General features: G+C 54.2%; 862 protein-coding genes, 8 tRNA genes, 4 rRNA genes, 2 other RNA genes, 5 pseudogenes, 2 riboswitches and 1 other annotated feature (1 of these 884 running past the window's edge). Of the genes and pseudogenes, 499 read left to right on the forward strand and 382 right to left on the reverse strand.

The window, feature by feature from the left end:
- The 11 genes from dnaA (at position 1) to HV213_RS00055 (ending at position 13,504) form a co-directional block, all read left to right on the forward strand.
- Positions 1 to 1,401, forward strand: coding sequence for a chromosomal replication initiator protein DnaA (dnaA, locus tag HV213_RS00005; protein ID WP_110276012.1), 1,401 nt, complete (start codon positions 1 to 3; stop codon positions 1,399 to 1,401).
- Positions 1,402 to 1,405: 4 nt separating this feature from the next.
- On the forward strand, positions 1,406 to 2,506 hold the full coding sequence (dnaN, locus tag HV213_RS00010) for a DNA polymerase III subunit beta (RefSeq protein WP_181484326.1): 1,101 nt from the start codon (positions 1,406 to 1,408) through the stop codon (positions 2,504 to 2,506).
- A gap of 146 nt (positions 2,507 to 2,652) precedes the next feature.
- Entirely contained in the window at positions 2,653 to 3,726 is a 1,074-nt protein-coding gene (recF, locus tag HV213_RS00015) for a DNA replication/repair protein RecF (RefSeq protein WP_181484327.1), read from the forward strand.
- A gap of 28 nt (positions 3,727 to 3,754) precedes the next feature.
- Positions 3,755 to 6,169, forward strand: coding sequence for a DNA topoisomerase (ATP-hydrolyzing) subunit B (gene gyrB, locus HV213_RS00020; RefSeq protein WP_110276009.1), 2,415 nt, complete (start codon positions 3,755 to 3,757; stop codon positions 6,167 to 6,169).
- Between the two features lie 171 nt (positions 6,170 to 6,340).
- Positions 6,341 to 7,153: a sugar-phosphatase gene (gene yidA / locus HV213_RS00025; protein WP_181484328.1), complete on the forward strand. Its 813-nt coding sequence runs from the start codon at positions 6,341 to 6,343 to the stop codon at positions 7,151 to 7,153.
- Positions 7,154 to 7,398: 245 nt separating this feature from the next.
- Positions 7,399 to 8,088, forward strand: a complete 690-nt coding sequence (gene dgoR, locus HV213_RS00030) for a D-galactonate utilization transcriptional regulator DgoR (RefSeq protein WP_181484329.1) — start codon at positions 7,399 to 7,401, stop codon at positions 8,086 to 8,088.
- Positions 8,085 to 8,963: a 2-dehydro-3-deoxygalactonokinase gene (locus tag HV213_RS00035; protein WP_181484330.1), complete on the forward strand. Its 879-nt coding sequence runs from the start codon at positions 8,085 to 8,087 to the stop codon at positions 8,961 to 8,963. Before dgoR ends, HV213_RS00035 begins: the two co-directional genes overlap by 4 nt.
- On the forward strand, positions 8,947 to 9,564 hold the full coding sequence (locus HV213_RS00040) for a 2-dehydro-3-deoxy-6-phosphogalactonate aldolase (protein WP_181484331.1): 618 nt from the start codon (positions 8,947 to 8,949) through the stop codon (positions 9,562 to 9,564). Before HV213_RS00035 ends, HV213_RS00040 begins: the two co-directional genes overlap by 17 nt.
- Positions 9,561 to 10,709: a galactonate dehydratase gene (gene dgoD, locus HV213_RS00045; RefSeq protein ID WP_181484332.1), complete on the forward strand. Its 1,149-nt coding sequence runs from the start codon at positions 9,561 to 9,563 to the stop codon at positions 10,707 to 10,709. Before HV213_RS00040 ends, dgoD begins: the two co-directional genes overlap by 4 nt.
- Before the next feature lie 179 nt (positions 10,710 to 10,888).
- Entirely contained in the window at positions 10,889 to 12,226 is a 1,338-nt protein-coding gene (locus HV213_RS00050) for an MFS transporter (RefSeq protein ID WP_181484333.1), read from the forward strand.
- Positions 12,227 to 12,277: 51 nt separating this feature from the next.
- Positions 12,278 to 13,504 (forward strand): DUF3748 domain-containing protein, encoded by a 1,227-nt coding sequence (locus HV213_RS00055; RefSeq protein ID WP_181484334.1) that lies wholly within the window; start codon positions 12,278 to 12,280, stop codon positions 13,502 to 13,504.
- A gap of 1 nt (position 13,505) precedes the next feature.
- On the opposite strand, the gene HV213_RS00060 is transcribed toward HV213_RS00055, so the two are convergent.
- Positions 13,506 to 13,838, reverse strand: coding sequence for a YceK/YidQ family lipoprotein (locus HV213_RS00060; RefSeq protein WP_110275999.1), 333 nt, complete (start codon positions 13,836 to 13,838; stop codon positions 13,506 to 13,508).
- Between the two features lie 240 nt (positions 13,839 to 14,078).
- Positions 14,079 to 14,154: a sequence feature (ROSE (Repression Of Heat Shock gene Expression) occurs in the 5'-region of heat shock genes and acts as an RNA thermometer to modulate expression.), on the forward strand.
- Between HV213_RS00060 and ibpA the strand changes: the two genes are divergently transcribed.
- The 4 genes and pseudogenes from ibpA (at position 14,148) to HV213_RS00080 (ending at position 17,442) form a co-directional block, all read left to right on the forward strand.
- Entirely contained in the window at positions 14,148 to 14,561 is a 414-nt protein-coding gene (ibpA, locus tag HV213_RS00065; protein WP_181484335.1) for a small heat shock chaperone IbpA, read from the forward strand. Its footprint overlaps the feature before it by 7 nt.
- A gap of 119 nt (positions 14,562 to 14,680) precedes the next feature.
- Positions 14,681 to 15,109 carry a small heat shock chaperone IbpB gene (ibpB, locus tag HV213_RS00070; RefSeq protein ID WP_110275997.1) on the forward strand — a complete coding sequence of 143 codons (429 nt, stop codon included), beginning with the start codon at positions 14,681 to 14,683 and terminating at the stop codon, positions 15,107 to 15,109.
- A 137-nt stretch (positions 15,110 to 15,246) separates the two neighbouring features.
- Positions 15,247 to 15,679: pseudogene (locus HV213_RS00075) on the forward strand (BRO family protein).
- Between the two features lie 101 nt (positions 15,680 to 15,780).
- A complete protein-coding gene (locus tag HV213_RS00080) occupies positions 15,781 to 17,442 on the forward strand; it encodes a putative transporter (RefSeq protein WP_181484336.1) in 1,662 nt (553 codons plus the stop codon).
- Here the strand turns inward: HV213_RS00080 and HV213_RS00085 are convergent.
- The gene (locus tag HV213_RS00085) at positions 17,389 to 18,156 is read right to left on the reverse strand and encodes a GntR family transcriptional regulator (RefSeq protein ID WP_181486301.1); all 768 of its coding nucleotides are present in this window, start codon (positions 18,154 to 18,156) and stop codon (positions 17,389 to 17,391) included. The genes HV213_RS00080 and HV213_RS00085 overlap by 54 nt on opposite strands.
- A gap of 341 nt (positions 18,157 to 18,497) precedes the next feature.
- Between HV213_RS00085 and HV213_RS00090 the strand changes: the two genes are divergently transcribed.
- Both HV213_RS00090 and HV213_RS00095 read left to right on the forward strand, forming a co-directional pair.
- Positions 18,498 to 20,120 carry an alpha-glucoside-specific PTS transporter subunit IIBC gene (locus HV213_RS00090; RefSeq protein ID WP_181484337.1) on the forward strand — a complete coding sequence of 541 codons (1,623 nt, stop codon included), beginning with the start codon at positions 18,498 to 18,500 and terminating at the stop codon, positions 20,118 to 20,120.
- Positions 20,117 to 21,439 carry a 6-phospho-alpha-glucosidase gene (locus HV213_RS00095; RefSeq protein ID WP_181484338.1) on the forward strand — a complete coding sequence of 441 codons (1,323 nt, stop codon included), beginning with the start codon at positions 20,117 to 20,119 and terminating at the stop codon, positions 21,437 to 21,439. Before HV213_RS00090 ends, HV213_RS00095 begins: the two co-directional genes overlap by 4 nt.
- On the opposite strand, the gene HV213_RS00100 is transcribed toward HV213_RS00095, so the two are convergent.
- A complete protein-coding gene (locus tag HV213_RS00100) occupies positions 21,436 to 22,329 on the reverse strand; it encodes a helix-turn-helix transcriptional regulator (RefSeq protein ID WP_181484339.1) in 894 nt (297 codons plus the stop codon). The genes HV213_RS00095 and HV213_RS00100 overlap by 4 nt on opposite strands.
- Positions 22,330 to 22,505: 176 nt before the next feature.
- On the opposite strand from HV213_RS00100, the gene HV213_RS00105 reads away from it, so the two are divergent.
- The 5 genes from HV213_RS00105 to HV213_RS00125 all read left to right on the forward strand — a co-directional run bounded on the left by HV213_RS00105 (position 22,506) and on the right by HV213_RS00125 (position 27,099).
- Positions 22,506 to 24,221 (forward strand): solute:sodium symporter family transporter, encoded by a 1,716-nt coding sequence (locus HV213_RS00105; protein ID WP_110275991.1) that lies wholly within the window; start codon positions 22,506 to 22,508, stop codon positions 24,219 to 24,221.
- A complete protein-coding gene (locus tag HV213_RS00110) occupies positions 24,218 to 25,711 on the forward strand; it encodes a sulfatase-like hydrolase/transferase (RefSeq protein WP_181484340.1) in 1,494 nt (497 codons plus the stop codon). Before HV213_RS00105 ends, HV213_RS00110 begins: the two co-directional genes overlap by 4 nt.
- 161 nt (positions 25,712 to 25,872) lie before the next feature.
- Positions 25,873 to 26,220, forward strand: a complete 348-nt coding sequence (locus tag HV213_RS00115) for a YidH family protein (RefSeq protein ID WP_181486302.1) — start codon at positions 25,873 to 25,875, stop codon at positions 26,218 to 26,220.
- Positions 26,210 to 26,572, forward strand: a complete 363-nt coding sequence (locus HV213_RS00120; RefSeq protein ID WP_181484341.1) for a DUF202 domain-containing protein — start codon at positions 26,210 to 26,212, stop codon at positions 26,570 to 26,572. The genes HV213_RS00115 and HV213_RS00120 overlap by 11 nt, the downstream gene beginning before the upstream one ends.
- Complete coding sequence (locus tag HV213_RS00125; RefSeq protein WP_181484342.1) at positions 26,569 to 27,099, forward strand: radical SAM protein; 531 nt, start codon at positions 26,569 to 26,571, stop codon at positions 27,097 to 27,099. Before HV213_RS00120 ends, HV213_RS00125 begins: the two co-directional genes overlap by 4 nt.
- A 55-nt stretch (positions 27,100 to 27,154) precedes the next feature.
- Here the strand turns inward: HV213_RS00125 and dsdA are convergent, their stop codons facing one another.
- A complete protein-coding gene (gene dsdA, locus HV213_RS00130; RefSeq protein WP_181484343.1) occupies positions 27,155 to 28,483 on the reverse strand; it encodes a D-serine ammonia-lyase in 1,329 nt (442 codons plus the stop codon).
- A gap of 16 nt (positions 28,484 to 28,499) precedes the next feature.
- Positions 28,500 to 29,837, reverse strand: a complete 1,338-nt coding sequence (gene dsdX / locus HV213_RS00135; protein ID WP_110275985.1) for a D-serine transporter DsdX — start codon at positions 29,835 to 29,837, stop codon at positions 28,500 to 28,502.
- Between the two features lie 223 nt (positions 29,838 to 30,060).
- Here dsdX and dsdC point away from each other — a divergent pair, with 223 nt between their 5' ends.
- Positions 30,061 to 30,990 carry a DNA-binding transcriptional regulator DsdC gene (gene dsdC / locus HV213_RS00140; RefSeq protein WP_181484344.1) on the forward strand — a complete coding sequence of 310 codons (930 nt, stop codon included), beginning with the start codon at positions 30,061 to 30,063 and terminating at the stop codon, positions 30,988 to 30,990.
- A 115-nt stretch (positions 30,991 to 31,105) separates the two neighbouring features.
- Here the strand turns inward: dsdC and HV213_RS00145 are convergent, their stop codons facing one another.
- Positions 31,106 to 31,516, reverse strand: coding sequence for a GNAT family N-acetyltransferase (locus HV213_RS00145; RefSeq protein WP_181484345.1), 411 nt, complete (start codon positions 31,514 to 31,516; stop codon positions 31,106 to 31,108).
- A 441-nt stretch (positions 31,517 to 31,957) separates the two neighbouring features.
- On the opposite strand from HV213_RS00145, the gene HV213_RS00150 reads away from it, so the two are divergent.
- The 7 genes from HV213_RS00150 to HV213_RS00180 all read left to right on the forward strand — a co-directional run bounded on the left by HV213_RS00150 (position 31,958) and on the right by HV213_RS00180 (position 42,460).
- Positions 31,958 to 33,085 (forward strand): efflux RND transporter periplasmic adaptor subunit, encoded by a 1,128-nt coding sequence (locus HV213_RS00150; protein ID WP_181484346.1) that lies wholly within the window; start codon positions 31,958 to 31,960, stop codon positions 33,083 to 33,085.
- Complete coding sequence (eefB, locus tag HV213_RS00155) at positions 33,085 to 36,192, forward strand: multidrug efflux RND transporter permease subunit EefB (protein WP_181484347.1); 3,108 nt, start codon at positions 33,085 to 33,087, stop codon at positions 36,190 to 36,192. Before HV213_RS00150 ends, eefB begins: the two co-directional genes overlap by 1 nt.
- 3 nt (positions 36,193 to 36,195) lie before the next feature.
- Positions 36,196 to 37,560: an efflux transporter outer membrane subunit gene (locus tag HV213_RS00160; RefSeq protein ID WP_181484348.1), complete on the forward strand. Its 1,365-nt coding sequence runs from the start codon at positions 36,196 to 36,198 to the stop codon at positions 37,558 to 37,560.
- A gap of 50 nt (positions 37,561 to 37,610) precedes the next feature.
- Positions 37,611 to 38,777, forward strand: coding sequence for a multidrug effflux MFS transporter (locus tag HV213_RS00165; RefSeq protein WP_181484349.1), 1,167 nt, complete (start codon positions 37,611 to 37,613; stop codon positions 38,775 to 38,777).
- A 161-nt stretch (positions 38,778 to 38,938) separates the two neighbouring features.
- Complete coding sequence (gene murQ, locus HV213_RS00170; protein WP_181484350.1) at positions 38,939 to 39,841, forward strand: N-acetylmuramic acid 6-phosphate etherase; 903 nt, start codon at positions 38,939 to 38,941, stop codon at positions 39,839 to 39,841.
- A 24-nt stretch (positions 39,842 to 39,865) separates the two neighbouring features.
- Complete coding sequence (gene murP, locus HV213_RS00175) at positions 39,866 to 41,299, forward strand: PTS N-acetylmuramic acid transporter subunit IIBC (RefSeq protein WP_181484351.1); 1,434 nt, start codon at positions 39,866 to 39,868, stop codon at positions 41,297 to 41,299.
- A gap of 258 nt (positions 41,300 to 41,557) precedes the next feature.
- A complete protein-coding gene (locus tag HV213_RS00180) occupies positions 41,558 to 42,460 on the forward strand; it encodes a carboxylate/amino acid/amine transporter (RefSeq protein ID WP_181484352.1) in 903 nt (300 codons plus the stop codon).
- A 3-nt stretch (positions 42,461 to 42,463) separates the two neighbouring features.
- Here HV213_RS00180 and HV213_RS00185 read toward each other — a convergent pair whose 3' ends face one another.
- Entirely contained in the window at positions 42,464 to 43,414 is a 951-nt protein-coding gene (locus HV213_RS00185; protein ID WP_181486303.1) for an Rpn family recombination-promoting nuclease/putative transposase, read from the reverse strand.
- A gap of 210 nt (positions 43,415 to 43,624) precedes the next feature.
- Here HV213_RS00185 and HV213_RS00190 point away from each other — a divergent pair, with 210 nt between their 5' ends.
- Entirely contained in the window at positions 43,625 to 43,921 is a 297-nt protein-coding gene (locus HV213_RS00190) for a YicS family protein (protein ID WP_228288586.1), read from the forward strand.
- Positions 43,922 to 43,943: 22 nt separating this feature from the next.
- On the opposite strand, the gene HV213_RS00195 is transcribed toward HV213_RS00190, so the two are convergent.
- Complete coding sequence (locus tag HV213_RS00195; protein ID WP_181486305.1) at positions 43,944 to 44,885, reverse strand: LacI family DNA-binding transcriptional regulator; 942 nt, start codon at positions 44,883 to 44,885, stop codon at positions 43,944 to 43,946.
- A gap of 293 nt (positions 44,886 to 45,178) precedes the next feature.
- On the opposite strand from HV213_RS00195, the gene HV213_RS00200 reads away from it, so the two are divergent.
- The 4 genes from HV213_RS00200 to HV213_RS00215 all read left to right on the forward strand — a co-directional run bounded on the left by HV213_RS00200 (position 45,179) and on the right by HV213_RS00215 (position 48,713).
- A complete protein-coding gene (locus HV213_RS00200; protein WP_085045337.1) occupies positions 45,179 to 45,493 on the forward strand; it encodes a PTS sugar transporter subunit IIB in 315 nt (104 codons plus the stop codon).
- An 11-nt stretch (positions 45,494 to 45,504) separates the two neighbouring features.
- Complete coding sequence (locus tag HV213_RS00205; protein WP_181484353.1) at positions 45,505 to 46,827, forward strand: PTS sugar transporter subunit IIC; 1,323 nt, start codon at positions 45,505 to 45,507, stop codon at positions 46,825 to 46,827.
- Between the two features lie 102 nt (positions 46,828 to 46,929).
- Complete coding sequence (locus tag HV213_RS00210) at positions 46,930 to 47,232, forward strand: PTS lactose/cellobiose transporter subunit IIA (RefSeq protein WP_181484354.1); 303 nt, start codon at positions 46,930 to 46,932, stop codon at positions 47,230 to 47,232.
- Between the two features lie 95 nt (positions 47,233 to 47,327).
- Positions 47,328 to 48,713 carry a carbohydrate porin gene (locus HV213_RS00215; protein WP_181484355.1) on the forward strand — a complete coding sequence of 462 codons (1,386 nt, stop codon included), beginning with the start codon at positions 47,328 to 47,330 and terminating at the stop codon, positions 48,711 to 48,713.
- Between the two features lie 162 nt (positions 48,714 to 48,875).
- Here HV213_RS00215 and HV213_RS00220 read toward each other — a convergent pair whose 3' ends face one another.
- Complete coding sequence (locus HV213_RS00220; RefSeq protein WP_181484356.1) at positions 48,876 to 49,238, reverse strand: YibL family ribosome-associated protein; 363 nt, start codon at positions 49,236 to 49,238, stop codon at positions 48,876 to 48,878.
- A gap of 275 nt (positions 49,239 to 49,513) precedes the next feature.
- Between HV213_RS00220 and HV213_RS00225 the strand changes: the two genes are divergently transcribed.
- Positions 49,514 to 49,738 carry a hypothetical protein gene (locus HV213_RS00225; RefSeq protein ID WP_181484357.1) on the forward strand — a complete coding sequence of 75 codons (225 nt, stop codon included), beginning with the start codon at positions 49,514 to 49,516 and terminating at the stop codon, positions 49,736 to 49,738.
- Here HV213_RS00225 and mtlR read toward each other — a convergent pair.
- The 3 genes from mtlR to HV213_RS00240 form a co-directional block, all read right to left on the reverse strand.
- Positions 49,727 to 50,326 (reverse strand): mannitol operon repressor MtlR, encoded by a 600-nt coding sequence (gene mtlR, locus HV213_RS00230; protein WP_181484358.1) that lies wholly within the window; start codon positions 50,324 to 50,326, stop codon positions 49,727 to 49,729. The genes HV213_RS00225 and mtlR overlap by 12 nt on opposite strands.
- On the reverse strand, positions 50,323 to 51,471 hold the full coding sequence (gene mtlD / locus HV213_RS00235; RefSeq protein WP_181484359.1) for a mannitol-1-phosphate 5-dehydrogenase: 1,149 nt from the start codon (positions 51,469 to 51,471) through the stop codon (positions 50,323 to 50,325). The genes mtlR and mtlD overlap by 4 nt, the downstream gene beginning before the upstream one ends.
- A gap of 99 nt (positions 51,472 to 51,570) precedes the next feature.
- On the reverse strand, positions 51,571 to 53,481 hold the full coding sequence (locus HV213_RS00240; RefSeq protein ID WP_181484360.1) for a PTS mannitol transporter subunit IICBA: 1,911 nt from the start codon (positions 53,479 to 53,481) through the stop codon (positions 51,571 to 51,573).
- Between the two features lie 535 nt (positions 53,482 to 54,016).
- Between HV213_RS00240 and HV213_RS00245 the strand changes: the two genes are divergently transcribed.
- From HV213_RS00245 to selB, 9 genes are all read left to right on the forward strand, one after another.
- Positions 54,017 to 54,388: a DUF3302 domain-containing protein gene (locus HV213_RS00245; RefSeq protein WP_181484361.1), complete on the forward strand. Its 372-nt coding sequence runs from the start codon at positions 54,017 to 54,019 to the stop codon at positions 54,386 to 54,388.
- A gap of 3 nt (positions 54,389 to 54,391) precedes the next feature.
- Positions 54,392 to 55,528 carry an HlyD family secretion protein gene (locus HV213_RS00250; protein WP_181484362.1) on the forward strand — a complete coding sequence of 379 codons (1,137 nt, stop codon included), beginning with the start codon at positions 54,392 to 54,394 and terminating at the stop codon, positions 55,526 to 55,528.
- Between the two features lie 285 nt (positions 55,529 to 55,813).
- A complete protein-coding gene (locus HV213_RS00255) occupies positions 55,814 to 57,352 on the forward strand; it encodes a PTS transporter subunit EIIC (RefSeq protein ID WP_181484363.1) in 1,539 nt (512 codons plus the stop codon).
- 13 nt (positions 57,353 to 57,365) lie between these two features.
- Positions 57,366 to 59,093: a sulfatase gene (locus HV213_RS00260; protein ID WP_181484364.1), complete on the forward strand. Its 1,728-nt coding sequence runs from the start codon at positions 57,366 to 57,368 to the stop codon at positions 59,091 to 59,093.
- Positions 59,094 to 59,104: 11 nt separating this feature from the next.
- Positions 59,105 to 59,977, forward strand: coding sequence for an aldose epimerase family protein (locus HV213_RS00265; protein WP_181484365.1), 873 nt, complete (start codon positions 59,105 to 59,107; stop codon positions 59,975 to 59,977).
- Between the two features lie 36 nt (positions 59,978 to 60,013).
- Positions 60,014 to 60,895: a MurR/RpiR family transcriptional regulator gene (locus tag HV213_RS00270; RefSeq protein WP_181484366.1), complete on the forward strand. Its 882-nt coding sequence runs from the start codon at positions 60,014 to 60,016 to the stop codon at positions 60,893 to 60,895.
- Between the two features lie 196 nt (positions 60,896 to 61,091).
- Complete coding sequence (locus tag HV213_RS00275) at positions 61,092 to 61,700, forward strand: glutathione S-transferase (RefSeq protein WP_181484367.1); 609 nt, start codon at positions 61,092 to 61,094, stop codon at positions 61,698 to 61,700.
- A 106-nt stretch (positions 61,701 to 61,806) separates the two neighbouring features.
- A complete protein-coding gene (selA, locus tag HV213_RS00280; protein ID WP_181484368.1) occupies positions 61,807 to 63,195 on the forward strand; it encodes an L-seryl-tRNA(Sec) selenium transferase in 1,389 nt (462 codons plus the stop codon).
- Positions 63,192 to 65,033, forward strand: coding sequence for a selenocysteine-specific translation elongation factor (selB, locus tag HV213_RS00285; protein ID WP_181484369.1), 1,842 nt, complete (start codon positions 63,192 to 63,194; stop codon positions 65,031 to 65,033). Before selA ends, selB begins: the two co-directional genes overlap by 4 nt.
- 106 nt (positions 65,034 to 65,139) lie before the next feature.
- Here the strand turns inward: selB and phnV are convergent, their stop codons facing one another.
- From phnV to phnR, 7 genes are all read right to left on the reverse strand, one after another.
- A complete protein-coding gene (phnV, locus tag HV213_RS00290) occupies positions 65,140 to 65,937 on the reverse strand; it encodes a 2-aminoethylphosphonate ABC transport system, membrane component PhnV (protein WP_181484370.1) in 798 nt (265 codons plus the stop codon).
- Positions 65,938 to 65,939: 2 nt separating this feature from the next.
- On the reverse strand, positions 65,940 to 66,800 hold the full coding sequence (gene phnU / locus HV213_RS00295; RefSeq protein ID WP_181486306.1) for a 2-aminoethylphosphonate ABC transporter permease subunit: 861 nt from the start codon (positions 66,798 to 66,800) through the stop codon (positions 65,940 to 65,942).
- Between the two features lie 2 nt (positions 66,801 to 66,802).
- Complete coding sequence (phnT, locus tag HV213_RS00300; RefSeq protein ID WP_181484371.1) at positions 66,803 to 67,912, reverse strand: 2-aminoethylphosphonate ABC transport system ATP-binding subunit PhnT; 1,110 nt, start codon at positions 67,910 to 67,912, stop codon at positions 66,803 to 66,805.
- Between the two features lie 5 nt (positions 67,913 to 67,917).
- The gene (gene phnS, locus HV213_RS00305) at positions 67,918 to 68,931 is read right to left on the reverse strand and encodes a 2-aminoethylphosphonate ABC transporter substrate-binding protein (RefSeq protein WP_181484372.1); all 1,014 of its coding nucleotides are present in this window, start codon (positions 68,929 to 68,931) and stop codon (positions 67,918 to 67,920) included.
- 438 nt (positions 68,932 to 69,369) lie between these two features.
- Positions 69,370 to 70,392 (reverse strand): IS110 family RNA-guided transposase, encoded by a 1,023-nt coding sequence (locus tag HV213_RS00310; RefSeq protein ID WP_181482372.1) that lies wholly within the window; start codon positions 70,390 to 70,392, stop codon positions 69,370 to 69,372.
- A 490-nt stretch (positions 70,393 to 70,882) separates the two neighbouring features.
- On the reverse strand, positions 70,883 to 71,905 hold the full coding sequence (locus HV213_RS00315) for an IS110 family RNA-guided transposase (RefSeq protein WP_181482387.1): 1,023 nt from the start codon (positions 71,903 to 71,905) through the stop codon (positions 70,883 to 70,885).
- Between the two features lie 176 nt (positions 71,906 to 72,081).
- Complete coding sequence (gene phnR / locus HV213_RS00320) at positions 72,082 to 72,801, reverse strand: phosphonate utilization transcriptional regulator PhnR (RefSeq protein WP_181484373.1); 720 nt, start codon at positions 72,799 to 72,801, stop codon at positions 72,082 to 72,084.
- Between the two features lie 139 nt (positions 72,802 to 72,940).
- On the opposite strand from phnR, the gene phnW reads away from it, so the two are divergent.
- The 5 genes from phnW to HV213_RS00345 all read left to right on the forward strand — a co-directional run bounded on the left by phnW (position 72,941) and on the right by HV213_RS00345 (position 79,406).
- The gene (gene phnW / locus HV213_RS00325; RefSeq protein WP_181484374.1) at positions 72,941 to 74,044 is read left to right on the forward strand and encodes a 2-aminoethylphosphonate--pyruvate transaminase; all 1,104 of its coding nucleotides are present in this window, start codon (positions 72,941 to 72,943) and stop codon (positions 74,042 to 74,044) included.
- 9 nt (positions 74,045 to 74,053) lie between these two features.
- A complete protein-coding gene (gene phnX / locus HV213_RS00330) occupies positions 74,054 to 74,863 on the forward strand; it encodes a phosphonoacetaldehyde hydrolase (protein WP_181484375.1) in 810 nt (269 codons plus the stop codon).
- Positions 74,864 to 75,133: 270 nt separating this feature from the next.
- The gene (locus HV213_RS00335) at positions 75,134 to 77,173 is read left to right on the forward strand and encodes a beta-galactosidase (RefSeq protein ID WP_181484376.1); all 2,040 of its coding nucleotides are present in this window, start codon (positions 75,134 to 75,136) and stop codon (positions 77,171 to 77,173) included.
- 17 nt (positions 77,174 to 77,190) lie between these two features.
- Entirely contained in the window at positions 77,191 to 78,048 is an 858-nt protein-coding gene (araC, locus tag HV213_RS00340) for an arabinose operon transcriptional regulator AraC (RefSeq protein WP_181484377.1), read from the forward strand.
- A 41-nt stretch (positions 78,049 to 78,089) separates the two neighbouring features.
- The gene (locus HV213_RS00345) at positions 78,090 to 79,406 is read left to right on the forward strand and encodes an MFS transporter (protein ID WP_181484378.1); all 1,317 of its coding nucleotides are present in this window, start codon (positions 78,090 to 78,092) and stop codon (positions 79,404 to 79,406) included.
- Between the two features lie 42 nt (positions 79,407 to 79,448).
- Here HV213_RS00345 and nepI read toward each other — a convergent pair whose 3' ends face one another.
- Positions 79,449 to 80,633, reverse strand: coding sequence for a purine ribonucleoside efflux pump NepI (nepI, locus tag HV213_RS00350; protein ID WP_181484379.1), 1,185 nt, complete (start codon positions 80,631 to 80,633; stop codon positions 79,449 to 79,451).
- A 212-nt stretch (positions 80,634 to 80,845) separates the two neighbouring features.
- Here nepI and HV213_RS00355 point away from each other — a divergent pair, with 212 nt between their 5' ends.
- Both HV213_RS00355 and HV213_RS00360 read left to right on the forward strand, forming a co-directional pair.
- On the forward strand, positions 80,846 to 81,205 hold the full coding sequence (locus HV213_RS00355; protein ID WP_181484380.1) for a type II toxin-antitoxin system RelE/ParE family toxin: 360 nt from the start codon (positions 80,846 to 80,848) through the stop codon (positions 81,203 to 81,205).
- Positions 81,189 to 81,512: a helix-turn-helix domain-containing protein gene (locus HV213_RS00360; RefSeq protein WP_181484381.1), complete on the forward strand. Its 324-nt coding sequence runs from the start codon at positions 81,189 to 81,191 to the stop codon at positions 81,510 to 81,512. The genes HV213_RS00355 and HV213_RS00360 overlap by 17 nt, the downstream gene beginning before the upstream one ends.
- 24 nt (positions 81,513 to 81,536) lie before the next feature.
- Here HV213_RS00360 and HV213_RS00365 read toward each other — a convergent pair whose 3' ends face one another.
- Together HV213_RS00365 and HV213_RS00370 are read right to left on the reverse strand one after the other, a co-directional pair.
- Positions 81,537 to 82,064: an SRPBCC family protein gene (locus HV213_RS00365; protein ID WP_181484382.1), complete on the reverse strand. Its 528-nt coding sequence runs from the start codon at positions 82,062 to 82,064 to the stop codon at positions 81,537 to 81,539.
- A 102-nt stretch (positions 82,065 to 82,166) separates the two neighbouring features.
- Positions 82,167 to 82,619 carry a DUF1198 domain-containing protein gene (locus HV213_RS00370; RefSeq protein ID WP_112216093.1) on the reverse strand — a complete coding sequence of 151 codons (453 nt, stop codon included), beginning with the start codon at positions 82,617 to 82,619 and terminating at the stop codon, positions 82,167 to 82,169.
- Between the two features lie 230 nt (positions 82,620 to 82,849).
- On the opposite strand from HV213_RS00370, the gene HV213_RS00375 reads away from it, so the two are divergent.
- The gene (locus HV213_RS00375; protein ID WP_181484383.1) at positions 82,850 to 83,755 is read left to right on the forward strand and encodes a LysR family transcriptional regulator; all 906 of its coding nucleotides are present in this window, start codon (positions 82,850 to 82,852) and stop codon (positions 83,753 to 83,755) included.
- A 46-nt stretch (positions 83,756 to 83,801) separates the two neighbouring features.
- Here HV213_RS00375 and uhpT read toward each other — a convergent pair whose 3' ends face one another.
- The 4 genes from uhpT to uhpA all read right to left on the reverse strand — a co-directional run bounded on the left by uhpT (position 83,802) and on the right by uhpA (position 88,757).
- Entirely contained in the window at positions 83,802 to 85,193 is a 1,392-nt protein-coding gene (gene uhpT, locus HV213_RS00380) for a hexose-6-phosphate:phosphate antiporter (RefSeq protein ID WP_110275942.1), read from the reverse strand.
- A gap of 142 nt (positions 85,194 to 85,335) precedes the next feature.
- Positions 85,336 to 86,655 carry an MFS transporter gene (locus HV213_RS00385; RefSeq protein ID WP_112216090.1) on the reverse strand — a complete coding sequence of 440 codons (1,320 nt, stop codon included), beginning with the start codon at positions 86,653 to 86,655 and terminating at the stop codon, positions 85,336 to 85,338.
- A 9-nt stretch (positions 86,656 to 86,664) separates the two neighbouring features.
- On the reverse strand, positions 86,665 to 88,146 hold the full coding sequence (uhpB, locus tag HV213_RS00390) for a signal transduction histidine-protein kinase/phosphatase UhpB (RefSeq protein WP_181486307.1): 1,482 nt from the start codon (positions 88,144 to 88,146) through the stop codon (positions 86,665 to 86,667).
- Between the two features lie 17 nt (positions 88,147 to 88,163).
- The gene (gene uhpA, locus HV213_RS00395) at positions 88,164 to 88,757 is read right to left on the reverse strand and encodes a transcriptional regulator UhpA (protein ID WP_181484384.1); all 594 of its coding nucleotides are present in this window, start codon (positions 88,755 to 88,757) and stop codon (positions 88,164 to 88,166) included.
- A gap of 301 nt (positions 88,758 to 89,058) precedes the next feature.
- Between uhpA and HV213_RS00400 the strand changes: the two genes are divergently transcribed.
- Positions 89,059 to 89,937, forward strand: coding sequence for a DUF6708 domain-containing protein (locus HV213_RS00400; RefSeq protein ID WP_181484385.1), 879 nt, complete (start codon positions 89,059 to 89,061; stop codon positions 89,935 to 89,937).
- A gap of 52 nt (positions 89,938 to 89,989) precedes the next feature.
- Here HV213_RS00400 and ilvN read toward each other — a convergent pair whose 3' ends face one another.
- The 3 genes from ilvN to ivbL all read right to left on the reverse strand — a co-directional run bounded on the left by ilvN (position 89,990) and on the right by ivbL (position 92,297).
- Positions 89,990 to 90,280, reverse strand: a complete 291-nt coding sequence (gene ilvN, locus HV213_RS00405; RefSeq protein WP_110275937.1) for an acetolactate synthase small subunit — start codon at positions 90,278 to 90,280, stop codon at positions 89,990 to 89,992.
- 3 nt (positions 90,281 to 90,283) lie between these two features.
- Positions 90,284 to 91,972 (reverse strand): acetolactate synthase large subunit, encoded by a 1,689-nt coding sequence (gene ilvB / locus HV213_RS00410; RefSeq protein WP_181484386.1) that lies wholly within the window; start codon positions 91,970 to 91,972, stop codon positions 90,284 to 90,286.
- Between the two features lie 229 nt (positions 91,973 to 92,201).
- On the reverse strand, positions 92,202 to 92,297 hold the full coding sequence (gene ivbL / locus HV213_RS00415; RefSeq protein WP_181484387.1) for an ilvB operon leader peptide IvbL: 96 nt from the start codon (positions 92,295 to 92,297) through the stop codon (positions 92,202 to 92,204).
- 582 nt (positions 92,298 to 92,879) lie between these two features.
- On the opposite strand from ivbL, the gene tisB reads away from it, so the two are divergent.
- The 4 genes from tisB to emrD all read left to right on the forward strand — a co-directional run bounded on the left by tisB (position 92,880) and on the right by emrD (position 95,752).
- On the forward strand, positions 92,880 to 92,969 hold the full coding sequence (gene tisB, locus HV213_RS00420) for a type I toxin-antitoxin system toxin TisB (protein WP_181484388.1): 90 nt from the start codon (positions 92,880 to 92,882) through the stop codon (positions 92,967 to 92,969).
- Positions 92,970 to 93,039: 70 nt separating this feature from the next.
- A complete protein-coding gene (locus HV213_RS00425) occupies positions 93,040 to 93,486 on the forward strand; it encodes a GNAT family N-acetyltransferase (protein ID WP_181486308.1) in 447 nt (148 codons plus the stop codon).
- Between the two features lie 70 nt (positions 93,487 to 93,556).
- On the forward strand, positions 93,557 to 94,390 hold the full coding sequence (locus HV213_RS00430; protein ID WP_181484389.1) for a DMT family transporter: 834 nt from the start codon (positions 93,557 to 93,559) through the stop codon (positions 94,388 to 94,390).
- A 177-nt stretch (positions 94,391 to 94,567) separates the two neighbouring features.
- On the forward strand, positions 94,568 to 95,752 hold the full coding sequence (gene emrD, locus HV213_RS00435) for a multidrug efflux MFS transporter EmrD (protein WP_181484390.1): 1,185 nt from the start codon (positions 94,568 to 94,570) through the stop codon (positions 95,750 to 95,752).
- A 63-nt stretch (positions 95,753 to 95,815) separates the two neighbouring features.
- Here the strand turns inward: emrD and HV213_RS00440 are convergent, their stop codons facing one another.
- Positions 95,816 to 96,463 carry a TetR/AcrR family transcriptional regulator gene (locus HV213_RS00440; RefSeq protein ID WP_181484391.1) on the reverse strand — a complete coding sequence of 216 codons (648 nt, stop codon included), beginning with the start codon at positions 96,461 to 96,463 and terminating at the stop codon, positions 95,816 to 95,818.
- Positions 96,464 to 96,543: 80 nt separating this feature from the next.
- Between HV213_RS00440 and HV213_RS00445 the strand changes: the two genes are divergently transcribed.
- A complete protein-coding gene (locus tag HV213_RS00445; RefSeq protein ID WP_181484392.1) occupies positions 96,544 to 98,040 on the forward strand; it encodes an MDR family MFS transporter in 1,497 nt (498 codons plus the stop codon).
- Here HV213_RS00445 and HV213_RS00450 read toward each other — a convergent pair.
- Positions 98,037 to 98,951, reverse strand: coding sequence for a LysR family transcriptional regulator (locus HV213_RS00450; RefSeq protein ID WP_181486309.1), 915 nt, complete (start codon positions 98,949 to 98,951; stop codon positions 98,037 to 98,039). The genes HV213_RS00445 and HV213_RS00450 overlap by 4 nt on opposite strands.
- A 102-nt stretch (positions 98,952 to 99,053) precedes the next feature.
- On the opposite strand from HV213_RS00450, the gene HV213_RS00455 reads away from it, so the two are divergent.
- From HV213_RS00455 to HV213_RS00470, 4 genes are all read left to right on the forward strand, one after another.
- Complete coding sequence (locus HV213_RS00455; RefSeq protein ID WP_181484393.1) at positions 99,054 to 99,674, forward strand: pyridoxamine 5'-phosphate oxidase family protein; 621 nt, start codon at positions 99,054 to 99,056, stop codon at positions 99,672 to 99,674.
- Between the two features lie 130 nt (positions 99,675 to 99,804).
- On the forward strand, positions 99,805 to 100,275 hold the full coding sequence (locus HV213_RS00460; protein WP_181486310.1) for a nuclear transport factor 2 family protein: 471 nt from the start codon (positions 99,805 to 99,807) through the stop codon (positions 100,273 to 100,275).
- A 219-nt stretch (positions 100,276 to 100,494) separates the two neighbouring features.
- Positions 100,495 to 101,304, forward strand: a complete 810-nt coding sequence (gene nlpA, locus HV213_RS00465; protein WP_181484394.1) for a lipoprotein NlpA — start codon at positions 100,495 to 100,497, stop codon at positions 101,302 to 101,304.
- Between the two features lie 24 nt (positions 101,305 to 101,328).
- On the forward strand, positions 101,329 to 102,189 hold the full coding sequence (locus HV213_RS00470; RefSeq protein ID WP_181484395.1) for a DMT family transporter: 861 nt from the start codon (positions 101,329 to 101,331) through the stop codon (positions 102,187 to 102,189).
- Here HV213_RS00470 and HV213_RS00475 read toward each other — a convergent pair.
- Complete coding sequence (locus HV213_RS00475; protein WP_181484396.1) at positions 102,181 to 102,735, reverse strand: NUDIX domain-containing protein; 555 nt, start codon at positions 102,733 to 102,735, stop codon at positions 102,181 to 102,183. The genes HV213_RS00470 and HV213_RS00475 overlap by 9 nt on opposite strands.
- Before the next feature lie 169 nt (positions 102,736 to 102,904).
- On the opposite strand from HV213_RS00475, the gene HV213_RS00480 reads away from it, so the two are divergent.
- Positions 102,905 to 103,684: an MBL fold metallo-hydrolase gene (locus HV213_RS00480; protein ID WP_181484397.1), complete on the forward strand. Its 780-nt coding sequence runs from the start codon at positions 102,905 to 102,907 to the stop codon at positions 103,682 to 103,684.
- Between the two features lie 14 nt (positions 103,685 to 103,698).
- On the forward strand, positions 103,699 to 104,652 hold the full coding sequence (locus tag HV213_RS00485; protein WP_181484398.1) for a GlxA family transcriptional regulator: 954 nt from the start codon (positions 103,699 to 103,701) through the stop codon (positions 104,650 to 104,652).
- Here the strand turns inward: HV213_RS00485 and HV213_RS00490 are convergent.
- Positions 104,649 to 105,698 (reverse strand): NAD(P)-dependent alcohol dehydrogenase, encoded by a 1,050-nt coding sequence (locus tag HV213_RS00490; protein ID WP_181484399.1) that lies wholly within the window; start codon positions 105,696 to 105,698, stop codon positions 104,649 to 104,651. The genes HV213_RS00485 and HV213_RS00490 overlap by 4 nt on opposite strands.
- 776 nt (positions 105,699 to 106,474) lie before the next feature.
- On the opposite strand from HV213_RS00490, the gene HV213_RS00495 reads away from it, so the two are divergent.
- Entirely contained in the window at positions 106,475 to 107,380 is a 906-nt protein-coding gene (locus tag HV213_RS00495) for a glycosyltransferase family 2 protein (protein WP_181484400.1), read from the forward strand.
- Positions 107,368 to 108,630, forward strand: a complete 1,263-nt coding sequence (locus HV213_RS00500; RefSeq protein WP_181484401.1) for an O-antigen ligase family protein — start codon at positions 107,368 to 107,370, stop codon at positions 108,628 to 108,630. The genes HV213_RS00495 and HV213_RS00500 overlap by 13 nt, the downstream gene beginning before the upstream one ends.
- Positions 108,631 to 108,683: 53 nt before the next feature.
- On the opposite strand, the gene HV213_RS00505 is transcribed toward HV213_RS00500, so the two are convergent.
- Positions 108,684 to 109,889, reverse strand: a complete 1,206-nt coding sequence (locus tag HV213_RS00505; RefSeq protein WP_181484402.1) for a hypothetical protein — start codon at positions 109,887 to 109,889, stop codon at positions 108,684 to 108,686.
- A 327-nt stretch (positions 109,890 to 110,216) separates the two neighbouring features.
- On the opposite strand from HV213_RS00505, the gene HV213_RS00510 reads away from it, so the two are divergent.
- Positions 110,217 to 110,798 carry a shikimate kinase gene (locus HV213_RS00510; RefSeq protein ID WP_181484403.1) on the forward strand — a complete coding sequence of 194 codons (582 nt, stop codon included), beginning with the start codon at positions 110,217 to 110,219 and terminating at the stop codon, positions 110,796 to 110,798.
- A gap of 45 nt (positions 110,799 to 110,843) precedes the next feature.
- On the opposite strand, the pseudogene HV213_RS00515 reads toward HV213_RS00510, so the two are convergent.
- Positions 110,844 to 111,314: pseudogene (locus tag HV213_RS00515) on the reverse strand (virulence RhuM family protein); the annotation flags it as partial.
- Positions 111,315 to 111,504: 190 nt separating this feature from the next.
- On the opposite strand from HV213_RS00515, the gene HV213_RS00520 reads away from it, so the two are divergent.
- Positions 111,505 to 111,696, forward strand: a complete 192-nt coding sequence (locus HV213_RS00520; protein WP_142464181.1) for a toxin-antitoxin system HicB family antitoxin — start codon at positions 111,505 to 111,507, stop codon at positions 111,694 to 111,696.
- Between the two features lie 37 nt (positions 111,697 to 111,733).
- Here HV213_RS00520 and HV213_RS00525 read toward each other — a convergent pair.
- Positions 111,734 to 111,828, reverse strand: a tRNA-Sec gene (locus HV213_RS00525).
- Between the two features lie 294 nt (positions 111,829 to 112,122).
- Here HV213_RS00525 and HV213_RS00530 point away from each other — a divergent pair.
- Positions 112,123 to 113,517, forward strand: a complete 1,395-nt coding sequence (locus HV213_RS00530; protein ID WP_181484404.1) for a glycoside-pentoside-hexuronide family transporter — start codon at positions 112,123 to 112,125, stop codon at positions 113,515 to 113,517.
- 13 nt (positions 113,518 to 113,530) lie between these two features.
- Complete coding sequence (gene yicI, locus HV213_RS00535) at positions 113,531 to 115,849, forward strand: alpha-xylosidase (RefSeq protein ID WP_181484405.1); 2,319 nt, start codon at positions 113,531 to 113,533, stop codon at positions 115,847 to 115,849.
- A gap of 369 nt (positions 115,850 to 116,218) precedes the next feature.
- Here yicI and HV213_RS00540 read toward each other — a convergent pair whose 3' ends face one another.
- The gene (locus tag HV213_RS00540) at positions 116,219 to 117,241 is read right to left on the reverse strand and encodes an IS110 family RNA-guided transposase (RefSeq protein ID WP_181482387.1); all 1,023 of its coding nucleotides are present in this window, start codon (positions 117,239 to 117,241) and stop codon (positions 116,219 to 116,221) included.
- Between the two features lie 576 nt (positions 117,242 to 117,817).
- Here HV213_RS00540 and HV213_RS00545 point away from each other — a divergent pair.
- The 8 genes from HV213_RS00545 (at position 117,818) to HV213_RS00580 (ending at position 124,756) form a co-directional block, all read left to right on the forward strand.
- Complete coding sequence (locus tag HV213_RS00545) at positions 117,818 to 119,389, forward strand: BglG family transcription antiterminator (RefSeq protein WP_181484406.1); 1,572 nt, start codon at positions 117,818 to 117,820, stop codon at positions 119,387 to 119,389.
- 10 nt (positions 119,390 to 119,399) lie between these two features.
- The gene (locus HV213_RS00550; protein ID WP_181484407.1) at positions 119,400 to 119,870 is read left to right on the forward strand and encodes a PTS sugar transporter subunit IIA; all 471 of its coding nucleotides are present in this window, start codon (positions 119,400 to 119,402) and stop codon (positions 119,868 to 119,870) included.
- A gap of 21 nt (positions 119,871 to 119,891) precedes the next feature.
- Positions 119,892 to 120,206 carry a PTS fructose transporter subunit IIB gene (locus HV213_RS00555; RefSeq protein WP_004126741.1) on the forward strand — a complete coding sequence of 105 codons (315 nt, stop codon included), beginning with the start codon at positions 119,892 to 119,894 and terminating at the stop codon, positions 120,204 to 120,206.
- A 23-nt stretch (positions 120,207 to 120,229) separates the two neighbouring features.
- Entirely contained in the window at positions 120,230 to 121,321 is a 1,092-nt protein-coding gene (locus HV213_RS00560) for a PTS fructose transporter subunit IIC (RefSeq protein ID WP_181484408.1), read from the forward strand.
- 11 nt (positions 121,322 to 121,332) lie between these two features.
- Positions 121,333 to 122,184 carry a class II fructose-bisphosphate aldolase gene (locus HV213_RS00565; RefSeq protein WP_181484409.1) on the forward strand — a complete coding sequence of 284 codons (852 nt, stop codon included), beginning with the start codon at positions 121,333 to 121,335 and terminating at the stop codon, positions 122,182 to 122,184.
- Positions 122,185 to 122,264: 80 nt separating this feature from the next.
- The gene (locus tag HV213_RS00570; RefSeq protein ID WP_181484410.1) at positions 122,265 to 123,125 is read left to right on the forward strand and encodes a ketose-bisphosphate aldolase; all 861 of its coding nucleotides are present in this window, start codon (positions 122,265 to 122,267) and stop codon (positions 123,123 to 123,125) included.
- A 64-nt stretch (positions 123,126 to 123,189) separates the two neighbouring features.
- A complete protein-coding gene (locus HV213_RS00575) occupies positions 123,190 to 123,864 on the forward strand; it encodes a D-lyxose/D-mannose family sugar isomerase (protein WP_181484411.1) in 675 nt (224 codons plus the stop codon).
- Positions 123,865 to 124,024: 160 nt separating this feature from the next.
- Positions 124,025 to 124,756, forward strand: a complete 732-nt coding sequence (locus HV213_RS00580) for a MurR/RpiR family transcriptional regulator (protein ID WP_181484412.1) — start codon at positions 124,025 to 124,027, stop codon at positions 124,754 to 124,756.
- Between the two features lie 135 nt (positions 124,757 to 124,891).
- On the opposite strand, the gene HV213_RS00585 is transcribed toward HV213_RS00580, so the two are convergent.
- The 4 genes from HV213_RS00585 to xanP all read right to left on the reverse strand — a co-directional run bounded on the left by HV213_RS00585 (position 124,892) and on the right by xanP (position 131,453).
- Positions 124,892 to 126,271, reverse strand: a complete 1,380-nt coding sequence (locus HV213_RS00585; protein WP_181484413.1) for a family 4 glycosyl hydrolase — start codon at positions 126,269 to 126,271, stop codon at positions 124,892 to 124,894.
- Positions 126,272 to 126,284: 13 nt separating this feature from the next.
- Positions 126,285 to 127,844 carry a PTS transporter subunit EIIC gene (locus HV213_RS00590; RefSeq protein ID WP_181484414.1) on the reverse strand — a complete coding sequence of 520 codons (1,560 nt, stop codon included), beginning with the start codon at positions 127,842 to 127,844 and terminating at the stop codon, positions 126,285 to 126,287.
- A 356-nt stretch (positions 127,845 to 128,200) separates the two neighbouring features.
- Entirely contained in the window at positions 128,201 to 129,916 is a 1,716-nt protein-coding gene (locus HV213_RS00595) for an AsmA family protein (protein ID WP_181484415.1), read from the reverse strand.
- Positions 129,917 to 130,061: 145 nt separating this feature from the next.
- Positions 130,062 to 131,453 (reverse strand): xanthine/proton symporter XanP, encoded by a 1,392-nt coding sequence (gene xanP, locus HV213_RS00600; RefSeq protein ID WP_110276931.1) that lies wholly within the window; start codon positions 131,451 to 131,453, stop codon positions 130,062 to 130,064.
- 286 nt (positions 131,454 to 131,739) lie between these two features.
- Here xanP and gltS point away from each other — a divergent pair, with 286 nt between their 5' ends.
- Positions 131,740 to 132,942, forward strand: coding sequence for a sodium/glutamate symporter (gene gltS / locus HV213_RS00605; protein ID WP_181484416.1), 1,203 nt, complete (start codon positions 131,740 to 131,742; stop codon positions 132,940 to 132,942).
- Positions 132,943 to 133,257: 315 nt separating this feature from the next.
- Here gltS and HV213_RS00610 read toward each other — a convergent pair whose 3' ends face one another.
- From HV213_RS00610 to HV213_RS00620, 3 genes are all read right to left on the reverse strand, one after another.
- Positions 133,258 to 134,280, reverse strand: coding sequence for an IS110 family RNA-guided transposase (locus tag HV213_RS00610; RefSeq protein WP_181482372.1), 1,023 nt, complete (start codon positions 134,278 to 134,280; stop codon positions 133,258 to 133,260).
- 165 nt (positions 134,281 to 134,445) lie between these two features.
- A complete protein-coding gene (glpK, locus tag HV213_RS00615) occupies positions 134,446 to 135,957 on the reverse strand; it encodes a glycerol kinase GlpK (protein ID WP_181484417.1) in 1,512 nt (503 codons plus the stop codon).
- Between the two features lie 21 nt (positions 135,958 to 135,978).
- Complete coding sequence (locus HV213_RS00620) at positions 135,979 to 136,830, reverse strand: MIP/aquaporin family protein (protein WP_181484418.1); 852 nt, start codon at positions 136,828 to 136,830, stop codon at positions 135,979 to 135,981.
- A 443-nt stretch (positions 136,831 to 137,273) separates the two neighbouring features.
- Here HV213_RS00620 and zapB point away from each other — a divergent pair, with 443 nt between their 5' ends.
- The 3 genes from zapB (at position 137,274) to HV213_RS00635 (ending at position 139,814) form a co-directional block, all read left to right on the forward strand.
- A complete protein-coding gene (zapB, locus tag HV213_RS00625; protein WP_110276935.1) occupies positions 137,274 to 137,519 on the forward strand; it encodes a septal ring assembly protein ZapB in 246 nt (81 codons plus the stop codon).
- Between the two features lie 150 nt (positions 137,520 to 137,669).
- Positions 137,670 to 138,659 (forward strand): sulfate ABC transporter substrate-binding protein, encoded by a 990-nt coding sequence (locus HV213_RS00630; protein ID WP_181484419.1) that lies wholly within the window; start codon positions 137,670 to 137,672, stop codon positions 138,657 to 138,659.
- 132 nt (positions 138,660 to 138,791) lie between these two features.
- Positions 138,792 to 139,814, forward strand: a complete 1,023-nt coding sequence (locus HV213_RS00635) for an IS110 family RNA-guided transposase (protein WP_181482387.1) — start codon at positions 138,792 to 138,794, stop codon at positions 139,812 to 139,814.
- A 414-nt stretch (positions 139,815 to 140,228) separates the two neighbouring features.
- Here HV213_RS00635 and HV213_RS00640 read toward each other — a convergent pair whose 3' ends face one another.
- Positions 140,229 to 141,386, reverse strand: a complete 1,158-nt coding sequence (locus HV213_RS00640) for an integrase core domain-containing protein (protein WP_181482744.1) — start codon at positions 141,384 to 141,386, stop codon at positions 140,229 to 140,231.
- A gap of 245 nt (positions 141,387 to 141,631) precedes the next feature.
- Between HV213_RS00640 and HV213_RS00645 the strand changes: the two genes are divergently transcribed.
- The 6 genes from HV213_RS00645 to HV213_RS00670 all read left to right on the forward strand — a co-directional run bounded on the left by HV213_RS00645 (position 141,632) and on the right by HV213_RS00670 (position 148,409).
- Complete coding sequence (locus tag HV213_RS00645; protein ID WP_181484420.1) at positions 141,632 to 142,393, forward strand: CDP-diacylglycerol diphosphatase; 762 nt, start codon at positions 141,632 to 141,634, stop codon at positions 142,391 to 142,393.
- A gap of 474 nt (positions 142,394 to 142,867) precedes the next feature.
- Positions 142,868 to 144,202 (forward strand): MFS transporter, encoded by a 1,335-nt coding sequence (locus HV213_RS00650; protein WP_181484421.1) that lies wholly within the window; start codon positions 142,868 to 142,870, stop codon positions 144,200 to 144,202.
- 9 nt (positions 144,203 to 144,211) lie between these two features.
- The gene (locus tag HV213_RS00655; protein ID WP_181484422.1) at positions 144,212 to 145,171 is read left to right on the forward strand and encodes an aminoimidazole riboside kinase; all 960 of its coding nucleotides are present in this window, start codon (positions 144,212 to 144,214) and stop codon (positions 145,169 to 145,171) included.
- Positions 145,172 to 145,180: 9 nt separating this feature from the next.
- The gene (locus tag HV213_RS00660) at positions 145,181 to 146,221 is read left to right on the forward strand and encodes an ADP-ribosylglycohydrolase family protein (RefSeq protein WP_112216047.1); all 1,041 of its coding nucleotides are present in this window, start codon (positions 145,181 to 145,183) and stop codon (positions 146,219 to 146,221) included.
- 62 nt (positions 146,222 to 146,283) lie between these two features.
- Positions 146,284 to 147,006 (forward strand): GntR family transcriptional regulator, encoded by a 723-nt coding sequence (locus HV213_RS00665; RefSeq protein ID WP_181484423.1) that lies wholly within the window; start codon positions 146,284 to 146,286, stop codon positions 147,004 to 147,006.
- Positions 147,007 to 147,104: 98 nt separating this feature from the next.
- Positions 147,105 to 148,409: an SLC13 family permease gene (locus HV213_RS00670; protein WP_181484424.1), complete on the forward strand. Its 1,305-nt coding sequence runs from the start codon at positions 147,105 to 147,107 to the stop codon at positions 148,407 to 148,409.
- 104 nt (positions 148,410 to 148,513) lie between these two features.
- Here HV213_RS00670 and tpiA read toward each other — a convergent pair whose 3' ends face one another.
- Together tpiA and HV213_RS00680 are read right to left on the reverse strand one after the other, a co-directional pair.
- Positions 148,514 to 149,281: a triose-phosphate isomerase gene (gene tpiA / locus HV213_RS00675; RefSeq protein WP_181484425.1), complete on the reverse strand. Its 768-nt coding sequence runs from the start codon at positions 149,279 to 149,281 to the stop codon at positions 148,514 to 148,516.
- Positions 149,282 to 149,389: 108 nt separating this feature from the next.
- On the reverse strand, positions 149,390 to 149,989 hold the full coding sequence (locus HV213_RS00680; protein WP_181484426.1) for a DUF1454 family protein: 600 nt from the start codon (positions 149,987 to 149,989) through the stop codon (positions 149,390 to 149,392).
- Between the two features lie 112 nt (positions 149,990 to 150,101).
- On the opposite strand from HV213_RS00680, the gene HV213_RS00685 reads away from it, so the two are divergent.
- Positions 150,102 to 150,530, forward strand: coding sequence for a DUF805 domain-containing protein (locus HV213_RS00685; RefSeq protein ID WP_004126694.1), 429 nt, complete (start codon positions 150,102 to 150,104; stop codon positions 150,528 to 150,530).
- Here HV213_RS00685 and fpr read toward each other — a convergent pair whose 3' ends face one another.
- Positions 150,531 to 151,277, reverse strand: coding sequence for a ferredoxin--NADP(+) reductase (gene fpr / locus HV213_RS00690; protein ID WP_110276945.1), 747 nt, complete (start codon positions 151,275 to 151,277; stop codon positions 150,531 to 150,533).
- 95 nt (positions 151,278 to 151,372) lie between these two features.
- On the reverse strand, positions 151,373 to 152,383 hold the full coding sequence (gene glpX, locus HV213_RS00695; RefSeq protein WP_181484427.1) for a class II fructose-bisphosphatase: 1,011 nt from the start codon (positions 152,381 to 152,383) through the stop codon (positions 151,373 to 151,375).
- 100 nt (positions 152,384 to 152,483) lie between these two features.
- On the opposite strand from glpX, the gene HV213_RS00700 reads away from it, so the two are divergent.
- Positions 152,484 to 153,335: a hypothetical protein gene (locus HV213_RS00700; RefSeq protein WP_181484428.1), complete on the forward strand. Its 852-nt coding sequence runs from the start codon at positions 152,484 to 152,486 to the stop codon at positions 153,333 to 153,335.
- Between the two features lies 1 nt (position 153,336).
- On the opposite strand, the gene recG is transcribed toward HV213_RS00700, so the two are convergent.
- The 5 genes from recG to gmk are packed head-to-tail and all read right to left on the reverse strand — an operon-like array spanning position 153,337 to position 159,210.
- Positions 153,337 to 155,418 carry an ATP-dependent DNA helicase RecG gene (gene recG, locus HV213_RS00705; RefSeq protein WP_181484429.1) on the reverse strand — a complete coding sequence of 694 codons (2,082 nt, stop codon included), beginning with the start codon at positions 155,416 to 155,418 and terminating at the stop codon, positions 153,337 to 153,339.
- Between the two features lie 5 nt (positions 155,419 to 155,423).
- Positions 155,424 to 156,113: a tRNA (guanosine(18)-2'-O)-methyltransferase TrmH gene (gene trmH / locus HV213_RS00710; protein WP_181484430.1), complete on the reverse strand. Its 690-nt coding sequence runs from the start codon at positions 156,111 to 156,113 to the stop codon at positions 155,424 to 155,426.
- Positions 156,114 to 156,117: 4 nt separating this feature from the next.
- Entirely contained in the window at positions 156,118 to 158,238 is a 2,121-nt protein-coding gene (gene spoT, locus HV213_RS00715) for a bifunctional GTP diphosphokinase/guanosine-3',5'-bis pyrophosphate 3'-pyrophosphohydrolase (RefSeq protein ID WP_181484431.1), read from the reverse strand.
- Positions 158,239 to 158,256: 18 nt separating this feature from the next.
- Positions 158,257 to 158,532 carry a DNA-directed RNA polymerase subunit omega gene (gene rpoZ, locus HV213_RS00720; RefSeq protein WP_110276950.1) on the reverse strand — a complete coding sequence of 92 codons (276 nt, stop codon included), beginning with the start codon at positions 158,530 to 158,532 and terminating at the stop codon, positions 158,257 to 158,259.
- Between the two features lie 54 nt (positions 158,533 to 158,586).
- Positions 158,587 to 159,210, reverse strand: a complete 624-nt coding sequence (gmk, locus tag HV213_RS00725; RefSeq protein ID WP_110276951.1) for a guanylate kinase — start codon at positions 159,208 to 159,210, stop codon at positions 158,587 to 158,589.
- 257 nt (positions 159,211 to 159,467) lie between these two features.
- On the opposite strand from gmk, the gene ligB reads away from it, so the two are divergent.
- Complete coding sequence (gene ligB, locus HV213_RS00730; RefSeq protein WP_181484432.1) at positions 159,468 to 161,144, forward strand: NAD-dependent DNA ligase LigB; 1,677 nt, start codon at positions 159,468 to 159,470, stop codon at positions 161,142 to 161,144.
- A 5-nt stretch (positions 161,145 to 161,149) separates the two neighbouring features.
- On the opposite strand, the gene HV213_RS00735 is transcribed toward ligB, so the two are convergent.
- Complete coding sequence (locus HV213_RS00735; protein ID WP_181484433.1) at positions 161,150 to 161,767, reverse strand: trimeric intracellular cation channel family protein; 618 nt, start codon at positions 161,765 to 161,767, stop codon at positions 161,150 to 161,152.
- A gap of 274 nt (positions 161,768 to 162,041) precedes the next feature.
- Here HV213_RS00735 and HV213_RS00740 point away from each other — a divergent pair, with 274 nt between their 5' ends.
- Entirely contained in the window at positions 162,042 to 163,301 is a 1,260-nt protein-coding gene (locus tag HV213_RS00740) for a chloride channel protein (RefSeq protein ID WP_181484434.1), read from the forward strand.
- A gap of 60 nt (positions 163,302 to 163,361) precedes the next feature.
- Here HV213_RS00740 and HV213_RS00745 read toward each other — a convergent pair whose 3' ends face one another.
- Positions 163,362 to 164,225 carry a YicC/YloC family endoribonuclease gene (locus HV213_RS00745; RefSeq protein ID WP_110276956.1) on the reverse strand — a complete coding sequence of 288 codons (864 nt, stop codon included), beginning with the start codon at positions 164,223 to 164,225 and terminating at the stop codon, positions 163,362 to 163,364.
- Positions 164,226 to 164,349: 124 nt separating this feature from the next.
- Here HV213_RS00745 and rph point away from each other — a divergent pair, with 124 nt between their 5' ends.
- Both rph and pyrE read left to right on the forward strand, forming a co-directional pair.
- Positions 164,350 to 165,066, forward strand: coding sequence for a ribonuclease PH (gene rph, locus HV213_RS00750; RefSeq protein ID WP_110276957.1), 717 nt, complete (start codon positions 164,350 to 164,352; stop codon positions 165,064 to 165,066).
- Positions 165,067 to 165,131: 65 nt separating this feature from the next.
- Positions 165,132 to 165,773, forward strand: coding sequence for an orotate phosphoribosyltransferase (gene pyrE, locus HV213_RS00755; protein WP_110276958.1), 642 nt, complete (start codon positions 165,132 to 165,134; stop codon positions 165,771 to 165,773).
- A 37-nt stretch (positions 165,774 to 165,810) separates the two neighbouring features.
- Here the strand turns inward: pyrE and HV213_RS00760 are convergent, their stop codons facing one another.
- The 4 genes from HV213_RS00760 to coaBC all read right to left on the reverse strand — a co-directional run bounded on the left by HV213_RS00760 (position 165,811) and on the right by coaBC (position 169,402).
- Positions 165,811 to 166,827, reverse strand: a complete 1,017-nt coding sequence (locus HV213_RS00760; RefSeq protein WP_181484435.1) for an SMP-30/gluconolactonase/LRE family protein — start codon at positions 166,825 to 166,827, stop codon at positions 165,811 to 165,813.
- Positions 166,828 to 166,982: 155 nt separating this feature from the next.
- Positions 166,983 to 167,579 carry a nucleoid occlusion factor SlmA gene (gene slmA, locus HV213_RS00765; protein WP_110276960.1) on the reverse strand — a complete coding sequence of 199 codons (597 nt, stop codon included), beginning with the start codon at positions 167,577 to 167,579 and terminating at the stop codon, positions 166,983 to 166,985.
- 175 nt (positions 167,580 to 167,754) lie between these two features.
- Positions 167,755 to 168,213: a dUTP diphosphatase gene (gene dut, locus HV213_RS00770; RefSeq protein ID WP_181484436.1), complete on the reverse strand. Its 459-nt coding sequence runs from the start codon at positions 168,211 to 168,213 to the stop codon at positions 167,755 to 167,757.
- Entirely contained in the window at positions 168,191 to 169,402 is a 1,212-nt protein-coding gene (coaBC, locus tag HV213_RS00775) for a bifunctional phosphopantothenoylcysteine decarboxylase/phosphopantothenate--cysteine ligase CoaBC (RefSeq protein WP_181486311.1), read from the reverse strand. The genes dut and coaBC overlap by 23 nt, the downstream gene beginning before the upstream one ends.
- 175 nt (positions 169,403 to 169,577) lie before the next feature.
- On the opposite strand from coaBC, the gene radC reads away from it, so the two are divergent.
- The 8 genes from radC to mutM all read left to right on the forward strand — a co-directional run bounded on the left by radC (position 169,578) and on the right by mutM (position 177,070).
- A complete protein-coding gene (gene radC, locus HV213_RS00780) occupies positions 169,578 to 170,243 on the forward strand; it encodes a RadC family protein (protein WP_181484437.1) in 666 nt (221 codons plus the stop codon).
- Positions 170,244 to 170,460: 217 nt separating this feature from the next.
- Positions 170,461 to 170,697 (forward strand): 50S ribosomal protein L28, encoded by a 237-nt coding sequence (rpmB, locus tag HV213_RS00785; RefSeq protein ID WP_002436699.1) that lies wholly within the window; start codon positions 170,461 to 170,463, stop codon positions 170,695 to 170,697.
- A gap of 20 nt (positions 170,698 to 170,717) precedes the next feature.
- Positions 170,718 to 170,885, forward strand: coding sequence for a 50S ribosomal protein L33 (rpmG, locus tag HV213_RS00790; RefSeq protein WP_003024094.1), 168 nt, complete (start codon positions 170,718 to 170,720; stop codon positions 170,883 to 170,885).
- Positions 170,886 to 171,086: 201 nt separating this feature from the next.
- A complete protein-coding gene (locus tag HV213_RS00795; RefSeq protein ID WP_142513439.1) occupies positions 171,087 to 171,764 on the forward strand; it encodes a vWA domain-containing protein in 678 nt (225 codons plus the stop codon).
- 4 nt (positions 171,765 to 171,768) lie between these two features.
- Entirely contained in the window at positions 171,769 to 172,494 is a 726-nt protein-coding gene (locus HV213_RS00800) for a PP2C family serine/threonine-protein phosphatase (protein ID WP_181484438.1), read from the forward strand.
- Positions 172,484 to 173,857, forward strand: a complete 1,374-nt coding sequence (locus tag HV213_RS00805; RefSeq protein ID WP_181484439.1) for a DNA-binding protein — start codon at positions 172,484 to 172,486, stop codon at positions 173,855 to 173,857. Before HV213_RS00800 ends, HV213_RS00805 begins: the two co-directional genes overlap by 11 nt.
- Complete coding sequence (locus tag HV213_RS00810) at positions 173,858 to 176,197, forward strand: energy transducer TonB (protein ID WP_181484440.1); 2,340 nt, start codon at positions 173,858 to 173,860, stop codon at positions 176,195 to 176,197. It abuts the gene before it with no gap.
- Positions 176,198 to 176,260: 63 nt separating this feature from the next.
- The gene (gene mutM, locus HV213_RS00815; protein ID WP_181484441.1) at positions 176,261 to 177,070 is read left to right on the forward strand and encodes a bifunctional DNA-formamidopyrimidine glycosylase/DNA-(apurinic or apyrimidinic site) lyase; all 810 of its coding nucleotides are present in this window, start codon (positions 176,261 to 176,263) and stop codon (positions 177,068 to 177,070) included.
- 104 nt (positions 177,071 to 177,174) lie between these two features.
- Here mutM and coaD read toward each other — a convergent pair whose 3' ends face one another.
- From coaD to rfaQ, 7 genes are all read right to left on the reverse strand, one after another.
- Positions 177,175 to 177,651 carry a pantetheine-phosphate adenylyltransferase gene (gene coaD, locus HV213_RS00820; protein WP_100682896.1) on the reverse strand — a complete coding sequence of 159 codons (477 nt, stop codon included), beginning with the start codon at positions 177,649 to 177,651 and terminating at the stop codon, positions 177,175 to 177,177.
- Between the two features lie 2 nt (positions 177,652 to 177,653).
- The gene (locus HV213_RS00825; RefSeq protein WP_181484442.1) at positions 177,654 to 178,424 is read right to left on the reverse strand and encodes a glycosyltransferase family 2 protein; all 771 of its coding nucleotides are present in this window, start codon (positions 178,422 to 178,424) and stop codon (positions 177,654 to 177,656) included.
- On the reverse strand, positions 178,424 to 179,698 hold the full coding sequence (waaA, locus tag HV213_RS00830) for a lipid IV(A) 3-deoxy-D-manno-octulosonic acid transferase (RefSeq protein ID WP_181484443.1): 1,275 nt from the start codon (positions 179,696 to 179,698) through the stop codon (positions 178,424 to 178,426). The genes HV213_RS00825 and waaA overlap by 1 nt, the downstream gene beginning before the upstream one ends.
- Positions 179,699 to 179,780: 82 nt before the next feature.
- Positions 179,781 to 180,770: a glycosyltransferase gene (locus HV213_RS00835; RefSeq protein ID WP_181484444.1), complete on the reverse strand. Its 990-nt coding sequence runs from the start codon at positions 180,768 to 180,770 to the stop codon at positions 179,781 to 179,783.
- A 30-nt stretch (positions 180,771 to 180,800) separates the two neighbouring features.
- The gene (locus HV213_RS00840; RefSeq protein WP_181484445.1) at positions 180,801 to 181,895 is read right to left on the reverse strand and encodes a glycosyltransferase; all 1,095 of its coding nucleotides are present in this window, start codon (positions 181,893 to 181,895) and stop codon (positions 180,801 to 180,803) included.
- 2 nt (positions 181,896 to 181,897) lie between these two features.
- Complete coding sequence (locus HV213_RS00845) at positions 181,898 to 183,025, reverse strand: glycosyltransferase family 4 protein (RefSeq protein WP_181484446.1); 1,128 nt, start codon at positions 183,023 to 183,025, stop codon at positions 181,898 to 181,900.
- Positions 183,022 to 184,098: a putative lipopolysaccharide heptosyltransferase III gene (gene rfaQ / locus HV213_RS00850; protein ID WP_181484447.1), complete on the reverse strand. Its 1,077-nt coding sequence runs from the start codon at positions 184,096 to 184,098 to the stop codon at positions 183,022 to 183,024. The genes HV213_RS00845 and rfaQ overlap by 4 nt, the downstream gene beginning before the upstream one ends.
- A 111-nt stretch (positions 184,099 to 184,209) precedes the next feature.
- Between rfaQ and HV213_RS00855 the strand changes: the two genes are divergently transcribed.
- The 4 genes from HV213_RS00855 to HV213_RS00870 all read left to right on the forward strand — a co-directional run bounded on the left by HV213_RS00855 (position 184,210) and on the right by HV213_RS00870 (position 187,627).
- Positions 184,210 to 185,166: a polysaccharide deacetylase family protein gene (locus HV213_RS00855; RefSeq protein WP_181484448.1), complete on the forward strand. Its 957-nt coding sequence runs from the start codon at positions 184,210 to 184,212 to the stop codon at positions 185,164 to 185,166.
- A gap of 171 nt (positions 185,167 to 185,337) precedes the next feature.
- Positions 185,338 to 186,060, forward strand: a complete 723-nt coding sequence (locus HV213_RS00860; protein WP_181484449.1) for a hypothetical protein — start codon at positions 185,338 to 185,340, stop codon at positions 186,058 to 186,060.
- 45 nt (positions 186,061 to 186,105) lie between these two features.
- Positions 186,106 to 187,086, forward strand: a complete 981-nt coding sequence (locus HV213_RS00865) for an IS5-like element IS5 family transposase (protein WP_000019403.1) — start codon at positions 186,106 to 186,108, stop codon at positions 187,084 to 187,086.
- 172 nt (positions 187,087 to 187,258) lie between these two features.
- Positions 187,259 to 187,627, forward strand: a complete 369-nt coding sequence (locus tag HV213_RS00870; RefSeq protein ID WP_181484450.1) for an O-antigen ligase family protein — start codon at positions 187,259 to 187,261, stop codon at positions 187,625 to 187,627.
- A gap of 32 nt (positions 187,628 to 187,659) precedes the next feature.
- On the opposite strand, the gene HV213_RS00875 is transcribed toward HV213_RS00870, so the two are convergent.
- The 4 genes from HV213_RS00875 to rfaD are packed head-to-tail and all read right to left on the reverse strand — an operon-like array spanning position 187,660 to position 191,743.
- The gene (locus HV213_RS00875) at positions 187,660 to 188,736 is read right to left on the reverse strand and encodes a glycosyltransferase family 9 protein (protein ID WP_181484451.1); all 1,077 of its coding nucleotides are present in this window, start codon (positions 188,734 to 188,736) and stop codon (positions 187,660 to 187,662) included.
- Positions 188,733 to 189,740 (reverse strand): lipopolysaccharide heptosyltransferase RfaC, encoded by a 1,008-nt coding sequence (gene rfaC, locus HV213_RS00880; protein WP_181484452.1) that lies wholly within the window; start codon positions 189,738 to 189,740, stop codon positions 188,733 to 188,735. Before rfaC ends, HV213_RS00875 begins: the two co-directional genes overlap by 4 nt.
- A 3-nt stretch (positions 189,741 to 189,743) precedes the next feature.
- On the reverse strand, positions 189,744 to 190,802 hold the full coding sequence (gene rfaF / locus HV213_RS00885) for an ADP-heptose--LPS heptosyltransferase RfaF (RefSeq protein ID WP_181484453.1): 1,059 nt from the start codon (positions 190,800 to 190,802) through the stop codon (positions 189,744 to 189,746).
- A gap of 8 nt (positions 190,803 to 190,810) precedes the next feature.
- Complete coding sequence (rfaD, locus tag HV213_RS00890) at positions 190,811 to 191,743, reverse strand: ADP-glyceromanno-heptose 6-epimerase (protein ID WP_181484454.1); 933 nt, start codon at positions 191,741 to 191,743, stop codon at positions 190,811 to 190,813.
- 405 nt (positions 191,744 to 192,148) lie between these two features.
- On the opposite strand from rfaD, the gene kbl reads away from it, so the two are divergent.
- The 3 genes from kbl to HV213_RS00905 all read left to right on the forward strand — a co-directional run bounded on the left by kbl (position 192,149) and on the right by HV213_RS00905 (position 195,335).
- A complete protein-coding gene (gene kbl, locus HV213_RS00895) occupies positions 192,149 to 193,342 on the forward strand; it encodes a glycine C-acetyltransferase (protein WP_110276980.1) in 1,194 nt (397 codons plus the stop codon).
- A 9-nt stretch (positions 193,343 to 193,351) separates the two neighbouring features.
- Positions 193,352 to 194,377: an L-threonine 3-dehydrogenase gene (gene tdh / locus HV213_RS00900; protein WP_004855475.1), complete on the forward strand. Its 1,026-nt coding sequence runs from the start codon at positions 193,352 to 193,354 to the stop codon at positions 194,375 to 194,377.
- A gap of 160 nt (positions 194,378 to 194,537) precedes the next feature.
- The gene (locus HV213_RS00905) at positions 194,538 to 195,335 is read left to right on the forward strand and encodes a glycosyltransferase family 2 protein (protein WP_181484455.1); all 798 of its coding nucleotides are present in this window, start codon (positions 194,538 to 194,540) and stop codon (positions 195,333 to 195,335) included.
- On the opposite strand, the gene HV213_RS00910 is transcribed toward HV213_RS00905, so the two are convergent.
- From HV213_RS00910 to gpmM, 3 genes are read right to left on the reverse strand one after another with little or no spacing between them, the layout of a single operon-like run.
- Positions 195,332 to 196,267: a divergent polysaccharide deacetylase family protein gene (locus HV213_RS00910; RefSeq protein ID WP_181484456.1), complete on the reverse strand. Its 936-nt coding sequence runs from the start codon at positions 196,265 to 196,267 to the stop codon at positions 195,332 to 195,334. The genes HV213_RS00905 and HV213_RS00910 overlap by 4 nt on opposite strands.
- Before the next feature lie 3 nt (positions 196,268 to 196,270).
- Positions 196,271 to 197,542, reverse strand: a complete 1,272-nt coding sequence (gene envC / locus HV213_RS00915) for a murein hydrolase activator EnvC (protein WP_181484457.1) — start codon at positions 197,540 to 197,542, stop codon at positions 196,271 to 196,273.
- 9 nt (positions 197,543 to 197,551) lie between these two features.
- Positions 197,552 to 199,096, reverse strand: coding sequence for a 2,3-bisphosphoglycerate-independent phosphoglycerate mutase (gene gpmM / locus HV213_RS00920; protein WP_181484458.1), 1,545 nt, complete (start codon positions 199,094 to 199,096; stop codon positions 197,552 to 197,554).
- Positions 199,097 to 199,342: 246 nt separating this feature from the next.
- On the opposite strand from gpmM, the gene HV213_RS00925 reads away from it, so the two are divergent.
- The 5 genes from HV213_RS00925 (at position 199,343) to cysE (ending at position 202,565) form a co-directional block, all read left to right on the forward strand.
- The gene (locus HV213_RS00925) at positions 199,343 to 199,774 is read left to right on the forward strand and encodes a rhodanese-like domain-containing protein (protein WP_110276983.1); all 432 of its coding nucleotides are present in this window, start codon (positions 199,343 to 199,345) and stop codon (positions 199,772 to 199,774) included.
- A gap of 94 nt (positions 199,775 to 199,868) precedes the next feature.
- Positions 199,869 to 200,120, forward strand: coding sequence for a glutaredoxin 3 (grxC, locus tag HV213_RS00930; RefSeq protein WP_139538351.1), 252 nt, complete (start codon positions 199,869 to 199,871; stop codon positions 200,118 to 200,120).
- Between the two features lie 59 nt (positions 200,121 to 200,179).
- Positions 200,180 to 200,647 carry a protein-export chaperone SecB gene (gene secB / locus HV213_RS00935; protein ID WP_110276985.1) on the forward strand — a complete coding sequence of 156 codons (468 nt, stop codon included), beginning with the start codon at positions 200,180 to 200,182 and terminating at the stop codon, positions 200,645 to 200,647.
- Positions 200,647 to 201,663 (forward strand): NAD(P)H-dependent glycerol-3-phosphate dehydrogenase, encoded by a 1,017-nt coding sequence (gene gpsA, locus HV213_RS00940; protein WP_181484459.1) that lies wholly within the window; start codon positions 200,647 to 200,649, stop codon positions 201,661 to 201,663. Before secB ends, gpsA begins: the two co-directional genes overlap by 1 nt.
- 80 nt (positions 201,664 to 201,743) lie before the next feature.
- Positions 201,744 to 202,565 carry a serine O-acetyltransferase gene (gene cysE, locus HV213_RS00945; RefSeq protein WP_110276987.1) on the forward strand — a complete coding sequence of 274 codons (822 nt, stop codon included), beginning with the start codon at positions 201,744 to 201,746 and terminating at the stop codon, positions 202,563 to 202,565.
- Positions 202,566 to 202,669: 104 nt separating this feature from the next.
- On the opposite strand, the gene trmL is transcribed toward cysE, so the two are convergent.
- From trmL to HV213_RS00975, 6 genes are all read right to left on the reverse strand, one after another.
- The gene (gene trmL, locus HV213_RS00950; protein WP_181484460.1) at positions 202,670 to 203,143 is read right to left on the reverse strand and encodes a tRNA (uridine(34)/cytosine(34)/5-carboxymethylaminomethyluridine(34)-2'-O)-methyltransferase TrmL; all 474 of its coding nucleotides are present in this window, start codon (positions 203,141 to 203,143) and stop codon (positions 202,670 to 202,672) included.
- Positions 203,144 to 203,376: 233 nt separating this feature from the next.
- Positions 203,377 to 204,561, reverse strand: a complete 1,185-nt coding sequence (gene lldD, locus HV213_RS00955) for an FMN-dependent L-lactate dehydrogenase LldD (RefSeq protein WP_181486312.1) — start codon at positions 204,559 to 204,561, stop codon at positions 203,377 to 203,379.
- Entirely contained in the window at positions 204,561 to 205,334 is a 774-nt protein-coding gene (gene lldR, locus HV213_RS00960; RefSeq protein ID WP_181484461.1) for a transcriptional regulator LldR, read from the reverse strand. The genes lldD and lldR overlap by 1 nt, the downstream gene beginning before the upstream one ends.
- Positions 205,331 to 206,986 carry an L-lactate permease gene (gene lldP, locus HV213_RS00965; protein ID WP_181484462.1) on the reverse strand — a complete coding sequence of 552 codons (1,656 nt, stop codon included), beginning with the start codon at positions 206,984 to 206,986 and terminating at the stop codon, positions 205,331 to 205,333. Before lldP ends, lldR begins: the two co-directional genes overlap by 4 nt.
- Before the next feature lie 406 nt (positions 206,987 to 207,392).
- Complete coding sequence (locus HV213_RS00970) at positions 207,393 to 209,354, reverse strand: glycoside hydrolase family 127 protein (RefSeq protein WP_181484463.1); 1,962 nt, start codon at positions 209,352 to 209,354, stop codon at positions 207,393 to 207,395.
- A gap of 10 nt (positions 209,355 to 209,364) precedes the next feature.
- Positions 209,365 to 210,765 carry an MFS transporter gene (locus HV213_RS00975; RefSeq protein ID WP_181484464.1) on the reverse strand — a complete coding sequence of 467 codons (1,401 nt, stop codon included), beginning with the start codon at positions 210,763 to 210,765 and terminating at the stop codon, positions 209,365 to 209,367.
- A gap of 256 nt (positions 210,766 to 211,021) precedes the next feature.
- Here HV213_RS00975 and HV213_RS00980 point away from each other — a divergent pair, with 256 nt between their 5' ends.
- Positions 211,022 to 211,837, forward strand: coding sequence for a helix-turn-helix domain-containing protein (locus HV213_RS00980; protein ID WP_181484465.1), 816 nt, complete (start codon positions 211,022 to 211,024; stop codon positions 211,835 to 211,837).
- A gap of 169 nt (positions 211,838 to 212,006) precedes the next feature.
- Here the strand turns inward: HV213_RS00980 and feoC are convergent, their stop codons facing one another.
- From feoC to greB, 5 genes are all read right to left on the reverse strand, one after another.
- Positions 212,007 to 212,243: a [Fe-S]-dependent transcriptional repressor FeoC gene (gene feoC / locus HV213_RS00985; protein ID WP_110276282.1), complete on the reverse strand. Its 237-nt coding sequence runs from the start codon at positions 212,241 to 212,243 to the stop codon at positions 212,007 to 212,009.
- Between the two features lie 9 nt (positions 212,244 to 212,252).
- On the reverse strand, positions 212,253 to 214,571 hold the full coding sequence (gene feoB, locus HV213_RS00990) for a Fe(2+) transporter permease subunit FeoB (RefSeq protein WP_181484466.1): 2,319 nt from the start codon (positions 214,569 to 214,571) through the stop codon (positions 212,253 to 212,255).
- A gap of 27 nt (positions 214,572 to 214,598) precedes the next feature.
- Positions 214,599 to 214,826 (reverse strand): ferrous iron transporter A, encoded by a 228-nt coding sequence (feoA, locus tag HV213_RS00995; protein WP_004126281.1) that lies wholly within the window; start codon positions 214,824 to 214,826, stop codon positions 214,599 to 214,601.
- 410 nt (positions 214,827 to 215,236) lie between these two features.
- A complete protein-coding gene (locus tag HV213_RS01000) occupies positions 215,237 to 217,573 on the reverse strand; it encodes a Tex family protein (protein WP_181484467.1) in 2,337 nt (778 codons plus the stop codon).
- A 248-nt stretch (positions 217,574 to 217,821) separates the two neighbouring features.
- Entirely contained in the window at positions 217,822 to 218,295 is a 474-nt protein-coding gene (gene greB, locus HV213_RS01005) for a transcription elongation factor GreB (protein WP_110276279.1), read from the reverse strand.
- Positions 218,296 to 218,531: 236 nt separating this feature from the next.
- Here greB and ompR point away from each other — a divergent pair, with 236 nt between their 5' ends.
- Both ompR and envZ read left to right on the forward strand, forming a co-directional pair.
- The gene (ompR, locus tag HV213_RS01010) at positions 218,532 to 219,251 is read left to right on the forward strand and encodes an osmolarity response regulator transcription factor OmpR (protein ID WP_006177890.1); all 720 of its coding nucleotides are present in this window, start codon (positions 218,532 to 218,534) and stop codon (positions 219,249 to 219,251) included.
- Entirely contained in the window at positions 219,248 to 220,609 is a 1,362-nt protein-coding gene (envZ, locus tag HV213_RS01015) for a two-component system sensor histidine kinase EnvZ (RefSeq protein WP_181484468.1), read from the forward strand. Before ompR ends, envZ begins: the two co-directional genes overlap by 4 nt.
- Before the next feature lie 207 nt (positions 220,610 to 220,816).
- Here envZ and araD read toward each other — a convergent pair whose 3' ends face one another.
- The 10 genes from araD to yiaK form a co-directional block, all read right to left on the reverse strand.
- Positions 220,817 to 221,515, reverse strand: coding sequence for an L-ribulose-5-phosphate 4-epimerase (araD, locus tag HV213_RS01020; RefSeq protein WP_181484469.1), 699 nt, complete (start codon positions 221,513 to 221,515; stop codon positions 220,817 to 220,819).
- Positions 221,509 to 222,369, reverse strand: a complete 861-nt coding sequence (locus HV213_RS01025; protein WP_181484470.1) for an L-ribulose-5-phosphate 3-epimerase — start codon at positions 222,367 to 222,369, stop codon at positions 221,509 to 221,511. Before HV213_RS01025 ends, araD begins: the two co-directional genes overlap by 7 nt.
- The gene (ulaD, locus tag HV213_RS01030; protein ID WP_181484471.1) at positions 222,362 to 223,024 is read right to left on the reverse strand and encodes a 3-keto-L-gulonate-6-phosphate decarboxylase UlaD; all 663 of its coding nucleotides are present in this window, start codon (positions 223,022 to 223,024) and stop codon (positions 222,362 to 222,364) included. Before ulaD ends, HV213_RS01025 begins: the two co-directional genes overlap by 8 nt.
- Complete coding sequence (locus tag HV213_RS01035; protein ID WP_181484472.1) at positions 223,021 to 224,517, reverse strand: FGGY-family carbohydrate kinase; 1,497 nt, start codon at positions 224,515 to 224,517, stop codon at positions 223,021 to 223,023. Before HV213_RS01035 ends, ulaD begins: the two co-directional genes overlap by 4 nt.
- 3 nt (positions 224,518 to 224,520) lie before the next feature.
- Complete coding sequence (yiaO, locus tag HV213_RS01040; RefSeq protein WP_181484473.1) at positions 224,521 to 225,507, reverse strand: 2,3-diketo-L-gulonate TRAP transporter substrate-binding protein YiaO; 987 nt, start codon at positions 225,505 to 225,507, stop codon at positions 224,521 to 224,523.
- 11 nt (positions 225,508 to 225,518) lie between these two features.
- Positions 225,519 to 226,796, reverse strand: coding sequence for a 2,3-diketo-L-gulonate TRAP transporter large permease YiaN (yiaN, locus tag HV213_RS01045; protein ID WP_181484474.1), 1,278 nt, complete (start codon positions 226,794 to 226,796; stop codon positions 225,519 to 225,521).
- 2 nt (positions 226,797 to 226,798) lie between these two features.
- Positions 226,799 to 227,272, reverse strand: coding sequence for a 2,3-diketo-L-gulonate TRAP transporter small permease YiaM (gene yiaM / locus HV213_RS01050; protein ID WP_181484475.1), 474 nt, complete (start codon positions 227,270 to 227,272; stop codon positions 226,799 to 226,801).
- Between the two features lie 150 nt (positions 227,273 to 227,422).
- Positions 227,423 to 228,358 (reverse strand): DUF4862 family protein, encoded by a 936-nt coding sequence (locus HV213_RS01055; protein ID WP_442788177.1) that lies wholly within the window; start codon positions 228,356 to 228,358, stop codon positions 227,423 to 227,425.
- A gap of 31 nt (positions 228,359 to 228,389) precedes the next feature.
- Entirely contained in the window at positions 228,390 to 228,857 is a 468-nt protein-coding gene (locus HV213_RS01060) for a YhcH/YjgK/YiaL family protein (RefSeq protein ID WP_181484477.1), read from the reverse strand.
- A gap of 11 nt (positions 228,858 to 228,868) precedes the next feature.
- Positions 228,869 to 229,867 (reverse strand): 3-dehydro-L-gulonate 2-dehydrogenase, encoded by a 999-nt coding sequence (gene yiaK, locus HV213_RS01065; protein WP_181484478.1) that lies wholly within the window; start codon positions 229,865 to 229,867, stop codon positions 228,869 to 228,871.
- 229 nt (positions 229,868 to 230,096) lie between these two features.
- Here yiaK and yiaJ point away from each other — a divergent pair, with 229 nt between their 5' ends.
- Together yiaJ and HV213_RS01075 are read left to right on the forward strand one after the other, a co-directional pair.
- Positions 230,097 to 230,900 (forward strand): IclR family transcriptional regulator YiaJ, encoded by an 804-nt coding sequence (gene yiaJ, locus HV213_RS01070; protein WP_181484479.1) that lies wholly within the window; start codon positions 230,097 to 230,099, stop codon positions 230,898 to 230,900.
- Between the two features lie 118 nt (positions 230,901 to 231,018).
- A complete protein-coding gene (locus tag HV213_RS01075; protein ID WP_181484480.1) occupies positions 231,019 to 231,507 on the forward strand; it encodes a 4Fe-4S binding protein in 489 nt (162 codons plus the stop codon).
- Positions 231,508 to 231,620: 113 nt separating this feature from the next.
- Here HV213_RS01075 and avtA read toward each other — a convergent pair whose 3' ends face one another.
- Positions 231,621 to 232,877 carry a valine--pyruvate transaminase gene (gene avtA / locus HV213_RS01080; RefSeq protein WP_181484481.1) on the reverse strand — a complete coding sequence of 419 codons (1,257 nt, stop codon included), beginning with the start codon at positions 232,875 to 232,877 and terminating at the stop codon, positions 231,621 to 231,623.
- 174 nt (positions 232,878 to 233,051) lie between these two features.
- The gene (locus tag HV213_RS01085; RefSeq protein ID WP_181484482.1) at positions 233,052 to 235,085 is read right to left on the reverse strand and encodes an alpha-amylase; all 2,034 of its coding nucleotides are present in this window, start codon (positions 235,083 to 235,085) and stop codon (positions 233,052 to 233,054) included.
- A 315-nt stretch (positions 235,086 to 235,400) separates the two neighbouring features.
- On the opposite strand from HV213_RS01085, the gene HV213_RS01090 reads away from it, so the two are divergent.
- The gene (locus tag HV213_RS01090) at positions 235,401 to 236,228 is read left to right on the forward strand and encodes a protein bax (protein WP_181484483.1); all 828 of its coding nucleotides are present in this window, start codon (positions 235,401 to 235,403) and stop codon (positions 236,226 to 236,228) included.
- Between the two features lie 58 nt (positions 236,229 to 236,286).
- Here HV213_RS01090 and xylR read toward each other — a convergent pair whose 3' ends face one another.
- From xylR to xylF, 4 genes are all read right to left on the reverse strand, one after another.
- Positions 236,287 to 237,465, reverse strand: coding sequence for a D-xylose utilization transcriptional activator XylR (gene xylR / locus HV213_RS01095; protein ID WP_181484484.1), 1,179 nt, complete (start codon positions 237,463 to 237,465; stop codon positions 236,287 to 236,289).
- Between the two features lie 124 nt (positions 237,466 to 237,589).
- Positions 237,590 to 238,771: a xylose ABC transporter permease XylH gene (gene xylH, locus HV213_RS01100; protein ID WP_181484485.1), complete on the reverse strand. Its 1,182-nt coding sequence runs from the start codon at positions 238,769 to 238,771 to the stop codon at positions 237,590 to 237,592.
- Positions 238,749 to 240,290 (reverse strand): xylose ABC transporter ATP-binding protein, encoded by a 1,542-nt coding sequence (locus tag HV213_RS01105; RefSeq protein WP_181484486.1) that lies wholly within the window; start codon positions 240,288 to 240,290, stop codon positions 238,749 to 238,751. The genes xylH and HV213_RS01105 overlap by 23 nt, the downstream gene beginning before the upstream one ends.
- 64 nt (positions 240,291 to 240,354) lie before the next feature.
- Complete coding sequence (gene xylF / locus HV213_RS01110; RefSeq protein WP_198918095.1) at positions 240,355 to 241,347, reverse strand: D-xylose ABC transporter substrate-binding protein; 993 nt, start codon at positions 241,345 to 241,347, stop codon at positions 240,355 to 240,357.
- Positions 241,348 to 241,721: 374 nt separating this feature from the next.
- Here xylF and xylA point away from each other — a divergent pair, with 374 nt between their 5' ends.
- From xylA to yiaB, 3 genes are all read left to right on the forward strand, one after another.
- Positions 241,722 to 243,044 carry a xylose isomerase gene (gene xylA / locus HV213_RS01115; protein ID WP_110276288.1) on the forward strand — a complete coding sequence of 441 codons (1,323 nt, stop codon included), beginning with the start codon at positions 241,722 to 241,724 and terminating at the stop codon, positions 243,042 to 243,044.
- A gap of 69 nt (positions 243,045 to 243,113) precedes the next feature.
- Positions 243,114 to 244,568, forward strand: coding sequence for a xylulokinase (gene xylB / locus HV213_RS01120; RefSeq protein ID WP_181484488.1), 1,455 nt, complete (start codon positions 243,114 to 243,116; stop codon positions 244,566 to 244,568).
- A gap of 167 nt (positions 244,569 to 244,735) precedes the next feature.
- Entirely contained in the window at positions 244,736 to 245,113 is a 378-nt protein-coding gene (gene yiaB / locus HV213_RS01125; protein ID WP_181484489.1) for an inner membrane protein YiaB, read from the forward strand.
- A gap of 2 nt (positions 245,114 to 245,115) precedes the next feature.
- Here yiaB and HV213_RS01130 read toward each other — a convergent pair whose 3' ends face one another.
- Positions 245,116 to 246,111 carry an acyltransferase gene (locus HV213_RS01130; RefSeq protein WP_181484490.1) on the reverse strand — a complete coding sequence of 332 codons (996 nt, stop codon included), beginning with the start codon at positions 246,109 to 246,111 and terminating at the stop codon, positions 245,116 to 245,118.
- Between the two features lie 185 nt (positions 246,112 to 246,296).
- Here HV213_RS01130 and HV213_RS01135 point away from each other — a divergent pair, with 185 nt between their 5' ends.
- From HV213_RS01135 to yidD, 6 genes are all read left to right on the forward strand, one after another.
- Positions 246,297 to 246,596 carry a YsaB family lipoprotein gene (locus HV213_RS01135; protein WP_181484491.1) on the forward strand — a complete coding sequence of 100 codons (300 nt, stop codon included), beginning with the start codon at positions 246,297 to 246,299 and terminating at the stop codon, positions 246,594 to 246,596.
- Positions 246,597 to 246,733: 137 nt separating this feature from the next.
- Positions 246,734 to 247,645, forward strand: coding sequence for a glycine--tRNA ligase subunit alpha (gene glyQ / locus HV213_RS01140; protein WP_181484492.1), 912 nt, complete (start codon positions 246,734 to 246,736; stop codon positions 247,643 to 247,645).
- A 9-nt stretch (positions 247,646 to 247,654) separates the two neighbouring features.
- Positions 247,655 to 249,724: a glycine--tRNA ligase subunit beta gene (gene glyS, locus HV213_RS01145; RefSeq protein WP_181484493.1), complete on the forward strand. Its 2,070-nt coding sequence runs from the start codon at positions 247,655 to 247,657 to the stop codon at positions 249,722 to 249,724.
- 327 nt (positions 249,725 to 250,051) lie between these two features.
- Entirely contained in the window at positions 250,052 to 250,204 is a 153-nt protein-coding gene (hokA, locus tag HV213_RS01150; protein ID WP_110276253.1) for a type I toxin-antitoxin system toxin HokA, read from the forward strand.
- 305 nt (positions 250,205 to 250,509) lie between these two features.
- Positions 250,510 to 252,129, forward strand: a complete 1,620-nt coding sequence (locus tag HV213_RS01155; protein WP_181484494.1) for an ATP-binding cassette domain-containing protein — start codon at positions 250,510 to 250,512, stop codon at positions 252,127 to 252,129.
- Positions 252,130 to 252,247: 118 nt separating this feature from the next.
- Positions 252,248 to 252,634 (forward strand): membrane protein insertion efficiency factor YidD, encoded by a 387-nt coding sequence (yidD, locus tag HV213_RS01160; RefSeq protein ID WP_181484495.1) that lies wholly within the window; start codon positions 252,248 to 252,250, stop codon positions 252,632 to 252,634.
- 49 nt (positions 252,635 to 252,683) lie between these two features.
- Here the strand turns inward: yidD and cspE are convergent, their stop codons facing one another.
- The 3 genes from cspE to HV213_RS01175 all read right to left on the reverse strand — a co-directional run bounded on the left by cspE (position 252,684) and on the right by HV213_RS01175 (position 255,044).
- Complete coding sequence (cspE, locus tag HV213_RS01165) at positions 252,684 to 252,896, reverse strand: transcription antiterminator/RNA stability regulator CspE (RefSeq protein ID WP_110276250.1); 213 nt, start codon at positions 252,894 to 252,896, stop codon at positions 252,684 to 252,686.
- Positions 252,897 to 253,156: 260 nt separating this feature from the next.
- Positions 253,157 to 253,447: an HTH-type transcriptional regulator gene (locus HV213_RS01170; RefSeq protein ID WP_181484496.1), complete on the reverse strand. Its 291-nt coding sequence runs from the start codon at positions 253,445 to 253,447 to the stop codon at positions 253,157 to 253,159.
- Positions 253,448 to 253,685: 238 nt separating this feature from the next.
- Complete coding sequence (locus HV213_RS01175; protein ID WP_181484497.1) at positions 253,686 to 255,044, reverse strand: MFS transporter; 1,359 nt, start codon at positions 255,042 to 255,044, stop codon at positions 253,686 to 253,688.
- A gap of 441 nt (positions 255,045 to 255,485) precedes the next feature.
- On the opposite strand from HV213_RS01175, the gene HV213_RS01180 reads away from it, so the two are divergent.
- A complete protein-coding gene (locus HV213_RS01180) occupies positions 255,486 to 256,196 on the forward strand; it encodes a DUF3053 domain-containing protein (protein WP_110276247.1) in 711 nt (236 codons plus the stop codon).
- 191 nt (positions 256,197 to 256,387) lie between these two features.
- Positions 256,388 to 256,846, forward strand: a complete 459-nt coding sequence (gene tnpA, locus HV213_RS01185) for an IS200/IS605-like element IS1541B family transposase (protein WP_141132629.1) — start codon at positions 256,388 to 256,390, stop codon at positions 256,844 to 256,846.
- Between the two features lie 111 nt (positions 256,847 to 256,957).
- On the opposite strand, the gene ghrB is transcribed toward tnpA, so the two are convergent.
- The 6 genes from ghrB to HV213_RS01215 all read right to left on the reverse strand — a co-directional run bounded on the left by ghrB (position 256,958) and on the right by HV213_RS01215 (position 262,908).
- On the reverse strand, positions 256,958 to 257,929 hold the full coding sequence (gene ghrB, locus HV213_RS01190; RefSeq protein ID WP_181484498.1) for a glyoxylate/hydroxypyruvate reductase GhrB: 972 nt from the start codon (positions 257,927 to 257,929) through the stop codon (positions 256,958 to 256,960).
- A gap of 24 nt (positions 257,930 to 257,953) precedes the next feature.
- Complete coding sequence (locus tag HV213_RS01195; RefSeq protein WP_181484499.1) at positions 257,954 to 259,234, reverse strand: MFS transporter; 1,281 nt, start codon at positions 259,232 to 259,234, stop codon at positions 257,954 to 257,956.
- A 102-nt stretch (positions 259,235 to 259,336) separates the two neighbouring features.
- On the reverse strand, positions 259,337 to 260,275 hold the full coding sequence (locus HV213_RS01200) for a sugar kinase (protein ID WP_181484500.1): 939 nt from the start codon (positions 260,273 to 260,275) through the stop codon (positions 259,337 to 259,339).
- 3 nt (positions 260,276 to 260,278) lie between these two features.
- On the reverse strand, positions 260,279 to 261,028 hold the full coding sequence (locus HV213_RS01205) for a sugar phosphate isomerase/epimerase family protein (protein WP_181484501.1): 750 nt from the start codon (positions 261,026 to 261,028) through the stop codon (positions 260,279 to 260,281).
- 108 nt (positions 261,029 to 261,136) lie between these two features.
- Positions 261,137 to 262,153, reverse strand: coding sequence for a LacI family DNA-binding transcriptional regulator (locus tag HV213_RS01210; RefSeq protein ID WP_181484502.1), 1,017 nt, complete (start codon positions 262,151 to 262,153; stop codon positions 261,137 to 261,139).
- A gap of 92 nt (positions 262,154 to 262,245) precedes the next feature.
- Positions 262,246 to 262,908: an OmpA family lipoprotein gene (locus HV213_RS01215; RefSeq protein ID WP_181484503.1), complete on the reverse strand. Its 663-nt coding sequence runs from the start codon at positions 262,906 to 262,908 to the stop codon at positions 262,246 to 262,248.
- Between the two features lie 167 nt (positions 262,909 to 263,075).
- Here HV213_RS01215 and HV213_RS01220 point away from each other — a divergent pair, with 167 nt between their 5' ends.
- Complete coding sequence (locus tag HV213_RS01220) at positions 263,076 to 265,406, forward strand: molybdopterin guanine dinucleotide-containing S/N-oxide reductase (RefSeq protein ID WP_181484504.1); 2,331 nt, start codon at positions 263,076 to 263,078, stop codon at positions 265,404 to 265,406.
- On the opposite strand, the gene HV213_RS01225 is transcribed toward HV213_RS01220, so the two are convergent.
- Entirely contained in the window at positions 265,369 to 265,815 is a 447-nt protein-coding gene (locus HV213_RS01225) for an N-acetyltransferase (protein WP_181484505.1), read from the reverse strand. The two genes, HV213_RS01220 and HV213_RS01225, sit on opposite strands and share 38 nt — an antisense overlap.
- Positions 265,793 to 266,374: a DNA-3-methyladenine glycosylase I gene (gene tag, locus HV213_RS01230; protein ID WP_181484506.1), complete on the reverse strand. Its 582-nt coding sequence runs from the start codon at positions 266,372 to 266,374 to the stop codon at positions 265,793 to 265,795. The genes HV213_RS01225 and tag overlap by 23 nt, the downstream gene beginning before the upstream one ends.
- A 283-nt stretch (positions 266,375 to 266,657) precedes the next feature.
- Here tag and HV213_RS01235 point away from each other — a divergent pair, with 283 nt between their 5' ends.
- The 12 genes from HV213_RS01235 to dppF all read left to right on the forward strand — a co-directional run bounded on the left by HV213_RS01235 (position 266,658) and on the right by dppF (position 280,363).
- Positions 266,658 to 267,302: an autotransporter outer membrane beta-barrel domain-containing protein gene (locus tag HV213_RS01235; RefSeq protein ID WP_181484507.1), complete on the forward strand. Its 645-nt coding sequence runs from the start codon at positions 266,658 to 266,660 to the stop codon at positions 267,300 to 267,302.
- Positions 267,303 to 267,541: 239 nt separating this feature from the next.
- Positions 267,542 to 268,744: an L-lactate MFS transporter gene (locus HV213_RS01240; protein WP_181484508.1), complete on the forward strand. Its 1,203-nt coding sequence runs from the start codon at positions 267,542 to 267,544 to the stop codon at positions 268,742 to 268,744.
- Positions 268,745 to 268,983: 239 nt separating this feature from the next.
- On the forward strand, positions 268,984 to 270,654 hold the full coding sequence (gene eptB / locus HV213_RS01245; protein WP_181484509.1) for a kdo(2)-lipid A phosphoethanolamine 7''-transferase: 1,671 nt from the start codon (positions 268,984 to 268,986) through the stop codon (positions 270,652 to 270,654).
- 214 nt (positions 270,655 to 270,868) lie between these two features.
- On the forward strand, positions 270,869 to 272,263 hold the full coding sequence (locus tag HV213_RS01250; protein WP_181484510.1) for an ankyrin repeat domain-containing protein: 1,395 nt from the start codon (positions 270,869 to 270,871) through the stop codon (positions 272,261 to 272,263).
- Positions 272,264 to 272,379: 116 nt separating this feature from the next.
- Positions 272,380 to 272,456: transfer RNA gene (locus HV213_RS01255), tRNA-Pro, on the forward strand.
- A 96-nt stretch (positions 272,457 to 272,552) separates the two neighbouring features.
- A protein-coding gene (locus HV213_RS01260; protein ID WP_181482878.1) for an IS3 family transposase occupies positions 272,553 to 273,808 on the forward strand; the annotation gives its coding sequence in 2 pieces (ribosomal slippage) (positions 272,553 to 272,904 and positions 272,904 to 273,808; 1,257 coding nt in all).
- Positions 273,806 to 273,937: non-coding RNA, RtT sRNA (locus HV213_RS01265), on the forward strand. Before HV213_RS01260 ends, HV213_RS01265 begins: the two co-directional genes overlap by 3 nt.
- Positions 273,938 to 274,656: 719 nt before the next feature.
- Positions 274,657 to 276,264 (forward strand): dipeptide ABC transporter periplasmic-binding protein DppA, encoded by a 1,608-nt coding sequence (dppA, locus tag HV213_RS01270; protein ID WP_181484511.1) that lies wholly within the window; start codon positions 274,657 to 274,659, stop codon positions 276,262 to 276,264.
- Positions 276,265 to 276,427: 163 nt separating this feature from the next.
- A complete protein-coding gene (dppB, locus tag HV213_RS01275) occupies positions 276,428 to 277,447 on the forward strand; it encodes a dipeptide ABC transporter permease DppB (RefSeq protein ID WP_181484512.1) in 1,020 nt (339 codons plus the stop codon).
- A 9-nt stretch (positions 277,448 to 277,456) separates the two neighbouring features.
- Positions 277,457 to 278,359 (forward strand): dipeptide ABC transporter permease DppC, encoded by a 903-nt coding sequence (dppC, locus tag HV213_RS01280; protein ID WP_181484513.1) that lies wholly within the window; start codon positions 277,457 to 277,459, stop codon positions 278,357 to 278,359.
- A 10-nt stretch (positions 278,360 to 278,369) separates the two neighbouring features.
- A complete protein-coding gene (gene dppD, locus HV213_RS01285; protein WP_110276231.1) occupies positions 278,370 to 279,353 on the forward strand; it encodes a dipeptide ABC transporter ATP-binding protein in 984 nt (327 codons plus the stop codon).
- Positions 279,350 to 280,363 (forward strand): dipeptide ABC transporter ATP-binding subunit DppF, encoded by a 1,014-nt coding sequence (gene dppF / locus HV213_RS01290; protein ID WP_142513403.1) that lies wholly within the window; start codon positions 279,350 to 279,352, stop codon positions 280,361 to 280,363. The genes dppD and dppF overlap by 4 nt, the downstream gene beginning before the upstream one ends.
- Positions 280,364 to 280,567: 204 nt before the next feature.
- Here the strand turns inward: dppF and HV213_RS01295 are convergent, their stop codons facing one another.
- The 6 genes from HV213_RS01295 to HV213_RS01320 form a co-directional block, all read right to left on the reverse strand.
- The gene (locus tag HV213_RS01295; RefSeq protein ID WP_110276229.1) at positions 280,568 to 282,166 is read right to left on the reverse strand and encodes a regulator; all 1,599 of its coding nucleotides are present in this window, start codon (positions 282,164 to 282,166) and stop codon (positions 280,568 to 280,570) included.
- Between the two features lie 16 nt (positions 282,167 to 282,182).
- Positions 282,183 to 282,578, reverse strand: coding sequence for an allophanate hydrolase-related protein (locus tag HV213_RS01300; protein WP_142513401.1), 396 nt, complete (start codon positions 282,576 to 282,578; stop codon positions 282,183 to 282,185).
- A gap of 65 nt (positions 282,579 to 282,643) precedes the next feature.
- The gene (locus tag HV213_RS01305) at positions 282,644 to 283,597 is read right to left on the reverse strand and encodes a carbamate kinase (RefSeq protein WP_181484514.1); all 954 of its coding nucleotides are present in this window, start codon (positions 283,595 to 283,597) and stop codon (positions 282,644 to 282,646) included.
- Complete coding sequence (locus HV213_RS01310) at positions 283,584 to 284,990, reverse strand: YlbE family protein (protein ID WP_181484515.1); 1,407 nt, start codon at positions 284,988 to 284,990, stop codon at positions 283,584 to 283,586. Before HV213_RS01310 ends, HV213_RS01305 begins: the two co-directional genes overlap by 14 nt.
- 3 nt (positions 284,991 to 284,993) lie before the next feature.
- On the reverse strand, positions 284,994 to 286,544 hold the full coding sequence (gene fdrA / locus HV213_RS01315; RefSeq protein ID WP_181484516.1) for an acyl-CoA synthetase FdrA: 1,551 nt from the start codon (positions 286,542 to 286,544) through the stop codon (positions 284,994 to 284,996).
- A 73-nt stretch (positions 286,545 to 286,617) separates the two neighbouring features.
- A complete protein-coding gene (locus HV213_RS01320; protein WP_110276224.1) occupies positions 286,618 to 287,280 on the reverse strand; it encodes a cysteine hydrolase family protein in 663 nt (220 codons plus the stop codon).
- A 242-nt stretch (positions 287,281 to 287,522) separates the two neighbouring features.
- Between HV213_RS01320 and HV213_RS01325 the strand changes: the two genes are divergently transcribed.
- Entirely contained in the window at positions 287,523 to 288,302 is a 780-nt protein-coding gene (locus tag HV213_RS01325) for an oxamate carbamoyltransferase subunit AllH family protein (RefSeq protein WP_181484517.1), read from the forward strand.
- Here HV213_RS01325 and HV213_RS01330 read toward each other — a convergent pair.
- The gene (locus HV213_RS01330; RefSeq protein WP_181484518.1) at positions 288,295 to 289,206 is read right to left on the reverse strand and encodes a LysR substrate-binding domain-containing protein; all 912 of its coding nucleotides are present in this window, start codon (positions 289,204 to 289,206) and stop codon (positions 288,295 to 288,297) included. The genes HV213_RS01325 and HV213_RS01330 overlap by 8 nt on opposite strands.
- Positions 289,207 to 290,139: 933 nt before the next feature.
- Here HV213_RS01330 and bcsO point away from each other — a divergent pair.
- The 9 genes and pseudogenes from bcsO to HV213_RS01375 all read left to right on the forward strand — a co-directional run bounded on the left by bcsO (position 290,140) and on the right by HV213_RS01375 (position 302,383).
- Positions 290,140 to 290,664, forward strand: a complete 525-nt coding sequence (gene bcsO / locus HV213_RS01335) for a cellulose biosynthesis protein BcsO (RefSeq protein WP_181484519.1) — start codon at positions 290,140 to 290,142, stop codon at positions 290,662 to 290,664.
- Between the two features lies 1 nt (position 290,665).
- Positions 290,666 to 291,458 (forward strand): annotated as a pseudogene (gene bcsQ, locus HV213_RS01340) (cellulose biosynthesis protein BcsQ).
- 20 nt (positions 291,459 to 291,478) lie between these two features.
- Positions 291,479 to 293,590 (forward strand): UDP-forming cellulose synthase catalytic subunit, encoded by a 2,112-nt coding sequence (bcsA, locus tag HV213_RS01345; RefSeq protein WP_110276219.1) that lies wholly within the window; start codon positions 291,479 to 291,481, stop codon positions 293,588 to 293,590.
- Positions 293,587 to 295,995, forward strand: coding sequence for a cellulose biosynthesis cyclic di-GMP-binding regulatory protein BcsB (gene bcsB, locus HV213_RS01350; protein ID WP_181484521.1), 2,409 nt, complete (start codon positions 293,587 to 293,589; stop codon positions 295,993 to 295,995). The genes bcsA (HV213_RS01345) and bcsB (HV213_RS01350) overlap by 4 nt, the downstream gene beginning before the upstream one ends.
- Complete coding sequence (locus tag HV213_RS01355) at positions 295,992 to 300,044, forward strand: cellulose biosynthesis protein BcsC (protein ID WP_181484522.1); 4,053 nt, start codon at positions 295,992 to 295,994, stop codon at positions 300,042 to 300,044. Before bcsB (HV213_RS01350) ends, HV213_RS01355 begins: the two co-directional genes overlap by 4 nt.
- Positions 300,044 to 300,520 (forward strand): cellulose biosynthesis protein BcsD, encoded by a 477-nt coding sequence (bcsD, locus tag HV213_RS01360; RefSeq protein ID WP_167492845.1) that lies wholly within the window; start codon positions 300,044 to 300,046, stop codon positions 300,518 to 300,520. The genes HV213_RS01355 and bcsD overlap by 1 nt, the downstream gene beginning before the upstream one ends.
- Positions 300,521 to 300,531: 11 nt before the next feature.
- Positions 300,532 to 301,530, forward strand: coding sequence for a glycosyl hydrolase family 8 (locus tag HV213_RS01365; RefSeq protein WP_181484523.1), 999 nt, complete (start codon positions 300,532 to 300,534; stop codon positions 301,528 to 301,530).
- 266 nt (positions 301,531 to 301,796) lie between these two features.
- On the forward strand, positions 301,797 to 301,904 hold the full coding sequence (locus tag HV213_RS01370) for a type I toxin-antitoxin system toxin Ldr family protein (RefSeq protein ID WP_181484524.1): 108 nt from the start codon (positions 301,797 to 301,799) through the stop codon (positions 301,902 to 301,904).
- A gap of 371 nt (positions 301,905 to 302,275) precedes the next feature.
- Entirely contained in the window at positions 302,276 to 302,383 is a 108-nt protein-coding gene (locus HV213_RS01375) for a type I toxin-antitoxin system toxin Ldr family protein (protein ID WP_181484524.1), read from the forward strand.
- Between the two features lie 85 nt (positions 302,384 to 302,468).
- Here HV213_RS01375 and bcsG read toward each other — a convergent pair whose 3' ends face one another.
- Genes bcsG through bcsE form a run of 3 tightly spaced genes read right to left on the reverse strand, consistent with a single transcriptional unit; the run spans position 302,469 to position 305,892 of the window.
- On the reverse strand, positions 302,469 to 304,145 hold the full coding sequence (gene bcsG / locus HV213_RS01380) for a cellulose biosynthesis protein BcsG (RefSeq protein ID WP_181484525.1): 1,677 nt from the start codon (positions 304,143 to 304,145) through the stop codon (positions 302,469 to 302,471).
- Positions 304,142 to 304,339 (reverse strand): cellulose biosynthesis protein BcsF, encoded by a 198-nt coding sequence (bcsF, locus tag HV213_RS01385; protein ID WP_110276212.1) that lies wholly within the window; start codon positions 304,337 to 304,339, stop codon positions 304,142 to 304,144. Before bcsF ends, bcsG begins: the two co-directional genes overlap by 4 nt.
- Positions 304,336 to 305,892 carry a cellulose biosynthesis protein BcsE gene (gene bcsE / locus HV213_RS01390; protein WP_181484526.1) on the reverse strand — a complete coding sequence of 519 codons (1,557 nt, stop codon included), beginning with the start codon at positions 305,890 to 305,892 and terminating at the stop codon, positions 304,336 to 304,338. Before bcsE ends, bcsF begins: the two co-directional genes overlap by 4 nt.
- 168 nt (positions 305,893 to 306,060) lie before the next feature.
- Here bcsE and bcsR point away from each other — a divergent pair, with 168 nt between their 5' ends.
- From bcsR to HV213_RS01435, 9 genes are all read left to right on the forward strand, one after another.
- A complete protein-coding gene (gene bcsR, locus HV213_RS01395; RefSeq protein WP_004106713.1) occupies positions 306,061 to 306,249 on the forward strand; it encodes a cellulose biosynthesis protein BcsR in 189 nt (62 codons plus the stop codon).
- Between the two features lie 11 nt (positions 306,250 to 306,260).
- On the forward strand, positions 306,261 to 306,998 hold the full coding sequence (gene bcsQ, locus HV213_RS01400) for a cellulose biosynthesis protein BcsQ (RefSeq protein WP_181484527.1): 738 nt from the start codon (positions 306,261 to 306,263) through the stop codon (positions 306,996 to 306,998).
- Complete coding sequence (gene bcsA / locus HV213_RS01405; RefSeq protein WP_181484528.1) at positions 306,995 to 309,613, forward strand: UDP-forming cellulose synthase catalytic subunit; 2,619 nt, start codon at positions 306,995 to 306,997, stop codon at positions 309,611 to 309,613. The genes bcsQ (HV213_RS01400) and bcsA (HV213_RS01405) overlap by 4 nt, the downstream gene beginning before the upstream one ends.
- Positions 309,614 to 309,623: 10 nt before the next feature.
- Positions 309,624 to 311,972: a cellulose biosynthesis cyclic di-GMP-binding regulatory protein BcsB gene (gene bcsB, locus HV213_RS01410; RefSeq protein WP_181484529.1), complete on the forward strand. Its 2,349-nt coding sequence runs from the start codon at positions 309,624 to 309,626 to the stop codon at positions 311,970 to 311,972.
- A 3-nt stretch (positions 311,973 to 311,975) separates the two neighbouring features.
- A complete protein-coding gene (gene bcsZ, locus HV213_RS01415) occupies positions 311,976 to 313,085 on the forward strand; it encodes a cellulose synthase complex periplasmic endoglucanase BcsZ (RefSeq protein WP_181484530.1) in 1,110 nt (369 codons plus the stop codon).
- Entirely contained in the window at positions 313,067 to 316,552 is a 3,486-nt protein-coding gene (gene bcsC / locus HV213_RS01420; protein WP_181484531.1) for a cellulose synthase complex outer membrane protein BcsC, read from the forward strand. Before bcsZ ends, bcsC begins: the two co-directional genes overlap by 19 nt.
- Positions 316,553 to 316,865: 313 nt before the next feature.
- The gene (hmsP, locus tag HV213_RS01425) at positions 316,866 to 318,872 is read left to right on the forward strand and encodes a biofilm formation regulator HmsP (protein ID WP_207106313.1); all 2,007 of its coding nucleotides are present in this window, start codon (positions 316,866 to 316,868) and stop codon (positions 318,870 to 318,872) included.
- 153 nt (positions 318,873 to 319,025) lie between these two features.
- On the forward strand, positions 319,026 to 320,312 hold the full coding sequence (locus tag HV213_RS01430) for a dicarboxylate/amino acid:cation symporter (protein WP_110276204.1): 1,287 nt from the start codon (positions 319,026 to 319,028) through the stop codon (positions 320,310 to 320,312).
- 221 nt (positions 320,313 to 320,533) lie between these two features.
- Complete coding sequence (locus HV213_RS01435) at positions 320,534 to 322,033, forward strand: M16 family metallopeptidase (protein ID WP_181484532.1); 1,500 nt, start codon at positions 320,534 to 320,536, stop codon at positions 322,031 to 322,033.
- Between the two features lie 198 nt (positions 322,034 to 322,231).
- Here the strand turns inward: HV213_RS01435 and HV213_RS01440 are convergent, their stop codons facing one another.
- The gene (locus tag HV213_RS01440) at positions 322,232 to 323,161 is read right to left on the reverse strand and encodes a 2-dehydro-3-deoxygluconokinase (protein WP_181484533.1); all 930 of its coding nucleotides are present in this window, start codon (positions 323,159 to 323,161) and stop codon (positions 322,232 to 322,234) included.
- 195 nt (positions 323,162 to 323,356) lie between these two features.
- Here HV213_RS01440 and HV213_RS01445 point away from each other — a divergent pair, with 195 nt between their 5' ends.
- Positions 323,357 to 325,408: an AsmA family protein gene (locus HV213_RS01445; protein WP_181484534.1), complete on the forward strand. Its 2,052-nt coding sequence runs from the start codon at positions 323,357 to 323,359 to the stop codon at positions 325,406 to 325,408.
- A gap of 50 nt (positions 325,409 to 325,458) precedes the next feature.
- Here HV213_RS01445 and HV213_RS01450 read toward each other — a convergent pair whose 3' ends face one another.
- The 3 genes from HV213_RS01450 to HV213_RS01460 form a co-directional block, all read right to left on the reverse strand.
- Complete coding sequence (locus HV213_RS01450; protein WP_181484535.1) at positions 325,459 to 326,781, reverse strand: MFS transporter; 1,323 nt, start codon at positions 326,779 to 326,781, stop codon at positions 325,459 to 325,461.
- 269 nt (positions 326,782 to 327,050) lie between these two features.
- A complete protein-coding gene (gene yhjD / locus HV213_RS01455) occupies positions 327,051 to 328,082 on the reverse strand; it encodes an inner membrane protein YhjD (protein ID WP_181484536.1) in 1,032 nt (343 codons plus the stop codon).
- Between the two features lie 102 nt (positions 328,083 to 328,184).
- Positions 328,185 to 329,084: a LysR family transcriptional regulator gene (locus HV213_RS01460; RefSeq protein ID WP_181484537.1), complete on the reverse strand. Its 900-nt coding sequence runs from the start codon at positions 329,082 to 329,084 to the stop codon at positions 328,185 to 328,187.
- Between the two features lie 119 nt (positions 329,085 to 329,203).
- On the opposite strand from HV213_RS01460, the gene HV213_RS01465 reads away from it, so the two are divergent.
- Positions 329,204 to 329,962 carry an SDR family NAD(P)-dependent oxidoreductase gene (locus HV213_RS01465; RefSeq protein WP_181484538.1) on the forward strand — a complete coding sequence of 253 codons (759 nt, stop codon included), beginning with the start codon at positions 329,204 to 329,206 and terminating at the stop codon, positions 329,960 to 329,962.
- 357 nt (positions 329,963 to 330,319) lie between these two features.
- Positions 330,320 to 330,928, forward strand: a complete 609-nt coding sequence (locus HV213_RS01470; protein ID WP_181484539.1) for a response regulator transcription factor — start codon at positions 330,320 to 330,322, stop codon at positions 330,926 to 330,928.
- Here HV213_RS01470 and HV213_RS01475 read toward each other — a convergent pair.
- The 4 genes from HV213_RS01475 to HV213_RS01490 form a co-directional block, all read right to left on the reverse strand.
- Positions 330,925 to 331,353 carry a lysozyme gene (locus HV213_RS01475; protein WP_181484540.1) on the reverse strand — a complete coding sequence of 143 codons (429 nt, stop codon included), beginning with the start codon at positions 331,351 to 331,353 and terminating at the stop codon, positions 330,925 to 330,927. The two genes, HV213_RS01470 and HV213_RS01475, sit on opposite strands and share 4 nt — an antisense overlap.
- 52 nt (positions 331,354 to 331,405) lie before the next feature.
- Complete coding sequence (locus tag HV213_RS01480; protein WP_181484541.1) at positions 331,406 to 331,954, reverse strand: GNAT family N-acetyltransferase; 549 nt, start codon at positions 331,952 to 331,954, stop codon at positions 331,406 to 331,408.
- Positions 331,955 to 332,022: 68 nt separating this feature from the next.
- The gene (locus tag HV213_RS01485) at positions 332,023 to 333,675 is read right to left on the reverse strand and encodes an alpha,alpha-trehalase (protein ID WP_181484542.1); all 1,653 of its coding nucleotides are present in this window, start codon (positions 333,673 to 333,675) and stop codon (positions 332,023 to 332,025) included.
- Positions 333,676 to 333,938: 263 nt separating this feature from the next.
- Positions 333,939 to 335,087, reverse strand: coding sequence for an iron-containing alcohol dehydrogenase (locus tag HV213_RS01490; RefSeq protein ID WP_181484543.1), 1,149 nt, complete (start codon positions 335,085 to 335,087; stop codon positions 333,939 to 333,941).
- A 120-nt stretch (positions 335,088 to 335,207) separates the two neighbouring features.
- On the opposite strand from HV213_RS01490, the gene HV213_RS01495 reads away from it, so the two are divergent.
- Positions 335,208 to 335,831 carry a glutathione S-transferase family protein gene (locus HV213_RS01495; protein WP_181484544.1) on the forward strand — a complete coding sequence of 208 codons (624 nt, stop codon included), beginning with the start codon at positions 335,208 to 335,210 and terminating at the stop codon, positions 335,829 to 335,831.
- Between the two features lie 55 nt (positions 335,832 to 335,886).
- On the opposite strand, the gene gorA is transcribed toward HV213_RS01495, so the two are convergent.
- From gorA to bioH, 4 genes are all read right to left on the reverse strand, one after another.
- Positions 335,887 to 337,239, reverse strand: a complete 1,353-nt coding sequence (gene gorA / locus HV213_RS01500; RefSeq protein ID WP_181484545.1) for a glutathione-disulfide reductase — start codon at positions 337,237 to 337,239, stop codon at positions 335,887 to 335,889.
- A 71-nt stretch (positions 337,240 to 337,310) separates the two neighbouring features.
- Positions 337,311 to 338,153 (reverse strand): 23S rRNA (adenine(2030)-N(6))-methyltransferase RlmJ, encoded by an 843-nt coding sequence (locus tag HV213_RS01505; RefSeq protein WP_110274832.1) that lies wholly within the window; start codon positions 338,151 to 338,153, stop codon positions 337,311 to 337,313.
- A 372-nt stretch (positions 338,154 to 338,525) separates the two neighbouring features.
- Entirely contained in the window at positions 338,526 to 338,795 is a 270-nt protein-coding gene (locus tag HV213_RS01510; RefSeq protein ID WP_181484546.1) for a YdgH/BhsA/McbA-like domain containing protein, read from the reverse strand.
- A 111-nt stretch (positions 338,796 to 338,906) separates the two neighbouring features.
- Positions 338,907 to 339,689, reverse strand: coding sequence for a pimeloyl-ACP methyl ester esterase BioH (gene bioH, locus HV213_RS01515; protein ID WP_181484547.1), 783 nt, complete (start codon positions 339,687 to 339,689; stop codon positions 338,907 to 338,909).
- A 38-nt stretch (positions 339,690 to 339,727) separates the two neighbouring features.
- On the opposite strand from bioH, the gene gntX reads away from it, so the two are divergent.
- From gntX to rsmJ, 5 genes are all read left to right on the forward strand, one after another.
- Positions 339,728 to 340,402, forward strand: coding sequence for a DNA utilization protein GntX (gntX, locus tag HV213_RS01520; RefSeq protein ID WP_181484548.1), 675 nt, complete (start codon positions 339,728 to 339,730; stop codon positions 340,400 to 340,402).
- Between the two features lie 58 nt (positions 340,403 to 340,460).
- Positions 340,461 to 341,036: a Fe-S biogenesis protein NfuA gene (gene nfuA, locus HV213_RS01525; protein WP_181484549.1), complete on the forward strand. Its 576-nt coding sequence runs from the start codon at positions 340,461 to 340,463 to the stop codon at positions 341,034 to 341,036.
- 331 nt (positions 341,037 to 341,367) lie between these two features.
- Positions 341,368 to 342,684, forward strand: a complete 1,317-nt coding sequence (gene gntT / locus HV213_RS01530) for a gluconate transporter (RefSeq protein WP_110274838.1) — start codon at positions 341,368 to 341,370, stop codon at positions 342,682 to 342,684.
- Positions 342,685 to 342,893: 209 nt separating this feature from the next.
- The gene (gene prlC, locus HV213_RS01535) at positions 342,894 to 344,936 is read left to right on the forward strand and encodes an oligopeptidase A (RefSeq protein ID WP_181484550.1); all 2,043 of its coding nucleotides are present in this window, start codon (positions 342,894 to 342,896) and stop codon (positions 344,934 to 344,936) included.
- 7 nt (positions 344,937 to 344,943) lie between these two features.
- Positions 344,944 to 345,696 (forward strand): 16S rRNA (guanine(1516)-N(2))-methyltransferase RsmJ, encoded by a 753-nt coding sequence (rsmJ, locus tag HV213_RS01540; protein WP_181484551.1) that lies wholly within the window; start codon positions 344,944 to 344,946, stop codon positions 345,694 to 345,696.
- Between the two features lie 84 nt (positions 345,697 to 345,780).
- Here rsmJ and HV213_RS01545 read toward each other — a convergent pair whose 3' ends face one another.
- The 3 genes from HV213_RS01545 to HV213_RS01555 form a co-directional block, all read right to left on the reverse strand.
- Positions 345,781 to 346,164, reverse strand: a complete 384-nt coding sequence (locus tag HV213_RS01545; protein WP_181484552.1) for a hypothetical protein — start codon at positions 346,162 to 346,164, stop codon at positions 345,781 to 345,783.
- A gap of 339 nt (positions 346,165 to 346,503) precedes the next feature.
- Positions 346,504 to 347,622 carry an ROK family transcriptional regulator gene (locus HV213_RS01550; RefSeq protein ID WP_181486314.1) on the reverse strand — a complete coding sequence of 373 codons (1,119 nt, stop codon included), beginning with the start codon at positions 347,620 to 347,622 and terminating at the stop codon, positions 346,504 to 346,506.
- Between the two features lie 139 nt (positions 347,623 to 347,761).
- Positions 347,762 to 348,592: a glycerophosphodiester phosphodiesterase gene (locus tag HV213_RS01555; protein ID WP_181484553.1), complete on the reverse strand. Its 831-nt coding sequence runs from the start codon at positions 348,590 to 348,592 to the stop codon at positions 347,762 to 347,764.
- A 213-nt stretch (positions 348,593 to 348,805) separates the two neighbouring features.
- On the opposite strand from HV213_RS01555, the gene HV213_RS01560 reads away from it, so the two are divergent.
- Genes HV213_RS01560 through HV213_RS01575 form a run of 4 tightly spaced genes read left to right on the forward strand, consistent with a single transcriptional unit; the run spans position 348,806 to position 352,666 of the window.
- Positions 348,806 to 349,873, forward strand: coding sequence for an ABC transporter ATP-binding protein (locus HV213_RS01560; protein ID WP_181484554.1), 1,068 nt, complete (start codon positions 348,806 to 348,808; stop codon positions 349,871 to 349,873).
- Positions 349,870 to 350,736, forward strand: a complete 867-nt coding sequence (locus HV213_RS01565) for an ABC transporter permease (RefSeq protein ID WP_181484555.1) — start codon at positions 349,870 to 349,872, stop codon at positions 350,734 to 350,736. Before HV213_RS01560 ends, HV213_RS01565 begins: the two co-directional genes overlap by 4 nt.
- Complete coding sequence (locus tag HV213_RS01570; RefSeq protein WP_181484556.1) at positions 350,733 to 351,569, forward strand: ABC transporter permease; 837 nt, start codon at positions 350,733 to 350,735, stop codon at positions 351,567 to 351,569. The genes HV213_RS01565 and HV213_RS01570 overlap by 4 nt, the downstream gene beginning before the upstream one ends.
- A 20-nt stretch (positions 351,570 to 351,589) precedes the next feature.
- On the forward strand, positions 351,590 to 352,666 hold the full coding sequence (locus HV213_RS01575; RefSeq protein WP_181484557.1) for an extracellular solute-binding protein: 1,077 nt from the start codon (positions 351,590 to 351,592) through the stop codon (positions 352,664 to 352,666).
- A gap of 35 nt (positions 352,667 to 352,701) precedes the next feature.
- Here the strand turns inward: HV213_RS01575 and HV213_RS01580 are convergent, their stop codons facing one another.
- Positions 352,702 to 353,901 (reverse strand): NAD(P)/FAD-dependent oxidoreductase, encoded by a 1,200-nt coding sequence (locus tag HV213_RS01580; protein WP_181484558.1) that lies wholly within the window; start codon positions 353,899 to 353,901, stop codon positions 352,702 to 352,704.
- A 233-nt stretch (positions 353,902 to 354,134) separates the two neighbouring features.
- Here HV213_RS01580 and HV213_RS01585 point away from each other — a divergent pair, with 233 nt between their 5' ends.
- Complete coding sequence (locus HV213_RS01585) at positions 354,135 to 354,638, forward strand: RrF2 family transcriptional regulator (protein ID WP_181484559.1); 504 nt, start codon at positions 354,135 to 354,137, stop codon at positions 354,636 to 354,638.
- Between the two features lie 122 nt (positions 354,639 to 354,760).
- Here HV213_RS01585 and dtpB read toward each other — a convergent pair whose 3' ends face one another.
- Complete coding sequence (gene dtpB / locus HV213_RS01590) at positions 354,761 to 356,233, reverse strand: dipeptide/tripeptide permease DtpB (protein ID WP_181484560.1); 1,473 nt, start codon at positions 356,231 to 356,233, stop codon at positions 354,761 to 354,763.
- 266 nt (positions 356,234 to 356,499) lie between these two features.
- Positions 356,500 to 356,937: a universal stress protein UspA gene (gene uspA, locus HV213_RS01595; RefSeq protein WP_004126268.1), complete on the reverse strand. Its 438-nt coding sequence runs from the start codon at positions 356,935 to 356,937 to the stop codon at positions 356,500 to 356,502.
- 380 nt (positions 356,938 to 357,317) lie between these two features.
- On the opposite strand from uspA, the gene uspB reads away from it, so the two are divergent.
- Positions 357,318 to 357,653: a universal stress protein UspB gene (uspB, locus tag HV213_RS01600; RefSeq protein WP_181484561.1), complete on the forward strand. Its 336-nt coding sequence runs from the start codon at positions 357,318 to 357,320 to the stop codon at positions 357,651 to 357,653.
- Positions 357,654 to 357,721: 68 nt separating this feature from the next.
- On the opposite strand, the gene pitA is transcribed toward uspB, so the two are convergent.
- Positions 357,722 to 359,221: an inorganic phosphate transporter PitA gene (pitA, locus tag HV213_RS01605; protein WP_181484562.1), complete on the reverse strand. Its 1,500-nt coding sequence runs from the start codon at positions 359,219 to 359,221 to the stop codon at positions 357,722 to 357,724.
- A 229-nt stretch (positions 359,222 to 359,450) separates the two neighbouring features.
- Between pitA and HV213_RS01610 the strand changes: the two genes are divergently transcribed.
- Positions 359,451 to 360,644: a BaiN/RdsA family NAD(P)/FAD-dependent oxidoreductase gene (locus HV213_RS01610; RefSeq protein WP_181484563.1), complete on the forward strand. Its 1,194-nt coding sequence runs from the start codon at positions 359,451 to 359,453 to the stop codon at positions 360,642 to 360,644.
- 39 nt (positions 360,645 to 360,683) lie between these two features.
- Here the strand turns inward: HV213_RS01610 and HV213_RS01615 are convergent, their stop codons facing one another.
- Both HV213_RS01615 and HV213_RS01620 read right to left on the reverse strand, forming a co-directional pair.
- Positions 360,684 to 361,697, reverse strand: coding sequence for a magnesium transporter (locus HV213_RS01615; protein ID WP_181484564.1), 1,014 nt, complete (start codon positions 361,695 to 361,697; stop codon positions 360,684 to 360,686).
- A gap of 56 nt (positions 361,698 to 361,753) precedes the next feature.
- A riboswitch (M-box (ykoK) riboswitch) is annotated at positions 361,754 to 361,937 on the reverse strand.
- A 97-nt stretch (positions 361,938 to 362,034) separates the two neighbouring features.
- Complete coding sequence (locus HV213_RS01620) at positions 362,035 to 362,949, reverse strand: LysR family transcriptional regulator (protein WP_181484565.1); 915 nt, start codon at positions 362,947 to 362,949, stop codon at positions 362,035 to 362,037.
- Between the two features lie 102 nt (positions 362,950 to 363,051).
- Here HV213_RS01620 and HV213_RS01625 point away from each other — a divergent pair, with 102 nt between their 5' ends.
- Positions 363,052 to 363,960 carry a DMT family transporter gene (locus HV213_RS01625; RefSeq protein WP_181484566.1) on the forward strand — a complete coding sequence of 303 codons (909 nt, stop codon included), beginning with the start codon at positions 363,052 to 363,054 and terminating at the stop codon, positions 363,958 to 363,960.
- On the opposite strand, the gene nikR is transcribed toward HV213_RS01625, so the two are convergent.
- From nikR to HV213_RS01660, 7 genes are all read right to left on the reverse strand, one after another.
- Positions 363,955 to 364,371 carry a nickel-responsive transcriptional regulator NikR gene (gene nikR, locus HV213_RS01630; protein ID WP_142670538.1) on the reverse strand — a complete coding sequence of 139 codons (417 nt, stop codon included), beginning with the start codon at positions 364,369 to 364,371 and terminating at the stop codon, positions 363,955 to 363,957. The two genes, HV213_RS01625 and nikR, sit on opposite strands and share 6 nt — an antisense overlap.
- 3 nt (positions 364,372 to 364,374) lie before the next feature.
- Positions 364,375 to 365,145: a nickel import ATP-binding protein NikE gene (gene nikE, locus HV213_RS01635; RefSeq protein ID WP_181484567.1), complete on the reverse strand. Its 771-nt coding sequence runs from the start codon at positions 365,143 to 365,145 to the stop codon at positions 364,375 to 364,377.
- A complete protein-coding gene (gene nikD / locus HV213_RS01640; protein WP_181484568.1) occupies positions 365,142 to 365,906 on the reverse strand; it encodes a nickel import ATP-binding protein NikD in 765 nt (254 codons plus the stop codon). Before nikD ends, nikE begins: the two co-directional genes overlap by 4 nt.
- Positions 365,906 to 366,739, reverse strand: a complete 834-nt coding sequence (gene nikC / locus HV213_RS01645) for a nickel ABC transporter permease subunit NikC (RefSeq protein ID WP_181484569.1) — start codon at positions 366,737 to 366,739, stop codon at positions 365,906 to 365,908. Before nikC ends, nikD begins: the two co-directional genes overlap by 1 nt.
- Entirely contained in the window at positions 366,736 to 367,680 is a 945-nt protein-coding gene (nikB, locus tag HV213_RS01650) for a nickel ABC transporter permease subunit NikB (protein WP_181484570.1), read from the reverse strand. The genes nikC and nikB overlap by 4 nt, the downstream gene beginning before the upstream one ends.
- On the reverse strand, positions 367,680 to 369,248 hold the full coding sequence (gene nikA, locus HV213_RS01655; RefSeq protein WP_181484571.1) for a nickel ABC transporter substrate-binding protein: 1,569 nt from the start codon (positions 369,246 to 369,248) through the stop codon (positions 367,680 to 367,682). The genes nikB and nikA overlap by 1 nt, the downstream gene beginning before the upstream one ends.
- A 283-nt stretch (positions 369,249 to 369,531) precedes the next feature.
- Positions 369,532 to 370,389, reverse strand: a complete 858-nt coding sequence (locus HV213_RS01660) for a LysR family transcriptional regulator (protein WP_181484572.1) — start codon at positions 370,387 to 370,389, stop codon at positions 369,532 to 369,534.
- 97 nt (positions 370,390 to 370,486) lie between these two features.
- Between HV213_RS01660 and HV213_RS01665 the strand changes: the two genes are divergently transcribed.
- The 8 genes from HV213_RS01665 (at position 370,487) to arnF (ending at position 378,761) form a co-directional block, all read left to right on the forward strand.
- Entirely contained in the window at positions 370,487 to 370,993 is a 507-nt protein-coding gene (locus HV213_RS01665) for a phenolic acid decarboxylase (protein ID WP_181486315.1), read from the forward strand.
- A gap of 389 nt (positions 370,994 to 371,382) precedes the next feature.
- On the forward strand, positions 371,383 to 372,522 hold the full coding sequence (arnB, locus tag HV213_RS01670) for a UDP-4-amino-4-deoxy-L-arabinose aminotransferase (RefSeq protein WP_181486316.1): 1,140 nt from the start codon (positions 371,383 to 371,385) through the stop codon (positions 372,520 to 372,522).
- Between the two features lies 1 nt (position 372,523).
- Positions 372,524 to 373,507 carry an undecaprenyl-phosphate 4-deoxy-4-formamido-L-arabinose transferase gene (gene arnC / locus HV213_RS01675; protein ID WP_181484573.1) on the forward strand — a complete coding sequence of 328 codons (984 nt, stop codon included), beginning with the start codon at positions 372,524 to 372,526 and terminating at the stop codon, positions 373,505 to 373,507.
- The gene (gene arnA, locus HV213_RS01680) at positions 373,504 to 375,489 is read left to right on the forward strand and encodes a bifunctional UDP-4-amino-4-deoxy-L-arabinose formyltransferase/UDP-glucuronic acid oxidase ArnA (RefSeq protein ID WP_181484574.1); all 1,986 of its coding nucleotides are present in this window, start codon (positions 373,504 to 373,506) and stop codon (positions 375,487 to 375,489) included. The genes arnC and arnA overlap by 4 nt, the downstream gene beginning before the upstream one ends.
- On the forward strand, positions 375,486 to 376,388 hold the full coding sequence (arnD, locus tag HV213_RS01685; protein ID WP_181484575.1) for a 4-deoxy-4-formamido-L-arabinose-phosphoundecaprenol deformylase: 903 nt from the start codon (positions 375,486 to 375,488) through the stop codon (positions 376,386 to 376,388). The genes arnA and arnD overlap by 4 nt, the downstream gene beginning before the upstream one ends.
- Positions 376,388 to 378,043: a lipid IV(A) 4-amino-4-deoxy-L-arabinosyltransferase gene (gene arnT, locus HV213_RS01690; protein ID WP_181484576.1), complete on the forward strand. Its 1,656-nt coding sequence runs from the start codon at positions 376,388 to 376,390 to the stop codon at positions 378,041 to 378,043. Before arnD ends, arnT begins: the two co-directional genes overlap by 1 nt.
- A complete protein-coding gene (gene arnE / locus HV213_RS01695) occupies positions 378,040 to 378,378 on the forward strand; it encodes a 4-amino-4-deoxy-L-arabinose-phosphoundecaprenol flippase subunit ArnE (RefSeq protein WP_181484577.1) in 339 nt (112 codons plus the stop codon). The genes arnT and arnE overlap by 4 nt, the downstream gene beginning before the upstream one ends.
- Positions 378,378 to 378,761 carry a 4-amino-4-deoxy-L-arabinose-phosphoundecaprenol flippase subunit ArnF gene (gene arnF, locus HV213_RS01700; protein WP_181484578.1) on the forward strand — a complete coding sequence of 128 codons (384 nt, stop codon included), beginning with the start codon at positions 378,378 to 378,380 and terminating at the stop codon, positions 378,759 to 378,761. The genes arnE and arnF overlap by 1 nt, the downstream gene beginning before the upstream one ends.
- A gap of 241 nt (positions 378,762 to 379,002) precedes the next feature.
- Here the strand turns inward: arnF and HV213_RS01705 are convergent, their stop codons facing one another.
- From HV213_RS01705 to HV213_RS01795, 19 genes are all read right to left on the reverse strand, one after another.
- On the reverse strand, positions 379,003 to 380,232 hold the full coding sequence (locus HV213_RS01705) for a beta-ketoacyl-ACP synthase (RefSeq protein WP_181484579.1): 1,230 nt from the start codon (positions 380,230 to 380,232) through the stop codon (positions 379,003 to 379,005).
- A complete protein-coding gene (locus HV213_RS01710; RefSeq protein WP_112214843.1) occupies positions 380,229 to 380,960 on the reverse strand; it encodes a 3-ketoacyl-ACP reductase FabG2 in 732 nt (243 codons plus the stop codon). Before HV213_RS01710 ends, HV213_RS01705 begins: the two co-directional genes overlap by 4 nt.
- On the reverse strand, positions 380,957 to 381,433 hold the full coding sequence (locus HV213_RS01715; protein WP_181484580.1) for a hotdog family protein: 477 nt from the start codon (positions 381,431 to 381,433) through the stop codon (positions 380,957 to 380,959). Before HV213_RS01715 ends, HV213_RS01710 begins: the two co-directional genes overlap by 4 nt.
- Positions 381,430 to 382,599 carry a beta-ketoacyl-[acyl-carrier-protein] synthase family protein gene (locus HV213_RS01720; protein WP_181484581.1) on the reverse strand — a complete coding sequence of 390 codons (1,170 nt, stop codon included), beginning with the start codon at positions 382,597 to 382,599 and terminating at the stop codon, positions 381,430 to 381,432. Before HV213_RS01720 ends, HV213_RS01715 begins: the two co-directional genes overlap by 4 nt.
- 1 nt (position 382,600) lies before the next feature.
- Positions 382,601 to 383,185, reverse strand: coding sequence for a DUF3261 domain-containing protein (locus HV213_RS01725; RefSeq protein ID WP_181484582.1), 585 nt, complete (start codon positions 383,183 to 383,185; stop codon positions 382,601 to 382,603).
- Positions 383,182 to 385,503: an MMPL family transporter gene (locus HV213_RS01730; RefSeq protein ID WP_181484583.1), complete on the reverse strand. Its 2,322-nt coding sequence runs from the start codon at positions 385,501 to 385,503 to the stop codon at positions 383,182 to 383,184. The genes HV213_RS01725 and HV213_RS01730 overlap by 4 nt, the downstream gene beginning before the upstream one ends.
- Positions 385,472 to 386,077 (reverse strand): LolA family protein, encoded by a 606-nt coding sequence (locus HV213_RS01735; protein ID WP_181484584.1) that lies wholly within the window; start codon positions 386,075 to 386,077, stop codon positions 385,472 to 385,474. Before HV213_RS01735 ends, HV213_RS01730 begins: the two co-directional genes overlap by 32 nt.
- Positions 386,074 to 386,496: an acyl-CoA thioesterase gene (locus HV213_RS01740; protein ID WP_181484585.1), complete on the reverse strand. Its 423-nt coding sequence runs from the start codon at positions 386,494 to 386,496 to the stop codon at positions 386,074 to 386,076. Before HV213_RS01740 ends, HV213_RS01735 begins: the two co-directional genes overlap by 4 nt.
- 2 nt (positions 386,497 to 386,498) lie before the next feature.
- Complete coding sequence (locus HV213_RS01745) at positions 386,499 to 388,190, reverse strand: glycosyltransferase family 2 protein (RefSeq protein WP_181484586.1); 1,692 nt, start codon at positions 388,188 to 388,190, stop codon at positions 386,499 to 386,501.
- Positions 388,181 to 388,534 carry an ApeI family dehydratase gene (locus tag HV213_RS01750; protein ID WP_181484587.1) on the reverse strand — a complete coding sequence of 118 codons (354 nt, stop codon included), beginning with the start codon at positions 388,532 to 388,534 and terminating at the stop codon, positions 388,181 to 388,183. Before HV213_RS01750 ends, HV213_RS01745 begins: the two co-directional genes overlap by 10 nt.
- Positions 388,521 to 389,870, reverse strand: coding sequence for an AMP-binding protein (locus tag HV213_RS01755; protein WP_181484588.1), 1,350 nt, complete (start codon positions 389,868 to 389,870; stop codon positions 388,521 to 388,523). The genes HV213_RS01750 and HV213_RS01755 overlap by 14 nt, the downstream gene beginning before the upstream one ends.
- Entirely contained in the window at positions 389,867 to 390,448 is a 582-nt protein-coding gene (locus HV213_RS01760) for a COG4648 family protein (protein WP_181484589.1), read from the reverse strand. Before HV213_RS01760 ends, HV213_RS01755 begins: the two co-directional genes overlap by 4 nt.
- 6 nt (positions 390,449 to 390,454) lie before the next feature.
- Positions 390,455 to 390,706: an acyl carrier protein gene (locus HV213_RS01765; protein ID WP_181484590.1), complete on the reverse strand. Its 252-nt coding sequence runs from the start codon at positions 390,704 to 390,706 to the stop codon at positions 390,455 to 390,457.
- 12 nt (positions 390,707 to 390,718) lie between these two features.
- Positions 390,719 to 390,976, reverse strand: a complete 258-nt coding sequence (locus tag HV213_RS01770) for a phosphopantetheine-binding protein (RefSeq protein WP_024131035.1) — start codon at positions 390,974 to 390,976, stop codon at positions 390,719 to 390,721.
- Positions 390,957 to 391,772: a lysophospholipid acyltransferase family protein gene (locus HV213_RS01775; protein WP_181484591.1), complete on the reverse strand. Its 816-nt coding sequence runs from the start codon at positions 391,770 to 391,772 to the stop codon at positions 390,957 to 390,959. The genes HV213_RS01770 and HV213_RS01775 overlap by 20 nt, the downstream gene beginning before the upstream one ends.
- A complete protein-coding gene (locus HV213_RS01780) occupies positions 391,769 to 392,494 on the reverse strand; it encodes a beta-ketoacyl synthase chain length factor (RefSeq protein ID WP_181484592.1) in 726 nt (241 codons plus the stop codon). Before HV213_RS01780 ends, HV213_RS01775 begins: the two co-directional genes overlap by 4 nt.
- A gap of 76 nt (positions 392,495 to 392,570) precedes the next feature.
- Positions 392,571 to 393,632: a class I SAM-dependent methyltransferase gene (locus tag HV213_RS01785; RefSeq protein WP_181484593.1), complete on the reverse strand. Its 1,062-nt coding sequence runs from the start codon at positions 393,630 to 393,632 to the stop codon at positions 392,571 to 392,573.
- 74 nt (positions 393,633 to 393,706) lie between these two features.
- Entirely contained in the window at positions 393,707 to 394,096 is a 390-nt protein-coding gene (locus HV213_RS01790) for an LptM family lipoprotein (protein WP_181484594.1), read from the reverse strand.
- 411 nt (positions 394,097 to 394,507) lie between these two features.
- A complete protein-coding gene (locus HV213_RS01795) occupies positions 394,508 to 395,557 on the reverse strand; it encodes an AI-2E family transporter (protein ID WP_181484595.1) in 1,050 nt (349 codons plus the stop codon).
- A 340-nt stretch (positions 395,558 to 395,897) separates the two neighbouring features.
- On the opposite strand from HV213_RS01795, the gene HV213_RS01800 reads away from it, so the two are divergent.
- A complete protein-coding gene (locus HV213_RS01800; protein WP_181484596.1) occupies positions 395,898 to 397,118 on the forward strand; it encodes an MFS transporter in 1,221 nt (406 codons plus the stop codon).
- Here the strand turns inward: HV213_RS01800 and HV213_RS01805 are convergent, their stop codons facing one another.
- The gene (locus tag HV213_RS01805; RefSeq protein ID WP_110274889.1) at positions 397,119 to 397,676 is read right to left on the reverse strand and encodes a DcrB family lipoprotein; all 558 of its coding nucleotides are present in this window, start codon (positions 397,674 to 397,676) and stop codon (positions 397,119 to 397,121) included.
- Between the two features lie 73 nt (positions 397,677 to 397,749).
- The gene (locus HV213_RS01810; protein WP_181484597.1) at positions 397,750 to 398,415 is read right to left on the reverse strand and encodes a 7-cyano-7-deazaguanine/7-aminomethyl-7-deazaguanine transporter; all 666 of its coding nucleotides are present in this window, start codon (positions 398,413 to 398,415) and stop codon (positions 397,750 to 397,752) included.
- A gap of 166 nt (positions 398,416 to 398,581) precedes the next feature.
- On the opposite strand from HV213_RS01810, the gene tusA reads away from it, so the two are divergent.
- Positions 398,582 to 398,827, forward strand: a complete 246-nt coding sequence (gene tusA, locus HV213_RS01815; RefSeq protein ID WP_004106582.1) for a sulfurtransferase TusA — start codon at positions 398,582 to 398,584, stop codon at positions 398,825 to 398,827.
- 107 nt (positions 398,828 to 398,934) lie between these two features.
- On the opposite strand, the gene zntA is transcribed toward tusA, so the two are convergent.
- Positions 398,935 to 401,139, reverse strand: coding sequence for a Zn(II)/Cd(II)/Pb(II) translocating P-type ATPase ZntA (gene zntA, locus HV213_RS01820; protein WP_181484598.1), 2,205 nt, complete (start codon positions 401,137 to 401,139; stop codon positions 398,935 to 398,937).
- A 78-nt stretch (positions 401,140 to 401,217) separates the two neighbouring features.
- Positions 401,218 to 401,844: a lysoplasmalogenase gene (locus HV213_RS01825; protein ID WP_181484599.1), complete on the reverse strand. Its 627-nt coding sequence runs from the start codon at positions 401,842 to 401,844 to the stop codon at positions 401,218 to 401,220.
- Positions 401,845 to 401,974: 130 nt separating this feature from the next.
- Here HV213_RS01825 and HV213_RS01830 point away from each other — a divergent pair, with 130 nt between their 5' ends.
- Entirely contained in the window at positions 401,975 to 402,334 is a 360-nt protein-coding gene (locus HV213_RS01830) for a DUF2500 domain-containing protein (protein WP_181484600.1), read from the forward strand.
- A 14-nt stretch (positions 402,335 to 402,348) separates the two neighbouring features.
- Here HV213_RS01830 and HV213_RS01835 read toward each other — a convergent pair whose 3' ends face one another.
- Together HV213_RS01835 and rsmD are read right to left on the reverse strand one after the other, a co-directional pair.
- Positions 402,349 to 402,627 (reverse strand): DUF1145 family protein, encoded by a 279-nt coding sequence (locus HV213_RS01835; RefSeq protein WP_110274894.1) that lies wholly within the window; start codon positions 402,625 to 402,627, stop codon positions 402,349 to 402,351.
- A complete protein-coding gene (rsmD, locus tag HV213_RS01840; protein ID WP_181484601.1) occupies positions 402,617 to 403,213 on the reverse strand; it encodes a 16S rRNA (guanine(966)-N(2))-methyltransferase in 597 nt (198 codons plus the stop codon). Before rsmD ends, HV213_RS01835 begins: the two co-directional genes overlap by 11 nt.
- Before the next feature lie 193 nt (positions 403,214 to 403,406).
- Here rsmD and ftsY point away from each other — a divergent pair, with 193 nt between their 5' ends.
- The 4 genes from ftsY to rpoH all read left to right on the forward strand — a co-directional run bounded on the left by ftsY (position 403,407) and on the right by rpoH (position 407,802).
- Positions 403,407 to 404,969 carry a signal recognition particle-docking protein FtsY gene (ftsY, locus tag HV213_RS01845; protein ID WP_181484602.1) on the forward strand — a complete coding sequence of 521 codons (1,563 nt, stop codon included), beginning with the start codon at positions 403,407 to 403,409 and terminating at the stop codon, positions 404,967 to 404,969.
- A 2-nt stretch (positions 404,970 to 404,971) separates the two neighbouring features.
- Positions 404,972 to 405,640, forward strand: a complete 669-nt coding sequence (ftsE, locus tag HV213_RS01850) for a cell division ATP-binding protein FtsE (protein ID WP_142513353.1) — start codon at positions 404,972 to 404,974, stop codon at positions 405,638 to 405,640.
- The gene (ftsX, locus tag HV213_RS01855; RefSeq protein ID WP_112214873.1) at positions 405,633 to 406,691 is read left to right on the forward strand and encodes a permease-like cell division protein FtsX; all 1,059 of its coding nucleotides are present in this window, start codon (positions 405,633 to 405,635) and stop codon (positions 406,689 to 406,691) included. Before ftsE ends, ftsX begins: the two co-directional genes overlap by 8 nt.
- Positions 406,692 to 406,947: 256 nt before the next feature.
- Positions 406,948 to 407,802, forward strand: a complete 855-nt coding sequence (gene rpoH, locus HV213_RS01860) for an RNA polymerase sigma factor RpoH (RefSeq protein WP_181484603.1) — start codon at positions 406,948 to 406,950, stop codon at positions 407,800 to 407,802.
- Positions 407,803 to 407,836: 34 nt separating this feature from the next.
- Here rpoH and pdxR read toward each other — a convergent pair whose 3' ends face one another.
- Positions 407,837 to 409,351, reverse strand: coding sequence for a MocR-like pyridoxine biosynthesis transcription factor PdxR (pdxR, locus tag HV213_RS01865; RefSeq protein ID WP_181484604.1), 1,515 nt, complete (start codon positions 409,349 to 409,351; stop codon positions 407,837 to 407,839).
- 118 nt (positions 409,352 to 409,469) lie between these two features.
- Between pdxR and HV213_RS01870 the strand changes: the two genes are divergently transcribed.
- Together HV213_RS01870 and HV213_RS01875 are read left to right on the forward strand one after the other, a co-directional pair.
- Positions 409,470 to 410,735: a 4-aminobutyrate--2-oxoglutarate transaminase gene (locus HV213_RS01870; protein WP_181484605.1), complete on the forward strand. Its 1,266-nt coding sequence runs from the start codon at positions 409,470 to 409,472 to the stop codon at positions 410,733 to 410,735.
- Positions 410,736 to 411,052: 317 nt separating this feature from the next.
- Positions 411,053 to 412,156 (forward strand): branched-chain amino acid ABC transporter substrate-binding protein, encoded by a 1,104-nt coding sequence (locus HV213_RS01875; RefSeq protein ID WP_181484606.1) that lies wholly within the window; start codon positions 411,053 to 411,055, stop codon positions 412,154 to 412,156.
- A 388-nt stretch (positions 412,157 to 412,544) separates the two neighbouring features.
- Here HV213_RS01875 and panM read toward each other — a convergent pair whose 3' ends face one another.
- Positions 412,545 to 412,928 (reverse strand): aspartate 1-decarboxylase autocleavage activator PanM, encoded by a 384-nt coding sequence (gene panM, locus HV213_RS01880; RefSeq protein ID WP_181484607.1) that lies wholly within the window; start codon positions 412,926 to 412,928, stop codon positions 412,545 to 412,547.
- A gap of 421 nt (positions 412,929 to 413,349) precedes the next feature.
- On the opposite strand from panM, the gene livK reads away from it, so the two are divergent.
- Genes livK through livF form a run of 5 tightly spaced genes read left to right on the forward strand, consistent with a single transcriptional unit; the run spans position 413,350 to position 418,212 of the window.
- Positions 413,350 to 414,459, forward strand: coding sequence for a high-affinity branched-chain amino acid ABC transporter substrate-binding protein LivK (gene livK, locus HV213_RS01885; protein WP_181484608.1), 1,110 nt, complete (start codon positions 413,350 to 413,352; stop codon positions 414,457 to 414,459).
- A 57-nt stretch (positions 414,460 to 414,516) separates the two neighbouring features.
- A complete protein-coding gene (gene livH / locus HV213_RS01890; protein ID WP_110274905.1) occupies positions 414,517 to 415,443 on the forward strand; it encodes a high-affinity branched-chain amino acid ABC transporter permease LivH in 927 nt (308 codons plus the stop codon).
- Positions 415,440 to 416,717, forward strand: coding sequence for a branched chain amino acid ABC transporter permease LivM (gene livM, locus HV213_RS01895; protein WP_181484609.1), 1,278 nt, complete (start codon positions 415,440 to 415,442; stop codon positions 416,715 to 416,717). Before livH ends, livM begins: the two co-directional genes overlap by 4 nt.
- Positions 416,714 to 417,481 carry a high-affinity branched-chain amino acid ABC transporter ATP-binding protein LivG gene (livG, locus tag HV213_RS01900; RefSeq protein ID WP_110274907.1) on the forward strand — a complete coding sequence of 256 codons (768 nt, stop codon included), beginning with the start codon at positions 416,714 to 416,716 and terminating at the stop codon, positions 417,479 to 417,481. Before livM ends, livG begins: the two co-directional genes overlap by 4 nt.
- A gap of 17 nt (positions 417,482 to 417,498) precedes the next feature.
- A complete protein-coding gene (gene livF, locus HV213_RS01905) occupies positions 417,499 to 418,212 on the forward strand; it encodes a high-affinity branched-chain amino acid ABC transporter ATP-binding protein LivF (protein WP_181486317.1) in 714 nt (237 codons plus the stop codon).
- 230 nt (positions 418,213 to 418,442) lie between these two features.
- On the opposite strand, the gene HV213_RS01910 is transcribed toward livF, so the two are convergent.
- The 4 genes from HV213_RS01910 to HV213_RS01925 all read right to left on the reverse strand — a co-directional run bounded on the left by HV213_RS01910 (position 418,443) and on the right by HV213_RS01925 (position 423,422).
- Entirely contained in the window at positions 418,443 to 420,038 is a 1,596-nt protein-coding gene (locus HV213_RS01910; protein ID WP_181484610.1) for a UxaA family hydrolase, read from the reverse strand.
- Between the two features lie 33 nt (positions 420,039 to 420,071).
- Positions 420,072 to 421,382 (reverse strand): MFS transporter, encoded by a 1,311-nt coding sequence (locus tag HV213_RS01915; protein ID WP_181484611.1) that lies wholly within the window; start codon positions 421,380 to 421,382, stop codon positions 420,072 to 420,074.
- A gap of 18 nt (positions 421,383 to 421,400) precedes the next feature.
- Entirely contained in the window at positions 421,401 to 422,300 is a 900-nt protein-coding gene (locus HV213_RS01920) for a dihydrodipicolinate synthase family protein (protein ID WP_181484612.1), read from the reverse strand.
- Positions 422,301 to 422,654: 354 nt separating this feature from the next.
- A complete protein-coding gene (locus HV213_RS01925) occupies positions 422,655 to 423,422 on the reverse strand; it encodes an IclR family transcriptional regulator (protein WP_181484613.1) in 768 nt (255 codons plus the stop codon).
- A 271-nt stretch (positions 423,423 to 423,693) separates the two neighbouring features.
- On the opposite strand from HV213_RS01925, the gene ugpB reads away from it, so the two are divergent.
- Positions 423,694 to 425,010 carry a sn-glycerol-3-phosphate ABC transporter substrate-binding protein UgpB gene (ugpB, locus tag HV213_RS01930; protein WP_181484614.1) on the forward strand — a complete coding sequence of 439 codons (1,317 nt, stop codon included), beginning with the start codon at positions 423,694 to 423,696 and terminating at the stop codon, positions 425,008 to 425,010.
- A 63-nt stretch (positions 425,011 to 425,073) separates the two neighbouring features.
- On the opposite strand, the gene HV213_RS01935 is transcribed toward ugpB, so the two are convergent.
- On the reverse strand, positions 425,074 to 426,036 hold the full coding sequence (locus HV213_RS01935; RefSeq protein WP_197975051.1) for an IS110 family RNA-guided transposase: 963 nt from the start codon (positions 426,034 to 426,036) through the stop codon (positions 425,074 to 425,076).
- A gap of 258 nt (positions 426,037 to 426,294) precedes the next feature.
- Here HV213_RS01935 and ugpA point away from each other — a divergent pair, with 258 nt between their 5' ends.
- From ugpA to ugpQ, 4 genes are read left to right on the forward strand one after another with little or no spacing between them, the layout of a single operon-like run.
- Entirely contained in the window at positions 426,295 to 427,182 is an 888-nt protein-coding gene (ugpA, locus tag HV213_RS01940) for a sn-glycerol-3-phosphate ABC transporter permease UgpA (protein ID WP_181484615.1), read from the forward strand.
- On the forward strand, positions 427,179 to 428,024 hold the full coding sequence (gene ugpE, locus HV213_RS01945) for a sn-glycerol-3-phosphate ABC transporter permease UgpE (protein ID WP_110274914.1): 846 nt from the start codon (positions 427,179 to 427,181) through the stop codon (positions 428,022 to 428,024). The genes ugpA and ugpE overlap by 4 nt, the downstream gene beginning before the upstream one ends.
- A 1-nt stretch (position 428,025) precedes the next feature.
- Entirely contained in the window at positions 428,026 to 429,096 is a 1,071-nt protein-coding gene (locus tag HV213_RS01950; protein ID WP_181484616.1) for a sn-glycerol-3-phosphate import ATP-binding protein UgpC, read from the forward strand.
- A complete protein-coding gene (gene ugpQ, locus HV213_RS01955; RefSeq protein WP_181484617.1) occupies positions 429,093 to 429,833 on the forward strand; it encodes a glycerophosphodiester phosphodiesterase in 741 nt (246 codons plus the stop codon). The genes HV213_RS01950 and ugpQ overlap by 4 nt, the downstream gene beginning before the upstream one ends.
- 17 nt (positions 429,834 to 429,850) lie before the next feature.
- Here ugpQ and HV213_RS01960 read toward each other — a convergent pair whose 3' ends face one another.
- Positions 429,851 to 430,171, reverse strand: a complete 321-nt coding sequence (locus HV213_RS01960; protein WP_181484618.1) for a DUF2756 family protein — start codon at positions 430,169 to 430,171, stop codon at positions 429,851 to 429,853.
- Positions 430,172 to 430,292: 121 nt separating this feature from the next.
- On the opposite strand from HV213_RS01960, the gene ggt reads away from it, so the two are divergent.
- On the forward strand, positions 430,293 to 432,035 hold the full coding sequence (gene ggt, locus HV213_RS01965; RefSeq protein WP_181484619.1) for a gamma-glutamyltransferase: 1,743 nt from the start codon (positions 430,293 to 430,295) through the stop codon (positions 432,033 to 432,035).
- Positions 432,036 to 432,205: 170 nt separating this feature from the next.
- Here the strand turns inward: ggt and HV213_RS01970 are convergent, their stop codons facing one another.
- The 3 genes from HV213_RS01970 to HV213_RS01980 all read right to left on the reverse strand — a co-directional run bounded on the left by HV213_RS01970 (position 432,206) and on the right by HV213_RS01980 (position 434,804).
- Complete coding sequence (locus HV213_RS01970) at positions 432,206 to 433,168, reverse strand: IS110 family RNA-guided transposase (RefSeq protein WP_197975051.1); 963 nt, start codon at positions 433,166 to 433,168, stop codon at positions 432,206 to 432,208.
- A 236-nt stretch (positions 433,169 to 433,404) separates the two neighbouring features.
- Positions 433,405 to 433,884 carry an N-acetyltransferase gene (yhhY, locus tag HV213_RS01975; protein WP_181486319.1) on the reverse strand — a complete coding sequence of 160 codons (480 nt, stop codon included), beginning with the start codon at positions 433,882 to 433,884 and terminating at the stop codon, positions 433,405 to 433,407.
- Between the two features lie 260 nt (positions 433,885 to 434,144).
- Positions 434,145 to 434,804, reverse strand: coding sequence for a bactofilin family protein (locus HV213_RS01980; RefSeq protein ID WP_181484620.1), 660 nt, complete (start codon positions 434,802 to 434,804; stop codon positions 434,145 to 434,147).
- Positions 434,805 to 435,204: 400 nt separating this feature from the next.
- Here HV213_RS01980 and HV213_RS01985 point away from each other — a divergent pair, with 400 nt between their 5' ends.
- Together HV213_RS01985 and HV213_RS01990 are read left to right on the forward strand one after the other, a co-directional pair.
- Positions 435,205 to 436,242 carry an oxidoreductase gene (locus tag HV213_RS01985; protein WP_181484621.1) on the forward strand — a complete coding sequence of 346 codons (1,038 nt, stop codon included), beginning with the start codon at positions 435,205 to 435,207 and terminating at the stop codon, positions 436,240 to 436,242.
- Between the two features lie 121 nt (positions 436,243 to 436,363).
- Positions 436,364 to 437,059, forward strand: a complete 696-nt coding sequence (locus HV213_RS01990; protein WP_110274922.1) for a pirin family protein — start codon at positions 436,364 to 436,366, stop codon at positions 437,057 to 437,059.
- 51 nt (positions 437,060 to 437,110) lie between these two features.
- On the opposite strand, the gene HV213_RS01995 is transcribed toward HV213_RS01990, so the two are convergent.
- Positions 437,111 to 438,163: a YdcF family protein gene (locus HV213_RS01995; protein ID WP_181484622.1), complete on the reverse strand. Its 1,053-nt coding sequence runs from the start codon at positions 438,161 to 438,163 to the stop codon at positions 437,111 to 437,113.
- 255 nt (positions 438,164 to 438,418) lie between these two features.
- Here HV213_RS01995 and gntR point away from each other — a divergent pair, with 255 nt between their 5' ends.
- The 10 genes from gntR to HV213_RS02045 all read left to right on the forward strand — a co-directional run bounded on the left by gntR (position 438,419) and on the right by HV213_RS02045 (position 453,640).
- Entirely contained in the window at positions 438,419 to 439,414 is a 996-nt protein-coding gene (gntR, locus tag HV213_RS02000) for a gluconate operon transcriptional repressor GntR (RefSeq protein WP_110274923.1), read from the forward strand.
- A gap of 181 nt (positions 439,415 to 439,595) precedes the next feature.
- On the forward strand, positions 439,596 to 440,126 hold the full coding sequence (gntK, locus tag HV213_RS02005) for a gluconokinase (RefSeq protein ID WP_110275063.1): 531 nt from the start codon (positions 439,596 to 439,598) through the stop codon (positions 440,124 to 440,126).
- Positions 440,126 to 441,466: a gluconate transporter gene (gntU, locus tag HV213_RS02010; protein WP_004854994.1), complete on the forward strand. Its 1,341-nt coding sequence runs from the start codon at positions 440,126 to 440,128 to the stop codon at positions 441,464 to 441,466. Before gntK ends, gntU begins: the two co-directional genes overlap by 1 nt.
- A 454-nt stretch (positions 441,467 to 441,920) precedes the next feature.
- Positions 441,921 to 443,027: an aspartate-semialdehyde dehydrogenase gene (gene asd, locus HV213_RS02015; RefSeq protein WP_112214801.1), complete on the forward strand. Its 1,107-nt coding sequence runs from the start codon at positions 441,921 to 441,923 to the stop codon at positions 443,025 to 443,027.
- A 248-nt stretch (positions 443,028 to 443,275) separates the two neighbouring features.
- The gene (gene glgB, locus HV213_RS02020) at positions 443,276 to 445,462 is read left to right on the forward strand and encodes a 1,4-alpha-glucan branching enzyme (RefSeq protein ID WP_181484623.1); all 2,187 of its coding nucleotides are present in this window, start codon (positions 443,276 to 443,278) and stop codon (positions 445,460 to 445,462) included.
- On the forward strand, positions 445,459 to 447,435 hold the full coding sequence (gene glgX, locus HV213_RS02025) for a glycogen debranching protein GlgX (RefSeq protein WP_181484624.1): 1,977 nt from the start codon (positions 445,459 to 445,461) through the stop codon (positions 447,433 to 447,435). The genes glgB and glgX overlap by 4 nt, the downstream gene beginning before the upstream one ends.
- An 81-nt stretch (positions 447,436 to 447,516) precedes the next feature.
- On the forward strand, positions 447,517 to 448,812 hold the full coding sequence (glgC, locus tag HV213_RS02030) for a glucose-1-phosphate adenylyltransferase (RefSeq protein WP_181484625.1): 1,296 nt from the start codon (positions 447,517 to 447,519) through the stop codon (positions 448,810 to 448,812).
- Complete coding sequence (glgA, locus tag HV213_RS02035) at positions 448,812 to 450,245, forward strand: glycogen synthase GlgA (protein ID WP_181484626.1); 1,434 nt, start codon at positions 448,812 to 448,814, stop codon at positions 450,243 to 450,245. Before glgC ends, glgA begins: the two co-directional genes overlap by 1 nt.
- 15 nt (positions 450,246 to 450,260) lie before the next feature.
- Positions 450,261 to 452,708, forward strand: a complete 2,448-nt coding sequence (gene glgP / locus HV213_RS02040; RefSeq protein WP_110274929.1) for a glycogen phosphorylase — start codon at positions 450,261 to 450,263, stop codon at positions 452,706 to 452,708.
- 176 nt (positions 452,709 to 452,884) lie between these two features.
- On the forward strand, positions 452,885 to 453,640 hold the full coding sequence (locus HV213_RS02045) for an IclR family transcriptional regulator (protein WP_110274930.1): 756 nt from the start codon (positions 452,885 to 452,887) through the stop codon (positions 453,638 to 453,640).
- A gap of 43 nt (positions 453,641 to 453,683) precedes the next feature.
- Here the strand turns inward: HV213_RS02045 and HV213_RS02050 are convergent, their stop codons facing one another.
- Genes HV213_RS02050 through HV213_RS02060 form a run of 3 tightly spaced genes read right to left on the reverse strand, consistent with a single transcriptional unit; the run spans position 453,684 to position 457,679 of the window.
- Positions 453,684 to 454,589, reverse strand: coding sequence for a dihydrodipicolinate synthase family protein (locus tag HV213_RS02050; RefSeq protein WP_181484627.1), 906 nt, complete (start codon positions 454,587 to 454,589; stop codon positions 453,684 to 453,686).
- Positions 454,590 to 454,632: 43 nt separating this feature from the next.
- Entirely contained in the window at positions 454,633 to 456,348 is a 1,716-nt protein-coding gene (ilvD, locus tag HV213_RS02055) for a dihydroxy-acid dehydratase (RefSeq protein ID WP_181484628.1), read from the reverse strand.
- Complete coding sequence (locus tag HV213_RS02060) at positions 456,345 to 457,679, reverse strand: MFS transporter (RefSeq protein ID WP_181484629.1); 1,335 nt, start codon at positions 457,677 to 457,679, stop codon at positions 456,345 to 456,347. Before HV213_RS02060 ends, ilvD begins: the two co-directional genes overlap by 4 nt.
- A 338-nt stretch (positions 457,680 to 458,017) precedes the next feature.
- On the opposite strand from HV213_RS02060, the gene HV213_RS02065 reads away from it, so the two are divergent.
- The gene (locus HV213_RS02065) at positions 458,018 to 459,142 is read left to right on the forward strand and encodes a glycerol dehydrogenase (RefSeq protein WP_181484630.1); all 1,125 of its coding nucleotides are present in this window, start codon (positions 458,018 to 458,020) and stop codon (positions 459,140 to 459,142) included.
- A 68-nt stretch (positions 459,143 to 459,210) separates the two neighbouring features.
- On the opposite strand, the gene glpD is transcribed toward HV213_RS02065, so the two are convergent.
- On the reverse strand, positions 459,211 to 460,719 hold the full coding sequence (glpD, locus tag HV213_RS02070; protein WP_181484631.1) for a glycerol-3-phosphate dehydrogenase: 1,509 nt from the start codon (positions 460,717 to 460,719) through the stop codon (positions 459,211 to 459,213).
- Positions 460,720 to 460,924: 205 nt separating this feature from the next.
- Between glpD and glpE the strand changes: the two genes are divergently transcribed.
- The 3 genes from glpE to HV213_RS02085 are packed head-to-tail and all read left to right on the forward strand — an operon-like array spanning position 460,925 to position 462,922.
- Positions 460,925 to 461,254, forward strand: coding sequence for a thiosulfate sulfurtransferase GlpE (gene glpE, locus HV213_RS02075; protein WP_110274936.1), 330 nt, complete (start codon positions 460,925 to 460,927; stop codon positions 461,252 to 461,254).
- A gap of 59 nt (positions 461,255 to 461,313) precedes the next feature.
- On the forward strand, positions 461,314 to 462,144 hold the full coding sequence (glpG, locus tag HV213_RS02080) for a rhomboid family intramembrane serine protease GlpG (protein ID WP_110274937.1): 831 nt from the start codon (positions 461,314 to 461,316) through the stop codon (positions 462,142 to 462,144).
- Between the two features lie 19 nt (positions 462,145 to 462,163).
- Complete coding sequence (locus HV213_RS02085; protein ID WP_110274938.1) at positions 462,164 to 462,922, forward strand: DeoR/GlpR family transcriptional regulator; 759 nt, start codon at positions 462,164 to 462,166, stop codon at positions 462,920 to 462,922.
- On the opposite strand, the gene rtcR is transcribed toward HV213_RS02085, so the two are convergent.
- Positions 462,904 to 464,502 (reverse strand): RNA repair transcriptional activator RtcR, encoded by a 1,599-nt coding sequence (gene rtcR, locus HV213_RS02090; protein ID WP_181484632.1) that lies wholly within the window; start codon positions 464,500 to 464,502, stop codon positions 462,904 to 462,906. The genes HV213_RS02085 and rtcR overlap by 19 nt on opposite strands.
- A gap of 188 nt (positions 464,503 to 464,690) precedes the next feature.
- Here rtcR and HV213_RS02095 point away from each other — a divergent pair, with 188 nt between their 5' ends.
- From HV213_RS02095 to rtcA, 3 genes are all read left to right on the forward strand, one after another.
- Positions 464,691 to 466,244, forward strand: a complete 1,554-nt coding sequence (locus HV213_RS02095) for a vWA domain-containing protein (RefSeq protein ID WP_181484633.1) — start codon at positions 464,691 to 464,693, stop codon at positions 466,242 to 466,244.
- A gap of 297 nt (positions 466,245 to 466,541) precedes the next feature.
- Positions 466,542 to 467,753: an RNA-splicing ligase RtcB gene (rtcB, locus tag HV213_RS02100; protein WP_181484634.1), complete on the forward strand. Its 1,212-nt coding sequence runs from the start codon at positions 466,542 to 466,544 to the stop codon at positions 467,751 to 467,753.
- Positions 467,754 to 467,757: 4 nt separating this feature from the next.
- A complete protein-coding gene (rtcA, locus tag HV213_RS02105) occupies positions 467,758 to 468,783 on the forward strand; it encodes an RNA 3'-terminal phosphate cyclase (RefSeq protein ID WP_181484635.1) in 1,026 nt (341 codons plus the stop codon).
- Between the two features lie 170 nt (positions 468,784 to 468,953).
- Here rtcA and malT read toward each other — a convergent pair whose 3' ends face one another.
- Positions 468,954 to 471,659 (reverse strand): HTH-type transcriptional regulator MalT, encoded by a 2,706-nt coding sequence (malT, locus tag HV213_RS02110; RefSeq protein ID WP_181484636.1) that lies wholly within the window; start codon positions 471,657 to 471,659, stop codon positions 468,954 to 468,956.
- 621 nt (positions 471,660 to 472,280) lie between these two features.
- Between malT and malP the strand changes: the two genes are divergently transcribed.
- Together malP and malQ are read left to right on the forward strand one after the other, a co-directional pair.
- The gene (gene malP / locus HV213_RS02115; RefSeq protein WP_181484637.1) at positions 472,281 to 474,671 is read left to right on the forward strand and encodes a maltodextrin phosphorylase; all 2,391 of its coding nucleotides are present in this window, start codon (positions 472,281 to 472,283) and stop codon (positions 474,669 to 474,671) included.
- 10 nt (positions 474,672 to 474,681) lie between these two features.
- On the forward strand, positions 474,682 to 476,778 hold the full coding sequence (malQ, locus tag HV213_RS02120) for a 4-alpha-glucanotransferase (RefSeq protein WP_181484638.1): 2,097 nt from the start codon (positions 474,682 to 474,684) through the stop codon (positions 476,776 to 476,778).
- Between the two features lie 67 nt (positions 476,779 to 476,845).
- Here the strand turns inward: malQ and pckA are convergent, their stop codons facing one another.
- The 5 genes from pckA to HV213_RS02145 all read right to left on the reverse strand — a co-directional run bounded on the left by pckA (position 476,846) and on the right by HV213_RS02145 (position 483,003).
- Positions 476,846 to 478,468 (reverse strand): phosphoenolpyruvate carboxykinase (ATP), encoded by a 1,623-nt coding sequence (gene pckA, locus HV213_RS02125; RefSeq protein ID WP_181484639.1) that lies wholly within the window; start codon positions 478,466 to 478,468, stop codon positions 476,846 to 476,848.
- A gap of 359 nt (positions 478,469 to 478,827) precedes the next feature.
- Complete coding sequence (gene hslO, locus HV213_RS02130) at positions 478,828 to 479,712, reverse strand: Hsp33 family molecular chaperone HslO (protein WP_181486320.1); 885 nt, start codon at positions 479,710 to 479,712, stop codon at positions 478,828 to 478,830.
- Positions 479,713 to 479,730: 18 nt separating this feature from the next.
- Positions 479,731 to 480,132, reverse strand: a complete 402-nt coding sequence (hslR, locus tag HV213_RS02135) for a ribosome-associated heat shock protein Hsp15 (RefSeq protein ID WP_112214779.1) — start codon at positions 480,130 to 480,132, stop codon at positions 479,731 to 479,733.
- Entirely contained in the window at positions 480,129 to 480,812 is a 684-nt protein-coding gene (yrfG, locus tag HV213_RS02140; RefSeq protein ID WP_181484640.1) for a GMP/IMP nucleotidase, read from the reverse strand. The genes hslR and yrfG overlap by 4 nt, the downstream gene beginning before the upstream one ends.
- A gap of 61 nt (positions 480,813 to 480,873) precedes the next feature.
- Positions 480,874 to 483,003: an intracellular growth attenuator family protein gene (locus HV213_RS02145; protein ID WP_181484641.1), complete on the reverse strand. Its 2,130-nt coding sequence runs from the start codon at positions 483,001 to 483,003 to the stop codon at positions 480,874 to 480,876.
- A 330-nt stretch (positions 483,004 to 483,333) separates the two neighbouring features.
- Here HV213_RS02145 and nudE point away from each other — a divergent pair, with 330 nt between their 5' ends.
- A complete protein-coding gene (gene nudE, locus HV213_RS02150; protein ID WP_181484642.1) occupies positions 483,334 to 483,894 on the forward strand; it encodes an ADP compounds hydrolase NudE in 561 nt (186 codons plus the stop codon).
- A gap of 56 nt (positions 483,895 to 483,950) precedes the next feature.
- Here the strand turns inward: nudE and mrcA are convergent, their stop codons facing one another.
- Entirely contained in the window at positions 483,951 to 486,509 is a 2,559-nt protein-coding gene (gene mrcA / locus HV213_RS02155) for a peptidoglycan glycosyltransferase/peptidoglycan DD-transpeptidase MrcA (protein ID WP_181484643.1), read from the reverse strand.
- Between the two features lie 117 nt (positions 486,510 to 486,626).
- Between mrcA and HV213_RS02160 the strand changes: the two genes are divergently transcribed.
- The 20 genes from HV213_RS02160 (at position 486,627) to HV213_RS02255 (ending at position 504,174) form a co-directional block, all read left to right on the forward strand.
- Positions 486,627 to 487,412 carry a type IV pilus biogenesis protein PilM gene (locus tag HV213_RS02160; RefSeq protein ID WP_181484644.1) on the forward strand — a complete coding sequence of 262 codons (786 nt, stop codon included), beginning with the start codon at positions 486,627 to 486,629 and terminating at the stop codon, positions 487,410 to 487,412.
- Positions 487,413 to 487,414: 2 nt separating this feature from the next.
- A complete protein-coding gene (locus HV213_RS02165) occupies positions 487,415 to 487,954 on the forward strand; it encodes a PilN domain-containing protein (protein WP_181484645.1) in 540 nt (179 codons plus the stop codon).
- Positions 487,938 to 488,375: a HofO family protein gene (locus HV213_RS02170; protein WP_181484646.1), complete on the forward strand. Its 438-nt coding sequence runs from the start codon at positions 487,938 to 487,940 to the stop codon at positions 488,373 to 488,375. Before HV213_RS02165 ends, HV213_RS02170 begins: the two co-directional genes overlap by 17 nt.
- Entirely contained in the window at positions 488,365 to 488,772 is a 408-nt protein-coding gene (locus HV213_RS02175; protein ID WP_181484647.1) for a HofP DNA utilization family protein, read from the forward strand. Before HV213_RS02170 ends, HV213_RS02175 begins: the two co-directional genes overlap by 11 nt.
- On the forward strand, positions 488,681 to 489,922 hold the full coding sequence (hofQ, locus tag HV213_RS02180; protein ID WP_181484648.1) for a DNA uptake porin HofQ: 1,242 nt from the start codon (positions 488,681 to 488,683) through the stop codon (positions 489,920 to 489,922). The genes HV213_RS02175 and hofQ overlap by 92 nt, the downstream gene beginning before the upstream one ends.
- A gap of 270 nt (positions 489,923 to 490,192) precedes the next feature.
- Positions 490,193 to 490,714, forward strand: a complete 522-nt coding sequence (gene aroK / locus HV213_RS02185) for a shikimate kinase AroK (protein WP_004106441.1) — start codon at positions 490,193 to 490,195, stop codon at positions 490,712 to 490,714.
- Positions 490,715 to 490,768: 54 nt separating this feature from the next.
- Positions 490,769 to 491,863: a 3-dehydroquinate synthase gene (gene aroB, locus HV213_RS02190; RefSeq protein WP_181484649.1), complete on the forward strand. Its 1,095-nt coding sequence runs from the start codon at positions 490,769 to 490,771 to the stop codon at positions 491,861 to 491,863.
- Between the two features lie 84 nt (positions 491,864 to 491,947).
- The gene (gene damX / locus HV213_RS02195) at positions 491,948 to 493,255 is read left to right on the forward strand and encodes a cell division protein DamX (RefSeq protein WP_181484650.1); all 1,308 of its coding nucleotides are present in this window, start codon (positions 491,948 to 491,950) and stop codon (positions 493,253 to 493,255) included.
- A 78-nt stretch (positions 493,256 to 493,333) separates the two neighbouring features.
- Positions 493,334 to 494,161, forward strand: coding sequence for an adenine-specific DNA-methyltransferase (gene dam / locus HV213_RS02200; protein ID WP_181484651.1), 828 nt, complete (start codon positions 493,334 to 493,336; stop codon positions 494,159 to 494,161).
- A 17-nt stretch (positions 494,162 to 494,178) separates the two neighbouring features.
- Positions 494,179 to 494,856 carry a ribulose-phosphate 3-epimerase gene (gene rpe / locus HV213_RS02205; protein ID WP_110274962.1) on the forward strand — a complete coding sequence of 226 codons (678 nt, stop codon included), beginning with the start codon at positions 494,179 to 494,181 and terminating at the stop codon, positions 494,854 to 494,856.
- Positions 494,849 to 495,598 (forward strand): phosphoglycolate phosphatase, encoded by a 750-nt coding sequence (gene gph / locus HV213_RS02210; RefSeq protein ID WP_110274963.1) that lies wholly within the window; start codon positions 494,849 to 494,851, stop codon positions 495,596 to 495,598. The genes rpe and gph overlap by 8 nt, the downstream gene beginning before the upstream one ends.
- 3 nt (positions 495,599 to 495,601) lie before the next feature.
- Positions 495,602 to 496,606 (forward strand): tryptophan--tRNA ligase, encoded by a 1,005-nt coding sequence (gene trpS / locus HV213_RS02215; RefSeq protein WP_181484652.1) that lies wholly within the window; start codon positions 495,602 to 495,604, stop codon positions 496,604 to 496,606.
- 150 nt (positions 496,607 to 496,756) lie between these two features.
- Positions 496,757 to 497,662 carry a GntR family transcriptional regulator YhfZ gene (gene yhfZ, locus HV213_RS02220; protein WP_181484653.1) on the forward strand — a complete coding sequence of 302 codons (906 nt, stop codon included), beginning with the start codon at positions 496,757 to 496,759 and terminating at the stop codon, positions 497,660 to 497,662.
- A 16-nt stretch (positions 497,663 to 497,678) separates the two neighbouring features.
- Complete coding sequence (locus HV213_RS02225) at positions 497,679 to 498,041, forward strand: PRD domain-containing protein (RefSeq protein WP_181484654.1); 363 nt, start codon at positions 497,679 to 497,681, stop codon at positions 498,039 to 498,041.
- An 83-nt stretch (positions 498,042 to 498,124) separates the two neighbouring features.
- Entirely contained in the window at positions 498,125 to 499,288 is a 1,164-nt protein-coding gene (locus tag HV213_RS02230) for a YhfX family PLP-dependent enzyme (RefSeq protein ID WP_181484655.1), read from the forward strand.
- Positions 499,288 to 500,511 carry a phosphopentomutase gene (locus HV213_RS02235; protein ID WP_181484656.1) on the forward strand — a complete coding sequence of 408 codons (1,224 nt, stop codon included), beginning with the start codon at positions 499,288 to 499,290 and terminating at the stop codon, positions 500,509 to 500,511. The genes HV213_RS02230 and HV213_RS02235 overlap by 1 nt, the downstream gene beginning before the upstream one ends.
- Complete coding sequence (locus HV213_RS02240; protein ID WP_112214761.1) at positions 500,511 to 501,389, forward strand: phosphotriesterase-related protein; 879 nt, start codon at positions 500,511 to 500,513, stop codon at positions 501,387 to 501,389. Before HV213_RS02235 ends, HV213_RS02240 begins: the two co-directional genes overlap by 1 nt.
- 10 nt (positions 501,390 to 501,399) lie before the next feature.
- Positions 501,400 to 501,753 (forward strand): DUF2620 domain-containing protein, encoded by a 354-nt coding sequence (locus HV213_RS02245; protein WP_181484657.1) that lies wholly within the window; start codon positions 501,400 to 501,402, stop codon positions 501,751 to 501,753.
- 12 nt (positions 501,754 to 501,765) lie between these two features.
- Positions 501,766 to 503,070, forward strand: coding sequence for a YhfT family protein (locus HV213_RS02250; protein ID WP_181484658.1), 1,305 nt, complete (start codon positions 501,766 to 501,768; stop codon positions 503,068 to 503,070).
- Between the two features lie 15 nt (positions 503,071 to 503,085).
- Positions 503,086 to 504,174, forward strand: a complete 1,089-nt coding sequence (locus HV213_RS02255; RefSeq protein WP_181484659.1) for an aminotransferase class I/II-fold pyridoxal phosphate-dependent enzyme — start codon at positions 503,086 to 503,088, stop codon at positions 504,172 to 504,174.
- A 43-nt stretch (positions 504,175 to 504,217) separates the two neighbouring features.
- Here the strand turns inward: HV213_RS02255 and cysG are convergent, their stop codons facing one another.
- The 3 genes from cysG to cadR form a co-directional block, all read right to left on the reverse strand.
- Positions 504,218 to 505,591, reverse strand: a complete 1,374-nt coding sequence (cysG, locus tag HV213_RS02260) for a siroheme synthase CysG (protein ID WP_181484660.1) — start codon at positions 505,589 to 505,591, stop codon at positions 504,218 to 504,220.
- Positions 505,592 to 505,751: 160 nt separating this feature from the next.
- Positions 505,752 to 506,558: a nitrite transporter NirC gene (gene nirC / locus HV213_RS02265; protein ID WP_181484661.1), complete on the reverse strand. Its 807-nt coding sequence runs from the start codon at positions 506,556 to 506,558 to the stop codon at positions 505,752 to 505,754.
- Between the two features lie 118 nt (positions 506,559 to 506,676).
- Entirely contained in the window at positions 506,677 to 507,084 is a 408-nt protein-coding gene (gene cadR / locus HV213_RS02270; protein WP_004364961.1) for a Cd(II)/Pb(II)-responsive transcriptional regulator, read from the reverse strand.
- 95 nt (positions 507,085 to 507,179) lie between these two features.
- Here cadR and HV213_RS02275 point away from each other — a divergent pair, with 95 nt between their 5' ends.
- The 3 genes from HV213_RS02275 to HV213_RS02285 are packed head-to-tail and all read left to right on the forward strand — an operon-like array spanning position 507,180 to position 509,903.
- Positions 507,180 to 508,076, forward strand: a complete 897-nt coding sequence (locus tag HV213_RS02275; RefSeq protein WP_004364974.1) for a cation efflux transmembrane domain-containing protein — start codon at positions 507,180 to 507,182, stop codon at positions 508,074 to 508,076.
- Between the two features lie 3 nt (positions 508,077 to 508,079).
- Entirely contained in the window at positions 508,080 to 508,592 is a 513-nt protein-coding gene (lspA, locus tag HV213_RS02280; protein WP_003821921.1) for a signal peptidase II, read from the forward strand.
- A gap of 21 nt (positions 508,593 to 508,613) precedes the next feature.
- Positions 508,614 to 509,903 carry an ISL3-like element ISPpu12 family transposase gene (locus tag HV213_RS02285; RefSeq protein WP_004574636.1) on the forward strand — a complete coding sequence of 430 codons (1,290 nt, stop codon included), beginning with the start codon at positions 508,614 to 508,616 and terminating at the stop codon, positions 509,901 to 509,903.
- Between the two features lie 112 nt (positions 509,904 to 510,015).
- On the opposite strand, the gene nirD is transcribed toward HV213_RS02285, so the two are convergent.
- Entirely contained in the window at positions 510,016 to 510,342 is a 327-nt protein-coding gene (gene nirD, locus HV213_RS02290) for a nitrite reductase small subunit NirD (protein ID WP_181484662.1), read from the reverse strand.
- On the reverse strand, positions 510,339 to 512,882 hold the full coding sequence (gene nirB, locus HV213_RS02295; protein ID WP_112214755.1) for an NADPH-nitrite reductase large subunit: 2,544 nt from the start codon (positions 512,880 to 512,882) through the stop codon (positions 510,339 to 510,341). The genes nirD and nirB overlap by 4 nt, the downstream gene beginning before the upstream one ends.
- 241 nt (positions 512,883 to 513,123) lie before the next feature.
- Between nirB and HV213_RS02300 the strand changes: the two genes are divergently transcribed.
- Positions 513,124 to 514,446, forward strand: a complete 1,323-nt coding sequence (locus HV213_RS02300) for a cytosine deaminase (RefSeq protein ID WP_181484663.1) — start codon at positions 513,124 to 513,126, stop codon at positions 514,444 to 514,446.
- Between the two features lie 5 nt (positions 514,447 to 514,451).
- Here the strand turns inward: HV213_RS02300 and tsgA are convergent, their stop codons facing one another.
- Complete coding sequence (gene tsgA / locus HV213_RS02305; RefSeq protein WP_181484664.1) at positions 514,452 to 515,627, reverse strand: MFS transporter TsgA; 1,176 nt, start codon at positions 515,625 to 515,627, stop codon at positions 514,452 to 514,454.
- A gap of 277 nt (positions 515,628 to 515,904) precedes the next feature.
- Between tsgA and ppiA the strand changes: the two genes are divergently transcribed.
- The 3 genes from ppiA (at position 515,905) to argD (ending at position 518,464) form a co-directional block, all read left to right on the forward strand.
- Positions 515,905 to 516,474: a peptidylprolyl isomerase A gene (ppiA, locus tag HV213_RS02310; protein WP_142513308.1), complete on the forward strand. Its 570-nt coding sequence runs from the start codon at positions 515,905 to 515,907 to the stop codon at positions 516,472 to 516,474.
- A 115-nt stretch (positions 516,475 to 516,589) separates the two neighbouring features.
- A complete protein-coding gene (gene pabA, locus HV213_RS02315; RefSeq protein ID WP_181484665.1) occupies positions 516,590 to 517,153 on the forward strand; it encodes an aminodeoxychorismate synthase component 2 in 564 nt (187 codons plus the stop codon).
- 90 nt (positions 517,154 to 517,243) lie between these two features.
- Complete coding sequence (gene argD, locus HV213_RS02320) at positions 517,244 to 518,464, forward strand: bifunctional acetylornithine/succinyldiaminopimelate transaminase (protein ID WP_181484666.1); 1,221 nt, start codon at positions 517,244 to 517,246, stop codon at positions 518,462 to 518,464.
- On the opposite strand, the gene HV213_RS02325 is transcribed toward argD, so the two are convergent.
- On the reverse strand, positions 518,454 to 520,532 hold the full coding sequence (locus HV213_RS02325) for a YccS/YhfK family putative transporter (protein WP_181484667.1): 2,079 nt from the start codon (positions 520,530 to 520,532) through the stop codon (positions 518,454 to 518,456). The genes argD and HV213_RS02325 overlap by 11 nt on opposite strands.
- A 51-nt stretch (positions 520,533 to 520,583) precedes the next feature.
- Complete coding sequence (gene crp / locus HV213_RS02330; RefSeq protein ID WP_000242758.1) at positions 520,584 to 521,216, reverse strand: cAMP-activated global transcriptional regulator CRP; 633 nt, start codon at positions 521,214 to 521,216, stop codon at positions 520,584 to 520,586.
- Positions 521,217 to 521,520: 304 nt separating this feature from the next.
- Between crp and HV213_RS02335 the strand changes: the two genes are divergently transcribed.
- Complete coding sequence (locus tag HV213_RS02335) at positions 521,521 to 521,925, forward strand: OsmC family protein (protein WP_004106401.1); 405 nt, start codon at positions 521,521 to 521,523, stop codon at positions 521,923 to 521,925.
- A 55-nt stretch (positions 521,926 to 521,980) separates the two neighbouring features.
- Here the strand turns inward: HV213_RS02335 and HV213_RS02340 are convergent, their stop codons facing one another.
- The 4 genes from HV213_RS02340 to HV213_RS02355 form a co-directional block, all read right to left on the reverse strand.
- Positions 521,981 to 522,850 (reverse strand): phosphoribulokinase, encoded by an 870-nt coding sequence (locus HV213_RS02340; RefSeq protein WP_110274982.1) that lies wholly within the window; start codon positions 522,848 to 522,850, stop codon positions 521,981 to 521,983.
- A gap of 36 nt (positions 522,851 to 522,886) precedes the next feature.
- Positions 522,887 to 523,105, reverse strand: a complete 219-nt coding sequence (locus tag HV213_RS02345; RefSeq protein WP_110274983.1) for a YheU family protein — start codon at positions 523,103 to 523,105, stop codon at positions 522,887 to 522,889.
- On the reverse strand, positions 523,102 to 524,061 hold the full coding sequence (locus tag HV213_RS02350; RefSeq protein WP_249415946.1) for a hydrolase: 960 nt from the start codon (positions 524,059 to 524,061) through the stop codon (positions 523,102 to 523,104). The genes HV213_RS02345 and HV213_RS02350 overlap by 4 nt, the downstream gene beginning before the upstream one ends.
- A 143-nt stretch (positions 524,062 to 524,204) precedes the next feature.
- The gene (locus HV213_RS02355) at positions 524,205 to 524,924 is read right to left on the reverse strand and encodes an NUDIX hydrolase (RefSeq protein ID WP_181484668.1); all 720 of its coding nucleotides are present in this window, start codon (positions 524,922 to 524,924) and stop codon (positions 524,205 to 524,207) included.
- A gap of 191 nt (positions 524,925 to 525,115) precedes the next feature.
- On the opposite strand from HV213_RS02355, the gene prs reads away from it, so the two are divergent.
- Positions 525,116 to 525,976: a ribose-phosphate diphosphokinase gene (gene prs, locus HV213_RS02360; RefSeq protein ID WP_181484669.1), complete on the forward strand. Its 861-nt coding sequence runs from the start codon at positions 525,116 to 525,118 to the stop codon at positions 525,974 to 525,976.
- Positions 525,977 to 525,989: 13 nt separating this feature from the next.
- Entirely contained in the window at positions 525,990 to 527,480 is a 1,491-nt protein-coding gene (locus HV213_RS02365) for a nicotinate phosphoribosyltransferase (protein WP_181484670.1), read from the forward strand.
- 63 nt (positions 527,481 to 527,543) lie between these two features.
- Here the strand turns inward: HV213_RS02365 and HV213_RS02370 are convergent, their stop codons facing one another.
- Positions 527,544 to 529,448: an ABC transporter ATP-binding protein gene (locus HV213_RS02370; RefSeq protein WP_181484671.1), complete on the reverse strand. Its 1,905-nt coding sequence runs from the start codon at positions 529,446 to 529,448 to the stop codon at positions 527,544 to 527,546.
- Positions 529,449 to 529,623: 175 nt separating this feature from the next.
- Here HV213_RS02370 and kefG point away from each other — a divergent pair, with 175 nt between their 5' ends.
- The 4 genes from kefG to slyD all read left to right on the forward strand — a co-directional run bounded on the left by kefG (position 529,624) and on the right by slyD (position 532,871).
- The gene (gene kefG, locus HV213_RS02375; protein WP_181484672.1) at positions 529,624 to 530,184 is read left to right on the forward strand and encodes a glutathione-regulated potassium-efflux system ancillary protein KefG; all 561 of its coding nucleotides are present in this window, start codon (positions 529,624 to 529,626) and stop codon (positions 530,182 to 530,184) included.
- The gene (gene kefB / locus HV213_RS02380) at positions 530,171 to 531,976 is read left to right on the forward strand and encodes a glutathione-regulated potassium-efflux system protein KefB (protein WP_181484673.1); all 1,806 of its coding nucleotides are present in this window, start codon (positions 530,171 to 530,173) and stop codon (positions 531,974 to 531,976) included. The genes kefG and kefB overlap by 14 nt, the downstream gene beginning before the upstream one ends.
- Positions 531,977 to 531,988: 12 nt before the next feature.
- Complete coding sequence (locus HV213_RS02385) at positions 531,989 to 532,189, forward strand: YheV family putative zinc ribbon protein (protein ID WP_110274993.1); 201 nt, start codon at positions 531,989 to 531,991, stop codon at positions 532,187 to 532,189.
- Between the two features lie 94 nt (positions 532,190 to 532,283).
- Positions 532,284 to 532,871, forward strand: coding sequence for a peptidylprolyl isomerase (gene slyD / locus HV213_RS02390; protein ID WP_110274995.1), 588 nt, complete (start codon positions 532,284 to 532,286; stop codon positions 532,869 to 532,871).
- A gap of 59 nt (positions 532,872 to 532,930) precedes the next feature.
- Here slyD and HV213_RS02395 read toward each other — a convergent pair whose 3' ends face one another.
- Positions 532,931 to 533,149 (reverse strand): protein SlyX, encoded by a 219-nt coding sequence (locus tag HV213_RS02395; protein ID WP_110274997.1) that lies wholly within the window; start codon positions 533,147 to 533,149, stop codon positions 532,931 to 532,933.
- Positions 533,150 to 533,371: 222 nt separating this feature from the next.
- On the opposite strand from HV213_RS02395, the gene fkpA reads away from it, so the two are divergent.
- From fkpA to bfr, 11 genes are all read left to right on the forward strand, one after another.
- Positions 533,372 to 534,190: an FKBP-type peptidyl-prolyl cis-trans isomerase gene (gene fkpA / locus HV213_RS02400; protein WP_110274999.1), complete on the forward strand. Its 819-nt coding sequence runs from the start codon at positions 533,372 to 533,374 to the stop codon at positions 534,188 to 534,190.
- A gap of 166 nt (positions 534,191 to 534,356) precedes the next feature.
- Positions 534,357 to 535,079, forward strand: coding sequence for a helix-turn-helix transcriptional regulator (locus tag HV213_RS02405; protein WP_110275001.1), 723 nt, complete (start codon positions 534,357 to 534,359; stop codon positions 535,077 to 535,079).
- Positions 535,079 to 535,465: a sulfurtransferase complex subunit TusD gene (gene tusD, locus HV213_RS02410; RefSeq protein ID WP_181484674.1), complete on the forward strand. Its 387-nt coding sequence runs from the start codon at positions 535,079 to 535,081 to the stop codon at positions 535,463 to 535,465. Before HV213_RS02405 ends, tusD begins: the two co-directional genes overlap by 1 nt.
- Positions 535,465 to 535,824: a sulfurtransferase complex subunit TusC gene (tusC, locus tag HV213_RS02415; protein WP_112214738.1), complete on the forward strand. Its 360-nt coding sequence runs from the start codon at positions 535,465 to 535,467 to the stop codon at positions 535,822 to 535,824. Before tusD ends, tusC begins: the two co-directional genes overlap by 1 nt.
- Positions 535,825 to 535,831: 7 nt before the next feature.
- Positions 535,832 to 536,119, forward strand: a complete 288-nt coding sequence (gene tusB, locus HV213_RS02420; RefSeq protein WP_110275005.1) for a sulfurtransferase complex subunit TusB — start codon at positions 535,832 to 535,834, stop codon at positions 536,117 to 536,119.
- A gap of 124 nt (positions 536,120 to 536,243) precedes the next feature.
- Positions 536,244 to 536,618 (forward strand): 30S ribosomal protein S12, encoded by a 375-nt coding sequence (gene rpsL / locus HV213_RS02425; protein WP_110275007.1) that lies wholly within the window; start codon positions 536,244 to 536,246, stop codon positions 536,616 to 536,618.
- 95 nt (positions 536,619 to 536,713) lie between these two features.
- Positions 536,714 to 537,184 (forward strand): 30S ribosomal protein S7, encoded by a 471-nt coding sequence (gene rpsG / locus HV213_RS02430; protein ID WP_004106370.1) that lies wholly within the window; start codon positions 536,714 to 536,716, stop codon positions 537,182 to 537,184.
- A gap of 96 nt (positions 537,185 to 537,280) precedes the next feature.
- Positions 537,281 to 539,395, forward strand: coding sequence for an elongation factor G (fusA, locus tag HV213_RS02435; RefSeq protein WP_110275009.1), 2,115 nt, complete (start codon positions 537,281 to 537,283; stop codon positions 539,393 to 539,395).
- 70 nt (positions 539,396 to 539,465) lie between these two features.
- Positions 539,466 to 540,650, forward strand: coding sequence for an elongation factor Tu (gene tuf, locus HV213_RS02440; RefSeq protein ID WP_181484675.1), 1,185 nt, complete (start codon positions 539,466 to 539,468; stop codon positions 540,648 to 540,650).
- Positions 540,651 to 540,825: 175 nt separating this feature from the next.
- Positions 540,826 to 541,020: a bacterioferritin-associated ferredoxin gene (gene bfd / locus HV213_RS02445; protein ID WP_110275013.1), complete on the forward strand. Its 195-nt coding sequence runs from the start codon at positions 540,826 to 540,828 to the stop codon at positions 541,018 to 541,020.
- Between the two features lie 73 nt (positions 541,021 to 541,093).
- Positions 541,094 to 541,570, forward strand: a complete 477-nt coding sequence (gene bfr / locus HV213_RS02450; RefSeq protein ID WP_110275015.1) for a bacterioferritin — start codon at positions 541,094 to 541,096, stop codon at positions 541,568 to 541,570.
- On the opposite strand, the gene HV213_RS02455 is transcribed toward bfr, so the two are convergent.
- Positions 541,554 to 542,030 (reverse strand): prepilin peptidase, encoded by a 477-nt coding sequence (locus HV213_RS02455; protein ID WP_181484676.1) that lies wholly within the window; start codon positions 542,028 to 542,030, stop codon positions 541,554 to 541,556. The two genes, bfr and HV213_RS02455, sit on opposite strands and share 17 nt — an antisense overlap.
- A gap of 377 nt (positions 542,031 to 542,407) precedes the next feature.
- Here HV213_RS02455 and rpsJ point away from each other — a divergent pair, with 377 nt between their 5' ends.
- The 31 genes from rpsJ (at position 542,408) to HV213_RS02610 (ending at position 557,234) form a co-directional block, all read left to right on the forward strand.
- Positions 542,408 to 542,719, forward strand: coding sequence for a 30S ribosomal protein S10 (rpsJ, locus tag HV213_RS02460; RefSeq protein WP_001181005.1), 312 nt, complete (start codon positions 542,408 to 542,410; stop codon positions 542,717 to 542,719).
- Between the two features lie 32 nt (positions 542,720 to 542,751).
- Positions 542,752 to 543,381, forward strand: coding sequence for a 50S ribosomal protein L3 (gene rplC / locus HV213_RS02465; protein ID WP_052284882.1), 630 nt, complete (start codon positions 542,752 to 542,754; stop codon positions 543,379 to 543,381).
- Between the two features lie 10 nt (positions 543,382 to 543,391).
- Positions 543,392 to 543,997, forward strand: a complete 606-nt coding sequence (gene rplD / locus HV213_RS02470) for a 50S ribosomal protein L4 (protein ID WP_015960716.1) — start codon at positions 543,392 to 543,394, stop codon at positions 543,995 to 543,997.
- Positions 543,994 to 544,296 carry a 50S ribosomal protein L23 gene (rplW, locus tag HV213_RS02475; protein WP_004868363.1) on the forward strand — a complete coding sequence of 101 codons (303 nt, stop codon included), beginning with the start codon at positions 543,994 to 543,996 and terminating at the stop codon, positions 544,294 to 544,296. The genes rplD and rplW overlap by 4 nt, the downstream gene beginning before the upstream one ends.
- A gap of 17 nt (positions 544,297 to 544,313) precedes the next feature.
- Entirely contained in the window at positions 544,314 to 545,135 is an 822-nt protein-coding gene (gene rplB, locus HV213_RS02480) for a 50S ribosomal protein L2 (RefSeq protein WP_000301869.1), read from the forward strand.
- Positions 545,136 to 545,151: 16 nt separating this feature from the next.
- The gene (rpsS, locus tag HV213_RS02485) at positions 545,152 to 545,430 is read left to right on the forward strand and encodes a 30S ribosomal protein S19 (RefSeq protein WP_001138115.1); all 279 of its coding nucleotides are present in this window, start codon (positions 545,152 to 545,154) and stop codon (positions 545,428 to 545,430) included.
- A 14-nt stretch (positions 545,431 to 545,444) separates the two neighbouring features.
- Complete coding sequence (rplV, locus tag HV213_RS02490) at positions 545,445 to 545,777, forward strand: 50S ribosomal protein L22 (protein ID WP_000448832.1); 333 nt, start codon at positions 545,445 to 545,447, stop codon at positions 545,775 to 545,777.
- A 17-nt stretch (positions 545,778 to 545,794) separates the two neighbouring features.
- Positions 545,795 to 546,493, forward strand: coding sequence for a 30S ribosomal protein S3 (rpsC, locus tag HV213_RS02495; RefSeq protein ID WP_002919766.1), 699 nt, complete (start codon positions 545,795 to 545,797; stop codon positions 546,491 to 546,493).
- Positions 546,494 to 546,505: 12 nt separating this feature from the next.
- Positions 546,506 to 546,916 carry a 50S ribosomal protein L16 gene (gene rplP, locus HV213_RS02500; protein WP_002919759.1) on the forward strand — a complete coding sequence of 137 codons (411 nt, stop codon included), beginning with the start codon at positions 546,506 to 546,508 and terminating at the stop codon, positions 546,914 to 546,916.
- Complete coding sequence (gene rpmC / locus HV213_RS02505) at positions 546,916 to 547,107, forward strand: 50S ribosomal protein L29 (RefSeq protein WP_002919754.1); 192 nt, start codon at positions 546,916 to 546,918, stop codon at positions 547,105 to 547,107. Before rplP ends, rpmC begins: the two co-directional genes overlap by 1 nt.
- Positions 547,107 to 547,361 (forward strand): 30S ribosomal protein S17, encoded by a 255-nt coding sequence (gene rpsQ, locus HV213_RS02510; protein ID WP_110275019.1) that lies wholly within the window; start codon positions 547,107 to 547,109, stop codon positions 547,359 to 547,361. The genes rpmC and rpsQ overlap by 1 nt, the downstream gene beginning before the upstream one ends.
- A 161-nt stretch (positions 547,362 to 547,522) precedes the next feature.
- Positions 547,523 to 547,894 (forward strand): 50S ribosomal protein L14, encoded by a 372-nt coding sequence (rplN, locus tag HV213_RS02515; protein ID WP_000613954.1) that lies wholly within the window; start codon positions 547,523 to 547,525, stop codon positions 547,892 to 547,894.
- 10 nt (positions 547,895 to 547,904) lie between these two features.
- The gene (gene rplX, locus HV213_RS02520) at positions 547,905 to 548,219 is read left to right on the forward strand and encodes a 50S ribosomal protein L24 (protein ID WP_110275021.1); all 315 of its coding nucleotides are present in this window, start codon (positions 547,905 to 547,907) and stop codon (positions 548,217 to 548,219) included.
- Between the two features lie 14 nt (positions 548,220 to 548,233).
- Positions 548,234 to 548,773 (forward strand): 50S ribosomal protein L5, encoded by a 540-nt coding sequence (gene rplE / locus HV213_RS02525; protein WP_003031123.1) that lies wholly within the window; start codon positions 548,234 to 548,236, stop codon positions 548,771 to 548,773.
- A 14-nt stretch (positions 548,774 to 548,787) separates the two neighbouring features.
- Positions 548,788 to 549,093 carry a 30S ribosomal protein S14 gene (gene rpsN, locus HV213_RS02530; protein ID WP_002919667.1) on the forward strand — a complete coding sequence of 102 codons (306 nt, stop codon included), beginning with the start codon at positions 548,788 to 548,790 and terminating at the stop codon, positions 549,091 to 549,093.
- A gap of 33 nt (positions 549,094 to 549,126) precedes the next feature.
- The gene (rpsH, locus tag HV213_RS02535) at positions 549,127 to 549,519 is read left to right on the forward strand and encodes a 30S ribosomal protein S8 (RefSeq protein WP_004106343.1); all 393 of its coding nucleotides are present in this window, start codon (positions 549,127 to 549,129) and stop codon (positions 549,517 to 549,519) included.
- A 12-nt stretch (positions 549,520 to 549,531) separates the two neighbouring features.
- The gene (gene rplF, locus HV213_RS02540; protein WP_110275023.1) at positions 549,532 to 550,065 is read left to right on the forward strand and encodes a 50S ribosomal protein L6; all 534 of its coding nucleotides are present in this window, start codon (positions 549,532 to 549,534) and stop codon (positions 550,063 to 550,065) included.
- 9 nt (positions 550,066 to 550,074) lie between these two features.
- The gene (gene rplR / locus HV213_RS02545; protein WP_000358960.1) at positions 550,075 to 550,428 is read left to right on the forward strand and encodes a 50S ribosomal protein L18; all 354 of its coding nucleotides are present in this window, start codon (positions 550,075 to 550,077) and stop codon (positions 550,426 to 550,428) included.
- Between the two features lie 14 nt (positions 550,429 to 550,442).
- Positions 550,443 to 550,946, forward strand: a complete 504-nt coding sequence (gene rpsE / locus HV213_RS02550) for a 30S ribosomal protein S5 (RefSeq protein ID WP_004106339.1) — start codon at positions 550,443 to 550,445, stop codon at positions 550,944 to 550,946.
- 3 nt (positions 550,947 to 550,949) lie between these two features.
- Complete coding sequence (gene rpmD, locus HV213_RS02555; protein ID WP_001140434.1) at positions 550,950 to 551,129, forward strand: 50S ribosomal protein L30; 180 nt, start codon at positions 550,950 to 550,952, stop codon at positions 551,127 to 551,129.
- Positions 551,130 to 551,132: 3 nt separating this feature from the next.
- A complete protein-coding gene (gene rplO / locus HV213_RS02560; protein WP_110275025.1) occupies positions 551,133 to 551,567 on the forward strand; it encodes a 50S ribosomal protein L15 in 435 nt (144 codons plus the stop codon).
- 7 nt (positions 551,568 to 551,574) lie between these two features.
- A complete protein-coding gene (gene secY, locus HV213_RS02565; RefSeq protein ID WP_110275027.1) occupies positions 551,575 to 552,906 on the forward strand; it encodes a preprotein translocase subunit SecY in 1,332 nt (443 codons plus the stop codon).
- A 31-nt stretch (positions 552,907 to 552,937) separates the two neighbouring features.
- The gene (gene rpmJ, locus HV213_RS02570) at positions 552,938 to 553,054 is read left to right on the forward strand and encodes a 50S ribosomal protein L36 (protein ID WP_000868187.1); all 117 of its coding nucleotides are present in this window, start codon (positions 552,938 to 552,940) and stop codon (positions 553,052 to 553,054) included.
- 146 nt (positions 553,055 to 553,200) lie between these two features.
- The gene (rpsM, locus tag HV213_RS02575) at positions 553,201 to 553,557 is read left to right on the forward strand and encodes a 30S ribosomal protein S13 (RefSeq protein ID WP_004106333.1); all 357 of its coding nucleotides are present in this window, start codon (positions 553,201 to 553,203) and stop codon (positions 553,555 to 553,557) included.
- Between the two features lie 16 nt (positions 553,558 to 553,573).
- Positions 553,574 to 553,963: a 30S ribosomal protein S11 gene (gene rpsK, locus HV213_RS02580; protein WP_004138423.1), complete on the forward strand. Its 390-nt coding sequence runs from the start codon at positions 553,574 to 553,576 to the stop codon at positions 553,961 to 553,963.
- Between the two features lie 33 nt (positions 553,964 to 553,996).
- The gene (gene rpsD / locus HV213_RS02585) at positions 553,997 to 554,617 is read left to right on the forward strand and encodes a 30S ribosomal protein S4 (RefSeq protein ID WP_004125897.1); all 621 of its coding nucleotides are present in this window, start codon (positions 553,997 to 553,999) and stop codon (positions 554,615 to 554,617) included.
- Positions 554,618 to 554,642: 25 nt separating this feature from the next.
- A complete protein-coding gene (locus HV213_RS02590; protein ID WP_002919219.1) occupies positions 554,643 to 555,632 on the forward strand; it encodes a DNA-directed RNA polymerase subunit alpha in 990 nt (329 codons plus the stop codon).
- Between the two features lie 40 nt (positions 555,633 to 555,672).
- Positions 555,673 to 556,059, forward strand: coding sequence for a 50S ribosomal protein L17 (gene rplQ, locus HV213_RS02595; RefSeq protein WP_001216372.1), 387 nt, complete (start codon positions 555,673 to 555,675; stop codon positions 556,057 to 556,059).
- 107 nt (positions 556,060 to 556,166) lie between these two features.
- Positions 556,167 to 556,538 (forward strand): DnaJ family domain-containing protein, encoded by a 372-nt coding sequence (locus HV213_RS02600; RefSeq protein WP_181484677.1) that lies wholly within the window; start codon positions 556,167 to 556,169, stop codon positions 556,536 to 556,538.
- Positions 556,538 to 556,963, forward strand: a complete 426-nt coding sequence (gene zntR / locus HV213_RS02605; RefSeq protein ID WP_181484678.1) for a Zn(2+)-responsive transcriptional regulator — start codon at positions 556,538 to 556,540, stop codon at positions 556,961 to 556,963. The genes HV213_RS02600 and zntR overlap by 1 nt, the downstream gene beginning before the upstream one ends.
- A 55-nt stretch (positions 556,964 to 557,018) precedes the next feature.
- The gene (locus tag HV213_RS02610) at positions 557,019 to 557,234 is read left to right on the forward strand and encodes an alternative ribosome-rescue factor A (RefSeq protein ID WP_112217272.1); all 216 of its coding nucleotides are present in this window, start codon (positions 557,019 to 557,021) and stop codon (positions 557,232 to 557,234) included.
- Here the strand turns inward: HV213_RS02610 and mscL are convergent, their stop codons facing one another.
- From mscL to def, 5 genes are all read right to left on the reverse strand, one after another.
- Complete coding sequence (gene mscL, locus HV213_RS02615) at positions 557,235 to 557,648, reverse strand: large-conductance mechanosensitive channel protein MscL (RefSeq protein WP_112217273.1); 414 nt, start codon at positions 557,646 to 557,648, stop codon at positions 557,235 to 557,237.
- Between the two features lie 139 nt (positions 557,649 to 557,787).
- Entirely contained in the window at positions 557,788 to 559,164 is a 1,377-nt protein-coding gene (gene trkA, locus HV213_RS02620) for a Trk system potassium transporter TrkA (RefSeq protein WP_110275039.1), read from the reverse strand.
- 13 nt (positions 559,165 to 559,177) lie between these two features.
- A complete protein-coding gene (gene rsmB, locus HV213_RS02625) occupies positions 559,178 to 560,473 on the reverse strand; it encodes a 16S rRNA (cytosine(967)-C(5))-methyltransferase RsmB (protein WP_181484679.1) in 1,296 nt (431 codons plus the stop codon).
- A gap of 52 nt (positions 560,474 to 560,525) precedes the next feature.
- On the reverse strand, positions 560,526 to 561,473 hold the full coding sequence (gene fmt / locus HV213_RS02630) for a methionyl-tRNA formyltransferase (RefSeq protein ID WP_181484680.1): 948 nt from the start codon (positions 561,471 to 561,473) through the stop codon (positions 560,526 to 560,528).
- Positions 561,474 to 561,487: 14 nt separating this feature from the next.
- On the reverse strand, positions 561,488 to 561,997 hold the full coding sequence (gene def, locus HV213_RS02635) for a peptide deformylase (RefSeq protein WP_181484681.1): 510 nt from the start codon (positions 561,995 to 561,997) through the stop codon (positions 561,488 to 561,490).
- Positions 561,998 to 562,128: 131 nt separating this feature from the next.
- Here def and dprA point away from each other — a divergent pair, with 131 nt between their 5' ends.
- Genes dprA through HV213_RS02665 form a run of 6 tightly spaced genes read left to right on the forward strand, consistent with a single transcriptional unit; the run spans position 562,129 to position 565,920 of the window.
- Complete coding sequence (gene dprA, locus HV213_RS02640) at positions 562,129 to 563,253, forward strand: DNA-protecting protein DprA (protein WP_181484682.1); 1,125 nt, start codon at positions 562,129 to 562,131, stop codon at positions 563,251 to 563,253.
- Positions 563,225 to 563,698 carry a DUF494 family protein Smg gene (smg, locus tag HV213_RS02645; RefSeq protein ID WP_181484683.1) on the forward strand — a complete coding sequence of 158 codons (474 nt, stop codon included), beginning with the start codon at positions 563,225 to 563,227 and terminating at the stop codon, positions 563,696 to 563,698. The genes dprA and smg overlap by 29 nt, the downstream gene beginning before the upstream one ends.
- Before the next feature lie 27 nt (positions 563,699 to 563,725).
- Positions 563,726 to 564,268 carry a DNA topoisomerase family protein gene (locus tag HV213_RS02650; RefSeq protein ID WP_142513300.1) on the forward strand — a complete coding sequence of 181 codons (543 nt, stop codon included), beginning with the start codon at positions 563,726 to 563,728 and terminating at the stop codon, positions 564,266 to 564,268.
- Positions 564,269 to 564,271: 3 nt separating this feature from the next.
- Entirely contained in the window at positions 564,272 to 564,844 is a 573-nt protein-coding gene (gene tsaC / locus HV213_RS02655; RefSeq protein ID WP_181484684.1) for an L-threonylcarbamoyladenylate synthase type 1 TsaC, read from the forward strand.
- A 3-nt stretch (positions 564,845 to 564,847) separates the two neighbouring features.
- The gene (gene aroE, locus HV213_RS02660; RefSeq protein WP_112217280.1) at positions 564,848 to 565,666 is read left to right on the forward strand and encodes a shikimate dehydrogenase; all 819 of its coding nucleotides are present in this window, start codon (positions 564,848 to 564,850) and stop codon (positions 565,664 to 565,666) included.
- Positions 565,663 to 565,920, forward strand: a complete 258-nt coding sequence (locus tag HV213_RS02665; protein WP_112217281.1) for a DUF1488 family protein — start codon at positions 565,663 to 565,665, stop codon at positions 565,918 to 565,920. The genes aroE and HV213_RS02665 overlap by 4 nt, the downstream gene beginning before the upstream one ends.
- On the opposite strand, the gene HV213_RS02670 is transcribed toward HV213_RS02665, so the two are convergent.
- Positions 565,896 to 566,450, reverse strand: coding sequence for a gamma carbonic anhydrase family protein (locus HV213_RS02670; protein WP_181484685.1), 555 nt, complete (start codon positions 566,448 to 566,450; stop codon positions 565,896 to 565,898). The two genes, HV213_RS02665 and HV213_RS02670, sit on opposite strands and share 25 nt — an antisense overlap.
- 469 nt (positions 566,451 to 566,919) lie before the next feature.
- Between HV213_RS02670 and HV213_RS02675 the strand changes: the two genes are divergently transcribed.
- The 7 genes from HV213_RS02675 to rrf (HV213_RS02705) all read left to right on the forward strand — a co-directional run bounded on the left by HV213_RS02675 (position 566,920) and on the right by rrf (HV213_RS02705) (position 572,465).
- Positions 566,920 to 568,459: ribosomal RNA gene (locus HV213_RS02675) — 16S ribosomal RNA — on the forward strand.
- Between the two features lie 71 nt (positions 568,460 to 568,530).
- Positions 568,531 to 568,607, forward strand: a tRNA-Ile gene (locus HV213_RS02680).
- A gap of 109 nt (positions 568,608 to 568,716) precedes the next feature.
- Positions 568,717 to 568,792 (forward strand) — tRNA-Ala (locus HV213_RS02685).
- A 206-nt stretch (positions 568,793 to 568,998) separates the two neighbouring features.
- Positions 568,999 to 571,907, forward strand: a 23S ribosomal RNA gene (locus tag HV213_RS02690).
- Between the two features lie 198 nt (positions 571,908 to 572,105).
- Positions 572,106 to 572,221: ribosomal RNA gene (gene rrf / locus HV213_RS02695) — 5S ribosomal RNA — on the forward strand.
- Positions 572,222 to 572,235: 14 nt separating this feature from the next.
- Positions 572,236 to 572,311 (forward strand) — tRNA-Thr (locus HV213_RS02700).
- Positions 572,312 to 572,349: 38 nt separating this feature from the next.
- Positions 572,350 to 572,465, forward strand: a 5S ribosomal RNA gene (rrf, locus tag HV213_RS02705).
- Together the 16S, 23S and 5S rRNA genes with 3 tRNA genes alongside form the textbook arrangement of a ribosomal RNA operon.
- A gap of 241 nt (positions 572,466 to 572,706) precedes the next feature.
- Here rrf (HV213_RS02705) and HV213_RS02710 read toward each other — a convergent pair.
- The 3 genes from HV213_RS02710 to HV213_RS02720 form a co-directional block, all read right to left on the reverse strand.
- A complete protein-coding gene (locus HV213_RS02710; RefSeq protein WP_110272798.1) occupies positions 572,707 to 572,928 on the reverse strand; it encodes a hypothetical protein in 222 nt (73 codons plus the stop codon).
- Between the two features lie 283 nt (positions 572,929 to 573,211).
- The gene (locus HV213_RS02715; protein ID WP_181484686.1) at positions 573,212 to 576,322 is read right to left on the reverse strand and encodes an efflux RND transporter permease subunit; all 3,111 of its coding nucleotides are present in this window, start codon (positions 576,320 to 576,322) and stop codon (positions 573,212 to 573,214) included.
- 13 nt (positions 576,323 to 576,335) lie between these two features.
- A complete protein-coding gene (locus HV213_RS02720; protein ID WP_181484687.1) occupies positions 576,336 to 577,475 on the reverse strand; it encodes an efflux RND transporter periplasmic adaptor subunit in 1,140 nt (379 codons plus the stop codon).
- Between the two features lie 379 nt (positions 577,476 to 577,854).
- On the opposite strand from HV213_RS02720, the gene envR reads away from it, so the two are divergent.
- Positions 577,855 to 578,502 (forward strand): acrEF/envCD operon transcriptional regulator, encoded by a 648-nt coding sequence (gene envR / locus HV213_RS02725; RefSeq protein WP_181484688.1) that lies wholly within the window; start codon positions 577,855 to 577,857, stop codon positions 578,500 to 578,502.
- A gap of 76 nt (positions 578,503 to 578,578) precedes the next feature.
- Here the strand turns inward: envR and fis are convergent, their stop codons facing one another.
- The 10 genes from fis to acuI form a co-directional block, all read right to left on the reverse strand.
- The gene (gene fis, locus HV213_RS02730; protein ID WP_003855228.1) at positions 578,579 to 578,875 is read right to left on the reverse strand and encodes a DNA-binding transcriptional regulator Fis; all 297 of its coding nucleotides are present in this window, start codon (positions 578,873 to 578,875) and stop codon (positions 578,579 to 578,581) included.
- 24 nt (positions 578,876 to 578,899) lie between these two features.
- The gene (dusB, locus tag HV213_RS02735; RefSeq protein WP_181484689.1) at positions 578,900 to 579,865 is read right to left on the reverse strand and encodes a tRNA dihydrouridine synthase DusB; all 966 of its coding nucleotides are present in this window, start codon (positions 579,863 to 579,865) and stop codon (positions 578,900 to 578,902) included.
- Positions 579,866 to 580,378: 513 nt separating this feature from the next.
- A complete protein-coding gene (gene prmA, locus HV213_RS02740) occupies positions 580,379 to 581,260 on the reverse strand; it encodes a 50S ribosomal protein L11 methyltransferase (protein WP_181484690.1) in 882 nt (293 codons plus the stop codon).
- An 11-nt stretch (positions 581,261 to 581,271) separates the two neighbouring features.
- Positions 581,272 to 582,723: a sodium/pantothenate symporter gene (panF, locus tag HV213_RS02745; protein WP_181484691.1), complete on the reverse strand. Its 1,452-nt coding sequence runs from the start codon at positions 582,721 to 582,723 to the stop codon at positions 581,272 to 581,274.
- Entirely contained in the window at positions 582,713 to 582,955 is a 243-nt protein-coding gene (locus HV213_RS02750) for a YhdT family protein (RefSeq protein ID WP_181484692.1), read from the reverse strand. Before HV213_RS02750 ends, panF begins: the two co-directional genes overlap by 11 nt.
- 108 nt (positions 582,956 to 583,063) lie before the next feature.
- A complete protein-coding gene (gene accC, locus HV213_RS02755; RefSeq protein WP_110272806.1) occupies positions 583,064 to 584,413 on the reverse strand; it encodes an acetyl-CoA carboxylase biotin carboxylase subunit in 1,350 nt (449 codons plus the stop codon).
- 10 nt (positions 584,414 to 584,423) lie between these two features.
- Positions 584,424 to 584,894, reverse strand: coding sequence for an acetyl-CoA carboxylase biotin carboxyl carrier protein (gene accB, locus HV213_RS02760; protein WP_181484693.1), 471 nt, complete (start codon positions 584,892 to 584,894; stop codon positions 584,424 to 584,426).
- 394 nt (positions 584,895 to 585,288) lie between these two features.
- Positions 585,289 to 585,888 carry a protein-methionine-sulfoxide reductase heme-binding subunit MsrQ gene (gene msrQ, locus HV213_RS02765; protein ID WP_181484694.1) on the reverse strand — a complete coding sequence of 200 codons (600 nt, stop codon included), beginning with the start codon at positions 585,886 to 585,888 and terminating at the stop codon, positions 585,289 to 585,291.
- The gene (msrP, locus tag HV213_RS02770; protein WP_181484695.1) at positions 585,888 to 586,889 is read right to left on the reverse strand and encodes a protein-methionine-sulfoxide reductase catalytic subunit MsrP; all 1,002 of its coding nucleotides are present in this window, start codon (positions 586,887 to 586,889) and stop codon (positions 585,888 to 585,890) included. Before msrP ends, msrQ begins: the two co-directional genes overlap by 1 nt.
- A gap of 77 nt (positions 586,890 to 586,966) precedes the next feature.
- Positions 586,967 to 587,941, reverse strand: a complete 975-nt coding sequence (gene acuI / locus HV213_RS02775; RefSeq protein ID WP_181484696.1) for an acrylyl-CoA reductase (NADPH) — start codon at positions 587,939 to 587,941, stop codon at positions 586,967 to 586,969.
- Between the two features lie 219 nt (positions 587,942 to 588,160).
- On the opposite strand from acuI, the gene csrD reads away from it, so the two are divergent.
- The 8 genes from csrD (at position 588,161) to tldD (ending at position 600,594) form a co-directional block, all read left to right on the forward strand.
- Positions 588,161 to 590,101 carry an RNase E specificity factor CsrD gene (gene csrD, locus HV213_RS02780; RefSeq protein WP_181484697.1) on the forward strand — a complete coding sequence of 647 codons (1,941 nt, stop codon included), beginning with the start codon at positions 588,161 to 588,163 and terminating at the stop codon, positions 590,099 to 590,101.
- Positions 590,102 to 590,406: 305 nt separating this feature from the next.
- A complete protein-coding gene (mreB, locus tag HV213_RS02785; protein WP_002918653.1) occupies positions 590,407 to 591,450 on the forward strand; it encodes a rod shape-determining protein MreB in 1,044 nt (347 codons plus the stop codon).
- A 70-nt stretch (positions 591,451 to 591,520) separates the two neighbouring features.
- Entirely contained in the window at positions 591,521 to 592,519 is a 999-nt protein-coding gene (gene mreC / locus HV213_RS02790; RefSeq protein WP_181484698.1) for a rod shape-determining protein MreC, read from the forward strand.
- Positions 592,519 to 593,007 carry a rod shape-determining protein MreD gene (mreD, locus tag HV213_RS02795; RefSeq protein WP_004139709.1) on the forward strand — a complete coding sequence of 163 codons (489 nt, stop codon included), beginning with the start codon at positions 592,519 to 592,521 and terminating at the stop codon, positions 593,005 to 593,007. The genes mreC and mreD overlap by 1 nt, the downstream gene beginning before the upstream one ends.
- A 7-nt stretch (positions 593,008 to 593,014) precedes the next feature.
- Positions 593,015 to 593,596, forward strand: a complete 582-nt coding sequence (locus HV213_RS02800; RefSeq protein WP_181484699.1) for a Maf family protein — start codon at positions 593,015 to 593,017, stop codon at positions 593,594 to 593,596.
- Between the two features lie 2 nt (positions 593,597 to 593,598).
- A complete protein-coding gene (gene rng / locus HV213_RS02805) occupies positions 593,599 to 595,068 on the forward strand; it encodes a ribonuclease G (protein WP_110272814.1) in 1,470 nt (489 codons plus the stop codon).
- 69 nt (positions 595,069 to 595,137) lie between these two features.
- The gene (gene yhdP, locus HV213_RS02810) at positions 595,138 to 598,935 is read left to right on the forward strand and encodes an AsmA2 domain-containing protein YhdP (protein WP_181484700.1); all 3,798 of its coding nucleotides are present in this window, start codon (positions 595,138 to 595,140) and stop codon (positions 598,933 to 598,935) included.
- 213 nt (positions 598,936 to 599,148) lie between these two features.
- The gene (tldD, locus tag HV213_RS02815) at positions 599,149 to 600,594 is read left to right on the forward strand and encodes a metalloprotease TldD (protein WP_181484701.1); all 1,446 of its coding nucleotides are present in this window, start codon (positions 599,149 to 599,151) and stop codon (positions 600,592 to 600,594) included.
- A 44-nt stretch (positions 600,595 to 600,638) separates the two neighbouring features.
- Here tldD and aaeR read toward each other — a convergent pair whose 3' ends face one another.
- Positions 600,639 to 601,568: an HTH-type transcriptional activator AaeR gene (gene aaeR / locus HV213_RS02820; protein WP_181484702.1), complete on the reverse strand. Its 930-nt coding sequence runs from the start codon at positions 601,566 to 601,568 to the stop codon at positions 600,639 to 600,641.
- 132 nt (positions 601,569 to 601,700) lie between these two features.
- Here aaeR and aaeX point away from each other — a divergent pair, with 132 nt between their 5' ends.
- From aaeX to aaeB, 3 genes are read left to right on the forward strand one after another with little or no spacing between them, the layout of a single operon-like run.
- A complete protein-coding gene (gene aaeX / locus HV213_RS02825) occupies positions 601,701 to 601,904 on the forward strand; it encodes a p-hydroxybenzoic acid efflux pump operon protein AaeX (RefSeq protein WP_002918640.1) in 204 nt (67 codons plus the stop codon).
- Positions 601,905 to 601,911: 7 nt separating this feature from the next.
- Positions 601,912 to 602,844, forward strand: coding sequence for a p-hydroxybenzoic acid efflux pump subunit AaeA (gene aaeA / locus HV213_RS02830; protein WP_181484703.1), 933 nt, complete (start codon positions 601,912 to 601,914; stop codon positions 602,842 to 602,844).
- Positions 602,845 to 602,849: 5 nt separating this feature from the next.
- A complete protein-coding gene (gene aaeB, locus HV213_RS02835) occupies positions 602,850 to 604,817 on the forward strand; it encodes a p-hydroxybenzoic acid efflux pump subunit AaeB (protein ID WP_181484704.1) in 1,968 nt (655 codons plus the stop codon).
- Positions 604,818 to 604,965: 148 nt separating this feature from the next.
- Here the strand turns inward: aaeB and yhcN-B are convergent, their stop codons facing one another.
- From yhcN-B to argR, 3 genes are all read right to left on the reverse strand, one after another.
- Positions 604,966 to 605,232 carry a DUF1471 family stress response protein YhcN-B gene (yhcN-B, locus tag HV213_RS02840; RefSeq protein WP_049114908.1) on the reverse strand — a complete coding sequence of 89 codons (267 nt, stop codon included), beginning with the start codon at positions 605,230 to 605,232 and terminating at the stop codon, positions 604,966 to 604,968.
- A 105-nt stretch (positions 605,233 to 605,337) separates the two neighbouring features.
- Positions 605,338 to 605,601, reverse strand: coding sequence for a peroxide/acid stress response protein YhcN (gene yhcN, locus HV213_RS02845; protein WP_110272820.1), 264 nt, complete (start codon positions 605,599 to 605,601; stop codon positions 605,338 to 605,340).
- 354 nt (positions 605,602 to 605,955) lie between these two features.
- The gene (gene argR / locus HV213_RS02850) at positions 605,956 to 606,426 is read right to left on the reverse strand and encodes a transcriptional regulator ArgR (RefSeq protein ID WP_110272821.1); all 471 of its coding nucleotides are present in this window, start codon (positions 606,424 to 606,426) and stop codon (positions 605,956 to 605,958) included.
- Between the two features lie 413 nt (positions 606,427 to 606,839).
- Here argR and mdh point away from each other — a divergent pair, with 413 nt between their 5' ends.
- On the forward strand, positions 606,840 to 607,778 hold the full coding sequence (gene mdh / locus HV213_RS02855) for a malate dehydrogenase (protein WP_181484705.1): 939 nt from the start codon (positions 606,840 to 606,842) through the stop codon (positions 607,776 to 607,778).
- An 81-nt stretch (positions 607,779 to 607,859) separates the two neighbouring features.
- On the opposite strand, the gene degS is transcribed toward mdh, so the two are convergent.
- The 3 genes from degS to zapG all read right to left on the reverse strand — a co-directional run bounded on the left by degS (position 607,860) and on the right by zapG (position 610,946).
- On the reverse strand, positions 607,860 to 608,921 hold the full coding sequence (gene degS / locus HV213_RS02860) for an outer membrane-stress sensor serine endopeptidase DegS (protein ID WP_142512728.1): 1,062 nt from the start codon (positions 608,919 to 608,921) through the stop codon (positions 607,860 to 607,862).
- Between the two features lie 86 nt (positions 608,922 to 609,007).
- On the reverse strand, positions 609,008 to 610,375 hold the full coding sequence (gene degQ / locus HV213_RS02865) for a serine endoprotease DegQ (protein ID WP_112213529.1): 1,368 nt from the start codon (positions 610,373 to 610,375) through the stop codon (positions 609,008 to 609,010).
- A 172-nt stretch (positions 610,376 to 610,547) separates the two neighbouring features.
- Positions 610,548 to 610,946 (reverse strand): Z-ring associated protein ZapG, encoded by a 399-nt coding sequence (gene zapG / locus HV213_RS02870; RefSeq protein ID WP_110272824.1) that lies wholly within the window; start codon positions 610,944 to 610,946, stop codon positions 610,548 to 610,550.
- A gap of 190 nt (positions 610,947 to 611,136) precedes the next feature.
- Between zapG and zapE the strand changes: the two genes are divergently transcribed.
- From zapE to nanQ, 11 genes are all read left to right on the forward strand, one after another.
- Positions 611,137 to 612,270, forward strand: coding sequence for a cell division protein ZapE (zapE, locus tag HV213_RS02875; protein ID WP_181484706.1), 1,134 nt, complete (start codon positions 611,137 to 611,139; stop codon positions 612,268 to 612,270).
- 218 nt (positions 612,271 to 612,488) lie between these two features.
- Positions 612,489 to 612,917, forward strand: a complete 429-nt coding sequence (rplM, locus tag HV213_RS02880) for a 50S ribosomal protein L13 (RefSeq protein WP_004106200.1) — start codon at positions 612,489 to 612,491, stop codon at positions 612,915 to 612,917.
- Between the two features lie 15 nt (positions 612,918 to 612,932).
- Complete coding sequence (gene rpsI / locus HV213_RS02885) at positions 612,933 to 613,325, forward strand: 30S ribosomal protein S9 (RefSeq protein WP_110272826.1); 393 nt, start codon at positions 612,933 to 612,935, stop codon at positions 613,323 to 613,325.
- Between the two features lie 312 nt (positions 613,326 to 613,637).
- Positions 613,638 to 614,276 (forward strand): stringent starvation protein SspA, encoded by a 639-nt coding sequence (sspA, locus tag HV213_RS02890; RefSeq protein WP_110272827.1) that lies wholly within the window; start codon positions 613,638 to 613,640, stop codon positions 614,274 to 614,276.
- A 3-nt stretch (positions 614,277 to 614,279) separates the two neighbouring features.
- Entirely contained in the window at positions 614,280 to 614,777 is a 498-nt protein-coding gene (gene sspB, locus HV213_RS02895) for a ClpXP protease specificity-enhancing factor (RefSeq protein ID WP_110272828.1), read from the forward strand.
- Between the two features lie 93 nt (positions 614,778 to 614,870).
- Positions 614,871 to 615,662: a transcriptional regulator NanR gene (nanR, locus tag HV213_RS02900; protein WP_181484707.1), complete on the forward strand. Its 792-nt coding sequence runs from the start codon at positions 614,871 to 614,873 to the stop codon at positions 615,660 to 615,662.
- Positions 615,663 to 615,798: 136 nt separating this feature from the next.
- Positions 615,799 to 616,692 (forward strand): N-acetylneuraminate lyase, encoded by an 894-nt coding sequence (gene nanA, locus HV213_RS02905; RefSeq protein WP_181484708.1) that lies wholly within the window; start codon positions 615,799 to 615,801, stop codon positions 616,690 to 616,692.
- Between the two features lie 109 nt (positions 616,693 to 616,801).
- Entirely contained in the window at positions 616,802 to 618,289 is a 1,488-nt protein-coding gene (locus tag HV213_RS02910; protein ID WP_112213533.1) for an MFS transporter, read from the forward strand.
- 50 nt (positions 618,290 to 618,339) lie between these two features.
- Positions 618,340 to 619,029, forward strand: coding sequence for an N-acetylmannosamine-6-phosphate 2-epimerase (locus tag HV213_RS02915; protein WP_181484709.1), 690 nt, complete (start codon positions 618,340 to 618,342; stop codon positions 619,027 to 619,029).
- On the forward strand, positions 619,026 to 619,910 hold the full coding sequence (gene nanK / locus HV213_RS02920) for an N-acetylmannosamine kinase (RefSeq protein ID WP_181484710.1): 885 nt from the start codon (positions 619,026 to 619,028) through the stop codon (positions 619,908 to 619,910). Before HV213_RS02915 ends, nanK begins: the two co-directional genes overlap by 4 nt.
- On the forward strand, positions 619,897 to 620,364 hold the full coding sequence (gene nanQ, locus HV213_RS02925; protein WP_181484711.1) for an N-acetylneuraminate anomerase: 468 nt from the start codon (positions 619,897 to 619,899) through the stop codon (positions 620,362 to 620,364). Before nanK ends, nanQ begins: the two co-directional genes overlap by 14 nt.
- Positions 620,365 to 620,436: 72 nt before the next feature.
- Here nanQ and HV213_RS02930 read toward each other — a convergent pair whose 3' ends face one another.
- Together HV213_RS02930 and gltB are read right to left on the reverse strand one after the other, a co-directional pair.
- Positions 620,437 to 621,855 (reverse strand): glutamate synthase small subunit, encoded by a 1,419-nt coding sequence (locus tag HV213_RS02930; protein WP_181484712.1) that lies wholly within the window; start codon positions 621,853 to 621,855, stop codon positions 620,437 to 620,439.
- Between the two features lie 9 nt (positions 621,856 to 621,864).
- Entirely contained in the window at positions 621,865 to 626,325 is a 4,461-nt protein-coding gene (gene gltB, locus HV213_RS02935; protein ID WP_181484713.1) for a glutamate synthase large subunit, read from the reverse strand.
- 672 nt (positions 626,326 to 626,997) lie between these two features.
- Here gltB and HV213_RS02940 point away from each other — a divergent pair.
- The 5 genes from HV213_RS02940 (at position 626,998) to mtgA (ending at position 633,240) form a co-directional block, all read left to right on the forward strand.
- Positions 626,998 to 627,933, forward strand: a complete 936-nt coding sequence (locus tag HV213_RS02940; RefSeq protein ID WP_112213545.1) for a tRNA modification radical SAM protein MnmL/YtqA — start codon at positions 626,998 to 627,000, stop codon at positions 627,931 to 627,933.
- A 143-nt stretch (positions 627,934 to 628,076) separates the two neighbouring features.
- A complete protein-coding gene (gene uxuA / locus HV213_RS02945; protein ID WP_181484714.1) occupies positions 628,077 to 629,141 on the forward strand; it encodes a mannonate dehydratase in 1,065 nt (354 codons plus the stop codon).
- Positions 629,142 to 629,290: 149 nt separating this feature from the next.
- The gene (gene arcB / locus HV213_RS02950) at positions 629,291 to 631,630 is read left to right on the forward strand and encodes an aerobic respiration two-component sensor histidine kinase ArcB (protein WP_181484715.1); all 2,340 of its coding nucleotides are present in this window, start codon (positions 629,291 to 629,293) and stop codon (positions 631,628 to 631,630) included.
- Positions 631,631 to 631,864: 234 nt separating this feature from the next.
- A complete protein-coding gene (elbB, locus tag HV213_RS02955) occupies positions 631,865 to 632,518 on the forward strand; it encodes an isoprenoid biosynthesis glyoxalase ElbB (RefSeq protein WP_181486322.1) in 654 nt (217 codons plus the stop codon).
- Positions 632,515 to 633,240: a monofunctional biosynthetic peptidoglycan transglycosylase gene (gene mtgA / locus HV213_RS02960; protein WP_181484716.1), complete on the forward strand. Its 726-nt coding sequence runs from the start codon at positions 632,515 to 632,517 to the stop codon at positions 633,238 to 633,240. The genes elbB and mtgA overlap by 4 nt, the downstream gene beginning before the upstream one ends.
- Before the next feature lie 61 nt (positions 633,241 to 633,301).
- Here mtgA and npr read toward each other — a convergent pair whose 3' ends face one another.
- The 11 genes from npr to HV213_RS03015 all read right to left on the reverse strand — a co-directional run bounded on the left by npr (position 633,302) and on the right by HV213_RS03015 (position 641,193).
- A complete protein-coding gene (npr, locus tag HV213_RS02965; RefSeq protein ID WP_004106170.1) occupies positions 633,302 to 633,574 on the reverse strand; it encodes a PTS phosphocarrier protein NPr in 273 nt (90 codons plus the stop codon).
- A complete protein-coding gene (rapZ, locus tag HV213_RS02970) occupies positions 633,571 to 634,425 on the reverse strand; it encodes an RNase adapter RapZ (protein ID WP_004106169.1) in 855 nt (284 codons plus the stop codon). Before rapZ ends, npr begins: the two co-directional genes overlap by 4 nt.
- A 45-nt stretch (positions 634,426 to 634,470) precedes the next feature.
- On the reverse strand, positions 634,471 to 634,959 hold the full coding sequence (gene ptsN, locus HV213_RS02975) for a PTS IIA-like nitrogen regulatory protein PtsN (protein ID WP_110272842.1): 489 nt from the start codon (positions 634,957 to 634,959) through the stop codon (positions 634,471 to 634,473).
- A gap of 65 nt (positions 634,960 to 635,024) precedes the next feature.
- Entirely contained in the window at positions 635,025 to 635,312 is a 288-nt protein-coding gene (gene hpf, locus HV213_RS02980) for a ribosome hibernation promoting factor (RefSeq protein WP_112213551.1), read from the reverse strand.
- A 22-nt stretch (positions 635,313 to 635,334) separates the two neighbouring features.
- Entirely contained in the window at positions 635,335 to 636,768 is a 1,434-nt protein-coding gene (rpoN, locus tag HV213_RS02985) for an RNA polymerase factor sigma-54 (RefSeq protein ID WP_112213552.1), read from the reverse strand.
- A 47-nt stretch (positions 636,769 to 636,815) separates the two neighbouring features.
- The gene (gene lptB, locus HV213_RS02990; RefSeq protein WP_110272845.1) at positions 636,816 to 637,541 is read right to left on the reverse strand and encodes an LPS export ABC transporter ATP-binding protein; all 726 of its coding nucleotides are present in this window, start codon (positions 637,539 to 637,541) and stop codon (positions 636,816 to 636,818) included.
- Between the two features lie 6 nt (positions 637,542 to 637,547).
- The gene (gene lptA, locus HV213_RS02995) at positions 637,548 to 638,093 is read right to left on the reverse strand and encodes a lipopolysaccharide ABC transporter substrate-binding protein LptA (RefSeq protein WP_110272846.1); all 546 of its coding nucleotides are present in this window, start codon (positions 638,091 to 638,093) and stop codon (positions 637,548 to 637,550) included.
- Positions 638,062 to 638,637 (reverse strand): LPS export ABC transporter periplasmic protein LptC, encoded by a 576-nt coding sequence (gene lptC / locus HV213_RS03000; RefSeq protein WP_181484717.1) that lies wholly within the window; start codon positions 638,635 to 638,637, stop codon positions 638,062 to 638,064. The genes lptA and lptC overlap by 32 nt, the downstream gene beginning before the upstream one ends.
- Entirely contained in the window at positions 638,634 to 639,200 is a 567-nt protein-coding gene (gene kdsC / locus HV213_RS03005) for a 3-deoxy-manno-octulosonate-8-phosphatase KdsC (protein ID WP_110272848.1), read from the reverse strand. The genes lptC and kdsC overlap by 4 nt, the downstream gene beginning before the upstream one ends.
- Positions 639,201 to 639,214: 14 nt before the next feature.
- Entirely contained in the window at positions 639,215 to 640,219 is a 1,005-nt protein-coding gene (kdsD, locus tag HV213_RS03010) for an arabinose-5-phosphate isomerase KdsD (RefSeq protein WP_442788135.1), read from the reverse strand.
- A complete protein-coding gene (locus HV213_RS03015; RefSeq protein WP_181484719.1) occupies positions 640,216 to 641,193 on the reverse strand; it encodes a calcium/sodium antiporter in 978 nt (325 codons plus the stop codon). Before HV213_RS03015 ends, kdsD begins: the two co-directional genes overlap by 4 nt.
- A gap of 209 nt (positions 641,194 to 641,402) precedes the next feature.
- Here HV213_RS03015 and mlaF point away from each other — a divergent pair, with 209 nt between their 5' ends.
- The 7 genes from mlaF to murA all read left to right on the forward strand — a co-directional run bounded on the left by mlaF (position 641,403) and on the right by murA (position 646,208).
- Positions 641,403 to 642,215 carry a phospholipid ABC transporter ATP-binding protein MlaF gene (gene mlaF, locus HV213_RS03020; protein WP_110272850.1) on the forward strand — a complete coding sequence of 271 codons (813 nt, stop codon included), beginning with the start codon at positions 641,403 to 641,405 and terminating at the stop codon, positions 642,213 to 642,215.
- Between the two features lie 7 nt (positions 642,216 to 642,222).
- On the forward strand, positions 642,223 to 643,005 hold the full coding sequence (gene mlaE, locus HV213_RS03025; RefSeq protein WP_110272851.1) for a lipid asymmetry maintenance ABC transporter permease subunit MlaE: 783 nt from the start codon (positions 642,223 to 642,225) through the stop codon (positions 643,003 to 643,005).
- 4 nt (positions 643,006 to 643,009) lie between these two features.
- On the forward strand, positions 643,010 to 643,561 hold the full coding sequence (mlaD, locus tag HV213_RS03030) for an outer membrane lipid asymmetry maintenance protein MlaD (protein ID WP_181484720.1): 552 nt from the start codon (positions 643,010 to 643,012) through the stop codon (positions 643,559 to 643,561).
- 18 nt (positions 643,562 to 643,579) lie between these two features.
- The gene (gene mlaC / locus HV213_RS03035; protein ID WP_181484721.1) at positions 643,580 to 644,215 is read left to right on the forward strand and encodes a phospholipid-binding protein MlaC; all 636 of its coding nucleotides are present in this window, start codon (positions 643,580 to 643,582) and stop codon (positions 644,213 to 644,215) included.
- Positions 644,215 to 644,505 carry a lipid asymmetry maintenance protein MlaB gene (gene mlaB / locus HV213_RS03040; RefSeq protein WP_181484722.1) on the forward strand — a complete coding sequence of 97 codons (291 nt, stop codon included), beginning with the start codon at positions 644,215 to 644,217 and terminating at the stop codon, positions 644,503 to 644,505. The genes mlaC and mlaB overlap by 1 nt, the downstream gene beginning before the upstream one ends.
- 134 nt (positions 644,506 to 644,639) lie before the next feature.
- A complete protein-coding gene (gene ibaG, locus HV213_RS03045) occupies positions 644,640 to 644,894 on the forward strand; it encodes a BolA family iron metabolism protein IbaG (protein WP_110272855.1) in 255 nt (84 codons plus the stop codon).
- 54 nt (positions 644,895 to 644,948) lie between these two features.
- Positions 644,949 to 646,208, forward strand: coding sequence for a UDP-N-acetylglucosamine 1-carboxyvinyltransferase (gene murA, locus HV213_RS03050; protein WP_112213559.1), 1,260 nt, complete (start codon positions 644,949 to 644,951; stop codon positions 646,206 to 646,208).
- 61 nt (positions 646,209 to 646,269) lie between these two features.
- Here the strand turns inward: murA and sfsB are convergent, their stop codons facing one another.
- Both sfsB and ispB read right to left on the reverse strand, forming a co-directional pair.
- The gene (sfsB, locus tag HV213_RS03055; protein ID WP_181484723.1) at positions 646,270 to 646,542 is read right to left on the reverse strand and encodes a DNA-binding transcriptional regulator SfsB; all 273 of its coding nucleotides are present in this window, start codon (positions 646,540 to 646,542) and stop codon (positions 646,270 to 646,272) included.
- A gap of 188 nt (positions 646,543 to 646,730) precedes the next feature.
- The gene (gene ispB, locus HV213_RS03060; protein WP_110272858.1) at positions 646,731 to 647,702 is read right to left on the reverse strand and encodes an octaprenyl diphosphate synthase; all 972 of its coding nucleotides are present in this window, start codon (positions 647,700 to 647,702) and stop codon (positions 646,731 to 646,733) included.
- A 260-nt stretch (positions 647,703 to 647,962) separates the two neighbouring features.
- Here ispB and rplU point away from each other — a divergent pair, with 260 nt between their 5' ends.
- The 4 genes from rplU to cgtA all read left to right on the forward strand — a co-directional run bounded on the left by rplU (position 647,963) and on the right by cgtA (position 650,806).
- Complete coding sequence (gene rplU, locus HV213_RS03065; RefSeq protein ID WP_004106123.1) at positions 647,963 to 648,274, forward strand: 50S ribosomal protein L21; 312 nt, start codon at positions 647,963 to 647,965, stop codon at positions 648,272 to 648,274.
- Positions 648,275 to 648,293: 19 nt separating this feature from the next.
- Positions 648,294 to 648,551: a 50S ribosomal protein L27 gene (gene rpmA, locus HV213_RS03070; RefSeq protein WP_003861831.1), complete on the forward strand. Its 258-nt coding sequence runs from the start codon at positions 648,294 to 648,296 to the stop codon at positions 648,549 to 648,551.
- A 95-nt stretch (positions 648,552 to 648,646) separates the two neighbouring features.
- Positions 648,647 to 649,612, forward strand: a complete 966-nt coding sequence (locus tag HV213_RS03075; RefSeq protein WP_181484724.1) for a DMT family transporter — start codon at positions 648,647 to 648,649, stop codon at positions 649,610 to 649,612.
- A 15-nt stretch (positions 649,613 to 649,627) separates the two neighbouring features.
- On the forward strand, positions 649,628 to 650,806 hold the full coding sequence (gene cgtA / locus HV213_RS03080) for an Obg family GTPase CgtA (protein WP_181484725.1): 1,179 nt from the start codon (positions 649,628 to 649,630) through the stop codon (positions 650,804 to 650,806).
- Between the two features lie 44 nt (positions 650,807 to 650,850).
- Here cgtA and dacB read toward each other — a convergent pair whose 3' ends face one another.
- Positions 650,851 to 652,284, reverse strand: a complete 1,434-nt coding sequence (gene dacB, locus HV213_RS03085; protein ID WP_181484726.1) for a serine-type D-Ala-D-Ala carboxypeptidase — start codon at positions 652,282 to 652,284, stop codon at positions 650,851 to 650,853.
- A gap of 236 nt (positions 652,285 to 652,520) precedes the next feature.
- Between dacB and greA the strand changes: the two genes are divergently transcribed.
- On the forward strand, positions 652,521 to 652,997 hold the full coding sequence (gene greA / locus HV213_RS03090) for a transcription elongation factor GreA (protein WP_110272862.1): 477 nt from the start codon (positions 652,521 to 652,523) through the stop codon (positions 652,995 to 652,997).
- 152 nt (positions 652,998 to 653,149) lie between these two features.
- Here the strand turns inward: greA and yhbY are convergent, their stop codons facing one another.
- A complete protein-coding gene (gene yhbY, locus HV213_RS03095) occupies positions 653,150 to 653,443 on the reverse strand; it encodes a ribosome assembly RNA-binding protein YhbY (protein ID WP_003025016.1) in 294 nt (97 codons plus the stop codon).
- A gap of 124 nt (positions 653,444 to 653,567) precedes the next feature.
- Between yhbY and rlmE the strand changes: the two genes are divergently transcribed.
- The 6 genes from rlmE (at position 653,568) to HV213_RS03125 (ending at position 659,166) form a co-directional block, all read left to right on the forward strand.
- Positions 653,568 to 654,197 (forward strand): 23S rRNA (uridine(2552)-2'-O)-methyltransferase RlmE, encoded by a 630-nt coding sequence (gene rlmE, locus HV213_RS03100; protein ID WP_004106110.1) that lies wholly within the window; start codon positions 653,568 to 653,570, stop codon positions 654,195 to 654,197.
- A 99-nt stretch (positions 654,198 to 654,296) separates the two neighbouring features.
- Positions 654,297 to 656,231 (forward strand): ATP-dependent zinc metalloprotease FtsH, encoded by a 1,935-nt coding sequence (ftsH, locus tag HV213_RS03105; RefSeq protein WP_110272863.1) that lies wholly within the window; start codon positions 654,297 to 654,299, stop codon positions 656,229 to 656,231.
- 97 nt (positions 656,232 to 656,328) lie between these two features.
- Positions 656,329 to 657,177: a dihydropteroate synthase gene (folP, locus tag HV213_RS03110; protein ID WP_181484727.1), complete on the forward strand. Its 849-nt coding sequence runs from the start codon at positions 656,329 to 656,331 to the stop codon at positions 657,175 to 657,177.
- On the forward strand, positions 657,170 to 658,507 hold the full coding sequence (gene glmM, locus HV213_RS03115) for a phosphoglucosamine mutase (protein WP_181484728.1): 1,338 nt from the start codon (positions 657,170 to 657,172) through the stop codon (positions 658,505 to 658,507). The genes folP and glmM overlap by 8 nt, the downstream gene beginning before the upstream one ends.
- Positions 658,508 to 658,735: 228 nt before the next feature.
- Positions 658,736 to 659,065: a preprotein translocase subunit SecG gene (gene secG / locus HV213_RS03120; RefSeq protein ID WP_112213566.1), complete on the forward strand. Its 330-nt coding sequence runs from the start codon at positions 658,736 to 658,738 to the stop codon at positions 659,063 to 659,065.
- A 14-nt stretch (positions 659,066 to 659,079) separates the two neighbouring features.
- Positions 659,080 to 659,166 (forward strand) — tRNA-Leu (locus tag HV213_RS03125).
- A 163-nt stretch (positions 659,167 to 659,329) separates the two neighbouring features.
- Here the strand turns inward: HV213_RS03125 and argG are convergent.
- On the reverse strand, positions 659,330 to 660,673 hold the full coding sequence (argG, locus tag HV213_RS03130) for an argininosuccinate synthase (RefSeq protein WP_181484729.1): 1,344 nt from the start codon (positions 660,671 to 660,673) through the stop codon (positions 659,330 to 659,332).
- Positions 660,674 to 660,981: 308 nt separating this feature from the next.
- Between argG and HV213_RS03135 the strand changes: the two genes are divergently transcribed.
- The 13 genes from HV213_RS03135 to HV213_RS03195 all read left to right on the forward strand — a co-directional run bounded on the left by HV213_RS03135 (position 660,982) and on the right by HV213_RS03195 (position 675,743).
- Positions 660,982 to 661,058: transfer RNA gene (locus HV213_RS03135), tRNA-Met, on the forward strand.
- A gap of 206 nt (positions 661,059 to 661,264) precedes the next feature.
- Entirely contained in the window at positions 661,265 to 661,717 is a 453-nt protein-coding gene (gene rimP / locus HV213_RS03140; protein WP_142512701.1) for a ribosome maturation factor RimP, read from the forward strand.
- Between the two features lie 27 nt (positions 661,718 to 661,744).
- Positions 661,745 to 663,232, forward strand: coding sequence for a transcription termination factor NusA (gene nusA / locus HV213_RS03145; protein WP_110272868.1), 1,488 nt, complete (start codon positions 661,745 to 661,747; stop codon positions 663,230 to 663,232).
- Between the two features lie 24 nt (positions 663,233 to 663,256).
- Positions 663,257 to 665,947, forward strand: a complete 2,691-nt coding sequence (infB, locus tag HV213_RS03150) for a translation initiation factor IF-2 (RefSeq protein ID WP_112213568.1) — start codon at positions 663,257 to 663,259, stop codon at positions 665,945 to 665,947.
- 91 nt (positions 665,948 to 666,038) lie between these two features.
- Entirely contained in the window at positions 666,039 to 666,440 is a 402-nt protein-coding gene (gene rbfA / locus HV213_RS03155; RefSeq protein WP_110272870.1) for a 30S ribosome-binding factor RbfA, read from the forward strand.
- Entirely contained in the window at positions 666,440 to 667,384 is a 945-nt protein-coding gene (gene truB, locus HV213_RS03160) for a tRNA pseudouridine(55) synthase TruB (RefSeq protein WP_181484730.1), read from the forward strand. Before rbfA ends, truB begins: the two co-directional genes overlap by 1 nt.
- Before the next feature lie 147 nt (positions 667,385 to 667,531).
- A complete protein-coding gene (gene rpsO, locus HV213_RS03165) occupies positions 667,532 to 667,801 on the forward strand; it encodes a 30S ribosomal protein S15 (protein WP_004106090.1) in 270 nt (89 codons plus the stop codon).
- A 241-nt stretch (positions 667,802 to 668,042) separates the two neighbouring features.
- The gene (gene pnp / locus HV213_RS03170; protein ID WP_181484731.1) at positions 668,043 to 670,178 is read left to right on the forward strand and encodes a polyribonucleotide nucleotidyltransferase; all 2,136 of its coding nucleotides are present in this window, start codon (positions 668,043 to 668,045) and stop codon (positions 670,176 to 670,178) included.
- 107 nt (positions 670,179 to 670,285) lie between these two features.
- Complete coding sequence (nlpI, locus tag HV213_RS03175) at positions 670,286 to 671,170, forward strand: lipoprotein NlpI (RefSeq protein ID WP_110272873.1); 885 nt, start codon at positions 670,286 to 670,288, stop codon at positions 671,168 to 671,170.
- A 102-nt stretch (positions 671,171 to 671,272) separates the two neighbouring features.
- Positions 671,273 to 671,353, forward strand: a complete 81-nt coding sequence (yrbN, locus tag HV213_RS03180) for a protein YrbN (protein ID WP_085903200.1) — start codon at positions 671,273 to 671,275, stop codon at positions 671,351 to 671,353.
- Positions 671,346 to 673,313: a DEAD/DEAH family ATP-dependent RNA helicase gene (locus HV213_RS03185; protein ID WP_181484732.1), complete on the forward strand. Its 1,968-nt coding sequence runs from the start codon at positions 671,346 to 671,348 to the stop codon at positions 673,311 to 673,313. The genes yrbN and HV213_RS03185 overlap by 8 nt, the downstream gene beginning before the upstream one ends.
- Positions 673,314 to 673,458: 145 nt before the next feature.
- On the forward strand, positions 673,459 to 674,703 hold the full coding sequence (mtr, locus tag HV213_RS03190; RefSeq protein WP_181484733.1) for a tryptophan permease: 1,245 nt from the start codon (positions 673,459 to 673,461) through the stop codon (positions 674,701 to 674,703).
- Between the two features lie 98 nt (positions 674,704 to 674,801).
- Positions 674,802 to 675,743 carry a LysR family transcriptional regulator gene (locus HV213_RS03195; RefSeq protein ID WP_112213573.1) on the forward strand — a complete coding sequence of 314 codons (942 nt, stop codon included), beginning with the start codon at positions 674,802 to 674,804 and terminating at the stop codon, positions 675,741 to 675,743.
- Here the strand turns inward: HV213_RS03195 and HV213_RS03200 are convergent.
- From HV213_RS03200 to ubiU, 15 genes are all read right to left on the reverse strand, one after another.
- On the reverse strand, positions 675,706 to 676,137 hold the full coding sequence (locus tag HV213_RS03200) for a HutP family protein (protein ID WP_181484734.1): 432 nt from the start codon (positions 676,135 to 676,137) through the stop codon (positions 675,706 to 675,708). The two genes, HV213_RS03195 and HV213_RS03200, sit on opposite strands and share 38 nt — an antisense overlap.
- Positions 676,138 to 676,180: 43 nt before the next feature.
- On the reverse strand, positions 676,181 to 676,951 hold the full coding sequence (gene madM, locus HV213_RS03205; protein WP_181484735.1) for a malonate transporter subunit MadM: 771 nt from the start codon (positions 676,949 to 676,951) through the stop codon (positions 676,181 to 676,183).
- The gene (madL, locus tag HV213_RS03210; protein WP_181484736.1) at positions 676,951 to 677,346 is read right to left on the reverse strand and encodes a malonate transporter subunit MadL; all 396 of its coding nucleotides are present in this window, start codon (positions 677,344 to 677,346) and stop codon (positions 676,951 to 676,953) included. Before madL ends, madM begins: the two co-directional genes overlap by 1 nt.
- A gap of 266 nt (positions 677,347 to 677,612) precedes the next feature.
- The gene (locus HV213_RS03215) at positions 677,613 to 677,831 is read right to left on the reverse strand and encodes an acyl-CoA carboxylase biotin carboxyl carrier protein subunit (protein WP_181484737.1); all 219 of its coding nucleotides are present in this window, start codon (positions 677,829 to 677,831) and stop codon (positions 677,613 to 677,615) included.
- A gap of 20 nt (positions 677,832 to 677,851) precedes the next feature.
- A complete protein-coding gene (mdcG, locus tag HV213_RS03220) occupies positions 677,852 to 678,538 on the reverse strand; it encodes a malonate decarboxylase holo-[acyl-carrier-protein] synthase (protein ID WP_181484738.1) in 687 nt (228 codons plus the stop codon).
- On the reverse strand, positions 678,535 to 679,638 hold the full coding sequence (locus tag HV213_RS03225) for an acyl carrier protein (protein WP_181484739.1): 1,104 nt from the start codon (positions 679,636 to 679,638) through the stop codon (positions 678,535 to 678,537). Before HV213_RS03225 ends, mdcG begins: the two co-directional genes overlap by 4 nt.
- Positions 679,639 to 679,656: 18 nt before the next feature.
- Positions 679,657 to 680,538 (reverse strand): biotin-independent malonate decarboxylase subunit gamma, encoded by an 882-nt coding sequence (gene mdcE, locus HV213_RS03230; protein ID WP_181486323.1) that lies wholly within the window; start codon positions 680,536 to 680,538, stop codon positions 679,657 to 679,659.
- Complete coding sequence (locus tag HV213_RS03235; RefSeq protein ID WP_181484740.1) at positions 680,538 to 681,467, reverse strand: biotin-independent malonate decarboxylase subunit beta; 930 nt, start codon at positions 681,465 to 681,467, stop codon at positions 680,538 to 680,540. The genes mdcE and HV213_RS03235 overlap by 1 nt, the downstream gene beginning before the upstream one ends.
- Positions 681,460 to 681,792: a malonate decarboxylase acyl carrier protein gene (gene mdcC, locus HV213_RS03240; protein WP_110272885.1), complete on the reverse strand. Its 333-nt coding sequence runs from the start codon at positions 681,790 to 681,792 to the stop codon at positions 681,460 to 681,462. The genes HV213_RS03235 and mdcC overlap by 8 nt, the downstream gene beginning before the upstream one ends.
- A gap of 11 nt (positions 681,793 to 681,803) precedes the next feature.
- Complete coding sequence (gene mdcA / locus HV213_RS03245; protein WP_181484741.1) at positions 681,804 to 683,471, reverse strand: malonate decarboxylase subunit alpha; 1,668 nt, start codon at positions 683,469 to 683,471, stop codon at positions 681,804 to 681,806.
- Between the two features lie 13 nt (positions 683,472 to 683,484).
- Positions 683,485 to 684,693 carry a Na+-transporting malonate decarboxylase, carboxybiotin decarboxylase subunit gene (madB, locus tag HV213_RS03250; protein WP_181484742.1) on the reverse strand — a complete coding sequence of 403 codons (1,209 nt, stop codon included), beginning with the start codon at positions 684,691 to 684,693 and terminating at the stop codon, positions 683,485 to 683,487.
- Between the two features lie 154 nt (positions 684,694 to 684,847).
- Positions 684,848 to 685,738, reverse strand: a complete 891-nt coding sequence (locus HV213_RS03255; RefSeq protein WP_181484743.1) for a triphosphoribosyl-dephospho-CoA synthase — start codon at positions 685,736 to 685,738, stop codon at positions 684,848 to 684,850.
- Between the two features lie 202 nt (positions 685,739 to 685,940).
- Positions 685,941 to 686,948 (reverse strand): luciferase-like monooxygenase, encoded by a 1,008-nt coding sequence (locus HV213_RS03260; RefSeq protein WP_181484744.1) that lies wholly within the window; start codon positions 686,946 to 686,948, stop codon positions 685,941 to 685,943.
- Positions 686,949 to 687,091: 143 nt separating this feature from the next.
- Positions 687,092 to 687,970, reverse strand: a complete 879-nt coding sequence (locus tag HV213_RS03265; RefSeq protein ID WP_181484745.1) for a U32 family peptidase — start codon at positions 687,968 to 687,970, stop codon at positions 687,092 to 687,094.
- Between the two features lie 8 nt (positions 687,971 to 687,978).
- Positions 687,979 to 688,974 (reverse strand): ubiquinone anaerobic biosynthesis protein UbiU, encoded by a 996-nt coding sequence (ubiU, locus tag HV213_RS03270; protein WP_049014787.1) that lies wholly within the window; start codon positions 688,972 to 688,974, stop codon positions 687,979 to 687,981.
- A 221-nt stretch (positions 688,975 to 689,195) separates the two neighbouring features.
- On the opposite strand from ubiU, the gene ubiT reads away from it, so the two are divergent.
- Together ubiT and HV213_RS03280 are read left to right on the forward strand one after the other, a co-directional pair.
- Positions 689,196 to 689,720: a ubiquinone anaerobic biosynthesis accessory factor UbiT gene (ubiT, locus tag HV213_RS03275; RefSeq protein ID WP_112213587.1), complete on the forward strand. Its 525-nt coding sequence runs from the start codon at positions 689,196 to 689,198 to the stop codon at positions 689,718 to 689,720.
- On the forward strand, positions 689,714 to 690,217 hold the full coding sequence (locus HV213_RS03280) for a GNAT family N-acetyltransferase (RefSeq protein WP_181484746.1): 504 nt from the start codon (positions 689,714 to 689,716) through the stop codon (positions 690,215 to 690,217). Before ubiT ends, HV213_RS03280 begins: the two co-directional genes overlap by 7 nt.
- Here HV213_RS03280 and HV213_RS03285 read toward each other — a convergent pair.
- A complete protein-coding gene (locus tag HV213_RS03285; RefSeq protein ID WP_110272894.1) occupies positions 690,204 to 690,488 on the reverse strand; it encodes a GIY-YIG nuclease family protein in 285 nt (94 codons plus the stop codon). The genes HV213_RS03280 and HV213_RS03285 overlap by 14 nt on opposite strands.
- Before the next feature lie 55 nt (positions 690,489 to 690,543).
- Between HV213_RS03285 and HV213_RS03290 the strand changes: the two genes are divergently transcribed.
- The 3 genes from HV213_RS03290 (at position 690,544) to HV213_RS03300 (ending at position 692,800) form a co-directional block, all read left to right on the forward strand.
- Positions 690,544 to 690,981, forward strand: a complete 438-nt coding sequence (locus tag HV213_RS03290) for a YhbP family protein (RefSeq protein ID WP_181484747.1) — start codon at positions 690,544 to 690,546, stop codon at positions 690,979 to 690,981.
- Between the two features lie 90 nt (positions 690,982 to 691,071).
- Positions 691,072 to 691,716 carry an NAD(P)H-binding protein gene (locus HV213_RS03295; RefSeq protein ID WP_181486324.1) on the forward strand — a complete coding sequence of 215 codons (645 nt, stop codon included), beginning with the start codon at positions 691,072 to 691,074 and terminating at the stop codon, positions 691,714 to 691,716.
- A gap of 46 nt (positions 691,717 to 691,762) precedes the next feature.
- Positions 691,763 to 692,800 (forward strand): permease, encoded by a 1,038-nt coding sequence (locus tag HV213_RS03300; protein ID WP_181484748.1) that lies wholly within the window; start codon positions 691,763 to 691,765, stop codon positions 692,798 to 692,800.
- Positions 692,801 to 692,970: 170 nt separating this feature from the next.
- Here HV213_RS03300 and dolP read toward each other — a convergent pair whose 3' ends face one another.
- From dolP to HV213_RS03320, 4 genes are read right to left on the reverse strand one after another with little or no spacing between them, the layout of a single operon-like run.
- Positions 692,971 to 693,546 carry a division/outer membrane stress-associated lipid-binding lipoprotein gene (dolP, locus tag HV213_RS03305; protein WP_110272898.1) on the reverse strand — a complete coding sequence of 192 codons (576 nt, stop codon included), beginning with the start codon at positions 693,544 to 693,546 and terminating at the stop codon, positions 692,971 to 692,973.
- A 9-nt stretch (positions 693,547 to 693,555) separates the two neighbouring features.
- On the reverse strand, positions 693,556 to 694,146 hold the full coding sequence (gene diaA, locus HV213_RS03310; protein ID WP_110272899.1) for a DnaA initiator-associating protein DiaA: 591 nt from the start codon (positions 694,144 to 694,146) through the stop codon (positions 693,556 to 693,558).
- A 22-nt stretch (positions 694,147 to 694,168) separates the two neighbouring features.
- Entirely contained in the window at positions 694,169 to 694,555 is a 387-nt protein-coding gene (locus HV213_RS03315) for a YraN family protein (protein ID WP_112213594.1), read from the reverse strand.
- The gene (locus HV213_RS03320) at positions 694,513 to 696,618 is read right to left on the reverse strand and encodes a penicillin-binding protein activator (protein ID WP_181484749.1); all 2,106 of its coding nucleotides are present in this window, start codon (positions 696,616 to 696,618) and stop codon (positions 694,513 to 694,515) included. The genes HV213_RS03315 and HV213_RS03320 overlap by 43 nt, the downstream gene beginning before the upstream one ends.
- Positions 696,619 to 696,681: 63 nt before the next feature.
- On the opposite strand from HV213_RS03320, the gene rsmI reads away from it, so the two are divergent.
- Together rsmI and HV213_RS03330 are read left to right on the forward strand one after the other, a co-directional pair.
- A complete protein-coding gene (gene rsmI / locus HV213_RS03325) occupies positions 696,682 to 697,545 on the forward strand; it encodes a 16S rRNA (cytidine(1402)-2'-O)-methyltransferase (RefSeq protein ID WP_181484750.1) in 864 nt (287 codons plus the stop codon).
- Between the two features lie 4 nt (positions 697,546 to 697,549).
- Positions 697,550 to 698,563, forward strand: coding sequence for a Fic family protein (locus HV213_RS03330; protein WP_181484751.1), 1,014 nt, complete (start codon positions 697,550 to 697,552; stop codon positions 698,561 to 698,563).
- 83 nt (positions 698,564 to 698,646) lie between these two features.
- Here HV213_RS03330 and HV213_RS03335 read toward each other — a convergent pair whose 3' ends face one another.
- The 12 genes from HV213_RS03335 to kbaZ form a co-directional block, all read right to left on the reverse strand.
- Complete coding sequence (locus HV213_RS03335; RefSeq protein WP_181484752.1) at positions 698,647 to 699,366, reverse strand: galactosamine-6-phosphate isomerase; 720 nt, start codon at positions 699,364 to 699,366, stop codon at positions 698,647 to 698,649.
- Between the two features lie 51 nt (positions 699,367 to 699,417).
- Positions 699,418 to 700,209 (reverse strand): PTS galactosamine transporter subunit IID, encoded by a 792-nt coding sequence (agaD, locus tag HV213_RS03340; protein ID WP_181486325.1) that lies wholly within the window; start codon positions 700,207 to 700,209, stop codon positions 699,418 to 699,420.
- Positions 700,199 to 701,002, reverse strand: coding sequence for a PTS galactosamine transporter subunit IIC (gene agaC, locus HV213_RS03345; RefSeq protein WP_181484753.1), 804 nt, complete (start codon positions 701,000 to 701,002; stop codon positions 700,199 to 700,201). The genes agaD and agaC overlap by 11 nt, the downstream gene beginning before the upstream one ends.
- A 53-nt stretch (positions 701,003 to 701,055) precedes the next feature.
- Complete coding sequence (gene agaB / locus HV213_RS03350; RefSeq protein ID WP_181484754.1) at positions 701,056 to 701,532, reverse strand: PTS galactosamine transporter subunit IIB; 477 nt, start codon at positions 701,530 to 701,532, stop codon at positions 701,056 to 701,058.
- A 196-nt stretch (positions 701,533 to 701,728) separates the two neighbouring features.
- The gene (gene kbaY, locus HV213_RS03355) at positions 701,729 to 702,601 is read right to left on the reverse strand and encodes a tagatose-bisphosphate aldolase subunit KbaY (RefSeq protein WP_181484755.1); all 873 of its coding nucleotides are present in this window, start codon (positions 702,599 to 702,601) and stop codon (positions 701,729 to 701,731) included.
- A gap of 12 nt (positions 702,602 to 702,613) precedes the next feature.
- The gene (locus HV213_RS03360; protein WP_181484756.1) at positions 702,614 to 703,768 is read right to left on the reverse strand and encodes an AgaS family sugar isomerase; all 1,155 of its coding nucleotides are present in this window, start codon (positions 703,766 to 703,768) and stop codon (positions 702,614 to 702,616) included.
- A 300-nt stretch (positions 703,769 to 704,068) separates the two neighbouring features.
- On the reverse strand, positions 704,069 to 705,202 hold the full coding sequence (gene nagA, locus HV213_RS03365) for an N-acetylglucosamine-6-phosphate deacetylase (RefSeq protein WP_181484757.1): 1,134 nt from the start codon (positions 705,200 to 705,202) through the stop codon (positions 704,069 to 704,071).
- Complete coding sequence (gene agaF / locus HV213_RS03370; RefSeq protein ID WP_181484758.1) at positions 705,199 to 705,633, reverse strand: PTS galactosamine/N-acetylgalactosamine transporter subunit IIA; 435 nt, start codon at positions 705,631 to 705,633, stop codon at positions 705,199 to 705,201. Before agaF ends, nagA begins: the two co-directional genes overlap by 4 nt.
- Positions 705,634 to 705,649: 16 nt before the next feature.
- Positions 705,650 to 706,528 carry a PTS N-acetylgalactosamine transporter subunit IID gene (gene agaE, locus HV213_RS03375; protein WP_110272913.1) on the reverse strand — a complete coding sequence of 293 codons (879 nt, stop codon included), beginning with the start codon at positions 706,526 to 706,528 and terminating at the stop codon, positions 705,650 to 705,652.
- A complete protein-coding gene (gene agaW / locus HV213_RS03380; RefSeq protein WP_110272914.1) occupies positions 706,518 to 707,297 on the reverse strand; it encodes a PTS N-acetylgalactosamine transporter subunit IIC in 780 nt (259 codons plus the stop codon). Before agaW ends, agaE begins: the two co-directional genes overlap by 11 nt.
- A gap of 10 nt (positions 707,298 to 707,307) precedes the next feature.
- On the reverse strand, positions 707,308 to 707,781 hold the full coding sequence (gene agaV, locus HV213_RS03385) for a PTS N-acetylgalactosamine transporter subunit IIB (protein WP_181484759.1): 474 nt from the start codon (positions 707,779 to 707,781) through the stop codon (positions 707,308 to 707,310).
- Between the two features lie 19 nt (positions 707,782 to 707,800).
- Positions 707,801 to 709,096: a tagatose-bisphosphate aldolase subunit KbaZ gene (gene kbaZ, locus HV213_RS03390; RefSeq protein ID WP_181484760.1), complete on the reverse strand. Its 1,296-nt coding sequence runs from the start codon at positions 709,094 to 709,096 to the stop codon at positions 707,801 to 707,803.
- A 249-nt stretch (positions 709,097 to 709,345) separates the two neighbouring features.
- Here kbaZ and HV213_RS03395 point away from each other — a divergent pair, with 249 nt between their 5' ends.
- On the forward strand, positions 709,346 to 710,155 hold the full coding sequence (locus tag HV213_RS03395; RefSeq protein WP_181484761.1) for a DeoR family transcriptional regulator: 810 nt from the start codon (positions 709,346 to 709,348) through the stop codon (positions 710,153 to 710,155).
- Positions 710,156 to 710,207: 52 nt separating this feature from the next.
- Here the strand turns inward: HV213_RS03395 and garD are convergent, their stop codons facing one another.
- A complete protein-coding gene (garD, locus tag HV213_RS03400) occupies positions 710,208 to 711,779 on the reverse strand; it encodes a galactarate dehydratase (protein ID WP_110272925.1) in 1,572 nt (523 codons plus the stop codon).
- A gap of 518 nt (positions 711,780 to 712,297) precedes the next feature.
- Here garD and garP point away from each other — a divergent pair.
- The 5 genes from garP to rnpB all read left to right on the forward strand — a co-directional run bounded on the left by garP (position 712,298) and on the right by rnpB (position 716,972).
- The gene (gene garP, locus HV213_RS03405) at positions 712,298 to 713,632 is read left to right on the forward strand and encodes a galactarate/glucarate/glycerate transporter GarP (protein ID WP_110272926.1); all 1,335 of its coding nucleotides are present in this window, start codon (positions 712,298 to 712,300) and stop codon (positions 713,630 to 713,632) included.
- Between the two features lie 28 nt (positions 713,633 to 713,660).
- Positions 713,661 to 714,431 (forward strand): 2-dehydro-3-deoxyglucarate aldolase, encoded by a 771-nt coding sequence (gene garL, locus HV213_RS03410; protein WP_112213613.1) that lies wholly within the window; start codon positions 713,661 to 713,663, stop codon positions 714,429 to 714,431.
- 28 nt (positions 714,432 to 714,459) lie between these two features.
- Positions 714,460 to 715,350, forward strand: coding sequence for a 2-hydroxy-3-oxopropionate reductase (gene garR, locus HV213_RS03415; RefSeq protein WP_112213614.1), 891 nt, complete (start codon positions 714,460 to 714,462; stop codon positions 715,348 to 715,350).
- A gap of 65 nt (positions 715,351 to 715,415) precedes the next feature.
- A complete protein-coding gene (gene garK, locus HV213_RS03420) occupies positions 715,416 to 716,561 on the forward strand; it encodes a glycerate 2-kinase (RefSeq protein WP_181484762.1) in 1,146 nt (381 codons plus the stop codon).
- Between the two features lie 32 nt (positions 716,562 to 716,593).
- Positions 716,594 to 716,972: RNase P RNA component class A (gene rnpB, locus HV213_RS03425), an RNA gene on the forward strand.
- A gap of 888 nt (positions 716,973 to 717,860) precedes the next feature.
- Here rnpB and HV213_RS03430 read toward each other — a convergent pair.
- Positions 717,861 to 718,136 (reverse strand): hypothetical protein, encoded by a 276-nt coding sequence (locus HV213_RS03430; protein ID WP_181484763.1) that lies wholly within the window; start codon positions 718,134 to 718,136, stop codon positions 717,861 to 717,863.
- A gap of 191 nt (positions 718,137 to 718,327) precedes the next feature.
- Here HV213_RS03430 and HV213_RS03435 point away from each other — a divergent pair, with 191 nt between their 5' ends.
- Positions 718,328 to 718,738, forward strand: a complete 411-nt coding sequence (locus HV213_RS03435) for a Spy/CpxP family protein refolding chaperone (RefSeq protein ID WP_181484764.1) — start codon at positions 718,328 to 718,330, stop codon at positions 718,736 to 718,738.
- Positions 718,739 to 718,774: 36 nt separating this feature from the next.
- Here the strand turns inward: HV213_RS03435 and HV213_RS03440 are convergent, their stop codons facing one another.
- Both HV213_RS03440 and HV213_RS03445 read right to left on the reverse strand, forming a co-directional pair.
- Positions 718,775 to 718,936 carry a hypothetical protein gene (locus HV213_RS03440; RefSeq protein WP_167492721.1) on the reverse strand — a complete coding sequence of 54 codons (162 nt, stop codon included), beginning with the start codon at positions 718,934 to 718,936 and terminating at the stop codon, positions 718,775 to 718,777.
- Positions 718,937 to 718,960: 24 nt separating this feature from the next.
- On the reverse strand, positions 718,961 to 719,662 hold the full coding sequence (locus HV213_RS03445; RefSeq protein WP_181484765.1) for a pirin family protein: 702 nt from the start codon (positions 719,660 to 719,662) through the stop codon (positions 718,961 to 718,963).
- Positions 719,663 to 719,766: 104 nt separating this feature from the next.
- On the opposite strand from HV213_RS03445, the gene HV213_RS03450 reads away from it, so the two are divergent.
- Entirely contained in the window at positions 719,767 to 720,663 is an 897-nt protein-coding gene (locus tag HV213_RS03450) for a LysR family transcriptional regulator (RefSeq protein WP_110272932.1), read from the forward strand.
- Positions 720,664 to 720,699: 36 nt separating this feature from the next.
- Here HV213_RS03450 and HV213_RS03455 read toward each other — a convergent pair whose 3' ends face one another.
- From HV213_RS03455 to HV213_RS03505, 11 genes are all read right to left on the reverse strand, one after another.
- Positions 720,700 to 721,068, reverse strand: a complete 369-nt coding sequence (locus tag HV213_RS03455) for a DUF805 domain-containing protein (protein WP_112213618.1) — start codon at positions 721,066 to 721,068, stop codon at positions 720,700 to 720,702.
- Between the two features lie 126 nt (positions 721,069 to 721,194).
- Positions 721,195 to 722,181: a glutathione S-transferase family protein gene (locus HV213_RS03460; RefSeq protein ID WP_181486326.1), complete on the reverse strand. Its 987-nt coding sequence runs from the start codon at positions 722,179 to 722,181 to the stop codon at positions 721,195 to 721,197.
- 67 nt (positions 722,182 to 722,248) lie between these two features.
- Positions 722,249 to 722,641 (reverse strand): DoxX family protein, encoded by a 393-nt coding sequence (locus tag HV213_RS03465; RefSeq protein ID WP_110272936.1) that lies wholly within the window; start codon positions 722,639 to 722,641, stop codon positions 722,249 to 722,251.
- A 250-nt stretch (positions 722,642 to 722,891) separates the two neighbouring features.
- On the reverse strand, positions 722,892 to 723,191 hold the full coding sequence (locus HV213_RS03470) for a YqjK-like family protein (protein WP_181484766.1): 300 nt from the start codon (positions 723,189 to 723,191) through the stop codon (positions 722,892 to 722,894).
- Entirely contained in the window at positions 723,188 to 723,586 is a 399-nt protein-coding gene (locus HV213_RS03475) for a phage holin family protein (protein WP_112213622.1), read from the reverse strand. The genes HV213_RS03470 and HV213_RS03475 overlap by 4 nt, the downstream gene beginning before the upstream one ends.
- A gap of 2 nt (positions 723,587 to 723,588) precedes the next feature.
- A complete protein-coding gene (locus HV213_RS03480; protein ID WP_004125506.1) occupies positions 723,589 to 723,894 on the reverse strand; it encodes an ElaB/YgaM/YqjD family protein in 306 nt (101 codons plus the stop codon).
- 171 nt (positions 723,895 to 724,065) lie between these two features.
- The gene (locus HV213_RS03485) at positions 724,066 to 724,434 is read right to left on the reverse strand and encodes a DUF1090 domain-containing protein (RefSeq protein WP_181484767.1); all 369 of its coding nucleotides are present in this window, start codon (positions 724,432 to 724,434) and stop codon (positions 724,066 to 724,068) included.
- Positions 724,435 to 724,584: 150 nt separating this feature from the next.
- Positions 724,585 to 724,962, reverse strand: coding sequence for an EnvZ/OmpR regulon moderator MzrA (gene mzrA / locus HV213_RS03490; protein WP_181486327.1), 378 nt, complete (start codon positions 724,960 to 724,962; stop codon positions 724,585 to 724,587).
- A gap of 8 nt (positions 724,963 to 724,970) precedes the next feature.
- Positions 724,971 to 725,633: a DedA family general envelope maintenance protein YqjA gene (gene yqjA, locus HV213_RS03495; RefSeq protein WP_181484768.1), complete on the reverse strand. Its 663-nt coding sequence runs from the start codon at positions 725,631 to 725,633 to the stop codon at positions 724,971 to 724,973.
- A gap of 338 nt (positions 725,634 to 725,971) precedes the next feature.
- Entirely contained in the window at positions 725,972 to 726,748 is a 777-nt protein-coding gene (gene exuR / locus HV213_RS03500) for a transcriptional regulator ExuR (RefSeq protein WP_181484769.1), read from the reverse strand.
- A gap of 129 nt (positions 726,749 to 726,877) precedes the next feature.
- Positions 726,878 to 728,179, reverse strand: coding sequence for an MFS transporter (locus HV213_RS03505; protein WP_110272942.1), 1,302 nt, complete (start codon positions 728,177 to 728,179; stop codon positions 726,878 to 726,880).
- 481 nt (positions 728,180 to 728,660) lie between these two features.
- On the opposite strand from HV213_RS03505, the gene uxaC reads away from it, so the two are divergent.
- The 3 genes from uxaC to HV213_RS03520 all read left to right on the forward strand — a co-directional run bounded on the left by uxaC (position 728,661) and on the right by HV213_RS03520 (position 732,256).
- Positions 728,661 to 730,073 (forward strand): glucuronate isomerase, encoded by a 1,413-nt coding sequence (gene uxaC, locus HV213_RS03510; RefSeq protein WP_181484770.1) that lies wholly within the window; start codon positions 728,661 to 728,663, stop codon positions 730,071 to 730,073.
- Between the two features lie 18 nt (positions 730,074 to 730,091).
- Positions 730,092 to 731,579 carry a UxaA family hydrolase gene (locus HV213_RS03515; protein ID WP_181484771.1) on the forward strand — a complete coding sequence of 496 codons (1,488 nt, stop codon included), beginning with the start codon at positions 730,092 to 730,094 and terminating at the stop codon, positions 731,577 to 731,579.
- Between the two features lie 122 nt (positions 731,580 to 731,701).
- The gene (locus HV213_RS03520) at positions 731,702 to 732,256 is read left to right on the forward strand and encodes a YgjV family protein (protein WP_181484772.1); all 555 of its coding nucleotides are present in this window, start codon (positions 731,702 to 731,704) and stop codon (positions 732,254 to 732,256) included.
- Between the two features lie 15 nt (positions 732,257 to 732,271).
- On the opposite strand, the gene sstT is transcribed toward HV213_RS03520, so the two are convergent.
- The 6 genes from sstT to HV213_RS03550 form a co-directional block, all read right to left on the reverse strand.
- Complete coding sequence (sstT, locus tag HV213_RS03525; protein ID WP_181484773.1) at positions 732,272 to 733,519, reverse strand: serine/threonine transporter SstT; 1,248 nt, start codon at positions 733,517 to 733,519, stop codon at positions 732,272 to 732,274.
- 253 nt (positions 733,520 to 733,772) lie between these two features.
- Complete coding sequence (locus tag HV213_RS03530; protein WP_181484774.1) at positions 733,773 to 734,741, reverse strand: TerC family protein; 969 nt, start codon at positions 734,739 to 734,741, stop codon at positions 733,773 to 733,775.
- Between the two features lie 256 nt (positions 734,742 to 734,997).
- Complete coding sequence (locus tag HV213_RS03535; RefSeq protein WP_181484775.1) at positions 734,998 to 735,987, reverse strand: Gfo/Idh/MocA family protein; 990 nt, start codon at positions 735,985 to 735,987, stop codon at positions 734,998 to 735,000.
- A 70-nt stretch (positions 735,988 to 736,057) separates the two neighbouring features.
- Positions 736,058 to 736,561 (reverse strand): M48 metallopeptidase family protein, encoded by a 504-nt coding sequence (locus HV213_RS03540; protein ID WP_181484776.1) that lies wholly within the window; start codon positions 736,559 to 736,561, stop codon positions 736,058 to 736,060.
- A 78-nt stretch (positions 736,562 to 736,639) separates the two neighbouring features.
- Positions 736,640 to 738,283 (reverse strand): glycoside hydrolase family 43 protein, encoded by a 1,644-nt coding sequence (locus HV213_RS03545; RefSeq protein WP_181484777.1) that lies wholly within the window; start codon positions 738,281 to 738,283, stop codon positions 736,640 to 736,642.
- A gap of 129 nt (positions 738,284 to 738,412) precedes the next feature.
- Entirely contained in the window at positions 738,413 to 739,279 is an 867-nt protein-coding gene (locus HV213_RS03550) for a helix-turn-helix domain-containing protein (RefSeq protein ID WP_181484778.1), read from the reverse strand.
- A 107-nt stretch (positions 739,280 to 739,386) separates the two neighbouring features.
- On the opposite strand from HV213_RS03550, the gene HV213_RS03555 reads away from it, so the two are divergent.
- The 4 genes from HV213_RS03555 to HV213_RS03570 all read left to right on the forward strand — a co-directional run bounded on the left by HV213_RS03555 (position 739,387) and on the right by HV213_RS03570 (position 743,675).
- Complete coding sequence (locus tag HV213_RS03555) at positions 739,387 to 740,730, forward strand: glycoside-pentoside-hexuronide (GPH):cation symporter (RefSeq protein ID WP_181484779.1); 1,344 nt, start codon at positions 739,387 to 739,389, stop codon at positions 740,728 to 740,730.
- 104 nt (positions 740,731 to 740,834) lie between these two features.
- On the forward strand, positions 740,835 to 741,965 hold the full coding sequence (gene rlmG / locus HV213_RS03560; RefSeq protein WP_181484780.1) for a 23S rRNA (guanine(1835)-N(2))-methyltransferase RlmG: 1,131 nt from the start codon (positions 740,835 to 740,837) through the stop codon (positions 741,963 to 741,965).
- 78 nt (positions 741,966 to 742,043) lie between these two features.
- Positions 742,044 to 742,880, forward strand: a complete 837-nt coding sequence (locus tag HV213_RS03565; RefSeq protein WP_228288588.1) for a hypothetical protein — start codon at positions 742,044 to 742,046, stop codon at positions 742,878 to 742,880.
- 6 nt (positions 742,881 to 742,886) lie between these two features.
- Positions 742,887 to 743,675 carry a hypothetical protein gene (locus tag HV213_RS03570; protein ID WP_181484781.1) on the forward strand — a complete coding sequence of 263 codons (789 nt, stop codon included), beginning with the start codon at positions 742,887 to 742,889 and terminating at the stop codon, positions 743,673 to 743,675.
- Here the strand turns inward: HV213_RS03570 and HV213_RS03575 are convergent.
- The 4 genes from HV213_RS03575 to lsrR all read right to left on the reverse strand — a co-directional run bounded on the left by HV213_RS03575 (position 743,672) and on the right by lsrR (position 749,715).
- Entirely contained in the window at positions 743,672 to 745,693 is a 2,022-nt protein-coding gene (locus HV213_RS03575) for an NADPH-dependent 2,4-dienoyl-CoA reductase (RefSeq protein ID WP_181484782.1), read from the reverse strand. The two genes, HV213_RS03570 and HV213_RS03575, sit on opposite strands and share 4 nt — an antisense overlap.
- A 233-nt stretch (positions 745,694 to 745,926) precedes the next feature.
- Positions 745,927 to 746,889 (reverse strand): IS110 family RNA-guided transposase, encoded by a 963-nt coding sequence (locus HV213_RS03580; RefSeq protein WP_197975051.1) that lies wholly within the window; start codon positions 746,887 to 746,889, stop codon positions 745,927 to 745,929.
- A gap of 224 nt (positions 746,890 to 747,113) precedes the next feature.
- Positions 747,114 to 748,706 (reverse strand): autoinducer-2 kinase, encoded by a 1,593-nt coding sequence (lsrK, locus tag HV213_RS03585; protein WP_181484783.1) that lies wholly within the window; start codon positions 748,704 to 748,706, stop codon positions 747,114 to 747,116.
- Positions 748,707 to 748,743: 37 nt separating this feature from the next.
- Positions 748,744 to 749,715, reverse strand: a complete 972-nt coding sequence (gene lsrR / locus HV213_RS03590; RefSeq protein WP_139540589.1) for a transcriptional regulator LsrR — start codon at positions 749,713 to 749,715, stop codon at positions 748,744 to 748,746.
- A 219-nt stretch (positions 749,716 to 749,934) separates the two neighbouring features.
- On the opposite strand from lsrR, the gene lsrA reads away from it, so the two are divergent.
- From lsrA to lsrG, 6 genes are read left to right on the forward strand one after another with little or no spacing between them, the layout of a single operon-like run.
- Positions 749,935 to 751,422, forward strand: coding sequence for an autoinducer 2 ABC transporter ATP-binding protein LsrA (lsrA, locus tag HV213_RS03595; protein WP_181484784.1), 1,488 nt, complete (start codon positions 749,935 to 749,937; stop codon positions 751,420 to 751,422).
- The gene (gene lsrC / locus HV213_RS03600) at positions 751,419 to 752,453 is read left to right on the forward strand and encodes an autoinducer 2 ABC transporter permease LsrC (RefSeq protein ID WP_181484785.1); all 1,035 of its coding nucleotides are present in this window, start codon (positions 751,419 to 751,421) and stop codon (positions 752,451 to 752,453) included. The genes lsrA and lsrC overlap by 4 nt, the downstream gene beginning before the upstream one ends.
- Positions 752,454 to 753,452 (forward strand): autoinducer 2 ABC transporter permease LsrD, encoded by a 999-nt coding sequence (gene lsrD, locus HV213_RS03605; protein WP_181484786.1) that lies wholly within the window; start codon positions 752,454 to 752,456, stop codon positions 753,450 to 753,452.
- Positions 753,449 to 754,462: an autoinducer 2 ABC transporter substrate-binding protein LsrB gene (gene lsrB / locus HV213_RS03610; protein WP_181484787.1), complete on the forward strand. Its 1,014-nt coding sequence runs from the start codon at positions 753,449 to 753,451 to the stop codon at positions 754,460 to 754,462. Before lsrD ends, lsrB begins: the two co-directional genes overlap by 4 nt.
- 11 nt (positions 754,463 to 754,473) lie before the next feature.
- Positions 754,474 to 755,361, forward strand: coding sequence for a 3-hydroxy-5-phosphonooxypentane-2,4-dione thiolase (gene lsrF / locus HV213_RS03615; RefSeq protein WP_139540583.1), 888 nt, complete (start codon positions 754,474 to 754,476; stop codon positions 755,359 to 755,361).
- Positions 755,358 to 755,654 carry a (4S)-4-hydroxy-5-phosphonooxypentane-2,3-dione isomerase gene (lsrG, locus tag HV213_RS03620; RefSeq protein WP_181484788.1) on the forward strand — a complete coding sequence of 99 codons (297 nt, stop codon included), beginning with the start codon at positions 755,358 to 755,360 and terminating at the stop codon, positions 755,652 to 755,654. Before lsrF ends, lsrG begins: the two co-directional genes overlap by 4 nt.
- A gap of 217 nt (positions 755,655 to 755,871) precedes the next feature.
- On the opposite strand, the gene ygjK is transcribed toward lsrG, so the two are convergent.
- From ygjK to ebgR, 7 genes are all read right to left on the reverse strand, one after another.
- Positions 755,872 to 758,223, reverse strand: coding sequence for an alpha-glucosidase (ygjK, locus tag HV213_RS03625; protein ID WP_181484789.1), 2,352 nt, complete (start codon positions 758,221 to 758,223; stop codon positions 755,872 to 755,874).
- Positions 758,224 to 758,240: 17 nt separating this feature from the next.
- Positions 758,241 to 759,299: a protein YgjJ gene (ygjJ, locus tag HV213_RS03630; RefSeq protein ID WP_181484790.1), complete on the reverse strand. Its 1,059-nt coding sequence runs from the start codon at positions 759,297 to 759,299 to the stop codon at positions 758,241 to 758,243.
- 47 nt (positions 759,300 to 759,346) lie between these two features.
- Positions 759,347 to 760,780: an amino acid permease gene (locus HV213_RS03635; protein WP_112213651.1), complete on the reverse strand. Its 1,434-nt coding sequence runs from the start codon at positions 760,778 to 760,780 to the stop codon at positions 759,347 to 759,349.
- A 225-nt stretch (positions 760,781 to 761,005) separates the two neighbouring features.
- On the reverse strand, positions 761,006 to 762,439 hold the full coding sequence (locus tag HV213_RS03640; RefSeq protein WP_181484791.1) for an amino acid permease: 1,434 nt from the start codon (positions 762,437 to 762,439) through the stop codon (positions 761,006 to 761,008).
- Between the two features lie 93 nt (positions 762,440 to 762,532).
- On the reverse strand, positions 762,533 to 762,982 hold the full coding sequence (locus HV213_RS03645; RefSeq protein ID WP_181484792.1) for a beta-galactosidase subunit beta: 450 nt from the start codon (positions 762,980 to 762,982) through the stop codon (positions 762,533 to 762,535).
- Positions 762,979 to 766,071 carry a beta-galactosidase subunit alpha gene (gene ebgA, locus HV213_RS03650; protein WP_181484793.1) on the reverse strand — a complete coding sequence of 1,031 codons (3,093 nt, stop codon included), beginning with the start codon at positions 766,069 to 766,071 and terminating at the stop codon, positions 762,979 to 762,981. Before ebgA ends, HV213_RS03645 begins: the two co-directional genes overlap by 4 nt.
- Before the next feature lie 262 nt (positions 766,072 to 766,333).
- Positions 766,334 to 767,317, reverse strand: coding sequence for a transcriptional regulator EbgR (gene ebgR / locus HV213_RS03655; RefSeq protein ID WP_181484794.1), 984 nt, complete (start codon positions 767,315 to 767,317; stop codon positions 766,334 to 766,336).
- 218 nt (positions 767,318 to 767,535) lie between these two features.
- Here ebgR and HV213_RS03660 point away from each other — a divergent pair, with 218 nt between their 5' ends.
- Positions 767,536 to 767,868: a tRNA-binding protein gene (locus tag HV213_RS03660; RefSeq protein WP_110272970.1), complete on the forward strand. Its 333-nt coding sequence runs from the start codon at positions 767,536 to 767,538 to the stop codon at positions 767,866 to 767,868.
- A 40-nt stretch (positions 767,869 to 767,908) separates the two neighbouring features.
- Here HV213_RS03660 and ygjG read toward each other — a convergent pair whose 3' ends face one another.
- Complete coding sequence (gene ygjG, locus HV213_RS03665; RefSeq protein ID WP_181484795.1) at positions 767,909 to 769,288, reverse strand: putrescine aminotransferase; 1,380 nt, start codon at positions 769,286 to 769,288, stop codon at positions 767,909 to 767,911.
- Positions 769,289 to 769,528: 240 nt separating this feature from the next.
- Positions 769,529 to 770,086 (reverse strand): PadR family transcriptional regulator, encoded by a 558-nt coding sequence (locus tag HV213_RS03670; RefSeq protein ID WP_181484796.1) that lies wholly within the window; start codon positions 770,084 to 770,086, stop codon positions 769,529 to 769,531.
- 240 nt (positions 770,087 to 770,326) lie between these two features.
- Here HV213_RS03670 and HV213_RS03675 point away from each other — a divergent pair, with 240 nt between their 5' ends.
- Positions 770,327 to 771,100: a siderophore-interacting protein gene (locus HV213_RS03675; RefSeq protein WP_181484797.1), complete on the forward strand. Its 774-nt coding sequence runs from the start codon at positions 770,327 to 770,329 to the stop codon at positions 771,098 to 771,100.
- A 230-nt stretch (positions 771,101 to 771,330) separates the two neighbouring features.
- On the opposite strand, the gene HV213_RS03680 is transcribed toward HV213_RS03675, so the two are convergent.
- The 4 genes from HV213_RS03680 to dhaK all read right to left on the reverse strand — a co-directional run bounded on the left by HV213_RS03680 (position 771,331) and on the right by dhaK (position 776,185).
- Positions 771,331 to 772,980 (reverse strand): glycerone kinase, encoded by a 1,650-nt coding sequence (locus HV213_RS03680; RefSeq protein WP_181484798.1) that lies wholly within the window; start codon positions 772,978 to 772,980, stop codon positions 771,331 to 771,333.
- A 68-nt stretch (positions 772,981 to 773,048) separates the two neighbouring features.
- Positions 773,049 to 774,461 carry a dihydroxyacetone kinase phosphoryl donor subunit DhaM gene (dhaM, locus tag HV213_RS03685; protein WP_181484799.1) on the reverse strand — a complete coding sequence of 471 codons (1,413 nt, stop codon included), beginning with the start codon at positions 774,459 to 774,461 and terminating at the stop codon, positions 773,049 to 773,051.
- Positions 774,462 to 774,471: 10 nt separating this feature from the next.
- The gene (dhaL, locus tag HV213_RS03690; RefSeq protein WP_110272982.1) at positions 774,472 to 775,104 is read right to left on the reverse strand and encodes a dihydroxyacetone kinase subunit DhaL; all 633 of its coding nucleotides are present in this window, start codon (positions 775,102 to 775,104) and stop codon (positions 774,472 to 774,474) included.
- Positions 775,105 to 775,114: 10 nt separating this feature from the next.
- Positions 775,115 to 776,185: a dihydroxyacetone kinase subunit DhaK gene (gene dhaK / locus HV213_RS03695; RefSeq protein ID WP_181484800.1), complete on the reverse strand. Its 1,071-nt coding sequence runs from the start codon at positions 776,183 to 776,185 to the stop codon at positions 775,115 to 775,117.
- A gap of 216 nt (positions 776,186 to 776,401) precedes the next feature.
- Between dhaK and HV213_RS03700 the strand changes: the two genes are divergently transcribed.
- From HV213_RS03700 to dhaR, 3 genes are all read left to right on the forward strand, one after another.
- Positions 776,402 to 776,605 carry a hypothetical protein gene (locus tag HV213_RS03700; protein ID WP_181484801.1) on the forward strand — a complete coding sequence of 68 codons (204 nt, stop codon included), beginning with the start codon at positions 776,402 to 776,404 and terminating at the stop codon, positions 776,603 to 776,605.
- 177 nt (positions 776,606 to 776,782) lie between these two features.
- Positions 776,783 to 777,880: a glycerol dehydrogenase gene (locus HV213_RS03705; protein ID WP_181484802.1), complete on the forward strand. Its 1,098-nt coding sequence runs from the start codon at positions 776,783 to 776,785 to the stop codon at positions 777,878 to 777,880.
- Positions 777,881 to 777,969: 89 nt separating this feature from the next.
- Complete coding sequence (gene dhaR, locus HV213_RS03710; RefSeq protein WP_228288589.1) at positions 777,970 to 779,883, forward strand: dihydroxyacetone kinase operon transcriptional regulator DhaR; 1,914 nt, start codon at positions 777,970 to 777,972, stop codon at positions 779,881 to 779,883.
- Here the strand turns inward: dhaR and HV213_RS03715 are convergent.
- Genes HV213_RS03715 through HV213_RS03730 form a run of 4 tightly spaced genes read right to left on the reverse strand, consistent with a single transcriptional unit; the run spans position 779,861 to position 782,379 of the window.
- Positions 779,861 to 780,391: a cob(I)yrinic acid a,c-diamide adenosyltransferase gene (locus HV213_RS03715; RefSeq protein WP_181484804.1), complete on the reverse strand. Its 531-nt coding sequence runs from the start codon at positions 780,389 to 780,391 to the stop codon at positions 779,861 to 779,863. The genes dhaR and HV213_RS03715 overlap by 23 nt on opposite strands.
- Positions 780,392 to 780,745, reverse strand: coding sequence for a glycerol dehydratase reactivase beta/small subunit family protein (locus HV213_RS03720; protein WP_181484805.1), 354 nt, complete (start codon positions 780,743 to 780,745; stop codon positions 780,392 to 780,394).
- Between the two features lie 19 nt (positions 780,746 to 780,764).
- Positions 780,765 to 781,928, reverse strand: a complete 1,164-nt coding sequence (dhaT, locus tag HV213_RS03725) for a 1,3-propanediol dehydrogenase (protein WP_181484806.1) — start codon at positions 781,926 to 781,928, stop codon at positions 780,765 to 780,767.
- Between the two features lie 22 nt (positions 781,929 to 781,950).
- On the reverse strand, positions 781,951 to 782,379 hold the full coding sequence (locus HV213_RS03730; RefSeq protein WP_181484807.1) for a GlcG/HbpS family heme-binding protein: 429 nt from the start codon (positions 782,377 to 782,379) through the stop codon (positions 781,951 to 781,953).
- 395 nt (positions 782,380 to 782,774) lie between these two features.
- Between HV213_RS03730 and HV213_RS03735 the strand changes: the two genes are divergently transcribed.
- The 6 genes from HV213_RS03735 to HV213_RS03760 all read left to right on the forward strand — a co-directional run bounded on the left by HV213_RS03735 (position 782,775) and on the right by HV213_RS03760 (position 788,610).
- The gene (locus HV213_RS03735; protein WP_181484808.1) at positions 782,775 to 784,442 is read left to right on the forward strand and encodes a propanediol/glycerol family dehydratase large subunit; all 1,668 of its coding nucleotides are present in this window, start codon (positions 782,775 to 782,777) and stop codon (positions 784,440 to 784,442) included.
- A gap of 11 nt (positions 784,443 to 784,453) precedes the next feature.
- A complete protein-coding gene (locus HV213_RS03740) occupies positions 784,454 to 785,038 on the forward strand; it encodes a propanediol/glycerol family dehydratase medium subunit (RefSeq protein WP_181484809.1) in 585 nt (194 codons plus the stop codon).
- Between the two features lie 2 nt (positions 785,039 to 785,040).
- The gene (locus HV213_RS03745) at positions 785,041 to 785,466 is read left to right on the forward strand and encodes a diol dehydratase small subunit (protein WP_181484810.1); all 426 of its coding nucleotides are present in this window, start codon (positions 785,041 to 785,043) and stop codon (positions 785,464 to 785,466) included.
- Between the two features lie 13 nt (positions 785,467 to 785,479).
- Entirely contained in the window at positions 785,480 to 787,291 is a 1,812-nt protein-coding gene (locus HV213_RS03750) for a diol dehydratase reactivase subunit alpha (RefSeq protein WP_181484811.1), read from the forward strand.
- Between the two features lie 59 nt (positions 787,292 to 787,350).
- Positions 787,351 to 788,148, forward strand: a complete 798-nt coding sequence (locus HV213_RS03755) for an MIP/aquaporin family protein (protein ID WP_181484812.1) — start codon at positions 787,351 to 787,353, stop codon at positions 788,146 to 788,148.
- Between the two features lie 162 nt (positions 788,149 to 788,310).
- Positions 788,311 to 788,610: a DUF1889 family protein gene (locus HV213_RS03760; protein ID WP_110272996.1), complete on the forward strand. Its 300-nt coding sequence runs from the start codon at positions 788,311 to 788,313 to the stop codon at positions 788,608 to 788,610.
- A gap of 182 nt (positions 788,611 to 788,792) precedes the next feature.
- On the opposite strand, the gene HV213_RS03765 is transcribed toward HV213_RS03760, so the two are convergent.
- Positions 788,793 to 788,868 (reverse strand) — tRNA-Ile (locus HV213_RS03765).
- 124 nt (positions 788,869 to 788,992) lie between these two features.
- Between HV213_RS03765 and mug the strand changes: the two genes are divergently transcribed.
- Complete coding sequence (gene mug / locus HV213_RS03770) at positions 788,993 to 789,499, forward strand: G/U mismatch-specific DNA glycosylase (RefSeq protein ID WP_110272997.1); 507 nt, start codon at positions 788,993 to 788,995, stop codon at positions 789,497 to 789,499.
- Here mug and HV213_RS03775 read toward each other — a convergent pair.
- The 5 genes from HV213_RS03775 to rpsU all read right to left on the reverse strand — a co-directional run bounded on the left by HV213_RS03775 (position 789,496) and on the right by rpsU (position 795,558).
- A complete protein-coding gene (locus HV213_RS03775) occupies positions 789,496 to 790,611 on the reverse strand; it encodes an Acg family FMN-binding oxidoreductase (protein ID WP_181484813.1) in 1,116 nt (371 codons plus the stop codon). The two genes, mug and HV213_RS03775, sit on opposite strands and share 4 nt — an antisense overlap.
- Positions 790,608 to 791,252, reverse strand: coding sequence for a TetR/AcrR family transcriptional regulator (locus HV213_RS03780; RefSeq protein ID WP_181484814.1), 645 nt, complete (start codon positions 791,250 to 791,252; stop codon positions 790,608 to 790,610). The genes HV213_RS03775 and HV213_RS03780 overlap by 4 nt, the downstream gene beginning before the upstream one ends.
- A gap of 239 nt (positions 791,253 to 791,491) precedes the next feature.
- Complete coding sequence (gene rpoD, locus HV213_RS03785) at positions 791,492 to 793,336, reverse strand: RNA polymerase sigma factor RpoD (protein WP_181484815.1); 1,845 nt, start codon at positions 793,334 to 793,336, stop codon at positions 791,492 to 791,494.
- A 150-nt stretch (positions 793,337 to 793,486) separates the two neighbouring features.
- Positions 793,487 to 795,232: a DNA primase gene (gene dnaG, locus HV213_RS03790; protein ID WP_181484816.1), complete on the reverse strand. Its 1,746-nt coding sequence runs from the start codon at positions 795,230 to 795,232 to the stop codon at positions 793,487 to 793,489.
- A gap of 110 nt (positions 795,233 to 795,342) precedes the next feature.
- Positions 795,343 to 795,558 (reverse strand): 30S ribosomal protein S21, encoded by a 216-nt coding sequence (gene rpsU, locus HV213_RS03795; protein WP_001144069.1) that lies wholly within the window; start codon positions 795,556 to 795,558, stop codon positions 795,343 to 795,345.
- A gap of 236 nt (positions 795,559 to 795,794) precedes the next feature.
- Between rpsU and tsaD the strand changes: the two genes are divergently transcribed.
- Positions 795,795 to 796,808: a tRNA (adenosine(37)-N6)-threonylcarbamoyltransferase complex transferase subunit TsaD gene (gene tsaD / locus HV213_RS03800; RefSeq protein ID WP_181484817.1), complete on the forward strand. Its 1,014-nt coding sequence runs from the start codon at positions 795,795 to 795,797 to the stop codon at positions 796,806 to 796,808.
- 57 nt (positions 796,809 to 796,865) lie between these two features.
- Here the strand turns inward: tsaD and ureG are convergent, their stop codons facing one another.
- The 7 genes from ureG to HV213_RS03835 are packed head-to-tail and all read right to left on the reverse strand — an operon-like array spanning position 796,866 to position 801,811.
- Positions 796,866 to 797,483 (reverse strand): urease accessory protein UreG, encoded by a 618-nt coding sequence (gene ureG, locus HV213_RS03805; RefSeq protein WP_112213684.1) that lies wholly within the window; start codon positions 797,481 to 797,483, stop codon positions 796,866 to 796,868.
- An 8-nt stretch (positions 797,484 to 797,491) separates the two neighbouring features.
- The gene (locus tag HV213_RS03810) at positions 797,492 to 798,166 is read right to left on the reverse strand and encodes an urease accessory protein UreF (protein WP_181486329.1); all 675 of its coding nucleotides are present in this window, start codon (positions 798,164 to 798,166) and stop codon (positions 797,492 to 797,494) included.
- A 1-nt stretch (position 798,167) separates the two neighbouring features.
- A complete protein-coding gene (gene ureE, locus HV213_RS03815; RefSeq protein WP_181484818.1) occupies positions 798,168 to 798,638 on the reverse strand; it encodes an urease accessory protein UreE in 471 nt (156 codons plus the stop codon).
- Between the two features lie 9 nt (positions 798,639 to 798,647).
- Positions 798,648 to 800,351: an urease subunit alpha gene (gene ureC, locus HV213_RS03820; protein ID WP_181484819.1), complete on the reverse strand. Its 1,704-nt coding sequence runs from the start codon at positions 800,349 to 800,351 to the stop codon at positions 798,648 to 798,650.
- The gene (locus HV213_RS03825; protein ID WP_181484820.1) at positions 800,344 to 800,664 is read right to left on the reverse strand and encodes an urease subunit beta; all 321 of its coding nucleotides are present in this window, start codon (positions 800,662 to 800,664) and stop codon (positions 800,344 to 800,346) included. Before HV213_RS03825 ends, ureC begins: the two co-directional genes overlap by 8 nt.
- 10 nt (positions 800,665 to 800,674) lie before the next feature.
- Positions 800,675 to 800,977, reverse strand: a complete 303-nt coding sequence (locus tag HV213_RS03830) for an urease subunit gamma (RefSeq protein WP_181484821.1) — start codon at positions 800,975 to 800,977, stop codon at positions 800,675 to 800,677.
- Positions 800,978 to 800,986: 9 nt separating this feature from the next.
- Positions 800,987 to 801,811, reverse strand: coding sequence for an urease accessory protein UreD (locus HV213_RS03835; protein WP_181484822.1), 825 nt, complete (start codon positions 801,809 to 801,811; stop codon positions 800,987 to 800,989).
- Between HV213_RS03835 and HV213_RS33175 the strand changes: the two are divergent.
- Positions 801,801 to 801,884: pseudogene (locus tag HV213_RS33175) on the forward strand (short-chain dehydrogenase); the annotation flags it as partial. The gene HV213_RS03835 and the pseudogene HV213_RS33175 overlap by 11 nt on opposite strands.
- Before the next feature lie 60 nt (positions 801,885 to 801,944).
- Here HV213_RS33175 and plsY read toward each other — a convergent pair.
- Positions 801,945 to 802,565 (reverse strand): glycerol-3-phosphate 1-O-acyltransferase PlsY, encoded by a 621-nt coding sequence (gene plsY, locus HV213_RS03840; protein WP_110273106.1) that lies wholly within the window; start codon positions 802,563 to 802,565, stop codon positions 801,945 to 801,947.
- A gap of 221 nt (positions 802,566 to 802,786) precedes the next feature.
- On the opposite strand from plsY, the gene folB reads away from it, so the two are divergent.
- Both folB and bacA read left to right on the forward strand, forming a co-directional pair.
- Entirely contained in the window at positions 802,787 to 803,170 is a 384-nt protein-coding gene (folB, locus tag HV213_RS03845) for a bifunctional dihydroneopterin aldolase/7,8-dihydroneopterin epimerase (RefSeq protein WP_181484823.1), read from the forward strand.
- Positions 803,171 to 803,238: 68 nt separating this feature from the next.
- Positions 803,239 to 804,060 carry an undecaprenyl-diphosphate phosphatase gene (bacA, locus tag HV213_RS03850; protein ID WP_181484824.1) on the forward strand — a complete coding sequence of 274 codons (822 nt, stop codon included), beginning with the start codon at positions 803,239 to 803,241 and terminating at the stop codon, positions 804,058 to 804,060.
- A 13-nt stretch (positions 804,061 to 804,073) separates the two neighbouring features.
- Here bacA and HV213_RS03855 read toward each other — a convergent pair whose 3' ends face one another.
- Positions 804,074 to 805,315: a multifunctional CCA addition/repair protein gene (locus tag HV213_RS03855; RefSeq protein ID WP_181484825.1), complete on the reverse strand. Its 1,242-nt coding sequence runs from the start codon at positions 805,313 to 805,315 to the stop codon at positions 804,074 to 804,076.
- A 60-nt stretch (positions 805,316 to 805,375) separates the two neighbouring features.
- Positions 805,376 to 805,996 carry a TIGR04211 family SH3 domain-containing protein gene (locus HV213_RS03860; RefSeq protein ID WP_112213692.1) on the reverse strand — a complete coding sequence of 207 codons (621 nt, stop codon included), beginning with the start codon at positions 805,994 to 805,996 and terminating at the stop codon, positions 805,376 to 805,378.
- Between the two features lie 214 nt (positions 805,997 to 806,210).
- Here HV213_RS03860 and HV213_RS03865 point away from each other — a divergent pair, with 214 nt between their 5' ends.
- From HV213_RS03865 to hldE, 3 genes are read left to right on the forward strand one after another with little or no spacing between them, the layout of a single operon-like run.
- A complete protein-coding gene (locus HV213_RS03865; RefSeq protein ID WP_181484826.1) occupies positions 806,211 to 807,509 on the forward strand; it encodes a CYTH domain-containing protein in 1,299 nt (432 codons plus the stop codon).
- A gap of 23 nt (positions 807,510 to 807,532) precedes the next feature.
- On the forward strand, positions 807,533 to 810,367 hold the full coding sequence (gene glnE, locus HV213_RS03870; protein ID WP_181484827.1) for a bifunctional [glutamate--ammonia ligase]-adenylyl-L-tyrosine phosphorylase/[glutamate--ammonia-ligase] adenylyltransferase: 2,835 nt from the start codon (positions 807,533 to 807,535) through the stop codon (positions 810,365 to 810,367).
- Between the two features lie 58 nt (positions 810,368 to 810,425).
- Complete coding sequence (gene hldE, locus HV213_RS03875) at positions 810,426 to 811,859, forward strand: bifunctional D-glycero-beta-D-manno-heptose-7-phosphate kinase/D-glycero-beta-D-manno-heptose 1-phosphate adenylyltransferase HldE (RefSeq protein WP_181484828.1); 1,434 nt, start codon at positions 810,426 to 810,428, stop codon at positions 811,857 to 811,859.
- Between the two features lie 89 nt (positions 811,860 to 811,948).
- Here the strand turns inward: hldE and HV213_RS03880 are convergent, their stop codons facing one another.
- The gene (locus tag HV213_RS03880; protein WP_181484829.1) at positions 811,949 to 813,649 is read right to left on the reverse strand and encodes a flotillin family protein; all 1,701 of its coding nucleotides are present in this window, start codon (positions 813,647 to 813,649) and stop codon (positions 811,949 to 811,951) included.
- Positions 813,650 to 813,680: 31 nt separating this feature from the next.
- Positions 813,681 to 814,310: an OB-fold-containig protein gene (locus tag HV213_RS03885; protein WP_181484830.1), complete on the reverse strand. Its 630-nt coding sequence runs from the start codon at positions 814,308 to 814,310 to the stop codon at positions 813,681 to 813,683.
- 351 nt (positions 814,311 to 814,661) lie between these two features.
- On the opposite strand from HV213_RS03885, the gene glgS reads away from it, so the two are divergent.
- A complete protein-coding gene (gene glgS / locus HV213_RS03890; protein WP_181484831.1) occupies positions 814,662 to 814,871 on the forward strand; it encodes a cell surface composition regulator GlgS in 210 nt (69 codons plus the stop codon).
- 34 nt (positions 814,872 to 814,905) lie between these two features.
- On the opposite strand, the gene ubiK is transcribed toward glgS, so the two are convergent.
- Positions 814,906 to 815,187, reverse strand: a complete 282-nt coding sequence (ubiK, locus tag HV213_RS03895; protein ID WP_181484832.1) for a ubiquinone biosynthesis accessory factor UbiK — start codon at positions 815,185 to 815,187, stop codon at positions 814,906 to 814,908.
- 120 nt (positions 815,188 to 815,307) lie between these two features.
- Positions 815,308 to 815,459, forward strand: a riboswitch (FMN riboswitch).
- A 105-nt stretch (positions 815,460 to 815,564) separates the two neighbouring features.
- Between ubiK and ribB the strand changes: the two genes are divergently transcribed.
- Positions 815,565 to 816,218, forward strand: coding sequence for a 3,4-dihydroxy-2-butanone-4-phosphate synthase (gene ribB / locus HV213_RS03900; protein WP_181484833.1), 654 nt, complete (start codon positions 815,565 to 815,567; stop codon positions 816,216 to 816,218).
- 57 nt (positions 816,219 to 816,275) lie between these two features.
- Here ribB and zupT read toward each other — a convergent pair whose 3' ends face one another.
- On the reverse strand, positions 816,276 to 817,046 hold the full coding sequence (zupT, locus tag HV213_RS03905; RefSeq protein ID WP_181484834.1) for a zinc transporter ZupT: 771 nt from the start codon (positions 817,044 to 817,046) through the stop codon (positions 816,276 to 816,278).
- A 195-nt stretch (positions 817,047 to 817,241) separates the two neighbouring features.
- Between zupT and ygiD the strand changes: the two genes are divergently transcribed.
- Complete coding sequence (gene ygiD, locus HV213_RS03910; RefSeq protein ID WP_181484835.1) at positions 817,242 to 818,033, forward strand: 4,5-DOPA-extradiol-dioxygenase; 792 nt, start codon at positions 817,242 to 817,244, stop codon at positions 818,031 to 818,033.
- Between the two features lie 43 nt (positions 818,034 to 818,076).
- Here the strand turns inward: ygiD and HV213_RS03915 are convergent, their stop codons facing one another.
- From HV213_RS03915 to tolC, 3 genes are all read right to left on the reverse strand, one after another.
- Positions 818,077 to 819,237 carry a glutathionylspermidine synthase family protein gene (locus HV213_RS03915; protein ID WP_181484836.1) on the reverse strand — a complete coding sequence of 387 codons (1,161 nt, stop codon included), beginning with the start codon at positions 819,235 to 819,237 and terminating at the stop codon, positions 818,077 to 818,079.
- A gap of 5 nt (positions 819,238 to 819,242) precedes the next feature.
- Positions 819,243 to 819,911 carry a DUF1190 family protein gene (locus HV213_RS03920; RefSeq protein ID WP_110273029.1) on the reverse strand — a complete coding sequence of 223 codons (669 nt, stop codon included), beginning with the start codon at positions 819,909 to 819,911 and terminating at the stop codon, positions 819,243 to 819,245.
- A 170-nt stretch (positions 819,912 to 820,081) separates the two neighbouring features.
- Entirely contained in the window at positions 820,082 to 821,536 is a 1,455-nt protein-coding gene (gene tolC, locus HV213_RS03925) for an outer membrane channel protein TolC (protein ID WP_181484837.1), read from the reverse strand.
- A 195-nt stretch (positions 821,537 to 821,731) separates the two neighbouring features.
- On the opposite strand from tolC, the gene nudF reads away from it, so the two are divergent.
- From nudF to parE, 5 genes are read left to right on the forward strand one after another with little or no spacing between them, the layout of a single operon-like run.
- On the forward strand, positions 821,732 to 822,364 hold the full coding sequence (gene nudF / locus HV213_RS03930; RefSeq protein WP_112213709.1) for an ADP-ribose diphosphatase: 633 nt from the start codon (positions 821,732 to 821,734) through the stop codon (positions 822,362 to 822,364).
- The gene (locus HV213_RS03935) at positions 822,361 to 822,783 is read left to right on the forward strand and encodes a DUF1249 family protein (RefSeq protein ID WP_110273032.1); all 423 of its coding nucleotides are present in this window, start codon (positions 822,361 to 822,363) and stop codon (positions 822,781 to 822,783) included. Before nudF ends, HV213_RS03935 begins: the two co-directional genes overlap by 4 nt.
- A gap of 24 nt (positions 822,784 to 822,807) precedes the next feature.
- Positions 822,808 to 823,635, forward strand: coding sequence for a 3',5'-cyclic-AMP phosphodiesterase (cpdA, locus tag HV213_RS03940; protein WP_181484838.1), 828 nt, complete (start codon positions 822,808 to 822,810; stop codon positions 823,633 to 823,635).
- Positions 823,635 to 824,210 carry an esterase YqiA gene (yqiA, locus tag HV213_RS03945; RefSeq protein ID WP_110273034.1) on the forward strand — a complete coding sequence of 192 codons (576 nt, stop codon included), beginning with the start codon at positions 823,635 to 823,637 and terminating at the stop codon, positions 824,208 to 824,210. The genes cpdA and yqiA overlap by 1 nt, the downstream gene beginning before the upstream one ends.
- 30 nt (positions 824,211 to 824,240) lie before the next feature.
- Positions 824,241 to 826,136, forward strand: a complete 1,896-nt coding sequence (gene parE, locus HV213_RS03950; RefSeq protein WP_181484839.1) for a DNA topoisomerase IV subunit B — start codon at positions 824,241 to 824,243, stop codon at positions 826,134 to 826,136.
- A gap of 44 nt (positions 826,137 to 826,180) precedes the next feature.
- Here the strand turns inward: parE and HV213_RS03955 are convergent, their stop codons facing one another.
- The 4 genes from HV213_RS03955 to qseB form a co-directional block, all read right to left on the reverse strand.
- Positions 826,181 to 826,495 (reverse strand): putative quinol monooxygenase, encoded by a 315-nt coding sequence (locus HV213_RS03955; RefSeq protein WP_110273036.1) that lies wholly within the window; start codon positions 826,493 to 826,495, stop codon positions 826,181 to 826,183.
- Positions 826,496 to 826,594: 99 nt separating this feature from the next.
- Positions 826,595 to 827,176, reverse strand: coding sequence for an NAD(P)H-dependent oxidoreductase (locus HV213_RS03960; protein WP_181484840.1), 582 nt, complete (start codon positions 827,174 to 827,176; stop codon positions 826,595 to 826,597).
- 106 nt (positions 827,177 to 827,282) lie between these two features.
- Positions 827,283 to 828,632 (reverse strand): quorum sensing histidine kinase QseC, encoded by a 1,350-nt coding sequence (gene qseC / locus HV213_RS03965; protein WP_181484841.1) that lies wholly within the window; start codon positions 828,630 to 828,632, stop codon positions 827,283 to 827,285.
- The gene (gene qseB / locus HV213_RS03970; RefSeq protein ID WP_112213714.1) at positions 828,629 to 829,288 is read right to left on the reverse strand and encodes a quorum sensing response regulator transcription factor QseB; all 660 of its coding nucleotides are present in this window, start codon (positions 829,286 to 829,288) and stop codon (positions 828,629 to 828,631) included. Before qseB ends, qseC begins: the two co-directional genes overlap by 4 nt.
- Positions 829,289 to 829,439: 151 nt before the next feature.
- Between qseB and HV213_RS03975 the strand changes: the two genes are divergently transcribed.
- The 5 genes from HV213_RS03975 (at position 829,440) to ftsP (ending at position 836,569) form a co-directional block, all read left to right on the forward strand.
- Positions 829,440 to 829,847 (forward strand): YgiW/YdeI family stress tolerance OB fold protein, encoded by a 408-nt coding sequence (locus HV213_RS03975; RefSeq protein ID WP_110273108.1) that lies wholly within the window; start codon positions 829,440 to 829,442, stop codon positions 829,845 to 829,847.
- Positions 829,848 to 830,016: 169 nt separating this feature from the next.
- Positions 830,017 to 831,624: an ABC transporter substrate-binding protein gene (locus HV213_RS03980; RefSeq protein ID WP_181484842.1), complete on the forward strand. Its 1,608-nt coding sequence runs from the start codon at positions 830,017 to 830,019 to the stop codon at positions 831,622 to 831,624.
- A 132-nt stretch (positions 831,625 to 831,756) separates the two neighbouring features.
- Positions 831,757 to 834,015, forward strand: a complete 2,259-nt coding sequence (gene parC / locus HV213_RS03985) for a DNA topoisomerase IV subunit A (RefSeq protein ID WP_181484843.1) — start codon at positions 831,757 to 831,759, stop codon at positions 834,013 to 834,015.
- Between the two features lie 319 nt (positions 834,016 to 834,334).
- Complete coding sequence (plsC, locus tag HV213_RS03990) at positions 834,335 to 835,072, forward strand: 1-acylglycerol-3-phosphate O-acyltransferase (RefSeq protein ID WP_112213717.1); 738 nt, start codon at positions 834,335 to 834,337, stop codon at positions 835,070 to 835,072.
- A gap of 84 nt (positions 835,073 to 835,156) precedes the next feature.
- A complete protein-coding gene (ftsP, locus tag HV213_RS03995) occupies positions 835,157 to 836,569 on the forward strand; it encodes a cell division protein FtsP (RefSeq protein ID WP_181484844.1) in 1,413 nt (470 codons plus the stop codon).
- 50 nt (positions 836,570 to 836,619) lie between these two features.
- Here the strand turns inward: ftsP and HV213_RS04000 are convergent, their stop codons facing one another.
- From HV213_RS04000 to HV213_RS04030, 7 genes are all read right to left on the reverse strand, one after another.
- Positions 836,620 to 837,927 (reverse strand): TRAP transporter large permease, encoded by a 1,308-nt coding sequence (locus HV213_RS04000; protein WP_181484845.1) that lies wholly within the window; start codon positions 837,925 to 837,927, stop codon positions 836,620 to 836,622.
- Positions 837,928 to 837,937: 10 nt separating this feature from the next.
- Complete coding sequence (locus HV213_RS04005) at positions 837,938 to 838,420, reverse strand: TRAP transporter small permease (protein WP_181484846.1); 483 nt, start codon at positions 838,418 to 838,420, stop codon at positions 837,938 to 837,940.
- Between the two features lie 40 nt (positions 838,421 to 838,460).
- Positions 838,461 to 839,444, reverse strand: coding sequence for a TRAP transporter substrate-binding protein (locus tag HV213_RS04010; RefSeq protein WP_181484847.1), 984 nt, complete (start codon positions 839,442 to 839,444; stop codon positions 838,461 to 838,463).
- Between the two features lie 69 nt (positions 839,445 to 839,513).
- On the reverse strand, positions 839,514 to 840,524 hold the full coding sequence (locus HV213_RS04015; protein WP_181484848.1) for an Ldh family oxidoreductase: 1,011 nt from the start codon (positions 840,522 to 840,524) through the stop codon (positions 839,514 to 839,516).
- A gap of 10 nt (positions 840,525 to 840,534) precedes the next feature.
- Positions 840,535 to 841,551 carry a zinc-binding alcohol dehydrogenase family protein gene (locus HV213_RS04020; protein ID WP_181484849.1) on the reverse strand — a complete coding sequence of 339 codons (1,017 nt, stop codon included), beginning with the start codon at positions 841,549 to 841,551 and terminating at the stop codon, positions 840,535 to 840,537.
- On the reverse strand, positions 841,551 to 843,020 hold the full coding sequence (locus HV213_RS04025) for a mannitol dehydrogenase family protein (RefSeq protein ID WP_181484850.1): 1,470 nt from the start codon (positions 843,018 to 843,020) through the stop codon (positions 841,551 to 841,553). Before HV213_RS04025 ends, HV213_RS04020 begins: the two co-directional genes overlap by 1 nt.
- Before the next feature lie 396 nt (positions 843,021 to 843,416).
- The gene (locus HV213_RS04030; protein WP_181484851.1) at positions 843,417 to 844,166 is read right to left on the reverse strand and encodes an FCD domain-containing protein; all 750 of its coding nucleotides are present in this window, start codon (positions 844,164 to 844,166) and stop codon (positions 843,417 to 843,419) included.
- Positions 844,167 to 844,457: 291 nt separating this feature from the next.
- On the opposite strand from HV213_RS04030, the gene HV213_RS04035 reads away from it, so the two are divergent.
- Both HV213_RS04035 and HV213_RS04040 read left to right on the forward strand, forming a co-directional pair.
- Complete coding sequence (locus tag HV213_RS04035; RefSeq protein ID WP_228288590.1) at positions 844,458 to 846,626, forward strand: YgiQ family radical SAM protein; 2,169 nt, start codon at positions 844,458 to 844,460, stop codon at positions 846,624 to 846,626.
- A gap of 138 nt (positions 846,627 to 846,764) precedes the next feature.
- Positions 846,765 to 847,337 carry a hypothetical protein gene (locus tag HV213_RS04040; protein ID WP_181484852.1) on the forward strand — a complete coding sequence of 191 codons (573 nt, stop codon included), beginning with the start codon at positions 846,765 to 846,767 and terminating at the stop codon, positions 847,335 to 847,337.
- 18 nt (positions 847,338 to 847,355) lie between these two features.
- Here the strand turns inward: HV213_RS04040 and HV213_RS04045 are convergent, their stop codons facing one another.
- The 3 genes from HV213_RS04045 to yqhD form a co-directional block, all read right to left on the reverse strand.
- A complete protein-coding gene (locus HV213_RS04045) occupies positions 847,356 to 848,267 on the reverse strand; it encodes a DUF3828 domain-containing protein (RefSeq protein ID WP_181484853.1) in 912 nt (303 codons plus the stop codon).
- A 108-nt stretch (positions 848,268 to 848,375) separates the two neighbouring features.
- The gene (dkgA, locus tag HV213_RS04050) at positions 848,376 to 849,203 is read right to left on the reverse strand and encodes a 2,5-didehydrogluconate reductase DkgA (RefSeq protein ID WP_181484854.1); all 828 of its coding nucleotides are present in this window, start codon (positions 849,201 to 849,203) and stop codon (positions 848,376 to 848,378) included.
- 132 nt (positions 849,204 to 849,335) lie between these two features.
- Positions 849,336 to 850,499 (reverse strand): alcohol dehydrogenase, encoded by a 1,164-nt coding sequence (gene yqhD, locus HV213_RS04055; protein ID WP_181484855.1) that lies wholly within the window; start codon positions 850,497 to 850,499, stop codon positions 849,336 to 849,338.
- Between the two features lie 196 nt (positions 850,500 to 850,695).
- Between yqhD and HV213_RS04060 the strand changes: the two genes are divergently transcribed.
- Complete coding sequence (locus tag HV213_RS04060; RefSeq protein WP_181484856.1) at positions 850,696 to 851,598, forward strand: AraC family transcriptional regulator; 903 nt, start codon at positions 850,696 to 850,698, stop codon at positions 851,596 to 851,598.
- Positions 851,599 to 851,638: 40 nt separating this feature from the next.
- Here HV213_RS04060 and yghB read toward each other — a convergent pair whose 3' ends face one another.
- Both yghB and metC read right to left on the reverse strand, forming a co-directional pair.
- On the reverse strand, positions 851,639 to 852,298 hold the full coding sequence (yghB, locus tag HV213_RS04065; protein WP_181484857.1) for a DedA family general envelope maintenance protein YghB: 660 nt from the start codon (positions 852,296 to 852,298) through the stop codon (positions 851,639 to 851,641).
- Positions 852,299 to 852,430: 132 nt separating this feature from the next.
- Positions 852,431 to 853,618 carry a cystathionine beta-lyase gene (gene metC, locus HV213_RS04070; RefSeq protein WP_181484858.1) on the reverse strand — a complete coding sequence of 396 codons (1,188 nt, stop codon included), beginning with the start codon at positions 853,616 to 853,618 and terminating at the stop codon, positions 852,431 to 852,433.
- A gap of 251 nt (positions 853,619 to 853,869) precedes the next feature.
- On the opposite strand from metC, the gene exbB reads away from it, so the two are divergent.
- The 5 genes from exbB to HV213_RS04095 all read left to right on the forward strand — a co-directional run bounded on the left by exbB (position 853,870) and on the right by HV213_RS04095 (position 857,125).
- Positions 853,870 to 854,601, forward strand: a complete 732-nt coding sequence (gene exbB / locus HV213_RS04075; RefSeq protein ID WP_110273052.1) for a tol-pal system-associated acyl-CoA thioesterase — start codon at positions 853,870 to 853,872, stop codon at positions 854,599 to 854,601.
- A 6-nt stretch (positions 854,602 to 854,607) separates the two neighbouring features.
- Complete coding sequence (gene exbD, locus HV213_RS04080; protein WP_112213736.1) at positions 854,608 to 855,033, forward strand: TonB system transport protein ExbD; 426 nt, start codon at positions 854,608 to 854,610, stop codon at positions 855,031 to 855,033.
- Between the two features lie 146 nt (positions 855,034 to 855,179).
- Positions 855,180 to 855,674: a TIGR00645 family protein gene (locus HV213_RS04085; protein ID WP_004105804.1), complete on the forward strand. Its 495-nt coding sequence runs from the start codon at positions 855,180 to 855,182 to the stop codon at positions 855,672 to 855,674.
- Between the two features lie 196 nt (positions 855,675 to 855,870).
- A complete protein-coding gene (gene yghX / locus HV213_RS04090; protein WP_181486332.1) occupies positions 855,871 to 856,758 on the forward strand; it encodes a YghX family hydrolase in 888 nt (295 codons plus the stop codon).
- A gap of 79 nt (positions 856,759 to 856,837) precedes the next feature.
- Complete coding sequence (locus HV213_RS04095; protein ID WP_181484859.1) at positions 856,838 to 857,125, forward strand: DUF2623 domain-containing protein; 288 nt, start codon at positions 856,838 to 856,840, stop codon at positions 857,123 to 857,125.
- Positions 857,126 to 857,160: 35 nt separating this feature from the next.
- Here HV213_RS04095 and yghU read toward each other — a convergent pair whose 3' ends face one another.
- Together yghU and HV213_RS04105 are read right to left on the reverse strand one after the other, a co-directional pair.
- Positions 857,161 to 858,027, reverse strand: coding sequence for a glutathione-dependent disulfide-bond oxidoreductase (gene yghU, locus HV213_RS04100; RefSeq protein WP_181484860.1), 867 nt, complete (start codon positions 858,025 to 858,027; stop codon positions 857,161 to 857,163).
- A 64-nt stretch (positions 858,028 to 858,091) separates the two neighbouring features.
- Positions 858,092 to 858,652 carry a DsbA family protein gene (locus HV213_RS04105; RefSeq protein WP_181484861.1) on the reverse strand — a complete coding sequence of 187 codons (561 nt, stop codon included), beginning with the start codon at positions 858,650 to 858,652 and terminating at the stop codon, positions 858,092 to 858,094.
- Between HV213_RS04105 and HV213_RS33525 the strand changes: the two genes are divergently transcribed.
- The 3 genes from HV213_RS33525 to HV213_RS04115 all read left to right on the forward strand — a co-directional run bounded on the left by HV213_RS33525 (position 858,652) and on the right by HV213_RS04115 (position 862,153).
- A complete protein-coding gene (locus tag HV213_RS33525; protein ID WP_309146792.1) occupies positions 858,652 to 858,783 on the forward strand; it encodes a hypothetical protein in 132 nt (43 codons plus the stop codon). The genes HV213_RS04105 and HV213_RS33525 overlap by 1 nt on opposite strands.
- Positions 858,784 to 858,859: 76 nt before the next feature.
- Positions 858,860 to 860,731, forward strand: coding sequence for a bifunctional glutathionylspermidine amidase/synthase (gss, locus tag HV213_RS04110; protein WP_181484862.1), 1,872 nt, complete (start codon positions 858,860 to 858,862; stop codon positions 860,729 to 860,731).
- A gap of 240 nt (positions 860,732 to 860,971) precedes the next feature.
- On the forward strand, positions 860,972 to 862,153 hold the full coding sequence (locus HV213_RS04115) for an aminotransferase-like domain-containing protein (protein WP_181484863.1): 1,182 nt from the start codon (positions 860,972 to 860,974) through the stop codon (positions 862,151 to 862,153).
- 229 nt (positions 862,154 to 862,382) lie between these two features.
- On the opposite strand, the gene HV213_RS04120 is transcribed toward HV213_RS04115, so the two are convergent.
- The 3 genes from HV213_RS04120 to HV213_RS04130 all read right to left on the reverse strand — a co-directional run bounded on the left by HV213_RS04120 (position 862,383) and on the right by HV213_RS04130 (position 865,623).
- Positions 862,383 to 862,571 (reverse strand): hypothetical protein, encoded by a 189-nt coding sequence (locus HV213_RS04120; protein ID WP_110273060.1) that lies wholly within the window; start codon positions 862,569 to 862,571, stop codon positions 862,383 to 862,385.
- A 272-nt stretch (positions 862,572 to 862,843) separates the two neighbouring features.
- Entirely contained in the window at positions 862,844 to 864,763 is a 1,920-nt protein-coding gene (locus HV213_RS04125; RefSeq protein WP_181484864.1) for a tyrosine-protein phosphatase, read from the reverse strand.
- Between the two features lie 257 nt (positions 864,764 to 865,020).
- Entirely contained in the window at positions 865,021 to 865,623 is a 603-nt protein-coding gene (locus HV213_RS04130; RefSeq protein WP_181484865.1) for a short chain dehydrogenase, read from the reverse strand.
- 246 nt (positions 865,624 to 865,869) lie between these two features.
- On the opposite strand from HV213_RS04130, the gene HV213_RS04135 reads away from it, so the two are divergent.
- On the forward strand, positions 865,870 to 866,751 hold the full coding sequence (locus tag HV213_RS04135; protein ID WP_181484866.1) for a LysR family transcriptional regulator: 882 nt from the start codon (positions 865,870 to 865,872) through the stop codon (positions 866,749 to 866,751).
- Positions 866,752 to 866,784: 33 nt separating this feature from the next.
- Here HV213_RS04135 and HV213_RS04140 read toward each other — a convergent pair whose 3' ends face one another.
- Together HV213_RS04140 and HV213_RS04145 are read right to left on the reverse strand one after the other, a co-directional pair.
- Positions 866,785 to 867,930, reverse strand: coding sequence for a trans-sulfuration enzyme family protein (locus HV213_RS04140; protein ID WP_181484867.1), 1,146 nt, complete (start codon positions 867,928 to 867,930; stop codon positions 866,785 to 866,787).
- Between the two features lie 10 nt (positions 867,931 to 867,940).
- The gene (locus tag HV213_RS04145) at positions 867,941 to 869,311 is read right to left on the reverse strand and encodes a pyridoxal-phosphate dependent enzyme (RefSeq protein ID WP_181484868.1); all 1,371 of its coding nucleotides are present in this window, start codon (positions 869,309 to 869,311) and stop codon (positions 867,941 to 867,943) included.
- A gap of 546 nt (positions 869,312 to 869,857) precedes the next feature.
- On the opposite strand from HV213_RS04145, the gene HV213_RS04150 reads away from it, so the two are divergent.
- Positions 869,858 to 871,246: an SLC13 family permease gene (locus tag HV213_RS04150; RefSeq protein ID WP_181484869.1), complete on the forward strand. Its 1,389-nt coding sequence runs from the start codon at positions 869,858 to 869,860 to the stop codon at positions 871,244 to 871,246.
- 112 nt (positions 871,247 to 871,358) lie between these two features.
- Here HV213_RS04150 and HV213_RS04155 read toward each other — a convergent pair whose 3' ends face one another.
- A complete protein-coding gene (locus tag HV213_RS04155) occupies positions 871,359 to 871,766 on the reverse strand; it encodes a DUF1090 domain-containing protein (protein WP_181484870.1) in 408 nt (135 codons plus the stop codon).
- Between the two features lie 810 nt (positions 871,767 to 872,576).
- Here HV213_RS04155 and HV213_RS04160 point away from each other — a divergent pair.
- The 7 genes from HV213_RS04160 (at position 872,577) to HV213_RS04190 (ending at position 879,395) form a co-directional block, all read left to right on the forward strand.
- Positions 872,577 to 873,452, forward strand: coding sequence for a ParA family protein (locus tag HV213_RS04160; RefSeq protein ID WP_039187766.1), 876 nt, complete (start codon positions 872,577 to 872,579; stop codon positions 873,450 to 873,452).
- On the forward strand, positions 873,445 to 874,815 hold the full coding sequence (gene dnaB-PI / locus HV213_RS04165; RefSeq protein ID WP_039187765.1) for an SPI-7-type island replicative DNA helicase: 1,371 nt from the start codon (positions 873,445 to 873,447) through the stop codon (positions 874,813 to 874,815). Before HV213_RS04160 ends, dnaB-PI begins: the two co-directional genes overlap by 8 nt.
- Entirely contained in the window at positions 874,812 to 876,512 is a 1,701-nt protein-coding gene (locus HV213_RS04170) for a ParB family protein (RefSeq protein WP_039187764.1), read from the forward strand. The genes dnaB-PI and HV213_RS04170 overlap by 4 nt, the downstream gene beginning before the upstream one ends.
- Positions 876,505 to 877,215, forward strand: coding sequence for a DUF2786 domain-containing protein (locus HV213_RS04175; RefSeq protein ID WP_045282280.1), 711 nt, complete (start codon positions 876,505 to 876,507; stop codon positions 877,213 to 877,215). Before HV213_RS04170 ends, HV213_RS04175 begins: the two co-directional genes overlap by 8 nt.
- Before the next feature lie 9 nt (positions 877,216 to 877,224).
- Positions 877,225 to 877,812, forward strand: a complete 588-nt coding sequence (locus HV213_RS04180; RefSeq protein WP_020899225.1) for a DUF2857 domain-containing protein — start codon at positions 877,225 to 877,227, stop codon at positions 877,810 to 877,812.
- Positions 877,809 to 878,057 carry a ParE family toxin-like protein gene (locus tag HV213_RS04185; protein ID WP_004115572.1) on the forward strand — a complete coding sequence of 83 codons (249 nt, stop codon included), beginning with the start codon at positions 877,809 to 877,811 and terminating at the stop codon, positions 878,055 to 878,057. The genes HV213_RS04180 and HV213_RS04185 overlap by 4 nt, the downstream gene beginning before the upstream one ends.
- A 99-nt stretch (positions 878,058 to 878,156) precedes the next feature.
- The gene (locus HV213_RS04190) at positions 878,157 to 879,395 is read left to right on the forward strand and encodes an STY4528 family pathogenicity island replication protein (RefSeq protein ID WP_045282281.1); all 1,239 of its coding nucleotides are present in this window, start codon (positions 878,157 to 878,159) and stop codon (positions 879,393 to 879,395) included.
- A 12-nt stretch (positions 879,396 to 879,407) separates the two neighbouring features.
- On the opposite strand, the gene HV213_RS04195 is transcribed toward HV213_RS04190, so the two are convergent.
- Entirely contained in the window at positions 879,408 to 879,617 is a 210-nt protein-coding gene (locus HV213_RS04195) for a hypothetical protein (RefSeq protein ID WP_127791593.1), read from the reverse strand.
- Positions 879,618 to 879,685: 68 nt separating this feature from the next.
- On the opposite strand from HV213_RS04195, the gene HV213_RS04200 reads away from it, so the two are divergent.
- From HV213_RS04200 to HV213_RS04275, 16 genes are all read left to right on the forward strand, one after another.
- Positions 879,686 to 880,411: a PFL_4669 family integrating conjugative element protein gene (locus HV213_RS04200; RefSeq protein WP_045282282.1), complete on the forward strand. Its 726-nt coding sequence runs from the start codon at positions 879,686 to 879,688 to the stop codon at positions 880,409 to 880,411.
- Position 880,412: 1 nt separating this feature from the next.
- Positions 880,413 to 880,967: a hypothetical protein gene (locus HV213_RS04205; protein WP_045282283.1), complete on the forward strand. Its 555-nt coding sequence runs from the start codon at positions 880,413 to 880,415 to the stop codon at positions 880,965 to 880,967.
- Between the two features lie 15 nt (positions 880,968 to 880,982).
- Positions 880,983 to 882,992 (forward strand): DNA topoisomerase III, encoded by a 2,010-nt coding sequence (locus tag HV213_RS04210; RefSeq protein ID WP_050310931.1) that lies wholly within the window; start codon positions 880,983 to 880,985, stop codon positions 882,990 to 882,992.
- A 635-nt stretch (positions 882,993 to 883,627) separates the two neighbouring features.
- Positions 883,628 to 884,098, forward strand: coding sequence for an STY4534 family ICE replication protein (locus HV213_RS04215; protein WP_016807974.1), 471 nt, complete (start codon positions 883,628 to 883,630; stop codon positions 884,096 to 884,098).
- A 58-nt stretch (positions 884,099 to 884,156) separates the two neighbouring features.
- On the forward strand, positions 884,157 to 884,693 hold the full coding sequence (locus HV213_RS04220; RefSeq protein WP_045282285.1) for a single-stranded DNA-binding protein: 537 nt from the start codon (positions 884,157 to 884,159) through the stop codon (positions 884,691 to 884,693).
- 64 nt (positions 884,694 to 884,757) lie between these two features.
- Entirely contained in the window at positions 884,758 to 885,000 is a 243-nt protein-coding gene (locus HV213_RS04225; protein WP_045282286.1) for a DUF4160 domain-containing protein, read from the forward strand.
- Complete coding sequence (locus HV213_RS04230; protein ID WP_004115558.1) at positions 884,984 to 885,232, forward strand: DUF2442 domain-containing protein; 249 nt, start codon at positions 884,984 to 884,986, stop codon at positions 885,230 to 885,232. Before HV213_RS04225 ends, HV213_RS04230 begins: the two co-directional genes overlap by 17 nt.
- A 136-nt stretch (positions 885,233 to 885,368) precedes the next feature.
- The gene (gene pilL2, locus HV213_RS04235) at positions 885,369 to 886,034 is read left to right on the forward strand and encodes a PFGI-1 class ICE element type IV pilus protein PilL2 (RefSeq protein WP_181484871.1); all 666 of its coding nucleotides are present in this window, start codon (positions 885,369 to 885,371) and stop codon (positions 886,032 to 886,034) included.
- Positions 886,031 to 886,789 carry a hypothetical protein gene (locus HV213_RS04240; RefSeq protein WP_045282288.1) on the forward strand — a complete coding sequence of 253 codons (759 nt, stop codon included), beginning with the start codon at positions 886,031 to 886,033 and terminating at the stop codon, positions 886,787 to 886,789. Before pilL2 ends, HV213_RS04240 begins: the two co-directional genes overlap by 4 nt.
- Before the next feature lie 11 nt (positions 886,790 to 886,800).
- Positions 886,801 to 887,523 carry a TIGR03759 family integrating conjugative element protein gene (locus HV213_RS04245; protein ID WP_045282289.1) on the forward strand — a complete coding sequence of 241 codons (723 nt, stop codon included), beginning with the start codon at positions 886,801 to 886,803 and terminating at the stop codon, positions 887,521 to 887,523.
- The gene (locus HV213_RS04250) at positions 887,502 to 888,137 is read left to right on the forward strand and encodes a lysozyme family protein (RefSeq protein WP_045282290.1); all 636 of its coding nucleotides are present in this window, start codon (positions 887,502 to 887,504) and stop codon (positions 888,135 to 888,137) included. Before HV213_RS04245 ends, HV213_RS04250 begins: the two co-directional genes overlap by 22 nt.
- Before the next feature lie 5 nt (positions 888,138 to 888,142).
- Positions 888,143 to 888,676 carry an integrating conjugative element protein gene (locus tag HV213_RS04255; protein ID WP_045282291.1) on the forward strand — a complete coding sequence of 178 codons (534 nt, stop codon included), beginning with the start codon at positions 888,143 to 888,145 and terminating at the stop codon, positions 888,674 to 888,676.
- Positions 888,676 to 889,248, forward strand: coding sequence for a restriction endonuclease (locus tag HV213_RS04260; RefSeq protein ID WP_050310929.1), 573 nt, complete (start codon positions 888,676 to 888,678; stop codon positions 889,246 to 889,248). Before HV213_RS04255 ends, HV213_RS04260 begins: the two co-directional genes overlap by 1 nt.
- Before the next feature lie 10 nt (positions 889,249 to 889,258).
- Positions 889,259 to 889,747 carry a hypothetical protein gene (locus HV213_RS04265; protein WP_039187761.1) on the forward strand — a complete coding sequence of 163 codons (489 nt, stop codon included), beginning with the start codon at positions 889,259 to 889,261 and terminating at the stop codon, positions 889,745 to 889,747.
- Complete coding sequence (gene traD, locus HV213_RS04270; RefSeq protein WP_050310928.1) at positions 889,740 to 891,839, forward strand: type IV conjugative transfer system coupling protein TraD; 2,100 nt, start codon at positions 889,740 to 889,742, stop codon at positions 891,837 to 891,839. The genes HV213_RS04265 and traD overlap by 8 nt, the downstream gene beginning before the upstream one ends.
- Positions 891,832 to 892,590, forward strand: a complete 759-nt coding sequence (locus HV213_RS04275) for a TIGR03747 family integrating conjugative element membrane protein (protein ID WP_045282293.1) — start codon at positions 891,832 to 891,834, stop codon at positions 892,588 to 892,590. Before traD ends, HV213_RS04275 begins: the two co-directional genes overlap by 8 nt.
- A gap of 261 nt (positions 892,591 to 892,851) precedes the next feature.
- On the opposite strand, the gene HV213_RS04280 is transcribed toward HV213_RS04275, so the two are convergent.
- A complete protein-coding gene (locus HV213_RS04280; RefSeq protein ID WP_050310927.1) occupies positions 892,852 to 893,862 on the reverse strand; it encodes an IS110 family RNA-guided transposase in 1,011 nt (336 codons plus the stop codon).
- Positions 893,863 to 894,245: 383 nt separating this feature from the next.
- Here HV213_RS04280 and HV213_RS33530 point away from each other — a divergent pair, with 383 nt between their 5' ends.
- The 23 genes and pseudogenes from HV213_RS33530 to HV213_RS04390 form a co-directional block, all read left to right on the forward strand.
- Positions 894,246 to 894,521 (forward strand): IS1-like element transposase, encoded by a 276-nt coding sequence (locus HV213_RS33530; protein ID WP_001317300.1) that lies wholly within the window; start codon positions 894,246 to 894,248, stop codon positions 894,519 to 894,521.
- A 44-nt stretch (positions 894,522 to 894,565) separates the two neighbouring features.
- A pseudogene (locus HV213_RS33535) lies at positions 894,566 to 894,909 on the forward strand (IS1 family transposase).
- Between the two features lie 312 nt (positions 894,910 to 895,221).
- Positions 895,222 to 895,560 carry a hypothetical protein gene (locus HV213_RS04290; RefSeq protein ID WP_127791747.1) on the forward strand — a complete coding sequence of 113 codons (339 nt, stop codon included), beginning with the start codon at positions 895,222 to 895,224 and terminating at the stop codon, positions 895,558 to 895,560.
- A 77-nt stretch (positions 895,561 to 895,637) separates the two neighbouring features.
- Positions 895,638 to 895,853 (forward strand): hypothetical protein, encoded by a 216-nt coding sequence (locus HV213_RS04295; RefSeq protein ID WP_155412619.1) that lies wholly within the window; start codon positions 895,638 to 895,640, stop codon positions 895,851 to 895,853.
- 41 nt (positions 895,854 to 895,894) lie between these two features.
- A complete protein-coding gene (locus tag HV213_RS04300) occupies positions 895,895 to 896,410 on the forward strand; it encodes a P-loop nucleotide/nucleoside kinase family protein (RefSeq protein WP_048290069.1) in 516 nt (171 codons plus the stop codon).
- 386 nt (positions 896,411 to 896,796) lie between these two features.
- Positions 896,797 to 897,144 carry an integrative conjugative element protein, RAQPRD family gene (locus tag HV213_RS04305; RefSeq protein WP_045282314.1) on the forward strand — a complete coding sequence of 116 codons (348 nt, stop codon included), beginning with the start codon at positions 896,797 to 896,799 and terminating at the stop codon, positions 897,142 to 897,144.
- On the forward strand, positions 897,144 to 897,386 hold the full coding sequence (locus HV213_RS04310; RefSeq protein WP_003029734.1) for a TIGR03758 family integrating conjugative element protein: 243 nt from the start codon (positions 897,144 to 897,146) through the stop codon (positions 897,384 to 897,386). The genes HV213_RS04305 and HV213_RS04310 overlap by 1 nt, the downstream gene beginning before the upstream one ends.
- 34 nt (positions 897,387 to 897,420) lie before the next feature.
- On the forward strand, positions 897,421 to 897,807 hold the full coding sequence (locus HV213_RS04315) for a TIGR03745 family integrating conjugative element membrane protein (protein ID WP_016808260.1): 387 nt from the start codon (positions 897,421 to 897,423) through the stop codon (positions 897,805 to 897,807).
- Positions 897,808 to 897,819: 12 nt separating this feature from the next.
- A complete protein-coding gene (locus tag HV213_RS04320) occupies positions 897,820 to 898,176 on the forward strand; it encodes a TIGR03750 family conjugal transfer protein (protein ID WP_045282313.1) in 357 nt (118 codons plus the stop codon).
- Positions 898,173 to 898,832, forward strand: coding sequence for a PFL_4703 family integrating conjugative element protein (locus HV213_RS04325; protein WP_045282312.1), 660 nt, complete (start codon positions 898,173 to 898,175; stop codon positions 898,830 to 898,832). The genes HV213_RS04320 and HV213_RS04325 overlap by 4 nt, the downstream gene beginning before the upstream one ends.
- Complete coding sequence (locus tag HV213_RS04330; protein ID WP_045282311.1) at positions 898,832 to 899,782, forward strand: TIGR03749 family integrating conjugative element protein; 951 nt, start codon at positions 898,832 to 898,834, stop codon at positions 899,780 to 899,782. The genes HV213_RS04325 and HV213_RS04330 overlap by 1 nt, the downstream gene beginning before the upstream one ends.
- A complete protein-coding gene (locus tag HV213_RS04335) occupies positions 899,772 to 901,271 on the forward strand; it encodes a TIGR03752 family integrating conjugative element protein (protein WP_039187759.1) in 1,500 nt (499 codons plus the stop codon). Before HV213_RS04330 ends, HV213_RS04335 begins: the two co-directional genes overlap by 11 nt.
- A gap of 10 nt (positions 901,272 to 901,281) precedes the next feature.
- Positions 901,282 to 901,650 (forward strand): hypothetical protein, encoded by a 369-nt coding sequence (locus tag HV213_RS04340; RefSeq protein ID WP_039187758.1) that lies wholly within the window; start codon positions 901,282 to 901,284, stop codon positions 901,648 to 901,650.
- Complete coding sequence (locus tag HV213_RS04345) at positions 901,650 to 902,060, forward strand: TIGR03751 family conjugal transfer lipoprotein (protein ID WP_006785978.1); 411 nt, start codon at positions 901,650 to 901,652, stop codon at positions 902,058 to 902,060. Before HV213_RS04340 ends, HV213_RS04345 begins: the two co-directional genes overlap by 1 nt.
- Positions 902,060 to 904,918, forward strand: a complete 2,859-nt coding sequence (locus HV213_RS04350) for a conjugative transfer ATPase (protein WP_050310924.1) — start codon at positions 902,060 to 902,062, stop codon at positions 904,916 to 904,918. Before HV213_RS04345 ends, HV213_RS04350 begins: the two co-directional genes overlap by 1 nt.
- On the forward strand, positions 904,915 to 905,292 hold the full coding sequence (locus tag HV213_RS04355) for a hypothetical protein (protein ID WP_039187756.1): 378 nt from the start codon (positions 904,915 to 904,917) through the stop codon (positions 905,290 to 905,292). The genes HV213_RS04350 and HV213_RS04355 overlap by 4 nt, the downstream gene beginning before the upstream one ends.
- A 156-nt stretch (positions 905,293 to 905,448) precedes the next feature.
- Positions 905,449 to 906,117, forward strand: coding sequence for an HNH endonuclease signature motif containing protein (locus tag HV213_RS04360; protein WP_050310922.1), 669 nt, complete (start codon positions 905,449 to 905,451; stop codon positions 906,115 to 906,117).
- Positions 906,118 to 906,446: 329 nt separating this feature from the next.
- On the forward strand, positions 906,447 to 906,767 hold the full coding sequence (locus HV213_RS04365; RefSeq protein ID WP_181484872.1) for a nucleotidyltransferase domain-containing protein: 321 nt from the start codon (positions 906,447 to 906,449) through the stop codon (positions 906,765 to 906,767).
- 193 nt (positions 906,768 to 906,960) lie between these two features.
- Complete coding sequence (locus HV213_RS04370; protein WP_039187753.1) at positions 906,961 to 907,359, forward strand: TIGR03757 family integrating conjugative element protein; 399 nt, start codon at positions 906,961 to 906,963, stop codon at positions 907,357 to 907,359.
- Entirely contained in the window at positions 907,356 to 908,348 is a 993-nt protein-coding gene (locus HV213_RS04375) for a TIGR03756 family integrating conjugative element protein (protein ID WP_039187752.1), read from the forward strand. Before HV213_RS04370 ends, HV213_RS04375 begins: the two co-directional genes overlap by 4 nt.
- Positions 908,348 to 909,823 (forward strand): integrating conjugative element protein, encoded by a 1,476-nt coding sequence (locus HV213_RS04380; RefSeq protein ID WP_045282309.1) that lies wholly within the window; start codon positions 908,348 to 908,350, stop codon positions 909,821 to 909,823. The genes HV213_RS04375 and HV213_RS04380 overlap by 1 nt, the downstream gene beginning before the upstream one ends.
- A gap of 10 nt (positions 909,824 to 909,833) precedes the next feature.
- Positions 909,834 to 910,172, forward strand: a complete 339-nt coding sequence (locus HV213_RS04385) for a hypothetical protein (RefSeq protein ID WP_039187750.1) — start codon at positions 909,834 to 909,836, stop codon at positions 910,170 to 910,172.
- Positions 910,173 to 910,174: 2 nt separating this feature from the next.
- Positions 910,175 to 910,718 carry the start of a conjugal transfer protein TraG N-terminal domain-containing protein gene (locus tag HV213_RS04390; RefSeq protein WP_039187749.1) on the forward strand. The gene runs 980 nt beyond the window's last position, so only the first 544 of its 1,524 coding nucleotides appear in the window; its start codon is at positions 910,175 to 910,177; its stop codon lies beyond the right edge, outside the window.

The raw sequence follows: 910,718 nt of genomic DNA on the forward strand, positions 1-910,718 counted from the left end.
GTGTCACTTTCGCTTTGGCAGCAGTGTCTTGCCCGATTGCAGGATGAGTTACCAGCCACAGAATTCAGTATGTGGATACGCCCTTTGCAGGCGGAATTGAGCGATAACACGCTGGCACTGTATGCGCCAAACCGTTTTGTGCTCGATTGGGTAAGGGATAAATACCTCAATAATATCAATGGCCTCCTCAATGAATTTTGCGGTGTTGATGCCCCACAGCTGCGTTTTGAAGTTGGCACTAAGCCTGCGGTTCAGCCGCACAGAAGCACAGTAAGCGTTGCGGCCACCGCGCCTGCGGCTCAGGTTCAGACGGCGCGCGTTGCGCCGACAATTGTGCGTCCGGGCTGGGATAACGTCCCCGCACCCGCAGAGCCGACTTATCGCTCCAACGTTAACATTAAGCATACGTTTGATAACTTCGTTGAAGGTAAATCTAACCAGCTGGCTCGCGCGGCGGCGCGCCAGGTTGCTGATAACCCTGGCGGAGCCTACAACCCACTGTTCCTTTATGGCGGCACCGGTCTGGGTAAAACCCACCTTTTGCATGCGGTAGGTAACGGCATTGTGGCGCGCAAACCGAACGCGAAAGTGGTTTACATGCACTCCGAGCGTTTTGTGCAGGACATGGTAAAAGCCCTGCAAAACAACGCCATTGAAGAGTTTAAACGTTACTACCGTTCCGTTGATGCCCTGCTGATCGATGATATCCAGTTCTTTGCGAATAAAGAGCGCTCGCAGGAAGAGTTTTTCCACACCTTCAATGCCCTGCTGGAAGGCAATCAGCAGATCATCCTGACGTCGGATCGCTATCCGAAAGAGATCAACGGGGTTGAGGATCGTCTGAAATCACGCTTCGGTTGGGGCCTGACTGTAGCGATCGAGCCGCCAGAGCTGGAAACTCGCGTGGCGATCCTGATGAAAAAAGCCGACGAAAACGATATTCGCCTGCCGGGTGAAGTGGCGTTCTTTATCGCTAAGCGCCTGCGTTCCAACGTACGTGAGCTGGAAGGTGCACTGAACCGCGTTATCGCTAATGCCAACTTTACTGGCCGAGCGATCACTATCGATTTCGTGCGCGAAGCGCTGCGCGATCTGCTCGCGTTACAGGAAAAACTGGTCACCATCGACAACATTCAGAAGACGGTGGCGGAGTATTACAAGATTAAGGTAGCGGACCTGCTGTCTAAACGCCGCTCCCGTTCGGTGGCGCGCCCTCGTCAAATGGCGATGGCGCTGGCAAAAGAGCTGACCAACCACAGTCTGCCGGAAATCGGCGATGCGTTTGGCGGTCGTGACCATACCACCGTCCTGCACGCCTGCCGTAAAATTGAGCAACTGCGTGAAGAAAGCCACGACATCAAAGAAGATTTTTCCAATTTAATCAGAACATTATCCTCGTGACGCTATGAAATTTACCGTAGAACGTGAACATTTATTAAAACCGCTGCAACAGGTGAGCGGTCCGTTAGGTGGTCGTCCGACGCTGCCGATTCTCGGCAACCTGCTCCTTCAGGTTACCGATGGCGCGCTGTCGCTGACCGGTACCGATCTGGAAATGGAAATGGTCGCGCGCGTGGCGCTGATTCAACCGCACGAAGCGGGAGCAACGACCGTTCCAGCGCGTAAATTTTTTGATATCTGCCGTGGCCTGCCTGAAGGTGCGGAGATCGTGGTACAGCTGGAAGGCGACCGCATGCTGGTACGCTCCGGGCGCAGCCGTTTCTCGCTGTCGACCCTGCCCGCCGCAGATTTCCCGAACCTCGATGACTGGCAGAGCGAAGTTGAATTCACCCTGCCGCAGGCGACGATGAAGCGCCTGATCGAAGCCACTCAGTTTTCGATGGCTCACCAGGATGTTCGCTACTACTTAAACGGCATGCTGTTTGAAACCGAAGGTAGCGAACTGCGTACCGTAGCGACCGACGGCCACCGCCTGGCGGTTTGCTCTATGCCGCTGGAAGAATCGTTGCCGAACCATTCGGTGATCGTGCCGCGTAAAGGGGTGATTGAGCTGATGCGTATGCTCGACGGCGGCGAGACGCCGCTGCGCGTGCAGATCGGCAGCAACAATATCCGAGCCCACGTTGGTGACTTTATCTTCACATCGAAGCTTGTTGATGGCCGTTTCCCTGATTATCGCCGCGTATTGCCGAAAAATCCGGATAAACACCTGGATGCCGGCTGCGATATTCTCAAGCAGGCATTTGCCCGCGCAGCGATTCTCTCGAACGAGAAATTCCGCGGCGTGCGCCTGTACGTCAGTGAAAATCAGCTGAAAATCACCGCTAATAACCCGGAGCAGGAAGAAGCAGAAGAAATTCTGGATGTCACCTATGCCGGGACAGAGATGGAAATCGGCTTTAACGTTAGCTACGTGCTGGATGTGCTTAATGCGCTGAAGTGCGAGAACGTGCGTATTTTGCTGACCGATTCGGTTTCGAGCGTGCAGATTGAAGATGCCGCATCGCAATCCGCGGCCTACGTTGTTATGCCAATGAGACTGTAGTGGAAAATATCGGGCTATCTTACTTGCCATTTTCAACCTGGGCTGTGCTCGCCCCTGTCACGTACTTCGTGTACGCTCCAGGGTCTGCGCGCAGTCCGCGTTGAAACTGGCTGCGCCGATAACGCCCTGGCCCAAAGAACGCTGATATGTCACTGACGCGCTTGCTCATCAAAGACTTCCGCAATATTGAAAATGCGGATCTCGCTTTATCCCCCGGCTTTAACTTCCTGGTTGGCGCCAACGGCAGCGGCAAAACCAGCGTGCTGGAAGCTATCTATACGCTCGGCCACGGTCGGGCGTTTCGCAGTTTGCAGATTGGTCGCGTGATCCGTCACGAGCAGGAATCGTTTGTTCTGCACGGGCGCCTGCAAGGTGAAGAGCGCGAAGTTTCTATCGGCCTGACCAAAGATAAGCAGGGCGACAGCAAGGTTCGTATCGACGGTACCGACGGCCATAAAGTGGCGGAGTTGGCACATCTGATACCGATGCAGCTGATCACACCCGAGGGCTTTACTTTACTCAACGGCGGCCCCAAATACAGAAGAGCCTTCCTTGACTGGGGATGCTTCCACAACGAAGCCGGATTCTTTACCGCCTGGAGCAACCTGAAGCGCCTGGTGAAGCAGCGCAACGCCGCGCTGCGTCAGGTCAGCCGCTATGCCCAACTGCGGCCATGGGATCTCGAATTGATCCCGCTGGCGGAACAAATCAGCCGCTGGCGTGCCGAATACAGCGCCGCTATCGTCGAAGATATGGCGGATACCTGTCGGCAGTTTTTACCGGAATTCGCTCTCACCTTTTCTTTCCAGCGCGGCTGGGAGAAAGAAACGGATTATGCCGAGGTGCTGGAGAGAAGTTTCGAGCGCGATCGCATGTTGACCTACACTGCCCACGGCCCGCACAAGGCGGATTTCCGCATTCGTGCCGACGGTGCGCCGGTGGAGGATACCTTATCGCGCGGGCAGCTTAAGCTGCTGATGTGCGCCCTACGACTGGCGCAAGGCGAGTTTCTGACCCGCGAGAGCGGTCGGCGCTGCCTTTACTTGATAGATGATTTTGCCTCGGAACTTGATGACGCGCGGCGCGGGCTGCTTGCCAGTCGTTTAAAAGCGACGCAGTCGCAGGTTTTCGTCAGCGCCATCAGCGCTGAACACGTTATAGACATGTCGGACGAAAATTCGAAGATGTTTACCGTGGAAAAGGGTAAAATAGCGGATTAACCTAAGATTAAATGAGCGAGAAACGTTGATGTCGAATTCTTATGACTCCTCCAGTATCAAAGTCCTGAAAGGGCTGGATGCGGTGCGTAAGCGCCCTGGTATGTATATCGGCGACACGGATGACGGCACCGGTCTGCACCACATGGTATTCGAGGTTGTGGATAACGCTATCGACGAAGCGCTCGCAGGTTACTGTAAAGACATCGTTGTCACCATCCACAGCGACAACTCCGTCTCCGTACAGGATGATGGCCGTGGTATTCCGACCGGGATCCACCCGGAAGAGGGCGTATCGGCGGCGGAAGTTATCATGACCGTGCTGCACGCAGGCGGCAAATTTGATGATAACTCCTACAAAGTTTCCGGCGGCCTGCACGGTGTAGGCGTTTCCGTGGTTAACGCCCTGTCGCAGAAACTGGAACTGGTGATTCAGCGCGACAATAAAATTCACCGTCAGATTTACGCGCACGGCGTGCCGCAGGCCCCGCTGGCCGTAACCGGCGATACCGAAAAAACCGGTACTATGGTGCGTTTCTGGCCGAGCTATGAAACCTTCACCAACGTTATTGAATTTGAATATGAAATCCTGGCAAAACGCCTGCGTGAGCTGTCGTTCCTGAACTCCGGGGTTTCTATTCGCCTGCGCGATAAGCGTGATGGCAAAGAAGATCATTTCCACTACGAAGGCGGCATCAAGGCGTTTGTTGAGTATCTCAACAAGAACAAAACGCCGATCCACCCGAATATCTTCTATTTCTCCACCGAAAAAGACGGTATCGGCGTTGAAGTGGCGCTGCAATGGAACGATGGCTTCCAGGAAAACATCTACTGCTTTACCAACAACATTCCGCAGCGTGATGGCGGTACTCACCTTGCAGGCTTCCGTGCGGCGATGACCCGTACCCTGAACGCCTACATGGATAAAGAAGGCTACAGCAAAAAAGCGAAGGTCAGCGCCACCGGTGACGATGCTCGTGAAGGCCTGATTGCGGTTGTTTCCGTCAAGGTACCGGATCCGAAATTCTCCTCGCAGACCAAAGATAAGCTGGTTTCTTCCGAGGTGAAAACGGCGGTAGAACAGCAGATGAACGAACTGCTGAACGAATACCTGCTGGAAAATCCGTCTGATGCCAAAATTGTGGTCGGCAAAATTATCGATGCTGCGCGCGCGCGCGAAGCAGCTCGTCGCGCACGTGAAATGACCCGCCGTAAAGGCGCGCTGGATCTGGCTGGTCTGCCGGGCAAACTGGCTGATTGTCAGGAACGCGACCCGGCTCACTCTGAACTGTACCTGGTGGAAGGGGACTCAGCGGGCGGCTCTGCAAAACAGGGGCGTAACCGTAAGAACCAGGCGATCCTGCCGCTGAAAGGTAAAATCCTCAACGTTGAAAAAGCGCGCTTTGACAAAATGCTCGCCTCTCAGGAAGTGGCAACGCTGATTACCGCGCTGGGCTGCGGCATTGGTCGTGACGAGTACAACCCGGACAAACTGCGTTATCACAGCATTATTATCATGACCGATGCGGACGTCGATGGCTCGCACATCCGTACGCTGCTGCTGACCTTCTTCTATCGTCAGATGCCGGAAATCGTTGAGCGCGGCCACGTCTACATTGCGCAGCCGCCGTTGTACAAAGTGAAGAAAGGCAAGCAGGAACAGTACATCAAAGATGATGAGGCGATGGATCAGTATCAGCTCACCATTGCTCTGGATGGCGCGACCCTGCATACCACTGAAGGCGCGCCGGCCCTGTCGGGCGAAGCGCTGGAAAAACTGGTGTCTGAGTACAATGCTACGCAGAAAATGATTGGCCGCATGGAGCGTCGCTTCCCGAAATCGCTGCTGAAAGAGCTTATCTATCAGCCAACGCTCGCAGAGGCCGATCTGGGCAACGAGCAGGCGGTAACTCGCTGGATTAACACCCTGGTGAGCGAGCTGAATGAGAAAGAGCAGCACGGTAGCCAGTGGAAATTCGATATCCGCGAGAACGCCGAGCTGCAGCAGTTTGAACCGATTGTCCGTGTGCGTACCCACGGCGTGGATACCGATTACCCGCTGGACCACGAGTTTGTGACCGGGCCGGAATATAATCGCATCTGCACCCTCGGCGAGAAGCTGCGTGGCCTGATCGAAGACGATGCATTCATCGAACGTGGTGAGCGCCGCCAGCCGGTTGCCAGCTTCGAACAGGCGCTGGAATGGCTGGTGAAAGAGTCCCGTCGCGGCCTTTCTATCCAGCGTTATAAAGGCCTCGGTGAGATGAACCCGGATCAGCTGTGGGAAACCACCATGGACCCGGACAGCCGCCGTATGCTGCGCGTTACTGTGAAAGATGCAATTGCTGCCGATCAGCTGTTCACCACCCTGATGGGCGATGCCGTTGAACCGCGCCGCGCCTTTATCGAAGAGAACGCCCTGAAAGCGGCGAACATCGATATCTAATAGTAGTTGCGTAAAATCAGCCCGGTTGTGTCTTGCGCAACCGGGCGTTTTTTGTCCGCAAAAGAGGAATCCCTCTTCTCAATTCTATCCCCCTTTATCCCGATTTCTATTGCTGTTTTTTGAGCGGAATCGCGTTAGCATGAGTAAGGACTCATCTTACCCGGGGATTTCATGGCTATTAAACTGATTGCAATTGATATGGACGGCACGCTGCTGCTGCCAGACCATACCATTTCACCTGCGGTGAAAACCGCGATTGCCGCAGCTCGTGAACGCGGTGTCAATGTGGTGCTGACCACTGGTCGCCCTTACGCTGGCGTGCACAGTTATCTGAAAGAACTGCATATGGAGCAGCCGGGAGATTACTGCATCACCTATAACGGTGCCCTGGTACAGAAGGCGAGCGACGGCAGTACCGTTGCGCAAACCGCGCTGAGCTACGATGACTATCGCTATCTGGAACAGCTTGCCCGCGAAGTCGGCTCCCATTTCCATGCGCTCGATCGTAATACCCTGTATACCGCTAACCGCGATGTGAGCTATTACACGGTGCATGAATCCTACGTGGCGACGATCCCGCTGGTGTTCTGCGAAGCGGAAAATATGGATCCGAACATTCAGCTGTTGAAAGTGATGATGATCGACGAACCGGCGATTCTGGACCAGGCCATTGCCCGCATCCCGGCGGAGGTGAAAGAGAAATACACCGTGCTGAAAAGCGCGCCGTACTTCCTTGAAATTCTTGATAAACGCGTGACTAAAGGCACCGGCGTGAAATCGCTGGCCGATACGCTGGGCATCAAACCGGAAGAAGTGATGGCGATTGGCGATCAGGAAAATGATATTGCGATGATTGAATACGCTGGCGTTGGTGTCGCGATGGATAACGCCATTCCGGCGGTGAAGGAAGCGGCAAACTTTATCACCAAATCTAACCTGGAAGATGGTGTCGCGTATGCCATTGAAAAATACGTACTAAATTAAATCATCTCGCTCATGAACAACCCGCGTCGATCGCGGGTTTTTTTATGCCCCCAGTTTACCACTCAAGAAAATCCTTACACTCAATTGTCGTTTTTGTGATCTAAATTGTAGTACAACACGATAAAATCGTACTACATTATGTTCGTGGCGATGATGAGTGCTATCACGTTAGTACTACAAAGTTGCGGTCAAATCCGCCTGTCGCGGTAAAGTAGAGAGGTACATCCAGAGCACAAGGACTCTCCATGATTCTCAACAAAACCGATCGCATCGTCATTACGCTGGGCAAGCAGATTGTTAGCGGTAAATACGTTCCCGGTTCTGCGCTGCCAGCGGAAGCCGACCTGTGTGAGGAGTTTGAAACCTCGCGCAATATCATTCGCGAAGTCTTCCGCTCGTTGATGGCCAAGCGACTGATTGAAATGAAGCGTTATCGCGGCGCGTTCGTCGCCTCGCGTAACCAATGGAATTATCTCGATACCGACGTCTTACAGTGGGTGCTGGAGAACGATTATGACCCACGGTTGATTGGTGCGATGAGCGAAGTGCGTAACCTGGTGGAACCGGCAATCGCCCGCTGGGCGGCGGAACGCGCGACATCGAGCGATCTGGCGCAAATCGAAGAGGCGCTCAACGACATGATCGCCAACAACCAGGACAGAGACGCGTTTAACGAAGCAGATATTCGCTATCACGAGGCGGTGTTGCAATCGGTACATAACCCGGTTTTGCAACAGCTCAGCATCGCGATCAGCTCGCTACAGCGAGCCGTATTTGAAAGGACCTGGATGGGCGATGAGGCCAACATGCCGAAAACGCTCCAGGAACATAAGGCACTGTTTGACGCCATCCGGCATCAGGACAGCGAAGCGGCAGAGCAGGCGGCACTCAACATGATTGCCAGCTCCACACGAAGGTTGAAGGAAATCACATGACATCTCGCTACATCGCAATTGACTGGGGATCGACCAATCTGCGCGCCTGGCTTTATCAGGGCGACCAGTGCCTGGAGAGCAGGCAATCAGAAGCAGGCGTCACGCGCCTGAACGGAAAATCTCCCGCAGCGGTGTTTAGCGAGATAACCCAAAACTGGCGCGACAGCGCTACCCCGGTAGTGATGGCGGGAATGGTTGGCAGCAACGTGGGCTGGAAGATTGCGCCCTACCTGCCGGTTCCCGTTCATTTCTCTGCCATTGGTCAACAGTTGACGTCCGTTAGCGACAACGTCTGGATTATTCCCGGGCTCTGCGTTTCTCGTGACGATAACCATAATGTGATGCGCGGCGAAGAGACTCAGCTCCTTGGCGCGCAGGCGATTGCCCCTTCTTCTGTCTATGTGATGCCCGGCACCCACTGCAAATGGGTGCAGGCTGACCGCCAACAAATCCATGATTTTCGTACAGTGATGACCGGCGAATTGCATCACCTGCTGTTGCGCTACTCGCTGGTGGGCGCGGGTCTGCCAGAGCAGGAATCCTCAATGGAAGCTTTCAGCGCTGGACTCGAACGTGGTCTTAATTCGCCAACCGTACTGCCGCAGCTTTTTGAGGTTCGCGCTTCGCACGTGCTGGGCTCGCTGCCGCGCGAGCAGGTTAGCGAGTTTTTATCAGGCCTGTTGATTGGCGCGGAAGTTGCCACCCTGAGTGAACCGTTCTCCGGGCAGCAGTCCATCACGCTTGTTGCGGGGTCATCACTCACGTCGCGCTATCTTCAGGCTTTTCACGCTATCGGGCGTGAAGTCTGTACGGTGGATGGCGATACGGCATTTCAGACAGGAATAAGGAGCATCGCTCATGCAGTGGCAAACTAATCTACCTCTTATCGCTATCTTGCGCGGCATTACGCCGGAAGATGCGCTGGCGCACGTGGGCGCCGTGATTGAGGCCGGGTTCGACGCCGTCGAAATCCCGCTTAACTCACCGCAGTGGGAAAAAAGCATTCCCGCCGTGGTGGATGCTTACGGCGATAAAGCGCTGATTGGCGCAGGCACCGTACTTAAGCCTGAACAGGTGGACCAGCTTGCCGAAATGGGCTGCAAGCTTATCGTCACGCCAAATATTCAGCCCGAGGTGATTCGCCGTGCGGTGAGCTACGGCATGACGGTTTGCCCGGGATGTGCGACGGCGACTGAGGCTTTCACCGCGCTGGATGCGGGTGCTCAGGTGCTGAAAGTGTTCCCTTCCTCGGCGTTTGGCCCTGACTATATCAAGGCGCTGAAAGCCGTTTTACCGCTGGATGTTCCCGTTTTCGCCGTGGGCGGCGTCACGCCGGAAAATCTGGCGCAGTGGTTAAAGGCAGGCTGTATTGGAGCCGGGCTGGGTAGCGACCTCTATCGCGCCGGGCAGTCCGTAGAACGTACCGCACAGCAGGCGGCAGCATTTGTTAAAGCGTATCGAGAGGCAGTGCAATGAAAATAACCAAAATCACCACGTATCGTTTACCCCCTCGCTGGATGTTTTTGAAGATTGAAACCGACGAAGGCGTGGTTGGCTGGGGCGAACCCGTTATCGAAGGGCGTGCGCGAACCGTAGAAGCGGCGGTGCATGAACTTGGTGACTATCTGATAGGCCAGGACCCGGCGCGTATCAATGACCTGTGGCAGGTGATGTACCGCGCGGGCTTTTATCGCGGCGGCCCGATCCTAATGAGCGCCATCGCCGGTATCGACCAGGCACTGTGGGATATTAAAGGCAAAGTGCTGAACGCGCCGGTCTGGCAGCTGATGGGCGGCCTGGTACGAGACAAAATCAAAGCCTACAGCTGGGTCGGCGGCGATCGTCCGGCAGAAGTGATTGATGGTATCAAGAAACTGCGCGGGATCGGTTTTGATACCTTTAAATTAAATGGCTGTGAAGAGCTGGGACTTATCGATAACTCACGTGCGGTAGATGCGGCGGTGAACACCGTAGCGCAAATTCGCGAGGCTTTTGGCAATGAAATTGAATTCGGTCTCGATTTTCACGGTCGCGTTAGCGCGCCAATGGCAAAAGTATTAATTAAAGAACTGGAACAGTATCGCCCATTATTTATTGAAGAACCGGTTCTGGCGGAGCAAGCGGAATATTACCCACGACTGGCAGCACAAACCTCAATTCCTATTGCCGCAGGCGAACGCATGTTCTCGCGTTTTGAATTTAAACGCGTGCTGGAAGCGGGCGGTCTGGCCATTTTGCAGCCTGATCTGTCCCATGCCGGTGGCATCACCGAATGCTACAAAATCGCCGGTATGGCAGAGGCTTATGATGTGGCATTGGCACCGCACTGCCCGCTGGGGCCTATCGCGCTGGCCGCCTGCCTGCACATTGACTTTGTTTCCTATAACGCCGTATTCCAGGAGCAAAGCATGGGCATTCACTATAACAAGGGGGCTGAACTGCTCGACTTTGTGAAGAATAAAGAAGATTTCAATATGGAAGGCGGCTTCTTTAAACCGCTAATGAAGCCGGGGCTTGGCGTAGAAATCGATGAAGCAAGGGTTGTTGAGCTCAGTAAGAATGCGCCGGACTGGCGTAATCCGTTGTGGCGGCATGAGGATGGTTCTGTCGCCGAATGGTAAATGCGCGTCATACTTCGCACTGGTGGTGCGGTGGGTGCATTTTCTTACCCCGGTCACATACTTTTGTATGCTCCCGGGGATGCGAAAATTTGCCGCCTTCCCCCAGCACGAATTATTTAGCGCATTGCATTTGAGTTATTAATAAAAATTTTAAACACACCCTCTGTAAATTACTGGGCATGGTGAGCGGTCTCGCTATGCCCAAAATCTGGAGACAGATTGCGATGGATATTTCAGTTACAGCTGCAAAACCCGGGCGTCGTCGTTATTTGACGCTGATTATGATCTTTATTACCGTGGTGATTTGCTATGTTGATCGCGCGAATCTCGCCGTGGCATCGGCCCATATTCAGGAAGAGTTTGGTATTACCAAAGCGGAAATGGGATACGTCTTTTCTGCCTTTGCGTGGCTTTATACGATTTGTCAGATCCCCGGAGGCTGGTTCCTGGACCGCGTTGGCTCACGTCTGACCTACTTTATCGCTATTTTTGGCTGGTCGGTGGCGACGCTATTTCAAGGATTCGCGACGGGGCTGATGTCATTGATTGGTCTGCGTGCTATCACCGGGATATTTGAAGCCCCGGCGTTTCCCACCAACAACCGTATGGTGACCAGCTGGTTCCCGGAGCACGAGCGCGCATCTGCCGTCGGCTTTTATACCTCAGGGCAGTTTGTTGGGCTGGCGTTCCTGACGCCATTATTAATCTGGATTCAGGAAATGCTGAGCTGGCACTGGGTATTTATCATCACCGGTGCTATCGGTATTGTCTGGTCATTTATCTGGATTAAGGTCTATCAGCCGCCGCGCCTGACAAAAGGCATCAGCAAAGCCGAGCTGGATTATATTCGTGATGGCGGCGGCCTGGTTGATGGCGATGCGCCTGTGAAAAAAGAGGCGCGACAGCCGCTGACCAAAGCCGACTGGAAGCTGGTGTTCCACCGCAAACTGATTGGCGTTTACCTAGGGCAGTTTGCCGTGACCTCCACGCTGTGGTTTTTCCTGACCTGGTTCCCTAATTATCTGACTCAGGAAAAGGGAATTACAGCGCTGAAAGCCGGTTTTATGACCACGGTTCCGTTCCTTGCCGCCTTTGTTGGCGTACTGCTCTCAGGTTGGCTGGCAGACAGGCTGGTGAGAAAAGGTTTTTCGTTAGGTGCCGCGCGTAAAACGCCTATCATCTGCGGCCTGCTGATCTCCACCTGTATTATGGGCGCGAATTACACCAACGATCCGGTGTGGATTATGGTGCTGATGGCAGTGGCGTTCTTTGGCAATGGCTTCGCGTCGATTACCTGGTCGCTGGTCTCGTCGCTTGCGCCGATGCGGCTGATTGGGCTGACCGGCGGGATGTTTAATTTCGTCGGTGGACTGGGCGGTATCACCGTTCCGTTAGTGGTCGGTTACCTGGCTCAGGACTATGGTTTTGCCCCTGCGCTGGTCTATATATCCGTGATTGCGCTGGTTGGCGCGCTCTCCTACATCCTGCTGGTGGGCGATGTTAAACGAGTAGGTTAATTCTTGCCGATACTATACCCTGATGCGAAAGTCTCGCATCAGGGTATCCTCATGAAACAAGTCACCTTTGCTCTCCGTAATCATCAGCTTACCAACACACGCACCTGGACGGCGGATAGCCAGTGGCTGGTTTTTGACGTCCGTCCGTCCGGGGCGTCGTTTACCGGCGAAACCATTGAACGCGTCAATGTTGAAAGCGGCGATGTTGAAGTGATCTATCGTGCGACAAACAATGCGCACGTTGGCGTGGTGACCGTTCATCCTTCGGCAGACCAGTACGTCTTTATCCATGGCCCGGAAAACCCGGATGAGTACTGGCATTACGATTTCCACCATCGTCGCGGCGTGGTGACATATCGGGGAGAAACGCACAATCTTGATGCGATGGATATCACCGCCCCGTATACGCCAGGGGCGCTGCGCGGTGGCAGCCATGTGCATGTCTTCAGCCCAAACGGTGAGTTTGTCAGCTTTACCTATAACGACCATGTACTGCACGAGCGCGATCCATTACTCGATCTGCGCAACGTCGGCGTGGCGGTGCCCTATGGCCCTGTCACGCCGCGTGGGCAGCATCCGCGAGAATATGGCGGCAGCCACTGGTGCGTACTGGTCAGTCGGACAACGCCGATGCCCACCCCGGGTAGCGACGACATCAACCGGGCCTATGAAGAGGGCTGGGTTGGCAACCATGCGCTGGCGTTTATCGGCGATACGCAGTCGATGAATGGCGATAAAGTACCGGAGCTTTTTATTGTCGAATTGCCGAAGAGTGAACAGGGCTGGAAGTTGCCGGGCGATGCGCCTCTGGCAGGTATAGAAACGACGATGCCCGCGCCTCCGGCTGGCGTTGTTCAGCGTCGCTTAACGTTTACTCATGAACGTCGTTACCCTGGGCTTGCGAATACGCCGCGCCACTGGGTGCGGGCCAACCCGCAGGCCACGGAGATTGCTTTTCTGATGCGTGATGATACCGGCGTCGTTCAGCTATGGCTTATTTCGCCACAAGGCGGCGAACCGCGGCAGCTAACCCACAATAGCGCAGATATTCAATCGGCGTTTAACTGGCATCCATCAGGAAAATGGCTGGGCTTTGTGCTGGAGAGTCGAATTGCGCTCTGCGATGCGCAGAGTGGGGTGATCACCTTTTTAACTGCCGGACACGAAAATCCGCCTTCAGCCGATGCGATCGTCTTTTCGCCAGACGGCAAACAGCTTGCCTGGATGGAAGAGGTGGACGGTTATCGCCAGCTTTGGATAACCGCAACGGCACGCTAAATTACGGGTTAGGCATTGGCGCTGGCGGGATCACAGAGTTGGTGGCCAGCGTCTCTTTCTCGCTCTTTTCCACGCGCGATTTGACCGAGCTATCGGTACGGAACATATCCCACGGCAGCAGCAGTGTGTCCATCACGGCGGTGAGCGGCATATCCAGAGCGACCAGAGATTTGACTCCCCAGTTGGTATCGTCATCACCCAGCGTTTGCGCGCTGGAGCGGGTCCCCGGGTAGGTTCCTTCTTTGCCGCCGGTATGTGACATGACGCTGGAGCACCCGCTTGAAATTATTATCCCGCTGAACAGGATTAGCTTTAACAGACCGCTTTTCATCATTCTTCCGTCATTGTTACGGGCGTTGATAGAACCTTCTATCGGTTATATCGAGCCATTCCATGGATGCATAGTGTTATTGCGCTGCACTGTGGCAGGCGTCGCACTTTGCCTTTTGTGCTGTGACTCCAGTCTAAGCAATAGACAACAAACTGCAAAAAAAATTGCCCTCTTCATCTTGAAAATAACGTTATTAAACCCATTTTAGGAATGTGCCCCGCTGAGAATACGCCGAATGGGTATTCTGGGTAATAACGGCCTGTCCATGATGGAAGGTCAGATAATTCTCGCTGATTTCAGGAGCTATTTATTATGCGTAATTTCGATCTCTCCCCGCTGTATCGTTCTGCTATTGGTTTCGACCGCCTTTTCAATCTGTTAGAAAATAATCAAAGCCAGAGTAATGGCGGCTACCCTCCGTACAACGTTGAGTTAGTAGACGAGAACAACTACCGTATCGCGATTGCGGTTGCGGGTTTTGCAGAGAGTGAACTGGAGATTACCACCCAGGACAACCTGTTGATTGTTAAAGGCTCTCATACGGCTGAGCAGAAAGAGCGTACCTATCTGTACCAGGGTATCGCCGAGCGTAACTTTGAGCGTAAATTCCAGCTCGCGGAAAATATTCATATCCGCGGTGCTAACCTGGTCAACGGTCTGCTGTATATCGACCTGGAGCGAGTTATTCCTGAAGCGAATAAACCGCGCCGCATCGAAATCAACTAATTACGTGGGTCGCGAATGCGGCCCGATATAAAACTAAAAATCTGCCTGCCGTCAGGAGGCAAATGTAAATCCACAGGATTTGCAGATATCAACTCGCTTCTTAGAAGGAGAAACATACTATGCGTAACTACGATTTATCCCCACTGCTGCGTCAATGGATCGGTTTTGACAAACTGGCCAATGCCCTGCAAACCGCCGGTGAAAGCCAGAGCTTCCCACCCTATAACATCGAAAAAAGCGACGATAACCACTATCGCATAACTCTTGCGCTGGCCGGTTTCCGTCAGGAAGATTTGGATGTCCAGCTGGAAGGTACGCGCCTGACGGTAAAAGGTACGCCGCAGCAGCCGGAAAAAGAGACCAAATGGCTGCATCAGGGGTTGGTGAGCCAGGCATTTAGCCTGAGCTTTACGCTCGCCGAAAATATGGAAGTCTCCGGGGCAACCTTTACCAATGGCCTGCTGCATATCGATTTGACTCGTAACGAGCCGGAACAGATAGCTCCGCAGCGTATCGCCATCAGCGATCGTCCCGCCTTGAATAGCTAATTAAGTGAACACCTATAAGGCCCCGATTTTCGGGGCTTTTTTGTGCGCTGGCGCTCATAAAATGCCCTTGCTGCAACAGATATTTCAGTTTAAAAAATAATCAGATTTTATAGGCTCACTGAAACAAAGGATATGTGATGAACGAACAGCAGCCATTTGAAGCGATTAAAAATAGAGATGAGGCGGGAAGAGAGTATTGGTCTGCCTGAGCATTGGCAAAATTGCTAGAGTATTCAGAATATCGCCATTTTAACCCGGTGATTATCAAAGCAATTGAGGCATGCGCGAATAGTGGGCATGCTGCGAACGACCATTTCGAGGAGATCCTCGCTATGGTCAGAATTGGTTCCGGGGCACAGCGAGAACTTAAGGATATAAAATTATCCCGCTACGCCTGCTATCTGGTTGTGCAAAATGGCGATCCGTCAACAAACCCATTATGAAGTTGGGCAAAAAGTGCGTCAGACGATTAAAGATCTTGGCGGCACGATGCCGGAAGCGCTGCCTTCTCCAGATAAAAGCATTCAGCAGCTGAAAATTGCGGTGAAAAGTAAAGACGCGCCGGAATAGCGAACCTGATGCCGTGATTATTGTGCGCCAGGCGGCATACAGTCTATTGAGCGCCAGTCATAATCCTCTTTGTTGATAATGTTATTCACAGGGAAGAAACGATGAGTGATATAGCATTGACCGTTAGCGTATTGGCGCTGGTTGCGGTAGTTGGATTGTGGATCGGCAATGTAAAAGTGCGCGGTGTCGGCTTTGGTATCGGAGGCGTGCTGTTTGGCGGAATCATCGTCGGCCACTTCGTGGACCAGGCGGGCATCACGCTCAGTAGCCCAATGCTGCACTTTATTCAGGAATTTGGCCTGATTCTCTTCGTGTATACCATCGGTATCCAGGTGGGACCGGGCTTCTTCGCCTCGCTGCGCGTTTCCGGCCTGCGGCTTAACCTCTTCGCGATTCTTATCGTGATCCTCGGCGGCCTGGTCACCGCAGTCCTGCATAAACTGTTCGATATCCCTCTTCCGGTGGTGCTTGGCATCTTCTCCGGGGCCGTTACTAACACGCCAGCACTGGGGGCCGGGCAGCAGATCCTGCGCGACCTTGGCGTGCCGTTTGATACTGTCGACCAGATGGGGATGAGTTACGCCATGGCCTATCCGTTCGGCATTTGCGGCATTCTGCTGACGATGTGGCTGGTTCGGCTATTTTTCCGCATTAATGTCGAAAAAGAGGCCCAGCAGTTTGATGAGAACAGCGGCAACGGTCATTCGCATCTGCAAACTATCAACGTTCGCGTGGAAAACCCCAACCTGAATAATATGGCGATTCAGGATGTGCCAATGCTTAACAGCGATAAGCTGATTTGCTCGCGTCTCAAGCGTGAGGAGATGCTGATGGTGCCTGCGCCGAATACCATGATTCAGCTTGGCGACCTGCTGCATCTGGTTGGGCGGCCAGAGGATTTGCATAACGCTCAACTGGTGATTGGCAAAGAAGTCTCTACCTCACTCTCCACTCGCGGTACCGACCTGAAAGTTGAGCGCGTGGTGGTCACCAACGAGAAGGTATTGGGTAAAAGAATCCGCGATCTGCACTTTAAACAGCGCTATGACGTGGTTATCTCACGCCTCAATCGTGCCGGGGTTGAGCTGGTCGCCAGCAGCCATGCCAGCCTGCAGTTCGGCGATATCCTGAATCTGGTGGGCCGCCCGGAAGCGATTGACGCGGTTGCCGCCGAGCTTGGCAACGCGCAGCAAAAACTCCAGCAGGTGCAGATGCTACCGGTGTTTATCGGCATTGGTCTGGGCGTTCTACTGGGCTCTATTCCTCTGTTTATTCCTGGATTCCCGGCGGCGCTGAAGCTGGGTCTGGCCGGCGGGCCGCTGATTATGGCACTGATCCTCGGGCGTATCGGCAGTATCGGTAAGCTGTACTGGTTTATGCCGCCCAGCGCCAACCTTGCGCTGCGCGAGTTGGGGATTGTGCTGTTCCTCGCAGTGGTCGGGCTAAAATCCGGCGGCGACTTTGTAGCGACGCTGATTGAAGGCGACGGTATGAGCTGGATTGCCTACGGCATCTTTATCACCGGTATACCGCTACTGGCGGTCGGGATTCTGGCGCGTATGTTCGCGAAAATGAACTACCTGACCCTGTGCGGCATGCTGGCCGGTTCAATGACCGACCCTCCGGCACTGGCTTTTGCCAACAACCTGCATGCCACCAGCGGCGCGGCGGCGCTCTCTTACGCCACTGTTTATCCGCTGGTCATGTTCCTACGTATCATCACGCCGCAGCTCCTGGCGGTGCTGTTCTGGGGGATGGGTTAACAGATTTTGTGCCAGTACGCGCCGCAAGTGGTAGTCCACCTGATACTCGCTGGCGTTACGGAACATCACCGAATAGTTAAGAAACTCGCCGCTGTCGCTGTAGGAAAGGGAGGTAATTCGCAGCAGCGGCGTCTGTTCCGGCACGTTCATAGATTGCGCCAGCTGCTTGTCCGCCAGCACTGGCGACAGCGTTTCATAGTTACCGCTGATGGTTATTCCGCACTCCTTCTCGATATAATCGAACTTCGACCCCTCCAGATGCACCAACGACAGATTACGAAACAGCTTTACCGGCATATAGCTGTCTTCCAGCATTAGCGGCTTGCCATCGACATAGCGCACCCGGCGCGAGAAGTAGATCCGTTCATCAATTTGTATCCGCAGCAGGCTGGCGATAGCCGGAGGCGCGGGCATCACTTCAAAAACCAATACCCGGCTCACGACCTCTTTGCCATGCTTGCGTAGTACCTCGGCCAGCCCGGTCAGATTGGTGGTTTCATGATGTAAGTCTTTGCGGGCGACATAGGTACCGGAACCGTGCCGACGCACCACCAGCCCCCACGCGACTAACAGGTCGATGGCTTTACGGATGGTCATGCGCGCGACGCCGAACTCTTCCGCCAGCTTTTTCTCGCCCGGAAGCGGGCTGCCGATATCGAAATCGGAGGAATTGAGCCGCAAACGCAATCTGTCGGCGATAGATTTGTAGATCACCAGTAGACCTCTATTCATTGTGTTGAAATCGATACTAAATGCATTATTTTCTATAAAAATTAAATGAATACATAAAGATAAAATATATTCGTTATGGTGATTTCATCAGTTGAATTCATCATATCTAATTTTATATAAAAAAGTAGACAACATTGGCGTAATTAAAACCATGAAAGCGATCACGAATCGCAACGGTGCTGCATGTTACCGCTCGGGCAAATTTCTATCCTCGTTTCAGGCCAGTACAAATAGTTACCCTGAATAATTCACCGCTGTACGTGAAGTATGCCGGGTATGAATAAGGCCACTCACCCTACGAGTTGTTACATGAGGATTTTCAAATGCTCAGTCAAATACAACGCTTTGGCGGCGCCATGTTTACCCCGGTTTTACTCTTTCCTTTCGCCGGGATCGTGGTGGGTATCGCCATTATGCTGCGTAACCCGATGTTCGTCGGCGAAGCGCTCACAGCATCCGATAGTTTATTTGCTCAGATCGTTCACATCATTGAAGAGGGCGGCTGGACCGTCTTTCGTAATATGCCGCTGATTTTCGCCGTCGGTCTGCCGATCGGCCTGGCGAAACAGGCTCAGGGCCGGGCCTGCTTAGCGGTATTGGTTAGCTTCCTCACCTGGAACTATTTCATCAACGCCATGGGGATGACCTGGGGCCACTTCTTCGGCGTCGACTTTTCCGTTGAACCGACCGCAGGCAGCGGCTTGACGATGATGGCCGGGATTAAAACGCTCGATACCAGCATTATCGGCGCGATTGTTATTTCCGGGCTGGTGACCGCCCTGCATAACCGCTATTTCGATAAACCGCTGCCGGTTTTCCTCGGCATCTTTCAGGGCTCCTCGTTTGTGGTGATTGTCGCTTTCCTGGCGATGATCCCCTGCGCCTGGCTCACCCTGCTCGGCTGGCCAAAAGTGCAGATGGGCATTGAGTCGCTACAGGCCTTTTTACGCTCCGCCGGGGCGCTGGGCGTCTGGGTATACATCTTCCTCGAACGCATCCTGATCCCGACCGGTCTGCACCACTTCGTCTACGGCCCATTTATCTTCGGTCCTGCGGTGGTAGAAGGCGGTATTCAGGTCTACTGGGCACAGCATTTACAGGAGTTCAGCCAAAGCACCGAAGCGCTGAAAACCCTGTTCCCGGAAGGCGGATTTGCGCTGCACGGTAACTCGAAGGTCTTTGGTTCGGTAGGCATTGCGCTGGCGCTTTACTTCACCGCCGCGCCGGAAAACCGCGTCAAAGTCGCCGGGTTGCTGATTCCTGCCACTTTGACCGCCATGCTGGTGGGGATAACCGAACCCCTGGAATTCACCTTTCTGTTCATCTCGCCGCTGCTGTTTGCCGTCCACGCTGTACTGGCGGCGACCATGGCGACGGTGATGTATATCTGCGGCGTGGTGGGTAACTTTGGCGGCGGCCTGCTTGACCAGTTCCTGCCGCAAAACTGGATCCCCATGTTCCACAACCACGCGTCGATGATGTTTATCCAGATAGGCGTTGGCGCGTGCTTCACCGCCCTCTACTTCGTCACCTTCCGTGCGCTGATTCTGCGCCTGAACCTGAAAACGCCGGGCCGTGAAGAGAGCGAAATCAAGCTCTACAGCAAAGCCGATTACCAGGCCGCTCGCGGCAAAACCAGCGCCGCAGGGGCGACGGATACCAAACTGGGCCAGGCCGCAGGCTTCCTGCAGGCGCTGGGCGGGGCGGGCAATATCGAGAGTATTAATAACTGCGCCACCCGGCTGCGTATTGCGCTGGTCGACATGGCGAAAACGCAAAGTGATGACGTGTTTAAAGCGCTGGGCGCCCACGGCGTTGTGCGCCGCGGTAATGGGATTCAGGTCATCGTCGGCCTGCATGTTCCCCAGGTCCGCGACCAGCTTGAAACCCTAATGAAAGATTCTCTACAGACCGAACAAACCACCATGACGGAGGCAGTATCATGAAAAAATTCTCAGTTGTTATCGCAGGCGGCGGCAGTACCTTTACCCCGGGCATCGTACTGATGCTGTTAGCAAACCAGGATCGCTTCCCGCTGCGGGCGCTGAAATTTTACGACAACGACGGCGCGCGTCAGGAGACCATCGCCGAGGCGTGCAAAGTGATCCTCAAAGAGCAGGCACCGGAGATTGAATTTAGCTACACCACCGATCCACAGGCGGCCTTTACCGACGTTGATTTCGTGATGGCGCACATCCGCGTGGGCAAATATCCGATGCGTGAAAAAGACGAAAAAATCCCGTTGCGCCACGGCGTATTGGGCCAGGAAACCTGCGGCCCTGGCGGTATTGCCTACGGCATGCGTTCTATCGGCGGCGTACTCGAGCTGGTGGATTATATGGAAAAATATTCACCGAATGCCTGGATGCTCAACTACTCCAACCCGGCGGCAATTGTGGCGGAAGCAACCCGTCGCCTGCGTCCGAATGCTAAAATTCTCAACATTTGCGATATGCCGATCGGCATTGAAGGGCGGATGGCGCAAATCGTCGGTCTCAAGGATCGCAAGCAGATGCGCGTGCGCTACTATGGCCTTAACCACTTTGGCTGGTGGACCTCGATTGAAGATCTGCAAGGTAACGATTTGATGCCGAAACTGCGCGAACATGTGGCGAAATATGGCTATGTTCCGCCATCGAACGACCCGCACACCGAAGCGAGCTGGAACGATACCTTCGCCAAAGCGAAAGACGTGCAGGCGCTGGATCCGGATACGATGCCGAATACTTATCTCAAGTATTACCTGTTCCCGGACTACGTGGTGGCGCACTCCAATCCGGAACGTACCCGCGCGAACGAAGTGATGGATCACCGTGAGAAAAACGTCTTCAGCGCCTGTCGGGCGATTATTGAAGCGGGTAACTCTTCGGCAGGCGATCTGGAAATCGACGAACATGCTTCCTATATCGTCGATCTGGCGGCGGCTATTGCCTTTAATACCCAGGAACGCATGCTGCTGATTGTGCCGAACAACGGCGCGATTCATAACTTTGATGCCGATGCGATGGTGGAAATTCCATGCCTGGTCGGCCACAACGGACCGGAGTCGCTAACGGTTGGCGATATTCCTCACTTCCAGAAAGGGATGATGAGCCAGCAGGTGGCGGTAGAAAAACTGGTGGTGGACGCCTGGGAACACCGCTCTTACCACAAGCTGTGGCAGGCCATTGCGCTGTCAAAAACCGTACCGAGCGCCTCCGTTGCTAAAGCGATTCTCGACGACCTGATTGCGGCCAACAAAGAGTACTGGCCGGAACTGCATTAATCCTGCTGACCGGCATCCATGGGGTGCCGGTCATTCATTTTTAGCACCTCTGAGGGCGCATAGCCGAAGCGGCGTTTAAACGCTTTGCTGAAATGAAAAGAGTCAAAGAAGTTCAGCATCCCCGCCACCTTACCCACGGTATTCCCCTCCTGCTTCAATAACGACTGTGCCAGTTCCAGTTGCGCATTGAGGTAGTACTCTTTTGGCGTTTTACCGGTATAGCGGAGAAACAGACGCCGCAGCCAGGGCTCACTGCACTGCATGGCATCAGCCATGTCGGCCACGCTCCAGCGCTTTTGCGGGTTGGCGTGGAGAGCGGCTATCAGGTTTTCCAGCTTTTGAAGTTGGCGGTCTTTGTTGCCACTTTCGGCAATCAGGCAAATCCATTGATAGATGATTTTCGTTAAATAGGCGACGGCCAGATTATTTTTTAGCGGATCGCGGTCTGCAATCAATAATGCTACTTCATTTAACTCTTTATTAAATACATCACCATGATAAATCGTTCCAATTTGCAATATCGGAATCGGCATCAGCGTGGTAGGAATAAACTCCATCCAGTACTGCTCCCAGACCAGGCCAGCACAGTGATAGGATTTTATCTCAATAGGTTTTAAGAATATGACGCAGTTCCCATTCAGAGTAATTTCTGAGTTGTCTTTAAGATATATTTTCCCGCATCCCTGCAGGGTATATATCGCCACCCAGGAGTTAGCGATAAGCGGTTTCTTTTTATCGCGTGGCCAGCTGACCCGGTAGCTTTCATCAGCAAGGGTATGCCATAGCGAGAGCAGGGAAATCCCGCTTGAGATCACATTTTCTTCCAGAACTAACGGAATATTATACGTAGTTTCGTTTTTTACATGCGAAATTTGTATTTTTCCATTCATTTTAATTTCCCATCAGCGAATGATGCCTGCAACCTGATAGGGGGAATTTAGCAAAAAAATAACCGTTCAGGGATACATTACCCATTATTTTATGAATCTCATCGCCTTACCTGGATAAAACGCTATTCCTTTGTACCTAATAGCACCAGGATATAATGACAAACAAGGGCTACAAGATGAATGCGATACAAATTTTGAGCTTTGTCGGTTTTACATTGCTGGTAGCTATCATTACCTGGTTGAAGGTAAGAAAAGCAGATACCGGCTCACAGCAGGGCTATTTTCTTGCCGGACGTTCGCTGAAAGCGCCGGTTATTGCCGCCTCGCTGATGTTAACCAACTTATCGACCGAACAGCTGGTGGGGTTATCCGGGCAGGCCTACAGAAGCGGCATGTCGGTGATGGGCTGGGAGGTGACCTCGGCGGTTACGCTGATCTTCCTGGCGCTGATCTTTCTGCCTCGCTACTTGCAGCGCGGCATCGCTACCATCCCGGACTTTCTCGAAGAGCGTTACGATAAAACCACTCGCATTATTATCGACTTCTGTTTCCTGATTGCTACTGGCGTCTGTTTTCTGCCTATCGTTCTCTACTCCGGGGCGCTGGCGCTTAACAGCCTGTTTCATATCGGCGACTCGCTGGGCTTAACTCAGGGTGCCGCTATCTGGTTGCTGGTGATTTTGCTGGGGCTGGCGGGGATTTTATATGCCGTTATCGGCGGGATGCGCGCGATGGCAATCGCCGATTCCATCAACGGTATCGGTCTGGTGATCGGCGGCCTGATGGTGCCGGTATTCGGGCTTATCGCCATGGGTAAGGGGAGCTTTTTACAGGGCATCGAGCAGCTAACGACGGTGCATGCGGAGAAACTCAACTCCATCGGCAGTAGCACCGATCCCTTACCCATTGGCGCGGCGTTCACCGGCCTGATTCTGGTGAACACCTTCTACTGGTGCACTAACCAGGGGATTGTGCAGCGCACGCTGGCGTCGAAAAGCCTGGCGGAAGGGCAGAAAGGGGCGTTGCTGACGGCGGTTCTGAAAATGCTCGACCCGCTGATTCTGGTGCTCCCCGGTTTAATCGCGTTCCATCTCTATCAGGATCTGCCGAGCGCGGATATGGCCTATCCGACGCTGGTCAATAAGGTGATGCCGCTCCCGTTAGTTGGGTTCTTCGGCGCAGTACTGTTTGGCGCGGTTATCAGCACCTTTAACGGTTTTTTAAACAGCGCCAGCACCCTGTTTAGCATGGGGATCTATCGACGCATCATCAACGAAAACGCCCAGCCGGATCAACTGGTGCGCGTCGGGAAAAAGTTTGGCCTCTTTATCGCCGTAATATCGGTGATTGTCGCGCCGTGGATCGCCAATGCGCCGCAGGGCCTGTATAGCTGGATGAAACAGCTTAACGGTATTTATAACGTGCCGCTGGTAACGATCATCATTATGGGTTTCTTCTTTCCGCGCATTCCGGCGTTGGCGGCTAAAGTCGCGATGGGACTCGGTATCGTCAGCTATATCACCATCAACTACCTGGTGAAGTTTGATTTCCACTTCCTCTACGTGCTGGCCTGCACCTTCTGCATCAACGTGGTGGTGATGCTGATTATCGGCTTTATCAAGCCGCGGGCGACGCCGTTTAAATTCCACGATGCTTTTGCCGTGGATATGGTGCCATGGCGGCACGTGAAGATTGCCTCGCTGGGCATCCTGTTCGCCATGGTCGGCGTTTACGCAGGACTGGCCGAGTTCGGCGGCTACGGTACCCGCTGGCTGGCGGTGAGTTGTTACTCCATCACCGCCGCAGTCGTTATCTATTTGATTTATAGCAACTGGCAGGAACGCCGCTCTGCTCCGGCTACCTATGCTACCGACGTTAAGGAAAAACCATGAGTCGCCCCAATTTCCTGTTTATTATGACCGATACTCAGGCCACCAATATGGTGGGCTGTTACAGCGATAAGCCGCTGAATACCAATAATATTGATAGTCTGGCCGCTGAAGGTATCCGCTTCAATTCCGCCTACACCTGCTCGCCGGTATGCACCCCGGCGCGTGCCGGGCTGTTTACCGGGATTTACGCCAACCAGTCCGGCCCGTGGACCAATAACGTCGCGCCGGGGAAAAACATCTCCACCATGGGGCGTTACTTCAAAGATGCGGGCTACCACACTTGCTATATCGGCAAGTGGCATCTCGACGGGCATGACTATTTCGGCACCGGCGAGTGCCCTTCTGAGTGGGATGCTGACTACTGGTTTGATGGCGCGAATTACCTCGCGGAACTGACCGAGGAAGAGATCAGCTTGTGGCGCAACGGCCTGAACTCGGTTGAAGATTTACAGCGACACGGTATCGACGAAACCTTTACCTGGGCGCACCGCATCAGCAATCGGGCGGTAGACTTCCTGCATCAACCCGCGCGCGCCGACGAGCCGTTCCTGATGGTGGTGTCCTATGACGAGCCGCACCATCCGTTTACCTGCCCGGTGGAGTATCTGGAAAAGTATCAGGACTTTTATTACGACCTCGGGCCGAAGGCTCACGACTCGCTGGCGAATAAACCCGAGCACCATCGGCTATGGTCCGAGGCTATGCCGTCCCCGGTGGGCGAAGACGGGCGCTATCACCATCCGCTCTATTTTGCCTGCAACGACTTTGTTGATGACCAGATTGGTCGGGTGATCGATGCCTTAACCCCGGAGCAGCGGGAGAATACCTGGGTGATTTACACCTCCGATCACGGTGAGATGATGGGGGCGCATAAGCTCATCAGCAAAGGCGCGGCGATGTATGACGACATCACCCGTATCCCGCTAATAATGCGCCCGCCGCAGGGGGAATCCATGCAGATCGATACGCCGGTCAGCCATATCGACCTGCTGCCGACGATGATGGCGCTGGCGGACATCGATAAGCCGGATATCCTGCCGGGGGAAAACATCCTGCAAGCCGAAACGACGCGCGGCGTGATGGTGGAATTCAACCGTTATGAGATTGAGCATGACAGCTTTGGAGGTTTTATCCCGGTGCGCTGCTGGGTGACCGATGAGTACAAACTGGTGCTCAATCTATTTACCAGTGATGAACTTTACGACAGGATTAACGATCCGGATGAGCTACATAACCTGATCGATGTCCATGAGTTCGCCGACGTTCGCTGCCGGATGCACGATGCGTTGCTGGATTATATGGATAAAATCCGCGACCCGTTCCGCAGTTATCAGTGGAGCCTGCGCCCGTGGCGGCCTGAGGCCCAGCCACGTTGGATGGGCGCTTTCCGCCCGCGCCCGCAGGATGGCTATTCCCCGGTAGTACGCGACTACGACACCGGCCTGCCGACCCAGGGCGTGAAGGTTGAGGAGAAAAAACAGAAGTTTTGACGAACTGCACCACTGCCGACAATCAGCCTGATAGCCCGACCCTAACGGGTTATCAGGCCTGAACTTTCTCTGAAATGGGGCGATTATTAATGCCTTCCGCTTTGCCTCTCAGGTAGAATCGCCGGTATTTTACGCACCCGGGTACCCATCAAGGAGTCATGATGAAAATATCCCGCCTTGGCGAAGCGCCGGACTACCGTTTCTCGCTGGCCAACGAACGTACCTTTCTGGCGTGGATCCGCACTTCGCTCGGTTTCCTCGCGGGGGGCATTGGCCTGGACCAGCTGGCGCCGGATTTTGCTACGCCGCTGATTCGCGAAATCCTCGCTCTGCTGTTGTGCCTGTTTGCCGGTGGTCTGGCTATCTACGGCTATTTGCGCTGGCTGAGCAACGAAAAGGCGATGCGGCTTAAGCAGGACCTTCCCTACACCCGCACTTTGCTGCTGATCAGTATTCTGCTGACGATTGTTATCGTGGTGGTGATGGCGTTAGTGCTCTATGCCGGATAATCGCCGGGCGCGTCGCGAAAGCGATCCGGGCCTGCAGCCGGAGCGTACGTCGCTGGCCTGGTTCCGCACGCTTTTAGGCTATGGCGCGCTGCTGGCGCTGGCGATTAAGCACCACTGGCATCAGGCGGGGCTACCGTTCTGGATCTCGCTGTGCATATTGCCGTTCGTCGCCATCATCCTCTGGCGCTATACCCGCAGCCGCAATTTGATGGACGTTGAGCAGAGTGATTTTGTTCAGCGGCAGGCGGTTCGTGACAAATTTTTGATCGCATTCGCAGTACTTTCTCTGTCATTGCTGTTTGCTATAACGCACATACGACAGGTGATTTTGTTTATTAAGGATGTGATATGACAGGATGTCAGGCCGATTACGGTGACAATCAGCACTGTGGTAACTGCAAATCTCTGGTGAGCGATATCCCGGTGCAGGAAGTGGTTATCCATCGTCAGGAGTGTGAAAACCCCGATCGTGTCTACCTTCAACTGAGCGCGAAGGGGACGGTGGCCATCAAGTTTATTCCCCATCTGCAGCCCGCCGACGCCCGGCTTTGGGGGGATTTTCTCTGCGCGGTGTTTGCTATTTGGGTCAAGGAAGATGCGAATCGCGTTGTGGTGCCGCTGTTTGAGGCCACGCTACGTGCCTGGCGCGGTGAGGCGGTGCATTATGCTAACAATCCACCGGGGCCGGCCTGCGCGGGCTGCCCCTGGCTAAGATTATGCGGCGGCGGCTGCCCGCAGCTGCGTCTGGAAGATGGCTCCAATGCGCTATGCGAGGGATACCGGCAGTTTTACAGCTGGAGCGCCCCCTACATGCGCGTCCTGCGTGATTTACTCAATCAACACCGCTCGCCGGTTGAACTGATGCATCTGCTGCGCTAAAAAAATGGCGACGAAAGAACCTCTTCGTCGCCATTCTGTTTACCCGTCGACCGGCTTAACGCCCTTTCGCCAGATACTGCGCCATCTCCTCTTCCGGCACCATGCCGCCGCCGGTTGCCCATACTAAATGGGTGGCGTTTTGCATCTGCTCAGCGGTGAACGCGTGCATCTGCTGATACGCCCGGCTGGCGCAAACCCGCTGCGGCCCGGCCATTCCCGCCAGAGCGGACGGCTCCAGACGCAGGTTTTCTTCCTGCGCCAGCCAGCCCAGCATGTCGTACATGGTCTGGTCATCTAGAGAATAAAACCCATCCAGCAGGCGTTCCATCGCCCGGCCAACGAAGCCCGACGCGCGGCCCACCGCCAGACCGTCGGCGGCAGTCAGATTATCAATCCCCAAATCCTGAACCGAAATCTCATCATGCAGGCCGGTGTAGACCCCCAGCAGCATACAAGGCGAGTGGGTCGGCTCGGCGAAGAAGCAGTGCACGTGGTCGCCGAAGGCCAGCTTCAGGCCAAACGCCACTCCGCCGGGGCCGCCGCCGACGCCGCACGGCAGGTAAACAAATAGCGGATGATCGGCATCCACGATGCGCCCTTCGCGGGCAAACTGCGCTTTTAGCCGCTCACCGGCCACGGCATAGCCGAGGAACAGGGTGCGCGAGTTCTCATCATCAATAAAGAAGCAGTTCGGGTCCGATTCGGCGGCTTTACGTCCCTGCTCGACCGCCACGCCGTAATCCTCTTCGTACTCCACCACGGTAACGCCGTGGCTGCGCAGTTTGGCTTTTTTCCACGCCCGGGCGTCGGCGGACATATGTACCGTCACCTTAAAGCCGATACGCGCGCTCATAATGCCAATCGACATCCCGAGGTTGCCGGTGGATCCAACGGCGATGCTGTACTGGCTAAAGAACTGCCTGAATTCCGGGGTCAGCAGCTTGCGGTAGTCATCAGAAATTTTTAACAAACCTGCGTTGATAGCCAACTTCTCCGCATGGGTCAGCACCTCGTAAATGCCGCCGCGGGCCTTAATCGAGCCGGAAATCGGCAGGTGGCTGTCTTTTTTCAGCAACAGATCGCCGCTAATCGGCTGGCTGAAGGCTGTTTCCAGCCGGGCTTTCATTTCCGGGATGGCTATCAGTTCGGACTCGATAATCCCGCCGGTGGTAGCGGTTTCCGGGAAGGCTTGCGCCAGATACGGCGCAAAGCGATCGAGCCTGGTGTGGGCGTCCTGAACGTCTTCAGTCGTTAAACCAACATAGGGTAAACCTTCCGCCAGCGACGTTGTTGACGGGTTAAACCAGGTGGTTTCTTTCAGGGCAATCAGCTCCTCCAGCAGAGGAAACTGTGCGATTAAAGTGGTCATGTCAGCGTTTTTCATATTACGTCCTTCGCGCTCAGATGATGAAAGAAAGCAGGAATGTGCCAGCCAGTGCAAGTAACGAGGCGATAAAGGTCGCCGTTGTATAGTACTTGAACGTCTCGTTGAGGCTTGCGCCGCAGTACTGTTTAACCAGCCAGAACAGGGAATCCGTTACGATAGTGCAGCCAATCGCGCCTGAGCCGATGGCGATAGCGATGATTTCCGGGCTCACGCCGGGATAGAGCGGCAGCATTGGTGCGACGATAGCAGTTGCGCCCATCATCGCCACAGTGGCGGAACCGACAGCGGCGTGCAGAATCAGCGCCACCAGCCAGGCCAGCAGAATCGGGTGCATGTCGAGGTTTGACAAAATCACCGCCAGCGTATCGGCCAGGCCGCTGGTTTTCAGAATGGCGTTGAAGGCCCCGCCAGCGCCGATAATCAGCAGAATATTGGCAATCGAACCGAAGCAGTTTTCCGTATGCGTCAGCAGGGTGCTCATCCCCATATCCTGGCGGATGCCCAGCACGTAGTACGCCACAAAGACGGCGATAAACATGGCGGTGATTGGGTTACCGATAAACTCCAACAGCATGTACAGCGTGCCGCCTTTGGCCATATTCAGTTCGGCAACGGTTTTTACCAGCATCAGACCGATTGGCAGCAGCACCGTAAATAGCGTGGCGCCGAGCGACGGTAGCGTCTCTTCTTTGCGCACTTCGAGGTTGGAAAACTCAGCCGGAACCGCTTTAAACGGCAGACGGTTGCCGAGCAGACGCAGGAACAAGGGGCCGCCGACCAGAGACGCCAGCAGGCCCACCAGCAGACCATAGACGATCACCGTGCCGATATCCGCGCCCAGCTTGTTGGCAACGAACAGCGCTGCCGGATGCGGAGGCACCACGCAGTGGACTGCCATCAGCGCCGTACACAGTGGGATTGCCAGCTTGAGCAGCGATGTGTTGGTCTTTTTGGCAATGGAAAACGCCAGTGGGATAAGCAGAACGACACCCACTTCAACGAATAGCGTAATCCCGCAAATCAGGCCCACCAGCACCATAATGACATCCGCTGACAGCCAGCGGCAGCGCTGGAGCGTCAGACCGATGCGTTCCGCCGCGCCGGAAACCTCCATCATCTTGCCGAGAATAGTCCCCAGCCCAATGACCGCCGCCAGGAAGCCCAGCGTGCCGCCAATCCCGCTCTCAATGGCGTTAACCATATCCAGCGGGCTCATCCCCATCATTGCGCCAACGAAAAAACTCGCCAGCAGCAGCGCCAGGAATGGGTGAAACTTCAGTTTGACGATAGTTACCACAATCAACACGATGCTGATAAGCAACGTGCTCACAACCCAGATCTGAGATTCCATACCCCACCTCGCCTGTGAATAATCTGTGGTTATTGAACAGAAAAACAGCATGCGCTGACAAACGATATAAACGACGCTTCAGATGAATCAGATTGAATCAAAAAGGTGATTTGGCTCTAAAATAGTCTAATTATTGTGTTATGAATCACTTTTATTCATCTTTAAAACGCGGTCAGGGCGAAAATTTTCTTACAATCGACGCTGAAAAGCGAAGGAGCAAGAAATGGAAATGCTAAAAGATCTGGGTAACCGGCTGCTTAACGGCTGGCAGCTGTCGAAGCTCTATACCTTTGAAGTCGCTGCCCGGCATGAGTCGTTTGCGCTGGCGGCGGAAGAACTATCGCTGACGCCGAGCGCGGTCAGCCACCGAATAAACCAGCTTGAAGAGGAGCTGGGGATCCAGCTGTTTGTGCGATCGCATCGCAAGGTGGAACTGACGCATGAAGGCAAGCGGGTGTTCTGGGCGCTGAAATCCTCGCTGGACAGCCTCAACCAGGAGATTCTGGATATTAAAAACCAGGAGCTGTCGGGGACGTTAACCGTCTATTCGCGCCCGTCCATCGCCCAGTGCTGGCTGGTTCCGGCGCTGGGTGATTTTACCCGCCGCTACCCATCGATCTCGCTCACCGTGCTGACCGGCAACGATAACGTCAATATGCAGCGTGCGGGGATCGACCTGGCGATTTACTTTGATGATGCGCCCTCATCGCAGCTCAGCCATCATTTTCTGATGGATGAGTCCATCGTGCCGGTTTGTACGGCGGATTACGCGCGCCAGCATCAGCTTCAGCAGAATCCCGATAACCTTCGTCGCTGCACGCTATTGCATGACCGTCAGGCCTGGAGCAACGATTCCGGTACCGATGAGTGGTTTAGCTGGGCGCAACAATTTGCGATTAACTTGCCGCAATCGTCGGGAATTGGCTTCGATCGTTCCGATTTAGCGGTGATTGCGGCGATGAATCACGTTGGTGTGGCAATGGGGCGTAAACGGCTAGTGCAAAAACGCCTCGATAGCGGGGAGCTGATCGCGCCGTTCGGCGACATGATGCTGAAATGCCACCAGCACTATTACGTGACGACCCTGTCGGGCCGTCAGTGGCCGAAAATCGATGCGTTTATCAACTGGTTGCAGAGTCAGGCGCAATTATGATGACCGGATTGTTTTGCTAGCCCAGACAGGCGCTGACCGGGCTACGGATTCACAGCCTTCTGCGATCGGGTAGCCCGGACAGGTGCGCAGCACCGCCTCCGGGAAAAGAGCAGGCTTATAATACTTTCGTTAAATAGTGGCGCTCCATACCCACATGCGGGAAATCCGGCAGCGACATCTGCAGCTGATAACCCAATTTCTGATAAAACGGCAGCGCCTGAAAGCTGAACGTATCCACCAGCATGTGGCTACAACCGCGCTCCCGCGCCTGGTTTTCCGCTTCCTGCATCAGCTCGCTACCCAACCCGCTGCCGCGCGAGGCTTCGCTGACCCACAAATACTTAATACACAACCAGCTACCTTTATGTTCGGCAATCAAACCACCGCGCATCACACCTGCATTATCGCGAGAATAGACTCCTAGCTCACCAAACTGCGCCGGGTCCAGAAAACGTAAATTGTATTCCCGCAGCCCCGTCAGCAGCTCCTCCTGGTCGGCGGGATTAATGCCATTAATTATCTCCATTTTTTATTTTTCACAGACCATTCACCACTCTACTTTCACAAAATATTCTTATTTTCTCCATTATTTCCTGACTAAATTTCACTCACTAAATGTTGTGTAAAAAACCTTCCCATCATTCGGCATAGACGTATAATGGGCAAAAATGAGAATGATCATTCTCAAAGTCATAAAGTATGGGGAAACCCATGAGTCATACCCTGTAGCAGGCATAACTGCTCGGGTCAGAGTCTGTAACCGCCGTCTGACACCGTACTCGCCGTTCGGGGGAACTCTCGGAAAAACCGTTTAATTCATAGCGGTAATAACCGAGTCATTTACTGCAAACAGGAATATTTATTTTCCATTTGTTATTTGTGCTTGCCCGGAGATGCATCATCGACCGGCTCATCACCCCCGCCAATAAATTTGCGGGGCGGACGTCGTTCATCCTGAGAAAATATAATGAAATACACCATCACACCCATCGCAGCAGCTGCATTATTTCTCCTTAGTGGATGCGATAACGCGCAAACTTCCGCCCCACAGCAAATGGTCCCGGAAGTCGGCGTCGTCACCCTGCAAGGCCAGCCCGTTCCGGTGGTGAGCAGCCTTACGGGCCGCACCACCGCCTCGCTAAGCGCCGAGGTCCGCCCGCAGGTCGGCGGTATCGTACAAAAACGCCTGTTTACCGAGGGCGATATGGTCAAAGCCGGACAAGCGCTGTACCAAATCGACCCGTCCAGCTATCGGGCAATATTTAACGAAGCTGCCGCGTCGCTGAAACAGGCTCAGGCGCTGGTCACCGCCGACTGCCAAAAAGCCCAACGCTACGCGGTGCTGGTGAAAGATAACGGTGTCTCCCGCCAGGATGCCGACGACGCGCTGTCGACCTGTAATCAGGACAAAGCCAGCGTGGAGTCGAAAAAGGCGGCGCTGGAGAGCGCACGCATTAACCTGAACTGGACTACTGTCACCGCGCCGATTGCCGGGCGTATCGGTATCTCCTCCGTGACGCCGGGCGCGCTGGTTTCCGCCGATCAGGATACCGCGCTGGCGACGATCCGCGGACTGGACATCATGTACGTCGATCTCACCCGATCCAGCGTCGATCTGCTGCACTTGCGCAAGCAAAGTCTGGCGAGCAACAGCGATACCCTTAACGTCACGCTGACCCTTGAAGATGGCAGTACCTACAGCGAAAAAGGTCGTCTGGCGCTGACCGAAGTGGCGGTGGATGAATCAACTGGCTCGGTTACGCTGCGCGCGGTCTTCCCTAATCCGCAGCATGTACTGCTGCCGGGAATGTTCGTTCGCGCCCGCGTCGACGAAGGCATTATGGATGATGCAATCCTTGCCCCGCAGCAGGGTATCACCCGCGATGCTAAAGGCGATGCGACCGCGCTAGTGGTCGACACCAGCAGCAAAGTTGAGCAGCGTAGCGTGGAAACAGGAGACACCTACGGTGACAAATGGCTGATCGTCAACGGCCTGAAGAGCGGCGATAAGCTGATTGTTGAAGGTACCAGCAAAGTTGCGCCGGGCCAGCAGGTGAAAGCCGTCGACGTTAAAAACGACGGAGGCAACGCCTGATGTTCTCTCGTTTCTTTGTGCGACGCCCGGTTTTCGCCTGGGTTATCGCCATTCTGATTATGCTTGCCGGGATTCTGGCGATCCGCACTCTGCCGGTTGGCCAGTACCCTGACGTCGCGCCGCCAGCGGTAAAAATCTCCGCCACCTATACCGGGGCCTCTGCGGAAACCCTGGAAAACAGCGTCACCCAGGTTATCGAACAGCAGCTTACCGGCCTGGATAACCTGCTCTACTTTACGTCTACCAGCAGCTCCGACGGCTCGGTCAGCATTACCGTGACCTTCGAGCAGGGCACCGACCCGGATACCGCGCAGGTTCAGGTACAGAACAAAGTGCAGCAGGCGGAATCGCGTTTGCCGAGCGAAGTTCAACAATCCGGCGTGACGGTAGAAAAATCGCAGAGCAGCTTCCTGCTGATCCTCTCGGTTTATGACAAAAACAACAAAGCCACCAGCTCCGATATCTCCGACTGGCTGGTGAGCAACATGCAAGACCCATTGGCGCGTATTGAAGGCGTCGGTAGCCTGCAGGTCTTTGGCGCAGAATACGCCATGCGTATCTGGATGGACCCGACCAAACTAGCCTCTTATTCGCTGATGCCTTCCGATGTGCAATCGGCGATTGAAGCGCAGAACGTGCAGGTTTCCGCCGGTAAAATCGGTGCGCTGCCCGCTTCTAACGCTCAGCAACTGACCGCCACCGTGCGCGCCCAGTCGCGCCTGCAAACTGCCGCCCAGTTCAAAGAGATTATCGTTAAGAGTCAAACCGACGGCTCGGTGGTACGCCTGAGCGATGTCGCCCGCGTCGAAATGGGCAGCGAAGATTACACCGCCTCCGCCAACCTCAACGGTCACCCGGCCGCCGGGATCGCGGTGATGATGGCCCCTGGAGCCAACGCACTGAACACCGCGACGCTGGTGAAAAGTAAGATTGCCGAATTCCAGCGTCAGATGCCGCAGGGCTACGATATCGCCTACCCGAAAGACAGCACCGAGTTCATCAAAATCTCGGTTGAGGACGTGATTCAGACGCTTTTCGAGGCCATCATCCTCGTGGTCTGCGTCATGTATCTGTTCCTGCAAAACTTCCGCGCCACGCTGATCCCGGCGGTGGCGGTTCCGGTCGTGCTGCTGGGTACCTTCGGCGTGCTGGCACTGTTCGGCTACTCCATCAATACCCTGACGCTGTTTGCGATGGTGCTGGCGATAGGCTTGCTGGTGGATGACGCCATCGTGGTGGTGGAAAACGTCGAGCGTATTATGCGCGACGAAGGGCTGCCCGCCCGCGAAGCCACTGAAAAATCGATGGGTGAAATCTCCGGCGCACTGATCGCCATTGCGCTGGTGCTCTCGGCAGTATTCCTGCCGATGGCCTTCTTCGGCGGCTCCACCGGGGTTATCTACCGCCAGTTTTCGGTGACCATTATCTCGGCGATGATGCTCTCCGTGGTGGTCGCGCTAACCTTAACCCCGGCGCTGTGCGGCGCACTGCTGAGCCATTCTAAACCGCACACCAAGGGCTTCTTCGGTGGCTTTAACCGCCTGTGGGGACGCACTGAGCAGGGCTATCAGCATCGGGTTGTCGGTGGCCTGCGCCGCTCGGCGGTGATGATGGGTGCTTTTGTCCTGATTTGCGGCGGCATGGCGCTGGCGATGTGGAAACTGCCGGGCAGCTTCCTCCCGACGGAAGATCAGGGCGAAATCATGGTCCAGTACACGCTGCCTGCCGGGGCAACGGCGGTGCGCACCGCCGAGGTTCGCCGCCAGGTCACCGACTGGTTCCTCACCAAAGAGAAAGCCAATACCGATGTGATTTTTACCGTTGACGGCTTTAGCTTTAGCGGCAGCGGACAGAATGCCGGGATGGCCTTCGTGTCGCTGAAAAACTGGTCCGAACGTAAAGGCGAAGCCAATACCGCTCAGGCTATCGCCCTGCGCGCCACCAAAGAGCTGGGCAGCATTCGCGATGCCACCCTGTTTGCCATGACCCCGCCGTCGGTGGATGGTCTGGGGCAGAGCAACGGTTTCACCTTCGAGCTGATGGCCAGCGGCGGCACCGATCGCGAGAGCCTGATGAAAATGCGCAGCCAACTGCTGGCGGCGGCCAATCAACGTTCTGAACTGCAATCGGTGCGCGCCAACGATCTGCCGCAGATGCCACAGCTGCAGGTGGATATCGATAACAACAAAGCCGTATCGCTCGGGCTGTCTTTGAGCGATGTCACCGATACCCTCTCCAGCGCCTGGGGCGGTACCTACGTCAATGACTTTATCGATCGTGGGCGCGTGAAAAAGGTCTATATCCAGGGCGAAAGCGATGCCCGTGCTGTGCCGTCCGACCTCGGCAAATGGTTCGTGCGCGGCAGCGACGATAGCATGACGCCGTTCTCTGCCTTTGCCACCACCCGTTGGCAATACGGCCCGGAAAGCCTGGTGCGCTACAACGGCTCCGCCGCCTTTGAAATTCAGGGCGAGAACGCCAGTGGTTTCAGCTCCGGCGCGGCAATGGACAAGATGGAAGCCTTAGCCAATAACCTGCCTGCCGGTACCACCTGGGCATGGAGCGGCATGTCGCTGCAGGAAAAACTCGCCAGCGGTCAGGCGATGAGCCTCTACGCCATCTCGATTCTGGTGGTCTTCCTGTGCCTGGCAGCGCTGTACGAGAGCTGGTCGGTACCGTTCTCGGTCATCATGGTTATCCCGCTCGGGCTGCTCGGCGCGGCGCTGGCGGCATGGATGCGCGGTCTGAACAACGATGTCTACTTCCAGGTGGCACTGCTGACCACCATCGGCCTGTCGTCGAAGAACGCCATTTTGATCGTCGAATTCGCCGAATCGGCGGTGGAAGAGGGGTATTCGCTATCGCGAGCCGCGATGCGCGCCGCGCAGACCCGACTGCGACCCATTGTGATGACCTCGCTGGCGTTTATCGCCGGGGTTCTGCCGCTGGCGATCGCTACCGGAGCCGGGGCTAACAGCCGTGTCGCGATCGGTACCGGGATTATCGGCGGGACACTGACGGCAACGCTGCTGGCGGTGTTCTTCGTGCCGCTGTTTTTTGTGCTGGTGAAACGCTTCTTCACCCGTCATCGCTCTTCTCAGGAGTAAGTTATGTTTCGTTTCACCTTGGTTTTTGTCGCGCTCCTGACGGCGGGCTGTGTCTCCCTCGACCCGAACTATGAGCGCCCTGCCGCACCCATTCCGACCACCCTGCCGGGCAGCCACGGCGAGGCCACCGCGGTGGTCAGCGACTGGCAGCAGGTGGTGAATGACGCCCGCCTTAAAAAAGTGGTCAGTATCGCGCTGACCAGCAACCGCGACGTGCAGAAAGCGCTGGCCGATATCGAAGCTGCCCGCGCCCAGCTTGGCGAAACGCGCGCCGCGCTGTTTCCGACTCTCGACGCTGAACTAAGCCATACCCGCAGCAAAACGGTCGCCAGCGGCCTGACGTCGTCATCGGAAGCCGACGGCGCGGTCTCCAGCTTCGAGCTGGATCTGTTTGGTAAGAATCAAAGCCTGACGCGCGCGGCGCGGGAGACCTGGCTTGCCAGCGAATTCACCGCCCAGAATACACGCCTGACGATGATTGCCGACTTGACCATCGCCTGGGTAACGCTTGCGGCGGATAACAGCAACCTGGCGCTGGCTCAGGACACCATGGCCAGCGCGGAGAACTCACGTAAAATCGTCAACCGTCAGATGGAAGTAGGCACCGCCTCGGCAAGTGACCTGAGCGATGCCGAAAGCGTTTATCAGCAGGCGCGGGCCAGCGTCGCCAGCTACCGCACGTTGGTGGCGCAGGATAAAAACGCCCTTAATCTGCTGGCCGGGGAAACCGTGCCGGATAGCCTGCTGCCCGGCACGCTGGAAAGCCTTGGCGATCGTAGTATCACCCTGATTCCGGCGGGGGTCTCTTCATCGGTCCTGCTGCGTCGTCCGGATATCCAGGAAGCAGAGCATAATCTGAAAAGCGCTAACGCTGATATTGGCGCGGCGCGGGCCAACTTCTTCCCGTCCATCTCGCTGACCGCCAGCGCCGGGGTCGGCAGTGATTCGCTCTCTTCGCTGTTCAGCCACGGCATGCAGGTGTGGTCATTCGCGCCGTCCATCAGCCTGCCGCTGTTTACCGGCGGCAGTAATCTGGCGCAGTTGCGTTATGCTGAAGCGGAGAAAAAGGGGCTCATTGCCACCTATGAGAAGACGATTCAGAGCGCCTTCAAGGATGTCGCCGACGCGCTGGCGCGGCGGGAAACGCTTAGTGAGCAGCTGGATGCGCAGAATAAATATGTCGCGGCGGAGCAGAAATCGCTGGATATTGCGATGAAGAGCTATCAGGCCGGGGTAGGGGATTATCTGTCGGTGCTGACTGCCCAGCGCACGCTGTGGTCGGCGCAGGCTACGCTTATTTCCCTCCAGCAAACGGACCTGGAAAACCGTATCACCCTCTGGCAGTCGCTGGGAGGCGGTGCCAGCTAATGCTTTTGCCGGGCGGTAACGCCCGGCATTCTGACAAGGAGCCTGTTTGTATGTCCCGAATTTCTCTTTCCTGGGTAGTGGTTCTCGGTTTACTCAGCGCCATTGGGCCCCTGTGTACCGACTTCTATCTGCCCGCGCTGCCGGAAATCACCCAGCAGCTTAACGCCACCGGTACGCAGACCCAGCTGTCGCTGACCGCAGCGCTGATTGGCCTCGGTCTGGGGCAACTGTTTTTTGGCCCGTTGAGCGACCGGATTGGCCGTAAAAAGCCGCTGGCGTTCTCGCTGCTACTGTTTATCTTCTCCTCGGCAATGTGTGCGATAACCGACGACATTCACATGTTGATCGCCTGGCGCTTTCTGCAAGGCTTCGCCGGGGCTGGCGGGTCGGTGCTGTCACGTTCCATCGCCCGCGACCGCTATCAGGGAACCTTGCTGACCCAGTTCTTCGCCCTGCTGATGACCGTGAACGGCATCGCGCCAGTGCTTTCGCCGGTGCTCGGCGGCTGGATTATCACCGCCTTTGACTGGCGTATCCTGTTCTGGGCGATGGCGGCGTTCGGCGTGGTATTACTGTTGCTCAGCCTGACTGTGCTGCACGAAACGCTGCCGGCAAAAAGCACCGCCTCGGTTACCCAGCAGCAGGACGATACTCCGGTGCTGAAAAACCGCCGCTTTATGCGCTACTGTCTGATTCAGGCCTTTATGATGGCCGGATTGTTCTCTTATATCGGTTCATCCTCGTTCGTCATTCAGAGTGAATACGCCATGAGCGCGATGCAGTTCAGCCTGTTGTTCGGCCTTAACGGCATTGGGCTGATTATCGCGGCGCTGATCTTTTCCCGCCTGGCGCAGCGATTTAGCGCAGAAGCCCTGCTGCGCGGCGGTCAACTGCTGGCGGTGACCTTTGCGGCAGTCACTCTGCTGTTTGCCTGGCTACAGCTGCCGACGTTGGCGCTGGTCGGTCTGTTCTTTACCGTCTCGATGATGAGCGGCATCAGCACCGTCGCCGGTGCGGAAGCGATGAATGCGATTAGCGCCCGCCAGTCCGGCACTGCATCGGCGCTGATGGGCACGCTGATGTTTGTGTTCGGCGGTATTGCCGCGCCGCTGTCTGGCTTGGGTGGTGAAACAATGCTGAAAATGAGCCTCGCGATGACCCTTTGCTATCTGGCCGCCCTGCTGATTGGCCTGAAAAAACCGCGCACTATTGAGTAAACTTTCCTGGCGGTAATAAAAAATTCCACTTTTATTACCGCTATATTTCCCGCTACGACTGAAATCTCTTATTATTCATTCAACATCAATCGTGATAGCCTTCACATGAAAGGAATAATTAATTCCTTATACTGCCTGCCACTGTGAATAATGAGGTTCCTATGACTATCGACCTGAGCAAACTGCTGACCGAGCGCCGCAACGCCAATAGCGCCAACATTGATACCCTCTCCACCGAAGAGATGCTGACGGTGATTAACCAGGAAGACCAGCAGGTGGCTCACGCTATCACCCCTTATCTGGCGCAGATTGCCCAGGTGGTGGATAAAGTCGCGGCGGCGCTGCAGGCTGGCGGGCGGCTGATTTATATCGGAGCGGGGACCTCCGGTCGTCTGGGGATCCTTGATGCCAGCGAATGTCCGCCAACCTTCGGCACTCGTCCGGAGCAGGTTGTCGGTATTATCGCTGGCGGCCATAAAGCGATTCTGAGCGCCGTGGAAAATGTTGAAGATAACAAAGCGCAAGGGGCGATGGACCTGGAGAACTTTAACTTTAGCAGCCGCGATGTACTGGTCGGCCTGGCCGCCAGCGGGCGCACCCCGTACGTGATTGGCGCGATGGAATATGCCCGCAGCCAGAGCGCTTTTGTCGCTATCGTTAGCTGCAACCCACATGGCGAAATGGCCCAACTGGCGGATGTTGCCATTACGCCGGTGGTCGGTCCGGAAGTCGTCACCGGTTCAAGCCGTCTGAAGGCTGGTACCGCGCAGAAGCTGGTACTGAATATGATTTCCACCGGGGCAATGATCCGCATCGGCAAGGTCTACAGCAACTTGATGGTGGACGTTGAAGCCACCAACGCCAAGCTGATTGAGCGCCAGGTTTCTATCGTCATGGAGGCCACCGAATGTGATCGCGCGACGGCGCAAAGCGCGCTGGATGCCTGCGGTCGCCACTGTAAAACGGCGATTGTGATGGTGCTGGCTGGTTTAAGCGCCACGCAAGCCCAGGCGCTGCTGGCGAAAAACGACGGCTATATCCGCAAGGCGCTGAGCCACTTCTGACCGCTGACCAACAGGTAATCTGCAATGGCAAAAATAAATAAAGAGATGATAGTGCGGATCCTCAATCACGTTGGCGGAGCCGGAAACATAGCGCAAGCGGGAAACTGTATGACCCGACTGCGCCTGACCCTGCGCGATGAGTCGCGGGCCGATAGCGCCGCCATCCGTCAAATTGAGGGCGTGATGGGTGTTATCGTTAGCGATGAGCAGTTCCAGGTGGTGCTTGGCCCCGGCAAGGCGCAAACCGCAGCGGAAATGATGAATGCGTTACTGGAAGAGGCTCCGGTGGACGCGCCGTCTCTGGCCGATGTGGCGGCAGAGAAAAAGCGGGCGCTGAAGAGTAAGCAAACCAGCGGCGTACAGAAGTTTCTCGCCAAATTCGCCACCATTTTTACTCCGCTGATCCCCGGCTTTATTGCCGTTGGGTTGCTGCTGGGCTTTGCCACTCTGGCGGAGCAGATATTTGTGCTGGAAAACGCCCATCCGAACGCCACGGTGGTGGCGCTGATTGGCTACATGAAGGTGTTCAGCAAGGGAATGTTTACCTTCCTGAGCATCCTGATCGGCTATAACGCGCAGAAGGCGTTCGGCGGCTCCGGCGTTAACGGCGCGATTATCGCCGCGCTGTTTGTTCTCGGCTATAACCCCGAGGCTACCAGCGGATTCTATTCCGGGATCACCACCTTCTTCGGCCACGGTATCGATCCGCGTGGCAATATTATCGGCGTGCTGATCGCTTCAATTATTGGCGCATGGGTAGAAAGACAGGTACGCCGGGTGATGCCCGCAAACCTCGATATGATCCTCACCTCAGCCGTAACGCTGCTGATTATGGGCGCGGTAACCTTTATCGTGATTATGCCGATCGGCGGCTGGCTGTTTACCGGAATGTCGTGGTTGTTCCTGCACCTTAACGGCAACCCGTTCGGCTCTGCGGTGCTGGCCGGTTTGTTCCTGCTGGCGGTGATGTTCGGCGTGCATCAGGGCTTTGTGCCGGTCTATTTTGCGCTGGTGGATGCACAAGGGTTTAACTCGCTGTTCCCGATTCTGGCGATGGCCGGAGCCGGGCAGGTGGGAGCAGCGCTGGCGCTGTTCTGGCGAGCGAAGCACGGTTCCATGCTGCGCACGCAAATTAAAGGGGCGATTATTCCCGGCTTCCTCGGTATCGGCGAACCGCTGATTTACGGTGTGACGCTGCCGCGCATGAAGCCGTTTATCACTGCCTGCCTCGGCGGCGCCTGCGGCGGTTTCTTCCTCGGCCTGATTGCATGGTTGGGCCTGCCGGTTGGCCTCAATACCGTGTTCGGTCCTTCCGGTCTGGTGGCGCTGCCGCTGATGACCTCCGGCAGCGGAATTTACGCCGGAATGGCAGTCTACGCCGCAGGACTGGCGGTCTCTTATCTTTGTGGATTCGCCCTGACCTGGCTGTTCGGCAGTAAAAACGTTGATTTGAGCTAAGCTGAAGGCCTGATGCGCAAGTTTTGAGCGAAACCTAACCCGCCTGATGGAGGGTTAGGTTTGCTGGTCGAGTGTATCCCGTCATCATTGCCCGGTGGCGCTGCGCTTACCGAGCCTACAAGTTCCCTTTGGTTTATTAACGCAGCAAACCCGGCCTTTAACCAGCCTACCAAATACTCCAACTACCATTTCCTGCCCCGCCGCCCGGACGCGCTCATGTTATGATGCCGCTTTTGCGATATTTCACCTGAGGGAAAGATGGGCTCCAGCAAAAAAGGGATGCTGAACGTACTAATAGCCGCCGTGCTGTGGGGTAGTTCCGGCGTCTGTGCGCAATATATTATGCAGCAAAGCCAGATGTCATCGCCGTTTCTGACCATGACGCGCCTGCTGTTCGCGGGTCTGATTCTTCTGATGCTCTCGTTCGTTCATGGCGACAAAATATTTCGCGTTCTGCAAAACCGCAAAGATGCGATTAGCCTGCTGATCTTCTCGCTGTTCGGTGCGCTCACCGTGCAGTACACCTTCCTGATGACTATCGAGAAATCCAACGCCGCCACCGCGACGGTACTGCAGTTCCTGTCGCCGACGATTATCGTCGCCTGGTTTGCTATCGCCCGAAAAACGCGCCCCAGTCCGCTGGTGCTGGCGGCTATCGGTACCTCGCTGGCGGGTACTTTCCTGCTGGTCACCCATGGCAACCCGACAACGCTGTCGATTTCCCCCGCGGCGTTGTTTTGGGGTATCGCCTCGGCGTTTGCCGCCGCCTTCTACACCACTTACCCCTCAACGCTGATTGCCCGCTACGGCACGCTGCCGATCGTCGGCTGGAGTATGCTGCTTGGCGGCGCGATGCTGCTACCGTTCTACGCCGGTCAGGACAACCATTTTGTGGTTAACGGGAGCCTGCTGCTGGCCTTTTTCTATCTGGTGGTTATCGGTACGTCGTTGACCTTCAGCCTCTACCTGAACGGCGCGCAGAAAATTGGCGGCGCAAAGGCGGGTATTCTCAGCTGCGCAGAGCCACTGAGCAGCGCCTTGCTCTCTTTGCTGCTGCTAGGCATTACGTTTACCCTCCCGGACTGGCTGGGCACCCTGTTAATTCTCTCGTCGGTGGTGCTGATCGCCATGGATTCGCGACGTAGGGTTAAAACGGCCTGACGATTATCTGGATGAGGATGCTGTGGCCTGAGTTTGCAGTATCTTCATATCGTCATCCGATAGTTGGCAAACAGCCCTTACCAGCTCGCGCTCAAACCCCTGCTCCAGACATGAACGAGCAATACGCAACGCTTCTTCTTGTCTACCCTCTTGTTTACCTTCTAACTTGCCCTCCAACTTTCCCTCTTGTCTCCCTTCCTGTCGTAGTCTTTCCGCAATGGTCATCAGTGTCTCCTTATGTTGAGGAACGCGCCGTGCGGCCTCGTGAAGAAACTCATCAAAACGAGGCGCATCTCCACACTGCAGCATGTAATTAAACAGCGCTTTCATCTGGCTGTCATTAGCGCAACCTTTAACCAACAGCTCCGCTAACTTTTCCACCAGGCCAAGTAAATCACGCTGGCGGATATGCTTTTGGATCAGTTCCAGTAGCGCTACGCGACGGTGCTGCATGATTTCGTCATCCGGCACCACGGTGATATCCACCAGCGGGAAAGCGGCGGCATAGAGCTGACGCGCGGAAGTTGCATCGGCAAACTCATCCAGCCAGCACAGCGAGAAGGGGTAGGGGCTTTTAGCGCCGTGATAGAACAGCATCGGGACCACCAGCGGCAGTGTTTTGTGCCCGGCGTCCAGATGGCGCTGCATGGCGGCTAACGCATAGCGCATCAGCCTGAACGCCATATGGGCATCCGGCGTACTCTGATGTTCAATCACCACGTAGATATAGCCATCACCATCGCTGGTTTTCAGCGACCACAGCACGTCGGAATAGCTGGCGCGTAAATCGGCTTCAATAAAGCTACCGGACTCCAGCCTGAGCGTTTGCAGATCGCACAACTGGCGCAGCGAAGCGGGCAGGTGGATCTCGATAAAGTCCCTGGCGCAATCGGGATGAGATAAAAATTGTTTAAAAACCGCATCATGCGGTGTTGAGGTCGTCCCTTTTTTCATCATGATTCGCCATCCTGGAAGCGTAATGCCGGGAATGTACCCGCTCGAATGACGGCGGGCACCCGGGATTTATCCGCTTTGCTTGCCGCTACGGAAGATAAATTTCACCCGTTGAAACGGCTTCATTTTTGCGGAAAGCCGCACGCAAAATGGCTCACTCAGGAATACGTCTATAGTTAGAGGAACGCTTTAATAAAAATAAGGATATCCATGATGAAAAGAATAAGTATTGCGCTGTCGTTGGCTATCTGGCTGGCGCTACCTGCCGTAGCAACAGCCGCACCGCTCTCCGGACTGAAGTTTGAGCAACAAAAGCAGCAGATAGTGAAGGATGTGAGGAAAAACTGCCCTGCCAGCAGTGGCCTGGCGGATACGATATTTGCCAATCGCGTGCTGGAGTCACCAGAAAATAAAGTCGCCGTGCAAAGCGCAGCGCGAGCGTTGGATAAAAACAGCGATGCCGCCTATCAGAAAGCGATTAGCGGCATTCAGTGCCCGACGCAGTAGCGCCCGCGGCGAAGCGTTGTAATCAGCGGTTCGGAATAATCAAATCCCCGCGCAGCGGGCTGCTGCCGAGCATTTGCGTTTTTTCGGTCAGCCAGCTGACGATCCGACTCGCCATTGCGTCCATTGAATATTCAATCGCCGGGATGGTCGGAATACCGGGTAGCTGTAACGAGCCCGCAAGGCTAAACACCATGACTTTTTCTGGCACCGCGCGATTGAATGCCTGGAGCTGCGGGACCACCAGCTGCGCCTGCTGCTCGTTTGCCACCAGCAATGCATTGAAATTCAGCGTGGTTGCGTTGTTTACCAACTCCTGCACCGCCACGGAAGGCGAATGGCTGTCGAGAAAGATCAGGTTGCGATTAAACGGCAGGAAACTCTTTTCCAGAGCGTGCTTGTAGCCAAGCAGCACCTGATCGGCAAAACCGCTGCCCTGCGGATGGATCAGCGCAATCTGTCGCCGCCCCTGGCTTATCAAATAGTTACAGGCTGTTTCCGCCGCAAAGGCGTGGTCAAAATGAATGCTGTTCACACCTTCGCTTTCCAGGCAGTCAATCAGCACCACGTCAGGCCGGTCGATATTCAGCGGAAACCGTGCGCCAATAATCAATACATCATCGCAAAGGCCGCAGGTCAGCTCTTCCAGTGAATGCATCACCCTGCCACGGGAATTTGCGAAACGCAGCAGCAGATGTTTCTGGTGCTGGCTGAGCTGTTTTTCCAGGGCATAGAGGTAGTTGGTGGTTTGATTAATATTGTCCTGAGCGCAAATCACGCCAATGCAACCGGTGGTTTGACTAAGCAAAGATTGCGCAATCATATTTGGCCGATAGTTAAGTTCTTCCGCCGCTTGTAACACCGCCTGTCGGCTGGCTTCCTTCACCCCGCGCGAACCACTCAACACCCGAGAGACAGTGGCTTTCGATACCCCAGCTAAGCGTGATACATCATTGATTGTAGACATCATTTTCCCCTGACAGGGCCAGTCCGATCCCTGTAAATCCCTGGACCTGAATCGCTTCAATAATAACCAGCAGCAGTATATCCGTTTCCGTTTTATTTGGAAACCGATTCTCCGTTTCATGGAAAAACGTAGCAAAAACCACAGGAATATGTGAGCCAAATCTAATTAATCAGCCCTGTGGCTGACAGATCTTGACGGTTATCACAGTTCTGTTTTTTATAAATGGAAACCGGTTTCCGTCTGATATCAAATCATCCACGCAATAACTTTTTACATTTTGAGGATGGTCGTCGATGTACAAGATTATGCTGTGCTGCTCTGCCGGGATGTCCACCAGTATGCTGGTCAGAAAGATGGTCGATGTCGCAAAGGAACGTAACCTGCCGGTGCAGATTGATGCTTATGGTGTTTCCGAATTTGACATGCAGTTTCCACAGTACCAGGTGGTGCTTCTTGGCCCCCAGGTGAAATACATGCTGAAAACTTTATCTGAGAAAGCCGCTTCCCTGAATATTCCGGTCCAGCCAATCAATACCATGGACTACGGGATGCAGCGGGGAGATAACGTCCTGGATTATGCTCTGTCGCTGATAGAAGCGGCGCATTAAGAGGTGTGCAAATGAGTTCTCTGTATCAGTCCATGATTGCTGTGATCGAGCAATCAATTACACCGCTGGCAGGACGCCTTGGGCAGCAGAAATACGTTATCGCCATTCGCGATGGCTTCACTGCCGCATTGCCGTTTATGATCATCGGCTCTTTCATGCTGGTATTTATCTTCCCTCCTTTTTCGCCGGATACCGCCAACGGTTTCGCCCGCGGCTGGCTGGATTTCTCCCAACAGTATCGCGAACAGCTGATGCTGCCGTTTAACCTCAGCATGGGTGTGATGACGTTCTTTATCTCTGTAGGTATTGGCGCCAGCCTGGGACGCCAGTTCCAGCTCGACCCGGTGATGTCCGGTCTGCTGGCGTTTATGGCCTTTTTACTGGTTGCCGCGCCGTATGCGGATGGCAAAATCTCCACCCAGTACCTCTCCGGCCAGGGCATCTTTACCGCCTTGATCACCGCGATTTATTCCACCCGCGTTTACGCCTGGCTGAAGCAGAACAACATCACCATTCGTCTGCCGAAAGAGGTGCCGACCGGCGTTGCGCGCTCGTTTGAAATCCTCATCCCGGTGCTGGTGGTGATAGCGACGCTGCATCCACTGAACCTGTTTATTGAAGCGCAGACCGGGATGATCCTGCCGCAGGCGATTATGCATCTGCTGGAGCCGCTGGTTTCCGCCTCTGACTCACTGCCGGCGATTCTGCTTTCCGTCCTGATGTGCCAGATTTTCTGGTTTGCCGGGATCCACGGTTCGCTGATTGTCACCGGGATTATGAACCCGTTCTGGATGGCCAACCTGTCGGCAAACCAGGCGGCGCTGGCGGCTGGTGCAGCTCTGCCCCACGTCTATCTGCAAGGTTTCTGGGACCACTACCTGCTAATCGGCGGTGTCGGTTCCACGCTCCCGCTGGCGTTCCTGCTGCTGCGTAGCCGCGTGGCGCACCTGCGTACCATTGGCAAAATGGGCGTCGTACCCAGCTTCTTTAATATCAACGAGCCGATTCTGTTCGGTGCGCCGATTATTATGAACCCGATGATGTTTATCCCGTTCGTCTTCGTGCCGATGATCAACGCCGTGCTGGCTTACGGCGCGACGCGTCTCGGCTGGCTGAGCCAGGTCGTTTCCCTGACCCCATGGACAACGCCAGCTCCCATTGGCGCATCGTGGGCTGCCAACTGGACCTTAAGCCCGGTCGTCATGTGCGTGATTTGTATGGTGATGTCGGCGGTTATCTATCTGCCATTCCTGCGTGCTTATGAACGCTCCTTAATGAAAACCGAAGTCGAAAAAGCAAAAAACGCGGCACCGGTTGCTGAAACCGTCAGCTAATAATTAAACGAATATATTTTTAAGATGACAGCGTAAATAATGCAGAAAAAGGACTTTCACCACATTATTTAAATAATAAAGTTAATGATCTCAGGACATAACATGATTGAATTAGAAGATGCGGTAATGGATATTATCGTCAACGCGGGACAGTCACGCTCATTATGTTTTGAAGCGCTTCATTGTGCCCGTAACGGTAATATAGATGAAGCGCGGTTGCTCCTTAATGAAGCCGATGGTTATGCCCGCCGGGCGCACCAGATGCAAACCCAGCTCATCGAGCAGGACGCGGGAGAAGGGCGTCAGCCGATGACGCTGATTATGGTGCACGCCCAGGACCATCTGATGAATTCTCTGCTGGCTCGCGAATTTTCAGAAGAGTTAATTCATCTGTATCAACGTTAATATATAACTCAACAGTACCCTAAATAAGTATCACCAGCTTATCCTGGCGGGATAGCTATTATCTGAATATATGAATTATTAAAAGCGAGATAATTATGAAAACTGTAAAAATGCTGCCATTAGCCATGGCGGTCGTCGCCGCGCTGTGCCCAATTTCCGTATTAGCACAAGATTTTACTCAGGAACAAATTGACGCCATTGTGGCTAAAGCCGTCGATAAAGCGCTGGCCGACCGTCAGGCTAAGATGGACGCCGCCGCCGCGAAAAAGGTGGATCTGGAGACCAATCCGCAAACCGCCGCACAGACACCGGATATGGCGGTTCCGTTCGGACTGAAATTTAGCGGTTACGCCCGCTACGGCGCACAATTCCAGACCGGCGATCAGAAATTTGTTGGCGTTGATGGCTCCTATAACGGCGCGTCGGCAATCGGTCGTCTGGGTAACGAAGGCAACGGCGGCGAATTCCAGATAACCAAAGCCTTTAAGAGCAGCAAAGGCGCTATCTGGGATATTAACGTGATGTTCGACCACTGGAGCGATGAAGTTAACCTGAAAAAAGCCTACGTCGGCGTCACCAACGTGCTGGAGTCCAACCCTAACGCCTATATCTGGGCGGGTCGCGATTTCCACCAGCGTCCGCAACAGGGGATCAATGACTACTTCTGGATGAACCACGATGGTCAGGGCGCCGGGGTGAAAAACTTCGATATCGGTGGCGTACAGTTTGACGTGGCGGCGGTCTCGCAGGTGGAGTCCTGTAGCCCGGAAGTGATGGCCGATGAGGCTAACCCATCGCGTATCACCTGTACCGGTGGCTCCGGCACTGGTGATGATGGTCACTATGCGCTGACCACCAAAACTCACAATATCAAAGCGGGCCCGATCGACGTTGAGGTCTACGCTAACTACGGCTTTGATTCAAAAGCGGTGGATAACGACGAGCAGCTCGATGCCTGGCAGGGCGGCCTGCTGTTAAGCCACACCAACAGCGATGACAGCGGCGTGAATAAGGTTATCCTGCGCTACTCCGATAACTCGGATAACAGCGTTTACAACAAAACGGACGGGTTGACTGCTATCTATGCCAGCTTCGAAGGCAACTATAAGTTTACCCAGCAGGCGCAGATCGAATATCTGCTGGCCTTCCACGACTATGACAACAGCAAGGACGACACCGACAACCGTAAAAACTACGGCGCGATTGTCCGTCCGATGTACTTCTGGAACGACGTGCATTCGACCTGGCTGGAAGCGGGCTACCAGCGCGTTGATTACGATCAGGGCGGAGACAACCATGGCTGGAAGCTGACGCTGTCGCAGAACATTGCGATCGGTATGGGGCCGGAGTTCCGCCCAATGCTGCGTTTCTACGTGACCGGCGGTCAGGTGGATAACAAGCGCACTGCGAAGGTCAACGGCACCGACGACCAGCAGCTGGATTCGCTGAACGTTGGCGGCATGTTTGAAGCGTGGTTCTAAGCGAGTGAAGCAGTCCCGGGTCATGGCATGAATGCCTGACCCGGCGACTTATTCCCGGAGGCGGCGCTGGCGCGCCTGTCCGGGCTACCAAACCAGCAGACTGCTCGATCCCGTAGCCCGATCAAACAGCAGTGCTACCGGGGGATTTTCGCAGCGAAAAAATCAGAACGCGGTTTTTGAGAAGCCGGTCATCTCTTTGAGGCCCATTTCGCGACCCAGAGCGGTCATCGGATGGACAAGAACCAGCCCGCGCACGCTTTTTTTGAGTTTGCCAATATCGGCCTGCTCTTTTTTGGTGATGGCGCGACGGTGCGGCAGGCTCATCAGTTTCTGCGCTTCTTTGCTCAGTTTTTGACCCTGAACTTCGCGCAGGCGAACAAGCTCCGCCTCAATGGTGGTTTTTTCTTTTTCCAGCTCGGCGTACTTGTCTGCGGCTTCAACCAGCGACAGGTCGGCCTGCTGGTGACGGATGGCGTCGAGACGGTCGCTCAGACGCTTAATTTCACTTTTTTCGACTTCTTTCATGGTGGTTTAATCTATTAAGAAATGGGCGTTATCAGACTATAGTATGTGCTGTCGCTTCCGTTGTGGGTAGCTATTTATCAAAACGTCACAACTTTCCCCGCAATAACAATCACCGTGATTAATTATAATAATTTGAATATTATACGGATTTCCCACCAGAGTGGGTGAATGTTCATTTCTGTGAAGCCCGTCGGCCATTAAGCACGTTTTCCTCATCTAAATCCCTTCTTTTGGCTAATTCTTAACAAGATGATCCCCGAGCAGAGGAGAGCGTGATGGCGAAAATCGGCGACGGTGTACCGCGTATTATTGATAAGGCCGTAGATTTTATGGCTTCAAGCCAGGCTTTTATGGAATATCTAAAAAAGTCCCCGCGTTTGCAGCATATACCGCAAGACATTCCGGCGGACAAAGAGGAGCTGTTTCTGCGTCGTCTGGAGTATTATCGGCAGCTTTATCAGCCGACGTGTGACCAGCAAGAGACCGAATCAGAGCGTTGATTTTTGAAAGGCTTTTTTTAAGCTGATTTTAGAAATCAGCTCGGTCAGAGACAGCATCATTGTTGAACGTACAACCTGCTGGTAGCGCAGTTTCTGCATTGCCAGCAGTTCCGCATCGCTATCGTCGAATAGCGGCATCGGCGGCAGCGCAGCGACGCAGTGCAGCTCGCCAAACGGTCCGAGAATTTCATCGTCGGTAAAGCTGTACTCATTACCATCGTGGTTCAACTCTTCGCGCAGGGCCATTAGCAGCTCGGCGTCTTCGTATTCGGCGCGACTGATCACCCCGAGGCCATAAATCAGCTTCAGGCGTACAGAAAGGTCACCCAGCGGCCCCTCGCCGTCTAGCAAGGGCTCCACTGCGTATTTCACCGCATAGTCGTCTTTACGGAACACCTGAAGCACCAGGATATTGACCGCTTCCGTCAGCAGTTCAACGGTAGCGATCAGGAAGCTTCTTACGGTTTTGCCAGCATTCAGACGCTCAAGCACACGGTTTTCAAATGCCTGTGTTTCTTCCATTATTGCCTGCATATCTGACAGGAGTAGTAATGGGCGCGGTTCGGACCGCGCCAGATCTTGCCTCATTTGGTGGCGTTATAGTCGTTAACAGCTTCCGCCACCACATCGCTTGCCGCGTCCAGACCTGAAATCTGCGCCAGCGCGGCCTGAGGGCCTTTTTCTGCAATCAGCGTCGCCAGCTCTTGCGCCTGCGGATCTTCTTCGCTGCGGAAATGCATCGCCGCAGCGATCCCTTTCACCAGGTTCAGATGCGGCAGGCCGTATTCCAGCGTACCAAGCAGCGGCTTAATTAAACGATCGCCCGCACTCAGTTTGCGCAGCGGCTGACGGCCAACGCGCTCAACGTCATCTTTCAAATACGGGTTCTCGAAACGACCAATAATCTTCTGGATATAGGCTGCGTGTTTCTGTGCATCAAAGGCATAGCGTTTGATCAGTACCGCGCCGCTCTCTTCCATGGCCCCTTTAACTACCGCGCGGATTTTCTCATCGAGAATCGCGTCACGAATCGTCTGGTGACCCGCCAGTTTTCCGAGGTAGGCGGTTATAGCATGTCCGGTGTTTAAGGTGAATAGCTTACGCTCGACAAATGCCATCAGGTTATCGGTTAATTCCATTCCTGGGATATTCGGCAGCTCGCCTTTAAACTGGGTCTTGTCGACAATCCACTCGCTGAAGGTTTCCACGGTCACTTCCAGCGGGTCGTGAGTGGCGGAAGCGGATGGCGGAACGATGCGGTCAACGGCGGAATCAACGAAGCCGACGTTGGCATCGACCCAGGCTTTATCTTCTTCAGCCAGAGCGTTAAAAACGTGGCCTTTGAGCTGAGTCGTGCCGCGGACCATGTTTTCGCAGGCGATAATATTCAGCGGGGCGGTAATGCCCTGCGCTTTGCGTTTAGCCAGACCTTTAGCAATGGCCGGAGCAATGCGTTCCAGCACAACCGGACCGACGGCGGTAGTGACCAGGTCAACGCTGGCAATCAGCTCAACGACTTCATCACCGATGCTGCTGACGGCATCGACGCCGGAAACGGTATCAACCTGCTCATTTTCGCCGACCACGTGAACCTGATAGCTATGACGGGCATTCAGGGCATCAAGCACAACCTGATTTACATCCGCAAACGTCAGCTTTATCCCCGCGTCTGCCAGCAGTTTGCCGATAAAGCCACGACCGATATTACCTGCGCCAAAATGTAATGCTTTCATAGTATTAACCTTCAATTAATGTTTTTACCTGAGAGGGCTGGGGTGAGGCTTTTCCCTCACCCAAACCCTCTCCCCACGATAAGGAGAGAGGGGGCTGGATTACGCTTTCAGCAGCGCCAGGACCTCTTCGACGCTGGTGGTTTTGGTCAGACGCTCAATGACGGATTCGTCATCCAGCGCGTTGGTCAGGCTGGTAATCACCTGAATGTGCTCGTTATTGCGAGCAGCGATACCGATGACCAGACGAGCGACCTCATCCTCTTCTTCACCAAAGCGCACGCCTTCCGGATACTGACAGAACACGATGCCGGTTTTCAGCACGCGATCTTTAGCTTCGATGGTGCCGTGCGGTACCGCGATGGACTCACCCAGGTAGGTCGACGTCAGTTTTTCGCGGTCCAGCATCGCCTGGACATATTCCGGCTCAACGTAGCCGCCTTTCACCAGTTGCTCACCGGCAAACAGAATCGCTTCTTCCTTGGTGGCCGCTTTACGACCGAGGAAGATATTCTCTGCACCGAGTTTGAACAGGTTAGTGTCAGCCGCATCAAAGCTGTCTTTCAGACTGTCGCGAACTTTCTCTTCGTTATCAGTATGGCGCTGCGCCGCAACCAGACGTTCGGTCAGGCTGGTGTACAGGCCGCTGTCGAGGAAGTTGGTCAGCGAAATATGCTGCGCCTGCGGTACCTGGCGCATCGCACGCTCGGTCAGGTCGCGGTGGGTGATGACCAGGTCAACATCCGGCGGCAGGTTGTTAATCGCGGTATTCGTAACGGAGATATGGCTCAGCCCGGCATCCTGTACTTTCTTACGCAGCACGCCTGCACCCATGGCGCTGGAACCCATACCGGCGTCGCAGGCAACGATGATTTTACGCACGTGGCTCAGGTCGTTAGCCACATCGCCAGCGGCCAGCGGAGTGGCTGCGCCTTTGGACTGTGCTTTCATATCCTGCATGCGACGGGTCGCTGCATCGATATCGTCTTCTTCCTTCACTTTGCTGGTTTTCAGCAGAACAGCTGAAACGACGAAGGAGACCGCCATCGCAGCAACAATCGCGGCGATGTTAGCGAAGTAGGCACCTTTCGGCGTCATCGCCAGCACGGCCAGGATAGAACCCGGAGAGGCCGGAGAAACCAGACCGCCGTTGAGAAGGGTCAGAGTAAACACGCCGGTCATACCGCCGAGGATAACCGCCAGAATCAGACGCGGGTTCATCAGCACGTACGGGAAGTAGATTTCGTGAATACCGCCGAGGAAGTGGATGATTGCCGCACCGCCCGCAGACTGTTTAGCGCTACCGCGACCAAAGAACATGTACGCCAGCAGGACGCCCATACCCGGACCCGGGTTAGCTTCAATCAGGAAGAAGATCGATTTGCCGAGATCATGCGACTGCTGGATGCCCAGCGGCGAGAAGATACCGTGGTTGATGGCGTTGTTGAGGAACAGGATTTTCGCTGGTTCTACAAAGACAGATGCCAGCGGCAGCATGTCGTGAACAACCATGAAGTTAACGCCTGCCGCCAGAATTTTGGACAGGACTTCAACTGCCGGACCAATGCCGAGGAACGCCAGGATGGCGAGGATCATCCCGATGATGCCGGCAGAGAAGTTGTTCACCAGCATTTCGAAGCCGGATTTGATTTTGCCATCAACCCAGACGTCAAAACGTTTAATCGCCCAGCCGCCTAGCGGACCGGCGATCATGGAGCCGAGGAACATTGGCATATCCGCGCCGACGATCACGCCCATGGTGGTAATTGCACCGACCACGCCGCCGCGCTCGCCGCCAATCAGCTTACCGCCGGTATAACCGATCAGCAGCGGCAGCAGATAGGTGATCATCGGACCAACCAGCTTCGCCAGCGTTTCGTTCGGTAACCATCCTGTCGGAATGAATAATGCGGTGATAATACCCCACGCGATAAACGCGCCGATATTTGGCATCACCATGTTGCTGAGGAAACGACCAAAGCTTTGCACTTTGATCTTGATATCGGATGACATAAAACACCCCTTCTTCTGTTTTTGCTATCGGCAGGCTGAAAGCCCGAGGCTCGTTGTTAATGTGGCGGCAGAGGTAGCCGGACCCTGTTTGATAGTGCGAAATCTGGCACTGAATCGTTAAGCTGTCCAGTCGATGGACTTTTATGTGATTGGTATCACATAAAAATAGGTGGCTTATACGTGTTTGTAGTGATCTTGATCACAAAACAAATGCGTAAAAAAACAACAAGCAGGCGTTTCAGAGGCAATTATGGTGTTTTATGTGATGTAAGTCACAAATAACATTCAGGGTTTTGTTATTTGTTTGTGATGTTCGTCACAAAATATTTCAGCCTGGATTTCTCCTGGTGTGATCTCCGGCAGGTTATGCCTTGTTCAGGTCGAGGGGATGTAACTCAATAACCTGATCCGCTAAAGAACATTTTAGTCGTCAATGGCGAAAATGAAATCGGTGAATTATGCTCAATCTGTCGGCCGTTTTTTTATCTGCCACAAAACAAATCCTATTAATAATTAGCGTAAATCCGAGGAAAGTATGTTTCTCAATTATTTTGCGCTCGGCGTTCTGATCTTCGTTTTCCTGGTGATTTTTTATGGAATCATCATTCTCCATGACATCCCTTATTTGATTGCGAAGAAACGCAACCACCCGCACTCGGATGCGATTCACGTTGCGGGCTGGGTGAGTCTGTTTACTTTGCACGTCATTTGGCCGTTCTTATGGATCTGGGCCACGCTTTATCAACCGGAGCGCGGTTGGGGGATGCAGCACCGGCGGGATGGTGTGCCGCCAGAAGCGACAGAAGATGAGGATGAAATTAGCGAACTTCGCCAGCGGGTCAGCGCGCTCGAACAGCGAATAACCGGTCTTCAGCCGTCAGCCCAACCCCCTTCGGTGGAGAAATAACTCATGGATCTGCTGATTATTTTAACCTACGTGGCGATTGCCTGGTCGATATTTAAAATATTCAAGATCCCGGTAAATAAATGGACGGTTCCCACCGCGGCGCTGGGCGGGGTATTTATTGTTAGCGCGCTTATTTTATTAATGAACTACAACCATCCTTACACCTTTACCGCGCAAAAAGCGGTTATTTCTATTCCGATTACCCCGCAGGTGACCGGGGTGGTTAGCAGCGTCACGGATAAAGCAAATCAACGGGTTAAAAAGGGTGAAGTTCTGTTTACCATCGACCCGGTACGTTATCAGGCGCGGGTCGACAGGCTGCAGGCTGACCTGGTCACCGCGCTGCACAGCATCAACACGCTGAAAGCCCAGCTTTCTGAGGCCCAGGCAAACACCACGCGCGTCTCGGCGGAGCGCGATCGTCTCTATAAAGACTATCAGCGTTATCTGAAGGGCAGCCAGGCGCGGGTAAACCCGTTTTCGGAAAGCGATATCGATAACGCCCGGCAAAACTACCTGGCCCAGGATGCGATGGTGAAAGGATCGGTCGCGGAGCAGGCGCAAATCCAGAGTCAGCTCGACAGCATGGTTAACGGCGAGCAGTCGCAGGTGGTGAGCCTGCGCGCGCAGCTGGCGGAGGCGAAATATAACCTCGACCAGACCACCGTGCGTGCGCCCAGCGATGGCTATATCACCCAGGTTTTGATTCGCCCTGGAACCTATGCGGCCTCGTTGCCGCTGCGCCCGGTAATGGTGTTTATCCCACAGCAAAAACGGCTGATTGTGGCGCAGTTCCGGCAAAATTCGTTGCTCAGACTTGAGGCGGGCGACGATGCTGAAGCGGTGTTTAACGCGCTGCCGGGCCAGGTCTTTCATGGCAAGCTGGTGAGTATTCTGCCGGTGGTGCCGGGGGGAACGTATCAGGCGCAGGGCACGCTGCAAGCGTTGACGGTCACGCCGGGCACCGACGGCGTGCTGGCAACCATCGAACTCGATCCCAATGCCGCCGTGGACGCGCTACCTGACGGCATTTACGCCCAGGTGGCGGTCTATTCCGACCATTTCACCCACGTTTCGGTGATGCGCAAAGTACTGCTGCGCATGACCAGTTGGATGCACTATCTTTATCTGGACCACTAAACCGAGATTGATGACAAACCTGTTTTAGATAATGTATTCGCATTTCTGCCGGATGGCGGCTAGCCGCCATCCGGCAACTCCAGAAAGGCGCACTTTGTCAGCAATCTGCTAAACCCCTTCCCGTTGCTTATGATTCCCTTCCGTCGCAGACGAAAATTTTTGGTGATGCCTGTCACTATTTCAGCGTCCTGCGTTGACAAATTGCGCAAATGATCGGAACAATAGTTTCATTAAATCACTATAATCATGAAACTAAAACTTCATTTGCCAATATCAGGGATTCGTATGAGCAGATTATTTGCTGGAGCACAGAATCTGGGTAAGTCGTTTATGCTGCCGATAGCCATTCTCCCCGCCGCGGGGTTGTTACTGGGCTTTGGCGGCGTGTTCACAAACCCGGTGACCCTATCAACCTACCCGTTTCTTAATGGCGAAGTTGTACAGGCGATTTTTACCGTTATGCGCCTATGCGGCAGCGTGGTTTTCGACAACCTGGCGCTGCTTTTTTCCGTCGGCATTGCCGTTGGGCTGGCGCGTAGCGACAAAGGCACTGCCGGGCTGGCGGCGGTACTCAGTTTTCTGGTGATGAACAAGGCCATCAGCGCGCTACTGCTGCTGAACGGCACGCTGGCCAGCGAGAATCTGGCCGCCGCCGGGCAGGCAAGCGTACTGGGGATCACCACGCTGCAAACCGGCGTGCTGGGCGGGGTGATGTGCGGCCTGCTGACCTCCTGGGTACATAGTCGCTACGGTAAAACGCAGTTGCCTGACATGCTGGCGTTTTTTAGCGGTTCGCGCTTTGTGCCGATCATGACTTCTTTCTTCGCCATCTTCCTTGGCGTCGCGCTGTTCTGGGTGTGGCCGCACGTGCAGGCCGGGATTTCACATCTGGGGATCCTCGTTGAGAAGACCGGGTACGTCGGTACATTGATTTACGGCATGATCCTCAAGTGCCTCATCCCCCTCGGTTTGCACCATATTTTCTATATGCCGTTCTGGTTAACCAGCGTCGGCGGGGAAGCGATGGTCAACGGGCACATGGTTGAGGGAACGCAGAAAATCTTTTTTGCCCAGTTGGCCGACCCCTCCGTCACCCAGTACTACATCGGCGTGTCACGCTTTATGGCGGGACGCTTTGCCGACTTTATGTTTGGCCTGCCGGGCGCGGCGCTGGCTATCTATCATTGTGCGAAGCCGGAAAACAAAAAGAAAGTCGCCAGCCTGATGCTCTCCGCTGCCCTGACCGCATTCGTCACCGGGATCACCGAGCCGCTGGAGTTCGCCTTTATGTTCTGCGCGCCGCTGCTCTACGCGGTGCATATCGTCCTGACCGGCTTCGCCTTTATGTTCTCGCATATGCTGGAAATTACCGTTGGTCAGACGTTCTCCGGCGGACTGGTGGATTTCCTGCTCTTCGGCGTGCTGCAAGGCAATGCCAAAACCAACTGGATCTACATCTTCCCGCTGGGCACGGTGATGTTCTGCACCTACTACTTCTCGTTCCGCTTCCTCATTCAATGGCGTCAGTTGAAAACGCCGGGACGTGAAGATGAAAGCGAAGAGACGCCGACGGCCAGCGTGTCGCAGGACGTTCGCGCAGCGGGCATTGTTGAGGCGCTGGGCGGTCGGGACAACATCGTTGATGTGGACTGCTGCGCGACCCGCCTGCGGATCACCGTCAACGATGCGGAAAAGGTGAAGCTGGATGATTTCAAACAGCTCGGCAGCAAAGGCGCATTTATTCGCGGTCAGGGCGTACAGGTGGTTTACGGGCCGCACGTGACGCTGGTTAAAAACGAAGTCGAAGAATTTATCGGTTCATAAAGAGAGCAGTCTTATGAAAGCAGTTATGTTGATGTTTGACACCCTGACCCGCAATCACCTTGCGCCCTACGGCGGCGATGCGATAACGCCGAACTTCACGCGCCTGGCGCAGGAATCCGCGCAGTTTGATAACTTTTACGTCGGCAGCATGCCCTGTATGCCCGCACGCCGCGAACTGCACACCGGGCGCTACAACTTCCTGCACCGCAGTTGGGGGCCGCTGGAGCCGTTTGACTTCTCCGCGATGCAGGCCCTGCGCCAGCATGGCGTCCACACGCATATGGTTACCGACCATAAACACTACTGGCGTGACGGCGGCGCCACCTACCATACCCGCTACTCGACGTTTGAGTTTATTCGCGGTCAGGAGGGAGACTGCTGGAAAGGCCAGGTGGAGAAGCCGCTGATCCAGTGGCAGGGCAATGAAGACGAAGAGACCCGCCGCCGCCGCGCAGGGCGCATGACCCAGGACTTAATCAACCGCACGGCGATGCCGACGCAAGAGGAGCACTTTACCCATCGCACCATCAGCGCCGGGATGGAGTTCCTTGAGACCAACCGGGACCAGGAAAACTGGTTCCTGCAAATTGAGTGTTTCGACCCGCATGAACCGTTCTTCGTCCCGGAAAAATACCTGGCGCAGTATGGCTGCAAACCGGGTGACTTTGACGGCTGGGTGCCTTACTACTGCGGCGCGCCGGGCGGTGAAGACGACGACAAGGTGCGCAAGTTCTACCAGGCGCTGATCACCATGTGCGACGACTATCTCGGTCAGGTGATGGATAAGCTCAAGGCGCTGGACCTGTGGGACGATACGCTGTTTATCGTCTGCACCGATCACGGCTTCCTGCTGGGCGAACACCAGTGGTGGGGCAAAAATATCATGCCGGTGTATAACGAAATCGCCAATACGCCGTTCTTTATTCGCGATCCGCGCTGTCAGGCTGAAGGCGTGCGGCGCCAGGTGCTGGCCCAGACCATTGATATCCCGGCGACGCTGCTGGAGTACTTTGACGTCCCGCGCCCGGCAACCATGACCGGGCAGCCGCTGCGCCCGGCGGTTGAGCGCGATGAAGCCATTCGCGACTACGCGTTGTTCGGCTATTTTGGTGGGCATATCAATATCACTGACGGCGATTACGTCTATATGCGCTGCCCACGCGAGCAGGATAAAGCGCATTTGTACGAATACACGCTGATGCCAACGCGCATCGACAGCCCGTTTAAAATCGACGAGCTGAAAGATATTCGTATTCACCCCGGCTTTGATTTCACCCAGGGCGTGCAGGTGATGCAGATCCCCGCCACCTTTGGCTATCTCAACCCGTGGCGCTTTGGCGATAAGCTGTTCGATATCAAAAACGATCCGCGACAATTGCATCCCGTCACCGATAGCGCGCTATCTCAGCATTACGCCAGCGCGATAATCCCAGTGATGCGCCAGCACGATGCGCCGCCGGAGCTGTATACGCGTTTCGACCTGGAATCCCTGTCGCCCGAACGCGACCAGCAGTTCGCTGTGTGCCAGCAGGAATCAACGGCGGGTTATACCGGCGTGCATCCGGGTGTCGCGGAAGCGCTGGCCTTCCTCGTGCGCAACAGCGATTCACAGACGCTGGACTTTGCTGAGGATAAAGTGATTGATGAGGCTGATATCTTCACGCTGATTGACCGCCTGTTTACCGGCGACAAGCATCGGGCGATGGTCTATCAGACGCGGCTGCTGCTGCGCACGGCTTAGGAAAAGTGAGCATGGAGTGGCGTCTGGAAAATGCGCGTTTCCGTATGGTGATGCAGGCTGTTGGCGCGGAGCTAAGCGAACTGTGGGATAACCATCGCCAGCGCAGCTGGATATGGCAACCGCAGGCGGGAGTATGGAACAACTCGGCGACGCAGCTGTTTCCTGTTGTGGGGCAGCTCATCCACAATGGCTTATGGCAGGGCGAGCGTTTTTTTCCGCTCACCGCGCACGGATTTCTGCGCCACCAGACGTTCACCTGCGTGTCGCAGGATGCCACTCATCTGGTCCTTGAAGCATCCGATACCAATGAAACGCGCGAGGTCTGGCCGTTTGCGTGGCGCATACGCTTGACGTGGCGGCTAAATGACGATGGCATCAGCGTAGATTGGGCGGTGATTAACGAGGATAGCCAGCCCTGGGGCTATTCGCTGGGTTGGCATCCCGGCTTCGCGCTGCCGATTGCCCGCGAGCCGGGCTGGCAGGTGCGTTTCGATCGCGTCTGCGCGGGTCCCTTTGCGACGGTGCGGCGCACGCTGGCGATCCCCGACGACGCGCCGGACGTCTCGGCGTTTATATTGTCGCCGGATAGCTTCGCCGGAGGCGCTGTCTATTTTGCGCTGGGAGAGGGTAACCGCTGGGCGGTCTGCTCCCCGGATGGCCGGGAACAAATCGCCTTTTCCGGTAGCCAGAAATGGCTGGCGCTATGGGGCGTTCCGGGCGCGGATCTGCTGTGCGTGGAGCCGCTCAACGGCACCACCGACGATCCCCATTTTGATGGGCAAATAACCCATAAGCGCGGCATTAAGTGGCTGGCGGCGGGGGAAACGCACCACCATCAGCTCTCACTAAGCTTCCCGGCAGACAGCGAACGGCAAGCGGGCTAAACTACCTGACTTAACGCGCGGTCGGGAGAGCCCACAGTGAGTGTGAATAAAAAAAACGTACGCGTCTACCTTGCCAATATCCTCAGTAACCTCGGGGAAACGGACGGCAAAATAGCGGGTTATATCCTGCAGAAGCCGGCGCAGGTGGTGCAGCTACCGGTGAAAAAGCTGGCGCTGGAAATTGGCGTAAGCGAAGCCACCATCATCCGTTTTTGCAAGAAAATTGGTTACGCCGGGCTATTGAACCTGAAAGCGGATCTGAAGCGCGAGCTGCTGGACGATAGCGATTTATCGCTGCCTTCGTCGCCGGATATTTTCCTTGATGATTCGCGTAACGACGTGGCGCAAAAAATCGCGCTCACTATTGAAACCTCAACCCGGGAAACCATCGGCCTGCTGGAGATGAAAATCGTCAAGCCTGTGGTCGAGCGATTTCTGAGCGCGCGACGGGTGATGTTTGTTGGTTTCGGCGCGTCGGGGCTGGCGGCGCTGGAAGCGCGGGATAAGATGAACCGCTTAGGGATTGATTCCGAAGCCTTTACCGACCGCTTCACCATGACCTTAAAGTTGGCAAACCTGAAGGCCGATGATCTGGTGGTGGCCTTTTCGCACTCCGGGGAAACGCCGGAGGTGGTTAACGCCTTCCGTCTTGCGCAAAAGAAGGGAGCCTGGACGCTGGCAATTACTCATAGCCCCCATTCTCCGCTCACTGAGCTGGCGAACACCTTCTGGCTGACCAGCGGCGAAGCGGGGCCGATGCAGGGCGATTCCATCTCAACGCGTATTGCGCAGCTGTTCATCATTGAATTCCTGTGCACCGAAATTACCCGCCACAACTTACGCGATAGCGGCGTTACCGGGTTGTCGATTAAAGAACTATTGATAAAAGAGCGTATTAAGCGCGAATCTTCAGAGTGAATATTATGCTCCCGGCTCGCACTGCGTTTAGCTGGGCTACAGGTTCACTGCGGTCTGTGGACCCGTAGCCCGGAAAAGGCGCGTCAAGCGCCGCCTCCGGGGAATGCGCCGGGGCTCGCGGAATTTCCTTTTGCTTCGCGGTTTTTTACCGCAGCCTGCACCATACTTACCTTTTTGTTGGCGAAAGGAGCAGTCAATGAAACTGATCGGCAGCTATACCAGTCCCTTTGTGCGCAAAATTTCCGTCATTTTGCTGGAAAAAGATATTCCCTTCGAGTTCGTCAACGAATTCCCTTACAACGACGTCAATGGCGTATCGCAGTATAACCCGCTGGGGAAAGTGCCCGCGCTGGTCACCGACGATGGTGAATGCTGGTACGATTCGCAGATTATCGCACAGTACCTGGAGCAACTCGGTGTCGCACCGAATATGCTGCCAGCGGAGCCACAAGCCGCGTTGAAAATGCGTCAACTTGAGGCGCTGGCTGATGGTGTTATGGAAGCCGCACTGGCTCTGGTGCGAGAGAAAACGCGCCCGGCGGCACAGCAGTCTGAAAGCGAACTGCTACGCCAGCGGGAAAAGGTTGCGCGCGGTCTGGATGCGCTCGAAGGCTATGCGAGTGACGGGACTTTACGCCCGGATGAAGTCAACCTGGCGACCATTTCGGCGGCCTGCGCTATTGCTTACCTTAACTTTCGCCGCGTCGCGCCGGGCTGGTGCGCCACCCGCCCTAAGCTGGTCAGACTGGTGGATTCGCTCTTTCAGCGCGCCAGCTTTGCGCGCACCGAACCGCCGAGGAGTTGACCCAGGCAGGTAACAGTTTCTGCCCGGAGGCGTTACAATCACCGCTTATTTGTTGACTCCCTCTCCCGTTGGGAGGGGGGAAAATAACTTACCGCCAGGCCCATTCATGACTACCGAGATTCGTGCGCTTTACACCCGGCTTCCGGCCATCGATCGCCTACTTCGCGAACCCGCATTTTCCACGCTGCTGACGCAATATGGCCACTCCCAGACGGTGACGCTGCTGCGCCAGATGCTGGAAGAAGCAAGAGAGCACATCCGCCAGAGCCAGGCGCTACCCAACTGGAGCGATGACTGGTTGCAGGAAACCACGCGGCGATTAACGCAGACGCAGCAGAGCGCGCTGCGCCCGGTTTTCAATCTGACGGGTACCGTATTGCACACCAATCTGGGCCGTGCCATTCAAGCGGAGGCGGCGGTTGAGGCGGTTGCTCAGGCGATGCGTGCGCCGGTAACGCTGGAATACGATCTCGACGATGCCGGACGCGGTCACCGTGACCGGGCGCTGGCTGAGCTGCTTTGCCGGATAACCGGCGCGGAAGATGCCTGTATCGTCAACAACAACGCGGCTGCGGTGTTGCTGATGCTGGCGGCAACCGCTAACGGCTGCGAGGTGGTGGTATCGCGCGGCGAGCTGGTGGAAATCGGCGGTGCGTTCCGCATTCCCGACGTGATGCGCCAGGCGGGCTGTATCCTGCATGAAGTGGGGACCACCAACCGCACCCACGCCAAAGATTATCGTCAGGCGGTCAATGAAAATACCGGCCTGTTAATGAAGGTGCATACCAGCAACTACAGCATCGAGGGCTTCACGAAAGCTGTCGATGAAACCGAGCTGGCCGAGATAGGCCGCGAGCTGAATATCCCGGTGGTGGTTGACCTTGGCAGCGGATCGCTGGTCGATTTAAGTCACTATGGCCTGCCGAAAGAGCCGATGCCACAAGAGCTGATTGCCGCAGGCGTCAGCCTGGTGAGCTTCTCCGGCGATAAACTGCTGGGTGGCCCGCAGGCAGGGATTATCGTCGGCAAAAAGGCGCTGATTGCGCAATTGCAAAGCCATCCGCTGAAACGTGCTCTGCGGGCGGATAAAATGACCCTCGCGGCGCTGGAAGCCACGCTGCGCCTCTATCTGCATCCGGAAAAGCTGGCCGCCGAGCTGCCGACCTTGCGCCTGCTGACCCGCCAGGCGGATGAGATTCGCCAGCAGGGCGAGCGCGTACTGTCCGTGCTGGCGGCGCATTATGCTGATTTTGACCTGCGGGTTGAGCCATGCCTGTCGCAAATTGGTAGCGGGTCGCTGCCGGTGGACCGTTTACCCAGCGCGGCGCTAACCTTTACCCCGCGCGATGGTCGCGGCAGCCAACTGGAGGCTTTAGCGGCCCGCTGGCGCTTACTCCCCGTGCCGGTGATCGGCAGGGTTTATGACGGTCGCCTGTGGCTTGACCTGCGCTGTCTTGAGGATGAAACCCGGTTTATGGAGATGTTATTAAGATGATTATTGCCACCGCCGGACACGTTGACCACGGCAAAACCACGCTGCTACAGGCGATCACCGGCATCAACGCCGACCGCCTGCCGGAAGAGAAAGCGCGCGGGATGACTATCGATCTGGGCTACGCCTATTGGCCGCAGCCTGACGGACGGGTGCTGGGATTTATCGACGTGCCCGGTCACGAAAAGTTTTTGTCCAACATGCTGGCTGGCGTTGGTGGTATCGATCATGCGCTGCTGGTAGTGGCCTGCGACGATGGCGTGATGGCACAGACGCGCGAGCATCTGGCAATCCTCCAGCTTACGGGAAAGCCGACGCTAACCGTTGCGCTAACCAAAGCGGATCGCGTTGAGGCGGCGCGGGTAGAGGAGGTACGGGCGGAAATCGATGCAGTGCTGGCGGAGTTTGGCTTTACCGATGCCACTTTGTTTGCCACAGCGGCCACGGAAAACCGGGGCATCGCCGAGCTGCGTGAGCATTTGCTTCAGCTCAGTGCGCGGGCGCATCCGCAGCATCAGCGTTTTCGTCTGGCTCTCGACCGCGCGTTTACCGTCAAAGGCGCGGGGCTGGTGGTCACCGGGACGGCGCTATCCGGAGAAGTGAACGTTGGCGATACGCTGTGGCTGACCGGAGTGGATAAGCCAATGCGCGTTCGCGGTCTGCACGCGCAGAATCAGCCGGTCGAACAAGCGTGGGCCGGTCAACGCATCGCTCTGAATATCGCTGGCGATGCGCAAAAAGAGGCGCTGAATCGCGGCGACTGGCTGCTCTCGGTACCACCGCCGGAAGCGTCCGAACGCGTTATTGTCGAACTTCAGTGCCACACGCCGCTGAGCCAGTGGCAGCCGCTGCATATCCATCATGCCGCCAGCCATATTACCGGGCGGGTGTCGCTGCTGGAGGGCGATTTGGCTGAACTAGTGCTGGATACGCCGCTGCGGCTGGCGGATAACGACCGTCTGGTGCTGCGCGATATTTCCGCTCGCTTGACGCTAGCCGGTGCGCGAGTGGTGGCGCTGAATCCACCGCGCCGGGGCAAGCGTAAGCCGGAATATTTACAGTGGCTGCATGCGTTAGCGTCCGCGCAGGACGATGACGTTCAGGCGCTGGATATTCATCTGCAGCGCGATGCGGTTCGCCTTGATGATTTTGCCTGGGCGCGTCAGCTCAGCGACGAGGGCCTGAACGCGCTGATTAGCCGTCCTGACTATCTCCAGGCGGGGAACAGTCTGCTTAGCGCGCCGCTGGCGGCACGCTGGCAGCGGAAGCTGCTCGACGCCCTGGCGCGTTATCACGATCAGCATCGCGATGAGCCGGGTCCGGGCCGCGAACGTCTGCGGCGTATTGCGCTGCCGATGGAAGATGAAGCGCTGGTGCTGCTGCTGATTGAGCAGATGCGCGAAAGCGGTATCGTCCACAGCCATCACGGCTGGCTGCATCTGCCGGAACATAAAGCGGGCTTTACCGACGAGCAGCAGGCCATCTGGCAGCGGGTTGCCGGGCTGTTTGGCGATGAACCCTGGTGGGTGCGCGATCTGGCACGGGAAGCCAACGTCGAGGAGTCACTGATGCGCGCGGTATTACGCCAGGCGGCGCAGCAGGGGATGATTACTGCGATCGTTAAAGATCGCTACTACCGGAACGATCGGATTGTCGAATTCGCCAAAATGATCCGCGAACTGGATCTGGCAAAGGGCTCCACCTGCGCGGCAGATTTCCGCGATACGCTGAACGTCGGGCGCAAGCTGGCAATTCAGATCCTGGAATATTTCGACCGCATCGGCTTTACCCGCCGTCGCGGCAACGATCATATTCTGCGCGATAAAGCTTTGTTTCTTTAAGCATCTTCAGGTGAATCCCGGGTCGCGGCGTAAACGCCTTACCCGGGCTACCAGATCGTAAACGGCTGTGAACCTGTAGCCCGGTCAGCGCCCCCAGGAAATAGCGTTAACGCTGGCTCATTCGGCGAGCGATGCGCTCAAGCTTAATCATCAGCAGTAGCGTCACCCCCACCAGCACAATAGTCAGCGCCGAGCCGTCGGCGATATTGCCGCGGTCGGTCAGGCTGAAAATGGTGACCGGCAGCGTCGTCCATCCCGGCGGGTAGATCATCACCGTCGCGCCCAGCTCCCCCATCGATAGCGACAGGCTCAGCGCCAGCGCGGAGATCATCCACGGCGTCATCAGCGGCAACGTCACGTGGCGCAGGCGATACCATGGCGATGCACCGAGGCTGGAGGCGACGTTTTCGATATCGGCGGAAATCCGCGACAGACCGGTGGAAACGTTGCTGAAGGTAAAGGCGGAAATCAGCACGAAGTGCGCCGCCAGCACAATCCAGAAGGTGCCGTTCATTTGTAGTGGCCCCTGGCTGAAGGCCACCAGAATACCTAAACCCACGGACACCGATGGAATGGCGCTCGGCAAATAGAACATCAGCCCGAGGTATTTTTGCAGCTTCGCGCTGTACTGGCGCAGGGCTAGCGCCGCCCACATGCCGCACAGCAGAGCAAACAGGCTGGCGCAGAAACCGACCATCAGGCTGGAAAAGAGCGAATCCCACGCCGCGCCGCGAAATGCGTTAACGAAGTGCCCGAGGGTAAAGCCGGACGGCAGCAGGCCGTTCCACTGCTGGCTCAGGCTGGACATTAAAATCACCGCCAGCGGCAGAAAAAAGAACCCGGCAAACATCGTTACCGCCAACGCGCCCGCCGCAGTGCGGCCTTTACGCGACCAAATCAACATCGTTAGCTCCTTGCGCCGGTACGCGCGGCGGCCAGCCGGTAGAGCATAAACAGCCCCAGCGACAGCAGAATATTTATTAGCGCAATCATGCAGGCCACGCCGTAATCCGATTCGAGAATGGCTTTGCTGTAGACCATCATCGGCAGGGTATTGACCCCTTTCGCGCCGATAAACAGCACAATGCCGAACTCATTGGTGGTTAGCAGCAGGCACAGGCTGCCGCCTGCCATCAGCGCCGGAAGCGCCGCCGGGAATATCACCTGCGCGATGACCCGCAGTGGATGGGCACCAAGAATGCTCGCCGCTTCGAGCTGGCTTTTATCAATCTGCCGCAGTCCGGCCATCAGCGGGCGCATCACCAGCGGAGTGAAAACGGTGATTTCCGCCAGAATCACCCCCTGAATCGAATAGAGAAAATCGACCGGCGGCAGTTCGAAAGCAAACAGCGACATCAGCGTACCGTTCAACAAGCCCGCCGAACCGTAGATAAAGGTGAATGCGAGAGTGATGAGGAAAGTCGGCAGGGCAATAAAGGTATCAATGACCCGACCGATCAACTGGCTGCCGGGAAACGGAATAAATACCAGAATCAGCGCCAGCACGCTGCCGAGCAGCAGGCAGCCCAGCGTGGCAAAGACCGCGATTTGCAGCGTATTGAGCAATGCGTTAATAAAACGGCGGGACTCCACCACCTGCCAGAAAGTCCCGAGGCTCAGGTGACCGCTGGCATCGCGCAGCGCCTGCTCAGCAATCAGCAGCAGCGGATAGAAAAATAGCGTCGCCAGCACCAGCAGCGGTAGCAGTAGCCACAGAAAGGGCCGCAGATTCAGGGCCGGGCGCGAGCGGGTTAAGGTTTGCGACATCATTACACCTCGATCAGGACTGCATCGTTGGGTTCAAAATAGAGCGCCAGCTTGTCGCCCGCACGCGGCAGCGGGTTCACATGAGTCATCACGATGCGCACGGTTTCCCCCGCCACATCGCACAGCAGATGGGTCAGATCGCCCTGCCAGTGCACCGACGTCAGGGTGGCGTTAAGCCGGTTACTGGTGGCCGTTCGCGGTGCGAGGCTCATATGCTGCGGACGTATGCACAACAGCTTGTTGTTACCGTGCTGGCCGCCGTGGCTGAAAGCGTTAATCAATCCGCCGCCGCAGCTAACGCTGACCAGCCCTGGCCCCACGGTATCTTTCAGCGCCGTCGCCCGCAGGATATTGGCGCGCCCGAGAAACTCAGCGGCAAAACGATTGGGTGGATAGTGGTAAAGCTGATGGGTTTCGCCGTGGGCAATTAGCGAACCGTCTTTCATGATGCCAATCTTGTCCGCCAGGGTCAGGGCTTCGGTCTGATCGTGGGTGACGTAGAGAATCGTCAGCTCCGGCAGTTCGCGGTGCAGGCGGGCGATTTCCTCCACCATGTTATGGCGGATTTGCGCATCCAGCGCGGAAAGCGGTTCATCGAGCAACAGTACTCGTGGGCGCACGGCGATAGCGCGGGCAATGGCGACGCGTTGCTGCTGGCCGCCTGAGAGCTGATGCGGATAGCGGCTGGCGTAATCCGCCATACCGACGATTTTCAGTGCTTCATTGACCCGCTCGGCGATCAAGGCTTTCGGCTGTTTCTGCGCCCGCAGGCCAAAAGCAACGTTATCTTCCACCTTCATATGCGGGAAAAGGGCGTAGTTTTGCACCACCATCCCGAGGCCGCGTTTATACGGCGGCAGATGAGTGACGTCGGTGTCGCCAATCAAAATTCGACCACTCGCAGGCTGCACAAATCCGGCTATCGCCCGCAGCACCGTGGTTTTCCCGGAGCCGGAGGGGCCAATCAGCGCCAGCACTTCGCCCGGTTCAATGGTCAATGACAGCGGCTTTAGCACCACGTTGCCGTGATAAGAAACGCGCAGCGAGTCGAGAGTAATCCCGGTGGTTCCCGCCAATGATGGGGTGTGAGGGGTAGTCGTTTTCATCAACATCACGCTTACTCGCTGTCCGTCACTTGATGCCAGCGGGCAATATCTGCCGACAGTGAAACCGCAACATCGTCCCAGTTCGGTTCCCAGCTTTTCACGCCGTTAATCGCCGCTTTTGCTGCTTTGAAGTTGGCATCTTCCGGCGCGACATCGCTACGCACCGGCAGCCCCCAGGAGAGCGCGCTGACGCTGGTCTGAGCCGATTTATCGAGCAGGAAATTAATCAACTTTTTGCCGTTTTCGCTGTTCGGACCGTTCTGTACCAGGCCGACGGTGTAGGGCAGCGCCAGCGCGCTGCGTTCGCCTTTGGCATCCGTCGGCCAGAAGATTTGTACGTTCGGGTTACGCGCCATCTGCGACAGGTTCATTTGCAGGTCGCCGTTAGCGATATACAGCTCGCCTTTATTGACCAGCGCGGTCAGCTTGCCGGTCGAAGCCGACGGGCCAACGTTGTTAGCCTGAAGTTTGCCGAGATAGTCGAAACCCGCATCTTTGCTACCGAGGCTGTGGAACGCCTGCAGCATCACGGCAGTGCCGTCGCCCGCCTGGCCCGGCGTGGAGTATTGAAGCTTGTTTTTGAAGCGGTTATCGAGCAGATCTTGCCAGCTGGCCGGGGCGGCTTTCAGCAGCTTGCTGTTGTAGATAAAGGTCAGGTAGTTGTTGACCAGCGGTGAGTAGCGGTCGTGGACGCCGGGGATTTGTTCGCTGCTCTGCGGCTTAAATTCGGCTAACAGCTGCTCTTTGGCGGCGCGCTGAATGAACGGCGGGACCGTCACCAGCACGTCAGCCTGCGGGGTGGTGCGCTCTTTCGCCAGACGCTCGACAATTGCCCCGGAGCCGCCTTCCACATACTGTACTTTGATGCCTGTCGCTTTGGTGAAGGCATCGAACTGATTTTTGTACCAGCTGTTGTCGCCATCGTGCAGGCCGTCAGCGGAATAGACGGTAACCACGCCATCGGCCCAAACCGGGGCGCTGGCGAGGGCGATAGCGGATAGCAGAGCGAGTCGGGAGAGTTTCATCGTGTCAGCCTTTTCGGGTGAGTGAATTAAATGGTCTATACCAGATTGGTTTTCACGCTACCGGGGGTTTATGACAAAACGATGAATAAAGTGTGTCGAAAGGGTTAAAAACAGCAGTGCGTTGCTTTCCCCGGAGGCGGCGCTGACGCGCCTGTCCGTATATGGACACCTCCCGTGATGCAAGCTATTTTTTGTGTGAGTCACCAGGGTAAGTTGCGTTCGTATATCCGGCCTCTCGTTCGGTACCGTCGTACCCGGGCCATGATGTGTTCTGCGCACCTGCTTCCTTTCGGGCTATCGGCTTTGCTTCGCAGGGAGCCTTCGGACAGGCCGGATTTCTCAGGTGCTGGTCTTACCGGTTACTCATCACGCTAAATCGCTTCGCAATCTCACGACAGGGTTACTGCTCTTTTTACTGCATGGCTCACGGGGCGTCGGTTAACCGGCGACCCGTGAGCCATGGTAATCTTCTCCGCGACTCATCACCGCCCACGCTATCCGCACATTCTTGTTCGCCAGCGCCACCGTCGCGATATTCCGGTTCCGTCTTTCCGCCACCGACTGCAGCCACTGGCTCCGCCGGTCTTCTTTGCCTGCACATGTCTTCAGAACTGACCGTGCCCCGTGGATGACCAGCGTACGCAGGTAGCTGTCACCCCGCTTGCTGATATGCCCCAGCTGCTGCTTACCGCCGCTTGAGTGCTGCCGGGGAACCAGCCCCACATAAGCCGCCATCTCCCGACCGTTCTTAAACTGCGTCGCGTCACCCAACAACGCCACCATCGCGCTGGCGGTTATCACGCCGATACCTTCTATTTTCATCAGCCGCTGGATGCAGATATCTTCCCGCGCCGCCTCTGCGAGCCGCCGGTCATGCCCCGCCACCCGGTCATCCAGCATCCGCAGCTCTTCGGCCAGCTCGCACAGCAGGCGCATAAACCGGTCATCCCACTGCTCCTGCTGTGACAGTATCTCCGGCAGCGCCTTACGCAACTGGCTGATGCCGACCGGCAGCACCACGCCGAATTCGCCCAGAAAGCCCCGTATCTCGTTGCACAGCGCCGTGCGGCTTTTTATCACTCTGGCCCGCACGCGATGCTCAGCCTGAAGAGTCTGCTGGCGCTCTGTCTTAACCGCGACGAAGCGCATGGCGGGGCGGCTGATGGCTTCACAGATGGCTTCGGCATCGTTGGCATCATTCTTGTTGCCCCTGAGGTAGGGCTTAACAAACTTCGGGGGAATAATGTGCACGGTATGTCCCATGCGGGTGAGTTCGCGGGCCCAGTAGTGGGATGACGCGCAGGCTTCAATCCCGACGGTGCAGGGAGCCAGCTGAGAGAAATAAGCGTGCATGTGGGCGCGGCGGAGAGATTTCCGCACGACGACATGTTCATGGTGATCCACAGCATGGATCTGAAAGACATTTTTTGCCAGGTCAAGACCGATACGTTTAATATTCATGGTGGACACCTCCTCCTGTGGACTGCAGGTAACACTTCCAGTCTGGCACGTTCTGATGCCGTAAGGTGGGAGGTGTCCATCACATCGGGCTACCAAACCAGCAGGCTGCTCGATCCCGTAGCCCGGTCAGCGCAGTGCCACCGGGAAGCATGGTGCAGAGGATTTCAATGCGGAGGCCGATCCCGGAGGCGGCGCTGACGCACCTGTCCGTATATGGACACCTCCCGTGATGCAAGCTATTTTTTGTGTGAGTCACCAGGGTAAGTTGCGTTCGTATATCCGGCCTCTCGTTCGGTACCGTCGTACCCGGGCCATGATGTGTTCTGCGCACCTGCTTCCTTTCGGGCTATCGGCTTTGCTTCGCAGGGAGCCTTCGGACAGGCCGGATTTCTCAGGTGCTGGTCTTACCGGTTACTCATCACGCTAAATCGCTTCGCAATCTCACGACAGGGTTACTGCTCTTTTTACTGCATGGCTCACGGGGCGTCGGTTAACCGGCGACCCGTGAGCCATGGTAATCTTCTCCGCGACTCATCACCGCCCACGCTATCCGCACATTCTTGTTCGCCAGCGCCACCGTCGCGATATTCCGGTTCCGTCTTTCCGCCACCGACTGCAGCCACTGGCTCCGCCGGTCTTCTTTGCCTGCACATGTCTTCAGAACTGACCGTGCCCCGTGGATGACCAGCGTACGCAGGTAGCTGTCACCCCGCTTGCTGATATGCCCCAGCTGCTGCTTACCGCCGCTTGAGTGCTGCCGGGGAACCAGCCCCACATAAGCCGCCATCTCCCGACCGTTCTTAAACTGCGTCGCGTCACCCAACAACGCCACCATCGCGCTGGCGGTTATCACGCCGATACCTTCTATTTTCATCAGCCGCTGGATGCAGATATCTTCCCGCGCCGCCTCTGCGAGCCGCCGGTCATGCCCCGCCACCCGGTCATCCAGCATCCGCAGCTCTTCGGCCAGCTCGCACAGCAGGCGCATAAACCGGTCATCCCACTGCTCCTGCTGTGACAGTATCTCCGGCAGCGCCTTACGCAACTGGCTGATGCCGACCGGCAGCACCACGCCGAATTCGCCCAGAAAGCCCCGTATCTCGTTGCACAGCGCCGTGCGGCTTTTTATCACTCTGGCCCGCACGCGATGCTCCGCCTGAAGGGTCTGCTGGCGCTCTGTCTTAACCGCGACGAAGCGCATGGCGGGGCGGCTGATGGCTTCACAGATGGCTTCGGCATCGTTGGCATCATTCTTGTTGCCTTTGAGGTAAGGCTTGACGAATTTCGGGGGAATAATGCGCACGGTATGCCCCATGCGGGTGAGTTCGCGGGACCAGTAGTGGGATGATGCGCAGGCTTCAATCCCGATGGTGCAGGGAGCCAGCTGAGAGAAATAAGCGTGCATGTGGGCGCGGCGGAGAGATTTCCGCACGACGACATGTTCATGGTGATCCACAGCATGGATCTGAAAGACATTTTTTGCCAGGTCAAGACCGATACGTTTAATATTCATGGTGGACACCTCCTCCTGTGGACTGCAGGTAACACTTCCAGTCTGGCACGTTCTGATGCCGTAAGGTGGGAGGTGTCCATCACATCGGGCTACGCGATCGTAGACGGCGGTGAACCCGTAGCCCGGGTAAGGCGTAGCCGCGACCCGGGGAAAACCTACGAGCGGAGCCAATAAAATCAATGAGTATCGACTTCAATACGCAGGCTATCGTGACGCCAGTATTCGATGTCGTAATCGAGAATTCGCCCGTGCTGATCGTAGTTGAGGCGGCGCAGCAGCAGTGCCGGACGCCCTTCCATCACTCCCAGCGCTTCGGCGGCCTGCGGCGGCATTGAGGTCGGCCAGAACGACAAATGCATACTGGTATATATCAGGTGGTAATGAGTCTGATAAATCTCGGTCAGGCTGCCGTTAAGGTCGTGGCGTAGCAGCTCCGGAACCCTGGCGGGCAGACAGTGGTTTTCGCAGTAGCAAATTGCCCGCCTGTCGGCGTGGCGCAGGCGGGTAAGCAGGTAAACCTGGTCGAACGGCTGCAATGCCAGCGGGGCCATTACATCCAGCGGTACCGCAGTTAAACGCCCATCCAGCAGCACCGTTTTCGGCTCCCGCCCCTGCTCCAGGCACAGCTTATGGAAGTTGGTATTCTGCGTCGGATCCAGCCACAGACGCTCCGGCGTCACGAACCAGCCACGGCGATCGGCGCGGTAGATAACGCCGCTGGCCTCCAGCTGCGCCAGGCTCTCACGCACCGTGATGCGCGTGGTATTGAACAGTGCACACAGCTCGCGTTCGGACGGCAGCTTATCGCCGCTCTTCAGCGCGCCGTTTTGAATACGCGCCTGAAGCTGCGCCTTGATCAGCAGGTACTGCGGGGTCTCGCCAGAGGGTGATTTCATGTTCGCTCGCGACCAAATTTGATGCGGCCATTATACATAATCAGATGAATTTTTTGTTGCAGCGCCACTTTTCCTTTGACCTTTGCAGGCTACGATCGTCATCATAAAAAACATCTGGTATAGACCAATGGTGATAAAAATGATTGCTCGCAATTACCTGCTGCTGACCCCCGGCCCGCTGACCACTTCCCGTACGGTGAAAGAGGCGATGCTGTTCGATAGCTGTACCTGGGACGACGACTATAATCTCGGCGTGGTCCAGTTCATCCGCCAGCAGCTGGTTGAGCTGGCGACGCCAGCCGACGGCTACACTTCGGTGCTGCTGCAAGGCAGCGGCAGCTACGCGGTCGAAGCGGTGCTCGGCAGCGCTATCGGCCCTCAGGACAAGGTGCTGATTATCAGCAACGGGGCCTACGGCGCACGGATGATCGAGATGGCGGAGCTGATGGGCATTGCTTATCACCCGTACGACTGTGGCGAAGTCTCTCGCCCGGACGTGGTGGCGATCGAGCAGATCCTGCAAACTGACCCGGCGATCGCTCATATCGCCATGGTACACAGCGAAACTACCACCGGAATGCTCAATCCCATCGAAGAAGTCGCGGCCCTGGCAAAACAGTACGGCAAACGCTTTATTGTCGATGCGATGAGCAGCTTCGGCGGTATCCCGATGGATATGGCCAAACTGAATATCGATTACCTGATCAGCTCCGCCAACAAATGCATCCAGGGGGTGCCGGGATTTGCGTTCGTCATCGCCCGGGAAGCTGAACTGGCAACCTGCAAAGGCCGTTCGCGCTCGCTGTCGCTGGACCTCTACGCCCAGTGGCGCTGTATGGAGGATAATCACGGCAAGTGGCGTTTTACCTCGCCGACCCATACCGTGCTGGCCTTCGCCCAGGCGCTGAAGGAACTGGCGGAAGAAGGCGGCGTGAGCGCGCGCCACCAGCGTTACAGCACGAATCAGCGGCGTCTGGTGGCGGGAATGCGCGAGTTAGGTTTCCAGCCTCTGCTCGATGACGGCCTGCATTCGCCGATTATTACCGCGTTTTACTCCCCGAGTGCCCCGCAGTATCGCTTTAAAGATTTCTATCAGCGGCTCAAAGAGCAGGGATTCGTTATCTATCCGGGCAAAGTATCGCAGAGCGACTGCTTCCGCATCGGCAACATTGGTGAAGTGTACGACGCCGACATTACCGCCCTGCTGGCGGCCATCAAAAACGCCATGTACTGGCAACATTAAGGAACCGCCATGAACCGTATTAACGCCGTGATTCTTGACTGGGCAGGCACTACCGTCGACTTTGGCTCCTTCGCCCCAACGCAGATTTTCGTTGAAGCCTTCCGCCAGGCCTTTGATGTGGAAATTACCCTTGGAGAAGCGCGGGTGCCAATGGGCCTCGGCAAATGGCAGCACATTGAAGCGTTGGGAAAACTGCCGGCTGTGGATACTCGTTGGCAGGCGAAGTTTGGTCGCGCGATGACCGCCGCCGATATCGATGCAATTTACGCCGCCTTTATGCCGCTGCAAATCGCCAAAGTCGTCGATTTTTCCGCGCCGATCGCCGGGGTTATCGACACGATTGCCGCGCTTCGGGCTGATGGCGTGAAGATTGGTTCCTGCTCCGGCTACCCGCGTCCGGTGATGGAAAAACTGGTCCCCGCAGCCGCCGCGCAGGGCTATGCGCCAGACTATTGGGTGGCGACCGATGACCTCGCCGCTGGAGGACGTCCCGGTCCGTGGATGGCGTTACAGAACGTGATTGCTTTAGGGATCGATGCGGTTGCCCACTGCGTGAAGGTCGATGATTCCGCGCCGGGAATTACCGAGGGATTAAACGCCGGGATGTGGAGCGTGGGCCTGGCGGTTTCCGGCAACGAGTTCGGTGCCACCTGGGAGGAGTATCAGCAGATGACCGCCGAAGACATTGCCACCCGTCGCGAGCATGCCGTCGGGAAGCTGTACGCTGCTGGTGCCCATTATGTTGTCGATACGCTGGCGGATTTGCCTGGCGTGATTGCCGCCATCAACGCCCGTCTGGCAAACGGCGAACGTCCGTAGACTTCACCATTTTTCCCCGGGCGGCATAAACGCGTCGCCCGGCGGTATCTTGTCACCCTTGCGATAACTCCCCGCTGTTCTCATACCGAAATCCGGCTCTTTTTAGCAAATATGACTATCCTGTAATGCCGATCACACTTTACTGTTGGCAACGGATTTGTTCAGGAAAGACAGCCGGATCATTAAGCTTTTTTCTCCACACCCGGAATATATTAACGCTATTCCAGTCACCAGCATTGGCGAATAACGAAACCACGGAGAAAGCTAAATATGGCAGGTCTTTATTATGGTGTGGCCTATTACGATGAGTACATTCGTGAGGAGCGCCTGGAAAAAGATATCGAGATGATGGTTGCCGCTGGCATTAATGTTGTCAGAATTGCGGAATCCACCTGGAGCACGCTGGAGCCTGAAGAGAATACGTTTAATTTCTACCATATCGATCGCGTGCTCGACGCCATGCACCGCGCGGGCATCTCCGTTATTATCGGCACGCCAACCTACGCCATCCCAGGCTGGCTGGCGCGTAAGCACCCGGATGCGCTGGTCACCACCCCAGGCGGTCATGAAAAATATGGCCGTCGGCAGATTATGGATATCGTTAACCCGCATTTTCTTCAGCATGCCGAAAAGGTTATTCGTGCTCTGCTTAATCATGTTCGCCATCATCCGGCTATTATTGGCTATCAGGTTGATAATGAAACAAAGCATTATGACAATATCGGCGAATATATAGAGACGGCGTTTAAAGCATCATTGAAAAAACAGTTCCCGGATATCCGCCAGATGAACGATGCCTTTGGGCTTGAGTACTGGAGCAATCGCATTGATTGCTGGGAAGATTTTCCTCCGGTCGCCAGTACCATCAACGCCAGTCTCGGCTGCGCTTTTGCCCGCTTTCGTCGGGAGAAGGTCGCGGAGTATCTGGCCTGGCAGGCCGATATCGTGCGGGAATACGCGCGGCCAGAGCAATTTGTTACGCAAAACTTCGATTTTGAATGGCGCGGTTATTCTTTTGGCCTTCAGCCGCAGGTCGATCATTTCTCTGCCGCGCAGGCAATGAGCGTTGTCAGCGTTGACGTTTATCATCCCAGTCAGGATCATCTTAGCGGGCGGGAAATAGCCTTCAGCGGCGATGTGGCGAGAAACCTGAAAAATGGGCGCAATTATTATGTTATGGAGACGCAGGCTCAGGGTTTTGCCAAATGGACGCCGTGGCCCGGTCAATTGCGTCTGCAAGCTTTTAGCCATATCGCCAGCGGCGCCAGCATGGTTTCTTACTGGCACTGGCATTCCATCCACAACTCCTATGAAACCTACTGGAAAGGGCTTATCAGCCATGATTTCGCCCCGGGCCCTACTTACCAGGAGGCGATGACTATCGGTCAGGAGATGGCTCAATTGTCCGGCGTTCTTAACGAACTGCGCGTGGAAAACGATGTCGCGATTCTGGTCAGCAATGATGCGATGGAAGCCATGAACTGGTTCAAACCCGATACTCCGCAGCCCGGGCTGAACAACCACGGTCATTACGTTTACAACGATATCCTGCGACGGTTCTGGGATGCGCTCTATGACAATAATGTCGCGGTGGATATCATCAACACCCTTGACCCGCAGAACAGTCAATACAAGGTCGTGGTTATCCCGGCGCTCTACTGTGCAACCGATGAACAGCTTGAGCGTATCAACCAGTTTGTTGAAAACGGCGGCAAAGTGCTGATTGGCTTTAAGTCCGGATTTTGTGATGAGAATGTCAGGGTGCGCGCTGAAACCCAGCCTGCAATACTGAATAAATGCTGCGGCGTCAGCTACAGCCAGTTCGTCATTCCGGAAAACGTGGGGCTGCGATCTGAAACTGAAGCGCTGGTTTGTGCTCCTGATGAACGCCCGGAAATGTGGATGGAGCTGCTGACGCCGAACACTGAAAAGACCGCCGTTCTGCTGCGTTATGACCACCCTGTCTGGGGAAAATATGCCGCCGCCACGCTGTCTAATTACGGTAAAGGGCAAGCGCTCTATGTTGGCTGTTTACCCTCCGGCAAGGTGATATTTGACCTGTTTAGCGCGCTCTCATCAGATACGCCGCTGGTCTCCTCTACGCCAGAGTATCAGTGGCCGCTGGTTGTTCGCCGCGCCGTAAACAGCCAGGGCGAAGCGGTGCAATTTATTTTCAATTATTGCGCCACGCCTGCAACAATCAGTACTGAGGCCGAAGTGACGGAACCGCTGAGCGGGAAGCGGTATCATCAGGGAGAACGCGTTGAGATTGATGCCTGGGGCATGCGGTTGTTTGTGAAATCACGGTAATTTTCGCGAGGTGGTGTATGTGTTTTACCTTTGATGCGTATCTGGTGGCTGGATTCACACCGGTTATCCGCAGCGGTCCTCTCGATACCCCGATAGACCGTCCGGACGGAATGGAAGGGTATATTATTAATATTACCGTGAGGGGAAAAGCGTGGGTAAAAACCAAAGAAGGCACATACATTACCTGCGAAAAAAATGACTTACTCATTTTTCCACCCGGCGTGCCGCATCATTATGGACGAGATGAAAGCAGCGATTGCTGGGATCACTTTTGGATTTACTTTATTCCCCGTCCTTATTGGCATAATTGGCTCACCTGGCAAGGTAGCGAGGGTGAACCAGGCAAACTTACGCTAAAAAGTGAACACGATGGTGAATTAATGAAGACGCTGTTCAGCGAGGCGATTACCTTCTTTTCTGAAGGCGACGCGCTGTCAGAGGCGATATCGATGAACGTCCTTGAACGTATCATCCTGAATTGTTATCGACTACAGGAAGATACACAAAAGAAAACGCGCGATGCCAGGGTGGAAGAGGTCTGTCTCTATCTGAACCGGCATATCACCGAGGATTTGAGCATCGCCGACCTCGCCGCGCAGGTCTGCTTGTCGCCGTCTCGTCTGTCTCATCTGTTCCGCGAAGAGACCGGGCAGACCATTAATGAATGGAAAGAAGAACAGCGGATATATCGCGCTAAAAATATGCTGCAAAATACCGTGCTGTCTATCTCTGATATTGCACAATTAAGCGGATATAACGATGCCTTTTATTTCTCAAGAATTTTTCGTCGCCACTGCGGGGTCTCCCCTCGGCGATACAGAAATAATTATATCAAGCTTATTCCGGATAAAAGCAGTAACTCCAGCGGCACTTGAATTTTAATATACCCTACCTTTAAAATAAAAGGTTTACTCTAATGAACACGAATAGCACCGATAAAACCATTAATTTGGGTGGGTGGTCTGCGTCAGTCAGTAATGAAAAACAGCCGAAACCTCCTGTACTTTTAGGTCTTGCCGTCGGAATCGGCGCGCTGCTGTGGCTGGCTCCGTTTATGGGACTCAATTCCGTTCTGAACCCGGCCAAGCTCAGTCGAATTATCGGCGGGGGTTCAGAGGTTAATAATTTTCTTGCTCTGCTTGGCACTCTTGGCGCGGTCACCTCAACGATTACCACCATTATTATCGGCGCGCTGTCTGACCTCACGCGCTCCCGCTGGGGCCGCCGGACGCCGTGGATTTTATCCGGTTCGGTCCTGACCGCCCTGGTGATGGTGGGTCTGGGAATGATTGAAACCAAAGAGCAACTGTGGGTTTTTATCCTTCTCTGGTGCTTATTACAGACCTTTATAAACTTTGTCGTTGCACCGCTGATTGCCGTCATTGCTGACCGCATCGCGCCAAAACACCGGGGGTTAATTTCCTCTATTTATGCGGCGGGTTTTATCATCGGTCAGTACGGCGGCCCGGTGGTTGGCGGGTTCTTTCTTAGCGATAGTAATCCAGAGCTGGTCAATACCGGTTATTACGTTCTGGCGGTGGCGATGCTGCTCTCCGGCCCGATTGCGGCAGTCATCATCAAAGAACCGTCCAGCCTCGGCATGCCGCGGCAAAAAATCGACCGCAGCAACTTTGCCCAGTACTTTATTTTTCCGGTACGCAATGCGCGCGACTTTTACCTGGCGCTGTTTGGCAAGATGCTGATTGCTATCACCATTACCGCTTTTAGCGTTTATCAGCTCTTTTTCCTGACCAGCGGAATGGGGCTCAATAGCGCCGATGCCGGGAAGTATATTTCCCTGGCGGGGGTCGCCACGATGATAACCGCGCTAATCTTTGCGCCTATTTCCGGCCCGATTTCTGACAAACTGCGCACTCGCAAAAAACCGGTGTTTCTCGCTGCCGTGCTGATTGCCGCCGGGACGGTGATCCCGTTTATTTACGGGCAGCCCGCCGCGATGATCTGGTACGGAGTTATTGCGGGTATTGGTTCGGGGATTTTCTTTTCGGTCGATCAGGCACTGAATCTGGAGGTGCTGCCTAATCCCGAAAACTCGGCAAAAGACCTCGGCATCCTGAATTTTGCCAATACCGGTGCGCAAATTCTGGGGCCCGTATTAGGCGCGATTCTGTTTAGCGTGGTGGGTAACCAGTACCTGCCCATCCTGCCTATTCTGGCCGTTATCGCGCTGGCAGGTGGGGGACTGATTATGATGATAAAACAGGTAGATTGAACGTTATCCCCCGGCGAGCACTGCGCCGTCGGGGGCAAATATTTATGATGAAATCCGCACTTTCGTCGCCACCAGCAGGCCGGTGAGCAGCATCAAAGTTCCAGAAATCACCAGCGGCGACAGCAGGCCGAGATGGTCCAGCGCCACGCCGCCGACCGCCGCACCGCAGGTATTGGCCAACTGGATCACCGCCACCTGAATCGACCCGGCTTTCTCTGCCTGATCGGAAAGGGAGCGGGTGATCCACGTTGACCAGCCTACCGGCACCAGCGCGAAGGCAAAGCCCCAGATAACCGCCACCGTCGATGCGACGATTTTACTTTCGCCCCACAGCACCAGCACCGCAGCGCTGATAGCCAGCACCACTGGCGCAACCGCCAGCGCCGTTTTTACCGAGCGCTTGAGCAGCATGGAAGAGAGCGAGGTGCCAACAAAGCTGGCGATACCGAAGCTCAGCAGCACCAGCGTCAGGCCATCAACGTCAAAGCCCGCGAGGGTCATATATACCGGGCGAATATAGGTAAAGAAGGCGAACTGACCGGCGAAGGCCATAAAGATGGCGCACATCCCGGCCATCACACCGGGACGCTTCAGCAGGCCGAGCATATTTTGCTGCGACGACGACTCGCCCGGCAGCGAAGGCAGCGCCTTCAGCACCCAAATTGTACAGACCACGCCCATGACCGCCGCGGCGTTAAAAACGTTACGCCAGCCGATAATTCCGCCGAGGAAGCTGCCCAACGGCGCAGCGATCACTAATGCTATCGACACTGCACCAAAAATCACCGATAGCGCTTTGGGCACTACGCGCATCGGCACCAGCCGCATGGTCAACGACGCCGACATCGCCCAAAAGCCGCCCAGCGCCAGGCCAAGGCAGGCGCGTCCCACCAGCAGTAACGCAAAGCTGTTGGCAAAGGAAACCAGCAGACAGGAGACTGTCAGCAAGACTGAAAACAGAATCACTACATAGCGGCGGTCAGTGCTGCGAATAATCGAAGTGATAAACAGGCTGGCAAACATCGCCACGAACGCGGTGGTGGTGACCGATTGCCCGGCGACGCCTTCAGAAATACCTAAATCCTGCGCCATCGGCGTGAGCAGGCTCACCGGCAGGAACTCAACGGTAATCAGGCAGGCAACGCAGAAGGCCACCGCGAAGACCGCCGACCAGTTTGGCCGCGCTGCCGGGCTAGCGTGTGGCGTGGATGCATTCGAAGGAGTCATAAGTTACCTGCAGGGTTGAATACGGAGAAGCCGCGCAGTGTAACATTTTAAATGTGACGAATTTAACGTTTTGACAACTTTTCAGGCTTTTCAAAGCGCTTGCGTGGCTGCTCGCATAATCAGAAAAACGTGTTTTTAGGTATTTAAGAAGAGTAAGAGGAAGAAATATTATAGCACCTGGTGCTATATTTAAGGTTACAGGATGTCAGCCGATGCGTGTTTTCAAAACTAAATGGTTTACCAGGGAAGCCCGAACCCATGCGATTGATGATGATGAATTATGTACAGCGATTGAGGCAACCATTCAGGGAAAAGCAGATAACCTTGGTGGCGGGGTTTACAAAAAACGCCTCAATAAGAATCGCGATCGCGCAATTATCCTGGCAAAGGGGGCTGAGCATTGGTTTTACACGTTTTTATACGCCAAACAGGATATCGCCAATATCGATAATCGAGAGCTAGCGGCATTCCGTGAGTTAGCCAGGCATTATTCCCTTCTCAGCGAGGAGAAAATGGCCGCATTGGTTAAGCGAAAAGAATTGGTGGAGATTTGTCATGATTGCAAAAACTAAATTCAAAAGCCCAGCTTTTGAAGCTATCCATAGCGCTGCTGCGGGTTTGTACAGTGTTGATGCCATTCCACAGGAGACAATGCGCAGCTTCGATGAAGCCTGTCTCAGCAACGTAAGCGATCTTCAACCTGGTGAAATTAAGGCTCTGCGGGAGCATTTCAACGTCAGCCAGCCCGTTTTTGCGCGCTATCTGAACACCAGCGTTTCCACGATCCAAAAATGGGAAAGCGGGGCAAAACGCCCCGGTGGGCTGGCGCTGAAATTACTCAACATCGTGCAAAAACATGGGCTAGAGGTACTGGCGTAATAGATTACTCCGGGCCACTATCGATTATTTAGCCTTATGCGCCGCCGTCGCCAGACCGCAAATCCACTCCTGATGGCCGTTTATCATCGGATTGGGTACGGTTCGCGCCAACTCCTGCGCCGGTACGCCTTTCTGTGACTCCTGGGTCAAAATACGCACCCGCCCGCCGGGTAAATCCTCAAACAGCCAGGCGTGGATCACGTCGAGGCGCGTAGTCTCATCGCCTTCCGCCCAGCCGTGCCAGGCCACGCGCGCTGCTTGTCCGGCGACCGGTGGAACGTACTCGGTGACCTGTGCTTCAATCGGGAAGCCGAAAGTGGAGAAACGAAAGCGGGCGTTGGCGCTCAGCTTCGGGCCGCTGCCGTCGTGAAAACGGATATCGGCGACGTTGCTGTAGTAGCCCGGCCACAGGGTGGTATCGTCAAGCTGCGCCCAGATTTGTGCCGCCGTCAGGCCGCTGACGATGATTTCGTTGGAAGCGAAGTTATCGGTGGTGCCCGGCAGGTAATCTTGCGGCCAGATGATGGCGCTTTGTTGCGATGGCTGTTGCATGGTGGACCTCGTCAGTGTGTGTTTTAACGAGGTCAACTATGCGACGGAGAGTGATATAAATCGAATCACCATCTTTTATAAACATCATTACAGATAGTGATATCAGTGTAGCCAGTGGACGCCATCTTCCGGTAAAAACAGCGTGTTATAGCGTTCTTGCAGAGCGTGCAGCTCGCTAATTTCCGGCTCCAGCTCGCGGAGGAAACCTTGCGCGAGGCGGATTTGCGCTTCGGTAATCGGTGCCGCAAGGCGGGCCTTTTGCATCAACCGATACCAGTAGTGCAGGTTCTGCTCGCTGCCATCAACGATCCCCACCTGCCAGATAAGCAGCACCTGAGCGGCATTTTGCAGATGCGCTTCATTAGGCCGCTCAAGATAGCGCAGATACTCGTGACCGGCGGTTTTTCCAAGCTGATCGATCATCGATTCCAGCGGCACCGGCGTAATCCCTAATCGTTCGCTCAGACGGCGAATTGCACGGCGTGAATCAGAGGTAAGCACCCGAAATCCCACAACAAATACCACTATCAGCGTGGCCAGTCCTAACCAGATCATGCATCCTCTCATTTCATACCCGTCATACTTCAAGCTGCAGATGCGTTGGCTACGCTCGTTCACCTCAGTCACATAGTTATCTATGCTCCTGAGGATTCGCTCCCTTGCCGCCTTTCTGCAACATGAATTATTTAGGGTATCCCTCAGATCCACTATCATAATGGGAATTTGCCTGCTGTCGACCGTCGGACGTACCATAATGTGACTTATCGCGGCTGCGGATAGCTATCATGAAAGCTGATATCAGAAACCTCGATCTTAACCTGCTGAAAACGCTGGATGCGCTGCTCGATGAACGCAGCGTCACCCGGGCGGCGACGCGGCTTTCGCTCACCCAACCGGCGGTGAGCGGCATGCTGACCCGGCTGCGCGAAGCCTTTAACGACCCGCTCTTTATTCGCGCCCCGCACGGGATGGTGCCGACCCTGCGCGCTCAGGCGCTGGCCTCGCCGGTCAAACAGCTGCTGACCGATGCCGAAGCCCTGCTGCAGCCCGCCGTTTTCGAACCGCTCAATGCCGATTTCACCTGGACTATCGCCGCCACCGACTATGCGCTGAAAGCGGTGATCGTGCCGTTTATCGCGGCTCTGAAGCCGCTGGCGCCGGGCATCCGTGTGCGCATTATTCCGGAATCGCCTACCACACTGTTCGCCCAGACCGAGCGCGGCGAAGTGGATATCGCGCTGCTGACTCCGCACTCTACGCCGCCGGATCTGCACAGCCGGGCGCTGTATCAGGAGGAGTACGTGTGCCTGATGCGCGCGGATCACCCGCAGGCTGCCGCGCCGCTGACCCTGGATTTATTCTGCGAGCTGGAGCATGTGCTGGTCTCCTGGCAGGGCGATAGTTTTCGCGGCGTGACCGATGACGCGCTGGCGACGCTGGGTTGTTCCCGGCGAGTTGGGCTGTCGGTGAGCAGTTTTCTGGTTCTGCCGGAGGTGCTGGCGGTCAGCGATATGATAGCCGTGGTGCCGCGTCGGCTGGCGAAGATGGCATCAGGGATGAAAATCTCGCCGCCGCCGTTGGCGATACCCGGTTTTACCAAAAGCATGGCCTGGCACGAACGCAGCCATCGCGACCCGGCGCAGCAGTGGCTGCGGGAGCTGTTGCACCAGACGGCCCAGCAGGAAGCATAAACAAGCCCGGCGCAAAGGCCGGGCAAAGTGACTCACACCCAATGACTCAGGCAGTCTGCAAAGTTTGTGTCTTTTTCTGGCGGCGGATTTTACGTTCTTCAAAGACCGCGACGATAGCCATCAGGCAGATACAAGCAATCGCCGCCGCATCCAGAGCGGCAAAGGTGCCCGCCCAGCCGGTGAGGCCGAAAATCGGCGTACCGTCGGCAATCATCCCGAGGCCCAGTTTGGCAAAGCTGTCGCCGATCAGATAGGCGAAGGTACCTTTAATCCCATCGGCAGCGCCAATGGCTTTTTTCGGCACAAAGCCCACGGCGGCAACGCCGATCAGTAGCTGCGGGCCAAACACCAGGAAGCCAAGCGCAAACAGCGATGCCAGGTAGACGTACTGGTTGCTGGCGTGCTGATAAACGCCAAGCGTGGCGATAATCAGCGCCAGCGCGACGCAGGCCACCAGCGCGCGACGTCCGTTCGCCAGATCCGACAACCAACCCCACAGCAGCGTGCCGACCAGCGCGCCCACCTCAAACAGGGTAAAGCCCTGAATCGCCACTTCTTTAGAAAGCTTCAACTCCTGGAAAGCATAAACGGTAGACCACTGGTCAATACCGATGCGCACCACGTACAGGAAGATGTTGGAGAAGCACAGCAGCCAGATAACTTTGTTCTTCAGCACGTACTCGACGAAGATCTGCCACTTGGTCATGGCGTTCTCTTCTGTCTCTTTGTCTTCTTCGCTGATCTCTTCGCCAAACAGCTCTTCAGCGTTGCCGAGGCCGTAGGATTCCGGGGAGTCGCTGCCAAAGCGCAGGCCGATAAAACCCACAATCAGCGCGATGATCGACGGGAAGATAAACATACCGATGACGTGACCGTCGAACAGGTAGTTGGCACCAAACAGCGCCACGCCCGCCGCGCCCGCGCCGCCGAGGTTGTGGGAGATATTCCAGAAGCCAAGGAAGGTGCCGCGCTTACGCCGAGGCGTCCACTTAGTAATGGTCGAATAGCTGCACGAACCGCCGGTGCTCTGGAAGAAGCCGCTCAGGGCGTAGAAAGCAATCATCAGGAACAGGCTGGTCGACCCCGCGCCCATGCTGGCGCTGAAGCCGAGCATACAGATGGCGGAGAGGATCAGCATAAACGGCAGGAACTGCTTGGTGTTCTTGCCGTCGGCGTAGTAGGAGACCAGCGTTTTACCTACACCGTAGGTGATGGAGAAGCCGAGGCCAATCATCCCCAACTGCGTCATGCTCAACCCGTAGGTGGAGATCATGTCGTTCTGCGCAATGTTAAAGTTCTTGCGGATCAGGTACATGGTCAGGTAGCCGATGAAAACCACCAGGTACGACTGCATGAACGGTTTGAACCACATTTTGCGCCGCGCTTCGAGCGGCAGATCCAGGGTCGGCTTGCGCACCTGGTTTAGAAAGGCCAGCATTTGACACTCCCGAGCTAATTTTTATACCTGCGAATGGCAGGCATTGTAAAAATCAGCCAGGAGACACGCCTGAGACAGCGTCCAGGCGAAACCGGGAAAATTTCTTAGTTTTACGCCATTCGACTGAGAAAGGTGAAGTCGGTCACGCTTCGCGCGGTGCCTGGGCGTTTAAAAACGGCAGCAACAGCAAGGCAGAAATACCTGCCGCAATGGCAATCACCACAAAGAATCCGGTCCAGTGCCAGATCTCCATCACCTGCGCCAGCGGCCAGCCGGAGAGCGATGCGCCAAGGTAGGCAAACAGACCCACAAAGCCGGTTGCTGCACCCGCCGCTTCTTTGTGCGAGCACTCCGCTGCCGCCATGCCGATCAGCATTTGCGGGCCAAAAACGAAGAAACCGGTGGTAAAGAAGCAGGCTGCCTGCATTACGTAACTGGCAAATGGCATCAGCCACAGACCGCCGACGGAGAGTAAAATTCCGGCGGCGAAAATCAGGTTCATCGGCCCGCGATTGCCGTTAAACAACTTATCTGAGCCCCAGCCAGCCACCAGTGCGCCGATAAACCCGCCCAGCTCGAACATGGTCACCGCCGAGTTGGCAGTCACCAGATCGACGCCGAGGGTCTCTGACATATACAGGTTGCCCCAGTCGTTAATCGCCGCCCGCACCACGTACACCAGCACGTAGCACAGGGAGAGCAGCCAGATATAGGGGTTCAGCAGCACGTATTTGGTGAGGATCTCCTTGCGGGTCAGCCCCGCACCTTCCTGCTGCTGGGCAATCTCCAACTCATCGTGCCGCCAGTCGCCCACCGCCGGTAGTCCTACAGCCTGCGGCCGATCGCGCAGCCGCCAGCAGAGGAACAGTCCGGCGAAGATTGCCAGCATCCCGGCAATCATCATCCCCGTTCGCCAGCCGTAGTGCAGCGCCGCAGCGCCAACCACCATCGGGATCAGCGCTCCGCCAACGTTATGCGCCGTATTCCACAGCGCCCACCAGCCGCCGCGTTCGGTGCGCGAATACCAGGCCGTCAACAGGCGGGCGCATACCGGCGAACCCCAGCCCTGAAAAAAGGCGTTCAGCGCCCACAGCAGCGCGAAGGCCCACAGCGAAGTGGAGAAGCCGAACAGAATATTTACGACGCCGGTAGCCACCAGGCCGATGCCCATAAAATAGCGGGCGTTAGAGCGGTCGCTGACGATACCGGAGAAAAATTTCGACAGGCCGTAGGTGATGTAAAACAGCGTTGCCAACAGGCCGATGTCGCTGCGCGTCAGCACGTTGCTGGCAAGGATTTCCGGCACGGCGGCGTTGAAGCTTTTACGGGTGAAGTAAAACAGCGCGTAGCCCAGCCAGATGGTCAGTAAAATATGCCGACGCCAGTATCGATAGCGCTCGTCCAGCGCCTGTTTATCGGCTATCGGTTGAGCGTCCGGCGGGGATTTTAAAAAGGCAAACATCATCATTCCTCAGGCGTAACGCAACGGCAGGCTGACGCAAACGCGGGTGCCGTGGGTGCAGGAGATGGTTAAGCTACCGCCCAGCGCCGTCACGCGCTCGCGCATGCCGGTAAGGCCGAAGCCCTGCTGGCCGGAGCCAGGGGGCAGGCCGCAGCCGTCATCCTCCAGAACCAGCATCAGCCGCTGGTCCTGCTGCCAGCCTTGTAGCGTGACGGCGCTGGCGCAGGCATGCTTGACGATATTATTCAGCCCCTCCTGGCAAACGCGGAACAGGGTGACGCGCTGGTTTTCACTCAGCAGCGATTCATCAATGCACCACTCCAGGTGGCTGACCATACCGCGATCCTCCAGCTCCATTTCACGCATCAGCGAACGTACCGCCTGTTCAAGCGTCAGGTCATCCAATTGACGCGGGCGCAGGCGGCCCAGCAGACGGCGTACTGAGTCGTAGACGCCGAGTGAGAGCTGCTCAATTAACTGGCCGCTTTGCCGGACGCTGGCGCTGTCCGGTGCAAGCCGCTGCACAATCCCTGCCTGGGTGCGAATCGCGGTGATTGTCTGGCCGATATCATCGTGCAGCTCGCGGGCCACCTCACGGCGCACGCTCTCTTCGGTTTCCAGCAGGCGCTCCGCCAGCCGCTGGTTGCGCACCAGCTCACTTTGTAGAGATTGATTCAGCTCGCGCAGCCGCTGAATTCCGGCCCCCAACAGCAGCCCCATCAGGCTTTGCGCCAGCAGCGAAAGCAGTAAATCTACCGGGTGATCGTGCCAGGTCTGGCTGGCAATCAGCGCGATGGCGTTCATCAATGTCGCAATCAGCGCGCCCTGCCAGCCGTAGTGCCAGGCGAGAGCGATGATCGGCAGCGCCAGGCAGAAGGGGGTAAAACGCGAGAGTTCGGCAGGCAGCCCGAGCTGTAACCAGAGGCTGATGGTAAACAGCAGCAGATACCAGATAAGGTGCCGCCCGCGCCAGTTCACCGGCTGCGAAACCAGCGATGGCCCCAGCGGCCGCCAGACGGTGCTGGTGAGATAGTGCCAGATAACCAGGCAGGTCGGGGCCAGCGTCAGGCCGCCGGTCAGGGTCAGCAGCAGCGCATTCAGCCCCTCTTTGCCTTCCGCCAGCCACGGCAGCGATTGCAACAGCGCGGCGGCGATAAGCGCTGCGCCCTGGCGCAACAAGGTCAGCCAGTCACGCTGGTGGCGATAGCGCGAGATCAGCGCCACCGGCAGCAGGGTCAGCAGGCTTCCGGTCATCAATATTATCGGATGCGCCAGTTCCACTTCCTGCGCCAGCCAGAAGAGAAGCAGCCACTCCGCGCCCAGCAATACCGGCCAGTAGCCGCGCGGGCATTGCAGCATCAGGCCAAGACGCAGGCCGAAGGGAAATAGCAATACCGCAAGGTCGGGGCGCTCCACCAGGTGCAGGCTGATGCTCCACAGGCAGAACCAGGCGGCGGAGAAGATAAAGAAACAGCCGATTACCGAGAGCAGTCGGGAGAGAATCGCTTTCATTGCCAGCTATCGAACATCCGGCGCGCCAGCTCAACGTCGTTGCTGACGCCGAGTTTTTCCAGCAGATTAGCGCGATGGACGTGAACGGTTTTCGGCGACAGCCCCAGATCGGCGGCAATCTCTTTTACCGCCATCCCCTGCGCCAGCTTTTCCGCCACTTCGCGTTCGCGTTTGGTGAGCGGGTCCCGCCGCCCGGCCGCCAGCTTTATGGCGATATCCGGCGTCAGGTAGCAGCCGCCTGCCGCCACCGTGCGCACGGCGGCAATTAGCTCATCCGGACTGCAACGCTTGGAGAGAAAGCCGCGCGCACCGGCGTTCAGCGCCTGTTCCACCAGCGCCGGGCTGTCGTGGACCGACAGCATGACGACAGCCATCCCTTTCGGTAATTGGCTCAGCAGCTCAAGCCCGGAGATATCCGGCATCGAGATATCGCAGATGCAGACCTGCACGCCGCGACCGGGCAGTCCCGCCAGCGCCTCTCGACCGGAACCAAATTCGGCGACGACCTGAAAATCGGCTTCCAGCCCCAGCAGTTGGGCAAAGCCGGAGCGGACGATAAGATGATCGTCAATAAGGGCGATAGTGGTCATGGCGATTCCTGGCGGGTTAAAAAACGCGCTTACCTTAACGGTATACACTTCATCCTTCAAGCTGCCTCTGCGCAGACTTGCCGCCTTGATGGCACGATGGATTGAGTTGCCAGCAAGTCATTCGCAACGGCGGGAACGATATTTAATTTTTATATTTTATTAGCATAATCGCATTCTAATGCTGAAAATTATTCACACCCATAATATATTGATGTTATTCCTGCTTGAGCTCACCGCATTCATTATGTACAGGAAGTAACCTAAATGATATTGTCCCTGTAAAATCAGCAAGGGAATATATATGCATCAACGACCTCACTTAGCAAAGCAAACGATCGACGAGCACTTGCTCAATAAGCTAAATAAAACAACGCAGAGTAAAACGGATAGACTATCGCACAGCGGGAAGTTAGCTTATGTCAATGATGACTACTGCGAGATAACACGTAACTACACTTCATTTTATGGGATGAACATCCTGGGTATTGTACTTTTCTTACCTGTGGTTATTTTATGCTTTGGTGCTGTGTTGTTTTTCTTATATGACACAGCATTCAATTTTGAGCGATATATTGAAACCTGGAATTCCAGGGCAGACGATCAGCTTTTGCTGCATTTTGCATTTTTTATTATATTTTTCATGACTTTTGTTTTCGCAGCTCTCGTAAATTATTTTATCTTCGCCCCCCGACACTATCCGGTTCGCTTCAATAGAAAAACCGGCAAGGTTTATGTTTATGTTTACGATTACGTTATGTATAGTATTGCTTATAAATTCACCTATACTTTCTGGTGGCACTATCCTTTTTATAAGCGAACTAAACCCGAATGCAAAGAGTATGACTGGAGCCAGATACAAGCCATCAGTATATATTCACGCAATAAGCACTCCTCATACTCCACAATTCGCTGTGTCGTTTATGACTCCAGCATCAGCACCACGATGATCGATTCCTTTAACCTGATATCGACCGACGCAGGTACGGACGCGCTGTTTATGCCTAACTACAAGCTGTGGCTATGGATCAATAATTACATGAACTTCAAAGATGATGCGTTAGACATGACTATCAATACCAACGTGGGCATTTACGGGCGCAAGGTGAAATGGCCTGATGATATGGACATGAAATCTAAAGCTTCATCTTTAGATGAGTACAGAAAAATCTGCTCTGAATAAACTCAGAGCAGATTTTACTTCCCGGCAAGAATATTCCCGCCGGGAAGACTAGTTACTCAAAAAAGACGGCAATTTTGCTGAACATGGATGGGTCAGACTGGTTGCGCACCACTTTCTCGACATCTTCCAGCTTTTCAATCTGGCTAATCATCTGCCCAAGGCGCTGATCGTCATTGACCAGCAGCCAGATGCGGCTCTGATTGCTGTCCTGAATCGGCAGGCAAAGAATGCCTTCCACGTTGAAGGCGCGGCGGGCAAACAGGCCGCAAACGTGGGTCATGACGCCGGGATGGTTGCGCACGGTGAGCTGTAGAATAACGTTTTCATGAGTCGGTTGTTGCATGGCTTATTCCCCCACCATTTCAGTATTGGCCGCACCCGGCGGTACCATTGGATACACTTTTTCTTCGGCATCGATACGCACGTGGATCAGCGCCGGGCCTGGGCGGTCGATAATCGCTTGCAGCGCCGCCTGCGGGTCGGCTTCGTTATTTAAATCACAGGTTTGCAAACCGAAACCAGCGGCGATCTGCATAAAGTTGATCATTCCCGGATAGGTGGCGGCAAACACGCCCTGCTTATAGAACATGCTCTGCTGCTGATGCACCAATCCCAGCGCTTCGTTATTCATCAGAATGATTTTCACATCCAGCTGATTTTCCGCCGCCGTCGCCATCTCCTGAATATTCATCATCAGGCTGCCGTCGCCGGAGAAGCAGATAACCTTGCGTTGTGGGTTCGCCAGCGCCGCGCCAACCGCCGCGGGCAGACCAAAGCCCATCGTACCCAACCCGCCGGAGGTCAGCCACTGGCGCGGACGGTTCAGCGGATAAGCCTGAGCGGTCCACATTTGATGCTGGCCCACATCAGTGGTCACGATCGCTTCATCGTCAACGCAGGCGGCCACGGCATTAATTAAACCATAATGGCTGAGCGGGTCTTTCTCCTGCGGGATGTTGCAGGGGAATTCACGCTGCAAATCCGCCACCAGCTGCAGCCATTCGCTGCGCGGCTGCGCCTCGACCTGTGGGATCAACTGAGCCAGCACCTCGGCAACGTCGCCCTGGATCGCCACGTGCGGCTGCTTGATTTTACCCAGCTCTGAGCGGTCGATATCGACATGAATAATCTTCGCGTTCGGGCAGAACTGCTCGGTTTTACCAATCGCCCGGTCATCAAAACGCGCACCTAAAACAATCAGTAAATCAGCCTCTTGAAGAATAAAGTTGGTACTGCGCGCGCCGTGCATCCCCAGCATGCCCAGCGACAGCGGGTGCGCTTTCGGCAGCATCCCCAGCGCCATTAAGGTCAGGGTGGTCGGCAGATTGGCTTTCTCCGCCAACTGACGAATCTGCTCAGGAGCGTTGATGACCCCGCCGCCCAGATAGAGTACCGGACGCTGTGCGGCGTTAATCATCGCCGCCGCTTCGCGCACGCTGGCGCTGTCGAACTCCGGGGCCGCCATGCGGGTTCCGGGTTCAGGCAGGACGTCGAGCTCAATGGTCGCCGACTGAACATCCTTAGGAATATCTATCCACACCGGCCCCGGTCGCCCGGACTGCGCGATGCGAAACGCGTCGCTCATCACCTGCGGCAGTTCAGCGATATTGCGCACCAGGTAGTTGTGCTTAGTGATGGGGATAGAGATACCGTAGGTGTCGACTTCCTGGAAAGCGTCGGTGCCGATCATCGAAGCCGGAACCTGGCCGGTAATGCAAACCAGCGGAATCGAATCCAGGCGGGCGTCGGCGATAGCGGTGATCAGGTTGGTGGCCCCCGGGCCGCTACATGCCATACACACGGCCGGTTTACCTTCGGTGCGCGCCATGCCCTGCGCGATAAACCCCGCTCCCTGCTCGTGACGCGCCAGGATATGGCGGATCTGCGTGCTTTGGCTTAATGCATCGTAAATGGGAAGAATGGAGCCGCCCGGAATGCCGCTGACCGTAGTGATCCCCTGACGCTCCAGTAAATGAACGACTAACTGTGCGCCAGTGAAGCGCATTTTTTGTGATGTTGTGCCCGAACTTGCCATGCTCCAGTCCTTTTTATTCTGGGCCGACTTTACGCGTCGTACTTCACGTTGCTGGTGCGTTGGCTGCGCTTGGTCACCCCAGTCACGTACCTATGTACGCTCCTGGGGATTCGCTCACTTGCCGCCTTCCTGCAACCCGAATTACTTAGCGTATCCGGGCGGGGCTCTTAAACGAAAAACCCCGCTCGGTTTGCGCCGGCGGGGTTTGGAATTCGTGTTGTTCCGGACCCTACGGCGCGTTGCCGACGACGACCACCACAGACACGACGACCACCGCGGCAGCCGCGGTTAGTAGTAGAGTCGAAGTCAGGATGGATGCGTTCATTAGGGACCTGTTGTCTTGAAAAAGTGAATGAATTTATACAAACACAGCTTTTGCCATTTCACAACGGATTTATTTTCAACCACGAGAAACTGCGTGAAGGATCACATTAATTTGCGGAGGGATAAAACAAAAAACCCCGCGCACGGCGAGGTCTTTTGAACGGTGTCTTTGCGGTTGGTAGCCGCGAATACACTGTATTACGTCAACGACAAAAGTATACGCGATCGACGAAGAAGGCGCAATTTCACGACGGTTTTTGCTGATCTAGAGTATGGATCGCACTCGCAGATTTGTCCAAAATATACTGTTCATTTATACAGTAATCATTCTATACTGATGGGGTACGCAGAGTGACATCTGGGGGCCGCACTTTTACCGGCGCAATGAAGTCCTGGCTGAAACGGGTGGTGCCGTCAGCGCCTTAACCCCAGAAGAGCACACTGTGTTACGTCAACAAATACCCTGAATAATCAGGTTGTAGCCGACAGGCCGCGCCTGAAGTATGACGGGTATACCCTGGCTGGCAACAGGCGGCGGAAAGGTACGCCAGCCGGTCGTGCTCCTGAACCAGAGGAGACGCGTATGGGCGGAGTGGATATCGTTGTTCTGATCCTGAAACTCATGGTTACTGTGTTGCAACTGCTTGATGCAGTCCTGAAACAGTTCCGCTGATTCAGGTTCAAGTCGCACCTGGGAGGGGCGGGAAACCGCCCCTCTACAGGCTAACCCGATGGAGAAAACCATGGCACCGCTGTTGATTGCCGCAGTAACCCCGGACGACCCAGGTTTTACGGCGTTGCGCGCCGAAAGCCAGGCGCAAAATCTGAATATGCTTCGCCGCCTGGCGGAGAACTGGCAGAGTGGGGAAAATCGCTTTGACGCACCGGGAGAAAAGCTGCTGGGGGCCTTTGCGCATGGGCAGCTGGTCGGCGTTTGCGGGCTGAATATCGACCCTTTTAGCCAGCAGGTGCGGGCCGGGCGCATCCGCCATTTATACATCGGTGAAAGCCACCGCCGGCAGGGGATCGGGCATCAACTACTGGTCTCGGTTATCACCCACTCCGGCACCAGCTTTGATTTTCTCAACACTCATGCGCCGTCAACGGCCTGGTCGTTTTATGAAAATCTGGGATTTCGCCCGGTGTACGATGAACCTCATGTCACGCATCGCCTGTTCTGCTCACTTTAGCCATCGCTGGCTGCCGGGGAATGTGCATGTTACAGTCCAGTGACGATTTATTCCCCATATCCGGGCCGTAATGACCATTACCGTATTCTGTATTTTACTGTTCGCTGCTCTGCTTCACGCCAGCTGGAACGCTATCGTTAAAGCGAGCGGCGATAAGATGTATGCGGCAATCGGCGTTAGCGGTTCAGCCGCATTAATCGCCCTGGTTTTACTCCCCTTTGCCCCACAACCCACACTCGCCAGCGTGCCGTTTCTTGCCGTCTCCTGTGCGTTACAGGTGGTATACACCGTGCTGGTGGCGAAAACCTACCAGGTCTCGGATATGAGCCAGACCTATCCGCTGATGCGCGGTACCGCGCCGCTGCTGGTGGCGATAATCAGCGTCATCTTCCTTGGCGACCATCTCTCGCCGCTGGCGTGGCTGGGGATTGGCGTCATCTGCCTGGCGATTCTGGCGATGGCCTTTAACGGTCGATCCAGTTCAAGTACCGGCATCGTACTGGCGCTGATTAACGCCTGTTTTATTGCCGGTTACACGCTGGTGGACGGAACCGGGGTGCGGCTTTCAGAAACCGCGCTGGGCTATACGCTGTGGACTTTTTTTATGAACGGTTTTTGTCTGCTGAGCTGGGCGATGATCGCCCGACGCCAGCAGGCCAGCCGCTATCTGCGCCAGAACTGGAAGAAAGGCATGATCGGCGGCGTCGGCACCATGGGCTCTTATGGTCTGGCGCTGTGGGCGATGACTCAGGCACCGCTGGCGGTCGTCGCCGCGCTACGTGAGACGTCGATTCTGTTCGGCGCAGTTATCGCTTTTATCCTGTTGAAAGAAAAGCTCGTTCCACTGCGCATTGTTGCGGCTTGCGGTATCGCCGCCGGGGCGATTCTGTTACGGCTGTCTTAACCCAGACATGGCAACATTAGTTGCCGATTATTGTTTACAAAACCTACCTGAAATCCTCCCTGTAATCCCCCTCATAGGGTTGTTCTGTCATTTTTATGTGGTAGATTCCTCCATCGTTTTGCGGGTGTGTTAGTCACATATTCTTTATCTTCCATATTTCACAAAGTATTCATCGACATGAAACGGCATAAGAACTTCAATTTGTTGTTGATGCTGGTACTGCTGGTGGCCGTCGGCCAGATGGCGCAGACCATATATATCCCGGCGATTGCTGATATGGCGGTATCGCTCAACGTCCGTGAGGGCGCGGTGCAGAGCGTGATGGCCGCTTATCTGTTGACCTACGGCGTATCGCAGCTCTTCTATGGCCCGCTGTCCGATCGCGTTGGTCGTCGCCCGGTGATCCTCGTGGGAATGTCTATTTTTATGCTGGCGACGCTGGTTGCCATCACTACCCATAGCCTGCCGGTGCTGATCGCCGCCAGCGCAATGCAGGGGATGGGCACCGGAGTCGGCGGCGTGATGGCGCGAACCCTGCCGCGCGATCTGTATGAAGGCGCACAGCTCAGGCACGCTAACAGTCTGTTGAATATGGGCATTCTGGTCAGTCCGCTGCTTGCGCCGCTGATCGGCGGCATTCTCGATACCCTGTGGAACTGGCGGGCCTGCTACGTCTTCCTGCTGGTGCTTTGTGCTGGCGTGACCTTCAGCATGGCGCGCTGGATGCCGGAAACCCGACCAACCGGCGCACCGCGTACCCGGCTTATCACCAATTACAAAACGCTGTTCGGCACCAGCGCGTTTAACTGCTATCTGCTGATGCTGATCGGCGGCCTGGCGGGTATTGCTGTGTTCGAAGCCTGTTCCGGCGTGCTGATGGGCGCTGTGCTGGGCTTGAGCAGCCTGTCGGTGAGCATTCTGTTTATTCTGCCAATCCCGGCGGCGTTCTTTGGTGCGTGGTTTGCCGGACGCCCGAATAAACGCTTCTCGACGCTGATGTGGCAATCGGTGATTTGCTGCCTGCTGGCGGGGGTGATGATGTGGATCCCGGGCTTGCTGGGCATAATGACCGTCTGGACCCTGCTGGCACCTGCCGCGCTGTTCTTTTTTGGCGCGGGGATGCTGTTCCCGCTGGCAACCAGCGGCGCGATGGAGCCATTTCCGTTCCTCGCCGGAACCGCCGGGGCGCTGGTGGGCGGGCTGCAAAACATTGGCTCCGGCGTGCTGGCGTGGTTGTCGGCAATGATGCCGCAGACCGGTCAGGGCAGCCTGGGCCTGTTAATGATGCTGATGGGCTTGCTGATTCTGCTGTGCTGGCTGCCGCTGGCATCGCGGTTTAGCCGCCACCAGCAGCCAGTTTAAAGCTTCGCCAGTTCGTGACGCGGGCTACCGGCCCGCAGATGGCTGTGAACCTGTAGGGGGGAATCAGCCGCCAATCCCGTGGCTAATCAGTGCCAGCGCGTGGCTGACAATCATCTGCTTGTTCACTGATTGCAACCGCACATCGGTATGGGTACGGGAAAACGGCACCAGTACCAGGCTTATTAAGGTGGTAAACAGCAGCTCCGGCGACAGCGCCGGGTTGAGTTTGCCCTCCTGCTGCCAGCGGCGCACCGTCGACAGCATTTTGTGGTATTTCTCATCGCCAAAACGCGCGTGCATATGCTGACGCAGTACCGGCATCTCGCCGATGATCTCCTGCATCCACAGCGGTGCGAACCATGCATTTTTCTCCGCCATCGCCGCCAGAGTTTCAATAAGCAGGGTAAAAGCGGTCACCGGCTCATCGCTATGTTCAACAAAAATTAGGCCGATGTCGTTGCGCAGCGGCATAAAGCGCTCTTCGACCAGCTTTTCCACCAGCGCCTCCCGCGAGCTGAAATAGTAGTGCAGCATCGCGGGCGTCACCCCCGCTTCTTTGGCGATGGCGTTCAGTGAAATTCGCGCGATCCCGTGGCGGGCAAACAGCGCCAGGGCAATATCCATCAACTGTTCGCGGTTGGCGGAGCCGGATTTCTGCCCGCGCGGGCGACCGGGGCGACGTGGAGCTTCATTGTCTTTTTGTGCTGACATCGTATGGCGATCCCTTGACCTGATTCATCATTTCCCTAAATATTAATTATATATTTAATTAATTTCAAGCGAGTGATGCTATGACATCTGAAGTCGCGAGCCAACCGGCGGTACCCTCGATCCGCCTGCTCTTCAGCGCTCTACTGCTGGTCATGCTGCTATCAGCGCTGGACCAGACTATTGTCTCGACCGCGCTGCCGACCATCGTCGGCGAACTCGGCGGGCTGGATAAACTCTCGTGGGTAGTGACCGCCTATATCCTCAGTTCGACCATCGCGGTGCCGCTGTACGGCAAATTTGGCGATCTGTTCGGACGAAAAATTGTCCTGCAGGTGGCGATCGTGCTGTTCCTTGCCGGTTCCGCCCTGTGCGGGCTGGCGCAGAACATGACCCAACTGGTGCTGATGCGCGCCCTGCAAGGGTTGGGCGGCGGTGGTCTGATGGTGATCAGCATGGCGGCGGTAGCCGATGTGATCCCGCCTGCTAATCGCGGTCGCTATCAGGGGTTATTCGGTGGTGTTTTTGGCCTGGCGACGGTGATCGGGCCGTTAATCGGCGGCTTCCTGGTGCAGCACGCCTCCTGGCGCTGGATTTTCTACATCAACCTGCCGCTGGGCCTGTTCGCGCTGCTGGTGATCGGCGCGGTTTTTCACAGCAGCAACAAGCGCAGCCAGCACCAGATCGACTGGCTGGGGGCGATTTACCTCAGCATGGCGCTGCTGTGCATCATCCTGTTTACCTCCGAGGGTGGCAGCGTTCGCGCGTGGAGCGACCCGCAGCTGTGGTGTATTCTGGCCTTTGGCGTGGTGGGGATTATCGGTTTTATTCATGAAGAACGACTGGCCGCGGAGCCGATTATTCCGCTCTCATTGTTCCGCAACCGCAGCTTTCTGCTGTGCAGCCTGATTGGCTTTGTCGTTGGGATGTCGTTGTTTGGTTCGGTGACCTTTCTGCCGCTCTATTTGCAGGTGGTAAAAGCGGCGACGCCGACCGAGGCGGGGCTACAGCTGATCCCGCTGATGGGTGGGCTACTGCTGACCTCGATCATCAGCGGACGCGTTATCAGCCATACCGGTAAGTACCGGGTGTTTCCGATTATCGGCACCTTGCTGGGCGTGGTGGGAATGGTGCTGCTGACGCGCATTACCATCCACTCGCCGATGTGGCAGCTGTATCTGTTCACCAGCGTGCTGGGAGCGGGTCTGGGACTGGTGATGCAGGTGCTGATACTGGCAGTGCAGAACGCGATGCCTGCGCAAATGTACGGTGTGGCAACCTCCGGCGTGACGCTGTTCCGCTCGATTGGCGGCTCTATCGGCGTGGCGCTGTTTGGCGCGGTATTCACTCATGTATTGCAAAATAACCTGCAACACCTGCTGCCGGAAGGTGCGCAGCTGCCGCGGGCGCTGAATCCGGCGGCGGTACAGAATTTGCCTGCGGAGATTCGTCTGGATTACCTCGACTCCTTCGGGGCCGCTATCCACGCGGCGTTCCTGATGGCGGCCTGCATTATGGCGGTGGCGTTTGTGCTCTCCTGGCTACTGAAAGAAGCACCGCTGAAAACGACTGCTCACTAGGCGGTGGCGGCAATACGCAGCAGCGCCCGACGTAGGGCAGGTGCGGCGAAATCGATAAATTTACGCAGCTTGAGCGGGGCCAGATCTCGGGCGTTAGAGAGCAGATGCACCGGCGCGGGTTCCGGCTCCATCGTTTGAAAAATCAGCTTCAGTTCGCCGCACACCAGGCCATCGATAGCCTGGTAATGCAGCAGGCGCGCCACGCCAGCCCCCAGTCGGGCGGCGTCGGCGGCGCTCTCCGGGGTGGTCACCGAAAGCACCGGAGCGAGCGCGACCAGCCGGTCCTGCGCTTCCGTGGTATTAAACCGCCAGCCGCTGTAGGGCATCGGCGACTCAATGTGAATCATCGGCAGCATGGTCAGATCGCGCGGGCGTTCTGGCGTGCCGTGTTTTTCCAGCAACCCCGGATGCGCACAGGTGACGATGCGCATCTCACCAAGGCGGGTCGCCACCATCCCGCTATCCGGCAAGGCACCGATACGTACCGCTAAATCAACATGCTCGTCCACCAGGTCGGCGTTGCGATCGCTAAGCAGTAAACGGACGCGAATCTGCGGGTAACGGGCAAAAAATTCCGTGATTACCGGTAAAACGTGCAAGCGACCAAACATGATAGGCGCGGAGATCGTCAGCTCGCCTTTTGGTTCCTGATATTCGCCCACCGCCTGGCGCTCGGCGTTCTCCACCTCTTCAAGAATGCGCCGCGCGGCGGCGACATAATCGGCTCCGGCGTCGGTCAGCGTTAGCTTGCGGGTTGTACGGATGAGCAGGCGCACGCCGAGCGCATTTTCCAGTTCGGCAATATTGCGGCTGACGGTGGTCAGAGGCGTATTTAGTGCCCGCGCCGCTGCCGACATACTGCCGAGTTCAGTCACTTTCACCAGCAGCGCCATGGCGCTGAGTCGGTCCATAATTATCCCGTTTTCCGGAAAGATGATTGCCAGATCCCCACTATTATCTTTTTTGTCGACACAGTCCATGATGAGTCATGCCACATCGCCTTCGGAGGAATTATGTCAGCAGACTTTCTTGATATCGCCATGACCCCTAACGTGATGGATGTTCAGCATGAGATGGGTAGCGATGAGATGTGGCAGTCGCCGCATCGCCCGCGTAGAGGCAAGCGCTTCAGCGACAGCGAAGAGGGGATGATCGCCACCCGCGATAGCTTCTACCTGGCGACGATTTCGCAAACCGGCTGGCCCTATATTCAGCATCGCGGCGGCCCGGTGGGTTTCCTGCATCTGCTGGATGAGACCACTCTGGCGATGGCGGATTTCTCTGGCAATCGCCAGTACATCACCACCGGCAATCTGCGCGGTAGCGACCGGGCGTGTCTGTTTTTGATGGATTACCCGCGCCGTGCCAGGCTGAAAATCTACGCCACCGTGGAAGTTGTGGCGGCGGAGAGCGACCCGCAACTGCTGGCGTGCATCACGCCGGAGAACTATCGGGCCAGAATCGAGCGCATTTTTCGCTTTCATTTACAGGCTTTTGACTGGAACTGCCCTCAGCATATTACCCCGCGCTACACCGCCCAGCAGGTAGCGGAGTATAGCCAGACGCTGCAACAGCGTATTGACGATCTGGAGCAGGAGAACCAGCGCCTGCAACAGCTTATATACCCAAAATAATTCGAGTTGCTTAAAGGCGGCAAGGGAGTGAGTCCCCAGGAGCATAGATAACTATGTGACTGGGGTGAACGAGTGTAGCCAACACATAAGCAACTTGAAGTATGAAGGGTATTCATACAGGAGAATAATGATGACCGAACAACGCCCACCTCTGCCGCCGTTTACCCGCGAGAGCGCCGCGCAAAAAGTGCGGGCCGCCGAAGATGGCTGGAACAGCCGCGATGCCGGAAAGGTCGCGCTGGCCTACACCGTCGATAGCGAATGGCGTAATCGCAGCGAGTTTGTGCACGGCAGGACGCAAATTATCGACTTTTTGCAGCGAAAATGGCGTAAAGAGCAGGAATATCGTCTGATTAAGGAACTGTGGGCGTGGAGCGACAATCGTATTGCGGTGCGCTTTGCCTATGAGTGGCACGATGACAGCGGCAACTGGTTTCGCTCCTACGGCAATGAGAACTGGGAGTTTGATGAACGCGGCCTGATGCACACGCGCTACGCTTGCATCAACGACCTGCCGATCGCCGAAAGCGAGCGCCTGTTCCACTGGCCCCAGGGCCGTCGCCCGGACGATCACCCGGGATTGAGTGCGCTGGGGCTGTAAACATCGACCCCTCCCCGGCTCGCGCTGCGCTTAGCCGGGCTACGGATTTACAGCCGCCTGAGATCGGGTAGCCCGGCTAAGGCGCATCGCGCCGCGAGCCGGGGGAAGATGATTTTATTTCCGATTGCCGTTTTTGCGTTTAAAACCTCACCCCAAAGTCGTTATAGTTTCAGACGAAAAAATAATAACGATTCTCTATGGACTGACGGGGTAATAACAATGAAATTGCGTTTACGGACAGCCGCCGCCGTGGTGCTGGCGGGCCTGCTGCTGACAGGCTGCGACCAGAAGGGCAGCGATGCCAAACACATTAAAGTTGGCGTGATTAACGGCGCTGAACAGGATGTGGCGGAAGTGGCCAGGAAAGTCGCCAAAGAGAAATATGGCCTCGACGTTGAGCTGGTGGGCTTTAGCGGCTCGCTGCTGCCCAACGAATCTACCAACGCCGGGGATCTGGACGCTAACGTCTTCCAGCACCGTCCGTTCCTCGCCCAGGATAACAAAGCCCACAACTATCGCCTGGTGGCGGTCGGTAATACCTTCGTCTTCCCGATGGCGGGCTATTCGCGCAAAGTTAAATCCGTCGCCGAGCTGAAAGACGGCGCGACCATCGCCATTCCTAACGACCCGACCAACCTGGGCCGCGCGCTGCTTCTGCTCCAGCAGGAGAAGCTGATTACGCTCAAGGCGGGCACCGGCCTGCTGCCGACGGCGGTCGATATCACCGACAACCCACATAACCTGAAAATCATGGAGCTGGAAGGGGCGCAGCTACCGCGTGTGATTGACGACCCGCAAGTCGATGTGGCGATCATCAGCACGACTTACCTCCAACAGACCGGGTTAACGCCGGTGCGCGACGGCATCTTTATCGAAGACAAAAACTCGCCATATGTGAACATCATCGTGACCCGCGAAGACAACAAAGACGCGGAAAACGTAAAAGAGTTTATGCAGTCCTACCAGTCGCCGGAAGTGGCGAAGGCGGCAGAGACCATCTTCAACGGCGGTGCGGTTCCCGGCTGGTAATCATTCACACAAGGAGGAGTGGCGATGACCCGGCAACGCCAGGCAGATTTGCTGCTAATAGCCGCGACGGTTATCGCCGCCTGCGGATGGATTTTTTCCCGTGAAGCGATTGCCGGCATGCCGGTTTTCGCCTTCCTCGGCCTGCGTTTTTTCTTTGCCGCGCTGCTGTTGCTGCCGTTCTGTCGCGGATTTCGCGTCGACAAGCAGCACTGGCCGCGCATTATTATCAGCGGTCTGTGGTTTGCGTTAAACCTGTGCCTGTGGATCTACTCGGTATCGACAACTCCGTCGCTGGGCGAAGGGGCGTTTATTATGAGCCTGTCGATGCTGTTCGTGCCGCTTACCGCGTGGGCGATGATGAAAGCGCGTCCGGCGCGGGCCTACTGGGAATGCCTGCCGATTGCCATTGTCGGCCTCGGTTTGCTCAGCCTGCATATGCCGATTGAGTTTCACCCCAGTCAGGGCTGGTTTCTGCTGACCGCGCTAGTGCAATCAATCTGGTTTTGCTACACCAGCAACTGCGCCCGCGAGGTGCCGCTGATCCCGCTAACTACCGTGCAGCTTGGCATCACCGGGATTGTCGGACTGGGGATTTCCGCCGCCGTCGAGACCTGGGATCAGCCGTTTACCCTGCCGACCTTCGGCTGGCTGCTCGCCAGCATTGTCATCGCGACCAGCCTGCGCTTCGGCCTGCAAATGAAGGGGCAGAAATACGCAGCGGTCGCCAGTGCGGCAATTATTATGGTGCTTGAGCCTCTGTTGACGGTGATTGCCGCCGCGCTGTGGTACGGCGAACAGCTGCCGTTGCAGAAGATTATCGGCGGCGTGCTGATCCTCGTCGCCCAGCTGTGGTTCCGCTGGCGGATGCTAAAGCCGCTACGCTAAACCGGTCCGCCGCTGCGCCATCAGATGCAGCAGCGGCACCAGCGATAGTCCGTCCGGCATCTCGCCGCGGGCGATCAGCTGGCCAATCTCTTCGAGGGTAAACCAGCCGGTTTCCATCACCTCATCCTGATCTTCATCCATACCTACATAGCTTAAATCGCGGGCGAGCCAGGTGATAAACAGCTGGTCGCTGCTGCCGTAAGAGGGGTTATAGCGGATAATTTCTTCGGCATTTTTCGCCTGCCAGCCGGTTTCTTCCCGTAGTTCACGCAGGGCCGCCTCGCGCGGATCTTCCCCTTCATCAACGCCGCCCGAAGGAACGGCCCACACCACCTGGTCTATTAGATAACGGTAGTGGCGGATTAGCAGCACTTTGTCATCCTGCATAGCCACAATCCCCACCGCCGGTCGCGGGTAGTGGATGGAGTAAAAATCCCGCCGATCGCCGGGGGCCATATCAATGCCGACCTTGCGCATGCTGAACCACGGAGTATCCGCCATAACCTCGGCATCGTGCATATCGGCGGCGGTGAGTTTCTTTTTCATTGTAGCCACTGTTCCTCAAAGTTGAGCGTTCAGCACACCATAGGCAGGGGCGGATGGCAACCGCCGCAGATTGGCCCAATCCCATCGATCATTGCCCAAACGCCCATATTGCGCCAGGCTTGTGGCACGTACGATGTTCGCCAGATAACCGCGAAGAGGAATGAGCATCATGAAAATAACCCACATCCGTAATGCTACGCAGATTATTGAATATGCTGGTCAAAAATTTCTTATTGACCCCATGCTTTCTGACAAAGGTGCCTGGGCGGGATTTGCCGGAACCGCGCGCAGCGAGCTGCGCAACCCGTTGGTGGCGCTGCCTTTCTCTGTTGAAAAGATTGTTGATGTTGACGCCATTATCGTCACCCACACCCATGAAGATCACTGGGACGAGGCGGCGATCGCCGCGATCCCCAAAACGCTGCCGATCTATGTTCAGCATGAGGCCGATGCTCAGTTGCTGCGCGGACAAGGGTTCAGTGATATTCGTCTGCTCTCTGAGGACAGCGCATTTGCCGACGTTGCCCTGGTGAAAACCACTTCCGGCCAGCACGGTAGCGACCGCACTTATGCGGTTGCGGCGATGGCCGAACGTCTGGGCGAAGCCTGCGGCGTGGTTCTGCGTCATCCGCAGGAGAAAACCCTGTGGCTGGTGGGTGATACCATCTGGCGCGATGACGTAGAAGCCGATATGGTCAGACTGCAACCGGACGTGGTGGTGCTGAATGCCGGATATGCTCACGTTATCGGTTTTGGGCCGATCATTATGGGCAAAGAAGATGTGCTGAAGGCGCATTTCACCCTACCGGAAGCCAAAATTGTCGCAAGTCATATGGAAGCGGTAAACCACTGCCTGCTGAGCCGCGATGAGCTGCGTCAGTACGTGGCCGACAATCAGATTGCCGATGCGGTCAGCATCCCGCAGGATGGGGAAACGTTGGTCTTTTAATGCTGGAGCGGGCGATGAAACTCACGGAAGTGGCGATTGTGGCGGTGGACGGGTTTAGCCCGTTCCACTACTCGGTGCCCTGTATGCTGTTTGGCGATACGGTCTCGGAAACCAAACGCTTTAACCTGCATATTTGCGCCGAACGACCGGGGCTATTGACCGCTCGCGACGGCTTTGCGCTGAACGCCAGCGGCGACTTTGCGACCCTTGAACAGGCGGATATTGTCGTGGTGCCTTACTGGGGCGCAGTGAACCAACGTCCTGTGCAGTCGCTGCTCGACAGCCTTGTGCGAGCGCGTAATAACGGCGCGGAAATCGTCGGCCTGTGCCTCGGGGCATTTGTGCTGGGCTACGCCGGGCTGCTGGACGGCAAGCGGGCGGCGACCCATTGGGAGTTCGAGCAGGATTTTCAGCGTCTGTTTCCGCAGGTGCAGCTGGATATCAACGCCCTGTACGTCGATGACCAGCGCATTATTACCTCGGCGGGCACCGCGGCAGCACTCGACTGCTGCCTGTATATCATCCGCCAGCGTTTCGGCAGCCTTGCCGCCAATCAGATTGCCCGGCGGATGATCGTCCCGCCGCACCGCGAGGGCGGGCAGGCGCAGTTTATTGCTCAGCCGGTGCCGAAAAACACCCGCGACGCGCGGATTAACGGCCTGCTTGAGTATCTCCAGCAGCATATCCGCGAACCACATAATCTTGATTCGCTGGCGCAGGTGGCGGCAATGAGCCGCCGCACCCTGACCCGCCATTTCGCCAAAGCGACCGGCATGAGCATCGCCGACTGGCTTTCCGCCGAACGCCTGCGACGCAGCCAGCTTCTGCTGGAAGCCGGGGATCTACCGATTGAACAGGTGGCTGAGGAAGTGGGCTATCTCTCCGCCGTGACTTATCGCCAGCAGTTTAAATCGCGTTTTGGCGTTAGCCCGGCGGAGTGGCGGCGTACCTTTCGCCGTGGCGCTTAACCGCCGAGAGTAGCGCTGTCGATCACGAAGCGGTATTTCACGTCGCCTTTGACCATTCTCTCCCAGGCTTCGTTAATCTGATCGCCGCGAATCAGCTCAATATCGGCGACGATACCGTGCTCGGCGCAAAAATCGAGCATCTCCTGGGTTTCAGGAATGCCGCCGATCATCGACCCGGCAATCGACCGGCGACGGAAGATCAGGTTAAACACTTCCGGTGACGGATGCGGCGTGGCGGGCGCGCCCACCAGGGTTAGCGTGCCGTCGCGTTTAAGCAGCGTGGTAAAGGCATCGAGATTGTGCGGTGCCGCCACGGTGTTGAGAATAAAGTCGAAGCTTTTCACGTGCGCCGCCATCTCGTCCTCGTTGCGCGACACTACGACCTCATCCGCGCCTAGCTCCCGCGCCGTATCACGCTTGGATTCTGAGGTGGTGAATGCCACCACGTGGGCGCCCATGGCGTGGGCCAACTTAATCCCCATATGCCCCAGCCCACCGATCCCGACAACGCCCACTTTTTTGCCCGGCCCGACGTTCCAGTGGCGCAGCGGCGAGTAGGTGGTGATACCCGCGCACAGCAGCGGTGCGACGGCGGCCAGCTGCTCTTTAGGATGGCGCACGCGCAGCACGTAGCGCTGATGAACGACGATTTGCTGGGAGTAACCCCCCAGGGTGTGGCCAGGGGTATCCTGCGTTGGGCCGTTGTAGGTGAGCACCATGTGATCGCAGTAGTTTTCTAGCCCGTCCTGGCACTCCTCGCACGCTTTACAGCTATCGACCATGCAGCCGACGCCCACCAGATCGCCAACGGCATAGCCGGAGACCCGGTTGCCCACGGCGGTCACCCGGCCAACGATTTCATGGCCCGGCACGCAGGGGTAGAGCGTTCCGGCCCATTCGGAGCGCGCCTGGTGTAAATCGGAGTGGCAGACGCCGCAATAATCAATGGCGATCTGCACATCGTCCGGCCCAGGTTCGCGGCGGGTGATGGCCATAGCACCCAGCGGCTGGCTGGCGGAATTCGTACCAATAGCGTTGATCTGCATAGCAAAACCTCTTCTACGTAACGGAGTTGAATAAAACGGAGGGGGGAGAACGTTTTTTGCGCGGTAGAGTAAAGCGTAGCCTGGTTGAAGCGGGATGGGAGGAGGAAAGCTCAAAGGGTTAAAGAGCTGCTGCGGCAAGAGGGGATTTAGTTAGTTATTAATATATACCCGTCATACTTCAAGTTGCATGTGCGTTGGCTTTCCTCGCTCGCCCCAGTCACTTACTTCAGTAAGCTCCTGGGGACTCACTGCGTCGCCGCCTTCCTGCCACTCGAATTATTTAGGGTATAGTACGGGCTGATTTTTAAACTTAATCAGGTCTGCAATAAGTAACGAATCGTGTCTTTTGGTAAAGAGTTTCGTTACTGATAAAAAGAAATAACTATCATTATTACAAATGAGAAAATGCGCAAGACCTGTTTGCCTGAAGGCTTGTGGACTTTTTTATTGCCCATAAATAGAAGTGGTGTAGTGCTTAATCAATATTTAAAAAAACGCCTTTACAGTATAACAAATTGTTGAGTCTGATTGATTTTTATTTATTGATTTGTGGTGTGAATGTATTGGTTTGTTATGTTGTTGTATATTCATGCTTTTATAATTTGTTATTAATGATTGTTGTTTTTTCGCGGTTTTTTATCCTTCTTTTTACGCTTTGTTACTCCTTTCTATGTTGAATCATTGGTAGTAAGAATAGAATCGGTCGCTTATTTCTAAGCTATATTTCTCCGCTTCCCTCAAAAACGATAAAGCCAGACTATTCAACGGGAGTGCCCATGCCCTTTTTGAGCATTATTATTACAGCGCATAATTGTGAGCTAACGCTTGCTGAGACGCTGGAAAGTGTGAAAAAGGCCATTGATTTTGAAAAGGATGTTGAAGTCATTGTGCTTAATGACAGCTCTTATGACAAGACGCAGCAGATTATTGAGCGTTATGCAGAGACGTTTTCTTCGGTTCAGATAAGAGAAGTTCAACTGAAAAATGTCGGTAGAGTCAGAAATATTGCGGTGCAGATGGCCCGTGGTGAATATATCACCATGGTTGATGGTGACGATCTGCTTAAGCCGAGAAGTCTGCGGGATGCGGTGGTATTTCTTAAACAGCATCGGCCCGATTTGCTGCTGACGCACCTGATTGAAACCCGCAGCCTCAGCGCTATCAATAGCAACTGGGCGGGATTTTCGCCGATTAAGCTCCCGCAGCACGAGGCTATTCGCCGCTTTCTGATTCATAAAGATTTTCAGGCACATTTAATTGGTCAGTTTATTCGCAAGGATATTTACCTCTGCGCGCCGATTCCATCAATGACCTGCTATGAAGACTTTGCCGTTTTTCCTGCTTTTCTGATGCATTCGCAGAATATCTGGTTTCAGAAAGAGGGGCATTATCACTACGTCAAACGGGCGAATAGCCTCTCCAGCGTGCTGGATAAAACAAAAATCCGCCATTTAATTAACTGCACAAAAAGAATGGAGAGAGAGTTTCCCTCTTCATTTCATTGGCTGGTATGTTGCCATTGGTTGGATATTTATCTGAAACATGCTCAGTTGTTAACTCATAAACAAATCAGCATTGTTGAAGAAAAAATAAAATCAACCTTATCTCCGGGTTTTTTTATGTCTCCTGACGTGAGATTAAGTTATAAGAAAAAGGCTATTCAGGCATTATGGAAAAGATAAACCGTAATATCTATACGCTAACGATAATACTGGCGGCGATTTCGCTATTATTCCTGCTGCTGAACTCTGCCCAGCAGCGTGTTTTTTTCTATCTGGCGATATATGCCAGCGTGTTGGGGTTATTTCTGGAGCGGAAAAACGTCGGGAAAATACGCCTGAAGGTCGCCCTGCTGCCGCTGATCGTTGGAGCGATGGAGATGCTGTGGTTTCTCTTTTACGAGGTGAAGCACGGGCATATCAATCACTATAACGATCACTTTCTCGGTGGTAAAAAGCTGCTGCTCGGCAGCATCCTGGTGCTGTATCTGGATAGCTTTAAACATCATCTTCACCGCAACGCCCTGAAGAAAATCTTCCTTATCGTTGTGGGGATTAGTCTGTTGCTGGCAACCGTATATGGCTTTATCCAGGAGTGGCAGGGTATTTCGCGGGTTGAGATGGCGATTAATCGGCCTACGGTTGCCGCCTATATCTATTCAACGCTGTCGCTGGCGTTTATCTATGCGCTGTTTCAGCTGCGCAAAAGACCGGCCTATATACTGGCTGTTGCGGTGATGCTTATCTCGTACCTGAATATTATCTTCACCGGTACGCGGGCGGCGATGGGGCTGTATCCGGTGCTGATCTTCCTGCTCACGCTGTTTAATTTCAAAAAGATTCAGCTCAAGCCGATGCTGGGCGTGGCGGTGGTGGTTCTCTGTATTGTGGGCATCAACTTCAACGCTCATATCAAACCGAAAATCACCCAGACGGTAGATGAAATCTCGACTTACCAGACCGGTAATGACGATACGTCACTGGGCGCGCGCTTCTCAATGTGGACAGTAGGCATTTATAACGGCGTTCATAAACCGTTGGGGCAATCGATGGAGAGCCGCGAACGCTTGAGCGCCGATTATGTGCAGGATCATCCGGAGAATAAAACCGCGATGATGTACATTAACGTCCATCTGCATAACGAGATAATCGATACCTTTTCGCTACAGGGCGTGATTGGACTGGCGCTGATTTTGGGGTTCTATATCGGCGGCGCGCTGCTTGCCGTTCGGCGTAATAATCTGCTGCTGCTTTTTATTATGCTGTCGATGTTCGTTTATGGCTTTACGGACGTATTGTTAATCAGCGCTGAATTTGTCGCTTTCTTTATTATCCTGGTGGCGTTCAGTACCGTTATCACTGAGGAGTGTGTCGCCCCGGTCAACGTGATGTGTGACCGGGGTTATACTGGATCAGTGCCACCACAATCCTAAAGCAAATATGATGGCTAAAAACAGACAGCGCCGGGGGAAAGTATCAAACATATTTAAATCTCCTGAATATAATCGGAGCGCTGCTGCTGTTCACGCAACGAACTTAATGCCTTGCGCACCCGGATTGAGGCCTGAACCCGCGTGGATAGCAGGCGGGTAAGCTGCATCGCCAGGTCGGTTAATCCGGTAACTGCCCCAACCGTCAGAAGCATAACGCTGACGATGGGCTGAACGAACCTCCAGTTCATCGTGGCAAACTTTCCATCAGCGATTGAGAAGCCGATAAAAAGCGTGAGAAATGACAATGTTAAAATCGGTGCGAAGACAAAAAACATCATTTTGTAGAACGAGGCGACAACGCGATCGCTACGATACCAGTTGCCATTGAAATGGTACGCGCTGCCATCGTGATAATTATATGCCCCTTGTACGGTGCCGCCGTCACGGTTAAATACCGTCAGAAGACGATCGCCTTCGGCAACAAAAGGAATATGCGCTTTATAAAAGAAAGGCATAATTTTTATGACTTCGCGACGCAGCACCGGATCGCCCGTACGCCAGTGCATCACCAGAAATTTTCTCTGGCAAATATAGCGTATCCACGCCCCGGAATTATCTGTTATGTGCGAGTCCCACTGTTCATAATTAACGGAGGTGACGGTATTTTTTACCACTTCCAGATGCGGACCCAGATTGGCGAAACCCTCCGGCATCTCGGCGGGAATATTCGGATTAACCAGCACCTTCCCCGCATCTTCGCAAAAGGTCGTATCGCCTTGTTTTACCTGCTCAAGTTTTGCCAGCAGCTCGCGAACACGCGACGAGAAGCGCAGACAAATCACATGGATATCCACTAGCCCATAAAAAAGAAGCATCAGCGTGACGGCAAGAAACAGCACCATTATCAGGATGATGTTTTCAGAGTAAAACATAGAGGACATCACGACAAAAAACGCCGGAATGCCACCAAAAATCCGCAGCACAGGCAAGAGTAGCGCGGGGCGTGAACCCGCAGGCTCAAGAACGAGGTTGCCATCGGTTACCCAGTGTATCCAGTAGCTGCCGTCTGCCAGTTGATGGGTGCCGATATGGATAAGGTCGCCGGGGGTGAGCTGGTCGAAGAGCGCGGGCTCCTTGAACCAGGCCGTATTGGTATAGAAAGACCTGTCGCGAGTCGTGATGCGCAGATAACCACTATCCCGACTGTTACCGACCGTAAAGCCACGAAAGCGTAGTGTGAAAAAATGCACCTTTTCCATCAGGTGGAACCTCCTTGTGATAACGCGTTACAGCATGGATATCTTTCCCTGCCCAGGGGAATCATATATGACTTTTTATTCAGAAGAAGATATTTAGTTTTTATTTGGTTGAATATTTTTGCTGTTTTACGTCGTTATTTTTTTGTTGCCTCACTTGAGTTTGGGGAGCCCGTACTCGCTGGTTAGTGTAAAGGCTTAAAGGGGGACGGAATAACGCAAACATCGTTGGCTGTGGATATGGGGTTGCACAAAAAACAGCTGCTATTGCCGCGTTATTCGCCGTATTCTGGTGAAATAACAACGTCACAAGGACGCGAGAAACCAAAGATGAATACGCTGTTTCTGATTGGCCCCGGCGGGGTAGGAAAAAGCACAGTTGGGGCGCTTTTGGCACAGGCGTTGGGTTATCGGCTTATCGATCTTGATAGTCAGTTTTGCGAGCAGATTTTAAATATCCGCGAATATATTCAGCGTGATGGGTACGAAAGCTATGTGCGTGAGAACGCCGCGCTATGCGCTCGCCTGTTAGCGGAGAATCCGGATGAAAAACGGGTCGTCGTGCTGTCCTCGGGATTTCTTGCCACCGATGTTTGCCCGGAGATTGTTGCCAGCAATCGGCAGCTTGTGCGACAGGCCGGGTATTCCATACTGCTGCTGCCTTCAGAAGATATCGATATTGCCACGCGCATTGTGGTTGAACGCCAGCTGGCGCGCGGTTTTGGCCTGGCCAGAGAAAAAGAAGAGGCGAAGTTCCGCCAGCGTTTTAAGGAGTATCGTGGATTAGCCGATTGCTGGGTGATTTCGTCTGAGAAGCCGGAGAGGGTTGCGGAGCGAGTGAGAGAGAAAGTGGTTGCGGGTTGCACAGGCCTACAGATAATCTCGGATCGCGTAGGCCGGGCAAGGCGCTAGCCGCCGCCCGGCAGAAATGCGAGCACGATAGTTTGTGAGGATCGGAATCCTCAGGGCTACTGCATCGAAATAGTCGGGTACAGCCGATGAACCAACGGACGGATTTTTCAGCCGCTCATCGTCCATCACAAAACCTTTGATCAGATATTCCTGGAGCGTCTGGGTTGCCCACTGGCGGAACTGCGTGCCGCGAGGGGAACGAACGCGATAGCCAACGGAGAGTATTGCTTCGAGATTATAGTGCTCTATCTCCCTGGAAACCTGGCGCTTTCCTTCCTGGCGAACCATCCGGAATTTCCGGATGGTTGAGTTTTGAGCAAGCTCACCTTCAGAAAAAATGTTGATTAAATGCTCATTAATTGTCCGCACATCTTTAGCGTACAGATCAGCCATTGATGCTTGGGATAACCAGATTGTGTCCGACTCAAAGCGGCATTCAACTCGTATTTTCCCATCACCGCTGGCAAACATAACGAACTCACCTGTTGGGGACGAAGTTAATTGTTCATTTGCCATATAGCCTCCGGGTTAACCTGCTTTGGCTCGCATAGTATGTCAGAAGAGCATGAATTTCATTAGACGGACGATTAACCCGGAGTCATTTGGGAGCTGCCATCCAGAAAGTAAAGATTTCCGGGCGTCAGACGAGTTGAAGCGTGTTGTTGACGCTTTTAATGACCAGTACAAAGAACTTTTAGGTGGCATCATGTCAATCATATCGCGCGAAAAAAAGCCAAAGGGTGGCGGTCAGTCACCGCAGTTCAAAATGCGCATTGATCCGGCATTGAAGGAACAGCTGGATGCTGTGGCTGCAGAAGAAGGGGTGAGTCTTGCAAGCTGGCTTAAAGAGTTGGCAAGAAGCGCGCTAAAAGCTAAAGGAATTGAACCGAAGGGCTGATTTTTTGGATAAGTTCACATGGTTAGAAATGCTGAACTGGCGGAAGATCACAGGAGTTGAACCTGCCCGGGACCGCTGGCGGCCCCAACTGGATTTGAAGTCCAGCCACCTCACCGGAGATGACGATCTTCCGCGCCTCGATTGCTACATGGAGGCGGGGCGCATTATAGCTACTTTCCTGCATTAACCACATACCCCAACGCACTTTTTTACTGTTAAAACTGGACTTTACAGAACCTTCTTAAACAAATCCTTGCAAAATCCGTGGCTTACACTTTTACACACTCTTTCAGGCTACCGAGATCACATAAAACAAGAAACGTAATTTGATTATGAGATATCGCAATTCATCTTACTGCGCAGATAGTTTACAAATTCTGTAACCGGTACCAATAAGCGGTATCGCTGAGAGATGAGTGTGTTGTTATGAAAAATCATATTTTGTCCGTCAAAGAGAAGATTGGCTACGGCATGGGCGATGCCGCTAGCCACATCATTTTTGATAACGTCATGTTGTATATGATGTTTTTTTATACCGATATTTTTGGTATTCCTGCCGGCTATGTCGGCACCATGTTCCTGCTGGCCCGCGCGCTGGATGCGATATCTGATCCGTGCATGGGATTGCTGGCCGACCGCACCCGCAGTCGCTGGGGGAAATTCCGCCCGTGGATACTGTTTGGTGCGATCCCGTTCGGCCTCGTCTGCGTGCTGGCCTACAGCACGCCGGACCTGAGCCATAACGGTAAACTGATTTACGCCGCGGTTACCTACACCCTGCTGACTCTGCTCTATACCGTGGTCAATATTCCGTACTGCGCGCTGGGCGGCGTCATTACCGACAACCCGACGCAGCGCATCTCCTTGCAGTCCTGGCGCTTTGTGCTGGCGACGGCGGGCGGCATGCTCTCGACCGTCCTGATGATGCCGTTGGTGAATTTTATCGGCGGCGAAGACAAAGCTTTTGGCTTCCAGGGCGGCATCGCGGTGCTCTCGGTGATCGCTTTCCTGATGCTGGCTTTCTGTTTCTTCACCACCAAGGAACGCGTCGAAGCACCGCCTGCGTCCACCTCAATGCGTGAAGACCTGCGCGATATCTGGCGCAACGATCAGTGGCGCGTGGTTGGCCTGCTGACCATCCTGAACATCCTCGCGGTCTGCGTTCGCGGCGGCGCGATGATGTATTACACCACCTGGATCATGGGGTCCGCTGCGCTGTTTACTGTGTTCCTGACCACCTACTGCGTCGGCAACCTAATCGGCTCGGCGCTGGCGAAGCCGCTCACCGACTGGAAATGCAAAGTCAGCGTCTTTTGGTGGACCAACGCCATTCTGGCAGTGCTGAGCGTGGCGATGTTCTTCGTACCGATGGACGCCGAAATCACCATGTTCGCCTTTATCTTCGTGATTGGCGTGCTGCACCAACTGGTGACGCCGATTCAGTGGGTGATGATGTCCGACACCGTCGACTATGGCGAATGGTGCAACGGCAAACGCCTGACCGGCATCAGCTTCGCGGGCACCCTGTTCGTGCTCAAGCTGGGCCTGGCGCTGGGCGGCGCGCTGATTGGCTGGATGCTGGCCGGTGGCGGTTACGACGCCGCAGCCAAAACCCAGAACAGCGCCACCATCACCATCATCACCTCATTGTTTACCCTCGCTCCGGCGGCTTGTTACCTGCTGAGCGCGGTTATTGCTAAACGCTACTACACCCTGAAAACGCCGTTCCTGAAAAACATGATGGCGGAACTGGCTCAGGGCGCGCGTCGCAACGAACACGACTTCACTTCAGCGCCGACAGGCAAAGAATTGCAAAACTAAGAGGAAGCTATTGATGAAAATCAGTGATGGAAACTGGCTTATCCAACCAGGGCTCAATCTGATCCAACCCGTGCAGGTGTACGAGGTTGAGCAGCAGGGTAACGAAATGGTGGTCTATGTCGCGTCGCGCGAGGTCCGTGAGCGTGCCGCTCAACTGGATACCCCGCTGTTTACCGTGCGCTTCTTCTCCCCGCAGGAAGGGGTGATCGGCGTGCGCATGGAGCACTTTCAGGGTGCGCTGAACAACGGCCCGCACTATCCGCTGAACGTCCTGAAAGACGTGAAGGTAGAGATTCAGAATGGCGCTGAAGTTGCTGAGCTGAAGAGCGGTAACCTGACTGCCCGCGTGACCAAAGGTGACTTCTGGTCGCTGGATTTCCTGCGTGACGGCGTGCGTATCACCGGTAGCCAGCTGAAAAACGACGGCTATGTGCAGGATACGAACACTAATCGCAACTACATGTTCGAGCGCCTGGATCTTGGCGTCGGCGACACTGTTTACGGCCTCGGCGAGCGCTTTACCGCACTGGTGCGCAACGGTCAGACGGTCGATACCTGGAACGAAGATGGCGGTACCAGTACCGAACAGTCGTACAAAAATATCCCGTTCTATCTGACTAACCGCGGTTACGGCGTGCTGGTTAATCATCCCGAGCGCGTCTCTTTCGAAATCGGCTCCGAGAAAGTCTCTAAGGTGCAGTTCAGCGTCGAAGGCGAGCATCTGGAATACTTCGTGATCGACGGCCCGACCCCGAAAGAGGTGCTGAACCGCTATACCCAGTTCACCGGACGTCCGGCGCTGCCGCCAGCCTGGTCTTTCGGTCTGTGGCTGACCACCTCGTTCACCACCAACTACGACGAAGCGACGGTTAACAGCTTTATTGATGGTATGGCGGAGCGCGATCTGCCGCTGCACGTGTTCCATTTCGACTGCTTCTGGATGAAGGCCTTCCAGTGGTGCGATTTTGAGTGGGATCCGCTCACGTTCCCTGACCCGGAAGGCATGATTAAGCGTCTGAAGGATAAAGGTCTGAAGGTCTGCGTGTGGATCAACCCGTATATCGGCCAGCGTTCGCCGGTATTTAAAGAGCTGCACGAGAAAGGCTACCTGTTGAAACGTCCGGACGGTTCGCTGTGGCAGTGGGATAAATGGCAGCCGGGCCTGGCGATTTATGACTTCACTAATCCGGAAGCCTGCGAGTGGTATGCCAACAAGCTGAAAGGCCTGGTGGATATCGGTGTTGACTGCTTCAAGACCGACTTCGGCGAGCGCATTCCGACCGACGTGCAGTGGTTTGACGGCTCCGACCCGCAGAAAATGCACAACCACTACGCCTTCATCTATAACGAGCTAGTGTGGAACGTGCTGAAAGAGACCGTTGGCGAGAAAGAAGCGGTGCTGTTCGCCCGTTCCGCCTCGGTGGGCGCGCAACAGTTCCCGGTGCACTGGGGCGGCGACTGCTACGCTAACTACGAATCCATGGCGGAAAGCCTGCGCGGCGGCCTGTCGATCGGGATGTCCGGCTTTGGTTTCTGGAGCCACGATATCGGCGGTTTCGAAAACACCGCGCCTGCTCACGTCTACAAGCGCTGGTGCGCCTTCGGCCTGCTATCGAGCCACAGCCGTCTGCACGGCAGCAAATCCTATCGTGTGCCGTGGGCTTACGATGATGAGTCCTGCGACGTAGTACGTCACTTCACGCAGCTGAAATGCCGCATGATGCCGTATCTGTATCGTCAGGCGGCGCTGGCCAACGAGTTCGGTACGCCGATGCTGCGCTCTATGATGCTGGAGTTCCCGCACGACCCGGCCTGTGACTATCTGGATCGTCAGTACATGCTGGGTGATTCCGTGCTGGTCGCACCGGTGTTTAGCGAAGCGGGCGATGTGCAGTTCTACCTGCCGGAAGGCCGCTGGACGCACTTGTGGCATAACGACGAAGCGCAGGGCAGCCGCTGGCATAAGCAGAATTACGATGTGCTGAGCCTGCCAGTTTACGTGCGCGACAACACCCTGCTGGCGCTGGGCAACAACGACCAGAAGCCAGATTACGCGTGGAACGAAGGCACCGCTTTCCAGCTGTTCAACCTCGACGATGGCCGCGAAGCCGTCTGCCAGGTTCCGGCAGCGGACGGTTCGGTGGTCTTCACGCTGAAGGCGAAACGTCAGGGCAACACCATTACCGTCAGCGGTGAAGGCGACGCCAGCGGCTGGACGCTGTGTCTGCGCAATATCCCGCAGGTTGCGGGCGTGCAGGGCGGCGCTCAGGCGGGTAGCGAGCTGGGTGCGGTTGTCACCGCGCAGGGCAACGCGCTGACGATTACGCTGTAAGGTTTTTCTATCCCGAAGCACGGGTTCGCAGCCATCTGCGGACCCGTAGCCGTTTCAGTTTATCCTTCCCGGTGGCGCTGCGCTGACCGTATATGGACACCTCCCGTGATGCAAGCTATTTTTTGTGTGAGTCACCAGGGTAAGTTGCGTTCGTATATCCGGCCTCTCGTTCGGTACCGTCGTACCCGGGCCATGATGTGTTCTGCGCACCTGCTTCCTTTCGGGCTATCGGCTTTGCTTCGCAGGGAGCCTTCGGACAGGCCGGATTTCTCAGGTGCTGGTCTTACCGGTTACTCATCACGCTAAATCGCTTCGCAATCTCACGACAGGGTTACTGCTCTTTTTACTGCATGGCTCACGGGGCGTCGGTTAACCGGCGACCCGTGAGCCATGGTAATCTTCTCCGCGACTCATCACCGCCCACGCTATCCGCACATTCTTGTTCGCCAGCGCCACCGTCGCGATATTCCGGTTCCGTCTTTCCGCCACCGACTGCAGCCACTGGCTCCGCCGGTCTTCTTTGCCTGCACATGTCTTCAGAACTGACCGTGCCCCGTGGATGACCAGCGTACGCAGGTAGCTGTCACCCCGCTTGCTGATATGCCCCAGCTGCTGCTTACCGCCGCTTGAGTGCTGCCGGGGAACCAGCCCCACATAAGCCGCCATCTCCCGACCGTTCTTAAACTGCGTCGCGTCACCCAACAACGCCACCATCGCGCTGGCGGTTATCACGCCGATACCTTCTATTTTCATCAGCCGCTGGATGCAGATATCTTCCCGCGCCGCCTCTGCGAGCCGCCGGTCATGCCCCGCCACCCGGTCATCCAGCATCCGCAGCTCTTCGGCCAGCTCGCACAGCAGGCGCATAAACCGGTCATCCCACTGCTCCTGCTGTGACAGTATCTCCGGCAGCGCCTTACGCAACTGGCTGATGCCGACCGGCAGCACCACGCCGAATTCGCCCAGAAAGCCCCGTATCTCGTTGCACAGCGCCGTGCGGCTTTTTATCACTCTGGCCCGCACGCGATGCTCCGCCTGAAGGGTCTGCTGGCGCTCTGTCTTAACCGCGACGAAGCGCATGGCGGGGCGGCTGATGGCTTCACAGATGGCTTCGGCATCGTTGGCATCATTCTTGTTGCCTTTGAGGTAAGGCTTGACGAATTTCGGGGGAATAATGCGCACGGTATGCCCCATGCGGGTGAGTTCGCGGGACCAGTAGTGGGATGATGCGCAGGCTTCAATCCCGATGGTGCAGGGAGCCAGCTGAGAGAAATAAGCGTGCATGTGGGCGCGGCGGAGAGATTTCCGCACGACGACATGTTCATGGTGATCCACAGCATGGATCTGAAAGACATTTTTTGCCAGGTCAAGACCGATACGTTTAATATTCATGGTGGACACCTCCTCCTGTGGACTGCAGGTAACACTTCCAGTCTGGCACGTTCTGATGCCGTAAGGTGGGAGGTGTCCATCACATCGGGCTACGGGTTCACAGCCGTCTGCGGGCTGGTAGCCCGGACAGGCGCGTCAAGCGCCGCCTCCGGGGATGCACTAAGAACCTATCCCATTAGGACTATTTTGCTTGCCATTTTGAACCTGGGCAGTGCTCAGAATCCTCACGTACTACATGTACGCTCCGGTTCTTGCGCGCTGTCCGTGTTCAAACTGCCTGCGCCAATAACGCCTACTGGGATAGGCTCTAAAGCTAAAGGCGATTAAATATCCCCTGGTATATTCTTGCGGTAAATTGAGATCGCTATCACGTATATTTCTTTCTGAAATGTGATCTGAATTATAATTATTCCTTAATACCTCTTCTCGTTTTATTTCTGTCCGGATGTCCGGACACGATTTAGTATTGTTGTTTACTCCCCACCTCCTTATATTTATCCTCAATGATTTATGTAGAGCTCGCGTCGTATCGCGATGTCTGCCTGGCATTAATCTGCTATGCAAAAAGGGTAAATAATGCAAATGATTACCTCACGACAGAACAGATTATTGAAATTTCTCCTGCCCCGGAGAGAATACGTTACGTTAATGAAAATCGCTGAATATTTAAATGTTTCAGAAAAAACGGTTCAGCGCGATTTACGTTTTTTACAGCAGTGGCTCTCTGAGTGGAAAATTACTATCGATAAGCGCTCAGGTACTGGCGTGATGTTAATCGCTGATAATGTCACCGACCTGCTGCAATTAGACCAATTACTCAGTAATGAGGGCGAAGATAGCGATGTGATGATGAATAACTCCCGGCGAGTGAAAATCGCCGCTCAGTTATTAAGCGACACGCCGCTGGAAACCTCAATTAATAAACTATCGGAGCGCTATTTTATTAGCGGCGCCTCTATCGTTAATGATCTGAAAATTATCGAATCATGGATCACCCCGCTAGGTTTAGCGTTGATCCGCAGCCAGAGCGGCACGCATATAGAAGGCAGTGAAACCCGCGTTCGCCAGGCGATGGCGTCGTTAATTAACGGCGTAATTAATCACAACGAACCCGGCTGTATTATCCATTCCCGCCTGGATTCAGGAAGCTATAAAGCGCTGGTCCATTATTTTGGCGAGGAAGACGTTTTATTTGTCCAGTCATTATTACAGGAAATGGAGCGCAGGCTGTGCTGGTCGTTAGGTGAACCGTATTATGTCAATATCTTCACCCATATCCTGATCATGATGTATCGCATTACTCGCGGGAATGCCTTACCGCGTCGGGAACAGGGAAATCAGCTCTTTGATGAGACTGTTTTCAGCGTGGCGCAGAATATGCTTCAAAAAATTGAAGCGCGGATCGTCCATTCGCTACCGGAAGATGAAGTCTGGTTTATTTATCAATACATCATCTCATCCGGCGTGGTGGTTGAAGAGCGTGATGATGTCAGTATGGCGCGTTACATGCACTCGAGCGACGAGGCCCGGCTGGTGACCAGCCGTCTGATTAGCGCTTTTTCAGCCATGATTGACATCGATTTAACCACCGACAGCGCATTATACGATGGCCTGCTTATTCATATAAAACCGCTGATTAACCGCCTTAATTTTCGCATTTATATTCGTAACCCTCTGCTTGAGGATATTAAAGGCGAGCTAATGGATGTCTGGCCGCTGACCCAGCGCGCGGTGAATCAGGTCTTCAGCGGCTGGGGCGAATGCGCGGTTTCCGACGACGAGATTGGCTATTTAACCGTTCATTTCCAGGCCGCGATGGAAAGACAGGTCGCCAGCAAACGCGTTCTGCTGGTCTGTTCGACGGGAATTGGCACATCGCACCTGTTGAAAAGTCGGGTGCTAAGAGCATTCCCCGACTGGACTATTGTCGGCGTGGTATCGGCGGGGAACCTGCACACCCTTCAACCGCAGGATAATATTGAATTAGTTATTTCGACGATAAATCTGCCGGAAATCAATCTGCCGGTGGTTTATGTCAGCGCATTTTTTAATGATGCCGATATCCGGCGGGTTACGGAAAAAATCGTCACCGATAAATTACATCAAGCGGCAATCTCTGCTGTAGATAATGAAATTTTATATCCATGAGGTAAAGAATATGGACATAACCAGGATTTTAAACACCAAACGCGTTTTGTTAGATATGCAGGCCACGAATAAAGCGGAAGCTATCGAGGAATTAACCGATTTATTGCAAAAAGATGGTGCGATAAGCTGCCGTGAAACATTTATTCAGGATGTCTGGCAGCGTGAGTCAGAAGGCTCAACGGGGTTTGAAAATCATATCGCGATCCCTCATGGAAAATCGTCTGCTGTTATTAATACCACCCTCGCTATTGGCCGCACCCAGCAGGATATTGCCTGGGAAACGCTGGACGGTAGCCAGGTTCGCTGCATTATTTTATTCGCCGTGCGCCTGGAAGATCAAAATACCACCCATATTCGCCTGCTATCCCAGGTCGCCGGGGCGCTGGCGGATGATGACATTATTGAACAACTGCTCGAAGAAACCAGTCCGCAGAGGATTATTGACCTGTTTAGTCAATATGCCGAATCGGATACTTACTAACAATAACTATCGGAGTCCGAGATGAATATTGTCTGTGTTGCCGCCTGTACCGCGGGGATTGCTCATACTTATATTGCACGTGAGAAGCTCATTAAAGGCGCGAAAGCGCTGGGTCACAATGTCAAAGTTGAAACGCAAGGAACCATTGGTACCGAGAATGAACTTGCGGCGGAAGATATTGACGCCGCGGATGTCGTGATTCTTGCCATTGACGTGAAAATAAAAGGTGAGGAACGTTTTAAAAATAAACGGATTGTCAGAGTGAAAACCGAAGTGGTTATTAAGTCGCCGATTCAGTTTATCGAAAAGGTCGAAAAATCCTTGGCCAATGCCTGATCCTTAATCTGGAGGGATCTACCATGAGTGAGAATAAAATTCCCGTCTCACAGGAAATTAAGAAGCATTTATTAACCGGTATTTCATGGATGATACCGCTGATTGTCGCCGCCGGGATCTGTATCGCGCTTGGACAAGTGCTTGGTGGGACCAACGTTGGTGAGAAAACCGGCACCATTCCGTGGATGTTAAACCAAATTGGCGGCTGGGGCATGGGGCTGATCGTGCCTTTGATCTGCGCCGCTATCGCCTACTCCATCGCTGACCGTCCTGGATTTGCGCCGGGTTTGATTGTCGGTTTTGTCTGTGGGCAAATTCACACCGGGTTTATTGGCGGTATGCTCGGCGGCTTCCTCGTCGGCTACACCGTGCTGGCGCTGAAGCACTATATCCGGCTGCCGAAGTCGATGCAGGGGCTGATGCCGATCATGGTGCTGCCGGTGTTAAGCACGGTGATCAGCGGTTTGCTGATGATGACCCTGATTGGCAAGCCGATTGCCTGGCTTCAGGAAGCATTAATCCACATGCTGGAGTCGATGCAGGGCGGCTCGCGCTTCCTGCTGGGAGCCATTCTTGGCGCCATGGCGACCTTTGACTTCGGCGGCCCGGTGAATAAAACCATGTCGCTGTTTGCCGATGGTCTGCTGGTCAGCGGCGTCTACGGCCCGGAAGCGGTGAAGTTTGTCGGTTCGATAATCCCGCCGTTCGGCATCACCCTCTCGTTCCTGCTGACCCGGCACAAATATACCCGCGCCGAACGTGAAGCTCTGAAGGCCGCCTTCCCGATGGGGATCTGCATGATCACCGAAGGGGTGATCCCGATTGCCGCCCGCGATCTGCTGCGCGTCGTGGGATCCTGCGTGGTGGCGTCGGCGGTAGCCGGTGGGCTGATCATGACCTGGGGCGTCGAGAGCCCGGTGCCGCACGGCGGAATGTTCGTCGTACCGCTATTCACCCATCCTTTGCTGTTCTGCCTCTCCCTCGGGATCGGCACGGTGATTTGCGGCGTAATGCTGTCGCTATGGAAAAAACCGGTGACCGAGCGTGATGAAGAGTTCGATGAGCTGAGCGATCAGAAGGTCAAAGACGACGACATCACCTTTACCCTCGAATAAACGGAGGCCCTATGTTTGCCGATATGAAAAGTATGGTGACCAAAGCCTGGCGCGAACGGTATGCCCTGCTGGCGATTAACTGCATGAACCTGGAAAGCGCCCGTGCTGCGGTGTGCGTAGCGGAAAAATATCGTGCGCCGATTATTCTCAACCTGTATCAGGGGCACCTGTCGCACTTTCCGGCCTCTATTGCCGCTGCGGTAGTCAGGGTGCTGGCGGAGGAGGCGAGCGTTCCCGTCACGCTGAGTCTCGACCACGGTAAGGACCCGATCAAGATTCGCCAGGCTTTCCGCGCCGGATTTAGCGGGCTGATGATTGATGCTTCAGCGTTCGCGCTGGAGGAGAACATCCGTCAAACCCGCGCGGTGACCGAGCTGGCCGCCAGCGTTGGGCTGTGCGTGGAGGGCGAGTTGGGGCACCTGGCGGATGCGCCGCGCTACGACCAGGCCACCAATGCCGATTTAATGACCCAGCCGGAGGATGTTACTCCCTTTATCGAACAGACCGGGATCGACCTGCTGGCGGTCTCCGTGGGGACGGCGCACGGCATGTATGCCCCCGGCGTGAAGCCTGCGCTCGATTTCGACCGTCTGGCGCAGCTACAGCGGGTGTCGTCCGTCCCACTGGCGCTACACGGCGGGAGCGGCACGCCGTTCGATCAACTGCAACGTTGCCCGGAGTTGGGCGTCGCGAAAATCAACGTTGGGGCGGCGGTGTTTGAAGCCGGAAAAGCGGCGCTGCTGCATACCCTGTTCCACGACAGCTCCATTGAGCTGGCCGACGCGCTATCGGTGATGGAGCAGGCCAGTGCTGACGCCATCGTCCCCTATTTACATGCATCCGGCTCAATCAATAAAGCCTGATTAAATTTCAGTAATGCCTTCCATGCCAGCGCATACCCGCCCTGGCAGGGCTTACTACACCCTGAAACTGGAGAATAACGATGTTAGTTTCAATGAAAGAATTACTTAAACCGACCCGTGAACATGGCTTTGCGATTGGCGCATTTAACGTGGCGGATAGCTGTTTTATTCGCGCTGTGGTGGAAGAGGCTGAAGCAACAAATACCCCAGCGATTATTTCTATCCATCCCAGCGAGCATGATTTTGTTGGCGACGCGTTTTTTAGCTACGTGCGGGATATCACTATGCGCAGCCGCGTGCCGTTCACTCTGCATCTGGATCATGGCGCATCGGTCGAGCATGTTCTGCGCGCTATTCAGTGCGGCTTTACGTCGGTGATGATCGATGGCTCGTTGCTGCCTTACGAAGAAAACGTGGCTCTGACCACCGAAGTAGTGCGGCTGGCGCATGCGGTGGGCGTGTCGGTAGAAGGGGAGCTGGGGACTATCGGCCAGACCGGTACCTCCGTCGAAGGCGGTGTGTCGAAGGTCACGTATACCGACCCGGCCCAGGCGGAAGATTTCGTCGCCCGTACCGGCGTGGATACGCTGGCAGTGGCGATTGGTACCGCGCACGGCATCTACCCGAAAGGGATGCAGCCGGAACTGCAAATGAACATCCTGCGCGATATCGCCGGACGCCTGTCGATTCCGCTGGTGCTGCACGGCGGCTCGGCTAACCCGGATGCGGAAATTGCCGAGTCCGTGACCCTTGGCGTCGGCAAAATTAATATCTCCAGCGACATGAAATATGCCTATTTCCTGAAAGCGCGCGAAATTCTGGCGAAAGAGACCTGGTGGGATCCGAACGTGATTTACCCGGAACCGATTAATGCTGCACGGGAAGTGATTCGCCACAAAATGAAGCTCTTTGGTTCAACCGGCAAGGCCAGCCTCTATTAATACCCCAACGAGGCGGGGTAACCCGCCTCGACATTCACATTCTGCGGCTGAAGCGGAGTCGATAATGAAACGTTCACAGATTAATTATGCGATTGATAAAGCCCATGCCATCGCCGAAACCTTTCGCATCTGCTTGCCCGAGTTCGCCGGGTTTACTGCCGATCTCTGGTCACAAAAGCGGGCGGAAGAGTGGCAGGAAGTGCGTGATTTACAGCTTGGCTGGGATATTACCGATTTTGGTAGCGGCTGTTTTAATGAAACCGGCCTGACGCTGCTGACCCTGCGCAACGGCGCATTATCCGATGTGCGCTACCCCAAACCGTATGCCGAGAAAATGTTGCAGATTCAGCAGGATCAACAAACGCCATGGCATTTTCACTATCACAAGATGGAAGACATTCTGAACCGCGGCGGCGGCCACCTCTGTATGCAGCTGGCATGGGCGACGGAGGATGAGCAACTGGATGCCCAGCGCAGCGTGAGCGTCGCAGTTGATGGCTGTCAGCGCTCGCTGAAACCGGGCGATACCCTGGTGCTAAAACCCGGGCAGGGTGTTTGTTTGCCACCCATGCTCTATCACCGTTTTTGGGCCGAAAACGCGTTGGTGATGGGTTGGGAAATATCCATGGTCAACGATGATAAGCGCGATAACCGGTTTCTGGAAGCCAGCGGTCGCTTCCCAATCATTCAGGAAGATGAACCGATAAAATGGTTATTGTGCAGCGAGTATCCGCGCTGATAAACCGTTCATGGTTGGCTGAGCTATGACCCTCTTCGTAAGAGGTTTTTTTTATTCCATTTTGTCGAAAAAAGTAACATTCATTTCATTCTGGTGATTCATCCCACAGACACTATTGCCACCAGGTGATAGCGTAGTTTGCCGCTGATAGGAGCCCGGAATGGATTTAGAAAATATCTTTCGTGACGTAAAGCTAAGCAAAACCGAGATGACCGTGCTGCGCTTTATCCAGAACGATCCTGAGCAATGCGTTCGCGAGGGGGTCCGCGCCGTTGCGGAGCACTGTTATAGCAATCCCTCTTCGCTGGTGCGCCTGGCGAAAAAGCTGAAATTCAGCGGCTGGCTGGAGCTGGTCTATTTTATTAAATTCAATATCACCATGCCCAAACTCGATGTGACCAACGATATTGACTATATGAGCATTCAGCCGGTGGAGCGCATAACGCCGTTGCTGGAAAGCCTGCAACATCACCGCATTTTGATTCATGGCAGCGGCTTTTCGCAGCTGATCGCCCAGTATATTTATAATAAATTTTTGGTGACCGGGGTGAATGCCAGCCTGGCGCTGTGGCCGGATTACGAGATCCTCGAGCAGAAGAATGCCGCCAAATTTGATTCGATCTGGATTATTTCCAAATCCGGGCGCAGTAGTTCGGCGCTGAACTGGGTGAAGGCGCTGGAGGGGAAAGAGATTAATCTGGTCTGCTTTACCGGCGATTATCAAAGCCCGCTGGCACAGGCGGCGGATACAGCGTTTATCATTCACGACCCGCAGAAGTTCGATGACGATATTTACTGGAGTAACCCGTTTTTCGGTTATTGCATACTCGGCTTTGAGCGGCTACTGAAGATGTGGTTTATGCAAACGGGTATCCCCGGAGGCGGCGCTTGACGCGCCTGTCCGGGCTACAAAACCATTCCCGGGTTGCGGCGCAAACGCCTTACCCGGGCTACAGATTTACCGTCGTCTGCGATCCGGTAGCCCGGATAAGGCGTTAGCCGCCATCCGGGGAATTTAGCCGGGCGTTTATTGCCAGTCGGCGAACTGCTTATCATCGAGATAGGCTTCAACCAACGTTTTCGCCAGTGAATAAGAGCCAACCAGCGGATGCGCCATCAGCGCCCGGACCGCCAGGGATTTATCCCGCTGCAAAATGGCCGCCACTGCCAGCCGCTCATACTCTTTCACGTTGGCGATCATGTTTTTCTGCGCCGTTGGCACATGCTTTGGCGTCACCGGCTTCAGGCCGTCTTTGCTCAGGTCGCAGCTGATCTCAATCACATCGTCCGCGCGCAGGAAATCCAGCGTGCCGTTGTTGGGCATCGACACCACGATGCGCTTGGTGGTAGTGCTGTTGACCGCTTCCAGAATATCCAGCGCCACGCCCGCATAGCCGCCGGTATCCGGCTCCTCGATAAACTGTTTTAAGGTCAACGGTTCGCGGGTGTGGAATTTCTCCTGCTGCGACTCGTTCTGCATGTAGCTGTTTTCCCGGCGTAAATAGTGCTTCATCCAAATAGTAAACGCCGCTTCCGGGTTGGCTTTTACGTCGATGGTTCGCAGCTCTTCGCGCATATCGTGATTGATGCGGGCAATCTGCTCGCCACGAGTTTCCGGCGCGTTCTGAATCGCTTTTAATGCCACTTCACGATAGTAGTAATAATAGAGATATTCATTAAGCAACTGCTTATCACACAGCTGGACCAGCTCCGGCGAAAAGTACTGCATCGCCGTTTTGCGGTATAAATCCGGGCTGGCGATCAGCCGCTCGGTGACATCTTCGCCGCGCACGGTGAAATGGGTAAACCAGGAAAAGTGGTTCAGCCCATAGCACTCGACGCCGAGGTCGTTCTCGTCGCAGCCGAGGATATCCGGCAGCTCACGGATAAGCTCCGACGGCGCATCGCAGATGCCGTACACCCGGCGCTTAAAGCCGGATTTGATAATCGCCTCGGTCACCAGCCCTGATGGATTGGTAAAGTTAAACAGAATCGCATCTTCAGCGGCGTGCTCTTCAATCAGGCGGCAGTAGTTAAGAATCGCCGGAATCGAGCGCATTGCCATGGCAAAGCCGCCTGCGCCAGTGGTCTCCTGGCCGAGGGTGTTATTTTCCAGCGCGATCCGCTCGTCGCGGATGCGGCTCTCATCGCCGCCTACGCGCAAGGTGGTTATCACATAGTGGCTGTTTTTCAGCGCTGATACCGGGTCGCTGGTAATGCTAAAGTGAATATCCGGGCGAATGGTATTAAACACATAGCGGGCGATTTCGCCAAATACGGCCAGGTTATCGGCAGAGCTGTCGAGAAATACCACTTCCTTTAAACCAATGCGGTGCGCGTTATATGCCAGAGACTTTGCCAGGAATGCAGAGCGAACGCCGCCCCCGCCTAATACGGTTAATTTCATAAATAACTCCCAATTAATTTTCTGCTAGCCAGCTATCAACCCGGGAACGAACCTGTCCCACTTTGACGCCGTAAATAACCTGAACTTCATTACGATTTCGTACTACGCCATTTGCGCCGGTGCTTTTTAATATACCATCGTCAACCAGTTCCATATTATGAACCGCGACGCGCAGGCGGGTGAAACAGTTGTCGACGGAAATAATATTTTCTTTACCACCTAAGCCATTGATAATTTCATTGGTCACTGACTGCGGCTCACCGATTTTTTTACGATAATCCGCTTTGCTATATAGCTTCACGTTTTCATCGTCTTCGCGACCCGGCGTTTTGAGATTTAGCTTAACCACCAGAGTGCGGAAGATAACGTAGTAGACGGCAAACTGACCGATACCGATAAGTACATACCCTGGCCAGCGTGTTAAGGAAGCCGGTAGCGGCAAGTTATAAATCAGGAATTCAATCAGCCCGGATGCGCCCCAGGGACGAACGGTAAAGATGTCGCAAATTGCCTGTGAGGCCGCGGTTAAGGTAGCGTGAATTACCCACAGCAGCGGCGAAACAAACAGGAAGGTAAACTCAATGGGCTCTGTAATACCGGTCAGCATCGAGGTAATAATGGCGGGCAGCAGGATTGCCTTGGCCATCATTTTTTTCTCCGGTTTCGCCGTATGGTAGAACGCCAGCGACGCACCGGCGAGGCCGAAGATGGTGGTCATTCCCTGCTGCGAGAAGCGCAAAGCTTCGTTCATCACCGGAGTGAGATCCGGGTGGCGCATATAGGCGAGGAAAATGGCCTGAGTACCGGAAACTACCTGCCCGTCGACGCTCAGCGAACCACCGATTTGCGTGAGCTGGAACGGCGACCAGACGAAGTGGTGCAGGCCGGTAGGAATAAGGAATTTTTCAAAGAAGCCATAGACGAAGACCCCCGCCACGCCGGCGTTTTTCATAAACCCGGTCAGCGCCGCGATACCGTGGGTCATAAACGGCCAGAACCAGGTAAAGGCGATAGCATAGAAGATGACGACCGGCGTCATCGCCACCAGCGTTAACTTCGCGCCACCGTACATGGAGAGTGCCCCGGGCAGTTCGATGGTCGACACTTTGTTATGTACCCAGGCGATGGTGCAGCCGAGAATAATCCCGAGAAAGATCCCCATATCGACGACCACAAAGCCCAATAGCTGGGTTTGTCCGGTACCGTAATATTCGCCGTTAATTTTTTCTGCGAGGCCGTTGGTGTGCTCCAGCCAGGAGTGATTGGCACCGAGAAACATGATAAAGCACATGACGGCAACCAGCGCCACTTCGGTTTTTTTATCTTTTGCCAGGCCGTAGCTGATGCCGACGCAAAATAATAAACCGAGGTTGCCAAATAATGGCCAGAAGGTGTCGCCAAGAAGCTGCCCGATCTGGTGTAAAAAGCTGGTCTCCGAAATTAATGTCGGGTTGGTTAAGACAGAACTGAGTGCCAGAATTAGGCCGATGACCGGCAAGAACAATACTGCACCGATCATTGCCCTGGAGAATTTTTGCATATTCTCCATAATACGTTGGCGTATTACAGACATGGTTGTTCCTTTATTTTTGTAGGTTCAGGGACTTTAATTATTTTTTTGACTTCCAGTATTTTTGTTATAGCAAGTCCGCTATTTGAAAGGAACAGGTTGCGGGAAATAGGTACAAATAGCCGCAAAATGGCAACAGGTTTCATCTGCGGGAATAAAATAAGTGCTTAAAAAATAAAGAGCGCAGAGGGCGGTTCCCTCTCCCGGCGGGGAGAGGGTTAGGGTGAGGGGAAACTAGGGTGTATACCCGTCATACTTCAAGTTGCATGTGCGTTGGCTGCACTCACTCACCCCAGTCACTTACTCCAGTAAGCTCCTGGGGATTCGGTCACTTGCCGCCTTCCTGCAACTCGAATTATTTAGGGTATAGAAATTGCCGGAGCAGCAGGAGCCTGAGCATCAGTGGCTTCCCCGTTGCGCATCACCTGCGCAACCTGCTGCTTCTCCATATTAATTGCGCTGAGTTGACCATTGACAGTTGGCTTCAGCGGCGCATCCGCCAGCACGCTGCCGGTGGCGGTCAACTGCACGTTACCATCGCCGGAAACCGGCAGCGCTGGCCAGCCCCAGGCTTGCAAAATATTCAGCGGCACGCCGCGACCGTTCAGGCTCAGGTTGACCAGGCGCTGCGGAAGCTGCGATACCGCCGCGGTGGCTTGCAGAATACCGCGCTCGGTAAAGGCGCTAAGCTCGTTAACGTTCACCGTCGAGGCGTTGGCGCTGAGCTTCAACGATGGGCGGCGAACGTCAATGCGGTTAAAGGTGGCGGCAGCGGCGTTCAGCGTTGCGCTGCCGTTCCATATACCCCAACTGCGGTCCTTCACCAGCTGTAGCTCGCCGCCGTAGCCGTCGAGGGCGGTGATCTGCCACGGGAATTCCGGTTCAACATCAATCACCAGATTGCGGCTGGCGCTGAACTTTTTCAGGGTTAGGCTCTGTAACCATTCCGGCAGTTGTTCCATCCATAGTTGCTTCCAGTTGGCCGGCAGCGTGTATTCCAGCCCGGCGAACGCGGCGTCATCCAGTACCAAAGCGTGACTGGCACGCAGCCAGTTGCCGGAAGTGCGCACCATCCCGCCTTCCCAGCGTGAGGTGAACTGACGCAGCGTGATACCCTGCGGCGAAAATCCGGCATTCAGGATAGGGTCGAGGAAGTGCAGCGAGCCGTAAATAAACTCGTTGGCATTCATTGACAGGGTGCCATCCTGGCTTTGCCAGTCGCCATGGCTCAGGGTGAGATTACGCAGGTTAAGATCGAGGCTGCTTACCGCCCAGTCAGGCCCTTGCAGGCTGGCATCGGTCATATCGAGACGGCCAATCTGTAGTGAAGGCAGGGTGGTGAGCGGCGTGAAAAAGTCGGCGAGCGATTTATCGCTTTGCAGGCGGATCTCGCTGAGGCGTAAATTATCGACCTGCCAGCCGCCGTTGGCGTTGCGTTTCGCCGTCCCGGTCATCGTGCCGCGGGCAACATCAGCACCGATGGTCGAGAGCGCCACTTCACCGTTATCGATACTCCCCTGAATCAGCACGTTGCTGGCTTCGATGCCGTTCAGCGTCATCGACCCTGCGCTCATCTGAATCTGCGTTTTTTTACCGAGGACGTTACCCGCTTCCGGTGCCCACGGGCTGACGCCGCCGGTGACGCGCTGAGCGCTGAGATCCCAGTCGCTTTCCGGACTGTTAAACGCCATGTTGCGCAACTGTAGGCGGTCGGCGGCGAACGGTAAGGCTGCCGATGAAGGCGAGAAGTTCAGGGTGCCATCGCTGAGGACAATCTCGTCGGCATGCAGTGGGTCGCTAAACTGGCGGCTGCTAAAGCCGATATCCACCGTTTTAGCCACCAGCGTCGCCGGTTTGCCGTCACGACCAAGGGTGACGTTTTGCAGTTGCAGGTGCATTGGCGAGGAGAAATTGTGGTCCATTTTGTTGAAAGAGACCTTCCAGCCGGTACCGTCGCTTAGCCAGGCACTGGCCTGGCGTGCGCCCCACTGGGTTTGCAGCAGGAAATAAGCCGCAATGATCACCACTAGCAGGGCAATCAGCAGCCAGAGAATCAGCTTTCCGAGAAATTTCATGATCTTCTATCCTGAGCGAGGCACATAAGGCTGTTATGCCCGAATTATGCGCAATCCTCAAGACAGGAATTGTGTAATGAGATGATGTGAGGTGGATGATGTACATGCCCCGGCCAGCATCACGCGGCCAGGGCATCAGGCAGGATTAGTTTTTCTCTGGCGGGAAAACCAGGTTCAGCACGATTGCCGTGATACCACCGGCAGCGATACCGGAGGAGAGCAGGTTTTTCAGCCAGTCAGGGGCGAACTGCAGAATCAGCGGCTGCTGGGAAACGCCAAGGCCGACGGCCAACGACAGGGCGATAATCAGGATCGCGCGGCGGTTCAGCGGTTCGCGGGAGACGATGCGCACGCCGGAGGCGGCGATGGTGCCGAACATCACTAACGTTGCGCCGCCGAGTACCGGCTCAGGGATATGTTGCACGAAGCCGCTTACCGCCGGGAACAGACCGAGCACGATCAGCATCAGCGCGACCACAAAGCCGACGTAGCGGCTGGCGACGCCGGTCAATTGAATCACGCCGTTGTTCTGCCCGAAACAGGAGTTCGGGAAGGTATTAAATACTGCCGAGACGAACGAGTTCAGGCCGTTAGCCAATACGCCGCCCTTCAGACGCTTCATATATAGCGGGCCGGAAACCGGCTGCTCGGAGACGTCGGAGGTGGCGGTGATATCGCCGATAGTTTCCAGCGAGGTAATCATAAAGACCAGCATCAGCGGCAGCAGCAGATTCCAGTCGATGCCCAGGCCGTAGTAAAGCGGCGTGGGTACCATAATCAGGCTGCTGTCGGTTGGCGCGGTATTGGTTGGCAGCATATCGAGGAACCAGGCTGCCAGATAACCCGCAGCCATGGCGATCACCAGCGAGGCGATGCGCAAATAGGGGTTGCGCTGGCGGTTAAGGATAATAATCAGCGCCAGCACGATACCCGCCAGCAGCAGGTTTTTCGGCGCACCGAAGGTGTTATCAGCCATGGCCGCGTAGCCGCCGCCGATAGAAGTGAGGCCAACCTGAATCAGCGACAGACCGATAATCATCACCACCACGCCGGAGACCAGCGGGGTAATGATGCGCCGCGCGAGGTGCAGTACGCGGGAGATGACCATTTCCGTGCAGCTGGCCAGCATCAGGGTACCGAACAGCGCAGCCATCATGGTTGGGACATCGGCGCCGCCGGTTTTCAGCGCGGTACCGCCCATAATCAGCGGCGCGACGAAGTTAAAGCTGGTGCCCTGGATTGAGAGCAGCCCTGAGCCAACCGGGCCCCAGGCTTTAATTTGAATAATGGATGCGACACCGGAGGCGAACAGAGACATGCTGATGATGTGTTGCGTATCCTGAGCCGGGAGGCCCAGAGCCTGGCAAATTAACAGCGCCGGGGTGATGACTGCGACAAACATCGCCAGCAGGTGCTGGAAAGCGGCGAACAGAGTTTGCGGTAGCGGTGGGCGGTCTTCAAGGCGGTAGATTAATTCGCTGACTTGCTTATGCGCAACCGGTTGCGCATTTTCTGACTCTGCGGTGTTAACGGACATCACAACAATCCCAAAGGTGGCAAAGCGGGGATTTTATCGGACTGTAGACCAAAAGCAAACGTTTGCCACTCTTTAGCGATAAATATTTATACAGGGAATAGGCGTTTAATATTTATTAGAATTTTGTATGTCTAATTGCATCAATATCCCTGGGAAATATCTTTTTCTGTCATTTTTTCCGTACTTCTGCTTAAAATCCCCTCCCGATTACTCATGATGAGAAGCAATCGACACCGGGAATACCGTCGCGTGTGAATGGATCATGCGCCTATAAGGAGCTCTTTTTATGTTTCATCTCGATACCTTATCGACGCTCGTTGCCGCAACATTAGTGTTGCTACTGGGTAGAAAACTCGTTCAAACCGTCCCTTTCCTGAAGACATATACCATTCCTGAACCCGTTGCGGGTGGCCTGCTGGTGGCATTGGCCTTACTGGCGCTGAAGAAAAGCATGGATATCGAAATTGATTTCGATATGAGCCTGAAAGATCCGCTGATGCTGGCGTTCTTCGCCACCATTGGCCTGAACGCCAACCTCGCCAGCCTGCGGGCTGGCGGCAAAGTAGTAGGGACGTTCCTGATCGTTGTCGTGGGACTGCTACTGCTGCAAAACGCCCTCGGTATCGGCATGGCGAAGCTGCTGGGCCTTGACCCGCTGATGGGGCTGCTGGCGGGTTCCATTACCCTTTCTGGCGGTCACGGTACCGGCGCGGCGTGGAGTAAATTGTTTGTCGAACGTTATGGTTTCGCCAACGCTACCGAAGTGGCGATGGCTTGCGCAACCTTCGGCCTCGTCCTTGGCGGCCTGATTGGCGGGCCGGTGGCGCGCTATCTGGTTAAACACTCTTCTACACCGGACGGTACGCCGGACGATCAGGTCGCGCCGACCGCGTTTGAAAAGCCGGAAATGGGGCGGATGATTACCTCGCTGGTGCTGATCGAGAGTATCGCGTTAATTGCCATCTGTTTGACGGTCGGGAAGGCGATTGCGCAGCTGTTGGCGGGAACTATATTCGAGCTGCCGACCTTTGTTTGTGTGTTGTTTATCGGCGTGATCCTCAGCAACAGTTTGTCGATGCTGGGCCTGTATCGGGTGTTTGACCGTGCGATCTCGGTGCTGGGCAACGTCTGCCTGTCGCTGTTCCTCGCGATGGCTTTGATGAGCCTGAAGCTGTGGGAGCTGGCGTCGTTGGCGCTGCCGATGATTGCCATTCTGGCGGTGCAGACGGTGGCAATGGCGCTGTATGCGGTGTTTGTGACCTATCGAATGATGGGGAAAAACTACGATGCCGCGGTGCTGGCCGCTGGTCACTGCGGCTTTGGCCTCGGCGCGACGCCGACAGCGATCGCCAACATGCAGGCGATTACCGACCGTTTTGGCCCATCGCATATGGCGTTCCTGGTGGTGCCGATGGTGGGCGCGTTCTTTATCGATATCGTTAACGCGCTGGTCATTAAGCTGTATCTGCTGTTGCCGATGTTTGGCTGATAAAAAACCCGGAGGCGGTGCTGCGCACCTGTCCGTATATGGACACCTCCCGTGATGCAAGCTATTTTTTGTGTGAGTCACCAGGGTAAGTTGCGTTCGTATATCCGGCCTCTCTTTCGGTACCGTCGTACCCGGGCCATGATGTGTTCTGCGCACCTGCTTCCTTTCGGGCTATCGGCTTTGCTTCGCAGGGAGCCTTCGGACAGGCCGGATTTCTCAGGTGCTGGTCTTACCGGTTACTCATCACGCTAAATCGCTTCGCAATCTCACGACAGGGTTACTGCTCTTTTTACTGCATGGCTCACGGGGCGTCGGTTAACCGGCGACCCGTGAACCATGGTAATCTTCTCCGCGACTCATCACCGCCCACGCTATCCGCACATTCTTGTTCGCCAGCGCCACCGTCGCGATATTCCGGTTCCGTCTTTCCGCCACCGACTGCAGCCACTGGCTCCGCCGGTCTTCTTTGCCTGCACATGTCTTCAGAACTGACCGTGCCCCGTGGATGACCAGCGTACGCAGGTAGCTGTCACCCCGCTTGCTGATATGCCCCAGCTGCTGCTTACCGCCGCTTGAGTGCTGCCGGGGAACCAGCCCCACATAAGCCGCCATCTCCCGACCGTTCTTAAACTGCGTCGCGTCACCCAACAACGCCACCATCGCGCTGGCGGTTATCACGCCGATACCTTCTATTTTCATCAGCCGCTGGATGCAGATATCTTCCCGCGCCGCCTCTGCGAGCCGCCGGTCATGCCCCGCCACCCGGTCATCCAGCATCCGCAGCTCTTCGGCCAGCTCGCACAGCAGGCGCATAAACCGGTCATCCCACTGCTCCTGCTGTGACAGTATCTCCGGCAGCGCCTTACGCAACTGGCTGATGCCGACCGGCAGCACCACGCCGAATTCGCCCAGAAAGCCCCGTATCTCGTTGCACAGCGCCGTGCGGCTTTTTATCACTCTGGCCCGCACGCGATGCTCAGCCTGAAGAGTCTGCTGGCGCTCTGTCTTAACCGCGACGAAGCGCATGGCGGGGCGGCTGATGGCTTCACAGATGGCTTCGGCATCGTTGGCATCATTCTTGTTGCCCCTGAGGTAGGGCTTAACAAACTTCGGGGGAATAATGTGCACGGTATGTCCCATGCGGGTGAGTTCGCGGGCCCAGTAGTGGGATGACGCGCAGGCTTCAATCCCGACGGTGCAGGGAGCCAGCTGAGAGAAATAAGCGTGCATGTGGGCGCGGCGGAGAGATTTCCGCACGACGACATGTTCATGGTGATCCACAGCATGGATCTGAAAGACATTTTTTGCCAGGTCAAGACCGATACGTTTAATATTCATGGTGGACACCTCCTCCTGTGGACTGCAGGTAACACTTCCAGTCTGGCACGTTCTGATGCCGTAAGGTGGGAGGTGTCCATCACATCGGGCTACAAGATCGTGCTGTTTGGGGTTTTGTAACCCGGCTAAGGCGTTTACGCCGCAAGCCGGGAATACCTCCACATCTTACGCTTCGTCGTGATCTTCCCACGCTAACGCGCGTTTTACCGCTTTCTTCCAGCCGCTGTAGCGAACGTTACGCTCGGTCGTTTCAATCCCCGGGCGGAATTCACGTTCGATAACCGCTTTCTCCTGCAACTCATCCAGATTCTGCCAGAAACCCACCGCCAGACCGGCCAGATAGGCAGCACCCAGTGCGGTGACTTCGCGCACTTCAGGGCGTTCTACGCGGGTGCCGAGAATGTCGGACTGGAACTGCATCAGGAAGTTGTTGGCCACCGCGCCGCCGTCGACGCGCAGAGCGTGCAGACGGATCCCTGAGTCAGCCTGCATCGCTTCCAGCACGTCGCGGGTCTGATAGGCGATCGACTCCAGCGTGGCGCGAATAATATGGTTAGAGTTCACGCCGCGGGTCAGGCCGAAGATTGCGCCGCGGGCGTACGGGTCCCAGTACGGTGCGCCGAGGCCGGTAAATGCCGGGACCACGTATACGCCGTTGGTATCTTTCACTTTGGTGGCGAAATATTCGGAATCGAACGCATCGCTGATCAACTTCATCTCATCGCGCAGCCACTGGATGGAGGCACCTGCCATAAACACCGCACCTTCCAGCGCATAGTTCACTTCGCCGCGCGGGCCGCAGGCGATCGTCGTCAGCAGGCCGTTTTCAGATTTCACCGCTTTCTCGCCGGTGTTCATCAGCATGAAGCAGCCAGTGCCGTAGGTATTTTTCGCCATCCCTTCTTTAACGCACAGCTGACCGAACAGCGCCGCCTGCTGGTCGCCCGCGATACCGGCGATCGGAATACGCGTGCCGCCTTTACCGCCGATATTGGTCTGGCCGTACACTTCGGAAGACTTGCGTACTTCCGGCAACATGGCGCGGGGGATATCCAGCGCGTCGAGCATTTTGTCGTCCCAGTCCAGCTCGTGGATGTTGAACAGCATGGTACGCGAGGCGTTGGTGTAGTCAGTGACGTGCACGCGCCCCTGGGTCATTTTCCAGATAAGCCAGGTGTCCACGGTGCCGAACAGCAGCTCCCCGCGCTTAGCGCGTTCGCGTGAGCCTTCGACGTGGTCAAGGATCCATTTCACTTTGGTGCCGGAGAAGTACGGGTCAACCACCAGACCAGTAGCCTTGCGAATGTACTCCTCCATACCGTCGCGCTTGAGCTGCTCGCAGATTTCAGCGGTACGGCGGCACTGCCAGACAATCGCGTTATAAATCGGTTTACCGGTTTCGCGCTCCCACACGATAGCGGTTTCACGTTGGTTGGTGATGCCGATTGCGGCGATTTCATCGGAGCTGATATCGGCTTTTGCCAGCACTTCTACCAACGTGGAGCTTTGGGTCGCCCAGATCTCCATCGGGTCGTGCTCAACCCAGCCGGGCTTCGGATAAATTTGTTCAAATTCTCGCTGAGAGACGCTGACGATATTGGCATCGTGATCCATTACAACGGCGCGGGAGCTGGTGGTGCCCTGGTCGAGCGCTACGATATATTTTTTGTCGGTCATAGTATGAGTCCCGTAGTCAGATTACAGCGAAGCGTTGTGTTGCGTTGTAGAGGAGGATGAGGCTTCTTTCTCTTCGACAACGCAGGTGTCGCAAGGCAGGTGGCGGCCAATCAGCTTGCGGTAGCAGAATGCGCCTAGCGCAGCACCGACGATTGGCGCACACAGCGGCACCAGGAAATAAGGAATATCTTTGCCACCCGTGAAGGCGACATCACCCCAGCCAGCAAGCCAGGCGAAGGTTTTCGGTCCGAGATCGCGTGCCGGGTTCATGGCGAAGCCGGTCAGCGGGCCCATGGATGCGCCGATAACGGCGATCAGCAGACCAATCAGCAGCGGTGCCAGCGGGCCGCGAGGCACGCCGTTGCCATCATCGGTCAGCGCCAGAATGACGCCCATCAGGATAGCGGTAATCACCATCTCTACCGCGAAGGCCTGCACAAAATTGATATGCGGGTTCGGGTAAGTGGAGAAAATGCCAGCCAGCTCAAGACTTTCGACGCTACCGCGCACCATATTGTGGCTATGTTCGAAATCGAAGAAAAGATTGTAATAAAGCCCGTAAACTAAAGCCGCAGCGCAAAAGGCGCCAGCGAATTGCGCAATGATAAAAGGAACAACTTTACGTCCGTCGAAGCAGGCAAACAGCCACAGCGCGATGGTGACCGCTGGGTTAAGGTGTGCACCGGAAACCCCTGCGGTCAGGTAAATCGCCATAGCGACGCCCAGACCCCAGATGATGCTGATTTCCCATTGACCGAAGCTGGCTCCCGCGACCTTAAGTGCAGCGACGCACCCAACGCCGAAAAAGATCAACAACCCGGTACCGAGGAACTCTGCGATGCACTGGCCTTTTAGTGTTGATGTTTGGCTCATAATCGAATCCTGAAGCGTAGTGATGATTATTGTATGTGTGAAGGTCGCAGGCGACCACGCTGCCATGTAGGCATAGTGTTAATTTATCGTTAACGAACAAAAACGAGAAATATCGAAATTCAAATGTGTGTACTACGTCAAGAAAATGAGCGTTTTCGCGCCATAAACGCGTATTCGGTCATTTGCGGGTGCGTTTCACCACTCATTTTTTTAACCCATTGATTAACAATTACGAAAAAGTAACGGGAAAAAGCGGTGAACGAACCAGGTAAAGGCCGAAAAGTGTCGCAAACCGCAATCTACGCGGGTTGTCGCTGGACAGGGGCGGCGGGGCTTCATACAATCGACTACATCACCACGGTAGTGCGCTAATTTTCGTTAAGGCGTCAACGCGTATACGAAACGGACGGTTTCTATCAACGCCTTGCAAGTTCAGGAGAGGTATGACGATGTCATTAGAAGTGTTTGAGAAATTAGAATCTAAAGTCCAGCAGGCGATTGATACCATCACTCTGTTACAGATGGAAATCGAAGAGCTGAAAGAAAAGAACAACACGCTGGCGCAGGAAGTACAAAGCGCACAGCACGGTCGTGAAGAGCTGGAGCGTGAAAACGGTCAGCTGAAAGAACAACAGCAGGGCTGGCAGGATCGTCTGCAGGCGCTGCTGGGCCGCATGGAAGAAGTATAATGCTTCTCGCCCTCTCCCGTCCGGGAGGGGGCAAATTTTCCTCGTCATATATACTCACAAGTTATAGCCAATCTTTTTTTATTCTTTAATCATTGGTTCGCTTTCTGGCACGCTTAATTCATCACAACACGACATAAAGAGAGCGGTGCGATGAATAAGTGGGGCGTAGGGTTAACTCTGTTGCTGGCATCCGCCAGCGTTCTGGCAAAAGACATTCAACTATTAAACGTTTCTTATGATCCGACGCGCGAGCTGTACGAACAGTACAACAAAGCGTTTAGCGCGCACTGGAAGCAGGAAACCGGCGATAACGTGGTGATTCGTCAATCCCACGGCGGCTCCGGCAAGCAGGCGACCTCGGTGATCAATGGCCTTGAGGCCGATGTGGTAACCCTTGCGCTGGCTTATGACGTTGACGCGATTGCTGAACGCGGTCGGATCGACAAAAACTGGCTCAAACGCCTGCCGGATAACTCCGCGCCGTATACCTCTACCATCGTGTTCCTGGTGCGTAAGGGCAATCCGAAACAAATTCATGACTGGAACGACCTGATTAAAACGGGCGTATCGGTGATTACCCCGAACCCGAAAAGCTCCGGCGGCGCGCGCTGGAACTATCTGGCGGCCTGGGGTTACGCCCTGCACCAGAACAACGGCGACCAGGCTAAGGCTCAGGAGTTCGTGAAAGCGCTGTTTAAGAACGTCGAAGTGCTGGATTCCGGTGCACGTGGCTCGACCAATACCTTCGTAGAGCGTGGGATCGGCGACGTGCTGATTGCCTGGGAAAACGAAGCGCTGCTGGCAACGAACGAACTGGGCAAAGATAAATTTGAAATCGTGACCCCGAGTGAATCGATTCTTGCCGAGCCGACCGTTTCGGTCGTCGATAAAGTGGTCGATAAAAAAGGCACTCGCCAGGTGGCGGACGCTTATCTGAAGTATCTCTACTCGCCGGAAGGCCAGGAGATTGCGGCGAAGAACTTCTATCGCCCACGTGACCCGGATGTGGCGAAAAAATACGCCAGTGAATTCCCGAAACTGAAACTGTTCACTATCGATGAAGAGTTTGGCGGCTGGACCAAAGCCCAGAAGGAACACTTCTCCAACGGCGGCACCTTCGACCAGATTAGCCAGCGTTAAATAGCCTCTCCTTATCCCCGGTAGCCGGGGGTATGAGGGGTAGCCCGATGTGATGGACACCTCCCACCTTACGGCATCAGAACGTGCCAGACTGGAAGTGTTACCTGCAGTCCACAGGAGGAGGTGTCCACCATGAATATTAAACGTATCGGTCTTGACCTGGCAAAAAATGTCTTTCAGATCCATGCTGTGGATCACCATGAACATGTCGTCGTGCGGAAATCTCTCCGCCGCGCCCACATGCACGCTTATTTCTCTCAGCTGGCTCCCTGCACCATCGGGATTGAAGCCTGCGCATCATCCCACTACTGGTCCCGCGAACTCACCCGCATGGGGCATACCGTGCGCATTATTCCCCCGAAATTCGTCAAGCCTTACCTCAAAGGCAACAAGAATGATGCCAACGATGCCGAAGCCATCTGTGAAGCCATCAGCCGCCCCGCCATGCGCTTCGTCGCGGTTAAGACAGAGCGCCAGCAGACCCTTCAGGCGGAGCATCGCGTGCGGGCCAGAGTGATAAAAAGCCGCACGGCGCTGTGCAACGAGATACGGGGCTTTCTGGGCGAATTCGGCGTGGTGCTGCCGGTCGGCATCAGCCAGTTGCGTAAGGCGCTGCCGGAGATACTGTCACAGCAGGAGCAGTGGGATGACCGGTTTATGCGCCTGCTGTGCGAGCTGGCCGAAGAGCTGCGGATGCTGGATGACCGGGTGGCGGGGCATGACCGGCGGCTCGCAGAGGCGGCGCGGGAAGATATCTGCATCCAGCGGCTGATGAAAATAGAAGGTATCGGCGTGATAACCGCCAGCGCGATGGTGGCGTTGTTGGGTGACGCGACGCAGTTTAAGAACGGTCGGGAGATGGCGGCTTATGTGGGGCTGGTTCCCCGGCAGCACTCAAGCGGCGGTAAGCAGCAGCTGGGGCATATCAGCAAGCGGGGTGACAGCTACCTGCGTACGCTGGTCATCCACGGGGCACGGTCAGTTCTGAAGACATGTGCAGGCAAAGAAGACCGGCGGAGCCAGTGGCTGCAGTCGGTGGCGGAAAGACGGAACCGGAATATCGCGACGGTGGCGCTGGCGAACAAGAATGTGCGGATAGCGTGGGCGGTGATGAGTCGCGGAGAAGATTACCATGGCTCACGGGTCGCCGGTTAACCGACGCCCCGTGAGCCATGCAGTAAAAAGAGCAGTAACCCTGTCGTGAGATTGCGAAGCGATTTAGCGTGATGAGTAACCGGTAAGACCAGCACCTGAGAAATCCGGCCTGTCCGAAGGCTCCCTGCGAAGCAAAGCCGATAGCCCGAAAGGAAGCAGGTGCGCAGAACACATCATGGCCCGGGTACGACGGTACCGAAAGAGAGGCCGGATATACGAACGCAACTTACCCTGGTGACTCACACAAAAAATAGCTTGCATCACGGGAGGTGTCCATATACGGACAGGCGCGTTAAGCGCCGCCTCCGGGGAGTGTGCCAAATCTGATGCAACAGTGCTGCTTTTTCCCGGTGGTGCTACTGTATGACCGGATACATAGGTGACAGATCAGACCGGGAACATAGGTAACACTTTTTAGTCTATCCGGAGCACACTCTGGTTTTTTTGGTCATAGTACGCAAGCGTTATTCCATTAAAGATGATGGCTTCCAGGCCATCATCTTGTTCTTTCAGCATAATGTACTCGTCAGTCAGCGCTTCACTCAGGAACACCGCCCCCTTTTTACCCATATAAAGTGTTCCCCTCGATTTCACCCTGTAGACCGTGCCTCCTGCCGGATACACATATTCCGGAACACTGCCATCCCATTGTCGGCCCGACGGTTGCCACACCGTTCCGGGCGTTGCGCCTGCCAGGGCTTCATGCGGCCTCTCGTGGTTAAACTCTTCCCGGTAGTCACTGAACCACCGCTGTTGTTCTGCCATCGTCATGAAGGTGTTGCCATATTTCACCGCACTTTTCAGGGAGCGATGCATTCGCTCATGGCGGCCATTTTCTTCCGGATGACCCTTTCTGATACGTTCCGGTCTGATGCCCAGCTTGATTAGCCAGACGGCAAGACGGCTTAATCCGGCTATACCTGTTCCCGCAAAGGGTTGACCGTTATCAGTTCTGAGGACTTCCGGCAGGCCATATTCCAGGAACGCATCAGTCAGGCACTCTCTGACAAAGGATTCACTCTCCCGGAATGTTCCACGGCAGCTCAGCAGATATCGGCTGTGATTGTCGGTCAGAGTGAAGGGATGGCAGTACTCTCTGCTCAGCAACCTGAACTTGCCTTTAAAATCAGCGCTCCAGACCTGATTGTTCTCAGTGATGAGGGTCAGGGGCTGGCGATTACCCGGTGTTCTGCGTTTTCTCTTTTTATCCGGGACCAGGCCTTCACGCTTGAGGATATCGCCGATAGTGCTGGCAGCAGGTACGGTAAAATCGACATGGTGATTGAGCAACCACATCCGCAGTTTTTTAGGCCCCCAGTCAGGGTGTTTTTGACGCAGGGCAGTCAGATGCCCGACGATATCATCAGGAACAGTCCGGGAGTGGGAGTGGGGAGCGCGTGAGCGGTCAGAGAGAGATGAGAGGTCAGAAGGGTCAAAACGTTCAAGCCATTTATAGCCAGTTTTTCGGCTGATGCCGAAAAGACGGCAAAGAGCAGAGAAGGAGCCCGTACCTGCATGGCAGGCACGGATAAAATCAAGACGTTGCATAGGTCGGGTCTCAGTCCAGGGCATAGTGAGTCTCCTCTTCTATGTCAGTTATAACTGTTACCCATGTATCCGGTCTAAAGTGTTACCCATGTTTCCGGTTCATACCCTACGCTGACCGGGCTACGGGTTTCCAGTCATCTGCGGGCCGGTAGCCCGGACAAGGCGCGTCAAGCGCCGCCTCCGGGAAAAAGATCCCGTACCTCTTCCTGTTTTCATTTAGTCATTAAACTGCGCTACTCTTCCGGTTCCGGCTGAGACAGGAAAATATAATGCGAAGAGTACGATACCTTTTATTGGTGCTGCTGGTGGTGGTTCTGGCGGCAATTGCGGGCGGTTACTACTGGCTCCATTCCGGCAACCCTGACGCGTTGCGCAAAATTGTTCTGCAACAGTGCGTCCCTAATCAACAGCAGAATCAAAATCCCGCGCCCTGTGCGGAAGTGAACCTCAAGGGCGGCTATGTCCTGTTCAAAGACCGCAATGGCCCGCTGCAATATCTGCTGATGCCAACCTACCGTATCAACGGCACCGAAAGCCCGCTGCTACTTGATCCACTGACGCCGAATTTCTTCTGGCAGGCCTGGCAGGGGCGTGAAATCATGAGCCAGCATCGGGGTTCTGCCGTATCGGATGATGCGGTTTCATTGACAATTAATTCGCGCAGCGGGCGCACGCAAAATCATTTCCATATCCATATCTCCTGCTTACGGCCCGATGTTCGCACTCAACTGGATAAAGAGGCCTCCGTCATTAGCAGCCGCTGGTTGCCGCTGCCCGGCGGGTTAATGGGACATGAATATCTGGCTCGTCGGGTCACCGAAGCCGAACTGGCGCAGCGCAGCCCATTCCTGATGCTGGCCGAAGAAGTGCCACAAGCGCGTGAACATATGGGCCGTTTTGCGTTGGCGATGGCGAAGCAGAGCGATGGCTCGCTGGTGCTGTTAGCAACCGAGCGTAACCTGCTGACCCTCAATCGCGCATCGGCGGAAGAGATTCAGGATCATAACTGCGCGATTTTGTCTTCACGCTAATTTTCTTCATGCGATCACCATTCGTTATCTCATTGATTCTTATCCTGGTTTAAAACTGGGGTAGGATCTCGCACATAAAAATATGTGAAACCGATCAAAAGATATAAAGGCATACCTTTATATCTTTTTGGGAGTCGTTACACTCTTCTCATAGCCACCACAGAGTGCTTGTCGGATGGCTTAGAGCCTATCCCATTAGGGCTATCTCGCTTGCCATTTTGAACCTGGGCAGTGCTCAGACAAAACTCACCGAGTTTTGAACGCCCTTCAGGGCGGCCCGAAGGGTGAGCGGAGCGAATCATCCTCACGTACTACGTGTACGCTCCGGTTCTTCCGCGCTGTCCGTGTTCAAACTGTCTGCGCCAATAACGCCTACTGGGATAGGCTCTTATTTATAAAAACGTTTTTATTTCATGTAGTGACATCATTAATTGTTCACCAGATTTGCGCTGCTAAGCGTAAAGGAATATCAACATGAAACTTTCTATTGTGGAAAAAATCGGTTTCGGCGCAGGGGATATGGCAATAAACGTAGTAATTATTGCCATGCAGCTGCTGCTCGCCTATTTCTATACCGATATCTACGGCCTGAGCGCCGCTGATGTTGGCGTATTGTTTGTGGTTGTCCGAATGATTGATGCCATTATTGACCCGGCCATGGGTATCCTCACTGATAAGCTCAATACCCGCTGGGGGCGCTATCGCCCGTGGCTGCTGTGGTTTGCTATCCCCTTCGGCTTCGCCGTTTATTTGATGTTTATTACGCCTGATATGGCTTATATGGCCAAACTGGCATGGGCCTATGGCACCTATATTCTTATGACTCTGGTGTATACCGCTATCACCATCCCCTATATTTCGATGATTGGCGTGATTACCAGCGATCCCGTTGAACGGCTTAGCGCAAACGGATATCGCTTTGTGATGACCAAAATTGCCGCTTTCCTGGTGACTATTGTGGTACCGATGCTTGCCGTTTGGCTGGGGCAGGGTAATAAGGCTTTGGGCTATCAGTTTTCGATGGGATTAATGGGGGCAATGGGTGCGCTGCTGTTTATTTTCTGTTTTCTCACCACTCGCGAACGCAGCGAACCGGAAATTACGTCGTTATCAGTAGGAAAGCAGTTTAAGTATCTGTTACGTAACGATCAGTGGATTATTCTCGGCATTGTTATTTTGCTGCTGATGTGCGGTTATGTTATTCGTGGTTCCGTCGCGGCTTATTACGCCAAGTATTATCTCAATGGTGGCGACAGCCTGATTTCACCGTTCCTGACCACCGGAGTTATCGCTTCCATTCTGGCGATGATTGCTACTACCTGGATAACCAAGTTCTGGGACAAAATTAAAATGTTCCGCTATACCCAGCTTGTCACTTTTGTTCTGAGCGCGCTGATGTATTTCTTCGTCGGTCGTGAAAATCTCGTGCTGGCATTTACATTCTATTTCCTCATTAATTTCTTCTGCGACATGCAAATGCCGGTGTTCTGGTCCTCTATCGCTGAAGCGGTGGATTACGGAGAAAAGAAAACGGGTCTGCGCGTTTCCGGTCTTGCGTTTGGCGGCATTCTCTTCTTCCAGAAATTTGGTATGGGGGTTGCGGGTGGCGTGCTGGGATTCCTGCTGAGCCATTTTGGTTATCAGGCTGATGTTGAACAGAGCGCACGTTCGTTAACGGGTATTGCGCTGATGATGACGCTGATTCCAGCTCTGTTCCACCTTGCGGTCGGGCTGCTTATGAAAAAGTATCTGATTAACAACGAATATTATCGTGATATTCAGCTTTCTCTGGCGCAGAAACAGGCATAAGGAGGGCAAATGAACGTTATGAATAAGGTTTGGGTTATCGGTGATGCCTCCGTCGATCTGGTGCCGGAAAAACAAAATAGCTACCTGAAATGCCCCGGCGGCGCATCGGCGAACGTGGGAGTGTGCGTTGCCAGGCTGGGCGGAGAGTGCGGCTTTATTGGCTGTCTTGGCGATGACGATGCCGGGCGTTTCCTACGTCAGGTTTTTCAGGATAACGGCGTGGATGTCTCTTTTCTACGCATGGATACGGCCCTGACCAGCGCGGTGCTAATCGTCAACCTGACGGCTGATGGGGAACGCAGCTTTACCTATCTGGTGCATCCAGGTGCTGATACCTACGTTTCGCCGCAGGATCTGCCGCCGTTCAGGCAGCACGAATGGTTTTACTTTAGCTCAATTGGCCTCACCGACAGCCCCGCCCGTGAGGCGTGCCTTGAGGGTGCGAGAAGAATGCGTGAAGCGGGTGGCTACGTACTGTTTGACGTCAATCTACGCAGCAAAATGTGGCGGGATACCGGTGAAATACCGCAACTGATCGCGCAGTCCGCCGCGCTTGCCTCTATCTGTAAAGTTTCGGCAGATGAACTTTGCCAACTGAGCGGCGCCAGCCATTGGCAGGATGCGCGTTATTACCTGCGCGATCTGGGCTGCGACACCACCATCATCTCATTAGGCGCTGATGGCGCGCTGTTGATTAACCCTGAAGGTGAGTTCTGTTTTCCAGCACCACACGTTGAGGTCATCGACACCACCGGAGCGGGTGATGCTTTCGTCGGCGGCCTGCTGTTCACCCTTTCCCGCGCAAATTGCTGGGATTATGCCCTGCTGGCAGAAGCCATCAGCAATGCCAATGCCTGCGGCGCAATGGCGGTGACGGCAAAAGGGGCAATGACCGCTCTGCCGTTTCCCGACCAGCTCAATACTTTTCTTTCCAGCCATTCGCTGGCACAAGCCATGACCGTGAAATAAGGAGTCATCATGCACGTTGATCAAAACAAAATACTGGGATGCCTGGTTGGCGCCGCCGCCGCGGACGCGATGGGAGCAGCGACGGAAGTACGCACCCAGCAGCAAATAAAAGACTATTTTGGCGGCTGGGTGACGACCTTTCAAAAACCGCCAGCCGATACTTTTGGCCGCTGCAATGAAGCGGGCATGTGTACGGATGATTTTATCCAGGCCAAGTACATTATGGACGCGCTGCTGCGCCATCAGCGTGAGGTCAGCGACGAAGCGATGCGCGAGGCCTTCCAGCAGTGGTTGGATTATCCTTACTACGCCAACTTTACGGGGCCCACGACGCGCGCGGCGATGAAAGCGATCTTTAACGACAATCGCGCCTCTTTGCAGGGAGAGCTGGAAGGCGAAAAACAGTCGGTACAGATCATTAATAAAGGTAACGCGGAAGCAACCAACGGCGCGGCCATGAAGATTTGGCCTGCGGCGGTGCTGCATCCTGGTAATATCGACGCGGCAATTCAATGTGCGTTGCAGATTTGCCGATTTACCCATAACAACGTGCTAGCGATGTCCGGCGCCGCGGCGATGGCGGCGGCAACCAGCGAGGCTTTAAGAGCGCAGACCGATGCAGACAGCATCATTGCCGCCGGTATCTACGGTGCGCAAAGAGGCTATCTTCTGGCGCAGGAACAAGGGGCGATGATGGTCGCCGGACCTTCCGTTGCCCGACGTATTGAGCTGGCCGTAGATATCGGTAAACGTCATCGCCATTGGGAAACGGCGATAGTGGACATTGCTGATATTATTGGCTCCGGGCTGCACGTCAGTGAAGCGGTGCCCGCGGCCTTTGGCCTGTTCGCGTGTTGTCCGAATTCTGCCGTAGATGCTATTATCTCCGGCGTTAATATCGGCAATGATACTGATACCGTCGCCACCATGGTTGGGGCGATTTCCGGCGCATTCCATGGCGTGGAGGCTTTTCCCGCCGATTATTTAACGACCTTAGATCGTATGAATCATTTCGATTTGGCAGAACTGGCCAGGCAAATCGCAGGGTAGCGAATTCACCCTGCCGGGGACGGTAACACGTCCCCTGCTGGCGAAGACGTGAGGTGCGCAGTTTGCAGGTTGATAAAACGAGCTTTACTCCGCTTTATAAGCAACTATTTTTTATCATCTGTCAGCAGATCCAGAATGGGTCTTTGCCTTTAGGCAGCCAACTGCCGACGCAAAAAGAGATTGCCAGGACTTATAACGTCTCGCTGATTGTGGTGAAACAGGCCTGGAGCGAGCTGATCAATGCGGGGATTATTTCGTCCCAGCGCGGAAGTGGTTCGGTAGTTTGCTCCGTGCCGGAAGGAGTGAGCTATGGCCACACGTTTCGCGGTATTACCAGCGATCTCCAGGACGCCAGCGTGGCGATTGAGAACCGTATTCTGGAAATCGCACCGCGTCGCGCGCGCGATGCTCAGGCTGATGGCCTGAGCCTGCCCGCACAGCATCATTATCTTTATATTTCGCGTGTTCGTTGCCTGAATAACCGTCCGTTCAACCATGAGAAGATTTATCTCGATCTCAGCTTCTTTCCTGGACTGGAACTGACGCCGCAGGCGCTGGAGCATACGTCGCTCTATTCGCTACTGAACGTGACTAGCGACTCGGCGATTGAAAAAGTTGAGGCGATTTTACCTTCCGCCGAACTGTGTGAAAAATTGCAAATTGCCGCGAATAAACCGCTGTTATCTGTCGCCAGACAGACATTTCAAGCCGGACACGATAGCCCGTTTGAATATTGCCGTTATTATGTGCTGTCTGAATACTTTGGCGAAATTCATTATCACTGATCTATCTGCTCCAATCCTGCGATAACCCCACTATATCTGGCATTTACCTGCTTTACTGTCCATCGTATTCTTGCTGAAAAAATCGTCAGGAGACAGGTATGTCGCTCTGGTTTTCCCATCCTCTGTTCCTTCCTTCAATCATCGTTGGCATCACGATTCTGCTCTGGGCGACTTCGTTACTGCCGGAGTTTATGACCGCGTTGCTGTTTTTTGCCGCCGCGATGATCGCCAAAATCGCGCCGCCTGAGGTTATCTTCGGTGGTTTTGCTTCATCGGCCTTCTGGTTGGTGTTCAGCGGCTTCGTGCTGGGAATAGCCATTCGCAAAACCGGGCTGGCGGACAGGGCGGCCCGCTCGCTCTCGTCGCGGCTAACCGATTCCTGGCCGCTGATGGTCGGCAGCGTGGTGCTTCTCAGCTATGCCTTAGCCTTTGTTATGCCGTCCAATATGGGGCGCATTGCGCTGCTGATGCCGATTGTGGCGGCGATGGCAAAACGCGCGGGGATTGAGGATGGCACGCGCGGCTGGTATGGGCTGGCGCTGGCGGTTGGCTTCGGCACCTTCCAGCTGTCGGCGACCATTTTGCCTGCTAACGTTCCGAATCTGGTCATGAGCGGCGCGGCGGAAGGCTCATACGGTATCCACCTGAATTATCTACCCTATTTATTGCTGCACACGCCGGTGCTCGGTTGGCTAAAAGGGGCGGTACTGGTTGCGCTGATATGTTGGTTGTTTCCCGGAAAACCGCATCCGCCGCGCGACATGACGCCGCTGCCGCCGATGAGCCATGATGAGAAGCGCCTTGCATGGCTGTTAGCGGTGGTACTGACTCTGTGGGTGACGGAGAGCTGGCACGGCGTGGGGCCAGCCTGGACGGGGCTGGCGGCGGCGGTGATAACGCTTCTGCCGCGCGTTGGTTTTATCAACGGCGAAGAGTTTTCCAGCGGCGTAAATATTCGTACCTGTATTTACGTCGCCGGGATTCTGGGGCTGGCGATCACTGTCACCCAGACGGGTATCGGTAGCGTGATGGGAAATGCGCTGCTGCATATTATGCCGCTGGATAAAGAGAGTCCGTTTACCAGTTTTCTCGCATTGACCGGTATTACCAGCGCGCTGAACTTTATTATGACTGCCAACGGCGTACCAGCGCTGTATACCACCTTCGCGCAGAGTTTTTCCGACGCCACCGGCTTTCCGCTGCTGAGCGTAATTATGATTCAGGTGCTGGGGTATTCCACGCCGTTGCTGCCGTATCAGGCATCACCGATTGTAGTGGCTATGGGACTGGGGAAAGTACCTGCTCGAGCGGGAATGCTGCTGTGTATCGCGCTGGCGGCGGTGAGCTATTTAATTCTGCTACCGCTGGATTATTTGTGGTACCAAGCGTTGGGAAAACTGTAGCGGGATAAGAAAACCCGGAGGCGGCGCTTGACGCGCTTTGTCCGGGCTACCAGGCGATTAACCCCGGTTGCGAAGCGCTACCGGGGAGGTGCCTGTTAAAGCTATTACGCGTTTTTAGCCGCTTCTGCTGCTTTAACGATCACTGCGAAAGCGTCTGCTTTCAGAGATGCACCGCCAACCAGCGCGCCGTCGATATCCGGCTGGGTGAACAGCTCAGCTGCGTTGCCTGCGTTAACGGAACCGCCGTACTGGATGATCACTTGTTCAGCGACTTTCGCATCAGCTTTCGCGATGTGGTCACGGATGAATTTGTGAACCGCCTGAGCCTGAGCAGGGGTCGCAGATTTGCCGGTACCGATCGCCCATACTGGTTCGTAAGCGATAACTACGCCTTCGAATGCGGCTGCGCCCTGAGTTTTCAGAACGGCGTCAATTTGACGTGCGCAAACTTCTTCGGTTTTGCCCGCTTCGTTTTCTGCTTCGGTTTCACCGATGCACAGAACCGGGATCAGACCCTGTTCTTTCAGTACCGCGAATTTTTTAGCGATCAGTTCGTCGGACTCTTTGTGGTAGGTACGACGCTCGGAGTGACCAATGATGATGTACTGGGCACCAATGTCTTTCAGCATTTCAGCACTTGTTTCACCAGTGAATGCGCCGGACAGGTTCAGGTCAACATTCTGCGCGCCCAGGTGGATGTGGCTGCCCGCAGCGGCTTGTTTAGCCAGGTCGATGTACATTTCAGGCGGAGCAATTGCAACTGCACAGCCGGTAACGCCAGCCAGTTCTTTACGCAGGTTAGCAACCAGCTCGTTTACCATGTGGCGGCTGCCGTTCAGTTTCCAGTTACCCATCACTAAAGGATGTCGCATTTTAATTCTCCACGCTTCAAAGCGAATTAAGGAATATAGCCGCCCCCGAGGGCAGCATGGTCTGTGAAACAGTATAGAGATTCATCACTGGAAAGGCTTTGCTTTTTGTCATTTATTGTTGTCTTCCAGCGTATCAGATAGCGCCAGCTTAATCGGTTCAACAGCGAAGGTCAGCCCCTTTTCGCCGTTATCCGCCACCACATAGCGCACTGCGCCTTCGGTTTCCGTGAAGTAGCGTTTTCCTTTCCCTGCAGTCAGCAGTTTTTGCAACTTCAGCTGGCTTTGCGCCTGGCTAAGCGTCGGCACGAAAGCACGTATAACCGCGCTCATATACTCCTGCGCTTTGGCTTTCGCCGCTTTCTGCTGCGGCCCCTGGATCGGTAGCCAGGTGACCTGCATCGATTTAATTTTGAGCGTTCCGCGCTCAAGAGCGGTAGAGGCGTAAAGATTCTCGTTGATTTTGCTGGCTGCGCGAGTCAGGTTTACCCGATCGCGGTTGGAGGAGATTGCACGGAATTCATTGAGCGGTAGCTTTGGGTTATCGGTATTAAATTTTTCCCGAAACTCGCTGATCGAGATGTCAAAGACCGGCGCACCGGAGAGAACATAGGGAGCCGTAGCGGCGGAATCAGATTCAGCGGACAGCGCCTTTTGGCCGACAGATAGCGCTGTCAGCCCAATCAAACACAAGGTTGCCCACTTCTTCATGCCCGTCCTTCCTTTTTTTGCCTGCTGACGATTAAAACGGGAACCGCCACGCTTGTCAAAAAGTCACGCCTTCAGGGTAAACTACGCAGGTGATGATGATAAGGAATAAAATATGACCTTACAGCAGTGGCTGTTCTCAATTAAAGGGCGCATCGGGCGTCGTGATTTCTGGATTTGGATTGCCATCTGGATTATGACCATGAGCGCGCTGTTCACGCTGGCTGGCAGTAATCTTCTCAATTTGCAGACTGCGGCTTTTATCCTGGTATGCCTGCTGTGGCCTACGGCGGCGGTCACGATTAAACGTTTACACGATCGTGGTAAATCAGGCCTGTGGGCGCTATTGATGATTCTGGCGTGGATGCTGCTGGCGGGAAACTGGTCGATGTTGCCCGGCGTCTGGCAGTGGGGCGTTGGGCGGTTTATACCGACACTAATTATCGTCATGATGCTTATCGACCTGGGCGCGTTTGTCGGCACCCAGGGGGCAAATAAGTTTGGCAAAGAGACGCTGGACGTTCGCTGGAAAGCGGAGTCCTGATTACCAGTAGTGCTCGGCGGTCATATGGCCCGGTCGGCGACGCAGATGTTTGCTCATCTGCCGGGTTTCTTTGAGCAACTGCTGAGTATCGCGCACCATCTGCGGGTTACCGCACAGCATGACGTGGCTGCTTTCAGCGCTCATCGGCAGACCAACGGCCTCTTCGAGCGCGCCGGTTTCGATCAGGAACGGAATACGTCCCGTTAGCATGCCCGGTACGGTTTCCCGGCTGACGACCGACTGGATGCGCAGCTTGCCCGCATAACGTTGTTCCAGCGCCTGCATCTGCGGCAGATAGCTGAGATCGGCGGCATAACGTGCGGCGTGGACCAGCACCAGATTTTTAAAGCGATCCAGGTCTTTCCCTTCTTCCAGAATCGACAGGTACGGGCCAATTGCCGTACCGGTGGCTAACATCCACAGCGTATCGCAGTCCGGCACCTCTTCCAGCACGAAGAAACCGGCGGCCTCGCTGACAACCTGCACCTCATCACCCGGCTTCAGTGCGGCCAGGCGTGGGCTGAGTTTGCCCTCTGGAACCGTCACCAGATAGAACTCAAGATCGGGATTGCTGGGGGCGTTGACGTAGGAATAGGCCCGCTGCACGCGTTCGCCGTCAACATCGAGGCCCAGTTTGGCAAACTGCCCTGCGGTGAACGGATCAACCGGCGCGTGAACGGTGAGGCTAAACAGTGCATCAGTCCAGTTTTGTACTTTTACCACTTTTCCTGTAACCCAGTTTGCCATCGCGTCTCTCCTCTCAATCTCATTAGTTTATCTTCACCGCGACGAGAGAAGATTTCCAGCCCAAAAAGGCTGGAAAGCTCTATTGATCAAATGTTTTACAGGATGTGCAGCTGGATATCCGGGTCTTTACGATCGAGATAATGAATCGACTGAATGCGGCGGATGGTGCGGGATTTGCCGCGGATCAGCAGCGTTTCAGTGGTCGCCATGTTGCCCTTGCGAGTGATGCCATCCAGCAGGTCGCCTTTGGTGATGCCGGTGGCGGAGAAAACGACGTTATCGCTGCGCGCCATCTCGTCCAGACGCAGCACTTTGCCTGCTTCGATGCCCATTGTCTGGCAGCGTTCCAGTTCGTTTTCGCCGATGCGGCGGTTCTCTTCGCTGTCGCCCTTAACGTGATGACGCGCCAGCAGACGGCCGTTCATATCGCCGTCCAGCGCGCGGATAACGGCGGCTGAGACGACGCCTTCCGGCGCACCGCCGATACCATACATGACGTCAACTTCGCTGTCCGGCATACAGGTCAGAATGGATGCCGCGACGTCGCCGTCGGGGATGGCGAACACGCGCACGCCCAGTTTTTGCAGCTCAACAATAACGTCGTCGTGACGTGGCTTGGCTAAGATGGTGACCGTTAATTCATTCAGCGGTTTATTCAGCGCGTGGGCGACGTTATGCAGGTTCTCCGCCAGCGGTAGGTTCAGATCAATAGCGCCTTTCGCACCCGGACCGACAATGAGCTTTTCCATATACATATCCGGCGCGTTCAGGAAGCAGCCCTTATCGCCTACCGCCATGACCGCCAGCGCGTTGGCCTGGCCCATGGCCGTCATGCGAGTGCCTTCAATGGGGTCTACGGCGATATCTACCGCATCGCCTTTGCCGGTACCAACGCGCTCGCCAATGTACAGCATCGGCGCTTCGTCGATTTCGCCTTCGCCAATCACGATGGTGCCATCGATATTGATCAAGTTGAGCATAATGCGCATGGCGTTGACCGCAGCGCCGTCGGCGGTGTTTTTATCACCGCGGCCTAACCACTTATAGCCTGCCAGGGCGGCAGCTTCGGTGACACGCGAAAATTCGATAGCCAGTTCTCGTTTCATGATTCACTCATCTGAATAAAATTGCGTGTATTTTAGCATAGGCAGCCGCAGCCCGGCTGATACACTCTTGCGCTGCGTATGCGCTAAATTATGGATGATGATGAAAAAAAGAAGACAGCATGCGGAGCCAACGGTACGCGAGAGATGTCGGGAGATATTTGGCAATGAGCCGCCGGTGCGGTACGTGTGGGAGCCTGAATTTGATTATGCAGATGCGGAACTGCGGGCGATGGCTGCGACAGAATGGCAGCATATTACCGAGCGACAACTAAGCTGTTATTACGTGCTAAATCTGGTTTACAACGAACCCATGCAGCCGGAGCTGTTTCGTTATTTGTTCCCCCTGTGTCTTGCCGAATGGCATGAGACGATACTCACCAGGGGCTATGGCGATCATTTTGAAGCATCGTTTCTACAGGCACTACGGCGGCCTTATCTGTGGCAGGTTATGATGGATGCCAGCCAGCGCCGGCAGGTTCGCCTGTTCCTGATTGACACGATGCTGGCGCGAATGGATAGCGAGCGCGGCTTCGATCCCGCCATGACATGGTTAACAACTTTTAACGATCTGGGGCGCGCGAAACCTGTTATTCACGCCATCTGGTCCCGATGGTGGGCACTTGACTCGCCTGGCAAAGCGGTTTGCGCGCTTCAGTACGCTGCGCAGCTGATTTATCCATTAGAGAATAATCCACTGTGGCCTGAAAAATGGCGGCTTCTCAGACATCCATTGGGAGATAGCGAACCATGGTCGGCAGAAAACCTGGCTTTTCTCCGTGGAGTCGTCACGCCGGAACGGTTATTGGCAGGCGTTCAGGCGGCGGTTGAAAGGTTACGCGGCGAGCGGGAAGAGGGCATGGCGGTGCGCATCGCACAGGATGCGCTGGATGCGCGCGATATTATTGAGATTCAGATTGAGGATGTGCTGGCAGATCTGGCGGGCTGGAAATGAGCTACGCGTTGGAATAGCGTTCGGTTTCCGGCATCCAGCGTTCGATAAGCGCAATGGCCTGTTGCGGGTAACGTTCATGAATATGGCGCGCGATGCGCTGAACTTCCGGAATCATGGCCTGATCGCGCATTAAATCCGCCACTTTGAATTCAGCGGTGCCGGTCTGGCGGGTGCCGAGCAGCTCGCCAGGACCGCGTATTTCGAGGTCTTTCTGAGCAATAACGAATCCGTCGTTGCTGTCGCGCAGTACCTGTAATCGTTTCTGAGCGGTTTTCGAGAGTGGCGATTTATAGAGCAGTACGCAATGGGAGGCTACCGCGCCGCGCCCGACGCGTCCCCTGAGCTGGTGTAACTGCGCCAGTCCCAAACGTTCCGGGTTTTCGATGATCATCAGGCTGGAATTGGGCACGTCCACCCCGACTTCGATAACCGTGGTGGCGACCAGTAGATGTAGCTCGCCTTGCTTAAATGCGCTCATCACCGCCTGCTTATCGGCGGATTTCATGCGCCCGTGCACCAGGCCGATATTCAGCTCCGGCAGCGCGAGCTTCAGTTCTTCCCAGGTGGCTTCCGCCGCCTGGGCTTCCAGCAGGTCCGATTCTTCAATCAGTGTGCAGACCCAATAGGCCTGACGGCCTTCGTGGGTACAAGCGTTACGCACGCGATCGATAATATCGCTGCGCCGGGTATCGGGAATAGCGACCGTGGTGACCGGTGTACGGCCCGGCGGCAGTTCGTCGATAACCGAGGTATCGAGATCGGCATAAGCGGTCATCGCCAGGGTACGAGGAATGGGGGTAGCGGTCATAATCAGCTGATGCGGATGGAAACCCTGCTGCTGGCCTTTCTCCCACAGCGCCAGACGTTGGTGAACGCCAAAGCGGTGCTGCTCATCAATAATCACCAGCGCCAGGCCGTTAAACTGCACCTGTTCTTGAAAGATAGCGTGGGTACCGACGATCATCTGCACCTGTCCGCTGGCGATAGCCTCTTGCTGCGCCAGACGCGCTTTGCCTTTTTGTTTCCCGGCCAGCCAGCCAACTTCAATGCCCAGCGGTTCGAACCAGTTGCGGAAGTTACTGGCGTGCTGTTCAGCCAGCAGTTCGGTGGGCGCCATCAGCGCGACCTGCTTACCGTGGGCGATCGCCCGCAACGCGGCAAGTGCGGCGACCAGGGTTTTACCAGAACCCACGTCACCCTGAACCAGGCGCATCATTGGCACGTCCAGCGCCATATCGTGCTCGATCTCCGCCGTCACGCGCGCCTGCGCGCCGGTAGGCGTAAAGGGTAGAGATGCCAGTAGTTTGTCTTTTAGCGTGTTGTTCGCGCTGAGTGCAAGAGCGTGATAACGCTGGGCTCCCGCCCGCAGCGCCAGCATGCTGAGATTATGCGCCAGCAGCTCTTCCAGAATTAAGCGCTGCTGCGCCGGGTGCTTGCCGCTTTCCAGCTCACTAAGCTGCAGTGACGGCGGCGGGCGATGCAGCGTGTGCAGTGCCTCCGGCAGGCTCATCATCCCCTGCGCCAGCTCAGGTGGCAGCAGTTCGGTGATGGCGCAGGTTTCAAGCAGTTCGAGCGCCTGATCGGTCAGCTTGCGCAGCGTGGCCTGCTTGATGCCTTCAGTGGTGGGATAAACCGGAGTCAGCGTTTCCTGTAAATCAGGTGTGCTCATATCGCCCTGCACGCGGTATTCAGGATGGATCATCTCCGCGCCGTATTTGCCGCGTTTCGCCTCGCCGTAAGCCAGCACGCGACGCCCGGTTGTCAGGCTATTTTTCATCGCCGCGCTGAAGTTGAAAAAGCGCATGGTGAGGATACCGGAGCCGTCGCTAATCTGGCAGGTCATCATCCGGCGTCCGCCGAAAGTGATGTTGCAGTTGAGGACTTCGCCTTCAACGGTCGCGTACACGCCAGGCAGCAGTTCGCCGATTTGGTACAGGTGGGTGCGGTCTTCGTAGCGTAACGGCAGATGCAGGAGGAGGTCCTGCACCGTATGCAGGCCGATCTTCGACAATCGACTGCTCTGTGCCGCGCCAACGCCGGTTAGGGTATTGAGGGGAATGGCATCTAACAGGCGACCTTGCATATATTTTATCCTGCGGCCTGCATCGTGGACCACCATGTGGCATCAGCTTCGACTTCACCCTGCTCGTTGACGTGGGGATAGGGCAGTCCTTTGCGCTTCGCGACCCGCGCCAGCACCGGATATCCGCCTTCAAACAGCAGTCGCTGCTGGTCTTCTTCCGGCAGCATACTGTTTTCGCGTTGATACATGCCAGCGTTTTGCCGCTGACGCTGAGCTTCATACAAAATCAGTGCAGAGGCGACTGAGACGTTCAACGATTGCACCATGCCAATCATGGGAATGATGATGTCCTGATCCGCCAGGTCTAATGCTTCCTGAGTAATACCGGTTTTTTCCTGACCCATCAGAATACAGGTGGGGCGGGTATAGTCGATTTCACGAAAATCAACGGCTTTACTGGAGAGATGCGTTGCCAGGATTTGCATTCCCTGGTCTTTCAAATGCGTAACTGCATCGCCAATGGTGCTGTGCGTTTTAACCTGTACCCAACTGTTGCTACCCGCTGCCGCAGAGGCCATGGTGCGCATGCGGCTGCCGGGCCAGATGGCGTGCACTTCATGTACGCCAACGGCATCTGCGGTACGAATCACCGCAGAAACGTTATGAGGCTTGTGGACCTGCTCCATGCAGACCGTCAGGTCAGGTTGACGCCTGGCGAGCATCTCGCAGATACGTGCATAACGCTGTGCATTCATAAGACTAATTTCGGTTACGGGTGACTTTTATCACATCCGGCATGACGCGAATTTTGCGCATGATATTCGCCAGATGCACGCGATCGCGCGCGGTGAGGCGGATAAAGGCGCTGTATACACGACCATCTTTTTCTTCCGTATTCAGACTTTGAATATTGGATGAAGCGGTGTTGATCGCTGCCGTCAGGTTAGCCAGCGCACCCTGGTGGTTAAACATATCCACCTTGATTTCGGTGATAAATTCCTGCGCGGTCTCTTTATCCCACTCGACCGCCATAAATTTCTCCGGCTCTTTTTGATAACCGCGAATATTACGACAGGATTCATGGTGAATAACCAGGCCTTTGCCAGGGCTGACGTGCGCAATGATTGGGTCACCGGGAATCGGACGACAGCACTTGGCGAACGTAATCAGCACGCCATCGGCGCCTTTAATCGGCAGATGGTTGTGGCCGGCTGATGTCAGCTGCGCGGGTACCGAGGTGGTATCACCCTGTTGCAGGTTTTTGGCTACCACCACGCTCATGGCGTTACCGAGGCCGATTTCGGCCAGCAGATCGTCAAGCGTTGCCAGCTTCATGCGCTCAAGCTCACGCTGAATGCTATCCGGTGGAATTTCAGCCAGTTTACGGCTGCCGCCAAGGGCGTGGTTGAGCAGGCGGCGTCCGAGACTTACGGAGTCGTCGCGCTTGAGGTTCTTCAGCAACTGACGAATTTTGGCGCGCGCTTTTGAACTGACGACAAAGTTCAGCCACGCGGCGTTTGGTCGTGCGCCCGGCGCGGTAATAATTTCCACCGTCTGGCCGCTGGAGAGCGACTGCGACAGCGGATACGGCTGGCGGTCGACGCGTGCGCCGACGCAGGCATGGCCGATATCGGTATGCACCGCGTAGGCGAAGTCCACCGGCGTCGCGCCAGCGGGCAGCTCGACGATGCGCCCTTCCGGGGTGAAAACGTAAATCTCATCCGGGAACAGATCGGATTTCACGCTCTCAATGAATTCAAATGAGCTGCCGGCGCTCTGCTGGAGCTCCAGCAGGCTCTGCATCCAGCGTTGGGCGCGGATTTGCGCGGTGGTGCTGCTTTCCCCGCCGTGTTCTTTATAGGCCCAGTGCGCCGCAACCCCCATTTCCGCCATCTGGTCCATGTCTTCGGTACGAATTTGTACCTCAACCGGGACGCCGTGCGGGCCGATCATCGAGGTGTGCAAAGATTGATAGCCGTTCGCCTTTGGAATGGCAATGTAGTCTTTGACGCGCCCAGGACGCGGCTTGTAAAGGCTGTGCATCTGGCCAAGCACGCGGTAGCAGGTGTCAGAATCATGGACGATCACGCGAAAGGCGTAGATATCCATAATCGAGTGAAAACGTTGCTCTTTGAGCACCATCTTGCAGTAGATGGAGTACAGGTGTTTTTCGCGGCCGCTTACGCGACAGGGAATTCCCGCTTCCTGCAAACGCCCTTCGATTTCGGAGAGGATCTTTTGAATCATCTCTTTACGGTTGCCGCGCGCCGCTTTTACGACCTCTTTAATGACGCGATAGCGGTTAGGATACAATGCTTCAAAGCCCAGCTCTTCAAGCTCGGTTTTGATGTGATGAATACCTAAACGGTGCGCCAGAGGGCTGTAGATTTCCAGCGTTTCGCGGGCGATGCGGCGACGTTTGTCCGGGCGTAATGAGCCCAGAGTACGCATGTTGTGGGTGCGGTCAGCAAGCTTGATGAGGATGACGCGGATGTCCTGCACCATCGCCATAATCATTTTGCGAAAGTTTTCGGCCTGAGCCTCTTTCTTATCGCGAAACTTAAGCTTATCAAGCTTCGACACCCCCTCTACCAGTTCAGCAACGCTTTTACCAAAAAGCTGCTCCATGTCCTGGTAGGTGGCGGGGGTATCTTCAATCACGTCGTGCAGCAGGGCGGCCATCAGCGTTTCATGGTCGAGTTTCATCTCGGCCAGAATACAGGCTACCGCAACCGGGTGCGTGATGTAGGGTTCACCGCTTGAACGTGTTTGGCCCTCGTGAGCGTCACGTGCAACGAGATAAGCCTGCCGAAGACGCTTAATTTGCTCCTCGGGCAGGTAGTTTTGAATCAGCTGATTCAGGCTTTCAAACAGATACAAGGGCGACCCGCTGTGTGATTAACGACGACCTTCAGCAATAGCGGTAACGGCTTGTAATTCAGCGGCTTCCTGCTCTTGCTGTTCCTGGCGCTCACGAACGTCGAGGATCTTGTTGTTGATCAGACCTTCTTCGATTTCGCGCAGTGCGATAACGGTAGTTTTATCGTTTTCTTCCGGTACCAGCGGATCCTTTCCGCCTGTCTGCATCTGACGAGCGCGACGCGCGGCGACCAGTACCAGGTCAAAACGGTTACCAATTTTCTCTACAGCGTCCTGAACAGTTACGCGTGCCATACTTAAAATGCTCCACAGGTGAAGAAATGACTGGGCATGATACTGAATGTGGGTTCAGTCTGCCAACAGTTTGGTGATTAAAGCGCCATGTCGCTGCTTTTGGCGGCTCATGCGCAGACGTTCGGCGCGAATAATGATTTTCAAATCGCTTAAGGCGGTATCAAAATCATCATTCACGATAAGGTAATCATATTCCGCGTAATGGCTCATTTCTGCAACTGCCTGCGCCATACGTTTCGCGATAACCTCTTCGCTGTCCTGACCACGGCCACGCAGGCGACGGTCAAGCTCATCTTTTGACGGCGGCAGAATAAAGATACTGCGCGCGCCAGGCATTCTTTTGCGGATTTGCTGTGCGCCCTGCCAGTCGATATCGAGGAAGACGTCGACGCCAGTCGCCAGTACCTGCTCGATAGTTTCGCGCGAGGTGCCGTAATAGTTGCCAAAGACTTCTGCATGTTCAAGAAAAGCATCTCTGCCAATCATCGTCCTGAATTCGTCGTGATTAACAAAGAAATAGTGTTCACCGTGCACTTCACCCGGGCGCGGAGCGCGTGTGGTATGCGAAACAGAAACCTGAGAGTCGTACAACGGTTGGGTTTTTAATAAAGCCTGAATCAGGCTGGATTTACCCGCGCCGCTAGGGGCGGAAACAATATAAAGCGTGCCTTGAGCCATGAGTGTCTTTTGTATGTGGTGGTCGAAATAAAGCTTACATACGAGCCTATTATACACGCCGCCGCTGCGTGACGCAGTCACTGTCACACTTTTTGCGCTGTTTCTTTCATTTTGCTTGCTGTTTCCCTGATTTCTCTGGGCGTTGCAGAAATAACGTAGAAAACCTGGATGCCTGCTCGCAGGGTTAAAAATCCCTTATCGCTGACGAAAATAAACCTGCGGCACAATGCGTTGTGAGAAAACAGGAGGGCATCGCCATGCATAAGGGAATTTGGGCGCTGGTGTTATGGATGTTGGTGGGATACGGGCAGGCAGCCTGCCCAACGTGGTCGCAGACCAGGGCTGAACAGGAAATTAAACGTCTCAGTCAGCAGATGAACGAGTGGAAAAACGCTTACTGGCATCAAGGTAAGAGCGTGGTCAGCGATGAGGTCTACGACCAGCTTGCGGCGCGACTGTCCTACTGGCAACGCTGCTTTGTCAGTGAAACCCCCGCTCACGATGAACTTTCGCCATTAAAGGGCGATACCCGGCATCCGGTTGCTCACACTGGCGTGCGTAAACTGGCGGATGAAGCCAGCGTTGCCCGCTGGATGCGTGGCAAAACCGACCTCTGGGTGCAGCCCAAAGTGGATGGCGTAGCGGTTACGCTGGTTTATCGGCAAGGGCGTTTAACGCAGGCAATCAGTCGGGGAAACGGGTTGGCGGGAGAGGACTGGACGGCCAGGGTATTACAGATCCCTTCCATACCTAAGGTTGTTGGCACTGAACTCGCTAACAGCGTATTACAGGGCGAGCTGTTCCTGCATAACGCGGGGCATGTGCAAAAGCAGATGGGTGGTATGAACGCGCGGGCAAAAGTCGCGGGCATGATGATGAGACAGGACGCTGCGGCCGAGCTTGATAAGCTGGGCGTGTTTATCTGGGCATGGCCTGATGGTCCGGCAGATATGAATCAGCGCCAGGCGTTGTTGCGCCAGAGCGGCTTTCTTCATAGCGCACTTTTTTCGCATTCTGTGGCTAATGCTCAGCAGGTTGGGCAGTGGCGTCAACGTTGGTTCACTTCACCGTTGCCTTTTGCTACTGATGGCGTAGTGGTGCGCCAGGGGCAAGAGTCAGCCGGGCGTTTCTGGGTACCGGGGCAGGGTGATTGGGTGATTGCGTGGAAATATCCGCCCGCGTCACGGGTTATGGAGGTTCGTGGTATCAGCTTTAGCATTGGGCGCAGCGGTAAAATCGCCGTGGTCGCGCAGCTCACGCCGCAGCAGCTGGATGATAAGCGCGTGCAGCGGGTGAGCGTCGGCTCGGTATCCCGCTGGCAAAATCTGGACATTGGCATTGGCGATCAGCTGCAAATCAGCCTTGCCGGGCAGGGAATACCGCGCATTGATTCGGTGGTCTGGCGTACCGCTCAGCGTAATAAACCTCAGCCTCCTCCAGGTCGTTTCAATGCATTGAGTTGCTATTTCGCCACCCCTGAGTGCGCAGAGCAGTTTCTCTCACGGCTGGTCTGGCTCTCATCCCGCTCGGTTCTTGATATTGACGGCGCTGGAGAGACATTGTGGCGCACTGTACACGATGCCCGACGTATGGATCATCTCTTTTCATGGCTGGCGTTTACACCAGAGCAACTGCAAACGATCCCGGGAATATCTGCACAGCGCGGGCAGCAGTTGTGGCACCAGTTTAATCTGGCGCGTGAGCAGCCCTTTTTGCGCTGGGTACAGGCTATGGGGATACCCATCCCAAAAACAGCGTTTTCAGAAATGGCGAAGGACGACTGGCAGCAGTTACAGGATCGAAACGAAGAGCAGTGGCGACGTTTACCTGGAATTGGGGCAGAAAGGGCGCGACAGCTAGTGGCTTTTTTACATAAACCGGATGTTGCCGCGCTGGCGAAGTGGCTCAGCGGGCAACGAATTGCGGGGTTCTGAAAGAATTAATGTGCGCTGTGATTGTAATGAAAGACTGGTAGGCCCAGCTTCCAGCGCAGTGCCAGCATGCGGGCGGTAAAGCCGAACAGCAGGGTGGAAATAACCACCACATCGTGGCTGCTGACGTAGTGCTGTAGGGCAATATAAAGAACGGCGGCGGCGAACGAGACCCCAGCGTACAGCTCTTTCTGAAACACTAGCGGGATGCGCTTGCAGAACATATCGCGCAGTACGCCGCCGAAGACGCCGGTTATCACTGCGGCAATGGAGGCGATCACCGGGCCTTCGCCCATATCCAGCGCGATCTGAGCGCCGAAGATTGAGAACACTACCAGGCCCAGAGCATCCAGTACCAAAAACAGGCGACGCAGATGCGGCATGACCGGTGCGGCGATGGTAGTCAGGACCGCGGCAACGGCGACAATAATGACGTACTCAGGATGCTGTACCCAGCCTAGTGGGTAGTGGCCGAGCAGAATATCGCGCACCGAACCGCCGCCCAGGGCTGTCGCGGTCGCGATGATAATAACGCCGAAGGTATCCATACGGCGGCGCCCGGCAGCCAGCGCGCCGGTCATCGCTTCCGCCGTAATACCAATTAAATAAAGAATATGAAGCAGCATAGTTCCCCCACAATGATGGCCAAAGGTTAGCGATTTGTGCGGAAGATCACGATTGAGATTTTCTAAAGTGAATGGGTTTGGCCAGGAAAAAGTAATGCATATGTTGTTTTTATTGCCTTTTAAATAGGGTTTATTGGTGATTTTTTAAATTACATAGATTAGAAAAAATAATGATTAAGGCGTTATTTTGTATCTATATTGGATACGCTATGAATACCTAATATTTAACTCTCGACCTTTATGCTTTTATTTTCCTTATTCAAGGCCTGAGAAAATGACCACAGCCGCTGACAATAAAAATTATCTGACCCGCCTGATTGCCGTTGTTTTAACGGGAGTGCTGGCCGGTCTATCAGGTATGGTTCTGGCGATGATTTTACATGCGATTCAGCACCTGGCTTTTGGCTATAGCCTTGAACGGATCGTCGGATCGGAGTCATTTTTACAGGGTGTAACGGATTCGCCCTGGCCTCGTCGTATCACGGCAATAGTGGCAGGTGGTGCGATAGCAGGATTCGGCTGGTGGCTGCTTGCGCGCTATGGTCAGAAGCGGATTTCTATCGCGGCGGCTGTCGCTAAACCTTCTGTGCCAATGCCTACTGGGACGACGACTCTCCATGCACTGTTGCAGATAGTCACCGTTGCGCTGGGATCCCCCTTGGGACGCGAGGTTGCTCCGCGGGAAATGGGGGCGCTGGGGGCCGGTATAGTGGCGCGTAAAATGGGGCTTTATGAGGATGAAACCCGAACGCTGATTGCCTGTGGTGCCGGAGCGGGCCTGGCGGCAGTGTATAATGTCCCTCTGGCGGGCGCGTTGTTTAGCCTTGAAGTGATGCTGCTGTCGTTTAGCTGGGAAAAAACGCTGGCGGCTATCATCACGTCGGCTATTGCTGCATGGACGGCAACGTTGGGGCTGGGTGATGAATCGCAATACCATTTTATCTCCGACGCACTTCCTCATTCATTTCTCTGGTGGGCGATTATTGCGGGGCCCATTCTTGGTACCGGGGCCTGGCTTTTTCGCAAAGCAACCAGCACCGCTCGCTCGCACGTTCGAACGAACTGGCAGATGCCGGTTTTCTGCCTGCTGGCATTTTCCCTGCTTGCCGTCCTGAGCCTCTATTTTCCTCAGCTTCCTGGTAATGGTAAAGGGCCTATGCAGCTGACTCTCAGCGATGAGTTGGGTTTCCCTGGGGCAGCGATACTGTTGGTGTTAAAAATGGTCGTCATCCTGGCGGTGCTGCGCGGAGGCGCGGAGGGCGGGCTACTGACGCCGGGGCTGGCGGTCGGCGGTCTGAGCAGCCTGCTGCTATGCATGCTCTGGCAGCAGATATTTCCCGGAGGGGATTACAGCAGTTTTGCTCTTGTCGGCGCAGCGGCATTTCTTGCCGCATCTATGCAGATGCCGCTAACGGCGGTAGTACTGGTGATGGAGTTTACCCATATGGATCACAGCTATCTGGCTCCCATGCTGCTGTGTGCGGCGGGGGCATTTTTAACCTGTCGGGTGCTGGATAAAAAGTATTTCTTCTGAGATGTGCTGAAAATAAAAAAGGGCCGGAGTGTTGGCCCTTAATGTTGGTAGAACCCGATATTACTCGATGTTCTGGATCTGCTCGCGCATTTGCTCAATCAGTACTTTCAACTCGATTGCAGATTTCGTCACTTCGGCATTAATGGATTTAGACGCCAGCGTGTTTGATTCGCGGTTGAACTCTTGCATCATAAAGTCGAGACGGCGGCCGACCGCTTCTTTCTTCTTCAGGATGTTCCACGTCTCTTTGACGTGTGCTTCCAGGCGATCCAACTCTTCGGCGACGTCAATGCGCTGCGCCATCAGAACCAGCTCTTGCTCGAGGCGATTGTTTTCCAACTGCACTTCCGCGTCTTCCAGCTTGGAGACCAGACGCTCACGCTGCCATTGCAAGATTTCCGGCATATGGGCGCGCACTTTGGTCACTTCGGCGGTCACGCCATCAAGCCGCTGTTCGATAAGCGCCTTCAGTGCCTGACCTTCGGTTTCGCGGGCGACGATAAAGTCATCCAGTGCGCCATTCAGCGCGTTCAGGATTTCAGCGGCAATGGCGTCCAGATCCTGCTCATGAGCAGACATAACGCCAGGCCAGCGCAGGATGTCGACCGGGTTGATTTCGCCTTCGTCGCTCTGCATTTTTACCCAGTTGGCGGCGTTAACTAGCTGCTTTGCCAGTTTTTCGTTGAGAATCAACTCGCCCTGGGCGCTCGGATCCTGCTCAAAACGCAGGGTACATTCGACTTTACCGCGGGTCAGACGGGAGCGAATACGCTCGCGTACAACAGGCTCCAGGCTACGAAACTGCTCCGGCAGACGGAAATAGGTTTCCAGATATCGTTGGTTTACCGAGCGCAGTTCCCACGCGGCGCTACCCCATTCACCCTTGATTTCACGCCGGGCGTAGGCGGTCATACTGCGGATCATAGACGTTCCTGTTTTTAAAGGAGAGTGGGGGGATTATAGCTTTCGAGTCCTTATCAGGATAGGAATAAGCACTCATTATCCGTATAATGCGCAGCCACATTCGTTTCAAGCCGGAGAGAACCTCATGCGTCCAGCAGATCGTAGCGCTAACCAAGTGCGCCCAGTAAGCTTTACCCGTAATTATACGAAACACGCAGAAGGCTCCGTGCTGGTCGAATTCGGTGACACCAAAGTTTTGTGTACCGCCTCTATCGATGAAGGTGTTCCGCGCTTTCTGAAAGGCCAGGGTCAGGGCTGGATCACCGCAGAATATGGCATGCTGCCGCGCGCGACCCATACCCGTAACGCGCGTGAAGCTGCGAAAGGTAAGCAGGGCGGGCGTACAATGGAAATCCAGCGTCTGATCGCGCGTGCGCTGCGTGCTGCGGTTGACCTGAAAGCGCTGGGTGAATTCACTATTACGCTGGACTGCGATGTGCTGCAGGCCGACGGTGGAACCCGCACCGCCTCTATCACCGGAGCCTGCGTTGCGCTGGCCGATGCGCTGAACAAATTGGTTGCAGCCGGTAAGCTGAAAACCAACCCGATGAAAGGCATGGTGGCGGCGGTCTCCGTTGGTATTGTCAAAGGCGAAGCGCTTTGCGATCTGGAATATGTCGAAGATTCTGCGGCGGAAACCGATATGAACGTGGTGATGACCGAAGACGGTCGCATCATTGAGGTGCAGGGTACGGCGGAAGGTGAGCCGTTCACCCATGAAGAACTCCTCACCCTCCTGGCGTTGGCCCGAGGGGGTATCGAATCCATTGTGACGGCGCAGAAAGCGGCGTTAGAAAACTAGTTTTTAAGGCGACTGAGAAGTCGCCTTTTTTATATCTGTAGAAAAGTATGATGAGGAGCGAATCCATGAAGCCGTATCAGCGCCAGTTTATTGAGTTTGCGCTTAGCAAGCAGGTCCTTAAGTTTGGCGAATTTACGCTGAAATCCGGGCGTAAGAGCCCCTATTTCTTCAACGCCGGCCTGTTTAATACCGGGCGCGATCTGGCATTGTTAGGCCGTTTTTACGCCGAAGCGCTGGTGGATTCCGGGATTGATTTTGATCTGTTGTTTGGCCCTGCGTACAAAGGTATTCCAATCGCCACGACTACTGCTGTCGCGTTGGCGGAACACCATGACCGCGATCTGCCATACTGCTTTAATCGTAAAGAGGCGAAGACTCACGGCGAAGGCGGCAACCTGGTGGGAAGCGCTCTACAGGGCCGCGTGATGCTGGTGGATGACGTCATCACCGCAGGTACTGCGATTCGTGAATCTATGGAAATTATTCAGGCCAACGGCGCGGAATTAGCTGGTGTACTGATTTCTCTGGATCGCCAGGAGCGCGGACGCGGCGAAATCTCCGCGATTCAGGAAGTCGAGCGTGATTACGGCTGCAAAGTGATTTCTATTGTGACCCTGAAAGATCTGATCAGCTATCTGGAAGAGAAGCCGGAAATGGCTGAACATCTGGCGTCGGTTCGCGCCTATCGCGAAGCGTACGGAGTATAAGAATCGACCCGGCAGGTCAATGCCTGCCGGGTAGGTTTCAAACCAGTTTGGCCCCTTGCGCATTGACGTAGAGCGAATAGATCGAGGTGCTGGAGGCCATAAACAGGCGATTGCGCTGCTCGCCGCCGAAGCACAGGTTAGCGCAGCGTTCCGGCAACTGAACGATGCCGATGTTTTTCCCCTGAGGGTTAAAGACGCGCACGCCATCAAGCTCCTCGCTGCCCGTCCCCCAACCACACCACAGATTACCGTCCATATCGCAGGCGATACCGTCGGCGGTGCCGTTACCGCAGTCAATATGTACTCTTTTATTTTTCAGTTCGTTATTGACCACATCCCACGCGAGAATTAACCGATTTGGCGTTGCGCGACTCTCCACGACGTATAGCGTTTTCTCATCGGCGGAAAAACAGAGGCCGTTCGGCCCTTTCACGTCACCCAGCACGACGCTCAGTTTGCGGCTTTCAGGATCCAGCCGATAAACGTTTTGCGGTAGCTGCGGCGTGGCTTTATGCCCTTCGTAGAATCCGCTGATGCCGAAAGGTGGGTCGGTAAACCAGATGCTGCCGTCTGACTTCACGACGATATCGTTTGGTGAGTTCAGCGGCTTGCCGTCAAAACTATCCGCCAGTACGGTAATGGTGCCATCGTATTCGGTGCGGGTAATGCGTCGGGTATCATGTTCGCAGCTGATCAGTCGTCCCTGCCGGTCGCGGGCATGGCCGTTAGCGTAGTTTGCCGGATGACGGAACACGCTGGTTTCACCAGTAGCTTCATCCCAGCGCATGATGGCGTTGTTGGGGATATCGCTCCAGAGCAACATGCGCGTATCGCCAAACCACACAGGCCCTTCCGCCCAGCGAAAACCGGTAGCAATCTGCTCGACTTTTGCGCTGGCAAGTATATAGCGGCGAAAGCTATCATCCACTGCCACAATGCGTGGATCGGGATAACGTGCAGATGGTGCCCAGGCCGCGAAACTTTTTTGGTTTACCAGCAATGATGCGGTTGCGAGACCTCCCAGTTTGAGCAATTCCCGCCGTGATGTCGCCATCAGCCTTCTCCTTATCCGATGAAAAGAAACAATTTACGGATGTTAGGAGAGAGTGCAGATTGAAAACATCTGGCAATTCAACGAATTGTCCTGGGCTTTATGACAGAAAAATCAAAAAGGAGATGCAGCCATTGTGGCTGCATATAAGGTGCGGATTACTGCAGCTGGGCGGCGACCAGCGGCCAACGGGCGTCAAAATCATCGGTCGGTCGATATTTAAACTCACTGCGCACAAAGCGCGACAGCATACCTTCACAGAATGCCAGCAACTGACCAGCCAGCAGGGCTTCATCGACGGTGTAGCCTTCTCCCTCGCGCATTTTCTTTTCACGCAACACCTGGCGCAGCTGTACTTCAATGCGCTCAAACAGTTGATTGATTCGATCCTGCAATCTGTCCTGTTCAAACATCAGCGCATGGCCGGTCAGAATTCTCGTCAGCCCAGGATTCCGCTCGCCAAACCCTAGAATCAACAGTACGATCAGGCGCAGGCGCGCTGAAGTATCTTTTTCATCTTTTAAAATCAAATTGATGCGCGTAATCAGGCTGTCTTCGATAAACTCGATCAGGCTGTCAAACATGCGGGTTTTGCTGGGAAAATGTCGGTACAGAGCCGCTTCGGATACGCCAACGGACGCCGCCAGTTTCGCTGTGGTAATGCGCTGACTCCCATCGCTGGATTCAAGCATCAACGCCAGAGACTGAAGTATTTCTTCGCGACGATTCCTTTTCGCAGTTTGTTTTTCTGCCATGTTTTAAAATACCCCTGAAAAAAGCACTTGCCAGGCAGGCATCCGCAAAGCGACCGCAAGCAGCTGCCTGCGGCGTTGTTATTGCATTATTACGCTTTGGAATGCAGGTTACACTTTATCCTTCGGGCAGCCCTGCTGTTGGCGGCATCCCGAGTGATTGGGTGTATCGCTGGGCTTATTTACGCCCGGAGTGACCGAAGCCACCTTCGCCACGATCGGTGGCGTCAAAATCTTCCACCAGACTAAATTCCGCCTGTACGACAGGCACAAACACCATTTGAGCGATACGCTCGCCAGGTTCGATAGTGAAGCTCTGCTGACCACGGTTCCAGACGGAAACCATCAACTGGCCCTGATAGTCGGAATCAATCAGGCCCACCAGGTTGCCCAGAACAACGCCATGCTTATGACCCAGCCCAGAGCGCGGCAGAATCACCGCTGCCAGAGACGAGTCGGCAATGTGAATCGCCAGGCCAGTCGGCACAAGCGTGGTAGCGCCAGGCGCCAGCTCTACGGCGTCATCGAGACAGGCTCGCAGGTCAAGTCCGGCGGAGCCGGAGGTGGCATAAGTTGGCAGCGGAAACTGCTGACCAACACGCGGGTCCAGAATCTTAACGTCGATTTTTTTCATCATAACGGGTCACGATCTCGTCGAGTAATAATTGGCCCAGGAGTTCCTTGCGCTCAAGTGGTAAGCGCTTATCTCCCTCTTGCCAGAAAAGGTGTAATGCATTGCTATCGCTGTTAAATCCCTGATTTGGCTGTGAAACATCATTAGCGCAAATCAGATCGAGATTTTTGCGGGCACGTTTTTGCCGTGCGTATTCTTCCACATTATTCGTTTCGGCGGCAAATCCAACGACGTAGGGGCGGTTGGCTTTAAGCGCCGCGACCCCAGCGACGATATCCGGATTTTTAACCATTTTCAGGGTTAATTCATCACCTTGTTTTTTGATTTTTTCTTCGGCGATGGCGACCGCACGGTAGTCAGCAACTGCCGCACAGCCAATAAAAATGTGCTGCTGAGAAGCGCTATTTTGCACGGCGGCTTCCATTTCCAGCGCTGTGGTGACATCAATTCTCTGCACAAACGGCGGCGTTGGCAGAGAAACCGGACCACTAACCAGCGTCACGTTCGCCCCGCGATGCGCGGCGGCGGCGGCAATCGCGAAACCCATCTTACCAGAACTGTGATTGGTGATATAACGCACTGGATCCAGCGGCTCGCGGGTTGGGCCCGCGGTAATCATGATGTTGAGATGTTGCAAATCTTTGACAGGAGAGAAATGCTGCGCGGCCATATCAACAATAGTCAGCGGGTCCAGCATTCTCCCTGGACCGATATCGCCACAGGCCTGGCTGCCGCTATCCGGGCCCCAAACCAGCAGACCGCGTGAGGAGATAACGTCAAGATTATGCTGGGTGGCGGCGGCGCGATACATCTGCTGATTCATTGCGGGCACGACGGCGACTGGCGACGGCGTGGCGAGGCAAATTGTGGAAACGAGGTCGTTAGCCATTCCTGCCGCAATACGTGCAATTAAATCGGCGGTAGCGGGGGCGAGAATTACCAGGTCTGCCCATTTTCCCAGCTCAATGTGGCCCATTGCCGCTTCTGCGGCCGGGTCGAGCAGACTGTCGGAGACCGGATAACCGGATACCGCCTGTAGACTCAGTGGCGTAATGAAGGCTTTTGCGGCTTCCGTCATGGCGACGCGGACATCCGCTCCACGGTCACGCAGGCGGCGCACCAGTTCCGGCGTTTTATAGGCAGCAATACCGCCGCTCACGCCAAGAACGATCTTTTTACCAGCCAGACTCATCATGATTTTTTCCTGTTGCGGTACACCAGAATTCGCGCATCTTATCACAATCCGATCGGCATCGTGTGCCTGGCAGAGATCCACTTTGCGAGCCGATACGCACGGATAAAATTTGCCGATCGGCAGCGCTGGAGGGCTGTGCCAGGATAGCGCGCACAGGAAAGGAGAAGCCGCCATGGATACACAGGAACCTCTGATGCCGAGGGAAAAAATGCAGTGCTACGGTATCGAATCGTTGTCGGATATTGAGCTGCTGGCGCTGTTTTTACGTACTGGCACGCGCACGCAGGATGTCATAACGTTTTCCCAGGATTTGCTGCAGCGCTTTGGCTCGCTATACGGTCTGCTATCGGCGGAAAAAGAGCAGTTTGATGAGGTTGAGGGGATTGGCCCGGCGACATATGCGCAGTTGAAGGGGATTGCTGAGCTGGCGCGGCGCTATTTTTGTCTGCGGATAACTGAAGAGCCCTCTCTGGTCTCGCCGTCGATGACGCGGGAATTTCTGCAAAGCCAACTGGCTGACGAAGAACGTGAGATCTTTATGGTGATCTTTTTAGATAATCAGAACCGGGTATTGAAACATAGCCGACTTTTTTCTGGTACTCTTAGCCACGTTGAGGTGCATCCGCGAGAAATCGTACGCGAAGCCATCAAAGTGAACGCCGCCGCGGTGATCCTGGCTCATAATCATCCATCCGGTAGCCCTGAGCCGAGTAAGGCCGACAGGTTGATTACCGAAAGAGTGATAAAATGTTGCCGATTCATGGATATACGCGTGCTTGATCACCTTGTTATCGGCCGCGGAGCGTACGTATCTTTTGCTGAGCGCGGCTGGATTTAGCCCCGATCATGCGATCCATCGGGATCTTTGTCTGTTCGGGACTTGAGCACATCGCCGAGTCAGCGTATACTACGCCACCTTTGAGAATCTCGGGTTTGGCATTTGGGCCTGGCAATCGAGAGTTCAATAGAACTATGCGATGACCGGGCTGTAAAGCCTGACGAGGCGCCAATACCCCATACGAAGCTCGAGCTAATTTGATTTTTGGAGAATAGACATGTCCCGAGTCTGCCAAGTTACTGGCAAGCGTCCGGTGACCGGTAACAACCGTTCCCACGCACTGAACGCGACTAAACGCCGTTTCCTGCCTAACCTGCACTCTCACCGTTTCTGGGTTGAGAGCGAGAAGCGTTTTGTCACCCTGCGTGTATCTGCTAAAGGTATGCGTGTTATTGATAAGAAAGGCATCGATACAGTTCTGTCCGAACTGCGTGCCCGTGGCGAAAAGTACTAAGTACTTAGAGGAATTAAATCATGGCTAAAGGTATTCGTGAGAAAATCAAGCTGGTTTCTTCTGCTGGTACTGGTCACTTCTATACCACTACGAAGAACAAACGTACTAAACCGGAAAAACTGGAACTGAAAAAATTCGATCCAGTTGTCCGTCAGCACGTTTTATACAAAGAAGCTAAAATCAAATAATTTTAGCCTCCTTGTAAAGAAGAACCCCGCCCCGGCGGGGTTTTTTGTTTCCGTTTTACAGTATTTCCCTTCTTTGAAATTTATCACTCAATTCTTCTTCTCGTCGTTAATCATTAACCATATGAATGAAAAGGTTTTTCTTGTCTTGCCGGGACGGGATGTTTATTCTTCCGGTACAGAAAACCACCGACAGGGATTGTTATGACGTCATTCATTCCAGATGTTTCATTTATTGATAACAGTGAACAGCGAACCCCCTTAATTCTCGTTCTCGATTGTTCCGGCAGTATGGAGGGCAAGCCAATTGCCCAGCTAAATCAGGGGCTCAAGCTGCTGGAAAGCGAACTTAAAAATGATGTTATCGCCGCGAAGCGTGTTCGCCTGCTGGTGATTAAATACGGCGGTTACGATGAGTGCCAGCTGCATGGCGACTGGTGCGATGCGATGGACTTCACCGCCCCAGTTCTTGAAGCGAGTGGTCTGACGCCAACCGGGCAGGCCGTCAGCCTGGCTCTGGGCGAAATCGAAGCTGAAAAGCAGCGTCTGAAAGCGGCTGGCGTACCCTATACCCGGCCATGGCTGTTTTTGATGTCGGACGGTGCGCCAACGGATAACTGGCAGGTGGCGGCTCAGGAGTGCTGCGAGGCGCAGGCGGCGAATAAAGTTGCCGTATTCCCGATTAGTGTGGGCGACGAGGCCTCTGAATCGATGGGCCATTTCAGCCGTAGCGGGATTAATGGCGTGAAACAGCTGAAGGGGTTGCAGTTTCGCGAGCTGTTCCTTTGGCTAAGCGCCAGCATGCAGGTGGTGTCGCAGTCAACGCCGGGCGGAAAAGCACAGCTGCCGCCGACGGACAGCTGGTCAGAAATTTCGGTCTGACGCGATGAACTGGCGCGTTTATGCTTCGTCGGTTATCGGCAGCAGCCACCGACAAAATAACCTTCCTTGTCAGGATGCCTTTTGCTATCGCAATTTGGGCGATCGACTTGTTGCTGTCGTTTGTGATGGCGCAGGTTCAGCCGCTTATAGCGAACAGGGGGCGGCTTTGGTTGCCCGGGCGCTGTGTGAGCGCCTGGCGCTATTGACCGTTGTGCCTGATGAAGAGCAAGTCGTGGCGCTGATAGCGGATGTCCGAGAGGCTGTTCTGCTACAAGCCAAAGAGCAACAGCTTGTCGCGGGTGATTTTGCCTGTACCGTTCTGGCGGCATGGCTGGGCGAAACGCAGTCGCTGGTCCTGCATATCGGTGATGGCGTTGCGGCGCTCACTATCAACGATGAGCAGCACTTCTCTTTACCTGAAAACGGTGAATACGCCAACCAAACCTGGTTCCTCACCAGCCCTGACTGGCGTGAACATTTACGCATCAATCAGTTTGCTGGCAGAGCCATACAGCTGGTGATGATGTCCGATGGTGTGCAGCCGTTTGCGCTAAACCGTAGCTGTGATGCGCTGTTTTCCCCCTTTATGGACCCTGTCGTAAGCTATTTGCAGCAGGTTTCAGAGGAGAAGGGGAGCGAAGCGATACGCGCCACGCTTGATGACCCGCGCACGTGGGCGATAACCGGTGATGACAAGACGCTGCTGGTAGCTCTGCGTAATGAAGCATAAAAAAGTCCCTGGGTGTTATAACGAGCAGCGCCGCGCGGTACGTTTGGGGAAACTCATCAAGAGCGGCGGCGCTGGCAGCGTCTATTTTCTGGCGGATGACCCTTCCCGGGTTGCGAAAATCTATCATCCCAATATCGATACCGGTTATTACCAGCGCAAGCTTAGCGCCATGCTTGCGCAGCGCCCGCAGATCCCCGCACCTGCCGACGGTGAGACGATTGTCCAGTTGGCGTGGCCCGACTATTTGCTCTTTGACGAGCGCAAGCGCGTTATTGGCTTTGTTATGCCGGTCCTTGATACCCAGCGCACTATTGAGCTGGAGTATATTTTGCAGTCGCGGCAAGCGAAGGCGCAGAATCTGCCGGAAGGGATCGGCGCAAAAGTAAGTCTGGCCTGCAACCTCGCGACCCTGGTCTCGGCGCTGCATGCGCGACAGCACCGGGTTATCGACATGAAGCCGGTTAACCTGCGCTTCTATCGCGACAGCCTGTATATCGCGCTGCTGGACTGCGATGGTTTTAGCATTCAGGGCGAGGGCGAGCGTTTCCCTGCCGGGCAGTTCACGCCGGATTACCTGGCACCGGAGTTCCAGCGCATCGGGCAGGTGCCCGGCGAACAGGAAGAAGCACAGGACCGTTTTTCGCTGGCGGTGATTATTTTTCAACTGCTCAACCATGGTATTCATCCCTATAGCGGCCGCTCGCAAACCGCGAAGGTGCCCGATGATTTACCCGGTCGCATCGCCGCCGGTTGCTATGCCTACGGCGTCAATGCGGCAAAAAATATTACCCCGGTACCGGCCAGTACCCACCATCTGCTGCCGACCGAGCTGCGTAAGCTGTTCGACCGCGCTTTTAGCGGCTCATCCGCCCGACGCCCTTGCGCCGATGAATGGGCACAGGTATTGCGTCCTTATGCGCTACGCAGTACGCAAAAAATTGTTCTCTGTAGTAAGAAACATCAGCATTTCGCTGGGATGCCGTGCCTGGTCTGCGCACGTGAAAAACAGGTTGTAGAAGGCGTAAAGCAGGCGAAGCAGCATAAGCAAACGCAAACTGTTCGCCAGCGACCTGCGCCCATCAAGCGCCAGCCTCGCGTTGCGCCAGCCGCTGCGGTACGTCGTCAGCCAACCGGGCCGGGGCCGTTAACGCTGCTGTGGCGCAATATGCGCAGCAAAGTTCCTGCATTTGTTTGGCACGGGGCGCTGGCCCTGATTAGCACTCTGGTGATGACCATATTAGCGCGTAATTTTACCCAACTGAGCGGTCCCTGGCATGCCTGGTACGATAACGCGGCGTTAATCCTGATTTTTGTCTGGATAGCCGTGATGGGGCTGCTGGCGATTCTTCGGAGTAAGCCATAAATGATTACGCCGAAGTTAAAGCACCTGCTGGTCATCTTGTCTTTGATTGCGCTTTTTGTCGCGCCGAATATGGTGCTCTTTCTCTGGTCTGCCCCCTTTATGTTGGTGGATAAGCTTTCGCTTTTACCGGCGGCGCTGAATGCTCCCCAGCGTTTATTGCTCTACGGCCTGTGGCTGGGGGGCGCTCTCTACTTTTTCGCCCTGATGTGGGTGGCGATTACCCGGCGCAATAAAGGCTATCTGGTAGCCGCCGTGGCGCAGATTGTTTTTGTCATCGGTGTCACGTTATTCAATGTGCCCATAGGCGAGCAAAATCAGCGGCGCTGGCAGAGTATGAATCAGCTGGAATCACCTGCCTGGCAGGATTTTTTATTTGATCGCCATGCCCGTTTTATTCAGATAACCCTGCGCGGGGGGCCGTTTAATCAGCACAATATTATCGAGCAATTTATCGCGCAGAAAAAACCGCTGGCGGAGCTGCTGCTGGGCTGGAATGAACAAGACGCAGCCGCCGCGGATGCGCTCTGGCAGCAGGCATTAGGTTATCCTGAGCAAGAAGCTAAGGCATTACCCAAAATGGTCGATTATCTGACATGGATGCCGGACCGTGGCGATCTGACGCTGGCTGCGGCCGTCCTGACGTTGACCACGGATACGGATAAATCGCGGGCGGAAAGAGCATTTCGCCAGGCAATCGCCATTGCGCCGGAAAACCATGACGCCTGGCTGGGCTGGGCATTAGCGCTGATCCAGTCTCGTGATGATGAGCGGGTGCGAAATTCGCAGTTTCAGCCGCTCACACAAAGCATTACTACTGGATTATTGATGGCGGAGGGTCTGAAGGATAGCCCGCGCCAACCTGCGCTACAGCAGCGGTTAGAGGCGTATATTGCGCAAATGCCGGCTGAGGATCGGCAAATCCTGCACATTCTGCGGGCCAGAATGCAGACCCGTTCCTGCGATTTGCCATGGGACAGATATGCCGCCAGAGAACAAGGTGAGGCTGGTAAGGTGCTGCCTTTATCGAAATCAATTGTGTTTAAACAAGGACCCGTACCTGGCGTCGGCAATGTTAACGAGCGCTTTCCTGGACACGTGAGTATTGAGGCGGAGCAGTATGGCATCTGGAAAGAGAGTGTGCAGGCTATGCTCTATCCGGCGATAAATAAATTTATCAAGTCGGCGACGACGGTGCTTTCGGTGGATACCGGGGTAGGCGGCGATCTATTTAACGCGGTGGTCGAGTGCAGTAGCGGCGTTCCCGAGTTTGACAAGGCGGCGCTCCACTACGTGCAGCAGTGGCGTTTTGCTTCTAACCGGCATGGAGAGCGCTTGCTGATACCGGTGAACTTTATCAGCGATCGTCTGCCTCCTGAGGAGCACTATCGGGAGATGGAATCACGAGCGACGCGTATCGCCCGGCTGGCGGCCCGGCATAATAAATCCGGGATGGAAACTGCCGCGCAAGAGATGGTCGCTCAATTCACCCGGATGAAAGCGCTCTTTCCACAGAAGAAACTCAGCGCGGAAGAGGCGCGAAATCTACAGCTCGTCTACTTCAAAAAGCGGGATAAAGACACCAAAGGCAGAATGGAAGGCTTTACTGAAATGACGGAAGCGATGGAAAAGCTGGTCGATACGCATCCGTACTATGCGCCGTTATTGAAGGATCTGGCGCTGAGAAAGAGCTTTGCTTCATTTGATGAGAACCGGGCAACGTGGGCGCAACTGCTGGCGCTGGCTCCGGAGGATCCACAAGTGTGGATGGCCTGGGGTAGCCTGTGGGCCGATCGCGATCCTGAACTGTATATCGGTGCGATGATCTATTCATTGTTGCTACAGCCTCTCGCCGAGGATACCGAGCAGAAAATAGCGAATATCAAAACCAAGCTGCTGATGCGGGTGGGCATGGGCGAGCGTAGTGCGATTCTTTCGGCAAAAGTGTATGCGGATTATGTCGATATTCTCGGAGAAAGAGCGAAAGGTGAAGATACTGCAAAAGCCGGAGACATCTTACCAGCGAGCAAAAAGCTGGACCGTCATGAAACCATTGTTCCTGGTGACTTTCCGGTGAGTATAGCGGTTGATATCGACCGGAATGAAGTGTTAAACGCGCATTTCTTCAAAGTTGAGTGGAAGGCGCCGCAGACGCAGGGTGATAAACGGGCTGAGCTTACCGTTGATATCGATAAAAACGGCGTTCCGACGCTGGTGCTGGTGAGCAAAAGCAGTGGAGTGGAAGATGATGATGCGCGGGCGGTCGATATGCTTTGGCGCTGGAAATTTAAACCACAGCCCGATGGCAGACAGATAACCGTTGGTGTGAATTTTCAGCACTAACCGCGTCGTTGCCTTCTGAACGAGGTAAAATAGGAGCGCCTGCTGTTTTCATATGAGAAAAATATGCCTGAATTACCTGAAGTAGAAACCAGCCGCCGCGGTATTGAGCCGCATCTGGTTGGGGCGACTATCCTGCACGCCGTGGTGCGTAACGGACGCCTGCGCTGGCCGGTTTCCGAAGAGATCTATCGCCTGAGCGACGTTCCTGTTCTCAGCGTGCGTCGTCGTGCCAAATATCTGCTGCTGGAGCTGCCCGACGGCTGGATTATCATCCACCTTGGCATGTCGGGGAGCCTGCGCATTCTGAGCGAAGAGCTGCCCGCAGAGAAACACGATCACGTTGATTTGATCATGAGCAACGGCAAGGTTCTGCGCTATACCGATCCGCGCCGCTTTGGTGCCTGGCTGTGGACCAAAGAGCTGGAAGGCCATCCGGTGTTAGCGCATCTTGGGCCGGAGCCGCTAAGCGATGATTTCAATGCTGACTATCTCCAGCAAAGGTGCGCGAAGAAGAAAACTGCGATTAAACCCTGGCTGATGGATAACAAGCTGGTGGTCGGGGTCGGTAATATCTACGCCAGCGAATCGCTGTTCTCGGCGGGGATCCACCCCGACAGGCTCGCTTCATCGCTTTCACGCGAAGAGTGCGAGCAATTGGTAAAGGTGATTAAGCTGGTGCTGTTGCGCTCCATCGAGCAGGGCGGGACGACGCTAAAAGATTTCCTGCAAAGCGACGGTAAGCCGGGCTATTTTGCCCAGGAATTACAGGTTTATGGTCGTAAGGGGGAACCCTGCCGTATTTGCGGAACGCCAATTATCGGCAGCAAACATGCGCAGCGGGCGACGTTTTATTGCCGCCAGTGCCAGAAGTAAAGTGTGGTGTTTGCGTTGATCCCGGCTCGCGCTGCGCTTAGCCGGGCTACAGGTTTCCAGCCGTCTGCGGGCAGGCGCATCGCGCCGCCTCCGGGAAGAACGCCCTACAGCTTCTTCAGCAGCGCCTGGTGAACGTTAGCAGGCAGGAAGTGGGAGACATCGCCCTGGTGGCGCGCTACCTCTTTCACCAGCGAAGAGGAGATAAACGACCACTCTTTGCACGGCATCAGGAACACGCTCTCCAGCGTCGGCATCAGGTGGCGGTTCATGTGCGCCAGCTGCATCTCATATTCAAAATCCGCCACCGCCCGCAGTCCGCGAATTAAAATATTCGCCTGCTGCGCGCGGGCAAAATTGGCCATTAAATCGCTAAAGCCAATCACTTCAACGTTGACCAGATGTGCGGTTGCCTGCTCTGCCAGCGCGATGCGCTCATCGAGGGTAAACATCGGCTTTTTGCTCGGGCTGGCGGCGATAGCCAGCAAGACCTTATCAAACATGCTGGCCGCACGGGTGACGATATCGATATGGCCGTTAGTGATAGGGTCGAAGGTGCCCGGATAGATCGCTTTTGTGCTCATAATTACACTTTCTCCGAGTAGCCGCGGCTTAGCGCCCACAGCTCGGTGTATTTATTAAACGTATATTGCGCGTTGACCACAGCCAGTAGCCAACCTTGTTTTCCATCCAGAATACCGCCGCGTAGCAGCAGCGTTTTCACGAAGGCACCCAGCGTATGGCCGAAGATACCGGTCAGCGAGGTCTTCTTACCCTTCTGGTGGCGCTCCTGGGCCCAGGCGGCGGCATAGGCCAGCTGCTTTTGCTGAAAGCCGGAAAAGTCACGGCAGGTCAGATGCAACAGATCGCCCGAGAGTTCGATAACCTGTGCGCCTTTGCTGTCGACAGACTCATGCACCAGATTATCGTTATATCGGTAATGGTCGCGTTGGTACAGGCGCATCACGCGGTCCGGATACCAGCCGCTATGGCGCATAAAGCGACCGAGAAAATAGTTTCGCCGGGCGATGCTGTAGATAGCACCGCTTTTTGGCGCGGCCAGCACGCTGCGGATGGATTGTTCAAGCTCTGGGGTGACGCGCTCGTCGGTATCTATCATCAGCACGTAGTCGCCGGTGGCGTAACTCTGGGCGCGCTGGCGCTGAATGCCATAACCCTGCCAGTCGCGATTGATATGAACCTGAGCGCCGAGGCTGCGGGCTAATTCGACGGTGTTATCACTGCTGCCGGAATCCAGCAAGATTAACTCATCGGCCCAGCTTACTGATGCCAGACAATCAGGCAGCAGATCCGCCGCATTTTTGGCGATCATTACGACCGAGAGTCGAGGCGACATTAGTGGCTCCGCTGCGGCAGATAAGGTTGTAGTAACTGTAGCAGACGGGAGAGCGCGCCCTGATTTTGATGCAGCACTTCCACCGCGTGGCGACCGTACCACAGACGATAATCTTCGTCGGTCAGCAGGTTAGACACCTGGGTCACCAGCGAGTTGGCATCGGTCACGGTAATCAGACCGTCGTCCTGCTGCAGCTTGGCGCAGATATCTTTGAAGTTGAAGGTGTGCGGGCCCATCAATACTGGAATCGCATGGGCGGCGGGCTCCAGCGGATTATGACCGCCGCGCTCCACCAGGCTGCCGCCAACGAACGCAAGGTCGGCGATTCCGTACAGCAGCATTAGCTCGCCCATCGTATCGCCAATCACCACCTGGGTACTGTTCGATGGGATTTCGCCAGTGCTGCGCAGGGTGTAGCTCATTCCTGCTTTCTGCACCATTTCGCGGGCGTCGCTAAAACGTTCCGGATGGCGAGGGACGAGGATCAGCAGCAGATTGGGGAATGTCTCCAGCAGCTTTTTATGCGCCTGGAGAACAATTTGTTCTTCGCCGTCGTGGGTGCTGGTGGCAATCCAGACCTGACGATGCGGTGCCCACTGGCGGCGCAGGGTGATGGCGCGTGCAGCCAGTTCAGGTGTCACTGAGATATCAAACTTCAGGCTACCGGTAACCGCCAACTGATTGCGCTTCAGGCCCAGGGCGATAAAACGGTTCGCGTCTTCTTCATTCTGCGCGGCGATAAGCGTGATACGGCTCAGCAGCCGACGCATAAATTTGCCCAGCTTGGCGTAGCCCTTCGCCGAGCGCTCGGACAGGCGGGCGTTAGCAATGACCAGCGGAATTTTACGCTTATGCAGCGTGGCGACCATATTCGGCCACAGCTCGGTCTCCATCACAATAACCAGCTTGGGCTGGACGGTGTTGAAGAAGCGGTTCATGGCACCGGGCAGATCGTAAGGCAGGTAGACGTGATGAACGTCTTTACCGAAGGCCGACATCGCCCGCTCGGAGCCAGTTGGCGTCATGGTAGTAACGGTGATCGGCAGATAGGGATAACGATGACGTAACGCGCGTACCAGCGGGATCGCCGCCAGGGTTTCGCCGACGGAAACGGAATGCAGCAGAATGCCGTCCGGTTCTACCTTGTTCTGACAGTAGCCATAACGTTCAGCCCAGCGTTTGCGGTAGGCAGGGGCCTTACGGCTACGTAAGAGAAGTCGTAGCCAAACCAGTGGCTGAATAAGGTAAAGCAGGGCGGTATAAAGCAATTCCAAGCGATTTATCCGTTTTCATGTTTTTGCGGGCAAATTCTAAGCATTTAACCCGCGTAAAGCTATCTCTTTGGCGGATTCAGTATTAAGCCACATCGCGATAGCGCTTGATGCGCAGATAGCGGCGTCCAAGACGCCAGCGTAGACGGAACGTGCGGGCGTTTTTCCAGATAAGACTCCAGATCCCGCGGTCGAAGAATTCTTTAATTATAATATGCTTTTTTGATTCATCTTTCATGCTATCGAAAGTATGAATAATTCCCAGCCCCTCTTTGGCGATTTGCCAGCGGCAGGCGGAAATATCGCGAACCTTGTCCGGATAACGCTGATTGATGGCGTCCAGCATCTCCAGAATTTTCATGTAGTGGCGCGCTGAACGCATCAGCGTATCGTCGTTGTCCGGCTTGTGCGATACCGATTCCGAGTGAATATAGTAGTCGTAGAACTGCTCGCTGGTGTACTGCACGCGTTCTGCTGTAAGCAACACTTCCGTGGTCCAGGGAATATCCTGATGGCGCAGGCCCGGCTCAAAGTGGAAGTTGTGGCTCGCGATAAATTCGCGACGGTAGATATTCAGCCAGGTGACATGCAGGAATTTACGCGAATCCAGCGCCTGCTTTAACCACACGTGGCCGGGCAGTACGCCGGTAGACTGCAATTTATCCAGCGGGAATATCGGGTGGATATCTTTTTTCGTCTCGTAGACGTAGCGCCCGTTGCAGGTGGCGACATCAAGGTGACCCTTTTCCGCCATCTCCAGAAGCGTGCTGTACATGCCTGGGTAAAGCTTGTCATCGATATCCGGGAAGGTCAGGTACTTACCCGTGGCGACGGCAAGACCCGTGTTACGCGCCACCGAAACGCCCTGATTTTCCTGCTCCAGCACGATCACATTTTGCAGACGGTCCTTCCACTGGTCGATAACCGCCAGGCTGGCGTCCGTCGACCCGTCGTTCACCAGGATCAGTTCATAGCTTTCCAACTGCTGTTGCTCAAGGCACTCAAAGAATTGCGCAAGGAATTTTTCGCCGTTATAGACGGCGGCCACGATGCTCAGTAAAGGCGTTTGACTCATAAATCATTCGATCCTGGTTGAATAACGGCGTCAGGCGCTACGCAGCTGACGGTACTGCTGACAAATTGTCGCCACGCTGAATTTTTCCAGCATCAGGGCGTCGATGGCAGGCGGGCTATGGTAAATGCTTTGCATCGTCTGGGCCAGCGCCGGGCTGTTCAAATCCGCCAGACCACGAGCCAGTTCGCCGGTTAAAATTTCAGTGACACCGCCCGGACAGCGGGTGCTGGCAACCGGCGTGTTGAGCAGCAGCGCTTCTACCACCACGTTGCCAAAACCTTCGCTATCTGAGCTCAGGACCAGCATCCGCGCGCCTTTAATCCACGGCAGCGGGTTTTTCTGGAAGCCTTTAAACAGGACGCGATCGCCAACCTGTAGCTGCTGTGCCAACTGGCGCAGGCGCTGTTCTTGCTCCGGTTTTCCCTGCCCCAGCAGCACCAGCGGTGCATCGATGCCGCTTTGCGCATAGGCCTCAATCAGCCTGTCATGGCGCTTACCGGGATGAAAACGCCCCACGTGGATAATATAGTCGCCATCGGGCCGTTCGCTCGGCTCCTGGGCCGCGGCGCGCAGGGCGGCGATATCAAACGGGTTATAAATCGTTTTCAACTGCGCCGGACGAATGGCGAACTGTTCAACCAGATCCTTGCCGACCGCATCGGAAACGGTGACGACGTTGCGCCCCTGGTAAACGCGTTTGATCTTCTGCTGTTTCATCCAGCGGTCAAAACCGGTGCGATGGCCGAGATAGGAAGTGGAGAACACGCCGTGCAGGCAGAACCAGACGTTACGCCCGCTCAGCAGGCGGCTGCGGGAGACAATGCGGTCAGTCTTATGCAGATTTGAGAGCACCAGATCTAAATGGCCCTGCTGTTCTGCTTTATCGATAGCCGCATCAAGCTGGCGCGCGCGCCGGGATAGCTCGGTGAGCTTGCGCCACGGTTTGCGGCAGCGGTCAGCGATCACCTGATAATCCAGCCCTTCCGGCAACGGATAATCGCAGACGTCGCGCAGGGAAAAGAGCGATACCTGTTCGCCCTGATTGAGAAAATGCTCCGCCAGCGTCAGCACCACTTTTTCCGCGCCGCCGCCGGGCAGGCCGTCAATAACAAACAGTATGCGCATCGTTATTTCACCAGATCCTGATAGAGGGAGAGCAGCTGCGCCGATAGCCGTTCGCTGGTGCAGGTCATAATGCGCTCGCGGGCACGTTCGCCTTGCGCAGAACCTAAGGCGCGGGCGGGCAGAGCGATAACGGACTCCTGCAGGGCCGGGATATCCAGCGCGTCGCAAACGTAGCCGTTGCTGCCCTGAACGATAAATTCCGCGCCGCCGCAGCCGGTGGTGGTAATGACCGGCAGGCCGCAGGCCATCGCTTCAAGGATAACGTTAGGGAACGGATCGTACAGCGTTGGTAGCAGCAGGCCGTCGGCCATCTGATAGAACGGCAGGGTTTCTGACTGCATGCCGAAGAAACGAACCCGATCTTCACAGTTCAGCGTTTTCGCCAGTTGCTGATAGCGACTCTGCTCTTTATCTTTGCCAACCACTAACAGATAGCGATCGGTTGGGGCGATGGCGCGAATCGCTGCATCCAGCCCTTTACGCTCAAAGCCGGAACCGACGTAGATCAGACAGGTCGCCTGCAGCGGCAGATTCCATTTGGTGCGTAGCGCAACAAAGGCCGCTTCCGTTGGTGGTAGAAAACGCTGGTTATCGATGGCGTTGTAGATAACGTGGATTTTTTCCGCTGGCAGACCGAAGTCTTCAATAATCTCTTGTTTAATCATCTCTGCGTTACAGATGACGCCGCGCAGGTGCGAGTCCTGATACATTTCGCGCTCGGCCTGCATCACATAGCGATGGTAGCGGTCAGCGAACAGCAGACGGCTTTTCCAGCCGGGCAGAATACGCGAACGTTGCTGAAGCCAACGGCGATGTACGCCGTCTCCAGCTCGATACAGGTCGCAACCGGGGATGCGCTCATGGCTTTGCACCAGGTCGAAGGACTCGCGCTGCCACAGCTGACGCGCAGCTTCGGCAAAACCACGCTCGCGGCTGATGCGTCCCCACTTACGCGGGTTGCAGATGTGGATGTTCCACTCGGGCTTCACCGGCCCCTGCCACTCGCGGGTGATGACGTTCAGTTCAAGATCGCTGTCGTCGAGAGCCTCCAACGCGCGGGAGACAAAGCGCTCCGCGCCGCCGTCCGGGCGATACTTCTGGCGTACCAGAGCCAGCCTGAATTTACTCATGCCAGTACCTTTTTCGCCGCCGCGATAACCGCGTCGGTGGGGATTAAATCGAGATAGCGTTCGTCGGTGTTGGTATCAATGTCGTCAGGATCGGGAATGGGGCCAAAATCCCCCGCCCAGATCACCTCTCCTTGCGCCTGCCACGGACGCCAGAAGGTGAGCTTTGACGGACCGAACAGCGCGACCAGCGGCGTGTTCAGCGCGGCGGCCATATGCATCGGCACCGAGTCTACGCCGATAAACAGACGGGCATGGTCGATGACCGATGCCAGCTGGCGCAGGGTTAACTGCCCGGCGAGCGAGTGCAGACGGGCATTAGGGCTGCCTGCCATAATTGTCTCGACCATCTGTTTCTCTTTGGCATCGGGTCCGGAGGTCAGCACTACCGCATATCCCGCCTCCGAGAGTGCATTAATTAATGCGCTCATTCGCTCTTCGCGCCAGCATTTAAAGAACCAGCGGGAGGTTGGCTGAATAACAATATAGTTGTCCTGAAACCCTTCCGGTAGCAGTGCGCAACTGGTGGCCCAGTCCTGTTCGCTGTAGCCCATTTTTGCTGGGGCATCATCAACATTCAGCCCAAGCGGCGCCAGAATCGACAGATTCTGCTGCACCGTATGCAGCTGATTATGCAGCTCGGTTGAAGCGAGGGCGGTATGGCAGAAACGCCAGGCCGGATGACGGCGTTTCGGGAAGTCAAAGCCGATGCGGGTTGCCGCGCCGGTTAGCTTAGTGATGATCGCGCTGGGCCACTGATCGGCAAGATTGAGCACCATATCGTAGCGTTGCTGGCGGAGGGTTCGAATCAGCTGCCATTCCATCTTAAGCTGGTGGCCGGCTCCCTGCTTTTTCCAGCGCCGATCAATACCATAAATATGGTTGATATCGGCGTTCGCCGCGAGCATATCCCGGGTCTCTTCATAAAGCAGAACATCCACGTGGGCGGCGGGATATTGCTGTTTTAGAGCGTGAATAAGCGGGGTTATCAATAACATGTCGCCATGATGGCGAAGCTTGATAACCAGGATTCGCGCCGGGTTTACGCGGCTGGAAGTGCGGGTTTCAGGCGTCATACTCTGTTCTTCATCCAGGATAAGGGTTCCGATTCTAGGGGATCAGATAGATTGAGAGAAGCGTTGTCTTGCTCTACCATGACCCGATACGTATGGCCTGAGGACGTTTTCGTGCACAAACCCGCATTTCTCATCACGATTGATACAGAGGGCGATAACCTCTGGCAAAAACATGACAGCATCACCACCGAGAATGCGCGCTATTTACCGCGTTTTCAGCAGCTTTGCGAAAAGTATGGTTTCAAACCGGTTTATTTGACCAACTATGAAATGGCCATTGACCCCGTTTATATCGAGTTCGCCAAAGATGTGATTGCCCGGGGAACGGCGGAAATTGGTATGCATCTGCACGCCTGGAACAGCCCGCCAACCGACCCGCTTACCGATGACGATTGGCGGCATAAACCATATCTGATTGAGTACAGCGATGCGGCGATGCGAGAAAAAGTCGACTATATGACCCGTCTGCTGGAAGACACCTTCCAGACCAAAATGGTCAGCCACCGCGCCGGGCGCTGGGCGTTTGATGAGCGCTATGCGCGTCTGCTGGTGGAGTACGGCTATCTGGTCGATTGCTCGGTCACCCCTCGGGTGAACTGGAAAACGGCCAAAGGCGCGCCGCAGGGCGACGGCGGCACCGATTATCGCAACTTCCCGCAGCACGCCTACTTCCTCGATGAGAACGATATTCGCCGTGAAGGTCAGTCGCCGCTGCTGGAAGTGCCGATGAGCATTCAGTACAAGCATTCTGCCTGGATGAATAGCCTGAAGCAGGGCTACGATCGCTTGCGAGGCAAGGTGCGCTCACCGTCCGTTCACTGGCTGCGTCCGAAGGGCGGCAACGTCGAAACGATGAAAAAAGTCGTGGAACAGACGTTGACTCAGGGTAATGACTACGTCGAATATATGCTCCACTCTTCTGAGTACATGCCTGGCGGCAGCCCAACGTTTAAAAACGAGCAGGATATCGAGCGCTTATATGCCGATCTGGAGGCTTTTTTCAGCTGGCTGGCGCCGCAGGTGAAGGGAATGACGTTGGCGGAGTATTATAATAATAAAAAGAGATAAAAGGCTCATTTTTATATGAAATTTATGCTCTACCGTAATCAACATTAAAATGCTTACCAGGGTAATAAAATTTATATCTATTATCTCAAGCCTGGCAACAGGAGATTATGTTAGGCTTGAGCGTATCATCGATATTTAGTTACCCAGAATCACGACAATCAGAAAAAACTTATGTCTAAAAAGAAAAAAATCCTGTTCGTTGTTGATCTGCTGAGTGGCAGAGGGGGTATGGAGAATGTTACCCGGCAGCTTATTCTACAGTTAAATTCAGATCCTCGGTATTCAGCGGGGCTCTTTATTCTTAATGACGGTGGCCGTTATGCTTCAAGCACGTGGCGTGAAGGGATTGTCTGGGGAGAAAGTCAGAGAATTACTGGTAATCATAAAATATCGAGGCTGTTTCATGTTTTACAGCTAGCTTTTTTTATGCTGAAAAACCGTCCCAATCGAGTCGTTGTACTGAATACGATTCCTTGCTTGATTACCAGACGCGCCATGAAAATATCAGCTACGAGCGCAAAATTATCAACCTGGATGCACTTGCCGCCGCGAGATCGGTATCGACCTCGATACCTCTTACTCGCTGAGCACCATTTCTCTATTAGCCGCGATATTGCCAGGCAGTTCATAGAGCTGGGGGCTGCGCCAGAGTCAATCGATGTCGTTTTTAACCCTGTAAAAAAAAGTACCGCGGTTATCACGCGCCCGCAAACATTGAAATTACTCTATGTTGGACGAGTTCATTTTGCTGATCAAAAAAATCTCAAAGAGCTTTTTGACGCAGTTAGTCAACTCAATATTCCTTGGTCACTTGATATCGTTGGTGATGGTGAAGACCTGGTACAATGCCAAAGTTATGTTGATACTCTAGGGAAGGTGCGAACAAGTCCCTGATATGAGATCATGTTTGTCATCTGGAGCCATGGAACAGGGTTCATCATGAGTCATCAACTTACCTTCGCCGACAGTGAATTCAGCAGTAAGCGCCGTCAGACCAGAAAAGAGATTTTCTTGTCCCGCATGGAGCAGATTCTGCCATGGCAAAACATGGTGGAAGTCATCGAGCCGTTTTACCCCAAGGCTGGTAATGGCCGGCGACCTTATCCGCTGGAAACCATGCTACGCATTCACTGCATGCAGCATTGGTACAACCTGAGCGATGGCGCGATGGAAGATGCTCTGTACGAAATCGCCTCCATGCGTCTGTTTGCCCGGTTATCCCTGGATAGCGCCTTGCCGGACCGCACCACCATCATGAATTTCCGCCACCTGCTGGAGCAGCATCAACTGGCCCGCCAATTGTTCAAGACCATCAATCGCTGGCTGGCCGAAGCAGGCGTCATGATGACTCAAGGCACCTTGGTCGATGCCACCATCATTGAGGCACCCAGCTCGACCAAGAACAAAGAGCAGCAACGCGATCCGGAGATGCATCAGACCAAGAAAGGCAATCAGTGGCACTTTGGCATGAAGGCCCACATTGGTGTCGATGCCAAGAGTGGCCTGACCCACAGCCTAGTCACCACCGCGGCCAACGAGCATGACCTCAATCAGCTGGGTAATCTGCTGCATGGAGAGGAGCAATTTGTCTCAGCCGATGCCGGCTACCAAGGGGCGCCACAGCGCGAGGAGCTGGCCGAGGTGGATGTGGACTGGCTGATCGCCGAGCGCCCCGGCAAGGTAAGAACCTTGAAACAGCATCCACGCAAGAACAAAACGGCCATCAACATCGAATACATGAAAGCCAGCATCCGTGCCAGGGTGGAGCACCCATTTCGCATCATCAAGCGACAGTTCGGCTTCGTGAAAGCCAGATACAAGGGGTTGCTGAAAAACGATAACCAACTGGCGATGTTATTCACGCTGGCCAACCTGTTTCGGGCGGACCAAATGATACGTCAGTGGGAGAGATCTCACTAAAAACTGGGGATAACGCCTTAAATGGCGAAGAAACGGTCTAAATAGGCTGATTCAAGGCATTTACGGGAGAAAAAATCGGCTCAAACATGAAGAAATGAAATGACTGAGTCAGCCGAGAAGAATTTCCCCGCTTATTCGCACCTTCCCTAGAGTGGCGATTTGGGATAGTGGATTGGCATATTCTGACCAGCACTATTTCTTCAGCACACCGCTGGAAAGAACAACGTATGCTCAGGCGTTTATTAAAGAAAATCATCCGGGAAATACGGAAGGATATAATAACGTAAAATATAATATGCATAATGATTTTCTTGAAACACTAACGTTACAAGGTATCATGGGCGCACTTTCTTTAGCTTTTATATATTTATCCTTCGCCATTGTGGTGATCCGTCAAAGAATTATGACATCAGCATTATTGCCATTGTTTGTTCTTTTCATTTGTGGGCTAACTGATTCAGTATTAATAAACCCTCAAACGGCGATGTTATTTTTAATATCAGTTGTTATTTCAGCTTCATTACCAACATCCAATAAGTAAAAAAGATGGGGAGCATGGCTCCCCTTTGAATATCATTTTTTAATAATGTGCTGAGCCGCGTTGACAATATCTTTAACCTCTATAGTTGAGATTGGGTGATATTTGTCGTGCGTCAAAATTTGCACTGCTTCCGGGTAGCCTGGCCCCCAGGTCTTGTTATTTTGATATTTCCCATGCATGTCATTGCCATAAAGCGCAACCAGAGGTTTACGGTACGCCGCCGCGATATGCACGATAGAAGTATCTGGCGATATGACGAGATCGGCATGTTTGATCAGAGACATCGCGCTAAACAGGGATGGAAACGGATTTTTATATACCCCTTCAGGAAGAACAGAAATAACCTTATTATTGGGGTCGAGATAGATAATATTATAACCAGGGATATAGTTTTTTATTTCATGGAAGAGTTGCTGAAGTTGGCTAAGTGATAACTCACGTTTGCTATCGGCAGCGAAGGGATTGATGATGATGTTTTTAGAGTGCGGTAATTTTTTTAAAAAATCTGAAACGTCGACATCAGTCTCTTCAGGATAGAAAAGATCGTATGAGGTATTAACGTGAGCAAATCCCAGTTCAGACATTAAAAGTGCATAGCGAGTAGTGACATGCTCTTGAAAACCTGAAAATTTTATTGATTTGTTATAAATATTATACTTTTCTTTGTTAAAACCAATAACGTTCCTTGTATTAATTTTCAGTAAAAAACGAAGGCTTGTAGGCGATATTTTATCTCCCATATCGATAACAAGATCGTAACTCTCGTTGGCTAACCTTGGTACATTACCTTGCTGGTCATAAATGTGTATTTTACGAATGTAAGGATTGTGCTCGATCGCGATTATATTGTTCACCGTCGCTAATATATCAACCATATAGCCATTCTTATATAGTTCACGTATAAGCGAGGTGGAGACGATCATATCCCCAATTTTTCCATCATCGCGTAAAAGAAGAACTTTTGCGCCTTTTGCTAAAACAAATTCTTTTTTAATTCGACGGTCCCATATCCAGCGAGCAATCGTCATACGGAGTGCTTTAAAAAAGTAATTTCGTTTTCTATTCCAGGTTCGTAATGTCGCAAATTTCTTCTGGTGATGAGATTTCATTTTTTTTCTGGACTCTCGTGCAAAGAATTCAGTTCGATAAGGCGAGATGCCTTCAGTAGTTCGAATACGTGCGGAGCTGCAATATCCCCCGTGCTGCTGCCGTTTTCCGGGCGCACGACGTACTGATTTTTACCGTAGCCGCCAATCAGCCCCGGATCGGTCGGGCCGTATAGCGTGAAATTTGGTTTATCGAGCGCGGCGGTTAAATGGCTCAGACCGGTGTCGACGGAAACCACCCCGCGCGCGCCTGCCAGTACCTGGGCAACCTGCTCCAGGCTCATGCGCGGCAACACGTCGACAAAATCATGCCCTTCCGCCAGGCGTTTGGCCCGCGCCTCTTCATGCGGTGCGCCCCACGGCAGCTTCACTCTCAGGCCGCTGTCGGCCAGCAGGCTGATAAGCGCCCGCCAGTTCTCTTCCGGCCAGTGTTTGTCATCGCGAGTGGTGGCGTGCAGGAATACCAGACACGGTGCGGCAGATGCGTCATCCTGGCGCAGAAAGTGGCGAGCGATGGCGTAGTCGCCCTGAGTTTTTGGCTTTGCGTAGCCGAGGCTTTTGGCGAACAGTTCGCGGGTGCGCTCAACGGCGTGTTGCTGTTTAGCGATATGGTGGCGACGGTTATAGAACAGGCTCGCCAGCGGTTCGCGGGCGGTCTTCCAGTCCATGCCGTGCTTAACGCCACGGGCCAGGCGGGTTACCAGCGCAGCGCTTTTCAGCAACCCCTGAGCGTCAATAATTGCGTCGTATTTTTCCGCCTGCACTGCTTCGCGAAATGCCTTGCGCTCGGCTTTTATTGGCGCGGAAAACCACGCTTTGCGCCAGCGACGAATCGCCACCGGGATCACCCGATCGACGTTTTCATGCCATGAAGGGATCTGCGCGAAGCCTTCCTCAACGACCCAGTCGAAACGAATACCGGGAAAGGCCAGCGCGGCGTCGGTCAGCGCGGGTAGCGTGTGCAGTACGTCGCCCATGGACGAGGTTTTTACGATCAATACCTGCATCCGCTACGCTTCCTCTGTTTCCAGTTTTTCCGTCAACAGCGCGTTTAGTTCTTCCAGTACGCGCTGTGGGGTAATGTCGATCAAGCTTTGGTGATAACCTTCGGCGGCATCGCCTTTGCGCACTTTGTGGTAGCCGCTAATCAGGCGGATAACGCGCGCTTTATGCGACAACGGCGGGGTGAAATTCGGGCTGCTCGGACCATAGAGCGCGACCAGCGGACGGTCCAGTGCGGCGGCGACGTGCATCAGGCCGGAGTCGTTGCTGACCACCGCTTTACAGGCGGCGATCAGAATGACGGCCTGCTCAAGCTGGGTCTCCCCGGCCAGGTTGCGACACCATGCCTGCTGCTCCGTGCTCAGCGTGGCGATGATCTCTTTGCCCGCTTCGTTATCTTTAGCAGAACCGAACAGGGCGATTTGATAACCGTCGTCGATCAACTGTTTCGCCAGCTCAGCGTAGTGGTAGTGTGGCCAGCGTTTGGCCGGGCCAAATTCCGCGCCGGGGCAGAAACCGATAATCGGGCGGTCAGAGGAGAGGTTGAACGCGTTACAAGTCTGCGATTTCTCACCTTCATTCACCTGCAACTGCGGCCACAGCAGCGGCTGCGGCAGGTCTTTCGCGCAGCGCATCACGCCTTTGTCGTAAGCCAGACCGACATAACGTTCGACCATCAGCGGCCAGGCTTCTTTATCCAGTTTGCGGGCATCGTTCAGCAGGCCGTAGCGCATCTCGCCAAGCCAGCCGGTACGAAGCGGGATACCCGCGAAGAATGGCACCAGGGCCGACTTAAACGAATTCGGTAGCACGTAAGCGCGATCGTAACGACGCTCGCGCAGGCTGTGCCCAAGCTTGCGGCGCTCGCCGATTTCCAGCGCTCCGTGACCAAGTGGCATCGGGATCGCTTCATTGACTTCTGGCATACGCGACAGCAGCGGACGACACCACGCGGGTGCCATCACGTCGATGATTGCCTGGGGATAGCGCGCCCTGAGCGTACGATAGAGACTTTGCGACATCATCATGTCGCCTACCCAAGACGGGCCAACCACCAGTATTTTCATGTTATTTCTTACGCGTCGCGGTTAAGCCAGGCCATATATTCCGTTACGCCTTCGGCCACGGTCTTAAACGGTTTGTCATAGCCCGCTGCACGCAGGTTAGTCAGATCCGCCTGGGTAAACGCCTGGTAGCGACCTTTCAGTTTATCCGGGAACGGAATGTATTCGATGCTGCCTTTCTGATGATAAGCCAGCGTGGCGTCCGCTACCGCCTGGAAGGATTCCGCGCGGCCGGTGCCAAGGTTGAAAATGCCGGAGACGCCGTTTTCCCAGAACCACAGGTTTACCGCAGCGACATCGCCGACGTAGACGAAGTCGCGCTTAAAGCCGTCGCTGCCTTCGAACAGTTTCGGACTTTCGCCATTATTCAACTGAGTATTGAGATGGAACGCGACGCTGGCCATGCTGCCTTTGTGCCCTTCGCGCGGCCCGTAGACGTTGAAATAACGGAAGCCGACAACTTGCGAGTTCGCTTCCGGCAGGACCTGGCGCACGTATTCATCGAACAGAAACTTAGAATAGCCGTAGACGTTGAGCGGCTGCTCATATTTGCGGGACTCAATAAAGTCGCTGGTGCGGCCACCGTAGGTCGCCGCGGAAGAGGCGTACAGGAACGGGATTTCACGCTCCAGGCAGTAGTGCAGCAGCTCTTTCGAGTACTGATAGTTGTTATCCATCATGTACTTGCCGTCCCACTCGGTGGTGGAGGAGCAGGCGCCTTCGTGGAAGATTGCATCGATATCGTCAAACTCTTCGCCTGCCATAATCTGGATCAGGAAGTCTTCTTTATCCATGTAGTCAGCGATATTCAGGTCTACCAGGTTCGCGAACTTGGTGCCGTCTTTCAGATTATCGACAACCAGAATATCGGTAATGCCTTGGTCATTCAGTGCTTTAACGATGTTGCTGCCGATAAAGCCTGCGCCGCCGGTAACGATGATCATAACTGTAACCTTTGAAGTAGGGTGCCCAGAGACAATCCGGACATGAATACTCATATCATATCACCACATCGGAAAGGCTTCAGCCATTCGCCGAAAAGGTGTAGAGGGTCTCGTGATTTATGCTGCAAATAATTCATGTGGTAATGCATCATCTCGTATCAGCGTATATCTTTAGGTAATATACCCGTCATACTTCAAGTTACAGGCACGTTGGTTTTCCTCGCTCACCCCAGTCACTTACCAGAGTAAGCTCCTGGGGATTCGCTGCGTCACCGCGTTACTCGGCCTGCGGCCTCGCCCCTACGGGGCCAGCGCAAGCGCTGTTCAAGGCACCATAGCCTTGTCCTGCAACTCGAATTATTTAGGGTAATATGTGCCAAATTTTGCCGAATCTGGAGAGTTGCAATGCGTGGTGATTTCTACAAACAGTTAACCAATGACCTGGATACCGCGCGCGCGGAAGGGTTGTTTAAAGAAGAACGGATTATTACTTCAGCACAGCAGGCAGATATCACCGTCGGCGGTAGCCAGGTGATTAACTTCTGCGCCAATAACTATCTGGGTCTCGCGAACCACCCGGAGCTGATTGCCGCTGCGAAAAGTGGAATGGACAGTCACGGCTTCGGCATGGCCTCCGTACGCTTTATCTGCGGTACTCAGGACAGCCATAAAGCGCTTGAGAAAAAGCTGGCGGATTTTCTCGGTATGGAAGACGCGATTCTGTATTCTTCCTGCTTTGACGCTAACGGCGGCCTGTTTGAAACCCTGCTCGGCGCAGAAGACGCGATTATCTCCGATGCCCTGAACCATGCGTCAATCATCGACGGCGTGCGCCTGTGTAAAGCGAAGCGCTTTCGCTACGCCAACAACGACATGCAGGAACTGGAAGCTCGCCTGAAAGAGGCTCGCGAAGCGGGTGCTCGTCATGTGCTGATCGCCACCGACGGCGTCTTCTCAATGGATGGTGTGATTGCCAACCTGAAAGGCGTTTGCGATCTGGCGGATAAATACGATGCGCTGGTCATGGTCGATGACTCTCACGCCGTTGGCTTTGTCGGTGAAAACGGTCGCGGCTCTCATGAGTACTGCGACGTGATGGGCCGGGTCGATATCATCACCGGTACCTTAGGCAAAGCGCTGGGCGGCGCGTCCGGTGGCTATACCGCAGCGCGTAAAGAGGTCGTTGAGTGGCTGCGCCAGCGCTCTCGCCCGTATCTGTTCTCCAACTCGCTGGCTCCGGCGATTGTCGCCGCTTCGATTAAAGTGCTGGAGATGGTGGAAGCGGGCAGCGAGCTGCGCGACCGTCTATGGTCCAACGCGCGTCTGTTCCGTGAAAAAATGAGCGCCGCAGGCTTTACCCTGGCGGGCGCCGATCACGCCATTATCCCGGTGATGCTCGGTGAAGCCTCCGTAGCGCAGGCGTTCGCGCGCGAGCTGCAAAAAGAAGGTATTTATGTCACTGGATTCTTCTATCCAGTGGTACCAAAAGGCCAGGCGCGTATTCGCACCCAGATGTCTGCGGCGCATACCCCTGAACAAATTGAACGTGCGGTGGAAGCCTTTACCCGCATCGGTAAACAACTGGGCGTGATTGCCTAAGGGTGTGAGATGAAAGCGTTATCCAAACTGAAGGCGGAAGAAGGCATCTGGATGACCGACGTACCGGAACCGGAAGTCGGCCACAACGATTTGCTGATTAAAATCCGCAAGACCGCAATTTGCGGTACCGACGTGCATATCTACAACTGGGATGAGTGGTCGCAAAAAACCATTCCGGTCCCGATGGTTGTGGGCCATGAATACGTGGGCGAAGTGGTGGGTATCGGTCAGGAAGTGCGCGGCTTTAAGCTTGGCGATCGCGTTTCCGGCGAAGGGCATATTACCTGCGGCCACTGCCGTAACTGCCGCGCCGGGCGCACGCATTTGTGCCGCAACACGACGGGCGTCGGCGTAAACCGTCCGGGCTGCTTTGCTGAATATCTGGTGATTCCGGCGTTTAATGCGTTCAAGATCCCGGACAATATCTCTGACGATCTGGCGTCGATTTTCGACCCGTTTGGTAATGCCGTTCATACCGCGCTCTCTTTCGACCTCGTCGGCGAAGATGTGCTGGTTTCCGGTGCAGGCCCGATTGGCGTGATGGCGGCGGCAGTGGCGAAGCATGTCGGTGCGCGTAACGTCGTTATTACTGACGTGAACGAATATCGTCTGGAGCTGGCGCGCAAAATGGGCGTGACCCGCGCGGTAAACGTTGCGAAAGAGAACCTTAACGATGTGATGGCTGAACTGGGCATGACTGAAGGTTTCGATGTGGGCCTGGAGATGTCCGGCGCACCGCCGGCGTTTCGTACCATGCTGGATACCATGAACCACGGCGGGCGTATTGCCATGCTTGGCATCCCGCCGTCAGATATGTCTATCGACTGGACCAAGGTGATTTTCAAAGGGCTGTTTATCAAAGGGATTTACGGCCGGGAAATGTTTGAAACCTGGTACAAAATGGCCGCGCTTATTCAGTCTGGATTGGATCTCTCGCCGATCATCACACATCGCTTTGGCATTGATGACTTCCAGCAGGGCTTCGACGCCATGCGCTCCGGTCAGTCTGGTAAAGTTATTCTTAGCTGGGATTAATTCCACTCGAGTTGTATATAAAAAAAGCGCCTGCGGGCGCTTTTTTGAGAGCTGCCCTGCACTTTTCTGATTCTTAACCCACTCCGCACTTTTTCTAAATCGCTTTCTTACCTATTGGTTTATACAGTCAGTTTAATCGCTTTTTAACCACACAAAGACTATGTTTAAACTTGCTGTATGCTTATTGACCTGTAACTCATCCCGCCTATTACGGGAGGTTTTACCACCTTTGATCAAGGTGGCCGATGAAGTGATCGTCATCGACTCGGGCAGCACGGACGCCACGCTGCAGATTTGCCAACAATTCGGTCTTACTGTTCACCACCATCCTTATACCGCTCACGGCGCACAGATGAATTACGCGACATCCCTGGCCAGCCATGACTGGGTGCTGTGTATGGATAGCGATGAAATTCTCGATGATGATGTCGTGGCGGCTATTCTGGCGCTGAAAGCTGGCGATGAACCTGCACCTGACTGCGCATGGCGTCTGCCGCGCTACTGGTTCGTTTTGGGTGAAGAGGTGCGAACCATTTACCCGGTCTCATCGCCGGATTTTCCCGTGCGTTTATTTAATCGTACCGTTGCGCGCTTTAACGATAGACCGGTGGACGATCAGGTTGTCGGCTATAAGCACTCCAGCAAACTGGCAGGCTTCGTGCGCCACGATACCTTCTACTCCCTGCATGAAGTGTTTAATAAGCTCAATAGCTATACTACGCGGCTGGTTAAATACCAGAAGGTCAGGCCGTCGATTGGGCGCGGGGTGATCAGCGCAATTGGCGCTTTCTTTAAGTGGTATCTGTTCAGCGGGGCATGGCGTAAGGGAAAAGTGGGTGTGGTCACCGGGCTGTACGCGACCTTTTACAGCTTTCTCAAATACTTCAAGGCATGGTATGCCCATCAGGATAAGCAGGAACCCGTAGCGGAAAAGCGCCCGGATTCCCGGCAAATTTAGTTAGTGGGGTTATCCCAGCCCTGCCACTTCAACTGGTAGTACTGCACCAGAGCACTCTGGCTGATGCTTTCGCTCAGAATGGTAAAGAAGCGACTGGCGTTGACCGGCTCTGGCGGACGCTTCGGTTTGCACAACTTCACGCCGCGGAACGGGTTGCGCGGCGGCTGTGCAGACGGCGGCGCGATATTCGGCGTTGAGGTATCGACCTGCGGTTCGTTGAGCAGGCTGCTCGGGCGTACCAGGGTTATATCCGGCGGCAGGTTATACACCATCTGCTGCAGCACGCGCACCGTAGTTGGGTGCGGGTGGCCGATGGCGATAGCCGAACCGTTGCGCCGTGCCAGAGCGATTGCGCGGTTGAATTGATAGCGGATATCCGCTTCGTTCTGCGTATCGTCGAGGAACACCTTGCGCTTGATCACCTTCACGCCGGTGCCCTGCGCCGCGCGCATGGCCTGAGTGTTGCCGATGGTGACGCTATCGAGGAAGTAAAGATTGTAGCGCTCCAGCGCCTGCATCACCTTTTGCATACCGAACAGGCTGGAGGTCATGGCGCTGCCCATATGGTTATTCAGCCCCACGGCGTACGGTACCTTGCCATAGGCTTCACGGATAATGCGTTCGATCTCGCTGCTGTTCATATCCGGGCGGAGCGTGTCTTTTTCCAGCGGTTGCTTACTGAGTGGTGCCATCGGCAGGTGGATCAGGACCTCATGACCGAGGTTATGCGCTTTGGTCGCCATTTCGCGGGCATGAGGAGCATTAGGGAGTACAGCGACGGAGATGTTGGCGGGCAGCGCCAGCACCTGGTTTTCCGTATGCGGACGATAGCCAAAGTCATCGATAACAATGGAGAGTTTGCCGGCAAAAACCGGCGACGCCATAACCAGCGTAGTGGTTACCGCGAGTGCAATTGTGCGAAATTGAAGCAAAACTTATCTTCCCAACCACGGCTGTGGATTGACCGCCTGACCCTGGCGGCGAATTTCGAAATAGAGCGACGGACGGCCCTGACCGCCGCTGCTGCCTACGAGAGCAATCGGCTGGCCCGCCCGGACCTGAGTGCCGACGCTGACCAGCGCGCTTTGGTTATAGCCGTAAAGACTCATGTCGCCTTTGCCGTGTTCAACGACTACCACCAGGCCATAACCCTGTAGCCAATCGGCGAGAATGACCCGACCATCGGCAACGGCTTTGACCTCGGTGCCTTCAGACGCAGCGATAACCATCCCTTTCCAACGTAGTTCACCTTGCAGCTGTTCGCCATAGCGATGGAGAATTGATCCGCGTACTGGCCAGAATGCCTGGCCGCGAGGTGCGCCAAGACCACCGGTTCGGGAGATCAGCGAGCGTTCGCTCTCGGTGGTTTTGTAGGTGGTACCTTTGCGCGAGGCTTCCTGCTGGCGATCGCGAACGCTTTGCGCCTCGCGGGCTTCACGCTCCGCGCGCGCTTTAGCTGCCGCTTCCGCCTGGGCGATACGACCGCGCAGGCGCGATTCGTTAGCCCGTAATTCGCTTAACTGCTGCTGGCCTTTCTGAATAGAGGATTCAAGGCTGGCGAGGGTCTTTTTACGCTCGTTACGCGCCTGTTCCAGCTTGTTTTGCTGGGCGCGTTGTTCGTAAACCAGAGTTTGCTGCTGGCTTTGTTTCTCTTCCAGCATGGTCTTTTGCACCGCCACGTCTTCGCGGGTCTGCTTGAGCTGGGCGATGGTTTCCTGACGCGCCTGGTTCAGATAACCAAAATAGGCCTGGAGACGCTGATTACGCTGCCCCTCCTCACCGCTAAGGATCATCTGGATGCCGGTATGCGGCCCTTGACGAAATGCAGCATCAAGCTGTGCAGAGAGATTGCGTTCCTGCGACGCACGCTGACGTTCCAGCTTAGCGAGCGCGGCGTTCATTTCGTCGATCTGCTTATTCAGCTGGTTTAGGGTGTTCTGGGTTTCACGCAGTTGACGCGCGGCGGCGGAGATGGCTTCTTCCTGTGCTCTAAGCTGGTCGAGCAGGGAAGAGCGCTGTTGCTGCTGTTGCTTAATCGCCCGCTGTTTGGCGGCGATATCGGCCTGAATAGATTTCAGCTGGTCGCGGTCATCGGCATGAGCAGATGCGGCGCACAGCAATACGCCAGCGCTAAGCGCGCTGGCGTACAGGACGGACCGAACTGCCGTTGCGATCCATGTATTTGAATAAGTCGCCTTTCCCCTCATGGGGAAGGATTATTCCACGATGAACAGCGGCTTGCCAGTCATCTCTTGCGGGATTTCCATTCCCATCAGCGTCAGCATGGTTGGCGCGATGTCGGAAAGTTTACCGCCGTTAGCGACTTTCACGTTTTTATCGCCAACGTAAATCAGCGGAACAGGCAGGTTGGTGTGAGCGGTGTGCGCCTGGCCAGTGGCCGGGTCACGCATCTGCTCGGCGTTGCCGTGGTCTGCGGTGATCAGCAACTGACCGCCGACGGATTCAACGGCTTTGGTCACCTGATCGATGCAGTGATCCAGAGTTTCAACCGCTTTGACTGCCGCTTCCATCACTCCGGTGTGGCCAACCATATCGCCATTCGGGTAGTTACAGATGATGGTGTCGTACTGACCGCCAGTGATAGCAGCAACCAGTTTTTCTGTCAGCTCAGCGGAGCTCATTTCCGGCTGCAGATCGTAGGTCGCGACTTTCGGCGAGTTGATCAGAATGCGCTCTTCGCCTTTGAACGGCTCTTCAACGCCGCCGTTAAAGAAGAAGGTCACGTGCGCATATTTCTCAGTTTCGGAGATACGCAACTGGGTTTTGTCGTTTTTCGCCATCCACTCGCCGAAGGTGTTCGCCAGCGAGGCCGGTGGGTAGGCACAGGCAACTTTGATATCGGCGGCGTATTCGGTCAGCATCACGAAATCGAGGTTAACGACTTTCTTACGCGCAAAGCCGTCGAAATCGGCGTTGACGAAGGCGCGGGTGATTTCACGGGCGCGGTCGGCGCGGAAGTTCATGAAAATCATCGCATCGCCGTCTTCCATTGCCGCATCGGCCTGGCCTTCAGCGCGGATAACGGTCGCTTTAACGAATTCGTCGTTTTCATCACGCGCATAAGCAGCCTGCAGGCCTGCAACGGCGGTATCAGCCTGGAACTCGCCCTTCGCCAGAGTCATCAGATCGTAAGCGTGTTCAACGCGATCCCAGCGGTTGTCGCGGTCCATGGCGTAGTAGCGGCCAATGATTGAGGCGATGCGGCCTTTGCCCAGAGCGGCAAATTTGTCTTCGAAACGTGCCAGCGTCTTTTCAGCACTGCGCGGCGGGGTATCACGGCCGTCGAGGAAAGCGTGCAGGTAGATTTTTTCTGCACCGCGCTCAGCGGCCAGTTCAACCATCGCCAGGATGTGATCTTCGTGGCTGTGAACGCCGCCCGGAGACATCAGACCCATGATATGCACAGCTTTGCCTGCGGCAACGGCGTTATCAACCGCTGCGGCCAGCACTGGATTGGCGAAGAAGGTGCGTTCTTTAATTTCAACGTCCAGACGTGTCAGGTCCTGGTACACGATACGGCCTGCGCCAAGGTTGACGTGGCCCACTTCGGAGTTACCCATTTGACGATCCGGCAGACCCACTTCCAGGCCTGAGGCATCAATCAGGGTATGCGGACGTTTCGCCCACAATGCATCCATAACGGGGGTTTTAGCGCTGTAAATAGCGTTATCCTGCTGGTCTTCGCGGTAGCCGTAGCCATCCAGAATCACCAGTACCATAGGTTTTTTAGAAACCGACATTGCGACAACCTCATGCTCAAAGACAGAAAATTTGCGTAATTTTACTACAGCTGAATCGATCAAATCACCGTAAAAGATCAAAGAAAGGGATCGGTCAGGCCGCATTGCTCCACAGGGAGCGGTTTTTTTTCGTGACGGACCGCAGAAAATACATTACATCGCGCTCACTGGCTGTATTTGCTGCAATGCACAGGTATACTCCTTCCCTGGTTTTTTTTATCACTTAGTCGGGAGTTGTAACCCCCCATGCAAGAAATTATGCAATTCATCGGCCGTCACCCCGTCCTGAGCATCGCGTGGGTCGCGCTGCTGGTGGCGGTGCTGTTCACCACCTTTAAAGGGCTGATGTCGAAAGTTAAAGTCATTACCCGTGGTGAAGCGACGCGTCTGATCAACAAAGAAGACGCTGTGGTTGTCGACCTGCGTCAGCGTGACGATTTCCGTAAAGGCCATATTGCTGGCTCCATCAACCTGCTGACGAGCGATATCAAAGCAAATAACGTCGGTGAGTTGGAAAAGCACAAATCGCAACCCATTATAGTGGTAGACGGTTCCGGTATGCAGGCACAAGAACCCGCCAGCGCGCTGAACAAAGCCGGTTTTGAAAAGGTCTTCGTACTGAAAGAAGGCATCGCAGGCTGGAGCGGCGAGAACCTTCCGCTGGTACGCGGTAAATAATTTACCCGCGTCTTTATGACGCAGCGCGTTTCCCCCCAAGGGAAGAATGGTGCTGCGGCGTAAAACCCTCGGGGGTAAAAACAGGAGTGAAGTCATGGCCAATATTGATATCTATACCAAAGCGACCTGCCCGTTCTGCGTGCGTGCGAAAGCGCTGCTGAACAGCAAGGGCGTGACGTTCAACGAGTTGCCAATCGATGGCAATGCTGCGAAGCGTGAAGAGATGATTCAGCGCAGCGGTCGGACGACGGTTCCGCAGATTTTTATTGATGCGCAGCACATTGGCGGCTGTGACGACTTGTACGCGCTTGATTCACGTGGTGGACTCGATCCCCTCTTGCGCTAATTTTTGCGCCCATCCCCATTGGACAGGCGTACTTAAGGACAACACGAAAGGGTTTTACTATGTCAGAACAAAACAGCACCGAAATGACTTTCCAGATCCAGCGTATCTACACCAAAGATATTTCTTTCGAAGCGCCAAACGCTCCGCAAGTTTTCCAGAAAGATTGGCAGCCGGAAGTTAAACTTGATCTGGATACGGCTTCCAGCCAGCTGGCTGAAGGCGTGTATGAAGTGGTGCTGCGTGTCACCGTAACCGCTTCCCTTGGCGAAGAAACTGCATTCCTGTGTGAAGTACAACAGGGCGGTATTTTCTCCATCGAAGGCATCGACGGTACCCAGATGGCGCATTGCCTCGGTGCATACTGCCCGAACATTCTGTTCCCGTATGCTCGCGAATGCATCACCAGCCTGGTTTCTCGCGGTACCTTCCCGCAACTGAACCTTGCGCCAGTGAACTTCGATGCGCTGTTTATGAACTATCTGCAGCAGCAGTCTGGCGAAGGTGCTGAACAACATCAGGATGCCTGATGAACGCGCTTAACGCTGCAATGACTGTGATCGGTGCCGGCTCTTACGGCACCGCTCTTGCCATCACCCTGGCAAGAAATGGCCACCATGTTGTCCTGTGGGGCCATGACCCGAAACATATTGCGACGCTGCAGCACGATCGCTGCAACGCTGCATTCCTCCCTGACGTCCCTTTCCCTGATACGCTGCATCTGGAAAGCGATCTGGCGATCGCGCTGGCTGCCAGCCGCGATATCCTGGTTGTTGTGCCGAGCCATGTTTTTGGCGAAGTGCTGCGGCAGATTAAACCGCTGATGCGCGCTGATGCACGCCTGGTTTGGGCGACAAAAGGCCTCGAAGCGGAAACCGGACGCCTGTTGCAGGACGTAGCGCGTGAAGCGCTGGGCGATGATATCCCGTTGGCGGTGATTTCCGGCCCGACTTTTGCCAAAGAGCTGGCCGCAGGCCTGCCGACAGCTATCTCGCTGGCCTCTACGGACCCGCAGTTTGCTGACGATCTGCAGAGTCTGCTGCACTGCGGCAAGAGCTTCCGCGTCTACATCAACCCGGATTTCATCGGCGTTCAGCTTGGCGGCGCGGTGAAAAACGTTATCGCCATCGGCGCCGGGATGTCTGACGGCATCGGCTTTGGCGCCAATGCCCGTACCGCGCTTATTACGCGCGGATTAGTTGAGATGTCTCGCCTCGGAGAAGCGCTTGGCGCCGATCCGGAAACCTTTATGGGGATGGCGGGCCTTGGCGATCTGGTGCTGACCTGTACCGATAACCAATCACGTAACCGCCGCTTCGGCATGATGCTCGGTCAGGGCATGGATGTGCAAGGCGCGCAGGATAAGATTGGTCAGGTGGTTGAAGGCTACCGCAATACCAAAGAAGTTCGCGTTCTGGCACAGCGTTTAGGCGTTGAAATGCCAATAACCGAGGAAATTTATCAGGTATTGTATTGCGGAAAAATTGCGCGCGAGGCAGCATTGACCTTATTAGGTCGTGCACGCAAGGACGAGCGTAGCAACTAACCGCGATGGAACCTGGATCACCTGAATGACCCGGCCAGCAAAGAACTGGCCGGTCATTATTATATCGCCTGGAGTCAGCAATGCCGTGTGAAGAACTGGATATCGTCTGGAATAATATTAAAGCCGAAGCCCGGGCTTTAGCTGACTGTGAGCCGATGCTCGCCAGTTTCTACCACGCTACGCTGCTCAAGCACGAAAACCTCGGCAGCGCCCTGAGCTATATGCTGGCGAACAAACTGGCTTCCCCGATTATGCCTGCCATCGCGATTCGTGAAGTGGTGGAAGAGGCGTACGCCGCCGACCCGGAAATGATTGCCTCCGCCGCCTGCGATATTCAGGCCGTGCGCACCCGCGACCCGGCGGTAGATAAATACTCGACGCCGCTGCTATACCTCAAAGGATTCCACGCGCTACAGGCTTATCGTATTGGCCACTGGCTGTGGAACCAGGGGCGTCGGGCGCTGGCGATTTTCCTGCAAAATCAAGTATCCGTCTCGTTCCAGGTGGATATCCACCCGGCAGCGAAAATTGGCCGCGGGATCATGCTTGACCACGCCACCGGCATTGTCGTCGGTGAAACGGCGATCATTGAAGATGATGTGTCGATTCTGCAATCGGTGACCCTTGGCGGTACCGGTAAAACCAGCGGCGATCGTCACCCGAAAATTCGCGAGGGCGTGATGATTGGCGCCGGGGCGAAGATCCTCGGTAATATCGAAGTGGGACGTGGGGCGAAAATTGGCGCAGGTTCGGTGGTGCTACAGCCGGTGCCGCCGCATACCACTGCCGCAGGGGTTCCGGCCCGTATCGTGGGCAAGCCGGAGAGCGATAAGCCCGCGATGGATATGGATCAGCACTTTAATGGGATACACCATACTTTTGAGTATGGCGACGGGATTTGATTGATTACCCGGAGGCGATGCTGTGCATCTGTCCGGGCTACAACACTGAGCGCTGTCTGGTAGCCCAGACAGGCGCTACGCGCCGCCTCCGGGAGAAAGCTAGCTCAGCTGCGTAATACTGCGCCTGGATACCCCAGTTGGCGCCAGGCTTCATACACCACCACCGACACCGCATTTGACAGGTTCATGCTGCGGCTGTCCGGCATCATCGGAATACGGATTTTTTGCGCTGCGGGTAGGGCGTCAAGAATACTGGCAGGCAGTCCGCGGGTTTCCGGGCCAAACATCAAAAAATCACCGTCCTGATAGCTCACCGCGCTGTGCGCTGGCGTACCTTTGGTGGTTAGGGCAAACAGACGCTGCGGCTTTGCGCGTTCCACAAATGCCGCATAATTAGCATGACGCTGAACGGCGGCGAACTCGTGGTAATCCAGCCCGGCGCGGCGAAGGCGCTTATCGTCCCAGGCAAAGCCCATCGGTTCGATGATGTGTAGATTGAAGCCAGTGTTAGCGCACAGGCGGATAATATTCCCGGTGTTCGGCGGGATTTCTGGTTCGAATAAGATGATGTTAAGCATGCTGCCCCCTTGAGCCTATCCCATTAGGCTATTTTATTTGCCATTCTGAACCTGGGCAGTGCTCACAATCCTCACGTACTACGTGTACGCTCCGGTTGTTCCGCGCTGTCCGTGTCCAGACTGGCTGCAACAATGTACGCCTACTGGGATAGGCTCATTACGTTGCGGCAGGCAGAATACCATTCCCTCTCCTCTTTGGGGAGAGGGTTAGGGTGAGGGGAGAAAGCCGCAGATTACGCCGCGTTACCCGCCTTGATCACATCAAATGTCCGCGGCGCATCGGCGTTTTGCACCAGAGAATCGCGGCTGATTTCACCGATAGTTTTCGCGCCGGTCAGGGTCATCGCCACCTTCATCTCTTTCTCAATCAGGTTCAGCAGATTTGCCACCCCTTGCTTACCGTGGGTCGCCAGCGCATACAGATAGGCACGTCCCAGCAGCACGCTATCCGCACCTAGCGCAATCATGCGCACGACATCGAGGCCGTTGCGAATACCGCTGTCGGCGAGAATGGTGATATCGCCTTTCACCGCATCAGCGATCGCGGGCAGGGCGCGGGCGGAGGAGAGCACGCCATCAAGCTGGCGGCCACCGTGGTTCGAGACCACAATCCCGTCGGCACCAAAGCGCACTGCGTCGCGCGCATCTTCTGGATCGAGGATCCCTTTGATCACCATCGGGCCGTCCCAGAATTCGCGGATCCACTCGAGGTCTTTCCAGGAAATCGACGGATCGAAGTTATTCGCCAGCCAGCCAATGTAATCTTCAAGGCCAGTTGGTTTGCCGAGGTAGGCGGAGATATTGCCTAAATCGTGCGGGCGGCCGTTTAAACCAACGTCCCACGCCCACTGCGGATGGGTCATCGCCTGCCAGTAGCGACGCATCGCCGCGTTCGGGCCGCTCATTCCGGAGTGCGCATCGCGATAGCGCGCGCCGGGTGTCGGCATATCGACGGTAAAGACCAGCGTTGAACAGCCCGCCGCTTTGGCGCGCTCCAGCGCGTTGCGCATAAAACCGCGATCGCGCAGGACGTAGAGCTGGAACCACATTGGGCGCTTGATGGTCGGGGCGACTTCCTCAATCGGGCAAACGGAAACGGTGGAGAGCGTAAAGGGAATGCCTTTCTCATCCGCCGCACCTGCTGCCTGCACTTCACCACGGCGTGCGTACATTCCGCACAGGCCGACAGGGGCCAGCGCCGTTGGCATTGAAAGCTTTTCGTTAAACAGCGTGGTTTCCAGACTCAGATCCGACATGTTCTTCAGTATCCGCTGGCGCAGGGCCACATCGGACAAGTCTTCAACGTTGCGGCGCAGGGTGTGCTCGGCGTAAGCGCCGCCGTCGATGTAGTGGAAAAGAAACGGTGGCAGGATACGCTGTGCGGCGGCGCGATAGTCGCTGGCGGCGGAAATAATCATCACAAGTTCTCCCTGGAATTGTCGTTATGGTCACCGGGCAGGCGGGTAATTCGCGCCTGGCGGGCCTGGTCTTCATCAAAACGTTTGATCGTGGCGTGGACAAAGCCCAAATGGGCCATCATCGCCTGCCTGGCACCTTCAGGATCGCCGGCGATAATTGCCTCCATCACCGCCTGGTGCTGTTCGGTCAGGCGAGCGAAGACCGGCGGGACGAGGTACATCCGTTGGCGGCTCTCCTTGACCGAGGATTGTAAGAGGTCGAAAAAGCCGCGCATGGTTTGCAGCAGCACCACGTTGTGCGAGGCTTCGGCAATCGCCAGATGGAAACGCACGTCGGCCTGCGAGGCCAGATCCGGGTCTTCACTCAGGGTCGCTTCAAAACAGAGGCGGATTTTCTCTTTCTCGGCCTCAGTCGCCCGCATCGCTGCATGCCAGGCAGTGCTGGCCTCGATGGCGTGGCGGGCTTCGAGGATATCGAAACTGTAGTCGGGGTCGTCGGCGAGCAGCGTTTTCAGCGGCTGAACGATATTTTGCTCCGACCATTGTTCGTGCTGCCAGCGGACAAAAGTGCCGCCGCCGCGACGGCTGAGCAGCACCCCCTCATTCACCAGCATCGCCAGCGCTTCACGCAGTGAATTGCGCGAGACGCCAAGCTGAGCGGCGAGCTGGCGTTCGGCAGGCAATCGCATGCCCGCCTCCAGGTTTTGTTCTTCAATCAGCGTCCGCACGCGACGAACAACGTCGTCGGTAAGGCGTTTTGGCATCACTATCACGGAATCATCCAGGTTAAGACATACGCCTGCAGCGTGGTGATCACGCCGACCATACAGGTGAAAATCAGGCTGTGCTTCACGGTAAAGCGGAACAGGTCAGACTCTTTACCCACCAGACCGACCGCCGCACAGGCGATGGCGATGGACTGCGGCGAAATCATTTTGCCGGTCACGCCGCCGGTGGTGTTTGCGGCGACCAGCAGGATATCGGAGACGCCAATCTGTTGAGCTGCGGTGGCCTGTAGCGCGGCAAACAGCGCATTAGACGATGTATCCGAACCGGTCAGGAATACTCCCAGCCAGCCGAGGAACGGCGAGAAGAAAGTAAACGCGTGGCCAGTGTGCGCCAGCGCGAGGGCCAGAGTTGAGGATAGCCCGGAATAGTTGGAAATAAAGGCGAACGCCAGCACCATACCGATGGAGTAAATCGGCAGCGCCAGTTCCTTCAGCGTGCTGCCGAAGGTCGAGATCGCGTCTTTCGGCTTCATGCGCAGCCAGACGATGGAAAGCAGCGCGGCGAACAGAATGGCGGTACCGGTGGCGGAGAGCCAGTCGAACTTATAGACCGCGGCATACGGCGTGGCTTCGCTGACCACTGGCGGCATGCGGGCCACCATCTTGTCGAGGAACGGCACGGAAATATTAATGACAAAGTCGTACATTGCGCCGCCCGGAGCGAACAGCGCTTTGAACGGCGGCACGCTCCACAGAGTCACGGTGGCGGTCAGGAACAGGAACGGTGACCATGCGCGGACAACCTGTCCCGGCGTGTAGCGAGTGCGCGCCAGAGTCATATCGACCTGCGATGCGCCCATATCGCCGAAGCGGAAGATGCGTACCGGTTGCCAGCGTTTGAGGAACAGCGTCAGGCAGACCAGTGATACCAGAGAAGAGATGATATCCGGCAGCTCCGGGCCGAGGAAGTTAGAGCTGAGGTACTGAGCGATGGCAAAAGAGCCTCCGGCGACCATAACCGCAGGCCAGGTCTCTTTGACGCCGCGCCAGCCGTCCATAATCGCCATGATCCAGAATAGCACGATGATGGTCAGGAACGGCAGTTGGCGGCCAACCATCTGGCCGATTTCAAAGCTGTCCAGCCCCGTAACCTGCCCGGCGACCAGAATCGGAATGCCCATCGCGCCAAACGCCACCGGTGCGGTGTTGACGATCAGGCACAGGCCAGCGGCATATAGCGGGTTAAAGCCAAGTCCTACCAGCAATGCAGCGGTAATGGCGACCGGAGCGCCAAAACCAGCGGCTCCCTCAAGAAACGCGCCGAAGGAGAAGCCGACGATGAGCATTTGCAGGCGCTGGTCCGGGGTAATCGACAAAATCGATGAACGGATAATGTCGAACTGCCCGGTTTTCACCGAGATTTTATAGACGAACACCGCGGCGATGATAATCCACGCGATGGGCCACAGGCCGTAGAAGAAACCGTAAATGACGGAAGCCAGTGCATGGTCAACCGGCATTTTGTAGAACAGCAGAGCGACGGATAGCGCAATTAGCACGGTCCAGGTGGCGGCGACGTACCCCTTCAGCTTGAGCTTAATCAGGGCAAAAAAGAAAAACAGAATTGGTAGCGATGCGATGAGGCTCGATAGCCAGATATTACCGGCCGGATCGTAATTTTGTTGCCAGAGGTTCATGCAGGTCTCCATCGGGCCGCCATGATGTCATGCTGAGTCTTATGCTCTTTGCAAGGTCACATCATTTGTAAAATTGGCCCAGCCAAATTGCGATTGTAGGATTAACGACAACGAATGGTTAATCAAATGTTATCTGTGAGCAATATTAATGTGACTACAAATGATGGATATGTGAACCGCTGAGGGATTTAGCAAATAATTGGTAGGACCAATCTGTTTGGAGAGAGGGGGCATTTGAAACATAGCCTGGCCCGGAGGCGGCGCTTGACGCGCCTGTTCGGGCTACCCGTTTGCAGACGGTGGTGAACCAGTAGCCCGGCTAAGCGCAGCGCGAGCCGGGAGAAAAGTGGAGGCGGTTTTGTCTGGGCTACCAGTCCGTGAACCGGCAGCCCGGTCAGCGTAGCGCTTATTCGCCCGCTTCTTTCACCCAGATGCGCATTTCGCCTTCGCCGCGGTTGGCCCAGCTAAACCACGGGATAAAGGTCAGAGTCTGTTGCTGACGGGTGGACGGGGCGCGGTCGTAATTCCACAGCGCCTGGTTTTCGGCATTTTCCGCCGTTTGCTTATACCCCGGAGCCTGGAGGAGCGTCTTGTGAGCAAAAATCCCTTTGCCTTCAAACGCGCTGAACTGCGCATCGCGCGGCAGTTGCAGGTTATGCAACTGCTCGCCGTTATCCGCCTGCTCAAGGCAGTAAACCAGCGGACCGCGCTGGACGGCGACTTGGCCTGCCTGATGGCGCACCAGCGGATTACCGTAAATACGCCGCACCGGCATCGGCAGCGTTAACACCAGCGTGTCGCCTTCCTGCCAGCGATGGCTAATGTGCAGATAGCCTTTACGTACATCCTGTGCTACCGCCACGCCGTTAAGCGTCACCTGCGGCTTATCGCACCAGTCCGGCAGACGCAGTGCCAGGGTGTGATTGATCGGGGTGGATGAATCGATGGCGATTTTCACCTGCTCCTGCCACGGATAGTTGCCGCTGATGCGCAGACGCAATGTTTCATCGCCAACCGGGATCTCGGCGCTGTTGCCGACATACAGGTTGATGTACAGCGCGTCGTCATGCGGCGTGTAGATGTAGTGGCCCAGCGAGGTCAGCACGCGGGCGATGTTCGGCGGGCAGCAGGCACAGCCGAACCAGCGCTGGCGAACGGGCTTCACGTGGTCGTAAATATGGTTGAATTTTAATGACTTTGGATGCACTTCCAGCGGGTTAACGTAGAAGAAGTGTTTGCCGTCCAGCGCCATTCCGCCCAGCACGGTGTTATACAGCGCCCGCTCCATCACGTCGGCGTACTGGCTGTCGGCTTCCATTTCCAGCATTCGGCGGGCAAACATCATCAGGCCGATGGAGGCGCAGCTTTCGGCGTATACCGTGTCGTTTGGCAAATCGTAGTCGCTGCTGAAGGCCTCCCCGCTGCTCTGCGAACCGATGCCTCCGGTAATATACAGCTGGCGCTGGGCCATATTGTTCCACAAACGCAGGCAGTCCTGGCGCTTGCCTTCGTCCTGGCTTAAGCGGGCAAGATGGGCGACGCCGGTCATCAGGTAGACAAAGCGCACCGCGTGGCCGATGGCGACCGGCTGTTCGGCAATTGGCTGGTGTGCCTGGCTGTAGGGTTTGTCTTTGACCATCCACGCCGGACCGTAGGTGTTCCAGTAGGATGTTTGGCCGCGTTTTTCATATTCGATATCGTAGAAATGCGGCTGGGTTCCGCGCTCCTCAACGAAGTAGTTCACCAACGCCAAATAGCGCGGCTCCTGGGTCACATCGTACAGGCGCATTAACGCCAGCTCGATTTCCGGGTGACCAGGGTAACCGTGCAACTGGTTTTCACCAGGACCGAATACGCTATCGATATGGTCAGCCAGGCGACAGACCACCTCCAGTAGGCGGCGCTTGCCGGTGGCCTGGAAGAAGGCGACGCCCGCTTCAATCATATGCCCGGCGCAGTACAGTTCGTGGCATTCGGCGAGGTTGGTCCAGCGTTCCTCTGGTGCTTTAACCGTGAAGTAGGTATTCAGGTAGCCGTCTTCGCACTGGGCGGCGGCCACCAGTTCAATGACCTCATCTGCGGTCTTTTCCAGCTCGGCGTCCGGTTTCTGGCACAGCGACCAGGCCACGGCTTCCAGCCATTTTGCTACGTCGCTATCCTGAAAGACCATGCCGTAGAATTCGCCCGCCTGTTGTCCGGCGGCGATGCGGAAGTTTTCTATTGCATGGCTTGGATCCGCCTCCTCGATGCGGTCATTAAGCGCATCCCACTGGTAGGGGATGACGACATCGCGCACCAGTTGCTGGTACTGGCCGAGGAACGGGTCGTTAATTTTCAGTTTGTGCAGATTGACTTCCATAACAGACATGACGGACTCCTTAAGACTGAACGTGACGCGTGCGCAGGTCAGTGGCAATGCGCGCCATCATCGGATTATTGAGTTTGCAGGCGCGGATCGAGAAGGCCAGCAGCAGGTGGAACAGGGCGGGCAGCAGGGTTTCCATTGAGGAGATCCCGGCCAGCGACAGAGCGGTCTGATTGCCGGCCCCCGGCTGATAGGCCACGTAGATAAAAATCAGGCTGATAATACCGGCGCTGGAGGCCCATGCCAGCTTGATGAAGAACAGGTTAAAGGCGAAGTTCATGCCGGAAGAGCGCACGCCGGTTTTCCACTCACCGTAATCATCGGAGAAAGCCATCAGCGAGAAGTGCAGCGGCAGGGTGAAGCCAAGAATAATGCCGTTGCCGAGGATCACCATTAGCCACAGGGTCTGATATGCCGGGCCGGTCGGTAAAAACCACATCGCAACGGCCAGCGCGGCCAGCACCAGGTTGGTGTAGTAGTAGAGTTTGACGGTATCAAAGCGGCGCGACAGCAGGTTGATGATGACGGAACCGCCAATCGATGCGAAGGTCACCATGGTGAAAAATAATGAGGTATAGCCGGTGGACCCCTCAAGGACGTAGGTGATGAAGTACATGTAGCCGCCACCGCGAATATTAAAGACGTTGATCAGCAGGAATGACATCACCAGCATCAGCAGCAACTGGTCGTTTTTACGCAGCCCGGCGATATGCTCGCGCAGGGTAAATTTACCCATCATGTCCAGCGAGACGCGCTCGCGAACCCAGAAGAAGCAGCACAGGAACATCACCACCGCAATAGCGCACAGCACGCCGACGCCGTACTGATAGCCCTGGGCGGTGTTGCCCTGACCGAGCGCGGTAACCAGCCACGGTAGCCCAACGGAGACCAAAAAACCCGCCACGCCGCACAGAACGAAGCGCCAGGACTGGCACGAGATCACCTCGCTGTGGCGCGTGGTCATAGTGTTGATCAATGCGCAGTACGGTACGTTAATCGCGGTGTAGCTCACCGACAGCAGCAGATAGGTACCAAATGCCCAGGCGATTTTTACTCCCATGCTGGCATCAGGGACGGTGAAGGTCAGGACGCCAATCACGCCGATAGGTACGGCGATCCACAGCTGCCAGGGGCGAAAGCGTCCCCAGCGGCTTTGGGTACGGTCGGCCAGCACCCCCATGATCGGGTCGGAAATGGCATCAAAAACGCGCAGGGCGAGGAACATGGTTCCGACCAGCGCGGGCGTCAGGCCGAAGACATCGGTATAGAAAAAAGTTAAAAAGTTCATGATCAGGCAGGTAATGACCGTCCCGCCTGCATCGCCTAACCCGTAACCTATTTTTTCACGGAGGGATAATTTGTCGTCCTGGGCACGCTGTGCCAAATCGCTTGTCGTAATCGGAGCCGAAGTCATAAATAACTCCCGGAGAGGATATGCGGAAAAGTATCCCGCTAAAAGTTGCGGGTTTTTATTGTGTAATTTGCAAAGTACGTTATTTATTCTGCACTAAATATTAAGAGCAACAAGGGAAGGGAAAAGTATAAAAAGGTGACGATTCCGACTTGATGGTAAAAGTGTGATTTCGATCCGGCATAAGTTGATTTTATCGTGAATAATCAAAGGTAAAGGGTGATTGCCTATGATGTTAAAAGCGGAAAATTGAATATCTATGCTTGAATTATCCATGTCTCTTCCGATTAAGGTGCAGAACGGCGGGCTGTTTATTTCCCGCGGCATTGGTAGTCATCCGGCACGCCAACTTCACTCCTGGGAAATAATCTTTGTGGAAAAAGGGACATTAGCGATTCGCGAAGGGAGCGAAGTTTTTAGCGTCAATGCCGGGGAAAGTTTGCTGCTCTGGCCGCAGCGTTTACATGTTGGCGTGGGGCAATTTCCGGCGGACCTAAAGTTTTATTGGCTGCATTTTGAAGTGAAATCTGGTGAAAGCGGTTCTCTACCTGAACCGTTGCTTTCGATCCCGCAGCAAACGCGAGTCAGCGAACCGCAGTATATTATTTCGCTGTTCCGGCAATTCTTACGCGAACAGGAAAATATTCATCGCAGCGTGGCGCTGGAATTGATCCTGTTGTTGATTTTGCAGCAAATTTCGGCGGCGGCCAGCGAGCAGCCCGCCGATAGCCCCGGCAATGCGCTGGCGTGGAAAGCGCAACAAATTATTCATACTCAGTTTCATCTGCCCATTTCCGCCTCAACGCTGGCGCATGAACTGCACTGCAACGCCGATTATCTGGGGCGCGTTTATCGCCATGCTTTCCGACTGACGTTAACCGAAGCGCTGCATCGCCAGCGGGTAAGGGCGGCGGAAAAGCTGCTCATTAGCGATTCGCTATCGCTGACTGAAGTGGCGATGAAATGTGGATTTAACGACGTGGGCTACTTTCGCAAGATATTCCGCAAGCACACCAGCCTGACCCCGGCGGCGTGGAAGCGTCGTTACTGCAAAGAGCATATTAATTCGGCGTAGGGTTTAGCTAGTGTGTGCCGGACCTGATGTATCGGCGTGGCTTCATCCCGGGGGCGGCGCTCAGCGCGCCTTGCCCGGGCTACAGGTTCGGGCGTTCTGCGGGTTTGGTAGCCCGGACAGATGCGCAGCATCGCCTCCGGGGAAAGCATCTGTACAAACAGACACCCCTTCAGCGCAGCGACCACCACTCCCGCAGGCAGGCCTTGCCTTCCGGGCAGCTTTTGCAGCTTCCGGAAAGACAGCCATCAGCATCTTCGGTCACTTTTACTGCTTTACCCATCGCCTCCAGGCGGCCCAGCATGGCGTCGATCATCGGCTGCGGCGTACGCAGGCGGGCGCTCAACTGCGCTGCCTCCATCCGCCCTTGCAGGGCCAGCATATCGCGAACCTCAATTAACGACGCCATCATCGCTCCTTAGTGGCAATCGCCAGCCGGACTCTGGCAGCAGGAAGACGGCGTTTTACGCGTCGCTAGCAGCGAGACATCCACCCGGCTACGCGCTCTGCGCAGCAGACCAAAGACCAGAATATTGAACAACACCACCGCCAGAATGCACACCAGGCTATAGCGCGGATGCTGGCTGAAGCTGACGGTCTGGTAATACAGCGTAGAGAGTGAATAGGCGATATTCAGGCCCCATAGGATAGAGAAGGACATCCAACCGCGGCTCGACTCGCGGGCAATCGCCCCCATCACCGAAATGCAGGGAATATAGAGCAGAACGAAAATCAGGTAGCTGTACGCCGCTGCGGCGCTACCGAATTTGCTGCCCATTACGCCCATCGCGCCGGTTTCCATTTCGCCATCGCCTTTGCTGGCTTCAATGGGGTTCGCCAGTACGCTCAGGCTGAAGGTGTCTTTCAGGCTTTGCCAGGTCTCATCCACCGCGGCCAGCAGTTCGTCGCCGAGGTGGAACTCCTGCGGATTAAATGCTTCATTCTGGATATCTTCAGCGGTGTAGAGCGTGTTCAACGTACCAACCACCACCTCTTTCGCCATCGCGCCGGTAAACAGGCCGACGGTCGCCTGCCAGTTATCCTCATGCACGCCAATCGGCTTAAACACTGGGGTAATTACGCGACTGACCGATGCCAGCGCCGAATCATTGATGTTATCGACGATCTTTCCGCTCAGCGAGAAGCTGTTAAGCGCGCTGAGGAAAATACTGACGATGACGATCACTTTACCGGCACGAAGCACGAAGCCTTTCAGGCGCTGCCAGGTCTGGATAATCAGACTCTTAATATGCGGGACGTGGTATACCGGCAGCTCCATCACGAACGGTGAAGCTTCGCCGCGCATAATTGTGTGCTTGAGCATCAGGCCGGTGAGGATCGCCATGACGATACCTAACAGGTATAGCGAGAAGACCGCCAGCGCGCCGTTCTGGCCGAAAAAGGCGGCGGCAAAAACAGCAAAGATTGCCAACCGCGCGCCGCAGGACATAAACGGCGCCATCATGATGGTCATCAGGCGCTCGCGCGGCGCATCAAGGGTACGCGCGCCCATCACCGACGGCACGTTACAGCCAAAACCAACAATCAGCGGCACGAAGGATTTCCCTGGCAGCCCCAGCGCCTGCATCAGGCGGTCCATCACAAACGCCGCCCGCGCCATGTAGCCGGAGTCTTCAAGGAAGGAGAGGAACAGGTACATCATGCCGATTTGCGGCACCAGCGGCAGCACGGTATTAATACCGCCGCCGATCCCCTGGGCGAGGAAAATGGTCAGCCAGTCCGGGAAATGCAGGGTATAGCCGATCCACTGAATGCCGTGGATAAAGATAGCCACAGAACCGCCATCAAAGATTGGCTGCAGTGCACCGCCGATGTTGATCGCCAGTAAGAACATCAGGTACATGACGAACAGAAAGACCGGCAGCCCAAGGAAACGGTTGAGGATAATTTTATCCATCGCCGCAGTGAAACGACTTGGCTCGGCGGTCAACGTGTTGCTGACCGCATCACAAATGGCGGCAATGCTTTGGTAACGCGCATCGGCGATATGCAGCGCCGGGTCGTCCAGCTCTTCGCTCAGATGCGCCAGCGCACTGTCCAGCTTGTGGGCGGCATCACCAGCATAAGCTCGGCTGTAAATATCGCCTTCCAGCATCTGCAAACCCAGCCAGCTACGCTGACGTGCCGGGATGTTCTGCGCCATCGCTTGCGCCAGCTTGTCCGCTTCGCGCAGCAGCGGCTGCGGGTAGTGCACCAGCTCAATGGATTGGTTTTCCTGATGACGGTCGATAGCCATTTTTAAGGCTTCGATACCGCGTCCACGGGTGGAAACCAGCGGAATAACCGGGCAACCGAGGCGCGCTGCCAGCGCATCGACATCAATACGGATTTTTTGTTTTTCCGCGATATCAAGCATGTTCAACGCGACTACGCAGGGAATGCCTAGTTCCAGCAGTTGCAGGGTCAGGTAGAGGTTACGTTCCAGATTGGATGCATCAACCACGTTAATCAGCATGTCGGCGTCGCCACTGAGGATGTAGTGACAGGCAATCTGCTCATCCAGCGAGGTTTGCGAAGAGATGGTGGTCAGGGAATAGGTGCCAGGAAGGTCCACCAGCGTGACCTGATGGTCGGTGGTATTGAAACCGCCTTCTTTACGCTCAACGGTGACTCCGGCCCAGTTGCCCACACGCTGACGCGCGCCGGTGAGCTGGTTGAATAGCGTCGTCTTACCGGAGTTCGGGTTACCAATTAAACCAATGGTTAATTTTTTCATATTCAGACTCTTAGTGCCGGTCAGGCTTTATTGTGCAACCGCTTCCAGTTCAATTAACGCTAAATCCTTTTTGCGTAATACCAGGCTCACGCGTCGGGTTTCAATGTGAATAGGATCGCCAAGCGGCGCCACGCGAACCACATTAAAAGAGGAGCCGGGCAGCATCCCGAGGGACAGAAGTTTCTGCCGATAAGCCGGGCTAATATCGCGGGAGAAACCAGTGATTTTCCACGCACTATCAGGTGTGAATTGCATAGGACCTACTTGTATATCGCTAACTGAAAGAGAGTTTTCCGTATGCGCCGGAGGTGCAGCGCCTGGGACCGTAGCCAACGAAGAATAATAAATACTCACTGAGAATAATGATAATGAGAATAGTTTTTATCATCAATACATATAATGCGATAGATTCTTTGTTTAGCCGGAAAATTGAGCTTTTGTTGATATTGAGCAAAGTCGATTTTGTCATCGACACTGAGATAATAATTATTCTTATTACTTAATGTTTAATTAAGGTTTCGTTAGTTAACAAAATGAAAATATTAATCTCAGAAGTTCAATTCGCGCTTATTAAGAAGTTATAAGAAAATACTGATGCTTGTTTGCGCAATATGGCGAATGGCGGAGGAGAAGCGGCCCCTCAGCAAGAGGGGCCGAAAAGGGGGTTAGCGTTTTTTACCCATTGCTGCGGCCAGCGCGTCCATCATCGCGCTGTTGCCCGCAGGCTGCGCGTCACGACCGCGTGGTGGCTTAGCCGCTTTTGCCGCCGGGCGATTGCCCTGAGGACGATCGTTATTCCCGCCGCCGCGGCGGGCATTGGTTTCGCCAGGCTGTTCGTCCAGGCGCATCGTCAGGGCGATACGTTTACGCTGCAGGTCAACTTCCATCACTTTGACCTTCACGATATCGCCCGCTTTGACCACGGTGTGGGGGTCTTCAACGAACTTATTCGACAGCGAAGAGATGTGCACCAGACCGTCCTGATGGACGCCAATATCAACAAACGCACCGAAGTTGGTGACGTTGGTGACCGCGCCTTCGAGGATCATCCCCGGCAGCAGGTCGTTCATCGTTTCGACGCCATCGGCGAACTGGGCGGTTTTAAACTCAGGACGCGGGTCGCGGCCCGGTTTTTCCAGCTCTTTGATGATGTCGGAAACCGTCGGCACACCGAATTTGTCATCGGTGAAATCAACGGCTCGCAGGTTGCGTAATTCGCTGCTGTTACCCATCAGATCTTGCAGCGCCTGCTGCGTCGCCGCCAGAATTCGCTCAACCACCGGATAGGCTTCCGGGTGCACGGTTGAGGCGTCCAGCGGGTTGTCGCCGTGGTTGATACGCAGGAAGCCCGCGCACTGTTCAAACGCTTTTGGCCCCAGACGGCTGACTTTAAGCAGTTGCTGGCGGTTCTGGAACTGACCGTTTTCATCACGCCAGGCGACAACATTCTGCGCCATCATGCGGGTCAGACCGGCAACGCGGGTGAGCAGCGGTACCGATGCCGTGTTGAGGTCCACGCCAACGGCGTTCACGCAGTCTTCCACCACCGCGTCCAGCTTACGCGCCAGCTGCGACTGGCTGACATCATGCTGATACTGGCCAACCCCGATGGATTTCGGGTCGATTTTCACCAGTTCGGCCAGCGGATCCTGAAGACGGCGGGCGATAGAAACCGCGCCGCGCAGGGAAACGTCGAGGTCCGGGAACTCCAGCGCCGCCAGTTCAGAGGCGGAATAGACGGAAGCGCCCGCTTCGCTGACGATCACCTTCTGAGCGGTCACTTTCGGGAACTGTTGTTGCACGTCGAGGAAGAAGCGTTCGGTTTCACGCGAGGCGGTGCCGTTGCCGATCGCCACCAGCTCAACGTTGTGCTTTTCACACAACGCAGCTACCGCCACCGCCGCTTTGGCGGCCTGCCCGGTATGCGGATAGATCGTGTCGGTCGCCACCACTTTGCCAGTGCCGTCGACAACCGCCACCTTCACGCCGGTACGCAGGCCCGGATCGAGACCCATAGTGGCGCGTAGCCCGGCCGGGGCCGCCATCAGCAGGTCATGCAGGTTGCGGGCGAAAACGTTGATCGCTTCGTCTTCCGCATGTTCGCGCACGGTGCCCATCAGCTCGGTTTCGAGGTGCATCAGCACCTTGATACGCCACGTCCAGCTCACCACGCCTTTACGCCAGCTATCCGCTGGAGCGTTATTCAAGCGCAGGCCGAGATGGTCGATAATAATTTGCTCGCCATGGCTCTCTTTCGGTGGCTCGTCAAACTGCGGATCGGCATTCAGAGAGAGTTGCAGCACACCTTCGTTGCGACCGCGGAACATGGCCAGAGCACGGTGCGACGGCACGGTAGAAATCGGTTCGTGGTGATCGAAGTAGTCGCGGAATTTCGCCCCTTCCTCTTCTTTGCCGCTGACGACGGCCGCCACCAGGTGGGCGTTCTTCCACAGATAATCACGCACTTTAGCCAGCAGTCCGGCGTCTTCAGCGAAACGTTCCATCAGGATATAGCGCGCGCCGTCGAGGGCGGCTTTGCTATCCGCTACGCCTTTATCGGCGTCGATATATTTGGCGGCTTCGGTTTCCGGGTCGTGGGACGGTTCGTTCCACAGCAGTTCAGCCAGCGGCTCCAGCCCGGCTTCAATGGCGATTTGCCCACGTGTGCGGCGTTTTTGTTTGTACGGCAGATAGAGGTCTTCGAGCTCGGTTTTACTCAACGTACCGTTGATGGCTTTTTCCAGCGCCTCGGTCAGTTTGCCTTGTTCGCCGATGGACTTGAGGATCGTCTGGCGGCGGTCTTCGAGTTCACGCAGATAACCCAGGCGGGTTTCCAGATTACGCAGCTGCGTGTCATCCAGACCGCCGGTGACTTCTTTACGATAGCGTGCGATAAACGGCACGGTGTTCCCTTCATCAAGCAGGCGAACGGCAGCTTCTACCTGTTCAGCCCTGGCCTGAAGTTCACCCGCAATAATGCGGCAGAGCGAATCATTCATCATGGGTTTAATTCATCTTTAGGATCAAAAATCAGGGGGATAGTTATACGGACTGACACGGCAAAATGCCAGCCACGACCAAAGAGCCTATCCCATTAGGACTATTTTACTTGCCATTTTGGACCTGGGCAGTGCTCGAAATCCTCACGTACTACGTGTACGCTCCGGTTTCTGTGCGCTGTCCGTGTCCAAACTGGCTGCGCCAATAACCCTACTGGGATAGGCTCTAAGCCTCTCGGAATGTTCCAGGCTTATTTCACGTATTCAATCTCATTCACATACCAGGCGGCTTCCCCCGCAGGTGTGTTAACGATAGCCAGGTCGCCGACCTCTTTTTTCAGCAGCGCGCGCGCCATTGGCGAATCAATTGAGATGTAGTCGTTGCGCCCGAAGATTTCATCGTAGCCGACGATGCGAAAGCGCTTGGTATCGCCATCATCGTTTTCAATCTCCACCCACGCGCCGAAGAACACCTTGCCTTCCTGCTGCGGGGAGTAATCAACGATTTTCAGATGCTCAAGGCATTTGGTCAGGTAGCGCACCCGGCGGTCTATTTCGCGCAGGCGTTTTTTGTTGTACTGGTAGTCGGCGTTCTCGCTGCGGTCGCCGAGGCTCGCCGCCCAGGTCACTTTTTTTGTGACTTCCGGGCGCTCTTCGCGCCACAGATAATCCATCTCTTTTTTAAGTTTTTCATACCCTTCACGGGTGATCAGCGGCGTTTTCATCGAGAGTCCTGGTTCCTGTTACACACCTTTGTGCGATGGTGCGCACAATTCGTCGCACGTAATAATACCGACAGGATAAATAATGTGTCTTATGCTTAAATGTATACTTAAGCTGCTGTTAAATATGCTTTGTAACAATTTAGCCTGGAATATATACCAGATTTCGCTGGTGAGCGACCCGGGCTTTTTTGAGAATACGCACTGACAAATGCAGTGAACCTTTGGGAGTATAAACAATGCAAGAGAATTATAAGATTCTGGTTGTCGATGACGACATGCGCCTGCGTGCGCTACTCGAACGTTATCTGACCGAGCAGGGCTTCCAGGTTCGTAGCGTGGCGAACGCTGAACAGATGGATCGCCTGCTGACCCGCGAGTCCTTCCACCTGATGGTGTTGGATCTCATGCTGCCTGGCGAAGATGGCCTGTCCATTTGCCGTCGTCTGCGCAGCCAAAGCAACCCGATGCCGATCATTATGGTAACGGCGAAAGGGGAAGAAGTTGACCGTATCGTTGGCCTGGAAATCGGCGCTGACGACTACATTCCAAAACCGTTTAACCCGCGTGAACTGCTGGCCCGTATTCGCGCCGTGCTGCGCCGTCAGGCCAACGAACTGCCGGGCGCGCCATCACAGGAAGAAGCGGTTATCGCCTTCGGTAAGTTCAAACTGAACCTCGGCACCCGCGAGATGTTCCGTGAAGATGAACCGATGCCGCTAACCAGCGGTGAATTCGCGGTGCTGAAAGCGCTGGTTAGCCACCCGCGCGAGCCGCTGTCCCGCGATAAGCTGATGAACCTCGCTCGTGGCCGTGAGTACTCGGCAATGGAGCGTTCCATCGACGTACAAATCTCCCGCCTGCGCCGCATGGTGGAAGAAGATCCAGCACATCCACGCTATATCCAGACCGTTTGGGGCCTGGGCTACGTCTTCGTACCGGACGGCGCTAAGGCATGAAACGCGTGCGCTTTTCGCCGCGAAGCTCATTTGCCCGCACTCTGCTACTGATTGTCACCTTGCTGTTCGTCAGCCTGGTGACGACCTATTTAGTGGTGCTGAATTTCGCGATCCTGCCGAGTCTTCAGCAGTTTAATAAGGTTCTGGCCTACGAAGTCCGTATGCTGATGACCGATAAGCTGCAACTGGAAGATGGCACCCAACTAGTGGTACCGCCGGCGTTTCGGCGCGAGATTTACCGCGAGCTGGGCATTTCGCTTTATTCCAATGAAGCGGCGGAAGACGCAGGCCTGCGCTGGGCGCAGCATTACGAATTCTTAAGTCAGCAGATGGCGCATCAGCTGGGCGGGCCGACCGAAGTGCGGGTTGAGGTGAACAAAAGCTCCCCCGTGGTCTGGCTGAAAACCTGGCTCTCGCCCAATATCTGGGTGCGCGTCCCGCTGACCGAAATCCATCAGGGCGATTTCTCGCCGCTGTTCCGCTATACCCTGGCGATTATGCTGCTGGCGATTGGCGGCGCCTGGCTCTTTATTCGAATTCAGAACCGACCTCTTGTCGACCTGGAGCATGCAGCGCTTCAGGTCGGTAAAGGCATTATTCCACCGCCGCTGCGCGAGTATGGTGCGTCGGAGGTGCGCTCGGTGACCCGTGCCTTTAACCATATGGCGGCGGGCGTCAAACAGCTGGCAGATGACCGCACGCTGCTGATGGCCGGGGTGAGCCACGATCTGCGTACCCCGCTGACGCGTATTCGCCTGGCGACGGAGATGATGGGCGAAGAGGACGGTTACCTCGCCGAGTCGATTAATAAAGATATCGAAGAGTGCAACGCCATCATCGAGCAGTTTATTGACTACCTGCGCACTGGCCAGGAGATGCCGATGGAGCTGGCGGACCTCAACTCGGTGTTGGGTGAAGTGATTGCGGCCGAAAGCGGCTACGAGCGTGAAATCGCCACCGACCTGCAGGATGGTGAAATTCCGCTGCGGATACATCCGCTGTCGATCAAGCGCGCGCTGGCCAATATGGTCGTGAACGCCGCCCGCTACGGCAACGGTTGGATTAAAGTCAGCAGCGGGAGCGAAGGTGGTCGGGCATGGTTTCAGGTTGAGGATGACGGTCCGGGCATTAAACCAGAGCAACGCGAGCATCTGTTCCAGCCGTTCGTTCGTGGTGACAGCGCCCGCACCATCAGCGGAACGGGCCTGGGGTTAGCTATCGTCCAGCGTATTGTCGATAACCATAACGGCAAGCTGGAGCTGGGCTCCAGCGAGCGCGGCGGGTTATTGATTCGTGCCTGGCTTCCGGTTCCGGTGAATCGCGCCCTGCCGCCAATAAAACCGACCAAAGAGAGTTAAGTCTGCAACAACCCGGTCACGCAGCATGGCCGGGTTCAGCCCCCGGGAAATGTGCCGGGCCTGATAGTTCGGCGCCGCTGCTTCCCGGCTCGCGCTACGCTTAGCCGGGCTACAAGTTCACAGTCGTCTGCAGGTTTGGTAGCCCGGGCAAGGCGCGTCAAGCGCCGCCCCCGGGATGATATCCGGTGTTGCGCTGACCGTCGGGCGTTAGTTTTGCCCATAATAGGCATTCGCGCCGTGTTTACGCAGATAGTGTTTATCGAGCAACTCCGATTGCATGTCCGGTAGTTGCGGGTCGAGCTGACGCGAGAACAGCCCCATATAGGCACACTCCTCAAGCACCACGGCGTTATGCACGGCGTCGGCGGCATCCTTACCCCAGGCAAACGGGCCGTGCGAGTGGACTAATACCGCCGGTACTTGCATCGGGTTCAGGTTCCGTTCTTCAAAAGTTTTAATAATCACCTCGCCGGTCTGATACTCATACTCGCCGTTAATTTCCTCAACGGTCATCAGCCGGGTGCAGGGGATTGCGCCATAGAAATAGTCGGCGTGGGTGGTTCCCCAGGCGGGCAGATCGAGCCCCGCCTGCGACCAGATCGTCGCATGGCGGGAATGAGTATGCACGATCCCACCGATCTGCGGATAGCGGCGATAGAGCGCCAGATGGGTCGCGGTATCGGACGACGGTTTTTTGTTGCCTTCGACGACCTTACCGCTGGCGATCTCTACCACCACCATATCGTCGGCGGTCATCACCTCATATTCAACGCCGGAAGGCTTGATGACCATCAGCTTGCGCGTTTCATCGACCGCGCTGACGTTGCCCCAGGTAAAGGTGACCAGCCCGTGTGCCGGAAGCGCCAGGTTTGCCGCCAGCACCTCGGCTTTCAGTTGCTCTAACATGTGAAACCTCCTTCCTGCATCCGTGATTCAATCCAGCGGCGGGCCTGGATAATTTCCAGCACCGGCTCGCTGGCTTTCTCCGTCCACATCTCAATCAAAAATGAACCGCGATAGTTCAGCTCATGCAGCGTTTTAAAAATGCCAACAAAATCCACGCAACCTTCGCCAAACGGCACGTCGCGGAACTGTCCGGGGCTATCGCCGGTCACCGGCAGCGTATCTTTCAGATGGATTGCGGCGATACGGTCGATGCCCAGTTTCAGCTCGGCGGTCACGTCGTTCCCCCAGGCGCTGAGGTTGCCGACGTCCGGATAGACCGTGAACCACGGTGACGAAAGCATCTCATCCCACTTTTTCCACTTGCTGATCGAGTTCATAAAGGCGGTATCCATGATCTCCACCGCCAGCATCACTTGAGCCGCTGCGGCTTGTTCCACCGCCCAGGCCAGCCCTTCGGCGAAACGTTGCTGGGTGCCTTCGTCGTGTTCTTCGTAATAGACGTCGTAACCTGCCAGCTGGATGGTGCGGATACCGAGATCGCGCGCCAGGCGGATGGCTTTGGTCATGATCTCCCGCGCCCGCTCGCGAACTGCTTCATCGCGGCTGCCAAAAGGGAAACGACGATGGGCGGAGAGGCACATTGACGGAATGGCGACGCCGCTTTCCAGCATCGCGGTTACCAGCGATGCGCGCTGGGCTGGCGTCCACTCCAGGCGTGACAAGCGTTCATCGGTCTCATCCACCGACATCTCGACAAAATCAAAGCCGCAGCTTTTTGCCAGCACCAGCCGCTCCGGCCAACTGAGTTCTTTCGCCAATGCTTTCTCGTAAATACCTAATGGGTGATTACGCATGCTGTTCTCCCCAGATGGCGTCAATTTGCGTGTGGAACTCGCCAGCGACCTGCGCCGGATGGGCGGCACCTGCCAGCGCGCGCCCGGCGATAAATGCCTTGACGTTAATGTCGCGGAACAGTGGCAGATCGGCGGGGGTAATGCCGCCGGTAATCGATAGTTCAAGGCCGATGTCGGACAATGCTTTCATACGTGCCAGATCCGCTTCGCCCCACTGCTGTCCGCTGGCCTGCGCATCGCGTCCGCGGTGGTAAATCGCCTGGCGTACGCCGACGCGATACCAGTCTCGGGCGTCGTCCAGCGTCCAGTTGCCGAACAGCTCCATCTGAATTTCGCCGCCGCAGTCCTGGGCGACGGCGTGGCCTTTCTCGATCGTGGCGAGCGGTGCGGCGCAGATGATGGTCATCCAGTTAGCGCCAGCGCCAAAGGCCTGCTGCGCCAGGGTTTCTCCGGCATCGGCGACCTTCCAGTCGGCAACGATGATTTTATCCGGGCACTGGGCGCGCAGGGCGTTCACCGCGCGAAGGCCTTCGGTTAAACAGAGGATCGTGCCAGCTTCGACGATATCGACATGATCCTGTAGCAGGGCGACATCGCGCTGGGCTGCTTCCAGATTGGTGTGGTCGAGCGCCAGCTGCAGTAATGGTCGGCTCATAATGCGTGCTCCTTAATACGGGCGTGATAGCCCTGTAGTGCGGTAATCAAATCCTGGTATTGGCGGTATTTACGCTGATAGAGGGCGTGCGCGGTCATGTCCGGCAGCAGCGTGCGCACCGGGTGCTTCAGGGAGCGCTGGGCGTCGCTAAAGTTGTGGTAAACGCCGGTGCCAACACGCGCCGCAAGGGCCGCGCCAAAGCAGCCAGTCTCCTCCACCTGCGGCAGTTCAATGCGCAGGCCGCTGACGTCCGCCAGCATTTGCATCCAGACGTCGGAGTGCGCCGGGCCGCCGGTGACGCGCAGGGTGCGAACCTCGGTAAAGCGTTCACGCATACGGTTGAGATGGGTCATGTGGCTGAACACCACGCCTTCGTAAACCGCCTGCAACAGATGCGCGCGGGTGTGCAGTGCCTGCATGCCGTAAAAACCGCAGGTCATCTCCAGCCCGGCGTTGCTGCCGTACAAAAACGGCAGAAAAAAGAGCTCACTGCCCGCTTTCGGCAGGCGGGCAACGGCCTGATTTATCTCATCGAAGGAGAGCTCGCCCCACTGGGCGGTGAACCACTCCAGATTGCCGGAAGAGGTCGGGCTGGCTTCGTGAACGATGTACTGCCCGTCATTAACGTAGCGTCCATAAACGTAGGGATGCGCCTCATGCTCGCGCAGGCCGTGAGCGATCCCGCTGGTGACCGCCCAGGTGCCCATTACCGCGTTGAGGGTGTATTCATCTTCAATACCTGCGCAGAGTGCGGTGGAAACCACGTCAAACAGGCCGCCGACGACGGGGGTACCCGCCGCCAGACCGGTGATGGCGGCTGCCTGAGCGGTGATTTCCCCGCATATTTCTGCTGAGCCGACGATGGGCGGCAGCGCGCCGTTGATTTCGCTGATGCCCAGCCATTCGGTCAGGCGCGGGTCGTACTGGCCCGTCGCCATGTTGTAGAGATTGGACTCGGAGATATTGCTCTCCTCGCAGCCCTTCACGTCGGTTAAGCACCAGCGCAGATAGTCATGCGTCATCATCACGCAGCCAATTTGCGCGTAGCGCTGCGGCTGATTGTCTTTAATCCAGCGTAAAAGAGAGACAGGATGCCCGGTCCACAGCGTTTGTCGGGTCAGCGGGTAGAGTTTTTGGGGAACCGCCTCTTCTTGCCAGCGCTGGACGATTGTCATGGCGCGACGATCGGATGACAGAACCGCCATGTCCAGCGGCTGGTCATTTTTATCGAGTAAAAAAAGCCCTTTGCCCTGGGCGGAAATGCCTACACCTCGGATCTGCGCGCTGTTGATACCGGTGCGTGCGAGCAGCGCGGCGATAACGGCGGCGCACTGTTGCCATAATTCGGACATGTCGCGCTCCGCTTTGCCTGGCTGCGGACTGAGAGTGCGCAACGGCAGGCGTTCTACGCCTGCCTCCCGGCCTTCGCGGTCGTACAATCCGGCTTTTAGCCAGCTTCCGCCGCAGTCTAACCCCAGCCAGTAATCGCTCATGGCTTATTGCACCTCATCAACGGCTTTCAGGAGGTCAGCGCCCTGCGGGTTATCTTTCAGGAACATATCGCGTACCTGGCTACCCAGGGCGTCGCTAAACGCTTTACGGTCAATATCGGTCAGCACTTCCACTCCCGCTTCTTTCATGCCATCGATAATTTTTTGCTGATCTTCGGCGACCAGTTTGCGCTGGTAGTCACCGGCTTCTTTGGCGGAACTCAGCAGCGCGTCCTGGAGCTGTGGGCTTAAGGCATCGAATTTGGATTTATTGATAACCAACAGCAAAGGGGAATAAGCGTGATGTGTCAGCGAAAGGTATTTTTGCACTTCATAAAACTTGGCTGACCAGACGACGTTAATTGGGTGTTCCTGAGCATCAATAGTGCGGGTTTCCAGCCCGGTATACACTTCTGAGAACGGCATCGGAATAGGATTAGCGCCGAAGATTTTAAAGGCGGCGATATTCATTGGGCTGTTATTAGTGCGGATTTTTAAACCCTTCAGATCGGCCGGGGTTTTTACCGGCGCACGAGAGTTGGTGACGTCGCGCCAGCCATTTTCCCAATAGGCCAATACTTTTAGCCCTTTTGGCTCGAGTGATTTTTTCAGTTCATCACCGACTTTACCGTCGAGCGTTTTATGCGCGTGTGGGGTATCGCGAAACAGGAATGGGACATCGAGTAAATTGATAACGGGAGCTAATCCGGTGAAATTGTTCGAACCGGACATTTCCATATCAATCGTTCCGCCGCGCACGCCGCTGATCATCGCCTGTGCGTTGCCTAATGTACTGTCTGGAAAGAGTTTTAACGTCAACTCTCCGTTGGTTTTTTCTTTCAATAATTCATTGAATTTTTTCGCCGCAATATGCTGGGAATCGGTTTGCGGCGTTTCATAGCCAAAGCGCAACGACTGTGCTGCCTGTGATGGAATAGAGAAAACAGTCAGACCAGCGATAAATAATGAACGGGCAATAAAGTGTAATTTCATTTTATTTTCCTTTAATTAATCCATTTAAGTGGTGTAATGATGAGTTCTGGAATGAAAATAAATAATATTAACAATGCCATTAATACACAGACATAAGGGAAAACGCCTCTTACTGCGTCGTCAAATTTTAATTTGGCTACTCCGGAAATGACATTGAGAACGTTGCCTACAGGAGGGGTGATTAATCCTATTGAGCAGTTAATAATAAACATGACGCCGAAGTAAATAGGGTCAATGCCAGCCTCTTTTACCAGCGGTAATAATACTGGGGTGAGAATTAACACTGTCGGTGTTAAATCCATCACCATACCGATGATAAAAATTGACAGCATAATGACGATAAATAGCAGCCGTGGGGAATCGACCAGCGGTTGCAGTAAATCAGATACCATCATCGGCAGCTCCGCGATGGTGATAAGCCAGGCGGATACCTGCGCGGCGGCAACCAGAAACATCACGACTGACGTTGTTTTTGCGGCATTAACCAGCACGTGGTACAGGTTGGCGAAGGTTAATTCCCGATAGATAACCGTGGCGACAAACAGGGCGTAAAACGCGGCAACTGCCCCTGCTTCCGTCGGTGTAAAGAGCCCGGAACGGAAGCCGCCAATAATGATCACCGGTAAAAACAGCGCCCAGATACCGGAAACCAATGATTGCCAGATCTCACGCGGCGCTGCTTTGGGTTGGGAAGGGAGATTCAATCGCCCGGCCTGCCACCACCAGGTGAGCATCAGCGCCGCGCCCATCATGATGCCCGGCGCGATCCCGGCCATAAACAGTTTGCTGATCGACAGACCGCTGGATACACCGAAGATAATAAAAGGAATTGACGGCGGAATAATGGGCGCGATGATCCCACCGGAAGCGATAAGCCCCACGGAACGGTTTATAGGATAGTTTGCCGAGCGCATCATCGGTACGAGCAGCGCGGCGACGGCGGCGGTATCCGCTACCGCAGAGCCGGAAAGGCTGGCCATAATCATTGCCGCGATGACGCCGACGTACCCTAAGCCGCCCGGTTTGTGGCCGACCAGTTTCATTGGCAGGTCGACAATCCGCTTCGACAGGCCGCCTGCGTTCATGATTTCACCGGCCAGAACAAAAAAAGGAATCGCCAGCAGAGAGAAGCTGTCCGCGCCGTTAACCAGGGTTTGCGCCATAATTTGTACGTTAAACATATCCAGGTATGTCATCAGCGCAACGCCACATAGCAGCAATGACCAGGCGATGGGTAAACCAATCGCGATCCCGCCAAGCAGACAGCAGAGAAATATCACCACGGCCATGATTAAGCTCCTTGCTGCGGTTGTTGGAAAGAGTCGCTATGCGTGATTAAGCGATATAAACGGCGTAGTTCGATTAGGGCGATTGCCACGCTGGTGGGCAGGCAGGCGATATACATCAGGCCGATCGGTAAGCCGAGAATGGGCGAGTGATCGCTCCAGTCCTGTAAGGCTTTTTGTAGGCTGCCCCAGCCTAATGCGACGCAGAGCAATAAAATCAGCGTGTGCGTTAGCAGTGAAAGTCGGCGTTGATTGGTCGGTGAAAGTTTTTCCACCAGAAACGTGACCTGAACATGAGCGTTATCCATAAAAGCAACGATAGCGCCAATGAACGTCAGCCAAACAAATAGGTAACGAGACAGTTCATCAACTGACAAAATACTGCTCTCAAAACCGTAACGTAAAACAACATTAATAAATACAATGCAGGAAAGCACGGCAATTAATATCGCAAGAATGCCCTCGAGTACCCGTTTCATAACTACTCCATCAGGTCATGTTCTGAATGTTAGGCGAAATTTATTTTTTGCTATTGAACGGTATGTCTGAAATTTTTATGCCTCATCAATATATTGAGTTGAATGCAATGACTGGCGTTTGGCCGCAAGGCTAAAGTGCTTTGGCTTGCATTATTTTGCTGGCCGTGTCGCTGTTTCCATCGCGTTGATACCGTCGCGTAATATGGCGATACGGTGGTTAACATCGGCGCTGGCATTAATTTCCAGTAATTTAATACCGATAAATTGCAATGGTTCGGTGGCGACTTCGGTGAAAAGTCCTTTGGCATGTTCGGTGGTCATCAGACTCTGCGGGCAGAGAGGGGCAAACGGCGCGTGTAAATCCTGCCATTCACCATATTCGCCGTTTAGCGTGGTGCCGGAGAACATCAGTGCGCCCAATTTTCCCGCCTGCCTGGCTTGCTGCACATGGGTCAGCGGCAGGGTGGTGTTGCGTCCTTCAATTGCCGAACGCGCCCAGTTAATACAGACGCTGATGTCATAACCAGCACTGACTTCCAGTACGTTTTCTAATGGCAGGAAACCCTTACGGGGAGCGGGGCCGGTCATCGCATCGCAATGTTCCAGCACCAAATCGCAGGACCAGTCCCAACCGGCAATCTCTTTCAGTGAACGGGCAAAGGCGTCGGTAGCCTGAGCCACGTTTGGATTACCCGCCAGCGGTGCGGCATGCAGTTCAAGGGCGATAACTTTCCCGGCGCTGTGGACATTGAGTTTATTGATCTTCTGGTAGAGGTGGCGATAGTACTCGACGCAGGCTTTACGCTGGGCTTCATCGCTGGAGGCCAGCCCAAAGCCGCAGTTTTCACTGCGACGACGCATGGTTTCCATAATCGCGGTCACCACGATTTGCCACTCTGGCGGAGTATGGCGTAATAACCACTCATCGCCGAGTGGGTGAAGATGCTCAAGGCAAGGTTGCTCCAGCCCGCGGATATTCGGGGTATCAGAGAGTTGTCGCCAGAATTCTATCTCTTCCTCTTCACTCTTTTCGTGAAATGAGGGCGCACAGGGATACGCACCGATTATAAAACCGGTATGATTCATTTTCATTTACCGCTCCTGAAGAGAAGTTGGATTAATTCAGCGCAGTTAGCGCGACTTTGACCACAACTTTCCTTATTGCCGTTGCTTTTGTTTTATTACAACCGGGACGATGCACATCTTGTGGGAAAAAGATGGCATAGCTGCCTGGAATCATTTCAAAAAATGATTCGTGTTCACTGTCGTGATAATAAATAATGTCGCGCTGCTCCAGAAGTGATTCGCTAATTTCATTATTCCCGGTATCGATAGCCAGCCCAATATTTTCCTCACCCCATGCCATAAACTGAATATCCAGATATTGGCGATGTACTTCAGGTAATATTTCCGTGTAGGGGCGAGTCGTGAGATCGAGAATTTGGGCATAAATCGTTTTCCCTTCAATCTCAACTACCCCGGGCTCCAGCGTATGAAAATCAGTGGTACGCAGGAAATCGAGTGCTTTTTCAATCGCTGCCGGAAATCGGCAGGGATTAGGCTGTGAAATATGACCAAAAATCATGATGTTTCTCCTTACAGCGCTTTGATCTTCGCCCATACGCTGTCATCAACGGTGATACCGTTGCGACGATTCTCCTCTAACAAGCGAGTGAACTCATGGCCCGGCAGGCGGATCGCTACGTTTTCATCGGCGCGTTCGGCGGTGGTGATAAAGTCCATAATGCGTTGCAGCTTGGCGTCGCGGCTGGCGCCATCAATCAACTTATCAACTTCGATAGCGATAAAAATCTGCGAGATCCCGTATTCATCGCTGTTATCTTCGGTAACCTCGGCAACCGATGCGCCATCGGAGAGTAGTGTCGCTATCATGTCCAGCACGATAGACATACCAGAGCCTTTCCAGTAGCCCATCGGCAGAATGCGCCTGTTTTTCTCAATCACGCCAGGTTCTTTGGTTAAGTTACCGTCGTCGTCGAACCCGCCATCTACCGGCAGCTCACGACCCGCCAGGCGGTTAACTTCTAACATGCCGTAGGAGAACATCGACATCGACATATCAACCATTGTGATCGGCGTCGACGGAATGGCGACGATCAGCGGGTTGGTGCCGATGCGGCACTCTTTCGCTCCCCATGGCGGCATCACGGCGATGGAGTTGGTCCAGCAAATGCCGATGTAGCCTTTTTCTGCTGCCTGCCAGCCGTAGCTACCGCCACGCATCCAGTGGTTAGCGTTGCGTACTGCGACAAGCCCAATACCGTGGTCTGAAGCCAGTTCGATGGCTCTGTCCATCATTTTTTTGGCGGTGAGGTTGCCGATAGAGCGTTGGGCATCCCACTGTTCTATTGCTCCCAGCGTGGTGATGCGTTGTGGCTGCGCGTCAGGAATGATATCGCCGTTTTCCAGTTGCTGAATAAAGCGCGGGAAGCGATTTACGCCATGGGAATAGACGCCAGATTCGGTGGTGCGTGCGAACATTTCCGCGCAGGCGTCGGCGGTTTCCTCTGCGATACCGCGCGCCAGCAGTACTCGATTGAATGCCTCTTTTAACTCTTCGAAAGTTACTTTCATCCCAGCTCTCCTGGCCGATTCTTAAGAATGATGGTATGTTTTTTTATCTCTAAATTTCACAATGCGAAATCTGATTCCAAATATATAGATCGGAAATTAACAAGGCAACGATATGTAACTTTTTTAAAATTCATTAAAATCAAATCGTTATGTTTTTAATGCTGATATCGTGAACTGCGACACACTTTGAGCTACCATCTGAATGCCAAGAAAAGGAGAGATGTTTCTGATGAGCCTGAACGATGAAAAAGAGAAACCTGCGGGGAGTCAGAGCCTGTTTCGTGGCCTGACGTTGATAGAAATTCTGAGTAATTATCCAAACGGCTGCCCGCTGGCGCACCTGTCGGAGTTGGCAGGGTTGAACAAAAGTACAGTCCATCGTTTATTGCAGGGGCTGCAATCTTGCGGCTACGTGACGCCGGCCCCGGCTGCGGGGAGCTATCGCCTGACAACGAAGTTTATTGCTGTCGGTCAGAAGGCCTTGTCATCGCTCAATATCATCCACGTCGCGGCACCACACCTTGAGGTGCTCAACCTGGCGACCGGTGAGACGGTGAACTTTTCCAGCCGTGAAGATGACCATGCGATTTTGATTTATAAGCTGGAACCGACGACCGGTATGCTGCGCACTCGCGCCTACATTGGTCAGCACATGCCGTTGTACTGCTCGGCGATGGGCAAGATCTACATGGCGTTTGGTCATCCTGATTATGTTGAGAGCTACTGGAATACTCATCAGGACATTATTCAGCCGTTGACCCGCAATACCATTACCGGCCTGCCTGCGATGCATGATGAACTGGCGCAGATCCGCGAGCGTAATATGGCAATGGACAGGGAAGAGAATGAGTTAGGCGTTTCCTGCCTGGCGGTGCCGGTTTTCGATATTCATCGACGGGTGCCTTACGCTATCTCCATTTCTCTATCGACATCGCGCCTTAAGCAGGTGGGGGAAAAAAATTTACTCAAACCGCTGCGCGATACGGCAGAGGCTATTTCCCGTGAACTGGGGTTTTCCGTGCGCGAAAATTAAGGCAAATGCCCAGATCGTAGCGGATATCTGATAAAAAAAGCCGCTGACTCCATTCAGGATCAAGGCGCGGGACCGGCTTTTTCTGGCAACCTGCATTTTTATCTCCAATGGAGCAAGGATGAACCGGTTTATTATCGCAGATGCGCAAAAATGCATTGGCTGCCGTACCTGTGAAGTCGCCTGCGTGGTGTCCCATCAGCAGGACCAGGACTGTTCTGGCGTCTCCGCCACGCACTTTGCGCCGCGGATCCGCGTGGTGAAAAATGACGATATCTCGACGGCAACGCTGTGCCGCCAGTGCGAGGATGCACCCTGCGCGAATGTGTGTCCTGAAGGCGCTATCCGCCGTGAAAACTCAGTCTGGCGTGTGGATCAGCGGCGCTGCATCGGATGCAAAAGCTGCATGATAGCGTGTCCCTACGGCGCAATGACCGTGATGCTGGTGGATGATGGCGTACAGGCGTTGAAGTGCGATTTGTGCAGCCATCGCGAAGAGGGCCCTGCCTGCGTGGCGGCGTGTCCGACTCAGGCGCTGCATTGCATGGAGCCGGTGGAGCTGGAAAGAATAAGCGCCGAGCGCCGTAGACGGACGGCGTTGGCGATGTAACGTGTTCCCCGGAGGCGGCGCTTGGCGCGCCTTTTCCGGGCTACTGGTCCGCAGACGGCTGAAAACCTGTAGCCCGGCTAAGCGCAGCGCGAGCAGGGAATAGATCTGGCTTATTACGCGTCCTGCTCACCCCAGGCACGTTCAACCTCTTCGGCGAGAATCTTCACGCCAACTTCAATCTTCTCCGGGTCCGGCACGTAGTTCATGCGCATGCATTGATGCGTGTGCGGCCACGGTTTATCCAGTCCCGGGAAGAAGTAGTCGCCCGGCACCATCAGGACGCCGCGTTTCTTCAGGCGTTGATACAGCAGCTCGGTGGAAATCGGCAGATCCTTAAACCACAACCAGAGGAAAATTGCCCCTTCCGGCTTGTGAATCAGGCAGCGCTCTTGCGGCAGATAGCGGCGAATAATGGCGATAGTTTCCTGTACGCGCTGGTAGTAGAACGGCTTGATCACCGTTTCCGACAGGCGCAGCAGGTCGTTGCGCTTAATCATCTCACACATCATCGCTGGCCCCATTCCACCGGGGGCGAGGCTGATAATGCCGTTCATATTGCTGATGGCGGTGATGATTTTCTCGTTGGCGATGATAATCCCGCAGCGGCTTCCCGGTAGGCCGAGCTTGGAGAGGCTCATGCACAGGACGATATTCGGATTCCACAGCGGCCTGGCGTCACTGAAAATAATCCCCGGGAACGGAACGCCGTAGGCATTATCAATAACCAGAGGGATGCCGTGCTGATTGGCCAGCGCATCCAGCTTGATCAGCTCGTCGTCGGTAATAACGTTGCCGGTCGGGTTGGTGGGGCGAGAAACGCAGATCATCCCCGTCTCGTCCGTTACCTGCAAATGCTCGAAATCCACGTGATATTTAAACTGGCCTTCCGGCAGCAACTCAATGTTCGGACGTGTGGCGACAAACAGGTCTTCTTCGAGGCCGGAATCGGCATAGCCGATGTACTCAGGCGTCAACGGAAACAGCACCTTACGGGTAGTTCCATCCGCACGACGGCCTGCGAAGAGGTTAAACAAGTAGAAAAACGCGCTCTGACTGCCATTTGTCAGCGCAATATTCTGTGGCTCGATCTCCCAGCCCAGTTCATCACGTAGCATTTTCGCCAGCAGGACCAGCAGCTCGCTTTTACCCTGCGGGCCGTCATAATTACAAAGCGCATCAAGGGCCTTGCCGCTATTCAGCATGTCGGCTAGCAGGCTATGGAAGTAATCATTCATTTCCGGAATCTGTGCGGGATTACCGCCGCCCAGCATGATGGCGCCCGGCGTGCGCAGGCCGTCATTAAGGTCTTCCATCAAGCGGGTGATGCCCGAATGACGGGTAAATTTGTCGCCAAAAAGTGAAAATGTCATCGCGATTAATCTGTCGGTATCCCTGGAAAGTGGGTAACCATAACGCCAGCGCAGACAGGGTGCAAATCGAGGGACTGGAAGGATATTTCGGTTTTGTGCTGCCAGAGAAGTGTTTTTTGGATATTTATCCTGAAAACGCTCCCCTGATAATCAGGGGAGCGTGCTGTTATGTGATTACTGCTGGCCTGCCCACACCACCATCACTTTATCGTCGCCGCTCTCGCGGATAAAAGCGTAGCCTTTTGGCATCGATAGCGTGGTTTGCTTGCCCATGCCAATCGCCGGATGGCGGGCGCGGAACTGGCCCAGTTTCTCCCAGTGGGTGACGCTGCGTGCGGCTTTACCGCTCACATCCTGCCAGTTCATATCCGAACGCGTGCCTTGCAATGGGTCTGACCCCGTCGGGCCAAACGGCCGTGAGGATTCATCACCGTAGAAGATTTGCACGGCGCCTGGCGCGAGCAGCAGCAGTTCCGCCGCCGTGCTGCCGCCTTCACGGAACAGGCTGGTGTCGTGCGAGGAGAGATAGCTTAATACGTTGAAGTCCTGAAGTTTCTCCGCCATTTGTTGCCAGGTCAGATCCATCGTGGACATGCAGCTTGCCGCTTTCGACGCCTGATCCTGATAATCGAAGTTTAGCATCGCGTCAAAACCGTGGCGATAGTAATCGCTCTGCATTACGCCGTGGCCCCATGCCTCGCCGGTCATCCAGAACGGCGCGTTATCCAGCGTTTTTTCCGGGTTGGCCTTTTTCCATTCTGCCAGCGCTTCGGTAGCCTGGGTTTTTAATTGCTGCCAGGCGGCCTGTTCAACGTGTTTGGCGGTATCGACGCGGAAACCATCAATACCGTAATCACGTACCCATTGGCTTAGCCAGTGGGTCAGATAATCGCGCGGCGTGTGGCCGGGGATCTCTTTGGCCGCGGTATCCGGTTTATGGCGATAGAAGTTCGGCAGGCCGGAAGGCTCCGTGGATTCGGTTTTCAGGTCCGGCAGGAAAGCCAGTGACATGGTTAGATCGTCAAAGCCGGGGTTGTCGTAGTCGCCGATATCGGTGCGGATCCATTTTTTACCCCACCATTTCTCCCATCCGGCTTTATCGCTGAAGTTGATGTAGTCGTTAAAGCTGTGCCAGCTCTGACCCGCGCGCGGCTTCCAGTCGGTCCAGCGCTCGCCTAAAGTCTTTTTCAGTTCGTCGCCCTGGATGTACAAAGAACCGAACTGGAACTCCTGCATGTCTGCCAGAGTCGCGTAGCCGGTATGGTTCATCACCACGTCGAACAGAATGCGGATCCCACGCTTATGGGCCTCATCAATCAGGCGGCGCAGATCGTCTTCTGTCCCCATATTGGCATCGAGCTTCGTCCAGTCCTGGGTGTAATAACCGTGATAGGCGTAATGCGGGAAATCGCCCTTAGTGCCGCCGCCAACCCAGCCGTGGATTTGCTCCAGCGGCGAGCTGATCCACAGCGCGTTGACGCCGAGCTGCTGGAGATAATCAAGTTTACTGGTCAAGCCTTGCAGGTCGCCGCCGTGGAAGGTGCCGATTTCCTGCATACCGTCTTTGTGGCGGCCATAACTATTGTCGTTGGCCGGGTTGCCGTTAACAAAGCGGTCGGTGAGGACGAAATAGACAGTAGCGTTGTGCCAGTTAAATGGTGCGGCAGCTTGCGTCTCTGCACGTTCAAGCAACAGCAGACCATTGCTGTTAAACGCGGGCTGGAGGGTAATTTTACCGCCGCTGACGGTGGCGACATTGCCGCTATAGAAGTCGCGAACTTTACTGCCTTCGGCGAAGGATTTGCTGACGTCGATGGTCAACGGTTTGCCATCCCATTTCGGACACTGCTTCAGCTGTGGCGCGGTGGCGGCGGCAGTTTGCTTCTCCTCCAGGGAAACCATCAGGGTTGGCGTGCCCGAACGGGTATCGACTTCCAGGGTATAGCGGCCATCGCGGAATACGCGCCACTGCGGTGCTGGATCGCGACAGGGCTCCATGGAAAGCATCTGGTTGAGTTTGATGATGCCAGCGGGCTGCCAGCACTGTTGGTCAAAATTAATTCGCAGAGGGCGCGTACCCTTCGCTACCTCATTTTGACTGATAAATCTGCCGGTGCCTTCTTCGGTAAAGGCGGGGAAATCTGCGGTGGTCCAGGCGGCGAAGGCCATCCCAGGCAACAGCAGCGACGCAAGCGCAGCGAGTTTCATTCCGGAGTCCTGTGTGCGGTGTTTTGTTCAGTGTGCGCGTTTGCTTATCCAATGAACTCATCCCGTCTCTGCTTTTCCTGGGAGGATGAATAAGGGTGAGTGATCGCGCTCAAAAAATGAGCGAGAAATGCGATGGTTGTCGCATTTTTGAGCGGTTGTAATGCCGCAGAAACCGATTTCAGGTGACAGCTTTTCGGAATTGGACTATTTCTGTGGGTGCGTCATCTGGGTATTTTTGATACTATTCGCGATTCAACCATCGATTTTTTGCGAAAAACAAGGTGTTGGAATGATTAAATCCGACCAGGAGACCTAATGATATCGATTCCCATGCGACGATATGGGGCTGCGATACTCATGTTACTTACCTGTTTATTTTCAGGTAGTGTGCTGGCAACAACACACACAGCAACAACGAGTCATAAAGCCTCAGAAGTTAAGAAGAAAAGTACGGTTAAAGTAAGCAAGGTAAGCAGTAAACAAGAGTATTCTCGCAATAGTGTAAAGAGCAGTTCACTTCCTGATTTGCGAAAATACCCTTCCGGGACACCAAGGAAAAAAGCGTTTCTCCGGACGGTAATGCCTTATATTACGAAACAGAATCAGGTGATTACCGCCGATCGTAACTGGCTTGTAACCAAGCAGTACGATGCACGCTGGTCGCCGAGCGAGCGCGCGCGCCTGAAAGAGATCGCTTCACGCTATAAAGTGAAATGGTCTGGCAATACTCGCCATATTCCATGGAATTCGCTGCTTGAGCGCGTCGACATTATTCCGAATAGCATGGTAGCAACCATGGCGGCTGCGGAAAGCGGCTGGGGAACATCAAAGCTGGCGCGGGTGAACAACAATCTGTTTGGTATGAAGTGTGGCGGTGGAAACTGTCGCGGTGCGGTGAAGGGCTACTCCCAGTTTGATTCTGTAGAGGAGTCCGTTCAGGCCTACGTGAGAAATCTGAATACGCATCCGGCCTATTCGTCGTTCCGTAAATCGCGTGCGCAAATGCGCCAGGCCGATCAGGAGCTGACCGCCAGCACGATGATTCACAAGCTGAAGGGCTATTCGACCAAAGGGTCGAGCTATAACAACTATCTCTTCGCGATGTATCAGGATAACCAGCGGTTAATTGCCGCACACATGTAATTGCTCATACATGTCGTCTAATGCCCGGTGCGCAAGCCCGGGCATTTTTCTTTACGTTCTACATCATCACTTCACTGTGCCGATCGCGGTACTCCTTCGGCGTCACGTCGTACTCTTTCTTAAACACCGAATAGAAATATTGCAGCGACGGATAGCCGCACATCTGCGAAATTTCGTTAATCGACAGCGTAGTCGATACCAGCAGGCTGCGCGCTTTTTCTAACTTTTCGCTGTGGATCATAGTATGAATCGTCTCGCCCACCTCCTCCTTGAAGCGCTTTTCAAGGTTCGAACGGGAGATACCGACGGCATCCAGCACCTGCTCGACCTTAATCCCTTTACAGGCGTTGTTACGGATATAGTGCATTGCCTGAATAACTGACGGATCGGACAGCGAACGATAGTCGGTGGAACGACGCTCTATTACGCGCATCGGCGGAATCAATTGGCGCTGCAACGGTAAGTCTTCGTTTTCCAGCAGACGATGCAGCAGCTTCGCGGCCTGATAGCCCATCTGGCGGGTGCCCTGGGCGACGGATGACAGAGCGACGCGCGACAGGTAGCGGGTAAGCTCTTCGTTATCAATGCCAATCACGCACAGCTTTTCCGGGACCGGAATATGCAGCCGCTCGCAGGCCTGTAACACGTGGCGTGCGCGGGCATCGGTGACGGCGATAATTCCGGTTTGCGGCGGCAATGTTTGTAGCCAGTCGGCAAGCCGATTTTGCGCATGCTGCCAGTTTTCCGGCGCTGTCTCAAGACCCTGATACACCACGCCGCGATATTTTTCTCTGGCGACCAACTGGCAAAACGCGTGCTCGCGCTCGGCGGCCCAGCCTTTACAGCTGGAAGTGGGCAGACCGTAAAAGGCGAAGCGGTTGATGCCTTTTTCTTTCAGATGGAGAAACGCGCTTTCGACCAGCGCGGCGTTATCGGTAGCGATGTAGTGAACCGGCGGATAGCATTCCGGACGATGGAAAGAGCCGCCGACGCCGACAATCGGGACATCGACGCCGATCAGCAGATTTTCAATTTCCGGGTCGTCGTAATCGGCAATGACGCCGTCGCCTAACCACTCCTTAATGTTTTCAATTCGCGCCCGGAAATCTTCCTCAATGAAGATGTCCCATTCCAATTGCGATGCCTGCAAATATTCACCAACGCCTTCAACAACCTGGCGGTCGTAGGCTTTGTTGGCGTTGAATAACAGCGTAATACGGTGACGCCTTTCATACATAGTGTTGTTCCTGGTCTCTTTCGCTGGTCGTACAATACCGACCAATGTCCGAATTATTTCAAGCTACTTGTGCCTAAGTTTGGCGGTAGCGCAAATAATTCGGGCATATTTATTTTTAATGCGATCAGCTTCGACGTTTAGTGGCTGAATCCATCCACACCGCCAGTAATAGAATGACGCCTTTGACGATGTACTGCCAGAAGGTGGCGACGTCCATCATGCTCATGCCGTTATCCAGCGCGGACATGATAAATGCCCCCATAACGGCCCCTGCGACGCTGCCAACGCCACCCGCAAGGCTGGTACCGCCGATCACGCAGGCGGCAATGGCATCCAGTTCGGCAATGTTACCGGCAGAAGGTGACCCGGCTCCGAGTCGTGAGCTGAGGATCAGCCCGGCGATAGCTACCATCAGGCCATTAATGGCAAATACCGCCAGCTTGGTGCGTTCAACGCTGATGCCCGACAAGCGCGCGGCTTCCAGGTTTCCGCCGATGGCGTAGATGCGCCGCCCAAAAGCGGTTCGCGTGGCCATAAACATGCCTACCAGCAGCAGAGCGGCGAGGATTAATACCGGCGTCGGTACGCCGCGATAATCATTTAGCAGCCAGATCGCGCCCAGTACAATAACAGCAGTAATCGTCTGACGGCCTACGGTTGCGGTAGATGTTGGCGTGGAGAGGCCCAGGGTCTGACGTCGCATACGCCCACGCCATTGCCAGATAATAAACGCCGCCATTCCCACGACGCCGATAGTGAAGCCAATGCCGTCAGGGAGATAGCTCTGGCCGATTTGTGACATTGCCGGGCTGGTGGGGGAAACGGTGGTTCCATTGGTAATGCCGATCAGAATGCCGCGAAACGCCAGCATTCCGGCAAGGGTCACGATAAACGAGGGGACTTTGCGATAGGCGACCCACCAACCGTTCCAGGCGCCGAGCAGCAGGCCCAATACCAACGTTACCGCAATCGTCAGCGGCAGTGGCCAGCCGAGCCAGACATCGAAAATTGCCGCCACGCCGCCGAGCAGGCCCATCATTGAACCGACGGAGAGATCGATCTCGGCGGAAATAATCACAAAGACCATCCCAACCGCGAGAATGCCGGTGATAGCGGTCTGGCGCAGTAGGTTGGAGATGTTGCGCGCGCTCAGATAAGCGCCTTCAGTGGTCCAGGTGAAAAAAAGCATAATCGCCACGATGGCGGCGATCATCACGAAAACCTGGAGATTCATTCCTTTTAGCCCTGACAGTGCGGCAGGGGCTGGCGGGGTGAGTTTTATTTCAGACGACGTGTTCTTCGACATGGCGTTCGCTCCTCAGTGCGGCTTCCATCACCTGTTCCTGGGTCAGGTCCTGGTTGATCAAATTGGCTTTCAGCTTGCCTTCATGCATCACCAGCACCCGGTCGCTTAGCCCAAGCACTTCGGGAAGCTCGGATGAAATGACAATGACGGCGATCCCCTGCTGCACTAGCTGATTAATCAGCTTGTAGATTTCGTATTTAGCGCCGATGTCGATGCCGCGGGTGGGCTCATCGAGGATCAGAATGCGCGGATTCAGCAGCAGGCAGCGGGCGAGGATTGCCTTTTGCTGATTGCCGCCGCTCAGGCGACCAATCGCCAGTTCCGGTGATGAGGTTTTGATTTTCAGGCGCTGGATGGATTGCTGAATGCAGTGTTGCTCACCGGCATCGTCAAGGCTGCTCAGCGGGCCGGTAAATTGGCTCAGGGTAGCGAGCGTGATGTTCTTACCTACTGCCATAACTGGCACGATACCGTCTTTTTTCCTGTCCTCCGGCACCATGGCAATGCCCAGCGCGATAGCCTGCTGGCAGTTGTGAATCGCTACCTGCTGACCATCAATAAAAATTTTTCCCTGCCAGCGGCCCGGCCAGACGCCAAATAAGCATTGAACCGCTTCGGTACGACCCGCGCCGACCAGCCCGGCAATACCCAGAATTTCCCCACGACGCAGTGAAAAAGAGACATCGTTGACTCGCTTGATATGGCGATTGACCGGGTGCCAGGCGGTTAAGTTTTCTACCCGCAGGATTTCATCGCCGCAGCTGTGGGCTTCATTGGGATAAAGTGCCGTGAGCTCGCGGCCCACCATCATGGTGATGATGTCATCTTCATTCATGCCATCGGCGTTGCGAGTGCCGATATGCTGGCCGTCGCGGATCACGCAGATGGTGTTCGATATGGCTTTGACTTCATTGAGTTTATGGGAAATATAAATACAGGCGATACCGTGATTTTGCAGATCGCGAATAATAGTCAGCAGAATGGCTGTTTCTTGTTCAGTTAATGATGCGGTGGGTTCATCGAGAATTAACAGCCGTACCTGTTTATTTAGCGCTTTGGCTATTTCGACCAGTTGCTGCTGACCGAGACCTAAATCTCCGACACGGGTATCGGGTGAAATAGATAAATTGACCTGAGCCAGCAGTTTCTCACAGCGTAAGGTCATGGTTTCATAATCCAGCAAGCCGTAGCGAGAGATCTCCGCGCCGAGAAAAATATTCTCCAGAACGGTCAGGTGTTTTACCAGCGCCAGCTCCTGGTGAATGATAGCGATCCCCTTACGCTCGGTATCGCGAATATGGCCGGGCTGTAATATTTCCCCGGAAAAAATAATCTCTCCTTCATAACTTCCGTGCGGATATATTCCGCAAAGTACCTTCATCAGCGTGGATTTTCCGGAGCCATTTTCTCCGCATAAGGAAACCACTTCCCCGGCGTTCAGCCGCAGGCTGACATTATCAATCGCCTTCACCACACCGAAGGTTTTGCTAATGTTTTTCATTTCGAGTAACCAGGACATAGATGCTCCGCATAAGCGATATCCGGCTGGATGAGGATAACGCCCCGGAAAGGGGCGTCAGCAATTACAGTTCGCTCTTTTTGTGAAAGCCGTCTTTAATCACCGTCTGATCAATATTGTCTTTATTGACTTCGATAGGCGTCAGCAGCCGCGACGGTACATCTTTCAGCCCGTTGTTGAGCGTGGCGTCTGCCTGGGGTTGTTTATCGTTGCCCAGTTCGACGGCGATCTCCGCCGCCGTGGTGGCAAGGGTGGTGATCGGTTTGTAGACGGTCATAGTCTGGGTGCCTGCGATAATGCGTTTTACGCCCGCGAGATCGGCGTCCTGGCCGGAAATTGCCACTTTACCCGCAAGACCCTGGGCGCTTAAGGCCTGAATAGCACCGCCGGCGGTAGCGTCATTAGAGGCGACGACCGCATCAATTTTGTTATTGTTGGCGGTCAGGGCGTTCTCCATAATTTTCAGCGCATTTTCTGGTAGCCAGCCGTCGACCCACTGATCGCCAACGATTTTAATTTTGCCATCATCAATATAGGGCTTGAGGACTTTCATCTGTCCAGCGCGGAACAGCTTGGCGTTATTATCGACAGGGGAGCCGCCCATCAGAAAATAGTTTCCCTGAGGGACTTTATCGACCAGGCTTTGGGCCTGCATTTCACCCACTTTTTCATTATTAAAGGAAATATAAAAATCAATATCGGCATTATTGATTAGTCGGTCATAAGCAAGAACTTTAATACCCTCTTGTTTTGCTTCTTTAATCACATTGCTGAGCACCTGACCGTTGTACGGAATAATAACCAGAACGTCGACGCCGCGATTTATCATGTTTTCGATTTGCGACATTTGGGTTTCTTCGTTGCCATTTGCTGATTGTACGAATACTTTCGCACCTAATGATTCAGCTTTATTGACAAAAATATCACGATCTTTTTGCCAGCGCTCAAGACGGAGGTCATCAATAGCCATGCCAATTTTAATTTCTTTAGCGATACCCGAAAAGCTAGTGAGGACCAGCGCGGCACAGAGCGTAAGGCAAAGGTTCTTTATCTTCATAATAATAACACCTTTTTTGTAAAGTGCAGGATAAGAAGGGTGATGAAAATAAACGGCCTGATACATAGAAGATTTTTAACTCGGAAACGGGCGATGGCAATTATCTATGCTTATTTTACGGTTATGAAATTTTGTTTATTTGTGAATTTATGACCGCGATCGTACTTTAATAATCAATTATCATCGTATTTCATTGATCTCTCATCATGTAAGCAGCGGAATTAGGCGTTTCACGTATTATTTTTGCGACCTGGCGCACGTTTGTGAATTCTCTCAATTGCGGTGTGAAATAACGTAATTGAGGAAAGTAAAAGGAGAATTCTATATTGGATTATGACTTATTACTCGCCGCACCCCTGAATATGGAGTTCATTATGCAGACCTATTTCGATCAACTTGATCGCGTTCGTTATGAAGGCCCAAAATCCGCTAACCCATTGGCTTTCCGTCATTACAATCCGGATGAGCTGGTGCTGGGCAAACGCATGGAAGACCACCTGCGCTTTGCGGCCTGCTACTGGCACACCTTCTGCTGGAATGGTGCTGACATGTTCGGTGTGGGTTCCTTTAATCGTCCCTGGCAGCAGCCGGGCGAAGCGCTGGAAATGGCGAAGCGTAAAGCCGATGTCGCTTTTGAGTTTTTCCACAAGCTGAACGTGCCTTATTACTGCTTCCACGATATCGACGTCTCTCCGGAAGGCGCGTCCCTGAAAGAATATGCCAATAACTTCGCGCAGATGGTTGATGTGCTGGCAGAAAAACAGCAGCAGAGCGGCGTCAAGCTGCTGTGGGGCACGGCGAACTGCTTTACTAACCCGCGTTACGGCGCTGGTGCTGCGACGAACCCTGATCCGGAAGTATTCAGCTGGGCAGCGACTCAGGTGGTTACTGCGATGGATGCGACCCATAAACTGGGTGGCGAAAACTACGTTCTGTGGGGCGGTCGTGAAGGTTATGAAACCTTACTGAATACCGATCTGCGCCAGGAACGCGAGCAGATTGGCCGCTTTATGCAACTGGTTGTTGAGCACAAACACAAAATTGGCTTCCAGGGCACGCTGCTGATCGAGCCAAAACCGCAGGAGCCGACAAAGCATCAGTACGATTACGACGCTTCTACCGTGTACGGTTTCCTCAAGCAGTTCGGTCTGGAAAAAGAGATCAAACTGAATATCGAAGCAAACCACGCGACGCTGGCGGGTCACACTTTCCATCACGAAATTGCTACCGCCATCGCTCTTGGCCTGTTTGGCTCCGTTGATGCTAACCGTGGTGACCCGCAGCTGGGTTGGGATACCGACCAGTTCCCGAATAGCGTTGAAGAAAACGCGCTGGTGATGTACGAAATCCTTAAAGCGGGCGGCTTCACCACCGGCGGTCTGAACTTTGATGCTAAAGTGCGTCGTCAGAGCACCGATAAATACGACCTGTTCTACGGCCACATTGGCGCGATGGACACTATGGCGCTGGCCTTAAAAGTGGCAGCACGTATGATTGAAGGCGGTGATCTGGATAAACGCGTTGCCAAACGTTATGCCGGTTGGAACGGTGAGCTGGGCCAGCAAATCCTTAAAGGGCAGATGAATCTGACTGAAATCGCTCAGTATGCGACTCAACATAACCTGGCTCCGCAGCATCAAAGTGGCCATCAGGAGCTGCTGGAAAACGTTGTTAATCGCTATCTGTTTGATAATTAATGATGATGCCCGGCTAGCCCGGGCATTGGCTATAGCAGATGCTTATTCGCGCCAGTAAGGAGAGACTGTATGTATATCGGGATTGATCTGGGTACCTCGGGTGTTAAGGCCATTTTGCTCAACGAGCAGGGCGAGGTCGTGGCTTCACATACCGAAAAGCTCGACGTATCGCGTCCGCACCCTCTATGGTCTGAACAAGATCCTGAACACTGGTGGCAGGCAACGGACTGCGCAATGAAAGCGCTGGGCGCGCAACACTCTCTGCGCGAGGTCAAAGCCTTAGGCATTGCCGGGCAGATGCACGGCGCAACGCTGCTGGATAAACAACAGCGCGTTCTGCGCCCGGCGATTTTATGGAATGACGGCCGCTGTGGCGAAGAGTGCGCGCTGCTGGAAGAGAAAGTCAGCCGTTCGCGGGAGATAACTGGCAACCTGATGATGCCCGGATTTACCGCGCCGAAGCTGTTGTGGGTTCAACGCTACGAGCCTGAAATCTTCCGCCAGGTTGATAAAGTTTTACTGCCAAAAGACTATTTACGTTTACGGATGACCGGCGAGTTTGCCAGCGATATGTCTGATGCTGCCGGTACGATGTGGATGGACGTGGCGCGACGCGACTGGAGCGATGAAATGCTCGCGGCTTGCGGACTGAGCCGCGACAATATGCCTGCGCTGTTCGAAGGCTGTGAAGTTACCGGCGCGCTTCGCCCGGCTATCGCGCAGTCGTGGAATATGCCGGAAGCGCTGGTGGTGGCAGGTGGTGGCGATAACGCGGCGGGTGCGGTTGGCGTGGGCATGGCGGATGCCGGTCAGGCGATGCTGTCGCTGGGAACATCGGGCGTCTACTTTGCCGTCAGCGACGGTTTTCTTAGCAAACCGGAAAGCGCCGTTCACAGTTTCTGTCACGCGCTGCCCGGACGCTGGCATCTGATGTCGGTGATGCTGAGCGCAGCATCTTGCCTCGATTGGGCGGCGAAATTAACCGGTCTCGGTACGGTTCCAGCGCTGATTGCAGCGGCGGAATCGGCTAACGACGATGCCGATCCGGTCTGGTTCTTGCCCTACTTATCCGGAGAACGTACGCCGTATAACAATCCGCAGGCGAAAGGCGTCTTTTTCGGCTTGACCCATCAGCATGGCCCAGCGGAACTGGCGCGAGCGGTATTGGAGGGCGTTGGCTATGCCCTGGCAGATGGGATGGATGTTGTTCATGCCTGCGGCGTTAAACCGCAGAGCGTAACGCTGATTGGCGGCGGTGCGCGCAGCGCGTACTGGCGGCAAATGCTCGCGGATATTAGCGGTCAACAGCTTGATTTCCGCACTGGCGGCGATGTCGGCCCGGCGCTTGGCGCGGCGAGGCTGGCGCAGTTGGCACTACATAAAAATGTTGCATTCTCTGATCTGCTCCCACAACTCCCGTTGGAACAGGCTCATCGTCCGGATGCCGAACGTTTTGCCCGTTATGCCCCTCGTCGGGAAACCTTCCGGCAAATTTATCAGCAGCTTTTACCGTTGATGTCGTAATTCTTTCGCCCCCTTGTAGGGGCGAATTTATTTTATCAATGACTCATTGCTGATTAATTACTCTGGTGCATTTATATATTCTGAATTTGTCATTTCAGTTGCGAAAAGTGCCGATAATCACGTTTCGCAAGTACATAATGAAGACTGTCTTTTGCTGGGGCGGTCTCATGAAAAATAATATTATTTCTAGATTATTGATGGCCATTGGAGCGCTGATTTATCTGGTGGGTATTTGGCGTACCTGCCCGTTATTTAGCGGTAAAGGCTATTTTCTCGGCGTTCTGGTGATGGGAATGTTCGCCATGCTGGCGCATCAGCGTACGATGCAAGAAGAACGTAAAAAAGATGATGGCTTTGCTTCGTTATGTCGCCTGGTACTCCTGCTATCAGTTGGTTTATTAATGGTCGGCGCCATGTTTGTGCCCGCTGGTTGGGATGAGAAGATCATCTACGTGGCGGCGTGGTTTGTGTGTTTATACGGCGCATCAACATTGCCCGGTAAAACAGCATCGAAACGCGTGGCGCAGCAAGACTCCGCAGAATAACCCTAGCTCACCAGGCGACGGCTATCAAACCGTTGAACCAGGGTTGAGAGCAGCAAGCTTCCCAGCAGCGCGGCGCTAAAAATCCACACGATATCCAGCAATGGCCAGCGCGTCAGTTCAAGCCCGCTGGCGCGAAGCGCGTGGATGATCAGCGCGTGAAAGCCGTAAATCCCTAAGGAATGGCGGGCGATCGGTGAAAGAAACGATATTGGCCGCGTATTGAGCGTATTTTTCGCCAGCGTCAGTAGGGTAATCGCGCAGATAAAAACTGCGGGTCCGCAGTATAAATACCAGGTATCGCCAAAGTCGCCGCGCCAGCGCAGCTCGTACAGCGTGCCGCGTGATATCACCCATACTGTTGCCAGAAAGAGCGCTGCGCACAGTGGCGTCAGCCATTTTCTATCGGTGTCCATCATCCCAATCGCCCGGCCCAGAATGCCGTACAGCACGTAATAAAAGGCATCGCCGCTGATATAGAGATTAACTGGCAGCCATTCGATGCCACCTGCTTTCACCGCCACCATGTTGGGATTTGCCATGATGCCAATAACCAGCATCAGCGTCAGCAGCATCTTACCGCTGACCTGTTTAACCTGAATCAGCGGCGAGAGCAGATAAATCACCGAGATGGCGAAGAAAAACCACAGGTGATAGAACACCGGTTTTTGCAGCACATTCTTTAGCGACAGTTCGACGTTGATATGGGTGAACAGCGTGATATAGAGCAGAGACAGCGCGCTGTAAAAGAGGATGCACAGGCCAATGCGCAGAAAATGTCGGGGCTGAGCGCTACGCTCACCGAAAAATAAATAGCCTGAAATCATGAAAAATAGCGGTACGCTGACGCGGGATGCTGAGTTAAGGAAATTAGCAATGTCCCAATCCAGCAGGCTGATAGTATGCGGGTGAGTGATGTACCAAGTGGTGCTATGAATCATCACCACCATCAGGCAAGCAATACCGCGCAAATTGGTAATCCAGTTAATTTTTTCCTGCATCAGTGCCTCAATTACGCCCTCTTAGAAAAGGTCTGACTTCGATTATTCGCCGGTATCTCAGTGGAATAATCTGAGTTTATCGTCATAGACTTGTCGTGACATGGACTGATTTGCACAATGGCTGGGTTAATTTACGCAATCTGCACAATAACAATTTACCCACAAGGCGGTCGAGAAAAGTGGTGATGAAATATGTATTTTCTGGACTGCTGTTGCTCCTGCTGGCGGGCTGTAGTCAGACGCCGTCTCAGCCAGCGCAAAAAGCACAAAGAGCGCGGATAACGCCGCAAACGACTCTCAATATGGAGCAACTGTGCAAGGATAATGCGGCAATACGTTACAGTACAGGTATTCGGCAGGTTGATGTTAGCCATGTTGAACAGTTCCAGGGAAGCTATGAGCTTTCGGGTATGACCTCGCAGAATGAGCGCTTTATCTGTTCTTTTGATCCGGACGGGCAGTTTTTGCATCTTTCCATGCGCTAAATGCGGCTCTGGTGCCGCACGATGGCGTTAATTTCCGCAATTTTCCCTAAACAACCCCGTTTCATACTGTATATCTCTCAGTCAGCGGGTATACTGATCCCTTCCTTTAAATCCACACGTATCCAGCACGAAATAATATGCAAAAGTTTGATACCAGGACCTTCCAGGGCTTGATCCTGACCTTACAGGATTACTGGGCTCGCCAGGGCTGCACCATTGTTCAACCATTGGACATGGAAGTTGGCGCCGGCACCTCTCACCCCATGACTTGCCTGCGCGCGCTGGGGCCAGAGCCGATGGCAACTGCCTACGTGCAACCATCCCGCCGTCCAACCGATGGCCGCTATGGCGAAAACCCGAACCGTTTACAGCACTACTATCAATTCCAGGTAGTGATTAAACCGTCTCCGGACAACATCCAGGAGCTGTACCTCGGGTCTCTGAAAGAGCTGGGTATGGATCCAACCATTCACGATATTCGTTTCGTGGAAGATAACTGGGAGAACCCAACGCTGGGTGCCTGGGGTCTGGGTTGGGAAGTGTGGCTGAATGGTATGGAAGTGACGCAGTTTACCTACTTCCAGCAGGTCGGCGGCATGGAATGTAAACCGGTGACCGGTGAGATCACCTACGGTCTGGAGCGCCTGGCAATGTACATTCAGGGCGTAGACAGCGTTTACGACCTGGTCTGGAGCGACGGCCCGCTGGGTAAAACCACCTACGGCGACGTGTTCCATCAGAACGAAGTCGAGCAATCGACTTACAACTTCGAATACGCAGACGTCGACTTCTTGTTCTCCTGCTTTGAGCAGTATGAGAAAGAAGCTCAGCAGCTGTTGGCGCTGGAAAGCCCGCTGCCGCTGCCTGCCTACGAGCGCATTCTGAAAGCCGCCCATAGCTTTAACCTGCTGGACGCGCGTAAAGCCATCTCCGTCACCGAGCGTCAGCGCTATATTCTGCGCATCCGCACTCTGACCAAAGCAGTGGCTGAAGCTTACTATGCTTCCCGTGAAGCCCTTGGCTTCCCGATGTGCAACAAGAATAAATAAGAGGCGGCCATGTCTGAGAAAACTTTCCTGGTGGAAATCGGCACTGAAGAGTTGCCACCAAAAGCACTGCGCAGCCTGGCTGAATCCTTTGCTGCGAACGTGACTGCGGAGCTGGATAACGCTGGCCTCGCGCACGGTAAAGTTGAATGGTTTGCTGCTCCGCGTCGTCTGGCGCTGAAAGTGGCAAATCTGGCGGCGGCGCAAGCCGATCGCGAAGTCGAAAAACGCGGCCCGGCGATTGCCCAGGCGTTCGATGCCGAAGGCAAAGCGAGCAAAGCGGCAGAAGGTTGGGCGCGTGGCTGCGGTATCACCGTCGATCAGGCTGAGCGTTTGACCACCGACAAAGGCGAATGGCTGCTGTATCGCGCACACGTGAAGGGCGAAAGCACCGAAGCGCTGCTGCCGAACATGATTGCGACCTCGCTGGCGAAGCTGCCAATCCCGAAGCTGATGCGCTGGGGCGCGTCAGACGTGCACTTTGTGCGTCCGGTTCACACCGTGACCCTGCTGCTGGGCGACAAAGTTATTCCGGCAACGATTCTGGGTATCCAGTCTGACCGTGTGATTCGTGGTCATCGCTTTATGGGCGAGCCTGAATTCACCATCGACAATGCCGACCAGTATCCTGAAATCCTGCGCCAGCGCGGCAAAGTGATTGCCGATTACGCCGAGCGTAAAGCGAAAATCAAAGCCGATGCTGAAGAAGCTGCGCGTAAAATTGGCGGTAATGCCGATCTGAGCGAAAGCCTGCTGGAAGAAGTGACTTCCCTGGTTGAATGGCCGGTTGTTCTGACCGCAAAATTCGAAGAGAAATTCCTCGCCGTACCGTCTGAAGCGCTGGTTCACACCATGAAAGGTGACCAGAAGTACTTCCCGGTTTACGCGAACGACGGCAAACTGCTGCCGAACTTTATCTTCGTCGCTAATATCGAATCGAAAGATCCGATTCAGATTATTTCCGGCAACGAGAAGGTTGTGCGCCCACGTCTGGCGGATGCCGAATTCTTCTTTAATACCGACCGTAAAAAACGCCTGGAAGACCATCTGCCGCGTCTGCAAACCGTGCTGTTCCAGCAACAGCTAGGTACGTTGCGCGACAAGACTGACCGTATTCAGGCGCTGGCGGGCTGGATTGCTGAGCAGATTGGCGCGGACGTTAATCACGCCACCCGCGCGGGCCTGTTGTCCAAGTGCGACCTGATGACCAACATGGTCTTTGAGTTCACCGACACTCAGGGCGTGATGGGGATGCACTACGCGCGTCACGATGGCGAAGCGGAAGATGTGGCTGTCGCGCTGAACGAGCAGTATCAGCCGCGCTTTGCCGGTGATGACCTGCCGTCCAACCCGGTTGCCTGTGCGGTCGCGATTGCCGATAAGATGGACACCCTAGCGGGTATCTTTGGTATCGGTCAGCATCCGAAAGGCGATAAAGACCCGTTTGCGCTGCGTCGTGCAGCGCTGGGCGTGCTGCGCATCATCGTCGAGAAGAACCTGAATCTGGATCTGCAAACGCTGACCGAAGAAGCGGTACGTCTGTACGGTGACAAGCTGACTAATGCGAAAGTTGTCGATGAAGTTATCGATTTCATGCTCGGTCGTTTCCGTGCCTGGTATCAGGACGAAGGCTATACCGTTGATATCATTCAGGCGGTACTGGCGCGTCGTCCGACTCGTCCGGCAGACTTTGATGCGCGTATGAAGGCGGTTTCGCACTTCCGTACCCTCGAAGAGTCTGCTGCGCTGGCGGCAGCGAACAAGCGAGTCTCCAACATTCTGGCGAAATCAGACGTAACGCTGAACGATATCGTTCATGCTTCCGTGCTGAAAGACGCGGCAGAAATTAAGCTGGCAGGCCATTTAGTCGTGCTGCGCGATAAACTGCAACCGTACTTCGCTGAGGGCCGTTATCAGGAAGCTCTGATTGAGCTGGCCTCTCTGCGTGAACCGGTAGATGAATTCTTCGAGAACGTGATGGTTAACGCTGAAGATCAGAACGTGCGCGTAAACCGCCTGACGCTGCTGTCTAAGCTGCGCGATCTGTTCCTGCAGGTAGCGGATATTTCTCTGCTGCAGTAAGCGTATCGTTAATAATAAAAAACCTGCCTCTGGGCAGGTTTTTTTATGTCTGAAATATAAATAAGCGAACCGTTAATAATTCTCTAATTAATGCTTTTGTTAATTTCATTCAGCAGTAGAAAATTTTTTAGGAATATATCAACGCCGTCTTGTTGGATATTTAAGGTAGAATACTTGCGGGTGCTTGAGACTGTTTGTCTCAGGTATTCTGCAGGAGACAAACAGAGAAAAGCCCCACCTGATGGTAATCAAAGTGAGGCTCCCCCTATGCATGAACACCATAAGAGTAGCCTCTTACCTGTTGAAAATCAACACTGGAGGCGAGGAATGCCGCAAAAGTATCTGTTGTTTGGCTTAATAGTGATTTGCTTCACTGTTTTATTATTTACCTGGATGGTTCGTGATTCGCTGTGTGAATTACAGCTCAGACAGGGAAATATTGAGCTGGTGGCATTCTTAGCCTGTGAAATTAAACAGTAAGAGTGTCTGGTGGGGAGTTATCCCCACCATTTTTTTGGTGTTAAGTATTCTCAATGCACCCATTCATTTTTCATCAAATAAATATTTTGCCTCCTGATATCAGGAGGCCTTTTTCCCCTTGTCTGTCTACCTGTTGAAAAAACAGGCTTGAAATCCCTGCCGCGATGTGGCTATCCTATGTCCCGACGAATCCCTCGTCTTACTGGAGAGCACGCAACAAATGAACAAACACGACTGATGAATTTCGCTCCTTGCTTAGCGCTATTTGCGGGCAGGGGAGGTATTAATTTCATTCAGGAGTGCTTATGGCTCATTGTGCCCAGTCCCCTTCTTTTATTTTGCATCAGGTCACCTGTCAGTTTGCGACAGGAGATACGCTTTTTGGTCCGCTGAATTTATCGCTCGAAGGCACCCTCTGTGGCCTGGTTGGGCGCAATGGCGTCGGAAAAACCAGGCTTCTGCGTTTGCTGGCGGGGGTTGACTCACCGTCTGGCGGAAGTATCGAGCGTATTGCTTCAGTTAGCTACGTGGCGCAGCAGCATGCGATGACCCCAAATACTACACTGGCTGAGTTATTAGGCTTTGAATCCGTTTTCACTGCTCTGGCTCGCCTGAATCGAGGTGAAGGACGTGCTGACGACCTTGAACATCTTGATTGTTTTTGGGATCTTCCGGATCGCTTGAGTACAGGATTTATTGATGCTGGTTTAGGTGAATTTTCCCCCGAACGTCCGGCCTCTTCGCTGAGCGGTGGTGAACGCGTGAAAGCGCTGTTATGCAGAGCATTTCTCAGTGGCGCGGACTATTTACTGCTTGATGAACCCACCAACCATCTGGACCGACAGGGCCGCGAGTGGCTGTATCAGCAGCTTGAACGCTGGCGTGGCGGGGCGCTGATTGCCAGCCATGACCGGGAATTGCTGGCCAGAATGCCGCGCATCCTTGAGCTGACGCCCGCGGCTCTGCGCAGCTATGGCGGAAACTACGCGGATTATCAGCAGCAGCGCGAGCTGGAACAACAGGCGGCTCGCGCCGCGCTGGAACATGCCGCCACTGAGCGAAGACGTACCCGCGCACGTATGCAAAAAGAGCATGATGCCTGTCAGCGGCGTTCTGCGCAGACGTTACGGACTGTCGACACGCTAAATATCGCCTCATTCGAACGGGTGGCTTACAAAGGGGCGGCGAAAGAGCGCCCCGGCACCCTTAAGCGCCAGCATCGTGAACAAAATAGCGTGCTCAACGATGCGGTAGTACGGGCGCGTGAGTGGGTAGAGGAGGACAGCCCGGTGATGTTTACTTTGCCCGGTAGCCAGGTCGCTGCGGGAAAACAGGTGCTGGAGCTGGAAGCGTTGCAGTTGGCGCATGCGCATATGCTACCTTTGAGCTGGCGGCTTGATGGGCCGATGCGGGTGGCGCTGCGCGGCCCCAATGGTTGCGGTAAGACGACACTGCTTAAAACGCTGCTGGGACTGGAACCTGCTCAGTCAGGAGTTAGTCGCTTATCGGTTCACGCAGCGTATTTAGATCAGCACCTGAGCCAGTTAGATTTGTCGCTATCGGTGATGATGCATCTGAATCTCGGCGATACGCCATTAGAAGAAGGTGCACTACGCAGCCAATTGGCGCAATTACAGCTGGGGGCGGATAAAGTCCATCTACCATTATCGGCCTTAAGCGGAGGAGAGCGGCTGAAGGCGGCGCTGGCCTGCGTGCTCTGGCGGCGGGAAGCTACGCAACTACTGTTACTTGATGAACCCACGAATCATCTCGACCTCGCGTCCACTCAGGCGATTGAAAAAGCGCTAGAACAGTTTCCCGGCGCGATACTGGTTGTGTCGCATGATGAAGCTTTTTTACAAGCGCTGAATCTGACCCACTTTCTTGAGTGGCGGGAAAGCGGCTGGTTTGCTGGCGCGTATTGAATAGTGATAGATGGGTTCTCGATTGAGCAAATTATTTTTTGAGAATCCATTTATATTAGTCTTATAGAAATGGTGGTTATTATTGCCGTTCATGTCGCATTCGGCATAAAAGGCCTATATGAATAACCTGATTTTAAAATTCATCGTTTTCTATCAGCGTGTTATCTCTCCCCGTAAAGGATATCGCTGTGCTTATGGCGCTCTGCATCATACGCAAGGATGCTCGGGGGCGGTCAAAGAGATTATCCAACAGAAAGGTGTGATTGGCGGTTGGGGAGAGATTCGTCAGCGTTTCAGTGACTGTCGGCTTGCGGCTGAAACTTTGCAAAAACAAAAGCCTAAAGACGATCCGAAACGTAAAAAGGAGTGTGATGATTGTGGCCTTTCGGGCTGTGATGGCCAGTGTTGCACTTATCTGCCGGATTCATTACCGAGAATCCCTCTGCCGGATTTGGAATGTCCCTGTGACTGCTCTTCCCTGCGTTTTAAAGGTTATCGCAGATAAAAAAATCCCCGCCGTTTGGCAGGGACTTGAAATTTTGAGCTTATTAAGCTTACAGGCTGTTTACGTTACCAGCTGCCGGGCCTTTAGCGCCGCTTTCGATGGTGAAGGAAACTTTCTGACCTTCGTCCAGAGATTTGTAGCCTTCGTTCTGGATAGCAGAGAAGTGTACGAACACGTCTTTAGAACCATCGTCAGGAGTGATGAAGCCGAAACCTTTGTCAGCGTTGAACCATTTTACGATACCAGTCATTTTACCGGACATAGCGAATTACCTTTAAAAAATAAATGAGCCTTTCGGCGTTACGGTCTGGACTACAGATTTGAAGCGATAAAGGGAAAGTTCACTACCGGGGTATCAACGATAACCTTTGAAGGACTGCTCTATTCGAATACTCTGTGGTCTTTAAATCAAACCTGCGAGCATTAACGCATTTTCGCGCCGTGATAGCAAACTTTTTTTTCACTGGCTTAAAAACGGTCCTTAACAGGACCGTCAGCCTGAACGAAGTATAGCCTAAATTGTCACTCGATGATCTGTCTTGAAAGCTGTGGGTTCGCCTGAATAAGGCGCATTAATTTCATCTCGGTGGAAGAGGGTTTCAGGCGTCTCGATTCCCACTCTTGTACCATTGCTACGCTGACGCCCATGGCATTGGCGAAATCATCTATCTTGAGCCCGGTACCTTTGCGTAGCTGTTCAAATTCGCTGAATGCGGCGGACTTGCGCGTCAGGGTTGCCGCCTGTGCTTGATCTTTAAAAATAATCTGTTCCAGGTTGCTCATTAATTCAAATACAGGATCTTTATATTCCATTGAGAGCTCCTCTCTTTCATACAGCGGAGGTTGAAATTTGTAGAGCCTCTTAAGAATAGTCGCAAAAAAGATCTAAGAATGATCACGTAGGTGATTATTTGCCGACGCGGTTTCTTCTGATGGGGCATGGTCTGGATAAGATGATGATTAATAATGGGGCCAGCCTGTTTAGAAAATTATTGTAAACAGTTAAGAAGAAAAGCAGAAAAGGCCAGCGCGTTCCCGCTGGCCTTATGGATTACGCCTTTTGCAGCTTATCGACTTCGCCCTGTGGGGCCGTGGATTGTCGTTGGCTCAGTTTGTATTTCACCAATAATGCGATGGCGGACAAGAACGCCGGGATGGCCAATAGAGTAAAAATAGTCTCGAATGATAGCTGAGCTTCCATTAGGAATACGCCGCTAAATGCGCCAAGAATGCCGCCAAAGCGCCCAATGCCCAGCATCCAGGCAACGCCGGTCGCACGGCCTTGTGTTGGATAGAATCCAGCAGCCAGCGCAGGCATCGACGATTGCGCGCCGTTCATAATACTGCCCGCGATAAACACCATCACACCCATCAACAGCAGGCTGCTGGTTGAGAAACCGACCAGACAAACGAATACCCCGGTCAGCAGCCAACCTACGGCGACGACCTTGTTCGGGTTGATCTTATCCATCAATGCGCCGAGGATGAGCACGCCAATGCCGCCACCCAGCGGGAACAACGCGGTAATAATCGAGGCCTGGCTCATGGTTGCGCCGGTTTCGCGAATTAACAGCGGCAGCCAACTGGTCAGTAAATAGAAAATCAGCAGGCCCATGAAGTAGGTCAGGCAGAGCATTACGGTCCCCACGGCATAGCGTGGGGAGAAAATGACCCCAATGGCCGATTTCTCTTTTACCTGGCCCGCTTCGCGTAGTTCAAATTCAGCGTGTTCAGGAACGGGAGCGATGCGGCGCAAAATGGCAGCAATATGCTGTGCTGGCTGCTGTTTCACCACCATATATCGTGCTGATTCGGGTAAGAGAAAGATCAGCACTACCGCTAGCAGCAGCGGCATCACGCCACCAAGCACCAGCACGCTTTGCCAGCCGTAGTGAGGGATCATACAGGCGGAGAGGAAGCCTCCCAGCGATGAGCCCATCGGAAAGCCGACAAACATCAGGTTAACCATCAGCGCCCGACGGCGCTCGGGGGCATATTCGCTCATCAGCGTCGCGGCGTTTGGCATGGCGGCGCCCAGTCCAAGTCCGGTCAGAAAACGCAGTAGCGTCAGTTGATTGAGACTGGTGGCAAAGGCGGTCAGCAGGCTGAAACTACCGAAAACCACGATTGACATAATCAGCACTTTCTTACGCCCAACGCGGTCGGCTAGCGGTCCGGCTGTCAATGCACCGACGGCAAGCCCCACTAACGCGGCGCTCATCACCGGGCCTAACGCTGACTTTTCGACCCCCCATTCCTGTACAAGGTCGGAGGCAATAAAGCCGATTATCGCGGTATCGAACCCGTCCATAGCGACGGTGATAAAACATAAGGCCAGAATCATCCACTGGTATTTAGTGAAGGGATGTTCATTGATAAAAGCCTGAATATCGATGGTTGTTTTCTTCATGCGGCATTCCTGGCAGGCAGAGCGGGGGACAGCAATAGATTATTATTATCTCCCTCGCGGGCGTTGATGTTGTTTGTGCGATTATCGAACGAACTGTCGTTAATCGCTCATTTAATAAAATCATCGAACGGCATTTCAGGCAATGTAGGCTAGTCGGGAAGCGTGCGATTATCGTCCGCTTTGCTAATGTAAAAGCAAAGATACGCAATAAATTTAAATAAAATCAGTTTGTTAATTCGGTCTTGGCCTGGGCGAGAGATGGCGGTAATTGTGATGAACTTAACAGACGATATTATTGCGCGCTAAAACAGCGATAACCGGCATTTTAAGGCGGAAGATTGTCAGGAAAAGGTATCCTGCAAGGCCGACCTGGACTATCCTTGTCAGCGTCTGGCACGTGTGTGCCTGTTTGCGCTTTTTTTGGCTGAAAGGAGTAAAAAAATGGCGACAGGAAAGTCCTGCTCTCGCTGGTTTGCGGCTATTGCAGCCCTGTTAATGGTGGTTAGCCTGAGTGGATGTTTTGATAAAGAAGGCGATCAGCGCAAAGCGTTCATCGACTTCCTGCAAAATACGGCAATGCGTAGCGGCGAACGTCTGCCGACGCTGACCGCCGATCAGAAAAAACAGTTCGGGCCTTTCGTCTCCGATTATGCGGTGATTTATGGCTATTCACAGCAGGTGAGCCAGGCGATGGATGCCGGTCTGCGTCCGGTGGTTGATAGCGTAAATGCGATTCGTGTCCCGCAGGATTATATGACTCAGCGTGAACCGCTACGTCAGGCAAACGGCGCTTTAGGCGTATTAAGCCAACAGTTGGAAAACGCAAAAATGCAGGCGGACGCTGCACACGGTGCGCTGAAACAGGGTGACGATCTCAAGCCGGTCTTCGATCAGGTTTATAACAAAGTGGTGACCGCTCCGGCGAATGCGCTACAGCCGCTGATTCCAGCCGCGCAGGTATTTACCCAGCAGCTGGTGCAGGTGGGCGATTTTGTTGCTCAGCAGGAAGCGCAGGTGAGCTTCGTGGCGAACGGTATTCAGTTCCCGACTTCACAGCAGGCCAGTCAGTATAATACGCTGATTGGGCCGCTGGCCGCTCAGCACCAGGCCTTTAACCAGGCATGGACTGCGGCAGTTAACGCAACCCGTTAACGGTTCTGGCAACCCGGGCACGGCTTGACCCTGGCCCGGGTTTTCTTTGTGCACAGAAAACCTCCAGCTAGGCTGGAGGTTCTGTAAAGCTTTCAGCTTTGAGCCAGTTATAAAAACCCCTTTTGATTTGTTAAAACAGTTTGCGGTCTGGCAACTGCAAACGTTCAACAAGAAATCAAAAGGGGGTCCCAATGAGGGACGAAAAGAGCTTAGCGCACACGCGATGGAACTGTAAATATCACATAGTTTTTGCGCCGAAGTACCGAAGAAAGGTGTTCTACGGGGAAAAGCGCAAAGCGATAGGCAGTATCTTAAGAAAGCTGTGCGAATGGAAAAACGTGAATATTTTGGAAGCAGAATGCTGTGTGGATCACATCCATATGCTTTTGGAAATCCCGCCCAAAATGAGTGTGTCGGGCTTTATGGGATACCTGAAGGGAAAGAGCAGCCTGATGCTTTATGAGCAGTTTGGCGATTTGAAGTTCAAATACCGTAACAGGGAATTCTGGTGCCGAGGGTATTACGTTGATACGGTTGGGAAAAATACAGCCAGGATACAAGAATACATAAAGCACCAGTTGGAAGAGGATAAAATGGGTGAGCAACTCTCGATCCCCTATCCGGGCAGCCCGTTTACGGGCCGTAAGTAATCCATAAATGCAAATGTCAGATCGCGATGCGCCTGTTAGGGCGCGGCTGGCAACAGAGCCTTATAGGCGCATATGAAAAACCTCCGGCTATGCCGGAGGATATTTATTTTCTCACTTCACCTGCGGATTCACGCAGTTCTTCTCGACTTTGCCGTTCAGGGCATCAATCAGATTATCCACTGCGCAGGCCGCCATGTTATAGCGAGTCTCATGCGTTGCTGAGCCAATATGCGGCACCGCGACGACGTTCGGCAGGCTTAACAGTGGGGAGTCTTTCGCCAGCGGCTCTTGTTCAAACACATCCAGCCCGGCGGCATAAATTTCACCTTCCTGTAGGGCGGTAATCAGCGCTTTCTCGTCAACTACCGGACCGCGTCCGGCGTTGATAAAGATGGCGGAAGATTTCATTTTGGCAAACTGCTCTTTACCAAACAGGTGGTGGGTTTCTTCGGTCAACGGCAGGATCAGGCAGACAAAATCCGCTTCCTGTAACAGGGTGTCGAGATCGCAATAGCGGGCGTTAAAGCGCTCTTCCGCCTGTGGGTGCTGGCGGCGAGCGTTATAGAGAATCGGCATGCCGAAGCCCGCATGCGCACGCTGGGCGAGCGCCATCCCGATACGACCCATGCCGACGATCCCGAGGGTTTTGTGATGCACATCGTTGCCAAACCAGTCCGGGCCGATGCTTTTGGTCCACTCTCCGGCCTTCACGCGATTAGCAACTTCAACCACCCGACGCGCGGTGCTTAACACCAGCGCCATTACGGTATCGGCGACGGTTTCGGTCAGCACGGTCGGGGTGTGCATCAACAGCACCTTATGGGCATTCAGCGCATCGACGTCGAAGTTGTCGTAGCCGACGGAGATGGTTGAGGTCGCACGAAGCTTGGGCATTTTCTCCAGTAACGCGGTATCGACTTTTTCGCTGGAACCCAGCAGACCTACCGCTTCAGCGAACGCCGAGACGTGCTGCGAAACGGTCTCCGGACTCAGGTTTTTGACCTGAGTGACGGTAAAGTGTTGTTCCAGACGCTGTTGCAGGTCGTCGGGAAGCGTTTTGTAGAGAATAACTGACGGCTTCATGCGGATCTCCGTTGTGTTAAGGGTTCAGGCGTGACGTGTGCCAAGCGGAAGGGTTTGATTATTAGCAGGCTTAACAATCAAAGTAAGCCATACCGAGACGAAAAGCGCCACTCCCATAAAAATGTACGAGGCCGAAGGGCTGCCGGTGGTGCCGTTAAGATAGCCCACAAACCATGAACCGAAGAAGGAACCGAGTGCACCCATGCTGTTGATCAGCGCCATCGCGCCGCCAGCAACGTTGCGCGGCAGCATCTCAGGGATGATGGCGAAGAAAGGCCCGTAAGGGGCGTACATCGCCGCACCGGCAATAACCAGCAGAATATAAGACACCCAGAAATGATCGCTGCCAACGGCCCAGGACCCCATAAAAGCAAAGGCGGCAATCAGCAACAGCGGCCAGACGAACAGCTTACGGTTCTGCATTTTGTCGGATGCCCACGAGACAACGATCATTGCAATAGTTGCTGCCAGGTAAGGAACGGATGAGAGCCAGCCAACCTCGACCATACCCATATTCTCGCCGCCGCTACGGATAATCGACGGCAGCCACAGAACGAAGCCGTAAACCCCGATGCTCCAGGCAAAGTACTGCATGCACAGCAGAACAACGTTGCGTGAGCGAAAGGCTTCTTTGTAGTTACGTACGGCTTTAATACCCTGCTGTTCGCGTTCCAGTTGTTCCTGCAGCGCGGCTTTCTCGCTTTCGGCCAGCCAGTTCACCTGGGATGGTTTATCCTTCACCAGCACCCACCAGCAGAAAGCCCAAAGGATCGCCGGGACACCTTCGATGATAAACATTTCACGCCAGCCTAAGGCCTGAATCAGATAGCCGGAAACCACCGACATCCACAGTACCGTGACCGGATTGCCGAGGATCAGGAAGGTATTGGCCCGCGAACGTTCGGATTTAGTAAACCAGTTGCTGATGTAAATCAGCATCGCCGGCATCACCGCTGCTTCAACGACGCCAAGAATAAAGCGGATCGCCGCCAGTGCGGGAATGTTGTGTACCATCCCGGTCAGCGAGGCGCAGCCGCCCCACAGAATCAGGCAGATAAAAATCAGTTTGCGTACGCTGCGGCGTTCCGCATAAATGGCGCCGGGGATCTGGAAGAAGAAATAGCCAAGAAAGAACAGCGCTCCCAGCAGTGAGGAGACGCCTTTGGTTATCCCCAGGTCTTCATTAATCCCGGCCGCCGAAGCGAAGCTGAAGTTGGCACGGTCGAGGTACGCCAGGCTGTAGGTGATAAATATGATGGGCATGATGTACCACCAGCGTTTTGTTGCGTTTGTCGAGCTTTTCATAGGCTTGCCTCTGTTAGTGAGGTGACACTCATCATCGATAAGGTGCGTTACGCCGCGCTGCATGTAGGGTACAGGACGGCTATGACATTGTGCTGAACCGGATTATTCGCCCAGCGCCTCGCGGGTCGGTAATCCTTCGCTATCCCCCTGGACCTGGATGGCCAACGAACCAATTTTGTTACCGCGTTGTACCGCCTGGCGCAGCGACTTGCCCTCCAGCAGGGCGCTAATCACCCCGACGGCAAAACCATCGCCCGCGCCGACGGTATCGACGACGTTATCCACTTTTATCGCCGCCACGGCTCCTTGTTCGCCATCGGCGGTTTTATACCAGGCGCCATCAGAGCCGGTCTTAATCACTACCGTGCGTACGCCGCGGGTGAGATAGAAGTCCGCGATGGCTTCCGGCGTCTGCTGACCAGTCAGAATCATCCCCTCTTTTAAGCCGGGAAGAACCCAGTCGGCCTGAAAAGCAAGCTGGTTCAGTTTTTCCACCATCTCGGCTTCGCTTTTCCACAGCGTAGGACGCAGATTAGGGTCGAATGAGAGGGTTTTTCCCTGAGCCTTCATGGTACGGGCCGCATGATCCAGCAGGGCGTACGAGCTTTCCGACAGCGCGGCGGCTACACCGCTTAAGTGCAGGTGACGAGCGCTGGCGAAATAGGCTTCGTTAAAATCATCCGGCGAAAGATAGCTGGCAGCGGAACCTTTGCGGAAATATTCCACAATGGGATCGGTTCCATTTTCGACTTTAGATTTCAGCTGAAAACCGGTAGCGTAGCGGCCATCTTTGCTCACGCCGCGCGCATCGATCCCCTCTTTCGCCAGCGCGTTGAGGACGAAGCGACCAAAGCTATCCTCGCCGACACGGCTCACCCAGCCGACGCTTAAGCCCAGGCGGGCCAGGCCGGTAGCGACGTTCAACTCTGCGCCCGCGACACGTTTCATAAAGTGCTCTACTTCAGCCAGTTCGCCGGTTTCGGTAGCGACAAACATCGCCATGGCTTCGCCTATGGTGATGACATCTAACGTTTTTTGCATAACTTAATCCTCGCGTAACAGGTTGACGTAGCGGCGGGTCACGGCCGTCAGGTCATGGCCAGTCAGCGGAAATTCAATCCCGCGTGGAGCATCGGCGGGCAGATTGTCGAGCAGCGCCAGCCAGCGGTCGGACGCTTCGTCCGGCGGCACGGCACGAAAGTGCGAATGGTGCGGTTCCGCTGCCTTAACGTGGATATAGCTGACCGCGGGGGCCAGTTGGCGTGCGGCTTCTTCCGGCGAATCGCCGACCCACAGCCAGTTGCCCATATCAAAGGTGAGAGTGACCGGCAGCTGATTAACCCGGCAGGCGGCTTTGAAGCGCTGCATCGGCGCCAGCTGGCCGCAGTCGGTCTGATCGTTTTCCACCACCAGCGCCATTCCGCTCTCCTGCAGAATATCGCGCAGGGTTTCCAGATCATTGTGGTGACGAAAGTGGCCCAGCGAGAGCTTTAGCCAAAGCGCGTTAAGGGTCTGCGCTTCCTGTAAAAAGCCAGAGAGGTGCGGATTGAGCGAGCCGTCAGCGGCAAACAGGGCTTCTGGCGCAGAGTAACAGGCCAGCAGGCCGCGATGCTCAATGTCTGCGGCCAGTTCTGGCAGGTGATTCAGTTCATCAGCGCTGAACAGTTCGCGGCGAATTTCCACGCCGTCCGCACCGGAACCGGCGATAAATGGCAGTACGGCGGACTGTCCACCCAGCGCCTTAATGTGGTCATTCCCGTACGCGGCGGTTACGACAATTATTTTTCTGGCCATCCCAACACTCCCGGCGATTATCTAATGCGTTGTTTATTACGCTAGATGGTATCGGTTCCAAAGCAAAGGTTAAGATGTTCAATTTATGATCGCCATCACGAAGGATCGTTAGCGGGAGGTAGAGCCTCTGACGATTAGCTCGCCGGAAAACACCCGTTCACAGACCGGGTCATTGCTGCCCGCAATGCGGCGCACCACCTGCTCAACGGCGGCGAAACCAATCTGCCAGGTTGGCTGCTTGAGGGTGGTAATCCCCACGCCCGCCAGCTCGGCCCACTCCAGCTCATCGAAGCCCAGCAGGCCGATATCGCTGCCCCAAATCAGGCCAATACGCTTAAGAGAGCGCGCAACTTGCAGGGTCAGCGCGCCGTTGGCGGAAATCACCGCTTTGCGCATTCCGCGGTGGTGGGAGTGGAAATGGCGCAGGACGTTATCCAGCATCGCACCGTCGTTGAGCGGGACTTCGGCATTTTCCGCGATGATGCCAGCATGATGCTGGAGCGTGTTGCGAAAGGCGCTCAGGCGCTCGCGGCGAGTGTTTACCGAGCCGAGCGGTTCGCTGAGGAACAGTAAGGCTTCGAAGCCTTTTTCCACCAGATGTTCGGTGGCGGTGGCGGCGGCCTGGGTATTATCGAGACCGACGACATCACAGGCGAACTCAGGAATTTTGCGGTCGATAAGCACCATCGGCAGCGCCGACTGCTGTAGCCGGTTTAGACCGTCTTCACGCATCCCGACCGCATTGACCACAATCCCCTCCACCTGGTAACTGCGCAGCAGGTCGAGATAGTGCAGCTCCTGGTCCAGCTCGTTATTGGTGTTACACACCAGCAGGGTAAAGCCTTTTTCGCGACAGGCGGCTTCGATACCGCTGAGCACGTTGACGGAGTAGGGGTTGGTGATATCAGCGATGATCAGACCAATCAGCCGGGTGCGGCCATGCTTCAGGCCGCGGGCCATCAGACTAGGACGGTAATCGAGCTCGGCAATCGCTTTTTCAATTCGCCCTAGCAGATCGTCGGAAAGCAGATGCTTTTCGCCGTTCAGATAGCGTGAAATGCTGGTTTTGCCGGTCTTTGCGGCTTTCGCCACATCGCTAATGGTTGCTCGCGCCGCTTTCGCCATGGTGGCTTCCTTTGCTGAAATCTGCACACACCTTAGCGCGAAAATCCGCTATATCAAGCATTTTGCCCGGCGAGTGCCGGGCAAAGGGGGAGTTACTGCAACGGGCTGAGGGTGATTTCGACGCGACGGTTCTGCGCTTTACCTTCTGCGGTGCTATTGCTGGCGACCGGATTAGCCGGACCCATGCCGGTGGTGCGGATGCGGTTTGCCGCCACGCCCTGGGTGATCAGCGCGCTGGCGACGCTGTCGGCACGCTGCTGGGAGAGACGCATATTCAGCTCCTGGCTGCCGGTGCTGTCGGTGTAGCCAACGACGTTGACGGCAGTTTTCTCGTACTCTTTCAGTACCATCGCCACCCCTGTCAGGGTATTAGCACCCGCTGGTTTGAGGTTGGCGCTGCTGCTATCAAAGGTCACATTGCTTGGCATATTCAGCACGATGTTGTCGCCATTTCGCGTCACGCTCACCCCGGTTCCCTGCATTTTCTCGCGCAGTTTCGCTTCCTGCACGTCCATGTAGTAGCCGATACCGCCTCCGAGCGCTGCCCCTGCCGCCGCGCCGATCAGCGCGCCTTTGCCACGGTCATGTTTTGAGGAGGAGAGGGCGCCAATACCCGCGCCGACTAACGAACCGACACCTGCGCCGATGCCGGATTTACCCGCCTCGCGCTCGCCGGTGTAAGGGTTGGTGGTACAGCCTGAAATGATCAGCGTGCCGCTAACGATAGCCGCAATCATGAGTACGCTTTTTTTCATCTTATTTCCTTAATCTTTTTTATTCTTTGCCACAGCGACCGTGACGGTTGATTATGACGCCCGAAGACGGAGAAAATTCCGCAGATAACATCTCAATTTGTAAATAACATTGAACGGCCGAATAACAGACCGTCACCACACCTGCTATCGCTGACCAGGAGCCTGCTTTGCCAACCTCATCTGCCACTAAAACCATCCTCACCGCAGCCCACTGGGGGCCAATGCTGGTTGAAACGGATGGCGAAAACGTCCTCTCCTCGCGCGGGGCGCTCGATACGCCTTTCGCAAACTCGCTGCAAACCGCCGTGCGCGATCAGGTGCACAGCAAAACTCGCGTGCGCTATCCGATGGTACGCAAGGGATTTCTCGTCTCGCCGGAAAGCCCGCAGGGTGTGCGCGGTCAGGATGAGTTCGTACGGGTGAGCTGGGAACAGGCGCTGGATTTGATTCACGCTCAGCACCAACGTATTCGTGACAACTATGGCCCCGAATCCATCTTTGCGGGTTCCTACGGCTGGCGTTCCAACGGCGTGCTGCACAAAGCGGCGACGTTGCTTCAGCGTTATATGAGCCTGGCGGGCGGCTATACCGGGCATCTGGGGGATTATTCCACCGGCGCGGCGCAGGCGATCATGCCGTATGTGGTAGGTGGCAATGAGGTTTATCAGCAGCAGACCAGCTGGCCGATGGTACTTGAGCATAGCGATGTGGTGGTGCTGTGGAGCGCCAACCCGCTGAATACGCTAAAAATTGCCTGGAATGCCTCCGATGAGCAGGGGATCCCATGGTTCGACCAATTGCGCCAGAGCGGGAAACGAGTGATTTGCATCGATCCGATGCGATCGGAAACGGCGGAATTCTTCGGCGACGCGGCGGAGTGGATCGCCCCGCACATGGGCACCGACGTTGCGTTGATGCTAGGCATCGCCCATACGCTGGTGGAAAACGGCTGGCAGGATGATGCGTTTTTGGCCCGCTGTACCAGCGGCTACGACGTTTTTACCCGCTATCTGAACGGTGAAAGCGACGAGACGCCAAAAACGGCAGAGTGGGCGGCGGCGATCTGCGGCGTTAGTGCGGATAAAATTCGCGAACTGGCAAAATTATTCCACGAAAACACAACTATGCTGATGTCCGGTTGGGGGATGCAGCGTCAGCAGTTTGGTGAGCACAAACACTGGATGCTGGTGACGTTGGCGGCGATGCTCGGGCAGATTGGCACCGAGGGCGGGGGCTTTGGCCTTTCCTACCATTTTGCCAACGGTGGCAACCCCACGCGCCGCGCGGCGGTGCTGGCTTCAATGCAGGGCAGCGTGGCGGGTGGCACCGATGCGGTAGAAAAAATTCCGGTCGCGCGCATCGTCGAGGCGCTGGAAAACCCCGGTGCGGCTTATCAGCACAACGGTATGGAGCGCAGCTTCCCGGATATTCGTTTTATCTGGTGGGCGGGCGGTGCCAACTTTACTCATCATCAGGATACCAATCGACTGATTCGCGCCTGGCAGAAGCCGGAGCTTATCGTGATTTCCGAATGCTTCTGGACCGCGGCGGCGCGCCATGCCGATATCGTGCTGCCCGCAACGACGTCATTTGAACGCAATGATATGACCATGACAGGCGATTACAGCAACCAGCATCTGGTGCCGATGAAGCGGGTGGTCGCGCCGCGCGATGAAGCGCGCGATGATTTCGATGTGTTTGCCGACCTCAGCGAACGCTGGGAAGAGGGCGGTCGTGAGCGCTTTACCGAAGGGAAAAGCGATGTGCAGTGGCTGGAAACTTTCTACCAGATTGCCGCCCAGCGCGGGGCTGCGCAACAGGTGACGTTGCCGCCGTTCACGCAGTTCTGGCAGGCGAATCAGTTCATTGAGATGCCGGAAAGCCCGGAAAATGCGCGTTTCGCCCGCTTTGCCGCCTTCAGGGCCGATCCGCAGGCGAATCCGCTGAAAACCGCCAGTGGCAAAATTGAGATTCACTCCGCGACTATCGCCGGTTTTGCTTATCCAGATTGCCCGCCGCACCCTATGTGGCTGGAGCCGGATGAGTGGCACGGCAACGCGCAGGAAGGTCAGCTACAGGTGCTGTCAGCGCATCCGGCGCATCGCCTTCACAGTCAGCTCAATCATACCTCACTGCGCGAGCAGTACGCGGTGGCGGGCCGTGAACCGCTAACGCTTCACCCGCAGGATGCGCAGGCGCGCAATATCGCTGACGGGGACGTAGTGCGGGTGTGGAATTCACGCGGTCAGGTGCTGGCCGGGGCGGTGGTGACCGACGGCATCCGTCCTGGCGTCATTTGCTTGCATGAGGGGGCGTGGCCGGATCTCGACGCCCAGGCTGGCATCTGCAAAAACGGCGCGGTAAACGTGCTGACTAAAGATATTCCAACGTCGCGACTGGGCAACGGCTGCGCCGGAAATACGGCGCTGGCCTGGCTGGAAAAATATACCGGACCTGAGCTTACGCTGACGGCATTTGATCCGCCGACCAATGCATAATCCAGGTCGGATGCTGGGTTTCATCCTGCCATGCGCAGTCTTCAATGCGAAAGCCCTGTGCATGGTAGAAATTCACCGCCCGGACGTTTTTCTGGTATACCTCAAGGCTTAGCCAGCCGTAGTACTTTTTGACTTCGTTGATCAACGCGCTGCCGATGCCCTGCCGGGCGGCATCCGGCGCGACGAACAGCGCGCCGATAAAGCGCGACTCCATCACGCTGATAAAGCCCTTTAATACGCCATCCTCTTCCCATACCCATGTTTGGGCTGCGGGCAGATAAACGTCGCGCACTATCGGCAGACTTTCATGCCAGTAGCTTTCGGCGATAAACGGGTGCGCGTAGATCGTACTTTCCAGCCATAGCCCAAGGAGCTGGCCGGTTTCGTTAGCGTCCCAATTGCGGATCATCCTGACCTCCGGGGTGACAGAAGCAGCCGGTAACATGGTCGTTGACCAGGCCACAGGCCTGCATAAAGGAGTAGCAGATAGTTGAGCCGACGAACTTAAAGCCGCGCTTTTTCAGCGCTTTCGACAAAGCGTCAGAAGCTGGAGTGGTGGTCGGGATTTCTGCCAGCGTAGCCGCAGTGGTGACCTGAGGATGATTGTCGACGAACGACCAGACAAAATCTGCGAAAGGCTCGCCATTTTCTTCCATCGCCAGAAAAGCGCGGGCGTTGCCGATGATGGCCTGAATTTTCCCGCGGTGGCGAATAATGCCGGCATCAAGAACCAAGCGTTCAACATCCGCCTCATCCATGGCCGCTACGAGAACCGGGTCGAACTGGTGAAAGGCACGGCGATAGTTTTCACGCTTTTTCAGCACCGTTATCCACGACAGCCCTGCCTGCTGACCCTCAAGGCAAATCATTTCAAACAGCCGGGCAGGGTTCTTTTCGGCGACGCCCCACTCGCTATCGTGGTACTGAATGTATAAAGGATCTTGACTCACCCATCCACAACGTTCCATTTGCCTCTCCCTTTTGTCATAAAAGTTGTCTGTTCACCTTGACGGCTGAAAGATAAAGATAATAGTTAATACAGGGTTATTATTCCCAATACAGGGATATACCCGTCATACTTCAAGTTGCTTATGTGTTGGCTACGCTCACTCACCCCAGTCACATAGTTATCTATGCTCCTGGGGTTCACTCCCTTGCCGCCTTTAAGCAACTCGAATTATTTAGGGTATAGGACACCCCATAAAAAAACACAGCAACCTTGCCGTTTCGGCTCTTTTTGGAGTCGCATTAATGATAATAAAGAAATGCAATGGCCTCCGGGGGGTTATCATCCCGGCGTGCGTATCCGTCTGGGCGTCGTGTGTTGCCGGAGCGAATGCCTGGCAACAGGAATATATCGCTATCGATACAAAAAGTAATACTCCGGAACGCTATACATGGGATAGCGATCACCAACCGCGCTACGAAGATATCCTTGCGGAGCGGATCAATGCGTCCGACGATCCTGCCGGCCTGGCATTCAATCAGGCGGTATCGCCACCAGATAACGTACATGGTATGAGCGTCGGCTGGAACTTCGCCGTGGCAAACGGTATCACCTCTGGCCCGGTGGCCAGTTTACGTAGCGATCTGACGTCGCCTCCCGATTCCCGTAATGCTACCGGAACAGGCTACGTGAATACGCTTGGCTGGCGGGTCGATTATCAGGAACTGTGGGGGGTTCACCCGTGGGCGCAGGTGAGCTATAACCAGACGCTCTCAGCCGATCCTGTGGGCGCGAATCGCACGCAGGACGGAGCCTGGAGAGACGTGACCTTCGGTGCAGATATGTCGCTCAACTCCCACCTTGCCGCCTGGGCGGCGCTGTCGCAGGCGGATAATTTGCCCACCGGGGCGAATTATCTCTATCTGATGGGGGTGAGCGCCAATTTTTAATTTATCCGCATCATGTATGATGCAATTATTTAACTTATCAATCACAGGAATGAAGCACCTTCCTGCGATAGCAGGTACTAACTTTTTGGAAGTTATTTAAGACGTGAATGTTTTTCAATGTCATTCATTCCGTCTTTAATGCATTTCATTCCGTGGTGACGGCAGCTCATGCCTTTTTCCCCCAGGTTTACCGGGGACTTCGTTATTGTGGCGGCAGTTAATTCTTCAGGACAACTGCTATGAACGCTGCAAACCGTCAATACACCCGCTGGCTTACGCTGCTCGGCACCATCATTACGCAATTCGCGCTGGGATCGGTTTATACATGGAGTTTGTTCAATAGTTCTCTTTCCGCCAAGCTGGATGAACCGGTGAGCCAGGTGGCGTTCTCATTTGGTCTGTTAAGCCTCGGCCTGGCGCTCTCCTCATCCGTTGCGGGTAAATTACAGGAACGTTTTGGCGTCAAACGCGTCACCATGGCTTCCGGCGTTCTGCTGGGCCTCGGTTTCTTCCTCACCGCTCATTCGAATAGCCTGATGATGCTGTGGCTGAGCGCGGGCCTGCTGGTGGGGCTGGCGGACGGCGCAGGTTATCTGCTGACGCTGTCGAACTGCGTCAAATGGTTTCCGGAACGTAAGGGACTGATTTCGGCCTTCTCTATCGGTTCTTATGGCCTCGGCAGCCTCGGTTTTAAATTTATTGATACCCATCTGCTGGCGACAGTCGGTCTTGAGAAAACCTTTATCATCTGGGGCGCTATTGTGCTGGTGATGATTGTCTTTGGCGCGACGCTGATGACTGACGCACCGAACCATACCGCCACTGCAAGCAATGGCGTTGTTGAAAATGACTTCACTCTTGCCGAATCGATGCGTAAACCGCAGTACTGGATGTTGGCGGTGATGTTCCTGACTGCCTGTATGAGCGGCCTGTACGTGATTGGCGTGGCGAAAGATATTGCTCAGGGGATGGTGCATCTTGATATCACGACGGCAGCAAATGCGGTCACCGTGATTTCCATTGCCAACCTTAGCGGTCGTCTGGTACTGGGTATTCTGTCAGATAAAATCTCGCGTATCCGGGTGATTACCATCGGCCAGGTTGTATCGCTCATCGGTATGGCCGCGCTGCTGTTCGCACCGCTCAACGCTACCACTTTCTTCGCCGCCATTGCCTGCGTCGCTTTCAATTTCGGCGGGACGATTACCGTGTTCCCATCACTGATTAGCGAGTTCTTTGGCCTGAATAACCTGGCGAAAAACTACGGTGTGATTTATCTGGGCTTTGGTATTGGTAGTATCTGTGGTTCGCTGATTGCTTCCCTGTTCGGCGGTTTCTATGTGACCTTCTGCGTTATCTTCGCGCTGCTGATTCTTTCACTGGCGCTTTCTACCACCATTCGCCAGCCGAAAAGCGAGGTTTACCGCGAGGCCCATGCCTGAGGCGGGACGTCGTAGTATTAATAATTAATCACCTAAGCAAATAGTGCCTATCCAACCAAATGTTTTGTAAATGTTTGGTTGGATCACATTCCCTCCTGATACTTTTTCCTTCTGCTGTGGTCTACTTAGCGCGCTTTGTAGAGGTTTCTTATAACCAAGCTAAACGCACTTTATTAACCTGCTTACTTATATCGCTTAAGTCGGGCGGTTTTATCTCTTCGTTTTCCAGGTTTTTTTGCATGAAATACATTAAAACGATGACGCAGCTGAAGCTCAGTATCTGGCTGGCGCTGTACATCGGCTGGTTTATGAACGCTGCCGTATTCTTTCGTCGCTTCGAAGGTTACGCTCAGGAATTTACCATCTGGAAAGGACTCTCAGGTGCAGTAGAATTGGTAGGGACCGCGCTGGTCACCTTCTTTCTGCTGCGTATTTTGTCGCTATTCGGACGCCGCGTCTGGCGCATCCTTGCAACCTTAGTCGTTATATTCTCTGCCGCCGCCAGTTATTACATGACCTTCCTGAACGTGGTGATTGGCTACGGGATTATTGCGTCGGTGATGACCACGGACATCGACTTGTCCAGAGAGGTCATCGGCTGGCATCTGATTCTCTGGCTGGTACTGATGAGCGCGCTGCCGCTGCTGCTTATCTGGAGTAACCGCTGCCGCTTCACGCTGTTACGGCAAATTCGTACGCCTGGTCAGCGGATGAAGAATATTACCATCGTGGTGCTGGCCGGTCTGATGGTCTGGGGGCCAATTCGCCTGCTGGAAGTCCGTCAGAAGAACTTTGAACGTAGCTCAGAGGTTGATCTGCCAAGCTACGGCGGGGTGGTGGCCAACTCCTATCTGCCGTCTAACTGGCTTTCGGCGCTGGGGTTGTATGCCTGGGCGCAGGTCGATGAGTCTTCAGATAATAAATCCCTGATTAACCCGGCAAAGAAATTCACCTACGTCGCGCCTGAAGGGCTGGATGACACCTATGTGGTGTTTATCATCGGCGAAACCACCCGCTGGGATCATATGGGCATTCTGGGTTATAACCGGAACACCACGCCGAAGCTGGCGCAGGAGAAAAACCTGGTCGCCTTCCGCGGCTACTCCTGCGATACCGCCACGAAGCTGTCGCTGCGCTGCATGTTTGTGCGTCAGGGCGGGGCGGATGATAATCCACAGCGGACGCTGAAAGAACAAAACGTGTTCGCGGTTCTGCATCAGCTCGGTTTTACCGGCGATCTGTATGCCATGCAGAGCGAGATGTGGTTCTACAGCAACACGATGGTTAACAACATTGCCTATCGCGAGCAGATTGGCGCCGAACCGCGTAACCGCGGCAAGAGTGTTGACGACATGCTGCTGGTGGATGAAATGAAGCGCGGGTTGCTGAAAAACCCCAACGGTAAACACCTGATTATTCTGCATACCAAAGGCTCGCACTTTAACTACACCCAGCGATATCCGCGCAGTTTTGCCCAATGGCAGCCGGAATGCGTGGGCGTTGATAACAAGTGCTCGAAGGCTGAGCTGATTAATTCGTACGATAACAGCGTGACCTATGTCGATCACTTTATCGTCAGCGTGCTGGACCAACTGCGGGATAAGAAAGCGATTGTTTTCTACGCGGCTGACCACGGTGAGTCCATCAACGAGCGTGAGCACCTGCACGGTACGCCGCGCATGATGGCGCCGCCGGAGCAGTTCCGTGTGCCGATGCTGGTGTGGATGTCGGATAAGTATCTGGAATCGCCTGACCATGCGGCTTCTTTTGCGCACCTGAAACAGCAGGCGGCGATGAAGGTACCGCGTCGTCACGTTGAGCTGTATGACACCATCATGGGTTGTCTTGGTTACACCTCACCGGATGGCGGGATAAACCAGTACAACAACTGGTGTCACCGCAAGGAGTGACGGCCGTTTTATAAGGCTGTCTTTCTGCTCTGCAATCGGGATAAACTGATATCCCATGCGACGGTTCGTCGTGTGGGAACTATCATTTTTCAAGCACACTGGACGTGTTTATACAGGTAAAAGGAATAGCCTGTTTTTTCTTTTCCTCCCCCTATTCCCGCCATTTTCCCTGCTTTTTCCTTCCAGTCCGTGCCCATACTTTGTGGAGATAAGGATGAATTTCATTAAGTGCCTGGGAATTGGCGCGCTTTTTTTACTTGCTGGTTGTCAGTCAGAAGAAGATACCCAAAAGTTTTTATTAGCCTGTAAATACGACAGCGTTGCCAATATTGAAACCATGCTGAACAACGGAATTGATGTTGATGGCGAAAGCAAAGCTGGAATTACCGGGTTAATGGTGGCGGCGGCGGAAAATCGTCGCGAGGTGGTGGAACTGTTGTTGAAGCATCAGGCTAAGCCAAATATTCAGACTCGATCCGGTACCTCGGCGCTTATGCTGGCCTCCGCCAGGGGAAGCGATGTTACCATTATCTCGGATTTGATTAATGCCAAAGCGGATGTGAATCTGGCCGCGCGCGACAAGAGTACGGCGTTGATGTCCGCGATTTCGGACGGCGAGGAGATCAAGGATGATTATCTGCATATCATCGAGTTGAAAAAGCCGGACGAACCGCAGAAGGAAGAGAGCGCGCTCGAGAAAGTCCTCGCGGCGTCAGCGGAAAAATCACTGGCCAAAAACGGCCGCGCGCTAATGACTGAAGATATGGCATTAAAAGTCGCTCCCGGTGTTTTGAAGAAAAATGGCGAAGAGATTGTGGCGCTGCTTTTGAAGTCCGGAGCGGATGTGAACGCGGTCAACAACGATGGCGAGACGGTGTTTTACCAGGCGGTGAATCACAGTCGTTCCGCTGCGATGATTAAAGCGCTGACAGATGCTGGTGCGGATGTGAACAAGGCGGACAAGGAAGGAACCACGCCTCTGATGCTGGCTGCGGCAAACACTGACCCTGAATTGATAAAGTCGCTGGCAGTACCGGGGCTGGATATCGATAAAACCAATCGCGATGGACTGACACCCTTGCAGGTCGCAGCCGCCTATGGCGCGCCAGCCGTAATCACCGCGCTGGTGGAGCGTGGGGCAAAGGTCGATTTTCTCTCGCCGAAAGATTTCACCGCGCTGATGTTAGCCGTGAAAATGGAGAAAAAATCGAGCGTGGCTGCGCTGCTTGCTGCTGGCGCTAACGTTAATCTTAAAAACAAAGCGGGTTATGCGGCGGTAGGGTATAGCCGTAGCGGAGAGATTCGCCAGTTGTTGATAGAGAATCAGGCTGATTTAACGGGGCAGGCAGCGCTGATGGCGCAAAGCGAGCTGCAGTTCTGCGCAGAGAAGTTAGCTGACTCACTGGCCTATTCGGATATTGCCCGCTCGATTAGCGGCGACACTCGTCCTGATATGATGATGCATCGGCAAGAGTGTCCGGGGCTGGGGCTATTGACCATGCTGCTGGGCCGCTTACAATTTAAGCCTGATGGAACGCAATATATGGGGCAGACGGTAACCTGCACGGTATCGGAGCACCGGCAAGAATTTGACGTTGCGTGCCATTGAAAAACTGAAAAAAGCGTAGCGTGCGACATGTTGCTGAGTTTCTCGCCGCTTGAATGACTTTTTCATAATAAGGCATTGACGGGTTTGCATCTCAGCAGTAAGATGCGCCCCGCATTCGGTGATTGGCGCAGCCTGGTAGCGCACTTCGTTCGGGACGAAGGGGTCGGAGGTTCGAATCCTCTATCACCGACCAAATTCGAAAAGCCTGCTCTTTGAGCGGGCTTTTTTGCATCTGTTGACCCGTCCTGAATAGCGTTGACACGTTCCTGACTTAAATCCGGAGAACGTGATGATGACTGAGTTCAAACGCACCCAACGTGATTATCCTCTATCCTTTAAAATAGCCGTTGTTGAACAGGTTGAAAAAGGCGAGATGACCTATAAACAGGCTCAGCAGCGGTATGGCATTCAGGGGCGCTCCACCGTTCTTGTCTGGCTGCGTAAATATGGCCGGCTTGACTGGAGCCCCGGACTTCCTGACCTGGTGAAGAGGAAACTGCCTGTGGCTCAGACGACTGTCCCGCTTACACCCGAGCAAAGAATCAGGGAACTTGAAGAACAGCTTGAGCTGGCAAACCAGAAAGCTGAGTTTTTTGAGTCGGTTATCAATGTTCTGAAAAATGATTATGGGGTGAGCATCGTAAAAAAGCGGCCCGGCAAGTCCTCGCGCAAAGTCCGATCCCGAAAATAACCGTTACGCGTGCATGCCAGTTCCTGGGGCACAGCAGACAGGCATGGTACCAGGACAACACAAGGCGCAGAAAACGGCAGGAACATCATGCTCAGGTTCTGGAATTTGTTGCCCGCATCCGGTGTCGTCAGCCGAGAATCGGTACGCGTAAACTGCACTATCTGCTGAATACTCAGGCCGATAAAACGCTGAATATCGGGCGGGACCAGCTGTTTAACTTGCTGGATGAATACCGGCTCCTGGTGCCGGTGAAACGGGCATATCACAAAACCACCAACAGCCATCATCGCTTTCACTGGCATCCTAACCTGCTGAAACCCGGCCCTGAACAGGTTATCGCCCTTGAGCCGGAGCAGGTCTGGGTTGCCGATATTACTTACCTTCCGCTACGTAGCGGCACGGCCTATCTGAGTCTGGTCACCGATGCCTGCTCCAGAAAAATCGTGGGTTACCATGTCGGGGAAAACCTGCAGACAGAAAACGTGGTAAAAGCGTTCAGACAGGCGCTGAGGCGGAGAAAAACGACAGGTCCGCTGGTACATCATTCTGACAGAGGGCTGCAATACTGTTCAGCGCTCTATCAGTCAGTCCATGAAAGAAACGGGATAACCTGTTCAATGACCGATGGTTACGACTGCTACCAGAATGCACTGGCAGAGCGAATAAACGGTATCCTGAAAAATGAGTTTTTACTCTCGCGTCCAGCCGATCTGGCACAAGCCAGAATGATGGTAAAAGAGTCGGTGGGAATTTATAACCATGAGCGGCCACATCTGGCCCTGAAGTACAAAACGCCCGATGATGTTCATCAGGCGTTTTATCGACAGAAAACTGTCAACCTATATCAGGACTAGTCATGTAGTTCATGAGGATGAGAACCTCCGGGGGAAGAGGTTCGACTCGAGCGGAGCGAGAGAACGTTGCGTCAGCAACGGCCCGCAGGGCGAGCCACGTAGTGGCGAGTCATCCTCTATCACCGACCAAATTCGAAAAGCCTGCTCTTTGAGCGGGCTTTTTTGCATCTATAGCCCCGCTAAATTCCCGGCTCGCGCTGCGCTTAGCCGGGCTACAGGTTCACAGTCGTCTACAGGCCGGTAGCCCGGACAGGCGCGCAGCACCGCCTCCGGGAAGATACTGAGCGCCCCAGACTGCTAAAAAACTCGCCCATCCCCATTTCCTGCCGCTTATTCGCTATTTTGTGACATCTTCCATTGTATTTTTTTATATATACATCAATCTTTTTTCGCGAAGCTTATGGATAACTTCAGCATTTTCCGCTGTGCGTTTTAACGTTCACGCTATTTATCGCTCACATATTGGTCACATCGCAAGAAATTTTTACCATTTCCCATAATTGCTTATCACTACATCTCGAAAAATATTAAGGGATTTATTCTGTCTATTGGCCGCTAGCATAAATTTCTCTGCTGGAAATAGGGCTGTGCACTTTTTTTAATCTTTGCCCGTCGATTCTCACCCCGGATGTAAAACCTGGTTGGCTGTATTGACGTTTCCCCATTCTGTTGACAGATTGTAGGGCATGAGGGGCATTTCATGGAGAATCCGTACTGCAACTCAGTCGTTTTTGCGAAAGGAATCCCCATCTCTCTCAATGCCTTCGGGCACCACCGACCGGACCGGGTATAACATAAATAAAGGTCTGGCGGATATATGCAAACAACATCACATTTGGAGCAGAATAATGAGTATTTCCTTGAAAAGGTCAGGGATGCTGAAGCTTGGTCTGAGCCTGGTTGCCATGACCGTCGCAGCAAGCGTACAAGCGAAGACCCTGGTTTATTGTTCAGAAGGCTCGCCGGAAGGCTTTAACCCGCAGCTCTTCACCTCTGGCACCACCTATGATGCCAGCTCAGTGCCGATTTATAACCGCCTGGTTGAATTCAAAACCGGTACCACGGAAGTTATTCCGGGCCTGGCCGAGAAATGGGAAGTCAGCGAAGACGGTAAAACTTATACCTTCCATCTGCGTAAAGACGTGAAGTGGCAGGATAATAAAGATTTTAAACCGACTCGCGCGCTGAACGCCGATGACGTTGTCTTCTCGTTCGACAGACAAAAAAATGTCAATAACCCGTACCATAAAGTGTCTGGCGGCAGCTATGAATACTTTGAAGGCATGGGCCTTTCCGACCTGATTAGCGAAGTGAAGAAAGTGGACGATAATACAGTCCAGTTCGTGCTGACTCGTCCGGAATCCCCGTTCCTCGCTGACCTCGCCATGGACTTCGCCTCTATTCTGTCAAAAGAGTATGCCGACAACATGCTGAAAGCCGGTACGCCGGAGAAAGTGGACCTGAACCCAATCGGTACCGGCCCATTCCAGCTGCTGCAATATCAAAAAGACTCCCGTATTCTCTATAAAGCCTTCCCGGGCTACTGGGGCACCAAGCCGCAGATCGATCGTCTGGTCTTCTCCATCACCCCTGATGCTTCCGTGCGCTACGCGAAACTGCAGAAAAACGAATGTCAGATAATGCCGTACCCGAACCCGGCAGACATCGCGCGCATGAAGGAAGATAAAAACATTAATCTGCTGGAGCAGCCGGGTCTGAACGTCGGTTACCTCTCCTTCAACACCGAGAAGAAACCGCTGGATGAGGTGAAAGTTCGCCAGGCGCTGACCTACGCGGTGAACAAAGAAGCGATCATCAAAGCCGTTTATCAGGGCGCAGGTCAGTCTGCGAAGAACCTGATCCCGCCGACCATGTGGGGCTATAACGACGACGTTAAAGACTACACCTACGATCCGGAGAAAGCGAAAGCGCTGCTGAAAGAAGCGGGCCTGGAGCAAGGCTTCAGCATTGACCTGTGGGCGATGCCGGTACAGCGTCCGTACAACCCGAACGCGCGCCGTATGGCAGAGATGATTCAGGCTGACTGGGCCAAAGTTGGCGTCAAAGCCAAAATTGTCACCTTCGAGTGGGGCGAATACCTGAAGCGTGCGAAAGCAGGCGAGCATCAGACCGTTATGATGGGCTGGACCGGTGATAATGGGGATCCGGATAACTTCTTCGCCACCCTGTTCAGCTGCGCTGCGGCGAAAGATGGTTCTAACTACTCTCGCTGGTGCTACAAGCCGTTTGAAGACCTGATTCAACCGGCTCGCGCTACTGATGACCACAACAAACGCATTGAGCTGTACAAGCAGGCTCAGGTGGTGATGCATGACCAGGCCCCGGCGCTGATCGTCGCTCACTCCACCGTTTATGAGCCAGTGCGCAAAGAAGTTAAAGGCTATGTGGTTGATCCATTAGGTAAACACCACTTCGATAACGTCTCTATCGAATAATAAGCAATACGTCCCCCTCTCCCTTGAGGGAGAGGGCCGGGGTGAGGGTGGATAAGCCGCCCCTCACCCTTACCTTCCCCCTAACTGGGAGAGGGTGTTTACTTTTGTGAGCAATACAGACGTCCTGTCACCAGGCGGGTCGTTACTAGAGAGAATCCGGGTTATGTTGCAGTTCATTCTCCGACGTTTGGGACTTGTCATCCCAACATTTATCGGTATTACCCTTCTCACTTTTGCCTTCGTCCATATGATCCCCGGTGACCCGGTGCTGATTATGGCGGGCGAACGTGGTATTTCCCCTGAACGTCACGCGCAGCTACTGGCCGAAATGGGCCTTGATAAGCCGATGTGGCAGCAATACGCCCACTATGTTTGGGGCGTGATGCACGGCGATTTAGGCATCTCGCTGAAAAGCCGCATTCCTGTATGGGAAGAGTTCGTGCCGCGCTTTAAGGCCACCATGGAGCTGGGCGTCTGCGCGATGATTTTCGCCGTCGCCGTTGGGATCCCGGTTGGTGTGCTGGCTGCGGTCAAACGCGGTTCTATCTTTGACCACACCTCCGTAGGCCTCGCGCTGACTGGCTACTCCATGCCTATCTTCTGGTGGGGCATGATGCTGATTATGCTGGTTTCGGTGCAGTGGAACCTGACGCCGGTCTCCGGGCGCGTCAGCGACACCGTCTTCCTCGACGATACCCTACCGTTAACCGGCTTTATGCTGATAGATACCGCGATTTGGGGCGAGCCGGGTGACTTTATCGATGCAGTGATGCATATGATCCTGCCTGCCGTGGTGCTGGGCACCATCCCGCTGGCGGTGATTGTGCGTATGACCCGTTCATCGATGCTGGAAGTGCTGGGTGAGGATTATATCCGTACCGCGCGTGCCAAAGGGCTGACGCGTATGCGAGTGATCATCATTCATGCTCTGCGTAACGCCATGCTGCCGGTGGTGACGGTTATCGGTCTACAGGTAGGCACGCTGCTGGCGGGCGCAATCCTGACCGAAACCATCTTCTCCTGGCCGGGCCTTGGTCGCTGGCTGATTGATGCGCTCCAGCGCCGCGATTATCCGGTTGTGCAGGGCGGGGTGCTGCTGGTGGCGACGATGATTATCCTCGTCAATCTGCTGGTAGACCTGTTGTACGGCGTGGTGAACCCGCGTATTCGGCATAAGAAGTAAGGGGCCATCATGTCACAAGTTACTGAAAATAAAGTTGTCGCCGCACCGGTGCCAATGACCCCTTTGCAGGAGTTCTGGCACTATTTTAAACGCAACAAAGGCGCCGTTATCGGCCTGGTCTACGTGGTGGTGATGATTTTTATCGCCGTATTTGCCAACTTCATTGCGCCTTACAATCCTGCGGATCAGTTCCGCGATACGCTGCTGGCTCCCCCGGTCTGGATGGATGGCGGGAGCTTCTCCCATCTGCTCGGTACTGATGACGTTGGCCGCGATATCCTTTCGCGCCTGATGTACGGCGCGCGCCTGTCGCTGCTGGTTGGCTGCCTGGTGGTGGTGCTGTCGCTGATCCTTGGCGTGGTGCTCGGTCTGGTCGCAGGCTATTTCGGCGGCGTGCTTGACTCAATCATCATGCGCGTTGTCGATATCATGCTGGCGCTGCCAAGCCTGCTGCTCGCGCTGGTGCTGGTGGCCATTTTTGGCCCCTCGATCGTCAACGCGTCGATAGCGCTGACCTTTGTCGCCTTGCCGCACTACGTCCGTCTGACCCGCGCTGCGGTGCTGGTGGAAGTGAACCGCGATTATGTCACCGCATCTCGCGTGGCGGGTGCTGGTGCGATGCGCCAGATGTTCGTCAATATTCTTCCTAACTGTCTTGCGCCGCTGATTGTTCAGGCGTCGCTGGGCTTCTCTAACGCCATTCTCGATATGGCCGCTCTTGGCTTCCTTGGCATGGGTGCGCAGCCGCCGACACCGGAGTGGGGCACTATGCTCTCCGACGTGTTGCAGTTCGCGCAGAGCGCCTGGTGGGTCGTCACCTTCCCGGGTGTCGCGATCCTGCTGACGGTGCTGGCATTTAACCTGATGGGTGACGGTCTGCGTGACGCGCTCGATCCCAAACTGAAGCAGTAAGAGGTTCGAGATGGCGTTATTGAATATAGATAAATTATCGGTGCATTTCGGCGATGAAAAGGCACCGTTCCGCGCCGTAGACCGCGTGAGCTACAGCGTGAATCAGGGTGAAGTGGTCGGCATTGTCGGCGAGTCTGGTTCGGGTAAATCGGTCAGCTCGCTGGCGATTATGGGACTGATTGATTATCCCGGTCGGGTGATGGCTGAAAAGCTGGAGTTTAACGGTCGCGACCTGAAGCGCATTTCCGAAAAAGAGCGTCGCCAACTGGTGGGCGCGGAAGTGGCGATGATCTTTCAGGACCCCATGACCAGCCTCAACCCGTGCTACACCGTGGGTTACCAGATTATGGAAGCCATTAAGGTGCATCAGGGCGGCAATAAAAAGACGCGTATTCAGCGGGCGATTGACCTGCTGACGCTGGTGGGGATACCCGACCCGGCTTCGCGTCTCGACGTCTATCCGCATCAGCTTTCCGGCGGCATGAGCCAGCGCGTGATGATTGCGATGGCGATTGCCTGTCGGCCAAAGTTGCTGATTGCCGATGAACCGACAACCGCGCTGGACGTCACCATCCAGGCGCAGATCATCGAGCTACTGCTTGAACTACAGCAGAAAGAGAATATGGCGCTGATCCTGATCACTCACGATCTGGCGCTGGTAGCGGAAGCGGCGCACAAAATTATTGTGATGTACGCCGGTCAGGTAGTGGAAACCGGCGACGCGAAAGATATTTTCCGCGCGCCGCGTCATCCATACACCCAGGCGCTGTTGCGTGCGCTGCCTGAGTTCGCTCAGGATAAAGCGCGTCTGGCTTCGCTGCCGGGCGTGGTTCCGGGGAAATATGACCGCCCGAACGGTTGTCTGCTCAACCCGCGCTGCCCCTATGCGACCGATAAATGCCGCAGTGAGGAGCCTGAACTGAACCTGCTTAATGACGGTCGTCAGTCGAAATGCCACTACCCACTTGATGATGCCGGGAGGCCTGGATTATGAGTACGCATGAGGCCACCACGCAACAGCCTCTGTTGCTGGCCACCGATCTGAAAAAATACTACCCGGTGAAGAAGGGGCTGTTCGCTCCGGAACGCCTGGTGAAAGCGCTGGATGGCGTTTCGTTTACCCTTGAACGCGGCAAAACGCTGGCGGTCGTGGGGGAATCCGGCTGCGGTAAGTCAACGCTCGGCCGCTTGCTGACGATGATTGAAATCCCCACCGGCGGCGAGCTTTACTACCAGGGGCAGGACCTGCTTAAGCATGACCCGCACGCACAAAAACTGCGTCGGCAGAAAATCCAGATTGTGTTCCAGAACCCCTACGGTTCGCTGAACCCGCGTAAAAAGGTGGGGCAGATTCTGGAGGAGCCGCTGCAGATCAACACCAGCTTAAGCAAAGAGCAGCGCCGTGAGAAAGCGCTGGCGATGATGGCGAAAGTGGGCCTGAAAACGGAACACTACGACCGCTATCCGCATATGTTCTCCGGCGGCCAGCGTCAGCGTATTGCCATTGCCCGCGGCCTGATGCTTGACCCGGACGTGGTGATCGCCGACGAACCGGTCTCCGCGCTGGACGTGTCAGTACGTGCGCAGGTGCTGAACCTGATGATGGATTTACAGCAGGAGCTGGGGCTTTCTTACGTCTTTATCTCCCACGACCTGTCGGTGGTGGAGCACATTGCTGACGAAGTGATGGTGATGTATTTAGGCCGCTGCGTGGAGAAAGGGTCGAAGGACCAAATCTTCAATAACCCGCAGCATCCGTATACTCAGGCGCTGCTGTCAGCGACGCCGCGCCTGAACCCGGACGATCGCCGCGAGCGTATCAAGCTGACCGGCGAGCTGCCAAGCCCGCTGAATCCGCCTCCGGGCTGCGCGTTTAACGCTCGCTGCCGTCGTCGCTTCGGCCCATGCACCCAGCTCCAGCCGCAGCTGAAGGACTACGGCGGCCAACTAGTGGCCTGCTTTGCCGTCGATCAGGATCAAAACGGCGAGAAGCCGCTGAGCTGATTGGGATAGCCGATGAAAAAAGCCGAAGCAGTTATGCTTCGGCTGAGAACGATGGCAAACCTGATGTAGATACTATGCTCGTATTTCCGCCGGGTGGCGGCTAGCGCCTTACCCGGCCTACGGGTTCACCATCGTCTGCGGACCCGTAGTGAGTAGCCCGGCTAAGGCGTTTACGCCGCAAGCCGGGAAGTTCCTGAAAGCGACTTAATGCACCACTTCATCGCCGTTATCAATCGGCGACCAGTCGACTTTTCCTTCTTCCCTAACCTGTCGCCAGGCCATAAAGGTCAGGAACAATGTTGCGACGCCATAGCCAAACGTCACCGTGGGTGAAGCGTTGAGCGCCATCTGATGACCGTGAATAAAGCCGAAGAACGACAACACCGTAGCCGCCGCGGCATAAAGCGCCGCCCAGTTAAAGCGCCGGTCGATAATGAACGCGGCAATCGCACCCATCATTAACCCCGCCAACACCGCACCGCCCCCGGTGGTTGCCATACCGTGATACAGCACGCCGTTATTGGCCATCGTATTGACGACATCCGCCGGGAGATTGACGGTATTCGCGCCGGCGGCCGCCAGCGCGCCATCGACCTGGGTCTTCGCCCACTCGGCGATATTCGGTACCAGCGCCAACACGATCGCCGGAGCGTGGCGTTTCGGCGAAACCTGGAACGCCTGAGCGCCAATGACCAGACCGATAAACAGCAGAATAGGTACAATCGCCACCAGTGGGATGATGGAGAGCAGCAGCGCGGTGAGGCCCAGGAAGCAGACGATTGCCATACAAACACCGGTTGCCAGCGAGTAGCCGATGCGCCCGCCCATCGCTTTCCAGCCCGGATGACCGATATAAACCGCAGGTGGAAACGGCGAACCCAACAATGCGCCGACAATCGCGCCCAGCCCGTCAGCCGCCAGTACCGCGCGCAGGTTGTAGCTGTCGCCCCCTACCGCCGCGGATTCGACGTTATTGAGGATTTCGGTGAAGTTGAAAATCCCCAATGGGATCGCCGTCACCAGCAGCGGCCAGACCAGGCTCATCGGGACGTTAAAGACATCAGTAGAAAGCGTGGGTAAATAGAGCGAGAAACGGCCCGCCGCCTCTTTGACTTCCGCCGGATTCATAATGTCGCTAAAGCCAAGCCAGGTCGCGCCCCAGCCCAGCAGGCAGCCCACCAGAACCACCGCCAGCCCACCCGGCAGACCGAACGGCAGCCGCACGTTACCGACCCAGTTGAGCAGGATAATGGCGAAGCAGACAATGCCAATCCAGGCGGTATCAAACATCTGATACGCCGGGCGCATGGCGATAAACGCAATTGCAATCCCCGCCAGCGTCCCCAGCATTGCGGCGCGCGGCGTATATTTACGAATCGCCGGGCCAACCAGCACGCCTGCCAGTACAATAAGGCCGACAATCATCGCCCAGATAAGCCCGAGCTTCCACGCCAGCATCCAGTCTTTATGGATAAGCAGCGTTGGCAGCATGACAACGAACACCACAATGAACATGTGCGGCACGCTTGGCCCGTATGGCAGGGCGGTCACTGTGTCGCGACCCTCGCGTTTTGCCATCCGCCAGGCAAGCCAGGCGTAAAACAGATTACCCAGCGGTAGCGCGATACCTAACGCCGGTAGGATGCGGCCATAAACGGTGGTCGCCGGGATTTGCGCGACGTACAGAGCGAGTCCTGACAGGACCAGCACGTTCAGTAATACGTTGGTAAAGAGTCCGAAAAAAGCGTTGAGATCGCCCGTCACCCATAGCCGTGGACGAAATGTGAGTTTTCCTTGCTCCATAATCCTTCTCCTGAAGTTATTCAGTCATGTGGTGGCCGGTGTATGCCCGCCAACCGCCGAGGTCGGTGATCTCCGGCTGGCCTTCAACCAGCCAGGATTCCGCCAGAACGCCCAACACTTCACTACCGTCGTCCAGTAACACTTTGCCGATACAGAGTCCGGCAGGTTCTTTTTGCAGAATATTTCCCAGTCCGGCAGGAGGAACCGCCCAGATTTCCAGCGCGATGTTTGCGCCGTTATCCGGTGAACGAATCATTCCGGGATGATCGTCGTTGATGCTCCAACAGCGGTAGCAGGGAGCCGTTTTATCCTCACGAACGAATTCGGCATTCACTGCCAGCATGTTGGGGTTTAGCTTCAGGCCACGCATTAGCGTGCCGTTAACCGCAAGCAGGATTTTGCTATCTGACATCGTTTTTATCCTTATTTATACCCGAATATAGGGCCGCCATTCGCCGTGCGCATGGCGGCGTAAAATTAACCGGTAAACCGGGTTCCGCCGTTACCGTCAATGGCGCGAACGATAGTTTCCGGATTGGTAATCAGCCCAACCCCCGCAGGATTACATCGCAGGAAGGTCAGCATGGCTTCGACTTTGGGCGCCATGCTGCCTGCGCCGAACTGACCGCTTTGCAGCATGGCCTGCGCTTCAGCTAACGTTAAAGTGTCGAGCCAGCGCTGCTCCGGTGTACCAAAGTTGATGGCGACTTGCTCAACGCCGGTCGGAATCAGCAGCATGTCTGCCTGCAATTCGCAGGCCAGCAGCGCCGATGCGCGGTCTTTATCAATGACCGCCTGGGCGGCAATAAGCTTGCCAGACGTATCGCGCCAGACAGGAATACCGCCGCCGCCGCAGGCAATAACTAAGACATTTTGTTCAAGCAGGGTGCGAATAACCGGCGTTTCGATGACTTCTTTTGGTGCCGGTGATGCCACGACGCGTCGCCAGCCGCGGCCCGAATCTTCTGCGATATCCCAGCCCTGAGCCGCCGCCAGCGTCTCCGCCGTTTCCTGAGTCATATAGTCGCCGATAGGTTTATCAGGATGGCTGAAGGCGGTATCGTTTGGGTCTATTAACGTTTGCGTCACCAGCGCGACGGCGCGGATGCTATCAAGACCGCGTGCGGTCAACGCGTTATTCAGCGCGTTCTGGAACATAAAACCAATTGCGCCCTGGGTATCGCCGACCGCGTACTCCAGCGGCACCGCAGGAACGGCGTCTTTGGCGATTTCGCTACGGCGCAGGATAAAACCCACCTGCGGGCCATTGCCGTGCGTCAGCACCACGCGCCAGCCTGCGGCAATCAGATCAACCACATTTTCAGCGGTGGCTTTCACCGCTTCGTACTGCTGTTCCAGCGCATTTTCTCCGGGGTTGCGGATCAATGCATTACCGCCGACGGCGACGACGGCGACTTTAGTTTTTTTCATGGTCAGCTCCTTCTGCCAGCGCGCGAAGCGCGGCGGTAAAGCAGGCCAGCGGTGCGGTGGTGATCCCTGCACCGATCTGCCCTACGCCCGCGCGTTTATGCGCAATCCCGGTGTTGATGACCGGTAAAATATTGCGGTCGACCACGTAGCGGGCATCGATACCGCAGCCGCTACCGGCAAAGTTCAGCGCGGGCAGCGTGAACGCCGGATGGGTGGCGAGGGTGATTTCCTGCATCGTCAGGCTATGACGGACGGCATCGGCTGGCGTGCCGCCGACGAATTTAACGATAGCCGGGGAGGCCGCCATGGCAAATCCGCCGATCCCGGCGGTTTCGGTAATTGCCGAGTCGCCTAAATCGGCTGCCGCATCGTCGATACCGTAGCCCGGGAAGAACAGGCCATCGACGGGGTTAGCCGGGGCCTGGAACCAACGGTCACCGGTACCGGAGAGGCGAATGCCGAAGTTAACGCCGTTGCGCGCCATTACCGTAACCAGCGAGCTGTGCGGGACATCGCAGGCGGCATCCAGCATCGATTTACAGGCTGCCATAGAAAGATTAAGGAAGAAATGGTCGTTGGCGGCGATAAACTCCAGCGCTTCCGGGCCGTGTTGAATACGCGCCAGATGCGGAGCCAGGCGTTTAAAGGACAGCCCGCTCGCTGCCGCGTTGCGGTTATGACACTCATCACCCATATGCAGCGCCTGGGCAATCAGCGGTTTGAGCTCGATTTCGCCGCTGAGCGCCAGCGCCTGCTTCAATGCGGGAGCCAGCACGTTCCCCATCCAGCTCAGGCGGCTCAGCACATCCTCGTTATTGGCTCCGAAGCGCAGAACTTTGCCGAGCCCCTCGTTGAAGTTACAAAACGCGCGATTGCCGTGAGTGCGGTTTTCTACAATCCACACCGGCATGGAAGGACTGATAATCCCTGCCATCGGCCCGGTGGCGTGGTGATGATGGCACGGTTCGAGATCGACCTTACCTGTCGCCGCCATTTGCATTGCTTCTTCCGTGCTGCTGGCCCAGCCTTCAAAAACAATCGCACCAGCAATCGCGCCCTGCATCGGGCCGCACATATCGCTCCAGGCGATCGGTGGCCCGGCATGAAGAATTTTACGTACGCCGTTCAGGCCGGAGATCGCCTCGCAGGCCCTGGCGACATCGACCAGTACCGGCTGGGCATCCAGATAGCGCTGTAGCGCCTGTTCGTTAGCGGCTTTTATACGCTCGTCGGCCAGCAGGGTCGCCAGCGTCCAGCCAGCCTGTTCATCACCCTGCGCCACGGGTTGCCATTGCAGATGAAGCACTTCGCCACCGGCTTCGCGCAGATTATCAGCAAAACTTTCCAGTCCGAGATTGATAACCGAAAGCGGTTGTTGAAATAAGGTCGTCATAGTTTATTTCCGTTGTTGCGCGATAAATGCCGCCAGGCGAGCGGCCTCGATATTGCTGTCAGCCACCAGGACGCCAGCACTTTGCAGCAGCGTTATCTGCTGCGCTCTGTCCTGTGGATCGGCGTCCGTGCCGCAAACGTGGGCAAGCAAAACAATATGGCGCTGCTCGGCGGCTTCAATGCGCTGAATTTCTTCGATAATGGGCAGCAGGGCGCTGCACGGCTCGATGCTGGCGCCATAGCCCAGCACAATGTCGAACAGCAGGACGGCGGTGCGCGGGTCCTGCGCTTCCGACAGCAGGCGCGCGTTACGCAGCTCCGGGTCAATCATCGGATGCGGGCGTCCCTGGGTGAATTCATCATCGCCCATATCCACCAGACTGTGGCCGTGACCATGATGTTTATCCTGCAGCGCCCGTGCGCCCGTTACTGGGGCATTGGATTCACAGGATAGCCCTGCCGCCTGGAGCGCGAGCTGGGCTTCGTAGCAGAAAGTTCCGCCCGCGAAAACGCCGCGAATGTCGGTTTGTTCCGCGGTCATCTCGCGAATCGATTGCATCGCTTGCTGCCGTAAAGCTTCAGGTAAGGAATGGCTGGCGGCGGCCGTTTCTCCCCGCAGCGTGGCGACCGCGATATCCGCGGCATGCTGCAGACTGTGGGCTGGGATGATGCCATACGTCAGCAGCGCCGCATCGCTTGTCCCGAGGAAATGGGCTACAACCGGTTTGCCACACTGACGGGCGGATTCCAGCACTTTTTCCATGATGGCGGGTGACGGGGGTTTGGAGATCAGCGCAATGAGCTGCGTTTCGGGATCGTCCGCCAGCATGGCGATCCCTTGCAGCATGCTCAGACCACCAATCTCTTCATGCAGATCGCGACCGCCGGTGCCGATGGCTTGCGAAACACCTTCACCGAGGTGGTGAATGCGGCAGCTCACTTCCTGTAAGCCGGTACCGGAAGCGGCAACCAGACCAATTGCTCCGCGGCGGACTACGTTGGCAAATCCCAGCGGCATTCCGTTGATGATGGCGGTACCGCAGTCCGGCCCCATCACCAGCAGGTTACGCTCGCGGGCATACTGCTTAATCGCCGCTTCCTGACATTCCGGGACGTTATCGCTGAAGAGCATCACGTGCAGCCCGGCGCTCAGGGCTTTAAGCGCTTCGGCGGCGGCGTAGCTGCCGGGAACTGAAATCAGCGCCAGATTGGCCTGCGCCGACACCCCCACACCTGCGGCGATGCTGGTGGCCGGGTGTCGGGTTGTACCTTCGGTGTTTTCCGTTGCGGCTGGAGGGCTCAGTAACTCACCCGCCAGCGTCAGCGCCTGTTTTGCCGTTTCGTCATCGGCCAGCAGGGCAATAAGCAGATCGTTAGGTCGGGCTTCAAGCGTAATGGGCATTCCCGCATCGCGCATGCGTTCGATATTGGCCGCCGTCGCCATGGCGACAGAAGCTTGCTCAACGCCCTCTAAGGCATTGAGTTTTGCGGAAACCTGCATCAGTGAAACGGAGTCTTTATACAGGTTAGGGAAGCATTGGTAATGCAGAGTCATTTCCTGTCCTCGGGCAATAAGAGGCCACCGCCACAGATGTGGCGGAATGGGGTTATTACCAGTTGTCGAAAAATTAGTTTTGCAGCGCGCCGATAATGCTGGCTGAATCGCTGACCCAGCCGACGATGGCGCCCTGGGCTTTCATCATGTCGAGCGCGGCGCGGTGGAATTCTGGAAAGTAGGAGGCGCAGCAGTCTTCCGGGATGACCAGCTCGTAGCCTCTGTCGTTGGCTTCTCTGGCCGTGGTTTGCACGCACACTTCCGTGGTCACGCCGCAGATGATCAGCGATTTAATGCCGCGAGTTTGCAGAATCAGCCCCAGGTCGGTGGCGTAAAATGCTCCCTTGCCGGGTTTATCGATAATCGGTTCACCGGGGAGTGGTGCGAGCTCCGGGATGATGTCGTGCCCTTGTTCGCCGCGAATTAAAATGCGCCCCATCGGGCCGGATTCGCCGATAAATGTTTTCCCGCCGCGTGTTTTTTTGGCCGGGGGACAGTCCGCCATATCCACGCGATGGCCTTCGCGGGTATGAATAATAAATAACCCTGAGGCTCGGGCTTGTTCCAGTAGTTGACGGCATGGCGCGATAGTCCGGCGCAGATGCGAGACGTCATTACCCAGCACCTCGCCAAAACCGGCGGGTTCGACAAAGTCGCGCTGCATATCGATGATGACCAGCGCAGTGCTGGCAGGATCAAACGTGAAATCAAAAGGTTGAGCTTGAATAGTACGCATAAACGATCCCTTGTTAGCTATGACTACACTAGCAGTGTATGGACAGAACGCGATGGCTGCGCAGAAAGGTTTTCTGCTTATCCCTCAAAAAATATGAGGGATAAATCCCTATCGGCAAGGCAAAATGGCTGGGGTCCTGATGCCGTGGGGGTTACGGCGAACAGGGGATATCAGCCGGTCGGTCAAGGGGGCGAAAATGGATATGCAAAAGTGTGACCCCCCTCGGGAAATAAGGTTAACGTATGGCTTTGAATGCACTAAAACATTGCGCAAGGCTGACTTCTGGGCAAGCGGGGCGCGTGCACTCGGTCTTCACCCACGCCTGTAATCTGCTTATGCCGAATGGCGAACTCTGGGTTGTGCAAACTCGCGAAATGCCGCTGGCCCCCAACGGTATCATTGTCGACGTCGACGATTTACGACTCCGTTTTACCGCCGGGATGAGCGTGGCCTGTTTACCCTGCGGGGGCGATGTGTCGATGCTCGGTTCGAGTCCCGTCTCCACGCAGCTTATTTCTGCCGGGAACGCCGCGAATTTAGGGCGTTTCGCCAGCGCATTATCTGTTTTCCTCGCAGGGCAACCCTGCAATGGTATTCGGCTGGCCTTGCAGCAAGAGCCCGCGCTGGCTGATGTCTATCAACGCTTTACCCGCTGGTTGACGAATGGTGAAGGTGATGTAGTTCCCCTGCTGCGTTTTCTGATTGGGCGCGGGGAGGGGCTAACGCCCTCAGGCGATGATTTCCTGGTGGGCGTATTGCTGGTTATGGAGAACTGGCAACATCCCCGGCTGTCCTCGCTGCGCCGGGCCATTCCCCCGCAGTTGTCAGCTACCACGGATATCAGCCGGGAAATGCTGGGACATGCGTGTCAGGGGCGTTATAGCCAGCATTTGTTAGCGCTGATGGCGAGCCCTGAGTTCAATTTTCCTGCGGTTGCCAGGTATGGTCACACCTCCGGGTTGGATATGCTGGCCGGGATTGCGGCGGCGGTCAGCGTTTTATCAGTCATCCCGATCAACTGAGATCGGTTAAAAACCCTTCGATAACATCCGCCCGCTGCAACTGCGTCAGCCACCAGTGGCAGCAAGGGCGGGGCGGTTCGTTTTGCCAGGCCAGAAAAAGCGGCGTCGGCGGTTTACTGACGTCCACCGGCACGCTAACGAGTCTGCCGTCGTCAATGTAGCGCTGGCAAAAATGGCGGGGAAGAAAGCCAATGCCCAGACCGTGGAGATGCATCGTAATTTTGCTGTGGTAATCGGGAGCGAGCAGCGCTTTTTGGCCGCGCAGTTGCCAGGCAACCTGTGGCTCGAGCTGCACGGAGGTATCCTGGATACAGATTGCCGGGTAGCGGCGCAGATCTTCTGCCTGTAGCGGGCGGTGAACCGCCGCCAGCGGATGGTCGGGTGCAATGGCGAACAGCCACTCAACGGCGGGCATTTCTGCACAAAGGACTTCACCGTGGCGTACCACCTGGTTAGGCGCGCCGATAGCGATGTCCGCACGCTTTTCCAGCAGCGCGTCCCAGACGCCATCATGCACATCAATACTCAACTGAATTTCCGTTTGCGGGAAGTGGTGTTCACTTTGTTTCAGCAGCGCGTAAAGAGGTTGCAGGCTGATAATGTTATTGAGTGAGAGGCTTAAGCTCGTCTCTGTACCGCTGGCAATGCGACGAGTGGTGTGCTGTAACTCTCCCAGTTCGCTCAGGATCAACTGCCCTTTTTTGATAAAATAACGGCCCGCTTCCGTCAGGAGCAGCTGTTTGCCCTGGCGCTCAAACAGTTTGGCGCCCAGCTCGTTTTCCAGCTTATGTACCGTATAGCTGAGAGCCGTGGGCACCTTGTGCAGCTCTTCGGCGGCAGCGCTAAAGTTGCCACAGCGCGCGATGGTGACGATGACGTTCAATGCCTGGACGCTTATCAACATACCCTCTTCCTACCGATATACCCGTCATCCTTCAAGCTGCCTCTTTGTTGGCTGCACTCAGAAACCCCAGTCACATAGTTATCTATGTTCCTGGGGATTTCTTCCCTTGCCGCCTCGATGCATCTCGAATGATTTTGTGTATAGACTGAAAAACCCCTTCACGATCGGGAACATAAAACGAACATTTATCGAATATAGAGGATCTTAAATCACTATGTCTATCAACTAAGCTAACTCTATGAATATATTTTATTTTACGCTGTTCAAGCCTTCAGGTGGTCTAAAAGGGGGGCAGCAATGATTTCTGATGCTGTTCTTTGTTGTTCGGTCAACGCATTATATTCCTGGTTTTCAGATAACATCCTGAGCTATTTATTTTAAGTCTGAGCTTTATTTATTATCTCCATTAATTCAGTTAAGTGATTTCTAAATGGATTAAAAAATATTAAAATGTATTTTCGTTAGTATTCTACAGGCGTGTATTACGCCAGGTTTTAAATTTTAAACAGTATAAAAAACTACTCTATGTGAATGACCCGGCGGGTTACGTGGGTTTTGACGGCGCTGCCGCCCAAAAAATGGGGCTATCATTTTGAAAAGAAACTGATAGTGTAGCTGCACTACCACTATGGAATTATACCAACCTGGCTTATTCAAAATTATTAAATCCATACTAAAGTTAGCGTATTGTGATGGGCATAACGCCGGATGACAGTCAAAAAAACAAAGAATTAAACTATGCTTTAGCGGCGTATACCCAAAATAATTCGAATTGCAGGAAGGCGGCAAGCAAGAGAATCCCCAGGAGCTTACATAAGTAAGTGACTGGGGTGAGCGAGTGAAGCCAACGCACATGCAACTCGAAGTATGACGGGTATAGAATGACAATTAAAACAGATTAAATATGATATATTTAAAATCATGAGGTTATCTATGAACCATTATGATGATTTGCAGCGCTTCAAGGAAAAGACGCGGACACACAGTCTAAAATTCAAGGACCTCTCATCAGAAGCTGCCGCCAGTGAAAAAGGGGATTGGGTTATTCTCAATCAACTTATTCCCGTAGCGGAAGAATCCTCTATCGCTATGGGCGGGTCGGTTTCATTACCCCTGCCACAGCTGGTACCTGTTGATATGTTCCGCAGGGTCGAAAGCGAGCCTGTTCAGGCTGCACCTCCGTCACCACCCGTTGCCGTGATTGATACACCCGCGCCAGTCGCTGTGGCCCCCGTTGTGCCGGAAAAAGCTGCGACTTCTGTTCCTGAAGCGATGGTTCCCCAATCAGTGCCGGTTAACGTGCCCGCACCTGCAATCAAACCTCGTCAGGCCATTGCGCCGACGGCGGAAGGCTACGCCCATCTCTTCGCGACGAAAACCGTGGAGCCGGAACTCGTAGCGAAAGATAAAGACCAGCCCCTGAAATCACTCTTAGAAAGGATTGCGACATGCCGTTGATCTGCGTGTGTTCCCCGAAAGGCGGCGTAGGAAAAACGACCCTCGCGGCAAATCTGGCCTGGTCGCTGGCCCGCGCGGGCAGCAAAGTTTTGGCTCTGGATTTTGATGTGCAGAACGCTCTGCGCCTGCATTTTGGCGTGCCGCTTAGCGATGAGCGCGGCTATGTCGCGAAAGCGCTGGAGCTGCATGACTGGAGCCAGTGCGTGCTCAGCGCCGGGAGCAATATTTTCGTCCTGCCCTATGGCGACGTGAGTGAAGCGCAGCGCCAGGCTTTTGATGAGCACCTGGCCCATGACGAGCATTTTTTGACCCGTGGTCTGGCGGCATTACTCAATTATCCAGGGCTGATTACCATCGCCGACCTGCCGCCGGGGCCTTCGCCCGCGTTGACGGCGCTAACTTCGCTTGCCGATATGCATCTGGTGCCGCTGCTGGCGGATACCGCCTCGATGTCGACCCTGTCGCAGGTCGAAAAGCAGCGTTTAACCGGGGGGGCGCTCAACCATAAGCACGGACACTATTTTGTGATTAACCAGAGCGATAATCGCCGTCAGGTGAGTCGCGATGTCACCGCGTTGATGGAAGAAAAACTGGGTGACCGCCTGCTGGGCGTCATTCATCGTGATGAAAGCGTGGTAGAGGCGAATGCTTCCCAGAAGTCGATTCTTGACTTTAGTTCATCCTCCGCAGCCGCCTTTGATATTGAAATTATTGCCAAAAAAATCTCTGCGCAGTTGGGTATTAATATTGGCGACGGCACGGTGCACAGCCAGCCTCGCATGTCAGGGCATTAATTTAATTGCAGGGCCGCTGAATGAAAAAATCTCTTTTCTGGTTGCTGGTACTGGTGCTCTCGCCTATTGCCGTGCTGGTGGTGATCACGCCGATGGACAGCCAAAAGCAGTATATTTTTGGCTTGCTGAGCATCGGTATTCTCTTCGTCATGGGTTTTAGTAAAAACCGCAGCGTTTCGGTCATTATGGTCGTGACATCGCTGCTAATGTCGACCCGTTATATGTATTTCCGCCTGACGCAGACCTTGCATTTTAACTCCACAATCGAGGCGATTCTGGGGATGGGGCTGTTCCTGGCAGAAGTCTATATCTGGGTGATGCTGCTGCTGAACTACCTGCAAACGGTGTGGCCGCTGAAGCGCGAAATCGTCCCGCTGCCGGATGACATGAGCACCTGGCCGACGGTGGATATCTATATTCCGAGCTATAACGAACCGCTTGATGTGGTGCGTGATACCGTGTTGGCCGCGCAGTGCATTGATTATCCAAAAGATAAATTAAAAATCTATTTACTGGATGATGGTAAGCGCAACGAATTTGCGGTATTCGCCGCCGACGTCGGGGTGGGGTATATCACCCGTAACGATAACAAACACGCTAAGGCGGGTAATCTCAACCACGCGATGACCCTGACCAACGGCGAGCTGATCTGCGTCTTTGACTGTGACCACGTTGCGACCCGCGTCTTCTTACAAGCGACGGTCGGCGGGTTCCTCAATGATCCGATGCTGGCGCTGGTGCAGACCCCGCACTACTTCTATTCGCCGGACCCGTTCGAGCGCAACCTCTCCGTGGGCCGCAATATCCCTAACGAAGGGATGCTGTTCTATGGCCCAATCCAGCAGGGTAACGATAACTGGAACGCGACCTTTTTCTGCGGCTCCTGCGCCGTGATTCGTCGCGCCGCGCTGGAGCAGATTGGCGGCTTTGCGGTAGAAACTGTCACCGAAGACGCCCACACCGCGCTGAAGTTCCAGCGTCTGGGCTGGAAATCGGCGTTCCTTGATATTCCGCTGGCGGCCGGTTTAGCCACTGAACGTCTGGTGGTGCACGTGATTCAGCGTACCCGCTGGGCGCGCGGGATGACGCAAATTTTCCGCCTCGATAACCCGTTACTGGGGCGTGGGCTGACGTTCCAGCAGCGTCTGTGCTACCTCAGCGCCATGCTTTACTATCAGTTTGCCCTGCCGCGCGTGGTGTTTGTTACCGCGCCGCTGGCTTACCTGCTGTTTAACCTGAATATTATCTACTCCTCGGCGAGCCTGATTGTCTCCTACGCGTTGCCGCATCTATTCCTGGCGATCTACGTGGGATCGCGGATGAACGGCCGCTATCGCTACAGCTTCTGGGGGGAAATCTACGATATCGTGTTGGCCTTCCACCTGGTGCTGCCGACGCTGGTGACGATGATTTTCCCCAAACGCGGAAAATTCAACGTGACCGATAAGGGCGGCCTGCTGGACGTTGGCTACTTCGACTTTACCGTCGTCAGGCCGCATCTGGTCGTTGCCTGCCTGCTGGGCCTGGGTGTAGTGGTCGGCATCGTCCGCGCTGTCGGCCACGACTATTTTGGTTCAGATCCTAACGTTATTGCGCTCAACGTTGGCTGGGGAATTTACAGCCTGATCTTCCTGCTGGCCGCCATTGCCGTGGCGCGCGAAACCCGACAGGTGCGCAAAACGATTCGTATCGATGTCGATATTCCGGTGCTTATCCACTACGCCAGCGGCATTGTCTCGCGTAGCCACACCGCCGACCTGTCGATGGGCGGCTGCCGCATTAGCGCGCCGGATAAGCGTCACCAGCAGGATGAGATTGAAGAGATTGAGCTGATTCTCCAGTCAGGCGCTATCTCGATTCCCGTCCGCCAGGTGACCGCTGACGATCGCTTTATTCGTCTGCAATTCGATGAAAACATTCCACTTTCACGCCGTCGCGAACTGGTGCGCGTGGTGCTGGCCCGCGCCGATGCGTGGATTAATCCGCCACGCCCGCAGGACAACCCGTTCCGCTCTTTCGTCACCATTTTGCGTTGTGTGTTTGAACTGTTCTGGCTGACGTGGAAAACGCGCCGCAGTCAGCGTCGCCAGCCGCCTGCTGCGAAGCCCGCGCAGGAGGATGGTCACCTATGAAACGTTTAACGACGCTTGCGCTACTGGTCGGAATGTTCTCCGCGCCTGCGCTACATAGTGAAGAAACGCCTGCGGACTCGTTGCCGCAGCTCAATTTCCCGCTGTTTAACGCGGGGGTCGACAGCGCGCCAGTTGCTGACCCCGCGCCTGCGGATGAATCGAATTCGTCGGCCGACACGGAGAATTCCGCGCAACCGGCTTCACTGCCCGCGATGCCGCCTCCGGTCACCCCCAGCGTACCTGATACGGTGCCATTAACCCCGATTGTGGGCGGGGACCTGAACCTGGTGCAGATGGGAATGCCGGACGGCATCATCCTCAGCGGCGGACAAAGCCAGGGCGGCGCTGATTTTACGTTGCCTTCCGATCAGGTGGTGACGCATGCCCAGCTGATGTTGGAGGTTAAGGTCTCGCCGGAGATGGCCACCCGTAACGCCACGTTGCAATTAATGCTCAACGGTCAGCCACTCGGTACCTTGCCGCTGGGAGCTGACGGGGAAGATATTTCACACTACCAGCTGGATATTCCGGCTGCGCTGATGGTATCGAGCAATAACCTGAGCTTTAAGATTAACGACGGCGACGCCATGCAGTGTCGCCTCGATATTCATGACACGTCGCGAGTGACGATTTTGCCCACCTCGCACTTTAGTTGGGAGAGTCAGCAGCTCAATATCAGCAATGATTTAAGCCACTTCCCGCGTCCGTTCTTCGACAGCATGCAGATGACCCCGGCGGATATTGCTATCGCTTACCCGGAAAAACCGACGGCGGACGTCTTCAGCGCAGCGGCGCTGGTGTCGTCATGGCTGGGTATTCAGGCCGATTATCGCGGTATTGCATTCGACGCACTGCGCGATCGATTGCCGGAGAAGCACGGCATTATTATTGGTCATCCCGGCGAGCAGGTTGGCGGCCTGACGCTGCCGCAAACCGATAAACCGTTGTTGCAGATCGTTGAGAACCCCGGCAACCCGGCCTATAAGCTGCTGCTGATCGTCGGCCAAAATGACGCTGCGCTGCGGATGGCGGCCTGGCGGCTGACTCGCGGCGATTTTGCCCCGCAGACCCCCAGCTTGAATGTGGATCCGCAGGCTATTCCGGTCGGCAAACCGTATGATGCGCCGCGCTGGATCCCAACCGATCGTCCGGTAAAAATCAGTGAATTGATCCGCCAGGATCAAAGCATGACCGTCAGCGGCGTGTGGCATGAGCCGCTGCGCGTGGCCTTCCGCGCCGCGCCGGACCTCTATCTGTGGGATGGCGAAACCATTCCTTTGCAGATTGGCTATCGTTTCCCGTCGGAAAACTGGATCAATGAGGATAAATCGCTGCTGAGCGTGACGCTCAACAATACTTTCCTTAACAACTTGCCGATGAACAAGCAGGGGCCGCTGGAGAAACTCTGGCGTCACATGGGCGGCGATGCGCGTCAGGAGCGTTTTACCATCCCGTTAGCGCCGTATCTGATTTACGGTGATAACCAGCTTTCGCTCTATTTCAATCTGGTGCCGAAGGATAACGCGCCCTGTGCGGTGCTGATGAATAGCAATATTAAGAGCCGAATCACTGATGATTCGTGGATTGATTTGAGCAGTACGCGACACTTCTCGCTGCTGCCCAATCTCTCCTATTTTGTCGGTGCTTCGTTCCCGTTCTCGCGGCTGGCGGACTACTCGCAAACCACCCTGCTGCTCCCGGAGAGGCCTTCGGAAACCCAGGTGGCGACAATGCTGAATCTGGCCGCCCGTTCGGGTAATTCGACCGGTAAAGCGCTGGCCAATAACCGCGTGGTGCTGGGTATTCCTGAAGGCGGTGCGAATTCGTCGTTGTTGCGCGATCGTGACGTACTGGCGGTGAGCTCGCTGGACCAGAAAGCGTTTAACCAGCGTCTGCTGGCCGATTCCCCCTATAACCCGGTTGATAATCTGCTGAGCGTGCGCGAACCGGCATTGTGGCCAAAAATCCAGCGCAAGCTGAGCGGTGACTGGGCTTCCGACGGTGTGGATGCTGACCGCTACTTCTCTTCCAGCAGCGCCTGGCGTGGGTTCATCAGCTACCGCTCGCCGTGGAACCCGAAGCGGGTGGTGGTGGTGGCGATGGCCAGCAACGACGATCAGCTATCGAAGCTGGAAGATGACCTTAATTCACCGCGTATTAACGCCGGTATTCGCGGCGATACGGCGGTGATCACCAGCGATAACGGTGTGCGCAGTTTCCAGGTCAGCACGCCGTTCCCCAGCGGTCAGATGCCGTGGTACATGATGGCGGTGTGGTATGCCAACCAACACTCCGGACTGCTGGCGGTGCTGGGGCTGATTGTTACGTCGATTCTGGGGCTGGCGCTGACCGCGATGTTTAAACGTCATGCCCGTAAGCGCCTGGGTTCGGGGGATAGCCAATGAAAAGAGTTAGCAAAATGAATAACAAGGCGGCCCGTCAATTCACAACGCTGTGTCTGTCCGGTGCGCTGACGCTTGGCGCGTTTGGCGAAGCGCAGGCGGCAGGCAACGATGCGGCGCTACAGGCGCTCTTTGCACAAGCCAACTACTGGCATGAAAAGTCCCACGACGAGCTGGCGATGGAATCGCTGCAAAAAGTGTTGTCGGTCGATGCCAACAACACTCAGGCGCTGTACCTGATGGCGCTCTGGGCGCAGCAGGGGGGAAATCTTCAGGCGGCGGCCCAGTGGCGAGCGCGGCTGGAGAAAGCGGCACCTAATAGCCCCGGATTGCAGGATTTAGACAGCGCTAAAAAAATGGCGCAGGTGCCGCAGGGGCAGCTCAATCTGGCCAGGCAGCAGGCGCGGAGCGGCAATGTCCCCGCCGCGCTGGCGACCTGGCGGAGCATGTTCAACGGCAACACGCCACCGTCGGGACTGGCGGCGGAATACTACATGACGATGGCCAGCGATAAGTCGCTCTATCCGCAGGCGCTGAGCGAGCTGCGTCAGTACGTTGCACAGCATCCGCAGGAAAACGGGCCGCGCGTGGCGTTGGGCAAGGTGCTGACCTGGCGCGAAGACTCCCGCCGGGAAGGGATCTCCATGCTGGAGCCGATGGCCAGCGGCAGCAAAGAAGCCGATAGCGGTCTGCGTCAGGCGCTGCTGTGGATGGGGCCGCAGGCGGGTGATGAGCCGTTCTATGATACCTGGATGCAGCGCCACCCGCAGGATACTGAAGTACAAAACTATTTTCGCGAACGGCGCAGTGGTCAGGCGCGTGGGCAGGGTTACTCTGACCTCAACAGCGGTAATACCGCTGCGGCGAAGCAGCAGTTTGAACAGGTTCTGCAAACCAACCCTCAGGATGCGGACGCGCTGGCAGGGATGGGCTATATCGCCCAGCGCAGTGGTGATTTTCAGGCGGCTTCTCAGTATCTGAGCCGGGCGGCGGACCTCGGCGGCGATGCTTCACAAACCCGGCGTCAGCAGGCGACGGATGCGCTATTTTACGGCCAGCTCGCCCAGGCGCAGCAGGCTTACAAGCAGGGTAATATCAGCCAGGCGCTGGCGATCTCCGCACCGCTGGCGCAGCAGGGCGGAACGCAAGGGACGGCGGCGAAGCTGTTTCGTGCTGACGTTTTACGCCACAACAAAGACCTGCCGCAGGCTGAGCAAACGCTGCGTGCGTTGCTCAACGAGCAGCCGCAAAATGGCCCGGCGCGGGAGAATCTCTACTACGTTCTGCGCGATCAGAATAAAACCGCAGAAGCGCAGACGGTGCTGCGCACGCTGCCGGAAAGCCTGCAGCAAAAACTACAGCCGCGAGTGGTCACCGGGATGCCGGGGGATTCGCTGCGCCGGCAGGCACAGGAACAGGCCAGCAGCGGCAACGTGGCGGGCGCAATCGCCACGCTACGCCAGGGTGTCTCCCGCTATCCGGACGATACCTGGATGCGTCTCGACCTGGCCCGGTTGCTGCAAAAATCGGGTAACGACGGCGAAGCAAACTCGATTATGGCCGCCGCTTATCGCCCCGGCGCCAGCAGTAATTCGCTGTACGCCGCCGCGCTTTTTGCCAGCGAGAACGGCGGCTGGCAGCAGGCGCAAACGCTGCTGGCAAGAATTCCTCCCGCTAGCCAGACCAGCCAGATGCGTGATCTGCATCAGCGGGTGAACTACAACCTGCAGCTGGCAACGGCGCAAAGCTATCTGGCGCAGGGTAACACCGTTGCGGCCTCCAATACGCTCAGGGCGATGGCCGCAACGCCGCCAAAAGCCCCGGCGGATGTCGGAAAACTGGCACGCCTGCTGGCTCAAAGCGGCGATGTCACCACCGCGGTATCGCTGGTGCGCAACAATATTAACGGCGGTATCTCGGGCAATGCCGGGGATTACGCCGACCAGGTGACAGTGCTTAACCAGGCGGGCCTGACCAATGAAGCGCAGAGGCTGCTAACCAACCCGCAGCTACAGGCGAGCAGTACGCCGACGCAGCTGGCCAGCATTCGCAACGGTTACGTGATTAACGAAGTGGATCATCTGCGTGAGCAGGGCAACTACGCGGCGGCGTATGACAAGCTGATGGGCGCGATGCAAAGCGACCCGCAAAATACCGACCTGATGTTCGCTATGGCGCGTCTCTATCAGAGCGGCAAAATGAACAAAGAGGCCGGGGTAGTCTATGACTATCTGATGACCCGCGATACGCCGACCCAGGATGCGCGCAGCGGAGCGATTGATGTCGCGCTGTCGGCGGGTGACAACGATCGGGCCGAACAACTGGCGGGCGGACTGCGTCCGGATAACTCGCCTGACCGTTTGCTGCTGCTGGCGCGCGTCGCTGAATCGCAGGGGCATCACCAGCAGGCGATGACTTACCTGCGCAGCGCGCGCGGCAGGTTGTTGGGACAACAGAGCAGCAATAGCGCGCAAACGCCCACCGTGGGCGGCGTGCTGGCGGCAGATAACCCGTTTATCGGCGTTTCTCGCACCCCCACGACAACGCGCAGCGCTTCCACCTACGGGCAATATATGCCATGGCAGGTTTCCCAGGTCTCTACGGGGGAAGGCAGCACGCTGCCGGGGATCCAGCGTCCTGACCTGCCGGTTGAAACCGCGCAGACCCGCATGCTGCGCCAGGTGGATACCATGATGGAGACGTTGCAGGAAAAAACCGGCACCTGGCTGCAGGGCGGCATGGAAGTCCGCGGTCGCGATGGCGAATCCGGCACCAGCAAGCTCACTGAAATGAAAACGCCGCTAACCTGGTCCTCCTCACCGTTTGGTGATTCGCGTTTCGACTTTACCGTCACGCCGATTACGTTGAATGCCGGTACGGCAACCGGCGACGCCTGGCGGCGCTACGGTGCAAACCCGCTTTCTAATGCGGTTTCGAATATGGTTTCTACCGCCACCAGCGAACAGGCGGCGATTGCGGCGATGACCGATACCGAGCGCACGACTTACTTTGCCAGCAATCCGGGGGCGGAGGCCTTAAGCGATCTGGGTACGCTGAATGCCTCAGATTTTAACGCCACTACCAGTAGCGGCATGGAGAATCTGGCGAAACTGGGGACCTATGACTCCGGGCAGGTTGCCAGCTATCTGTCTTCTTCAAACCTGAAACCTAACGTTGATCAGGCCAGCGGCTCGACGGATTCGCAGAAGGCGAACGGCGTGGAACTGGCGCTGGCGCTGAGCGGCGATCAATACCGCGTCGATATCGGCAGTACCCCGCTGGGTCAGGATCTTAATACTGTCGTGGGCGGCGTGAAGTGGTCGCCGAAGTTGACCAATTATCTGTCGCTAATTTTCACCGGCGAGCGTCGTTCGCTGACCGATAGCCTGCTCTCTTACGTAGGCCTGAAGGATTCCTACTCTGGCAAAACCTGGGGGCAGGTGACCAAAAATGGCGGCACCCTGCAACTGAGCTATGACGATGGCGATGCGGGTTTTTACGTCGGCGGCGGAGGCTATAGCTACCTTGGTCAAAACGTCGCTAGCAACACCAGCATTAACGCCAACGCCGGGGTTTACCTGCGGCCTTATCACGATGAGTATCGTCAGTTGCAAACCGGGTTGAGTATGAGCTGCATGGATTACTCGAAAAACCTGAGCTACTTCACCTATGGGCAAGGGGGTTACTTCAGCCCGCAGAACTACGTTAGCGTGTCGCTGCCGGTCAGCCTGACGGAAAAATATGATAACTGGACGATGAAGCTCGGTGGCTCGGTGGGCTACCAATCTTACAGCCAGGATAAGAGCGCTTATTTCCCGACTAACTCCGAATGGCAGCAGACGCTTGAGACCGCGGTGACCAATGGTTTTGCCAAAGAAGCCTACTATTCAGCGACGTCGAAGAGCGGGATCGGCTACACCCTACGCGCCGGAGCGGATTACAAAGTCAACAAACAGATGTCGCTCGGCGGCCAGATTGGCTATGACACCTTCGGCGATTATAACGAAAGCACCGCCGGCCTCTATATCCGCTACATGCTGGGAGACAACTGATCATGACGGAGAATAATAATGCGCTGGTGACGACCTGGTTTCAGCAGCAGCAAACGCCTGCCGGATGGTTCGATCTGCTGCTGATTATGGTTGATGGCATGGTTAACAACGCTGGAGAACTGGAGAGCCAGCCCTTCCTGCGTCAGATGGGGGAGGCGTTGGCTGATGAGCATCCGTTGCCGGAATCGGAGACGGTCGGGCAACTGGAGGCCAATATCAATGCTCAGCTGAGCCGTTTCCAGTGGGGGCTTGTCACCGTTGACGTTAGCGACGATGGCCTGCGATTACGCCATCAGGCGCTGCCGGTGAGCCGCGATGAAGCGCGTCGCGTCCGCTGGTGTAATGCATTTTGTGCCATACTCGAGGGGCTTTATTCCCGCTGGCTACAGGGGCAGGGCGGTGGTGCGCACGTTGTATTACAGCGCGAGCGGCTGTTTTCGGTCTCTGACGTTCAGTTTCTTTACTTCCATCCATAACGGGTGAATTTATGTCCTTGCGTGCTTTAGCTGCGGTCGTGGTGACGACGGTAATGATGCTTCCCCACGCGTGGGCCGATACGGCGTGGGAAAACTATAAATCGCGTTTTATGATGCCTGATGGGCGCATTGTTGATACTGGCAACGGCAATGTGTCGCACACTGAAGGGCAGGGTTTTGCCATGCTGCTGGCGGTAGCGAATAACGATCGCCCGGCGTTTGACGCGCTATGGCAATGGACCGATAAAACGCTACGTAACAAAGACAATGGGTTGTTTTACTGGCGCTATAATCCGGTGGCACCCAACCCGGTGGCAGATAAAAACAACGCCACCGATGGCGATACGATGATTGCCTGGGCGCTGCTGCGCGCGCAGCAGCAATGGCATGAAAGATCCTACGGCACGGCCTCTGATGCTATAACCGCTTCGCTACTCAAACACACGGTGGTCACCTTCGGCGGGCGTCAGGTGATGCTTCCTGGCGCGAAGGGATTTTATCTCAACGACCATCTCAATCTTAATCCATCCTACTTTATCTTTCCGGCCTGGCAGGCCTTCGCCGCGCGTACGCATTTGACCGCCTGGCGAAAGCTGCAAACCGATGGCCAGGCGCTGCTGGGGAAAATGGCGTGGGGGAAATCGCAGCTTCCCAGCGACTGGGTCGCCTTAAGAGCTGACGGCAAGATGGAACCGGCAAAAGAGTGGCCGACGCGCATGAGCTACGATGCGATTCGCATCCCGCTGTATGTCTACTGGAATGACCCGCAAAGCAGCCTGCTGACGCCGTGGAAAACCTGGTTCCGGAGCTATCCGCGTCTGCAAACGCCGGCGTGGATCAACGTCAATACCAATGAAGTCGCACCGTGGTTTATGACCGGCGGGCTGCTGGCGGTGCGCGATTTAACGCTTGCTGAAGAACAGGCCGAAACCCAGATTAGCGCTCAGGATGATTACTACTCCGCCAGCCTTAAGCTGCTGGTGTGGCTGGCTAATAAAGACCGCCAATAAACTGTGGAATGCGCCTCGCATGATGGATAAAGGTGAGGTGCTGGCATCAGGTCCGGGCAGTAGAATCGTCGACAAGCCGGGGTTGCCCGGTGAGGCGCAATGTTGCGGGGGCTTGAACCCCGGCGGCATAGATGAATTGGTTGCTGGAAAGAGAAAACCCCCGCACGTTGTTTTGTAAAAACCTGGCAACGTTTCGGGGGCTAACCTCGCATCTAGACAATTCGAGGATAGCCGCGAACGGTTGCCATTGCAACAAAGGCGGCTGTATGACGCTCGCTCAGTTAGGCCTGGTGCTCTGGGACGATCTGGCGGCTCCGGTGCTGGCTGGCATTCTTGTCAGTATCATCGTGGGCTGGATGGATAGCCGGAAGTAACCGGCCTGTGGGTATCAGTCTGCCTTGAATGGCAGCATGCGCCCGGACGGGGCCGCAGGGGTAAAACTCTGCGGCCTTTTTCGTTTATTGCAGCAACCCAAAACGATACTGGAACGCGCCTCGCACGGTGCGTAATAGTGAGATGCTGGCATCAGGTCCGGGCAGTAGAATCGTCGGCAAGCCGGGATTACCCGGTGAGGCGCAATGTTGCGGGGGCTTGAACCCCGGCGGCATAGATTGACTGGTTGCTGGAAAGAGAAAACCCCCGCACGTTGTTTGGTATAAACCTGGCAACGTTTCGGGGGCTAATCTCAAACCCTAACAATTTGAGGATAGCCGCGAACGGTTGCCATTGCAACAAAGGCGGCTGTATGACGCTCGCTCAGTTAGGCCTGGTACTCTGGGACGATCTGGCGGCTCCGGTGCTGGCTGGCATTCTTGTCAGCATCATCGTGGGCTGGATGGATAGCCGGAAGTAACCGGCATGTGGGTATCAGTCTGCCTTGAATGGCAGCATGCGCCCGGACGGGGCCGCAGGGGGAAAAGCCTGCGGCCTTTTTCGCATTATTGCGGGTAAGGCACCCAACTGCCGCCGTTCAACTGAACGTAAGGCTTGCCCTGATACTGAATCACGATAGCGTTGGAGTTTTCCGAGACCGCTGCGCTCTGCGGCAGATTAGCAATATACTGCTGCCAGTTGATGTCGTTTTCGCCAAACATCTTGCCATCCAGGGCGCGAACCACCAGCTCCGAAACAGCCAGATAGCTACTTGGCTGATCTATTGTGATCGGCGCATCGGGATGCCGCGCCTTGATGCCGAAAAACTTCACCGCCGCCGGGACGTTGGTAATTGAGGGGCTTGGAATATCGCGCAGGCCGGAAACCTGCATTTTGTCGCCTTTCAATGCCGCGCCGTGTTCCGGCACGACGATGACCATCACCTTACGGCCCGATTTATCCAGCTCAGTGAAGAAACTGTCCAGTTCGTCGAAGAACTTCTGCGCACGGGCTTTATAGTCCGCAGTTTTGCTCTGGCCTGGGTAGTGGTTGCCATCGTGCAGCGGCAGCGTGTTGTAGAAGGTCGCAGTGCGCGGCGTGTTCAGTTTATCGAGCGTCTGTAGCCAGCGGTTCAGCGTTGCCTGGTCGTCATAAACTGGCGAGCCGTCAAAGCCTTGCAAAATCACCGGCAGACCGGCTTGATCCATCAGCGGGCTCTGAATGCCGCCTAAAGAGCGCAGCTCTTTCAGGAAGTCGCCAAAGATACCGTTATGCCCAAGCATCAACTGCTGGGTAAAGCCCAGTTTTGCCAGGTTTTCAAACAGGTAGCATTCATTACCTGACGGCTGATACAGGTTAGCGTGTGAGAGTTGACCACAGCTGGCGCGCAGCAGGCGAGCAGCAGCCGGACCGCTGTACGAGGTGGCTGAGTTAAAGTTTTTGAACAGCAGGTCGAAATGCTTCCACAGCGGGTGATCCATTAACCCGGCGGCTTCAATATCTGACCATGAGAGCGAGCAGATGTTGATAATTAAGACATCAAATGGCTGGGCATCGGCCGGTAGCGCATCAGGGAAAGGCGTTTTACGTTTCTGCTCGGAGGCATAAAAGGTATTAAGCCAGTTGGTGAGATTAGCCGACGTTGGTGGCTCCGTTTGCGGCGGAATATCGTTATTCGCCGGGGCGGTATTGGTGGCGATAGCGGTACCGCCGCCGGTATTGGTTGCGGTATTTGCCGTCGCTGCCGTAGGTTGACCTGCTGGCCATAGGGTAAAAGAGGGCAGCAGCGGGCTAACAACCAGCCAGACCATGATCGCCGAGACAAAAACCGTCACCCGCAGCCATTGGCTGATAAACAGCCACAAGACCAGCAGGACAAAGAACGCGCCGACCATATTCCAGTTGATAAAGCGGGTCACCAGATCCCAGATGTAGTCGGCGCTAAAGCCAGCAATCTGCGAACCTTGACTGAAGATGCTTTCCAGTCCGGGTAGCCAGGTATCGTGCCAGAACAGCATAAAGCCCAACGGGATCGCTATCCAGTGGCGCAGGCGGTGCAGCTTATACTGCGGAATTGGCACCAATAAGAAGGCGAGAAACACCAGGTTCAGCATCGGGTGAAAATTAAGGTATCCCGCCCACAGCAAAGCAAACTTCACCAGGAAGTAGAAGTTCCAGCCGGATAAGCCGCGCCAGTACCGCCAGAGCGGAAGCGATGCAGCGGTTGTTTTTGGATTGGTCATTTTGTTGATTTGCCTTGCCTGGATGCCGTTTCCCGGCGCAACACGCCAGCCGGTTTGACATAACGGGGTTTAAAGAACATCAGTCGTAACGTGGTACGAATACGCCGCTGGTAGTGGCGCGTCAGGTATCCCAGCGGGAAAAACAGCAGGGCGCACAGGACGACCAACTGAATAATATCGGCAATAGACATCATAGATTTAGCTCCCCATCGATGGATAAACGATGTGGCTCAGGGTTTCGACGCCAGCTTCGCCCATCATGGGTCGCGTTGATGGTCTCATTCTTGCCCAGAGAAATAGGCAGGGGCGTGTTCCAGTTCTCCGGCATGATGCCGCGCATCAACATAATTTCAGCGGATATCTGTTTATCTTCAAACCAAATCATTCGGTTAGAGAAAATATCGCCGGTAGGCAAAGGGAAAATATGGTTTAACGCGGTATCGAGATCGTTTACACGGCAAAACGACAGGAACAGCACCAGACGATTGTTACCAATAGTCATGATGTCGCCCATGCGGTTGGGTTTACACAGCGTCAGCGCCTGCTCGACGCGCAGGCCCGGTGCCGGACGTAGCGCCACCATTACGCCTTTGCTATCGGCGGGCAGCATAGTGTTAGCCATAATATTGTGCACCGCTTCGCAGAAGGCATCCCACTTCTGGTAGCCGCGCAGTTTTAGCGGTTGACTCCAGGTGAGCAGGGTGGAGAAATCTTCCGGAATATGGCGAGTAAACTTCTGTTTCTGTACGCTTTCAATTAGCGTCAGGCAGCGCGAGAGCGGTGCGCCGCTGGGGATAACCATATTTGCGCCGCTGCTTAGCAAAAGTCGCTCATCGGTGGCGCGCAGGCTTGGGGTCTGCTCGCGAACGATCACTTTTAACGCGCTGCCGCGCTGGCGGCGCAGCGTGTGGATATAGCGTCCCAACTGCTCAATCTGCTCGTTTTGGGTAATGGAGAAGATAAGTGTTGCCGCCTGCGCCATCCGTCCGGCATTGAAAACAGCGTCGTTGGTATCGAATAGTGTCCAGTATTCGGAAAGCGCGGGCGCCCCTTCCAGTACGCGCAGGTTACTGAGGACGACTTTCTCGTCGCTGCGTGGCTGAACGACGGTTTCCTCATCCTGCGCCAGTCGCCAGCCATTCTCATCGTGCAAAACAGTGAGTTGCTGCTGGGCGCTTATTCCTTTTTCGCTTCCCCACCAGGCAATATCAAACAAGTGGCTGTCACCCTGGTAACGAATGCTTGCCAGACCGGCAAGAGAACGATACTCGCGTAATAAAGGGGAAAGCTGTTTATCGATATCATGCCCCGAATTAAGTACTAATAGAGAACAATGATGGTATTTAGCCCAGCGATACGTTTTTTCTACCCACTTGCATAATTCTTCGCTTTTTATATTCTGCCAGGCATTTTCTGCACATAGCAGAATAAACAAATAATTGCCAGGCTCGAGGGAGCAAACTAAATCGCGGTGCATCTCTTCCAGCCCTTCCGGGCGGTTTGGCATGGTGAATAATGCAATTTTCTCAGGCCCGAGGTTTTTATCTAGTGCAATGATCTTATTTGGATTATCACCCATGACTATCGCCGCAACCTGACTCTCTTGAGCCTGAGCGGCTAACGTATGGTTGAGCAGGCTTACCGCATCAGGGTAGCGGTCGACGTTTAACCACCATACCCCGCCAACGGGCATATGGCAGACTTCGTCCCATAATGATGAAATACCCAAAGAATATACGATATCCACGGCGTCCCTCGTGAGACCTGATTTACACTTGATCAGTTTACTAGCGAAAGCGTCAGAGTAAACCTAACATTGAAATTAAAGGATATCAGTTTTAGCATGTAACCATAATTTAAGGATTAGCCAGCATCCCCCAAATTTAATTTATGTATTTTGCCAACGGACAGAGAAATGCCAGCGAAAGAGCCTGCTGTACCCACCGATGCGACTTTGGGCTACACGTTCCAAAATGATTTCCTGGCGTTAAGCCGGGCATTTTCCCTGCCTGATATTGATTACCACGACATTTCCCGACGCGAGCAGTTAACCGCGGCGCTGAAACGCTGGCCATTACTGGCTGAATTAGCTGAGAAAAAGTAAGGACGCCGTTGATGGCTATTCTGGGATTACAAGGCGTGCGCGGTGGCACTGGCACCACATCGATTACCGCTGCGCTGGCCTGGGCGCTGCAATTACTCGGGGAAACCGTACTGGTGGTTGATGCCAGCCCGGACAATATGCTGCGCTTTTTTTTCAACGTCGATTTCAGCCACAAAGCGGGCTGGGCGCGTGCGATGATCGACGGCGATGACTGGCGCGATGCTGGACTTCGCTACACTTCGCATATCGATCTGCTGCCCTTTGGTCAGCTTGAACCGGGTGAACGCGAGAATATCGACCAGCTTCAGCCGATGCTTTCGCCGATGGCTGAAATGGTGCAAAAACTCCATCAGCAGGGCGAACACCGCTGGCTGTTAATTGACCTGCCGGACGGCTATTCGCCGCTGACTCGCGCCTTAATCAACGTATGCGACCGCACGCTGGTGGTGGTTCACCCGGACGGTAACAGCCATATTCGCCTGCATCAGCAGGCATTCCCGACGAATAGCGATATTTTGATCAACGATCTGCGCGTTGGCAGCCAGCTGCAGGAAGATTTATATCAGCTGTGGCTGGAGAGCCAGCGCCGCATTCTGCCGGTGACGATTCATCGCGATGAGGCGATGGCGGAGTGTCTGGCGGCGAAGCAGCCGCTCGGCGAATATCGTCAGGATTCTCTGGCGGCGGAAGAGATCCTCACGCTTGCCAACTGGTGCCTGCTGCACTATGTCGGCAAGGGGGCGGAATGATTCGCCTGAGTACCCTGCTGCTGGCTCCGCCCGTTGGCGAACGGCTGAGCGAGCGCTATCGTGATTATCGTCGGCATGGCGCATCGTGGCTGGCGGCCGCGTTGGGCTGCTTGTGGGCGTCGTTGGCGTGGGCGTTTATGCCGCTGGAAACGCCGCGCTGGCAGGCGATTCGCGAGCGCCATGATGAATTTTTCCCGCATATCAACCCGCATCGCCCGCGCCCGCTGGACCCGATTCGCTACCTGCTGCAATCCTTATGGCTGCTGGCGACCCGGGTGCCGGAGCCGGATAAAAAGGTCAACTGGCGTTCGCTGGTCGCCCTCGAAGGCGTACAGGGACGCTATGCGCAGTGGCTGGAAAAGCTGCCGGAGAAGGTTAATGCCCGCACTAGTCATTTGGATAAACACAAAGAGCTGGCGCACCTGAACCCGAAGCTGCGGCGGTTGATTCTCGGCACGGTGACGTTTTTCTCGCTGATCCTCGCGCTGCTCTGTATTACTCAGCCGTTTAATCCACTGTCGCAGTTTATTTTCCTGCTGTTGCTATGGGGCGTCGCGCTGCTGGTGCGCCGTATTCCAGGGCGCTTCTCAGCGCTGATGCTGATCGTGCTCTCGCTAACCGTTTCCTGTCGCTATATCTGGTGGCGCTACACCTCAACGCTTAACTGGGATGACCCGGTAAGCCTGGTGTGTGGGATCATTCTGCTGTTCGCCGAAACCTACGCCTGGGTGGTGCTGGTGCTGGGCTATTTCCAGGTCGTCTGGCCGCTGAACCGCCAGCCGGTACCGCTGCCGGAAGATATGGAGCAGTGGCCGACGGTGGATATCTTCGTTCCGACTTATAACGAAGATCTCAGCGTGGTCAAAAACACCATTTACGCCTCGCAGGGGATCGACTGGCCGAAGGACAAGCTCAATATCTGGATCCTCGACGACGGCGGGCGCGAAGAGTTCCGCCAGTTCGCCAAAGACGTCGGGGTGCACTACATCGCACGTACCACTCATGAACACGCGAAGGCCGGCAATATCAATAACGCGCTGAAGTACGCCAAAGGCGAGTTCGTGTCGATTTTTGACTGCGACCACGTGCCGACTCGCTCATTCCTGCAAATGACCATGGGCTGGTTCCTGAAAGAGAAAGAGCTGGCGATGATGCAGACGCCGCACCACTTCTTCTCCCCGGACCCGTTTGAACGCAACCTCGGGCGTTTTCGCAAAACGCCGAACGAAGGCACGCTGTTTTATGGCCTGGTGCAGGATGGGAACGACATGTGGGACGCCACCTTCTTCTGCGGCTCCTGCGCGGTAATCCGCCGCGGCCCGCTGGATGAAATTGGCGGTATCGCCGTGGAGACGGTGACGGAAGATGCCCATACTTCTCTGCGTCTGCATCGCCGCGGCCACACTTCCGCCTATATGCGTATTCCGCAGGCGGCGGGGCTGGCCACGGAGAGCCTGTCGGCGCATATCGGTCAGCGCATCCGCTGGGCGCGCGGGATGGTGCAGATTTTCCGTCTCGATAATCCGTTGTTTGGCAAAGGGCTGAAGCTGGCGCAGCGCGTCTGCTACGTCAACGCGATGCTGCACTTCCTCTCCGGTATTCCGCGCCTGATCTTCCTGACCGCGCCGCTGGCGTTTTTGCTGCTGCACGCCTATATCATTTACGCCCCCGCGCTGATGATCGCCCTGTTTGTGCTACCGCATATGATTCACGCCAGCCTGACCAACTCGAAGATTCAGGGTAAATATCGCCACTCTTTCTGGAGTGAAATCTACGAAACGGTGCTGGCCTGGTATATCGCTCCGCCGACGTTTGTCGCGCTGATAAACCCGCACAAGGGCAAATTCAACGTCACCGCGAAGGGTGGGCTGGTGGAAGACGAGTACGTCGACTGGGTGATTTCCCGTCCCTATATCTACCTTGTGCTGCTGAATCTGGTCGGCGTCGCCGTGGGTATCTGGCGCTTTATGTACGGCCCGGAAAACGAGGTCCTGACCGTCTGGGTGAGTATTATCTGGGTGTTCTATAACTTGATTATTCTCGGCGGCGCGGTGGCCGTGTCGGTCGAAAGTAAGCAGGTGCGGCGCTCGCATCGTGTAGAGATGTCGATGCCGGCAGCGATTGCCCGCGAAGATGGTCATCTGTTCTCCTGCACCGTTCATGACTACTCCGACGGTGGGCTCGGCGTCAAAATTCACGGCGAAGCGCAGGTGCTGGAAGACCAGCACGTCAAGCTGCTGCTCAAACGCGGGCAGCAGGAGTACAGCTTCCCGGTGCGGGTTGCGCGGGTGAACGGTAGCGAAGTGGGCTTACAGCTGCTGCCGTTAAGCAATCGGCAACATATTGATTTTGTACAGTGTACGTTTGCCCGCGCAGATACGTGGGCGCTTTGGCAGGATAGCTTCCCGGAAGATAAACCGATGGAAAGCTTGCTGGATATCCTGAAGCTGGGGTTCCGTGGATATCGTCACCTGGCGGAGTTCTCACCGCCGTCGGTGAAGGTTATTTTCCGCTCGCTCACCTTGCTGGTGGCCTGGGTTGTCTCGTTTGTTCCGCGCCGTCCTGAACGCGCGGCAGCGACACTCTCGGCGGAACCGGCAATGGCTCAACAATGATGATAATGCGATGAACAAAAAACTCTCTTTGATTTGTGCAGTAGCGGTGAGCATTGGCGGCTGGTCCCCCTTCGCTTCGTATGCGGAACCGACGGCAGCGGTAGCAGCACCGGAAGCGGCGCAGACGACTACCGTGCCCGGTATTGCCGGGGTGGTTGCTGACAGCCAGCCAACGGCGGCCCTTGCTGACCCGGCGGCCCCGGTGGTGGTATTGGATAATGCCCCGACCCGCGACGTAAAACTCACCTTCGCCAAAATCGCCCCGCCTCCCGGCAGTATGGTGCTGCGCGGCGCGCGTCCTGATGGCTCGGTAGAGTTCGGTATGCGCAGTGATGAAGTGGTGGCGAAAGCGCTGCTTAACCTCGACTACACGCCATCGCCGTCACTGCTACCGATCCAGTCGCAGCTAAAGGTCTATCTTAACGATGAGCTGATGGGCGTTTTGCCGGTTACTAAAGAGCAACTGGGCAAAAAAGTCAGCGCGCAGATCCCGATAGATCCGCTGTATATCACCGACTTTAACCGCGTGCGCCTGGAGTTCGTTGGCCACTATCGTGATGTCTGTGAAAACCCGGCCAGCAGCACCCTGTGGCTGGACGTGGGCCGCGAAAGCTATCTGGATTTAACCTATCAGTCGCTGAACGTGCGCAACGATCTCTCGCATTTCCCGGTCCCATTCTACGATTCCCGCGATAACCGCCAGCTCACGCTGCCGATGGTCTTTGCTTCCGCGCCGGATGTTCAGCAGCAGCAGGCGGCGGCGATTATCGCCTCGTGGTTCGGCAGCAAAGCGGGTTGGCGCGGCCAGCAGTTCCCGGTTCACTTCAACGCGCTGCCGGATCGTAACGCCATTGTTTTTGCCACCAACGATAAGCGCCCGGACTTCCTGCGCGAGCACCCGCCGGTTAGCGCGCCGACTATCGAAATGATCGACCATCCGAGCAACCCGTACGTCAAGCTGCTGGTGGTATTCGGTCGTGATGATAAGGACCTGCTGCAGGCGGCTAAGGGGATTGCTCAGGGCAATATTCTGTTCCGCGGCAGCAGCGTGACGGTTGACGATGTGAAAGAGCTACAGGCACGTAAGCCTTACGATGCGCCAAATTGGGTGCGCACCGACCGGGCGGTGACCTTTGCTGAGCTGAAGACCTACGAACAGCAGTTGCAATCCAGCGGTCTGGTACCGGATTCGATCAACGTGGCGCTGAACCTGCCACCGGATCTTTACCTGCTGCGCGCCAACGGCATCGATATGAACCTGAATTATCGCTACACCATGCCGCCGATCAAAGACAGCTCGCGCATGGATATCAGCCTTAACGATCAATTCTTGCAGTCGTTTAGCCTCAATAGCTCGCAGGATGTGAATAAGCTGATACTGCGCCTACCGGTGCTGCAGGGGCTGCTGGACGGCAAAACGGAAGTGACAATCCCGGCGCTACGTCTCGGGGCGATGAACCAGCTGCGCTTTGATTTCCAGTATATGAACCCGATGCCCGGCGGCTCCATTGATAACTGTATTACCTTCCAGCCGGTACAGAACCATGTGGTGATTGGCGACGACTCGACCATTGACTTCTCGAAGTACTATCACTTTATGGCGATGCCAGATCTGCGCGTGTTTGCCAACGCGGGCTTCCCGTATAGCCGGATGGCCGATCTGTCCGACACCTTGGTTGTGGTACCAAAAGCGCCGACTGAGGGCCAGGTTGCCACGCTGCTGGAGACCACCGGCGGCATCGGTGCGCAAACCGGTCTGGCGTCAATTAACCTGCGCATGACCGATGACGGTAGCCAGATTAAAGACAAAGATGCCGACCTGCTGTTGATTGGCTCCATTCCGCAGGCGCTGAAAGATGACAGCAAAATCAACCTGCTGGTTGAAGCGACTAAAAGCTGGGTGAAAATGCCAATGCGCCACTACGACCTGGCGAGCATTTACCCCGATCTTGAAGCCAGAACGCCGAATACCCGCACTGATATCACCTCGTCCGGGCCGATGGCGGCCATTATCGGCTTCCAGTCGCCTTACAACGATCAGCGCAGCGTCGTTGCGCTGCTGGCCGATAGCCCGCGCGGTAACGAACTGCTGACCGCGGCGCTGAACGACAGCGGCAAACGCGCGGCGATGTTTGGTTCCGTTTCAGTCATTCGTGAGTCGGGCGTGAACAGCCTGCGGGTGGGTGATGTGTATTATATCGGGCATCTGCCGTGGTTCGAACGCATTTGGTTTGCGCTCTCCAGCCATCCTGTGCTGCTGGCGATTCTGGCGGCGGTGAGCATCGTGCTGCTGGCGTGGGTACTGTGGCGCATGCTGCGTATTATCAGCCGTCGTCGCCTCGATCTTGATGATGAGTAATCGATGATGAATGCAGTACGCGGAGTGGTGTTATTGGTATTGATTCTGGCGGCGGCGCAGGTTAGCGCCGCCTGCCAGTGGCCGGCCTGGGAGCAGTTTAAAAAAGAGTACGTCAGCGCCGAAGGGCGGGTTATCGACCCCAGCGATTCACGAAAAATCACTACTTCGGAAGGGCAAAGCTATGCGTTGTTCTTTGCCCTGGCGGCCAATGACCGCGAGGGTTTTAGCAAGCTATTTGAGTGGACGCAAAACAACCTCGCGGAGGGTGACCTGCGCGCGCATCTGCCGGGCTGGTTGTGGGGTAAAAAGAGTGATGATGAGTGGACGGTGCTGGATAGCAACTCGGCGTCTGATTCCGACTTATGGATAGCCTGGTCGCTGCTGGAAGCTGGACGCCTGTGGAAAATGCCGCACTACACGGAAGTCGGTAAAGCGCTGCTGGCGCGGATTGCCGATGAAGAAATCGCTACGGTGCCGGGGCTCGGGCCGCTGGTGTTGCCGGGGAAAGTTGGCTTCGTCGATGACGGCGGCTGGCGCTTTAACCCCAGCTACCTGCCGCCGCAGCTGGCGACCTACTTTGCCACTTTTGGCGCTCCCTGGCCGAAGGTACGCGAAGCGAATCTGCGCCTGCTGCTGGAGACCGCGCCAAAAGGTTTTTCGCCTGACTGGGTACGCTACGAAAAAGGCAAAGGCTGGCAGTTGAAAGCGGATAAACCGATTATCGGCAGCTATGACGCCATTCGCGTCTATCTGTGGGCCGGTATGCTTGACGACGGTGATAAGCAAAAAGCCCGTCTGCTGGCGCGCTTTAAGCCGATGGAAACTCAGACTATCAGCCAGGGCGTGCCGCCGGAAAAAACCAATATCGCCAATGGTAAAACCACCGGCAATGGCCCGGTCGGCTTCTCAGCGTCGCTACTGCCGTTTTTGCAAAATGACGACACCCGGGCCATTCAGCGTCAGCGCGTCGCTGACGATTACCCCGGCGCGGATGCTTACTACAGCGCGGTCCTGACCCTTTTCGGCCAGGGATGGGATCAACACCGTTTTCGCTTCACCGCCGCTGGCGAATTACGACCTGACTGGAACCAGGAATGCACAAGTTCTCACTAAGCTTATTCACGCTCTCTTTAAGCGTTGCGCTGATGCCGCTGGCGCACGCCGCGAACACGCCCGCTCAGCAACATCTGCTGGAGCAGGTGCGACTCGGCGAGGCCAGCAACCGTGAAGACCTGGTACGTCAGTCGTTGTATCGACTGGAATTGATCGACCCCAATAACCCGGATGTGGTGGCCGCGCGAATGCGTTACCTGCTGCGTCAGGGCGATACCGCCGGGGCGCAGAAACAGCTTGAGCGTCTGGCTAAATTGGCCCCGGACTCGACGGAGCTCAAAACCTCACGTAACGAGATGGATATCAGCACCGGCGATAGTCGCCAGGAGCTACAGCAGGCGCGTCTGCTTGGCGTTGCCGGGAAAGTTGATGAAGCGATTGTTGCTTACGAGAAGTTGTTCAACGGCGTACCGAGCGATGAAAACGCGGCGATTGAGTACTGGACGCTGGTAGCGCGTCTGCCATCACGTCATAACGAGGGCGTCAATCAGCTAAAAAAACTTAACGCCAGCTCGCCGGGCAACGTCCAGTTGCAAACGGCGCTGGCGAAACAGATGTTTGGCGACAATAAGCCGGAAGAGGGATTCGCTTATCTTGAGCAGATGTCGCGCTCGGCGGCGGGCCGCGGTATCGCTGCCGATATGTGGTTTACTGAAGTCAAAAGCATGCCGGTCAGTAAGGCCAGCGTGCAGGCTTTACAGCGATTTTTGATGCAGTTCCCTACCGGCTCCACCTCGGCGAATGCTCGGGTGCTGCTCGACCAACAGCAGACGCAGCTTAAAGACCCGACGTTCCGCGATCGTGCTGAAGGTCTGGCGGCGGTGAAAGCGGGTAAAGGTTCGGTGGCCGTCGCTGATTTGCAGCAGGCCGTAAGGGCCGACAGTAAAGACAGCGATGCGGTTGGCGCGTTAGGGCAGGCCTACTCCCAGCGCGGCGATCGGGCACGGGCGGTCGTCCAGTTGAATAAAGCCATCAAGATGGACCCGGATAGCCCGAGCCGCGATAAATGGGACAGCCTGCTCAAGACCAACCGCTACTGGCTGCTGATCAAGCAGGGCGACAACGCGCTGAAAAGCGGCCAGTTGGCGCAGGCGCAAAATTATTACGCTCAGGCGCAGCGAGTCGACAATACCGACAGTTATGCGGTACTGGGGTTGGGTGACGTGGCGGCGGCACGTAAAGAAAACGCGGCGGCGGAGCGTTACTACCAGCGCGCGCTGCGCATGGATCGCGGCAATAGCCTGGCGGTGCGCGGCCTTGCCAATCTCTATCGCGCTGAATCGCCGGAAAAAGCCAGCGCCTACATTGTCAGCCTGTCGCCGGGCCAGCGGCGCAGCATTGACGATATCGAACGCAGCCTGACCAACGATCGGCTGGAGAAACAGGCCGAATTGCTGGAGAGCCAGGGCAACTGGGCGCAGGCGGCAGAAGTACAGCGCCGAAGGCTGGTGCTGGATCCGGATAGCGTATGGATAACTTACCGCTTATCGCGGGATCTGGTCAGCGCGGGCAGTCGTAGCGAAGCCGATGCGCTGATGCGTGCGATGGTCAACCGCAAGCCCGGCGATGCCGACCGGATTTATGCTTATGGCCTCTATTTATCCGGTAACGATCAGGATGAGATGGCGCTGGCGCAGATTAACGCCCTGCCGCGTGGGCAATGGACCGACAATATTCGCGAGCTGGACGCGCGGCTGCAAAGCGACAAAGTCTTGCGTCAGGCGAACCAGTTGCGCGATGGCGGTCAGGAAGCGCAGGCCATTGCGCTGATCAAACAGCAGCCGACGTCGGTGCGCTACGAGCTAACCCTGGCGGACTGGGCGCAGCAGCGCGGCGATAGCCGGACGGCGATAGCGGAATATCAGCGGGTACTCAGTCAGGAACCGAGCAACGGCGATGCGCGTCTGGGCATTGCGGAAGTCTATCTTGCCGATGGCGATAAAAACGCCGCTCGGGCCCAGGTGGCGCATCTCAAGGGCGAGGATGTTGGCTCCATCAATATGCAGCGACGCATTGCTCTCACGCAGGCGGGTCTCGGCGATAGCGTTCAGGCGCAGCAAACTTTCGCCCGTATTGTTCCGCAAGCGAAAGCCCAGCCGCCGTCGATGGAAAGCGCGCTGGTGCTACGCGATGCCGCGCGCTTCCTGGCGCAAAACGGTGAGCCGCAGCAGGCGCTGGAGGGTTACAAAGATGCGATGGTGGCCTCCGGCGTGACTCGCGTGCGCCCGCAGGATAACGACACTTTCACGCGCCTGACGCGTAATGACAGCAGTGATGACTGGCTGAAGCGCGGGGTGCGTAGCGACGCCGCCGATCTGTATCGTCAGCAGGATCTGAACGTCACCCTTGAGCATGATTACTGGGGATCCAGCGGTACCGGCGGCTATTCCGACCTGAAAGCGCATACCACCATGTTGCACGTGGATGCGCCGCTGGCCGACGGGCGGATGTTCTTGCGTACCGACCTGGTCAATATGGATGCCGGTAGTTTTTCTACGGATAGCGACGGCAGCTACTCGCCGAGCTGGGGTACCTGCGGCGAAATCGCCTGTACTGGCGGCAGCAAACACCAAAGCGACAGCGGTGCCAGCATTGCGGTAGGCTGGAAAAACGACACCTGGAGCGGCGATATCGGTACTACGCCGATGGGCTTTAACGTCGTCGACGTGGTGGGTGGTCTGAGCTACAGCAGCGATGTTGGCCCGCTGGGCTACACCGTTAACGTCCATCGTCGACCCATTTCCAGCTCGCTGCTGGCCTTTGGCGGGCAGAAGGATAACGGTAATGACGGCCATACCGGTAAGACCTGGGGCGGAGTGCGCGCCGACGGTGGTGGGCTTAGCCTGAGTTATGATAAAGGCGAGGCTAACGGCGTCTGGTCGTCGCTGGGCGTTGATCAGCTGACGGGTAAAAACGTTGCTGACAACTGGCGCGTGCGCTGGATGACCGGCTACTACTACAAAGTTATTAATGAAGATAATCGCCGGGTGACCGTTGGCCTGAACAATATGCTCTGGCACTACGATAAGGACCTGAGCGGCTATACCCTCGGCCAGGGCGGTTACTACAGCCCGCAGGAGTATGTCTCCTTCGCCGTGCCGGTGACCTGGCGTCAACGCACCGAGAACTGGTCCTGGGAGCTGGGCGGTTCCGTTTCCTGGTCCCATTCGCGGACCAAAACAGAAGCTCGCTATCCGCTGCTGAATTTGATTCCCTCGCAGTATCGCAACGCAGCCAGCCAGCTGACGGAAGAAGGCAGCAGCAGTTCGGGCGTCGGCTATACCGCCCGGGCGCTGGTTGAGCGGCGGGTGACCGGCAACTGGTTTGTTGGGGCGGCGGTGGATATTCAGCAGGCGAAGGATTACACCCCAAGCCATGCGTTGCTTTATGTCCGCTACTCGGCTTCCGGCTGGCAGGGCGATATGGATATCCCGCCACAGCCGCTGGTGCCTTACGCTGACTGGTAGCAGATTAGCCTGAATTACGTGACAGGGCGTCACTCCACGGCGCTCTTCGCGTATACTCGTCACACTTCGCCCGCCTTTGGCAATACCGATCGTTTTTTCCCCGGTGGCGCTGCGGCTTCCCGGGCTACGGGTCCGTGCGGTTTTGGGTTTGTAGCCGGACAGGCGTTTTGCGCCGCCTCCGGGAAGGCACCCCAGGACATCGCTGCACACCTTGCGGGCGCGAGCGAATGATTTGAGTATATAATCAGCCTGAAAAAGACCGGTGATGATGGATCTAAACCGGGTATGCGTTCAGCTTCAGTGGAGAACCCCGTTGCGCGTCAGCCGTTCACTTACAATTAAACAGATGGCGATGGTCGCGAGCGTGTCCATGGCGTTTGTATTGGTCTTCTGCTCTATTTTGCTGTTCCACTTTGTACAGCAGAGTCGCTTTACCACGGCCACGCAATTAGAAAGCATCGCGCGTTCCGTTCGCGAACCGCTGTCAGCGGCTATCCTCAAAGCCGATATCCCTGATGCGGAAGCCATTCTGAGCCGCATTCAGCCTGCTGGCATCGTCAGCCGGGCGGATGTGGTATTACCGAATCAATTCCAGGCGCTGCGGATGCGCTTTATCCCCGAGCGCCCGGTGCCGGTCATGATCACCCGCATGTTTGAGCTGCCGGTGCAGATTTCATTACCGATCTATTCCCTTGAACGACCGGCTAACCCGCAGCCGCTGGCCTATCTGGTGCTCCAGGCCGACTCGTATCGCATGTACAAATTTGTGATGAGTGCGCTGGCGACGTTAGTGACTGCTTACTTACTTCTGGTGCTGATTCTTACGGTGGCAATCACCTGGTGCATCAACCGCCTGATCGTGCGTCCGCTGCGCAAAGTCGCCCGCGAGCTTAACGATGTTCCACTGCAGGAGCGTCTGGGCCACCAGCTCACGCTGCCGCGCCTGCATCATGATGATGAAATCGGCATGCTGGTGCGCAGCTACAACCGTAACCAGCAGACCCTGCTGCGCCTGCACGATGAACTCTCATTGCAGTCGACCCGTTTCCCGGTCTCAGACCTGCCAAATAAAGCCTTTTTGATGGCGATGCTAGAGCAGACCGTTGCCCGCCCGCAGCCTTCAGCGCTACTGGTTATCGCTTGCGAAACCCTACAAGATACCGCTGGCGTGCTGAAAGAGACGCAGCGTGAAATGCTGCTGCTAACTCTGGTCGGAAAGCTGCGGGCGGTTATCCCGGCGCAGATGGTGCTAGCCCAGGTCAGCGGTTATGACTTCGCAATTCTGGCCAGCGGCATTACCGAACCCTGGCAGGCGGTGACGTTAAGTAAGCAAGTACTTACTGTCGTAAATGAGCGTTTGCCGCTGCATGGTATTCAGCTTCGCCCTTGCGCCAGCATCGGTATTGCGATGTTTAATGGCGAGATCAACGCCGAACAGCTCTATCGCCGGGCGTTTTCCGCCGCGGTGACCGCGCGGCGTAAAGGGAAAAACCAGATTGAGTTCTTCGATCCAGAGCAAATGGAAAAAGCGCAGCGCCGATTAATGGAGGAGCACGATATTCTGACGGCGCTCGATAACCAGCAGTTTGCTACCTGGCTGCAACCGCAGGTGGATACCGCCAGCGGCGAGGTGTGCGGTGCGGAAGTGCTGCTGCGTCAGCGTCAGGTGGACGGCAGTTGGTCGCTGCCGGGGGATCTGATTGAGCGTATTGAAGCCTGTGGGCTGATGGTTCCGGTCGGTTACTGGGTAATGGAAGAGGCCTGTCGGCAGCTTGCCGCCTGGCAAAATCAGGGGATCATGCTGCCGCTGTCGGTCAACGTGTCGTTGCTACAGTTACTGCACCACGATCGCGGCGCGGAGATGCTGACGCTGCTTTCGCGCTACCGTATCGCGCCGGGAACGCTGGTACTGGAAGTGACCGAGAGTCGCCGGATAGACGATCCGCAGGCGATAATCTCACTGTTACGCCCACTGCGTGAAGCCGGCGTGCGGATTGCATTGGATGATTTTGGTATGGGCTACGCGGGCCTGCGGCAGCTGCAACATATTAAATCGCTGCCAGTGGACATTCTGAAAATCGATAAAGTCTTTATCGATATGTTACCGGACGATATCAGCATGGTTCCGGCGATTATCCAGCTGGCGCGCGGCCTGAATCTGCGCATTGTCGCGGAAGGTGTCGAAAACCAGGCGCAGTATACCTGGCTGCAGGAGGCGGGCGTAGAGGCAGTTCAGGGGTATCTATTTGGCTGCGCCATGCCGCCAGACGCTTTTATGGCACGGTTTTTAAAGGCCGATGCTGAGGATGCAAATTTGTAAAAATATTGTTAGCTTGTACGAGTCAGCTCAAAAAAATTAACAATTTATTTTCGATTTGATTGCTCGTTATTTCTGAAATGTTTCATGGGTGTTATTTTTAAGCCACAGACGCGATATCCACTCTTTGTCTGTGGTTTTTCCCAAAGGACACCTATGAAAATCTCTTTCTTTAAAAGCCTTTATGTTCAGGTTTTATCGGCCATCGCTATCGGTATTCTGCTGGGCCACTTCTACCCGGAACTGGGCGCGCAGATGAAACCCCTCGGCGATGCCTTCGTTAAACTAATTAAAATGATTATTGCACCGGTTATCTTCTGTACCGTAGTGACAGGGATTGCCGGGATGGAAAGTATGAAGGCGGTTGGTCGCACCGGGGCGGTTGCGCTGCTCTATTTTGAAGTCGTGAGCACCATCGCGCTGATTATCGGCCTGATTATTGTCAACGTGGTGCAACCCGGCGCGGGAATGAACGTGGACCCGGCGACCCTCGACGCGAAGGCCGTGGCGGTTTACGCCGAACAGGCGAAAGATCAGGGCATCGTGGCGTTTTTGCTCGATATTATCCCCGGCAGCGTGATCGGCGCTTTTGCCAGCGGCAACATTCTGCAGGTGCTGATGTTTGCGGTGCTGTTTGGTTTCGCACTGCACCGACTGGGCAGCAAAGGCCAGCTGATTTTCAACGTTATCGAAAGCTTCTCACAGGTCATCTTCGGCATCATCAACATGATTATGCGCCTGGCGCCAATCGGTGCTTTCGGGGCAATGGCCTTTACCATCGGTAAATATGGCGTCGGGACGCTGGTGCAGCTTGGTCAGCTGATCGTCTGCTTCTACATCACCTGTATTCTGTTTGTGGTAGTGGTACTGGGGTCGATAGCCAAAGCCACCGGCTTCAGCATCTTTAAATTTATCCGCTATATTCGTGAAGAACTGCTGATTGTGCTGGGAACCTCTTCATCTGAGTCAGCGTTGCCGCGCATGCTCGATAAGATGGAAAAACTCGGCTGCCGTAAGTCGGTGGTGGGGTTGGTTATTCCAACGGGCTACTCATTTAACCTCGATGGCACCTCCATTTATCTGACGATGGCGGCAGTATTTATCGCTCAGGCAACCAACAGCCACATGGATATTTTCCATCAGATAACCCTGCTGGTGGTGCTGCTGCTCTCATCGAAAGGTGCGGCGGGCGTGACGGGCAGCGGATTTATCGTCCTCGCGGCGACAATTTCCGCCGTCGGCCATTTGCCAGTAGCCGGTCTGGCGTTAATCCTCGGTATCGACCGCTTTATGTCCGAGGCGCGTGCGCTGACTAACCTTGTGGGTAACGGCGTGGCAACTATCGTGGTCGCTAAATGGGTAAAAGAGCTGGACTCCAAACAGCTGGATGATGTCCTGAATAACCGTACTCCAGCGAGCAAATCGCACGAATTATCCTCATAAATCCACCTGTTAGGCCCGTTGTCCCTTGCTGGACTCCGGGCTCCTGCGCATAATTAGGGGTCGCTGCCGCTTGCACGGTGGTGACCCTTATGATTTTTTAACGTCTACATGCGACATTTTCATCTCCGCGTGGTCTAAACGACGTACTTAACTCACCACATTTTTTCGGCGGCCCGCCTGTGGGCTGCTGTTGTAACCAGGATTGTTCATCAGGGGTTCACATGCAGGGCACAAAAATTCGACTCTTAACCGGTGGTTTGCTGATGATAGCGGCGGTCGGTTATGTGCAGGCAGAAGCGCTCCAGCCGGACCCGGCCTGGCAACAGGGGACACTTGCGAATGGGTTTCAGTGGCAGGTTTTAGCCACCCCGCAGCGTCCCAGCGATCGTATCGAAGTTCGCCTGTCCGTGAATATTGGCTCGCTGAGCGAAAGCACTCAGCAGAGCGGCTTTAGCCACTTTATCCCGCGTCTTGCACTGACGCAAAGCGGTAGCCTCCCGACCATGCAGGCGCGTTCTTTGTGGCAGCAGAGTATTGACCCTAAGCGTCCTCTGCCGCCCGCCATCGTTTCTTATGACTACAGTTTGTTTAATCTGAGCTTACCGAATAACCGCAATGATCTGCTGAAAGAAGCGCTGAGCTGGCTGGCGAACGCTAGCGGTAAAATGTCGATCACCCCGGAAACGGTCAACCACGCGCTACAGGGCGAAGACATGGTGGTGACCTGGCCTGCTGATACCAAAGAAGGCTGGTGGCGCTATCGGCTGAAAGGCTCGACGATGTTGGGGCACGATCCAGCGGCACCGTTGAAACAACCGGTCGATATCGCTCAGCTCAAAGATTTCTATCAAAAATGGTATACCCCGGACGCCATGACCCTGATTGTGGTCGGCAACGTGGACAGCCGCAGCGTCGCGGAACAGATCAACAAAACCTTTGGCGGCCTGAAGGGCAAGCGCGAAACGCCAGTAGCGGTTCCGACGTTATCCCCGCTGCCGACAACGCCGGTCAGCATCATGACCGATGCGGTGCGCCAGGATAAGCTGTCGCTGATGTGGGATACGCCGTGGCAGCCTATTCGTGAATCGGCAGCGCTCCAGCGTTATTGGCGCGACGATCTTGCGCGTGAAGCGCTGTTCTGGCACGTACAGCAGAATCTGAGCAAGAGTAATATCAAGGATATCGGCCTGGGCTTTGATTGTCGTGTCCTCTACCAACGTGCGCAGTGTGCGATCAATATCGAATCGCCGGGTGAGCGCCTGAACGCCAACTTGACGACCGTGGCGCGTGAGCTGGCGAAAGTGCGCGATAACGGCCTGCCGCAGGATGAGTTTGATGCTCTGATTGCGCAGAAAAACCTTGAGCTACAGAAGCTATTCGCCACCTATGCGCGTACTGATACGTATATCCTGATTAGCCAGCGGATGCGTTCGTTGCAAAACCAGGTGGTGGATATTGCTCCCGAGCAGTATCAGAAGCTGCGCCAGGAGTTCCTGAACTCGCTGACGGTCGATATGCTCAATCAGTATCTGCGCCAGCAACTGTCACAGGATATGGCGTTGGTGTTGCAGCAGCCGCAGGGCGAGCCGGAGTACAACATGAAGGATTTGCAGGCGACGTGGGAAAAACTGATGATGCCTGCGCCAACGGCGGCGACCAGCAGCGCCAGCGATGTTGTGGAAGGGCGTAACGAAGTCACTGATATTCCGCCAGGACAGTAAAGAAAAACCGGATAGCAATGCTATCCGGTAAGCTGATGGCAAATCTGTTTTGGGTATTGCGCCGGGTGTTTTTCCCCGGAGGCGATGCTGCGCATCAGTCCGGGCTACAAAACAACTGGCTTCCACACGGCTATGAACCTGTAGGCCGGGCAAGGCACTAGCCGCCGCCCGGCAACAATACGAGCACAGTTTGTAATACTACTGCGGCATCGCTTCGCGCGGGATAACCGCGCCGCGATACTGAATCACCGTGCTGGCGGTCAGGTGTCCGCGTTTTGCCGCAGACTCTGCATCGCCGCCGGTCAGGCGCACGGCCAGATAGCCCGCGCTGAATGAATCGCCAGCAGCGGTCGTATCAACCACTTTCTCTTTCGGCAGCTTCACGGCCGGGATTTCCAGCTGCGGTTGACCGACAATTGCCACCAGGCAAGAGTCAGCGCCGCGTTTAACCACCACTTCTTCAACGCCAGCGGCGTGAGTGCGGGCGATCACTTCTTCGACCGGCTTCTCTCCCCACAGCGCATCTTCGTCGTCGAGAGTCAGGAACGCGATATCAGTACAGGTCAGCATCTGCTGATAAACCTGCTGCGTCTCTTCTTTGCTGCTCCACAAGCGCGGGCGATAGTTATTATCAAAAATCACCTTGCCGCCGTTTGCGCGGCATTCGCGCAGCAGCGTTAGCAGCTTCTCGCGACTGGTCGGGCTAAGGATAGCCAGGCTGATACCGCTAAGGTAAAGGTAATCAAACGTCGCCAGCTCTTCGCAGATAGCCGCAGACTGCTCGCTCTCCAGCCAAAATTTCGCCGCTGCTTCGTTACGCCAGTAGTAAAAGGTGCGCTCACCGGTGTCGTCGGTTTCGATGTAATACAGGCCCGGCAAACGGTCAGCCATACGCTGTATCAGGTCCGTCTGGACGTTTTCGGCCTGCCAGGACTCCAGCATCTGCTGGCTAAAAGTATCCGTCCCCAGCGCGGTGACGTAATGCACACCCAGCACGCTGGCGTCGGTCTGACGGGCAATATAGACGGAGGTATTTAAGGTATCGCCGCCAAAGCCACGGTTTACTGCCGCGCCTTTCTCTGACAGCTCAATCATGCATTCGCCAATGACGGCAATTTTCTTAGACATAGTGAGGACCTGAAATTAAATCAATATTAACCCTAGTGTGCGCTGGGCCGCTTTTATGGTCAATGATATTAAAACAACGTTCCATTATTTTTTTGACATAACGCGGATTATGTGACGAAAACCTCATTTGGCGGAGCACCTGGCGTTTCTCAACTATATTCAGGACTGACATGTTGCAAAAGGAGTGCAAAGGGGATGAGCAGAACCCGTAAAACCGTTGCGATTATCTCGGGAACGATAGTCTTACTGATCGTTGTGTTTCTCATCGTGCTGGCGACCTTTGACTGGAATCGCCTGAAGCCGACGATTAACCAGAAGGTTTCCGCTGAACTGAACCGACCGTTTGCCATTCGCGGCGATCTGGGCGTGGTCTGGGAGCGCCAGCCTGGCGAAAGCGGCTGGCGTAGCTGGGTTCCCTGGCCGCACGTTCACGCCGAAGATATCGTCCTCGGCAACCCGCCAGACATCCCGCAGGTGACGATGGTACATCTGCCGCGAGTTGAAGCGACCCTCGCGCCGTTGGCGTTGCTCAGCAAGACGGTCTATTTACCGTGGATCAAGCTGGAGCAGCCGGACGCGCGGTTGATTCGATTGTCGGAGAAAGCGAATAACTGGACATTTGATCTCGCCTCGAACGATGCGGCGAATAAAAACGCGCCGCCTTCCAGCTGGTCTTTCCGCCTCGACAATATTCTTTTCGACCGCGGCAAGATTGCTATTGACGATAAAGTGACCCGCGCCGACGTCACGATTATGGTCGACCCGCTGGGTAAACCGCTGGCGTTTAGTGAGGTGACCGGTGAAAAGGGCAAGGGCGAGTCGCAAAAAGTCGGCGATTACGTCTTCGGCCTGCAGGCGAAAGGTAGCTATAACGGGCAGCCGCTCACCGGAACGGGAAAAATCGGCGGCATGCTGGCGCTGCGCAGTGAAGGGACGCCGTTCCCGCTGCAGGGCGATTTTCGTTCCGGCAATTCCCGGGTAGCGTTCACCGGTACGGTTAACGATCCGCTTAACCTCGGGGGGGTTGATCTACGGCTGAAATTTTCCGGCGATTCGCTGGGCGATCTCTACGACCTGACCGGCGTTCTGCTGCCGGATACGCCCGCTTTCTCAACCGATGGGCATCTGCGGGCCACTTTCAAGGATAAGAGCGGTTCACGTTTTGCCTATCAGGATTTTAATGGCCGCATCGGCGAGAGCGATATTCACGGTTCTCTGACCTACACCACCGGTAAACCCCGGCCTAAGCTCGAAGGCGATCTGGAGTCCCGACAGCTAAGATTGGCTGATTTAGGCCCGCTGATCGGCGTCGATTCCGGGGGGAAAGGAAGTAAAACGGAACAACGTAAAGGCGAAGCCTCGCCGCAGCCCGCCGGGAAAGTGTTGCCATATGACCGTTTTGAAACCGACAAATGGCAGGTAATGGATGCGGATGTGCGCTTTAAAGGGCGCAAGATTGAGCACGGCGGTACACTGCCGATTAGCGATCTCTCCACCCACGTGATCCTTGAACGAGGCGACCTGCGCCTGCAACCGCTGCGTCTTGGCCTCGCCAACGGCACCATTGCGGGCAGTATTCATCTGCAAGGAGATAAAAAGCCGCTACAGGGCACGGCGAATCTACAGGCGCGGCGTCTGAAGCTGAAAGCGCTGATGCCAAACGTGGAGATGATGCAGAAAACCCTCGGTGAGATGAATGGCGATATCCAGCTTCGTGGGACCGGTAATTCCGTCGCCGCGCTGCTGGGCAACAGTAACGGTAATTTGAAGCTGTTGATGAACGACGGGCTGATTAGCCGCAACCTGATGGAAATTCTTGGCCTGAACGTCGGCAACTTTATTATTGGGCAGATCTTTGGCGATGACGAAGTGCGGGTGAACTGTGCGGCGGCGAATATCGATGTGACCAACGGCGTCGCCCGGCCACAGGTGTTTGCCTTTGATACAGAAAATGCGCTGATCAACGTGACCGGTACCGCCAGCTTTGCCTCGGAGCAGCTGGACCTGACTATCGATCCGGAGAGTAAGGGCTTTCGCATTATCACTCTGCGTTCGCCGCTGTATGTGCGCGGTAGCTTTAAATCACCGAATGCGGGTGTGAAGGCGGGACCGTTGATTGTGCGCGGTGCGGTGGCGGCAGCGTTGGCGACGTTAGTCACTCCGGCCGCAGCATTACTGGCGTTGATATCGCCTGCAGAGGGGGATGAGAATCAGTGTCGGGCGATTTTATCGCAGATGAAAAAATAAGGATGGGGATTCGCCCTCGGCTGCACTAAGCCGGGGGCGAAGTCAGCGCGTTACAGCGATTGATGGCGCGTTTCGTGAGTGAGCAGCAGCGCAATCATCGTCAGCGCCGCCATTGCGGCCAGGTAGAGCCCAACCGCAGGCAGACCGTAGTTGCCCTGCAGCCAGGCTGCGATATACGGCGCCACGGAAGCCCCGAGGATCGACGAGACGTTATACGAGAACGATGCGCCGGTATAGCGAACTTCGGTCGGGAACAATTCCGGCAGCAGCGCGCCCATCGGGCCGAAGGTCAGCCCCATCAGGCTCAGGCCAAGCAGCAGGAAGGCAAAGACCAGCACTGGATTGCCGGAGCCGAGCAGCGGTTTAAAGGCAAACAGCGCGAAGAGGATGATCAGCGTGGTGATAACGACCATGCTCTTACGGCGACCAAATGCATCTGCCAGCAGACCAGCAATCGGCACCATCACGCCGAAACCAATCACTGCCATCATTAGCATCCACAGCACTTCGTTGCGCGGCAGACCGAGGCCAATCGGCGCGGCGGCGGTGCTGAAGGTCATGGAGTAGACGGTCATAATGTAAAACAGCGTATAGGTCGCCAGCATGATGAATGTGCCGAGAACGGTCACGCGGACGTGCTTCGTCAGCAGAGTGCCTAACGGGATTTTCACCTGTTTCTTGGCGGCGGCGACTTTAGCGAACACCGGCGACTCGTGCAGCGAAACGCGGACATACAGGCCGATGATCACCAGCACGGCGGAGAAGATAAACGGCATACGCCAGCCCCATTCCATAAACTGCTGGTCGGTCAGCAGCCAGGAGAGCAGCAGGAAGGTGCCGTTAGCGAAGAAGAAGCCGATGGGCGCACCCAGTTGCGGGAAAGAGCCGTACAGCGCGCGCTTGCGCGGTGGGGCGTTTTCCGTAGCCAGCAGCGCCGCGCCGCCCCACTCACCGCCAAGGCCGAGGCCCTGACCGAAGCGCGCCAGCGCCAGCAGTACCGGGGCCATAATGCCAATGGTTTCATAGCCCGGCAGCAGGCCGATAACCACGGTAGAGATCCCCATCGTTAGCAGCGAGGCCACCAGCGTCGCTTTACGGCCTACGCGGTCGCCAAAGTGACCAAATACCGCGGAACCAATAGGACGGGCAATAAAGGCGATCGCGAAGGTCGCCAGCGATTGTAGCGTCGCGGCAGCGGGGTCGCCCTGCGGGAAGAAAATGTGCGGAAATACAATAACCGCCGCGGTGGCATAAATATAGAAGTCGAAGAACTCAATGGCGGTACCGATGAGTGAGGCGACGACGACTTTATTGCGTGAGTTAACCGGTACGGTTTCCTGCGCGTTGTCGAGTGTTGTGGCTGTGGCTTGCATAGATCTTTCTTATTTTTTGCGAACGAAAGGCCATATAGCCACAGCCTTGGGGACATTTCAATCTGTAACAAGTCGCGAGATAGCCTAAAAAAGAGGCAAAAAGTGAATAATTTCTGCACCAGAAGAATAAGTTCTATGAAATGTTTCACATAATTAAAATAATGGTTGATAAAACCAGATTTAGGTTAAATAAAAGTTACATGTTGGATTTATCTGCTGAAATGATGGGTTGGGCTGAATTTTGCGACTTAATTCAGCCCAATGATTGCTCAATCGTGGGTTTTACCCGGCATTCGGCGGTCATCTTTATACTCGGCGGTGGCAATCCATGCGGCGCAGAAAAGCGTCAACCGGGCGAAGAAATAGAAGAAGGCCATTATCCCCAGTACCGAGCCAAACGCCGCGCCGGAAGGGGATTTCACTAGCGCAGGTAGCGTCCAGGTCATGATGATTTTGATTATCTCAAAGCCAATAGCCGCAATCAGGGTACCGCGAATCAGGGCCTTGCGGCGGGGACGATGGCGCGGGAGCCGCCAAAATATCCAGAAAAATAATAGATAGTTGGCGAAAATGGATATCGCCAGGCCAATCAGCCGCCATGCTGGTTTCAGCCACTCAATGCTATCGAGATAGAGCGCCGAAATAATCATTTGCTGGGCCGAGCCTGCGACTGAGGTGATTGATAAGGTAATCACCAGCGCAACCAGCAGGCCTACTAGCGAGATAAGATCGCGGAAGTATTTTACCCAAATCTTCTCCTGATCTTGTGGTGTGCGTTCCCAGACGTCGCGCGACTGGGCGCGAATCGCTTCGCGCAGGTTGCCCATCCAGTTAATCCCGGAGTAGAGCGCCACCAGCAGGCCGACGATACCGACGGTGGTACGCTGCTGCACGGCGGTGCTGATGGTATTTTTCAGCGTTGCCGCCAGCATCGGGTCGCTAACGTTGAGCAGGATTTTATCGAAAATATCCTGTAGCAGCGTGGGGTGCGAGGCCAGAACAAAACCAGCGGCTGCGAAAGAGACCATCAGAATGGGGATCATCGATAAAAACGAGAAGTAGGTGATTGCCGCGCCAAACTGATTGCCAAGCCGGTCGTTGAAGCGTTCAGCTGCGCGGATCAGATGCGCAATAATGGGGTTGCGCTGAACTTTTTCTGCTGTCCCGGTGACGCTTTTCAGCGCCTGATTGGCTTTTTTGGCGACGCTGGAGTCGTTGATCGCAGCGAGGGTGCTTTTGTTTTTTTCCGGCTGTTGGCCCAGATCCTGGGTCGGGCGTTGAGCGTCGTTTTCCGGCGTCATAAGTTATTTCATCCTTCATCTTTACAGCGGTATTCATCAAAATTATATACGTAAAATCGCTGATGAGGCGTTGAAGGGGCAACGGGGCATGAATCATTCGGATTAATCAACATAGTTTTTCATCAGTCCGCCCAGCCACTCCATAAACAGATGCACCCGGCGTGAAAGATGACGCCGGTGCGGGTAGAGCAACGAAACTGGCAGCGGTTCGGCGCGATAGTGGGGCAGAATTTCAATCAGCTCACCGGTGCGCAGCATCTCGCGAACGCCGGTACGTGGCACCTGAATAATCCCCAGTCCTGCCAGACACGATGCCTGATAAGTCTCGGTACTATTGACGGTGAGCACGCCGCCAGTTTTGACCCAGCGAACCACGCCGTCGCTGACCACTTCAAACCCCAGCGGGCGAACTCCCAGGTTGCTGGCGTAGTGGATCAACGCATGATCGGCCAGATCGTCGAGCGATTGCGGGTAGCCGAATCGCGTCAGATACTGCGGGCTGGCGCAGTTGATTTGCGTTAATTTCCCCAGCGGACGAGCGATGAGACCGGAGTCTTTCAGCGTGCCGACGCGCACCACACAGTCAAATCCTTCACGAACCACATCAACCAGCCGATCGCTGCTGCTCAGTTCCAGTTCGATACCGGGGTACTGTTGCAAAAATCCCGGTAGTTGCGGAATGACCAGCCTTTTAGCCAGACTTACCGGCATATCTACCCGCAGGCGTCCGCTGATGCTGGAGGGGTCAAGCTGGAACATGCCGTCCAGTTCGTCGAGGTTGCTAAGCAGATCCCTTGCGCGTTCGTAATAGACCATACCGTCCTGAGTGAGCTGCACCCGGCGGGTCGTGCGGTGCAGCAGGCGAGTGCCAAGGTGGCTCTCCAGCGCCTGAATCTGACGCGATACGCTACCTTTAGGCAGGCCGAGGGTATCGGCGGCGCGAGAAAAACTCTCCAGTTCAGCTACCCGAATAAACAACTGCATTGCGTGAATTTTATCCATCCCGGAAGCCTATTGTTGTTTATATTGAAACAGTAAAACGTAATCTAGCGTATTTATTGTATTTATTGCATCTAATAAGCTCTTCAGCCATACAAACACAATGGTGAAGGGGTTTTCTGATGACACAACGTATTGCTTTAGTGACCGGCGGCAGCCGTGGATTGGGAAAAAATGCCGCGCTGAAGCTGGCAGCGAAGGGAACCGATATTATTCTGACTTACCACAGCAACTCGCAGGCGGCGCTGGAAGTTGTCGCAGAAATTGAGCGAACAGGCGTGAAAGCTGCGGCATTACCTTTAAACGTCGGTGATGTTAGCAGTTTTGAAAGCTTTGCTCAGAAGGTGGCGGAATTACTTCAGCAGCGCTGGCAGCGCGACACCTTCGACTATTTATTGAACAATGCCGGTATCGGTCTGAACGTTGCTTTTGCGCAGACCAGCGAAGCCCAGTTTGATGAGCTGATGAACATCCAGTTTAAGGGACCGTTTTTCCTCACCCAGCGCCTGCTGCCGTTATTGCAGGATGGGGGGCGTATTCTTAATGTTTCCAGTGGGCTGGCGCGTTTTGCTCTGCCAGGCTATGCGGCTTATGCCTCAATGAAGGGGGCGATGGAAGTGCTGACACGCTATCAGGCAAAAGAACTCGGAGCGCGGGGAATATCGGTCAATATCATCGCTCCAGGCGCGATTGAAACCGATTTTGGCGGCGGCGTGGTGCGGGATAATGCGCAGGTCAACCAGCATATCGCCGCGCAAACGGCGCTGGGAAGAGTCGGTCTGCCGGATGATATCGGCGATGCCATTGCCGCGTTGCTGAGTGACGATCTTCACTGGATGAACGCCCAGCGGGTGGAAGTCTCCGGCGGTATGCTCTTATAATCAGTCTGCCCTCCAGCGCGCTGGGGGGCGGCATTTGATGCGCTTTCTTATTCCGTAACATTCTTTCCGCACTTTGCCATCGCTCGCATTGTCGGGTTGGTTTAGAATCCATGAATTAATATTACTAATATATCACTTCACCCATCTAATTAAGGATTTCCTTAATTTAAATGTAATAAATATTGTGAATGCGTAATGGTGACGATAAGGCATGTAACCATTCATTGTTATGATATTTCATTAATCCCCTCCATCGGTAAAATGCCCCAGGCCAAACAGCGAGTTCTTATTTTATCTTGCTGATATTACCCTTCCCCCCCTCATTTTATCGGGCGTTTTTTCGATGGAGATAAATCCATGCAGGTAATCATGTTTGACAGGCAGTCGATATTTATTCATGGAATGAAAATTGGCCTTCAGCAACACATTCCTGAAATTGATATTTTTGGTACCTGTCAGGCAGAGCAACTCTGGCAGAAGCTGACGGCGCATCCGGAAGCTCTGCTGATTCTGGATGGCGATATGCACAGTGAATTTTGCTGCTGGTTGTTACAGGAAAAACAGCTACGCTTTCCGCAAACTCAGGTGCTGCTGATTGTTTCTGATGATAGCAAGAGCTGGCTGCAGCGCGTGCTCTCCTACAATGTGCGCGCGATTGTTCAGCGCGAAGAGAGTCTGCAAACTTTTGCCCAGGCGATTAACAGCATCCTGCTTGGGCTGCTTTGTTTGCCTGGTGATTGGTTAATGACCGCAGAAACCCGGGATAATAAATTGGTTCATTTGAGCCATCGTCAGCGTGAGATTCTCCAGTTGCTGGCTGCGGGAGATTCGAATAAAGAGATTAGCCGGGCTTTAAATATTAGCGCCGGTACAGTAAAGGCTCATCTTGAGTCGTTGTATCGCCGACTGGATGTGAAAAATCGTACTCAGGCGGCGATGGTGTTTAATGGCGTCAGCGAAACTTAATCTACTGCAACGGAAAATCTTACACACTCTTCTTGTCGTTGCTGATGGCCGCTGCGGATATTTCTCCACACGGCCAGCGCTTGTGCAAATCGCTGCTGGTTGAGGTGAGTCAAAATAGTATTGAGTGTGGGAGACGACGGGCCACAGCTAAAGGCTAAAGAGACCAGCGCATCGTATTGTGATTGATTGAGCTGAATTTTGAGGTTCCGCTGGAGTTCCCGTTGGCATTGCAGGAGATCCACGATAAGTAAAGTATCCGCGACCTCCCGCGTAAAGTGACTGAAGATTTCATAGTCATTGAGAACATGGCCGTAGCCAATCACGCGCAGGCCGTTCTCATCCCAATAGGGGTCGAGCGCTAATCCTTGAACTTGTTTAATAAAGTTCAGACCCTGCGGGCTTAGCAACGGTTTCAGTGGGGACATTTGGGCTTCCTCTGTTTCTGGCCTGCAGTGTAGAGGAAAAGTTGATCACTCCCTATTCGCCAGATGGCCCAGGCTGGTTGTAATCGTGACGCAGCAGGCCAAATAGCCAGTCATTATGCCAACGACCGTTGAGCCAATAACATTCGCGTAGCTCGCCTTCCTGCCGAAATCCAACCTTCTGTAGCAAGCTTTTTGACGCCTGATTGCCCGCGGTGACGGTTGCGGTGAGCCGCCTGATGCCGCCTGCGGAGAAGGCGTAATCGCACAGCGCGCGCAGGGATTCATAGCCGTAACCTTTGCCCTGCGCCTGGGGAGCAAACAGAAAGCCTACTTCGGCGCTATCGTTTGTGTGGTGATGGTATCCGGTGAAGCCAAGGGGCGAGTGAGTCTGTCGATCGCGTACCACCAGGCACAGCCAGTGGGCAGCGCCGGGCGACCATACAGGCAGGCGTGAATCAAAAATCTCGCGAATTTCAGCCACTGAACGAGCATCGGAGACGTAAAGCATCACCTGAGCGTCTTGTTGCAGAGAGAGAAAAAGCGGCCAGTCATCGAGCTGCAGCGGTGAGCAGCGCAGGCGTGGAGTAAGGAGTTCAGGCATGATAAGGCTTCCGGCGAAAGTCGATGTCAAGAACATAGCAGGACATCGACTCCGGGAATAGTGACCGGCTACGAAGGTTCGCCGTACAGACCGATTAACCGCCGCACCACGCCGTTGGTCCAGCCGAAGCCATCCTGGAGCGGATATTCCCCGCCGCCGCCCTCATGCGGCGTGGCGCTGGCAATATGGTACTTTTCAATCAGCTTATGGTGCCGTTTGTAGTAATGGTTCACCGTTTGCAGCCAGCTTTGGGCAATCTCGTCACCCAGCGGGTCCTGACCGTACATTTTAAAACCCTGCACCGCCATCCACTGAAGCGGCGCCCAGCCGTTGGGTTTATCCCACTGCTCGCCGCTTTCATACTCGGTCGCCATGATGCCGCCGGGAGTCAGCAGGCGTGCGCGTACCGCATCGGCGAGCTGGTCAGCTTGTTCATGGGTCGCCATGCCGACGTACAGCGCAACGATGCTGGCGGCAGAGAAGAGCGCCAACTGCTCGCGACGCCAGTCGTAATCGCGAAAGCAGCCGCTCTCGTCGTCCCATAGGTAGCGGGTGACTGCCGCCCGGCGGTCATTGGCCTTCTGGCGAAAAGCTGCTTCCGTCTCGCGATCGCCCTTCAGGCCAGAAAGATTGGCGATGGTGTTTTCCAGCTTGAACAGCAAGGCGTTCAAATCAATGGGGATAAACTGAGTGGTGCGGATGCTCGCCAGTCGGGTAACATCGCGCAGCCAGCGGCTGGAGTAATCCCAGCCGGATTCCGCCCCGGCCCGCAGGTCGCGGTAAACCTCGTTCGGCGGTCGCCCGGAGCGTTTTGCTGTTTCCACATCTTCACGCCAGGATTCGTCGCGCGGCGTATCGCGATCGTCCCAGTAGCGGTTCAGCAGCGAGCCGTCCGGCATGCGCACCACGTGGCGATAGGCCTGGTTAGGTATCAGCGATTCCGCGCCGTCCATCCAGAAGCGATATTCCATTTGCAGATGGTCAAGATAACGTTTTGCGCCGCGCACGCCATCCTCCTCGAACAGTTCGACCATCAGCGCGAAGACCGGCGGCTGCGAGCGGCTGAGATAGTAGGTGCGGTTGCCGTTAGGGATATGGCCATACATTTCAATCATCCACGCGAAGTTGTCGGCCATGCATTTCAGCAAATCTTCCCGGCCGCTTTCCGCCAGCCCCAACATGGTGAAGTAGGAGTCCCAGTAATAGGTTTCGCTGAAACGCCCGCCGGGTACGATGTAGGACTGGGGTAACGCCAGCAGTGATGACCAGGGAATATGATCCTGCGGTTCGCGGGTGAGGATCGGCCACAGATTATCGATATGCTCTTTAAGCGATCGCTTGGGATCGGAGACATAATCCTCGGCGCGGTCGTCCGGCAGCCAGAAGTGTTCTTCAACGAACTGGCGTAAATCAAAGTCGGGCGTGCGTCTCACGCGACGATAGTGGATCAAGATATCCAGCGGATCCTGCTTCGGCGCGCAGTCAGGGAAGGTTTTGCTATCGATGAAAATACGTGATTTTTGCACGTGGGCGAACAGTTCCAGATAGCGGTCCGCCGGGGTCAGGGCGTCCGAGGCGGGCAGCCCTTCGATGATCTCCGGTTCAGGTTCGGCGTCGAACATTTCATCCAGTTTTAACTCATACGGATCGGCTTCGTAGCACAGATCGTTTTCGATCCTCAACTCGTCGTCATCAACGTTGCGTAATTTCTGGCTGAACATAGTTATGCGGGCCTCCGGATTGCGTCTGTAGAGGATGCCGGGCGCGCCCGACCTATCTATTAAGCGTAGACATTCGCAGCGGGATGCGGGAGGTAAAGTGTGCGGTAGATCACGATTTTCGCTGAGCAGTGGCAACCAGCTATAACTTTAATTATCTGATTTTATGCATTAAAAATATTTAATCGCTCCGATTTCACGAGAGAAATTCGGAGCAATCGTTTTGCAACAAAATCTAAATTCTTTTTGCCTGGAACAGCGAAAGATTATTCCCACGCGGCTTCCAGCATCTCCAGCAGCTGTTCGCTGGTCAGCATCACCGGGTTAGCCTTCATCGATGATGAGCTGCTGGCGGCGAGCGCCGCAGGCTCCAGGGCGTCGCGCGGTACGCCGAGATCGTGCAGATTGCCCAGACCCGCGCGCTGGCTCCACTCTCGCAGGCTCTCCCAGGCGTTGCTCGGCTCAACATCCAGCCCGGCGGCCAGCCATTGCCGCACCTCAGCAAAGCGTTGTTTGATTTTCTCATCGCTAATCTGCGCTTCATTCAGCGCCAGGCCGAAGGGTAGCAGGCTGCCGCAAAGCGCGCCGTGGGCGGCATTGCTTAGGCCGCCCAGCGGACCAGCCAGGCCGTGGATCACGCCGAGTCCGGCATTGGCCAGCGCCAGACCGCCGCACAGGCTGACCCACGCCATCTCGTCGCGGCTATCCGGGCACTCTTTTTCCATTAGCGTTTTGAGGGCCTTAATGCCGCGCGGGATCGTCTCCCGGCACAGCGCATCGGTAAAGGGATTGGTACGGGTGCAGAGGTATGGCTCGATCACCTGGGTGATGGCGTCGAGGCCGGAAGCTAACGTCACTGCTCGCGGTGCGTTGTCAGTGAGCGATGGGTCAACAATCGCCAGGTCCGGCAGCATACGATCGTCGCGCAGGCTCACTTTACGCTGCTGTTCGGGGACGTTAATCACCGCATTTTTCGTCACCTCCGCTCCTGTGCCAGCGGTTGTGGGGATAGCGACGAACGGTAGCGGGTTAGCCTCTAACACGCGCCCGGTACCAACCACCTCCAGATACTCGAGAGCCGCTCCCTGAGCCGGAACCAGCGCCGCAATCGCTTTGCCTGCGTCAATCACCGCGCCGCCACCGAGACTGACCACCGCCCCGATGCCCTTTTCCCGCGCCAGGCGAACGCCCTGTTCAATATCCTGTAAGCAAGGTTCATGGGCGATAGATAGAGTGGTGACGTCAAGCTGATGCGCGCGCAGTTCCGCCAGCAAAAACTCAGCGCGTTGCAGGCTGGCGCCGTGAACCAGCAGTATCTGCGCGGAATGCCCGGCGAGCCAGGGGGCTGCGCTACGAGCAAGGCCGCGTCCAAAGCGGATATTGCCCGGTGTTAAAACGTTAAAAGGGGTCAACATGTCGGGTACCTGTTCTGGAGAAAAATCCTGCAATCCACTATACACATTATCCAGATGTACACGTGTTGCGGTTGGAGTATTGTGAAACAACCATCTCTTTTGATTGCGGAATTGCTGACAATGATAAAAATACTGGGCAAGCGCTCATCAATTAACGTGCGTAAAGTGCTGTGGACCTGTGAAGAGGCAGGGCTGGATTATCAGCAGGAAGATTATGGGAGTGGGTTCCAGTCAATCGAGACGCCTGAGTTTCGTGCCCTTAACCCGAATAGCCTGGTGCCGGTGCTGCTGGATGATGACTTTGTTTTGTGGGAGTCGAACAGTATTTGCCGCTACCTGGCGCGTAAAGCGGGGCGGGAAGACCTGCTCCCCAGCGCACCGCAGGCTGCCGCTGAGGTTGAGCACTGGATGGACTGGCAGGCGACGGAGTTTAACAATGCCTGGCGCTACGCTTTTATGGGGCTGGTGCGCAAGGATCCACGCTTTCAGGACCCGGCGGCGATTAAAGAGAGTATTGCCGCCTGGACCCGCTGCGTGCAGATCGTTAATGCGCAGCTTCAGCAGACCAGAGCATGGGTCACCGGTAGCCAGTTTACCCTCGCGGATATTGTCCTTGGCCTGTCGGTGCATCGCTGGAAAATGACGCCGTTCGCCCATCCGGAAATGGCGGAAGTCGAGCGCTGGTATATGGCGCTGAATCAGCGTTCGGCGTTTAAGCGCCATGGGAATAATGGCGTGGCGTAAATATAAAAAAGAAGCTCCAGGGAGCTTCTTTTTATCGACCAATGAGTGCCTTACCTTAGCGCATCGTCACAAATTCTTCCGATGCCGTCGGGTGAATCGCCACGGTATTATCGAAGTCTTTCTTAGTCGCGCCCATTTTCAGCGCCACCGCGAAGCCTTGCAGCATTTCGTCCATACCAAAACCGATGCCGTGAATACCGACAATCTTCTCTTCCGGGCCAACGCAGACCAGCTTCATGCGGCACGGCTGGCGGTGCGAGGTCACCGCGGTGTACATGGCGGTGAAAGAGGATTTATACACCTTCACTGCGTCATCACCGTACTGCTCGCGCGCCTGCGGCTCGGTTAAGCCGACGGTGCCGATAGGCGGATGGCTGAAGACCACGGTCGGGATGTTGCTGTAGTCCAGATGCTCGTCCGGCTTGTTGTTAAATAAGCGCTCGGAGAGACGACGACCGGCGGCAACCGCCACTGGGGTCAGCTCAACGGCACCGGTATTATCGCCAACGGCGTAAATGCCAGAAACGTTGGTATTCTGGAATTTATCGACGACGATATAGCCTTTATCGTTGGTTTTCACACCTGTAACGGCGAGGTTGAAGTTATCGTTTGCCGGTTCGCGACCAATCGCCCAAATCAGGCAGTCGACGGTCTGGCTGCGGCCATCTTCCAGCTCCAGGGTCAGGCTGCCATCGGCATTCTTGACCACCGCTTTCGGAATGGCGTTGGTGTGCAGCTGCGGGCCTTCGGCGTTCATCACTTCGACCAGCGTCTCGACGATCAGCGGATCAAAGCTGCGCAGCGGCGCGTGTTTACGCACAAACAGGTGAGTTTGTGCGCCCAGGCCATTAATCACGCCCGCCAGCTCAACGGCGATATAGCCTGCGCCAACCACCGCAACACGTTTCGGCAGCGCCGGCAGTTCGAAGAAGCCATCGGAATCGATGCCGTACTCGACGCCCGGAATATTCGGATGACTCGGACGGCCACCGGTGGCGATCAGGATATGATCGGCAGTGATCGTTTCACCATTCACTTCCACGGTTTTCGCATCGACAAAGCGCGCGAAGCCCTTAATCACATCGACTTTGTTTTTACCCAGCACGTTATCGTAAGAGGTGTGGATACGGTCGATATAGGCGCTACGGCTGGCGATCAGTTTGTCCCAGTCGAAGTTATTGATGGTGGCATCAAAGCCGTAATCCGGGCCATACAGATGGATTGCTTCGCGGATCTGCGCCGCATGCCACATGACTTTCTTCGGCACGCAGCCGACGTTCACGCAGGTGCCGCCCAGGTCTTTGGCTTCAATCAGCGCGCACTTCTGTCCATACATTGCCGCACGGTTGATGGAGGCGATGCCGCCGCTGCCGCCGCCGATAGCGATGTAGTCATAATGTTTGGTCATGGCTCTGGTCCTTATTATTGAATGGCCGCGATTGTAGCGCGAGGCGTAAAAGGTTCCACCGATGGTTGCGATTACTCTGGCACGATCCAACTGACCGTTGCGTGGCCGATACCGTTCGGTACCAGTTTCTTATGCAGCCACGGCAGCACGTTGTTCATCTGCTGCTCCAGCTTCCACGGTGGGTTGATGACGATCATCCCGGAGGCGGTCATGCCGCGCTGATCGCTGTCCGGGCGTACCGCCAGCTCAATTTGCAGAATTTTGCGAATGCCGGTGGCTTCTAACTCTTTGATCATGCGCTTAATCTGTGCTCGCAGCACCACCGGATACCACAGCGCGTAGGTACCGGTCGCAAAGCGCTTGTAGCCTTCATGAATACCGGTCACTACCGCCTGGTAGTCGCTTTTGATTTCGTAAGGCGGGTCGATAAGCACTAGCCCACGGCGAGAAACGGGCGGCAGCTTAGATTTAAGTTGCTGGTAGCCATCGGCTTTTTCCACGCGGGCGCGGTCGTCTTTCTGAAACTCGGAGCGCAGCAGCGGGAAATCGCTCGGGTGCAGCTCGGTCATCTGTAGGCTGTCATGCTCGCGCAGCAGCTGACGGGCAATCAGTGGGGAGCCCGGGTAGTAGCGCAATTGACCGCTGCGGTTGAAATGCTGGACGACGGAGATATACGGCTCCAGCTCGGCGGGCAGGTCATCCTGCTGCCAGATGCGGGCGATACCTTCAAGATATTCACCAGTACGCTCGGCGTGCTCGCCGCTCAGCTGATAGCGGCCTGCACCGGCGTGGGTATCCAGATAGAGAAACGGTTTTTCTTTCTCTTTGAGCGATTCAATGATCAGACTCTGAACGGTGTGTTTAAGGACGTCGGCGTGGTTGCCTGCGTGAAAGCTGTGGCGATAACTGAGCATGGATGTGGTGATTCCGGGAAGTAAACAAGATAACCGATAGTTTACCGCAGATCCGCCTGGATTACCGCCTCCGGCACCGGGCTGTTTCAATTACGAAAACATAACCGTGGCATAAAAACGTCAAGCAGAGGGGCTAGCGCCTTTCCCGGAGGCGGTGCTGCGCATCTGTTCGGGCTACAGGCCCGTGCGCTTTTCTGTCATTGCCCGGCGGCGCTTCGCTTGCGTGAGCCTACGGAGAACTCATAACCTGATGATATTGTGTGTTTTGTAGGCCGGGTAAGGCGCTAGCCGTCACCCGGCAAAAATACGGGCACTGTGTCTAAAACGGGTTTGTCATCAGTCTCAAGCGGGTCCTGAGACCCGCTTACTGGCTTACTTGTAGACGTCCGCGTTCGCGTGAACCGTTTTCTCGTTCTTCTCGCCTGCAATCACCACAAAATAGGTGCCGCCCAGCTCATCCGCTTTTTTCGACAGATCTTGTCTTGCATCCATCGGAGAGGTTGTTTTTGACGTCGTAATCGTACCAATTTTGGTCAGATTCAGTTTAGCCAACTCATCTTTTTGAATTTCCTTGGCAGCGAACGCGCCGAAGGACAGTGAACCAATCACCAGAGATGCAACAATACCTGTAACAAGTTTCATAGCCTCTACTCTCCATTAGGTTGTTTTTTTTAGGTCGCGGAGGCGACATGAAATAGTCAACCGCCGCAACAACCTAAGTATTGTCGGGCCCTGCGTTTTTACCATGTCCCGCTAAAAATATTTCCTGACCTGAGTCTTTAGCGCCACCAGCGTGGCGCAAAATTCCTGCGGATGAGAGATAAACGGCGCGTGGGCGGCTTTATCGAAGATGATGGATTGGCTCTGTGGCCACAACGCGTCGAGAACCGGCACGATTTTTCGCGGCACCAGACCATCCAGCCGACCGTACAGACGTAAAAACGGCAGCGTTAGCGCCGTCAGCGGCTGGCGTAAATCGGCGGTTTTGAGGATCTCCAGCCCGCCGTTTAGCACTTCTGGCGCAGGCATAGGCAGCGACAGCACCGTCTTCTTCAGCGCTCTGGCATCCTGGCGGGCGCTCTCGGTTCCCATGGTTTGCAGCGCCAGAAAACGCTCGACGGTGCGCTGAAAATCTTCACTCAGTTGCTGTTGAAAACCGCTCAGCACGTCGGGTTTGATTCCCGGCCAGCTATCGTGAGCGCTAAAACAGGGAGAAGAGGCGACGGTGACCAGCGCCTGCACGCGGTCGGGGTGAGTTAACGCAACCTGACTTGCCACCAGCCCGCCGAGGCTCCAGCCCAGCCAGATAGCGTGCTCTGGTGCTTTGGCGAGCACCTGCTGCGCCATCTCCTGGAGCGACAGAGCGCCAAAGTCGCCGCTGCGGCCATAGCCCGGAAGGTCGACGAGGTGCAGCGTGAAATGCGAGGCCAGTTCCGGCGTGATGCAATCCCACACTTGCGCATTCAGCCCCCATCCGTGCAGCAGCACAAGATGACAATTTCCTTCGCCCGTGGTTTGCCACCAGATCTCTTTCATCGGTTACTGTTCTCTTTCCATCAAGTATGAGGGGAAATATGCTAACAGCACACAGCTTATGCTGGCTATGCCAAATGCCGCTGGCCATCGCCCGCTGGGGGATCTGCTCGCGATGCGCTGCATCGTTGCTGGCGTCTGAGCCGCTCTGTCCTCAGTGTGGGCTACCTGCTCAGGCAGGCCTGCTGCCGTGCGGTCGCTGCCTGCAAAAACCGCCGCCGTGGCAGCGGCTGGTGGCGGTGAATGACTATCGATCGCCGCTGAGCGGGATGATTCACCAGCTGAAATTCAGCAAACGACCAGAGCTAGCTCCGGCGCTGGCGCGTCTTCTGCTGTTGCGTATTCATCAGAGCAGGGGGCTTCCCAAACCAGATAGAATTATCAGCGTGCCGCTCTGGCAGCGTCGTCAGTGGAGGCGGGGTTTTAATCAGAGCGATCTGCTGTGCCGCCCGCTGGCGCGTTGGATGGGCTGTGCCTGGCGTAGCGATGCGCTCACTCGCCAGCGTCGTACCGCCACCCAGCATCAGCTCAGCGCCAGATTGCGCAAACAGAACCTGAAAAACGCCTTTCAGCTTGAATTGTCGGTACGGGGTCACCATATCGCCATTGTGGATGATGTCGTCACAACCGGAAGCACCGTCGCCGAGATATCCCGCCTGCTTTTGCGAAACGGCGCCGCGACGGTTCAGGTATGGTGTATATGCCGTACCTTGTAGACCCCTGCTGATGGGCGTATTATAACCAAGTAAAATAGTCAACTATTAGGCCAACGCTATGATCCGTATTTCCGATGCTGCACAAGCGCACTTTGCCAAACTGCTGGTAAATCAGGAAGAAGGGACACAAATTCGCGTATTTGTGATCAATCCCGGTACCCCAAACGCTGAGTGCGGCGTTTCCTACTGCCCACCGGATGCGGTGGAAGACACCGATACTGCGCTGAAGTTTGAGCAACTGACCGCTTATGTCGATGAGCTTAGCGCGCCGTACCTCGACGACGCTGAAATCGATTTTGTTACCGACCAGTTAGGCTCTCAGCTGACGCTGAAAGCGCCAAACGCCAAGATGCGCAAGGTTTCAGACGATGCCCCGCTGATGGAGCGCGTCGAATACCTGCTGCAATCGCAGATTAACCCGCAGCTGGCCGGTCACGGCGGGCGCGTCACGCTGATGGAAATCACCGACGATGGCCTGGCGATCCTGCAATTCGGCGGCGGCTGTAATGGCTGTTCGATGGTCGATGTAACCCTGAAAGAAGGGATCGAGAAGCAGATGCTGAACGAATTCCCGGAACTGAAAGGCGTACGCGATCTGACCGAACACCAGCGCGGCGAGCACTCCTACTATTAATTCCCCCGCCCGGCAGTATTTGCGCTGTCGGGCTACTCTTCTCAGTTACCGCACAACATTCCCCGCTAAGCAACCCGGCAAAAACCCGGGAAAGAGTATGACTTAAGTCTCATATTTGAAATTTTCACTGCTTAGGTGATTCTCAAACTTATCATGTTACCCGTATCATTCGTTTCAGGCGCCACAGATTAAAAAATAGCCAGCTATCCTTTCTCTGGGTAAGGATAAAGCTAGCATTTACGGCGCCGGACATTTTTTGTTCCGGTCGGAACGGATGAAGTCAATGTTGAAACTATGACGTTACCCATAACAAATTAAGGCCAGGTAAATCATGCCATTAGTCATCGTTGCTATCGGGGTTGCCCTGTTATTGTTGCTGATGATCCGTTTCAAAATGAACGGTTTTATCGCTCTGGTTCTGGTGGCGCTTGCCGTCGGGCTCATGCAGGGTATGCCGCTGGATAAAGTTATCGTCTCCATCAAGAACGGCGTTGGCGGAACCCTCGGCAGCCTCGCGCTGATCATGGGCTTCGGCGCTATGCTCGGTAAAATGCTGGCGGACTGCGGCGGTGCGCAGCGTATCGCCACCACGCTAATTGACAAATTTGGTAAACAACACATCCAATGGGCAGTCGTGCTAACCGGTTTTACCGTCGGCTTCGCGCTGTTCTATGAAGTGGGTTTCGTGTTGATGCTGCCGCTGGTCTTTACCATCGCTGCGTCCGCCCGCATCCCGCTGCTATACGTCGGTGTACCGATGGCGGCCGCGCTTTCCGTTACCCACGGCTTCCTGCCTCCGCACCCGGGTCCGACGGCGATTGCCACCATTTTCCATGCCGATATGGGTAAAACCCTGCTGTTCGGTACGATTCTGGCGATCCCGACCGTGATTTTGGCCGGTCCGGTTTACGCACGCTTCCTGAAAGGCATCGATAAGCCGATTCCGGAAGGCCTGCATAACCCGAAAACGTTCACTGAAGAAGAGATGCCGGGTTTTGGCGTCAGCGTCTGGACTTCTCTGGTGCCGGTTATTCTGATGGCGATGCGTGCGGTAGCCGAGATGGTGCTGCCGAAAGGTCATGCTTTCCTGCCGGTTGCTGAGTTCTTTGGCGACCCGGTGATGGCAACGCTGATTGCGGTGCTGATCGCGCTGTTCACCTTTGGCCTCAACCGCGGCCGTTCGATGGACCAGATCAACGAAACGCTGACCTCTTCTATCAAAATTATTGCCATGATGCTGCTGATCATCGGCGGCGGCGGTGCCTTCAAACAGGTGCTGGTCGATAGCGGGATGGACAAATACATCGCCTCTATTATGCATGAATCCAATATGTCTCCGCTGTTTATGGCCTGGTCGATTGCTGCGGTACTGCGTATTGCGCTGGGTTCGGCGACCGTTGCCGCTATTACCGCAGGCGGTATTGCTGCACCGTTGATCGCGACTACCGGCGTGAGTCCTGAACTGATGGTTATCGCCGTTGGTTCCGGTAGCGTTATCTTCTCTCACGTCAACGATCCGGGCTTCTGGCTGTTTAAAGAGTACTTCAACCTGACTATCGGCGAGACCATCAGGTCGTGGTCGGTGCTGGAAACCATTATCTCCGTGTGCGGTCTGATTGGCTGCCTGCTGTTGGGGATGGTGGTGTAAGCAGAGCGTCGGTATAAAACGGGCCGGGTAGCAGCGATGCTGACCCGGCTTTTTTATGCGCAATAGCCACAACGGCCAGGCTTATCGCAGTAATACCCGGTTCTGCGCAGCGCCTGACATTGAAATTCACCCAACTATCCCCCATTCTAGATCTCATGCTAAAGCGCCGGACGCGCGCTTCATTTACCCTCTTCAACAGGACTGCGCATATGACCAATCCATTACTGACGCCTTTTTTATTGCCCCCTTTCTCTGCTATCCAACCTGAACATGTCGTCCCCGCGGTCACCAAAGCGCTGGATGATTGCCGGGCGGCGGTAGAGACCGCGGTGGCGCAAGGGGCGCCGTACACCTGGGAAAATCTTTGCCAGCCGCTGGCGGAGGTGGACGACGTGCTGGGGCGCATTTTTTCCCCGGTCAGCCACCTGAACTCGGTTAAAAACAGCCCGGAACTGCGCGAAGCCTACGAACAAACCCTGCCGCTGCTCTCCGAGTACAGCACCTGGGTTGGGCAACATGAAGGTCTGTACAAAGCGTACCGCGATCTGCGTGATGGCGATCATTACGCCACCCTGAACACCGCGCAGAAAAAAGCGGTCGATAACGCGCTGCGTGATTTTGAACTTTCTGGTATTGGCCTGGAGAAAGAGCAGCAGAAACGCTATGGCGAAATCGCCGCGCGCCTGTCCGAGCTGGGCAACCAGTACAGCAACAACGTGCTCGACGCCACTATGGGTTGGACGAAGCTGGTGACCGATGAAGCCGAACTTTCCGGGATGCCGGAAAGCGCGCTGGCCGCCGCCAAAGCGCAGGCTGAAGCCAAGGAGCAGGAAGGGTATCTGCTAACGCTGGATATCCCGAGCTATCTGCCGGTGATGACTTATTGCGACAATCAAGCGCTGCGTGAAGAGCTGTATCGCGCTTACTCCACCCGCGCTTCTGACCAGGGGCCAAACGCCGGGAAGTGGGACAACAGCCCGGTGATGGCGGAAATCCTTGCCCTGCGCCACGAGCTGGCGCAGCTGCTGGGCTTCGATAGCTATGCCGATAAATCACTCGCCACCAAAATGGCGGAAAACCCGCAGCAGGTACTCGACTTCCTGACCGACCTGGCCAAACGTGCGCGTCCCCAGGGTGAGAAAGAGCTGGCCCAACTGCGCGCCTTCGCTAAAGCCGAATTTGGCGTTGATGAACTTCAGCCGTGGGATATCGCATACTACAGCGAAAAGCAGAAACAGCATCTGTACAGCATCAGCGACGAGCAGCTGCGTCCGTACTTCCCGGAAAACAAAGCCGTTAACGGCCTGTTCGAAGTGGTTCAACGTATTTATGGTATTACCGCCAAAGAGCGTACCGATGTTGACGTCTGGCATCCGGAGGTGCGTTTCTTCGAGCTGTATGACGAAAACAACGAACTGCGCGGCAGCTTCTACCTCGATCTCTACGCTCGTGAACACAAACGCGGCGGGGCGTGGATGGATGATTGCGTCGGCCAGATGCGCAAGCTTGATGGTTCGCTGCAAAAACCGGTTGCCTATCTGACCTGTAACTTTAACCGTCCGGTCAGCGGCAAACCGGCGCTGTTTACCCACGATGAAGTGATTACCCTGTTCCATGAGTTCGGCCATGGTCTGCATCATATGCTGACCCGCATCGATACCGCCGGGGTTTCCGGCATCAGCGGTGTGCCGTGGGATGCGGTCGAACTGCCGAGCCAGTTTATGGAAAACTGGTGCTGGGAGCCGGACGCGCTGGCGTTTATCTCCGGTCACTATGAAACCGGCGAGCCGTTGCCAAAAGAACTGCTGGAGAAAATGTTGGCGGCGAAAAACTACCAGGCGGCGATGTTTATCCTGCGCCAGCTGGAGTTCGGCCTTTTCGACTTCCGCCTGCATGCGGAGTTCCAGCCAGAGCAGGGGGCTAAAATCCTCGAAACGCTGGCGGAAATTAAAAAGCAAGTTGCGCTGATCCCTGGACCGTCATGGGGCCGCTTCCCGCACGCCTTCAGCCATATTTTTGCTGGTGGCTACGCAGCGGGTTACTACAGCTACCTGTGGGCCGACGTGCTGGCAGCGGACGCCTTCTCGCGCTTCGAAGAAGAGGGGATTTTCAACCGCGAAACCGGTCAGTCGTTCCTCGACAACATCCTGACCCGCGGCGGTTCTGAAGAGCCGATGACGTTGTTCAAACGCTTCCGTGGCCGCGAGCCGCAGCTGGATGCGATGCTTGAGCATTACGGTATTAAGAGTTAATCCTGTTGTGAAAATCTGTTTAATTGATGAAACGGGCGCCGGAGACGGCGCCTTATCTGTTCTTGCCGTCCGCTGGGGGCTGGAGCACGATGAAAATAACCTAATGGCGCTGGTGATGACGCCAGAGCATCTGGAACTGCGCAAACGCGATGAGCCGAAGCTTGGCGGCATTTTCGTCGATTTTGTTGGTGGGGCGATGGCCCATCGACGCAAGTTCGGCGGCGGTCGCGGTGAAGCGGTAGCGAAAGCGGTTGGTATTAAGGGCGATTACCTGCCGGATGTGGTCGATGCGACGGCGGGGCTGGGGCGCGATGCGTTCGTTCTCGCCTCTGTGGGTTGCCATGTGCGGATGCTGGAACGCAATCCGGTGGTTGCCGCGCTGCTCGACGATGGCCTGGCGCGTGGCTATGCCGATGTGGAAATTGGCCCGTGGTTGCAGGAGCGTTTGCAGCTGATTCACGCCTCCAGCCTGACGGCGCTCACTGATATTACTCCGCGTCCGCAGGTGGTTTACCTCGACCCGATGTTCCCACATAAGCAGAAAAGTGCATTGGTGAAGAAAGAGATGCGGGTGTTTCAGTCGCTGGTGGGGCCGGATTTAGATGCTGATGGCCTACTGGAACCTGCTCGTCTGTTGGCGACCAAACGCGTGGTGGTGAAGCGCCCGGATTACGCGCCGCCGCTGGCGGACGTGGCGACGCCGAATGCGGTGGCCACCAAAGGCCACCGGTTTGATATTTACGCTGGTACGCCGGAGTAAATTTGCTATGCCGTGGCGAGTTCCGGATAGCGGCGCGAGGCGCTTTATTCGGACTACCCACGGCCGACATTTTGATTCTGAGGTTTAACGCGGCCAACTATTCTGGAAAAAATCATTCTCTAATAGATAGCCTAAGTTTTCAGACTGCCACGGGCAACCGAGACATTTGCCAGGCACTTCAACTTCAATTGGTACTATGGGGTGTGTGTATATTAGCGCGAACTTTCGCCAGAGCACATTGCGCATTTTAATTTCCCGTATATCGACATAAGGGATAGTTTGATAATCATCTTTGTAATCATAAAGAAATGAAAGGGTTAGCATGATTATTTCTTTGTCGGCAAAGTACAAGACTACTGGCTTCGAGCGAATGAGACCATGAAGATATTTTCGTTCGTCGATGATCTCATTTGGCGCTATTGTGCTCAGTATCTGGCGAAGATTTTCCCTTTTAAATCCATTGTTCATGGTCATTCCTTTGATATATAAAATATTCGGCGTGTGATTTTTTTTTACTAAAACATCATGGCCATGAATGCAATTTTCTCATTTTAAGCCAAATGAATAGTACTGTTTATCTTACCATCATCAATTGCCTCATAAAGGCGGGAGGCGAAAGTTGAGTTCTGGAATTATTTTACTACAAAGATTATTCGTAATTTCATAGCAATCTTATCTTTGTATTTATTTTATTAATCATGACGCGGTTAAATACAGCGCGCAGGCGCTATGTTGCGCGCCCCGGCGGTTAACAGTTTTGTATACGGATAAGGCGTCAGCCGCAATCCGGGAATGTTTTCTTTTCCGCTAGCTCTGCCCTTCGTTAATTACCTGATATAGCGGGATCATCGCCGCGCCGCGCGAAGCGCTAAGCGCGCCCATCGACGAGGCCGCCAGCATCACTTTCGGACGATTAGGGTCGAGCTTTGTTTGCAGGCGCTGATTGAGCTCCTGCACCAGCCGGCTAATAATCGGTTTAGGCATCGCACCGCCCAGCACAATCAGCTGTGGATCAACCCACTGCACGCAGCCGAAAACAGTTTGTTCGACCTGGCCGCAGCAGCGGGCAAACCAACCCTCCAATAGCGGATGCTGACCGGCGATAAGCTCTGGTAGCTGCGCTTCTTCTAGCCCTTCATGCTCTAGCGTAGCGACCAGATCTTTATAGGATGGACGCGGCGTACCGGACGGGAACGCCATCCCTACCTCGCCCGCATTAAAGAAGCCGCCACGCAGTAGCTTATGCCCGGAAATCACCCCTGCGCCGATACCGTAGCCGAGGTCGATAAATGTCAGATCGCTATAGTCGTTCCATTCGCCGCTATACAGCTCACCAATGGCCGAGGCGTTGGCGTTGTTCTCTACCCATGTCGGCCATGGCAGGTTGTCGGCAAACGCCTGCTGGAGATCCACCTCACGCCAGCTTTCCAGCCACGCCACGCTATGGCGCTTGCGGCCATCTGCCTTCAGAAAACCCGGTACCGCATAGCCGATCCCGAAAATTCGCGCGTGCTGAAGCTGGCGCTTTTTCAGCGTCTGCTCGACCAGCATTTTAATTTGCGCGAGCGTTGAGGCCAACGGCTGGTTTTCCTGATGCGCTTCGGAAATTGAGAGCAGCTGGCGACCGCTAAGATCGACCACTGTCATATCAATAAAACCGGGACTGAACGACAGCCCGATCGCGCAGCCGCCGCCGGGATTAAGCCGCAGAGGCAGCGACGGTTGACCGCGCTGCCCGGTATTACGCTCACCTTCGACCACCAGACCGGAAAATATCAGCTCCCGGCATTGCTGAGTAATCGCGCCTGCCGTCAGGTTGGATAAGCGTGCCAGCTCCGCGCGAGTAACTGGCGCATGGCGGCGGATAAGCTCCAGCAGCAGGCGCTGCGAACCGCGCAATTCAAGGCGTTCAGGTTGGGCGTTCATCATCGTTACTGTCTTATCCTTAAAGTAATTACCGTCACAACAAGGCGGCAAATGAGCGAATCCCCGGGAGCTTACCCAGGTAAGTGACCGGGGTGAGCAAATGTAGCCAACGCCGCCGTGGCGGTAAGTACGAAGAGGATTAATCCCAGCGCAGGCCTGCCTCTTCAATCAGCCCCTGCAGATACGGAATATCATCATGACTGAGCATATCAATCAGCCCTTCACGCAGCCAGCTCATGATCTCCGGGCGACTATCATAGCCGAATTTGTGCTGGTACTGGGTCAACGGATCCATGCCGTTTTTTACTTCATGCAGGTACATCCGCACGCCCAGCCCCGCTTTTTTGTAGGCCCGCAGATCGTCAACGTGGGCAAATTCATATTCAAAACAGACACAGCTGGCATGGGACTGTTGCACCGCCGCCAACTGGTTATTGTAACGCTCCAGCGTCACCACCTGTAACGCCAGTTCCGGGATCTGCGCCTTCACCCGGTTTGTCAGTACATGATTGAAACCCAGCAACTGGATATGGCCAATCGCTTCCGGTATAGCGCGCAGTTGCTGCACCAGTACCTCGACGAACTCATCGTGGCGGCGGCGCTGTTTCACTTCAACTATCAGCCCCATATGGTTCTCTATCGCCCAGCGCAGCACGTCCGCCAGCAGTGGGATGCGAGTCCCGCTAAACGCAGGGTGATATTTCACGCCAAAGTCGCTCTCCAGCAACTGAGGATAAGTCAGTTGTTCGACGAATCCCTGTCCGGTAGAAACCCGGTCGATGCGGTGGTCATGAGTCACGACCAGTTGATTATCTGCCGTCAGGTGGATGTCTATTTCGATGCAGTGTGTACCCGCCAGGCGGGCGGCTTCAAAGGCCGGAAAGGTGTTCTCCGGCGCACAGCTGGAATACCCGCGATGACTGTTGGCCAGCACAATACCTTCTGCCGCGCGGTGAAAAGTAAACGCCATCTTCTGTTCCTCTCAATGTAAGATGGTTATTAACTTTACTACTTAAATTTAAATGTGGAAGGTGTTTTTATTTGTCATTGTATAATTTATTGTTTTGTATGTATTTAATGTGCGATTTAGATCATTTTTCAACTTTGAAGATCTACATCACATAAATTTAATGTTTAGTGTGTAAATTTAATAATCATCTTTTAGTCGATGGAAAACAGACTTATGTCAAAACTGGTTCTGGAACAGGTAACCAAAACGTTTGGTGATTTTTACGCCGCCAGAGAGATCTCGTTCTGCGCGGAAGAGGGGGAGTTCGTGACCCTACTCGGGCCGAGCGGCTGCGGCAAAACTACCCTGCTCAAAATGATTGGTGGCTTTCACCAGCCGGATAGCGGGCGGATTCTGATTGGCGATAAAACGGTTAACGCCCTGCCGCCGGAAAAGCGCAACACCGCCATGTGCTTCCAGTCCTATGCGCTGTTTCCGCACCTCAACGTGGCGCACAACATCTGCTTCGGCCTGAAGCAGAAAAAGGTCGCTATCAGCGATCAGCAAACCCGGCTGGAAGAGGCGCTAAAGCAGGTGGGGCTGGAAACTCAGCGCCTGAAAATGCCTGCCCAACTCTCCGGTGGCCAGCAGCAGCGCGTGGCGCTGGCGCGGGCGATGATCACCCGCCCGGACGTCATTCTGTTCGACGAACCCCTCTCCAACCTCGATGCCAAGCTGCGCGAAAGCGTGCGTTTTGAAATCAAAGAGTTGCAGCGTCAGTACCAGCTCACCTCGATTTACGTCACCCATGATCAGGCGGAAGCGCTGGCGATGTCGGACAAAATCGTGGTGCTGAACGGTGGCAGCGTCGAGCAAATCGGCAAGCCGGAAGAGATCTACTACCGTCCGGCAAACCGCTTTGTGGCGGACTTTATCGGTGCCGCCAATATCGATACCGCACAGGTTACGCCCGCAGAGCAGCCCGGCTATTACCGGGTGCGCTGTGGCCTGGGCGAATTCTACGTGTTTTCAGACCAGCCGCCGCAAGCAGAGCATTGCTATATCTGCTGGCGGCCTGAAGACGCGCAGTACGTCACCCAGCCACAGACGGGCGGCAATCACTTCACCCTGACGCTCGATAAAATGGCTTTTATGGGTAACCTCACCGAAGCCTGGGGCCACAACGACGGCGGGCTGTCGGTTCGTTTGCAGTTAATCAAAAAGCCGCCGGTTGCGCCGGGTGAGCGCGCCTGTTTCCACCTGGCGGAAAACGCTATCCATTTCCTGGAGCCGGTATCATGAAAAACTGGCGCAACGATCTGTTTGCCTGGCTGCTGATGACCAGCGGGCTGGGCACCATTCTGCTGCTGATGGGCTCCACCTTCTATGTGGTGGTGGTACAGAGCCTGGGCTGGTTTAACCTCGAAGGCGACAGCCACTTCTCGCTGGAATACTGGCGCAATATGTTGCAGGACGAGGTGCTGCGTAGTGCCCTGTTTTATTCAGTGAAGGTGTCGCTGCTGGGCGCGTTCGGCTCGGTGATTTTTGCGTATCCGCTGGCGCTGTGGCTGCGTAAACCGATGGCGGGCAAGGAGGGCATTATCGCGGTGCTGCGCGCGCCGATGTTCATTCCCGGCCTGGTGGCGGCGTTCCTGTTCGTCAATATCGTCGCCTATCACGGCATCATCAATGAACTGCTGCTGGCGCTGGGGATTATCAGCGAGCCGCTGCGGATGCAGAACGATGATTTTGGCTGGGGCGTGGTGCTCCTGCAAATCTGGAAAAACCTGCCTTTTGCCCTGATCCTGGTCGGCGGCGCGGTCAATGCCATTCGTAACGATGTACTGGATGCCGCCAGTAATCTCGGTGCCAGCCGCTGGCGCAGTTTTACCGGCGTGATAGTGCCGTTGACGCTGCCTGCGGTACAGGTGACGCTGATTCTGGTGTTTATCGGTGCGCTGGGTGATTTTGCCTTCTTCTCGGTGGCCGGGCCGCGCAACACTTACTCGCTGGCGCGGTTGATGCAGGCCACCGCCATGGAGTACGGCGAGTGGAATAACGCCGCCGTTATCGCGGTGATTATTATGCTGACGGCAGGGATTTGCACGTTGCTGATTGCCACCCTGATCACCCCGTTCGCCACCCGTAAAGGAGAGATCAAATGAGTCAGACTAGCAATGGTCGTCGGGTGGTGAAGATTTCGCTGATTTTCTTTATTGTCGCCAACCTGGTGTGGCTGGGGATGCCGTTTGGTATGGCGATCCTCTGGTCGCTGGTGGACCCGGCACACCCGTGGAGCTACCCGGATATCTTTCCGCCCGTGCTGTCGTTCAGCCGCTGGCTGCTGGTGTGGGAGAAAACCTCACTTTCCGAGGCGCTGTTTAACAGCTACACCATCGCGCCGGCGGTGGCCGTCGTCAGCCTGCTGCTGTCGCTGCCCACCGCGTATGCTTTTGGGCGCATGAACTTTCGTGGCAAGGCGGTGGCGGAAATGCTGACGCTGATCCCGCTGGTGATGCCGGGCATGTTGATCGGTATCTTCTTCAGCGCCATGCTGATCAACCTCAATATCGACAACGCCTTTATCAGCATTGTTATCGGCCATACCGTGCTGACGCTGCCTTATTCGATTCGCATTATGTCGGCAGGGTTTAAGGCGGTACCGCAGGATCTGATCGACGCCAGCCGCGACCTGGGCACCGGAATATGGGGCACGTTCTGCAATGCCTACCTGCCGATGCTCAAGCCGAGCTTCCTGGCGGCGCTGATTTTTTGTCTGGTGAGAAGCCTGGAAGAGTTCAGTATTTCGTACGTACTGGGCGCGCCGGATTTTATCACCGTCCCAACCATTCTTTATTCCTTCCTCGGTTACTCCTTTGTGCGTCCGGACGCGGCGGTGGTATCGATGATTCTGGTGATCCCGAACGTCATCCTGATGGTCATCATCGAGAAGCTGCTGAAGGGCAACTATTTGTCGCAATCCACGGGGAAAGCCTGACTTTTTACAGGAGAAACATAATGAAAAAAGCACTAATAATGTTGGCCGGAGGGTTACTGTGCAGCTCGCTGGCACAGGCTAATACGGATAACGCCGATCTGGTCGCCCAGGCGAAAAAAGAGGGCAGCGTGACGTTTAACGTCTGGTACCTCCAGCCGCAGTGGCGCAGCTTTGTGAAGGATTTTGAGCAGCAGTACGGCGTTAAGGTGCGCATCCCGGAAGGGAGCATCGACGGCAATATGAACAAGTTGCTGGCGGAGTCGGGCAAAGCAAAGGGTAAAATCGATGTGATCGCCCTGTCCGTGTCGCAGCTTCAGGTCACCATGGGAGCGAAATCACTGGCGAAAATCGACGACCTGCCGGGCTACGGCGAGGCGTATCACCAGATTCAGAATGTCGATACTCAGGGTTATGCGGTGGCGTTCTGGGGAAATCAGACTGGGCTGGTCTACGACCCGCAGCAGATGGGCGATCGACCGCTGCCGCAGACCATGGAAGACCTTCAGCGCTTTATCGACGCTAATCCAAAGCGGTTTGGCTATAACGATCCGAATAACGGTGGCGCGGGGGAAGCCTTTATTCAGCGCGTTGTTAAGACTCAAAGCGGCGAGTTTGACAGCGAGTCGGATACCGTTGATGCCGCAGTGGTGAAAAACTGGCAGAAAGGCTGGCAGTGGTTTGCCGCCAATAACGACAAAATTACCCGCACGGCCTCCGGCGCTGACAGCCTGACGCGCCTGAACGACGGTGAGCTGATGCTGACGCCTGCCTGGGAAGATCATCTGGTAGGGCTGCAAAAAACCGGGGCCATTACCTCACGGCTGAAATTCTACGTGCCTGAATTTGGTATGCCCGGCGGCGGTAATGTCGCGGCTATCGCCGCCAACAGTCAGCATCCGGCGGCATCGCGGCTGTTTCTTAACTGGCTGATTCAGGCCGATACACAGAAAGCGCTGAGTAAAGCCTTCGGCTCCACGCCGATGCACAAACAGGTCATCCCGGACGTGAAACGCCCCGACACCGAGGTGCAGTTTTACGGTAAGGCCTACAGTATGCAGATGAAGAAAGAGTTTGTACGCCAGGTGATGATGCAGTGAAGAATTCCCCTGCCGACCTGGCAGGGGACGATCATTTAAACAAACGGGGCTAGCGGGTCGGCAATCTCGAACGCCACCGCTTTATCGGCTTTTGGCGGATAAATCAGCTCGCTGACGATCGACATCTTGAGCTTTTTCGCGTCGGCGCGCGTTAACTTCACCTGCTGATCCCAGCCTTCGGTGTAAACAGCGCCCCACGCGCCCAGATCCAGACAGGTGACGTACATCTCCTGACGATACGGCAGCGGTTCAACGTTCAGCAGGCTTGCTGCAACATTGTTACCGGCAAATTTACCCAGCAGGATGGCGTGCTGACAGGTCATCAGCGCGTGATTGCCCTTATCATCGGTGGCGGCGTAAGCCACGTCGCCGGTGGCATAAATGTCTTCATGACCCAGCACCTGAAGATTGGCATTTACGTGCAGGCGACCCTGGCGATCGCGCGGCGCATCAATCTGTGCGGTCAGACCGTTAGCCTGAACGCCAACGGTCCATATGACCGTCTGTGATGCAATTGTCTGACCATCTTTCAGCGTCACGCCAGAGGCATTCACGCTCTCAACTTCGGAATTGACCATCCATTCTACGTTCAGCTCAGTGGAGGCCTCGGCAATCACATCGCGCAATTCCTGGCTCCAGCGAGCACCCGGCTGCGCACCACGTTCAACTACGACAACTCTGGTCTTAGCATCAGCACCGAGGATGTCACGCAGACGACCCGGTAACTCCAGCGCCATCTCAATGCCGGTGAAGCCGCCGCCGCAGACGACAACAGTATTACGCGCCTCGCTCTCTGGCTGCTTAGCCAGATCTTGCAGATGCTGCTCCAGCACGGCAGCGCTCTCAAGCTGATCGAGGTCGAAGGCGTGCTCTGCGGCACCGGCGACCATACTGCGATTCACCTGGCTGCCGCTGGCCAGAACCAGACGGTCATAGCGATGCCGGCGCGTTTCACCGTGGGTATCTTTCCAGCTCACCTCCTTGGAAGCCGGAAGGATTTTCTCAACCGTGCCGCGCAGGAAGGTAACACCGGTGACGTCGAACAGCGGTTGCAGTGGCGCAACCAGCGTCTGAACGGCGCTTTCATAAAACCGTGGGCGCACACGCAGTTCAGGCTGTGGTGCAATCACTGTAATATCAATGTCCTGCTGATTTTTATCCGCCAGACGTGCGGCGCTCAGCGCTGCCCACATACCGGCAAAGCCAGCCCCGATGATCAAAATTTGTTTACGCATCACTGTTGTTCTCGCTGTTCACTACGATTTATTTACTAGGATTATATTGATCGTAGTTAACCGGTGCAATGTCATTTGAAATATCGGGAGTGGCTTTCGTCGTGATTTTTGTTTATCTAATTGATAATTATTGATTTTAATTTTATAGCTGTCCTGCATTTTGCAATCTCTCTGGAATCAGGAGTGCGGAAAAGCTACAATAAGCTCAGATTAATTTTGGCTGAGATAAGAGCATGGCATTCTACAGTTCTGGGGTTGAGTACGGCATCCATAGCCTGATGTGTATGGTGGACAGCAAAGGCGATGCCCGCGATATGAGCGTGCGTGAGATTGCCGATCTGCAAAGTGTGCCCTACGATTACCTGGCCAAAATCTTCACCCGTCTGTCAAAGGCTGGGTTGGTGCGCAGCATTGAGGGTAAAGGCGGCGGTTTTCAGTTGGCGAAACCAGCTGAACACATTACGGTTCTCGACGTGGCAAACGCCATTGACGGTGACAAACGGATTTTTGAATGTCGCGAGATTCGCCAGCGTCTGGCGGTATTCGAAGAGCAGCCGCCGGAATGGGCCTGCGAAGGGATTTGCGGTGTGCGCTCGGTCATGGATATGGCGCAGCAGCGAATGGAAGAGGCTTTAGGCCAGCACACCATCCTCGATCTGGCGCGCAAAATGTACCGCAAAGCGCCGGATACCTTTGTGGTTGAAGTGCAGGACTGGATTGCTGCGCGAAAAGCGTAGTCAGGTAGCCCGGCCAAGCGTAGCGCCGCCGGGGACTCCCGGAGTCGGCGCTATCGCACCTCGTTCGGGCTACAGTGAAATCCAGGCCGGATAAAGCGTTAGCCGCCATCCGGCAATGCTCATTACTGTTCGCTATCCGGGGTATTAATCATCCGGTTTAGCCACGGCACCATCATCGCCATCACCACCGTTACCGCCAGCGTCACCAGACCGATTTTGCTGAAGACGTTGGTATAGATAGGCAGCGTTTGTAGCGGGTCGGTAATATTGTCCGGCACGGCGGTGAAGGTGGCGACGTAACCCCCCATCAGGAATGCGGCGGCCTGCGTCAAAAACCACATCCCGAGAATGAAGCCCATCAGATGCTGCGGTACCAGCGCGGCGACCATCGCCAGCCCCAGGGCGCTAATCAACAATTCTCCCAGGCTCTGGAACAGATAGACCAGCACGATAAACCACGGTGAAGTCAGCCCCTGCGCGTCGGCAAACCACATTCCCGCGGCGGCGGCTGTCAGAAAGCCGAGCGAGCAGAGAAACATGCCGAGCGTAAATTTCATCGGCATGGTCAGGTCTTTGCCTTTGTTACCCAAACGCGTGTAGATAGCGGCCAGAAGCGGGCTGGCAACCACCACCCAGAACGGGTTTAGCGCCTGGAAGCTCACCGGGTTAATGGCGAAACCGAGTATTTCATGATGGACGTTATTGATCGCAAAGAAGTTCAGAGAGGTCGGCATCTGCGCGTACAGAATGTAGAACAGCACGGCTTCCAGCATCAGGATAAATGCGACGAACATTTTGTTGCGCCCGGTTTTATCCAGCTTGAAGGCCTCGCGGAAGAAGAAAATCGTCACCACCAGAGAGAGGAAAATCAGCACCAGGTTGGCGATTTTAACGTTGTGCATTAGCCAGGCGCAGAGGTAAATCATGACCACCGTGCCCACCAGTACCAATAGCAGATTACGCAAATTCAGCGGCTTGTGGTCCGGCTCGGAACCAATGTCTTTCACCATTCCACGACAGGCGAAGTAGACCAACAGGGCGACGATCAGCCCCGCACCGCACAGGTTGTAGGTCACCGCGTAGCCGTACTTCTCAGCAATGACCGGTGCCAGCGATAGCGACAGCAGCGAGCCAATGTTAATCGACATATAAAACAGGGTGAACGCGCCATCCAGGCGGGCATCTTTCGGTGGGTAGCACTTAGACAGCAGGCTTGCCGGGTTGGCCTTAAACAACCCGTTCCCCACCGCAATGGTCCCCAGTGCGATAAAAATCAGGTTGGGTTTTAACAGCGACAGCCCGGTCATAAAGTAGCCAATTGCCAGCACGACCGCACCCAGAACCAGTGTGCGTTTGGTACCGAGCAGATGGTCGCCGACATAGCCGCCAATGGAAATCAGGCCATACACCAGGGCTGCGAACGCGCCGAAGGTAATAAACGCCTGTTCCTGGGAGAATCCGAGCTGTTTAACAAAGAAAACGGCCAGGATACCCTGAACGCCGTAATAGCCAAATCGCTCCCATAGCTCCACAAAGAAGATCATAAAGAATGGGCGGGGCTGTTGCAGTAAGCCTGTCGGTGCGGGTGAGTTCATCTTTCTTCGCCTTTTTATCCTGTCCGGAAAAGTATGAACGCGTATGCCAAAACGCGCTGAAAAAGTCTTATGGTGCGTAATGATGTGATTATTTTGTAAATTGATGGATTATTATATGGGTATAAAACGGTTAGATTGGTTGATCAATCTAACATTGTGCTAATTTTTTGGATTTATATTCTTTTGGTGGGTTGGCGGAGTGGAGTGCGGCGGGAACAAACAAAAACGCCCGCATATATGCGGGCGTCGGTCAGCAGGGAAAACGGTTATTCGTCTTCTTCGTCGCGTAGCGGAACAATCAGCATATCGACGTGAACGGTATTGATCAGCTGGCGAGCGGAGGACATCAGCTTGCTCCAGAAGTCCTGATGATGACCGCAAACCACCAGGTCCATATCATATTTTTTAATCGCATCAACCAGCACCTGGCCGAGGTCGCCGCTGCCGCTCAGAGTCTCAGTAATCGGGTAACCTGCGTTGGTGGACAGTTCGCTTAACGCGTGGTGTGTCTCTTCGGAAATGCGTTTCTGCATGTCGCCCAGATTGACATCAATAAGCCCGGTGTAGAGATCGGAGTAATTCACATCCACGTGGATCAGGGAAACTTTTGCATTGTAGGGACGGGCCATAGAAACGGCTTTTTCTACCAGTACTTTGCTTTCCGGGGACAGGTCTACTGCAATGAGAATGTGTTTGTAAGCCATGGTGTTACTCCTTCCATAAGTTGTCGATGACCGTTGGACCTGACAGCCAGTGCTGCCGCTTCGCCCGCGTCCTGCGTGCCACATGCGCGGGGGGTAGTCCTTAAGGACTTAATTGTAGAAGATATTTCTACCTTATAGCGCCCCTCGCGCTTCGTCAATCTACCTTGTTCAGCAAATAGTTAAACAAATATATCCGATTTATGCATTGATAACGGTTAACGTTGTGGTAAAAAAATTAACGGATCTCCTACACTATTTAATGAGCCGATCGAATAAATAAACGTGATCGGAATCGCACTCTTTTACTGTACAGTCAATTTGATATTGGGGAGCGGTAGTCCCGGAGAGATTCTCCGAGGGCGGGTCGCCGGGGAGGAGGTATGATCAGCACGATTGCGCTGTTTTGGGCCCTGTGTATCGTTTGTGTGGTGAATATGGCACGCTACTTTTCGTCACTGCGTGCATTACTGGTTGTGCTACGTGGTTGTGACCCTTTGCTCTATCAATATGTCGACGGCGGTGGTTTTTTCACGTCACATGGGCAGCCTGGCAAGCAGATGCGTCTGGTTTGGTATATTTATGCCCAGCGCTATCACGATCATCACGATGATGAGTTTATCCGTCGCTGCGAGCGGGTTCGTCGGCAGTTTATTCTCACCAGCGCGCTATGCGGCCTGGTCGTTGTGAGTATGATTGCTCTGCTTATCTGGCATTAGTCCGGTTAAAACCAAAAAAAACGGGCCAGTTTCCTGACCCGTTTACATTTTTTGCGCGTGCTATCCGCTTAGATAATCTTCAGCGAGAGCCAGTACAGCGCGCCTGACAACAGAATCGCTGCGGGCAGGGTGAGAACCCAGGCCATCAGGATATTGGTGACGGTCTTTCTTTGCAGGCCGCCGCCATCAACGAGCATGGTCCCCGCAACCGAGGAGGAGAGCACGTGGGTGGTGGAAACCGGCATACCGGTATAGCTTGCCAGACCAATCGATACGGCGGCGGTCATCTGAGCTGACATACCTTGTGCGTAGGTCATCCCTTTCTTACCGATTTTCTCGCCGATGGTGGTCGCCACGCGACGCCAGCCGATCATGGTGCCGATACCCAGCGCCAGCGCCACCGCCATAATGATCCAGATTGGCGCGTACTCGATGGTGCTCAGCATATCGGATTTCAGTTTCTTCAGCAGACGCTTATCGTCGGCATTCACTTCCGGCAGCTTCGCCACTTTATCGGTGGTATCAGAGATGCAGAGCAAAATGCGGCGCAGGTGGCTGCGCTGTTCAACGGTGAGCGTATCGTAGCTTTCGGTTCCGGTCAGCATCGTCTTCACGCGGTCAAGCGCGTTGAGCGTGTTGGCTGGATGACAGTGGAATTCACCATCGGCAGTGACGCCCGTGCCCGGGGGCGGGATGAGCTGCTCAGTACCGGTCGCTTTCTTCAACAGCTCAGGGCGATGCAGCTGGAAGAAGGTTTCCAGGTTGTTGACCGCGTCGCGGGTACGGGTGATTTCGTAACCGGAAGCGTTCATGTTGACCACGAAGCCAGCCGGAGCGACGCCGATCAGAACCAGCATCACCAGGCCAATGCCTTTCTGTCCATCGTTCGCACCGTGCGAGAACGCCACGCCAATGGCTGACAGAATCAGCGCAATACGCGTCCAGAATGGCGGTTTTTTCTTGCCGTCTCTCTTTTCACGTTCAGCAGGTGTCAGGTGGATACGAGCGCGTTTTTTGGTATTGCTCCAGTAACGACGCAGAATGAAAATCAGGCCACCCGCTACCAGCAGACCAACAATCGGCGAGATGATAAGCGAGCCAAAAATCCCCGCGACTTTCGGGAGGTTCAGCGCGTCCACGACCGAGGTGCCGGTCATCAACGCATTGGTTAAACCAATACCGATGATCGCGCCGATCAGCGTGTGCGAGCTGGAGGCCGGGAGGCCGAAATACCAGGTTCCGAGGTTCCAGATAATTGCCGCTAACAGCATGGAAAAGACCATGGCAAGGCCATGTGCTGAACCCATGTTAAGCAGCAGGTCGGTCGGTAACATATGCACGATGGCATAAGCAACGCTAAGACCGCCCAACAGAACGCCGAAGAAGTTAAAAAGGGCCGCCATCGCCACAGCAAGCTGCGACCGCATTGCGCGTGTGTAAATCACAGTTGCAACAGCGTTTGCGGTATCATGAAAACCATTGATCGCTTCGTAAAACAGCACGAAAGCAAGAGCAAGCAATAATAATAGCCCGGTATGTAAATCCAGACCGGCAAATAAATGTAGCATAGGACGTTACGCCATTTTGAGGACATGAACGCGGCGCATTATCAGTGACTTTAGCGGCGCGGGCAAAGTGAAATATAGACTTTTTTTGATTTTCTTCCTGTTTAAGTTTTACCTTGTTGGGAGTATTCCTATATCTTTCAACGATGTACGTAAATCCATTTTTTTGATGCTGGTGCGACCAGAGTGAAAAATTTACAATTCCCGACAATCGGGATATGAGGAATGTTGCGTGGAAAGGTTTGATGCCATTGTAATTGGCGCCGGGGCGGCGGGAATGTTTTGTGCGGCGCAGGCAGGGCAGGCGGGCTGCCGCGTGCTGTTGCTCGATAATGGCAAAAAGCCAGGCCGCAAGATACTGATGTCCGGCGGCGGGCGCTGCAACTTTACTAACATGTATATCGAACCCGCGGCGTATCTCAGCCAAAACCCGCATTTTTGCAAATCTGCGCTGGCGCGCTACAGCCAGTGGGACTTTATCGACCTGGTTGGCAAACACAACATCGCCTGGCATGAGAAGACGCTGGGTCAGCTTTTTTGCGATGATTCAGCCGAGCAAATCGTTAACCTGCTGCTGGCCGAGTGTGAAAAGGGCGGCGTGCAAATTCGTCTGCGTACGGAAATTCTCAGCGTCGAACGTAATGACGAAGGTTACATGCTGCAGCTTAACGGCGACACGGTGACGGCGAAAAAGCTGGTAGTTGCTTCGGGTGGCCTGTCTATGCCCGGCCTGGGCGCTTCGCCGTTTGGTTACAAACTTGCCGAGCAGTTTGGCCTGAAGGTATTGCCGACTCGCGCCGGACTGGTACCGTTCACCCTGCATAAGCCGCTGCTTGAACAGTTACAGGTACTGTCCGGGGTTTCGGTACCGTCAACTATTACCGCTGAAAACGGTACGGTCTTCCGCGAAAATCTGCTGTTCACCCATCGCGGGCTGTCCGGCCCGGCGGTGCTGCAAATTTCCAGCTACTGGCAGCCGGGTGAATTCGTCAGTATCAATCTGCTGCCGGATTGCCATCTTGATGAGTTCCTCGACGAGCAACGTGTGGCGCATCCCAATCAGAGCCTGAAAAATACGCTGGCGATGCAGTTGCCGAAGCGGCTGGTTGAGTGCTTGCAGCAATTAGGACAGCTTCCGGACGTCACCCTGAAACAGCTTAACGTTCGCGATCAGCAGACCCTGGTTGAGACGCTGACCGCATGGCGCGTTCAGCCGAACGGTACCGAAGGTTATCGTACGGCGGAGGTGACCCTCGGCGGCGTGGATACCAACGAACTCTCCTCACGCACCATGGAAGCCCGCAAGGTACCAGGGCTCTATTTTATCGGCGAAGTGATGGATGTGACCGGCTGGCTGGGAGGGTATAACTTCCAGTGGGCCTGGGCGTCAGCCTGGGCGTGCGCGCAGGCGCTGGTTGAAGAGTAAGGGATGAGCCCGGCAATTCTCACTACCGGGCGAAAATAATCAATTCAGCCCAAGAAAATACTGGGCGATTTTGAAGTAGATAATCAATCCGGTGCCGTCGATAAGGGTAGCGATAAACGGTGCTGAAACCACCGCCGGGTCGATACCGAGGCGCTTGAGCGTCAGCGGGATCACCGACGACACCACCGCGCTCCACAGGGTAATGCACACCAGCGTCAGGCTGACAATTAGCGTGATTTCCATGCCGATGCCCATCATCCACGCGCGCAGGCAGCCCGCCAGGCCAAGAGTGATAGCTATCAGCAACGAGGTGGAGACCTCTTTACGGATTACGTGCCCCATATCCCGCAGCCGCACTTCCCCAAGCGCCATGGAACGCACCAGGGTGGAGGTGATCTGCGTCCCGCTGTTGCCACCGGTACCAATCAGTAGCGGAATGAAAAAGGCCAGCGCAATCGCTGACTCCAGCGCTTCTTCAAAATGCTGCAATACGCTGCTGGTGTAGGCTTCGGCGACGAACAGCAGCAGTAGCCAAACCGAACGCTTTTTCCAGAGCGCCCACGGGCTGGTTTCCAGATACGGCTTTTCCAGCGGCAGCGTTGCTCCCTGACGCTGGGCATCTTCAGTCACATCATCTTCCAGCAGATGGGCAATCTCTTTTTCCATCAGGCAGCCAACCAGCTCCCCCTTTTCGACTACCGGTACCAGGTCGAGACCACGCTCGGCCAGTTCGGCGACCACCTGCGGGCGCTCGTCGTCAGGCCTGACACGAAACAGACAGCTATCCATTAAATAACGAATGGATTGAGCGGTATCGCTCTCCTGGAGCAGCTTTTTAATCGACAAGCTACCGCGCAGTTTTTTTCCGGCGACAACAAACACCTGGCCTGGGATCTCATCGCCGGAAAGCTGAGAAACGAATAGCTCTCGCGCTTCATGAACGCTGAGATGCTCCGGCAGAGTAATGAAATCGGTACGCATGTACTGGGCGATCGCGTCGCCGTCAAAAGCAGAGATAGCCGGATGCGCGGCGCACAGTTGAATTGAAGACATGGTGTAATTCCCTATAAAAAATCACTCATAGGGGCGAACAAGACAGGATGAGCACAGGCAGATCCCTACGTCCTGGTTTTAGCACTGCACAACGTATCTGTCCGGCATGAACGCCGTCAGAAGTTACCTTGGCAACACCTTGATTCGATGGAAGCCTGTATTTCCCTGAGTGGTCTCTCTCGATACCAGCAGGGCGGTAACTTATATTTATGCAGGAGCCTCGCCATAACGAGATCGTTAAATGAGGCTTAATTATTAGCGAAGCTGGATAATTAACCAAGCGTATAATTTATATGGTTTATTAATTGTTGAGAAAGCCCGACTGCTTTTTAGCGGATCATGGCTGACCGTCAAAGCGATGTATCGCCTGACGCAGGAAATCCACTACGCGCCGGGCTTCGGGCCGTAGTGCCGTTTGCCGCAGGCTCGCCACTCCGACGTCCATCCACGTCATACAATCGTCGACCGTGCGTCGCATCACGCGCAGCCCCTCAAGCGACCAGGGACGCCAGACGAGGTCCGAAAGGATCGTGACACCCTTACCCTGTGAAACAAAAGTGCGGATAGCCTCGAAGGAGTTGGTGCGGTAGCGAATATCCGGCTGCCCGCCGCGCTGCCGCCAGACGTCAAGGATCACGGTGGGGTAATCATCGGTCTCAAGCAGTAAAAACGGGACCTTTGCGATATCAGCCAGCCGCAGCTCCGGCTGGCTGAGTAAAGGGTGACCGATTGGCGCCCACAGACGACGCAGGGAGCGCAAGAAAGTATCAATTGTCAGATCATCATCGTGGCGAATGTTTGACGTTAACACCAGGCAAAAGTCGACCTCCTGCTGATGTAAGGATGTTATCAGCGCCTGAGATGAACCTTCCTGAAAATGGATCTCCAGCAGCGGGAAACGGCGCTCCAGCTCGCTATAAATGCCGGGTAGCAGATAGGCCGAGAGCGTTTCAGCGATGCCTACACGCACGCTGCCGGTGGTCATTTCCGGCTGATTGTGCAGGTCGTTAATCGCGGCTTCGCTAGCGGAGAGGATTGTGCGCGCATGGCTCAGAAAGCGTTCCCCGTCGACAGTAAGCTCAATGCCCTTCGGATGGCGAACAAAGAGTTGCGTGTTCATAATCGTTTCCAGATTACGCATCGCGACCGTCATCGATGACTGAGAGATATGGCAACGCCCGGCGGCTTTTGAGATTTGTAGCGTCTCGGCCAGCGCGACGTAGAATTCCAGCTGTCTTAGGGTGAACTTCATAGTTTCAAACTATACGCCTGAATGAAAACTTTATATTAGCACTGGCTTATTCGTGAGCAGTACCCTGAATGGCATATGTTTAAGGTAAATCAAGGTGTTTGTATGCCTTATCTTCTGCTCGCGCTGGCGGCCTGCTTCTGGGGCGGTAATTATGTGATTGGTCACCTGCTGGTATCGCAGGTTGATCCTATTGTGCTATCAGCGCTGCGCTGGTGGGCTACTGCTATCCTTTTGATGATGCTCTACTTTCGCCAGGTTAAACAGCAGTGGCCAGCGATAAAACAGGCGAAAGGGATTGTTTTCTTTCTGGCACTGTGCGGCCAGGTTTTATTTCCCCTGACGCTCTATGTCGGTCTGCAATATACCTCATCATTGAATGCGGCAATTTATTTATCGACGACCCCGGCGATGGTGCTACTGATTAATCGCTTTATATTCCACGAGCATATTTCGACGGGAAATGTCGCGGGCGTAATATTAAGTTCCTGCGGTGTTATCTGGCTTATTTTGCAAGGAAACGTCACGGACTGGTCAACTTTGCGCAACCTGAATCGGGGCGATCTCTGGACTATGGGCTCGGCGATGAGCTGGGCGGCCTACTGCGCTTTTTTGCGCCTGAAACCGAAAGAGGTGGCCGGTAATGGCTTTGTCGCCGTCAGCGCCTCGGTGGGGGCGATCATGCTGCTGCCGGTTTTGATAGCGAATACGCTACAGGCGGCTGATCTGGATTTAGCACCTTACCTGTCGCTGAATTTCCTTCTCGGACTGGCTTATCTGGTGATTTTCCCTTCCTGGCTCTCTTACCTTTTGTGGAATAAAGGCATTGCGGCGATTGGCGCCACGCGTGGGGAGGTGTTCTCGCACCTCATTCCGCTCAGCGGCGGCCTGTTCAGCATTCTCTTTCTGCACGCGCCGCTCTATACGTACCACCTGATCAGCGCGCTGGCGATTATCTGCGGTATTACCCTGTGCTCGCGTTCGCGCCGGGTTAGTGAGTCCCACGCTTTATGAGTGGGAGAGATCGTCCTCCGTCGGCAAACACTGCAAATGGCCGTGGCGCACGCCACGCTGGGCGATGACATCATCGGCAAAATGCTGAACATCGCCCATATCGCCTTTCAGCACGGCAATCTCCAGGCAGTCGTCGTGGTTGATGTGTACGTGCAGGGTGGCGACGGAGAGATCGTGGTGTTGATGCTGGGTGGAGACTAAACGGCTGGCTAAATCTCGCTTCTCGTGTTCATAAACATACGAGAGCACCGCGAAGCCCTGAGTGCCGTGCTCCTGGGTGGTTTCCTGAGCCAGCGCGCCGCGCAGAATATCGCGGATAGCCTCGGAACGGTTGTTGTAGCCACGGCGCTGGCTCAGGCTATCCAGCGTTTCGAGTAAATCGTCATCAAGGGTGATAGTGACACGTTGCATCTGTTAGACCTTATTACGGCGTACGGGAAAGGCGGGAAGTACCGCATTTTGTAACACGCGGCCGGCGTTAGAGGAAAAGATTAATCTGTCGCCCACGGTCTGCGTCTCGACGATTTTCCCCTCATCCATCACCATCACCCGCTGGCAAAATCGTTCCACCAGACGTAAATCGTGGGTGATAAACAGACAGGCGGTGCCGAACTGCTGTTGTAGTTTTTTGAGCAGACGAATGATGCCCGCCTGGAGTACCAGATCGAGATTCGACACCGCTTCATCCAGAATAAGCAGCTTAGGTTCTACCGCTAACGCCCGCGCCAGGCAGACGCGCTGGAGCTGCCCGCCGCTCAACTGCGGTGGCCGTTTGTCGAGTACGCTATCGTCGAGGTCGACCGCGTTGAGCATCTCTCTGGCTCGGGCCAGTTGTTCCTGTTTCGTTAATGACAGCAGATGGCGCATCGGTTCACGCAAAATCTCACGCACCGTTTTCCGCGGATTTACCGCGCTGATGGAATCCTGAAACACCATCTGAATATCCCGGCGAAATGCTTTTTGTTTGCTGCGATTGAGGTGGGCGAGCGGCTCGCCGCGCCAGCTGACGCTGCCCTCGGTGGGTGATTCCAGGCCGACGAGCAGGCGTGCCAGCGTGCTTTTCCCGCAGCCGCTGCGTCCCAGCAGGGCGACGGTTTCGCCGTTTTTCAGCGCTAAAGAAACCTCTTTTAGCACCGGTAAGTTTGCGTATTGGTGCGAGAGCGTAGAGACGCTAAGTAATGTCATAAGGCCAGCTCCAGCCCATACAGGGCGAGATGTGCGGCAACCAGATTGCGGGTGATGGGGTGCTGTGGCGCGTTGAAGATTGTTTCGACATCCCCCTGTTCCACGATCTTGCCGTTGTCCATCACCGCTACGTCGTCCGCCAGCCGCGCGACGACGCCCATATCGTGAGTGACCAGCAGCATTCCGGGGGCACGGCTGCGCATTATGCTCTCCAGCAGATCGAGAATGCGCGCCTGGGCGACGACGTCCAGATCGGTGGTCGGTTCATCGGCGATAATAAACGGCGCATCGCACAGCAGCGCCATCGCAATCATCATCCGCTGGAGCATGCCGCCGCTCATCTCAAAGGGATAAAGCTTCAGCACGCGTTCTGCCTGCTCCAGCCCCACGGCCTCTAACGCACTGATAAGCGTAGCGTCATCTGATGGTTTGCCTAATGCCCGGCAGGTTTCCCGCGCGTGAGCCGCCATAGTATGCAACGGATTAAAGGCGCTGCGCGGGTTTTGCATAATGGTGGCGATTTTCACACCACGCAGTTCGCTGGGGGCGACCGGTTTGCCATCCGTGAGGATGACTCCTGCCGTTTGCCGCACGCCGGAAGGGAGAATATCCAGCGCCGCCGCGCAGGTGAGGGATTTTCCGCTGCCGCTGCCGCCGACCAGCGCCAGCACGCGTCCGCGTTTGAGCACCAAAGAAACGCCGCGCACCAGCGGTTGTTCAGCCAGTAACGTAATGTTTTGCAGTTCAATCTGTTGCGGCATCAGTGGGCATGCTCCGTTTCCAGATGGGGGTCGAGATGATCGCGCAGCGCGTCACCCACCATATTGAAGGCCATCACGCTGATAAACAGCGCCAGCCCCGGCCAGAACATTTGCAGCGGCTGGGTCCAGATGTACTGGCGCGCGTCGTTAATCATCACTCCCCATTCGGCGGTTGGCGCGGTAACGCCGAGTCCGAGGAACGACATCCCGGCGACGTGCAGCATCATATGGCCAATATCCAGGGTCGCCAGCACCAGCAGCGAGGGGATCACGGCACCAGCCAGGTGGTCGACAAACACTCGAATATGTCCCGCGCCGGAAAGTCGGGAGGCGAGTACAAATTCGCGCTGGCGCAAGGAGATCGTCAGGCTGCGCACCATCCGCGCGTACCACGCCCAGTGCGACAGGGCGATGGCGATAATCACGTTGGTCAGCCCGGTTCCCAGTACGCCAACCATAAAGAAAGAGAGGATCGAGGTCGGGAAAGTCATAAACATATCCGCGATGCGCATGGTGACCTGATCGACACGGCCGCCAATCAGCCCCGCGCTGCCGCCGACGATCAATCCCAGCGCCAGAACTAACAGCAAACAGGCCATCACCGAGCCAAGCGACACGCGAGTTGCCGCCAGCAGGCGCGAGAAAATATCGCGTCCCAGATGGTCGGTGCCCAGCCAGTGCTGATTATCGGGAGCAAGCAAGCGTGACGGTAAATCAATGGCCTGCGGGTCGTACGGTAACCACCACTGGCTGGTGAGTGCAATCACCGCCAGCAGGGCAATCATGATTAAAGAGAGGCGGACGGGCCAGCGCGATGAGAGGAAAAAGTTCATGAGTGTGCTCCTTCATGGCGGCGAATGCGCGGATCCAGCGCGGCGTTCAGCAGGTCAACAATCAGGTTACAGACCACAAAAACAATCACCATCATCAGGGTAAAGCACTGAATGACCGGGTAGTCGCGGTTAAATATCGCCGACACGGCATAACGTCCAACGCCGGGCCAGGCAAAGATATTCTCGATGATCATGGTGCCACCAATCAGCTCACCGATATGCATGCCGACGGCGGTGATCATCGGCAGCGAGGCGTTACGTAGAATATGGCGGCGCTCGATTTGCTTGTCGTTGAGACCGCGCAGCCGCGCCCAGGTCACGTGACGCTGCCCGGCGACCTCCAGCATGCTGGCACGTAGCAAACGGGCGTTAATCGCCAGCGACATAAAGGCAATCGACACCGCTGGCAGAATGAGATGCTGCCAGCCGCCGTAGCCCAGTGCGGGCAACCATTGCAGATATACCGAGAAGAGCATCACCAACAGAAAGGCGAGCCAGAAGTTGGGCATTGAGACGCCGAGGAAAGCGATAACCCGCACAACAAAATCCGGCAGACGGTCACGATGGCGCGCCGCCCAAATGCCGAGCGGTACCGAGGTGAGTAGGATCAGTATCAGCGCCGCGCCCGCCAGCTCCAGCGTGGCAGGAAGGAAGGTCAGCATATCATCCAGTACCGGGCGCTGAGTCGCGAACGAGATGCCAAAATCCAGGTGCAGCGCCTTCCACAGCCAGGCGCCGTATTGCACGATAAGCGGCTGATCCAGACCCAGCATCAGCCGCGTGGAAGCGACCATCTCCGGCGTCGGCGGCAGGTTCGACAGGCGCAAATAGTCGAGCGCCGGGTCGCCGGTTCCCAGACGCAGCATCAGAAAGATAATCACCGAGGCGGCGAAAATCATCGGGATCAGCAGCGCCATGCGCCGCAACGCGTAACGCAGCATCAGGGGTTCACCGGTTTAATCTGTTCAAACGGAATTTCAGATGCAATCGGCGCGTAGGGAATCGCGCCCAGCTCCGGTCTGGCGACCACCATCATCGAGACGTAGCTGATGGGCAGGTAGACCGCGTCGTCGTGCAGACGGGTCAGAATGTCGCGATACAATGCCTGACGCTGGGTTTCGTCGCTGGTTTCCAGCACTTCGCCAATCTCTTTATCAATGATCGGTTTATCGGCTAAACCCTGCTGTGCCTGAAAATCAGCATGGGACGGGACGCGCATCGAACTCATAAAGGCGTGGGGGTCGTACGGCGCGCCCCAGGTACGGTTGAAAATCATGCCGAAGCGACCGTCGCGCTGGCGGGCATAAATACTGCTCTCTTCCTCGCCAACCAGCGCTACGTCGACGCCAATCTGGTGCATATCGGCCTGGATAATTTCGGCCATCGATTTGCTTAGCGCATCGGTACCAATAAACGACAGCTCAATACGCAACGGCTGGCCGTTTTTCTCACGGATCGCTTTGCCTGCGGGCAGCGCCCAGCCCGCTTTTTCCAGCAATGCTTTTGCCTGCTGCGGGTCGTACTGGCGCGGTTTCAAACCAATATTCGCGTAAGGGACGGTGGGAGAAAACAGCGTATCGGCTACCTGCTGGGTACCGTATAGGGCGTTATCGACAAGCGATTTTTTATTTACCGCGTAGTTCAGCGCTTCGCGTACTGCCAGCTCGTTAGTCGGTGCCTTTGCGGAGTTGAGCGCCAGCATCACCGTTTCAATCGGCTGCGAAAGCTGGGTTCGATACGCCGGGTTGTGGCTGAAACGGGCGAAGGTATCCAGCGGCAGCAGCCCTTCGTTGCCGTACAACAGGTCGATATCGCCGGTTTCAAACGCCACCGCGCGGGTTGTCGGGTCCGGGATCACCTTGACGGTAATCTTTTGAATCTGCGGTTTTTCGCCCCAGTAATGGTCGTTACGTACCAGCACATCGTACTGATTGAGCTTTGACTCTTGCAGCACCCACGGGCCGGTGCCAATCGGCGCTTTAATGCCGTGCAGGGTCTCATTGTCTTTAAACTGCGAGGGGGCGATAAAGCGGAAAGGGCGCGGCAGCGCCAGCTCCTGCAGAAATGGGTAATAAGCGCTTTTCAGGGTAATTTGCAGCTCGTTTTTGCTGAGCGCCTTGACGTCGACTATCTGATTGACCAGCTCCAGCCAGGCGTGGCGTTGACGGTTATCAAGTACCGCACGAAAGTTTTCCGCGGCGGCATGCGCGTCGAACGCTTCACCGTTGGAGAAAGTCACATCATCGCGCAGGGTGAAGGTCCAGATTTTACCGTCCGCCGAATGCGTCCAGCTTTTTGCCAGCCAGGGTTTCACCGAACCATCCGCCTGATACTTCACCAGCGGTTCATACACCATGCTCTGGGCAAACATCTGGTTAGGCGTGTAGAGGTGCGGGTTGAGCGGTCCGATGTTAACCGGCCAGGCGGTGGTAATTTCGTTGGGGGCGGCATTGGCCAGCAAAGGTGCGCAGGCGATTAGCGCCAGCAGGGCGGTGCGGATGATAGACAAGGCTTTAGTCTCAGCGACAGAAAAGTATGACGATTTTAAGGATTCATCATACTTTCAGCGTAAGCTGGATCAATATTTGGCCTGAAAGTATAAGAAAATCATATATACACTTCATCCTTCAAGCTGTCTCTTTGTTGGCTGCGGTCAAAAACCCCAGTCACATAGTTATCTATGCTCCCGGGGATTTTCTCCCTTGCCGCCTCGATACAACTTGAATGATTTTGTGTATACATTCTCGGCCAGTACCGTAGGCCCGGTAAGGCGTCAGCCTCCACCGGGCGCTTTATGTTCTGAACAGATCGAGCAGCGTAGCGACTTGTTCATCAATGGGCGTTAAATCCCGTTTAACGATCAGATGCAGCGGCGTTGCCCGCCGTGCGCCGTGGCCCAGCGGCAGCGCCTTCAGTACCCCTTGTTTGAGCTGGGAACGAATACGCTCTTCCGGCAGCCAGCCGAAACCAACCTGATACAGCACCGCATCAATGGCGGCATCAATAGTAGAGAACGTCCACGCATCGCGGACGGATTGCGGGTCGTTGCTGCGGTCAGCGATGCGCACCAGCGGCCAGGGCGCCAGCGCATTATCATCCAGCGGCCCCTCGAATGCCGAAAGCGGATGATCGCGATGGGCGACGGCAACAAAATCGATATTCATCAGCCACTCGCCGCGCCCGGTAATATCCTGACGGCGGGTGAGCACCATCACGTCGGCTTCGCTGCGCGCCGGGTGTTCCTCCTCAACATTTTCCAGTACCTCGGTCAGCCTGACCTGGGTTTGCGGATAGCGTTGTTGAAACTGGCGCAGAATGGCAAACAGCCGTTCGCGGGGGAAAATGCTATCGACCAGCAGATCCAGCCGGGTTCGTGCGCCGTCGCGAAGGGTGGCGGCATGAGTTTCAACATAAGAAAAGGCCTGCAACAGCGGCTTGACCTGGCCGAGCAGCAGCTTGCCCGCCGGGGTGAGTACCGCGCGGCGGCCAGAAGGCGTGAGCAGCGTAACCCCCAGCCGCTCCTGCAATAGCGCAAGGTTATAGCTCACCGAAGACTGGCTACGGTGGGTCTCTTCCGCCGCTTTCGCGAAGCTGCCCAGCTCAACAACCTTCTCCAGCAGCGCCCATTGCTCGAGGGTGGTCTTGTGCATGACTAATCTAAAAAGTGGATGTATTTAATCCAAACATAGCGTTATTTATCCATTTTTTAAAGCAGTATGCTTGTTCTCAACAAATAGAGGAGAACAGATTATGAGCACTTTCGACAAACATGACCTGAGCGGTTTTATCGGCAAACATCTGGTTTATACCTACGATAACGGCTGGAACTACGAGATTTACGTTAAAAACGCCACCACTCTGGATTACCGAATCCATAGCGGGATCGTGGCCAATCGTTGGGTGAAAGATCAGCTGGCTTACATTGTTCGCGTGGGTGAAAGCATCTATAAAATTTCCTGGACCGAGCCGACCGGCACCGACGTGAGCCTCATTGTTAACCTCGGCGATAAACTGTTCCACGGCACCATCTTTTTCCCGCGCTGGGTGATCAACAATCCGGAAAAAACCGTCTGTTTCCAGAACGATCATATCCCGCTGATGGTGTCTTACCGTGAAGCTGGTCCGGCTTACCCGACTGAAGTGATTGATGAGTTTGCCACCATTACTTTCGTTCGCGACTGCGGTGCGGATAATGATGAAGTGATTAATTGCCCGGCGAGTGAATTACCTGCTAACTTTCCTGCTAACTTGTAATACACCAGAAATAATTATGTGATCTATCTGGTATTTTTAAATTCCGTAAATCAGGCTAAAAGATAGATTATTGAATTTGGTTTAATGTTCGTTTACTTTTCTCTAATGCGTTCCTGCTATTTCCCCCTCAGTCAGGAACGCCGTCCTTTCTTAATTTAAACTCTATCAATATGATTTTTAATCATATTTTAAATTAAATCTCATTAGTATTAATTTCTTAATATTATCCTAAGCAAACCTGTCTAAATTTGATAGCGTCTGAATATCCTGTAATGAAATGCGTCATCAAACTGATTTTGCTTTCATTTTCATTTTGTTTAAGTCAGCAGGTGCAGGATATTTCTTATCGACCCCGTTCCTCGTCGGGTCATTTACAGAACAGGAAAATGATGAGCGATTTTTTGCCGTTTTCGCGCCCGTCGATGGGCGATGCAGAGCTGGCTGCGCTGCGTGAAGTTTTGCAATCGGGCTGGATCACCACCGGGCCGAAAAATCAGGCGCTGGAAGAGGCGTTCTGTACGTTAACTGGCAACCGCCACGCTATCGCGGTCAGTTCGGCGACCGGCGGGATGCACGTCACGCTCATGGCGATGGGAATCGGTGCGGGCGATGAAGTGATCACCCCTTCCCAGACCTGGGTCTCCACGCTGAACATGATCTGCCTGCTGGGGGCGACCCCGGTGATGATCGATGTTGATCCCGATAATCTGATGATTACCCCCGAAGCGGTTGAAGCAGCGATCACCCCGCGAACCAAAGCGATCGTGCCCGTGCACTATGCGGGCGCGCCGGTGGATATCGATGCTATTCGCGCCATTGGCGAGCGGCACGGAATTGCGGTGATTGAAGACGCTGCACACGCGGCGGGAACTCACTACAAAGGCCGCCATGTCGGCTGGCGCGGTACCGCCATCTTCTCGTTCCATGCGATCAAAAATATGACCTGCGCCGAAGGCGGGTTGGTGGTGACCGACGATGACGAGCTGGAGACGCGCATTCGCAGCCTGAAGTTCCACGGTCTCGGCGTTGATGCCTACGACCGCCAGACTCTGGGCCGCGCTCCGCAGGCGGAGGTGATCTCGCCGGGCTTTAAATACAATCTGGCGGATATTAACGCCGCGCTGGCCCTGGTGCAGCTGGATAAACTGGCCCACGCCAATCTGCGGCGCGCCAAAATTGCCCAACGCTACTTGAGCGAACTGGCGGATACCCCATTCAAACCGTTGGCGGCACCTGATTGGGAACACCAGCACGCCTGGCACCTGTTTATTATCCGCATCGACGAGGCCACCTGCGGTATCAGCCGCGATGCTCTGATGGAAAAACTGAAAGCCATGGGCATCGGCACCGGACTGCACTTCCGCGCGGCGCATACGCAAAAGTATTACCGCGAGCGTTTCCCTGAAGTTTCATTACCGCATACGGAATGGAACAGTGCGCGCATTTGTTCCATTCCGTTGTTCCCGGATATGACCGATGACGATGTCACTCGGGTCATTGCCGCACTGCACCAGCTGTCAGGACGTTGATATGTTTAGCTATCCTCCCGTGAAAAAGGTCTCGGTGGTTATCCCGGTTTATAACGAACAGGAGAGCCTACCGGAGCTTATCCGCCGCACCGATACCGTCTGCGCGACGCTCGGACGCCAATATGAAATTCTGCTGGTCGACGACGGCAGCAGCGATGACTCGGCGCGGATGTTAACCGAAGCCGCCGAGGCCGAAGGTAGCCACGTGGTGGCGGTGCTGCTGAACCGTAACTATGGCCAGCACTCGGCGATTATGGCGGGCTTCAGTCACGTCACCGGCGATCTGATCATTACCCTTGATGCCGATCTGCAAAACCCGCCGGAAGAGATCCCGCGTCTGGTGGAGAAGGCCGATGAGGGCTACGACGTGGTCGGTACCGTTCGCCAGAACCGTCAGGATACCTTCTTCCGTAAAAGCGCCTCGAAGATGATCAACCGCCTGATCCAGCGCACTACCGGTAAAGCGATGGGCGACTATGGCTGCATGCTGCGCGCCTATCGCCGCCACATTATCGACGCGATGCTCAACTGCCACGAGCGCAGTACGTTCATCCCGATTCTGGCGAACACTTTTGCCCGCCGGGCGGTCGAGATCCCGGTGATGCACGCCGAGCGTGAATTTGGTGATTCCAAATACAGCTTTATGCGCCTGATTAACCTGATGTACGACTTGGTCACCTGCCTGACCACCACGCCGCTGCGCCTGCTGAGCCTGTTCGGCAGCGTTATCGCCCTGCTGGGCTTTGGTTTCGCCATCCTGCTGGTGGCGTTGCGCCTGGTGTTTGGCCCGCAGTGGGCGGCAGAAGGGGTGTTTATGCTGTTCGCCGTGCTGTTTATGTTTATCGGTGCTCAGTTCGTCGGCATGGGCCTGCTTGGGGAGTATATCGGCCGCATCTATAACGATGTCCGCGCCCGTCCCCGCTACTTTATTCAACGTGTTGTTCGCCAGCCGGAAACGGCATCTCAAGAGGAAGATCGTTCATGAAAGCTGTAGTCTTCGCTTATCACGATATGGGTTGTGCAGGTATTCAGTCTCTGTTGGATGCCGGTTATGACATCGCCGCTATTTTTACCCATCCGGACAACCCTGGCGAAAACCATTTCTTTGGCTCCGTGGCGCGTATTGCCGCAGAGCAAGGCATTCCGGTGTGGGCGCCAGAAGACGTGAACCATCCGCTGTGGATCGAACGTATCCGTGAGATAAAACCGGACGTGCTGTTCTCGTTCTATTACCGCAACCTGCTGTGCGATGACATTCTGAACCTCGCGCCGCAGGGGGCTTTCAACCTGCACGGTTCACTGCTGCCGAAATACCGTGGTCGTGCGCCCTTGAATTGGGTGCTGGTGAACGGCGAGCGCGAAACCGGCGTCACATTGCACCGGATGGTTAACCGTGCGGACGCCGGGAATATCGTGGGGCAAACCCGCGTGGCGATCGGCGCGGATGACGCGGCGCTCACTCTGCATCGTAAACTCTGCGCTGCAGCGACGGAGCTGCTGAGTCAAGCGCTGCCGGCCATCCGCGACGGCAAAACCGACGAGCGCGCGCAGGATGAGAGCCAGGCGACATACGTGGGTCGTCGCTCGCCGGAAGATGGTCGCCTTGACTGGGAGCAACCCGCTCAGACGCTGCATAACCTGGTGCGCGCGGTCTCCGACCCGTGGCCGGGCGCGTTCAGCTACGCCGGGGCGAACAAGTTTATCGTCTGGAAATCTCGCGTGCGCCAGGACCTGAACGCCGCGAAACCGGGTACGGTGATTTCCACTGCGCCGCTGGTTGTTGCCTGTCAGGAAGGGGCGCTGGAAATCGTCACCGGGCAGACCGAGCGCGGCGTTTATATGCAGGGTACGCAGCTGGCGCAGGCGCTGGGCCTGGTTGCTGGCGCGGTGCTGAGCAGCAAACCTGTCGTGGCGATTAAGCGCCGCACCCGCGTGCTGATCCTCGGGGTGAACGGCTTTATCGGCAACCACCTGACCGAGCGCCTGTTGCTGGACGACAACTACGAAATTTACGGCCTGGATATTGGCTCTGATGCCATCAGCCGTTTCCTCGACAATCCGCGTTTCCACTTCGTTGAAGGCGATATCAGCATTCACTCCGAGTGGATCGAGTACCACATTAAGAAGTGCGACGTCGTGCTGCCGCTGGTGGCGATTGCGACCCCAATTGAGTACACCCGCAATCCGCTGCGCGTATTTGAATTGGATTTTGAAGAGAACCTGAAGATCATCCGCGACTGCGTGAAATACGATAAGCGCATTATCTTCCCGTCGACGTCCGAAGTGTACGGCATGTGCACCGACAACAACTTCGATGAAGATAGTTCGAACCTGGTGGTCGGGCCGATCAACAAACAGCGATGGATTTACTCGGTTTCCAAGCAGCTTCTGGACCGCGTGATTTGGGCCTACGGCGATAAGAACAACCTCAAGTTTACCCTGTTCCGTCCGTTTAACTGGATGGGACCGCGCCTCGATAACCTCAACGCCGCGCGCATTGGCAGCTCTCGCGCCATCACCCAGTTGATTCTTAACCTGGTCGAAGGTTCGCCGATCAAGCTGATTGAGGGCGGTAAACAGAAGCGCTGCTTCACCGATATCAGCGACGGTATCGAAGCGCTGTTCCGCATTATCGAGAACAAAGATGGTCGCTGCGATGGGCAGATTATCAACATCGGTAACCCGGATAACGAAGCGAGCATCAAAGAGCTGGCGGAAATGCTGCTGGCCTGCTTTGAGCGTCACCCGCTGCGCGACCGCTTCCCGCCGTTTGCCGGTTTCCGTGAAGTGGAAAGTAGCGACTACTATGGTAAAGGCTATCAGGACGTTGAGCACCGCAAGCCGAGCATTCGCAACGCGAAGCGCTGCCTGAACTGGGTGCCGACGGTAGAGATGGAAGAGACGGTGGAACACACTCTGGACTTCTTCCTGCGCACGGTTGAACTGGTGGACGACAACAAATCATGAGACAGGTCGGCTTACGCATAGATGTCGATACCTTTCGCGGCACGCGGGACGGGGTCCCGCGGCTGCTGGCTCTGCTGGGGCAGCGCGGGATTCAGGCAAGCTTCTTTTTTAGCGTCGGGCCGGACAACATGGGGCGTCATTTATGGCGCCTGGTAAAACCGAAATTTCTGTGGAAGATGCTGCGTTCAAAGGCCGCTTCGTTGTATGGCTGGGATATCCTGCTGGCCGGTACCGCCTGGCCGGGGCGCAGAATTGGTGCGGGTAATGAAGAGGTTATCCGCGCCGCCGCGCAGGAGCATGAAGTGGGTCTGCACGCCTGGGATCACTATAGCTGGCAGGCGTGGAGCGGCGTCTGGCCGCAGGAGCGGCTGACGCTGGAGGTCGAGCGCGGGCTGCTGGAGCTGGAGCGGATTATCGGTCGTCCGGTTGCCTGCTCCGCCGTTGCGGGCTGGCGGGCCGATCAGCGGGTCATCAAGGCCAAAGAGGCTTTCGACTTCCTCTACAACAGCGATTGCCGGGGAACCGGCCCCTTCTTACCGGTGCTGGGCAACGGCGCGCCGGGAACCGTGCAAATCCCGGTGACGTTACCGACCTGGGATGAAGTGGTCGGCAGCGCAGTGGATATTGCGGGCTTCAACCACTATCTGCTGGATTGTATCCATCGCGATACGGGTACTCCGGTCTATACCATCCATGCTGAAGTCGAGGGGATTGCCTTTGCTCAACAGTTTGATGAACTGCTGACCATGGCCGCTCAGGAAGAGATTCAGTTTTGCCCGCTAAGCCAGCTGCTGCCCGCCGATTTTAGCGTGCTGCCGCGAGGCAAAGTGGTTCGTGGTGAACTGGCTGGCCGGGAAGGCTGGCTTGGACGTGAACAATTACTCAATTCGGGTGTTTGATGAAAAGCATTCGCTACGGCGCGGCTCTGGTCGCCCTTTTTGCCCTCTACTATTTACTGCCGCTGAACTTCCGCCTGCTCTGGCAGCCGGATGAAACCCGCTATGCGGAAATCAGCCGTGAGATGCTGGCGACCGGCGACTGGGTGGTGCCGCATTTCCTCGGCCTGCGCTATTTTGAAAAACCCATCGCCGGATACTGGATTAACAGCATTGGCCAGTGGCTATTCGGTCACAATAATTTTGGCGTCCGCTTCGGGGTCGTGTTCTCTATTACCGTCACCGCCCTGCTGGTGGCCTGGCTAGCGTGGCAGGTATTTCGCGATAAACGCCTGGCGATCCTGTCGCCGGTTATCTTCCTGACCGCGCTGCTGGTCTACAGTATTGGCACCTATGCGGTACTGGACCCGATGATTACCATGTGGATGGCGCTGGCGATGTGCAGCTTCTGGGGCGCGGTACAGGCCCAAAACCACAGCGGCAAAATCGTTGGTTATGTCTTACTGGGCGTGGCCTGTGGGATGGGGGTGATGACCAAAGGCTTCCTCGCGCTGGCGGTGCCGGTGGTCGGGGTATTGCCGTGGGTGATTGCGCGTAAGCGCTGGCGCGAAGTGCTGACCTACGGCTGGCTGGCGGTGGGCGTCTGCGTGCTGGTCGTGCTGCCGTGGGGGCTTGTCATCGCCAAACGTGAACCGGACTTCTGGCGCTACTTCTTCTGGGTGGAACATATCCAGCGTTTTGCTGAAAAAGATGCCCAGCATAAAGCGCCGTTCTGGTACTACATTCCGTTCCTGATAGCCGGGAGTCTGCCGTGGCTGGCGCTGCTGCCGGGAGCGCTCAAGCGCGGTTGGACCGAGCGCGATGAATCACGCGGGGCGCTGTATCTGCTGGGATGGGTGGCGATGCCGTTCCTGTTCTTCAGCATTGCCAAAGGTAAGTTGCCAACCTATATCCTGCCGTGTTTTGCGCCGTTGTCGATTCTGATGGCGCGCTACGCGCTGGATGCGGCGAAGGCCGGGGCGAAAGCGCTGAAAATCAACGGTATGATCAACCTGGCCTTCGGTCTGATTGGCCTGGTTGCTGTACTGGTGGTTTCGCCTTGGGGCTTTATGCACCAGCCGGTGTGGAACCATATTGAGCTGTATAAGTGCCTGTTGGCGGCGCTGATTTTTGGTTGCTGGGCGCTGATGGGCTGGATGGCGATGAAGGACAATGGCCGCCGCTGGACCTTAGCCGCCATCTGCCCGCTGGGGCTGGCGCTGCTGGTGGGTTTTGCTATCCCGGACCGGGTTATCGACAGCAAGCAGCCGCAGTTCCTGGTGGATATTGTCAGCGAGTCGCTGACGCCGAGCCGCTACGTTTTGACCAATAACGTCGGTATTGCTGGCGGGTTGTCATGGGAGTTAAAGCGCAGCGATATTATATTGTTCGACAAGCAGGGCGAGCTGAAGTACGGCCTGTCCTGGCCGGATGCCCAGAGCCAGTTTGTGGATAAAGAACAATTTGCCGATTGGCTGGCTGCGCACCGCCAGCAGGGGCCGATTTCACTGGTTCTGCTGATGGACAAAGGAGAGAGTATGGCCGACTTACCGCTACCCAAACCTGATAACTCCTATGAGCTAGGCCGGGTGGTGTTTATCCAGTACCTGCCGCAATGAGCGTCTGGATCTGTCTGGTTTTAGCCAGCTTACTGAGCTGCGTCGGACAGCTGTGCCAGAAACAGGCGACCCGCCCGTCTAAATCCGGGCGGCGCGGGCACCATATCCTTGGCTGGTTGGGGTTAGCATTGCTCTCTCTGGGCTGCGGCATGCTGCTGTGGCTGAGCGTCCTGCAGTCTATCCCGGTCAGCGTGGCTTACCCGATGCTGAGCCTGAACTTTGTCTGGGTGACCCTTGCGGCGTGGGGAATCTGGCGCGAACCGGTGGCGCGACGCCACTGGGTTGGCGTAGGGCTGATCGTCGTCGGGATCGTTATTCTGGGGAGCCGCATCTGATGGGCTTAATCTGGGCGTTATTTAGCGTGGGTTTAGTCAGCGCCGCACAGCTCCTGCTGCGCAGCGCGATGGTCGAACTGCCGCCGCTGACGGATTTATTCACCTTTCTTAATCATCTGCTGCATCTGCGGGCGGGGACCTTCGGCCTGGCGTTTGGCCTGCTCGGCTATCTGCTGTCGATGGTCTGCTGGTACTTCGCCCTGCACCAATTACCGCTGGCGAAGGCCTACGCGCTGCTCAGTCTGAGCTACATTCTGGTGTGGGCCGCCGCCATCTGGCTCCCCGGCTGGTATGAGCCTTTCCACTGGCAATCGTTATTGGGCGTGCTGCTGATTGTTGCCGGGGTACTGACTATCTTCTGGCCAGTGAAGCGCCGGGGCTGATGTTTCCCGGCTCGCGCTGCGCTTAGCCGGGCTACGGGTTCACCGCCGTCTGCGGGCCAGTAGCCCGGACAGGCGCGTCAAGCGCCGCCTCCGGGAGATGTGCCGAACCCGATGCATCGGCGCTGCTTGCTACGCTGACCGGGCTACGGGTTCACCGCCGTCTGCGGGCCGGTAGCCCGGACAAGGCGCGTTGAGCGCCGCCTCCGGGAAATGGGCCGCCGCTATTCCCAAAAGCTATCTCTCAGGGCCCGCGCTTGATCACCAGCGAGGTGTTGATGCCGCCAAAAGCAAAATTGTTGCTTTGTAGGAACTCGCAATCAATCTTGCGGGCTTCACCCATGATGTAATCCAGTGCGCCGCAGTTAGCATCCGGACGGTTTAAATTGAGCGTCGGGGCAAACCAGCCTTCGCGCATCATTTGCAAACTCATCCAGGCTTCCAGCGCCCCGCAGGCACCCAGCGTATGGCCAAAATAACTTTTCAGTGACGAGATCGGCACGTTGTCGCCATAAATCGCCGCCGTTGCCAGACTTTCAGCAATATCGCCGCGGTCGGTAGCCGTGCCGTGGGCCGAAATATAGCCGATATCCCGCGCGTTTAAGCCCGCCATTTTCAGCGACTGCTCCATGCAAATCTGCATCGTCTCGCGCTGCGGCTGGGTGATATGCGCCGCATCGCAATTGGTGGCAAAACCGATAATCTCACCGTAAATCGTCGCGCCGCGCGCTTTGGCGTGCTCAAGCTCTTCCAGAATCAACGTGCCTGCGCCTTCGCCTATTACCAGCCCGTCGCGATGTTCATCAAACGGTGAGGGCGTGGTTTTCGGTTCGTCGTTACGCTGGCTGGTGGCGAATAGGGTATCAAACACCGCCGCTTCCGACGGACACAGCTCTTCCGCGCCGCCGGCGACCATCACCGTTTGGTAGCCGTGACGAATCGCTTCCCATGCGTAGCCAATCGCCTGGCTGCCGGAGGTGCAGGCGCTGGAGGTGGGGATCACTCGTCCACGCAGGCCGAAGAATAACCCGGTGTTGACGGCGGTGGTGTGCGGCATCATCTGCACGTAAGTGGTGCCGGTAATATTATTGGTGTGCTTTTCGGTCAACATGGTAGCGAATTCGCTCACCGGACCAGTGCTGCCGGTTGACGAGCCGTAGGCGATGCCGGTTTCACCGTTGGTCAGCACCGCATCGCCAATCAGCCCGGCCTGCTCCAGCGCCAGTTCGGTCGCGCGGGTGGACATCAGCGACACGCGACCCATAGAGCGAATACGCTTGCGGGTATAGTGCTCCGGTGGGGTGAAATCATCGACCGGCGCGCCCAGCAGCGTGTGCAGCCCGTCATAAACCTGCCACTCCGGCATTTTGCGCACTGCGTTTTCATACGCCTGCAGCCGGGTGGAAACGGCCTGCCAGCTTTCGCCAAAGGCGGTGACGCCGCCCATCCCTGTGATCACGACGCGACGTGTCATAACATCCCTCCATTGATAGAAATCACCTGACGGGTGACGTAACCTGCGATATCCGACATTAAATAGCTGGCAAGCCCGGCCACTTCATCGGCCTGGCCCATCCGTTTCATCGGGATCATCGACATGGCTTCTTTCAGAGCGGCCTCTTCCATTTCGATCATCCCGGTATCAATCAGCCCCGGCGCGATGCAGTTGACGGTAATTTTGCGTTTTGCCAGCTCAATCGCCAGCGCTTTTGTCGCACCAATAATCCCCGCTTTGGCGGCGCTGTAGTTGACCTGTCCGCGATTGCCCATCACGCCGGAAACCGACGATAAGGTAATAATGCGCCCACCCTGACGAGCGCTAATCATCGGCATCATGCACGGCTGGATAACGTTATAGAAGCTGTCGAGGTTGGTGTGGATCACCGCATCCCAGTCGTTATCGCTGAGCGCCGGGAAGGCGGCATCGCGGGTAATGCCGGCATTGCTGACGATGCCGTACCAGGCACCGTGCGCGTCGTTATCTTGCTCCAGCACTTCTCGACACTGCTCGCGGTTGGCGACGTCAAAGGCTAGCAGACGCCCCGAGCCTCCAGCAGCGAGGATTGCATCCAACGTCTCCTGGGCACCTTGTGCATCGCGATGATAGTGAACGCCGACCACAAAGCCGTCCGCCGCCAGCTGGCGGGCGATGGCGCGACCAATGCCCTTACTGGCGCCGGTAACCAAAACTGAACGACTCATGCGGACGCTCCTTGTTGAAATAGGGTGTTAAGTTCTTCCGCTGTCGGCTGGAAGGTGTTGACGCGACCGCTTGCCAGCATCTCTTCACCGGCCTGAATGGCGCATTCAAAGCTGCCAAAACGTGCATCTTGCATCAGTAGCGTGACGTTAATATCCAGCGTCAGGCCACCTGGCAATATTCCCGCCGCACAGACTAATTCACGCGCCCCGAGCACCATGCCCAGCGAGATACTGGCCTGACCCGCCTGATGACGGTGCCAGCCGGACCACACGCCAACGGTCTGCGCCATCAGCTCCAGGGCGAACCAGCCGGGCAGATAGCCCTCGGCATCGAGAAACGGAGCCAGTACGCCGTCGGGCGATACCGTGACGCGGCAGGTAGCGGAGTCGTCCGTCACGCTAACCACTTCTTCAAGCAGCAGCATCGGCGCATCGTGAGGCAGATAGTCTTCGGGCGCTAAATAGTGGCTCATGACATTCTCCCGAGCAGGATACTGGCGTTATTGCCGCCAAAGGCAAACGAGTTTGACAGGATGACCGGGCGCGGTAGCGGCTGCTGGCGCTCGATAATCCCGCAGGCAGGCAGCGTTTCATCGCGCGGCGACTGGCTGAAATCCTGCGGCGGCAGCGGCAGGTCGCGCTGCAAAATCAGCATACTGATGGCGGCTTCGGTAATACCTGCCGCGCCCAGCGTGTGTCCGGTCAGGTGCTTGGTGGAACTGCACGGGACGTTCTCGCCAAACAGCTCGCTTACCACGTTGGACTCAATTTTGTCGTTCAGCGGCGTGGCGGTACCGTGCAGATTGATATATCCCACCTGCTCCGGCGTCATCCCTGCGTCGTTCAGCGCCTGACGAATGGCGCGAATCGCCCCTTCGCCCTGCGGATGCGGAGCCGAAATATGGTACGCATCGCTGGATTCGCCGACGCCCAGCAGCGCAATCGGCTGCGGTTCGCGGGTCAGCAGCATCAGCGCCGCGCCTTCACCGATGGTAATCCCGCAGCGGTCGCGGCCAAATGGCTGGCATAACGTTGGCGAGAGTGATTCCAGGCTGTGGAAACCGTTGATTGGCATCCGGCTGAGCGTGTCCGCCCCGCCGACAATCGCCACGTCCGCCAGCCCTGACTCAATCAGGCGGCGTCCGCTCATGATCGCGCGGGCGCTTGAGGAGCAGGCGGTAGAGAGCGTAAACGCCGGGCCGTCCAATGCCAGCCAGTGGCTGAGAAAGCGCGACGGGTCGCCCAGCTCCTGCTGCGGGTATTGCCAGGCGCTGCTCGCTTTGCCGTTGAGCGTGAGATCAACATGCACGTCGCCTTCGTCCAGCCCGGAGGTGCTGGTGCCGAGCACCACGGCAACGCGGTCGCGACCAAACTGCGCAATGGCGTCATCCACCTGCGGCTGGATTTGCGCCAGTGCAGCCAGCAGCAGCTGATTATTGCGCGAACGATGGGCGCTAAACTCATCGGGAATCGTCGGCAGTTCACCGTCAACGCCAGCTAACACCGCGTGCGGATGGCCCTGAAGCCAGCCGGTGCGCGGGCGCATACCGGGAGCCACGCCGCGTATCAGATTGGCGGCGATTTCATCGGCGTGGTTGCCCAGCGCGTTAATCATGCCAACCGCAGAAATGTAGATCATCTCAGTCACCCAGGTATTGAATGGTGATGTGGTATTTAAACACGTGCTGTTCGATGCTGATGGGCTCGCGCTTGCCTTTGCGGTTCAGGTAGGTGATTTCGGTGACCAGCTTGCCGCGGGCGTTGCGCAGCTCGCGCTTGTCGCCGATATCGGTGAGCGTCCAGCCCTTCGGCAGCTGTGGCTGCCAGGCACTAATCGGCCAGTGGCTGAGCATCACGTCGGCGAGCACCTGGCTGGCGGGCGGCAGCTGCGGCACCACGATTGATTGTTCGGCATGCAGCCCTTTTTCATCGTAAGTGACAAGGAACAGGCGGATACCGACAGAGGAGAGGCCTGCCAGGGTGAGTTTTTTATCATCAGCATTAAGCATCACCAGCAGCGACTGGGTTTTGCCGTTAAAACTGCCGGTGAGGAGCTGCTGGGAACTGACCGCCGGAGAGATCCCCGGCGCGGGTAGCGTCACGCGTGCGCCCGGCTCCAGCCACGCCTGTGGTCGGCCTTTTTGTTCGGGCTGCGAGTGGCTGCAACCGGCCAGCATCAGCGTGGCGACCAGCGCAGCGGCGCGCCAGAATGTCTGATTAATCATCTTCTTTTTTTCTCTTTTTTCCCTGGCATCGCCAGCGGTGACAGCAGGAAGGCGGTGAAAATGCCGCTTACCAGCACAATGCCAAAGCTACTGATCGCCTGAGTGGCGCTAAAGACCAGCATCCCCAGCGTTAGCAGGGTGGTTAGCATGGCCAGCGTAATCGCTAACAATGAGGTTAACGGCGTGCCGCGCGGATTGCTGAAAAACAGCGTGTAGTTAATGCCGATGCCGAGTACCAGCACCAGCGCCAGCAGCGAGAACAGATTGACTGCATGGCCGCTCAGCGCCAGCACCGCCAGACCGCAGCCCAGCGATAATACCGATGGCACGAGACTGATTAGCCCTTTGCGCCAGCCAAGCCGCACCACCGCGCCGCAGGCAATCACTGCCAGCGCAACCAATAGCAGGCCGGTCAGAATATGGCGATACAGCGCGAACAGTTCGTCAAAGCTGCTTTTACGATCCACCCAGGCTATCCCCCCAGGAAACAGCTTGCTCAGCATGCCCACTGCTGCGCTGTCTTTCACTCCTTCAACCGGGACCAGCACGCCGCTTTCGCCGTCGGCCAGCGTCAGCCACAGTAGCCGCCAGCCTTCGCTGGCCGGGCTGGCAAGCCAGTCATCGACCGTCACCGGCATGGCGTTAAGATCGGGATTTATCGCTGACATTCCGGCGTTTTGTAATGCTTTAGCTACCGCAGGCGCGGCATCTTTCAGTAACGTTAAATCTTGCTGCTGGCGGGCGGGCGAGTTCAGCGGAATGGTGCGATACCCGCTGAGTAATCCATCGGTTTTCGCCTGTTCCAGTACTAAGGTAAACCTCTCCAGCCGCTCCAGCGTTTGCTGCGCGGATTTGCCGTACACCACAAACCACTTCTGATCGACGCTCTGCCCGGTCAGCGCGGTAATCGCTTTTTCCTGTGCCAAAATATCCTGCGGCAGCGCCTGAAGCTGCGAGATATCATCGTCCACGCGCAGCGTTGCTATTCCCGCCAGTGAGAAGAGAGCCAGCGCCACCGGCAGGCCGACGGAAAGCTTTTTATTGCGTCGCCAGGCCGCAAGCCAGCGTAGCATCAGTACCATCGCCGGAACCGGGCGCACCGGCAGCCCACGACACAGCCACGGATGCCAGAAAATCACCGTCAGGCAGGAAGCGCTCAGGCCTACCGCCGCGAATACCGCCATCTGGCGAATGCCGGGGAAGGGGGCGAGCATCATAATCAGATACGCCGCCACGGTGGTCAGCAGCGCCAGCAGCAGGGCATTGCGCACTTTGCTGAGGCTTTGCCACGGGGAGGTTTCTGCGCCGTGCACCATCCGCTCGGTCAGATAGTAGAGCGTGTAGTCGGCGGAGATCCCGATGATGCTCATGCTCATCACCAGCGTCATCAGGTGCAGCTCGCCAAAAATCAGCAACGTGACGACGGTGCCCGCCAGCGCGCCAATGCCGATCGAAATCAGGCACAGCAGCAGCGGGCGCAGGGAACGGAACACCGCCACAATCAGCAAAATCACCCCAAACAGGGTGGCAACGCCGAGGGTCGAAACATCTCGCTTCGCCTGCTGGCTGGCGTAATCGCTGTAGAACATGGTCCCACGAGACAACAGCTGCGCCTGCGGATATTGCGCCTTGAGCTCACCTTCCAGCGTATTGAGCGTGGTGACTAGCTGGTGCGTCTGCTGCATATCAAACGACGAACCGGCCAGCTCGCCATGCAGCAGGTACCAGTAGTTGCCCTGTTCATCCTGGGCCACCAGCCAGCCGTCCATCAGCCGCAGGCGCTGGCCGTTTTTGGCCATTGCCAACTGCGAGCCGCGCATCAGCATCAGCGGGTCGTTTTGCAGCTCTTTACCGCTTACGCCAGAGAAGGCCGAGTAGAGTTGGGAAAGAATCCACTGCGCCTGCGCCTCGCCGCCGTTTTGCAGGCGTGCGCGGGTGTCGCTATCGATCAGGCCGTTGCGGTGCTGCCAGAAGAAGGCGCCCCATGCCTGCTGGCTGTCGGCGTCCATCGGGCCTTTGACCTCAGCCAGCGCCTGCGATTTCTGTAATAGCGACAACCAGCTGCGGGCAACCTGCGGGTCGGCTTTTTTCCCGGGGCTTACCAGCCAGACCAGTTGCCGGTCAAGGCGCTGCATAAAGCCGTCGTTGAGGCTCGGCGGGATCTCGCCGAGCGCCTGTTTTGGCAGCATCGCCAGGACGCTGCTGTTAAGCCGTGCCTGAGGCAACAGCGTCAGCAACATGCCCAGCAGGATCAGGCAGGCGATTCCCCAGAACAGCGCGGGACGTTTACTGGGCGGCAAAGCGTTGGCGTTCGTCATCGGTCAGCTGTGCGGGCGTCAGTTGGTGTTGGGAAAGGGCGATATCGGTGCGATCGCCCTGCTTATCGTTCAGTTGAATACTTTCCAGATAGGTTTTTCCGGCTAAATCGATGGTTGCGAAAATCTTATCCAGCGGCGTGGTGATCGGCGTCAGGCGCAGCGTCCAGCGGCCTTCGCCTTTGTCAGCAAACTCTACGCGAAAGTTCTCTTCCAGCACTTTACGATCCGCCTGGAACAGCGCGCGCAGCAGATGGTTGAACTGGAACATTTGTGGGTTGTTCTCGGCGGTGATGGTTTGCGGCGGCTGGCCGTTGATCACCTGTACCATCCGTTTGTCATCGAGCAGCAACTGCATCGGGAACGGGGTGGTTTGATCCCAAAGTAAACCCTGTTCGCGAGCGATCAGCATTTTGCCCTGGGATCGCAGCGGCTGCGGCAGATCCTTGATGGTGCGGGTTTGATCGAAGTGAGCGCGAACCACCGGCTGTTCGGTAAAGCGCTGTTGTAGATCATCAAGCGTCAGGGCGCTGACGAAAGGACTGATGAGCAGCGCCAGCAGTGGTAAGTATCTCATGGCGTGACCCCCATACGTTCGAACAGGATAGCCGGGCTGATGAAGCACAGTTCGCGGCTTTTTTCTTCTACCGCCACCTGGATGGTGTAGCCGGTAGTCGCGCGTTTGCCGGTTTCGGCATCGAAAATTTCGTAACCAATGCGCAGACGGTTTTCGAACTCCTCAAGGCGGGCGCGTACGCGAATGCGCTGCTCAAAGGTCAGGGGGTTGCGATACTTGACGCGGGTATCGACCACCGGCCACAGATAGCCCGATTCTTTCATCTGCCGATAGCCATAATCGAACTGATTCAGCAGCGCCTCGCGGGCAATTTCGAAATAGCGGAAATAGTTGCCATGCCACGCCACGCCCATCATATCGACGTCGTGGAACGGAATGTTCAGCTCGACTTCAGCCGTAAAGCGGGGATCGTTAAGCACCCTTACTCCTTGTTTTTGGTATCCGGCAACTGCCAGAAATCGAAAAAGTTAAACCAGTCGAGCGGCGACTGTAGCGCGTAGTGTTCTAGACGTTCGGCGTAGCGATCGATGGCTTGCTGTAATGCGTTTTGCCGGTCGGTGCGCGGCAACAGTAGCGGGTCGGCGAAAGGCTCGCAGTGAATACGCAGTTTCCCCCGTTGGCGCAGGGCGAAAATCAGATCCACCGGGCAGCGCAAAATCGAGGCGAGAATAAAAGGTCCCTGCGGGAAGGGGGCAGCTTGCCCCATAAAGCGACTCCAGCAGACGCGCCATTCGCCGCCGCGTTGCGGATTGACTGCAATACGATCGCCGACGATGGCAATCCACTCGCCGCGATCCAGCTTCTCTTTAAGCAGGATCGCAGTATCCGGGCCGATATCGGTTACCGGCAGCAGATTCAGCCCGGCCTGCGGGGCCATCTCTTGCATAATTTGCTTAAAGCGCTGGGCATTGTCGCTGAACACCAGCGCGTTGATGGTTTTACTACCCTGTAATTGTGCCAGCGCCCGACAGGCTTCGACATCGCCGAGGTGTGAGGCCAGCAGCAGCTTGCCGCGCGGTGAGCTAACGTTGAGCGTCTCTTCTGCGCCTGGGGTAAACATCACGTCGCGGCCTAACCGCAGTTCGCCGCGCCAGCTGGCAATTTTATCGAGCATCGCATCGCCAAAACGCAGGAAGTGCTGATAGCTGGTGAGCGATGGCGGCAGCGGCATCTGGCGTGCAGTTAGCTGTTCGCGCACGCGGGCAATCCAGCTTTGCGAGGCTTTGCGGGCGGAGGTTGCCGTGAGCCAGTAAACGCCAACCACTGGGTAGAGCAGCAGGGAGAATGCTTTGCGCCCGAGTAATCGCCACACGAGCAGCATCAGGCGCATCCCCCATAAACCTTTCACTTCCTGCTGGCGCGCCCAGTGTGGCGATGTGCGGCGAAATAGCAGCGACGGGATGCGCGGCAACATGCCAAAAAACAGGCGCGTGTGCATCCGTGAAATGCGCAGGTTGTCTCTGAGGGCATCGAAATGCGATAGCCCGTCCAGCGGATAGGTGACGCGGGTGGGGACAAAATAGCTGGTGTTGCCTTGCCAGTAGAGGCGCACCATCACTTCAGTATCAAAATCCATTCGCTTGCCGAGCGTCACGCGCTGCGCCAGCTGTAGCGTCGGTGCTACCGGATAAACCCGAAAGCCGCACATGCTGTCTTTGAGCTGGAGCGAGAGCGTTTCAATCCACACCCAGACGTGGGTCACCCAGCGTCCGTACAGGCGCGAGCGGGGTATGGAATCGTCATAAATCGGCTGCCCGGAAATCAGCGCTGTTGGGTGAAGCTCCGCCAGCGCAAGCAGTTCAGGAATATCTTCAATGGCGTGCTGGCCGTCGGCATCAACCTGCACCGCATGGCTGAATCCGGCCTCTGCCGCCGCCTGCATGCCGCAGATCGTCGCCGCGCCTTTGCCCGAGTTAATCGGCAGGCGAATTAAGGTCAGATTTTTATCTTCTGCCGCCAGGCGGGCCAGTTCATCCCGCGTGGCATCGTCGCTGCCGTCGTCCACTACAATGCAGGGCAGACCAAACGGCTGAAGCCGTGCCAGCACGCTTGCCATCATTGCGCCGTGGTTGTAGCAGGGGATCAGTACGCAGGGCTGGAAGGCTATCGGCATAACCGGATTTTCCCGCTGCTAGTGGTGTGGCGCGCGTCGCCATCATGGCGCTGATAGCTAAAGCTCAGCATCTGGCGCTCTTCTTGCCAGTTCAGGGTCAGCGTGACGGTGGTTTCCGGCAGCAGCGGGGCCTGAAATTTCACGTTCTGAATGCTGTGAAAACGCCAGCCGGGGGCGAGCAGCGTGGTGGCGTAGTGCATTACCCAGTCCATCTGCGCGACGCCGGGCAGCAGCGGCTGCACGGCAAAATGTCCACGAAACCAGAACAGAGCAGGGTCGAGATGCAAAACGATCTCTACCTGTTGAGGTTGTGCCTGATGGCGCTCAATTTCATGGGGTTTCATGAAATAACTCCTGTAATTGCGCATAGACACGCTTGTTCATACTGTTAACCGGGATTTCGTCAACCACCCGCCAGTAACGAGGAATAGCAACCGGCTCAAGCAACGCGCGCAGCGCTTTACGCCACGCTAACTCCTGGCTTTTACTCCAGCGTTCGCGGGCGTTGTCGTCCAGCACCAGCAATGCGCCAACGCCCTGACGACTGCCGCGAGTCACTGGCAATACCGCCGCTTCAAGGATGCCGTCCAGCGCCAGCAGGCGCTGCTCCACTTCGCCAAGTGAAATACGTTTCTCTTCAATTTTAACTATCCGGCCCCGACGCCCCGTCAGGCGAAACTGACCGCTTTCTTCAAAATGCAGGGTATCGTCGAGTAACAGGCCGTTATCATCAGCAATCAGCGGAGAAAACACGCGAAATGCGTCATTTTCAGCATGAAACCTGACGCCGGGAAAGGGCAACCATGCCGCGTCGTCTTGCTGGCGATGGCGCCAGGCGATAACGCCGGTTTCGGTGCTGCCATAAATTTCGTCCGGCCAGACTTGCAGCCAGTCGGCGGCCTGTGCGGCATCTTGCCAGGGCAGCATGCCGCCTGCGGACAAAATCAGTTCGACCGGTGGAGGCGTCAGCTGGTTGTCGAGGCGTTTGAGAAACGCCGGACTGCTGATAAACGCATAGCGATGTTCATGGCTTAGGGCGGCTAGCTGTTCGGCGTACCAGGTCATGGCGGCATGCAGCGGCAAACCCAGCGTCATCGGCAGGAAGATACGAAACGTCAGACCGTACAAATGCTGAGGGACCACCGACGCAACCACCCGACAGCCTGCCAGACGATCGGCAAAGCGCGAGGCGAGTAGCGCCGCTTCGCGGTCAAGGCGACTAATGGGCTTGATGACCCTCTTCGGCTGGCCGGTAGAGCCTGAAGTAAAGAGTTCAACGAAGGCGTCCTCGCGGATCGCTGGTAAAGAGATTTCGTGCGTTGCGGTTGCCATGCCAGAGCTGACAATCAGCTGCGCTCCCTGCCAGTCCAGCGACTTATCGCTCAATACGCCGTCAAACAGCGCGCGCTGCTCGTTTAATAACGACACGCGGCAGTGACCGGGGATCACCGGCGTTTTGCCCGCATGCAGCGTCGCCAGCAGCGCCACGATAAACAGATAGCTGTTCTCAAAGCATAGCGCCCAGCGTTCAGCTTCCTGCTGATGCAGGTGCGTTATCAACTGGTCAACATCATGGCGTAGATGGCTGAGTGTCCAGGTACAGTCTTCCTGCCATGCAATGGGCATCTCGGCTGGACGTTGGGCGCTGAGCCACTCTGAGAGTGGGAGGGGCTGCTTCATTGGGTATCTCGTTTAATCACCCGGCGGCGGACTAACCATTCGCCCGCCATCAGCGTTCCCATCAACAGATAGGAGAGCATCCCGTTCCAGGCCGTCCACAGGGGCATATCACCGTGTAGCGCGGTAAACAGCGCAATGCCGCCGTTGATGATGAAAAAGGCGCACCAGATTTGCGTCACGCGGCGGGTATAGCGCACGCCAGTATCCGCAAGAGCGGGCTCGCGCAGTCGCGCCAGACGTTCGACGATGGGCATGGATGACCATAACGAACCGCCAAACACCGCCAGCATGACGGCGTTGACCACCACCGGGTAGAACAGCAGCAACTGGTGCGTTTTAAGCAGATAGCTGGCAATGCAAAGCGTCATGCCCGCAATCGCTACCACTTGGGTGACAATGCGCAACGGTCCCGCCTGTCGCCGGGTCTGGCGAAAGCGTAAAAAAAGCAGCAGCGCCATCAGAGGCAGCAGCCAGTGCAGGCTGTTATGCGCCAGCCCAAACCAAATCAAAAATGGCCAGGCCAGAAGCAGTAAGCCCGTCAACAGTGGGACCACCGGTAGCGAGCGAACGCCTGACATGACGAATCAGGCTTCTTTGAGCAGGCGTTCTACCGCGTCGACAACATCCTGCACGGTACGCACGGCTTTGAACTCTTCCGGCTTGATTTTCTTACCGGTTTTCTTTTGCAGATGCACGATCATGTCGACAGCATCAATGCTGTCCAGCTCCAGATCGTCGTACAGGCGCGCCTCGGGATTAATATCCTGCGGGTCGATTTCAAACAGCTTAACCAACAGCGTGGAGACTTCTTCGTAAATGGCTTTTTGATCGGTCATAACGGACTCTCCTCAGGCACGTTGCGCGTGAATGAAAGATGCCAGCGTGGCGACGGAAAAGAAGTGCTGACGCATCTCTTCGCTCTCAGCCGACAGCACCACGCCATACTGGTTTTTCACTGCCAGACCGAGCTCCAGAGCATCGATTGAGTCCAGACCCAGACCATCGCCAAACAGCGCTGCTTCAGTGTCGATATCGTCAGCGGACAGCTCGTCCAGGTTCAATGTGTTGATAATCAAATTTTTAATTTCAAGATAGAGCGCTTGCATCATTAATTCCTGTGCCAGGCGTAGTACCTGATTGTAATTGAAGCAAAAGATGCCGGTTTAACTGCCTTGCCGCCAGTGCCGGTTCTTGTACATTTGCGTCGTAAAATTGGTCGATTTGCACCCGCTCGCCAACCGTAATGGTAAAACGCGGTTTGGTTTGCGGTGCGTCATGCCACTTGCTCTGTTTGCCCAGCATGTGCTCGCTGCAGCGGATAACCACCACGCGTAAATCGCTGCTACAGCGCACGGCGATATTAGCCGCGCCGCGTTGTAGCGTCATTTTTTCGCCGGGAAGCGTGCGCGTTCCCTCGGGAAAAATCAAAATAGTATCGCCTTGCTGTAAACGCTGACGACTGGCGGGCAGCAGGGCATCGGCTTGATCGTTAACCAGATAATCCGCGGCACGAATGACGCCGCTGAGGAAGGGGTTTTTCAGCAGCGCGCTTTTCACCAGGCAGTCGGTTTGGGGCATGACGGACGCCAGCATGACGTAATCGATAAGGCTAGGGTGGTTGGCGACGACCAGGCAACCGTGCTCCTGGCGTAAAATATCGCCCCCTTCAATGCGGTAATCGAGTACGCCGACGGATTTTACTACGGTTAAAAAGAGTCGGAAACTTGCCGAAATGCTGCGCCGCGCGAGGCGGCGGCGGCGGGCCTTGTTGCGGACCGTCACCAGCAGCAGGTTGAACCAGACAAGAGAGAGTAGCAGCCCACCAATCCCGAACAGCGCGAAACAAAGGCCGGTCATCGCCGCTCGCCAGAGACGGTTTAGCTGTGACAAGACGCCGTTCATGCGCGGCTCCATAGCCACTGAACGCGCTCGCCGGGGAGCGTAAAGGCGTCGGCGTGTTGTAAATAGTGGCGTAAAAACAGCAGGCTTTGCGGCAGGGCGGTCTCTTCGCTGGGCACGCTTTGGCGCTGAGTTTGACACTGCCATTCGCTGCCTGCTTCAATCACCCATGCCGTCGCATAGGGCCAGGTTGGCATATCAGATGGCAGCTGTGGGTGATAAAACTCGGGCAGGAAGCCATCGAAATCGACCATTAATATGCGCTGATAGCCCGCGTGTAGCAGGCCCATCACTTCATATAAGCCCTGCTGGAAGGTGTCTCGTCCGGCAGAAAGCGACGATGAGACTATCGGTTTTTTTGCGGCAATCGTCAGGTTACCCACGGCGGAGTTATGCACCGATAAGGCGAAATCGGTTGGCGAGAGCGCCTGCTCTGTTGCCAGCGCGTGGAGGATTCGGTAATTGCGCTCCAGCTCACCGTGGCGACTGGTGTACAGCACCGCGTCGATATGATGACGGCGCAGCATCGCCAGTCCGCATTCTACGGCCAGCTTGCTGCCGGAACTGAGTCTACGGGCGGTCATCATCGGCAGCTCGCTAAGCTTTACCGGGGAGGCCGCTGGATCGATGGCGTGCAAATGCCGTGACCACTGAAGCCACTGTTCGCTGCCATTGACCCCAGGTGCCATGGCTTGCCAGTCAACTATGTTTAATGAAAATGTCATCCACTCGCGTCCGCGATCGATCAATGATTCTGCTGGCGTTAATTTGAACGCCAAAACAGCGCTTAGCGCTGCTTTATTATTTTATTTTCTGGCATATCAATAAGGTATGCCCGACGCCTAAATTATCGTGGCGTTGTTCTATCTCGAATCCTGCCATTTCAAGATAGCGGTAAAACTTCTCTACGCTGTAGAAACGGCTATTCCCGTTGGCCATACAGGTAAAATAGAGCGAAGACGCATTCAGGCTAAATGAGGCCGCTTCAAATTTCTGCGCGTCCCAGAACAGTTCCAGAATGCATAACCTTGCGCCTGGCTTCATCACGCGCGCCACATTACTGAGCATGGTGACAATTTGTTCTGGCGAAAAGCAGTCAAGAAATTGGCTCATCCACCAGATATCAGCCTCTCCCGGCAGGCGCTCGTCGCTCAGCATATCCACGGCATGAAAATCAATGCGATGAGACAGACCCGCATTTTCTATATTTTCGCGAGCCAGCGCAATTTGTTGTGGCAAGTCTAATAACGTTACCGCGATATTTTCATCATACTGGCAGCAGCGCAGCGCCCATTTTCCGGTATTTCCGCCTACATCGTACAGGGTTGCAGGCTGACTGGCGAATACATACGGCAGCGCGGCGTTGAAAGCGCCGTCAGAATAGTAATGATCGAATGCGAACCAGCTTTTACGCGCCGCCTGTGGGAGCTGCGATAATGCGGGATAAATGGTTGGCCAGTCGCCAAAAACTTTTAACCCAGAAGGCTTTCCTTCCTGCAACGCATTTTCTAAAAAGAACAATCCCTGATAGCAAACGTCCTGAGTAAAATCCATATTTACTCGGGTCATTGCATCATGAAGTAAGAAATGTCCTACTTTAGCGAGATAATATTGTCCCTCTTTATGGGTAAGGATGCGTCCGCTTAATCCCATATCCAGCAATACGCTGACGGCATATTCATTGACGTCGCAATCCGTGCAAATAGCTTCAAGCGTTGCGCCGAGTTTTCCTTGCTTATCGAGATAATCCAGGATGCCTGAATTGCGTAGGCATAATGCGGTTTGAAAGAGCATGGGGGCAAAAGCAATACGTTGCGCTTCGGTAATGGCATCCAGTGCGCTGAGAGAGTCCTTTTTGTACACGTTCGGCACAACCTTTTACAGTGTCAGTAGAGGGAGCGGGCCATTACTGGCCCGCATGTACTTCAGGGACAGGATTACAGGGCCGAATCTGCGGCCAGGTTAATCTGAATGTCTTTATCGAGGTTGTGTACCCAGCGGTTATAGTTTCTATGGATTTTTCCGCCGGAAGCCATCAGGTTGAGGCTGCTATCGTAATTGATGGAATAGCGGGTGGCAGAGTAGGTGATTTTTATTTCGGCAACATGGTCACGTGATTGCTGACGGGCTTTGATGACCCCAGGACCTGCGTCTGACATAATCCATTCGCGTTGTGCGCCCGCTTTGATAATTGCTTTTTTGACCTGGGCTTCGGTATGGCCTGCGCTTACCGTGGTCTGGATTTGCTCAATAGGCGCCGTGCGTGCGCAGCCAGCCAGAGCACCGATAACCGCAATCGCGGCAGCCCAGCGAATAACCTTTTTCATGAATACTCCCTATCAATTTATTGGTCGAAGAAATAATTTATACACCGTTTGAGTATATCGATACCTGGATACAATAAGGCCATCTGTATTATTTTATTTGATTAATGCATTTGTTTGTTTTTAAAGAGTATATCAGCCAGATGTTCTGGTGTTATTAGATTTCTGCGGTACATTAAAACCAGTTGAAAATATAAATGCAAGAAAAAAAGTATAAGTAAATTAACGCGTTCTATCAATGGATAGAATCTGTTGGGGATGATTTACTGCTTTTTCTGTAGGTATCCATTATTAATGAGTAGCAGGCGAATTATTAAGTTTTTTGGTGTTTTAATGAGAAGGGCCTCTATGGATGCTTTTTAGGTTACCGCATTTCAATACAAAATACGGTAACCCGTTATTGCTGTAAAAAGACTAACCTGGTAGCCGGCTTTTGGGGCGCCCTGGCCCAAGCAATATGGCTAATTTGCTGCCGCCTTTAGTGGTCTCCATCCATATTTTGCATACGCTGGTTAACGGCACCGAAAGCAGCATACCCACCGGGCCAAGTAGCCATCCCCAAACCAGTAATGAGAGGAAAACCACCAGCGTAGACATCCCAAGACGGTGCCCCATCATGCGCGGTTCCAGAATATTGCCGATGATCATATGAACAACTAAAAAGAGTGCGCCAACCAGCAGGCATTCATAAAAACCGTTAAACAGCAGCGCCTGAATCATTGGCGGAACGGCGGAAATCACCGAACCAATATTGGGCACATAGTTCAACAGAAAAGCCAGGACTCCCCACATCAGCGCAAACTGAATTCCCATTAACAGCAGCCCTAACCAGACGATAACCCCGGTCCACAGACTGAGCAGCGTTTTCAGCGCCAGATAATGTGAGACCCCTTTCAACGCCCGATGGAGACCGGCGATATGAATTTGCGGATTATTAAGCGCAAAGCGCAGCTTGTAGGGGACATGGCGCACTTCAAAGAGCATGAAGACGACGGTCATAACCAGCAGGATGACGCTGGCCATAGCGCCCGACAGCCCGGTCATTAGCGCCGTCGTCAGGGTGACCAGCTTATCGGAATCGATGCGCTGTAGCATACGCTCCGGGGACATATGGGTATGCCAAAATGGCAGCATCTCCTGCAGATGCAGAACTTTTGCCGTCAGCTCCTTATTGTACTTCGGCAGCATCGCGACGAATTCGTTAACCGAAGCTGCAAGCACGCCAATAAGCGCAGTGAGAACAATCAGCATCACCACAACCACGATGGTAATGGCTACCGGGCGACGTATGCCGCGGCGGATAAACCAGGTCACCAGGGGATTGAGGACAATGGCGAAGAAAAGCGCCAACAATAGCTGTACGATGATATCTGCAGCCGCATGAATACCCGCGAGGATAATGACCAGTGATGCCAGCTTAAGCAGGATATGCATGCCCGTTTTATCGGGCTGGGGGGTTGTCATTAACGGTTCCTTTCTTATGATTTTCATTAAGAGCCCACCCCATTAGGGCTATTTTACTTGCCATTTTGAACCTGGGCAGTGCTCAGACAAAACTCACAGAGTTTTGAACGCCCTTCAGGGCGGCCCGAAGGGGGAGCGTAGCGAATAATCCTCACGTACTACGTGTACGCTCCGGTTCTTGCGCGCTGTCCGTGTTCAAACTGTCTGCGCCAATAACGCCTACTGGGATAGGCTCTAAGTGTAGCGGTTGGTTTGCTGCCGATATTCCTAATCTGGCTGCTGATTTAAAGCGTGCAGCATGGTAAAAATGAAACACTGTTGTAAAAAACTGGTGGAACCCATGCCTGAAGCCGCTGCCGAACCGGCACTCAATGGACTGCGTCTCAATCTGCGGATTGTCTCGGTGGTTATCTTTAACTTTGCCAGCTACATGACGATTGGGCTGCCGCTGGCGGTGTTGCCGGGTTATGTTCATGACGTGATGGGGTTTAGCGCGTTCTGGGCGGGTCTGGTTATTAGCCTCCAGTATTTCGCCACGCTGCTGAGCCGCCCTCATGCCGGGCGCTACGCCGACCTGCTTGGGCCGAAAAAAATCGTCGTCTTTGGCCTGTGCGGCTGCTTTCTTAGCGGGCTGTGCTATCTGCTGGCGGCGTTTAGTGGCGGCTGGCCGATGGTGAGTTTGCTCCTGCTGTGCCTTGGGCGCGTTATCCTTGGTATCGGACAAAGCTTTGCAGGCACAGGTTCGACGCTATGGGGCGTCGGTGTTGTCGGTTCGCTGCATATCGGCAGAGTGATTTCGTGGAACGGTATCGTGACCTACGGCGCAATGGCGATGGGCGCACCGCTCGGCGTGCTTTGTTATTCCCTAATCGGCCTGCACGGTCTGGCGTTCACCATTATGGCGGTGGCGCTGGTGGCGGTACTGTGCGCACTGCCGCGTGCAGCGGTGAAAGCGGGCAAGGGCAAAGCGATGTCGTTTCGCGCGGTACTGGGACGGGTCTGGCTCTACGGGATGGCGCTGGCCCTGGCTTCGGCGGGTTTTGGCGTTATTGCCACCTTTATCACCCTGTTTTATGACGCCAAAGATTGGGATGGCGCGGCCTTCGCGTTAACGCTGTTTAGTTGTGCGTTTGTCGGCACCCGCCTGCTTTTCCCTAACGGGATTAATCGTCTTGGCGGGCTGAACGTGGCGATGATCTGTTTTACGGTTGAGATTATTGGTCTGCTGCTGGTGGGGCTGGCGGAGACGACGCTGATGGCGAAAATCGGCACTTTCCTTGCCGGGGCGGGCTTCTCGCTGGTATTCCCGGCGCTTGGCGTGGTGGCGGTGAAGGCCGTGCCGCAGCAGAATCAGGGATCGGCGCTGGCAACCTATACGGTGTTTATGGACCTCTCATTGGGGATTACCGGGCCGCTTGCCGGATTGTTGATGGCGTGGGCGGGGATTTCTTCGATTTATCTGGCGGCGGCGGGACTGGTTGCGGTGGCGTTGCTGCTGGGGTGGCGGTTAAAAAAACGGCCCCCGGTTGGTGAACCGGAGGCCGCAGCGTCAGGCCAGTAGCTACTGGATGACGAGGGTATTGATGATGTTTTCTGCTTCGGTCTGCGCCTGCTGCTGGTTATCCGCCGGTAGCGTAACCTGCAGGGTTAGCAGTTTGTCGTCAACTTTGCCGAGGAGCACGGAAGACCATGCGGTCTGGCCCTTCGCGGAGATAATGCTGTCGAGTTGCTGCAGCGTATGACCCTTAATCTCAACGGATTTATTGGTGACGACCTGCAACTGCGGATCGCGACTGCGCTGCTGCTCTTCCAGACGCTGCGCCATCACGGCCAAATCTTCATTGGTGCTGTCGCCAACAATCACAATCACCGCTTTCTGGCCGGTGGCATCAGAGTAGACGTGCATATTGTTGGCCTGGGTGCCCAGCTTGCCGCTCTGGTCGGTCATACCTGCCGGCAGAGAGAAGCTCAGTTTGCCATCCAGCAGACTAATAGGTTGTCCGCTGGCGTTACTTTCCGCAGCAGCCCCGGCAGTCGGCGTTTTTGTGTCACTGTTATCACAGGCCGCAAGCCCCATAACCAGCAGGCCAATACCGACATATTTAACCAAATTGCGCATTGACATCTTCCTTTCGATAAACGGCCATTAACGGCTCATCCGCGTATCTTATCACATCACTCTGTGAGTACTCTTAACCTGGCTGCAATGCCGATAAATCGGATTTATCTGCCAGCTTTTTCATTAGCATATTCAACAGCATGCCGTACATCGGCAGGAAGAAAACGATGCTAATCAGCACTTTGAAGCAATAATCGACGATGGCGATTTCTCCCCAGTGCGCCGCCATAAACGGGTCCGGGCTGCGCCAGAAGGCGATAAAGAAGAAGGCCAGGGTATCGCTGACGTTACCGAAGAGGGTCGATGCGGTCGGCGCCAGCCACCAGCGACGGTTTTGACGCAGGCGGTTAAAGACGTGGACATCGAGGATTTGCCCCAGCGCGTAGGCCATAAAGCTGGCGGCGGCGATACGAGCGACAAACAGGTTAAAGCTGGTTAAGGCGGCAAAACCCTGCCATTCACCCATATAGAACAGCGCAGAAACCCCGTAGGAGATCACCAGCGCCGGGATCATGACCGCGAGGATAATGCGTCGCGCCAGCGGAGCGCCGAAAATCCGCACCGTAAGATCGGTGGCAAGGAAAATAAACGGAAAGCTGAACGCGCCCCAGGTGGTATGAAAACCAAAGATGGAGATCGGTAGCTGCACCAGATAGTTACTGGAAGTGATGACCAGCAGATGGAAAAGCGATAGCCAGATCAGCGCTTTTTTACGCTGAATAGAAGTAAACGGACTCATATTGTGACCTTTTTAGTGGTTGGGGTGAGGGAACCCAATAAAAACGGCTGCATGATACTGCGTTGGGTGCGTAATGCAATGGTTGTTTTTCGCGCAAACGTTAACCTGGCTTGCGTACTGATGAACTGGGGGTAAACTAGGGGCGTTTTGTTGATATGAGATGAAAATGAGCGAACTTTTCTCCAGCCCTGACCATACTCTTGATGCGCAGGGGCTTCGTTGCCCGGAACCGGTGATGATGGTGCGTAAGACCGTGCGTACGATGCCGGTGGGCGAGACGCTGCTGATTGTTGCCGACGATCCGGCAACCACCCGCGATATCCCCGGTTTTTGCCGCTTTATGGAACACGAGCTGCTGGCGCAGGAAACCGAGGCGCTGCCGTACCGTTATCTGATTCGTAAAAGCCACTGATCTGCTTCAGGTTTCCCCGGAGGCGGTGCTGCGCACCTGTCCGGGCTACAAAAACCAGCCTGTAGCCCGGGCAAGGCGCGTCAAGCGCCGCCCCCGGGACTTTCAGCTTACTTCTTACGTAATAGCCGCAACGCGTTGGCGGTGACCAGCACCGTCGCTCCGGTATCCGCTAGCACCGCCAGCCACAGGCCGGTCAGGCCGAGCAGGGTGGTGACTAGGAAGATCCCCTTCAGACCCAGCGCGATGGCGATGTTCTGCCGAATATTGGCGTGGGTGGCGCGGGCCAGCGAAATCATCTGCGCCAGCCCGGTTAAGCGGTTATGGGTTAACGCTGCGTCAGCGGTCTCCAGGGCGACGTCGGTGCCGCTACCCATAGCGATACCTATAGTCGCGGCTTTCATTGCCGGGGCATCGTTGATACCGTCGCCGACCATGGCCAGCGGCGCGTCCGCGTTGAGCGCCATGACCGCCTGCACTTTATCCGCAGGCAGCAGCCCGGCGCGAAATTCCAGCCCCAGCTCGCTGGCGATAGCCGCCGCCGCGCGCGGATTATCACCGGTAAGGATCACCCCCTGAACGCCCAGTTGATGTAGCTCATCGACCGCCTGGCGAGCATCGTCGCGCAATGTATCGCGCAGCGCCAGAATCCCCAGCAGTACCTCATCGCGCATCACCAGCACCACCGTTTGCCCGGCGCTTTCCAGTTGCTGAATACGTTCCTCATACTGCGGGTCGCTATTTTTGCTGGCGGCGCAAATTAGCACCCGACGGCCTTCTACTTCCGCCTCAATGCCGGAACCAGCCAGCGCGCGCTGGGCGTGGGCTAGCGGAATGGCGAGCTGGCGCTGTGCTGCCTCTCGGACCACGGCCTGGGCCAGCGGGTGGCTGGAGCCTTGCTCCACGGCGGCGGCCAGCGCCAGCAGATCGTTTTCAACGATTTCGGCGGTTGCGATAATGGCGGTGACCCGTGGCTGGCCGATGGTCAGGGTACCGGTTTTATCAAACGCGACCTGGCGCACGCGTCCTAACTGCTCCAGCGCCGCGCCGCCCTTAATCAACGCGCCGCGACGTGCCGCTACCGCCAGCCCGGAGGTAATCGCTGCCGGGGTGGAAATCACCAGCGCGCACGGGCAGCCAATCAGCAGCAGCGTTAAGCCTTTGTAGATCCACGGCATCCATTCACTCGCAAACAGCAGCGGTGGCATGATGGCGACCAGCAGAGCGACGACCATAATCGCCGGGGTATAGATGCGGCTAAAGCGATCGATAAAACGCTCAATTGGCGCCCGGCGCTCTTCCGCTTCTTCAATCAGCTTCAGGATGCGATCGATAGCGCTGTCGCCCGGCTCTGAGATAACCGTTAACTGGACCAGACGATCGACGCTGGTTGCGCCTGCCGCCACCCGTTCACCCGCATTACGTTCTACCGGTACGGATTCACCGGTCAAAGCGCTCTCATCAAAGCTGGCGAAAGGAGACAACAGCTGACCATCAGCAGGCAGGCGGCCCCCGGCGGCGACTTCAATCACGTCGCCGGGACGCAGGTCGCGCTGGGCAACCGTTTCGCGCACGCCGTCGCGAATGCGAATTGCGGTGTCGGGTTTCAGCGCCATCAATGCGCTAACCCCCTGACGCGCGCGGCTGGCGGCCCAGCCCTCAAGACGTTCGCCAATTAAGAACAGCAGCAGCACCATCGCTGCTTCGGCGGTCGCACCGATAAAGAGTGCGCCGATAGCTGCAACGCTCATCAGGGTTTCAATGGCGAACCAGCTTCCGCTTTTAATCAGGCGAAGCGCCTGACGGGCGACGGGCCACAGGCCGACGAGTGTGGTGGCGATGAACGCCAGTTCGCCAAAGGGATGGTTGAACTGCTCCAGCCCCCAGCTTAGCGCCATCATCACGACCAACGTGATAAGCGCCAGATTCTCGCGCAGCCACGAGGTTTTTTCCTCTTGCTGTGGCGCGTTTTCATCACGCAGTTTGTAGCCTGCGGCGCGCACTGCGCTTTCGACCTGCGGGCGAATATCGGCATCAGCGCTGACCAGCAGTTTTTCAGTCGCGAACAGTACCTGAACCTGACTGACGCCTGGCACCTGGCGAACCGCAGTTTCCACCTTGCGGGCGCAGGCCGCGCAATCCATTCCCTCGACCATCCAGCTATAGCGCGCGTTATTCAGCGCTTCATTTTCGACGACGGTTTCGGCGGTACAAGCGTGGTCCGTGCAGCAGCTTTCAGGCGGCTGGGCAGCGGGCGCGAATTTTAATGAAGAGAATTGTGGGACTTTTTTATCCTGCGATTCTGGAGTCGACATAGGACCCTCCGGGTAATGATAATTTTCTCATTACCCGAATGATACACTCTGGAGTCGACTCCAGAGTCAAGCGCTTAATTACAAATAAAGTGCGCGGACGATCAGGAAGTGCCCGGCGAAGTAAAACGCGGAGGAGATGGCGTTATCGGCACGGAAACGACGGCGATAATGGCTGATAAGCCAGACGGCGTTGCCCAGCAGCAGGAATGCTGCGCCAACGAAGCCCGACAGCGCGGTATCCGTTGGGCGGGCGAACCACAACTCACCGGCCAGCCAGACCATGACCAGCGTCATGCCGATAAAGGTAAACACCGGCATCCGCATCTCTTCCAGTCGGGTCCAGATAATCGCCAGCAGCAGAGCGCCGAGGATCAGCAAGATTAGCGGCAGCGGCCAGAAGAACGACAGCGTTAGCTGACTGGCAAACCAAATGGTGTAGAGCAGATGCGAGAGAAAGAACGCTCCCACGGCGTACATCACCCGCTGGCGAGGCAGCAACGTGAGCGCGTCGCCAACCAGCGAGGCGCAAAGACCGGCCAGCACCAGATAGCTGATGGCGTTGAACATTGGCGCTTGCCAGGCCAGTAACAGCAGCAGGATCAGCGTGACGGGCTTAAACACCCAACGCTGCCAGGCGGGCCCACGATAAGATGCATCGACGTAAAGCCATGCGGAGAAACAGACAGCAATAAATGACCAAAGCATAGTAAGTCCCTGTATCTGTTATCATTAAGTAAGTGAGTGTACTGACAGTTCTGAATCTCAGTGTAGTGGTTTGCTGAGGAAGATGACAATGTAATACTCTTATTCCTGATAATTCCTGGGGGCAAGGTGAATGAGTAAAGTTCCGCTTTTTTTTATGGTTGCCGTTGCCGTCATTGTGGTCGCCGCATCGTATCGTTATGTGCAGCAGCGTCGGGAAAAGATGGAGAACGAAGCCGCGCCGCTGTTACAAAAGCGGGTGGTGGTGAGCAACAAGCGGGAGAAGGTGCTTAACGATCGTCGCTCACGCCAGCAGACGGTGACGCCTGCCGGCAGCGAGATGCGTTATGAGGCCAGCTTCAGGCCGGAAGCTGGCGGGCTGGAAGTGGTTTTTCGTTTGCAGGCACCGCAGTATCATGCGCTGAGCGTCGGCGATAAAGGCACGCTGAGCTACAAGGGCTCGCAGTTTATGGCGTTTACGCCGGACCCCTGAGCCATATTTGATGACTACTTCTTCTTCAGGGTCGCCTTGAGCTTCTTTTGCCAGGCAACCAGTTCGAACACGCCGAAGACGAAAATCCGAACCTGCTCGAAGCGCCCCAGCGGCGGCATCTCTTTCGTCTGCGTCGCCTTCAGCAACGTCAACTGCAGACCGTGCATCAGGATCATAAAGATCAGCGCCACGTTAACGAAGATATTCAGCGGCTTTGGGAACGGTTGAAACAGATTCAGCAATAAAAACGCCCACACGCACAGCATCAGCAAGCGGCCAAAATTAATCAGCATGGTTTTCTCCCTGGACCTCATGTTGGTAAAGGCGGTAGGCGACCTGTCCGGCCACTTTCTCTCGGTACAGATGCCAGCTTGCAGGCACCGGCGGTAAGCCGTTTTCGACTTCACTCTCAATGTAGATTAGTGCTTCATCGTTAAGCCAGCCGTTGCTTTCCAGCAATTTCAGCGTCTCTTCGAGTAGCCCTTTACGGAAAGGGGGATCGACAAACACGATATCGTGCGGCGTACCTGTCTGAGAAAGAAACGCTAAGGTATTGGTATTGACGACTTTACCGTTGCTGGCCTTCAGCGTGGCCAGATTCTTTTGCAACTGTTGGGCGACGCCGCGCTCCATTTCCAGCAGCGTGGCGTTCGCCGCGTAGCGGGATAGAGCTTCAAGGCCCAGTGCACCGCTACCGGCGAAGCAGTCGAGGCATTTTGCGTCGACGATGGTGGGTGATAGCCAGTTAAAAAGCGTTTCGCGAACCCGGTCGGTTGTCGGGCGCAGACCCGGGCTCTCCGGCACCGGTAATTTGCGGCCTCGCCATTGCCCGCCGATAATGCGGATCTGGCCGCTGCCTGCGTGGTTTGGTTTCTTCATTTTTTTGCTCAAGTCTCAACTTCCGGGCTGCTATTCTAACGATCGATAGCGGTTGACGAAACCTTAATCCGGGGGCGGTGATGCGAGTTAAGTTAAGTGGTAGACTATCCGACTAATTTCATCATTTTTTCAGCTTCCGCGACAGATATGCCGAAGCTGTGCCATGAATAAACAGCGAGGAGTGTAGTCGCAAATGGCGAAAGACAAGAAACGTGGCTTCTTTTCCTGGCTGGGCTTTGGACAAAAAGAGCAGGCGCAGGGAACAGAAACAGAACAAAAAGTAGAAGCTCAGCAAGAGGTTGAAGAGCAATCTCCGGCGGCTGAATCGCCAGTGGAAGCGGTTGTTGCGCCTGAAACGATTGAAGCGCCTACTGCGGAAAAAGAAGATGCGGAAGCCTTCGCTGCCGATATCGTTGAGGTAACCGAGCAGGTTGTGGAGAACGAGCAGCCGCAGTCGGTCGTTGAAGCCCCGGTTGCTGAAGAAAATATCGTCCCACCGGTCGCTTATCAACCTGAAGTTGTGGTTGAGGAGATTGTGGAACAGCCGGTGCCTGAAGAAGCCGTTGCCGAGCCACTGATTGAAGAAGTCATCGCCGAGCCGGTTGTTGCTGAAGCGGTGGCTGAAAATATACCGGAAGAGGTGATTGCCGAACCGGAAGTTGTGGTCGTTGAAGCGCTGACGGTTGAAGAACCGATAGAAGACGACGCGGAGCCGGAAATTTCTGACGAAGAGCTGGAAGCGCAGGCCCTGGCAGCAGCGGATGCGGCAGAAAATGCCATTGAAGTGGTGCCGGATGAAACCGTCGTCACGCAGCTTGAGCAAGAAAAACCGACCAAAGAAGGCTTCTTCGCTCGCCTCAAACGTAGCCTGGTAAAAACCAAACAGAACCTCGGTTCCGGATTTATCAGCTTGTTCCGCGGCAAGAAAATCGACGATGATCTGTTTGAAGAGCTGGAAGAGCAACTGCTGATTGCCGATGTTGGCGTGGAGACCACCCGTAAGATCATCGCTAATCTTACCGAAGGCGCCAGCCGTAAACAGCTTCGCGACGCGGAAGCGCTATACGGCCTGCTGAAAGAAGAGATGGGCGATATTCTTGCTAAAGTGGACGAGCCGCTAAACGTTGAAGGCAAAACGCCATTTGTTATTCTGATGGTCGGCGTCAATGGTGTCGGTAAAACCACCACCATCGGCAAGCTGGCGCGTCAGTTCGAGCAGCAGGGTAAATCGGTGATGCTTGCGGCAGGGGATACCTTTCGTGCGGCAGCCGTTGAACAGCTCCAGGTTTGGGGTCAGCGTAACAATATTCCAGTGATTGCACAGCACACCGGTGCGGACTCAGCATCGGTGATTTTCGATGCCATCCAGGCGGCGAAGGCGCGTAATGTTGATGTCCTGATTGCCGATACCGCAGGCCGCCTGCAGAATAAATCGCACCTGATGGAAGAACTGAAGAAGATTGTCCGCGTCATGAAAAAACTGGATGTCGATGCGCCGCATGAAGTCATGCTGACGATTGACGCCAGCACCGGGCAGAACGCGATTAGCCAGGCCAAACTGTTCCATGAAGCGGTTGGACTGACCGGTATCACCTTGACTAAGCTGGATGGTACCGCCAAAGGCGGGGTTATCTTCTCGGTTGCTGACCAGTTCAGTATTCCAATTCGCTATATCGGTGTTGGCGAACGTATTGAAGATCTGCGTCCGTTTAATGCGGGCGACTTTATTGAGGCACTTTTTGCCCGAGAGGATTAAGAATGATTCGCTTTGAACAAGTCAGCAAAGCCTATCTCGGTGGGAGACAAGCGCTGCAGGGGGTCAATTTCCACCTGCAGTCAGGCGAGATGGCGTTTCTGACCGGCCATTCCGGCGCGGGGAAAAGTACCCTGCTGAAGCTTATCTGCGGTATTGAACGGCCCAGCGCCGGGAAAATCTTATTTGGCGGCCACGATATTAGCCGTCTCAAAAGCCGTGAGGTGCCGTTTTTGCGCCGCCAAATCGGTATGATTTTCCAGGATCACCACCTGCTGATGGATCGCACCGTATTTGATAACGTGGCGATTCCGCTGATCATTGCGGGTGCCAGCGGAGATGATATTCGTCGTCGCGTATCGGCGGCGCTGGATAAAGTGGGTCTGCTGGACAAAGCGAAAAACCTTCCCATTCAGCTTTCGGGTGGTGAGCAGCAGCGTGTGGGGATTGCCCGCGCGGTGGTGAACAAGCCTGCGGTGCTGTTGGCGGATGAACCGACGGGTAACCTCGACGAAGCGCTGTCGGAAGGGATTTTACGTCTGTTTGAAGAGTTTAACCGCGTTGGGGTGACGGTTCTGATGGCAACGCATGCCCTGGGGCTTATCTCCAGCCGTCCGTACCGCGTCCTGTCCCTCAGCGACGGGCATATGCATGGAGGCCGCATCGGTGAATAAACGCGAAGCAATGAACCACATTCGCCGGTTCGGTAATCGATTCGATCGTTTTCGCAACACGACGGGCGCAGGCGGTAGCGGCGGGCGCAATTCGTCAAAACGGCCAAAAGCGGCACCGAATCCGGCTTCCCGTAAGAGTAACGTGTTTAATGAACAGGTGCGCTACGCCTGGAACGGCGCGCTTCAGGATCTGAAAAGCACGCCGCTGGCGACTTTCCTGACGGTAATGGTGATCGCCATTTCACTGACGCTACCGAGCGTGTGCTACATGGTGTACAAAAACGTCAGCACCGCCGCGACGCAGTATTATCCGACGCCGCAAATCACCGTCTATCTGGAAAAAACGCTGGATGACGATGCCGCAGCAAGGGTTGTTGGCCAGCTACAGGCCGAGCAGGGCGTGGAAAAGGTAAACTACTTGTCGCGCGATGAAGCCCTTGGCGAGTTCCGTAACTGGTCGGGTTTTGGCGGCGCGCTGGATATGCTGGAAGAAAACCCGCTGCCGGCGGTCGCGATTGTGGTGCCGAAGATTGATTTCCAGAGCGTTGAGGCGCTGAACACGCTGCGCGACCGCGTGAGTCATGTTCAGGGCGTTGATGAAGTGCGTATGGATGACAGCTGGTTTGCGCGGCTCTCGTCGTTGACCGGGCTGGTTGGGCGCGTTTCGGCGATGATCGGCGTGCTGATGATTGCGGCGGTATTCCTGGTTATCGGCAACAGCGTGCGTTTAAGCATCTTTGCCCGTCGCGATACCATCAATGTGCAGAAACTTATTGGCGCGACCGATGGCTTTATTCTGCGTCCATTCCTGTACGGCGGCGCGCTGTTAGGTTTCTCCGGCGCATTTTTGTCGCTGATTCTGTCAGAAATTATGGTGATGCGGTTGTCGTCGGCGGTCACCGAAGTGGCGAAAGTGTTCGGTACTCAGTTCGAGCTCAGTGGTTTAGGTTTCGATGAATGCCTGTTGATGCTGCTGGTTTGTTCGATGATTGGCTGGGTTGCGGCCTGGCTGGCAACCGTTCAACATTTACGTCACTTTACTCCCGAGTAATAAAAATCTGGTATAATCTTTCCCTGCACTGAATGTCTCTCTGCAGGGAAAGAGTCCCTGTCGGCTCTTCCCTTTAGTTCATCTCCATGTCACATTTTGTGCGTAATCTATACACATCATTGCATGGAACTTGTGGATAAAATCACTGTCTGATACTAATGTGAGTGATATTCTCGTTGCTCATCAATGCTGGCATGTTTGTTGCTCCGTTGTGAGGACAGAATGATGTCAGAAGATATCGATTGAGAGGATTTGAATGACCAAAGATATGCAAACTTTAGCCTTAGCCCCCGTTGGTAACCTGGAATCGTACATCCGGGCTGCGAACACTTGGCCGATGTTATCGGCTGATGAAGAGCGGGAGCTTGCTGAAAAGCTGCATTACCAGGGCGATCTGGAAGCAGCGAAAAAGCTGATCCTGTCTCACCTGCGCTTTGTTGTTCATATTGCTCGTAATTACTCGGGCTATGGCCTGCCGCAGGCGGATTTGATTCAGGAAGGTAATATCGGCCTGATGAAAGCCGTGCGCCGTTTTAACCCAGAAGTGGGCGTGCGCCTGGTTTCCTTCGCCGTGCACTGGATCAAAGCGGAAATTCACGAATACGTGCTGCGTAACTGGCGTATCGTGAAGGTCGCGACCACTAAAGCGCAGCGTAAGCTGTTCTTTAACCTGCGTAAAACTAAGCAGCGTCTGGGCTGGTTCAACCAGGATGAAGTGGAAATGGTTGCCCGTGAGCTGGGCGTGTCGAGCAAAGACGTGCGTGAGATGGAGTCACGTATGGCAGCGCAGGACATGACCTTCGATATGACGTCGGATGATGAGTCCGATAGCCAGCCGATGGCACCGGTGCTCTATCTGCAGGATAAAACGTCTAACTTTGCCGACGGCATTGAAGACGATAACTGGGAAGAGCAGGCGGCGAATAAGCTGACCGACGCGATGCAGGGCCTCGACGAGCGTAGCCAGGATATTATCCGCGCCCGCTGGCTGGACGAAGATAACAAGTCCACGCTGCAGGAACTGGCAGATCGTTACGGCGTTTCGGCTGAACGTGTACGTCAGCTTGAAAAGAACGCAATGAAAAAACTGCGCGCTGCTATCGAAGCCTAATCTGAGCGCCAGCGCCCCCCGATAACGCCCCACATTACGTTGGGGCGTTTTGTTTTTTAGCCCCCGCCAGCGCCTGCGGACAGTATATCCGTAAGCACTCCAGCAGAATATTGAATGCCGGTTCCATCTGCGCTTCAGGCTGGGAGGCAAAACCCATCAATAACCCTTTCTTACGTTGTGCCGTCAGGTAGTAGCGAGATAGCGGGCGCACGAGAATATTGTGCTTGTTCGCGTCCTGGGCAATCGCCACGTCATCCGCCTCATCCGGCAAATTCAAAATCAGATGCAGTCCGGCATTATCGCTAAAATCCGACAGCGCGTGCGGGCCGCAGTGACGTTGAATTAGCTCGGTCAGGAAGATGCGACGACGGCTGTACAGCAGGCGCATACGGCGAATATGCGCCGAGTAATGACCGGCGTTGATAAACTCCGCCAGCGCCAGCTGGATCAGCGAGTGACCGCCGCGATAAAGCTCGGCATGGGCGTTTTTGAGTTCGGCCGCCAGTGGTCGGGGAAGCACCACATAGCCCAGCCGCAGCCCCGGATAGAGCGTCTTACTGAACGTGCCGACGTAGACCACCGGTGCTTCGGGGGCCAGGCCCTGAAGAGCCGGTATCGGCTGACCGGAAAAGCGAAACTCACTATCGTAGTCATCCTCTACAATCCAGCTTCCATGCTGATGGGCTAGCGCCAGTAGCCGCTGTCGGCGCTCGAGGCTCATTACCGCGCCCAGCGGATACTGATGGGATGGCGTGACGAAGATAAGCCCTGGCGCTTCGGTGATGGTGTCGGGCGGACACAGGCCATTGGCATCAACGGTAATCGGTTCTGCTCGTACTTCATTCATCGCCAGCACGTGGCGAATACCCCAATAAGACGGTTCTTCGACCCAGGCAAGATCCCCGTTGTCGCACAGCATACGGGTGACCAGGTCGATGGCCTGGTGGATCCCTTCAGTAATAAGAATCTGATCTGCCTGACACTGCACGCCGCGCGCTACTCTTAAGTAGTCCACCAGCGCATGTTGCAGTTCGGGCGTGCCGCCATTGCAGCTATAGCTAAGTTGTTCCGGTTTCGGGCGGCGGCTGATGCGCGCCTGAATTTTACTGAATAGCGGGTGGGGGAAGGCGTTGACGTCCGGAACGCCAGGGATAAAAGCTCCCCACTGACGAGGGCTGGCGCTAACGTGACTCAGTAGATGCTGACCGCGTCGGGAGATATACGCTGTTGTCGCAGGCATGGCGCTGTTTTCATTGGCGCTGCTTGCGGAAGGGAACATATCAGGCAGCGTTTTTGCCACAAACGTCCCGCTACCGCGGCGGGAAACGACATATCCCTCCGCAAACAGTTGTTCGTAAACTGTTAAAATTGTGTTGCGTGACATTCGTAATTCCCCGGCCAGATCTCGTGAGGGGGGCAGGCGGCTATGGGGTGGCAGAGAACCGTCCAGAATTGAGCGACGAATCGCCTTGTAAAGACGTTTATGCAGGAGTGGGTCTGCTTCTTCCTGCAATCTGACCAGTACCAGGTCTGCGACGAGCGAGCGCAATTGGATCCCTCAGATAATCTTAATTGGTACTCGATTGTAGAGCCAAATCCTGTGTAAATAAACGACATAGTTTCGAATTTGTTGCGATAGCGTGACACTCATGACAGGAGATTCTCGGGTGAAAAGTTCAGAACTGAATCAGCGTCGCCAGCAGGCGACTCCGCGCGGTGTAGGGGTAATGTGCAGCTACTTTGTTGAGAAAGCAGAGAACGCTACGTTGTGGGATCTTGAAGGCAATGAGGTGATTGATTTTGCCGCCGGTATTGCGGTGCTTAACACCGGCCATCGCCATCCAAAAGTGGTTGCCGCAGTTGAACAGCAACTACAGGCATTTACCCATACCGCTTATCAGATTGTCCCATATGAGAGTTATGTCACCCTGGCTGAACGCATTAACGACCTAGCGCCGATTGATGGTCCGGCGAAAACCGCGTTCTTTACCACCGGTGCGGAAGCGGTTGAAAATGCGGTGAAGATTGCTCGCGCTTATACTCGACGTCCGGGTTTGATCACCTTTGGCGGCGGTTTCCACGGCCGTACCTTTATGACCATGGCGCTGACCGGCAAAGTGGCCCCCTATAAGATTGGCTTTGGTCCGTTCCCAGGCTCGGTATATCACGCCGTCTACCCAAACGCCGCTCACGGTATTACTACCGCCGACGCGATGAAAAGCCTTGAGCGCATTTTCAAAGCCGATATTGCAGCAGACCAGGTCGCGGCGATTGTGCTGGAGCCGATTCAGGGAGAAGGCGGCTTTAACGTTGCACCGTCTGACTTCATGCAGGCATTGCGCACGCTGTGCGATACCCACGGTATTCTGTTGATTGCCGATGAGGTGCAAACCGGCTTTGCGCGTACCGGCAAACTGTTTGCGATGCAGCACTATGATGTGAAGCCGGACCTGATGACCATGGCCAAAAGTCTCGCCGGTGGCTTCCCGCTTTCTGGCGTAGTTGGTCGCGCCGAGGTGATGGATGCGCCAGCGCCGGGCGGCCTCGGTGGCACCTACGCCGGGAACCCGCTGGCGGTGGCGGCGGCGCACGCGGTACTTGATGTCATTGAAGAAGAGCAGTTGTGTCAGCGCGCTGAACAGCTGGGCAGTCATCTGAAAGAGGTGCTAAATCAGGCGCGTCAGAACTGCCCGGCCATCGCTGACGTTCGCGGTCAGGGGTCAATGGTAGCGGTAGAATTTAACGATCCGCAAACCGGCGAGCCATCGGCGGAAATCACTCGTCAGATCCAGCAAAAAGCCCAGGAAAACGGTCTGTTGCTGCTGAGCTGCGGTATTTACGGTAACGTTATTCGCTTCCTCTATCCGTTAACCATTCCGGATGCACAGTTTACGAAAGCGCTGGATATTTTGGCCCGCATACTGAAGAACTAATCCTACACTCTGCGGCAGTTGATGCTGCCGCAGATTCATTATCCCTAAGCGTCATATACATCCTATCTATCGTTTAGCCCATGACGTTTTCTTTTGGCGCAGATTTTTATTTGTCACTTATCTGTTACATAACCCGCAATTTTATCGTTTCCAATTCTCCTGAATGACGGTATGTTTAGCATAGTGTGCTGCAAAAGCGCAGGCAGCAGACCCTAATCTAACTATCATATGCTTTTCTTATGTGTCTAATTAGAATAATGCGCTAATAAACAACATCACAACAAATGCAAAAAACCATAATAATGGGGAGCCTCAGGATGAATATGAAGGGTAAAGCGTTACTGGCAGGATGTATTGCCTTGATCATGAGCAGTGCGGCAATGGCTGAAGACATTAAAGTTGCCGTCGTTGGCGCGATGTCTGGCCCGGTAGCGCAGTACGGCGACCAGGAATTTACTGGGGCAGAGCAGGCAATTGCGGATATCAATGCCAAAGGCGGCATCAAAGGCAATAAGCTGCAAATGGTAAAATACGACGACGCCTGTGACCCGAAACAGGCAGTTGCCGTGGCCAACAAAGTGATCAATGACGGCATTAAATACGTTATCGGTCACCTGTGCTCCTCTTCCACTCAGCCGGCGTCTGATATCTATGAAGATGAAGGCGTGCTGATGATCACTCCAGCGGCAACCGCACCGGAACTGACTGCTCGTGGCTATCACTTGATTCTGCGTACCACTGGCCTCGATTCTGACCAGGGTCCGACCGCCGCAAAATATATTCTGGACCAGGTGAAACCGCAGCGTATCGCGATTGTTCATGATAAGCAGCAGTATGGTGAAGGCCTGGCGCGTGCGGTGCAGGATAACCTGAAGAAAGGCGGCGCTAACGTGGTGTTCTTTGACGGTATCACCGCCGGTGAGAAAGATTTCTCCACCCTGGTTGCGCGTCTGAAGAAAGAAAATATCGACTTTGTCTACTACGGCGGCTATCACCCGGAGATGGGGCAGATCCTGCGTCAGTCCCGCGCCGCTGGCCTGAAAACCCAGTTTATGGGTCCAGAAGGGGTAGCGAACGTTTCGCTGTCTAACATTGCTGGCGCTTCGGCGGAAGGCATGCTGGTCACCAAGCCGAAGAACTACGACCAGGTTCCCGCGAACAAACCGATCGTAGATGCGATCAAAGCTAAAAAACAGGATCCGAGCGGCGCGTTCGTGTGGACCACCTATGCCGCATTGCAATCGCTGCAAGCAGGCCTGAATCAGTCTGAAGATCCGGCTGAAATCGCTAAGTATCTGAAGGGGGCGACGGTCGAAACCGTTATGGGGCCGCTCTCCTGGAACGAGAAGGGCGATCTGAAAGGCTTCGAGTTCGGCGTGTTTACCTGGCATGCTAACGGTACCGCGACCGACGCCAAATAAATTTAACCTGCGCCTTTCGCGCCGCTGATGCGTTGGCTGCGTCCCTCAACCCCGGTCGCTTACTGATGTAAGCTCCCGGGGATTTCGGTTCTTGCCGACTTTCTGCAATGCGAAATTCTTGGTTAAATCAGTGGTTCCTTGCGTCTTCGTATAGGTGAGGGCAAAGGTAGAAGCAAAAAGGCAACGTAAGTTGCCTTTTTTAGTGTTTGCTCCCCCTCCCGTGGGAGAGGGTTGGGGTGAGGGCATCAGGCGGCTCCAGACCACATATCCCCGGAGGCGGCGCGTGGCGCCTGTCCGGGCTACCAGACCTGCAGACTGCTGTAAACCCGTAGCCCGGATTAGGCATCAGCCGCAATCCGGGAATTCTGATGGTTCTCAAGCCGAATCATCAATTTTTTACCCAACCGCCTGTCTGCGCGCTAAATCCCAGCGCCTGCATAAACGCTGCCATCACGCCGCGGTCTTCCACGCCAGCATCCTCTATCCACCAGCTGCTGATTTCCGGGTTATCCCGCAAGACTTCCTCGACTAAATATTGCCCGACGCCGCGACGGCGGGTGACTTCACGCACGCACAGCGCACTCAACTTACCCTCGGCGCCGTTGCGCGTTACGCGAACCGCACCCAGCAAGCGCTCGTTAAAACGGGCGGCATAAATACGCTGGCGATCATCTAAGGTTAATGCTGCCAGATCCTGCGACGGCCAGAGTTTCGCTAAGTCGATGCGGTCCTGATCGCTGAAGTGTTGTAAACGAATAATGGTCAGTTTCATGCGCGGTGAGTCCAGTCAAAACGGATGCGTCAGTGTATCCAAATTCACTGTCAGGCGGAGCGCTGTTTTTTGCGCATTCATCAGGTGATTCGTTTTCCTGGATGGAGCAGGGTAGCGCAATTCATCATGGATCGAAAAATAAGCAGAATTTTAACCTAATATATAGCGTTTTATTCCGCCTTATGTATCGTTATTTTATGCTGTTTACTGGACTTTTTTTGTTTATCTTCCATCGAATACAGAATATTATCTTTGCTTAATCGCCTGAAAAATAGAGATTTTAATCTGGATTTAGGCAAAAAACTGCGCTAAACCATTAAAGATAATGGTAAAAGTAGCGTTGTTTAATAAAAGCACAGAATGCTTTTTAACCATAAAAATACAAAATATTTACATCACATCACGAACGGGGTTCTGTAGCATGAAAAGGAACGCGAAAACAATTATCGCGGGATTCGTCGCACTGGCGATGTCCCATGCGGTAATGGCCAAGGATATTAAAGTCGCTGTTGTCGGTGCGATGTCTGGCCCGGTAGCTCAGTGGGGCGATATGGAGTTCAACGGCGCACGCCAGGCGATTAAAGACATTAATGCCCAGGGCGGCATTAAGGGCGATAACCTGGTTGGCGTGGAATATGACGACGCCTGTGACCCGAAACAGGCCGTTGCGGTTGCTAACAAAATCATTAACGACGGCATCCAGTATGTTATCGGTCACCTCTGCTCTTCCTCAACTCAGCCCGCATCAGATATCTATGAAGACGAGGGTGTTCTGATGATCTCTCCGGGGGCGACCAACCCGGAACTGACTCAGCGCGGCTACCAGTACATTATGCGTACCGCGGGTCTGGACTCTTCTCAGGGGCCGACCGCTGCTAAATACATCATGGAAACCGTCAAACCGCAGCGTATTGCTATTATTCATGACAAGCAGCAGTACGGTGAAGGCCTGGCGCGTTCTGTCCAGGATAGCCTGAAAAAAGGCGGTGCGAACATTGTCTTCTTTGACGGTATTACCGCCGGTGAAAAAGACTTCTCCGCGCTGCTGGCTCGCCTGAAGAAAGACAATATCGACCTCGTTTACTACGGCGGCTACTACCCGGAAATGGGCCAGATGCTGCGCCAGGCGCGTTCCGTCGGCCTGAAAACCGTGTTTATGGGGCCGGAAGGCGTGGGTAACGCATCACTGTCGAACATTGCAGGCGACGCGGCGGAAGGCATGCTGGTCACGATGCCAAAACGCTATGACCAGGATCCGGCCAACAGCGCTATCGTTGACGCGCTCAAAGCCGACAAAAAAGATCCGAGCGGTCCGTACGTCTGGATCACCTACGCCGCCGTGCAGTCTCTGGCACAGGCAATGGACAGAGCCAGCAGCCAGGAGCCGCTGGATTTAATCAAAGATCTGAAAGCTCACGGTGCGAAAACCGTGATTGGGCCGCTGAATTGGGACGAAAAAGGCGATTTGAAGGGATTTGAGTTTGGTGTCTTCCAGTGGCATGCGGACGGGTCATCCACCCTCGCGAAATAAGCCATAAGACAAGTTATCCCACCGCCCGCGCGTCGGGCGGTAGAAAAAGGTTACCTTATGTCCGAGCAGTTTCTCTATTTTCTGCAGCAGATGTTTAACGGCGTCACGCTGGGCAGTACCTACGCGCTGATCGCCATCGGCTATACCATGGTGTACGGCATTATCGGCATGATTAACTTCGCCCACGGCGAGGTTTACATGATTGGCAGCTATGTCTCCTTCATGATCATTGCCGCCCTGATGATGATGGGCATTGATACCAGCTGGCTGCTGGTCGCTGCCGGATTCGTGGGGGCGATTGTAATTGCCAGCGCCTACGGGTGGAGTATCGAACGCGTGGCCTACCGGCCCGTGCGCAGCTCCAAGCGCCTGATTGCGCTGATCTCCGCCATCGGGATGTCCATTTTCCTGCAAAACTACGTCAGCCTGACGGAAGGTTCGCGCGATGTCGCGCTGCCGAGTCTGTTTAACGGCCAGTGGACGGTAGGCAGCAGCGAAAACTTCTCTGCTACCATCACCACCATGCAGGCCGTTATCTGGGTCGTAACCTTTATCGCCATGCTGGCGCTGACGGTATTTATCCGCTATTCCCGCATGGGCCGCGCCTGTCGCGCCTGTGCTGAAGATCTGAAAATGGCTAGTCTGCTGGGGATTAACACCGATCGGGTGATTGCCCTGACCTTTGTGATCGGCGCGGCAATGGCGGCGGTCGCGGGTGTGTTGCTCGGCCAGTTCTACGGCGTTATCAACCCCTATATCGGCTTTATGGCCGGGATGAAAGCCTTTACCGCTGCGGTTCTGGGTGGCATCGGCAGTATTCCAGGCGCGATGATCGGCGGTCTGATTTTGGGTATCGCTGAAGCGCTCTCCTCTGCCTATCTCAGCACGGAATATAAAGACGTCGTCTCCTTTGCGCTGCTGATTGTGGTGTTGCTGGTGATGCCGACCGGTATTCTGGGTCGCCCGGAGGTAGAGAAAGTATGAAACCGATGCATTTTGCTATGGCGCTGCTGTCTGCGGTGATGTTCTTTATTCTGGCTGGCGTCTTTATGGGCGTGCAGTTGGAGCTGGACGGCACCAAGCTGGTGGTGGATACCGCCGCGGATATCCGCTGGCAGTGGATTTTTATCGGCACCGCAGTCGTCTTCCTCTTCCAGCTACTGCGTCCTGTTTTTCAGAAAACCATGAAAAACGTCTCCGGGCCGAAGTTTATTCTGCCGGCTATCGATGGTTCGACGGTTAAGCAGAAACTGTTCCTGATTGCGCTGCTGGTTATCGCCGTGGCGTGGCCGTTTATGGTGTCGCGCGGGACGGTGGATATCGCCACGTTGACGATGATCTATATCATCCTCGGCCTGGGCCTTAACGTGGTGGTCGGGCTTTCTGGCCTGCTGGTGCTGGGCTACGGTGGTTTCTATGCCATCGGCGCTTACACCTTCGCGCTGCTGAATCACTATTACGGACTGGGATTCTGGACCTGCCTGCCGCTGGCGGGGCTGGTTTCAGCGGCTGCGGGCTTCCTGCTTGGCTTCCCGGTACTGCGCCTGCGCGGTGATTATCTGGCGATTGTGACCCTCGGCTTCGGCGAAATCGTGCGTATCCTGTTGCTTAACAATACCGAGATAACCGGTGGCCCGAACGGTATCAGCCAGATCCCAAAACCAACCCTCTTTGGCCTTGAGTTTAGCCGCAGCGCCCGCGAAGGCGGCTGGGACACCTTCAGCAACTTCTTTGGTATGAAATACGACCCTAGCGACCGGGTGATTTTCCTCTATCTGGTTGCCCTGCTGCTGGTGGTCTTCTCGCTGTTTGTTATCAACCGCCTGCTGCGTATGCCGCTGGGCCGCGCGTGGGAAGCTCTGCGTGAAGATGAAATCGCCTGTCGTTCGTTGGGCCTCAACCCGACGCGAATCAAGCTGACCGCTTTTACCATCAGCGCCGCGTTTGCCGGTTTTGCCGGAACCCTGTTCGCCGCGCGTCAGGGCTTCGTCAGCCCGGAATCCTTTACCTTCGCCGAATCTGCCTTTGTGCTGGCGATTGTGGTGCTGGGCGGGATGGGTTCGCAGTTTGCGGTGATCCTGGCGGCAGTTCTGTTGGTGGTATCGCGCGAGCTGATGCGTGATTTCAATGAATACAGCATGTTGATGCTGGGTGCGTTAATGGTACTGATGATGATCTGGCGTCCGCAGGGCCTTCTGCCGATGACCCGTCCGCAGCTGAAGCTGAAAAACGGTCAAGCGAAAGGAGAGCAGGCATGAGTCAGCCATTATTGTCCGTAAACGGTCTGATGATGCGTTTTGGCGGCCTGTTGGCGGTCAACAACGTGTCTCTGGAACTGCGCGAGCGGGAAATTGTATCGCTTATCGGCCCTAACGGTGCCGGCAAAACGACGGTATTTAACTGCCTGACCGGTTTCTATAAACCGACCGGCGGTAGCATTATGCTGCGCGACCAGCATCTCGAAGGGTTGCCGGGCCAGCAGATTGCCCGCATGGGCGTGGTGCGTACTTTCCAGCATGTGCGCCTGTTCCGCGAAATGACGGTGATTGAAAACCTGCTGGTGGCGCAACATCAGCAGCTGAAAACCGGCGTCTTCTCTGGCCTGCTGAAAACGCCATCTTTCCGTCGTGCGCAGAGTGAAGCGCTCGATCGCGCCGCCACCTGGCTTGAGCGTATCGGCCTGCTTGAGCACGCTAACCGTCAGGCCAGCAACCTGGCCTATGGCGACCAGCGTCGTCTGGAGATCGCCCGCTGTATGGTGACTCAGCCGGAAATCCTGATGCTCGACGAACCGGCGGCAGGGCTGAACCCGAAAGAGACCAAAGAGCTGGACGAACTGATCGTCGAGCTGCGCAACCATCACAACACCACTATCCTGCTGATTGAGCACGATATGAAGCTGGTGATGGGCATTTCCGACCGTATTTACGTGGTAAACCAGGGCACGCCGCTGGCCAACGGTACGCCGGAAGAGATCCGCAATAACCCGGACGTGATCCGCGCCTATTTAGGTGAAGCATAATGGTGGTGACGGATAAGATGGAAAAAGTGATGTTATCTTTTGACAACGTCAGCGCGCACTACGGCAAGATTCAGGCGCTGCATAACGTCAGCCTGCACATCAACCAGGGGGAGATTGTCACCCTGATTGGCGCGAACGGCGCGGGGAAAACCACGCTGCTGGGTACGCTGTGCGGCGATCCGCGCGCCTCCTGCGGGCGCGTTGTTTTCGACGGTAAAGATATTACCGACTGGCAGACGGCGAAGATCATGCGTGAAGCGGTGGCGATTGTGCCGGAAGGACGTCGCGTATTCTCGCGCATGACGGTAGAAGAGAACCTGGCGATGGGCGGCTTTTTTGCCGAGCGCGACCAGTTTCAGTCCCGCATCAAGTGGGTCTACGAGCTGTTTCCGCGCCTGCATGAGCGTCGGGTTCAGCGTGCGGGCACTATGTCCGGCGGCGAACAGCAGATGCTGGCGATTGGCCGTGCGTTGATGAGCCAGCCGCGTCTGCTGCTGCTGGATGAGCCCTCGCTGGGACTTGCGCCGATTATCATTCAGCAAATCTTCGACACCATCGAGCAGCTGCGCGAACAAGGGATGACAATATTTCTTGTCGAGCAGAACGCTAACCAGGCGCTGAAGCTGGCTGACCGCGGTTACGTGCTGGAAAACGGCCACGTGGTGTTAGAGGATACCGGTGATGCGCTGCTGGCTAACGAAGCGGTACGCAGCGCCTATCTGGGTGGGTAATGAAGTAAAAACGCCCGGCATTGCCGGGCGTTTGAGTCTGATGACAAACCAGGTTTAAAAATTGTGCTCGCGTTTCTGCCGGGCGGCGGCTGACGCCTTGCCCGGCCTACAAAACCCACAATATCAACAAATTGTGCATTTTTCGTAGGCCCGGTAAGGCGCTAGCCGTCACCGGGCAATTCCACAAGAACTAACCCTGTCAGCAAACTGCCAGGCGTTTTGCTCGATTCCTACAGCTCCAGCGATCGTTTCCACATCATAAAATCATACTGTTCAAGCGCATCCGCTTTTGTCTGCCAGGTCCCGCTGGCGGTGGCGATAATTTTTTCAAACAGGCCGTCGGCAATTTCCGCCAGCGGGGTACCTTCGATAATCGGCCCGCAGTCGTAATCGATAATATCCGGCATCTTTTTCGCCAGCGTAGAGTTGGTCGAAACTTTGAGAACCGGAACGATAGGGTTACCCGTCGGCGTACCGAGCCCGGTTGAGAAGATAACGACGTTGCATCCTGCTGCAACCAGTCCCGTCACCGCATCGACATCATTGCCCGGCGTACAGACCAGTGAAAGGCCGCTCTCGCCCATCGGTTCGGCGTAATCGCATACTGCGCTCACCGGCGCTCTGCCGCCTTTTTTCGCTGCACCGGCGGATTTGATGGCGTCAGTAATCAGTCCATCGGCAATATTTCCCGGACTGGGATTATCGGCAATGGTGGTGCCGAAGAAGTTAGCCACATGCTCATAGTTTTTCATCAGCGACAGAAACTTCTCTTTCAGATCGCGACTCATGCAGCGTTGTACGATATCCCCCTCCGCGCCGCACAGCTCCGGGAACTCCGCCAGCCCGGATGCACCGCCGAGGGCGACAAGACGGTCTGATACTTCGCCCATGGCCGGGTTCGCGCTGATCCCTGAGAATCCGTCGGAAGCGCCGCACTTCACGCCGATTTTGAGATGGGAGAGCGGAACGTCCTGGCGCTCAGCGACGGGCGCTTCGCGAATTGCGTTGTACGTTTCGGTCAATGCATCCTGCATCATTTTTTCTTCGCTACTCCAGTCCTGCTGTCTGAAGTAGATTACCGGCTTGCTGAACTGTGGGTTACGCTTCGCGAGTGCGGCCTTGAAATCAACAATTCGCGCTTTTTCACAACCCAGCGCGAAGACCGTTACGCCGAGAACGTTAGGGTGATCGGAATAGGCGGCAAGGACGTCGCACATCGTCATGCTGTCTGATGTCGCGCCGCCGCAGCCGGAATTGACGGTGATACAGCGGATACCGTCAAGATGCGGAAAGGGCAGATGTCGGTTATCGTTTAAAGCGCCAGCCGATGTTACCTGTCGGGCGAAATTTTTCAGGCCGTTATTGGCGTAGCCGAGGGCGTCGTTTAGTGCATCAGTGACGCGCTGAACGTTGCGGTTTTCACAGAAAACCAGTGGAATGACCAGCCAGTAGTTTGCCGTGGCGACCCGGCCATCTTCACGGACGATCCCGCGGAAGGTCCGCTGCTGCCAGGCGGAGACATCGGGCTGCTGCCAGTCATAGGGCGCAACGTCGTCAAGCGAAACCGGGGCCGCATAATGTTTGATATTGTCGGTAGTGATGGCTTCGCCGCGGGTGATGGGCTGCGTCGCCTTGCCAACCGGAACGCCATATAGCGAAACGATATCGCCGGGCTGGATATCCTGGGTGGCGAATTTGTGTTTGGCTTTAACATGGCTTTGTAAAACGTACTCTTCATCGTTCCAGTTAACCCGCTGGTCTTTGCGTAAGTCTTGCAGCGCAACGATCAAGTTATCAGTAGGGTCAATTTTTAAGATGGTCTGCATTTGATTATCCTTTTTTATGAGTGCATCAGGACTTTAGTGATGAGTGACCGCGACGCCGTTTGTCGCTTTTCTGCCTGCGAGTGCGGCAATCAGCAGTGCGCAGCAGACGGTGATAAGCGACAGGGCGACCAGTCCCGCCGAATCGTTGCCGAAGAAGGCATCGACCTCAACGCGAATGAGCGGAGCCAGAAAGCTACAAAACGCGCCCATCGTGGTACAGAAGCCGATACTGGCCGCCAGCGCTGAACCTGACACAATCTGCGCCGGGAAGGTCCAGAAAATAGGCTGTACGGAGAGGAAGCCGATCGCCGAGAGCGAGAGGGCGGCAATGGCCAGCACCGGGCCAGACCAGGCCGAAACAAACAGACCCAGCGCCGCTGCCAGCATGCACAGTACCGAAATCAGGATCCGCCGGTTCGGCATTTTATCTGCCAGACGCGGGATGTAATAGACGCCGACGGCAGAGCAGGCCCACGGAATGGCGGCAACTAACGACTCTTTAAAGCCGAGCGTGGATCCCATTAATGAGGCAACTTGCGAAGGCAGGAAGAACATCAGTCCGTAAACGCTGATCTGGATGGTGCCGTAGATCAGCGCCAGGTGCCAGACTTTAAGGCTTTTCAGCGCGGTACTGACGCTGCTGGTTTCGGTTTGTCGCTGCTCCTGCTGAAGCTGCTCAATCAGCGCTTTTTTCTCCTCTTCGTTCAGGAAACGAGCTTTGTCCGGCGTATCGTCGAGCCAGAACCAGGCAAAGATCCCCATGATGACCGCCGGGATCCCTTCGATAAAGAACATCCAGAACCAACCGGGCTTGCCGAGAAAACCGTGCATTTCCAGTAGTGCGCCGGAGAGAGGCGAGCCTAAGGTCAACGCCAGCGGGACGCCGAGGACGAAAATGCCGACCACGGACGCGCGAACCTTATTAGGGAAGTAGATTGAGGCCAGCAGCAGAATGCCGGGGTAAAAACCCGCTTCGCCTAATCCCAATAAGAAACGCAGGACAATAAATTGGGTTTCCGTCTGTACCAGCCCGGTGAGGGCAGACAATATGCCCCACAGGATGGTGGTGATACTTAACCATTTTTGCGCGCCAATCTTATTGAGGATCAGGTTGGCTGGAATACCAAACAACGCATAGGCGGCGAAAAATATCCCTGCGCCGAGGGCAAAGGCAGAGTTGGAGAGCCCAATATCCACCTGCATCGCCTCTTTGGCGAATCCCACGTTGACCCTGTCGATAAAGGCGATGAAGTATAAAATAAACATCAGTGGCACCAGGCGCTTCCATGATTTAGTAATCGCGGAATTCAATACCGGGTTGTCGTAAGCTGTGATCGTTTTCATAATACCTCCGCGTTGAGGTCAGGCATTAATGGCAATACCAGCCCGGGAAAGTATGTGCTGAATACTTTCGGTCTGGCCGGTTGAGAGCGTGCTAAAAGGTGGCGTGCAGCGATCGGACTGAATAATTCCGCGCAGCTGTAACGCTTTTTTAAATGTGGGAATGAACGGATCGTTAACCGCGTAAATATCCATTAAATCATCCACTTTTTTCTGGAATAGCGAAATCTGGTCCAGATTGTTATCGTTAAATGCCTGTATCCAGTCGCGGAAGATCTCCGGGCAAATATTGGATAACCCGCCGATACATCCATCTCCTCCTGACAAGACGTTATGCGCAAAGTTATTGTCATAACCGGCATAGACTTCAAAATATGGCAGTTCAGATTTTACCTGGCGAATAACCTGCGCCGTATGATTGGTGTCCGGAATTGTGTCCTTAAGACCGATAATATTGGGGAATTCTCTGGCGAGGCGTAAACAGACTTCGGGCGAGACGGAATAACCGGTACGTTCCGGGAAGTTATAGATGAAGATTTTGGCGGCAGTACGGCGAGCTATCTGGCTATAAAATGTATAAATTCCCTCATCAGTCAGGCGGAAGTACCAGGGGCTGATAATCATAACGCCATCAAGCCCGCATTCGTCGGCGTAGTTTGCCAGTTCTACGCACTCGTCAATATCCATGCGGCTGGTGCCCGCATAGGCCTTTATTCCATCTCGCGGGAATTCCGCCGTCATTTGAATAATCTGACGGGATGTTTTCATATCCAGGGAGAAAAACTCACCGGTACTGCCCATGACGACAAATCCCGATACGCTTTTTTTGATGAACTCGTACAGACGGAAGTTTCCTTCCGGATCCAGTTTGCCTCGTTCGTCAAAAACAGTTATTGCAGGGGTAATGTAGCGACTTTGCATGTTATGCCTCTTTGTTGTTCGTATATGCGAACATCGTTTGTATTTGCGATTGAGCATAAGTAAACACGACGGGAATGCGAAGTCAAATGGCGAAAAACGCATCAGGATGATTAATTAAGTCAATGAATCAATGAGGAAATGATCGGAGTGGTCAGGTGCCGCAGCGAGTAATTAAATATCGGTATTGTGTGGGGAATCACAATTCCTGTGGCATATATTTACAAATATACCCTAAATAATTCGAGTTGTATGAAGGCGGCAAGAGAGTGAGTCCCCAGGAGCTTACTGAAGTAAGTGACTGGGGTGAGTGAACGCAGCCAACGCACAGGCAACTTGAAGTATGACGGGTATAAATTAGTAATTTTTGATATCGGGCAGCTTGTTCAGCACGCTTTCAATCCTGTCTTTCGCGTCTTTTAACGAACGAATGACCTGTTGGGTTTTTTCATCAGTGGCGCGAAAGGAAGGTAATGAGACGCTAATTGCTGCCAGAATAATGCCTTTCTGCTGCAGGGGGACGGCGAAGCAGATGGTATCGTCGTTGATTTCCCGATCGTCCATGGCATAACCGTTATCTGCGACCTGCACTAACTGCTGACGAAGCTGAGCCATATCCGTCACGCTGCGAGCGGTGACGGAAGGGAGACCTTGCGGATAGAGTTCCAGAATCTCTTCGTCGCGGTGCTTATGCAGCAGTGCTTTTCCCAACGCAGAGCAAATTGCCGGAAGACGCGTTCCTACCTTAGAGACCAGCTGTACGGTTTGCTCACCCTGCACTTTATCAACGTAAAGCACCCAGGCGTCATCCAGAATCCCGAGCTGGCAAACCTCATTGCACTCATTAACCACCGTGTGCATTTCACTATTGATCATTTTAAGCCAGAACTCTTTTTCAACCGTTGAGCTGGCCAGCACCGCGCATGAGATCCCCAGGGTGTAAATACCGTTGCGATCGTCGTGGCTGATATATTTTCGGTATTGTAATGATTTGAGGATGGGAAAAATCGTTCCTTTCGAAATATCCGTTTTGAGCGATAGCTCAGAAAGCGTCATCCCATCCGCGTTGGCTAATGTTTCCAGAATGAGTAAAACGCGCTCGGTAGGTTTATGAAGCGTCTTCATATTTTTCCTTGTGACGGTTCGCCGGAGAGTGCTTTTTAACGAACCTTATTTAACTACAGATTCCCTTTTATCTGTAGCCTGGCCAGCCTCTCTTTTTCGCTTTGCCATTTCCCTGCCACTTTTTTTTCACCGTTTCATCATGTTTTCGCCAATTTATTGTAATATTTCTGTAATGCAATAGTTATTTTTCTGTCATTCGAGCATGTCATGTTACCCCCGCGAGCATAAAACGCGTGAAATCGCGCATCCGGAACAACAAGAGAGATAACCGATGAAATCGTTACGACATACAGCTTTAGGACTGGCGCTCAGCCTGGCGTTTGCCGGACAAGCCCTGGCGGTAACCACTATTCCGTTCTGGCATTCGATGGAAGGGGAGTTAGGGAAAGAAGTTGATTCACTGGCGCAACGTTTCAACGCGGCCAATCCTGATTACAAAATTGTTCCGGTTTACAAAGGCAACTATGAGCAGAGCCTGAGCGCGGGTATCGCTGCGTTCCGTACCGGCAACGCCCCGGCGCTTTTGCAGGTCTATGAAGTGGGGACCGCGACGATGATGGCTTCCAAAGCCATTAAACCGGTTTATCAGGTATTCAGCGATGCGGGCATCAAGTTTGATGAGACGCAGTTCGTGCCGACCGTTTCAGGTTATTACACCGACTCCAAAACCGGCCATCTGCTCTCCCAGCCGTTTAACAGCTCCACTCCGGTGCTGTACTACAACAAAGACGCCTTCAAAAAAGCTGGTTTAGACCCGGAACAGCCACCAAAAACCTGGCAGGATCTGGCAGCCTATACCGCCAAGCTGAAAGCGGCGGGTATGAAGTGCGGCTACGCCAGCGGCTGGCAGGGCTGGATTCAGATTGAAAACTTCAGCGCCTGGCATGGTCTGCCGGTCGCCACCAAAAACAACGGCTTTGATGGTACCGATGCGGTGCTTGAGTTCAACAAGCCGGAGCAGGTGAAACATATCGCCCTGCTCGAAGAGATGAACAAGAAGGGTGATTTCAGTTACTTCGGACGTAAAGACGAGTCCACCGAGAAGTTCTATAACGGCGACTGCGCGATTACTACCGCCTCTTCCGGCTCCCTGGCGGATATCCGTCAGTACGCCAAATTCAACTACGGCGTTGGCATGATGCCGTACGATGCCGACGTGAAGGGCGCGCCGCAGAACGCCATTATCGGCGGGGCCAGCCTGTGGGTGATGCAAGGTAAAGATAAAGAAACTTATACTGGCGTCGCTAAATTCCTCGATTTCCTCGCTAAACCAGAAAATGCTGCCGAATGGCATCAGAAAACCGGCTATCTGCCAATTACCACCGCCGCTTACAACCTGACCCGTGAGCAGGGCTTCTATGATAAGAACCCGGGGGCGGATATCGCTACGCGCCAGATGCTGAACAAACCACCGTTGCCGTTTACCAAAGGCCTGCGCTTGGGCAACATGCCGCAGATCCGCACCATCGTGGATGAGGAACTGGAAAGCGTATGGACCGGTAAGAAAACACCGCAACAGGCGCTGGACTCCGCCGTTGAACGCGGTAATCAGCTGCTGCGCCGTTTTGAGCAGTCGACGAAGTCTTAATTTTATAGCCTGACCCCCTCACCCTAGCCCTCGCCCCTTTGGGGAGAGATACCGTCTTGCCGGTTATCCTGCAAGTGGTATTTCAGCGTTAAATTCATGCCCGGATTTCACCACACCATAAGCCAGCTGCAGTAATTTCCTCATTCCTGCACACACTCGCTCTTTCCCTGTCTTACCCCGGGCTGCAAGCCTTTCCATCAGGTTTTTCACCACCTTATTGCATCTTCCTGCCACTACCGCTGGCATATACAGTGCGCTACGCAGCTCTGCATGGCCCACTTTCGACAGCCTGCTTTTCCCTTTCCACATCCCTGACTCACAACGACGAGGATTCAAACCAGCATACGCCACCAGTGCCTTGCTGTTGCTGAACCGTCGCAGATTTCCTGCGAACGCCAGCAGGCTCACACTCAGCATGTCTCCTATTCCGGGGATACTTTTCAGTAGCTCCCGGTCCCGCTTCAGGTCTGGGTTATCATCGATATGCCGGTTGATTTTATTGCGGGTTTCTTCAATCAGCTCATCCAGCATCGTAACGTGTTCATTCAGGGAAGGAACGATGACTTCATCTGCTGCCTCAAGGCGGTTCATCTCCATCTGACGCATCTCTTCCAGGTTACGCAGGTGGCGTACCAGAGCCGTCAGTTGTCGTTCGCTCAGCGGCGCAGGATGCCAGGGGGCCGGCTGATACAGAGCGCAGTAGCGCGCTATCAGCGCCGCGTCGCTTTTGTCCGTTTTATTGCGGGTCAGTTCAGTGTTTGCGAACGCATGGATACGTGCCGGGTTTTCAAGGCTGACGCAGCAGCCATTATCGGCCAGCAGGGTGGCCAGTTCAGTGCTGTAGCAACCTGTTGCCTCCATGCAGACATGACAGTGACCAAAACGCGCCAGCCAGTTCAGAAATTCGCGGCATCCGGCTGGGGTATTGGCGAATTTTTTGGTTTTGTACTTCTGGTTTGGCAGCAGGACAGCAACGTCGAATTTGAGTTTGGCGATATCAACGCCGACAGGGACAAGATTCATCATGGTACTCCGTAACCTTATGAATATTATCGCCGGACCATCCTTATATGTGGGTGCTCAGGGCACAGGATACCGTTCGGTCTTGAGGCGACAGGGAAACAGGTTACCGGGGCATAATCTCTCCCGCGGGCTCAGGGGCTCCAGGGCTGGGTGATGCTCACCGGTAACCTCCCGATGATCAGTCGGGGATCTTCTCCGCCGGAACGGAGAAGGTCAAGACATAAGGGCCGGGGTGAGGGGAAACCAACGCAGAGTTTAACTATGTCCTCATCCCGTCCGGTGTTTAAATCCCGCTGGCTGCCCTACGCATTAGTTGCGCCACAGTTGGTCATCACCGTTATCTTCTTTATCTGGCCTGCGGGCGAAGCGCTGTGGTATTCGCTACAGAGCGTCGATCCTTTTGGGCTCTCCAGCCAGTTTGTTGGTCTGGATAACTTCCTGATGCTATTCCACGACCCGTACTATCTGGATTCGTTCTGGACGACGATCAAGTTCAGCACGATGGTCACCTTCAGCGGCCTGTTGATCTCGCTATTTTTTGCCGCGCTGGTGGATTACGTGGTGCGCGGTAGCCGTTTCTACCAAACGCTGATGCTGCTGCCTTATGCCGTTGCGCCTGCGGTGGCCGCCGTGCTGTGGATCTTCCTGTTCAACCCCGGGCGCGGGCTGATTACCCATTTTCTCGGCGAGCTTGGCTACGACTGGAACCACGCGCAGAGCAGCGGACAGGCGATGTTCCTCGTGGTTTTCGCCTCGGTATGGAAGCAGATTAGTTACAACTTCCTTTTCTTCTTTGCCGCGCTGCAATCTATACCCCGTTCGCTGGTGGAAGCCGCCGCCATTGACGGCGCGGGGCCGATTCGCCGCTTCTTCAAGCTGGCGCTGCCGCTGATTGCCCCGGTGAGTTTCTTCCTGCTGGTGGTGAACCTGGTGTACGCCTTTTTTGATACTTTCCCGGTTATCGATGCCGCAACCGGCGGCGGGCCGGTACAGGCAACGACAACGCTGATTTATAAAATCTACCGTGAGGGTTTTGCCGGGCTCGACCTTTCGGCATCCGCCGCCCAGTCGGTAGTGCTGATGTTCCTCGTCATTATTCTGACGGTGGTGCAGTTCCGCTACGTTGAAAGTAAGGTGCGCTACCAATGATTGAGAACCGTCGCGGGCTGACGATTTTCAGCCACACCATGTTGATTTTAGGCATCGCGGTGATCCTGTTCCCGCTGTATGTCGCCTTTGTCGCGGCAACGCTGGACAGCAAAGCGGTCTTCGAAACGCCGATGACCCTGATCCCCGGCGGGCACCTGCTCGACAACATGAAAACCATCTGGGTAAACGGCGTTGGGGCCAACAGCGCGCCGTTCTGGCTGATGATGCTCAACAGTTTCATCATGGCGTTCGCTATCACGGTGGGCAAAATCGCGGTGTCGATGCTTTCCGCCTTCGCCATCGTCTGGTTCCGCTTTCCGCTGCGTAACCTGTTCTTCTGGATGATTTTCATCACCCTGATGCTGCCGGTTGAAGTGCGTATTTTCCCGACCGTGGAAGTCATCGCCAACCTGAAAATGCTCGATAGCTATGCCGGGCTAACGCTGCCGTTGATGGCTTCGGCCACCGCCACTTTTCTGTTCCGTCAGTTCTTTATGACGTTGCCGGACGAGCTGATTGAGGCCGCGCGTATCGACGGCGCGTCACCGATGCGCTTCTTTCGCGATATTGTGCTGCCGTTGTCGAAAACCAATCTGGCGGCGCTGTTCGTTATCACCTTTATCTACGGCTGGAACCAGTACTTGTGGCCGCTGCTGATTATTCAGGATGTGAATCTTGGCACCGCCGTCGCCGGCATTAAAGGCATGATCGCCACCGGCGAAGGCACTACGCAGTGGAACCAGGTGATGGCGGCGATGCTGCTCACGCTGATTCCCCCGGTTGTCATCGTTTTAGCCATGCAGCGCGCGTTTGTGCGTGGCCTGGTCGATAGTGAGAAATAAAATGGCTGGTTTAAAACTACAGGCAGTAACTAAAAGCTGGGATGGCAAAACCCAGGTCATTCAACCGTTAACGCTGGACGTGGCAGACGGAGAATTTATCGTGATGGTCGGCCCATCGGGCTGCGGGAAATCAACGTTGCTTAGGATGGTGGCGGGGCTTGAGCGAGTGACCAGCGGCGATATCTGGATTGACCGCAAGCGCGTTACTGAAATGGAGCCGAAAGATCGCGGTATCGCGATGGTGTTCCAGAACTACGCCCTCTACCCGCATATGAGCGTGGAAGAGAACATGGCCTGGGGCTTGAAGATTCGCGGCATGGGCAAGGGATTAATTGCCGAGCGCGTGCAGGAGGCGGCAAGAATTCTGGAGCTGGACGGTTTGCTAAAGCGCCGCCCACGCGAGCTTTCCGGCGGCCAGCGCCAGCGCGTGGCGATGGGGCGAGCCATCGTTCGTGATCCGGCGGTATTTCTGTTTGATGAGCCGCTCTCCAACCTCGATGCCAAGCTGCGCGTACAGATGCGCCTTGAGCTGCAACAGCTGCATCGCCGTCTGAAAACCACTTCGCTGTATGTCACTCATGATCAGGTCGAAGCGATGACCCTCGCTCAGCGGGTGATGGTGATGAATAAGGGGATTGCCGAACAGATAGGCACGCCGATTGAAGTGTATGAAAAACCGGCCAGCCTCTTTGTGGCGAGCTTTATCGGTAGCCCGGCAATGAACCTACTGAAAGGGCGGGTCAGCGATGACGGTAGCCGCTTTGAGCTTGAGGACGGAATGCTTTTGCCAATGAACAGCGAGCATCGCCGCTACGCCGGGCGTAAGATGACGCTCGGTATCCGCCCGGAACATTTTGCATTAAGCTCGCAGGCGGAAGGTGGCGTACCGCTGGTGATGGATACGCTGGAAATTTTAGGTGCCGACAACCTCGCCCACGGGCGCTGGGGCGAACAAAAGCTGGTGGTTCGGCTACCGCACCAGTTACGCCCGCAGGCTGGCTGCACTCTGTGGCTACATCTGCCGCCGGGGGATCTGCATCTTTTTGATAGTGAAACAGGACAACGCGCATGATTCTCTGGCCTTATCCTCATATCGTCGCCCACCGGGGCGGCGGTAAACTGGCTCCGGAAAATACCCTGGCGGCTATCGATACCGGCGCTCGCTACGGTCATACGATGATTGAGTTTGACGCTAAGTTATCGAAAGATGGGCTGATTTTTTTACTCCACGATGACAACCTCGAACGGACCAGTAACGGCTGGGGCGTGGCGGGCGAACTGGCATGGCAAGATCTGCTGAAAGTGGACGCCGGAAGCTGGTATAGCGGTGAGTTCAAAGGTGAACCGTTGCCGCTGCTAATCGAAGTCGCCGAGCGCTGCCGCCAGCACGGCATGATGGCGAATATCGAAATTAAGCCTACTACTGGCACCGGCCCGTTGACAGGTAAAATGGTGGCGCTGGCGGCCCGTGAATTCTGGCAAGGAATGACGCCGCCGCTGCTTTCGTCGTTTGAAATCGATGCTCTGGAAGCGGCACAAGAAGCTGCGCCTGAACTGCCGCGCGGGCTGCTGCTGGATGAATGGCGGGACGACTGGCGCGAACTGACCACGCGTCTGGGCTGCGTCTCAATCCATCTTAATCATAAACTGCTGGATGAAGCGCGCGTGGCGAGCCTGAAAGATGCGGGCCTGCACATCCTCGTATATACCGTAAACAAACCCCAGCGCGCCGCCGAGTTGCTGCGTTGGGGCGTGGATTGCATCTGCACCGATGCGATTGACGTTATCGGCCCCAACTTCCCGGCGTAATCTGTGACAGGCGGCCCTTATGGGGTCGTCTGCCGCTGCAACATCCCACCGTTATTGTTCGGCAGAGGCTGCTGACGATTCAGGTTGTTATTCTGCTGTACCCGCTGCTGATTGTTATTCATCTGCGTCTGTAGATGCTGTTGCTGCGTGCGCGACTGGCTTTGAATATCCTGTTTCAGCTTGTTTTGCTGCTGCATCTGCTGGTTCTGCATCTGGTTTTGCATCCGCTGTTGGCTGGGCACCACGTACCCCGGCTGGTTGGGATTGTTATCGACGTTGAGCGGTTGTGCTAAAGCGCTCAACGGCAGCAGCGCCGCCAGAAATAAAAGTGCTTTCATTGTTCTCTCCTCCACGTGAGTGGCATGCGTTAAGTTTACCCCCTTTCCGGCATAACAATGATTTTTTAAGACTTATCATCCAGGATTATGTGTAAATAAAAGCATATTCAGGAGTATGACAATGATAAAAACAACGCGCTGGCGTCAGGTGGTCATCGCTGCTTTGCTGGCGGGCGGCAGTTTTACCGTCGCCGCAAATCCCGCTCCGCCTCCGGTATCTTATGGTGTCGAGGAAGATGTTTTTCATCCGGTTCGCGCGCAGCAGGGGATGGTCTCCTCGGTCGATGCGCTGGCAACCAACGTCGGCGTGGATATTCTGCGTCAGGGCGGCAATGCGGTGGATGCAGCCGTTGCTGTGGGTTACGCGCTGGCGGTCACGCACCCACAGGCCGGTAATATTGGCGGTGGCGGCTTTATGATGCTGCGTACCAAAGACGGTAATACGACGGCGATCGATTTTCGTGAGATGGCCCCCGAGCAGGCCACCCGCGATATGTTTCTCGACGATCAGGGTAACCCGGACAGCAAAAAATCGCTGACATCGCATCTGGCCTCCGGCACGCCGGGCACGGTTGCGGGTTTCTCCCTCGCGCTGGAAAAATACGGCACGATGCCGCTGAACAAGGTTATTCATCCGGCGATTAAGCTGGCGGAAGAGGGCTTCATCGTCAACGATGCGCTGGCCGATGACCTGAAAACTTACGGTAGCGAAGTGATCCCCGAGCATGCCAACAGCCGGGCCATCTTCTGGAAAAACGGCGAGCCGCTGAAAAAGGGCGATAAACTGGTGCAAAAACAGCTGGGCAAAAGCCTGGAACTGATTGCCGAGCTGGGGCCTGATGCCTTCTATAAAGGCGTGATTGCCGACCAGATTGCCGGAGAAATGAAGAATAACGGCGGGCTTATCACCAAAGCGGATCTGGCAAATTACAAAGCGGTAGAGCGCACGCCAATTAGCGGCGAATATCGCGGCTACCAGGTCTTCTCAATGCCGCCGCCCTCATCCGGCGGGATTCATATCGTACAGATCCTCAATATCCTGGAAAACTTCGATATGAATAAGTACGGCTTCGGCAGCGCCGACGCCATGCAGGTAATGGCGGAAGCGGAAAAACATGCCTATGCCGACCGCTCGGAATACCTTGGTGACCCGGACTTCGTCAAAGTGCCGTGGCAGGCGCTAACCAACAAAGCGTACGCCAAATCGATTGCCGAACAGATCGACGTGAATAAAGCGAAACCGTCGAGCCAGATTCGCCCCGGTAAGCTGGCGCCGTATGAAAGCAATCAAACCACCCATTTCTCGGTGGTGGATAAAGACGGTAACGCCGTTGCGGTCACCTATACGCTGAATACGACCTTTGGTACCGGTATCGTGGCGGGTAACTCAGGCATTCTGCTGAATAATCAGATGGATGACTTCTCTGCGAAACCCGGCGTGCCGAACGTTTACGGGCTGGTGGGTGGCGATGCCAACGCCGTCGAGGCGAAAAAGCGTCCGCTGTCGTCGATGTCGCCGACCATCGTGGTGAAAGATGGCAAAACCTGGCTGGTGACCGGTAGCCCCGGCGGCAGCCGTATTATCACCACCGTGCTGCAGATGGTGGTGAATACCATCGATTTCGGTATGAACGTCGCAGAAGCTACCAATGCTCCGCGCTTCCATCATCAATGGTTGCCGGATGAGCTGCGGGTGGAGAAGGGGTTTAGCCCGGATACGCTGAAGCTGCTGGAGGGTAAAGGACAGAAAGTGGCGCTGAAGGAGGCGATGGGCAGCACCCAAAGTATTATGGTCGGCCCGGATGGCACGCTGTATGGCGCATCCGATCCGCGTTCGCCGGATGATTTAACGGCAGGGTATTAGGTTTACCCTCACCCCGACCCTCTCCCTGGAAGGGAGAGGGGGAAAGCGAGGCCTGAGAGCGATCTTAGCTATGGTGCATTGTGGGAGAGGGGGAAGCAGGGCTGTGTGCGATCTAAACTACAGCTCGAAACGGTCCCCTCTCCTTTTAGGGAGAGATACCGTCTTGCCGGTTATCCTGCAAGTGGTATTTCAGCGTTAAATTCATGCCCGGATTTCACCACACCATAAGCCAGCTGCAGTAATTTCCTCATTCCTGCACACACTCGCTCTTTCCCTGTCTTACCCCGGGCTGCAAGCCTTTCCATCAGGTTTTTCACCACCTTATTGCATCTTCCTGCCACTACCGCTGGCATATACAGTGCGCTACGCAGCTCTGCATGGCCCACTTTCGACAGCCTGCTTTTCCCTTTCCACATCCCTGACTCACAACGACGAGGATTCAAACCAGCATACGCCACCAGTGCCTTGCTGTTGCTGAACCGTCGCAGATTTCCTGCGAACGCCAGCAGGCTCACACTCAGCATGTCTCCTATTCCGGGGATACTTTTCAGTAGCTCCCGGTCCCGCTTCAGGTCTGGGTTATCATCGATATGCCGGTTGATTTTATTGCGGGTTTCTTCAATCAGCTCATCCAGCATCGTAACGTGTTCATTCAGGGAAGGAACGATGACTTCATCTGCTGCCTCAAGGCGGTTCATCTCCATCTGACGCATCTCTTCCAGGTTACGCAGGTGGCGTACCAGAGCCGTCAGTTGTCGTTCGCTCAGCGGCGCAGGATGCCAGGGGGCCGGCTGATACAGAGCGCAGTAGCGCGCTATCAGCGCCGCGTCGCTTTTGTCCGTTTTATTGCGGGTCAGTTCAGTGTTTGCGAACGCATGGATACGTGCCGGGTTTTCAAGGCTGACGCAGCAGCCATTATCGGCCAGCAGGGTGGCCAGTTCAGTGCTGTAGCAACCTGTTGCCTCCATGCAGACATGACAGTGACCAAAACGCGCCAGCCAGTTCAGAAATTCGCGGCATCCGGCTGGGGTATTGGCGAATTTTTTGGTTTTGTACTTCTGGTTTGGCAGCAGGACAGCAACGTCGAATTTGAGTTTGGCGATATCAACGCCGACAGGGACAAGATTCATCATGGTACTCCGTAACCTTATGAATATTATCGCCGGACCATCCTTATATGTGGGTGCTCAGGGCACAGGATACCGTTCGGTCTTGAGGCGACAGGGAAACAGGTTACCGGGGCATAATCTCTCCCGCGGGCTCAGGGGCTCCAGGGCTGGGTGATGCTCACCGGTAACCTCCCGATGATCAGTCGGGGATCTTCTCCGCCGGAACGGAGAAGGTCAAGACATAAGGGTTAGGGTGAGGGTCACCCCTTCAGCCGCGCCATAAAGTACGCATCCACATACTCGCCGTTGCGTAGGGCGTATCTCTTGCCGGTTCCTTCCACAATAAAGCCAAATTTGCGGTAAAGCGCCATAGCGGATGGGTTGTCCGTAAATACGGTTAACTCAATGCGTTCAACGCGTAGCCAGTTATCACACAGATTAATCATTTCACGCATCAGCGCGCTGCCTACGCCGCGACCGTGTGCCTGCGACGCAACGCTAACGCCGAAGGTCGCCACGTGGCTGCGACGAGGATTGGGCTCGACGCTCAGTTTGAGGTGGCCGACAACCTGTTCATCGATGGTGGCGACCAGATGACGGCTACCGGGTTTCGGTAGCAGGCGCTCCTGCCACATTTCCATAGAAGGATGTGGTAGCTGTAACGTGTCGTGATAGACCTCCGGATGCGAAGTCAGCTGGCGTAAAGGTTCAGCATCGCGTGGCTCGGCATGGCGTATCACTATGTCACTCATTCTTCATTTCCTTAGTTTGCTAAAAGTCCCTTTAAACATCACTGACTTTAAAAAATGCGTCAACGACTATTTTTTGCAAAAAGGAGTAGACAAGTGCGAATGAGAATGATTATTATTGCCCTGCATTCAGGGAGACCCTTGCGGAAAGCCTGAAAGCACGACATTGCTCACATTGCTTCCAGTATTACTTTAGCCAGCCGGGTGCTGGCTTTTTTTTGGCTTTTTTTCAGCCAACTCCCGGAAGAGAGTTACTGCGCAACCTCTGCGCTTTGTATCTCAGTCTTATCTTTGATTTCTGCAGTGGTATCAGTGATAAACCCCACGACGTTGCTCTTTTCTGCGAGTGGCGGCAGCACTTCTGCCTGGCCTGAAAAAACGCCGCCTTTTTTGATAGCCAGCGTGCGGTAGGCTAGTGTGCCGGTGATTTTGCCGTTCTTGTCGATTTCGATGGTGTCGCTGTTGCACTGGCCGATGACGCCGCCGTCAATAATCAGCTCTCGACAGAGGATATTCCCCTCGACCAGGCCACCAGTCATCACCTTGATTTGGCAGTCTTTGGCGTCGATATCGCCACTTACGGTACCGTAAATATCAACATCTCCTTCCGCAATGATATTTCCTTCAAAGCGGATGCCGCTGGCGATAATCGTGGCGGCAGGCTTTTTTATCACGGTTTGTGGAGGCGTGCTGACGGGGGTTGGCGTACTCACCGCTGGTGGCGTAGCTTCAGTGATTTTATTCTTTTTAAACATATGGTTAACCCGATGGTATTGAAAGTGAAAAACGAAAGATGACAGGGATAAAAAGCCCGCTAGCCAAGCCAGATACGAGTTTCCGAAGTACCAGGCTATCAGGCCAAGCAGCCAAAAGAGAAGGGCGCTGTTTAAGGCGATATACTTGCTTTCCATGCGAATGAGATGGCTACTCCTTTAGTCATCGTATTTGGGAAAAGGTGAGCGCGAGTGGCGTCATGCCCGTGAACGCTCTGGATAAAAAATGTTCTTTTCCCGAGAATTCCTCTTATCCGTAATTTAATCCGTAGGGTCAATGAATTTGATCGATAAATTTAACATTTAAGAATTTGCTACTCTAAATAGAGGGTTAAGTTCGCTACCAGCTTGCGCTATGGTTAATAGCAGAGACGTTAACTAAGAGCCTATCCCATTAGGCTATTTTATTTGCCATTTTGGCCCTGGGCAGTGCTCACAACCTCATGTACTACGTGTACGCTCCGGTTGTTCCGCGCTGTCCGTGTCCAAACTGGCTACAACAATTGCGCCTACTGGGATAGGCTCTAAGGACAGCGTTATGACTTTGCACTGCGCATTTATTGGATTTGGCAAAAGCACCACCCGCTACCATCTTCCCTATGTACTGCACCGTAAAGACCGCTGGCATGTGGCGCATATCTTTCGCCGCGGCGCAAAGCCGGAGGAGCAATCGCCGCAGTATTCACATATCCATTTCACCAGCGACCTTGATGAGATACTCAATGACCCGCAGGTCAAGTTGGTGATTGTCTGTACCCATGCTGACAGCCACTTTGAGTATGCGAAACGGGCGCTGGAGGCGGGCAAAAACGTGCTGGTCGAAAAGCCGTTCACCCCAACCCTGGAAGAGGCGAAAGCGCTATTTGCGCTGGCGAAAAGCAAAGGGCTGACGGTCACGCCTTACCAGAATCGCCGCTTTGACTCCTGCTTCCTGACCACCAAAAAGGTTATCGAGAGTGGAAAACTCGGTGAAATTGTCGAGATTGAAAGCCACTTCGACAACTATCGCCCGGTAGATGGGGGGAAACCCGGACTGCCGCAGGATGGCGCGTTCTACGGCCTGGGCGTCCATACCATGGACCAAATTATCTCTCTGTTTGGCCGTCCGGATCTCGTGTCGTATGACATTCGTAGCGTGCGCAATCAGGCCAATCCGGACGATACTTTTGAGGCTCAGTTGTTCTACGGCAACCTGAAGGCGGTCGTCAAAACCAGCCATCTGGTGAAATTGCCCTATCCAAAATTCATCGTTCACGGCCATAAAGGCTCGTTTATCAAATACGGAATTGACCAGCAGGAGACCAGCCTTAAGGCCAACATCATGCCGGGCGAGCCGGGATTCGGCGCGGACGACACGCTCGGCCTGCTGGAGTACGTCAATGAGGCGGGTGAAACCGTGCGGGAAGAGATTCCGGTTGAAACCGGCGACTATGGCCGCGTCTATGATTCGCTGTATGACACCATCGTTAGCGGCCAGCCGAATTTTGTCAAGGAATCTGAAGCTCTCACCAATATGGAGATCCTTGAACGCGGCTTTGAACAGCCATCACCCTCCACCATAACCCTCGCCAGATAAGCCACGATGGCTCCTCTGTACTCGTTCATATTTTTTGAATAGAGGAGTCAATTTTCACCCTCTATGATCGTTTGGGGATTGGGTCCACACTTAATCCATCGAAAACATACGGGGGTGCAACATGATCTTTTTACGCAAAGCTAACGAACGCGGTCACGCTAACCACGGTTGGCTGGATTCCTGGCATACTTTCTCTTTCGCTAACTATTACGACCCGAATTTTATGGGTTTCTCGGCGCTGCGCGTGATCAATGATGACGTGATTGATGCAGGTCAGGGTTTCGGTACCCATCCGCATAAAGACATGGAAATCCTGACCTATGTGCTGGAAGGTGCGGTTGAACACCAGGACAGCATGGGTAACAAAGAGCAGGTTCCGGCGGGTGAGTTCCAGATTATGAGCGCAGGCACCGGGATCCGTCACTCTGAGTACAACCCGAGCGACACCGATAAACTGCACCTGTATCAGATCTGGATCATGCCGGAGAAAAATGGCATCACCCCGCGCTACGAGCAACGTCGCTTTGACGCCGCGCAGGGCAAACAACTGGTGTTGTCACCGGATGCACGTGATGGCTCGCTGAAAGTATTTCAGGATATGGAGTTGTATCGCTGGGCGCTGCTGAAAGATGAGCAGTCAGTGCATCAGATTGCCGCCGAACGTCGCGTGTGGATTCAGGTAGTGAAAGGCGAAGTGACCATTAATGGGACCAAAGCGACCACCAGCGATGGTCTGGCGATTTGGGATGAGCAGGCGATTTCCGTACACGCCGATAGCGATAGTGAGATACTGCTGTTCGATCTGCCGCCAGTTTGATGTTGAGATGAAATTGCTCAGCCGCTCTGTGAAGAGCGGCTTTTAGTTAATTTATATTTCCAGTAATTCTGGTGCGGAACGCATCATATTCAGACCAAAAGCGCGTAGCGCATCGCGATAGATACCCAGCGTTCGCGCGCCTTCCTCTTGTAATTCTGCCAGCGGTTTATCCGGCGCGGCCACCATTTGTACATTATATTCCAGCCCATTTTGCCATCCCAGCACTTCCAGGATAGCTTTACCCCGGCGAACGTGAGTACCTGAACTAATGAGAACAATATTTTTTATCTGCAGTTCATTAACGATATAGCGTGAATAAATCATGTTCTCGACGGTATCCCTGGCATAGTTTTCATCAATAATTCTGTCCGGATCGATCCCCTTTTCCGTCAACCAGCGTTTCATTTCAACGCCTTCATTTTTATTATTTTTGGGTACTCCGCCGGTAACGATAATTTTGGCTTCTGGAAGCGCTTTTGCTACCTCAAGCGTCTTATTTAAACGATCAATTAATGTGGTAGCCATGTTTCCATTCTCTTCAAGAGCAAAGCCCAGAGTCACAATGGCTGTCGGGGAATCTGTCTTAAATGAGGTGGGTAGCTGATCCATAACTGGGGTATGGAGACCGTTTTCAACCGTGGTAAAAATCTTTTGTAGATCGCTGGCTCGGGCCGGGTACATTTTTTTTAATGTGAATAAAGCAGGATTCTCTTTTTTGCCTTGAGCATGCGTATACAGAGCCTGGTAAGTCAAGGCATCAATGTCATTTGGTGAGAGCTTCAGGATTCGATCATAGGTGCTCAGCGCATCATCGAGACGGTTTTCCCAAACTTCTGTGGCCGCGATACTAAATAGAATGTCCAGGCGCCAGGGAGCCAGCCGATAGGCCTCCTTCAGACTTTTTTCGAGCGCGGGCATATCCCATTTAACATATGCCTCATGTGCCTGGGTTAGATAGTGATGAACGCTATTACGCTGTTCGCTGGCTACTTGATAGCCGTAGGTCCCATTTTTTATTGACGATGTGGTGTTTGCAGAGGCTACCGTGAAATGCAAGCCAATTAAGATGCATAGTGTTGAGAGTAAAGTCTTTTTTAAGTTCATGATTAGTCCTTTAATTATTTTTAGATGAAAAAATGAGCAGGGTTGCCTGACGACAATATATTTCTCATCGCGAATTATCTAATTTAATCTGTATGAAATGTGATCAGTCTCAAGCGCTGACACTCCATAGGTGAGAGCTGCACACTTTTTATCTACAGAGCGAAATAATCGCTCTACATCCTCAAACATCCGGGAAGGTTGCGCTTTGTCCGTGATAAACTGAGAAAATGTTTCCCATTTATCACAGTCAGGACGATGAAAAAGAAAAGACCCGTACTTCAGGATGTAGCCGATCTTGTCGGCGTGACCAAAATGACGGTCAGTCGCTATCTACGTAACCCGGAACAGGTTTCCGAGGCGCTGCGTGGCAAGATAGCCGTTGCTCTCGATGAACTGGGTTATATTCCAAATCGCGCCCCTGACATCCTCTCTAATGCCACCAGTCGCGCCATTGGCGTGCTGCTGCCCTCGTTAACTAACCAGGTCTTTTCGGAAGTGTTGCGCGGTATTGAAAGCGTTACTGACGCTTTTGGTTATCAGACCATGCTAGCGCACTACGGCTATAAGCCGGAAATGGAAGAAAAACGCCTGGAATCGATGCTCTCCTGGAACATCGATGGCCTGATCCTCACCGAACGTAGCCATACGCCGCGCACGTTGAAAATGATTGAAGTGGCCGGGATCCCGGTTGTCGAACTGATGGACAGCCAGTCGCCGTGCCTCGATATTGCCGTCGGCTTTGATAACTTCGAAGCGGCCCGGCAGATGACCGCCGCGATCATCAATCACGGCCACCGCCACGTTGCCTATCTTGGCGCACGTCTCGACGAACGTACTATCATCAAACAGAAGGGGTATGAGCAGGCGATGCTTGATGCCGGGATGATGCCCTACAGCGTGATGGTCGAACAGTCTTCCTCTTTTTCATCGGGAATTGAGCTGATGCGCCAGGCGCGTCGCGAATATCCGCAGCTTGACGGTATCTTCTGCACCAACGACGACCTGGCGGTTGGCGCGGCGTTCGAGTGCCAGCGCCTGGGGCTGAAAATCCCTGATGATATGGCGATTGCCGGTTTCCACGGTCATGATATCGGCCAGGTGATGGAGCCGCGTCTGGCCAGCGTTCTCACGCCGCGTGAGCGTATGGGGCGTATTGGCGCTGAACGTCTGCTGGCGCGCATTCGCGGTGAAGTAGTGACGCCTAAGATGTTAGATTTAGGTTTCACATTGTCACCGGGTGGATCTATTTAAACTGACAAATTTGAAGTAGATCACACATATTCACATCTGGCACGAATGGTTATTGCTTCTCCACAAGTCCGGCATGACAATGTTACCGATAACAGTTACCCGTAACAATTAATCTGTACGCGAGCATTTCATGCCTTTTAAAGCAGCCAGGCTGCGCGTATGTGTCCAGTGGGAGGAAGCTTTGAGCACGACTAACCATGATCACCACATCTATGTCCTGATGGGCGTTTCCGGCAGCGGTAAATCCGCCGTCGCCAGCGAAGTGGCGCATCAACTGCATGCCGCGTTTCTCGACGGCGACTTTCTGCATCCGCGCAGCAACATCAACAAGATGGCTTCGGGCGAACCGTTAAACGATGACGACCGCACTCCGTGGCTGCAGGCGTTGAACGATGCCGCATTCGCCATGCAGCGTACCAACAAAGTGTCGCTGATTGTCTGTTCTGCGCTGAAAAAGAGCTACCGCGACATCCTGCGTAAAGGTAACCCGAATCTCTCCTTTATCTACCTGAAAGGCGATTTCGAGGTTATTGAAAAACGCCTGAAGGCGCGCAAAGGCCACTTCTTTAAAACCCAGATGCTGGTGACGCAGTTTGAAACGCTGCAAGAACCGGGCACAGAAGAAAGCGATGTTTTAATCGTCGATATCGACCAGTCATTGGAAGGCGTGGTCGCCAGCACCATTGAGGTGATCAACAAAGGCAGTAACTAGTGAGTACATTAACGCTTGTTTTAACAGCAGTCGGCTCCGTTTTGCTGCTGCTGTTTTTAGTCATGAAGGCGCGTATGCATGCCTTCGTGGCTTTGATGGTGGTTTCTATTGGAGCTGGTCTTTTTTCCGGAATGCCGTTGGATAAAATCGCGGCGACGATGGAAAAAGGCATGGGCGGCACGCTGGGCTTTCTGGCAATCGTCGTCGCGTTAGGGGCAATGTTCGGTAAGATCCTGCATGAAACCGGCGCGGTCGACCAGATTGCCGTCAAGATGTTGAAATCTTTCGGTCACAGCCGCGCCCATTATGCGATTGGCCTGGCCGGGCTTATCTGCGCGCTGCCGCTGTTTTTTGAAGTCGCGATTGTCCTGTTGATTAGCGTGGCCTTCTCGATGGCGCGCCATACCGGTACCAACCTTGTGAAGCTGGTGATCCCGCTGTTTGCCGGGGTGGCTGCTGCTGCGGCATTTCTGCTGCCGGGGCCTGCGCCGATGCTGCTGGCTTCGCAGATGCACGCCGACTTTGGCTGGATGATCCTGATTGGCCTGTGCGCGGCAATTCCGGGGATGATCATTGCCGGGCCGCTGTGGGGCAACTTTATCAGCCGCTACGTTGAGCTGCACATCCCTGATGATATTAGCGAGCCGCACCTTGGTGAAGGCAAAATGCCGTCGTTCGGCTTCAGCCTGTCGTTAATTCTGCTGCCGTTAGTGCTGGTTGGCCTGAAAACTATCGCTGCGCGCTTTGTACCAGAAGGTTCTACCGCCTACGAATGGTTTGAGTTTATCGGCCATCCGTTTACCGCGATTCTGGTTGCCTGCCTGGTGGCTATCTATGGCCTGGCGGTACGTCAGGGGATGGCGAAAGACCGGGTGATGGAGATTTGCGGCCATGCGCTCCAGCCTGCGGGCATTATCTTGTTGGTGATCGGCGCGGGCGGCGTGTTCAAACAGGTACTGGTTGACTCCGGTGTGGGTCCGGCGCTAGGCGAAGCGCTGACCGGCATGGGCCTGCCGATTGCGATCACCTGCTTCGTGCTGGCTGCGGCGGTGCGTATTATTCAGGGTTCCGCGACCGTCGCCTGCCTGACGGCCGTTGGCCTGGTGATGCCGGTTATTGAACAACTGCACTACAGCGGCGCGCAGATGGCAGCGCTCTCTATCTGTATCGCTGGTGGCTCTATTGTGGTCAGCCACGTGAACGACGCGGGCTTCTGGCTGTTCGGTAAGTTTACCGGCGCGACCGAAGCGCAAACGCTGAAGACCTGGACGATGATGGAAACCATCCTCGGCACCGTCGGCGCGATTGTTGGTATGATTGCGTTCACGTTGTTGAGTTAAATGTAAGAAATAATGCCCGGTTGAGCAAAGCGACGCCGGGTGAGATTTCCCCACCAAACTTTTTTTACTCGAAATCCTTCGTTTTACCCCCACTTAAATCCCCATCATGAGAAACACGACGAACATCACAGATATCATCAACCCGCGCCAGCACTGGGTTTGTCGGGTTTTGTCAGGAAGATTAAAGCTACTGAATTTCCGCCCTGATCCATAATCCGGATCAATAAAATAGCGCGAGAAAATATTCCCTTCGCAATACAAATACCCTGATAATCATTACAGTTTTCCGGGACGCCAATGATGGTCGCCACGATGCAGAATTAGTTGCGTTACTGATTGCCTGGCAATCATTGATTAATTTCACTTGCGACTTTAGCTGCATTTTGTAATGTGAGGGATTAACCAGTAGGAAACTGGCTCGGCACAAACAGCACACACCTCGCAGGAATACGTTATGAAAAATGTTGGTTTTATCGGCTGGCGCGGAATGGTCGGCTCTGTCCTGATGCAACGCATGGTTGAAGAGCGCGATTTTGACGCCATTCGCCCTGTTTTTTTCTCCACCTCCCAGTTGGGGCAGCCTGCTCCATCTTTTGGTGGCAGTACCGGTGGCACGCTTCAGGATGCGTTTGACCTGGAAGCACTGAAGGCGCTGGACATTATTGTCACGTGTCAGGGCGGCGATTACACCAACGATATTTACCCGAAGCTGCGTGAAAGCGGCTGGCAGGGGTACTGGATTGACGCGGCCTCTTCGCTGCGCATGAAAGATGACGCGATTATCATTCTTGACCCGGTGAACCAGGATGTTATCACCGCTGGCTTGAACAACGGTGTGAAGACCTTTGTTGGCGGTAACTGTACCGTCAGCCTGATGCTGATGTCCCTTGGCGGCCTGTTTGCTCAGGATCTGGTTGAGTGGGTCAGCGTGGCGACTTACCAGGCGGCTTCCGGCGGCGGTGCGCGGCATATGCGCGAGCTGCTGACTCAGATGGGTCAGCTGCATAGCCATGTCGCGACAGAGCTGGCGAATCCGGCTTCCGCCATTTTGGATATTGAACGCAAAGTGACGTCGTTGACCCGCAGCGGCGAGCTGGCGGTGGACAACTTTGGCGTGCCGCTGGCAGGTAGCCTGATCCCTTGGATCGACAAACAGCTGGATAACGGTCAGAGCCGCGAAGAGTGGAAAGGCCAGGCGGAGACCAACAAAATCCTCGCGACCGCTTCGGCGATTCCGGTAGACGGCCTGTGCGTTCGCGTTGGCGCGCTGCGTTGTCACAGCCAGGCGTTCACCATCAAGCTGAAAAAAGATGTTTCGATCCCGACCGTTGAGGAACTGCTGGCTGCGCACAATCCGTGGGCCAAAGTGGTACCGAACGATCGTGACATTACCATGCGTGAGCTGACCCCAGCTGCCGTGACCGGCACCCTGACCACCCCGGTGGGTCGCTTACGTAAACTGAACATGGGGCCTGAGTATCTGTCGGCCTTCACCGTCGGTGACCAGCTCTTGTGGGGCGCAGCTGAACCGCTACGCCGCATGCTACGACAGCTGGCATAAAAAAACAGGATGAGCAAAAAGGGGTGATAGAACACCCCTTTTTTTTGCGTAATACAAGGAGTAAACGCGGATGTTTGATTTTTCCCAACGGAGGTAACGCAGCCTTGGCTATGCTTTAAGTAAGGGGCAATGATGTCTCCTTACCTGAAGGTGGGACGGAGCAGGAGGATGCACATTGTGCTGCGCCGTTCAGGTCAAAAAAAGTCGCCGGATGCAGGAAAAGGCGGCACTTACAACAGGATGAAACCATGTCTAATCGTATTGATAGGGACGTGATTAATGCGCTTATCGCTGGCCATTTTGCGGATCCTTTTTCCGTACTTGGTATGCATTGCACCGAAGCCGGGCTGGAAGTTCGCGCATTATTACCTGACGCCACCGACGTGTGGGTCATTGAACCGAAAACCGGACGCAAAGTCGGCAAGCTTGAATGCCTTGACTCGCGCGGTTTCTTTAGCGGCGTTCTGCCGCGACGTAAAAATCCTTTTCGCTATCAGTTGGCCGTGACCTGGCATGACCAGCAAAACCTGATCGACGACCCTTACCGTTTCGGCCCTCTGTTGCAGGACCTGGACGTATGGCTGCTGTCGGAAGGCACGCATCTGCGCCCGTATGAAACGCTGGGTGCGCACGCCGATACCATGGACGGCGTCATTGGGACGCGTTTTTCAGTTTGGGCACCGAACGCTCGCCGGGTCTCAGTCGTCGGCCAGTTTAACTACTGGGACGGCCGCCGCCACCCGATGCGTCTGCGCAAAGAGTCCGGTATCTGGGAGCTGTTCGTTCCCGGAGCCGTGAACGGCCAACTGTATAAATTCGAGCTTATTGATGCCCACGGCAAGCTACGGGTGAAGTCTGACCCTTACGCTTTTGAAGCGCAGATGCGCCCGGACAGCGCTTCGCTTATCTGCGGGCTTCCGGAGAAAGTTGAGCAGCCGCAGGCGCGTAAACAGGCTAACGGGTTTGATGCGCCAATATCTATCTATGAAGTTCATCTCGGCTCCTGGCGTCGCCATACCGATAACAATTTCTGGCTGAGCTATCGTGAGCTGGCCGATCAACTGGTGCCGTATGCCAAATGGATGGGCTTTACCCATCTGGAGCTGCTGCCGGTTAATGAACATCCGTTTGACGGTAGCTGGGGCTATCAGCCAACCGGGCTATATGCGCCAACCCGCCGTTTCGGCACTCGGGAAGATTTCCGCTACTTTATCAACGCCGCACATGCTGCTGGCCTTAACGTCATCCTTGACTGGGTGCCGGGTCATTTCCCATCGGATGATTTTGCCCTTGCGTCGTTTGACGGCACCTCGTTGTATGAACATAGCGATCCGCGCGAAGGCTATCATCAGGACTGGAACACGCTGATTTACAACTACGGTCGCCGCGAGGTCAGCAATTTCCTGGTTGGCAATGCGCTGTACTGGATTGAGCGCTTTGGCATTGATGCGCTGAGGGTCGATGCGGTGGCATCGATGATTTATCGCGACTACAGCCGCAAAGAGGGTGAGTGGGTGCCGAACGAATTCGGCGGCCGGGAAAATCTTGAAGCCATTGAGTTCCTGCGTAATACCAACCGGGTCCTGGGCGAACAAACGCCGGGCGCGGTGACGATGGCGGAAGAGTCGACCGATTTTGCTGGCGTATCTCGCCCTTCATCTGATGGTGGTCTGGGTTTTTGGTTTAAGTGGAACCTTGGCTGGATGCACGACACTCTCGATTACATGAAGTTAGATCCGGTGCATCGTCGCCATCATCACGACAAGATGACTTTCGGCATGCTCTATAACTACACCGAGAACTTTGTGTTGCCGCTCTCCCACGACGAAGTGGTGCACGGTAAAAAATCGATTCTTGACCGTATGCCGGGTGACGCCTGGCAGAAGTTCGCCAACCTGCGTGCCTACTACGGCTGGCTGTTTGCCTTCCCGGGTAAAAAGCTGCTGTTTATGGGCAATGAATTCGCTCAGGGGCGTGAGTGGAACCATGACGGGAGCCTCGACTGGCACCTGCTGGAGGGCGGTGATAACTGGCACCACGGCGTTCAGCGGCTGGTGCGCGACCTGAACCATACCTATCGTCACCATAAAGCATTGCACGAGCTGGATTTTGACCCTTACGGCTTCGAATGGCTGGTGGTCGACGATCATGAGCGCTCGGTATTTATTTTTGTCCGTCGTGACAAGGCTGGTAATGAAATCATCGTGGCCAGCAACTTTACCCCGGTGCCGCGTCATGAATACCGTTTTGGTATCAACCAGCCGGGGAAATGGCGCGAAGAGCTGAATACCGACTCCATGCATTACCACGGCAGCAATACAGGTAACTGCGGGGTTGTTGAAAGCGAAGCGATTGCCAGCCACGGCCGTGAATACTCTCTCTCGATCACGCTGCCGCCGCTGGCGACGGTGTGGCTGGTGCGGGAGGCACAATGATCGTGCTCACGGCAGGAAAGCCCGCGCCGTTGGGGTCTTGCTACGACGGTAAGGGAGTGAACTTCGCCCTCTTTTCCGCCCATGCGGAGCGGGTGGAACTCTGTGTGTTCGATGAGCAGGGCAACGAACGGCGTGTCGACCTGCCCACGCGCAGTGGCGATATCTGGCACGGTTGGCTCGCTGATGTCGGGCCGGGATTGCGCTACGGCTACCGCGTCCACGGTCCGTGGGATCCGGCGCAGGGGCACCGCTTTAACCCGGCGAAACTGCTGCTCGATCCCTGCTGCCATCAGGTTGACGGCGTGCTGCCTGATGATGAGCGTCTTCATGGCGGCGATTGCGATCCCGATAACCGCGATAGCGCGGTAATAGCGCCGAAATCGCGAGTGGTGGATCTGCATTACGACTGGCGCGGTGATAAGCCGCCGCGCACGCCGTGGGGTCAGACGGTCCTTTATGAAGCCCATGTCAAAGGGCTGACGTACCTGCATCCTGAACTACCCGAGGCGATTCGCGGCACTTACAAGGCTTTGGGTCACCCGGTGATGATCGACTATTTCCGCACGCTGGGTATTACTGCACTAGAGTTAATGCCGGTGGCGCAGTTCGCCAGCGAGCCGCGTCTCCAGCGGATGGGGTTAAGCAACTACTGGGGCTACAACCCATTGGCGATTTTCGCCCTTGATACGCGCTATGCCAGCGAGCCGGAACGGGCGCTCAATGAGTTTCGCGATGCGGTAAAAGCGCTGCACGCCGCGGGCATTGAAGTGATCCTCGACGTGGTGCTGAACCATAGCGCTGAAATAGATCTTGAAGGGCCGACCTTCTCCCTGCGCGGAATCGACAACCGTAGCTATTATTGGATCAGAGAAGACGGTGATTATCACAACTGGACCGGTTGCGGGAACACCATCAACCTCAGCCATCCGGGCGTGGTGGAGTATGCCCGTCAGTGCCTGCGTTTTTGGGTGGATGAGTGTCACGTTGATGGTTTTCGTTTTGACCTGGCGTCAGTCATGGGCCGCACGCCGGAGTTTCGTCAGGATGCACCGTTGTTTGAGGCTATCCGTAACGACCCGCGTCTGGCGAAAGTGAAGCTGATCGCTGAGCCCTGGGATATTGGCCCCGGCGGCTATCAGGTCGGTAATTTTCCGCCACTGTTTGCTGAATGGAACGACCACTTCCGCGATACCGCGCGTCGTTTCTGGTTACAACAAAATGTCTCGTTGGGCGATTTCGCTCAGCGTTTTGCTGCCTCCAGCGATGTTTTTCAGCGCAATGGGCGGCAGCCTGCGGCGGCGGTCAATTTGGTCACCGCGCACGATGGTTTTACCCTTCGCGACTGCGTTTGTTTCAATCAGAAACATAATGAGGCAAACGGCGAAGAGAATCGCGATGGGACTAACAATAACTACAGCAACAATCATGGTATAGAGGGATTAGAAGGGAATCTTGCTGTGATTGAACGGCGCCGTGCCAGCGTCCACGCCCTCCTGGCGACGCTGCTGCTGGCGCAAGGAACGCCGATGCTGCTGGCGGGTGACGAACAGGGTCATAGCCAGCATGGCAACAACAATGCTTATTGTCAGGACAATGCGTTGACCTGGCTGGACTGGAACCATACGAACCGCGGGCTGACCGCGTTCACAGCCGCGCTGATTCATCTGCGCCGACGTATTGCGGCATTAACCGCTAATCGTTGGTGGCAGGAGGGTGACGGCAGTGTTCGTTGGTTAAACCAGAATGCGCAGCCGCTCTCTGCCGATGAATGGCAGCATGGTGCACCGCGTATGCAGATCATATTGTCCGATCGCTGGTTGATAACGCTCAATGCTACCCCTGAGGTGGCGGAGATGGTTTTACCTGCGGGGGAATGGCGCGCCATTCCACCTTTCGCCGGAGAGGATAATCCGGTCATTATGGCTGTCTGGCATGGGCCCGCGCACGGAGTGTGCGTATTTCAAAGGTCGTAAACCTCGAGGCTTCCGGTTGGTCTCGAAGCGGCGGCGCGGCGAGAAGGGCAGGCAAGCTGGGGAGTAAAAAAGGAGTTAATTATGGTTGGGGTAGAAAAGAACGATCCGTTGATGCTGGCACGTCAGTTGCCGATCAAATCTGTTGCGCTGATCCTTGCCGGGGGACGTGGTACCCGTCTGAAGGATTTAACCAATAAACGTGCGAAACCTGCTGTCCATTTCGGCGGTAAGTTCCGTATTATCGATTTTGCGTTATCTAACTGTATTAACTCAGGTATTCGCCGTATCGGCGTCATCACCCAGTATCAATCACATACTCTGGTGCAGCATATCCAGCGCGGCTGGTCGTTCTTCAATGAAGAGATGAACGAATTTGTTGACCTGCTGCCCGCCCAGCAAAGGATGCAGGGCGAAAACTGGTATCGTGGCACGGCGGATGCGGTGACGCAGAACCTCGACATCATCCGCCGCTATAAGGCGGAGTATGTGGTGATCCTTGCGGGCGACCATATTTACAAGCAAGACTACTCGCGCATGCTGATCGACCATGTCGAAAAAGGGGCGCGTTGCACCGTGGCCTGTATGCCAGTGCCCATTGAAGAAGCACCGGCGTTTGGCGTGATGGCGGTTGACGAAAGCGAGAAGATTATCGATTTTGTTGAAAAACCGACTAACCCACCGGCGATGCCGGGGGATGCGAGCAAATCGTTGGCGAGCATGGGTATCTATATCTTTGATGCGGATTACCTTTATGAGCTGCTGGAAGAAGACGATGGCGATGAAAACTCGAGTCACGACTTTGGTAAAGACATCATTCCAAAGATAACCAAAGCTGGCATGGCTTATGCACATCCTTTCCCGCTCTCCTGCGTGCAGTCAGACCCGCAGTCTGAGCCGTACTGGCGCGATGTCGGTACCCTTGAAGCGTACTGGAAAGCCAACCTCGACCTGGCTTCGGTGACGCCGGAACTGGATATGTACGATCAGAACTGGCCGATTCGCACCCATATGGAACCTTTGCCGCCAGCAAAATTCGTCCAGGACCGCTCAGGTAGTCATGGGATGACGCTGAACTCACTGGTATCCGGCGGCTGCATTATCTCCGGCTCCGTGGTCGTTCAGTCGGTGCTGTTCCCGCGCGTGCGGGTGAATTCATTCTGTAACATTGATTCGGCAGTCTTGTTGCCAGAGGTTTGGGTTGGCCGTTCGTGCCGCCTGCGTCGCTGCATTATTGACCGCGCCTGCGTGATCCCGGAAGGTATGGTTGTCGGTGAAAATGCGGAAGAGGATGCACGTCGTTTCTACCGCTCGGAAGAAGGTATCGTGCTGGTCACCCGCGACATGCTGCGGAAATTGGGGTACCCACAGGAGCGCTAATGCAGGTATTACATGTATGTTCGGAGATGTTCCCGCTGTTAAAAACCGGTGGACTGGCGGATGTGATCGGCGCGCTGCCTGCGGCGCAAATTGCACAGGGCATCGATACCCGCGTGCTGTTGCCCGCGTTCCCTGATATCCGCCGTGGTATTACCGATGCGCAGGTAGTGACTCGCCGGGAGACTTTTGCCGGTCCTGTTACCCTGCTGTTCGGACATTTTGACGGCGTGGGCATCTATTTGATTGATGCCCCACATCTCTACGATCGCCCAGGGAGCCCTTACCACGATACCCATCAGAATGCTTATACCGATAACGTGCTGCGCTTTGCGCTGCTGGGCTGGGTGGGCAGCGAGATGGCCTGCGGGCTGGACCCATTCTGGCGTCCTGATGTCGTCCATGCCCACGACTGGCATGCAGGCCTGACGCCTGCATACCTGGCGGCGCGCGGCCATCCGGCTAAGTCGGTCTTTACGGTACATAACCTGGCCTACCAGGGCATGTTCTACTCATGGCATATGAATGACATTGAGCTGCCGTGGTCGTTCTATAACGTTCATGGTCTGGAATTTAACGGTCAGATCTCCTTCCTGAAAGCGGGTCTTTATTACGCCGACCACATTACGGCGGTCAGCCCGACCTATGCTCGCGAAATTACCGAGCCGCAGTTTGCCTACGGAATGGAAGGTTTGCTACGCCAGCGTCAGCATGAGGGTCGTCTGTCAGGGATCCTCAACGGTGTTGACGATAAAATCTGGAATCCGCAAAACGATCTGCTGCTGGCAACGCGCTATGACCGCGATCGTCTGGAAGAGAAGGCCGAGAATAAGCGTCAGCTGCAAATCGCCATGGGGCTGAAGGTGGATGACAAAGCGCCGCTGTTTGCTGTTGTCAGCAGACTGACCAGCCAGAAAGGGCTGGACCTGGTGCTGGAAGCGCTGCCGGGTCTGCTTGAACAGGGAGGCCAACTGGCGCTGCTGGGGGCCGGAGATCCGGTGCTGCAAGAGGGATTCCTTGCTGCCGCCGCTGAGCATCCTGGCAAAGTTGGCGTGCAGATTGGTTACCATGAAGCCTTCTCGCACCGCATTATGGGTGGCGCGGATGTGATTCTGGTGCCGAGCCGCTTTGAGCCGTGCGGCCTAACTCAGCTGTATGGCCTTAAGTACGGCACGCTGCCGCTGGTTCGGCGCACGGGTGGTCTGGCGGATACTGTTTCCGACTGCTCGCTGGAAAACCTTGCTGACGGTCTCGCCACCGGGTTTGTTTTTGAAGACAGTAACGCCGTGTCGCTACTGAGGGCTATTCGACGCACATTCGTTCTGTGGTCGCGCCCGTCGCTCTGGCGTTACGTTCAGCGTCAGGCGATGAATATGGATTTTAGCTGGCAGGTTGCCGCAAATTCTTACCGCGAACTTTATCAGCGCTTGCTGTAACCAGGAGCCAACGCTATGAATGTACCTTTTAGCTACTCATCACCCACGCTGAGCGTTGAGGCGTTAAAGCACTCTATTGCTTATAAGCTGATGTTTATCATCGGCAAAGATCCGGCTATCGCTAACAAGCATGAATGGCTCAACGCCACGCTGTTCGCCGTTCGCGATCGCATGGTGGAGCGCTGGCTGCGCTCAAACCGCGCCCAGCTTTCGCAGGAGGTTCGTCAGGTCTATTACCTGTCGATGGAGTTTTTGATTGGCCGAACCTTGTCTAATGCGCTGCTGTCGTTGGGGATCTATGACGACGTCAACAACGCGCTGGAAGAGATGGGGCTGAACCTTGAAGAGCTGATTGACGAAGAAAATGACCCCGGCTTAGGCAACGGCGGTCTGGGTCGCCTTGCGGCCTGCTTCCTCGATTCTCTGGCGGCGCTGGGTTTACCGGGCCGCGGTTATGGTATTCGCTACGACTACGGCATGTTTAAGCAGAACATCGTTGATGGGCGGCAGAAAGAGTCTCCGGATTACTGGCTGGAATACGGTAACCCGTGGGAGTTTGAGCGCCATAATACTCGCTATAAAGTCCGTTTTGGCGGGCGTATTCAGCAGGAAGGTAAAAACTCGCGCTGGGTGGAAACCGAAGAGATCCTCGCTGAAGCCTATGACCAGATTATCCCTGGCTTTGATACCGACGCGACTAACACGCTACGTTTGTGGAGCGCCCAGGCCAGTAGCGAAATTAACCTCGGGAAATTCAACCAGGGCGACTACTTCGCGGCGGTAGAGGATAAAAACCACTCTGAAAACGTCTCCCGCGTGCTCTATCCGGATGATTCCACCTATTCCGGGCGCGAGCTGCGCTTGCGTCAAGAGTATTTCCTCGTTTCGGCGACGGTGCAGGATATCCTCAGCCGTCACTATCAGCTGCATAAAACCTACGCCAATCTGGCGGATAAAATCGCCATTCACCTCAATGACACCCACCCGGTGCTGTCGATTCCCGAGCTGATGCGCCTGCTGATTGACGAGCATAAGTTCAGCTGGGATGAGGCGTTTGAGGTGACCTGCCAGGTCTTCTCTTACACCAACCATACCCTGATGAGCGAAGCGCTGGAGACCTGGCCTGTTGAGATGCTGGGTAAAATCCTGCCGCGTCATTTGCAGATTATTTTCGAGATTAATGACTACTTCCTGAAGACCTTGCAGGAGCAGTATCCCAGCGATACCGCGCTGTTGGGCCGCACATCGATTATTGATGAGTCTAATGGTCGTCGCGTGCGTATGGCCTGGCTGGCGGTAGTGGTCAGTCATAAGGTTAACGGCGTGTCTGAGCTGCACTCCCGGTTGATGGTCGAGTCGCTGTTCGCTGAATTTGCGAAAATTTTCCCGATGCGCTTTACCAACGTCACCAACGGCGTGACGCCTCGCCGCTGGCTGGCGGTGGCCAACCCGCCGTTGTCGAAAGTGCTTGATGAGAATATCGGTCGTACCTGGCGTACCGACCTGAGCCAGCTTAAGGAGCTGGAGCAGCACATTGACTATCCGACGGTGAATAAAGCGGTACGGCAGGCCAAGCTTGAGAACAAACAGCGGCTGGCGAACTACATCGGCCAGCAGCTTAACGTGGTGGTGAACCCGAAAGCGCTGTTTGACGTGCAGATCAAGCGTATTCACGAGTACAAACGCCAGCTGATGAACGTGCTGCATGTGATTGCTCGCTACAATCGCATTAAGGCCGATCCTGATGCCGAGTGGGTGCCGCGAGTGAATATCTTCGCCGGGAAAGCCGCTTCAGCTTACTACATGGCCAAGCATATCATTCATTTGATCAACGACGTGGCGGCGGTGGTGAATAACGATCCGCAGATTGGCGATAAGCTGAAAGTGGTGTTTATCCCTAACTACAGCGTGAGCCTGGCGCAGTTGATTATTCCGGCGGCGGATCTCTCTGAGCAGATTTCGCTGGCGGGAACGGAAGCCTCCGGGACCAGCAACATGAAGTTCGCGCTCAACGGCGCGTTAACTATCGGTACGCTGGATGGCGCTAACGTTGAGATGCTGGAGCACGTCGGCGAAGACAATATCTTTATCTTCGGTAATACCGCGGAGGAAGTTGAAGCGCTGCGAGCCAGTGGCTACAAACCGCGCGAATACTACGAGCAGGATGAAGAGCTGCATCAGACGCTGACGCAAATCGGCACCGGTCTGTTCAGTCCGTCGGAGCCGGGCCGCTATCGCGACCTGCTGGATTCGCTAATTAACTTTGGCGACCATTATCAGGTGCTGGCAGATTACCGCAGCTATGTGGATTGTCAGGATAAGGTGGACGAACTGTATCGTCATCCGGAAGAGTGGGCCAATAAAGCGATGCTCAATATTGCCAATATGGGCTATTTCTCCTCTGACCGTACGATTAAAGAGTACGCCGACCATATCTGGCATATCGATCCGGTCAGGCTGTAGAGGGTTAAACCTTGAGAACGGGGCCAAACGGCCCCGTTTTTTATCGTGGTATATTCGTGGGTATGCTGATATTCGTCTGCTGAATCTATTAGCAGCATTTGGTCTCTGTTATGGAAAAAGGGTTGAGTACTGGTGTATAGTATTAGCAGAAAAATTCATAATTAATTGATAATAATATGAAAAAGATTACAACATCTATTCCGGCCCTCGATAAAATCATGCGCGTATTTGCTTATCTTCTGGAGTGCGATGGCGCAACGTTTACCCAGATCCATCAAAATTCAGGGATTGCGAAAAGCAGTACCTCATCTTTGCTCAATGGCATGGTGGAGCATGGGTTATTACGCCAGGAAAAAGACAAGTATTATCTGGGGTTACGCCTGTATGAATTAGGTAATAAAGCGGCGGAACAGTACGACATTAAAAAAATCGCGTTACCGATTCTTGAAGAGATTCGCGATAACACCGGCCTGACCTGCCATCTCGGCGTTCTGGAAGGCGATGCCCCCATTTATCTTCTGAAAGTCGAAAGCCCACAGGCTATTGTGATTCGAAGCTGGGAGGGCAAGCGCCTCTCATTACATAGCTCAGGGCTGGGGAAGGTACTGATTGCATGGCTTAGCGGGGAAGAGCTGGAAGAATTGCTGCCTCCAGATCAGATATTAACGCGTTTTACGGATACGACGATCACGGATGTGAATATCCTTAAACAGGAGTTAGCCGGAATTCGCCGCCGCGGCTGGGGTTATGATAACGAAGAAGACTCCCTTGGCGTGCGCTGCATTGCGGTGCCGGTATTCAATGCGCAGGGGAAAGTGATTGCCGCCCTGAGCGTATCCGGCGTTGCGTTCCAGATCCCCGATGATAAACGCGAGTCGCTTGCTACGCTGATGATGGATGCCAGCCGTAGCCTGACGCGCCTGATGTGCTGAAATAAAAAAACATAGCGGGCAAGAAGCCCGCTTTCGTCATCGCTTAAAGTCCCGCACGCTGTAAGACCTGCTTCAAATTCGAAATATGTTCTTCATTTGCCGGCAAAACGGGGGGCATTACGTGAGTTGAAATATCGACTCCGCTAAGCTGAATTGCCTTTTTGATTATCCCGAAGAAAGGTGAATCCAGGCTGTAAATAGTGGAAAGCGCGGACAGCCTGCGCTGTAATCCGAACATTATCTCATACTCTTTTTCACACCACGCGCGGTAGATTCCGCAGGTTAGCTGCGGCGCAAAGTTCGCTGTCGCTGGGATCCCGCCGTTGCCGCCTAAGATAAGCGTATCCATCATATATTCATCATAGCCGGAGAAAATAACGAAGTCCGGACGCGCTGGCCTGACATTATTGATGATTTCACGAATATGGCTGATATTATCAACGGTATCCTTAATACCGATAATATTGGGGTGATCTTGCGCCAGCCGGGTAATTAAATCAACGCTAAGGTCCTGTCCCGTCAATGCTGGAAAGTTGTATAGAATGACCGGGCTTTTTATGTTATTAGCCACGGTTTTGAAATGATGATAAATATACTCATCGGTCAATCTGGCATAGTAGGGATTGAGTACCAGCACGGCATCGACTTCGAGCCGGTCGGCATGCTGACCATACTCAATCACTTCCTGCGTGCTGGTACTGCTAATACCTAATAGTACTGGAATGCGGCGGTTAATATGACGGACGCAAAACTCTGCGGTTTCCAGACGCAGCGCATTGGTCATATGGCAAAATTCCCCCCCGCTGCCCAGCAGTAATACGCCATTGACCTTGCTTGCAATAAGATGATCCAGCAAGGTCGCCATGCCGACTTTATCTAACTCTCCCTGCGCATTAACGATGGTCGGGACTGGCGGAAATACGCCGTGAAATTTTGTAATCTGAGTCATGTATTGATCCTTAAAACAGGCGAGCCGTAGCCCGCCAGGGATATTATTTAAGCCAGGCTCCGGCCATTAATGATGTTGCATTAGCGGTGAATTGTTTAAAGACGCCGCGACGGTTTGAATAATCAGGTTTCTTCCAGCTTGCTCGACGGTCTTCAAGGCAGCGGCGTATTTCCTCTTCTGTTTTAAACACTCCGTCGATCCCTACGATATTGAGCTTACGGCCTTTCACATCCATTTCGATTAAATCACCATCTTCCACCAGGGCAATCGGGCCGCCATCAGCGGCTTCTGGCGAGACGTGTCCGACACATGGCCCGCTGGTCGCTCCAGAGAAACGACCGTCGGTAATCAATGCGACTTTTCCGTCGAGGCGTTTGTCATACACTATGGCATCGGTTGTCATCAGCATTTCCGGTGCGCCAGAGCCTTTTGCGCCTTCGTAGCGAATGAAAATGACGTCGCCGGGTTCGATATGGTTATGGATGATGGCCTGTTGAGCGTCTTCTTCGGAGTTAAAGACCCGAGCAGGACCGGTATGGTGATGCATATCCGGCGCACAGGCCGCATATTTAATGACCGCTCCTTCAGGCGCGATGTTGCCTTTCAGTACCGCAATCGACCCTTTTTTGGTGGCATTTTCTGGTTTCCGGATCACCTCCTCTGGGCTGACTTTGTAATTGTTGAGGTAACCGTGGTTGCGGGTAAAGAAGCCGGATTGATGGAGCATTTCCAGGTTGTCGCCGAGCGTACGGCCAGTCACGGTAAGAACATCAAGATCCAGATAATCGCGTAGATACCATTGCACCATTGGCACGCCGCCTGCGAACCACATCATTTCGGTAACGTATTTACCGCTGGGCTGAATGTTGGTCAGATAAGGGATTTCATTATTGATCCGATCAAACAGTTCGGGCTTCAGCTCCCATCCGAGTTCATGAGCGATGGCCGGAAGGTGGATCATCGCATTGGTGCTGCCACCAATAGCTGCATGGACTTTGATAGCATTTTCAAACGCCGCAGGAGTTAGGATCTTATGGGTGGTGATATTTTTCTCCGCCAGATACAGCGCCTGGTGGCCTGCGGTTCTGGCAACGCGGCGAATTTCCGCAAGGGTCGATGGCAGCAGAGCGCTACCAGGCAGAGCCAGCCCCAATGCCTCCGACATGCACTGCATGGTACTGGCCGTTCCCATAAACTGGCAGGCTCCGGCGGTGGGACAACCGCATTGCTGCATTGCTTCCACTTGCTGAATGCCGATTTCGCCTTTCTTCAACTTAGCGGTGATCCCGCCGAGGTCAGAAGTACTCATATTCGGTGCCGGACGCATAGAACCGCCGGGAATATGCAATAGCGGTAGATTCAAACGTGCGGCGGCAATCAGATGCGCCGGGATAGATTTATCGCAGCTTGAGATCAGAATTCCGGCATCATAAGGCACCACTGAGGCATGAATTTCGACCATGTTGGCAATGGCTTCGCGAGATGCCAGAATGTAGTTCATCCCATCGTGGCCCTGACCCCAGCCGTCGCAGATATCCGTCACATGGTGACGGACCGCACGACCGCCGCTTTCATGAACACCCAGTACGGCTTCATCGCCCAGTTGGTTAAGATGGAAACTGCCCGGATGGCTTTCGCCATAGCAATCATCCACCAGGACCTGCAGTTTATTGACATCTTCTTTGCTGTAATTCATTCCAAGACGCAGAGCGTCGAGCTGTGACCACAGATCGCGAGCATGCTGACATTTCTGGCTCATTTGGCGATTCCTTCTTGTTTAAGTGACGCACCCGGCGTCGAGGTGTTAGGCGTGTTGCTGCTACCTGCAGGACGAGCGGTAACAGAAGGCAAGCTGAAAAGCAGTCCAACGGCGATAAGCAGGGCGGCAACCAGTACGGTCATACCTGCTGTTTGCGAGAACGTCACCGTTAACAGCCCTACGAGGTACGGACCGATAAAGCCACCGATGTTGCCCAGGGCGTTGATCGTACCGCGCACGCCGCCCAGAACGTTGGGGGCGAAGAGTAATGGTGGCAGCGTCCAGAATGGACCGGCATAGGCTTGCAGGAAGAACCCGCAAATAACCATCATGCCGTAAGCGAGCCAGACGTTATCTTTCAGTAATAAGGAGAGGGCGAGGCAGACCGCGAAACCCAGCAGAGGAATAGCCGTATAAAGGCGGCGATTCATTGTTTTATCACACCATTTGGCGATGTAATACTGACCGATAATGCACAGAACGTAAGGCGCCGCGGTGAGTACCCCAACGATGGTCATGCCGCTGCCGGTCAGGTGTTTAATCAGATTTGGCATCCACAGTGCGAAGCCATAGAATCCGACCTGTACGAAGAAATAGATACCGACAAGCTTCCACAGGTTGATGCTTTTTAATACGCCACGAATGCTGCTTTGCTCTCCGCCAATACTCAACGCGCGATCGGCCAGCAATTTTTGTTCGATCCAGGCGCGCTCTTTCGGATCTAGCCACTTTGCCTGATGCGGGTGATCGGAAACCAAAGGTAGCCAGACAAAGAGCAGTCCCAGAGAGAGCAAGCCTTCGATGATAAACATCTCCCGCCAGCCGTATGTTTCAATAAGCCAGCCGGAAAGCGGCCCGGTAATGATAGAGGCGACGGCCAGGTTCATCTGGAAATAGGCGATAGCCCTGGCGCGCTCCTCATTTGGGAACCAGTGACCAATCAGTGCCAGAATGGCGGGATACACGGCACCTTCCGCCACGCCGAGCACAAAGCGAATGATCAACAACTGCGTCGATGTCTGAACAAAACCGGTCAGCAGGGCAAAGCCACCCCAGGCGACGATTGTCCAGGCAATCAACTTTTTGGCGCTTAGCCGCTCGGCTATCTGACCGCCGGGAATTTGCAGGAAGATATAACCAATAAAGAAGATCCCGGCGACCAGGCCAGCAAAAGAAGCAGTCATGCCTAAATCTTCATCCATGCCGCCTGCAATCCCAATGGCGATATTGGTCCTGTCCATATAGGCCACGATATAAACGAGGATCGTGGCTGGAATAATATGCAGCCAGCGCCCTCGTGTGGTCGGTTTCTCTATTTCAATGCTCATCATTGCATCCCTTTAGTATTAAAAATTATGTTCTGTATATGGAACTGTTGTTCTGTATATTGATACTATGCCGACGTATTCATACAGCGTCAATTCCATACTCTAAGGAAGGTTATATTTTGTGATTTGCTTCAAAAATGAACGGAGATAAGGTGAGAAAGAGTGGGTGACCCAATGGAAACTGCGCATTGGTCTAATACGTAGCCAAAATTGTGCGCTGCCTCACAGGATAAAATTATGCTCTCACCTGGTCATTGTGCGTTCAGAGTAAACAGCATTAAATTCTTTATATGGAATTTATGTTCTGTATATTGAACTTTAATGCTTTTTAAGGAGAAACAATGGTTACTACCGCGATCTTTCCGTCACGATATGTTCAGGGTAAAGGAGCGTTGACAACGCATCTCCCGCAGGAATTGGCCGCACTCGGTCATAAGGCGCTGATTTTGCAGGATCCTGTTGTTTACAGCACCTACCGGGATGCGGTTGCAACAGCACTGCACGGGGTGATTGAATTTGATATCGAAGTGTTCAGTAGCGAGTGCAGTGATGAGGAAATTGCTCGCATCTCCGCACGTGCGCAGGAAATTGGCGCCGATGTGATTGTTGGTATGGGGGGCGGGAAAACCCTGGATACGGCAAAAGCAACCGGCGCCAGCCTGCGGCTGCCTATTGCCGTGGTTCCTACTCTGGCCTCAACGGATGCGCCGTGCAGTTCACTGGTTGTTATCTATACGCCAGAAGGGAAATTCAAACGCTACCTCATGATTCCACGTAACCCGACGCTTGTGCTGGTGGACAGCAGTATTATTGCTGCCGCGCCGGTACGCTTTTTGGTTTCTGGGATAGGCGATGCGCTGGCAACCTGGTTTGAAGCGGAAGATTGCCGCATCAAAGGGGCAGGCAATATGACCACCAGGCCAGGACCGATGACTGCATTTGAGCTGGCGCGCTTTTGCTACACCACCTTGATGCGCTATGGGCGCCTGGCGAAGCTTGCCTGTGAACAACATCAGGTTACTCCGGCGCTCGAACATGTTATCGAAGCGAATACGCTATTATCCGGGCTCGGTTTTGAAAGCGGTGGGCTGGCGGCAGCGCACGCCATTCATAACGGTCTGACGGTACTGCCCGCCACGCACAAATACTGGCATGGGGAAAAAGTTGCGTTTGGCACACTGGCAATGCTCATGCTCACCGATAGAGCGCCTGAGCTCATAGAGGAGGTTTATCAGTTTTGCGAAGATATTGGCTTGCCCACCACGCTGGCGGATATTGGTCTGGCTGGCGTTAGCGATGATGAACTGCTGGCCGTTGCCAGGGCGTCTTGTCAAATAGGGGAAACGATGCACAACGAGCCGTTTACCATTACGCCGGAGGCCGTGCAGGCGGCATTGCGGGCCGCCGATGCCGTTGGTCAGGTGCGGAAAAAAGCTGCCATCGCTTCGGCCTCTGGCGGAAAGTGACTCAGGAAAGTGTCCGTTAATTAGCATAAGGGGGATAGGTTCCCCCTTTTATCGTGTTTGATGTAAATTTACGACGCCAGCGAAAGCTCAGACTTTCCCACGTGCTGCACCAGCCATTCGCTAACGCGTGCCTGCTGTTCGGCCGTTAACCACATTCCCTGCTTGGTTCGCCGCCATATCGCATCGTCCAGGGTTCGTACCCATTCATGTTCGACCAGGTATTTAAGTTCTGCTTCGTAAAACTCGTGACCAAAATCTTCGCCGAGATCGGCAAGTGACGTGGCTTCACCAAGGATCCATTCGCTATTGCTGCCGTAGGTTCGGGTGTAGTGGCGCGCCATTGACTCGCTGATAAATGAGAAGCGACGGCGCAGCTTTGCCGCATAATCATCACGGTCGCTACCGATATCGCCGCCGGGCAGAACGGCGGTTTTGGTCCATGCCGGGCCGATGCCTTTGTAGTAAGGCGTTAGTTTTTCCAGCGCGTGTTCGGCCAGCTTACGATAGGTGGTGAGCTTGCCGCCAAACACCGACAGCAGCGGAGCCTGCCCGTTCTCATCATGAATATCGAGAGTGTAATCGCGGGTGATCGCCTGCGGTGAGTCGGATTCGTCATCGCACAGCGGACGCACGCCGGAGTAAGTCCAGACGATATCATCGCGAGAGAGCGTCTTTTTAAAATGCGCGTTATAGACGTTCAGCAGGTAGTTGATCTCTTTGTCATCGATCGCCACGGCTTTCGGATCGCCGTTGTACTCAACGTCGGTGGTACCGATTATTGAGAATTCATCCATCCACGGGATCACAAACACAATGCGTTTGTCTTCGTTTTGCAGAATGTAGGCCTGCTTCTGGGTATGCACGCGCGGCACGACAATATGGCTACCCTTAATCAGGCGGATGCCATATGGCGATGGTATATGCATACCGTCATCGAAGAATTGTTTGACCCACGGGCCGGTGGCGTTCACCAGACCGCGCGCCTGCCAGCTGAACTTCTCGCCGCTATCAATATCTTCCGCTTCGACAATCCACAAACCATTCTCGCGCTTTGCGGAAATAGCGCGGGTACGCGTACGCACTTCCCCACCTTTACGCACGACCATTTGGGCATTGGCCAGCACCAGACGCGCATCATCAACCCAGCAGTCGGAATATTCGAAACCGCGCACTATTTCAGGTTTAAGTACCGATTCCGAGCCAAAACGCAATCCAGTTGAGCTGGGCAAACTGGTGCGTTTGCCCAGATGATCGTACATAAACAGACCGATGCGGATCATCCAGGCCGGGCGCAGGTGCGGGCGATGCGGTAAACGAAAGCGCATCGGGAAGGCGATGTGCGGAGCCATTTTTAACAACACTTCTCGCTCGGCCAGCGCTTCGCTCACCAGGCGGAATTCGTAGTGTTCAAGGTAGCGCAGCCCGCCGTGAATCAGCTTTGAGCTGGCGCTGGACGTGGCGCAGGCCAGGTCTTTTGCCTCCAGCATCAGCACGGATAAACCACGCCCTGCGGCGTCTGCCGCGATACCGGCACCGTTGATGCCTCCTCCTATCACAATCAGATCTTTGGTTTCCACGCTCGCTACCTCTTGCACTTTCGTTTAAGTTCACAAATGTTCGATATCGCTCAATATAGCAAACAATCACGCCATTGATAACATCAAAAAAACATTTCAGAGTGATGTGTGTAACATATTGGCGTTTATTTACCGCCTGGCTGTACACTAGGCGTTAAAATCGCGAGCGCTTATCAGCCGCCTGCCTATATAGAGAAGAGAGCATATGGATCACTTTGAATGTATTAACGTAGAAGAAGCCCACCAGAAAATGCATCAGCAGACGGCGGTGCTGGTGGATATTCGCGACCCGCAGAGCTACGCGATGGGGCATACGCCGGGCTCTTTTCATCTGACCAACGATACGCTGGGTGCGTTTATGCGCGATAACGACTTTGAGACGGCCGTTATGGTGATGTGTTATCACGGCAATAGCAGTAAAGGCGCCGCGCAGTATCTGCTCCAGCAGGGCTACGACAAGGTGTACAGCGTGGATGGCGGATTTGATGCCTGGCACCGGCATTTTCCGGCGGAAGTAGCGCATGGCGCGCTTTAGGCGTTAGCGCAGGTTATGGCTATAATATCCCCCTTTGTGTGGAATAAGCGATCCGCTGCATGTTAATGATTACCTCTTTTGCCAACCCTCGCGTGGCCCAGGCGTTTGTCGACTATATGGCGACGCAGGGGATTATTCTGACTATCCAGCAGCATACGCAAAGCGATGTCTGGCTTGCTGATGAGAGCCAGGCCGGGCGGGTTCATGCCGAGCTGGCCCGCTTTCTGGAAAATCCTGCCGATCCGCGCTATCTGGCCGCCAGCTGGCAGTCGGGGCACACCAACAGCGGCCTGCACTATCAGCGTTTCCCCTTTTTAGCCACGCTTCGCCACAACGCCGGGCCGTTTACATGGGGGATTTTATTCGCCTGTATTGCAGTGTTTGTACTGCAAACGGTTCTTGGCGATCAGCCGGTTATGCTACTGCTGGCCTGGCCCTACGATCCTTCGCTGAAATTTGAAGTCTGGCGCTACTTTACTCACGCTTTCATGCACTTCTCGCTGATGCACATTCTGTTCAACCTGCTATGGTGGTGGTACCTCGGCGGAGCGGTGGAGAAGCGCATTGGCAGCGGAAAGCTGGTGGTGATTACCGTGATCAGCGCCCTGCTGAGCGGCTTTGTTCAACATCAGTTTAGCGGTCCGTGGTTTGGTGGCTTATCGGGCGTGGTCTATGCGCTGATGGGCTATGTCTGGCTACGCGGCGAACGCGATCCGCAAAGCGGCATTTTTTTGCAGCGCGGCTTGATACTCTTCTCTTTAGTATGGTTAATTGCTGGCTGGTTTGACGTTTTCGGCATGTCGATCGCGAACGGTGCCCACGTGGCTGGTCTGGCGACCGGGCTGGCGATGGCGTTTGTTGATACGCAGAATGTGCGAAAGCGAACGTAGAGACTCCCAGGGATATTTCATGAAACAAACACAACGTCATGACGCGATTATCGAGCTGGTAAAAAAACAGGGATACGTCAGTACTGAAGAGCTGGTTGAGCAGTTTGCCGTCAGCCCGCAGACCATTCGTCGCGATCTGAATGATTTAGCCGAACAAAAGATGATCTTGCGCCACCACGGCGGCGCGGCGTTGCCTTCCAGTTCGGTGAACGCTTCCTGGCACGACAGGAAGTCGACCCAAACCCAGGAAAAAGAGCGTATTGCCCGCAAGGTGGCGAGTGAAATCCCTGACGGCGCGACGCTGTTTATCGATATTGGCACCACGCCTGAAGCGGTGGCCCATGCGTTGCTGAACCATAACGACCTGCGCATCGTCACCAATAACCTCAACGTCGCTAATACGCTGATGGTGAAAGAGGATTTCCGCATTATTCTGGCGGGCGGCGAACTGCGCAGCCGTGATGGCGGTATTATCGGCGAAGCGACCCTGGACTTTATCTCCCAGTTCCGCCTTGATTTCGGCATTCTCGGCATCAGCGGCATTGACAGCGATGGCTCGCTGCTCGAGTTTGACTACCACGAAGTGCGCACCAAACGGGCGATTATTGAAAACTCGCGCCACGTGATGCTGGTTGTTGACCACTCTAAATTTGGCCGTAACGCGATGGTCAATATGGGCAGCATCAGCATGGTCGATGCAGTCTACACCGACGTGATGCCGCCAGCTGGCGTGCTGAAAGTGATAACCGACAACAACCTTCAACTGGAGCTGTGCTGATTCTTCAGCGTTTCCCAGGTCAGGCCAAAGCGCGCGAGATATTTTCGCAGCCGGTCTGCGTCGTTGACGGTGGCTTTGCCGAGGCGCGAGACGTTAAAGAGCTGGCGTCCGGCATCGGAAATGGTTTTTGCTTGCTGGCATATAGCAATGACGTTTTGCAGATGCAGGCGGTCGAACAGGTCCAGATTTTCCGCCTCCGCCCCTAATAGCGCATCGAGCGCTGAGGGGCGGTTATCATTCCAGCTGTAGCGCAGGCGCTCAATCTCATCTTCTACCGTGTTTACCGTGATGCGACCGTTGTCCGCCAGGGTTGCCATACGGGTGACGCTGGCGGAAAGCTCGCGGAAGTTGCCGCTCCACGCCGCCTGCGGTGAGGTGGCGAAGGCCAGCCAGGCGCGACGCGCTTCGGTGTTGAAGCGCACGCTATCGCCAGTCAGCGTGGCATGGCGCTCAATTTCATAATCGAGGTTCGGCTCGATATCTTCCTGCCGCTGGCGCAGACCCGGCAGTTCAAACGTCCACAGATTTATACGCGCATACAGATCCTCGCGGAATTTACCCTGGGCAACCAATTGGCGTAAATCGCGCACGGTACCGGCGATAAGCTGAAAATCACTGCTCACCTGCTGGTCGCTGCCGAAGGGATAAAAGCGTTTTTCTTCAATAGCTTTGAGCAGCATCGCTTGTTCATCTGCCCCCAGTTCGCCAATCTCATCGAGAAAAAGCATCCCACCGTTCGCGCTGCGTAGCAGACCGGCACGCTCTTCCCGCGCGCCGGTAAATGCCCCTTTGACATGACCAAACAGCGTCGACATTGCGGTGTCGCCACGCAGAGTCGCGCAGTTCACCTCAACAAACGCGCCGCTAAACTGATGGCGTGCCAGCTTTAATTCATAGATGCGGCGGGCCAAAAATGATTTGCCCGCGCCGGTCGGGCCGTTAAGCAACATAGGTGAACGGGAGCGGATGGCGACGCGCTCAATATGCTCGATCATGCGGTTGAAATGCAGATTGCGGGTCTCGATACCGGATTTCAGGAAGTTAAGCGTCTCTTCGCGCTCCTGGGCAAAGCGGCTGGCGATATCGTTGTAACGACTGAGATCGAGGTCGATGATCGTCACTTCGCCCGTGCTATGCGGCTTATCTTTCTTACGCGGTGGTGAGGTCTGGGCTAACCGCGCCGGGAGATAGCGCGCTTCCGCCAGCAGAAACCAGCAGATCTGGGCGACGTGGGTGCCGGTGGTTATGTGGATCAGATAGTCTTCGTCTTCAGGATGGAACCTGTGGCTGCGGGCGAAATCATGCAGGCAGGCGTAAACCTCTTCGAAGTCCCACGGATTGCGGATGGCTATCTCGACGCCAATGACTTCCGTTTCCGGCGATACGCTGGCGATATCCTGTTTTAAGGTTTCAAACAGCCCCCGCGAACGCGCGTCGTACAGCAGCTCAAGGCGATGGACGACTAACGTTTCCTGCTGGCACAGGCTTAAGGTTGGTCGCCATTTTTCCCAGCGTTGGCTGCCGCGGCCAACATAATCCAATACCGTACCGACAAAACCAAAGGCTACCGTTTTGCGCATCTTAGATTTCCTTATAAAAGACGATATTTGATTATCGTATTTTGGCTTCTTCCGCGCAGCGGTTTTTTCGTTAAAACGAAGAGAGAAATAATTAATTCATAAAAATCAATTAAATATAATTATTTTTAAAATCTGGCACGGTGGTTGCAATAGTCATGGCATGGAGAATAACGGAAATGGGAAAACAGATGGCGAATCCACTTTTGTTCCGTTCACTGTTACGGGACGCGCCGCTGGCAAATGCGCAAAACCACGAACGTGCAGCGGCTTTTGCCTTCACCCCGCGCCATAAGCTGGCGCAGATGGTGATGACCGGTTGCATGAACGAGACCTTTTATGCCAGCGCTCAGGCACAGCTCAGTGATGTTCTGGAGATAGCGAAAGACCTGGACGATCTGTTTCTCGCGAAGCTGGCGATTTATGGCCGCGAGCGGGGAATGATGAAAGATATGCCCGCGTTGTTGACCGCGATTCTGGCGGCGCGAGGTTCGGCGCTGCTGCCGGTGGTGTTTGCGCGGGTTGTCAACAACGGTCGGATGCTGCGTAACTTCGTGCAGATATTGCGCAGCGGCGTCACCGGTCGGCGCTCGCTGGGCACGCGGCCGAAGAAGCTGGTTCAGCATTGGCTACAAGAGGCCAGCGAAGAGCGCTTATTGCAGGCTTCGGTAGGCAACTCGCCATCGCTGGCGGATATCGTGAAGATGGTGCACCCGCGTCCACAGGCTCCATGGCACGACGCTTTCTTTGCCTGGCTAATTGGCAAGCCGTGCGACAAAGCGCAGCTGCCGGAGAAAACGCAGGCGCTGCTGGCGTTTCGCGAAGGTCGTGAAGGTGCGGCTTTACCGGATGTGCCATTTTTACTACTGACCCACTCGCCGCTAAGTACAGAACAGTGGGCGTTGCTGGCCCAACGGATGAGCTGGCAAACGCTGCGTATGAATTTGAATACTCTAGCGCGTCACGGCGTGTTTGAGGATGCAACGCTTGCCGCCAGCGTGGCGAAGCGGCTGGCGGACAGGGCGCAGGTGCGTCAGTCCTGGGTCTATCCTTACCAGCTGTTGTCGGCGTGGAGCAATCTGCAAAGCAGCGTGCCGCAGGCGATTGGCGACGCCCTGGAGCAGGCGATGGAGTATGCGCTGGAAAACGTGCCACAGTTTCGCGGCAACGTGGTGGTTTGCCCGGACGTGTCCGGGTCGATGCGCTCATCGGTAACTGGCCATCGCCAGGGGGCGACCAGCAAGATCCGCTGTGTGGACGTTGCCGGGCTGATTGCCGCCGCCGTGCTGCGTAACCACCCGCAGGCCCGCGTGTTGCCGTTTGAATGCGATGTGGTGAACGTCGCGCTTGATGCTAAGCAGTCGGTGATGCACAACGCGCAAAAGCTGGCGGCGGTGGGCGGTGGCAGCACCAACTGCTCCGCGCCGCTGCGCAAGCTGCTGGCCGAGCGGGCGCGGGTGGATCTGGTGATTATGGTGTCGGATAACGAATCCTGGATTGATAAGTCGCGCCACGGCTCGACGGCCACCATGGAGTGCTGGGTTGAACTGAAAAAACGCAATCCGCAGGCACGTCTGGTGTGCATCGATATGCTGCCTTACGGCACCACCCAGGCGATGGAGCGGGGCGATATTTTAAACGTCGGCGGTTTTAGCGACGAGGTATTTACGGTGATTGATAACTTTGTTAACGGTCGCTACGGCAGAGAGCACTGGCTGGAAGAGATTGAGTCGGTGACGCTGTAAAGAATATTCAGCGCGGTGCGAGTTTTCGCATCACGCTGAAGGCACGAATGCCGGTGGATCTACACTACGAATGGCCAGGTCGCAGGTTCAAATCCTGCCGGAGTCCGACTCCGTAGCTCAGAGGATAGAGCAGGCGATCCACCTTAACTTGTCGTGCCACCCTATTTTGGCGAATGCCTGTGGATCTACATATGTTGCGGGTTCGAGTCCCGTCAGAGCCTGGCTCTGTAGTTCAATGGTAGAACGGCGTATTCACATTAACTTGTCGCCACCCTATTAATAAAATGAGAAAAGACAATGAATTACGAATTAATGACTACCCAGAATGCACCGGTAAAAATGTGGACTAAAGGCGTGCCGGTAGAAGACGATGCTCGTCAGCAGCTGATCAATACGGCGAAAATGCCGTTTATTTTCAAACATATTGCCGTGATGCCGGATGTGCACTTGGGTAAAGGATCGACCATCGGTAGCGTGATCCCAACCAAAGGCGCGATTATTCCGGCGGCGGTGGGCGTGGATATCGGTTGTGGGATGAACGCGCTGCGTACCAGCTTAACGGCGGCGGATCTCCCCGATCTTCCGGCGCTGCGTCAGGCAATTGAAACTGCTGTGCCGCACGGTCGTTCCAATACGCGTAGCCGTCGTGACGTTGGCGCATGGGAAAACCCGCCGGTCAACGTGGATGAGAAATGGGCGCAACTGGAGGCGGGATATCAGTGGTTAACGCAAAAATATCCGCGTTTTTTGAACACCAATAACCATAAACATCTGGGAACATTGGGAACCGGTAACCACTTTATTGAAATTTGCCTGGATGAGGGCGAACAGGTGTGGATTATGCTGCACTCCGGTTCACGTGGAATAGGTAATGCTATCGGTACGTATTTTATCGGCCTGGCGCAGCAGGAGATGCAGGATCAACTGGAAACGCTGCCGTCCCGCGATCTGGCGTATTTTGATGAAGATACTGAATACTTTGACGATTATCTGCGAGCGGTGAGCTGGGCGCAGATGTTTGCCAGCCTGAACCGTGATGCGATGATGGAAAATACGCTGGCGGCGCTACAGAAATGCGTGGAGAAACCCATTACGCTCAGCATGGAGGCGATTAACTGCCACCATAACTATGTGCAAAAAGAGCAGCACTTTGGTGAAGAGGTCTTCGTGACCCGTAAAGGCGCGGTATCCGCGCAGAAGGGGCAGTTCGGGATCATTCCGGGTTCCATGGGGGCGAAAAGCTTTATTGTGCGCGGCCTGGGTAACGAAGAGTCGTTCTGCTCGTGCAGCCACGGTGCCGGGCGCGTGATGAGCCGTACCAAAGCGAAAAAACTGTTTAGCGTCGACGATCAGATTCTCGCCACCGCGCATGTAGAATGTCGTAAGGATGCGGATGTGATTGACGAAATTCCGATGGCTTACAAAGACATTGATGCGGTGATGGCCGCGCAATCCGATCTGGTGGAAATTGTGCATACGCTGCGTCAGGTGGTGTGCGTTAAGGGATAACAAAATGGAAAGGACTATCGCGCTGGACGGCGCGCAGGGAGAAGGCGGCGGGCAGATTTTGCGCTCGGCGCTGAGTCTGTCGATGATAACCGGCCAGCCGTTTGAGATTACCAGCATTCGTGCCGGGCGGGCTAAGCCGGGTCTTCTGCGCCAGCATTTAACGGCGGTGTTGGCGGCGAAGGAAATCTGTGGCGCCGAGGTCAGCGGCGATGAACTGGGCTCGCAGCGGTTACGCTTTGCTCCGGGACGGGTTCGCGGCGGGGAGTATAAATTTGCTATCGGTAGCGCAGGTAGCTGCATGCTGGTGCTGCAAACCGTGCTTCCGGCGCTGTGGCTTGCCGACGCTGGCGCACGTATTGAGGTACATGGCGGAACCCACAATCAGGCCGCTCCCAGCGCGGATTTTATTTGCCGCGTCTGGGAACCACTGTTGGTGAAGATGGGGATAAACCAGCGCACCACCCTGATAAAACATGGCTTTTATCCGGCTGGTGGTGGCGCGGTAGTGACGGAGGTTGAGCCGGTCGCGTCGCTGAACGGGTTGCAACTGATATCGCGGGGTGAAACGGTGAGTATTCACGCCGAAGCCCTGCTGGCGGCGGTGCCTTACCACGTTGGCGAGCGCGAAGTGATGGCGCTGGAAGCCTGGTTTCCGCTGACGGATAAGAAAGTTCGGGTGTTGGAAGGCGGTGCCGGACCGGGGAATACGCTGTCGCTGACCGTTGAGAGCGCGCATCTGACGGAGCTGTTTGTTGCCTTTGGCACCAAAGGCGTGAGCGCGGAAAAGGTCGCGCTCCAGCTGGCATCGGAGGCGAAACGCTATCTCGCAAGCCCGGCGGCGGTGGGGGAATATCTGGCTGACCAGCTGATTTTACCACTGGCGCTGGCGGGAGAAGGCGCGTTTACCGTGGCGAAAACGTCAGCGCATTTGCTGACCAATATTGCGGTAGTCGAGCGGTTTTTACCGGTGAGGTTTAGCTGCGAGCCGCTCGACGGCGGCTATCTTATTCAGGTACGGGCAGACGGCTAACAACGTTCACCTTGCAGAAATTGCCCGGTGGCGCTTCGCTTGCATGGCCTACAGACGGTGCGTAATTTGTTGATGTCACGGGGTTTGTAGGCCGGGTAAGGCGTCAGCCGCCACCCGGCGAAAATACGCGAACAATACTAAAACAGGTTTGTCATCAGTTTCGCTTCGGGTTAAACCCCATACCCCATCATTTTGAGCAATCGCTGGGCATGCTGTACGGCATCCTGGCGGTGAGCGACGCCAAGCTTCTGATACAAGTTGCGAATGTGGGTTTTGATGGTGGTCGCCGCGACGTCCAGCTCACCGGCTATCTGCTCGTTGCTGTAGCCGGAGTAGATTAGCCCCAGCACTTGCCATTCACGCTGGGTCAGCGGGCTGGTACGGATCAGTTCCGGGACTTCCGGATGGTTCAGCAAGCGTTCAACGAAACCTTCGTCAAAGTGGGCGAATTTGTGGCGATGATGCTGGTTAATATCACGTAAAATGCGCTGAGCGCGATGCTGTTCCAGCTCCGGCAGCGTGTTGAGCTGAATCAGCTGGCGTAGCTGCTGTGCCATCGCTTCGCCTTCAATTACAAAGTGGTTAATGAACCCGGTGCGGTTGGCGAGGGTGAGCGCTTCCAGTAGGGCTTTCTGCGCTTCGCTTTTACGCCCTGCTTGCCAGTAGAGCTGGTTGAGCAGCAGCAGGTTGCGGTTCAGGTCGCTCATTAAGCGCAACGAACGGGCATTCTCATTTAACTCTTCAAGCACCATTTCGGCGGAATCGAAATCACCAAGCAGGATCTGCGCGCGGGCGATGTTCCGCCACTGGCTCTGCAGGAAGTGGTTATTGGCGAACTCCGGTTTTGGCGTCTGGCGTAGCCAGTTTGCCGCAGCGGCTTTGTCGCCAATCATCTGCCAGTAAATCACCCGGACTTTGTCGGCATTGGATACCCAGTCACTATGGTAATGGCCGTTGCCAAGCAGATTTTCCAGACGATTCAAATGACTGCGCGCGTTATCCAGATCACCCCGAGCCAGCGAGCACTGGATCATTAACGTCAGGCACTGTAGCTGCTGCTGCGGCTGATAAGTTGAAAGCACCGCCATGCCGTTGCGTGCGGAGGTTTCCGCTTCATCCAGCCGCGCCCACGCCCACAGTAACTGGGAACGAATACGCAGCAGGAATTCATGCATCGGCAACTGTTCGAGATGCTGTTCGCGGATGAGCTGGAAGGCTTTTTCCTGAATTTCCCAGGCCGCCTGCAGGAACCCCTGAGCAAAGAGGATTTCGCTTTGTTGGATCATGCTCCATAACGCGTAATGCCAGACGTCATGGCGGCGGGCCATCTGTTCGGTTTGCTGCATCACCGCCAGCGATTTACTCAACTGGCCTTTGCAGTGCAGCACTTCGCCATGCACCGAGGTGGCCACGATGCGGCTGTAGTAGCTGGCGAGCGGCAGTTCGTCGAGGGCCACCATTGCCAGGCGCTCGGCTTCTTCCTGATCGCCTGCGTTAATCGCTACCTGGGCGCGCAGGGCGTTGAAGTCGCCGTGCATGGCGGTATCCATTTCCGCATCCATCTCCTGCTCGGCGCGGGCCAGCAGGGTATTCACTTCGCTATAGCGGTGCTGGCTCTGCATCAGCCAGGCCTGTAAGAGAATCAAACGCGGATTTTCCAGCAGGTTTGACCACGGCAGCGCCGCCAGAGACTGCTCCAGCAAACCCAGCTCGCTGTGGTTAAACATGACCCACGCGTGATTAAGCAGGATATCGCGCAGCATTTTGGCATCACCCGCCGCCAGGGCATGGTGAATGGCCTCGCTTGGGAAGCCTTGCGCCATCCAGCTTTCGGCGGCAGCACGATGAATTTCCGGCAGTTCAACCGCCAGTTCCCACTGGCAGCGCTGGCGCAGGAAGTTGCCGAACAGCGGATGATAGCGGAACCACTCGCCGGAATCGTCCATCCGCTGCAGAAATAGCCCCTGACGCTCAATCTCTTCCAGTTGCATCTGACCATTTTCTTCGCCTGTCACGCGGACGATCAGTGCATCGTTCATTGAGCGCAGCAGCGAGCTTTTCAGCAGGAAGTTACGCGTTCGCGGATCGACGTTATCCAGCACTTCATCGACCAAATAGTCGGAAAGATGGCTGGCGTTGATACCGGCAAGACGGCGAGCGGAATGATGAGCGGAGGTATTGTTCTGACGGGCGGAGAGGGCGATGAGCTGGAGCGCGGTGGCCCAACCGGCGACATCGTCGCACAGCCTTTTACTGTCGTCGGCCTCGATTGGCGAGCTGAGACGACAGTCGAAAAATTGTTTGGCTTCCTGATGAGTGAAGGCCAACTGCTGGCTACCAATTTCAAGCAACTGATCGCGAACGCGCAGGTTGGCAATACCGAGCTGCGGCAGGTTACGCGACAGCACCACCAGGGTCATATTTTCCGGTTGATGACGAAGGAAGAAGCGCATCGCATCATGAATAACCGGATTACTGATCAGATGGTAATCATCAATCACCAGGAATAATGGGCGCTGCCAGTCGGCAAGCTCGATAAAGAGCTGCGCGAAGAGGGAGGGCAGGCTGGCGTACTGGCGTTTTTGCACCATGGTTTCGCTGGCCGCGCAGTGGCCGCCGGTGGCCTGCTGAATGGCGGCGATCAGATAGCTGGCAAAACGCTCCTGTTGGTTATCGCCTTCATCCAGCGAAAACCAGCCAAGGTCATTTTTCCCCGCCGCCCATTGAGAAACGAGCGTGGTCTTACCGTATCCAGCCGGACTGGTCACCAACGCGAGACGATAATTGTTCGCGCCGGAAAGTTTCGCCAGTAATCGCTCACGAACCACGGTGTGTTCAAGGCGGACCGGACGACTTAATTTAGACGGAATCAACATAGTTCTACATTTCGCTGTGCAAGGGAGGAATTGCGAATTTTTTTGCGCTTCGTAATTAATATCTAATAAGGTCGGCCATAATGAATTTTATTGCAAGTTATGTCCGAGTTTTATGCTCTTGAATTTGCTCTATGTCACAAATTTTGACATAGAGTGAAATTCATATAAAAGGGTGACAGCGTGCGCGGTTACTGGGTTTGCGGGATTTTTAGGCACAATAAGCTAATCTTTTTTTACAATACTAGTAGTTGTTTGTTTTTATTAAATTATTCTCAGTGAATTCTTATAAGTCACCCTTTTGAGTTATTTCTGTATTAAAGTCCGCTTATTCCCACGATATTTACTTTTATTTCTCAATATTTACAAAGCGGCATTTTGCTTACTTTTCTCATCTTGGCTTGTAACACATTTTCATGCAGCAGGTCGCGGGAGAATTGTTGTTCCGATGCGGCGAATTTTCCAGCATAATTTCGCCAGTAAGCTAACGTAATAGTGCCCAAGATCACACTTTTCGCTCATCCCTGCTACTCCTCCCCGGCTAATCCCTGGCGGGATGAGGACGTGACTCCGGGAGGTCGGCACACTAACGCTAACTGTTTTAGTAAAGGACCCGGATTTCTTATGTCACAGACTACTTTTAACAAAGCTCAGTTTCAGGCTGCACTGATGCGTCAGTGGCAGCATTTTGGATTACAGTCCGCTAGTGAGATGACTCAGCGCCAGTGGTGGCGTGCCGTGAGCGGTGCGCTGGCCGAGCTGTTGTCGGCTCAACCGGTCGTGAAACCGGCTGAAGGGCAGCGCCATGTAAACTACATCTCCATGGAGTTTCTGATTGGTCGTCTGACCGGCAACAATTTGCTCAACCTTGGCTGGTATCAAGGGGTGAGTGATGAGCTTCAGACGCATGATGTTAACCTGACCGACCTGCTGGAAGAGGAGATCGATCCAGGTTTAGGTAACGGTGGGTTAGGCCGTCTGGCGGCATGTTTCCTCGATTCCATGGCGACCGTTGGTCAGTCGGCGACCGGTTACGGCCTGAACTATCAATACGGCCTGTTCCGTCAATCTTTTGCTGACGGTCAGCAGATGGAAGCGCCGGACGATTGGGGGCGTAGCAGCTACCCGTGGTTTCGCCACAATGAAGCGCTGGACGTCCAGGTTGGACTCGGCGGTAAAGTCACCAAAGGCGGCGAATGGGTACCGGCATTCGTGATTACCGGCGAAGCCTGGGATCTGCCGGTGCTGGGCTATCGCAACAATGTCGCGCAACCGCTGCGTCTGTGGCAAGCCAAACACGCGCATCCGTTTAACCTGACCAAATTCAATGACGGCGATTTCCTGCGTGCTGAACAGCAGGGTATCGACGCGGAAAAACTGACGAAAGTCCTCTATCCAAACGATAACCATCAGGCGGGTAAAAAACTGCGTCTGATGCAGCAGTACTTCCAGTGCGCCTGTTCGGTTGCCGATATCCTGCGTCGCCATCATCTGGCGGGTCGTAAGCTGGCGGAGCTGGCGGATTACGAAGTCATCCAGTTGAACGATACTCACCCGACGATTGCGATCCCGGAACTGCTGCGCGTGCTGATCGACGAGCATCAGCTGAGCTGGGACGACGCCTGGGCGATTACCAGTAAAACCTTCGCCTATACCAACCACACCCTGATGCCGGAAGCGCTGGAGTGCTGGGATGAGAAGCTGGTGAAAGCGCTGTTGCCGCGTCATATGCAGATCATCAAAGAAATTAACGACCGCTTTAAAAAGCTGGTGGATAAAACCTGGCCGGGCGACAAACAGGTTTGGGCGAAGCTGGCGGTAGTGCATGACAAACAGGTTCGTATGGCGAACATGTGCGTGGTGAGCGGCTTTGCGGTTAACGGCGTTGCTGCGCTGCACTCCGACCTGGTGGTGAAAGACCTGTTCCCGGAATATCACCAGTTGTGGCCGAATAAATTCCATAACGTCACCAACGGTATTACTCCGCGCCGCTGGATCAAACAGTGCAACCCGGCTCTGGCCGCGCTGCTGGATAAGACGCTGAAGAAAGAGTGGGCCAACGACCTCGACCAGCTGATTAACCTCGAAAAATACGCTGACGATGCGAAGTTCCGTCAGACGTACCGCGACATTAAGCTGGCCAACAAGGTTCGCCTGGCGGAGTTTGTGAAGCTGCGTACCGGGATTGAGATTAACCCGCAGGCGATTTTTGATATCCAGATTAAGCGTTTGCACGAGTACAAACGCCAGCACCTCAACCTGCTGAACATCCTCGCACAGTACAAAGAAATTCGTGAGAACCCGCAGGCAGACCGCGTACCGCGCGTGTTCCTGTTCGGCGCGAAGGCGGCGCCGGGCTATTATCTGGCGAAGAATATTATCTGGGCGATCAACAAAGTTGCTGAAGCGATCAACAACGATCCGCTGGTTGGCGATAAGCTGAAGGTCGTGTTCCTGCCGGATTACTGCGTGTCGGCGGCGGAAATGCTGATTCCGGCGGCGGATATCTCCGAGCAGATTTCTACGGCAGGCAAAGAAGCCTCCGGTACCGGCAATATGAAACTGGCGCTGAACGGTGCGCTGACCGTCGGAACCCTGGACGGCGCGAACGTTGAAATCGCGGAACAGGTGGGCGAAGAAAACATCTTTATCTTCGGCCTTACCGTGGAAGAAGTGAAAGCCCTGAAGGCCAAAGGTTACGATCCGCTGAAATGGCGTAAGAAAGACAAGCTGCTGGATGCGGTGCTCAAGGAGCTGGAAAGCGGTAAATATAGCGATGGCGATAAGCATGCTTTCGACCAGATGCTGCATAGCCTGCTGAAAGGCGGTGATCCGTACCTGGTGCTGGCAGATTTCGAAGCCTACGTGGCGGCGCAGAAGCAGGTTGATGAGCTGTATCGCGACCAGGAAGCCTGGACTCGCGCGACGATCCTGAATACTGCGCGCTGCGGTATGTTCAGCTCTGACCGCTCCATTCGCGATTATCAGCAACGTATCTGGCAGGCAAAACGCTAAGGACAGGCCTATGGAGACTAAACGCCTTGATAACGCTGCCCTGGCGGCGGGAATCAGCCCAAGTTATATCAACGCCCATGGTAAGCCGCAGTCTATTGCGGCAACCACCAAGCAGCGCCTGCTTGATGCGATGCATCGTACAACAATCGCCACGAAGGTGGCGGTTAACCCGCTTCCTGTGGTGCAGGTGTTTACCCACGGCAAAAAGATGTCTTTGCCGGTGGCAGGTCAGGGTGAGTTCCACTGGATCCTCACCACTGAAGATGGCAAACAGTATCAAGGCCAGGTGCGCGGCGGTGAAACGCTGCCGCTGCCAGCAAGGCTGCCGGAAGGGTATCACACGCTAACGCTGACTCAGGACGGCGATCGCTGGCACTGCCGGGCTATCATTGCGCCCGTGCGCTGCTACGAGCCGCAGGCGCTGAAGGATGGCAAGAAGCTGTGGGGTACCTGCGTGCAGCTTTATACGCTGCGCTCGGAGAAAAACTGGGGAATTGGTGATTTCGGCGATTTACGTGTTATGTTGCCGGAAATCGCCCGTCGCGGCGGTTCGTTTATCGGCCTCAACCCAATTCACGCGCTCTATCCGGCTAACCCGGAGAGCGCCAGCCCGTACAGTCCGTCTTCACGCCGCTGGCTCAATGTTATCTATATTGATGTTAATGCGGTAGAGGATTTCCGTCAGAGCAAAGAAGCGCAGAAGTGGTGGCAATCACCGGCTACGCAGCGGGCGTTACAGGCTGCGCGTGAGACCGATGACGTCGACTATAGCGCCGTGACCGCGTTGAAAATCGCCGCGCTGCGCATGGCGTGGAAAGGTTTCTCCGCGCGCAATAATGATGAAGCAACAGCTGAGTTTCGTCAGTTTGTGACGCGCGAGGGTGAAAGTCTGTACTGGCAGGCGGCGTTTGACGCGCTGCACGCCTGGCAGGTTAAGCAGGATCCGATGCGCTGGGGCTGGCCCGCCTGGCCGAAGGCTTATCAGGACACTCATAGCCCTGAAGTGAAAGCGTTCTGTACCGAGCATGCTGATGAGGTGAATTTTTACCTGTGGCTACAGTGGCTCGCCTATACCCAATTTGCCGCCTGTTGGCACACCAGCCAAAACGACGCTATGCCGATTGGCCTGTATCGCGACCTGGCGGTGGGCGTTGCGGAAGGCGGGGCGGAAACCTGGTGCGACCGTGAGCTGTACTGCCTGAAAGCCTCCGTCGGCGCGCCGCCGGATATTCTTGGCCCGCTGGGGCAGAACTGGGGCCTGCCGCCGATGGATCCCCATATCATTGTGGCGCGCGCCTATGAGCCGTTTATCGAACTGCTGCGCGCTAATATGCAAAACTGCGGTGCGCTGCGCATCGATCATGTGATGTCGGTGCTGCGTCTGTGGTGGATCCCTTACGGTGAAACCGCCGATCACGGCGCTTACGTGCAGTATCCAGTGGATGACCTGTTGTCGATTCTGGCGCTGGAGAGTAAGCGTCATCGCTGTATGGTGATCGGTGAAGATCTGGGTACCGTGCCGGTTGAGATCGTCGGTAAGCTGCGCAAAAGCGGTGTTTACTCCTATAAAGTGCTCTATTTCGAAAATGACCACGAGAAGACTTTCCGTGCGCCGAAGGCGTATCCGGAGCAATCAATGGCTGTGGCTACGACGCATGACCTGCCAACGCTGCGCGGCTACTGGGAAAGCGGTGACCTGACGCTGGGTAAATCGCTGGGCCTGTATCCGGATGAGGTGGTGCTGCGCGGGCTGTATCAGGATCGCGAGCTGGCGAAGCAGGGGCTGCTGGATGCGCTGCACCGCTATGGTTGCCTACCAAAGCGTACCGGGCATAAAGCGTCGCTGATGGCGATGACGTCGACCCTCAATCGCGGGATGCAGCGTTATATTGCCGACAGCAACAGCGCGCTGTTGGGTTTGCAGCCGGAGGATTGGCTGGAGATGGCCGAGCCGGTCAATATTCCGGGCACCAGTACGGAGTATCCAAACTGGCGGCGCAAGCTTTCCACCACGCTGGAGGCAATGTTTGCCGATGAGCAGGTGAATAAGCTGATCAAGGACCTGGATAAGCGGCGGAAGTTGGCGAGTAAGAAGAAGCCTGCCTGATACCTGTTTTAAGCGCATTAAAAAGCCGGGAAGTGATTCCCGGCTTTTCTGTTACTGACGAACCGCTTTAGCGTTTCGGCCCTGCGGCAACCAGCGCTGCGCCTGCTGGCGTATCGGTATACTTCTCAAAGTTCTCAACGAACAACTTCGCTAACTGCTCGGCCTTCTCCTGCCACTGCTCTGGCGAACCGTAGGTATTGCGTGGGTCAAGGATATGGGTATCCACGCCCGGCAATTCGGTTGGGATTTGCAGCTCAAACATCGGCAGAGTGAAGGTTTCCGCGTCGTCCAGCGAACCGTCGAGGATGGCATCGATAATGGCGCGGGTATCTTTAATCGAGATACGTTTGCCGGTGCCGTTCCAGCCGGTGTTGACCAGATAGGCCTGCGCGCCAGAAGCCTGCATGCGCTTGACCAGCACTTCTGCGTACTGCGTCGGGTGTAGCGACAGGAAAGCCGCGCCGAAGCAGGCGGAGAAGGTTGGTGTCGGCTCGGTGACGCCGCGCTCGGTACCGGCCAGTTTGGCGGTGAAGCCAGACAGGAAATGGTACTGAGTCTGGTCGGCGGTCAGACGAGAAACCGGCGGCAGCACGCCAAACGCGTCGGCGGTCAGGAAGATAACCTTGGTAGCATGACCCGCTTTGGAGATCGGCTTAACGATGTTCTCGATATGGTTAATCGGATAAGAGACGCGGGTGTTTTCGGTCTTCGAACCGTCGTTAAAATCGATCGTGCCGTCGGCCAGCACTACGACGTTCTCCAGCAGCGCATCGCGGCGAATCGCATGGTAGATATCCGGCTCTGCGGCTTCGGAAAGCTTAATCGTCTTCGCGTAGCAGCCGCCTTCGAAGTTAAATACCCCATCGTCATCCCAGCCGTGTTCGTCATCGCCAATCAGACGACGTTTTGGGTCGGTTGAAAGGGTTGTTTTGCCGGTGCCGGAAAGGCCGAAGAAGATGGCGACATCCTCTTTTTCCCCTACGTTTGCGGAGCAGTGCATGGAAGCGATGCCCTGTAACGGCAGCAGGTAGTTCATGATGGAGAACATCCCTTTTTTCATTTCGCCGCCGTACCAGGTCCCGCCAATCAGCTGAATGCGTTCGGTCAGATTGAAGGCGACGAAGTTTTCGGAGTTGAGTCCCTGCTCTTTCCACTGCGGATTAGTGCATTTTGCACCGTTCATCACGATGAAATCTGGCTTGAAGGTTGCCAGTTCCTCATCGCTTGGGCGAATAAACATATTCTTCACGAAATGCGCCTGCCAGGCGACCTCGGTAATAAAGCGGACGCTCAGGCGAGTGTCAGCATTTGCGCCGCAGAAAGCATCAACGATAAACAGACGCTTGTTGGAGAGCTGGCGGGTAACCAGTCCCTTCAAGTGCTGCCACGTTTCCTCAGAGAGCGGTTTGTTGTCGTTTTTGCCTTTGCCTTTGTCAGACCACCACACGGTATCGCGGGTGGTATCGTCACGAACGATATACTTATCTTTTGGAGAACGGCCGGTGAAAATACCGGTATCGACGGCGATAGCACCAAGATTGGTTAATACGCCTCGTTCATAACCTTCCAGATTGGGGGCTAGCTCTTCTTGATACAAAGTATCGTAGCTGGGGTTATGAACGATATCCTGGACGTCATTGATACCATAAGCCTTGAGATCCTGCGGGGTTAAACCATTATTAACGCGCATGTCACTGCTCCTTAGCCAATATGTACTGCTTTAAATTGTAGGGGTTATTACGGGGTATAGACCGCGACCAGGCTCATAGATTTACGTATCTCGACAAACGGCATACTTACGAAAAACGTTGTGACTCCTGTCACGAAGCGTGGGGGATTATCTCAGGAAATAGGGCTTTGGTGGGGGTAGATGTTTCTTAATGGTTAAAAAGTAATTAAAAAAACTATTGAAATGTGAATGTAATCGCTTACCTGAAATAAAATTACGTAATACTTTCAGGAGGAATCGATTCATCTCGCAGATAAAAAAACTTGACGCCAGGAGCGACGGAGGAAAAACCTCAACCAAACTCCTGGCGAGATGAACGATTAGTGGATCTGCGGGTCGGCCGGTGAGGCGTTATTGCGGATCTCGGCAATATCCATCGCATTGAAGACATAATGGCTACCGCAATAATCGCAGTGCATGTCGATTTCACCTTCATCGGCCAGAATACTGTCAATCTCTTCATCTGGCAGCGTTCTCAGCGCACCTGCGCAGCGTTCGTAGGAGCAGGTGCATTTGAACTCTACGCTCTGCGGCTCGTAAACGGTCACTTCTTCTTCGTGGTACAGACGCCATAGCACATCGTTCGCAGGCAGGGTAAACAACTCTTCAGCTTTGATGGTTTCGGTCAGCGTACTGAGATGTTCGAAGTCTGCGGCCTGTGCGTCTTGTGCCGGGAGAACCTGCAGCAGCATACCGCCCGCCATCGGCTTACCTTCATGCTCGCCGCTACGAATGATAAGCCGGGTTGGCAACTGCTCGGAACGCTGGAAGTAATCTTCCAGGCAAGCCGCCAGCGTATCGCCTTCCAGACCGACTACGCCCTGATAGCGCTCGCCTTCATCTGGAGAGATAGTAATGACCAGATATCCGTTACCCACCATCGTCTTCAGGTCAGCCCCTTCCGGAATCTCGCCCTGCATGCGAGCCACGCCGCGCATCTGCTGTTGGTTGTTGCCGTTAATTACTGCCAGCGATAGTGGACCATCGCCCTGCAGCTGAACGGTAATATCACCGGCAAACTTCAGCGTTGCGGTCAGCAGACTGGTCGCAACCAGCAGTTCTGCCAGCACGGTTTTCACCGGCTGCGGGTAGCTATGGTTTGTCAGAATCTGTTCTAAAGTTTCTGAAACTGTTACCAGCTCACCGCGTACGGCATAGTTTTCAAACAGATAGCGATGTAATTGATCGTGTTGAGTCATAATAATCTCTCTTGCTGGCCACAGTTATTCACTATCGCCGTGTTTAAATCTCATCAGGTCGCGGCGTTCTTTCTTATCCGGACGTCGGTCGGGATGCGGCATGGTTAGCGCGTTCATTTTTCGCGCCAGCGCCATTTTCTCGCGTTTCTCGATGCTCGCAGCCGTCTCTTCATAGAGTGCAACGGCTTCGCTGGCAGGTCTGCGCTGTTCGGTAATGCCTTTTACCACGATGATACGTTCGTCATTGCCCTGGCGTAGCGTCAGGGAGGCGTTCAGCTCGACAACTTTTCCCGGTTTACTGCGCTGTCCGTTGTAGTGCACCTTGCCGCCTTCAATCATCTCGCGCGCCAGAGCGCGGGTTTTATAAATGCGGGCTGCCCAAAGCCATTTGTCCAGCCTGACGGCTTCGACGGGTTTTTCTTTCATGGCCTCTCCTGCGGGGTCAGTGAGGGAATCAGATGTCGGTAGTCATTTAGCCCTGGATGGCGAGCGTAGCTTTTTTCAGCCAGCCCGGAATCGGGGTTGGTTATGCCCAGGCAATAACGAATGCCAAACTCTTCGGCCGCATCCAGAATCGCCTCGTTGTCGTCAACAAAGAGCGTTTTGCGCGCGTTGAAGCCGGTTTCCTCAGCAACGGCACGCCACAGCCGCTGATCTTCTTTCGGATAACCAAATGTGTGGGTGGAAAGTAATAAATCAAGGTGCGCATCCAGCCCGGTGTGCTTCAGCTTTACCGCCAGATTATGTGGATGGGCGTTAGTCAGCAAAATCCGGCGTTTGCCACTGGCTTTAAGCGCATCAAGGAACGGCACAGTATCATCACGCAGTGCGGCTCGTGGCCCCTGCTCGCTGGTCATCGCACAAATATCCAAACCCAGGCGCTCGCTCCAGTAGTCCAGGCAGTACCAGTTTAGCGTATGTTGCACAGCGTGATATTCCTGGTGCATCGCCTCTCTGGCTTCCTGCAGGTTGAGGCCTTGCGTCGCCCCCCAGGTTTCCGGGACCAGTTTTTGCCAGAAATAGTTGTCGAAGGCGAGATCGAGAAGCGTGCCGTCCATATCCAGCAGAACGGTATCAACCTCCTGCCAGGCGATATCAAAGTGCATGGTAAGTCTCCAACGAGGGGGGAATTGCGCGACAGGGTATCACACCGCGTCGCGCAGAGAATTAATCTTGCGGGTCTGGAGAGGAAAGTAGAACCGGATTCAGGCAGCTCTCGTAATACTTCTGGATCTCTTCCTGACGCTGACGGTGACGCTGGTAGCGACGAATTGCCAGGATACCGTGATACCCCATACAGCCCAGCATCGCCAGCAGCAGTAAAGTTGTTCCCAGGTAACGCCACAGACCGGTGCGGTCGGGAATACGGTGCAGGTTGATATGCTGCGTGCCGTTGGCATCGGTATAGAGATTGGTGACGATCCCTTCCGCATGGAACGGCGTGTGCATCAGCATTCCCGCCAGTCGCTGCAGTTCGTTCCACTGTTGGTGAGCGGGGTAATCGTATAGTCCGGTCGTTGGCCACGGTTGATTCACCAGGTCGCTGCCTTCATCGCTGGCAATTAAAAAACCACCAGGGGCTGGACTGTTTAGCGCCTGGGCCGCACGTGATGTTTCACGGCTGACAAACGGCGCGGTGGAGGTGGTGACCAGATTCTCCAGCGATTCTGCGCTTACCGGGCGTAGCAGCACGTTGACGCCATCCAGCTTGCCCGTATTGGCGCGTTTGGTCAGAGTTTCCCAGTTGCGCGTGTTGCCGAGGTTAACCAGCGCATTTTTCAGGCGAACGCAGTCGTCTTTCGCTGAACACAGGTCACTTGTTTTTATGACGATATCGCCAAAGTCGTCGAGCAGTACCATCCCGGATTTCTGAATAGCGGAACGCAGCGCCGGGCTAACGCGAGATTCATCATTCGACTCGGGATGGAGCTGGCGTTGAACTGTTTGCATCAGTGCGCTGGCCTTACTGACGATGTCGGATTCCGGCAGCGGCAGGGGAGGCGCATCATTCCAGATGATTTGCGAACAGTCGAAGGGCATAAACGGCGAGTTCTCTTTTGCCGTCCAGGTTCCTGGCGTGTGGATATTACACATGCCGGTCCCTTTCAGGCGCAGCGTATCGCCGATGCGGACCTGCGACTTATCCAGTTGAGCAACCGTTGTGGCTTCGATAGTTTGCGCACCTTTCAGCCACGACAGGGTGAACTTAAAGGGCATATTCAGCGGCACGCTTACCCACAGCATCACTACCACCAGCAGCGCTCCTGCGGCAATAATCGCGCTGCGTAGCCAGTACTGAAGCGGGAAGTTTTTAACTTCATCATGCAGCGACAGGAAACGCCCCTGGCGAACGACGTGACGGCTGAGGTAGATGTCTACATCCGTTTGCTGGCCGAGATCTTGCGTGATCCACGGTTGCCAGTGGCGCGGATAGATCAGGTCGATAATACCGAAGGAGATATTGTTGATATGCTCCTGGTTATTTTCGCCAAATAATCCCCAGCGCTTGGGCATACCGCGCAGGCAGTGAATTTCTCGTAGTGATGTTTTGCGTGGTGGGGCGTAGATACCCCAGACGCCGGCGAGTAGCAGCAGTAAACCACCGCCCAATAGCCACGGGGAAAACACGTCGGGGCTTATCAGGCTGCAATAAAACAACAGGAACGCAGCAACGATCAGAACGGCTTCACGAAGGCCGTCGGGGCGGCTGAGCGCATGTTCTTCCGATGTTTCCGGACGAATGCTTAGCAGTTCAATCTGCTCGCTCTCTTCCCCACGAATCGATGCCTGGGTTGCGGAGGTGCGTTCGAGAGCAAACCCGAGAGATTCTTGCGGATAGTCGCTCAGCGTTTGGCCATTAAGGGCAATGACCAGAGGCAGGCTATCGGTTGGAATTAATTCAACACTGTTTTCATCATTGATATGTTGTTCCCAGAACGGAGGAAGATGAATTTCCACTGAATCAAGGAAGTAGCGCCATTTATTCAGGTCGTCAGTGTTGATGCCATAGCGAGTAATTGCGCGAGTAACGGTAAAAACGGTGTCACTCTGTTCGTTCAACGCGATATTTACCGGTGCAATACTGGCACCTGAGGCTGGCAATTGCTGATTGCGGCTGAGGCCTTCGAGGTATTTTTCTACGGCGCTGCGCTCTTCATCAGAAAGCTTACGTGTCGCGGCGTCACTGAAGGCATGCAACAGAGGAAGGCGGCGGCGTCTGGCATGCGATCGATACCACCAGCCTATAAGCAACGCGCAGATTAGCAGAGCTGTCAAAAAAATCAGAAAGGTGCCCATGCCCATCCCATCATAGTTATTCTTTTCTTACTGGTATCGTTGGTTGCCATTCACACTTAAGTAAACCAGCTGTACGCAATCGGCATCTGTCATGTAAAAACGGGAAAAATCATTGTGTAGCACAGCAGCATACAACCTTATCAAAAACGTTAAAATCCAGGAATCGGTAAATTCTCAAATACTATTCAACCTATTGACTTTTTGGTCTTTGTATCAATTACATCTAAAACTATAAAGTTGCAACTATGTAAATTAGTGGCGAATTGAATTGCCGAAACCGTGCTGCGTGTCGCACAATGACCTCTGTAATCACAGCATAGACCGATGACAATGAGCAAATCATTACAAAAACCCACCATTCTCAGTGTTGAAACGGTAGCGCGTTCGCGACTTTTTAACGTTGAAAGCGTGGACCTTGAGTTCAGCAACGGCGTTCGCCGGGTGTATGAACGGATGCGGCCCTCTACCCGTGAAGCCGTGATGATTGTGCCGATTGTCGATGACCATATTATATTGATTCGCGAGTACGCTGTTGGGACCGAGTCCTATGAATTAGGCTTTTCGAAAGGCCTGATTGACCCGGGTGAAAGCGTGCTCGAGGCTGCCAACCGTGAGCTGAAAGAAGAGGTTGGTTTTGGCGCGCAAAAGCTGACGTTTTTGAAAAAGTTGAGCATGGCCCCATCTTATTTCTCCAGCAAGATGAATATTCTGGTGGCGGAAGACCTTTATCCGGAATCACTACCGGGCGATGAGCCAGAGCCGCTACCGCAGGTTCGCTGGCCGCTGTCGCAGCTGATGGCGCTGCTTGATGAAGAGGACTTTCATGAAGCTCGTAACGTCAGTGCGCTGTTCCTGTTGCGCGAATGGTTGCAGGAGCAGGGCCGACTGTAGCCAGTCGCGAAATAAAGTATTAAGCAAAGAAAAAGCGCCCGCAGGCGCTTTTTTTGTCAGAACAGTTCGTGGGTTTCGCCGCCGCCATCGGTGATGGTGGTGCCGACTTCATGAACCGCCTGCTGGGTGGGCTGGGTGCCTTCGATAAAGTACTCAGCACGGCTGTTACCTCCGCTGGCCAACTGGCCGGTACTGCGGTCGATATTCACCGTGATGATACCCGGCGGCGGCGTTAACGGCTCCTCCGGTACGCCTTCCAGAACCCTTTTCATAAAATCATCCCAGGCCGGCTGGGCGCTTTTGGCTCCACCCTCGTAGCCAGAAATCTGATCTTTGATTGCGCCTGAGGCGGTTGTACGACCCAGATCGCGGCGGTGGTCATCAAAGCCAATCCATACCGACGTCACCACGCCAGGGCCATAGCCGGAGAACCACGCATCTTTCGAGCTGTTGGTGGTCCCTGTCTTACCGCCGATATCGTGACGTTGCAGGTCGCGACCCGCACGCCAGCCGGTACCCATCCAGCCGGGTTCGCCGAAAACATTGGTGTTAAGGGCGCTCTTAATCAGGAAGGCCAGCGGCGTATTGATCACGTGCGGCGCATACTCGGGAGCGCCACTCTGCGCGACCAGTGACTGGTTGGCCTGCTCAAGCTGTGGCTGCGGCGGAACGCTGGCATTTTGCGGTTCCTGGGAGGTGACAACGTCCTCGACGTCTTTATTTTCCAGCACGTCTGATTTTGGCGTATCACCGTAAATCACTGGCGAATTGCACTGCGGGCAGGCAATTTTTGGTCGTTCTTCGAAAATGACGCCGCCCTGATCGTTCTCAATTTTACTGATGAAATACGGGCTAACCAGGAAACCTCCGTTCGCCATCACCGAATAACCGCGAGCGACCTGTAACGGTGTGAAGGATGCTGAACCCAGCGCCAGTGATTCGGTTCGCACGATGTTCTGTGCCGGGAAGCCGAAGCGCTGGAGGTACTCTGCGGCGTAGTCCACGCCCATGGCACGCATGGCGCGAACCATGACGACGTTCTTCGATTGACCCAGCCCCTGGCGTAAACGGATAGGACCAGCATATTGCGGAGGTGAGTTTTTCGGCCGCCAGTCAGAGCCAGAACCCGCATCCCAACGGGAAATAGGCACATCGTTAAGCATGCTCGCCAGCGTTAAGCCTTTATCCATCGCTGCGGTATAGAGGAACGGCTTAATGTTAGAACCGACCTGGCGTAAGGCCTGAGTCGCACGGTTGAACTTACTTTGGTTGAAATCAAAACCACCGACCAGCGCAATAATCGCGCCGTTTTGCGGGTTGATGGATACCAGCGCCGAATTCACATCCGGTACCTGAGACAGCCACCAGTCGCTGCCGACCTGGCGGACCCAAATTTGTTGCCCGGTTTGCAAGACATCGGTCACTTTGCGCGGTGTAGCGCCTTGCTGAGTATCAGAAACAAACCGACGCGCCCAGCGAACCCCTGACATATTCAGCGATACCGACGTTCCGTTGCTCAACAGGGCAACGGCCTCCTGCGGATTTGCCGAAGTGATTACTGCCGGGGAGAGAGGGCCCGAGTTCGGTATTTTTTTCAGCGCAGCAATGATTTTCTGGTTATCCCACGGTGTTTCACCCACTTTCCACAATACGCTGGCTGGGCCGCGATAGCCGTGGCGCATATCGTAATCCAGCACGTTGTTACGTACCGCCTGCTGGGCAGACTGCTGGTTTTTCCGGGTGATGGTGGTGTAGACGCGATAACCATCTTCATAAGCCAGTTCACCGTAGCGACTGACCATTTCCTGACGCACCATTTCGCTGAGGTAGGGAGCTGAGAAGGCGATTTCCGGCGTGTGATAACTTGCGTCAATAGGCTGATTACGCGCTTGTTCGTACTGTGATTGCGTGATGTAGCCTTCGCTCAGCATACGTGAAAGCACCACATTGCGGCGGGCGGTCGCGCGATCCATAGAATAAAGTGGGTTAAAGGTTGAAGGGGCTTTGGGCAAGCCCGCAATCATCGCCATCTCGCTCAGCGTGAGCTGATCGACGGATTTACCGAAATAGACCTGAGTGGCCGCGCCGACGCCATAGGCGCGGTAGCCGAGATAGATTTTGTTCAGGTACAGCTCAAGAATTTCGTCTTTATTGAGCAACTGTTCGATGCGGATTGCGAGAAAGACCTCTTTTACCTTACGTATCAGCGTCTTTTCGGGGCTCAGGAAGAAGTTACGCGCCAACTGCTGAGTGATGGTACTGGCACCTTGTGAAGCGTGGCCGGAGAACATAGCAACGCTGGCGGCACGAAAAATACCGACCGGATCAACACCATGATGCTCATAAAAACGGCTGTCTTCGGTGGCGATAAACGCTTTTATCAGCTCAGGCGGCATTTGCTGCAGGGTGACAGGAATTCGGCGTTTCTCGCCATATTGCGCAATCAGCTCGCCATCCGCACTGTAAACCTGCATCGGGATTTGCAGACGCACATCCTTCAGGGTCGCGACGTCAGGAAGCTGCGGCTCTATATATTTATAGAGACCAAAAATCGAGCCTGCTCCCAGCAGTACGCAACAGACTGCAAGGATGAAAAGATACTTTACGAACTTCACCGGAGATTTCTCATTTAGTTTTACTTGGGCAGTTTATAAACAAACGCGCAGTAGTATAAAGGCAAGCCTGGTGCATTGATATAGCGAACCATATTGGCGGATAAGGAGATCGTAGGCATGGCTTTTAGAAACTGGCGCATAGGAATGCATATCCAGCAGGACCGTATTGCCATCGTAGCGCTGTTGTTTGAACGCTCCCGCTGGGCGCTGCGGCGCTGGTGGAATATTCCCCTGACGCCCGGCACCGTGCGTCAGGGACTGGTTGTCGACGTTGAGGCGCTGGCCCGACAGCTGCAAAGCTGGCGGCGTGAGCTGCCAATGCAGCATCAGGTTTGTATTGCGCTCCCGGCGGCGCGCACGTTGCAAAAGCGTTTGCCGCGTCCTCAGGTCTCGTTAAGAGAAAGCGAACAGGCAACGTGGATAAGCAGCGCGATGGCGCAGCAGTTGGAAATGCCAGCTTCCTCATTATGTGTTGATTATTCGACTACCGGAACGGGTGATGGTTGGCAGGTAACGGCGGCGCAGCGCTTAGACGTTGACGCGCTGCGTCGCCTTACGGAGCGACTCAAGTTAAGGGTTGCCGGAATTGTTCCGGATGCCAGCGTACTCAGCGCCTTTTTTCCCTGGCTACCGGCTGAAACTCATGGACTGGCGTGGCGAGATGAATCGACCTGGCTGTGGGCAACCGCAGATAACTGGGGATGGAATTTATGCAGCGAAACCCCTTCTTTTCCCCGACTGGTTTCACAGGTTAACGCCGGTGAGTTTCGCCTCTGTACTTCCGAATCGTTCGACGGGCAAAGCTTTGATGCCTGGAGCGTAATATATCGTCTGCAGCCTCCGCTTCCGCCCTGTGGCGATAGCTTTACGGTTGCGCTGGGCCTTGCGTTGGGTGCGCGTTAACGATGAGCCAGATTGTTAACTTTCTTCCCTGGCGTGAAACCCGTCGACGGCAGCGTCTGCGTTCGGGAGGGTTGGTACTCGTCGGGTTCCTGCTTGTTCTGCTTATGGCGTGGTTCGCATCACGAATGAACAGCCGGATCAGTCACTCGCTTGAGGCGGAGAGAGCGAGTGCCGAAAGCCAGCTTTATAACGCGTTCCAGCAGCGTGAGCGTGTTATGCGTCAACGGTTACAGCAGCACGAACGGCTTCGTCAGCGCCAGCAGCGCCGAGAGATAACCGCAGCATGGCAGCCAAGATTGCTGGAGGTCGCTGCCCGCTTACCGGAGCAGGCCTGGCTCACCAGTCTGGAATATCGACAAAATGCGCTCACGCTTGGTGGGCTGACGTTAAACCTGAAAGCATTAACAACCCTGGAAAAAGCGCTGGAAGGTATTAGCGGCTTTCATCCGGCCAAAGCGGGTGAAACCCACCGAGATAGCGAAGGGCGCTGGTTGTTTAGCTTTTCTATGGCGGGAGAGCGCGCAGATGCGGGTGAACATTGAGCGCTGGCTAACGGACGGCAAAATTCTGTTCGCGCTGTCCATCGTTTTAGCTCTCATCGTAGGGGCTTTTATGTGGCTACAAACCTCGCCGCCAAAAATACACTCGGGCGGCTCGCTGCGAATACAAGAGCAATGGCGAAAACTGTTGCCGCTACAGGCTTCGCTAAACAGTACCCGAACGGACGAAGCGAAAACCGAAACCTTTACGCCGCTTGATCTGCCAGTCGTCGGAGCGGTACTTGTATCCTGGCGGCCAGTTGGGCGGGGCGGTGAGATGCTGCTGGAGGTTAACTGGCAATCGGTACCCGCGCTGTTTTCCTGGCTGGCACGCTGCGGGATGCAGGCTACGGCATTTTCACTACACCCGGAAAAGCAGGCGCTGCAGCTGACCCTGCAACTGGAGGCGGAAGATGCAGAGTAAGTGGTGGAGTTTACTTTTGTTGCCGCTCCCGCTGATGGCTGGAGGACGCGATCCATTCCAGCCTGCGGTTGATGGCTGTCGAACGGCACAACTGAGCCAATGGCGCTACGGCGGAGCTATCAGCGATCCGCAATTGCATATTGGAATTTTGCAGGACAGCGCCGGGAAGTGGCGTCGAGTAAGAGCGGATGAAACGTTGCCGACAAACTGGCGAATCACGCTCCTGACGGCGCAGAGAATTGAAATAACTACGGGACCAGGATGTGAACCCGCCCAGTGGGCCTGGCAGCGTGAAGGAATAAAAAATGATCCGATGGATAAGCCTGCTGTTTCTGCTGTTGCCACTGATGGCAACGGCGGCAAAAAAAGATCAACCCGTGTCGCTGGTCGTCGATGACGCACCGGTAGCTCAAGTATTACAAACTCTGGCGGAACTTAAACAGAAAAACCTGGTAGTGGCCCCGGACGTCAGCGGTACGGTATCGCTACATCTAAAAAATGTCCCCTGGAAACAAGCGCTGCGTTCCGTAATCGATAGTGCCGGGCTGACGTTAACTCAACAAGGTACGGTGCTGTATGTTCACACTCTTGCCTGGCAAAATGCGCGGCAGGTGCAGCTTGAGGCGGAAAGAGATAAACGTTTGCAGAATCTCCCTCTACAGGATCACAGTGTGGCCTTGCGTTATGCTGATGCGGGGGATCTCGCTAAAGCCGGAGAGAAATTGCTGAGCGCTCGTGGACATCTCACCGTCGATACACGAACCAATCGTCTGCTAATTCGTGATGATGTCCAGCATATCCCTGTCTTGAAAGCATGGGCGCTGGAGATGGACTTGCCTGTCGGTCAGGTAGAGCTGGCGGCGCATATTGTCTCAATGAGCGAAACCAGCCTGCGCGAGCTGGGGGTGAAGTGGAGCCTGGCCGAAGCCAGCAGTCCGCCAGGAACGGGTAAATTCACCACCTTAAGTAGCAACCTGGCGGTCGGCGATGCTAGTACGCGAGTGGGATTTAATATCGGGCGTATTAACGGGCGGCTATTAGAACTGGAGCTTTCCGCTCTTGAGAAAAAGCAGCAGGTACAAATTATCGCCAGCCCACGACTGCTGGCTTCACATATGCAGCCCGCCAGCATCAAACAGGGAAGTGAAATTCCGTATCAGGTCTCTAGTGGTGAAAGCGGTGCAACTTCCGTTGAGTTTAAAGAAGCGGTATTGGGGATGGAGGTTACGCCGACGGTGCTACAGCAAAATCGGGTGCGTTTAAAACTTAGAATTAGCGAAAACACGCCAGGACAAATTCTTAAACAGGAAAATGGCGAAGCGCTGGCTATCGATAAACAGGAAATTGAAACGCAGGTCGAAGTGAAAAGTGGTGAGACCCTGGCCTTGGGAGGAATTTTTTCGCAAAAAAATAAATCTTCTCGCGATGGTATTCCCCTGCTTGGCGACATCCCATGGCTTGGGCAATTATTTCGCCGTGACGGCAAAGATAACGAACGACGTGAACTGGTTGTCTTCATTACTCCACGTATACTGGCAGTGAATTAAGCGGGTTTTTCATGCTAAACACGTTTCAGGTGTTTGACGTGAGGACGGATTTAGCATACAAGGGGTACCGATTTGAGAGTCGGGTACGACATCAATCCTCCCTTATATTGTCCGGTGATTTATTCTGTTGCCAAACCAGCCGGAGTATTGAGATAATTTTCAGTCTGACTCTCGCTCTATTGCATATGAGGTTTCAGTTCATGTCCTGCTGCGTTGGATCTTTGCGAAGCGGGTTTATCATTAACGAATAGTCTTAGTAGTACCGAAAAAATGGCAGAGAAACGCAATATCTTTCTGGTTGGGCCTATGGGTGCCGGCAAAAGCACTATTGGGCGCCAGTTAGCCCAGCAGCTCAACATGGAATTTTACGATTCTGATCAAGAAATTGAGAAACGCACTGGCGCTGATGTGGGTTGGGTCTTTGATGTAGAAGGCGAAGACGGCTTCCGCGATCGTGAAGAAAAAATCATCAATGAGTTGACGGAAAAACAGGGAATTGTGCTGGCGACTGGCGGCGGCTCTGTAAAATCCCGTGAAACGCGTAACCGTCTCTCCGCCCGCGGCGTGGTGGTCTACCTGGAAACAACTATCGAAAAGCAGCTTGCCCGTACACAGCGCGATAAAAAGCGTCCTTTATTACAAGTTGATGCGCCGCCTCGCGAAGTTCTTGAAGCGTTGGCAGATGAACGCAATCCGCTGTATGAAGAGATTGCTGATGTCACTATCCGCACCGACGATCAAAGCGCAAAAGTGGTAGCAAACCAGATTATTCATATGCTGGAAAGCAACTGATTCTGGCTTAATAAAGTGCGTCAGAGTAAAAGCAACTGAGGTGGACGTCGCGTTATGGAGAGGCTTACTGTAACCCTCGGGGAACGTAGTTACCCGATTACCATCGCGGCTGGTTTGTTTAACGATCCAGCTTCCTTCCAGCCACTGCAATCAGGCGACCAGGTTATGCTGGTCACCAATGAAACGCTGGCGCCGCTTTATCTGGATACCGTTCGTTCCGTACTGGAGCAAGCGGGAGTAAAAGTCGACAGCGTGATTCTTCCCGACGGCGAGCAGTATAAAAGCCTGGCGGTGATGGATACTGTTTTTACCGCTCTGTTGCAAAAACCACACGGCCGCGACACGACGTTAGTGGCGCTCGGCGGTGGGGTGATCGGTGATTTAACTGGATTTGCCGCGGCCAGCTATCAGCGTGGCGTGCGATTTATCCAGGTCCCTACTACGCTGTTGTCGCAGGTTGATTCCTCCGTTGGCGGCAAAACGGCTGTAAACCATCCTCTCGGTAAAAATATGATTGGCGCCTTCTGGCAGCCAGTTTCTGTCGTTGTCGATCTCAACTGTCTCAAGACACTACCGACGCGCGAACTGTCCTCCGGTCTGGCTGAAGTCATAAAGTACGGCATTATCCTCGATGGCGAATTCTTCGATTGGCTGGAAAACAACATCGATGCGCTGATGGCGCTGGATGAAAAAGCAATGGCGTACTGTATCCGTCGTTGTTGTGAGCTGAAAGCTGAAGTCGTCGCGGCCGACGAGCGCGAAACCGGGTTACGTGCTTTACTCAATCTTGGACATACTTTTGGTCATGCGATCGAAGCTGAAATGGGCTACGGTAACTGGCTGCATGGTGAAGCTGTGGCTGCCGGTATGGTGATGGCGGCGCATGTGTCCGAGCGTTTAGGGCAGTTCAGCGCACAGGATACGCAGCGAGTTATTCGTTTGTTGCAGCGTGCTGGTTTACCGGTGCATGGGCCTCTGGAGATGGCGGCAGACGCCTATTTGCCTCACATGATGCGTGATAAAAAGGTACTGGCTGGCGAGATGCGGCTGGTGCTACCGCTCGCAATAGGGAAAAGCGAGATACGTGGCGGAGTGCCGCATGATGTTGTTCTTGGCGCAATTGCTGATACCCAGCAGGCGCAACAATAAGAAGGTCTGGCCGCGTTCGCGCGGCGTTATCATTTCAGGTGACATGCAATAGTCGTGAGCATAAGCCTTTTAGTGGGGTGTTAAATGGATGAATTAAAACCAGAAGACGATATGAAAGCCGATCGCAACGATCGTCGTGCTGGTCGTTCCCGTCAGTCTTCTGAGCGTGATGCCGATCCGCAAATCAATTTTGATGATGTCGATCTTGATGATGCTGACGATGGTCGCCCGACGCGCGGCAGCAAAGCACGCCGTGAGCGCGATGAAGAACAATATGAAGAACAATATGAAGAGGACGTAGAGTCTGACGAAGACGATGCCGAAGAGCGTCAGGTCGAACGTCGTCCGCGTAAACGTAAGAAGGCGCCGGCCAAACCGGCTTCCCGTCAGTACATCATGATGGGTGTAGGTATCCTCGTCCTTCTCCTGCTGATTGTTGGCGTCGGATCTGCGCTGAAATCACCTTCCTCTTCATCTGGTGAGCAAACGGCTTCAGGTGAGAAGAGCGTTAGCTTATCCGGCGATCAGGATAATAATGCCCAGCCGACAGCTCAGGATTCATCAGCGACGAATAATTCACAGCCGCAGGATGTCTCTTTGCCGCCAATTGCCTCTAACCCGACTCAGGGCCAGGCAACTACTGAGCCGCAGGGACAGCAGCGTGTTGAAGTTCAGGGTGATCTGAACAATGCGCTGACTCAGCAGCAGGGCCAGATTGATAGTGCCGTGGCGAATTCCACTCTGCCAACTGAACCTGCTACCGTTGCTCCACTTCGTAATGGTGCTGCCCCGCGCCAGGCGACAACGGAACGTCAGACGGCGGCGACACCGACACCACGCCCAACTGAGCGTAAGCATACGGTTATCGAACCAAAACCGCAGGCCACCGCGAAAACGACTGCCGAGCCTAAACCGACTCCGGTCCAGCCTAAGCGTGTAGAAAGCGTTGCGACTACGGCTCCGGCGAAAGCGACACCAGCTCAGCCGACGAAACCTGTTGCAACTGCACAGACTAAACCGACGCAGCCAACGGCTACCACTACCACGCCTGCCGCGACTGCTACGGCAACCGCGCCGGCAGCGACTGCTGCTGCGAGTAAAAGCGCTGGTGATGTTGGCTCTATGAAGTCCGCGCCATCTGGGCACTACACGTTGCAGCTCAGCAGCTCCTCTAACTACAACAACCTCAACAGTTGGGCGAAGAAAGAGAAGTTGGAAAAATATGTTGTCTATGAGACTACGCGTAACGGTCAACCCTGGTATGTTCTGGTGAGCGGTATTTATGCTTCGAAAGATGAAGCTAAACGCGCTGTTGCGACTCTGCCGGCAGATGTACAGGCGAAAAACCCGTGGGCAAAACCGCTGCATCAGGTTCAGTCTGACCTGAAATAATGCTGCTGTGTAGTCTGAAGCGCTGGATGCTGTCGGAGCTTTCTCCACAGCCGGAGAATGTGTAATTAGTTAGGCAGCATGAAAAAGAATCGCGCTTTTCTGAAATGGGCAGGGGGGAAATACCCCCTGCTCGATGATATTAAAAAGCATTTGCCGCAGGGCGATTGCTTGATTGAGCCCTTTGTGGGCGCCGGGTCGGTATTTCTTAATACCGACTTTTCTCGTTATATCCTTGCTGATATCAATAGTGATTTGATTAGTCTGTATAACATAGTCAAACTGCAAACCGATGAGTACGTTGCGGCGGCGCGTGAGATGTTCACGCCAGAAAATAACGCCGCAGAACGTTACTACCAGTTCCGTGATGAGTTCAACCAAAGCCAGGAACCGCTGCGTCGTGCGGTGCTGTTCCTTTATCTGAACCGTCATGGCTACAATGGTCTGTGTCGTTACAACCTGCGCGGTGAGTTTAACGTGCCGTTTGGCCGCTATAAAAAGCCCTACTTTCCAGAGGCCGAGTTGCACCACTTCGCTGAGAAAGCGCAGCATGCAGAGTTTCATTGTGAATCTTATGAAGACTGTATGAAGCGAGCAGATAACAGCTCTGTTGTTTATTGCGATCCGCCCTATGCGCCGCTGTCGTCAACGGCGAATTTTACGGCCTATCATACGAATAGCTTTAGCCAGGAACAGCAGGAGTTGCTGGCTAAAAAGGCGGAATCGCTGGTGAAAAAGCGTATTCCTGTGCTTATCTCAAACCATCGCACGCCGCTCACTCAGGAGTGGTATAAAAATGCCGCTGAGATGCATATTGTGAAGGTTCGACGCAGCATCAGCAGTAACGGTGGTACACGTAAGAAGGTGGACGAGCTTCTGGCTCTGTACCGTCCGCCCAAGACAAAATAAATTTCAAGGAGATGCGGATGAAGCAGTATTTGATTGCCCCTTCGATTCTGTCGGCTGATTTTGCCCGTTTGGGTGAAGATACCGCCAACGTGTTGGCCGCAGGTGCCGATGTTGTGCACTTTGACGTAATGGACAACCACTATGTGCCGAATCTGACCATCGGTCCAATGGTACTGAAATCGCTGCGAAATTACGGTATCACCGCGCCGATTGATGTGCATTTGATGGTCAAGCCTGTTGACCGCATCATCCCTGATTTTGCTGCTGCGGGCGCTAGCATCATTACTTTCCACCCGGAAGCTTCTGAGCACGTCGATCGTACTTTACAACTCATCAAAGAAAATGGCTGTAAAGCCGGTCTGGTGTTTAACCCAGCCACGTCCCTGAGCTATCTCGATTATGTGATGGATAAACTGGACGTCATTCTGCTGATGTCGGTGAACCCAGGCTTTGGTGGCCAGTCTTTTATTCCGCACACCCTTGATAAACTGCGTGAAGTTCGTCGTCGTATTGATGAATCTGGCTACGACATTCGTCTGGAAGTTGATGGCGGCGTGAAAGTGAACAATATTGCCGAGATTGCCGCAGCCGGTGCGGATATGTTTGTTGCCGGGTCGGCGATTTTCGATCAGCCGGACTATAAAAAAGTGGTTGATCAAATGCGCAGCGAATTAGCGAAGGTTAGCCATGGATAAGTTGCAAACCATTCGCGGCGTGGCGTTTGACCTTGACGGCACGCTGGTGGACAGCGCGCCTGGGCTGACTGCTGCCGTCGATAACGCGCTTTACGCCCTGGAGCTGCCGATGGCCGGGGAAGCGCGTGTCATCACCTGGATTGGTAACGGAGCTGATGTTCTGATGGAGCGCGCCCTGACCTGGGCTCGCCAGGAACGCGCAACGCTGCGCGCCTCGCAGGGTAAACCTTCTGTTGATCATGACGATATCCCCCAGGCTGAGCAGTTGACGGTTTTGCGTAAGTTGTTCGATCGCTACTATGCAGAAGTGGCCGAAGAGGGGAGCTTTTTGTTCCCGGCGGTTGCCGATACGCTCGGCGCGCTGCACGCAAAGGGCTTGCCGTTAGCGCTGGTAACCAACAAGCCAACGCCGTTTGTCGCGCCTATTCTTGACGCGCTGGACATCGGCAAATATTTTACCGTCGTGATTGGCGGTGATGATGTAAAAAACAAGAAACCACACCCGGATCCACTGCTTCTGGTCGCGGAAAAACTGGGGCTGGCGCCTGCTGAGCTGCTGTTCGTTGGTGACTCACGCAATGATATCCAGGCTGCGAAAGCCGCAGGCTGCTACTCAATCGGTCTGACATATGGCTACAACTATGGCGAGTCAATTTCGCTGAGTGAGCCGGATTATATCTTTGACCAATTTAATGAACTCTTGCCCGCTTTCGGGCTACCGTACAGTGAAACTCAGGAATAGAAAATGACTAAGCCCATCGTTTTTAGTGGCGCACAGCCCTCAGGTGAATTGACCATTGGCAACTACATGGGTGCGCTGCGTCAATGGGTAAACATGCAGGACGATTACCACTGCATTTACTGCATCGTTGACCAGCACGCGATTACCGTCCGCCAGGATCCACAACAGCTGCGTAAGGCGACGCTGGATACGCTCGCGCTATACCTGGCCTGTGGTATCGACCCGAAGAAAAGCACCATTTTTGTTCAGTCCCACGTGCCAGAGCATGCGCAACTGGGCTGGGCGCTGAACTGCTACACCTATTTCGGCGAACTGAGCCGTATGACTCAGTTCAAAGACAAGTCATCACGCTACGCCGAAAACATTAACGCCGGCCTGTTTGACTACCCGGTGCTGATGGCTGCCGACATCCTGCTGTATCAGACCAATCAGGTTCCGGTCGGTGAAGACCAGAAACAGCATCTGGAGCTGAGCCGCGATATTGCCCAGCGCTTCAACGCTATTTATGGCGATGTGTTTAAAGTCCCTGAGCCGTTTATTCCGAAATCTGGCGCTCGCGTGATGTCGCTGCTGGAGCCGACCAAAAAGATGTCCAAGTCAGACGATAACCGTAACAACGTGATCGGCCTGCTGGAAGACCCGAAATCGGTAGTGAAAAAGATCAAACGTGCGGTGACTGATTCCGATGAGCCACCCGTTGTGCGCTACGACATCCAGGACAAAGCGGGTGTTTCCAACCTGTTGGATATCCTCTCTGGCGTAACGGGTCAGAGCATCCCTGAGCTGGAGCAGCACTTTGAAGGCAAAATGTACGGCCACCTGAAAGGCGAAGTCGCCGATGCGGTATCCGGCATGCTAACCGAACTGCAGGAGCGCTATAACCGTTTCCGCGACGATGAAGCTTTCCTGAATCAGGTGATGAAAGAGGGCGCGGAGAAAGCCAGCGCTCGCGCTTCTGTTACGTTGAAGGCGGTCTACGAAGCGATTGGTTTCGTCGCTAAGCCTTAATCTATCTGATGGTTGCCGTCATATCCAAAGCCGGGTGCAATGCATCCGGCTTTTTAATTTGTGATAGCTGTCGTGATTTGATTATTTGCTCCTTGTTAATTATCTTCAGTTTAGTGAAGATATAAATATTCAATTTAGTGAAGATTATAGATGCGTCGGACATTCATTAAAAAAGAGGGCATGGCACTAACGACCCTGGCTCGTTATTTGCTGGGCGAGCAGTGCGGTAATCGCCTGAAAACGATTGATGAGTTAGCGGGGGAGTGCGGCTCTTCCGTTGGGCTGACTCAGGCGGCGTTAAAAACGCTGGAGTCTTCCGGGGCCATTCGAATCGAACGCCGCGGGCGCAACGGCAGTTACCTGGTTGAGATGGATAACAAGGCCCTATTGGCGCATATCGATATCACCAACGTCGTTTGCGCAATGCCTCTGCCCTATACGCGATTGTATGAGGGGCTGGCGAGCGGGCTGAAAGCGCAGTTTGAAGGTATACCTTTTTACTATGCGCATATGCGCGGCGCGGACATTCGCGTGGAGTGCTTACTTAACGGTGTTTACGACATGGCGGTGGTTTCGCGCCTGGCGGCAGAAAGTTATTTAGCTCAGAGCGGGCTGCGGATGGTAATGGCCCTTGGGCCGCACAGCTATGTTGGTGAGCACCAGCTGATTTGCCGGAAAGGCGCAATCGATTCGGTGCGGCGAGTGGGGCTTGATAACCGCTCGGCGGACCAGAAAATTATGACCGAAATTTATTTTGCCAATAGCGACGTAGAGCGCGTCGACCTCTCTTATCACGAGAGTCTAAGTCGCATCGTCAAAGGCGAAATTGACGCTGTTATCTGGAACGTCACCGCTGGCGCGGAGCTGGCCATGTTAGGGCTGGAAGCCCTGCCGTTAAGTGATGACCCGCGTTTTTTGCAGGCGACTGAGGCGGTAGTGTTGGCCAGGGCAGATGATTACCCGATTCAACATTTGCTACGTGCAGTCGTTGATAAACAGGCGCTATTAGCTCATCAACAACGGGTGGTGAGCGGAGAGCAAGAGCCAAGCTATTAACATTAAGGCAGTGACTATGGAAAACAGGCTCAACTTGCTGTGTGAGGCAGGGATTATCGACCAGGATATTTGTCGCGGAATGATGCAGGTCGTCCGCCAGCTGGACGAGCAGTGGCATCTTCCCGTCTTTAGCGAGCAGGGAGAAATCGCGATAACTCATATGGCAAATGCGCTGATGCGCAGCCGCCGCGGTGAGGTTATTGAGCCGCTGGATGAGGAGTTCATGGCAGAGATAACCAGTTCGGCTTATTGGGATGAGATTCATCAATTGCATCAGGTGATGATGCAGGAATTTGACGTCACTCTACATGCTAATGAAAAAGGTTATTTGCTGGCTAACTGGTATGGGTTGTGGGGAGCGGCGCAGCAGGCCGTGTGAAGAATATTGGGAATTGGCGCTATGCGACTTAAATATTCAAAAAAATGAATATTTAAAAAAGGAATAAAAGCAGAGGCAAGTAAATGTTTATTAAAGCATTACAACGGCAGAACCCGGCGCTGATTGCGACGGCGCTCCGCTTCTGGCAGCAAGGGCTTATCGCCCCGGATAGCTGGGTTATTGATGTCGATCAGGTGCTGGAAAATGGCAAGCTGCTGCTGAAGACCGCGCAGCAATATGGAATCAGCCTGTACTTGATGACCAAGCAGATTGGTCGAAATCCGTGGCTGGCAGAAAAGCTGTTGGCGCTGGGGTATCAGGGCATTGTTGTTGTGGATTACAAAGAGAGTCGGGTGATGCGCCGGGCCGGCTTGCCCGTTTCCCATCAGGGCCATCTGGTGCAAATCCCTTCCGCGCAGGTAGCGGGTGCGGTAGAGCAGGGTACCGAAGTTATTACCCTGTTCTCTCTGGAGAAAGCTCGGCAAGTTTCTGCGGCGGCGGTAGCAAGCGGTCGGACGCAGGCGGTCATGCTTAAGGTCTATGGCGAGAGCGATTTCCTCTATCCGGGACAGGAGAGCGGATTCGCGTTGGCTGAGCTGGACAACGTGGTGGCTCATCTTCGCAGCCTGCCAGGTATTGAACTGACCGGGCTCACCCACTTCCCTTGCCTGCTGTGGAATGACGAACAGGAAAAAATTCTGCCAACGCCGAATTTCCGCTCTTTGCTCGCCGCCAGAGACAAGCTCGAAAGTCTCGGCGTGACGGTTCAGCAACTGAATGCGCCTTCGGCAACCAGCTGCAGCTCTCTGCCGCTACTGGCGGAGTTTGGCGTCACCCACGCTGAGCCGGGGCATGCGCTGACCGGTACCATCCCCGCCAACCAGCAGGGAGATCAACCGGAGCGTGTTGCCATGCTGTGGCTGAGTGAAATTTCCCACCATTTTGCCGGGCAAAGCTATTGCTACGGCGGCGGCTATTATCGGCGTGGTCATGCTAAGCATGCGCTGGTATTCGCTCCGGCCAGCCAAAACGCCCAACTGGCGCAGCTTAACGCGGTAGATGACAGCAGCATTGATTACTACCTGCCGCTGGAAGGTGAGTTCCCGATCGGCAGCGCGGCAATCTTCTGTTTCCGCACGCAGATTTTCGTTACCCGTAGCGACGTGGTGCTGGTTGCGGGTATTCAAAGCGGTAACCCTGAAATCGTTGCCCGCTACGACAGCCTTGGCAACGTACTGGAGGACTAATGGCGCGATTTGTGGTGTTGGTGATAGATAGCTTTGGCGTCGGCGCGATGGCCGATGTTCCCGAAGTGAGGCCGCAGGATATCGGTGCGAATACCTGTGGACATATCTTGCAGCGTTTTCCCGCGCTGCGTCTGCCGACGCTAGAAAAACTGGGCCTGATAAACGCCCTCGGTTTTGCTCCTGGTGTGATGCAGCCTTCTGAAGATGCCGTATGGGGAACCGCAGAACTTGAGCATGAGGGTGGCGATACCTTTATGGGACATCAGGAGATTTTAGGGACTAAACCCCGGACTCCTCTGCGGATGCCGTTTAATGATGTCATCGATAAAGTTGAAGCCGCGCTGCTTGCCGCCGGACATCAAACAGAGCGCCACGGCAAAGGTCCATTTTGGCTATTGGTGGACGGTGCGGTGGCGGTTGGCGATAACCTCGAAGCCGATCTGGGGCAGGTTTACAACATAACCGGCAATCTGAGTGAAAAAAGCTTTGCTGAGGTGAAGGCCATCGGCCGGACGGTACGTGAACAGGCCTCAGTGGGACGCGTTATCGCCTTTGGCGGTCAGCTCACCAGTACGCAGAACATCTTTGATGCTGTGGAAGAAAAAGAGGGCGGCTATATCGGCATCAACGCGCCGCGCTCGGGAGCCTATAAGCAGGGATTTCAGGTTGTGCATATGGGCTACGGCGTTAACGAGCAGGTGCAGGTTCCTGCCCAGTTGTTTGCGGTTGACGTACCGACGGTACTCGTTGGCAAGGTCGCTGATATCGTTAGTAATCCCCATGGCATCAGTTGGGAAAATCTGGTCGATAGCCAGCAGATTATGGAGATCACCCGGGCGGAGTTTAACCGCCGGGAGACGGCATTTATCTGCACCAATATTCAGGAAACCGATCTGGCGGGTCATGCTGAAGATGTTGAGCGCTATGTCGACAGACTGAAGCTGGTAGATGAACAACTGGCCCTGCTGATGGCGGATATGCGCCCGGATGATTGTCTGGTGGTGATGGCTGACCACGGTAACGATCCGACGATAGGCCATAGCAAACATACGCGTGAGAAGGTGCCTTTGCTGGTGTGGTCACCAGGACAATCCTCTGCGCAGCTCGGGACTCGGCGCACCTTGTCGGATGTCGGGGCCACCGTTTGCGACTTTTTCGGCGCTCGCGCTCCGGAAAATGGGCGTTCTTTCCTTTCGCTTTTACTGCCCGCAAGGAATACATAATGATGATTGATAGCTCCGGTTATACCTATGCACATGAGCATTTGCACATTGATTTGTCCGGCTTTAAAGGCAACATCGATTGTCGCCTGGATCAATACGAACTGATTCGTAACGAGATGCGCGATTTAATGCACCTCGGCGTGCGCAATATTGTTGAGATGACCAACCGCTACATGGGGCGCAACCCGTCCTTTATGTTGGATCTGATGCGCGACACCGGTATCAACGTGATTGCCTGCACCGGTTACTATCAGCACGCTTTCTTTCCTGAGCACGTTGCTACCCGTTCTGCGCAGGAACTGGCGCAGGAGATGATCGATGAGATCGAAATCGGTATTGATGGTACGCCGCTCAAAGCCGGAATTATCGCGGAAATCGGCTCCAGTGAAGGGGTGATTACCGATCTGGAAGCCAAAGTGTTTAGCGCCGCAGCGCTGGCCCATAACGCGACCGGACGGCCTATCTCAACGCACACCTCGTTCAGCACCATGGGGCTGGAACAGCTCGCACTGCTGAAACAGCACGGCGTCGATCTCTCCCGCGTAGTCATCGGCCATTGCGACCTGAAGGATAACCTCGACGATATTTTGCGCATGATCGATCTTGGCGCTTACGTTCAGTTCGACACAATTGGCAAAAACAATTATTACCCGGACGCAAAACGCATCGCTATGCTGCTCGCCCTGCGTGAAAGGGGGCGACTGGACCACGTCATGCTGTCGATGGATATCACCCGCCGTTCTCACTTAAAGGCCAATGGTGGTAACGGTTACGACTACCTGTTGACCACCTTTGTCCCTCAGCTTTACCAGGCTGGTTTCAGCCAGGCCGATGTGGATCTGATGTTACGTACTAACCCTACTCAATTTTTCCTGTAAGGACATAGAGATGAAAAAGATTGGTGTTGCTGGATTACAGCGCGAGCTGATTAAAAAAACGATTGAAAATACGGCACCGGGTTGTTTCGAGGTGTTCATCTACAACGACATGGAAGCGGCCATGAAGGTGAAAAACGGCCAGCTGGATTACTACATTGGCGCGTGCAACACCGGTGCTGGCGCGGCGCTTTCCATTGCGATAGCCATTATCGGGTTCAACAAAAGCTGCACCATTGCTAAGCCGGGCATTAAGGCGAAAGAGGATCAGATTGCAAAAATGGTGGCGGAAGGAAGAGTCGCGTTTGGCCTTTCTGTTGAACATATTGAGCGTGCGATCCCATTATTGATCAACCATTTAAAATAAAAAGGCACTGTTATGGCGCTTTATATTCAACTCATTGTGGTGGCTTGTCTGACGGGGATGACGTCGTTACTGGCGCACCGGTCAGCCGCGGTTTTTCATGATGGTATTCGCCCGATCCTCCCGCAGCTGATTGAAGGCAATATGCATCGTCGGGAAGCGGGCAGTATCGCATTTGGTTTAAGTATTGGCTTTGTTGCTTCAGTCGGGATTTCGTTTACGTTAAAAACCGGGCTGCTGAACGCCTGGCTGCTGTTTCTGCCTACCGATATCCTCGGCGTACTGGCAGCGAACAGTATTCTGGCTTTCGGTCTGGGCGCGGTTTGGGGCGTTCTGATTCTTACCTGTCTGCTGCCGGTTAACCATCTGCTGACGGCGCTACCGGTCGATGTATTGGGATCGTTGGGCGAATTGAGTTCACCGGTGGTATCCGCTTTTGCACTGTTCCCGTTGGTGGCCATTTTCTACCAGTTCGGCTGGAAAAGCAGTCTGCTGGCGGCGGTTGTTGTACTGATTACGCGCGTACTGGTCGTCCGCTACTTCCCGCATCTCAACCCTGAGTCGATTGAGATTTTCGTTGGCATGGTGATGCTGTTGGCGATCGCGATTACCCAAGACCTGCGCAATCGCGGTAGCGAGGATCACGACGCCAGCGGGATGTCGGTATTTGAAGAGCGCACGTCGCGGATAATCAAAAACCTGCCGTATATCGCGATTGTTGGCGCGCTGATTGCGGCGGTAGCCAGCATGAAGATTTTTGCCGGTAGCGAGGTGTCCATCTTTACTCTCGAAAAAGCGTATTCGGCAGGCGTGACGCCGGAGCAGTCGCAAACGCTGATTAACCAGGCGGCGCTGGCAGAGTTTATGCGTGGTCTGGGCTTCGTGCCGATGATCGCCACTACCGCGCTGGCTACTGGGGTTTATGCGGTTGCTGGTTTCACCTTCGTCTACGCGGTGGGTTACCTGGCACCGAATCCATGGATTGCCGCACTGCTGGGCGCTCTGGTGATTTCGGCGGAAGTGCTGTTGCTGCGTTCAATTGGTAAGTGGCTGGGACGCTATCCATCAGTGCGCAATGCGTCAGATAACATTCGTAATGCGATGAATATGCTGATGGAAATGGCGCTGCTGGTTGGCTCTATTTTTGCCTCCATCAAAATGGCTGGCTATACCGGTTTCTCGATTACCGCTGCGATTTACTTCCTCAATGAGTCGTTGGGGCGTCCGGTGCAAAAAATGGCCGCGCCGGTTGTGGCAGTCATGATTACCGGTATCGTGCTGAATATTCTGTTCTGGCTCGGATTATTTATTCCGGCATAACAAGGAGCGTGGGTCATGAGAACCTTTCCGCTGGAAAGTCTGTCGCTGGTTGAAGCCCAACATAAGCAGTTCGCGTTGGTGGATGCTATCTGTCGTCATTTTCCTGGGGCAGATTTCCTGCGCGGCGGTGACTTTGGCCTGGCGTCGGGGCTGAATCAGCCCCGCGTCACACAGCGCGTCGAAGCGGTGCTGGCCGATGCATTTCATGCTGAGGCCGCCGTGTTGGTGCAGGGGGCCGGGACCGGGGCGATTCGTGCGGCGATAGCGGCATTAGTGAAGCCCGGCGGTACGCTATTAATCCACGATGCGCCGGTCTATCCGACGACCGCGGTGATTATTGAGCAGATGGGGCTAAAGCCAATCCGCGTGGACTTTAACGATCTGGCGGCGCTCTCGGTGACGGTGGCTCAGCATCGACCCGATGCGGCGCTGGTGCAGCATACGCGCCAGCGTCCTGAAGACAGCTACCATTTGGCAGAGGTGCTCTCTGTGCTTAATGAGCTGCACGTTCCGACGCTGACCGACGATAACTACGCGGTGATGAAGGTGGCGAATATCGGCTGCGAATGCGGTGCGACGCTGGCGACCTTTTCCTGCTTTAAGCTGTTTGGCCCGGAAGGCGTTGGTGCGGTAGTGGGTCGTGCCGACGCTGTTGCCCGCATCCGCGCCAGCATGTATTCCGGCGGTAGCCAGATTCAGGGGGCACAGGCGTTGGAAGTGCTGCGTGGACTGGTGTTCGCTCCGGTGATGCACGCGGTGCAGGCGGGGGTAACGGAGCGTTTGCTGTTGCAACTGAATCACGGTGTGGTGCCGCAGGTTAAACAGGCGATTATCGCCAATGCACAATCTCGGGTCCTGCTGGTGGAGTTTCATCAGCCGATTGCTGAGCAGGTGCTGGCTAACGCGCAGCAGCTTGGGGCGTTGCCGTATCCGGTTGGCGCGGAGTCAAAATATGAAATCCCGCCGTTGTTCTATCGCTTATCCGGAACCTTCCGTGAGGCAAACCCGGGTATTGAACGCTATGCGATTCGTATTAACCCTAATCGTAGCGGTGAGGAAACAGTGTTGAGAATATTGCAGCAAAGCTGTGAGGACGTGCAGTAATGCAATTTGTAGCCCGGCGGTTATGCGCCGGGCTATAGCGTCATTAGTGATTTGAGAACCAGTTAAGCTTATCGCGCAGACCAACCACGCGACCCACAATAATCAGTGCCGGGCTGGCCATCTGCTGAGCCAGCAAATCCAACTGCTCTAACGTGCCGGTAACGACCTTCTGGGTTACCGCCGTGCCGTTCTCAACGATAGCCGCAGGCATATCCGCCGCCATGCCGTGAGCAATCAGTTTTTCCCTGATCGCCGGTGCCTGATTCAGGCCCATATAGAACACCAGGGTTTGCTTTTCTACCGCCAGATTTTCCCAGTCCAGTTCGCCGCCGGTCTTAAGGTGGCCGGTGACCAGACGCACGCCCTGGGCAAAATCGCGATGGGTCAGGGGGATACCAGAATAGGCGGAACAGCCGGAGGCTGCGGTGATACCCGGGACGACTGAGAAAGGAATGCCGGCGCTGCACAAAGTTTCCAGTTCTTCACCGCCGCGACCAAAGATAAACGGGTCGCCGCCTTTCAGGCGCACGACGCGTTTTCCGCCCTGGGCTTCGCGCAATAGAATCTGGTTAATCTCTTCCTGCGGCACGCAATGGTAGCCTGAGCGTTTGCCGACGAAGACCCGATCGGCATCGCGGCGCACCAGGTTCATAATATCGTCGGAAACCAGACGATCATAAACCACCACATCGGCCTGCTGGATTTGCTGCAACCCTTTGAGGGTTAGCAGCCCCGCATCGCCAGGGCCCGCGCCAACCAGCACCACTTCACCGCGATGATCCAGCGGCTCGGTCAGTAGCTGTTCCGTGGTATCTGCAACCGCCTGACGATCTTCATTCGCCAGAGATTGTGCAAGCCTGTCGCTAACAAACAGCTTCTCCCAGAAACGGCGACGCTCGCTCACGGTCGCAAACTGTTTCTTCACACGTGAACGCAATTGCCCGGCGTACTGAGCCAACTGGCCTAAATGGAGCGGCAGAACTGACTCCAGCTTTTCACGCAGCAGGCGCGCCAACACCGGTGAGGTGCCGCCTGAAGAGACGGCAACCATCAATGGTGAGCGGTCGATAATCGACGGCATGATAAAGCTGGCCTGCTGAGGTGCGTCGACCACGTTGCAAAATATTCGCCTTGCTTCTGATGACTCACTGACCTGCTGATTCACCTTTTCGTTGTCGGTAGCAGCAATCGCCAGCCAACAGTTATCCAGCAGAGCAGGGTTAAACTCGCCTTTTACCAGGGTGAGCATGTTCGAATCGGCCCACACCTGGAACTGAGGCACAAAATCCAGCGCGTTGACCGTTAATCTGGCTCCCGCGTCGAGTAACAGGCGAGCTTTACGTTCGGCAACATCGCCGCCGCCGACTAACAAACAGTCGCGATCGCGTAATTGGCAAAATATAGGCAAATGGTCCACGACATTACCTCTTAATTATTGGCAGCAGCCTTAGAATCTGGCTATTAGGCTATCTTATTTGTCAGGTTGAACCTGGGCAGTGCTCACAATCCTCACGTACTACGTGTACGTTCCGGTTGTTCCGCGCCGTCCGTGTTCAACCTGTCTGCACCGATTACGCCTACTGAGCCAGACTCTCAGTCTCGTTAGTTTTTTCCGGAGCTGGGCGCTCCGATTTCGGCGTAGCATACCAATAACCCAATCCCATAAATACGACACCGGACAAAGTATTGCCGAGTGTTACCCATAACAGATTGTGACCAATTCCCGCAAGGGTGTAGGCATCGCTGTGATGACCGAACCAGGAGAGGGCAAACAGCGTCATGTTGGCAACGGAGTGCTCATAGCCGGAAGCGATAAACGCCAGCAGGCACCACCAGATAGCGATAAATTTTGCTGAGCCTTCAGTACGGATCGCCATCCAGATTGCCAGACATACCAGCCAGTTACACAGCGCGCCTTTGAAAAACAGCGCCATCGCAGATTGGCTGGTTTTAGCCAGCGCGACGGTGTGAACGAGGCTGGTATCGACCGGCAGCAGACTGCCGCTACCCCAGCTATACAGCAGCGCCACGAAAATAGAACCGAGCAGGTTGCCCATCCAGGTTTGCGGCAAAATGGCCCACATCTGCCCCTGGCTGATGGTGCCCGCTTTCACGCCCAGAGTCAGGAACATGGTGTGGCCGGTAAACAATTCAGAACCGGCGATAATCACCAGGGTTAAGGCGATACCAAAAGTGGCGCCCATCACCAGAGGACGAACAGATGGGTCGAGCAGATTGCCGAGGGTGAAAATAAGGATGATGCCGAGGCCGACATAAGCGCCTGCCATCATCGAGCTGACCCAGAAACTGAATGGATTATTGGCCGAGAGGCGTGCAATGCGCGCAGCGTTAGCCGCGCACTTGTTTATAGTGTCCGTAAACATATGATTGATTACCCTTGAGATATAAAAATAAGGGTAAGCGGATTAAATGGTTGATCTTACCTTTGCATGAGAGTGAGACAGACCGGCATCTCATCGGATTATCTGGTTGATGCTTCACCTACTGCTGGTGCATGTTTCCTTCGCTAATTCCAGCAAGAACCCCACACGCCTCAACTTCCCGGTCATCGTTGCAACTCGCTCTCAGTGAAACGAGTTGTTTCTCAAGCGCTTGCAGAGCGGTTATCTGCGACCGCACATGAGAGATGTGATCATCGAGCAAGGCGTTGACGGCGGTACAAGGCTGATGAGGGTCGTCCTGATAGCTCTGTAGTTCGTGAATCTCAGCCAGTGACAGGCCCAGGATTCTGCAGCGACGGATGAAGGCCAGCCCCTCACCATGCTTCTCGGTATAGACACGGTAACCGTTGTCCTGCCGATCAGGCGGCGGCAACAAGCCCTGCTGTTCATAGAAGCGGATCGTCTGTGTTTCGACCCCTACCAACTGCGCCAACTGACCAATGCGCATCAGCCTCCTCCCCAACGGATTCTTTACTCTATTGACCTTATAGTAGCTTTATAGTTTAAAATGGTACCACAACATTGTTCAAGTGGAGTCGTATCATGAGCAAATCCTGTGGTGGCGCCTGTGGCGGTGATGCAACGTCCGCAGCGGATACCGATATACAGGCCTCCTCCGAGGCGCCAGGGAGATGGGTCAGTGTTTATGCCGTGCCGAAGATGGACTGTCCATCAGAAGAACGAATGATTCGCCTAGCCCTGAACGGCTTTGAGGAGATTCGGGCGCTGTCCTTCGACTTGTCGAACCGCCGGCTGAAGGTCGTGCATGACGGCGAGGTCGAGCCCGTCACCTCGAAACTGAAGACCTTGGGGCTAGGCGCCTCGCTTCAGGAAACCGTCGCTGCAAATCCGGAGACCATCAAGGCCGCCGAGTTTTCGGCAGCTTCTGCTAAGCAAGAATCCGGGACCCTGCGCTGGTTGCTCGGCATCAATGCACTTCTGTTCGTGGTGGAAATGACTGCCGGTCTGATCGCCCGGTCCACCGGCCTGATTGGAGAATCCCTGGACAATTTTGCCGATGCGGCGGTGTACGGGCTTGCCCTTTATGCGGTTGGACATAGCGTGAAAATGCAGGTACGTGCCGCGCATCTTGCTGGTGTACTGCAACTGATCTTGGCTGTGGGCGTGCTCGTAGAGGTGGTGAGACGCTTTGTATTCGGTAGTGAGCCTGAATCGCTGGTGATGATGGCTATCGCATTCGTCGCATTGATTGCCAATACCAGTTGTCTGCTGCTCATATCCAAACATCGGGAAGGCGGGGCGCACATGAAGGCAAGCTGGATATTCTCGGCCAACGACGTGGTGATCAACCTGGGGGTCATCACCGCCGGCGCCCTGGTCGCGTGGACCGGTTCCAATTATCCGGATCTGATTATCGGCACCATCGCGGGGGGCATTGTACTTAACGGTGCCAGACGCATTTTGGCGTTGAAGGGTTAAATAATGCTCATTATTGGCAAAAAGCTCTCGCCGTATGCCCTATTGTCCATATCGGGCCTGCTGGCAGCGTCTGATCAGGCTGTAAAGTGGCTGGTGCAGCAATCAATGGCCTATGGCGAGTATGTTTCGGTGACCCCGTTCTTTAACTGGGTGCACCTATGGAACACCGGTGCCGCATTCAGTCTTTTTGCGAATGGTGGAGGCTGGCAGCGCTACTTTTTTATCGGAATCGCGGTAGTGGTCTCGATTTTTCTGATCAAGCTGATCCTTGAAAATCGTCATAAAGGAGAAGCCATCGCTTACAGTCTTATCCTCGGTGGCGCCATGGGCAACCTGATTGACCGGGTCTTTCGCGGCTATGTTGTGGATTCCTTTGATTTCTATTGGCGAGACTGGCATTGGCCGGCCTTCAACCTGGCTGATATTGCAATTGTCCTCGGTGCCTTACTTTTCGTTTCCAGCAGCTTGTTGGGTAAAAAAGCAAACACCAATGCCGAGTCGGATGGATCTGACTGACACCTACGCCTATACAACACCATGACCGAACTTCCCGACAACATCCTTCACCTGCCGCAATACCAAGTACTGGGCTGCAAATCAACCGACGACGAAATGCACTTCCAGGTGGACGTGCCCGATCCCATCGCCTGCGAGGAATGCGGCGTGCAGGGTGAGTTCGTACGGTTCGGCAAGCGTGACGTTCCCTATCGTGATCTGCCCATCCACGGCAAGCGGGTCACTCTCTGGGTGGTCCGCCGCCGATACACCTGCCGGGCCTGCAAGACAACATTCAGGCCCCAGCTACCGGAGATGGTGGACGGATTCCGTATGACACTGCGGCTGCATGAGTACGTGGAGAAGGAATCCTTCAACCACCCCTACACCTTTGTGGCGGCACAGACCGGCCTGGACGAGAAGACGGTGCGCGACATCTTCAACGCCCGCGCCGAGTTCCTGGGGCGCTGGCACCGCTTCGAGACGCCCCGCATCCTGGGCATTGACGAGCTATACCTGAACAAGCGCTACCGCTGCATTCTGACCAACATTGAGGAGCGAACCCTGCTCGACCTGCTGGCCACCCGCCGCCAGGACGTGGTGACCAACTACCTGATGAAGCTGAAAGACCGGCAGAAGGTCGAGATCGTCAGCATGGACATGTGGAACCCCTACCGGGCAGCGGTCAAGGCTGTGCTGCCCCAGGCCCGTATCGTGGTCGATAAGTTCCATGTGGTGCGCATGGCCAACGATGCCCTAGAGAGAGTGCGCAAGGGCCTCAGAAAGGAGCTGAAACCGTCCCAGAGCCGGACTCTCAAGGGAGACCGGAAAATCCTGCTGAAACGCGCTCACGAAGTCTCAGACCGGGAGCGCCTCATCATGGAGACCTGGACAGGCGCGTTCCCGCAACTGCTGGCCGCCTACGAGCACAAGGAGCGCTTCTACGGCATCTGGGACGCCACCACACGGCTCCAGGCAGAAGCCGCCCTGGACGAGTGGATAGCCACCATCCCGAAGGGCCAAAAGGAAGTCTGGAGCGATCTGGTCAGGGCAGTGGGAAACTGGCGCGAAGAGACCATGACCTACTTCGAGACGGACATGCCCGTCACCAACGCTTACACGGAGTCCATCAACCGACTGGCCAAGGACAAGAACCGTGAAGGGCGCGGTTACTCCTTCGAGGTGATGCGGGCACGAATGCTCTACACCACGAAGCACAAGAAGAAGGCACCGACTGCGAAGGTCTCTCCTTTCTACAAGAAAACCATCGGTTACGGACTGCCGGACTTCGCAGAGGAACTCAACTACGGAGTCGATCTATCAACCATCTGAGGGTGGTATCAGATTGATGGGGTGAAGGTGCCCCATCAACCATTAAATCCGTATACCCAAAAATAAAAAAGAAATTCAAAAAAAGGGAGGCGTTGCGCCTCCCGTTAATCTATTAACCGCGTAGCTGCACGACGCCGTCTTTCACTCGGGCTTCATAGTGCGCCACCGAATGGCTTTCATCTTCCAGACACAGGCCATCGCGCAGGCGGAAACGCTGCTTTTTCAGCGGGCTGGCAACCCACAGCTCGCCCTGATGCTCGGCAATCAGGCCGCGGGACAGGACGCTGGACTCAAAGAACGGGTCGATGTTGCTGATCGCAAAAATCTGGTCGCCGTGATAAGGGCGGAAAATTGCCACTTGTTTATCACCTAACAGCGCGCAGACGCCGGTTTCCGGCACGATGTCATCGAGTTTGCAGATATTTTTCCACTGGCTCATGCGTTTTCCTCCACCAGAGTTACCGGGATGCGTTCGTACGGCGTAGCCGGGCGATGCTGTTCGCGTTCAGGAACCACCTGGACGTTCGGATCGCGCTTGTCGCTGTTGATGAAGTGCTTGAAGCGAACCTGGGCGGCTGGTGTGTTGACGGTTTCCGTCCACTCGCATATCACCGCTTCGCGCAGGCGGGCCATCTCTTCTTCCAGATGCTCGTTCAGACCCAGCTTGTCGTCGATGATGACCGATTTCAGGTATTCAATGCCGCCTTCCATGTTATCTAACCACGGCGCGGTACGGGTCAGTTTATCGGCCGTACGGATGTAGAACATCATGAAGCGGTCGAGGTATTTCATCAGCGTTTCACGGTCCAGATCCGCTGCCAGCAGATCTGCATGGCGCGGTTTCATCCCGCCATTACCGCAGACGTACAGGTTCCAGCCTTTTTCTGTCGCGATGATGCCGACGTCTTTACCCTGGGCTTCCGCACATTCACGGGTACATCCGGAAACGCCAAACTTCATTTTGTGCGGGGTGCGGATGCCTTTATAGAGGTTTTCCAGCTCGACGCCGAAGCCGACGCTATCGCCCACGCCGTAGCGGCACCAGGTGCTGCCTACGCAGGTTTTCGCCATACGCAGCGCTTTGGCATACGCGTGACCCGTTTCGAAGCCTGCGTCGATCAGCTGACGCCAGATTTCCGGTAGATCGTCTTTTTGCGCACCGAACAGGCCAATACGTTGAGAACCGGTGATCTTGGTGTACAGATTAAATTCACGGGCGATACGGCCGACGGCCACCAGGCCTTCTGGCGTGATTTCGCCACCGGCAGAGCGAGGGATAACAGAGTAGGTACCGTCTTTCTGGATGTTCGCCAGGAAGTTGTCGTTGGTATCCTGCAGCGGGGTATGCTGCGGTTTGAGAATATATTCGTTCCAGCAGGAGGCCAGCAGGGAGCCAACGGTTGGCTTACACACTTCGCAGCCGTAGCCTTTGCCGTGTTTCGCCAACAGCTCTTCAAAGGTTTTGATGCCTTCCACGCGGATGAGGTGGAACAGTTCCTGGCGAGAGTACGCGAAGTGCTCACACAGGTTGTTGTTCACTTCGATGCCTTGTTTCGCCAGCTCGGCGTTGAGCACCTGGGTTACCAGCGGAATACAGCCGCCGCAGCCGGTACCGGCTTTGGTTTCCGCTTTCAGCGCCGCCACGGTGTGGCAGCCTTTATTGATGGCGGCGACCAGCATGCCTTTAGTGACGTCGAAGCAGGAGCAGATCTGCGCGCTGTCCGGCAGTTTATCCACGCCGATGGACGGCTTACCGCTGCCCGCGTGGGCTGGCAGGATCAGTGAGTCCGGGTTTTCCGGCAGTTCAATCGCGTTGAGAACCAACTGCAGCAGGTTGCCGTAATCGCTGGTGTCGCCCACCAGTACCGCACCGAGCAGCGTTTTGTTATCCGGGCTGACGATCAGACGTTTGTAGACTTCTTTGCTTTCATCAAGATAAACGTAGCTACGTGCGCCCGGCGTACGACCATGGGCATCGCCGATACCGCCAACGTCAACGCCCAGCAGCTTCAGCTTGGCGCTCAGATCCGCACCTTCAAAGGCGTTTTCCGTTTCGAGGATATGATCAGCGGTCACCTGTGCCATTTTATAGCCCGGAGCAACCAGGCCATAAACGCGATTGTTCCAGCTGGCACATTCGCCGATGGCGTAGATATCCGGATCGGATGTCTGGCAACGGTCGTTAATTACGATACCGCCGCGTTGGGCGACTTCCAGACCGCATTGGGTGGCTAGCTTGTCGCGCGGGCGAATACCGGTTGAGAAAACGATAAAATCGACTTCCAGTTCGCTACCGTCAGCAAAACGCATGGTTTTACGCGCTTCGGTGCCTTCCTGGACGATCTCTTTGGTGTTTTTGCTGGTGTGCACGCGCACGCCCATGCTTTCAATTTTGCGACGTAACTGCTCGCCGCCCATCTGATCGAGCTGTTCAGCCATCAGCATAGGAGCAAATTCAATCACGTGGGTTTCAACGCCAAGGTTTTTCAGCGCGCCCGCAGCTTCCAGACCTAACAGGCCGCCGCCGACTACCGCGCCGCGTTTGCTGCGACGGGCACAGGACTCAATGGCGTTGAGATCTTCAATAGTGCGATAGACAAAACAGTCCTGGGTTTCGGAACCTTTAATCGGTGGGATCCACGGATAGGAGCCGGTCGCCATGATCAGCTTGTCATAAAATACGGTACGACCCGCGCTGGAGTGAATGACCTTTTCCTGACGATTGATGGTGATAGCGCGTTCGCCAATCAGCACCTTAACGCCGTGCTTTTCGTAAAAACCTTCTCGTACCAAAGAGAGCTCTTCAGCGGTATGGTGAGAGAAGTAGGAGGAGAGGTGTACGCGGTCGTAGGCGATACGGGGTTCTTCACAGAAGACGGTAATATCAAAATTGGCAGCGTCGGATTTATCAAGAAGATCCTCAATAAAGCGATGGCCGACCATACCATTACCAATAATAGCGAGTCTGACTTTGCTCATATTTGCCTCGATTTCTTTTATATTACCGCCTACCTTAACGATTCAGCCAAGATACTTATTGATGCAAATCAATTACACCTTTACCTACTACTTAAGTGGTATATTTTTGATTTGTCAGCATTTTTATAAGTCTTGGAAAACGCTGGCTTTTCCTTTTTGCTTTTTTTGTGTACAAAATCAGCAGAAGAAACCGGCACAAGGCTGAGTGAATTTTTAGCCGTATTTAACGGGGGTCATCGATATGACAGCAGCGCCGCTTTGGTTGATTGAGAACGTTCGCCTGCCCGATCGCGAAGGTCTTTGGCAGATAGCGATAGACAAGGGGCGCTTCGGGGATATAACCCCTATGGGCGAGGCGCGCAATGAGAGTTATGAGGTGCTGAACGCGCGCGGCGGATTGGCTATTCCCCCTTTTATTGAACCGCATATCCACCTTGATACCACCCAAACCGCCGGAGAGCCTAACTGGAATCAGTCCGGGACTCTGTTTGAAGGTATTGAGCGCTGGGCAGAGCGTAAGGCTTTACTGAGCCATGAAGATGTTAAAGCTCGCGCATGGAAGACGCTGAAATGGCAAATTGCTAACGGCATCCAGTTTGTGCGTACCCACGTCGACGTTTCCGACCCTACGCTCACCGCACTCAAAGCGATGCTGGAGGTGAAAAAGGAGGTTGCGCCGTGGATTGAGCTGCAAATAGTCGCCTTTCCTCAGGAGGGGATTTTATCCTACCCCAACGGTGAAGCTCTGTTGGAGGAGGCACTGCGTCTGGGGGCTGACGTGGTCGGTGCGATCCCGCATTTTGAGTTCACCCGCGAGTACGGCGTGGAATCTCTACATATCGCATTTCGCCTGGCGAAGCAGTATCAGCGGCCTCTGGATATCCATTGTGATGAAATCGATGATGAGCAGTCACGATTTATTGAAACCGTGGCTGCTCTGGCGCTGAAAGAGGGAATTGGGCCACGCGTCACCGCCAGCCATACCACCGCCATGCACTCCTATAATGGCGCTTACACCTCGCGACTCTTTCGCTTGTTGAAACTCTCCGGCATTAACTTCGTGGCTAATCCGCTGGTTAATATCCACCTCCAGGGGCGTTTCGATGATTATCCGAAGCGCCGTGGTATTACGCGCGTTAAGGAACTGATGGCGGCGGGGATTAACGTCTGCTTTGGTCATGATGATGTCTTTGATCCGTGGTATCCGCTGGGTACCGGCAACATGTTGCAGGTGCTGCATATGGGGCTGCACGTTTGCCAGATGATGGGATATCAGCAAATTAACGATGGGCTGAAGCTGGTGACGGAAAACAGCGCACGGACGTTTGGCCTGAGCGATTACGGCATTGTGCCCGGAAATCCGGCGAATCTGGTGATTCTGCCTGCGGAGAATGGTTTTGAAGCAGTGCGCTGCCAGGTGCCAGTACGTTGGTCAATTCGTCAGGGGAGAGTCATCGCCACGACGCAATTAGCGCAGACCTGGGTGCAGACGGACAAGGGAGGGGAAGAGCTATTCTTTACCAAAAGCAGCCCCTTTGCCGGAACAAAGGGGTCTGAGGCTTAGTGAGGTTACGCCGCTGCGTTGTTCTGGCGGTGGCGGGAAACAAAGCCGAGGATCACGCACATCACAAATACCACGGCATAGAGACCGTTAGCGGTATGCAGCGCTGCCAGCGGACCGCTGGCGGCGACGATTGGGCCGGTAACCACAAAGGTCAACATGGTGCCGACGGTACCGCAGGTGAGAATGAAGTTCACCAGCTTCGGCGACGACACTTTGGTCTGCTGCGAGCCCAGCGTAATAATAGAGGTGTAGATTGCGCTTGAGAAGAAGCCGAGGGTCAGGATAAACCACGGCATATGCTCCGGCGAACCGTTAATAAACAGATACATCAGAACCGTAGCCGCGCCTGCCAGCACGGTCAGAATACGTTGCAGGTCAAAGAAGCGCAGGATAAAGCTGAATGACCACATGCCAATCATGTACGACATCCAGAAATCACTCACCAGTTTACCCCCATCACCCAAGCTCATGCCCAGACTTTTGGCGTATTCCGGCACCCAGGAGATAAAGCCCAACTGGCCGAGGATGTAACAGAGTGCGGCAATGGAGAGAAACAGCACGCCGATACCCCATTTCTCTTTTACTACCGGCTGGCTGTCCAGCGGCGCTTTTTTACCTAATACCGGGAATTCACAGCCGAAAGTCAGTACGAAAATAGCCACATAAACCAGACCGATGCAGGCATAAACCCAGTACCACTCGATGCTTCGTGCCAGCAGGTATGCGGCAAGCATCGGGAAAATCATTCCCGCCATGCTGAAGAAGGAGTCGGTGAACAGCAGGCGCGCGCCGCGCTGACGACCTTCATACATATGGGTGATCAGGAAGGTACCAATCGACATGGTGATCCCGCTGACCAGCCCAAGTACGAACATTGAGGCAGAGAACAGCGCCAGGCTATGACTAAACATCAAACCTGCGACGGCGAGTACCATCAAGATAAAGCCAAAGCGCAGTTGGGTTTTCAGCGGAACGATTTCCATCAGCCAGGCATTCAGGAAGATAGAAATCAGGATACCGGCGTTGAGGAAGGTAAAGGTGTTGCTCATACTGGAAACGGGCAGATGGAAATAATCTGCGATGTTTCCCATCACCATCCCGGTGACGATCACCAACGCGCCGGTCAGGGCGTAGGAGAAGAAGCTGATCCATGTGAGCTTGATACGGTTGCTGTTAGTCATGACTGGCCTGTGAATAGAAATGTATAGCGCGTTGACTCTGCGCCGGGCGGACAGATTTTATTCGTTTGCGTGATGTAATTAAATGTTTATTCTGAAATGTAGATCTTTTTGCACGAATAAATGTGATTGAAATCACATTTAATTATTTGATGGATTAATGATTGCGTCGTAACAAGTGTTTCAGCTAAGTAAAATTAGGTAAAAGGCTGGCCCAGGATGCAAAGGCTCTTTAGAATCAAGGCACTCGCTTTTTATTCTGCTCCGTTAAGGAATTTCCATGCTCAAATCAACTCTCGTGGCGGTGGCTGCCGTTTTCGCCTTTTCAGCATTTTCCCCGGCCATGGCGGCGAAGGGCGACCCTCATGTGTTGCTAACCACCTCTGCGGGCAATATTGAGCTTGAGCTGAATAGTCAGAAGGCACCCATTTCGGTGGATAACTTCCTGAAGTATGTCAACAGTGGTTTCTATAACAACACCACCTTTCACCGCGTGATCCCGGGCTTTATGGTGCAGGGCGGCGGTTTCAACGAGCAGATGCAGCAAAAACAGCCTAACCCGCCGATTAAAAACGAAGCGGACAATGGCCTGCGTAATACACGTGGGACCATCGCTATGGCGCGTACAGCCGATCAGGACAGCGCGACCAGCCAGTTCTTTATCAACATTGCAGATAACGCCTTCCTCGATCACGGCCAGCGTGATTTTGGCTATGCAGTCTTCGGCAAGGTCGTGAAAGGAATGGACGTTGCGGATAAGATTTCTCAGGTACAGACCCATAACGTTGGGCCTTATCAAAATGTTCCGTCTAAACCGATTGTTATTCTGTCGGCGAAAGTACTGCCGTAAAATATGTTTCCCGCGCGGGCACCTAGCCCGCGCTGCTTTCTCCCGCCAGATAAAGTGATAAGCGAAACCCGAGAATCTGCGTAGAATACCCCGGTTTGTAACTTCCGGAGCCGCCATGATCCTGCTTATCGACAACTATGATTCTTTCACCTGGAATTTGTATCAGTACTTCTGCGAGCTGGGAGCCGAAGTCCTTGTCAGGCGTAATGATGAGTTGACGTTGGAGGAGATTATCGCGCTGGCGCCGGAGAAAATCGTTATTTCGCCGGGCCCCTGTACCCCTGATGAATCGGGGATTTCGCTGGCGGTGATTCGCTACTTTTCCGGCAAGACTCCGCTCCTGGGCGTCTGCCTTGGTCATCAGGCTATCGCGCAGGTTTTCGGTGCGACCATCGTGCGGGCTGCCAAAGTAATGCATGGTAAAACGTCTCCCGTCATTCACAATGGGCAAGGGGTGTTTGCTGGGTTGAATAATCCACTCATCGTTACTCGCTACCACTCCTTATTGATCGATCCCCCAACGCTAGGGGAATGCTTTGAGATTACCGCCCGCAGCGAAGAGGGCGAGATCATGGGGATTCGCCATCGCGAGTTTGATCTCGAAGGCGTGCAGTTTCACCCGGAGAGCATTCTTAGCGAGCAGGGGCATCAACTGCTGGCAAACTTCCTCAATCGTTGATTTGTAGTTGCCATTGATTGATTTTTTATGCATATTTTGTGATTAGATTATCATAATCATTGCTGCATAACGAAGAAGGATGGGCATGACATGGCAACTGAACAACCGGCAATCACCCGCGCCACATTCGATGAGGTCATTTTGCCGATTTATGCACCGGCAGAATTTATTCCGGTGAAGGGCAAGGGCAGCCGCGTATGGGATCAGCAGGGCAAAGAGTACGTTGATTTCGCAGGCGGTATTGCCGTGACCGCGCTCGGTCATTGCCATCCGGCGCTGGTGGCGGCGCTGCATGAGCAGGGCGAAACCCTGTGGCATACCAGTAACGTTTTTACCAACGAACCGGCCCTGCGCCTGGGACGTAAGCTGGTCGATGCGACTTTTGCCGATCGCGTGGTGTTTATGAATTCCGGGACGGAAGCTAACGAAACCGCGTTCAAGCTGGCGCGTCATTACACCGTGACTCGCCATAGCCCGTATAAAACCAAAATCATCGCCTTCCACAATGCGTTCCATGGTCGTTCGCTGTTCACCGTCTCCGTAGGCGGCCAGCCGAAATACTCCGATGGCTTTGGCCCGAAACCGGCTGATATCGTTCACGTGCCGTTTAACGATTTGCACGCGGTGAAAGCCGTCATGGACGATCATACCTGCGCGGTAGTGGTAGAGCCGATTCAGGGCGAGGGGGGCGTGACTGCGGCGACGCCTGAATTCCTGCAAGGGTTACGTGATTTGTGCGATCAGCACCAGGCGCTGCTGGTATTTGATGAAGTGCAGTGCGGTATGGGGCGTACGGGCTCGCTGTTCGCTTATATGCACTACGGCGTGACGCCGGATATTCTGACCAGCGCTAAGGCGCTTGGCGGTGGCTTCCCGATTAGCGCGATGCTAACCACGCATGAAATTGCCAGCGCTTTCCACGCGGGTTCTCACGGTTCCACCTACGGCGGCAATCCGCTGGCCTGCGCGGTGGGCGGGGCGGCGTTCGATCTGATCAACACACCAGAAGTATTGGAAGGTGTGAGTGCGAAGCGCGAGCTGTTTGTTAAACATCTCCAGCAGATTGATGCGCAATTCGATTTGTTTAGCGATATCCGCGGAATGGGGTTGCTAATTGGTGCTGAGCTTAAGCCGCAGCATCAGGGCCGGGCGCGCGACTTCCTTTATGCTGCCGCAGACGCTGGTGTGATGGTGCTCAACGCCGGGCCTGACGTCATGCGCTTTGTGCCGTCGCTGGTGATTGACGATAGCGATATTGCCGAAGGAATGGCGCGCTTTGCCCAGGCAGTTGAGCGTGTGCTTAGCGCTTAGTGGTGCGTAGCCAGATGCCATGATGCGGACGCTGACGCCATGCCACCGACGAAATGGTGTGCATGGTGTTCAGGTGACCCAGAATGCGCTGCAGATGCTGTTCCATGGTACTGAGCGGGCCGCGAGGGACTTCTGCATCCTGGGCCTCCATAATATTCACATCTCCAGCGCTCCCCGGTCCATCTGAATCCAGCCGTTGCTGACAGCGCTGTAGCGCAATCTCACAGGACTCCAGATAACGTTGAGCCAGATCCGGCGTCAGCATATTGTGCTCGCGCGCAAGGGTGGTCATCGCATTGATGTGCTCAACAATGAACTGGCTATGGGTTACCCACAGCTTCATATCTTCCAGATAGTGCGAATTAAAGCCCGGTTCCTGCATTGCCTGATTGAGTGAGTTAAACAGCGCATTGTGCGCCTGATTAACGCGCATTCGCTGATAGGCCAGCGCCGGAGCCTGATGGTCGTCGCTAAGAATGAGCCGGATCGCTTCCTGATCGGCTTCCAGCGCGTCGTGGGCATTTTTGCGTAGCAGACCGCTTTGCCACTGCGGCCATAGCCAAACCATCCCACCAAAAGCGATCAGACAGCCAATAAGCGTGTCGATTAATCTGGCGATGATAAACTGCTCACCGTTTAGCGTGAGTAATTGCAGGGTATAAACCGCCGTGACGGTAAAACCAACCATTGCCCAGCCGTAGTTCTTACGAATAATCAGGTAGCTTAGCAGCGTGATGAAGAGCATGGCGGTCAGCGTATAGCCTTCAGGCACGTGGAAGTGTAGCGTCAGCCCGGCGATCACCAGTCCGGCAATCGTTCCAGCCGCCCGGTGAACAATGCGCACCCGTGTCGCGCCGTAGCCGTTTTGCGTCACGAAAAGCACCGTCATCAGGATCCAGTAGGGTTTTGGCAGATGCAATGCGCTGCCCATCAGGCTGGCGGCGCTCAGCATTACGCTGATGCGCGCGGCGTTGCGTAACGCCGGAGATTTAAACGACAGGTAGCTTTTCAGCGCTGGCAGCAGGGGTAAACGTCGGGTTTTATCCGCCATCAAGTTGCGCGTGTACAGAGGACGCTGGGTACGCAGAACCCGGGCGATACGGCTGAAGTGCCAGGCGCAGAACTGGCCGACCGGGTTATCCGGATGCTGCCAGGCAATTTTTTCCAGCGCGCCGATCTGTTTATCCATCTGAAAGCGCTGTGGGTAACGATGGTAGAGAAGATCGTCCGCCAACTCACGCAGGCGGGCGGCAACGGTTTGCGCATTCCAGCGAATCACTGCTTCTGCGTGACTGCGTTCCACCAGTTTCTGCACTTCTTCCGGCTGATGCAGGCTAACGGAGATATGTTCCTGTAAATCCAACCCCACCTGAAAAGCGCGCAACAGACGTTTGTGGTCGTTGCGTTGATTGGCCGCCAGCATATGCATCTGCTGGTAACACTGGGTAATCAGATCAACCACTTTCTGCTGGCGGTTAAGTAGCGGCGGCAGCGAGGTGGTAGGGTCCGTATGCTGGGTCAGCAGGCTGTATTTGGCCTCGCAATAGTTAGCCAGTTCGCGGTAGAGCAGGCTCAGCGACTCGCGCAGCGGTTGTTCGCGCCATAGCCAAAACCAAAACCAGTTAAAGACGCCATACCATAAGGTGCCGAGCGCGTAGATTAGCAGTGGCTCCCAGACCGGCATGTTGCCCGCAAGGCTGAGGGTAAAAATGGCGGCGATAAGCGAAGCGGGCAGTAGTCGCGCGTGCAGTGAACTGATTTCGGCAGTCACCCCAAGGATTAGCGCCAGGCCAGTGAGAATCAGTGGTAGAGGGATCTCGCGTTGCAGCAGGAGCTGGACAATCAGGCTACAGCCAGCAAACAGGCAGCCGCCAATAATCAGGCGTTTAAAGAAGCGCTTATGTGGTGTGTCCAGACCGGCAATGTTGCAACAGGCTGGTACCAGGGAAAACAGTAAGCCCTGCTGTAAATGTCCGAGAATAAGTCCGATTGCGACCGGCAGACACAACACCAGCGTTTGCCGCAGTGCGTAGTTGACTTCCGGGTGGTAAATCAGCCTGCGCCACATGAGGGGGAAACAAAAACGGCGTATTGCCAGGCAACACGCCGTTTTACCGACTTAACGGGTACCGTAGACGACGATAGTTTTACCGTGCGCGGAGATCAGGTTTTGATCTTCCAGCATTTTCAGTATGCGGCCAACTGTTTCGCGGGAGCATCCAACGATCTGACCGATTTCCTGACGGGTAATTTTAATTTGCATACCGTCCGGGTGGGTCATCGCATCAGGCTGTTTTGCCAGGTTCAGCAGCGTCTGGGCGATACGACCCGTCACGTCGAGGAAGGCGAGGTTACCGACTTTCTCTGACGTAACCTGCAGGCGACGTGCCATTTGCGAAGAGAGACGCATCAGGATGTCCGGGTTAACCTGGATCAACTGACGGAATTTTTTGTAGGAGATTTCGGCCACTTCACATGCGGTTTTCGCACGTACCCATGCACTACGTTCCTGACCTTCTTCAAACAGGCCTAATTCACCGATGAAATCGCCCTGGTTGAGGTAAGAGAGGATCATCTCTTTACCTTCTTCATCCTTGATGAGTACAGCCACGGAGCCTTTAACGATGTAGTACAACGTTTCTGCTTTCTCACCCTGGTGGATCAGCGTGCTCTTTGAGGGGTACTTATGAATGTGGCAATGAGACAAGAACCATTCAAGGGTAGGGTCTGTTTGCGGTTTGCCAAGCACCATGCGCGGTTATCCTCTGTTATAAGCTATCTCCAGATGCCGACACTACACGGCATCCGGGCATGCAATCGTATTAAATCCCTATACCTGGGAATCTGGCTGAAAATTTCCTGCAGCCTGTAATGTGAACTCCTCAGCATACATGCAGTGCATCAATGTATTACTGTAGCATCCCGATTGTTTTAGCATAGCTTTCGCCGCGTGTCTCCTGGTGTCTCGCTTCAGCATGACCTAGGTCGCCTTCCGTTGCGAGAATTGTTATGTGCGCGTAATCTGTCAGGAAAATTACAGCCCTGGAGTTAAATTTATGCAAGCGCGAGTGAAATGGGTTGAAGGGTTAACCTTCATTGGTGAGTCGGCTTCTGGTCACCAGATTCTGATGGACGGTAATTCCGGGGATAAAGCGCCCAGCCCGATGGAAATGGTGTTGATGGCGGCGGGCGGATGTAGCGCAATTGATGTGGTTTCTATCCTGCAGAAGGGACGCCATAACGTCACTAACTGCGAAGTTAAGCTGACTTCTGAGCGTCGCGAGGAAGCACCGCGTCTGTTTACCCATATCAATCTGCATTTTATCGTGACCGGTAAAGAGCTGAAAGATGCTGCCGTTTCTCGCGCAGTTGATCTCTCGGCGGAAAAATATTGCTCGGTGGCGCTGATGCTGGAGAAAGCAGTAAACATCACTCACTCTTATGAAGTGATCGAGGGATAAGCCGAACTGCGCGAACTCGTCGCCCCGGCATGCGCTGCGCTACCGGGGTTTTTTGTTAGTTGATTTTCCTGCCTTCCATTAGCCGCTCGACCAGCGGCGCCATGATAAGCTCCATGGCCAGCCCCATTTTCCCTCCCGGTACCACTAGCGTGTTCATATGCGAGATAAACGAGCCCTGAAGCATCGCCAGTAGCCAGGGGAAATCGATATTCTGTAAGTTGCGGAAATGGATAACGACAAAGCTTTCATCCAGCGATGGGATTGCTTTGGCTGCAAATGGGTTGGACGTATCCACCGTAGGTACGCGTTGGAAGTTGAGATGAGTGCGTGAAAACTGCGGGGTAATGAAGTTGATGTAATCTTCCATCGAGCGAACGACGGAATCCATCACCGCTTCACGAGAGTGGCCGCGTTCGCTGGTATCGCGGATAAGCTTCTGGATCCACTCCAGGTTAACGATCGGCACAACCCCGACCAGCAGGTCAACATGGTCAGCGACGTTGTGCTGGGGCGTGACAACTCCGCCGTGCAGGCCTTCATAAAACAGCACGTCAGTGGGTTCAGGTAGCGACTGCCAGGGAGTGAAGGTGCCAGGAACCTGATTCCACGGCACGGCTTCATCATAGGTGTGTAAATACTTGCGTGACTGACCTGTACCGTTCAGCCCGTATTCTCTGAAAGTCTGTTCCAGCAGGCCGAAATCGTTAGCCTCGGGACCGAAGTAGCTGATGTGTTTGCCCTGATCTCGCGCTTTGCGGATCGCCATGTCCATTTCCGGGCGGGTGTAGCGGTGAAAGCTATCGCCTTCCACTTCGGCGGCGTGGAGATTGAGCTGGGCGAAGATTTTGCGAAAGGCGAGGCTGGTGGTCGTGGTTCCCGCGCCGCTAGAGCCCGTGACGGCAATCACCGGATGTTTGGCAGACATAACAACTCCCAGGGTAAACGATAGTGTGATGCCGCCTTAGCCGTGAAACTGCTTGCGGGGCATAATATTGACCGTCTCGTGCAGCTCTGACCACACCAGCGCGGCTTCTCCGCTTTTCAGCTGTTGTTTGACATCGGCGACTTTATCCGCCAGCGAACGTTCATGCTCACCATAATCGGTGCCTTCGCGTAATACAAAACTTTCAATCAGGTTATCCAGCGTTTCGGGATCGAGATCCTGCCAGGGAATAATCATATTTGCCTTTCTAACCAGCGAGTTAGCCAATCCGGAATTCGCTGTTCTAACCACATTTCCGGCTTGCGCAGCGTACCACCGACAAAACCAACATGGCCGCCATGCTCTGTAAGTTGATACTCGACATTTGCTGGTAGCTGTTCTTGCGGCGGGATGGAGTGGTGATCCATAAAAGGATCGTCCTTCGCATGAATAATCAGCGTTGGTTTAGTGATGTCGCTTAAGCGCGGCATCGCACTACACTGGCGATAGTAGTCTAGCGCATCGGCAAAACCGTGGATCCTGGCGGTGATGCTATCGTCAAATTCGCGGATGCGGCGCATGCCTTTTAGCTGGCGTAAATCAACCGGCAAAGAGCCCGGGTAAGCTTTCAGCTTACGCGCGGCATTCGCCTTCAGCAGATTGAGCAGATAACGCTGATAAACGCGGGAAAACCCCTTATCCATATGAGAACTGCAGGCTTCCAGCATAAACGGCGCTGAGACGATAACGGCAGCATCGACAGGAATATCGTCACCTTCTTTCGCCAACAGGCAGCCCAGCATATTGCCCCCGAGCGAGTAACCCACCGCTGCAGTTGGCACGTCGCCGTATTCGCGCTGAAGCCAACGTAAAAACCAGGAGCCGTCTTCCGTTTCGCCTGAATGGTAGATACGGTTATTTCGGTTGGGTTCGCCGCTACAGCCGCGAAAATGCATCACCACGCCCAGCCAGCCGCGCTGCATGGCCGCGTGGACGAGTCCGTGAGCATAAGGGCTGTGCAGGCTGCCCTCAAGACCATGAAATACCACCAGTCGCGGTTTATGACGAGCCTGAGATGGTTCTTCGCTCCACGCCAGATCGACAAAGTCGCCATCCGGTAATTCAAGACGCTGCCAGTGTGGAGTGAAACGTAGCTTGCGACGGATTAGCCGCGGCAACATGGTTTGCAAATGACGATTGCCAACGCCGCGCATCGGGTGAAACTGCTGCGAGTCGTCTTCGGGGGGCGTCATTTCTGTGGGAGTGATATCAACCATAGCACCAGAGCAATTAATAATCTTTATACATACTATACCGCGCATGAAGTGCGCAGGTTAGCCAATATGTGGTCTTGTGGCTAATCGGTAAGCAGATTGCGTGAGAAAAGATGAATATCCACTCCAGGCTTACGCCGCCACAGGCGGGCCTTTCTTGTGCCTGTCGCCATGCTTTCACCTGTCTCTTCAAACATCCCTGACGCTTCAAAACGGCGAATCAGGCTTTTACGCTGTATGGACTGACCGAGGATTACCTCCGTCGCTTCCTGTAGCTGGCCATGGGTGAAGGTCTCCGGCAAGCAGTAAACGGGCAGTAAAGAATACATGGTCTTTTGCCTTAAGCGATGCAGGGCGGCGGTGATGATTTTCTGGTGATCAAACGCCAGGGAATAGTCGGCAAGCTTGGCAATTGGCACCCAACGGGCATCGCTGACGCTGGCGATATGCGGTTCGCAGTCCGCCCAGGCAATCAGTGCAAACCAGGTGACAGTCAGGCTCCAGCCGCGCGGGTCGCGATCGGGCCCGGAAAAAGTGTCCAGCTGTTCCAACCATGAAGGGAAAACCCCGGTTTTCTCAGTGAGCTTACGCATCGCGGTGGCGCGGGTGGAGTCATCGCACGCCATATCAATAAAGCCGCCGGGCAATCCCCAATACCCTTTCTGCGGGTGGTTTGCCCGCTCTACCAGCAGGACGCACAGCGCTTGTTGATGGAGCGTGAATAACACGCTATCCACCGTCACCAGAGGGGAGGGAAAGCGGCTGGCATCATATTGATTCAGATAGTCGGCTTCGGTGTTCATAGGCTACTCGCGATGATTTGGAACGCCCATCAGTGTACCAGCCCGACACTGAGCAGCAAGACTGCGTTTTTTATTATTATTTATCAGTAAATTACCTTTTTAGAGAAATAATGCATTTTTATGCTTGCTTAATATGTGTCTTAAGGACATTATTAATTGTGTCGAAGGGACATAATTGAGAGGGAAGAGTGATGAGTATGAAATTGACGTTAACCCTGGATAACCAGACTTACACTATCGACAACGGTGTTTTTCCTGATGGTGCCGTCTGGCTGAAGGTGACCGACCCGTTGCCATCCTCTGCCCGCCTGATGTGCGTTCGCGCTGCTGCGATGCAGGATATGAACGACTTTATGTTGCTTGCGCAACTGGTGGACGCGGTCCGTCACCAGACCGATGTGCTGGTCAGCCACCTCGAACTACCCTGGCTACCGTGGGCGCGTCAGGACCGACATATGGTTGCTGGTGACAGTTTTGCGCTGAGAGTCTTTGCTACTCAACTCAACACGCTGAAGTTCGATAAGGTGAAAGTGCTTGATCCGCACAGCGACGCTGCGGCGGCGGCAATAGATAACTTTGTGGCGATTCCACAGGAGAGGTGCCTGTTGCAGAGTTCGACTCTATGCCATCGGTTTCAGCAAAAGACGCTAATGCTGGTGGCGCCAGATGCGGGGGCGTTGAAAAAAATTGATGCTGTCGCCAGAGCAACAGGTGTCTCGGAGTACGCCATTCTGAGCAAAAAGCGTGATGTAGCAAGCGGCAACCTGACAGGCTTTGCACTGGTTGCGGGTGATGTCAGGGGCAGGGATCTGCTGATTGTCGACGATTTATGCGACGCCGGCGGCACCTTTATCGGTTCGGCGCAGGTGCTGCGCGATGCTGGTGCCCACAGCGTCAGCTTGTATGTGACGCACGGCATTTTTTCAAAAGGCGTTGAACATCTGCTGAGCAACGGCGTTGATGCCATCTATACCACCACTTCTTTGGCTGCTCCGACGCTGGCACATCCGCAGCTCGAACTTATCGACATTGCCGCGATCTACCGCGCTTAAGGGAGAAATCATCATGAAAATTAACCCTATTCTGGCTATTGATGGCTACAAAGTTTCTCACCGCGCGCAATATCCCCAGGGTACGACGCGGGTCTATTCTAACTTCACTCCGCGCAGCGATCGTTTTTTCCAGTCGCCGTTGGCAGATGGCAAGCTAGTGTTTTTCGGTCTGCAGGGCTTTTTGCAGTGGTTCCTTGTCGATCAGTTCAACGAGGCATTTTTTGCTCGTCCGGAAGATGAAGTGGTGCACGAATATAAGCAGGTCATGGATGGTTATCTTGGTCGCGATGCGGTCCCGGTGGATCATATTCGCGACCTACATCGTCTGGGCTATCTGCCGCTGCACATTAAATCGCTGGATGAAGGCACAAAAGTGCCGATGAAGGTGCCGGTATTGACCATCATTAATACGAAAGAAGAATTTTTCTGGCTGGTGAATTACCTGGAAACGGTGCTTTCGGCAGAGCTTTGGAAGGCATCCACCAATGCCACTATTGCCCATCACTATCGCAAAATCTGCGAACGCTGGGCGGAAAAGACCTGTAGCGATCTGACCCATCTCGATTTTCAGTGTCACGATTTTTCGTTTCGCGGTATGGCCGGATTGCAGGATGCCGCCCAAGCGGGGTGTGGGCATTTGTTAAGCTTTAAGGGGACAGATAGCATTCCAGCACTGCTCTATGCCCGCGATTACTATACCGAAAGTGAAGACTATTTTATCGGCGCCAGCATTCCGGCGACTGAGCATAGTGTGATGTGTATGGGGGAGCGTGAGCATGAGATAGAAACCTTCCGTCGTCTGATTGCCGATATTTATCCGCAGGGATTTGTTTCTATCGTCTCCGATACCTGGGACTACTGGCGTGTATTGAGTGAATTTACCCGCGAACTGAAAGGGATCATCATGCAGCGTCAGGGGCGGGTTGTTTTCCGCCCGGACAGTGGTGATCCGGTTGAGATTCTGTGCGGTACTGCTGCTACCGATGATGTACGTACTGAACGAAGTGTAGAAGAGAAAGGCTCTGTCGAGGTGCTGTGGGAGATTTTTGGCGGCACGATAAATGATAAAGGCTACAAGGTATTGGATCCCCATGTGGGCCTGATTTACGGTGATTCCATTACTCTCGCCAGAGCCGATGAGATCATGCGTCGTCTGGAAGCGAAGGGTTTCGCCAGTTCTAATGTGGTGTTTGGAGTGGGCTCCTTTACCTACCAGTACAATACGCGCGATACCTTTGGTTTTGCGATGAAAGCAACCTGGGGGGAAGTCAGTGGTGAAGGGCGAATGATTTTCAAAGAGCCAAAAACGGACAATGGCCTGAAACGTTCGGCACGCGGTCTTTTACGAGTTGAGCGCAATGCTCTGGGAGAGCTGCAACTGCATGATGAACAAACCCTGGAGCAGGAGCTACAGGGAGAGCTAAAAACCCGCTTCCTTGATGGCAAATTGTTCCGCTGTGAACATCTTGAGCAAATACGCGCCCGGTTGGCGGCGCAGCGTTAAGCCTCGGTGAGAGGTATTAAAAAGGCGGGTTATCCCGCCTTTTGTGCCGTTAGCTATCAGACATTAGCCTTCCTGCAGCATCTGTTCCAGCTGTTCTTGTGCGTCCAGCCAGGCCATTTCACACTCTTCAAGCCCGGACTTTGCATTGGCTTGTTGCTGTAAACATTCGGTAAGCTCTGCTTTGCGGCTTTGGTCGTATAAGCCGCTGTCGCCCAGCTTCTCTTCCGCCTGCGTTAGCCTGGCGTTCAGTTTCTCCATCTCTTTTTCCAGGCGAGCAATCTCTTTACGCAGCGGTTGGGTTTGCGTGCGCAGCTCGGCTTCCCGGCGTTTTTGATCTTTACGCGCTTGAGCGCTGTTGGCGCTCTCTTTTGATTCTTCTGACGCCTGGCTTTCCTGCTTTTGTGAGTCGCTTAGCCATTGCTGGTAATCTTCCAGATCGCCGTCAAAAGGTTCGACTTTACTGTCGTGCACCAGATAGAGGTCATCAGTGGTGGAGCGAATCAGATGGCGGTCGTGCGAGACCACCACCAGTGCTCCTTCAAAATCAATCAGCGCTTCGGTTAAGGCCTGGCGCATATCGAGATCGAGGTGGTTAGTCGGTTCATCAAGCAGCAGCAGGTTTGGCCGCTGCCAGACGATTAACGCCAGCACCAGGCGCGCCTTTTCACCGCCGGAGAAGCGCTGTGTCTCTTCATTGACCTTGTCGCTTTGAAAACCAAAGCCGCCGAGATAGTCGCGCAGCTTCTGCTCCAGCACCTGCGGAGCCAGACGGGCCAGATGCTGCAGCGGGGATTCGTCAGCGCGCAGGAACTCAAGCTGATGTTGAGCGAAGTAGCCAAGTTTGATTCCCTTCGCCAGGCCAATCTCACCGCGTAGCGGCTGTAACTCACCGGCCAGCAGTTTTATCAGCGTCGATTTACCGGCACCGTTGCGCCCCAGCAGACCGATGCGTGAACCCGGAACCAGGTTCAGCTTGATCGAGTCGAGAATCACTCGCTCGCCATAACCGGCACTGACCTTTTCCATCTTCAGTAGCGGGTTCGGCAGGCTTTCCGGTGCGCGGAAGCTAAAATGGAACGGGTTATCGACGTGGGCCGGTGCAATAAGCTCCATGCGTTCAAGCATCTTGATACGACTCTGCGCCTGCTTAGCTTTGGTAGCCTGCGCACGGAAGCGATCGATATAACTTTGTAAATGAGCGACGCGCAATTGCTGGCTTTCGTATGTTGCCTGTTGCTGTGACAAGCGGGTGGCGCGCTGTATCTCAAATGAGCTGTAGTTGCCCGTATACTCGAACATTGACTGCTGCTCGATATGAATAATTTTGTCGATGATGGGGTCAAGGAAATCGCGATCGTGAGAGATCAAAATCAGGGTGCCGGCATAGCCTTTGAGCCACTTTTCCAGCCAGATGACCGCATCGAGGTCAAGGTGGTTGGTCGGTTCATCAAGTAGCAGCAGGTCAGAGCGACAAATTAGCGCCTGTGCCAGATTAAGGCGCATACGCCAGCCGCCGGAAAAGTCGCTTACCGGCTGCTCCAGCTGTTCATTACTGAAACCCAGGCCATGCAACAGACTGGCCGCGCGCGAACGTATGGTCCAGGCGTCGACAGCGTCGAGTTTACCGTGCACCGTCGCGATGGCGTGACCGTCATTGCGTTCATTGGCCTGGTTTAAGTCAGCCTCGAGCTGGCGAAATTCGCGATCGCCATCAATAACATAGTCAATGGCTGGTTGTGGTAACGCCGGGGTTTCCTGGTTAACCCACGCTAGCTGCCAGTTGCCTGGAAAAGTCATAGTGCCACCATCGGCGCTAATCTCGTTTTTCAAAAGCGAAAGCAGGGTGGATTTACCGCAGCCGTTTTTGCCCACCAGACCGACTTTTTGCCCAGGGTTGATGGTGGCGGTTGCGTTATCCAGCAGGACGCGTACGCCGCGACGAATTTGTAACGAGGAGAAAACAATCATAAGGCGCCGTATGTTCTGATTATGTTAATTTGTCATTATGATAATGTAGTGTGGAGCGAATCGCTCAACCGGGCCGCAATGGTAGCCCAAAATGAAGACGATACACAAAGTCATTCTGGTTGCGTCGGGACGCAGCCGCTGCACAGGCCGCCAGAAGACGTTCGGGAGGGGAAAGATGTCTCAGACAGCGAAGGTTTTGCTGCTGTATGCCCACCCAGAATCTCAGGATTCCGTGGCCAACCGGGTTTTGCTTGAACCGGCCTTACAGTTGTCGAATGTCACCGTGCACGATCTCTACGCGCACTATCCAGATTTTTTTATCGATATTGCCTGGGAGCAGGAGTTACTGCGTCAGCATGAGGTGATCGTTTTCCAGCATCCGCTATATACCTGGAGTTGCCCGGCATTGCTGAAAGAGTGGCTGGACAGGGTATTAAGCCGCGGCTTTGCCAGCGGAGCCGGGGGAAACCAACTGGCGGGAAAGTACTGGCGGAGTGTGATTACTACTGGTGAACCGGAGAGCGCCTATCGGCGGGATGCCCATCGCTATCCGATGAACGACATCCTGCGTCCTTTTGAACTAACCGCTGGTATGTGCAGAATGCACTGGATGAGCCCTATTATCGTCTACTGGGCGCGGCGGCAATCCCCCAACGACTTGAAAAGCCACGCGCGCGCCTATCGTGACTGGTTGGCTAACCCTATAGCGGCAGGAGGTTCAAATGGCGGGAGCTGATCTGCTGCTGGCGGGGGTGTTGTTTCTGTTTGCCGCCGTGGTTGCGGTACCGTTGGCGGCGAGGCTGGGGATTGGTGCCGTGCTGGGGTATCTGCTGGCCGGTATTGCCATTGGCCCGTGGGGATTGGGTTTCATTAGCGATGTCGATGAAATTCTTCATTTCTCAGAGTTAGGCGTTGTTTTCCTGATGTTTATCATCGGGCTGGAGTTGAATCCGGCCAAGCTCTGGCGGTTAAGAAGCTCAATTTTCGGCGTAGGCGCCGCGCAGGTCGCCCTGAGTGCGCTCATTCTTGGCGGTTTGCTCATGCTTAGCGACTTCTCATGGCAGGCCGCAGTAGTTGGCGGAATTGGGTTGGCAATGTCTTCAACCGCCATGGCGCTACAGCTCATGCGTGAGAAAGGGATGAGCCGCAGCGAATCCGGACAGTTAGGTTTCTCCGTATTGTTGTTCCAGGATCTGGCAGTTATCCCTGCCCTTGCGCTGGTTCCTCTACTTGCTGGCTCGGGCGATGACCACTTTGATTGGGCCACTGTGGGGATAAAAGTCCTGGCCTTTGGTGGGATGCTGGTCGGTGGGCGCTACCTGTTGCGACCGGTTTTCCGTTTTATCGCTGGTTCCGGTGTGCGAGAGGTTTTTACCGCTGCGACCCTGCTGTTGGTACTCGGATCGGCGCTATTTATGGATGCGCTCGGCTTATCGATGGCTCTGGGGACGTTTATAGCGGGCGTACTGCTGGCAGAGAGCGAGTACCGTCATGAACTGGAGATCGCCATTGAGCCGTTTAAAGGGCTGCTGCTCGGATTGTTCTTTATTTCCGTTGGTATGGCGCTGAATCTCGGGGTGCTGTACACCCATCTGCTATGGGTTGTCGCCAGCGTCGCAATACTGGTCGCAGTGAAAGGAGGAGTCCTGTATCTGCTGGCGCGAGTTTACGGCTTACGTAGCTCGGAGCGCATGCAGTTTGCAGGCGTTCTAAGCCAAGGGGGAGAGTTCGCCTTTGTGTTGTTTTCGATGCCCGCTTCGCTTCGTCTGTTTCAAAACGATCAGATGGCGCTGCTGTTGGTCACGGTGACATTGTCGATGATGACCACGCCGCTGCTTATGACGCTAATCGATAAAGTGCTTTCGCGGCGGTTTAATCAGCCTGAAGAAGAGGATGAGGCTCCGTGGGTTGAGGATGATAAACCACAGGTCATTATCGTCGGCTTTGGGCGTTTCGGGCAGGTGATTGGCCGCCTGCTGATGGCGAATAAAATGCGCATTACGGTGCTGGAGCGCGATATCAGTGCGGTAAACCTGATGCGTAAATACGGCTATAAAGTCTACTTTGGCGACGCGACGCAACTCGAACTGCTGCGTGCAGCGGGGGCTGAGGACGCACAATCGATAGTGATCACCTGTAATGAGCCAGAGGATACGATGAGGCTTGTGGAGATGTGCCAGCAGCATTTTCCGCATCTGAATATTCTGGCTCGAGCTCGGGGACGCGTTGAGGCGCATGAGCTTTTGCAGGCTGGAGTGGCGCAATTTTCGCGCGAGACGTTCTCCAGTGCGCTGGAGTTGGGACGTAAAGCGCTTATCTCTATAGGTATGCATCCACACCAGGCACAGCGTGCGCAACTGCACTTTCGTCGTCTCGATATGCGAATGCTGCGTGAGTTAATGCCGGTGCATACTGATACCCTGCAGATATCCCGCGTGCGTGAAGCCAGGCGCGAGCTGGAAGAGATCTTTCAGCGAGAGATGCAGAAAGAGAGCAGGCAGTTAGACGGCTGGGACGAGTTTGAATAAAAGGTAAATAATATGGCGGTGCGTAAACGTTTTATTGCCGGTGCGAAATGTCCGGCGTGCCAGGCTCTGGATTCGCTGGCAATGTGGCGTGAAAATAATGTCGATATTGTTGAATGTGTTAAGTGCGGCCACCAGATGCGTGAGGCTGATAAGGAAGTTCGCGATCATGTTCGCAAAGAGGAGCAAGTGATAGGCATTTTTCATCCGGACTAGCGTTATCTATCGGCTTTTTTTAAGCTAGAGGGTACACGGCTGCAGAATTCCGCTACAATCTGCGCCACTATTCTTCCCTTGCTCAGGAGATATCATGAAAGTAGCAAAAGACCTGGTGGTCAGCCTGGCCTATCAGGTACGTACAGAAGACGGTGTGTTGGTTGATGAGTCTCCGGCAAGCGCGCCGCTGGACTACCTACATGGTCACGGCTCCCTGATTTCTGGCCTGGAAAATGCGCTGGATGGTCATGTAGTAGGCGACAAGTTTGATGTAGAAGTCGGCGCTAACGACGCGTACGGACAGTACGATGAAAACCTGGTTCAGCGCGTTCCTAAAGACGTTTTCATGGGTGTTGATGAACTGCAGGTAGGCATGCGCTTCCTGGCAGAAACCGACCAGGGCCCGGTACCGGTTGAAATCACTGAAGTGGGTGATGAACACGTTGTTGTTGACGGTAACCACATGTTGGCTGGCCAGAATCTGAAGTTCAATGTTGAAGTTATCGCGATTCGCGAAGCAACGGCTGAAGAGCTGGAGCACGGTCATGTCCACGGCGCGAATGGACACGATCATGACCATGACCACGATCATGACGGTTGCTGCGGTGGCCACGGTCACGGCCATGACCACGAACATGGTAAAGGTGGTTGCGGCGGTAATGGCGGTTGCGGTTGCCACTAATTCCATCGCATTAGCGTTCTGGAATAAAAAAAGCGGGGAAACCCGCTTTTTTTACGCCATTAGTAATGGGGCGGAGGCGTCTCTTCCGCCTGTGAGGCGATATGCGATGGTTGAGTTGCTTTTAGCTTTTCTACCATTAAGCGTAAATGTTCACGCATCCTGGCCATTTCGATCTCGTGAGCGGTGACGGTCTTGTTGAGGTCTTCAATAGTGATTTCCTGGAACGCTAACCTGCTCTCCAGTTCCGCAAGGCGAGTCTCTAAAGTGCTATCGTGCATGAGTAACCTCTTCTGTCCTATTCTGCGGTCGGATTCTACTGAAGTTTCAGCATCCGCGCAGCATCGTTGCGTGTGGCAGGAAACTAATTCATACAAAAATAGTCCTAAATGAAGCGATATTCAGGAACGTCTGTATGTAGATTTGTTCTACAACGTTCTATAGTACGTTTTTTGCTTTTTACGATAACCCTGGGGTGAGATGCCCCGGCCCTGGAGAAATGGATGAAATCACTGTTTAAAGTAACGCTGCTGGCGACCACAATGGCCGTCGCCCTGAATGCACCGCTGACCTTTGCTGCTGATACCGCAGCGAAAGCGGCACCTGCAACGGAAAGCAAATCGGCATTCAAAAATGACGATCAGAAATCTGCTTATGCGCTGGGTGCATCACTGGGACGTTACATGGAAAACTCCCTGAAAGAACAAGAAAAACTGGGTATCAAACTGGATAAAGACCAGCTGATTGCCGGCGTTCAGGACGCTTTTGCCAATAAGAGCAAACTGTCCGATCAGGAGATCGAACAGACACTGCAGACATTTGAAACTCGTGTAAAAACTGCGGCTCAGCAGAAAATGGAAAAAGATGCATCTGAAAACGATGCAAAAGGTAAAGCTTACCGCGACACCTTTGCTAAAGAGAAAGGTGTGAAAACCTCTAAATCCGGCCTGCTGTATAAAGTTGAGAAAGCCGGTACTGGCGATGCGCCTAAAGATAGCGATACTGTCGTCGTAAACTACAAAGGTACGCTGATCGATGGTAAAGAGTTTGATAACTCCTACACCCGTGGCGAGCCGCTATCCTTCCGCCTGGACGGCGTTATCCCTGGCTGGACAGAAGGTCTGAAAAATATTAAGAAAGGCGGGAAAATTCAACTGGTTATCCCACCGGATCTGGCTTACGGAAAAACTGGCGTTCCGGGAATTCCTGCGAACTCCACGCTGGTCTTTGATGTAGAGCTGCTGGATATCAAACCGGCACCAAAGGCTGATGCCAAGCCTGAAGCTGCCGCAGAAGCACCGGCCGCTGACGCCAAGAAGTAATCTGGTTTAAGCCGCCGCCTTTACAGGCGGCGGTTTTTTTATTGAGGGCAAATATAATTAAAACTGGCAAGAACCTCAGACGCTGTATTACTTTAGATAGATTAATAATGATGATGAGCCTGCCCTGACAATAACGACAGGCTCCTGAAAAGGAGTGCTTTTTTTCATGTCCAGGTCGCTTTTAACCAACGAGACCAGCGAGCTTGATTTGCTGGATCAACGTCCTTTTGACCAGACCGACTTTGATATCCTCAAATCCTATGAAGCGGTGGTGGACGGGTTAGCGATGCTCATCGGTTCCCACTGTGAAATCGTACTGCATTCGTTGCAGGACTTAAAATGTTCCGCTATCCGTATCGCCAACGGTGAACATACTGGCCGTCAAATCGGCTCGCCAATCACTGACCTTGCGCTGCGTATGCTGCACGATATGACCGGGGCCGATAGCAGCGTTTCCAAATGCTATTTTACTCGCGCCAAAAGCGGCGTGCTGATGAAGTCGGTCACGATTGCAATTCGCAACCGTGAACATAGGGTCATTGGCCTGCTGTGCATCAACATGAACCTTGATGTGCCGTTCTCGCAAATAATGAGCACCTTCATTCCGCCTGAAACGACGGAAGTGAACTCGCAGGTCAACTTTGCCTCATCGGTAGACGATCTGGTTGCGCAGACGCTTGAGTTCACCATCGAAGAGGTGAATGCCGATCGTAATGTTTCTAACAATGCCAAAAACCGCCAGATAGTCCTGAATCTTTATGAAAAAGGCATCTTTGACATTAAAGATGCCATCAATCAGGTTGCCGATAGGTTGAATATCTCTAAGCACACGGTGTATCTCTACATTCGTCAGTTTAAAAGCGGAGATTTCCAGGGGCTGGATAAGTAATGCGCTTTGCGATTACGGTGACGGGGCCTGCTTACGGTACGCAGTTGGCCAGCAGCGCATTGCAGTTTGCCCATGCTGTTTTGCAGGAAGGCCATGAACTGGTCAGCATCTTTTTCTATCGCGAAGGTGTTTATAACGCAAACCAGCTATCAGCACCGGCTAGCGATGAGTTTGATCTGGTTCGTGCATGGCAATCGTTACATGACGATCACGCTGTTTCCTTGCATATATGCGTGGCCGCAGCTTTGCGTCGAGGAGTTGTGGATCAACAGGAAGCACAACAGCTGGGATTACCAGCCTGTAATTTACAGCCTGGATTTACGCTGAGCGGATTAGGTGCGCTGGCGGAAGCCGCGTTAACCTGCGACCGGATGGTACAGTTCTGATGAAGCGCGTAGCTTTTGTATTTTCCTCTACTCCTCACGGCTCAGCATCCGGCAGAGAAGGGTTGGATGCACTGCTTGCAACATCCGCTCTGACGGAGGAAATCGGTGTATTCTTCATCGGAGATGGCGTGTTCCAGTTACTTCCGGGACAGCGGCCCGCAGCGGTGCTGGCACGCGACTATATCTCTACCTTCAAACTTTTATCGCTCTACGATATTGAGCAATGCTGGGTCTGTGCGGCTTCTGCACGTGAACGCGGCCTGAATTCTTCGACGCCATGGATCGTAGATGCCGAGTGGCTGGAGCCAGAGGCTTTACGAACCCAGCTTGACGATTTTAACGTGATACTGCGTTTTTGAGGTTCGCATGCTCCACACATTAAGCACATCTCCCTGGCATGCTGATACTGCGACAATGCTTCGTTTGATAAAAGAAGGAGACGATCTCCTGCTGATGTCTGATGGCGTCGTCGCAGCAGTTGCCGGGAGTCGCTTCCTTGAAATTCTGCAATCTGCCCCCATAACCATTCACGTTCTGCAAGAAGATATCGAAGCCCGCGGGCTGGGTGGTCAAATTGCGGACAGTGTCGTCAGGCTTAGCTATACTGATTTCGTCAGACTTACAGTCAAACACCCTGGGCAATTAGCCTGGTAATGGCGGGATCGTTGTATATTTCTTGACACCTTTTCAGCACCGCCCTAGAATTCTGCGTCCTCATATTATATGAGGCGATTTATTACATGTTTACGAAGCAAAAGCTAAAACCAGGAGCTATTTAATGGCAACAATTAACCAGCTGGTACGCAAACCACGCGCACGCAAAGTTGCAAAGAGCAACGTGCCTGCGCTGGAAGCCTGCCCGCAGAAACGTGGCGTATGTACTCGTGTATATACTACCACTCCTAAAAAACCGAACTCCGCACTGCGTAAAGTATGTCGTGTTCGTTTGACTAACGGTTTTGAAGTTTCTTCATATATCGGTGGTGAAGGCCACAACCTGCAGGAGCACTCCGTGATCCTGATCCGTGGCGGTCGTGTAAAAGACCTTCCGGGTGTTCGTTACCACACCGTTCGTGGTGCGCTTGACTGCTCCGGCGTTAAAGACCGTAAGCAAGCACGCTCCAAGTATGGCGTGAAACGTCCTAAGGCTTAATGGTTCTCCGTTAAGTAAGGCCAAACGTTTTATATTAATGTCAAACTAAACTCTTTGAGTTTTGGACAATCCTGAATTAACAACGGAGTATTTCCATGCCACGTCGTCGCGTCATTGGTCAGCGTAAAATCCTGCCGGATCCTAAGTTCGGATCAGAACTGCTGGCTAAATTTGTCAATATCCTGATGGTAGATGGTAAAAAATCTACTGCAGAAGCAATCGTATACAGCGCGCTGGAGACCCTGGCTCAGCGCTCTGGTAAAAATGAACTGGAAGCTTTCGAAGTCGCTCTCGACAACGTGCGCCCGACTGTAGAAGTTAAGTCTCGCCGCGTTGGTGGTTCTACTTATCAGGTACCAGTTGAAGTCCGTCCGGTTCGTCGTAATGCCCTGGCAATGCGTTGGATCGTTGAAGCTGCTCGTAAACGTGGTGATAAATCCATGGCTCTGCGTCTGGCGAACGAACTCTCTGATGCTGCAGACAACAAAGGTACTGCAGTTAAGAAACGTGAAGACGTTCACCGCATGGCAGAAGCCAACAAGGCGTTCGCACACTACCGTTGGTAATCCCTTCGGAGTCATAGTCACCAGGCGGGCGCTTCAAGTAAGTCGCCCGTTTTGGATAACTTAACTGAACGCCTAAAGAAATAAACGAGGAATCAAATGGCTCGTACAACACCCATCGCACGCTACCGTAACATTGGTATCAGTGCGCACATCGACGCCGGTAAAACTACTACTACCGAACGTATTCTGTTCTACACCGGTGTAAACCATAAGATCGGTGAAGTTCATGACGGCGCTGCCACCATGGACTGGATGGAACAGGAACAGGAACGTGGTATCACTATCACTTCCGCAGCGACTACTGCATTTTGGTCTGGTATGGCTAAGCAGTATGAGCCGCATCGCGTAAATATCATCGACACCCCGGGGCACGTTGACTTCACAATCGAAGTAGAACGTTCCATGCGTGTTCTTGATGGTGCGGTAATGGTTTACTGCGCAGTTGGTGGTGTTCAGCCGCAGTCTGAAACCGTATGGCGTCAGGCAAACAAATATAAAGTTCCACGCATTGCGTTCGTTAACAAAATGGACCGTATGGGTGCGAACTTCCTGAAAGTTGTTGGTCAGATCAAATCCCGCTTGGGCGCGACTCCGGTTCCGCTGCAGCTGGCAATTGGTGCTGAAGAGCATTTCACTGGTGTTGTTGACCTGGTGAAAATGAAAGCCATCAACTGGAGCGAAGAAGACGCGGGTGTAACCTTCACTTACGAAGATATTCCAGCTGACATGCAGGACCTGGCCGAAGAATGGCACCAGAACCTGATCGAGTCCGCTGCTGAAGCTTCTGAAGAGCTGATGGAGAAATACCTGGGTGGTGAAGAACTGACTGAAGAAGAGATCAAAGTAGCTCTGCGTCAGCGCGTTCTGAACAACGAAATCATCCTGGTAACCTGTGGTTCTGCGTTCAAGAACAAAGGTGTTCAGGCGATGCTGGATGCGGTAATTGATTACCTGCCATCCCCGGTTGATGTACCTGCGATCAACGGTATGTTGGACGACGGTAAAGATACTCCTGCTGAACGTCACGCTAGCGATGATGAGCCGTTTGCTGCTCTGGCATTTAAAATCGCGACCGACCCGTTTGTAGGTAACCTGACCTTCTTCCGCGTGTATTCCGGTGTGGTTAACTCTGGTGATACCATCCTGAACTCCGTGAAAGCAGCACGTGAGCGTTTTGGTCGTATCGTTCAGATGCACGCTAACAAGCGTGAAGAGATCAAAGAAGTTCGCGCGGGCGACATCGCTGCAGCTATCGGTCTGAAAGACGTAACTACGGGTGACACTCTGTGTGATCCAAACGCGCCGATCATTCTGGAGCGTATGGAATTCCCTGAGCCGGTAATCTCTATCGCGGTTGAACCAAAAACCAAAGCTGACCAGGAAAAAATGGGTCTGGCTCTGGGCCGTCTGGCTAAAGAAGACCCGTCTTTCCGCGTATGGACTGACGAAGAATCTAACCAGACTATCATCGCCGGTATGGGTGAGCTGCACCTCGACATCATCGTTGACCGTATGAAGCGTGAATTCAACGTTGAAGCGAACGTTGGTAAACCTCAGGTTGCTTACCGTGAAGCGATTCGCGCGAAAGTTACCGATATCGAAGGTAAACACGCTAAGCAGTCTGGTGGTCGCGGTCAGTATGGTCACGTCATTATTGACATGTATCCGCTGGAGCCGGGCTCTAACCCGAAAGGTTACGAGTTCATCAACGACATCAAAGGTGGTGTAATTCCTGGTGAATACATCCCGGCCGTTGATAAAGGCATCCAGGAGCAGCTGAAAGCTGGTCCTCTGGCTGGTTACCCGGTAGTTGACCTGGGCGTGCGTCTGCACTTCGGTTCTTACCACGACGTTGACTCCTCCGAACTGGCGTTTAAACTGGCCGCTTCTATTGCCTTTAAAGATGGCTTTAAGAAAGCGAAACCAGTTCTGCTTGAGCCGATCATGAAGGTTGAAGTAGAAACTCCGGAAGAGAATACTGGTGACGTTATCGGTGACCTTAGCCGTCGTCGCGGTATGCTGCGCGGTCAGGAATCCAACGTGACTGGCGTTGTGATTCATGCTGAAGTTCCGCTGTCTGAAATGTTTGGATATGCAACTCAGCTGCGTTCTCTGACCAAAGGTCGTGCTTCTTACTCTATGGAGTTCCTGAAGTATGATGATGCGCCGAATAACGTTGCTCAGGCCGTAATCGAAGCCCGTGGTAAATAAGCCGCAGGGTTAAAACCAAAGTCCCGTGCTCTCTCCTGAAGGGGAGAGCACTATAGTAAGGAATATAGCCGTGTCTAAAGAAAAATTTGAACGTACAAAACCGCACGTCAACGTCGGTACTATCGGCCACGTTGACCATGGTAAAACTACTCTGACCGCTGCAATCACTACCGTACTGGCTAAAACCTACGGCGGTGCTGCTCGCGCATTCGACCAGATCGATAACGCGCCGGAAGAAAAAGCTCGTGGTATCACTATCAACACTTCTCACGTTGAATATGACACCCCGACTCGCCACTACGCACACGTAGACTGCCCGGGCCACGCCGACTATGTTAAAAATATGATCACCGGTGCTGCGCAGATGGATGGCGCGATCCTGGTTGTTGCTGCGACTGACGGCCCGATGCCGCAGACTCGTGAGCACATCTTGCTGGGTCGTCAGGTAGGCGTTCCGTACATCATCGTGTTCCTGAACAAATGCGACATGGTTGATGACGAAGAGCTGCTGGAACTGGTAGAAATGGAAGTTCGTGAACTTCTGTCTCAGTACGATTTCCCGGGCGACGACACTCCGATCATCCGTGGTTCTGCTCTGAAAGCGCTGGAAGGCGAAGCAGAGTGGGAAGCGAAAATCATCGAACTGGCTGGCTTCCTGGATTCTTACATTCCGGAACCAGAGCGTGCGATTGACAAGCCGTTCCTGCTGCCTATCGAAGACGTATTCTCCATCTCTGGCCGTGGTACCGTTGTTACCGGTCGTGTAGAGCGTGGTATTGTTAAAGTTGGCGAAGAAGTTGAAATCGTTGGTATCAAAGAGACTGCGAAGTCTACCTGTACCGGCGTTGAAATGTTCCGCAAACTGCTGGATGAAGGCCGTGCTGGTGAGAACGTAGGTGTTCTGCTGCGTGGTATCAAACGTGAAGAAATCGAACGTGGTCAGGTACTGGCTAAGCCGGGTTCAATCAAGCCGCACACCAAATTCGAATCTGAAGTTTATATTCTGTCCAAAGATGAAGGCGGCCGTCATACTCCGTTCTTCAAAGGCTACCGTCCGCAGTTCTACTTCCGTACAACTGACGTGACTGGCACCATCGAACTGCCGGAAGGCGTAGAGATGGTTATGCCGGGCGACAACATCAAAATGGTTGTTACCCTGATCCATCCGATCGCGATGGACGACGGCCTGCGTTTCGCAATCCGTGAAGGCGGCCGTACCGTTGGTGCGGGCGTTGTTGCTAAAGTTCTGAGCTAATTATTAGTTCTGAATTAGAAAAGGGCGCTTAGGCGCCCTTTTTGCTGTCGACTATTTGAGTTAATGAGGGAAATTGTTTACAGAAATTAGTGCAGGCGTATATTTAATAATACAGGCTATTGTAATCATAACTATTCTCATTTACACTTTGCGTATAAGTTGAACGGGAGTCTGTATGTACGTTTGTCTGTGTAATGGTGTAAACGATAAAAAAATTCGTCAGGCTGTGCGTCAATTCCACCCCCAGTCTTTTCAACAACTAAGAAAATTTATTCCCGTTGGAAATCAATGCGGTAAGTGCATTCGCGCAGCTCGAGAAATTATGGAAGATGAATTAACTCGCATGCCAGAATATCAAGAGATTGCCTGAAGCCCCCCTGCTTTTTTTGACATCTCTATAGGTCGAACTACGCTTCAATAAGTGGAAGCGGAGGGACTATATAATGAAAGGTGATGTCAAAATCATAACTTATCTCAATAAATTATTGGGAAATGAGCTTGTCGCAATTAATCAATACTTTCTCCACGCGAGAATGTTTAAGAACTGGGGCCTGATGCGCCTCAACGATGTCGAATACCACGAATCCATTGATGAAATGAAACATGCCGATAAGTATATCGAGCGTATTTTGTTTCTCGAAGGAATCCCTAACCTGCAAGATCTTGGCAAACTGCGCATCGGCGAGGATGTCGAGGAGATGTTGCAATCTGATTTACGGTTGGAACTGGAAGGGGCTAAAGATTTGCGAGAAGCTATTGCCTATGCCGATAGTGTCTATGACTATGTCAGCCGCGATATGCTAATTGAGATCCTTACAGACGAAGAAAGCCACATTGATTGGTTGGAAACTGAGCTCGACTTAATCGGTAAAATTGGCCTACAGAATTATCTCCAGTCACAAATTAAGGTGGCGGACTAATAAGCGTCTGCCATCCACACCAAAGACCCGCTGCTGCCAGAAAAGGGCCAAAAGGCAGCGGGTTGTATAATACCTGCCTTTTTCTTCCCGCTATGATCTTCATCCCAAGGGTGACACATGCGAGTATGGTTGCAATGAGCACTAGTTGAGGTAATACGCCCCATCCATGCCAGGCCCCAAGAGCGGCCAGAAATTTAACGTCACCGTAACCGATGCCTTCATATCCGCGCAGTCCTCTGTATAACCAGTAGATAGTAGCAAAGGACACATAGCCAGCGATCGCCCCCCATACCGCGCTTGAAAGAGTACTTTCTGATAAATATAGATGATAAAGCAAACCAACCCAGAGTAGAGGACAGGTAAATCGATCTGGAAGCAGACCATTTCGGTAGTCGCACCAACAGAGGATGAGTGATAACCCACAGTATAAAATAATAAATATTGAGGAAGTGACGAACATGGATGGTTCCTGTGATATGGCTGTAGTAGTGAGAGTGCTGAGAAGTCGTTCATGTATCAAAGGCCAATAATGTGCAATGGAAGTAGCTATCAGATGTATTTGCCTGCATTTCACAGCGTTGATGAACATGATGATCCCTGCTCTCAGAAGCCAGTGATGAATTACTAGACAATGCTTGCGTTGCGGCTGAATTTGCGTATAATGCGCGGGCCTGTCAAAGTTGACGGCCGGTTCGAAATGAACCCTGATAGCGAAATTGGCTATCAAACAATGTTCCCAATTGGGGAGCTATGTAAGAACGGTTACACTCTCCCATCAATCGTAATGGGTATGAGGAGTAACCATTTCGTCTATAAAATAATTGGAGCTCTGGTCTCATGCAGAACCAAAGAATCCGTATCCGCCTTAAAGCGTTTGATCATCGTCTGATCGATCAATCAACCGCGGAAATCGTCGAGACTGCTAAGCGCACTGGTGCGCAAGTCCGTGGTCCGATCCCGCTGCCGACCCGCAAAGAACGTTTCACCGTTCTGATCTCTCCGCACGTCAACAAAGACGCGCGCGATCAGTACGAGATTCGTACTCACAAGCGTCTGGTTGACATCGTTGAGCCAACTGAAAAAACCGTTGATGCTCTGATGCGTCTGGATCTGGCTGCCGGTGTAGACGTGCAGATCAGCCTGGGTTAATCAGGTCATCGAGCGATTGAGAGGTTGATACAATGATTGGTTTAGTCGGTAAAAAAGTGGGCATGACCCGCATCTTCACTGAAGATGGCGTATCTATCCCAGTAACCGTTATCGAAGTTGAAGCAAACCGCGTTACTCAGATCAAAGATCTGGCTAACGATGGCTATCGCGCTGTTCAGGTTACCACTGGTGCTAAAAAAGCTAACCGTGTAACCAAGCCGGAAGCTGGTCACTTTGCTAAAGCTGGCGTAGAAGCTGGCCGCGGCCTGTGGGAGTTCCGTCTGGCAGATGGTGAAGAATACACCGTTGGTCAGAACATTAGCGTTGAACTGTTTGCTGACGTTAAAAAAGTTGACGTAACCGGTACCTCTAAAGGTAAAGGTTTCGCTGGTACCGTTAAGCGCTGGAACTTCCGTACCCAGGACGCTACCCACGGTAACTCCTTGTCTCACCGCGTTCCGGGTTCTATCGGTCAGAACCAGACTCCGGGCAAAGTGTTCAAAGGCAAGAAAATGGCAGGTCAGCTGGGCAACGAACGCGTCACTGTTCAGAGCCTGGACGTAGTACGTGTTGACGCTGAGCGCAACCTGCTGCTGGTTAAAGGTGGAGTTCCGGGTGCAACCGGCTGCGACCTGATCGTTAAACCAGCTGTGAAGGCGTAAGGGGATAGCAATGGAATTAGTATTGAAAGACGCGCAGAGCGCGCTGACTGTTTCCGAAACTACCTTCGGTCGTGATTTCAACGAAGCGCTGGTTCACCAGGTTGTTGTTGCTTATGCAGCTGGTGCTCGTCAGGGTACTCGTGCTCAGAAGACTCGTGCTGAAGTAACTGGTTCAGGCAAAAAGCCGTGGCGCCAGAAAGGTACCGGCCGTGCGCGTTCAGGTTCTATCAAGAGCCCGATCTGGCGTTCAGGTGGCGTAACCTTCGCTGCACGTCCGCAGGACCACAGTCAAAAAGTTAACAAAAAGATGTACCGCGGCGCGCTGAAAAGCATTCTGTCCGAACTGGTACGTCAGGATCGTCTGATCGTTGTCGAGACGTTCTCTGTAGAAGCGCCTAAAACTAAGCTGCTGGCACAGAAACTGAAAGACATGGCTCTGGAAGATGTGCTGATCATCACCGGTGAGCTGGACGAAAACCTGTTCCTGGCTGCGCGCAACCTGCACAAGGTTGACGTACGCGATGCAACTGGTATTGACCCGGTTAGCCTGATCGCCTTCGACAAAGTCGTAATGACTGCTGATGCTGTTAAGCAAGTTGAGGAGATGCTGGCATGATTCGTGAAGAACGTTTACTGAAGGTGCTGCGTGCACCGCACGTTTCTGAAAAAGCGTCTGCTGCGATGGAAAAAACCAATACCATCGTTCTCAAAGTTGCTAAAGACGCGACTAAAGCAGAAATCAAAGCTGCTGTGCAGAAACTGTTTGAAGTCGAAGTCGAAGTCGTTAACACCCTGGTAGTTAAAGGGAAAGTTAAACGTCACGGACAGCGTATCGGTCGTCGTAGCGACTGGAAAAAAGCTTACGTCACCCTGAAGGAAGGCCAGAATCTGGACTTCGTTGGCGGCGCTGAGTAAGTCGGAGGAGTAATACAATGGCAGTTGTTAAATGTAAACCGACATCTCCGGGTCGTCGCCACGTCGTTAAAGTGGTCAACCCAGAGCTGCACAAGGGCAAACCTTTTGCTCCGCTGGTTGAAAAAAACAGCAAATCCGGTGGTCGTAACAACAATGGCCGCATCACCACTCGTCATATTGGTGGTGGTCACAAGCAGGCTTACCGTATTGTTGACTTCAAACGCAACAAAGACGGTATCCCGGCAGTTGTTGAACGTCTTGAGTACGATCCGAACCGTTCCGCGAACATCGCGCTGGTTCTGTACAAAGACGGTGAACGCCGTTACATCCTGGCCCCTAAAGGCCTGAAAGCTGGCGACCAGATTCAGTCTGGCGTTGATGCTGCAATCAAAGCAGGTAACACCCTGCCGATGCGCAATATCCCGGTTGGTTCTACCGTTCATAACGTAGAAATGAAACCAGGTAAAGGCGGTCAGCTGGCACGTTCCGCTGGTACTTACGTTCAGATCGTTGCTCGCGATGGTGCTTATGTCACCCTGCGTCTGCGTTCTGGTGAAATGCGTAAAGTCGAAGCAGACTGCCGCGCTACTCTGGGCGAAGTTGGCAATGCTGAGCATATGCTGCGCGTTCTGGGTAAAGCAGGTGCTGCACGCTGGCGTGGTGTTCGTCCTACCGTTCGCGGTACTGCGATGAACCCAGTCGACCACCCACATGGTGGTGGTGAAGGTCGTAACTTTGGTAAGCACCCGGTAACTCCGTGGGGCGTTCAGACCAAAGGTAAGAAGACCCGCAGCAACAAGCGTACTGATAAATTCATCGTACGTCGCCGTAGCAAATAATTTTAGAGGATAAGCCATGCCACGTTCTCTCAAGAAAGGTCCTTTTATTGACCTGCACTTGCTGAAGAAGGTAGAGAAAGCGGTGGAAAGCGGAGACAAGAAGCCCCTGCGCACTTGGTCCCGTCGTTCAACGATCTTTCCTAACATGATCGGTTTGACCATCGCTGTCCATAATGGTCGTCAGCACGTTCCAGTTTTTGTTTCCGACGAAATGGTTGGTCACAAACTGGGTGAATTCGCACCGACTCGTACTTATCGCGGCCACGCTGCTGATAAAAAAGCGAAGAAAAAATAAGGTAGGAGGAAGAGATGGAAACTTTAGCTCAACATCGCCATGCTCGTTCTTCTGCTCAGAAGGTTCGCCTTGTTGCTGACCTGATTCGCGGTAAGAAAGTGTCGCAGGCCCTGGATATTCTGACCTACACCAATAAGAAAGCGGCTGTACTGGTCAAGAAGGTACTGGAATCTGCCATTGCTAACGCTGAACACAACGATGGCGCTGACATTGACGATCTGAAAGTTACGAAAATTTTCGTAGACGAAGGCCCGAGCATGAAGCGCATTATGCCGCGTGCTAAAGGTCGTGCAGATCGCATCCTGAAGCGCACCAGCCACATTACTGTGGTTGTGTCCGATCGCTGAGACTCTGGAGACTAGCAATGGGTCAGAAAGTACATCCTAATGGTATTCGCCTGGGTATTGTCAAACCATGGAACTCTACCTGGTTCGCGAACACCAAAGAATTCGCTGACAACCTGGACAGCGATTTTAAAGTACGTCAGTTCTTGACTAAAGAACTGGCTAAAGCGTCTGTATCTCGTATCGTTATCGAGCGTCCGGCTAAGAGCATTCGTGTAACTATTCACACTGCTCGCCCGGGTATCGTTATCGGTAAGAAAGGCGAAGACGTAGAAAAACTGCGCAAGGTCGTAGCGGATATCGCTGGCGTTCCTGCACAGATCAATATTGCCGAAGTTCGTAAGCCTGAACTGGACGCTAAATTGGTTGCTGACAGCATCACTTCTCAGCTGGAACGTCGCGTTATGTTCCGTCGTGCTATGAAGCGTGCTGTACAGAACGCAATGCGTCTTGGCGCTAAAGGTATTAAAGTTGAAGTTAGCGGCCGTCTGGGCGGCGCGGAAATCGCACGTACCGAATGGTACCGCGAAGGTCGCGTACCGCTGCACACTCTGCGTGCTGACATCGACTACAACACCTCTGAAGCGCACACCACTTACGGTGTAATCGGCGTTAAGGTATGGATCTTCAAAGGTGAGATCCTGGGTGGTATGGCTGCTGTTGAACAACCGGAACCGGCTGCTCAACCTAAAAAGCAGCAGCGTAAAGGCCGTAAATAAGGAGCGTCGCTGATGTTACAACCAAAGCGTACAAAATTCCGTAAAGTGCACAAAGGCCGCAACCGTGGTCTGGCGCAGGGTACGGATGTTAGCTTCGGCACTTTCGGTCTGAAAGCTGTTGGCCGTGGTCGTCTGACTGCACGTCAGATCGAAGCAGCACGTCGTGCTATGACCCGTGCAGTTAAGCGTCAAGGTAAGATCTGGATCCGTGTATTCCCGGACAAACCGATCACTGAGAAGCCGCTGGAAGTTCGTATGGGTAAAGGTAAAGGTAACGTGGAGTACTGGGTTGCCTTGATTCAGCCGGGCAAAGTCCTGTACGAAATGGACGGAGTACCGGAAGAGCTGGCCCGTGAAGCATTCGGCCTGGCAGCAGCGAAACTGCCGATCAAAACCACCTTTGTAACTAAGACGGTGATGTAATGAAAGCAAAAGAGCTGCGTGAAAAAAGCGTTGAAGAGCTGAACGCTGAGCTGCTGAACCTACTGCGTGAGCAGTTCAACCTGCGTATGCAGGCTGCAAGTGGCCAGCTGCAACAGACTCATCTGCTGAAGCAAGTGCGTCGTGATGTTGCACGTGTTAAGACTTTACTGACTCAGAAGGCGGGTGCGTAATGACCGATAAAATCCGTACTCTGCAAGGTCGTGTGGTTAGTGACAAAATGGAGAAATCCATTGTTGTTGCTATCGAACGTATGGTGAAACACCCGGTATACGGTAAATTCATCAAGCGTACGACCAAACTGCACGTACATGACGAGAACAACGAATGCGGTATCGGCGACAAAGTTGAAATCGCTGAGTGCCGTCCGCTGTCCAAGACTAAGTCCTGGACGCTGGTTCGCGTTGTAGAGAAAGCGGTTCTGTAATACAGTACGCATTCTCAACGAATAAACGGCTCAGCAATGAGCCGTTTATTTTTTCTACCCATATTTGATTTGCGGTGTTATAATGCCGCGCCCTCGATATGGGGCTTTTTAACGACCCTCTTTTGGGTCTCAGTAGTAGTTGACATTAGCGGAGCACTAAAATGATCCAAGAACAGACTATGCTGAACGTCGCCGACAACTCCGGTGCACGTCGCGTAATGTGTATCAAGGTTCTGGGTGGCTCGCACCGTCGCTACGCAGGCGTAGGCGACATCATCAAGATCACCATCAAGGAAGCGATTCCGCGTGGTAAGGTCAAGAAAGGTGATGTGCTGAAGGCGGTAGTGGTGCGCACCAAGAAGGGTGTTCGTCGCCCGGACGGTTCTGTCATTCGCTTCGATGGTAATGCATGCGTTATTTTAAACAATAACAGCGAGCAACCTATCGGTACGCGTATTTTTGGGCCGGTAACTCGTGAGCTTCGTAACGAGAAGTTCATGAAAATTATCTCTCTGGCACCAGAAGTACTCTAAGGAGCGAATCATGGCAGCGAAAATCCGTCGTGATGACGAAGTTATCGTGTTAACCGGTAAAGATAAAGGTAAACGCGGTAAAGTAAAAAATGTCCTGTCTTCCGGCAAGGTCATTGTTGAAGGTATCAACCTGGTTAAGAAACATCAGAAGCCGGTTCCGGCCCTGAACCAACCAGGCGGCATTGTAGAGAAAGAAGCAGCTATTCAGATCTCTAACCTTGCTATCTTCAACGCGGCAACCGGCAAGGCTGACCGTGTAGGCTTTAGATTTGAAGAGGGCAAAAAAGTCCGTTTCTTTAAATCTAATAGCGAAACTATCAAGTAATTTGGAGTAGTACGATGGCGAAACTGCATGATTACTACAAAGACGAAGTAGTCGCTAAACTCATGACTGAGTTTAACTACAATTCTGTCATGCAAGTCCCTCGGGTCGAGAAGATCACCCTGAACATGGGTGTTGGTGAAGCGATCGCTGACAAGAAACTGCTGGATAACGCAGCAGCTGATCTGACAGCAATCTCCGGTCAAAAACCGTTAATCACCAAAGCACGCAAATCAGTTGCAGGCTTCAAAATCCGTCAGGGCTATCCGATCGGCTGTAAAGTAACTCTGCGTGGCGAGCGCATGTGGGAGTTCTTTGAGCGCCTGATCACTATTGCTGTACCGCGTATCCGTGACTTCCGTGGCTTGTCCGCTAAGTCTTTCGACGGTCGTGGTAACTACAGCATGGGTGTCCGTGAGCAGATCATCTTCCCAGAAATCGACTACGATAAAGTCGACCGCGTTCGTGGTTTGGATATTACCATTACCACTACTGCGAAATCTGATGAAGAAGGCCGCGCTCTGCTGGCTGCCTTTGACTTCCCGTTCCGCAAGTAAGGTAGGGTTACTTAATGGCTAAGCAATCAATGAAAGCACGCGAAGTAAAGCGCGTGGCTTTAGCTGATAAATTCTTCGCTAAACGCGCTGAACTGAAAGCTATCATCTCTGATGTGAACGCAACCGACGAAGATCGTTGGAATGCGGTTCTCAAGCTGCAGACTCTGCCGCGTGATTCCAGCCCGTCTCGTCAGCGTAATCGCTGCCGTCAAACAGGTCGTCCGCATGGTTTCCTGCGGAAGTTCGGGTTGAGCCGTATTAAGGTCCGTGAAGCCGCCATGCGCGGTGAAATCCCGGGTCTGAAAAAGGCTAGCTGGTAATTGTCACCAATTGAATCACGGGAGTAAAGACAGATGAGCATGCAAGATCCGATCGCGGATATGCTGACCCGTATCCGTAACGGTCAGGCCGCGAATAAAGCTGCGGTCACCATGCCTTCCTCCAAGCTGAAAGTGGCAATTGCCAACGTGCTGAAGGAAGAAGGCTTTATTGAAGATTTTAAAGTTGAAGGCGACATCAAGCCGGAACTGGAACTGACTCTTAAGTATTTCCAGGGTAAAGCTGTTGTAGAAAGCATTCAGCGTGTCAGCCGCCCAGGTCTGCGCATCTATAAACGTAAAGATGAGCTGCCGAAAGTTATGGCGGGTCTGGGTATCGCGGTTATTTCTACCTCTAAAGGTGTTATGACTGATCGTGCAGCGCGCCAGGCTGGTCTTGGTGGCGAAATTATCTGCTACGTAGCCTAATCGGAGGAAAAAATGTCTCGTGTTGCTAAAGCACCGGTCGTTGTTCCTGCCGGCGTTGATGTAAAAATCAACGGTCAGGTTATTACGATCAAAGGTAAGAATGGCGAGCTGACTCGTACTATCAACGATGCTGTTGAAGTTAAACATGCAGATAATGCACTGACCTTCGGTCCGCGTGATGGTTACGCTGACGGATGGGCTCAGGCGGGTACCGCGCGTGCCCTGCTTAACTCAGTAGTTATCGGTGTTACCGAAGGCTTCACTAAAAAGCTTCAGCTGGTTGGTGTAGGTTATCGTGCAGCGGTCAAAGGGGATGTAGTAAACCTGGCACTAGGTTTTTCTCATCCTGTTGAGCATAAGCTGCCGGCCGGTATCACTGCAGAATGTCCGACTCAAACTGAAATCGTGCTGAAAGGCGCTGATAAGCAGGTGATCGGCCAGGTTGCAGCAGATCTGCGCGCCTACCGTCGTCCTGAGCCTTATAAAGGCAAGGGTGTTCGTTACGCCGACGAAGTCGTGCGTACCAAAGAGGCTAAGAAGAAGTAAGGTAACACTATGGATAAGAAATCTGCTCGTATCCGTCGTGCGACCCGCGCACGCCGCAAGCTCCAGGAGCTGGGTGCAACTCGCCTGGTGGTACATCGTACCCCGCGTCATATTTACGCACAGGTAATTGCACCGAATGGTTCTGAAGTTCTGGTAGCTGCTTCTACTGTAGAAAAAGCTATCGCTGAACAATTGAAGTACACCGGTAACAAAGACGCGGCCGCAGCTGTGGGTAAAGCTGTTGCTGAACGCGCTCTGGAAAAAGGCATCAAAGATGTTTCCTTTGACCGTTCCGGGTTCCAATATCATGGTCGTGTCCAGGCACTGGCAGATGCTGCCCGTGAAGCTGGCCTTCAGTTCTAAGGTAGAGGTGTAAGATGGCTCACATCGAAAAACAAGCTGGCGAACTGCAGGAAAAGCTGATCGCGGTTAACCGCGTATCTAAAACCGTTAAAGGTGGTCGTATTTTCTCCTTCACAGCTCTGACTGTAGTTGGTGACGGTAACGGTCGCGTAGGTTTTGGTTACGGTAAAGCGCGTGAAGTTCCAGCAGCGATCCAGAAAGCGATGGAAAAAGCCCGTCGCAATATGATTAATGTCGCGCTGAACCACGGCACCCTGCAACACCCGGTTAAAGGTGTTCACACGGGTTCTCGTGTATTCATGCAGCCAGCTTCCGAAGGTACCGGTATTATCGCCGGTGGTGCAATGCGCGCCGTTCTGGAAGTTGCTGGAGTTCATAACGTTCTGGCTAAAGCATATGGTTCTACTAACCCGATCAACGTGGTTCGTGCAACTATTGATGGCCTGGAAAATATGAATTCTCCAGAAATGGTCGCTGCCAAGCGTGGTAAATCCGTTGAAGAAATTCTGGGGAAATAAACCATGGCAAAGACTATTAAAATTACTCAAACCCGCAGTGCAATCGGTCGTCTGCCGAAACACAAGGCAACGCTGCTTGGCCTGGGTCTGCGTCGTATTGGTCACACCGTAGAGCGCGAGGATACTCCTGCTGTTCGTGGTATGGTCAACGCGGTTTCCTTCATGGTTAAAGTTGAGGAGTAAGAGATGCGTTTAAATACTCTGTCTCCGGCCGAAGGCTCCAAAAAGGCGGGTAAACGCCTGGGTCGTGGTATCGGTTCTGGCCTCGGTAAAACCGGTGGTCGTGGTCACAAAGGTCAGAATTCTCGTTCTGGCGGTGGCGTACGTCGCGGTTTCGAAGGTGGTCAGATGCCTCTGTACCGTCGTCTGCCGAAATTTGGCTTCACTTCTCGTAAAGCAATGATCACTGCAGAAGTTCGTCTGTCTGATCTGGCTCATGTAGAAGGCGATGTAGTCGACCTGAACACGCTGAAAGCGGCTAACATTATCGGTATCCAGATCGAGTTCGCGAAAGTGATCCTGTCTGGTGAGGTATCTCGTCCGGTAACTGTTCGTGGCCTGCGCGTGACTAAAGGTGCTCGTGCTGCTATCGAAGCTGCTGGCGGTAAAATTGAGGAATAAGTAGCAGATGGCTAAGCAACCGGGATTAGATTTTCAAAGTGCCAAAGGTGGGATTGGCGAGCTGAAACGCAGACTTTTGTTTGTAATCGGTGCGTTGATTGTGTTCCGTATTGGCTCTTTTATTCCGATCCCTGGTATTGATGCCACTGTACTTGCCAAACTGCTTGAGCAACAGCGAGGCACCATCATTGAAATGTTCAACATGTTCTCTGGTGGTGCTCTCAGCCGTGCTTCTATCTTTGCCTTGGGTATCATGCCGTATATTTCGGCATCGATCATTGTCCAGCTGCTAACGGTTGTTTATCAGCCGTTGGCGGAGCTTAAGAAAGAAGGGGAGTCTGGTCGTCGTAAGATCAGCCAGTACACCCGCTACGGTACTCTGGTGCTGGCGATATTCCAGTCGATTGGTATTGCTACTGGTCTACCGAATATGCCTGGTATGCAGGGCTTGGTCATTAACCCAGGTTTTGCGTTCTATTTCACCGCTGTTGTGAGTCTGGTTTCAGGAACGATGTTCCTGATGTGGCTAGGCGAACAGATTACTGAGCGTGGTATCGGTAACGGTATTTCGATCATTATCTTCGCTGGTATTGTTGCGGGACTCCCGCCGGCCATCGCCCATACTATCGAGCAAGCGCGTCAAGGCGACCTGCACTTCCTCCTGTTGCTGTTGGTTGCAGTATTAGTATTTGCAGTGACCTTCTTTGTTGTCTTTGTAGAACGTGGTCAACGCCGTATTGTGGTTAACTACGCGAAACGTCAACAGGGTCGTCGTGTCTATGCTGCACAGAGCACACATTTACCGCTGAAAGTGAATATGGCAGGGGTAATCCCGGCAATCTTCGCTTCCAGTATTATTCTGTTCCCGGCTACCATCACGTCATGGTTCGGGGGCGGTACTGGTTGGAACTGGCTGACAACAATTTCGCTGTATTTGCAGCCTGGGCAACCGCTTTATGTGTTACTCTATGCGTCTGCAATCATCTTCTTCTGTTTCTTCTACACGGCTTTAGTATTCAACCCGCGTGAAACAGCAGATAACCTGAAGAAGTCCGGTGCATTTGTACCAGGAATTCGTCCGGGAGAGCAAACGGCGAAGTATATCGATAAAGTAATGACTCGTCTGACTTTGGTCGGTGCGTTGTACATTACTTTTATCTGCCTGATCCCGGAGTTCATGCGTGATGCAATGAAAGTACCGTTCTACTTCGGTGGGACCTCACTGCTTATCGTTGTCGTTGTGATTATGGACTTTATGGCTCAAGTGCAAACTCTGATGATGTCAAGTCAGTATGAGTCTGCATTGAAGAAGGCGAACCTGAAAGGCTACGGCCGCTAACAGGGCGCCCGAGAAGTTACGGAGAGTAAAAATGAAAGTTCGTGCTTCCGTCAAGAAATTATGCCGTAACTGCAAAATCGTTAAGCGCGATGGCGTCATCCGCGTGATTTGCAGTGCCGAGCCGAAGCATAAACAGCGCCAAGGCTGATTTATTCGCATATTTTTCTTGCAAAGTTGGGTTGAGCTGGCTAGATTAGCCAGCCAATCTTTTGTATGTCTGTACGTTTCCATTTGAGTATCCTGAAAACGGGCTTTTCAGCATGGTGCGTACATATTAAATAGTAGGAGTGCATAGTGGCCCGTATAGCAGGCATTAACATTCCTGATCACAAACATACCGTCATTGCATTAACTGCAATTTTCGGTATCGGCAAGACCCGCTCTAAAGCCATCTGTGCTGACACGGGTATCGCTGAAAATGTTAAGATCAGTGAGCTGTCTGAAGAACAAATTGAATCCCTGCGTGAAGCAGTAGGTAAATTTGTCGTTGAAGGTGATCTGCGCCGTGAAATCACCCTGAGCATCAAGCGTCTTATGGACCTTGGTTGCTATCGTGGTTTACGCCATCGTCGTGGTCTTCCGGTTCGCGGTCAGCGTACTAAGACCAACGCACGTACCCGCAAGGGTCCGCGTAAACCGATCAAGAAATAGTCGGGGTGATTGAATAATGGCAAAGGCACCAGTTCGTGCACGTAAGCGTGTAAGAAAACAAGTCTCTGATGGCGTGGCTCATGTCCATGCTTCTTTTAACAACACCATCGTTACCATTACTGATCGTCAGGGTAACGCGCTGGGTTGGGCAACAGCCGGTGGTTCCGGTTTCCGTGGTTCTCGCAAATCCACTCCGTTTGCAGCTCAGGTTGCAGCAGAGCGTTGCGCTGAAGCCGTAAAAGAATACGGCATCAAGAATCTGGAAGTTATGGTTAAAGGTCCGGGTCCAGGTCGCGAATCTACTATTCGTGCACTGAACGCCGCTGGTTTTCGCATCACGAACATTACTGATGTGACTCCGATCCCTCATAACGGTTGTCGTCCGCCGAAAAAACGTCGCGTATAACGCGTTCGTTTCTAGGATTGTTGGAGAAAGAAAATGGCAAGATATTTGGGTCCTAAGCTCAAGCTGAGCCGTCGTGAGGGCACTGACTTATTCCTTAAGTCTGGCGTTCGCGCGATCGATACCAAGTGTAAAATTGAACAAGCTCCTGGCCAGCATGGTGCGCGTAAACCGCGTCTGTCTGACTATGGTGTGCAGTTGCGTGAAAAGCAAAAAGTTCGCCGTATGTACGGTGTGCTGGAGCGTCAGTTCCGTAACTATTATAAAGAAGCAGCACGTCTGAAAGGCAACACTGGTGAAAACCTGTTGACTCTGCTGGAAGGTCGTCTGGACAACGTTGTATACCGTATGGGCTTCGGCGCGACTCGTGCTGAATCACGTCAGCTGGTTAGCCACAAAGCTATCATGGTAAACGGTCGTGTTGTTAACATCGCTTCTTATCAGGTTAAGGCGAATGACGTTGTCAGCATTCGTGAGAAAGCGAAAAAGCAATCTCGCGTGAAAGCCGCTCTGGAGCTGGCTGAGCAGCGTGAAAAGCCAACCTGGCTGGAAGTTGATGCTGGCAAGATGGAAGGTACGTTCAAGCGTCAGCCGGAACGTTCTGATCTGTCTGCGGACATTAACGAACACCTGATCGTCGAGCTTTACTCCAAGTAAAGCTTAGTACCAAAGAGAGGACACAATGCAGGGTTCTGTGACAGAGTTTCTAAAACCGCGCCTGGTCGATATCGAGCAAGTGAGTTCGACGCACGCCAAGGTGACCCTTGAGCCTTTAGAGCGTGGCTTTGGCCATACTCTGGGTAACGCACTGCGCCGTATTCTGCTCTCATCGATGCCGGGTTGCGCGGTGACCGAGGTTGAGATTGATGGTGTACTTCATGAGTACAGCACCAAAGAAGGCGTTCAGGAAGATATCCTTGAAATCCTGCTCAACCTGAAAGGGCTGGCGGTGAGAGTTCAGGGTAAAGATGAAGTTATTCTTACTCTGAATAAATCTGGCATTGGCCCTGTGACTGCAGCCGACATCACCCATGATGGTGATGTTGAAATCGTCAAGCCGCAGCACGTGATCTGCCACCTGACCGATGAGAACGCAGCTATTAGCATGCGTATCAAAGTTCAGCGCGGTCGTGGTTATGTGCCGGCTTCTGCCCGAATTCATTCGGAAGAAGATGAGCGCCCAATCGGCCGTCTGCTGGTCGACGCATGTTATAGCCCTGTAGAGCGTATTGCCTACAATGTTGAAGCAGCGCGTGTAGAACAGCGTACCGACCTGGACAAGCTGGTCATCGAAATGGAAACCAACGGCACAATCGATCCTGAAGAGGCGATTCGTCGTGCGGCAACCATCCTGGCAGAACAACTGGAAGCTTTCGTTGACTTACGCGATGTACGTCAGCCGGAAGTGAAAGAAGAGAAACCAGAATTCGATCCGATCCTGCTGCGCCCTGTTGACGATCTCGAATTGACTGTCCGCTCTGCTAACTGCCTCAAGGCAGAAGCTATCCACTATATCGGTGATCTGGTACAGCGTACCGAGGTTGAGTTGCTGAAAACGCCGAACCTGGGTAAAAAATCTCTTACCGAGATTAAAGACGTGCTGGCTTCACGTGGTCTGTCTCTGGGCATGCGCCTGGAAAACTGGCCACCGGCAAGCATTGCTGACGAGTAACCGGATCACAGGTTAAGGTTTTACTGAGAAGGATAAGGTCATGCGCCATCGTAAGAGTGGTCGTCAACTGAACCGCAACAGCAGCCATCGCCAGGCTATGTTCCGTAACATGGCTGGTTCGCTGGTTCGTCATGAGATCATCAAGACGACCCTGCCGAAAGCGAAAGAACTGCGTCGCGTAGTTGAGCCGCTGATTACTCTTGCCAAGACTGATAGCGTAGCTAATCGTCGTCTGGCATTCGCCCGTACTCGTGATAACGAGATCGTGGCAAAACTGTTTAACGAGCTGGGCCCGCGTTTCGCGAGCCGCGCCGGTGGTTACACTCGCATTCTGAAGTGTGGCTTCCGTGCAGGCGACAACGCGCCGATGGCATACATCGAGCTGGTTGATCGCTCTGAATCGAAAGCAGAAGCTGCTGCAGAGTAATCTGTAGTAACGTAGAAAAACCCGCCTAGGCGGGTTTTTTTATATCCCCTATCATCCCGCTTCACTACAATATCTGTACTATTTTTGTTCATCCCCGGAGCCGTATCATGTGGTTACTGGATCAGTGGGCAGAGCGCCATATCCTCGATGCTCAAAACAAAGGTGAATTCGATAATCTTCCAGGCTGCGGAGAACCGCTTATGTTGGATGATGATTCACATGTTCCACCAGAGCTACGCGCCAGTTATCGGTTGCTTAAAAATGCAGGCTGTTTACCTCCCGAACTGGAACATCGGAAAGAAGCAATCGTGCTTGTAGACTTACTCAGGAACGTTCAGGAAAACGAACCGTGCTGCGTGGAGTGGAGTCGTCGTCTTGCCTTGGTTGAACTAAAGCTACGGCAAGCAGGTCTTAATACTGACTTTTTGCGTGGCGATTATGTAGATAAGTTACTGCATAAGATCAATGAGGAGCAATAATGTATCGCATCGGTGAACTGGCAAAATTGGCAGACGTTACTCCTGATACCATTCGCTATTATGAAAAACAGAAGATGATGGAGCATAACGTACGTACTGAAGGAGGATTTCGTCTCTATTCAGACAACGATCTGCAGAGACTCCGTTTTATTCGTTACGGCAGGCAATTGGGTTTCACATTGGAATCGATTCGCGAACTTCTTTCGATCCGAATAGATCCGGAGCATCATACTTGTCAGGAGTCGAAAGGTATCGTTAAGGCTCGTTTAAGGGAAGTTGAATCTCGGATCAAAGAGCTACAAACTATGCGTCGGTCATTGCAGCGGCTTAATGACGCATGCTGTGGGACCGCACACAGTAGTATTTATTGTTCGATCCTTGAGGCGCTTGAGCAAGGAGCCAGTAGCCAAAACGCAGAGCGTTGATTTCTACATCGCGCAGATCTACACTTGCATCGATTTTTACTAATCAGGAGAGTTTATGAGCCACTACCAACATACTAAAGGGAAAATAAAAGATAACGCCATTGAGGCACTACTTCATGACCCCTTGTTCAGGCAGCGAGTTGAGAAGAATAAGAAAGGAAAAGGAAGTTACCAGCGTAAAGATAAACATACGGGGCGTAATGAGCGGGAGGCCAGTGGCAAGAGAGTTAAGCACTTTTTTACCACTGGCCTTCTGCTTTTAATATTCTAATTAAGAACGATTGTTTTGTTCTTTTAGCAAGTCGCGAATTTCACTGAGCAAGACTTCTTCTTTGCCTGGAGCCGGCGGCGCAGCTGGAGCTTCTTCTTTTTTGCGGTTTAGTCTATTTATCAGTTTAATTGCCATAAAAATGGCAAATGCAACGATGACAAAGTCAAAAACGTTTTGGATGAATACACCATAGTGCATGACGACTGCGGGGATATCCCCCTGCGCATCACGAAGCGTAACCGCAAACTGTTTAAAATCGATCCCGCCAATAAGCAAACCTAATGGCGGCATAATTATATCGGCGACTAGCGACGATACAATCTTACCGAATGCGGCACCAATGATGACACCGACAGCCAGGTCAACAACATTCCCGCGCATCGCGAATTCGCGAAATTCTTTTAAAAAACTCATTTTATTCTCCTTGGGCCAGCTAACACTGATAAGTTTAACAAATGTATTCCTATTTTCCATTGCCAGGGAATAATTGCATAGAAATATTATCCATTGATAAATAAGGGATAAAGGAAAGGCGCCAGCATGACGCCTGAAACTACAGGAAGAAGGGGCTTGGTTGGAAGAGTCTCTCAACATCGGAGATAAATTTTTTGTCAGTCAGGAACATAATGACATGATCGCCTTGCTCAATACGCAGATTGTTATTAGCTATCATGACATCATTACCGCGTACAACGGCGCCAATGATGGTTCCTGGGGGAAGTTTAATCTCATCGATCGCTCGGCCGACTACCCGTGAAGTGCTTTCATCACCATGAGCCACAGCCTCAATGGCTTCTGCAACTCCACGTCGTAGTGAAGAAACGCCGACAATATCCGCCTTACGAACGTGGCTAAGTAGTGCAGATATTGTTGCCTGCTGTGGTGAGATCGCAATGTCGATCACGCTACCCTGAACAAGATCAACATAGGCGCGACGTTGGATGAGTACCATGACTTTTTTGGCCCCCATACGTTTAGCTAACATCGCAGACATAATATTGGCTTCATCATCATTGGTGACTGCAATGAAGAGATCAACTTGATCAATATGCTCCTCAGCCAGTAATTCCTGATCTGAGGCGTCTCCGTAAAAGACGATGGTATTTTGCAGTTTCTCTGCGAGTTCCGCTGCGCGCTGCTGGTTGCGCTCAATAAGTTTGACGCTGTAATCTTTCTCCAGCCGATGAGCAAGCCCAGCTCCGATGTTTCCTCCGCCGACCAGCATAATGCGCTTGTAAGGTTTCTCCAGGCGCTGAAGTTCGCTCATTACTGCGCGGATATGCTGAGATGCGGCGATGAAAAACACTTCGTCACCAGCTTCAACGATTGTTGACCCTTGCGGCCTGATTGGTCGATCGTGGCGGAAAATAGCTGCTACGCGCGTATCAATATGTGGCATATGTTCGCGCATAGTTGAAAGTGCATTACCGACCAGAGGACCGCCATAATAGGCCTTAACCACAGCCAGGCTGACTTTCCCTTCAGCAAAATTAACAACCTGTAGGGCGCCAGGATACTCAATTAAGCGATATATATTATTAATTACCAGCTGTTCTGGTGCAATCAGGTGGTCAATAGGGACAGCTTCTGAGTGAAAGAGTTTATCAGCATCTCGTACATAATCCGGAGAACGGATACGGGCAATACGATTTGGAGTATTAAATAGCGAATAGGCGACCTGACAGGCTACCATGTTGGTTTCATCTGAGTTGGTGACTGCAACCAGCATGTCTGCATCGTCTGCACCAGCTTCACGTAGTACGCGTGGGTGCGAGCCATGCCCCTGCACTACACGCAGATCGAATTTATCCTGCAAGCTGCGAAGACGGTCGCCATTTGTATCAACTAGCGTAATATCGTTGTTCTCTCCAACTAGATTTTCCGCCAGAGTTCCGCCTACCTGTCCAGCGCCAAGAATAATAATCTTCATCAGCAGTGACCTGTTATTTCCGGTTTTTAATCAGCTTAGCGTAAAAGAATCCATCACCTTCTTCTGTCCCAGGGAGATTTTGCAATCCTGGTTTCTCAAGAGTTCCTGTTGTGCTCAACTCTGCATCTGATGTGCGAGTAAGGAAAGCTGCAATTTGCTCACAGTTCTCTTCTGGTAAAATTGAGCAGGTGGCGTAAACCAGCGTTCCGCCGGGCTTTAGATGGGGCCAAATGGCATCAAGAATTTTGGCCTGCAGCTGTGCCAACTCGGCAATGTCACTATCGCGCCGCAACCATTTGATATCCGGATGGCGACGAATAACCCCTGTTGCGGAGCAAGGTGCGTCAAGCAGGATACGATCGAATATTTCATCACCACACCATTGCTCTGGAGAGCATCCATCACCCTGTTTAACCTGCGCCTTGAGGCCAAGGCGTTTAAGATTGTCATAGACGCGGGAAAGTCGCTGTTCATCAATATCAACGGCCATTACGCTAGCCTGTGGTGCAACTTCCAGGATATGGGTTGTTTTGCCGCCAGGTGCCGCGCAGAGGTCGAGAATCCTTTCTCCGTTCTCGGGGGTCAAATAATGCATACAACCTTGCGCTGAAGCATCCTGGACTGTAACCCAACCTTCATCAAAACCCGGTAAGGAATGAACAGGGGCTGGAGATGCCAGACGAACAGCATCCGGGTAGCCTGAATGTGCAAAGCCTTGTAATCCTGCTTCTTTCAGTAACTCGAGCCATTCATCGCGAGAGTGATGGGCGCGGTTAACGCGTAACCACATTGGCGGGCGTTGATTATTGGCATCTGCAATCGCCTGCCACTGCCGCGGCCAGGCCTGTTGAATGCGCTTAAGTAGCCATTTGGGGTGGAGGAAGCGATTTTCGGTTTGTGCAAATTCAGCCAGCAGTTCTTCCTGTTGACGTTGGAACTGGCGCAACACACCGTTAATAAGTCCCTTCAACTGGGGGCGCTTTACGGCGACGGCGCCTTCCACCGTTTCTGCCAGTGCGGCATGAGCAGGAATACGGGTGTAGAGCAACTGATATAAGCCCACCATGATTAAAAAATGAATGGTGCGCTGTTTACCCTTCATCGGGCGGTCCATCAGTTTATTGATTAACCACTCCAACTGGTTCAGGGTACGCAGAACGCCAAAGCACAGCTCTTGCAGCAGGGCTTTGTCTTTCTCACCGACTTTCTGTTGTAACGGAGGCAAAACGTTGCTTAACGATTGCCCTTGTTCAACGACTTGTTCAATAGCTTGGGCAGCCAGGCTGCGTAAGTTAAGATTTTTTTTCATAAGAGTAAAAATAAAAATGCCCGGCGAAACCGGGCTTTAGAAGAGAGAATCGTCAGGCGAGACGATGACCGGGGATAAACCACTCCCGACGAGAATTCAGCAAATCCTGTGCACTCATTGCTTTTTTACCCGCTGGCTGCAGCGACTCCAGATTCAGGATACCGTCGCCAGTTGCCATCTGGATACCCAATTTGCTGACTGCCACGATAGTGCCGGGTTCAGCACTGCTTGTATCGGTGCTAACCGATGCACGCCAGACTTTTACTGGTTGTTCATCAATTTCTAGCCAGCTTATTGGCCATGGATTGAATGCCCGAATGCAACGTTCAAGCTGCACGGCAGAAAGTGACCAGTCAATACGCGCTTCTTCTTTGCTTAGCTTCTCGGCATAGCTGACTAGCGTTTCGTCTTGTACTTCAGGTTTTGCTGTACCACTAACCAGTTGAGCCAGAGTTTCCAGTAATCCTTGTGGCCCAAGAACCGCCAATTTATCGTACAAGCTACCGCTGGTGTCTTCTCCAGTAATTGGGCAAGACAGTTTATACAACATATCACCAGTATCGAGCCCTACGTCCATTTGCATAATGGTCACGCCTGTCTCGGTATCACCAGCCCATAATGCACGCTGGATTGGCGCCGCACCGCGCCAACGTGGCAACAAAGAACCGTGAACGTTGAGGCAACCCAGACGTGGCATGTCCAGAACCTGCTTGGGGAGGATTAATCCATAAGCAACTACAACCATCACATCGGCGTTCAGCGAGGCAACCAGCTGCTGATTTTCCTGCGGGCGCAGTGAAGAGGGTTGAAATACCGGCAGACCATTTGCTTCAGCCAGTATTTTGACAGGACTCGGCATGAGTTTTTTGCCACGGCCTGCAGGCCTGTCTGGCTGAGTGAATACACCGACGATCTCATACTCAGATGACAACAGTGCGTCAAGATGACGCGCTGCAAAATCGGGCGTTCCCGCAAAAATTATACGTAATGATTGTGACACGTTAGTCCTTGTCTTCAGGCTCGTGCGTTCAGGCGATCCAGTTTTTCAACTTTCTGGCGGATACGCTGTTGCTTAAGCGGGGACAGATAATCAATAAATAGTTTGCCTACTAGATGATCCATTTCATGTTGGATACAAATGGCTAGTAAACCATCGGCTGACAGTTCAAACGGCTTACCCTCACGATCCAGAGCCCGAATCCTTACATTTTCGGCACGTGGTACCAACGCACGCTGCTCAGGAATGGAAAGGCAGCCTTCCTCAATCCCAGTTTCACCGTCTTTTTCCAGCAATTCTGGATTAATTAACACCAGACGCTCTTCTCGATTCTCTGACACATCAATAACAATAATGCGCTGATGGATGTCCACCTGCGTAGCGGCCAGACCAATGCCTTCCTCAGCGTACATTGTCTCGAACATATCATCGACGATACGCTGAATTTCCGCATTCACTTCTTTGACCGGCTCAGCGACTTTGCGAAGGCGCTCGTCCGGAATATGTAACACTTGCAAAACTGCCATAAAGATCCAGAGTTGTATTCAGGAGTTGATAAGATTATTAGCTCTATTCTAGACAAAACCCCCCGCAATTGACAGTCTCGCTGTCCAATCGCAAAGATTGCTAAAGCCGCTTATGGCGGAGGGGAATAGGGATGACGCCTACAGAAATTTGGTTACGCCTGATGAAAGTGAGCAGCCTGTATGGCGACGAAATGGTGATGGTTGCTCATCAGTTATGTTCAATCCCAACAATAGATCATGAGAGTTTGAATGCCTGCGGTTTGAATAAGGTGCAATCGAAACATTTTCTTGGAATTAATCAACGTGAGATTGATACAACACTGCAATGGCTGGAACGACCAAATTGTTATCTACTTACTGCTGACGATCCTCTCTATCCTCCCCAGCTACGAGCCATTGTGGACTATCCTGGCGCACTTTTAGCTTGTGGCGATCCGGTATTACTGAGCAACCGACAGTTAGCCGTAGTGGGCAGTCGCGCGCATTCATGGTATGGCGCTCGTTGGGGGAAAATGTTTTGTGAGGTTTTAGTTCGCTATGGCATTACGATCACTAGCGGATTGGCTTTAGGTATTGATGGTATAGCTCATCGTGGCGCACTGGAGGGGCAAGGAAAAACCGTTGCCGTTTTAGGGAATGGTTTAAGAGAGATTTATCCTCGCCGCCATCAAGCATTAGCAGAACAAATAACTAGCAGTGGCGGCGTTGTACTCTCCGAATTTCCTCTTTTTACTCCCCCATTACCGGGCAACTTTCCCCGCCGTAACCGGATTATCAGTGGATTAAGTGTTGGCGTATTGGTTATCGAGGCAGCATTAAAAAGTGGCTCATTAGTGACTGTTCGCTGTGCTCTGGAACAGGGAAGGGAAGTCTTCGCATTACCCGGACCTATTGGTAGTCCTGGTTCCGAAGGTCCACATTGGCTTATCAAGCAAGGAGCCATTCCCGTTACCGCACCGGAAGATATAGTTGAATATTGGCAGCATGAGCTGCTATGGGTCTTCGATGAGCCTGATAACGTAAATAATTGCGACAATCAGCCACCTGTAGCATTGCCATTTCCAGAGCTCCTGGCTAACGTAGGAGATGAGGTAACACCTGTTGACGTTGTCGCTGAACGTGCCGGCCAATCTGTGCCAGTGACCGTAGCTCAGCTACTTGAACTGGAGTTAGCAGGCTGGATCGCAGCTGTACCCGGCGGCTATGTCCGATTAAGGAGGGCAAGCCATGTTCGACGTACTCATGTATTTATTTGAGACTTACATCCATAACGAAGCAGAAATGCGAGTGGACCAGGATAAACTGACTCGGGATCTTACCGATGCAGGTTTTGAACGGGAGGACATCTATAACGCGCTGATGTGGCTCGAGAAACTGGCTGATTATCAAGAGGGCCTTATTGCGCCCATGCAGCTTGCTTCTGACCCACTCTCCTTACGAGTATATACCGATGAGGAGTGTCAGCGTCTGGATGCGAGCTGCAGAGGATTCTTATTATTCCTTGAGCAAATTCAGGTGTTGAACCTCGAAACGCGGGAAATGGTGATAGAACGCGTACTGGCGCTGGATACGGCAGAGTTCGATTTGGAGGATCTGAAGTGGGTCATCCTGATGGTGCTGTTTAATATTCCGGGCTGCGAAAACGCCTATCAGCAAATGGAAGAATTACTCTTCGAAGTAAATGAAGGTATGCTGCATTAATCTTTTCGCAGCGACACTAGAGTTGTTATGACCAAATCAGCACTGTTTTCGGTGCGTAAAAACGAGCCTTGCCCCCAGTGTGGGGCTGAACTTGTAATACGTTCTGGGAAACATGGGCCTTTTCTCGGCTGTTCACATTATCCGGACTGTGATTATGTCCGTTCCCTGAAGAATCAGGCGGACGGGCATATTGTCAAAGTTCTGGAGGGGCAGGTGTGTCCGTCTTGCGGCGCCATATTGGTACTGCGGCAAGGACGTTTTGGTATGTTTATTGGTTGTAGCAACTACCCAGAATGTGAGCATACTGAACTCATTGATAAACCTGATGAGACTGCAATAGCCTGCCCGCAGTGTAGTCAGGGACATCTGGTCCAACGTCGTTCACGTTTCGGAAAAAACTTTTATTCCTGCGATCGCTACCCTGATTGTCAGTTCGTAATTAATTTTAAGCCAGTGGCGGGTGAGTGCCCAGAGTGTCATTACCCTCTACTAATCGAAAAGAAAACGGTGCAGGGCGTAAAGCGTTTTTGTGCCAGCAAACAATGTGGAAAGCCGACACCGGCGGAATAATCAGTGAATAATAACCTGCTCTCAGAAACCATCGCACATGCAGTTTCGGTCCTGAACAATGAACTTGTCATCGCCTATCCTACGGAAGCTGTTTTTGGCGTCGGCTGTGATCCCGATAGCGAAAAAGCCGTCATGCATTTGTTGGCGCTTAAACAGCGACCGGTTGATAAAGGACTGATCCTAATCTCCGCTAACTTTGAACAGCTCAAACCTTATATTGATGATTCACAACTTAGCGATGAGCGGCGTGCTGCTATTTTTTCCTGCTGGCCTGGGCCGGTGACCTTTGTATTCCCTGCTCTCGATTCTACACCCCGTTGGTTGACCGGCCGTTTTGATTCGCTGGCAGTGCGAGTAACGGATCACCCGCAGGTAGTTGAGTTGTGTGAGGCTTACGGTAAACCATTGGTTTCTACTAGCGCCAATTTATCTGGTGAGCCACCTTGCCGCACGACTGCTGAGGTTTATGCGCAGTTTGGCGCTAGCTTCCCGGTAGTTGATGGGGTAACCGGTGGGCGTCAGAATCCTTCTGAAATACGTGATGCCTTGACGGGCGAACTCTTCCGCCAAGGATAACTTATGGAAACCTACGCAGTATTTGGACACCCGATTGCTCATAGCAAGTCACCATCTATTCATCAGCTCTTTGCGAAGCAGCTGCAGATTACGCATCCCTATGGGCGAGTCCTTGCTCCCCTTGATGATTTCGTAAATACTCTTAACGCTTTTTTTGGTGATGGTGGCAAGGGAGCTAACGTCACCGTTCCTTTCAAAGAAGAGGCTTTCGCGCGAGCAGATGAGTTAACCGAACGCGCGGCACTGGCCGGTGCTGTTAATACCCTTAAACGGCTGGAGGATGGCCGGTTGCTGGGGGACAACACCGATGGCGTGGGGCTACTGAGTGATTTAGAACGACTCGATTTCATTAAACCTGGTTTTCGGGTTCTGCTTATTGGTGCAGGTGGTGCTTCACGTGGCGTATTGCTGCCTCTTTTATCGCTGGATTGCGCTGTCACTATTGTGAATCGTACATTTTCGCGTGCGCATGAACTGGCAACGCTGTTTGCTCATACTGGCAGCGTCCGTGCTCTGGATATAGAAGCATTAAATGGTCAGGTGTTTGATCTCATCATTAATGCCACATCTAGCGGTATTGAAGGAGAAGTCCCTGCTATCCCCGTTTCGCTAATCAACACTCATGTCTATTGCTATGACATGTTTTATCAGAAAGGTTGCACGCCATTTTTACGTTGGTGTCAGCAACATGGTACTAAAAGATGTGCTGATGGGCTGGGAATGCTGGTGGCACAGGCTGCACACTCAGTACTATTGTGGCACGGTGTTCTACCGGAAATTGCCCCTGTAATTCTGGCTTTGCATGAGGAATTGAACACGTGAACCAGGCTATTCAATTTCCCGACAGGGAAGTATGGGATGACGAGCGTCAGTGTATCGCTTTTCCAGCATTAGTTAATGGTATGCAACTGATCTGTGCCATAAAGCTAACAACGCTTCAGCAACGTTTTGGTGACGAAGATCCAGAACTGTGCCTGGCCGCATTTCGTGAACATCGTTGGGATCTGGAAGAGGAAGCCCACGAATTAATCTGCGACCAGCAAGAAGACGCTCAAGGATGGGTCTGGTTTTCCTGAGCGAGATAATCATTTTTCCATTTCACATAGTTGTTTGCTGAATACCTTAGCCCCACAATTTCCGCCTCCGTGAGGGGGCGTCTTTGTTTAACCGGGTTGCCAAAATAAAGGTAGCCGCTTTCCAGACGTTTGTTTTGTGGAACCAGACTACCGGCACCAATCATGACGTCATCCTCCACAATGACACCATCCAGTACAATCGACCCCATACCAACCAGCACGCGGTTAGCTATAGTGCAGCCGTGCAGCATAACTTTATGACCGACGGTCACATCATCGCCAATAATCAGTGGATTGCCATGTGGATTATATGAAGACTTATGAGTGACATGTAAGACGCTGCCGTCCTGAATGTTGGAGCGCGCGCCTATTTCCACATAATTCACATCACCGCGAATTGTGACCATTGGCCAGATACTGACATCATCAGCAATTCTGACATCGCCGATCACCACGCTACTGGTGTCGATCATCACGTGTTGACCTATTTTCGGGGATAAATCTTTATAGCGACGTAGATTCACAGACATGCTTACCTCAATAAACCAGGGGATGAAGAGACTTTGGTAGCTTTTGGGACCATCTGCAACCCTTTGGCGTGGTAAAAATTAGGCGAATTGAGTATAAACCCTGCGAAAAGGGTGAAAAAACATCATTTGGAAAAAAAGATCTAAAAAAGTCTTGTGCAAAAAGATGGGATCCCTATAATGCGCTCCCACTGACACGGCAGATGTGAATCACTTCACACAAACAGCCGGGTCAGTTGAAGAGAAAAACCTGAAAATAAGGTTGACTCTGAAAGAGGAAAGCGTAATATACGCCACCTCGCAACGGTGAGCGAAAGCCGCGTTGCACTGCTCTTTAACAATTTATCAGACAATCTGTGTGGGCACTCAAAGTGACATGGATTCTTAACGTCGCAAGACGAAAAATGAATACCAAGTCTCTGAGTGAACATACGTAATTCATTACGAAGTTTAATTCACGAGCATCAAACTTAAATTGAAGAGTTTGATCATGGCTCAGATTGAACGCTGGCGGCAGGCCTAACACATGCAAGTCGAACGGTAGCACAGAGAGCTTGCTCTCGGGTGACGAGTGGCGGACGGGTGAGTAATGTCTGGGAAACTGCCTGATGGAGGGGGATAACTACTGGAAACGGTAGCTAATACCGCATAACGTCGCAAGACCAAAGAGGGGGACCTTCGGGCCTCTTGCCATCAGATGTGCCCAGATGGGATTAGCTTGTTGGTGAGGTAACGGCTCACCAAGGCGACGATCCCTAGCTGGTCTGAGAGGATGACCAGCCACACTGGAACTGAGACACGGTCCAGACTCCTACGGGAGGCAGCAGTGGGGAATATTGCACAATGGGCGCAAGCCTGATGCAGCCATGCCGCGTGTATGAAGAAGGCCTTCGGGTTGTAAAGTACTTTCAGCGAGGAGGAAGGGGATGTGGTTAATAACCGCATTCATTGACGTTACTCGCAGAAGAAGCACCGGCTAACTCCGTGCCAGCAGCCGCGGTAATACGGAGGGTGCAAGCGTTAATCGGAATTACTGGGCGTAAAGCGCACGCAGGCGGTCTGTCAAGTCGGATGTGAAATCCCCGGGCTCAACCTGGGAACTGCATTCGAAACTGGCAGGCTAGAGTCTTGTAGAGGGGGGTAGAATTCCAGGTGTAGCGGTGAAATGCGTAGAGATCTGGAGGAATACCGGTGGCGAAGGCGGCCCCCTGGACAAAGACTGACGCTCAGGTGCGAAAGCGTGGGGAGCAAACAGGATTAGATACCCTGGTAGTCCACGCTGTAAACGATGTCGACTTGGAGGTTGTTCCCTTGAGGAGTGGCTTCCGGAGCTAACGCGTTAAGTCGACCGCCTGGGGAGTACGGCCGCAAGGTTAAAACTCAAATGAATTGACGGGGGCCCGCACAAGCGGTGGAGCATGTGGTTTAATTCGATGCAACGCGAAGAACCTTACCTACTCTTGACATCCAGAGAACTTAGCAGAGATGCTTTGGTGCCTTCGGGAACTCTGAGACAGGTGCTGCATGGCTGTCGTCAGCTCGTGTTGTGAAATGTTGGGTTAAGTCCCGCAACGAGCGCAACCCTTATCCTTTGTTGCCAGCGGTCCGGCCGGGAACTCAAAGGAGACTGCCAGTGATAAACTGGAGGAAGGTGGGGATGACGTCAAGTCATCATGGCCCTTACGAGTAGGGCTACACACGTGCTACAATGGCATATACAAAGAGAAGCGACCTCGCGAGAGCAAGCGGACCTCATAAAGTATGTCGTAGTCCGGATCGGAGTCTGCAACTCGACTCCGTGAAGTCGGAATCGCTAGTAATCGTGGATCAGAATGCCACGGTGAATACGTTCCCGGGCCTTGTACACACCGCCCGTCACACCATGGGAGTGGGTTGCAAAAGAAGTAGGTAGCTTAACCTTCGGGAGGGCGCTTACCACTTTGTGATTCATGACTGGGGTGAAGTCGTAACAAGGTAACCGTAGGGGAACCTGCGGTTGGATCACCTCCTTACCTTAAAGAACCTGCCTTTGTAGTGCTCACACAGATTGTCTGATGAAAAATTAGCAGTAAAAAATCTCTGCAGGCTTGTAGCTCAGGTGGTTAGAGCGCACCCCTGATAAGGGTGAGGTCGGTGGTTCAAGTCCACTCAGGCCTACCAAATTCTTGCTGATGTTGCGTTGCGGCGACACTCACATACTTCAGTATGCTTCGTGTCACCACGCCTTGCCTCAACAAGAATTAGCGGTACAGAGATAAGTTTTTACGATGGGGTTATAGCTCAGCTGGGAGAGCGCCTGCCTTGCACGCAGGAGGTCTGCGGTTCGATCCCGCATAGCTCCACCATCCTTTTACTGCAAAAAATAAGAAAACTTCAGAGTGTACCTGAAAAGGTGCACTGCGAAGTTTTGCTCTTTAAAAATCTGGATCAAGCTGAAAATTGAAACGACACACTGTGTCTGTTCTCCGTAATAAGAACAGAATGACAGTGTGTTCGAGTCTCTCAAATTTTTGCAGCGCGAAGTGTTTTACGAAACATCTTCGGGTTGTGAGGTTAAGCGACTAAGCGTACACGGTGGATGCCCTGGCAGTCAGAGGCGATGAAGGACGTGCTAATCTGCGATAAGCGTCGGTAAGGTGATATGAACCGTTATAACCGACGATTTCCGAATGGGGAAACCCAGTGTGTTCCGACACACTATCGTTAAGTGAATACATAGCTTAACGAAGCGAACCGGGGGAACTGAAACATCTAAGTACCCCGAGGAAAAGAAATCAACCGAGATTCCCCCAGTAGCGGCGAGCGAACGGGGAGGAGCCCAGAGTCTGAATCAGTTTGTGTGTTAGTGGAAGCGTCTGGAAAGTCGCAGGGTACAGGGTGATACTCCCGTACACAAAAACACACAGGCTGTGAACTCGAAGAGTAGGGCGGGACACGTGGTATCCTGTCTGAATATGGGGGGACCATCCTCCAAGGCTAAATACTCCTGACTGACCGATAGTGAACCAGTACCGTGAGGGAAAGGCGAAAAGAACCCCGGCGAGGGGAGTGAAACAGAACCTGAAACCGTGTACGTACAAGCAGTAGGAGCCTCTTTAATGGGGTGACTGCGTACCTTTTGTATAATGGGTCAGCGACTTATATTCTGTAGCAAGGTTAACCGTATAGGGGAGCCGCAGGGAAACCGAGTCTTAACTGGGCGTTAAGTTGCAGGGTATAGACCCGAAACCCGGTGATCTAGCCATGGGCAGGTTGAAGGTTGGGTAACACTAACTGGAGGACCGAACCGACTAATGTTGAAAAATTAGCGGATGACTTGTGGCTGGGGGTGAAAGGCCAATCAAACCGGGAGATAGCTGGTTCTCCCCGAAAGCTATTTAGGTAGCGCCTCGTGAACTCATCTTCGGGGGTAGAGCACTGTTTCGGCTAGGGGGTCATCCCGACTTACCAACCCGATGCAAACTACGAATACCGAAGAATGTTATCACGGGAGACACACGGCGGGTGCTAACGTCCGTCGTGAAGAGGGAAACAACCCAGACCGCCAGCTAAGGTCCCAAAGTCATGGTTAAGTGGGAAACGATGTGGGAAGGCACAGACAGCCAGGATGTTGGCTTAGAAGCAGCCATCATTTAAAGAAAGCGTAATAGCTCACTGGTCGAGTCGGCCTGCGCGGAAGATGTAACGGGGCTAAACCATGCACCGAAGCTGCGGCAGCGACGCTTATGCGTTGTTGGGTAGGGGAGCGTTCTGTAAGCCGTTGAAGGTGGCCTGTGAGGGCTGCTGGAGGTATCAGAAGTGCGAATGCTGACATAAGTAACGATAAAGCGGGTGAAAAGCCCGCTCGCCGGAAGACCAAGGGTTCCTGTCCAACGTTAATCGGGGCAGGGTGAGTCGACCCCTAAGGCGAGGCCGAAAGGCGTAGTCGATGGGAAACAGGTTAATATTCCTGTACTCGGTGTTACTGCGAAGGGGGGACGGAGAAGGCTATGTTAGCCGGGCGACGGTTGTCCCGGTTTAAGCATGTAGGCGGATGTTCCAGGTAAATCCGGAACGTCATTCAACGCTGAGGTGTGATGACGAGGCACTACGGTGCTGAAGTAACAAATGCCCTGCTTCCAGGAAAAGCCTCTAAGCATCAGGTAACATCAAATCGTACCCCAAACCGACACAGGTGGTCAGGTAGAGAATACCAAGGCGCTTGAGAGAACTCGGGTGAAGGAACTAGGCAAAATGGTGCCGTAACTTCGGGAGAAGGCACGCTGATGGTAGGTGAAGTGACTTGCTCACGGAGCTGAACTCAGTCGAAGATACCAGCTGGCTGCAACTGTTTATTAAAAACACAGCACTGTGCAAACACGAAAGTGGACGTATACGGTGTGACGCCTGCCCGGTGCCGGAAGGTTAATTGATGGGGTTATCCGTAAGGAGAAGCTCTTGATCGAAGCCCCGGTAAACGGCGGCCGTAACTATAACGGTCCTAAGGTAGCGAAATTCCTTGTCGGGTAAGTTCCGACCTGCACGAATGGCGTAATGATGGCCAGGCTGTCTCCACCCGAGACTCAGTGAAATTGAACTCGCTGTGAAGATGCAGTGTACCCGCGGCAAGACGGAAAGACCCCGTGAACCTTTACTATAGCTTGACACTGAACACTGGTCCTTGATGTGTAGGATAGGTGGGAGGCTTTGAAGTGTGGACGCCAGTCTGCATGGAGCCAACCTTGAAATACCACCCTTTAATGGCTGGTGTTCTAACGTGGACCCGTGATCCGGGTTGCGGACAGTGTCTGGTGGGTAGTTTGACTGGGGCGGTCTCCTCCTAAAGAGTAACGGAGGAGCACGAAGGTTAGCTAATCCTGGTCGGACATCAGGAGGTTAGTGCAATGGCATAAGCTAGCTTGACTGCGAGCGTGACGGCGCGAGCAGGTGCGAAAGCAGGTCATAGTGATCCGGTGGTTCTGAATGGAAGGGCCATCGCTCAACGGATAAAAGGTACTCCGGGGATAACAGGCTGATACCGCCCAAGAGTTCATATCGACGGCGGTGTTTGGCACCTCGATGTCGGCTCATCACATCCTGGGGCTGAAGTAGGTCCCAAGGGTATGGCTGTTCGCCATTTAAAGTGGTACGCGAGCTGGGTTTAGAACGTCGTGAGACAGTTCGGTCCCTATCTGCCGTGGGCGCTGGAGAATTGAGGGGGGCTGCTCCTAGTACGAGAGGACCGGAGTGGACGCATCACTGGTGTTCGGGTTGTCATGCCAATGGCATTGCCCGGTAGCTAAATGCGGAAGAGATAAGTGCTGAAAGCATCTAAGCACGAAACTTGCCCCGAGATGAGTTCTCCCTGACTCCCTGAGAGTCCTGAAGGAACGTTAAAGACGATGACGTTGATAGGCCGGGTGTGTAAGCGTAGCGATACGTTGAGCTAACCGGTACTAATGAACCGTGAGGCTTAACCTTACAACGCCGAAGATGTTTTGGCGGAATTGAGAGAAGATTTTCAGCTTAGATTCAGAGTTGAGTAGGCAATAATTTACGCAGCAGCAAGGCGGCAAGCGATGGAAAGGAAGGAGCATACTGAAGTATGTAACTGACTTTACGAGCGCGGGCAACGCGGCTGATGCGATAAAGAATTGCGTACTGAGCACAAAGAATTTGCCTGGCGGCGACAGCGCGGTGGTCCCACCTGACCCCATGCCGAACTCAGAAGTGAAACGCCGTAGCGCCGATGGTAGTGTGGGGTCTCCCCATGTGAGAGTAGGGAACTGCCAGGCATCAAATTTAGTGTGCTGATATGGCTCAGTTGGTAGAGCGCACCCTTGGTAAGGGTGAGGTCCCCAGTTCGACTCTGGGTATCAGCACCAGTTTTTAGGTTAAAGTTCGGCGATTTGAAAAGAATTTGCCTGGCAACGATAGCGCGGTGGTCCCACCTGACCCCATGCCGAACTCAGAAGTGAAACGCCGTAGCGCCGATGGTAGTGTGGGGTCTCCCCATGTGAGAGTAGGGCATTGCCAGGCACCAAATAAGTGAAAAGCCCATCCGTCAGGATGGGCTTTTTGCGTTTCTAATCGCGTGAAAATATCAATTCGCGCTATGTGCTCAATTCAGCTTCGGTTTATATCGTTAGAGTGGCCTGCGCTATTCAGATCACAGAGAACAGAGCATTGGTGCAGTAACTTAAGTATATTGAGTCTATCTTGCCGAAAAACGGTACCGGGCTTAGCTCCGGTACCAGTGCATAACGGGGGTTGTAAGTGATTAGCGAGTTAGTGCGACAATGCCAAGCGTCAAGCCTGCAATCGCAGCCGCGCCTCCGGCAATAGCACCCGCGGTTTCCCAGTTGTCCTGAGTCGTTCCTTTCATACAGGTATTAGTATGTACTAATCTGCCTTCGGAGTCATAGACGGGTACACACGGAGAATCATGTGCACAACCAGCGAGAAGCGTTGTCAGCAATGTGACTAAAACGAATTTTTTCATGATGTTACCTCTAAATAATCCGTTTCGCTGTAATGGGAACCCATACATTACGGAATAGCCTATTTTATCATCGGTAATACTGAGGACGGGTAGGGTAAATAATCTCAATTTATGAGCAACGTAAATATCGTGAAGAAACTTACGCGATTATGTCGTCATAATATGGTACGTTGAATAACGTGCGATCTTTTAAAAAATAATAAACACGTTGATTTTTATCGGGATGATCAAAAACTTCAGGCATAAAAAAAGGCGCCAGAATGGCGCCTTTGGAAAGAGAGGCTTACTCGATATGCTTAGTAAAGCGGCGTCTTACAACAACAAAGAATACCGGTACGAAGAAGATAGCCAGCAACGTTGCTGTCAACATTCCTCCCATAACTCCCGTACCCACGGCGTTTTGTGCCCCGCTGCCTGCCCCATGGCTAATAACCAAGGGCAGTACACCAAGAATAAAGGCCAATGAGGTCATTAAGATAGGGCGTAAACGCATACGAGATGCTTCGAGTGTTGCTTCAATGATTCCCTTCCCTTCTTTATCCATAAGGTCTTTCGCAAATTCGACAATAAGAATAGCGTTTTTGGCAGAGAGACCGATTGTCGTTAATAAACCTACCTGAAAATAAACGTCATTATTAAGCCCACGTAATGAGGCTGCTAATAATGCCCCGACAACCCCTAACGGGACGACTAACATCACTGAGAATGGAATAGACCAGCTTTCATAGAGTGCGGCAAGGCACAGGAAAACCACTATTAGCGAAATTGCATATAAAGCAGGTGCCTGATTACCGGATAAGCGCTCCTGATAAGACATTCCTGTCCAGTCGAAGCCAATACCAGTAGGCAGTTTGTTGGCTAGTTGTTCCATCAAAATCATTGCATCCCCGGTACTTTTGCCCGGAGCGGCTTCACCCAGAATTTCCATCGAAGGTAAGCCGTTATAACGCTCCAGGCGCGGAGAACCATAAACCCAGTGTGAGGTTACAAAAGCTGAGAATGGTACCATTTCGCCATTAGCGCTACGGACGTACATACTGTTGATGTCGCTCGGCAACATACGGAAATGGGCGTCAGCCTGAACATAGACTTTTTTAACCCTACCATGGTCAATAAAATCATTAACGTAATAGCCACCTAGTGCTGCGGAAATGGTTTCATTGATATCAGATAGTGAAATGCCCAGTGCCTGGGCTTTCTCCTGATCAACATCAAGCTTAAATTGCGGAGTATCTTCAAGCCCATTTGGTCGTACACGCACCAGTTGATCCGGATGTTCTCTTACCATACCAAGCAACTGATTTCGTGCTTGAGTCAGCGCGCTATGACCGAGGTTACCCTGGTCGATAAGCTCAAAATCGAAGCCTGTCGCGGTACCCAACTCAATAATTGCGGGGAGATTGAATGGGAAAACCATGGCGTCTTTAATCTGGCTAAAAGCGACAGTGGCTCGCTTGATGATTGCTTCAACCCCATTCTTCGAACCACTGCGCTCCTCCCATGGCTTCAGACTGACAAATGCCATACCGGAGTTTTGTCCCTGGCCGCTAAAACTAAAACCGTTAACGGTAAAGACGCTTTCAACATTCGCCTTCTCTTTATGCAGATAGTAGTCGGTAACGGTATCGAGGACCTTCTGTGTACGTTCTTGCGTCGCGCCGGATGGAAGTTGAATCATGGTCATAAATACCCCCTGATCCTCATCCGGTAAAAATGAGGTTGGCAGACGCATAAACAGTACGGCCATGCCAATGACAATCAGCAGATAGATGATGAGATAGCGTCCGGTACAGCGTAGGATCCCGCTGACGCTGTTGGTGTAATGGTTGACACTACGGTCAAATTTCGCATTAAACCAGCCAAAAAAACCTTTCTTCGCATGATGATCGGCGGAGGCGGGTTTCAATAAAGTGGCGCAAAGTGCAGGTGTCAGGATCAGTGCAACCAACACGGATAGCGCCATCGCCGAGACGATAGTGATGGAGAATTGGCGATAAATCGCGCCCGTAGAACCGCCAAAGAAGGCCATGGGAACAAAAACTGCCGATAGCACCATGGCTATACCAACCAGTGCCCCCTGAATTTGCGACATTGATTTTTCTGTCGCTTCTTTTGGGGATAGCCTCTCTTCTACCATCACGCGCTCGACGTTTTCCACCACCACGATGGCATCATCGACCAGCAATCCTATTGCCAGCACCATACCGAACATCGTTAGCGTGTTGATGGAATAGCCAAAGGTAGCCAGCACGGCGAATGTGCCAAGCAAGACGACAGGAACCGCAATGGTGGGGATCAATGTGGCACGGATGTTCTGGAGGAACAGATACATCACCAGGAAGACGAGAATAATTGCTTCAAACAGCGTCTTCACCACCTCATGAATAGAGATCTTCACGAATGGTGTGGTGTCGTAAGGGTAAACGACTTTCATGCCCTGCGGAAAGTAGGGTTGTAGTTCGGCAAGCTTTGCTTTAATCGCAGCAGCGGTGTCGAGGGCATTGGCGCCGGTAGCAAGCTTAATCCCCAGCCCGGATGCTGGTTTACCGTTAATTTTGGCGACGACGTTATAGTTTTCACCGCCCAGCTCAATGCGAGCCACATCTTTCAGATGAACCACTGAGCCGTCAGCGTTCACCCGCAGCGTCACCTTGCCAAACTCTGCAGGGTCTTTCAGTCGTGTTTGAGCAATGATTGACGCGTTTAATTGTTGGCCTTTAATAGCGGGCGTTCCGCCAAGTTGGCCTGCTGCAATCTGATCGTTCTGTACCTGCAACTGGTTAATCACATCAACAGGCGTCAGGTTGTACTTATTCAGCAGGTTGCCATCCAGCCAAACACGCATCGCATATTGGGCCCCGAAGAGCTGTACGTCGCCGACGCCGTTAAGTCGGCTAATAGTATCTTTGACGTTTGATGCAACGTAGTCAGAAATATCATCCTGAGTAGTGCTGGTGTTATCGGAGATGAATCCAGCAACCAGCAGGAAACTGCTACTTGATTTCTCAACGCTAATCCCCTGTTGCTGCACTTCCTGAGGTAGCAGCGGTGTGGCGAGCTGTAGCTTATTCTGCACCTGGACTTGCGCAATATCCGGATCTGTACCCGATGTGAAGGTCAAGGTGATGGTGACGCCGCCCGCGGAATCGCTGGTTGAAGACATGTACATCAGGTTATCGATACCATTCATGTTCTGTTCGATAACCTGAGTCACAGTATCCTGCACGGTCTGCGCATCCGCACCTGGGTAGGTCGCAGAGATGGCAACAGCTGGCGGGGCGATCGTCGGATATTGTGCGATAGGCAGTTGCATAATCGCGAGACCGCCAGCAATCATCATAATGATGGCCAGCACCCAGGCGAATACCGGTCGATGGATAAAAAACTTAGACATAGTTATTCGTACCTTATTGCGCGACGGACGTCGCGGTATCCACTTCGGCCTTCACTGTGACGCCGGGACGAACTTTCTGCAGACCGCTGACAATAACTTTTTCACCAGATTTAAGACCGCTGGTAATTAACCACTTGTCGCCAATCGCCTGTGAGGTCGCAACCTGGCGGCTTTCAACTTGGTTTTTGTCATTAACGATCATCACGCTGGCATCACCACGTGGTGTGCGGGTGACTCCCTGCTGAGGAACCAGGATGGCATTCGGAGCCACACCTTCATCAATGCGGGCGCGGACGAACATCCCCGGCAGCAGCGAATGTTGTGGATTCGGAAAGATTGCTCGCAGCGTAATTGAGCCAGTGCTTTCATCCACAGTGACGTCGGAGAATTGCAGAGTGCCTTTTAGTGCGTAAGGTTGACCGTTTTCCATAATCAGCTGCACGCTTTTGGTGTCGCTACCGTGCTGCAGGCTTTCCTGTTTCAAACGCATGAAATCATTGCTGGATTCGGTGACATCGACATAAATAGGGTCGAGCTGTTGTACCGTTGCCATGGCATCGGCCTGCCCGTTGGTCACGAGGGCACCTTCAGTAACGCTGGATTTACCGATGCGGCCGCTGATAGGCGATGTCACTTTGGTGTAAGCCAGATTAATGCGCGCACTTTCGACGGTGGCTTTTGCGGCAATAACATCGGCATCGGCCTGGCGTGCAGTTGCCACAGCCTGATCGTATTCCTGCTGGCTGATGTATTGTGTTCCGAGAAGAGGTGCGTAGCGTTTCACAGTCAGATGGGCGATGGCCGCTGCTGCTTCGGCTTTGGCTTCATCACCTTTTGCGCTGTTATAAGCGGCTTGATAAGTCGCTGGGTCGATTTGATAGAGAGACTGCCCGGCATTGACGTCGCTACCTTCGACAAAGTTACGCTGTAGAATTATCCCGCTAACCTGCGGACGTACTTCCGCAACGCGGTATGCCGAGGTCCGACCCGGAAGTTCCGTGGTCACTGACAGCGGCGCGCTGCTTACAATATGGACTGAAACCTGAGGTATCTGCGCATGCGGTTGTTGATCACCTGAATTATCGCAACCGCTAAGCAAGATGGTAGAGATGATTAGGCTGGATAAAAGTGTAACCCGGGCGTGACTCGTCATTGCTGTTCCTTATAGATTGCGTGCCGAGTTTGGCAACCAATCTGTGAAAGAAATAATGGATAAAAAAGCGGTTTGTTATCCTACAAATAAAAAACGAGGTATGTAAGGAATAGTTATTTTTTAGCCGCCAGCAAGGCACGCAAAAACAAAATATTAGCCATTTTATTTTAAGGATTAGCTTAAGGTAAAACTTGCTTACATTGATATTTGCATTGTGAATGTAATTTAATTAAATCATTCCTTTTGTGTATTTATTTGATTTTGATTTGAGATTTAACTTATCTGTATTTTTGCTAAGAAATATTAATTTTCTAGTGCTAGATTTATACGCATCTATGTATTTTCTATATCTTTAGCCCGGCGTTAAGCGGAGCATCGTATGCCAAGAAGAACAAAAGAAGATGCGTTAAAGACGAGGCAGCTCCTGATTGAGTCTGCCATTCAGCAATTCGCTCTGCGTGGGGTCACCAGCACCACGCTAACCGACATTGCTGATGCTGCTGGCGTGACACGAGGAGCCGTATACTGGCATTTCTCCAGTAAAGCAGAGTTGTTTAATGAAATGTGGCAACAGCAGCAACCGTTACGAGACCTGCTTCAGCATCAAATACCGACAGACAGTCAAGATCTGTTAGGCAATCTACGGGTGAAATTTATTACGGGTTTGCAATATATTGCCGATAATCCCAGGCAGCGCGCGTTAATGCAAATTCTGTATCATAAATGCGAATTTTCCAGCGAGATGATGTCAGAGGTGGAGATTCGTAAAAGAATAGGCTTTAGCTATCCCATTATCCGTGGGGTTTTACAGCGCTGTCTTAGTAATAGATTATTACCAGCTGAAACAAACGTTGAGATTTTATTGATTATATTACATAGCGCATTTACCGGCATTATCAAAAACTGGTTAATGGAGCCGGAACAGTTCGACCTTTATCAACAGGCGCCTGCTTTGGTTGATAATATTATGTCGTCACTTTGTGGTGTAAGTAATCAGGTAAATGGCCTGCGAGTAGCGACGAATTGATAAACCAGAGGAAATAAAAAAGGCGCTTCCCCATGCCGAAGAGCGCCTTTTTAATCATACAGTTAACTGATTAGTATCAGTTCATGCCGTATTTTTTCAGTTTCTTACGCAGAGTACCACGGTTGATACCCATCATCAGGGCAGCGCGCGTCTGGTTACCACGGGTGTATTGCATCACCATGTCCAACAGGGGCTGTTCTACTTCAGCCAGTACCAGCTCATACAGGTCACTCACATCCTGACCATTCAGTTGAGCAAAATAGTTCTTCAGTGCCTGTTTAACCGAGTCACGCAGGGGTTTTTGAGTTACCTGATCCTGAGAGTTAACGGTAGAAACGGTCAGTACGTCAGAATTTACGCGTTGTTCGAACATAGTTCTGTCAGCTCTTTATTTCTATTACGCAAGATTTTCGAAGTATGCCTCCAACGCCGCCAGCTGTTCGCTGGCATCTTCAATGGCGTTGAATGTGCGCCGAAACTGGTCATTTGGAGCGTGTTCCTGGAGATACCAGGATACGTGTTTACGCGCGATTCGGTACCCTTTTGCCTGACCGTAAAAGTCATGCAGTTCCCGAACGTGCGCACAAAGCAAGCGCTTAACCTCTGCCAAAGGCAGCGGGGGCAGCAACTCCCCAGTGTCCAGATAGTGCTGGATTTCCCGAAAGATCCAGGGTCTTCCCTGAGCCGCGCGGCCTATCATAAGGGCATCAGCCCCCGTATAGTCGAGCACAGCTCTGGCTTTAAGCGGGTCAGTAATGTCACCATTCGCGATAATCGGAATGGAAACTTTCTGCTTAACTGCCCGAATACTGTCGTACTCAGCATCTCCGTTAAACAAACAGGCGCGTGTGCGTCCGTGAATAGTCAGAGCCTGAATGCCACATTCTTCAGCCAGTTGGGCAATCTCTACACAGTTACGGTGTTCCGGTTCCCAACCGGTGCGAATCTTGAGAGTCACGGGAACGTCCACTGCCTTGACGACCGTCGTCAGGATTGACTTAACCTGATCGGGGTACTGCAAGAGGGCTGAACCTGCAAACTTACGATTCACCTTTTTAGCCGGGCACCCCATATTGATATCAATAATTTGGGCACCGCTTTCCACGTTAATTCGGGCGGCTGCAGCCATTTCTTCCGGCACGCTACCGGCGATTTGCACGGTACGAATACCGGGCTCATCAACATGTACCATCCGTAAACGAGATTTGTCGCTTTCCCAAACCTGAGGGTTAGAAGACATCATCTCGGATACGGTCAATCCTGCTCCCATCTCGTAGCACAACGTCCGGAATGGTCTGTCAGTAATGCCAGCCATTGGCGCTGCGATCAGGCGATTTCTGAGCTGGTATTGTCCGATACGCATGAGTTAAGAAATGACCATATGTGACTGCAAGGCGGCGTATATTACGCATTTTTCGCATGAGATGAAAGGCCAAACTTTAACCAATCCACTGCTATGGATCAAAGAATCGCTGTACAATTGAGCAGGTATAAATAATTAACTATACAAATCATTGCATTAGGAATTTGTGTCGAATTTATCTACACATATAATTTTGCGTAACTTCTCGTTTTTTCTTCACCGGGCCACGGGCTGGCAAGATAATCTGCTGAATAAATCAGCAAATTATCCCAACTTAATGTGACTATGCTCTCATTTTCAGAACATGATCGTGAAGCGTATCTTAAGAATACTCGACGATGGGGAATCGGTTTAGATCTAGTAGGTTTTATTATCACTCACTGAGTGTGACCCAGCGCTCAGGAGAGCCTTCGTAATTACAGTGAGTTACATCGCGATTTTTTATCGGAAGGGAGGCGGGTTTTGCACAGAAAACTTGGAAAAATGTGGCCTACTGAGAGGCCACAGAGAAGATTATTTTTTACAACCGGTGATCCGGCACCACTCTTCTTTCTCCACCACTGGGTCGAGGTCAAAGAGCTCAGCGTAGGCTTCACAAACGCTCTCAGCCTGGCTGGCAAGGATACCGGAAAGGCCCAGCAGACCGCCTGTAACTGGCAGCACGCTGATAAGAGGAGCTAACTCGCGTAAAGGGCCGGCCAGAATGTTCGCGACCACTACATCGGCTTTCATGGCGTCTGGCTGATCTTTCGGCAGATAGAGTTCAAGTCGCTCAGAAACCCCATTACGCTCGGCGTTATCGCGGCTGGCCTGAATAGCCTGCGGGTCAATATCAATACCGATGGCTTTCGCTGCGCCCAGTTTTAATGCAGCGATGGCCAGAATGCCGGAGCCGCAGCCAAAATCGATAATCGTTTTGCCTTCGAGATCGAGTCCATCCAGCCACTGTAGACACATTGCAGTTGTAGGATGCGTACCAGTACCAAACGCCAGACCCGGGTCGAGCATCACGTTGACGGCATTCTTATCCGGCACATCGCGCCAGCTAGGGCAGATCCACAGACGCTTACCGAAGCACATGGGATGGAAGTTATCCATCCATTCGCGTTCCCAGTCTTTGTCTTCAAGCTGTTCGATTTTATGTACGAAACCGGTACCCAGAAGCGGATGCTGTTCCAGAAGTGCAACCACCTCTTTCATGTCCATTTCTGCGTCAAACAGACCGATAACATCGGTATCGCCCCACAGGCGGGTTTCACCGGGCAAAGGTTCAAACACCGGCGTGTCGTGAGTGTCCTGGAAAGTGATAGAAACGGAGCCCGCTTCCATCAGGGCATCACTCAGTTCTTCCGCGTTTGCACCGGTAGTGTTCAGTTTCAGTTGGATCCATGGCATGGCAGAACTCTTTATTTATCAGTAGTCAATATGGCGGCTTGCGGGGCGGAGGAACCAAAACGGTTTCCGACCAGGAAAGCCAACAAACTTAGCAGTAACGAGGGCACGATCGGGTGGAACCCCAGATACTGAACATTAAAAGTGGCGAGTATGGCATACAGTACGCCGCCGACGATCATAGCGCTCAATGCGCCTTTGGCGTTCGCACGTTCCCAGTACAGACCCAGCACCAGTGGCCATAAGAACACTGCCTCAAGCCCACCGAATGCCAGCAGGTTGAGCCAGATGATCATCTCAGGCGGACGCCAGGCGGCGAGCATCATCAGGATCCCTAGTACCAGCGTAGTGATCGTTGAGATCCGCTTTAACTTCTGCTCGTTATGTCTTTTTGCCGGTTGTGCGCTGAGCCAAAGATCTTTAATGATCGTAGCCGATGCCTGCAATAAATGGGCGTTAACGTTCGACATGATTGCGGCCATTGGCGCGGCCAGAAACAGACCGGCGGCCCACGGCGGCAGGACCTGTACCATCAGAGTCGGGATCACTTGATCCGGGACGGTCAGGTCAGGCAGCACTGCTCTTCCCAGCGCGCCGGCCAGATGCATACCAAACATGAGGATCGCGACAACAATGGTACCGATAATGATCCCGCGGTGGACGGCTTTACTATCCTTATAGGAAATACAGCGCACGGCGGTATGCGGCAGGCCGATAACGCCGAAGCATACCAGCACCCAAAAGGACATCATAAAGGCAGGGGTGAGAATATCATCCGCACCTTGTGGCGACACCAGCTTCGGGTCGATGTGCTGTAGCGTATCGACAGCATTATGTAAACCGCCAGCCGTGTGGACGACGCCAACCAGCAGCACGATTGTGCCGATCAGCATTACCATACCCTGCATGGTGTCATTGAGGACGCTGGCGCGAAAGCCGCCGAAGGCCGTATACAACGCAATGGTGATGCCAAAGATCAGCAGCCCATTTTCATACTTAATTCCGGCGGCTGTCTCCAGCAGTCGGGCTCCGCCGATAAACTGCACGGCAATCGCCCCGACAAAAGCGACCAGCAGGCTCACGCTGGCTATCCATACGACCGCGCGACTTTGATAACGCGCCTGTAGCATATCGTTCAGGGTGATCGCGTTGTAACGCCGCGCCAGGATAGCGAATTTCTTGCCGAGAATACCGAGCGAGAGCCAGATTGTCGGAACCTGAATCATGGCCAGCAGCACCCAGCCAAGCCCGTATTTATAGGCGGCTCCCGGCCCACCAATAAATGAGCTGGCACTGATATAGGTGGTCGTCAGCGTCATCGCGAGGACGAAGCCACCCATTGAACGGCTCCCGAGAAAATACTCGCTGAGAAAATTGCCGCTACTGCGTTTGCGCATCGCGTAAAACGACAGCCCGAATACCAAACACAGATAGGCAAGCAGGACGACGATGATTTCAAATTTCATCGTTATCCTCCAGAGAGATGTCGCGGAAAATGAAACGCACCATTCCCCAACATAGTAGGATAAACAGCAGTGGTACCAGCAGACAGGCCATTTCGAACCAATGCGGCAGGCCGGTTATACCAATACCCACGCCCGGCAGATAGGCGCCAGCCAGCCAGGCAGCAAGATAGAGGAGGGTCAGCCACAGCGCCCAGCGCGCTTCTTTATGGGCCTGAACAAACCGTTTGTCCATTTTTGTCCCTTGAAGATGAAGAAAGCGGGGATTGTACCGCATGGAAAAGATGAGAAGAGAGAAAAAGAAAAAGGCCGGATTATCCGGCCTCTTGCAACGATGGCAGTATTACTTCTCCTGCAATCCGAGTTTTTTCTCCAGATAGTGGATATTGGTGCCACCATTCTGGAAATGCTCGTCGTTCATGATACGAATCTGCAGATCAACGTTGGTTTTGATGCCATCGATAATCAGTTCCTGCAACGCATTCTTCATACGTGCAATCGCCACATCACGGTTTTCGCCGTAGCAGATAAGCTTACCGATCATTGAGTCATAGTACGGAGGCACGGTGTAACCTGCGTAGATATGAGACTCCCAACGTACGCCAAAACCGCCCGGCGCGTGGAAGCGAGTAATTTTACCCGGGCTCGGCAGGAAGGTGTTCGGGTCTTCGGCGTTGATACGGCATTCCACCGCATGGCCTTTAACCACGACTTCGTCCTGCTTGATGGACAGCGGCTGACCAGCTGCAATACGCAACTGCTCTTTGATCAGGTCAACGCCGGTGATCATTTCAGTTACCGGGTGTTCAACCTGAATACGGGTGTTCATTTCGATGAAATAGAACTCGCCGTTTTCAAACAGGAACTCGAAAGTACCCGCCCCGCGATAGCCGATATCCACGCATGCTTTGGAGCAGCGCTCGCCGATATAGCGACGCAGTTCCGGGGTAATGCCCGGTGCTGGCGCTTCTTCGACCACTTTCTGGTGACGACGCTGCATAGAGCAGTCGCGTTCCGCCAGATAGATAGCGTTGCCCTGGCCATCAGCCAGAACCTGGATCTCAATATGACGAGGATTCTCCAGGTATTTCTCCATATAAACCATGTCGTTGCTGAAAGCAGCTTTCGCTTCAGCTTTAGTCATGGAGATGGATTGCGCCAGTTCGGCATCACCGCGAACAACGCGCATACCGCGACCGCCGCCGCCGCCGGATGCTTTGATAATCACCGGGTAGCCAATGCGTTTCGCATGAGCACGGTTAGCATCCATATCGTCGCCCAGAGGGCCGTCGGAACCGGGAACGGTCGGCACGCCCGCTTTCTTCATCGCGGTAATTGCAGACACTTTGTCGCCCATCAGGCGGATGGTGTCAGCTTTCGGGCCGATAAAGATAAAGCCAGAACGTTCTACCTGTTCGGCGAAATTCGCGTTTTCTGAGAGAAAACCATAACCCGGATGAATAGCCACTGCGCCAGTGATTTCAGCGGCGCTGATGATTGCCGGGATATTCAGATAGCTTTTTACGGACGGAGCCGGGCCGATACAGACCGTCTCATCCGCCAACAATACGTGTTTTAAATCGCGATCCGCCGTTGAGTGCACAGCAACGGTCTTGATGCCCAGTTCTTTACAGGCACGCAGGATACGCAATGCAATCTCGCCGCGGTTGGCGATAACAATTTTATCCAGCATGTTCGCCTCGTTATTCGATGACGACCAGTGGCTCGTCAAATTCTACCGGTTGACCACTTTCGACCAGAATGGCTTTCACCACGCCGGATTTATCGGCTTCAATCTGGTTCATCATTTTCATGGCTTCAACGATGCACAGGGTATCGCCCGCGTTAACTTTCTGACCGATTTCGATGAACGCTTTCGCATCCGGGCTCGGGGTGCGGTAGAAAGTACCAACCATTGGGGAACGTACGATGTGACCACTGATTTCCGCTGCTGCAGGGGCTTCCATTGCTGGAGTTGCCGCAGGCGCGACAGCGTTAGACAAAGCTGGCTGCTGCATCATCGGTGCAGCGTAAGCCTGTTGCATCACCGGGAAACCTACGTTCGGCGAGGCACGACTGATGCGTACAGACTCTTCGCCTTCAGAAATTTCCAGTTCGGAGATGCCTGATTCTTCAACCAGCTCGATCAGTTTTTTAATCTTACGAATATCCATGAGTGGGTTCCGTACTCTTTGTTTAGTGTGATTGTGACAGGCGTATTAGCGCCGTCTGTAAAGCATATGAATTACTGCTGATATCAAGACGCAGCGCTTCGTTTGAAGCCGACAGGTAAACCCCGACTGCTTAGAAGCAAAATGCGGAACTTATCAACCATCTTGCGGCCATCTTCTGCCATTCTCGGGTAAAAAACAAAATATACCTTCGATACGCAATTGTCACCTTTTCAGGGCTATAAAAGCCCGTCAGGAAAACCAAAGTCGCACATTATAACGATTTCGTAGCATTTGGCAGCTAAATACTGGTCTTATCAGGGAAGATTATCAACCGCTATCGTGTAAAGAGTCGCGGCTGATAAAAGAACTGCGGGAAACTGCACATATCCGGAGATTAGCGCCACCACTGGCGGAACTTCTTGTAACGCCACGCTAAAAGCAGGATCGCCAGTAGCGTATAAATCATTGGCTGTGGGGATAAAATCTTCACCGACCACAGATAGTGGATGGGGGCGAGGATCGCGGCTAAATAGACGAAGTTATGTAATGTTTGCCAGCGACGGCCCAGTTTTCGCTGCATCGCCTGGGTAGACGTCGCCGCAAGGGCCAGCAGTATCAACCAACTAATCAAGCCCAACGTCAGGTAAGGCCTGGTGAGCACTTCCGTGCCCAATAGCGCCAGATTGTTAATGCCGAGTTCGAGCAGCGTGTAGCTGGTCAAATGCAGCGTGGCCCAGGCAAAGCACCATAAACCTAATAAGCGTCGGGTGCGTATCAATAAAGGCTGCTTAGCGTAGCGCGCCAGCGGAGAGACAAGCAAGGTCGCCAGCAGGAATTTAAGAGCCATCCTACCGGTAAAGTGCTGAATATCTTTTGCCGGGTCAGCGCTGAAATACCCCTGATTTCCTGCCCAGAAAAGCCATATCAAGGGTAAAAAACCGGCCAGATGGAGCATCACTTTCAGCCCGGTTATCTGTTTTACGTTCAGGCGCACTAGTAGTTCTCCCGCAAATTCAGGCCCCGGTACAGCGACGCAACTTCATCAGCATAGCCGTTGAACAACAGCGTTGGCTGACGTTTGACGTCCAGCACGCCGCCAGCGCCGATAAATCGCTCGGTCGCCTGCGACCAGCGGGGGTGGTCGACATGCGGATTGACGTTGGCGTAGAAACCGTATTCATCGGGACCGGCCAGGTTCCAGGTCGTGGGGGGGCGCTCGCGAGTCAGTTCGATACTAACGATGGACTTGATCCCTTTAAAGCCGTATTTCCAGGGAATGGTTAACCGAACCGGCGCGCCGTTCTGCGGCGGCAGCGCTTTGCCATATACGCCAACGCTGAGCAGAGTCAGAGGATGCATCGCCTCATCAAGCCGCAGTCCCTCAACGTATGGGTACGCCAGCCCGCCGCCGATAAAACGATCTTTCTGGCCTGGCATTTGCTCAGGGGCGTAAAGGGTTTTAAATGCCACGTAGCGGGCGTTGCTGGTGGGTTCGACCAGTGAGAGTAATTTATGCAACGGGAATCCGACCCACGGAACCACCATCGACCAGGCTTCGACGCAGCGCATCCGGTAAATACGCTCCTCCAGCGGGAATCGCCTGGTCAGGTCATCATGATCGAGCGTCAGCGGTTTCGCCACTTCGCCACCGATCGTCAGCGTCCACGGATCGGTGCGCAGGCTGCCAGCATTGGCTGCAGGGTCAGCTTTATCGAGCCCGAATTCATAGAAGTTGTTGTAGCCGGATACTTTATCTTCCGGCGTCAGCGTCAGATTGTTTTGCCACTGTGCTGGTTTATCGAAAGTCAGCGCTTTACCTGCAGGCGCCGGTGGGCGGTCGTTGCCTTTAAACCAATCCAGCAGATCCGCTTGCGCGGTGGGAGAGAGTGAAAGGGCGGTCGCGCTGATGCCTAACATTTTCAGGACCTGGCGACGTTGCAGCATAAAAACGGATTCTGCCGTCACGTCGGCTTCCGTCAGTTTTTTCAGTTTCATGGCATCCTCCGTCATGCGTTTTTCTAAGCATGACGGAGGCGGAGACTTATCGCGAATATGTCACGAAAAATTGCAGATTAGGCGATCTTCACCAGCGTGCGGCCCTGAATCTGGTTAGCCATTATCTTATCGGCAAACTCAGGGGCTTCGGCGAGGGTAATTTCAGTTGCGCTTTGCGCATAGAATGACTCCGGCAGATCGTGAACCAGTCGCTGCCAGGCTTGAGCGCGGCGAGCGGGTGGGGTCATGACGGAGTCCACGCCCTGCAGGCGGACGTTGCGCAGAATAAACGGCATCACGGTTGTCGGCAGGGCGAATCCCCCGGCCAGACCACAGGCTGCTACGCATCCGCCGTAGTTCATTTGCGCCAGCACTTTCGCCAGCACTTTATCGCCGACGGTATCTACGGCACCGGCCCACAGTTGTTTTTCCAGTGGGCGGGTTTCGGCGAATTCATCACGGCCCAGGATCCGCTGTGCACCAAGGCTTTTCAGATATTCATGGGTACTTTCGCGACCGGACACCGCCACTACCTGATATCCCAGGTGATGCAGCAGAGCCACCGCGGTACTGCCGACGCCGCCGCTGGCACCCGTCACCACGATTTCGCCATCTTCAGGACGAATACCGGCATCTTCCAGTGCCATCACGCACAGCATGGCGGTGAAACCTGCGGTGCCAATGGCCATTGCTTTACGGCCATCCAGACCTTGAGGCATTGCCACCAGCCAGTCGCCTTTTACGCGAGCTCGCTCTGCCAGTCCGCCCCAGTGGTTTTCACCGACACCCCATCCGGTTAACAGCACTTGCTGGCCAGCGTGGAAGCGCGGATCTTCGCTACTGTGCACAGAGCCTGCGAAATCGATGCCAGGAATCATCGGAAAGTTACGGATGATTTTTCCTTTACCGGTGATGGCCAATGCATCTTTATAGTTTAGGCTCGACCATCGGATATCCACTGTCACATCGCCCGATGGCAACTGGCTGGCGTCAATGGTTTGCACCGAAGAGATTGTTTTGCCATCCTGCTGTTCTAAGATTAAAGCCTGCATGCGCCGATCCTCATAGGTTGGATGATTGGAAAATTTTTTCTGCAGACTATACTCGCTAACGGCATTATGACACCGATGTAACGCAATAAATTGCCAGATGCGCCAGCTTTGGTAGTATGCGTCGCTCTTTAGCAAGTTAGTGCTTACTTTAGCCTAAGTGCCAGTACATGAGCCCGAATGTTTGTCGGGTAGTCATTCACATGCGGAGTTAACACAGGGATGCGATTAACGACGAAATTCTCAGCGTTTGTCACGCTACTGACTAGCCTGACTATCTTTGTCACGCTTATTGGTTCTTCGCTGAGTTTTTATAATGGTATTCAGCTCAAAATGTCCAACCGGGTCCAGGCTGTGGCGACGATGCTGGATAACCGCCTGGTTTCTATGTCTTTTGACCAGCTCGAACCGCAGATGGATGAGCTGATGACGCCGGTAGAAGTAGTGCACATTGATTTTCAGCTCAATGGCAAATCGGTCTACCGCCATTCACGTACCGATAATTATCGCCCGTTAGGCAGCAGCAACCAGTTCCGCAATATCACGGTGCCATCGCTTAAGCACCCAGGTATGGTTATCCATCTGGTTTATCTGGATCCGATGGCTAATTATTTCCGTTCTCTACATGTCACCGCGCCGCTCTCTATCGCCATTGGCTTTATGGTGTTGATCATCTTTTTCTCTGTGCGCTGGATCCGCCGTCAACTGGCAGGACAGGAGTTACTGGAGCTGCGAGCCGCCCGCATTCTTAATGGTGAGCGTGGGCCGCAGGTTCGTGGATCGGTACATGAATGGCCAGCTAACACTAGTAGCGCGCTGGATATGCTGCTATCAGAACTCCAGTTTGCCAGCGATCAGCGAAGCCGTATGGATACGCTGATTCGTTCTTACGTCGCGCAGGACTCAAAAACCGGGCTAAGTAACCGTCTGTTCTTTGATAATCAGCTGTCGACGCTGCTCGAAGATCAGGAAAAGGTGGGGTCATATGGCATCGTGATGATGATCCGCCTGCCTGATTTCGATCTACTGCGCGATAACTGGGGACGTGGGGCGACCGAAGAACATTACTTTACGCTCATCAATATGCTCTCTACTTTTATCATGCGCTATCCCGGTGCGCTGTTGGCGCGCTATCACCGGAGTGATTTTGCCGTTTTGCTCCCACATCGTACGTTAAAAGAGGCGGACAGTATCGCTGGGTTGTTATTGAAAGCCATGGATGCCTTGCCGCCGACGCGAATTCTCGATCGCGACGATATGATGCATATCGGTATCTGTGCTTTCCGCAGCGGGCAAACGGCGGCTCAGGTGATGGAACACGCGGAAGCGGCAACACGCAATGCGGTACTGCAAGGCAGTAATAGTTGGGCAGTCTATGATGATTCTTTGCCGGAGAAAGGCCGTGGTAACGTCCGCTGGCGAACGCTGATTGAGCAAATGCTTAGCCGAGGCGGGCCGCGACTCTACCAGAAACCCGCCGTAACTCGCGATGGGCGCGTCCATCACCGGGAACTGATGTGCCGTCTTTATGACGGTAAAGAAGAAGTGATTGCGGCGGAATATATGCCGATGGTACTGCAATTCGGTTTAGCAGAAGAGTATGACCGCCTGCAGATTACCCGAATATTGCCATTTTTAGGTTTCTGGCCGGAAGAAAACCTCGCTTTACAGATTACGGTTGAGTCGTTAATTCGCCCGCGATTCCAGCGTTGGCTGCGCGATACTTTGATGCAATGCGAAAAATCGCAGCGTCGACGTATTATTTTTGAACTTGCAGAGGCAGATGTTTGTCAATATATCGCCCGTCTGCAGCCGGTTATGCGGCTAATTAATGCTTTAGGTATTCGGGTGGCCGTTGTTCAGGCGGGTCTGACGCTGGTTGGAACCAGTTGGATCAAGCAGCTTGACGTCGAAGTTATTAAGCTGCATTCGGGATTATCGCGAAATATAGAAAAACGCAGTGAGAATCAGCTGCTGGTTCAGAGCCTGGTTGAAGCCTGTAAGGGAATGCCGGTTCAGGTTTTCGCGACGGGCGTGCTCAGCCGTAGCGAGTGGCAGGTGCTGTCTCAATGCGGTGTCACCGGTGGTCAGGGGGAATTTTTTGCCGCCTCACAGCCACTTGACACAAATGTGAAAAAATATTCGCAAAGATACTCTGTTTGATCTGCCGTTTAGCGTGATTTCACGTAGAATAACGCGCGCTATAGTGAAGGGGGTGTGCTTGTCTACCTGCCGGATTATCGCAATGTAAATGCCAGTTCATGACCTTTGACAGGTTACAGATTCAAGCGCGGAGCGCTGCTGAAGATTTCAGCATCAGACGGACTCAGTCAAATTTGTAACAAAGGAAACGAACTGCACTAATTTTCACCGCAGCAGATGATTTTTTCGCCTTGTCGCTGCTGCGCGTGGTTGGTAAAGTAAGCGGATTTTGTTTTCCGCCCCAGCTTTCAGGATTATCCCTTAGTATGTTAAAAAAATTTCGTGGCATGTTTTCCAATGACCTGTCCATTGACCTGGGTACCGCGAATACCCTTATCTATGTAAAAGGACAAGGCATCGTATTGAATGAGCCTTCCGTCGTGGCCATTCGTCAGGATCGTGCCGGATCGCCGAAAAGCGTCGCCGCTGTTGGTCATGAAGCGAAGCAGATGCTTGGGCGTACACCGGGCAATATCGCTGCTATTCGCCCGATGAAAGACGGCGTTATCGCCGACTTTTTCGTCACCGAAAAAATGCTTCAACACTTTATTAAACAGGTGCACAGCAATAGCTTTATGCGTCCGAGCCCGCGCGTACTGGTCTGCGTGCCGGTTGGCGCGACCCAGGTTGAACGTCGTGCTATTCGTGAATCCGCGCAGGGCGCAGGCGCCCGTGAAGTCTTCCTGATTGAAGAGCCGATGGCGGCTGCGATCGGTGCTGGCTTACCGGTTTCTGAAGCAACCGGTTCTATGGTTGTGGATATCGGCGGCGGTACCACTGAAGTGGCGGTTATCTCCCTGAATGGCGTGGTTTACTCCTCCTCCGTACGTATCGGCGGCGACCGTTTTGACGAAGCCGTGATTAATTATGTGCGTCGTAACTATGGCTCCCTGATCGGCGAAGCCACCGCAGAACGTATTAAGCATGAAATCGGCTCTGCTTACCCGGGTGATGAAGTGCGCGAGATTGAAGTTCGCGGGCGTAACCTGGCGGAAGGTGTTCCACGCGGCTTTACCCTAAATTCTAACGAAATCCTCGAAGCGTTACAGGAGCCGTTGACCGGCATCGTTAGCGCGGTGATGGTTGCCCTGGAACAGTGCCCACCGGAGCTGGCTTCCGATATCTCCGAACGCGGTATGGTTCTGACCGGCGGCGGCGCTTTGCTGCGCAACCTCGACCGTCTGTTAATGGAAGAGACAGGAATTCCTGTCGTAGTTGCAGAAGATCCACTGACCTGCGTCGCTCGTGGCGGCGGTAAGGCACTGGAAATGATCGATATGCACGGCGGCGACTTGTTCAGCGAAGAGTAGTCAGCCTGAGATCCGGGCGGCTGGCATACGGCTGCCCCGGTCTTAACTGACACGAGAATACGCATAGCCTATGAAGCCAATTTTTAGCCGTGGCCCGTCGCTACAGATTCGCCTTATTCTGGCGGTTTTGGTGGCGCTTGGCGTGATAATCGCCGACAGCCGCCTTGGTACGTTCAGTCAAATCCGAACGTACATGGATACTGCCGTCAGCCCTTTCTACTTTGTCTCTAATGGTCCCCGGGAACTGCTCGACAGCGTATCGCAAACGCTGGCGACCCGTGACCAGCTCGAACTGGAAAACCGCGCGCTGCGCCAGGAACTGTTGCTGAAGAACAGCGACTTACTGATGCTGGGTCAGTACAAACAGGAGAACGCGCGTCTGCGTGAGCTGCTGGGTTCTCCGCTGCGCCAGGACGAGCAAAAAATGGTGACTCAGGTCATCTCAACGGTTAACGATCCTTACAGCGATCAAGTTGTTATCGATAAAGGCAGCGTTAACGGCGTTTATGAAGGTCAGCCGGTTATCAGCGATAAAGGCGTCGTTGGTCAGGTCGTCGCCGTGGCGAAGATGACAAGCCGCGTACTGCTGATTTGCGACGCGACGCATGCGCTACCGATTCAGGTACTGCGTAACGACATTCGCGTGATTGCTGCGGGTAATGGCTGTACTGACGATCTTCAACTGGAGCATCTGCCAGCCAATACCGACATTCGTGTGGGCGACGTCCTGGTGACTTCAGGTCTTGGTGGTCGTTTCCCTGAAGGATATCCAGTTGGTGTGGTCTCGTCTGTGAAGCTGGATACGCAGCGCGCGTATACGGTGATTCAGGCGCGCCCGACTGCAGGCCTTCAGCGTTTACGTTATCTGCTGTTGTTGTGGGGAGCCGATCGCAACGGCGCTAACCCGATGACGCCGGAAGAAGTTCATCGCGTCGCGAATGAACGACTGACTCAGATGATGCCGCAGGTTCTGCCTGCACCGGATGCTATGGGGCCGCAAATGCCTGCTCCGGCAACCGGCATAACGCAGCCTCCGGCTCAGCAACCTCTGCCTGCAGGGGGGCAATAGTGGCAAGCTATCGTAGCCAGGGACGCTGGGTTATCTGGCTCTCGTTTCTCATTGCGCTATTGCTGCAGATTATGCCCTGGCCGGCGGACATCAGCGTCTACCGGCCAAATTGGGTACTCCTTATCCTGCTGTACTGGATCCTCGCGTTACCCCATCGGGTGAATGTCGGCACGGGTTTTGTGATGGGGGCGATCCTCGATCTCATCAGCGGCTCTACGCTTGGCGTTCGCGCACTATCATTAAGTATCGTGGCTTATCTGGTGGCGCTGAAATATCAGTTGTTCCGCAATCTGGCGCTATGGCAGCAGGCGCTGGTGGTGGTGATGTTATCCCTCGCCGTGGATATCATTGTTTTCTGGGCAGAGTTTTTAGTGATCAACGTCTCTTTCCGTCCGGAAGTGTTCTGGAGTAGTGTAGTAAACGGTGTGCTCTGGCCATGGATCTTCCTGCTGATGCGTAAAGTACGTCAGCAATTTGCAGTGCAATAAGGTTGATATGACGACTCTGTATCTGGCTTCAGGTTCTCCGCGTCGGCAGGAACTGCTGACCCAGCTTGGCCTCTCTTTTGAGCGACTGGTTCCTGGTATTGAGGAACAACGTCGTGCGCAGGAGAGTGCGCAACAGTACGTCTCGCGCCTGGCGCGGGAAAAAGCGCAGGCCGGTGTGGCGTTAGCGCCGCGGGATCTGCCTGTTTTGGGGGCGGATACCATCGTCATTCTTAACGGTGAAGTGTTGGAAAAACCGCGTGATGCCGGACACGCCGCAGAAATGCTGCGTATGCTTTCCGGGAAAACCCATCAGGTCATGACGGCCGTGGCGTTGGCCGATAAGCAGCAGACGCTGGATTGCCTGGTGATAACAGAGGTGACCTTCCGCCTGCTTTCCGGGCAGGATATTACCGACTATGTGGCCAGTGGCGAACCTTTAGACAAAGCAGGTGCATACGGTATTCAAGGGCTGGGTGGCTGTTTCGTCAGGAAGATAAATGGCAGCTATCACGCCGTAGTCGGCTTACCGCTGGTGGAAACGTATGAGTTGCTCAGTAACTTTAACTCACTACGTGAAGAAAAGGGATAAAGATGACAGCTGAATTATTAGTTAACGTAACGCCATCCGAAACGCGTGTCGCGTATATTGATGGCGGTATTCTTCAAGAAATACATATTGAGCGTGAAGCGCGCCGTGGGATAGTAGGCAATATCTACAAAGGCCGTGTCAGCCGTGTGCTGCCGGGAATGCAGGCGGCTTTTGTAGATATTGGTCTGGATAAGGCCGCATTTCTGCACGCTTCCGATATTATGCCGCATACCGAATGTGTGGCAGGTGAAGAACAAAAGCAGTTTACCGTCCGCGACATCTCCGAACTGGTGCGTCAGGGGCAGGACCTGATGGTGCAGGTGGTGAAAGATCCCCTCGGTACGAAAGGCGCTCGCTTGACAACCGATATCACCATTCCTTCCCGTTATCTGGTCTTTATGCCAGGCGCTTCGCACGTTGGTGTTTCGCAACGCATTGAAAGCGAAGCTGAACGTGAACGGCTGAAAAAAGTAGTGGCCGATTACTGCGATGAGCAGGGCGGATTTATCATCCGTACGGCGGCGGAAGGCGTTCACGAACAAGAGATGGCGGCCGATGCTGCCTATCTCAAGCGCGTCTGGACGAAAGTCATGGAGCGTAAAAAGCGCCAGCAAACGCGCTACCAGATGTACGGTGAACTGGCTCTGGCTCAACGTGTGCTGCGCGATTTTGCCGATGCACAGCTCGATCGTATTCGCGTCGACTCCCGTTTGACTTACGAATCGCTGCTCGAGTTTACTGCTGAATATATTCCGGAGATGACTAACAAGCTGGAGCACTATAGTGGCCGCCAGCCGATCTTCGATCTCTTTGATGTCGAAAATGAGATTCAGCGTGCGCTCGAACGTAAAGTAGAGCTGAAATCCGGCGGTTATCTGATTATCGATCAGACCGAAGCGATGACCACCGTTGATATCAATACCGGTGCATTCGTTGGCCATCGCAATCTCGATGATACTATCTTTAACACCAACATTGAGGCGACGCAGGCCATTGCCCGCCAGCTGCGGCTGCGTAATCTCGGTGGGATTATCATCATTGATTTTATAGATATGAACAATGAGGATCACCGCCGCCGGGTGCTGCATTCGCTTGAGCAGGCACTGAGCAAAGATCGGGTAAAAACCAGTATCAACGGTTTCTCTCAGCTTGGCCTGGTAGAGATGACCCGCAAACGCACTCGCGAAAGCGTGGAGCACGTGCTGTGCAATGAGTGCCCGACCTGTCATGGCCGCGGCACGGTGAAAACCGTGGAAACGGTGTGCTATGAAATTATGCGTGAGATCGTACGCGTGCATCATGCCTACGATTCAGATCGTTTCCTGGTCTATGCTTCTCCTGCGGTAGCGGAAACGCTGAAAGGGGAAGAATCCCATGCGCTGGCGGAAGTCGAAATCTTTGTCGGTAAACAAGTCAAAGTGCAAATTGAGCCGCTCTATAATCAAGAGCAGTTTGATGTGGTCATGATGTAATCATCTGCTTGCCTCTATTTTTAGGAGAGGCAGACGGATGAAGTGTAAAAGGCTGACAAGGAGAGATGCGTGAGGCGACTGCCCGGGATATTACTGCTCACCGCGGCAACATTGATTGTCGTCGTCGCACTGCTGGTGAGCGGCCTGCGTCTCGCGTTGCCGCAGTTGAACACCTGGCGTCCCCAGGTGCTGGCGAAAATTTCCGCTATTGCTGGCGTACCGGTCGATGCCTCGCAAATTACTGCCAGTTGGCAAACTTTTGGCCCTACGCTTGATGTTCGCGATATTAAGACTGGCCTGAATGATGGCGGTGAACTCTCCATTAAACGCGTCACCCTGGCGCTGGATGTGTGGCAAAGCCTGCTGCATATGCGCTGGCAGTTTCGCGATCTCACTTTCTGGCAGCTACAGGTTCATACCAACACTCCTATCCAAACCAATGATGGCGGCGAGGGACTGAAAACCGACCGTATCAGCGATCTTTTCCTCCGCCAGTTTGATCACTTTATCCTCCGCGATAGCCATCTGAGCTTCCTGACCATTTCCGGCCAGCGGGCCGAGTTGGCAATCCCGCAGCTTACCTGGCTAAACGGCAAAAACCGCCATCGTGCAGAAGGACAGCTTAGCCTCAGCAGCCTGACCGGCCAGCATGGGGTGATGCAGGTACGAATGGATCTGCGCGACGAAGATGGTCTGCTTAATAAGGGGCGCGTCTGGCTTCAGGCCGATGATATCGACGTTAAACCATGGCTTGGGCGCTGGATGCAGGACAATATTGCCTTGCAGAGCGCACGGTTTAGCCTTGAAGGCTGGATGACCATCGATAAAGGCGATGTTGCCAGCGGCGATGTCTGGCTGAAGAAAGGCGGGGCCAGCTGGCAAGGCGATAAAGATAAGCATCATCTTTCGGTCGATAACCTGACGGCACATATCTATCGCGACAATCAAAGCTGGGGTTTTCGAATTCCGGATACGCGTATCTCTATTGATGATAAACCCTGGCCGCGCGGCGCGCTGGCTATGGCGTGGATCCCGGCTCAGGATGTCGGTGGGAACAACAGCAAACGCAGCGACGAGCTGCGCATTCGCGCCAGCAATCTTAACCTTAACGGTTTGACCGGGCTGCAGCCGATGGCCGACAAGCTGGCTCCTTCGCTGGGCGAAATCTGGCGAACTACCCAGCCAAGCGGCAAAATCAATCTTCTGGCGCTGGATATTCCTTTGCAAGCGGCGGAAAAAACCCGCTTCCAGGCTGACTGGAGCGATATGTCATGGAAGCAGTGGAAGCTGTTGCCGGGCGCTGAACACTTTTCAGGAAACGTTTCCGGGAGCGTGGAGAACGGTGCTCTGCACGTCAGCATGACACAGGCGAAAATGCCGTATGAGACGGTCTTTCGCGCGCCGCTGGAAATTGCCAAAGGCGATGCGACCCTGAGCTGGGTGAAGAATGATAAAGGCTTTATGCTCGATGGTCGCGATATTGATGTGCAGGCTACCGGTGTTCGCGCTCGCGGTGGATTCCGCTATCTGCAGCCGCAGGGCGATGAACCCTGGCTGGGGATTCTGGCCGGTATTAGTACCAATGACGGCGGTCAGGCATGGCGCTACTTCCCGGAAAATCTCATGGGCAAAGCGCTGGTCGATTACCTCAGTGGAGCGATTAAAGGCGGTCAGGCCACCGATGCCACGCTGGCCTACGGCGGTAATCCCCACCTGTTCCCGTATAAGCATAATGAAGGCCAGTTCCAGGTCTCGGTGCCGCTTAAGAACGCCACCTTTGCTTTCCAGCCTGATTGGCCAGCACTAACTGGGCTGAATATCGACCTCAACTTTATCAATGACGGTTTATGGATGAAGGCCGATAAGGTGATGCTGGGTAAAGTCACTGCCAGCAACCTGGATGCGGTTATCCCCGACTATTCGCGAGAGAAGCTGCTGATTGATGCCGACGTTAACGGGCCGGGTAAAGAGGTGGGGCCTTACTTTAATGAGACCCCACTGAAAAAAACGTTGGGTGCGGCGCTGGATGAGCTGCAGCTGGATGGTAATGTGAGCGCTCGCTTACATCTTGATATCCCGCTGGACGGCGAGATGACCACCGCGAAAGGCGATGTTCAGTTGAAGAACAACAGCCTGTTCATCAAGCCTATCGACACCACATTGCAGAACCTGACCGGCAAATTCAGCTTTGTAAACGGTGATCTGAAAAGCGAGCCGATGAGCGCCAACTGGTTTAATCAGCCGCTGAATATTGATTTTTCGACCACTGAGGGCGAAAAGGCGTTCCTGGTGGACGTCGGGATGAAAGCCAACTGGCAGCCGTCGCGTATCGGCTTATTACCCAAGTCGATTGATAGCGCTTTAAGCGGCAGCGTGCCCTGGGATGGTAAAGTGGCGATTGAGCTGCCGTATCACGGCAGTGCGAACTATAAAGTTGATATCAACGGCGATCTGAAGAATGTAAGCAGTCACTTACCTGCACCAGTCAATAAGCAGGCCGGTGAACCTTTGCCAGTAAAAATCAAGGTTGATGGTGGGTTAAGCAGCTTCAATCTGACCGGTTCTATTGGCGCAAAAAACCATATTAACAGCCGCTGGTTGTTGGGGAATAAGTTAACCCTGGACCGCGCTATTTTGACCTCTGACAGTAAAGCCGTTTCACCGCTGCCTGAGCAATCTGGTGTAGAGCTGAACATGCCACCGATGGACGGTGCGCATTGGCTGGCGCTGTTCCAGGGGGGAGCAGCAAACGATGTCAGCAGTAATATGGTCTTCCCGGAGCGGGTCACGCTGCGTACGCCTGCGTTAACGATGGCGGGCCAGAGCTGGAATAACGTCAGCCTTGTTTCACAGCCCGATGCCGGCGGCACCAAAGTTGAAGCTCAGGGGCGTGAAATTAATGCAACGCTGACGATGCGTAAAAATGCCCCGTGGCTGGCGGCGATTCGTTATCTCTACTACAACCCAACGTCAGCGAAGAGCGGCGAGACGGCTAAAACCAGCGCTCCCCTGTCTGATACCAAAATTGATTTCCACGGCTGGCCGGATCTTCAGCTTCGCTGCGCAGAGTGCTGGCTGTGGGGGCAAAAATATGGCCGCATCGAGGGTGATTTCAATATTAGCGGCGATACCCTGACGCTGGCGAACGGACTGGTGGATACCGGTTTTGGTCGCCTGACTACCGATGGCGTGTGGGTTAGTGCCCCGAGCGGCGTACGGACCTCGCTAAAAGGTAAGCTGCACGGTAATAAAACCGATGATTTCGTGAATTTCTTTGGCGTATCAACTCCGGTAAAAGGCTCTGCATTCGATATCGATTATGACCTGCACTGGCGCGCGCCGCCGTGGCAGCCGGACGTTGCCTCGCTTAACGGAATCTTAAAAAGCCATCTTGGAAAAGGTGAGTTTACCGACCTGAGCACCGGTCATGCTGGTCAGCTTCTGCGTCTGCTGAGCGTTGATGCGCTGCTGCGTAAGTTACGTTTCGACTTTAGCGATACGTTTAGCGAAGGGTTCTACTTCGATTCGATTCGCAGCACGGCGTGGATTAAAGACGGCGTGATAAATACCGATGATACGCTGGTTGATGGTCTGGAAGCGGATATCGCAATGAAAGGCTCTGTCGATCTCGTGCGTCGCCAGCTGGACCTGCAGGCCGTGGTGGCGCCGGAAATTTCCGCCACCGTAGGCGTTGCGGCGGCCTTTGCCGTTAACCCGATTATCGGTGCCGCGGTCTTTGCCGCCAGCAAGGTGCTGGGGCCGTTGTGGAACAAGGTCTCGATTTTGCGCTATCGCATCACCGGCCCTATCGATCAGCCGCAAATTAATGAAGTCCTGCGCCAGGCGCGGAGCGACAAAAAGCAATGATTTGACGATTGTGCGTAATTATCGCACTCTCAATAGATAGCGTTCTATACCCGTTATATTTCAAGCCGCAGATGCGTTGGCTACGCTCGTTCACCCCAGTCACATAGTTATCTATGCTCTTGGGGATTCTCTTGCTTGCCGCCTTCCTGCAACTTGAACTATTTAGGGTATCTATTTCCGCCTTAAAGGCGGCAACAAACGAGTAGCATAACGATGAGTCTGAACCTGGTAAGTGAACAATTATTGTCGGCAAATGGCCTGAATCATCAGGATCTGTTTGCCATTCTTGGCCAACTGGCCGAGCGCCGTCTGGATTACGGCGATCTCTATTTTCAGTCGAGCTATCACGAGTCCTGGGTTCTGGAAGATCGCATCATTAAAGATGGTTCGTACAATATTGACCAGGGCGTCGGCGTTCGTGCGGTGAGCGGCGAAAAAACCGGCTTTGCCTATGCCGACCAAATTAGTCGACTGGCACTGGAACAGAGTGCGCAGGCGGCCCGTACCATCGTGCGTGACCACGGTGATGGCAAAGTCCATACTCTTGGCGCAGTAGAATACAGCTCCCTCTATACCAGCATCGATCCGCTGCAGAGTATGAGCCGTGAAGAGAAGCTGGACATTCTGCGTCGGGTGGACAAAACCGCCCGTGCCGCCGACAAACGGGTGCAGGAAGTTTCCGCCAGTCTGACAGGTGTCTACGAATTAATTTTGGTCGCCGCGACGGATGGCACGCTAGCGGCTGATGTGCGTCCGTTGGTTCGCCTTTCCGTCAGCGTGCTGGTGGAGGAAGATGGTAAACGCGAGCGTGGTGCCAGCGGTGGCGGCGGTCGCTTCGGCTATGATTATTTCCTTGCCTCTCAGGATGGTGAAGTGCGCGCCGATGCCTGGGCGAGAGAGGCCGTGCGTATGGCGCTGGTGAATCTGACGGCCGTTGCCGCACCTGCCGGGATGCTGCCAGTGGTACTGGGCGCGGGCTGGCCTGGCGTACTGCTGCATGAAGCGGTGGGCCACGGTCTGGAAGGTGACTTTAACCGTCGCGGGACCTCAGTCTTCAGCGGCCATATGGGCGAACTGGTGGCTTCAGAACTGTGTACCGTAGTTGATGATGGTACGATTGCCGATCGTCGTGGTTCCGTCGCTATCGACGATGAGGGCACGCCGGGCCAGTATAACGTGCTGATCGAAAATGGCATCCTGAAAGGCTATATGCAGGACAAGCTCAATGCTCGCCTGATGGGCGTAGCGCCAACCGGCAACGGTCGTCGCGAATCCTACGCGCATCTGCCGATGCCGCGCATGACCAACACTTACATGCTGGCGGGGAAATCCACGCCGCAGGAGATTATCGAATCGGTTGATTACGGTATCTTCGCACCGAACTTCGGCGGCGGTCAGGTAGATATTACTTCCGGGAAATTTGTCTTCTCTACTTCTGAAGCCTACCTGATCGAAAAAGGGAAAGTAACGAAAGCGGTGAAGGGGGCGACGCTTATCGGCTCCGGGATTGAAGCGATGCAGCAGATTTCGATGGTCGGCAATGATCTGAAGCTGGACAGCGGCGTTGGCGTCTGCGGAAAAGAGGGCCAGAGCGTGCCTGTTGGTGTCGGCCAGCCAACGCTCAAAGTGGATAAACTCACCGTCGGCGGTACTGCCTGATACGTCCCAATGCGCTTTCGCACCCCGCGAAAGCGCAAATTAACTTAACGGGCGATTCCGCGCCCGTGCATGCCCTGGTAAATTTTTGCCACCTCAACGAAATATTCCGTCAGAGAGTTAATACACACCTGTACCTTCAGGGGGAGTTTGTCCTTCTCGGTATAGAGTGCATAAACTGGACGCGGATCGGACTGGTAGCTCGGCAGCAGGATCTCCAGTTCGCCACGATTGATCTCCTCGATCACCCACATCAGCGGAACGTAAGCTACGCCGACACCCGCCGTAAGCCAGCGCACCAGGGTCATCGGATCGTTAGTCACAAAGCGTCCCTGCGGGATCAGCTTGGTTGAGATCCCTTCCGGGGCGATGATTTCAAACTCGTTATCCGGGCGGACGCTGTACTCAAGCCAGGAGTGGCTGGCAAGATCTGCGGGTTTTTCCGGACATCCAGCCTGATGGAGGTAGCTTTTCGCGGCACAGAGCACCATCGGCATCGACCCCAGGCGACGGGAAAACAGGCTGGAATCCTGCAAGGCTCCCACGCGAATCACCAGGTCCAGGCCGTCAGCAATCAAGTCTGGGGCAGGGATGCCGGTCACCAGGTTTATCGACAACCCGGGATACTCTTTGAGCATTTCGGCGGTAATGCGAGCCAGGACATTCTGTGCCATAGTTGAAGAACAACCGATGCGCAGCGTACCGATAGGCGTGTTGTTAAAAGCGTATAGCTGCTCATGGACATCCTGGGCTTCGAACAGCATTCGCCGGCAGCCCTGGTAGTAGATTTTCCCTGCTTCTGTTAAACCAAGGCTGCGAGTGCTGCGGTTGAGCAGCTTAACCTGCAGCTCATCTTCCAGTTTGGCTACAGTCTGACTGATGGAAGAAACGCTCATCTGGAGCTGGCGAGCCGCGGCGGTAAAAGAACCTAGTTCCACCACCCTGGCGAAAACGGACATACGTTTTAGTCGTTCCATTATTCACTCTGGCTTAAAAGTGATTTAGATCACACAATATAGATAAGGCTGCAATGATTACGCTAATATACTGTTAGCTACATAATAAATTCATCACAGCTTGCCACCTGTACGCTTCTTATCAAGGTCATCATGAGTCTGTTTCCTGTCATTGTGATTTTCGGCTTGTCGTTTCCGCCGATCTTCTTTGAATTGCTATTGTCTCTAGCCATCTTCTGGCTGGTGCACCGCCTGCTGGTTCCAACCGGCATTTATGATTTTGTCTGGCACCCGGCGCTGTTTAATACCGCGCTATATTGCTGCCTGTTTTATCTGATATCGCGTTTGTTCGTTTGAGGTCGATGTGAAAACACTAACAAGAAATATCCTCCGTACCGCAATCACTGTGATACTGGTTATCCTCGCATTTATCGCAATTTTTCGCGCATGGGTGTATTACACCGCCTCGCCCTGGACGCGCGATGCGCGATTTAGTGCGGATATCGTGGCCATCGCCCCGGATGTCTCAGGGCTGATTTCGCAGGTGGGTATTAAGGATAACCAACTGGTTAAGAAAGACCAGGTTTTGTTCGTTATTGACCAACCTCGTTACCAGAAAGCATTAGCCGAAGCTGAAGCCGATGTCTCCTATTACCAGACTTTGGCGCAGGAGAAGCGCGTTGAGGCTGGCCGCCGTAACCGTCTTGGCGTGCAGGCGATGTCTCGCGAAGAGATAGACCAGGCGAATAACGTCCTGCAAACCGTTGAACATCAGTTGGCGAAAGCGATGGCGAACCGCGATCTGGCGAAGCTCGATCTGGATCGCACGGTGATCCGCGCCCCGGCAGACGGCTGGGTGACTAACCTGAACGTCTATAGCGGTGAGTTTATTACCCGGGGTTCTACCGCGGTGGCGCTGGTGAAACAGAACTCTTTCTACGTCATGGCTTATCTTGAAGAGACCAAACTTGAGGGTGTGCGCCTTGGCTATCGTGCTGAAATCACCCCGCTGGGAAGCGGGCACACGATTAAAGGTACTGTGGACAGTATTGCTGCTGGGGTGACTAACGCCAGCAGCAGCAGCGATGCAAAAGGGATGGCCTCTATCGATTCCAATCTTGAATGGGTACGCCTGGCGCAGCGTGTGCCGGTACGTATTCATCTTGATCAGCAGCAGGGGAACCTCTGGCCTGCGGGAACCACCGCGACGGTTGTCATTACAGGCAAAGAAGATCGCGATACCAGCCAGGCAAACTTCTTCCAGAAACTGGCTATGCGCCTGCGTGAGTTCGGTTAATCGTCATGGGGATCTTTAGCATTGAACCCCGGCATCTCCGTTTTGCCGTCAAATTAGCATCTGCGGTGGTTCTGGCGTTATTCGTCGGTTTTCATTTCCAACTGGAAACGCCGCGTTGGGCGGTGCTCACTGCGGCTATTGTTGCCGCTGGCCCAGCTTTTGCTGCCGGGGGAGAACCCTATTCTGGTGCGATTCGCTATCGCGGGATGCTGCGTATTGTCGGCACCTTTATTGGTTGTATCGCCGCGCTTGCGATCATCATTGTGATGATCCGTGCCCCGTTGCTGATGATGTTGGTCTGCTGTCTATGGGCGGGCTTTTGTACCTGGATCTCATCGCTGGTACGTGTCGAGAACTCCTATGCCTGGGGACTGGCGGGCTATACCGCACTTATCATCATCATTACCATTCACGCAGAGCCGATGCTAGCGCCGCAGTTTGCCGTCGAAAGATGCAGTGAGATTGTTGTTGGTATCGTCAGCGCTATCGTAGCCGACCTGCTGTTTTCACCGCGTTCGATTAAAAAAGAGATCGATCTTGAGCTGGATAATCTGCTGATTGATCAATATTGCCTGATGCAGCTTTGCGTGGCGCATGGCGATAAAGAAGAAGTCGATAAAGCCTGGAGCGCGTTGGTTCGTCGCACTAACGCGCTGGAAGGTATGCGTGGGAACCTGATTATGGAGTCCTCGCGCTGGGCAAAAGTGAATCAGCGCCTGAAGGCGATCAATACTCTTTCTCTGACCCTGATTACCCAGGCTTGCGAAACCTACCTGATTCAGAATACGCGCCCTGAAATGGTCACCGATGACTATCGTGAACTGTTTGCTGAACCAGTTGAAAACGTGCAGGACGTTCACCGGCAGCTAAAACGAATGCGCCGCTTTCTGACCTGGAAGGGGGAGCATAATACCCCGGTGACGATTTACAGTTGGGTGGGAGCCGCGACGCGCTATCTGTTATTGAAGCGCGGAGTGGTCAGCAATACCAAAATCAGCCGTATTGAAAATGAAGTTCTTCAGGGCGAAGTGGTGGTTAAGGCTGAATCTGCCGAGCGCCATCATGCAATGGTTAACTTCTGGCGTACATCTATCTCCTGTATTCTCGGGACGCTGTTCTGGCTGTGGACTGGCTGGACTTCAGGTAGTGGGGCGATGGTCATGATTGCGGTGGTCACCGCGCTGGCGATGCGTTTGCCTAATCCCCGGATGGTGGCTATCGATTTCCTCTACGGCACGTTGGCAGCTTTACCGCTGGGTGCGCTGTTTTTCCTCGTGATTATGCCCGCGACGCAGCAAAGCATGCTGCTGCTGTGTATTAGCCTTGCCGTGATGGCGTTCTTTATCGGCATTGAGGTGCAAAAGCGGCGTCTGGGCTCGCTGGGGGCGCTGGCCAGTACAATCAATATTCTGGTGCTCGATAACCCGATGAAGTTTGAGTTTAGCCAGTTCCTTGATAGCGCTTTAGGGCAGATCGTGGGGTGTTTCCTCGCGCTGATGGTGATCTTGCTGGTCCGCGATAATTCACAGGCACGTACCGGACGCGTGCTATTAAACCAGTTTGTATCGGCGGCGGTTTCGTCGCTGACGACCAATACGGCGCGACGCAAGGAGAACCATCTGCCGGCGCTGTATCGCCAACTTTTTTTACTGCTGAATAAGTTTCCTGGTGATATCGCGCGTTTTCGTCTGGCGCTGACCTTGATTATTGCCCATCAACGTCTGCGTGATGCACCTGTACCGATAAACGACGACCTGTCTGGGTTTCATCGGCAGCTACGGCGTACAGCCGATCGCGTTATTTCTGCCGGTAGCGATGATAAACGTCGATATTATTTCGCCAGACTGTTAGATGAACTCAATATCTATCAGGAAAAGCTACAGCACTGGGAAGCATCACCGCAAGTGACGGAACCCGTGCGCAGGCTGGTGGAGATGCTGCATAAATACCAGCATGTACTGATCAATAGCTAACCGCCACCCGGCGATAAGCAGCGTAGACGCTTTAGTATTTGATGAAGCGGAAGAAGGGCTGGAAGGGAACTTGCGTTTTAACGCACGACAGAGACAAAAAAAAGCCCCCAACAGGCGGGGGCAAGTCGTCAGATGAGACGACGAGGGTTTATTTGTACAGCTCAGCAGTAGCATGCCAGCTGTCACCAGTACGAGCTTCAATAATACGGTAGCTGCTGGCACCTTCTTTCTCGGCTTTAGCCGCCAGCTCCTGACGCATATCCATTGGGGCGCTACCTACTTGAGAAACGGAAACGGTACCCATAGATTGCAGATTTTGTGCCTGCTCAGCGTTAACTTGATTGACGGCAGCGTTCGCGCCAAAAGAGAGTACGGAAGCCAGGCCCAGGGATGCGATGATAATTGCGCTTTTCATAATCTTTACTCCAATCATATTGTTTTCAGCGGCGGGAGGTCTCAATGCACTCAGGCCGCTGGGGGATATTCTGTATTTCAGCTAATGACCGACAATTGTTAAATCTTATTTATAAAGTTCTGCAGTTGCATGCCAGTGGTCACCAGTACGCGCTTCAATGATGCGATAGGAGGAAGCGCCTTCTTCTTGAGCTTTCTTATTCAGCATTTCGTGCATGTCCATCGGGGAAGCACTTACCGCGCCGACGGAAATGGTGCCGATTGCCTGACGGCCTTGAGCTTGCTCGCTGTTAATAGAATCAGCGGCAAAAGCGCCGAAGGACAGAACGGAAAGCATGCTCAATGCTGCTACAGCGGTTTTGATTTTCATGATGTTGACCTCGTCGAATCTTTTTATTGGGGGTCTTTGTTTCGTGACCCTCATCACAAAATCAAGTATACACTAATCACTGAAAATATTAATACCGTGCTAATTGTTGTTCTTGTAAATAATTACAAAGAAATGTCTTCTTTATAACGTATAAGAATTAGAAATGTCAGGCTTTGGTCATGACTGACTTTTATAGTTAATAAAATCATATGGATATGGTTATTTGATCTTTTGTGCGCTTCAGGGGGATTCATTAGGTAAAGGAATGTATAGAAGTGGAAAAGCACACTAAATGTTAAAGAAATGCTGATTTTTTGAGAGTAAACCCTCTGGAGTTAACCAGAGGGAAGAAGCTTAGAGTTCTTGTTCAAACAGGACGAGAATGGCGTCATGCAAATCTTTAACGCTAAAACCTCTGGCTGGGGTGGTAAAGATAGTATCGTCACCTGCAATGCTGCCAAGAATACCTTCAGCCTTGCCTAAAGAGTCCAGCAGTCTGGCAATCAGCTGCGCTGCGCCAGGGCTGGTATGGATGACGACAACCGAATCGTTATAGTCGATATCCAGCACCAGATTTTTTAGCGGGCTGGAGGTTGTCGGGACGCCAAGCTCGGCAGGCAGGCAGTACACCATCTCCATTTTGGCGTTACGCGTACGCACTGCGCCAAATTTCGTGAGCATACGCGAGACTTTCGATTGATTGATATTATCGAAGCCTTCCTCTTGTAGCGCCTGTACGATTTCACCTTGAGAGCTGAATTTTTCTTCTTTAAGCAGCGCTTTAAACGCTTTAACCAGTTCTTCTTGTTTCGCCGAACTTCGCATAAGTCACCCAATTATGGTGGTAAAAACAACATCATTATGCATAACCATGCATTTTTATGCAAATAATCCGCAGGGGAGAAGCGTAAATAATGTTATGAAGGGGGCATATTTTAGCAAATAACCCTAATAAGGAACATGCCTGCGTCACGGCACGCAAATTGCTACAAAAGTAAATGAAATGTTATTAAATGATGTTGTTCTGCCCAATGCGCTGGGTGTATTGTAACCAACAGTCGATCCGGTACTACGCTTTGCTGGATGGTCAGTCTCAGGGAGGAAAATGCGAAGCTGTTGCATCGCTGCGCACGACCACGCATTCTTCAGCCATAATTATTGTAATTGTTCATCTTGTGAATTAAGGTCCAGGCGACGGAGTAACGAAAGACTATTTTAACCATAATAAGGAGTTTAGGATGAAAGTTGCAGTCCTCGGCGCCGCTGGTGGAATTGGCCAGGCGCTTGCCCTACTACTTAAGACCCAACTGCCTTCAGGTTCAGAACTCTCGTTGTACGACATTGCTCCGGTAACTCCGGGCGTGGCGGTTGATCTTAGCCATATCCCTACCGATGTAAAAATCAAAGGTTTTTCCGGTGAAGACGCAACCCCGGCACTGGAAGGTGCTGATGTGGTGCTGATATCCGCAGGTGTCGCGCGTAAGCCCGGCATGGATCGCTCCGATTTATTTAACGTTAACGCCGGGATTGTGAAAAATCTGGTGCAACAGATCGCCAAAACCTGCCCGCAAGCTTGCGTTGGGATTATTACCAACCCGGTGAATACGACGGTGGCGATTGCGGCCGAGGTGCTAAAAAAAGCTGGCGTTTATGATAAGAACAAGCTGTTTGGCGTCACGACGCTGGATATTATCCGTTCAAATACGTTTGTCGCTGAGCTGAAAGACAAATCTTCATCAGACGTTGAAGTGCCGGTTATTGGCGGCCACTCTGGCGTGACCATTCTTCCTTTATTATCACAAATTCCTGGCGTGAGCTTTAGCGAACAGGAAGTTGCTGATTTGACTAAGCGCATTCAAAACGCCGGGACCGAAGTTGTTGAAGCAAAAGCCGGTGGTGGTTCAGCGACGCTATCGATGGGCCAGGCAGCAGCGCGATTCGGCCTCTCTTTGGTTCGCGCAATGCAAGGTGAGAAAGGAGTTGTAGAATGCGCTTATGTTGAAGGCGATGGCCAATATGCCCGCTTCTTCTCACAGCCGCTGCTGTTGGGTAAAAATGGCGTAGAAGAGCGTCGGTCTGTTGGCAAACTCAGCGCCTTCGAGCAACAGGCTCTGGAAGGGATGCTGGATACGCTGAAGAAAGATATCGCCCTCGGTGAGGATTTTGTGAATAAATAACATTTCACGAAAAGATACGCCGGAACCTGTGTTCCGGCTTTTTTGTCTATAGAAAACAACGCTCCCCTTCCGGGGAGCCTGTTAATTGGTCGCCGGATATTCCTGTACGGCGATATGCAGGGTGATTTTCTTATCGTCACGCATAATCACCACCGGAATTTCCGAACCCGGGCGAATCTCCGCCACCTGATCCATCGTTTCCAGAGCTGACACTGCAGGTTTATCGTTAACCGAAATAATCACGTCGTTGGCGCGGATCCCGGCCTGGGCGGCTGGGCCTTCCGGCGCAACATCATTCACCACGATCCCCTGAAGCTGATCGATGCCGCCTCCGCCCTGAGCATGTAAAGGCGCAATTTCGCGACCGCTGATGCCAATGTAGCCGCGAATGACGCGACCATCGCGGATCAGCTTATCCATGATCTTAGTTGCCAATTGGAAAGGAATAGCAAAACCGATCCCTTCAGGCGTTTCGCCATCGTTACTTTTATCAAATGACAGGGTGTTGATACCCATAAGTTCGCCCAGGGAGTTCACCAGAGCGCCACCGGAGTTACCGTGGTTGATTGAGGCATCGGTTTGCAGGAAGTTCTGGCGTCCGGTCGGGTTCAGGCCGATACGACCGGTGGCACTGATAATCCCCTGGGTAATGGTTTGCCCGAGGTTATAAGGGTTACCAATCGCCAGCACCACATCACCGATATGCGGCACGCGTTTTGGGTTAATCGGGATGACCGGCAGGCCGCTACTGGCGTTGATTTTTAATACCGCCAGATCGGTGAGGGTATCTGAGCCAACCAGCAGCGCTTCAAAAACCCGACCATCCTGCAACGCGACGATTATCTGATCCGCATCGTTGATAACGTGTTTATTCGTCAGAATGTAGCCACGTTGGTCCATTATCACGCCGGAACCAAGAGTTAGCTGATTTTGGCTGGTGTTGTTAAGGGCGCGGTTATACACGTTCACCACTGCAGGCGCGGCGCGGCGTACAGCAGGATTATAGCTGGCGGGGGATTCATCCGCGCTATCGTATTGCGTGGTCGGCGAAAGCTGCCATTGGCGCAGCGAAGGCATAATGGCCAGCAGCAGACCCCCGACGATCAGGCCGATGAGTATCGAACGTAAAAGCTTTCCAGACATGATGCCGATATCGTTGATGGATGGACAGGCGCAGCATAACACGACTTGTCCGGACATCGCACTGCGCGCGATGTCCGGAAAGAGGCTTAGCGCAGCAGCAGATAGATACTTTCGTTGCCGCGAATGACGTTCAGCGCAATAACCGCCGGTTTGCTTTCCAGAACTTTCCTCAGCTCAGCGATGGAGTGTACTCGCTCGCGGTTGAGGCCGATAATAATGTCGTCTTTATGCAGACCCGCTTGCGCGGCAGGGCTTCCTTTATCCACGTTATCAATGGCGACGCCTTTGGTCCCATCTTTCATCTGCCCATCGCTTAACGACGCTCCCTGCAAGGCAGGAATGATAAGTTCAGCGCTGGCGGTAGAAGAAGTGCTCTTATCCAGCGTGACCTCGACCTCGACGGGCTTACCATCGCGCAGTAACCCTAGCTTCACTTTGGTCCCCGGTTCGGTGGTGGCAATACGCGAACGGAGTTCGGCAAAGCTGTTAAGCGATTTGCCATTCAAGCTAACGATAACGTCGCCAGATTTGACCCCAGCTTTAGCGGACCCCGAGTTCGGTAGAACCTCGCTGACGAAGGCACCGCGTTGAACATCAAGATTCATCGCTTTGGCGATATCCGCGCTCATTTCCATGCCTTTAATACCCAGCAGGCCGCGTTTGATTTCGCCAAACTGAATAAGCTGCTGAGCGAGGGTTTGTGCCATATTGCTGGGGATGGCGAAACCAATACCGACGCTGCCGCCGCCTGGTGCCAGAATAGCGGTATTAATACCAATCAACTCGCCGTTCAGGTTCAGCAGCGCGCCGCCGGAGTTGCCGCGGTTGATGGAGGCATCGGTCTGGATAAAGTTTTCCAGCCCTTCCAGGTTCAGGCCGCTACGGCCCAGAGCTGAAATAATCCCGGAAGTGGCAGTCTGCCCAAGGCCGAAGGGGTTACCGACGGCGACGGCGAAATCACCCACCCGAAGTTTATCGGAATCGGCGATAGCGATTTGCGTCAGATTGCTGGGCTTTTGTAATTGCAGCAGGGCGATGTCGCTTTGCTCATCGCTACCGATCAGTTTGGCATCGAACTCACGGCCATCGTTGAGCTGGACGCTAATTTTCTGCGCCTGGTTGATGACGTGATTATTGGTCAACACATAGCCTTTCGCTGCATCGATGATGACGCCAGAACCCAGACCTTCAAACGGCTGCGCCTGCTCTTGTGGGGCATTGTCGCCAAAATACTTCTTCAGCTCTTCCGGCATATTCTGTGCCGGAGAGGCCGTACCCTCAACCTGTACGCTCACCACCGCTGGCAACACTTTTTCCAGCATCGGGGCAAGGCTTGGCAATGCGCCCTGGCCCGGTACCTGTGTTGGTAATGACGCTGCAGCCGGAGGTAAGGCGGACAACGACAACCCAATGCTTAACGCTAACGCACTCAACAGCAAAGTCTGTTTCTTCATTAGATGCTGGCTCTCGTAACCTGAGGTGTATGGGAAACGTCCCGAATGGCCTGATGTTATTGAATTTTCGATCAGGTAACAATGTGGTCAATGTTTAAATTGTAGCCGGGATGAGAGATGGAGACGGGCGCTGAGGGGGCGCCCGGACAATATTTTTACTGCCGCTGGAGGATTAGTCGCGCTTCGCGCCACCGCGCAGCAGACCGGATGCGCCTTCAGAGTAGTCGCGTGGCATCTGGACCGGAGCCTGATCGTTACCGGCTTCCGACTCTTCCAGACGATTACGGAACGGATTGGCGTCCGCCATGCTCGCTGGCAGCAGGTTGCTGGAGCTTTTCGCCATATGCTGATACAGCTGGCGGTAGTCATGCGCCATATTATCGAGTAATTCAGCGCTGTGAGCAAAATGGCTTACCAGCTCTTCACGGTACTCTTCCAGCTCTGCTTTATTCTTTTCCAGTTCGAATTGCAGCGCCTGTTGTTGGCGTAATTTGCGGTTACCAAAACGCATTGCCACGGCACCAATGATAATACCGACGACTAGCCCAATTAGCGCATATTCCCAGGTCATGAACATCTCCCGTTGTTTTGTGGTTCCGTAGGGTGGCTGTTAGGCTCTCCGCCTGCGCCCGATAGTGCCACTATAACCGCTAATCCCACAGAAGTGGAATCCTGGCGTATCATCGCGTAGTGTAGAACGGCCTTTTTTTCGTCAATCGTGAGCTCCAGCATTACGGTTTTCAAGGAATAACAATAAGATCATGCAAAGCCTGTCGCCAACATCGCGTTACCTTTCCGCTCTCAAAGAGGGCAGTCATCAGCCCGACGACGTTCAGCAAGAGGCGGTTAGCCGCCTTGATACCATTTATCATGAATTGCAGAATAAGCCGTCTGTCGCGCCGCAAAACAATGGCGGTCTGCGGGCAAAATTCGGCAAGCTGTTGGGCAAGCGCGAGCCGGTTGCCGAAACGGTGGCTGTGCGCGGGCTCTATATGTGGGGGGGCGTAGGAAGGGGGAAAACCTGGTTGATGGATATGTTCTATCAAAGCCTGCCAGGTGGACGTAAACAACGTCTGCATTTTCATCGCTTTATGCTGCGTGTTCATGAAGAATTAACCCATCTGCAAGGGCACAGCGACCCGCTGGAGATAGTTGCCGACCGTTTTAAAGCCGAAACTGACGTGCTCTGTTTCGATGAGTTTTTTGTTTCTGATATTACCGATGCGATGCTGCTGGGCGGCTTGATGAAAGCGCTGTTCGCTCGCGGCATTACCCTGGTTGCCACGTCGAACATCCCTCCTGACGAGCTGTACCGTAATGGCCTCCAGCGCGCCCGTTTCCTGCCCGCTATTGACGCTATTAAACAGCATTGTGATGTAATGAACGTTGATGCCGGTATTGATTACCGTTTGCGCACGCTGACCCAGGCGCACCTGTGGCTGTCGCCGCTCAATACCGAGACTCAGCAACAAATGGATAAGCTTTGGCAGGCTCTGGCGGGCGCGAAGCGCGAGCAGACGCCAACTCTGGAGATAAACCATCGTCCGTTGTCGACATTAGGGGTAGAAAATCAGACCCTGGCGGCTTCGTTTACGACGCTGTGCGTGGATGCGCGCAGCCAGCATGATTATATTGCGCTCTCGCGATTGTTTCATACCGTGATGCTGTTTGATGTGCCGGTGATGACGTCGCTGATGGAAAGCGAGGCGCGGCGGTTTATCGCGTTGGTGGATGAGTTCTATGAACGTCACGTTAAACTGGTGGTCAGCGCAGCGGTGCCCCTGTATGACATTTATCAGGGCGAACGGTTGAAATTCGAGTTTCAACGCTGTCTATCCCGCCTGCAGGAGATGCAGAGCGAGGAGTATTTGAAGCGAGAGCATTTACCGGGGTAAAACCGGGTACAAATCACATAAAGGGGTCGATCTTTGACCCCGACTTCTCTATAATCTTGCGACCCCACGTTACGAGAAGGTTTTTTTCCCAAAACTTTCTATGTGCCGGCATAGGCTATTCGAAGGGGTAGGTTTGCTGGACAATGTCGTGTGAACCTCAACTGACAAAACGTTTGGGTGTTCACCAACGTGTAACTTATTATTTGGGTAAGCTTTTAATGAAAACTTTTACAGCTAAACCAGAAACCGTAAAACGCGACTGGTATGTTGTTGACGCGACCGGTAAAACTCTGGGCCGTCTGGCTTCCGAACTGGCTCTGCGCCTGCGCGGTAAGCATAAAGCGGAATACACTCCGCACGTAGATACCGGTGATTACATCATCGTTCTGAACGCAGAAAAAGTTGCTGTAACCGGCAACAAGCGTGAAGACAAAATGTATTATCACCACACCGGTCACATCGGTGGTATCAAAGAAGCGACCTTTGAAGAGATGATTGCCCGCCGTCCTGAGCGCGTGATTGAAATCGCGGTTAAAGGCATGCTGCCAAAAGGCCCGCTGGGTCGTGCTATGTACCGTAAACTGAAAGTTTACGCGGGTAACGAGCACAACCACGCGGCACAGCAACCGCAAGTTCTTGACATCTAATCGGGATTATAGGCAATGGCTGAAAATCAATACTACGGCACTGGTCGCCGCAAAAGTTCCGCAGCTCGCGTTTTCATCAAACCGGGCAACGGCAAAATCGTTATCAATCAGCGTTCTCTGGAACAGTACTTCGGTCGTGAAACTGCCCGCATGGTAGTTCGTCAGCCGCTGGAACTGGTCGACATGATTGGTAAACTGGATCTGTACATCACCGTTAAAGGTGGTGGTATTTCTGGTCAAGCTGGCGCTATCCGTCACGGTATCACCCGTGCACTGATGGAATATGATGAGTCACTGCGTGGCGAACTGCGTAAAGCTGGTTTCGTTACTCGTGATGCTCGTGAGGTTGAACGTAAGAAAGTCGGTCTGCGTAAAGCACGCCGCCGTCCGCAGTTCTCCAAGCGTTAATTGTTTTCTGCTCACGCAGAACAATTTGCGAAAAAACCCGCTCCGGCGGGTTTTTTTATGGATAAATCTGTCATTATCCATACGGATCTGCCCTGTTCTTGCCACTTTTTCAGCATTTCCAGAATACCCTCACCACAATGCCTTCAAAATCTGGTAAACTATCATCCAATTTTCTGCCCAAATGCAGGTGATTGTTCATTTTTTGTTTAGATGATAAATGGAAATGATGTCACGCGAATGGGGTTTTTACATCTGGCTGACCATGCGTGGTCGGCAGCAGTACAATAATTCTGAATATACCTGGAGGTTTTCATGGCTGTCGCTGCCAACAAACGTTCGGTAATGACGCTGTTTTCTGGTCCTACTGACATCTATAGCCATCAGGTCCGCATTGTGCTGGCCGAGAAAGGTGTTAGTTTTGAGATAGAACACGTGGAGAAGGATAACCCACCTCAGGATCTGATTGACCTCAACCCGAATCAAAGCGTACCAACGCTTGTGGATCGTGAGCTCACTCTGTGGGAATCTCGCATCATTATGGAATACCTGGATGAGCGTTTCCCGCATCCGCCGTTAATGCCGGTATATCCGGTAGCTCGTGGGGAAAGCCGTCTGTACATGCAACGTATCGAAAAAGACTGGTATTCGCTGATGAATACCATCCAGACCGGTACTGCTGCGCAGGCTGATAATGCACGTAAGCAACTGCGTGAAGAATTGCAGGCGATTGCGCCAGTCTTCACCCAGAAGCCGTACTTCCTGAGCGATGAGTTCAGCCTGGTCGATTGCTATCTGGCACCGCTGCTATGGCGCTTGCCTGTTCTCGGTGTGGAACTGACTGGAACTGGCGCGAAAGAGCTCAAGGGCTATATGACTCGCGTATTTGAACGTGATTCTTTCCTCGCTTCTTTAACTGAAGCCGAGCGTGAAATGCGCCTGGGTCGAGGCTAATCAATGGATGTATCACAGCTGACGCCGCGTCGCCCGTATCTATTACGGGCGTTCTATGAGTGGCTGCTGGATAACCAGCTGACTCCGCACCTGGTCGTCGATGTGACGCTGCCGGGCGTACTTGTTCCAATGGAGTATGCTCGCGACGGACAAATCGTTCTTAACATTGCCCCGCGTGCTGTAGGTAATCTGGAACTGGCTAACGACGAAGTGCGTTTCAACGCGCGTTTCGGCGGTGTGCCGCGCAATGTCTCTGTACCGATGGCTGCTGTGCTGGCTGTGTATGCACGTGAAAATGGTGCGGGTACCATGTTTGAACCTGAAGCGGCCTACGATGAAGACGTCACCAGCCTGAATGATGACGAAGAATTGCCAGGCAACGACAGCGAAACGGTCATGTCGGTGATTGATGGCGATAAGCCAGATAATCATGATGACGATCCCGATGATACGCCAACTCCGCCACGCGGTGGGCGCCCTGCGCTACGCGTCGTGAAGTAATCTCTATCAGGCCCTTCGGGGCCTGTTTTCTGATCTCTGCAAAATTCTTGTGTTAAGATGGAACAGCCGTCACGTGCTGTCACAAATCACACAATGGTCCCTATGAGCGCATTTGATCCACAAGCCGAAGATACTCCATCCTCCATTGGCAACAGTTTGGGCCGTCGTCCTTTGGCGCGCAAAAAACTGTCCGAAATGGTGGAAGAGGAGCTAGAGCAGATGATCCGCCGACGGGAGTTTGCCGAAGGTGAACAACTGCCATCAGAGCGTGAATTGATGACGTTTTTTAACGTCGGGCGCCCCTCGGTACGTGAAGCGCTGGCGGCGCTGAAGCGTAAGGGATTGGTGCAAATTAGCAACGGCGAGCGGGCCCGCGTGTCCCGACCTTCAGCTGACACCATCATTGGCGAGCTTTCCGGCATGGCGAAAGACTTTTTGTCTCACCCCGGCGGTATCGCGCATTTTGAACAGCTACGCCTGTTTTTTGAATCCAGCCTGGTTCGCTATGCGGCAGAACATGCCAGCGACGAGCAGATCGAAAAGCTGATGCAGGCGCTGAAAATCAACAGCCAGTCGCTTGATGACAATGCGCTGTTTATCCGATCTGACGTCGAGTTTCACCGCGTGCTGGCGGAAATCCCGGGTAATCCGATCTTTATGGCTATTCACGTGGCATTGCTGGATTGGCTAATCGCCGCCCGGCCTGCGGTGCCAGAACGTGATTTACACGAACATAATAGCGTGAGCTATCAACAACACATTGTTATTGTTGATGCTATTCGCCGTCGCGATCCTGATGAAGCCGATCGCGCCCTCCAAACCCACCTCAATAGCGTCTCCGCCACCTGGCACGCCCTCGGCCAGAAAACACAACCACGTAAGTAACCCTCACGATCCTCCGGATCGTTTAGTGAAGTAGATCGCATTATAAGCGTTCTCTATTACGTTGCTGCTTAATTGATCTGGTATAACAGGTATAAAGGTACATAGTTAATCACACTAATATCACTACGAGGTTTATATGGCGGTCAATTTACGTGGAGTCATGGCGGCACTGCTTACGCCGTTCGATGGTCAGCAAAAACTGGATAAAGGGAGTCTGCGTCGGCTAGTTCGTTTCAATCTGAGCCAGGGGATCGACGGGCTTTACGTGGGAGGCTCCACTGGTGAGGCCTTTGTGCAGAGCGGCGCTGAGCGGCAGGAAGTACTGGAGATTGTGGCGGAAGAGGCGAAGGGAAAAATGACGCTGATCGCCCATGTCGGCTGCGTGAGTACTCTTGAAAGCCAACAGCTGGCGCAGGCGGCGGCAAGCTATGGATACGATGCCGTTTCTGCGGTGACGCCATTCTATTATCCGTTTAGCTTTGAAGAGCATTGCGCGCATTATCAGGCCATCATTGAGTCGGCTGATGGATTGCCGATGGTGGTGTACAACATCCCGGCCCTAAGCGGCGTTAAGCTGACGCTCGATCAGATCAATACTCTGGTGACCTTGCCGGGCGTCGGCGCGCTGAAGCAGACCTCCGGCGATCTTTACCAGATGGAGCAAATCCGTCGGGCTCATCCGGACCTGGTGTTGTACAACGGCTATGACGAGATCTTCGCTTCTGGCCTGCTGGCAGGTGCCGATGGTGGAATTGGCAGCACCTACAACATCATGGGGTGGCGTTATCAGGGGATCGTTCAGGCGCTAAAAGCAGGTGATGTCGCCAAAGCGCAACACCTGCAGTGCGAATGTAACAAGGTTATCGATCTGCTGATTAAAACCGGCGTATTCCGTGGTCTGAAAACCGTGCTGCACTATATGGATGTTGTCGCTGAGCCGCTGTGCCGCAAGCCGTTCGCCCCGGTTGACGAACAATTCCTGCCGGAGCTGAAAGCGCTGGCTCAGCAGTTGTTGGCAGAGAAGGCGTAACCGCAACTTGCCGGGGGGTTACGCTTGCCCGGCCTACATATTTTGACCGTAGGCCGGTAAGGCGAAGCCGCTACCCGGCACAACAACAAAAAATTATCGGGAGAGTAAAATGAGTACTTCTACCCAGAACATCCCGTGGTATCGCCATCTTAGTCGTCCTCAGTGGCGGGCTTTTTCAGCCGCATGGTTGGGATATTTGCTTGATGGTTTTGATTTTGTCTTGATTGCCCTGGTACTGACCGAGGTCCAGGGGGATTTTGGTCTGACAACGGTTCAGGCGGCCAGCCTGATCTCAGCCGCTTTTATCTCTCGCTGGTTTGGTGGCCTGATGCTCGGCGCAATGGGCGACCGCTATGGTCGACGCCTGGCGATGGTCACCAGCATTATTCTTTTTTCACTTGGTACCCTGGCTTGCGGTTTTGCGCCAGGTTACACCACCATGTTTATCGCCCGTCTGGTTATCGGCATGGGAATGGCAGGTGAGTATGGCTCAAGCGCGACCTATGTTATTGAAAGCTGGCCGAAGCATTTACGCAACAAAGCCAGCGGTTTTCTGATCTCCGGATTCTCCGTCGGGGCCGTTATTGCCGCGCAGGTTTACAGTCTGGTGGTGCCCGTCTGGGGCTGGCGTGCGCTGTTCTTCATTGGCATTGTGCCGATCGTTTTCGCGCTCTGGTTACGCAAAAATATTCCAGAAGCCGAAGACTGGAAAGAGAAGCATGAGGGCAAAGAACCGGTGCAGACCATGGTGGATCTGCTTTATCGCGGTAAGCATCGGGTTATTAATATCTTGATGACAGTTGTCGCGGCGACCGCATTATGGTTTTGCTTTGCGGGCGATTTGCAAAATGCCGGTATCGTGCTGTTACTGGGCGTGATGTGCGCGGTTATTTTTATCAGCTTTATGGTCCAGAGCAGCGGTAAGCGCTGGCCCACTGGCGTGACGCTGATGGTCGTCGTGCTTTTCGCTTTCCTTTATTCGTGGCCTATCCAGGCGCTGCTACCCACTTATCTGAAAACCGAACTGGCTTATGACCATACCACGGTAGCGAATATTCTGTTTTTCAGCGGCTTTGGCGCAGCGGTAGGGTGCTGCGTGGGTGGTTTTCTTGGCGACTGGCTGGGAACCCGCAAGGCTTACGTTTGCAGCTTGCTGGCTTCACAGTTGTTGATTATTCCGGTCTTTGCTATCGGCGGCACAAACATATGGGTCCTTGGCCTGCTACTGTTTTTCCAGCAGATGTTAGGACAGGGGATCTCGGGGATCTTACCGAAACTGATCGGCGGCTACTTCGATACCGATCAACGCGCGGCGGGGCTTGGGTTTACCTATAACGTGGGGGCGCTGGGCGGTGCGATTGCGCCGGTTCTTGGTGCCTTGATTGCCCAGCGTCTGGATCTGGGCACCGCGTTGGGCTCGCTCTCTTTCGGCCTGACATTCGTGGTGATCCTGTTGATTGGTCTGGATATGCCATCCCGCGTACAGCGCTGGATCCGCCCGGAAGCCGTACGGACCCATGATGCGATTGACGGGAAACCGTTCAGCGGCGCGGTACCGTTAGGTGGCAGTAAAAGTGGATTAATTAAAACCAGATAATAAACGGCCCGGCAGCGGTGCCGGGCGAAAACATTCATCAGGGAGCTATTATGTCTTTGCTGGAAGAATTGGATTTACGCATCAGCGCTAACGGCGGGCTTATTGTTTCCTGCCAGCCGGTCCCCGGCAGCCCTTTGGACAACCCTTCGATCGTTGCCGCGATGGCGCTGGCGGCGGAGCAGGCGGGCGCAGTAGCGTTGCGCATTGAAGGAGTCGAGAATCTGCGCGTCACCCGAGCGCTGGTTACGGTACCGATTATTGGCATTATTAAACGCGATCTGGATGATTCGCCGGTGCGGATCACGCCTTATCTGGAAGATATCGATGCGCTGGCGCAGGCCGGGGCCGATATCATCGCCATTGATGGAACTGACCGTGAACGCCCGGTTCCGGTGGCAGCGCTGCTGGCGCGCATTCATCAGCACAAGCTATTGGCGATGACCGATTGTTCCTCTCTGGAGGATGGCCTGGCCTGTCAGGCGCTTGGCGCGGAGATTATTGGTACCACGCTTTCAGGCTATACTACATCGCACACGCCAGATGAGCCCGACCTGGCGCTGGTGAAAGCGCTGACGAAGGCGGGTTGTCGGGTGAATGCGGAAGGCCGCTATAACACCCCCGCTCAGGCGGCAGAAGCTATGCGTCACGGGGCGTGGGCGGTAACCGTTGGTTCAGCGATTACCCGGCTAGAGCATATTTGCCAGTGGTACAACACCGCGTTAAAAGAGGCGCAGCCATGACCACGCTGGCGATAGATATTGGCGGCACCAAGCTTGCCGCCGCGTTGGTCGATAAGGATCTTACTATTCGTGAACGACGGGAAATCCCGACCCCGGCGAGCCAGCGGCCTGCCGGGCTTGCCTTAGCGTTAGAAGAGCTGATTGCTCCGCTGTTGGCGCAAGCTGAGCGATTTGCGGTTGCTTCTACCGGCATTATTCAGGACGGCATTTTAACCGCACTCAACCCAGCTAACCTTGGCGGTCTGGCGCATTTTCCCTTAATCGATTGTTTGTCTGAACTCAGCGGACTGCCTGGTATCGCCCTGAACGATGCCCAGGCCGCGGCGTGGGCAGAATATCGTGCGTTAACGGAGAACGTGAGCGATATGGTTTTTCTGACGGTTTCGACGGGCGTTGGCGGCGGCATGGTCACTAACGGCAGGTTGCTGACCGGAAGCGGGGGGTTAGCCGGACATTGTGGACATACGCTGGCTGACCCAAATGGGCCGCGCTGCGGCTGTGGTCGAGTGGGTTGCGTGGAAGCAATTGCCGCCGGGAGGGCGATTGCCGATGCGGCTGGCGGTGAACTCACCGGGCTGGATGCGAAATCTATTTTTGCCCTCGCGGAACAACATCATCTGCAGGCGCGTTCACTGGTTCAGCGCTCGGCGCAAACGCTGGCGCGGCTGATTGCCGATCTTAAAGCGCTGACCGACTGTCAGTGCGTCGTGGTTGGCGGCAGCATCGGCCTGGCGGATGGATACCTGCCGTTGGTGCGTGAATATCTGGCGCAGGAACCAGCGGTTTATCACGTCCCGCTACGCGAAGCACGCTATCGGCATGATGCCGGGCTACTGGGCGCGGCGCTATGGGGCAGGGAGAGAAATCATGATTTTCGGTGATATCAATAATCCGTCGCAGGCCGGAATATCGGCCATGTTGCAGCAAGCAATAACCCTCGCGCAGGCGCACGACTTGCAAAGTATTGCTCCCGGAAGCTACGAGCTGCAGGGGGACGATATCTTTATGAACGTGATGCAATTTGCGTCAGGTTTACCTGAAGAGAAGAAAGCCGAACTGCATGTGCAGTTTATCGATATCCAGATTTTACTGGCGGGCGAGGAGCGTATTTTTTATGGCGTGGCCGACAGTGCGCGGCAGTGCGAGGAGATGCACGTTGAGGAGGATTATCAACTGTGCGGTGAAATGGTGGGCGAGCAGTCCGTCACCTTGAGGCCCGGCATGTTCGCGGTCTTTATGCCGGGGGAGCCGCATAAGCCAGGCTGCGTGGTAACAGAGCCAGCCGATATTAAAAAAGTGGTGATTAAAGTGCGTGCCGATTTGTTAAGTGCATAAAAAAGCTCGATGGAATTAACCATCGGGCCAGGATGACTTACCCGGATAAAACAAGCTATCCGGGGATTCGTATTACACTTCCAGGTAGTTGAGGATCCCGTCAGCCGCTTTACGGCCTTCGGCAATTGCTGTCACGACCAGGTCGGAACCGCGAACGATATCACCGCCGGCGAAGATTTTCGGGTTGCTGGTCTGGAAGGCGTTGTCGCTGCCTTCTGGCGCAATAACACGGCCCTGAGAATCCAGCTCAACGCTGTGTTTCGCCAGCCACTCCATGCTGTGCGGACGGAAACCGAATGCCATGACTACGGCATCGGCAGGTACCACATGCTCGGAACCGGCGACGATTTCCGCGCGGCGGCGGCCTTTCGCATCCGGCTGACCCATTTCGGTACGCGCCATCTTCACGCCGCAAACCTTACCGTTAGCATTCACTTCCACACCCAGCGGCTGGACGTTGAACTGGAATTCCACGCCTTCTTCACGCGCGTTTTTCACTTCGCGCCTGGAGCCCGGCATGTTCTCTTCATCACGGCGATAAGCACAAATGACATGGGACGCGTTCTGACGGATGGAGGTACGCACGCAGTCCATCGCGGTATCACCACCGCCAAGAACGACAACTCGCTTGCCTTCCATGCTGACATACGGTTCATCAGCCGTTTCGCCGAAGCCCATGATCTGCTTAGTGTTGGCGATCAGGAACGGCAGCGCGTCGAATACACCGGAGGCGTCTTCATTTTCCAGCCCACCGCGCATCGACTGATAGGTGCCGACGCCGAGGAATACCGCATCGTAATCCTTCAGCAGGTCATCGATCTGTATGTCGCGGCCGACTTCAACGTTGAGTTTGAACTCAATGCCCATGTCGGTGAAGATTTCACGGCGACGGGTCATGACCTCTTTTTCTAGCTTAAATGCCGGAATTCCGAAGGTTAGCAAACCGCCGATTTCCGGGTGGCGGTCAAAGACCACCGCCTTGACGCCGTTACGGGTTAACACGTCTGCGCAGGCAAGACCCGCCGGACCTGCGCCGATAATGGCGACGGTTTTACCCGTCTGCTTGACGCCGGTCAGGTCAGGACGCCAGCCCATTTCGAATGCTTTATCGTTGATATAGCGCTCGATATTGCCGATGGTCACCGCACCGAACTCGTCGTTCAGGGTACAGGAACCTTCGCACAGACGATCCTGCGGGCAAACGCGCCCACAGACTTCCGGCAGGGTATTGGTTTGATGCGACAGTTCTGCCGCTTCAAAAATACGCCCTTCGTTAGCCAGCTTCAGCCAGTTCGGAATGTAGTTGTGCACCGGGCACTTCCACTCGCAGTACGGGTTGCCGCAGGACAGGCAGCGGTCTGCCTGTGCTTTGGCCTGACCTTCGGAAAACGGCTCGTAGATCTCGATAAATTCTATCTTGCGGATCTTCAGCGGTTTCTTTGGCGGATCAACGCGCTGGAGGTCGATAAATTGATACACGTTCTGACTCATCTTAACCCCTTACTGCGCCTGCACCCGCAGCTCAGCTGCGGAACGACTACGGTGACCCAACAGTGCTTTAACATCGCTGGACTTCGGTTTAACCAGCGCAAACTTCGCTGAGAAGGCTGGCCAGTTGGCCAGAATTTCTTCGCCGCGCTGCGAACCGGTAAGATGCACGTGCTCGGTAATCAAACCGCGCAGATGCTCTTCGTGGATAGCCAGAGAGTCAACGTCCAGCACTTCCACCAGCTCCGGGTTCACACGTTTGCGGAAGTCGCCGTCTTCATCCAGAACGTAACCGAAACCACCAGTCATCCCCGCGCCGAAGTTGACGCCGGTTTTACCCAGCACGCAAACAATCCCGCCGGTCATATATTCACAACCGTTATCGCCAATACCTTCGACCACAGTGATCGCCCCGGAGTTACGCACTGCGAAACGCTCGCCTGCGCGCCCCGCCGCATAAAGACGACCGCCGGTCGCGCCATACAGGCAGGTGTTACCGATGATGCTGGCTTCGTGGCTACGGAAGGCTGAGCCTACCGGAGGACGAATCGCCAGCAGGCCGCCAGCCATACCTTTACCTACATAGTCGTTGGCATCGCCTGTCAGATGCAGCTCAACGCCGCCCGCGTTCCATACGCCGAAGCTCTGGCCAGCAGTACCGCTGAAGTGGGCGGTAATAGGATCGGCTGCCAGCCCCTGGTCGCCGTGGGTCTGGGCGATATAACCTGACAGCGATGCCCCAACGGAGCGGTCGGTGTTGCGGATATCAAACCAGAACGTTTTACTCTGCTTGCTGTCAACGAACGGTTTCGCCTGCTGGAGCAGCTGCGCATTGAGCACGCCATTGTCAAACGGCGGGTTGTTCTCCGTGCAGTACAGCGCTTTGCCTGGATGCGGCTCAGCGGTCTCCAGCAGCTTGCCCAGATCCAGTTTCTGCTGCTTGGCAGTAAAACCATCCAGTTCTTTCAACAGGTCGGTACGGCCAATCAGATCTACCAGACGTTTTACACCCAGCGAAGCCATCAGCTCGCGGGTTTCGCGGGCGATAAATTCAAAGTAGTTGGTCACTTTGAACGGCAGGCCGTGGTAGTGGTTCTTACGCAGTTTTTCATCCTGAGTTGCTACGCCGGTTGCGCAGTTATTCAGGTGGCAAATACGCAGATATTTACAGCCCAGCGCCACCATCGGACCGGTACCGAAGCCGAAGCTCTCCGCGCCCAGAATCGCGGCTTTAATGATGTCGACGCCGGTTTTTAAACCGCCATCCACCTGCAGACGGATCTTGTGACGCAGACCGTTAGCCACCAGTGCTTGCTGAGTTTCCACCAGGCCCAGCTCCCACGGACAGCCTGCATATTTCACCGACGAGAGCGGGCTTGCACCGGTGCCGCCGTCGTAACCTGCGATGGTAATCAGGTCTGCATAGGCTTTCGCTACGCCAGTGGCGATGGTACCGACGCCCGGTTCGGAAACCAGCTTCACGGAGATCATCGCTTTTGGGTTAACCTGTTTCAGGTCGAAGATCAGCTGTGCCAGATCCTCGATAGAGTAGATATCGTGGTGCGGTGGCGGGGAGATCAGCGTCACGCCTGGTACTGAATAGCGCAGTTTGGCGATGTACGGGGTGACTTTATCACCCGGTAGCTGACCGCCTTCGCCGGGCTTCGCACCCTGAGCGACTTTAATCTGGATAACGTCGGCATTGACCAGGTAGGCCGGAGTCACGCCGAAGCGACCGGAGGCGACCTGCTTGATACGCGATACTTTATTGGTGCCGTAGCGCGCCGGGTCTTCGCCGCCTTCGCCGGAGTTCGAGTTGCCGCCGATGCTGTTCATCGCTTCTGCCAGCGCTTCGTGCGCTTCCGGGCTCAGCGCGCCGATGGACATTGCTGCCGTATCGAAACGTTTAAACAGTTCGTTTGCCGGTTCAACGTCGTCCAGGCTGACGGTAGTGCCGTCCGGGGTAATGGCCAGCAGATCGCGCAGCGTTGCAGCCGGGCGCTCGTTAACCAATTTCGCGTACTGCTGATAATCGCTGTATTCGCCGCTTTGTACCGCTTGTTGCAGGGTACGCACCACGTCCGGGTTGTAGGCGTGATATTCGCCGCCGTGGACGTATTTCAGCAGACCGCCCTGATCCAGCGGTTTACGCGCCAGCCAGGCACGTTTTGACAGGTTCAATAGATCCTGCTGGAAGTCGTCGAAACCTGCGCCGCCGATACGGCTGACAACGCCCAGGAAGCACAGGTCAGACACTTCGCGATGCAGGCCCACTGCTTCGAACAGTTTCGAGCAGCGATAGGACGCGATAGTTGAAATCCCCATCTTCGACATGATCTTATACAGACCTTTATTGATGCCGTTACGGTAGTTCAACATCACCGCGCGGTACTCTTTGTCGATGGCTTTGTTATCTACCAGCTTCGCCAGAGTTTCATAGGCGAGGTATGGATAGATGGCCGTCGCGCCGAAGCCCAGTAGCACCGCAAAGTGGTGCGGGTCGCGGGCGCTGGCGGTTTCGACAATAATGTTGGCATCGCAGCGCAGGCTCTTATCGACCAGACGGGTCTGGATCGCGCCTACTGCCATCGGAGCGGGTACCGGCAGACGGTTTTTAGCGATGTTGCGGTCAGAGAGCACCAACAGAACGGTTCCGTCACGCACCATTTGTTCGGCTGTATCGCACAGCGCCTTCACCGTCTCAGCCAGCGTGGTTTCGGTGGCATCAAACGTGATATCCAGGACGTCGGCGCGATAGTGCTCCTCTTCCATGGTGGTCAGCTGTTTAAAATCGGAGTACAGCAGAATTGGCGACTTAAAGCTCAGACGGTGCGCCTGGCCTTCCGCTTCGCAGAAGACGTTCATTTCACGGCCGATGCTGGTGGCCAGAGACATTACGTGGGCTTCACGCAGCGGATCGATCGGCGGGTTAGTCACCTGCGCGAACTGCTGGCGGAAGTAATCGTAAATGATACGCGGTTGGCTGGAGAGCACGGCGAATGGAGTATCATCGCCCATTGAACCGACCGCTTCCTGGCCGTTTTCGCCCAGTACGCGCAGGACGGAATCCAGCTCTTCAGCGCTGTAGTTAAACTGTTTCTGATAGCTGGCGAGCGTGTCGTCATCAAACTGACGGCTGCCGACATCTTCATCAGGCAGGTCTTCAAACGGGACCAGACGGCGGACGTTTTTCTCCATCCACTCTTTATATGGATGACGGCTTTTTAGATCGTTATCGGTTTCTGCTGAATGCAGAATACGCCCCTCGCGGGTATCGATAACCATCAGCTCGCCTGGGCCAACGCGGCCTTTTTCGACCACTTCGTCAGGCTGGTAATCCCAGATGCCGACTTCAGAGGCGCAGGTGATCAGTTTGTCTTTGGTGATAACGTAGCGTGCCGGGCGCAGGCCGTTACGGTCGAGGTTACAGGCCGCATAGCGACCATCGGACATCACGATACCTGCCGGGCCATCCCACGGCTCCATGTGCATGGAGTTAAAGTCGAAGAATGAACGCAGGTCGGGATCCATATCCGGGTTGTTCTGCCAGGCTGGCGGCACCAGCAGGCGCATGGCACGGATAATGTCCATCCCGCCCGCCAGCAGCAGTTCCAGCATATTATCCATCGAACTGGAGTCAGAGCCGGTTTCATTGACGAACGGCGCAGCATCGTGGAGATCCGGGATCAACGGCGTCTGGAACTTATAGGTACGGGCGCGGGCCCACTGGCGGTTACCGGTGATGGTGTTAATTTCACCGTTGTGCGCCAGATAGCGGAACGGCTGCGCCAGCGGCCAGCGCGGCACGGTGTTGGTGGAAAAGCGCTGGTGGAACAGGCAAATGGCTGATTCCAGGCGCAGGTCCGCGAGGTCCAGGTAAAAGCGCGGCAAATCCGCCGGCATACACAGACCTTTATAAATGTTCACCAGATTCGACAGGCTGCAAACGTAGAAATCTTTATCTTCTTGCAGGCGCTTTTCGATACGGCGACGAGCGATAAACAAACGGCGCTCCATATCACGTGGGCGCCAGCCAGCCGGGGCGTTAACAAAGATTTGCTCAATACGGGGCAGCGAGGAGAGGGCGATTTCACCGAGAACGCCTTCGTTGGTTGGCACTTCGCGCCAGCCGACAATAGACAAGGTTTCGCGTTGAAGTTCTTCTTCGACGATGCGGCGCGCCGCTTTGGCCAGTTCAGGATCTTTATTAAGGAATAACATCCCAACGGCGTAATTTTTGGCTAAACGCCAGCCGCGCTCTTCCGCAACGATTCGGAAGAAACGATCGGGTTTTTGTAACAGCAAGCCACAACCGTCGCCGGTTTTTCCATCGGCGAGGATCGCGCCGCGGTGCTGCATTCGGGCCAGTGCGTGTATAGCGGTTCGCACTACCTTGTGGCTAGGTTCGCCTTCTATGTGGGCGATCAGGCCGAAACCACAGTTATCCCTCTCAAGGGATTTATCGTACAACATATCAGTGAACCTCCCCAGGCTCTACGGGACACCCTCCGAACCGTTGCGCACGGGCACAGAAAGAGCATGGCGACGGGGTTTGCACCTCGCATTCGCCCTCTTTAAATCCTTTTCGCATCGGTACACAAGTTTGAGGACTTGCTGTTAAGAGGGAATCTCAATTACTGCATAAATATGATGAGCAGAGCGCTCATCCAGAAAGCTTCCAGCGGATTCCCAAGTTATCGGGAATCTGCACATACGTCAAATGGCAATCTTATTTATACAAAAATGTGCTATACAACACTTAGTTTTATGATTTTTAAGAGAATAATGACATTTCGAATGCTGCTGAAACGTAACCGATGGCATAATTGAGTGTGATCTGTCTCACTATATCGATGGCACAAGATTATCGGTCTGTGCTGAATAGTTTTTTTATAGCAGACTATTTGACTGCTTTTTATGTGAATTACGGAAACTAATACTGTTTTATGTCCTGACAAAGATAATGGCAAAACCAGAGGCTATGTATAAGGAAAACTCATCACTATGAATGTGAATTAAATTGCGGTTATCTTGAGTGTTTATGCAATGAGGTAAGCGGCCGCGTTGACGATTGATCCAGGTCATCGCCGTCGGTAGCTAAAAATGGCAGGCTTGGCCCTTTTCTTAAGGCCGGTCTATCAGATTATGCAGTTACAAAAATTAGTCAATATGTTTGGTGGGGATCTTGCGCGTCGTTATGGCGAAAAGGTTCATAAACTGACGCTGCATGGTGGATTTAGCTGTCCAAATCGCGATGGCACTATTGGTCGTGGCGGCTGCACATTTTGTAATGTGGCTTCTTTCGCTGATGAACAACAGCAGTATATTTCGATTGCCGAACAGCTTGCACATCAGGCGCAGCGGGTTAATCGCGCTCAGCGCTATCTGGCCTATTTTCAGGCCTACACCAGCACTTTTGCCGAAGTTCAGGTGCTGCGGTCCATGTATCAACAGGCGGTGAGCCAAGCCAATATGGTTGGGCTGTGCGTCGGCACTCGTCCGGACTGTGTGCCTGAAGCGGTATTGGATTTACTTAGCGAATATCGGGAGTTGGGTTATGAAGTATGGCTGGAGCTTGGGCTGCAAACCGCACATGATAAAACGCTGCATCGGATAAATCGTGGTCACGATTTTGCCTGTTATCAGCACACGACCCGACTGGCGCGTGAACGTGGCCTGAAAGTATGTTCACATCTGATTGTCGGGCTACCGGGAGAGGGGCAGCATCATTGCCTGCAAACCCTGGATCGGGTGGTTGAAACCGGCGTTGATGGCATTAAGCTGCATCCACTTCATATTGTGAAGGGCAGCATCATGGCAAAAGCGTGGGAAGCCGGAAGGTTGAACGGTATTGAACTGGACGACTATACGGTCACTGCAGGAGAGATGATTCGCCATACCCCACCTGAGATTATTTATCACCGTATTTCTGCCAGTGCTCGTCGTCCGACGCTGCTGGCACCGCTGTGGTGTGAGAACCGCTGGACCGGGATGGTTGAGCTGGATAAATACCTTAATCAGCACGGTGTCCAGGGCTCAGCCATCGGTCCTGGCTGGGTGTCTCCGGTAACCACGAAATAATGAAAAACGTCACGAGTCCCTTTCACTACAGCCTGCAAAAAGTAATGTGATCGTTGTCACTATCGTCATTATATCTCTGGTGATAAAAACTGGTATGGTAGTAGGCTATTGTTTATTGATAACATTGACTCAGGTGGTTTCGTATGCAGATGACAATGCGTTGGTTTGGTCCAGATGAAGATAAGGTCTCTCTGGAATATATTCGCCAGGTTCCGGGTGTTGAAGGTGTTGTAGGCGCACTTTATGATGTCGCCGTCGGCGAGGTCTGGCCAGTTGATAAAATTGAGGCTTTGGTGAAGCAAGCCCATGCGGCCGGGCTTAAAATGGAAGTCATTGAAAGCGTCAATATTCATGACGATATTAAGATCGGTTTACCTTCCCGCGAGCGTTATATCGCCAATTATCAGCAAACTATCCGCAATCTTGCTCAGTTTGGCGTTAAGGTGATTTGCTACAACTTCATGCCAGTTTTTGACTGGATGAAGACGGATATGAACTATGTTCTGCCGGATGGCTCCCTGACGATGGCTTTCGAGAAGAAAGACATTGATAAGAGTCTCGAAGAGGTGGTGAAAGAGGTTCTGGAAAATTCGAATGGATTTGCGCTACCGGGCTGGGAACCAGAGCGCCTGGCAAAAGTTCAGGACCTGTTTGCTCAATATAAAGATGTTGATGACCAGGCTCTACGCGAAAACCTGGTCTATTTTCTGAATGCAGTGATCCCCGTTTGTGAAGAGGTGGGGGTGAAAATGGCAATTCATCCGGACGATCCGCCGTACTCAATTTTCGGTCTACCGCGAGTGGTGAAAAATCGTGACGATCTGGACTGGATTTGCCGGGCGGTAGATTCAGAGGCGAATGGCATCACCCTTTGTACCGGCTCTATCGCGGAAGACCCGGCCAATGATGTTTACTCGATTCTGGCCGAGTTTACTCGCCGCAAGCGTATTCATTTTGCCCACGTGCGTAATATAAACCTCATCAAAGACAAAGACTTTTATGAGTGCGCTCACCCGTCAGAATTCGGCTCTTTAGATATGTATAAAGTGATGCAGGCGCTTTATGACAATGGTTTTAGCGGCTATATCCGTCCGGATCATGGGCGCTTTATTTGGGGGGAGACGGGACGTCCAGGCTATGGGTTGTACGATCGCGCACTTGGAGTAACCTACCTCAAAGGGCTATGGGAAGCACTCAGTAAACGCTAAAGACCAGCTCTGTTTCCAATCTATATTCCGGCTGACTGCAATCCAGGGTCAGCCGCGTAACACAATCCTTCCCGCATTTTTGGCACAACTTACAGCGTCTTGCTCAGAATTGAGTATTATTGTGCGAAGTTGTCGTGAAGGAATCCCCTATGAAGCAAATCCGTATGCTGGCGCAGTATTATGTTGACCTGATGATGAAGTTGGGTCTGGTGCGCTTTTCCATGCTGCTGGCCCTTGCGCTGGTGGTACTGGCGATTGTGGTGCAAATGGCCGTGACCATGGTGCTGCACGGCCAGGTAGAAAGTATTGATGTTATCCGCTCCATCTTCTTTGGCCTGCTGATTACCCCGTGGGCGGTCTATTTCCTCTCAGTCGTTGTTGAGCAACTGGAAGAGTCCCGGCAGCGCCTCTCGCGGCTAGTGGAGAAGCTGGAGGAGATGCGCGAGCGCGATCTCAAGTTGAATGTGCAGCTTAAGGACAACATCGCCCAGCTTAATCAGGAAATCGGCGAACGTGAAAAAGCTGAAGCAGAACGTGAAACGACGCTTGAGCAACTGAAAATTGAGATGAAGGAACGTGAAGAGGCGCAAATTCAGCTTGAGCAGCAATCCTCCTTCCTGCGCTCCTTCCTTGATGCGTCACCGGATCTGGTTTTCTATCGTAATGAAGACAAGGAATTTTCTGGCTGCAACCGGGCGATGGAACTGCTGACCGGTAAAAGTGAAAAGCAGCTAATTCATCTGAAGCCACAGGATGTTTATGGCGCAGAAGTGGCGGAGAAAGTGCTGGAAACGGATGAGAAAGTTTTCCGTCATAACGTATCGCTGACCTATGAGCAGTGGCTGGATTATCCAGATGGGCGCAAGGCCTGCTTTGAAATCCGCAAGGTACCTTATTATGACCGCGTAGGTAAGCGACGTGGCTTGATGGGCTTCGGTCGCGATATTACCGAGCGTAAGCGCTATCAGGACGCGCTGGAGAGGGCCAGCCGTGATAAGACCACCTTTATTTCTACCATTAGCCACGAGCTGCGTACGCCGCTTAATGGCATCGTGGGGCTTAGCAGGATCCTGCTTGATACCGATCTAACCGGAGAGCAGGAAAAATACCTGAAAACTATCCATGTCTCAGCCGTGACGCTGGGTAATATCTTCAACGATATTATTGAGATGGACAAAATGGAGCGGCGTAAAATTCAGCTGGATAATCAGCCGGTTGATTTCACTGGCTTCCTCGCTGATCTGGAAAACCTCTCTGGCCTGCAGGCGCAGCAGAAAGGTCTGCACTTTGTGCTGGATCCCGCCCTTCCGCTGCCGCATCAAGTGATAACCGACGGTACGCGGCTGCGCCAGATTCTGTGGAACCTCATTAGTAACGCGGTGAAATTTACTCCGCAGGGCGGGAATGTGAACGTCCGCGTGCGTTATGACGAAGGCGATATTCTGCATTTTGAAGTAGAAGACTCCGGTATTGGTATTCCTGAGGCGGAACAAGACAAAATCTTCGCCATGTATTATCAGGTTAAAGATAGCCAGGGAGGCAAACCCGCGACCGGCACCGGTATTGGCCTTGCGGTATCGCGTCGTCTGGCGCGCAACATGGGCGGTGATATCTGCGTTTCCAGCCTGCCGGGTAAAGGGGCGACCTTTACGCTCACCGTACATGCACCTGCTATTGCTGAAGAAGTCGAAGACACTTTGGCAGAAGATGAAATGCCATTACCGGCGCTGAACGTGTTGTTGGTGGAAGATATTGAACTGAATGTGATCGTCGCGCGCTCGGTGCTGGAGAAACTAGGCAATAGCGTGGATGTGGCAATGACCGGTAAGGCCGCGCTGGAGATGTTTTTGCCGGGCGAATACGACCTGGTTCTGCTCGATATTCAACTGCCGGATATGACGGGACTGGATATCTCTCGCCAGCTAAAACAACGCTTTGCTGCTGATGAACTCCCGCCGCTGGTGGCGCTCACCGCTAATGTACTGAAGAACAAAAACGAGTATCTGGACGCCGGGATGGACGATGTCCTGAGTAAACCGTTATCGGTCCCGGCGCTAACTGCAATTATCAAAAAATTCTGGGATTCACCTGAAGAGGAGGAAAACGATATGCCATCTGTAGATGTCAATAAATCGGCTTCTGTACTGGATATTCCGATGCTTGAGCAGTATATCGAACTGGTGGGACCGAAGCTTATCAATGACGGTCTGGCGGTTTTCGAGAGAATGATGCCGGGCTATCTGGCGGTTCTGGAATCGAATCTAACCGCGCGTGACCAGAAAGGCATTGTCGACGAAGGGCATAAAATTAAGGGGGCGGCTGGCTCAATTGGTTTGCGTCACATTCAGCAGCTTGGGCAACAGATTCAGTCACCAGATTTGCCGGCATGGTCAGATAACGTTGCAGAATGGGTTGAAGAGATGAAATCCGAGTGGCAAAGCGACGTTGCGGTACTGAAAGCGTGGGTAGCGGCGGCTGGTAAAAAATGACCCCGGATAAACCGGGGTGCGCGAATACTGCGCCAACACCAGGGAACTGGTTGTTGTGCCAGAATCATTTGAGTGGTTTTTTTACACGGCGCAACCTGAGGATTTGGCTTGCTCGCTGATTAAGATAGCAAAGCTTAAATAATTTGTTACGTGAATCGGTAAAATATGTGAAGCATAGCGAGTAAATCAAAATTTTTGACTGGTTCCATAAACTTGTACTAAGGGGCTGATGTGATGAAGAAAATTGGTGTGGTGCTAAGCGGTTGCGGCGTTTATGACGGTAGCGAAATTCATGAAGCGGTTATTACCTTGCTGGCGATTGCTCGCAGCGGCGCCCAGGCCATCTGTTTTGCACCTGATAAAGTACAAACTGATGTTATCAACCATTTGACCGGGGAAGCGCAGGCTGAAAGCCGTAATGTGCTCGTTGAGGCCGCACGTATTGTGCGCGGGGAAATTCGGCCCCTGGCAGATGCCCGAGCGGATGAGCTGGATGCGCTAATTGTGCCCGGCGGATTTGGCGCGGCGAAAAACCTCAGTAGCTTTGCTTCCCAGGGCAGTGAATGTACGGTGGATAGCGATCTGAAAGAACTGGCTCTGGCCATGCATCTGGCGGGTAAACCGTTGGGTTTTATCTGTATCGCTCCGGCGTTGCTACCTAAAATTTTCTCATTTCCGCTACGCGTGACTATCGGCACCGATCTGGATACCGCAGATGCATTAGAGGAGATGGGCGCTGAACACGTGCCTTGTCCGGTCGATGACATAGTGGTTGATGAAGACCACAAAGTGGTGACGACTCCGGCATATATGCTGGCGCAGAATATTGCTGAAGCGGCGAGCGGAATTGAAAAACTGGTCGCTCGCGTGCTGGTTCTGACTGCATGAAGTCTCGTTTTTCCCCGTTGCGAATGATCAAACGTCTTTTGCTGCGGTTGTTGTTGGCATGTTTGGTGGTATGGGGCGGTGGCATTGTGCTGTTTAGCATCGTGCCGGTTCCTTTTTCGGCCGTGATGCTGGAGCGGCAGATCAGTGCCTGGGCCTCTGGGAATTTTCATTACGTCGCCCATTCTGATTGGGTGGGGATGGATGAGATATCTCCCTGGATGGGGCTTGCGGTTATTGCTGCTGAAGATCAGAAATTCCCTGAGCACTGGGGTTTTGATGTTTCCGCCATTGAGAAGGCGTTGGCACATAATGAGCGCAACGAGAACCGCATTCGCGGTGCCTCAACGCTATCACAGCAGACAGCAAAGAATCTGTTCTTGTGGGATGGTCGCAGCTGGCTGAGAAAAGGGCTGGAGGCTGGGCTGACCGTTGGTATCGAGACCGTCTGGAGCAAAAAACGCATCCTCACGGTTTATTTGAATATTGCTGAGTTTGGTGAAGGGACGTTTGGTGTGGAAGCCGCATCACAGCGCTATTTTCATAAACCGGCCAGTAAGTTGACCGCTTCTGAAGCGGCGCTGTTAGCTGCGGTCCTGCCTAACCCGATACGCTTTCGCGCAGACGCACCGTCAGGATATATCCGTAGTCGGCAAGCGTGGATTTTACGCCAGATGCGTCAGTTGGGTGGGGAAGGGTTTATGCAGAAAAATAAGCTACATTGATGTTTATAGTGGCTAAATTTATAACCCCGGTAAGCATCACGCGACGCAACCGGGGGTTGTGCTAGTCTTCATCAAAACCGGCGTTGAACAGCGCGATAACCGCTGCTAGCGCTTCAACTTCCTGCGGGCCATTCGCTTCAATCTCAATCTGACGTCCTTTGGCTGAGTCAAGCATCAGCAGGGCAATTACGCTATTGGCCTCTGCCTCAGTGCCTTCATCATTGCGCAGCAGGACTTCAGCATCATAGTTCTGCATTAACTCAAACAACTTCATTGCCGGGCGGGCATGCATGCCCAGCTTATTGGTGATCTCAACGGTTTGCTTAACGGTCATGATTTACGTTTTTCCAGCGTCCGATGACGAGACTGCACGTTCTTACCGCGTGAGCGGAAGTAGTCAGCCAGCTGTTCGGCGATGTAGACCGAACGGTGTTTACCGCCAGTACAACCAATGGCCACCGTCAGATAGCTGCGATTATTGGTTTCCAGCATGGGTAACCATAGTTCAAGATAGCTACGAGTCTGGTAGATAAAATTGTGAACTTCCGTGTGTCGGTCGAGGAAGGCGGCGACAGGTTTGTCCAGACCTGTCATCGGGCGCAGTTTCGGATCCCAGTGCGGATTAGGCAGGAAGCGCACATCGAAAACGTAGTCGGCATCGATAGGGATACCATGCTTGAAGCCGAAAGATTCGAAGACCATCGTCAGCTCACGTTCGCGTTTGCCTAGCAAACGGGTACGCAGCATTTCGGCCAGCTCATGCACCGACATCTCGGAAGTATCGACGATCAGATCGGCGCGAGAACGCAGCGGTTCCAGCAGGTCGCTCTCTTCATCAATAGCGCTTTCGAGCGACAGATTTTTGCTCGACAGCGGATGTAAGCGGCGCGTATCGCTGTAGCGGCGAATTAAGGTGTTGCGATCGGCGTCAAGAAACAGCAACTGAGGCGAAAATTCTGCGGGCAGATTTTTCATTGCCTGCTCAAAGATTTCCGGTGACTCAGGCATGTTACGTACGTCAATGCTGACGGCAGCCGAGATATTTCTATCTGCAAGCGAGCGAGCCAGTTCAGGTAACAGAACCACCGGCAGGTTGTCCACGCAGTAGAAACCCATATCTTCCAGCGCTCGCAGGGCAACGGATTTCCCCGATCCTGAACGGCCGCTGACGATCATCAGTACCATGTACCGTTTCTCCTCAGTACGATAAAGAGTAAGGTGCGACTCCCGTTATGCCCCATCGCTGCTTCCTGCTTCGGTGATAATTTCATACAACTCTTCGTTGCTTTGGGCGGCGCGTAGTCGGCGACAGGTTGCTTTATCCGCCAGACGTTTTGCGACCAGTGAAAGCGTATGCAGATGAGTTTTGGTCTGATCGGCTGGAACGAGAAGCGCAAACAGGAGATCGACAGGTTGATTATCGATCGCATCAAAAGCGATCGGGGTTTCCAGTTGGACAAAAACGCCAACGGCCCGCAGCGTATCCTCTTCGAGTTTTCCGTGTGGGATCGCGATACCGTTACCGATCCCGGTGCTGCCCATTTTCTCGCGAGTGAGGATCGCTTCGAACACCACCTGAGGCGGCAAGCCTAGCTGTTTTGCTGCCAGCTCGCTGATGATTTCCAGGGCACGTTTCTTGCTCTGGCAGTGAACCTGGCTACGGGTACATTCCTGGTTAAGGACATTGCTCAGTTGTAGAGCCGAATCGTTATTTATCATAATTTCACCTGAGCTCGCCCTGACCAACCGCCTGCTGGCGGTTGGCGTAGGTTATGCCCGGACAATTAGCGTTGTTTCAGTTTATCTTTATGTTTTGTTAGCTGTCTTGCCAGCTTATCAATAAGACCATCGATAGCGGCATACATATCCTGCCCTTCCGCACTGGCATGGATTTCACCACCGTTGACATGCAGGTTGGCATCCGCAATTTGCGTTACCTTCTCTACCTTTAACACAATGTAGACCTGATTGATCCTATCGAAAAACTGCTCCAGCTTGCTAAATTTTGTGTTAACAAAATCGCGCAGAGCAGGGGTTATTTCTACGTTGTGTCCTGTAATGTTGAGCTGCATAGTGTCTTCCTTATCGGTTGGGTCAAACCAGTTGTTTACGCTGATTCGACGGCGGAATGGATAAAGACTCTCGATACTTAGCGACGGTGCGGCGCGCCACCATAATACCCTGATCGGATAACATGGTGGTGAGCTTACTGTCGCTCAACGGCTTCGCGGGGTTCTCCGCGGCGATTAACTTCTTCACCAGCGCGCGAATGGCCGTCGACGATGCTTCGCCGCCGCCTTCTGTGCTTACATGGCTGGAGAAGAAATACTTCAGCTCAAAAATACCGCGTGGACTATGCAGGTATTTTTGGGTAGTAACGCGTGAAATGGTCGATTCATGCATTTCGACGGCCTGAGCAATATCAGCCAGTACCATCGGCTTCATATGCTCTTCACCTTTCTCGAAAAAGGCCTGCTGCTGCTCAACAATGCAGCGGCTAACGCGCAGGAGCGTATCGTTACGGCTCTCCAGGCTCTTGATCAGCCAGCGAGCCTCTTGCAGATTGCTGCGGATAAACTGGCCGTCGGCATCATTGCGTGTGCTGTTACCCATGGCAGCATAGTGCTGATTGATCTTCAGGCGCGGTAGGCTATCTGAATTGAGTTCAACAACCCAATGGTCATTCACCTTACGCACCAGCACGTCAGGAATGACATATTCTGGTTCGCCGGTTTGAATGGATTGACCCGGACGCGGATCCAGAGATTGGATCAGGCTTACCGCTTCCTTCAATACTTCTTCTTTGAGGCGGGTTACGCGCATGAGAGAGCGGAAATCATGATTCGCTAGTAGATCAAGGTGATCGCTGATGATCTGACGTGCTTCATCAATCCAGGGTGTTTCTCTGGCAAACTGCGAAAGTTGAACCAGCAGGCAGTCGCGAAGATCTTTTGCCGCTACGCCGACGGGGTCGAAACGCTGAATGCGCTTGAGGACGGCTTCAACTTCTTCAAGTCCGATTTCATCATCGCCAATGCTCTCAACGATGTCTTCGACAGAAATTGTGAGGTAGCCGGTATCATCAACGGCATCGACGATGGAGGTCGCGATGGCGCGATCGGTATCAGTGAACGGTGTAAGTTCAACCTGCCACATTAGGTAATCTTGCAGGCTTTGAGTGGTCTCACCCTGGTAGACTGGCAGTTCGTCATCCTGATAATCGACGCCGTTACCTGATGGCGTTCCTGCTGTATAAATCTCATCCCAGCTGGCATCAAGCGGCAGTTCTTCAGGCATATCTTTTTGCTCAAGGGCATCGACAGTATCCAGAGATTCGCGATCCTCGGCCTCTTTGGTTTCTACCTCATCGTGAAGATCGGTTTGCTCCAGCAACGGGTTGCTATCCAGCGCCTGCTGGAGTTCTTGCTGGAGTTCTAACGTGGACAACTGCAGTAAACGAATCGCCTGCTGCAGTTGTGGCGTCATGGCAAGCTGTTGGCTTAGCCTTAATTGCAAACCTTGCTTCATATTCAGGGCCAATATCTCCGGCTAAAACGTCTGTAACCTCTACCCTATCAGAGTCTGAAGTCTTCCCCAAGATACACGCGCTTAACCTGCTCGTCTTCAAGGATTTGTTGAGGTGTACCGTGAGCTATCAGATGACCCTGGCTGACGATATAGGCACGTTCACAAACGGCGAGCGTTTCCCTGACGTTATGGTCGGTAATCAGGACGCCCAGGCCGCTATCGCGCAGATGCTCAATGATACGTTTGATATCGATGACGGAAATAGGGTCGACGCCAGCAAAAGGTTCATCCAGCAGGATAAATTTCGGGTTAGCGGCCAGCGCACGGGCGATTTCGACGCGGCGACGTTCACCACCGGAGAGCGCCTGGCCGAGGTTATCGCGCAGGTGCTCAATGTGAAACTCTTCCATCAACTCTTTCGCGCGATCTTCACGCTGCTCGTTGCTTAAGTCGTCACGGATCTGCAATACCGCCATCAGGTTATCGTACACGCTCAGGCGACGGAAAATGGACGCTTCCTGCGGCAGATAGCCGATACCGCGGCGCGCGCGGGCATGTAGTGGCAGCAGACTGATGTCTTCATCGTCAATAATGATGTTGCCAGCGTCGCGCGGAACGATACCGACGACCATATAGAAGGTAGTGGTTTTACCCGCACCGTTCGGGCCGAGCAGGCCAACAATCTCACCTGAATTCACGGTCAGACTGACATCTTCCACCACGCGGCGACCTTTGTAGGCTTTGGCGAGATTCTTTGCAGTTAATGTTGCCATAACGAATTACTTACCCTTCTTTGACTGGTCGGTGCCTTTGTCCTGCAGCTGCGAAGGAACCAGTACCGTGGTCACTCGCCCACCTTTATTGCTGAACGCCTGCATTTTTTGCTCTTTTACCAGATAGGTGATTTTGTCACCCTGGATATTGCTATCGATCTGTTCCAGATGCGCATTGCCGGTCAGCACGACAAAGTCATTTTGCAGTTCATAATGCATTTTTGACGCCCGGCCTTTAACCGGCTTGCCGTTGTCCTGCATCTGGAAGAAGGTCGCTGGGTTACCATAACCGTCAATAACCTCTTTGCCTTTCTCTCCGCCCGGGCGAGTTACGACAACTTTGTCGGCGTTGATTTTGATGGTTCCCTGGGTAACAACGACATTACCAGTAAACGTGACGACATTACCTTGCATATCAAGCGACTGCTGATCGGATTCAATATGAATTGGCTGATCGGTGTCACCGGTTTTTGCCAGTGCCGGCAGGCTGGCGGCCAGTAAGGCGCTGGCGAGCGCAATCTTAAGGCTGAGTTTGTTTGTTCTGAATTTCATATGAGGTTCTAACCTTTTCAATCAGCTCGGCATTTTTGCTGCGCAGGTTCCCGCGCATTTTCAGGCCGCTGGAATTAAATGTTGTTCCGTACAACGTCACCATGTCATCGGAGGTAACATCCTGCGTCACCAGGTTTATCTGGGCGTTATCCGTCGTAATTTTGCGCAGTTGAGAATCCGCCGTCAGCGCATTCACTTCAACGTGCCCGTAAAGATACAGCATGCGGTCATTCGTCAACTTGGCTTTATCCGCTTTGATAGACCAGGTTGGTACTTTGCTAGTATCAAAGGTGGTCATTACCGGTTTTGCGAACCACGAAAGTTGCTGTTCGGAAAAATACTCAACGTGTTCAGCGATCAGCCGGTAGTTAAGCGCCCCTTCCGGGCTATAAACGACGGTATCGGTATGCTCACTGGTATACGTTGGGTCATCAGGATTGACCGCTTGTTGGGTGGTCTCGTCCGTACTCGCCAGGTTCAGGCCGATCAGGATCAGCGCGACCAGCGACAGTAAAATGATAACCCAACGTCTGGTTTTACTCATATAGATTGCCCTTTGGCCTCATCCAACTTGCCCTGCGCCAATAGTAGCAAATCGCAAACTTCCCGTACCGCTCCGCGACCGCCATTAATGCGAGTGACATAATCTGCGCGCGGGATCAGCAACGGGTGCGCATCTGCCACCGCTACGCTTAAACCAACCTCAGCCATCACCGGCCAATCGATCAGATCGTCACCGATATAGGCCACTTCATCAGCGCGAACGGCCAGTTTGTTCAGTAATTCATGAAATGCCAGCAGTTTATTAGACTGACCCTGGTACAGATGCGTGATGCCAAGAGTTTGGCAACGGTCTTCTACCAGTTTAGCTTTTCGTCCGGTAATTATCGCCACTTCAATATCTGAAGTCAGGGCGCAACGGATCCCGTAGCCATCACGTACGTTAAACGCTTTTAGCTCTTCGCCGTGGTTGCCCATGAAGATAAGTCCATCGGACAGGACGCCATCGACATCGAGGATCAGTAAACGGATCTTCGCTGCGCGATCAATAAAGCCCTGACTTACCGGCCCATAACAGGTCGCGATCAGGGCATCAGCATTATTCATTATTTTTTCCTTACTTACACTACGCCCGCGCGCAAGAGATCGTGCATATGTACCACACCTACCAGACGGTCGCCATCAGCAACCAACACGCAGGTGATATGACGGGATTGCATCAGGTTCAGCGCATCGACGGCCAGGATACCGGGGCGAATACGGATGCCACCTCGGGTCATCACCTCGGCAATACTGGCATTGCGCATATCGACGCCGGTATCAAAGACCCGACGCAGATCGCCATCGGTGAAGATGCCGATGATATTCATTTCATCATCACAGATAGCGGTCATGCCTAAATTTTTGCGCGTGATTTCCAGCAGCGCATCGCGCAGCGTGGCCTGAAGGCCTACGTGCGGAATTTCATCGCCGGTATGCATGATGTCATTGACCCGCAGCAGCAGCTTACGTCCCAGCGCGCCGCCTGGGTGTGACAGGGCAAAATCTTCAGCGGTAAAACCGCGAGCCTCCAGCAGAGCGACGGCCAGCGCGTCGCCCATCACCAAAGCGGCAGTGGTGCTTGAGGTGGGTGCCAGTCCTAAGGGACAAGCCTCTTTTGGCACCCTCACGCACAGATGAATATCCGCTGCGCGCGCCATGCTGCTTTCCGGGCGGCTGGTGATACAAATAAGCGAAACCTGCTGGCGTTTAAGAACGGGGATAAGTGCGAGGATTTCGTTTGACTCACCCGAATTTGAGAGTGCGATAACCACATCACGTGGGGTGACCATACCTAAATCGCCGTGGGCGGCCTCGCCTGGATGAACAAAGAATGATGAAGTTCCGGTGCTGGCAAAGGTAGCCGCCATTTTTCGCCCGATATGACCAGACTTGCCCATCCCCATCACGACAACTTTGCCGTGGCAGTGAAAAATGGTCTCACAGGCGCGGGCGAAATCTTCATTAATATATTGGTCAAGTTGGGCCAGACCTTCACGTTCAATTTCCAGAACCTCACGGCCTGCCCGTTGAAAGTCAAAATCCGCTGGCAAATCTATTTGCGACATAATGTTATCCCGAATCATTCAACGAAGAGCGGCGCTGTCCAGAACAGCATCGCCAACCAAAGCATAAATCCGCCCACCAGCAGTAGGCCTGCTAGCCGACCTGGCTCCTGTTTACGCCGCCAGCACAGTAGGGCAAAGATCAGGCTGACCAGCAGCATGACGCCATAGTCGCGGGTAAAGGCCTCGGCGGCGAAGGTGCCTGGCGCAATCAGCGCGGGAAGCCCGAGAACCAGCACGATATTAAGAATATTAGCGCCGATGATATTGCCGATGGCGATATCGTTTTCACCTTTTCGCGCGCCGGCAATGGCGGTTGCCAGCTCTGGCAAACTGGTACCGATAGCAATCACCGTTAAGCCGACGGTCAGTTCGCTGATGGCAAAAAAGTTCGCCAGCACCGTAGCGTTATCGACCACCATACGCGTAGCCATCGGCATCACAATCATCGCGACGCCCAACCACAGTAGGGCGACAGGAAGCGAACCTTCGCGCGGTAGCTCCGCGAGCTGCTCTCGGGTCAGGCTGTCGTTACCCTGACGCTCAGCGAGACGGGCTATTTTAATCGTGAACAGTAGCCACAGTATTGCCAGCGCCAGCAAAAAAAGGCCATCCATACGCGTCAGCTGACCGTCATATAGCACAAAGCCCGCCAGTAAACTGACCAGCAACATTAGCGGTAATTCGCGGCGCAGGATATCAGAATGCACGGTAAATGGCTGAAATAGCGCGGTGAGACCAAGGATCAGTAAAATATTGGTGATGTTGGATCCCAGTGCCGTACCAATTGCCAGATCGGTTTGACCATGCAGAGAAGCGGCGGCAGATACGATGATCTCCGGCAGACTGGTACCGATGCTGACGACCGTCATACCGATAATGAGCGGCGGGATCCCCAGCATGCGACAGAGTATTGAAGCGGCGTAAACCAGACGATCGGCGCTGTAGACAACCAGCAATAAACCAATAATTAACAGAGCCGTCGCTAAGAGCATCTAAAGTCCTTTCTTCAGGTATAATCGTCGCCTTGCTGGCCGTCCATAGGCAGCGTAACGAATTCTTAATTTTGACTTTATGTGTGCCAAAAGTAAAACAAATGCCAGCTTTCGCTAACCTGGGCAGGTAAGATTCTGTAAAAATGTTGGGTTCGTGGTGAAAGAAAGCGCCATGCTTAGCTCAATGGGTGTCTAGTAAGGATGATTTTATGAGCCAAACTTTGGCGAATTTAGTCGAAGTTCGCGGTATTCGCTTCTCAAGGAGCGACCGCGTGATTTTCGACGACATCTCGCTGTCGGTGCCTCGCGGTAAGATCACCGCAATCATGGGACCATCAGGGATCGGCAAAACTACCCTGTTACGCCTGATCGGCGGCCAGATCCCACCAGACAAGGGCGAGATCCTGTTTGATGGTGAAAACGTGCCGCAGATGTCTCGTTCGCGCCTGTATACCGTGCGCAAGAGAATGAGCATGCTGTTTCAGTCCGGCGCGCTGTTCACTGATATGAACGTGTTTGATAACGTGGCTTATCCGTTGCGTGAACATACCCGCCTGCCGGAAGCGCTCCTGCACACCACGGTGATGATGAAGCTGGAAGCTGTCGGGCTGCGTGGTGCCGCGAAGCTGATGCCTTCCGAGCTCTCCGGTGGGATGGCGCGCCGCGCCGCTTTGGCGAGGGCCATTGCGCTGGAACCTGATCTAATCATGTTCGATGAGCCTTTTGTCGGGCAGGATCCCATTACCATGGGAGTGCTGGTGAAGCTGATTTCTGAACTCAACAGTACCCTGGGTGTCACTTGTATCGTGGTTTCGCATGATGTGCCGGAAGTCCTCAGCATTGCGGACTTTGCGTATATTGTGGCGGACAAAAAAGTTGTGGCGCATGGGAGCGCGCAGTCGCTGCGTGAAAATGCCGATCCTCGGGTTCGTCAGTTCATTGATGGTATTGCCGACGGCCCTGTGCCGTTCCGCTATCCCGCGGGCGACTATCACCATGATTTATTAGGCAAAGGGAGTTAAGCGACTCATGCTGTTAAATGCGCTGGCCGCGCTCGGACATCGTGGTATTAAAAGTATCGCGACGTTTGGGCGTGCTGGATTAATGCTCTTCAACGCCGTAGTGGGCAAGCCCGAGTTTCGTAAGCATGCACCGCTGCTGATGCGTCAGCTATACAACGTCGGCGTGCTGTCGATGCTGATCATCATCGTCTCGGGGCTGTTTATTGGTATGGTTCTGGGGCTGCAGGGGTATCTGGTCTTAACCACCTATAGCGCCGAAACCAGTCTGGGCATGCTGGTGGCGCTGTCTCTGCTGCGTGAACTGGGGCCGGTTGTCGCCGCGCTGCTGTTCGCCGGGCGCGCCGGTTCGGCGCTGACCGCTGAAATCGGCCTGATGCGTGCGACCGAGCAGCTCTCCAGTATGGAGATGATGGCGGTTGATCCGCTTCGCCGCGTGATTTCTCCGCGTTTCTGGGCCGGGGTGATTTCACTGCCGTTGTTGACGATCATTTTCGTGGCAGTCGGCGTCTGGGGGGGATCGCTGGTCGGCGTTAGCTGGAAGGGTATCGACGGTGGATTCTTCTGGACCGCGATGCAAAATGCCGTCGACTGGCGGATGGACCTGGTTAACTGCCTGATTAAGAGTCTGGTTTTCGCCATTACGGTAACATGGATCGCGTTATTTAACGGTTATGACGCTATCCCCACTTCCGCCGGGATTAGCCGGGCGACAACGCGTACCGTGGTACATGCGTCGCTGGCGGTTCTGGGGCTGGATTTTGTGCTGACTGCGCTGATGTTTGGGAATTGAGTTCATGCAAACGAGAAAAAATGAAATCTGGGTAGGGGTGTTCTTACTGGTTGCGCTGCTGGCCGCGCTGTTTGTCTGCCTGAAGGCGGCAAACGTGACCTCTTTGCGTACCGAACCGACCTATCGACTCTACGCCACCTTTGACAATATTGGCGGTCTGAAAGCGCGGTCCCCGGTACGTATTGGTGGTGTTGTCGTAGGGCGCGTGGCGGATATCACGCTCGACCCGAAAACCTATCTGCCGCGTGTGGCTCTCGATATCGATGAGCGTTACAACCACATTCCGGATACCAGCTCGCTGGCAATCAGAACTTCCGGCCTGCTGGGTGAACAGTATCTGGCGATGAACATTGGTTTTGAAGACCCTGAGCTGGGAACTTCTATCCTTAAAGATGGTGGCACTATTCAGGACACCAAGTCTGCAATGGTACTGGAAGATCTGATCGGTCAGTTTCTTTACAACAGTAAAGGAACTGACAATAAGAATACTGGCGATGAACAGGCGGTGGATGAGGGTCATACTGACGCTACGCAGCCAGCCGGCACGACGCATTAATTTCAGGAGAGATAAGATATGTTTAAACGCTTACTAATGGTCGCCATGCTGGTGATTGCCCCCTTGACTGCCGCGACCGCTGCGGATCAATCTAATCCGTACAAGCTGATGGATGAAGCGGCGCAGAAAACCTTCGTTCGCCTGAAGAATGAGCAGCCGAAGATCCAGGCTAACCCGAACTACCTGCGCGATATCGTCGATCAGGAACTGCTGCCGTATGTTCAGGTAAAATACGCTGGGGCGCTGGTGCTGGGCCGTTATTACAAAGAGGCTACTCCTGCTCAGCGCGATGCTTATTTCGCCGCTTTCCGTGAATATCTGAAACAGGCTTACGGCCAGGCGCTGGCAATGTATCACGGGCAGACTTACCAGATTGCGCCAGAACAACCTCTTGGCGAAGCAACTATTATTCCAATCCGCGTGACTATCCTCGATCCGAATGGTCGTCCGCCGGTTCGTCTGGATTTCCAGTGGCGTAAAAATACCCAAACAGGTCACTGGCAGGCTTACGATATGATTGCGGAAGGGGTGAGCATGATCACCACCAAGCAAAACGAGTGGAGTGACCTGCTGCGCACTAAAGGCATTGATGGTCTGACGGCGCAGCTGAAGACAAGCTCCGCACAGTCGATTACTCTGGAACAGAAAAAATAATGACCGGGCAGCTGAGCTGGACTCGCGATGGTGAGACGCTGGTGCTGCACGGGGAGCTGGACCAGGATCTGCTGGTCCCGCTCTGGGAAGCTCGCACGCAGGCGACAGATGGCGTGTCGGTAATTGATCTGAATGAGGTGACCCGCGTGGACACAGCAGGTCTGGCGCTATTGGTGCATTTCATTGCTCTGATTCGTCGTCAGGGCCGGGCAGCGCAGTTAATGGGTAAGAGTGAGAACGTGCAAACCCTGATCGGGCTTTACAACCTCCCGGACGACATGATCCCATAATTTTTCAGTGTCTTACTGCTAAAGCTATTCTGAAAGCCTCATCAAACTTTTCGATGGGGCTTTTTGCTTGTTTAAGACCGCGCCACTTTCCTCTAAGATGTTGGGCTGTTTTCACTATCAGATAAAACTAGCCCATGGAAAATCATGAAATTCAGACCGTGCTGATGAACGCACTCTCCCTTCAGGAAGTCCACGTCTCTGGCGATGGCAGCCACTTTCAGGTTATTGCTGTGGGTGAGATGTTCGACGGCATGAGCCGGGTCAAGAAGCAACAGGCTATCTACGCCCCGTTAATGGAATTTATTGCCGACAACCGCATCCATGCTCTGTCGATTAAAGCGTTTACCCCGCAGGAGTGGGCGCGTGACCGCAAACTAAATGGCTTATAAGCTGTGGGGATGTTCCCCACAGCGTATGTGAATTCTTAACAGAGAACAGAATCAATGGATAAATTCCGTGTTCAGGGGCCGACTCGTCTTCAGGGCGAAGTCACGATTTCCGGTGCGAAAAACGCCGCTCTGCCAATCCTCTTTGCCGCGCTGTTAGCCGACGAGCCGATTGAGATCCAAAACGTACCGAAGCTAAAAGACATCGATACCACCATGAAACTGCTGAGCCAGTTGGGCGCGAACGTTAAGCGTAATGGTTCTGTATGGATCGATGCTGGCCCGGTTGACGTCTTCTGTGCTCCGTACGATTTGGTTAAAACCATGCGCGCCTCTATTTGGGCGCTGGGGCCGCTGGTGGCTCGTTTTGGTCAGGGCCAGGTTTCACTCCCAGGCGGCTGCGCCATTGGCGCTCGTCCGGTTGATTTGCATATCACCGGTCTTGAACAACTGGGCGCGGAAATCAAACTGGAAGAAGGCTATGTTAAAGCGTCGGTCAATGGGCGTTTAAAGGGCGCGCATATCGTGATGGATAAGGTCAGCGTTGGTGCGACCGTGACCATCATGAGTGCTGCGACGCTGGCGGAAGGCACTACTGTTATCGAAAACGCCGCGCGCGAGCCGGAAATTGTCGATACCGCGAACTTCCTGAATACGCTGGGTGCGAAGATCAAAGGTCAGGGTACCGATCGTATCACCATCGAAGGCGTCGCGCGTTTGGGTGGCGGCGTATACCGTGTTCTACCAGACCGTATCGAAACGGGTACTTTCCTGGTGGCTGCCGCCATTTCTGGCGGTAAGATCCTGTGCCGTAATGCCCAGCCTGATACCCTGGATGCTGTTCTGGCGAAGCTGCGTGATGCCGGGGCAGATATTGAAACCGGTGAGGACTGGATTAGTCTGGATATGCATGGTCATCGTCCGAAGGCCGTCAACGTTCGCACTGCTCCACACCCGGGTTTCCCGACCGATATGCAGGCTCAGTTCACCTTACTGAATTTGGTTGCAGAGGGAACGGGTGTGATCACTGAAACCATCTTTGAAAACCGCTTTATGCACATACCGGAACTGATCCGTATGGGCGCTCATGCGGAAATCGAGAGCAATACGGCGATTTGTCACGGCGTAGAGCAGCTTTCTGGTGCTCAGGTGATGGCGACCGATTTACGTGCGTCAGCAAGTCTGGTGCTGGCGGGCTGCATTGCGGAGGGTACGACGATTGTCGATCGTATCTACCACATTGACCGTGGTTACGAACGTATTGAAGATAAACTGCAGGCGTTGGGCGCAAATATCGAACGCGTCAAAGGCGAATAAACCTGTAGCGGCAGCAGCCCTCTGACGCTTGTCCGGGGGCTGTTGTCTGTATGACCTCGCTTTACTTGTTATTCTTCCTTTGACGCATCATCTGCGTCCTGTCGATAAACTGATGGGTATTGGGATCGTGATAGCGCGATGGCCAAATGATCCATGGTGTTGTTTCCAGCGCGTTCGCAATAATTAGCTCACCTTTGGGCCAGGGGCGGGTTAACGCATTGGCAAGCGTGGAGGAACTCAAACCATTACGCCGCGATTCAGCCGCCAGCGACGTCCCTTTTTTGCGTAATCCGGCAATGATATCCGCCGGATGCCAGTCAATGAACTTATCCATAAATTCTCCTGGTAATAAAGATCCGATCGTCCTTAACGAGCGACGAAATGACTATACCTCGAGTTCCAGTATTGTTCTAACAAGTTCTTTTAATGGGATGGAATATTAGGAATATATCAAGTTGCGGGAGACGTTATTGAATTTTATTGGAACTTTCCCGCGCAGTGCGCGGGAAAGTGAGAGGGGGATTAATGGTCGCGTTGTACCGCAATATGAGCGAGACCAATTAGCGCTTCGCGCCACTGGGAGTCAGGAAGGACCTGAAGTGCGGCAATTGCTTTATCCGCCTCTTCCTCCGCACGTTTTTGGGTCCATTCAAGCGAACCGCAGGCCGCCATGGTTTCCAGTACGGCTTCCAGCAGGTGACGGCCGTTACCCTGCTCAATCGCGCCGCGAATCATAGCGGATTGCTCTACTGTGCCATGACGCATTGCGTGCAGCAGAGGAAGGGTGGGTTTGCCTTCGTTGAGATCATCCCCGACGTTTTTGCCAAGACGCTCGCCATCGGAACTGTAGTCGAGTAAATCATCGATTAGCTGGAAAGCAGTACCCAGATAGCGTCCGTAATCCTGCAACGCTTTCTCTTGTTCTGCAGTACAGTCGGCCAGAATCCCTGAACACTGGGCAGCGGCTTCAAACAGGCGGGCGGTCTTGCTGTAAATAACCCGCATATAGTTTTCTTCAGTGATGTCGGGATCGTTGACGTTCATTAATTGCAGAACTTCGCCTTCTGCAATGACATTAACGGCTTCTGACATCACTTCCAAAACCTTCAATGAACCAAGAGCGGTCATCATCTGAAAGGCGCGTGTATAGATGAAATCACCCACCAGTACGCTTGCTGCGTTGCCAAAAGCGGCGTTTGCTGTGGCTTTTCCTCGGCGCATGTCTGACTCATCGACGACGTCATCATGCAGGAGGGTGGCGGTATGGATAAATTCGATCAGAGCGGCGATGGTGACGTGCGCGTTACCCTGGTAACCGACGGCCCGTGCGGCCAGCACGGCGATCATCGGACGAATACGTTTGCCGCCTCCACTGACGATGTAATAGCCTAACTGATTGATAAGCTGAACATCAGAGTCGAGTTGCTTAAGGATTGTCGCATTGACGCCCGCCATATCCTGCGCGGTTAACTCATTGATTTTTTCTAAATTCATCGCAAAAGCCGGGCCAAATGTCCTGTTACCGCGTATCCGAATGGGATCACAGAAGGATTAAGATAGAATTAAAAGAATATGTGATTGTACTGAAAAATTGGCGTAGATAAACGTTGTAGTGAAAGTTGTGTTTTTTTTCTGCGTTGATCGCTGATCGCTCTTGTCAAAGGCTCGCGTTTTGCGTAATATTCGCGCCCTATTGTGAATATTTATAGCGCACTCTGAATCATACGAAGAGGTGCGCGGAAGCGGAGTTCTATATGTACGCGGTTTTCCAAAGTGGTGGTAAACAACACCGAGTAAGCGAAGGTCAAACCATTCGCCTGGAAAAGCTGGACATCGCAACTGGCGAAGCTGTTGAGTTCGCTGAAGTGCTGATGATCGCAAACGGTGAAGAAATTAAGATCGGCGTTCCTTTCGTTGAGGGCGGCGTAATCAAAGCTGAAGTTGTTGCTCATGGTCGTGGCGAGAAAGTTAAAATCGTTAAGTTTCGTCGTCGTAAACACTACCGTAAGCAGCAGGGCCATCGTCAGTGGTTCACTGATGTGAAAATTACTGGCATCAGCGCCTAAGACCTGAGGAGAGATTTAAATGGCACATAAAAAGGCTGGCGGCTCAACTCGTAACGGTCGCGATTCAGAAGCTAAACGCCTTGGCGTTAAGCGTTTCGGTGGCGAATCCGTTCTGGCGGGTAGCATCATCGTTCGTCAACGTGGTACCAAATTCCACGCTGGCACTAACGTAGGTTGCGGTCGTGACCACACTCTGTTTGCTAAAGCAGACGGCAAAGTGAAATTTGAAGTTAAAGGCCCGAACAACCGTAAATACATCAGCATCGTTGCTGAGTAAGTTTTTCGTGGTCCGGTAACGGATTAAAGCCCCGCAACGTGTTGCGGGGCTTTTTACATTGAAAACCCGGAAAATTTTCTGCAGGGAAAACGGGCATGAAGCAGCAGGCCGGCATCGGCATTCTTTTAGCGCTCACCACTGCAATGTGCTGGGGTGCTTTGCCGATCGCTATGAAGCAGGTTCTTGAAGTGATGGAGCCGCCGACGGTGGTCTTTTATCGCTTTTTGATGGCAAGTTTTGGTCTTGGGACCATTCTGGTCATCAAAAGGAAGCTACCTCCGCTGCGCATCTTTCGCAAGCCGCGCTGGCTGATACTACTGGCCATTGCGACAGGTGGTTTGTTCGGTAACTTCATTCTGTTTAGTTCTTCCCTGCAATATCTCAGCCCCACCGCTTCCCAGGTGATTGGTCAGTTGTCCCCTGTCGGTATGATGGTTGCCAGCGTGTTTATCCTCAAAGAGAGAATGCGCGGTACTCAGATTGTGGGGGCGATGATGCTGGTTAGCGGTCTGGTGATGTTCTTCAACACCAGCCTGATTGAGATTTTTACCCGTCTGACTGATTACACGTGGGGGGTAATTTTCGGTGTTGGGGCCGCGACGGTATGGGTGAGTTATGGCGTCGCGCAAAAGGTGTTATTACGCCGTCTGGCATCACAGCAGATCCTGTTTTTGCTGTACACTTTATGTACGATAGCGCTTTTGCCGTTGGCGACGCCATCGCAGGTACTGGCGTTAAGCGACTGGCAACTGGCCTGCCTGGTTTTTTGCGGGTTGAATACTCTGGTGGGCTACGGTGCGCTGGCGGAAGCTATGGCGCGCTGGCAGGCGGCGCAAGTGAGCGCGTTGATTACCTTAACGCCGCTGTTTACGCTGCTATTTTCAGATTTATTATCACTGGCCTGGCCAGACGTTTTCGCCAGACCGCTGTTGAACCTGATGGGTTATCTCGGTGCGTTTGTCGTGGTTGCGGGCGCGATGTATTCCGCCGTCGGCCATCGTCTTTGGGGACGGTGGCGAAAGCGAGGAGCGGTTGTGCCGCTGCCCCGCTCAGGCGAATGATTTACGGAGAGTAAAATGAAGTTTGTTGATGAAGCAACGATCCTGGTCGTAGCAGGTGATGGCGGCAATGGTTGCGTTAGCTTCCGCCGCGAAAAATATATCCCGAGAGGCGGCCCGGACGGTGGTGATGGTGGTGATGGTGGTGATGTCTGGCTTGAAGCGGATGAGAACCTGAATACCTTGATCGACTACCGTTTTGAGAAGTCCTTCCGCGCTGAGCGTGGACAGAATGGTCAGAGTCGCGACTGTACCGGTAAGCGCGGTAAAGATGTGACGGTGAAGGTGCCGGTAGGGACTCGTGTTATTGACCAGGGGACCGGTGAGACGATGGGCGATATGACCAAGCACGGTCAGCGCCTGATGGTCGCAAAAGGCGGCTGGCACGGTTTGGGTAACACCCGCTTCAAATCGTCCGTCAACCGTACCCCGCGTCAGAAAACCATGGGTACACCAGGCGATAAACGCGATCTGCAACTGGAGCTGATGCTGCTGGCGGACGTAGGGATGCTGGGGATGCCGAATGCAGGTAAATCCACCTTTATTCGTGCAGTCTCTGCAGCGAAGCCCAAAGTCGCTGACTATCCGTTTACTACGCTGGTACCGAGCCTCGGTGTTGTGCGTATGGACAACGAGAAGAGCTTCGTCGTTGCGGATATCCCTGGACTGATTGAAGGCGCTGCAGAGGGGGCCGGTCTTGGTATTCGCTTCCTGAAGCACCTTGAGCGCTGCCGTGTACTCTTGCACCTCATTGATATCGAACCGATTGACGGCTCCGATCCGGTTGAGAACGCGCGGATCATTATCGGTGAGCTGGAGAAATACAGCGAGAAACTGGCTTCTAAACCGCGTTGGCTGGTCTTTAACAAGATCGACCTGATGGATAAAGCCGAGGCGGAAGCCAAAGCGAAAACCATCGCTGAAGCGCTGGGCTGGGAAGACAAGTTCTATCTGATTTCTGCCGCCAGCCAGCAGGGGGTGAAGGATCTGTGTTGGGACGTGATGACCTTTATCATCGAAAATCCAATCGTTCATGCTGAAGAAGCGAAGTCGGCGGAAAAAGTCGAGTTTATGTGGGATGACTATCACCGTCAGCAGCTTGAAGAAGCGGAAGTCGAAGTGGAAGACGACGAAGATTGGGATGATGATTGGGACGAAGACGACGAAGAAGGCGTCGAATTCATCTACAAACGTTAATTTTGAGCAATCTAAAAGGGCCGCATGTGATGCGGCCCTTTGTCTTAGTTATTCTGATACAAATCTTTGTACAACCGACTTTCGAAACGCACGAGTGGAATACGTCGATTGCGTTGATCGGCTGGTGGCACAGCATAGCCTGATAAATATTGCACAAATGCGATTTTCTGCCCGCTGGCCGTGGTGATGAAACCAGCCAGATTGTAAACCCCTTGCAGAGAGCCCGTTTTGGCGGAAACTTTGCCATCAACGCCAGCCTGATGTAGACCCGCTCGATATTGCAGAGAGCCATCGTGCCCTGCCAGAGGCAGCATTGAGATAAAGTTGAGTTCAGTATCGTGCTGAGCAATGTACTGTAGTACCTGCATCATCGTCGCGGGTGCGATGAGGTTATGGCGCGACAGACCTGAGCCATCCGCAATAATGGTATTCCCGAGATCGACACTGGCCTGCTGGCGCAGGATTTGCCGTACTGCATCGGAACCCGCTCGCCAGGTACCCGGTACGCCGAAACGAGCGTGTCCAATGGTACGAAATACGGTATCGGCAATCATATTGTCTGATTTTTTCAGCATGATCCGCAGCAGGTCGTGCAGCGGTGCAGATTGGGTTGTTGCGAGCACGGTACCGGGGTCGTTAGCCAATGTCTGGCGTAGCAGTGTACCGCTCCAGGTAATACCGGCATCAGTCAGTTCAGACTTCAGAATCGCACCGGCGTAGCCAGCACCATCCTGGATGGCGAAGGCCAACGGCAAAGGTTCGCTGCGCTGTGGTAGGCATCCGGTCAGGGTATATCGATTTAGATCGCCTGGGACCACGTCTAGCTCGCAGTATTGCGCCTCAGAAGAGCCTCGCGCCAGGGTGCGCACTTGACTGAACATCGTCACCGGGTAGTAGGATGCCACACGGATAAACGCCAGATCTCCCGGCTTTTGCGCGCTGTAGAGCGAAATGGAGAAGCAGTTGCGATCGACAATAGCCGCCGCTGGGGGCGCGCTAAAGCATTGTGTCATATCATTCCACGGCCAGCCTGGCGCTTTGTCATGACTGGCAAACACAGAAGTATCGATAAGCACATTGCCATCAATACGCTGGACACCCGCTTTTTTCAACGTGGCGACCATATTACGTATATCCTGGCGTTTGAGCGTTGGATCGCCGCCGAAACGCGCAATAAGATCGCCCTTTAGTACGCCACCTTCAATATTGCCTTTAGTTTCCAGCGTCGTAGTGAAGCGGAAATTCGGACCCAGTTGCAGCAGCGCGGCCAGAGCGGTTATCACTTTCTGGGTACTGGCTGGGAGCGCCATTTGTTGGCTGTGAAAGTCTATCTCCGGCGTCGGGGAGCCGACCTTTTGTGCCATAAAGGCAAGGTTCGCACCCGCAGGAAGCTGGTTGATGTACTCGTCAATATTCGCCGCTTGAGCGCTAATCGCTATGCCGGCAGTCAATCCGATGATAAATCTGGAAAATCGCATAATCTCGCGCTAACAACCTGAAACCGAGCCGTCATACTACGGTGCAACACCCTGTAAAGTAAACGATGACCCATAGTGAACTTCAGGGTAAAATACATATCAAATTGAAAATTGCTGCTGGCCTGGGGGATTGCTTTCCGGGTCGGTTTTCTTTTTGCTCCTGTCTTGCTTAAGGCTTGACCGGTTGCGGAACGGCGGTGTCCGTTCCATGAAAGAATGATAAAGAGGTATAACAAATGCAAGCTATTCCGATGACCTTACGTGGCGCTGAAAAATTGCGCGAAGAACTGGATTTTCTGAAGTCCGTGCGTCGCCCTGAAATTATTGCTGCTATCGCTGATGCCCGTGAACACGGCGATCTGAAAGAGAATGCTGAGTATCATGCAGCTCGCGAACAGCAGGGTTTTTGTGAAGGTCGCATTAAGGATATCGAAGCGAAACTGTCGAATGCGCAGGTTATCGATATCACCAAAATGCCAAACAATGGCCGGGTGATTTTTGCTTCAACAGTCAGTGTTTTGAATCTTGATACCGATGAAGAGCAGACTTACCGTATCGTTGGCGACGATGAAGCTGATTTTAAGCAAAATCTGATTTCTGTAAACTCGCCGATTGCACGTGGCCTGATCGGTAAAGAACAGGATGATGTTGTCGTAATCCGTACTCCAGGCGGTGAAGTCGAATTCGAAATTATTAAGGTTGAGTACCTTTAATCCGAATTTACGGCTACGATGTTGATGGATTGTAAAGAAAGGAAAAAGGCCGCATAGCGGCCTTTTATCAACGTCCGGAGCATGGCATTTTGCTCGTCTACCCGCAGAAAACCCTCGATTTACACAAAGTTGTGTCGATAACCAGGATATTCTTAGCGTGGCAGCGAGATTTTACGCTCTTTAGTCGGGCGATACAGGACCAGCGTTTTACCGATGACCTGTACGTTACAGGCGCCGGTTTCGCGCACGATGGCTTCCACGATCAAGGTTTTAGTGTCGCGATCTTCCGAGGCGATCTTCACCTTGATAAGTTCATGGTGCTCTAACGCTTGTTCAATCTCGGCCAGTACCCCTTCGGTCAAACCATTGTTGCCAAGCATAACTACCGGCTTGAGCGGATGTGCCAGACCTTTCAGGTGCTGTTTTTGTTTAGTACTCAGATTCATCGTATTTTTTTGCTTACGTTGGGATTGAAAACGGTTCATTCTACCGCCATCTCCCATATATCGCCAAACTACCGTGTCGATTTTTACGTCGCAAAGTATGATGAACCCGAAATGGGAATGTTAAATGACAGGTAAAAAGCGTTCTGCCAGCTCAAGTCGCTGGCTCCAGGAACACTTTAGCGATAAATATGTTCAACAGGCACAGAAAAAGGGGTTACGTTCCCGTGCCTGGTTTAAACTTGATGAAATACAGCAAAGTGACAAAATTTTTAAACCGGGGATGACGATTGTTGACCTCGGCGCTGCACCCGGTGGCTGGTCGCAATACGCGGTTACGCAGATCGGTAACAGCGGCCGCATCATTGCTTGCGATCTTTTACCTATGGATCCAATCGTTGGTGTGGACTTCCTTCAGGGTGACTTTCGTGATGAATTAGTCCTGAAAGCGTTACTTGAGCGCGTAGGTGACAGTAAAGTACAAGTGGTCATGTCCGATATGGCACCAAATATGTGTGGAACACCGGCGGTGGATATTCCCCGGGCCATGTATCTGGTGGAATTGGCGCTTGGAATGGCTCGTGATGTATTAGCGCCAGGTGGTAGTTTTGTAGTGAAGGTGTTCCAGGGCGAAGGCTTCGATGAGTATCTAAGAGAGATTCGCTCCCTGTTTACGAAGGTCAAAGTTCGTAAGCCGGACTCTTCTCGCGCCCGTTCGCGTGAAGTGTACATTGTAGCGACCGGGCGTAAACCATAACCGGTAGATTTCAAACGAAAGTTTGAAAGAAACTGGATATAGAGTATCCTGACGCTGTTTTTAACACAGTTGTAATAAGAGGTTAATCCCTTGAGTGACATGGCGAAAAACCTAATACTCTGGCTGGTCATTGCCGTTGTGCTGATGTCAGTATTCCAGAGCTTTGGGCCCAGCGAGTCGAATGGCCGAAAGGTAGATTATTCAACCTTCCTGCAAGAGGTCAATCAGGACCAGGTTCGCGAAGCGCGTATCAACGGACGTGAGATTAACGTTACCAAGAAAGATAGTAACCGTTACACGACTTACATTCCGGTTAACGATCCGAAGCTGCTCGATAACCTGTTGACGAAAAACGTCAAAGTGGTTGGCGAACCGCCAGAAGAGCCAAGCCTGCTGGCTTCTATCTTCATTTCCTGGTTCCCAATGCTGTTGTTGATTGGTGTCTGGATCTTCTTCATGCGTCAGATGCAGGGCGGCGGTGGCAAAGGTGCCATGTCGTTCGGTAAGAGCAAAGCGCGCATGTTGACGGAGGATCAGATCAAAACCACTTTTGCCGACGTTGCGGGTTGTGACGAAGCAAAAGAGGAAGTGGCTGAACTGGTTGAATACCTGCGCGAGCCAAGCCGCTTCCAGAAACTGGGCGGTAAAATCCCGAAAGGCGTCCTGATGGTTGGTCCTCCGGGTACGGGTAAAACGCTGTTGGCGAAAGCGATCGCTGGCGAAGCTAAAGTACCGTTCTTTACTATTTCGGGCTCTGACTTTGTCGAAATGTTTGTGGGTGTCGGTGCATCACGTGTGCGTGACATGTTCGAACAGGCTAAGAAAGCGGCTCCATGCATTATCTTCATCGATGAAATCGATGCCGTTGGTCGCCAGCGTGGTGCCGGTCTTGGTGGCGGTCATGATGAACGTGAGCAGACTCTGAACCAAATGCTGGTTGAGATGGATGGCTTCGAAGGTAATGAAGGCATTATCGTGATTGCTGCGACTAACCGTCCTGACGTACTTGACCCGGCTCTGCTGCGTCCAGGCCGTTTTGACCGTCAGGTTGTTGTGGGTCTGCCGGATGTCCGTGGCCGTGAACAGATTCTTAAAGTTCACATGCGTCGCGTACCGCTGTCTCCTGATATCGATGCAGCAATCATTGCCCGCGGAACACCTGGTTTCTCCGGTGCTGACCTGGCAAACCTGGTGAACGAAGCGGCGTTGTTCGCTGCGCGTGGCAACAAGCGTGTTGTTTCGATGGTTGAGTTCGAGAAAGCGAAAGACAAAATCATGATGGGCGCGGAACGTCGCTCCATGGTGATGACCGAAGCGCAGAAGGAATCCACCGCTTATCACGAAGCTGGCCACGCGATTATTGGTCGTCTGGTTCCGGAACACGATCCGGTGCATAAAGTGACGATTATTCCGCGCGGACGTGCGTTGGGTGTGACCTTCTTCTTGCCTGAAGGCGACGCAATCAGCGCCAGCCGTCAGAAACTGGAAAGTCAGATCTCAACTCTGTACGGTGGTCGTCTTGCAGAAGAGATTATCTACGGCGTAGAACATGTTTCTACCGGGGCTTCAAACGACATCAAAGTTGCGACTAATCTGGCGCGTAACATGGTGACCCAGTGGGGCTTCTCTGAAAAACTCGGTCCGTTGTTGTATGCGGAAGAAGAGGGTGAAGTGTTCCTCGGTCGCAGCGTCGCGAAAGCGAAACATATGTCTGATGAAACCGCGCGTATTATCGATCAAGAAGTGAAATTACTGATTGAGCGCAACTACGATCGTGCACGCCATCTGCTGAACGACAATCTGGACATTTTGCATTCGATGAAAGATGCTCTCATGAAATATGAGACCATTGATGCGCCGCAGATTGATGATCTGATGGCCCGCCGCGATGTTCGCCCGCCTGCTGGCTGGGAAGAACCGGGTTCATCTAATAATTCTGGCAATAATGGCACCCCGAGTGCGCCGCGTCCGGTCGATGAGCCGCGTACGCCAAACCCGGGCAACACCATGTCAGAACAGCTAGGCGATAAATAAGTTAGCCGCTATTGATCTGCTGTACTTTTCTAAAACCCCTGGGCATCCGCTCCGGGGTTTTTCTTTTTCAACCTCTCTCTGATTCAGGGATTTTGTGATGAAACTCGTAGCCCAGGGTTCGACCCTCGATCTCTCTCATCCACATGTGATGGGGATTCTCAACGTTACACCGGACTCGTTCTCTGACGGCGGAACCCACAATACGTTGGTGGAAGCGGTTAAACATGCCAATCTGATGATCAATGCAGGGGCAACTATCATTGATATCGGCGGAGAATCGACACGCCCGGGGGCTGTGGATGTTAGCGTTGAGGAGGAGCTGGCACGAGTGATTCCGGCGGTGGAAGCGATTGCTCAGCGCTTTGAGGTGTGGATTTCCGTTGATACCTCGAAGCCGGAAGTCATTCGCGAGTCAGCGCGGGTCGGCGCGCATATCATCAATGATATTCGTTCGCTCACGGAGCCAGGTGCGCTGGAAGCGGCAGCCGAAACCGGGTTACCAGTATGCCTTATGCACATGCAGGGACAGCCGAAAACAATGCAGGAAGCGCCAAAGTATGCAGATGTCTTTGCTGATGTTGAGCGCTTTTTTGTCGAACATATTGTGCGTTGCGAGCAGGCTGGTATCTCAAAAGAGAAATTGCTGCTCGACCCGGGATTCGGTTTCGGTAAAAATCTTTCTCATAATTATGAGCTGCTTGCCCGGCTTGGGGAATTCCATCATTTCGGTCTCCCGCTACTGGTAGGTATGTCGCGTAAGTCAATGGTAGGTCAGCTACTTAATGTTGGGCCGACAGAGCGCCTGAATGGTAGCCTGGCTTGTGCAGTCATTGCAGCAATGCAGGGCGCGCAGATTATCCGCGTCCATGATGTCAAAGAAACGGTAGAAGCGCTGCGCGTGGTGGAAGCTACCCTGGCCGCTAAGGAAAATAAACGTTATGAGTAACCGCAAATATTTTGGGACTGATGGTATTCGTGGGCGCGTAGGCGATGCGCCAATTACGCCGGAATTTGTATTAAAGCTAGGCTGGGCGGCAGGAAAAGTGCTGGCACGCCATGGATCGCGTAAAATTATTATAGGTAAAGATACACGTATTTCTGGCTATATGCTGGAGTCTGCGCTGGAAGCCGGTTTGGCTGCTGCGGGGCTATCTGCTTCCTTTACCGGGCCGATGCCAACTCCGGCAATCGCCTATCTGACGCGTACGTTCCGTGCCGAAGCCGGGATTGTTATTTCCGCCTCGCATAATCCGTTCTATGACAATGGTATTAAATTTTTCTCCATCGAGGGCACTAAGTTACCGGATGAAGTTGAAGAAGCCATTGAAGCCGAGATGGAAAAGGAGCTCACCTGTGTAGATTCTGCAGAACTGGGTAAAGCCAGCCGTATTGTCGATGCCGCAGGTCGCTATATTGAATTTTGTAAGGGAACCTTCCCGAACGAGCTGAGCCTGAATGCTCTGAAAGTCGTTGTCGATTGTGCTCATGGGGCGACTTACCATATTGCCCCAAGCGTTTTCCGTGAGCTGGGTGCTCAGGTTATTGCAATGGGCTGCGAGCCTGATGGTCTCAATATCAATGAAGAAGTTGGGGCGACAGACGTTCGTGCTCTACAGGCCCGCGTATTGGCAGAAAAAGCTGACTTGGGTATTGCTTATGATGGTGATGGCGACCGCGTCATTATGGTTGATCATGAAGGTAACAAAGTTGATGGTGACCAGATTCTCTACATCATTGCCCGTGAAGGGTTACGTCAGGGGCAGCTACGAGGCGGTGCCGTTGGGACACTCATGAGCAACATGGGTCTGGAGCTGGCGCTCAAACAGCTAGGTATTCCTTTTGTTCGTGCAAAAGTAGGCGACCGCTATGTACTGGAGAAACTTCAGGAGAAAGGCTGGCGTATCGGTGCGGAGAACTCTGGTCACGTGATTCTGTTGGATAAGACTACGACGGGGGATGGTATCGTCGCCAGCCTGCAGGTGGTTGCGGCAATGGCGCGTAACCACATGAGCCTGCATGACTTATGCAGTGGTATGAAAATGTTCCCGCAAATTCTGGTCAATGTCCGCTTTACTGAAGGCAGTGGCAATCCACTGGAACATGAACATGTGAAAGCGGTAACGGCAGAAGTGGAAACTGCGCTGGGTAACCGGGGGCGTGTGTTACTGCGTAAATCAGGAACTGAGCCGCTGATTCGTGTGATGGTAGAAGGTGAACATCAAGAGCAGGTACATGAGTTTGCTCATCGTATCGCTGATGCAGTTAAGAGCGTTTGATATATCTGGCTAAGTGGTTAAAAAGGCGGCGCTTGTCGCCTTATAATCGACAAATAAACGTTTTTTGCTGTTTTTTTCCCCACTTGATACAATGCGCTGAAATTGCCCTTGCGAAGGTCATTCGCTTTGGTTAGTATTCACACCCGCTTCAGTGGGAAACATCAAAACGTCCCGCTTTATTGGTCGAAGCACTTGGTATGCGGCGAATCCGCAAGGAACAGGTTGATTATGTACGAAGCTCTTTTAGTTGTTTTCCTTATTGTGGCGATTGGCCTGGTTGGTCTGATTATGCTGCAGCAAGGTAAAGGCGCTGATATGGGAGCCTCCTTCGGAGCAGGCGCTTCCGGCACGTTGTTTGGTTCTAGTGGTTCAGGTAACTTCATGACCCGCATGACAGGCATTCTTGCTGCGCTGTTCTTCATCATCAGTCTGGCGCTGGGTAACATCAACAGCAACAAGACCAATAAAGGAAGCGAGTGGGATAATCTGAGTGCTCCAAAAACTGAGCAAACTCAGCCGACAGCTCCGGCCCAGCCGAGCAGCGATATCCCGCGCTAATAAATAGTATCCGTACCGAGGTGGTGGAATTGGTAGACACGCTACCTTGAGGTGGTAGTGCCCTAACGGGCTTGTGGGTTCGAGTCCCATCCTCGGTACCAATATTTCGAAGAAAAGACGCTGAAAAGCGTCTTTTTTTTCGCCTGAAAAAGAGCACTGGATGCGTGCCAGGTCATATTCTCCGCTCAAGTACATTAGCCGTATGTTTAGATTTCGTGCATAAAAAAGGCCGCAGATGCGGCCTTCTGTGTTTTATCAGGTTGGTTACTTGCTCTTGTTTTCCAGATTTTCCACCTGCGGTAAACCAGTGGCGGAAGATGCGGTCAGCAAACCAGACTGCGCATAACCAAACAGCTTCTCACGGGTATCGGTAATATCCAGATTACGCATCGTCAACTGACCGATACGGTCTTCGGCAGAGAACATCGAATCACCTTTTTCCATGGTCAGTCGCTCTGCTTTGTAGGTCAGGTTGTCAGAGACGGTGTTAAGGATGGAATAGTCGTTACCGCGACGTAGCTCAAGAGTAACTTCGCCAGTAATTTGGCTTGCTACCCAGCGCTGCAACGCATCACGCAGCATCAATGCTTGGGAATCGAACCAGCGACCTTGATACAACAGACGGCCCAACTGGCGACCGTGTGCGTGATATTGCTCAATAGTATCTTCGTTATGGATACCGGTCAGCAGACGCTCGTACGCAATATGCAGCAGCGCCATTCCCGGTGCTTCATAAATTCCGCGGCTCTTCGCTTCGATAATACGGTTTTCAATCTGGTCGCTCATACCCAAACCGTGACGACCGCCGATACGGTTAGCTTCCATCATCAGCTCAACGTCATCACTGAAGGTCTGTCCGTTCAACGCCACTGGATGACCCTGTTCAAAACGAACGGTGACTTCTTCTGCTGGGATCTTCACGCTCTCATCCCAGAACTTAACACCCATGATTGGATTAACAATTTTGACGCTGGAGTTCAGAAATTCAAGGTCCTTGGCTTCGTGCGTCGCGCCCAGCATATTGGAGTCAGTGGAGTAGGCTTTTTCAACGGACATTTTGTAATCGAAGCCACAGGAAATCATAAACTCGGACATTTCCAGGCGGCCGCCTAACTCATCGATAAAGTCGCTATCCAGCCATGGTTTGTAAATTTGCAGCTCGGCGTTGGTTAGCAGGCCATAACGATAGAAGCGTTCGATATCGTTGCCTTTATAGGTGCTACCGTCGCCCCAGATGTTTACACCATCTTCTTTCATCGCGGCAACCAGCATGGTGCCAGTGACAGCGCGACCCAAAGGCGTCGTGTTAAAGTAGGTCAATCCACCGGTGGTGTTATGAAATGCACCACACTGAATGGCGGCGATGCCTTCAGCGACCAGTTGCTTACGGCAGTCGATCAGACGAGCGCCTTCTGCACCATATTCTTTAGCACGACGAGGAATGGCATCATAATCGTCTTCGTCTGGCTGGCCGAGGTTGGCGGTATATGCATAAGGGACTGCGCCTTTTTTGCGCATCCAAAGCAGTGCGGCACTGGTATCCAGTCCACCAGAGAAAGCGATACCAATACGTTGACCAACCGGGAGATGCTTGAGAATCGTCGTCATAAAATAAAACCCTGCTAGATAGACTGTGGTGAGTTCGACTCAACAATCTTAATTGCATGTTTATGCATTAATTGTGAGTTTTCATTTAATCATCTTTTGCTGGAGACAGGAAGGGGCTGATTGTCTTTTTACTAAAAAACCCCTGAAATACCAGTACAAACGAAAACCGGGTAATGTGAAATTCATGTTGACAAAATATATGATGTATCAATACAATTCACCACGATTTTATGTCCCGTCCTCGGTACCAAATCCCAGCAGTATTTGCGTCTTTTACTCAAAGCGAGTAAAATATGCCACGTTTCAGGCGCGGGGTGGAGCAGCCTGGTAGCTCGTCGGGCTCATAACCCGAAGGTCGTCGGTTCAAATCCGGCCCCCGCAACCACTTTCCCATTAAGTACTTTTTCAAATATACTGTGAGGACCGGGTCCTTCGTAGCCGAATTTGAAAGAATTCTTCTGGAAAGTGTTCCAGATCGCAGTTGCGATCTCAGGGTTCAGTTATCTAAAGCCCCGATTTATCGGGGTTTTTTGTTATCTGACTTCAGAATAACTGGGCTATACGCCCTTTTTTTATGTCTTGGGGGTGGGTTTGTCCACATTAGAGCAAAAATTAACAGAGATGCTCACTGCGCCAGTTGAAGCGCTTGGCTTTGAGCTGGTTGGCATCGAATTTATTCGCAGTCGCACATCCACACTGCGCATCTATATTGATAGTGAAAATGGCATCAATGTTGATGATTGTGCTGATGTGAGCCACCAGGTCAGTGCTGTCATGGATGTCGAAGACCCGATCACCGTCGCTTATAACCTGGAGGTTTCTTCCCCAGGTCTTGAGCGTCCAATGTTTACCGCCGAACACTATGAGCGTTTCTCCGGTGAAGAGGTTTCGCTGGTTCTGCGCATGGCGGTACAAAACCGACGCAAATGGCAGGGCATTATCAAAGCGGTAGACGGTGAGATGATCACGGTAACCGTCGAAGGCAAAGATGAAGTGTTCGCGCTGAGTAACATCCAGAAGGCGAACCTGGTTCCCCACTTTTAACAGTCTGGATTGAGGTGAAAGGCCCCGATGAACAAAGAAATTTTGGCTGTTGTTGAAGCCGTTTCCAACGAAAAGGCGCTGCCACGTGAGAAGATTTTTGAAGCGTTGGAAAGTGCGCTAGCAACGGCTACCAAGAAAAAATACGAGCAAGAGATCGATGTTCGCGTAGAAATCGACCGTAAAAGCGGTGATTTCGATACCTACCGTCGCTGGTTGGTCGTCGAAGAAGTGACAATGCCGACTCGTGAGATCACGCTGGAAGCTGCACGCTACGAAGACGAAAGCATGAATCCTGGCGACTACGTCGAAGATCAGATCGAATCCGTCACTTTTGACCGTATCACTACACAGACAGCGAAGCAGGTTATCGTACAAAAAGTGCGTGAAGCCGAGCGTGCAATGGTCGTCGATCAGTTCCGTGAGCACGAAGGTGAAATTATCACCGGCGTAGTGAAAAAGGTGAATCGCGACAATATTACGCTGGATCTGGGCAGTAATGCTGAAGCTGTGATCCTGCGTGAAGATATGCTGCCGCGTGAAAACTTCCGTCCGGGCGATCGTATCCGTGGTGTACTGTATGCAGTACGCCCAGAAGCACGCGGCGCTCAGCTGTTTGTCACCCGTTCTAAACCAGAAATGCTGATCGAATTGTTCCGCATTGAGGTTCCAGAAATTGGTGAAGAAGTTCTCGAAATTAAAGCCGCCGCTCGCGACCCTGGCTCTCGTGCTAAAATCGCAGTGAAAACCAACGACAAGCGTATTGACCCGGTTGGTGCTTGTGTAGGTATGCGCGGTGCGCGCGTTCAGGCAGTTTCAACTGAGCTGGGTGGTGAACGTATCGATATCGTTCTTTGGGACGATAATCCGGCGCAGTTCGTGATTAACGCGATGGCACCGGCTGACGTTGCGTCTATCGTGGTAGATGAAGACAAACACACCATGGATATCGCAGTCGAAGCAGGCAATCTGGCGCAGGCGATTGGTCGTAATGGTCAAAACGTGCGTCTTGCTTCGCAACTGAGTGGTTGGGAACTCAACGTTATGACCGTTGACGACCTACAGGCTAAGCATCAGGCTGAAGCCCATGCAGCAATTGATACCTTCACTAAATATCTTGATATTGATGAAGATTTCGCCACACTGCTGGTTGAAGAAGGTTTCGCCACTCTGGAAGAACTGGCCTACGTGCCAATGAAAGAACTGCTAGAAATTGACGGTCTGGATGAATCCACCGTTGAAGCACTTCGTGAGCGTGCGAAAAATGCGCTGACCACGCTGGCGCTGGCTAAGGAAGAAAGCCTGGGAGACAGCAAACCTGCAGATGATTTATTGAATCTGGAAGGTTTGGATCGTTCTCTGGCATTTACCCTGGCTGCCCGTGGTGTTTGTACGCTGGAAGATCTCGCCGAGCAGGGCATTGATGATCTGGCTGATATCGAAGGCTTAACTGACGAAAAAGCCGGAGAGCTCATCATGGCCGCACGTAATATTTGTTGGTTCGGCGACGAAGCGTAATAAACTGTAGCAGGAAGGAACAGCATGACAGATGTGACCATTAAAGCGCTGGCCTCAGAAATTCAGACCTCTGTGGATCGCCTGATACAGCAATTTGCTGATGCAGGGATTCGCAAATCGGTTGATGATTCTGTGACCGCGCAAGAGAAGCAAACCTTGTTGACGCACCTGAACCGTGAACACGGCTCGGCGCCCGACAAGCTGACGCTGCAGCGCAAAACGCGCAGCACGTTAAATATTCCAGGTACCGGTGGAAAGAGTAAATCGGTACAAATCGAAGTCCGCAAGAAACGCACCTTTGTGAAACGCGATCCGCAAGAGGCTGAACGCCTTGCCGCGGAAGAGCAGGCGCAGCGTGAAGCGGAAGAGCAAGCCCGTCGTGAGGCAGAAGAATCGGCCAAACGCGAGGCGCAATTAAAAGCTGAACGTGAGGCCGCAGAACAAGCTAAACGTGAACTCGCTGAGAAAGCGAAACGTGAAGCCGCGGAAAAAGACAAAGTGAGCAATCAACAAACCGACGATATGACCAAAACCGCCCAGGCTGAGAAGTCCCGCCGCGAGAACGAAGCTGCGGAGCTGAAGCGCAAATCGGAAGAAGAAGCACGCCGCAAACTTGAAGAAGAAGCGCGCCGTGTAGCGGAAGAAGCACGCCGTATGGCTCAAGAAAATGAAAAGAACTGGACTGAAACTCCAGAAACCCCTGAAGAAACTACCGACTATCACGTAACGACTTCTCAGCATGCGCGTCAGGCTGAAGATGATAACGATCGTGAAGTAGAAGGTGGTCGTGGTCGTACCCGCAGTACTAAGGCTGCGCGTCCGGCGAAGAAAGGTAATAAACACGCTGAGTCTAAAGCCGATCGTGAAGAAGCCCGTGCTGCTGTTCGCGGTGGCAAAGGCGGCAAGCATCGTAAAGGTTCTGCTCTGCAACAAGGTTTCCAGAAGCCAGCTCAGGCAGTTAACCGTGATGTTGTGATTGGCGAAACCATCACTGTTGGCGATCTGGCGAACAAAATGGCAGTCAAAGGCTCTCAGGTCATCAAAGCAATGATGAAATTGGGCGCAATGGCTACCATCAACCAGGTCATCGACCAGGAAACAGCACAGCTGGTTGCCGAAGAAATGGGCCACAAAGTGACCCTGCGTCGTGAGAATGAGCTGGAAGAAGCGGTAATGAGCGACCGTGATACTGGCGCTGCGGCTGAACCGCGGGCACCGGTTGTGACCATCATGGGTCACGTCGACCACGGTAAAACTTCTCTGCTTGACTATATTCGTTCAACTAAAGTCGCATCCGGCGAAGCGGGTGGTATTACCCAGCATATCGGTGCTTATCACGTTGAAACTGATAACGGTATGATCACCTTCCTGGATACCCCGGGTCACGCCGCATTTACTTCCATGCGTGCTCGTGGTGCGCAGGCGACAGATATTGTTGTTCTGGTTGTTGCTGCCGATGATGGCGTTATGCCGCAGACTATTGAAGCTATCCAGCACGCGAAAGCGGCGCAGGTTCCTTTAGTTGTTGCGGTAAACAAAATCGACAAACCAGAAGCCGATATGGATCGCGTTAAGAACGAACTGTCCCAGTACGGTGTTATGCCGGAAGAGTGGGGCGGCGAAGCGCAGTTCATCCCTGTATCTGCAAAAGCGGGTACCGGTATTGACGATTTGCTGAATGCTATCCTGCTGCAGGCTGAAGTTCTGGAACTGAAAGCGGTTCGCAATGGTATGGCGAGCGGCGCGGTTATCGAATCCTTCCTTGATAAAGGTCGTGGTCCGGTTGCTACCGTTCTGGTTCGTGAAGGTACGCTGCATAAGGGCGATATCGTTCTGTGTGGCTTCGAGTATGGTCGCGTTCGTGCAATGCGTAACGAACTGGGTCAGGAAGTACTGGAAGCGGGTCCGTCCATTCCGGTTGAAATCCTCGGTCTGTCCGGTGTTCCGGCTGCCGGTGATGAAGTGACCGTTGTTCGTGACGAGAAAAAAGCGCGTGAAGTTGCGTTGTATCGTCAGGGTAAATTCCGCGAAGTTAAGCTGGCGCGTCAGCAGAAGTCTAAACTCGAGAACATGTTTGCTAACATGACCGAAGGCGAAGTTCACGAAGTGAACGTCGTACTGAAAGCGGACGTTCAGGGTTCTGTGGAAGCGATCTCCGATTCTTTACTGAAACTGTCTACCGACGAAGTGAAAGTGAAGATTATCGGTTCCGGCGTAGGTGGTATCACCGAAACCGACGCAACCCTGGCGGCTGCATCCAACGCTATTCTGGTTGGCTTTAACGTACGTGCCGATGCATCTGCTCGTAAAGTTATCGACGCGGAAAGTCTGGATCTGCGCTACTACTCCGTCATTTATCATCTGATCGATGAAGTTAAAGCGGCAATGAGCGGCATGCTGTCTCCGGAACTGAAACAGCAGATTATTGGTCTTGCTGAAGTGCGTGATGTGTTCAAATCACCGAAATTCGGTGCCATCGCGGGCTGTATGGTTACCGAAGGGACGATTAAACGTCATAACCCAATCCGCGTACTGCGTGACAACGTTGTTATCTATGAAGGCGAGCTGGAATCCCTGCGTCGCTTCAAAGATGACGTTAACGAAGTCCGTAACGGCATGGAATGTGGTATCGGTGTTAAGAACTACAACGACGTTCGCGTTGGCGATATGATCGAAGTGTTCGAAATTATCGAGATTCAACGTACCATCGATTAATCGTTTAGTAGGCCGGGGAAGCGCAGCGCCACCCGGTTATACAAAATTAAAGGGGGCCGCGTGGCCCCCTTATTTGTCTGGAGAATTTATTATGGCGAAAGAATTTGGTCGCCCGCAGCGCGTAGCTCAGGAGATGCAAAAAGAGATTGCTATCATCCTGCAGCGCGAAATTAAAGACCCGCGCCTGGGCATGATGACGACCGTTTCCGGCGTGGAAATGTCTCGCGATCTGGCCTATGCCAAAGTGTTTGTTACCTTTCTGAACGACCAGGATGAAGCCGCTGTAAAAGCGGGTATCAAAGCGTTGCAGGAAGCATCCGGTTTTATCCGCTCGCTGCTGGGGAAAGCAATGCGCCTGCGTATCGTTCCTGAGCTGACGTTCTTCTACGACAACTCATTAGTAGAAGGGATGCGCATGTCGAATCTGGTAACCAGCGTGGTGAAGCATGATGATGAACGTCGTGTGAACCCGGACGACAGCAAGGAGGACTAATGAGTCGTCCTCGTCGTCGCGGTCGTGATGTGCACGGCGTGTTGTTGCTGGATAAACCGCAAGGTGCGTCTAGTAACGACGTGCTACAGAAAGTAAAACGTATTTATAACGCCAACCGGGCCGGGCACACTGGTGCACTGGATCCGCTTGCGACCGGTATGCTGCCGATTTGCCTTGGGGAAGCGACCAAGTTTTCCCAGTATCTGCTGGATTCCGATAAGCGCTACCGCGTGATTGCTAAGCTTGGTCAGCGTACTGATACTTCTGATGCCGATGGGCAGGTCGTGGAAGAACGTGCGATGACCTTTAGCGCGGAACAGCTTGCTGCGACACTCGACAGCTTCCGTGGGGAAACCCAGCAGGTGCCGTCGATGTATTCGGCGCTGAAATACCAGGGGAAAAAACTGTACGAATATGCCCGTCAGGGGATTGAAGTACCGCGTGAATCACGACCAATTACAGTCTATGAGCTACTGTTCATCCGTCATGAAGGTGATGAACTTGAGCTGGAAATTCACTGTTCTAAAGGTACCTACATTCGTACAATTATCGATGATCTAGGTGAAAAACTTGGCTGCGGTGCGCATGTGATTTTCCTGCGTCGTCTTGCGGTCAGTAAATACCCGGTTGAGCGGATGGTGACACTGGAGCAGCTGCAGGCTCTGGTTGAGCAGGCTAATACGCAAGATATTCCAGCAGCGCAGCTTTTGGACCCGTTACTGATGCCAATGGACAGTCCCGCTTCGGATTATCCGCTGGTTAATATTCCGGAAACTTCGGCAGTATACTTTAAAAACGGTAACCCCGTTCGTACCTCGGGCGCGGGGCTGCACGGATTAGTTCGCGTAACCGAAGGTGAAGAAGAAAAGTTTCTTGGCATGGGTGAGATTGACGACGAAGGCCGTGTGGCTCCCCGTCGGCTGGTGGTTGAATACCCTGCCTGAGTGCTTTTCTTGCGATAAAAGGCTGCTGCGAGTAGAATATCGCCGCTTAATGCCCGCCAAAGTGTTTTAACATTTTCGGGTGTTATATCAGGGGTTGCTGAATTAGAGATCGGCACCCTTTCTTTCTTTTAATTTTGGAGTTTGAAAATGTCTCTAAGCGTTGAAGCTAAAGCAAAAATCGTTTCTGAGTTTGGTCGTGGCGAAAACGACAGCGGTTCTACTGAAGTTCAGGTCGCCCTGCTGACTGCACAGATCAACCACCTGCAAGGTCACTTTGCAGAGCACAAAAAAGATCACCACAGCCGTCGTGGTCTGCTGCGTATGGTTTCTCAGCGTCGCAAACTGCTCGACTACCTGAAACGTAAAGATGTTGCACGTTACTCTTCGCTGATCGAGCGTCTGGGTCTGCGTCGCTAATTCTGCGAGTTTCAGAAAAGGGGCCTCACGGCCCCTTTTTTCGACCGGGCGGCAGCAATTCACTGGAAACTCATGTATTGTTGCTATTAATGATCTTCGTGCAGAGGTTCGCGCGGCTAATGAGAGGCTTCATCCGCAGGGGCGGGTAAAGGTTGTCATTAGTCGCGAGGATGCAGGGGATCGGGTCATTAGATATCGTATCGTGGATACGACGTCATCGATATATAAAAAGGATAGAACTTTGCTTAATCCGATCGTTCGTAAATTCCAGTACGGCCAACATACCGTAACGCTGGAAACTGGCATGATGGCGCGTCAGGCAACTGCCGCTGTAATGGTAAGCATGGATGACACAGCGGTATTTGTTACCGTTGTTGGTCAGAAAAAAGCGAAACCAGGCCAGGACTTCTTTCCGCTGACCGTTAACTATCAGGAGCGTACCTACGCTGCTGGCCGTATCCCGGGTAGCTTCTTCCGTCGTGAAGGCCGTCCGAGCGAAGGCGAAACGCTGATCGCGCGTCTGATTGACCGCCCGGTTCGTCCGCTGTTCCCGGAAGGCTTCGTTAACGAAGTCCAGGTTATTGCAACTGTCGTTTCCGTTAACCCGCAGGTTAACCCGGATATCGTGGCAATGATTGGTGCATCCGCTGCCCTTTCCCTGTCCGGCATTCCGTTCAACGGCCCTATCGGCGCTGCACGTGTTGGTTATCTCAATGACCAGTACGTACTGAACCCGACTCAGGACGAACTGAAGGAAAGCAAGCTGAACCTGGTTGTTGCCGGTACAGAAGGCGCTGTGCTGATGGTTGAATCCGAAGCGGAACTGCTGAGTGAAGACCAGATGCTGGGTGCTGTTGTGTTTGGTCACGATCAGCAGCAGGTTGTTATCCAGGCGATCAACGACCTGGTAAAAGAAGTCGGTAAACCACGCTGGGATTGGCAGCCTGAAGCTGTAAACGAAGCGCTGAATGCGCGCGTTGCTGCGCTGGCTGAAGCACGCCTGAGCGATGCTTACCGCATCACTGACAAACAAGAGCGTTATGCTCAGGTTGACGTGATCAAATCTGAAACCATCGCTACTCTGGTTGCGGAAGATGAAACCCTGGACGCTAACGAACTGGGTGAAATCCTGCACGCTATCGAGAAAAACGTTGTTCGTAGCCGCGTACTGGCAGGCGAGCCGCGTATCGATGGTCGCGAAAAAGACATGATCCGCGGTCTGGACGTTCGTACTGGCGTACTGCCACGTACTCACGGTTCTGCACTGTTCACCCGTGGCGAAACTCAGGCGCTGGTTACCGCGACCCTGGGCACCACCCGTGATGCACAGAACCTCGACGAGCTGATGGGCGAGCGCACTGACAACTTCCTGTTCCACTACAACTTCCCTCCGTACTGCGTAGGCGAGACTGGCATGGTTGGTTCTCCGAAGCGTCGTGAAATCGGTCATGGTCGTCTGGCGAAGCGCGGCGTGCTGGCAGTGATGCCGGATCTGGACAAATTCCCGTACACCGTACGTGTTGTGTCTGAAATCACCGAATCCAATGGTTCTTCTTCCATGGCTTCCGTGTGTGGTGCTTCTCTGGCGCTGATGGACGCAGGTGTACCGATTAAAGCCGCCGTTGCGGGTATCGCAATGGGTCTGGTGAAAGAAGGCGAGAACTTTGTTGTTCTGTCTGACATCCTTGGCGATGAAGATCATCTGGGCGATATGGACTTCAAAGTGGCGGGTACCCGCGATGGTATCTCTGCGCTGCAGATGGATATCAAAATTGAAGGTATCACCAAAGAGATCATGCAGGTTGCTCTGAACCAGGCTAAAGGTGCGCGTCTGCACATCCTGGGCGTGATGGAACAGGCGATCAACGCGCCGCGCGGCGACATCTCTCAGTTTGCTCCGCGTATCCATACTATTAAGATCAGCCCGGACAAGATCAAAGACGTTATCGGTAAAGGCGGTTCTGTTATTCGTGCTCTGACCGAAGAAACCGGCACTACTATCGAAATCGAAGATGACGGTACTGTTAAGATCGCAGCGACCGACGGTGAGAAAGCGAAGTATGCTATCCGTCGTATCGAAGAGATCACTGCTGAGATCGAAGTTGGCCGTATCTACAATGGTAAAGTGACCCGTATCGTTGACTTTGGCGCGTTTGTTGCCATTGGCGGCGGTAAAGAAGGTCTGGTTCATATTTCTCAAATCGCCGATAAGCGCGTTGAGAAAGTGACTGACTACCTGCAGATGGGTCAGGAAGTACCGGTTAAAGTTCTGGAAGTTGACCGCCAGGGCCGTGTCCGTCTGAGCATTAAAGAAGCAACTGAACAAACTCAGCCTGCGAGCGCGCCGGAAGCTCCGGCCGCTGAACAGGGCGAGTAAGGTTGCCGTTTGCCCTCCGCATTGCGGAGGGCGTATTACGGGCAGGACGCCTTGTTTGCAGCCGGGGAACTGGACGTTCATCCAATCGTTGTCTTCGGGAGTGGGAAATGAAGCCTTTTTTGCGCTGGTGTTTCGTGGCGACAGCTCTCACGCTGGCAGGATGCAGCAACTCTGCCTGGCGTAAGGACGCAGTCCTCGCGGTGCCATTGCAACCGACTTTGCAGCAAGAAGTGATTCTGGCGCGCATGGAACAAATTCTTGCCAGTCGGGCTTTAACCGATGACGAACGCGCACAGCTTTTATATGAGCGCGGAGTGTTGTATGATAGTCTCGGTCTGAGGGCATTAGCGCGAAATGATTTTTCACAAGCGCTGGCAATCCGACCAGATATGCCTGAAGTATTCAATTACTTAGGCATTTATTTAACGCAGGCAGGCAATTTTGACGCTGCCTATGAAGCGTTTGATTCTGTACTTGAGCTTGATCCAACTTACAACTACGCGCACTTAAATCGCGGCATCGCTCTGTATTACGGTGGTCGTGCTAAGTTAGCGCAAGATGATCTGCTGGCGTTTTATCAAGACGATCCCAATGATCCTTTCCGAAGCCTGTGGCTTTATCTCGCTGAGCGTAAGCTCGATGAGAAGCAGGCGCTTGAAGCACTGAGACAGCGCTTAGACAAGTCGGACAAAGAACAATGGGGATGGAACATTGTCGGGTTCTACCTTGGCGACATTAGCGAAAAAGAGCTAATGGACCGTCTGAAGGCAGACGCAACGGATAACACCTCGCTCGCTGAGCATCTCAGTGAAACCAACTTCTATTTAGGTAAGTACTACCTAAGTCTGGGGGACAAGGACAGCGCTACGGCACTGTTCAAACTGGCGGTCGCAAACAACGTTCATAACTACGTTGAGCACCGATACGCATTGTTGGAATTATCGCTCTTGGGCCAGGAGCAAGATGACCTGGCAGAATCGGACCAGCAATAGCTGACGAACACATCAGCCCAATTTTTTTATTGCCATCACCTTAACGGGTGAGGGCGTTGTTGTTCGTTAATACACCTACTTTGAGCCGGTTCACACTTTTCAATGAAAATTACCGTAAATTTTCACGATGAGTTATGTAGACTGGCCGCCATTAATTTTGAGGCACACGTACTACATGGCTGAATTCGAAACCACTTTTGCAGATCTGGGCCTGAAGGCTCCCATCCTTGAAGCGCTTAACGATCTGGGTTACGAAAAACCATCTCCGATCCAGGCTGAGTGCATTCCGCATCTTCTGGGCGGCCGTGACGTTCTGGGTATGGCCCAGACGGGTAGCGGTAAAACCGCAGCGTTTTCTTTACCGCTGCTGAACAACCTTGATCCTGAGCTGAAAGCGCCACAGATTCTGGTGCTGGCACCGACCCGCGAACTGGCGGTACAGGTAGCTGAAGCAATGACGGATTTTTCTAAACATATGCGCGGCGTAAACGTGGTTGCCCTTTACGGCGGCCAGCGTTATGACGTGCAGCTACGCGCACTGCGTCAGGGGCCACAAATCGTTGTCGGTACCCCGGGTCGTCTGCTGGATCACCTGAAACGCGGTACGCTGGATCTCTCTAAACTGAGCGGTCTGGTACTGGATGAAGCTGACGAAATGCTGCGCATGGGCTTTATCGAAGACGTAGAAACTATTATGGCGCAGATCCCGGAAGGTCATCAGACCGCTCTGTTCTCCGCCACCATGCCGGAAGCGATTCGTCGTATCACCCGCCGCTTTATGAAAGAGCCGCAGGAAGTTCGCATCCAGTCCAGCGTCACTACTCGCCCGGACATCAGCCAGAGCTACTGGACTGCTTACGGTATGCGTAAAAACGAAGCGCTGGTGCGTTTCCTGGAAGCGGAAGATTTTGATGCGGCGATTATTTTCGTGCGTACCAAAAACGCGACCCTGGAAGTGGCCGAAGCGCTGGAGCGTAGCGGTTATAACAGCGCAGCGCTGAACGGTGACATGAACCAGTCCCTGCGCGAGCAGACTCTGGAACGTCTGAAAGATGGCCGTCTGGATATTCTGATTGCAACCGACGTGGCAGCACGTGGTCTGGACGTTGAGCGTATCAGTCTGGTTGTTAACTACGATATCCCTATGGATTCAGAATCTTACGTTCACCGTATTGGTCGTACCGGCCGTGCGGGTCGCGCGGGCCGTGCTCTGCTGTTCGTTGAGAACCGCGAGCGTCGTCTGCTGCGTAACATTGAACGCACTATGAAGCTGACTATTCCAGAAGTAGAGCTGCCGAACGCAGAACTGCTGGGCAAACGTCGTCTGGAAAAATTCGCAGCGAAAGTTCAGCAGCAGCTGGAAAGCAGCGATTTGGATCAGTACCGCGCGCTGCTGGCAAATATTCAGCCGTCAGCTGAAGGCGAAGAGCTGGATGTTGAAACTCTGGCCGCAGCATTGCTGAAAATGGCTCAGGGTGAGCGTCCGCTGATCCTGCCGCCGGATGCGCCGATGCGTCCTAAGCGTGAGTTCCGCGATCGTGACGATCGTTTCGAACGTCGCGGCGACCGCAATGACCGTGGTCCGCGTGGCGATCGTCCTGAGCGTAGTGGCGAAGATCGTCCGAAGCGTGAGCGTCGTGAAGTTGGCGATATGGAGCTGTACCGCATTGAAGTTGGTCGCGATGATGGTGTTGAAGTTCGTCATATCGTTGGTGCTATTGCCAATGAAGGCGACATCAGCAGCCGTTATATCGGTAACATCAAGCTGTTCGGTACCCACTCGACTATCGAGCTGCCGAAAGGTATGCCGGGCGAAGTATTGCAGCACTTTACTCGTACTCGCATCCTGAACAAGCCGATGAACATGCAGCTGCTGGGTGATGCTCAGCCGCGTCCAGACCGTGGCGGTGAACGCCGTGGTGGTGAACGCCGTGAAGGTGGCCGTAGCTTCGGTGGCGGCGGTGAACGTCGTGAAGGCCGTGGTTTCAGCGGCGAGCGTCGTGAAGGTGGTCGTGGTGATGGTCGTCGTTTCAGCGGCGAGCGTCGTGACGGTGGTAACCGCGCACCGCGCCGCGATGATGCTGGTGCTGCTCCGCGTCGTGATGACTCAGCAGGCCGTCGTCGTTTCGGTGGCGATGCGTAATTAGCATTATCCGCTAACGTAAAGTAAATGATACAGCCCCGATCTTTATGATTGGGGCTTTTTTTATTTCTTTTGTACTCATGTACTGGTACAGTGCGTCACATTCATAATGAGATAAAGTATTTTCGACTGGAGATTTCGGCAAATGGCGACACTTACCACTACGGCAACCCGCCCGTCCTTGTTTGGCGGCGTGGTGATTATCGGCGGGACAATTATTGGCGCGGGCATGTTCTCGCTGCCGGTGGTCATGTCCGGTGCGTGGTTTTTCTGGTCGCTAGCGGCGCTGGTTTTTACCTGGTTTTGCATGCTGCATTCCGGGTTGATGATCCTTGAAGCGAACCTGAATTATCGGATTGGTTCCAGCTTCGATACCATCACGAAAGATCTGCTTGGTAAGGGTTGGAACCTGATTAATGGCGTGTCGATAGCCTTTGTTCTTTATATTCTGACCTACGCCTATATCTCCGCCAGCGGCTCGATCCTGCATCATACTTTTGCGGAAATGTCGTTGAACGTTCCGGCACGGGCTGCTGGCTTTGGCTTTGCCTTGCTGGTTGCGTTTATCGTCTGGTTGAGTACTAAAGCGGTGAGTCGAATGACGGCCATTGTTTTGGGGGCCAAGGTCATTACCTTCTTTCTGACCTTCGGTAGCCTGCTGGGCCACGTTCAGCCGACAACATTGTTTAACGTCGCCGAACAAAATGCTTCATATATGCCGTACTTGCTGATGACGCTGCCTTTCTGCCTGGCATCTTTTGGCTATCACGGCAACGTGCCGAGCCTGATGAAGTATTACGGCAAGGATCCACGCACTATCGTTAAGTGCCTGGTGTACGGTACGTTGCTGGCGCTGGGTCTGTATGTGGTTTGGCTGTTGGTGACGATGGGTAATATCCCGCGTCCAGAGTTTGTTGGCATTGCACAGAAGGGCGGTAATATTGATGTGCTGGTTCAGGCACTGAGTGGCGTACTGAACAGTCGTAGTCTGGATTTGCTGTTGGTCGTGTTCTCAAACTTTGCCGTTGCCAGCTCATTTCTCGGCGTGACCCTCGGCCTGTTCGACTATCTGGCAGATCTGTTCGGTTTCGACGATTCCGCGCTGGGTCGTTTTAAAACCGCGATTCTGACCTTTGTTCCGCCAATGATTGGTGGCCTGCTGTGGCCGAATGGTTTCCTGTATGCCATCGGATATGCGGGTCTGGCAGCCACAATCTGGGCGGCAATTGTACCGGCGCTGTTAGCTCGCGCATCGCGTAAACGTTTTGGTAGCCCGTTGTTTCGCGTTTGGGGTGGAAAGCCAATGATTGCGCTGGTTTTACTGTTCGGTCTGGGTAACGTCATCGTGCATTTCCTGTCGAGTTTTAATGTATTACCGACTTATCAATAATTGAATTTATAGCCGAGCCAGATTTAACGATCTGGCTCAAAAAATATTCTCTTAATTTCTCTTACTATAAATATTGTCTTGAATAAGGGAATATTTATATGCTGAATAATGATATTACTCTGCGGAAACTCGAGATCTTCCTTAGCTATATGGAATCGATGAATATATCGAAAACAGCAGAGCTGATGAACATTTCATCCGTTAGCGTCCATCGTGCTCTTCATTCACTGGAGGATAATTTACGCTGTCCTTTGTTTACCCATAATGGTCGTAATCTTCATCCTTTGCCTGGCGCATGGGTTATGCAGAAACAAGCTCGCGAAGTGATTAACTCTATGGAGCGATGTATTTATCTTACTCGCGAAGCCTCTGGATATCACACTCAGGTTCTACGATTGGGATTACTATATTCACTTGTATTAAAGACTGCGCCACAAATTGTCCAGGGGCTAAAAAAACGCTGTCCGGATCTTACGATTGAATTCATCATGAACTCTAATAAGAAATTACTAGAAGCCCTTAACGAAGGGAAGATTGATGCAGTCCTGATTTCGACGCCCGATGATTACAACGTTCAGCTATTCGAAACATGGACAATATTCTCTGATTCAATTTTCCTTGCGGTACCGGTTACGGATGCTGACAGTTTATCTACGCCTGTTGATTTACGGCATCTGCAAAATAAAAAATTTATTGCCTTAAGCGAAGGTTTTGCCACCTGGCGAGGTTTTCAGGAAGCGTTTCAGATTGCCGGATTTACCCCTGATATTACCGTTCGAGTTCATGATGTATTTTCATTGATGAGTATGGTTAATGCCGGAGTGGGTTATACCTTGATCCCCGGGCGGATGAGCGGATTGTTCAGAAGCGGAATTCGCCTGCTGCCGTTGCAGGAACCCTATCGGATGGAGCAGGAAATCTCGCTGGTCTTCCCTCGTAGTCAGGAAAACCACCCAGGCCTGCTATCTTTGTTAGCCGAGTGCCGCATGTATGCAAGGCAGCTTATGATGGAGAAAAACGACACAGAGAAAACCCCATGAGCTCCTGGCTTAGCCGTTGATAAACCACCGTTTCGCCGTAAATAGAGACGGCAAGCCATCGCGGATTACTCACCAAGGCGATTTTGATTCTGATACGATCGCCATTAATGTTGTTGGCTAAGGCATGGCTAAGCGCCTGATGGCTGGCCTGGCATAGCGTAAAGATGGCGGTCTCCTGCCGGGTAATAATCTGGTGCTTAAAGGCACAGCCAATGACACAGCGCTGTAGCTTAGTTTTTATCTCATCCGACGTTCCCGTCATAAAAGCAAAACCCACCTTATGCTCAGGCTTATCGATCAGCAGTTTCTGGCGAAAATTCTCTTCATCTTCTTGTGTACAAAGTGAGGCCAGAAGCGCAATTTGCCCTGGTTTCATACGCTGGAATGAATACATACAATTCCCTTGCGCCTGCCGCGATGGCAGCAGGCGTGTGTTATTAAAAGAAGGGGGTTAAAGAGAGATAGAGCGCTGATGGCGCCAGCAGACATCCGAGCCCGGTATAAAACGTCGCCGTCATCGCGCCATAGGGAACCAGTTTGGGGTCGGTCGCGGCCAGACCTGCGGCAACCCCGCTGGTGGAACCCATTAATCCGCCGTAAACAATGGCGGCGGCTGGTGAATTTAAACCTGCGGCTTTCGCTACCAGCGGCGTTAAGATCATGACGGCAATGGATTTAATGACACCAGCGGCGATGCTAAGTGCAATAACATCAGAGCTCGCGCCGAGCGCTGCGCCAGTCACCGGGCCAACGATAAAGGTCACGGCCCCGGCACCGATGGTCGCCATACTGACAGCATCCGTATAGCCAAAAGCCCATGCGACAATTGCGCCAAGGTAAAAAGAGAGCACGGTTGAGATAACCAATGCCAGCGCGCCTGCAATCCCGGCTTTTTTCAGCTCTTCAAGCTTTACGCCGAAGGCGGTAGAGATGATGGCGAAATCGCGGAACATGCCGCCGCCCATCAGTGCAATACCGCTGAAGAGGCTGATGTCGGCAATGCCCTTTTTACCGCCGGTCAGTTCCCCGCCAAGCCACGCCAGCAGTAGCCCGGCGACGATGGCGATAGCCGAACTATGAATCTTGCCGCGAAGCAGATGCGTAGAGATCCAGCTTGCGGCCCAGCACACAATCCCCACCACGACAAAGGCGGTAATCAAGCCGTTGCTGGTGAAGTTACCGGTAAGAATCTTTGTAAGCTGCTCCATTATTTGCATTCCTCGCTAACGGCGGTACTTCCCTGAACGCCACGACCGCCGATTTTGCTTAACGGTTTAATCAGCAGGAAGCCAATGAAAACGGCACCCAGTCCAGCAATGAGCGCAACCGGACCGCCTTTGAGCGCGGCAATAACATTTTGGTTTGCGGACATAGCGACGACTATCGGAATATACATTGCATTCCAGAAACCGACTCCTTGTTCAGCCGGTTTCGATAGTAATCCTTTTTCCGCCAGCTTTTGCGAAGCGACTACCAGAAATAACATGGCAAAGCCAATACCGCCGATATTGGCCGAAATACCCAGCAGCAGGCCCAGAAGATCGCCGATGATTAATCCGGCGAACATGCACAATCCCATTAACATCAATCCGTAAATAATCATGATGTTTCTCTTTGTCTATCCATACTAAAAGCGAATAACACAAAGCGGTTTGATGATACCCGCATTGGGGAAATGATAAGAAAATAAACCAGCGGCTTTTAGCATAGCGATTTTTATTTGCAGACATTCATAAGAACACAATTTTTCTCAGTCACTATGATTTATCATATCAGCAAGCGAAGCGCTTACTGATATGACATTAACATAGAAATAATCTCACAATAGAATGTCGCATTGTTTTTTAATTAAATGCGTGCTAACTCACTTTACTCTGCAACGATTTCAAATAATACCATGCCTGGGTTGATGCGGTCTCCCGCATTAACCGCGAGCGTTTTTAATATTCCGCTCTCTGGTGAAGCAACAGGCATCTTCATTTTCATGGCTTCCAGCACAATAACCACCTGGCCTTTTTCGATTTTATCCCCTGCTGCCGCTTTCACTTCATCAACCACGCCCGGAACTTTTGATTTAACTTCTGACATATTAATATCCTTTGATATATTTAACGGAAAGATGTTCTCATTGCTGCCGCGATCTGCTGTCGCGATATTAATTGAACATCATTCTCACCTTTAGCCAGCAGAGTTGAGCTTCCACTGAACCATTCTTTGATATTGATGGCGTATCCATCGGATAAACACATCTCGCCATCGATACGTAACTGAAATTGCCGTTCTATATTGCATACGCTGGCCCAGCATTCGTTAAGGCCCATCAATGAGCTGGGAACAAGACGAATATCCAGATCGGAATGAGCATCAGTCCATTGCCATGGGGTAACGATTTCCAGTGCCACCGACCCCCATACCCCGAGCTGAATTTCCGGCCAGCGCCACCCCTGAGCTAACGCATTAAATGCACGTATCGCATCAGTGCATCCGGCAACCGAAAGCGAGGCCGTTTGCTCTGGCGTTGAGGTACGCGTTATTGCCGATGGCGCCACCTCCGTAGCCAGACGTAAACGCCGCTCTTGCCAGCGCAGAGGGAAACAAAAGCCCAGTGGAGTCAGCCCTTCATGCCGTTCGCCACGACGCACAATCCCCGGCAGCGACCCGCTCAACAGACATTCCCGAACTTGTCGCCGAAGCTCGGCTGGAAGCTTGCTGAATGTACTCTCGAGCCGTGCCGCAATAGCATCCAGCGCCGAAGGTTCCAGCCAGCACAGGGTATGCCGTTGCAGGGGCATCATCGTGCTTTACACCACGCCGGATCGTTTTTCGCCTGCTGCTGCAAATCCCGTTGTGCCTGTAGCAGAGCGTCGAACTGGGCCGTTGCCTGCGGGCCGATAATATCGACAGGCGCGACTCCTGCAGTACATTCGCCGGGGATCGTTTTTGGCCAGAGCCGGATATGCGTTGCGCCAGCTTCGGTTTTCAACTGCGTCGAGACGTGACAAATTCGCCCCTTGATGCGCAAGATCGTCCGCGCTGTGCGTTCAACTATCTCTCGACTTTGCGCAGTGGTTGCCATCACCACCATGTCGTACTCCGGCGTGGTGCGCTGGCGCTTCCAGGTCTGAATTTTCCCCTGCGGATTGCAAAGATGCCCGCTTGCAGCGAGGGGAAAACTGTCGCCAGTCGGCAAACCGCCCACCACGACCTCCCGCCAGTCGCCACCCTGCGGAGCGTGGACCAGAGAAATATCCTCGCGTAGCGGGACGCCATCAAGCACCAGCCAGCCGAACTCCTGACAGCCATAAATGTCGTGCAGCGCATAGCCCAGCGAAGCTGCCAGCGGAACCAGCTCTTCATCCAACGGCGTTCCCGCCGTTATCAGCGTTAGCTTTTTTGGCAATCTGTCCGCCAGATCCATCTTCAGCGCCTGCTCCAGGGTAGCGCGTAAAAATGAGGACTCTCCCACCACCACGTCCGGCGACTGCTGGCACAGGGCGATCAGTAGCACGTCCCGGCAGGAGCGAGATAAAAATGACCAGCGAAGGCCGCTCTCATCCAGCGCCTGACGAGTAAACACGTTGACCAACGGCGCGTAGGTCATCAGTACATTTTGCCCTTCGGTGACGCCGCATACTGCCAGCGCCCGCTTTCCGGCGGCGGCGCGCAGCGTTAGCTCGCTGTGCGTGACGCCGACGATATTCTGAAACGCGCTGCTGCCGGTAGTGAAGGTGACCAGCGCCAGGTTGAGCGGCGTATGGATCTCTTCAATAACGTGCGCCGCCGTAGGACCGGCAATGCCTTTGTCGTTCAGCGTCCGGCGCGGCATCTCTTCAAATGAAGGAATACCGGGCTGCGCCTGGGCCAGCCATTCGAGCGTGGCGATGGGATCGTTCATATTACTTTTCCCCCTATATCAGTCGGGCAGATAACGCGCCGCCACTTGCTGATATTCATCGTGCATCTGCGCCAGAATGACGCCACGCATTTTTCTGCCGCCGCGCTCTTCGCCGGAGAGCCCGCGGCCCTGCGGACCGGTGACCTGAATACCCACGTCCTGTTTTTGCCGGCGCACATCGCCAATATGCCGAACAATTGCCTCTCTCATCGCTGGGATGGTTTTGATTAACTCCTCCACGCCACCCAGTTGCCAGAAGAACTCAGGACCTGCCGCAAAGACCGGGTTGCTGCGGGAGAGTTCGCTCAGGCGTTCCACATCCTGACGCGTAATACGCGCGATGCTGCTTAGTGGCATGACGTGAATCATGGTGCCGAATTCTGAGGTCAGGCTGAGGATATGGTCGGCCTGCAGGCCGTGGCACAGAAACGCGCCGCTAATGGCGCGACCAATTACCATAGCGATAATCGGGTGCCCGGCATGGCGCGCTTCGGCCAGCGCCAGCTGATACGCGCCGGTTGCTTTATTCATGCCGATAATCTCTTCCAGTTTGCCTGGCCCGTTCCCCGGTGTATCGACAATCAGCACCAGCGGGCGTTTTTCGCCTGCGGGCTTGTCTTTATCCATCGCTAGCGTGCGGTAGACCGCCAGCGCCATTTTGTAGCCCTCTTCCAGACCGATGATCCCCGCATAAACGACCGGGAAGCGCGGATTGAAGGTCATGGCGTCGTTGGCGATCACCGTGCAGATTTCACCGTTGATGCGTGCGCTGCCGACAACGGCTCCGGGGCCGTAGTCGTCGCAGGGCAAGTTGAGTTCCGCCAGCGCGTTTTCGGCAAAGCTGCCTTCATCGACAATCAGGTCGATAGCCGCGCGCCCCTGACCGAGTAAATTTTCCATCATGCTTCCTCCACGGACAGGCGTTGGACATTGCTCAGGAAGGTCTCCAGGCTCATATCAACCAGCGATTGCGGAGCAGGATTTCCTGCTGCCGCCCACACATCGCGCGCATCGGTCGGCGCAAGCTCGTTGATTTTCTGCGTCAGCGCCATCTGTGCGCGGACTTTTGCCTCACTGCCAATTCGGCGCATTGCTTCAATATCGGGCCAGGATAAATCGGCAATTTGCGCAGCCTGCTGGTGGAAGGCATCCAGCGAATCGGCAATCAGGAAATTGCAGTCGCCGACGATGTATTTGTGCTTGCCGCCGGTCGTGCGGAACACCAGCGCGCGATCCGAGGCGTCGAACTCGCTGCGGCCCATCTCCTGCTCGATAACTTCCGGCCCGGTCAGCCCGAGGCGGCCTGATTCGCTCATGACGATGAGATCCGTCGCGGCGGCGACAAAGCCCATACCGCCGAAGCAGCCGATCTTGCTGCCGATCAGCGCCACTACCGGTACGCGACCGCGCAGGGTTTGCAGCATATCCATACATTCGGCATGGGCGAGCAAACCGGCGTTGGCTTCATGCAGGCGCACGCCGCCGGTTTCAAAGGAGATAAGCACGACAGGGCGACGTGCCGGGTCGCGGCTCTGCGCCGCCAGTTCGTCGGCCAGCATCAGTGCGCCGACCATCTTCGCGCCGCCGACTTCGCCGACGGAGCCGCCGATAAAACGCCCTTCTTGCGAGATAACGATGGCCGGATGCTGGCCGAGCAGGCCAATACCGGTAACTACGCCGTCATCGAACTCCACCGCTTCGCCCAGCACCGGCAGATGCGGGCTGACCTGCTTTGCCGCCGGGCCGATAAGCTCGGTAAATGTGCCTTTATCCACCAGCCCTTCGGCGCGAACGCGAGCGCTGGCTTCCAGAAAACGCAGATCACTCATAATGGTTTTCTCCCGGCATGGCCTGTTGTAATGCTTGTTGAATTCGTAACGCCACGACCGCAGGCGTCGCGTTGTTATCGTTGATGCTGACCTGCATATCGCCCAGCGGGCCGTTATCCAGGAAACGGGTGAGGACGATTTCCCAGATAGCGTCGAACCCGGTGACCGGCGTACAAATGCTGATGTCGATTCCGCCTGCCAGGGCTTTGGGTTCCAGCAACACTTCCAGATCGCCGGAGCCCACGATGCCGCAGTGCACGGTTTGCGGCAGGGACGGACGGTCGCTTTTGCCGCTGAAATGCTGTGATATTTGATGTAGAGCCATTTGCTATTCCCTTACCAGTTACGGAATCGAGCAGGAGGGTTGTACAGACCGCCGGACCACTCGACCAAATCACGAATACTCTTCGCCGCCAGCATCTGGCGGTTGGCACGGCGTCTGTCGATGCCTAAATCTTCCGGGGTTTGCACAATACCGGCGTCGCGTAGCGCTTGGGTTTGCGCCGGATCGGCGGCAAGGCCGATATCGGTGTATCCCGCTACGGCGCGAATTGCCGCCATCCGCTGTTCCAACCCTTCACAGCGATGCAGGTGGGCTAGCCCCTCTTCGGTGAGCACGTGGGTGACGTCATCGGCGTAAACCATCACCGGCGGTAGGGCGAGACCGGCTTTTTCCGCCAGTTCCCAGGCGTCCAGTTTGTCGACGAAAGCAGGCTGGCGCTTCTCGCGGAAGGTCTCCTGCATCTGCACTACAAGGCGCTTGCCGCGCGGCATATCGCCAATCAGTTGCTGCTGGGTGGCCTTGAACTCTTCGCCGCACTTAAGCCAGGATTGGGTGACGTGGCGGCGGCCTTTGGCATCGCAGCCCATATTCGGCGCGCCGCCAAAACCGGAAACGCGGCTGGCGGTGGCGGTGCTGCTATTGCCGTACTTGTCGATTTGCAGGGTGCCGCCGATAAACATATCCAGCGCGTAGTGTCCGGCGGCCTGGGCGAAGGCGCGGTTAGAGCGCAGGGTGCCGTCCTGACCGATGTAAAACACGTCCGGGCGTTCAGCGACGTATTTTTCCATTCCCAGCTCGCCGCCGAAGCAGTGCACCGACTGGATCCATCCGCTTTCGATCGCCGGGATCAGCGTCGGATGCGGGTTCAGTACCATGTGAGTACAGACTTTGCCTTTTAGCCCCAGCTCTTCGCCGTAGGTCGGCAGCAGCAGTTCAATAGCGGAGGTAAAGAAGCCGATGCCGTGGTTAATACGCTCAACGCCGTATTCGGCATAGATACCCTTAAGCGCCATCATCGCCATCAGTACGTGGGTATCGGTGATCAGCGCAGGATCGCGGGTGAATAGCGGCTCGACGTAGAATGGACGCGGCGCTTCGATAACCGCATTGACCCAGTCGCCGGGAATATCGACGCGTGGCACTTTATCGACGATCTTATTCACCTGGGCGATAACGATCCCCTGGCGGAAGTGAGTGGCTTCGGCGATCACTGGCGTATCTTCGGTGTTGAAGCCGGTGTAGAGGTTGCCGTCTTTGTCCGCTTCAAACGCCGTGATCAGCGAAACTCGCGGCGTGAGATCGACAAAATAGCGGCTGAACAGTTCCAGATAGGTGTGGATCGCCCCAAGCTTGATTTTGCCCTGCTGGATAAGCTGCGCCAGACGCCCATCCTGCGGTCCGGCATAGGCGAAATCGAGTTTTTCAGCGATGCCTTTCTCGAACAGATCGAGGTGTGAACTGAGCGGCACCGACGACTGCACCATATGTAGCCCGGAGATCTTTTCCACATCTACTTTACACAGACACTCGGCGAGAAAATCCGCCTGCTTCTGGTTGTTGCCCTCAATATTCACGCGATCAAAACTTCGGATAACCGCTTCCAGCGCGGCGACGGTATCACCGGAATCGATAATCTTCCCGTCACGGAAATACGGAGCCAGAAGATTCAGGCGCTGCACCGTATCATCCTTAAGTTGATGCCAGTTGTGCTCTTTAATCATGTTTTTAACTCCCTTATTTCAGAAGGAATAGCGTGGAGATAAAGACCCCGGTGGCGATGGCCGACACAATCAGGCCACTGACGCCCGCGCCCATTGCCAGCGGCAGAATGACGGCGTAAGGGTTTTCATGGCTGACTTCTTTCTGTGCGATTTTGGCGGTGGTCGGCAGGCACGAAACTCCCGCGATACCGATAGCCGGGTTGTAGCGTCCTTTCGAGATAAGCCAGATAAACCAGCCGCCAAGCAGGGCGCTAATCGCCGAGATAGCCAGCGCGCCGATACCGAGGATCAGGATGATGCCGACTTTCGGGTCAAGGATGGTTTGCGCTTCGCACAGGGTTCCGAGCAGCAGGCCAAGGAACAGCGTCGCGGTGTAGGTCAGGGTGGATTCAAGCAGCTTCTGGAACGGTTCGATCTCGGCTTCTTTAATAGCGATCCCAAGGAAGAACGAAAGGATCAGCGGGGCGGCGACCGGCAACAGCAGGCACAGCAGCAGGCAGGCGCAAACGGTGAAGATGAACTTCGCCTTTTTCGACACCGTCGGATACTCAATATCTACTTCCATCCCGAGGTACTTTTTCGGCACCAGCAGGCGCACCAGATACGGGTAACCGGCATAGGTCAGGCTCAGATACAGGTAGGCGATGATGGCGATAGGAACAAACAGATTTGGTGCCAGAATCAGCGAGGCGAAGAGCACCATCGGGCCGTCGGCGCCGCCGATGGTCGCAATAGAGGCCGCTTCATTGGCGGGGAGGCCAAAGACTTCAATACCCAGCAGCAGCGCGGCAAAGGTACCCGCTTCGGCGAACAACGCCACAACGATACTGGCCCAGGGGCGGAGCAGAATAAAGCTGATATCGCTCATCGCGCCGATGCCGAAGAAAACGATGCAGGCAATCAGACCGTTGCTGAAGGTTAAGTTGTAAACCGGCTGCAGGAAGTTAATCTGCATCAGGTTCACTAAATCGGTGGGGTCGCTGATCATCGGGTCGAGAATTAAGGTCCCGGTTTGCCCGTCAGCGAGAAACAGTACCCCGGCGTTGACGGCAATCATGCCCAGGCCCATTGGCACCATAATCAACGGTTCGAGTTTGCGGCGAAAACCCATCCACGCCAGGACAAAACCCAGAATGATTAATAATATTCGCGCGATCGCTATCTTGGGGTCTTCAATAAAAAAGGTGCCGATGCCCGAAAAGAGCTTAACAAAGATATCCATAAAATATATTCCTGATAACGCAAAATAGGGGCGTGTTAGTCGTCGGTGATATTCAGCTTATTCATTACTCTATTAACACCTACAATTATTCCGACAACGGCAAACGAAATAACAATCGTCATGCCATAAGTTAATAACGTATATAAATAGATACTCATATTTCTTCCTTTGTAGGATCCTCATGCGATTGATGACAAAGAAAATACATGGCCAGGCTCAGTGCTAATAAGTCTGCTGACCCGCCTGGGCTGACCCATTTGTCCAGGCACCATGCATTAAATTCGTTAAGCTCATGTTCGATACCGGGATGGCTCATTCCTCCCTGGTTCACCAGACGCTGCGCGCGTTGTTTCATTTCATCCAGCGCGTGATGCCCTGCGCGTGAAAGCACCGTCGTATCATCGCAGTGCGCCATCAGCGCGAGCAGAGTCTGGATCAGCGCTTCACGCCAGCTAAATCCCAGAGATAACGCCTGATGCAGAGCGGGAAGCCCGACATGGCATACCAGCGGAAAGCCCTGTTCCGCCTCGCCACGCACACCGGTAATGCCAAACTCCAGATACAGTTTCTCGCCGTGGGTTTGCGCTGAACGATGGGCGAGCGCGGCGAAATCATTGCGGCAAAGATCGAGGCACAACCCGGCGACGCACTGGCTTAATGACTCGCTGGTAAGCGGCTGGTTATGGCCTTTTAGCCAACCAGCGGCGGCGGCCAGAATAGCCCCGGCAAAGAGAATGCCGCGCTGGGTATTTACCTGTTGGGTGGATTGCAGCAGCGTGGCTTCGTATTGAATTCCGATAAGACGAACTTTGGGAAATAAATCAGACAGCGTACCCTGATGATATTCCCCGGCCTGCGCGCAAGCTTGAAAACAGGGGGCAATGGCCGAGGTGCTGGTAATAAACAACCAGATATCCATATCGTTATGCGCACCTTGAGAATGCGGCGTCACCAGGCCCGGTTTCGGCCAGGCGCAGACCTCCATTAACAGTGCTTTTAATAAGCACTCACCGATCCTTATGGCATTGACGGTTGGTTGGCTCATGGCGATTCTCTTTCTGCGCGTTCATTTATGGAAAATAAAACAAGAGAGAAAGTAACATCGCCATTTTTAGAGAACAATTACGCTTGAGGTAACGTAATTACGCTCAACGTAACCAGAGGAGGAAAATGGAACGATAAGAATGAGGGCGGTCACAATTTGTCATTTGTGGTAAAAAAATGCGGCGAAAATGCCGCATTGCTCACTACCCGAGAAACTCTTCTTTCACCTGCATCGCCAAATCAAATGAATGCAGGCGTGCCTGATTATCGAAGATTTGGCCGTTGACCATGATTTCATCGGCCTGAGTTTCCCGCAGGATGGACTCCAGCCCGTGGCGGATTTTCGCCTTATCACCCACCAGCGACATGCTCAGCGCCTGCTGGACGCCATATTGTTCAGAGGCAGACCACAGCTGATGCATATTTTGCACCGGTGGCGGCAGCTGTCCGGCTTCGCCGCGGCGCAGTTTGACAAACGCCTGCTGCATCGAGGTGAACAGGAATTCCGCATCTCTGTCGCTGTCGGCAGCAATAATGTTAATGCACACCATGGCGTACGGCTTCTCTAACCGTTCCGACGGTTTGAAATGAGAGCGATAGAGATGCAGGGCCTGGAAGAGCATATCCGGCGCGAAGTGCGAGGCGAAGGCGAACGGCAGGCCAAGCTGGGCTGCTAACTGAGCGCTGTACAGGCTTGAGCCGAGCAGCCAGACCGGGATCTTCTCGCCATAACCGGGAACCGGGCGCACGTGCGGATTCGGATCGCGAGCGTCAAACCAATCCACCAGCTCCGCGACATCGCGCGGGAAGTTATCAACATCGCCGCTCATATGGCGACGCAGCGCGCGCATGGTGGGCTGATCGCTGCCCGGCGCGCGGCCAAGGCCAAGATCGATACGTCCGGGATAGAGCGTGTTGAGCGTACCGAACTGCTCAGCAATCACCAGTGGCGAATGGTTGGGCAGCATTACCCCACCAGAGCCTAAATGTAGGGTGGTGGTATTAGCGGCAAGATAGCCAATCAGTACCGAGGTCGCGGCGCTGGCGATACCAACCATATTATGGTGCTCTGCCAGCCAGTAGCGGTGATAGCCGCGTTTTTCAGCCAGCTGCGCCAGGTCTAATGAATGGGAAAAGGCTTCCTTGGCAGAAGAACCTTGCGGGATCGGCGCCAGATCGAGCACCGAGAACGGAATAGATTTGTCAGTCATAAAGGCTCACTTTGCAACAGCATCGTCATCAGATTGAAGGTCTTCTTCCAGCCTGGCGCATCCGGGATGCACCGGCCAGAAAAGCTGCGACTTTAATAGTGCATTAAAAAGCAGCGATAGCCATTAACAAAGTGAGCGGTATATCAGCCCTGTAATTCCAGCCCGGCGAGGCGTCGCCAGTAACCGTTGCAGTCGCTGTTCGCCGTCAGCGGCAGCGGTACTGCGCCATTTTCATTGGCGCGGAAGGCGTCCAGCATCGCGAAGGTCTCGCAGCCCAGCGGCGACAGGCGAACCATATCCACCAGTCCGTTCATGGTGCTCAGCTCATTCCCGAGGTTGTAGACGTAGCCGCTCATGGTCTGAATGCCGTTGAGCACGAACACCTGTTGATTCTCCTGCGAGAGCACATCGCGCCCGTTGGGGTATTTGATACAGCAGGTTTCGCATTCGTCTTTTGGCCGGTCTTCCGAGCGGGCGGTAAAGCAGCGGGCGGAGTAGGCCAGCGGCAGATGGCCGTAGCTCAGGACCTCAACCTCGAACTGGTTGCGAATGCCCAGCTCGTCGCACTGGGTCAGCAGATTCGCCAGCCAGTCGCGGGAAAGCTCAACCGGCATACACCAGCGCACCATCCCTTGCTTGAGCAGCAGACGCAGGGTGACGGCGTTATAGCAGTTGAGCGCATGTCCGGCGACGAACGGCAGCTTACGCTCTGCGCACAAGTTGACGACGCCAAGGTCGCTGGCTTCAATCAGAAATTCGCCGTTATCGACATAGCGCTTCAGTTCGCCCAGTTCAGAGGAAGCCTGCACCAGCGCGAGGGTAGAGAGCACCACCTGTTTGCCGCTGCCCGCCAGCGTTTTCGCCATCTCTATCCAGTCGCCGACCTTGGTGGCGCGACGTTTGCTGCATACCGCTTCACCGAGATAAATCGTATCCGCGCTGGAGCCTGCCGCCTGCTGGTAAAAATCTTCCAGCGTCTCTTTTGACCAGTAGTAGAGCACTGGCCCTAATGAATATTTCATTGCTGTTCTCACTGCCATTTACGGTGATAAGCGCCAAGGGTGGTTTGCGTCCCTTCGGACATGGAACCGAGGGTTTCCATCCACGCCGATTGCGGCACGAAGTTCTGCGGATCGGCTTTGCAGCGGTCGATCGCTTGACGCCAGACTTTTGCCACCTGGGTGACGTACGCCGGGCTGCGCTGGCGGCCTTCGATTTTCACTGAGGCGATATTGGCCGCCATCAGTTCCGGCAGCAGCTCAAGGGTGTTCAGGCTGGTGGGCTCTTCCAGCGCGTGATAGCGCTCGCCGTCGACCAGATAACGGCCTTTACACAGCGTCGGATAACCGGCATTTTCACCATCTTGATAGCGGTCTATCAGCACTTCGTTAAGGCGTGATTCCAGCCCCTGCGGCGTTTGCTGCCAGCGAACGAAACGCGCGGGCGAGCAGGCGCCGACGGTATTCGGCGATTCACCGGTCAGGTATGAGGAGAGATAGCAGCGGCCTTCCGCCATGATGCACAGACTACCGAAAGCGAAAACCTCCAGCGGTACCGGCGTGGCGCGCGCCAGTTGTTTGACCTGATGAATCGACAGGACGCGCGGCAGCACCACGCGGGCAACGTCAAAATTACGATGATAAAACTTCACTGCCTCTTCGTTGGTCGCCGAGGCCTGAACGGAGACGTGGCGCTCAATATGCGGATAGCGCTCGGCGGCGTACTCCAGCATCGCGATATCGGCGAGGATTAGCGCGTCGGCCCCTAGTTGGGCTGCCATGTCGACCGCACGCTGCCAGCGGGCATAGCCATCAGGATGAGCAAAGGTGTTGATGGCAATATGCAGCTTACGGCGATGCTGATGCACAAAGCTGACGGCTTCCTGCAGTTTCTTTTCGGTGAAATTAAGGCCGGCAAAGTGGCGAGCGTTGGTGTCATCTTTCAGCCCGATATAGACGGCATCGGCGCCGTTTTCGATGGCCGCCTTAAGCGCCGGAAGGTTACCGGCTGGGCAGAGCAGCTCCATAATTTTTCCTGAAAAACGCGGCCCGTCAGGGACGCTGGATGGTTAATGAGCAGGGATTTTAGTTAACCTTCTGGTGACAATTTTTGATTTGAGGCAGTTAAAAGCGTATTGGCGGAATCAATACCAGGTACCCGACATTGTGATTTTGTTGATTTACGCCGCTATGTCGTTTATTTGATATGGCACAATAGAGAAACTATTGCATTCATGGAGTAAAGCTTGTGTTGGATAAACTGCGTTCCAAACTGGTTCACTTTGGCCCGTCAATGATGAGCGTGCCGGTTAAGCTGGCGCCTTTTGCCCTCAAGCGCCAGGTGCTGGAACAAGTATTAAGCTGGCAGTTTCGCCAGGCGCTGGCGGATGGGGAACTGGATTTTCTCGAGGGGCGCTGGTTAAGTATTAATGTGCGTGATATCGGCCTGCTGTGGTATACCTCGGTTGTTGACGGTCGTCTGGTGGTGAGTCCTACGGCTGAGGCTGACGTCAGCTTTAGCGCCGATGCCAGCGATCTGCTGATGATTGCGGCGCGTAAGCAGGATCCGGATACGCTGTTCTTCCAGCGTCGGCTGGTTATCGAAGGCGATACCGAGCTGGGACTGTATGTAAAAAACCTGATGGATGCCATTGAGCTGGAGCAGATGCCAAAAGCGCTGCGCGTGATGCTGCTACAGCTGGCGGATTTTGTTGAAGCTGGCCTGAAAGGCCCGCGGAAACCTGAACAGACATCGGTAGGTGAGGCATGCTGATTCGAGTAGAGATTGGGATTGATGCACCGGGAATCGACGCGTTATTGCGTCGCACCTTCGGCAGCGATGCGGAAGCCGATCTAGTGCACAGTCTGCGTGAAGATGGCCTGATCACGTTGGGCGTGGTGGCGACGGATGACGAAGGTCAGGTCGTGGGCTATGTGGCGTTTAGCCCGGTCGCCGTTGAAGGCGAAGAGCTACAGTGGGTTGGTCTTGCACCGTTGGCGGTGGATGAAAGCTACCGTGGTCAGGGCATTGGGCGTCAGCTGGTTTACGAAGGGCTGGATTCACTCAATGAGTTTGGCTATGCCGCCGTGGTAACGCTTGGCGACCCGGCGCTGTATGGTCGCCTGGGCTTTGAAGCCGCCGCTAATTTTGACCTGCGCTGCCGCTGGCCGGATACCGCCGAGGCTTTCCAGGTCCATCGCCTGGCCGATGACGCGCTGGAAGGCGTGCACGGACTGGTTGAGTATAGCGACCACTTTAACCGCTTCTGAGACCCTCCAGCAGAGTCTCAAATGAACCATCTCCAGCAACGAGGCGTTCTTTCTGGCGCTTCGTTAGCTGCTTGATTCGATACTCCAGCCGCAGTGCTAGTGAGTGCTCACCAACTTCCTGACTAAAAGCCAGCTGCAGCTCACCTTTTCCCCGCAACGCTTTCGCTCCCTTGCCATCCTGGTGTTGGCAAAAGCGGCGCGAAACATCGGTGGTAATCCCGGTATAGAGCCGATTATCGGCGGTACGAATCAGATAGAGAAACCAGCACACGGTACCAAGGTCGCTATGTTAAGGTGTGAGCACCATAACATACTGGAGAGTAAAGATGGATACGCTCGCCGCTATCAGCCGCTGGCTGGGCAAGCAGCATGTCGTGACCTGGTGCGTTACCCGCGATGACGAGCTGTGGTGCGCCAATGCCTTTTACGTTTATGACCCGGAAACGGTCGCTTTTTATCTGCTCAGCGATGAAAAGACGCGCCATGGTCAAATGACCGGGGTGCGTGCCAAAGTGGCCGGGACGGTCAACGGTCAGCCGAAAACCGTCGCGCTGATCCGCGGCGTGCAGTTTAAAGGTGAAATCCGCCTGCTGGCAGGTGAAGAAGCCGTGGCGATGCGCAAGCGCTACGTCAGCCGCTTTCCGGTAGCCCGCATGCTATCGGCCCCGGTGTGGGAGATTCGTCCCGATGAGCTTAAGTTTACCGATAACACGCTCGGCTTCGGTAAGAAGCTATACTGGCTGCGTGATTCTCCAGTTCAGTAACCTCCGCTTTGGCGTGCAGATCCCTCCGTTTACGACATACTTTTGCTAAGCCGTCCGCTGTTGAATGACGGGTTAGCTGAAGGAGCAATGATGACTCAGGTACTGATAACAGGCGCTACCGGCCTGGTTGGTGGGCACTTACTTCGAATGTTGGTTCAGGAGCCGCGAATCGCCGCGATAACTGCGCCAACCCGTCGTCCGCTAGCTGATGCACAAGGAATTCTCAATCCGCACGATCCGCAATTAAGCGACGCGCTGGCGCAGGTTGTCGATCCGGTGGATATCGTTTTTTGCTGCCTGGGAACGACGCTGCGGGAGGCGGGCAGTAAAGAGGCATTTATTCATGCTGATTATACGCTGGTGGTCGATACTGCGCTGACCGGGCTTCGTCTGGGCGCGAAGCATATGCTGGTGGTCAGCGCGATGGGAGCCGATGCGCATTCGATGTTCTTCTACAATCGCGTCAAGGGTGAGATGGAACAAGCCCTGCGTGCCCAGGCATGGCCGCGGCTAACCTTTGCCCGTCCCTCCATGCTGCTTGGGGATCGTCAGAAGAAGCGGGGCAATGAAGTGGTGTTGGCACCGATTTTTCGCCTGCTGCCGGGCAACTGGAAGTCAATCGATGCCCGTGACGTCGCGCGAGCAATGCTCGCTGAAGCCCTTAATCCCTCAGCAGAAGGCGTCACCATTCTGCCATCAGCAAAACTGCGTGAAATCGCTGCCCGCGAGGCGTAGTATTCAGCGCTTCAATTTATAAGCTCACTCTTTGCTGGGGAATGCTATGGCTGGTCAGTCTTCATCTCAGGCGGCATCATCGTTTCAATGGTGGAAACCCGCGCTCTTTTTTCTCGTCGTTATCATCGGCCTGTGGTTCGTCAAATGGCAACCCTATTACGGTAAAGCATTTACCGCGGCCGAGACGCACAGCATCGGCAAATCCATTCTTGCCAATAGCGATGCCAACCCCTTACATGCGGCCTGGGACTACGCGCTAGTTTATTTCCTTGCAGTATGGAAAGCGGCGGTATTAGGTGTACTGCTGGGGTCGTTAATTCAGGTGCTGATTCCCCGCGACTGGCTGCTGCGCACGCTGGGACAATCGAGTTTTCGCGGTACGCTGCTTGGGGCGGTCTTTTCGCTGCCTGGTATGATGTGCACCTGCTGCGCCGCGCCGGTGGCGGCGGGAATGCGTAAGCAGGTCTCGATGGGCGGCGCACTGGCATTCTGGATGGGTAACCCGTTGCTCAATCCTGCGACCCTGGTGTTTATGGGCTTTGTGCTCGGTTGGCAGTTTGCATTGATTCGATTAGTCGCCGGGCTGGCGACCGTGCTGGTGGTGGCAACGCTGGTGCAGAAATGGGTAAAAGAGGCGGCGACGCAGCCCTCTAAGGTACCTGAGTTGCCGATGGAAACGACGCAGGATGGTTTCTTCAGCCGCTGGCTGCGTGCACTGTGGACGCTGTTCTGGAATACGATCCCGGTCTATATCCTGGCGGTGCTGGTGCTGGGAGCCGCACGGGTGTGGCTATTCCCGCATGCCGATGGCGTCGTTGATAATACGCTGTTCTGGGTGATAGCGATGGCGATTGCGGGCTGCCTGTTTGTTATCCCGACGGCGGCGGAGATCCCTGTCGTTCAGACCATGATGATGGCGGGAATGGGCGTCGCGCCCGCGCTGGCGCTGCTCATCACGCTGCCTGCGGTTAGCGTGCCGTCGTTGATTATGCTGCGTAAAGCGTTTCCGGCGAAGGCGCTGTGGCTGACCGGTGGATTGGTGGCGCTATGCGGCGCGGTGGTCGGCGGGCTGGCATTAATCTGATGGTTTTCCCGGAGGCGGCGCGTTGCGCCTGTCCGGGCTACGTGACAGCAGACGATGATGAACTTGTAGCCCCGGTAAGGCGTCAGCCGCCACCGGGGAGATAATCAGAAGCCACGTTGGATGTGGTTTCCCGGAGGCGGTGCGTAGCGCCAGCCGGGATGCATTAGGGCTTATTTGATATAGGTAAAGGCGGTTGTCACGCGAGATACGCCGCTCACCCGGCTGGCGATATCCGCCGCTGCGCGTCCTTCACGATCGGTCACCAGACCCATCAGGAACACTTCACCGTTTTCGGTTGTCACTTTCACGTTGGATGATTTCACCTGGTCGGTCGTCAGAAGCTGGGAGCGGACCTTGGTGGTAATCCAGGTGTCCGAAGAGGCGGTACCTAAGCCGATCGGCTGGCCCGAACGCACTTCGTTAAACACTTCCGTTGTCCCTTCAACACCCATAGCAATTTGCTTGGCGCGGGCAGAGAGGTCGGCGACCGGAGTTTGCCCGGTTAACAGAACTTTCCCCTGGTACGCGGTAACGTTAATACGAGCTTGCTTTTTGATTTGTTCATCTTTCGACAAGGCGCTGTTGACGCGCAGCTCAAGCGTACTGTCATCAACCTGAGTCCCCACTGAACGCGGGTCCGTCGCGGCTTTTGTGCCAACGGCTGCCGTTCCGACTACCGCTGCAGCAACGCATCCCTGAAGCAGTAGCGCAGAAAGCAGAATGGCGAGGGGCGAGAGGGCCTTCATGTGTTCTCCTTAATCGTCCTGGTGTGGAAAAAGCGTGTTATCAATCAAATCACACAAACAATTGACGGTGAGCATGTGCATTTCCTGAATTCGCGCGCTGCGATGCGAGGGAATACGGATTTCGACATCCTGCTGACCCAGCAGGCCGGCCAGTTCACCGCCGTCATAACCGGTAAACGCCACGATAGTCATATCGCGGGTGACCGCCGCTTCCACGGCTTTCACGATATCCCGGCTGTTGCCGCGTGTAGAAATCGCCAGCAGTACGTCGCCAGCGTGTCCCAACGCGCGCACCTGCTTGGCGTAAATTTCGTCGTGCAGGCGATCGTTGGCAATCGCGGTTAAGACCACATTATCGGCATTTAGTGCAATGGCAGGTAAACCAGGGCGCTCGGTTTCAAAACGATTAATCATGCTAGCAGCAAAATGCTGTGCGTTGGCGGCGGAAGTGCCATTACCACAACAGAGGATTTTGTTGCCGTTCAACAGCGACTGGACGAGCGTCATAGCCGCACGGGAGATGGCGTCCGGGAGTGCTTCCGCTGCTGCAATTTGGGTTTGAATGCTTTCGGTGAAGCAGGCTTTAATTCTATCGAGCACGGGATCCCTTAATTCATATACGCTATTCGCCAAAGGCGTTTTTTAGCCATTGGATGTCGTTTCCGGTGAAGGCTACCACATCGAAACGGCAATCCACAGTCTCAAAACTCCCATTATGTCGGGAGAGCCACAGACGCGCGGCTTTGAGCAGTTTTTGTTGCTTTTGCGGCGTGACGCTGGCGGCGGCATCGCCGTAGTTTGCGCTGCGACGATAGCGCACTTCCACAAACACGGTGACGCTGCCGTCACGCATGATGAGGTCAATCTCGCCGCCGCGTTCATGAACGTTAGCGGCGATAAAACGCAGACCCTGGCTCTCCAGCCAGCGGCGAGCCTGGATTTCCCAGGCATCGCCGGTCTGCTTACTTAGTTGGCTGCGACGATTTGTCCACCCTGGTACTTGAGCCATGACAGTTTCCTGTTGATCACGCAATCCTGCGTGGCCGTGAGATCGCCGGTGTTGCCATTCAATTCAAAGCCGGAAACCTGGCGCATTTGCGAGAAATGGTTGGCCAGCGACCAGGCGTCGGCACCCATGGCATACAGGCGCGCCAGCGAGTAGTCGTTGCGAACGGCGGCTAACGCTTGTTGTTGCAGCGCCGGGTTGCTGCCTGCCAGCATCGGGATCTCGCTATATTGTAAGCCTTCCATCTCCAGACGGAAATCAGGACCTGAAGTGCCCTGAGAGCTGCGGGAGCTGGCATACAGCGTCACGCCGCTTTGGCTACCGTTACGCAGGGCAATCATGGGTTTGATATAGCCAATCTGTTCCGGCGTTGCCAGGATATACGCGGCGTCGACGCTGCCGCCACTGCTGACAGGCACGTCGCTCGGGCTACCCAGGGCGCTATCCTGCGCTGATGGCAGGGTTGATACCGGAGAGCCGCTCAACGAGATACCGCTGTTGACGCTGCCGCGTAGTTCGGCGGTTGAACCTAAACGCTGTTGCAGTACCGTACCGCCGCCCAGCTTCAGCCACTCGTTGGCAAAGGCGCTAACCACCCGATCGCCCAGCGCGCCGCGCGGCACCAGCAGCAGCGGAGTCTGCTTGCCCTGATCGTGAATGTGGTGCGCCGCATCGCGGGCTTCATCTTCCGGGGAGAGTGCGAAATAGCAGATATTTGCCCGGCTTTCGACTTTCTCCGGCTGGTTCAGCGCCAGCACGTTCAGTGAAGTATTGCTCTTAATAACATCTTCGACGTTCTCTTTCAGCAGCGGACCAACAACGATGGTTGCGCCGTCCTGCTGCACCTGGGCCAGCAGTTGGCTCATCGGTTGAGTGGTGGTGTCGTAAATTTTCAGTTCGGCGGAAGGGTTTGCCGGAGTGGCTGCCACTGTCTGAGTTTGCGGAGCTGTCGTTGCCGGTTGGCTGGTGGTTTCTGCGGTCGCGTCGGTAGCTTGAGGCGTCGAGGCCTGGACCGCCGCCGGTGCGGTGACCGGAGCCGCAGTTTGTACCTGGTCGGCTGCCGGGGCCTGTACCGGGGTTTGTGCATTATTGGTGGTGGTGAGATCGGTCACTTCCGCCTGCGATGGACTGACTACTGCGCTATCAGCAACGTTTGCCGCCTGAGCGACCTGAGCAGGCACCGCGCTTCCAGTAACGGCAGGTGCGCCGTTTTTCGCTGCTTCAAAACCCTGCTGGATTGTGCGGCCAAATATCGCCGCCTGACCGTTTAGCGGCAGCAGCAGGGCGATTTTATTGGTCGATGCGGCCTGGTAATTTTGCATGTTACCTAACTGCGTGGGCAGCATTTTCGCACCCGGATTTTGCGGGTAGCGGGTCTGCCAGTCTTTAACGCCCGCTTTCAGCATTGTCGGGTCGCTGCGGTTATCAAACCACATGCGCTGTAGATCCAGCCAGCCCTGTAAAACGTTCTCATCGGCGTTAATGACCAGCGCGTTGGCTTGATCCTGGGTCATCGTGGTGAGCGCTGCCCAGGTCGCGTCGATATTCTTCTGCTTTTGCGCGGGCAGGCTCAGCAGCGGCTGCTGGGCGATCAGTGCCCGCAGCAGGTTTAGTGAGGGCTGCCCCTGGCTGGCGTCGATTTGCGCCTGCCAGTAGCGCGGCAGCTGATTTTGCTCAAGGCCTGCTGGGTTGAGTTTACTCAGCAGCGCCTGCGCGCCCTGGAAATCGTTCTGCGCCAGCTTTACTTCAACCGCCAGCAGCGATTGTTCGCGGCTTTGCGTACTGTTGAGGTTAGACGGTAGCTGATTGAACAGGTCGATGGCCTGCGGTTTCTTACCTTCCTTCAGCAGTGCACGAATGGCGAGTAATTGCCAGTTGGTCTTGCTATCATTCGCGCTTTGCTGCATTTGTTGCAGGTAGTAACTGGAGTCTGCTTGTGCCGTACCCTGCAAATACGCCGTGCTTTGGTCCGGAGTATGGGTGCCGCAGCCAGCAAAGATCAGGGCGGCCAGCAGTACGGGTAGACAACGCACGGGTTTAGAACGAAGAAATGTTGACGGTACCATATGTATCCAGTGATATTTTTTTGGCTCAATGCTCAATATTAAATCGGCAATACGGACGAGACAATGAAACAACACGAATCAGCGGATAATTCTCAGGGACAGCTCTATATTGTACCCACTCCGATAGGAAATCTGTCTGATATCACGCAACGCGCACTGGAAGTGTTGCAAGTCGTTGATTTAGTTGCAGCGGAGGACACTCGCCATACCGGTTTGCTGTTGCAGCATTTTGCGATTAGCGCCCGTTTATTTGCGCTTCACGACCATAATGAGCAGCAAAAGGCTGAAACACTTCTGGCGAAATTAAAACAAGGGCAAAACATCGCGCTGGTTTCGGACGCCGGAACGCCGTTGATCAACGATCCAGGCTACCATCTGGTGCGCGTCTGCCGCGAGGCGAATATTCGCGTAGTGCCGCTGCCGGGCCCTTGTGCGGCAATCGCGGCACTGAGTGCTGCCGGGCTGCCTTCGGATCGTTTCTGCTATGAAGGTTTTCTGCCCGCTAAGTCAAAAGGGCGTCGCGATACGCTCAAGGCGCTGGAAGAAGAGCCGCGCACGATTATATTTTATGAATCAACGCATCGCCTGCTGGAAAGCCTGGAAGATATCTGCACCGTGTTGGGCGAATCCCGCTACGTGGTGCTGGCGCGTGAGCTGACCAAAACCTGGGAATCTATCCACGGCGCGCCAATCGGTGAGCTGCTGGCATGGGTGAAAGAGGACGAGAACCGCCGCAAAGGCGAGATGGTACTGATCGTTGAAGGCTTTAAAGCGCAGGAAGAGGCGCTGCCAGCGGTTGCGCTGCGTACGCTGGCCCTGTTGCAGGCTGAACTGCCGTTGAAGAAAGCCGCCGCCCTGACCGCAGAGATCCACGGTGTGAAGAAAAATGCGCTGTATAAATATGCCCTGGAGCAGCAGGGGGAGTAATCGCATGAGTCGTTACCAGCCGCCATTTAGCATTACGCCTGCCATTCTCAATCTGATTGTTGAGGTCGGGGAGCTATTAGGGCACTGGTCGGCTCAAACGGGACGAGTTTCTCCTCTCCTACGAAAAGATAATCGCATTCGCACGATCCAGGCTTCGCTTGCGATAGAGCACAATAGCCTGAGTACCGAGCAGGTCACTGCCCTGGTGGAGGGAAAACGTGTTCTTGCGCCAGCAAAAGATATTCAAGAAGTCAGAAACGCCATTCTGGCATACGAAAAAATGGCTGAATGGAAAAGCTATCGGTTAACCGATCTTCTGGCCGCCCATCGAATCCTGATGATAGGGTTGGTTGATAACCCTGGTCAGCTGCGTAGCGGAGACGTGGGGATCTACAGGGATAAAAAACTTATTCATATGGCTCCCCCGGCTTCTCAGGTCGGTCGTTTGATAAACGATTTGTTGCAGTGGCTGAAAATAACTGACATCCATCCGCTTATCGCCGGAGCAGTCTTTCACTATGAATTTGAATTTATTCATCCCTTTGCCGACGGTAATGGCCGAATGGGTCGCTTGTGGCAAACATTAATTCTTAGTCAATGGCGTGCGGAGCTTGCCTGGTTACCGGTGGAAACGCTGATGCATTATCAGCAGGAACGGTATTATCAGGTTTTAGGGATGTGTGATCGTCAGAGTGACAGCACGCCGTTTATCGAGTTTATGTTGGAAAATATGGTCACTGCTTTGAAAGAAGGCGTGGGACTAACCGCTGCTCTGTCGGAAGAAATGTCGGAAGAAATGTCGGAAGAAATGTCGGAAGAAAAAGTGACAACGTTAACGGTTGTTGAGGGGCGGATCCTCCAGCTTTTGGCTGTCGAACCGACGCTCACGGCGAAGGACATGGCCCAGGCAATCGATGTTTCTGCCAGAACCGTTGAACGGTACCTGAAGATATTGCAGCAAAAGGGAAGACTACAGCGAACCGGAGCAAAGAAAGGGGGAGCCTGGCGGGTTCTTTAGCTTCGTTAGCCACCGAAGTGGAACATGCCCTAGAGGTGGTGGTAACGCCTTTCCACTACATGAAGAAAGGCGATTCGGCATTGTTATACCGCTAGATAAATTGAATTATCCAACAGGCAGTTTACCTTGCTATGTAGCCACAGGAACGAGGCGGGGATGGACGTTGAGACCGTCTGCGTAAGGTACTTCCTGGTGGCCTCCTTTTTTCCTTCTCCTGCAATGAGTAACAGGATTTCTTTGGCATTCAGGATATCCTTCAGGCCCAGCGTGATCCCTTGTTCAACGGAATGTCCGGCTGTTTTTAACATGTCATGCTGGCGCGTTTGCTCATCAAGGTTGCTGATATGACAAAACGGTTCCAGATCATCTCCTGGTTCATTCAGCCCGAGGTGGCCGTTTTTCCCCAGACCCAGGACACATAAATCAATGCCGCCCTTGCTGGCGATCAGGTCGGTGACGCGCTCGCACTCCTTCTTATCGATATTTTCCGATCTAAAGCCGATAAGTTGCTCTTCCTGTAAGCCCAGCGGTTGGACAATGTGTTGCTGCAGGAAGGATTCGCACGTTCCTGGTGTCTGCAGCGGAATACCCACCCACTCATCGAGCTTTACAAATGTCACCTGGCTGATATCCATCTGACGCTGGCGTACTTTCTCGACAAAATAGCGGTAGGTGAGTAAAGGCGTACTTCCTGTTGCCAGGCAAATCACTGCGTCAGGTTTTTTCTGTATGAAGGTGACCAGATGCTCGCTGGCGCGATCGCTTAACGTGTTGTAGTTGTGGCATGGGTGTACATTTTGCATTTGTAGCTAATTCCTTTAAAAGGGGCATTGCTGTCATGCCCCTTGGTCCGTTTAAAGAATACCGAGCGCGGATGAGGCAATTGAAAGGATAAACGTCACGCCGATTAACAGGACCGGATGCGCTTTTTTCACGCGCAGGAGGTAATACATCAGCAGTGTGTAGCCCATAGGTAAGATATTCGGGAAGACTTTATCGAAGAAGTCCTGCTGGAGAGCAACGCTGTGCGTACTGTCGATGGCAAATGAGGTCACGACGTTAATGTGCACATAGGACGCGATAAGCCCACCAATAACGGTAATACCGAGGATCGTCGCCGACCGGGCAATCATCTGCGAGTTTTCCCTCACCTTATCGATAGCTTTGACCCCGACCGAGTAGCCGATATGGGTCCAGCCGACGCGCAGGAAAAAAATCATCAAGTAGACGGCGAAAAACAGAATAGGCCCCAGTACATTCCCCTGGCTGGCGAAAGACGAGCAGATCCCCGCCATGATCGGCAGTAAGGTGAACCAGAATATTGCATCGCCGATCCCTGCGATTGGACCAAATAAGGCCACTTTTAAGCCCTTAATCGTGTCCCGGTTTTCTCCTTTTTCTTCCATTGAGATCAACAACCCCATCAGGAATCCGACAAGGTTTGGGTGGGTGTTGATAAATTCCAGGTGATCTTTCATGGCCGCACTCAGGCCAGCTTTGTCATCCTTATAGATTTTTTTCAAAACCGGGAGCATGGCCCATGTGAATCCGCCTGCCTGCATCCTTTCATAGTTAAAACTGGCCTGAAGGAGCGATGAGCGAAAACCCAGGCGAGTAATGTCCTTTTTACTGATTTCAGATCCCATTGCTGTAATCCTCTTCATCATTCTTGCTGACGGCAGGTTGTGATTGCGCCTGCTGCTTAGCTTTTGCATTGAAAAACTCATACACGGCGAATCCTGCACCGAGTACGGCTACCGGGAGAAGGTTGTTTACCTGGATATAACAAACAAAGAGGAATCCCGCGATCAGGTAAGGAATGTATTGCGCTTTAAACATGACGCGCAGCAATAAGCCAAAACCGACTGCTGGGAGAATACCGCCCGCCACTTCGAATCCGTGGGTTAACCAGGCTGGCATCGATTTCACTAGTGCCTGCATTGCACCTTGCGCCAGATAGGTACAAAGAAAGGCAATAATCGCGTAGGAGAAAGCGACAATGAGTATCGTCAACCAGTTCAGGCGGCCGAAGGCGCTTGTGTTTGCCTCTTTTGCCGATTTATCGGCTTTCGCCATAAAGAGCGAGAAGGCAGAGTAGAAGAACAGAATGACGTATTGCATCAGCAGGCTGAACGGCAAACCGAGGCCGATGGCAGTTTTGGCATCCACGCCGGTAGACCAGGCAATTACCGTGGTCATTAATCCCGCCATAATCGGGTTCGGGGGCTGAACGCCGCCTGCGGGGGTTAGGCCAGCAAATGCCAGTTCAGTCAGACCACCGGTAATCAAACCGATGTGAATGTCGCCGAGGATAGCGCCGGTTAACGTACAAACGATAATGGGTCGGAATAAAAACAGAGCTTCCAGCCAAAAATCGATTCCCAGAATGAAGACTAATGCAGCCAGGGATATCCCCTGAATAAGGGTTATTTCATGCATTTAAATCACCTCAAATAAATAAGTCCATTTATCATGAAGGAATGAGCTTGTTTTTATGCAGGGATCTGTTCTTTTTGATCTCCGGGAACATCCTGAATAAAGATATTAACGCCACTTTGCTTGATAAATTGCAAGTCATTGAGATCCTGTTCGTTAACATATACTTTGCTGCTAATCTGCTTTTTGCCTTCTGAGAAATGCATGTTTCCAACGTTGACGTCTTTTAACGCAATACCGCCTTCAATGAGCTTTCTGACCGTTTGTGGCGTGCGACAGATGAGAAATATTTTCTGATGTGGCGCAGCTTTACCGATGACGTTAATGGTTTTTTCTATAGAAAAGAATCGGATACCAAATCCGTAGGTCTCAGCGGTGATGCCCATCAGCTTCTGCTGAATATCGTCTTTGGCGACGTCATCATCAACAACCACCAGCAGATTAGCGCCAATAGTTGATGTCCAGGTAACGCCAACCTGGCCGTGGACTAATCGGTTATCGATACGGGTTAATAAAATATTCGGACCGCTCATATTTAAAACCTCACCATAAATAAATTAAATGAATATTTGCAATGTATTATTTATATGAAACTGATTACTATATTACTACTTAGGGAAACCTAACAAATAAAATTCTGCTTGTGTGATTTATTAATTACACCAAGCGTTACCTTATTTTTTTTCGGTAACGCTTTGAAATGAAAACACTAAGAAATAACTTTTGTAATCATAATTGATCACTGGCAAATATTTTATTTGCTGAACCGCAAACATTTATTTTACTTCGAACCACCTCTTTCATCGCGTCCATACCAACGCGCATATAGTAACGCGGGTCGTTACCTTGTGGGTTTTCGGCGAACCACGCTTTGACCGCATCAGCAAAGGCGATTTTCAGTTCGGTGGCGACGTTGACCTTACACACGCCCAGCTCAATGGTGCGACGTACATATTCGTCAGGCACATCGCTTGCGCCGTGCAGCACCAGCGGCACATCAACAACTTCACGAATTTCCGCCAGACGCTTGAAATCGATTTTAGGCGTTTTGGTATAGAGACCGTGCGCGGTACCGATCGCAACGGCAAGACTGTCGACGCCGGTCAATTCGACAAAGCGTTTGGCTTCCTGAACATCGGTCAGGAATGCGCTTTCCGCATCCACGCTCATGTCATCTTCAACCCCGCCCAGACGCCCCAGTTCGGCCTCGACGCTGCAATCCTTAGCATGGCAAAAATCGACAACCGACTTCACCAGCTTTACATTCTCATCAAAGGGAAAGTGGCTGCCATCGATCATTGCGCTACGCACGCCTGCATTCACTTTGCGGCTAATATCCTCCAGCGATTCATGGTGATCGAGATGTAGCGCCAGCGGCATGTCATAAGTGGTGGAGTAGGCATTACACAGCGCGTAGATCTCTTCCAACGCAATATGCTTAAAGGTGCCCGGCGTACCGGCGAGGATCACCGGCGATTGCATTTCTCTGCACACTTCCAGGATTGCCTGGATCGTTTCGGCGTTATGGATGTTAAAAGCAGGGACCGCATAGCCTTTAGCTTGAGCGTCCAGCAGCAGATACTTAGTAGAAATAATGCTCATGATGCGATCCTCTTAAGCCTGCCAGGGGTGAATAACGACGCCTTGCACCACGCGATTAACGGTACCACTGGCGGACGGACTGTCCGGCGTATTGCCGACATTAATGGACTGCGTGAGGGCAAAAACCTGAGCGTACATCAGGAAGCAAAAGGCCAGTTCCATATCGATGAACGGACGAGCAGAAGGCAGCAGGATATGCGGGCCAGCTTCGATAACTGCGTCTGTTTCTGCGGCAATGGCGACGACGCGCATGGCCTGCTTGTCACGACGTAGTTCAGCCAGCAGGTCGAGGTCGTACTGACGGGTGTAAGGATGGCTGGAGACATACACGACGATCAGCGTTTCGTTATTCACCAGTGATTTTGGACCGTGGCGGAAGCCGGTAGGGGAGTCATAAAACGCCGCCAGCTTACCTGCCGTCAGTTCCAGTACTTTCAACGCAGATTCACGCGCTGCGCCCTGTAATCCGCCGCTACCGAGGTAAACAATCCGCTTCCAGGGTTCATTGCCAAATACGCCGTGACTGAAATCGCCAAATGAAGTCAGGATCGTCTGGCAGCGATTGGCGACGTCGCGGAAGGTTTGGCTATTGATCGCTTCCGGCATAAATACAGCGAGACAGCTGGCCATCATGGTGGTGATGCTGCTGGTCATCGCAAAACCGCGATCGTGCGTCTCAGCTGGCATCAGCAGGGCAAAGGCATTACTGCTCTTCACCGCATTTTGATACAGGCTGCCCGCTTCGTTGCAGGTGATTGAGAGATGGTAGCACTCGGGCACAAACTGATTCGCCAGCTCAACGGCGGCAACGCTCTCTGGGCTGTTGCCGGAACGGGCGAAAGAGACCAGCAGTAACGGATGTGCTGGATTCAGATAATCCATAGGGTTGGTGACAAGATCGGTGGTAGGGACGGCGCTGATATTTGTCCCGGTGTGGCTGGAGAGCCACGGCGCGATAATATCGCCGATAAACGCCGAGGTTCCGGCCCCGGTCAGTACGATCCGCAGATCTTTTTTGCGCAACAGCGGTGTGAGAAAGTCGTTAATTGCCGGACGAATACTATCAATGTTGTTAAGCGAGCGGATCCAGCAGGCTGGTTGCTGGCGGATCTCTTCTTCTGTCCAGGTTCCGGTTGTCGCGGGAGCAGGGGTGTAGGTTTCTGGCATAACTCAGTCCTTAGTCTTGTGAATTCCACATCAGACGCTGGCAAAATGTCGCTATCTTTCGTTTCGTTTCACTTAATCGTGTGTTCGGTTGATTAAAATTTATATGAAAGAAATCGAAAGTTCAATAATGCAAAATGAAATAAAACGAAATTTGTGATCGCTTTAGCGCAGACCCTTATTATCTTATTGATCTTCAATGAATAGATTTAATGCAGGCAGGAGCAGGGTTTTATGAAGCGAAAGGAAAAGAAAGGCCTTGCGATCGGAGACCGCAGGCCAATATGAGGCAAAATGAAAGGGTTAAAGGGGGAAAGACTGACCCTGAATCCAGATTTGTTGTAAATGCAAGCGCTCATCGAGAGCGATAATGTTGGCGCGTTTACCCGCTTTTAGCGATCCCTCCTGGTGGTCGATGCCCAACAGACGAGCTGGATGCAACGAAGCCATATGAATGGCCTCTACTGCGGCGACCCCTGTAAACGAGACCATATTGCGAACCGCTGCATCAATCGACAACGTACTTCCCGCCAGGCCGCCGGAAGCGGTTCGAACGATACCATCATGCATTTCGACGTTTTCGCCGCATAGCGTATAGCGCCCGTCGGGCATACCGGCGGCCTGCATTGCATCGGTTATCAGCACCAGCCGATCTTTTGCACAACAGCAGCACAGCTTCATGGCCGCCGGATGAACGTGGTGCCCGTCAGCGATAAGCTCAAGCCATGCTCGTGGGTCAGTTAACCCTGCGCCGACCATGCCTGGTTCCCGATGATGTAAACCGGTCATGCCGTTATAGCAGTGCACTAATCCGTCCGCGCCTGCGTCAAAGGCGGCGTGAGTTTGCTCCCAGGTCGCCGCGCTATGGCCCAACATTACCCGCACATTTTGCTGCTTCAGATGGCGAATCGCCTGCAAAGCGCCGGTTTTTTCTGGCGCCAGCGCGACCACGCGTAAGGTGTGCCGGGAAATGGCAATCAGCTCGTCCAGTTCACTAAACTCCAGTTCGCGGAACAGCTCCGGAGGATGTGCGCCCTTGTTCTGCGGTGTGAAGTACGGCCCTTCCAGATAGCTTCCCAACACCTGTGCACCAGGTCCGCCGGAATGGCAGCGTTGTGCTATGCGTTCCAGCGCGCCGTGAATCTGTTTCAGTGGCGCGGTAACGGTGGTGGGTAGCCAGCTGGCTACCCCTTCACGTGCTTTATGCATCGCCAGTTTGTCGAGCGCATCCGGTGCGTCATCCATCACATCGACGCCCGCACCACCGTGCACGTGGATGTCGATATATGCCGGACAAAGTAGCTCTGCATCACGCTCTACGGTACCTGCAGGAATCGGCTCTATCGCTGTAATGATACCTTCTTCAATACGCAACTGATGATCGTCAAACCAGCCTTGCTCGGTCAGCAGGCGTCTGGCGCGCAGAATTTGCGTCATATCCCTTCCTCAACGGGCTTTTCCTCGCGGCACTGTTCCAGCTCATCAACCAGACTGGTGAGACCACGATGCCCGCACTCCAGCGCCTGTAACCGAAACGCTTCGCTGCTTAACCCTTCGCGTTCCAGCGCCATTTCCAGCAGAAGTTGCAAGTTGGTGCCGGTGATCACTTCCCAGCCTGGTTTTTGCATCGCCAGCGTCGAAGCAACGCGGAATGGTGTACCGCCCAGCAAGTCAGTCAGAAAAACAATACCGTCTTCGCTATCCAGTTCATTCACTGCCTGCTCAAGCTGCGAAGTGAGCAGCGCGGTAGTCGAAGTTTCCGGAAAATCGATGGCGATGAACCGCGACTGCTCGCCAAGGATTTGCTTCATGGCTTTTTCCATTCCACTGGCAAATCCGCCGTGACCCGTCAAAATAATACCTATCATCTACAGCCCCTTGTATTTACAGGAAGTGACAGAATTTACCTACGACACCGAGTACCACGGTGATGCCGATAAGGCGTAGCGGACTCCAGCCGCGACGCACCAGCCAGTACATGGTCAGCGTATAGACCAGTGGCAAAAATGCGGGCATCAGTTTGTCGATAACATCCGTCTGAAGTTTCACCACCGCATCGCCCGCAGTAATTTCCAGCGTGGTGCTAAGGCGTACATAAGTGGCAACCAGCGCGCCAATCACCGTCATACCGACGATAGATGCCGCATGCCCAACCTTTTTCGTATTGGCTTTGATCAGCGGAATGGCCGCGACCCCCATGCGATAAGCATAATGCGCCAGACCAAAACGCAGGCCGAGATGCACGACGTTGAAGAACACGATGAAAACGACAGCGCCAAGAATCGAACCTTGAAGTGCCAGACTGGCCCCAATACCGCCGCAAATGGGCAATAATGTCAGCCAGAACATCGCATCGCCAATCCCGCCAAGCGGTGCGCCCACGGCAATTTTGGTGCTCTGAATGCTGTTTACATCCTGCTTAGAGCGCTCCATCGCAAGAATAATGCCGATAACAAAGGTCACCAGAAACGGATGGGTGTTGAAGAAGCCCATGTGACCCTTCATAGCGCGCGCCAGGTCACGTTTGTTGGTGTGGATTTTTTTCAATGCGGGCAGTAAACCATACAGCCAGCCGGAAGCCTGCATACGTTCATAGTTAAAGGAAGCCTGTAGCAGCATTGAACGCCAGGCTACGCGGTTGATATCTTTTTTCGTCAGCTCCGCACCGATTTTTTGGTCTTCATAGACGTTCTCATTGGTACCGGAAAGGAGCGTCTCTTCGGTATCGGAGACGTTCGGTAGCGTCGTTTGATTAGATGCCATCTTCGAATTCCTCTTTCTGTGCTTCTGGAGCAGTAGGCTCGGGGGATTTACGTAGAAAATCGATCAGTGCCATGGCCAGTGCCGCGGCGGCGATAGCCAGCACCGGGAGTTTAAGCCAGGCGGCGGCCACAAAACCGAGGATGAAATAGGGGATGTACACGTTTTTCATCATGATTTTCAGCAGTACGGCGAAACCAATAGCAGGCATAATGCCGCCAGCGACGCCCAGGCCGTCAATCAAACGCGTTGGCAGAACGTCAATTGCCGTTTTTGCATGCTCTGCGCCAAAGTAAATGGGCAAGAAGGCGCATAAGAAGTAGAACGTCCCAAGCGCCAGCAGCGCCAGATAGTTCACCCGCTCAATCCCTGCGGTATCGGCGTTCGAGGCCATGCGATCGCAACGTGCCATAACCCCCGACATGATAGAGAACAGAAAAGTAATCCCCATTTGCACCGCAACAGCAAACGGCACGGCGACGCCGACGGCAACTTCAGGCTTCACACCAGTGGTAATGGCGAAGGTTGTCCCGACGATGGTACCGATAATCACGTTCGGCGGCTGAGCGCCAGCCAGCGGTGCCAGACCCATCCACACTAGTTCCAGCGTACCACCGGTCAAAATACCGGTATGCAGGTCGCCCAGAATCAGGCCAACCAGCGGCCCAAGTACTACCGGGCGGTGCATATGTGTTAAGCCGTTGAACATATCCAGGCCTGCAATAAAGGCGAGAATACCCAACGCAAAAGCCTGCAACAGACTGATTTCCATTATGAATCCCTCAAATTAGTTTAAAGAGATCCAAAGCGGGTTCTGTCGGAACGCCCTGAACGAAGCATTCCACACCGGCAGCTTTCAGGCCGTTGAACGCAGCAATATCATGAGCGTCTACAGAAACCGTTTTGGCAATTTGTTGTTTGCCATTGGCGTAGTGCATATTTCCTACGTTGATACGCGTGACGGGGACGCCACCGTCAACCAGCTTGAGGAAATCTGCGGGTGAGCGGCAGACCAGCAAAATTTTCTGCCGGTCGGCGGCACGGTGAATGTTGTCGATGACTTTTTGCAGCGACCAGAAGCGCACGGCAATCCCTTCTGCCAGCACCATTTCCATCAGGTTTTGCTGCACGGAATCTTCAGCTACTTCATCATTGGCGACCAGCACCAGATTGGCTCCCGCAAATCCGACCCACTGCACGCCAACCTGACCGTGGATTAACCGTTCGTCGATACGACATAACACAATATTTGGCATAGCGTTTTCCTCTTCGTTGTTATCCGTTTTGGGATGTAACGCCCTGGCAGGCGGTGTGGTACTGCTGCAGTATGTCCTGAATGTGGTTGATAATGAGTTCTCGCGGCGTTGCGTTGAGATCTTCCTCGCGCACTTTTACGTACTGCAAAGGCAAATACTGACTGATCAGCGGCAGTGGGATAGGCTCGTCCGCCAGATTACGCACCAGACGTTCGAAGGCATCATCAATCTGGCTGTCCGGCCAATAATAACGAACCCGATCGGAGTAGCTATAACCACGGGCCAGGCGACGCGCGTTGCCGTCTCCATGGTAATGGCTCTGCCAGTATTCCGGTCGATCGAGCATCACCGTTTCGAGTACATGACGCAGTCCGGAACAGGCTTTAGCAGGGAGTAACTCTTCTTCGATTGCGGCGAGGGAAAACAGTGCTTCACGCAAGGCGAAGGTCAGGGCCGGGCCAACTTTCAGGATCGCAAAGTGGTCTTTAACCAACTGGCGCAGAGAGTGTGGGGTCTGATAATCCGTTGAGTGCGCTTCAAATACCAGCGTGTCATACGCTTCTACCATCTTGCTTAACGCGACGGCTTTCTGTGGTTGATAATCGATGATGTGCGTGTGGTCAAACTCCACGCCGGGCTGGACAACAAGAGCAATGATGCGCGGCCAGATAGCGTCCAGACCCTGTTTTTCAAATGCATGGTGATGAGCTTCCAGCGTGGCGCGTGCCGCTTCTGGTGTGGTGACCTCCAGCTCGGTTAACGTTTCATTAGCGCCGCCGGGAACCGGAACTTCGGTACCAATAACGTAGACAAGATCCGATTCGCCAAAGTGCTCAACGCAGGTTAATTCGGCAACCTTTGCCAGACGTGCTGCACGTTCAGCGACGATGGCATCCGTCAACGGAACGGGGTCGCCCTGGCAGGACATACTGCAATCAAGGTGGATCTTTTTAAATCCGGCTGCCACATAACTTTTAATGAGATCGTCGGCATTACCCATCGCCTGTTTTGCTGGCAGGTTTTGCCAGCGGTTGGGGCCAAGGTGATCCCCACCCAGAATCAGCTGATCCTGGGAAAAATGAAGCACGTCGGCTAGCTGGTGGACAAAGTCACGGAAATCCGCTGGCGTCATACCCGTGTAGCCGCCGAACTGATCAACCTGATTGGAGGTCGCTTCTATCAGCAATGGTGTGCCGTTGGCGTGGGCGTAGCGTATTGCGGATTCCAGTACCAGTGGATGAGCGGAACAAACGGCATAAATCCCGTTGGCCTTCCCCCGTTTATGCTGTTCCACTATTTTGGTCAGATGTTTCACTTTCCTCTCCAGGTCAGATAACTACGGCATTAATCTTTCGTTTTGTTTCAATTAATACTGCATCATGGTCTTATGAAAATAAAACGAAAGATAATAGTTTTCCGATCTGTTTCACAAAAGAAACGTAATGAAAGGTTTCAGCGGTGCTATAGCGTGCGGATAACGCGCCCATGGGCTTGCATTCCGTTAAAAGAAAGGCGTTAATAGACAAAACGAAATGAAACGAAAGAATTGACCAAAGGATTTCTTATGAGCAATACCGACTCTTCTGCGGGCAAACGCATAACGGGCACCAGCGAAAGGCGTGAGCAGATCATCCAGCGGTTGCGACAGCAGGGAAGCGTGCAGGTGAACGATCTTTCCGGATTGTTTGGCGTGTCGACGGTAACTATTCGCAACGATCTGGCATTCCTGGAAAAGCAGGGCATTGCCGTTCGTGCGTATGGTGGGGCGCTGATTTGCGACAGTCATACGCCAGGCTCGGAACCATCCGTTGAAGATAAAAGTGCCCTTAATACGGCGGTGAAACGCAGTATTGCCAGAACAGCGGCTGAACTGATAAAGCCAGGACATCGGGTGATTCTGGACTCCGGTACCACCACTTACGAAATTGCCCGCCTGATGCGCCAGCATACCGATGTGATTGCGATGACCAACGGCATGAACGTTGCTAATGCACTACTGGAAGCGGAAGGGGTTGAACTGTTGATGACCGGGGGGCATCTGCGTCGTCAGTCGCAGTCTTTTTATGGCGACCAGGCGGAGCAATCTTTGCAGAATTACCACTTCGATATGCTGTTTCTCGGCGTTGATGCCATTGATTTAGAACGTGGTATCAGTACGCATAATGAAGATGAGGCGCGGCTAAACCGTCGGATGTGTGAAGTGGCGGAGCGAATTATTGTGGTCACTGATTCCACAAAATTTAATTGTTCCAGCCTGCATAAAATCATTGATACGCAGCGTATCGATATGATTATTGTTGATGAAGGCATTCCTGCTGACAGCCTGGAAGGGTTACGCAAGAATGGAATAGACGTGATTTTAGTCGGTGCCTGAAGTATTTTACAAAAGCCCTCTCCCGCAGAGGAGAGGGCTGAATATCTTAGTATCACGTCACCGGTGCTGGGTTAAACACCGCCAGCTGATTATGTAAGCCCCACTGATCCGAGAAGGTTTTCTTGCGGCCGCTGGCGACATCAAGAATAAATTCGAACAGCTTCAGTCCCACCTCTTCGATGGTCTCTTCACCGGTCGCAATCGTTCCGGCGTTGATATCCATTAAGTCAAACCAACGATTCGCCAGTTCGGTACGCGTCGCCATCTTAATGACTGGCACCGCTACCAGGCCATACGGCGTACCGCGACCGGTGGTAAACACCTGCACCGTGATCCCAGAGGCCACCTGCTGGGTACCGCAGACAAAATCACTGGCTGGCGTTGCGGCGTAAATCAGGCCGCGTTTGGTTGGACGCTGTCCCGGGGAAAGTACTTCGGCAATCGCGCTCTTACCGGATTTAGCGATAGAACCGAGCGCTTTTTCCACCACGTTTGCCAGGCCGCCTTTCTTGTTGCCTGGGGAAGGGTTGGCGCTGCGGTCGGTTTTGCCCATATCGAGATAGTTATCGTACCAGGCCATCTCTTCCAGTAGACGTTTACCCACTTCTTCGTTGATGGCGCGTGGCGTCAGCAGATGGATGGCATCGCGCACTTCGGTCACTTCGGAGAACATCACGGTTGCGCCGCAGCGCACCAGCAGGTCGGACGCGTAGCCCACTGCAGGGTTGGCGGTCACGCCAGAAAACGCATCGCTGCCGCCGCACTGCATACCGACCACCAGCTCGGAGGCCGGGCAGGTTTCACGCTGGCGCTGGTTCAGTTTCTCCAGATGACGTTCGGCAACTTGCAGAATATCGTCGACCATCGATTTAAAACCGACGTGCTTTTCGTCTTGCAGGCTAACGATACTGGCGCTATCCACCGGGATGCTTTTCACATCATCGGTACCTTCCAGCAGACGCTCTGGCTGAAGTTTTTCGCAGCCGAGGCCAATTACCATTACTTCACCGCCGAAATTCGGGTTAAGCGCAAGGTTGTGAATGGTACGGATGGGCACGACCGCCGCCGGGGCGTTAATCGCCACGCCGCAGCCGTAAAGGTGGTTCAGGCCGACTACGCCATCAACGTTGGGATATTTCGGCAGCAGATCGCGTTCGATAATTTTAACCACGTAATCTACAACGCCCGCCACGCAGTGCACGCTGGTGCTAATGCCGAGCAGGTTTTTGCTCCCCACGCTACCGTCCGCGTTGCGATACCCTTCGAAGGTGTAGCCTTCCAGCGGCGGCAGCGGCTCGGGAACTTTGGTCGCCAGCGGCAGGGTGTTGAGCGGTGGCGCTTCCGGCAGTTCGACCAGCGATTCATCTATCCAGCTACCCTGCGCGATATCACGTACCGCGTAGCCAATCACTTCGCCATAGCGGATGATTTCACCGTGTGCGGGAATATCGACCAACGCGACCTTGTGGCCTTGCGGGATATGTTCAACGAGCGTGAGTCCATCAGGGAAACGCGTCCCGGCCGTTAAACCTCGATCGTTAACAATAATCGCCACATTATCCGTTTCGTGTACTTTTATATAAAACGCCGTCGGCGATTCTTGTCTAATTTCAATGTCAGCCATTGTCCAGTATTCTCCAGCAAGGTGCGAATAATAAAATAAAACGTTTATACCCGTCATATTTCAAGCTGCATGTGCGTTGGCTTTCCTCGCTCACCCCAGTCACTTACTTTAGTAAGCTCCTGGGGATTCCCTGCGTTGCCGCCTTCATGCAACTCGAAATATTTAGGGTATATTCAATTTCTGATTCTCAGATTTGTGGAATTAAGAATGTCAGGTGTTTAGATTTAAAAATGTGATCTAAATCACTCATTTTCGCGAGAGGGAGTCAGGTATAGAAGGAAATCACTGGAACTGTGCATCAGCGCCCACTGATTATTGCATTTGCACAATTATAATGGTTTTTGTTATCTCCTTGTGGGGTTTATGCACAGTGATCAAATACCCTGAGCTGATTATACTGAGTCATGCTTGCAATGCGTCGGATAAGTAAATCGACAGTATCTAAGATCGATTTATAAATAACTAAAATCACACCAGTAATAAATGATGGAAGGTGTGTCGTACCTGAGGAATATAAAATGAGTGTAGATGCAGCAATAGAGCAGAAAAAGGGTATGCCAACCCGATATTTAATTCTGTTGATAATATTTATTGTTACTGCCGTTAACTATGCAGACCGTGCGACGCTATCTATTGCCGGTACCGAAGTGGCGAAAGAGTTGCAGCTGAGTGCAATCTCAATGGGTTATATTTTCTCCGCTTTCGGTTGGGCCTATTTGCTGATGCAAATTCCTGGCGGCTGGCTGCTGGACAAATTTGGCTCGAAGAAAGTCTACACCTACAGCCTGTTCTTCTGGTCGCTGTTTACCTTCCTGCAAGGCTTTGTGGATGTATTCCCGCTGGCCTGGGCGGGTATCTCAATGTTTATCATGCGTTTTATGCTGGGCTTCTCGGAAGCACCTTCTTTCCCGGCAAACGCCCGTATCGTTGCGGCCTGGTTCCCGACCAAAGAGCGCGGTACCGCATCCGCTATCTTTAACTCCGCGCAATATTTTTCTCTGGCGCTGTTCTCTCCGTTGCTGGGCTGGCTGACTTTTGCCTGGGGCTGGGAACATGTGTTTACCGTCATGGGTGTGATTGGCTTTGTCCTGACCGGTCTGTGGGTTAAGTTCGTTCACAACCCAACCGACCATCCGCGGATGACCAAAGAAGAGCTGAAGTTTATCTCTGAGAACGGCGCGGTCGTCGATATGGACCACAAAAAGCCGGGTAGTGCAGCGGCCAGCGGTCCTAAACTTCACTATATCAAGCAGCTGTTGACCAACCGCATGATGCTGGGCGTGTTCTTCGGCCAATATTTTATCAACACCATCACCTGGTTCTTCCTCACCTGGTTCCCGATTTATCTGGTACAGGAAAAGGGGATGTCGATTCTGAAAGTGGGTCTGGTGGCATCTATTCCAGCGCTGTGCGGCTTTGCCGGCGGGGTGCTGGGTGGGGTGTTCTCCGACTATCTGATTAAACGTGGTTTTTCTATCACCGTGGCACGTAAGCTGCCGATTGTCCTCGGAATGCTGCTGGCCTCGACCATCATTCTGTGCAACTACACCGATAATACCGTGTTGGTGGTGAGCCTGATGGCTCTGGCCTTCTTCGGCAAAGGATTTGGCGCACTGGGCTGGCCGGTGATTTCCGATACCGCTCCGAAAGAGATTGTTGGCCTGTGCGGTGGTGTATTTAACGTATTTGGTAACGTCGCTTCCATCGTAACTCCGCTGGTTATCGGTTACCTGGTGAGCGAGCTGCATTCATTCAACGCAGCGCTGGTCTTCGTAGGATGTTCGGCTCTGATGGCGATGGTTTGCTATTTGTTTATTGTCGGCGACATCAAACGTATGGAACTGCAGAAATAATTAACGGTTAAGTGACAAGGTATAAGCGATGAATAACGATATCTTCCCGAACAAATTTAAGGCGGCCCTGGCGGCGCATCAAGTTCAGATCGGCTGCTGGTCCGCGCTCGCAAGCCCTATCAGCACTGAAGTTTTAGGTTTGGCTGGCTTTGACTGGCTGGTGCTGGACGGCGAACATGCGCCGAACGATATCTCAACCTTTATCCCACAGCTGATGGCGCTGAAAGGCAGCACTAGTGCGCCAGTTGTGCGCGTACCGACCAATGAGCCGGTGGTTATTAAGCGTCTGTTGGACATTGGTTTCTATAACTTCCTGATTCCGTTTGTAGAGACGGAAGAAGAAGCAGTCAATGCCGTGGCTTCGACGCGTTACCCGCCAGAAGGTATTCGCGGCGTCTCTGTATCGCATCGCGCCAATATGTTTGGCACCGTGCCGGATTACTTCGCGCAGTCGAACAAAAACATCACCATCCTGGTGCAGATCGAAAGTCAGCAAGGCGTGGATAACGTCGATGCGATCGCCGCAACCCCGGGCGTCGACGGTATTTTTGTCGGCCCAAGCGATTTGGCCGCTGCGTTAGGCCATCTGGGCAATGCTTCCCACCCGGAAGTACAAAAAGCTATCCAGCACATCTTTGCGGTCGCGAAAAAGCACGGTAAGCCAAGCGGCATTCTGGCGCCGGTTGAAGCGGATGCGCGTCGTTATCTGGAATGGGGCGCAACCTTTGTCGCCGTCGGCAGTGACCTGGGCGTATTCCGTTCGGGCACGCAGAAATTAGCTGATTCCTTTAAGAAATAACCACCACCGAAACTAGAGAGATAAAGACATGACAATGAAAGTTGGTTTTATTGGCCTTGGTATCATGGGTAAACCAATGAGTAAAAACCTCCTCAAGGCAGGTTACTCGTTGGTGGTTGCTGACCGTAACCCGGATGCGATTGCAGAAGTGATTGCTGCAGGCGCGGAAACCGCCACGTCGGCGAAAGCCATTGCTGAACAGTGTGACGTGATCATCACCATGCTGCCGAACTCTCCGCATGTGAAAGAGGTGGCGTTGGGCGAAGGCGGCATCATTGAAGGCGCGAAGCCGGGTACCGTTCTGATCGATATGAGCTCCATCGCACCTCTGGCAAGCCGCGAAATCAGCGAAGCGCTGAAAGCGAAAGGCGTGGATATGCTGGATGCGCCGGTCAGCGGCGGCGAACCGAAGGCCATCGACGGCACCCTGTCGGTGATGGTTGGCGGCGATAAAGCGATTTTCGACAAATATTACGATCTGCTGAAAGCGATGGCCGGCTCCGTAGTACATACCGGTGATATCGGCGCAGGTAACGTAACCAAACTGGCTAACCAGGTTATTGTGGCACTGAACATTGCCGCGATGTCTGAAGCGCTGACTCTGGCGACCAAAGCGGGCGTGAATCCGGATCTGGTGTATCAGGCTATCCGTGGTGGACTGGCCGGTAGCACCGTGCTGGATGCGAAAGCGCCAATGGTGATGGACCGTAATTTCAAGCCGGGCTTCCGTATCGATCTGCATATCAAAGATCTGGCGAACGCGCTGGATACCTCTCACGGCGTCGGCGCACAGCTACCGCTGACCGCTGCGGTGATGGAGATGATGCAAGCGCTGCGTGCCGACGGTCTGGGTACCGCCGACCATAGCGCTATCGCATGCTACTACGAAAAACTGGCGAAAGTGGAAGTCACTCGCTAACAAGAAGGGCGCGGATGCGCGCCCTGTAATTCTTGCCTTGCGCGGCACTGTCAGGCTACATAACTATGAAAATCGTAATCGCCCCAGACTCTTATAAAGAAAGCCTCTCGGCCACTGAGGTGGCACAGGCTATAGAAAAAGGTTTTCGGGAAATTTTCCCCGATGCGCTCTACGTGAAGGTTCCTCTCGCCGATGGCGGAGAAGGTACCGTTGAGGCGATGATTGCCGCGACGCAGGGAACCGAGATGAGTGCCTGTGTGACGGGGCCGCTGGGTGTTCCGGTTGATGCCTGCTGGGGACTTTCCGGCGATGGCAAAACCGCGTTTATCGAAATGGCGGCGGCCAGTGGACTAGGGCTGGTACCTCCCGCCCAGCGCAATCCGTTATTAACCACGTCGCGTGGTACCGGTGAGCTGATTTTGCAGGCGCTGGAAAGCGGGGCGAAAAATATCATTATTGGTATCGGCGGCAGCGCCACCAATGATGGCGGCGCGGGGATGGTACAGGCGCTTGGCGCACGTCTTTGCGACGCGAATGGCGTGGAGATCGGCAACGGTGGCGGTAGCCTGTGTAGCCTGAATTCGATTGATATCTCTGGTCTTGATGCGCGATTGCGCGATTGTGTTATCCGCGTGGCTTGCGACGTGACCAACCCGCTGATCGGCGATACTGGCGCTTCACGGATTTTTGGCCCGCAAAAAGGGGCCACTGAAGTCATGATCCGCACGCTGGATAGCAATCTTGAGCATTACGCCGATATTATTCTGGCCGACCTGCATGTTGATGTTAAGCAGGTTGCTGGTGCGGGAGCGGCAGGCGGCATGGGCGCAGCGTTGATGGCGTTTCTCAATGCTGAATTGCGCAGCGGAATCGAAATTGTAACCCAGGCGCTGAATCTGGAAGAGCATATCCTCGATTGCTCGCTGGTGGTAACCGGTGAAGGTCGGCTGGATAGTCAAAGCATTAACGGTAAAGTGCCGGTGGGCGTGGCCAGTGTGGCGAAAAAGTATCATAAGCCGGTGATCGGTATTGCCGGTAGCCTGACCCGCGACGTGGGCGTGGTTCATCAGTATGGTATTGATGCGGTGTTTAGCGTACTGACCAGCGTGACCACTCTGGAAGAGGCGTTTCGCGGTGCAGCAGACAATATTTATCATGCGTCGCGGAATATTGCGGCGACATTGCAGGTCGGGATGGCGACGGAAGGATGACAACCGGCGGTAAACCCTCTATACTTCGCGCCGAAGCTGACCAGACAGTCGCCGCTTCGTCGTCGTCCTCTTCGGGGGAGACGGGCGGAGGGGAGGAAAGTCCGGGCTCCATAGGGCAGGGTGCCAGGTAACGCCTGGGAGGCGCAAGCCTACGACCAGTGCAACAGAGAGCAAACCGCCGATGGCCCACGCAAGTGGGATCAGGTAAGGGTGAAAGGGTGCGGTAAGAGCGCACCGCGCGGCTGGTAACAGTTCGTGGCACGGTAAACTCCACCCGGAGCAAGGCCAAATAGGGGTTCACAAGGTACGGCCCGTACTGAACCCGGGTAGGCTGCTTGAGCCAGTGAGCGATTGCTGGCCTAGATGAATGACTGTCCACGACAGAACCCGGCTTAACGGTCAGCTTCAACTTTTCAGAAAACCCTCGTCAGAAATGGCGGGGGTTTTTGCTTTCAGGCTCCAGGCGGATGCAAAGGCAGATGAATGACTGTCCACGACGCTATACCGAAAAGAAAGCGGCTTAACGGTCAGCTTCAACTTTTCAGAAAACCCTCGTCAGAAATGGCGGGGGTTTTTGCTTTCTGGCGCAGGTGGATCAAAAGGGCAGATGAATGACTGTCCACGACGCGCTACCCAAAAGAAAGCGGCTTAACGGTCAGCTTCAATTCTTCAGAAAACCCTCGTCAGAAATGGCGGGGGTTTTGCTTTCTGGCGCAGGTGGATCAAAAGGGCAGATGAATGACTGTCCACGACGCACTACCCAAAAGAAAGCGGCTTAACGGTCAGCTTCAACTTTCCATAAAACCCTCGTCAGAAATGGCGGGGGTTTTTGCTTTCTGGCGCAGGTGGATCAAAAGGGCAGATGAATGACTGTCCACGACGCGATACCGAAAAGAAAGCGGCTTAACGGTCAGCTTCAACTTTTCAGAAAACCCTCGTTAGAAATGGCGGGGGTTTTTGCTTTCAGGCTCCAGGCGGATGCAAAGGCAGATGAATGACTGTCCACGACGCTATACCGAAAAGAAAGCGGCTTAACGGTCAGCTTCAACTTTCCATAAAACCCTTGCCAGAAATGGCGGGGGTTTTGCTTTCTGGCGCAGGTGGATCAAAAGGGCAGATGAATGACTGTCCACGACGCTATACCGAAAAGAAAGCGGCTTAACGGTCAGCTTCAACTTTTCAGAAAACCCTCGTCAGAAATGGCGGGGGTTTTTGCTTTCTGGCGCAGGTGGATCAAAAGGGCAGATGAATGACTGTCCACGACGCGATACCGAAAAGAAAGCGGCTTAACGGTCAGCTTCAACTTTTCAGAAAACCCTCGTCAGAAATGGCGGGGGTTTTTGCTTTCAGGCTCCAGGCGGATGCAAAGGCAGATGAATGACTGTCCACGACGCTATACCGAAAAGAAAGCGGCTTAACGGTCAGCTTCAACTTTCCATAAAACCCTTGCCAGAAATGGCGGGGGTTTTTGCTTTCTGGCTCTGCTGGAATTGCCCGATGGTTTTGTAGGTCAGGTAAGGCGCCAGCCGCCACCTGACAAGAATGCGGGCACAATGCGTAAGGCTGGTTTGTCATTAACACCAACCCTCTCTCATGAGGTCAGGTATTTTATATTCACTCAATTAATTATTTAATTTAATGCATTTTTATTAATTATGTTTACTGAGCTTTAACTACATCTATACGTACTATTTCTTACATTTCCACATCTGCTTCTGAAAAATAATAAGCCGCCCTTTCTGGCAATTACCCTTCAGGATAAAACAATGAAATTAATGACCCGTATCGTGTTCACCGCTGTTCTGGCTAGCGGATTCTCTATGGCGGCTCAGGCTGCGGATGTTAAGGCAGCACCAGCCCCATCACAGGATCCGATTGTTCAACATTTAAAGCTGACCAACGATCAGGTAACGAAAATTAAGAGTCTGCACCAGCAATTGGAAAAAAATGTTCAGCAGATTTCCCAGAAAGATATTAAAGACGGCGTACTGTTTGATGTGATCGATTCCGGAAAATGGAATGAAAAAGCGGTTAAAGATCAGCTAGCGGCATTTAGCAAAGTAGAACAGCAGGTTCGCTACTATCGTGTGAAATACTATTTTGGTGTGAACCAGGTATTAACGCCAGATCAGCGCAAGCAGATGCAAAAAGATTTAGCCCAGGAACTGAGCGAGTAAATCAATCGGCCCCGTGCTGGGGCCGATGTTTTTACGTCAGGCGAGGCTCTCTTCGTCCTGAATCCGTACCTCCGCTTCCGCGACGATAGCTTCCAGTTCACTTAACATCTCTTCATAGCCAAAACTGACTGCGACCATAACTTCTGGTTGCGGCTGTTGCACTAATATCGCTGCTTTTTTTGCTTTCTTCTTGCTCACAGGCAAACTCCCTTACTGCCGTTGTTACACAGGTAAATCTATCAGCAAAGCGCGTAACGGCGTATCGGCGACGAGGGTAATGTTAGCTTCGTCACGAATAAACGCGCCATCACCGCAGGTCAGGGCCTGTTTTTCTTCTTCTTGCACAAGAGCATGCACCGTCCCGTGAATCGACTGCAGATAGGCGCGTGGGCCGTGAAGCTGGATATTGATCTCCTCGCCTTTCGCCATGTCGATATGGTGGATCCATACCTGTTGACGCAGTTGAAGACTGTTCTGGCTGCCGTCCGGCGAGGCTAGCAGCTGTTGCGGCCCGGCGGCGATCGCTATTTTCTGGACTAGTGGATTTTCATGCTGCGGACAAGCATCCAGCCACAGCTGCATTCTCGTCAACGAACCCTCTTTACTCAGGTTGTGCTCGCTATAGCTGACGCCGGGTTGAGTCGAAATCAGCAGTGCCTCTCCCGCTTTCGCCTGGATATGGTTGCCGTCACTGTCGCGGTACTCCGCTTCCCCTTCCAGTATCAGGTTCAGAATATCGACCTTCGGGTAGGTACGCGGCTGGAACGAGGCGCCGGGCGCCAGCACCTCCTGGTTGAGCACGCGCAGAGACGCGTAGCCTAGCAGTTTCGGGTCGAAGTAGTGGCCAAAGGAAAAGGTGTAGCGGGCCTGCAGCCAGCCGAAGTCAGCTTGACCGCATTGTTTGGCTGTTCGGGTAGTAATCATTTTCTTGACCTCTCTTTACACTAAATCAATGGTAAAGGTATGGACGCTGTATTGTTAGCCAGATATTCTGCCCGGTATGTTCAAATTTCCTGAATGAGAGAATGATGGCCAAAGAGAGAGCACTAACGCTGGAAGCGTTGCGCGTTATGGATGCGATTGACCGACGCGGAAGCTTTGCCGCTGCGGCTGATGAACTCGGTCGTGTTCCTTCGGCGCTGAGCTATACCATGCAAAAGCTGGAGGAGGAGCTTGATGTCGTGCTGTTTGACCGCTCAGGACATCGAACAAAATTCACCAACGTTGGGCGAATGCTGCTGGAGCGTGGACGGGTTCTGCTGGAAGCAGCGGATAAGTTGACGACCGACGCTGAAGCCCTGTCGCGCGGTTGGGAAACGCATCTGACTCTTGTCACCGAAGCGCTGGTGCCAACCACCAATCTATTCCCGCTGATTGAAAAGCTGGCGACCAAATCTAATACTCAGCTGTCGATCATTACTGAAGTGCTGGCCGGTGCGTGGGAGCGCCTCGAGCAGGGTCGGGCGGATATTGTCGTTGCGCCGGATATGCATTTTCGCTCATCGTCGGAAATTAATTCCCGCAAGCTTTACTCGGTGACAAGCGTCTACGTTGCCGCGCCGGATCATCCGATTCATCAAGAGCCAGAGCCGCTTTCTGAAGTTACGCGCGTGAAGTATCGCGGCGTAGCGGTGGCCGATACCGCTCGCGAACGCCCGGTATTGACGGTGCAACTGCTCGACAAGCAGCCGCGATTAACCGTCAGTACGATTGAAGATAAACGTCAGGCGCTATTGGCAGGACTGGGCGTGGCGACAATGCCTTATCCGCTCGTTGAGCAGGATATTGCCGAAGGTCGTTTACGGGTGGTCAGCCCGGAATACAGTAATGAGGTTGATATCATTATGGCCTGGCGCCGCGATAGTATGGGTGAAGCGAAGTCATGGTGTCTGCGCGAGATCCCGAAGCTGTTTATGAATAGATAGAGCAACGTGCGCCCCTTTTTGGCAAGGGGCACATTGTTAGTATGAGGTTGGTTTTGGGTCCGGCCCGAAGCGGTTATTGCCGGGAGTACCGTTCTGGCAATTAAAGATAATGATCACCAGCCAGCCGATAACAGGAATCAGCAGTAATAACAGCCACCATGCTGAACGGTCGGTGTCGTGCAAACGACGAAACTGCACCGCCCACCACGGTAAAAATACCAGTATGGCATAGATAGTCGTCAGGATGCCTTCTCCTCCCGCGCGCTGCCAGCCGAGCATCTTATCAATGATGCTGAGTACGCCAGTCAGGATGATGTTGACCAGAATAAACATCCAGTACTCTTTGCGCCGGGCACGGCCGCCAAATCCAAGATAGTTTTGTAATACTTTAAGATACCAGTCCATTTCTACGCCTCAATTAACCGTCAATCACTTGTTTTTAAAGCGATCGAAATAAGAATAGACGCGAATGAAATGTTGGCAAATATTTGCTGTATGAATTACTGGGCGCTGTAAATAGCGCCCAATATCTTAGCGGAAGCGAAGATCGCGGCCGTGCGGTTCGCTGAGATCCTGCTGTGGACCAATGGAGATAATCCCGGTTGGGTTGATCGTTTTATGACTACGATAGTAATGGTTGCGAATATGGGCAAAATCTACCGTTTCAGCAATGCCTGGCATCTGGTAGATATCCCGCAGGAAGCCATAAAGATTGAGGTAATCGCTGATGCGGTGTTTATCGCATTTAAAATGGGTCACATACACCGGGTCGAAGCGAACCAATGTAGTCCACAGGCGAATATCTGCCTCGGTTAACTGGTTACCCGTCAGGAAGCGGTGCTGTCCCAGGATTTGCTCAAGGCGCTCCAGCGAGGTAAATACCGCATCGACCGCTTCGTCGTAGGCCTGCTGGCTGGTGGCGAATCCAGCTTTATAAACGCCGTTGTTAACGTTGTCGTAGATCCAGCCGTTCAGCTCATCAATTTGTTCACGCAGCTCAGGTGGATAGTAATCTCCGGCACGAGCCCCCAGCCCATCGAAAGCGGAGTTGAGCATGCGGATGATTTCAGCCGACTCGTTACTGACGATGGTGTGCTGTTTTTTATCCCACAACACTGGCACCGTAACGCGCCCGCTGTATTGCGGATCGGCATGCAGGTAAAGCTGATAAAGAAATTCGTGCTGATAGAGGGTATCTCCAGTGGCCGCCGGAAAGTTATCGTCGAACGTCCAGCCGTTCTCGAACATTAAGGGGTTGACCACCGAGACGGAAATAAACGGCTCTAACCCTTTCAGCTTACGCAGAATTAAGGTGCGATGTGCCCATGGACAGGCAAGAGAAACGTACAGATGATAGCGGTCTTTTTCCGCCGGAAACCCGGGTTCACCACCCGGTCCTGGTGCACCGTCGGCGGTTAGCCAGTTGCGAAAGGCAGAAACAGAACGCTTGAACCGCCCTCCGGTGGATTGGGTGTCATACCAGGTATCGTGCCAGATGCCGTCAATTAATTGTCCCATCATTTCCTCCCTCAGATAGCAAAAGCGAGGAGATGTCCCCTCGCTTTTTTTAATCAGTATAGTGCGCTTACCACTTTTTATTCAGCACACGGTCGATACTGAATGCGCCCGGGCCGGTGATACCCAGCAGCAGGAAGCCGCCAGCGATGGTCAAGTTTTTCATGAACATCAGCGAGTTCACACCTTCAGCAAAGTTGCTGTGGAACAGGAACGCGGTCAGTACGGTGAAGCCTGCGGTGAACAGCGCGGTAGTGCGAGTCAGGAAACCGAACAGGATTGCCAGACCGCCGCCAAATTCAAGCAGAATAACCAGCGGCAGCATAAACCCAGGGACGCCCATGGCTTCCATATATTGTTGGGTACCCGCATAACCAGTGATTTTTCCCCAACCTGCGGTGATAAACAGAATTGGCATCAGAATGCGTGCTACCAGTACACCAACATCTTCTAATTTTTTCATTTCTTACTCCATAAAACCCAAAGGGCGGCGATTTTGTTTTTTGGTGCAATCCTGCGTATGACGCGGGGTTGCTGTCGATGGAGTGAATATTAGCGAGGCTGTGACGTAATTGTTAGCAAGGAAAACTGTAGATCTACTTCAAAGATTCTGAGTAACCATTGATAAAGCAAATGAATAGAAGGGCCGACTGAGCGGTCTGGATAATGGTGTTCGGTGGGGGACGTTAAATAAGAAGAGGCACAGATGTGCCTCAGCGTGTTGATTGCTGACGCAGCAGGCCACGGGCCATGCGCCAGGTGCTCCAGAGACCAAAACTGCGTTTCGTCCAACGGAGTAAAAAGCGCGGGTGGCGGACAGACCACACTGCGACGAGGCCGCTGCCGACCATCGCCCATGAACGCAAGTTAAGTAGAGTATGCCAGCCGCGATCTATTGGCGCGGTTGCTTCCAGCCAGTCGCGACGGCTGGCGTTGAGATCCAGCCGTTGCTGTTGGATTAGACGCAGCAGACGTGCTTTTTGCCGTTCACGTTCCTGTTGGTCGCGGCTCATGGCTTATCGTCCTCCAGCAAGGACCTGTCGTTAGCCAGTTCCTGACGCGTAAGGCGCAGAAACGTCGAACGTCGGGCCTTACTAAGCGTCCAGATACCGCCGATCAGCGCCGCCAGCAGCAGGGTCACGGTGGTGGCTATCATCACGTTCAGGCGATATTGCGCATCAACGGCCCAGATAATGAGGACCAGCAGGCTCATCAACCCGAATGCAGCAAATAGCAACGTCAGCCCCAGCATCAGGAACAGCTGAAAGAGATTCGCTTTCTCCTCTTCCAGCTCCACGACCACCAGGCGCAGGCGCGTTTCCACCATTTCGACCAGCAGGGTAACTATCCGCTGACCAATGCCGAAAACGCTTTGCCCCGGCCCCTGCGTGTGTTGAGAGTTTGCCATAATCAGCGACGCGTCAGCAGAACACCCAGCACCAATCCGACAGCTGCGCCAATTCCGACGCCAGTCCACGGATTTTCGCGGACGTATTCATCGGCGCGAGCAGCGGTTTCGCGCGTTTGCTTCACAATGGCGTCGCTGGTTTCTCCCAAACGAACGCGGCTCTCTTTCAGCGCGCTTTCGGCTTTGCTACGCAGCTTACCAATCTCTTCTTTCGATTTATCCGTGGAGGAGTTCAGCACTTCTTCCAGGGTGTCAGCCAGCGTTTTCAGTTCCGCACGCAGGTCTTCTGCAACGTTATCTTTAGCCATTTTTTTCTCCTGTTAAAGTGATCCATATATACCTGTCATACTTCAAGCTGCTTGTGCGTTGGCTACGCTCGCTCACCCCAGTCACTTACGGAAGTCAAGCTCCTGGGGATTCTCTCACTTGCCGCCTTCACGCAACTCGAATTATTTTAGGTATAGGTCGTTCTTAATGCATTAATACTCACGAGATTGCAGCGTTTTCAGCTCTTGCTGCGCTTCATCAAGTTTATGCTGGCGTTTGCTGATTTTGTCAGCATCGCCTTTCTGTTCGGCTTCGCGCAGATCGTTCTGCCGTTCGGCTATCTCTGCTTGCTGTTTGGCGATTTTTTGCTGGTGTTCAGCTTTGAGCTTACTGTCGCTGCAGTTTGCTCTGACTTCACTAAGCGCCCGATTCAAACCATCAATACGGTTCTGATTATGATGTTTTTCTGCGTAGCTAATCTCCCGCTGGATGTCCTGCTCTTTTTCCTGACAAGGGGAGATGGCAAAGGCGCTGGTGCTAAGTGAAGTCAGTACCAGGATCAAAGCGATGCGGTGTTTCATGGATGCTACCTTCCATTGTGTGAGGGCATATCTAACGACTATACCCGATCCAGTTGATTAACGTGGGTCTGGTCACCCCCGCGAACTTAAGCATAGTAAGTAAAACGGAGAATCACCAAACCGGGTGAAAATATTCGGAATTTTCGTTGCTTATCCGAATCTATGCGGGGTATCGCGCAGGCGTGAAATCCAGGCCGTCGGCGAATTATCATCGTCCAGCAAGGCAATAATATAGCCATGCGGCAGAGCGCGGCCCAGCACTTCTTTGGCTGCGACGCCCTGGGCGTTGGAGTCAAACTTGATTAACAGGCCATCATTTTGCGGCGTAATGCTTTTAAAACGGATGCCGTTGGCGTCGAGATGATGCCAGACGGAAAAACCATCCGGCATGCTGATTCCCTGACTGACCGGGCGGATTGCCAGCGTGGATTCCTGCTGTTGCACGGTCAGCCAGAGCCAGAACAGACCACACAGGAGTAACGAGCCGCCCAGCACCCAGCTTATGTGACGCAGTGTAGGACGTTTAATCACCATCATCAGCTCCGGCTTCTGTGTTTTTTCTTCCACAGGACAACCAGCGAGCCAATCAAACCAAACACCAGCAGCGCGACGGGCAGCAGCATCAGGCAGGACATCAGCTGATCTTCATACTTCAGGAATACCGGCGTTTTCCCCAGCAGATATCCCAGCGAGGTGAGAATCAAAACCCACAGCAGGCCGCTCATCCAGTTAAAGAACTGGAAGCGCGTGCTGCTCAGGCCCGATAGCCCGGCAATGGTTGGCAGCAGCGTGCGGACGAAGGCGATAAAACGGCCTATCAGCAACGCAGAAAGCCCGTGTTTATGGAAAAGGTGATGCGCGCGCTGGTGGTAGTGTGAGGGTAGGTGCGAAAGCCAGTTTTGTACGATTCGCGTATTACCCAGCCAGCGACCCTGAATGTAGCTTAGCCAGCAGCCGAGACTTGCCGCAGCGGTGAGGAGCAACAGCGTTTCAGGAAAGCCCATCGCGCCCTTAGCAATCAACACGCCGACCAGTACGAGCAGGCTGTCGCCCGGTAGAAAGGCAGCTGGTAACAAACCGTTCTCAAGGAACAAAATCATAAATAAGACAAAATACAGCATGCCAATCATGGACGGATTAGCGAGTGTTTCGTAATCCTGAGCCCACAATGCATTTAACAATTGGGTTAATAGTTCCATTCACGATTCCTGGTACATCGGTTAACGGCACGTCTGAACGCGGTGTATGCATGGCGACATGGCTTCTTATTGGATTATGGTCGCTGCTGCGCTCTGAACGGATCCCTGTTTAAAAGTGAAGTAAGCAAAAGCTAACTCTCAGAACGACAAAATGCATCTAATTGTAACAAACCAGCTGACTTTACGTCATAGAAATTGCTGTTTGTTGCATATTGATTTTGCTGATTGCGAAGGAGGGAGGCGAGAGTATTTACACAGGCTGACACTATATATGTTTTGCTTACCCTGTGGGGTTTGCGGGCAGCGGCGCAATGGCTGCCCGGGAAGATGATAATGGTCTATTTTGCGCCGTTGGCAGCGGTATCGAGATGAACGACCGGATTATCAGCAAACAGATAGCGGTCCGCATTGAATTCGAAGTCATCGCTGGTTTCGTTAAACAGCATGAGCTTGGTGTTTTCCAGATGCTGCCACATGGCCAGTTTTGCCGCGTGTGGATCCTTGCGGATAAGCGCTTTGAGGATTTGGTCATGATCGTCACACCAGTTATCGACGGTGCGCAGGTCGATGTGGTCGTGCAGCTTTTTCCAGTACGGGTTATGCACACGCTGAGTCCACATCTTTTCAACGATGGCGGCTAAGGCGGTGTTTTGCGTCGCCAGCGCCACCTGAACGTGAAACTGGAGATCCCACTCGGAATCGCGGAAGCATTTTTCTTTACGCGCTTTCTCCTGGATTTCCATCAGTTTCATGATGTCTTGCTTGGTCACCTGAGTGGCAGCGAACTCGGCGATATTACTTTCAATGAGCTGACGGGCTTGCAGCAGCTCAAACGGACCATAGCTGGCGAACTCCAGCGACTCATCAGGAATTTGCTGATGTTTCGGTTGGTTAGCAATAACGTGAATGCCTGACCCCTTACGGACTTCAACGTAGCCTTCCACTTCCAGCATAATAATGGCTTCGCGAACCACGGTGCGGCTAACGCTTTTTTCATCAGCGATAAACCGCTCTGCGGGCAGTTTATCGCCCACAAGGTAGACACCTTGTTCAATACGCGTCTTCAGCTCGGCGGCAAGCTGCTGATACAAACGACGCGATTCAGTGATTTCCATATTCGCTCCCGGGAGATGGCGACAATATTGGATTTGTTATACCACTTTTACGTACATCTCACCACCAGAAGAGACGAAAAAGCCGCCTTTATACAGGCGGCTTTCATGTCCTAATTAACCAGGTAGACTCTAGCTTTGCGTTGCCGGTTTACTGGTGTTTAACGGCGTGGGATCGTCATCGGCTGATTTATTTTTCAGGACCGTCCAGATAACCACGGCACCCAGCAGATCGAATATCGCCAGCACGGCGAACAGCGGACTAAAGCCGATGGTATCAGCCAGTGCACCGACGACCAGGGCAAACATAGTACTGGCCAGCCATGCGGCCATACCGGTCAGGCCGTTTGCTGTTGCCACTTCGTTACGACCAAATACGTCGGAAGAGAGCGTGATCAGCGCACCGGACAGCGCCTGGTGAGCAAAGCCACCGACGCACAGCAGCGCGATAGCCACGAATGGGCTGGTAAACAGACCGATCATCCCTGGACCAATCATCAGTAGCGCACCCATGGTGACCACCATTTTACGCGAAACGATCAGGTTAACGCCAAACCAGCGTTGGAACAGCGGCGGCAGGTAACCCCCAATGATGCACCCGAGGTCAGCAAACAGCATTGGCATCCACGCAAACATGGCGATCTCTTTCAGGTTAAAGCCGTAAACTTTAAACATGAACAGCGGGATCCACGCGTTGAAGGTCCCCCATGCAGGTTCTGCAAGGAAGCGCGGCAGGGCGATACCCCAGAACTGACGGTTGCGCAGAATCTGCCATGGGGACATTTTCTTGCCGTTATTGGTCTGATGCTGAGACTCCTGGCCACCAATGATATATTCGCGTTCTTCTTCGGTTAATTTTTTCTGATCGCGCGGGTGTTTGTAGAAAACCAGCCAGGCCATTGCCCAGGCAAAGCTCAGGACGCCGGAGATAATAAACGCCATCTGCCAGCTGTGCATTACGATAGCCCATACCACCAGCGGTGGCGCGATCATTGCACCGATAGAAGAGCCAACGTTGAAGTAGCCGACGGCGATTGAACGCTCTTTTGCCGGGAACCATTCAGAGCTGGCCTTCAGACCTGCGGGGATCATCGCGGCTTCAGCGGCACCTACTGCGCCACGCGCCAGCGCCAGGCCGCCCCAGCTTCCCGCCAGCGCCGTGGAGCCGCAGAAGACTGCCCAGGCAACAGCAAAGAAGGCATAGCCGATTTTGGTACCCAAAACGTCCAGCACGTAGCCAGCGACAGGCTGCATCACGGTATAAGCAGCGGAATAGGCTGCGATGATATAGGAGTACTGTTGGGTGGAGATGTGTAACTCTTCCATCAGAGTTGGCGCAGCTGCCGCCACAGTGTTACGCGTCAGGTACCCGAGCACGGTGCCTAACGTCACCAGCGCGATCATGTACCAACGTAACCCTTTAATTTTACGCATGTAAACCTCGTCGTTTATTTTATATCCGCAGCCAGTGCGGCTATCTTCCAGCCCTGTAACCGAGGCGAAGAAGGTGAAACGGAGGGCTCATGAGAGGAAACCTCATATGGCCCGAACCTTGCCATTAATTGTTGTGTCTAGTTCGGTGTCCATACCGGTCAATCCGATGTGATTTATCATCGGTAATACATTCCGTCGGTTTATATGTTTCGACGGCAGCAAGATAACTTGTCATACAACTTCAAAAGGTGAGTGACATCACAAAAGTGGGAAAGTTTGTGTGGGCATTTATTTCTTTGAGAGGGGCCAGAGCTGGCGCGCCCTGGCGGGCTTTTTACTCCTTTGATGGTAATTTATTTATTGACGTTTATTGATCTAACTCACGAAAAATACTTCGGCCTGTAGAAATTGGTGTGATAACTTTGTCAGCATTATAGTCAATCATCTGATGGGCTCCCCTGGGGCTGAAGAGGACACGAAAATGACACCGTTTATGACCGAAGATTTTCTGCTTGATACCGAGTTTTCCCGCCGCCTGTACCATGATTACGCTAAAGATCAGCCGATTTTCGACTATCACTGCCATTTACCGCCGCAGCAGATCGCCGAAAATTATCGCTTCAAAAATCTGTATGACATCTGGCTGAAAGGCGATCACTACAAATGGCGTGCGATGCGCACCAACGGCGTTGCCGAGCGTTTGTGCACCGGGGATGCCTCCGATCGCGAGAAATTTGATGCCTGGGCGGCCACCGTACCGCATACCATTGGCAACCCGTTATACCACTGGACCCATCTTGAACTGCGTCGTCCTTTTGGTATTACAGGTAAGGTGCTCTCTCCGACAACCGCAGATGAAATCTGGGATCGGTGCAACGACCTGCTGGCGCAGGACACATTCTCCGCACGCGGTATCATGCAGCAGATGAACGTGAAAATGGTCGGCACTACCGATGATCCGATCGATTCGCTGGAACATCACGCTTCCATTGCTAAAGACGGTACCTTCACCGTGAAGGTGCTACCGAGCTGGCGTCCGGATAAAGCCTTCAACATCGAACAGGCTACCTTCAATGATTACATAGCGAAGCTGGGCGAAGTGTCCGATACCGACATTCGTCGTTTTACTGACCTGCAATCTGCGCTGACTAAACGTCTGGATCACTTCGCTGCACACGGTTGTAAGGTCTCTGACCACGCGCTGGATGTGGTGCTGTTCGCCGAAGCCAACGAAAGTGAACTGGATAGCATTTTGGCGCGTCGCCTGGCAGGTGAAGCTCTGAACGAGCATGAAGTTGCGCAGTTCAAAACGGCGGTGCTGGTGTTCCTTGGCGCTGAATATGCCCGTCGCGAATGGGTACAGCAGTACCACATTGGGGCATTGCGTAATAACAACCAGCGTCAGTTCAAACTGCTGGGTGCCGATGTTGGCTTTGACTCCATTAACGACCGTCCGATGGCAGAAGAGCTGTCTAAGCTCCTGAGCAAGCAGAACGAACAAAATCTGCTGCCTAAAACTATCCTCTATTGCCTGAACCCGCGCGACAACGAAGTGCTGGGCACCATGACCGGCAACTTCCAGGGCGAAGGGATGCCGGGCAAGATGCAGTTCGGTTCCGGCTGGTGGTTCAACGATCAGAAAGACGGTATGGAACGTCAGATGACCCAACTGGCGCAGCTTGGCCTGCTGAGCCGCTTTGTCGGCATGTTGACCGATAGCCGCAGCTTCCTCTCCTACACCCGTCACGAATACTTCCGTCGCATCCTGTGCCAGATGATTGGCCGTTGGGTGGAAGCGGGCGAAGCGCCAGCGGATATTCAGCTGCTGGGTGAGATGGTGAAAAATATTTGCTTTAACAATGCGCGTGACTACTTCGCCATTGAACTGAACTAAGACCAGAGGTCGGTTGATATGCAATACATTAAAATCCATTCGCAAGATAACGTCGCGGTAGCGTTGGCGGATATGGCGGCAGGCACGGTGGTCACCATTGACGGCGATACGGTCACGTTGGCTCAGGATGTTGCGCGCGGGCATAAGTTTACGCTGCGTAGCATTGCGAAGGGAGACAACGTCGTTAAGTACGGTCTGCCGATAGGACATGCGCTGGCGGATATTGCGCCGGGGGAACATATCCACTCCCACAATACGCGCACTAACTTAAGCGATCTCGACGCGTATAGCTATCAACCGGAACTTATCGAGCCCGTCGCGCAGCCTGCGGATCGCGATATCCAGATTTATCGTCGCGCCAACGGTGATGTTGGCGTGCGTAACGAGCTGTGGATCCTGCCGACCGTTGGCTGCGTCAACGCGATGGCCCGTCAGATGCAGAATCGTTTTCTGAAAGAGACAAACGATGCTGAAGGTATCGACGGCGTTCATCTCTTCAGCCATACCTATGGCTGTTCGCAGCTCGGTGACGATCACATCAACACCCGGACCATGCTGCAAAATATGGTGCGTCACCCAAATGCGGGCGCGGTGCTGGTAGTTGGTCTGGGCTGCGAAAACAACCAAGTTGATGCTTTTCGTGAAACGCTCGGTGAGTTCGATCCTGAACGCGTTCACTTTATGATCTGCCAACACCAGGATGACGAAGTGGAAGCGGGGATCGAGCATCTCCATCAGCTTTACGACGTGATGCGCCACGACAAGCGCGAGCCGGGTAAACTGAGCGAGCTGAAGTTTGGACTCGAATGCGGCGGTTCCGATGGTCTGTCCGGCATTACCGCCAACCCGATGCTGGGGCGTTTCTCGGATTACCTGATTGCCAACGGCGGCACTACCGTACTGACCGAAGTGCCGGAGATGTTCGGCGCTGAGCAGCTGCTGATGAGCCACTGTCGCGACGAAGAGACCTTCGGCAAGCTGGTAACGATGGTCAATGATTTCAAACAGTACTTCATTGCCCACGAACAGCCAATTTACGAGAATCCATCGCCGGGTAACAAAGCGGGCGGCATCACCACGCTGGAAGATAAATCACTGGGCTGCACGCAGAAAGCGGGCTCCAGCCAGGTGGTTGACGTGCTGCGCTACGGTGAGCGCCTGAAAGTGCACGGCCTTAATCTGCTGAGCGCGCCGGGCAACGATGCGGTAGCGACTAGCGCGTTGGCCGGTGCGGGCTGCCATATGGTGCTGTTCAGTACCGGTCGCGGCACGCCATACGGCGGTTTCGTTCCGACGGTTAAAATCGCCACCAACAGCGAACTGGCGGCGAAGAAGAAGCACTGGATCGACTTCGATGCCGGTCAGCTGATTCACGGCAAAGCAATGCCGCAGCTACTGGAAGAGTTTGTTGATACCATTGTGGACTTTGCTAACGGTAAGCAGACTTGTAACGAACGTAATGATTTCCGCGAACTGGCTATATTCAAAAGCGGTGTCACTCTCTAATTACTCGTTATCTTTCACGCCGTGATTGCGGTGCGAAATCTTTAGAGTAATAAAAGGGCGGTATTCCGGAAGCGGCGTTTCAGATGATGATGCGCCGTTTTGTTTTATAAGGACTTCCCATCATGACCGCGTATTGGCTTGCCCAGGGCGTTGGTGTCATCGCCTTTCTGATCGGCATTACCACTTTTTTCAACCGCGATGAGCGGCGCTTTAAGCTGCAGCTTGCCGTCTACAGCGCCACTATTGGCTTGCACTTCTTTTTGATGGGCGCGTATCCGGCGGGCATGAGCGCCGAGCTGAATACTGTCCGAACCCTGATCTCCATGCGCACCCGTAAGCTGTGGGTGATGGCCGTGTTTATTGTGCTCACCCTGGTATTGGGGCTGGCAAAGCTGCAACACGCGATGGAACTGCTGCCGATTGTTGGCACGCTTGCCAGCACCTGGGCGCTCTTTCGCTGTACCGGCCTCACCGTTCGCTGCGTGATGTGGTGCGCGACCGCCTGCTGGGTTATCCATAACTTCTGGCTGGGATCGATCGGTGGCACGATGATTGAAGGAAGTTTTCTGGTCATGAACGGTCTGAACATCGTTCGCTTCCGGCGGATGCAAAAGCGTGGTATTGACCCGTTTAAAGTCGAAAAAGCGGTGCAGGAAGAGAGCCCCTCCGCGCGTTAGCGGAGGGGAAGGGGATTAACTACGCAGAGCGTTTTTCGCTATCTGCTCGTCTTCGGCGATACAAGCGGCGGCGGTAAACAGCGCATCGGTTGAGGAGTTCAACGCGGTTTCGCAAGAATCCTGCAATACGCCGATGATAAAGCCGACGGCAACGACCTGCATGGCAACATCGTTCGGAATACCGAACATATTACAGGCCAGCGGGATCAGCAGCAGCGAACCACCCGCCACGCCGGAAGCGCCACAGGCGCACAGCGATGCCACGACGCTAAGCAGCAGCGCAGTCGGCAGATCCACCGGTACTCCCAGAGTGTGTACAGCGGCGAGGGTTAATACGGTGATGGTAATCGCCGCCCCGGCCATATTGATGGTCGCGCCCAGCGGGATAGAAACTGAGTAGGTATCGCGGTCCAGATTCAGCTTCTCGCACAGCGCCATATTCACCGGAATATTGGCGGCGGAGCTACGGGTGAAGAAGGCGTAAACGCCGCTTTCGCGCAGGCAGGTCAGCACCAGCGGATACGGATTGCGGCGGATTTTCCAGAATACCAGAAGCGGGTTAATCACCAGCGCTACCAGCAGCATACAGCCCACCAGCACCAGCAGCAGTTGCGCGTAGCCCCACAGGGTCTCAAAACCAGTGGTTGCCAGCGTTGAGGCCACCAGACCGAAGATACCCAGCGGTGCGAAGCGAATCACTACCTTCACGATAAAAGTTACCGCGTGGGACATGTCGTTAATCAGATTTTTGGTGGTCTCGTTACCGTGGCGCAGCGCAAATCCCAGACCGACAGCCCATACCAGAATCCCGATATAGTTAGCGTTCAGCAGAGCGTCAATCGGGTTAGAAACCATGCTCATCAGCAGCCCGCGCAGAACTTCAACGATACCTGACGGCGGAGTAATACTGTCTGCCGCTGCGTTCAGATGCAGCGTTGAAGGAAAGACAAAGCTAAACAGCACCGCGGTTAACGCGGCGGCAAAGGTTCCCAGCAGGTAGAGGAACAGAATCGGGCGGATGCTGGTTTTTTGCCCCTGCTGATGGTTGGCGATGGAGGCCATCACCAGCATTAATACCAGCACCGGCGCGACGGCTTTTAGCGCGCCGACGAACAGCGTGCCCAGCAGCCCGACTGCCTCTGCGGCAGGCTTTGAAACCATCGCCAGCAGTATGCCGAGCACCAGACCGATTAAAATTTGTTTGACCAGACTGCCCTGAGCCAGTCGCCGTAGCAGGGTCGATCGGGGTGATTGAGTTGCCATGATTCATTCCTTCCAGTGATGTTGCTGTCCGTCCCGGCTACGCATTATTTGTAACGTTTATATCCGGATGTAAATAGATGTTTGCCTGGTTGAGTATACGGAAAGAACGCTATTGGGGAAGGGTAAAATGCTGTCTCTGGCGCTGAGAATTCATTTTTTAACTATATATTAACGATTTTGTGACATGAGTAAGAATAATACATGGTGAACATTGCAGACCGGGCGAATAGGATTCACCCGGTCATTTGTGCCTTTATTGCAGCTGTTTTTTCTTATCGTGCTGCTTATTGACCCAGGCATTGATGATCAGCGTCAATACCAGAATGCCGCCCACCACGCCAAGCGAGATACCGATTGGAATATGGAAGAAATCGACAATCAGCATCTTGATACCGATAAACACCAGGATCACCGACAGGCCATATTTCAGCATCGAGAAGCGCTCTGCGACGCCCGCCAACAGGAAGTACATCGCGCGCAGGCCGAGAATCGCGAACAGGTTTGAGGTCAGCACGATAAACGGATCGGTGGTGACGGCGAAGATGGCCGGAATACTGTCAACGGCAAAGATAACGTCGCTCAGCTCGACCAGAATCAGCACCAGCAGCAGCGGCGTAGCGTATAGCACGCCGTTTTTGCGGAGAAAGAAATGTTCGCCGTCAATTTTATCGGTCATGCGCAGATGACTGCGTATCCAGCGCACCAGCGGCTTATCGCCGATACCTGAATCATCCTCTTTCGCCAGCGCCATTTTCACACCAGTAAACAGCAGGAATGCGCCGAAGACGTACAACAGCCACTCGAACTGGGAGATCAGCCAGCTACCGGCAAAGATCATGATCGTACGCAGCACGATCGCGCCAAGTACGCCATAGACCAGCACCCGACGCTGAAGCGCAGGCGGAACGGCGAAGTAGCTAAACAGCATCAGCCAGACGAAAACGTTATCCACGGCCAGCGCTTTTTCGATCAGATAACCGGTGAGGAACGCCAGCGCTTGCGGGTCGGCCACGGCGCGACCTTCGGTTTGCACCAGATACCACCAGAAAACGGCGTTAAACAGAAGTGAGAGGGTAACCCAGAGGATTGACCAGCCAGCGGCTTGCTTCATGGTCATGCTATGTGCACCACGCCGTCCTTGCAGCAATAGGTCGATAGCCAACATGATGACCACGACCACTGCGAATCCGCCCCATAACAACGGTGTGCCGACAGTATTCATTACGATATTCCTTACATAAAAACAAAACGGCTGACGTCGGAAGACGGCAGCCGCTGCGCTTTTATGCATAGACCTCGCCTTCCGGCAAGGTCTCACTTACAACAAGAATCAAATCTTGTTGCCCGGCGACCGGATGCGGTTTTTCACGCATCGTAATGACGATCGGCCGGCAAGGAAGTTACTCCCCTTTGCGCGTAACAAAGTATTACAAGTTATAAATGGCGTCAATGGAGTTCGACGGACCATTTACACTCCTTTACGCCACGGGTTGGGAATCCGCCGGGAAGACCACGCCGGTCTGGCGACGAATCTCGCTCAGCAGCTTCGCTGTGATGCGGCTCACTTCCAGACCCGGATGAGCAACCTCGTTGGCTTCCACCAGGCGAGCAAACTCTTCCGCTTCATACAGCATAGTATTGATGTGCTGTGGCTGCGTCAGATCCTGGGGCTTGCCGCCGCGCGGTATAAAACAGACTTTCTGGCATTCCGAAATTTTCTCGATAACCAGCGCGCCTGCTTCACCCTGAATTTCGCTCGGGATTGCGGAATCGCTCACTTTAGAGTGATGCAGAGTGACATCAAAATCACCGTAGCTTAAAACTACCGTGCCCTGACCATCGACGCCGCTGTCCAGCAGGCTGGCGCTGGCGTGCACTGCGCGCGGCTCGCCCCACAGCGCGACCGCAGAAGCCAGACAGTAAAAGCCGATATCCATAATCGAGCCGTTAGAGAAGGCGGGGTTAAAGGTATTGGGGTTCTCGCCGTCGAGATAACGCTGATAGCGGGAGGAGTACTGGCAGTAGTTAATAAAGGCTTTGCGCAGCTTGCCGATCTTGTCGAACGACTGCTTCAACAGCAGGAAGTTTGGCAGACTGGCGGTTTTGAACGCTTCGAACAGCACCACGTTATTTTCCCGCGCGACTTTAATCGCGGCTTCCACTTCTTGCAGATTCGAGGCCAGCGGTTTTTCGCAAATCACATGCTTTTTATGGCTCAGAAACAGGCGGGTTTGCGGAAAATGCAGCGAGTTAGGGCTGGCGATATAAACCGCGTCAACATCAGCGCATTGCGCCAGTTCTTCCAGTGAGGTGAAGAGGTGTTCGACGGGATAATCGCTGGCGAAGGCCTGGGCTTGTTCAAGGCTACGGGAGTAGATGGCGGTAAGCTTATATTTGCCGGTTTCATGGGCGGCATCGACAAACTGCTTAGTTATCCAGTTTGTGCCAACAACTGCGAAACGTATCATAAACGTTGACGAACTCCGTAAAAAGGGACCTTTCGTCACTCTAACACGCCATCATGACAAAACCAGTGCGCTATGGCGCAGAACGCTCTAACGAAAGCTGCGTCAGCCACAGGCGAGTATCAAACTCCAGCTGATGGTACTGCGGCTCCATATGACAGCACAGCTGATAGAACGCTTTGTTGTGGTCTTTTTCCTTCAGGTGCGCCAGTTCGTGTACCACGATCATCCGCAGAAAATCCTCCGGCGCATCGCGAAAAACGGTGGCGACGCGAATTTCAGCTTTCGCCTTCAGCTTGCCTCCCTGTACCCGCGAGATAGCAGTATGCAGGCCGAGCGCGTTGTTCAGTACGTGGATTTTGTTGTCGTACATCACCTTATTAATAGGGGCCGCGCCGCGCAGATAGCGAGACTTCAGATCCTGGGTGTATTGGTACAGCGCTTTATCGTTGTTGATATCATGGCCCTGCGGATAGCGCTTTTTCAGCACCTCGCCGAGGCGATTCTGTTCGATTAAGGTGGTGACCTGCGCCAGCAGGGATTCAGGGTAACCCTGGAGATAGGTTAATGTGCTCATGGGGCCTGTTTGCGTAATTAAGCGACAACTGGCGCGAATTCTAGCATCCCGCGCGGGCAGGATGCCAGAAGGTCCGGTTTACTCAATTATTGCGTCTTCAACCGCCCGATAGCCGAAGAAATCAAACAGCGCCTCTTTGCGATGCAGCATGCTATCCACGCAGGCCAGGCCGACAAATGCGCCGGTAAACTCGCCGTAGCGGCTATATTCATCAGAAAAACGCGATGTGTCGTAGATCGCGCCGATTTTTTGATATTTTTCGCCATCGACAGACCATGAGCACTGGATCTCCCGGCCGTTAATGGCCATCGCCAGATAGATTTCTCCTTCCGCGAGGCGAATTTTCTGCGGGTCGTCATGACGTTCGCCGTTATCCATATGAATAATAGCCAGTTGCGCAGAGCCAGAGGCTTGATCCCAGGTTTTATGCAGGAACAGATAGTTCATGTTGTCGTAATAGAGCACCAGACCCGCGCTGTGCTGATAAATCTCGGGGCTGAAATCCATTTTCGTGGTGATGTTTGCGTATACCGAGGTGAGTTTTTTCGCCAGCAGGCTGACCTTATTCAGCGAGCTCAGCGACTCCTGTCCGCGCACGGCAAGGTAGCCCGCTTTACGCTTCAGGCTGGTAAAACGCTGGAAGCGAATCCTCGGGGCATAAAACGCGTTATCCAGCGTTTGCCCATCGAAATCATCAATATCCGCTTTGGCCGGAAAGAAATGAGAAGGCAGGTTAGATTCTTCCACCTGGTGCTGAGCGAGATTGCCCCCAGACGCCATTCGCAGCCAACCTTCGTCGGTCCATTCCATCTTTTGAATCGCCGTCTCGCGGCCTAATGGGCAGCGCAATTCTTTACGGAACGGGCGACTGCACAGATGGGTTAACCAGACTTCGCCATTGGGCGTTTCGACGTAGCTGCCGTGCCCGGCCTTTTGCAGATAGGTTTCCGGATTGAAGTAGTGCGGCTTCAGATGCCCTGCGTCTTTGCGCTCGTTAAAGTTCTGCGGCCAGGAGGTGACGATTGGGTTCATCGGATCGCCTTCATAGGGGCCGGTGACTTCCGTTGCGCGGGCCATGGTGACCGCATGTCCATATCCGGTACCGCCTTCGGCAACCATCAGGTAGTAATAGTCGCCGCGTCGGGTCAGATGTGGTGCTTCAATACAGCCGCGGTTGGTACCGCCATGCCAGATTCGCTGCGGGTAGCCGACGATACTTTGTGCTTGTGGCGAGTACTCCACCAGGCAAATAGCCCCAGGCTTCTCATAACCTTCTCGGGTTTCCCACTCCAGAGAGACGATCCATTTTTTACCGTCGTTGTCGTGAAGGATTGAGGCATCGAACCCGGCAGAGTGGAGATATATTGGCTCACTCCACGGGCCGGTTATTTCACTGGCGGTAATAAGATAATTATCCACATCGAAATAGCGTGAACTCATGGAGTTCATCACACCATAAATAACGTAAAATAGTTGTTCTTCTTCGCACCAGGTCAGACTTGGTGCCCAAATTCCTTTGGCTGAAGGCAGTTTTTTTAAATCTGGGTTGTTATCGTCGGTAAGAACGTGAGTGAGTAATTGCCAATGTTTAAGATCCCTGGAGTGATAAACTGGTAAACCGGGAAACCATTCAAATGATGATACCGCCACGTAATAATCATCACCGCGTCGACATATACTGGGGTCAGGATTAAAACCTTTAAAAACAGGATTCTGAATCATCGTATTTACCCTTGATGCAAAAAATATAACGATGATTGTAAGTAGTCGGTCTGTCGGGGGATATATAGACTGGTTTTATTTATATAATAAACGTCCACTCACCCCGTGATGCCGCTCACAAAAAGCGATTTATTTATCTGCGCGGCTCCCTACCGCATCGGTGCTTCTGACCTTGTGGCGAAAGGCCAGCGGAGTATCGTTCATCATCTCTTTGAACTTTAGGCAAAAATAGGCGCTGTCAGTGAAACCGGCGCTTTGCGAGATGTCGCTGATCTTCAGGTCGGTATTGGTCAGGAGATTGATGGCAATATTGAGTTTACGCAGCAGCATGAATTTTTTGAAGCTGATTCCAAAGGCCGATTTAAAGGTCTTTGAAAACCAGGATTTCGACCACTGGCAGCGGCGAGCGGCCTCTTCGGTGGTCATCTCAAAATTCTCGCTGGCATCGATGGACTGTAGCAGTTCGATAAGCTCGCTGAGATAGCGATGGCTGGTGCGTTCGGTAATCTGGACCGAGTCTTTCAGGCTATTAAACGCGTGGAGCAGTACGCTCTGCATAAGCGATCGGAATAGCGAATCGGAGAAGTCGCTGAACTCCCCGCACCAGCTTAGCAGCAGCTCCAGGCGTTCGGCCTCTTCACCAGAAAGATACACCACCGCGCCGCAGTGGGCGGCAGGCAATGACAGGTCGTACCCCTCCAGCCACTCTTTCTCAAATTGCATAAGATAGCGCTTGTGGCTGGCGGCGGCCGGGAGCGTCATTTCATGGATCAGTAAGGCGGGAACGAATACCAGGGTATTGTTTTTAATGGTGAATTTTTCGTCACCGATCGAATAACTTCCCCCTGATTCCCGGAACCACATCAGCTCATCCATCATATGATAATGGGGGACTACGTTTATCCCATTGAAATCATTTATGTTATCTACACGCAGCGTAAACAGCTCGCCGGTGCCCACGGGGATCTTTTCGAAAACGGGAGATTCATCACTCATCGAGTACACTCTTCTTATATTTCACAGGATGATTTATACATAATCAGCAGGCCCTTCGCAATAACGTACAGAGGACAAATCTTAACGTTCTTTTAGGCGGAGACGCGATGAATACTGCCCGTATAAGTATCAAAGAAAAATTTAGTTATGGGTTAGGCGATACCGGCTGTAATTTAGTCTGGCAGACGGTAATGCTATTTATGGCCTGGTTTTATACCGACGTATTCGGTTTAAGCCCGGCACATATGGGGACCATGTTTCTCGCGGTAAGGGTATTAGATGCAGTGACCGATGTATTAATGGGCGCTGTCGCGGACCGTACCCGTACTAAATATGGGCAATTCCGGCCCTATATTTTGTGGTTCGCTATTCCCTTTGGCGTACTTTGCTGCTTAACGTTTTATACGCCGGATTTTGGCTATACCGGTAAGCTTATTTATGCTTATGTTTCTTATACCTTATTATCTTTAGTCTATACGGCCATTAACGTACCGTATTGCGCGATGATCAATAATATCTCTAACGATTCCAGAGAGCGCGTCTCTCTCCAGTCCTGGCGCTTTGCACTCAGTACCCTCGGCGGCCTGATTGTCTCGCTCACAGCGCTGCCGCTGGTGGCTTTCCTTGGCCAGGGGAACGTGCAGAACGGCTATTTTTACACCATGATTGTGATGGGATGCCTGAGCATCATTCTGTTCTTTATCTGTTTTGGCCTGACCAAAGAGCGCTTTTCCACGGATATTGCGGTGAACAACCAAAGCAGCATTCTTGATGACCTGAAAACGCTGCTCGCCAATAAAGACTGGCGCATTCTGTTCGCGCTCAACGTCGTCAACCTGATTGCGGTGCTGTTCAAAGGCGGAACGACGCTGTACTACGTTAACAATATTATGGGGCGAGCGGATTTGGGCAGCCTGCTGTTGACCACCACCCTGGCGTCCGGCGTGCTGGGAGCGATGCTTTCACCGTTTATCTTTAAAAATATTGATAAGGTCAAAGGGTTTAAAATCTCGATGGCCCTGGAGGCGGTGCTGCTGATTGGCATGTACTTTGTCCCGGCGGGTAACGTGGCCGCTATCTTTGCGCTGGTGATTATCATCAACATTATTCAGCTTGCCGCCACGCCGTTACAGTGGAGCATGCTGTCCGATATTATTGATGCGGAAGAAAAACGCAGCGGTAAAAAGCTCAGCGGCATCGTTTTTTCAACTAATCTTTTTGCTATTAAGCTCGGTATCGCCATCGGCGGCGCGCTGGTGGGCTATATGCTGGCATGGGGTGACTACGTTGGCGGCGCGGCGCAGCAAACCGAGTCCGCGCTGGAGATGATCAAGCTGCTGTTCACCGTCTTCCCCGGCGTTCTGGTCGCGCTGCTGATCGTTATCATGGGCAAATACAGTCTGAATGATAAGCGCTTGTCTCGCCTGTCGCAGGATGACCTCCCGGCGTAATAGGCTATCGCCCACGAGGAGGAGATAATCGGCGGATCTCTATTCAACTGGGCGAAGTTTGCGTATAAACTCGCGGGTTTTAGTATTCCGGAGGCACAGAGGCGATGAGCCAGGTAGAGTTAAACGGTGAGTTATTCACATTAGAGCGGTTCCCACCAAATGCTGAAGAGGAAGCGCTTCAGGCATGGGAAGCAGCGGATGAATATCTGCTGCAACAGGTGAATGACGTCGACGGCCTGACGCTCATTTTCAATGATAGCTTCGGCGCGCTGGGCTGTGCGCTGGCGGAACGCAACCCGGTGAGCATTAACGACTCCTACGTTGCTGAGCTGGCGACCCGCTATAATCTGCGGATGAACGGCATCGATGAAGAGAGCGTGCGCTTTCAGGATTCCCTGAGCGAGCTGCCCGCAGCACCGGCGCTGGTATTAATTAAGGTGCCGAAACAGCTGGCGCTGTTAGAGCAGCAACTACGTGCGCTGCGTGATGTGGTGACGCCGGAAACCCGCATCATCGCCGCCGCGAAAGCGCGCGATGTGCATAACTCCACCCTGGCGCTGTTCGAAAAGATCCTCGGAACCACCACCACTTCGCTGGCATGGAAAAAGGCGCGGTTGATTTTTTGTACCTTTACCGCGCCCGAAGTCACCGACGCGCCGCAGACCTATAGCTGGCAGCTGGACGGTACTCCGTGGACGATTCACAACCATGCCAACGTATTTGCCCGCAGCGGTCTCGATGTCGGCGCGCGTTTCTTCCTCGACTATCTGCCGGAAGGCATCGAAGGTGAAATTGCCGACCTCGGTTGCGGCAACGGCGTGATTGGTCTCCAGGCGCTGGCCTTAAACCCTAATGCCCGGGTGATGTTTACCGATGAATCGTACATGGCGGTAGCCTCCAGTCAGTTGAACGTCGAAACCAACATGCCGGACGATATTGAGCGCTGCGAGTTTGTGGTCAATAACGCGCTGACTGACATTGAGCCGGACCGCTTTGATGCCATTCTCTGCAACCCGCCGTTCCATCAGTTGCATGCGATCACCGACCATATTGCGTGGCAGATGTTCAACGATGCCCGCCGCAGCCTGAAGTACGGCGGCGAGCTGTACGTGGTCGGCAACCGCCACCTCGATTATTTTCGCAAGCTGAAGCGCGCGTTCGGCAACTGCACTACTATCGCCACGAATAATAAATTTGTGATTTTAAAAGCAGTGAAATTGCGTAAGCAGCGTTAAAGGATAATAATCCACTGAGTTGACGGGCAGGCCGGGAATGGCCTGCCCATTTGTATTAACTGAGTGGGGATTATTAACGTGAATCATCAGGAAGATGAATGTAACCAAGAGAAATTGATTCCGCGGAAAATTCGCCTTGCCAGAAATCCTGCCATTTTTATCTGCCTGATACAATGCGCTGTATATATATTTATTACGGGGGCTGGTTGGTTCGGTTCTGGTGAAGATAACGCCTTATGGGGTAATCTTTTTTTTATTATTTTATGGGGAGCGCTGGCATTCGGCATTTATAAATACAGTCGCGCCTGCGCGGTTACCGCACTGCTGTTATACGTTATCGAAAAACTTTCTGTTGAACTGATTCCACCAGGGCAGAGTTTTAGTTTTATCTGGCTTATTGCCACTTTTTTGTGGTTGCTGTGTTTTTCCAGCGGAATTATCGCCTGCTGGAAACAGCATAAATATAAGAAGAAAAATATAGATGATAGCGAGCGCATTTATAAGCAAACAATAACACTTGCCGTGATTGTGTTAGTACTGTTCCATTCTGCTTACTTTGGTATGAAAGAGGTGCAGAAGCACACCAGAAATATTCTCTGGCAGGCGTTCTATCAATCGGTGATGGAAGATAAGAGTAAGATCCCGCTGCCGATGAAAATTAATAATAACCTCACTATTACCGATATCTATTTTGAACAGCACACCCTGATTGTTGAGCATCAGGTGAGCCATGAAAAGTTAGCTGATTTACCGATAGCCAATTTCTACGCGCATGCCAGAAAACTCTACTCCCGCTACTGTGCCAACGATGTTGCAACCTCACTTGATTTAACGATGATAGTCCGCTTTGCGCAAGGATACGAGACGCGTGACCTGACGTTTACGCCGAAAGACTGTCAATTTAAAAAGGGATAAGAATCGATGAGTGAAGCCATCGTTGCCAAAAATATCAATATCGCCGTTCGTATCGGTCTGGGACTATGCCTGCTGAGCTGTGCGACCATAATTGTGGTCATGGTTATTTTTCCATCCGGTTTAAGTGGTGCGGTTCGCGCCATCACTTTTTTCCTGCTCTGGCTAGGGCTGGGGATTGGCATTTATAAAAAGAGCCGGATTTGCGCCGCTATGGCGATAGTTTGCTATATGTTCGACCAGCTGTTGATGATTTCTGGCCAGGGCTATACGCTTTTTAACGTATTGTGGGTTGTTGTTATCCCAGGCTTCACTTTCGCACTAGTGGCATGTTGGCAATACCATCAAATGGTAAAAGAAGGGACCGTCGTCAGTAAAAAATTACGTAGGCCCGCATTGATAACATCGGTTCTGATGCTGGTTATTTTCTTTGGTGCGGGTTTGCCGCTGGCGAATAAAATCCACAATCACAAGGCCCAGGAACAATGGGCACAATACGTACAGATAACCACTGAGGAAATTAAAACGCTTAAACTTCCTCAGCAGGTGGAGAAAAATGTCTTGTTAACTCAGGTGGGTTTTGAGGATAAAACGCTGGTCTTTACCTACGATGCACAAGATTTAAAAAATATCGCCTCGCAGGGGTGGGACAAAAAAACGCGTGAGGACTTTGCCCGTTTTTGTCGCCACGCCGTTCCCCAGTCTCTGGGATTACGGGTGCTGTACCGCCTCACGCAGGGGGATAACAAACGCGAGTTTGAATACGGCGCTCGCGATTGTCAGAGTATGAATTTTTAAATCGACAGCGCCAGCCGGGTGCCCTGGGCGATTGCTCGCCGGGCATCCAGCTCCATCGCCACATCGCAGCCGCCAATCAGATGCACCGTTTTTCCCGCAGCCTGCAGCGGGTCAACTAACTCACGGCGAGGATCCTGACCGGCGCAGATGATGACCTGATCGACGTTGAGCACCTGCAATTCGCCGCCGATCGTCACATGTAAGCCTTGATCATCGATTCGTTGATAGCTGACGCCGGGGATCATTTTAACGCCGCGGGCCAGCAGGGTAGTGCGGTGGATCCAGCCGGTAGTTTTCCCTAAGCCGTCGCCGGGCTTGCTGGTTTTGCGCTGGAGCATCACTATCTGACGTGGGCTTTTCGCCAATTGAATCCCCTCCGCGCGCAGCCCTCCGGCGGTCTGCAGGCTGGTATCAATCCCCCATTCGAGGCAAAACTCGCCGATATTCTGGCTGGTAGCAGCACCGAACTGGCTGAGGTACATGGCGGTATCAAAGCCGATCCCACCGCAGCCGATAATCGCCACCTTCTCGCCGACCGGCGCTTTGTCGCGCAGGACGTCGAGATAGCTCAGCACCTTCGGATGATCGATACCCGCGATATTCGGCATCCGTGGCGCGATGCCAGTGGCAAGGATCGTTTCATCAAACGCCAGCAGATCGTCCGCCGTGACCTGGGTCTCCAGACGCAGAACGACGTCGGTCAGATCCAGCATTCGCCGGTAATAGCGCAGGGTTTCGTAGAACTCCTCTTTGCCGGGGATCTGCTTGGCGATATTAAACTGGCCGCCAATCTCTTTGTGCCCGTCAAATAATGTCACCTGATGCCCGCGAGAGGCGGCGTTAACGGCAAAGGCCAGTCCAGCAGGGCCTGCGCCAACCACTGCCAGCCGCTTTGGCGCTGCCGCCGGGACAATTGGCATCTGGGTTTCATGGCAAGCACGTGGATTCACCAGGCACGAGGTGACTTTACCGGCGAAGATCTGATCCAGGCAGGCCTGATTACAGCCGATGCAGGTATTGATCTCATCCGCGCGCCCGCTCTGCGCTTTGGAGAGAAATTCGCTGTCGGCGAGGAAAGGGCGGGCCATCGACACCATGTCGGCATCTTCACGGGCAAGGATCGTCTCCGCTACTTCAGGGTCATTAATGCGGTTGGTGGTGACCAGTGGGATCGACACCGCGCCCTTCAGCTTGCGGGTGACCCAGCTAAACGCACCGCGCGGCACCGGGGTGGCGATGGTCGGAATACGCGCTTCGTGCCAGCCGATACCGGTATTGATAATGGTTGCCCCGGCCGCCTCAATGGCTTTTGCCAGCTCGGTGACTTCTGCCAGGGTGCTGCCGCCGCTCACCAGGTCGAGCATCGACAGGCGGTAGATGATAATAAAATCGCTGCCCGCGCGTTCGCGAACGGCTTTGACGACCTCTACAGCAAAACGCATACGTTGGGCATAATCGCCGCCCCATTGGTCGTTGCGCAGGTTGGTGCGCGCGGCGAGAAATTCGTTAATCAGATAACCCTCCGAGCCCATCACCTCGACGCCATCGTACCCGGCTTCCCGCGCCAGCTGGGCGCAGCGGGCAAAATCATCGATCAGCTGTAAGATCTCATTGTGACTCAGTTCATGCGGCGTGAAGGGGTTGATCGGCGCCTGAAGCGCGGAAGGGGCAACCAGTTTAGGCTGGTAGCTATAGCGCCCGGTATGCAGAATTTGCAGGGCGATTTTACCGCCTTCCTGATGCACCGCGTCGGTGATGTGGCGATGGTGGGCCAGATGGCTGGCGTCGTTAAGCACCGCGCCGCCTGCCATGGTAACGCCGGAAGGCGCAGGGGCAATGCCGCCGGTGACAATCAGCGCTACCCCGTGGCGAGCGCGCTCGGCGTAAAAGGCCGCCAGCCGCTGTGCGCCGTCCGGGAGCTCCTCCAGGCCAGTATGCATCGAGCCCATCAACACGCGGTTTTTGAGCGTTGTGAACCCCAGCTCAAGCGGGGCGAAAAGTGACGGGTAGCGGCTCATAATGTCTTCCAATGTAAAATTATTGTTATGTGGTCGGATGAGTTACTAATTTAGCCGTCACGGGTAAAAAGGGAAAAGGGGAGTGCGACGATTGTGATGGGATTCAAAGAACGGCGCAGGAAGACTTCCCTCACCCCGGAGGGGAGAGGGAGAAGGGCGGGATTGTGCGACGAATAAAAAAGCGGTGCCGAACGGTCCCCTCTCCCCTGCGGGGAGAGATACCGTCTTGCCGGTTATCCTGCAAGTGGTATTTCAGCGTTAAATTCATGCCCGGATTTCACCACACCATAAGCCAGCTGCAGTAATTTCCTCATTCCTGCACACACTCGCTCTTTCCCTGTCTTACCCCGGGCTGCAAGCCTTTCCATCAGGTTTTTCACCACCTTATTGCATCTTCCTGCCACTACCGCTGGCATATACAGTGCGCTACGCAGCTCTGCATGGCCCACTTTCGACAGCCTGCTTTTCCCTTTCCACATCCCTGACTCACAACGACGAGGATTCAAACCAGCATACGCCACCAGTGCCTTGCTGTTGCTGAACCGTCGCAGATTTCCTGCGAACGCCAGCAGGCTCACACTCAGCATGTCTCCTATTCCGGGGATACTTTTCAGTAGCTCCCGGTCCCGCTTCAGGTCTGGGTTATCATCGATATGCCGGTTGATTTTATTGCGGGTTTCTTCAATCAGCTCATCCAGCATCGTAACGTGTTCATTCAGGGAAGGAACGATGACTTCATCTGCTGCCTCAAGGCGGTTCATCTCCATCTGACGCATCTCTTCCAGGTTACGCAGGTGGCGTACCAGAGCCGTCAGTTGTCGTTCGCTCAGCGGCGCAGGATGCCAGGGGGCCGGCTGATACAGAGCGCAGTAGCGCGCTATCAGCGCCGCGTCGCTTTTGTCCGTTTTATTGCGGGTCAGTTCAGTGTTTGCGAACGCATGGATACGTGCCGGGTTTTCAAGGCTGACGCAGCAGCCATTATCGGCCAGCAGGGTGGCCAGTTCAGTGCTGTAGCAACCTGTTGCCTCCATGCAGACATGACAGTGACCAAAACGCGCCAGCCAGTTCAGAAATTCGCGGCATCCGGCTGGGGTATTGGCGAATTTTTTGGTTTTGTACTTCTGGTTTGGCAGCAGGACAGCAACGTCGAATTTGAGTTTGGCGATATCAACGCCGACAGGGACAAGATTCATCATGGTACTCCGTAACCTTATGAATATTATCGCCGGACCATCCTTATATGTGGGTGCTCAGGGCACAGGATACCGTTCGGTCTTGAGGCGACAGGGAAACAGGTTACCGGGGCATAATCTCTCCCGCGGGCTCAGGGGCTCCAGGGCTGGGTGATGCTCACCGGTAACCTCCCGATGATCAGTCGGGGATCTTCTCCGCCGGAACGGAGAAGGTCAAGACATAAGGGTTAGGGTGAGGGGGCAACAGGCGCACGGCGCGCCAGCCCCGGCGCCTGCCACATTGACGTCGTCAATCCGCTATCCACCAGACCGAGCTGCTCGGCGTATACCGACTGCCATTTCACCATCATCTCCTGATACAGCTCGCGATGCGCCGGGTTTGGCGTGAATACCCGATGCCAGCTCACCAGCTTTTCTCCCGCCGCAGCCATATCGCTGTACAACCCGGCCCCGGCCCCGGCGGCAATCGCGCAGCCCAGTGCGGTCGCTTCACGAACCTCGGGCACCCGCACCGGCAGCCCGGTCACGTCGCTAAGTATCTGGCTCCACAGCGCCCCTTTTGAACCGCCGCCAGCGAACACCAGGCTGTCGAACTTCACGCCGGAAAACTGCGAAATCTGCGCCAGATTGCAGGCGGAAACAATCGCCGCGTTCTCTTCCAGCGCGCGGAATAGCGTCGCTTTATTACATTTTTCCGGGTCGATGGAGAGGTTAATAAACGACGGCGCGGCGTGGTACCACTGCTTAAAATGCATGGCATCGGAGAAAATGGGCATCACCCCGTGGGAGCCCGCTGGAACGCGGCTGGCCATCTCTTCCAGCAGCGAATAAGCATCCACGCCGAGTCGCTCGGCAACCAGCTTCTCTTCCGCACAGAAGGCATCGCGGAACCAGCGCATGGTCAGACCGGTAAAAAAGCTGATGGATTCCGCCTGCGCCATACCGGAGATCACGTGCGGGTTAACGCGGATATTCATCTCCGGGTCGGTGCGCACTTCCGGCAGATTGACCACCTGCTGCCAGAAAGTACCGCCGAGCACCGCAGTCTGCCCGGCGCGCACCACGCCAAGGCCGAGACAGCCGAGCTGGACGTCGCCGCCGCCCATCACCACCGGCGTGCCTGCGCGCAGTCCGCTTTGTTGGGCCGCCGCATCGGTCACCGCGCCGAGCACGGTACCGGTCTCTTTCACCGGCGAGAGAATATCGGCCCGCAACCCGGCCATATCCAGCAGTGCCGGACGCCAGTCGCGGCTGAACAGGTCGAGCATGCCGGTGGTCCCGGCGTTTGAAGGATCGACCGCCAGCTCACCGGAGAGCTTCGCCGCCAGCCAGTCGCTAATCATGGTGATGGTTGCCGCTTTGCGGTAGATATCCGGGCGATGGTGGGCTAGCCACAGCAGGCGCGGCATAGCGCTGAGCGCCAGAGTCTGCCCGGAAACGCCGTAAACCTCGGATTCAAAACGGTAGTCGTGGATCTCTTTAAGCTCCGCCACCTCGCGGCTGGCGCGAGCGTCAACGTTGGCGCAGGCCCAGATGGCCTCGCCGTTGCGGTCGTAAAGCACGATGCCTTCGCGCATTGAACAGCAGGCCACGGACTGAATATCCGCCGGGGAGAGATGGGCGGTGGTCAGTGCCTGACGGATGCACTGGCAGGCTAGCTGCCAGTTGAGGGTAAGATCGAACTCCATCGAGCCGGGAACGTTGTCGATGCTCAGGTGTTTCCATTCGGCCTGGCCGACCGCAATCTGGCGGCCATTGAGATCGAAAATCACCGCCCGAATGCTGCCGGTCCCGGCATCTAACGCTAACAGGTAACTCATGACATGCGCCTCGCTATTGTTGCGCGGCGCAGGACCGTTATGAGGCCAGCGTGAGCACCGCGCGTGCTGTTGTCTCTTCCGTTACCAGGCCATTAATCCGCTTGCCAATAAGGGCCGCGTAAATCGCCTGCGCTTTTTCTGTGCCCCCGGCAACGCCGACGATAGTCGGCAACTGCGCCAGTTCATCGAGGGTCACGCCGAGCAGTTCCCGATGGATCTCCAGCCCCTCGACCGGTTTGCCGTCGGCCTGCAGGAAATAACCTAAAATGTCGCCCACTGCGCCTTTACGGGCGTACATCAGCTGTTCGCCTTCGCTGATATAGCCGGAACGCAGGATGGTCGCGTCGCGGCGCTGATCGATCGCGCCAATGCCGACCACCGCCACATCTGCCGCCGTGGCCGCGAGGATCACGTCGCGGACGCTGGATTCCCGGCGCAGGATCTCCGCCACATCGGCTGATGACACCCTGAGCGGAGCGGGGATCATGCTGATGCTACAGGCCGCATCCAGCTGGCCGATGCCGGTCATATAGGGGCCGACGCCGCCGGAAAGCGTCACCAGCCGTACCTGCTGCGAGCCGATAAACCCGCTCAGATGCTGTAGGCAGCTCATGGTCGCTTCGCCAAAGCCCACTGCCAGCAGCTGTCCAGGCTCAAGTACGCCCATTAACGATTGCGCCGCGCCAATCCCCAGCCGGGTGTTCATCGGCGGGGTATTCAGCGCGGGCAGTACGCGGGCGATTTTCAGGCCGAAGCGCTGTTGGAGTTCGGTCTCCAGCGCCAGACAGCCTTCATAGCGTGAGTTAATCTGTACCCGGATCACCCCGGACTGGCGGCCTTTCTCCAGCAGGCGGGAGATCTTTAACCGCGGCAGTCCTAAACGCTCGCCGATGTCGTTTTGCGTTAAGCCATCGTGGTAGTAACACCAGGCCACCCGCGCCACCAGCTCTTCCTCGGCTAACGCCAGCCCGGCGTAGCGGCTCTCTTCCGTAATGCGTTTTTCGCTCATAAATTGAACTCTTATAAAAATTTAGATCATATGTTCGTTATTGCGTGGTCGGAAAATGTGAGCCGACTGGCAAAACCGATCTTTCGTTGTTCTCTGGTTTTATCCAAACGATCTAAAGCATAAAACTGTGATCTTTGCACGGTTGTAAATATAGTTCACCGTCTACGCTTTTGAACATTATTAAATTAAAAAATCTTTTGTTCAAATCGGGGCGTGATAATGAAGCCACTGCTTGAAGCTCGCCAAATCTGCAAACAGTTCTCCGGCATTACTGTACTCAAGCGCATTGATTTCACGGTGTTTTCCGGCCAGGTACATGCGCTGATGGGCGGTAACGGGGCGGGGAAATCGACGCTGATGAAGATCATCGCTGGGGTGGAAACGCCCGACAGCGGTGAGTTGATCCTCGGCGGACGCACTTTTGCGCGCCTCAATCCTGCGCAGGCCCATCAGCAGGGCGTGTATCTGGTGCCGCAGGAACCGATGCTCTTCCCCAACCTGACGGTGCGGGAAAACATTCTCTTTCGTCTGCCGAAGCGGGCTGATAACGAGGCTCGCTTGCAGGAAAAGCTCCAGCAGCTCAACTGCCAGCTTCAACTTGATGCGGCGGCCAGCACTCTGGAAGTTGCCGATCAGCAGATGGTAGAGATCCTGCGTGGGTTAATGCGCGATGCGCAGATCCTGATCCTCGATGAGCCCACCGCCTCGTTAACGCCGGGAGAAACCGAGCGGCTGTTTCGCCAGATCCGTTCCTTGCAGGGGCTCGGCGTTGGGATCGTTTTTATCTCGCATAAACTCCCCGAGATCCGCCAGGTCGCCAGCCACGTATCGGTCATGCGCGACGGTGCGGTGGTGCTGAGCGGGGAAACCGCGCAATACGGCGACAACCAGTTGATCGGCGCGATGACGCCCGTTGGGCGCGACCATACGCTGAGCGACACGCAAAAGCTGTGGCTGGCGCTGCCGGGCAATCGCCGCACTCAGGCGCAGGATTTTCCGGTGCTGCGGGTCGAGGATCTGACCGGGGAAGGTTTTATCGATCTCAACCTTGAGATCCACGCCGGGGAGATCGTCGGCCTCGCCGGGCTGGTCGGATCCGGTCGCACCGAATTTGCCGAAACGCTGTATGGCCTGCGTCCGGTACGCGCCGGTCGGGTGTGGCTGGAAAACCGTGATATCAGCCGTGACAGCACCCGCAACCGGCTGGCCAGTGGGCTGGTTTATCTGCCGGAAGACCGTCAGGTCTCCGGGCTGTTTCTCGATGCGCCAGTGCGCTGGAACACGGTGATGTTTAACCAACCGTCGCTGTGGCAGCAGAACAAGCGCGAAGCAGCGGTAGTTGAGCGCTATCACCGGGCGCTGGGGATCAAAATGACCGATGGCGATCGCCCGGTGCGTACGCTCTCCGGCGGCAATCAACAGAAGGTGCTGCTGGCGCGCTGCCTGGAGGCTAACCCATTGCTGCTGATCGTCGATGAGCCAACGCGCGGGGTGGACGTTTCCGCCCGCGCCGACATCTATCAACTGCTGAAAAGCGTGGCCGCACAGAACGTGGCGGTGCTGATGATCTCCAGCGATCTTGATGAGTTTGTTGGTCTGGCGGATCGGGTGCTGGTGATGCATCAGGGCAGGCAGAGCGGCGAGCTTTCGCAGCAGGCGGTCACCGTCGACCGGATGATGACCCTGGCCTTCGGAGGACAGCCATGAAAACGTTACTCAAGAATCGCGAACTGAGCGCTTTTCTCGCCATCGTGGTGCTGTTTGCCGGGCTGGTGGCGCTCAACCCTGCCTATTTCAGCTTGCAAACCCTGGCAATGATCTTCGCCAGCTCGCAAATCCTCTGCCTGTTGGCGCTGGGGGCGACGCTGGTGATGCTGACCCGCAATATCGATGTCTCCGTTGGCTCCACCGTCGGCCTGAGCGCTATCGCGGTGGGCGTGGCGTTGAACAGTGGATATGGGCTGATGACGGCCATCGCCTTTGCGCTGGCGATCGGCGCGCTGGCCGGAGCGTTTAACGGCCTGCTGGTGGTGGGACTGCGCATCCCGGCGATAGTCGCCACGCTCGGCACCCTCGGGCTTTATCGTGGGGTGATGCTGCTGTGGACCGGCGGCAAGTGGATTGAAGGCCTGCCGAACAGCCTGAAGGCGCTATCGGAACCGGCGTTTATCGGCATCTCGCCGCTGGGGTGGCTGGTGCTGGCACTGCTGCTGCTGGGCGGCTGGGTACTTTCACGTACCGCCTTTGGCCGCGATTTTTACGCCGTCGGCGATAACCTTGCCGCTGCTCGCCAGCTCGGGGTGGCGGTGAACCGTACGCGGATGCTGGCTTTTACCCTTAACGGCATGCTGGCGGCCTGCGCCGGGGTTGTTTTCGCCGCGCAGATTGGTTTTGTGCCGAATCAGACCGGCAGCGGACTGGAGATGAAAGCCATCGCTGCCTGCGTTCTTGGCGGAATTTCCCTGCTTGGCGGCACCGGCACGCTGCTCGGCGCTTTCCTCGGCGCGTTTTTCCTCACCCAAATTGACACCGTGCTGGTGCTGTTTCGCCTCCCGGCGTGGTGGAACGACTTTATCGCCGGTCTGGTGCTGCTCGGCGTACTGGTGCTTGACGGACGACTGCGTCAGGCGCTGGCTCGCCATCAGCGGGCGCTGAAGTACAGCCGCTTTCAGCCCGGCAATAAAGGGGGCAAGCGCGTAGCTCCCTTTCCCGAACGTAAAAACAAAGAGGTGGCGTAAATGAAGCTCAACTGGGAAAGCGCGCTGCTGGCGTTACTGGTGCTGGAGATCCTGCTGTTCGGCACGCTGAATCCGCGCATGCTGGATCTCAATATGCTGCTGTTCAGCACCAGCGATTTTATCTGCATTGGTATCGTGGCCCTGCCGCTGACGCTGGTGATTATCAGCGGCGGGATTGATATTTCTCTCGGTTCGACCATCGGTCTGTGCGCCATCGCGCTGGGGGTGATAATGCAGGCGGGCTGGCCGATGAGTCTGGCAATTCCGCTGACGCTTCTGCTCGGCCTGCTGTGCGGGCTGCTGAACGCGGCGCTAATCCACTACACCGGCATTAGCCCGCTGGTGATTACGCTTGGCACTCTGTACCTCTACGGCGGCGGCGCGCTGCTGCTCTCTGGTATGGCGGGAGCGACCGGCTACGAAGGCATCGGCGGATTCCCGGATAGCTTTACCGCCTTCGCCAACCTAACGCTGTTCGGCCTGCCGATACCGCTAGTGCTGTTCGCCGTGATTACTTTTCTCTTCTGGCTGCTGGCCCATCGCGGGCGCTTTGGCCGCCATCTGTTTCTGCTCGGACAAAATCCGCGCGCCGCGCGCTATGCGGCGCTGTCCGTGAACGGCATGCCGTACGTGCTGTATGGCCTGGTCGGCGTGGCCTCGGCGATTGCCGCGCTGGTAATGGTTTCCTATTTCGGCTCGGCGCGCTCGGATTTGGGCCGCGACCTGCTGATGCCAGCGCTGACCGCAGCGGTGCTCGGGGGAGCCAATATCTACGGCGGTTCCGGCTCTATCATCGGCACCGCGCTGGCGGCGCTGCTGGTGGGTTATTTACAACAAGGTTTGCAAATGGTCGGCATCCCCAACCAGGTGTCGAGCGCGCTGTCAGGGGCGCTGTTGGTTGTGGTGGTGATGGGGCGCTCGCTGAGCCTGCACCGTGAATGGGTGCGGATGAGCTGGCGGCGTCTTTTCTCGCGTAAAACAATCGGAGCACAACAATGAAAGCAAAACGTATCCTGCAGGTCAGTGCGCTGGCGCTGGCGATGAGCGTCATCACCGCTCAGGCGGCAGACCGCATCGCCTTTATTCCTAAGCTGGTTGGCGTCGGCTTCTTTACCAGCGGCGGCAACGGTGCGAAAGAGGCGGGCAAAGCGCTTGGCGTGGACGTTACCTACGACGGCCCGACCGAACCGAGCGTTTCCGGCCAGGTGCAGCTGATCAACAACTTCGTCAACCAGGGCTATAACGCGATCATCGTCTCTGCCGTATCGCCGGACGGCCTGTGCCCGGCGCTGAAGCGGGCGATGCAGCGCGGAGTCAAGGTTCTGACCTGGGACTCTGACACTAAACCGGAGTGCCGCAGCATCTACATCAACCAGGGCACGCCGCAGCAGCTCGGCGGCCTGCTGGTGGAGATGGCGGAAAAACAGGTGACGAAACCCACCGCCAAAGTGGCGTTTTTCTACTCCAGCCCAACGGTCACCGACCAGAACCAGTGGGTGAAAGAGGCGAAAGCCAAAATCGAAAAAGAACATCCGCAGTGGGAAGTGGTGACCACCCAGTTTGGCTATAACGATGCCACGAAATCACTGCAAACCGCCGAGGGGATCTTAAAAGCGTATCCGGATCTCGACGCCATTATCGCTCCTGATGCCAACGCGCTCCCGGCGGCGGCCCAGGCGGCGGAGAACCTTAAGCGCCAGGGCGTGGCGATCGTCGGTTTTAGTACTCCGAATGTGATGCGCCCCTATGTGGAACGCGGCACTGTCAAAGCCTTCGGTCTGTGGGACGTGGTGCAGCAGGGCAAGATCGCGGTTAACGTCGCCGATCGTCTGTTGAAGAAGGGCGATCTTAACGTTGGCGACAGTGTCGAGGTAAAAGATCTCGGCACCCTGAAAGTCGAGCCAAACAGCGTACAGGGCTACCAGTATGAAGCGAAAGGCAACGGCATCGTGCTGCTGCCGGAGCGGGTGGTGTTCACCAAAGAGAATATCAATAACTACGATTTCTGATGGAGGATGAGATGGCTGATTTAGACGATATCAAAGAGGGAAAAAACTTCGGCTTAGACCGTCCGCAGCAGAACACGCTCTATACGCTGAAGGGCTGCGGTTCGCTGGAGTGGGGGATGCAGTCGCGTCTGGCGCGCATTTTTAACCCGCAGAGCAACCGTACGGTAATGCTGGCGTTCGATCACGGCTATTTTCAGGGGCCGACCACCGGGCTGGAGCGTATCGACCTCTCTATCGCGCCGCTGTTTGAAGAAACCGATGTGCTGATGTGTACTCGCGGCGTGCTGCGCAGTCAGGTGCCTGCGGCGACGAATAAGCCGGTGGTGCTGCGCGCCTCAGGCGGTAACTCGATTTTGAGTGAACTCTCTAACGAATGCGTGGCGGTGGCGATGGAAGACGCGCTGCGCCTTAACGTCTGCGCGGTGGCGGCGCAGGTCTATATCGGCAGCGAGCACGAGCATCAGTCGATCAATAACATCATCAAGTTGGTGGATGCCGGGAACCGCTACGGGATGCCGGTGCTGGCGGTGACCGGCGTGGGTAAAGAGATGACCCGCGACGCCCGATACTTCTCGCTGGCCAGCCGTATTGCCGCCGAGATGGGCGCGCAGTTTGTGAAAACCTATTTTGTTGAGGAAGGCTTTGAAAAAGTGACCGCCAGCTGCCCGGTGCCCATTGTCATTGCCGGGGGCAAAAAGCTGCCGGAGCTGGAAGCGCTGGAGATGTGCTGGCGGGCGATAGATCAGGGCGCATCCGGCGTGGATATGGGGCGCAATATCTTCCAGTCCAGTGCGCCGCGCGCGATGCTCAAAGCAGTGAAAAAAGTGGTGCACGAGAATCTGAGCGCCCGCGAGGCGTATCAGTTCTGGCAGGAGGAAAAACAGGGAGAGCTGAAATGAACGTGACGCTGGTGGAAATTAATATCAAACCGGAGCGGGTCGATGAGTTCCTTGAGGTGTTCCGCGCCAACCACGAAGGAGCATTGCAGGAGCCGGGCAATCTGCGCTTTGACGTCCTGCAGGACCCGGAGGTGAAGACGCGCTTTTTTATTTACGAAGCCTATAAAGATGATGAGGCGGTGCTGGCGCACAAGAAAACTCCGCACTATCTGGCCTGCGTGGCGAAGCTGGAAGAGATGATGTCGCAGCCGCGGCAGAAACGCAGCTTTATCGGCCTGCTGCCGGTGGTGTGAGGGCCGGGAAATGTCCCCTCACCCCGGCCCTCTCCCCGGGGGGAGAGGGGGAAAAACGGAGCCGTCGGTTAAATAGGGTGCGGGGAGAGGGAGAAAAGCGGAGCCGTCGGTTAAATAGGGTGCGGGGAGAGAGGGTAAAGCAGAGCAGTGGATAAAAAAGCGGCGCTGAACGGTTCCCTCTCCCCTGAGGGGAGAGGGTTAGGGTGAGGGGAAAGCGCTACGGCTGGCGGAAAAACTCGTTATACAACATATACAAATGCGCAGCGCTCCAGGAGAAGTTCGGTGCTCCCTGCTGCGCGCCGGTCAGCGGATTGTAGTTCTCCTGAATCGGGCCGTCGGAGGTTAACCCTTTGGCGTGCCTGAAGAAGGCGTCCGCCAGGTTCAGCGCCTCTTCGCGGTGTCCGTAGCGTTCCATCCCTTTCAGGCCGAACCAGAACTGATCCACCCACACGCGACCGCGCCAGTAAATATCCGCGCCAAACGCCGGATTGGTTAATGCGGCGGTGCCCAGCGGTACAAAGGTGTTGAACTCTTTATTATCCAGCATCACCGAAATCACCTCGTCGGCATGCGCCTGAGTCGCCGCGCCGTTAAACAGCGGCGACCAGCCCTCCGGGCCTTTGCCGCGCTCGACGATTGGCTTACCGGCGCAGCCGTTCGCCAGCGGCTGCTCCTCAATACGAATGTCGTAATAGAATTTTGTCTGCGGGTCGAACATGCAGGTGTTGATGTAATCGGCGAGCTTTTTCGCCAGCGCCTGATAGCGTTTCGCCTCTTCCGGCTTGCCGAGGAGGGTCGCCATCTCAGCCAGGTAGTGGTTATCGCTGTACATATAGCTGGCCTGATCGACCGACTCCTGCAACAGCGAATAGCCGAGCAGGTTACCGCTCTGATCCCGGTTTTCGGCGAATTTCACCGTCCAGTCGCTGCGTTTCCCGCCGTTGGCGATGTATCTATCTAACTGCTCTTTATCGATAAAGCCGAACACCGCCGCGTCATCGCGCCCGGACTCCCAGGAGGCGGCCACCTGCGCCGGGATCTCCAGGCTGTCGTAATCGCCCTTCGCCGTCACCTGCTCGTAGGTTTTGAGGCCAGAGAGCACCTCTTCTTTATCGCCCTTTTTCACGGTAAACAGCATCTCGCCGCTGGCAGTATTGTGCGCTTTATCGCGGGTCGCACCGTACTCCGGCACGCCGTTGCCGTTGTGGTCGCGGTTGCGCAGCCACCAGTCATGATAGGCCACCAGCTTTGGATACATCTCCTCAAGCCAGGCTTTATCTTTGGTGACGTTATAGACCTCCATCACCGACCAGGCGGCCAGGCTCGGCTTGGTATTGCGCTCGTTCCAGTTGCTGCCATCGCCGCCGCGTTCCGGGCTCAGGTTCCAGGCGATCAGGTCCGGAACGAACCCGGCATCCTGCGGGCGCACCTTGTCATTGGCGGCGATCTGCCATGAGAAGACGGCGCGAATATTCTCTTTGGCGATCTCCGGGTTGAAGTGGGCCATAGCGTAGGCCTGCTTCCAGGTATCCCACGGCCAGGTCTGGTTGCCAGAAAACCAGCGTCCGGTCACCGACGGCGTGACGGTATTGTGCTGCACCGCACCGCCGGGTGCGCGCCAGTTGCCGTTCAGGGTTTCGATGGCTTTCACCGCCACCCGGGTTTGTTCTGCGGTGGCGTCAGGGTTGGTCAACCCCTTTTGCAGATAGCCGTTCCAGCGCTGTTCGGAGGCGCTCAGGTAGTGGGCCGGGCGCGCCAGAATATCGCGGATTTGCGCCTTCTCCAGACGCACCTGTTCGGCGGTCAGCAGGTGCGAGTAGGTGGTGTAGATTGTCGTTGAGCCATTTATCTGTGCGCTGCTGGTGAAACGATGTCCGTCTATTTTAGTTGCCGTCGGCAGGGAGCGATGTACCTGATACTGCGATTCGCCGGAGGTCATTAAATCGGAGGCGGAACGGACTTTGCCAAAGCTCACCGTCAGACCATCGTGAGTTGCGCTAAGGCGGCGCTGATAATCCGGGAAGGTTTCATCAATGGTTTTACCCGCCAGCGGTTTACCCTCTTTCGCCGCCAGTTTCTCCAGCAGTTCGCCGTCCCAGACCAGTTTTAGCGGCGTGTTGCTGGTTATTTTAGTTTCCAGCAAAGAGGTGTGCGCGCTGGCGAAGCGCAGCGTCATTTCAACCTGCACGCCGGGGGCGGAGAGCTTTTGTACCAACGCGCCGGGCAGGCTCCAGGCCTGCATCGTGAAGGCGACCTTTTTATCGTTCTGGTACACCGTCAGGCGATCGAAATTGGTCGCCATAAAGTTGATGTACTCCTCGGTCAGTAGCGCAGGTCCAGGAAAGCCGCCCATAGTGGCAGGGCCGTCCGGCAGCAGGTGTCCATGCCATGCGCCAAGATCGAAAAACGGGTTGAAGCGCTGGTGGTCATCGTAATCAAAATCCTGCATAGACTGCGGCGCACCGCTACGGTTGATGACGTTTTTAAACTCATCAGCGGTCAGCGCATGGGCGGAAAAACTGAGCAGCAGTGCGCAGGCCAGCGGCGTGAGAGTGGTGATTATTTTCATGGTATGTCTGTCCCTTCTTACCAATAGAAATATTGCATCAGGAAAACCTGGTCGCTTGGATCGCCAGAGGCGTTTTTCATGTAGAACCGGCTGTCTGCGGCGGTGGCAAAACGCCCGCCACCATATTCGTACCAGATCCCGAACTGCATAAATGAGGTGGTTTCCTCAGCGGCGTTATCCGGGCGATGTTTGGCGTAGCTGTACGCGGTGGAGAGATAAACGCCCTTGAGCGCTTCGTACATGGCGCTGGCCATAAAGCCGGTTTCGGTACCCGGAACGTTTTGCCCGCTGGCGCGTCCGGTGTGGTGCCAGGCGCGGGCGGCGAGGTTGGGGGAGAGAATACCGGTTAAAAACAGTTGTCCGGTGCCGTCGGTCACTTCCAGACCGTTCATCCAGGTGACATCTTTGGCGATATCGTACTGAATGTAGCCGTTGACCATCGCCGGATAGGTGTATTTATCGTCGTAACGGTCGTATTTGCCGAAATGCAGCCAGGCTTTGCCTTCATCGTGGTGCCCGGCGGGCGTGGCGGTCACGCTATAGCGAAAGTCGCCCGCCAGGTTTTGCACCTTGAGCGCGTACATAATGTCGCGCGTGTTGGGGATCACGTAGCCGAGGTCGGGGGTGAAATCGCCCCACCATTGCAGGTCATCGAGCGATGAGTCCTGGCGCAGGCTGAGCATGATCTCGGTACTGTTATCGGTTTTATATCCACCATAGAAGCGGTTAATACCGCCTTCAAATCCGCCCCAGCTGTGGTCCGGTACCCAGGCGTTACCCTGGTTATCGGCCTGAACCGTCCAGCCTTCGCCATAAATTAAGCCGAACCAGTTGCCGTGCTTTATTTCCAGCCCGCCTTCGATATAGGTGCCGTCGCTATATTTGTGTTTATCCTCGCCTTCTAAATCCATATATCCGCCGACGCCCAGCTCGCCGTAAAATCGATATGACGTGGTGCTGATGTCTGGCGTCTTCATATCATCATGTTCTGCCGGATGAGCAACGTCAGCAGCCATTGTAGGGGCGCAAAAAGCCAGGGCGGCAAGCGCCCCGTAAAAGTGGTTATTATTTTTCATAGAGTGATTAAGAGGTAGTGAGTTTTAATTTTTAAGAAAAAATATTATTAAGAAGCATCAGAGGCCGGAGCCGCTTCAATTCTTTTTTCTTCCTGAGTTAATCCCTTCACGTATTTGCTGTATTTCCACCATGCAAATCCGAGGAAGATAACGATCCCGCCGACGTTATAGAAAATAATCGTCAGAATATTGCCGCCGGTTGGGAACGTTGAGGCAACGAAGCCGATGGCGAAAATAACAATCAGCATGGAAACCACCACGATGCCGGTGGTGCGCGAACCCATTTTAAAATCACGCGGCAAATGGTCGAGTTTGCGGCGCAGGTTGAGATACGCCAGCATAATAAACAGCGGCGGCAGCATCGAGGCGGCAGCGGTCATGTTGATGATGGTGTTCATTAAATCCTGCACCGTGTTAGAGCCCATCATCGGGATAATCATCAGCGGAATGACAATCAGGAACTGAATCCACGCCGCGCGGGCTGGTACGCCATTCTGATTAAGCTCGACGGTCTTTTTACCAAATATCCCGGCCGGGATTTCGGAGAAAAAGATTTTTACCGGCGTCGCGGTCCACATTAATAATGAACCGAACATCGCGGTGAAGGAGACCAGGCCGACAAAACGGTTAACCAGCAGTTCCGGTAAGCCAAAATATACCGCCATGCCGTGGAATACCTGTACCGAGCCGCCGGTAAACTTCAGTTCTTTGCTGCTGATAAACACGTTAATCAGCACCGAGGAAATCGAGTACAGCACCCCGATAACAATCCCGGCCATAATGATGACTTTAACGAATGACTTTGACCCGCCTTTGACGTCATTCACATATACCGCGACGGATTCCGCGCCGCCAGCCGCCATAAAAATCCAGGTGGTGATGCCAAGAAACGCCCAGTTGAAGTTAGGGATCATCGCGTCCACGGTAATGGGATCCGCAGGTTGAATACCGCCCACCAGCGCGCTGCCTGAGAGCAGAATGTAGGAGAGCGTCAACAGCAGCATCAACGAGGAAGTGACCGAGGTAATCGGCCCCAGCATTTTTGCGCCGTTGGTGGAAACCCAGGTGGATAAAGCGAACAGCGCCATGCTCAGCACCGTGGTGGCGACAGGAGTCAGAATGTATTCGTAGCCGAGAAACGCGTAAGAGGCATAGGCAATCACGCGCGGCAGCAGCGAGGTGAAAAAGAACAGGTTCACAAACCAGTAGGTGTAGGCGGTAATAAACGCCCAGCGCCCGCCCAGCGAGCTTTTGACCCAGGCGTAAACGCCCGCCTCGGAGTTTTTATTCAGCGAAACGAATTCGGCAATAATCAGGCAGAAAGGGATGAAGTAGAACAGGGTGGCGAGGAAAAACATCGGTGCCGACGCCAGCCCCAGCTCAATATTGTTATTGATAACGTTGTTAAAACTGAAGACGGCGGCGAAGGTCAGCGACAGCAGACCGAATTTGCCGATGGTATTACGTTTGGTATCAGACATAACACATCTCCACACATTATCCCTCAGAGAGTGGCCGAAGGGGATTGTGTTGTTTGTAGGGTAGAGGCAGTTAAGTATTACGGTTAATTTTAGTAAAAGTTTTAGTAAATAAAAGCGGTAAAACTGAATAGCTTTAACTCGATCACGAAAATGATTGGCGGTATGTCATCTCAACAGGTAAAAAAATCCCGCCTGCCGATGTGGTGCAGGCGGGAAGTCTGGTGCCTATTTCGCCGGATTTACTGCGCCTTTCAGCGCTGCCTTCTGACTTTTCTGCTGTTTTTTCTCAAAGCGGGTTATCCACCACCATGCGAGACCGGAGAAGACCGCGGTCATAAAGACGTTAATGAAGAAGGCGTTCACCAGGTCGACGCCCGGCGGGAAGGCGGAGGCGGTCATGCTGACCAGGAAAATCACCATCAGCATCGACACCACGCCCATCCCGACCTTTCTTGACCCCATGCGGAAGTCGCGCGGCGTGTCGTCGTGCTTCCAGCGGAAAACAAAGTAGGCAGCCATGATGAACAGCGGCGGCAGCATGGCGGTGCCTGCGGTCAGGTTGATGGCGGTATTCATCATCTGCTGGACGCTGGCGGAGCCGAAGCCGTTGACGATAAGCATCAGCAGGACGAAGACAAACTGCCACCAGGCGGCGCGTACCGGCACGCCGTGAGCGTTCAGCTCGGTGGTTTTTTTGCCATAGATGCCCGCGGGAATTTCAGAGAAGTGAATTTTTACCGGTGCGGCGGTCCACATCATCATGCTGCCGAAGATGGCAATAAACAGAATGATGCCGACGAAGCGGCCCATCAGCGCTTCAGAAATATGGAAGTAAGCGCCAAGGCCGGTGAAGATTTCCACCATACCCGCCGCGTAGGTCAGATCTTCGCGCGCCACAAAGACGTTTACCAGCAGTGAACCCAGCGCATACATACCGCCAATCAGCACTCCGGCGGTGATGATCACTTTAATAAACGATTTCTGCCCGCCTTTGGTGTCATTCAGGTAGGCGGCAACGGTTTCAGCACCGCCCGCGGCCTGGAAAATCCAGCACATAATGCCCAGCGTTGCCCAGTTAATGGTTGGGGCCATGGCGTGCAGCGTAATCGGCTGCGCTGGCACGTGACCCGAACCCAGTGCAGTAAAGGCGCCGACGACGTAAATCGCAAACAACGCGAAGACGCCATACGCCACGCATTCGGAAATTTTCCCCAGCCAGGTTGCGCCTTTGGTGGAGATATGGGTGGCCATGGCGAACAGGACGATGGAGATCAGTGAAGTGACCATCGGCGAGAAGGGAATGGCGTAACCCATAATCGCGTACGACGCGTAGGCCACCACGTTCGGCAGCAGCGACAGGAAAAAGAACAGGTTCACAAACCAGTACAGGAACGAACCCAGATAGGCCGCGCGGGTGCCTAAAGGCTGCTTCAGCCAGGCGTACATGCCTGACTCGGAATTTTTATTCGCTGAGACGAACTCGGCGATGATAAACACAAACGGGATAAAGTAAACCACCGTGGCGAACAAGAAGATAGGGGCGGAGCTTAGTCCTAACTCTATGTTGTTATTAACGATATTGCGCACGTTAAACACGGCGGTAAACGCCATCGACAGCAAGGCGAATTTACCTATTTTGGCACGTATTGATTCGGACATAAGTCCTCCGAAAATTTAGCTGGCCCGGATTTGGGGCTGGAACCGGGACGGCCTGCGGGCGCACCCGCTGGCCTCTTGTTGCTTAACGCAGGCTTACTTATTCAGGAAGTAGCCATCTTCAATCGTTACTTTGAGCACCACTTTTTTGACCGGTGAATCGCAGATAAAACGGTAAGCTTCGTCGGTATCGCAAATCACCATTTGTCCTTCATGAACCTGAACGGTTTCACCAAGGCCTTTCAGATATTCGCGGTCGGTTTCATCACGGTAGCAGGCGACGGTCTGGAGCTGCTCTTTGGCGGCAAACTCTATTTTTTGCTGACCTTGCAGATAATAGTGCACTTCGAAATAGCGGCGATTACCGACAAACAGCGCATCGGTAGTGCTATTGCTTTCCACACGATAGGAGAGCGAATCGCCGATGGAGTGAGCGACGCCGGGCCGAATATTGTCGAGGTTATTGATGGCTTCCACGCAGCGCTGCCATTTACGTCCGCTGTGATAAACCTGCTTAAACTGTTCTAAATTATCGAGAATTCTCATTTTTCAGCCTCGCTGTGTGAATCGGAGGAAAAGAAACCGGCGTCAAAGCTATGATTCGCCAGCCTCTGCGAGGAAGCGCATCCGCCTTCCAGCGGCAGCAACGTGAAGCCATAGTTGAACGGTTTGAGCCAGACGCGCCAGCTATCCAGCACCTCGCTGCCCCAGGAGTTAGAGCCCAGTCCGAGCAGTTGGGCGTCGATATTCAGGGTGATGTCATCGCTGCGGCGCAGTTCGTTGCAGTGCTGCGCGGCATGCAAATTCTCAGCCGTATAGTGCCAGGCGCTGACGTTGAGCGGGTTACGCGGCACCACCATCAGGCCGCTGCCGTGGCGGTCGGTAAAAGAGGCCCAGCGCACATGCTGGCGGTTGCCATTGTTCTGCGGGAACGGGTAGTTCACGAACATGTCGTCGACGGTGGTGCGCCAGACGTCAATGATGTTGCTTTGCTGGCTGTCGGCGTAGTTTTCGCCCGGCCCGCGACCATAATAATTGACCTGCTCAAACTGACCGTTAATGCCGAGCATAAAGCCGATGCACGGTACGATATGCGGGTAATCACCGTAGCGTTCGCCTTCAAGCTCAACGTTGATATGGCCCTGCGGAGTGACCTGCCAGCGATAGGTACAGCGCATGCCGAAATCGAAAACCGGCGGGGCGATGATGCTGCGGGTGGTGATAATCACCGTATCGCCGTGCTGCTCGGCGCTGAATTCACGCAGATGCTCCTGCATAATTTGCAGATGATTTGGCTGCCACAGCCCTTCGTATTCCTGCTTATGGTTATCAATCATCGGCTTGAAGAAGTTAATCTTCGGCTCGCGGGTCACCTGGTCGATGCCGTTCACCTGCCATTCGCTGAGCTTGCCGCTGACTTTCGAGAACACCACGCGGAAGTTGTGCCCGGTGATGCTGTAGCTCAGACGTTCATCGGCAATGTGCAGCGGGGTGGCGCTGGCGTTAATCAGCGGTGTTTTTGCTGCGGTCTGCTCTTTAAGCTGGAACTGGTAGACGGCGATTGGGTGGTTGGCTTCGCTGTACGGCGTACGGGAATCTTTGGTCACCATGATGTTGACGAAGGTTTCGCGATCGTCGAGCGCCGGCAGGTCGATTTTGATATCGCGACTGCTGTTTGCCACAAGCCCCGGAACCTTAAGCTGCTGGGTTGCCAGCGTTGACCCTTCGGCACGCACTTCAACGCGCAGAGTGTAGTCATCCAGCGTGGAGAACCAGAGCTTATTATCGACGCGCAGCTCGCCCCGGGTGATGTCGGTCGCCTGGACTTTTACCGGTGCGATAACCTGTTTGTACTCTCTGAGCCCCGGACCTGGGGTCTGATCAGAGAAAATCAGCCCGTCGAGACAGAAGTTATAGTTATTAGGATAGTCGCCATAGTCGCCGCCGAATTTGTACCATACCGTGCCGTTGTCATCGGTGGCCTGGATACCGTGATCGCACCACTCCCACACGTAGTGGCCCTGAATGCTGTCGTGCTGATAGAACACGTTCTGATATTCGCTCAGTCCGCCGGGACCGTTGCCCATCGCATGGGCGTATTCGCAGATAATGCGTGGTTTTTCATGCGGATGCTCGCCAAATTCGTTCATCAGCGGCACGCGGGTATACATGGTGGAGATGATATCCACCACTTCGGCGTCGCGATCCTCTTCGTAGTGCACCAGACGCGTATCATCCAGCGCTTTGGTAGCGTGGTACATCGCGCGGATGTTGCAGCCATAGCCGGATTCGTTGCCCAGCGACCAGATGATGATGGACGGATGGTTTTTCTGCGCGTGAACGTGGCGCACGATACGCTCGACGTAAACGTGCTCCCATGACGGGTCGTCGGTGATGGCGCTCAGGTTGCCGACGTTAGCGAAGCCGTGGGATTCGACATCGGTTTCCGCCATCACGAACAGGCCGTAAATGTCGCACATCTCATAGAAACGCGGGTCGTTCGGATAGTGGGCGGTACGCACCGAGTTAATATTGTGCTGCTTCATCAGCAGCAGATCTTTCTCCACGCGGTCCATTCCCACAGCGCGGCCTTTCAGATGGTCGTTATCGTGGCGGTTAACCCCGTGCAGCATCACGTAGCGGTTGTTGATATAAAACAGGCCATCGCGCACTTTGATATCGCGAAAACCAACGCGCTGCGGGATAACTTCGATAATCTCCCCGGCGGCGTTTTTCAACGTCATCACCAGGTGATAGAGGTACGGGTTTTCTGCTGACCACTGCTGCGGCGCTTTCACATCGATAGCAAAATCAACGTTCAGCTGTTGGTTGACGGTCAGGCGCTGGGTTGTGCCTTCATACAGCGCTTTTTCACCGTCGAACAGTACATATTCCAGCGTGACTTCGCCCGCCTGGGCGGCGAGATTTTCCAGCACCAACTGGCAGGAGAGGGTGGCGTCGAGATAGTCGTCGTTAAAGTCGGTACGCAGGGTGAAATCCTGCACATGCAGCGGATTTTTCCCGACAAGATAGACGTCGCGGAAAATACCCGCCGACCACCACATATCCTGGTCTTCGATATAGGTGGAGTCGGCCCACTGCATCACGCGCACGCACAGCAGGTTGTCGCCGGTTGTCACCGCGTGACTGATATCGAACTCTGCCGTCAGGCGGCTGCCTTTACTAAAACCAATGTACTGGCCGTTAACGTAGACTTCGAAATAGGTTTCGACGCCATCAAATTTAATAATGGTCTGCTGATCCTGCCAGCCGTCGCTGAGGGTAAAGATACGCTGATAGGCGCCGGTCGGGTTATCGGTCGGAACGTACGGTACGTCAATCGGGAAGGGAAAACCTTCATCGGTATATTGCAGCTGGCCGTGGCCTTCCATCTGCCACATTCCCGGCACGGTGATCGGCCCCCAGTCACTAAGATATTGTGAGGTGAACGTTTCCGGTACCAGCAGCGGGTTGGTGAAGAAGCGGAAGTTCCATTGTCCGCTGAGGGACAAAAAGCGGCTGCTGGTTTCACGAGCGAAGGTACGCGCCTGAGCCTGCGAATCGTAAGAGAAGAAATAGGCCCGCGGCGGCAGCCTGTTTTCATGAGTGAGTTGAAGATTTTCCCAGCGATTCATATCGCCTCCCTGAACGGACTAAATGGATATGGTGTATTTTAGTAAAACTTTTACTAAATAAAACCACCGGAGGCGATTTACTTTAACTCGATCACAAAATGAGCGTCGTCTGGTTGGGGGAATAGAAAAATCCCGGGTTGCGGCGTAAACGCCTTACCCGGGCTACCGTTTTGCAGACGGCGGTGAACCCGTAGCCCGGGCAAGGCGCGTGAAGCGCCGCCCCCGGGAGCAGAGCGCAGAGGATTTAGCGTCAGAAACGGGATTAACGGGTGGTGCCGCGTAGCTTAAGCACGCTGGGAACGAATACGTTTAGCGGTAGCGCACGACCGTCGCGGGCTTTTTCAACCAACAGGTTAACGCCCTGGCTACCCATCATTTCAGAGTGGATGCGCACCGTGGAGAGCGGCGGGAAGGTAAAGCGCGCGGTGGGGATATCGTTAACGCTGATAAGCGAAATATCTTTTGGGATAGACAGACCACGCTCATGAATGGCGCGCAGTACGCCGATGGCGATGGAGTCCGAGGCGACGAACAGCGCGGTGGGGAAATCCGCTTTCGCCAGCATCGTTTTCGCCAGCTCATAGCCGGAGGAACTGGAAAAGCCGCCACGCCAGATATCATCTTCCGACACTACGCCCTTCAGGCGACCGTACTCGACGAATGCCACTTCGCGGATATCAGCCTTGCCGGGCTCATCCTGACCGCCAATAAACCCAATGCGCGACGCGCCCTGAGCAATAAAAAAGTCGATCACCTCTTTGGCAATACGCACCAGATCGATATCTACGGCATCATAGCTGCTGCCTGGCTCATGGAAATCGATAAAGCAGATGTTGTCAGTTAACGCAGTGGCGGCGTCACGAATTGCGCGCGAAGGCTGGCCGACAATCAATACGCCGGTCACTTTTTTTAGCTCGGGCAGAGCGTTATTGAAGTAGCAGTTAGTCAGCTCAATACTAAGTTTTTCGCATTGCGTTTCAATACCATGGCGAATTGCCAGATAGTAAGGATCGTTAATTTCCAGATCCTGCTGATAGCTGTAGATCGCCAGGATATGGTGGTGCCCCACGGTATGAGTCTGAGTCTTACGCGAACTGGTACTTTTATATTCCAGCTTCTCCGCAATCTCCAGGATGCGGTGCTTGGTCTCTTCTTTTACGTTCAGGGTGGGGTCGTCGTTTAATACCCGTGAAACCGTCGCCAGCGAGACGCCCGCTTCGGTCGCGATATCTTTTAGTGTAGCCATTTTTTCCCTTATCTGACGTTGCCCCATCGACGCAAACCATTGTAAAGCAAGCGCGGGCTCCTGCATCTCTTTTCAGTAAATTTCCGCCGTATTATTCATCATCAGCACGGCGTTTTCTCTGATGTAAATCGTGATAGAACTAACACTCCTGTCAATATTATGCGGAAGCGTTGACGATATTTGTTATCTTTTACTAAAATTTTACTTGGAGGTAAAAGATGGAAACGGTGGTTTATGATGATTTTGCCAAACTGGAAATGCGCACCGGCAAGATAGTGGCAGTCCAACGCCATGCGAATGCCGACAAGCTGTACATTGCCCAGATTGATGTCGGTGAGCGTACATTGCAGACGGTGACCAGCCTGGTGCCGTACTACAGCGAAGAAGAGCTGCTGGGGAAAACCGTGGTGGTGCTGTGTAATCTGGCGAAAGCGAAAATGCGTGGGGAAACATCGGAGTGCATGCTGCTGTGTGCAGAAACTGATGATGGCAGCGAAAGCGTGTTGCTCACACCTGAGAGGCTGATGCCCGCTGGCGTGCGGGTGGTATAAGCAGGATGCCCTCTTCCCCGGTGGGGAAGAGGGCAAATAGCTACGCCTCTTCCACCGAAACCCGCAGCGCTGCCAGCGCCAGACGGGCCGCTTTCAGCACCTGCTCACACTGTTCAAGGGTCAGCGTCAGCGGCGGCTCGATGCGAATCGTCCTCGCGTTATTTAGCGTTCCGGCTACCAGCACCCGCTGGCGGAACATCTCGCTGGCAAAGTCATAACCGGTTTCGTTATCGACGAACTCAATTGCCATCAGCATGCCTTTACCGCGCACTTCATTCACCAGATCCGGATACTCGCGGGCCAGTTGACGGAAGCCGTCCAGCAGGATGTCGCCTTTCTGCTCCGCCTGCGCGGGCAGGTTTTGCGTTAGCAGCACGTTGATGGTTGCCAGCGCCGCCGCGCAGGCCAGCGGATTACCGCCAAAGGTGGTGGTGTGCAGGAACGGATTGTCGAACAGCACCGAAAAGACCTCTTCGGTGGCGATCGTTGCGCCAATCGGCATTACGCCGCCGCCCAGCGCTTTGGCAAGGCACAGAATATCTGGCTGGACGTTTTCATGCTCGCAGGCAAACATCTTGCCGGTGCGGCCCATCCCGGTCTGCACTTCATCGAGGATTAGCAGCGCGCCAAACTCGTCGCACAGCTTGCGAACCGCAGGCAGATAGCCCGGCGGCGGCAGAATGACCCCACCTTCGCCCTGAATCGGCTCAAGGATCACCGCCGCAACGTCATCGCCGGTTTTCTTACACTCGCTGAGCAACGTGCGCATGGCGTTAATATCGCCAAACGGCACATGGCGAAACCCTGGCAACAGCGGCATAAACGGCTTACGGAAGGTGGATTTGGCGGTGGCCGACAGCGCGCCCAGCGATTTACCATGAAACGCGCCGCTGGTGGCGACGAAGGTAAACTTGCCCCGCGGAGACTGGTAAGCTTTCGCTAGCTTTAGCGCCGCTTCGACTGATTCGGTACCGCTATTGCTAAAAAAGCTGTATTTCAGTTTGCCGGGCGTTAAGGCCGCCAGCGTTTTTGCCAGCATGGCCCGCAGCGGGTCCAGCAGTTCCTGGCTATGAAGAGGTTGTTTAGCGAGTTGATTCTCGACGGCGGAAACGACAACTGGATTACGGTGCCCTACATTAAAAATCCCAAACCCACCCAGGCAGTCAATAAACTCCTGTCCCTGAGTGTCGACAAGCGTATTCAACCCTCCCGCTTGCCACTCTACGGCCCCGTAATCCCCGCCAGCAGTGACTGATTTTCGATACGCTAAAAACCCTGGATTCACATGCTCTTTAAAGTATTCCCTGACCTCCTGATTAAGTGATTTCATCTCCTCATGATCGAGCGTTCGCTTCTCAATGAGATTCAGTGCGTGTGCGCTGCAGGCCAGAGCCGATGCGCTGGAAGGTAACCTGTTCAAAATGAGCTCCTGGACGGGGCGTATCACATGATACTGAATTAAGTATTGCAGGGATTACGCCACTTCGGCTCAGGCCAGGAAAATCGGGATAAACGCAACGTGAAATCGTGATTGTGCAAAATTTAATCTCACGGCGATATTATTGGCATGTTTTACTCCTGAAGGCGCAAAACGATGCAGGAAAGGGCTTCCGCCGCATGCTTTGCGGCGGTGCAGGATGCCCTGCGGTGGGGCAGAAGGTTAGTCGAGCTGGGAAATCTCCATTGCTGCGCGGTCAATCACGCCGATAATTTGCTTCAATTGCGCTTCAGTAATTTCCTGCTGATTGACTCTTAAATCCAGTACCGCTTTGAAGTTTTCCAGCGCCCGCTTCATCTGCGGATTTTTACGCAGTTCACAACCCACCATGCGGGCTTGCAGCCTGGCCTGGATATGCTCCAGATGTTCCTGGTTTTCAGCATGTAGCTGGCTGCCCTCGGCGGTAATAGCGATTTTTTTGCGCCCGTTTTCGTCTGCAACGCTGATCAAACCCTGGTCCTGGAGGAGGTCGAGCGTCGGGTAGATAACGCCGGGACTTGGGCTGTAGTTACCCTGGGTCAGGGTTTCAATCTCTTTGATTAGCTCGTAACCGTGGCTGGCGTTGCGGGTGAGGATATCGAGGATAACCAGACGCAACTCGCCGTGACCAAAGAAACGCTGACGGCGTCCGCCTCCGCCTCTGCGGCCATGCTCGCCGTGTTCGCCGTGTTCACCGTGGCGTCCACGTGGCCCACGTCCTTCTTCGTGATGATGTCTCATGTTTTGTTCCTGTGTTGTTTTGATATATCTAATTTATATCTAAAAAATATTTTATGGCAACCATGGAATTGATTTATTTTTTATAATATTGATATTTAATGGTTTATTTTGGTTTTTTGACTTTTGTGGCGTTTTGTTATGCTTATATCAAAAAATGCTTGCATTCTTTTTTAATGCCAATCATTATCATTTGCAAGATTTTTAGATATATCTATTTACTGTTCACGAAGGCGACTGAAAATGACAACGACAAATCAACCTAAATATCCGCAACGCGTGCGTAACGAGCTGCGTTTTCGTGAGTTAACCGTGCTGCGCATCGAGCGTATCGGTCGCGCTTTCCAGCGCATCGTGCTGGGTGGAGAGGCGCTGAATGGCTTTGTTTCCCAGGGGTTTGACGACCATACCAAGCTCTTTTTCCCCGAAGCGGGATCTGCGTTCACCCCGCCAGAGGTGACGGATGAAGGCATTAACTGGGGTGAGGGCGTGCGCCCGGCGACCCGCGACTATACGCCGCTGTACGATGCCGGGCGTCATGAGCTGGCGTACGACTTCTTTATTCACGATGGCGGTATCGCCAGCAGCTGGGCGCTGGCGGCGAAAGTCGGCGATAAGCTGGTGATCGGCGGTCCGCGTGGTTCGCTGGTGGTGCCGGAGGATTACGCCTGGCAGTTGTACGTCACCGATGAGTCCGGAATGCCCGCGCTGCGCCGCCGCCTGTTAGGGTTACAGCAGCTCCCGACGCGCCCGCAGGTGACGGCGATCGTGACCATTGGCGATGAGTCTTACAAAGATTATCTGGCGGATCTCAACGGCTTTAATATTGAGTGGGTGGTGGGGCATAACTCATCTGCCGTGGCTGAGCGCCTGGCGCAGGTGGTGGTTCCGGCGGAAGACTATTTTATCTGGGTGACCGGGGAAGGGGCGGTGGTGAAATCGCTGCTGGCGCGCTTTGAAGGTGAAAAGATTGACCCGCAGCTGGTGCGTTCTCAGGCCTATTGGCACAGTAAGTAAGTGCGGAGAAAACCCGGGTTGCGGCTAACGCCTTATCCGGGCTACGAAATTCGCACCCGTGCAAATCCGTAGCCCCGCTAAGCGCAGCGCGAGCGGGGGAGTTATCCGGGGCGGCAGATTTGCACGATGCTTTTCCCGGAGGCGGCGCGGTGCGCCTGTCCGGGCTACCTGTCCACAAGATTGCAGTGGACCTGTAGCCCTGCTAAGCGCAGCGCCACCGGGAGGTTCTCTTATCTTTCCGCCAGCGCTTTAAATACCATTGCCACCGCGTGGGCGCCGGGGTCCATATTTCCGCGCAGGCTATCGCTGTTCAGATACGACGCGCGCCCGGCGTTGGCTTTGCTGGCGTGAAGGGTACGATCTGCGCCCGCCTGCGCCGCCGTGAAAGCAGCTTGCAGGTTTGCCGGTTTCGCCAGCAGCGCTGTCAATGCCGGTTGCAGGGCGTCGATCATGGTACGGTCGCCTTCATCCGCGCCGCCGTAAAATTTCATCTGCGCCAGACCGGTGTTCAGCGCTTCGGCGACGTTCGCTCCCTGCTCCAGCTTCTGCCCGGCGGCGGTGAAGAAAATCGACATCAGCACGCCGCTGGAGCCACCCATCACTACGGTCAGGCGCTCGCCAATTAAGGCAAATAGCGTGGCGAGGTTATCCAGCGGCAGCTGCTGGCGCTGTAATAAATCGGCGATGTCTCGCGCCCCGGCAGCGAAAGTGGAACCGGTATCTCCGTCGCCGACTTTGGCATCCAGCGCGTTGAGATCCGCTTCCAGACTGGACAACGTCCCGGTCACCTGCTCGACATAACTCGCAACCACGCTATTCTGTGAAGGTTCAAACTCTACGCGAGTGCTGCGCAGCGATGACGGCATCACGTTGATTTCACGCGGCTGCACCGGCGTCTGCCAGCCTGCGGTTTCTACCGCAGAAAGCAGCGCTTTCTCGATGCTCTCCTCCAGCACGATGGCGGTGAGGGAGAAGCCTTTCATATCCAGCGCGGTCACCAGCGAGGCCGGGCCAATCAGCCAGTCGATACGCTGGCGCAGCGGAGTATTCGCCAGCTCACGGGTCAGAATCGCCATTTCGGCAATCGACACGCCGCCGAGGTTGTTGATCATCACCGCCAGACGGCCGGTTTCCGGCAGGGCGGCGGTGAGTTTCTCAACCATCAGGCCTACGATTTTCGCGCTGTTCTGGGTAGCGATAACCGAAGCGCCCGGTTCGCCGTGGATCCCCATCCCCAGTTCGGCCTGGTCGGGATGATGGCGCGGCGTTGATTCCGCATCCTGCGGCAGATGGCAGCTGGAGAGCGCCAGGCCAAGGCTGACGGTATGGTTGGCAGCATACTGCGCCTCACGCAGCACGGTTGCCAGATTATGACCGCGTTCGGCAAAGTAGCCCGCCACTTTATGCACCAGGATCGTCCCGGCGATGCCGCGTGGATGTTTGTTATCCGGCAGCGAAATATCATCACCGACGATCAGCATTTCAACGTTATAGCCGAGGCGACGTGCTTTCTCCGCCGCAAGGCCGAAGTTCAGGCGATCGCCGGTATAGTTCTTCACGATCAGCAGGCAGCCCGCTTCGCCGGTCACCGCCTGAATGGCGGTCAGTACCGCATCGACGCTCGGCGAAGCAAATAGATCGCCGCAGACGGCGGCGGTCAGCATCCCTTTACCAACAAACCCCGCGTGGGCCGGTTCGTGACCGGAACCGCCGCCGGAGATCACCGCGACGTTATTTTTGTCGAGATCGCGGCGCACCACCACGCGAATGGCGGGATCGCTCTCCAGCCGGGCCAGATTGTTCCACGGGCTGGCGATAATGGTCCCTTCAATCACTTCGTTGACGAGGTTGGCGCGCTGATTAAAAAAGAATTGAGACATAACGGATCCTGGATATTGAGCAAAAAACCGGAGGGCTGGCCCCCGGCAGCGAAAAGGTGGGTGGCAAGCTACCCGCGAATAATGCGTTTGCCGGGGACATCAAGGGTGACGGTATCGCCGTTTTGCAACGTGTTCAGCGCTTCCCCCTGCTGGCAAAGCATGGCGATGCTGGCCTGACGGGCGATAATCGCGCCGTGAGAAAGTTCGCTGCCCGCCTGCAGGCAGATGCCCTTGACCTGACGGGCGTCGAGTTGCAGCACGGTAGAAGGGAAGATATCGTCGGCAACGAGAATTGTTGGCCCGCTAAATTGCGGCAACGGCTCACTGCGGCCCTGAAGGTGGCGCAGCGTGCGATGCAAAATATCTTCAATATCAATATAGCGCGCTTGCAGGTAGGCATCGTCGAGATGGCGATATTGCTGGCTTAAATCGACCAGCACCTGATACCACGCCCACTCAGCGCAACACTGTTCATCGCGCACGATATCGCAGGCGGCTTCGAATAAATCAGGGTCGTCGAGCAGGGTATGATGCCCGGAGAAGATTGCCGCGATATCGGCGCAATATTTCTCTTCCGCCTGCGTGGTCAGCGCGCTAAGGTCTTCCAGCGTCTGGTCGATGGCTCGTTTCAGGCGCAGTTGCTGCTGGCCAGTATCGCCGCAATTTTCCCGCTCTACCGCAGCATGCGGCTGCGGATACCGCGCTACGCGGCCCTGTACGCGAGCGGCGGTAGCGGGCTGAAGCGCAGGCGATGCGCCCGTTTGCTCGCCGAAGTTGTCTGCCGCCAGTGCCTGAAATGCCGCCAGCGCGGCGTCGGCGTCTGGGCCGCGGGCCAGAAGCCGTAAGGTATCGTTGCAGCGAACCTGGAGCAGGGCGATTTGGTTGAGGCTATCCGGGGTCACGCATTTCCCCTCTTTTTCCAGCACCAGCTCGGCATTGAACCCGGTTAGCGCGGCGACCAGCTTTGATGCCGGGCGAACGTGCAGGCCGTTGTGGTTTTTAATGACCACCGAAACGGAGCGCGCATCGGTCAGCGCGGCGACGGTGGAAGAGGATTGCGGTTGCGATGGTAATCCCAGCTGTACGCGCTTTGCCTCCAGCGCATTCATGGCGTCTTCGATCACCTTATCGATATTGGCTCCGGCAGCGGCGCTGACCGTTGCCGCCAGGGTGCCTTCGACCAGCGGTGCGGCACACAGCCGAACCTTCGCGGCAATCGCCGGATCGAGCAGATCCAGTGCGGTTTCGGCGCTGAGGAGGGCGCTGCCGATATCCATCATCACCAGCACATGATCGGTGTCGGCAACGGATTCAATCGCTTCCATGACTTTAATCGGATCGGTGCCGATCGGGCTTGTAGGATCGTCAATCCCGGCGGCGATCGCCAGCTTACAGCCGTCGTTCATTAACATCTGCCGGGCCAGTTCTCCGACACCTTCGCCCAACTGGGCGCTATGAGAAACAATAACCAGGTTTACCATCGCGTTTTCCTTACTCTTTTGCTGCCGCTGCCAGCATTTGAACCATAAACATCACCGAGGTTGCTCCCGGATCCTGATGTCCAATGCTGCGCTCGCCGAGGTAGCTGGCGCGGCCTTTGCGGGCCTGCATGGTGATCGTGGCGTGGACGGCGGCTTGTGCCTGTTCGCAGGCGGCATCCAGCGCGCTTTGTATCGACAGGTGCTGCTCGCTCGACTGGCGCAATGATTCCGCCACTGGCAGCCAGACGTCGCACATGGTTTTATCCCCCGGCTCCGCTTTGCCGCGATTGACCACGCCGTCCGCACCTTCGCGGATCGTTTGATAAAGCTCATCCAGGGTCAGGCTTTGATGGGCCTGGGTCACCTGGGCGGCGCGAATAAAGAAGGTGCCGAATAGCGGGCCGCTGGCTCCGCCGACGTTGGAGAGCAGCGTCATGCCGGTGTTCTTCAGAATGAAGCCAATGTCTTTATCGGCAATGGACGGCAGCTTTTCTACCACCTTGCTAAAACCACGATGCATATTCAGGCCGTGGTCGGCGTCGCCAATTTCTCTGTCCAGACCGGTTAAAAAATCACTCTCTTTGGTGAAGATTTCGCCGCAGCGATAGAGCCAGTCTACGATTTGCGTTCTGCTTAATGACATGTCGTGCTCCTTATTTTCCCCAGTTTAGCGCCGGGGTGTGAACCGGGGCGTCCCATAATGCCAGCGTCTCGTCATCGGCTTTGAGCAGGGTGATGGAAAAGCCCACCATATCCAGAGAGGTACAGTAGCTGCCGATAAGATTGCGTTTGATAACGATGCCGGTTTCCTCGCAGCGCTGCGCCAGGCGGCTGTAGACGCCGTACAGTTCTGATAGCGGCGTCGCGCCGAGGTTGTTGACCAGGGCGATGACGCGATCGCCTTTTTGCAATGCTTTTTTCGCCTGCGGTACGTCCTGCCATGCGCCTTTGACGTTATCCCACTGGCGCAGCGTGCGGCTGTAGGTGCCGTTCTCCAGTAGGGTTTCGAACATTTCATCGACGGTGCGATCGAGGGAAGTGAAGCGGCGGCGATCGATGCCCGGCTCGCCGTGAATACCCACGCCGAACTCCATTTCGTCATCCTGTAATTCGAATGAGGGCTGCCCGGCGGCCGGGACAGTACAGGCGCCGAGCGCGATACCGATAGAGTGACCGAGGTTGTTGAGACTACGTCCCAGTTCGGCGCAGTCTTGCAAAGAGTCGCCGCGTTCAGCCGCCGCGCCAACCAGCTTCTCAATGAGCACGGTATTGGCAACACCGCGACGCCCGGCGGTGTAAAGGCTGTCTTTTACCGCCACATCGTCATCGATCACAACGGTGGTAACCTTCACACCGCTTTCATGCAGTAGTTCGGTGGCGGTTTCGAAGTTAAGAATGTCGCCGGTATAGTTTTTGATAATCAGCAGTACGCCTTCGCCGCCGTCGATGTTCATGGCGCATTCGAACATTTTATCCGGCGTAGGGGAGGTAAAAATCTCACCCGGGCAGGCACCGGAGAGCATCCCCTTGCCGATATAGCCGCAATGCATCGGCTCATGACCGCTGCCGCCGCCGGAGAGCAGCGCCACTTTTCCCGCGACCGGGGCATCGGCACGGGTCACGTAGACCGGGTCCTGGTGAAGCGTGAGTTCAGGGTGCGCTTTCGCCAGGCCAGCTAATTGTTCACTCAGTACATCTTCGACACGGTTAATCAGTTTTTTCATTGCTTATTCTCCGTCGGAGGTTGCCGATGCGGCCTCTCTGCTGACGGAGGCGGTCATCGTGTAGGGGTACCGCCTGACGATATGCGATATCCGGCGATGTATTGATTCTGGCTGAGTTAGCGGAAAAAAAAATCGTCATAAAACGGGTTTCATTACGGAACGCGATTGTCATTTTATGTTCCTTAATGAAACATTTTTAATCAGGGAAATGGAAAAATGCGACGCAAAGCTATTTTTCTACCTTGCTTTACATACCCGGAAGGCGCTGGCAAAGAAATAGTTTTTGCTGCTAATGCTGCCTGTACTGGTGGAAAACACGACCAGTCATTCGGTTTCAGACCTGTTTTTATGCCAAACGAGCGGATCGGGATCGCAATCCCAGCGTTTGATGTGAATTTACGTTCCAATATGAAACGATAATTTTTGTTATCCGTTTCATATCGGGACAAAAATGCGAAACATTTTTTTGCCCGCCGCTCGCCCTACAGTGATGACATCGCTCAGGTAGCGCTTTCGTTCCCGCTCTTAATTCGAGGCTGGAAGAAGAAATGCCGGGGCTCATCATGTAAAACATGCACTTATTTGAGGGTGAACGGAATGCTAAAAGTTATTCAATCTCCAGCCAAATATCTCCAGGGTCCAGATGCCTCCACTCTGTTTGGTCAGTACGCTAAAAACCTGGCGGACAGCTTTTTCGTGATTGCCGATGACTTCGTGATGAAGCTGGCGGGAGATAAAGTGTTGAATGGCCTGAACAGCCACAATATCAGCTGCCATGCTGAGCGCTTTAACGGTGAGTGCAGCCATGTTGAAATCAATCGCCTGATTGCCATTCTGAAACAGCACGGCTGTCGCGGCGTAGTGGGTATTGGCGGCGGGAAAACGCTCGATACGGCAAAAGCGATTGGTTACTACCAGAAGCTGCCGGTGGTGGTGATCCCAACGATTGCCTCCACCGATGCGCCAACCAGCGCGCTGTCGGTTATCTACACCGAAGCCGGTGAGTTTGAAGAGTACCTGATTTACCCGAAAAACCCGGATATGGTGGTGATGGATACGGCAATTATCGCTAAAGCGCCGGTACGTCTGCTGGTGGCCGGGATGGGTGATGCGCTTTCAACCTGGTTTGAAGCGAAGGCCTGCTATGACTCCAGAGCCACCAGTATGGCGGGTGGTCAGTCTACGGCGGCGGCCTTGAGCCTGGCGCGCCTGTGCTATGATACGTTGCTGGCGGAAGGGGAAAAAGCCCGTCTCGCCGCTCAGGCCGGGGTCGTCACCGATGCGCTGGAGCGTATTGTTGAAGCGAATACCTACCTCAGCGGTATCGGCTTTGAAAGCAGCGGTCTGGCCGCGGCGCACGCCATTCACAACGGTTTCACCATCCTCGAAGAGTGCCATCATTTGTACCACGGCGAAAAAGTTGCTTTTGGCACCCTGGCGCAGCTGGTGCTGCAAAACAGCCCAATGGAAGAGATCGAAACCGTGCTGAACTTCTGCCAGAAAGTTGGCCTGCCGGTGACGTTGGCGCAGATGGGCGTGAAAGAGGGTATCGACGAGAAAATTCAGGCGGTAGCGAAAGCGACCTGCGCTGAAGGCGAAACCATCCACAATATGCCGTTCCCGGTCAGCGCCCAGAGCGTGCATGCGGCGATTCTGACCGCTGACCTGCTTGGGCAGCAGTGGCTGGCGCGTTGATTTATCGTCGGCCTGCCCGGCCTGGCTAAAATATCCCTTCGGCGGTTTCCGTCGAAGGGTTTGTCGTTTTTAACACAGCGGAAATGGATATGACGGCGCAGACTCAACGCTTTCCTTCGGTGATAACTCAGTCATGGCATCGTTGCAGCAAGTTTATGCAGCGGGAAACCTGGCAGGCGCCGCATCAGGCGCAGGGACTGACCTTTGAATCGATTTGCCGGCGCAAGACCGCGCTGCTGACGATTGGTCAGGCGGCGCTGGAAGATGCCTGGGAGTTTATGGATAGCCGTCCCTGCGCGTTATTTATTCTTGATGAGTCCGCCTGTATTCTCAGCCGCTGCGGCGATCCGCAGACTATTGCCCAACTGGCGGAACTGGGGTTTCTCGACGGCAGCTACTGTGCAGAAAGCATTATCGGCAGTTGTGCGCTCTCGCTGGCCTCAATGCTCGGACAGCCGGTGAAAACCTCTGGCGATCAGCATTTTAAGCAGGTTCTGCATGGTTGGTCGTTCAGCTCCACGCCGGTGTTTGATAACCACGGACGCCTGTTTGGCTCCATTTCGCTGTGTTGCCTGATTGAAGAGCAGGCCACGTCGGATTTATCCCTGACCCTCGCCATCGCGCGGGAAGTCGGCAACTCTCTGCTCACCGATAGCCTGCTGGCCGAGTCGAACCGCCATCTTAACCAGATGTATGGTCTGCTGGAGAGCATGGATGATGGGGTAATGGCCTGGAACGAGCAGGGCGTTTTGCAGTTTCTTAACGTGCAGGCCGCAACGCTGTTGCACCTCGATGCGCAGGCCAGCCAGGGGAAAAATATCAATGACCTGGTGACGCTTCCGGCTCTGCTGCGTCGGGCAATTAAGCACGCGCGCGGGCTGAATCACGTTGAAGTCACCTTTGAGAGTCAGCATCAGTTTATTGATGCGGTAATCACCCTCAAACCGATTGTTGAAGAGCAGGGCAACAGTTTTATTTTGCTGCTGCATCCGGTTGAGCAGATGCGCCAGCTGATGACCAGCCAGCTTGGCAAAGTGAGCCATACCTTTGAACAGATGTCGGCAGACGATCCGGAAACACGACGGCTGATTCATTTTGGCCGCCAGGCGGCGCGCGGCGCTTTTCCTGTGCTGCTGTGTGGTGAAGAAGGTGTGGGTAAAGAGCTGCTCAGCCAGGCGATTCATAATGAGAGCGAGCGGGGCGGTGGACCGTATATCGCGGTCAACTGCCAGCTGTATGCCGACAGCGTATTGGGTCAGGATTTTATGGGTAGCGCGCCGACGGACGATGAAAACGGACGTCTTAGCCGTCTTGAGCTGGCCAACGGCGGGACGCTGTTTCTGGAAAAAATCGAATATCTGGCACCGGAGCTGCAATCCGCGCTGTTGCAGGTTATCAAGCAGGGTGTGTTAACCCGCCTGGATGCCCGTCGCCTGATCCCGGTGGACGTTAAAGTCATTGCCACCACCACCGTTGACCTTGCCAATCTGGTAGAGCAAAACCGCTTTAGCCGCCAGCTTTACTACGCGCTGCATTCGTTTGAGATCGTCATTCCGCCGCTGCGGGCAAGGCGCAACAGTATTCCATCGCTGGTACATAATCGCCTGAAGAGCCTGGAAAAACGGTTTTCATCGCGCCTGAAGGTGGACGACGATGCTCTGGCGCAACTGGTCGCCTACTCCTGGCCGGGCAATGATTTTGAACTGAACAGCATTATCGAGAACATTGCTATCAGCAGCGAAAACGGCCATATCCGCCTGAGCAATCTGCCGGAGTATCTGTTTGCCGAGCGCCACTGCACCGATGTCAGTTCGTCGCTACTACCCGCCAGCCTGACCTTTAGCGCTATCGAGAAAGAGGCGATTATCCATGCCGCTCGCGTAACCAGCGGACGGGTGCAGGAGATGTCGCAGCTACTGAATATTGGCCGCACCACGCTATGGCGCAAGATGAAACAGTACGATATTGATGCCAGCCAGTTTAAGCGCAAGCATCTGGAGTAGTTTCTTCGATTCTGGCCATCGAGAAGAGCGCATCGGACAAGCGGTTGATGTAGCGCTTGAGATCATCGCGCACGGCAAGCGTTCTGCCCGCTGCCGCCAGAATACGCTCCAGCCGACGCGCCAGCGTTCGCGCGACGTGCAGCTGCGCGGACGCCAGGTTTTTCCCCGGGATGACAAACTCTTTGAGCGGGCCGCTTTGCGCCATATTGCGGTCAATTATCTTCTCAAGAGACTGAATATCCTCGGTATTAATCGTCTGCGTTAAGCGAGCGAGACCTTTCTCATCGCTGGCGAGTTCCGCGCCCAGCACAAACAGCATCTTCTGCATGGCGTGCAGATCCTGGCGTAATTCTACCTGGCGCGTGCTGGCATAGCAGACGCCAAGCTGTGAAATCAGTTCATCCACCGTACCGTAGGCGTTAACGCGAATGTCGTCTTTGTCGATACGGCTGCCGCCAAACAGCGCGGTGGTACCTTTATCGCCGGTTCGGGTATAGATGCGGTACATTTATTTTATCTCGCTGAAGGGAAGCACTTTGACCAGTTGACCGGCATTGACGCCGAGCGTGCGGATTTGCCCGATTCCGGCGGCAATGTGTCCGCGGACCAGCGCCCGTACCTCGGGCAACTGGGCATGCGTTAAGGCAATATCACCCGTTGCGTTGAGGCCGAGACCAACGCGCAGCGTCGAACTTTTGGCTGCCAGTTTACTCAACGCCAGCGCGCAATCATTCCCGTCGTAACAGATAGCCCGGCACGGGACGCCTTGTTCCTCCAGCCCCCAGCATAGCTCATCAAGCTCACGGGTATCCTGCCAGCATGAGTGATAAAACAGATGTACGCTCGGTGATGAAAGTGACATTGCGTCCCCCCTTTATTTATCAGAAAGCCTGGCGGAAGATTTCGGTGATCTCTTTCTCATTACCCTTGCGCGGGTTCGAGAACGCATTTCCGTCTTTCAGCGCCATTTCCGCCATGTAAGGGAAATCGGCCTCTTTCACACCCAGTTCTTCCAGATGCTGCGGAATACCGATATCGGCAGAGAGGCGGGCGATGGCGCGAATGGCCTGCTCGGCAGCGTCCATCGTTGACAGTCCGTCAGTGTTTTCCCCCATAAATCCGGCGATATCAGCAAATTTTTCCGGGTTGGCAATCAGGTTATAGCGTGCAACGTGGGGTAGCAGAACGGCGTTCGCTACCCCATGTGGCATGTCGTACAGGCCGCCGAGCTGGTGTGCCATGGCGTGAACATAGCCGAGGTTGGCGTTGTTGAAGGCCATACCCGCCAGTAGAGAGGCGTAGGCCATGTTCTCGCGGGCTTTCAGATTGCTGCCCAGCGCCACCGCCTGGCGTAAGTTACGGGCGATTAGGCGAATCGCCTGGATTGCTGCGGCATCGGTCACCGGGTTGGCATCTTTGGAAATATAGGCCTCCACGGCATGGGTCAGGGCATCCATTCCGGTAGCGGCAGTCAGCGGTGCTGGTTTGCCGAGCATTAGCAGCGGGTCATTAATGGAGACCGACGGCAGGTTACGCCAGCTGACAATGACGAATTTCACTTTTGTTTTGGTATTGGTCAACACGCAGTGGCGGGTGACTTCGCTGGCGGTACCAGCGGTGGTATTCACCGCCACGATCGGCGGCAGCGGGTTGGTCAGGGTTTCAATACCTGCGTAGTTGTAAAGCTCGCCTTCGTGAGTAGCCGCGATGCCAATCCCTTTACCACAGTCATGCGGACTGCCGCCGCCGACGGTGACGATAATATCGCACTGCTCTCTACGAAAGACCTCCAGACCGTCGCGCACGTTGGTATCTTTTGGATTTGGCTCGACGCCATCAAAAATCACCACTTCAATACCCGCTTCACGCAGATGTTCGAGCGTTTTATCTACCGCACCGTCTTTAATTGACCGCAGACCTTTATCGGTCACCAGCAGCGCTTTTTTCCCGCCCAGCAGTTTGCAGCGCTCGCCAACCACGGAAACGGCATTGGGGCCAAAAAAATTCACGTTTGGCACCAGGTAATCAAACATACGATAGCTCATAATATACCTTCTTAGATTTGAATTATAATTCAGAGAAACAATTCAGTGCAGTTTCAGCTAATAATCTGTCCTGTTCAACGGTACCACCGCTTACGCCAACAGCACCGATTAGTTCACCGTTAAATATGACAGGCAAGCCGCCGCCAAAAATAACGATTCGCTGTTGGTTAGTTAGCTGTAAACCATAGAGTGAAGCACCTGGCTGTACCGCATCAGTAATTTCATGAGTGCCCTGTCGCAGGCAGCAGGCGGTATAAGCTTTATTAAGTGAAATATCACAGCTGGTGACAAACGCGTCGTCCATGCGTTGCATCAGCAGCGTGTTTCCGCCGTGATCCACCACGGAAAAGACCACCGGGACGTTGATTTCAAGCGCTTTAGCCTCGACGGTTAGCGCCATTTTCTTTGCTGCCGCTAGCGTGATAGTGGTGATTTGTTGACTCTTATTCACAATATCTCCTGTCAAGGTATAGGGCTGAGGTCGCGAAAAACATCACGCTTCAGACATTATTTTATCGTTGGTTTTTCTTTATTCTCGCGCTGTAGGTTATTAAGTCAATAGTGCGAAAAAAGTGTCAGGAGTCAGTTTATTCTTGGTGTCAGATGTTTATTGATAATGATCATTTAACCTGGTCACATTTCGTTGTGACTGCTCTAAATTTACGTTTCATAATGAAACTCTCAAGTTTTATTTTGTATCAGATTGGAACGTAATTAATTTTATTTTTTTATTATTCAGCTCATTTAAAGTTCCGCTATTGCTGATTCACACTATCTCAGGAGAGTTTAATACCTCCTGCGGTATTGCCCGGCGTTCCTATTATTTATCTTTTGAGTCAACGAGCTATGAGAAGATCAAAACGATTCGAAGTCCTTGCCCAGCGAGCAGTCAATCAGGATGGGCTTATTGGTGAATGGCCGGAAGAGGGGCTGATCGCCATGGAAAGTCCATACGATCCGGCATCGTCGGTGAAGGTAAAAAACGGTCGGATTGTTGAGCTGGACGGCAAGAGCCGCGAACAGTTTGACATGATTGACCGCTTTATTGCCGACTACGCGATTAACGTTGCGGAAACCGAACGCGCCATGCAGCTCGACGCGCTGGAAATCGCCCGAATGCTGGTGGATATCCACGTTAGCCGGGAAGAGATTATTGCCATTACCACCGCCATCACCCCGGCGAAAGCGGTGGAGGTGATGGCGAAAATGAACGTGGTGGAAATGATGATGGCGTTGCAAAAAATGCGCGCCAGACGCACTCCTTCCAACCAGTGTCACGTCACTAATCTGAAAGATAACCCGGTGCAGATTGCTGCGGATGCCGCCGAAGCCGGGATCCGCGGATTTTCTGAGCAGGAAACCACTGTCGGTATCGCCCGCTATGCGCCGTTTAACGCTCTGGCGCTGCTGGTCGGCTCCCAGTGCGGTCGCCCTGGTGTGCTCACGCAATGTTCCGTCGAAGAAGCCACCGAGCTGGAACTGGGAATGCGTGGATTAACCAGCTATGCCGAAACGGTGTCGGTATACGGTACGGAGTCGGTGTTTACCGATGGCGATGACACGCCGTGGTCGAAAGCCTTTCTCGCCTCGGCCTATGCTTCCCGCGGGCTGAAAATGCGCTACACCTCTGGCACTGGCTCGGAGGCGCTGATGGGCTATTCAGAAAGTAAATCGATGCTGTACCTGGAGTCACGCTGCATTTTTATCACCAAAGGCGCGGGGGTGCAGGGGCTGCAAAACGGCGCGGTCAGCTGTATCGGGATGACCGGCGCGGTGCCGTCGGGGATCCGTGCGGTACTGGCGGAAAACCTGATAGCCTCGATGCTCGACCTCGAAGTGGCCTCAGCCAATGATCAAACCTTCTCGCATTCCGATATTCGCCGCACCGCCCGCACGCTGATGCAGATGCTGCCCGGCACCGACTTTATCTTCTCCGGCTATAGCGCCGTGCCGAACTACGACAACATGTTTGCCGGGTCGAACTTCGATGCCGAAGACTTCGATGATTACAACATTTTGCAACGCGATCTGATGGTCGACGGTGGCCTGCGTCCGGTAACTGAAGAGGAAACCATCGCTATTCGCAATAAGGCTGCGCGCGCCATTCAGGCGGTGTTCCGCGAACTGGGCCTGCCGCTGATTAGCGATGAGGAAGTAGACGCCGCCACCTATGCCCACGGCAGCAAAGATATGCCCGCGCGCAACGTAGTGGAGGATCTGGCCGCCGTGGAAGAGATGATGAAGCGCAATATCACCGGGCTGGATATCGTCAGCGCATTAAGTAGTAGCGGCTTCGAAGATATCGCCAGCAACATTCTTAATATGCTAAGGCAGCGTGTGACCGGCGATTACCTGCAAACCTCCGCCATTCTGGATCGCCAGTTTGAAGTGGTCAGCGCCGTCAATGATATCAATGATTATCAGGGACCTGGCACCGGCTATCGCATCTCTGCCGAACGTTGGGAGGAAATTAAAAATATCGCGGGCGTGGTACAACCAGGCTCGATTGAATAAGGCGGTACACAGTGGAATGTACAACTGAACGTAAACCTGTTTTCACTTTGCAGGTTAGCGAAGGAGAGGCGGCAAAAGCCGACGATCGCGCGGATGAAGTGGTGATCGGCGTCGGTCCGGCTTTTGATAAGTATCAGCATAAAACGCTGATTGATATGCCGCATGAAGCGATCCTGAAAGAACTGGTCGCCGGGATTGAAGAGGAGGGGCTGCATGCGCGAGTGGTGAGAATTCTGCGCACCTCGGATGTCTCCTTTATGGCCTGGGATGCGGCGAACCTTAGCGGTTCCGGTATTGGCATTGGTATTCAGTCGAAAGGAACTACGGTTATTCATCAGCGTGATTTACTGCCGCTGAGCAACCTTGAGTTATTCTCTCAGGCACCGCTGCTGACGCTGGAAATCTATCGGCAGATTGGTAAGAACGCTGCGCGCTACGCACGTAAAGAGTCGCCCTCGCCGGTACCGGTGGTGAATGACCAGATGGTGCGGCCGAAATTTATGGCTAAGGCTGCGTTGTTTCATATTAAAGAAACCAAACACGTGGTGCAGGATGCCGCGCCTGTCACGCTGCACATTGCATTAGTAAGGGAATAAGGATGAACGACAACATTATGACCGCTCAGGATTACCCGTTAGCGACCCGCTGCCCGGAGAAAATCCAGACCCCAACCGGGAAGCCGTTAACCGATATTACCCTTGAAAATGTGCTAGCGGGACGCGTGGGACCACAGGATGTACGTATTTCTCAGCAAACGCTGGAGTATCAGGCGCAGATAGCTGAGCAGATGCAGCGCCATGCTGTGGCACGTAATTTCCGGCGCGCGGCGGAGCTGATTGCTATTCCGGATGCCCGCATTCTGGAGATCTACAACGCGTTGCGTCCGTTCCGTTCTTCTGTTGCAGAACTACTGGCCATTGCTGATGAGCTGGAGCACACCTGGCACGCCATGGTGAATGCCGGGTTTGTTCGCGAGTCGGCAGAGGTGTATCAGCAGAGAAATAAGCTGCGTAAAGGCAGCTAGTGACGGAGGGGGTATGCCGTTAATTGCAGGGATTGATATCGGCAACGCCACCACGGAAGTGGCGTTGGCGCAGCATGGCCGGTTTATCGCCAGCGGGATTGTCGCCACCACGGGCATGAAAGGCACGCGGGACAATATTGCCGGGGTGATAGCCTCCCTGCAGCAGGCGCTGGATAAAACGACCTGGTCGCTTAAGGACGTGGTGAAAATCTGCATCAATGAAGCTGCGCCAGTGATTGGCGATGTTGCCATGGAAACAATCACCGAAACCATCATTACTGAATCGACAATGATTGGTCATAACCCGCAAACGCCAGGTGGTATTGGCGTCGGAGTGGGAACCACGATCGGCATAGATAAACTGGCGTCGTTGAGCAGCGATCGGTTTACGCAGGGCTGGATCCCGCTGATTGGTGAAGAGATGGATTTTCTTGAAGCGGTCTGGTTGTTGAATGAGGCGCTGGATCGCGGCGTCAACGTGGTAGCGGCGATCCTGAAAAAGGACGATGGCGTGCTGGTCAATAATCGTCTGCGCAGAACGTTGCCGGTGATCGATGAAGTGACGTTGCTGGAGAAGGTTCCGGAGGGCGTACAGGCGGCGGTGGAAGTTGCGGCCCCGGGGCAGGTTGTTCGGGTGCTGTCGAATCCCTATGGCATCGCCACCTTCTTTGCCCTGACGCCGGAGGAAACCCAGACGATCGTCCCGATCGCAAGAGCGCTGATCGGCAACCGCTCTGCCGTGGTACTGAAAACCCCGCAGGGCGATGTGCAATCGAGAACGATCCCAGCGGGAAGGATCTTTATCAGCGGAGAAAAGCGCAGTGGTGAAGCCGATGTGGCGAAAGGGGCGCAGGCCATTATGCAGGTGATGAACGCCTGTGCGCCTGTTCGCGATATTCGCGGTGAAGCCGGTACCCACGCGGGCGGTATGCTGGAGCGCGTACGTAAGGTGATGGCCTCACTGAGTGGGCACAACATGAGCACGATACATATCCAGGATCTGCTAGCTGTCGATACCTTTATTCCTCGCAAAGTGCTGGGCGGTATCGCCGGGGAATATTCGATGGAAAACGCCGTCGGTATTGCGGCGATGGTGAAATCCGATCGACTACAGATGCAAACGATCGCCAGTGAACTGAGCATGCGGCTGAATACAGCTGTTGAAGTGGGGGGTGTGGAAGCCAACATGGCAGTGGCTGGGGCGCTGACGACGCCAGGTTGCGCTGCACCGCTGGCGATCCTTGATTTAGGCGCAGGTTCTACCGATGCCGCCATTATCAATAGTGAAGGAACGGTGAAAGCTATTCATCTGGCCGGGGCGGGGAATATGGTCAGCCTGCTGATTAAAACGGAGCTTGGTCTGAGCGATCCGTTTCTGGCAGAAGAGATTAAAAAATATCCGCTGGCAAAAGTGGAGAGTCTGTTCAGTATTCGTCATGAAAACGGTGCGGTGGAGTTCTTTCGCGAACCGCTGAGCCCGTCGGTATTTGCCAAAGTTGTGTATCTCAAAGATGGCGAACCGATCCCTATCGATAACCAGACTTCGCTGGAGAAAATTCGCCTGGTGCGTCGGCAGGCAAAGGAGAAGGTCTTTGTGACGAACTGCCTGCGTGCGTTGCGTCAGGTCTCGCCTGGTGGTTCCATTCGCGATATTACCTTTGTGGTGCTGGTCGGTGGTTCATCGCTGGATTTTGAAATTCCACAGATGATCACTGAAGCGTTGGCGCATTACGGCGTTGTTGCCGGGCAGGGCAATATTCGTGGGACGGAAGGGCCGCGAAATGCCGTAGCGACCGGGCTGGTGTTATCCGGGGAAGCGGGTTAGTTATTCAAAATAGCAGATAACATATTCATTATTTTATCTTTTTTATTCAGGATCCGACTATGAGCCAGACATCAACCTTACGCGGGCAGTGCATTGCGGAGTTTCTCGGTACCGGTTTACTTCTCTTCTTTGGCGCAGGCTGCGTTGCCGGGCTGAGAGTGGCGGGGGCCAGTTTCGGTCAGTGGGAGATCAGTATTATCTGGGGACTTGGCGTGGCGATGGCTATCTATCTGACCGCAGGCGTTTCCGGGGCGCATCTGAATCCGGCGGTTACCATTGCGCTGTGGCTGTTCGCCTGTTTTGAACGGCGTAAGGTTGTACCGTTTATTATGGCGCAGATGGCTGGGGCGTTCTGTGCGGCAGCGTTGGTCTACGGATTGTATCAAAACCTCTTTCTTGATACTGAGCTGGCGCAGCATGTTGTACGCGGTAGTGTGGAGAGCCTTAATCTGGCAGGCGTATTTTCAACCTACCCGAATCCACATATTACCTTCGCGCAGGCTTTTGCCATTGAAACCACTATTGCTGCGATCCTGATGGCGATGATTATGGCATTAACGGATGACGGTAACGGCATCCCGCGAGGCCCACTGGCACCGCTGCTGATTGGCTTGTTGATTGCGGTAATTGGCGCGTCGATGGGGCCACTGACCGGCTTCGCCCTTAATCCAGCTCGTGATTTTGGCCCGAAGATTTTTGCCTGCTTGGCAGGTTGGGGTGAGATTGCGTTTACTGGTGGGCGAACGATACCTTATTTTCTGGTGCCGCTGTTGGCGCCGGTGGTAGGAGCCAACATCGGGGCTTTTTTATACCGTAAGCTGATTGGTCGTCACTTGCCGTGTGAATGTAACTTGTAACCTGAGGATGAATTCCACATCGTTATTAGTGCATAAAAGCACCACGCAAGCGTTTGACTGAGGTCTGAATCAAATAAAGGCAACGTTCCCTTTGATATCCCGGCTGACTTGGGGTCATATTAGAAAGGTGTCTTTTACGCGGTTAATTTTAAGGATAAGAGCATGCCAACAGTCATTGATAAAGCATTAGATTTCATTGGTGGTATGAACACATCGGCATCAGTGCCGCATTCAATGGATGAAAGTACGGCGAAGGGAATTTTAAAGTATTTGAATGAGTTGGGGACTCCGGCGAGCGCCGCTGACGTGATGGCACGCGGCGAGAAGGAGGGGTGGAATACCGAGTTTACGAATAAAGTGGCCGGATGGGCGGAAAAAATCGCATCTGGTAACCGTATCGTTATCAAAAATCCTGAGTACTTCTCTTCTTATATGCGCGAACAGCTCCAGGAACTTGTGTGAGCTAGCCGGTCAAAAAATTCTAACCCGACGCTTTCACCCTTGAGGTGAAGGCGTCAATCAGCGTTACCATTTTTTCCATTCACGATCCAATCTCTCCTGAATACCGGCGCATGCCTGGCGACGACATCCTGGATGTTACCCATAAAAAAAGGACTCGCGATTTCTCGCAAGTCCTTGATATTTGGTGGCCCCTGCTGGACTTGAACCAGCGACCAAGCGATTATGAGTCGCCTGCTCTAACCACTGAGCTAAGGGGCCGTGGCGAGGGATTATAAAGTAACTGATGCCCGCAATCCAGCCTAAAACGCACGGCTGCTGTTTTTATAAACAATGTATTTTCAATCCTTTATAATTAGCTTTTAGGTATTGAGCTGGGGAAAACATGATTAACGATATTTTGGCGCCGGACCTGCGGGTGGTCTTTTGCGGTATAAATCCCGGGAAGTCTTCTGCCCATACCGGTTTTCACTTTGCTCATCCTGGCAATCGCTTCTGGAAGGTGATTCATCAGGCCGGGTTTACTGACCGCCTTCTGAAGCCTGAGGAGGAGCTACAGCTGCTGGATACCCGCTGCGGGATCACCATGTTAGTTGAGCGCCCGACGGTGCAGGCCAGTGAGGTTGAACTGCTGGAGCTGCGCAGCGGTGGGCGAGAGCTGGTCAGAAAGATGGAAGAGTATCAGCCGCGCGCGCTGGCGATTCTCGGCAAACAGGCCTTTGAGAAAGCGTTTCAGGCCCGCGGCGCACGCTGGGGAAAGCAACAGGTGACTATCGGCGCGACGGAGGTATGGGTGTTGCCAAATCCCAGCGGCCTCAACCGCGCGACGCTGGATAAACTGGTCGAAGCCTACCGGGAGCTTGATGATGCGCTGGCGACGCGAGGGCTTTAATTGTTTTCAAGGCTGGTAAACGCGCTGATATTGCGGCGAATTTTATTATTTTCGCCGTAGTCGTCAACGTAGCCTGCGCGAAGGATCATTTGCGGCGGCTGGCTAAGTCCCAGCGTTTGCGACAGCTGTTTTCGGAAAGCATCTTTTTCCAGCATTTGGCTGACCGGCTGAATGGAGATACCGTACTGGACGGCATCCAGCCAGAAGGACTCCAGATTCATTCCGCTGCGAATGGTTGCCGAAAATGTTTCTTCGCCGCTGATGACAAAAAATCCAGCGCTCTGCGCCACGCTATTTTCTATCTTCTTGATGCTTTCGGTGGCGAAGGCTTCACTTTTAGCTTTTTCGCGATCGAATAACGAGTAATAGAGCAGCTTTTTAATTCCCGATAAGCCTAGTTGCTCTGCAGGCAGCCCGTCTTTAAGCTGGCTGGCCTCCTCGTTGGAAAAGCGCAGCCATAGCGCAAACTCATTTCTTTTATGCTTATCAAGAGCCTGAGCTTTTGCCGCCTCCACGGCGTAACCTGCCAGTTTATTAAACCCAGCGGTGCCGCGTGGGTAATAGGCTAAATACGGCTGGTGTTGCTCGAGCAGGGTCGCGAGGTCTTTGGGCGCAATAGCGTTATTCTGATAGGGTCGCTTATCGGTGTGTCGCCGCTCCATTAATTTTAGCTCGGTGGGCTGTTTGAGAGGGGAGCGCTTATTGTCGGAACGTAGCGTAATGTGGGCAACATTACCGCTGTTTGCTGAAGATAAAATATCTATTTCTGCCTGTATCCCAAATGCGGTGGCAGCCTGACGGAAGTTCTCCAGAAACGCGCCCAGAGATATCCAGGCTTCGCGCCCTGTGGGGTCGATACGAGGGAGGGCTTTGCTGCGGTCGAAAGCCAGCGTGAAGCGTTGCTCGTTTTTATTATAGGTCAGGCTCCACGGCTGAACATTGTGCGCATTAGGAGCCAGAGAAGCGTAATACAGGATCTCGCGTTGTTCACTTTCAAGAGGAAAAGGAAGTGAAGTATCTTTAGTTAGATGCAGGGGCTTCGCTTTATGATAAGAATATACAGAGATAACCACGATGCATATCAGTAGACTGAGCAATATTTTCTTTATCATTTACTTGCCCCTTTTTCTATCATGACTAATAAAGCTTCAAAAGCGAACTCAAGAAAGTATTTCCGGTCTTTCTCAAGATGACGTAAAAGATAGGCTTCTTTGCTTGATGATTTTTCCACTAATCCGGTCAGACACAGCCAGAACAGCATCATGACATCTGCAATGGGGGCATTTAGCCTAATCTCTTTTTTTTCTACGGCCCTGGAGATTTGTATGGCGATAATATTATTAATCTCTTCTCCGAGCATATGGATATTCGTCAATACTTTATTGTTTTTCATCTCTTTTTCAGAGCAGCTTATTTTCCCTGTTATGCCTGGGAAATAAACGATGCCGGAATCGTGAAGAGCCATCAGCGCATGACAGAATGTGTAATAAAAATCGCGAAATGGTTGTTGTTTATTGGATATTTGTACTACTTCCTGATGAAATCGCTCCATTCCATCAAGGATAAGATGGTCCAGAATATCCTGCTTGCTTTCAAAATAGGTATAAAGCGTCGTTTTACTAAAGCCCACTTCATGCGCTATCTCATCCATAGTCGTACCTTCTATGCCTCGGCTTAGAAATAATGTATTAGCCGTAGCCAGAATAACCATTCGATTAAAATCAGCTAGCTGAATTTTACGTTTGCTTTTCATATGATTTCCCTATTATTAGTATCCGTTTTGTGCATTAAATGCTATCTGTGAACTAATAGTACAAATGTAAAACTATGAGTCCAGCTGTTTATCTATGCGGAATTAGATAATAAGAATATGGCCTGTATATATATTGAAAATTATTGAGATGTGGTATTTGTATTTATTGAGGAAATGTTTATTTTTAGGTATAAAAAAAGCCAGTCATTTGACTGGCTTTTTGCAGTACGCGGCGATAATTAATCGTCGAGGAAGCTACGCAGTACTTCAGAGCGGCTTGGATGACGCAGTTTACGCAGCGCCTTTGCTTCGATCTGACGGATACGTTCGCGGGTAACGTCAAACTGTTTACCTACTTCTTCCAGCGTGTGGTCGGTATTCATATCAATACCAAAACGCATACGCAGGACTTTCGCTTCACGGGCGGTGAGGCCTGCCAGAACGTCGTGAGTGGCAGCACGCAGGCTCTCAGTGGTGGCAGAGTCCAGCGGCAGCTCGAGGGTGTTATCCTCGATGAAATCGCCCAGATGCGAATCTTCATCGTCGCCAATCGGCGTTTCCATGGAGATAGGCTCTTTGGCAATTTTGAGCACTTTACGAATTTTATCTTCCGGCATCAGCATGCGCTCGGCCAGCTCTTCTGGCGTCGGCTCGCGACCCATCTCTTGCAGCATCTGGCGTGAAATACGGTTGAGCTTGTTGATAGTCTCAATCATATGCACCGGAATACGGATGGTGCGCGCCTGGTCCGCGATAGAGCGGGTGATTGCCTGACGGATCCACCAGGTTGCGTAGGTGGAGAACTTGTAACCGCGACGGTATTCAAACTTATCTACCGCTTTCATCAGGCCGATGTTGCCTTCCTGAATCAGATCGAGGAACTGCAGACCACGGTTGGTGTATTTCTTGGCGATAGAGATAACCAGACGCAAGTTCGCTTCAACCATCTCTTTCTTCGCACGGCGGGCTTTCGCTTCACCGATAGACATGCGACGGTTGATGTCTTTGACCTGCTCAATGGTCAGGCCGGTTTCTTGTTCGATCTGCTGCAGTTTCATCAGGCCGCGCTGAACGTCGTCTTTAACGTCAAGCAGCTTCTCTGACCACGGTTTGTTCATGGCGATGGCCGCGTTGAACCAGGTTTCGCTGGTTTCGTTGCCAGTGAACAGCGTGATGAAGTTTTTCTTCGGCATTTTGCACTGTTCAACGCACAGTTTCATGATGATACGTTCTTGCGTACGAACGCGGTCCATCATGCTACGCATGCTGCCAACCAGGTAATCAAATTGCTTCGGTACCAGACGGAACTGCTTGAAGACTTCTGACAGTTTGAGAATTTCTTCCTGCGCTGCGGCGTGGCTACGACCTTTCGCTTTGATGGTATCGCGGGTCAGTTCGTACTGTGTACGCAGCTCACCGAATTTCGCGCGTGCCAATTCAGGGTCGATGCTGTTGTCGTCATCGCTGCTGTCGTCGTCTTCTTCTTCATCTTCGTCTTCGTCGTCATCCCTTTCTTCTTGAGAGAGTTCAGAACCGACGTGCGTCGCCGTTGGCGCCATCTCTTCTTCGGCGTTCGGATCGACGAATCCGGTGATGAGATCGGACAGACGCGCTTCTTCTGCTTCAACGCGATCGTACTGCTCAAGCAGATAGGTAATGGCTTCCGGATATTCAGCAACGGAGCACTGAACCTGGTTAATCCCATCTTCAATACGTTTGGCGATGTCGATTTCGCCTTCACGCGTCAGCAGTTCGACGGTACCCATCTCGCGCATGTACATACGCACCGGGTCAGTTGTACGGCCGATTTCAGATTCAACGCTGGAGAGAACCTGTGCAGCAGCCTCTTCCGCATCTTCGTCGGTATTGTTGCTATTTTCAGCAAGCAGCAGATCATCGGCATCCGGTGCTTCTTCCATCACCTGAATGCCCATATCGTTGATCATTTGGATGATGTCTTCGATCTGGTCGGAGTCGACGATATCTTCCGGCAGATGGTCATTGACCTCGGCATAGGTCAGATAGCCTTGCTCCTTACCACGTTGGACAAGAAGCTTCAGCTGTGACTGCGGGTTTTGCTCCATAAGACGGTATCCACACTTAATTCGTTTGATTGGTGTAAGCAGACGAGCTGCCAACATTTAAAGCGAGGGCGTACTTATATTATTGCCGCTGCGCCTCTGCGCGGCTGTCGGGGGCTTCCCGAACGGTATTCGGCAGTTAAGCCGTTAAATTCATTTTTTTGCCAGTTCCTGACTGATAGTCCAGAGTTCCCGGCGTTCCTCACTGCTTAAACCGTGTGTGCGATCGCGAGCTATCAGCTCTTCCTGTCGCAGCTCAAGCAGTGAATCAAACATATGGTTGAGCGAGTCGGTGAAGGTTTTTTCAGCGATATCTTTATCTGCTATATCGTCCCACATCGACAGTTTTTCAAGGGTCACGGCTTCATTTTTGCCGCGATACTGCTCTAAAAGTTGCCCGGTGGTCAGTCCCGGCTGAGATAAACACGTTTTGACCAGTTCGTTAAATAAGCCAAGTCCGGGCATTTTACTTGGGTCCAGCCCTTCTAACGACGGTACTCGCGGGGCCAGATCCGGGTTTTGCACCAGCAACCCTATAAGTATACGCATGGTCGTGCGTTTTAGCTGCGGAGCAGGGCGTTGTGGGCCATTTTCGGACTGTTTTGGCATTAAACGTTCAAGCTGCGCATCATCTAAAATTCCCAGCTTGTTACCTAACTCCTGGCGCAGATAAATGCGCAGCGTTTCACCCGGCACCTGGGTTATCAGCGGTAGCGCTAAAGTGCTTAGCTGTGCACGCCCGTCCGGAGTGCTCAAGTCCACCTGCGGCAGCAGGCTGTTGAACAAAAACGTGGAGAGCGGCTGAGCCTGCTCCATCCGCGCTTCAAATGCGGCTTTTCCCTCTTTACGCACTAGCGTATCCGGGTCTTCGCCATCCGGCAGAAACATAAAACGCAGTTGACGTCCATCGGTCATATACGGCAGCGCCGTTTCCAGCGCTCGCCAGGCGGCATCGCGGCCTGCCCGGTCGCCGTCGTAACAGCAAACGACCTGATTGGTAACCCGGAACAACAGCTGAATATGATCTGCGGTTGTCGACGTACCTAACGACGCGACAGCGTAGTTAATATCGAACTGCGCCAGCGCAACCACGTCCATATAACCTTCGACCACCAGCAGACGAGACGGTTCAGCGTTATCCTGCTGCGCTTCATAAAGGCCGTACAGCTGGCGGCCTTTATGGAAAATATCGGTTTCCGGGGAGTTCAGGTACTTCGGCAAGGCATCGCCCAGCACGCGACCACCAAAACCAATCACCCGGCCTCGCTTATCGCGGATGGGGAACATCACCCGTTCGCGGAAGCGGTCGTAGCTGCGTCCCTTATCGTTGGTGACCAGCATGCCTGCATCAATTAGCGACTGACGATTTTCTTGATTGCCGCCAAAACGTTTTAAGACGTTGTCCCAACCGGGAGGGGCATAACCAATCGCAAAGCGTGTAATCACCTCGCTGCTTAAACCACGTTGTGCCAGATACTGGCGCGCGGGGTCAGCGGCGGGTTGCATCAGAGACTGTTGATAAAACGTGTTCAGACCATCCATCAACTGATAAAGATTCTGCCGCTGATGGCGCTCAATTTGGCTGGGCCCATTACCTGCTTCATACGGCACTTCGAGATTGTGCATGGCGGCAAGTTCTTCGACCGTTTCCACGAACTCGAGTTTGTCGTAGTTCATCAGGAAGTCGACAGCGTTGCCGTGCGCACCGCAGCCAAAGCAGTGATAAAACTGTTTTTCACCGTTGACAGTGAAAGAGGGGGTTTTTTCGTTATGGAACGGACAGCACGCGTGATAATTCTTGCCCTGCTTTTTCAGCTTTACCCGTGCATCGATCAGATCGACGATATCGGTACGCGCCAGCAGGTCATTAATAAAAACGCGAGGAATTCGTCCAGCCATAAGCCCCTGTTTTTTGATGACTATAAACGAAAATAAGCCGCGCATTCCTTTCGGAAGCACGGCCTTACAACTACAACTCGGTCTGAATTGAGAGCTGAGCCCTCAATAGATTAGTACAGACGAGTGCGGCGTGCGTTTTCGCGAGCCAGTTTCTTCGCGTGACGTTTCACAGCAGAAGCTTTAGCGCGTTTACGTTCGGTAGTCGGTTTTTCATAGAACTCACGACGACGAACTTCCGCCAGAACACCTGCTTTTTCGCATGAACGTTTGAAGCGACGCAGTGCTACGTCGAACGGCTCGTTTTCACGTACTTTAATTACCGGCATGTAACTCTCACCTTTAATAAATTCGGTTTGCCGCTGGCATCAACGCCAGCTTATTTCAAAATGGTGCGGAATTTTACTGCAATTGCTGCTGCTTTGTAAAGCACCGATGCGATTTTGAAAGGGACTTTTATAAGGACTGGGAGTATACACGAAGTGAACGCCAGGGGTGAGGAAAGTTTTACATCAATCGGCATTGGTCCTACACTGCGCGGTATTGAAATGAGGTAAAACAAGTCATGCGTGTACTGGGTATTGAAACATCCTGCGATGAAACCGGCATCGCCATTTACGACGACGAAAAAGGTCTGTTAGCCAACCAACTGTATAGTCAGGTGAAATTACACGCTGATTACGGTGGAGTTGTGCCCGAACTGGCTTCCCGCGATCACGTGCGTAAAACCGTGCCGCTGATCCAGGCGGCGCTAAAAGAAGCGAGGCTGACGGCAAAAGATATTGATGCCGTCGCGTATACCGCAGGCCCGGGTCTGGTTGGCGCACTGCTGGTAGGCGCAACCGTCGGACGTTCGCTGGCGTTTGCATGGAACGTCCCGGCGATCCCAGTGCATCATATGGAAGGGCATCTGCTGGCGCCGATGCTGGAAGATAATCCGCCGCAATATCCGTTTGTTGCGCTGCTGGTCTCCGGCGGCCACACACAGCTGATTAGCGTTACCGGCATCGGTCAATATGAACTGCTGGGCGAGTCGATTGACGATGCGGCGGGTGAAGCTTTCGATAAGACCGCTAAACTGCTGGGGCTCGATTATCCTGGCGGCCCGATGCTGTCGAAGATGGCCTCGCAGGGTACCGAAGGACGTTTTGTCTTTCCTCGCCCAATGACCGACCGTCCGGGACTGGATTTTAGCTTCTCTGGCCTGAAAACCTTTGCCGCGAACACCATTCGCAGCAACGACAATGACGATCAAACCCGCGCTGACATTGCCCGTGCTTTTGAAGATGCAGTGGTGGATACATTGATGATCAAATGCCGTCGTGCGTTGGATCAAACCGGTTTTAAGCGTCTGGTGATGGCGGGGGGCGTTAGCGCTAACCGTACGCTGCGCGCGAAGCTGGCGGAGATGATGAAAAAACGCGGGGGGGAAGTGTTCTATGCTCGCCCTGAGTTCTGCACCGATAACGGTGCGATGATTGCCTACGCGGGTATGGTTCGCCTGAACTCCGGTACAAAAGCTGAGCTTGGCGTGACCGTTCGCCCTCGCTGGCCGTTGGCGGAGTTACCGGCAGCGTAATTTTGCCGGGCCTACGGTTTTGTAGGCCCGGCAAACGAAGCGCCAGCGGGCAATAAACTACACCCGCAACATCCCTTTCTCTTCCAGAAAAGCAATGATCTTCGCCAGGCCGTCACCAGCTTTTAAATTGGTAAATGTCCACGGACGCTCGCCGCGCATGCGCATGGTATCGCGCTCCATCACTTCCAGAGACGCGCCCACATAAGGTGCGAGATCGGTTTTATTGATCACCAGAAAGTCAGATTTGGTGATCCCCGGCCCGCCTTTGCGCGGGATCTTCTCTCCTTCCGCCACGTCGATCACATAGATAGTGAGATCCGCCAGCTCCGGGCTGAAGGTGGCGCTCAGGTTATCGCCGCCGCTTTCCACGAAGATAAGATCGAGGTTGCCGAATTTTTCGCTCAGGGCTTCCACTGCGGCGAGGTTCATCGATGCATCTTCACGAATAGCAGTGTGCGGGCAGCCGCCGGTTTCAACGCCGACAATCCGCTCGGGCTCCAGGGCTCCGGCTTCGGTGAGGATCCGTTGATCCTCTTTGGTATAGATGTCGTTGGTCACCACCGCTAGCTGATATGTGTCGCGCATCGCTTTGCAAAGCGCTTCCAGCAGCGCTGTTTTACCGGAGCCGACCGGGCCGCCGACGCCGACGCGCAGCGGTTGCTTAATCGTGTTCATACCTTCTCCTAAGAACGGAATAGTCGGGAATATTGGGTTTCATGCCGGGCGGAGGCGATGGCGGCAAGCGGCGTGGCCGAGCCGATAGCGCTGTCTGGCGCGGCCAGGGCACTGTCCATATCCGCCGCGTAGCGGTCGCATAGGAGCAGAATCAGCTGCTGGGCGGCTTGCTGGCCAAAAGGCACTAGCTTGACGCCTGCCATCACCGCGCTCTCAATCCAGCTGTAGCCGAGGCTAAGAGCCAGGTCGGGGATGGCGATTTGCCAGCGCACGCCGAGCCATGCCATGCCGGTAAGTTGGCTTTGCTGACACAGTTTGCGCCATTCGGGCGGGCAGTCCGGTTGCCAGTCGGCGAGCAGGCGGGTGAAGGCTGCACCGCGATTGCGCTCTTCATCACGCAGCTCACGAGTTTCCCGGCAGGCGAGCAGATAAGCCGTCAAGCGCTGCGCTGCGGCCAGATCGCTCGCTTCGCAGGCATGATAAAGCCGGGCGAACAGCGGCAGGTCGACGGTAAAAAAGCTCTGTTCCATCTGCCGCAACTGCCAGCGCTCAAAGGCGGCAGTATCCGGCACCCAGCCTGCTTCCACCGCCCACTCCAGCCCTTGAGACCAGCTATAGCCGCCGACCGGCAGACTGCTGCTGGCAAGCTGCATTAGCCGCAGACGTTTTTCCGGCGTCGGCATGTTAGTGGCTGTGCCCATGATCGTGGTGGTGGTGATGGCCGTGCGACTCGCTGGCGTAAGCTCCGGCTTCCGGTTCAAACGGCAGGTGAGCGAAATCAACGGCCAGACCAAACTGGCGCAGCATATCGTCCAGCACGTGATCATGATGATAGCGTAGCTCGCCGGGCATGATTTGCAGCGGCACATGGCGGTTTCCAAGGTGATAGCAGGCTTTTGCCAGCACAAAGGGGTCATCGCAACGCACCACTGAAACGGCTTCATCGGCGGCGATCACCTTGATAAATTCGCTGCCGTTTTCGTTGCTAAGAATATCGCCGCCGCGCAGCAGCAGGCCGCGCGGCAACAGCAGGCCCGCCTGGCGGCCATCATTAAGCGTGACTTTAATGCGGCTTTTCACCCGCACATCAATCGGCAGCGTGACGCTGGCAGTAGCCTGTGCCGGAGCGTCCACGCGTTGGGTCAAATAAAGCATTTTTACTCCTTAAAACAGGAAATAACGTTGCGCCATCGGTAACACGTCCGCCGGTTCGCTGGTGATCAGTTCGCCGTCGATACGCACCTCGTAGGTTTGCGAATCAACGGTAATATTGGGCAGCAGTCCGTTGTGGCGCATATCGGTTTTTTGTACTGTGCGGCAGCCTTTCGCTACTGCCGTCATGCTGTGCAGGTTCAGCTTTTCAGCGACGCTGTTTTCCGCCGCCGCCTGCGACAGGAAGGTCAAACGGCAGTGGTGACGAGCGCTACCCAGCGCGCCGAACATCGGGCGGTAATGCACCGGCTGCGGCGTCGGGATGGAAGCGTTGATATCGCCCATCGGCGCGATGGCGATCATGCCGCCTTTGACCACTGTCGCCGGTTTCACGCCGAAGAACGCCGGGGACCACAGCACCAGATCCGCCAGTTTGCCCGCTTCAATCGAACCGACTTCATGGGCGATGCCGTGGGTCAGCGCCGGGTTAATGGTGTACTTGGCGATATAGCGCTTCACGCGGTAGTTATCGTTATCCCCGTTCTCTTCCGCTAACGGGCCGCGCTGGACTTTCATGCGGTGCGCCACCTGCCAGGTACGCAAAATCACTTCGCCGACGCGGCCCATGGCCTGCGAATCGGACGAGGTGAGGGAGAACGCGCCGAGGTCGTGCAGGACGTCTTCTGCGGCGATGGTTTCCCGACGAATACGCGATTCGGCAAACGCCACGTCCTCGGCGATATCCGGGTCGAGGTGATGGCAAACCATCAGCATGTCCAGGTGCTCGTCAATGGTGTTGACGGTATAGGGCAGCGTCGGATTGGTCGACGACGGCAGAATATTGGGATGCGCGCAGGCGGTAATAATATCCGGCGCATGGCCGCCGCCCGCGCCTTCGGTATGGAAAGTGTGGATAGTGCGCCCGCCAATAGCCGCCAGTGTATCTTCCACGAAGCCGGACTCATTGAGGGTGTCGCTGTGCAGCGCGACCTGAACATCCATCTCGTCGGCGACGGTCAGCGCGCAGTTGATTGCCGCCGGTGTTGCGCCCCAGTCTTCGTGGATTTTCAAGCCGATAACGCCTGCCGCAACCTGCTCGCGCAGCGCATCCGGGTTCGAACCGTTGCCTTTGCCCAACAGGCCGATGTTGACCGGCAGGCTGTCTGCCGCCTGCAGCATTCGCGAGATGTACCACGGCCCTGGCGTACAGGTTGTGGCGTTAGTTCCCGCCGCCGGACCGGTACCGCCGCCGATCATCGTGGTGACGCCGGAGACCAGCGCCTCTTCCGCCTGTTGCGGGCAGATCCAGTGAATATGGGTGTCGACGCCGCCTGCGGTGACGATCTTACCTTCCGCAGCAATAATTTCCGTCGCCGCGCCGATAGGGATCGTGACGTTGGGTTGAATGTCCGGATTTCCCGCTTTACCGACAGCGAAGATCCGTCCGTCTTTGACGCCGATATCGGCTTTGATGATCCCCCAGTGATCGATAATCAGCGCGTTGGTCAGCACCAGATCCACACATTCGGCGGCAAGCATCTGCCCCTGGCCCATACCGTCGCGGATCACTTTGCCACCGCCAAATTTGACCTCTTCGCCGTAGGTAGTGAGATCGTCTTCAACCTCGATCCACAGCTCGGTGTCCGCCAGGCGCACTTTGTCGCCGGTGGTGGGGCCGAACATATCGGCCCAGGCCTGACGCGAAATCTCACTCATCGCTAGCCTCCAGATTGCCCATGACCTCGCCGCGAAAACCATACACCGCGCGGGTTCCGGCAAGTGCCACCAGCTCCACCTCGCGTTTTTGCCCCGGCTCGAAGCGCACCGCGGTTCCGGCGGCGATATTCAGACGATAACCGGTGGCCTGTTGACGATCGAACTTCAGCGCTGGGTTAACCTCGGCGAAGTGGTAATGCGATCCCACCTGAATCGGTCGGTCGCCATGATTCTCAACGGTAATGCGGCAGGTCGCGCGGCCAACGTTAATGGCTATCTGGCCGGGCTTTACCTGATACTCTCCTGGGATCATCGTGGCTGCCTCAGATTATCGGGTTATGGACGGTGACCAGCTTCGAGCCGTCCGGAAAGGTGGCCTCAACCTGGATGTCGGGGATCATTTCCGGCACACCTTCCATGACCTGATCGCGGCTCAGGACGTGACGTCCGTCTTCCATTAGCGTCGCGACGCTCTGACCATCGCGCGCGCCTTCCATAATAAAGGCGCTGATCAGGGCCACGGATTCGGGGTAGTTGAGCTTCAGACCGCGGGCCAGACGACGCTCTGCCACCAGCGCGGCGGTAAACAGCAACAGCTTGTCTTTTTCTCTGGGTGTTAGTTCCATAGTATTCTCTTAGGTCAGCCAGATTCGGGGAAGTAGCGGAGATTTACCGGTCAGATGCGGGCGCATAAATTGCCAGATATCGCGCATTGCCCGCTGGCAAAGCAGATTATCGTCACTTAAAAAGCGGACCGTCATCAGGCCATCGATAAGCGTGGCTCCGGCGTAATTAGCCAGTGGGATAAGCCTTTCGCGCACGCCGTCCAGCAGCGTTTCGTTTGCCGGGTAGAACAGCAAGGTGCCGACCCACGGCTGCTCAGCGACGCTTGCCAGCTGTCCGTCGGCCAGACTCAGGCGCTCAATCAACCGCGGGGAGCCGTCGATCCACACTTCCAGCCGATTGGTTATCGCGCCGTGGCTAAAGTCTTCGCCAATCACCGGACGGCCAAGGCATAACAGATCCCAGGCCAGCAGCGTGCTGGAGGCGGTGAGGTGAAACGTGGTGTGCAGAGATGCGATGGCGCCGGGAAAGAAGATCGCATCCTGCGGCAGCCATTCGAGTGTTGCGTTTTCGGCCAGCGCCAGGGTTTGCTCAAGCCGTGCCTGAGCGCCGCTGCTGCGATAAAACTTGCTGGCGCCGGGCATGGTGATCAACGTATGGCAACCAGGCTCAATGGTGACGCTAATGGTCAGTTCATCGCCGCCGACGATGCCGCCGGGGGGATGGAGTAAATAGAGGTGGCAGGTCTCTTCTTCAGGATAAAAAGGGCGTTGAACGGTGAGGGGACCGACATGACGACGAGAGGCGAGCGTTGTTTTCCCGCCGAGAAATTGAAACTGCAGGTCCAGCGTGGCCTGCCAGCCTTTTTTGGTCTGTGATAACACGGTGCCGTGCAATGTCGCGCCCCTGCAAAATCAAGATAAAACAGCAGGGATGAGTATTGATCGGGGGCTAAGCATCACGGTCATATGAAAAGCTTATGCCCGTCATACTTCAAGCTGTGGCCGCGTTGGCTACGTGATGCAAAGGTTATTTCTGCTCTGGTGTTTTCTTCTTCTTTTTGAGGCGGGACCAGATTCGGGTCTCCTGGCGACGCCACAGGCGCTGAATGTTGTCATGATGGCGTAGCAGGATCAGGCACGAAAGCATCGACACCGGGAAGGTGTATTGCGGTTTGAACCACCATACGTAGAACGGCGCGATAAGCGCGCTGACGATGGCGCCGAGAGAAGAGTAGCCGCTGAGCAGAATGGTGAGTAGCCAGGTCCCCGCCATCACGCCGGTGAGATCCCAGCCGATAGGGGCAATAGCACCAAAAGCGGTTGCCACGCCTTTGCCGCCGCGAAAATTAAAGAATACCGGCCAGATGTGACCCACGCAGGCGGCAATCGCTACCAGGCCAAGCCAGAACGGGGTCAGGCCCAATGCCCACGCGCCCCAGACGGGCAGCATGCCTTTCAGTACGTCAAAAATAAGCACCGCTACGGCTGCTCTCTTGCCGCCTATTCGCAGGACGTTGGTCGCCCCAGGATTGCCGGAACCGTTATCGCGAGGATCGGGCAGGCCAGCGAGGCGGCACACCAGAATGGCGCTGGAGATTGAGCCGCAGAGGTAGGCGAGGATAACCAGTCCAGGCGCGATTGCACTCATCAGCTGTTCCATTTTGAAAGTGTCGGTTTATCCCCGTGATCCTTCGCACAGTCGGCGCGTCGGTTTGCCGGGACGCATAGTGGCGCTATGTTCCCGAAGGCTTGCTGCGTCGCTGCTTTCCCGCAACGCAAATTATTTAGGGGATGTCTTTGCATCTGTGGATAATACGCATAATTCGCCGGAAGTGGTATCCGGTTTAGCCAAAAAGCAGGCAGGTCGTGATGGATATTGTATTTATAGAGCAACTTTCGGTAATCACCACTATTGGTGTTTATGACTGGGAACAAACCATCGAACAGAAACTGGTGTTCGATATCGAAATGGCGTGGGATAACCGCAAAGCGGCAGTCAGTGATGATGTCAGCGATTGTCTCAGCTATGCGGACATCAGCGAGCTGGTGATTAACCATGTTGAGGGCGCGCGTTTTGCTCTTGTCGAACGCGTGGCGGAAGAAATTGCCGACCTGCTGCTGGAAAAGTTCCAATCTCCATGGGTACGTATTAAAGTCAGCAAGCCTGGCGCGGTGGCCCGGGCAACGAACGTTGGCGTCATTATTGAGCGTGGCCTTAATCTGAAACAAAACTTTTCAGGTCATACTTGTTAAACAAATTGCGTTTATACCGGTCATAGTTCCTGGTTTTTTTCATTTTACTTTTTAAAGGGTTTAATTGGATGAGCGATATACACTCGCTGCTGGTGGCGGCAATATTGGGTGTGGTTGAGGGGTTGACAGAGTTTTTACCCGTTTCCAGTACGGGTCATATGATTATTGTCGGTCACCTTCTCGGTTTTGAGGGGGATAAAGCAAATACTTTTGAGGTGGTGATTCAGCTCGGTTCAATTCTTGCCGTTGTCGTGATGTTCTGGCGTCGTCTGTTTGGCCTTATAGGCATTCATTTTGGCAGACCTCCAGAGCATGAAGGCCAGGGCAGCGGTCGTTTATCGCTTATTCATATTCTTCTTGGGATGATCCCGGCGGTGGTGCTGGGGCTGATTTTCCATGACTCCATTAAGTCTCTTTTCAATCCGGTTAACGTGATGTACGCGCTGATTGTTGGCGGCGTGCTGCTGATCGCGGCGGAAGTGCTGAAACCAAAACAGCCGCGCGCAGTCGGCATTGACGATATGACCTATCGTCAGGCGTTCGTGATCGGTTGCTTCCAGTGTCTGGCTCTGTGGCCGGGCTTCTCGCGTTCCGGGGCGACCATTTCTGGCGGGATGCTGATGGGCGTAAGCCGCTATGCGGCTTCTGAGTTCTCGTTCCTGCTGGCGGTGCCGATGATGATGGGCGCAACCGTGCTGGATATGTACAAGAGCATCGGTTTCCTGAGCGTTAGCGATATTCCGATGTTTGCCGTTGGCTTCATCACCGCGTTTATCGTCGCGCTGATTGCGATTAAAACCTTCCTGCAGCTGATTAAACGTATCTCGTTTATTCCGTTCGCTATCTACCGTTTTGTCGTCGCGGCAGCGGTCTACGTGGTCTTCTTCTGATAAGACCTGGCCCTCAGTCTTGCGGCTGAGGGCAACGTTTTTCTTTCCACTGTGCTACGGCTTTAATCCGCCGACGCGTCAGCTCTTCGCGAATCTCAATCCCCTGAAAACCTTCAGCCACCACCTGTTTCGTCGACACCGATTTGGCCACTTCCCAGGCTTCAAGCAGCAAGCGGCCCTGAGGGTAATCGCAAGCCTCAAAACCGGCGCGCCCGCGCACGTCGGCTTCGCTGGTCAAGGCGATTTGCCTGACCCGCTGCGGTTTGCGCCAGGCGTCAATGTTATCGAACAGTTTGACCAGCGTTTTTGGCTGTAGCATCGGCAGGGTATGAATCAGATCGTGGAATTCGGCGACCAGCTTTGCCAGGTCGCGAATCTCGTTCGGTACCCGCAGGCGAACGCAGACCTGTTCGACCAGCTTAACGCCTGCCGGACCGTGGCCATGATGGCGCGGCCAGAGCTCTTTCGGCGTCAGCCCTTTCCCGAGATCGTGACACAGGGTGGCGAAACGAACGTCCACTTCAGGGGAGAGCATTGCCGCCATCGTGACGGTCATCAGGGTATGCAGACCGGTGTCGATTTCCGGGTGCCATTTGGCAGGAGCCGGCACGCCGTACAGGGCATCGATTTCAGGGAAGAGAACCCTGAGCGCGTGACAGTCGCGTAACGTCTGAAAGAAAACCTGGGGATTACGGGTGGTGAGGGCGCTCTCCGTCTCTTTCCACACCCGCTCGGGCGTGAGGTGCGCAAGTTCACCGGCATCGGCCATCGTGCGCATCAGGGCCATAGTTTCATCAGCGATGCGAAAGCCCAGATGCGCATAGCGGGCGGCAAAACGCGCCACCCGCAGAACGCGCAGCGGATCTTCGCTAAAGGCGGGCGAGACGTGACGCAGCAGGCGCAGGCGTAAATCATCCTGGCCGCGATAGGGGTCGATAATCTGGCCGTCAGCATCCTGGGCCAGCGCATTAATTGTTAGATCGCGGCGCTGCAGGTCTTGCTCAAGGGTGACGTCAGCCGCGGCGTAGCAGGTAAAGCCGGTGTAACCGGAACCGGATTTCCGCTCGGTACGCGCCAGGGCATACTCTTCACGGCTTTGCGGATGAAGGAACACGGGAAAATCGCGGCCTACCTGCTGGTAGCCCGCGTCGAGTAATTGCTGAGGCGTAGCGCCAACTACAACCCAATCTCTGTCTTTGACCGGTAGCCTTAATAACGCATCCCGAACCGCACCACCGACCAGATAAACCTTCACGCCTTACTCTCCCGTATTCGTTTTCTCACGATGATACGTAAGTCTGGCAGAGAAGACGAATTAGTTCATCCAGCGGTCTTTGCGTTTGCGGCTCGGCACCAGGTGTGGCAACACCAGACCGAGGAGCAGGCCGACGCCGAGCACGCCGCCGCCATACATAAACCACTGCATGATAATGGTGCGCTGTTTGTCATCTAATTGCAGATTGGCGGCGCTCACCTTCTTCTGCGCGACAACCAGCTCGTTTTTCAGCTTTTGGTTCTCTTCTTTCAGGCCGTTGATCACAGCATCGCTACCGGCGACTTTTTTTTGCATGTCCGCCGTACGCTGGTTCCAGGTGGTATCGATGTTGTTCAGCTTATCGGTCAGGGTTTTGACCTGGTTTTCCAGGTCCGGCACGCGGATGCGGATGCTGGGCTCATTGCTCAGCTCTTTCAGCGGGATCCAGGCGGTACGACCGCTGCTGTCGCGCACTTGCGCATAGCTGGTGCTGTCGTTGGTTTGCAGCACTGCGACTTCTTCCCCGGCGTTGATGGTACCCACGAGACGATAATTATCGCCCGGACCACTGCGAACCCAGGTATTCAGTTCATCAGAAACGTAACGCTTTTCTTCCGCGTGAACCGCCGTGGCGGCGCTAAGCGCCAGCAAAGTAAATGTAATAAGGCGTAATTTTGGCATCAGGTCATCGTTTGGTCATAAAAAGTTGAACGATAGTAGTGGCATCACCGTAGTGACGCAAAGTTTTCCGCCACAATCGGAATCATCCAGGAGGTGGCCCGGCAAAATGCGCATTGCATGGCGATTCGCCGCAAAATACTATTTACTGACAAGAAATATCGTCGTTAGTTCGCCGTATTTTCCCGGCACAGCATATAAGCGGAAGAATTCAGTCATGGCTCAAGAAATCGAATTAAAGTTTATTGTCGCCCAGGATGGCGTAGACGTACTGCGTCAGCATCTTAACGGGTTAGAGGCAAAGCACACGCCCGCAGGTCAATTGCTGAATATTTACTACGAAACGGCGGATAACTGGCTGCGTCGTCACGATATGGGGTTGCGTATTCGCGGCGACCAGGGGCGTTATGAAATGACGCTGAAAATCGCTGGTCGCGTGGTGGGCGGGCTACATCAGCGTCCGGAATACAATATTGCGCTGGAAAAACCAGAACTGGCGCTGGAGAAGCTCCCTGCCGAAGTCTGGCCGCAGTGCGAGCTGCCGACCGAGCTTGCGCAGAACGTACAGCCGCTTTTTAGTACCGATTTCGAACGTGAAAGATGGGTAGTGAAAGAAGGCGGTAGCGAGATTGAAATTGCCCTCGATCGGGGGGAAGTCAAAGCTGGTGAGCATCAGGAGCCTATCTGCGAGCTGGAACTGGAGCTGCTGTCTGGCGATCCGCAGGATATTCTGACCCTTGCCCATCGCCTGCTGGATATCGGCGTGCTGCGTCAGGGAAGTCTGAGCAAAGCGGCTCGCGGCTATCATTTGGCGCAGGGCAATGAAGAGCGTCCGCTAACCGCATTATCTGTTTTGCGTGTGACGTCGAAGGCCAGCGTGGAGCAGGCGCTGGAGGCGGCGCTGGAAAACGCGCTGGCGCACTGGCTCTATCATGATGAAGTCCTCAATCGCGGCAATTCAAAAGCGAAAGCCGAGATTTTTCATGCGATTGCCCGCGTTCGGCATACGCTGGTGTTGTTTGGCGGCATTGTCCCTCGTAAGGCAACGACCCAACTTCGTGAGCGCTTGAACGAAGCTGAAGCTGCGTTGTTGGAGGAAAAGAACGCCCAGGCAGCGCTGTTTAATGTTGCCTGCGTAGGCGCTAAGCTGGCGCTTACCGAGTGGCTGGTGAATCGCGGCTGGCGTCCCTTTATGAACGCTGCCGGTGAACAGAAAATCAGCGGTTCTTTCAAACGTTTTGCTGATATTCAGCTCTCTCGGGCGGCGGCTGAGCTGAAAAATTCGATTGCGCAGCCGTCAGCCGATGAGTATGTCGGTCAGCTTCCGCGCCTGGCGCGCGAAATCGACAGCGTTCAGCTTCTGGCTGGTGCGTATGCAGATGTTGCCGCGCCGTGGTTGGAGAGCTGGCAAGAAATCCACCGGGCGATTGAGCATAACGACAGCAGCGTCCTCGAATATTTCCGTCGCCAGGCGCTGGCAGCAGAGCCGTTCTGGCTGCATAGTGGAAAACGATAATTTCAGGCCAGGGAGCCCCTAAGATGCCGCTTTCTTCGCAATTACAGCAGCACTGGCAGACGGTCATAGACCGGCTACCGGCGGATTTTCCAGTATCCACATTAAGTGAGCAGGCGCAGTCGGTGATGGCATTCAGCGATTTCGTCGAGCACAGTCTGGTCGCCCAACCGCAATGGCTAGCGGAACTTGAAAGCTCGCCGCCTGAGGCGCAGGAGTGGCGTCATTACGCCGACTGGCTACAGACGCGTCTTGCAGAGGTGAATGATGAAGCTACGTTGATGCGCGAGCTGCGCCAGTTTCGCCGCTGGATAATGGTGCGTATCGCCTGGGCCCAGTCGTTATCGCTGGTCAGCGAAGAGAGCAGTTTGCAGCAGCTAAGCGTGCTGGCGGAGACGCTGATTGTCGCCGCCCGCGACTGGCTTTACGTTGCCTGTTGCCGCGAATGGGGGACTCCGTGCAATGCTGAAGGTTCGCCGCAGCCGCTGTTGATTTTGGGGATGGGTAAACTTGGCGGCGGCGAGCTTAACTTCTCCTCCGACATCGACCTGATTTTTGCCTGGCCGGAGCATGGCTCCACGCAAGGTGGGCGTCGGGAGTTGGATAACGCGCAGTTTTTTACCCGTCTTGGACAACGTCTAATCAAGGTCCTGGATCAGCCCACTCAGGATGGTTTCGTTTATCGCGTCGACATGCGCCTGCGCCCGTTCGGCGATAGCGGTCCGCTGGTGTTGAGCTTCGCCGCGCTGGAGGATTATTACCAGGAACAGGGACGCGACTGGGAGCGATACGCGATGGTGAAAGCGCGGATTATGGGCGATAACGATGGCATTTATGCCAGCGAACTGCGCGCCATGCTGCGGCCGTTCGTCTTCCGTCGCTACATCGATTTCAGCGTCATTCAGTCCCTGCGCAACATGAAGGGGATGATTGCCCGCGAAGTTCGCCGCCGTGGGCTGAAGGACAATATCAAGCTCGGCGCGGGCGGCATCCGCGAGATTGAATTTATCGTCCAGGTCTTCCAGTTGATTCGCGGCGGGCGCGAGCCGATGCTGCAACAGCGTGCTTTGTTGCCGACGCTGGCCGCTATCGAAGAGCTCCACCTACTACCTGAAGGTGATGCGTCAAGGCTGCGAGAAGCCTATCTATTTTTGCGTCGCCTGGAAAACTTGCTGCAAAGTATCAACGATGAACAGACGCAAACCCTGCCGCAGGACGAACTCAATCGCGCCCGGCTGGCGTGGGGGATGGGCGCTGCCGACTGGGAGGCGCTTAGCGCGCGCCTGGCCGAGCAGATGGCCAACGTGCGGCGCGTCTTTAATGAATTGATTGGCGACGATGAAGCGCAATCGCCGGATGAACAGCTCGCAGAGTACTGGCGCGAACTGTGGCAGGACGCGCTGGAAGAGGACGACACCAGCCCGGCGCTGGCGCATCTTGCGGATAACGATCGCCGCAGCGTGCTGGCGCTGATCGCCGATTTCCGTAAAGAGCTGGACCGGCGCACGATTGGCCCGCGCGGTCGCCAGGTGCTTGACCAGCTCATGCCGCATCTACTGAGCGAAATCTGTTCACGTGCGGATGCTCCGGTACCGTTGGCGCGCATTACGCCGCTACTGACCGGGATCGTCACCCGTACCACTTATCTTGAGCTGCTGAGCGAATTCCCCGGCGCGTTGAAACATCTGATTAGCCTGTGCGCCGCTTCGCCGATGGTCGCCAGTCAGTTGGCGCGTCATCCGCTGCTGCTGGATGAGTTGCTGGACCCGAATACCCTCTATCAACCGACGGCTACCGATGCCTATCGTGATGAGCTGCGACAGTATCTGCTGCGCGTGCCGGAAGAGGATGAAGAGCAGCAACTGGAAGCGTTACGCCAGTTTAAACAGGCGCAGTTGCTGCACATTGCCGCCGCCGATATCGCCGGGACGCTGCCGGTGATGAAAGTAAGCGATCACTTAACCTGGCTGGCTGAGGCGATGATCGATGCGGTAGTTCAACAGGCGTGGCTGCAAATGGTCGCTCGCTATGGTCAGCCAACGCATCTGCACGATCGTCAGGGGCGCGGCTTTGCAGTGGTTGGCTACGGCAAGCTGGGGGGCTGGGAACTGGGCTACAGTTCTGACCTCGATCTGGTGTTCCTGCATGACTGCCCGATGGAAGTGATGACCGACGGCGAGCGCGAAATTGATGGTCGCCAATTTTATCTGCGCCTGACGCAGCGCATTATGCATCTTTTCAGCACCCGAACGCCTTCGGGCATTCTGTACGAAGTGGACGCTCGCTTACGCCCTTCAGGCGCGGCGGGTATGCTGGTTACCACCACCGATTCCTTTGCTGATTATCAGCAAAACGAAGCCTGGACCTGGGAGCATCAGGCGCTGGTTCGCGCCCGCATTGTCTATGGCGATCCGGAGCTACAGGCGCGTTTTGACGTGATTCGTCGGGATATTCTTACCACTGCGCGCGAAGGCGAAAAACTGCAAACTGAAGTGCGGGAAATGCGTGAGAAAATGCGCGCTCACCTCGGTAATAAGCATCATGATCGCTTTGATATTAAAGCTGATGCTGGCGGGATCACGGATATTGAATTTATTACCCAGTATCTGGTCCTACGCTATGCCAGTGATAAGCCGAAGCTCACGCGTTGGTCTGATAACGTGCGCATTCTGGAACTGCTGGCGCAGAACGATATTATGGACGATGCAGAGGCGAGGGCATTGACCCATGCCTACACCACGTTACGCGATGCGTTGCATCACCTGGCCCTGCAGGAACTGCCGGGGAACGTGGCGCCTGATGCGTTTAGTCAGGAACGTGAACAGGTCAGCGCCAGCTGGCAGAAGTGGTTGATGGCTTAACTAAAAAAACGGGTGTGCTATTATCGCGCGCAAAGTTTGCGTCTCGCAGGAGAAAGTAATGAAAGTAACGCTGCCAGAGTTTGAACGTGCAGAAGTGTTGGTGGTTGGCGATGTGATGCTGGACCGCTACTGGTATGGCCCTACTAGCCGAATTTCGCCGGAAGCGCCGGTGCCGGTGGTGAAAGTAGAAAATATCGAAGAGCGTCCTGGCGGTGCGGCAAACGTAGCGATGAACATTGCGTCGCTCGGTGCGACTTCTCGCCTGGTGGGCTTGACCGGCATTGACGATGCTGCCCGTGCGTTAAGCAAGGCGCTGGCCGACGTCAATGTGAAGTGCGATTTTGTTTCCCTGCCGACGCATCCAACAATCACCAAGCTGCGCGTGCTTTCGCGCAATCAGCAGCTGATTCGTCTTGATTTCGAAGAAGGTTTCTCTGGCGTCGATCCGCAGCCGATGCACGAGCGTATTCAGCAGGCGCTGAGCTCTATTGGTGCGCTGGTGCTATCTGACTACGCTAAAGGCGCGCTGGCCAGCGTGCAGACCATGATTAAGCTCGCTCGTGACGCGGGCGTTCCGGTGTTGATCGACCCGAAAGGCACTGATTTTGAACGCTATCGTGGTGCTACGCTGCTGACGCCGAACCTCTCCGAGTTTGAAGCGGTAGCGGGGAAATGTCAGAACGAAGCGGAAATCGTTGAGCGTGGGATGAAAATCATCACTGATTTCGAGCTGTCTGCGCTGCTGGTCACTCGCTCCGAGCAGGGTATGACGCTGCTGCAGCCGGGCCGACCGGCTCTACATATGCCGACTCAGGCGCAGGAGGTTTATGACGTAACCGGCGCGGGCGATACGGTGATTGGCGTGCTGGCCGCGACGCTGGCTTCCGGTAATTCGCTGGAAGAAGCCTGCTACTTCGCCAACGCGGCGGCAGGCGTAGTGGTGGGCAAACTCGGTACCTCTACCGTTTCGCCTATCGAGCTGGAAAATGCGGTTCGCGGGCGTTCAGAAACGGGCTTTGGCGTGATGAACGAAGAAGAGCTGAAGCTGGCAGTGGCCGCGGCGCGTAAACGCGGCGAGAAAGTCGTGATGACCAACGGCGTGTTCGACATTCTGCACGCGGGCCACGTCTCCTATCTGGCGAATGCGCGCAAGCTGGGCGACCGCCTGATTGTTGCCGTTAACAGCGACGCATCGACCAAACGTCTGAAAGGCGAGTCTCGCCCGGTGAACCCGCTGGATCAGCGAATGATCGTGCTGGGTGCGCTGGAAGCTGTCGACTGGGTGGTCTCTTTTGAAGAAGATACGCCACAGCGGCTGATTGCCGGAATTCTGCCGGACCTGTTGGTGAAAGGCGGCGACTACAAGCCGGAGCAGATTGCCGGTAGTGAAGAAGTGTGGGCAAACGGCGGCGAGGTGCTGGTGCTCAACTTTGAAGATGGCTGTTCGACGACCAATATTATCCGCAAGATTCAGAAAGATAGCGAAAAATAAGCGTTTTTTCTGATGATAGACAAAACCCGGCGCGATTAAGTTGCCGGGTTTTTTTATTGCATACGCCCCCTTGCCAGGAGGGCGTTTTTTTATTCTGCTGCTGGGGTTTTTACCTGAGTGGCTTCACCCGTCGTAGTGGTGCCTGGAATTGATGCTGTTAGCGGCCCGGCCAGCGATGCCAGAGAACCGCCGGAGAGGCCAATTTCATTTAACAGCGAATCAATCAGCGGCGCCTGGGTACGATAGGAAAGGGCTGCGGACAACGCCTGCTCCGCCAAATTGTTGCCGCCTGCGCTGACGGTGGCGTTTTCCGCGCCGCCAGCGCTGCCGCCCCGGTTAAGGCCGTCAACCTGAATAATCTTGATGCCTTCAATGGACTTCATCGGCTCAACGGATTTCTCGATAACCGCCGGTAGCGATTGCAGCAGTGCCAGTTTGAATTTCAGACTGGTCTGTTGATCGGAAAGCACGTTGATAGCATCGTTGAGTGCGCGCTGGGCTTCCGCTTCCGCGAGCCCCTTTTTCTTTGCGGCTTCTGCCAGTTCCACGATTGCTGCTGCCTGAAGCTCAGCGGCTTCTTTTTCTGCTTTAGCCCGAACCGTCAGCTCGACTGCCTGGGTTTCCGCATCCTGAGAGGCGGCGATTAACGCAACCTGTTTCGCACGATCGGCTTCCGCCGTTTGGCGCGTGGTTTCAACATTTTGCTGGGCACGTACGGATTCGGCCAGTGCGTCGTTGGCGCGAGCTTCCGCTTGGGACTGCTGCTCGGATTTTGCGGCGATGGCGATAGATTTTGTCTGATTCGCAATTTCCGTCGCCTGCTGCTGCTCGATCTCTTTAATGCGAATTTCTCGCTCCGCTTCGACCTTTTTAGTGCGCACAATCTGCTCGCGTTCGATTTCGCTTTCCTGAATCTGACGCTCGGCCTGGATGCGCGTTTGTTCTGCTTCACGATGGCGTTCAGCTTCAAACGCGGTGATTTTCGCGTTTTGCTCGGCGGTGCGGGTTTTCACCTGCTGCTCCTGCTCAAGCGTCATAAAGGCTTCTTGCTGTGCGATTTCGAGCTTGCGCGACAGGGCATCGCGGTTTTTTTCCCGCACGGCGACTTCAACGTCCTGCTCGACTTCATTACGCTCGCGACGACGACGCTCCGTCTCTTGGGTGAGCTTAGTCAAACCTTCGGCGTCAAAGGCGTTGTTGGGGTTGAAGTGCTCTTTCGAAGTCTGGTTGAAGTTTGTCAACGAGACGCTTTCCAGCTCCAGGCCGTTTTTGGATAAGTCTTCAGCAACGGTATTTTGTACGCCCTGCACGAAGTTTTCACGCGTATCCTGCAGCTCATGCATGGTCATCTGCGCCGCGGTGGCGCGCAGGGCATCAACGAACTTATCCTCGACCAGCATGCGCAGGTCTTCCGGCGACAATGTGCGTTGACCGAGGGTTTGCGCTGCGGTGGCAATACCTTCAACAGACGGTTTGACCCTGACGAAGAAGGCCACGACGACGTCGACGCGCATACGATCTTTGGTGATCAGGCTGTCGGCGGTGGAGCGGCTAACTTCCAGCTTCAGGGTATTCATGTTGATCGGAATTATTTCGTGGAAAATGGGCATTGAGATAGCCCCTCCACTCATGACCACTTTTTGTCCGCCAAGACCTGTACGGACAAAAGCCTGTTCTGCGGAAGCCCGGCGATAGAGCCTGGCGAAAATAATACCGATAACCAATAGAACAATGACGGCGACACCCGCCGTAAACATCCATGAGGGGAATAAGCCAGTAATGCTATCCATTATGTAACCTCCTTATTTATGAGAAACAAAACTATAAAACGTGTGGCCAGGGATTTAGCTCAGCTAAATAACGTGTTGAAGTAAGTCTGAGGATAATTAGAACCCGATCCCCTCTTTTAAACTCTTTACCCTCTTCCGGCTCAAGTAATAAATAATGTGTTTGACCGAATTTATCCGTGAACTTTCCTTCGCACGGACGGCCTGACTCGGCAAAATGGCCAGTAATAAGGGCCATGCTGCCAATAAAATCGTCTTCGGTAATTGCCGTGGTTTCATCGAGAGGCAACCATGGCGCAATGGCTTTTCCCGTATAGTGTACCGCGATGCCAGAGGCCAGTAAGCAGGCTGGCGCTAACAGGAAGTTGTTCAACGGCGATTGCATAAGGCTCACCCAGGCGTGCTGGATGAGGATACCGAGAAACCCAAAATAGCCTCCCAGTAGACAGAGTACGATAAGTGCAGGGATTCGCCCGATATTCAGATAATGAAGAACCTGGCCGATGTTACCGGAAGTTAAAGAGTCAAAATGATTTAAATGCGCATCAATAATGCCGGAAAGCAGATGTCCGAAAATAAGCGCGATGACTTCCAGAAGACCAATAAGGAGTATGAATGATAGTGCGAAAAGATAAGGGTTGTTGTATTCGGAAAATAAATGCATGAATCTCCTTATTCGTGAAAGATCTTATAAAAATTTTACCCGGATACTGGTTGTTAGTTTAACAATAATACGAGCAATAGAATAGGTAATATCGCTATTCCTTTTGTTTTTTAATGCGCTCAGATGGAACTTAACCGTGCAGTATCCAAGGGGATCTGGAGGCAAAGGGGAGAGAGGTTCAGCGATGTGAGATCACACTTTAAAACCTAATGATGAGAATTATGATTTAGCGCAATAAATAGCCACTTTGAACGCATTTTTCGCCCAAAAAAAGTTAAGGTAAGAATAAATACTGAAGTGAGTAAAAAGCATATGACCAATCAGAATACCAACGGCTGAAGGAGTATGCGGATGAATAATAAAGACATGTATTTGATGAAGAATTTTGATTTTCTGGCTCAGAGTTTCGCCAGAATGTACGCACAAGGTCAGCCCGTCGATCTTCAGGCCATTGTCGGTAACATGGATGAAGCGCATCGCGAGTGGTTTTGCCAACGATATGAGTTTTACCGCCAGCAGGTGAGTAAGGCCATGAGCCCAGAAGCGGAGTTGGAGCACTGAGACTACAACGGGCCTTTTCGGCCCGTTGCTTGTTTTACGGCTTCTCTTCTGCGTTCGGAGTCACCGATACGCTCGCCGAGCGGCTTTCCAGTTCGCTCAGGCGTTGTTCCAGCAAAGCCAGTTTTTCACGTGTACGCAGTAGCACCTGCGTCTGCACATCAAACTCTTCGCGGCTTACCAGATCCAGACGAGTTAACTGCGACTGGAGCACCTGACGAATTTTTTTCTCCACATCTTCTCCAAGGTCACGAAGGCCTTTCGGCATTGACTCATGGACCTGACGGGCGATCTGTTCAATTTTTTTCGGGTCAATCATGGTGGTTTCCTGATCTGGTCGGTTTGCTGCTCATTGTAGTGCGATCGTCGGTACCGATAAACCATAAATGTTTGAAGCTTATGCATTGCCGACGATAGTCAATAGCGTTATAGTTGCTGTGCTTATTCTCAGGGCGGGGCGAAATTCCCCACCGGCGGTAAATCAACCATAGCGTTGAAAGCCCGCGAGCGCTTTCTGCGAAAGCAGAAAGGTCAGCAGATCCGGTGTGATTCCGGGGCCGACGGTTAGAGTCCGGATGGGAGAGAGTAACGGCTCAGTCGGGTTTCGATCTGCTTGCGTTGACTTTTGCCGCTAAACCGGCGCTCCTAAGACTGCCCTGATTCTGGTAACCATAATTTTAATGAGGTTTTTTTACCATGAATCAGACGCTCCTTTCTTCTTTTGGTACCGCTTTTGAACGCGTGGAACACGCTTTAAATGCACTGCGCGAAGGCCGCGGTGTGATGGTGCTTGACGATGAAGACCGTGAAAACGAAGGCGATATGATTTTCGCCGCTGAAACCATGACCGTTGAGCAGATGGCGCTGACCATTCGTCACGGCAGTGGCATTGTCTGCCTGTGCCTGACTGAAGATCGTCGCAAACAGCTCGATCTGCCAATGATGGTTGAAAACAACACCAGCGCTTACGGCACCGGTTTTACCGTGACCATTGAAGCTGCTGAAGGCGTCACCACCGGCGTTTCTGCCGCTGATCGTGTGACTACCGTGCGTGCGGCGATTGCCGATGGCGCAAAACCGTCAGACCTGAACCGTCCTGGCCACGTCTTCCCGTTGCGTGCGCAGCCGGGTGGCGTACTGACCCGCGGCGGTCATACCGAAGCAACTATCGACCTGGTGACTCTGGCGGGTTTCAAACCGGCAGGCGTACTGTGCGAACTGACTAACGACGATGGCTCCATGGCCCGTGCGCCGCAGTGCATCGAATTTGCTCAGCAGCATAATATGGCCGTAGTGACTATCGAAGATTTATCAGCTTATCGTCGTGAGCACGAACGTAAAGCGAGCTAATTCTTGCTTATTTGCTCGCAAAGCCCACTTTCATGTGGGCTTTATTGTTTTTGGCGCTTAGCCAATCCCCATTGTCTGCAGCACAACCAGACTTAATCCCATCACTGACATTCCACAGAGTACGCCATAACTGGGATTACTCTGGGGGTCTATCTCTTTTGCCAGCGGCATGAGCTCATCGACCGATAGCGCGATCATTATTCCGGCGACAGCGGCCATAATTGCCCCCATCACTACCGGTGAGACCAGACTGCCGAGGATAAGCCAGGCCAGCAGGCCACCGAGGATTTCCGCCATGCCGGAAATTCCAGCCCAGAACACGGCTTTACTTCTGGAACCGGTGGCGGCGTATACCGGACCGGCAACCGCCAACCCTTCAGGAATATTGTGTAGCGCGACTGCTAATGCAACTCCCATACCTAACTCAAGGTTATTGCTGGCCGTCACGAAGGTGGCGATGCCCTCCGGAAAGTTATGCAGGCTGATGCCTAACGTCAGGAGCATTGCCGTACGCTGCAGATTACGCGGGCGCGAGATACCAGGGATCATCAGGTCCTGCGGGTGGGCGTGCGGTAGCAGGCGGTCAAGAGCAAAGTAGCCCAGCAGGCCGGTAATAAACATACCGTAGCCAAGTAATGGTGACATGCCTTCGGTTCTCAGCGCGGCGGGCAACATTTCCATCAGTGAGATCAGCAGCATAATCCCGGCAGCGAAACCCAAGGAAAATCCCAATAAGCGATTGGACGGCTTCTGCCCAATAACGCCGAAAATGGCACCGATAAAGGTGGCGCTCCCTGCCAGCAGGGTCAATATAACTGGTGATGACATTATTCATCTCCTTATGATAATGATTATCATTAATAGTATCTGTATTAATTGACGATCGCGAGAGGAAGAATTAACTCTTTACCACCTCTTACATTCAAATTTTCTGACGATCATCATCATGCTTATCAGAGTTTATCCTGCAGCAAAAGCGCGTAATGTGAATACATCAAATTCATCTGAATTAAGGATATCATCATGTCCCGTACCCGTATGCCCGCGCTGTTTTTAGGTCATGGCAGCCCAATGAATGTGCTGGAAGATAACATCTACACTCGCGCCTGGCGCCACTTGGGTGAAGCGCTACCGCGACCAAAAGCGATTGTGGTGATTTCTGCGCACTGGTTCACGCGCGGTACGGGAGTGACCGCGATGGAAGCACCGAAAACCATTCATGATTTTGGCGGCTTCCCGCAGGCGCTATATGATACGCATTACCCGGCACCGGGTTCTCCTCAACTGGCGCAGCGCCTGGTTGAGTTACTGGCGCCAGTACCAGTGACGCTGGATAAAGAGGCCTGGGGGTTTGATCACGGTTCGTGGGGCGTGCTGATTAAGATGCATCCAGATGCAGATATTCCGATGGTACAGTTGAGCATTGATAGTACTAAACCCGCGGCCTGGCATCTGGAAATGGGGCGCAAGCTGGCGCAACTTCGCGATGAGGGCATTATGCTGATCGCGAGCGGTAACGTGGTGCATAACCTGCGTACCGCGCGTTGGCATGGTGAAAGCACGTCATATCCCTGGGCTGAGTCGTTTAATGATTACGTGAAAGCGAACCTGACCTGGAAAGGACCGGTTGCTGAACATCCGTTGGTGAACTATCTGGCGCATGAAGGCGGATCGCTATCCAACCCGACCGCAGACCACTTCCTGCCGCTGCTTTATGTCCTGGGGGCGTGGGATGGTGAAGAATCGATTACTATTCCGGTTGAAGGAATTGAGATGGGGTCGCTCAGCATGCTGTCAGTGGTGATTGGTGCTTAAAGAAGTGATAACCCCGACAGAGTCATGCTGTCGGGGTTAGGTGTTACTCAGTGAAAACGTGCGGATAGAAACGCGACAGATCCTGGGTAATCAACGCCCGGTCTTCGCGAATACCGATCCCCGCAGGTTGATCGTTAATCAGCCAGCTACCGATGAGCGTGTAGCTATCGCCAAACTTTGGCAGCGTGTAGAACTCCTGCACGATGGTGCCTTCTTCACCGTACGGACCTTCTACTGCTTCTACTACTTTGCCGTTTTCTACGATAGAGACGTTAGCACCTTCGCGGGAGAAGATCGGCTTAATGACGTACTTCTCCATCTCCGGATGCGCATCTTCGCTGAAGTAAGCCGCCAGCAGATTGGGATGATTCGGGAACATCTCCCACAGCAACGGCAGCAATGCTTTGTTGGAAATGATGCTCTTCCATGCTGGTTCCAGCCAGCGAACGCCAGCATCTTCCAGTTTGGTAGAGAACACTTCGCGCAGCATATACTCCCACGGATAGAGCTTGAACAAATTACCAATCACTTGGTCCTGCTGATCGGTAAACTGACCTTTTTCGCCCAAACCAATTTCTTCGATATAGAGGAATTCGGTCGCTACACCCGCTTCTGCGGCACAGTCCTGCAGATACTGCACGGTGCCGCGATCTTCAATGGTATCGCGGCAACAGGCCATATGCAGATACTGGAAACCGAACTGTTCGCGCAGCTCGCTGAATCGCTCAATCAGCTTCTCCTGCAGACTGTTGAACTGGTCGCTGCCTGGTGGCAGCAAGCCTGCATTCTGCTGGTCTTCCATCCAGATCCATTGGAAGAAAGCAGCTTCGTATAGAGACGTTGGCGTATCGGCGTTATTCTCCAGCAGCTTCGGTTCACCCACACCGTCCCAGGCCAGATCGAGACGCGAGTACAGCGAGGGCTGATTGGTTTTCCACGACTGGCGCACGAATCCCCAGGTATGTTTGGGGATGCGGAATTTGGCCATGAGGTCATCGCTGGCGATGACCTTCTCCACAGCCTGCAAGCACATCTGATGTAGCTCAGCGGTAACGTCTTCAAGCTTGTCAACCTGCGCCAGCGTCAGTTTGTAATAGGCCTCTTCGCTCCAGTACGGCTCGCCGTACATGGTGTGAAAGTTAAAGCCATATTCTGTTGCCTTTTCACGCCAGTCCGGGCGCTCGGTAATGCTGATTCTTTCCATGTTGCTTAGCCGCCCATTGAGCGCGAAGAAGAAGAGCTTGCTGAGCTGCGCTGCATTGTTGATTGCTTAGCGACTGAGTCGCCGAAGCCGCCGCGCGTCACTGTGTTGGTGGTGGCCGGTTTCGGTGCCATCGCAGTTTTGGGTACGTTCATGGTACGGCCCGGCTGCGCCGCGCCGTAGCTCTTACCGCCTGCATCGGTGTATTTACCGTAGGCTGGGCTGGCCGGGTTTTTCGAGCTAAACAGAGGCTGCTGTGCGCCCATTCCGCCGCCCATCATTCGGCCCATCATGTAACCTGCCATCAGCGGCATCCAGAAGCTGCCGCTGCTTTGCGCCTGCGCCTGGTTTTCCGGAGCCATGCCCGCCTGAGCTGGCGTCTGCTGGCATTGGCCTTCGCCAAATTCGGCTACGCAATCTTCACGAGTTGCATATTTCGGTGCGGTACGTTCAGCTTCCTTGACCGCATTCGTGTAAGCGGTGGTGCACTCTGCTGCTTTGCTCGGGTTTGCGGCAGAGCAGTCGTCGGCGTTCTGATACAGAGAAACCGTCTCATCGCTTTGTTCACAACCGGCGAGCATAAATACGGCCGTAACGGCAAGGGCGACCGGCGTTAAATGGCGTGCGCTCCAGCTTTTGCGGAAGGAGGCGTGATTAATATTTTTTGTCCGTTTCATGTTTGTCTTCCTGGACCCAGTGGTATGCGTTTTGTTAACGCTCAGGATAGAGGATGAGTGGTGGAAAATGAAGCGAAGAGGGGCGGAAAGCAGGAGATCTTTACGTTGCCTTACGTTTAACGCTTCGCTTACCCGGCTGGATAAGCGAAGCGCGTACTACGCAAGACTGATTACTGGCGGAACGGATTGCTGCCGCTGGTACTGGTGGTGCGTGCTGATGCGGGTTTTGCTGCGGCGGTATTGCTATAGCCGTCAGCGCTGGCATCCTGCTGCGGGTTTTCCGGCGCGACGCTATCTGGTGAGGTTGGAATAGCTTTGCCCAATGTATTGTTGAGCGCAACCAGGTCCTGCTCGTTCAGCGTACCGAGTGCAGATTTGATGTTCAGTTCGTTAATCAGATAGTTATAACGCGCGCTGGAGAGCTGTTGTTTGGCGTTGTACAGCGTAGTGGTCGCATCCAACACATCAACGATGGTACGGGTACCAACCGAATAACCGGCTTCCATCGCATCCAATGAGCTCTGAGCGGAAACCACGGCCTGTTTGTAAGCGTTGATGCTACTGATCGATGCATTCACGTTGTTAAACGAGGAACGAACGGTCTGCACGACGCTACGGTGGGCGCTTTCCAACTGTTCGCTGGCACCAACGAAGTTGTATTGTGCTTGTTTAACCTGGGAGTTAACCATTCCACCCTGGTAAAGCGGCAGTGAGAAGCTCAGGCCGATTTTGTTCTGCCCAGCATCGTTGTCACGGTTTACGCTATTCGAACCGCTGTAGCGGTTATTTGATACCCCGCTGGAGGCGTTCAAATTCAGGGTCGGCAGATGACCATCCTGCGCTTGACGAATCTGCTCGCGCGCCAGGTCCTGGCTCAGACGAGCCTGCAGCAGCGACAGGTTGCGGTTTTCCGCTTCCTTCAGTAGCGCGTTGACCGCAGACGGCTTGTTGGTTTTAAAACCGTCGACGTTCAGCGAGGCCAGTTCCGGATAGTAGTTACCGGTGACCTGGCGCAGTTCTTCCACTGCGTTATCGAGGTCGTTACGCGCGGTGACTTCATTCGCCAATACGGAGTCGTACTGTGAACGGGCGTTTTGCACGTCGGTGATGGCAACCAGGCCCACGTTAAAACGTTGGGTGGTCTGATCTAACTGGCGGTAAATGGCCTGTTTCTGCGCTTCGGTATAGGAGAGCGTATCGATAGCAGCCAGAACTTTAAAATAGGCCGTTGCGGTGTTCAGGATCAGCGTTTGTTGATCCGTCTGATAAGTGACGTCCTGAATACCGGCGGTTTTTTCCTGCAGCGTCAGAGAACGCCATTTCGACATATCGAACAGAACCTGCGTTAACTGCAACGCGCCGCTGGTGACGTTGGAATTCTGGTCTTTAGAATCACGAAAGCCATTAGTATAGGTGTAATCCGCACCCAGACCGAGCTGTGGTAGTAATGGGCTACGCGCTTCGTTGATCTTTTCGAATGCGGCATCACGATCGGCTGCTGATTTACGCAGATCAGGGTTACTGATACGCGCCTGCTGATAAACCTGCATCAGGTTTTCTGCCTGGCTCATGGCACTGAAGCCAGTCAGGCCCAGGCCGATAAGGATGGGAAAGAGTTTCTTCATTTGCATTCCTTGTTGTGAAGCATTTAGCGCTACTCAAATTCTAAAAATAATCGCTGATTGTATAGAGTCTGTTACCGTAAAAAGTTGGCGTTATGTGCCATGGGGCGGTAATTTGCACCAATCTAACATACGGGCCATAAAACGGTAGCCACATGCCCTATAAATTCATAACTTCATATTCTACAGGATATCGAAATGCGTGACGTCAATCAGCAGGGGATTACCTTCTCTAAAAACGATGTAGAAATTATTGCACGCGAAACGCTTTATCGCGGTTTTTTTTCGCTCGATTTATACCGTTTTCGCCATCGCTTGTTTAATGGTGGCATGAGTGGTGAAGTGACCCGCGAAATTTTTGAGCGCGGGCACGCCGCAGTCTTGCTACCCTTTGACCCGGTGCGTGATGAAGTCGTGCTTGTCGAGCAGATCCGCATTGCCGCGTATGATACTAGCGAGAGCCCGTGGTTGCTCGAGATGGTCGCCGGTATGATAGAAGAAGGAGAGTCTGCTGAAGATGTCGCCCGCCGTGAAGCGGTTGAAGAGGCGGGACTTGATGTTGGGCGAGTAAAACCGGTCCTGAGCTATCTGGCGAGCCCCGGCGGTACCAGCGAAAGGCTATCCATCCTGGTCGGCGAAGTGGATGCGACGACGGCAAAAGGAATTCATGGACTGGCCGACGAAAATGAAGATATTCGGGTACATGTGGTGAGTCGGGAGCAGGCTTACCAGTGGGTGGAAGAGGGGAAGATCGACAACGCGGCCTCTGTCATCGCGCTGCAATGGCTGCAATTGCATTATCACAATTTACGAAATGAGTGGACAAAATGAAGCGTTATACACCTGACTTCCCTGAAATGATGCGACTGTGTGAAACCAATTTTGCTCAGTTGCGCCGCTTGCTGCCTCGAACGGATGCGGTGGGTGAGATGGCGAGTTATCAGGTGGGCAATGCGCAATACCGATTAACGATCGTCGAGTCGACCCGCTACACTACATTAGTGGCGATTGAGCAGACGGCGCCGTCGGTGAGCTACTGGAGCCTGCCGTCAATGACGGTACGACTCTATCACGACGCAATGGTCGCTGAAGTGTGTTCAAGTCAGCAGATCTTTCGCTTCAAAGCGCGGTATGATTATCCTAATAAAAAGTTGCATCAACGCGACGAAAAGCATCAAATTAATCAGTTTCTGGCCGACTGGCTGCGTTACTGTTTAGCACATGGAGCGATGGCGATTCCGGTTTGTTAGCGTCGTGAAACCTAAGGACACCATTTGGAAAGCCTGTTAAACCTACCTTTGGCTGGTGAGGCCAGAGTCAGGATCTTACAAATTACTGATACTCACCTGTTTGCTGAAAAACACGAAACGCTGTTAGGCATCAATACCTGGGAAAGCTACCAGGCCGTGCTGGATGCCATCCACGCCTCACAGCGTGAATGCGACCTGATTGTTGCAACGGGCGATCTGGCGCAAGATCACTCTTCCGCGGCTTATCAGCATTTTGCTGAAGGCATCGCGAGTTTTGCTGCACCCTGCGTTTGGCTGCCGGGTAATCATGACTTCCAGCCAGCGATGTATAGCACGCTACAGGAATCCGGAATCTCCCCGGCTAAACGCGTATTACTGGGCGACCATTGGCAAATATTGCTGATGGACAGCCAGGTTTTCGGTGTCCCGCATGGCGAGCTGAGTGATTTTCAACTGGAGTGGCTTGAGCACAAGTTAGCCGAGGTGCCTGAGCGGTACACTTTGCTACTGTTACACCACCATCCAGTGCCGTCGGGCTGTGGCTGGCTGGATCAACATAGTCTACGTAACGCCGGGGCGCTTGATTGCGCGCTGGCCGCTTTTCCTCGCGTTAAGCATCTGCTGTGCGGTCATATTCACCAGGAGCTGGATCTTGACTGGAACGGGAGGCGAATGATGGCAACGCCATCGACCTGTGTGCAGTTTAAGCCGCATAGCGCTAACTTCATGCTGGATATCGTCTCTCCAGGCTGGCGCTGGCTGGAATTACATCCTGACGGCACGTTGACCACTGAAGTTTGTCGCCTTGAGGGCGTTAAATTTCACCCGGATATCGCTTCAGAAGGATACTGATGTCTACGCTTCTCTATCTGCACGGTTTTAATAGTTCACCGCGGTCGGCAAAAGCGACGGCGTTGAAGAATTGGCTGATGCAGACTTATCCTGATATCTCCATGGTGATACCGGAACTGCCCGTTTACCCCGCACAGGCTGCGGAGCATCTGGAAGCTCTGGTGCTGGAACACGGGGGAGAGCCGCTGGGCGTTGTCGGATCATCTTTGGGTGGATATTACGCAACCTGGCTATCGCAGTGTTTTATGCTGCCAGCGGTGGTGGTGAACCCTGCGATACGACCGTTTGAGCTACTGAACAATTTCCTCGGCCCCAATGAGAATCCGTACACAGGGCAGCAATATGTGCTAGAGTCTCGCCATATTTACGATCTTAAAGTCATGCAAATCGACCCGCTGGAAGCACCGGATTTAATCTGGTTACTACAGCAAACGGGTGATGAAGTGCTTGATTACCGCCAGGCCGTTGATTATTTCGCCTCCTGCCGTCAAACGGTAGAGGAGGGCGGTAATCACGCATTTGTTGGCTTTGAAGATCATTTCACTCAGATTATCGATTTTCTGGGCCTGCGTTAAGCGGTTCAGAGCGACCTACGAATACACACCATGACGCAATCTTCTTATAACGCTGATGCCATTGAGGTACTCACCGGGCTAGAGCCGGTTCGCCGCCGCCCTGGGATGTACACCGACACGACACGCCCTAACCATATGGGTCAGGAAGTTATTGATAACAGTGTGGATGAAGCACTGGCTGGTCACGCGAAACGCGTGGAGGTCATTCTTCATGCCGACCAATCGCTGGAGGTTATCGATGACGGACGCGGAATGCCGGTGGATATCCACCCTGAAGAAGGGGTTCCGGCTGTTGAGCTGATTCTTTGCCGTCTGCACGCGGGCGGTAAATTTTCTAATAAGAATTACCAGTTCTCCGGAGGTTTACACGGGGTCGGTATTTCGGTCGTCAACGCCTTGTCGAAACGCGTTGAGGTTAACGTGCGCCGTGACGGCCAAATCTACAGCATCGCCTTTGAAAACGGCGATAAAGTGGAAGACTTACACGTTTCCGGCACCGTCGGCAAACGCAACACCGGGACCAGCGTGCACTTCTGGCCGGACGAAAGCTTTTTTGATAGCCCGCGTTTTTCCGTCTCGCGTCTATCGCATTTGTTAAAAGCCAAAGCGGTTCTGTGCCCTGGGGTCGAAATTGTCTTTCGTGACAAGGTCAATGATAGCGAGCAGCGTTGGTGCTATGCCGATGGCCTGACTGACTATCTTTGTGAAGCCGTGAACGGCCTGCCGTTGCTGCCGGAAAAACCGTTCGTCGGCAATTTTTCTGGCGATACTGAAGCGGTAGACTGGGCGCTGTTGTGGCTGCCGGAAGGCGGTGAGCTGCTAACCGAAAGCTACGTCAACCTGATCCCGACCATGCAGGGCGGTACCCACGTTAACGGCCTGCGTCAGGGGTTGTTGGACGCGATGCGTGAGTTTTGCGAATACCGTAATATTCTGCCGCGCGGCGTGAAGCTGTCGGCGGAAGATATCTGGGAGCGCTGCGCTTACGTCCTCTCCGTGAAGATGCAAGATCCGCAGTTTGCCGGGCAGACCAAAGAGCGCCTTTCTTCGCGTCAGTGCGCGGCGTTTGTTTCTGGTGTGGTTAAAGATGCTTTCAGCCTGTGGCTAAACCAGAACGTACAGTCGGCGGAGCTGCTGGCGGAGATGGCTATCTCCAGTGCCCAGCGTCGTCTGCGTGCGGCGAAAAAAGTCGTACGTAAAAAGCTGACCAGTGGCCCGGCGCTACCCGGCAAGCTGGCGGACTGCACCGCGCAGGATCTGAATCGAACTGAACTGTTCCTTGTGGAAGGTGACTCCGCAGGCGGTTCCGCCAAGCAGGCGCGCGATCGCGAGTATCAGGCGATCATGCCGCTGAAAGGTAAAATCCTGAATACCTGGGAAGTCTCTTCTGATGAAGTTCTGGCATCTCAGGAAGTGCATGATATTTCGGTCGCCATCGGTATCGATCCGGACAGCGACGACTTAAGCCAACTGCGCTACGGCAAGATTTGTATTCTGGCGGATGCGGACTCCGATGGTTTACATATCGCGACGCTGCTTTGTGCGCTGTTTGTCAGACACTTCCGCACGCTGGTGAAACACGGTCACGTCTACGTGGCGCTGCCGCCTCTATACCGTATCGACCTGGGTAAAGAGGTTTACTACGCGCTAACGGAAGAAGAGAAAGCGGGCGTGCTGGAGCAGCTCAAACGCAAAAAGGGTAAACCGAACGTACAGCGCTTTAAAGGGCTGGGCGAGATGAACCCGTTACAGCTGCGCGAGACCACGCTGGATCCCAACACCCGTCGCCTGGTGCAGTTGATTGTCAGCGATGAGGACGAGCTGCAGACTACCGCTATGATGGATATGCTGTTGGCCAAGAAGCGTTCCGAAGATCGGCGTAACTGGCTACAAGAAAAAGGCGATCTGGCCGAGTTGGATGGGTAATAAATAGTAAAATGGCCGGTATAACCGGCCGATTTTTTGATGGCTTAAATGCCCGATTCCAGAATACGAATATTCATTTCCAGAACGTCGCCTTTAACGGCTTCACCGTAAGCTTTCATGTGCGGAGTTTGCAGGTGCGCTTCAAGATGTGCGACGCTTTCCCACTGCTCAACCATCACGATGGAATCCGGTGATGTGGTTTGAAAACTGACGCCTGCGGCATGATCCACCAGCGGCGCATAGCCGTGGCAGCCTTCTTCCTGCAGAACAACCGGGGTAATCTTCGCAAACTGATCCAGTACCGCCTGACGATGGTGTTGGCCCGGACGAGTGCGAATTTCAGCGATTACTGTCAACATGGTTAACTCAACTCCTTCTGTGTGTATTCTCATCATACTTCGGGTCGCCGATTTTTTGACTGCTCAGCAAGCCGAATGACTTAGAACGTAAGCGTCTAGTTAACCAAAAATTTCTGCCAGATGCTTGCGATATTCTGCGGTATAACGCGGAACATCAGGCATTTTGATCACATCGTTGGCGATGAAGGTCGGCAGGGCGTTCATCCCAAGGAACTGGTTGGCTTTGTGGAACGGCAGATAAACGCCGTCGACGCCGACGCCGTGGAAGAACTGATCTTCATCGGTGAAAGCGTCCATTGGCGCGTTCCAGGTCAGGGATAACATGTACTTTTTGCCCTGAATCAGACCACCGGAACCGTATTTCTTGCTGGCGTCGGAACGGGTACGACCATCGCTGGCGTACAGGGCGCCATGGCCTTCGGTAAACACGTCGTCGATGTACTTTTTCACCGTCCACGGCGCGCCCATCCACCAGCCAGGCATCTGCCAGATAACCACATCGGCCCAGAGAAAATTCTGCACTTCTTCTTTAATATCGTATTCGCTCTCGGCGCGGACGACCTTAACATCATGCCCGGCGTCGCGCAGAAAACCATCCGCGACCTCGGTCAGGGTGTCATTCAGTTGGCCGTTAGAGTGGGCGAATTTTTTCGCGCCGTTGATAATCAGAATGTTGCTCATTTTTTATCCTCAAGATTGCAATTTTGTCGCTGATTTTACCCCGCAGGGTGAAGCGGTAAAATGAGCAAAATGTGCAAAGTCTTTTGCTTTTTTAGCAATAATACCGCTACCAGCTAACGCGTGCCTCGAAGCCGCCGCCTCGGGCGTTAGCAAAACTGGCCGTCATGCTGTGTAGCGCGGCGATGCGCTGCACAATGGACAACCCCAGACCGCTACCGGGTTGGTCCTGACCGGGAGGGCGATAAAAGCGCTCGCCAATACGCGCCAGCGCTTCGGCGCTGATGCCCGGGCCGTTGTCGCGCACGCAAAATTCACGTGCATTCAGCGTGATATCGACCTGGCTGCCAGCGGGGCTATAGCGCACGGCGTTATCCAGAAGATTACGCACCAGCAGGCTCAGTAACAGCGGCTGGCCGGTTCGCATGATGTTGGTGGCGTTCAGATGCAGACGCAGTTCAATACCGGCCTGCTGCGCGCTGTGGTACATCTCCATAACCGCCGATTGAAGCAGTTCATCAATAGCGATCGTCTGGACATCATCAAGCTGCGCCAGCGAATCCAGGCGTGATAAGGTCAGGAGCTGATCGACCAGCCGGGTTGCGCGGTCAATACCCTGATGAAGCTGCGTCAGCGCTTTATCCATGCCCTGAGCATCGTCCATGGAGAGCTGGGCGACTTCGGTCTGGACCTTCAGCGCCGCCAGCGGGCTGCGCAGTTCGTGGGCGGCATCAGAGGTGAAGCGTCGCTCACGAGTCATGGTGTCATGCGTGCGGATAAAGAGCTGATTCAGCGCGTCGACCAGCGGGCGAACTTCACTGGGAACATGATCGGTATTGAGCGTTTCGGCGGAGTCCGGCGCGCGGGCGCGCAGCGTGTTGGCCAGCTTTTTCAACGGCGCCAGCTCCCGGCTCAGCAGCACAATCAGCAGCAGGAACATCAGCGGTAGCGCAACCAGCCAGGGAATGAGCTGAGAGGTAACGATATCCAGCGCCATCTCACGGCGATAATCCCACTCCTGACCAACGACGATACGATGGCGACCATCGCGGGTGGTGAGCCACAGGAAGCGCCACTCATCATCATCGTTACGTAAATAGCCGTCGCTGAATCCCTCACGATTCATGCCCCAGGGGATATCCTGACCGTTTTCGCCATCGTTGAGCACCATCTTGCCGTCGGTGGTAAAGATAGCGAAAGCCAGCGCATCGTCGTCGAGATGCCCATGCTTAACCTTCTTTTTCGCCCGCACCTGTGGAGTGAGGGTATGCAGCTCGTCGAAATTCATCGCGCTAAGACGACGAGCGAACAGTAGCTGCTGGGTATCGAACAGCTTATCCAGCTTATCGGTGGTTTGTTGCCAGGCGATAAAACTGGCAATTCCCCATGCGGCGCTGGTCAGCAGTAGAAAAAGGAGCGTCAGACGGACGCGCAAACTCAATCGGCCCAGTCGTTTCATACATCACCCAGGGTATAGCCGATACCGTGGACGGTGCGGATAAATTCGCTGCCGAGCTTGCGGCGTAGATGATGAACGTGCACTTCTATCGCATTGCTGGAGACGTCGTCATCCCAGTTATAGAGTTTTTCCTCGATAAGTTTGCGTGGTAGCACGCGCCCGGCGTTACGCATTAACAGTTCCAGTAAAGCGAACTCTTTCGGCTTGAGAGGTAGATTTTCGCCATTCAGCGTGGTGGTGAGTCGGGTTGGGTCGAGGACGACATTGCCGTGTCGCAGTTCGCTGCTGCTTTGGCCGTGGGCACGGCGTATCAGCGCTTCGAGACGCGCAGCGACTTCAATTAACGCAAAAGGTTTGCAAAGATAGTCATCGGCACCGAGCCGTAAGCCTTCGACCCGCTGGCTGAGTGCGTCGCGGGCGGTGAGGATCAGTACCGGTTCATGGCGGCCTTTGTCGCGCCATTCGCGCAGGATATCCAGGCCGTCGATGCCGGGAAGCGTCAGGTCCAGAATAATGGCGTCATAAGGGGCGTTGTACAGCGCGGCTTTCCCCTCTTCACCGCGGGTAAACCAGTCAATGCTGAAGCCCATTTTTGTCAGCCCGACTTTAATACCGTCGCCAATCAGTTTGTCGTCTTCCACCACTAAAATGCGCATTAGCCTGCTCCTGTGGCCCACTGAGATGAAAGCAGTAAAGCGCGTTGTCACGCGCGCTGTACAGCAATAAAATTTCTTTTTTCCGCTTAAGAAGTTGTTAAGTTTTGCCTTGTGTAATAGTGACGGTATAAACACAAAGGGAGAAAACATGATGAAAAAGTTCGCCGCAATGACCGCTATTATCGCCTTAGTTTCTATGCCAGTCCTGGCTGCTGAACAGGGAGGTTTTTCCGGCCCAGGCTCCACGCAAACCAGCCAGACGACCACGCAAAACGGCGGGTTTATCGGCCCGAACGGTAGCGTAACGACGGTGGCTAATGCCAAATCTCTGCGTGATGACACCTGGGTGACCCTGCGCGGTAAAATCGTCGAGCGTATTTCCGACGACCTGTATAAATTTCAGGACAGCTCCGGCACCGTCAACGTGGATATCGACCATAAGCGCTGGAATGGCGTGACCGTGACTCCGCAGGATACGGTAGAGATTCAGGGCGAAGTCGATAAAGACTGGAACTCGGTAGAAATCGACGTGAAGCAGATTCGTAAAGTCACGCCGTAAAGCCCGTTCCCTGAGCCAATCGTATCAGATGGCTCAGGGCCATAATCAGGCATGAGATAAGGGCAGAATAATTTGTGCCACAGTGAGCATTATCGCATTCGATGTGTATGAGCATCGCAGGGGTAAGCGTATTGTGTTTGCGCTAATTATTGGTCTGGTAAGGAGTACCATGAAATCTCATGCATTATTATGGCTGGTCAGCCTGGTAGGCGTTTCTCCTCTGTACGCCGCAGACGTTCCCGCCAATACATCTCTCGCCGCAAAGCAGGTTTTTCGTTACAACAATCATAGCGATCCCGGCACGCTTGACCCGCAAAAAGTTGAAGAGAATACAGCAGCGCAGATTGTGATCGATCTGTTCGAGGGGCTGGTGTGGATGGATAGCGATGGCCGCGTCCAGCCTGGCCAGGCGCAAAGCTGGCAAGTGTCTGATGACGGTAAACGCTATGTGTTTCACCTACGCAAAGATCTCAAATGGTCAGATGGGCAGCCGTTGACCGCTGGCGATTTTGTCGCCGGGTGGCAGCGCGCCGTGGCACCGCAAACCGCCAGCCCTTTCGCCGGATATTTAGCGCAAGCGCATATTGAAAATGCGGCGCAAATCATGGCAGGTAAAGCCGATGTCAGTGCGTTAGGTGTTCGGGCGATTGACGACACCACGCTGGAGGTGACCCTCACGCAGCCGGTGCCCTGGTTTACGACGATGCTGGCCTGGCCGACGCTATTTCCCGTTCCGCAACACGTGATTAAAAAATATGGTGATGCCTGGAGTAAGCCAGAGCACATGGTTTATAACGGCGCGTTTGTGCTGGATAAATGGGTAGTAAATGAAAAAATTGTGGCCCGTAAAAATCCGCATTATTGGGATGCGCAGCATACCGTATTGCAGCAGGTAGAATATCTGGCGCTGGATAACGCCGTCACCGGCTACAACCGTTATCGCGCTGGAGAAGTCGATTTAACCTGGGTTCCAGCCCAGCAGATCCCGGCCATTCAGAAGGAGCGGCCCGGCGAGCTGCAAATCATTCCACGGCTCAATAGCGAGTACTACAACTTCAATACTCGCAAAGCGCCGTTTGACGATGTACGCGTGCGTCGAGCGCTCTATCTGACGGTCGATCGTGCGCTAATTGCGCAAAAAGTCCTGGGATTACGCACGCCAGCAACCACCTTAACGCCACCACAGGTCGATGGGTTTAATGCGCCGGTTCTGGCAGAGCTGCAGCAGCCGATGAACGAACGAGCCGCAACGGCCCAGGCGCTGCTCAAGCAAGCGGGTTATGACGCTGCGCACCCGCTGCGTTTTGAGCTGTTTTATAACAAATACGATTTACACGAAAAAACCGCCATTGCGCTCTCTTCTGAATGGAAAAAGTGGCTGGGCGCGGACGTGAAGCTGCGTTCGATGGAGTGGAAAACCTACCTCGATGCCCGCCGCGCAGGAGACTTTATGCTGTCGCGCCAGTCGTGGGATGCGACCTGGAATGAAGCATCGACGTTTCTCAATACCTTAACCAGCACCAGCGAGGACAACGTCGGACGCTGGCAAAATGCGCAGTATGACGCGCTACTGGAGCAGGCGTCGAAGACTGCTGATGCACAAAAACGCAATGCGCTTTATCAGCAAGCGGAAATGATCATCAACCAGCAGGCACCGTTGATCCCTATCTACTATCAGCCGATGATTAAACTGCTAAAACCGTATGTTGGTGGTTTCCCATTACATAATCCGCAGGATTACGTTTACAGCAAAGAGCTGTACATCAAAGCGTACTGATTTTACCGCCGTCAGGTGTTTTTCGGCGGCGGTAAACTATCGAACTCTTGTGACTCGACGCGCCAGATAAGGTACTATCTGCGGCAATATTGCCCCTTAGATGGTTGGCTTTTAGTTGAGGAATTACGATTAATGAGCGATATGGCAGAGCGCCTTGCGCTACATGAATTTACGGAAAACGCCTACCTGAACTATTCCATGTACGTCATCATGGACAGGGCGCTGCCGTTTATTGGCGATGGCCTGAAGCCGGTCCAGCGTCGCATCGTCTATGCGATGTCTGAACTGGGGCTGAACGCTAGCGCGAAGTTCAAAAAGTCCGCCCGTACCGTCGGCGACGTGTTGGGTAAATATCATCCGCACGGCGATAGCGCATGCTATGAAGCGATGGTGCTGATGGCTCAGCCGTTCTCTTACCGCTACCCGCTGGTAGACGGTCAAGGGAACTGGGGCGCGCCGGACGATCCGAAATCCTTCGCCGCGATGCGTTATACCGAATCCCGTTTGTCGAAGTATGCTGAGCTGCTGCTGAGCGAACTGGGGCAGGGCACCGTTGACTGGGTTCCAAACTTTGACGGCACCATGCAGGAGCCGAAAATGCTGCCTGCGCGTCTGCCAAACATTCTACTGAATGGCACCACCGGCATTGCCGTCGGGATGGCGACGGATATTCCGCCGCATAACCTGCGCGAAGTGGCCAGGGCGGCGATCACCCTGATTGAAAAACCACAGACCTCGCTGGATGAGCTGCTGGATATCGTGCAGGGGCCGGATTACCCGACGGAAGCGGAAATCATTACTCCGCGTGCCGAGATCCGCAAAATCTACCAGAACGGCCGTGGCTCCGTGCGCATGCGTGCGGTGTGGACCAAAGAAGACGGCGCGGTGGTGATTAGCGCCCTGCCGCACCAGGTCTCAGGCGCAAAAGTGCTGGAGCAAATCGCCGCCCAGATGCGCAATAAGAAGCTGCCGATGGTCGATGACCTGCGCGACGAATCGGATCACGAAAACCCGACCCGTCTGGTGATCGTCCCGCGCTCCAACCGCGTAGATATGGAGCAGGTGATGAACCACCTGTTCGCGACGACCGATCTGGAAAAGAGCTATCGTATCAACCTGAATATGATAGGTCTGGATAACCGCCCGGCGGTGAAAAACCTGCTGGAAATCCTCTCTGAATGGCTGACCTTCCGTCGCGATACCGTACGTCGTCGTCTGAGCTACCGTCTGGAGAAAGTCCTCAAGCGCCTGCATATCCTTGAAGGTTTGCTGGTAGCGTTCCTGAATATCGATGAAGTTATCGAAATTATCCGCCATGAAGATGAACCGAAACCGGCCCTGATGTCGCGCTTTGGTATCAGCGAAACCCAGGCGGAAGCGATTCTGGAGTTAAAACTGCGCCATCTCGCCAAGCTGGAAGAGATGAAGATTCGCGGTGAGCAGAACGAGCTGGAAAAAGAGCGCGACCATCTGCAGTCTATTCTGGCCTCTGAACGTAAGATGAATAATCTGCTGAAGAAAGAGCTGCAGGCCGATGCCGACGCCTTTGGCGACGAGCGTCGTTCGCCGCTGCGCGAGCGTGAAGAAGCGAAGGCGATGAGCGAGCACGACATGCTGCCGTCAGAGCCAGTGACTATCGTGTTGTCGCAAAGCGGTTGGGTGCGTAGCGCCAAAGGTCATGATATCGACGCGCCGGGGTTGAACTATAAAGCCGGTGATAGCTTTAAATCGGCCGTGAAAGGCAAAAGTAATCAACCTGTGGTGTTTATTGATACCACCGGGCGTAGCTATGCGGTTGACCCGATCACCTTGCCGTCCGCTCGTGGTCAGGGCGAGCCGCTCACCGGCAAGCTGACGCTGCCGCCGGGCGCGACGGTTGAACATATGCTGATGGAGTCCGACGAGCAGAAGCTGTTGATGGCTTCCGATGCAGGCTACGGTTTCATTTGTACCTTTAACGACCTGGTCGCTCGCAACCGCGCCGGTAAGACGTTGATTAGCCTTCCGGATAACGCGCACGTGATGCCGCCGCTGGTTATTGAGGATGAATCCGATATGCTGCTGGCCATCACTGCAGCCGGGCGTATGCTGATGTTCCCGGTCAGCGATTTGCCGCAGTTGTCGAAAGGTAAAGGTAACAAGATTATCAATATTCCGTCGGCAGAAGCGGCTTCCGGTCAGGATAGCCTGGCGCATCTGTTTGTTCTGCCGCCGCAAAGTACGCTGACTATTCATGTCGGTAAGCGGAAAATTAAACTGCGTCCGGAAGAACTGCAGAAAGTTACCGGCGAGCGTGGTCGTCGCGGTTCTCTGATGCGCGGACTGCAGAAAATTGACCGGGTGGAGATTGATTCGCCGCGTCGCCCTTCAACAGGCGACAGTGAAGAGTAGAGTAAAGTGAGCCTTCCTCGCGGTTAAGTGAGGAAGGCGAATATTTGCCGCAAAATCGTTGTTTATTCAGGCATTGCGATTAACAATATCCACAAAATCATTCAAGATGCTCAATGCGCTTTGCCATGATTTCCGGTGCCTGCAATCTGCGAAACAGCGAGTCATACACAAAATCATTCAGGATGCATCGCGGCGGCAAGTGAGGAAATCCCTGGAGCATAGATAGCTATGTGACTGGGGTTTCTGAGCGTAGCCAACAAAGAGGCAGTTTGAAGGATGATGTGTATAATTCTAAGCGGTTTGGGTTTTAGAGGTAGCTATGCTATTTATTTTTCGACTAATTATCGTTGTCATCTATTGTCTTCTGGTCTCCATATTCGGCTGTATTTACTGTCTTTTCAGCCCGCGTAATCCTAAACATGTTGCGACCTTCGGCCATCTGTTTGGCAAACTGTCGCCGGTGTTCGGCCTGAAGGTAGAACTGCGTAAGCCTGCGGATGCGGAAAGCTACGGCAAGGCCATCTATATCGCTAACCACCAGAACAATTATGATATGGTGACGGCATCGAAAATCGTGCAGCCGCCGACGGTAACAGTGGGTAAAAAGAGCCTGGCGTGGATCCCGTTTTTCGGCCAGCTCTACTGGTTGACGGGGAATCTGCTGATTGACCGTAACAACCGGGCGAAAGCGCACGGCACCATCGCGGAAGTCGTGAACGCGTTTAAAGAACGTAACGTCTCTTTCTGGATGTTCCCGGAAGGGACCCGCAGCCGTGGGCGTGGCCTGTTGCCTTTTAAAACCGGTGCCTTTCATGCGGCGATTGCCGCTGGCGTGCCGATTATTCCAGTGTGCGTGTCCAATACATCGAATAAGATTAACCTCAATCGCCTGAACAATGGTCTGGTGATTGTAGAAATGCTGCCGCCGGTTGATACCAGCCAGTACGGGAAAGATGGCGTTCGCGCGCTGGCGACGCACTGTCGCGAGCTGATGGCCGCCAAAATTGCTGAGCTGGACAAAGAAGTTGCTGAGCGCGAAGCAGCAGGAAAGAAATAACACAGGAAACGCCGCGAATCGCAGGCGTATTGCTGGCGGGAAACGAATTCCCTTATTGATTAGTCAGTATCTCACGGAGTTAATATGTCACTCAGTCGGCGTCAGTTTATTAAGGCTTCAGGCGTTGCGCTGTGCGCAGGCGCCGCGCCACTGAAGGCACAGGCCGCTGGCCAGCAGCCTGCGTTGCCGATCCCTCCGCTGCTGGAGTCCCGGCGCGGTCAGCCGCTGTTTTTGACTCTCCAGCGTGCGCACTGGTCGTTCACATCCGGCACCCGTGCATCGGTATGGGGCATCAACGGTCGCTATATGGGGCCGACCATTCGCGTCTGGAATGGCGACGATGTGAAGCTGATTTACAGCAACCGGTTAACGGAAAACGTCGCGATGACGATCCGTGGCCTGCAGGTTCCTGGGCCGCTAATTGGTGGCGCGGCGCGCATGATGTCAGCCAACGCTGACTGGGCTCCGGTGCTGCCAATTCGTCAAAGCGCGGCGACGTTGTGGTATCAAGCCAACACCCCAAATCATATGGCGAAACAGGTCTACAACGGCCTTGCCGGGATGTGGCTGGTGGAAGATGACGTCAGTAAGAACCTGCCGATCCCTAATCACTATGGCGTTGATGATTTCCCGGTGATTATCCAGGACAAGCGTCTGGATAACTTTGGTACGCCGGAATACAGTGAACCCGGCAGCGGCGGCTTTGTCGGCGATACGCTGTTGGTAAACGGCGTGCAAGGTCCGTTTGTTGAGGTATCGCGCGGCTGGGTACGTCTGCGCTTGCTGAATGCTTCCAACTCTCGCCGTTATCAGCTACAGATGAGCGACGGCCGTTTGCTGCACGTTATCTCTGGCGATCAGGGGCTGCTCCCCGCGCCGGTTTCGCTCAAGCAGCTGTCGCTGGCTCCCGGCGAGCGGCGAGAAATTCTGGTTGATATGACCAACGGCGATGAAGTGTCGATTACCTGCGGGGAGGCGGCAAGCATTGTCGATCGTATTCGCGGCTTCTTCGAGCCGTCGAGTATCCTGATTTCGACACTTATCCTGACCCTGCGCCCGACAGGCCTGCTACCGTTAGTGACTGATAGCCTGCCGGTGCGTCTGCTACCGACGGAAATCCTGACCGGTGCGCCGATTCGCAGCCGAGACATTAGCCTGGGCGACGATCCGGGCATTAACGGCCAGCTGTGGGATCCACAGCGTATCGATATTACTGCTCAGCAAGGAACCTGGGAGCGCTGGACGGTGCGTGCCGACCGGCCGCAATCCTTCCATATTGAAGGGGTGATGTTCCAGGTGCGTAACGTCAACGGCTCAGCGCCGTTCCCGGAAGACCGTGGCTGGAAAGATACCGTCTGGGTCGATGGGCAAGTGGAACTGCTGGTGTACTACGCTCAGCCTTCCTGGCCGCATTTCCCGTTCCAGTACTTAAGCCAGACGCTGGAGCTTGCCGACCGTGGTTCAATTGGCCAAATGCTGGTGAATCCAGCACCGTAAAATCATCAAATCATAAAACGGGCCTGATATGCTCAGGCCCGACAGCATTATCAGGATGGCGCAAATAGCGTTGGTAGCATCAAGCTCACCTGCGGGAAGTAACAGATAATCGCCATAACAACAAATAGTGCCAGAAACATGGGTAATAAAGGCTTTATCACCCGATCAATGCTCACTTTCCCAATACTGCAACCCACAAATAGAATCGTCCCTACTGGCGGTGTGCAAAGCCCAATCGTCAAGTTGAATACCATGATGATGCCAAAGTGAATAGGATCTATCCCCAGGTGTTGAGCTATCGGTAAAAATATCGGCGTAAATATCAGTATGGCAGGCGTTATATCCATAAATGTGCCAACGAAAAGCAAAATAATATTAATGATAAATAATATTACCCACTTGTTTTCAGACATGCTGGTAATCATTTCATTAATGAACTCAGGAATGTCAGCATTGGTCATCGCCCACGACATTCCCATCGAACAACCAACCAGCAACAATACAATGGAACTGGTAACGACAGAATCCAGAAGGATGCTGTGAATTTTTTTGAAATTAATTTCTTTATATATTATCGCTAATGCCAAACTATAGATAACCGCTACTGCTGAAGCTTCAGTTGGCGTAAATACACCACAAATGATACCGCCAATAATAATGAAGATGAGAAGTAAGCTGGGTATTGAATCGCGGAACACGGCCAGGAACTGGTGGCGGTTAATTCTTTGGGCAACAGGATAATGATGGCGACGCGCGTGTAGTGCGGCTACCGCCATCAATGCCAGTGCGGTAAGAATGCCGGGAATATAACCTGCCAGAAACAAAGCGGCAACCGAGGTACCGCCGCTCGCCAGAGAGTAAACAATGAGTACGTTACTAGGTGGGATCATCAGGCCTATTGGGGCTGAGGCGACATTAACTGCTGCAGAGAAAGCCGGGTCATAGCCTTCTTTTTCCTGTAGAGGCGACATGATACCCCCTACCGCCGCGGCTGAGGCGACTGCCGAACCAGATATAGCACCGAATAATGTATTAGCCAGGATATTACAGTGAGCCAGCGAGCCGGGAAGACGACCAACAAGAGCCTGTGCCAGGTTAACCAGCCGTCTGGCTATTCCCCCGGTATTCATAATATTCCCAGCTAATACAAAGAATGGAATTGCCAATAACGTAAAGCCATCAAGACCTACCGTCATTTTCTGTGAAATGACAGAAATTGCGGCATCAGGAGGTAAGGAAATAATGATTGAAAATAATGAGGAAAGGCCAATGGCAAATGTAATTGGTACTCCAATAGCCAGCATTACGATAAAGCTGCCAAATAAAACAATTATAGGGTAAATATATTCGAAGTCCATACTTCCCTCATCAATGAGAATGCTGGTTATGATAGTTTTCTAAGATATTTGAAATGGTATAAAAGAGCAGGATTACGCCGCTGATCGGCATGACCCAATAGACCTTATCCATAGGCCATTTTAATACGGGTGAGATTTGATTAACGTGCGCTGCTTTTTCTACGACAATATTTCCACCGTAAATCATAAACGTAATGGCAAAAATCGCGATAACTACCTGGATGAAGCTATCAAGTCGTCGCGCAGTTGCTGGTGATACTTTTTGAGCTAATAAATCAATTGATAAATGCTTTTTAATACCAGCGGTATACACACCTCCAAGTAATATTATCCACATAAAGAGGATTTGTGTGAACTCATCGATCACTGTACTGGGCGAGTTAAATATAAAGCGCGCGACGACTTGCCATGAGACGCAGGTCACCATGATGGCTAAAATAGTACAGCAGCACCCAGCAAGTATTCTATTAAGGGAATTAGTTAGCGTTTGCATATAACATCCTGTAAAGGGCAGGAATAACCTGCCCATAGATTTACATATTTTCTACCTGATCCAGATCTTTGGCTGATTGTGCATCTTTAGCACGGAACTCATCGAAGAGTGGTTTAACGCGCTGTTTAAACTCTGACTTATCGACATCGACCACCGTGGCGTTCATCGCTTTTATTTTCTCGTAAGCTTCTTTTTCTGCTGCTGGCCAGATGACATCTTTCATTTGCAGCATCGACTCATCCGCTGCTTTGTATAAGGCTTCACGATTTTCATCACTCAGGCTACTGAGTACCTGGGTGCTCACGACTAAAACATCAGGAACCATGGTATGCTCATCGCGTGAATAAACTTTCGCGACTTCAGCGTGGCGCATATCCGCATATACGACGGTACTATTTTCGCCACCATCAACCACGCCTTGTTGGAGCGCGGTATATAATTCGCCTTGCGCCATAGGCGTTGCTACACCGCCCAATGCCTTAACCATTGCAATCGCGCTTGGGCTGGATTGAACGCGGATTTTCATGCCAGCCAGGTCTGCTGGTTTGGTGATAGGCTTGTTGGCGTAAAGGCTTCGGGCACCGCCATCATAATAGGTCAGGCCGATAAAACCTTTATTTTCAGAAGATTTTAAAATTCTTTTTCCCAGATCGCTTTGCAGCACCCGATAGTAATGATCGCGATCTTTGAATAAGAAAGGAAGACTAAATAGACTATACTCAGAAGCAAAAGATTCCAGTGATGCTGCATTGACTTTCACCATTTGCAGGGCGCCAGAATTCATCAGTTCAAGAGACTCTCGCTCATTACCGAGCGTTGCATTCGGGTAAATACGAATAATTAAATCACCGTTAGAATACTCTTTTGTTTTTTCTGCTAAATAGCTCATGGCCTTGTGCACGGCATGGCTTTTATCCTGATTGTGGCTGAGTTTTAGCGTGGTTTTGGCCAATGCAGAGTTCGAGATTAATATACAGCCGACGAGTAGCATTACGGATGTTTTTAACAAGTCAGAGGTTTTCATATGATATCCTTATTAATATGTTTAATAAAAGCGATAGGCACCATCGCTTTCTGCCGATATTTTCTCTTTTTAATTTTCAGACAAATATTGATAAATGCCGGGCGCAACCGGGATCCCGTTTTGCTGACATTTTTCTTTATACATCATCTGCGGATCGTTAGGGGCTAAAACTTTTTCAACACCAGGGACCGGTTTGACCGCGCGTAGTTCAGTAACCATCTGCGCCATGTTTTTAGCAAACTCATTATTACCTAATTTTTCCGGGTCAATAACGATGATCAAACTGGCGAGTTTGCGCATTTTTTCATAATCACCGTACATCCGTACAATATGGTTACCAAAGCTTGCACCCATTAATATCCCGGTCAATGCATCTATCGCCAGTGCAATTCCTGAACCTTTATGTCCGCCAAAGGGGAGTAAATTTTCAATTTTGTGTGGGTCGGTTGTGACGTTGCCGTCTTTATCAATAGCCAGGCCTTCAGCAATCGGCTTGCCGGTTTCTTTGGCATGCAAAATTTTGCCGAAAGCCGTTGCGCTGGTTGCCATATCGACGATCATCGGATAACTATTCTCGACCGGAAACCCGAATGCGATAGGGTTTGTGCCGATAAAGCGTTCCGCGCCGCCATGAGGTGCGACGCAGGTATCCGTTTGGGTCATGACTAATGCAATCATTCCCTGGCGAGCGACTCTCTCGGCAAAGTAGGATAATGCACCACAATGCGAGGTATTTTTGACGCCGACAAAACCCAGACCATGGCCCCGGGCAAGCTGAATAGCATGATCGGCCGCGCTGATAAGAGCGGAATGCCCCATGCCATCATCGGAATCCAGAATAGCGACCGAGGGTGAAACTTGCTCAATACTAAACTGCGCTTTTTTATTTAAACCACCTGCTTTTAACCGGGTGCAGTAATGTTCAACGCGCATGACGCCATGAGAGTGTACGCCGGTTAAATCAGCATGCACTAATACGTTCGTTACCTGCTGTGCGGTTTGTTCATCCAGTCCAGCAGAAAATAGTTTTGTGTGTACCAGAGATTTTAAATTCTCTTCTTTTACATATACTGTAGACATGTTAACCCCATTAAAATTTGATAACGCCTTTAACCATTTCTTTGTTTTCGACTACGTTTTTCTGGTAGTCATTGCCAATAGTGAAAAAATCAAACTCGGTATTTTTCATCATGTCTTCATTGATTAATCCGGCACTCATTAATTGAATGACGCATTCAAAATCTTCGCGCGTGGCGTTACGGCTGCTGATTAGCGTGGTTTCTTTTTTATGGAAAGTGGGGTCATCCATAATAAGCTCGCCGATATATAATCCAATAAATACGACTTTGCCACCGTGGCGAATGAGATTAATATCGTTGCTCATCGAGGCTTTGTTGCCCGTGGCGTCAAGTACCGTACAGGCAAGTTCGCCGTTAAACAGGTGACGTAGTTCACTAATAAAATCCCCTGTCGTCGGGTCCAATGATTTGACGCCAATATTTTGGCTGACCAGTTGTCGACGCTTGGCATCAACATCGGCAACGACGACTTTCGCGCCCTTGGCTTTAGCAATCGCTGAGGTGGCTAAACCAATAGGGCCAGCGCCGATGACCAGGATATTTTGTGCGGACTGTATCTCCGCGCGGCGGACGGCATGGGCCCCAATAGCAAAACACTCCACCAGTGCGCCCGCGCTATCACTTAATTGTTCGGGAAGTTCAACCAGGTTTTGCTCATGAACGGCCAGGTATTCGCTGAAGCCACCATCCTGGTGTACACCATAGAGCGATACGTGCTCGCAGCAGTTAGTTTTTCCTTCTCTACACGCTGCGCATTGGTTGCAAGGGACACAGGGAATAACGGAATAGCGCTGACCACTCTTTATGCCGGAGCACTCTTTTCCTGTCGAAATAGCTTCACCGCAGATCTCATGCCCAAGCACCCTGGGATAAGAGAAAAAAGGCTGGCGTCCGGCGAAGGCATGAATATCGGTGCCGCATATCCCGACGGCTTTAACCTTTAATAACGCTTCGTAGTTTTCTGGTACTGGTACTGGTCGTTCAATATATTCGATGCTGCCAGGATTATGGCAAATTAAGGTTTTCATTAAATTTTCCCAGATAATAAATGTGCAATAGTTTCTTCGATACCTAATGAATCAATACGCGTAAATGCATTCTTTATTTCTTCGACAAAATCCGGATCGTTATTCAACTCGCCAAATATAGATTCGATTTTCAACAATGAGAGCGCCTGCTGCCATGCAGGGTGCTGGCCGGATATGGCTTCTATAAACAGCGGTAATAATGGGTCGCTAATATTCTGCTTGTCGCCAATGTTTTTTATTACATAATGCAGCCAGCCAGCGACTAATATTGAAAGCGCGCGCGGATTCTTATTCTGCTGATGTAAAATTATCCACGGCGTAAGGGCCCGCTGAGGGAGCTTTTGTGAACCATCCATCGCTATTTGCGCAGTACGATGCTTCACATTGCGGTTGCTAAACCGTTCAAGGAGTAAATCAGCATAGTTCTCAAGAGGAATGTTTAGCTGCGGATCTAATGTTTGCGCCTGCTCATTAATCATCAGAAAACGGGTGGCGGCACGAAATTGCGGATCCTCCATGCATTGATAGATAAATTCGTAACCCGCCAGGCTGCCGTTGTAGGCCAGAAATGAGTGGCTACCATTTAACATCCGGAGCTTCATTTCCTCATAAGGCCGGACGTCTGCGACAAACATTGCGCCTGCTTTATCCCAGTCAGGACGGCCGCTAACAAAATTATCTTCAATAACCCACTGGCGGAAATCTTCGCAGACGATCCCGCACGGGTCGGCATAACCTATTTTTTCCTGCAGCATCATAAACTGCGGTTCGGTCATTGCCGGCACTATGCGATCGACCATGGTTCCTGGAAACGTCACATTTTCTTCAATCCATTCCCCTAGCTCGCTATCAAGGCGCGTGGCGAAGCCAATAACCGCATTGCGGGTGAGATGGCCGTTATCAGGGATGTTGTCACAAGAGAGCACGCTGAAAGGGGATAAGCCGAGATCTTTACGCCGCTGTAGGGCACAGACGATCAGCGCAATCGCCGATGCCGGTCGCTGTGGATTATCAAGATCTTTGATGATCAACGGATTGGCGAAATCTAATGTCCGGGTTTGCGGATCGATGCAGTAGCCTTTTTCCGTAATCGTCAGCGAGACGATTTTAACCTGCGGCTCAAGGAGTTTTTCTAATGCAGCTTCAATTCCGCTATCCGGGGTATGGAGCCCACCAATGACGGAACGGACCAGGCGCGAAGTATTCGCAGATGAGGAGGTTTCCAGCACGCTGAACAGGCCATCCTGATTGTTTAATGCATTGACCAAGTCCTTGGTACCAAAAAGATTTATTTCAAATATTCCCCACGGTTTCTCCGAAACCTGGTTGGTGAGATCGCTATAAACGGCCTGGTGACCCCGATGAAATGCGCCGAAACCAATATGGACGATATCGGCTTGCAGAGCGGTGCGCGGGTAACTGGTGGCGGCATCGTAGCGAGCTGTTGTTATGTTTTCCTTTCCTGACATCGTGGTATCACTCTTGTGGTTACAGTTAAATTGCGTATACCAATTTATGGTAATCACTAGACCAAAAAAAGAGATCAAAATCACATTAGCAGGGATGGACAGAGAACAAGGAAAATAACTTCTCTGTAAATGATTGTAACAATATGATTTTTATATATTTACTGTGATGGGTGATTTTTGTAAAAATGCACAAGATGTGAAATTTATGATGGAGGTAACAGAACACTATACCAATTACAATTAATCACTAGACCAATTTGGCAGTGGCAGAACCAGCAGAAAAGAGACGAGTGCTAATAACGAACGGGATAAGAGGGAGGTGCAGAGCAACGGGGAAAGATCGGTGCAATGATGATGCCCTGCAGGTATGGAGCGAACTATGGAGCGAACATGGCGCTATGTTGCAAAGAAGAAATCATCAAAATCGCTAATAGAAGAATCTTGCTTAAAGATTTTTATTAATTCATTTTTACTGTTTTCCAGATGGCTCCAGGATGCTTGTCTGGCAAGCTCCGCATCCTTCTGTTGAAGGGCGAGGAAAATGGCTCGATGATCCTCCAGCCACTGCATACGCAGATGCTTTTCATGCAGGTATTTATAGTTAAGTTTTTTCCAGCGTGGGTTTTCGGTTCTCACCGCCCGCCACAGCTCCGCCGCTTGTTTAATTAACACTCTGTTCTGCGTAGATTCAGCAATAATGCTGTGGAACTGATGATCCAAATCCTCAAACGTATCGCTTTCACCGGCGATGGCTTTCTCTTGTAACACAATGATTTTCTTAAGTTCAAGTAGCTCATTGAAGCGAATTTGCGTGGCGGCAAAACCGGTAATGTTGCTCTCTATCACCTGGCGCGCCTGCAAGAGTTCAAAAGGGCCGATTTCAGAATAGGGCATCAATGTGTTCTGATTTAACTTGTTCGCATTATCAACAAAAAAGATCCCGGAACCTTGCTTAACCTCCAGCACGCCTTTCAGCTCTAACATGATGATCGCATCGCGGATGGTGGTCCGGCTGGTGTTAAATCGTTCGCTGAGTTCACGTTCAGACGGCAAGCGTTCGCCGGATTTAAATACGCCGGAATAGAGCAACTCTTCAATCTGTAGACCAATATCGTAGTAGCGGCGTTTTGTAATAACTTGTTCCATACTAAGCCTTATATGTAGTGCTCCCGGTGGATATCCGACCGAGGGTACTCCTGTTCCCGTATGAGGTATGCCTGGTGTCTGGCATGAATAGTAGCGGCACTTGTTGGGAAACCGCCAGCTTTAAACCAACCGCAATGGCAAAATTATGTATTTAGCTCCAGAGCGGAGGTAAAGAATTGAAGCGGCAGACTTTTGTCCATCTCTCTTCAACGCCCCTTCATTTCTCCCATCGTTCCGGCTTATAATCGCCGCCCTTTTGATTATTTTTTTATCATTTTCCCCGGAAGCAATATGAGCGCAATATCCCTGATCCAACCGGATCGTGACCTTTTCTCCTGGCCGCAGTACTGGGCCGCCTGCTTTGGCCCTGCGCCGTTTCTACCTATGTCGCGAGAAGAGATGGACCAACTTGGCTGGGATAGCTGCGACATCATCCTCGTGACCGGCGATGCTTATGTCGATCACCCGAGCTTCGGGATGGCGATTTGTGGCCGTATGCTGGAAGCACAGGGTTTCCGCGTGGGGATTATTTCCCAGCCGGAGTGGAACAATAAAGATGACTTTATGCGTCTGGGCAAACCGAACCTGTTCTTTGGCGTAACCGCTGGCAACATGGACTCGATGATCAACCGTTATACCGCAGACCGCAAGCTGCGTCATGACGATGCCTACACGGCGGGTAACGTGGCAGGCAAACGCCCGGACCGCGCCACGCTGGTCTACACCCAGCGCTGCAAAGAGGCGTGGAAAGATGTGCCGGTGATCCTCGGCGGCATCGAAGCCAGCCTGCGCCGCACCGCGCATTACGATTACTGGTCTGACACCGTGCGCCGCTCGGTGCTGGTCGATTCTAAAGCCGACATGCTGATGTTCGGCAACGGCGAACGTCCGTTGGTGGAAGTGGCGCACCGTCTGGCTGCCGGTGAGCCTATCGGACATATCCGCGACGTGCGTAATACCGCCATTATGGTGAAAGAAGCGCTGCCGGGCTGGAGCGGGGTGGATTCCACTCGTCTGGATACGCCGGGCAAAATCGACCCGATCCCGCATCCGTATGGTGAAGATCTGCCGTGTGCGGATAACAAAACTGTTGCGCCGCCGAAGCAAGAAGCCAAACGCGTCACCGTACAGCCGCCGCGTCCTAAGCCGTGGGAAAAAACCTACGTGCTGCTCCCGTCCTTTGAGAAAGTCAAAGGCGACAAAATTCTCTATGCTCACGCCTCGCGTATTCTGCACCATGAAACCAACCCTGGCTGCGCCCGTGCGCTGATGCAAAAACACGGTGAGCGCTACATTTGGGTTAACCCACCGGCTATTCCGCTGTCTACCGAAGAGATGGATAGCGTGTTTGCGCTGCCGTACAAACGTATTCCGCACCCGGCCTACGGCGATGCGCGCATCCCGGCCTACGAGATGATCCGCTTCTCGATTAACATTATGCGCGGCTGCTTTGGCGGCTGTTCATTCTGCTCCATTACCGAGCACGAAGGGCGCATTATTCAGAGCCGCTCCGAAGATTCGATCATTAATGAAATCGAAGCTATTCGCGACACGGTTCCCGGTTTTACCGGTATTATCTCCGATCTTGGCGGCCCGACGGCCAACATGTATATGCTGCGCTGTAAGTCGCCGCGCGCGGAGCAGACCTGTCGCCGCCTGTCCTGTGTGTATCCGGATATCTGTCCGCATATGGATACCAACCATGAGCCGACGATCAATCTCTATCGCCGTGCCCGTGACCTGAAAGGCATCAAAAAGATCCTTATCGCTTCCGGCGTGCGTTATGACATCGCCGTGGAAGACCCTCGTTATATCAAAGAGCTGGCGACCCACCACGTTGGCGGCTATCTGAAGATTGCTCCGGAACACACTGAAGAGGGACCGCTGTCGAAGATGATGAAGCCGGGTATGGGTAGCTACGACCGCTTTAAAGAGCTGTTTGATACCTATTCGAAGCAGGCCGGCAAAGAGCAGTATCTGATTCCGTACTTTATCTCTGCGCACCCTGGTACGCGTGATGAAGATATGGTGAACCTGGCGCTGTGGCTGAAGCAGCATCGTTTCCGTCTGGATCAGGTGCAGAACTTCTATCCGTCGCCGTTGGCAAACTCCACCACCATGTATTATACCGGCAAGAACCCGCTGGGTAAGATTGGCTATAAGAGTGAAGATGTGGTTGTGCCGAAGGGTGACAAACAGCGTCGTCTGCATAAGGCCCTGCTGCGCTACCACGATCCGGCCAACTGGCCGCTGATCCGCCAGGCGCTGGAAACCATGGGTAAAAAGCACCTGATTGGCAGTCGTCGCGATTGTCTGGTACCGGCTCCGACGCTGGATGAAATGCGTGAAGCACGCCGCCAGAACCGTAACACCCGTCCGGCGCTGACCAAGCATACGCCGGTGGCGCATCAGCGCCAGACGCCTGCTGAATCGTCGGCAAAAAAACGCCGAACTCGCTAATCTCTGGAACGGTTTGCCGCTGCGAGCAGGCGCAGCGGCAATTAATTAATCTTTTTTACCTGGATGGATATTGGTAATATCAAAACCCCCTTAATTGAGGGTTTTTGGGATATTTAAGATATAAAATGGAATTTATTAATGAAAAATATAATGACGACAGTTATTGGCTTATCCGCTTTTATTACCATCATTAGTCTTTTTGATGGTGAAGGTAGCCATTGCAGGCCCACGAGTGCAACATGTAAAGCTGCCCGAGCAGCCAGAAATAGCGCAGCCGTTCATCCTGGACCTGTTGTTTATACTCTTCTTGATGGAACGATCTATTTCCCTGACCGGACTACGCCTGGTTTCTCCGCTGCTTGTGTCGAAAGAATTGAACAGTGGCCGGGAGGACGTGCGAGTATGCTCTTATTAAAAAAATCAGGCGTGCTCACACTCAAAATTAATTATCAAGATTTTATCGCCACTGAAACCATTCAAACAATAAAGGAATCTGGGGCCAGGCAGTTTGAACTTATCGGCGATATAGTGCCACTCGTGGCTCCCGACAGGATCAAATTGACCATCAGCGAGACCGGCTCTGATTTATCATTATCCCTACTTTATGATAAAGACGTCACGAGTGAAAAAAATGAGCTCAAAGAGAAGTTTGCATGCGATCTTGCTGCAATACCAATTGATGATGCAGTTTTAAGTACCTTATGGCAGTAGGGAAAGTAAGGTCAGCCATCATTGTTTATTCCGGCGAATAGCCTCTCGCATCCGCTGAAGTAAACTGCCGTGCTCTGACGAAATAAAATCATCAATAACCCATTGGTCGTGGGTAAGGTGGAGAAGGAAGTCCTGCATTTTGCGTGGCCCTTTGGTGAACGATAAATGTGCGCGTATCCGGGCAGTATTCCCTTTCTTTTCTATCACCGTGATGCTGTCGATTTTTTTGAATTGAGTGATTTCACAATCACATATTGGCTCGGCCTTAAGTAACGCGAGATAATTATCATCGGCAAAAGAGAAGGGGGTCAGTTGATATTCCGTTACGGTTTGCCTGAATTCTGCCGAGACCACGCCAGTCCACGACCATGTTGACTCTCCCATGCGGGAAAGCAGTTCATGGATAAATGCCTGAGGCTGCTCTTTTTGCAGCGATTTTAGCGCGGCAAGCGTTTTTTGATTATTACCCTCCATCCCCTGATAGAGACTGCCGGATTCGTTGACCACATCGTCAATCAGCCAGCGCTTGTTTTCTGCTATCAGTTTTAGCGTCAGCGTGACGGTCTCTTCGCTTTCCTGAAATGGACGAAAGCGCACGACAGCATCAGTGTGGGTAGCATCCAATTGGCCAACGGTGACATTCTCCAGTACCAGGTTTTCGTAATCCTGACAGTCGCAGATGGGATCGCCATTCAACCAGCCTATGTCGCCAGGTAAGGTCAGGCGATTATCCAGTGCAAGAGCCCGTTTCATCCGCGCAGAGATAATCGATTTGTCGCTTAAATCGTCGAAAAGGGGAGGATTCGCACCGTTGCTGTAGCGCTGATAAATTTTCCTGACGGTCTCTTCCGGTGTCTCTTCAGCGAATGCCTCAGGACTGCATAAACACCACAGTACGCTGAACAATAGCCATTTGGGTTGGAATTTCACGTTAATGTTCCTGAGGTAAAAGGCTATCAGAGAGGTTAACAATGGCGCTGGAGATGGGGAATGAATAATTTCTGAAAAGCCCGGAAGAAACCGGGCTTGAGGGAAGGATTAACCGCCGAACTGATCCGGGTCTGGACCCAGACGTTTGTTCTGATCCAGTTTGGTGATTTCACTCAATTCATCTTTATCGAGACGGAAGTCCCAGACGTTAAAGTTCTCGGCGATGCGCGATGGTGTCACGGATTTCGGGATCACCACCAGACCGCTGTCCAGATGCCAGCGAATAACGATTTGTGCCGGTGTCTTGCCGTATTTATCCGCCAGTTGATGGATGATTTTCTGATTGAAGACGCCTTCGCCACCCTGGGCCAGTGGGCTCCAGGACTCGGTCTGGATTTTATGCGTGGCGTTCCAGGCGTGAAGCTGGCGCTGTTGCAACAAAGGGTGAAGTTCAATCTGGTTAATGACCGGGGCGATGCCAGTTTCATCAATCAGCTTTTGTAGATGATGAATCTGGAAATTACAGACGCCGATGCTTTTCGCCAGCCCCTGCTGCTGAAGCTCAATTAAGCTTTTCCAGGCGTCCACGTAATGGTTGGTTGCCGGGACCGGCCAGTGAATTAAATATAAATCGACGTAGTCGAGCTGGAGTTTTTTAAGACTTTCCTGGAGCGCTTCACGGGGTTGTTTTTGATCGTCATTCCATAACTTTGTGGTGACAAACAGCTCATCACGGGCGACGCCTGCGCTGCTCAGCGCATTACCGACGCCGGTTTCATTCTGGTACACGGCGGCGGTGTCAAACGAGCGATAACCGACTTCCAGCGCCTTATGAATGGCGGAGACGACTTCCTCGTTGCCTGCTTTCCACACGCCGAGCCCCAACTGGGGCATCAGGTTACCGTCGTGTAGTTTTATAACGGTTGGATGTGTCATGCCTTCCTCCTGTTAATGAACCCGGCGGAATAAATTCCGCCGGGGGGTAGCATTAAGTCTGGACGAAATAGCTAAAAACGGTAGTTAAACTCCTCTCCTTTGCGTGAGTTTACGCGTCGGAGAGGATGTTTATTAGCGTGCGGCCTCGTAAATACGGCGGCTGACGTCCAGAGTAATATCCTGGTTTTCACCCAGTTGAGTCATACCGTGCTCTTCGAGTTTCGCCAGCAGCGCCGGGATAGAACTGCCATCCAGACCGTAGGCAGAAAGGCGAGTCGGAACGCCCATTTGTTCGAAGAAATCACGCGTCGCAGCAATAGCGGCATCGATACGCTGGTCTTCTGAACCTTCGGTGATGTTCCAGACGCGCGCGGCGTACTGCAGCAGTTTGGCGCGTTTAGCGTCGCGCTTTTCATTCCACAGGGCGGGCAGGACGATAGCCAGCGTCTGTGCATGATCAAGCCCGTGCATTGCGGTCAGTTCATGGCCCAGCATATGGGTTGCCCAGTCCTGCGGCACGCCTGCACCAATCAGGCCGTTCAGCGCCTGGGTTGCGGCCCACATAATATTGGCGCGAACGTCGTAGTTTTCCGGCTCTTTCAGTGCTTTCGGGCCATCTTCCACCAGCGTCAGCAGAATGCCTTCGGCGAAACGGTCCTGAATTTTGCCATCAACCGGGTAAGTCACGTACTGCTCAACGGTATGGACAAATGCGTCAACCACACCGTTGGCAACCTGGCGCGGCGGCAGAGTGTAGGTGTAAACCGGGTCAAGGATGGCGAATACCGGCTGAACGTGAGAAGACATAAACGCGCGTTTGTCACCAGTGGTTTTACGTGAAATCACCGCGCCTTTATTGGATTCGGAACCGGTCGCTGGCAGCGTCAGCACAGAGCCCATCGGGATGGCGCTGGCAACTTTGCTACCGTAGGTTTCGAGGATTTCCCACGGATCGATGCTGGTATCATAGTGCGCCGCCGCGGCGATGAATTTGGTACCGTCGAGAACAGAACCGCCGCCGACTGCCAGCAGGAAAGTGATCTTTTCATCACGTGCGATTTTCACCGCGTTCATCAGCGTTTCGTAGGATGGGTTTGGCTCGATTCCGCCAAATTCCAGGACGTCAATGCCGCTTAGCGCGCTCAGAACCTGATCAAGCACGCCGGTTTTCTTCACGCTACCGCCGCCGTAGGTGACAAGCACGCGTGCATCCGCCGGGATTTGATCGCGCAGGTTTTCAATCGCGCCTTTGCCGAACAGAATGCGGGTTGGGGTATGTAGGTCGAAATTATTCATGGCTGGTGCCCTCAAATAGATAAATCCGCCAACAGAGACAATACCTCTGCCAGATGACGAACATTGTGGTCCTGTCGCCCGTTTCCCTCAATGCACATTCCTGCCGTTGTCTTGCCCATTTCTCTTAAGGGCTGGAGAAATCCCCAAAAAGCACTCACAATGCTGAGGTAAAAAAACGTTCGGAGAAGCACGATAAATGAAGCGCGCCGAGATATGCCAGCTATTAACAGATAAAGTTAATCAGCTGAAAGATAAAGAAGAAATACTCACTAGCCTGCTGCCGGATATTCGCCTGTTGTATGGCACTCAGCCGGGTACCCGTACGCCGGTCATGTACCAGCCGGGGATCGTTTTTCTCTTTTCCGGGCATAAAATTGGCTACATTAACGAGCGGACCTTTCGCTATGACACCAATGAATATCTGCTGTTGACGGTGCCGCTGCCGTTCGAGTGCGAAACCTTCGCCACTCCGGAAGTGCCGCTGGCGGGGATTAGGCTTAATGTCGATATTCTTCAGTTGCAAGAACTGCTGATGGATATTGGTGAAGATGAGCAGTTTCAGCCGTCAATGGCATCAAGTGGGATCAACTCGGCGGTGCTGTCCGAAGAGATTCTGTGCGCGGCGGAACGCCTGCTGGATGTGATGGAGCGTCCGCTGGACGCGCGTATTCTTGGCAAGCAGATTGTCCGCGAAATCCTCTATCACGTCTTGATCGGGCCGTGCGGCGGGGCGCTGCTGGCGCTGGTGAGTCGACAGACCCATTTCAGCCTGATTAGCCGCGTGTTGAAGCATATTGAAAGTCAGTACACCGAGAACCTGAGCGTTGATCAGCTGGCGGCGGAAGCCAATATGAGCGTCTCAGCGTTCCACCATAACTTTAAATCGGTCACCAGCACCTCCCCGCTGCAATACCTGAAAACCTATCGTCTGCACAAAGCGCGCATGCTAATAATCCACGACGGCATGAAGGCCAGCGCGGCGGCAATGCGGGTAGGATATGAAAGCGCGTCGCAGTTCAGCCGCGAGTTTAAGCGTTACTTCGGCACCACGCCGGGGGAAGATGCGGCGCGAATCAGGATGATTCAGGGAATGTCATGAGATACTTCAGGGCGTCAAAAAGGCCGCCCTGTATTGGGCATCAGGCGCTGCAGTATTTCTTTTTGATAACCACGATAACCGTTCCAAGTAGACCGGCAATCAGCAGCACAATAGGCAGGATCATCAGGCAGGTCATCACCTGATCTTCATGACGCTTAACGAAAGGAATCATGCTCAGCGCGTAGCCCAGACCGGTAACCACGCCAACCCACAGCAGCGCGCTCAGCCAGTTAAAGAACTGGAAGCGGCGGCCTGGTAGTCCGGAAATCCCCGCCATGGTGGGCAGCAGAGTACGCACGAATGCCAGGAAACGACCCGCCAGCAGCGCCAGCAGACCGTGTTTATCAAACATGCAGGTTGCCCGCTGATGATATTTATCCGGCAGATGCCCGAGCCAGCGTTTAACCGTTACGGTATTACCCAGCCAGCGACCCTGAATATAGCTCAGCCAGCAGCCGAGACTGGCTGCCGTTGTCAAAATCAGAAGAGTCGGCACAAAGCCCATCACGCCTTTGGCAATCAGCGCCCCGGCGAGCAGCAGCAGGCTATCGCCCGGTAAAAATGAGGCGGGTAGCAGGCCGTTTTCTAAAAATAGGGTTGCGAACATGACCAGATATACAACGCCCACAACGTGGGGGTTTGCCAATGCGGCAAAATCATGTTGCCACAGCGCGGCGACAATTTCTTGAATGACAACCATGGACTTTCCTAAGTGGTACCGTATTTTTTGACTAGTGTACTCCTGAAGAGGCCCGAGCACCTTGATCCCGGGCGCAACTCAAGCGGCCGCTTCTCTTAAAAACGTCCGCTAATGTTGCCACTCACTGTCACTCTACACGATACGCGCAAAGCCCGCCGCTAAATCATCCAGCAGATCGGTAACATTTTCTAACCCGATGTGAACGCGAATTAGGGTGCCGCTGAAATCGACTTCAGCATCCGGGCGGATCGCGGCGATTTGCTCCGGCTGGTTGGCTAAAATCAGTGATTCAAACCCACCCCAGGAGTAGGCCATGCTGAACAAGCTGAAGTGGTCCAGATAGGCGGAAAGTTCGGCGTCGGTCAGGCGTTTATTGAGCACAAAAGAGAACAGGCCGCTGCTGCCGGTGAAGTCGCGTTTCCAGAACTCATGCCCTTTGCTGCCGGGCAACGCCGGGTGATTGACGTGCGCCACCTGTGGTTGCTGCGCCAGCCACTCGGCGATGTGCAGGCTGCTTTCATGGTGCTGACGCAGGCGTACGCCTAAAGTGCGCAGGCCGCGGCTGGTCATATAGGCGGTATCGGCATCCAGCATTTGCCCCATCAGGTAGGCATTTTCGCGCAATTGCGCCCAACAGCGCTCATTGGATACCGCAGTGCCGACCATCCCGTCGGAATGGCCAATCAGGTATTTGGTTCCGGCCTGAATAGAAATATCGATGCCGAAATCCAGCGCTTTAAACAGTATGCCCGCCGCCCAGGTGTTGTCGATCATGATGATGGCTTCGGGGGCGACGCTGCGAACCGCCGCAACGATTGCCGGAACATCATGAACTTCCATGGTGATGGAGCCGGGGGATTCCAGAAATACCACTCGGGTGTTGGGCTGCACCAGGCGAGCGATATCGCCGCCGATCAATGGGTCAAACCAACTGGTGCTTACGCCAAGTTTAGCGAGGATTTTAGTGCAAAAATCCTGGGTCGGTTCGTAGGCGGTGTTGGTCATCAGAACATGATCGCCCTGCTCGACAAAGGCCAGGATGCTATTGGCGACCGCCGCTGCGCCGCAAGGGAAAAGGGCACAGCCTGCACCGCCTTCTAGCTCGCACATCGCTTCTTGCAGAGAGAAATGAGTCAGGGTGCCGCGACGACCGTAAAACAGCTCGCCTTTAGCCCGGTTACGGGTGGCCTGTTTTTTGGCTTCGACGGTTTCGAAAACCAGCGATGACGCGCGCTGAATCACGCTGTTTACCGAGCCCTGAGTATACTTTTTACGGCGGCCAGCGTGGATCAGCGCAGTATCAAGATGTTTATCAGTCATGTTCAGATAACCTGTTTTTATACGTCTGGACGTCTAAACTAACATGAATACTTATTTGTGTACCGGGCATCGACGGATACAGGTAAAAATTTTCCTAAAGCCGGAGCCAGCAACTTTTTTACTGCGTAAGCGCAAGGAAAATAAACGTGATTTGCTGCACAGTGTAAATACTAATGAGAACCACTATCAATTCGATGTCGTTTTGATATTATTGTGCGCAGATTTTGTGATTTACGTCCTGGAGATACAGTGTGGGTAATAATTTGATGCAGGCGGATCTCTCCGTTTGGGGTATGTATCATCATGCCGATATTGTCGTTAAGGTAGTGATGATTGGCCTGATTCTGGCGTCGGTCGTCACATGGGCTATCTTTTTCGGCAAAGGCGCAGAGATCCTGGCGAGCAAACGCCGCCTCAAGCGCGAACAGCAGCAGGTTGCTGAAGCACGCTCTCTCGACCAGGCCAGCGATATCGCTAGCACTTTCCATGCTAAAAGCCTGACTTCGCAACTGCTCAATGAAGCGCAGAATGAGCTGGAGCTTTCCGCAGGCGTGGAAGATAACGAAGGCATTAAAGAACGTACCGGTTTCCGCCTTGAGCGTCGCGTGGCGCAGGTCGGTCGCTATATGGGCCGTGGTAATGGTTATCTGGCGACTATCGGTGCAATCTCCCCGTTCGTCGGCCTGTTTGGTACCGTCTGGGGCATCATGAACAGCTTTATCGGTATTGCCCAGACGCAAACCACTAACCTGGCGGTTGTTGCTCCAGGCATCGCGGAAGCGCTGCTGGCGACGGCGATAGGCCTCTTCGCCGCGATCCCGGCTGTTGTCATCTACAACATTTTCGCCCGTATGATTGCCAGCTACAAAGCTTCCCTTGGCGATGTTGCGGCCCAGGTATTGCTGCTGCAAAGCCGTGACCTCGACCTGAGCGCCAGCGGCGTTAAGTCGGTCCGTACCGCACAGAAATTACGCGTAGGTTGATGCTTTATGGCAATGCATTTTAACGAAAACCTCGATGATAACGGCGAAATGCATGACATCAACGTGACGCCGTTTATCGACGTCATGCTGGTGCTGCTGATCATCTTTATGGTGGCGGCTCCGCTCGCTACCGTAGACGTGAAGGTGAATCTCCCGGCGTCTTCCAGCCAGCCGCAGCCGCGCCCTGAAAAGCCTATTTATCTGTCGGTGAAAGCGGATAAAACCATGTTCCTCGGTAATGACCCGATCACTGAAGAGAGCATGATTACGTCGCTGGATGTTCTGACTGAAGGCAAGAAAGACACGACGGTCTTCTTCCGCGCGGATAAAACCGTGGATTACGAGACGATGATGAAAGTTATGGATACTTTGCATCAGGCGGGCTATCTGAAGATTGGTCTGGTGGGCGAAGAAACCGTAAAAGCAAAATAGTCCCCCCTCTCCAGTGCATCTCCCCCAGGCTGGCCTCGTGCCAGCCTTTTTTACATCCCCCCATGCCTCACCTGTGGTCGACTGTTGCATTAACGTTGCTCTGTTGCGGTATAATGGCGGTCGTTTATGTTAACCGACAGGATCTTATGGAACGCTTTCTGGAAAACGCTATGTATGCCTCGCGCTGGCTGCTGGCACCGGTTTATTTTGGCCTATCGCTTGGGCTGATTGCGCTGACGATCAAATTTTTTCAGGAGATCTTCCACATACTGCCGCATATTTTCAGCGTCAGTGAGTCGGATATGATTCTGACCCTGCTGTCGCTGGTGGATATGACTCTGGTGGGCGGTCTGCTGGTGATGGTAATGTTCTCCGGCTATGAAAATTTTGTCTCGCAGCTGGATATCAACGAGGGTAAGGAGAAACTCAGTTGGTTGGGCAAAATGGATGCCACCTCGCTAAAAAACAAAGTTGCCGCCTCTATTGTGGCGATCTCTTCCATTCACCTGCTGCGGGTGTTTATGGATGCGAAAAATGTCCCCGATAATAAGCTAATGTGGTACGTCATTATCCACCTGACGTTCGTGCTGTCGGCCTTTGTAATGGGTTATCTCGATCGCCTGACGAAAGTTAAACACTGAAGCTGATGGCATACCTGTTTTAGGCATTGTGCTTGTATTTCTGCCGGGTGTCGGCTTGCGCCTTACCCGGCTTACAAATTTAGTGTCCCTGCAGGCCCGCTCTCTGGGCTCTTTTCTCCTGTTTCTATTCTTCTCCGCTGGCACATACCCGAGCTTCTGCTTTGCTTAAAGGGCGCTTAATAACGGAGGAAGAATGATGACGCGACTGACGGCCAAAGATTTCCCACAGCAGTTGCTGGAGTACTATGACTACTATGCTCACGGCAAAATCAGCAAACGCGAGTTTCTGCAGATGGCGGGAAAATATGCCGTCGGCGGGATGACCGCGTTAGCGTTGTTTAATCTGCTGAAGCCTGACTATGCTCTGGCGGAGCAGGTGGCGTTTACCGACCCGGATATCCGTCCAGAATATATTCACTATCCCTCTCCTGATGGCCACGGCGAAGTGCGGGCGTACCTGGTGACGCCGACGAAAATCACTAACAAAGTGCCTGCCGTGGTGGTGGTGCATGAGAACCGTGGTCTGAATCCCTACATTGAGGACGTTGCCCGGCGGGTGGCGAAAGCGGGCTATATCGCGCTGGCGCCGGATGGCCTGAGCTCCGTTGGCGGTTATCCCGGCAATGATGATGAAGGCCGTGCGCTGCAGCAGAAAGTTGACCCCGTGAAGCTGATGAATGATTTTTTCGCAGCTGTAGCGTTTATGGAGAAGCATCCGCAGGTAACGGGAAAGGTCGGCATGACCGGTTTTTGCTACGGCGGTGGCGTGAGTAATGCGACAGCGGTGGCGATCCCTGAGCTGGCCTGCGCGGTACCTTTTTACGGTCGCCAGCCGCCGCTGAACGAAGTCGACAAAATTAAGGCTCCGCTGCTGCTGCACTATGCCGGACTGGATAGTGGCATCAATGAAGGCTGGCCCGCCTATGAAAAAGCGCTAAAGGAACACAATAAGGTCTATGAGGCTTATATTTATCAGGGAGTTAACCACGGTTTTCATAATGACTCCACGCCGCGCTACGATCGGACTGCCGCCGAGCTGGCATGGCAGCGCACGCTGGCATGGTTCGAGAAGTATCTGCGCTAGTGAAATCGACTGAAATAGCACTACCACTCGCTCAAAAAATCGCTATATAATTTTGTATATAACGATTGGGGGGAGTTCGATGGAAAACCATTTTGGTAAAGGCCTAATGGCGGGGCTACAGGCGCCACATGCTGACACCGCCACGCATGCGGCAAATTTTTGCTCCGACTATAAACGTGGGTTCGTGCTCGGCTATTCACACCGCATGTTTGAAAAAACCGGCGACCGCCAGCTTAGCGCCTGGGAAGCGGGGATCCTCACCCGTCGCTATGGCCTGGACAGGGACATGGTGATGGACTTCTTCAAAGAGGGAAGTTCGTGCACGTCAATGCGCTATTTTATGGCGGGCTATCGGCTGGAAAGCTAAAAACCGGAGGCTGAAGCCTCCGGTGGGCAAGTGCATTAGGCCTGGCGCTTATCTTCGGTTTGCGTCTCGAAATCGCTGGCGGCATGGCGCTCGTGGAGCTGCTCATTGAGCGGGCCGAAGGTGCGGTTAACCATGCGTCCACGCTGAACGGCCGGACGGTCTCCGACCTCCTGCGCCCAGCGCAGCACGTTTTTATAGCTGCCTGCATCAAGAAATTCGGCGGCGTTGTAAACATTCCCCAACACCACGTTGCCGTACCACGGCCAGATAGCCATATCGGCAATGGTGTACTCTTCTCCTGCCACAAAACGACCGCGGGCAAGCTGCTTATCCAGCACGTCAAGCTGGCGCTTGGCTTCCATCGTAAAGCGATCGATCGCGTATTCGATTTTCACCGGGGCATAGTTGAAAAAGTGGCCAAATCCGCCACCGAGGAACGGAGCCGCACCCTGCAGCCAGAACAGCCAGTTAAGGGTTTCGGTGCGGCCTGCCGGATCTTTTGGCAGGAAGAAACCGAACTTCTCCGCTAGATAGAGCAGGATGCTGCCGGATTCAAAAACGCGCGTTGGCGGCGTGGTGGAGTGGTCGCTGAGCGCGGGGATTTTCGAGTTCGGGTTAACCTCGACAAAGCCGCTAGAGAACTGATCGCCCTCGCCGATGCGAATCAGCCAGGCGTCATACTCCGCGCCGCTGACGCCCAGCGCCAGCAGCTCTTCCAGCATAATGGTCACCTTTTGACCGTTGGGCGTCCCCAGCGAATAGAGCTGAAGAGGGTGTTCACCCACCGGCAGCTCCTGGTCATGGGTTGCGCCGGAGACGGGACGGTTGATATTGGCGAATGCGCCGCCGTTGTTTTGCTTCCATTCCCACACTTTTGGTGGTTGGTAGTTATTCTCTGACATGCTGGCCTGCCTTTTTCATGAGGTGTTGAAATAGTGTAGTTGGCGCTATAGCGCCGGAGCCGTACTAAGCCAGAATTCGCGCGGCCCACACGCTGATATCATCGCCGCTGCCGAGATCCGCCTGCACCAGGCCGTTAACCATAAAGGTCGGCGACACGTGGATGCCGTTCTGGCGGGCGTATTTGCTATGCCATTTGATCTCGTTTTGCAGTTCCGGATGGGCAAATGCCGCAGCCAGCGAGACGTGGCTATAGCGTTCGATTCGCTCAATAATCTGCTGCGGCGTGACGTTCATGTTTGGCCCGCTACAGTGGTCGGTAAACTCGAACTCCTCGCGGTGGTCAGCGACGGCTTTCAGCACCTTGTGCGCCTGCTCGCGACCGTGCGGCAGAGTGGATGCGGCGAGAATGCAGCGCACGATGACGCCGGAGAACAGATGCCACGGCTGAGACTGAAGACGAATTTTGATGGTGACGTTATCCGCGCCAACTTCATCCAGCAGGTCATCAAGTTTATTGAAGGCGCGCACCGAGTAAGGGCAGGTGGGTTCGAGGAATACCTCAAAGGTGCGTGGGCCATGCCCCCAGACCAGCGGTTGGGCAGTCAGATGCGAAGGTGTGCTCATTGTCGACTCCTGATTGTTTTTTTATATCAAATAACGATATCACTTTTGCCTGGCGGCGCAGGCTTATTTTCCTTAAGGGCACGATTAGCGAATCGAATGAGTGGTATCATCATTTCACCTCTGTCTGGTAAGTGCCTGCGGCAGGATAAGAAGAGGGAGTTTTGTTTCGCCAACTGCCCGGGCTGCATTAATTTGAGGTCAGGCTAAATGAGTAAAGGTTCGACAAACAGTGACGCCCCGTTTGGTACACTTTTAGGCTACGCGCCGGGCGGCGTAGCGATTTATTCTTCGAATTACAGTAGCTTAAATCCGCAAGATTATCCGGATGACGCCACGTTCCGCAGCTATATCGGTAATGAGTATATGGGGCACAAATGGCAGTGCGTAGAATTCGCACGCCGCTTTCTGTTCCTCACCTACGGCTTTGTGTTTACCGACGTCGGCATGGCCTACGAAATCTTCTCTCTGCGTTTTCTGCGCGAAGTGGTCAATGACAATATTCTACCGCTGCAGGCTTTCGCTAACGGCTCCCGCCGTCCGCCGATTGCCGGTTCTCTACTGATTTGGCAGAAGGGCGGCGAGTTTAAACACACCGGACACGTGGCGGTGATTACTCAACTGGTCGGGAATAAAGTGCGGATCGCCGAGCAGAACGTGATTCACGCGCCGCTGCCGCAGGGCCAGCAGTGGACCCGTGAGCTGACGCTGGAAGTGAAAAACGGCATCTACACGATTAAAGACACCTTTGCCGATACCGAAATCCTTGGCTGGATGATCCAAACCGCTGATACCGAGCACAGCCTGCCGCAGCCGGTTCTGCCGGGTGACGCGATGGCTATCAAAGGCGCGCGGTTGCCGAATAAAGGCCAGTTCCGCGGTAACTGGCTCAACGAGAAAGATTCGCTGCAAAAAGCCTACGTTGAAGCCAACGGCCACGTTATCAATAAAGACCCTTACCAGTATTTCACCATTAGCGAAAGCGCCGAGCAGGAGCTTATCAAGGCGACCAACGAGCTGCATTTGATGTACCTGCACGCCACCGATAAGGTGATGAAGGATGACAGCCTGCTGGCGCTGTTCGATATTCCGAAAATCCTTTGGCCGCGCCTGCGCCTCTCGTGGCAACGCCGTCGGCATCATATGATTACCGGTCGTATGGATTTCTGTATGGATGAGCGCGGGCTGAAGGTTTATGAGTACAACGCCGACTCCGCATCTTGCCATACCGAAGGTGGCCTGATCCTCGAACAGTGGCTGAAACAGGGCTACTACGGAACCGGACACAACCCGGCGGAAAACCTGCTGGATGAGCTGGCCGGGGCGTGGAAGCACAGCCGGGCGCGCCCTTTCGTGCATATCATGCAGGACAAGGATCTGGAGGAGAACTATCACGCGCAGTTTATCCAGCGTTCGCTGACGCAGGCCGGTTTCGACAGCAAAATCCTGTACGGCCTTGATGAGCTGCACTGGGATGCCGCCGGGCAGCTTATTGACGCCGACGGTCGGCTGGTCAACTGCGTCTGGAAAACCTGGGCATGGGAAACCGCCATTGAGCAGGTGCGTGAAGTCAGCGCCGACGAGTATGCCGCCGTGCCGATTCGCACCGGGCATCCCAACAATGAGGTGCGCCTGATTGACGTTCTGCTGCGTCCTGAAGTCTTAGTGTTTGAACCGCTGTGGACGGTCATCCCCGGCAACAAGGCGATTCTGCCGGTGCTGTGGTCGCTGTTCCCGAACCATCGTTACCTGCTGGATACCGATTTTGTGGTCAATGAGCAGCTAGCGGAAACTGGCTATGCGGTTAAACCAATCTCAGGCCGCTGTGGTAACAACATTGACTTGATTGGCCCGCAGGACGAAGTGCTGGATAAAACCAGTGGCCAGTTTTTCGACCGCAAGAATATTTATCAGCAGCTGTGGTGCCTGCCGAAGGTGGATGGAAAATACATCCAGGTTTGCACCTTTACCGTTGGCGGTAACTATGGCGGCACCTGCCTGCGCGGCGATGATTCGCTGGTGGTGAAAAAAGAGAGCGATATTGAGCCGTTAATCGTGCTAAAAGACAAAGATAACCGTTAAGTTTAGCCCCGGATTGCGGCGATTCTCTCCACCTGCGGCATTTGTAGCCCGGGCAAGGCGCATCGCGCCGCCCCCGGGTAAGTCCGCAGGGGCGGCAGAATTTCCCGGAGGCGATGCTGCGCATCTGTCCGGGCTACCAGGGTATGAACACTAAGCTCTCGGTAAACGTAGCGCGGCCAGGGAATTATCGGTAAAAAATAGATAAAACATCACAACAACAAGACAGAAAAGGAAAATAGTATGCACGATCGGCGACTCGCCGCCCGCGCGGGTGAACTCAAGCCCTCCGCCGTCCGCGAACTCCTCAAGCACAGTAAACTGCCCGGTGTTATCTCTCTTGGCGGCGGCATTCCGGCCCCGGAGCTTTTTGATACCGAAGGCTTGAACCTGGCGGTGCAGCAGGTGATGAGCGGGCGCTTTAACGATGCGTTCCAGTACGGTTTGACCGAAGGCTACCCACCGCTGCGTCAGGCGGTGAGCGAACTGTGCCATGCGCGCGGCGTTGCCTGCCCGGCAAGCCATGTCTATATCACCTCAGGCTCACAGCAGTCGCTGGATATGATCGCCCGCACGCTGCTCGATCCAGGCGATGCTATCGTCGTTGAGCGCCCGACCTATCTGGCGGCGCTACAGGTCTTCCAGTTGGCGCAGGCCAATATTCTCAGCGTCGATACCGACGATGACGGCATGCTGGTTGAACAACTGGCTGACCTGCTGGAAACCACCCGCGTCAAAGCCGTTTACCTGGTGCCGACCTTCGGAAACCCCGGCGGGAAAACCCTGAGCGAAGCGCGCCGCCGCCGTGTGGTTGAACTGGCGAAGCAGCATGATTTCGTGATTATCGAAGACGATCCGTATGGTGAAATCAGCTTCACAGACGAAGTGTATCGTCCGCTGTATCAATATGCAGTTGAATTGGGTTGTGAAGATCAGGTGGTGTATACCTCCACTTTCTCCAAGATCCTCGCGCCAGGTATGCGTATTGGCTGGATCGTGATGCCGGACTGGCTGGCCCAGCAGACAGTGATCGTCAAACAGGCGGCGGATCTGCACACCAATATGCTGTCGCAGGTGATCACCACGGAATACCTGGGTATGAATCGTCTGGAAAATCAGATAGCCCTGATCCGCGAAGATTACCGCAAGAAGTGTGTGGCGCTGGCCGATGCGCTGGAATCTCGTCTTGGAGAGCATCTTGAGTTCAGCCGACCAAAAGGCGGTATGTTCCTGTGGGCCCGCTTCCGCTATCCGTTCGATACCATGGAATGGATGAAGAAAACGCTGGAAAACGGCGTGGTCTACGTGCCTGGTGAAGCGTTCTATAACGACAATCCGGATACCCGCACGCTGCGTCTGTCCTACTCTACGGTATCGGCAGACGGCCTGATGACCGCCGTTGAGCGTCTGGCGAAGTCACTGTAATCGCATCGCTGGACGGCGCGGGGCTATGACATTGTATTGAACCGCCCGCAGCAGATGGCTGCGGGCGAGAGAAACTCAGAGGAGGGCGCTCTGGCGGCTTATCGCCAGCCCTGGTTGTTAATCCTGCTCAGCAATGCGATCGTCAAGCCAAATAAGCATCAATGAGGAGAGAAAAGCGACAGCAATGGTACTAATAACTAACAGCATAAGAAGAGCCTCAGGGGTTTTATTATTTTTGTGCTTTTACCGATGAGTGATTATTTCTGTCCGTGATGGTGACTTTAGTATCTTGTTGGGAGGTGGCGAGGGTGAAAAAATCATCAGCGTCAATGTCGAAATTTAGAACGATTTCCTTATATTTCCCACAGTTAATTAACTCTTTTGCTTCTTTCATACTACAGGCTGTAATTGTCGGCATCAGTTTTATCTCGTTTAAAAACTGAGAAGCAAAATAAGAGCTTGTTGATACCAGATCAACTACTTTTTATGGTAATGGCAATCATAAGTCGGATTGATGATTGCGGCTGCCGATAGCCAATTGAAACATAATTTCTGTTTTACCTTTCCTGCCAGCGTTTCATTTTGCGGACGGCGTTCCAGCATGAGCCAATCTTCGGCGTCAAAAATTGACCTCTTTACAATTTTGTGGGGAATAGCAAGCCGCCAGCGACGACGGCTTGCTGTGGTTTTTTAAAAGGCGTAAGCCACGCTTAAATTGCCGCTATAGCCGTGGCTGTCGCCGCCGCTGGCGATTTCCGCCTGACCGCCCAGGTTCAGGCTCAGTGCGCCGCGCGTCACGCCAATGTTGGCACCTGCATTGAACATATCGCGGCTATTGAAGGCCGAGTTTTGTACGACCTCATATTGATAAACTTGTCCACGAGTGCGCACCGAGGGGCCGCTGAAGCTATGTTCATAGCCGACATTCACCGCCGGGGAAATCGTCCAGCTGCCACTGTTTTGCGGATTAAAGGCGAAATTAATATTGGCAATGCCGCTGGCATTATTTTCGCTGACGCGATCGACGTCGAGCGCCAGTTCGCTGCCGTTCTCATGGAAGGCATCCATGCGCAGATGGGTTAATCGGGTGCCGACAGAATACTCGACGCTGGCGAAATCGAGCGGGCTCACGTAGCCCAGGCGTAGCGTGCCGCCGAACAGTTGTCCGTGGGTATCGCCAGTGGCGGTACCTAGTCCGCCGCCCATCTTGCGGGTGCTGCTGTAATCAATCCAACCGGCGTTAAGATCGGCTGCGGCAAAGAGACCGTGATTAAGATCCTCGAATGCATAGTGGCCACCGAAACCTAACAACGTGGTATTAGCATCCGCGTCGGCGTTGGCGCTGCCTAGTGAACCCCAGCTATATCCCAGCGTGCCGTAGCCGCTAAACTGCGAGTTCACCCTCTGGGTATAACCCAGCAGCGTACCAGTGGTGTGCTCATTGCTGCTGGCGGCGCGGGCGGAACCGTCGGTACCCAGATAACCGTTAAGCCCGGTTAACCACAGTTTTCCTTCGCCGTCGCGCAGCTGGCGGCTGTCGATATTCGGTGCCAGCGCACGATCCAGACGTGAGCCGCTACGCAGCAGGTAACTCGCGGCATCCGCATGAATTTGTCCGCCAACCTGAGACTCCACTCCGCCAAGCGTCCCGACATCAATAGCCGATTGCAGATAGTTGTTATAAGCGGTGTAACGGCCGGAAAGCTCACTGTTTTGTAGCGCGTTAAGCAGCGCCGCGCCCTGTGCCGCATTCCCCCGTAGCCCGCTCTGCCCTGGAAGCTGACCATAATGGACCATTTTTCCGCGCAGCACGTAGAGAGTCTCCTGCGATAGCCCCAGCCCTTGCTTCAGATAGTTATCGACGGAGCCGTACTCGCGGGTGATCTCATCCAGTCCGGCCTGCAGATAGCTGGCATCGACGCCAAGCAGCGGCTCGTAAATCGCTGCCATAGCTGGCGGCATCATCGCCAGGGTCGCCTCAATACGCTGACGAGTGTAATCGTTGGTGGCGAGGTAGTTTTCCATGATGGTCGTGTTGTCGACACCGGCGATACTCAGCAACATGGCGGCGGTCCAGCCGGTTCGGTCTTTGCCTGCGGTGCAGTGGAACAGGGCGGCACCGTCGGCGCTGGCCAGATCGTTAAACAGAGTGCTGAACTGCGCGCGCATCCCGGCATCGCTGACGAAAGAGACGTTGGCCTGCTGCATCATCGCTTTTGCTTCAGCTGCGCTGGTGACGTTAATCGAGGCGGTATTACTGCCCGAAGCTGCATTGCCGATGATATCAATATTGGTATAGGTTGCCCCGTCGGGCATCACGTCCGGGCTGCTGGCGATTTCGCTGGTGGTACGTAAATCATAAACATCGCTGATGCCAAGCGTGCTGAGCGTAGCCTGGTCTGCGGCGGATAACGCCAGGGCATTAGAGCGATAAAATACCCCGGTGCGCATGGTGCCATCATGGCTGGTAGTATAAATCGAGGTAGTGCCGGCAATATCACGAAAATTATCCATGCTAGCGAGCGTGGGCGTATTTATTGGCGCGGCGTATAGCGCACCAGAGACGGCAATGGTGACCAGAGAGACTGTAACAGGAATATAGCGAATCAAAATAAGCCTCGATATTTATGGATTGTAATGTGTTGTTTATTAAGGCTTGAGAATATAGGGTGGGATTGTGACAGAATTATGTCCAGATGGTTTTTTTGTGAAATAAACAAGGCGAAATTAGATTAGGTTTATTTATGGAATATATTGTTTCTCTCACGTTAAGTCATATTAATCATTCGCCATATTAATCTTTTACATCCCGCTCGCGGCAGCAGGATGTTATTTTATTTTTTGATCAGGCAGTCATTTTGCTCTATTCAGTAGCCGACCTTATAGATTCGCCCTGTCTGGACGCCTTCCACGCTGCGGCGGTAGGTCTGGGCCACGCGGGCGGCGGGGATGCTCTCAAAACCAGGGAAGTACCCGTCGTAGGCTTCCGCCGATTCGCTCAGCACGGTAGGGCTAATCAAATTGATACGAATTCCGCGCGGTAGTTCGCAGGCGGCGGCGCGAACGAACCCTTCCAGCCCGGCGTTCACCGTGGTGGCATTGACTCCCTGGGCGATGGGCTCATGGGCAACTATCCCGCTAATCAGCGTAATGGAACCGCCGTCGTTGAGGTAATGCTGCCCGGTCAGCGCCAGACGAACCTGCCCCAATAGCTTATCCTGCAAGCCCTGGTTGAAATCGCGGTCGGTCATGGTTTCCAGAGGACCAAAGAACAGATTACCGGTGGCGGAAACAATTGCGTCTATCCGGCCAATGTTTTCAAACAAACTCTGCACGCTCTCTTGCGAGGTGATATCAACCTGATAGTCGCCCTGAGTGCGGCCAACGCGAATAACTTCATGGCGCTGACTTAATTCTTGCGCAACGGCGCGGCCAACGGTACCGCTGGCACCAATAATGATGATTTTCATAGCAGACTCCTTAGAACCTATCTCATTAGGCTATTTTATTTGCTGGTTTGGCCCTGGGCAGTGCTCAAAATCCTCACGTACTACGTGTACGCTCCGGTTTTTCCGCGCTGTCCGTGACCAAACCACCGGCAACAATTACGCCTACTGGGATAGGCTCTTTAATGTGGTGAGCCTCTATTCTTTAATAAAACAGATATCGGATAAACTGGCGAAAAGTTAGATGATTGCTAACCAGGAGTTTTTAATATGGATAAGCTGCGGGCGATGGAGGTCTTTATTACGGTGGTGGAGTGCGGAAGCTTTACCGACGCCGCATCGCGCCTTGAGATGTCGGCGGTCATGGTGGGTAAATACATCGCGCTGACTGAGCGCCAGCTAAATACCCGTCTGCTGGAGCGCAACACTCGTCGTCAGAGCCTGACCGATGCCGGGCGAGTCTATTTTGAAGAGGCGAAACGCGTCCTTGAGCAGGTTTCGATTGCCGAAAGCTCGGTGGAGCGACTACGGGTAGCGCCAGCGGGCACGCTGCGGGTGAGCGCGCCGACGTCGTTTGGTGCCTGCGTCATTGCCCCACTGACCGCGACTTTTCTGCAAGCCTGGCCCGATGTGCGGGTCGAACTGGATCTGACTAATCGAATGGTCGATCTGGTGGATGAAGGCATCGATCTGGCGATCCGCATCGGTGAGATCCATAACGACGATCTGGTGGCAAAATATCTCGCGCCTTACCGGATGACGATCTGCGCCGCGCCCGACTATTTAGCCCGCCACGGTACGCCGAATACGCCAGCCGATCTGGTCGATCATCTCTGTTTGTCGCATACGGTGTGGACCGCGCGCAACGAGTGGAAATTACCGGGAGCTGAGGAGGGGATCCGCTGGAAGCGTGACGCAATTCTGCGCTGCAATGATGGTTATGCCCTGCGAATGGCGGCGATTGCCGGAGCCGGGCTGTTGCTCCAGCCGGAAGTGCTGCTGGCCGACGCGCTGGAGTGCGGCAAGCTGGTTCGTGTGCTGGAGGATTATACGCCGCAGCCAAGACCGGTTCATTTACTCTGGCGGCAAGATTTTCGCCCGCTGCCGAAGCTAACGCGTTTTGTTGAGCATCTTCTGCAGGGGCAGCAGTAGAACAGCGGCCCGCCTTTGCGGCGGGCGATGCATTTAGTCGCGCAACGCATGACGCCAGTCGGCGATCAGATCCTGTGGATCTTCAATCCCTACCGACAGACGAATCAACTGCGGAGTAATGCCGTTGGCTAAACGCTGCTCCAGCGGAATAGATGCGTGGGTCATGCTAAACGGCTGGCTCACCAGGCTTTCCACGCCGCCGAGGCTCTCCGCGAGGGTAAACAGCTTCAGCTTGCGGATGATCCGTTCGGCATAGCCGTCGTCGCCTTTGACCACCACAGAGATCATCCCGCCGGGAAGCGCCATCTGCTCGCGCGCCAGTTGATGATGCGGATGCGAGGCCAGCCACGGGAACCACACCTTTTCGACCTGCGGCTGCTGCTCCAGCCACTCGGCGAGCAATAATGCATTGCTACTGTGGCGCTCCATACGCAGGGCCAGGGTACGAATACCCCGCAGCGTCAGGAAACTGCTGAACGGATCAAGCACGCCGCCCACCGCGTTTTGTAGATAGCCCAGCTTTTCCGCTAGTGCGACGTTGTCGCCAACCACCGCCAGACCGGCAACCACATCAGAGTGGCCGTTAAGATATTTGGTCGCCGAGTGCACCACGATATCGAAGCCCAATTCCAGCGGACGATGGATAACCGGTGAAGCAAAGGTGTTGTCGGTGACGCTGATAATATTGTGTCGCCGCGCAATGGCGGCAATAGCGCGGAGGTCAGCCAGCTTAAGTAGCGGGTTAGTTGGTGTTTCAACCCAAATCATCCGCGTGTCGGGCTGAATGGCCGCTTCAATGCCAGCCAGATCGTCCGGCTTCACCCAGCTCACCCGCAGACCGGCGCTGCGGCGACGAACGTTTTCGATAAGACGATAAGTACCGCCATAAACATCGTCTACGGCGACCAGGTGGCTGTCTTTATCGAGCAGTTCAAGTACGGTAGAGATTGCTGCGAGTCCGGACGCAAAGGCGAAGCCGCGCGTACCGCTTTCCAGGTCAGCAATTGCCGTCTCCAGCGCGTGGCGGGTTGGGTTACCGCTGCGCGAATATTCGTAACCGGTATGCTGGCCCGGCGCGGGCTGGGCAAAGGTGGAGGTGGCGTAGATGGGCGGCATCACCGCGCCGTGTTCGTCGGTAAAGGTGCCGCTATGTACGCTCAGTGTATGCAAATTGGTCATTGTTAAGTCCTTAATGTTCGAGTCGGTTACGCCAGGTGGTCAGCACATCGCTGCGGGTAATAAGGCCAAGAAAACGATCGTTGTCGGCGATAACGGCCACCAGGCCGCGATCGAAAATGGCTTTCAGCGCGCTTTCTGGTGCATGTTTATCCAGGGTTTCTACGTTGCGGGTCATCGCTTCTCTCACGGGTAGAGAAAAGCGCCGGCTGTCACCCTGGACGTGGCTAATCAGATCCCATTCGTCGACGATGCCGACCACGCAGCCCTTTTCCAACACCGGCAACTGCGAGATGTCGTAAAGGCGCATACGGGCGAGGATCGTGGCCAGCGTGTCGTCCGGCTCGGCGGTGACGGTAGCCCCTTCGTCATGGCGCAGGGCGATAAAGTCACTGAGATCGCCGCGCGAAGGGCGGCTCAAAAAGCCCTGCTGGCGCATCCAGTCATCGTTAAACATTTTTGATAGATATTTGTTGCCGCTGTCGCAGGCGAAGGTCACCACACGTTTGGCGGAGGTCTGTGCCCGGCAGAAGTGCAGGGCGGCATTAAGCAGAGTGCCGGTTGAAGAACCCGCGAGAATGCCTTCAACCTGCAACAGTTCGCGGGCGGTGGTGAACGCCTCGCTATCGGTGACGCGGTAAGCATTTTTGACTTCTTCAAGATGGGCCAGCGGCGGAATAAAATCTTCGCCGATCCCCTCAACCAGCCAGGATCCCGTTTCGCCGTAGCGCCCGGTTTCGACCTGGTCCGCCAGAATGGAACCTGCCGGATCCGCCAGGATAAATTCCGTTTTAGGCGAATGCTCAGCAAACCAGGCCTGTAGCCCACCGAGAGTTCCGCCGGAGCCGACGCCAACGACGATAGCGTCAATATTGCCCTCCAGTTGCTGAAAGATTTCCGGGGCGGTGGTAGTGGTATGGGCCAGCGGATTGGCCTCGTTATTAAACTGGTCGATATAAAAAGCCCCGGGTGTTTCGTCGGCAAGGCGGCGGGCGTAGTCCTGATAGTAGGCTGGGTGGCCTTTGTTGACGTCCGAGCGGGTAAGCAATACTTGCGCCCCCAGCGCACGCAGGTGGAATATTTTCTCGCGGCTCATTTTGTCCGGCACGACCAGAATCAGGCGGTAATTTTTCTGCGCCGCAATCAGCGCCAGACCCAGGCCGGTATTCCCGGCGGTGGCTTCAATAATCGTGCCGCCGGGTTTTAATTTCCCCAGTCGTTCGGCTTCATTAATCATCGACAGCGCTACACGGTCTTTTATCGAACCGCCGGGGTTTTGATTTTCCAGTTTTAAAAACAGGCTACAGGGGCCACTATCCAATTTATGCAGCTGGAGCAGGGGAGTGTGGCCAATAAGGTCACTAACGGAATGAAAAACTGACATGACATTTTACCCATTCGTACCAAGATGATTTGAATGGTAGGGCTGAAAAAATGGCATTTTAAAGAATTTTTGTCTGCTTCTAAGCGCAAAAAGTAATATAAGATGCTATTTAGACGTCCAGAGGGAAAGGTTGTTAGCCGCCTGGGCGTGTCGATTTCCAGAATAGGGCCTTTTTGGCGTATTTTTCACCTAATTATGGTTTTTTACCCGCTGCTTTATGTTTGTTTCAGGAAAGGATTGCCGAAAATAATCGATGGTAGTCTGAGGCGAATCCTTAGACGTTGGTGTAAATATCAAGCCCGGATATACCGGATTGATACCTGTCGACAGCAATTCAGGTAAGAAAAAATTGCACAGTAAGGTATGCTCACTTGTTTCAATAAATAGCCTGTATCAGGAAACTATATTCCAGAAATATTATCCAGGAAAAGCGACGCAGAAGAAAATAGCCTGGAACGATCCAGTTAACAAAATAAGAACATAATTCATACCCAAAGGATATATACATGTAATGATTCAATAGTAACCAGTTACAAGGAAGCTAGTATGAATAAAAACGACATGAGTCCTTTACCCACCAATACCCATGAGTGGTTTTTTAACCGTAACAGCATCATCATCTTGCTCGATATTGTTCTGTTTATCGTTCTCTACAACACGCTCCCCTATGAGCCAAAAGTGGTCATGGGGCTGAGTATGCTCGCTTTTATCGCTGTGTTATGGCTGACAGAAGCGCTACACGTTACCGTTACGGCGGTGATAGTTCCCGTTATGGCAGTGTTGCTTGGGGTATTCAACACTCAGGCAGCGCTGAATAGTTTTGCAAACTCAACGATATTCCTTTTCCTCGGTGGCTTTGCTCTGGCTGCGGCGATGCATGTGCAGGGGCTTGATAAAGTCATTGCCGATAAGGTATTAGCTATGGCGCGGGGTAAAATGAGCCTCGCTGTTTTTATGCTGTTTGGCGTGACGGCCTTACTGTCAATGTGGATCAGTAATACCGCGACGGCGGCAATGATGATGCCGTTAGTATTGGGTATATTGAGTAAAGTAAACGGCAAAAGCAGCCATTCGACCTATGTGTTTGTGCTCCTCGGTATTGCATACAGCGCAAGTATTGGGGGGATGGCGACAATCGTCGGTAGTCCGCCAAACGCGATAGCTGCAGCGGAGGTTGGACTCTCCTTCTTTGATTGGATGAAGTTCGGTTTCCCGGCAATGATCATATTACTTCCTGTCGCTATTGCGATTCTTTACCTCGTGTTCAGGCCGGAGCTTAAGGGAACCTTTGAAACGAATACTGAACAGGTCGATTGGGATAAAGGCAAAATAGTCACATTGGCTATTTTTGGGCTTACGGTATTCTTTTGGGTATTCAGTGGACCCATTAACGATCTGCTGGGCGGTTTTAAATCTTTTGATACCATCGTTGCTTTAAGCGCCATAATATTAGTGAATTTCGCCCGGGTGGTTCACTGGAAGGATATAGAAAAAACGGCTGATTGGGGCGTGCTGTTATTATTCGGCGGTGGTATCTGCTTAAGTAATGTGTTGAAAGAGACGGGCACCAGCCTGTTTCTGGCAAACCAGATTAGCGGGATGGTTGCTCATATGGGGATATTTATCATTATCCTGGTGATTGCAACATTCGTGGTATTTTTAACGGAATTTGCTAGTAATACGGCCAGCGCCGCTTTGCTCATTCCTGTGTTTGCCTCAGTTGCCGAAGCTTTCGGTATGTCTCCCGTCATTCTGTCGGTATTGATTGCCATTGCGGCCTCATGCGCTTTTATGTTGCCCGTGGCGACACCACCAAACGCTATCGTTTTCGCCACTGGCCATATCAAACAGCAGGAGATGATGCGTGCCGGCCTGTTTTTGAATATCGCTTGTATTATCGTCCTGACTGGATTTAGCATGTTATTTTGGGTGTGAATTAAAGCCAACACAGCGGTCATTGTTGACCGCTGTGTTTTTAATCCATCCCGTTATTACTCTGTGCTCATAAAAATCATGAAGCCATGCTGGTTAAGCCGTTATCTTTTCTTTAATGCGTGTTTATTGATTGAATAAGTCCAGACCGGGCTTCCCTCAACTCATCTTTTGCCTCTTGTAACTTCCTTTCTTTTTTTCTGATCTTATCCGGTTTGCCGGATGCTTGAGCACGACGAAGTTCTGCCATTCTCTCACTGACTTTTTCTTCTTTATCCGCTACTTTTTCCTGCCATCCGGAAGTGATTTTATTATCTGTGCAGTAGAGTCGAGTTTTTTTTAGCGCTCTCCCCAGTCCCTCGACTCTATGTATATTTCCGTACGTTCTGGCATATTCTAGCTGTTTTTGGATTCGGTACTCTTTTTCTGCGCAGCCATGTAGAGTATTAGATGCAGTGGCTATGCCTGAAAACATAGCGTTGAGTAAGAAAAAACAGGCTAATGGTTTTATTATATACTTCACGATAAATCCTTCATCGATAGGGTAAAAACAATATCTGATTTGTAAATATATAACTTAAAATGATGTCATGAGTGTGAGGGATATTCAATGTCCATGTGGTTGAGAATGTTCCTAAATGGTTTTTTTTATGTTATTTATTTTTTTAGGTGTGATTTTTTTATAATATCCGGATTTTCAGCTTTATAAGTGTGCAGTTAGATAATCTCTGTTTATACCTGTGATATTTTAAGTTGCATCTATATTGGACTTAATGGTTTGTATTGATTAGTACCATATAAATTAAAATATGAAAGTTGAGTGATTTATAATGGCTTGTTCTTGATGCGGAGGCAGTAAGGTGATTTTTGTTAGCGATAAAACGGATTGTACCCGTTTATCGCTCTTTTCGGACTGATTCCAGATTGCTGGCAGCATATTATTCTGGTCTATGAATCCTGGCTTCGGTCTCTAATATAATGGCATCTATTTCAACCATAAGTCGTTCGTGAGTCACATCTGGGCGACATCCCCCGAAAGCAAAAATGGGGGTCTTTAAAATAGTGGTACCCAGACTCGGACTATTGCCGGAGGCGTTGAACAGCGCGTTTGCCGTGCTGGCCCCGAAGGGGTAAGCCGCTGTGTGGCGAATAATCGAATGTAGTTAGATGAAGAGTCTGTTTTTCCACAAGCAAAAACCCGCCATAGGCGGGTTCTTCTAAATAGTGGTGCCCGGACTCTGAATCGAACCAAGGACACGGGGATTTTCAATCCCTGAGTCAAAGTTAATAGTTTGTAAACAGGCGTATTTGCATACTGTAAAGAGTGTGCAAAATGAAAATACTTCCCGTTATTTCTCCCAAAGGTGGAGAAGGCAAATCCACGTTTGCTGCTTACCTTGCCGGTTTTCTTGCCGATGCCGGTCTGAACACCCTCCTTGTGGATGCAGACTATTCCCAGCCCACAGCCAGCAGTATCTTCGCGCTGGAGCATGAATCCCCTTTCGGTCTTTATGAATTGCTGATGCAGATGGTCAGTGACCATACGCAATGCATTTCGCAGACCGCCATAAAAAATCTCGATGTCATCTACTCTAACGACCCGGATGAACTGTTGCCGACCGCGATGCTCCACGCTGCAGACGGCCGTCTGCGCCTGCGTAACATACTTCAGCATCCTTTCTTTAACCGTTATGACGTCATTATTGTGGATTCGAAAGGCGCAACAGGCGTCATGACCGAACTTTCCCTCCTTTCCTCTACCGGTAATGTGATGGGCGTTGTTAAACCCATCCTTCCGGATGTCCGTGAATTTATCCGCGGCTCCCTTCATATGCTTACCCGCCTGAAAACCTATGAAAATTACGGTATCCGCCTTCCTGATATTTCCATTCTCGTCAACTGTATCGAAAACACTCTGCTTGACCGTGAAGCAATGGACGGTCTTGCCGCCATCATTAACGAAAAACATTACGACGCCTCTGCGCTGGGCAACCGTGACGTTTATCGTTTACTCAATACCCGTATCGAGGCGCTGGATATTTTCAAACTGGGACACGTCAAGCAGCAGCCCGTGCATCGTCTGGAATACAAAACGCGTCGCAAAGGTCCGGCCGCAGCGGTCACCATGCACGACCTCGCGTGTGAACTGTTCCCTGAGTGGCAGAGCCATTTCAGTGACGTTCTGACCCGGGAGGTGCGCCATGTCTGAGATAATGATGCCCTGCTCTTATGAGGCTGAGCAGGCTGTATTAGGCGGCCTGATGCTTGATAACGACCGGTGGGATGAGGTGATACTGCAAATCTCCCCGGAAGATTTGTTTTCCCGGCCGCACCGTATGGTCTTCCGCGTCATGGCCGAGCTGGCCGGAGAAGGGCTACCGCTCGATCTCATCACTATTACGGAACGGCTGGAGAACAGAGGCGACCTTGAACAGTGTGGCGGCTTTGCTTATCTGGCTGAAATGAGTAAAAACACGCCGTCTGCAGCCAATATCCTGGCTTACGCCGGGGTGGTGGCGGAGAAAAGCCGCCTGCGGCAGCTGATGACAGTGGGTAACAGTCTTCTTTCCGATGTGCAGGCCCCGAAAGCCAGCTCGGCCGGCATCCTTGAGTCGGCCGAAGGCAAGCTGTTTAACATTGCCGAACAGGGAGCCATGCAGCTTAACAGTGAGACCGGCGTTAACGAGGCGCTGGATAAACTGCTGACGCATCTGGAAAGCATGCCCGCCAGTGACGGCCTCACCGGGACACCGACCGGTTTCAGTGAACTGGACGCGATGACCTGTGGTCTCCAGCCCGGCGATCTGGCTCTGCTGGCCGCCCGTCCTTCCATGGGGAAAACGTCGCTGGCCATGGCCGCCTGCACCGCGGCCGTGGGCGCAAAACCTGACGATCACGTCTTTGTGTTCAGTCTTGAAATGCCCTCAGAGCAGCTGATGATGCGCCTGCTGGCGATGGAAGGCCGGGTAGAGCTGTCCCGGCTTCGCAGCGGCAACATGGATGATGAAGACTGGGCTCGCGTGTCAGCGGCTACCGGTCGCATTATTGAATGGAAAAACCGTCTGATCATTGATGATACCAGTTACCAGACCCCGGCCACACTGCGCGCCCGCGCCCGTCGCTATGTCCGCAAATACGGCAGACCCTCTCTCATCATGCTGGACTATCTGCAGCTTGTCCGCTCCCCCGAGCAGGAAAACCGCACGCAGGAAATAGCGGAAATTTCCCGCTCGCTTAAGGCGCTCGGTAAAGAGCTGGGCTGTCCGGTACTGGCGCTTTCCCAGCTCAACCGCCTTGTGGAGCAGCGGGCCGATAAACGCCCCAATAATGGTGACCTGCGTGACTCCGGTGCGCTGGAGCAGGATGCAGACCTCATCATGTTTATTTACCGGGATGAGGTTTATAACCCCGGCACCCCTGATGCCGGGGTGGCTGAGATCATTGTCGGCAAGCAGCGTCAGGGGCCAACCGGCACGGTAAAAGTCAAATTTGACGGGCGTTACACCCTCTTTTCGGAGTTTCAGGAAGGCAGCTATGACTTCGGTTACCGCAGCGGGAGGAAACAGGCATGAGCCGTAAAAGTTCTAATGTGGGGGCTGCCATGCTGCAGCCCGGACGCCAGTCGCAGGCGGCCGGCAATATCAGCGTCATGCCGGCGGCTGAAATGCCCATGGTCCTGACGCTCGACCAGTTAAGCCCGAATCCTGATAATCCGCGAACATCACGCAACCCGCGTTATGACGATATCAAGGCTTCCATCCGTTCGCGCGGGCTGGACACCGTACCCAAAGTCACCCGTGACCCGGATGGTGAGCCCGATATGTACATCTTCAGCGACGGGGGGAATACACGTTATCAGATCCTGTCAGAACTGTGGCTGGAGACCGGAGAAGACCGGTTTTTCCGCGTCCATGTGTTGTTCAAGCCGTGGCCGGGACGGCTGCAGTGTGTTATCGGCCATCTGGCAGAGAATGAAGTGCGCGGGGAGCTGAGCTTTATTGAAAAAGCGCAGGGGATCCATAAAGCCCGCTCTATATATGAAGAGCAGATGGGAAAGACGGTTTCGTTGCGTCAGTTGTCAGAGCTACTGACCCATGAAGGTTTGCCAGTCCATTACTCAACAGTCAGCCGTATGGAAGATGCGCTGAAATATCTTTATCCGTGGATCCCAGACCTGCTTGAGTCCGGGCTCGGCAGGCCGCAGATAACGGCGCTGCTGGCGCTCCGGCATGATGCGGAACGCGTGTGGGGTGAGTTTTGCCTGATTTCAGACACAGGCGACAAATCCTTCAGCGACGTTTTTGGCCAGTGTTGTGGCCGTTTCAACTCCCCGGAACTGTGGTCTCTGGAGATGTTTCGCGATGAATTTATTGGTGATTTACTGCAGGCATTACCCCATCCGGAACTGGACTATGACCGCTGGATGATGGAACTCGATCCTAAAGAACGCAACCGCAGACATCACTTTGGCGAGCCGGAGACGGTTGCCTTTCCCGCCGCAAACAAGCCTGTTAATGCTGATCACGCCCTGCATACCACAGGCTCAGATGAGAGTGAAGGCGTCCCGCTACCTGTCTCCAGTTCACGTCCTGAGGTCTCAGGAGGGGCTGTAACGCCCGTTCCGGGTAATGCGTCTTCTCCTACTGAAACACCGATTAATGAGCCCCCCCGGCATGAGGTTCAGCCAGATATGTACGGTGCGGCACCGGTTATTTCAGGTGAGAGCGGGGATGTTAGCGGGCTGGTTACCCTCTCCGATGGGTACGGAGAAGAGAATGGTGGAGAAGAGGACAATGGGGAGGATGGCCTGCTTTCTCTTTTAACACCAGAACCTGAAGTTGTCCTGCAGGATGACGCGCTGGTGACTCATGACAGCATCTGGCATGTGCCGGCCCATCAGGACGATATCGAACACCTGCAGAATACCGCTTTTCGTCTGGCCTGGGAGCTGGGTGAGGTCCTTGGCTGCGAAGATGAAATTCTTCCTCAACGCGACAATGACATGTCTGCCGGTTACGTCGGGGCAGGTGAGGTGTGTTCTGAAGCCGCCGCATTTCTGCTGGGCCTGACCGGCGAAGCGCCTGCGCTGCATCCTGCGGCAGGAGTGTGTGGTCTGCCGGAGCTTTTCACCGGCGGCCCGGGTGAAGGGGAAGCACCTGTCCTGACAGATGAAGATGCCCTGAAACTGCTGCGCCTGATGCGCGTTATGCGCCGTCTTCGGGAGCTGCAACGCGGTCTGACGTACGGGGAGGATAACAGTGATGAATAACTCACAGCGACAGTTGCGACTGCTGAATCTAGTCAGGAAACTGCTGAAGCTGGGCCGCAGCAACAGTAATGCCCATGAGGCAGGACTGGCCCTGCAGCGTGCCCAGAAGCTGATGGCCAGATACGGTATCAGCGAGCTTGACGCCGGTCTTACATCTGTGCGCGAAGCGTCTTCCCGCACGGCCCCTTGGGATGCTGAAAAAGTTCCGGAATGGATGGTGACCCTTGTCCGGGGCGTCTGTCATGCCTTTGGCTGCCGCGCTTATTACTCATGGCGTCAGACCTCTGCCGGGTATCGCCGTTCGGTAACCTTTTACGGATTCAGTGAAAAACCTGAGATAGCAGCCTATGCCTTTGATGTGCTGACGCGCCAGCTGAAAGATGCCACAAATTCTTATCTCAAAGCCCAGAGTAAGCGGCTGAAACTGGCCACACGCCGGGCGAGAGCGGAGCAGTTCCGTGACGGCTGGGTATGCGGGGTGCGTGAGGTGATATCGGCGACTGACATCAGCAGCGAAGAGCAGCAGGTGATGAGCCACTGGCTGGAAAGCCGCAGTATGAAAACAGTCACAACCCGTGAACTGAAAGCCTGTCGCGGGGCGGATACAGCACGTTATCAGGGGTATGAAGCCGGACAAAATGCCCGTCTTCATCAGGGTGTGAGCGGCCGGGGTCCGGCAGCCATTGGTTACCGTCAGGATTAAGGGGGAAGGATGAACAGTTTATCTCAGGCTGCCAACGGATTGCTGATGCAGCTGGTTATGGATCTGAGAAGTGGCTATCTGCGCCGCTGCGAATCGCTGGGACTGAACCGCGAGGAAATGCAGATGCTGCAGGGGCTCTCGCTCGAAGAGCTTCACTACCTTTCCGGCAGCGAAGTGTCGATCATCAGTGTGGGCATCAATCACGGCAATCTGGTGCGCATGCTACAACAGGCCCGGACTGAACAGAAACGACTCCAGCGTATCGATCGGGCGCTGGCGCTGGGCGGCTCCATTGAACTGATGGCCAATTACTTCGGGCTCTCCAGTACGGACGTGGCGGCCCGCCGTCGTATTGCCGGTATCGATGTCCGGCCGGGGCGCGGTAACGCACTGGGTGATGAGGAAAACGCCGCCCTGTGGCGTCAGTGGCAAAAGTCCGGCGTTGAAGATGCGGAAAGTGCTGACGGGCTGGACGTAATGATGCTGGCTGCAGAACAGATGAACGTCTCGCTGACGTCCGTCTGGCATGCGGTCCGTGGCTGGCACAAGACCCGGCAGCCTTCTCCGGCACGAACGCCGGTAAGGAAGACGGCATGAAATACAGGATGGTTGCGCCGGGCCTGCGGGCTCCCCATGGTACGCCGCCGCAATGCTGTCAGAAGGCGTTACGTCAGGTTCGCCGTTTCCGGCAGGGGGCGCGTAATTACACCCGGCTCGATGAGAAAGGCTGCGGTTACTACAAAATCGATCTCGGCCCGTTCTGGCGTCTGCTGAGTCGCAACGAAGGCCGGACATGGCTTCTTCTCAGCCACGAACGCTATAACAGCGCCATACGTAAATAGCAGCATGACAGCCTGTTTACCCTGCACCCGTACGCGGGTGCAGTACTAAGCATACTGACAGTTCAGAACGGCCGCGATGGCGGCCGAAAAGGAAAAATAATGAGTCTGCCTGCAGAAAGCCTGATTGCTTATACGCTGGATAAAATGAATGCCCGCCTTGAGGCGAGTCCCCGGCAGGATGATGGCAGGATACGTAACGGCCTGCTGTTTACCGGAAATGTGCAAGATTCCATTCCCCGCCGGCTGTTGCTCGACACGCGGTTGTCACCACTGGACAAGATGGGCTGGATGATGATCCGGCTGTATGCACAAAATAATGAGGGGGCGGTTTTCCCCAGCTATGACGAACTGCAGCTGCAGCTTGCCTCACCCGGAAAGGGGAAAGCCTCAAGGGAAACGGTAAGCCGCGTCCTGCTTATGCTGCGAATAACCGGCTGGCTCAGCCTCTGTAAACGTGTGCGGGATGATAAAGGGCGGGTGCGGGGGAATATCTATGCTCAGCACGATGAGCCCCTGACGTTCAGCGATGCGGAAATGCTCGACCCCCGCTTCCTTGATACTGTGGCGGATGCCTGCCTGAGTAAAAACCGGACTATCAGCCAGACCGCCCGCGAAGTGCTCGACGATATAAAAAACGACCCCACCATGCGCCATTATCGCAGCCATCTTGCGCTGATCGAATCGCGTCTGGACAGCCCACAGACGCCCAGCCAGATGTCGAAACATCATCACCGAATACCCTGTCCCGCACCGGGTTCGGAAACCGAACTCAGTCATAAACGGCCAGGAATCGTCGCTAAAAAACAGGGTTCGGATACCGAACTCAGTCCAGAAAGGCACAACAACTCACTGAGTTCGGAATCCGTACTGCCAGTAAAAACAGGCGGTTATGACCGGGTTCGGAAACCGAACCATTACGTACGTAGTATCACACACAGTGTGAATAAAAATACGTACGTACCGGGTAAACCTGTGCTTCCCGACAGTCTGCATGAACTTGTTCCGGCAGAAGATATTGCCATGCTGACCGCACAGCTGCAGGCGTTGCCTGAGGAGCAGGCACAACTTGTGCTGCTCAGCCTGCAAAAGGTGATGGCACGCCAGCAGCTCAGCAACCCGGTTGGCTGGTTGCTGGCCGTGATGAAGAAGGCGCGTGAGGGCAGGTTATACGCGCCCCGTCAGGGTGGCGATATATCTGACAGTGTCGGGCAAAAAACAGTTCAGCGTCCCGAACAGCAACAATGGAAACCCGAACCACGCGCCTCTGCCCGCCCGGTATCGGAGGAAAATATCAGGGATCTGGTGAAGAAAATTCGGGAAAAAATCATAAATTCATGAGATTGCAGATTTTTACAGGCAGCGGAGCATGAAGTCTTGCACTTTTGTCAGCAAAATGCTGGCTAAAAAGTGAGCGCTGTTGCCAGTGGCAACACTGGCTAAAAAGTAAGCACTGTTGCCAGTGGCAACACTGGTTGAAAGCCAGGCAATACTTCTTCGCCATAAAAGAGATGAAGGTTCTGCAAATTTGTAACGGTGACGATCTGGTTTTAAGTTGTTCATATACCCCTCTCGCCCGGACTATCTCAAGCGTGTCAAAACTCATTACCCACTAAAGAGAGGCGTTAGACATGTCTGATGGTAAAACAAAGGGCGGAACAACCGCTTCACGAGCGGGGGCCCTACAGTCCTCTGTTAATATCCTGCTCCATACACATTATGCAATCCGGCTTTGGGAGGGCAGGAAACGTGATTCTCCGGACGAGACAGGGGTGAAAAAAAAGAGGCCTGAAATAATCAGTATGCCGCAAGCCATTGCGCGAGCTGGTAATGCTTCCCGAGACTCAGCGGCAGATAATCCCTATGCCGATATGGCTCTGGTACGGCTCGAAGAAGCCCTACAACGAGCAACACTTAAAATTAATGAAAACGTCAGTTCACTGGATGCCATATTGTCAGCCGTACCCAAAGGGGTAACGCTCTCGGAAGTTGAATCAGCCGATCCGTTAAATGTCAGCGTTTTCAGCCGTTCACCGTTAGGATACCGGTGCGTATGGCTTCTGGTTGGATATGATCAGTTAGCAATGAAAGCTTTCCAGGCTTTTCATTACGGACTGATTTCGCGTTCGCAACGTGACGCTATCCTGGACAATGGTGGCCATGCTGTTCGTCAGGTCTATGGCGTGATTCAGCCTTACCGAACACTTGCAGTGACTCGCCGTGATATTGCAGAAAAAACCACGCAAGGGCTTGTTGCCATTGAGCGAAATGGCGAACCTGATCCGGATGTGTTAAGCGGTAAAAAACGTTCTTCGTTCTCACCTCCGCTTAAAAACACCATAGCAGAGGAGGAATGATATGATTCGCCCTGTGTTCCTCCTCACCTCCTTCTTTTTACTGAGCGGATGCGCAACAACGGACTGGGCTGCGATTAATAAACAGGTCAGTGACATAGCCGCAAACCTGACAAAAACGTTGGGCGGCAACAGCAGCGGAGAAAGTGGCGGGATGCCTCTGATGAGCCCGGCGGGGCAACAGGCCCTGCAGTCCGTCGATAAAACGTTCTCCGTGCCGGTCGATGTGGATACCGCGGCGGCCCGCCTGAAGCGCCATTACAAATTTATCTCCACGCAGGAGCTTGAAGCACTGCGGCAGGCCGCAAATGACGGGGACTGGAAGGCGGCGGCTGAAGATGATGCGCATCCCGTCTGGGATGCCATGCCGGGCAGCTACTACAAAATGGGCTCCGACTGGAACGGACGTGATCACCTGGATATCGAAATCGAGAAAAACGGGTCCGGCAGCAGGCTCTATGTTGTCTATCGCTCATCATCATCACAGCGTCTGGCCGGGTCCGGCGTCACGAAGCTGATGAATGATGTCCGCGCTGTTGCGGCGGGTGAAAAACGCTGATGCGGGAGGCAACACATGCAACTCTTTCTGTGTGAAAAACCCTCCCAGGCAAAGGATATTGCCCGCGTGCTGGGTATCAGCAAGCGTGAGCAGGGATTTATCAGCGGCGGTAACATCGTTGTGACCTGGGCGGTCGGCCATTTACTCGAAACTGCCAGCCCTGAAGCCTATGGCGAGCAGTATGGCAGGCCATGGCGTGCCGATGTTCTGCCTGTGCTGCCTGAGGCCTGGAAAATGGTCGTCAAAGAGCAGACAAAATCGCAGTTCACCGTTATCAGTAAGCTGCTCAAAAAGGCCTCTGAGGTGGTCATCGCCACCGATGCCGACCGCGAGGGAGAAGTTATCGCGCGTGAGCTGCTGGAATACTGCCGCTACAGTGGCGCGGTGCGCCGGCTCTGGTTATCAGCCCTGGATGAGGCCAGTGTGAAGGAAGCACTGAGCAGTATTCTTCCGGGGGAAAAAACAACCCTGCTGTATGATGCCGGCAAGGGAAGGAGCCAGGCGGACTGGCTCATCGGCATGAACCTGACGCGTCTTTATACCCTTAAGGCCCGTGACTCAGAGGTGTCAGAAGTGCTGTCCGTCGGGCGGGTACAGACGCCGACGCTTGCTATGGTGGTTAACAGGGATAATGAAATCACGTCCTTCGTGCCAAAGCCCTGGTGGCAGGTACAAGCGCTTATTGAAAAAGAGGGCGTCCGGTTCCGGGCTGGCTGGGTGCCCGTTGAGCAGTACTGTGACGAGGAAAAGCGTTGCATCAATCCCCAGGCAGCCCGGGCGGTGGGACAGCTTTGTCAGCAGCAGGGCAGGGCTGTGGTACTGGAGGTGACACAGAAGCGGGAGAAAACGGCTGCGCCGCTCTGTTTTGACCTGGGCACCCTTCAGCAGGTCTGTTCCCGAAAATTCGGCATGGGCGCAAATGAAGTGCTCGCCATTGCTCAGTCACTTTACGAAACCCATAAAGCGACCACCTACCCCCGGACAGACTGCGGTTTCCTTCCAACTTCGATGCAGCAGGAAATACCCGACGTTCTGGCGGCAGTGGCAAAATCCGATCCCGCTGTGGCCCCAGTACTGAATCAGCTGGACAGGCAGTTTGTCTCGCGTGTCTGGAATAACAAAAAAATCACCGCGCACCATGCCATCATTCCCACCCGACAGGCATTTGATTTGTCACGCCTCAGTGCCGATGAGCTGAAGGCCTACCAGCTGATTCGCCAGCATTATTTCGCCCAGTTCCTTCCGCTGCAGGAATCTGACGTGACGGAGGCCTCTTTCAATATCGGTGGCCAGCTGTTCCGTACACGCGGGAAAGTCGGTGTGGTGATGGGCTGGAAGTCATTGTTCCAGGCTGAAAAAGATGACGATGAAGAGGACGTCGACGGTGACAGTATGGCGCTGCCGGCGCTGGCAAAAGGGGATATTTGCGCTGTCACCGGTTCTGAGGTTAAGGATATGAAAACCAGTCCGCCCAAACCGTTCACGGAGGGGACGCTGATTGCTGCCATGAAGAACGCGGCCAGTTTCGTCAGTGACCCCAAGCTCAAGAAAGTGCTGCGTGATAACGCCGGTCTGGGCACAGAGGCGACGCGTGCGGCTGTGCTTGAAACCCTCTTCAAACGACACTATCTGGAGAAAAAAGGGAAGCACATCCACTCAACGCAGATGGCCCGGGAGCTGATTGCGGCCCTGCCGGAAACGCTGACGAGCCCGGGCATGACCGCATTATGGGAGCAGGCACTGGATGATATTTCGCAGGGGAAAATGTCGCTTGCGGTCTTTATGCAAAAGCAGCTGCAGTGGACCCGTCACCTTGTCGAAAAAGGCCGCCAGGACAGTGTGAAAATTACTGCTCCCGTCACGCCTCCCTGCCCGTTATGCAAAGGACCCACGCGTAAACGTAAAGGTAAAAATGGTGATTTTTGGGGGTGCATACGCTATCCGGAATGTGAGGGAATTATCAGTACAGGTAAGAAGAAAGCAGCGAAGCGTAAAAAAACATCGGTTAAGGCTAAAACAGAATAATCCGCGCAGTATTGAACTATTTCACTGTACAACCCCGGGCCGGGTTCTGCTATTGTTGCCAGGCTTTGATGCATAGGTGCCCCGCTGGCCACGGTGCTGTAAGGTAAACTTTAACGGGATTTACCCCCAGCAGGCCTGGCAGGAAGTTATTGCACACTAACTGACCTGTAAGACGCATGCACTCCGTGAAAACCGCGTCGGGATTATTCCCCGGAGACAGATGAGACGACCGCAGGTTAAGGCACCGACCCCAGGGCACCGGAAACGGTGCCCTTTTATTTTTACGGATCACGTTTTCCATTTTGACCGTTGACATTCCGGGAGGACGGTTTAATTATAAAAGTGCTAAACCGTCGTTCATACGACCACCAATGATTCAGTAGCCTGTGAGAATCGCCTTCGGGTGGCTACAGCTAAAGCTCCTGTAACCTGAAAGGGAGCAAACTTTGGTACATCTGCGCACCTTTGAAAGCAGATATCGCCTGTACAAGCGCATTACGACGCGGCGATGAAGGTTCCTTCAACATACCAGACTCTCAGGATTCAACCGATCCTGACCCCCGACGGGAAACCACTCCCGTCAGGGCAGATGGTTTCTCCGTCGTACCTATTTTTACCTCCATGGAGAAAACATCATGTCTGCAAACAATACTTCTGCATCTGCAAAATCTGAGTACTTCAACCTGACTATTAAAGGCATCGGGTATCTCAGCAACATCCGCCAGGTTAACCATCAGAATGGCTCGTTCCTCAGCTGCGTAATCAATGCACTGAGCGGTCCGACTGACAATCCGGCCTACGTCCGTTTTGACATTTCTGTCGCAGGTAAAGAGGCTACCAGCCTTATCGCCCGCTGCCAGAAAGCCGTCGATGAAGACAAAAAAGTCCTGCTGGGCTTTAACCTGAGTAATCCGTCCACGGACATATTTACGCTGAACAAGGGCGAGCATGCCGGCGAACAGCGTGTCAGTCTGAAAGCCCGCCTGATAAAGGTGGACTGGATCAAAATAGGCCAGGACATGGTCTACAAGACTGAAAAATCTGACTCCGTGCCGCCGCAGAATGGCTCTGCCGCACAACAAAACTACGCAGAAAACTCATTCTGATGCGCACCTGACACACCCCGTCCGCGGGGTGTTTCTTTATTTTACAGGAGAAATGATTATGTCCTCACGCGGCGTTAACAAGGTGATTCTTGTCGGTAATCTCGGCCAGGATCCTGAAGTGCGTTATATTCCCAATGGCAGTGCAGTTGCCACCCTTTCTCTGGCCACGTCTGAGAGCTGGCGTGATAAGCAGTCCGGTGAACAGAAAGAAGTGACCGAATGGCACCGGGTGGTTATTTTCGGCAAGCTGGCAGAAATTGCGGGTGAATATATGCGCAAAGGCTCCCAGGTTTACATCGAGGGCCAGCTGCGCACACGCAAATGGACCGATCAGTCCGGCCAGGAGAAATACATCACAGAGGTGGTGGTAAACATTGGTGGCACTATGCAGATGCTTGGCGGTCGCCAGTCCGGCAGCGGTCAGAATACGTCTTCCCGGAATGACTGGGGCCAGCCTCAGCAACCTTCCGGACCGACTCACAGTGGCCAGGCTTCCGGCAGCAGTGCCGGTGCGCCACCGATGGACTTCGATGACGATATACCGTTCATTGGATTCGGGTATGGAGTACCAAAATCGGCAATCCATGCACTCTGAACAGCCTTTATGGCAGTTGCTCTGAACTTACACATAATCCGGTCAGCATTTAAGGATAACTGACATGCCTGTTATACTGAGGATCAACGGTTTCCGGTTCTTTTTTTATTCTAATGAAGGTAACCCGCTCGAACCTGCACACATTCACGTAATGCAAGCAGGTAGTGAAGCCAAATTCTGGTTAACGCCATCAGTGGCACTGGCCAGTAACGATGGGTTTAATTCACGGGTATTAAAAGAACTGACGGGGATCGTTGATGATAACCAAGCATTGTTTCTGGAGGCCTGGAATGACTATTTCAGCTAAACGGGTCAGCTTCGATGAGGCCACGATGTGGGTTGAACTCAACGACGCCCGTACCATCGGTGTGCCGCTGGCATGGTTTCCACGCCTATTGCATGCTTCAACTGAACAGCTTAACAGCTATGAACTGAGTCCCCGTGGTATCCACTGGGACGCGCTGGACGAAGACATTTCTATTGCGGGTTTGCTTGAAGGCCGCGGCGATGTGACCCATCGTCCCCATAAAGTAGCCTGACAGCGCGCTATTAGTGAAAAACGCTGGCTTTTGCCGGCGTTTTTTTTCATCAACGGAAAATCAATTGTTAATTGAGTGAAACCGGACCGATTCCGCACAGTGAGGGCTGTTTTATCACTGTACAGGAAAATTCCGGATGAAACGTAACACCTCTCACAACGTATTTTCACCAGGCAGGCTTGCCACTGTTCTTCCCCTGCTGCTCCTTGCGGGCTGTGTTTCCCAGCCGCAAAAGTTGCAACAGCGTGCGCCTGCCGACCCGACACCCGGCACCACCGTCACCCGCAACGTTCAGCCGGTCTCTCCGGACGAGTATGCGCGGACGCCGGATGTGGTGCGCTACGATCGTTATCTGCTGGTCAGCACCGATCCGCAGGCGGCCCAGCGTGACCCTCTCTCGCAGATTATTGATATCCGTATCCCGTCATCCCTGCATCCTACCGTGGCGGATGCGCTGCGTTACGCCCTGCGCCAGTCCGGTTATTCCCTGTGCGCGACAGGCTCCGCCAACGGCGTGCTTTACCGCCAGGCATTGCCGGCGGTCCAGTACCAGCTGGGCCCGATGCGCCTGCGTACTGCCCTGCAGGTCCTGGCCGGTCCGGCCTGGCAGCTTGAGGTGGATGATGTTCAGCGGGTGGTCTGCCACAGCCTGCGCGACGGCTACCAGCTGCCGGTCTCCCAGCTTCCGCCGCCGGTCAGTACCTGGTCCACGCCTGCGCCGTCAGCCGTGTCACAACCGGCCATCAGCGCCCCGCAGTCCGTCCCCGTTAAACCTGTCAGCGGAGGGTTTCTGAGAAAATGAGCGAACAGCAACCATTCCATACTGACCCTGCGCCGGCCCGTAAAAGATTCAGCTGGCGTCCCCGCCGCCGCCTCATCTGGGGCGCTGCCAGCGGTGTGGCGCTGGCCGGCATTCTGGCGCTGGGCTACACCGCCTTCAGTCTGGGCATATCGAACCTTGATGAACGCCTTGCACGCCTTGAATCTCAGGGCAGTACAGCGGCCACTGTTGAGACAGTCGCGGCCCTGCAGTCAGATGTGACCACGCTCAAAACCGGCCTGCAGGATACCCGGAAAAAACTTGGCGAGATGCAGCAGGAGCTGAGCGCTGCTGCGAAACAGGCCGGCAGCGACGACGCCGTGCGTCAGTCATTGCGACCCCTTCAGGACGCCCAGCAGGGGCTGGAAACCCGCCTGAGTGCGCTGACTGAGCAGCTGACAGCGCTGAAATCACAGCCGGCACCCGCACCCGCCGCACCTGTCGCCGCACCGGTCAAAAAAAACGCGCCTGCTGCAAAAAAGCCCCGTCCCGCTGACACGCGTCGTGCTGCTCCGTCCCTTCGCGTGGCCCGCACTGCGCCTTTTGTGCTGACTGGCGTGGAGAAGCGGGGGGCAGAGTCCTGGGCTGCCATCGCGCCCCGGGGCTACAGCAGCCTGTCGCAGGTGGCCCTGGTCGGAGAGGGCGAAACCGTTGCCGGCTGGACGCTGGTCAGTGCCGGTTATGGTGAGGCGACGTTTCGGGTTAACGGCCGCCTGTCCGTGCTCAGAGCAGAATAACGGAGCGAATGATGAAACTGAAACACACCTTTTTAGCCGCCATGCTGCTGAGTCCCCTGACCCTGGCCGCGACCACATCAGGACAGACGGATGTCAGCCGACAGGAATCAACACAACGGGCGGACTCCGCACAGCAAAACCTGCAGCAGCAGGCCGGTCAGTGGGGACTCAGTGCCGACGATTATCAGCGTTATCAGCAGCTGATGAAGGGACCCCGGGGTACCCAGTCGCCGGGTCTCGATCCGCTTTCCACCCTCGGTATCGAGGCGCAGACGCCGGCAGAGCGCCGTAAGTTTGCTGAAAAGTGGGTGAAGGAAGAGTTTGCCCGCACCCGGAAGGAGCTTGATTTCCAGCGTGAGGTGAACGCGGCCTGGCAGCGCCTGTATCCGGGCACACTGCCGGTCAATATGGGGAACGCCTCCGGCGTGGCGCACGACAGTGGCGGCCGGCTGGCGCTGTTCGTCAGGTCAAAAGACTGCGCAACCTGCGACGCGAAACTGTCTGCCGTGCTGGCTGACAACCGGCCGGTGGACATCTATCTGGTCGACAGCCAGGGCAGTGATGATGCGCTTCGCAGCTGGGCGCGGGACCATCACATTCCCGTGGAAAAGGTCCGCAAGCGCCAGATCACGCTTAACCACGACGGCGGCCGGTGGATGCGCTTTGGTAACGGCCTGATGCCGGTTTTACTGCAGCAGGCGGGAGACGGTAAATGGGCAATCGCAGCATTCTGACCGGCGCGCTGGCGCTGGGCTTACTGATGGCGGCCGTCCCTGAAGGCCATGCTGACCAGACGGTGCCGGAGGGTTACGTCCGCGTGGCCATGGCGCATGGCGTGCCCCCGGAAGCGCTTTACTCAGTCTCACTGAGCGAGTCTTCGCGCAAACTTCCCCGTGGCGTGCGGCCATGGCCCTGGACCATCAATGTGGCAGGCAAAGGGTATCGCTATGAGACGCGCCTGCAGGCCTGGCAGGCGCTGCAGGTCTTTATGAAGCGTCACCCGCTTAAGCGCATCGATGTCGGTATTGCCCAGGTCAATCTGGGCTGGAACGGTCATCATTTTGCCTCGACGTGGGATGCGTTTGACCCTTACACCAACCTGAACGCCGCCGCCACCATTCTGCGTGAGTGCTGGGCGCGTAAGTCAGGCAGCTGGCTGGATGCGGCCGGCTGCTACCACCATCCCTCAGGTGGTCAGCCTGCTGCACGTTACCGCGCCATTGTGAGAGGGCATCTGGCAAAAATCAGCCCTGCACCCCGCATTTCTGCGCCGGCAGCTGAAGCGCCCCGTTCGGTTGCTGCGCTCACCCCCGATCCAGGCTTCGTCTGGACTGAACCCGGGAGATAACCCTGATGAAAACGCTGTCCTTACTGCTTTTTACCCTCCTTCCCCTGACCGGCCATGCTGAACTGAACGTGATTGCTGATCTGGGCGGTCAGGATGCTGCGCCGTATTTTGAGGCCGTTAATAAACAGCCCGGTATGCCCGGCGTCAGTGACGTACAGCCTTCACGCCAGCCGGGCCACGGTGTTCCGCTGGCTGACGGGATGGCGGGAATGTTACCCGTTAACACACCTGAACTGAGCCCGGGGAATACAGCAGACCGGCCGCTGCAGTTGCCCGGTATTGGGGCGTTGTTTCTGATTGGGGATGATGCTCTGTCCCGTGAATGGCTGAAGGCCAATGCCGGCGCGCTGGCTGAACAGCATGCGGCCGGGATGATAGTCAACGTCACAGACATGGATACCGTGCGCGAGCTGCGCGAACTGGCACCGGGTGTCAGCCTGGCCCCGGCTTCCGGGAGCGAGCTGGCCCGTCGCCTGCAGATTGAGCATTATCCGGTACTCATCACCGATACCGGCCTGACGCAGCAGGTTAAGCCGTAATGAGCGCGCCAGATATCAACAGTCTGCTGATGGCACACCCTTATGGGGCGGTCATACTGATCGTCCTGTTCCTGGTGGTGATGGCCTTTCTGAACCTGCGCTGGCGTGAGAAAGCCAGCACCCGCCGTCACCGGCGATACCGGGCAACGGCGGGGCGGGTACTGAATAAGCTTAACAGCCTGCCGGGAGACGGGCAGCGTCTGACCTATCTGCGCAAAATCAGCCCCTATGTCTTTGAAGAGCTGTTGCTGTCTGCCTTTGAACGTCAGGGGCTGAGCGTGGTGCGCAATGCCTCCTACAGCGGTGACGGCGGCCTTGATGGCCAGGTCATCATCGACGGCGAGCACTGGCTTATCCAGGCCAAACGGTACAGTCGTGCTGTTTCCCCCGCACATGTTGAGGACTTCGACCGGCTTCTCCTGCAGTCCGGCCGCCGGGGGCTGTTTATCCACACGGGCCGTACCGGAAAAATGAGCCGCACTATTCGCACGGCGTCACCGCGCCTGCGCATCATCAGCGGGCAACGCCTGCTGGCCATTCTCGCCGGTCAGGACGTCCGGCAGTATCTCTGAGGAATCTCTTATGCACACCATCCTGAACAGCCTGCGCTACGCGTTGTGGCTTGTGTTCTGTTTATTCCGTCATGCCGTTTTCCTGCCTTGCGCTTTCGTCGGTGTCCTCCTGCTCGCCTGGCTTGTTTTCGGCCATCCGGTCAGTGACCTTAACGACGTACTGCAGAAGGAGGCAACGGCATGGCGCACCGCGCCGCCCGGACATTACATGTGGGAGGAATGCCCGGTGCCTGATAATGCGACTCCGCCTGAGGCAAAGCCGGTAGCCTGCACCGTCACTGCCGTCTCCACAGAAACCGCGGCGAACAATTACCTGCTGTCATTGCGGGCCGTATGGATCATTTTTTTCATTCTGTCGAATGTCCTGTATGTGCTCTGGCGCTTACTGGCGGATGCCCTGCGTTATCACTCTCAGCCCTGCAGGGAAGCCGGCTCCGCAAAGGGGACGTATACCCGCAGGGCCGACGCTAAAATCATAAAGGAGGCAGACGATGAGTAACCGTTACGTCATTGAGGCCCTGCTGCGTCCGGCTGTTGAGCTGAATACCGCCGTGGTGTCGGGCATGGCGGCGTATGTCTGTGTGCAGGCACCCTGGGCTGTTGCCCTGGCTCCGTCTGTCAGCTATGTCACCGCTGCCGGGTTTGCGGCGCTGGCAGTAACCCGCACCCATCAGGGGATGAAGATTATTCGCTACCGCCGGAATCTCCGCCGTCTGCCGCGCTATGTCATGAGCACTAAACAGATCCCCGTCAGTCATCGTCGCCTGTTTCTCGGCCAGGGGTTCCGCTGGACGCAGAAACACACCCAGCGCCTGCAGGATACGCTGCGCCCTGAAGTGGCCCGTTACCTGCAGCCAAACCGCTTTTACCTGGGGGCGCGTCAGCTCGAAATGCTGACAGAGCACCGTCTGCCCTGGCTGGGTAAGCTGCTGAGTGCTGATACGCCGCTGAACCCGGTGCGGCCGTTACCGCCGGTGGGCGGAAACCCAGCGCTGCACGGCATCGAGCCCGACGAAAAAGACGTCACCCTGGCTCTGGGGGAGCGCGTTGGCCATACGGTGGTGTACGGCACCACGCGCGTCGGTAAGACCCGGCTGGCCGAGCTGCTCGTCACCCAGGATATCCGGCGGGGTGAAGTCACCATCGTATTTGATCCGAAAGGCGACGCAGACCTGATGAAACGCGTCTGGGCAGAGGCCCACCGGGCCGGGCGCGGGGATGAGCTGTATATCTTTCATCTTGGCTGGCCTGAAATATCAGCCCGTTATAATGCCGTCGGGCGTTTTGGTCGCGTGTCAGAGGTGGCGTCCCGCGTGGCCGGTCAGCTGTCGGGTGAGGGGAACAGCGCGGCATTCCGCGAATTTGCCTGGCGGTTCGTCAACATCATCGCCCGTGCGCTGGTCGCCCTGGGTGAGCGCCCTGACTACACGCTGATCATGCGCTACGTGAACAATATCGCCGATCTCTATATCCGCTATGCGGAAAAAATCATCCAGGCGCAGCTGCCGGCTCTGCAGACGCAGATTGAGAATAATCAGCAGGTGCTGGGAGAGGACGACGTGCCCCGTAACATGCAGGGTCAGCCGGATGCCTTACGTATCTGGGCCATTGAGGTTGCCCTGAGTTCAGAAGAGGGTAAAAAGCTCTATGATCCCATCCTTGACGGGCTGCGGTCAGCGGTACGTTATGACCGTACTTACTTTGACAAAATCGTGGCGTCGCTGCTGCCGCTGCTGGAAAAACTGACCACCGGCAAGACCGCCGAGCTGCTGTCGCCGGATTATCAGGACATTGACGACACGCGGCCGATTTTTGACTGGGAACAGATCATCCGTAAAAAAGCCGTGGTGTATGTGGGGCTCGATGCGCTCAGTGACAGTGAAGTGGCGAGCGCGGTCGGTAACTCCATGTTCGCCGATCTGGTGAGTGTGGCCGGGCACATTTATAAACACGGTATCAATGCGGGCCTGCCGGGCGGGAAAGAAGGGAAGTCCCTGATTAACCTGCACTGCGATGAGTTTAACGAGCTGATGGGGGATGAGTTTATTCCTCTCATCAACAAAGGGGGCGGTGCCGGCATGCAGGTGACGGCCTATACCCAGACGTCTTCTGATATTGAGGCACGCATCGGGAATGCGGCCAAGACGGCCCAGGTACAGGGTAACTTTAACAACCTGATTATGCTGCGCGTCAGGGAGAACCGCACCGCCGAGCTGCTGACCACGCAGCTGCCGCAGGTGGAGATTTACACCAAAACGCTGGTCTCCGGGCACCAGGACACGGCGGATGTCAATGCAGACCAGGACTTCACCTCAAGCACCCAGGACCGCGTCGGGACGGTAAAAGTCCCACTACTGGAGCCGGCCGATATCGTGACGCTGCCAAAAGGGCAGGCGTTTGCCCTGCTGGAAGGCGGGCAACTGTGGAAAATCCGCATGCCGCTGCCTGCCGGGGATGCTGATGATGTGCTGATGCCGGAAAGTATTGAGAAAATAGCGGAGGAGATGCGGCGCAGCTATCACAGCGGCGAATCCTGGTGGTGGGATGGTCCGGCCCTGAAGGTGCCGGTCACAGGAGGGGCGAATGGCTGAGGTAAAACGTCCCCCACAGCAGCAGACGCTGCCGGAACGCAAGCACGGCATTCTGTATAATCTGCTCTGGGGCTGGCCATGGGCCCTGGTGGGCGTGGTGCTGTCCTCGCTGCTGCTGAGCCTGCTGATTGAATATATCGGCATCGCCTTCTTCTGGCCGGAAGCCGGGGCGGCGCACAGTGAAGCGGTCATGAACACCGAGCTGGGGTGGCTGTCCACAGAGTTCACCCGCAGCCTGCTGTTGTCTGAGCCTTCCGTGACCGTCGTTCGATGGGTGACCACTGCCTATCAGTGGGCCTTTGTGGACAGTGGCTTCCTGGACTGGGTCCGGCGGCAGTATGCACACCAGATGCACAGTGACAATGCCGTCACCCGGGAAATCAACAGCTGGAGCGGCTGGCTTGCCGGCTACCTGCGTGAATACCTGCTGGCCACGGTATGGATAAGCATTATCACCCTGGTACGCGTCACCATCCTGGTGCTGTCCGTGCCGTTGTTTGTGCTGGTCGTGGTGGTGGCGCTGGTTGAGGGGCTGGGGCGGCGTGATCTGCGGCGGTACGGCGCGGGGTATGAAAGTTCGTTTGTCTATCATCATGCCAAGAAGCTGGTCAAACCGGCCGCTGTGGTGCCCGCCATGCTGTACCTTTCCTGGCCCACGGCAGTCTACCCCAATCTGCTGTTGTTGCCGGCGGCTGTTCTGCTGGGGATCGCCGTAACGGTGACCACTGCGTCGTTCAAGAAGTATATATGAGCGCCTCCCGTTTGCCAGGCTTTGTACTTCATGACGGACAGGACGATTGCGGCTATATATCCGGTCTTTAAGCAGCTGCGAAAGCGGCTGCTGACCCTAATGAAATCCGCTGACCCACGCTCAATTATCTCTGCGAACCCGGAGTTCGGTACTTCTTTCAGGTTTAGTGAGTCCCGGTCTGACCTGTTCTGTCATTACATACACTGCCTGTGCAACCTGTTGACGTTCTGCTTATACATTGTGATTTCGTAATGAAAGTACTCAGTTATGAGCAGCTTCCTTCCGATAGGGCCTGCCGTGCGCCAGCACAGCCCATATGATTCGTGCCATTTTGTTGGCCAGCGCTACGGAGACGACGTTTATCGGACGCCGCTTCAGCAAGTCTGTGACCCAGGGACCCGGCTCACGGGCATTCTGTATGACGCTGTGAGCGCCGTTGACCAGCAGTTTTCGCAGGTACTTGTCGCCTCGCTTACGAATCCCCAGCAACTGGATCTTCCCGCCCGTTCCGGTCTGTCTCGGAACGAGCCCCACCCAGGAAGCAAACTCCCGGCCTGAACGGAAGGTGTCCGCATCCCCCATTGAGGCAACCGCAGCGGTGGCGGTCAGTAGTCCTACGCCGGGGATTTCGCTTATAGCTTTTACGCCGGGATCGTTTTTGTTCAGTTCGCGTATCCGTCTTTCGATGTCCGTAATACGAGTGTCAGTTCGTTTCACTTCACCCAGCTGTTCGCGCAGACTGTCTATGAGCACAGCCGGTAACCGTCCGGACAGGCGGGCAAGTATCTCGGGGACGTTTCTGACGAGGCTGACATGTCCTTTACGCATCACTTCACCGTATTCCGAGAGTAAACCGTGCAGGGCATTGGTCTGCATCAGCCGGAACTTCATCAGCTGTGAACGTATCCGGTGCAGGGCAAGCATGGCCTGTTGATCCTCCGTCTTCACCGCTACGGCTTTGCCCGGTTGCTGAACGGCTCGCCAGATTGCCTGAGCATCTGCCGTATCATTCTTGTTACGGATATTGAAGGCTTTGACGAATTCGCCCGGCATCAGTTTCACCTGATGGCCGAGCCTGCTTAACTGCCGGGCCCAGTGATGTGCGCCGCCACAGGCTTCCATACCAATGAGGCAGGGTGAACGATTGGTGAAAAACTCAATAAACTTCGCGCGCTTGATTGCCTTGTTAAAAATTTCGCCTGTATCTGTATTTACGAAGTGAACCTGCATTACGTTTTTGGCAATGTCGATACCAACTGGCATAGGCTTCATTTTGGATTTCTCCATATGCTTCAGCGAGCAGCAGGAAGTTTCTGAACGGTATAACTTCCGAAGCTCGCCATATTGGACTATCAGGTAAAGGTTCGTTTGCAAAAAGGACATTTAATTATATAACTGAGCATTACGAAGACCGACAAATTCAAAATAATAACCCCCGCTAAAGAGGTGAAAGATAATGGCTATTGATTGTAACGGATATATCGCTCTGCCAAATCACAATAGCTTTCAGCCGACCTACTCGCGGGTACTGGAACATGTTGTAAAATCGTTAACCTTCTGTTTTCCTACATTAATACATAGCCTTTATGTTTATGGAAGCGGTAATGCTGCCAACTTACTGATTTAGTGTATGATGGTGATTTTAAGGTGCTTGCGTGGCTTCCATTTCCATCAGATGTCCTTCCTGCTCCGCTACTGAAGGCGTGGTGCGTAACGGCAAAAGCACTGCCGGACATCAGCGCTATCTCTGCTCTCATTGCCGTAAAACATGGCAACTACAGTTCACTTACACCGCCTCTCAGCCCGGTACGCACCAGAAAATCATTGATATGGCCATGAATGGCGTCGGATGTCGCGCCAGTGCACGCATTATGGGCGTTGGCCTCAACACGGTTTTACGTCACTTAAAAAACTCAGGCCGCAGTCGGTAACCTCGCGCATACAACCGGGCAGTGATGTGATTGTCTGCGCTGAAATGGACGAACAGTGGGGCTACGTCGGTGCTAAATCACGTCAGCGCTGGCTGTTTTACGCGTATGACAGGATACGGAGGACGGTTGTGGCGCACGTCTTCTGAGCCTGCTGTCGGCCTTTGAGGTCGTGGTATGGATGACGGATGGCTGGCCGCTGTATGAATCCCGCCTGAAGGGAAAGCTGCACGTTATCAGCAAGCGTTACACTCAGCGCATTGAGCGACATAACCTGAATCTGAGACAACATCTGGCAAGGCTGGGACGGAAGTCACTGTCGTTCTCAAAATCGGTGGAGCTGCATGGCAAGGTCATCGGGCATTATCTGAACATAAAACACTATCAGTAAGTTGGAGTCATTACCTATGGAAGCGTAGCTGAATCTAAGGCAAAGGTTGGAAGGTCCGATCTTGATTTAACAGTCATCTTTAACTACGAACCCAATCAGGCTACTACCGCAAAACTTGCTGCGCTTCAATGTGAACTGGAAAAGAGTAATCCTGTTGTCAGCAAAATTGATTTTGATTGCGGTCTGCTACAACAGGTGTTGCATCCGGATAACAAATTTAGCTGGGGGTACTGGCTTAAGCATCATTGCGTCTGCGTCTTTGGCGAAGACCTGAGTCGTCTATTTAGTGCTTTTAAACCTTCAAAAGCCATTGTGTTAGCAGTCAATGGCGACTTTTTGTCGGTATTAGAAGAGTTAACTGCTCGAATGCAGGGATCAGTTGACGCGAATAAAAAGCTGCTGTTACAGCGCGCTGCTGCACGAAAGATCATCAGATCGACGAATATCCTTCGCCGAGAAACTGACCATGACTGGCCAGACACTCTCAGTGAACATCGCCTTAAATTTAACGCACGATATCCAGCTTTAGCAGAGGATATGGATTATTTACTGGCCATGAGTAATGAGCCACAAGGGGACATAGCTGATTTCAAAAAACGGATTATGACTTTTGCTCACTGGCTTAATGAGGAATTTCAAAAACAAAACTAGTAACTTTATTGCCCCCTTTTTCGGCGGCAAATGCAACATCTGGCACAATAATTCCAGTTATTTTAGTAGTGTTTCGTATGAAACAAAATGACAACTATCCTTTGGCAAGACATTCAAAATTTCATTTCTATCACAACGCTACCGCCCTACCGTTCGCAAGAGTGGGAGGCGCTCATTTCATTATCTTTAAATCAGGGCTGGACGGAGGCGTGCAAAACTTGTTTTGCGCGCCTGCCGTCAGCAGACAAGCCATGAAACGACCGTTACTGGCGCGTCAGCTGTCCTGGCTGTAATAATGAATAATTATATGACGGCTCAGGAGGACATGTGGCTTATGGCCATTAACAAAGTCAAATCACCAACGGTTTTTATGCTCCATGGGTTTCTTGGTAGTGGGAAAACGACTTTTGCCAGACATCTGGAACACAAATATACCGCTTTACGTTTTACTCATGATGAATGGATGCAGCAGCTGTATGGCATCGATCCCCCGCAGGCTAATTTTGCTGATTACGCACAACGGGTGTTCAACGTTATGGAGCCCCTATGGACGCGATGCGTTGAGCTTAACAATAATGTCATTCTAGATTTCGGATTCTGGTCGAGAGAGGAAAGAGTCCGGGTGCGTGAAATCATCACAGCTCATAATGGTCAGGCAGTCCTTTGCCGTCTGTCCTGCCCGGATGACATTGCATGGGAACGTATTCAAAAAAGAAATAAAACGCCGACAAATAGTCTCTATATAGCGAGGGAGACATTTGATTTACTTCACGAACGATTTGAGCCTCTGACGCCTGATGAAGACTTTACCGAGGTCAGTGATAATGGCTCATGTCGATATATGCAATAACCACATACTTGCCAGGATCGTTGATGCGCCAAGAAAAATGCCTGCAGCATAGATTACTCGCAGTAACCAGAGTGGAAGGCGAAGTTCAAACGCATCGATGCCTTTCACTATAAAAAAAAGCAAGGCCAGACAGAGTGCCAGAAGTAAAAGGTCTTTTATATCCATCACCATGCTTCCGTGTGAACTATTCCGGCTACAGATTATCTTTTATCCGGATATCTACTTAACTTAAATTCACACTTCCCTCAACTAAGATTCAGCCCGCCTCCGGCAGTACAGAGCCTGTTGCCCCATTAATTTCACAAATGGCAAATAGAGTTTATCGCTGACCCGGCGTCTGCCCTTTCGCATTCTGTACGCATCCCTTAATCCTTCTGGAGGTGCGTATGAACTCAACTCGTCCGGCCATGCGGCGCAACCGTCGTGTCCCGGGCATCACTGGCCTGGTATTGCTGACCTTTCTGGTGTCAGCTGCTGCACAGGCATCCGAGAAAGACGAGCTTGCGTCTGTTCAGCGTCAGCTGGACCACGTTCAGGCGTCGCTTGAAAGGGCCCGCGTGGCGGCTGCACAGGCCGATCCGGCTGACCGTGGCCGCTTTTTCTTTGATTACCGTCAGGCCACATCCGATCTCAACACCATCCGCAGCGGCATTGACCGCTATCTGGAGCCCTCCCGCGCGCAACCGCGTGACCCGTCTTTTGTGGCCGGTAATTACCGGCGGGAGCGGCCCTGATGCCCATGACATCCGAACAAACGAACGCGTTTAAAGCCGGCTCCGGCAGTCTTGATGTGAACATCCTTCATCTGCTCTGCATCGGGGCATTGCTGGCGTTTCTTTTTTTATGGGCCGCGTGGGCGCTGTCGGATGTCTGGACCGGCTGGAGTAACACCAAAGTGCGGGACGCGGCCCTGGGACGTTTTGCCGTCCGCACCGTGCTGCTGTTGCTTGTGTGTATCTGGATGTTTGCCAGTTAACTCATTCAAAACGTTAAGTCAGGAGATGAATCCCATGCACCATTCTGAGTCTGTTGTTGCCCGCCTGCGCCGTTTCGGCAGTCGTACGCTGACCCGCGCCGGTACGCTTGCCCTCCTGGGCTGGCTCACCTGCAAACCGGCCTTTGCGGACTTGCCAAGCGTTGAAGCGCCTGAGTCCGGAGGCGGGAGCGGGTTGTCCGGACAAATCAAGGGCTACTTGCAGGACGGCATTGTTATCGGGGGGCTGGTCGTGGCGGCCGTTGCCTTTATCAACGTTGCCATTGCCGCCCTGCACACCTTCACCGAAGTCCGCAATGAGAAAGCCACCTGGACCAAATTCGGGGCCATTGTGGTGGTGGGTGTGGTGCTGCTGGTTGCCGTTATCTGGCTGCTCGGCAAGTCTGCCGACATTCTGCTGTAGGAGCCTGCGACGATGCAGACCATTCGTTTTTTACCTGACCGTCTCAACAGTGAGCCCGTGGTGTTTCGCGGATTCACCACCCATGAGATGGGGCTGGCTGCCCTTGCCGGCGCGGGTGCAGGTCTGCTCCTGTCACTGCCGTTTATCCCGCTTGCCGGCTGGGTTGTCGTTCCCACCGGCCTGCTGGTCATGCCGCTGCTGCTCGTCTGGTTCGGCGGCCGCTGGATGGCCAGACTCAAGCGCGGCAAGCCCGAGAACTGGCTCTGGCAGCGACTGGAGACCAAAAAACGCCGGCTGGGGATGGGTAATCCGAAACTGATTGTGGATGCCCGGGGCTGGTCAGTGAAACGTAACAGGAGAGTCTCATGAGCCGTTTTCGCCATGCGGTAAAAGACCGTGACCAGCATATTCAGACGCTGCGCATCGCCTGCGCCGTACTCGCCTTTTTCCTTTTATTCACCTGTGCCGGCTGGATGCTGGCACCCAGCAAGCTGACCGTGCATAACCCGCCGGATTTACGTACCGGCAGCACGCGGCCCTGGTGGGAAGTGCCGCCCCCGACGGTCTACTCCTTTGCGTTCTACATTTTTCAGCAGCTCAATGCCTGGCCGAAAAATGGCGAGGTGGACTATTCCGCCAAAATCAATGCGCTGTCGCCGTATCTGACGCCGTCCTGTCAGGATTTCCTGAAAGCGGATGCAAAGAAACGCGGTGACGCCGGGGAACTCACCGACCGCGTGCGCGTGGTGTATGAAGTGCCCGGTCGCGGTTACCAGTCACAGAGCGTGACCGTACAGGATCGCGATCACTGGATAGCCCGCCTGGACGTGGTGGCCGATGAATATTTCCATGCCGAGCCGGTCAAACGCGCCCCGGTGCGTTACCCGCTGAAGGTGGTGCGCTGGGAAGGCGATGCGGAGCGCAACCCGTTCGGTCTGGCGCTGGACTGTTATGCCGGTGTGCCCCAGCGTCTGGAGGCGGCACCGCCTGCACCTAAACCGGAGAAGTCAGGAGTGTTTCAGTGATGAGTAAAAAACCCCACTACCGCGCCGGGCTGATGGCGCTGTCCTTCGTCCTGCTGCCCCTGGCGACACTGGTATCACGTCCTGCCGGCGCAGATGAGCTGATGAAATGGGAGCGTATTCCGCTGCAGATCCCCCTGAAGGTGGGGCAGGAGCGGGTGGTCTTTGTGGACAAAAACGTCCGCGTTGGTTTTCCGCCGGCGCTTAACGGCAAACTTCGGGTGCAGAGCACCGGGGGTGCCGTCTACCTGAAAGCCGACAGCGCCTTTCCGCAGACGCGGGTGCAGCTGCAGGATGTGGAAAGCGGCGAGGTTCTGCTGTTTGATATCGCCGCCGGTGAAAAAGGGCCGACTGAGCCGGTCCGTCTGGTCTACAGCGGTGATGTCAGCACGCTGAGTCACGCCGGCGATGCGGCCGGTCAGCCAGGTGGTGCAGATCGGGCTGCTTCCGGATCAGGCTCATCGGCTCCCACCGGCAGCGATGACGGCACCCAGGCAAAGCGTAAAAAAATCCGCTACAGCGCCCCCATCCCGGTGCTGCTGACCCGCTATGCCGCTCAAAGCCTTTATGCGCCGGCACGTACGGTCGAGGCGGTCCCGGGTATTCATCCGGTCAATCCTCATCTGCCCCGACGTGTCAGCACGCTGTATCCCTCTGAACCATTAACGGTCACGCCGGTGGCTGGCTGGGGCGTGGCAAACCGCAGCGTGGTGGCACTCAGGCTCACGAACACCGGCAGCCGTAAAGTCGTTCTGGATCCGCGCGCGCTGCAGGGACAGTTTGTGTCCGCTACCTTCCAGCACCGCTGGGTCGGTCCGGCCGGCACGCCGGAAGACACCACCACGGTATATGTGGTGACCGCCGGTCGTCCGGAGAGCGCATTCATCGCTGAGCCGTCTGCACTGCGTAAAGCGGCCCGCACGGTAAAACAGGAGGCCCGCCATGCAGATTAAATCTAATGCCCTGGTGAAGTTTATCGTGCCGGCCGTGGTGATTGCCGGGCTGGCCGTGGGGCTCAAAAGCTGCAAAAACGAACCGGCAGAACAACCTCAGGCAAAACAAAGCGGCTCCCTGAAAAACCTCTCGCCGGATGAACTGAAGGCGCTGGGTGTGGAAGGCGACACGCCGGAGGACACCCTGCGCACGCTCATCGGCCGGCTGAACGATGTGCGTGACCGCCAGAAAACGCTGGATAAGCAGAACGCGGATTTGGTGAAAGAAAACGAGCGGTTGCGCCGGCGCAATCAGGACGTTTCAGGGCAGGTGAATGAGGCCGTCAATGGTCTGCGCGAGCAGTACGACAAGCGGCAGGCTCAGCTTCAGAACGAACAACTGAGCCTGACGGCGAAAATCCAGGAGCTGACTGACAAACTCAAAAAGCCTGACAGCGAGAAAAAAACGGCGGACAGCGATATCCCGCTGGGGCTGGGCCTGGACGGCATGGGCAGCAGCACCGGGGGGAGCGCTTCTCAGGGCAGCGACGGCATGATGTGGGTCGCGCCGACGGACCAGAAAGAGACGGATCCGCGGGATGCGGCCAGCGGCAAAGCCTCACCTCAGTTCCCGACCTCTTTTCTGGGGGAAAATGAGCTGACCCGCCAGAAAGCCGCTTATGAGGAGAAAGTGAAGGGACGGACGAATGAAAAAGGGGCGGAAGAGAGCGCCGAGCCGGTTTACACGCTGCCGGAAAATTCCACGCTGGTCGGCAGCCGCGCCATGACGGCACTGCTTGGCCGGGTGCCCATCAACGGCACCGTGACCGATCCTTATCCGTTCAAAGTGCTTATCGGTAAGGATAACCTGACGGCGAACGGCATCGAGCTGCCGGACGTCGAAGGGGCGATTGTTTCCGGGACGGCCAGCGGAGACTGGACGCTGTCCTGTGTGCGCGGGCAGGTTAACAGCGTCACCTTTGTCTTTTCCGACGGTACGGTACGCACCCTCCCAAGACCCGACACCAGTAACAACGCCGGCGGGCAAAATAATAACGCTCAGGCTAAACAGGATACCGGCACCAGTGGCGGTATCGGCTGGATTTCGGATGAAAACGGGATCCCGTGCATTGGCGGCGAACGTAAGTCCAATGCCTCCACTTATCTGCCCACCATTTTTGGCCTGTCGGCTGCCGGTGCGGCGGGTGAAGCGATGAGCCAGGGGCAGTACACGACGCAGAACAACGTGAATGGCATTTCCGCCACCATGACCGGCGACGCCGGACAGGCGGCGCTGGGGAAAGCCATTTCTGGCGGTATGTCTGAAACCACCGACTGGATCAAACAGCGTTACGGGATGACGTTTGATGCCATTTATGTGCCGCCCGGTGCCCGTCTTGCCGTGCATATCACCCGTCAGCTGGCCATTGATTATGAAGATAAGGGCCGTAAGGTGCGCTACGACTTCACCCTGCCGGGTGGCGTCAGTGACAACGGCGGACTGGACTGAGTACACGGCCATGGCGGGACAGATAACGTTTTTCCCTCTTTCATCCGTGTGCTGGACGTTCAGCGACGGGGCAGGCTGGCATATTGACGTGAACCCTGCGTCTTCTGCGGTTCTGTTGCTGCGACCCATAGCGCTGTTGCCTGCCGGCGCACCTTTACTGCGCTGGCGCGATGGCCAGCTTTTACTGGATATCGGCAGGTTCTCCCTGCCGCTCAGTGCCCGGGAGTGTGCCGTTTCGTGGCGCAGCCCGAAAATCCCGCGCCGGCTTTACTGCCCGCGTATGACATTACGGGAGCTGGGGCACCTGCTGAATGTCAGTGCGTTCGTTTTTATCTGCGGCGGTTACGATCCGGCCGCCTCACAAAGGAGATACCGGTAATGTACAGAACGGTTTTCATTCTGGCCCTGAGCTGTGTGATGCTCAGCGGCTGCTCAACCTCCAAAGAGGAAATGCTGCCGGCGGGCGATAACACCATGCTTGAACTGTGGAACGGGGCGGACGGTGGCGGCAGTACTTCCCGCCAGTCTGCGGCGGCCCGCGACACGCTGCGACGCCCGCTGACGGGCAGCGAAACGCAGGCGGACGCGCAGGCCGACCGCAGCTACAGCCGTACTCAGGAAAGCGAAATCACCCAGCAGTTTCCCCGGCTGCCCAACCCCGACATGGTGATGTACCTGTATCCTCACCTGGCAGACGGTAACACTCCTGTGCCGGGTTACAGCACCGTGTTCCCGTTCTACAGCCAGACGCAGTATGCCATGCCTGGCGAGCGCACGGAGGCCCTGTAATGCTTTCACTGTTTACGCGTAATAAATCCACCGACCGGCAGACGCCGGTTGATGACGGCCAGTCCTTTCAGGCAGATGAAACCCTGACCGCGGCCGTGAAGGGCCGGCAACCCCTGAAGCGCCCCGGGAAAATGACGCGCCAGGATGAGGAGAAGGTTTATCACGCCAATCCGTCCATCATTGACTTTTTGCCTTGGGCAGAATTTCTTGATGAAGAGCAGTGTCTCCTGCTTGATGACGGCGTGTCGGTGGGGGCCGTTTATGATGTGACACCGGTGGCGACCGAAGGGCGAACCGAAGAGCGCCTGGAGCAGATCCGTGACTCGGTTGAGGATGCGCTTCAGGACAGCTTTGATGAACATGACGTGAATCCCTGGGTCGTGCAGTTCTTCTGCCAGGACGAGGACGACACTGACGCGTACCTGGACAGGCTGCGCGGGTATGTCAAACCGCATGCACAGCGCACGGCGTTTACCGACGCCTGGCTGGGTGAAATGGAGCGCCATATTCGCAGTATCTCCCGGCCTGAGGGACTTTTTACTGACTCGCTGATTACCGGCCAGCCGTGGCGCGGGCAGCAGCGCCGCACCCGGATGGTTGTTTATCGCTGGCTGGGGAAAAGCCGCGATCCGATGCCGCCGGTGGCGATGCTCAATCAGGTGTGCGACCGGGTCGTGAATGCCCTGGGCGGGGCGGGGATCCGCTGCACCCGGCAGAACGGCCTGCAGGTGCATGGCTGGCTGCTGCGGCTGTTCAATCCGTCACCGGACTGGGTGGAGAAAACCACGCTCTATCGGCAGGCTGCTTACGCAGACCCGCGCGAGACACCTGAAGGCACCGTGCCGGTCAGCAATGATTTTGCCGAAACCCTGTGGTTCACGCCGCCGGTTTCAGACCCGGAAAACGGCGTGTGGTGGATTGACAACAAGCCGCACTGCGCGGTGGCGGTGGAAAAACTGCGTACACCGCCGGAGCCGGGCACCCTTACCGGCGAGAAAAGCCGGGGTGAAAAGAAAATTAATGCCCTGATGGATATGTTTCCGGAAGGGACCATGGTGTGCATGACCGTGGTGGTACAGCCCCAGGACCGGCTTGAAGAGCAGTTTAACCGGCTGTCGAAAAATGCGGTCGGTGAGAATACCGAGTCGGGCCGCGTCCGCCAGGATGTGAAGACGGTAAAAGAGTATCTGGGCAACCGGCACAAGTTGTACCGGGCGGGAATCACCTTCCTGCTGCGCGGCGATGACATGACCAGCCTGAAGCGCAAGCGGCTGGAGCTGTCCACCGTGCTGCTAGGGGCCGGTCTGCAGCCGGTACGTCCGGAGTTTGAAGAGGGTCCGCTGAACAGCTGGCTGCGGGCGCTGCCGATGTGCTTTAACCCGGACAGCGACAAAAAACACTGGTATACCCGTCTGACATGGGTTCAGCACCTGGCAGGACTTTTGCCGGTAACCGGGCGGGAAACCGGCACGGGGCACCCCGGCTTCAGCTTTTTCAACCGCGGCGGGGATACCCTGACATTCGATCCGCTCAACAAGCTCGACCGCACCCAGAACGCGCATCTGCTGTTGTTCGGCCCGACCGGGGCGGGCAAGTCGGCCACGCTGTGTGCCGCGCTCTCCCAGCTGATGGCCGTCCACCGTCCGCGGCTGTTTATTGCGGAGGCCGGGAACTCGTTCGGCCTGCTGGCCGACTTCTTTGACAGCCTCGGGCTGACGGTGAATAAAATCAGCGTCAAACCCGGGAGTGGCGTCAGTCTGCCGCCGTTTGCTGATGCTCACAAACTGGTGGAAGAAGGCCTGGCCGCCCAGGCCGTGGATGAGAGCGACCTGCCGGATATCGACACGGACGACGATAGCGAGGATGACAAGCGTGACGTTCTCGGTGAAATGGAAATCTCCGCGCGCATGATGATCACCGGCGGCGACCCGAAAGAAGAGGCCGACCTGAAGCGCGCCGACAGGGCGATGATACGTGAGGCGCTGCTGATGGCGGCGCATGCCACGTATAAAGAAGGGCGGCAGATGCTGCCGTCTGACCTGCAGCAGGCGTTATATGCCATTGCCTCTGACAACGATGAGGGCGTCATCAATGTCCGCAATGCCCAGCGAAAGGCGAAAGCGGCGGAGATGGCGGAATCCCTGGGCATGTTTACCCAGGCCGGCAGCTTTGAAGCGGAGCTGTTCAACCGCGAAGGGGAGCTGTGGCCGGAAGCGGACGTGACGCTGGTTGACCTGGGGCATCTGGCGCGTGAGGGCTACGAGGCGCAGATGGCCCTGACCATGGTCTCGATGACAAACATGATTAACAACATCGCGGAGCGTGACCAGTTTCTGGGCCGGGATATTGTCTTCACGGTGGATGAGGCGCATATCGTGACGGTCAACCCGCTGCTGTCGCCGTATATGACCAAGGTGGTCAAGATGTGGCGTAAGCTCGGTGCCTGGCTGTGGCTGGCCACCCAGAACCTTAAGGACTACCCGGATATTGCCGAAAAAATGCTGAACATGGCTGAATGGTGGATTTGTCTGACCATGCCCCCGGAAGAGGTCAAAGATATCAGCCGTTTCCGCGCGCTCACGCCGGAGCAGGAATCGGTGCTGCTTTCCGCCAGTAAACTGTCGGGTTGTTATACGGAAGGCGTGGTGCTGGCGAAACGGATCGAAGCGCTGTTTCGTGCCGTGCCGCCCAGTCTCTTCCTGGCACTGGGCATGACGGAAAAAGAAGAGAAAGCCGAACGCCGGGCGCTGATGAATGAATTTCACTGCAGCGAACTGGAGGCGGCAAAACGCGTCGCGCAGAATCTGGACCGTCTGCGCGGTCTGACGGAGAAACAACAGGAGCCTGCCACGGTATGATGACACTGAAGTACCCTGAACCCGCCATTCATGAGCACAGTGGTGGTGCGCTATTCACCCTGTCGCCTCAGGGGGAGCCCGGCGTGCTCCCGGCGACACATCAGCACCTTGTGAGGCTGCGGGCGATGCTCAGGCAGCGCCTGACCGGCCCGGTCAGAATGACCTGTCACCCGCACCGGGTGGGACTCAGCAGCAGCGTGGCCATCTATCTTGAGGGAAAGCTGAAGCAGGTGGTGAACATCCTTATCACCGTGACGGGGCAGACAAGCTGGCCGCAGGAAGAGGAGTATGCGCATCCGCGCTGGTATATCACGGTGCCGGATTCGGCTGATCTGGTGTATCTGATGCTGTGGATTAACGGGCTTGACGTATAACTACAGACTTGCCTTCACCAGGGGCATGATAATAAAAATTACTTAATGCTTTTTTGATACCGGCCGCCAGGGCCGGTTTTTTTATGAGCGTTTAACCAATTTCAATGCTAAATATATTATAACTTCCAAAGTGCTTTTTAAGAGCGAGTAGTTGCTATGGCGGGTACTTCAGAAAAAGATATCAAGTTACTGTGGGGCCGCGCAGCAGGGCGCTGTTCTTACTGCCAGTGTGACCTTACACATATCATGGATGGTTTAGGCAATTATCATGTAGGTGAAATGGCTCATGTTATCGGTAAGAAAAAAGGTGCAGCCAGGACAACTGAGGGTACAGGACCTGATACCTATGACAATTTGATCCTTTTATGCCCAACCCATCATAGGATGATCGATAAGGCTCCAGAAGGGGCCTATCCGAATGAAATGCTTTTTCAGTGGAAAGAGAAACACGAATCTTCTGTTGCAAATGCTTTTAAGAAGGCTGTTTTTGATAGTGTTGAGCAACTTAAAGAAGAAATTGCGTTAATGCTTTATGAAAATAATAAATGCTTTACTCATTATGGACCATATTCTGAAGCTGCAAAAGATATGGGTTCTAATACTCAAGAATTGTGGGAGCTAAAAAAACTAAGTGTGATGGTGCCTAATAATCGTAAAATAATAAATGTAATTGAAGGTAATATGGGTTTATTAAGCGCCAGGCAAAAACGGTTGTATATTGACTTTAGAGATCATGCCGAAGCTTGGAAATACAATCAGTATAATAGATTGGATACCTATCCTTTATTTCCTGAAGAGTTCCAGAAGGAGTTCGGTTATGAATAATAATTCATGGGGTGTCAGTTTCGCATCGATTTCATGGTTTGACGATTATTTGAAATATCATAAAAATGTCAAGGGTTTTATTCGCGAAAAGGATATAGTCTTTCGTGTTGAGAGGAAAATTCAAAATGATATGTTGACGATCATTCTTCTGAATGAATACACAATGAGTGTGACAAAAATACTCAAAGTTATCAAATAGTTTGGTGGGGTGGATATAATCGTTGTTGGTGGTAATTGGAATAGCTACACATCTGGTGCCAAAGAGCATGCTATACAGCAAGAACTTGGGTTGTTTAATTCGGCAGAAATCGGCGCGGCTTTATTCAAAAATGATTACTGGAATTTCCATAGAAAAGATAGAAACGGCAGTCCGCAATATCATATTAGAGAGGAGCAGTAACGTAGTGGGAATATATGGGTTTGGATCTTTTTTTCGAGCTCAAACTTACAATGACATCGATATAATGATAGTGGTAGATTGCCCTTTTGAAGAGCTTCTAGGCCTTTATGAGGAGTGTGTAGAAGCTTTAAGTTTGTTAGGTACGGAAACTGGAGAAGAGTTTCACTTGCTTTTCCTTACTTATCAAGAGTTTAAAGAGAAATCATTGATTGAATCTGGTTCTTTGATCCCTATTTTTATTGGTTCATAGAAATTTCTCACGATAACCCATATGGCAGTTAAGCCGTTATTATATAAATGAGATTTTCACAAAGTTACTCTGTACTCCTAACATTCATTAAGTGGTAGAAAAACTTCTGAGTACGGGATTTTAGTTTATTACGGTTTTTCTGAGCGGCCACGGGCACGCTGTCAGGCGATTCAGTCTGACGGAGTCCCGATTCATGAAACTGACCTCTCTTGTTTTCCTGCCGGCTCTGCTGCCGGCATCCGTACTGGCCGGCACGGCCATCTTCACCGACAGTCACCATCTGCCGGCAAATCTGCCGCCGGACGTGCCGGTGGTCCTTCTTGATGGTCCTGACCGGCTGCAGGCCGACATATTCGGGGAACTGCCTGCAGATCCGCAGCAGGCCGAGGCACACGTCAGGCAGGTTATGGCGTCTCCTGCCTGGCAACAAAAACAGCTGCAGCTGAATGATTCCTATCGCCAGGTGGTCCGGGCCTGGGAACTGGGCATTAAAAAAGTGCCGGCAGTGGTGTTTGATGACCGCGATGTGGTGTACGGCACCAGGGATGTGGCCGTGGCCACATCCCTGCGTAACCGGGGAGGTGGTCAGTGAATACAAAACCTTCCCGCATCAGAACCACGGTGTGCTCGCTGGCGGTTGCCACGGTACTGGGTACGGCAACCGCGCCGGCAGCTGTTGCAGCACTTAACACTGCGCAGATTATTGCCAGCGCCGTGTCGCAAAACTGTATCAGCTGGCGTGTCAGTGGCATCTGTTACTGGCTGTTCTGCACCCCCTTTGGCTGCAAGGTGCGCACGTCGGTCAAAGTCACCCACTTCATTCCTCAGACAGTCGTTTCGACCTATGTCGCGCCGGGCGGCAACCCGTGGCAGGAAATGGCGTTTGTCAGCCAGACCGCCGGCGGGCTGGAAAGTGCTGTGACCAGCGGGCTCTCCGGTGTTTCTGCCGGAGGAGCCAATCCGGCCGACATGAAAAATCCCGGCCAGCGCAAGTCCGCCGTGCGTTTCAAGTATGCCGATGCGATTGGCCACCCGGCCACCTCCCTCATTGGCGGCAGTATTCCGGGCTATTCCTGTGACACCGCAGCCACCCCGTTAATGCCTTACTTCCTGAGTACGCTGGATTCGGCGGCCTGGCGCACAGGCGTACCGGAGTCCCTGTATCCGGAAGCTCTTGTGCCCGGCCAGCGGGAAATCGGCAGTCAGGCAGCAGCCAATATGTGGGGCAACATCTATCCCCGTTCGGGGTTTATCAGCCAGACCGATGATGACAAAGCCTCTGCCGTGGTGGCGCAGCGTGTGGCAGACATTATCACCCGCGCCGGGCAGCCCCATGTTTATCAGGTGCTCCTGGGCAGCCGTCATGACGGGTACTGGCCACCGGGCGAGGTCACGGAAAACACCGGCACGCGCAATCACAAATGGCAGCGGCTGGCTCCCCACATGACTCAGTCATGTGCCGTATTCCCGGACGGGAGCTATACCGCCGCGAGCGATAACAATGAAGCCTTTGCGCTCTGGCAGCCTTACAGTTGCTGCAAAAAGCGCGGGCAGAAATTTCTGGGCAGCACTGATATCTGATGAGGAAAACCGTGAAAAAATCACCTTCATTTTCAGCCGTTCGCTTAAGCCTGCTGCTGACCGGCTCCCTGCTGACTGTCCTCCCGGGCGCGCACGCGGCCGATGATGACAATACCATCCTGGGCATGTCCCTGCCGCAGGTGAACAACAGCGCCATCGGTTACGGCAAATCCGTCGATGGTGCGGTGTCGGACAAGCTCTTCTACACCCTCGGCGGCGGCTCGGTCATTTCCCAGCCGGCCACGCGCGGCAATATGCAGAAGCTGGGGCTGAATACCGGCTGGAGCAGTGACCTGATGTGCGGCAATTTTGATCTGAAAACCACCGTCGGCAATCAGCTCAACGGCGTCACATCCGGCTTTAAAAACCTGATGGGCGACGTGATTCAGGGGGCCACCGGCGCGGTGGCCAGTCTGCCGGCGATGGTCATTCAGCGGGCCAACCCCGGTCTGTATGACATGCTCACCAACGGCGTGCTTCAGGCCAATGTGTCATTCGACAAGGCGCAACTCAACTGCCAGAACATGGCGAAAAAAATGATGGACTTCAGCGACAGCAGTAACTGGACGCAGCAGGCCATGATGGATGAATACAAGTCTGTTGTGAACAGCGGAGATACTGATGCGGTTCGTGCAGATGAGGCGGGGCGGAAAGTCACCGGCACGTCGGGCAACAACTGGATTGGTGGTCAGAAACGTGGGGGGGCGGGGCAGCCCGCCATCCGTGTCACCCATGACCTTGTTGCTGCCGGCTACAACATGATGAACGGTTTACCTGTCACCGCTAATTCGACTGTCGGCGAAAGCAGCTGTAACGGTGGCGCATGCTCTAAATTCGGCAGCGCGGAAGAGGCGGCGGCCATGACCGTGAAGGTGCTGGGCGATCGTTCGATGCGCACCTGTGCCAACGCGAGCGAATGTACCAGCGGTGATGCGGATGACCAGCCCGGTACGACCGTTGCCGGCACCGGCTTTGCCCCACTACTGGAAGAGGCAACCAAAGCCAACGCTGAGCAGCTGGTCAGGCTCGTCAACGGTACGGAAAAGCCGACGGCCGCGAATCTGGCGAAGCTGAAAACCGGCGGACTGCCGGTGACGGCCGGCGTGATTAAAGCCCTGCAGCGTGATCCGGATAATGCTGCCCTGACCGCCCGCCTTGCCGGCGAACTGGCCATGTCTGACACGGTGGAAACGGCGCTGCTGATGCGTCGCATGATGGTTACCGGTATGTCGGAGCCGAATGCCGCTGCCCAGCCAAAGGCCATTGATACCGCCGGTCAGCGTATCGAGGCGCTGGACCGGGAAATCGCGGCGCTGAAAAACGAGATGGAGATGAAGCGCGAACTATCACGTAATTCGGTGCTGACCATTATCGACAGGGAGAACCAGCGCGTCGAAACCAACCCGCAGACCCAGTCTGATGACAATACCGACAGTCGCTTCAACCAGATGGCAGCGCCGCAGTCGGCTGAATGAGGGAATAAGGATGCGTAATAAAACGACTGTCAGGAAAGTCCTTACCCGTGCCGGCATCTTCCTCGCCTGCATGGCGCTGTTCATGGTGGTCTCACTGATGATGGCTGACACCGCCATGAAACATCCGACTGAAGCTGCTGCATTCCGGAGCTGGATGCAGTCGACGCGTTACGGCTGGCTGATGTGGCGACTGGCGCTGTATGCGCTGGTTGCCTGGGGCCTCTGGAAAATCCGGCATGCGCCGGGCTTCTGGGAGGCATACCGGCGGCCGCTGCTGCGCATCAGTGTGGTCAGTGTGCTTTTTATCGCGTTGTGTGAGTACGCGATGTTTACCGGTCCGGGAGCCTGACGATGACAACAAACAGCTATCTTGAGTATTTTCTCACGCTGCTCGGCTGGGTGATCAATAACGGCCTGTGGAATGTCCTGCTGAGCACCGGGCTTTTTGTCCTGCCGCTGGCGTTTAAGGTGGTGGGGATCTGGCTGAAGGTCCGTGAAGAAGGGGAGGATGAAGGCAACAAGGGGATGCTGTCGCTGCCCCGTATCGAGAACGCGCTGTATGCCGGTTTCCTGGTGATGATTGCCTGCTGCGTACCGCTGATTAATGTCAGCCTCAGTACGATGCAGTACGACACAACCCGGGCAAAGAGCTGTGGTGTGTGGACGCCAAAAGCGCCGGATGAAAGCGGCTATGCCGGCGTGGTCACCAGTCTCAACGACCAGACGGCTGCAGCACCGGTATGGTGGGTGCTGATTCATAAACTCTCGAAAGGGGTAACCCAGGCGGCGGTGGCGACCATTCCCTGCCGCCCTGACATGCGGCAGATCCGCTTTGAAGTGCAGCATACGCGTATCGACAACAAAGCGCTGGCGCAGGAGCTGCAGGACTTCACCA

Source organism: Klebsiella sp. RHBSTW-00484 (genome assembly GCF_013705725.1).
GTDB lineage: Bacteria > Pseudomonadota > Gammaproteobacteria > Enterobacterales > Enterobacteriaceae > Klebsiella.

What these genes read in the sequence shown, in the direction of transcription:
- dnaN (WP_181484326.1), top strand. Translation starts at nt 1,406, where the DNA reads ATGAAATTTACCGTAGAACGTGAACATTTATTAAAACCGCTGCAACAG.
- recF (WP_181484327.1), top strand. Translation starts at nt 2,653, where the DNA reads ATGTCACTGACGCGCTTGCTCATCAAAGACTTCCGCAATATTGAAAAT.
- gyrB (WP_110276009.1), top strand. Translation starts at nt 3,755, where the DNA reads ATGTCGAATTCTTATGACTCCTCCAGTATCAAAGTCCTGAAAGGGCTG.
- yidA (WP_181484328.1), top strand. Translation starts at nt 6,341, where the DNA reads ATGGCTATTAAACTGATTGCAATTGATATGGACGGCACGCTGCTGCTG.
- dgoR (WP_181484329.1), top strand. Translation starts at nt 7,399, where the DNA reads ATGATTCTCAACAAAACCGATCGCATCGTCATTACGCTGGGCAAGCAG.
- HV213_RS00035 (WP_181484330.1), top strand. Translation starts at nt 8,085, where the DNA reads ATGACATCTCGCTACATCGCAATTGACTGGGGATCGACCAATCTGCGC.
- HV213_RS00040 (WP_181484331.1), top strand. Translation starts at nt 8,947, where the DNA reads ATGCAGTGGCAAACTAATCTACCTCTTATCGCTATCTTGCGCGGCATT.
- dgoD (WP_181484332.1), top strand. Translation starts at nt 9,561, where the DNA reads ATGAAAATAACCAAAATCACCACGTATCGTTTACCCCCTCGCTGGATG.
- HV213_RS00050 (WP_181484333.1), top strand. Translation starts at nt 10,889, where the DNA reads ATGGTGAGCGGTCTCGCTATGCCCAAAATCTGGAGACAGATTGCGATG.
- HV213_RS00055 (WP_181484334.1), top strand. Translation starts at nt 12,278, where the DNA reads ATGAAACAAGTCACCTTTGCTCTCCGTAATCATCAGCTTACCAACACA.
- HV213_RS00060 (WP_110275999.1), bottom strand. Translation starts at nt 13,838, where the DNA reads ATGATGAAAAGCGGTCTGTTAAAGCTAATCCTGTTCAGCGGGATAATA.
- ibpA (WP_181484335.1), top strand. Translation starts at nt 14,148, where the DNA reads ATGCGTAATTTCGATCTCTCCCCGCTGTATCGTTCTGCTATTGGTTTC.
- ibpB (WP_110275997.1), top strand. Translation starts at nt 14,681, where the DNA reads ATGCGTAACTACGATTTATCCCCACTGCTGCGTCAATGGATCGGTTTT.
- HV213_RS00080 (WP_181484336.1), top strand. Translation starts at nt 15,781, where the DNA reads ATGAGTGATATAGCATTGACCGTTAGCGTATTGGCGCTGGTTGCGGTA.
- HV213_RS00090 (WP_181484337.1), top strand. Translation starts at nt 18,498, where the DNA reads ATGCTCAGTCAAATACAACGCTTTGGCGGCGCCATGTTTACCCCGGTT.
- HV213_RS00095 (WP_181484338.1), top strand. Translation starts at nt 20,117, where the DNA reads ATGAAAAAATTCTCAGTTGTTATCGCAGGCGGCGGCAGTACCTTTACC.
- HV213_RS00100 (WP_181484339.1), bottom strand. Translation starts at nt 22,329, where the DNA reads ATGAATGGAAAAATACAAATTTCGCATGTAAAAAACGAAACTACGTAT.
- HV213_RS00105 (WP_110275991.1), top strand. Translation starts at nt 22,506, where the DNA reads ATGAATGCGATACAAATTTTGAGCTTTGTCGGTTTTACATTGCTGGTA.
- HV213_RS00110 (WP_181484340.1), top strand. Translation starts at nt 24,218, where the DNA reads ATGAGTCGCCCCAATTTCCTGTTTATTATGACCGATACTCAGGCCACC.
- HV213_RS00115 (WP_181486302.1), top strand. Translation starts at nt 25,873, where the DNA reads ATGAAAATATCCCGCCTTGGCGAAGCGCCGGACTACCGTTTCTCGCTG.
- HV213_RS00120 (WP_181484341.1), top strand. Translation starts at nt 26,210, where the DNA reads ATGCCGGATAATCGCCGGGCGCGTCGCGAAAGCGATCCGGGCCTGCAG.
- HV213_RS00125 (WP_181484342.1), top strand. Translation starts at nt 26,569, where the DNA reads ATGACAGGATGTCAGGCCGATTACGGTGACAATCAGCACTGTGGTAAC.
- dsdA (WP_181484343.1), bottom strand. Translation starts at nt 28,483, where the DNA reads ATGAAAAACGCTGACATGACCACTTTAATCGCACAGTTTCCTCTGCTG.
- dsdX (WP_110275985.1), bottom strand. Translation starts at nt 29,837, where the DNA reads ATGGAATCTCAGATCTGGGTTGTGAGCACGTTGCTTATCAGCATCGTG.
- dsdC (WP_181484344.1), top strand. Translation starts at nt 30,061, where the DNA reads ATGGAAATGCTAAAAGATCTGGGTAACCGGCTGCTTAACGGCTGGCAG.
- HV213_RS00145 (WP_181484345.1), bottom strand. Translation starts at nt 31,516, where the DNA reads ATGGAGATAATTAATGGCATTAATCCCGCCGACCAGGAGGAGCTGCTG.
- HV213_RS00150 (WP_181484346.1), top strand. Translation starts at nt 31,958, where the DNA reads ATGAAATACACCATCACACCCATCGCAGCAGCTGCATTATTTCTCCTT.
- eefB (WP_181484347.1), top strand. Translation starts at nt 33,085, where the DNA reads ATGTTCTCTCGTTTCTTTGTGCGACGCCCGGTTTTCGCCTGGGTTATC.
- HV213_RS00160 (WP_181484348.1), top strand. Translation starts at nt 36,196, where the DNA reads ATGTTTCGTTTCACCTTGGTTTTTGTCGCGCTCCTGACGGCGGGCTGT.
- HV213_RS00165 (WP_181484349.1), top strand. Translation starts at nt 37,611, where the DNA reads ATGTCCCGAATTTCTCTTTCCTGGGTAGTGGTTCTCGGTTTACTCAGC.
- murQ (WP_181484350.1), top strand. Translation starts at nt 38,939, where the DNA reads ATGACTATCGACCTGAGCAAACTGCTGACCGAGCGCCGCAACGCCAAT.
- murP (WP_181484351.1), top strand. Translation starts at nt 39,866, where the DNA reads ATGGCAAAAATAAATAAAGAGATGATAGTGCGGATCCTCAATCACGTT.
- HV213_RS00180 (WP_181484352.1), top strand. Translation starts at nt 41,558, where the DNA reads ATGGGCTCCAGCAAAAAAGGGATGCTGAACGTACTAATAGCCGCCGTG.
- HV213_RS00185 (WP_181486303.1), bottom strand. Translation starts at nt 43,414, where the DNA reads ATGAAAAAAGGGACGACCTCAACACCGCATGATGCGGTTTTTAAACAA.
- HV213_RS00190 (WP_228288586.1), top strand. Translation starts at nt 43,625, where the DNA reads ATGATGAAAAGAATAAGTATTGCGCTGTCGTTGGCTATCTGGCTGGCG.
- HV213_RS00195 (WP_181486305.1), bottom strand. Translation starts at nt 44,885, where the DNA reads ATGTCTACAATCAATGATGTATCACGCTTAGCTGGGGTATCGAAAGCC.
- HV213_RS00200 (WP_085045337.1), top strand. Translation starts at nt 45,179, where the DNA reads ATGTACAAGATTATGCTGTGCTGCTCTGCCGGGATGTCCACCAGTATG.
- HV213_RS00205 (WP_181484353.1), top strand. Translation starts at nt 45,505, where the DNA reads ATGAGTTCTCTGTATCAGTCCATGATTGCTGTGATCGAGCAATCAATT.
- HV213_RS00210 (WP_181484354.1), top strand. Translation starts at nt 46,930, where the DNA reads ATGATTGAATTAGAAGATGCGGTAATGGATATTATCGTCAACGCGGGA.
- HV213_RS00215 (WP_181484355.1), top strand. Translation starts at nt 47,328, where the DNA reads ATGAAAACTGTAAAAATGCTGCCATTAGCCATGGCGGTCGTCGCCGCG.
- HV213_RS00220 (WP_181484356.1), bottom strand. Translation starts at nt 49,238, where the DNA reads ATGAAAGAAGTCGAAAAAAGTGAAATTAAGCGTCTGAGCGACCGTCTC.
- HV213_RS00225 (WP_181484357.1), top strand. Translation starts at nt 49,514, where the DNA reads ATGGCGAAAATCGGCGACGGTGTACCGCGTATTATTGATAAGGCCGTA.
- mtlR (WP_181484358.1), bottom strand. Translation starts at nt 50,326, where the DNA reads ATGAGGCAAGATCTGGCGCGGTCCGAACCGCGCCCATTACTACTCCTG.
- mtlD (WP_181484359.1), bottom strand. Translation starts at nt 51,471, where the DNA reads ATGAAAGCATTACATTTTGGCGCAGGTAATATCGGTCGTGGCTTTATC.
- HV213_RS00240 (WP_181484360.1), bottom strand. Translation starts at nt 53,481, where the DNA reads ATGTCATCCGATATCAAGATCAAAGTGCAAAGCTTTGGTCGTTTCCTC.
- HV213_RS00245 (WP_181484361.1), top strand. Translation starts at nt 54,017, where the DNA reads ATGTTTCTCAATTATTTTGCGCTCGGCGTTCTGATCTTCGTTTTCCTG.
- HV213_RS00250 (WP_181484362.1), top strand. Translation starts at nt 54,392, where the DNA reads ATGGATCTGCTGATTATTTTAACCTACGTGGCGATTGCCTGGTCGATA.
- HV213_RS00255 (WP_181484363.1), top strand. Translation starts at nt 55,814, where the DNA reads ATGAGCAGATTATTTGCTGGAGCACAGAATCTGGGTAAGTCGTTTATG.
- HV213_RS00260 (WP_181484364.1), top strand. Translation starts at nt 57,366, where the DNA reads ATGAAAGCAGTTATGTTGATGTTTGACACCCTGACCCGCAATCACCTT.
- HV213_RS00265 (WP_181484365.1), top strand. Translation starts at nt 59,105, where the DNA reads ATGGAGTGGCGTCTGGAAAATGCGCGTTTCCGTATGGTGATGCAGGCT.
- HV213_RS00275 (WP_181484367.1), top strand. Translation starts at nt 61,092, where the DNA reads ATGAAACTGATCGGCAGCTATACCAGTCCCTTTGTGCGCAAAATTTCC.
- selA (WP_181484368.1), top strand. Translation starts at nt 61,807, where the DNA reads ATGACTACCGAGATTCGTGCGCTTTACACCCGGCTTCCGGCCATCGAT.
- selB (WP_181484369.1), top strand. Translation starts at nt 63,192, where the DNA reads ATGATTATTGCCACCGCCGGACACGTTGACCACGGCAAAACCACGCTG.
- phnV (WP_181484370.1), bottom strand. Translation starts at nt 65,937, where the DNA reads ATGTTGATTTGGTCGCGTAAAGGCCGCACTGCGGCGGGCGCGTTGGCG.
- phnU (WP_181486306.1), bottom strand. Translation starts at nt 66,800, where the DNA reads ATGTCGCAAACCTTAACCCGCTCGCGCCCGGCCCTGAATCTGCGGCCC.
- phnT (WP_181484371.1), bottom strand. Translation starts at nt 67,912, where the DNA reads ATGTTGATGAAAACGACTACCCCTCACACCCCATCATTGGCGGGAACC.
- phnS (WP_181484372.1), bottom strand. Translation starts at nt 68,931, where the DNA reads ATGAAACTCTCCCGACTCGCTCTGCTATCCGCTATCGCCCTCGCCAGC.
- HV213_RS00310 (WP_181482372.1), bottom strand. Translation starts at nt 70,392, where the DNA reads ATGAATATTAAACGTATCGGTCTTGACCTGGCAAAAAATGTCTTTCAG.
- HV213_RS00315 (WP_181482387.1), bottom strand. Translation starts at nt 71,905, where the DNA reads ATGAATATTAAACGTATCGGTCTTGACCTGGCAAAAAATGTCTTTCAG.
- phnR (WP_181484373.1), bottom strand. Translation starts at nt 72,801, where the DNA reads ATGAAATCACCCTCTGGCGAGACCCCGCAGTACCTGCTGATCAAGGCG.
- phnW (WP_181484374.1), top strand. Translation starts at nt 72,941, where the DNA reads ATGATTGCTCGCAATTACCTGCTGCTGACCCCCGGCCCGCTGACCACT.
- phnX (WP_181484375.1), top strand. Translation starts at nt 74,054, where the DNA reads ATGAACCGTATTAACGCCGTGATTCTTGACTGGGCAGGCACTACCGTC.
- HV213_RS00335 (WP_181484376.1), top strand. Translation starts at nt 75,134, where the DNA reads ATGGCAGGTCTTTATTATGGTGTGGCCTATTACGATGAGTACATTCGT.
- araC (WP_181484377.1), top strand. Translation starts at nt 77,191, where the DNA reads ATGTGTTTTACCTTTGATGCGTATCTGGTGGCTGGATTCACACCGGTT.
- HV213_RS00345 (WP_181484378.1), top strand. Translation starts at nt 78,090, where the DNA reads ATGAACACGAATAGCACCGATAAAACCATTAATTTGGGTGGGTGGTCT.
- nepI (WP_181484379.1), bottom strand. Translation starts at nt 80,633, where the DNA reads ATGACTCCTTCGAATGCATCCACGCCACACGCTAGCCCGGCAGCGCGG.
- HV213_RS00355 (WP_181484380.1), top strand. Translation starts at nt 80,846, where the DNA reads ATGCGTGTTTTCAAAACTAAATGGTTTACCAGGGAAGCCCGAACCCAT.
- HV213_RS00360 (WP_181484381.1), top strand. Translation starts at nt 81,189, where the DNA reads ATGATTGCAAAAACTAAATTCAAAAGCCCAGCTTTTGAAGCTATCCAT.
- HV213_RS00365 (WP_181484382.1), bottom strand. Translation starts at nt 82,064, where the DNA reads ATGCAACAGCCATCGCAACAAAGCGCCATCATCTGGCCGCAAGATTAC.
- HV213_RS00370 (WP_112216093.1), bottom strand. Translation starts at nt 82,619, where the DNA reads ATGATCTGGTTAGGACTGGCCACGCTGATAGTGGTATTTGTTGTGGGA.
- HV213_RS00375 (WP_181484383.1), top strand. Translation starts at nt 82,850, where the DNA reads ATGAAAGCTGATATCAGAAACCTCGATCTTAACCTGCTGAAAACGCTG.
- uhpT (WP_110275942.1), bottom strand. Translation starts at nt 85,193, where the DNA reads ATGCTGGCCTTTCTAAACCAGGTGCGCAAGCCGACCCTGGATCTGCCG.
- HV213_RS00385 (WP_112216090.1), bottom strand. Translation starts at nt 86,655, where the DNA reads ATGTTTGCCTTTTTAAAATCCCCGCCGGACGCTCAACCGATAGCCGAT.
- uhpA (WP_181484384.1), bottom strand. Translation starts at nt 88,757, where the DNA reads ATGACCACTATCGCCCTTATTGACGATCATCTTATCGTCCGCTCCGGC.
- HV213_RS00400 (WP_181484385.1), top strand. Translation starts at nt 89,059, where the DNA reads ATGCATCAACGACCTCACTTAGCAAAGCAAACGATCGACGAGCACTTG.
- ilvN (WP_110275937.1), bottom strand. Translation starts at nt 90,280, where the DNA reads ATGCAACAACCGACTCATGAAAACGTTATTCTACAGCTCACCGTGCGC.
- ilvB (WP_181484386.1), bottom strand. Translation starts at nt 91,972, where the DNA reads ATGGCAAGTTCGGGCACAACATCACAAAAAATGCGCTTCACTGGCGCA.
- ivbL (WP_181484387.1), bottom strand. Translation starts at nt 92,297, where the DNA reads ATGAACGCATCCATCCTGACTTCGACTCTACTACTAACCGCGGCTGCC.
- tisB (WP_181484388.1), top strand. Translation starts at nt 92,880, where the DNA reads ATGGGCGGAGTGGATATCGTTGTTCTGATCCTGAAACTCATGGTTACT.
- HV213_RS00425 (WP_181486308.1), top strand. Translation starts at nt 93,040, where the DNA reads ATGGCACCGCTGTTGATTGCCGCAGTAACCCCGGACGACCCAGGTTTT.
- HV213_RS00430 (WP_181484389.1), top strand. Translation starts at nt 93,557, where the DNA reads ATGACCATTACCGTATTCTGTATTTTACTGTTCGCTGCTCTGCTTCAC.
- emrD (WP_181484390.1), top strand. Translation starts at nt 94,568, where the DNA reads ATGAAACGGCATAAGAACTTCAATTTGTTGTTGATGCTGGTACTGCTG.
- HV213_RS00440 (WP_181484391.1), bottom strand. Translation starts at nt 96,463, where the DNA reads ATGTCAGCACAAAAAGACAATGAAGCTCCACGTCGCCCCGGTCGCCCG.
- HV213_RS00445 (WP_181484392.1), top strand. Translation starts at nt 96,544, where the DNA reads ATGACATCTGAAGTCGCGAGCCAACCGGCGGTACCCTCGATCCGCCTG.
- HV213_RS00450 (WP_181486309.1), bottom strand. Translation starts at nt 98,951, where the DNA reads ATGGACCGACTCAGCGCCATGGCGCTGCTGGTGAAAGTGACTGAACTC.
- HV213_RS00455 (WP_181484393.1), top strand. Translation starts at nt 99,054, where the DNA reads ATGTCAGCAGACTTTCTTGATATCGCCATGACCCCTAACGTGATGGAT.
- HV213_RS00460 (WP_181486310.1), top strand. Translation starts at nt 99,805, where the DNA reads ATGACCGAACAACGCCCACCTCTGCCGCCGTTTACCCGCGAGAGCGCC.
- nlpA (WP_181484394.1), top strand. Translation starts at nt 100,495, where the DNA reads ATGAAATTGCGTTTACGGACAGCCGCCGCCGTGGTGCTGGCGGGCCTG.
- HV213_RS00470 (WP_181484395.1), top strand. Translation starts at nt 101,329, where the DNA reads ATGACCCGGCAACGCCAGGCAGATTTGCTGCTAATAGCCGCGACGGTT.
- HV213_RS00475 (WP_181484396.1), bottom strand. Translation starts at nt 102,735, where the DNA reads ATGAAAAAGAAACTCACCGCCGCCGATATGCACGATGCCGAGGTTATG.
- HV213_RS00480 (WP_181484397.1), top strand. Translation starts at nt 102,905, where the DNA reads ATGAAAATAACCCACATCCGTAATGCTACGCAGATTATTGAATATGCT.
- HV213_RS00485 (WP_181484398.1), top strand. Translation starts at nt 103,699, where the DNA reads ATGAAACTCACGGAAGTGGCGATTGTGGCGGTGGACGGGTTTAGCCCG.
- HV213_RS00490 (WP_181484399.1), bottom strand. Translation starts at nt 105,698, where the DNA reads ATGCAGATCAACGCTATTGGTACGAATTCCGCCAGCCAGCCGCTGGGT.
- HV213_RS00495 (WP_181484400.1), top strand. Translation starts at nt 106,475, where the DNA reads ATGCCCTTTTTGAGCATTATTATTACAGCGCATAATTGTGAGCTAACG.
- HV213_RS00500 (WP_181484401.1), top strand. Translation starts at nt 107,368, where the DNA reads ATGGAAAAGATAAACCGTAATATCTATACGCTAACGATAATACTGGCG.
- HV213_RS00505 (WP_181484402.1), bottom strand. Translation starts at nt 109,889, where the DNA reads ATGGAAAAGGTGCATTTTTTCACACTACGCTTTCGTGGCTTTACGGTC.
- HV213_RS00510 (WP_181484403.1), top strand. Translation starts at nt 110,217, where the DNA reads ATGAATACGCTGTTTCTGATTGGCCCCGGCGGGGTAGGAAAAAGCACA.
- HV213_RS00520 (WP_142464181.1), top strand. Translation starts at nt 111,505, where the DNA reads ATGTCAATCATATCGCGCGAAAAAAAGCCAAAGGGTGGCGGTCAGTCA.
- HV213_RS00530 (WP_181484404.1), top strand. Translation starts at nt 112,123, where the DNA reads ATGAAAAATCATATTTTGTCCGTCAAAGAGAAGATTGGCTACGGCATG.
- yicI (WP_181484405.1), top strand. Translation starts at nt 113,531, where the DNA reads ATGAAAATCAGTGATGGAAACTGGCTTATCCAACCAGGGCTCAATCTG.
- HV213_RS00540 (WP_181482387.1), bottom strand. Translation starts at nt 117,241, where the DNA reads ATGAATATTAAACGTATCGGTCTTGACCTGGCAAAAAATGTCTTTCAG.
- HV213_RS00545 (WP_181484406.1), top strand. Translation starts at nt 117,818, where the DNA reads ATGCAAATGATTACCTCACGACAGAACAGATTATTGAAATTTCTCCTG.
- HV213_RS00550 (WP_181484407.1), top strand. Translation starts at nt 119,400, where the DNA reads ATGGACATAACCAGGATTTTAAACACCAAACGCGTTTTGTTAGATATG.
- HV213_RS00555 (WP_004126741.1), top strand. Translation starts at nt 119,892, where the DNA reads ATGAATATTGTCTGTGTTGCCGCCTGTACCGCGGGGATTGCTCATACT.
- HV213_RS00560 (WP_181484408.1), top strand. Translation starts at nt 120,230, where the DNA reads ATGAGTGAGAATAAAATTCCCGTCTCACAGGAAATTAAGAAGCATTTA.
- HV213_RS00565 (WP_181484409.1), top strand. Translation starts at nt 121,333, where the DNA reads ATGTTTGCCGATATGAAAAGTATGGTGACCAAAGCCTGGCGCGAACGG.
- HV213_RS00570 (WP_181484410.1), top strand. Translation starts at nt 122,265, where the DNA reads ATGTTAGTTTCAATGAAAGAATTACTTAAACCGACCCGTGAACATGGC.
- HV213_RS00575 (WP_181484411.1), top strand. Translation starts at nt 123,190, where the DNA reads ATGAAACGTTCACAGATTAATTATGCGATTGATAAAGCCCATGCCATC.
- HV213_RS00580 (WP_181484412.1), top strand. Translation starts at nt 124,025, where the DNA reads ATGGATTTAGAAAATATCTTTCGTGACGTAAAGCTAAGCAAAACCGAG.
- HV213_RS00585 (WP_181484413.1), bottom strand. Translation starts at nt 126,271, where the DNA reads ATGAAATTAACCGTATTAGGCGGGGGCGGCGTTCGCTCTGCATTCCTG.
- HV213_RS00590 (WP_181484414.1), bottom strand. Translation starts at nt 127,844, where the DNA reads ATGTCTGTAATACGCCAACGTATTATGGAGAATATGCAAAAATTCTCC.
- HV213_RS00595 (WP_181484415.1), bottom strand. Translation starts at nt 129,916, where the DNA reads ATGAAATTTCTCGGAAAGCTGATTCTCTGGCTGCTGATTGCCCTGCTA.
- xanP (WP_110276931.1), bottom strand. Translation starts at nt 131,453, where the DNA reads ATGTCCGTTAACACCGCAGAGTCAGAAAATGCGCAACCGGTTGCGCAT.
- gltS (WP_181484416.1), top strand. Translation starts at nt 131,740, where the DNA reads ATGTTTCATCTCGATACCTTATCGACGCTCGTTGCCGCAACATTAGTG.
- HV213_RS00610 (WP_181482372.1), bottom strand. Translation starts at nt 134,280, where the DNA reads ATGAATATTAAACGTATCGGTCTTGACCTGGCAAAAAATGTCTTTCAG.
- glpK (WP_181484417.1), bottom strand. Translation starts at nt 135,957, where the DNA reads ATGACCGACAAAAAATATATCGTAGCGCTCGACCAGGGCACCACCAGC.
- HV213_RS00620 (WP_181484418.1), bottom strand. Translation starts at nt 136,830, where the DNA reads ATGAGCCAAACATCAACACTAAAAGGCCAGTGCATCGCAGAGTTCCTC.
- zapB (WP_110276935.1), top strand. Translation starts at nt 137,274, where the DNA reads ATGACGATGTCATTAGAAGTGTTTGAGAAATTAGAATCTAAAGTCCAG.
- HV213_RS00630 (WP_181484419.1), top strand. Translation starts at nt 137,670, where the DNA reads ATGAATAAGTGGGGCGTAGGGTTAACTCTGTTGCTGGCATCCGCCAGC.
- HV213_RS00635 (WP_181482387.1), top strand. Translation starts at nt 138,792, where the DNA reads ATGAATATTAAACGTATCGGTCTTGACCTGGCAAAAAATGTCTTTCAG.
- HV213_RS00640 (WP_181482744.1), bottom strand. Translation starts at nt 141,386, where the DNA reads ATGCCCTGGACTGAGACCCGACCTATGCAACGTCTTGATTTTATCCGT.
- HV213_RS00645 (WP_181484420.1), top strand. Translation starts at nt 141,632, where the DNA reads ATGCGAAGAGTACGATACCTTTTATTGGTGCTGCTGGTGGTGGTTCTG.
- HV213_RS00650 (WP_181484421.1), top strand. Translation starts at nt 142,868, where the DNA reads ATGAAACTTTCTATTGTGGAAAAAATCGGTTTCGGCGCAGGGGATATG.
- HV213_RS00655 (WP_181484422.1), top strand. Translation starts at nt 144,212, where the DNA reads ATGAACGTTATGAATAAGGTTTGGGTTATCGGTGATGCCTCCGTCGAT.
- HV213_RS00660 (WP_112216047.1), top strand. Translation starts at nt 145,181, where the DNA reads ATGCACGTTGATCAAAACAAAATACTGGGATGCCTGGTTGGCGCCGCC.
- HV213_RS00670 (WP_181484424.1), top strand. Translation starts at nt 147,105, where the DNA reads ATGTCGCTCTGGTTTTCCCATCCTCTGTTCCTTCCTTCAATCATCGTT.
- tpiA (WP_181484425.1), bottom strand. Translation starts at nt 149,281, where the DNA reads ATGCGACATCCTTTAGTGATGGGTAACTGGAAACTGAACGGCAGCCGC.
- HV213_RS00680 (WP_181484426.1), bottom strand. Translation starts at nt 149,989, where the DNA reads ATGAAGAAGTGGGCAACCTTGTGTTTGATTGGGCTGACAGCGCTATCT.
- HV213_RS00685 (WP_004126694.1), top strand. Translation starts at nt 150,102, where the DNA reads ATGACCTTACAGCAGTGGCTGTTCTCAATTAAAGGGCGCATCGGGCGT.
- fpr (WP_110276945.1), bottom strand. Translation starts at nt 151,277, where the DNA reads ATGGCAAACTGGGTTACAGGAAAAGTGGTAAAAGTACAAAACTGGACT.
- glpX (WP_181484427.1), bottom strand. Translation starts at nt 152,383, where the DNA reads ATGAAACGAGAACTGGCTATCGAATTTTCGCGTGTCACCGAAGCTGCC.
- HV213_RS00700 (WP_181484428.1), top strand. Translation starts at nt 152,484, where the DNA reads ATGAAAAAAAGAAGACAGCATGCGGAGCCAACGGTACGCGAGAGATGT.
- recG (WP_181484429.1), bottom strand. Translation starts at nt 155,418, where the DNA reads ATGCAAGGTCGCCTGTTAGATGCCATTCCCCTCAATACCCTAACCGGC.
- trmH (WP_181484430.1), bottom strand. Translation starts at nt 156,113, where the DNA reads ATGAATGCACAGCGTTATGCACGTATCTGCGAGATGCTCGCCAGGCGT.
- rpoZ (WP_110276950.1), bottom strand. Translation starts at nt 158,532, where the DNA reads ATGGCACGCGTAACTGTTCAGGACGCTGTAGAGAAAATTGGTAACCGT.
- gmk (WP_110276951.1), bottom strand. Translation starts at nt 159,210, where the DNA reads ATGGCTCAAGGCACGCTTTATATTGTTTCCGCCCCTAGCGGCGCGGGT.
- ligB (WP_181484432.1), top strand. Translation starts at nt 159,468, where the DNA reads ATGCATAAGGGAATTTGGGCGCTGGTGTTATGGATGTTGGTGGGATAC.
- HV213_RS00735 (WP_181484433.1), bottom strand. Translation starts at nt 161,767, where the DNA reads ATGCTGCTTCATATTCTTTATTTAATTGGTATTACGGCGGAAGCGATG.
- HV213_RS00740 (WP_181484434.1), top strand. Translation starts at nt 162,042, where the DNA reads ATGACCACAGCCGCTGACAATAAAAATTATCTGACCCGCCTGATTGCC.
- HV213_RS00745 (WP_110276956.1), bottom strand. Translation starts at nt 164,225, where the DNA reads ATGATCCGCAGTATGACCGCCTACGCCCGGCGTGAAATCAAGGGTGAA.
- rph (WP_110276957.1), top strand. Translation starts at nt 164,350, where the DNA reads ATGCGTCCAGCAGATCGTAGCGCTAACCAAGTGCGCCCAGTAAGCTTT.
- pyrE (WP_110276958.1), top strand. Translation starts at nt 165,132, where the DNA reads ATGAAGCCGTATCAGCGCCAGTTTATTGAGTTTGCGCTTAGCAAGCAG.
- HV213_RS00760 (WP_181484435.1), bottom strand. Translation starts at nt 166,827, where the DNA reads ATGGCGACATCACGGCGGGAATTGCTCAAACTGGGAGGTCTCGCAACC.
- slmA (WP_110276960.1), bottom strand. Translation starts at nt 167,579, where the DNA reads ATGGCAGAAAAACAAACTGCGAAAAGGAATCGTCGCGAAGAAATACTT.
- dut (WP_181484436.1), bottom strand. Translation starts at nt 168,213, where the DNA reads ATGATGAAAAAAATCGACGTTAAGATTCTGGACCCGCGTGTTGGTCAG.
- coaBC (WP_181486311.1), bottom strand. Translation starts at nt 169,402, where the DNA reads ATGAGTCTGGCTGGTAAAAAGATCGTTCTTGGCGTGAGCGGCGGTATT.
- radC (WP_181484437.1), top strand. Translation starts at nt 169,578, where the DNA reads ATGGATACACAGGAACCTCTGATGCCGAGGGAAAAAATGCAGTGCTAC.
- rpmB (WP_002436699.1), top strand. Translation starts at nt 170,461, where the DNA reads ATGTCCCGAGTCTGCCAAGTTACTGGCAAGCGTCCGGTGACCGGTAAC.
- rpmG (WP_003024094.1), top strand. Translation starts at nt 170,718, where the DNA reads ATGGCTAAAGGTATTCGTGAGAAAATCAAGCTGGTTTCTTCTGCTGGT.
- HV213_RS00795 (WP_142513439.1), top strand. Translation starts at nt 171,087, where the DNA reads ATGACGTCATTCATTCCAGATGTTTCATTTATTGATAACAGTGAACAG.
- HV213_RS00800 (WP_181484438.1), top strand. Translation starts at nt 171,769, where the DNA reads ATGAACTGGCGCGTTTATGCTTCGTCGGTTATCGGCAGCAGCCACCGA.
- HV213_RS00805 (WP_181484439.1), top strand. Translation starts at nt 172,484, where the DNA reads ATGAAGCATAAAAAAGTCCCTGGGTGTTATAACGAGCAGCGCCGCGCG.
- HV213_RS00810 (WP_181484440.1), top strand. Translation starts at nt 173,858, where the DNA reads ATGATTACGCCGAAGTTAAAGCACCTGCTGGTCATCTTGTCTTTGATT.
- mutM (WP_181484441.1), top strand. Translation starts at nt 176,261, where the DNA reads ATGCCTGAATTACCTGAAGTAGAAACCAGCCGCCGCGGTATTGAGCCG.
- coaD (WP_100682896.1), bottom strand. Translation starts at nt 177,651, where the DNA reads ATGAGCACAAAAGCGATCTATCCGGGCACCTTCGACCCTATCACTAAC.
- HV213_RS00825 (WP_181484442.1), bottom strand. Translation starts at nt 178,424, where the DNA reads ATGTCGCCTCGACTCTCGGTCGTAATGATCGCCAAAAATGCGGCGGAT.
- HV213_RS00835 (WP_181484444.1), bottom strand. Translation starts at nt 180,770, where the DNA reads ATGAGTCAAACGCCTTTACTGAGCATCGTGGCCGCCGTCTATAACGGC.
- HV213_RS00840 (WP_181484445.1), bottom strand. Translation starts at nt 181,895, where the DNA reads ATGCGCATACTGTTTGTTATTGACGGCCTGCCCGGCGGCGGCGCGGAA.
- HV213_RS00845 (WP_181484446.1), bottom strand. Translation starts at nt 183,025, where the DNA reads ATGAGTAAATTCAGGCTGGCTCTGGTACGCCAGAAGTATCGCCCGGAC.
- rfaQ (WP_181484447.1), bottom strand. Translation starts at nt 184,098, where the DNA reads ATGACGCCTGAAACCCGCACTTCCAGCCGCGTAAACCCGGCGCGAATC.
- HV213_RS00860 (WP_181484449.1), top strand. Translation starts at nt 185,338, where the DNA reads ATGTCTAAAAAGAAAAAAATCCTGTTCGTTGTTGATCTGCTGAGTGGC.
- HV213_RS00865 (WP_000019403.1), top strand. Translation starts at nt 186,106, where the DNA reads ATGAGTCATCAACTTACCTTCGCCGACAGTGAATTCAGCAGTAAGCGC.
- HV213_RS00875 (WP_181484451.1), bottom strand. Translation starts at nt 188,736, where the DNA reads ATGAAATCTCATCACCAGAAGAAATTTGCGACATTACGAACCTGGAAT.
- rfaC (WP_181484452.1), bottom strand. Translation starts at nt 189,740, where the DNA reads ATGCAGGTATTGATCGTAAAAACCTCGTCCATGGGCGACGTACTGCAC.
- rfaF (WP_181484453.1), bottom strand. Translation starts at nt 190,802, where the DNA reads ATGAAAATACTGGTGGTTGGCCCGTCTTGGGTAGGCGACATGATGATG.
- rfaD (WP_181484454.1), bottom strand. Translation starts at nt 191,743, where the DNA reads ATGATCATCGTTACCGGCGGCGCAGGCTTTATCGGCAGCAACATCGTT.
- kbl (WP_110276980.1), top strand. Translation starts at nt 192,149, where the DNA reads ATGCGTGGTGATTTCTACAAACAGTTAACCAATGACCTGGATACCGCG.
- tdh (WP_004855475.1), top strand. Translation starts at nt 193,352, where the DNA reads ATGAAAGCGTTATCCAAACTGAAGGCGGAAGAAGGCATCTGGATGACC.
- HV213_RS00905 (WP_181484455.1), top strand. Translation starts at nt 194,538, where the DNA reads ATGTTTAAACTTGCTGTATGCTTATTGACCTGTAACTCATCCCGCCTA.
- envC (WP_181484457.1), bottom strand. Translation starts at nt 197,542, where the DNA reads ATGAGGGGAAAGGCGACTTATTCAAATACATGGATCGCAACGGCAGTT.
- gpmM (WP_181484458.1), bottom strand. Translation starts at nt 199,096, where the DNA reads ATGTCGGTTTCTAAAAAACCTATGGTACTGGTGATTCTGGATGGCTAC.
- HV213_RS00925 (WP_110276983.1), top strand. Translation starts at nt 199,343, where the DNA reads ATGCAAGAAATTATGCAATTCATCGGCCGTCACCCCGTCCTGAGCATC.
- grxC (WP_139538351.1), top strand. Translation starts at nt 199,869, where the DNA reads ATGGCCAATATTGATATCTATACCAAAGCGACCTGCCCGTTCTGCGTG.
- secB (WP_110276985.1), top strand. Translation starts at nt 200,180, where the DNA reads ATGTCAGAACAAAACAGCACCGAAATGACTTTCCAGATCCAGCGTATC.
- gpsA (WP_181484459.1), top strand. Translation starts at nt 200,647, where the DNA reads ATGAACGCGCTTAACGCTGCAATGACTGTGATCGGTGCCGGCTCTTAC.
- cysE (WP_110276987.1), top strand. Translation starts at nt 201,744, where the DNA reads ATGCCGTGTGAAGAACTGGATATCGTCTGGAATAATATTAAAGCCGAA.
- trmL (WP_181484460.1), bottom strand. Translation starts at nt 203,143, where the DNA reads ATGCTTAACATCATCTTATTCGAACCAGAAATCCCGCCGAACACCGGG.
- lldD (WP_181486312.1), bottom strand. Translation starts at nt 204,561, where the DNA reads ATGATTATTTCCGCCGCCAGCGACTATCGCGCCGCCGCACAGCGTATC.
- lldP (WP_181484462.1), bottom strand. Translation starts at nt 206,986, where the DNA reads ATGAACCTCTGGCAACAAAATTACGATCCGGCCGGTAATATCTGGCTA.
- HV213_RS00970 (WP_181484463.1), bottom strand. Translation starts at nt 209,354, where the DNA reads ATGTCTGTTATGGAAGTCAATCTGCACAAACTGAAAATTAACGACCCG.
- HV213_RS00975 (WP_181484464.1), bottom strand. Translation starts at nt 210,765, where the DNA reads ATGACTTCGGCTCCGATTACGACAAGCGATTTGGCACAGCGTGCCCAG.
- HV213_RS00980 (WP_181484465.1), top strand. Translation starts at nt 211,022, where the DNA reads ATGCTTGAATTATCCATGTCTCTTCCGATTAAGGTGCAGAACGGCGGG.
- feoC (WP_110276282.1), bottom strand. Translation starts at nt 212,243, where the DNA reads ATGGCGTCGTTAATTGAGGTTCGCGATATGCTGGCCCTGCAAGGGCGG.
- feoB (WP_181484466.1), bottom strand. Translation starts at nt 214,571, where the DNA reads ATGAAAAAATTAACCATTGGTTTAATTGGTAACCCGAACTCCGGTAAG.
- feoA (WP_004126281.1), bottom strand. Translation starts at nt 214,826, where the DNA reads ATGCAATTCACACCTGATAGTGCGTGGAAAATCACTGGTTTCTCCCGC.
- HV213_RS01000 (WP_181484467.1), bottom strand. Translation starts at nt 217,573, where the DNA reads ATGATGAATGATTCGCTCTGCCGCATTATTGCGGGTGAACTTCAGGCC.
- greB (WP_110276279.1), bottom strand. Translation starts at nt 218,295, where the DNA reads ATGAAAACGCCGCTGATCACCCGTGAAGGGTATGAAAAACTTAAAAAA.
- ompR (WP_006177890.1), top strand. Translation starts at nt 218,532, where the DNA reads ATGCAAGAGAATTATAAGATTCTGGTTGTCGATGACGACATGCGCCTG.
- envZ (WP_181484468.1), top strand. Translation starts at nt 219,248, where the DNA reads ATGAAACGCGTGCGCTTTTCGCCGCGAAGCTCATTTGCCCGCACTCTG.
- araD (WP_181484469.1), bottom strand. Translation starts at nt 221,515, where the DNA reads ATGTTAGAGCAACTGAAAGCCGAGGTGCTGGCGGCAAACCTGGCGCTT.
- HV213_RS01025 (WP_181484470.1), bottom strand. Translation starts at nt 222,369, where the DNA reads ATGCGTAATCACCCATTAGGTATTTACGAGAAAGCATTGGCGAAAGAA.
- ulaD (WP_181484471.1), bottom strand. Translation starts at nt 223,024, where the DNA reads ATGAGCCGACCATTACTGCAGCTGGCGCTCGACCACACCAATCTGGAA.
- HV213_RS01035 (WP_181484472.1), bottom strand. Translation starts at nt 224,517, where the DNA reads ATGAGCGATTACTGGCTGGGGTTAGACTGCGGCGGAAGCTGGCTAAAA.
- yiaO (WP_181484473.1), bottom strand. Translation starts at nt 225,507, where the DNA reads ATGAAATTACACTTTATTGCCCGTTCATTATTTATCGCTGGTCTGACT.
- yiaN (WP_181484474.1), bottom strand. Translation starts at nt 226,796, where the DNA reads ATGGCCGTGGTGATATTTCTCTGCTGTCTGCTTGGCGGGATCGCGATT.
- yiaM (WP_181484475.1), bottom strand. Translation starts at nt 227,272, where the DNA reads ATGAAACGGGTACTCGAGGGCATTCTTGCGATATTAATTGCCGTGCTT.
- HV213_RS01055 (WP_442788177.1), bottom strand. Translation starts at nt 228,358, where the DNA reads ATGAATCATACCGGTTTTATAATCGGTGCGTATCCCTGTGCGCCCTCA.
- HV213_RS01060 (WP_181484477.1), bottom strand. Translation starts at nt 228,857, where the DNA reads ATGATTTTTGGTCATATTTCACAGCCTAATCCCTGCCGATTTCCGGCA.
- yiaK (WP_181484478.1), bottom strand. Translation starts at nt 229,867, where the DNA reads ATGAAAGTAACTTTCGAAGAGTTAAAAGAGGCATTCAATCGAGTACTG.
- yiaJ (WP_181484479.1), top strand. Translation starts at nt 230,097, where the DNA reads ATGAGCCTGAACGATGAAAAAGAGAAACCTGCGGGGAGTCAGAGCCTG.
- HV213_RS01075 (WP_181484480.1), top strand. Translation starts at nt 231,019, where the DNA reads ATGAACCGGTTTATTATCGCAGATGCGCAAAAATGCATTGGCTGCCGT.
- avtA (WP_181484481.1), bottom strand. Translation starts at nt 232,877, where the DNA reads ATGACATTTTCACTTTTTGGCGACAAATTTACCCGTCATTCGGGCATC.
- HV213_RS01085 (WP_181484482.1), bottom strand. Translation starts at nt 235,085, where the DNA reads ATGAAACTCGCTGCGCTTGCGTCGCTGCTGTTGCCTGGGATGGCCTTC.
- HV213_RS01090 (WP_181484483.1), top strand. Translation starts at nt 235,401, where the DNA reads ATGATATCGATTCCCATGCGACGATATGGGGCTGCGATACTCATGTTA.
- xylR (WP_181484484.1), bottom strand. Translation starts at nt 237,465, where the DNA reads ATGTATGAAAGGCGTCACCGTATTACGCTGTTATTCAACGCCAACAAA.
- xylH (WP_181484485.1), bottom strand. Translation starts at nt 238,771, where the DNA reads ATGTCGAAGAACACGTCGTCTGAAATAAAACTCACCCCGCCAGCCCCT.
- HV213_RS01105 (WP_181484486.1), bottom strand. Translation starts at nt 240,290, where the DNA reads ATGTCCTGGTTACTCGAAATGAAAAACATTAGCAAAACCTTCGGTGTG.
- xylF (WP_198918095.1), bottom strand. Translation starts at nt 241,347, where the DNA reads ATGAAGATAAAGAACCTTTGCCTTACGCTCTGTGCCGCGCTGGTCCTC.
- xylA (WP_110276288.1), top strand. Translation starts at nt 241,722, where the DNA reads ATGCAGACCTATTTCGATCAACTTGATCGCGTTCGTTATGAAGGCCCA.
- xylB (WP_181484488.1), top strand. Translation starts at nt 243,114, where the DNA reads ATGTATATCGGGATTGATCTGGGTACCTCGGGTGTTAAGGCCATTTTG.
- yiaB (WP_181484489.1), top strand. Translation starts at nt 244,736, where the DNA reads ATGAAAAATAATATTATTTCTAGATTATTGATGGCCATTGGAGCGCTG.
- HV213_RS01130 (WP_181484490.1), bottom strand. Translation starts at nt 246,111, where the DNA reads ATGCAGGAAAAAATTAACTGGATTACCAATTTGCGCGGTATTGCTTGC.
- HV213_RS01135 (WP_181484491.1), top strand. Translation starts at nt 246,297, where the DNA reads ATGAAATATGTATTTTCTGGACTGCTGTTGCTCCTGCTGGCGGGCTGT.
- glyQ (WP_181484492.1), top strand. Translation starts at nt 246,734, where the DNA reads ATGCAAAAGTTTGATACCAGGACCTTCCAGGGCTTGATCCTGACCTTA.
- glyS (WP_181484493.1), top strand. Translation starts at nt 247,655, where the DNA reads ATGTCTGAGAAAACTTTCCTGGTGGAAATCGGCACTGAAGAGTTGCCA.
- hokA (WP_110276253.1), top strand. Translation starts at nt 250,052, where the DNA reads ATGCCGCAAAAGTATCTGTTGTTTGGCTTAATAGTGATTTGCTTCACT.
- HV213_RS01155 (WP_181484494.1), top strand. Translation starts at nt 250,510, where the DNA reads ATGGCTCATTGTGCCCAGTCCCCTTCTTTTATTTTGCATCAGGTCACC.
- yidD (WP_181484495.1), top strand. Translation starts at nt 252,248, where the DNA reads ATGAATAACCTGATTTTAAAATTCATCGTTTTCTATCAGCGTGTTATC.
- cspE (WP_110276250.1), bottom strand. Translation starts at nt 252,896, where the DNA reads ATGTCCGGTAAAATGACTGGTATCGTAAAATGGTTCAACGCTGACAAA.
- HV213_RS01170 (WP_181484496.1), bottom strand. Translation starts at nt 253,447, where the DNA reads ATGGAATATAAAGATCCTGTATTTGAATTAATGAGCAACCTGGAACAG.
- HV213_RS01175 (WP_181484497.1), bottom strand. Translation starts at nt 255,044, where the DNA reads ATGAAGAAAACAACCATCGATATTCAGGCTTTTATCAATGAACATCCC.
- HV213_RS01180 (WP_110276247.1), top strand. Translation starts at nt 255,486, where the DNA reads ATGGCGACAGGAAAGTCCTGCTCTCGCTGGTTTGCGGCTATTGCAGCC.
- tnpA (WP_141132629.1), top strand. Translation starts at nt 256,388, where the DNA reads ATGAGGGACGAAAAGAGCTTAGCGCACACGCGATGGAACTGTAAATAT.
- ghrB (WP_181484498.1), bottom strand. Translation starts at nt 257,929, where the DNA reads ATGAAGCCGTCAGTTATTCTCTACAAAACGCTTCCCGACGACCTGCAA.
- HV213_RS01195 (WP_181484499.1), bottom strand. Translation starts at nt 259,234, where the DNA reads ATGAAAAGCTCGACAAACGCAACAAAACGCTGGTGGTACATCATGCCC.
- HV213_RS01200 (WP_181484500.1), bottom strand. Translation starts at nt 260,275, where the DNA reads ATGCAAAAAACGTTAGATGTCATCACCATAGGCGAAGCCATGGCGATG.
- HV213_RS01205 (WP_181484501.1), bottom strand. Translation starts at nt 261,028, where the DNA reads ATGGCCAGAAAAATAATTGTCGTAACCGCCGCGTACGGGAATGACCAC.
- HV213_RS01210 (WP_181484502.1), bottom strand. Translation starts at nt 262,153, where the DNA reads ATGGCGAAAGCGGCGCGAGCAACCATTAGCGATGTGGCGAAAGCCGCA.
- HV213_RS01215 (WP_181484503.1), bottom strand. Translation starts at nt 262,908, where the DNA reads ATGAAAAAAAGCGTACTCATGATTGCGGCTATCGTTAGCGGCACGCTG.
- HV213_RS01225 (WP_181484505.1), bottom strand. Translation starts at nt 265,815, where the DNA reads ATGATCCGCAATTGGGACGCTAACGAAACCGGCCAGCTCCTTGGGCTA.
- tag (WP_181484506.1), bottom strand. Translation starts at nt 266,374, where the DNA reads ATGGAACGTTGTGGATGGGTGAGTCAAGATCCTTTATACATTCAGTAC.
- HV213_RS01235 (WP_181484507.1), top strand. Translation starts at nt 266,658, where the DNA reads ATGATAATAAAGAAATGCAATGGCCTCCGGGGGGTTATCATCCCGGCG.
- HV213_RS01240 (WP_181484508.1), top strand. Translation starts at nt 267,542, where the DNA reads ATGAACGCTGCAAACCGTCAATACACCCGCTGGCTTACGCTGCTCGGC.
- eptB (WP_181484509.1), top strand. Translation starts at nt 268,984, where the DNA reads ATGAAATACATTAAAACGATGACGCAGCTGAAGCTCAGTATCTGGCTG.
- HV213_RS01250 (WP_181484510.1), top strand. Translation starts at nt 270,869, where the DNA reads ATGAATTTCATTAAGTGCCTGGGAATTGGCGCGCTTTTTTTACTTGCT.
- dppA (WP_181484511.1), top strand. Translation starts at nt 274,657, where the DNA reads ATGAGTATTTCCTTGAAAAGGTCAGGGATGCTGAAGCTTGGTCTGAGC.
- dppB (WP_181484512.1), top strand. Translation starts at nt 276,428, where the DNA reads ATGTTGCAGTTCATTCTCCGACGTTTGGGACTTGTCATCCCAACATTT.
- dppC (WP_181484513.1), top strand. Translation starts at nt 277,457, where the DNA reads ATGTCACAAGTTACTGAAAATAAAGTTGTCGCCGCACCGGTGCCAATG.
- dppD (WP_110276231.1), top strand. Translation starts at nt 278,370, where the DNA reads ATGGCGTTATTGAATATAGATAAATTATCGGTGCATTTCGGCGATGAA.
- dppF (WP_142513403.1), top strand. Translation starts at nt 279,350, where the DNA reads ATGAGTACGCATGAGGCCACCACGCAACAGCCTCTGTTGCTGGCCACC.
- HV213_RS01295 (WP_110276229.1), bottom strand. Translation starts at nt 282,166, where the DNA reads ATGGAGCAAGGAAAACTCACATTTCGTCCACGGCTATGGGTGACGGGC.
- HV213_RS01300 (WP_142513401.1), bottom strand. Translation starts at nt 282,578, where the DNA reads ATGTCAGATAGCAAAATCCTGCTTGCGGTTAACGGCACGCTAATGCGT.
- HV213_RS01305 (WP_181484514.1), bottom strand. Translation starts at nt 283,597, where the DNA reads ATGAAAAAAACTAAAGTCGCCGTCGTCGCCGTCGGCGGTAATGCATTG.
- HV213_RS01310 (WP_181484515.1), bottom strand. Translation starts at nt 284,990, where the DNA reads ATGACGACCTTATTTCAACAACCGCTTTCGGTTATCAATCTCGGACTG.
- fdrA (WP_181484516.1), bottom strand. Translation starts at nt 286,544, where the DNA reads ATGACTCTGCATTACCAATGCTTCCCTAACCTGTATAAAGACTCCGTT.
- HV213_RS01320 (WP_110276224.1), bottom strand. Translation starts at nt 287,280, where the DNA reads ATGCGTACTATTCAAGCTCAACCTTTTGATTTCACGTTTGATCCTGCC.
- HV213_RS01325 (WP_181484517.1), top strand. Translation starts at nt 287,523, where the DNA reads ATGGCTTTGAATGCACTAAAACATTGCGCAAGGCTGACTTCTGGGCAA.
- HV213_RS01330 (WP_181484518.1), bottom strand. Translation starts at nt 289,206, where the DNA reads ATGTTGATAAGCGTCCAGGCATTGAACGTCATCGTCACCATCGCGCGC.
- bcsO (WP_181484519.1), top strand. Translation starts at nt 290,140, where the DNA reads ATGAACCATTATGATGATTTGCAGCGCTTCAAGGAAAAGACGCGGACA.
- bcsA (WP_110276219.1), top strand. Translation starts at nt 291,479, where the DNA reads ATGAAAAAATCTCTTTTCTGGTTGCTGGTACTGGTGCTCTCGCCTATT.
- bcsB (WP_181484521.1), top strand. Translation starts at nt 293,587, where the DNA reads ATGAAACGTTTAACGACGCTTGCGCTACTGGTCGGAATGTTCTCCGCG.
- HV213_RS01355 (WP_181484522.1), top strand. Translation starts at nt 295,992, where the DNA reads ATGAAAAGAGTTAGCAAAATGAATAACAAGGCGGCCCGTCAATTCACA.
- HV213_RS01365 (WP_181484523.1), top strand. Translation starts at nt 300,532, where the DNA reads ATGTCCTTGCGTGCTTTAGCTGCGGTCGTGGTGACGACGGTAATGATG.
- HV213_RS01370 (WP_181484524.1), top strand. Translation starts at nt 301,797, where the DNA reads ATGACGCTCGCTCAGTTAGGCCTGGTGCTCTGGGACGATCTGGCGGCT.
- HV213_RS01375 (WP_181484524.1), top strand. Translation starts at nt 302,276, where the DNA reads ATGACGCTCGCTCAGTTAGGCCTGGTACTCTGGGACGATCTGGCGGCT.
- bcsG (WP_181484525.1), bottom strand. Translation starts at nt 304,145, where the DNA reads ATGACCAATCCAAAAACAACCGCTGCATCGCTTCCGCTCTGGCGGTAC.
- bcsF (WP_110276212.1), bottom strand. Translation starts at nt 304,339, where the DNA reads ATGATGTCTATTGCCGATATTATTCAGTTGGTCGTCCTGTGCGCCCTG.
- bcsR (WP_004106713.1), top strand. Translation starts at nt 306,061, where the DNA reads ATGCCAGCGAAAGAGCCTGCTGTACCCACCGATGCGACTTTGGGCTAC.
- bcsQ (WP_181484527.1), top strand. Translation starts at nt 306,261, where the DNA reads ATGGCTATTCTGGGATTACAAGGCGTGCGCGGTGGCACTGGCACCACA.
- bcsA (WP_181484528.1), top strand. Translation starts at nt 306,995, where the DNA reads ATGATTCGCCTGAGTACCCTGCTGCTGGCTCCGCCCGTTGGCGAACGG.
- bcsB (WP_181484529.1), top strand. Translation starts at nt 309,624, where the DNA reads ATGAACAAAAAACTCTCTTTGATTTGTGCAGTAGCGGTGAGCATTGGC.
- bcsZ (WP_181484530.1), top strand. Translation starts at nt 311,976, where the DNA reads ATGATGAATGCAGTACGCGGAGTGGTGTTATTGGTATTGATTCTGGCG.
- bcsC (WP_181484531.1), top strand. Translation starts at nt 313,067, where the DNA reads ATGCACAAGTTCTCACTAAGCTTATTCACGCTCTCTTTAAGCGTTGCG.
- HV213_RS01430 (WP_110276204.1), top strand. Translation starts at nt 319,026, where the DNA reads ATGAAAATCTCTTTCTTTAAAAGCCTTTATGTTCAGGTTTTATCGGCC.
- HV213_RS01435 (WP_181484532.1), top strand. Translation starts at nt 320,534, where the DNA reads ATGCAGGGCACAAAAATTCGACTCTTAACCGGTGGTTTGCTGATGATA.
- HV213_RS01440 (WP_181484533.1), bottom strand. Translation starts at nt 323,161, where the DNA reads ATGTCTAAGAAAATTGCCGTCATTGGCGAATGCATGATTGAGCTGTCA.
- HV213_RS01445 (WP_181484534.1), top strand. Translation starts at nt 323,357, where the DNA reads ATGAGCAGAACCCGTAAAACCGTTGCGATTATCTCGGGAACGATAGTC.
- HV213_RS01450 (WP_181484535.1), bottom strand. Translation starts at nt 326,781, where the DNA reads ATGCAAGCCACAGCCACAACACTCGACAACGCGCAGGAAACCGTACCG.
- yhjD (WP_181484536.1), bottom strand. Translation starts at nt 328,082, where the DNA reads ATGACGCCGGAAAACGACGCTCAACGCCCGACCCAGGATCTGGGCCAA.
- HV213_RS01460 (WP_181484537.1), bottom strand. Translation starts at nt 329,084, where the DNA reads ATGGATAAAATTCACGCAATGCAGTTGTTTATTCGGGTAGCTGAACTG.
- HV213_RS01465 (WP_181484538.1), top strand. Translation starts at nt 329,204, where the DNA reads ATGACACAACGTATTGCTTTAGTGACCGGCGGCAGCCGTGGATTGGGA.
- HV213_RS01470 (WP_181484539.1), top strand. Translation starts at nt 330,320, where the DNA reads ATGCAGGTAATCATGTTTGACAGGCAGTCGATATTTATTCATGGAATG.
- HV213_RS01475 (WP_181484540.1), bottom strand. Translation starts at nt 331,353, where the DNA reads ATGTCCCCACTGAAACCGTTGCTAAGCCCGCAGGGTCTGAACTTTATT.
- HV213_RS01480 (WP_181484541.1), bottom strand. Translation starts at nt 331,954, where the DNA reads ATGCCTGAACTCCTTACTCCACGCCTGCGCTGCTCACCGCTGCAGCTC.
- HV213_RS01485 (WP_181484542.1), bottom strand. Translation starts at nt 333,675, where the DNA reads ATGTTCAGCCAGAAATTACGCAACGTTGATGACGACGAGTTGAGGATC.
- HV213_RS01490 (WP_181484543.1), bottom strand. Translation starts at nt 335,087, where the DNA reads ATGTTGACCCCTTTTAACGTTTTAACACCGGGCAATATCCGCTTTGGA.
- HV213_RS01495 (WP_181484544.1), top strand. Translation starts at nt 335,208, where the DNA reads ATGATAAAAATACTGGGCAAGCGCTCATCAATTAACGTGCGTAAAGTG.
- gorA (WP_181484545.1), bottom strand. Translation starts at nt 337,239, where the DNA reads ATGACCAAACATTATGACTACATCGCTATCGGCGGCGGCAGCGGCGGC.
- HV213_RS01505 (WP_110274832.1), bottom strand. Translation starts at nt 338,153, where the DNA reads ATGCTCAGTTATCGCCACAGCTTTCACGCAGGCAACCACGCCGACGTC.
- HV213_RS01510 (WP_181484546.1), bottom strand. Translation starts at nt 338,795, where the DNA reads ATGAAACTTGTTACAGGTATTGTTGCATCTCTGGTGATTGGTTCACTG.
- bioH (WP_181484547.1), bottom strand. Translation starts at nt 339,689, where the DNA reads ATGAAAGAGATCTGGTGGCAAACCACGGGCGAAGGAAATTGTCATCTT.
- gntX (WP_181484548.1), top strand. Translation starts at nt 339,728, where the DNA reads ATGCTAACAGCACACAGCTTATGCTGGCTATGCCAAATGCCGCTGGCC.
- nfuA (WP_181484549.1), top strand. Translation starts at nt 340,461, where the DNA reads ATGATCCGTATTTCCGATGCTGCACAAGCGCACTTTGCCAAACTGCTG.
- gntT (WP_110274838.1), top strand. Translation starts at nt 341,368, where the DNA reads ATGCCATTAGTCATCGTTGCTATCGGGGTTGCCCTGTTATTGTTGCTG.
- prlC (WP_181484550.1), top strand. Translation starts at nt 342,894, where the DNA reads ATGACCAATCCATTACTGACGCCTTTTTTATTGCCCCCTTTCTCTGCT.
- HV213_RS01545 (WP_181484552.1), bottom strand. Translation starts at nt 346,164, where the DNA reads ATGAACAATGGATTTAAAAGGGAAAATCTTCGCCAGATACTGAGCACA.
- HV213_RS01550 (WP_181486314.1), bottom strand. Translation starts at nt 347,622, where the DNA reads ATGAACGCCCAACCTGAACGCCTTGAATTGCGCGGTTCGCAGCGCCTG.
- HV213_RS01555 (WP_181484553.1), bottom strand. Translation starts at nt 348,592, where the DNA reads ATGGCGTTTACTTTTCACCGCGCGGCAGAAGGTATTGTGCTGGCCAAC.
- HV213_RS01560 (WP_181484554.1), top strand. Translation starts at nt 348,806, where the DNA reads ATGTCAAAACTGGTTCTGGAACAGGTAACCAAAACGTTTGGTGATTTT.
- HV213_RS01565 (WP_181484555.1), top strand. Translation starts at nt 349,870, where the DNA reads ATGAAAAACTGGCGCAACGATCTGTTTGCCTGGCTGCTGATGACCAGC.
- HV213_RS01570 (WP_181484556.1), top strand. Translation starts at nt 350,733, where the DNA reads ATGAGTCAGACTAGCAATGGTCGTCGGGTGGTGAAGATTTCGCTGATT.
- HV213_RS01575 (WP_181484557.1), top strand. Translation starts at nt 351,590, where the DNA reads ATGAAAAAAGCACTAATAATGTTGGCCGGAGGGTTACTGTGCAGCTCG.
- HV213_RS01580 (WP_181484558.1), bottom strand. Translation starts at nt 353,901, where the DNA reads ATGCGTAAACAAATTTTGATCATCGGGGCTGGCTTTGCCGGTATGTGG.
- HV213_RS01585 (WP_181484559.1), top strand. Translation starts at nt 354,135, where the DNA reads ATGGCATTCTACAGTTCTGGGGTTGAGTACGGCATCCATAGCCTGATG.
- dtpB (WP_181484560.1), bottom strand. Translation starts at nt 356,233, where the DNA reads ATGAACTCACCCGCACCGACAGGCTTACTGCAACAGCCCCGCCCATTC.
- uspA (WP_004126268.1), bottom strand. Translation starts at nt 356,937, where the DNA reads ATGGCTTACAAACACATTCTCATTGCAGTAGACCTGTCCCCGGAAAGC.
- uspB (WP_181484561.1), top strand. Translation starts at nt 357,318, where the DNA reads ATGATCAGCACGATTGCGCTGTTTTGGGCCCTGTGTATCGTTTGTGTG.
- pitA (WP_181484562.1), bottom strand. Translation starts at nt 359,221, where the DNA reads ATGCTACATTTATTTGCCGGTCTGGATTTACATACCGGGCTATTATTA.
- HV213_RS01615 (WP_181484564.1), bottom strand. Translation starts at nt 361,697, where the DNA reads ATGTCTTCAATTCAACTGTGCGCCGCGCATCCGGCTATCTCTGCTTTT.
- HV213_RS01620 (WP_181484565.1), bottom strand. Translation starts at nt 362,949, where the DNA reads ATGAAGTTCACCCTAAGACAGCTGGAATTCTACGTCGCGCTGGCCGAG.
- HV213_RS01625 (WP_181484566.1), top strand. Translation starts at nt 363,052, where the DNA reads ATGCCTTATCTTCTGCTCGCGCTGGCGGCCTGCTTCTGGGGCGGTAAT.
- nikR (WP_142670538.1), bottom strand. Translation starts at nt 364,371, where the DNA reads ATGCAACGTGTCACTATCACCCTTGATGACGATTTACTCGAAACGCTG.
- nikE (WP_181484567.1), bottom strand. Translation starts at nt 365,145, where the DNA reads ATGACATTACTTAGCGTCTCTACGCTCTCGCACCAATACGCAAACTTA.
- nikD (WP_181484568.1), bottom strand. Translation starts at nt 365,906, where the DNA reads ATGCCGCAACAGATTGAACTGCAAAACATTACGTTACTGGCTGAACAA.
- nikC (WP_181484569.1), bottom strand. Translation starts at nt 366,739, where the DNA reads ATGAACTTTTTCCTCTCATCGCGCTGGCCCGTCCGCCTCTCTTTAATC.
- nikB (WP_181484570.1), bottom strand. Translation starts at nt 367,680, where the DNA reads ATGCTGCGTTACGCGTTGCGGCGCATGGCGCTGCTGATCCCGATGATT.
- HV213_RS01660 (WP_181484572.1), bottom strand. Translation starts at nt 370,389, where the DNA reads ATGCACAAGACCACCCTCGAGCAATGGGCGCTGCTGGAGAAGGTTGTT.
- arnB (WP_181486316.1), top strand. Translation starts at nt 371,383, where the DNA reads ATGAGCGATTTTTTGCCGTTTTCGCGCCCGTCGATGGGCGATGCAGAG.
- arnC (WP_181484573.1), top strand. Translation starts at nt 372,524, where the DNA reads ATGTTTAGCTATCCTCCCGTGAAAAAGGTCTCGGTGGTTATCCCGGTT.
- arnA (WP_181484574.1), top strand. Translation starts at nt 373,504, where the DNA reads ATGAAAGCTGTAGTCTTCGCTTATCACGATATGGGTTGTGCAGGTATT.
- arnD (WP_181484575.1), top strand. Translation starts at nt 375,486, where the DNA reads ATGAGACAGGTCGGCTTACGCATAGATGTCGATACCTTTCGCGGCACG.
- arnT (WP_181484576.1), top strand. Translation starts at nt 376,388, where the DNA reads ATGAAAAGCATTCGCTACGGCGCGGCTCTGGTCGCCCTTTTTGCCCTC.
- arnE (WP_181484577.1), top strand. Translation starts at nt 378,040, where the DNA reads ATGAGCGTCTGGATCTGTCTGGTTTTAGCCAGCTTACTGAGCTGCGTC.
- arnF (WP_181484578.1), top strand. Translation starts at nt 378,378, where the DNA reads ATGGGCTTAATCTGGGCGTTATTTAGCGTGGGTTTAGTCAGCGCCGCA.
- HV213_RS01705 (WP_181484579.1), bottom strand. Translation starts at nt 380,232, where the DNA reads ATGACACGTCGCGTCGTGATCACAGGGATGGGCGGCGTCACCGCCTTT.
- HV213_RS01710 (WP_112214843.1), bottom strand. Translation starts at nt 380,960, where the DNA reads ATGAGTCGTTCAGTTTTGGTTACCGGCGCCAGTAAGGGCATTGGTCGC.
- HV213_RS01715 (WP_181484580.1), bottom strand. Translation starts at nt 381,433, where the DNA reads ATGAGCCACTATTTAGCGCCCGAAGACTATCTGCCTCACGATGCGCCG.
- HV213_RS01720 (WP_181484581.1), bottom strand. Translation starts at nt 382,599, where the DNA reads ATGATCTACATTTCTGCGGTTGGCATGATTAACGCGCTGGGCAACCAC.
- HV213_RS01725 (WP_181484582.1), bottom strand. Translation starts at nt 383,185, where the DNA reads ATGATTAATCAGACATTCTGGCGCGCCGCTGCGCTGGTCGCCACGCTG.
- HV213_RS01730 (WP_181484583.1), bottom strand. Translation starts at nt 385,503, where the DNA reads ATGACGAACGCCAACGCTTTGCCGCCCAGTAAACGTCCCGCGCTGTTC.
- HV213_RS01735 (WP_181484584.1), bottom strand. Translation starts at nt 386,077, where the DNA reads ATGAGATACTTACCACTGCTGGCGCTGCTCATCAGTCCTTTCGTCAGC.
- HV213_RS01745 (WP_181484586.1), bottom strand. Translation starts at nt 388,190, where the DNA reads ATGCCGATAGCCTTCCAGCCCTGCGTACTGATCCCCTGCTACAACCAC.
- HV213_RS01750 (WP_181484587.1), bottom strand. Translation starts at nt 388,534, where the DNA reads ATGAAACCCCATGAAATTGAGCGCCATCAGGCACAACCTCAACAGGTA.
- HV213_RS01755 (WP_181484588.1), bottom strand. Translation starts at nt 389,870, where the DNA reads ATGAAGCAGCCCCTCCCACTCTCAGAGTGGCTCAGCGCCCAACGTCCA.
- HV213_RS01760 (WP_181484589.1), bottom strand. Translation starts at nt 390,448, where the DNA reads ATGTCAGGCGTTCGCTCGCTACCGGTGGTCCCACTGTTGACGGGCTTA.
- HV213_RS01765 (WP_181484590.1), bottom strand. Translation starts at nt 390,706, where the DNA reads ATGACCGATCAAAAAGCCATTTACGAAGAAGTCTCCACGCTGTTGGTT.
- HV213_RS01770 (WP_024131035.1), bottom strand. Translation starts at nt 390,976, where the DNA reads ATGCAAGCGCTCTATCTTGAAATTAAAAATTTGATTATCAACACATTG.
- HV213_RS01775 (WP_181484591.1), bottom strand. Translation starts at nt 391,772, where the DNA reads ATGAACGGCGTCTTGTCACAGCTAAACCGTCTCTGGCGAGCGGCGATG.
- HV213_RS01780 (WP_181484592.1), bottom strand. Translation starts at nt 392,494, where the DNA reads ATGACATTTTCATTAAACATAGTTGACTGGCAAGCCATGGCACCTGGG.
- HV213_RS01790 (WP_181484594.1), bottom strand. Translation starts at nt 394,096, where the DNA reads ATGAAAAAGGTTATTCGCTGGGCTGCCGCGATTGCGGTTATCGGTGCT.
- HV213_RS01795 (WP_181484595.1), bottom strand. Translation starts at nt 395,557, where the DNA reads ATGACAACCCCCCAGCCCGATAAAACGGGCATGCATATCCTGCTTAAG.
- HV213_RS01800 (WP_181484596.1), top strand. Translation starts at nt 395,898, where the DNA reads ATGCCTGAAGCCGCTGCCGAACCGGCACTCAATGGACTGCGTCTCAAT.
- HV213_RS01805 (WP_110274889.1), bottom strand. Translation starts at nt 397,676, where the DNA reads ATGCGCAATTTGGTTAAATATGTCGGTATTGGCCTGCTGGTTATGGGG.
- HV213_RS01810 (WP_181484597.1), bottom strand. Translation starts at nt 398,415, where the DNA reads ATGAGTCCGTTTACTTCTATTCAGCGTAAAAAAGCGCTGATCTGGCTA.
- tusA (WP_004106582.1), top strand. Translation starts at nt 398,582, where the DNA reads ATGAGCGAACTTTTCTCCAGCCCTGACCATACTCTTGATGCGCAGGGG.
- zntA (WP_181484598.1), bottom strand. Translation starts at nt 401,139, where the DNA reads ATGTCGACTCCAGAATCGCAGGATAAAAAAGTCCCACAATTCTCTTCA.
- HV213_RS01825 (WP_181484599.1), bottom strand. Translation starts at nt 401,844, where the DNA reads ATGCTTTGGTCATTTATTGCTGTCTGTTTCTCCGCATGGCTTTACGTC.
- HV213_RS01830 (WP_181484600.1), top strand. Translation starts at nt 401,975, where the DNA reads ATGAGTAAAGTTCCGCTTTTTTTTATGGTTGCCGTTGCCGTCATTGTG.
- HV213_RS01835 (WP_110274894.1), bottom strand. Translation starts at nt 402,627, where the DNA reads ATGCTGATTAATTTTGGCCGCTTGCTGATGCTGTGCGTGTGGGCGTTT.
- rsmD (WP_181484601.1), bottom strand. Translation starts at nt 403,213, where the DNA reads ATGAAGAAACCAAACCACGCAGGCAGCGGCCAGATCCGCATTATCGGC.
- ftsY (WP_181484602.1), top strand. Translation starts at nt 403,407, where the DNA reads ATGGCGAAAGACAAGAAACGTGGCTTCTTTTCCTGGCTGGGCTTTGGA.
- ftsE (WP_142513353.1), top strand. Translation starts at nt 404,972, where the DNA reads ATGATTCGCTTTGAACAAGTCAGCAAAGCCTATCTCGGTGGGAGACAA.
- rpoH (WP_181484603.1), top strand. Translation starts at nt 406,948, where the DNA reads ATGACCAAAGATATGCAAACTTTAGCCTTAGCCCCCGTTGGTAACCTG.
- HV213_RS01875 (WP_181484606.1), top strand. Translation starts at nt 411,053, where the DNA reads ATGAATATGAAGGGTAAAGCGTTACTGGCAGGATGTATTGCCTTGATC.
- panM (WP_181484607.1), bottom strand. Translation starts at nt 412,928, where the DNA reads ATGAAACTGACCATTATTCGTTTACAACACTTCAGCGATCAGGACCGC.
- livK (WP_181484608.1), top strand. Translation starts at nt 413,350, where the DNA reads ATGAAAAGGAACGCGAAAACAATTATCGCGGGATTCGTCGCACTGGCG.
- livH (WP_110274905.1), top strand. Translation starts at nt 414,517, where the DNA reads ATGTCCGAGCAGTTTCTCTATTTTCTGCAGCAGATGTTTAACGGCGTC.
- livM (WP_181484609.1), top strand. Translation starts at nt 415,440, where the DNA reads ATGAAACCGATGCATTTTGCTATGGCGCTGCTGTCTGCGGTGATGTTC.
- livG (WP_110274907.1), top strand. Translation starts at nt 416,714, where the DNA reads ATGAGTCAGCCATTATTGTCCGTAAACGGTCTGATGATGCGTTTTGGC.
- livF (WP_181486317.1), top strand. Translation starts at nt 417,499, where the DNA reads ATGGAAAAAGTGATGTTATCTTTTGACAACGTCAGCGCGCACTACGGC.
- HV213_RS01910 (WP_181484610.1), bottom strand. Translation starts at nt 420,038, where the DNA reads ATGCAGACCATCTTAAAAATTGACCCTACTGATAACTTGATCGTTGCG.
- HV213_RS01915 (WP_181484611.1), bottom strand. Translation starts at nt 421,382, where the DNA reads ATGAAAACGATCACAGCTTACGACAACCCGGTATTGAATTCCGCGATT.
- HV213_RS01920 (WP_181484612.1), bottom strand. Translation starts at nt 422,300, where the DNA reads ATGCAAAGTCGCTACATTACCCCTGCAATAACTGTTTTTGACGAACGA.
- HV213_RS01925 (WP_181484613.1), bottom strand. Translation starts at nt 423,422, where the DNA reads ATGAAGACGCTTCATAAACCTACCGAGCGCGTTTTACTCATTCTGGAA.
- ugpB (WP_181484614.1), top strand. Translation starts at nt 423,694, where the DNA reads ATGAAATCGTTACGACATACAGCTTTAGGACTGGCGCTCAGCCTGGCG.
- HV213_RS01935 (WP_197975051.1), bottom strand. Translation starts at nt 426,036, where the DNA reads ATGATGAATCTTGTCCCTGTCGGCGTTGATATCGCCAAACTCAAATTC.
- ugpA (WP_181484615.1), top strand. Translation starts at nt 426,295, where the DNA reads ATGTCCTCATCCCGTCCGGTGTTTAAATCCCGCTGGCTGCCCTACGCA.
- ugpE (WP_110274914.1), top strand. Translation starts at nt 427,179, where the DNA reads ATGATTGAGAACCGTCGCGGGCTGACGATTTTCAGCCACACCATGTTG.
- HV213_RS01950 (WP_181484616.1), top strand. Translation starts at nt 428,026, where the DNA reads ATGGCTGGTTTAAAACTACAGGCAGTAACTAAAAGCTGGGATGGCAAA.
- ugpQ (WP_181484617.1), top strand. Translation starts at nt 429,093, where the DNA reads ATGATTCTCTGGCCTTATCCTCATATCGTCGCCCACCGGGGCGGCGGT.
- HV213_RS01960 (WP_181484618.1), bottom strand. Translation starts at nt 430,171, where the DNA reads ATGAAAGCACTTTTATTTCTGGCGGCGCTGCTGCCGTTGAGCGCTTTA.
- ggt (WP_181484619.1), top strand. Translation starts at nt 430,293, where the DNA reads ATGATAAAAACAACGCGCTGGCGTCAGGTGGTCATCGCTGCTTTGCTG.
- HV213_RS01970 (WP_197975051.1), bottom strand. Translation starts at nt 433,168, where the DNA reads ATGATGAATCTTGTCCCTGTCGGCGTTGATATCGCCAAACTCAAATTC.
- HV213_RS01980 (WP_181484620.1), bottom strand. Translation starts at nt 434,804, where the DNA reads ATGGAAAGCAAGTATATCGCCTTAAACAGCGCCCTTCTCTTTTGGCTG.
- HV213_RS01985 (WP_181484621.1), top strand. Translation starts at nt 435,205, where the DNA reads ATGACTTTGCACTGCGCATTTATTGGATTTGGCAAAAGCACCACCCGC.
- HV213_RS01990 (WP_110274922.1), top strand. Translation starts at nt 436,364, where the DNA reads ATGATCTTTTTACGCAAAGCTAACGAACGCGGTCACGCTAACCACGGT.
- HV213_RS01995 (WP_181484622.1), bottom strand. Translation starts at nt 438,163, where the DNA reads ATGAACTTAAAAAAGACTTTACTCTCAACACTATGCATCTTAATTGGC.
- gntR (WP_110274923.1), top strand. Translation starts at nt 438,419, where the DNA reads ATGAAAAAGAAAAGACCCGTACTTCAGGATGTAGCCGATCTTGTCGGC.
- asd (WP_112214801.1), top strand. Translation starts at nt 441,921, where the DNA reads ATGAAAAATGTTGGTTTTATCGGCTGGCGCGGAATGGTCGGCTCTGTC.
- glgB (WP_181484623.1), top strand. Translation starts at nt 443,276, where the DNA reads ATGTCTAATCGTATTGATAGGGACGTGATTAATGCGCTTATCGCTGGC.
- glgX (WP_181484624.1), top strand. Translation starts at nt 445,459, where the DNA reads ATGATCGTGCTCACGGCAGGAAAGCCCGCGCCGTTGGGGTCTTGCTAC.
- glgC (WP_181484625.1), top strand. Translation starts at nt 447,517, where the DNA reads ATGGTTGGGGTAGAAAAGAACGATCCGTTGATGCTGGCACGTCAGTTG.
- glgA (WP_181484626.1), top strand. Translation starts at nt 448,812, where the DNA reads ATGCAGGTATTACATGTATGTTCGGAGATGTTCCCGCTGTTAAAAACC.
- glgP (WP_110274929.1), top strand. Translation starts at nt 450,261, where the DNA reads ATGAATGTACCTTTTAGCTACTCATCACCCACGCTGAGCGTTGAGGCG.
- HV213_RS02045 (WP_110274930.1), top strand. Translation starts at nt 452,885, where the DNA reads ATGAAAAAGATTACAACATCTATTCCGGCCCTCGATAAAATCATGCGC.
- HV213_RS02050 (WP_181484627.1), bottom strand. Translation starts at nt 454,589, where the DNA reads ATGACTCAGATTACAAAATTTCACGGCGTATTTCCGCCAGTCCCGACC.
- ilvD (WP_181484628.1), bottom strand. Translation starts at nt 456,348, where the DNA reads ATGAGCCAGAAATGTCAGCATGCTCGCGATCTGTGGTCACAGCTCGAC.
- HV213_RS02060 (WP_181484629.1), bottom strand. Translation starts at nt 457,679, where the DNA reads ATGATGAGCATTGAAATAGAGAAACCGACCACACGAGGGCGCTGGCTG.
- HV213_RS02065 (WP_181484630.1), top strand. Translation starts at nt 458,018, where the DNA reads ATGGTTACTACCGCGATCTTTCCGTCACGATATGTTCAGGGTAAAGGA.
- glpE (WP_110274936.1), top strand. Translation starts at nt 460,925, where the DNA reads ATGGATCACTTTGAATGTATTAACGTAGAAGAAGCCCACCAGAAAATG.
- glpG (WP_110274937.1), top strand. Translation starts at nt 461,314, where the DNA reads ATGTTAATGATTACCTCTTTTGCCAACCCTCGCGTGGCCCAGGCGTTT.
- HV213_RS02085 (WP_110274938.1), top strand. Translation starts at nt 462,164, where the DNA reads ATGAAACAAACACAACGTCATGACGCGATTATCGAGCTGGTAAAAAAA.
- rtcR (WP_181484632.1), bottom strand. Translation starts at nt 464,502, where the DNA reads ATGCGCAAAACGGTAGCCTTTGGTTTTGTCGGTACGGTATTGGATTAT.
- HV213_RS02095 (WP_181484633.1), top strand. Translation starts at nt 464,691, where the DNA reads ATGGCGAATCCACTTTTGTTCCGTTCACTGTTACGGGACGCGCCGCTG.
- rtcB (WP_181484634.1), top strand. Translation starts at nt 466,542, where the DNA reads ATGAATTACGAATTAATGACTACCCAGAATGCACCGGTAAAAATGTGG.
- rtcA (WP_181484635.1), top strand. Translation starts at nt 467,758, where the DNA reads ATGGAAAGGACTATCGCGCTGGACGGCGCGCAGGGAGAAGGCGGCGGG.
- malT (WP_181484636.1), bottom strand. Translation starts at nt 471,659, where the DNA reads ATGTTGATTCCGTCTAAATTAAGTCGTCCGGTCCGCCTTGAACACACC.
- malP (WP_181484637.1), top strand. Translation starts at nt 472,281, where the DNA reads ATGTCACAGACTACTTTTAACAAAGCTCAGTTTCAGGCTGCACTGATG.
- malQ (WP_181484638.1), top strand. Translation starts at nt 474,682, where the DNA reads ATGGAGACTAAACGCCTTGATAACGCTGCCCTGGCGGCGGGAATCAGC.
- pckA (WP_181484639.1), bottom strand. Translation starts at nt 478,468, where the DNA reads ATGCGCGTTAATAATGGTTTAACCCCGCAGGATCTCAAGGCTTATGGT.
- hslR (WP_112214779.1), bottom strand. Translation starts at nt 480,132, where the DNA reads ATGAAAGAAAAACCCGTCGAAGCCGTCAGGCTGGACAAATGGCTTTGG.
- yrfG (WP_181484640.1), bottom strand. Translation starts at nt 480,812, where the DNA reads ATGCACTTTGATATCGCCTGGCAGGAGGTTGATACCGTTCTGCTGGAT.
- HV213_RS02145 (WP_181484641.1), bottom strand. Translation starts at nt 483,003, where the DNA reads ATGGGCACCTTTCTGATTTTTTTGACAGCTCTGCTAATCTGCGCGTTG.
- nudE (WP_181484642.1), top strand. Translation starts at nt 483,334, where the DNA reads ATGAGCAAATCATTACAAAAACCCACCATTCTCAGTGTTGAAACGGTA.
- HV213_RS02160 (WP_181484644.1), top strand. Translation starts at nt 486,627, where the DNA reads ATGGCTTTTAGAAACTGGCGCATAGGAATGCATATCCAGCAGGACCGT.
- HV213_RS02165 (WP_181484645.1), top strand. Translation starts at nt 487,415, where the DNA reads ATGAGCCAGATTGTTAACTTTCTTCCCTGGCGTGAAACCCGTCGACGG.
- HV213_RS02170 (WP_181484646.1), top strand. Translation starts at nt 487,938, where the DNA reads ATGCGGGTGAACATTGAGCGCTGGCTAACGGACGGCAAAATTCTGTTC.
- HV213_RS02175 (WP_181484647.1), top strand. Translation starts at nt 488,365, where the DNA reads ATGCAGAGTAAGTGGTGGAGTTTACTTTTGTTGCCGCTCCCGCTGATG.
- hofQ (WP_181484648.1), top strand. Translation starts at nt 488,681, where the DNA reads ATGATCCGATGGATAAGCCTGCTGTTTCTGCTGTTGCCACTGATGGCA.
- aroK (WP_004106441.1), top strand. Translation starts at nt 490,193, where the DNA reads ATGGCAGAGAAACGCAATATCTTTCTGGTTGGGCCTATGGGTGCCGGC.
- aroB (WP_181484649.1), top strand. Translation starts at nt 490,769, where the DNA reads ATGGAGAGGCTTACTGTAACCCTCGGGGAACGTAGTTACCCGATTACC.
- damX (WP_181484650.1), top strand. Translation starts at nt 491,948, where the DNA reads ATGGATGAATTAAAACCAGAAGACGATATGAAAGCCGATCGCAACGAT.
- dam (WP_181484651.1), top strand. Translation starts at nt 493,334, where the DNA reads ATGAAAAAGAATCGCGCTTTTCTGAAATGGGCAGGGGGGAAATACCCC.
- rpe (WP_110274962.1), top strand. Translation starts at nt 494,179, where the DNA reads ATGAAGCAGTATTTGATTGCCCCTTCGATTCTGTCGGCTGATTTTGCC.
- gph (WP_110274963.1), top strand. Translation starts at nt 494,849, where the DNA reads ATGGATAAGTTGCAAACCATTCGCGGCGTGGCGTTTGACCTTGACGGC.
- trpS (WP_181484652.1), top strand. Translation starts at nt 495,602, where the DNA reads ATGACTAAGCCCATCGTTTTTAGTGGCGCACAGCCCTCAGGTGAATTG.
- yhfZ (WP_181484653.1), top strand. Translation starts at nt 496,757, where the DNA reads ATGCGTCGGACATTCATTAAAAAAGAGGGCATGGCACTAACGACCCTG.
- HV213_RS02225 (WP_181484654.1), top strand. Translation starts at nt 497,679, where the DNA reads ATGGAAAACAGGCTCAACTTGCTGTGTGAGGCAGGGATTATCGACCAG.
- HV213_RS02230 (WP_181484655.1), top strand. Translation starts at nt 498,125, where the DNA reads ATGTTTATTAAAGCATTACAACGGCAGAACCCGGCGCTGATTGCGACG.
- HV213_RS02235 (WP_181484656.1), top strand. Translation starts at nt 499,288, where the DNA reads ATGGCGCGATTTGTGGTGTTGGTGATAGATAGCTTTGGCGTCGGCGCG.
- HV213_RS02240 (WP_112214761.1), top strand. Translation starts at nt 500,511, where the DNA reads ATGATGATTGATAGCTCCGGTTATACCTATGCACATGAGCATTTGCAC.
- HV213_RS02245 (WP_181484657.1), top strand. Translation starts at nt 501,400, where the DNA reads ATGAAAAAGATTGGTGTTGCTGGATTACAGCGCGAGCTGATTAAAAAA.
- HV213_RS02250 (WP_181484658.1), top strand. Translation starts at nt 501,766, where the DNA reads ATGGCGCTTTATATTCAACTCATTGTGGTGGCTTGTCTGACGGGGATG.
- HV213_RS02255 (WP_181484659.1), top strand. Translation starts at nt 503,086, where the DNA reads ATGAGAACCTTTCCGCTGGAAAGTCTGTCGCTGGTTGAAGCCCAACAT.
- nirC (WP_181484661.1), bottom strand. Translation starts at nt 506,558, where the DNA reads ATGTTTACGGACACTATAAACAAGTGCGCGGCTAACGCTGCGCGCATT.
- cadR (WP_004364961.1), bottom strand. Translation starts at nt 507,084, where the DNA reads ATGCGCATTGGTCAGTTGGCGCAGTTGGTAGGGGTCGAAACACAGACG.
- HV213_RS02275 (WP_004364974.1), top strand. Translation starts at nt 507,180, where the DNA reads ATGAGCAAATCCTGTGGTGGCGCCTGTGGCGGTGATGCAACGTCCGCA.
- lspA (WP_003821921.1), top strand. Translation starts at nt 508,080, where the DNA reads ATGCTCATTATTGGCAAAAAGCTCTCGCCGTATGCCCTATTGTCCATA.
- HV213_RS02285 (WP_004574636.1), top strand. Translation starts at nt 508,614, where the DNA reads ATGACCGAACTTCCCGACAACATCCTTCACCTGCCGCAATACCAAGTA.
- nirD (WP_181484662.1), bottom strand. Translation starts at nt 510,342, where the DNA reads ATGAGCCAGTGGAAAAATATCTGCAAACTCGATGACATCGTGCCGGAA.
- nirB (WP_112214755.1), bottom strand. Translation starts at nt 512,882, where the DNA reads ATGAGCAAAGTCAGACTCGCTATTATTGGTAATGGTATGGTCGGCCAT.
- HV213_RS02300 (WP_181484663.1), top strand. Translation starts at nt 513,124, where the DNA reads ATGACAGCAGCGCCGCTTTGGTTGATTGAGAACGTTCGCCTGCCCGAT.
- tsgA (WP_181484664.1), bottom strand. Translation starts at nt 515,627, where the DNA reads ATGACTAACAGCAACCGTATCAAGCTCACATGGATCAGCTTCTTCTCC.
- ppiA (WP_142513308.1), top strand. Translation starts at nt 515,905, where the DNA reads ATGCTCAAATCAACTCTCGTGGCGGTGGCTGCCGTTTTCGCCTTTTCA.
- pabA (WP_181484665.1), top strand. Translation starts at nt 516,590, where the DNA reads ATGATCCTGCTTATCGACAACTATGATTCTTTCACCTGGAATTTGTAT.
- argD (WP_181484666.1), top strand. Translation starts at nt 517,244, where the DNA reads ATGGCAACTGAACAACCGGCAATCACCCGCGCCACATTCGATGAGGTC.
- HV213_RS02325 (WP_181484667.1), bottom strand. Translation starts at nt 520,532, where the DNA reads ATGTGGCGCAGGCTGATTTACCACCCGGAAGTCAACTACGCACTGCGG.
- crp (WP_000242758.1), bottom strand. Translation starts at nt 521,216, where the DNA reads ATGGTGCTTGGCAAACCGCAAACAGACCCTACCCTTGAATGGTTCTTG.
- HV213_RS02335 (WP_004106401.1), top strand. Translation starts at nt 521,521, where the DNA reads ATGCAAGCGCGAGTGAAATGGGTTGAAGGGTTAACCTTCATTGGTGAG.
- HV213_RS02340 (WP_110274982.1), bottom strand. Translation starts at nt 522,850, where the DNA reads ATGTCTGCCAAACATCCGGTGATTGCCGTCACGGGCTCTAGCGGCGCG.
- HV213_RS02345 (WP_110274983.1), bottom strand. Translation starts at nt 523,105, where the DNA reads ATGATTATTCCCTGGCAGGATCTCGATCCCGAAACGCTGGATAACCTG.
- HV213_RS02350 (WP_249415946.1), bottom strand. Translation starts at nt 524,061, where the DNA reads ATGCGCGGCGTTGGCAATCGTCATTTGCAAACCATGTTGCCGCGGCTA.
- HV213_RS02355 (WP_181484668.1), bottom strand. Translation starts at nt 524,924, where the DNA reads ATGAACACCGAAGCCGACTATCTGAATCAATATGATGCCAGCCGCTTT.
- prs (WP_181484669.1), top strand. Translation starts at nt 525,116, where the DNA reads ATGAGTATGAAATTGACGTTAACCCTGGATAACCAGACTTACACTATC.
- HV213_RS02365 (WP_181484670.1), top strand. Translation starts at nt 525,990, where the DNA reads ATGAAAATTAACCCTATTCTGGCTATTGATGGCTACAAAGTTTCTCAC.
- HV213_RS02370 (WP_181484671.1), bottom strand. Translation starts at nt 529,448, where the DNA reads ATGATTGTTTTCTCCTCGTTACAAATTCGTCGCGGCGTACGCGTCCTG.
- kefG (WP_181484672.1), top strand. Translation starts at nt 529,624, where the DNA reads ATGTCTCAGACAGCGAAGGTTTTGCTGCTGTATGCCCACCCAGAATCT.
- kefB (WP_181484673.1), top strand. Translation starts at nt 530,171, where the DNA reads ATGGCGGGAGCTGATCTGCTGCTGGCGGGGGTGTTGTTTCTGTTTGCC.
- HV213_RS02385 (WP_110274993.1), top strand. Translation starts at nt 531,989, where the DNA reads ATGGCGGTGCGTAAACGTTTTATTGCCGGTGCGAAATGTCCGGCGTGC.
- slyD (WP_110274995.1), top strand. Translation starts at nt 532,284, where the DNA reads ATGAAAGTAGCAAAAGACCTGGTGGTCAGCCTGGCCTATCAGGTACGT.
- HV213_RS02395 (WP_110274997.1), bottom strand. Translation starts at nt 533,149, where the DNA reads ATGCACGATAGCACTTTAGAGACTCGCCTTGCGGAACTGGAGAGCAGG.
- fkpA (WP_110274999.1), top strand. Translation starts at nt 533,372, where the DNA reads ATGAAATCACTGTTTAAAGTAACGCTGCTGGCGACCACAATGGCCGTC.
- HV213_RS02405 (WP_110275001.1), top strand. Translation starts at nt 534,357, where the DNA reads ATGTCCAGGTCGCTTTTAACCAACGAGACCAGCGAGCTTGATTTGCTG.
- tusD (WP_181484674.1), top strand. Translation starts at nt 535,079, where the DNA reads ATGCGCTTTGCGATTACGGTGACGGGGCCTGCTTACGGTACGCAGTTG.
- tusC (WP_112214738.1), top strand. Translation starts at nt 535,465, where the DNA reads ATGAAGCGCGTAGCTTTTGTATTTTCCTCTACTCCTCACGGCTCAGCA.
- tusB (WP_110275005.1), top strand. Translation starts at nt 535,832, where the DNA reads ATGCTCCACACATTAAGCACATCTCCCTGGCATGCTGATACTGCGACA.
- rpsL (WP_110275007.1), top strand. Translation starts at nt 536,244, where the DNA reads ATGGCAACAATTAACCAGCTGGTACGCAAACCACGCGCACGCAAAGTT.
- rpsG (WP_004106370.1), top strand. Translation starts at nt 536,714, where the DNA reads ATGCCACGTCGTCGCGTCATTGGTCAGCGTAAAATCCTGCCGGATCCT.
- fusA (WP_110275009.1), top strand. Translation starts at nt 537,281, where the DNA reads ATGGCTCGTACAACACCCATCGCACGCTACCGTAACATTGGTATCAGT.
- bfd (WP_110275013.1), top strand. Translation starts at nt 540,826, where the DNA reads ATGTACGTTTGTCTGTGTAATGGTGTAAACGATAAAAAAATTCGTCAG.
- bfr (WP_110275015.1), top strand. Translation starts at nt 541,094, where the DNA reads ATGAAAGGTGATGTCAAAATCATAACTTATCTCAATAAATTATTGGGA.
- HV213_RS02455 (WP_181484676.1), bottom strand. Translation starts at nt 542,030, where the DNA reads ATGTTCGTCACTTCCTCAATATTTATTATTTTATACTGTGGGTTATCA.
- rpsJ (WP_001181005.1), top strand. Translation starts at nt 542,408, where the DNA reads ATGCAGAACCAAAGAATCCGTATCCGCCTTAAAGCGTTTGATCATCGT.
- rplC (WP_052284882.1), top strand. Translation starts at nt 542,752, where the DNA reads ATGATTGGTTTAGTCGGTAAAAAAGTGGGCATGACCCGCATCTTCACT.
- rplD (WP_015960716.1), top strand. Translation starts at nt 543,392, where the DNA reads ATGGAATTAGTATTGAAAGACGCGCAGAGCGCGCTGACTGTTTCCGAA.
- rplW (WP_004868363.1), top strand. Translation starts at nt 543,994, where the DNA reads ATGATTCGTGAAGAACGTTTACTGAAGGTGCTGCGTGCACCGCACGTT.
- rplB (WP_000301869.1), top strand. Translation starts at nt 544,314, where the DNA reads ATGGCAGTTGTTAAATGTAAACCGACATCTCCGGGTCGTCGCCACGTC.
- rpsS (WP_001138115.1), top strand. Translation starts at nt 545,152, where the DNA reads ATGCCACGTTCTCTCAAGAAAGGTCCTTTTATTGACCTGCACTTGCTG.
- rplV (WP_000448832.1), top strand. Translation starts at nt 545,445, where the DNA reads ATGGAAACTTTAGCTCAACATCGCCATGCTCGTTCTTCTGCTCAGAAG.
- rpsC (WP_002919766.1), top strand. Translation starts at nt 545,795, where the DNA reads ATGGGTCAGAAAGTACATCCTAATGGTATTCGCCTGGGTATTGTCAAA.
- rplP (WP_002919759.1), top strand. Translation starts at nt 546,506, where the DNA reads ATGTTACAACCAAAGCGTACAAAATTCCGTAAAGTGCACAAAGGCCGC.
- rpmC (WP_002919754.1), top strand. Translation starts at nt 546,916, where the DNA reads ATGAAAGCAAAAGAGCTGCGTGAAAAAAGCGTTGAAGAGCTGAACGCT.
- rpsQ (WP_110275019.1), top strand. Translation starts at nt 547,107, where the DNA reads ATGACCGATAAAATCCGTACTCTGCAAGGTCGTGTGGTTAGTGACAAA.
- rplN (WP_000613954.1), top strand. Translation starts at nt 547,523, where the DNA reads ATGATCCAAGAACAGACTATGCTGAACGTCGCCGACAACTCCGGTGCA.
- rplX (WP_110275021.1), top strand. Translation starts at nt 547,905, where the DNA reads ATGGCAGCGAAAATCCGTCGTGATGACGAAGTTATCGTGTTAACCGGT.
- rplE (WP_003031123.1), top strand. Translation starts at nt 548,234, where the DNA reads ATGGCGAAACTGCATGATTACTACAAAGACGAAGTAGTCGCTAAACTC.
- rpsN (WP_002919667.1), top strand. Translation starts at nt 548,788, where the DNA reads ATGGCTAAGCAATCAATGAAAGCACGCGAAGTAAAGCGCGTGGCTTTA.
- rpsH (WP_004106343.1), top strand. Translation starts at nt 549,127, where the DNA reads ATGAGCATGCAAGATCCGATCGCGGATATGCTGACCCGTATCCGTAAC.
- rplF (WP_110275023.1), top strand. Translation starts at nt 549,532, where the DNA reads ATGTCTCGTGTTGCTAAAGCACCGGTCGTTGTTCCTGCCGGCGTTGAT.
- rplR (WP_000358960.1), top strand. Translation starts at nt 550,075, where the DNA reads ATGGATAAGAAATCTGCTCGTATCCGTCGTGCGACCCGCGCACGCCGC.
- rpsE (WP_004106339.1), top strand. Translation starts at nt 550,443, where the DNA reads ATGGCTCACATCGAAAAACAAGCTGGCGAACTGCAGGAAAAGCTGATC.
- rpmD (WP_001140434.1), top strand. Translation starts at nt 550,950, where the DNA reads ATGGCAAAGACTATTAAAATTACTCAAACCCGCAGTGCAATCGGTCGT.
- rplO (WP_110275025.1), top strand. Translation starts at nt 551,133, where the DNA reads ATGCGTTTAAATACTCTGTCTCCGGCCGAAGGCTCCAAAAAGGCGGGT.
- secY (WP_110275027.1), top strand. Translation starts at nt 551,575, where the DNA reads ATGGCTAAGCAACCGGGATTAGATTTTCAAAGTGCCAAAGGTGGGATT.
- rpmJ (WP_000868187.1), top strand. Translation starts at nt 552,938, where the DNA reads ATGAAAGTTCGTGCTTCCGTCAAGAAATTATGCCGTAACTGCAAAATC.
- rpsK (WP_004138423.1), top strand. Translation starts at nt 553,574, where the DNA reads ATGGCAAAGGCACCAGTTCGTGCACGTAAGCGTGTAAGAAAACAAGTC.
- rpsD (WP_004125897.1), top strand. Translation starts at nt 553,997, where the DNA reads ATGGCAAGATATTTGGGTCCTAAGCTCAAGCTGAGCCGTCGTGAGGGC.
- HV213_RS02590 (WP_002919219.1), top strand. Translation starts at nt 554,643, where the DNA reads ATGCAGGGTTCTGTGACAGAGTTTCTAAAACCGCGCCTGGTCGATATC.
- rplQ (WP_001216372.1), top strand. Translation starts at nt 555,673, where the DNA reads ATGCGCCATCGTAAGAGTGGTCGTCAACTGAACCGCAACAGCAGCCAT.
- HV213_RS02600 (WP_181484677.1), top strand. Translation starts at nt 556,167, where the DNA reads ATGTGGTTACTGGATCAGTGGGCAGAGCGCCATATCCTCGATGCTCAA.
- zntR (WP_181484678.1), top strand. Translation starts at nt 556,538, where the DNA reads ATGTATCGCATCGGTGAACTGGCAAAATTGGCAGACGTTACTCCTGAT.
- HV213_RS02610 (WP_112217272.1), top strand. Translation starts at nt 557,019, where the DNA reads ATGAGCCACTACCAACATACTAAAGGGAAAATAAAAGATAACGCCATT.
- mscL (WP_112217273.1), bottom strand. Translation starts at nt 557,648, where the DNA reads ATGAGTTTTTTAAAAGAATTTCGCGAATTCGCGATGCGCGGGAATGTT.
- trkA (WP_110275039.1), bottom strand. Translation starts at nt 559,164, where the DNA reads ATGAAGATTATTATTCTTGGCGCTGGACAGGTAGGCGGAACTCTGGCG.
- rsmB (WP_181484679.1), bottom strand. Translation starts at nt 560,473, where the DNA reads ATGAAAAAAAATCTTAACTTACGCAGCCTGGCTGCCCAAGCTATTGAA.
- def (WP_181484681.1), bottom strand. Translation starts at nt 561,997, where the DNA reads ATGGCAGTTTTGCAAGTGTTACATATTCCGGACGAGCGCCTTCGCAAA.
- dprA (WP_181484682.1), top strand. Translation starts at nt 562,129, where the DNA reads ATGACGCCTACAGAAATTTGGTTACGCCTGATGAAAGTGAGCAGCCTG.
- smg (WP_181484683.1), top strand. Translation starts at nt 563,225, where the DNA reads ATGTTCGACGTACTCATGTATTTATTTGAGACTTACATCCATAACGAA.
- HV213_RS02650 (WP_142513300.1), top strand. Translation starts at nt 563,726, where the DNA reads ATGACCAAATCAGCACTGTTTTCGGTGCGTAAAAACGAGCCTTGCCCC.
- aroE (WP_112217280.1), top strand. Translation starts at nt 564,848, where the DNA reads ATGGAAACCTACGCAGTATTTGGACACCCGATTGCTCATAGCAAGTCA.
- HV213_RS02670 (WP_181484685.1), bottom strand. Translation starts at nt 566,450, where the DNA reads ATGTCTGTGAATCTACGTCGCTATAAAGATTTATCCCCGAAAATAGGT.
- HV213_RS02710 (WP_110272798.1), bottom strand. Translation starts at nt 572,928, where the DNA reads ATGAAAAAATTCGTTTTAGTCACATTGCTGACAACGCTTCTCGCTGGT.
- HV213_RS02715 (WP_181484686.1), bottom strand. Translation starts at nt 576,322, where the DNA reads ATGTCTAAGTTTTTTATCCATCGACCGGTATTCGCCTGGGTGCTGGCC.
- HV213_RS02720 (WP_181484687.1), bottom strand. Translation starts at nt 577,475, where the DNA reads ATGACGAGTCACGCCCGGGTTACACTTTTATCCAGCCTAATCATCTCT.
- envR (WP_181484688.1), top strand. Translation starts at nt 577,855, where the DNA reads ATGCCAAGAAGAACAAAAGAAGATGCGTTAAAGACGAGGCAGCTCCTG.
- fis (WP_003855228.1), bottom strand. Translation starts at nt 578,875, where the DNA reads ATGTTCGAACAACGCGTAAATTCTGACGTACTGACCGTTTCTACCGTT.
- dusB (WP_181484689.1), bottom strand. Translation starts at nt 579,865, where the DNA reads ATGCGTATCGGACAATACCAGCTCAGAAATCGCCTGATCGCAGCGCCA.
- prmA (WP_181484690.1), bottom strand. Translation starts at nt 581,260, where the DNA reads ATGCCATGGATCCAACTGAAACTGAACACTACCGGTGCAAACGCGGAA.
- panF (WP_181484691.1), bottom strand. Translation starts at nt 582,723, where the DNA reads ATGAAATTTGAAATCATCGTCGTCCTGCTTGCCTATCTGTGTTTGGTA.
- HV213_RS02750 (WP_181484692.1), bottom strand. Translation starts at nt 582,955, where the DNA reads ATGGACAAACGGTTTGTTCAGGCCCATAAAGAAGCGCGCTGGGCGCTG.
- accC (WP_110272806.1), bottom strand. Translation starts at nt 584,413, where the DNA reads ATGCTGGATAAAATTGTTATCGCCAACCGCGGCGAGATTGCATTGCGT.
- accB (WP_181484693.1), bottom strand. Translation starts at nt 584,894, where the DNA reads ATGGATATTCGTAAGATTAAAAAACTGATCGAGCTGGTTGAAGAATCA.
- msrP (WP_181484695.1), bottom strand. Translation starts at nt 586,889, where the DNA reads ATGAAACTGAAAAAACTGACGGAAGCCGACGTGACGGCAGAATCCGTT.
- acuI (WP_181484696.1), bottom strand. Translation starts at nt 587,941, where the DNA reads ATGCAGGCTTTAATCTTAGAACAGCAGGATGGCAAAACAATCTCTTCG.
- csrD (WP_181484697.1), top strand. Translation starts at nt 588,161, where the DNA reads ATGCGATTAACGACGAAATTCTCAGCGTTTGTCACGCTACTGACTAGC.
- mreB (WP_002918653.1), top strand. Translation starts at nt 590,407, where the DNA reads ATGTTAAAAAAATTTCGTGGCATGTTTTCCAATGACCTGTCCATTGAC.
- mreC (WP_181484698.1), top strand. Translation starts at nt 591,521, where the DNA reads ATGAAGCCAATTTTTAGCCGTGGCCCGTCGCTACAGATTCGCCTTATT.
- HV213_RS02800 (WP_181484699.1), top strand. Translation starts at nt 593,015, where the DNA reads ATGACGACTCTGTATCTGGCTTCAGGTTCTCCGCGTCGGCAGGAACTG.
- rng (WP_110272814.1), top strand. Translation starts at nt 593,599, where the DNA reads ATGACAGCTGAATTATTAGTTAACGTAACGCCATCCGAAACGCGTGTC.
- tldD (WP_181484701.1), top strand. Translation starts at nt 599,149, where the DNA reads ATGAGTCTGAACCTGGTAAGTGAACAATTATTGTCGGCAAATGGCCTG.
- aaeR (WP_181484702.1), bottom strand. Translation starts at nt 601,568, where the DNA reads ATGGAACGACTAAAACGTATGTCCGTTTTCGCCAGGGTGGTGGAACTA.
- aaeX (WP_002918640.1), top strand. Translation starts at nt 601,701, where the DNA reads ATGAGTCTGTTTCCTGTCATTGTGATTTTCGGCTTGTCGTTTCCGCCG.
- aaeB (WP_181484704.1), top strand. Translation starts at nt 602,850, where the DNA reads ATGGGGATCTTTAGCATTGAACCCCGGCATCTCCGTTTTGCCGTCAAA.
- yhcN-B (WP_049114908.1), bottom strand. Translation starts at nt 605,232, where the DNA reads ATGAAAAGCGCAATTATCATCGCATCCCTGGGCCTGGCTTCCGTACTC.
- yhcN (WP_110272820.1), bottom strand. Translation starts at nt 605,601, where the DNA reads ATGAAAATCAAAACCGCTGTAGCAGCATTGAGCATGCTTTCCGTTCTG.
- argR (WP_110272821.1), bottom strand. Translation starts at nt 606,426, where the DNA reads ATGCGAAGTTCGGCGAAACAAGAAGAACTGGTTAAAGCGTTTAAAGCG.
- mdh (WP_181484705.1), top strand. Translation starts at nt 606,840, where the DNA reads ATGAAAGTTGCAGTCCTCGGCGCCGCTGGTGGAATTGGCCAGGCGCTT.
- degS (WP_142512728.1), bottom strand. Translation starts at nt 608,921, where the DNA reads ATGTCTGGAAAGCTTTTACGTTCGATACTCATCGGCCTGATCGTCGGG.
- degQ (WP_112213529.1), bottom strand. Translation starts at nt 610,375, where the DNA reads ATGAAGAAACAGACTTTGCTGTTGAGTGCGTTAGCGTTAAGCATTGGG.
- zapG (WP_110272824.1), bottom strand. Translation starts at nt 610,946, where the DNA reads ATGACCTGGGAATATGCGCTAATTGGGCTAGTCGTCGGTATTATCATT.
- zapE (WP_181484706.1), top strand. Translation starts at nt 611,137, where the DNA reads ATGCAAAGCCTGTCGCCAACATCGCGTTACCTTTCCGCTCTCAAAGAG.
- rplM (WP_004106200.1), top strand. Translation starts at nt 612,489, where the DNA reads ATGAAAACTTTTACAGCTAAACCAGAAACCGTAAAACGCGACTGGTAT.
- rpsI (WP_110272826.1), top strand. Translation starts at nt 612,933, where the DNA reads ATGGCTGAAAATCAATACTACGGCACTGGTCGCCGCAAAAGTTCCGCA.
- sspA (WP_110272827.1), top strand. Translation starts at nt 613,638, where the DNA reads ATGGCTGTCGCTGCCAACAAACGTTCGGTAATGACGCTGTTTTCTGGT.
- sspB (WP_110272828.1), top strand. Translation starts at nt 614,280, where the DNA reads ATGGATGTATCACAGCTGACGCCGCGTCGCCCGTATCTATTACGGGCG.
- nanR (WP_181484707.1), top strand. Translation starts at nt 614,871, where the DNA reads ATGGTCCCTATGAGCGCATTTGATCCACAAGCCGAAGATACTCCATCC.
- nanA (WP_181484708.1), top strand. Translation starts at nt 615,799, where the DNA reads ATGGCGGTCAATTTACGTGGAGTCATGGCGGCACTGCTTACGCCGTTC.
- HV213_RS02910 (WP_112213533.1), top strand. Translation starts at nt 616,802, where the DNA reads ATGAGTACTTCTACCCAGAACATCCCGTGGTATCGCCATCTTAGTCGT.
- HV213_RS02915 (WP_181484709.1), top strand. Translation starts at nt 618,340, where the DNA reads ATGTCTTTGCTGGAAGAATTGGATTTACGCATCAGCGCTAACGGCGGG.
- nanK (WP_181484710.1), top strand. Translation starts at nt 619,026, where the DNA reads ATGACCACGCTGGCGATAGATATTGGCGGCACCAAGCTTGCCGCCGCG.
- nanQ (WP_181484711.1), top strand. Translation starts at nt 619,897, where the DNA reads ATGATTTTCGGTGATATCAATAATCCGTCGCAGGCCGGAATATCGGCC.
- HV213_RS02930 (WP_181484712.1), bottom strand. Translation starts at nt 621,855, where the DNA reads ATGAGTCAGAACGTGTATCAATTTATCGACCTCCAGCGCGTTGATCCG.
- gltB (WP_181484713.1), bottom strand. Translation starts at nt 626,325, where the DNA reads ATGTTGTACGATAAATCCCTTGAGAGGGATAACTGTGGTTTCGGCCTG.
- HV213_RS02940 (WP_112213545.1), top strand. Translation starts at nt 626,998, where the DNA reads ATGCAGTTACAAAAATTAGTCAATATGTTTGGTGGGGATCTTGCGCGT.
- uxuA (WP_181484714.1), top strand. Translation starts at nt 628,077, where the DNA reads ATGCAGATGACAATGCGTTGGTTTGGTCCAGATGAAGATAAGGTCTCT.
- arcB (WP_181484715.1), top strand. Translation starts at nt 629,291, where the DNA reads ATGAAGCAAATCCGTATGCTGGCGCAGTATTATGTTGACCTGATGATG.
- elbB (WP_181486322.1), top strand. Translation starts at nt 631,865, where the DNA reads ATGAAGAAAATTGGTGTGGTGCTAAGCGGTTGCGGCGTTTATGACGGT.
- mtgA (WP_181484716.1), top strand. Translation starts at nt 632,515, where the DNA reads ATGAAGTCTCGTTTTTCCCCGTTGCGAATGATCAAACGTCTTTTGCTG.
- npr (WP_004106170.1), bottom strand. Translation starts at nt 633,574, where the DNA reads ATGACCGTTAAGCAAACCGTTGAGATCACCAATAAGCTGGGCATGCAT.
- rapZ (WP_004106169.1), bottom strand. Translation starts at nt 634,425, where the DNA reads ATGGTACTGATGATCGTCAGCGGCCGTTCAGGATCGGGGAAATCCGTT.
- ptsN (WP_110272842.1), bottom strand. Translation starts at nt 634,959, where the DNA reads ATGATAAATAACGATTCGGCTCTACAACTGAGCAATGTCCTTAACCAG.
- hpf (WP_112213551.1), bottom strand. Translation starts at nt 635,312, where the DNA reads ATGCAGCTCAACATTACAGGACACAACGTAGAAATAACCCCTGCTCTG.
- rpoN (WP_112213552.1), bottom strand. Translation starts at nt 636,768, where the DNA reads ATGAAGCAAGGTTTGCAATTAAGGCTAAGCCAACAGCTTGCCATGACG.
- lptB (WP_110272845.1), bottom strand. Translation starts at nt 637,541, where the DNA reads ATGGCAACATTAACTGCAAAGAATCTCGCCAAAGCCTACAAAGGTCGC.
- lptA (WP_110272846.1), bottom strand. Translation starts at nt 638,093, where the DNA reads ATGAAATTCAGAACAAACAAACTCAGCCTTAAGATTGCGCTCGCCAGC.
- lptC (WP_181484717.1), bottom strand. Translation starts at nt 638,637, where the DNA reads ATGAGTAAAACCAGACGTTGGGTTATCATTTTACTGTCGCTGGTCGCG.
- kdsC (WP_110272848.1), bottom strand. Translation starts at nt 639,200, where the DNA reads ATGAATAATGCTGATGCCCTGATCGCGACCTGTTATGGGCCGGTAAGT.
- kdsD (WP_442788135.1), bottom strand. Translation starts at nt 640,219, where the DNA reads ATGATTCGGGATAACATTATGTCGCAAATAGATTTGCCAGCGGATTTT.
- HV213_RS03015 (WP_181484719.1), bottom strand. Translation starts at nt 641,193, where the DNA reads ATGCTCTTAGCGACGGCTCTGTTAATTATTGGTTTATTGCTGGTTGTC.
- mlaF (WP_110272850.1), top strand. Translation starts at nt 641,403, where the DNA reads ATGAGCCAAACTTTGGCGAATTTAGTCGAAGTTCGCGGTATTCGCTTC.
- mlaE (WP_110272851.1), top strand. Translation starts at nt 642,223, where the DNA reads ATGCTGTTAAATGCGCTGGCCGCGCTCGGACATCGTGGTATTAAAAGT.
- mlaD (WP_181484720.1), top strand. Translation starts at nt 643,010, where the DNA reads ATGCAAACGAGAAAAAATGAAATCTGGGTAGGGGTGTTCTTACTGGTT.
- mlaC (WP_181484721.1), top strand. Translation starts at nt 643,580, where the DNA reads ATGTTTAAACGCTTACTAATGGTCGCCATGCTGGTGATTGCCCCCTTG.
- mlaB (WP_181484722.1), top strand. Translation starts at nt 644,215, where the DNA reads ATGACCGGGCAGCTGAGCTGGACTCGCGATGGTGAGACGCTGGTGCTG.
- ibaG (WP_110272855.1), top strand. Translation starts at nt 644,640, where the DNA reads ATGGAAAATCATGAAATTCAGACCGTGCTGATGAACGCACTCTCCCTT.
- murA (WP_112213559.1), top strand. Translation starts at nt 644,949, where the DNA reads ATGGATAAATTCCGTGTTCAGGGGCCGACTCGTCTTCAGGGCGAAGTC.
- sfsB (WP_181484723.1), bottom strand. Translation starts at nt 646,542, where the DNA reads ATGGATAAGTTCATTGACTGGCATCCGGCGGATATCATTGCCGGATTA.
- ispB (WP_110272858.1), bottom strand. Translation starts at nt 647,702, where the DNA reads ATGAATTTAGAAAAAATCAATGAGTTAACCGCGCAGGATATGGCGGGC.
- rplU (WP_004106123.1), top strand. Translation starts at nt 647,963, where the DNA reads ATGTACGCGGTTTTCCAAAGTGGTGGTAAACAACACCGAGTAAGCGAA.
- rpmA (WP_003861831.1), top strand. Translation starts at nt 648,294, where the DNA reads ATGGCACATAAAAAGGCTGGCGGCTCAACTCGTAACGGTCGCGATTCA.
- HV213_RS03075 (WP_181484724.1), top strand. Translation starts at nt 648,647, where the DNA reads ATGAAGCAGCAGGCCGGCATCGGCATTCTTTTAGCGCTCACCACTGCA.
- cgtA (WP_181484725.1), top strand. Translation starts at nt 649,628, where the DNA reads ATGAAGTTTGTTGATGAAGCAACGATCCTGGTCGTAGCAGGTGATGGC.
- dacB (WP_181484726.1), bottom strand. Translation starts at nt 652,284, where the DNA reads ATGCGATTTTCCAGATTTATCATCGGATTGACTGCCGGCATAGCGATT.
- greA (WP_110272862.1), top strand. Translation starts at nt 652,521, where the DNA reads ATGCAAGCTATTCCGATGACCTTACGTGGCGCTGAAAAATTGCGCGAA.
- yhbY (WP_003025016.1), bottom strand. Translation starts at nt 653,443, where the DNA reads ATGAATCTGAGTACTAAACAAAAACAGCACCTGAAAGGTCTGGCACAT.
- rlmE (WP_004106110.1), top strand. Translation starts at nt 653,568, where the DNA reads ATGACAGGTAAAAAGCGTTCTGCCAGCTCAAGTCGCTGGCTCCAGGAA.
- ftsH (WP_110272863.1), top strand. Translation starts at nt 654,297, where the DNA reads ATGGCGAAAAACCTAATACTCTGGCTGGTCATTGCCGTTGTGCTGATG.
- folP (WP_181484727.1), top strand. Translation starts at nt 656,329, where the DNA reads ATGAAACTCGTAGCCCAGGGTTCGACCCTCGATCTCTCTCATCCACAT.
- glmM (WP_181484728.1), top strand. Translation starts at nt 657,170, where the DNA reads ATGAGTAACCGCAAATATTTTGGGACTGATGGTATTCGTGGGCGCGTA.
- secG (WP_112213566.1), top strand. Translation starts at nt 658,736, where the DNA reads ATGTACGAAGCTCTTTTAGTTGTTTTCCTTATTGTGGCGATTGGCCTG.
- argG (WP_181484729.1), bottom strand. Translation starts at nt 660,673, where the DNA reads ATGACGACGATTCTCAAGCATCTCCCGGTTGGTCAACGTATTGGTATC.
- nusA (WP_110272868.1), top strand. Translation starts at nt 661,745, where the DNA reads ATGAACAAAGAAATTTTGGCTGTTGTTGAAGCCGTTTCCAACGAAAAG.
- infB (WP_112213568.1), top strand. Translation starts at nt 663,257, where the DNA reads ATGACAGATGTGACCATTAAAGCGCTGGCCTCAGAAATTCAGACCTCT.
- rbfA (WP_110272870.1), top strand. Translation starts at nt 666,039, where the DNA reads ATGGCGAAAGAATTTGGTCGCCCGCAGCGCGTAGCTCAGGAGATGCAA.
- truB (WP_181484730.1), top strand. Translation starts at nt 666,440, where the DNA reads ATGAGTCGTCCTCGTCGTCGCGGTCGTGATGTGCACGGCGTGTTGTTG.
- rpsO (WP_004106090.1), top strand. Translation starts at nt 667,532, where the DNA reads ATGTCTCTAAGCGTTGAAGCTAAAGCAAAAATCGTTTCTGAGTTTGGT.
- nlpI (WP_110272873.1), top strand. Translation starts at nt 670,286, where the DNA reads ATGAAGCCTTTTTTGCGCTGGTGTTTCGTGGCGACAGCTCTCACGCTG.
- yrbN (WP_085903200.1), top strand. Translation starts at nt 671,273, where the DNA reads ATGAAAATTACCGTAAATTTTCACGATGAGTTATGTAGACTGGCCGCC.
- HV213_RS03185 (WP_181484732.1), top strand. Translation starts at nt 671,346, where the DNA reads ATGGCTGAATTCGAAACCACTTTTGCAGATCTGGGCCTGAAGGCTCCC.
- mtr (WP_181484733.1), top strand. Translation starts at nt 673,459, where the DNA reads ATGGCGACACTTACCACTACGGCAACCCGCCCGTCCTTGTTTGGCGGC.
- HV213_RS03195 (WP_112213573.1), top strand. Translation starts at nt 674,802, where the DNA reads ATGCTGAATAATGATATTACTCTGCGGAAACTCGAGATCTTCCTTAGC.
- HV213_RS03200 (WP_181484734.1), bottom strand. Translation starts at nt 676,137, where the DNA reads ATGTATTCATTCCAGCGTATGAAACCAGGGCAAATTGCGCTTCTGGCC.
- madM (WP_181484735.1), bottom strand. Translation starts at nt 676,951, where the DNA reads ATGGAGCAGCTTACAAAGATTCTTACCGGTAACTTCACCAGCAACGGC.
- madL (WP_181484736.1), bottom strand. Translation starts at nt 677,346, where the DNA reads ATGATTATTTACGGATTGATGTTAATGGGATTGTGCATGTTCGCCGGA.
- HV213_RS03215 (WP_181484737.1), bottom strand. Translation starts at nt 677,831, where the DNA reads ATGTCAGAAGTTAAATCAAAAGTTCCGGGCGTGGTTGATGAAGTGAAA.
- mdcG (WP_181484738.1), bottom strand. Translation starts at nt 678,538, where the DNA reads ATGATGCCCCTGCAACGGCATACCCTGTGCTGGCTGGAACCTTCGGCG.
- HV213_RS03225 (WP_181484739.1), bottom strand. Translation starts at nt 679,638, where the DNA reads ATGAACGATCCCATCGCCACGCTCGAATGGCTGGCCCAGGCGCAGCCC.
- mdcE (WP_181486323.1), bottom strand. Translation starts at nt 680,538, where the DNA reads ATGGAAAATTTACTCGGTCAGGGGCGCGCGGCTATCGACCTGATTGTC.
- HV213_RS03235 (WP_181484740.1), bottom strand. Translation starts at nt 681,467, where the DNA reads ATGAGTGATCTGCGTTTTCTGGAAGCCAGCGCTCGCGTTCGCGCCGAA.
- mdcC (WP_110272885.1), bottom strand. Translation starts at nt 681,792, where the DNA reads ATGGCTCTACATCAAATATCACAGCATTTCAGCGGCAAAAGCGACCGT.
- mdcA (WP_181484741.1), bottom strand. Translation starts at nt 683,471, where the DNA reads ATGATTAAAGAGCACAACTGGCATCAACTTAAGGATGATACGGTGCAG.
- madB (WP_181484742.1), bottom strand. Translation starts at nt 684,693, where the DNA reads ATGGATATCTTTGTTAAGCTCTTTTCGGGCATCGGCACCTTTTTTATT.
- HV213_RS03255 (WP_181484743.1), bottom strand. Translation starts at nt 685,738, where the DNA reads ATGAGCCAACCAACCGTCAATGCCATAAGGATCGGTGAGTGCTTATTA.
- HV213_RS03260 (WP_181484744.1), bottom strand. Translation starts at nt 686,948, where the DNA reads ATGACTGACAAATCTATTCCGTTCTCGGTGCTCGATCTGGCGCCGATC.
- HV213_RS03265 (WP_181484745.1), bottom strand. Translation starts at nt 687,970, where the DNA reads ATGAAATATTCATTAGGGCCAGTGCTCTACTACTGGTCAAAAGAGACG.
- ubiU (WP_049014787.1), bottom strand. Translation starts at nt 688,974, where the DNA reads ATGGAGCTGCTCTGCCCAGCCGGTAACCTTCCGGCGCTTAAGGCGGCC.
- HV213_RS03280 (WP_181484746.1), top strand. Translation starts at nt 689,714, where the DNA reads ATGCTGATTCGAGTAGAGATTGGGATTGATGCACCGGGAATCGACGCG.
- HV213_RS03290 (WP_181484747.1), top strand. Translation starts at nt 690,544, where the DNA reads ATGGATACGCTCGCCGCTATCAGCCGCTGGCTGGGCAAGCAGCATGTC.
- HV213_RS03295 (WP_181486324.1), top strand. Translation starts at nt 691,072, where the DNA reads ATGACTCAGGTACTGATAACAGGCGCTACCGGCCTGGTTGGTGGGCAC.
- HV213_RS03300 (WP_181484748.1), top strand. Translation starts at nt 691,763, where the DNA reads ATGGCTGGTCAGTCTTCATCTCAGGCGGCATCATCGTTTCAATGGTGG.
- dolP (WP_110272898.1), bottom strand. Translation starts at nt 693,546, where the DNA reads ATGAAGGCCCTCTCGCCCCTCGCCATTCTGCTTTCTGCGCTACTGCTT.
- HV213_RS03315 (WP_112213594.1), bottom strand. Translation starts at nt 694,555, where the DNA reads ATGGCTCAAGTACCAGGGTGGACAAATCGTCGCAGCCAACTAAGTAAG.
- HV213_RS03320 (WP_181484749.1), bottom strand. Translation starts at nt 696,618, where the DNA reads ATGGTACCGTCAACATTTCTTCGTTCTAAACCCGTGCGTTGTCTACCC.
- rsmI (WP_181484750.1), top strand. Translation starts at nt 696,682, where the DNA reads ATGAAACAACACGAATCAGCGGATAATTCTCAGGGACAGCTCTATATT.
- HV213_RS03330 (WP_181484751.1), top strand. Translation starts at nt 697,550, where the DNA reads ATGAGTCGTTACCAGCCGCCATTTAGCATTACGCCTGCCATTCTCAAT.
- HV213_RS03335 (WP_181484752.1), bottom strand. Translation starts at nt 699,366, where the DNA reads ATGCAAAATGTACACCCATGCCACAACTACAACACGTTAAGCGATCGC.
- agaD (WP_181486325.1), bottom strand. Translation starts at nt 700,209, where the DNA reads ATGGGATCTGAAATCAGTAAAAAGGACATTACTCGCCTGGGTTTTCGC.
- agaC (WP_181484753.1), bottom strand. Translation starts at nt 701,002, where the DNA reads ATGCATGAAATAACCCTTATTCAGGGGATATCCCTGGCTGCATTAGTC.
- agaB (WP_181484754.1), bottom strand. Translation starts at nt 701,532, where the DNA reads ATGAGCGGTCCGAATATTTTATTAACCCGTATCGATAACCGATTAGTC.
- kbaY (WP_181484755.1), bottom strand. Translation starts at nt 702,601, where the DNA reads ATGAGCATTATTTCTACTAAGTATCTGCTGCTGGACGCTCAAGCTAAA.
- HV213_RS03360 (WP_181484756.1), bottom strand. Translation starts at nt 703,768, where the DNA reads ATGCCAGAAACCTACACCCCTGCTCCCGCGACAACCGGAACCTGGACA.
- nagA (WP_181484757.1), bottom strand. Translation starts at nt 705,202, where the DNA reads ATGACGCAAATTCTGCGCGCCAGACGCCTGCTGACCGAGCAAGGCTGG.
- agaF (WP_181484758.1), bottom strand. Translation starts at nt 705,633, where the DNA reads ATGATAGGTATTATTTTGACGGGTCACGGCGGATTTGCCAGTGGAATG.
- agaE (WP_110272913.1), bottom strand. Translation starts at nt 706,528, where the DNA reads ATGGCATCTAATCAAACGACGCTACCGAACGTCTCCGATACCGAAGAG.
- agaW (WP_110272914.1), bottom strand. Translation starts at nt 707,297, where the DNA reads ATGGAAATCAGTCTGTTGCAGGCTTTTGCGTTGGGTATTCTCGCCTTT.
- agaV (WP_181484759.1), bottom strand. Translation starts at nt 707,781, where the DNA reads ATGCCAAATATTGTGTTATGTCGTATCGACGAACGGTTAATCCACGGT.
- HV213_RS03395 (WP_181484761.1), top strand. Translation starts at nt 709,346, where the DNA reads ATGAGCAATACCGACTCTTCTGCGGGCAAACGCATAACGGGCACCAGC.
- garD (WP_110272925.1), bottom strand. Translation starts at nt 711,779, where the DNA reads ATGGCTGACATTGAAATTAGACAAGAATCGCCGACGGCGTTTTATATA.
- garP (WP_110272926.1), top strand. Translation starts at nt 712,298, where the DNA reads ATGAGTGTAGATGCAGCAATAGAGCAGAAAAAGGGTATGCCAACCCGA.
- garL (WP_112213613.1), top strand. Translation starts at nt 713,661, where the DNA reads ATGAATAACGATATCTTCCCGAACAAATTTAAGGCGGCCCTGGCGGCG.
- garR (WP_112213614.1), top strand. Translation starts at nt 714,460, where the DNA reads ATGACAATGAAAGTTGGTTTTATTGGCCTTGGTATCATGGGTAAACCA.
- garK (WP_181484762.1), top strand. Translation starts at nt 715,416, where the DNA reads ATGAAAATCGTAATCGCCCCAGACTCTTATAAAGAAAGCCTCTCGGCC.
- HV213_RS03430 (WP_181484763.1), bottom strand. Translation starts at nt 718,136, where the DNA reads ATGACAAACCAGCCTTACGCATTGTGCCCGCATTCTTGTCAGGTGGCG.
- HV213_RS03435 (WP_181484764.1), top strand. Translation starts at nt 718,328, where the DNA reads ATGAAATTAATGACCCGTATCGTGTTCACCGCTGTTCTGGCTAGCGGA.
- HV213_RS03445 (WP_181484765.1), bottom strand. Translation starts at nt 719,662, where the DNA reads ATGATTACTACCCGAACAGCCAAACAATGCGGTCAAGCTGACTTCGGC.
- HV213_RS03450 (WP_110272932.1), top strand. Translation starts at nt 719,767, where the DNA reads ATGGCCAAAGAGAGAGCACTAACGCTGGAAGCGTTGCGCGTTATGGAT.
- HV213_RS03455 (WP_112213618.1), bottom strand. Translation starts at nt 721,068, where the DNA reads ATGGACTGGTATCTTAAAGTATTACAAAACTATCTTGGATTTGGCGGC.
- HV213_RS03460 (WP_181486326.1), bottom strand. Translation starts at nt 722,181, where the DNA reads ATGGGACAATTAATTGACGGCATCTGGCACGATACCTGGTATGACACC.
- HV213_RS03465 (WP_110272936.1), bottom strand. Translation starts at nt 722,641, where the DNA reads ATGAAAAAATTAGAAGATGTTGGTGTACTGGTAGCACGCATTCTGATG.
- HV213_RS03470 (WP_181484766.1), bottom strand. Translation starts at nt 723,191, where the DNA reads ATGAGCCGCGACCAACAGGAACGTGAACGGCAAAAAGCACGTCTGCTG.
- HV213_RS03475 (WP_112213622.1), bottom strand. Translation starts at nt 723,586, where the DNA reads ATGGCAAACTCTCAACACACGCAGGGGCCGGGGCAAAGCGTTTTCGGC.
- HV213_RS03480 (WP_004125506.1), bottom strand. Translation starts at nt 723,894, where the DNA reads ATGGCTAAAGATAACGTTGCAGAAGACCTGCGTGCGGAACTGAAAACG.
- HV213_RS03485 (WP_181484767.1), bottom strand. Translation starts at nt 724,434, where the DNA reads ATGAAACACCGCATCGCTTTGATCCTGGTACTGACTTCACTTAGCACC.
- yqjA (WP_181484768.1), bottom strand. Translation starts at nt 725,633, where the DNA reads ATGGAACTATTAACCCAATTGTTAAATGCATTGTGGGCTCAGGATTAC.
- exuR (WP_181484769.1), bottom strand. Translation starts at nt 726,748, where the DNA reads ATGGAAATCACTGAATCGCGTCGTTTGTATCAGCAGCTTGCCGCCGAG.
- HV213_RS03505 (WP_110272942.1), bottom strand. Translation starts at nt 728,179, where the DNA reads ATGCGTAAAATTAAAGGGTTACGTTGGTACATGATCGCGCTGGTGACG.
- uxaC (WP_181484770.1), top strand. Translation starts at nt 728,661, where the DNA reads ATGACACCGTTTATGACCGAAGATTTTCTGCTTGATACCGAGTTTTCC.
- HV213_RS03515 (WP_181484771.1), top strand. Translation starts at nt 730,092, where the DNA reads ATGCAATACATTAAAATCCATTCGCAAGATAACGTCGCGGTAGCGTTG.
- HV213_RS03520 (WP_181484772.1), top strand. Translation starts at nt 731,702, where the DNA reads ATGACCGCGTATTGGCTTGCCCAGGGCGTTGGTGTCATCGCCTTTCTG.
- sstT (WP_181484773.1), bottom strand. Translation starts at nt 733,519, where the DNA reads ATGGCAACTCAATCACCCCGATCGACCCTGCTACGGCGACTGGCTCAG.
- HV213_RS03530 (WP_181484774.1), bottom strand. Translation starts at nt 734,741, where the DNA reads ATGAATACTGTCGGCACACCGTTGTTATGGGGCGGATTCGCAGTGGTC.
- HV213_RS03535 (WP_181484775.1), bottom strand. Translation starts at nt 735,987, where the DNA reads ATGATACGTTTCGCAGTTGTTGGCACAAACTGGATAACTAAGCAGTTT.
- HV213_RS03540 (WP_181484776.1), bottom strand. Translation starts at nt 736,561, where the DNA reads ATGAGCACATTAACCTATCTCCAGGGTTACCCTGAATCCCTGCTGGCG.
- HV213_RS03545 (WP_181484777.1), bottom strand. Translation starts at nt 738,283, where the DNA reads ATGATTCAGAATCCTGTTTTTAAAGGTTTTAATCCTGACCCCAGTATA.
- HV213_RS03550 (WP_181484778.1), bottom strand. Translation starts at nt 739,279, where the DNA reads ATGAGTGATGAATCTCCCGTTTTCGAAAAGATCCCCGTGGGCACCGGC.
- HV213_RS03555 (WP_181484779.1), top strand. Translation starts at nt 739,387, where the DNA reads ATGAATACTGCCCGTATAAGTATCAAAGAAAAATTTAGTTATGGGTTA.
- rlmG (WP_181484780.1), top strand. Translation starts at nt 740,835, where the DNA reads ATGAGCCAGGTAGAGTTAAACGGTGAGTTATTCACATTAGAGCGGTTC.
- HV213_RS03570 (WP_181484781.1), top strand. Translation starts at nt 742,887, where the DNA reads ATGAGTGAAGCCATCGTTGCCAAAAATATCAATATCGCCGTTCGTATC.
- HV213_RS03575 (WP_181484782.1), bottom strand. Translation starts at nt 745,693, where the DNA reads ATGAGCCGCTACCCGTCACTTTTCGCCCCGCTTGAGCTGGGGTTCACA.
- HV213_RS03580 (WP_197975051.1), bottom strand. Translation starts at nt 746,889, where the DNA reads ATGATGAATCTTGTCCCTGTCGGCGTTGATATCGCCAAACTCAAATTC.
- lsrK (WP_181484783.1), bottom strand. Translation starts at nt 748,706, where the DNA reads ATGAGTTACCTGTTAGCGTTAGATGCCGGGACCGGCAGCATTCGGGCG.
- lsrR (WP_139540589.1), bottom strand. Translation starts at nt 749,715, where the DNA reads ATGAGCGAAAAACGCATTACGGAAGAGAGCCGCTACGCCGGGCTGGCG.
- lsrA (WP_181484784.1), top strand. Translation starts at nt 749,935, where the DNA reads ATGAAGCCACTGCTTGAAGCTCGCCAAATCTGCAAACAGTTCTCCGGC.
- lsrC (WP_181484785.1), top strand. Translation starts at nt 751,419, where the DNA reads ATGAAAACGTTACTCAAGAATCGCGAACTGAGCGCTTTTCTCGCCATC.
- lsrD (WP_181484786.1), top strand. Translation starts at nt 752,454, where the DNA reads ATGAAGCTCAACTGGGAAAGCGCGCTGCTGGCGTTACTGGTGCTGGAG.
- lsrB (WP_181484787.1), top strand. Translation starts at nt 753,449, where the DNA reads ATGAAAGCAAAACGTATCCTGCAGGTCAGTGCGCTGGCGCTGGCGATG.
- lsrF (WP_139540583.1), top strand. Translation starts at nt 754,474, where the DNA reads ATGGCTGATTTAGACGATATCAAAGAGGGAAAAAACTTCGGCTTAGAC.
- lsrG (WP_181484788.1), top strand. Translation starts at nt 755,358, where the DNA reads ATGAACGTGACGCTGGTGGAAATTAATATCAAACCGGAGCGGGTCGAT.
- ygjK (WP_181484789.1), bottom strand. Translation starts at nt 758,223, where the DNA reads ATGAAAATAATCACCACTCTCACGCCGCTGGCCTGCGCACTGCTGCTC.
- ygjJ (WP_181484790.1), bottom strand. Translation starts at nt 759,299, where the DNA reads ATGAAAAATAATAACCACTTTTACGGGGCGCTTGCCGCCCTGGCTTTT.
- HV213_RS03635 (WP_112213651.1), bottom strand. Translation starts at nt 760,780, where the DNA reads ATGTCTGATACCAAACGTAATACCATCGGCAAATTCGGTCTGCTGTCG.
- HV213_RS03640 (WP_181484791.1), bottom strand. Translation starts at nt 762,439, where the DNA reads ATGTCCGAATCAATACGTGCCAAAATAGGTAAATTCGCCTTGCTGTCG.
- HV213_RS03645 (WP_181484792.1), bottom strand. Translation starts at nt 762,982, where the DNA reads ATGAGAATTCTCGATAATTTAGAACAGTTTAAGCAGGTTTATCACAGC.
- ebgA (WP_181484793.1), bottom strand. Translation starts at nt 766,071, where the DNA reads ATGAATCGCTGGGAAAATCTTCAACTCACTCATGAAAACAGGCTGCCG.
- ebgR (WP_181484794.1), bottom strand. Translation starts at nt 767,317, where the DNA reads ATGGCTACACTAAAAGATATCGCGACCGAAGCGGGCGTCTCGCTGGCG.
- HV213_RS03660 (WP_110272970.1), top strand. Translation starts at nt 767,536, where the DNA reads ATGGAAACGGTGGTTTATGATGATTTTGCCAAACTGGAAATGCGCACC.
- HV213_RS03670 (WP_181484796.1), bottom strand. Translation starts at nt 770,086, where the DNA reads ATGAGACATCATCACGAAGAAGGACGTGGGCCACGTGGACGCCACGGT.
- HV213_RS03675 (WP_181484797.1), top strand. Translation starts at nt 770,327, where the DNA reads ATGACAACGACAAATCAACCTAAATATCCGCAACGCGTGCGTAACGAG.
- HV213_RS03680 (WP_181484798.1), bottom strand. Translation starts at nt 772,980, where the DNA reads ATGTCTCAATTCTTTTTTAATCAGCGCGCCAACCTCGTCAACGAAGTG.
- dhaM (WP_181484799.1), bottom strand. Translation starts at nt 774,461, where the DNA reads ATGGTAAACCTGGTTATTGTTTCTCATAGCGCCCAGTTGGGCGAAGGT.
- dhaL (WP_110272982.1), bottom strand. Translation starts at nt 775,104, where the DNA reads ATGTCATTAAGCAGAACGCAAATCGTAGACTGGCTCTATCGCTGCGGC.
- dhaK (WP_181484800.1), bottom strand. Translation starts at nt 776,185, where the DNA reads ATGAAAAAACTGATTAACCGTGTCGAAGATGTACTGAGTGAACAATTA.
- HV213_RS03700 (WP_181484801.1), top strand. Translation starts at nt 776,402, where the DNA reads ATGCGACGCAAAGCTATTTTTCTACCTTGCTTTACATACCCGGAAGGC.
- HV213_RS03705 (WP_181484802.1), top strand. Translation starts at nt 776,783, where the DNA reads ATGCTAAAAGTTATTCAATCTCCAGCCAAATATCTCCAGGGTCCAGAT.
- dhaR (WP_228288589.1), top strand. Translation starts at nt 777,970, where the DNA reads ATGACGGCGCAGACTCAACGCTTTCCTTCGGTGATAACTCAGTCATGG.
- HV213_RS03715 (WP_181484804.1), bottom strand. Translation starts at nt 780,391, where the DNA reads ATGTACCGCATCTATACCCGAACCGGCGATAAAGGTACCACCGCGCTG.
- HV213_RS03720 (WP_181484805.1), bottom strand. Translation starts at nt 780,745, where the DNA reads ATGTCACTTTCATCACCGAGCGTACATCTGTTTTATCACTCATGCTGG.
- dhaT (WP_181484806.1), bottom strand. Translation starts at nt 781,928, where the DNA reads ATGAGCTATCGTATGTTTGATTACCTGGTGCCAAACGTGAATTTTTTT.
- HV213_RS03735 (WP_181484808.1), top strand. Translation starts at nt 782,775, where the DNA reads ATGAGAAGATCAAAACGATTCGAAGTCCTTGCCCAGCGAGCAGTCAAT.
- HV213_RS03745 (WP_181484810.1), top strand. Translation starts at nt 785,041, where the DNA reads ATGAACGACAACATTATGACCGCTCAGGATTACCCGTTAGCGACCCGC.
- HV213_RS03750 (WP_181484811.1), top strand. Translation starts at nt 785,480, where the DNA reads ATGCCGTTAATTGCAGGGATTGATATCGGCAACGCCACCACGGAAGTG.
- HV213_RS03755 (WP_181484812.1), top strand. Translation starts at nt 787,351, where the DNA reads ATGAGCCAGACATCAACCTTACGCGGGCAGTGCATTGCGGAGTTTCTC.
- HV213_RS03760 (WP_110272996.1), top strand. Translation starts at nt 788,311, where the DNA reads ATGCCAACAGTCATTGATAAAGCATTAGATTTCATTGGTGGTATGAAC.
- mug (WP_110272997.1), top strand. Translation starts at nt 788,993, where the DNA reads ATGATTAACGATATTTTGGCGCCGGACCTGCGGGTGGTCTTTTGCGGT.
- HV213_RS03775 (WP_181484813.1), bottom strand. Translation starts at nt 790,611, where the DNA reads ATGATAAAGAAAATATTGCTCAGTCTACTGATATGCATCGTGGTTATC.
- HV213_RS03780 (WP_181484814.1), bottom strand. Translation starts at nt 791,252, where the DNA reads ATGAAAAGCAAACGTAAAATTCAGCTAGCTGATTTTAATCGAATGGTT.
- rpoD (WP_181484815.1), bottom strand. Translation starts at nt 793,336, where the DNA reads ATGGAGCAAAACCCGCAGTCACAGCTGAAGCTTCTTGTCCAACGTGGT.
- dnaG (WP_181484816.1), bottom strand. Translation starts at nt 795,232, where the DNA reads ATGGCTGGACGAATTCCTCGCGTTTTTATTAATGACCTGCTGGCGCGT.
- rpsU (WP_001144069.1), bottom strand. Translation starts at nt 795,558, where the DNA reads ATGCCGGTAATTAAAGTACGTGAAAACGAGCCGTTCGACGTAGCACTG.
- tsaD (WP_181484817.1), top strand. Translation starts at nt 795,795, where the DNA reads ATGCGTGTACTGGGTATTGAAACATCCTGCGATGAAACCGGCATCGCC.
- ureG (WP_112213684.1), bottom strand. Translation starts at nt 797,483, where the DNA reads ATGAACACGATTAAGCAACCGCTGCGCGTCGGCGTCGGCGGCCCGGTC.
- HV213_RS03810 (WP_181486329.1), bottom strand. Translation starts at nt 798,166, where the DNA reads ATGCCGACGCCGGAAAAACGTCTGCGGCTAATGCAGCTTGCCAGCAGC.
- ureE (WP_181484818.1), bottom strand. Translation starts at nt 798,638, where the DNA reads ATGCTTTATTTGACCCAACGCGTGGACGCTCCGGCACAGGCTACTGCC.
- ureC (WP_181484819.1), bottom strand. Translation starts at nt 800,351, where the DNA reads ATGAGTGAGATTTCGCGTCAGGCCTGGGCCGATATGTTCGGCCCCACC.
- HV213_RS03825 (WP_181484820.1), bottom strand. Translation starts at nt 800,664, where the DNA reads ATGATCCCAGGAGAGTATCAGGTAAAGCCCGGCCAGATAGCCATTAAC.
- HV213_RS03830 (WP_181484821.1), bottom strand. Translation starts at nt 800,977, where the DNA reads ATGGAACTAACACCCAGAGAAAAAGACAAGCTGTTGCTGTTTACCGCC.
- plsY (WP_110273106.1), bottom strand. Translation starts at nt 802,565, where the DNA reads ATGAGTGCAATCGCGCCTGGACTGGTTATCCTCGCCTACCTCTGCGGC.
- folB (WP_181484823.1), top strand. Translation starts at nt 802,787, where the DNA reads ATGGATATTGTATTTATAGAGCAACTTTCGGTAATCACCACTATTGGT.
- bacA (WP_181484824.1), top strand. Translation starts at nt 803,239, where the DNA reads ATGAGCGATATACACTCGCTGCTGGTGGCGGCAATATTGGGTGTGGTT.
- HV213_RS03860 (WP_112213692.1), bottom strand. Translation starts at nt 805,996, where the DNA reads ATGCCAAAATTACGCCTTATTACATTTACTTTGCTGGCGCTTAGCGCC.
- HV213_RS03865 (WP_181484826.1), top strand. Translation starts at nt 806,211, where the DNA reads ATGGCTCAAGAAATCGAATTAAAGTTTATTGTCGCCCAGGATGGCGTA.
- glnE (WP_181484827.1), top strand. Translation starts at nt 807,533, where the DNA reads ATGCCGCTTTCTTCGCAATTACAGCAGCACTGGCAGACGGTCATAGAC.
- hldE (WP_181484828.1), top strand. Translation starts at nt 810,426, where the DNA reads ATGAAAGTAACGCTGCCAGAGTTTGAACGTGCAGAAGTGTTGGTGGTT.
- HV213_RS03880 (WP_181484829.1), bottom strand. Translation starts at nt 813,649, where the DNA reads ATGGATAGCATTACTGGCTTATTCCCCTCATGGATGTTTACGGCGGGT.
- HV213_RS03885 (WP_181484830.1), bottom strand. Translation starts at nt 814,310, where the DNA reads ATGCATTTATTTTCCGAATACAACAACCCTTATCTTTTCGCACTATCA.
- glgS (WP_181484831.1), top strand. Translation starts at nt 814,662, where the DNA reads ATGAATAATAAAGACATGTATTTGATGAAGAATTTTGATTTTCTGGCT.
- ubiK (WP_181484832.1), bottom strand. Translation starts at nt 815,187, where the DNA reads ATGATTGACCCGAAAAAAATTGAACAGATCGCCCGTCAGGTCCATGAG.
- ribB (WP_181484833.1), top strand. Translation starts at nt 815,565, where the DNA reads ATGAATCAGACGCTCCTTTCTTCTTTTGGTACCGCTTTTGAACGCGTG.
- zupT (WP_181484834.1), bottom strand. Translation starts at nt 817,046, where the DNA reads ATGTCATCACCAGTTATATTGACCCTGCTGGCAGGGAGCGCCACCTTT.
- ygiD (WP_181484835.1), top strand. Translation starts at nt 817,242, where the DNA reads ATGTCCCGTACCCGTATGCCCGCGCTGTTTTTAGGTCATGGCAGCCCA.
- HV213_RS03915 (WP_181484836.1), bottom strand. Translation starts at nt 819,237, where the DNA reads ATGGAAAGAATCAGCATTACCGAGCGCCCGGACTGGCGTGAAAAGGCA.
- HV213_RS03920 (WP_110273029.1), bottom strand. Translation starts at nt 819,911, where the DNA reads ATGAAACGGACAAAAAATATTAATCACGCCTCCTTCCGCAAAAGCTGG.
- tolC (WP_181484837.1), bottom strand. Translation starts at nt 821,536, where the DNA reads ATGAAGAAACTCTTTCCCATCCTTATCGGCCTGGGCCTGACTGGCTTC.
- nudF (WP_112213709.1), top strand. Translation starts at nt 821,732, where the DNA reads ATGCGTGACGTCAATCAGCAGGGGATTACCTTCTCTAAAAACGATGTA.
- HV213_RS03935 (WP_110273032.1), top strand. Translation starts at nt 822,361, where the DNA reads ATGAAGCGTTATACACCTGACTTCCCTGAAATGATGCGACTGTGTGAA.
- yqiA (WP_110273034.1), top strand. Translation starts at nt 823,635, where the DNA reads ATGTCTACGCTTCTCTATCTGCACGGTTTTAATAGTTCACCGCGGTCG.
- parE (WP_181484839.1), top strand. Translation starts at nt 824,241, where the DNA reads ATGACGCAATCTTCTTATAACGCTGATGCCATTGAGGTACTCACCGGG.
- HV213_RS03955 (WP_110273036.1), bottom strand. Translation starts at nt 826,495, where the DNA reads ATGTTGACAGTAATCGCTGAAATTCGCACTCGTCCGGGCCAACACCAT.
- HV213_RS03960 (WP_181484840.1), bottom strand. Translation starts at nt 827,176, where the DNA reads ATGAGCAACATTCTGATTATCAACGGCGCGAAAAAATTCGCCCACTCT.
- qseC (WP_181484841.1), bottom strand. Translation starts at nt 828,632, where the DNA reads ATGAAACGACTGGGCCGATTGAGTTTGCGCGTCCGTCTGACGCTCCTT.
- qseB (WP_112213714.1), bottom strand. Translation starts at nt 829,288, where the DNA reads ATGCGCATTTTAGTGGTGGAAGACGACAAACTGATTGGCGACGGTATT.
- HV213_RS03975 (WP_110273108.1), top strand. Translation starts at nt 829,440, where the DNA reads ATGAAAAAGTTCGCCGCAATGACCGCTATTATCGCCTTAGTTTCTATG.
- HV213_RS03980 (WP_181484842.1), top strand. Translation starts at nt 830,017, where the DNA reads ATGAAATCTCATGCATTATTATGGCTGGTCAGCCTGGTAGGCGTTTCT.
- parC (WP_181484843.1), top strand. Translation starts at nt 831,757, where the DNA reads ATGAGCGATATGGCAGAGCGCCTTGCGCTACATGAATTTACGGAAAAC.
- plsC (WP_112213717.1), top strand. Translation starts at nt 834,335, where the DNA reads ATGCTATTTATTTTTCGACTAATTATCGTTGTCATCTATTGTCTTCTG.
- ftsP (WP_181484844.1), top strand. Translation starts at nt 835,157, where the DNA reads ATGTCACTCAGTCGGCGTCAGTTTATTAAGGCTTCAGGCGTTGCGCTG.
- HV213_RS04000 (WP_181484845.1), bottom strand. Translation starts at nt 837,927, where the DNA reads ATGGACTTCGAATATATTTACCCTATAATTGTTTTATTTGGCAGCTTT.
- HV213_RS04005 (WP_181484846.1), bottom strand. Translation starts at nt 838,420, where the DNA reads ATGCAAACGCTAACTAATTCCCTTAATAGAATACTTGCTGGGTGCTGC.
- HV213_RS04010 (WP_181484847.1), bottom strand. Translation starts at nt 839,444, where the DNA reads ATGAAAACCTCTGACTTGTTAAAAACATCCGTAATGCTACTCGTCGGC.
- HV213_RS04015 (WP_181484848.1), bottom strand. Translation starts at nt 840,524, where the DNA reads ATGTCTACAGTATATGTAAAAGAAGAGAATTTAAAATCTCTGGTACAC.
- HV213_RS04020 (WP_181484849.1), bottom strand. Translation starts at nt 841,551, where the DNA reads ATGAAAACCTTAATTTGCCATAATCCTGGCAGCATCGAATATATTGAA.
- HV213_RS04025 (WP_181484850.1), bottom strand. Translation starts at nt 843,020, where the DNA reads ATGTCAGGAAAGGAAAACATAACAACAGCTCGCTACGATGCCGCCACC.
- HV213_RS04030 (WP_181484851.1), bottom strand. Translation starts at nt 844,166, where the DNA reads ATGGAACAAGTTATTACAAAACGCCGCTACTACGATATTGGTCTACAG.
- HV213_RS04035 (WP_228288590.1), top strand. Translation starts at nt 844,458, where the DNA reads ATGAGCGCAATATCCCTGATCCAACCGGATCGTGACCTTTTCTCCTGG.
- HV213_RS04040 (WP_181484852.1), top strand. Translation starts at nt 846,765, where the DNA reads ATGAAAAATATAATGACGACAGTTATTGGCTTATCCGCTTTTATTACC.
- dkgA (WP_181484854.1), bottom strand. Translation starts at nt 849,203, where the DNA reads ATGACACATCCAACCGTTATAAAACTACACGACGGTAACCTGATGCCC.
- yqhD (WP_181484855.1), bottom strand. Translation starts at nt 850,499, where the DNA reads ATGAATAATTTCGACCTACATACCCCAACCCGCATTCTGTTCGGCAAA.
- HV213_RS04060 (WP_181484856.1), top strand. Translation starts at nt 850,696, where the DNA reads ATGAAGCGCGCCGAGATATGCCAGCTATTAACAGATAAAGTTAATCAG.
- yghB (WP_181484857.1), bottom strand. Translation starts at nt 852,298, where the DNA reads ATGGTTGTCATTCAAGAAATTGTCGCCGCGCTGTGGCAACATGATTTT.
- metC (WP_181484858.1), bottom strand. Translation starts at nt 853,618, where the DNA reads ATGACTGATAAACATCTTGATACTGCGCTGATCCACGCTGGCCGCCGT.
- exbD (WP_112213736.1), top strand. Translation starts at nt 854,608, where the DNA reads ATGGCAATGCATTTTAACGAAAACCTCGATGATAACGGCGAAATGCAT.
- HV213_RS04085 (WP_004105804.1), top strand. Translation starts at nt 855,180, where the DNA reads ATGGAACGCTTTCTGGAAAACGCTATGTATGCCTCGCGCTGGCTGCTG.
- yghX (WP_181486332.1), top strand. Translation starts at nt 855,871, where the DNA reads ATGACGCGACTGACGGCCAAAGATTTCCCACAGCAGTTGCTGGAGTAC.
- HV213_RS04095 (WP_181484859.1), top strand. Translation starts at nt 856,838, where the DNA reads ATGGAAAACCATTTTGGTAAAGGCCTAATGGCGGGGCTACAGGCGCCA.
- yghU (WP_181484860.1), bottom strand. Translation starts at nt 858,027, where the DNA reads ATGTCAGAGAATAACTACCAACCACCAAAAGTGTGGGAATGGAAGCAA.
- HV213_RS04105 (WP_181484861.1), bottom strand. Translation starts at nt 858,652, where the DNA reads ATGAGCACACCTTCGCATCTGACTGCCCAACCGCTGGTCTGGGGGCAT.
- gss (WP_181484862.1), top strand. Translation starts at nt 858,860, where the DNA reads ATGAGTAAAGGTTCGACAAACAGTGACGCCCCGTTTGGTACACTTTTA.
- HV213_RS04115 (WP_181484863.1), top strand. Translation starts at nt 860,972, where the DNA reads ATGCACGATCGGCGACTCGCCGCCCGCGCGGGTGAACTCAAGCCCTCC.
- HV213_RS04120 (WP_110273060.1), bottom strand. Translation starts at nt 862,571, where the DNA reads ATGCCGACAATTACAGCCTGTAGTATGAAAGAAGCAAAAGAGTTAATT.
- HV213_RS04130 (WP_181484865.1), bottom strand. Translation starts at nt 865,623, where the DNA reads ATGAAAATCATCATTATTGGTGCCAGCGGTACCGTTGGCCGCGCCGTT.
- HV213_RS04135 (WP_181484866.1), top strand. Translation starts at nt 865,870, where the DNA reads ATGGATAAGCTGCGGGCGATGGAGGTCTTTATTACGGTGGTGGAGTGC.
- HV213_RS04140 (WP_181484867.1), bottom strand. Translation starts at nt 867,930, where the DNA reads ATGACCAATTTGCATACACTGAGCGTACATAGCGGCACCTTTACCGAC.
- HV213_RS04145 (WP_181484868.1), bottom strand. Translation starts at nt 869,311, where the DNA reads ATGTCAGTTTTTCATTCCGTTAGTGACCTTATTGGCCACACTCCCCTG.
- HV213_RS04150 (WP_181484869.1), top strand. Translation starts at nt 869,858, where the DNA reads ATGAATAAAAACGACATGAGTCCTTTACCCACCAATACCCATGAGTGG.
- HV213_RS04160 (WP_039187766.1), top strand. Translation starts at nt 872,577, where the DNA reads ATGAAAATACTTCCCGTTATTTCTCCCAAAGGTGGAGAAGGCAAATCC.
- dnaB-PI (WP_039187765.1), top strand. Translation starts at nt 873,445, where the DNA reads ATGTCTGAGATAATGATGCCCTGCTCTTATGAGGCTGAGCAGGCTGTA.
- HV213_RS04170 (WP_039187764.1), top strand. Translation starts at nt 874,812, where the DNA reads ATGAGCCGTAAAAGTTCTAATGTGGGGGCTGCCATGCTGCAGCCCGGA.
- HV213_RS04175 (WP_045282280.1), top strand. Translation starts at nt 876,505, where the DNA reads ATGAATAACTCACAGCGACAGTTGCGACTGCTGAATCTAGTCAGGAAA.
- HV213_RS04180 (WP_020899225.1), top strand. Translation starts at nt 877,225, where the DNA reads ATGAACAGTTTATCTCAGGCTGCCAACGGATTGCTGATGCAGCTGGTT.
- HV213_RS04185 (WP_004115572.1), top strand. Translation starts at nt 877,809, where the DNA reads ATGAAATACAGGATGGTTGCGCCGGGCCTGCGGGCTCCCCATGGTACG.
- HV213_RS04190 (WP_045282281.1), top strand. Translation starts at nt 878,157, where the DNA reads ATGAGTCTGCCTGCAGAAAGCCTGATTGCTTATACGCTGGATAAAATG.
- HV213_RS04195 (WP_127791593.1), bottom strand. Translation starts at nt 879,617, where the DNA reads ATGAACAACTTAAAACCAGATCGTCACCGTTACAAATTTGCAGAACCT.
- HV213_RS04200 (WP_045282282.1), top strand. Translation starts at nt 879,686, where the DNA reads ATGTCTGATGGTAAAACAAAGGGCGGAACAACCGCTTCACGAGCGGGG.
- HV213_RS04205 (WP_045282283.1), top strand. Translation starts at nt 880,413, where the DNA reads ATGATTCGCCCTGTGTTCCTCCTCACCTCCTTCTTTTTACTGAGCGGA.
- HV213_RS04210 (WP_050310931.1), top strand. Translation starts at nt 880,983, where the DNA reads ATGCAACTCTTTCTGTGTGAAAAACCCTCCCAGGCAAAGGATATTGCC.
- HV213_RS04215 (WP_016807974.1), top strand. Translation starts at nt 883,628, where the DNA reads ATGTCTGCAAACAATACTTCTGCATCTGCAAAATCTGAGTACTTCAAC.
- HV213_RS04220 (WP_045282285.1), top strand. Translation starts at nt 884,157, where the DNA reads ATGTCCTCACGCGGCGTTAACAAGGTGATTCTTGTCGGTAATCTCGGC.
- HV213_RS04225 (WP_045282286.1), top strand. Translation starts at nt 884,758, where the DNA reads ATGCCTGTTATACTGAGGATCAACGGTTTCCGGTTCTTTTTTTATTCT.
- HV213_RS04230 (WP_004115558.1), top strand. Translation starts at nt 884,984, where the DNA reads ATGACTATTTCAGCTAAACGGGTCAGCTTCGATGAGGCCACGATGTGG.
- pilL2 (WP_181484871.1), top strand. Translation starts at nt 885,369, where the DNA reads ATGAAACGTAACACCTCTCACAACGTATTTTCACCAGGCAGGCTTGCC.
- HV213_RS04240 (WP_045282288.1), top strand. Translation starts at nt 886,031, where the DNA reads ATGAGCGAACAGCAACCATTCCATACTGACCCTGCGCCGGCCCGTAAA.
- HV213_RS04245 (WP_045282289.1), top strand. Translation starts at nt 886,801, where the DNA reads ATGAAACTGAAACACACCTTTTTAGCCGCCATGCTGCTGAGTCCCCTG.
- HV213_RS04250 (WP_045282290.1), top strand. Translation starts at nt 887,502, where the DNA reads ATGGGCAATCGCAGCATTCTGACCGGCGCGCTGGCGCTGGGCTTACTG.
- HV213_RS04255 (WP_045282291.1), top strand. Translation starts at nt 888,143, where the DNA reads ATGAAAACGCTGTCCTTACTGCTTTTTACCCTCCTTCCCCTGACCGGC.
- HV213_RS04260 (WP_050310929.1), top strand. Translation starts at nt 888,676, where the DNA reads ATGAGCGCGCCAGATATCAACAGTCTGCTGATGGCACACCCTTATGGG.
- HV213_RS04265 (WP_039187761.1), top strand. Translation starts at nt 889,259, where the DNA reads ATGCACACCATCCTGAACAGCCTGCGCTACGCGTTGTGGCTTGTGTTC.
- traD (WP_050310928.1), top strand. Translation starts at nt 889,740, where the DNA reads ATGAGTAACCGTTACGTCATTGAGGCCCTGCTGCGTCCGGCTGTTGAG.
- HV213_RS04275 (WP_045282293.1), top strand. Translation starts at nt 891,832, where the DNA reads ATGGCTGAGGTAAAACGTCCCCCACAGCAGCAGACGCTGCCGGAACGC.
- HV213_RS04280 (WP_050310927.1), bottom strand. Translation starts at nt 893,862, where the DNA reads ATGAAGCCTATGCCAGTTGGTATCGACATTGCCAAAAACGTAATGCAG.
- HV213_RS04295 (WP_155412619.1), top strand. Translation starts at nt 895,638, where the DNA reads ATGAAACAAAATGACAACTATCCTTTGGCAAGACATTCAAAATTTCAT.
- HV213_RS04300 (WP_048290069.1), top strand. Translation starts at nt 895,895, where the DNA reads ATGGCCATTAACAAAGTCAAATCACCAACGGTTTTTATGCTCCATGGG.
- HV213_RS04305 (WP_045282314.1), top strand. Translation starts at nt 896,797, where the DNA reads ATGAACTCAACTCGTCCGGCCATGCGGCGCAACCGTCGTGTCCCGGGC.
- HV213_RS04310 (WP_003029734.1), top strand. Translation starts at nt 897,144, where the DNA reads ATGCCCATGACATCCGAACAAACGAACGCGTTTAAAGCCGGCTCCGGC.
- HV213_RS04315 (WP_016808260.1), top strand. Translation starts at nt 897,421, where the DNA reads ATGCACCATTCTGAGTCTGTTGTTGCCCGCCTGCGCCGTTTCGGCAGT.
- HV213_RS04320 (WP_045282313.1), top strand. Translation starts at nt 897,820, where the DNA reads ATGCAGACCATTCGTTTTTTACCTGACCGTCTCAACAGTGAGCCCGTG.
- HV213_RS04325 (WP_045282312.1), top strand. Translation starts at nt 898,173, where the DNA reads ATGAGCCGTTTTCGCCATGCGGTAAAAGACCGTGACCAGCATATTCAG.
- HV213_RS04330 (WP_045282311.1), top strand. Translation starts at nt 898,832, where the DNA reads ATGAGTAAAAAACCCCACTACCGCGCCGGGCTGATGGCGCTGTCCTTC.
- HV213_RS04335 (WP_039187759.1), top strand. Translation starts at nt 899,772, where the DNA reads ATGCAGATTAAATCTAATGCCCTGGTGAAGTTTATCGTGCCGGCCGTG.
- HV213_RS04340 (WP_039187758.1), top strand. Translation starts at nt 901,282, where the DNA reads ATGGCGGGACAGATAACGTTTTTCCCTCTTTCATCCGTGTGCTGGACG.
- HV213_RS04345 (WP_006785978.1), top strand. Translation starts at nt 901,650, where the DNA reads ATGTACAGAACGGTTTTCATTCTGGCCCTGAGCTGTGTGATGCTCAGC.
- HV213_RS04350 (WP_050310924.1), top strand. Translation starts at nt 902,060, where the DNA reads ATGCTTTCACTGTTTACGCGTAATAAATCCACCGACCGGCAGACGCCG.
- HV213_RS04355 (WP_039187756.1), top strand. Translation starts at nt 904,915, where the DNA reads ATGATGACACTGAAGTACCCTGAACCCGCCATTCATGAGCACAGTGGT.
- HV213_RS04360 (WP_050310922.1), top strand. Translation starts at nt 905,449, where the DNA reads ATGGCGGGTACTTCAGAAAAAGATATCAAGTTACTGTGGGGCCGCGCA.
- HV213_RS04365 (WP_181484872.1), top strand. Translation starts at nt 906,447, where the DNA reads ATGATTACTGGAATTTCCATAGAAAAGATAGAAACGGCAGTCCGCAAT.
- HV213_RS04370 (WP_039187753.1), top strand. Translation starts at nt 906,961, where the DNA reads ATGAAACTGACCTCTCTTGTTTTCCTGCCGGCTCTGCTGCCGGCATCC.
- HV213_RS04380 (WP_045282309.1), top strand. Translation starts at nt 908,348, where the DNA reads ATGAGGAAAACCGTGAAAAAATCACCTTCATTTTCAGCCGTTCGCTTA.
- HV213_RS04385 (WP_039187750.1), top strand. Translation starts at nt 909,834, where the DNA reads ATGCGTAATAAAACGACTGTCAGGAAAGTCCTTACCCGTGCCGGCATC.